Below are 922,746 nucleotides of genomic sequence, written 5' to 3' on the forward strand. Positions count from 1 at the left end.
GACCAGACGTCAAAACCTTTGATGTTTGCGAAAAAACTGGCATTAAATGCAAACACTTTAACTAAAATTGCACCCGGAATAGAGCGCTCTGGTATTCACCTTGGCGTTTGGAAAGAGGATGATGAACTGTATATCTGGGGCACAAGTTTAAACATCCCGAATTTTTGTTTTGTGGTAGATGTTTCCGAACCGGGATTAATAGTAATTAAACACAGAAGAATTTACGGAATTGGTAAATACACAAACGTTGCTGTTTTAAAGGGCGAACAGATTCGCATTGTAGACGATACGAGTTGTAAAAATCGCGATTGTCCGCCTGTTTTAAAAGCATTGTTGGATTTAACCATCGTAGCCAGCTGGAATGATCCGATTAATATTTTGATTCAGTTGGCCGTTTCCATGCGTGGGCATGGCCGCGGCGGCGCTTTACTTATCGTTCCAAAACATGATACACTTTGGTCAGAATCTATTATTCATCCAATTCAGTACTTAATTGAACCTCCATTTTGCGGTTTATCTAATTTGGCCAAACAACACAGCAACCAAACCGATATTTTTTCGCAAAGTGCCATACGAAGGGAAGTAGACCATTTGGGCGGACTAACCGCGGTTGATGGCGCAACAATTATTAATGATCAGTTTGATGTGATTGCTTTTGGTGCTAAAATTGGCCGGGCAAAAGGAAAACCCACGGTAGAGAAAATTGCTTTTTCTGAGCCGATTGTAGATGGAGAAGACAAAATTCTGTATCCTGGCCAACTTGGCGGAACGCGGCACTTTTCTGTCGCACAGTTTGTAAATGATCAGCCGCAGGCAATGGGTTTGGTCGCTTCACAAGATGGGCACTTCACTATTTTTAGCTGGAGTACACAACAAAATATGGTTATGGCACATCGCATTGAAACCTTACTTTTGTAAACACGCAAAAATAGCGCTGTACAGTGAAAAAGGATTTTGATGATTGCGGATAAAACACAACTTATTGCCCAGGCTTATACACATCAGCCTACCAAAGAACAATTGCAGTTTTGCGAAAAGATGGCAGCATTTCTTCAGCAAGATGATGAATACCGTTGTTTTGTGCTTAAAGGTTACGCCGGTACCGGAAAAACCACTTCTGTTGCAGCACTGGTGAAGGTATTGTCTAAATTTGGCTTAAAAAGTGAATTGCTGGCACCAACCGGAAGAGCCGCAAAAGTAATGAGCCAGTACGCCAACCGGCAAGCATTAACTATTCATAAAAGAATTTATAGGAAAAGATCTGCGGCAAGTCCGGAGATGCAGTTTCAGATTGCGCCCAACCTTTCTGAATACACATTGTTCATCATTGACGAAGCTTCAATGATTTCTGATGATTATAACGATACCGGTTCATCTATCTTAATGGATTTGTGCGAATTTGTTTACAACGGTAAAAACTGTTTCCTTTTGTTTGTTGGCGATACCGCACAGCTTCCGCCGGTAGGCAGTTTGGAAAGCCCGGCATTGAATGAGAAATACCTGAAGGATAAGTTTGATTTGGGCATTACTTCGATAGAATTAAAAGAAGTTGTCCGGCAGGGTAAAAAATCGGGTATTCTGGCCAATGCGACGATGTTGCGCAATCAGATTTCTAAAAACCCGGACAAACCTTTACCAAAATTCCTGACGAAATCTTATACCGATATTTTTAATATGACCGGCGCGCGGATGGTAGAAGGATTGGAATATGCCTACCGCAAATTCGGTATGGAGAATACGCTCGTCGTTTGTCGTTCAAACAAATCCGCAAATGTATATAACCAGCAAATCCGTTCGCGTTTGTTGTATCGCGAAGAAGAAATTACCGGAGGTGATCAAATTATGGTGGTACGCAACAATTACTTTTGGTTGCCAGATAACGAAGAAACCTCCTTTATTGCCAATGGTGATATGGCCAAAGTTATTCGCGTTAGGGGAGAAGAAGAACGTTATGGTTTCCGCTTTGTAGATGCAACGCTGGAATTTTTGGATTTCCCCTCAGCCGGACAAATCAGTTGCAAGGTGATGTTGGATACCTTGACGTTAGAATCGGCAAACCTTCCTTATGAACAGAATAAACGGTTGTTTGATGGTTTACAGGAAGACTACGCACACATTGCCAATAAACGCCAGCGAATGCTCGCCATTAAAGAGGATCCATTTTATAATGCGTTGCAAATTAAATTTGCGTATGCGGTTACGTGCCATAAAGCACAAGGCGGGCAATGGGATGCCGTATTTGCCGATCAAGGTTTCCTGACGGAAGATATGGTAGATCTGGACTTTCTCCGCTGGTTGTACACCGCTGTTACCCGCGCCAAAGAAGAACTTTATCTCGTTAATTTTGCGCCGCAATTGTTCTCAAAAAGTGCGCAGGAAGAGAATTTTTAAGAAGCCCATAGCGGAGCGCGCAGGCAGAAGACTTAGCAAACAAACATTTTAATCATTTGCCGTGCTTATCATTATAGATGATAAACTTTCCGCCTTTTTCAGCTTTAGTCTTTAAGCTTTTGCTTTCCATCTTTCTTAAAACAAAACTGTGACACAAAAACGTCTGATGTTTGTTTTTAACATCGTATGTTTGTGCCATCATTTTAATTATGAAAACAGAAGGCAAACTTTTTGAACGAATATCATCGGCCATCCGCGATGACATTCAGCTTGGTAAATTTAAGGTTGGTGAAAAACTTCCGTCTGAACCTGCATTAATGGTGCGGTATGGCGTGGGCAGATCAACCATCCGCGAAGCAATAAAATCCTTGAGTTTAAGCGGCATTCTTAGCGTTCAGCAAGGTTTTGGTACCTTGGTAAACTCCACTTCGGCAGAACCGATAGAACAAAAATTACGACACTCCAAGTTTGAAGAAGTAAATCACGTTCGGTCTATCCTCGAAAAAGAAATTGTGCAACTTGCAATCCAACACAGAACAGTGTCCGATTTAGAAAAAATGCAGACTGCACTGCAGAAAAGACGTTTAGGCATAGAATCCGGCCAACGGCAAGAGGTCATCAATGCTGATATTGAATTTCATATGAGCATTGCAAAAGCCTCGGCAAATGCTGTTCTCGCTGATTTATATGAGAGTTTTACCACCATCATTCGTGATTTTTTCAGTAAACGGGCCAGTTCCGGTATTGCCCATTTTGCAATGAGTCATTACCTGCATGAAGAATTGTTCATGGCGATAGAGCAACAAGACAGCAGCGCAGCATTAACTGTAGTCGCCAATATTTTAAACAACAATCACTAAATAATATATTATGTCCATTTTAACATTTACACTAATCCTTTTATTGGGTGCCTATTTGGCCGGATTGGTTGGTTCGCTAACCGGTTTGGGCGGCGGCGTTGTAGTAATTCCATTGCTTACGCTCGTGTTTCACGTTGATATTCGTTACGCCATCGGGGCCGCATTATTGGCCTCTATTGCCAATTCTTCTGGCGCAGCAAGTGCTTATATCAAAGAAGGGATAACGAACATCAGGCTCGGTATGTTTCTGGAAATTGCCACCACAGTCGGCGCCGTTGTAGGTGCAATAATAGCAATATACACACCAACAAATACTATTGCGATTTTATTTGGTGCAGTGCTGCTGTTTTCTGCCGCAATGACACTTAGGAAGAAAAACCAGGAAGCAAATACAGAAGGCAGTAAACTTTCGGCTTTGCTAAAATTAGACAGCAGTTATCCTACGCCGGCCGGAAAAGTTTCATATAAGCTTAAAAACGTAGGCGGTGGTTTTTCTATTATGGCAGTTGCTGGTGTGATGTCTGGTTTATTGGGGATTGGTTCTGGCGCGTTGAAAGTGTTGGCAATGGATACCGCAATGAAAATTCCGTTTAAAGTGAGTACAACAACAAGCAATTTTATGATTGGTGTAACTGCGGCCGCAAGTGCTGTAGTATATCTGCAACGTGGTTATATGGACCCAGGAATTGCTTTTCCAGTGGTTCTGGGAGTTCTTGGCGGCGCATTTACAGGAGCCAAATTGCTGACAAAAATTAACCCGTCTACACTGCGGATCATTTTCTGTATCGCCATTACGTTCGTTGCACTCGAAATGATTTATAACGGTTATCAACATAATTTTTAATCAAAAGAAATATGAAAAATCTTATTCCAGACCATCTTCTTCAGGATAAAGACGTAGAAAAAATTGTAGGTACCTTACTCAGAATAGGCGTTTTTACGGCCAGCTTTATTGTTTTAGCTGGTGGAGTTTTATATCTGATACAATACGGCGGACTTTCCAGACCAGACTATCATACTTTTAAAGGAGAGGAAAGCAGCTTCATTACTTTTGATGGTATATTTTACGGCTTATTTACGTTTAAAGCCATGGCGATAATACAGTTTGGTGTTCTTTTGCTGATTATTACACCGATTCTGCGGATTTTATTTTCGCTTTTTGCTTTTATTCTGGAACGCGATAGGTTATATGTGATCATCACTTTAATTGTTTTGGCCATTATTTTAGCCAGTACTTTCGGCGGATTAAAGATTTAAAAAAAATCTTCAGTTTTAATTCTAATATCGGATTATGCAAAAGCGCCAATGTACCCGAAGAAAAATTCTATTTAGCTATTGGCTTTGTAATGAGTTGTTTCTGGCTTTTGATTGGATAGAAAGGTCGTTTTTTTAAAATAATCCACTTTTTTATTTTGCAAATGCGCTAAAGCTTTCTATATTTGCAGCCCGTCCAAATAGGAATGCCCAGATGGCGGAATTGGTAGACGCGCTGGTCTCAAACACCTGTGGGAAACCGTGCCGGTTCGACTCCGGCTCTGGGTACGCAAAAAACCTTCGAGAAATCGGAGGTTTTTTTGTTTTATGCATCAATAGGAAAAATTGGTCAATCTTTAAATCAAAAATCCGGGCAAAACAAATGATATTCTTAAATTTAGATGTAATGTATTTTGTTTGGCAGATACAATTTTATTTATTTAAGCTTAATTTTTAAGAATCAATTTACAAAATGTCTGAGGTGTGGTTTTTACAAATGTGTAAAAGAACACTAATTTTTGTTTGTAGGTTCTCGTGGCAATTAACAAAATCGTTTTCGCTTAAACCCATTAATCAAATATGTTTTACAATCGAGACTTTAGTAGAAAACTCCTTTTTACAATTTCTTTGGTGACTATATTTTTTTGTTCCTGCAATCCGCAACAAAAAAATACACCCAATATAAGTCCGGTTGAAAACACAGATACGGTAAGTACTTACAGGCCAAACGCTATGGTTCGGGATATTATTCAAAGCAGAAATGGCGACATTCTATTTGCTGCTTCACGGAAGGGAGTTTTTCGATATAACGGAAAATCATTTACCAATATCACAAGTAAAATTGGCCCTCGTAGGTTCTGGAATATTTTGGAAGATAGCCAAGGAAACCTTTGGATTTCTACCACAGATTCGGGTGTATACCGTTACGATGGTAAGTCATTTAAGCATTTCACCACCAAACAAGGCCTTGTCAATAATGCAGCCAGTGCGGTTTATGAAGATCGTAAAGGTATAATTTGGTTCGGTACGGGAGGAGGTGTTAGTCGGTACGACGGCAAAACCTTTCGCAATTTTACCACTAAAAACGGACTGCCACATAATGCTGTCCATACTTTTATGGAAGATAAAAGTGGCAGGTTGTGGATTGGAACAGATGGTGAAACGTCCTTTTTCGATGGTCAGAAATTTACGGTTTTAAGAAACCAGAATGGTAAAGCATTTACCAATGTTTGGTCAATTGTAGAAGACCAGAAAGGAAACGTATGTTTTGGGGCAACCATAATCGACGCGCTAAATGGAAATAAAAAAATGGTTTCCGTTGGTCTATGGCGTTACGACGCGACCACATTTACAAAAGTTACGCATAAAGCAGTCTCTTCAATGATTAAAGATAAAAGCGGAAATCTTTGGACTATTGGCAGTTTGCATCCCAACGGTGTTGGACGCTGGGTACTTTCTCGCTACAATCCAAGTTCACTATACCAGAACAATCCGAATGTAACCGAAATCTTTTCGATTGAAAAAATGCTTTGCGGCATTCTGGAAGCCAATGATGGTTCGATCTGGTTTGGATCATTAAATGGTGTGTACCGATTTGATGGAAAAAATATCGCTGATTTTAAAGATAAGGGAAAGAAAGATGGTGAAAACTCGATGTCTCTATCTTCGGCGACAAACAAGAAATAAATGCTCGCTGAGCATCTTCAACGATAGGGCGTTTTTTTCGCTTGCGGTTTATTGAAAAGCATTGCCCGGCTGCGGTAACAGACCAATACATTTCGCTGTGTGCGTACAGAAAAATGAGGTCTGTCACCGGCAGATGAGCGGGATGAGCGTATCAAAAACTACAATAATTTATCCGTTTACCAGAAGTAAACAGCCGAAATGTTTGTCCGGTTTCAAATGCAGGTCTACCGTTGCATTCTGTTTGTTTTGAACTTAAATGAAAACTACCGTTAATAACTTACAGCTTTCCTCCTGCAAATATAAAACATATCACCAAATGGTGATAAATTATTTGAAAATCTTTCAGTAAATTTCGATCCATAAAATTAAGCGTTTATGAAAGCTAAAAATCCGGAAGGTTTATTGCGAAATAAAGAGCAGAGCAAGCAAAAATTTCTGAATGCTGTAGGCAAAATAATTGATAATAAAGGTTTTGCCGGTTTGAAGGTTAATGATATTGCCCAGGAAGCCGGATTGGATAAAAAGCTGATGTACAATTATTTTGGCGGGCGGGATCAGTTGATTGATGAATACATTCGCTCAAAAGATTTCTGGAGCAATGTAAGTGAAGAAAATGCCGAACCTTTTTTTGGAGACGGAGGAAAAACTTTCACCAAGAATATGCTGCGTGAGCAATTCGATTATGTGTTCAAAAATAAAGAACTACAGAAAATTTTGCTTTGGGGATTATTGGATAATAGAAAAGCGCTTAAAAACGTTGCAGAACAACGTGAGCAAAGTGGTGCCGTTTTATTTGAAAACATTACTGATCCACATTTTGGCCATCAAGCCAAACGCTTCAGAGCGGTTACAGCTTTACTGATTTCGGGTATCTACTATTTGGACATCTATGCGACTACAAACGAAGCTACTTTTTGCGGCCTGGATCTTAAAACCATCGAAGGAAGAACAGAAATAAAAGAAGCACTTAATTTTTTGATAGACAGTACGTATAATTTGGTCTAAATGGCTAGCTCCAAAGAAAGGTTTTTGGTGTTACCGTAATCTGTATCGCGCCTGTGCGCAATTAACAATAGCATAAGTAAATGGTTTTAACTTCAGCAGCGCTAATCTGTTTAATGTATTCGTTTAAGCTATTGCAAATACCTGATGATCAAGAACCTTGGCCTGAACATTGTGTTTATTATTCAAACGACGGTTAACTCCGGTAAAGAAGAAGCTGAAAATCTATAACAGAGTAGGCAACATTTAATTTGAATATTATGAAAATGCAAGAATTGAATTTAAACGAAATGAAAGAAATTAATGGTGGTGGTCTTTTTGGCAATAGCGATTCTGCCAGCACTGGAGGTTTAGGTGGTGTGTTGAATATTGGTAATTTATTATCGTTTTCAAACAGTACACAAGACGGAGACGAATCAAGCAGTTCATCTTTTTCATTAGGTAATGGTATCGGCGGAAATTTAGCAGGTATTTTCGATAGCTTAAATTCATAACTGAGCTGACCTAATTAATAATAATGAGGGTGTCCGGTACGGATGCCCTTTTTTTTTTGCCTTGTTTACAACTGTATTGAATAATCGGTTCGCTCAGAAATCAGTTAGTTTTGCGGCTCTCTGCCGGGCAGCTCACTTTTAATAGAAAAACGGGCTTAGCAGGCCTTGAAATGCTTTTTTTACGTAGAAAGTGCTATAGGTTAACTGATGGCAAACATTTATATTTGGCTGGGTATTCTACTAAGATTGCCTTAAAATCTGAAACCAAACAATATATGATATCGACACAAGGGGGATCTACCGAACAGTTTTTGTCTGGTGGAGGCGAAATGGGCAAGCTGATCAGATCGATGGACTGGTCTAAAACCGCTTTGGGCCCAATAGAAAGCTGGCCTCAAAGTTTACGTACTTCGGTAAGTCTTTGTCTTTCTTCAACATTTCCGATATTAATTGCCTGGGGCCCAGAAACCATTCAGATTTACAATGACAGTTACCGCCCAATTTGTGGCGCCATGCATCCACAATCTATGGGCATGAATTTCCGGGTTTGCTGGGAATCTGCACTTGAAGTTGTGGGGGATAAATTCACCCGCGGACAGCAAGGAGAAGGCACATATATTCAAGATCAACAAATGTTTTTGCAACGTTATGGCTATCTGGAAGAAGCCTTTATGACTTTTTCATTCGCGCCCATACGCGATGAATCTGGTGGCGTTGGCGGGATTTTCCACCCGATTACAGAAACCACTGATAAGATGTTGAGCGCGAGGCGTACTCAGGTACTTCGCGATCTTGGCGCATGTATCAATAAAGCCAAAAGTATTGAAGAGATTGTACGCGAAACCGAAGGTAAATATGCAGAATTTCTGTACGATTTGCCTTTTGCCCTTTTTTACCAGTACAATGCGGCGTCAAATACCGCAAATTTGCTAAGTGCATCTGGCATTTCTAAGGCTGCGCAATTGGCTTGCGATCAGGTTTCTTGTGATGAAGGCAACAGTTTATGGCCCTTTAACAGGGCTTTGCAAAATGCAGAACATGTGGTTATAGATAATCTCCAAAACCTTTTTGGCGAGTTTAGCTGCGAACCATATCCAGAAACACCACATACTGCCGTATTAATGGCTATTTATATTTCCGGCCAAGAGCAACCTTTCGGTTTTCTGGTGGCGGGCGTAAGCGCCAGAAGAGCTTTGGATGATACCTATATGGGCTTTTATGATCTGCTTGCCAATACCTATAATACAGCTGTTTCAAATGTTTTTGCCTATGAGCAAGAACAAAAAAGGGCAGAAGCACTCGCAGAAATTGACCGCTCAAAAACGGCATTTTTCAGCAATGTTAGTCACGAGTTTAGAACGCCGCTTACCTTGATGCTTGGGCCGCTTGAGGATCTTTTAAGCGGACAAAAACTAACTGAAGAAATTAAAGCGCCTGTAGAAGCTACGCACAGAAATGCCCTTAGGTTACTGAAACTCGTAAACAATTTATTGGATTATAGTCGGGTAGAAGCTGGGCGTACGCAAGCTGCCTATCAACCTCTTGATCTTGCAGAGTTGAGCAAAGATTTGGCAAGTAGTTTTCGCTCCATGATAGAGCGTGCCGGTATGCAGCTTATTGTAGATTGCGAAAACATGAACGGCGCCACGTATATTGACCGGCAAATGTGGGAGAAAATTGTACTGAATTTACTCTCCAACGCATTTAAGTATACGCTAGAAGGTACCATTACTTTAAGCTTAAAACAGGATGGGAATTTTGCCGTTCTACGTGTAAGCGATACCGGAGTTGGCATTCCGGCAAAAGAGCTTCCGCATATGTTTCAGCGTTTTCATCGCGTAGAAAACACAGCTGGCAGAACGCATGAAGGTACCGGAATCGGTTTATCATTGGTTCATGAACTGGTTAGTTTGCACGGTGGCGAAATTATGGTAGACAGTATTGAAGGTAAGGGAAGTGTATTTACAATACGTGTGCCGCTAGGTAAAAGCCATTTGCCTGATCTTCAGGTTATAGAGACTTTGAAAGAAACGGATTCCGCCGCATTAAAAGGTGCATTTATTAAAGAAGCCAACAGTTTGCTGGAAGATTCGTTGCCTGATACAGGTGAAGATTATATTGAGCAAACAGATAGTTTAGCCTCTGAGCTTGATTTTACTCCAACAAAAGAAACGCGTATTTTAATTGTGGATGACAATGGCGATATGCGCGAGTATCTGAAAAGGCTGCTTCAGCCTTATTTTTCCGTATTTACTGCAAATAATGGCGCAATCGCACTTTCAAAAATTACAGAATTTGATCCACATTTGGTGCTGAGTGACATTATGATGCCGGTAATGGATGGAAAAACCATGCTCCAGAATATTCGGACAAATCCCTTAACTCTAAGGTTGCCTGTTGTTTTTCTGTCGGCGCGTGCCGGAGAAGAAGCCCGCATAGATGGTTTGGAAGCAGGTGCTGATGATTATCTGGTGAAACCTTTTTCTGCAGCAGAATTGCTAACCAAAGTACGGGCACAAATTAAGATTTCTATGGCCAGAGGCCACGCAGAGCAAGAATTGCGTAGTTTACTTACCGATGCACCTGTTGCAATTGCGATTTACAGTGGTCCGACCCACATCGTTTCAATGGCGAATGAGCGCATGTTGCAATATTGGGGACTTCCTGCACAGGAAGTATTTGATAAACCACTTTTTGATGTAATTCCAGATTTGAAAGAACAAGGTTTTCAAGAGATGATGAATAAGGTGTTCAAAACCGGAAACCGTTTTGTTTCCGGAGAAATTCCTGTAAAGATTACCCGTGGCGGAGAAAGTGAAATGAGCTTCATTCATCTCACTGTAGAAGCACGTAAAAATGAAAAACAGCAAGTTATCGGTATGATTGCTGTAGCTGCAGAAGTTACAGAAGCGGTTATGGCACGTCGCGATCTGGAAAAAGCAACAGATACTTTAAAACTTGCAATGGAAGCTGCAAATTTGGGTACATGGCGCACCGATTGGGGAAGTGGAAACTTGATTGTTTCTGATATTGCCCGAAAAATTCATGGCATTCCATTAGAGCAGGAACTGACCTTTGATGGTACATTAGACGTCGTCGTTCCTGAACATCGCGAAGCTTTCCACCGATCTATCTTAGAAACGGTTGATACGAAAAAACCTTTCAGTCTGGATTATATGATTCAGCCCTGGGATGGCAGTAAACTCAAATGGTTAAATTCTACCGGTAAAGTAGAATTGAATGAAAATGGCGAAGTCATTGGCGTAATTGGTACTATTCTGGATATTACAGAATCAAAAGAAGACAACCAGCGCAAAGACGATTTTATCGCAATGGTAAGTCATGAGTTGAAAACGCCGCTTACATCATTAAAAGGGTATACACAGATCCTACATCGCCATGCGTCCAATCATGACGATCAGTTTTCGATTGAGAAATTAAACAAAATGATCAGTCAGGTAGAAAAAATGGGCGCCATGATTGGTGGTTTCTTAAACGTATCGCGCTTAGAATCTGGCAAAATTCAGCTCAACAAACAAACTTTTGAGCTTTCTGCACTTCTTGAAGAGATGATTCACGATGCAGAAAATAGCACCCACAGCCACAATATTGTGCTCCAGCCAACCGATGTAATAATGGTACATGCAGATCGGGATAAAATTGGCAACGTGATACTTAACCTCATCAGCAATGCGATAAAATATTCACCTACTGGCACGCTGATTCATGTAAGCAGTTTTGTAGAAGCCGCATTTGCAGTTGTACGCATAGCCGATGAAGGTATGGGCATCAGACCGGAAGATCGTGATAAACTTTTTGATCGTTATTACCGAGTAGATAATCCGCATACGCTAAATATTTCTGGTTTTGGTATCGGTTTGTATCTGAGTGCAGAAATTGTACGCAGGCACGACGGTCACATTGGGGTTGATAGCGATGGCACTTTGGGCTCTGTCTTTCATTTCAAAATACCCTTGCAATAGTCAATAATCATAATTTATATATAATGTGGACATTAATTACCAAACAATCATCTATTCATCCACGTTTTCACATCTAAGAGACTATTATTATTCTTTTAAGTTGTTTATTAAAGCGCAAAATGGCATTTCATAATTTTCAGTTATATACATGGTTTCATAATTTTGTAATCTGCCTATTTTGGCAATTCTAGGATGAGGAGATTCACCGATACAATGGATAGTCAGGCACTATTCGACATTCTTTTGCTTTCAAATGACGCTACCGCTATCTACACGGGCGAAGCATTAAATATACAGTTGGCCAATGAGGCGATGCTTAAAATCTGGGGAAAAGACCAATCTGTACACGGCATGCGTTTTGAAGATGCTATACCTGAAATGGCCGGACAGCCTTTTACAGAACTCTTGAAAAACGTTTGGAGAACCGGTGAAACTTTTTCTGCAACGGATATGGCTGCAACATTAGAAGTTGATGGCAAACTGGTTACTTCCTATTTCGATTTTAAGTATGCAGCTATCCGTAGTGAAAACGGCGAAATGTATTGTATTCTGCATACGGCTACAGATGTTACGCAGCGTGTTCTGGCCTGGAATATAGTTAGAGCGAAAGAAGAGGAAGCGGAGCTTTTAAATCAGGATTTGGCAGCATCCAATGAAGAATACATGTCAATCAACGAAGAATTAGCCGCTTTAAATGAGGAATACCATGCCACTAACGAGGAGCTTCAGGTTACGAATGAGAGACTGGAGAGTTTGAATGAAGAGTATCACAGCACTATTGAAGAGTTGGCTGCACTAAACGAAGAATATCAAACTGTAAATGAGCAACTGCAATATGCAATGGGAGAGGTGGAAAAACTTTCTGCAATTATACAAAATGCAAATACAGAACTTACCGGTTTGAATACCTCTTTAAGTGCAGAAAACTCAGCACTTAATATGGAGAACTTTGCGCTATCTATGGATGTGAAAAGGGTATTGGCACTGTTTGCAGATACACCTATTGCAGTAGCGTTGTTGCAGGGCGAAAAAATGTATATCGAAACGGCCAATAAACCCATGCTTGAACTATGGGGAAAAAATGAAGATGCACTGGGCAAACCGATTCTTGATGCATTGCCAGAATTGGACGGTCAGGTTTTACCAACCATTCTTAAAGATGTTTTTCAAACCGGAGAAACTTACCATGGCAATGAAGAAAAAATTGTACTGAACCGCGATGGTGTTCTCAAAGCAAACTACTTCAACTTTGTATACAAACCCATTATCAATACCAACGGCAATACCGAAGCTATTATGGTTGTGGCCAGTGAAGTTTCCGGGCAGGTAGAATCGCGTAAATTAGTAGAAGAAAATAATGAACGTCTATCCTTGGCGCTAACCGCCGGACAGCTTGGTTCGTACGATCTCGATCTGGCAACCGGCTTAATGGAATGCAGTGATCAATGCAAATTAAATTTCGGGATTGACGTTTCTGAACGATTTGATTTTCCGGATTTAATGCGTGCTATTCTTCCGCAATACCGCGAGATGGTAGAAGAAAGCGTGGCAAATTCTATCGCTGCCAAAACCCTCTACAATGTTGAATATCAGATTTCCTGGCCGGATGAAACACAACATTGGATAAAAGCGAACGGTACGGCACGTTACAATGACGATGGTAAAGCCATTCGTATGGTTGGTGTAACACAAGATATTACCGAACGGAAATTATATGAACAACGTAAAGATGATTTTCTTTCTGTAGCCAGCCATGAGCTTAAAACCCCAATTACTGTTCTTAAAGCGAATTTGCAACTGCTGGAACGTTTGAAAGAAAAAATACAGCCCGCTACAGCCGGAAAGTTGATTGAAAGTGCCGTAAAAAGTATGGGCAAAATTAGCGGAATGGTAGATGAATTGCTGGATTTAGGAAAACAGGCAGATGGAAAACTTGAACTGCACCGCAACACTTTCGATTTGCTTGAACTGTTAAAAAACTGTGCTTTACATGAAAGTGCTGCGGGTAAATTTGATCTTTTGATTGATGCCTTGCCGATGCAGATTTCTGCCGATGAACACCGGATTGAGCAGGTAGTAACCAACTTTATCAATAACGCAGTGAAGTATGCGCCAGAAGGAAAGCAAATTCGTCTTTTTACCGAAATAGAAGATGGGCAAGTCCGCATTTCTGTTGCTGATCAAGGAAACGGAATTCCGCAGGAGCAAATTCCTCATCTTTTTGAACGTTACTGGCAGGCCAATAAAACCAGCGGAAATACAGCTGGCCTCGGTCTTGGATTGTATATCTGTGCAGAAATTATCAAAAAACATGGAGGTAAAATTGGTGCCTTTAGCGATATTGGTAAAGGAAGCACGTTCTGGTTTACGCTTCCTTTATAACCGTTTGTATTTCAGTGAATTATGTTTTTATCTTAAACATTGATAGAAAAAGTTGAAAAGCTGATACATAAAAAAGCCGTAGATTTTTGATGATGTCTTTTCTTTGCGCAAAAAAGCATTACCTAACCAAATGTCTACTACGCTAGCAACCGGAACAATTTTAAAAGCAAAACCACATTTCGCCATTTTAGACGGTATGCGCGGATTCGCGGCCATTGCTGTGGTTATTTACCATTTCATGGAAATAGCCGTTCCGGATTATCACGATAGTTTTATCGCACATGCGCACCTCGCCGTAGATTTTTTCTTTTGTCTTTCCGGGTTTGTAATTGCTTATGCTTATGATCAGAAACTGAAACAGATTGGCCTGAAAACCTTTCTGAAATTACGTCTCATTCGGCTCCATCCATTGGTAATTATTGGCTCAGTAATCGGTTTTCTGGCTTTTGCCTTTGATCCCTTTATTCAGCTCTTTCAGCAATATGCTAACCGCTCATTTTTAATGTTTGTGTGCTCTTGCTTAATGATTCCATTTCCGATGGTTCAGGAGCGGTATTTTAATCTATTTCACCTTAATCCGCCCACCTGGTCCTTGTTTTGGGAATATCTGGCGAATCTCGCGTACGCTATAGTACTGGTGCGGCTACGCTATAAGGCCATGTGGTGTTTGTTATTTTTAGCGGCTGTTGCCCTCATTTATGAGTCTTTTCATTCCGGCTATCTTGGTGTTGGCTGGGGTGGAGAAAATTTTTCGGGTGGTGGACTCCGTGTTTTTTATTCTTTTACTGCCGGAGTTCTGCTCTTCCGGAGCAACTGGATTATCCGATCAAAATTGGGCTTTTTACCACTTACAGCATTGCTCACAACCGTATTTTTTATCCCTTTTCAAGAAAAAACTAATGCGCTTACAGATGCGCTAATTGTGCTTTTTTATTTCCCTTTTCTAATTGTACTTGGTGCCGGAGCTACATTAAAACCCAGGTTTAAAAACATAAGTTATTGGTCTGGAGAAATATCCTATCCACTTTACATGATTCATTATCCTTTCATTTGGCTTTTTATGAGTTATGTAGAACGATATAAGCCCGAACGATCAGAGATGATAGGCATTATAGTTATTGCATGTTTATTTTTGCTGGTTCTTGCTTACGCGATACTGGTTTTACTGGATCGGCCAATTCGCAAATACCTTAAAGCAAAATGGATTTGATTTTTTGTAGGTTAAAGGGAGTTGCCTGAAGATAAACAGCTCAGGCAATGCTGATTTATGAATTTGAAAAGGAGAAAAGGCATATTGTTGAAAAATCACCAAGACGCTTCCGGAGCTTCTTGATGATTTCAATAAATAGTTACATAAGGGGCAACATTAGATCATGCGCAGCCCTTCGGTTAATGTTATGAACCAATTAAACTACTTCACCTTCTATAGAATATCTTTTAATGTGTTACCTAAAAACATTTCGTTTTTAGCATCAGAAGAAAGTTCGATAAATCGTTCATACTGTTTTAACGTGTCGGCGATGATCTCTTTTTGTGTAAAATATTCAATATTATACCCAGGCCGGTTATCACCAAAATAGGTAAGGGGTACAAAAGTTTTATTTTTCCGGATTCCCGGGATGTTTGTTTCGTTAACAAGATATTCTGAGATGTCTTTTGATTGGGTTCTTACACCGTATTTGAAATCTTCGATGATTTTGTGTTTAATTGTCAATTCTACCGCATAGGGGTTATCTAAAATGGAAACCGTAGCCGCAATCTTCTTTTCCTGAAAAGCCTCGGCAAGCTCCTCAAGAGCAGGTTTAGCGGTTTCATTGATAAAGTTGTTCACAGATTCTTTGTTTTTGAAAGACAAGACGTGATGCAGTCGTTCCCTCCAAAACTCTCCAGACCAGTTGCTTGCAGCAGGGGAATAATCTTTTTTATAATAATTGTAATCTATGCGTAAACCCGCGATGAGGCTATAGCAAAACATACACATGATTATTGAAAAGGGTAAAGCGGTAATCAGGGTCATTGTTTGTAGAGATTGTAATCCTCCGGCATTCAGTAAAATCAAAGAAACTACACCTAGCATTACTCCCCAGCAGATTAGTTGCCACTTGGGAGAATTTTTAGCATTATTAGAGGCGATATTGTCCATTACGAATATCCCTGAATCTGCAGATGTAATAAAAAATATGAAGATGATAAATATAGCCAGTATACTGGTTACTTCATACAGTGGAAATTGATCCAGAAATTCAAAAAGCATTTTATCCGCATTTTCAACAATCCGGCTTAATACACCATTTCTCGTACGATCGAGCCATGTTGCACTGTTGCCAAATACGCTCATCCAGATAAAATTAAAGAAAGTTGGAATAATGAGTACTGCGCCAATAAATTCACGAATCGTTCTGCCTCTGGAAATTCTGGCAATGAAAAGTCCAACATAGGGAGACCAGGAAATCCACCATGCCCAATACAAAATGGTCCAGTTAAAGAACCAGGGTTGAGTCGCTTTCTCGTAGGCGTGTGTATTAAATGTAATAGCAAAAAATTGCGAAAGATAGTTCCCGATTCCCTCTGAAAAGGAACCTAATAAAAATACCGTCGGACCAAGAATTAAAATAAAAATCATGAGAATAATGGCTGCAAAAATATTCAGCTGACTCAGATACTTTACACCTTTATTGACACCTGAGGTTGCAGATAATACAGAAATGACCATGATGATAAATACAATAATTGCCTGCTGCCAAAATCCCGTCTGGTTCATCAGGCCTAACTCTACCAGTCCGGCGTTTAATTGAACTACACCGAACCCAAGTGTTGTGGTAATTCCAAAGAATGTGCTGCACAATGCAAATGTATCTATTGCATCTCCAGCAGGCCCGTCGATTTTGTTTTTTAAAATAGGATACAAACAGCTTCGAAGCGACAATGGCAGCTTAAACCGGAAGGTAAAATATGCTAAAGAAAGTCCTACAATACCATAAATTGCCCAGGCATGTATGCCCCAATGAAAAAACGTATACAACTGCGCATTTTTAGATCGCTGAATCTGATCCATACCACTAAAAGCCTTTTCTGTATAATGTGACATAGGCTCTGCAACACCAAAATACATCAGTCCAATGCCCATTCCAGCCGCAAAAAGCATAGAAACCCATGAAAAAAAAGAATGTTCGGGTTTCTCATTATCATCGCCTAGTCGTATCGATCCGTATTTACTGAAAGTGAGTGCCAAAAGGAAAATTACAAAAATAGTAACTACCCATACGTATACCCAGTTTAAATTGACGAAGATCCAGGTTTTTACCATCTCCAATAAGTTGCCGGTTTGAGAGGGAAAGAATGAAGACAGCAATGTAACTGATATAATAAAAAATAAGCTGGGCAAAATTATTCCGGGTTTGAAAGTAGTGCCTCTATAGTTTTGTTGAATTTTATTCATAAATTATGATTTGTTGTAAGATATACAAGAATCTTACCGGATTTGTAATAAGGGAGAAATATATAGATTTCACAAGCTTAGATCTTACATCAATTCTTTGCTATCAGAAAACATGTTGAAATAGATTCGGTTTGCCAGATCTGGTCTTGAGCTATGATTAATGACTTTTCAGCTTTATGGAATTGACCCCTTTTATTAATATGATGGGCACAAAAGTACAAAAAATCCTTTCAACGCTCATTTCGATCATTTTTGCTTGCGTCCATGACTAGAAGTCTGAACTGTTGGTTTTAGGATATTTATATTTTCAATCTCGATTTTAGAATATATTTTATATTGTAACAGATTGTTTATCAATAAAATAAATAATAAACATATTGATACTGAGATAATATTTGCATCGTACGAAATTAATCGTACCTTTGGTTATGAAGAATGATCAAGTTGAGCATAATTTACCTGAACCTACCAAAGCCGAATTAGAAATTCTGCAGGTACTTTGGGAGTTTGGCCCGTCTACAGTACGTTTTGTGAACGATAAATTAAATGAAAACCGGGAAATTAATTATACATCAACCTTAAAGCAGATGCAGATTTTAACGGAAAAAGGAATTTTAAAACGTGATGAAAGCCAAATGAAGCACATTTATATTCCTGTTGAAGCAGAAGAGAAAACTAAAGTGCAATTGCTGGATCGGTTTGTGAAAACATTGTATAAAGGATCAGCATCGCACCTGATGATGCAATTGTTGGGGAATGAAAAGACCTCTAAAGCAGAAATTGAAGAGATTAAGCGGCTATTGGATAGCATGGAATAATTCAGTTCACTAATTCTAAAGGACCTCAAAATGGAATTTAAACGTATTAATCTTTTGCCTGAAAATTGGCTTCATGCACTCGGCGCTACCTTATTTCATTCGTTATGGCAAGGCATTGTTTTGGCATTGCTTTGCGCAGTTGTAATGTTTGCAACAAGAAGAACTTCGGCCAGAATCAGATATAACTTTTTAACCACGGCTTTGCTTTTATTTGTTGTTGCAATTGCATTTACCTTTTACATTGAATTTAAACCGCAACAAGTTTTTGCGTCGTACACAAAACCGGTAAATGAGGTTAAAATTAATTTACTCAGCGCTACAGATGGTTATTCTGCAACACAATCGGCTAAACATAGCTTGCTAACCGGATTAAATCAGTTTTCAAGTATCTGGAATACCTACACATTTCAAATTGTACTGATGTGGTTTCTCGTTATTTGTGTAAAAGGTATACAGCTGGCGGTTGGTTTAAATGGTGTATTTTTTTTACGCAACAATCAAACCTATGCGGCAGGGAAAATCTGGGATGAGCATTTGAAAAAACTGACTGTCAAGTTGGCTATAAGTCAGCAAGTAACCCTTTTACAATCTGGAATAGCGAAAGTTCCATTGGTGGTGGGGCACTTAAAACCCATAATTTTAATTCCTTTGGGTTTATTAAATGGTTTATCAAGCGCAGAAGTAGAAGCCATATTGTCACATGAACTGGCCCATATTAAGCGACGTGATTATTTGGTAAACCTATTGCAAAGCTTTATTGAAATTGTCTTCTTCTTTAACCCGGCGGTATTGTGGGTATCTCAACTGATTAAAAACGAACGTGAGCATTGTTGTGATGATTTGGCCATTGCATGTGTGAACGATCGTAAAAATTACGTTAAAGCCTTAATTTTTTGTCAAGAGTTTAAGCAAGGTGCACCTGCTTATGCAATGGGCATAACTGGCAAAAACGGAAGCTTGCTGCAAAGAGTAAGCAGAATGTTATTAAACACCAATTCAACCTTAAACAAAATGGAAAAAACGATATTAACCATAGCTTTAGTATCTATGGTGATTTGCTCTGCGGCTTTTAAAAGTGTCGCATACACGAATATTACAACAACCAAATCTGTAACTACATCAAGTTTTGTACAGCAGGATACGCTAAAAAAGGCGGCAACAACAAAGAAACCTTCTGATAAGAAAACCATTGGAACGGGAGAGAAAAGTTTCGGCGAAACGGAAATCCGTCAGGATAGTGCAGAAGCAAAGCGGATTGAAAATGAAGCTAAAAAATCTGTTTATGATGGCAGTCCACAGCATGAGGAAACTGCTGATAGAATTAAACTGGCTATCGCCGATGCCAGAAGGGCAGCTCTTGATCGACAATTGAAAGAAGAAGATAAAAAACGCGCCGAAGCGGATAAGAAAGCTGCAGAGGAAGACCGAAAAGCTACTGAACAGGATAGAAGAGTTGCCGAACAGGATAGAAGAATTGCTGCACAAGACAAGAAAATTGCTGAACAAAATCGGAAATGGGCGCAAGAAAATGGAAATAACCTTCCTCAAGCGCCAAATCCTCCCAAACCGGCACGGGTAGCAAGAACACCTTTGCCTCCAACTCCTCCAACTCCGCCAGCTGCAATTAAAGATATAGCTCCTGCAGCTCCACCAGCACCGCCTGTACCGGGCAGGTCAGTTACCAAAACCAACACAGAACGTGTTGTAACTTCTAAAAGTGTAACCGATGGCGATGGAAAAGATTATACAAATGCCATCAATAAAGAGTTAATGGCAGATCGTATAATCAGCAATACCAATAATTTATCTTACAAACTAAATAAAAATGAACTTATCGTAAATGGTGTGAAACAAAGCCCGGCTGTTCAGAAAAAATATAAAGATAAATATCTAAAAAGCGAGAGCCATTCCCTAATGTACAATTATCTGGTCGAAAAATCTTCAGGCAATTAATCAATTGCGATATACCTAATTTCAGAATGATTTGGTCGCCTGTTGACATTTTCAAGGAAGCAACGGGCAACTTTCCCATAATTTTTTCTAATCAACCAGCATTCTGGCTCATCTAAAAGCCAGAAGTAATTTAACGCATCATGAAATTTAAAATTATAGCTTTTTTAGCTGTATGGATAAGTATTGCCCAAACTTTTGCGCAACAAACATTGCCCAGCCATAAAATAAAAGGGCGTGTTGTAGATGAGACGAATCGACCCGTAGAAATGGCTACAGTCGTACTTTTGAAAGATTCTCTTGTCCTTAAATCGGCACTTGCAGGTTCAGACGGTACATTTCTGTTTGATCAATTGATTAGCGGTCAATACCAAATTAAACTTACTGCTGTTGGTTGGGAAATTCATCAAACTGCTTTGCTTTTGCTGAATGATGAAAACCAGGAAATTGATCTTTTGAATATCAAACTTAACAGGGCTGCTACTATGCTGACAGAACTGAATATAAGCGGACAAAAAGCATTTGTAACGCATAAAATCGATCGTACTGTTGTAAATGTAGATGCACTGATTGCTAACGCAGGTACCACAGCTTTTGATGTATTAAGTAAATCGCCTGGTGTAAATATTGATCAGAATGGCGCGATTTCTTTGAAGGGAAAAAATGGTGTAAGTATATTTATTGATGATAAACCAACCTATTTATCGGGCGCAGATTTAGAAAATTATCTTCGCTCATTGCCTTCATCTGCTCTTGATCAGATTGAATTGATGACCAATCCGCCAGCGAAATACGATACTGCCGGAAATGGAGGTGTAATCAACATTAAAACAAAAAAAACAAAAATTGCAGGGTTTAACGGAGGCGTAAATCTAAGTCTCAATCAGGGGCAGCTTAGCCGTTCTAACAACAGCTTTAACTTTAATTACCGAAAAAATAAAGTAAATATTTTTGGTTTATTTAGCTACAATCTGAACAATAGTTTTACGGATTTGGACCTTAACCGAAAATATAAAAATGAAGATGGTAGCGCTAAATCCTATTTTAATCAGAACTCTTATTTTCGTCGTCAAGGCAATACCTTCAACCTAAAAACGGGTTTGGATTTTTACGCTTCAGACAAAACAACTTTTGGTTTGGTGCTTAACGGAATGAATCGTACCTCTTCTCAGGTAAATGCAAACACCAGTAATTTATCAAACGCCAATATGGAGCTTGATTCGGTTATCCGCGCAGAAAATATTGATCGTATTCGATACAGAAATGGAGGAGTAAATCTGAATGTTCGTCATAAATTCGGCAAAACAGGTGAAGAAATCACCTTTGATGCCGATTACATTACCTATCGAAATGAAACGGATCAGTCGTATTATAACTATAGTTATTTGCCAAATCAGGTTTTAAAATCTCAGGATGTGCTTGTTGGTCGACTGCCATCAAATATCAATATTTATACAGCCAAAACCGATTATTCGCGCCCATTAAATAACAACTGGATACTTGATGCCGGTGCCAAATTTGCGTATACAACTACAGATAACATTGCCGATTACAGTATTATCACCAATAATACGACCCATATCGATTATGAAAAAAGCAATCATTTTCTGTACCAGGAAAACATCAGCGCTGCGTATCTGAATATTTCACGAGATGGAAAACGATTCTCGGTGCAAGCAGGACTGAGGTTCGAAAATACGGTGTCAAACGGGCATCAGCTCGGCAACTTGATCAAAGCCGATTCAAGTTTTAAACGGGATTACGCCAATCTTTTTCCAACGCTTTATTTTTCTTACAAGCTGGATACTGCCGGTAATCATGAGTTAGGATTAAACTATGGCAAAAGAATAGACCGGCCATATTATCAGGATCTGAATCCCTTTTTTTCTCCATTGGATAAATTTACGTATTACGTAGGAAACCCTTTTTTAAAACCGTCTTTTACCCAGAGTTTGGAACTGAATCATACATTTAAAAGCAAGATTACTACAAGTTTAAGTTACAGTTGGGTAAAGGATGATGTAAATGAGACCATAGAAATTGTAGATGGCACGTATTACAGCCGACCTGCAAACATCGGTAGAACGAAAATTGCCAGCATTTCGGTAAATGCCGAACTGGATGTAGTGAAATGGTTAAAGCTGAATGCGTATACGGAATTTGCCAAAACACTATCTGAAACGGATTTTTACACTGGGTTTTTGGTTACAAAGGGGAGCTACTTTCGGTTAAATCCAACACTCCAAGTCAGATTTAATTCTTCATGGAATGGCGAAGTCGGGATGCGTTACCAATCTAAATTCTCCAGCGTTCAATTCCTGATTGGTTCTGTACATGAATTTAATGCAGCTGTGCAGAAGAAGCTATCGGCAAAAAGTACACTAAAACTTTCAGCAAGTGATATTTTCAGAGATCGAGTAGTTATTGGAACAATCAATAATCTGGCAAATACAGAAGCCGGCTGGCGCAACCGAAACGATTCAAGAGCATTTATATTGAGTTACAGTTATCGTTTTGGGAAGTCATTTATGACACCAGATAAGCACAATTCTTCTGGTGCAGATGAAGAAAAAAATAGGGTCAAAAATTGAAATTAAGAGATTATGATTTGATTCGGCCATCGATTTCGGAAAGGATTTTTGCCTCCTATTCCGAAATCTGCAACATACTGTAATCCTCTTCTAATACATTGTAAATGCTGTTCAGAATTTTTTCGCCATGTTTGAAACCGAGCAATGTGCATATTTTGAGAATTTTCTCGCCGGCTTTTTCATCTTCATACCAGGTTAGAATTTGCTTTACAAAAATCCCATCCCACGTTAATACATGGTCGTTTTGCAGTGGATTGCCACTTTCAGGAGAACATCGGATAAATCCCTTCAAAACCTGATCATAAGCAAGTACTTCTGAAAAATCCTACATGGTTTCAAACAAAGGAATATGCCGGTCTATTTCAAATTTGTTTTGCTCTGCTTTTGTAGAATTAATAATTGTGTAAGGAGGAGTCAAGTAATCATAAAAACCATGTTTTTGCAAATGATCTGTTTCATCAAACAAGGCAAGTACAAACGGCGATAGATTTAAGCTTTCTAGAAACAAACAGATTTCCTTTTTTGTAACCCCGGTTTCATCACTTTCTACCAGCTTACGCCTTTCATTTATTAACTTTTCTAACCTGGCTTTTGATTTTCAGAATACATAACCTGAATATTTGATTTTCTGTGGTTTATAAAAAAAATACAATGCATATGCTTGCAACCATTAAGAATGCATTCATTTGCTTTAGGCTTTGTGAAATTAGCTATATTAAATCATAATGTTGTGATATGTTGAGTTGCTCAGTTTGATTTGCACCGCAATTTTCTCGTTTATATTAAATTTGGAATTTTGATCAAAGTATAATGTCTGTAAAATGGTGTATAAAAATAAATCCCATATTTGAGGGTTGAATTGAAGATCAGTGTAACAGTTTTATTTGGCTTAAAAATTTAATTATCTTTGGTTATGCACACGGCGGTAAAAGATAAACGTTCATTATTGTCACTACTTAAAGCGAATGGACAAAAGTAAAGGTCTTACGGCGTTTAAAATTTAAGTTTGTTTGGTTCTTTTATGACTGACAAGCTGCTTGCTGATAGTGATGTAGACCTATTAGTTGAGTTTGCCCCACAACAGAAGAGTTATGATAATTTTATGGAATTGTCATTGTTTCTTGAGGATCTTTTAGGCAGAAGAGTTGAGGTGGTCACCCCAGAATCGCTTAGCAAATATCTTAGCCCACATATTTTGAAACAAGCTGAAAATGTATCTTTCTAATATCGAATTGTTAAAACATATTTGACGAGACGTTATTTATTCTTGATGGTTGAAATGGATTTTTTCCGCTCGATCCCATAACATGAAATTCAGCTTTTTACGTAAAAAGCCCCACATCTCTGTGAGGCTTCTGTGATCCCGCTGGGATTCGAACCCAGGACCACTACATTAAAAGTGTAATGCTCTACCAGCTGAGCTACGGAATCATCCTTTAATTAAAACGTTAACCGTTTCCTTTAAAGTGGTGCAAATATAGGATTTAGGAGGGTTTCCTGCAAATAAAAAATAGTCAAATATGCTAGCACATTGATTTATAGATTGATTAATTGATGGCATACCTTTTTAAGGATTAAATTGATATTTTAGCGAGGCTATTTTCTAACCCATGAACAAAACCTTAACCTTATTCCTTTCGTGTGTTGCAATGTCGGGCATTTGCCAGGCGCAAAATGCAGCAACAACCTTAAAATTTACGCAGCCAGCCAGTCGTTTTGAAGAATCTCTGCCATTAGGTAATGGCCGTTTGGGGCTGATGGTTTTTGGCGAAACCGATACCGAACGTTTTGCCCTTAACGAAATTACATTGTGGTCTGGTGGGGCACAAGATGCAAATCGCGACAGCGCTTTTCTTTATTTAAAACCTATACAAGATTTGTTGCTTGCCGGCAAAAATAAAGATGCGCAGAATCTGCTGGGTAAACATTTCATTTCTAAAGATGATGGCTCCGGGCATGGTGCCGGCGCAAATAGCAAATACGGATCTTACCAAACCGTTGGCGATTTGTTTATACACTGGCAAGACGCACAGCAAAAAGTTTCTGGCTATAGCCGTATTCTCGATCTCGAAACCGCAACAGCAACAACAACGTATACACGCGGTACACAACAAATTACAGAAAAAGTTTATACTGATTTTGCCCAGGACGTTGCCAGAATTTCTTTAAAAAGCAACAAAAAAGGAGGTTTGAATTTCAGACTTTCCTTGTTCCGAAAAGAAAATGCAGTGGTGAAAGTCAGCGGGAATACGTTGGTAATGCAAGGTCAGCTTCCTTCCGGGAAAGACCGCGGAATGCGGTTCGCAACAATCGTCCTTCCAAGAGTTACCGACGGAACCGTCCAAATTTCAGGCGCTGAACTCATCATCACAAACGCCACAACTTGCGACATTATTCTCGACACCGAAACCAACTACGATGTGCATACAGCTGCACTAAGCAATCGCAATGTACTGGCTGCGGCAACAGAAAAAATAGCGCGCGCCGCTAAAGTGACAGAACCATCGGCCTATGCTGCACATTTGGCAAAATATCAACCATATTTCAAAGCGTGTACATTAACGCTTGGCGCGGCGCAGCAGAACATACTGAGTACCGTAAACCGGCTTCAAAAATATTATTCTGGCGAGAGCGATCCGGCTTTGCCTGTACTTTATTTCAATTTCGGGCGGTATCTTTTGATTTCTTCCTCGCGGCCCGGTTTAATGCCAGCCAACTTGCAGGGTTTGTGGGCAACAGAATACCAGGCGCCGTGGAATGGCGATTACCATCTGGATATTAATCTACAAATGAATTACTGGCCGGTAGATGTAACCAATCTATCGCCGTTGGCGCAACCGTTTTTTCAGTATACTAAGGGTATGGTTGGTAATGGCGAAAAGACAGCGAAAGCCTATTATGGAGCCGAAGGTTGGGTAAGTCACGTCATCAGTAATCCCTGGATGTACACATCGCCTGGCGAAGAAGCTTCATGGGGATCAAACCTGATGGGCGGTGCATGGCTTTGCACGCACATTTGGGAACACTACCAGTTTACACAAGATAAAGCTTTTTTAAAACAATATTACCCGGTGCTTAAAGGTGCTGCGCAATTTTTGCAATCGATCTTAATTGAAGAACCTAAACACAAATGGCTGGTAACTGCGCCATCCAATTCGCCAGAAAATACTTACATCATGCCAAATGGTTTTGAAGGACAAACAGCAATGGGCCCGACTATAGATATGCAGATTTGCCGTTCTATTTTTAATGCATCTGTTGCCGCATCGGCATTGCTAAATGTAGATGAAGCCTGGCGTAAGAAATTGAGTGAGATTATTCCGAAACTGGCACCAAACCAGATAGGAAAACATGGCGATATTAACGAATGGCTGGAAGATTGGGATGATGCGGAACCGAAACACAGACATGTTTCGCATTTGTTCGGCTTGTATCCGGCGGCAGAAATTAATCCCTGGGAAACTAAAGAAATGGCTGATGCTGCAAAAGAAACCCTGAGACAACGTGGTGATGACGGAACAGGATGGAGTAAAGCCTGGAAAATTAACTTTTGGGCGCGTTTGGGCGATGGAGATCATGCCCTGCTATTGCTTAAACAATTGCTGAAACCCGTAATTTCCAGCGAAATGAACATGAGCAACGGCGGTGGAACTTATCCGAATCTTTTTTGTGCACATCCGCCATTTCAGATTGATGGCAACTTTGGTGGTACCGCAGGTATTGCAGAAATGCTGCTTCAAAGTCATGGAAAAGACAATGTAATTCGCATGCTGCCGGCTTTGCCAAATGACGCCGATTGGAAAAATGGAAATGTTAAAGGTATGAAAGCGCGCGGCGCTTTTGAAGTGGATATGGATTGGCGTGATGGGAAACTCATTGCCGCTAAAATTTGCAATAAAGAGCGTACTGCTTGGTGTACCATAGATTTGCCCGAAGGTAAAAAAATTGTAAATACCGCGCAGAAGATAGTCGTAAAGACATCGTCAGTCAGAAAGATTATTAAATTTAAAGCCGAAAAGAATCAGATATATTCCGTTAGGTAAAAGAAATTATGATAAAAAGCCGGTTTCCTGTTCGTGGTACGCTATTCACTCTCTCTGTTTTTTTATGGTCCTGCCAATCTAAACCTAAAGAACAAGAGTTGTCTCAGCACCAGAAAGATTCGTTGGCTTCTTGCGAAATGAATTTGCCCGGCAGGTTTGGCGCTACCGCAGATACAAGCCGGATAAAATCTGCGACTAAAGTTGACCACCAGGGTATGGTTCATATAAAAGGCGGAGAGTTTAATATGGGCGCAACAGATCAAGAAGGGCGAAAAGACGAATTTCCGCAACACCGTGTAAAACTCGACGATTTTTGGATGGATGTTACTGAGGTAACCAATGCACAGTTTCAACAATTTGTAGATGCAACCCGTTATGTAACTACCGCAGAGCGTGCACCAGATTGGGAAGCACTAAAAAAACAGCTTCCTGCAGGAACGCCGAAACCACCGGATAGCGTATTTGTTGCAGCTTCCTTGGTATTTTATTCGCCAAAAAGTGTTACTTCTCTTAATGATGCTTCGCAATGGTGGAGTTGGGTAAAAGGCGCAGATTGGAGACATCCGCAGGGACCCAAAAGCAGTATCAAAGGGAAAGAAAATTTTCCGGTTGTTCAGGTTTCCTGGGATGATGCCATAGCGTATTGCAAGTGGTCTGGAAAACGTTTGCCCACAGAAGCCGAATGGGAATTTGCTGCACGCGGAGGTTTGCCAAATGCTTTATATCCGTGGGGAAATGAAGATATAGAAAACGGGAAAGCAAAAGCCAACACCTGGCAGGGGAATTTTCCGGTTAAAAATACCGTTTGGGATGGTTTTTCTGGTTTGGCTGCGGTTAAGCAATTTAATGCCAACGGTTATGGTTTGTTTGATATGGCTGGCAATGTTTGGGAATGGTGTAACGATTGGTATCGGCCGGATTATTACAGTACATTAAGCGGTAAAACGCAAAATCCACAAGGGCCAGGTGATAGTTATGACCCGATGGAACCAAGTATTCCCAAAAAAGTGGTGCGTGGAGGTTCTTTTATGTGTAATGCAAGCTATTGTAAGGGCTATCGTGTAACCTCCAGAATGAAAACATCTACCGATACGGGTTTGGAACATACTGGTTTTAGGTGTGTGAGCTCGAATTAGGGATTTAAAATTTCATTTTTTAAGATATTTTTTGTTAAATCCAAAATAACGCAAACGATTGCGTGTTGATTTTATAAAATAAATTGCTAGTTTGGCTACTTCAACCTAACAACCAAAATTTTCATGCCAAACAACACCAAGCTGGCTTCGTCAAGAGGACCGAAGCCCTTAATTATTATCTGTGCCTTGTTCTTTATTTTCGGTTTCGTTACCTGGGCAAATGGAACGTTGATCCCTTTCTTTAAACTTTCTTTCGGTTTGTCCGATATTCAGGCCTTTTTAGTCACTTTCGCCTCTTATATGGCCTATTTTTTTCTGGCTCTGCCTTCCTCTTGGATATTGAAAAAAATCGGTTTTAAAAATGGAATTATCCTCGGTCTGTTTATTTTAGGCGTAGGATCACTTTTATTTATTCCTGCGGCGCAAACGCGTACGTTCGGTTTGTTTTTAACCGGTATATTTGTTCAGGGAACCGCTTTGGCTTTGTTGCAAACTGCATCAAATCCTTATTTAACAATTATCGGTCCGCTGGAAAGTGCGGCAAAACGCATAAGTATTGCTGGGATCTGCAATAAATTTGCGGGTATTATCGTACCATTCATTATGGGAACTTTGTTTCTTAAAAATGCTTCGGCACTGGAAGCTAAAATACTTGCAGCAACCGGCTCAGTTAAAGAAGCATTGATAAATAATGTTTTGGGTCGCGTAAATACCCCATACATTGTTCTGGCGATTATTTTTTGCCTTTTGGCTGTGGTGATTAAGTTTACCGATTTACCAGAAGTAGAAGTAGAAGAAGATGTTGTAGACGAGAAAGAAGGCGTGGTAGTAAAACATACCAGTGTGTTTCAGTTTCCGCATTTGTTTTTAGGTGCATTTTGTCTCTTTGTTTACGTTGCTGCAGAAGTAATGGCTGGCGATATTATTGGTGTTTACGGTAAAGCGCTGGGGATTAGTGCGGATATCAGTAAGTATTTTACATCTTTAACCCTCGGCAGTATGCTTGTAGGTTATATTGTTGGTATTATCTGCATTCCAAAATACATTTCTCAACAGTTTGCGCTAAGAATTTGCGCCATTTTAGGTCTTGTTTTTACGCTTGTAGCCTATTTAACAACAGGTTATACCTCCGTAATTTTTATCGCTTTACTAGGTTTGGCCAACTCGTTAATGTGGCCGGCAATATTCCCGTTAGGTATTAGTCATTTGGGGAAATTTACGAAAACCGGATCAGCAATTATGATTATGGGTATTGCTGGTGGTGCCATTTGGCCGTTGTTGTATGCGTTTATTAAAGATCATCTGCATCTTGATTTTCAATTGTCGTACTTCATAACTGTAATGCCATGTTACTTATACATCCTTTTCTTTGCCATAAAAGGCCACAAAGTGGGATTAAACTTAAAATAACCTAACCGAATAAATTATGATTAAGCCCGGTTTTGAGTAAAACCGGGCTTTCTTATGCCATTAATTTTGCCTTATTTTGGAGAATATTTACAGATGCTACAGCACGTAAAAAGCAGCATCTGATTTAATTTTTTATACATGAACAAAGCTATTTTTCTGGATCGCGACGGCGTATTGAATCACGAACGTTACGATTATATCTGTAAAGTTGAAGATTTTGAAATTCTGGAATATCAAATTCCTGTTCTCAAAAAACTCTTTGATGAAGATTATTTGCTGATCGTAATTACCAACCAGGGCGGTATCGCTTTAAAACGGTATTCTGAAGATGAATTGGCGATAATGCACCAGATGCTTCGCGATGCGTTTAAGAAAAAAGGAGCCGAAATTGCTGCATTTTACTATTGTCCGCATCATCCAACGGTTGGTGGCGAATGCAAATGCCGTAAACCGCTTCCGGGGATGATTCTGGATGCAATTGATATGTTTGATATTGATCCAACGCAATCCATTATGATTGGCGATAAACCCCGCGATGTAGAAGCTGCCAATGCTGCCGGCGTTAAAGGAATTTTAATTGAACCGGATGAACAGATTAGCTACGAAAATATAAAAGCTATGCTGGCCGAAACGGTCTAGTTATTTAGATAATAAAAACCAAATATTCACCATCTAACAAGCCTGTTGGGTGGTGAATGATTGTATTTGTAAGATTCATTAATTCGTCCAAAATATCGTATTGCTGTTATGGAGTCTTCAGTCCAAACGTTACAAACCTTACTTTTTGAATTGGCTGGCGTATTGCCAGAAAATGCAGAGCCATTGTTTGCAATGGCTAAAAAAGTAAAACTTGAAGCAAATGAAGCATACATCCGCGAAGGCGATCAAAACCGCAAGCTGGCATATATTGAACAAGGTGTAATGCGCGCTTATACCAATAAATCAAATGGGGAGGAAGCTACGCTTTTCATTCGTTGGGAAGGGCAGTTTATTGCTTCGCACGACACAATTATCCATCAGCAACCTTCGCGTTTTATTTACCGCGCTTTAGAAGCTGTAGAGTTGCTCGAAATTGATTACGATGCTTTAGATGTTTTTCTAAAGCAACACCCGGATTTTGAACCTTTGCGTAATTTTTTTCTACTTAGGATGCTGGATGAATCTTTGCGGATTATGGAATCGTTTGTTACACAAACTCCGGAAGAGCGGTATAAAAAACTGTTGGAAGAACGTTTTGATGTGATCAATCGCGTACCTGGAAAATATCTGGCCTCGATGTTGGGTATTACTCCGGTTTCATTGAGCCGGATACGAAAACGCATGTTTGGTAAAGGCAGAAATTAACTTTTGTTAATGGCTTAAATTAACTTTTGTAAACGCCCGTCGGCGGTATCTCGCTGTAACTTTGTTTCATAAAATTAAAGTTATGGAAAAGATTACTGAGGTTCTGGTTACAATTTTTGGATTGAATATACTAAGGTACTTCCTCATTGCAGGTGTGCCTTTTGCATTGTTTTATTGGGTCTTGCCCCAACAACTTAAAAAATTTAAAATACAGCAAAAGCAAGCGTTAAGCAAAGACTTTTGGCGGGAAATTTTGCATTCTATGCAGAGCACAGTCGTATTTGCTGTTTTCGGCGTGCTCATTTTATTTACACCGCTGAAGCAATATACACAGGTTTATGACAATTTAGAAGATTTCAGTCACTGGTATGTTGCGGTAAGTTTAATTCTGGCACTGGTGATTCATGATACTTATTTCTACTGGATGCACCGGCTTATGCATCATAAATCGCTATTCAAACTCACTCATGTTGTTCATCATAAAAGTACAAACCCTTCGCCATGGACATCTTATAGCTTTCAGCTTGCAGAAGCAGTAGTGGAAGGGGCGGTGTTAATTCCTATTGTTTTGCTGTTGCCTATGCATTCCACAACCATACTGCTGTTTACTGTTGCTGCCTTTGTTATCAACGTCTACGGCCATCTCGGATACGAAATTATGCCCAAAGCTTTTCGGTATACCTGGCTGTTTCAGGTATTGAATACTTCGGTTTACCACAATATGCACCACAGTAAATTTAAAGGAAACTACAGTTTGTATTTTAGATTTTGGGATCGCGTAATGGATACAGAAAACCCAGATTATGTACGCGAATATGATCGGTTACAACAACAAAGATTTAAACTGTGATTTTGGAGTCACAACTATTTAATATCATAATATTACTTGTTTTTACCTTTTTCCCTTTGTGCTGGCCAATAGTTTTGTAATTCATTATTACAGAATAAGACATGATAAAGAAAATTTTACTGGCAGAGCCCCAGAACGACTATTTGGTATTGGTACGGGTAATTGTTGGACTATGGATTATGTGGTACGGAAAAGATGTTCTCGTGCCAGAGTGGTATGCTTTACGCCTGGAACAATGGGGGCCGTCGGGGCTAGGTTTTTCAAACCCAGCTTTTATGTTGTACTTATCTAAAGGTTCGGAAATGCTCTTCGGTTTTCTGTTAACCATTGGTTTATTTACACGTTTTGCATCGTTAGTGCTGCTTTTTGTAATGAGCGTAGCGGTGGGCCTTGGGCAAGGCTGGGCAATTTTTCCATACGATAAAGGGGAGATCACGTTTTTTTACTGGCTTTTCTTTATTGTATTTCTGCTTGTTGGAGGCGGAAAATATAGCTTCGATAATTTGATTTTTAAGAAAAAAAATTAATGTAGCTAGAAAAATTTGAGTGTACAGAAACAGGCGTATAAGCGTTTGTTTCGGTATATGATCGGTTTATTCTATTTAATCTTTCGATCACGCCAATTTTAAATTACTTCCGGAAAAAATTAAGGATTTAGAAACATTAATTCTTTATCCTTAATTTTTTTAGTTTTAGACTAATTCATCATGTCGCGCATCTGGCCATTCACCATTTGTTTTGTCCGGCTTTTAGCCCGAAGTTTGTAGACAAAGACAATAGATGAAAAAAATAGGACTAATTTCAGATACGCATGGTTTTTTAGACGACGCTGTTTTCAAACATTTCGATAGTTGTGATGAGATTTGGCATGCCGGAGATTTTGGTGCAAATGTGGCAGAGCCACTGGCGGCATTTAAACCCTTAAAAGGTGTGTCTGGGAATATTGATGATGCAGAAATCAGAAGTAACTTTCCAGAGAAAAATCGATTTAGGTGTGAAGAAGTAGATGTCTGGATGACGCATATTGGTGGTTATCCAGGTAGGTACTCTAGTTTTGTAAAACCTGAAATTTACACTAACCCACCAAAATTGTTCATAACAGGGCACTCGCATATTCTTAAAGTAATGTTTGATGAAAAAATAAAATGTTTGCATATAAACCCCGGTGCGGCCGGAAAACATGGCTGGCATAAGGTGAGAACTTTGATTAGGTTTTGCATAACTGACGAAAATATTCATACCTTAGAGGTTATAGAATTATCAGGTAGATAATGTAAAATATACACTAAGTATGGTTTGTGGAGTAACAACACTAGGACAGTTTATCATCGAAAAACAGGCGGATTTTCCCTATGCCAAAGGCGAACTTTCCCGATTATTGAGAGACATTGGGATTGCGGCAAAAATTGTAAACCGCGAGGTGAATAAAGCCGGTCTGGTAGATATTCTTGGTGAAGTAGGTACAACAAACATACAAGGTGAAGAACAGAAAAAATTAGATGTTTATGCCAATGACCAGTTTATTTCTGCACTTACCAGCGGTGGCGAATGTTGTATTGTGGCCACTGAAGAGGAAGATGAAATTATCCATATAGAATCTCCTGTTTCTCAGAATGCCAAATACATCGTCTGTATAGATCCTTTAGACGGTTCTTCCAATACAGATGTTAATGTTGGTGTCGGCACAATTTTTTCTATTTACCGCCGCAAAAGTACCGAAGGTAAAGCCAGCTTAGAAGATGTTTTGCAAGAAGGTACAAAGCAGGTTGCAGCAGGTTACATAATATATGGTTCATCAACCATGTTGGTATATACGACCGGGAAAGGTGTAAATGGTTTTACGCTAGATCCATCAATTGGCGAGTTTTGTTTGTCGCATCCAAAAATGAAAACGCCTCAATCTGGTAGTTTGTATTCTGTAAACGAAGGCAATTATGTTCATTTTCCCGATGGTGTAAAGAAATATATTAAATATTGCCAGGTAGAAGATGTAGCATCGAAACGGCCATATACTTCCAGATATATTGGTTCTATGGTGGGCGATATTCACCGTAACCTGATTAAAGGCGGGATTTATATTTATCCCACAACATCCCGTTCTCCTAAAGGGAAACTTCGTTTACTTTATGAATGTAATCCGATGGCTTTCATTGTAGAACAAGCCGGAGGAAAAGCGAGCACGGGTTTTAGCCGGATTCTGGATATTGTGCCTACTGAACTTCACGAGCGTGCGCCCATTTTTATCGGTTCAAAAGAAATGGTAGAAAAAGCAGAAGAGATGATGCGTTTACATTCGCCAAATCTGGAAACAGGAGATGCCACGATTGAAGCAACTCTGGTAGACCTGGGGATTGTTGGGGGAATCGATTAATGAATTTATTAAACTTTTGGTAAATCTCCGCGGATTTTCGAGTTAAGATATTTTATCAGACACATAACAAACGGCAGTTTTCGAAAGAATAACTGCCGTTAATCATACTCGTCTAAAATTGGTTCCGAATATTGTACTTCGAAATCAATGTCTTAAATTTTTGCAAAGCGTACAAATCGAACGAAACCACTTCCATCGGTTTTCCCGGAAAGTGCTTCAGTGGTCAATGGAACTTCTGCATCTTGTTGCTGATATTTTTGATTTCAACAGCAGATTCAAATCGGAGTTTATATCGTTGATCAATCCGGTCATTTTCCAGCTCCAGTACAAGTGCACTTCTTTATCCGCCCGTTACTAAAGCACCTGTTATTGCACTAATGTTTGCTGGCTTTTTGCGGTTAAATTTATAACATTCTATCAACCTGCTGTACCATTTTTTGCCAGCACCCAGCACGTACAGGTTTTTGCATATGTACCTTTCGGATCGATGAGCGAGATCGAGATTTACACACTTTAACCAACATAATTGGACATTTGAATCTTACACTTGTATTTAGAGGATTGCGGCTTGCTTTGTAAAAAATAAGAAGAAGTGCAACGGAAAATAAATATATTTTGAATCGCATAGCACCTTCGTGTTCCTGTCTCTGGAATATATCAACATAGTCAAACGTAAAAAACAATTGTAAGAATGATTTCGGATAATCGTCATTCTGGTAATTTGGTTCGACGATCTTTAAGCGATAGTGAATAGCGTAGTCAGAACGTAATCCACGTGGTATACTCCAGATCTATTGCGCCAATTCAACATATTTTAATTTGGTTGAAAATTTTTCTGGCGAATTTACCGGTTTAGGATATGTATGAAAACCATTATGTAGCGCTTAGAGCGCATTCCAACTACATTTTTGTACAAAAACAAACCATTTCTGAACAAAAGAATACCCTGTTTGGAAACCCGTATTCCTATTTTTGTTGAGCAATTTAATACGCTGGCCTGAAAATCCGCATTGCGATTGCATCTTATTGATTTAAGATATATAAGCCCACTAACCAAATAAAAATGATGAACCAATACACTTCTGGCCTGCAGCCATATTTCTGGATAATTTATGCTAAAATAACCAATGCACTTTCCATTGAATTTTGTAATTACACAACGGTCGGTTAATCTTTCATCCTATATATTCCGTTCCTTTTATGAAGCCGAAAATAAACCTCAAACCATTCTTCAGTAATATAATTAGCATAAGTATTATCTTCTTGTTACCAGTTTGGGCGACCGCGCAGAAGTCGGCAAAACATCATGGGAGTGCATATGCCATTGTTAAACCTAAATACGATGCACAATCCCTGCTGAGAAATCCTTTAAATGGATGGGTAATGTATGCTGCCCGTTATTCTGGCCCTACCTATTGGGACACTACATACTTCGTTCCGCAATTGAATAAACAAGTCAAGGCGATAGATTATGCTTCTGCTTGCTACATCCGTACCAGTTGGCGCTCATTAAACCCAAAAGCGGGTGAATATGCCTGGAAAGACTCTACCTCAAAGATCGCCAAACTCATACGCGGCGCAGAAAAAAGAGGATTACCCATTGCCTTTCGGATTGTAGTTGACGGCCGGGACCAGGGACAGAATACTCCTCAGTTTGTATTTGATGCCGGAGCGAAATTTTACCTTGAAAATCCCAAACATCCGGACAGGCAGACACCTTATCCACAAGATCCTGTCTTCAGAAAATATTATACCCAATTTATAGAAGCATTAGCCAAAGAATTTAACAACAGCGACAAAACATCATTTATTGATGCCTACGGACTGGGAAAATGGGGGGAAGCACATAATGTAATTTACGAAGATCCGAAAAATGCAACAGCAGAAAGTACGGAAAAAAACAAAGAAGAAACGCTGGACTGGATAACCGATTTGTACGCCCGTACGTTTACAAACGTACCCTTGTTAATCAATTATCATCGTCTGGTTGGACATCCGGCAAGTTGGGCACCAACAAATGCGAACAGTGCGCGGTTACTCGTTAAAGCAATTAATAAGGGTTATAGTTTAAGACATGATGCTTTCGGAATGACGGGTTATTACCAGCAATGGGAAAAGGATTTTGTAAAGGAATGGAACTTTAAACGTCCGGTAATTATGGAGGGCGGTTGGATTACCGGCGGTACGCATCAGTATTGGATCGATCCCAGCGGAAAATATCGCGAAGGTCATCCGGAAGATGTGAGAAAAGGAGAGTTTGAGGCCTCAGAAGAAGCGCATGTAAATATGATGGATTTCAGAGTGGGCGGAGAAACCGCATCCTGGTTTGGAAATTCCTTCCCTTTGGTGCAATCTTTTATCCGTAATGGCGGCTACCGTTTATATCCGGATGAAATCCATCTGCCCCAAAAGATACGGTCAGGAAATACAGCAACAATTACCCATCGATGGAAAAATACGGGGTGGGGATATTGCCCGAATAATATCCCGCAGTGGAACTACAAGTACAAGGTCGCTTTTGCGGTATTGGATGCTTCCGATAAGGTGCAGAAAATATTCGTGGATAAAGAAAGTGAACCCTCAAACTGGTTAAAAGATAAACCGGTTGCCTATACATTTAATGCTGCGGTGAAGCTTCCTCGCGGAAAATACAAATGGGCAATTGCCATTGTAGATACAACGAAAAATAATCTGCCGGGTATCAAACTTGCTATCTATACTGTACCTGTTGCAGACGGATGGATTCCGCTGAGCAACTTTCAAGTCTTTTAGTTTATGATGTATTCTTTCATAAAACCTGCCAGCAGAAAAATTGCACTTTCCGCACTTTTATCTCTTTTCATGTCTGTAGCATTTGCCCAGAACAAATACTTTAGCCGCCTGGAAGGCGATACCCTGATTATTGGAAACAAATGGATAGAAAGAAAATTTGTTTGGAATAAGGGAAATGTGAAAACCTATAGTCTTACCGATAAACAAAACGGACAACGGTGGTTAAACAGGTTAAAAACGCCCGATTTCCAACTCTCAAAAGATACAGCACAATCCGAAGGAACATACAGTTCAAGGGAAGTTAAAGAAACAGCTATTCATCCGGCCTATCTGGCAGTAGAAATCACTTCTAAAACCGGAACTCTGGAGATCAAAAAAATCTATCGGATCTATGAAAACAGTCCGGCAATTGCAACAGATTTCTATCTAAGAGGAAAAATTTCAATTTCAGAAAGCAAAATTGCCAATGCTGCAGATCAGAAAAATATCGAGTTTCTGGACGATATAAACGGGCAACAGGCGAATGCAATTCTGGATCAGATTAAATTGGACGGTTTTCATTGGCAAACGCACATTGTAGAGTTTTTTGATGTAACCGACTGGAATAATAACCTCGTTCAGGAGAAAAAAATCATTCCATACCGCAAAGCTACACATCGGGGCAATTTACTTTTCGCAAACAATGCAGAGCACAATAAAGGTTTCTTTATGCTAAAAGAAGCGCCCGCTTCCGGCGTGCAGCTGGCTTATCCGGGTTATGATTTTACTACAGACTTCGGTCATTTTACTATTGGAGGAATAGGTTTGGCAGCAAAAGACATTTCGGAAAATGACTGGACGGCGGCCTACAGTACTGTAATTGGTGTGTACGCTGGCAATGCTGGGAAAGAATTTGAAGCCCTGCGCCGGTATCAGAAAAATATTCGAAAAATATTGCCACAGCGAGACGAGATGGTAATGATGAATACATGGGGAGATCGAAGTCAGGACGCAAAAATAAACGAAAAGTTTAGCTTGCTTGAATTGGAAAAAGCAGCGCAGTTGGGTATCTCACATTTTCAGATCGATGATGGATGGCAAATAGGCAAAAGTCCAAATTCTGCATTGGCGAAAGGTTCTTTTAAAAACATATGGGATAACCCGGATTACTGGAAGCCCGATCCCGAAAAATATCCGAAAGGCTTGAGTCCAATCGTAAAACGAGCTAAAGAATTGGGTATAGAAATTTGCCTTTGGTTTAATCCGAGCATACAAAATGATTATGCCGATTGGCAAAAAGATGTGGCTGCACTGGTTAGTTTATATCATAAATATGGGATTCGGACATTTAAAATCGACGGATTGTCTATACCCACGAAACAGTCTGAAATAAATCTTCACAAGCTCTTTGATGGTGTTTTGGAACAAACCAATAATGAAGCAGTTTTCAATTTAGATGCCACAGCCGGACGGCGTGCAGGTTACCACAGTTTCAATACGTATGGTAATATTTTTCTGGAAAACCGGTATACCGACTGGCAAAATTATTATCCCTATTGGACACTTCGCAATTTGTGGCAGTTGGCAAAATACGTTCCGGCAGAGAAACTTCAAATCGAGTTTCTGAATAAGTGGAGAAATTCCGACAAATACAATGACGATATTTTTGCGCCAGGTCATTACTCCTTTGAATATCTTTTCGCAATTACCATGGCTGCTCAGCCTTTGGCTTGGTTTGAAGGTACAGGATTGCCGCCGGAAGGATTGAAAATCAGGAGTTTGATTCTGCATTACAGGAAAATACAGCATGATTTTCATTCCGGAACCATACTGCCCATTGGCGACGAACCATCAGGACGCTCCTGGACAGGCTTTCAGTCTATTCTACAAAACGGAGGCTATTTCATCTTTTACCGGGAGAATACACCCATGCAAAGCGCTATGCTGAAAACTTGGCTGCCTGCAGGAACACGGATAAAATGCACTCCGGTGTTGGGGAATGCCAAAGCCATTCAGACAACTGTAGACAATATGGGCGCTATAGAAATCACGCTGCCCAAAATCAATGATTTTGTATTGTATCGTTATGACATTCTTAAATAAGTTCACGAAAAAATGAAAGTAATTTTTGTCAACCTCATTACAACTGCCTTATTAATTTTGAACCTGGACCTTCATGCGCAGCAAATGCAAACGATGGGAAACGTATACGGCCGAAAAGTACAGTCTTTAAATGGAAAGTGGAATGCCATTATAGATCTCTATGATCAAGGTAGAAAAAATAAAATTTTCCAGAACAAAAAACCGGAAACCAAAACAGATTTTTATGAATATTCTTTTGAAAACGGCTATCGCTTAAACGTCCCGTCAGACTGGAACAGCCAGCTGCCAGAATTAAAATATTATGAAGGTACAGTTTGGTATGCTCGAAAGTTTAACCGGCCGCAAGAAAAAGATTGCCGGCAATTTTTATACTTCGGCGCAGTAAGTTACCGTTGCCGGATTTATTTGAATGGAAAAGAAATTGCAGCACACGAAGGTGGTTTCACGCCTTTTCAGGTTGAGGTTACAGCAGAGCTGAAAGAAAAGGACAACTTTATCGCGATAGAAGTAAACAATACGCGCAGCGCAGATGCAATCCCGGCAATGGCTTTTGACTGGTGGAACTATGGAGGTATTACGCGCGATGTATTTCTGGTCAGTACACCAAAGGTTTTTATCGCCGATTATCGCATTCAGCTGGATAAATATAAAGCCGATAAAATTGACGCATCAGTTAAACTTTCCGAATCCCTGGCCAATACAATGGTAACCATCCAAATTCCGGAGCTTAAATTAAAACAAACACTAAAAACGGACAAAAATGGCATTGCAAAAACAACGTTTTTAGTAAAAAATTTAAAACGCTGGTCGCCGGCTTCTCCGGTAGTATACGACGTAAACGTATCAACAGATCAAGATTCTATAGAAGATAAAATTGGTTTCCGAAACATTTGGGTTAAAGGAGAAGATATTTATCTGAATGGGAAACCTATTTTTTTGAAATCAATTTCCTTTCATGAAGAAATACCCCAACGTGAGGGGCGCGCTTTCTCTCAGGCAGATGCGGTGATGTTACTTTCTGAAGCCAGGGCTTTGGGATGTAACATGATCCGTCTGGCACACTATCCTCAAAATGAATATATCGTGAGAACTGCAGAAAAGATGGGCTTTTTGTTATGGGAGGAAATTCCGATCTGGCAAGGAATCGATTTCAAAAACGAATCTACTAAAAAGAAGGCGACCAAAATGATTGGCGAAATGGTTCAACGCGATCAAAACCGATGTGCGCTTACTTTTTGGGGTGTGGCGAATGAAACTCAGCCTTCTGCTCCGCGAAATGCTTTTATCAGGCATTTAATCGCCACATGCAAAGCTATAGATACAACCCGATTAATTACAGCTGCCTTCGATCTCGTTCATTTCAACCGTGAAAAGCAAGTTTTTGAAATGGATGATCCGTTTATTAAAGAACTCGATGTTGTAGCGGTGAACAAATACCTTGGTTGGTATCATCCCTGGCCGGTTACACCCGATAAAGCCATCTGGAACGTGGCCAAAGGACAACCTTTAATTATTTCAGAATTTGGAGGGGAAGCATTGTATGGTAAAACCGGAGATCCGGACCTTGTCAGTTCCTGGAGTGAAGATTACCAGGCCGCTTTGTACCGTGCCAACCTCGAAATGTTTAAGCATATTCCGAATTTAAGAGGAACCTCTCCCTGGGTACTATTCGATTTCCGCTCTCCATTTCGTTTTCATCCTACAAACCAGGACGGCTGGAACCGCAAAGGCCTGCTTTCTGATCAGGGCTTCAGGAAAAAAGCATGGTACCTGATGAAAGAATATTACGACAGCATTAAATAAGTACACACCTGAATCTAAATGAAATATAAACATCTCATCTGCATTTTGCTGAACCTGTTGCTCTTGCAGAATTATGCCTTAAAGGCACAAACAACGTCTATAGATTTATCGGGAAAATGGGGTTTTCAAACAGACGTGATGGATTTTCGCCGCGGATCGCTCTCTCCGCGTTACAACCACACGCTACAGGAAACAATTGTGCTGCCTGGTACAACAGACGACTACCAGATTGGCTATAAAAATCCATATCAATATATCGATCGGCTAACGCGGAAGTATGAATATATGGGGCCGGCATGGTACCAGAGAGATATTGAAATTCCTAAAGAATGGGCGGGCAAAAAGATATTTCTGTATTTTGAACGTACACATTGGCTTAGTTCTGTGTATGTAGATACTAAAGAGGTTGACAGCATAGATTATATCAGTGTGCCACATCAGCATGATCTGACACGGTTTCTAAAACCGGGAAAAACACACCGCATCACCGTTTGTGTAGACAATAGATTTCAATATAAAACCCATAAATGGGACCATGCACATACGGAATTTACACAAATCAACTGGAACGGAATTCTAGGTGAGATTAAGCTAATGGCTATTGATCCGGTATATTTGGAAGACTTGCAGGTTTATCCCAACGTTGCAGACCGGTCTGTTAAAATCCGTCTTCAAATCAATAATGAAACCGGAAAAGCTGCCTCCGGAAAAGTAAGTTTTAATATTAGCGGAAACCAGTATATGCTCCACACAGAAATTCCTGTGCAGAGTAAAGATTCTGTAACGTTTATTGAACATATCATAAAATTGGGCAAAAATGCCCGCCTTTGGGATGAATTTAATCCCAATGTTTACCAGGTTACGGCCACTTTGGCAACCAAGACCGATGAAAAAAGCTTCCGGAACGATAAAACAGTTTCCTTCGGACTTCGTGAGGTAAAACAAGGCGCGAACCATGTTATGTTAAATAACAGGCCGATTCATTTACGTGGAAATGTAGAAAATGCTGTATTTCCGAAAACGGGACACGTTCCGCTTGATGACGCTTCCTGGGAACGTATTCTGTTGCTCATGAAAGATTATGGAATGAACCACCTGCGTTTCCACTCCTGGTGCCCGCCCGATGCGGCATTCAGAATGGCTGATAAACACGGCATTTATTTCGAGGTAGAAATGCCAATGTGGGGAAAAGATGCAGAACCGGACGAACGGCGGTACAACTTTTTTCGTCGGGAAATGAAAGCTATTTTAAAAGAATATGGCAATCATCCCTCATTTGTATTGTATTGCAATGGAAATGAAATTACAGGGAATTTTGATTTTATTGAAGAGCTAACCGCCAGGGGAATCAAGTTAGATCCGCGGCATTTATATAGCGGTTCTACGGCCAGAACACGGGTAAAGTCAGATCAATATTATGTTTCCCAGCAAACCAATAAAGGCCCGGTAAAGGTGTATGAAGGTCTGGCCAATACCAATTGGGACAGAAGTATGGAAAGCGATGTAGATGTACCGGTCATTTCGCACGAATCTGGTCAGCGCTGTGTATATCCAAATTTTGATGAAATCAGGAAATATACAGATAGCCCTGTAGAGCCCCGGAACTTTGAAATCTTCAGAAACCTGTTGCAAAAAAATGGCATGTTAGATCAGGCTAAAGATTTTTTTCGCGCTTCTGGTGCATTAACGGTAATCGAGTATAAAGCCGTTATTGAAGCTTTGTTAAGGTCTTCTAAATCAGCAGGATTTCAGTTGTTGTCTATCAATGACTTTCCCGGACAAGGTTACGCACCTGTGGGGATTTTAGATCCCTTTTGGGATTCAAAAGGTTTGGTTACACCAGAAAAATTCAGAAATTTTTGTGCGCCTTCAGTCGCCTTACTCCGATATAAAAAGAGTAGTTATTTCAATAGCGAAACCTTCACAGGCAAAGCCGAAGTATACAACTTCAGCAACTCGGCCATAAAAAATGCAACACTTAAATGGTGGTTAACCGATGTCAACGGAGCTGTAATCCGACAGGGCAAACTAAAAAAACAAACTATAGCAAATGATACCGTATCGCCGGTAGGGGAGTTTTCCATTCCTTTACAGAATATTGGCTCCGGACAAAAGTATACCGTTCATCTTTCGGTTAATGATCGCATTGAAAACAGTTGGGACATCTGGGTATATCCGAAACACGAGAATGTGCTGAAATCCACTTCAGAGGTATTGTACACCAATGTACTGGATGATGCTGCAAAAAAACAACTTGCAGCGGGAAAATCAGTTGTGTTATATCCTGTTCCAGACCAGGTAAGAGGTCGAAAATCTATTTTTCACAACCATTTTTGGAACCCGATAATGTTTGCGTGGGCACCAATGACGATTGGAAACCTCATCCACAATCGGCAAGGTATGTTTAAAGATTTCACAACCGACAACCATACCGACTGGCAATGGTGGGATATCCTCAACCACGCAAAAGTTATAGAAATGCAAAATGCGCCAGATCAGCTCCGGCCGTTTATTCAGGTAATAGACAGCTACGATAGCAATAAAAAACTGGGAATTGGTTTTGAAGCAAAGGTTAACGGTGGAAAATTTCTGGTGCTGGCACTGGATACCAAAACCGACCTGGACAACCGCCCTGCTACACAGCAATTATTATTTAGTATAGACCACTATGTAAAAAGTGATCAGTTTACACCAACAGTAGCCGTAGACATGTCTTTTATCCAATCATTTTTAAACAAAGGGGCGCAAAGCGATGGGAAATAAAACAAAACTGCTGGGTATTTTAATATTGCTTTCGAAATTTCTTTATGCTCAGGAAATTATTTTCGATAAATCTGCAGATTTAAAACAAGCCTATGGAAAGTCCGAACAAGCTGAAAAACCACTGACCATGAACGATTTGAATGTAGAATCTGGTTATATTCTTTATGAAGCTGAAATCGAAACCGAGGCCGAAAATGAAAAACTATCGATCGAAAATGTACGCGATTATGCCACGGTATATGTAGATGGTAAATTTAAGGGTATACTGAAGGATGTAAAAAAAACAATTAGTTTGCCAATTTCTCCGGGCAAACATCTGCTGCAATTGTACCTCGAAAATATTGGCAGAATAACTTATGGGCCCGAAATTACAGACAATTCCAAAGGGTTATTTGGGGAAGTAACCCTTGCCGGAAATGACATCAGCAACTGGAAAATGATTGTTCTCAATATCAAAAAACTTCCCATTCAGGATTTAACTTTTATGCCCCGTACTGTCGCAGAAACCCCTGCTTTTTATCAGGGAAATTTTTTGATCAGCAAAATGCAGAATGTTTACCTGGATGTTTCTGGTTGGGGAATGGGAGAAGTGTGGATCAATAACAACTATTTAGGTGCCTATTGGGAAGAAGAAAAACAGCAATCCATTCTGATTCCGGAAAATATGCTGTCAGAAGAAAAAAATGAGATTGTCATTTTCGAGTTGAAGAATAATCATCAGAAGACAATGAAATTATCGCAAATACCAGTTTTTAAGTAAAATATGAAGAATATGATTTCGGCAATAGCCATTATTTGTATGCTCCTGGTTTCGGGTTACAAAGAAGACAAACCACTTTATAAAGACGCAAAACAGCCGATAGAAAAGCGTATCGATGATTTGGTTTCGCGAATGAATTTGCAGGAAAAGGTTATGCAGCTTAACCAGTACACGCTTGGGCGAAATGATAATGCCAACAATATGGCAGATCCGGTTAATGACATTCCGGGAGAAATCGGCTCGCTAATTTATTTTGGAAGCAATGCAGACTTACGCAACCGGGTACAGAAAAAAGCAATGGAACAAACCCGTTTGGGTATCCCGATTATTTTTGGCTATGATGTTATTCATGGTTTCCGCACAATTTATCCAATCTCGCTAGGTCAGGCGAGTTCATGGAATGCAGCATTGGTCCAAAAAGCGTGTGGCGTAGCTGCGCAGGAAGCGCGGATGTCTGGTGTCGATTGGACATTTTCTCCAATGATTGACGTGGCCAGAGATGGAAGATGGGGACGTGTTGCTGAAGGTTATGGCGAAGATACCTACACTAATGCGGTCTTTGCAGCAGCATCTGTTAGAGGATACCAAGGGGAAAATCTGGAAAGTTCAACGCAGGTTGCTGCATGCCTGAAACATTATATTGGATATGGTGCTTCAGAAGCAGGCCGGGATTATGTATATTCTGAAATTTCCAGGCAAACCCTCTGGGATACCTATATGTTGCCTTACGAAGAAGGCGTAAAAGCTGGTGCCGCAACCTTAATGAGCTCTTTTAATGACATTAGCGGAACGCCGGGTTCTGCAAACCAATATACGTTAACAGCTATATTAAAAGAACGCTGGAAACATGATGGTTTTGTGGTTTCCGATTGGGGTTCTATAGATCAGCTTCGGCCACAGGGAATTGCTGCAAACAAAAAAGAAGCCGCTTTCAAGGCCTTTACCGCAGGCGTTGAAATGGATATGATGAACAGATGTTATGACACACATCTCGGCGATTTGGTTAAAGAAGGGAAGATATCTGAAGCGCAGCTGAATGATGCTGTGAAACGGGTTCTGCGCATAAAATTCAGATTGGGTTTATTTGATCAACCGTATACACCAACCACAACTGAAAAGGAACGCTTTTACAGACCCGGAAGTTTAAAAATTGCCGAACAGCTTGCCGAAGAATCTGTTGTATTACTAAAAAACCAGGATAAAATTCTGCCTTTAACACAGACGAAAAAAATAGCAGTAATTGGCCCAGTTGCCAAAACACAATGGCAACTTCTTGGTTCATGGGCTGCACAGGGAAAGTCTGATAACATTATTTCTGTTTACGATGCACTGAAAACAGAATATGCCGGCAAAGCCGATGTGTCTTATGCGCTTGGTTGCGATTTTGACGGACAGGGCACGAAAGCATTTGACGAAGCAAAAAAACTTGCGGCATCGGCCGATGTAATTGTTTTGTGCCTGGGCGAAAAGAAAGACTGGAGCGGCGAAAATGCCTCGCGCTCCACTATCGCTTTACCAAAAATCCAGGAAGATCTTGCTGCAGAACTCGCTAAATCTGGTAAACCGATTGTGCTGGTTTTATCTAACGGAAGACCTTTAGAACTTAACCGTCTGGAACCGATAAGTAAGGCGATTTTAACAATGTGGCAACCCGGTACGCCAGGCGGAAAACCCGTTGCCGCAATATTGTCCGGTCGCGTAAATCCATCCGGAAAACTTGCGATGACATTTCCGTTTTCTACTGGACAGATTCCAATTTATTATAACCACAGGCAAAGCGCACGGCCCAATCAAGGCAAATATCAGGATATTCAAAGCACACCTTTATACGATTTTGCGTACGGACTAAGTTATACCACATTTGAATATGGCGATTTAAAAGTGAGTGAAACTCAGATAAGCCGTACTACAAAATTTACGGTAGAAATTCCGGTAACGAATACCGGAAACCGGGAAGGCATGGAAACCGTACACTGGTTTATTCAGGATCCGGTTTCGAGCATATCCCGCCCGGTAAAAGAGTTAAAATTTTTTGAAAAACAAGTGTTAAAAAGAGGAGAAACCCGGACGTTCCGGTTTGAGGTGAATCCGGAAAGAGATTTGGGCTTTGTTAACGGTGATGGAAAACGTTTTCTTGAAGCCGGCGAATATAACATCATCGTTAAGAATAAAAAGATTAAAATAGAAATCGTAGATTAACGAATCTATTTTAACCAATTCTAATCATCAACAACAGTTCAGGTAAATGAAAAAACTCATCTTGGTAGCTTGTTTTATTGCCTTTTCTCTGCAAAATCTTCTCGCAATAGATATCTCACGATATCGCTTTCATGTTATGCCGGAAACCTCGTATTATGGTGGTATACAGAGTATTGCGAAAGATAGTTTGGGCAGGATATGGTATACAGGTTTTGATGGGCTTTTCATGTACGACGGCAATAGCTTTTACCAGCTTAATGATCTTGTATACGCTATAAAACCAAACCTGAAATGGGCGTTCGGAAGTTTGCTTCGCGATAAAAAAGGCAATCTTTTTCTGGCCACCTCTCATGGTTTGCTTAAATTTGATTATGCGCGGTTTTCCTTCCAGATTGCTGTTCCGGGTAGAATTCGTTCAGTTTGTCTGAATAACGATGGCAATCTTTTCATGCTGGCAGACAAAGAGTTGATCGCCTATAATCATTTGACGTTTAAAGCCCGGCATTTTACGTTGCCCGGAAATAAGTATTTCGGTGGCGTGACGAGTGTAAATGGTAAGGTTTTTCTTGCTCAGGATGAACATTTGCTCCAGTTTGAACAAAAGACTGGGCGGTTTTCGTCTTTTGCAGATTTTGAACCCTCATCAAGCGTAGTGTCCGATGTACTGGAGCATCATGGATTGTATTATTTTTTGAGCCAGAGGAATGGAATTCATGTAACGGACGGCAATGGAGCATTGGTTAGAGAAATCCCGGTGACTTTTGGCGGCCAACCAGTTTTGGCAAAGAAAATTCATGTAGATCAATCTGGCATAATCTGGGTAGCCACTCAGGCAGGTCTTTTTCTGTATGATCCAACGCAGCAGCAATCCGGGTTTCTTCGCATGAACCTGAATGATGCATTTTCTTTGCCCAATAATTCAATCTGGACTATTTATGCTGACCCCGATCAGGGCGCGTGGATTGGCACTTATGGTGGTAAAATCGCGTATTGCTCACTTTTTGACTCTCGGGTACGGTATTTTAGTCCAACTCCAGGAGGCCTGAACCATCCCGTTGTAAGCAGTTTTCAGGAAGATCACCTCGGAAATATCTGGATTGGTACCGAAGGGGGCGGATTGAATTGCTGGAACCGGCAAAGCGATACCTTCAGCCATTTTATGAAGGCGGAGGGAAATTCTCCCAACTCCAATATGATTAAGCAACTGAAGTTTGATCCGGAAAATAAACAGCTGTTAATTGCAGCTTTCAATGGAGGCATTTCATCATACAACTTCAATCGGAAAACGTTCACCAGTTTCGATTTCGATTCTCCTGAAAGTAAAAAATCACTCACCGTTTATAGTTTCGTACAGGATAAACAAAATACCTGGTGGATGACAGATCCAGACAGGCCGTTTTTCTACAGGAAAAAAAACGATGCTGGAATAGAAATGGTTAAAGTGATTGCGTCAAATGGTAAACGGATAGATCTTGAAGTGGAAACTTTGTTTATAGACGATCAGAATCGACTTTGCTTAATTACGCATCAGGGTTTCTTTGTTGTAGACCGTACAACTTTGAAAGTTCTGGAACATCATTTTATAAAAAATGCAGCTTACGCCGTAAATTCCTTGTGCAGCTACCTCCTTGCAGCCAATGGCGATGTTTGGTTTGGAACACTTGGCAAGGGCGTTAATGTGCTAAAAAAAGATGGTACATATCGCAATTACAGTAAAGAGGATGGTATGCCCGCCAAAATGGTATTTGGTATTTTAGAAGACAATGTTTCTAAAAATATCTGGTTTAGTACCGGAAACGGCCTGTACTATTTCGACGTAAAAAAACAAAATTTTCAAAAAGCGCGTTTCTATCGCGAAAATAGTTGTGGTTCTTTCTATTTGCGGGCCGCGTATAAAACTGCCAAAGGCGAAATGTTATTCGGTGGTACCAGTGGGTTTTTAATCTTTGATCCGGCTTATCTAAACAAAAATCCACAGAAACCTCACGTATTTTTTACCGGTTTTCTAATCAACAACAAACCATTTTCAAACACTACAGAAAATAGTCCGCTGGCCAAAGACATTGGTAGTTTATCCAACCAAAAACAAGACCGCATAAACCTGTCAAGCGATCAGTCTAACGTCGAAATTCGTTTTTCCGCAAACAGCTATCTTTCTGCGAATAAGAATCAGTTTGCCTACAGGATGCTTGGCCTTGGAGACAATTGGCAGATTATCCAAACTCGGCAGAAGTTGGTGCAGTTTCTCAATTTGCCTGGCGGAGATTATACTTTTGAAATCAAGGCTTCGAATAATGATGGGATTTGGGGCGATGCCATTTCCCGCTTATATATTCATGTAGATCCACCGTTTTTTCTGTCCTGGTGGGCCTATTGTTTTTACGTAGCAATTGCGATAATACTGATGTATTTTATCATGACCTACTTTTCTAATAAAAAGGTATTCAAAGAGCGGCTTGCTTTAGAAATATTGAAGGAACAAAATATGCGCGAATTAAATAAAGCCCGTACTGATTTTTTTACAAATATTTCCCACGACCTTAAAACACCGCTTACCTTGGTCTTGCAACCACTAAAACAATTGAAGGAAACGGCGCTTTTGCAAAGTGAACAGGCCGCAGGATACATGGGACTGATTGAAAAAAATGTTACCCGAATCCAGCGAATGATCAGTCAACTCCTACGTTTCAGAGAAATAGAAAGTCAAAAAATTACATTAAGTCCGCAACCCGGAGATTTTATCAACTTTGTTAAAGACATCTTTGGCTTGTTTGAATTGTATGCCAATAAGAAAGAAATTGAAACCAGTTTTTCGGCTTTTAAAGACAGTATTTACCTTGCGTTTGACTATGATGTTCTGGAAAAAATATTAACCAATTTATTTTCAAATGCGCTGAAATATACGCCAAATCGGGGTTATGTTGGCGTGCGGATGTATGCTGCTTCTGATGAAGAAAAAAGCAGGCTGAAGAATTCGGCTGATCATGAAAACGAATACATTTCTATTGAAGTTTTAAATACCGGAGACGGTTTTTCTGAAGAACAGATTGCTGCCCTGTATACGTCATTCAACCGCCTTTCCTCTCAAAGACCAACGTTTGAGGAAAGCTCCGGATTGGGGCTGGCCATTGTAAAAGAATTGGTTGAAATTCTTGGTGGAACCATCTGGATGATAAATAAAAACGATAAAATTGCTTTCACCATAATGCTGCCGTTGAAGAAGCAGTCTGGAGTAGCCAATCTTCAGCTCGATATGTATGACTATACAATTTCTGAAATTGACGACATCATTATGCAAGAGACTAAAGATCCGGTATGTGATACAATAGAAGCAAGAAAAAGCAATAGTATTTTGCTGATCGAAGACGATCCGCAAATGCGCTTATATCTGGAACAAAGGCTTGCACAAAAATACAATGTGTATACTGCCAACGACGGAGTGGAAGGCCAAACCAAAGCAGAAAAAATTTATCCTCAACTGATTATAACCGATTTGGTTATGCCGAATAAAAACGGGTTAGACGTGTGCAGAAGCCTGCGGCAAAATTTCAAAACCAGCCACATTCCAATTGTAATGATTTCCGGAAATGGAGATGATCATCAGAATAAAATAAAAGCACTGGAGTTTGGTGCCAATGTTTTTATCGATAAACCTTTCGATGTGGATTACCTTCTTCAGCAAGTTGAAAATATTCTGAAAAACCAGCAGGAACTGAAAGAAAAATACATGAAACGGATACAGCTGGAACCATCCCATGTTACCGTAACTTCAATGGATGAAGAACTGCTCATTAAGGCAATGAAGGTTATTGAAGTAAACATTGCCAATGCAAATTATTCTGTAGAAGATTTTGTATCCGATATGAATGTTGGAAGAACAATCCTTTACCAGAAAATACACGACATTGTAGGCATGTCAATTAAAGAATTTATTCTGAATGTACGGTTGAAACGAAGTGCTTATTTACTTGAAAAGTCAGACTTGACCGTTTCGGAGGTTGCTTATCAAACAGGCTTTAACAACGCAAAGTATTTTAGTGTTTGTTTTAAAAAACAATTTGACTTTACGCCCTCAGATTTTAAGAAAAAATACTTTTCAGGCAATAAGAAATAAGCACTTCTACAAATCATTATTGAGTCTTCATGTTCGGGTTGCATATCCTTTAATTTATCTTCTGAAAAATTCTGCAAAGCAATGATCGCAGCCTACTTTTTTTTAAAATAGTGGCTGCAATCGCATATTTGTACAAAAGCAAACCATTTTTGTACAAAAGTGAACCCTCACAAATGCTTGTGTGCTATAGATTTGTCTTAACCAAATTAATAAACCTAACGATTATGACAAGCCATCTAAACACAATCTCGGCGATGCGACATGAGATAAAATTAAAGCCCCCACATCAACATGTAAATGGAAAGATTTCAGTTTCCGATTAACAGCCTACATACAACTAATCAAAACACTTAAATTTTTATCTGCGGAGGATCTATCTGCAAGCCCGGCAAAAAAAACACGGCGAAATACAGCATGTGTACACGTAGCCTGGGTAATGTTTAATGAATCTTGCTGACTCGTTTTCCACGATGAATATTGAGGCATTGATTAGCCACTGTATGTATAACAGAACAAATTTGTAAACCATTCCCTGAAGGGAACATGCGTTTTAGCCAAATCATTTCTAACCAAATATCAAACTTAATGATAAGAAGACTACACATCAGGCTTAAAATCTGGTTAATGGTGGTTGTTCTATTTTGCGTAGGGCAGGGCATATTATATGCAAAACCCAAAGAAATAGCCACTGGGGATTCAACCAATTCTGCTGCTTTACTGTTCCAGGAAATTACCGGTACGGTAAAGGATGAAAAAAATCTCCCGATTCCGGGTGCATCCGTAAAAATTAAAGGAACCACTATAGGTGTTCAGACCGATGTGGACGGAAAGTTCCGCATCAATGCAGACCGCGGCCAAACACTTGTTTTTTCCTTCATAGGCTCCGAAAGCCGGGAAGTGGTTGTGGCTTCCGCAAACCTGCTTAACGTCATATTGCCATCTACCAGCAGTTCACTCAGTGAAGTTGTTGTTAACGGATACTCTACTCAGAGAAGATCTGCTGTTACGGCGGCCATCAGTACCGTTTCCGGTCAAGATTTACTTAAAGCACCGGTAACCAATACAACAAATGCTTTGGCTGGCCGTGTACCGGGATTGGTTGTTCAACAAACATCTGGTCGCCCTGGCCTAAACTCGGCAGCATTATATATCCGTGGTCAGGTTTCACCTTCTGCTACTGCATTAATTATTGTTGATGGAGTGGAACGCACCTCGTTTGGCGATATCGATCCAAATGAGATTGAAAGCATTAACGTGCTGAAAGACGCATCTTCTACAGCTTTGTATGGGTTGAAGGGCGCAAATGGTGTTTTTGTAATTACCACAAAAAGCGGTGTTGAAGGACCTGCAAAAGTAACCTTCTCGGGCAATTTGGGAATTGTAAGCCCAACATCACGACCAGAAATTCTGGATGCGTATCAAAGTGCAATGTTGTTAACTGAAGGTCAGGTTAATGTGGGGGATCCCAGAACGTTTACCGATGAAGATCTGGCGATTTTTAAATCCGGAAGCGGAAATCCGCTGCTTTATCCAAATGTAATGTGGTACAATGAACTGGTTAAAAAGAATTGGTTGCAAAACCAGCAAAACCTGACCATTTCCGGCGGAAGTGAAAAAGTTAAATACTTCACCTCTTTTAGTCATATGAATGAAGAAGGGAATTTTAAAGAGTTTAAAACACCATTAGATTATTCTACCTCACCAAGTTACAGCCGCTACAATTTCAGGGCGCGTGTAGGGATAGATTTGACGAAAACAACCAATTTTGAAGTAAATCTTGCCGGCCGCAATGAGCATCGGTATAGCCCGGCGGGAATGAGTGAATACAACGATCCTGCAGGTGTGGTCAGCAATGGAATTGAAGGCCTTGTTGGGCGTGCCTTGAAAATGCCATCTTGGGCAGCGCCTTTTTTTAAAGACTATATCAATTCTGACGATCCGAAAATTATTGCACTTGATGGAAATTACAATCACCTTGTAAATTATGGTTTAGGAGGTGTAAACTCATTTAATCCCTATGCCTTGCTTACATATGGTGGCTACGCATTTACGGATAACAATATTGCAGAGTCTATTTTTACATTAAGACAGAAACTGGATTTTATTACCAAAGGACTTAATTTCAAAGCCCAGTTCGGATATGACGCGACTCAACTATCGGGTAAATTGCAGAGAGGGAGCGTAGGTTATTTGGAACTCGACAGAAACTCTCTCGCACTTACACCTGTAGGTGGTACATATAATGACTTTTTTGGTGCACCCGCCTATTCCAGAAGTGGGTTTACCAAAACAAACCTTCAATTGTTTTTAACCTATAGCAGAACGTTTGGAAAACACAATGTAAGTGCAAATCTAATCGGCCAGCGCGAATTACAAGGTTCAGCAGCCGCTGCGGCACCGTTTGCCAACCAGGGTTTGATAAGCGAGGCTACCTACAATTACGGAAATAAATATTTTCTTACCGCCAGTGCAACCTATAATGGTTCGGAAAACTATGCAAAAGGGTACCGCTATGGTTTTTTTCCGGCGGCAACCGTAGGGTATAATATCGCGAATGAAGAGTGGATGAAAAAATTCACCTGGATTAGCATGTTAAAAATCCGCGGGTCAATTGGCCGCGTGGGGATTCCAAGTCCGGGTACGAGCAGATTTTACTATCAAAACAGGTTTGGCGCAGGCTCTACTGTCGTATTTGGTAACCCCAATAGCAACTTCAGCGCACCTACGTATATCCAATCTCAGTTCGGAAATCCTTTCATCACGTTTGAGGTATCTCTCAAAAGAAATATCGGTATAGATCTTTCATTATTCCGTGATAAATTGAACATTACAGCAGATTTATTTGATGATGAGCGTTCCGATATCCTCACCACACGTTCTGCAACCAGTTTTGCAACATATGGAGCAACAGTTCCAAGCACAAACTATGGCGTAAATTACAATCACGGGTACGAAATTTCCGTTACATACAGAGATCGGATTAAAGACTTTACCTACGCGCTTACCGGAAACATGAGTTTTGCGCGAAATGCCCGCAGAGTATTGGATGAAGCACCTGGACTAGCAGAAAACCTCCGTGCTTCAGGTAAACCGCTCGGAACTTATTTCGGTTATCATGTACTTGGTTTTTACGCCAATCAGGAGGATATTAATAGTAGTCCGCTAAATAAAATAACGGCATATCCATCCATCCCAGGCGACTTTAAATACCAGGATGTAAATGGAGATGGCATTATTAACAACCAAGATGTAGTTGCGATCGGGCATCCAAATATTCCTGAATACAATGCCAGCTTAAATATACAGCTTGGATATAAAGGTTTTCAGCTGTCGGCACTCTTTAATGGTGTAACCAATGTAAGCTCCAATGTAGTTTTTCAAAGTGGAGGTCTAAATCAATATTATGCACCGATGCTTGACCGTTGGACACCTTCCAACACCAATGCAAGCTGGCCGGTTATACGCCCGGGACTAAATGCAAATCCCAATGAGAGCTTAAATGACTTTACTCTTCAGGACGCTTCATACATAAAACTCCGGAATATACAGCTCAGTTATACCTTACCTAAAAAATGGCTTACAAGAGTTCGGTTAAATGGTGTAACAGTTTTTATAAGCGGGCAGAATTTAAAAACATGGACGAAATTTTACGGCATAGACCCTGAAAACAGTTTGTCGGGAAATGCGTATGCCTCGTCTATCACCGCTATCCCAACTACCAAGATTGTAAACTTCGGTCTTAATCTTTCACTTTAATTCACAATTACAGTCATGAAAAAATTCACATATCTCCTGATTCTGATGATTGCAGTTAGCAGTTACTCCTGTAAGAAAGATTTTTTGCAGCGCGATGTTGGTATACAAAGCGATCTCGAGGAAGTTTTTAAAGATCCGTTGCTGGCATCCAGGTACGGTGATTTCAGTTATACATTTTCTCTTACAGATTATGGCCGTTTAAGTGGCTACAAAGGGATGACCTCACAGTTTACCGATGAATCTATAGCAAATAATGGTCAGATTGAAGTAGCGTCGATGAATACCGGCCAGTTTTTAGATCCTGGTGCATCGGATGTTACCGGAATTTATACGCAGATGTACCGCGGAATCCGGAACGTTAACATCATGCTGGCCAATATGGATAAAACGCCATGGAATGCCTTATACAATCCGGAATATATCCGGGGAGAGCAGTTGTATCTGCGGGCTTATTTTTATTTTGAATTGTTACGCCGCTTTGGTGGCGTGGTGCTCCTAACACAGGCGCAGGATTTTACGGATGCAGCTACAGATCTTCCGCGGAGCAGTTATGCAGAAACCTTAACCTTGATTCTGAACGACCTCGAAAAGTCGATCACCTTATTGCCTTTAACCAATGCGGATTGGCCAAATCCGGCAGCGCAATCCAACCGGGCAACAGGAGCTGCAGCAATGGCGCTTAAGGCCCGTGCACTCCTGTTCGATGCCAGTCCGCTGAACAACCCGAGCAATGATCTAACCAAGTGGAAAAGAGCCGCCGATGCATCAAAAGCTATCATCGATCTCAACAAATTTTCACTTGAGGCCAGCTATGCAAATGTACTAACCGTAGCGAATTCCAATGAGTATATCCGGATCTGGCCGCGTGGTGGAAGAGGATTTATCGGTACTTACCTGAGCGATTTTTTAATTCCTACCAGTTACGGTGGAGCTCAGTCTAATTTATCACCAGTTCAGAACCATGTCGATTTGTATGAAATGGCAAATGGAAAACCAATTACAGACCCAACATCTGGTTACAATCCACAAAGTCCTTATACCAATAGAGATCCACGCTTTTACGTCAACATCCTGTACAACGGCGTAACCTGGCAGGGTCGCGCAGTGCAAACGTGGCAATCTGAACCCAATGCACAAGGTATTATAACGTATGGCACAGACATTAGCAGTGCAGCTTCCATTACCAAAACGAGTTACTATTTAAAGCGTTTATGGCCGGAAGCTTCCCGCTCTGGATCAACGGCTTCAGCATTGCTTAATTACGTTTTTTACAGATATGCAGAGGTACTAATGAATTATGCTGAAGCCTTGAATGAGGAAAGTGGTGCCTCAGCAAGTGTATACAATGCTGTAAATGCCATTCGGTTAAGGGCAAATATGCCGGTTTTGCCAGCTGGATTGAGCCAGGTGCAAATGCGAGAACGAATCCGGAATGAGCGCGCCGTAGAATTTGCTTTTGAAGATATGCGCTGGTGGGATATCATGCGGTGGAAAAAAGGCGCTGAGCTTGTTGCTCAACCGATGAAGGGTATGAAAGTCATCAGAAATGCAAATGGAACTTTCACTTATAACGTAGTCGAATTGCCCGTATTTCAAAAAGTTTTCAATGATAATATGTATCTGTACCCGATTCCGAGATCAGAAATGAATAAAACCAGCGGCGCTTTAAAGCAAAATCCAGGTTGGTAAATATTCGATCGTACATAATTTAACAGAAAAGAAATGACAAGATATAGTAAATGTTATGGCCTGGGGCTGTTTATACTGTGCTGCTTGTTAAGCAGTGTAGCAATGGCTCAGAATACCGGAAGCAGCGAACCGGATTCTACAGATACCAACACTAAATTAATAGAAATCCCCTTTGGTACACGAAGCCGTGAAGAACTTAATTATGCAGTGAGCGCGCTTCGGTACAACCAACTTACACAAGTGCCAATCAGTAATTTATCGGGCTTGTTGGCGGGTAGATTGAGTGGTTTTTTATTCAGCTGGACAGGTAATCAACCTGGAGGTGGCAATGTTGCCTATCAAATCCGCGGGCGATCGTCTTATGCCCAAGGCTCTGCACCAGCCTTCCTTGTAGATGGAATTGAACGGGATTTTGAAGATATGGACCTCACAGAGATTGAAAGTGTAACGGTATTAAAAGATGCAGCCTCACTAAACTGGTATGGCTTGAATGGAGGAAATGGTGCAATTCTGGTCACAACCAAACGCGGCAAAATTGGTCAGAGTCAGATCACTTTTGATGCTCAGGGTGGCTTTCAATCTGCGGATAATTTGATTAAACCCTTAAATTCTTATGATTTTGCCCGCTTATACAATCAGGGACTTGCAAATGTTGGCCAGGCACCCGCTTACAGTGCTGCGGCGTTAGACGGATATAAAAACCACACAGATCGTTTTTTATATCCCGACAACAATTACCTGGAGCGCTTTATGAAAAAACAGGCACCTACTCAGAGGTATGCGATTACATTTGGTGGCGGAAATAAACGTGTACGCTACTTTAGTTCGGTGAGTTACTTCAACCAGCAGGGATTGTTTAAAGAAACAAAAACGCCAAACTACGATTCCAATTACGGTTACAAACGTTATAATTTCAGGATTAATTTGGATTATGATGTGAGTAAAACCCTTACATTGACTTTGCTGGCAGGGGTAAGGAGCGAGGTTAGAAATGATGTTGGAGATGGTACAACAGCCGTTTTGAACAATTTATATAACTTACCTCCAAATGCTTTTCCCATTGTAAATGCCGATGGAAGTTACGGCGGAACATCCTTGTTTCAGAATAATCCTTTAGGACAATTACAGTCTACTGGTTTTGCCAGAACAACAACAAATATTCTGCTTGCCAGTATTATGGCCGATCAGAAACTTGATTTTATTACTCCAGGTCTTTCTGCAAACCTTTTCTTCTCGTACGATGGTTACGGAAACTACGGCGATGGCCTGACAGAAAATTATGCTGTATTCAACCAAACCGTTACACCTGTGCAAACTTACCGTACGCCTGCAGTAATTGCCTACCGTACAGCTGCTTTTCAAACCAATACCAAAAACAATGAGCTTTGGTTTGGTTTCGATTACAAACGCAATTTTGGTGAACACCGGATTACCGCTAACCTGCGTGCACAACAATATGTAAGTGCCGCAGTAGACCGCTTAGATTATAGAACACGTATGCTGGCAGGGCGTGCAGATTATAGTTTTAAAGAGCGTTATCTGATCGGTTTTACCGGAAGTTATTCGGGGTCTGAAAACTATGCACCAGACCGAAGGTTTGGTTTTTTTCCGGCTGTATCAGCAGGCTGGCAGCTTTCTAAAGAAGATTTTCTGAAAGACTCCAGAATAATCAGTTACCTGAAGTTGAGAGGTTCTTATGGAAGATCAGGAAATATTGGTCCCAGTTATGATGCAAACGGAAATGTTGTGCGCTTACCCTACCGGACTTTATTTACCAGAGATGCGGGCCCATTTTTAGGTTCTTCATTCTCTACCTCCACAACAGCGAGATTGGTAAGTCCGGCAGGAAATCCATTAACTACCTGGGAAAAAGTTGATCGTTTAAATATTGGAACAGATGTGGATTTCCTGAAAGGCGCTTTAACTTTTTCTGTTGATTACTTTGATGAGAAACGTACAGATATTCTTGGTCCGGCAAATTTGCCTGGTATTTTGGGTATTGCCATTGCACAGGTAAATTCAGGAAAAGTAAGCAGTAAAGGTTTTGATGCCAGCGGTGCATTTAATAAAAAGATCGGCGCATTTATGGTCCGCACAAATGCAAACTTTACCCTGGCAAAAAATATCATTCTGGAACGTACAGAAAATGTCTTGCCCAATCAATCTACTATTGGGCATTATGTTAACGGAGGCAACTACTACATTGCTGAAGGTATTTTCCAGAATCAGGCAGAGATCAATGCAAGTGCAAGGCAAACTTTATCAAGTCTGGTGGTGCCCGGTGATTTGAAATACCGTGATGTGAATAATGATGGAATCATCGATGCAAATGATGCTGTCGCAAGCGATTTTACTGATATTCCGAAGATGTATTATGGTTTTGGGTTTAATATCCAATACAAACAATTTGATTTTGGTGTTCAATTTCAGGGCGTAGACGGCAGAACAATCAATCTTTCAGCGATTATGTATGCAGGTCCAAATGGTTTAAACCAGCTTTCTACAGACGCATGGACACCTGCTACAGCGTCTACAGCGAAATATCCGAGAATAGGAATTACTGACAATGGCAACAATACTGCAAACTCTACTTTCTGGCTATATTCCGGCGATTTTCTAAAACTCCGTGCTGCCGAAATTGGCTATTCTACGCCAGATGAATTCAATCAACGTCTGCGCTTTAAAGGCGCACGCATTTTTGTGAGTGGCAACAACATCTTTACCATTTCAAAACTCAACAAACTTGGTATCGATCCGGAAACGCCAAATGCCGGCCGGTTCTCTTCCTATCCATATGTGAAAACTTTTGCGGTGGGTATCAATGTCAAATTTTAAATAAATGAAGATGAAAAATAAAATATACATTCTAAGTCTTTTATTGTTGTGTTTCTACGGATGCAAAAAGGATTTTTTTGAACCTTCATACAGCGAAGGGCCTGTTCTGGAAGATGCCATCTGGAATACCGACCGCCGCGTACGCGAGTACCTGAATAATGGTTACAATTATATGCTGGCGCGATACAATGTAGATGGCGCTGGGGCACTCTTAGCCAGTGGAAGTGATGAAGCTGTAAATTCCAATGTTAACAGTAATGTGAACATTTTCAACAATGGAAACTGGAGCAGTCTGCGGACTTTTGATGAACAGTATACCAACCTGTATAATGGTTTGTGGGTGGTGAACACCTTTTTGGAACGCTCTCCAACAGCAGTGATTTTTCCTGCCAGTGATTTAAGGGGATTAAGAGGAGAAGCCTTTTTTCTTCGGGGCTTATTTCATTACGAATTGTTTAAGCGTTATGGTGGTATCGTGCTTGCAACCCGTTCATTTTCAGCTGCAGAAGACCTTAATATTCCAAGAAATTCTGTAGATGAAGTGGTACAGCAGATTGTTAAAGACTGCGATTCGGCAATTAACCAGATAGCGGCAACATCTACAAAAGATTGGGATGCCGCAAATTACGGGCGTGCAACCAAAGCTGCAGGAATGGCCCTTAAGGCAAAAACTTTATTGGTTTATGCAAGTCCGCTATACAATACGGGCAATGACTTGATGAGATGGCAAAATGCAGCAAAAGCCGCCAAAGATCTGATGAACTTAAACAAACACAGTTTGCTTAGCAATGCCTTGTTTCCTACACTTTGGGATTATACGGCAACCGCAACATCTTACAACAATGAAGTAATTTTTGCAACCCCTGCTGCCAATATCAATACAATAGAATCCAATAATGCACCCATCAGCTTTACAGGTGGTTTGGGACGTACCAATCCAACACAAAACCTGGTAGATGCATTCGAAATGAGTAATGGGCGGGCAATCACAGATCCGGCTTCCGGTTATAACCCTCAAAATCCTTATGCCGGAAGAGACCCAAGATTAAATCAGTTTGTGGTATATAACGGAGCAACATTTAAAACCGGAAGCTTGTCTCGCGCAGTAGAAACATTTGACGGCGGGCGAGACAATGATCCTTCCAATGTCAACAGCACAAAATCGGGATATTATCTGCGCAAATTTTTAAGTGGTAATGCAACGTATAACATCACCGGAACAACAAGTGTACGCAGACCGTGGGTGCTGTTCAGATACGCAGAAATTTTGCTCATGTATGCCGAAGCACTGAATGAATCTGAAGGACCGGGAACAGAAGTATATTCGGCAATTAATGCGGTGCGCAACCGTGCCGGTATGCCTTCATTAAATGGTTTATCTCAGGCTCAGATGCGAGAACGGATAAAAAATGAGCGCCGCGTCGAATTGTGTTTTGAAGAACAGCGTTTCTTTGATGTTCGCCGCTGGAAACAAGGAGAGCAGTATTTTAGTGCGCCTGTAAACGGTATGAAAATTATTAAAGTGGGAACGACATTAACTTATGCACCTTTTGTAATTGAAAACCGCACATTTACAGCCAAAAATTATTGGTATCCATTTCAGCAGAGCGAAATTAATAAAGCCAGCAAGTTGATCCAGAACCCAGGTTATTAAAATGTAAACGCTACAAACCGAGTGAAAGATCTGCAGGTTTGTAGCCTTGGATAAAACCATAAAAAAGCGAAAGACGATGATTGCAAAATTTAGCATAACATTCAACACAATCAGTTATTGGCTCAGTATAAAACGTGTTGTCTTTTCTTCTGTTTTCCTATTGTTATTTTCCAGTGCATGTGCGCAGAAAACCGACAAATTTATGGGCGAAATTGTCAATTATGATGAAAGTACCGTACCCGCTTTTGTTTTGCCGCCAATATTGAAAACAATCGATGGAACAAATGTAAAGAGTGTTTCTGTATGGGAGAAAAAACGTAGACCAGAGATTTTGGGTTTATTTGAAGAAAATATTTACGGTAAAATGCCATTGTCATTTGATAGCATAAAATTCGCTGCTCTTCATGAAAATCCATTGGCAATGAACGGAAAAGCGCTTCTGAAAGAAATTCAGATCAGCGTTTGGAATAAGGGAAAGTCAATTGTTTTTCCAATGGTACTTTTTATCCCGAATAAACGCAGCAAGCCTGCTCCTGTGTTTTTGTTGATCAACAACCGTGGCAAACGAAATACAGATCCGTCACGAGTAAACAAAAGTACATTTTGGCCAGCAGAGATGGTGATCGACAGTGGCTATGCAATCGCGGCTTTTTACAATGGAGATGTTGCGCCCGACAATAAAAACACCTATCAGAATGGCGTTATAAATGCGCTGTATCCGGAAGCGTTAACACAGGATAACGGCATTAAAGCAATTGGAGCCTGGGCCTGGGCAGCAAGTCGCGTGATGGATTATTTTGAAACTGATAAAGATATTGATTCGAGAAGAGTTGCCATTGTAGGCCATTCACGCGGAGGCAAAACTGCCTTATGGGCAGGTGCAGAAGATCAGCGTTTTGCAATGGTGTTTAGCAGTTGTTCCGGAAATAGTGGAGCAGCACTTTCCCGGCGTAAATATGGAGAAACGGTAAGCCTCATCAACAAACAATTTGGCCATTGGTTTAACGGCAATTACCGGAAATTCAGCAATAATGTAGACAGTTTACCGGTAGATCAGCACATGCTGATTGGGCTTATCGCTCCACGGCCCGTGTATACCACAAACGCAACGGAAGACAGATGGGCTGATCCTTATGGATCTTTTTTATCACTCGTGAATGCCCGTCCGGTATATAACCTGTACCACAAAAAAGTTTCGCTTCCTGCAGAAATGCCCAAAATAAACACACCTGTAATTCGATCTGCAATCGGTTATCACTTCAGGGAGGGAAAACACGATCTTAATGTATACGACTGGACAAATTTTATCCGTTTTGCAAATTACAATTATCAGAACAAATAAAATGTATCGTACGCAAAACTTTGTTTAGCGTTCACGTTCGACAAAATATGTTGGTTAGTTTAATGACGACGGAGGTTAGCCATATGGCGCCTCCGTTCTTTTACCGCTTCTCTGCCGCCCCGTTGAAAAACTCAGTCATGATGTTCAGCGCATTTTCGTTATGCATCCGCTCTCCGTTATCCAGAGATTCCTGTGCAATTTGTGCGGCTCTCTTCCGCATGTTTATCTCGTAAAATGCAATGGCTTGCTGAACAGACTGATGATCGCCGCTCATTAGTGCACCACTTAATTCAAGTGCATCTAACATCGCCATATTTACTCCTTCTCCAGCAAAAGGCGGCATTAGGTGCGCTGCATCGCCAAGCATAGTCAGGTTGGGCAAGGTTTCCCAGTTTTGATCTAAAGGCATGCAATTAATCGGCCTTGGGATGAATGGAACTTGTGTATTTGCAAACAATTCCTGCCAGATTTCGCTCCATTCTGCATAATATGTTTTGAACCAATTTAATATTTCTTCTTTATCGGAGAAATTCAATTTACTTTTTTCCGGCCAGTTTTCTTCAGCTTTGAAGCTTGCATAAAAACCAATTTCGCCGTTTGCTTTTTGGCCCATTAAAATGTTTTTCTCATTGCCGAAAGCCATAATTTTCCCGCCGCGCAATAGGGCAGACATCTGCGGTGCATTTTCTGCAGCATTATAAATATTGCCTTCCAGCATCACAATTCCAGAATAAAACGGCTTAATATGGGTAAGGTGAGGTCTGATTTTAGAATTTGCGCCATCTGCACCTATTACAATATCCGCGTAAGCTGTTTCTTTATTTTTAAAATGTAAATTCCAGCCCTCACCGTGTTTTTCCATCGATAAGAAGTGACTGTCCCATACAATAGTTTCGGGGTTTAAAGAATCTAACAAAATTTTACGGAGAACACCACGGTCTATTTCCGGCCGAAAATGTTCATGTCCAAAGTTTTCTTCAACTTTGTTTTCATGGTCGCTGAAAACAATTTCTGCCCGTTCATTTGCAATTGTTGTTTTATCTGCACCGGGCATAAAATTCTTTTTAAACACCTCGATTAAACCGGCTTTCCGTAGCGCGGCTAAACCAGAATGTTCGTGTAAATCAAGCGGAGCGCCTTGCACTCGGGCATTTTTATCTAAATCCCTTTCGTAAACGGTTACATTTATGTGCTCAAGTTGTAAAAGTTTTGCGAGGGTAAGTCCGCCGGGACCGCCGCCTATAATGGCTATTTTTTTATCTTTTAGTAACATCATTTCAAACATTAAGACGCAAAATTATTGATCGTCATAAACTAGAAATTGTAAAAATCGGTCGTTTTTATTTTTGTGGAGTTCTTTAGGCGAGACGCCAGAAAATTGTTTGATCTCTTTGATAAAGTGAGATTGATCGGTGAAGTTAAGTTGCGGATGCAATTCGCCGTTTTTAATGTGTGGGAGCGAAGCCTGAAAACGCAATATTTTGCAATAGGCTTTTAACGAAAGACCGAATTGCTGGTTAAAATAGCGATTTATTTGTCGAGGGCTCCAGAATAATTGTTCAGAAAGTTCCTGAATCGGGATTTCTCCGTTCGATGATAAAATCAAATTAAAGAGTTTTTTCTTGCGCTCGTCAATCTGCTTTGGCAGCAAAGCGTAAATTTTCTTTGATATATGTTCACAAAATGCATCAAAATCAGAAAAATCTTCCAAACCCTGATCCCAAAAACCGGACGAAATTATCTTCCCGGAATTGATGATTTCTGCTACAGACTGCTTAAAAACATACTCGATAGCCAGCGGGTTAAAACTGATTGAAAAGAAATTATGTATTTCCTGACTGGAATATTTGGGTTTTGTTTCTAATCCGAGTAAAGCAATTTGGATCGTTCCGTTATTGTTTTTTGAAAAAATTAGGTCAATTTTTCCATTTGGGATGATCACCGCTTCGTGTTGATTGGAAAAATTCTGGAAAGAAGAAAAACAATAGACAAAATCGCTCAGAGATTTTTCTGGCGCTTTAAGCTTAAAATGCACGTCTTTTTTCATGCGGGGATTGAGTTTGAAAATTGTTTAGCACGGCCGATAGTCAAATATACGCATCTGCATTTGTTAATTCAGTATCGGCAGATTCTGATGCATGTACATATCGTGACATCAATATTTTCAATTAAACGGTATTGGCGCAGCGTAAGCGGATTAACCTGAAGCAGCACATTCAGGTTCCCTTTTATGATGGATAATTTGCAAAACTGAAGAAATTTTGAATTTGCCTTTTCGGAGGTTTTTTAGCGCCAATTTGCGTTTTAAAGGTGCAACAGAAAGTAAAAAAGAATACCTCGCGATAACCCTTTAGTTTTATTTTTATTTACCGCCGCCACCAACATCTGGCAGCTGTGGTGTATTATCTGCCTTGTTGTCTTTTTTAAACTGAAGTTTTCCAAATTTATAAGAAAGGGTTAGTCCGAAAGATTGTACCGGTACCATTCTCAAATTGGTTTGATCGAAATTTGGGCCAAAGCTTGTTTGCTTTTGAGAAAGATATTTGTTGAAAGGATTTGCTGCGGTTAAGCCAATACTTGCATTTTTATTCCAGAATTGTTTTCTGATGGACAGATTGTAATTGAAAATAGATGGTCTTGTACTTCTGAAATTTCTTTGCTTTGAATTGAAATTTCCGAAAACTTCGGCCAGTAAATTGTTAGGAAATTCATAACTGGCATTTAGGTTAAGGCGGTAGGAAAATGCACTTACAGGGGCCAAACCAAGCGATGCGTTACTTCTGTTTCCTGCCTGTAGGTTTGTACGCAGATTTAATTTTTCTGTTACCGGAACCGATGCAAATATGCTGGCGCCAATACTGGTTTGCGAACCGAGGTTGGCACGTTGTGTTAAAGCTACCGCAGAATAATCTGTACCATTAATGTTTAAAACATCATAATATGTGGTAAACTGTTGCATATCATCAGTATTTCTACGAAAGAAACCGGCAACGTAAATATTAGCGCCTTTTTCAAAAGTTTTACTGTAGCCAAGCTCAAAGTTATTCCCGATTTCTGGTTTTAGAAGTGGATTTCCGGTACTGATATTGTGCGGATCGCTGATGTTGTAGAAAGGATTCAAATCTCCGTAATCCGGCCGTTCAATGCGATACGTGTAGGCCAGTTTAACAGATTCACTGTCATTAATTTTATGCTGCAAAGTAAAAGACGGTGCAAATGTATTATAGCCCGCAATATCGGTTCCAGAAAAGCCTTTTACTTGTCCGGTGCGCTCATATCTTAAACCCGCTTTTCCGGTAATAAAATCATTGAGCAAAGAAAAAGATGAAGAAAGATAAGCAGCATACACATTGCGTTTATACTTAAAGTTGTAACTCTGGTTTGCGTTGGTAATGTAATTGCCGTTAGCCAGCAAAGTATCCGTTATTACTGTATTGTTTAAATCGTCAATAATCAGCTTTGCGCCACTTTCAATTGACAGCTTTTTTCCTATCGGAAGTGTGTAATTTAACACCATTTCAGATTGATTTTCTTTGCCCGGATTTGAACTGATTATACCGGTATTTGGATATAAATTACTGGTGTAAGCAGAAACCTGCGAAGCATTAATTTGATTTTGGCCAAAGCTTCCGTTGTATTGGAAATCAAGCTCGTGGCCATTTTTACCAAAGCTTTTCTTATACCCCAAGCTTACATCTTTTGAATTGGCATTAAAGCGACTCAGAGATGTTCTTCTGCTGCTTAGGTCAGAAATGAGCATTCCGCTATTTGCAAGGAAATATTGCTGAGATTGGCTGGTTACACCTTCTGTATTGTTGTTAAAATGATTGTAACTTAAACTTGCAGTAAGTTCATCTTTCGGAGTAATAGTCCAGCCAAGGTTAATTCCGGCCTGGTAACTGACACGTTGCTGCGGACTTACACCTTGCTGAAGGAATTTATTTACAGTATCTCTGGCCGCGTTGTAAGATGTTCTATCAGAAGAGGTATTGGTTGTGGTTTTAAATTGCTGGTTTTCACTCGCAAAAACGCCTACGCTAAAATTACCGTGTTTTACATTTAGATTAACTGCGCCATTTTGCAAACGACTGCCAATAGAGTAGTTTATGCTACCATTTACACCTTGAAATTTGTTTTCTTTAAGTACGATATTGATGATGCCACCTGTACCGTTTGCATCGTATTTGGCGCCCGGATTGGTAATTACCTCAATACTTTTGATCTGACTTGCCGGTATAGATTGAAGTGCATCTGCAAGGCTTGCGCCGAAAATGCTTGAAGGTTTACCATTAATTAAAAACCGAACACTGCTGCTGCCCTGAAGCTCTACATTCCCATCAATATCTACGCTCACCATCGGAACTTTTTTAAGCACATCAAGCGCCACGCCGTTCTGTGAAGTCAGATCGTTTGCAGTATTGTAGACTGTTTTATCAATCTTATTTTCAATTATAGGCGTTTTTGCCCTTATGGTAATGCCTTGTAATTGATTGTCCATAGCGCTAAGTTGCAAGGTCGCCAGATTTACAGAAGGCGTTTGCACATTAAGTTTTACCGGATCAATAACCAGTTGAGTGTAACCGATAAAATCAACCGTAACACGATATACGCCCTGCGCAAGTCCATTTATAGAAAAGTTTCCTTTCTGATCAGAGCTAATGCCGTTAATTGGTTTTTCAGAGCCAGTGAAATAAATCGTAATGGTAGCGAAATTTACAGGTTGTTTGGTAAAAGCATCTATAACAGTTCCGGAGATTTTGCCCTTTCCGCCAGGTGTTTGTGCATGTATGCTGAAGGGAATAGCAAAAAAAGCAATTAAAAATATCAAATATCGCATGAATCTTAGTTGAGCAAATAATGCCAAAGGTGCAAACAGAATCTGTGGCAATTCTGAAGTCGCGCTGTCAGTACTTTTTTTTTTCGTTAAACGCCACGAAATTGTTGTGGTTTTTAGCTCTGATGAATGAAATTGTAAATCTATTCGAAATTGACGTAGAGTTTTGCGCTAAAATCTGCAATATGAAAAAGATAATCATTTTTTGCCTGTCGGTGAAGACCCCGACCGGTAGATGCAGTGTTCTATTTATGCATCTATCGGTTGGTGTTGCTATCGAACGAAACCTTGCTGTCGGTGAAGACACCGACCGGTAGATGCAGTGTTCTATTTATACATCTTTCGGTTGGTGTTGTTATCGAACGAAATCTTGCCTGTCGGTGAAGACACCGACCGGTAGAGTGTTCTATTTATACATCTGTCGGTTGGTATTGCTATCGACCGAAACCTTGCCTGTCGGTGAAGACACCGACCGGTATTATGCAGAGTTCTATTTATACATCTGTCGGTTGGTGTTGCTACCGAACGAAATCTTGCCTGTCGGTGGAGACACCGACCGGTAGATGCAGTGTTCTATTTATACATCTATCGGTTGGTGTTGCTATCGGCCGGAATCTTGCCGATTAAAAAGACACCGACCGGTAATATTCATCCTTATCTTTCATTAGCTGTTCATTACTTAACATAGTGCACTAAATTAGAATCAAAAAATTCTAAAGTAATTTTGTGGTTGGCTAAATGGTCTTAAAGCCAATCTTTATAAAAGAATAACGATACTACCGGCAGCAATAAGCGCACCACCGGCAAGAGTTTTCAGTTCTATAGGCTCTTTAAGAATTAGAAACGCAAGCCCCATTGCAATTGCAACGCTTAGTTTGTCTATTGGCGCTACTTTAGAAACCTCGCCGATAGACAAGGCTTTGAAATAAAAAATCCACGATAAACCCGTTGCAATGCCAGATAAGACCAGAAAAATAACGTTTGTTTTATTTAATGTTCGAATTTCTGAAAACCCGCCGCTAAACAAAATAATTCCCCAGGCTACAAATAAGATCACAATTGTGCGTATTCCGGTAGCAAGGTTACTGTTAATCCCGGTAGTGCCCACTTTAGCCAATATGGCGGTTGTGGCAGCAAAAAAGGCCGAAAGTATTGCATAATATTTCCACATATCATCAAGTTAATCCGCATAAAGATAGGTGTCAAATCTGATGAAATTCTGATATATATTCCTGTTTCAGGTATGTTTTTATTCAGCAACAACAGAACTCCAGTTTTGCTACAGAATTGGTTTTTAGTTTTGGATACTGCAAATGGAAAAGAAACATCAGAAGTATACAATGCAAATGGCACTTTGATCGAAACTAAAATATCAATAAAACCTGATGATCTTCTTGCTCCTGTGCTAGCAAAATTTAAAGGCGTAAAAATAGTAGAAGCTGCAAAAATAACCAATGCTGATGGTAACATCTGTTATGAAGCAGAAGTAAAAGGGGAAGATCTTCTTTTCGATGCAAAAGGCAATTCTTTAAAACCTTAAAATATATGGGCAAATTTTTTCTAGGCTTCGGCCTTTTACTTTCTTTGGGATTAAACGCTTCTGCGCAATTGGTTGATAGTGTAAATACAAATCATCCAGATACTTTAGGCAGATGGAATACAGGCGTGCAGATTCCGAAGCGGAAATTTAAGGTGGTAAGTTTTATTGCGCCTGTTGTACTTGCGGGTTATGGTTTTGCATCGGTCTATGATCATGGTGCATTAAAACAATTGGATGAAAGTACAAAAGCCGAGCTTCAGGAAGATCATCCTCTGTTTGCTGCACATGTAGATGATTATTTGCAGCTTGCGCCTGCAGCAGCAGTTTATGCCCTTAATCTTTCTGGTGTAAAAGGAAAACACAACCTTTTTGATGCTTCTATGTTATACCTTACTTCTGCTGCGTTAATGGGCGCGTCTACCCATTTTGTAAAACAAGGTGTTGGCAGAATGCGGCCTGATGATAGTGGTTACAATTCTTTTCCATCGGGCCACACTGCTTCGGCATTTATGGCTGCAGAGTTTCTGAACCAAGAGTATAAAGATGTAAACCCGTGGATTGGTTATGCCGGGTATTTTGTGGCAACAGCTACAGGTACTTTAAGAATGTACAACAATAAACATTGGTTTAGCGATGTTGTGGCAGGCGCCGGTTTTGGAATTGCTTCTACCAAAATTGCCTACTTGATTTATCCGTACATGAAAAGGATTTTTAACAATAAGGACAAAGAAAGGAAATTTAGTTTGATGCCATACTATGGCGGAACTTCATCCGGATTGATGCTTTCGGAGAGATTTTAATCATATATCGATGAAAATAACTTAACAATCAATATGAAATTGGCGCAAAAAACGAACTGCTTAACTTCATACGATGCATTAGTGCCGATTAAAGGCTTTTACCAGTGATTTCTCTGCCGGATATAGCTGAAATATACTATCGCTATTGGCTAAATTGTCAAATCTCGGAAATACAATGAACTGTATCGCAAATGATCGTTATCGCATTAATCCAGTTCCTCCACGCCAGTTTGCAATAACCTTGTCGCACAAGTTTTGGTAACTGACTTAAAAATAAAAAGCCTACAGATTTTTTCTGGAGGCTTTTTGCGTTTCAGGATTCGACTTACTAATTTTCATTTCTCTCAAACACTAATGATGGCTTTAATTAAAAATACAAATCATTATTTAAGGTTCTCTGGTGTTTTGAATTGAAAAAATAGATTAATCTATTCCCCGCAACTTTTCCGATTGATCCAATATCTTCCCATTATTTTGGGCATAAAAAAAGCAGCTTAAAAAGCTGCTTTAAAAATGATGGGTGGAAGATGGGGCTCGAACCCACGACCCTCGGCACCACAAACCGATGCTCTAACCGACTGAGCTACATCCACCGTATTTTTTGGTGTCACAAAAGTACGACTTTTAACATTACCTGCAAATAAAATTTAATGTTCGGGAGTAAAAAATATTTAATTGGCTATTTTTCAATGCATTTAATTTTTACGGCTCAATTAAAAAAACTTTAAAACATGGTTTTTAGTGCTAAAAACTTAGCTTTGCTACGTTTATGATCGAGATTTATACAGACGGCGCAGCAAGTGGAAACCCTGGTCCGGGAGGTTATGGAACCATTTTGAGAGCAGGAAAGCACTATAAAGAATTGAGTGGAGGTTTTAGAATGACCACCAACAACCGTATGGAATTGCTGGCTGTAATTAAAGGCTTAGAGGCGCTTAAAAGTTTAAATCAGGATGTAACTGTTTACTCTGATTCGAAATACGTTGTAGATGCTGTCGAGAAAAAATGGGTATTTGGTTGGGTAACCAAAAATTTTAAAGATAAAAAGAACAAAGATTTGTGGTTGCGTTTTCTGGAATTGTATAAACTCCATAAAGTTCGCTTTATTTGGATTAAAGGACATAATGATCATCCTGAAAATGAGCGTTGCGATCGCCTGGCTGTTTTTGCTTCGCAAGACAAGCAAAACCTGGCTATAGATTCAGTATTTGAAGTAGAACGCAACAAAGCCAAGTTGTTGTAAACCTTTATCCGATAAATATTCCAAAAACAAGGGAATTTATTTAATCCATTTCAATTGTATTGTGTTATCAAACTATGCAAAAGGGAATGGATATATCGACGACAATTTTGTCTGTTGCAACACAGCGAGGCAAGGAAAAAAGTACGTGTCCTTCAGAAATTGCGCGTATGTTATTTCCAGAAAATTGGCGAACGCAAATGAAAGAAGTTGTTAACGTTGCGATTGATTTGCATAAAAAAGGTAAAATCATCATCACCCAAAAGGGAATCGCTGTAGATGTAGATCATATAGTCGGCCCTGTACGCATTAAAATTGTTTAGTACGAGTAGGATTTCTATTTACAGCTGTATACATTGTTGGGTGGCAGTTCTATAATTCTTGAAATACCACCCAATAACGTTAAAAGCTATTTTCCTTTTTGTTGCGCATCCAAAACCAACCATTGGTTTACCATATTGTCGGTTCCTTCCAATACAATTTTGTAAAAATCAGACGTAAATTTAGATACATCTATAAAAGCATGTTCCTGCGCTGCCGGCACTTCTGCAAGTAATTCGTATTCGTCTTTTCCTCCTGACTTAAACAGATTGGTTTTGCTCAGCCAAATTTTTACTGTTCCATCTTTTTTCATGGCTTTCCAGCTGATGTCAATATTTCCATGAACAAAATTCATTTCCGGGCGTGCGATAGAAATTTCGCCAATAAGTGACGTACCGTCTACTTCCATATTTATTTTTTTCGGGATAGAAATGTTCATAAACTTGGCAATAGAAGGCATAATGTCTACAATTGCCGGGCGATAATATTGCGCATAAGTATTGAGGTTTTTGTAGTTTGATACCATCCAGGTAGAACGTTGTCTGGCCGATTGGCCGCCATGGCCTTTGCCGGTTTTTTCATCTCTGCCATGATCTGTAGTCACTACCATTAACCATTCTTCATTTTTGGTTTTACTGCGGTATTCTATCGCATCGTAAATTTTTCCCAGCTGCACATCAAGTTTACGGATCGCATCTTCCAACTGCTTACTATCTCCATACATATGCCCCATGTCGTCGGTGTATTCGAGATAAACCCAGCTTAAATCTGGTGCAGTTTCTTTAAGTGTTTTTGCCGCATCTGCAACCACCTGCTCGTCAATTTCGTGCATAAAATTGCGCGCTTTGTCGTGTTTAAACCTGGCTGTATCTAGTTCATATCCATCAAAATATTGATCAACATTCAGGTTTCCTGCCTGTGGCAAATGGTAACCCAGTAATTTGGTCCGGTTATCTGTCCAGCTAGAAAAAATTGCTGTTTTTTTGTTGGGATACTGATCTTTAAGCAATCTGAATATATTTTGGTAATTATAATTCTGATCTACGATATCATTGTCATATACGTGATGCTTGTTTACCCAGGTTCCGGTTAGCAAAGAGTTGTAACCCACTGCAGAAATGGTTGGCGTTTGGCTGTAACCACCTTTTTCGCCACCAACATACATTCTGCTATAGCTGCCAGCTTGAATGATGCGCTTAATATTGGGCAGATCAAGACGTTCTATCACGTCTGCCGGAATACCATCGGCAATAACAAAAACCGTTTTCTTTATTTTTTGGGCTGAGGCGTTAACTCCCGCGAGAATAAGCGCCGCTAAAAATATTTTTTTGTACATTTTACTTGTTGATTTTTAATGATCTTCATCCGTTAAACTGCGAAGTTCATTTTCCAGAAATAATAATTTTAGAGAAAAGGCTGTATCATAAAACACAAAATTTGTTTTAAGAAACAGCCTTGTTTGTTTTAAGGTTTAAGCAACCACATCACGGCGTTAATATCATCTCCGCCAGAATATTGTGAAGCAATTGCCGCACTAACATTTTGTTGGTTAAGGCGCAGTTCAGATTCTGGATACATCCAACGTTTCGGAATGCGTTTGCTGTTTAGTACGCCAGCTCCAGAAACATCAAATACCGGAATCCCTGTGCGGCGTTGTTCGTAAAAAGGTTGCCAGTCGCTATTCATAAATGTTGCAATGTATTTCTGCGTCAGGATATTGTTTAATGGAGCGGCACTTGCCGAAAGCTGTACAGACGCTTGACTTAAGTATGCATCAATAGCTGGTTGTGCAATTCCGTAAAATAGCATCGATGCCTGTACACCTTTTTGATAATACTCACTGGCGTTGCCAGAAATCCAACCTCTGCTTACTGCTTCTGCAAGTGTGAACTGTGTTTCTGCATAGCCCAATGCAATACTTGGTTCATTTACGGGATTGTTATAATACCGCGGGTTTATTTTTGAAAGCTCGCCTGCAACGCTTCTGGCATTGTTTTCGTTTACCGCCGCACTTCCTTTTGCACCACCATAGGCATTAAAATCTGTTACCGCAAGTGCAGAATTTTTCGGCGCTTTATCTGCAAAAGTAAACAAACGGGTATCTTGTAAACGTTTAAGCAAATCTATAAAAGTTTCTTCCATATAGTAAGCCGTTTGCATATCGTTACTGTTAAAATATGGATAACGGTTGTTCAGTAAATCATAAAATTTAAGCTGTGCATTATCTGTATTAGAGGCCATTAACGGATAAACAGTTGGGTTGCTCACAATTTCTGCGAAACGTTTTTTTACTTCCAGTTTGGCGTTGTTTTCTTTTAACGATAAACTGATTAAAACTCTCAGCGATAAAGAGTTTATCGCTTTTTTCCATTGTTGCATGTTTCCGTTGTACACAATGTCGCCTTGTATGGCAGCAGTTGATGCACTGATCATTTCATTCGCCGATTTCAGGTCGTTTAAAATACTCAAATAAATATCTTCCTGTTTATCATAACCCGGCTTGTTCACATTTTCTTCGCCTTTAAGCGCTTGTGTGTACGGAATATCACCAAACATTTGTGTAAGCTGCAAAAAATACCATGCTCTGAAAAACTTGGCAATTGGAAGGTATTCTGCTTTGCTTTGTGCAGTGGCAGCCTGTTCCATTTTTACAACCTGTCTTAGATTACTGTAGTTGGTATAACTTCCGCGTGTCCATCCATAATATTGTTGTAAAGATACCGCATCTGTATATACCATTTGGCGTGAGGCGAAAGCAACCAAAACATTGGAAGATTGAAAAGCGGTTTGTTCTATTGAATTAAGCAACAAATCTGGCGTTGCTGCAGTAGATTTATTGGGATCGGTTTGAAATTCGCTGAATTTTTTGCATCCCGATGTGAGTACAGCAATCAGTAATAATGCGAATAATGTATTTTTCATGTCCAAGTCGAGATTAAAATTTGATGTTTGCGTTGAAACCAAATGATCGGGTAGAAGGCGTCTGTAAATTATCTACAGCCGGATCTGGATCTACGTTTGGCATTTTAGAAAAGAGTAAAAGGTTTCTGCCAACCAATGAAACGTTGATGCCTTTAACGAAAGATTTGCTTAAAAGCCTGTTCGGAACTGTCCAGCCAATGGTTACTTCTCTAAGTTTAAGAAAGGTTTGCGAAAAATAATTGTAATTGTTGTAAGCGCCATTGCTGGTATTGGTCATATAATCGATGTAATTAACCGCTTTAGCATTTGGTGCATATACGCGGGTATCGCTTACAATATTCCCGTTAGGATCATAAGTTGCTTGTCCGCTCACCACAACTACACCATCGCCAATAAAGGTCGATAATCCGTTATTTGCATCTACACGATATTGGTTTAGTGTTCCAGGATTTGTTCCGCCCCACCACATTTTCTGGTTGGTAGTAGAATACATCATTCCGCCAATGCGGCCATCAACTAAAAATTTTAAACTAAAACTTTTGAAGTTAAAGGTGTTTTCAATTCCATAAGTCCAATCCGGATCCTGGTTGCCAATATATCTTGAAAAAGTATCATTAAGTGGGAAACCGTTGCTTCCGTAAATGATTTGGCCTTGATTGCTGGTTTGATAAACCGAAGTGAAAATCCGATCCATGCGGTCACCAACTCTTAGAAAGTTTAACGTTTCTGCACCACCATAAATCTCTTTCAGGTACCTGCGGTACTGACTGAAATTTGCCGATACATTCCACTCAAAGTTGGTAGATTTAATCGGAGTACCTGAAACTACGAGCTCAATACCTCTTCGTTGATAGACGTTTCCATTGGCAAGCTGGCTGTTATACGCCGTTGTAATAGAAACCGGAATAGATACGATGTTGTTAAAATCTCTGGTTTGATAGTACGTCGCCTCGATACTTAAACGGTTTTTAAGAAACCTGGTGTCTAAACCGATTTCCCAACTGTCTGATGTTTGCGGGTTTAAATTGCTGTTTAACAGCGCATCACCAAAAGTTAATGAAGGAATATTGTTCCAAATTGTTCCCTTGTTAAACGAAGGGAGATAACTGTAGGTATAATCGTTGTCGTTTAAGGTTGCACTAGAAACCCTCGACCACGATCCGCGGGCTTTTAAATATGAAATCCAGTTGGGTAATTTTGTGAGTTGAGAAACGACAACAGACGAACTTAACGAAGGGTAAAAGAAGCTGTTGTTTGCTGTAGGAAGGGTAGAAATAATATCATTTCTTCCGGTTGCAGATAAGTAAATACCGTTTAGAAACTCAAGATCTACAACGCCATAAACACTGCTTGTACGTCTTTCCTCAACAAAATTTGTTCCCTGAATCGGGTTTGCAGAGTTGCTGAGGTTATAAAACCCCGGAATGGTTAATCCATCAGTATTGGTAGAACCATATTTATTGCTTCTATAATAGTTTGAACCACCAAGTTGGGCATGAAGTTTTATTTTATCGGTAAACGTGTGGTTGTAATCTGCAATTAAATCACTGGCCAAATCAAAGTAATTTCCGGTTGATACGGTATATTGTCCTCTTGATTTATTTCCGTAGCCAATATAACTTTTAGGCTCTTTGTAGGTACGGTTTAATCCATAACTGTTTATTCCGTTCCTGAACTGGATATTTAACGCCGGACTTATTTTATAATTCAGGTTTAATGAACCAAAAGTATTGTCTTTGTTGTATCCGCGCAGATATTCATAAGCCTGAAAGTAAGGATTATTGTAGTATGAATTGTTGTAATTTCTCTGCTGAATACCTTCTTTTCCTGGTACCCAATAGTTTCTCAGATCTTCTACACTTACATCGGCACCGGTCCACAATACTAAATTGTACAGGTAATTTGTTGGTCCGTAGCCGGTTTCCGGGAAGTTTTCTGTAAACTGCCTGTTGTAATTTAAACGGGCATCAACACTGAAAGATTCAGATAATTTGTAGTTACCAGAAATGCTCAATGAGCTGTTGTTCAGGTCTGTATTTGGCACAATACCGCGTTGGTAAATGTGCGAAGCCGAAGCCCGGAAAGCACCTTTTTCCGAACTTTGTGTAATGCTGATGTTGTTGCTGGAAATTATTCCCGTTTGGAAAAAATCTTTAACGTTGTTTTTTCCTCTCGATACAAACGGAAGAGGAACAAGTTTGCCCGTTGCCGCATCAACCGGACTGTTAAATTGCGGCGTTTCGAAAAAACCACTTGGTGTGGTTGGATCTGGTTGATCCAGTTTCGGGCCCCAAATCCATCCAGAACCTTCTGCGCCACCACCAGAACCATCTACATATGTATATTTTCCTTTAAAACCTGCACCATATTCTGTTTGTACCTCAGGTATTCTGATGAAGCTGGGCTGTACCTGTGTTGAGGTGTTGTAATCAATGCTAAGGTCTTTTCCTTTTCCGCGTTTTGTAGTGATCATAATGGCGCCATTCTGGCCAATTGATCCGTACAGTGCAGATGCTCCTGCACCTTTCAAAATGCTCAGGCTTTCTATATCATCTGCATTGATTTTATATAAATCTGCAGATTGATCCGGAATCCCGTCTATTACAATCAGCGGTTTTCTTCCTCTTAAAGAAATTCCAGGATCCTGAAAAAGATCTGTAGAGTTCTGAATATTTAAACCTGCTACACGGCCGGTAAGGGAATTGATAATGTTCGGTTCGCGGGCTTTTACTAAACTTTCTCCTTGTACTTCTTGCACTGCGTAACCCAGTTTGGCTTTTTCTTTTTTGATGCCCAATGCCGTTACCACGACCTCTGATAAAGCATTGGCATTTTCTGTAAGTTCTACAGCATAATTGTCTGCATCGGTTACCACAACTTCTTTTACAGCATAACCAATACTGCTAAATAAAAGAACATCGCCGTTATCTGCTTTGATCGAAAAATCTCCATTTTGGTTCGTGATTGTTCCGGTGTTGCTTGCTTTAATCAGAACAGAAACGCCAGGGATACCAAGTTTCTGATTGTCTGCTACGTGACCTTTGATAATTCTTGCGATTTCTGGTTTTTGCGTATTTGCAGCCGGTTTCACGATAATTTTATTGCTGATTTCGTTGTACGTAAACGGAACTTCTGAAGATATTTTTTTCAAAACTTCTTCCAGATTGCTGTTTAACGCATTTAAGCTGATCTTTTTTTGCAGAAAGCCATTTCTGTCAATACATACAAAGCTGTATTGCGTTTGCTTTTGGATCAGGTTGAAAACCTGTTCAAGAGATTGGTTGCTCGCTGCTACAGAACATTTTATTTTAGATAAGTTTGATCGGTTGAGGTTTTTACTGGCTGCAAAGGCGCTGCTCCAGCAAGTCGTCAGAATGAGCATGGCCAATAATCTGGCACATAGAGAAATTAAAGAAGACCTGTAAATCTTTTTTTTCATAAATTTGAAAATTCGTTAGTTTAATGTTTTAGTTTAAATGGCGATTTTTAGACCGGCATCTCGCAAATGCCGGTTATTTTTTAAGCCAACCCGGTTGGCGTTAAAATGTAAAATGCTATCGTGTGCTCAAGTAAATTTTATTTCCATCGTTTTGATATTTTAGGTTTCCTCCCGAACAGATGATATCCATTACATCTTTCAGGCTGTCATTTTTAAATTGTGCATAAATGCGTGTATCGGCAGTGGTTTCGTTATCGAAAACAATTTTAACACCATACATTTTTTCTATTTTACGTGCAGCGTCACTTAATTTTTCATTGTTAAAAAACAAAGTTTTGGTCATCCAGCCCAATACCGATGTACTGTCCAAATGGTGTTGATAAACCTGATGCTTACTGCGGTCAAACGTGAGTTCTTGTCCCGGTTTTAATGCATAATCGCCATCATGGTCATTCAGTACATTTACATGTACATTGCCTTCAAAAAGCGATACTATGGTTGCGTTTTGATTGCTGCCGGCATCAACATTAAAATGTGTTCCCAACACCTTTACATCCAGCTGATTGGTGTGTACAATAAAAGGTTTATGTGGGTTTTTACTCACTTCAAAATAAGCCTCGCCGGTTAGTTCCACGTAGCGTTGCTGGTCTTCAAATTTTACCGGGTATTTTATTTTACCTTTTGGTCCCATCACTACATGCGTGCCTTCGCTCAATGTTATGGTTTTGATTTCTCCGGCTTTGGTGCTGTATTGTACAAAATCCACAGTCGGAGCAGGTTTAGCCGGCAACAATACATCTGTAGAAACAAAAACTACCGCGGCTACCGAAGCGGCGACAGCAACCCATAAAATGTAGCGTTTTGTTTTGCGTGTACTGTGCGAGGATTCTTCTATATCTAATGCAGCGTTTAAACGGCCCAAAGCCACGATGCTATCGTTTTCTCTGGATTCTTCCCGGCTCAGCCAAATAAATTTTATGGCTTCAAAACTTTGCTCATTTTTTTCGCTTGCGGTAATCCAATCGGTCAGAAGTTCATTTTCTGCCAAACTGGTTTGCTTGTTCAGGTATCGGGTAATTAATAAATATGCTTCTTGCTCTTCCAACATTTTAGGTTCAATTACAGGGAAGACGCAAAGCGGAGAAAATCTCCTTACAAAGCCATATCGAATTAATATAATAGTAATATTGCAACCATTAATTTAACATTAGTAGCGCGATTTATAATCGCTATAGCTTTTTTTCAGAAACTTGATGGAACGGTACATGTGGGTTTTTACCGAATGAATGGAAATGTTAAGCAACTCTGCAATTTGCTCGTAACTGAGGTGATCTTCGCGGTTCATTCTAAAAACCAGCTTTGTTTTTTCCGGCAGAAGGTTAATCATCTGGTTAATATCTGCAGTCAGTTCTTTGAACATTAACAGATGATCTGGTTCTTGATTGGCGGCTAGTGCATCATCAAAAGCACTTTCTGTCGGGTCGTAAAGTGTCCATTGTTGTTCTCGGTATAAATCTTTAATCCGATTTTTTACCGCGGTAAATAAAAAAGAACTGAATGAGGTATGTATAGATAAAGATTCGCGGTTTTTCCAGACCGATAGAAAAACTTCTTGTACAACATCTTCTGCACGCTCTGTATGTTGGGCCAGTAAGGATTTTCCGAACCGAAGTAAACCCCAGTGGTATTTTAAAAATAAGCGGTTAAATGCCAATCTATCGTTCGCTTTTAAGCGGCTTAGCAAATTAAGGTCTTCTGTTTGAACGGTGCTCATATTTGCCTCCAAAGCTAAATTGTGCGTATTAATTAGCTGTTAAGTAATTATTGATATAGCAACATTATTTTTTGTATAACGCCATTCAAAACCCTGCGTTGTTTTTCGCCAGCTTGCTCAACAAATTGCGATTAAAGTTGTTGAACGCTTATGAACGTATTACTCACAGGAGCAACAGGTTATATTGGAAGGCGTTTATTGCCCGCACTTTTAGAGCAGGGCCATCGGGTTACTTGTTTGGTTAGAGATGCAGCGCGTTTGGATGTGAAGCATTTTAAATCTGATCGGGTAACGGTAGCCGAAGCAGATTTGACCAAGCCAGAAACCTTAAATGAACTGCCAGAAGATTTTGATGTTGCTTATTACTTGGTTCATTCTATGAGTGCCAGTGGCGATTTTAGTAAAACTGAGTTGGAGTCTGCAAAAAACTTTGTAGGTTACTTAAACAATACAAAGGCAAAACAGCTAATCTATCTTTCCGGAATTGTAAATAAAGAGGAGCTTAGTCGGCACTTGGAAAGTAGAAAAGCAGTAGAACAGACACTCGGAGCAGGGAAGGTTCCACTCACCACTCTACGTGCCGGTATCATTATCGGTTCTGGAAGTGCATCTTTTGAAATCATCAGAGATTTGGTAGAGAAGCTTCCGGTAATGGTTGCACCGCGTTGGCTGCAGACAAAATGCCAGCCCATCGCTATCCGAAACGTGATACAATTTCTGACCGGTGTAATGGGCCGCGAAAGTACGTATTCAAACCATTATGATATTTATGGCCCGGATTTACTGACCTACAAGCAAATGCTGCTGCAGTTTGCTGCCGTTAGAAAATTAAAACGAAAAATTATTGTTGTACCTGTTTTCACACCGCGGCTTTCTTCTTATTGGTTGTACTTTGTGACCTCTACCTCCTACGATTTGGCTAAAAATCTGGTAGACAGTATGAAGATAGATGTGGTTCCGAAAGAGAATCATTTACCTGCAGAACTCGGTATAGAACTTATCCCTTACAAAACCGGAATAAAAATGGCTTTTGAAAAGATTGAGCAAAATCTTGTTCTTTCCAGGTGGAATGATTCTGGCAGCAACGGCATTTTTAGTAAGGGCTTAACTACTTATATAGAAGTTCCGAAGTTTGGCGTATTTAGCGATAAGCAAAAAATGCACGCTGCAAACCGCGATAAAGCATTAGAACGCATTTTCTCTATCGGCGGCCGCAATGGTTGGTATTATGGAAATTGGCTTTGGGAGTTTAGAGGACTTCTAGATCGGCTTTTTGGTGGTGTAGGATTGCGGCGCGGCCGGAAAAATGCTTCGCAGACAGCGCCCGGCGAGGCACTGGATTTTTGGCGCGTTATACTATCTTCAAAAGAAGAAAACCGATTGCTTCTATTTGCCGAAATGAAATTACCTGGTGAAGCGTGGCTGGAGTTTTGTATTGACCATGATGGAATGGTGCATCAAACCGCAACATTCAGGCCTTTGGGGTTAGCTGGCAGACTATATTGGTTGGCGATGTTGCCTTTCCATTACTTTATTTTTAAAGGAATGTTGAAGAAAATTGTGAGCTAAAAACCAGCTGTTTGGTTGTTTTTCCGGTTTGATATTAAACCGCAGTTGTTGCTAAAATTCCGGAAATTGCCTGAACCATTTTAAGGCTAAATGTATGTCTGCCATTAAGCCAACGACCAATTTCATCGGGATTTACATCTATTGTTTGCGCAAGATGCATTTCGCACAATGTATTTTCATTGAAAGCTTCTTTCACTTTTGCCGCCAAATCCAGGTTGAGTGCAGTAAGCTGCTCAATTGCCGGGTTTCCATTCTCTTCAAGCCAGATTGTATAAAAATCGTTGTCTTCCATCATCATTTCACACATTGGGAATCGGTCGATTCCGGTTTTATATTTTGATGCAAAAATAAGAATAGCAGTTGCAAACACAATATTTAATTGAAAAACCCAAAGTACAACACACTCTCCGGTATAACGGTAAAACTATTTATAGAAAAGTAAGTTTAATAAAGTGTACCGGAATTTTTGTATTGATTTTAATGCCAAAAACATGTTGTAGAAATTGACTGCAAATCTGGCTTGGTTTATCTGCTATAAAAAGCCAAAACTTTGGTTTTTTACGGCGTAAACAATCAACATCAAGCAAAAAAAAACGTACAAAGCTGCCCGGCGGCAACATTAAATTACAGAATATTGATATGGAAGAACTAATACAAATTCCTGGTAAAGCATATCCTTTAGGTTCCAATTGGGACGGTGAGGGCACAAATTTTGCCATTTTCTCCGAACATGCAGAAAAAGTTGAACTTTGTTTTTACGATCGCCAGCATCCATTTCATGAAACTGCACGAATTGAAATTATAGAACGTTCACATCAGATTTTTCACTGCTATATACCCGGAATTGGTCCGGGAGATTTATACGGTTTTCGGGTTTATGGCCCTTATGAACCTCTGGAAGGACACCGTTTTAACCCAAATAAATTGGTTCTTGATCCATATGCAAAAGCATTTTGCGGAGATATTGAGTGGAATGATGCGCTGTTTGGATTTGAACTTGGATCGGAGGATGAAGATTTAAGTTTTTCTGAATCAGACAGCGGCCCATATATGCCGAAAGGTGTGGTGATTGATGCGAGCTATGATTGGGAAGACGATCAACCCCCCAGAACACCGTATCAAAAAACGGTTATCTATGAGCTTCACGTTCGTGGTTTTACGATGCGGCACCCGGAAATTCCGGAAGATATCCGTGGAAGTTATGCTGCTTTGGGGCATCCTGTAGCGATAAATTATTTAAAATCTTTAGGTATTACAGCGATTGAACTGATGCCCATTCATCAATTTGTTTCAGATGGACATTTGAAAGATAAAGGCCTCGACAATTACTGGGGATACAATACCATTGGTTTTTTTGCGCCAGAATCCAGATATGCATCTACCGGAACACGCGGCGAGCAAGTCCGCGAGTTTAAAGATATGGTGAAAGCCTTGCATGCCGCAGGGATCGAAGTCATTCTTGATGTGGTATACAACCATACAGCAGAAGGAAATGAGCGCGGGCCAACTTTATCGTTTAAAGGGATTGATAATTTTACCTATTACCGTTTGGTAGATGATCAAAAGCGATATTACATGGATTATACAGGCACCGGAAATACCTTAAATTCCAGAATGCCCAATGTTTTACGTTTCATGATGGATAGCTTACGCTATTGGATAGAGGATATGCACATTGATGGTTTTCGCTTTGACCTCGCTTCTACACTCGCGCGCGAATTGCATGAAGTTGACCGTTTAAGTTCGTTTTTTGATATCATCCACCAAGATCCTGTAATTTCCCAGGTAAAACTTATAGCCGAGCCCTGGGATGTTGGAGAAGGTGGTTATCAAGTGGGGAAATTTCCTCCCGGATGGGCAGAATGGAATGGGATGTATCGCGATTTAATGCGCGATTTTTGGCGCGGCGAACCCGGAAGTTTGGGCGAGTTTGCACAACGCTTTCTGGGTAGCCCGGATTTGTATATGAACGATTATAGAAGACCAACAGCAAGTGTAAATTTTATCACCGCACACGATGGTTTTACACTTAATGATCTGGTGAGCTACAATGATAAACACAATGAAGCCAATGGCGATGACAATACAGACGGCGAATCTGAAAACCGATCCTGGAATTGCGGACACGAAGGCCCTACAGATGACCCTCTAATTCAAAAGCTGCGCAATCGGCAGAAAAGAAATTTTTTGGCCACCTTATTGCTTTCGCAAGGTATTCCAATGATTTCTTCTGGCGATGAAATGGGGAAAACCCAATGGGGAAATAACAATGGCTACTGCCAGGACAATGAACTTTCCTGGATCAATTGGGAAACCCTAGATGCGGCTCTGCTTCATTTTACTTCCAGTCTAATTAAACTCCGGTTAAATCACCCTTCTTTAAGCCGTAAAGAATGGATTTTAGGCAATAAAACAGATACCGATGGATTGTTGGATATTGTTTGGTTTAGGCCCGACGGGAAAAAAATGACGAAAGAAAACTGGCAAACAGATTACGCCCGCTCCTTAGCAATTTACTTGCATGGCGATGGTATTCAAGCGAAAGGCCCAAATGGAGAAGATATTATGGACAATCATTTTTACCTGATTTTTAATGCCCACCACGGCGAAATTACTTTTCAGCTTCCGGAAAAATCGTACTCTGAAAATTGGTTGCTGTTGTTGGATACTATGAAAGAGGATGAGGTAGAGCACAAATTGATTAGAGGCGAGGGGAAAATCAACGTGGGCGGAAGAAGTGTCGTATTGTTTAGGGCAGTATAAACTGCCCTAAATTTTATAATATGCCACGCAAGCCGTTTTGAGGTTGTTTTACGGTGAGGATTTTAATTTCACCTTTAATCTGGCCGACACGGCTAACCGTTTTTCCGGCCATTATTTGTAAGGCTTGCTGCTGAAAGTTCTTTGCAGCATTTGCACCAGACAATTGTACGGCATAAATTTTGGTTTTTGTTCTTTCCAGATTTACTATTGGAAAGTTCTTTTCTGTATCCAGAACACTCGTTTTTTTCATCGCTAAAATCTCCTTTTCTCCCTTATTGGGTGCTATTTCCGATTGTACAACAGATATTTACTCTCCTTGGTTTTACAGAAATGTTTTTTTGTGAAAAAGGTGTTCATTTAATGATTTGTTGATGTTTATGTTTTACTTTTGCCAGCAAACCCAAACAAATTATAACGCTTGATCACATTTAGCTCCTTGCTGAGAAATAATTATCGAACCCTCTTTGCTATCAGCTTTTTGGTTCTGGTTTTCTATTTAAGCAAAGTTCAGAGCTATATGCTTTTCCACACTTTTGTAGAACTCTTTTCTGTTGTTGTTGCTTTTGCCGTTTTTATTGTAACCTGGAATTCCAGGCAAATGCACGATAACCGTTACCTGCAACTGGTTGGTATTTCTTATATTTTCATTGGTGCTTTAGATTTGCTGCATACGCTTACCTACAAGGGAATGAATATTATTCCGGTAGATGGGCATCCGGCAAATCAATTTTGGGTAGCTACACGTTTTTTAGAGACCATTACATTATTGTTCGGTTTTTTCCTTATCAATAAAAGAACACGCCTGCGGCCAGATTGGGTTTTTCTATCTTACTTTGTTGCTTCAGCCTTAATTATACTAAGCATTTTAGTCTGGAAAAATTTTCCGGTCTGTTATATTGATGGTGTTGGACAAACTGCTTTTAAATTGTGGATGGAGTATATTATCATTGCAATTTTACTCCTCGTTGGTTACCTGCTGATCAAAAATAGGAAACATTTTAGTACCACCGTTTTCAGACTTTTATTGCTTTCGCTCGTTTTTACCATTGTTAGCGAGTTTTGTTTCACGCAATATGTGTTCAATTACAGCGCAATGAATGAGCTGGGCCACTATGCAAAACTGGTAGCTTTTTTCTTGATTTACAAAGCAAATGTAGAAACCAGTTTCATCCGGCCTACTGATATTATTTTTAAAAACCTGAAAGATAATGAAAAGAAATACCGCACACTTGCAGAAAATATGCCGGGTTTTATTCTCCGGTTTAACAGTCAGCTAGAATGTATTTATGCAAATGTAAAAGAAGAACGGCAACAGCCTGAAGGACAAACCATTTTGAAATATCAGATTTCTCAAGATAAAAGTCTCGAAGTATTTTTAATGCCACTGGTTCGGCGCGCGCAGCAAACCGAGGCGGTGCAGCAAAGCAATTTTGATTTGGATGGTGCAAACGGAAAAGAATTTTATGTGGTTCAGGTGATACCAGAATACCACAATTCAGATGTGGAAGCCAGTTATCTGGTAATTTGCCAGGATATTACGGCACTAAAACATTCAGAAAATCAATTGCAGGCCCTAAACCAAACAAAAGATAAGTTGTTTTCAATCATTGCCCATGATCTTAAAAATCCATTTACCTCTTTGCTGTCTTTCAGTGAATTGATTCAACGGAATGCCTATAAAATGGACGGTGCAAAGATAGAACATATGGCTGGCCGGATGAATGAATCGGCTAAACAAGCTTTTGCATTGCTGGAAAATTTACTAAACTGGTCTCGGGTACAAACCGGTACATTAAAACCGGTATCGCTGGCAATTGAGGTAGATGATTTGTTTGATGAATCCAGCCGTTTGTTAACCGCTTTGGCACAGTCTAAATCTATTGCTCTTGTTTTTGAACAGAGCGTTGATTTGGTTGTAATAGCCGATCGGCAAATGGCAGCCACAGTTTTGCGCAATCTAATTTCGAACGCAATTAAATTCAGTTATCCGGAAAGCAGAGTATATATTCAAGCAAAGGAACAAGATTGTGTTGTATTGTTTTCCATTACCGATCATGGCATTGGCGTTGCGCCAGAGCATAGTGAAAACCTTTTTGAAATTGGAAATACATTCAGCTCACTCGGCACTGCATCAGAAGAAGGTACAGGGTTGGGATTGGTGCTCTGTAAAGAATTTGTAGAGATGAACGGCGGAGAAATCTGGCTGGAAAGTGAGCTTGGAAAGGGTACAACGTTCTATTTTACCCTTCCCGTTTAATTCATTTTCAGTTCTTTTAACCGACTGATCATGTTCGCAACGCGATCTGCCGAGCTGAGTTCATATCGGTACTCATCTTCTATGCTTCCCATTTTTGTTTCCGCATTGCGATATTCCATTTTACTGGCTACAAAAACTTTTGCAGAAGTATGAAATTCTGTGGCGCCGGTTTGCAAAGCCAGATCGCGGATGTTTTCTTCATTAATGCCTGCACCGGGCATAATGCAGATGCGGCCAGCTGCCTGTTGAATAAGTTTACAGAGCATTTTTGCACCTTTCGGTGCAGAAGGTGCACCGCCAGAAGTGAGTATGCGTACACAACCCAATTGGATAATTTCTTCCAATGCTTTTTCTAAATTGTTGCTCATGTCAAATGCGCGATGAAAAGCCACAGGAAGGGGAGAAGCCAATTGAATTAACTCTTGGCAGCGTGGTATATCTATTGAACCATCTTTCGTTAAAATACCCAATACAACACCATCACATTGCAATGCTTTGCAGTTTTTGATGTCTTCTTTCATCAACTGAAATTCCAGATCTGAATATAAGAAATCGCCGCCCCGCGGCCGGATAATCGGCCAGATTTCTATTGTGAGCCGTTGTTTAGAAAGTGCAATGTGCGCATAACTGGGCGTGGTTCCACCTTCAGCAAGGTTATCGCAAAGTTCTACACGTTTTGCGCCGCCGTTTTGCGCTGCAAGAGCAGATTCAAAGGAATTTCCGCAAACTTCTACCGCAAAAGATTTATTGTTGTTCATTTGGTTTTGAGTATTTAGGGTTGATCGGCCAGACCTAAAACTTTCCAGCCATTGTCAGATTTGAAAACATTTAGTTTTTGTATAGATTTTCCACCATCGGGAAACCAGCAAACTTCGGTGATTATCCAGTGTTGATCGTCTAATTTCTCGCGTTGCGGAAAGGCATTCAAAAGCATGGAAAAATCCGGGAAACCTTGTTCTTCCAGGTTGCTGATAAATGACATTTCCAGCACTTCTGCAAGTTGAGTAAGCGTATCTTCATCCAGTAGCATTTCGCGTTGCGAAAGCATCAGTCTGGCTTCCTCATTAAAATCTTTGCAGGCCAGCGCTGCATCTAAATTTTTGGTGCTGTAGGCATTTTCAAGCGAGAGAATTGCGCCTTCAGGTGTGTTTAAATCGGCTTTGAAGTAATCTACACCTTCATCAATATACATATTCAGACTGCGGTCAAATTCCTCGCGTTCTGTTTCCGGAACCTGATCTCGTAAAACGCGCAATGTGTAACCACCAATTAGCCTACCGTTTTCGATAATCATCCAGTCGGAGATAATTTTACGGTCGACACCTATTTCCTGATCAATTTTTACTGTCGAAACATTTACAGGTTCGTTTCCGACAATACCAAAAAGGTTGCCTTCATCATCAAAAGATGGAGAAGTTAACCAAATGTGTTCGCTTGATTTTTCATCAACAAGATGGATTTTTACCGAAAAGTATTGTTGATGAGGCTGCGGATTTTTAAGACTTCTTTCAAAATAACCGAGGGTCAGTTTTGCTTTTTCAATGCCCCAGTTCATCGCTTCATCTTCACTGGCTACATAAATCATGTCGGGTTCTCCCTTGCGGGCAACCACATTTTTCTTTCCGAAAATTTTAGAGAACAAACCCATAAGGTAGATTTTATTTCTGAGGGCGTTATGTGAATTTCGGCTTTAGTAATAGCTTTTGCCTTTAATTAAGAGATCTTGTTTTTCGGCATTACAAACCGCGTAACTAAAACCTTGCTGAATGGCATATGCACCATATTCTCCTTGTTTATTAATGGCTAAAAAACCAACCTGAATATTTTTTGCAGTTTCTGGTTTTTTCTTAATAATACGCATTACTGCTTCCTTACAGGCATCTTCCGGAGAATATCCCTGGCGCATCAGTTCAACAACAAGGAAAGATCCAACGTTACGTACCACTTCTTCGCCAACACCGGTAGATGTTGCGCCGCCAACTTCATTATCTACGTATAATCCTGCACCAATAATAGGACTATCGCCAACACGGCCATGTAGCTTGTATGCCATTCCGCTGGTTGTGCAGGCACCGGAAATATTTCCTTTTTCATCTATGGCCAGCATGCCGATGGTATCATGATTGTACTGATTGCCTGGTAATTTCTGCGGAGCAGCCTTATCATACAATTGGTTTTCGATATTCATTACCGGCGCATATTTCGCAGTTTTTAACCATTCTTTCCATGCTTTTTCGCTTTCTGGAGTAAGTAAGTTTTCTTTCTTAAATCCTTGTTCCAGTGCAAACTGTAAGGCGCCATCGCCGGCAAGCATAACGTGTGGCGTTTTTTCCATTACTTTTCGCGCAACAGAAATTGGATGTTTAATGTTTTCTATGGCCAGTACTGCGCCGCAATTGCCTAATTCGTCCATAATGCATGCATCAAGCGTTACAATACCATCGCGATCTGGCAATCCGCCGTAACCAACAGATTGATTTTTAATATCTGCTTCCGGAACCCAGACACCCTGTTCAACAGCATCGAGCGCGCGGCCACCCTTAGACAGTACTTTCCACGCATCGGCATTTGCCGCAATACCAAAATCCCACGTAGAAATTACAATTGGGAAATTTTTTACTGCGGATGATTGCGCCGGGATGACTTCTGCGATGCTTTTTTTATCGATAGCCAATAGACCTGCTGAGAGCGCTGATGCTTTGATGAATTTACGTCGGTTAAACATAAGATTGTTGAAGAATAGGAGTTTGGTTTGTTGTTTTTTAAATTTAGGCTAATATAAAAATCATCCTTAATAGAAACAGATTGTTTTGTTCACATTTAACGATTTACCGCGTGTGATTGGCAATATGCCATTAAAACGATGAAAAGGTAAATTTTAATCCAGCATCTCGAAATGATCTGCATCTTTAAGAAAAGGGAATTGCCGCCTAACTTTAACAATTTCTTCATAAGCGATGGTAACGGTATACATGTCCTCATCTTCAGGTTTGTAATAAACCGTGCTTCCGTAAGGGTCCATAACCATAGAATGGCCACCGTGATAAACCTGATTTCCATCATGGCCAACGCGGTTTACACCCACTACATAACTTTGGTTTTCTATTGCCCTCGCCGGAATCAATGTTTTCCAGTGTGCAGATCGTTTATCTGGCCAACTGGCAACCAACAACAGAATGTCGTAGCCTGCATCAACATTGCGCAACCACGCCGGAAAACGAAGGTCATAACAAACGGCAAGCCTGATTTTCCAGCCCTTTAATTCAACAATTAATTGGTCTTTACCCGCGGTGAAGGTTTTATCTTCTTCGCCCATTCCAAAAAGGTGGCGTTTGTCATATTTTTGGAACTGCCCGTCTGGTTGCATCCAGATTAATCTGTTGTAAAAGTGGCCGTCTTCCTTAATAATTAAACTTCCGGTTATAACACAATTGTATTGGATTGCCGTCTTTTGCATCCATTGCATCGTCAAACCGCCCATTTCTTCGGCAAGTTTTTCAGCATTCATGCTGAAACCGCTGTTAAACATTTCCGGAAGAATGATCAGGTCTGTTTTTTCCCTCACACCCATTGATAATCTTAAAGTAAGATTTTGCAGGTTTTTTTCAATATTTTCCCAAAATAGATAGGCCTGGAAAATGGTTATTTTCAGGTTTTCGATTTTAGTATATAAAGGTGCATCCATGATTTTTTTTAATTTGGGGATGTTTAAACTTTAGTTAATTTTTCTGCAGCCAAAGCCAGCGTGCGTTCTTCTTTTGCGAAACAAAACCGAATAATTTTGTGATCGGTACCTTGTTGATAAAATGCGGAAACCGGTATTGCTGCTACGCCAAATTCTGTAATTAACCTTGCACAGAAATCTGTGTCTTTCTCATCGCTGAAATGCGCATAACTTGCACATTGGAAATAGGAGCCGTGACAAGGTAGTAGCTCAAAACGGCTCGAGGCAAGTAAACTGCGGAAATAATCTCGCTTTTTCTGGAAAAAACTACCCAGCTGCATATAATGTTCTGGGTTTTGTAGATATAGGCCAATGGCTTGTTGCATTGGACTATTAACGCTGAAAACGTTAAATTGGTGTACTTTTCTAAACTCTCTGGTGAGTTGTTCTGGCGCAATACAATAGCCAACTTTCCAACCGGTTGCGTGCAACAATTTTCCAAAAGATGCTACAATAAAACTGCGTTCTTTTAGTTCGGGGTGCAAGATAATACTTTGGTGTTGTTGATTGTCGTATACCAGGTGTTCGTACACTTCGTCACTCAGTATTAGTATATCTGTGCCTAAAACAAGCTTATTGAGGGATTCCATATCTGCGGCCGAGAGAATAGTCCCCGTTGGGTTTTGTGGCGAATTTAGAATGATCATCTTCGTTTTAGAAGTAAACAATTTTTTCACCATGTCCCAATCAATTTCGTAATGAGGTGGGGCAAGCTCATACGTTTTTACAATCCCACCAAGCAAACGTATCGTTGGTGCATAACAATCATAAGCAGGTTCAAAAATTATGACTTCATCGCCAATGTTGATGATTGCCGTAAGTGCCGTAAAAATTGCCTGTGTGGCGCCCGCGGTAACGGTAATTTCGGTATCTGGGTTGTAATGAACGCCGTAAAGTTTTTCTACTTTTTGGGCAATTACTTCTCTTAGTAAAGTATTTCCGGCCATTGGCGCATATTGATTATGGCCTTGTTTTACGGCAGTATCTACCAGATCCAGCAACGCCGGATCGCAGGGATAATCTGGGAATCCTTGAGATAAATTAATCGCCTGATGTTTTGCCGCTAGCGTAGACATCACGGTAAAAATGGTCGTACTTACGCCCGGAAGTTTCGATTGTATATTCAGCATCTATAAGCGAAAATAGGCAAAAGAAATTTAAAACGTAAAGCGGAAGCGTATTGGTTTTAGCACATATCAATTCTCATAAATGTTTTCTGCCACATAGATAAGCAAAAAACAGCTTTGGTATTTTTTGTAAATGTCTACTAAATTCCTTGTGACTTTAGTGTCCACCACCAGCAGCAGCCGAGTCAGCTTTAAATTCAGTTTGTATGAATTTCCGTCCAATTAACCAGCACAAAAGTGCACAGCTCGCTGCACCGGTCATTATCAAAGGCATTGGAACAACAGAGTGTTCAGAAAAAAGGCTTACCAATACAGAAGATAGTGCGCCAAGTCCCATTTGACACGCGCCCATTAATGCAGAAGCAATGCCTGCATTTTTGGTAAAAGGTGCTAAGGAAAGTGCCGCTGCATTTGGATTAATAAAACCTAAACAACATAAAAAAGATGCTATAAAAGCGATAGTAGAATATAAGGACAACCAATCGTTATACGCAAAAATCAAAAAAAGAACGCTAAACAAAACCTGTAATGGTAAAGCTACACCAATAATTTGTTTACTTGTAAACCATCTTAACATTAAAGTATTTAATTGACTCGATCCGATAAAAAATACCGATAGTATAGCGAATATCCAACCATAACCCGTTTTACTTACCGAATAAATTTTCATAAAAACGGTTGGCGATGAAGATACATATGCAAATAAGCCAGAAAATGTGATTGCACTTACTAACGCATAAGTCGTAAATTGAGGTTCTCTTAAAACTGTAGCAAAGCTATTTAGAATGGGTTGCGGTTTTAATGAATAAGACGGATCTGGTATGTAACTTTCTGGTAGTTTGAAGAAAGAAGCCAATAACATTAGGAAAGCCATAAACGCCAGAAAAACAAAAACGGAAGTCCACCCAAATGCTGCAATAAGGTAACCACCTGCGGTTGGAGCCAGCATTGGTGAAACCGCGATAACCAGCATAAGCGAGGCAAATACTTTCGGACTTTCTTCTACAGTAAATAAATCGCGTACCATAGCTACAGAAGCAACTGCAGTGGCACAACTTCCAATGGCCTGAATGAAACGTAAGATTACAAGTTGGTCAATATCCTTTACCAGCAAACATCCCAAAGAGGCTAAAATATAAAGTACTAAACCAAAATACAAAGGTCTCTTTCTTCCGAATTTATCAAGCAATGGTCCGTAAAGCAATTGTCCGGCAGAAATACCGATGAAAAAGCTGGATAGTGACAAAGAAACGGCAGATTCTGTTGTTTTTAGATCGTTTGCGATATCCAGAAAACCTGGTAAATACATATCGATAGAAAATGGACCGAGTGCGGCTAAAGAACCTAAAATTAAAATCAGGTAGAAATTTTTTCTCTTACTCATAAATGTTTTGCGGAGCACAAAGATTGGGAGATTTAAGTTCTAAACCTATTTTTAAGGTCTGATGTTTGTAAAAAATCTTTTAACAGATGCAATAAATTAAAATTGGCGTTTTTAGACAATGGATTTTTTAAAAGCCGCACGTATATTTAAACTTTTAATGTCGATTTCAATAATATGTCCATGACCTTCAAAACAAAAGAAAGCCGTCTGCTACTTGTTCTTGGTAGTTTTTTTGTTGCCAACGCAATTTTATCCGAGTTTATCGGTGTAAAACTATTCAGTGTAGAAGAAACATTGGGGATGAAAAAGTTCGATATTAATTTATTTGGTGTACCCAATTTGTCTTTTAATATGTCTGCAGGTATTATCACCTGGCCAATTATCTTCATCATGACAGACATTATCAATGAATATTTTGGTGTTAAACAAGTACGTTTTCTATCCTTACTTACTGCAACGCTTATCGGCTATGCTTTTTTTGTTGTTTGGGGAAGTATGCATTTAAGTGCTTCTGATTTTTGGGTGCATCAAGAAATTAATGGCGAAGACCTGAACATGAATAATGCTTTCTCCGGAATCTTCGGCCAGGGCATGTGGATTATCGTTGGCTCTATTACCGCGTTTATCCTCGGACAAATGATAGATGTAATGGTGTTTCATCAAATTAAAAAGCTCACCGGCGATCGTGCGTTGTGGTTACGTGCCACCGGATCTACTCTTGTTTCTCAGTTTATAGACAGTTTTGTCGTTATTTTTATCGCTTTTTATCTCAATCCGCAATACCATTACAGTTGGCAAATGGTTGCCGCCATTGGATTGGTGGGATATACATACAAGTTTATCGTCGCTATTTTAATGACGCCTTTACTTTACCTCGTTCATGGGATTATTGATCGTTATTTGGGAAGAGATCTGGCGCATAAAATGATTGCAATGGCGACTAAAGAATAAGCTTGTTTTAGGTTTTACAGCTTGTTCAATAATGGATAGGTTTCAATTCAGAGCTTCAGTGCTTTTCTCTCGTTTGTTAAACGATATAAACAATTTTTGTTTTTATCGTTTTAAGTTTAGTTTTGTACAACTAACTAAATAATCTTATGAGCAATGTATCTGATCCGAATCCGGCGAAAAGGGGCGATAGGATGGTAGATGACCATAAAGACCTGAATGATCCAAACAGATCCAAAACGAAACACAAGTTCGAAGGCTGGCCTTTATTGTGGATTTTATTAACCATTTTTTTAATCGGACTCATCCTCTGGTATTCAGGAGCAGCTCCAATCATCTACGATTGGCTAAAAACTTAACAGAACGCCAAACAGCGTTTACACCAAAAAAAAGCAGCCTTTCAGCTGCTTTTTTAGTTTATTCGGGGATGAGAATATTTTTTGCGTTAAATAGGTGTCTTCGAGTAAAAGTTTAATTAAAACTTCTCGTCGTCGCTCGGAACCTGCTCTGCCGTAAAATAACAATAAGTCATTAATGCGAAAGAAATAATCAGGAAAGAAGCTGCAAATACTAGTAGTGTGCTCATGTCGGTTAAATATTTGGTATATGTAATGATAATATTAATTTTTTGTAAATCGTAGTGTCCAAACGATTTTAAGCACAAAAAATTACCAACATTTACGTTGTTATTGAGCTGATTTACAGTGTTAAAAATTTAATGACACAAATATGACTTTTTAAGGCAAACAATTTATCGATTTCTGAATGTTGAAATGTCACAGATTCTTATAGAAAGTACAACGGAACAAAGACGATGGATTTTGTTTTTTTATACCAACTGCACCTGAAACTAAAGGTACAGCTGGTACTAAAATATTAAAGCGTTGATTTTATTACCCCGCAATTGGCCATATTTTTTGGAAAATATGGATTTTGAATGGTTTCAACTGTGCTGATCCAGGTATCGCCAGTCATTGGGCATTGCTGCTGGTACAGTTTTTCTCCCTCAGGTTTTACCTGATCCATAATCAGCATGAACTTTGCAGATAGCTGCGAAAATTTTTTCCTTTGCAAGTTGATGTTTTTGGTTGCAGCAATTTCTTTTGCCAACATAACCAGCTCTTTTCTGGCATTTGTATGCGCGTTCATGTCATCTAAAGTTAGCTTCTTAAATTTAAAAGCAGCTAGATTTTCGGCATAATGGTTTGCAGCTTTAACTGCTTTTAGGGAGTCTGATGCAAACAGATTGTCTTTCAGTAAAATATAGTCTTGTACGATGCCTTTTTTCAATGTATCGCGCTTTGCTACGTCATATTGTGCAGAACTGGTTAAAGCAGAAACAAGCAGAAGACTTAAAAAAATGATTTTAAGATTTTTCATATACAGTATAATTAAGATTTAACTTTAGCTGCCCGCGTTGCAATACCATTAATTTCTTTAAGCATATCGCGCAGGTGCGTTTGGTTTTTTGGATTCGCCGCCAATAATGCATTTACTTTCGCACGCAAATGTTTTAGGTGATCCATTGCCAACAATCGTACATCACTCCGTTGGAAATTGTTCATTTGTTTGCCATCGGCAATATCTTTAGGATTGATGAGGATATTTAGTTTTTCTACATAAGCGCGTTGTAAAGCGCGGCGGTAACTGTCTCTAAGCGGTTTACCGGAGAAATTTTTCCAAACGGCTCTTTCCAGATCCGTCAGAAATTCTGAAACCGGGTAGGGATTTTTTGAAACCAAAGCTTTTTGGTTGAGGTTAAATAATATGCCCGGACTTAAAACGATATTCAGAATTTGATTTTGCTGATCCATAATGGCTGCCGTAGGATTTGCATCAATTTTTTCGGTGATAGCTGTAGGATACATCCATAAAGGTGCTTCAAAAAGTTGTCTGTCCAGATAATTTACGGCCCGTTTTACTTTATCTCTGGGGATTTCTGTATACACATTTCCGGGCTCATCCGCACTGCGTTGTGTAATGTATTGATTGCCGATATTGGTCATTACATGATAAAGATAACGACTGTATTGTCCCACAACGGCTTTATGCAATTCTTTAAGGTTGTCATATAAATCACCTTCTTCATAGGTCCATTTAAGCAGATTAGGCACTACACGTTTCAGGTTTTTGATTCCATAATCACTCGCCAACATAGAATCATCGCCCAGATCTTCCGCCTGACTTCTTGGATCTCCATTTTTACCTTCGCCACCAAACCATAGTTTTGGGTTGGTTTTTAAACTGTCTATAATCAGTTTATTGAGTATTTTCTGGTCGTCAAAAGCATCTTTAGTCTGGGTAAAATCGCGATATCCCCATTGTATCGCCCATTTATCATACGCACCAATACGGGCATAAACTCCAGCAGGAGATATGTGATCTTCGGGTTGTGCCACATAATTGAAACGGGCATAATCCATAATTGAAACGGTATGGCCATTGGCTTCTACCCATTTTTTATCGCGTAATTTTGCCACCGGTGTTTGGCTGCTGGCACCCATATTGTGGCGTAAACCTATGGTATGGCCAATCTCATGCGAAGAAACGAAACGAATCAATTGTCCCATGAGTTCATCATCAAATTCCATCTTACGCGCTCTTGGATCTAATGGTCCGGCTTGTATCATGTACCAGTTGTGTACCAGTTTCATCACATTGTGAAACCAGCCTACATGGCTTTCAATAATTTCTCCGCTTCGCGGATCGCTGATGCGCGGCCCGTATGCATTTGGCGTTTCTGATGCATAATACCGGATTACGGAATATCTTGCATCTTCTAAACTCATGGTGGTATCGGCTTCTGGCCATTCTTTCGCCACAATAGCATTTTTGAAACCCGCTTGCTCAAAAGCCACTTGCCAGTCGTTTACTCCGGCAATCAGATACGGCCGCCATTTTTTCGGTGTTGCCGGATCGATGTAGTACACAATTTGTTTTTTAGGTTCTACCAACTCACCGCGATTGTATTTCTCTACATCTTCGGTTTTTGGTTCCAGACGATAGCGTTGTATGTAAAACAAATTTTTAATTCTTTGCTGGTTGTCATCAAATAATGTGTATTTATTGGCGAAATAACCTACGCGCTCATCAAAGAAACGCTTACGCATAGGCTCTTTTGGCAATAAAACCATCGATGTATTCAGATCGAATGTGATAAAACCCGTTTGTGCGCCGGCACTGATTGAAGCTGCAGATGTACTGTAGGTTTTCGTGGTTTTAATCTCAATGTTGATTGGATAGGTATTTATTTTGTTGATGAAAGATCTGTCGTCTGCCAGTCCGCCAAGTTTTTTATCCGTTTTCTCTGAAGCGGGAAAGGATACAATTGCGCTTTCTTTTCTAAAAAAATCCGTTACATCAATCACCGTATTTCCTGTTGATGGATTGGTAGATTTAATATCGAATGCAGCAACAATCGGGTTCACCTGCGAGGTTTCTACCGCTTTAAAAATTGCCTGAGTTTCATTATTCACATCCTGGCGGTAAATCACTGCACGCATGAGTAACTTTTTATCCTGGCCTTTCTCAAAGTACACGGTTTGCTCATTTAATTTTTCGCCACCAAATGAACCTGCGCCCTGCGGCGTAGCTACATAACGTGTTACCACTAAAATGTATCGTTTCATCAGGCTGTCTGGTATTTCAAAATACCATTTGCCTTCGGCGTTTCTAACATCAAACAATCCATTTCTGGCGTATGCACCTTTTGGGATAAGTTTTTCGTAACTGGTAATTTTTTTTACCGGAATAGAATCTTTTTTGGATTCATCCTTTTTCTGCGCATAGCTCCAAATGGACCATGCGCAAAGGATAATGCTTAAAGCATATTTCATTGTGTGTTGTGTTTAGTTAAAAAGGTAAGGTTTCATTAGTGTTCAGCCTTAAATTCGGATTGAGTTTCATCACGTTCGAAGGAAAGGGAATGATGTACAAACGCGAATTTGGTGGCAACGTATACGTAACCTGCGGAACTGTTTTAGTAACGATAGGGAAGGTTCTGGTAATGGTTTTTGCATATGCCGGTTCATTGTTTAATCTTTTCAGATCAAAGAAACGGTTAAAGCCAAGAAGCAATTCCTTGCGGCGTTCTGCAATTACAATATCCATTGCATCTTTTATTGTTGTGGGCACAGGTAATGTTACAGTACCAGATGTGATGCGTTTTGCACGGATTTGATTGATAATATTGATCGATTCGGCCAGATTTCCTTCACGGGCATAACATTCGGCAAGCATCAGGTAAACTTCTGTTGTTTTCATACCAACTGTTGGATAGAAAAACTGGCGGTAGTTGATGGAGAAATACGAAGTTCCGGAACCGATATCCAGATAACTCGCATTGGTGCTGTTCATAAACAAGTTGTAGCGGGCATCGTTTTTACCGAACAGATTAACCAACTCCGGACTAAATATATATACATATAAAAAGGTAGATTCTGTATAACCTGTCATATACATATAGCTCAATACTTCTGGATTTTGCCCCGCCGGAACTGCAACGGTAGTTGGTCCGCCAAGTTTGGTTAGATTTACCAGATCGTAAATCGCATTGTTATAGCTCAATGATTTTAGTGCAGCTTCTTTGGCCTGCGAAAATTCGTGTTTAAAAAGGTGAATTTTTGCTTTAAGTGCCCAGGCGAATGCCAGTGAAGGATGATAAACATCAACCGGTGTTTGTTGCAGATAAGGGATTGCGGCATCAATATCGGCTTGTATAAAATCGTAAACCTGTTGTACAGTAGATTTTACAGGTTTGGCTTCCAAATCGTATTTATCCATAATACAAATGCCACCATCTGTTGCTGCAGTTTGCGGATCATATGCTTTTGCATAAACATTTACCAAAAGAAAATGATCAAAAGCGCGATAAACCTTTGCTTCGGCCTTTGCCAGTTGTTTAATGTTTTCATCCCCTTTGCTGCCATCTATTAATGAAATTATTGTATTCCAGCGGTTTATATAGCTGTAGCTTTGGTTGTACATGCTAGATCCGCTTAATAAATTGGTACGGGCATCGCTGTCATCAAAGGTGAAGTTAATGATGTCTATGTTTTTGGTACGGCCAATAACATTGGTTTCTTTCATCCATTGATCGTCAACCAAATATTGGAAGTTATTTATTGGATAAGCCCGGTTTGGAAAAGAAACCATTTTGTAATAGTCTTCGGCGGTTTCAATCACCATTGATCCAATTGGGGTGATGTCTGTATATTTTTTACAACCTGCAAGGAAGACCAAAACAAGAGTAAAAAGAAGTAAGAATTGTTTTTTCATGTTTTTGGTGTTTAGAAGGTTACGTTCAATCCGAATAGAAATGATTTGGGAATTTCAAGTGATCGGGTTCCGCTGTTTAAAGAATAGGTTTCCGGATCAATATCATCTCCGGCAGCACTCCAATACCATAAATTATTAACCTGAGCAGACATACGCACCTGACTTACATGCAGGGTTTTGCTTAAATGATTTGGAAGTGTGTAAGAAAGTGAAACGTTGCGTAATTTAATGTAGCTGGCATCGAGAATCTGCGCATCAGAATATTTCCAGAGTGTGCTCAGTGTTGATGCAAAATTAACGGCAGATGTTGGATAATCTACATAAATACGCGGTAGATCTGGCGTGTTACCATTTGTCCATCGTTGGTTAATATCCTGATCGTAAACCGTTGTGCTCGATAAATCGGTTACATCTTTACGCAATTTATTTCCGCCTGAGAAAACCAAAAGTGCACTGATGTCGAAATTTTTATAGCTGATGCGTTGCGATACAGAACCGTTATAAAGCGGGATTAACGTACCCATATTAACGATAGCACTGCTGTTGTTAATACTTTTTACTGCTGTTGGTGTTCCGCTTGCATCGAAAGTTACATTAGATTGCCCGTTTTCATCCAGAAAATAAGGGTAGCCATTTACCATTCCGCCGTATTTATATGCATAAACTGAATTAATGGGCTGATCAAGAAAAAAGTAGTCTCTCGGCGATGTAATATAAGATGCTGCTGATTGCACCGCGTTATTTACCTTTTGTACTTTGTTTCGGTTAAAGCCAATAACGATTGATGAGCTAAATGTCAAATCATTTTGTTTGAGCCACTCTCCGCTAACACTAAATTCTATCCCTCTGTTTCTCAATGCACCATTGTTTAACATGCGAGAAGCAGTTCCAACTGTTGGATCAAGTTCTGTGTTAACCAGTAAATCTGTACTGTATTTGTTGTATATATCTATGCTTCCGCGAAGGCGATTCTGGAAGAGCGCATAATCAATACCAAAGTTTGTAGTTGCAATGCGTTCCCACCGCAACTTCGGATTTGGAAGTGCTACAATGTTGGTGTATTGTAATGCGGGGAATAATCCGTCGCTACGAATTGTTGCCGTTAAATATGGAGAAGAACCTTGGTCTACATTTCCATTAAGACCATAAGTTGCGCGCACTTTTAGTAAGCTTAACCAGGCAAGGTTGCTTAAAAAATCTTCGTTGCTGGCATTCCAGCCTAAACCTACAGACCATTGCGGATTGTTTTTATACTTTGGATCTACGCCAAACAAATCGGTTTGATCTACGCGTACACTTCCCGTGAGGTTATATTTACTGCGGAAAGTATAACTCATGTTGCTGTATGCTGATAAATAGCGGTGTTTCGTTTGCGATTGTTTGGTAGCAGGTACGCCCAATGTGCGGTTGCCATAAATATAACTGGCGATACCTGTATTGTTCAATCTGTCCAGATCCAATAGCGTTGAACTTAATGTTACCGGATCATAACCATAACGTAGAGATTCTATTGTACGCGGGATTAATGTTTGGCGCATCTCAAAGCCTGCAATGGCTACAATGGCATGTTCATTTTCTTTATTGCCGAAAATTTTATCGTAATTCAACTGGTTTCTGAACGTATAGTTAGTGCTTTGCTGGGTTGACTGATAAAAACGCCCGCCTTCTGGTAAGTTGTGGGTATATATATTGTTTGCATAGCTGGTCATTGCATTGTAGGCATAACGCATTCTGTAGCTATTCTTATCAAAAAACTGCTCTCCATCGTTGCGTTTGTTTTCGTACTGAAATTGAGTACTGAAACTTAAACCGTCATAGATATTGGCTTTTATATTGGCAAATGTTCTTAGATTAATGGCTTTTGTATTCATTTGTCCCTCCTGAATAGCATCGAGCATGTTAAAGCGGAAAGATTTGAAATTTGAGTTGCCGGCAAGACTGGTAATTACCGCAGGATTAATGTTAAGTGAGGAAGAAAAACCATCAGACAGATTTACATAATCCGAATACACAAGGTTTCCATTTCCATCGGTAATTTGCTGATAGCGAGGTTGCAATTGGTAGTTTGTATAGTCATAACTGCTGCTCACGCTAGTATTGTAGGCCGCATTAATACCAATGGTTGCCGTTAACCATTTTTTAAGGTTGAAAGTAGATTTATTGTACAGCGTAAAATTCTTGCTGTTGTTGTATTTCATGCGTTCATCTGTTGCATCGTAATTCAGAGATAAAAAATTACTGCTTTTAGCGCCGTTAGAACTGAAAGATAAATTGTAACGCTGGCGTACTTCATTTTGCCAAACGTTATCTGCATAATCCTGATAATAATCATTTTGCCTCCATTGGTTTAGCGTATTGTTAACCTGCGCTGTACTTAAAGAGCCTTTGGATTGTAGCCGATACAATTCATAAAGCGGTGTATAGTATTTCGTAAGGCCATTGCCAACATTTCCATAATAATTAAACATGGCATCAGTAGACGCATACCTTGCACGTTCCTGGTTGTACACAGCGGTTTCGTAATCGATTAAATCACTTGTAGAAGCATAATGCATACTTTCGAATCCCGGTTTTCCGGTAATAAAAAGATCTGCATTGGCCGTAATTTTAACACCATTACCCTTACCACTCTTTGTAGCGATTACAATAACGCCGTTTCCGGAGCGCGAGCCATAAATAGACGCAGCAGCGGCATCTTTTAAGACCGTTATGGATTCTACATCGTAAGGATTTACCTGATCTAAAGTAACTTCGGTTGGCAAACCATCGATTACAATTAGCGGACTTGTACCCACCGTATTAGAAAAGGTTCCGATACCACGTAATACTGGCTGATCTGCTGTAAGTCCATTTGGATTTTTGGTGTACATTAAACCCGCAACTCTACCTTCTAATGCAGAAAGTAAATCTACATTTAGTTGTCTGTTTAAGGTAGCGCTGTCTATTGTTGTTGCAGCACCAGTACTGCGCTCGCGACTTAAATTCTGAAAACCATTTACTACAACATCCATCAAAAGTGATGGCGATTGGTAAAGTGTAACATTGATTAAGCCTGTAGAATTGCTGCGTGGAAGTGTTAATTCCCGCTCTTTATAACCGATAAAATTAAACAGTAAACTGTTGTGTTTATCGTCTAATTGTATAGTAAATAAACCTTCGCTATTAGTTTGAACAGCAGTTTTTTGGTCTTTTATACGTACAATAACGCCAGCCATAGGGCTTTCAGTGCTGTCTTTTACAACGCCTTTAATCCAGTATGTACCCGCAGATTGTGCAATTACTTTTGGTTTAAGAATAATGACTTTGCCTGTAATCTCGTAACTGAAATTTTGTTTACTGAAAATTTGCTCAAGGGTTTGACTTAGGTTTGCAGATTTGATATCAAGTGTTAAAGGATTGGTACCTTTTAAATGCGCTGCGTCAAACACAAATTCATAACCACTTTTTTTAGCAACTTCTGCAATTACTTTATCCAGGGGCGTGTTTTTAAAAGAAAAATTGAGGGTTTGTGCATGTAAAACACCAATATTCATTGCTGTTAATAACATCAGCAATGCGAATATTTTGGTAATAGGTTGGGATATGCGCTGCCTGAAGCACTGCGCATGCATGGTAAAATTCATTCAAATTAGTTTTTTTGGTTGTTGATAAATAGGGAAGGTAGGATGCTTGATAAATTATTGGATCACAGATAACCTCCTTTCAGTAAGTTGAAATTTGAGATTTGTTGTTAAGGAAATCATGCGGAGCAGTTCTGAGAGGTTTTGGTTTCTGCTGATTTTGATGTACAGTTGTCTTTGCGGTAAAGTATTGTAATCAACATCAATATCGTACCATCTGGAAATGTGGTGCATCACAACATCAATACTTTCGTTCTCGTAAATGAACAAACCATCTTTCCAGGCTGTGGCATTTTCGGTATTTACCGTGTCTACAGCGAGGCTATAATTGTTCACACTTGCCTGCTGTCCAGGTTTTAGGATTACAGAAGCGGAGGATTGATTGCTGGCAACTTTAATTTTCCCTTCAAGAAGGATTGCCCGCGCAACGTGATCATCTGTATAGGTAGAGAGGTCGAATTTGGTGCCCAAAACCGTTGTAGAAAAGGTTTTTGTATGTACAATAAATGGTTTCGACGGATTTTTGGCAACCTCGAAATACGCTTCTCCTTTTAGAGATACTTCGCGCGTGTTGCCATGAAAACCAATGGGGAAAGATAAAGTAGAGCCGGCATTTAAAAGTACGCTGGTTCCATCTGAAAGGGTAATTTTGTATTGTCCGCCGCGTGGTGTTTCAATTGTATTTATGGTAGATAAACCCGTAGTGTCAGAAGAATTAGCACGGTAAATGATGATCCCGTCAGCTTTTTTTTCAATGCTTACGCTTCCGGCTTTGGCGAATGTACCTTGTGCAACATTTTCTAAAACCAGATTTCTGCCGTCAGAAAGTTTTAGATTTGCCAAATTACCGCCTGCTTTAAAAGCTGTAAAATCTGAATCCTGGTTTTTGAAAATCAGAAATCCAGAAAAAGCAATGCTTCCGGTAATTACAATTGTTGCGGCAATTTTAAAAAACGGGCGCGTATACAGGCGGAAGGTTTTTCTGCCTCCATCAATGGAATCATTAATTTTGGCCTGCAAAGTTGCAAGGCGTTGTAAACGGGCAGAATCTGCAATGGCAAGTGCATCTTCACGATTTAGTGCATCAGAAATTAATCCACGCAGGTCGCTTTCATTTAACGTACCAAAATCTTTTAGCAATGCCTCAAGTTCTGCTGCGGTAGCGTTATTCTGAAGAAATTTCTGGTAAAATGCCTTAGTTTCTGGTGTACTTTTCATACTCGCGTTTTATTGTATACGCTCGAAAATTGGAAACACACTATCCGGAAAGTAAAAAAACTAAATATTTTTTGGTTGGCTCTATTTACGCAAGTAAAAAGCGATCATAAACAGGAGAAATTCTCTTGAATTGAAGAATATATAGTCCTTAATAGTCTTTGTTGCTTTAACGAGCTGGTTACTCACGGTTGATGGACTGATTTGGAGTAAGTTTGCAACTTCCTGATAGCTTTTTTCTTCTAATCTGCAGAGTTTAAAAATAATTTTTCGTTGTTCTGGTAATTTAGAGAGCGCTTTTTCCAGTAATGCTGTTCGTTCTTTATTTAGGATATAATCTTCGGTATGGTTATACAACTCGGCAAAGGTTTGCAGAAGATATTCCTGCATTTTTTTATCCCTGGCCAGTTTACGGTAATAATCAAATACAGTATTTTCGGCAATTTTATACAACCATCCCTTAAAAGATAAATCGTCTTTAATTGCTTTATGTTTCTCCCAAACTTTCAAAAAAATATCCTGAACCAACTCGTCTGCAATGTCGGGCAGTTTGGTCATAGATAAAATTTTAGTTAACAAAGCATTGCTGTACAACTGATATAAAGCTTCAAAAGCACGCCGGTTTCCCTGTTGCAGAAGTTTAATATGTTCAGCTTCTTTAGTCAATGTATAGTTCAGTTTGATTTTTATGGAGGGCGCGGAGAAATAGAATGCACTAAAATGAGAAAAATTTCTGAAAAACAGGATAAAAGCCATCAATCAGCATTAAAAAACAATCGATATATTTAGCATTGAAGCTGCAATTTGCCTAATGAAGATGAACAGAATTGATGCCATTTAAGTGGTTGATATTTATTATTTTAGTGGTATACAACCAAAAAAACAATTATGAAAATTGCAACAATCATCATCAGGGTGCTGCTTGGCGCCATGTACCTATTCGCGTCTGTCAGTTATTTTTTGAAATTTATGCCGGCGGAAGCGCCAAAAATGACCGATGCTCAAACAACTTTTATGGCAGGCGTTACCGCTTCGGTTTATTTAATGCCGCTTATTAAAGGAACAGAACTGGTTGCCGGTTTAATGTTGCTGATCGGAAAAACAGCACCTTTAGCTGCCTTGATGATTTTTCCCGTAACGCTAAATATTTTGTTGTACCACGCTTTTCTTGGTCCGGCAGAATTGCCAATGGCGGTTGGTTTGTTGTTATTTAATATTTTCCTTTTTTACGCTTACCGGAAAAAATACCTGCCGATTGTTTCTGCATAAAAACGGCCTTGTTTTGTAAATTTCTTCGCTTTTTTTAATTTAGTTAGTGTTCAAGTGTTATCTTTAATCACTAACTAAAAATTTAAAATATGAGAAAGTTCCAAGTTTTGATGCTATTAATCATAGCAACAGCCTTTTCTGCTCTTGCACAGAAGCAGGATGAAATTGTAGGCAGATGGCAGAATTCATCTGGTGAAGGACAAATAGAAATTTATAAAAAAGGCAGTAAATACTATGGTAAACTGGCTTGGATGAAAGAGCCTAATTTGGATGGAAAACCTAAAGTAGATACTAAAAATCCAGAAGATAACTTAAAAAAGAGACCATTGCTTAATTTGGAGATTCTAAAAGATTTCTCTTATAAAGATGGAAAATGGACCGACGGGACAATTTATGATCCTAAAAGTGGAAAAACCTATAGCTGTAACATGACTTTGAAAAGCACAGATGTACTTAATGTTAGAGGCTATGTTGGCGTATCACTTCTGGGCCGAACGGAGGTTTTTAAACGTGTAAAATAATTTTAAAATGAAACAAATAATCTGGTGCCTTTTTTTGGCACCATTTTTTTGCGCTGCACAATCGGGGCAAATGAAAATGCTTAATGAAAATACCAAAACAAGCCTGCGTGGTTTAAGTGTGGTATCTGACCAAGTGATTTGGGCCAGCGGCAGTAACGGAGCAATAGGTAAAACCATTGATGGTGGCAAAACCTGGAACTGGATGAAACCTCAGGGCTACGAAAAATTGGATTTTAGAGATATTGAAGCTTTTGACGATCAGGAAGCGATTGTTGTAAACGCAGGCTCACCGGCATACATTTTAAAAACCAGAGATGGCGGCAAAAGCTGGACGGAATACTACAAAAATGCCGACAGCGCAATTTTTTTGGACGGAATGGCTTTTTGGGATAAAAACAAAGCAATTGCCTTTGGCGATCCCATCAATAACGAAATGAAATTGCTGCGCACACTGGATGGAGGCGAGCATTGGACGGATATTTCTGCAAACCTTACGCGGAAAATGACCAAAGGCGAAGCAGGTTTTGCGGCAAGTGGTACAACTATAAAAACATTAAATGGAGGCAAAGTCTGGATTGCCACAGGTGGCACAGTTTCCAATATTTACTTCTCTTCTGATTTCGGACAAACCTGGAGTGTTTTTAAATGCCCGATTTGGCAGGGAGAAACAACTACAGGCCCATTTTCTATAGATTTTTATGATGCTAAAAACGGTGTTGTTGTTGGTGGAAATTATGTTAAAGATAAAGACAACAGCAATAATGTTTTGCGCACCACAGATGGTGGCAAAACCTGGCTAAAGCCAGAAAGTCCGGTTTTGGGCTATCGTTCTGGTGTAACTTATGTCGATAAGAACACATTGATTGCGACCGGAACTTCCGGAACAGATCTTTCTACAGATGGCGGCAAAAACTGGAAAAATATTTCAGGGCAAAGTTTTAATGCGGTGCAAAAATCTAAAAGTGGAAAACGCGTTGTATTGGCTGGCGAGAAAGGAACCATCTTTCTGCTGAAAAGCCACAACACAAAAAAATGATGTAACATTTATTCGCTCAAACAGTCAAAAACCGAAAAGAAACAGATGCAGCCAATACATTTTATTAAATGAGCAAAATTTGTTTCTTTGTTAAAATTAAATATATAAACTTTCTATGGACCTTTTACATACCATCTTTGGTAATGACATTCAAGCATCCCTTCTGATCATCCTAAATTTAATCGTAATTGAAAGTCTGCTTTCTGTAGATAATGCTGCAGTACTGGCAACTATGGTAATGGATTTACCGAAAGAGCAAAGAGATAAAGCCTTAAAATATGGCATTATTGGCGCTTATGTATTTCGCGGTATCTGTCTGTTTCTTGCGGCTTGGCTGGTAAAAATCTGGTGGTTAAAACCGCTTGGAGGTTTATATTTAATTTACCTTGCTTTTGATTATTTCCGTAAAAAAAGTGCTAAGAAAGAAGCTGATAATGAAGAATCTGTAGACAAAAGCAAAAGTTGGATTTATAAATCTACTGTAGGCTTAATTGGTACGTTTTGGGCAACTGTTGCACTTGTAGAAGTAATGGATCTTGCCTTTTCTATTGATAACGTTTTTGCCGCTGTGGCCTTTACAGATAACATTTATCTAATTTATATTGGTGTTTTTGTAGGCATTCTGGCTATGCGTTTTGTTGCGCAGGCTTTTGTAAAACTGATGGAGAAATTTACATTTCTGGAAACCGTTGCCTTTATTGTAATTGGTGTGCTTGGAATTAAATTAACCTCGTCTTTGTTTACGCATTTCAGTCCGCAATCGCCAATTACGCATTTGATAGAAGGAGAGGAGACTGATCTTTTTGTGTCTATTTTTACGGTAGCAATATTTGTTTTGCCGGTGCTTTCTTCTTTGATATTTAATTTTCCGAAACAAAATAAAGCAGAAGCAGAAGTAGCCGAGCGGGCAGAAGATGTACTGGATAAATCTTAAGGTTTTATTCCAACGTCTATAAAATTCTTACAATAAACCGTTTAAAATCCTCAATCAAATTACAGATATTGGATACAGATACGGTTTATGAAAACACAAGAGCGCATGGCTTTTTACAAACATTATTCTTTCGATCTTTGGTTAACGCTGATTAAATCCAATCCTTCGTTTAAACAAGAACGGGCCGCTTATTTTCATCAGAAATTCAATCCTAAAAATAAGCCGCTTGAAGAGGTAATAATCATTTTCCGGCGTGTGGATTTGATGGTAAATGCCATTAATGAGAAAACCGGTAAAAACGTAGATGCCGACGAAATGTACCTGATGGTCATCAGTATGATGAATGATTTTGAGGTACATTTCCAAATCGATCTTCCAACACTTGAGTTAGAAATGGAAGAACTTTTACTAAATCACATGCCCTTAATCTACAGCGATTCTACGTTAGAAACGCTGTCTGCATTGAAAAACAATTCAATATCTACAACAAATATTCTGAGCAATACCGGTTTTATCCGCGGTAAAACATTAAGAAAAGTAGTGTATCATCTGGGTATTGATTGTTTTATCGATTTTCAATTGTATTCTGATGAAGTGCGCATGTCTAAACCCAATCCCGGTTTTTTTCAGCTTATGCTGGATGGAATAAATCGCGATATACATTCCGATATCAAACTTTCAGAAATTCTCCATGTTGGCGATAATCCAGTTGCAGATATTGGTGGCGCTGAGGCTGCCGGAATTCACAGTTTACTAATTAATTCCAATGATTTATCTATATTAAACCTTCTCTATGATTCCATTTACCTACGCACTTCACAAGATCGACAATACCAATAACTTTGGTTTTGATCCAGATGCATATAGCCGCTTTAAATTTGGTGACGATCTGGTTGCGAAAGCTTTTGGCTGCGATCTCGCCGATGGATTTATCCGCTACTATCTTGCCGATAATTCGATAACAGATCAGATTGTGGTCATTTCGAGCCCGTATAGTTTTATCCCGACCGCAACTTTTGCGATGAAAAACTATTTCGTTTCACAACTTAACCGCTGGCTAATCGAAAATAATGGTTTACCTGTACAAGAAACTAAAGTGCACAGAACGGTAACCTATAAAGAAGATTACGGCGAATTAAGTGCAGAAGAACGCCTGAGTTTAATTGGCAACGATTCTTTTCATATTGATAAAGATTTTCTTGAAGGCAAAACGTTACTCTTTCTAGATGATATTAAAATTACCGGAAGTCACGAAAGAATGATTCTTAAAATGGCGGAAACCTATGGGTTAAAAAATGAAATTCATATGCTGTATTTCGGCGAACTTATTAACCGCAACATTCACCCCAGTGTAGAAAATTTTCTAAATTATCACCAGGTAAAATCCATTTTCGATTTAGAAACAATCATCAATAGCGGGCATTTTCGCTTTAATACGCGTATTGTTAAATACATTCTGAATACAGAACATCAGGCTTTTTCCTTATTTATCCAACGGATGAATACCGATTTTATACACCAGTTATATGACCTTGCTTTGGGCAACAGTTACCACCTGATGGAAGCCTACAGCGAAAACCTGAATTGGATTAACACTTACATTAAAGACAATAATTATAAACTTATATAATAGAATGCTATGGCTATAAATTTGCAAAAAGGACAGAGAGAGAATATCGGCGCACCAAAATTTACCATTGGTTTGGGTTGGGATACCAACAGCTCATCAACCGGTTCTGCGTTTGATTTGGATGCATCAGTTTTTATGTTAAACGATCAGAAAAAGCTGGTTTCAGATGAGAATTTTGTGTTTTACAACAATCTGGTTTCTCCCGATGGATCTGTTGAACATACTGGTGATAATTTAACCGGAGATGGAGATGGAGACGATGAACAAGTTAAAGTAGACCTGACAAAAATAGATGGCAGGGTGAACGAAATTTGTATAGTAGTTACCATTCACGAATCTGATGTGCGCAGGCAAAATTTCGGTCAGGTGAGAAATTCGTTCGTCCGCATTTTTGATTCTGCTACCAACGAAGAACTGTTGAAATACGAATTGGAAGAAGATTTTTCTATTGAAACGGCTGTAGAATTTGGCCGAATTTACAAACGTGATGGAAAATGGAAATTTGAAGCAGTTGGCGTGGGCATGAAAGGTGGTTTACAGGATTATTTAAATAAATATCAATAGTATTATGGCAATTAATCTTCAAAAAGGACAACGTATTAGTCTGGAAAAAAGCAATGGCAGTACATTGCAAAATGTTTGTGTGGGTATAAACTGGGGCGCTATTGAAAAGAAAGGTCTGTTTGGTTTCGGAAAAACACAGGAGGCCGTAGATCTTGATGCAAGTTGTGCCTTATACAATGAAAATAAACAGCTTTTGGAAGTGGTTTATTTTGGCAATTTGAAATCAAAAAACGGTTCTGTAAAACACAGTGGCGATGATTTAACCGGCGATATGGGCGGTGATGATGGTTTAGATAATGAAGTTATTACACTTGATTTTTCTGCACTTGATGCCAATGTTGCACACGTTGCTTTTGTACTGAATAGTTTTAGAGGGCAAGATTTTGGAACCATTCCTTTTGCATCTATACGCATTTACGAAGGATCTCCAAAACGTGTAAATGAAGTTTTCGCAACTTATGATATTGCCAACGGATCTAACTTTTCTGGTCACGTATCTATGGTGATGGGTGTTTTTTACAAAAAAAATAACGAGTGGAAATTTAATGCCATTGGCGAGCCTACACGCGATAAAAAACTGGAAGATACCGTGAAAACCGTAACCCAGAATTATTTATAGACTAAAAAGTCTGCTTAATTTTTAAATTATGGAAAGCAACCCAAACGTTCCTCAGTCACTTACACCAGTTAAACTTGATAAAGATGGCAACGTAGAACTCGAAAAAATATCGCCGGAAGAAAACTTAAAATATCAGGAAATTGCCAAAAGCCTTGAACCTTCTGATGTAAACTCTATTCTGAATTATGGAAATGAAACCCAAAATTCTATGGAGAAATACAGTAACGATTTTCTGGCTTCTGTACGTACTTACAATAGCGGAGAAGTTGGTGGCTTAATTAATGAGTTGCTTACAGAGCTGAATTATATTGATGTTTCTGAACTGGAACAAAGTGGTTTCAAGTCGTTTATTTCCAGGATACCATTTCTGAAAAACCTGGTAGTAGACGTAAAAAAACTCTTTCAGAAATACGATGTTGTGGTGAATAATATTGATAAAATCACCAATAAAATTAAAGCCGGAAGGTTAAATTCTATCAAAGACAACAGTTCTTTGCAAACGATGTTTGATAGCAATGTAAGTTATATCCATCAAATGGAAGAACTGATTATTGCGGGGCAACTCAAGTATAACGAACTAAATCTGAAATTGGCAGAAATGGAAGGCCGGCCCGCAGATTATCAGGATTATGAGATAGCCGATTTGCGCGATTTTATCAGCAGGTTAGACAAACGCCTGGCTGATATGAAAATTGTGCGTTTTATTATGCTGCAATCGCTGGCTCAAATCCGCGTAGTGCAGAACAACAATACATCCATTGCTGAGAAAGCACAGTCTATCGTGTCCACAACCATTCCTGTCTGGAAAAACCAGTTGACAATTGCCGTTGCTTTACAAAGGCAAAAAGCCAATGTAGAAATGCAGAAGAAAATTTCTGATACCACAAATACAATTCTGCAAAAAAATGCAGAAATGCTGAAGCAGAATAGCATAGACGTGGCCAAAGAAAATGAGAAAACTGTAGTATCTTTGGAAACTTTAAAACGCACCACTTCTTCGTTGATTGAAACCTTAAACGAGGTTAAACAAATTCATGAAGCGGGTGCACAGAGCAGAAGAGTTTTGGATGGCGAATTGAAAACCCTCGAAACCGAGCTCAAGAAAAACGTTACGCGAGTGAGTTAAATAAGGAATGGATGAATACCGCTTAAATATTTTAAAAAAATCGAACACAGAAATCAGCCGTTTACAGCTGCTTTCTGTGTTTTTTGATGAAGAAATCATCTATAAAATTTTTTTAAGGAGCCAGGTTATACATCAACTCTTTGTAAATAATGAAGAACTTGAAATTGATAAACTCGATCTTTTTCATGTGCAATTCACCGCGAGCGTTATCGAGCTGCTGCGAAAAATTAAAAAAAGCAATGAAAGAAATGTAACGTTGCTTTACGATGAAATCCACATCAATGAAGGCTTGATCGAGCGTATGTCAGGCGCTTTAATTACCCAAAAAGACTTCGAGCTGGCAAAGCCGAAACAAACACTAAAGGTAAGCCAATCTTTACGCCGTTTATTTGATGTCCTTTCCGATCACAGTACCGATTTTCCTTTTTCAAAAAATATAAATTCCTTCAGTTCCCGCTATGCAAATGATTTTTATTTCGATATCAATCCGCAACAACTTGCAGAATTAATTGATGTTGGCGATAAAAAAATGTACATTCATGTGTTTGCCAGCATCGAAAAAAAACTAATGGGTTTGCTGTGCAAATATGAATTTAGAAGCACTTTTTTGATGGGATTAAAATCCGGAGAGATGGTTATGGAAATTTACCGTTTTTTGGATACCGATAGGCATTTTTTGTTTTTTCCTGGTCGGAATCTTTTCCTTTTCTGTGACTTAACTATATTAAACGAGATTGATCAGTCTAATAATTTATCTGAACGAGAAAAAATTGTTCAAGAACTGGAATATAAAAACGACCGTTTAACAAGTAATGCAGCTGTGCTTAAAACCGCTATACCTGCAGAGATTATTCAGTTACTTGAAGACAGTTATCTTAAAATATCTGATATTAATTTCCTGAATCACCTGAATAATTTTGATGTTCAATCGAATATCTTAAAGGCAATGCTGAAAACAGAATTGTTTTAACTGGTTCACTAGTTCATTGGTTCATTTGTCATTAGTTCATTTGTAAAGCCAATCAGAGCTTTGAATTTCCGCAACGACGACGGACAATATGTGTTAAGAATATGTTTTCTTTTTCCGTGACTTCTGTGTTTCCGTGGCAAAGTCGATTGGTTCATTGGTCATTTGTTCATCGGTCATTGATTCATTTGTGAAGCCAATCAGAGCTTTGAATTTCCGCAACGACGAGGGGCAATCTGTGCTTAAAATTTTGTTTTCCTTTTCCGTGTCTCCGTGGCAACAAGAAAGATTGCTTCTTCGAACCGACGTGTTAATTAAAAATTCACTACAAGCAATACATCGCTTCCCATTTGCGGATGAGTTCTACGCGAAATTTCACATATTTCGGTGTCAAAAACACATTCGACCAATCGTCATAATTGTCGTAAAAGAATTTTAGAAAGAAAATATGAAAGCAGATGCCAAGGTAGGGGATTGCTGCAATTTCGTCTTGGCTTAAAGGTCGATACTGCATATATGTATCTAGAAATAACTTAAAGTCCACTTCTGCCTGTTCACTGGATATCATATTATTTACCTGGTGGAAAAAATAATGGTTTAGAAATGACATCAAATCGTTTACAAGATAACCTGTGCCAGCGAAGTCAAAATCGAAAAAGGTTATTTTTCCTTGTTCATCAAAGTGAAAGTTTTTCGGGAAAAAATCATAATGACAATAGCCAACAGAAAAATTTCTGGTATCAAACGTTTCAAATTTAGACATCACCATTTCTGAGAGTTGAGTGAGATAAGTTAGCTCATCTTTCAATTCCGGAACTTTTAAATGTAAGGTTTCTAAAGGTTGGATCAACGTTGTTTGGAAATCGAATACTGGTCTGCGGCCCGCTAATTTAATTTTAGAAGTGGTTTGATGAATTTTAGCCATATCGGTACCGAGAGAAATCAAATGATTCGGTTCGAGATCATGAATAACTTTTCCTTTAGCATAACTGAATAAAACACCATTTCTGATTCCTTCAACCGCATTAAATTGCTGAATCTGTTGTCCATTTTGATCTGTAATTGGGTAGCCAACAGAATTGCCATCTGCTTTTAAACAATTCAACAATTCAACTTCAGCTTCAATTTCTTCGCGTTTTCGGTGCGCATCACGGTAAATTTTAAAAATAAATTTCTCCGAATCATTCTCTAACAAATAGGTATCACTCACGTTTCTGATTAACAGTTTGCATTGTGTGTTTTTATGCAATTGATACCGGTCAATCAGACAATTTTGTAGCGCTATCGCAGATAAAGTGGAATATTGGGCAGGAAAAAAGCTGGGCATAAGGCGTTGTTTACTGTAAAAATAAGAAAATTTAAGTAGGCGGGATTTCTCACGCAAAAGGCGCGAATCTGTGTTCAGAATATGTTTTCCTTTTTCCGTGAATTCTGCGTTTCCGTGGCAAATAGAGAGATTGCTTTCCCGAAAAGTCGGGGCAGGCAGTCGTTCCTCTTTACAACGACGATTTTTTTGCTTCGTTGTTATTACTCACCCAACGTAAGTGGTTTGTGTAGAGGCGTGAAGTAATCTGTAAAAAAGCAAATTATTTCCTGAAAGCTTTTGGTGTGTTTTGCATTTGTCTTTTAAAGAAAATATTAAAATTGGCCGGATATTCAAAACCAAGGCAATAGGCAATTTCAGAAATGTTCCATTCCGTATGCCTCAACAAAGCAATTGCCTCTGTGGTAATTCGTTTAGAGATATGCTCAGAAGTGGTTTTTCCTGTAACTTCTTTAACGGCATGGTTCAGGTGGTTCACATGTACAGACAGACGCAAAGCAAAATCGTGGGCGGTTTTGAGCTCTAATACATGTTCTGTAGAGCCAATCGGGAATTGCCGTTCAAGTAATTCTATAAAAAGAGATGTAAGTCTTACCGAAGCATTGTTTTGTTTAAAAACATCACCAGCAGGCCTAACTTTTAGGGCTTCGTGTACCACCAATTGTACATAATTGCGCAGCAAATCATATTTATGAATATAATCGCCATCCATTTCGCGCATCATACTAGAGAAAATGCCCTGCAAATTTTCCTCTTGTTTTTCAGTAATGTGAATAACGGGGCTATCATTTATGCGCCATAGTAAAGAGTCTCTCAGACTTTCGTTTCGGCTGTGGATGAAATTTTCTGTAAATAAACAAAAATAACCAGCAGGCTTAGGCGATGTACTTTCCCATGAATATGGAATATTTGGATTCGTAAACAGCAGAGCCCGTCCTTTTATTTCAATTTCTGCATCCGGATAGTGTAGAATGCCATTTCCAATAATAAGCGAGATTTTGTAAAAGTCTCTCCGGCTAAAAGCGGAAGGCATGTTGGTGCAAGCCACTGAGCGGTTAAATACGTTGAAATGGCCAATATCATCAATCATACCTAAACTTGGCGTGGGAATTTCCGGACGGGTTATTTTTAACCTGTTGTAAAAATCTTCCAGTGTTTCCTTTTTGTTTAAGGTGTTGATTTCCTGATTCCTGGCCAGCATAAGTTTTGAAGTTGTGATAAACAAATTTAAGGTTTAATCACCATTCCTTCGTGCATTTCTTCAGTAGGCTCTGCAACTAATTTGTCACCTTCCTTTAAATCGCCAAAAATTTCAACTTTATCATCCGTATCCCTGCCTTTTTTTACTTCCAGTTTTACGGCCTTATTATTAACTACTTTGAAGATAAACAAACCTTCACTGGTATCTAATAAAGCATTTTTTGGGATTACAAACGTGCTGATATTTGCCGGAAGCGGCACATTAACTTCTGCAACCATGCCTGGTAAAAGTGTTTTTTTTACATTTGGCACATCCATTTCTACACGTTCTGAACGTAAACGTAAATCTAAAGCGCCTGATAAACGTTTCACTTTTGCGGTGAATTTTTGGTTTGGAAGCGATTTTACCGTGAAACTCACCTCGTCGCCTTGTTTTAAATAACCCGTATATACTTCTGGAATAGATACTGCTAGTCTGAGGTTCTTCTGATCCTGTAAAGTAAAAATCGGAAAATCAGACCCTTTTCCGGTTGGACCAACATAAGCGCCTAAATTTACATTTCTGGCAGATATTACACCGCTAAATGGCGCACGGATTGTTAAATAATCTTGTATGGAGCCGACCTCTTTGTATGAAGCTTTGGCTGCTTCCAGTTGTGCAAAATCTGCATTTCTTCTGGCCAAAGCCTGATCCAGATCATTCACAGAAATTGTACCTGGGGTTTTGCTGGTTTCATAAAGACGGTTGTAATTTGCCTTGCTTGCCGTATAAACCGCTTCCTGAGCTTTTAATCTGGATTGTGCTGCAGAAACCTGCGATGCCATTTCTGGTGCTTCCAGTGTCATCAACAATTGCCCTTTTGTCACTTCAGAGCCAATATCTGCATTTAAGGTTTTTACAAAACTGCTTACTTTGGCATATAAGTCTACCTGTTGCAGTGCAATTAATTCTCCCGGAAGGTTGAGATTGGTAGAGAGTTTTGTTTTCTTTAACTCGAAAGTTTGCACGGCAGCTTCTTTTTCTGCTGTTGGGTCGCTTTTGTCTTCACGATGGCCACACGAAGCGAGAATGGTGCTTGCCGCCAGTGCGGTATATATAACTGTTCTGGAAAATATCTTTGTATTCATGTGTATGTTAATTTTCTTGTTCTTCTAAACCTTTAATAAAATGTAAGCTGTCTTTGTCTTCCGGATCTAAAGAAATGGAATTTGTGGTTTGTTTGCCTTGTACCCAGGCAAAAACCAAAGGCAATACAATGAGCACTGCAAATGTAGAGGCCAGTAATCCGCCAATTACTGCACGTCCAAGTGGCGAAACCTGTCCGCCGCCTTCGCCATGTCCAATGGCCATTGGCATCATTCCAACAATCATTGCCACACTGGTCATGATTATCGGGCGCAGCCTTAATGCTGCAGCTTCACGTGCTGCTTCCAAAGCATTTCCACTCTTTAGGCGCAACTGTTCGGCATTTGTAATCAGTAAAACGGCATTCGCGATAGAAACCCCAACAGACATGATAATTCCCATGTATGATTGTAGATTTAGTGTTGATCCCGTTAAGGTTAAAAGTAAGAGTGCGCCCAGAATTACTGCCGGAACGGTGGCGAGAATAACTAAAGGCACTTTAAAGGATTGGAAATTTGCTGCCAGCATCAAGAAGATTACCACAATGGCAACCAACAAACCAGATTGTAAACTGTCTAAAGTTTCATCAAGCACTTTGGTGAGTCCAATCGCATTGATGGTTACACCTCTGGGCAGTTCGCCGATGTTTTTGATCGCTTTGTCTACATCTTTTCCCGCAGTTCCTAAATCGGTATGATATAAATTTGCAGTAACCGATAAGAAAGGCATAGCGCCAAGATTGTCGTTTTCGCCATAAGTTGTTCCTGGCGTAATGTCGGCAACATCACTCAAAACCGGCCTGCTGCTGTTTCTTAATATTGGAATTTCGCCAATATCTTCTTTGCTGTTCATTTGGTTAAATGGAACCTGAACCTGAACGCTGTAAGGCAAACCGATTTTTTCGTCTAGCCAAACATTTTTATCCGTATAACGTGATGATGATGTAGACGCAATTAATGATCGGGAAATATCGCTCATATCTACATTCAGTTGAGCAGCGCGCGTTCTGTCTATATTGATATTTAAGGCCGGATATCTGATGGATTGCGCAATCTGAACATCGCGCATGTAATCAATTCCTTTCAATTCTTTCAAAACCTTTTTGGCAAATTCTTCATTAAGCTTTTTGTTTTTTCCGGCAATACGCACTTCAATCGGCGTTGGAGAGCCCTGGCTCAGCACTTTATCAGTCATTTCAATTGGCTCGAAAGATAAGTTAACATCTGGCACTGCTTTTTTAATCCTTGCTCTGAAATCGTCTTTAAAATCATCCATATCGGCTTCATAATCTTTCAGGTTAACCTGAAAAACAGCTTCATGTGGGCCAGCCATGAATAGATAAATCGGGTTTACAGAAAAGAGCGCCGGATGCTGCCCAACATATACGGAAGATATGGAAACATGCTCGGCACCAACCATTTTTTTCAATTCGGCTAAAATGGTATTGGCTTTTTCTTCTGTGCGTTCTAACCTGGTGCCGTCTGGTGCACGCATACGCAACTGAAACTGACTTGAGTTTACTTTCGGTAAAACATCGCGGCCAATATTGGCCAATAATAAGGCGGCAGAGCCGATGACAAGAAGGAGATATAGAATTACTGCAGTTTTCCTGCGCGGCATTAAACGATCCAGAAAACGCATAAAACGGTTCCGGAATTTGTCAAATGCACCCAGTTTTTCGGGATGTGCATGTGGCTTGATCAGAATTTTCTTTTGGTTAAGTGTATCGCCTTCAGAAGAAAGCGGCAATCCTGTAGCATTAAAATCTGCTTCATCTTGTGTAATGCCCGGATGTTCTGCTGCACCTTTTGCCGGATGAGCTACCATTAACCAGTTGGCCATAATGGGCACGAACGTTTGAGACAGTAAAAACGAAACGACCATAGAGAAACCGATCGCCAATGCAAGGGGTAAAAACAATGCACCCGGTATTCCAGACATGGTAAATGCTGGTGCAAATACGGCAAGAATACACAGTAAAATGAGCAATTTTGGAAAAGCAATTTCTTTACACGCATCCCAAATGGCCAAGGCTTTAGGTTTGCCCATGTCAAAATGCTGGTGAATATTTTCTATTGTTACTGTACTTTCATCAACCAAAATACCAATGGCAAGTGCCAAACCACTTAAAGACATAATATTGATGGTTTGCCCGAATAATTTCAGGAACAATACGCCCGCAATAATTGAAGTTGGAATGGTTAGAATTACAATCAGCGCGGCGCGTTTATCGCCCAAAAAAAGTAAAACCATTAAACCCGTAAGGATCGCTCCAATTGCGCCTTCACTTACCAAACTTTTTACCGCATTGATTACATAAACAGATTGGTCAAACTCATAAGAAAGTTTTACATCCTCTGGTAAAGTATTTTGAATAGAAGGCAGGTTTTTCTTTAGATTTTTGACTACTTCCCAGGTAGAAGCGTCGCCAGATTTTGCAATGGTTAAATACACAGAACGTTTTCCATTTATCAATGCATAACCCGCAGTTAAATCTGCGCCGTCTTTTACAGTCGCGATATCTTTTAACTGCAAATTTTGTACGCCACCTTTAAATAGAGGAATATTTTCGAAATCTTTAACCTGTTTAATGGTATAATTGGTTGGTGTAATGTAGTTTTTATTCCCAATTCTGACATTACCTGAAGGCGCTGTCTGGTTGTTCAGTCTGATGGCTTCTACGACCTGATCTACAGTTAAATTATGCGAACGCAACAATGTAGGGTCTACGTTTACTTCTATTGTACGCGGACTACCACCAAAAGGAGCGGGGGCAAGCAAACCCGGAATGGAAGAGAACGATGCCCTGACATAAGTGTTTGCCAAATCCTGTAATTCGTTGTTGGTGCGGATTTTACTACTCAATACCAACTGGCCGATTGGCAGTGATGAGGCATCGAAACGGATAATAAAAGGCGGTTGTGAACCCGGAGGGAAAATGGCCTGCGCCCGGTTGGATAGTGCACTTAGTTCTGACGCGGCCTGAGCCATATTCGTGCCCTGATAGTACGTCAGTTTCATTAACATTAAACCTTGTGTATTTTTAGTTTCGATACTTTTAACGCCATTGGCATAAAGTAAAATGTTAATGTATTGCTTACCAAAATAAGATTCCATTTGGGTTGGTGTATAACCGCCAAAAGGGTGTGCAATGTAAATTACAGGCAAATTCATTTCAGGAAGGATATCTACTTTGATCTGTTTGATTGCACCGATACCGAAGAAAAATAAACCCGCAACCAAAACCAATATGGAGATGGGTTTACGAAGGGCAAAACGTATTAAATTCATGGATGTAGCCTATTAAAATTCGTTGATAAATAGCTCATAGTTGCCTAATGCGGCAGATTTAAGGAGAAGTGCCTGCCATACGTTAGTATACGCAATATCGCGGTCAGTTTCTGCGCGGTTCAGGGTAAAAATCGCCTGTGTCAAATCAACCAGGGTAGTAAGTCCGTTTTTATACAGTACGCTTTTTTGCAGGTAAGCATCAGAAGCTGCTTTTACTTGTACGGGCGCTTCCAGGTAATTGTCTAAAGCATTTTTAAGTTTCGCTTCTGCCAGTTTTAGTTGTGCTTTCAATTGTTGATCGGCCAGTTCATATTCATTTTTCAACGCTTCACTGGTAAAGTGCTGGGCTTTAATTTGCGGTCGGTTTTTAACCAGTGTAGCCAGATTCCAGGTAACGCCCACTCCAAGCAAATAATTGCCGCGTGTTGGGTTAATCGCATCAAGGTAACTTGTAGAATATGCAGCCTGATCCAGCGCATAACCTGCACTAAAACCAGAGCCTCTGCCTTGCATTACGCCAAAAAGAGAAAAAGTAGGAAGGTATAATTTTCTCAAATATTGTTCTTGTTGTACACTTACATCAATTCGTTTTTGGTAAAATTGCAGTACAGGATGACCCGCACTTACCAATGTATCGGTAAAATAATTATTGGGGATACGCGTGATAGAAGCTGTATCAACATTGAAACGGATCTCTGAAACACCCATTAATATACCGAGTTTATTGGCTTGTTCTTGCTGAAGATCCCGTGCTTTTGTCAAGGCGATTTTCGCACTGGAAACTTCTGCACTTGCTAAAGAAGAATCTACGCCGGCAATTAGTCCATTTTTTGCGCGGATAGCTGCTGTATTGAAGAATGTCTGCGCGCGTGATAAATTTTTCTCTTGCGAGCGGGTTAAACGTTGTGCCGCCAACAGATTCAGATAGGCCGCAGAAACACGGATTTCTTGTTGAAATTTTTCCTGACTGAGGTCTTGCTCATCGCGTTTAAATGTTGCATTTGCTACGCGGATGCGTTCTTTAATTTTTCCGAAGGTGAAAAAATCCCAATTGATATTGGCCAGATAAAGCGAACCAAATGCGGCATTCCAGTTTTGTTTGTCTAACGTTGGCCCGGAAGAGGCAATTCCTAAACCACCCAAACCAAATTGTGGACCAAACTGCCCGTTAACTGTGCCATAATCTTGCTGCGCGCTTACACTTAAATTGGGAAGATATTCCCGTTTGGCTTGCGAAATGCCTTCTTTTGAAGCATTTGCGTAATTGTTTTTCGCCTTAATGGTTCCGTAATTGTTTAAAGCAGTTTCTACAGCTTGTTTGAGGCTTAGTGTTTGAGCGTTTACAATAAAAGGCGATAAAAAAATGAATGATAATAGATAAAATCGTAACGATCTGTGAAACATAGTGTGTTATTTACACCACAAATTTATACGAAGGATTGAACATCTTTGTATTTGTTTCAAATCAAAAATTATGCGAATCAAATAATAATCGAAATGTTACTTTGTAATAAAAATATCCCTTTAAATCGTTTTTTAAAGGGATATTAAGGTTGAGAAAACTTGTTGGCTTTTCTATTTGCTTTGTTTTATAATATTTTGAGCAGCGAACCTAAACCATTTATTATTGTTCTGCATAATTTTTAAAACTATTTAATATGGCTTGCCAACCAGCTTGTTGCATATCTTCAGGATTAATTTCTTCCGGATCAAAGGTTTCTTCAATATATACACCATCATGGTTTGGTGTAAATGTCACACTAACCATTCGGCCATCTGCCATTGCATAATCGATCTTTCTATATTCTTCAACAGCTGTGTACGTTCCACCAAAATCAAAACTCATGCTGCCATCTTTTGCTTCCATTGTAGTGGTAAAACTTCCGCCGGTTCTTAAATCATTTTCTGCATGTGGCGAATGCCAGTCGTCTGATGCCTGGTTCCATTTGGTAATGTGTTGTGGTTCACTCCACATCGTCCAAACTTTTTCTATTGGTGCATTTACGGTGGTTTGTACAGTAATCTTTGCCATATTACGTTTTTTAGAGGTTATGTTTATACCGTAAAGTTAATGGAACGTGGCACAATTCAAAGAAGATTGACTAAAAAGCGCATGTCAGCGATGAACATTTTAATCAGTCCAGCGCCATGGAAAAATATAATTTGAGGATGACTGTTTTATTTTTTGCCTGGAAAGTTGGTTGGATTTTTTTCGTTTGCCTTTCTCACTTTTAAGCGCTTTTTGCCACGGAAACACTAACGCACGGAAAGTTAGCTGTATGCTTTTGTTGTTGATTTTCGGCCTTTTTAATATAATTTGGTACATTTATCTGGAAAGGTAAATCGATGAAAAAACTCTACAGCTTAATATTTAATTTATTTCTTATCGTTCCGGCTTTAACCTACGCACAAGCAGACAGTATTTTGCAGCCAATAGATTCATTGGTGTTGCAGAAAGAAAATGCAGGTGTAAACAAACTTAAGGAATTAAATGCTGAGCGTATTTCGGACAGTTTGAAAAGGATGGAGCTACAACGGCAGTTGGACGGATTGAAATCCGGCGATCAGCGTCAACGAAATTCTTTGCAATCTGAAATAGAGTTTCTCAATAAAAATGATTCATTACGTTTGCTTAGGTTAAAGCAACAGGTAGATTCTCTACGCAAGTTTATTAAAGGCGAGGCAGTTGTTTTTTATAAACATCACTTGTTTAGCATTTATGCACGTCAAGGCAGTTTTACCGCAAAAGAGCGAGCGGTTGCCATAATGGAACGCTTAGGAAATATTGTAGATGAACCCGATTTTAGCTCAGACTCACTTCAACTTTCTAACAGCGAGCAATCTGTAGATTTAACTTACGGAAACTTGCTGATCTGCTCTATTTCTGATCTCGATGCCATCTGGGCCAATACAAACCGAGCAACACTCTCGGCAAACATCCTTAAAAACTTAAAAATAGCTGCAATAGAATACCGTAGAGACAACAGTTGGCAGGTAATTCTCAAAGAAATCTTACTTACATTACTGGTTATTTCTGTAGTTGTATTCATCATTTACCTGATTAATAAACTTTTCCATTACTTGCTTTCCAGAATCGTTTTCGAGAGGGGTAAGTTTAATGAAGGCATCCGCATTAAAAATTATGAGTTGATGAATGCCGAGCGGCAGCTTGATTTATTAAAATTTATTGCATCTGTACTGCGTTATGCCATTATCATTCTGGTTATTTACCTTGCGCTCCCGGTTTTGTTTGGAATTTTTCCCTTTACACGAGATCTGTCCGTTAACTTACTAAATTACATTACCAGTCCTTTAAAAAAGATTGGTTTGGCCATTTGGCAATACGTACCAAATATGATGACCATTTTGGTATTGGTGGTTGTTTTTAGATATGTTTTACGTTTTGTACGCTATATAAAAACAGAAGTAGAACGCGGAAAATTGATGATTCCGGGCTTTTATAAAGATTGGGCAAACCCAACATATCAGATTATCAGAGTACTTATTCTGGCCTTTGCATTAATTGTTATTTTTCCATATTTGCCAGGCTCAGATTCTGGTGTATTTAAAGGCGTTTCGGTATTTATGGGCGTACTTTTCACTTTCGGATCTGCAGGTGCTTTGGGCAATGTGGTGGCCGGTTTGGTGTTAACCTACATGCGTGCATTTAAAATTGGCGACCGCGTAAAAATTGGAGACGTTACCGGCGATATTATCGAAAAAACGCTGCTGGTTACACGAATCCGGACGATAAAAAATGAAGTTGTTTCCATTCCAAATTCTACCGTTATGGGCAACCATACCATAAATTTTAGTGAAGAGGCCGGCACAAAAGGCTTAATTATAAATACGATTATTACTATGGGGTATGATGTTCCCTGGCGACAAGTTCATGATATTTTGATAAAGGCCGCATTGAAAACCGAATTGATTGAGCACAATCCGGAACCTTTTGTTCTTCAAACCAGTTTGGATGATTTCTACGTCAGTTATTCGTTAAATGGCTACACCAAACAGCCGAACAAACAAGCCAAAATTTATTCGGATTTACATGCTAATGTTCAGGATTTATTTAATGAAGCAGGGCTCGAAATCATGTCGCCAATGTATAATGCCGTTCGGGATGGAAACCTGACAACCATTCCCCGACAATATCTTCCTAAAGATTACACTGCTCCACGCTTCAGAACAGAGAACAAAAATAATGCTGCTTCAGAATAGTTTAAAAGCAGTACTTCTAAAATAATTATCATTATTCTGATCCATACCTATGACTTAAGTTGTTTTAATAATAGACATATGGTGGATAATTTTGTGCTTCCTTTTTTTTGAACAGTTCGACCTCAAGAAAGTTGAAACTTTCCTAAAAGCCATTGAACCGATTGCAGCATCTAAAGATGCTTCTATAATACAATTGGTATTTCGTTGGACAAGTTCGCAAAAAGGCATTACAGTTGTTTTGGCTGGTGCGAGAAATGCAGCGCAAGCCAAATCTAACGCTGAAGGCATTCATATTAGCAATGAGGAAATGGCTTCGTGCAAACTGAGTTAAACAAATTAAAATAACATGTAGAAAGTAAAACAAAAGGGTTCAATTTACTGAACCCTTTTGTTTTACTGTATTTCTGGAATTTTAGACCTGTAGCTTTTTCAGGTTTTGTGTGGCCAGAAGTGCCAGACATGTGGTTAGCAAAAACATGGAAAGTAGACTGCCATTGTGTGCAGATTGCGTATTTTGATCATATTTTTTAAGGCCGAATTTTTCTATTCCGCTTTTCGTTACATCAAGTTCCTGAAAAATGCTCGGATAAAAATGTAAACGCAGTTCCTCGTGGTAACGCCGTACTTCTTGCTGAAACTGGAGATGCTGGTTAAGATCAGATCCGGCGATGTTGTTGATAAACAATTGTGTTTGTATGCTTGGTACGAAATAAGATGCTATTTTTGTAAATGACGCTCTAGCGTCCAATTTATCCAAAACTGATTTTTTGCTGCCTGCAGCTTCATCATCGCCTTGCTGCTGCATTGCGAAATACCAGTACCAGCTAAAACTCTTTTCTGCCGGGAAAGGATATTTTTTAAACTGTGGATAGTGGCTGTAAAAAGGTTTTAACGACCGGTCTTTTTCCATGTCCCATTTTTCATGGTAACCTTCGCGCTGGTTTACAACATTTTGCAACGCCTCTGGAATTGGATAAAAATGAGATAAAGTCAGGTTTAAAGCACCGGGAATTACTACACAAAATAACACCCAACACGCCACCAAAGCCGAAGCATTAAAGTTAGAGGATTTAAAAAACGATACCACCAGCATAACCAATGCAAACCAAAACAACAGGTATAAAAATAAGATTGCAGCAATTGAAAGCAGGTTAAGGTTTAGTGGCAATTGTAAAAATAGAACTGCAGAAGTAAGCAAAATTAATGCGACTGCAAATACCGTAATTATGCGTACAAGCAATTTGCGCCAGATTAAAACAAATGGTTTATCGGTTTGTGCTCTAAGCAAAGGCCAGGTTCCATTCTCTTGTTCTGCCGAAAAAATGTTATAGCCAAAAGCAATGATAATAAGCGGAAATAGGAAAATGAAAACAAAACTTAAATCCATATTTCCCATTAATAAAGAAACCGGATTGTTGATGTCTGTATCATAAATCTGGCCTTCCAAACCTAAGATGGTTACAGAAATCAGATAAGGATTTACATCGCGTTGTCCGTTGGCAAAAGACGCCCATTGATTAGGAATATTGGCTACAGAAAATTTGTTGTGAAACATAAGCAAACCCAATTCATCACCAAAATGATGGATGTTGTTTTTGGTGTTTTCGTGCTGTAGCAATGCCGCTTTTGCAATTACATTTTTCTGTCTTTCTATAAATGTATGACCAAAATATAAGGATGCCAAACCCGTAATTAACAAAACCAATATACCTACCCAGGTAGATTTGTTGCGGAAAAACAGCTTAAATTCTAAAGTGTATATGCGCGTTTTCATATTAAATTATTTTAATCCATTTTGGAGAATATTGAAGAAATAAAGCCGTTGCGCACAACCAGAAAAGCAAAGAACACAAAGGCAGAATTTCTTGGCCAATTGTTTCTTTAAGTGTGCGGGCTTTGTAATTAAAATCGGGTTGCTCTGCCCAATTTGACCGGCTTATAGAAAGTGGCTTTTCGTTGGCCTTTGGCGCAGTATTGCTGATTTTTTGAATCTGCAAAGCATTCATTTTCTGCGCCAAACCATAGCGATAGGTTTCTGCCTGATTTTGAAAATCTACATAGGTATTAAAGTCTGACGCTGTTAAAGCCATAGAAATATTTTTTAACGCGATGTAAGGATTTAAAAAACCAGCGATAGACGTAATCTGGTTTTGTTTTTCAAAGGTTGTATTCAACATCTTTTGATGCTGATTGTAAATGCCCGAAGTAATTTTTTCGCCTTCGGCCATAATATAACCACCATAATTGAAGGGAAGCTTTTTAACGTCGTCTACCTTGTATTTTTTTAACAACGAATCTTTAATCGATGCATAATGCGGGTCGTTGGCATCGTGGCTATCGCCCTGTTGCTGAACATCGTGCGCTATTGCTGCGGCAAATTCAATTTTTGATGGCGATGGATTTAATTTTATGCCGATTGCCTGTGTAATTCTGGGCATTATAATTACGAAGAAAATCCAGCACGCAAGTAGGCTGGTTAATGCCGATCTGGAATTGCGCTGGAAAGCCGAAACTAAAACCGTAAGCATAGATACAATAAAAAAATACATTCCATAGAATAAAACGAGTGTTGCAAGTCTTAAAGCAGAATCCACCTGGATATCCCAATGGCTTAATGAAGCCCAAAGCAAGCCTGTAAATACAATTAATGGGATAAAAATAGAAAGGCAAAGGGCAACAATACCGAAAGTTTTGCCCCAAAGTAGTTTTTTCCAGCTTACATTCTGGCAAAGTAGAATTTTTAATGTTCCGGTTTCGCGTTCAGCAGAAATAGCGTCGTAACCCAGAAAGAAAACCAGTAACGGTACCAGCAATTGCAGTACCATTGCAACATTAATTTCGCCAAAGCGCAACATTCCGTTAGAAAAGCCGGCCTCGCTAAAATTAACGGTATTTTGTTTATGTGCCTCAAGAAAAATAGAAACACCAGCAAAACTTTCTATACCGAAATCAAAAAAGCTAAGCTCATTTTTCTCGCGAAAAGCAAGATAGCCATAATGTGCCATTCGGTGCGGATGTTTGTCGGGTTTGGCAAGCCATTGTTTGCGTACCAACTCTTTATAAGTATGCCTGTACTGATTTTGCTCTCTAAAATTTTTCCAGCCAATATACGTGGCCAGCACCAAAGTCAAAGCCAGAATTAAGGCAAGGTTTTTTGTAGCGCGGTTGCCCAAAGCCGTTCTAAACGTTTGACGGGCAATGATGAAGATGATGTTTTTCATTAAATTCTATAACTAACATTGAACATTAAATTTCTGGGCGTGCCTGGAAATAAGCGCAAATAGTTTTGTGCACCAACCCAATAGGTTTTATTCAGCACATTATTTACGTTCAGCGCAAATTGTACTTTAGTGCCTTCAGGCGAATAATACAAAGCGGCATCAAGCAGAGTATATCCCGGAAGGGTAAAATTGCGTATGTACAAGGGAAGTTTATTGCCGCTGTATTGTATGCCAGCGCCGATGCCAAGGCCGGCAAGATTTTTCACATTTTCAAAGTTATAGCGGGTCCAAAGGCTTGCGCTGTGTTTTGGCGTGTTTTGTACGCGTTGACCAACAAACTCTGGATTATAATCTGCCAGTACAATGGCATCAATAAAGCTGTAGCCCGCGTTAAATTGCCAGTTTGGGCGGATAAAACCCGAAGCTTCTACTTCAATACCTCTGCTTCTTTGTGCACCACGTTCTACCAAAAGGTTAACATCAACAGGATCATTTGCGTTGATCAACAGGTTTTTCTGGTTAATTTCAAATACGGAGAAGTTAACCATTAGTTTCTGGTTTAACCATTCTGATTTCGCTCCAACTTCTTTTAAATCACTCTCTAAAGGTTTGTAATTTGTACCAGCGGGCGGCGGTACAATGACCAAACTTGAGGTATTGCCTTGTGGCTGATAACCGCGCAAATATGTTCCGTAAAGGTTAATGTGTGTATGAAGTGCGTAGGTAAGCCCGAATTTTGGAAGTAATTTATGCTGCGAAATTTTTGTTTCGTTAGACAATTTATAATTCGTAAAATCCTGATACCATTCTTGCCTTAAACCTACAGTCAGGATAAATTTTTGTAACTGAATCTGATCTTGCAGATAAACTGCATTAACCAGATAATACGCTGGCGGAATTTCAGTTTTGGTAAAAATATAATCGCTTAAATTTTTTAAGGTATAAGATGGATTGGCAAGGTTAAAGTGCGCAACGTTGGGTACCGGAGCATTTACACCATTTACAACTGCCATGAGGTATAGATCTTTTTTCGCCGGATCGTATTTACCCGCAATGGTTCCGTCTTTTAATCGGTAACCAAGTGCTGTATTTTGTCCGCCTCCGCGGTATTTTTGCGTATCAAAACGGTCAAAACCCAAAACCAGTTTGTGTGTCAGGCCGAAGGTATTTCCGTTTAAATTCAGATAAGTGCTCAGATTATCGGTATTCCATTTTTGTTGGCGTTGCACGGCTTGCATGGCTGCAAGAGAAGCAATGGGCTGGTTATTTACATCAACAGCAAACGCATTTGTTGTTCGGTGTTCAAGCAAATCTTCGTTCCAGGTTTGCTTCATGTAGGCGATATTAAAGACCAGTTTTTCGCTTATTTTATGCGAGAAATTTGCCATGAGCATCATATCTTGCGTATTAAACTTATCGTTGCTGGCGCCCATATTAAATGAAATTGGCGTACTGTTTAAATCGGTTTTACCAGCAACGGCACCGAAAATTGCTTGTCCGCGGTCTAAGCGCGAGTTGCCATTGTTCAGCACCATTTCTACGTTCAGCGTTGTCCTATCGTTCGGGATATAAGAAATAGACGGTGAAATGAGATACCCTTTTCTAAATTGTAAATCGCGAAAACTTTTGCTGTCTTCATAGCCGATATTTAAGCGATAAAGAAGTGTTTTCTGTTCGTTTAAAGGGCCAGTAAAATCAAGTGCGGCACGCATGGTGCTGAAACTTCCGGCAGAAATGCTCACTTCTTTTCGTTCTTCGGTTAAAGGTTTTTTCGTTACCAGATTTATACTTCCACCGGGATCAACACTAGAAAATGTTGCACTTGCCGGGCCTTTTATAACCTCTATGCGTTCTAAGTTATTGGTAAGTGGCTGGTTAAAATAAAACTGTCTGGTACGCATACCGTTTACAATTGCACCTTCTTCATTTTGATTAATCCCACGGATCGAAAACTGGTTGTAAAAGCTACTTTGCGATACGCTGGTAACATTTTTTACCGCATCTGCCAATACCGATGCCTGCCGATCGTGAATAAGTTCCTTAGAAACAGACGATATTGCCTGAGGAATATCCTTGTTTAACGAAGCAATTTTAGTAGCCGAAAAAGAATAATTTCCATAATATTTTTTGCCATTTGTACCGGTAACTTCTACGGTCTGAAGCTGATCGGTATTCGGTGACAGGTTCACGACTGGCAGTGATTGCATTTCCTTGTTAACCGAAATTTTATCAAAATAGGGGAGATAACCCACTGCTGTAACTTTTAGGGTATATACGCCAGTTGCTGGAAAGATTATTTGAAACCTGCCTACTGAATCGCTGCTGATGCGTAATGTTGCACTTGTATTTTGAAAAGAAATCGTTGCTTTTTCTACAGGTTCGTTATTCAGGTTCCTGATACTTCCGTAAATGCTGTGTTGCGCAAATGCCTGCATTTGCAGCAGTGTAAATAGTAAAAACAAAGTAGTCCGGATTGCGGATCTACTGAAAATAGATTTCATTATTAAGCTTAAATAGTTTGTAAATACAGTTTCTGAAGATCGTTGGCGCTAATTTCATCTGCCTTTAGCGTATGGATCAGCTTTCCTTTTTTCATAATGCCAATGTGCGTCCCTACATGTACAGCATTAAAAATGTCGTGCGTAGCCATGAGTATAGATTTTCCGTCGGAAGCAAGTTGTTTTACCAATGCCGTAAATTCGTCACTTGCTTTTGGATCAAGTCCGCTGGTTGGCTCATCCATTAAAATTACCTGTGCATCTTTTGCAAGGGCAATTGCAATGCCCACTTTTTGGCGCATGCCTTTACTAAAGCCAGAAAGTTTTTGCTGATGAGCTTCTTCTTGCAAACCACATTTGTTCAGAAAATTTCTAAGCTGTTGGGTTGTATATTCAAAACCGGCCAGTTTAGAGAAATAATCAAGGTTTTCTAACGCAGTAAGCTGTCCGTACAACATTACAACTTCCGGAATGTAGGCAAGATATTTCCGGCGGTCTTGATTCTGACCAAAAGTTTCGGTACCGTTGATTTTAATTTTCCCGCTTGTGGGTTCAAGAAAACCAAGAAAGAGATTAATCGTAGTTGTTTTTCCGGCGCCATTTTGGCCAAGTAAACAGAAAACTTCTCCTGGTTTTACAGTTAAATCCAGGTTGTCTAATGCCAAATGCGTATCGTATCGCTTGGATAAAGAAATTGCTTGTAACATAAAATAATAGTGCAAAAGGCTGCATAATTTGATTTGCAGACCCTAAAAAGTGAATAAAAGTTGTAAAAATAGCCGGGACCGGGGATCAGATTAGGCGCTTGGTGGGCCTTTATTGGCACAGCAATGAATGTAGCCAGCCGATTTTTGAACAGCATAAAACGTATATCCATCAAGAGGTTTTGATGGTTGTACCGGTACAGACTGAACTTTTGGGATATCGAAAAACTGAATCCGATGTTTGACTACATCGCAAAGCGAACATTTGATTTTCGAAACCGCAAATTCTGATTCACCCTTTTTAAGTGTTTTTTGAAATTTTAAGGCTTCATGATGTTGGTGAAAAGTTTCTACCAATAAAGGACTGATAAATGTTGCCAGAAGCAAAATAGCCCAAATCTGGCTAAGCAAAAGACGACGATATTTAATCCGTTGGTTTTTCAATGCAACAAAGTTACATTTATTAATCAGAGTGAGAAATAAAAATCTCTATCACTAAATTCATTTACAGGAAGTAGCAAACACTCCACAAAGCTGCCGCAGAGATAAAAAGCCATAATAACGTACCTTGAATAAATGGTTTTAAACCCAAAATTTTTAAGTTTTGAAACGATAAGCCGCTGCCAATCAAGAACAAAGTAAGCGTTAAGCCTGCTTTTGCAGTTTGGGTTATGGCGGCAGAAAAACGATGAACGTTAGGGAAATATGCATTCGCCAGTATGGCCAGAATAAACAAACCAATAAAATAAGGTATGCTTATTTTTTGTCCAGAACCCTTAAATACAAGGCTTACAACAATGGCTGTTGGTATAATCCACAATGCTCTGGCCAGCTTTACGGTTGTTGCAATTTCTAATGCTTGTTGGCCATATTTACTTGCCGCGTCAACAACAGAGCTGGTATCGTGAATGGCAATGGCGCACCACACACCAAACTGCGACTGGCTTAAATGGCAATAATGACCAATTGGCGGGAAGATAAAGAGTGCCAATGCATTTAAAATGAAAACAACACCAAGTGCCAGAGAAATTTGTTTTTCGCTTGCTTTTAGTAATGGAGAAATCGCAGCAATGGCACTTCCGCCGCAAATGGCGGTACCTGCAGAAATAAGAAACGAGGTTTTTCTTTCTGTTTTAAATAGTTTACCCAATAAAAAACCCAACAGCAAAACGGACAAAAGGGAAATACTGGTGAGAAGAAAACCCTCTTTGCCCACATGCCAGGCTGTGTTTGCATTAATCCCGAAACCCAAGCCGACAACAGAAAATTTAAGTAAGATATTTACAAAAGTTGCATTGGATTTTGAAAAAGGATGTTCGCCAAATTGCGCAAAACAAATTCCAGATAAGAGGGCAAATGGAGGCGAAATTTTTGGATGCAGGCACGCAACCAGGATCAAGTAGAATAGAATTGTAAATGCGGTTATACGAATTTTTTGCATGGTTTCTCAGATGATTTATAGGACAAATTTCGATTACCTATCGGGCTATATCAAATCAAAAAAAGTTATATTTGATAACTTATTGTTATATATATGATAGATTTTCGTTTGAAAGTTTTCTACGCTGTGGCTAAAAGATTGAATTTTACGAAAGCAGCAGAAGCGCTTTTTATCAGTCAGCCGGCAGTAACTAAACACATTCGTGCATTGGAAAACAGTTTTAACAGTACACTGATTGACCGGAGTGGAAACAAAAAGATTACTTTAACACCTGCCGGAGAAATGTTGCTCGCCTACGCAGACCAGGTTTTCGCATTGTATCGCGAGTTGGAATATGATATTGGTTTATTGGCAAAAAAAGACACTGGTGTTTTGCGGATCGGCGCCAGCAGTACAATTGCGCAATATGTAATTCCGGCTTTGCTTGCGCAATTTCACCAGAAATTTCAGGGCATTAAGGTTCAGATGATCAGCGGAAATACCGAATATATTGAACAAGCATTATTGAATAAAGATATTGAGATAGGCATTGTTGAGGGCATTTCCCGTAATCCACAGATTAAATATGAAACTTTTCTGCAAGATGAACTTGTATTGGTTTGTGCTTCAAAAAATGCGGCTTTTAAACGCGATACAATTAAATCAGAGGAATTAAAAAATTATTCTTTTTTATTGCGAGAGCCAGGTTCCGGTACTTTAGAGGTTATAGCACACGCACTAAAATCGCAACAAATAAAATTAAAAGATCTGCAAGTAGAAATGCAGCTTTCCTCAACAGAAAGTATTAAATCTTATTTGTTGCAAAGCGATTGTATGGCATTTTTATCGATACACGCTATATCAAACGAACTGAAAAACAACGAATTTCGCGTGCTGGATATTAAAGGTTTGAGCATTGAACGGCCTTTCAATTTTGTCCAGGCGCACGGCCAGCCTAATGCCCGTACAGAGTTGTTTATCCGCTTTGCGAGAACGCAAGCAGAGCTGATGTAAAGTTGAAAGTATAACGCTTCTTTAAGATTTCTTAATATTAAAGGAATATAGCCCGACTAATTTTGCAGCAAAGCAATCGGGCTATCCTTTGAATACAGAAATAATCACATCGCTTAGAAACGGAAATCCATTGGCAATGAAACAAATTTATCATGCCCATTGGGAAAATGTTTTCGATGCTGCCTTTAAACGTGTTGGTTGCGAGGATGTTGCTCAGGATATTACACAAGAAATATTTATCTCCCTTTGGGAAAACCGCGAGAACCTGAACATTGAAGGCCAGTTAGGTGCTTATCTTTATGGCGCGGTAAAATTCAGGGTTATTAATCACTTTAAATCGCTCAGTGTTAAAGATGGTCATCAGGCAGAACTTGCTTTACTAATGAATCAGCAACGTTACGCTGCCGCAGATAGCAATCTTATTCTCCACGATTTAAACATGGAGGTAGATGCTGCAATCGCACAACTTCCGGAAAAGATGCGTCAGGTGATTTCTATGAGCAGAAAGCAGGAAAAATCAATTAAAGAAATTGCGAGCGAACTGGGTGTTTCTGTACAAACCGTAAAAAACCAGATTACAGCAGCAATGAAATTATTGAAGAAAAACCTATCGTACATGGTGTTTTTGGCTTTTTTTATCCATTAATATAAAGTTAATATTTAGATAACATTCTTGGTTAGTACCATTCTGCGTTTGAATTGACATGTATTCAAATGACAGAAGAACAAGCAAAGCAATTGCTGGAAAAGTACGTATCCGGAAATGCCAGTCTGGCCGAGAAAGCCTTGGTAGAAAAGTGGTATATCCAAATCGAAAAACAAGATCTCCAGGTATCTGCCAAAGCAAAAGCAGCTATTGGTGCAAGCATGCTCAATAAACTGAAAATCGCGATGCAGGCTGAAGAAACAGTTGTCATTCGTAAACGATTTTTTCAGACCGGATTATTTAAAATCGCCGCTACATTTTTGGTTTTGATCACCGTTGGACTGGGGATCTGGAAGCTAAGTGGCGAACAGAAACCAAACTACATTACGGTTACAACCGGTATTAACGAGCGTAAAAAACTAAAGTTATCTGATGGTTCTGAAATTATTCTTGAACCTTCGGCTCAATTTCGCTATCCGGGGCATTTCGCAAAAGATACACGCCAGGTAAGTTTATTAAAAGGAGAAGCTTTTTTTGAAATCAGTCATGACGTAAAACGCCCCTTTACCGTAATTACAGCGTCTGGCCCGGCCGTTAAAGTTTTAGGTACATCTTTCCGGATCAGGAACAGTTTCAAAACGCGGCGGATGGAAGTTGTAGTGGCAACAGGAAAAGTTGAAGTGGTACACCACCAGAAAATTCTGGGCACTTTGATTAAAGACCAGCAACTTGATTTCGATACCAAAACCGGATCTGCTGCAATTTCTAAGGCGAAACATAAAAACATTGTCCCAATTGATTTTGAAGGTGCAACGCTCCAACATGTAATTGCACAGCTAGGTTATCTGTTTACTGTAAAAGTTAATGTTAAGGATGCTGATCTGAATCAGCTGAAATGTACTGCAAATTTTAACAGCGGACAGGAGCCTGAAGAAATTCTGGATATTATTTGCACACTTCACCACATCAGATTTAAAACCCTGCAACCTGGTAAAATCTTCGAAATCTACAAATGAAAGGCAAAAAAACACATCGCATCACATCAATTTCAGTATAACAATTCATTAGATAAAAATCAAACAAATGGAAACAACCTCCGGTAAGAGGACATCAGCTCTTTACAGAATCATGAAATACTCATGTTTAACATTTGCCATTGTCTGCATTTTTTGCACGTCATTATTGGCATCGTCTACAATGGCGCAGCGGCTGGAAAAAAGTACAGTTAGCATTAAAATCAACAGAGGTCAGAAACTGGTTGACATTATTAAGGGTATCGAAAACGAAACCGGACTTGGTTTTGTCTACAATCCGGATCTTTTACAAGGCAGAAATACATTCTTTTCTGGCGAGTTTAAATCAGAACCTGTACGTTCATTATTAGACAGGTTGGGTTTAGCTGTTCAGGAAAAAGGGAATTACATTATTATTAACAATGCCACCTTTGGAAAACCAGACCGCATCATCACCGGATCGGTAAAAGATTCTACCGGTGCAGCTTTACCTGGTGTTTCTGTTAAAGTGTTGGGCAGTCAAAGCGGAACTTCTACCGATGCAAACGGTACTTTCCGGATTGAAGCCGGTGCAGAAACGGTTTTGTCTTTCTCTATGATTGGTTACCGCACTAAAGAAGTCAAAGTAGGCGACAATCAGGTTTTAGCGGTTGTTTTAAGCGAAGAGAACTCAAGTTTGGCAGAAGTTGTGGTAGTTGGTTATGGAACACAAAAGAAAGAAACTTTAACTGGTGCGATTGCTACAACATCTTTAGATAAATTATCATCGCGTTCATTAAATAGTGTAGGTGAAGTATTGGCAGGTAAAACGCCGGGTGTTATCGTAACGAATGAAGGTGGCGATCCAACATCAACTCCGCGAATCAATATTCGCGGTATGGGCGGCATTAACGGCGAAAGTGTTTTGTATGTTATTGATGGATCCATTTTTCTTGGTACACCGCAAATCAACCCGAACGATATAGAATCTATTTCTGTATTGAAAGATGCTTCAGCCGCAATTTACGGTGCAAGGGCTTCTGGCGGAGTTGTTTTAATTACCACGAAAAAAGGAAAAAATGGAAAAATGCAAATCAGTTTTGATGCGAAACTGGGGCAACAAAGTGCATGGAAGAAACTAGAACCCCTTAATGCAGAACAACGCGCACAGGTTGCAGCAACTGCAGCAAAAAATGGCGGAACAACCATTCTTCCGGCTTTTAATTCTGCTTTATATCCAGACGGCCAAATTACCAGAACAAACTGGATGGATGAAGTTTTTAGAGATGGTCTGTTACAAGATTACAATGCCGCAATTAACGGCGGGAGTGAAAAATCTAATTTTTACCTGAGTTTCAATTACCGCAATGCAGAAGGTATTGTGTTAAACACACAAAGCAAACGTTATAATTTCAGAATCAATTCTGAGCATCAACTTACCTCGTGGTTAAAAATTGGCGAAAATCTTTCGTACAGCAGCACAAACGGAAATGGTGCAAATACCAGCGACGATTATACAGGCGCTTTGCTTTCTGCAATTTATTATCCAACCAATGGAACACCTTATAATGCAGACGGAAGTTTTGCTGGTTTACCAGGCGGACAATATGCAGGCGATTACGGTGATATTGTAAATCCTGTTGCAGAATTAATGCGTATTGACATTAATCATCCGGTAAACGTGTTGGTGGCAAATCCTTACGCAGTTTTAAATTTAGCGAAAGGATTAACTTTCAAATCTAATTTGAGTATAACCAAATCTTCTGCACAATACAAAAGCTTTACACCAAAACGTCCGGAAGTAGGAAAACCGGTTTTAAGTAACAGTTTAGTCGAACAGTCTGATGAAGCAAATGATATTCTTGCAGAGCAGGTTTTAAACTATGGTGCAATTTTTGGCGCACATCAATTGGATTTTACAGGCGGTTATACTTTCCAGAAAACAAAAAGCAGCGGATTATATGCGTCTGGAGCGGGTTTTGACGATGAATCTGCCCAATACCGTTATCTTGTAAATGCAACGGTTCTGCAACCATCATCCAGCTATTATGACGCTAAAGCACTTTCATCTTTCTTTTTAAGAGCCAACTACAATTACAAACAGAAATATCTTTTGTCTTTAATCGGTCGTCGTGATGGTTCATCTATGCTTACCAAAGAAAACAGGTTCAGAAACTACGGATCCGTTTCTGCAGGTTGGGCAATCAACAAAGAAGATTTCCTTAAAAATGCAAGTTGGTTAAATGAGTTGAAACTTAGAGCAAGTTATGGCATATTGGGTAACCTGGGTAGTTTGTCTTCATCGGCAGTAAATCCTTTACTTAGTGCAACACAAAGTTATTTTGGCCAAACGCCAACGTTACAGAACGGATACGTACAGACGGTTTTGGCCAATAGTAATTTAACCTGGGCAGAATCCATACAAACCAACATCGGACTTGATGTAACTGTGTTTGATCGTTTAAGTTTAAACGCAGATTATTTTATCAAAGAAACCAACAAAATGATCTTAACCAGAACACTTCCCGGAACAGCTGGTTTGGGTACACAAACCATCAATGCTGGTGTGGTAAAAGATAAAGGTATTGAGTTGGGCATTACATACAACAGTGTTAAAGGAACGGAATTTACATATTCAGTAAATGCCACTTTCACCAAGCTGAACAACAACGTTGAATCATTGGCGCCGGGATTAAACAATATTGCTGTCGGTACAAATTTCCGTAATGAGCTGGCTCCATTAAGTATTAACGTTGGGCAACCGTTATATAGCTATTACGTATTAAAAACTCAGGGGATTTTCCAGTCTCAGGCAGAAGTAGACAATTACAAAAATGCTCAGGGACAAAAAATTCAACCAAATGCGAAAGCCGGTGATTTTAAATTTGCTGATCTTGATGGAAACGGAACTATTGACAATAACGACCGTTATTTTGCCGGAAGTGCCTATCCAAATTTCTCTTATGGTTTGAGTTTCAATGCCAATTACAAAAACTTCGATTTCAATATTTTTGCTCAGGGCGTACAGGGAAATAAATTGTTTAATGCCGTAAAGCGTACAACATATAGCGCTAGCGGCCCATCATACAATAAATTGGTTGGTATTTTGGATGCCTGGTCTCCGGAAAATCCTAACGGAAAAGTGCCGATTATTTCAACTTCTGATGCCAATGGAAATTTTAATGCTTCGGATTTTTATGTTGAAAATGGTTCTTATCTCCGCATCCGAAACGTAACGCTGGGTTACAGTTTGCCTAACGCATTAACCAAGAAATTGAAAACTGGCGCAGTACGCGTTTATGCTACCGGAAATAACCTGTTCACCATTACTAAATATTCTGGTTTCGACCCGGAAATCGGGATGGATAACAACGGATTGGATGTTGGTCGCTATCCGCAGGCCAGAAGTTTTATCCTTGGTTTAAGCGTGAATTTATAATCTGAAAAAGACAATGAAAACGAATTTAAAATATTTTGCAGTATTGGCAATTGCTGCCTTTGCTTCTTGCACAAAACAACTTGATATTACTCCTGAAGGATCGCCTTCAGTACAGAATTTCTGGAAAACCAAAGAAGATGCTTTAAAAGCTGAGGGTGGTATGTATGAATTGTACAATTCTGAAGAATACTATGGCCGTGGTATGTTTTGGTTTATCAATGCCAGTGACGATATGGTTACCGGAAGGAATAAACCAGAAGGCGATAACATCAAAAATTTCAATAAAACTTACATTGGTGGCGGTTACACGGAAACACAATGGAGCATGCGTTATGCCATTATTAAGCGTGCGAATGATATTATCCAGAATGTACCTAACATTACGATGGATGAAACCGTAAAAAAACAAATTATCGGCGATGCCTATTTCAATGCGGGTTTAGTTTATTTTCAGTTGGCGGCAAATTATGGAAATAGTAAAGCTGGTGTTCCGATTGTAACACCAGATGCTGATCCGGCAGTTGCCGTTCCTCGCGCTGCCAATGTAAATGAAAACTATGACTACATCATTTCCTTACTGCTGAAAGCGGCTGATAACTTACCTAATTTTACAGAAATGAATGCTGCAGATTACGGAAAAGCACATAAAACAGCTGCATGGGCTTATCTATCTAAAGTGTATTTGTATAAAGAAGACTATGCAAATGCGGCAAAATATGCAGATATGGTGATCACTTCGGGGCAGCACGATTTATTGTCGAGCTTCGAAGATGTATTCAAAGCATCAAACAATTGGTCTAAAGAGTACATTTGGTCTGTAGTATGTACGCCAAATGGCGGCGGAACAGGTTGGGGAAGTAAGCTTCCGGGTGTAATGCTTACCAACAAAGCTTGGGGACTTTACAATGGCTGGGGATATTATTTGCCAACTAAAGAATTATACGATTCTTTTGAAACAGGCGATAAAAGGAGAGAAGCAACGATTCTAAAAACAGGTGATAAGTTTATGTTTTTTGGTGCAGAGCGAAGTTTTACAAAAGACGCAGGTGCAACTTCAGATTACCAGTTCAAAAAATATATGGAGCCGTTTACCTATGCAAACCCAATTCCAACGCACGTAAATCCAAATGGCGATAATGGCACAACAGATTTGAATGTACCTTTAATGCGTTATGCTGAAGTATTATTGATTAAGGCTGAAGCGGCTATCCAAATGAGCGGTGCTGGCGCTGGCGATATCGAATTGAATAGAATCAGAGTTCGTGCCGGTTTAACACCAAAAAGCGGAATGACTTTGGTAGATTTAAAACGTGAAAGAAGAAATGAACTGGCTGGAGAATGGGCAGATCGCCACCGCGATTTGGTTCGTTGGGGAGATGCACAAGCGGTTTACGCTTTGCCGCTTCACGATTCTGCCGGAAATGTAATCTGGCCGTCGCGTGCGTTCAATCCGCAGGTTCATGATGTTTGGGCAGTTCCACAAAAGGAAATTGACAACAGTGCAGGCATTATAAAACAAAATCCGGGATGGTAAATAAATTATGGATCAACTGTGCAATTCTGGCCTTAGGGTTGGGTTTGCACAGTGCATCTGCACAAAATAAACTCAGTGCAAATAAAGGGCACAGCCACAACGATTATAAACAGCAAATGCCATTGCTTACCGCGTATTCGGCAGAAATGGGTTCTATAGAAGCAGATGTTTTTCTTAGAAAAGGCGAATTGTATGTTGCACATGACAGTACCGAAATCAGGCCTGGAAGAACGCTGAAGAAACTTTACTTAGATCCTTTAGCGCAATTTTACGCCAATAACGGAAATTTTCCTTATGCCAAACATAAGTTGAAGTTGCAGCTCGTGGTAGATTTAAAACAGAGTTACTCAGAAGTGTTGCCAGAATTGATTCGCGAAATTGCTGCCTATGGAACAGTTTTTAATAACACAAAGAACCAAAATGCAATAAAAATGGTGATCAGCGGGAATGTTCCTGAACCGAAAAATTTCAAAGATTATCCGGATCACATCGCTTTTGACGGAAGACCCTACATCGCTTATACCAACAATGAACTCAAACGCGTAGCGATGATCAGTGATGAGCTAAAAGGTTACACCGTTTGGAATGGAAAAGGAAACCCTACAAAGGCCGACGAAGAAAAACTGCGTAAAACCATAGATAAAGCACATCAACAAGGAAAACCTTTTCGATTTTGGGCTACGCAAGACAGTCCGAATACCTGGATTGTGCTCGAAAGATTAGGCGTAGATTGGATTAACACCGATCAACCGGTTAAACTCCAGGAATTTTACGCACACCAAAACGAATTGACCTACATTCATCCGCAGGCCCAAACCGTTTACACGCCAACATATAAAACCGACGGAGCACAGAAAAAAGTTAAAAACGTGATTCTATTGATTGGCGATGGGATGGGGATTGCTCAGATTCATACCGGATTGATGGCCAATCATGGTGATTTGAATATCACCAGAATGCGCAACATCGGCTTTGCCCAAACCCTTGCGGCAGATGCCGGAAACACAGATTCAGCTGCCGGAGCAACAGCGCTTGCGACGGGCTCTAAGAGCAATAACCGCTATATTGGAATGGGCCCCGACGACCGTAAACGGACAAATCTGGTAGATACGCTTGCCGGTTTCGATATTAAAAGCGGCATCATCAGCGTTGGTGACATTACAGATGCCACGCCGGCTGCTTTTTACGCACACCAGTTAGAGCGTACCATGAGTCAGGAAATTGCTGCAGATTTGTTAAACAGTAAAGTAGAATTGCTAATTGGTTCTAATCAAAAAAGTTTTCTGGAGAACAAAAATGCAGGATTGATAAATGGTTTAAAATCGAAAGGTTTTAATTTGAGTACTAGCCTGGCAGATTTTCAAAAGCAGCAGACAGGAAAACAACTGGTTTTACTTCCAGATTCTGCTACAAAACCAGTTTATAAAGGTCGAGGTGCAATGCTTAGTCAATCTTTACAACACAGTATTGATTTATTGGCGAAAAATAAAAATGGCTTTTTCATCATGACCGAAGGTGCGCAAATTGACTACGGTGGCCATGCCAACAATTTACCCTATGTAGCTACAGAAATGCTAGATTTTGATAAAACAATTGAAGCTGCACTTCGCTTTGCAGACGAAAATGGCGAAACTTTGGTGATTGTAACCGCCGATCATGAAACAGGCGGTCTGAGTTTACTCGATACCGACGTTGAACAAGGTATGATTCGCGGCAATTTCAGTACAAATGACCATACTAATATTATGGTCCCCGTTTTTGCTTATGGCCCACATGCAGCAGATTTTCGCGGTGTGTACCAGAACAACGAAATTTTTAAAAAGATTTTGGCCGCTTTTGGATATTGATGCCAAGAATACCTCACCCTATGAAAGTTGGTGGTTTTTGCAATTTTTTATGCTTCCCTCTCCTTGAAGAGAGGGAAGTGAGTGCCTGTGGTTTGAACCCAACATGGATTAAGACAGGTTGTAAAGTAGCGGTTTGTAGCTGTCCTTCATTCCCTCTTCATGGAGAGGGATAGCGGTGTCACTGCTTACGCTTCAAACGTTAATAGGGAGAGATTATATTGAAAGAGATTATCACCTCACCCTATGAACGTAAGTGGTTCTTGTAGTTTTTGTTCTTCCCTCTTCTTAAAGAGAGGGAAACGTCAACCTGTGGTTTGAACCTAAATACTTAAAGAAAGAAATCTAAAAGTAGCGGTTTACTGAATCCTTCATTCCCTCTCTTCAAGGAGAAGGATAGCTGTGATGCTGCTTATGTATCAAACGTTGATAGGAAGAGATTATAATGAAAGAGTTATTGCTTCACCATTTGAAAGTTAGTAGTTATTACCTCTAATGTTTTTCACCTTTTTTAACGCTGAAAACATGTAAAACCTGAGGGAAAAGTGCATCTATATATTCTTCAACACCATTTTTTGATCCAGGAAAAGTAAGTACAAAGCTGTCGTTAATAAACCCGGCAATGCTGCGAGAGAGCATCGCATAAGGCATTCTTTGCTGTCCATAGGCGCGCGCACTTTCCATTATTCCATCTAAGCGTCGATCTATCAAAGGCGCAATCGCGTCAGGAGTTACATCTCTTGGGGAAATTCCCGTTCCACCGGTAAAAATCAGCAATGGAACTTTTTGATTGCTTAAATCTAAGGCTTTCTGGCGGATGGCTTCAGCATCATCAGGTAATACAACATAATGGGTCGTTTCAATTCCCCATTGTTTCAGTCTGTCAACAATTGCCTTTCCGGATGTATCTTCTGCATTACTTTGGTAAACAGAATCAGAACAAACCACTACGGCGCCCTTTAAATCTTCAAATTTTTTGTTTTTGAAATCCGATTTTCCTCCGGTTTTTTTTAGCAATTTAATCTGACTAATTTCAATGCCTTTGTCGATTGGTTTCAGCATATCGTACATCGTCAATGCAGTAACCGAGGCGCCATGCATTGCTTCCACTTCAACGCCTGTTTTATAAACGGTATGTACCTCAACAAAAATGATCACATTGAGTTTGTCAATTTCATAATGAATGGCTGTAAATTCTACAGGAAGTGGATGGCAATCGGGAATAATTTCGCTGGTTTTTTTCACGCCAAATAAACCGGCAACGCGGGCAAATTCAAATACATCGCCTTTTGGTACTTTACGGCCAACCAAAGCATCAATAGTTTCAGTTTTAGAGACACTAATTGTCGCTGTGGCAATGGCGGTGCGTAGCGTACTCGTTTTTTTTGTGATGTTTACCATTTATGTATTTTCCTTCCACTGATGTGTATCGTCTTCAAAAATTTCTTTTCCCCAAATAGGTAATTCACTTTTTATGCGCTCTACCAATTCATTACAAGCGTCTATCGCTGGTTTGCGGTGAACGGAAGAAGTAAACACAAACAAGCAAATTTCGCCGGCGTTTACAGTACCTAAACTGTGGTAAACGTGCAGGCAACTAAGTGCAAATTTTGCGAAGATATCTGCTCTAATTTCATGCATTTTCTTTAGGGCAAGATCTTCAAAAGTGGTATATTCTATTGCAGAAACCAGTTTTTGATTCACCTCATCTTTTCTCACCTGGCCCATAAATATACTGTGGCCACCAATGTCTGTTTTTGAGCTGTGTTTACTTATACTATCTGCAATAAAAAGAGGCGAAATCGGACCAGAAACAAAAATATTTTTTACTTTTCTGTCTGTCATACTTTTGTTTCGTTAAAATATTTCATCCATTTCACTATTCCACCTTTCAGGCTGTAAATATTTTTTTTGCCATCATATTTTTCATTCAGCAATTCTGCGGCGGCAACACTTCTAATGCCGTGTTGGCACAGAAAAACAATATGTTGCGCAGAAAGATCTTCCTGCAAAAAATCTTCGAATTCTGACATCGGAACCTGCATGAAAACGCTGGTATCTAATTTCGGAAATTCATGTCGTTCACGTACATCGATAAAAATGGTATTGTGTTGTTTTTGAAGAAACGTCAGTTTTTCTCCGTCAATTTCTTCAAAAGCCTTGTGGATTGTCTCCACTAATTCGTCATTCATTTTTTTTAAATCTGTCTCGTTTCTAATTTTAAAATAACCCGCTCCTGGCGTAATATTTACCGAATATTGTTGGTGCGTGAGCACGTTATACTGCAAAAGTATATTAATCAGCGGTTTGCCAACTCCGGTAATAAGTTTGATGGTTTCTGCTGCGGCCATGCTTCCAATAATGCCCGGAAGTACACCAAGCGTGCCGTTCTCTGCGCAATTTGGAATTTCGCCAGCATTTGGCCGGATGGGGAAGAGGTCGCGGTAATTGGTTGAAATACCGCTGTTGTCTGCAACATTAAAAATTGCCAGCTGACCTTCATAACCAGAAACTGCGGCAAAAATCAAAGGTATTTTTAGCATCAGGCAGGCATCATTTACAAGATATCGGGTTTGGAAATTATCAGAACCATCTAGTACAAAATCATATCCCGACAGGATTTGAATTACATTTTCTAAACAGATGTATTTTGAATGAATCTGAAATTGTATTTCTGGATTCATTTCCTGAAGACGAGCGGCAGCGACAACAGCTTTTGCTTGCCCAATATCCTGTGTAGTAAAAAGAATTTGGCGGTGCAGATTGCTAAGCTCAACAACATCTTCCTCGGCAATGCCGATTTTGCCTACGCCGGCCGCAACCAGATACTGCAAGGCTGGGCAACCCAAACCGCCTGCACCAATAACCAGCACTTTCGCCCGCGCCAATTTGTTTTGAGCCGTTTCGCCAAAGCCATTTAATATAATTTGCCTGTTGTACCGTTCTGTATGCATGCGATTAATTATCCTCCGGAGAAAGGCGGCATAATGGCTACCGTATCATTTTCCTGAATTTCTGTGTTCTGCTGAACAATATTTTGATTTAACGCAAAAGTATATTTCATACCCGATAATTCTGGATAAATTTTATTCAGATGGGATTTAAGCTCGTCTGTATTGCGCAAAGCTGAAATATTCATTTGCTGATTATGAATGATTTCTGCCACTTTACCAAAGCTGATGATATTGATTTCCATGTGTGTTTTTTATTCTTATTGAACAAGTGCAAAAATGCATTCTTAAACCGGCAACAACAAAACTTCTACATTATCACCAGCAGCGAAAACTTCTTGTTGTTCATCCAGTCTGATTAAACAATTGGCTTCTGCAAAAGAATTTAGCTTAAAAGATTCTTGCGCAGCTAAAGGAGTGGCTTTACCGTTTTGATAATTGCCTTTTAAAAAATGTGTAATGTTTTTATTTTTTTCGTAGGCATGCGTCAGTTTTGCATGCACAGTTGAGGTGCTATTGCTTTTTGCAGATCGTTTTTTTATCGCAGGCAAAACATAGTTGTAATAACAATTGAGTACAGATGAAGGATTGCCTGGTAAACCAAAAATAAGTTGTCCTTGTTTAGTGCCGAAGAAAAGTGGTTTGCCGGGTTTTTGTTTCACTTTGTGGAAAATCTGTTCAATACCACAGTGTTTTGCAGCTTCAATTACAAAATCATAATCGCCAACACTTACTCCGCCAGTAAGCAGCACCACATCGCTGTGTTCAAGCGCCGATTCCAGAACTTCAGTCAAGATATTCAAATTATCGTCTGCCTGAAGAATAGAAAGATCTGAAATCCCTTCTTTCTTCAAAGCCGCAGAAAGCGAATAAGAATTAGACTCGTACACTTGTCCAAACTGCAGCTCAAAACCAGGTTGTTGCAGTTCGTTCCCGGTTAAAATGATGGCAACTTTTGGCATAGGAAACACGTTTACATCTGTAACGCCAATGCCAGCCAGAAAGCCGAGTGCCGCCGGCGTAAGCAGTGAACCCTTTTTTAAAGCCAGATTTGCGGCCTGTATTTCTGCACCAACAGCGCGCACATTGGCGCCAAACTGCAAATGTTCATCTTTAATTATCAGTTGATTTCCGTTTTTAACCGTTTTCTCCTGCATTACAACAGTGTCTGCACCGTCTGGAAGCGGCGCACCCGTAAAAATTCTGGTGCATTCGCCATGCGAAATTGTTAAAGAGGTGCTTGTACCTGCAGCCATTTCTCCTATAATTTTAAAGGTGTTTGATTGCCGGGCAAATTTTATGGCATAACCATCCATAGAAGATTGCCTGAAAGCTGGAATATCATATTGTGCAAAAATATCGGCAGCCAGAATATGGTTGGCTGCATTTTGCAATTTCAACACTGTTGGGTTTAGTTCCGTACTGTGTTTAAGAACCAGTTTTTTCGCTTCCTCTACACCAATCATATTATCCTCCAATGGTTATCATACTTCTGTTTTTTATGCTGTCTGCATCCAGATTTTCAAAATCTGCGACGAGCTGTCCGCCCAATTCCTTTTTCTTACTCCAGATAGATGCCTGGATTAAAGGAAGCACATCTTCTGAATTTCGCAATGCGGATAAAAGATTTGTTTCGCCATCAGAAAATAAGCAGTTTTTAAGTTTTCCGTCGGCGGTTAAACGCATGCGGTTGCACGTGCTGCAAAAAGGCGCCGTCATCGTACTAATAATCGCGAAGGAACCTTCGTGACCGGGAATGATGAAGTTTTTTGCGGTATCATTCGGTTTTCCCATTACGGGCAATACTGTATATTTTTTTTCAATTTCTGCCCTAATCTGCTCCAGTGAATACATTTTGTTGCTGGTCCATTTGTTGCCGCTAAAAGGCATAAACTCGATAAAGCGTATTTGAACAGGATTGTGTTGGGTCCAGGCTATAAAATCATTAATTTCTGAATCGTTAAGACCTTTCATCACCACCACATTAATTTTTACGGAGATTTTATGTTGTAAAAGCAACTCTATATTGCTGCGCACCTGATGAAAAACATCTCTACGGGTAATGAAAAGAAATTTTTCTGGTTGCAGCGTGTCCAAACTAATGTTGATGCTTTTTATGCCTGCTTTTAAAATTACCGGAAGCATTTCTGCAATACGTGTACCATTGGTAGTCATTACCAACTCTACCGGCAGTTTGCCCAATTCAGAAATAATCTCTGCTGCATCTTTGCGTACAAGAGGTTCACCGCCGGTTAAGCGGATTTTTTTTACGCCATTAGCAACAAAAATTTTTGCCAGTGCCACAATTTCATGGCTTTGCATTAATCTGGATGCAGGTGTAAAATCGTAATCCTCCTCAGGCATGCAGTAAAAACAACGGAAATTGCAATTATCTGTTAATGAGATACGCAAGTAATCGTGTATTCTGCCAAATGCGTCTTTAATCATTATTCCTGTATTAAATTTTTATAATCTTTTTCGGTATCTATATCCACGTAACCCAATTCAAAAGAAATGGTTTCTGTATCTGCTGCAAATTGCTTTATTATGTTTTTTGCGCCCATTTTGCCATCAAGCTTGGAAAGTGCCTCAAAATACTTTTTATTAAACAAAGTTGGCGAGCCTGAGGTGTCTGAATATCTGCTGCTGATGATATTTTTTTGAGTAGCGCGTTGTTTTTCGATCAGTTTGCTGAAAATTTGTGCTGAAATAAACGGCTGGTCTGCTACAGAAAGTATCACCTGATCAACCTCTGGATTGGTTTTTAACATTTGGCGAATGCCAGAAGAAATACTTGCAGACATGCCGTGCGCCCAATCCGAATTTATATAGAATTGTGCGTCTAAGTGTTTGTGTGCATCCAGAATTTCATCGGCAAATGCACCAAGTACAATCAAAACGGGCGACAGAGTTGCCCTTGCAGCAGCAGTAAATGTATGTTCAAGCAATGTTTTACCTTTAAAAGGCAGCAATTGCTTTGGCTTTCCCAGTCTGCTCGAGTTGCCTGCGGCAAGTAGGATAATACCTGTTTTCATAAATGCTCTTTTGCTTCGTAAATGTGAATAGGTTGCTTTTTATCTTTCAGTTTTTGAGCTGAAGCACCAGAAAATACAGATTTAATTTCTGCGATGATTGACACAGCAATTTCTTCGGCAGTTTCTGCGCCAATATCCAAACCAATTGGTCCGTGTACGCGACTTTCATTTTTTGCCGTATTTCTATTTAGTTCGTCCAACATTCTAATTAATTTCTTTTTCGGCCCTAAAGTGCCAATATACGCAGCGTTTGTATCTAGCAGTTGCTTTAGAACATCTAAATCGTAATTATAATTATGGGTCATCAATACAAATGCCGTTCTGGAATCTATATTGCATTGTTCCAAAAATTGATTTGCTTTGGCAACCTTTACGCAATTTGCATTTGGGAAACGCACAGCAGATGCATGTGTTGGGCGGCCATCAATTACGCTTACTTTCCAACCAAGCAAATAAGCCATTTCTGCCAATGGCTGTGCATCGTTGCCTGCGCCTGCAATAACCAAAGAAATTGAAGGTTTTATAAATTCAATAAATGCATCGGTTTGCGTTGCGCCTAAAGCATAACTTTTAAACTGAGATTTTTGTGTGGCAAACACGTCTTCTACATCTTGTGCAAACGTTTCTTGTGGCAACAAAATGTCTTTATTTTTTAAAACCGCCTGCGCTCGGTACAGTAAACTGGTTCCGATTTGTTCGGGGAAATCGGTAGAAAAAAAAGTAACCAGAACACGTTCTTCACGTTCGTTTTCTAGCGCAGTTAATAAGGCAATTGGATTGCTTTCTCCGGTTTTTATTGGTTCAAAAAGAATATGTACAATTCCGTTACAACCCAGTTGAACGCCAAATTTAGCATCGTCTTCATCTGTTGTATCGTAAGTTACCAGTTTATTTTCCTGAGTGTGAATGGAGGTAAGTGCTTTTCTTAATGCGTCTCCTTCAAGGCAACCGCCACTTATTGCACCGGTTAAAATTCCATCTTCGGTAATCAACATGCGCGCGCCAGGTCTGCGGTAAGAAGATCCTTCTACCTTTACAACAGTAGCCAGAGCTGTTTTTTTACCCGATTTTTCTGCGTGTTGATAGGCCTTTAAAATATCTGCAATTTCTTTCATAAAAATTCTTCCATGCAATTTAAGGATATTGAACAGTATTTTCTGGCTTTTGTTGCGCTGCAAGCAAACGATTCATTTTTGTTACCTATCCGAAATTTATCGGAAAATCCATTTCCAAAGATACACAGCAAGCAAAAATGGCCTGTACGTTTTTCAAACATTTTCTTATCATTTTCAAACCAAATGCTTGTATAGCCAAAAGGCTTGCCACTGTCTTTTATTGACAACTTTATTTGGCAAGTTCACCGGCAGATATGTCCATTTCAATTTTAATCGCAAATGGGAAATCATTTTAAAATCGATTTTTGGTTTTTGTAAATCGAGTTATCCCCAAACAAATATGAAACCCAAGCTTTTTTTAGTTTTTTTGCGCATTGGTATATCTAAAATTTATGCACAAACCGACAAAAGTCTCGCGATAAAGAAAATGCGCGATTCCATGAAGCATGTCTGCTTTTACAGACGAACTGCGTTCAATTAAACGGCTTAATTTCACGGGCGCACTTTTCGCTCCTTTAAAAACTACACAAAACACAGTTATTACCACGGGTGTTGTTGTGGTTTTGGATCCATCGTCGGCAATTCCTGCGGCACCTTTTTTCAGCTATTGGCATCGGTTTAGCAATTCTAAATTGGAATTTACTGCAGAACTTCCGTCAAATTATCTGGCTAACAACAGCAACAGTGCAGTTCCATTTGTTAATTTTTCTATTTCATTTTTGCCTTTTCTAAAAACCTTAAAATGGTCGAAAAATGAGGTGCAGGAGATATCCATCATCCAACACCTCGTCGATTCTTCTATATCTTCAAAAGTAGAAGATGGAAAAGTTTCTTTTGTAAACAAATGCACCCAAACAACCAAAATGCTTACCAGAATGGAGAAAATGGGATTTGAAATTTAATCATATTGAAACAACGCGACAGGTTTAACGTCTAATTTGTCCGTTTCAGGTATCAATTTGTTTGCTAGGAAAGGTGCGCAAAGCGCAATGATTCAATTACTAATAAATTTGCAAATGTTCAAAACCTATCAAATTAAGCGGTGTTTCATTGTTACCGGCAGCCAACATCTATTGCAGGTAACGGAGGTGCACAGGCACCTATTCAAATCGCCATAAAAGGAATTGATTTGAAAGAAGTACTTAAGGTGACAGAAGCGTACCGCAAAAGTGTAACCACAGTTCCCGGAACCCGTTTTGTAAGACTCGGGGAGTATATTGAAAAGTCTTTATTGAGTAAGCAAATCAATATCCCGGCTCTTTTTGTTTTCAGCCTTCCGTTTTACGCTCATCGCCTTACGCTTTTCATTCTCCGCATCACGCGCTTCGCGCTCCGCTCTCCATCCTCGCGCTTGCGAACCTGATTTTCAATCGCTAATTTTAGACGATATACATGAAGGAACCGAAAGCCCTAAATCCGACGAAAACAAAACAAAATTCAAAACGGAATATTTTCGTATTGTTGATATTTGTGACGATGTTTTTGATGCTTTCGGCATGGAATACAGAAGAAGAAATCCCAAAGGGAAACTATCCTTTAAATTATCCATCCTATTTCGGGAACCGCATTCAAATACCCGCAAACAATCCATTAAGTAAAGAAGGCGTATATCTTGGCCGAATGCTTTTTTATGAAGGCCGTTTATCTGCAGACAATAAACTTTCCTGCGGAAGCTGCCATATGCAGGAAAAAGCTTTTACAGATGGCGAAAAGATAAGTAAAGGTATTCATGGCGCACAGACGGATCGCAATTCAATGGCGATTGTAAACCTGCTGTGGACCAGGAAATTTTTTTGGGATGGGCGGGCGCACACACTTGAAGATCAGGCGGTTTTTCCACTTACCAATCCACATGAAATGGGCCAGTCATTGCAAAAATCTGTAGAAAAACTACAGGCAACAACATCTTATCCAAAGATATTTAAAACGGTATTTGGCGATGAAAAAATTAATGCCGATCGTATCGTAAAAGCACTTGCACAATTTGAACGTACATTAATTTCAGACCATTCTAAATATGATCAGTATTTACAGAAAAAAGTGCAGTTTAATGTTTCAGAATTACGCGGACTACAGCTTTTTAATACAGCACCAAATCCGGAAAAGGGAATAAGAGGAGCCAACTGCGCACATTGCCACGGTGGCGCAAAAAATTACCTTGAATTGTTTCACAACAATGGTTTAGATAAAATTTCTAAAGATCCCGGAATTGCACTTTTTACCGGTTTGAAAACGGATTCTGGCCGATTCAAAGTGCCTACACTTCGTAATATTGCTTTAACGGCGCCATATATGCATGATGGGCGATTTCGAAATTTGGAGGAAGTAATTGAACATTACAGCGAACACATTGTACAGAGCGAAAATTTAAGTGCATTTTTACAACATGAATCGAATATTGCCGGAGAAGCTGCATTAAAATTAAATGCACAGGAGAAAAAAGACCTCATTACTTTTTTAAATACCTTTACGGATTCTGTTTTTATTGCAGATTCTAGATTTTCTAATCCTTTTTTACTCATTAAAACCCTAAAAACAAAATGAAGAAAAAAATAATATACAGTGTGCTGGTTTTTTTTCAGATTATCGCGGCACAATCAGTTGTTTTTGCACAAAAGGAACCGCAGGTTAAAATCAGCGGCGAAGTTGCGACTCCTTACGTCTTAAAACTTAGTGATTTTGGAGGTTTTGAACGTACAGAAGTAACGCGGAAAGACCGCGATGGGAAAGATCACCAATATTCTGGCGTACTGCTTTACCAATTGCTGGCCAAAGCCGGAACCACTTTGGGTAAAGATTTACGCGGAGAAAACCTGACCAAATATGCTTTTATAGAAGCAAGTGATGGTTACCAGGTGGTATTTGCATTGGCAGAACTTGATCCTGAATTTACCGACAAAAAAATCATTCTGGCAGATAAAATAGACGAAAATTTATTGGCAGCTGCCGATGGCCCATTCCGGATTATAGTGCAAGACGAGAAAAAACCAGCCCGTTGTATGAAACAAGTAACCGAAATTAAAATTGGATTTGCCAAGTAATACCACCAAACCCATCCCATATTTTATGTTAAAAAGTACGATACACCAGTTTTTTTTCTCCCTTGTTTGTGTGTTGATGTTATCTGCTGCGGCCAGTGCACAGGTATTGCATATTGCCGTTGCGGCGAATGCACAGGGCGTAATCAAGAAACTTCAGGCCGATTTTAAAAAAAGAACCGGAATAGAAACTGAAGCCATTATTGGTGCTTCTGGCAAACTTACAGCGCAAATCATGAACGGAGCACCTTACGATATTTTTTTATCTGCCGATACAGAATTTCCCGATAAACTTTCTGCAGCAGGTTTCGGGCTTAAAAAGCCCGTTGTATATGCTTTAGGTAGTTTAATTGTTTGTGGAAGTAATTCTGTTGATGTGAAAAACTGGCAAGAATGGGTTGTAAAGCATCCGGAACAGAAAGTTGTAATCGCCAATCCTAAAACTGCACCATATGGTCGCGCGGCACAACAGGCATTAACCTATTATCATTTGCTGGATAAAGTTAAACCGAATCTGGTATATGGCGAAAGCATTTCTCAAGTCAATACATATCTGCAAAGCGGCGCGCTCCAACTCGGCTTTACAACTGAAGCTTTTTTATATGAAGATGTAAAAAAAACACATCTGAAATGGACAAGAGTAAATGCAGGAAGTTATAGCGAAATTGCACAATCTGCCATTTTACTTACCTACGCCAGAAAAGGAAATCTGGATAATGCCACACAGTTTTTTAACTACCTACATTCTACCTATGCCCGTAAAATTATTGGCAGCAGTGGCTATTATTTACCCGTAAATGCGTCAAAATAATGGATTTTGAACCCATCTGGTTAAGTATCCGGCTCGCTTTAATTACCACTACTTTTTTGTTGTTGATTGGTTTGCCGTTGGCCTATTGGTTATCTGGAAAAAGCAATTTGGTTAAGTTAATTGTAGAAGCTCTAATTACTATGCCTCTGGTGTTGCCACCTTCTGTAATTGGATTTTACCTGCTTCTTGCATTCAATCCCAACGGTAGTTTTGGGTTGTGGTTGCATCAATATCTAAACCTTCAATTGGTTTTTTCTTTTCCCGGTTTGGTGCTCGCCTCGCTTATTTATAGTTTGCCGTTTATGGTAAGTCCGTTAAAATCGGCATTTATACATTTACCGACTTCAGTCAAAGAAGCTGCGTATACGATGGGGAAAATGCCTGTAGAAACATTTTTTCGCATATCACTTCCAAATATCAAAACCGCCATTTTTACCGCATCAGTTTTAACTTTTGCGCATACCATGGGCGAGTTTGGCGTGGTATTGATGATTGGGGGCAACATTCCCGGCCTCACTAAAGTGGCATCTATTGCCATTTATGACGAGGTAGAAAGTATGAACTTTGCAGCAGCGAACGATTACGCTTTTTGCCTTTTTGCAATAAGCTTTACTATCGTACTGGCTGTTTTCTTAATCAATAAAAAATCTGGAAAAAATCCGCTGGAATGATAGAGATTGATGTAATCAAACGTATTAAGAACGACAGGCAACAGTTTGAATTGCAGGTGAAAACGGTTTTTCAAACGGGTAAAATGACCAAAATCCTGGGTCCGTCTGGTGTGGGTAAAACCACATTACTGAAAATACTTGCCGGGCTAATTCAGCCCGAAAGTGGACAAATTAGCGTAAATGGAACCGTTTGGTTTGATGGCGCACAGCGATATCACTTACCCACGCAAAAAAGAAACATTGGTTTTGTCTTTCAGGACTATGCATTGTTCCCGAACATGACCGTGGCAGAACATTTGCGCTTTGGGACAAAAGATTCCAGCTTTCTTCAGCAACTGCTTGTAATTGGAGAATTGGAAATGCATGAAAATCATTTTCCAAATCAACTATCTGGCGGGCAACAACAGCGTCTGGCCATTGTACGCGCACTTTCTACCAGACCAAAACTTGTATTAATGGATGAACCTTTTTCTGCACTGGATCATAAATTGAAATCGAGAATGCTCCCTGCATTAATGAATTTATTTGCAGAACAAGGCACAACTGTACTTCTGGTTACACACAATCCAAATGAACTTCAAAATGCCGAAATATTTGATTTTGACGAAGCTTAACATTATGCGTTGCTATCTTGAAGTTATTGCGCGTCCGTCCATTTCTCTGCAGATCTGATGTCAGAAAATTGCTCAACCGTTACACGTTTGCTAAATGCTTCCACACTTTTCGTAGTGGCCAATTGGGCAAAAACCACTGGCGAGTATACCCAGGCAATAATTTTTAAACCCGCGTCTGCAGCCATAGGAAGCCAGGTTTCAGAAACCCAATCGGCAGCTTCAGCCCACGATCCCAGAACATGTGTATTGTCGTTCACAATTTTGCTTACCTGGTTGGTTTTTATCATTTCTAAAATGGCCATACAACCTTCTTGTACAGTTTCCAGATTCTGAAATCCAATCCAGTCTACATCTAATCTGGCTTTAGAAATGTTGCAGTTTACGACAATAGAGGTGCTGCGGAAAAAGGTATCGGTTTTAACTTCAAAAGGTTTTGATTTTGTAATGTTCATTGGGAGCCTAAAGAAAAATATAGAGCCTTTTCCTTCTTCACTTTCAATCCAAAAAGAGCCGTGGTGGCGTTTTAAAATTTCTGAAGAGATGAATAATCCCAAACCTAAACCTTCAAACTTCATGGCGGTATTGTCTACGCGATAGTAGCGTTCAAAAAGTTTATTCAAACTTTCTGCGGCAATGCCGATGCCAAAATCTTGTACAGAAACAATAATATTGCCGTGAGAAATTCTGCTTTTTACCAAAACTTTAGACGCATCTGGCGAATATTTTACCGCATTGCTCAGGAAATTATTCAAGACCTGTTCCAGCCGGTAAACATCGCCGGTATAATGAACATCGGTATGGTCTTCTAGTACAATTTCATGCGATCCGGAAAGATGTTGAGCACTTTCTACAGCCTCTTTCAACATTTTAGAAAAATGAAAAGGCTGCATGGCATAGTTCATTTTTCCGGCATTAATCTTTGTTACATCTAAAAGATCGTTAATCAATTTTTCCAGTCTGGAAGTTTGTTGCGAAACCTTATCCAGCATTGGCGTAAGTGAAACATCTTTGTTTTTGCGCAGATTGAGTTGGTTGTACGCTTTAATACTGGTTAACGGCGTTTTTAATTCGTGACTGGCAATCGAAAGAAATTCGTCTTTCTTATATTCGTTATTTTTTTGAAGGTCTATGTTGGTATTTGTACCCAACCACATGGTAATTTTGCCATCATCCACAAAAGGAATGGCGCGTGCTAAAAACCAATGGTATTCGCCATCGGCAAAAAGCAACCTAAATTCAGCAAGATATTCGTGTCCATTGTGTAAAGCTGTAATCCATTTTCGCATGGTTTCATGCACATCATCCGGATGGATAAAAGCCTGCCAGCCTTTCTTAATAATTTCTTCTGCAGATTTGTTCAAATCTCTGCAAATTACATCATTCACATAATTTAAAGTTCCTTTGGTTTCTGCCGTCCAAACCTGCTGTGGAATGGCATTAAGTAAAAACCGCTGGCGTTCTTCAGATAAAATCAGTTTTTGATTGGTGCGAGATTGCTCTGCCATTTTATCCATCAGGTTTTCCTGTGCCTGGTTTAATTCTTCATTGGTGGCAGCAAGTTCTTCTACAGATGAAGAAAGTTCTTCATTCATGGTGGTCAGTTCTTCGTTAAGTTCCTGTTCACGTTGGCGTATTTCAAAACGTTCGGTAACGTCTTCCGTCAACACAAGAATGGCGTAGGTTTGGTCATTTTTATTTTTTAAAGGGGTGTATGAAAAATCGCGGTAACGTGTAATCATTCCACCATGTTTTCCCTGGTAAATTACTGGCGAGCTGGTATCTGAATAGGAGATTCCTGTTTCAAATACCTGATCCAAAATTGCCGGAAAAGCCTGCGTCTTCATTTCCGGAAAAACATCTGTAACTGATCGTCCAACAACGGCTTCGTCTTCTTTACCCCACAGTTTCAGGATTACTTTGTTCGCAATATCAAAAAGCATCTCTTTACCCGAAACAATGGCCAAACCGGCCGGTATGTTTTGGATAATAGTAGTCAACTGTAGTGTACGCTCCTTAACTTTGTCTTCCAGTTCTTCATTTAACAGCCTCAGTTGTTCCTGCGCATCATGCAGCTCTTCAACTGTAGCCATAAGCTCTTCATTGCTGGCCAGAAGCTCTTCATTGGTTGCAGCAAGTTCTTCGTTTAAATCTTGTTCCCGCGCACGCAATTCTCTGGTTTCGCCAATATGAATGGTAAGCTGTGTTACATCATTTGTATTAAGCAACAAAGACTCTACTGCATCCATCTCGTCTTTGATTGGTACAATTTCAATTTGCCACCAATGCTCAGAAATAGCGCCGCCGTTAATTGGGACCACATCATACCGGAAAGGATTCATTGTTAAACTGTTTCCGGTTTTTAGCACAAGTTCTAATGCTTCCGACAGCAATGCCGCACCTTGAATGCTGGAATTTGTAGGCGTGTAAACCGCCCAAAGATTTTTCCCCCGAAAATCACTTTCTCCACCATCTGTTGCTTGTAAATAAGCTTGGTTATAATCCACAATGGTGAAATCCGGCGCATTTGCTTTTAAAATAACGCGTGGAACCGAAGTGTGAAATAAAGCCTTGAATAGCGGATGGGATGGATTCATGTAGGGCTGTCTGTTTTATTTTTCGGATATAAAGTTCAATATGCGGTTTATAAAAATACCACACAAGAACTTCCCTTTAAAAGTTGTAAAAAATGCCAAAAACAAACGTTTGACTATAATTTTAAAGTTAATTTTTTTGTTCTGATGATTAAACTTTTTGCTATATTAAACTGTTGTTCGAACACAACTTATGAGAAAAAAAATACTAATCATTGATGATGACGATGAACTTCAGCAGATTTTTCCGTTGATGTTTGAACACCGCGATTTCGAACTCCGATCGGTTTTAGATATCGACAACCTCGAACAGGTAATAAATGATTTTAAACCGGATTTAATTCTGCTTGATATTTGGATTGGTCCGGTTGATGGACGTGTGGTTTGCAACTTTATTAAAAGCCACCAACCAACCGCGGATATTCCGATTTTATTAATTTCTGCCGTAGAAATTGATATTGACGGCGTAAATTGTATGCCCGATGCGATTCTGCAGAAACCGTTCAATGTAAGCGAACTTTTATCACTCATGGATGATTTGCTTAACCAGGCCAATGCCTGAAAAAGGGTGATTTTATGGGCAATGATGTTTCATGCTGTCTATTGATTTTTTGACCTAAGCAGATAATTTTATCGATGTAATATCTTAGAATTGCTTACATCTTCTACGTCGGAGGGTTTGCATATTACGCCTATTTTTCAATTGTATTACCGCTGCTTTGTTCTGTTGTTGAACGAAGTAGAAGACTTTCATCGTCAAACTTATTTTAAGAAATGGTTAAGCTTACAATTTATGCAAACTGTAGTCTGTAAATCTTGTTGTTTAAAATAAAAACATGAAACAGAACGTCCCTGCAAAACAGAAAAAGCAACCCGGAATTGAGGCAAAGATGAAACCAAGTCCGGAAGTGATCAAAGCAAAATATGCCGGCTCAGAAAAATTAAAAAAGAAAGTTGCTTTAATCACTGGTGGAGATTCTGGAATTGGACGTTCGGTAGCGGTTCATTTTGCCCGCGAAGGTGCCGATATTGCTATAGTTTATTTGGATGAAGACCAGGATGCGAAAGAAACCAAACGTTTGGTAGAAGCAGAGGGTAGAAGTTGTTTGCTGATAAAAGGTGATGTTAAAAAGGCCGATTTTTGTAAAAAAGCGGTCCAGGCAACTGTAAAAAAGTTCAAGAAAATAAATATTCTCGTGAATAATGCCGGCATGCAAGTGCCACAGAAAGATCCGAAACAGATTGATGAAAAACAGCTTGAAACTACTTTTAAAACCAATATTTTCGGGTATTTCTATTTTGTAAATGAAGTGTTGGAGCATTTTAATGTTGGAGATTGTATTATTAATACCACATCAGTAACAGCTTATCGGTCATCTCCAAATCTGATTGATTATTCCTCAACAAAAGGTGCAATAACATCGTTCACCAGATCTTTGGCTACTAATCTGGCCAAAACCGGCATTCGCGTAAACGCTGTTGCGCCCGGCCCGGTTTGGACACCGCTTATTGTTTCCACTTTCGATAAGAAAAAAATCAAATCTTTTGGATCAGAAACTGCAATGGAACGCGCAGGGCAGCCTTCAGAATTGGGGCCTGCTTATGTTTTCCTCGCCAGTGATGACGCTTCATTTATAACCGGGCAGGTTATTCATGTAAATGGCGGGGAAGTGGTAAATGGTTAATTTTCGAAAATTTTCACCTGATCTATTTTACACGCAGCTCATTAATTGCGTATACCCAGTTGTGATGACCGCAAATGCTGCAATTGTGTTTATTTACAGGCGCCAATTCTTCTACCTGACCGCAAAAACAGCAGGCGTAAAAACCTTGTTTCGTAATGGTGCAAGTAGAAGATTCGAATAATTTTGGCAAAATGGGTAAACCATAACCGACCTTGTCGTCTTTAAAAAAATAAACACTCAGGGATCCTGAAGTTTCCAAAATTGCCGTTTCAACCTGTCCGAGATGGGAAATGCTCAATTGCCTCAGTTCCGAGAAAAATTCGTCGTGAGCTAGGGTTTCTTTATTGAAATTATCAATGGAAAATTTGCCATCTTCAATCAGATATGTACTTTTCCCTTCAATGATGTCGTCCAGTTTAGTGCTTTTCGCTGTCAGAAATGTTGTTAAACGATAACTGGCTACAATCACCGTGAAAATCACTACAGGGATTAGTAATCCAATTTCTTTGTAAAACATCGGGTCGCCGGCAGCAGAACCTAAAGATATAATTACAACGAGTTCAAAAATTGAAAGTTGTTTTACCCCTCTTTTTCCCAGCAAACGTAGTCCAAACAGGATAATCACATACATAATAAATGTACGGAGCGAGATTTCTCCCAGAAATTTCCATCCCTTTTCACCTACAAAAAACGTAAGCCAGTCTATTCTAAGCAGAGTCATAAATCAATTGTTTTGAGTCAGAACGGGTAAATTGAAGGTTTTGTTTTCCAGAATTTTGATGATGTATCGGAGAGGATGGACAGAGAAATCAAATTGCTGCCGAAAACTGATGGAAACTCCAACCTACAATTTAATTTTCGTTTCCAGTTATCTCTCACGATCGGTATTGTATAAATTATCAATATATTCCAGTTTGTTGTGTTAATTGCTTTATAATTGCTTAATAATTAAAACTTTATATTTTTTAATAGGTTCTTAATCTTAACACAAGTGAAATGATAATCATGAGAAATAAGATATTGGTGCTGGAAGATAATGAAGATATTAGAGACATTATTGCAATCCTTTTAGAAGAGGAAAATTTTGAGGTGCATGCCTGTGCAAGTGTCGAGGCGTTTAGAGCGGAAGCTGCAAAACTAACGCCCGACCTGTATTTGTTGGATGTTATGTTGCCAGATGGAAACGGTTTAGACATTTGCTGCGAGTTAAAAGCAGATAAAATAACAGAACATAAACCTGTTGTGATGATGTCTGCAAATTTTTCTGAGCGCGAGGTGATGAAGCGCTGCAAAGCAGAAGATTATATACATAAGCCTTTTGATATTGATGATTTTGTACGCAGAGTTTCTCTGCATGCACATTAAGTCAATAGGAGAAGATCTTTGCGCTGAATACTGTATTTGATAAAAAATAAGTTAAACGCAAAACAATAGCGTAAAAGTGGCTGTTTACAAAACTTATCATGCCACATCCTCTTTATGAAAACGCCCAGAAATAACGCAATCTTCCACATCATTAAGTCGACTATTTTATACATCGCAGGCTTGTTGCTGCTGTTTTGGTTTACGTTTAAAATTATTTCTATTTTTCTACTGGTTGTTTTTGCAATGGTTCTGGGGCTGATTATTAGTGCGCCGGTGAGTAAACTAGAAAAACGGGGTATGAAAAGGTGGTTGGCTAGTACCATCATTTTTGCAATTATCTTCGGTACAACGATAGGTTTAGCATGGATTATTGTTCCGCACATTACAGATCAGCTGGATGTTTTAATCAGCAATCTACCGCAGTACTACAAATCGGTTTCGAATCACATTGCATCTTTACTCAAAAATTATCCGGAGTTTAATAAAGAAATTGAAGACAGCGGAATTTCTATCGGCTCTGCCATGCCGTCTATCGGTAAAACGGTAATTGGTTTAGGCAATTTCTCTTTCGGCATTATCGGCGGTATTTTTGCCTTTATTGTTTTTATCAGTCTGGTTGTTTTTTATGTAGGCAATCCAAAACCAATTGTAGAATTGTATCTTTCTGTTTTTAGGCCAGAAAAACGCGGCAGTGCCGAAGCAGCTTTACAGCATACTACAACTATGCTTGTTGGCTGGATGAAATCCAATCTGATTGGTGGCGCTGTAGAGGCGGTTCTGGTGTATGGATTTTTAACGTTAATGAATGTGCCGGGCGCGCTGGTTTGGGCCGCACTGGCTTTTTTCTCTGAGCTGATTCCCAAACTTGGTTTCTACATTATGGCTATCCCACCAACTTTGGTCGCTTTATCCATAGGTCCGCTAACCGCTTTCTGGTGTTTGGTTTTCTTTTTATTGTTGAATGAGCTGGTGTCCGATTTTCTGATGCCTAAACTGCGTTCTTCTACAATGAATATTCATCCCGTGTCTTCACTCGTTTTACTCTTGGCAATGGGATCTGCATTTGGACTTACAGGCGCATTACTGGCCACTCCAATGGCAGCTATTATTAAAGCTTATTATGAAGAGTTTTACGTCAAAAGATTGCCGGAAGATCCGACGATGGATTCCAGAATTGATGATATTGTATACAATAGACCCTGAAAATGTCAATACGCTTTAAACAATAATCGGCTGTGAAGGAATATGATCGACGTCAAATGATTCGACATCAACAGCGTTGATTTGCTCATCTTTAGCAGGTATTTCGCAAGCTCTCCAGATAAATTTGAAGATGTTTAAAAACTCGCAATGTAAATCTCTTTCCGGTAATTCTGTGTAGTCACTTTCCATGATAGAACAATTTTGATTTTTATCTGAGTAATCATGAATTGATTCACCGCTAATTTACGCATTATAAATCGACGTTCCTGTTAAAAACAGATTAAATCTGCTATGCGCTATTGTATCAAAACTGATATAAACCAGCTTAGATTTGTCTTAAATATTAGTATTTATCCTTCAGAAATGCAAGTTTATAAAGTTTTTACACCACTGTTCAAAAACTTTAATTTATCATCTACTTAATTATCTGCTAACCTTCAATTAATACTTTCGTACCGTATATTTTTAACCACAATGTGGATGGATATATGTTAGAACTGAATCGTATGAATAGAAGATCCTTATTAAAAGGCGGGCTGCTTGCCGGAATCGGCGCACCCTTTGTTGGTTGGACAAACCTTGTTGCTAAACCGGTTAATTCACCAAAAAAAGCAAAAAATATCATCATGATGGTAAGTGACGGGATGAGTACCGGAACTTTGAATATGGCGGATTTGTATGCAAAGCGCATTTTTGGAAAAGGAACACATTGGATAGACCTTTACCGTGACAATAAAGGTGTAAGGGCTTTAATGGATACTGCATCTGCCAGTTCTTTAGTTACTGATTCTGCTGCAGCGAGCTCTTCATGGGGCGGTGGTATGCGCGTAAATAATGGCGCTTTGAATGTTGGACCAAAAGGCGAAAAACCTCAGCCGATTCTTCAGAAATTTAAAGAAAAAGGAAAAAAGGTGGGTTGTGTAACTACAGTACCCATTACACACGCAACACCTGCGGGCTTTTGTGTGAATATTGACAACCGCGGCGGACAGGATATTATCGCTGAAATTTACCTCGATTTAAAATTCGATGTAATGATGGGTGGCGGCGCACAATATTTTGGCAGTAAAAGAGCTGGCGGAGACCTTTTGCCAAAATACCTCACACAAGGATTTAAAGTTGTTCAAAGCAGATCAGAAATGATGACATTAGATTCTTCAAAACCTGTTTTGGGGCTTTTTGCTGAAGATGGTTTACCTTACGAAGTTGACCGTAAGAATGACGCAGAGCTGATGAAATCTGTGCCTTCACTGGCAGAAATGTCTATGAAAGCGATTGATTTGATGAAAAACCATCCCGAGGGTTTTGCGCTTCAGATTGAAGGCGGTAAAGTAGATTGGGCTGCACATTCAAATGACGTTAGCGGGTTAATTTTTGATCAGCTTGCTTTTGATGAAGCAATCGGTGAAGTATTGGAATTTGCAGAGAAAGATGGAAATACATTGGTTATAATTACCACTGATCACGGAAATGCCAATCCAGGACTATTTAATGCAGATGAAGCAAAAAAGAAATTTGAAAGTCTACATAATTTTAAACACAGCAATACCTGGTTATTGGGGCAGTTGAATCAGTCTTTTAGTGAGGATAAAATCCGAGAGCTAATTAAAGCGCATCAGGGCATTGTTATGAAAAGTGAAGATATACAATCGCTGCTAAGCCATTTTAAACAAATTGTGCCCGGTCAGTTATACAATGAATCCAATCTTCCATTTTATGAATATGGAAAAATTTTAGGAAAATATACAGATGTGCAATGGGCAGGCATGGGGCATAGTGGCGATTACGTAGAACTGACTATGTTTGGCCCAGGTGCCGAAAACCTGAAGCCCTTTATAAAGAATTATGAGCTGCACAATTTTATGCTAAAGGCCGCAGAAATGCCAGAGCATTTTATGGTAAAGGCTTAATAAGAGATTAAGGGCCAGCCGGAGCGTGTGGCCCTTTCTCAATTAAATTAATTCCTTTAGACTTTACATAATCTTCATCCTGCTCTATTTAACAAATTGGGTAACAATAAAATTAATCAATCGTTTGCGCATATTTTTGGTTTGTTTTGGTGATGCTGTACAGCTACTTTTATCCGAAATCAAAAATACTGATCGGTTTTTTTCAGATTTGAAGTACAAGTTCGACGGGACCTATAAATATGAAATACTTTTAAACCTGCAAAAAGTTGGTCATCTTAACTAAACCAAAAAATACAAATGGAACGTAGAGAATTTATCCGCAATGGAACACTGGCTGCTGCAGGTTTTTCCATATTGCCCACAGGAAATCTTTTTGCATCCGACACCGGAAATGTACGATTGGGGTACATTGGTGTCGGTGCAAGAGGTATGAACCACATTTCTGAAGGCACATTAAGAAACGACGTAGAAATTGTTGCCATTTGTGACACCCAGGAACGTTCCTTAAAGATTTGCCGCGAGTTTATTGCCAAAAAAGGGCGGCCTGCAGCAATAGAATATACAGGCGGCGCAGATGCCTATAAAAAACTTCTCGACCGGAAAGATATTGACGCGGTAATTATCGCTACACCATGGCAATTTCACAAAGAACAGGCCGTTGAAGCTATGAAAGCCGGAAAATATGTTGGTTGCGAAGTTATTGCGGGTTTAACTGTTCAAGATCATTGGGATATAGTAAATACCTCTGAAAAAACGGGAATACCCTACATGACTTTAGAAAATGTATGCTACCGCAGAGATGTGCTGGCCGCATTGAACATGGTTAGGCAAGGTTTGTTCGGAGAGTTGGTTCACCTGGAAGCAGGTTACCAGCACAACTTAAGAAATGTCTTATTTAATGATGGAAAAAAATATTACGGTGGTGGAGTAGAATACGGCCCCAATGCATTGAGCGAAGCACAATGGCGAACACAATTTAATATCGATCAGGATGGCGATTTGTATCCTACACATGGAGCCGGACCAATTATTCAGTATGCAAACATCAACAAAGGCAACCGGTTTACCAGTTTGGTTTCTTTTAGCTCAAAAGCCCGAGGTTTGGCCGCATATGTTGAAGAAATGTCGCCAGGGCATCCAAATGCAAAGCTGGATTACAAGAATGGCGATGTTACAACTACATTGATCAACTGCGCAAATGGAGAAACAGTACTTTTATCGCATGATACACATTTGCCACGGCCATATTCCATCGGATTTAGAGTTCAGGGCACTCAGGGAATCTGGATGGATGTAAACAAATCCGTTTACATCGATAAAAAATCTGCAAAACATGACGTTTGGGACCCGGCAAAAGATTGGTTTGATAAATACGATCATCCGCTTTGGAAAAGATACCAGACGGAGGCAGAAGGTGCAGGTCATGGAGGGATGGACTGGTATGTTTTTAACGGGTTTATCCAGGCGGTAAAACAAAAGAAACAAACCCCAATTGATGTTTACGACTCTGTAACAATGAGCGTAATTGCACCACTTTCTACAAAATCATTAAAAGAAGGCAATATGCCGCAGAAATTTCCTGATTTTACAAAAGGGAAATGGAAAGATAGAAAGAATATTTTTGCATTGGATGATAGTGGTTTTTAATTGATTTCCGGAGATTAAGCATTGTCGTCAACCTCCGGAAATACTATATTTATATACGATGTTCTGTACAATCAGTCCTATACGGCTAATGCCAGTCAAATAAATTTATGTTCCAAGAAGTTTTAAGCCAATATGGTCTGCATTTGGATCAACACAATGCAGAACCGCATGGTTCTGGCCTTATTAATTTTACCTGGAAAATATCTGGTAAAACAGAATACCTGCTTCAGAAAATCAACAAAAATGTTTTTCCGGAACCTAAATATATAGATGAAAATTTGTTCCGGTTAAAGCAACATTTAGATCTGCATTGGCCAGATTATCCTTTTACAGCTCCGGTATCAACTTCGTCGGGAAAAACTTTGGTTCAGTTTAAAGGCGATTTTTATCGTTTGTTTCCTTTTATTAGCAATTCCAAATCCATCAATTTTGTGCATTGCGCGGAAGAAGCCTTTCAGGCTGCAAAGCAATTTGGGCGTTTTTCACGTGTTTTGGATGGATTTGAAACCAAAACACTGCATTACACGCTTCCAGATTTTCATAATTTACCACTACGGGTAATTCAATTTAAAACAGCGCTAAAGAATGCCAGCGCAGAAAGGATTGAAAAAGCCAGATCAGAAATTAATCTGGTAACAGATCTTTTTAGCATTTCAGAGCGGTATGAAGAAATTATAAAAAATCCGGATTTTAAGCTCCGGGTCATCCATCACGATACAAAAATTAACAACGTTTTGCTGGATAAAGAAACAGGAGCGGGGCTTCGTGTTATTGATTTGGATACCGTGATGCCCGGTTATTACATTAGCGATGTTGGAGACATGATGCGGACATATCTTTCTGAGGCAACGGAAGAAGAACAAAACATTGAAAAAATTGATATTCGCGAAGATGTTTTCGAGGCAATTTACAATGGTTATATGAATGAAATGGGCAACTTTCTAACGCAGACAGAAAAGAATGAGTTTATCTATAGCGGCAAATTCTTAATTTATATGCAAGCGCTCCGCTTTCTAACCGATTTTTTAAACGGTAATATCTACTATCAGATTACATATCCGGAGCATAATCTTCGCCGCGCAGCCAACCAACTTCAACTCCTCAAAGTTTATATTGCTGCAGAGCCGGATTTTGAAAAAATAATTAACAAATAAAGCTTAAAATTTTAGGCAGCCAATCAGAAAATTAGGTGTTTAGAGAGCGCATTTTCTCCGTTTTTTTAATGATAGGGAATGTGCTTTTTTATGTCGTCTATTTTTGAACGAGTGATGGAGAAAGAAAGCGAAACGGGTTTAAATAAAAAACGGGCACAAGGAATAAATCCTTTGTACCCGTATCTAAATTAACGCTCTCAGGGGACGAAGATAGAGCTTCGACCAATATCTTGCAAACTATTTAACAAAAAAAAATCAATGTATCAAAAAAAGACATTGAGCAGACTTAATGCAGTTTTGCAGAGAATTTAGACCGTGGTTTTTTTCCATTTTCCTTTCTTAAAAAGGATAAAGGCAGCAATACTAATGCCCGCTTCTGCAACGGGAATAGCAATAAAAACGCCTGTTGGTCCGAGTTCAAAATATTTTGCGAGTAAATATGCAAATGGTATCTGGAAAAGCCAGAAAGCAAACACATTAATCTTGGTCGGCGTCCAAGTATCACCTGCTCCGTTAAAAGCGCCAATCAACACCATTCCAATACCATAAATAATAAAACCTGCACTGAGGATACGTAAGGCTTGAGAGGCAATTCTGGTTACCGTAACATCATTACTAAAAAATGATGCAAATAAATGACCGAATATCAGAAACAACAAACTTACTATAGCCATAAACATGACCGCATATTTCATCGTTTTAAAAACGGATTGCTCAGCGCGCTCTACTTGTCCAGCGCCAAGGTTTTGCCCCACCAATGTCGCTGCAGCGTTACTTAAACCCCAAACTGGCAACAAGAAAAACATCATTAAACGTAATGCTGTCTGATAGCCCGCAGAACCATGATCTTCACCAGTAGTTGCAACCAGTTCTGCCAGAAATACCCAGCTGCAACTGGCTATTACAAACTGAAAAATAGCCGGAGCGGCAATTTTAATTATTGCCTTAATCTGTAACCATTCTGGTAAAAAGTAGCTTGCTTTGATTTTCAGAATATTTTTTCCGTTGAAAAGATTGATCAATTGATAAGTCACGCCTAATCCACGACCGATTGTGGTGGCAACAGCTGCACCAGTTAGCCCAAATGCAGGGATCGGGCCAAAGCCATTAATGAAAATCGGGCATAATATGATATTGGCAATATTTGCAATCCACAAACTACGCATCGCAATAGCAGCATTTCCTGCGCCGCGGAAAATCCCGTTGATTAAAAATAACAATACAATTATTACGCTGCCGCCCATCATAATGCGTACAAATGTGTTTCCATGATTTGCGGTTTCCATGCTCGCGCCCATTAACAGTAAAATGTCTTTCGCGTATATAAGGCCGATAGCACTGATAAACAGATTGATCGCAACGGCGATGAAGATGGTTTGCATTCCGGCTTTTGAGGCCTTTTCAGGTTCTTTTTCGCCAATTCTTCTCGAAACAACAGCTGTTGCAGCCATACTCAAACCTACTGCAAGGGAGTAAATAATAGTTAAAACAGATTCTGTTAAACCAACGGTTTGAATGGCCAGACTGCTGTTTTCAAGGTGACCAACGAAGTACAGATCTACTAAGGCAAATACCGATTCCATTGCCATCTCTAACATCATCGGGATAGCTAATAAAATAATGGCGCGATTAACGCTGATGCTTGTTAAATCTACTTCTGTACCGGAAAGTGATTGTTTTAAAAGCGTGTAAAAAGACGATAGTCTGCCGTTTGTCTTTGTTGACTGTGACATATTTATTGCATAAGTTTTTATAGATAAACAAGATGGATGTAAGAACACATCCAATATTCAAAAAAGAATAAAAGGGGAATCCGGGGTTTTTGTTAAAACCTGAAACGGATTGCAGATACTATCATGGCGTTTATTGTTTTGATGAAATAAAGATAGTAAAAAAGTATCGGAGGTTTAAGCAAATAGTTTAGAGCGAAATAGTTTTTTAACGTAAAAAAAATATTTTGGCAAATCAGAACAATTTCACTAAATGCTATAAGCTTCTATCATTTCTTCAGAAACCCTTGTACTTCTTCCTGTATTCAAATCAATTAAAACATAATCGAAAATACCATCAGAGGCTATTTTTCCGGTTTTTTTATTGATGATTTCGAATTGTACAGAACAACCTTTTTCATGCACAGTTAAAATTCCGGTTCGGATGCGCATAACATCATTCATCAAAAGCGGGCGTTTAAAGCGAATATCTACTCTGCTTACCACCCAACCAAAACCCTGCTCAGTGAAACGCTCCCAAGGCATTCCATAAAATTGTTCCATCTGGTCGTATCGCGCAGCGAGTACATAATCCAGATATTTACTGTTATGAACGTGGTTAAACATGTCAATATCGTCTGGACGAACACGTAGTTCACTTTCAAAAATGCTGTATTGAGTCTTTTCCAAAGGGATAATATTTTCTGCAAAATTAAAAGAAGCTTCTGGAATATGAAATAGTTACTGCTTTTCTGCAGCAACCAGGCTTTCGTGATTAATGGAAAAACCTGTTCCTTTGGCATTAATGTAAACGGCTTTGAAGAGATTTTTTGTCGCTTCTAATTGAAGTGTATACATTTCGCCGCCAATTTTCACACTTGCAGGGAAACCCAATTCATCTTTCTTGTCTGTATACGTATTGTTTTTTGAACGATAAACTTGTTCTGCATAATAAACCTGATACAGCTCTTGTTTTACCAGTTCTTCTGCTGGTAAGTTAAATTTCTTTTCGGGAGAAAACGTTCTACTAAACTGAATATAGCCCCAACGTTCCGGGCAATGCATATTAATTACTCCTTGTGGCGACCACACCCAGTTTTGTTCTGCCAGAAGTTTGTCATTTGTGCCTTTACGTTTTTCATATTTCCCGTCAACAATATCGGTAAGCCATTGTACCCGCGAAAAATTTATCCGCCAGATTTTTCCATCTTCAGGAATTTGTACATCGCTGCCAAAAGAAATCGATTTGAAGGGAATAGCCATTTCCAGCGTCCATTCCTGGTCTTTATCATTTGGGTTGTTTAATGTCCCGTTGATTTTTACCTGATGTTGAAGTCCTTTCACATCCCACGACATGAGTTCGCGCGCGCCAGTTCTATAAGGTTTAGATAGAAACAAATCAAAGATATTGTTCAGCGCATTTATTTCAACTTCAAAATATTGATGTGTTGTTCCGTTCGGATCGATAAAAACCTCGAAATCATTGTCTTGATAAACAATCTGATCGTGCTGATCAAGTTTTGCCCAGATGTGTGGTTCTTCCAGCTTTGCTGCAATAAAAAGTAAACTATCGTTGTACAGCATTTTTACTTTTGTTTTTAAACCAGGTTTGGGTTTCAGATTGCCTTCAATATCCTCAAAATCATCAGTAAAAGCAATGTTTTTCCAGGCCGCATCACTCAGGTCGCCATCAACTGTTGGTGTTCCGTAGTTTACAATATAGGTTTTAGGTTGTGATAAGATTGATTTAGGGATTTCTGATTTTTGAGCAGATGCAACAAGTACTAAACAAAAAGAAAATAATAATGAAAAACTAAACTTCATATAAAAAAGGTTAAAGGAACGGCTTATGCTGCCAGCGAAAGTATAGTTTTTTGTGAACTTCCGGATGATGTTTTGTGTTTTTTACCATGCGCACTGCGGAATTAGCACAGAGGTTGTTGTTGAGTAGGTTTTATGTTAAAGTGTAATTTTTTTATGAGTTTTTGCCACGGAACCACTGAAGGCACGGAAATATATGTATAGAAATCAGGATTTTTTTAATTGGGAAGCTTTCTGTTTTGTTTAACCACAGCCTCCAAAGAGCTTTTAACACAGCGGAAGGGTAGGCCGCTTAGTTTTTTTCTTTAAACTTTCTTCTTTGAGCTTTTTTCTTTAAGCTTTCACCTTTCACCTCCCTTGCAAATAAATAAAAATTGCTTTATCTTTGCGCCACAATTAATTAATTTATAATTGCTTTAATATTATTCAAGAATGTATTTAAGTTCAGAAAAGAAAGCCGAAATCTTTAAAACACACGGCGAAGTAGAAACCAACACGGGTTCTGCTGAAGGTCAGGTAGCGTTATTTACATACCGTATTGCGCACTTAACAGAACACTTAAAGAAAAACCGTAAAGATTTTTCTACACAGTTGTCACTTCAAAAATTGGTAGGTAAACGCCGTGGTATTTTGGCTTATCTATACAAAAAAGATATTGAGCGCTATCGTGCTATCATCAAAGCTTTATCGCTTAGAGATATCATTAAACAAAAATAAGCGCAAGTTTATCAACGAAAGCCATTCTTTAGAGAATGGCTTTTTACTTTGCCGGATAAATTATTTTTTTGTGAAGTATTTCTGATAGGCTTTTTTTACGCTATCTTCGTTTGCAAAAACAAAAACATATATAACCCGATGTGTAGAAAGAGGAAAACACATCATAATTCTATTTAAATGAATGTAATAAAAAAATCGTTCGATTTGGGCGATGGAAGAACGGTAGAAATCGAAACTGGTAAATTGGCTAAACAAGCCGATGGTTCAGTTGTGGTTAAAATGGGCGACACGATGTTGCTTGCAACTGTTGTATCTACAGTGGGTGCTAAACCAGGAACAGATTTCTTGCCTTTATCAGTTGATTATCAAGAAAAATATGCGGCAACAGGCCGTATCCCAGGCGGATTTTTACGTCGCGAAGCAAGATTATCGGATTACGAAGTATTGATTTCCCGTTTGGTAGATCGCGCTTTACGTCCACAGTTTCCGAGCGATTATCACTCTGATACTCAGGTGATGATTTCACTAATCTCTGCAGATAAAAATATTATGCCCGATTGTTTAGCAGGCTTAGCTGCATCGGCTGCATTATCTGTTTCAGATATTCCTTTTAACGGTCCTATTTCTGAAGTACGTGTTGCTAAAATTGACGGCAAATTGGTTATTAACCCTTACGCCAGTGATTTAGAACGCGCAACTCTGGAATTTATGGTTGCAGGTTCTGCTAACGATATTTGTATGGTTGAAGGCGAGTGCGATGAAATTCAGGAAGATGAGATGGTTGAAGCTTTAAAATTTGCACACGATGCAATTAAAGTTCAATGCGCAATTCAGGTTGAATTAACTGAAGCTACAGGCAAAACGGTGAAACGTGAATATAGCCACGAAGATCATGATGCTGATTTGAAAGCTAAAGTTTATGCCGATACTTACGATAAAGTTTATGCAGTAGCGAAATCTGGGTCAAATAAAGATGAGCGTAAAGTTGGTTTTACCGCAATCATTAACGAGTTCTTCGAAGCTATGCCAGAAGATACTGAAGATTTAACTAAAGCAATGGCTAAACATTACTACCATGATGTGCAGTACGATGCTATTAGAAATTTATTGTTGGATGAAGGTATTCGTTTAGATGGACGTAAAACAACCGAAATTCGCCCAATTTGGAGTGAAGTAGGTTACTTACCAGCAGCACACGGTTCTGCAGTATTTACACGTGGCGAAACTCAATCTTTAACATCGGTTACTTTAGGTAGTAAAGATGATGAGCAAATGATTGATGGTGCATTCTTTAATGGTTACCAAAAGTTTTTATTGCACTATAATTTCCCCGGTTTTTCAACTGGCGAAGTAAGACCAAACAGAGGCGCTGGTCGTCGCGAAATTGGTCACGGTGCTTTAGCGCAACGTTCACTGAAAAAAGTTTTACCTCAGGGCGAAGCAAATCCATACACTATTCGTGTGGTTTCTGATATCTTAGAATCTAACGGATCGTCATCTATGGCAACCGTTTGTGCAGGTACATTAGCACTAATGGATGCAGGTATCAAAATCAAATCTCCGGTTTCTGGTATCGCAATGGGTTTAATTACCGACGAAAAAACAGGTAAATACGCCATTCTTTCTGATATTTTGGGTGATGAAGATCACTTAGGTGATATGGATTTCAAAGTAACAGGTACCGAAAATGGTATTGTAGCTTGCCAAATGGATTTGAAAATCAATGGTTTGTCTTATGAAGTTTTAACTAAAGCATTATTGCAGGCTAAAGACGGTCGTTTGCACATCTTGAATGAGATGAAGAAAACTATTGCTGAACCAAATACAGATTATAAACCACACGCACCACGTATTGTATCTTTAACAATTGATAAAGAATTTATTGGTGCTGTTATCGGTCCCGGCGGTAAAATTATTCAGGAAATGCAACGCGAAACCGGCGCATCTATCTCTATCGAAGAAGTGGATAACAAAGGTATCGTTGAGATTTTTGCTGATAACAAAGCATCTATCGATGCAGCCGTTGGCCGTATCCGTGCAATTGTAGCTAAACCAGAAATTGGCGAGGTTTACACTGGTAAAGTAAAATCGATTATGCCTTTCGGTGCATTTGTCGAAATTATGCCAGGAAAAGATGGTTTATTACACATTTCTGAAATTGATTGGAAACGTCTTGAAACTATGGACGGTGTATTTAAAGAAGGGGACATCATTGATGTTAAATTGTTAGATATTGACAAACAAGGTAAAATGAAACTTTCTCGTAAAGTATTATTACCAAGACCAGAAAAACCAGCTGCGCCTGAGGCATAGTTGTAAAACTGGACATAAGTTTAAAAGAGCAGTGCGATAGGCACTGCTCTTTTTTTGTTTAAACTCAATTCCTCGGATTCTTTATTTTTGAATTTATTTGTCGTCTACAATCGACGACTTTAAAAGAATTTTTGATTTGATTAGAAACTGTAAATTCTTTTTGTATTATTGTAATGTAATATAATTTTTACAATGTCTAATCATTCCCTAACCAAACTATTCCGTGATCTGTCATGGAAAAAAATCTTAATGTCCAATAAATTTGTACTAAGTCTATGGATACTTGTAACCTTAATTTTTGTGGTCGACTCTTGGATGACCAGCCGGCTGAATAACTACTTGATTTTCGAAAATACATTTCGGAATTTAATTCATCAGCGTTCGTTTTACGATGCATATCCGCAATTTCATGATGATGTAAATCATTATGGCCCAGTGTTTAGTGTGTTAATGATGCCGTTTGCCATTTTACCAAATTGGCTCGGTTTGTTAATGTGGAATTTGTTTAACTGCATTTTTCTGTATAAAGCTATCCAAACACTTCCGATGAAAGAAGAACACAAATTGATGATTGGATACATCGCCATTCCATGTTTAATAGAATCTATGCTCAACCAGCAATTCAACGCTGGCGCAGGTGCACTTATGATTCTCAGTTTTACTTTGCTATACAAAAACCGTGGATTTTGGTCGGCATTTTGTCTGGTTTTCGGCACATTTGTAAAGCTATACGGCGTTGTTGGAATTGTGTTTATTTTCTTCTCAAAAAATAAGAAGCAATATATCATATGGTGTTTGGTTTGGGCGATAATTTTATTTGTTGCACCAATGATTTTTGCTTCGCCAAGTTTTGTTGCCCATTCTTATCTGGATTGGAAAGCATCTTTGATAGAGAAAAACCTCAGCAATATTTTTGGAGAATCTACAGATATTTCAATAATGGGCTTTTTACGTCGTCTATTCCATACGCAAGACATCTCAAATTTCTTTTTCCTGATCTTTGGTTCTGTATTATTTATGCTGCCTTTTATCAATCCATCACAATTTTCCAAAAAAAGATTCCAGCTGTTTGTTTTGTCTTCAGCCTTGTTATTTCCAGTTTTATTCAGCACCGGATCCGAAGATTGTACCTATATTATCGCCATCCCGGCTGTGGGAATTTGGTTTTGCCTTGAACCCAATCTGAAATTAAAACAAGTACTGCTGCCAATTCTTTTGCTCATCACCTGCGATTTTCCGCGGCTCTTTTTCCTTCCACTGGCAAAGCTTTATCCCATTACACTTACGATGCTCAGTTTACCATATTTTTTGGTGTGGCTTAGGGTTTTGTATTTTTCGTTGCGTAAGAAACACCTTTTTGTTGAAGAGGCAGAGCAAGAATGGATTGCTGCCTAGCGCGATTATTGAGCCAACAACGATTAACTGACGAATTTATAAATAGCTGATTTAATTGTATTGTTTTGGTATTCAGTTTGTTGCGAATTTTTTGAGCTTGTTGACAAAAGAATGATACGCGAGTAAATTAAATCGTTGTACATTTGTTTAACAGTGTTAGATTATTTAACCGATTTCCAATCATGGGAAGTAAAGAAAGAATATTACGTTTAAAAGAAGAGACCAGAACAAAAATTCTGGATGCTGCCCTGGACATCGTCCAAACTGAAGGATGGCAATCTTTGAGTATGCGTAAAATTGCCGACCAGATTGAATATACCGCACCTATCATTTACGAGTATTTTTCGAACAAGGAAGGAATCTTGCTGGAATTGACCAGACGAGGTTATTTGATTCTTGCGAAAGATATTAAAGATGCAAGAGATGCACATGAATCTGCCGCAGACAAAATGGAAGCCATGTGGATTGCCTATTGGAATTTTGCTTTTAAATACAAAGAATTTTATCAGTTGATGTATGGTGTAGATATGGTGTGTTGTACGGTAAAAAAATCGTTAAATGAGGCAGAAACTGTTAGCAATATGCTCGGCGATGCTATCGAAGCTTTATTTGAGAAAAAACCAGTTACAGAGAACGATATCTGTATGAAGTATTACACGTATTGGTCAATCATCCACGGATTGATTTCGATCAATCTAGTACGTCCAAATGGAAGAACAACTGACGCAATAAACCAACAAATTTTAAGAGATGCCATTAAAGGTATTACTCTATCTATTAATACATAATTTTTTTTTTGCCTAACCATTTAACACTGTTAAATGGTTTATTCATATTAAATACTATAAATAAATAAATCATATGAAATCTCCACATCGTTCATTTTCAAAATTTAACAGTGTTAAATCATTTAATGCTTTTAAATACTCTCTTTTGGCCACAACGCTTGCGATTGCACTATGGAGTTGTAAGTCGGCGCCAGATCAAAGTAATTCAGCACCGCCGCCACCAGTTCTTCCTGTAAGTCAGGTAAATGAGCGCGCAGAAACAACATTTATAGATTACCCTGCATCAATTCAAGGTGCTGTAGATATTGACATTCGCCCGCAGGTGAGTGGTTATTTGCAGAGTGTACTTGTAAATGAAGGTGCATATGTAAGCGCCGGACAAACGTTATTCAAGATCAACGAAAATCCATTTCGCGAAGCATTAAACAATGCAAAAGCAACATTACACGCAGCAGAAGCCGCCATGCTGAATGCACAATTAGAGATTGATAAATTAACACCACTGGTTCAGAATAAAGTGGTTTCAGATTTTCAGTTGAAAACAGCAAAAACGGCATACAAAATTGCGCAAGCCAATGCAGAACAAGCTAAAGCAAGTGTTGCAAGTGCACAAATTAATTTGGGCTATACCAACGTTAAAGCGCCAGTTAGCGGTTACATAGGTCGTATTCCTAAAAAGCAAGGAAGTTTGGTAGCACCAACCGATCAACAGGCTTTAACGCAGCTGTCAGACATTCATGAGGTGCATGTATATTTCTCGCTTGCAGAAAATGATTTCAATGAGTTTAATAGCAATTATCCGGGCAAAACACCAGCAGATCGCATTCAGCATTTACCGGCTGTAGAGCTTTTATTGTCTGATAACAATGCATATCCGGTAAAAGGAAAAATCGATATGATTGATGGCCAATTTGATAAAAATACCGGTGCAATTACATTACGGGCAACTTTTGCAAATGCCAATGGTGCATTACGCTCTGGAAATACCGGTAAAATTCGTTTGGGTTTACAGCATGAGCATAGCATTTTAATTCCGCAATCGGCAACTGTAGAAATGCAGGATAAAGTGTTTGTATTTACAGTTTCTAAAGGCAATAAGGTGAATAAAATGCCAATTGGTATTGTTGGGAAAAGCGGCAACAATTATCTGGTAAACTCAGGTGTTAAAGCCGGCGATCAGATTGTATTAACCGGTATGGATCGTCTTCAGGAAGGTCAGGAAATACAGCCTGAGAAAGCCAATGATAAAGCGGCTCAATTGATTAACAAAAAATAAGCAAAAAAATGTTTAAGATATTTATACAAAGACCAGTACTCGCAACTGTTATTTCCATTTTATTGGTCATACTTGGGGTATTGGGTTTAAGCAAGTTGCCTTTGCAACAATTTCCGGATATTGCACCGCCATCAGTTTTGGTTACCGCAGTATATCCGGGCGCAAATGCAGAAACCGTTTTACGGTCTGTAGCACCATCTTTAGAAGAATCTATAAATGGTGTAGAAAACATGACTTACATGAGTTCTACTGCGAGTAATGATGGAACTTTGGCCATTACTGTGTTTTTTAAACTGGGCACAAATCCAGATCAGGCGGCGGTTAACGTACAAAACCGTGTTGCACAAGCCAGCAGTCAGTTGCCGGCGGAAGTGGTGCAGCAAGGTGTAATCACCGCTAAGCAACAGAATAGTTTTATCATGGCAATAGGTTTATACACAGAGGATGAATCGAAATACGATCAGACTTTTGTAGCAAACTATGCACAGATCAACATTATTCCTGAAATTAAAAGAATTACAGGTGTAGGTTCTGCAGCAATTTTTGGCGGTGTAAAAGATTATTCTATGCGTGTTTGGCTCAATCCAACACAAATGGCAACGTACAAAGTTTCGCCTACAGAAGTTATGGCGGCTATTCAGGACAAAAGTTTGGAAGCTGCACCCGGAAAATTTGGTGAACGCAGTAACGAAGTATTTGAATACGTAATTAAATACAAAGGAAAATTATCTAAACCAGAAGAATATGAAAATATTGCAATACGATCTAATGCCGATGGTTCTATTTTACGATTAAAAGATGTAGCCCGTGTTGAACTGGGAGCATATTCTTACAACAGTATTACCCGTTTAAATGGTAAAAAAGGTGTTGTAATGGGGATTATCCAACTTGCAGGATCAAATTCAAACGAAATCCAGATTGCGATCAATAAATTAATGATCAAGGCCTCTAAAGATTTTCCTGCAGGAATTAAACACAATATTTTCTACAGTACAAAAGTATCTCTGGATCAATCTATCGAGCAGGTAGAACATACTTTGGTAGAAGCCTTTATTTTGGTTTTCCTTGTGGTATTCATTTTCCTTCAGGATTTCCGGTCTACATTAATTCCGGCAATTGCTGTTCCGGTGGCAATTTTGGGTACATTTTTCTTCATGCAGTTGTTTGGGTTTTCTATCAACTTATTAACCTTATTTGCATTAATTCTAGCGATTGGTATTGTGGTAGATGATGCGATTGTAGTGGTAGAAGCGGTGCACGCGAAAATGGAACACAAACATTTGTCACCTAAAGTAGCCACGCATGAAGCCATGCACGAAATTACTGGTGCAATTATTTCCATTACGCTGGTTATGGCTGCAGTATTTTTGCCGGTTGGATTTATGGAAGGTTCTACGGGTGTATTTTATCGCCAGTTTGCATTCACTATGGCCATTGCAATTGTAATTTCTGCAATCAATGCCCTTACTTTAAGTCCGGCGCTGGCGGCATTATTTCTTAAAAATACCCATTCCGGCCCCCAGAATCCAGAAGAGAAACAGAGCTTTAAAACCCGCTTTTTTAGTGGTTTTAACAGCAGTTTTAATGCATTAACCAATCGTTATGTTGGCGGTTTAAAATTCCTGGTTCGCAACAAATGGTTAAGTCTTGGTGGTTTGGTTGTAATTACTATTGCTACGGTGATTATGATTAACAGAACACCAACTGGTTTCATCCCGACAGAAGACCAGGGTTTTGTGGCCATTTCTGTAAATACGCCTTCAGGTACATCATTGGATGGAACACAGAAAGTAATGACGCAGGCAGAAACAACTCTAAAGAAATTAGATGCTGCACGTTTTGTAACCGCTGTCTCCGGATTCAATTTGTTAACCAACTCTACAAGTCCGTCTTCAGCGGTAATATTTTTGCTCTTGAAACCAAATGAGGAACGCGGTGAGGTGAAAAATATAGATGCCATTATGAATCAGATTCGTGGCGAACTTGGTGGAATTGCTGGCGGAAGTTTCTTCGTCTTCAGTTTTCCAACCGTTCCGGGATTTAGTAATGTTGAGGCATTGGATTTTGTTCTTCAGGACAAAACGGGAGGGAAGCTTGATAAATTTGCAGGCATTTCACAAACTTTCATCGGCGATTTAATGAAACGCCCCGAAATTGCAGTAGCTTTTACCAGTTTCAAAGCAGATTATCCGCAATTACAATTGGATATCAACGATCAAAAAGCCGATCAATTGGGTGTAAACGTGAAAGATATTTTGCAAACTATGCAAAGTTATTTCGGTAGTGCACAAGCATCAGATTTTAACCGCTTTGGTAAATATTACCGTGTAGTTGTGCAGGCAGATATTGCGGACCGCGCAGATCCATCCGCTATTGATCGTGTTTTTGTGAAAAACAAAAATGGCGATATGGTGCCAATCAACACTTTGGTAAAATTGACCCGTGTATATGGTTCTGAAACTGCATCGAGATACAATCTGTTCAATTCTATCCAGATCAATGCAATTCCTAAACCAGGTTTCAGTTCTGGAGATGCAATTAAAGCCATCGAAGAAGTTGCCGAAAAACAACTTCCGGCAGGATACAGCTTTGAATTTTCCGGACAAACAAGAGAGGAAATTTCCTCTGGTGGACAATCAACAGTGATTTTCTTATTGAGTTTGGTGTTTATTTACTTCCTGTTGTCTGCACAATATGAAAGTTATATTCTTCCATTGGCTGTAATTTTATCCATTCCTGTAGGTATTTTCGGAGTGTTCGTTGCCATTGGTATAACCGGAATTGAAAACAACATTTATGTACAGGTTGCACTGATTATGTTAATTGGTTTGCTGGCAAAAAATGCGATTCTGATTGTGGAGTTTGCCGCCCAAAGGCGAAGAAATGGTCAGCCATTGGTTGCGGCATCAATTGAAGCTGCAAAATTGAGGTTAAGACCAATCATTATGACTTCATTGGCCTTTGTGGTTGGATTAATTCCGATGATGGGTGCTACGGGACCATCGGCGCAAGGTAATCACTCTATCAGTATCGGTGCAGCAGGCGGGATGATCTCTGGCGTAATCTTAGGTGTACTTATCATTCCGGTGCTCTTTATCATCTTCCAGTATTTACAAGAAAAAATTTCTAAAAAATCCGATGACGGTGTTCAGGATCTTCATCATGAACCTGTTAAAAATATAAATTATGAAACGGTCTAATATTATCATCATTCTGCTCCTGGCATTGGCCTGGAGCGGATGTTCTGTTCCAAGTTACGTGCCCACACCAAATGTGGTGCCCGCAATGTTTCGCAATTCACCTGGTGTAGATTCATCAAGTATTGGCAGCATACCACTTAAAAGTTTTATTACAGATCCTGTCGCTCAGGCTTTGATAGATACAGCACTGGTTAAAAATTACGATTTGCAGATTGCGTTAAAAAACATTCAAACTGCCGAAGTTTTGTTTAAGCAATCAAAACTGGGGCAATTGCCAGAAATTAAATTACAGGTTACAGGAAGTACAAGCCGCCCGTCTGATAACAGTTTGAACGGACTGAGCCTGAGCCAGTTTACCGGTTCTACACATATTGAAGATTACAGCGCAAACCTTGGTTTGAGTTGGGAAGCAGATATTTGGGGCAAGATCCGAAATCAGAAAGCGGCAGCTCTTGCCAGTTTTTTACAAACAGAAGAAGCGCGCAAAGCGATACAAACCAGTTTGGTGGCCAACGTGGCGCAAGGATATTACAACTTGCTGATGCTGGATGCACAATTGGATGTAGCTAGAAAAAACCTTAAACTGAACGATAGCACACTGCGTATTATTGGTTTGCAATTTGAGGCCGGACAGGTAACATCTTTAGCCGTTCAGCAAGCCGAAGCGCAACAACTGAATGCCGCGCGCTTGATTCCAAATCTTGAGAAAAGTTTGGTTTTACAAGAAAATGCATTAAGCGTATTAATTGGTACACTGCCAAAGTCTATTGAGCGCACAAGTCGCTTAGAGCGGATTAGCGTTCCGGAGAATTTAAGTGCAGGTTTTCCTTCATCAATGTTGAGCCGTAGGCCGGATATTAAATCTGCCGAACTGGCTTTATCTGCGGCCAATGCAAAAGTTGGTGTCGCTAAAGCCAGTTTGTATCCTCCATTGGTGATTACAGCAAGCGGAGGAATCAATTCGTTTAAAGCCAGCAATTGGTTTAACATACCTGCATCACTTTTTGGTACTGTTGCTGGTGGATTGACCCAACCCATTTTTCAGCGCGGACAGTTAAAAGCAAATCTAGAAGTAGCAAAAATTGACCGCGAAAAAACAGTAATCGATTTTCGTCAATCGGTTTTAAACGCGGTAGGCGAGGTGTCTGATGAATTGACAAAAGTAGAGAAACTTAAACTGGAATATACGCTTGCTGAAAAACGCGCGATCACGCTTCAACAAGCTTCTAAAAACGCAAGTTTATTGTTTCAAAGCGGAATGGCCAATTACCTGGAAGTTATAACTGCGCAAAGCAACTTGCTTCAAAGTGAACTTGATTTAGCCGCGCTTAAAACAGAACAGTTAAATGCTGTTGTTGGTTTGTACCGCGCCTTAGGCGGAGGCTGGCAGTAACAGCAAATCTTTCGACTGAAGAAGTCGTCACATATATATATCCTTTTCTTTTTTTAATGAAGGCGCCTGTAAACTTAGTTTGCAGGCGTTTTTCGTTTTCATTTTTGCCGATGTTAAATGCCTAAATTAATGTAGCCACGAATTTTAGGGCACCGCTTTGTTCCATTTTTTTGACGCCACGCTATTGCTCATACCGGAAACCAAAATGGTCACTACCATTATTTAGAAAATAAATTTAACTTGCTGCATGGATATCGAATTTAATAAAAATGAAGATGTAAATAAGCAGTTGCTTTACACAATGCGCAGCAACCTGAAACGTATTTATTTGGGCGGAGGCGAAAAAAATGCCGCCAGACAAAAGGAAAAAGGCAAAATGTTGGTGCGCGAACGAATCCAGTATCTTATAGATGAACATACAGAGTTTCTTGAAATTGGGGCGTTTGCTGCAGACGATATGTATGCAGAACAAGGCGGATGTCCATCGGCCGGCGTGGTTTGCGGAATTGGTTATGTAAGCGGCAGACAATGTATGATTGTTGCCAACGATGCTACTGTTAAAGCCGGCGCTTGGTTTCCGATGACCGCGAAGAAAAACCTCCGTGCTCAGGAAATTGCAATGGAAAATAGACTGCCAGTCATTTACCTGGTAGATAGTGCAGGTGTTTATCTGCCTATGCAGGATGAAATTTTTCCGGATAAAGAACATTTCGGCAGAATGTTCAGAAACAATGCATTAATGTCTTCAGAAGGTATTGTACAAATTTCTGCCATTATGGGTGCTTGTGTTGCCGGTGGTGCTTATCTCCCGATTATGAGCGACGAAGCCATGATTGTCGATGGAACGGGATCTGTATTTTTAGCCGGTTCTTACCTTGTAAAATCTGCTATCGGCGAAGATGTTGACAATGAAACATTGGGTGGCGCCACTACGCATTGTGAAATTTCTGGTGTCACCGATTATAAACATCCAAATGATCAGGCTTGTCTGGATAGCATCCGCAATATTATGAGTAAACTGGGTAAACCCGATCAGGCTGGATTTGACCGTGTAAAAGCAAGTGAACCTAAATTAAACCAGCAGGATATTTATGGCATTTTACCAGATAACCGGGAGAAACCTTACGATATGCTTGACATCATTCATCGATTGGTGGATGAATCTGATTTTGAGGAATATAAACAAGGCTACGGACAAAGTATTTTGTGTGGTTTAGGCCGTATTGATGGTTGGGCTGTGGGCATTGTTGCCAATCAACGTAAAGTGGTGAAATCAAAAAAAGGAGAGATGCAATTTGGCGGTGTAATTTATTCAGACAGTGCAGATAAGGCAGCACGTTTCATCATGAATTGCAATCAAAAGAAAATTCCATTGGTATTCTTACAAGACGTAACGGGATTTATGGTGGGCAGCCGATCAGAACAGGGCGGTATTATAAAAGATGGTGCCAAAATGGTAAATGCGGTAGCAAACTCGGTGGTTCCGAAGTTTACAATTATTATTGGAAATTCTTATGGCGCGGGCAATTATGCTATGTGTGGTAAAGCTTATGATCCGCGATTAATTTACGCCTGGCCAACTGCAAAAATTGCCGTTATGGGCGGTGCACAGGCAGCAAAAACACTCTTACAAATTCAGGCAGCTTCTTTAAAACAAAAAGGAGATAGCTTAACACCAGAGAAAGAAGCTGAGCTTTTGAAAGACATTACCGATAAATACAATGCACAAACTACGCCATATTATGCAGCATCAAGGCTTTGGGTAGATGGAATTATTGATCCGCTAGAAACGAGGAAAGTTATCTCTATGGGGATAGAAGCTGCGAATCAATCGCCCATTAAGAAAAGGTTTAACGTTGGCATAATTCAGACATAATTTGCTTTAATCTTTGTTAATAAGTACCCTTTGTTGACAATGGAAACTTGTACACAATTAATGAAAAACTTAAATTTGTATAACAAAAAGTAAATATTCAAACACACAATATAATGTCACAAGAAAACGAACACGTTCAGTGTTTAATCATAGGTTCTGGTCCGGCGGGTTATACTGCGGCAATTTATGCTGCACGTGCAGATCTTAAACCGGTAATGTATACCGGCATGCAAGCCGGCGGCCAACTTACTCAAACCACCGATGTAGAAAATTTTCCGGGATACCCACAAGGAATTATGGGGCCAGAAATGATGGAGGATTTTCGTAAACAGGCAGAGCGTTTTGGAACAGATATCCGTTTCGGATATGTAAGCTCTGTTGATTTTTCATCTGCTCCGCATAAAATTGTGGTTGATGAGATTAAAACCATCACTGCAGATTCTGTAATTATCGCTACTGGCGCAACTGCAAAATGGTTGGGTTTACCAAGCGAACAACAATACAATGGTTTTGGAGTTTCTGCATGTGCAGTTTGCGATGGCTTTTTCTTTAAAGGTCAGGATGTGGCGATTGTTGGTGCCGGAGATACTGCTGCAGAAGAAGCAACGTATTTGGCTAAGCTTTGTAAAACCGTTCATTTATTGGTGCGCAGAGACGAGTTCAGGGCGTCTAAAGCAATGGTTGCACGGGTATTGGCTACGCCGAATATTGTGGTACATTATAATACTGAAACACAGGAAATTCTTGGAAATGGTAAAAATGTAACCGCGGTAAAAGTAATCAACAACAAAAACAATGTTGAAAGCGAATTGCCTGTTGAAGGATTTTTTGTTGCCATTGGCCACAAACCGAATACAGATATTTTTCAAGGTCAGTTGAATATGGATGAAACTGGTTATTTACTTACTAAACCAGGTTCTACATTAACAAATATTGAGGGCGTTTTCGCTTGCGGAGATGTTCAGGATATGTATTACAGACAAGCAGTTACGGCTGCAGGTTCTGGTTGTATGGCCGCTTTAGATGCAGAGCGTTACCTTGCTGCTAAAGAACATCCGGTAGAAGCATAGCAAAAAAATATAGATTTTTGAAATCCCGCTAAAAAATTAGCGGGATTTTTTTGTTCATGGAAGTGGATATACAATAACCATTTGCTTTTAGATATGCACTGATTTTTTAAGGTTAACGTATTAAATAATCAGTTCTCAACCGAAAAATCATCTCCACAGTCTTTTCAACTTAAAGCTCGTTTCTACCGTTTTATCAAACGTTTGTGTTGCTTTGTAACAGAAATGTGTTTAAAAGGATCTTTCCATATTGTCTATATTAGTTAAATTAATACCCCTAAACCTAAACACATGAATAAAGTATTATTGGCTTGTATAGCCGTAATGATTGGTACAACCTCATTAACATTTGCACAGAACGACCCCAATCTGGGCATCATTCCGGCACCGGTTTCTATAACCAAAAATTCTGGTAGTTTCATCTTAGAGAAAACTGTAGTATTGGTACACAATGATGCAGATGGTTCTAAAATGGGCGATTTGCTTAATGCTTTCATTGTAAACAAAGCAGGTTTTGCGCTTCGCGAAGTTAAAACTGCAGATGCTAAACAAAAATCAATAGTGCTTACTTCCGCTGGTGCAGATCAATTGCCTGCAGAAGGTTATACGATAAAAGTTACGCCCAATCAGATTGTGCTTACCGGTAAAGGAGCAGGTTTGTTTTACGCAGTGCAATCTGCTATGCAAATGTTCCCGGAAAAAGTTGGCGATAAAATCACCATTCCATCTGTAGACATTAAAGATTATCCTCGGTTTGGTTATCGCGGAACGATGCTTGATGTTTGCAGGCATTTTTTCCCGATCTCTTTCATTAAAAAATATATTGATCAACTGGCTTTTTATAAAATAAACACGTTCCATTGGCACCTTACAGATGATCAGGGCTGGCGTTTAGAAATTAAAAAATATCCAAAACTTACTACAATTGGTTCGTCAAGAAATGGATCTGTAATTGGTCATTATCCCGGTAACGGAAATTATTTGACACCAGTAAAAGGGTTTTACACGCAAGAAGAAGCAAAAGAAATTGTGCGTTACGCAGCAACAAAATACGTTACGGTTATTCCGGAGATCGAATTGCCCGGACATGCATCAGCTGCAATTGCCGCTTATCCAGAGTTAAGTTCTTTCCCGGAACGCAGTACGTTTATCAGCGATAAAACACCCTGGGCAGGCGATCGTAATGGAAAACAGGTGCAACAAACCTGGGGCGTTTTTGACGATATTTTTGTGCCTTCAGAAAATACATTCACTTTCCTGAATAATGTACTGGACGAGGTGATTGCTATTTTTCCATCAAAATACATTCACATTGGTGGAGATGAAGCACCAAAAAATTACTGGAAAGAATCTAAATTTTGCCAGGATCTGATGAAACAAAAAGGACTGAAAGACGAACATGAGTTGCAGAGTTATTTCATTTCTACGATAGAAAAACATGTAAATGAAAAAGGCCGTTCTATTATTGGTTGGGATGAAATTTTGGAAGGCGGACTTGCACCAAATGCAACTGTAATGAGCTGGAGAGGTGAGGAGGGCGGTATTGCAGCGGCAAAACAAGATCACGATGTAATTATGACGCCAGGTTCTATGGGTTTGTATATCGATCATAAACAATCCAATTCTCCTGATGAACCTGTTACTATTGGTGGTTATGCGCCTTACCAAAAAATTTATGCTTACGATCCGGTTCCGAAAGTGTTGAGCGCCGATCAAGGAAAACACATCATTGGCGTGCAGGCAAATTTATGGACAGAATATATTAAAACACCAGAGAAAATAGAGAACCACGCTTTTCCACGTTTGCTTGCACTCGCAGAAATTGCATGGACACCTGTTGATAAAAAAGATCTGAAAAATTTTCAGGAAGACCGTTTACCAACACACCTTGCACGTTTAGATGAGCAAAATATTAATCTTTGGGTGCCAACACCAATTGGACAAACAGAAGATACGGTGAATGGCGGCGAGTATACAATAGACTTTAAAATTCCGGTAAAAGGAGGAAAAATTTACTACTCGCTAGATGAATCTCGTCCTTCTGAAAATGCCTTTTTATATACCACTCCAGTGAAAGTTACTATTCCGAAAGGTGAAAAAAGAACTTTACGCACAATCGTTATTGCGCCGAGTGGCAAAAGATCTGTAACCACGCAAACCATTTTAAATAACGGTGCACCAGATGTTAAAACCGAGGCGAAGAAATAAAAATTCTTTGCTTTCAAAAACTAAATTTTATAATTTGGTGAAATATTGTTTGCCAGATTAGAATGAATATACAAAAATACACTTTACAGCATCTTCTGCTTTTGGCGGGGATGCTGTTTTGTTTTGCCTGTACTGAAGAAGAAAAGCCTAAACAAGCAGTTGTAGAAACGCCGAAAGCGGCTAAAAATCCTTTTCGTTTTTATAAAGATATTGAAGTAAAACCCGGTTTGAATTTCGAAATTTTAAGCTGGGGAAAAGGCGTAGATTCTATTGGAGGTTATCAGATTCTAATGTCTGATTCTATACGTAAAGATTACCGTTCTGTTGCTGCAGAGCGAAAGGGAATTTTGACCGATGCATGGAATATGGATTTGGATAATGACGGTAACCCGGAAGTTTACATACAGTTGCTTAGTGATAAAAATCGATCAGACTTAAATGTATACGAACTTTCCGGAAGCAATTTTAATAAAATTTCCTTTCCCGGTTTAAGTAGCAATCAGAAAAAAAGCTATCGCGGTGATGATCGTTTCTTTATCAAAAACGGAGATTTATTTCGGTCTTTTCCTGTGATTGATCAAAGTGATTCTACTAAAACGATACTTAAAACTTATCAATATATGCTTAGTGGAAACAGTTTTTCTTCAAGCGAAATAAAACCTTAAAAGGATACATTTGGACCATAAGAAATTTTCATTTTCAGACAGGATTAAAAGCTTTGGCTACGCTTTTAATGGCTTATATTTATTCTTTTCTACGGAACATAATGGTAGGATCCATGGGATTGCGGCACTTATTGCAATAGGGACTTCATTTTTATTGGGCATTTCTGCAATGGAATGGGTTGCTATACTTTCCGTGATTTGTGCTGTATTTGTCGCAGAAATTTTCAATACCGCGTTAGAAAAACTGGCTGATGTGGTATCGCCAAATTATCACCCGCAAATTAAATGGGTTAAAGATCTTGCAGCCGCAGCGGTATTATTGGTTGCAATTTTGGCTGTAGCCATTGCCCTGATTATTTTTTTACCTAAATTATTTTGAATCTGCAAGCGCCTGTAAAGATTCATTCATGCGCTCTTCAATAATATCATCCCAACGGGCTTGCATTTTGTGGTTGCTGCCGTGTGCGGTTTCCTCATCATAATTGGTTTGCATGGTATTGAAGAAATCGCTAATCTCATCAGCAAGTTTTTTAATATCTGCTTTATAGGTTTTGACAGAATAACTGCGGTTTTTAAGCACACGATCTGCTTCCAGAAACATGATGTAATGGATGTTTACATGCCCCTGTTCATGGTGTAACAAACTGGCCCGTATTTCGGGATCTTTAATTTTATCCCATTTTACCCACGATCGGTTTTTATCTACAGAAATTTCGTTTTTAAGATTTATTTCTACGCGATTGCGCGAAACTTTGGATTCATAACTGTATTGCCAGCTTAAAGCCGTAAGCGCAAAATACGGCGAGCGCAAATCGGGTTTTCCTTTAAAATGGCTTTCCCAAGTGATTTGTTCGGGCGCATTAATTGCGAAACCAAAAGATATTGCAGCGGCCAAAAATAATAGTAAAAAGAGTTTATTCATTTGTTAGCTGCATTGAAAAAACCGTGCCGAAATTATTCCGGATCTACAATCTGCGCACTAATGCGTTCAAATTTTTCAATCAATAAGCCAATCTTTTCTTTTTCTTTTTTAATCACGGCAGTACGCAGCAGTGTAGAACAGAAAACAACCCAAGCGGTGGTTACGGCAATGGCAATAATACCTATTATGGTACTTAAATGCGGAATTATTTCTATAAAAGTAAATATGAAACCAAAGGAAAGTGCAACCGTATATATCCAATATAATTGATTATACAATTTAAAACGGTTTAACTGGTAGATTTTTAATCTACCCAAAAATTCATTTGGATGCACAGTAAAATCGCTTTTGGCTATTAATCTATGATCTCTGAACAATAATATTGTTGAAGTCAAAATGGCCATTAAAATCAGGATAAAACCAATGTGTGTGGTCCAGTTTTGGTAACTGAAGAAAAGCCAGGAAAAACCGGCAATTAGGAAGGATGCGCACATACCAGCAATGTTTAAGGCAGATTTTAACCTCAATCCATTCACTTCTTTTTTTGCCTGTTGTAACATTTCATCAGCAGAAACTTTTACGTCTACCTCGTGCTTTTGCCACAACTCCTGTATTTGATCAAACGCTTGCATATTGGTTATATAGTTCTGTTAATTTTTGTTTAATACGGTGAATTTTAACCCTCAAATTTCCTTCGCTAATGCCAGAAATGTCTGCGATTTCGTGATAAGGCAGTTCGTCCAGAACCATTGTAATAATCAAACGATCGTTTTCTTCCAATTTGGATATACATTTATATAAAAGGGCAACTTGTTCGTTTTTTTCAGAAAACTCTTCGATTTTATTTTCTATAATATTGTCTGTCAGTTCGTCTTTTGCTTGTCTTTTTTCAGATCTGAGGTAGGTTAAGCAAGTATTTACGGCAATTCTGTAAATCCATGTAGAAATCAAAGATTTATTTCTGAATTTATCCAGGTTTTGCCAAACTTTTAAAAAGGTTTCCTGAAGCAGGTCATTTGCAGCATCGGTATCGCCGGTATATCCATAACATAAATGGAATATCTTCTTTGAATTAGAATCGAAGATCTGCTTAAATAACTTGTCTTTTTGTTCCATTTATAGGTGTTGGTTGCGTTTTAGATTTTTGAGTGCCTGGTTTGTTACAGAATGCAGCAAAAATAAGCGAAATTTTGGTTTAGCCTGCATCAAAATTGGTTACACGCATTTAATATCGTAGTTTTACCAAATTAATAAGTCTGCAAACTTTTTTAATTCATGAAGAAAAACAAACTTACACTCTTTATTTTTATCGCTTTATTCGCGGGTATTGCTTTAGGTTATATCTTGAATGTGAACTCGATTGATACGTATAATCAAAAAATACTCACGGCAGATGCCAATGTAAAAAGTATAGAAGTTAGTATTGCCAAACTGAGCGATACAACGTCTGCGCAATTTGCCCAACTCAAAGCAGATCGGAAAGAAAATGCTACAATCAAAAAAGAAAATGAAGATATCCGGGAGAAAAAACTTGAATATTTTACGCTACTGAGCGATATTTTTCTGCGTTTAATTAAAATGATTGTAGCGCCTTTGGTATTTACAACACTGGTAGTTGGTGTTGCAAAAGTTGGCGATATAAAAGCTGTGGGCCGCATCGGCGGGAAAACCCTCGGCTGGTTTATCGCCATGTCTATGATGTCTTTAATTCTTGGGATGATTCTGGTAAACCTTTTTGAACCCGGAAAACACATGAGTTTGCCTTTGCCAGATCATTTAATGAATACGGGAATTCAAAAAGCATCAATGAGTGTGAAAGATTTTATTGCACACGTATTTCCAAAAAGTATTATAGAATCTATGGCTACAAATGAAATTCTTCAAATTGTAGTTTTTGCTTTGTTTTTTGGTGTTGCTACGGCTGCAATCGGGCCAATGGGAGAGGTTGTAGTTAAAGCTTTTGATGCCATTGCACATGTAATTTTAAAAATGACAGGTTATGTAATGAATTTTGCACCGCTGGCCGTTTTTGGTGCGATGACGGCAATCATTGCGAAACAAGGTTTAAATGTGTTGCAAACCTATGCCATTTTTATTGGCGAGTTTTACCTCGGTTTGGGCATTTTATGGTGTACGCTAATTTTTCTCGGTTTCCTGATCCTCAAAAAACGAATTTTCAGGTTGGTAAACGATATGAAAGAACCTGCAATTCTGGCTTTCAGTACGGCGAGTAGCGAAGCTGCGTATCCAAAAACCATGCTGTTATTGGAGCGTTTCGGTTGTAAAGATAAAATTGTCAGTTTTGTGCTTCCATTGGGTTACTCATTCAACCTTGATGGATCAATGATGTATATGACTTTTGCATCTTTATTTATTGCGCAAGCGTATGGCATTCATTTAAGTTTTGAACAACAGATTTCGATGTTGTTAATCCTGATGCTAACCAGTAAAGGAATAGCTGGCGTGCCGCGTGCATCATTAGTCGTTATTGCAGGTACAATTGCCAGTTTCAATATTCCGGAAGCCGGACTTGCATTGCTAATCGGTATAGATCCGTTGTTGGATATGGGCCGCTCTGCAACAAATGTTGTAGGCAATAGCATTGCAACTGCCGTGGTAAGCAAGTGGGAAGGCGAGTTAAAAGATTAAAACATTCAATCATTCAAAAAATCAATAATTAAATCGTGTCAAGTAGAGGAAAAAAAATATTTTTAGCGCTCACTATAGTAGTTCCTTTTATCATTTACTGCTATTTCTATTACAAACCGATTTTGCAAAATGCACCTTTTCGTAAAGACGATTTTGTGTCTATGCAATTTAAGTGGGGAACAAAAGATACTTTGGAGAATCAGTACGATTCAACAACAGGTCATTATCAATATGTAAACAGCCAGGATTCTGTAATCCATAAGAAAATGTTTTTAAAAAGTGATGATGTATTGTACATGCACAGTAAGGCGAACGAAATTGGCTTATGGAATTTTCCGGATACTATAGGGCGTAAAAGCGCGAAGTCTATGTCTATTCCGCGTTATGATATTACCTTTAATTACAAAAAGAAATCGAAACATGTTGTTGTTTATGGCGATTTTGATGGTAATCCAAAATTGATGGATGCTGCCGTTCAAATGCGTAAAGTAATTCAGGAAACTTTAGATCAGGCCGAAAAAAGACTAGGTAAATAACTGTTTTTCAGGTTTTAAATAAAAAGCTTTATTGTGCAGTAAATCTGTTCAATAAAGCTTTTTGTTTTTAGGAAAATCGTATATTTACGATATTATCGTAGTTATGGAGAAGTTAACATTACAAGAAGAAGAAGCAATGCTTGCCGTTTGGCAACTGGGAAAAGGATTTATAAAAGATTTTATGGATGCGATGCCAGAGCCAAAACCGCCTTATACCACGCTGGCATCGACGATAAAAAATCTGGAGAAAAAAGGTTTTCTAAAAAGTGAGAAACTGGCCAATGCTTATCGTTACAGTCCGAAAGTAAAAGAAACAGAATATAAAAAGCGGTTTATGAGCGGTTTTGTGAATAATTATTTCCAAAACTCCTATAAAGATTTGGTGGCGTTTTTTGCTAAAGACAACAAAATTAGTGCAGAAGAACTTAAAGAGATTATCCATTTAATTGAGAACCCAGAAAAATAAATTGAATTATGCCTCAGCTCTTTTTATTCCTTTTAAAAATAAACCTGGTTTTGGTGTTGTTTGCCTTAACTTATTATTGGTTGCTCAGAAAATTCACATTCTACACACTTAACCGTTTTTTTCTATTACTGGGGACGGTTTTTGCAACGGTTTATCCGTTTATTAATCTTACTGCTTTTATTGGTTCTACTGCACCAGAATCAAAATTGCGCGTTTGGGTACCAAGAGTAAAAGACAATTTAAGTTCGCTGGTTGAAAATCCGATTGCGCAAATGTGGACAATGGCCGAGTATATATTTTATGCGGGTTTGGTATTGATGGGCGCAAGGCTGATGATCCAGTTGATTTCTTTATATCGTGTGCATCAAAAATCGCATGCGGGTACAATCAATCATTTGCCGGTACGCATTTTAAAAGAAAAAATGAGTCCTTTTACGTTTTGGAAAAACATTTACATCAATCCGGAAATCCATGCTAAACAAGAGTTGGGAAATATTTTGGCGCATGAACAAGTACACGTTAAACAATGGCATACTGTAGATATTTTGCTTGCCGAAATTAGTTTGGTGTTTTATTGGTTTAACCCAGGTGTTTGGCTGATGAAGAAAGCCGTGAAAGAAAATCTGGAGTTTATTACCGATCATGAAATATTATCAAAAGGAATAGATCGGAAAGCATATCAATACAGTTTACTCGGTGCCAGCACAGTAGAAACATCTATTGCACTTGTAAATCATTTTAACCTGAGCGATTTGAAAAAACGCATCATGATGATGAATAAACAGCGTTCATCAAGAATTAAATTGCTTTTTTATGCGGTTGTTATTCCGGCTTTGCTGTTGTTTACCTTGGCTTTTACAGTCGATAAAATTGCGGTTAAAACGCAAATTCAAGGCATAACAAAAAAATCAACTTTTGGCACAGCAACAGCGCTTACCGATAAAATGCCTCAAAAAGAAATGGATAGAAATTTTGTGAAAGCAACAAGGCCTGTATTGAAAACCACCAAGAAGCCGGTAAAAAAGCAATTTAACAACATTCAGAAAATCTCATTAGAACTGAATGACACCTTAGCCAAAACGCCAAAAAAGATAACCTTTACCTATTTTGCTTCATTTCGTACCGATGGAAAATCTATTCCAGATTCGGTATTGAATTCTATTGAAGGGAAAGTAAAAAGCATCACCATAAAAAAAGTTGTATCAACAGAATTGTATGGTTCTGTAACGGGCTTTGCGCAGCAGCAACGTAAAGAAGCAGATTCTGTGTTAGTTATTTCCGGTAAGCCAACAATCAAGAGTTATCAGCTTACCGGAGATATAGATGCGAAAGAGATTAAACATGTAGTTATAAAAGGTGTTGGCAGTGCGAAGGTTATACAAATTGAAACCAAAGAACCTTCTAAAAATTAAAAGCTGTTTTTAACAGTACGATTCTTCCCTGAATTTGATACGTACCGCGGGTATATGAATTGCTCGATAAATAGGCCGCCTCATAGGTTTGTATATTGCCAATATTACGCACAGACAATTCTATATCTGTTTTTATTTTCGCAATACGATATTTGACATTGGCGTCTGTAAAAAGAAATTTTAAATCCGGCTGTTCTGCCTGTACCGTGAATAAATGTTCTGCAGAAAGGTTTAAAAATACATTTTGCAACAAAGTAATGGCTAATGTACTTTTTTGCCGCAACTGACCAAAGCTTGTGCTCAAATCGGCATTTTGCAAGGATCTGTTGCTGCTTGCTGTGTAATTTCCATTGTAAGACCAATTGATAAATTTGGAAAACCTGGCTTCAAAACCACCACGAAATGTAAAACTTTCATATTCGAACGGAAGGAGTTGATTGTTCTGCAAATTCTGATTTCTGAAATTACTATAGTTAAAGCCTGCATTAGCTGTGGTATTCAAAGCAAAAATGTACTTGGATGTACTGGCATCGAAAGTTAGATTTTTGCTGCTATTTGGCAGAAATAAAACTGCTCTTTGCTGTATATTGTTGCTTAATGTATAAGCAGAAATGGTATTGATGCTCGTATATTGATAACCCGCCTGGAGGTTAAAGAAAAACATCGTAATGGCTTTTTTGTAATTAAATGCAAGGTTGGCTCCGTGATTTTTACGCTCGCCAAGTGGTGCATTGTTGGCAAAAAGTGATCGGTAATTTCTAAGAATCGTTCCTCGATAAATGTCATCAATATTGCCAAGTGAATTGCTAAAACTGTAGCTTCCTGAAAGATAATTCTCTGGTGAGGTCTGATATTTTAGATTTACACTTGGATTGATGAAGAAACGATCGATTCGCGCTTTCTGCATAAAATTTTGATCTGTATAAGCGATTGAATTGTAACTTATCGGAGCGGCAACGCTGAACTTAAATTTATCATCATTGTATTCAAAAGTTGCATCTGCATAAGCTTTATGTTTATTCCACATCAATTGGTTTTGCGCATTTATGTCTGTCCATTCAATTCTGCCATCTAATTGCTGTTTGTACAATTGGCTTTGCAGGTTTTGGTGTTGGAAACTATAACCTGCACGATAAGTATGCATAAATTTTCCGGCAACAAAAACAGTAGAGGCGTAGCTGTTCTGATACCATGATGGTAAATTTGCAGTTTGGTTTAGCATGGCATATGGAAGGCCGGCATTGATGATGCTGGCATTGAGTCCGGGTTCGATACTGAGTGTTTCTGGTTGATCGCTTTTTTGTACAAAATTATAAACGTTAAGCATATTGCCTCCAATTAATTTCTTGCGGTAATTAAACTCATTAGAAAAATTTAAGTTCTCTTGTTTTAACATTTGGGTGGCATTTGTTCCATTTAAGTTAAAAACCGATTGTGTGGCAACTGGTAGATATTCTGCAAGCAGCGTATTGCTTAGAAATGTAGTCTCGCTGTTGATGTTGTAGCTCAGTTGCGCGCGCAATTTTTGCGGTATAATGCGATTGTTTTGGTTTTCAGCATAACGAATAGTATCTGTTGGCAAATATGTTTCAGAAAGTTTATCGAAAAATTGTCTGCGCGTATCATACAAATATGAAAAGTTCAATTTAAATTGATGGTCTTCATCTAATTTGTACAGATTGTTCAGGTTTATTAATCCGGCATTATTTAATAAAGATCGTTGCTGAGGCAAGTCCGGAACACCAGCGGCGGCGGCCGACAGGAAATTGTCAGGTTTGGAGTTGCCGATGCGGTTGCTGTAACCACTGGCGTTAAAAGATGTCAGATCTAAACCAGGATCATCACCGGTATTATTTCCGCGTATGTTGTTTACAAATTTCTGGTTTTGCCTGAAAAGCATCGCGGTTACATTTCCATCGTATTTTTCGGGCGCTCCCAAACCTAAACGTGCATCGCCCATTAATTTTAGCTTTGCTTTATCTTTCATTACCAAATTTAGAGCTACATCATCGCTCATGTTATTTTTCCTAAGCATTTTTATAGGTTGATCTTTCTCAATTACCTGAATTTTGTCAACTGCGCCCTGTGGAATGCTTTTTGTACCGATATTGTAACGGTCGTCCAGAACATTATCACCATCAATGTAAAAATTAGATATTGCTTTACCATTGTAACTGATCTTGCCGTTTTCAGCCACATCAATTCCGGGCATGCGTTTTAAAACATCGCCAATGCTGCGGTCTTGTTTGTCGGCAAAGTCAGATGTGTTGTAACTTAAAGTATCTCCATTTAGCGAAAGCTTGCGCTGGTTTTTTACGGTTACAGTTGCCAGGTTAATTTCACTTTCTTGCATCATAACCTCCAGCCCGTTTTGAATAGCAGACCAGGCAAATCGTTGTTTGTTAAAGCCAATAATTGCAACTTCAAGCCACAAACTGTCTGCATTTTGTTGTGCGGTAGTATGTATAGAAAAATTGCCTCTGCTGTCGCTTCTGGTAAAAGAAAGCAATTGCCCGTTTTTGTTTTTCAGGTTTATGCTGGCAGATTCCAGTGGTTCTCTAAGTGCATTGAAAACCTTTCCGCTAATTTTTTTCTGGGCATAAGTACCCATAGCCATAATCAGGATTATAGTCAGACTGTATATTTTTTTCACGAAATTTGAGTGGGGTAGAAGTTATTTATCTTGAAGTTCCAGTGGATTATTCTCTACCGATTTTTTGATTGCTGAAGAATTGCCCGATCCAGAAATGCCCTGTGTCACTTTCATTACAATGCCGGTACCGGCAAGCTGGGTTTGCATAAAGCCTTGCGGATCTTTTTGATAGGCCGAATTTAAACGATCGAAATCTTTTGTCGACGTTTTGATTGCATCATCCGGTAATTTAATTTCCTGAGTAGTTGTTACATCTTTTTCCATACCGATGGTTTTAACCATAAGTCCGTTTACGGGAGTGTCTTCTACATTTTTTTCCGGCACAGCCGATGATATTTTTTCGATTCCTTTAAAGGCAAAATGAACATCCTGGCGGTCATCAGACGCGTCGATAATCAATCCTGGCAAACCATTTAATTTCCACGGCCCGGCCTGAAAGGGTAAATCTGCAGCAAACCAGGCAATCCAGTTTCTACCTTTAAATGTTGCAATGGCTTTCTGGCAGGCAATACCAGAAAAGCTCATGGTATCTGGCATAATTTTCCAGTTGATCTGATCTATGGGCGTTTCAATAAAATAATTGTTAATGAGGCGTTCTTTCCTGAAGTATTTTTTTTGGGCATGGAAATAATAATACTCTGTAGAGGTAATCCGTTTACTGCTTTTATTGGAAAGCGAAACATTTGTATTGCCGCCAACCTGGTTCTTTAATTGTTCCTGGAGGGATTTACGCATTTCGCGATCGCGCAAAATTTTATCGTAACTGCTATAAATAGATGAGTTTTTTCCTAAAACCAGAATCATATCTTCTGTAAAAGGATTCTGGCGATCTGTGGTGTCTTTTACATGTGTAAAAGTGTAGCTTACCTGGGCAAGCACTTTATCCGGGCTTTGAGAAAAACTACGCAAAGCGAAAGATGCCATAATGAAGGTGAGTGTTAACGTTTTCATAAATCAAATTATTTTGTTTTCGTAAATCTACGAATAAATCGTAATACTACGAAAATATTTATTTTATAAAATATGGCGAACGTTCTGCTTTTGACCTATTTTGATGAATTGTGGTGAAATTTAGCAGTACATTAAAGACAAAAGGTGCAGATCGAAGACTCATAGTTATAGGCTATAGTATGAGCTGAAAAATATTTATATGATGTACTTGTGAGTTAATTGAATTTGTACTATATTTGCACCTCGTTAAATAAAAATTTAAAAAACAAATATTTAAACAATGTACGCAATAGTAAATATAGCAGGGCAGCAATTTAAAGTTGCTAAAGACCAGCACCTTTTTGTACACAGATTACAGGGAGATGAAGGCGCTAGTATTGAATTTGACAATGTATTGTTGGTTGATAATGCTGGCCAAATTTCTGTAGGTGCTCCTGCAGTTAAAGGTGCTAAAGTTTCGGCTAAGATCGTGTCTCATTTAAAAGGTGATAAAGTTATCATTTTCCACAAAAAACGTAGAAAAGGTTACAAAAAGAAAAATGGTCACCGTCAATCTTTCACTAAGATCCAGATCTCAGACATTACTCTATAATTAATTGTTAACCCAATCATCCGCCTTCTGGCAGATGGTCAAAATATAAAAACATGGCACACAAAAAAGGAGCCGGTAGTTCGAAAAACGGACGTGAATCGCATAGTAAGCGTTTAGGTATTAAGATTTTCGGTGGTCAGGAAGCGATTGCTGGTAACATCTTGGTACGTCAACGTGGTACAAAACACCATCCAGATAAAAACGTTGGTTTAGGAAAAGACCATACTTTATTTGCTTTAATTGATGGTACTGTAGTTTTCAAAAAGAAAGCGGACAACAAATCATATGTTTCTGTTCTTCCTGCTGTTGCTAAAGCAGAAGTTGTAGAAAAAGTAACTAAAGCACCTGCAGCAAAAAAAGAAGCTGTAGCTAAAGAAGTTACTGAAGAAACACCAGTTAAAAAAGCACCTGCTAAAAAAGCAGTAAAGAAAGACGAAGCGACTGAAGAAGCTGCAGCTGCAGAATAATCAAACGTTAAGTTAATTGTAAAAAAACGGCTATTCAAATTGAATAGCCGTTTTTCTTGTTTATGACTTTTGTTCTTGAATTACTTCTTCAATTTAAAATTCTTTCTATCAATAACGTAATCCTGTATAAAAGGCAAAATCCGATCTTGCTTTGTAGTTATCACACTTGTAGATACCTTATGGATTCCACCTTAAACGGCGATAAACTGATAAGGATACTTTTCGATTTTAAGAATATTTAATCAATACTAATCACTATAAGTCCTTCAGAAGTCATTCGATTAAAGTAAAACGAATAGCCAGAACCATCTCTGTTTACGTCGGTAAAGCCGTCTACGAAAAGAAAAAAAAGTGCAGGCTGAGTCTCTCATTTCCATATTTTGTTGAGCATATTACATTCATTCTAAGAGTATCGGCACCATTGATTGCATATACACCGTTGCCTCTATAACGTCTGAATTTAAGGTTGGCTAAGCAGATAGCTTTGTGAATACCGTATCGAGCATAATTAGAAGAATGAGCACACGTGATGTTGTGTTTCCCGATTCAGACACATAGATGTTGGTTACAAAAAAAATATATCCCCGTCTTTTACTAAGCTGCCAGGTCAATCAATGTTCTAGTGCAGACCACGCACGGTGGTTTTTTGAGGGATAAATTAACAATTGTAAATTTTACTGGCGAAGAATTAAGTAGAATTGATTGATTATCCGGTTTTTTTTGCCTTTTATATCTGAAAGTTTTTGTAGTAAGGTCTCGAATGTCTAACATTTTTTTAACATTGTTAAAACTCTAAAATTAACATCATTTAACAAAAATGCGCTGTAGGTTTGCACCCAATAAATTCTACTTTGCTATGAATGTTAAATTATTAGTAACAGCGTTATTTGCAATTTTAAACTTACAATTTTCTGCCAGAGCGCAAGAAATTGAGGAAAATTTGTGGATGGACAAACCCTTTATTGCAGATGGAAATCCAGGTGAATGGGGCGAATTGAGCCAATTTAACTCTGATACCAAACTTGCTTTTGCCTTGGCCAATGACGCGAATCGATTGTATATTGTATTAGAATCTTTGGATCCGGTAACTACGCGTTCTTTTTTAATGGGCGGTGTAACCTTAAACATAAATACCAGCGGTAAGAAAAAGAAGAGTATTAACTTGATTTTTCCATTTCACGCGCGTCTTGGCGGACCGCCACCAGAACCAAGGGATTCTAGCAAAGCCCATCAACCGCCTATAGAAATGGTGAATGATCCGACGATGCTGTCTAAAGCATCAGGATTAAAAATAACCGGACTAAAAAATTTAGCGGATACTGTTTTAACAGATGACAACACAGTGGGCGTTGAGTTTGGAATGGTTGTAAACGGCAATCAGGACTTAGTTTATGAATTGTCTGTTCCCTTAGCACAATTGGGTATTGATGCAACCTATACAAAAGCAATTGCTTATAACATTAAATTAAACACATCCGGGCCGGGCGGCAAGAAACCGAAAGAAGGCGGAGAGCGTAGTGGCGGAAAAGCTCCGGGCGGCGGTATGGGCGGTCGTGGCGGTGGAATGGGTGGCTCCGGAGGCGGAATGGGCGGTGGCGGAGGAAGAAGAATGGGCGGTGGCAAATCACGCGGAGGCGAAAGTGGGCCGGAAGCTGGTTCCAGTACAGCTAAATCTGATTTCTGGATTAAATATAAACTAGTGAAATCTTAACCCCAAAAATAGATCAGTTAAAGCCATTCTCTACAAAGGGAATGGCTTTTTTTTGCCTAATAGTTTCTCTTTAATATTTGTTCTGCAAGTTCAAAAAGATCTTGCTTATGTACTTTCTCCACCTGAATGGCTTCAAGGTTTTTGAAAGCCATGTCTGCATATTTCATCATTTCTTTTTCTGCAACCTGCCTGATGTCCAGACGATCATAAATAGAGGTTACTGCTTTCACTTTCTCATTTGCATCAAATTCAGATTGGTTTATCCAAAATTCGAGTTCAGAGCTTGTATCCATTGAAAGTGCCTTTAGCAAAAGAAAAGTTTTCTTATTGGCGATAATATCTCCGCCAACTTGTTTTCCAAACTTTTCGGGATCGGCATAAACATCCAGAATATCGTCTTGTAGTTGAAATGAAATGCCAATGTTTTCACCAAATTGATAAAGCAAATCGGCATCTTCTGCATTTGCATCTGCAATGATTGCGCCCAGTTTAAGCGCACCGCCAAGCAAAACAGCCGTTTTAAGGCGAATCATGTCTAGGTATTCTTCGATCGTCACATCGTCGCGATCTTCAAATTCCATATCCATTTGTTGCCCTTCACAAACGCCTTGTGCAGTGGCGTTAAAGGTATCTAGCACATCTTTCAGATAAATTGGATTTACTTTAGCCAAATTTTTATTGGCTTCTACCATCATTACATCGCCGCTAAGAATTGCTGTATTTGTGCTCCATTTTTCGTGAACAGTGGCTTTACCACGGCGCAAAGGCGCATTGTCCATAATATCATCATGTACCAGCGTAAAGTTGTGAAAAACTTCTATCGCCATTGCGGCATCTACGGCATTATTTGCGTCTTTGCCAAATAAATCGGTGGCCATTAAAACCAGTAAGGGCCGGATTCTTTTTCCGCCCAGATTGATGATATACGTTATTGGTGAATAAAGTTGCTCAGGGTGATTTGGAAATTTTAGGTTGGTTATTGCGTGGTCTAAAATCTTCTGTAATTCTTCTATTGTATGCATTTAATTCTTCAGTGCTGTAATCGAGCGACAAATATCCTATTTTTAATTTTGAATCAGCGTAAAATCTATCTGACGTTTCGCTAGATCTACTTTTTTGACACGAATCATCACTTCATCGCCCAACTGGTATTTTTTCTTTTTACGTTGGCCAACAATACAGTAATTTTTTTCATCAAGCACATAAAAATCGTCAGAGATATCGCGTAAACGAATCATACCTTCGCATTTATTTTCTTCAATTTCTACATACATTCCCCATTCGGTCACGCCAGAAATAATGCCTTTATACGCTGTGCCGATATTGTTTTCGAGGTATTCTGCTTGCTTGTATTTAATAGAAGCTCTTTCGGCCTCTGCCGCACGTTTTTCCATTGCAGAGGAATGTACAGAAGCAACTTCATAAAATTCTGCATCTGCAGATTTGCCTCCATCAAGATACGTTTGCAGTAAACGGTGTGCCATTACATCAGGATAACGGCGTATTGGCGAGGTAAAGTGCGTATAATATTCAAAAGCCAAACCGTAATGGCTGGTTTTTTTTGTGGTGTAAATGGCTTTCGCCATAGAGCGAATGGCTAAAGAAGTTAAAATGTTTTGTTCTTTCTTACCTTCTACATCATTCATCAGGTAATTGAGCGATTTGGCAATTTCCTTGTCTGATTTGGTGCTGATTTTATAGCCAAAACGAGATGCAAATGTTGCAAACGTGTTTAAACTTTCCATATTTGGAGAATCGTGGACACGATATACAAACGTCAGTTTATTTTTTCCTTTTACTTTTTTTGCCACAAACTCCGCCACTTTTCTATTGGCCAGTAGCATATAATCTTCAATCAGTTTATGCGCATCTTTACGTTCTTTAACATATACGCCAATCGGCTTTCCAGCTTCATCCAGTTTGAATTTTACTTCAGTACTTTCAAAACTGATGGCGCCATTTTTAAATTTTCTATCACGCAGAATATAGGCAAGTTCATTCAGTTTTAAAATTTCTGTTGCATAGTCCCCGCTTTTGTTTTCAATCACTTCCTGGGCTTCTTCATAGCTAAAACGTCTGTCAGAATGAATTACCGTGCGGCCGTACCATTCCGATTCGATATTTGCTTGCTCATCTAATTCAAAAACTGCGGCAAAACAAAGCTTATCCTCATTAGGCCGAAGTGAGCAAACGCCATTACTTAATCGCTCAGGAAGCATCGGTATTACCCGATCTACAAGGTAAACAGATGTAGCTCGGCTATACGCTTCTTTATCCAGTTCAGTTCCCTGAATTACATAATGGGAAACATCGGCAATATGGATTCCGATTTCATGATTTCCGTTAGGTAATCTCTGGTAAGAGATGGCATCATCAAAGTCCTTTGCATCTGCCGGATCTATGGTAAAGGTTAAAATATTTCTAAAATCTCGTCTTTTTGATATTTCTGCATCCGGAATTTCTTCTGGTATTGCATTCGCTTCTTTTTCCACCTGGGCCGGAAATTCAAGAGGGAAACCATATTGCGCCAGTATGGCATTCATTTCTGTGTTGTTCTCGCCTTGGTTGCCCAAAACGTGTTTAACTACACCAATTGGATTTTTCGCACCTTCGGGCCAATCGGCCAATGTAACCAAAACGCGCTGACCATTTTTGGCGCCATGAATATCATCCAGCGGTACAAAAATATCGTGCATCATTTTTTTATCGTCGGCAATAACGAAAGCGAAACGGTCTGATACTTTAATTACACCAGTAAAATCAGATTTTGCCCTTTTAATGATTTCGATGACCTCTCCATCGTTTTTACGGCCACTTTTTTTGGCAAATACATAAGCTTTTACCGTATCGCCGTGTAAAGCATTTTTAAGTTTTCGCGGGGCGATAAAAACATCTTTCTCAAATTCATCTTCCGGAACAATGTAAGCCGAACCATCAGCTGTCATATCTACAGTTCCGACGATGAAATTTTTAAGTTCTTTTAGTTTGTATTTTCCTTTTTCAGGTTCAAGGAAAATACCGGCAGTTTTACCTTCTTTCAGAACATCAAGAATTGTATCTCTAGATTCCTGATCGGTGAGGTTTAATTTTGAAGAAACCTGCTTGTAGTTTAGTGATGCGTTTCCGTTTTTTTCGAAAATATCACTAACCAACTGATTCAGAACTAATTTTATATTTGAGGATTTTCTCTTTGCCATATCTTTTCAGCGAATTTATCGAAGATACAGAAAAGATGTAAAACGCCGGTTTTTTAATCCGGTTTAGGCAATTAAACTGACTCAATTATTGAATGGAAAGTTCTGCATAACGGATTTTCTTTCGCTCCGCGGTATAGCTCAAATGAACATGCCCGTCTGCGCTCTGAATAATGGCCGGATAGCTGTATTCTCCTTTAGGATGATGTTCAAGTGTGTAAATATCTGTCCATTCTTTACCATCTTTGGATATTGCCAACTTCAGTACGGATCTGCCTTCCCACCAGTTTTTACCGGCAGCAAGTGGATTATAAATTAACAGTTGCAGGCCGTTTTGCAAAGTTACGGCATCGCTGCCGGAATTTGGATTGGGCAATTCTGTAGCCGATAATGCAGACCAGGTTTCGCCTTGATCTGTAGACCAGCTTTGCACAATAACATTTTGCCTGCTTCTGCAAAGCAATTGCAATTTTCCGTCTGGATACGTTAATATTGAGGGTTGAATGACTTCAAAAGTATCGCAATTGATATTGATTTTTTTCCAGTTTTTCGCGTTCGCATCGCTTTTTTCAAGATGGATGTTCCAGGTTTTTTCATCCAGACTTTCTGTGCTTGATGGATATAAAATATCGCCATTGGTCAATTGAACAGGTTTGTTTTTGATTGGACCAAGAAAACCTTTGGTTAACGTTTTTGCTTTGGTCCACGTTTTGCCGTCATTTACCGATGTTTTGTAAACCGCCCACCATTCTCTGGGATTTGGTCCAATTTTATAATGCAGGTAAAGTGTTCCGTCTTTTGCTTTAAATAAAACAGGATTCCAGCACGGATATCGAAGACTGTCGTTTACAATGCCATCGGCAATTTGTATTGGCACATTCCACTTACCGTTTTCACGTGTGGCTGTCCAGATGCAAACGTCTTTACTGCCTTCATGTTTGCCGCCAAACCAAGCTGCCATCATTTTTCCTTTTTTTAATTCTACAAGTGTAGAGGCGTGGCAGGCTTCAAATGGTGCCTGTTCAAAAATATAACCAGAGTTGATGATACTGACGTTTTGTGCATTTAGGTTAAAGCTTAAAAAAAATAGGAAGGTAGCGAGGATGATTTTCATGTTTGGTTTTAATGTTTAGGAATGGCATCTATAAGTTTACGTGTATATTCTGCTTTTGGCTGGTTAAAAATATCTTCCGGGTAACCTTCTTCTTCAATTTTACCCTTGTTCATAACCAGAATACGATCAGAAATGTGTTTTACAACGGCCAGATCATGAGAAATAAAAATATAGGTTAAGCCAAATTCTTGCTGCAAATCTTTAAGCAGATTGAGTACTTGTGCCTGTACAGAAACATCGAGTGCAGAAACAGACTCGTCGCAAATGATGAATTTCGGATTTAAGGCCAATGCACGAGCAATCACAATGCGTTGGCGCTGCCCGCCGCTAAATTCATGCGGATATCTGTTAAAATGTTCGGGTTTTAACCCAACTTTTTCGAGCAAATCAATAACTTTTTCTTTACGTTCTTTATCCGTATGGTATAATTTATGTACTTGTAACGGCTCAATAATAGACTGGCCAACACTTAATTTTGGGTTAAGCGAGGCGTAAGGATCTTGGAAAATAATCTGAATATCGCGGCGCAGTTTTCGCATGGCATCGCTTTTAAGGCGGCGAATAGATTTGTCCATAAAAAGAATATCTCCGCTGGTGGGTTCCAATAATCTCAAAATAGTACGACCAAGTGTCGTTTTGCCGCAACCAGATTCGCCTACCAAACCTAAAGTTTCTCCAGGAAAAACGTCAAAAGAAATATCATCAACAGCTTTTACATATTCTTTATTCTTACTGAAGAAACTACTTTTTTGCAAATACCATTTACACAATTTATCAACGCTAAGCAACGGTTTCTGTGCATATAGTTTTTGCCTGCGTTGATGAATTTCTGCTTCTGTAAGTTGGTTGGAGGTTTGGAGATGTGCAGAAGCATCTTCAATTTTCCCAGTAAGAAAATCTGAAACTACCGGAAGGCGTTTCAATTGCAAAAGGGGAGAAGGTCTGCAAGCCAATAAGCCTTTTGTATATGGATGTTTTGGTTGTTCAAAAACATTCCGCGCCTTACCATATTCAACCAATTCACCTTTAAGCATAACAGCAACTTCGTCTGCAATTTGATTGATTACGCCTAAATCATGAGAGATGAAAACCATCGCCATCTGGCGTTCGTTTTTCAACTTTAATAACAACTGTAAAATGGTTTTCTGAACGGTAACATCAAGTGCGGTTGTAGGCTCATCGGCAATTAACAATTTCGGATTGCAACTTAAAGCCATCGCAATCATTACCCTTTGTTTTTGCCCGCCTGATATTTGATGCGGATAACTATCAAATATTTTTTCTGGTCGCGGGAGCTGAACTTCTTTAAAAAGTTCTATAGTCTGTAACCGGGCTTGTTTTTTAGTTGCTTTTTGATGAAGTATAATTGCTTCTGCTACCTGGTTTCCACAACTTAAAACAGGATTTAGGGATGTCATCGGTTCCTGGAAAATCATGGATATTTGATTTCCTCTGAAACTGCGGATTTCGTTTGCACTTAAATCAAGCAAACTGATCTGATCAAATTCGATTTTACCCTTTATTTGGGTCGATTTTTCATCGTGCAAACGCATTATAGAAAAAGATGTAACCGATTTTCCGGAGCCAGATTCGCCTACAATTCCTAAAACCGAACCGGCTTTCACTTCAAAGTTTACATTTTTTACCGCTTTAAACCAGGTTTTGTCTTCTTGATTAAAAAAATCAACTTGTAGATTTTCAACATTTAGCATCAGGATACAATGGTAATATTTTCTGGTGAAATTATGCCCATACCTTTAAACTTTAATAAAACCTGAGCGGTTGTAACTACATCCTTCTGGCAATATATTACGATTCTGTCTAGATTTTTTTCTTCGTAATACACTTGTCTAACCTGACTGCCATCTATATCATCTTTAGGCGTTGGAATATTTAAAATTGTTGCCAGCAAACTCAATGAAGTGTAATGTTTATAATCTCCGAATTTCCAAAGCTCCAATGTATCTACGTGGCTAATTTCCCAGGGTTTTTTGCCTGAAAGATCCAATTGTTTCGGAATATCCAAACCGTTAATCAACAGTCTGCGGCATAGATAAGGAAAATCAAATTCTTTACCATTATGAGCGCAGAAAATAAGACTGGGCGTTTGTTTAGATAATAAAGCAATAAAATGCTTAAGAATAGGCGCTTCATCATCGCCGGCGAAAGACTTAACCCTCAACTTCAGGTCTCCATTTTGATGGTCAAAAATGCCCAGACTAATGCAGATAATTTTTCCAAATTCGGCTAAAATGCCTGCACGTTCATAAAATTCACCAGGCGATTGATCATCTTTTCGCTGAAAATGGGTTTTTTGTTCCCACAATTGCTGAATGTGCGGCGGTACATCATCAAAGTTTGGATATTGTGGCACGGTTTCAATGTCCAATACCATAACTTGGTTGAGATCTAGTGTTTTAAGCATACAACAAGTTAATGATTTTTTTGCGTGTGCAAGGCTGAATGGATTACAATTATGATTAGATTTGGTTATGGCTACGATAAAATTTGACGACTCTTTGGAGAGTGGTGCGCACCGCACGTTACAGATCTTAATTGGTTACTGGCAAGGTACATGCAAAACCTGGTTTGAACCAGATGTGTTGGTTGATGAGGCAAAAATTCAGGCAACGGTGACTTCCTTACTGGGCAAACGCTTTATTTCTATAGATTATGACAGCACTTTGGAGGAAAAACCATTTGAAGGAAAAATGATCGTTGGTTTCGATCTTCCGTACAGCCGTTTTATCATCAGTTGGATGGATAGTTTTCATATGGGCAGCCAGATTATGATGGCAGAAGGTGGCGCAACACAAAACGGTTTTTCTGTTTTAGGTTCTTATGGAAGTCCAGAATATGATAGTGTTTGGGGATGGAGAACAGAACTGAGTATCGTAAGCAACGATGAATTTTTCTTAACTGCTTACAACATTACACCCGAAGGTGAAGAAGCTAAAGCTACTGAAGCACACTACAAACGCGTATCAAATGAAGTTTAATTAGTGTTTAAAATACACTAAGTGTTTTCTGAAAGTCAAACTCTGTTTTGGCGCCCAAAAATGTTTTAAAGTTTGCCGAACTTTGGGCTTTACATATTCAACATTTTTATGCAGTCCGAAGTACAGGATCAAGCGGCAAAAAGCCTTAACTTGACCATCATCAGTTACGTTGTTTTTACTTTCTTAGGTTATTTTACAATTGGTTTAACGCTTGCCGTACTTCCAGAGTATTTACATGGAAGTTTAGCATACAGCACAATGGTGGCTGGTATTGTAATTAGTTTGCAGTATGTGGCAACGTTTATATTTAGAGGTTACGGTGGGAGGATTGTAGATAAAAAAGGACCAAAACCAGCAGTAATGATGAGTATGTTGGGGTTTATTATCAGTGGATTGCTATTGCTTGTTACCGCTTTTGTAAGCGAATACCGCATGCTTAGTTTGGTTTTACTGGTAAATATGCGTTTGGTAACAGGTTTTTCTGAAGGATTGGTAGGTGCCAGTCCAATTAATTGGGCCATTTTTAAAGTTGGCACGCAGCACACGGCAAAAGCCATTAGTTATAACGGCATTGGTAATTATGGTGCTTTGGCGGCCGGCGCACCGCTCGGCGTAATTATAGCAAACACAATCGGGATAGGATATATTGCCTTACTAATCATCGCAATCGGCATTGGCGGATTTTTTTATGCGCGCCGTAAAACCAATATTTTTGGCCGTAACATAGAAAATGACGAAGAACCACAATCTTTTTTCCGCGTGTTGAAAAAAGTAACGCCATACGGACTTTGCCTTGCTGCCGGCGGACTTGGTTTTGGCGCAATTTCTACTTTTATTACTTTGTATTATAATTATTTGAGGTGGGATGGGGCAGTGCTTTGTCTTTCTCTTTTTAGTGTGATGTTTGTGATTGGCCGATTGATTTTTGCTAAAGCCATTGATCAATACGGTGGGATGAAAACTGCAATTGCCTGTTTAGCGATGGAGGTTGTTGGGCTGAGCATTATTGCCACGGCAGTAAGTCCGACTTTAACACTAGTTGGTGCCGGAATTTCGGGTTTGGGTTTTTCTTTAGTTTTTCCGGCGCTCGGTGTAGAAGCTGTGCGCCTTATTCCGGTTTCCAGTCAAGGTTCAGCATTAGGTAACTACGGTTTGTTTATCGATTTATCTTTAGGGGTTACGGGGCCGCTAATTGGTGCCGTGTCTACCACTTTCGGAATGCAATATATATTTCCGTTTAGTCTTTGCGTAGTTGTAGCTGGCTTTATACTTGCTGTCAGCATCTTGTACAGAAGGCAAAAAAGTATTCTTCAAATACCATAAAGCGGCCTTTTCAGGGCAAAATGGACTTGCCCTGAAAAGGTATTTTTAAAATAATGTTGGTGGGCCTGGTGTTGCCATTACTGGAATATGGAGATTGGTTCCAATAGATTTATTTAATTGATCCGTAAAATAGGCGGAAAATAATGGAGAAGAAAGTTCTACATTTTGGTGAACAAAGAAATAGAGTTTTTCTAAGCCTGCATTTTTCCATTCTACAATTCTCTCAATCCAATCGTCCAATCGTTTCTTATCAATTTCATCCACATTTGCGCCTACAAAACGAACAAATGCGACAGGAGAGGTTAAACGCATATGCAGCATATCTCTTCGTCCGGCTGTATCTACAATAATATTAGCGACATGATGTTTTTCAAAAAGATCAGAAAATTGCTTGGCAATCAACGGGTTAGAAAACCATTCATTGTTTCTCACCTCTACACCAAGAGGAATTACTTTTGGGAACTCTTCAACAACTTTTTGCAGACGATCAAAATCTTTTGGTTTAAAATTATCGTGCAATTGAAGAAATGCCATTCCAAGTTTGTCTTCAAAATTGCTAATTGCATCGCAAAATTGCTCTACAGGTTCTTTAACATTTATGAGGCGTTTAAAATGACTAACGCTGTTGGTTAGTTTTGGGAAAAATTTGAAATTTTCAGGCGTTTTTTCCGTCCAGGTGATGACTTGCTCCCGTGTTGGCATTCCATAAAAGGTTGCGTTCAGTTCAATAGAGTTGAACTGAGTAGAGTAATACGTTAGCTCATCTTTTGTTCCTTTTGGATAAAAACCTTTTAAATCGGCTTTATTCCATTTAGCACAGCCTACAAAAGCTTCAAAATTTTGCTTGAATTTATTTGCGGATAAAATCGCTGCCGTTTCCGGCGCATCAGCCGGAAGGGTATAATCTATAATTGATGGGTCTTCTACTTTACCGAATTGCATTTAGTCTTATTTTATTTCAAATATATCCAAATCCCTATAGATAAGTTGTTCTATTGCGTCATAAATTTCAGCTTTTAATTTTTCGTAGAGAACCTTGTTTGAGCAATTTCCGAGTTTTAGAAAAATTAATTTTGGAGGTATACCTTTCCATGAAACAATTCCGTGAAAATCGGAATCTTTTGTTATGATAATTACTTTTTTCTTATCTCTGGCAGTTTTATAAATATCAATGTCTGATGTATTGTTCAGTTTAAGGGTATGAAACGAAGTACATTTAATATTTATTTCATTCATGAGCCATTTTGAAATAATGGGCGAAATGTTTTCATCCAACCAAAATTCCCAGTCATTCGTAAGTGTATTCATCCCTAAGTTGCTTTGCACTAAAAAGTAGTGCCGCCAGAATATCATCTGCTTCAAGGATGGGATGCTCCTCTAAAATTTGCTCATGTGTCATTCCTGACGACAAGAGTTCGATAATATCAATCACGGTAAACCGATTGCCTCTTATTGTAGGCTTTCCGCCCATTAGTCCTGGGATGAAGGTAATTCTCTCTAGTAATTTACTTTCTTCACTGTTCATAAGTTAAATATACTAAATGATAATACAACAAAAAAGCGCCAGGTAAAATACCCGGCGCTGTATGTTTGTTCCTGAAGTTCCTCTACACAATTTGAGGATTAATAACCCAGAATTTTTAATACCTGTTTACTATTTTGTTCTTCTCCAAAAACTTCAAAGTTGAAACTTTCATCTCTGTTTCTGCGAATTAAAACATGTTTCGGACTTGGCAATAAGCAATGATGAATACCGCCATACCCGCTTAAAACTTCCTGATAAGCGCCCGTGTGGAAAAAGCCTAAATATTGTACTTTACGCGTTTTTGGCATAAATACACTATTCATATGCGCTTCCTGGTTGTAGTAATCTTGTCCGTCGCAAGTAATTCCACCTAAATTCACACGTTCATATTCTGCATCCCAGTTGTTTATTGGCAATAAAATATATTTCTGGTTGAGCGCCCAAACATCTGGTAAGTTTGTGATGAAAGATCCGTCTAGCATTAACCAACGTTCGCGGTCATTTTGTTGTTTACGGCCTAAAACTTTATATAAAATACCCGATGCTTCTGCAACGGTGTATTTACCAAATTCAGTAATAATATCCGGTTCCATAACTTCGTGAATGGCACAGATTTCTTTAATCCGTTTTACGATTTCATTTACCATATACTCATAGTCGAAATCGAAAACCAAAGAATCTTTAAATGGCATACCACCACCAATATCAAGCGTGTCCAGATCCGGATTTATTTTTTTGAACTTGCAATATAAAGTCACATATTTTTCAAGTTCATTCCAATAATACGGAGTATCAGAAATACCAGAATTGATAAAAAAGTGCAGTAATTTTACCCTAAAGTTCGGATTGGTTACAATTTTATTGTTGTAAAAATCAATCACATCCTCCATACGTACCCCTAAACGAGAGGTGTAAAATTGCGAATCAGGTTGTTCTTCAGCAGCAATACGGATACCCAGATTACAAGGTTCATCCATTTCTACCTCATCATCGTAAAGGTTAAATTCTTCTTTATTATCCAGTACCGGAATGATGTTTTTAAAACCATCGTGCAACATATCAATGATATATTGTTTGTATTGATAGGTTTTAAAGCCATTACAAATGATGGTTGTATCTTTGCTTAAAGCACCTTTTTTCTCCAGCGCATCAACCATTGGCATATCAAAAGCCGAAGAAGTTTCCAAGTGGATGTTGTTCTTTAAAGCTTCTTCAACAATGTGTTTGAAGTGCGAACTTTTTGTGCAATAACAATATTTATAATCGCCGCGGTAGTTATTTTTAAGAATTGCGGTTTGGAAGAGGATTTTCGCCTGTTGAATCTTCTTGCTAACCAGAGGTAAATAGGTGAAACGCAATGGCGTACCATAGGTTTCAATCATTTCCATCAGGTTCAGATCCTGAAAATATAATTCATCTTCCAGTACCTCGAAACCTTCCTGAGGAAAGCCAACACTGAGGTCAAGAAATTCGGAGTAACTCTGCATTTATTATCGTGATAAATTTTTGCAAAAATGTAATTTTAAATTGATATATGAATCGTAATTAAAATATTTTTACCGTTCTTTTAACAACGTGTAAATGCAGTAGATGGTTTTGGCATGGATTATTCAAAATGGGTTGTACAGGTATTGTTTTTCATTTCGATTAACTTTCTGCTTATGAAGCCTCAGATAGGTATTGATTTCTCAGGTAACAAAGATATATAAATAGCGAATTTATGTCCGTTACGACGGTAAATATCGTTTAAAACGGACGCATTTACCTATCTTAGACACATGAAGAAACTTATACTCATTGTGGTTTTGGCACTTCTGGTGCACCCAATTTATGCCCAACAAACACAAAAACCGATGATTTACGGAAGCAATTGGATGGCTATAACAGGTAAACCAATGGCCGCAACCGCGGGATCAATGATTTTTCAGCAAGGCGGAAACGCTGTTGATGCGGCCTGTGCCATGCTTGCAGCAACCTGTACCATGTGGGATACGCTAAGTTGGGGCGGCGAAACTCAGGCGTTAATTTACAATCCAAAAACAAAAGAAGTGATTGCCATTAATGCAATGGGCGTGGCACCAACCGGAGCAACCGTAGAATTTTTCAAAAGTAAAGGCTATAATTTTCCGCCAGAATATGGCCCGCTTGCTGCCACTACACCTGGCACGCCCGGCGGCTTAATTTTTATGTTAAGTAAATACGGAACCATGACGCTTGGACAGGTTTTGGCTCCGGCCATGGAAATGGCAAAAGGTTATGTAATAGAAGCGCAGGCCGCAAATGCAATGGAACGCGGAAAAGAGCTGATCAGAACCTGGCCGTACAGCAAAAAAGTTTTTCTTCCGCATGCGGGCGAAAAAAGAGAAGCGCCAGAAGGTGGAGAAATTTTCGTACAAAACGATTTGTTCAACACGCTAACCAAAATGGTAGAAGCAGAAGCGAATGCCTTAAAAAATGGTAAAAATCGGCAAGACGCCTTAATGGCAGCATATGATCGTTTTTACAAAGGTGATATTGCTAAAGAATTTGTTCGCGGAAGTAAAGAACAAGGTGGTTTAATTACCATGGATGATTTGGCAAAATGGAAACCTTTAGAAGAAAAAGCGTTAAGCATTAATTACAAAGGTATAGATGTATATAAACTGCAGCAATGGACACAAGGCCCCGTTTTATTACAGGCGCTGAATATCCTGGAGAATTTTGATTTAAAAGGAATGGGGTATAACAGCTCTAAATATATTCATACCGTTTATCAGGCAATGAACTTATCCTTCGCCGACCGCGACTTTTATTACGGAGATCCTGCAAAAGCACCGTTAGAGCCAATGGCGGGGTTGCTGAGCAAAGATTATGCAAAGAAACGCGCAGACTTGATCAGATCGGATAGAAATGACGAACACATTGGCCCCGGCGATCCTTATCCTTTTGAAGGGAAAAAAAATCCGTATTTGAACTTGCTGAAAAGTCGCGGTTTTGAAATGGATACCACGAAAAGAAATTTCGCCCCGAAACATGATCTTGGAAACAATACACCCAAAGAGATTTACGAAGACCGTTTATGGAGAGGAACCACTTCTATAGAAGCTGCCGATAAAGAAGGTTGGGTAGTTTCTGTCACGCCAAGCGGCGGATGGTTGCCAGCATGCATAGCCGGAAATACCGGAATTGGTATGAGCCAAAGGATGCAGAGTTTCGTAATGGATGCATCTTTAAATCCATTCAATGTAGTAGAACCCGGTAAACGGCCAAGAGTTACGCTTTCACCTTCTATGTTTTTGAAAGATGGCAAGCCATATATCTCTGCAGCGGTGCAAGGTGGCGATACACAAGATCAAAACCTTCTTCAGTTTTTTCTGAATATGGCAGAGTTCGACATGAATGTACAGAAGGCGACTGAGGCTGCAAATTTCAACACCAACCAACTTTGGTTGTCATTAGGTGGAACAAAAACAAGTGATCGTGAGCCTAAACCCGGACAAATTCTGCTTAATAAAACAACACCAGAATCTGTTAAAGAAGAACTAAAGAAAATGGGCTATATCCTCAGTTTCTCAGAAAGAACCAGCGGCCCGATTAATGCAATTTATTTCGATTGGAAACATGGAAGTATGTGGGGCGGATCAAGCAACCACGGAGAGGATTACGGAATTGGCTGGTAATATTAAAGTAACCCTGTTAAAAGTTTAAAATTTTCTTTTAACAGGGGTTGCATAGGTAGATATTGCTGTTCGTAAATTATATTAGCAGACCAACAAAATGTATCAGATGTTTTGTGTTTCTGGTTGGTAAGTTGGATAATCTGTATAACCAATTTCTGCACCACCATAAAATGTTTTTCCGTCTGCTTTGTTTAAAGGCCAATCATTTTTAAACCTTTCTGCTAAATCAGGATTTCCAATTAGTGGAACACCAAAACCGGCCAAATCTATTATGCCACGTGTAAGTAAATCTTCAGCTTGTACTTTGTCTAAACCTCCGGCAAGTATTATTGATCCGGAATACCAGGTACGCAATTTTTGCAAAAACGTTTCCGGAATAACATATTGACCTTGCTTTGTTTGGTTCATCAAATGGATATAAGTTACAGAACGTTTATCTAATTCATGTGCAACATATTGATATACTTCTTCAACTTCATCAAAAGCAGGAATATCATGTAACTCGCCGTAAGGAGATAAGCGCACACCCACTTTTTCAACTCCAATTTTAGCAGCGATTGCATCTACAATTTCTAACAGTAGCTTAGCTCTGTTTTCTATGCTGCCACCATATTCATCCGTGCGGTTATTCAATATTGGGTTTAAAAATTGTTCAACCAGATAACCATTAGCGCCATGTATTTCAATTCCATCGAAACCTGCTGCAACTGCATTTTCTGCTGCATTTGCAAAATCCATTATCACTTGTTTTACTTCTGTAGTTAACAAAGCCTTAGGTACAGAACAGTTTACATAAGTTGCATTTCCATTTTCATCGTAAGCATAGGCTTTAGCGGTGGGTGCAGCAATATCAGATGCGCCTAAAGGAGAATTTCCATCTAATAAACTAGTGTGTGATATACGGCCTACATGCCAAAGTTGAACAAATATTTTACCACCTTTCTCATGCACAGCATCGGTAACTAATTTTGCACCGCTAATCATTTCTGGAGTGTAAATTCCGGGTACGTACAAAACACCTTTTGAACTTGGAGAAATAGCAACACCTTCTGTAACAATTATACCTGCACCACTTTTGCCAGCACGTTGTGCATAATATTCGGCATTAAGGGAATTAAAAATTCCTTTAGGGTTGCGGGCACGCGTCATCGGCGCCATAACCAAATGATTTATAGAAGTTAAACTTCCTTTTTTATAAGATTCTAATATTTTCATTGCTTTTTTTATGCAAAATTACAGCTGCAGAAAATTTCAAACAGGTATATTCTGGCATAATTAAGGTAAAAAACCGAATTACTTATTTTATTGATGTTTAACACTAGGTTTATATTTACTATTGTATTTTTGTACAGTTTACATAAAAAGATACTCTTACCAGATAGAAAATCAATATCTGGTAGATTTTTCACTTCAGATCCCGTTCAGACAAAAAGAATATGCGTTTCAGATCATTTGTTCTCACTATCGCAATTGCTGTTATTAGCATAAACGCAATTGCCCAACAATACACAGTTGGTTCGTTTAATATCAGATATGATAATTCTGGTGATGAAGGAAACCGTTGGGCGCAACGCGGTCCCGTTGCGGCAAATCTAATCCGCTTTCATCAATATGATGTTTTTGGTATACAGGAAGGATTAAAAAACCAGGTTGAAGATTTGTCTAAATGGTTACCAGAATATAATCATTACGGTTTAGGACGCGATGATGGTAAAGACGCTGGCGAACATTCTACCGTTTTTTACCGCAAAGATAAATTCAAGCTGTTGGGCAAAGGCGATTTTTGGCTTTCAGAAAATCCAAATCAACCGGGATTAGGTTGGGACGCTACGTGTTGCAATAGAATTTGCTCGTGGGTACATCTTCAGGATCTCAAAACCGGAAAGAAATTCTTCTATTTTAATGCACATTTTGATCATCAGGGGAAAATTGCACGCGTAGAAAGTAGTAAACTGATCGTGAAAAAAATTAAAGAAATTGCCGCAAATACACCATCAGTTTTTACCGGAGACTTAAACGGCGGCCACAAGAGCGAATGGTATCTTACACTTGCAAATTCGGGATTGCTTACAGATACTTACACTCAGGTTAAAAAACCATATGCAAATAACTCATCCTTTAATGCCTGGGGAAAAGAAGTAAGTGGCTTCGAAATTATTGATCATGTATTCGTAACTAAAGGATTTACGGCAACAAGATGGGGTATCTTAACAGATACTTATCAGGGCAAATTTGTTTCTGATCACTTCCCGATTCTAGTTGATTTGGAAATGAAATAGGTTAATTTTTTTGGAAAATAGTTTTTTTGTCGTGTTCTTAAACACAAACTGTTAAACGTTAGAACTTCCGTATTTCCGTACAGTTAAAAATGCAAAAGCCGCAAATAGGGGTAAGGCAAACTCCATAGTATGGTCTAAAGGCAATTTCATGCAGCTATTATCTGCAGGATTGTACGTAACCAGAACGCCATAGTTGCGTATGCCAGAAACATCGCAGTATGTAAATGGGCTATACAGCGAGATTTTACTGTCGCGAATGCCACAATTTGGATCTTGATCGTAATATCTAAAAGCGATGTAGCCCGTATTGTAGTAATTCAGATTTCCGGTAAGCGGGTTTTTATTTCCAATTGCATTTGGATACAATCCATTATATGTGCTACAGCCAACATCGGCTTTTACTGTATTTGCAAACATGCAAACTACCAGTAACATGAATAAATACTTCATAACGTTTGGTTTATGAAGCGATTTACGCAGGTCGCAGAAATTCAGATGTTTAGGGAATTATTACTTCATCAAATCTTCATTAAACGTGACTTTTGTATGATTTTGTTTACGTTATTTCCAGATTTTGTTTGATTATATCCAACGCGGAGGCGCATAAAAAACTTCAAGACTTGTGCAGCTAAACCCCAGTTTTTGTAATGTCTTCACAATGACATCGCCGGCATGTTCGGTAGATTCTGTACGCAAAATGCGATCAATATCAAGGAGATCTACCGTCCAGCTAATGTGGCTCAGTTGCGTATTAAATGTTTCTGCTACCCGGTTTACATCTTCTTCTGAAGAAATATTTGTTTTAAAAATAGTTATCATAAACGATCAGTTTTTCTGGGTAGACGAATGAAACTTTAAAATACTTTAAAGTTTTTGGGTTTTTTTATTCAACTGATCTATTTCGTTCTGAATGAGCGGTTTAAAACCAAAAAAAGCGATAAAGTTTTCTTCATCGCTTTTCTAAAATTGAGCCTCCTATCGGAATCGAACCAATGACCTACTGATTACAAGTCAGTTGCTCTACCAGCTGAGCTAAGGAGGCTTTCAATCGGGATGCAAATATGGAAAAAAGATGGAGACTTGTCAAGGGAAAAATAAACATTTTTTTAAGTGATTGATTACCAGTTTTCTTTTGTTTGAAAAACCTGAGCGATTTTTTTTTTGCCGATGTTTATATACTAATTACGTAGAAATTATAACTTCCTGCATTCCTCTGCCGAATGAAATATAATCTCAAAAAATTGCGATTTAACATATTGGATATGTAATTTGGCAACTTTAAATCCCACATTTCAAAAGCAATTATGACCGGAACACTCGCTCAGTTGATCGCCATTGTTAGTTATGGCAATGAATTTTTCAAAAATGGAAACCTTCCTGATCATTTCTACCCAAAGCATACTTCATTTAATTTTTGCAATTCTGTAGATTTTGTAAAGTTTAACACCGTTTCCAGAACTTCCAATACCGAAGAGTTTGTAGTAGCAAATGATCCTAAAGATTGGTTCAGTCAACTTGCAGATCGCGGTGTTAAGTTTTTGAGGTTGTTTTATCAGCCTTCGGCAGATCAATCAAGAGTTAAAGATCATCAAATGGCTGGAATGATTGGTGGTGGCGGAACCTGGTTAATTGAAGCGATTTATGATGACCATTCTGATTTTTGGCAAGACCGTTGGGAAGTTACCCGAAAAGATGATCCGGAAAGTAAAATCTGGAGTGTAAAATACGGATTGGTTGCGCCAAATGAAACCACGCGCAACACGCAACATGAGTTGCCGCAACTGCGGGAAAACTTATCAGATACTTTATCCAAAATTTCTGCTTTTGCATTTTCAAAACAACTGGATAATTTTGGGCAAATTTTTTCACGTGCACTCGCGGTTCTAAATAGCGAAAATCCCGAAAAAGAGTATTTCCATCACGATTTAATTGTTAATGCCAATTATTCAATTGCGGCCAAACAACTGTTGTATGCAGCAGCATCGGCCTGGGTTTTCGGCGGAATGGGTTCATGGAATGATATGGGTTTTCCGGATCACGCCAGCGAAAAGCTATACTCAGAACTTACCCAAATTTTATATGCCGATATTTTAGATAGTATTACCGCAACCGTAAATTCCTTCTAATTTCTGCTGCAGATAATTTGCCTGGGCTTTTTTATTATTTTTTCTGTTGCTTGCTCTGGATATATTCTGAAGGAGACATGCCAAACTGTTTTGAAAAATTGCGGCCGAAATGGGTTTGTGAACTGTAGCCAACCCGCTCAGAAATTTCATAAATTTTTAGTTCACCTTCATTTAAAAGTTCGGCGGCTTTTTTTAAACGGGCAATATTAATCAACTCATTCGGACTTAAATTCGAGATTGATTTAATCTTGCGGTACAAAGTAGGGCGGCTCATATTCATGTGATCTGCCAGATGTTCTACATCGAGGTCTGGATTGTCCAGTTGCTCATCTATTAAATGCTGTAATCGCTCTAGAAACAGTTCATCGCCTTTAGAATAGGCCATTGTTTTGATGTGAATTAAGGGCGAGCTGGCAAAATAAGCCTTAATTTTATTACGGTTTTTAATGAGCGAAGACACCTGAACCTGTAAAAACTCTGGCGAAAATGGTTTTTCTACATAAGCATCTGCGCCGAGTTCCAAACCTTCAATTTTGGATTGTAAGCTGTTTTTGGCGGTTAACAAAATAACCGGAATGTGGCTAAGTTCTACTGTCGATTTTAAGTGCTCGCAGAGCTGAAAACCGTCCATTTCTGGCATCATCACATCACTGATTACCAGTTGAATAATTTCTTTACTTAAAATTTCGAGGGCTTCAACTCCATTTCTGGCCGTTAAAACCTGATATTTTTCACTCAGATCATCGGCAATAAAATCCAGAATATCCTCCTCATCATCAACCAGCAAAATCAAAAATTTCTCTTTGTTTTCCTGGGTTTCTGCCTGTTCTTGTATCATTGTTTTTTCCATTTGCCCTTTAAATTAAATTCTATGAGTTGATGTACAGGGAGTTCCAATATAAAACTATTGTATTTTTCGTCGCTTTCGCCGGCATATAATTGGCCGTTGTGCAATTCGGCCAGAGATTTTGCAATAGATAAGCCAATGCCTGTTCCTTGTTTAATCTGTTTTTCTGAAGCTCTGAAAAAGGGTTCAAAAATTTTTATGCGCAACTCTTCTGGTATTAATGGTCCGTCGTTTAAAACCGTAATTCTAAACAGGTCTGCATCGCCGGAAGGCAAACTAAGCTGAACGCAAACCTTATTCTGACCATATTTAATTGCATTGTCTATAAGGTTGCTCATTATTTTATAAAATGCTTCTGTATCTATGTAAGCAAAAACTGCATCTGGCGGTATTTGTATAGAAAATTTAATGTTTTTTTCTTCGGCCAAAGGCTGAAAAATCAGAAAGATTTCCTGCAAAATTTCCGAAATATTGCCTTTTACAAAACTTAATGAAAAGCCGCGAACTTCTGTTTTTCTAAAATCCAGCAGTTGGTTGGTCAGATTAAGAAGCCGGTCTGTGTTTCTGTCCATAATCCGCAGGTTTTTTTCGATATACGGAACTGAAGCTGCCTGGCCAATTACTTTTTCCATCGGGCCCTTTATAAGCGTTAAAGGCGTGCGAATTTCATGTGCAATATTGGTAAAAAATTCAATTTTGGCCTGGTACACTTCCTTTTCTTTCTTGTTTTCAAAAAGTTCCATGCGCCGTTTGTTTTTTAACATAATACGGCGGTGGTACATGCTTACCAGATAGATAACCAGCACAGCTGCACATAAAAAATAAAGAAAATATGCAAGGTTGCTTCGGTAAAAGGGTGGGAGTATAGTGATGTGAATTCTGGCATTATCGGTACTCCATTTATTGGTGCCATTTAATAAAGCTTTCACCTCAAAAATATAGTTTCCGGCTGCAAGTTTAGTGAAATAAACCTTTCTGTTGCTCTTTAAAAACACCCAATTGTTGTTCAATCCGGTCATTCTGTAGGCGTACTGCGTCATATCCGGAGAGATATAACTAAGTGCCGCAAAATCTAAACTGAATGACGAATTTTCATCATCTAATGTTACTTTATCTGTATAGATGATGGATTTTTGGAGAATGGAATTTTTTGCGGCAATTATACTTTCTTCATTATTTACCTGAAAACCGGTGAGTTTGACCGGAGCAATTGCCGTGAAATTTTTGAAATCTGAAGGGTGAAAACTGATTAAACCACGTACACTACCAAAATACATGCGGCCGTCTGTATCTTTAAAACCAGAGTTGTAATTAAATTGATCGGTTAGCAAACCGTTGGCTTTAGAAAAGGTTTTAACGGCGCGCGTTTTCGGATCAAATTGCACCAATCCACGTGTTGTACCTACCCAAATCATATGCTCATCATCTTCCAACATTTTGAACAAAAAATTGCTAGGTAAACCATCTTTTTTGGTTACGCGTTCAAACTGCTCAAGTTGCTTTTTATACAGATTTAATCCGCCACCATCTGTGCTGATCCAGATGTTGTTGCTGCTGTCTTCAAAAATTCCGTTAATGGTATTGTGTCCAATGGAGTTGGGATTTGCAGGATTGTATTTAAACTGATTGATTTTTCTTTCACCCAATCTAAATTTAAAAACACCATCGTTAAATGTACCTGCCCAAATGTTTCCTTTACGATCTTCTGTAATAACCTGGAAAAACGCCGCAGGCAATCCTTTAACCAATTCAAAATCGTCTGTTTTGGCGTTGTAAAGATATAAACCGGCAATTGTGGCCACCAGTATTTCGCCTTTGCTGGTTTTGCAAAAAGTCACAATAAAATTGGTACGTAGTGCATTTCCTTTACCTGCAGAATAATGTTTAATTACTTTTTTGCTGCGCACATCCAGAATGTCCAAGCCATGTTCAAAGGTACCAATCCAAAGTTTATTGCCATCAATCAATAATCCGTGAATATTGGAATACGCTATACTTGTATTTTTTCCGTCGGGAAGGAAGTTACTGAATGCGCCCGTTTTGGCGTTCTGCAAGTTTAATCCTGCATCTTCGGTTCCAATCCAAAGGTTTCCATTTGCATCTTTACAAATTTCGCGTACATCACTTCCGCTAATGGAATTGCTGTCTTTTTTTGGGAAAAATTTGGTGAACAACGCGTTCTGATCCGAATAATAATTTACGCCGCCAAAGAAACTTCCGGCCCAGATTCCATGTTCACGATCGCGGAAAACAGTGTAAATAGCATTGTCAGAAAGCGAGTAGGAATCGCTGTATTGCTTTTTCAGTTGTGTAATGGCATTGTTTTGAATGTTGTAGACGTAAATTCCGGATTCTGATGCAATCCAAAATTCATGCGAATCTGTTCGTGCCAGATCGCGTACATAAATAGAAGTTTGATCTGTATTAAAGGTGAGTATATCTTGTGTGCTTTGTGTACGCAGATCAAAAATTTTCAATCCCTGATTGGCCGTTCCGATTAATAATTTTCCATTTCCGGCATCGAGTGTTTTCGTTACCCAACTGCTTTCGCGGCTTTTAGTTCGGTTAAGTACATAGTGCGATTCGAATTTTTCACTCAAGGGATCAAATTTTTCAATCGTGCCTTGCATGGTACTAATCCACATGCTGCCATCATTCATTCTGGAAACTGAAGTTGCATCAAAGTGTACTTTATCGCCAAAGCTGAACAGCTTTTGCGAATGTGTATTGTAAATATGCATTCTGAACAAAGAAATAATCCATAAATTCCCGTTCCGGTCGGTTCCCAGATCATTAATTCTCAGGTTTTCTGTTCCTTTTACCAATTTAAAACTTTCGGTTTGAGGCTGGTATAAATACACACCTTGGTTGGTACCTACCCACAATTGGCCGCTGGCATCATAATGTAATGCATAAACCAAATCATTTCCAATACTTCCCGGTACATCGGCATCATGTCTGTATGTTCTGAACTGGTAGCCATCAAAACGGTTCAAACCATCTTTGGTGCCAAACCACATAAATCCGCTGCGGTCTTGGGTACTGCAAAAAACCGTATTGTTAGACAGTCCGTTTTCTACCTGGAAGCGCCTAAAATAATAGGGCTGTGCAGAAAGCATTTCCGTTGTAAAAAGGAAAAATACAAGGATGATTAGTTTTCGCAATTCGTTTATATTCGGTACTCAAATATATCAAACTCTACCATTGATCCCAAGCGTTAAAAAAAATGAAACGATATGTAGAAGTCCTGATACGATATAGAGAGTTTTAGTTAAAAATGTGCGTCTATTCGTTAGAAAAACGTTTTATAAAACGAGACAAAATGAAGAAATATTGATACAAAATTGTTCTCAAATGCGGATGCAATTGGAAGATATTTGATAAACCAAAGGATTGTGCAACCAAGTACTCTCCGGCGACTAACTAATCAAATATCCTAATTTTATGAAAAAAACTTTATCCTCTTCTGGAGGAGAAGCTGTGGGCTTTTCATGGCATCTCTTGCCAAAAAATGGTTTTAAGCAGTTCAATTTCTTCCTCAATGGATGTTGTCTCTTATTGCTCTTACTTTCATTTAACCTTCGTGCCTTTGCTCAAAACAACATTTCCGGAACGGTAGTAGACGAAAATGGCGAAACCTTAATTGGTGTAAGCGTTCAGGTTAAAGGCACAAAAACAGCTACTTCTACAGATGCTTCAGGAAAATTTAAAATTGCGGTTGCCGATAAAAAGGTAACGCTTGTATTTACTTATGTGGGGTATAAAACACAAGACTATCCGCTAAATGGCTCAACAGAAATTCGTGTAAAACTGACTCCGGAGATGAGTGATTTAGATGACGTTGTGGTTGTGGGCTATGGAACGCAGAAGAAAGAATCTATTACCGGCGCAGTTGCCACCATTACCAGCAAAGATCTGGAAAGAGTGCACGGCGGTTCTACGGTAAGCACCGGTTTGGCAGGAAAACTTCCAGGTGTGTCTTTCAGAATGCCCGATGGAAGACCAGGCTCAAGCGCCAACATTCAGGTGCGGAACATGGGAAATCCACTGTATGTAATTGATGGCATTCAGCAAGATGCTGGTCAGTTTAATAACATTGCACCAAACGATATTGAAAGCATTACCGTCCTAAAAGATGCTTCTGCCGCCGTTTATGGTAGTCGTTCGGCAAATGGTGTAATTATTGTTACTACCAAACGTGGCGCCAATAGTACCAGAAATACTTTTAATGTTGATGCTTATACAGGTTGGCAGAATTGGGTGCGTTTCCCTGAAACTACTGATGCGTACACCTATATGCTTGGCCGTGCAATTGCAGATTTGAATGCAAACGGAACAACAGTAATTACGCAGGCAGAATTAGACAAATGGAAAGCCGGAACAGAATATGGCTATCAAAGTCAAAACTGGAAAGATTTGATTATCGCGCCAAATGCACCTCAATATTCGGTAAATCTGAACGCTTCTGGCGGAACGGATAAATTAAATTACTATATCTCTGGTACACACCTCGATCAAAAAGGTGTTTATGGGACAGAAAGGGAATTTGTTTTCAAAAGATCCAATATCCAAAGTAATATTTCGGCTAAAATTACTGATCGCTTTAAAGTGAGTATGATGATTAACGGTCGTGTAGAAAATCGCGATCAGCCAGGTGTGCCGGGTGGCGATGATTATTTTGCCGCTCGTTTCGCGCTGTTGCGCAATAGGCCAACAGAACAAGCTTATGCCAACGGAAACCCAGATTATCCAAATGATATTGGCCACAATACAGAACAGTTTGCCGTACAAAGTAAAGCACTTACAGGATATTGGAGATCTGACTGGCGCGTTTTGCAAACCAATTTAACCGCAGATTATGATACGCCAATTAAGGGTTTAAGTTTGAAAGGCATGTATTCTTACTACGTGGCAGACAATGTGGTAAATGGCCATGAATATACTTATGATGTTTACCACTACAATCCAGACACGCAGATTTATGAAAAACGTGTGGGCAGTTCAAACCCGTACCGCGAAAGAAGAAATGAAAAAGTAATTACCAATACGTATCAAATGCATGCCAATTACAACCGCACTTTCGGTAAACATACTTTTGGTGGATTGTTGCTTGCAGAACGTTTAGATCGGTTCCGCACCTATACCTTTCAGCATGCCGTACCTAAAACCAATGTGTTGCCGGTATTGCAGTTTGCCGATTTAGATGGTCAGGATTATGCAGATATACAGGAAGAAGAAGCCCGTATTGGTTATGTAGCACGGATCAATTACAATTACGACAATAAATATTATTTTGAAGCTTCGGGCAGACGCGATGCTTCCTGGAAATTTGCACCAGACCGCAGGGTTGGTTATTTCCCTTCAGTTTCTGTGGGATGGAGAATTACCGGCGAAAACTTCGTTAAAAACCTGCTGGGAGAAAAAAGCGTACTCGATGATTTAAAACTACGCGCGTCATACGGTGTACTTGGAGACGATGACCTCGGTATTAATCCTTTTGCCTATTTACCGGGCTATGCCTACAACGTTGGAACCGTGATTCTGGATGGACAAAATATTGTGACATCTAGAGACAAAGGGCCAATTGTGAACAATTTAAGTTGGTTTAAAAGTAAAATAACGGACATTGGTGTGGATTTCTCTTTATTTAAAGGGAAATTAAGTGGTACTGCCGATTACTTTTATCGCAAACGTACGGGATTAATGGCCGTTAGAAACGATGTTGTTGTTCCGGTTGAACTGGGTTATGGCCTCAACAATGAAAATTTAGAAAGTGATGCACAGTTTGGTGGTGAGTTTGCCTTAAACTACCGCGATAAAATTGGTGAATTAAGCTATAACGTTGGCGGAAATGTTTCGCTATCCAGAAGCAAATTCTTAGATGCGTACAAACCTAGATTTAACAACTCCTGGGATCAATACCGCAATGCGAAACAAGATCGCTATCAAAATATTTTCTGGGGATATGAGGTTATCGGACAGTTCCAAAGCATGGATGAAATCAATAATTATAAAGTTAACATCGATGGACAAGGAAACCGCCGTCTGTTACCTGGTGACTTAATTTATAAAGATCAGAACGGCGATGGCGTAATTGATGGACAGGATGAACGCCCAATTGGTTATACCACAACTGGCCAACCCAACATGATGTTTGGTTTTACCATCGGATTGGCCTATAAAGGTTTTGATTTTACAGCCGATTTTTCTGGCGGATCTATGTATTCCTGGAACCAAAACTGGGAGCAGAGATGGCCATTCCAGAATGGAGGCGCATTGCTGCAGAATTTTGCAGACGATAGCTGGCACCGTGAAAATCCTTTCGATTCAAACAGTGCCTGGGTTGCAGGTAAATATCCCGCTTTGCGTTACAATGACAACTCTTTAAGTAATTACAACAAAAACTCAACTTTTTGGCTGCACAATGTAAAGTATCTGCGTGCCCGAACAATTGAGTTGGGATACACGCTGCCAAAAAGATGGTTGGAAAAAGTTAAAATCCAAAACATTCGCGTGTATGCAAACGGATATAACCTTTTCTCTTTAGACAATTTGAAAAGTTATGGCGTAGATCCGGAGATTGCCGATGATAACGGACTTCAATATCCACAGAACAAATTTTTTAATGTCGGAATCAAATTAACGCTTTAAACATCAACAGGTTCAAAATGAAAAAAATTATATATACATTATCCGCGGTTGCCCTACTTTCTTTTTCGCAATCGTGTAAAAAAGACTCCGAGTTTTTGCAGAAACAACCTACCAATACTTTAAGCGTAGATGCAACCTGGAAAGATCCAAACCTGGTACTTTCTGTACTTGGAGATCTTTATGATCGCTTCCCGGATTTTCAACGCATAGAGTCTTGGTGGATCTATGCTGATTTTGATGAAGGTTTTGGTTCTGCCAATGGCGATTATTTCCGCCACCAGAATCTAGATTACAACTACGATTCATGGAATATGTGGGATTATGGATACGTCCGCGATATTAATCTTTTCCTAAAACGTGGAGAAGAATCTACCGCTTTAACTGCTGCTGATAAAGCCCGTTTTATGGCAGAAGCCCGGTTTATCCGCGCAGGCTTATATTTCGAAATGGTGAAAAGAATGGGCGGCGTTCCTTTAATTACTCAAACGCTGGAATATGATTACAGCGGAGATCCAACCTATCTTCAAAATCCGCGGAAAAGGGAATCCGAAATTTATGATTTTGTGATTTCAGAACTCGAAGCCATTAAAACCATTTTGCCAAACGCAGCAAATGTGCAAAGTCGCGCGTCTAAAGGTGCTGCCTTAGCTATGGAGAGCCGTGCTGCATTATATGCGGCATCTATCGCAAAATACGGCGCAACAACACCAACTGTTAGTTTGTCTGGCGGCGAAGTGGGCATTCCTGCAGCTTCGGCGACTGCATATTATCAGAAATCACTGGCGGCAGCAAAAGAAATTATCGCCGATGGACGCTATTCATTGTACAACAAAAATCCAAACTTATCAGAGAATTTTGCAACACTGTTTACAGATAAAGGCAACAATCCGGAAATGATTTTTGTAAAAGATTTTAAGCTGAAAACCAATAAAGCACACGGATTTACGATTGATAACCAACCGAGATCTTCTGCAGAAGAACAACAGGGCGGGCGGTTAAATCCTTCTTTAAATCTGGTTCAATCTTTCGAAAAATTAGACAACAGTTATGCTTCTTTGCCAAATGTAGATGCATCCAACAACCCGATTTACTATACCAATATCGGCGATATTTTTGCCGGTAGAGATGCCCGTTTAGCAGGTACAGTTATTTTGCCTGGAAGCCAGTTTAAAGGCAAAACGGTAGATATTTGGGCGGGCTACCAGCTTGCAAACGGAACAATTGTTACCGGAGATAATTTTGCACAAACCAAAACTGGCGTATTGCCAGGCCAAACCGGATCGGTACAGGTTGTAGGTGGCGACGGGCCAATTGACGGATTGGAATTTAGTGCTCAAACTGGTTTTTATGTACGTAAATTTTTAGATCCGGCGGCTGGTTCTGGACAGATTGGTACCAGAAGTGAGGTTTGGTGGGTACGTTACCGTTATGCAGAAGTTCTGTTAAATGCTGCGGAAGCCAGTTTTGAACTGGGCGATGCAGCAGCGGCTGCGGGCTATTTAAAACCCGTGCGCGATCGTGCAGGTTTAACAACAGCTTTAACACCCGGACAAATCAATTTCGACCGGATTGTTCACGAAAGAAAAGTTGAATTGGCTTTTGAAGGTCATGAACTTTGGGATATGAAACGTTGGAGACTTGCAGATAAGGTTTGGAATGGCGTTGCATTAAGCAATGCAGATTTTACCAATGCAAGCAATATTGGCTCTGCAACACGCGTAAGCACGCAGGTATTTGGATTATGGCCGTATAAATATTACAATCCGGGAGATCCCAACCACAATAAATATGTATTTAAAGTGGTAAAACCGAGCAGGGTTACAGCGGCACACCGTTTCCGTTTGGGCAATTATTATTCGCAGATTACCCAGAACGTGCTAAACGGAAATCCAAAAATCATCAGAAATCCAAATCAATAATTTACAGACAGATATGAAAACGAGATATTTTTTAATGGTGGCCGTGTTGCTTGCAGCATTGATCACTTCATGTAAAAAAGACAATTACGATGCACCTGAACTGGATTTTGCCGGCAAACTGGTGTATAAAGGCGAAGCCATTAACGTACAATACAATACCGTTTATTTTGAATTGTGGCAGCCTGGCTTCGGCAATTATGCACCAATCAGAGTTAATGTTACGCAAGATGGCGTGTATTCTGCAAAGCTTTTCAAAGGCGATTATAAATTGGTTTTTACAGCCAATAGAGGTCCGTTTTTATGGCCAAAAAATGCAAAAGGTGCACAAGACACTGTTGCTGTAAGCATTCAGGACAGCAAAACAATGGATATAGAAATCAATCCATATTATATGGTGCGCGGCGCAACTTTTGCTGCCGCTGCCGGCAAGGTCAATGCAAGCTGCCGCTTGGAAAAAATCATTACAGATGCCAATGCAAAAAACATAGAACGGGTTACGCTTTATTTGAATAAAACACAGTTTGTAGATGGTAGCAGCACCAATAATCTGGTTGCACAATCTTTAGAAGGCGCGGCACTAACCGATTTGAATAACCTCATGTTGTCTGCAAATATTCCAACTATTGTACCTACGCAGAACTATATTTTTGCGCGGATTGGTGTTAAAATAGCCGGCGTTGAAGACATGATTTTTACACCTGTATCTAAATTAACCTATTAAACATGCGCTCAGTCATCCGGCATGGAAAAGATTTGCAAATGTATAGGAAACGCAAATCCATCCATCGCCGGATGGCTTTTTAAGCTAATCCATTTTTAGATGAAACGTTATTTCCTTTTTTTCTCCCTCGCACTCTCGGCACTTTCGGGGCAAGCGCAAAAACGCATTGCACCAGCATATCCTTTAATTACACACGACCCATATTTTAGTGTCTGGTCTTTTAGCGATCAACTTAATGCTTCAGCTACCAAACACTGGACCGGAACTTCGCAGGCATTAACCGGATTAATGAAGGTTGATGGAAAAGTTTACCGTTTTTTGGGCAGTCCCGATAAACAATTTGATAGTATTCTGCCTACCGCCGATGAAGAAACATATTCGGCACAATACACAGAAACCGAACCTGCAAAAGGTTGGCAAAATGCCACATTTAACGATACTGCATGGAAAACCGGCTCCGGGCCATTTGGCGATGGATCTGCAAAAACACAATGGCTCAGCAGCGATTTGTGGCTAAGGCGAACTTTTGATTTGAGTAAAACCGATTATAAAAATGTAAACCTGAAAATTACCCACGACGATAATATTGAAGTATTTCTTAATGGCGCTGCGGTGTACAGCCATAAAGGTTGGACAGGCAAATTTATCTACGTGCCTTTAAAATCAGCACTGAAAAAAGGTAAAAATGTACTCGCCATCCACATCAAAAATACCGCAGGCGGGCAATGGCTCGATGCAGGTTTGGTTTACGAAAAGCCTGTTGCAGCGTATCAGAACATTTTGCTTGCCAAGCAAAATGATGTGCAGATTTCGGCTACCCAAACCAAATACGATTTTTCTTGCGGACCTGTAAATCTTAATCTCGATTTTACTTCGCCATTGCTAATGAACGATCTGGATTTAATGGCAAGGCCAATTTCTTACGTTTCTTTTAAAGTGAAAAGTACCGACGGTAAAACGCACAATGCACAGGTGTATTTTGGCGTATCATCAGATTTAGCTGCAAACACACCTTTTCAGCAGGTAAATGCAGAAAAAATGCGTACAGGTGAACTTTCTGTTTTAAAAGCTGGCACAGTTGAGCAACCGATTTTACAGAAAAAAGGTGACGATTTACGCATTGATTGGGGCCATGTTTTAGTTGCGACAGATCTTAACAATGGCAAACAATTTATCGCCACAGAAGCAGAGTCTATCAAAAACTTTGTTTCAGGTTCTGTTTCAGAAACAAAAAACATCAGCGGAAAATCGCTTAGCTTAACAACGGTTTTGTCGTTTACAGCTGGAAATAAAGCAACCGAAAAAGTAGCCTTATTGGCTTATGATGACAATGAGGCAATCCAATATTTTGGTCAGAATCTTAAATCATGGTGGAACAAAAAAGGCGATCAGAATATTTTATCCTTATTGGAAAAAGCAGACGAAGAATACACAAATGTCTTGAAGAAAAGTACAGATTTTGATGCAAAATTTCATGAGGACAATGTGAAAGCTGGTGGAGAAAAATACGCGCATTTATCTGATATTGCGTATCGTCAGGCCATTTCTGCACATAAATTGGTAGAAAGTCCGGATGGCGAATTGCTTTTTCTTTCTAAAGAAAATTACAGCAATGGTTCAATCAATACTGTAGACATTACTTATCCTTCGGCACCTTTGTTTTTGGTATACAATCCAGACTTATTGAAAGGTATGATGAATGGAATTTTCCACTATAGCGAAACCGGAAAATGGACAAAACCTTTTGCTGCACATGATTTGGGTACGTATCCTTTAGCAAACGGGCAAACCTACGGTGAAGATATGCCCGTAGAGGAATCTGGTAATATGATTATTCTAACAGCGGCAATCGCAAAAGTAGAAGGAAATGCAGAATATGCCAGAAAACATTGGAAAACATTAAGCATTTGGGCCGATTATTTAAGCAAAGAAGGTTTCGATCCTGCAAATCAGCTTTGTACAGATGATTTTGCTGGTCACCTGGCACGCAACACCAATCTTTCTGTAAAAGCAATTGTCGCTTTAGGTTGTTATGCTAAACTGGCTAAAGAAATTGGTGAAACTGATGTAGCAGAAAAATACGCAAAAATGGCTAAAGATATGGGCACAAAGTGGATGGAAATGGCCAATGATGGCGATCATTATGCCTTAACCTTTGATAAAAAAGATACCTGGAGCCAAAAATATAATTTGGTTTGGGATAAGGTTTTAAAGCTGGATATTTTCCCGGCAAGTGTGTATAAAAAGGAAATTGATTTTTACCTGAAAAAGCAAAATGCATTTGGCCTTCCGCTTGATAGCCGTAAAACCTATACCAAATCTGATTGGATTATGTGGACAGCCACACTTGCAGATAACCGTTCAGATTTTGATCAGTTAATTAACCCGATTTATAAATTCTCACTTGAATCGCCAACACGTGTTCCACAAAGCGATTGGCACCAAACCACTGATGGAAAACAAGTTGGCTTTCAGGCCAGAAGTGTTGTGGGTGGATACGCTATAAAACTGCTTGATCAGAAATTAAATAACAGATAACTTTTTGCTGTCTGGTAACCCCGCCAACAGTAAATTTGATACATATTATCGAAATTCTGACACACCTAATGTCGGTTTTTCGATAAAAAAAGGCTTGTTTTGAAGTTGCGGGAATATACACGCAGCTTCAAAAACAAATCAATGCTTTAGCCACAAAGCAGGAAAACTAACCATTATGAATAAATTATTTCTTGCGCTTTTACTGGTTTCTTTTACATGGATGGCAAAAGCCCAAACTTTTACAAACCCGCTTTTACCTTCTGGTGCAGATCCATATAGTTTTTACAAAGATGGATTTTACTACTACACGCATACCACCGGCAATAGAATTGAGCTTTGGAAAAGCAAAAGCCTTGAAGGATTAAAAACTGCAGAACACAAAACCATTTGGAAGGCGCCAGAAACAGGTGCATATTCCAGAAATATCTGGGCACCAGAAGTTTTGTTTATGCAAGGGAAATGGTATGCATATTTCGCAGCAGATGATGGTAAAAATGAAAACCACAGAATGTATGTGTTGGAAAATGCCTCTGAAGATCCTTTAAAAGGAGAGTGGGTTTTTAAAGGACAAATTGCAGATCCAACCAACAAATGGGCAATTGATGGAGATGTGGCATCCATAAACGGAAAACTGTATATGATTTGGTCTGGATGGGAAGGCGATACCAATGGTAAACAAGAAATTTTTATTGCTCGGCTTAAAAACCCCTGGACAGTTGATGGCAAACGGGTGAAAATTTCTACACCAACCTTGCCTTGGGAAATGAATGGCGATTTGAACAATCCAAACGATCCGCCGCATGTAGATGTAAATGAAGGACCTCAGTTTCTAATTCATGGCGATAAAGTTTTCATTATTTATTCTGCAAGTGGTTGCTGGACAGATTTTTATGCGCTTGGAATGCTTTCTGCTAATTTAAAAGCAGATCTTCTACAACCATCTAATTGGAAAAAACACCCCAAAACCGTTTTCGAAAAGTCGGTGCAAAACAGCGTGTACGCACCTGGGCATAATTCTTTTTTTAAATCCCCAAATGGTAAAGAAGACTGGATTTTATACCATGCAAATGATAAACCCGGACAAGGCTGTGGCGGTTTCAGATCGCCGCGCGCGCAAAAATTTACCTGGAATGATGATGGTACACCTCATTTCGGTATGCCACTTAAAACCGGCGAAGCCATTGCAGTTCCTGCGCATTAACCTATTAAAACCAAAATTAAACACATGAAAATTAAAAACTTGTTACTTACTGCGCTGATATTGAGCTTCACCGCAGGATCAGTTTCTGCACAGAAAACGAAGAAAACAGCAAATGCCGCTACGCCCGGAAAAGTTTGGTCTGTACAAAAAGCAAATGAGTGGTATAACGCCCACAAGTGGCTTACCGGGGCAAATTACATTCCGGCAAATGCCATAAACCAGTTAGAAATGTGGCAGGCAGATACGTTTAGTCCGCAGGTCATTGATAAAGAATTGGGTTGGGCAGAAAGTATTGGTTTTAATACTTTACGGGTGTTCTTATATAGTAAAGCGTACAAACAAGATCCTGAAGGTTTCCTGAAACGTATGGATACTTTTTTAGCGATTACCAGCAAACACAAGATTACGCCAATGTTTGTTTTTTTTGACGATTGCTGGAATAAAACATCAGAAATTGGAAAACAACCGGCGCCAAAAACAGGCATCCACAATTCGGGTTGGTTACAAGATCCCGGAGATCCGGAATCAAAAGATGCTGCAAATTTTGCAGATCTTGAAGTTTATGTAAAAGCTGTTTTAACGCGTTTTGGTCAAGATAAACGTGTTTTACTTTGGGATTTATATAATGAGCCTGGCAACAGCGGTAAACTGGAAACCACCATTCCGTTGCTAACCAAAACGATAGAATGGGCACGTGCGGTTAATCCAAGTCAGCCCATCAGTATTGGTTTATGGAGCTGGGGTTTTGAAAAATTAAACACCTTGCAACTCAACAATTCTGATGTAATTACTTACCACAATTATGAAGCCCCAGAATGGCATCAACGTACTATAGATTTGCTTAAAGCCAACGGGAAACCCCTAATTTGTACTGAATATATGGCCAGAAGCCGAAACAGCAGATTCTCTAATATTTTACCGCTTTTAAAGAAAGAAAATGTAGGGGCAATTAACTGGGGTTTTGTAGATGGGAAAACAAATACCAAATTTGCCTGGGATACGCCTCTTGCAGATGGAAGTGAACCCATTGAGTGGTTTCATGAAATTTTTAACCAAGATGGAACACCTTACCGCAAAGATGAAACGGATCTCATTAAAAAGTTAAATGGTAAATAACATCTCTATGAACAAAAAAGATTTAAAATTAAGCCTTTTGGCATTGGCCATTTTTGCAGCTTCAGGCTTTTCATCCTGTACGTCAGAAAGCAAAAAAGAACAGTCTGCAGACAGTAGTAAAAAGATTTCTGCAGTGGTTGCACTTCAACCAGATTCCTTTAAAAAAGTAATAGATGGCAAGGAAACTGTCTTATATATACTCAAAAATAAAAAAGGTTCATACGCTGCTTTCACAAATTACGGCGGGAGGTTGATTAGCCTTGTCGTTCCGGATTCTAGCGGAAAACCAATCGATGTAGTAACGGGCTTCAAAAGTGTAAATGATTATGCAAAGGCTACAGAACCTTATTTTGGTGCAACCATCGGCCGTTTCGGAAACCGCATAGCAAAAGGGAAATTTACGTTAGAAGGCAAAGCATATACGCTTTTCACCAATAATGGCGTAAACACACTTCACGGTGGTAAAAAGGGTTTTCAGTACGTAGTTTGGGATGCAAGTCAACCAGATGCGCAAACCATTGTTTTAAAATATCTTTCAAAAGATATGGAAGAAGGTTTTCCCGGAAATTTGAAGGTTAAAGTAACCTACACACTTACGGATAATGACGAACTGAAAATGGATTATGAAGCAACTACTGATAAAACAACCGTAGTTAATTTAACCAATCATGCTTTTTTCAACTTGAATGGCGATGGAAGCGGTTCTATTTTGAAACATTTGGTAGAGATTTATGCAGACGAATTTACGCCGGTAGATTCTAGCCTGATCCCAACCGGAAAGTTGCTTAAAGTTGCGGGTACACCTTTTGATTTTACCAAACCAGAAACTATTGGTGCACGCATAGAAGATAAAAACCAACAACTGGTTTTCGGCAAAGGTTATGACCACAATTATGTACTGAACAAAACCAAGGCAATGGGCATGTATCACGCTGCACGTGTAAAAGGTGATTTATCCGGGATTGTGATGGATGTTTATACTCAGGAACCAGGATTACAGTTTTATAGCGGCAACTTTATGCAAAGTAAAAACACGTTCAAATCTGGTGCGAAAGATGATTTTAGAACCGCCTTCGCAATGGAGGCCCAACATTTTCCAGATTCACCAAATCAAGCTCTTTTTCCGTCAACTGTGCTTAAACCTGGGCAGGTGTATAAAACCACTTCAGTTTATACATTTTCAAAATAATAAACGATTAGGTAAAGCTCTATTCAGCTTAATAGATCGGCACGGTCAAAATTTGTGGTTTAAACTGCAAATTTTGATCGTGCTTTTTTCTTTTCTGGCAAAGCCAAATGATTCTCAAAACAACCAAGATCATATTTATCTAATTATTATATTTTGTTTTTCTAAAATTAAATTTAGATTTGTCTAAAAATATGTTTAGGTAAATATGATACGAAATGTTGCTTTGATAATATGCCTGTCTTTAAGTTCGTTAATTTTGCATGCGCAAGATTTTTCTTTAAGCGGTTTGGTGAGTTCAACTACAGGAAAGTTGGAAAATGTGAACGTTAAAATTCTTTCTGCTAAACAGGCAACGAAAAGTGATAAGACAGGTGCATTTGCTTTTTCGCAACTTGCTGCCGGCCATTATAATCTTATTTTTTCTGCTTTGGGTTATCAAACACAAACCATCACTATCCAGCTGGATAACAATTTGCAGAATCTGAATGTGGTTTTGCTTGCAGAAAGTACCAATCTTGGCGATGTTGTGGTTACTGGCGTTGGGCGCGCCACAGCTTTGCGCAAAAGTCCGGTGCCGATTGCTATTATCAGCAAAAAAAATATGGAACAAAATGTAAATACGAACCTAATTGAAGGCATTGTAAAAGGCGTTCCCGGCGTTAGCGCAGTAACCACTGGTCCAAACGTATCTAAACCTTTTATTCGCGGTTTGGGTTACAACCGCGTGTTGACTTTATATGATGGATTAAGGCAGGAAGGCCAGCAATGGGGAGACGAACATGGAATTGAAGTAGATGAATATTCTATCGGAAGGGCAGAGGTGGTGAAAGGCCCGGCAAGTTTAACCTACGGTTCTGATGCTTTGGCGGGTGTAATCAATATGATTCCGGATTTGCCGAACATTGAAGAAGGAAAACTTCAAGGCGATGTATTATTTGGTTATCAAAGCAATAACGGGCGCTTAGCCTCTTCAATTGGGTTGGCATACAAAAAAAACAACTGGACGTATCTTTTTCGCGGATCGGCAAAAATGGCGCACAATTACCGGAATCCTGTAGATGGATTGGTGTATGGGACAGGTTTTAGAGAATATAACCTGTCTGCAAGTGCGAGAGTAGATCAAAAATGGGGTTTTTCTAAAACTGCGGTGACGTACTATGAGAATTTGATGGAAATTCCAGATGGGAGCAGAGATTCGTTGAGCAGACGTTTTACGCGGCAGATTTTGGATGAAGGAGACGATATCAGAAATCGTCCGGTAGTGTCAGATCAGGATTTAAGCAGTTACCGCCTCAACCCACTTCATCAACACATCCAACATGTTCGCGTGTACAATACCAGTCAGTTTAATCTTGGCGAAGGGCAGTTAAACACATTATTAGGATTGCAACAAAGCGTTCGGCAGGAATACAACCATCCAACTTTGCCGCAACAAGCAGGATTATATGTGGTTTTAAATACGCTCAATTACGATGTGAAGTATAATTTTCCATCACTTAATGGATTGGAATCGACTTTGGGTATCAATGGAATGTTCCAACAAAATAGAAGCAAAGATGCTACAGATTTCCCGATTCCGGATTATGATCTGTTTGATGTAGGTGCATTTTATTACGCCAAAAAGAGTTTCGGGAAACTGGATGTTTCCGGCGGATTGCGTTTCGATAAGCGAAATACTCGATGGAATAATTTTTATGTCGGCAAAAATCCGAATACCGGTTTCGATCAAAAAGTAAGTAGTGGTACAGCCGATTCAGAACTTCAGTTTCCGGCTTTCAGTAAAAATTATTACGGTTTGTCCGGAAGTCTGGGTTTTACCTACAATCTTTCGGAACATTTGCTTTTTAAAGCCAATATTGCACGTGGTTATCGTGCACCAAACATAACAGAAATTGGCTCCAACGGACTTGATCCCGGTGCACACATTGTTTATTTGGGCAACAGAAGCTTTAAACCAGAGTTTAATTTACAGCAAGATATTGGGGTTATCGCTTATTTGAAGGATGTAGATCTAAGTTTAGAACTGTTCAATAACGCTATCCAAAATTATATTTATCAGACGCGCTTAACAGACGATGCTGGTAACCCTGTAGTAATTGTTCCCGGTAACCTGACTTATCAGTATCAACAGGCAAAAGCACGTTTATACGGTGCAGAAGTGGCGATAAACATTCATCCGCGAAATTTGAAATGGCTCTCGCTGAACAATAGCCTGGCTTATGTTGTCGGATTAAACAAGAACGATGTTTTACTCAATACATTCGGGGCAGATGCAAAATATTTACCTTTTATTCCACCGATGCAGATTCGCTCAGAACTAAAATTTGAAATACCGTTTGTTCCTCAAAAAAATGTTAAAAATGCATACCTAAAATTTGATGTTGCGCATTTCGGCAGTCAAAACCGGTTTTATGCATTGGACAATACCGAAACATTTACCAAAGGATATACCTTGTTTAATGCTGGTTTGGGAAGTAGTCTGGTATCAAAGGCAGGAAAAATTTGGTTGGATTGGTCTCTGCAGGTTGATAATATCTTTAATGTTGCTTATCAATCGCACCTAAACCGTTTAAAATATTTCGAGTATTATCAATCTTCTCCAAACGGAACGTCTGGCATTTACAATATGGGTCGCAATATCAGTCTAAAAGTGCGCGTTCCTTTTTAGCAGAAAAAGTGATTGATAAAAAGCAGCTCGCGCTTAACCAGAGATGTGTATTGGTAAGTATTTCGTTGGCTATTGTTATCTTTAGCTCGAATAGATAAAACAAAATATGGAATCACTTAGTGAACAGCGACTGAATTTTCTGCGGCAATCAATTGGTCAGGTGATACGCAACTCGCCATCTAACTATATGAATTGGCTTGCGCCGGTTTTGTTAGAAGCAGATTTTGGAGTTTTGGTTTGTAAATACACAGTGCGAAAAGAGATGACAAATCCATACAACATTTTACATGGCGGGGTTACAGCCGGAATTATTGACGATCTTATTGGTGCAACCGTTTTTACAATGGGTTTGAATGAACGTTTTACCACAGTAAGTAATTATATCGATTATTTTGCACCTGCAAATGAAGGTGATGAAATTGTGGCTCAAACCGCAATCGTAAAACGAGGCAAAACCATATTAAATTTACAGTGCGAAATATTCTTACCCGTTAAAAATCGTTTAATAGCAAAGGGTTACAGCAACATGTTAAACATAGGTTAAGCCAAATTTGCGCGCTTAAGAATAATTTGTTTATTCCTTTAAATTGGCGAAACATTGCTGTTAATTCTTTGTTATAAATTTACCAAAAATATAGTGAGCCATGTTAGAAAATTATTCCACCCTGCAATTCATTGTTCGAGGCAAGATTTTTAAGGGATTTTGCATGCGTATACAAGATGATTTTCATGAAACCTATGCTGTTATTTTAGACGGATATCATTCATTCTGCATTTGGATGGATCAAAAATCAGCAAAATGGTGTACTTCAAAGCACGCCAATTTAGATCCGGATGCTTTAGAAGAGATCATCACCAGGCTTTCAATCTCCGGAACAGCCTCTTCTTAAATATTTAAGCCTAGTAGTTAAGTATTTTTAAGCATTTATGTATTTACTCTATCAGCTTAGTCCGTTTCTCAGGCATGCCGTCATATCCACCGCAGGTAGATATCTACACAAATAGCCTAATAGATCTCTCACTACGCTTCGCTTTGTTCGGGATGACGTTCTTTCAGGTTGCTATGAATAACAGGGCATAGATCGATACGGCTGATGAGGCGCAGGTTGATATTGATGACATGGCGGCAAATGGTGTAAGCAACATTGGTTTGAAATGATTTTACCAGAATATTTTACCCAAAAAACAAGTAACAGATGGCTATTGCAGTACAAACGCCAACCAAATCTGCTAAAAGCATCGAACCAATGGCGTATCGGGTGTTTTTAATTTTAACCGAACCAAAATATACGGCTACAACATAAAATGTCGTATCAGAAGCGCCTTGGAAAATCCCGGATAAGCGACTTGCAAATGAATCTGGACCATAAGTTTCCATAGTGCTTACCATCATGCCTCTTGCAGCTCCTCCACTTAAAGGTCTGATTAATGCGGTAGGCAATCCCTCAACAAATCTCGTATCGGATCCTAAATACACAAATACACTCTTTATTCCATTAATAACAACATCGAATGTTCCGCTTGTACGTAGAAGACTAATAGCCACCAACATCCCAACTAAGTAAGGGATAATGTTTATCGCGGTATTGAAACCATCTTTCGCACCATCAATAAAGGCATCAAATACGTCAATTTTCTTATAAAGTGCTCCGAGAACGATGGCGAGGAAAATAAATAAAATTAACCCGTTACTAAGCAAGCCAGAAAACGATTGTATGCCTGAAGCATCCAGTGATTTAATGTAAAATACAAGCCCAGCGATAATAAGCGACAGGCTAAAAATCCAGGCCATTACAACAGGCTGGAAAATGTTGATTTTCTGTTTGAAGGAAACAATCAGCATTGCAGCCATTGTACCTACAAATGTCACGATTAAACAAGGGATAAATACATCGGTAGGATTAGAAGCGTTCTGAGATGCTCTAATTGCAATTACACTTACAGGAATCAGACTTAGTCCGGCGGCATGTAAACACAAAAACATAATCTGCGCGTCTGACGCGGTATCTGGTTTAGGGTTAAGTTCTTGCAAACTTTCCATTGCTTTAAGTCCGAAAGGAGTTGCAGCATTGTCTAGCCCCAGTAAATTGGCGGAAAAATTCATAATCATATGCCCCATAGAAGGATGTCCTTTCGGAACATCAGGGAATAGTTTCGAAAAAAAAGGGCCTACAATTTTCGACAATAATCGGATGCCTCCGGCTTTTTCTGCGATACTCATAAAACCCATAAAAAGCGCTAAAATTCCGATAAGTTTCAAGCAAAGTTCTACGGCTACCCAACAAGTTTGGATGATGCCATCTAGCTTTAGCGGATTGGCAGCATCGTCTGCTTTTCCAATAACCATCCAGCTAAAAATATCCGTTTGTCCAAAGAAAAAACATTTGATACTAGCTACAACAATTGCCACAATAATAAATGCTGACCAAATTCTACTTAATGCCATTATGCGGTTTTGATTTAAGCCCGTAAAATACCAATTATAAATGAAAGCCGAAATAAGATTTTCAAGGTGAAATACTTGCGGAAAATCACATTTTATGGTTGGTTTTTTGGTGTTCATACACTGCAAAATTTCCTTAATTTTTTATCGCATTTGATTTCTTTTGTTGCGTTTCAAAAGCTGTTTTGATACTTGAAATTCAAAATATAAGCCTAAATTTTAATATTAGGTAACCAAATTTTTGAATTAATATTCAGATGGTTATATAATTTATATAATTTAAAATTACGTATTACGGTTTAATTTTATATATGTTTGTATCAAACTTTAGGGGTGCCGATACGGCTGAGATTTATACCCTATGAACCTGATGCAGATAATGCTGCCGAAGGGAAAAGTAGCCCATACTTCCAATGTGCGTTTTACGCCATTCCTAAAGTTTATGTATTAAATCTTTTTACAGGAATGGAAATCACCTTTAATCACAAAAAAAGACAGTTAAGCGGACAAATTTCAATCGAAAATTTGCTGTCCATGCAATTTGGAGAAATACCCAGAGGTATTGCAGTGGCCATCAATCGGGTCATCCTTCAAAAATCGCAGTGGCCAAACCAGATGCTTTGTAATGGAGACGAGATATTGGTTATCCGTGCAACGCAAGGCGGATAAATCTTTCTTGTATTCTTTCCCGATGTTCCATTAAACAATTTCAAGTTCAGACCGATGAAAACAGAACAGATTAAAACCACAGGCAATGCCATCTCTACAAAACCTTTTACAGGCTCAAAGAAAATTTACGTTCAGGGAGAGTTGTTTCCAGATCTTCGCGTTGCTATGCGGCAGGTTAGCTTGGCCGACACACGGCTAAGCAACGGAGTTTTTAAAGCGAATTTGCCCGTCACACTGTATGATACCAGTGGTGCATATACCGATTCAGCAATCCAAACAGATATCAAAAAAGGATTGCCGCGATTGCGCGAAACATGGATTATAAACCGAAATGATGTAGAACAACTTGATCAAGTGACTTCTCAGTATGGACAGGAGCGCCGTGAAACTGCAGAACTGGATCATTTGCGGTTTGAACATATCAAAAAACCATATCGCGCAAAGGTAAATCAAACTGTAACCCAATTGCATTACGCTAAAAAAGGGATTATAACTGCTGAAATGGAATATATTGCGATTAGAGAAAACCAGCGTTATCAGGAAGTTTTACAAACAGACCCAACGCTTTCTCATCAGCACAAAGGTGATAGTTTTGGTGCAAATACACCAAAAGGTTGGATTACGCCAGAATTTGTTCGGGAAGAAGTTGCTGCGGGGCGCGCTATAATTCCAGCAAATATCAATCATCCGGAATTGGAACCAATGATTATCGGAAGAAATTTCCTGGTAAAAATCAATGCCAATATTGGCAATTCAGCGGTAAGCTCATCAATTGATGAAGAAGTAGAAAAAGCCGTTTGGGCATGCAGGTGGGGTGCAGATAATATTATGGATTTATCTACCGGAAAAAATATTCATGAAACGCGCGAATGGATCATTAGGAATTCGCCGGTGCCAATAGGAACTGTCCCGATTTATCAGGCTTTAGAGAAAGTAAATGGAAAAGCGGAAGATCTAACCTGGGAGATTTTTAAAGATACAATCATAGAACAGGCAGAGCAAGGCGTTGATTATTTCACTATACATGCTGCGGTTTTGTTAAGATACATTCCGTTGACTGCTAAAAGATTAACAGGTATTGTCTCACGCGGAGGTTCAATTATGGCCAAATGGTGTTTGGCACATCACAAAGAAAATTTTCTGTATACGCACTTTGAAGAGCTCTGCCAGATTATGAAAAAATACGACGTTTCTTTCTCGCTGGGCGATGGTTTACGTCCGGGTTCTATTGCCGATGCTAATGACGAAGCGCAGTTTGCAGAATTGAAAACTCAAGGCGAACTGAACCAGTTGGCATGGAAACACGATGTTCAGGTAATGAATGAAGGACCTGGCCATGTGCCCATGCATCTTATTAAGGAAAATATGGAGAAACAGTTGGAATATTGTGCCGAAGCACCATTTTATACACTCGGCCCCTTAACAACAGATGTGGCGCCCGGTTATGATCATATTACTTCTGCAATTGGCGCAGCGATGATTGGCTGGTACGGCACCGCGATGCTTTGCTATGTTACACCAAAAGAACATTTGGGCTTGCCGAATAAAAAAGATGTTAAAGATGGCGTAATAACCTACAAAATTGCTGCACATGCAGCTGATTTGGCAAAAGGACACCCCGGAGCACAGTACCGGGATAATGCATTAAGTAAAGCGCGATTTGAATTTAGGTGGGAAGATCAGTTCAATTTATCGCTCGATCCGGATACGGCGCGAGAATTTCATGATGAAACATTACCGGCCGAAGGAGCGAAGGTTGCGCATTTCTGCTCCATGTGCGGCCCCAAATTCTGCTCTATGAAAATTACACAGGAAATTAGAGATATGGCAGAACAAGGTATGCTGGAACAATCGACTATGTTTACAGAAAAAGGAAGCGAAATTTATCATTAATCCATATTGTAAAATGTTGATTGTAGTGTCTAATGCTGAAGGTTTGCCAGCCGAAATTAAATTCTTAAATGATTTGTTTGATGCTGGTTTGCCATTATTTCACCTTCGAAAACCGGGATTGAATGAAAAGGAATTGATCTCATTAATTGCTGACGTTGATCCCCAACATCGTTCAAAAGTTGTTTTGCATCAGTTTCATCATTTGGCAATTGATTTTGGAATGAATAGACTGCATTTTCCGGAACGCATGTGTATGCAAACAGATAAAAAATGTTTATATATTTTGAAGAAATCCGGGAACATACTCTCTACATCCGTACACTCTGTACAAGCATTTGCCCAACTTGATCCTGTTTTTGATTACTGCTTAGTAGGGCCGGTTTTCGATTCCATTTCTAAAACCGGTTATCTTGCCAATTGCAGCTGGAAAAATAAAAAGGAAACAGAAACAATTTTTGCGCAAAGTAAAATTAATCCCATTGCTATTGGCGGAATAAACCATCAAAATATTAGTCAGCTTAAAACATTGGGCTTTCGCGGCGCGGCAGTTTTGGGAGCTATTTGGGCAAAGCCAGCACAATGCGTTCCTCATTATACCGAATTATATAAACTATGGAATTAAGCAAATTACAATACATTTCGCAGGGCGAAGATCATCAATCTCAATTGAGAAATATTAAAATCGTTCTCGATGCCGGAGGATTATGGATACAGGTTCGGTTTAAAAATAAACCTTATGCGAAGCTGATGAAATTGGCAGAAGAAGTCAGGTTATTGTGTTCGGAATACAAGTCAATTATGATTGTGAATGATGATGTAAATGTTGCGGCATCTTGTGATGCAGATGGCTTACATCTGGGTTTGGATGACGGCAAAATTTCAAATGCGCGTGCCATATTGGGACAATCAAAAATCATCGGCGGCACAGCCAACACAGCGACGCATGTAAAACAGCGTATTGCAGAAGGTTGCGATTATATAGGTCTTGGTCCGATGCGGTTCACTACCACTAAAGCTAAACTAAGTCCGTTGTTGGGATATAATGGCTATAGAGACATCTTTAGCCAGCCAGAAATAGCGCTAAACAAAACGCCCATTTATGCCATTGGTGGTGTAGACATAGCTGATGTTCGCAAGTTACTTTCATTCGGTTTGCATGGAGTAGCCGTTTCAGGAAAAATCAATTTTTTAAATAATGCCCGGCAATCTATAGATGATTGGAATAGGGCACTTAATCTCGTTTGTCAACACGATTTGCAAAATAAAATTTACATAACCTAAAGTAAAATAACATGTTAAGTATTGCAGATAAAATATTTACTTCAAGACTATTTCTTGGAACCGGAAAATTTGGTTCAGGACACGAAATGGCAAAATCCGTATTGGCTGCTGGTACAGAAATGGTAACCGTAGCACTTAAACGTGTAGATGTTGAGGCTGAGAGTGATGATTTACTTAAAGATTTGAATTTCCCACATATTAGTCTGCTGCCGAATACTTCTGGTGTGCGCAACGCAAAGGAAGCAGTTTTTGCAGCACAGCTTGCCCGTGAAGCGCTGGAAACCAATTGGCTGAAACTGGAAATTCATCCTGATCCGAAATATCTGATGCCTGATGCTGTAGAAACGCTAAAAGCTACCGAAGAACTTGCAAAACTAGGCTTTGTTGTTTTGCCATATATCCACGCCGACCCAGTGTTGTGTAAACGTTTGGAAGATGCCGGAACGGCAGCAGTTATGCCACTTGGAGCACCGATAGGAACCAATAAAGGACTTAAAACCCTGGATTTTTTGGAAATTATTATAGACCAGAGTAATGTACCTGTAATTGTAGATGCGGGTATTGGTCGCCCATCTGATGCAGCACTTGCAATGGAAATTGGTGCAGATGCCGTTTTGGTAAATACAGCAATTGCCGTGGCCGGAAACCCGATGCAAATGGCTTTAGCGTTTAAACTTGCTGTAGAAGCAGGAAGATTAGCATTTGAAAGTAAGATTGCACAGCAAAACAAATTAAGTATTGCCAGCAGTCCTTTAACCCAATTTTTAGATGAAACAGTTTAAAGATTTGTTTTCAACCTACACCTGGGCGGAGACTAAAGCATCAATTTTATCGAAAACAACTCTTGATGTAGAGCGGGCACTCAGCCATAAAAAACGCGGTCTTGAAGATTTTAAGGCGCTGATATCGCCTGCTGCTTTGCCATACCTGGAACAAATGGCGCAGCAAAGTCATGCGCTTACACAGAAACGTTTTGGCAAAACCATACAGTTGTTTGCGCCAATGTATCTGAGCAATGAGTGCAATAATATTTGTACGTATTGTGGCTTTAGCATGGAACATGGAATTAAAAGGAAAACGCTTAGTAGTGCGGAGATTTTACAGGAGGTAAATGCGATTAAAGCATTGGGTTTTAATCATGTATTGTTGGTTACTGGCGAAGCCAATCATACTGTTCATGTTGATTATTTTCTAAACGCCTTAAAAATTATCAAACCAAATTTCTCTCATGTGTCTATAGAAGTTCAACCTTTGGATCAGCATGAGTACGAAGCTTTACAACAAGCTGGTGTGCATTCCGTCTTGGTGTACCAGGAAACATACCACAAAGACAAGTACAAAGATCATCATCCAAAAGGTAAAAAATCAAATTTTGACTATCGCTTGGGAACACCAGATCGTATTGGCCGTGCAGGTATGTATAAAATAGGACTTGGTGTTTTGCTCGGATTAGAAGATTGGCGAACAGACAGTTTTTTCTGCGCACTTCATTTGGATTATTTGCAGAAAACATACTGGCAAACTAAATACTCTGTTGCCTTTCCGCGGATTAGACCAGCTGAAGGTGTTCAAGCAGATCAGTATGCAATAGAAGATAAAGAGTTAATACAATTGCTTTGTGCATATAGATTATGGAATGAAGATCTGGAGATTTCTATCTCTACGCGAGAGCGTGAAGAGTACCGAAATCACCTCATCAAACTTGGCGCAACTACTATGAGTGCTGGCTCGAAAACCAATCCCGGAGGTTATTGTGTAGATGTAGAATCTTTAGAGCAATTTGAAATTAGTGATGAACGTAGTCCGGCTGAGTTTAGCGCAGTTATTGCAGAACAGGGCTACACGCCGGTTTGGAAAGACTGGGATAAAATATTTTAGATGGAAAAATTTTCAAAGTTAGAGTTGCAGCGCTACAGCAGGCATTTTATGTTGGAAGATATCTGTGTAAATGGACAATATAAATTTAAACAGGCAAAGGTTTTGGTGGTTGGCGCAGGCGGTCTGGGTTGCCCGATTATTCAGTATTTGGCTGCTTCTGGCGTAGGAACGCTCGGCATTGTAGATTTCGACCGTATAGAAATTCACAACTTGCACCGGCAGATTTTATATACTACAGCAGATATTGGGCAATTTAAAGTAGATGTTGCAGCAATGCGTGTTCAGGCAATTAATCCGCACGTAAGTTGTAGAACATTTAACGAACATTTGTCTGAAATTAATGCAACAGAGATTTTGCAGCAATTTGATTTGATTATAGATGGATGTGACAATTTTGGAACGCGTTATCTTGTAAATGATGTTTGTGTTGAACTTGGCAAACCATTAATTTATGGAAGTATTCAGAATTATGAAGCACAAATGCTGGTTTTTAATGGAAATGGGCAAAAGAATTTACGTTCTATTTTTCCGGAAGCACCTAGCGATGAAGATTCTCCTTCCTGTACTTTAAACGGAGTTTTGGGTATTGTTCCCGGAATTTTGGGCTTGTATATGGCCAATGCAGCGTTGCAAATGATTCTTGGCATTTACAAACAGGAAGATTTTTTGATTTTTGATCTTAAAGAATTTGGTATTCAGAGATTAAGTTTCTAAAAGAAAACCGATTGTATGCTTTTCACAAACAATCGGTTTTCTTTGAAAGCATTGAGTGTTTTTAAATTAAGCATACAATACCTCAAAGCCGCCATACATTGCCATCTCGGCAGAATGGTGTACCGTTAACTTCAGCTTTAGACGTTCTATGAGTTCTTTTGCAAAGGTAATGCTGCGATGCAAATCGTTATTTCCTCTGATTTCTACTCCTCTGGTTAAAATTTTGAACTTATTTGGCTCAAACTTGTCAATGAATCGCTGTAAATCGGTGTTGATTTTTGTATCCGTGTTTTGCATATCGTTGATTTTTTAATATACTATAAACACACAGATGCGAAATTGTTTGTGCAGAGTTTTACACAAAAGTTTTGTTGTGAACATCTGACGTCATAATCTCCTAAAATTCAGTCTTATGGATGAACCGAAGTGTTTCAAAAAAAATGCTAAACAATTGATGCTATAAAAAGAAGGCTTTATAATCGTTATCAATTTGTGTCAGAGTTTCGTTTTTGCAAACTATTATAAACCGCTGTTTTTTTCCAGAGACAAAATAATATCCTCCAGAGATTTTATCGTTTTAGATTGTAGTTTCAGTAATTTGTTTTTTTCCTGAACCAATACTTTGAGTTTTTCTATGTCTGTCTGAATCTCCAGGTTTCGGGTATTTTCTGCTGGCGTATATGTTGAATCTGCCAGATAAAGTGAAAAAAAATTCTGATCCAGTATCTGACCGATATTCACTAATAAGTTGGTATCAATTGAGGCATTCCCAAAAATATTGTTCACTTTAGTTTTGCTTACCTGTAAAGCTTTCGCAAAATGCTCTCGGGTCATTTCTGCACGTTTCATCGCCTTCCATATTTCCTGTCCAATGTGTACAGCCATTTTTCTATGTTTTTAATCAAAAAATCTGATAGTTCGTGTTGCTGCTGCGAACAGTTTGTAAATAGCACAAAACAGCTTAAAGAGCAAATAACAACAAAAAAAAAGTAGCCGACGCGATCTATTTACAATTTAGAATTGTATTAAAACCAATTAATAATTTGAGCCCATATGTTACAACCATTTCGACAATAGTTTTTTAAGGTTATCTTTATACTGTTCACCAATATTAATTGTTGTACCACAAATCTGAACTGCATGTTTGGAAATAGAGTCAATTTTATCTAATGCGATGATAAATGACCTTTGCACCCGCATAAATTTTTCAGAAGGTAAACGTTCCTCAAAAGATTTTAGCGTTGTTAAGGAAAGGATTGGTGATGCAAGGTTTTTTACGTGGATTTTGATGTAGTCTTTTAATCCCTCTACATACAAAATTTCGCTTAAATTAATTTTAATCATTTGGTATTCAGATTTTACAAATAAGAAATCACCTGATTCGTTTTTCAGATTGATATCATTATGATTTCTGTGAATTAGATGACTAATATTTAGTGCTTTATTTGCAGTTCGCAAAAACTCCTCATAATTAAATGGTTTAAGCAAATAATCAATAGCATCAACCTTATACCCATCAATTGCGTAATGATTAAAGGCGGTCGTAAAAACAATCTTTGGCAAATGCTTCACACTGGTTTGATTTAGTAATTTTGCCAGTTCAAGTCCGCTTAGATCTGGCATTTTAATATCCAGATACGCAATATCTATTTTGTTCTGATGAATTACATTCAAGGCATCTAAAGCATTATTAAATGCGCCAACCAGATTCAGGAACGGTGTTCGCTCGATAAAATTAACGGCAAGGCCCAATGCAAGGGGCTCATCATCAACCGCTATACAGTTCATTTTCATGATAAACTCATTTTTAAATGTATTATGTAATAGTCGGGATGTTCTTTTTCATTTACTGCCAGCGTGTACTTTCCTTTGTAAAGCAATTCCAGGCGGCGTGTGGTATTGGCCAGTCCAATTCCATTCAGGGAGTCATCGATAATATCTTGCCCTTTATGCTGAACAATTTTATTCGTTACGTGCAACTCAAGTATATTTCCATCTTGCTCAATCTGAATCTCTATTGTACCCGGATGCACGTTACTCACTCCATGCTTAAAAGCATTTTCAACGAATGGCAACAACAACATTGGCGTAATGGGATGATTAACAATGTTGACGGGGAAATGAAAATTTACCTTCGTTTGTGCATCCAGCCGAAGCTTCATGAGCTCAATATAGTCATTTATAAAATCAATTTCACGTTTTAAGGGCGTAATGTTATTTGCAGTTTCGTATAATAAGTAACGCATCATTCTGGAGAGTTTATGAAGCGCATCGCGTGAAACTTCAACATTAATGTACGTCAATGCATAAATACTATTCAGGGTATTGAAGAAAAAATGCGGGTTAATCTGTGCTTTTAAAAAAGCGAGTTCGGCAAGAGCGTGCTGTTTTTCCAGCCGTTCCCGGTTTTGAACCTGGCTTTGCCATCTGTTAATGGAAGCAATACTCGTACTGATTCCAAATACCAACAGCGAAGTGAGCATAATCAGGTAATCGAAATTGCCTCTTCGCCAGATTCTTCCTCCAAAAACCTTATCCATTTGTTGTGAAAGATTTAATGCCCGGTCAATTAAAATCATGCTTACCGAACAGAGGATTACAACCGCAAAAATGATATAGATAAATCTGAATTGCTTGCCGGTAACCAGATATTTTGGAATCAATAAATAAGAGTTGGTATAATAAATGGCGATCAGAATTACAATGTGTATACATTGCTTAATCCAATAAACGTTTGGCAAACGCAAACCGCTGCTCATAGGCGGGTAAAAAATCAATACAAAGCCCAGAAGTAACCAAGCCATAACGTGTAATAATGCGGTAATGTACTTTTTATTATAGACACCAGACATCCCAATTCATTTTTGTCATAAAAAAAGAAACATAAATAAATAATTAAATAAATCTTCCTAAAGTCGACAGCATGGCAAAATTTATAGACAAAATGCCAAATTATTTAGCTGTATAAGTATAAAGTATTATAAAACGTTTTTTTTGAGACCCTTGAGATGTTTGTCGATATTTTTTTAAACAACGCCGACTTGTTTATTGCCATTGTCTAATTGATTTTTTATCTGTTTGTCTAGGATGTTATTTGCAGCAAATTTATCGTAAACAGGATTGTATATGTGCAAACTACGTTTTTTAGGCGCTGGATTGATGTTGGCTTTTTCAGCATGTACCGGCAGTAAAAATAATACCGAAACACAGTCAGTAAAAGATTATTCCGTAACAACATTGAGTGAGCAATCTGTTGTAACGAATATAGACATTCCTGCCACCATTCAAGGCAGGCAGGTGATTGAAATCAGACCAAGGATTGAAGGGTATATCGAACGCATTCATGTTAAGGAAGGCGCAAATGTAAAGCAAGGTCAATTGCTTTTTGAGATCTATAATCCACAATATGAACAAGAACTCCGATCTGCAGAAGCGGCCATAAAAAGTGCAAAAGCGGCATTAAATTCTGCCAAAGTTGATTATGAGAAAGTAAAACCTCTTGTTGAACAGGATATTGTGAGCAAATTTCAAATGGAAACCGCACAATATACGCTTGAAGCGAGAGAAGCTGATCTCGCAACGGCGCAGGCAACGCTGGCCAATGCACGTGTAAATCTCGGTTACACCTTTATAAGAAGTCCGCAAAATGGAGTTATAGGTACTATTCCATACAAAGTTGGCGCATTGGTCAATAGTACAAGCACAGAAGCATTAACCACAATGTCTGATGTTGGAGAACTTTTCGCTTACATCTCTATGAATGAAAAGCAGCTTTTAGATTTTCGGGCAAAAGTACCGGGTAAAACATTACAGGATAAACTAAATACACTTCCGAGTGTAAATCTCATCCTATCTAATGGCGATCTATATAAAGAAACCGGAAAATTGGAGACAGCCAGCGGAATTATAGATACAGAAACAGGAGCTTTAAGCTTTAAAGCATCATTTCCAAATACCGGAATGTTAAATAGCGGTGCAAGCGCAGTGCTGCGTATTCCAATGAAAAATGAATCCGCGCTTGTCATTCCTCAATCTGCAACCTATGAAATGCAAGATAAACGCCTGGTTTATGTATTGGCAGATAGCAATAAGGTTAAACCTGTTGCAATAACTACGACCCCCACAGATGATGGTTTATTTTTTATTGTAAACAATGGTCTGAAAACCGGAGATCAGGTGATATTAAACGGCGTAAGCACTTTAATTGACGGGACAAAAATCAATCCGGTAGAAGCGAAGAAAGATTCTTTGTATAAAACGCTAAAACGCTAACCTAAAATCAAAGAAGAGATGCTTAAAAAATTTATAAAAAGACCCGTCTTAAGTACAGTAATATCCGTTTTGATTGTCATTCTCGGTCTTTTAGGCTTGGTCGAATTACCAATTGCGCAGTATCCGGATATTACGCCGCCTACTGTGCAAGTTTCTGCCAGTTATACCGGAGCAAATGCCGACGTAGTATTAAAAAGTGTGATTGTGCCTTTGGAAGAACAGATAAATGGTGTGGAGGATATGACGTATATGACATCCACCTCGACCAACGAAGGTGTGGCTACGATAAATGTCTATTTTTCAGTGGGAACCGATCCCGATATGGCTGCAGTAAATGTGCAGAATCGGGTGTCCAGCGCAACAAGCTTATTACCCTCAGAAGTAACATTATCTGGTGTTACCGTAAAAAAACGACAATCCGGAAGTTTGCTAATTGCATCTATGTATAGCGACAATCCAGAATACGACCAGACGTTCTTGCAGAATTACGCCGAAATAAACGTAATCCCCCAAATAAAAAGGGTTAGCGGTGTTGGAGACGCTACAGCTTTCGGTTCAAGAAATTATTCAATGCGTATATGGTTAAAGCCCGATGTAATGTCTGTTTACGGTCTGGTGCCCTCAGATATTACCGATGCTTTAAGTGATCAGAACGTGGAAGCCGCGCCAGGAAAATTTGGACAGGAGGGAAATCAGAGTTTTCAGTATGTTATCCGTTTTACAGGAAAGTTGATTTCGGTATCTGAGTTTGAAAATATCATTATAAAAACCAATTCCAACAAGAAAATTCTCCGGCTTAAAGATGTTGCCCGCCTCGAACTTGGTGCGCAGGACTATGCAACCATCGCGAAGGTAAATGGAAAACCTGCTGTAAGTTTTTCCATCTATCAGACGGCCGGCTCCAATGCCAGTGAAGTAATTAAAAATTCCAAAAAAGTATTGGAAGATGCATCAAAATCATTTCCGCCGGGCACTCATCTGGCATATATGGTAGATATTAATACCTTTTTGGATGCATCTATAGAAAAGGTAATTAAAACACTTTTAGAGTGTTTTGCCTTAGTATTTATTGTAATTTTTATTTTTTTACAAGATTTTCGTTCCACCATCATTCACGGTATATCTGTTCCGGTTGCGATTACGGGTACTTTTTTCTTTTTATATATTTTCGGATACAGCATAAATCTACTCACGTTATTCGCGCTTGTTCTTGCCATTGGAATTGTTGTGGACGATGCGATCGTAGTAGTTGAAGCAGTACATGCTAAACTGGAAGAGGGATATACATCACCCCGAAAGGCGGCTATAGATGCGATGGATGAAATATCAGGTGCAATTGTGTCCATTACGCTCGTTATGGCTGCTGTATTTATTCCGGTAACGTTTATCACCGGTTCAACAGGAGTTTTTTATAAACAATTTGGCGTTACGCTCGCGGTATCAATTATTATATCGGCTATAAATGCATTAACATTATGTCCCGCATTGGCCGCTATGTTTTTAAAACCACCAACCCATTTAGAACAAACGGAAAAGAAAACGTACATGCAGCGATTTGGACTTGCATTTAATGCTGCTTACGATAAAATGACCGATCGCTATACGCGTTTAGCTAAAATCCTTACAATGAAAAAATGGATTGTAGTTGTCTTAATCGCATTTTTTGGTGGTTCATTATATTTTTTAATGAAAAAAACACCTTCAAGTTTTGTTCCGAGTGAAGATATGGGGACTATTTTTGTGAATATTTCTCTGGCACCTGCGGCGTCAAAAGAGCGTACAACACGCATTGCCGATCAGGTAGATAGTATAGCACGAAGTATTCCGGCAGTAAATAACGCCATGCGGATGGTTGGACAAAATTTCCTTGCAGGTACCGGAAGTTCCTACGCGATGGAAATTCTGAAACTCAAAGACTGGGAAGACCGCTCGATGAGTAATGAAGAAGTTATCGCTTTATTAAAGAAAAAAACAGCCGGGATCCGAGATGCGAATATCATCTTTATGTCTCTACCAACGATTACAGGTTTCGGAACCAGTAACGGATTTGAATTTCAACTTCAGGATAAAGGTGGTCATACAACGGCAGATTTTTACAAAGTAGGACAGACTTTTCTCGCCGCACTAAACAAACGAATGGAAATCCAATACGCAGCAACTGCATTTAATCCGAATTTTCCCCAATACCTGATGGAAGTTAATACAGAAAAGGTAAAAGAATCAGGATTGACCGTTGCGGCCGTACTGAACGCCATGCAAGTGTACTATGGTGCGTCATATGCATCCAACTTCAATCAGTTTGGTAAGCAATATCGGGTGTTGGTGCAGGCTGATACCAATTATAGAGCAAATATTGACGGATTAAATAAGGTTTACGTACGTACAGCAAATGATAAAATGTCGCCAATAAACGAGTTTATCACACTCACGCGCGCTTATGGCCCGGAAAGTATTTCGCGTTTCAACTTGTTCACATCTATGTCGGTTACCGGCGCGCCTAATGAAGGTTTTAGTACCGGGCAAGCACTTACTGTTATTCAGGAAGTAGCAGATGAAACGCTACCCGCGGGTTATGGTTTTGAATTTTCAGGAATTAGCAGGGAAGAACAAAACAGCGGATCACAGTCTGTATACATTTTTATTTTGTCTCTTGTATTTGTCTATTTTCTCTTGAGTGCGCAGTACGAAAGTTATATTTTACCTTTTGCCGTGTTGTTGTCAATACCAGTAGGGCTTTGCGGCGTTTTCCTTTTTGCTATGCTTTATGGTATGGACAGTAATATTTATATGCAAATCTGTATGATTATGCTCATCGGCCTTTTGGCTAAAAACGCCATCCTGATTGTGGAGTTTGCAATTGAACGCAGGCGCAAAGGTATGGATCTGGTAACTTCTGCAATTGAAGGAGCCAAAACCAGACTTCGACCTATTTTGATGACCTCGTTTGCATTCATTTTCGGGTTAATGCCATTAATGTTCGCTTCCGGGGCCGGTGCAAATGGAAACAAATCAATAGGAGCCGGTGCGGTTGGCGGCATGTTGTTCGGTACCGTACTCGGAATTTTTGTTATTCCGGCCTTGTATGTATTATTTCAGGGAATTCAGGAGCGGATCAGTGGTCCTGCAAAACCATTGGAACAAGATGATGACGATGAATTATTAGAACCGGCGAACCACAAATCTTAGCAAATGAAAACACTTAAAAGTTTATATATCACTTCAGCAGTCGGATGTACATTGCTTGTATTGTCCGCATGCCGGGTCACTAAAACCTATGAAAGGCCGGATGTGAGAACAGATAGTCTGTATCGGGATTTGCGTTCAACAGATACGGCTACTATCGCGTCGCTTCCATATCAGGAAGTTTTCAGTGACTCCATCCTTCAAAAATTAATTAAAGAGGGATTGGAGAAAAATAACGATCTAAAAACTGCTATAGCTGCAATGGAAGAAGCACTTGCCAGTTTTAAACAATCGAAAGCAGCATTTTTGCCCAGCCTTAGCGTAGATGCATCGATAACAGAATCAAAACCAACAGCAGTTATGGTTGCAATTGGTGCATATACACAATATCAGTTGCAGGCTACAACAAGTTGGGAAGCCGATATTTGGGGTAAACTAAAAAGCAGTAAAAAGGTGATGTACGCGAATTTGCTTAAAAGCGATGCTGCAAGGAAGGCCGTTTTGACACAGTTAATTGCGGATATTGCCAACAGTTATTACGCGCTTATGGCTTATGATAATCAATTGGCAATAACAGAGGAAACGCTGAAAAACCGTCTTGAAGATGTTAAAACAATGAAATCGTTAAAAGCAGGAGATGTGGTAACAGGCGCAGATTTGGTGCAAAGCGAAGCAAACCGTTACGCAGCCTCGCTAGCCATACCTGATCTCTTGGTGAGCATTCGCGCAACGGAAAATGCACTTTGCGTATTACTTGGCCGACCGCCAGGAAATATAGAACGGTCTAAATTGCAGGACCAAAGAATTACGACAGATTTGGCAATTGGTGTACCTGCTCAATTGCTGGCCAATAGACCAGACGTTCAGGACGCAGAATTTGGTCTGATTGCAGCTTTCGAAACTACAAATGTTGCGCGGACCAATTTTTATCCGGCCTTAACGTTAACAGGTTCCGGAGGTTTATCCAGAACAGAATTAACCGACTTCTTTAGTGCATCTTCTACTTTCTTTTCAATTATTGGTGGCCTTACACAACCTATCTTTGCACAAGGCGCAAATAAAGCACAGTTGAGAACTGCAGAGGCTCAACAAAAACAGGCGTTGTATGCTTTTGAACAATCTTTGCTAAATGCAGGAAGCGAAGTGTCTAATGCGCTTTTTACTTATCAAATGGCTAAGAGAAAAACAGACGATCGTAAATCTCAATTAGATGCATTAACCAAAGCGGTAAGTTTTACCAAACAGTTGTTGCAATATACATCTGCCACAAACTATACAGATGTGCTAACTGCAGAGCAAAATCTGCTTACTGCAAGGCTAAGTGGTGTAAATGATAAACTTCAGGAATTTCAATCCGTTGTAGAATTGTATAGAGCTTTGGGTGGAGGTTGGCGTTGACTACCAATCGCCTTTTAGCCCTTTTTTTATTGCATTCTGATATTTTTCTACATCAAAACTATAGATATGAGGAGAGCGGTGCGCGCCGCCTCTTCTTTCTTTATTTAATTTATTGAAAATGCCGTAAGAAAGCATTTTCCGCTGAAAGTTACCGCGTAATAATTCTTTTCCTAAAATGGCTTCGTATAAGCGCTGGAGCTCTGGCATAGTAAACTCTTCCGGCAACAAATTGTAGCCTATAGGTTTGTAATTGAGCTGTAACCTCAGGGTTTCAAGAGCTGTATCGTAAATTTGTTGATGATCCATCATCAAAACAGACAAACTATCGATATCCTGCCATTCGCATGCCACAGAAATATCATCAACAACCGGTATAATATCTGCGTAATTAACCAACGCATAATAACCGATTGATAAAAATCGTTGCCTAAACCATATGCCTTCGGGCATAAAATTCAATGTGTTTTCTGAACGATTGATTTCTCCAAAGGTCTTAAACTGCTGAAGGAAAATCTTATCTGCACCGGTTCTTTCTTTTAAAATACGCTCTGCTGCTGCATCAATATTTTCATTTTTTCTTAGATATCCGCCAGGTAAACCCCAGTCTCCCTGGCCTTTTAGTTTAACCAACAATACTTTAAGTTTATGCTCATGAAAGCCAAACACTACACAATCTATTGAAATATGTGGTAGGTTGTTTTTGTAAAATTGTTCACTACGCGCCTCAAAAATCTGTAAATCTTCCATCTAAACAAATGTATAAATTTTGCAACTTCAAAAAATATTTTTATCATTGCATCAATATGATGCAATAAGGATTCTGCTTATTCAGGATTTTCTAGCCAATATCATCAAATCAATATGTATTCAACATCCCGACTTTCTGTGCATTTTTTTCTGCAGAACACGTGTACTGCAACATTTGCTTTCAGAATTTTGGTTTTTTTATATCACAAGAATCAAAATATATAAGATATGAAAGTAAAGTTTGTTTTGCTGGGTGTCAGCATTTTATTGGGAAATGCTGTTTACGCACAAGAAAATTTTCAAATTGTCACCAATCCAAATGGCGCAACACTGGCTTACGCTCCGCAATCTGGAGTGAAAATTTTGACTGTTGGAGGTTTAAAGTTTAAGGATTTGAACAAAAATGGAAAGCTTGATCTATATGAAGATTGGCGTCAGTCTGCAGATGTACGGGCAAAAGATCTTGTTAAAAAAATGAGCATAGAACAAATTGCAGGTTTAATGTTATACAGCATACATCAATCTATTCCGGGGGCAGAAAATGGAATTCGCGCGGGGATGTATCATAGAAAGACCTTTGCACAAAGTGGAGCCAAGGCTTCAGATCTTACAGATCAACAGAAAGCGTTTCTTAAAGACGATAATTTGCGCCATGTTCTGGTTACGACAATTTCTTCACCTAAAGACGCTGCAATGTGGAGCAACAATGTGCAGGCATTTGTGGAAGGTTTGGGTTTGGGCATTCCGGCAAATAACAGTACCGATCCGCGGCACACGGCAAAAGCTACGTCAGAATTTAATGAAGGTGCGGGCGGGCAAATTTCACTTTGGCCAGACGGATTGGCTATGGCCGCAACTTTTGATCCGAATATTGTAAAACAATTTGGGGCAGTTGCAGCAAGTGAATACCGTGCTATGGGTATTTCAACAGCATTGTCGCCACAAATAGATCTCGGAACTGAGCCACGATGGTACCGCATTAATATGACGTTTGGAGAAAGTAGCGCTTTAACTACCGATATGGCACGAGCGTATATTGATGGTTTCCAAACTTCTACAGGAAAAATGGAAATCAAAAACGGTTGGGGTTTTGGCAGTGTAAATGCAATGGTCAAACATTGGCCGAGTGGCGGACCGGAAGAAGGTGGGCGAGATGGGCATTGGGCGTACGGAAAATTCGCGGTTTACCCCGGAAATAATCTTCAGGAACATATCAATCCTTTTATAAATGGCGCGTTTAAGCTGGAAGGTAAAACAAGTAAGGCTGCGGCGGTAATGCCTTACTACACCATTTCATTTAATCAGGATACAAAGAATGGTGAAAATGTCGGCAATGGATTTAGCAAATATCTTGTAACGGATTTGTTGAGAGATAAATATAAATACGATGGCGTGGTTTGTACCGATTGGCTAATTACTGCCGATGAAGGCAAAACGCCGGATCAATTTGCAGGAAAATCCTGGGGTGTAGAAAAAATGTCTGTTGCAGAGCGTCATTATAAAGTTCTTTTGGCCGGAGTAGATCAGTTTGGTGGAAACAATGCCATCGGCCCGGTTTTAGAAGCATACCAAATGGGCGTAAAACAATTTGGCGAGAAAGCATTTCGCGGGCGTTTTGAGCAATCTGGTATTCGCTTACTTAAAAATATTTTTAGGGTAGGACTTTTTGAAAATCCGTATTTAGATCCTGCACAAAGCGAAAAAATTGTTGGTAAAGCAGAATATATGAAAGCTGGTTATGATGCACAGGTTAAATCTGTTGTAATGCTTAAAAACCACGCTTCGGTTTTACCGGTAATGAAAACGAAAAAAGTTTACGTTCCTAAAATCTACACGCCAGCAGCAAAAGATTGGTGGGGAAATTATGTTCAGGCGCAGTTTGATTTTCCGGTTGATACCAATGTAATTAAAAAATATTATACATTGACATCCAATCCTGCCGATGCAGATTTTGCTATTGTATTTGTAAATAGTCCGTTGAGTGCAGGTGGCGGTTATGATCTTGCCGATCGCAAAAAGGGGAACAATGGTTATGTGCCAATCAGTTTGCAATATGGAGCCTATACCGCTACAGAAGCCAGAGCGCAAAGCATAGCTGCTGGAGATCCGGTTGTAGATCCTGAAATTACCAACAGATCTTACAACAACAAAAGCACTACAGCAAGTAATTCGATGGATTTGCAAACCATTTTGGACACCAAAGAAATGATGAAAGGTAAACCAGTTATCGTATCTGTTACAGCGAGCAAACCAATGATCTTTAATGAATTTGAATCTGTTGTAGATGGAATCGTGGTAAATTTCGGCGTATCTTCTCAAGCTGTGCTTGATATTATATCCGGACAAGCAGAACCATCGGGACTGTTACCTATACAAATGCCGGCAAATATGGTTACCGTAGAAAAGCAAAAAGAAGATGTTCCTTTCGATATGGAATGCCATAAAGATTTAGATGGACATACTTATGACTTTGGTTTCGGCATGAACTGGAAAGGTGTAATTGCAGATAGCCGTACAACTACTTACCATAAATGAGCGAAATAGCGTAAATACTCAGTATTAAGGTGCAAGGCGATTTAAAATTGTCTTGCACTTTTTGTGATTATACTTATGAGTTATGGGTTTTAACGTGATTTAGGGCACTTTAACAAAACTTATCATTTTACGGCACTGATTTTGTTTACTCTATAAAAAAATAAGATTATGAAATTTTACAAATCATTCCCATTTGTGCTTGTGGCAATTGTATTGGCTTCTGGTTGTGTAAGCAACAAAAAGTATACAGAACTACAAAGCACCTACGCTAAATTAAGAGAGCGTAACCAGGAACTCAGCAATCAATATCAGGATAGTCAACGCGAGTTAACCGGCGCAAACAGCAGGGTTAAAAGTTTAGAAGAACAAATTTCTTCTGAGCGTGCAAACGTAGCCGCATTACAAGACGCTTTAAACAAGTGTTTAAGTTCAAGCAGTCAGGGTAATGTGAACATTTCTAAATTGGTAGATGAAATTAACAGTTCAAATAAATACATTCAGCAACTTATCAATACGAAAAACAAGAGCGATTCACTTAACCTTGTTCTTACCAATAACCTAACGCGCTCGTTAAGCAGAGAAGAACTTAGCGATGTAGATGTGCAGGTGTTGAAAGGTGTGGTGTATATTTCTTTGGCAGATAATATGTTGTATAAATCAGGAAGTTATGAAATTTCTGATAAAGCCGGAGAAACACTGGGCAAGATTGCTAAAATCATTAAAGATTACAGTGGTTATGATGTGCTTATTGAAGGTAATACCGATAATGTTCCGATTACACAAACCAACATTCGTAACAACTGGGATTTGAGTGCACTCAGAGCTTCATCTGTTGTACAAGCATTACAAACCAAGTATGGTGTAGATCCTAAACGCTTAACTGCTGGCGGTAGAGGAGAGTATAATCCGATTGGAGATAATTTAACGCCAGCCGGAAAAGCCAAAAATAGACGTACACAAATTATCATCACCCCTAAGCTTGATCAGTTTATGGATTTAATTGGTAAAGCACCGGAAGCTGCACCAAAACCATAATTCAGATTAGGTAAGTTTATAAAAAAAGGCATCAATTGATGCCTTTTTTTATGTTGAATTTTTTATGCTTCTTTTATTGCGTAGGTTTTAAGATATCTTTTTAGCATTTCGCGGGCAACATGGATTCTGGTTTTTACCGTTCCGAGCGGAATTTGCAAATGATCAGCAATTTCATGGTATTTATAACCTTCGAAATATTTGATAAAAGGAATGCTGTAGGTATCGGGGATGATATTCAAGGCTTTTTGTACATCATCAACGATCATTTTTCCTACACAGGCGTTTTTTTCTGAACTGTAAAGTAAATTTTCTGAAGAAATATCTTCTTCCTGTGTTACAATACTTTTGGCTTTTGCATTTTTTCTGTAGTTGTTGATGAATGTGTTTTTCATAATTACAAAAAGCCAACCTTTAAAGTTTGTGCCTTCCTGAAAATTCTTGTAAAAACGGATGGCCTTTAACATTGTGTCCTGCACCAAATCATTGGCGTCTTCCAGGTCTTTGGTGAAATTCATGGCATGAACTTTAAGGGAGAGCGAGTGACTGTTAACCATGTGGTTGAATTCAATCTGTGTCATATTAAAATAGGTTAGGATGTATTAGAAATGCCACAATAGCCATACCACTATCTGATAGTTTTTTTTTAAAATGCTCCGACTTGTTTTTGTAAAATACTGTAAATGAGAATTTTATCTGTATTTCGGGTTTTAACCGCCGAACTATAAAACGGGTATTTATACTAGGTTCGAGGCGAAGACATCTCCAGAATTATGCGAAAATCTATTCTAATTATTCAGCAAATTGCGATAAAAAAGGGCAATAATAGGTCTGGTGACTTTCTGGGGTGCGAAAAAATTTGAGCGCAAAAAATCAGGCAATAAGTTGTTATTGCCTGTTAGCACTTTTAAAACAAATTCGCTTATCGCAGAATCAACTTTACTTCCTGCTGTTTGAGGTAACCAACAATTTGGCTCAAAGCTGCGCTGCGGGTGGCACGAATGGCACTTTTAAGCTTTTCTGCACTAACGCCTAAGCGCTCTGACCAGTATTTGCAATCCATTTCTTCTGACACGCAAACAAGCTCATCTTTAATTTTCGATTCCATGTTTTTACTATTATTCAATACGGGAACACATTGTTTGTATATTTGTTTTATAAATGTTTATTATTGAGTGATTTAGTATAATTATCTCCCTTTGTGTAGCGTCAGTTTCTATCTCCGTATCACGGATTTCAATTTTAAAACATAGATTTTTATATCTTTTTATAGCTCTTGGTTGTGTTAATATTGTTACATAGGTATTATTAATCATACTGGATATTGCTATAATTGTATCGTTTTAGAATTGTTTTATGGAGCAGAATTATGTTGGCGTAATCAAATTGATTAATGCTGATGGAAGTGGAATTATCGTGGATCAGAATGATCAGGATATTGTTTTTCAAGTTGTCGACGCCCTGGGTTGTCTGGATATAAACAGTAAAGTTTCTTATAAGATCAGCGTTACCGATTCCGGATTAATTGCCACCAACGTATCAGAAATTAAATTATAACCCGCTTTTATCGATTTTTCCAACGGGCTAGCTTCCGTCAGCTTTGCTTTACTGTGTTTAGACTCAGGCTAAATATCCATCAACATTAAGTATTTCTGCTGATAAATAGTAGCTGCAGCAAGAACCCAAGTTATGCTTGTGAAGAATTTTTCTTTTACGGCGTTGCGAAATAACCTTCTAAAAAGAAGTTTTTTTTAAAATTTTTAAGGCTGATAAAATATTGTTTGCATCATTTGGATACAAACTTTGTTATAAGTAAGTATTTTTTATGTCAATGACTACCTATTTCTTAGTATTTATGCCGTAGAAATCTGTCTGATATACTGCGTAAAATGAATTTAATTGACTGTTTAATCAGTCTTTTTTATGAGTATTTTATTTTTTTTATAAAAATAATTATCTGATTATAAATGGTTTAAATGATCTATGAAAAAAAAGTGATTTTTTTCATAGATTTAACAGTTGATCGTGTTCTTTTTTTAAAAAAATATATATATTTGTTCTTACCCTTTCGAGGGTATGTTTTTCATAGGTAGATGTAGGGTCAGAACTTTGTTCTGGCCCTTTTTTATTTTTTATCCAATTACAAAAAATTACTTTTGTTTCAAATGAAAAAGAAAATTGTGGTTGCTGTTACCGGCGCAAGCGGATCGATCTATGCAAAGGTTTTATTTGATCAACTTAGTAAGCTGAACGATCAAATTGAATCTGTTGGCTTGGTGATGAGTGATAATGCAAAAGAAGTTTGGCAGTACGAGCTAGGTAATGATATTTACAAAAATTATGATTTCTTAAATTTTTATCACAAAAACGATTTCAATGCGCCATTTGCATCGGGATCCGCAAAGTATGATACGATGATTATCGTTCCCTGCTCAATGGGAACACTTGGGCGTATTGCCCATGGCATTTCCAATGATTTAATTTCCCGCGCTGCGGACGTTATTCTCAAAGAAAGGCGAAAATTAATCGCTGTGGTCAGAGATACGCCATTTAGTTTAATTCATATCAATAACATGAAAATTGTTACTGAAGCCGGAGGGATTATCTGCCCGGCCAGTCCATCTTTTTACAGTTTGCCTAAAACCTTGGAAGAAGTTGCCGGAACTGTGATTAGTAGGGTGATGGATTTGGCGGGGTTTCAACAAGAGAGCTACCGTTGGAATGAAAAATAATTTGGAAATTTAACTGAAACAATGGTATCTGTAAAATCTAATGTTTAGCTGTTATAAAATTTTTTCCTGCACGTCAACCAACTGTAAATAAGAAAACCGCTTAAAGTCTTGTCGTTGTACTCACATCTATTTTTGTATCTTTGCAGGCTAGATGAAAAAGGTCGCATTTTATACTTTAGGCTGTAAGCTAAATTTCTCCGAAACCTCTACTATTGGTCGTTTGTTCACCGATGCAGGTTATGCAGTTGTCGAATTTCAGGATCAAGCCGATGTGTATGTTATTAATACATGTTCGGTAACAGATCATGCAGATAAGAAGTGCAGAAAGGTAGTTAAAGAAGCTCTCAAGTATTCGCCAAATGCATTTGTGACAATTGTTGGTTGCTACGCGCAACTTAAACCACAGGAAATTTCTGAGATTGAAGGTGTGGATATGGTTTTAGGTGCGGCAGAAAAATTCCGGATAGTAGAGTATATTACCGATTTAACCAAGCAACCAAAAGCGGTTATTCATCAGCAAAGTATAGAAAAAGTTAACCACAACTTTATTGCTTCTTATTCTATTGGCGATAGAACACGTACTTTTTTGAAAGTTCAGGATGGTTGCGATTATCCGTGTACGTATTGCACCATTCCACTTGCGCGTGGCGCAAGCCGTAGTGATACGATCGAAAATGTTGTCGCCAGAGCAAAAATGATTGCCGAAAGTGGTGTTAAAGAGATTGTGCTTACAGGTGTAAATCTTGGCGATTTCGGTATTCGCAATGGGGAGAGAGAAGATAAATTTTTCGATTTAGTGAAAGCTTTGGACGAAGTTGAAGGAATTGAACGTATCCGGATTTCATCAATAGAGCCAAATCTACTTAGCAATGAAATTATTGAATTTGTTGCCGGTTCAAAACGTTTTGTACCGCATTTTCATATTCCCTTACAATCTGGGTCTGATAAAATTTTAGGTTTAATGCGCCGCCGTTACAGACGAGATTTGTATATGGAACGTGTGGCTAAAATTAAAGAAGTGATGCCGCATTGCTGCATCGGGGTAGATGTTATTGTAGGTTTTCCCGGTGAAACCAAAGAAGATTTTTTAGATACTTATCAGTTTCTAAACGGATTAGATATCTCTTATTTGCATGTATTTACCTATTCTGAACGCGAACTTACTGTTGCTGCAGAAATGGAAGGCCGTGTTGCAGGAAGTGAACGTAACGACAGAAGCAAAATGTTACATATTCTTTCTGATAAAAAACGCCGTGCTTTTTATCAATCTCAGATTGGTACAGATGCCGAAGTATTATTTGAAGCCGACCAGAAAGCGGGCTATATGCATGGTTTTACTAAAAACTATGTTAAAGTAAGAGCAAAATACGATCCGGTAATGGTCAATGAACTTAAATCTGTTAAACTGATAGATATTAGTGCAGATGGTGAAGTCGAAGTGGCTGAACTGGAAACCGTTTACGCACATTAAGCATCTGGTTAAGTTTCATTTCTTTGCAACTTATAAAATTGTCTTTCTTAATCCCATTATAATCGATAGTTTTCGAATGAACGTCGATTATAAAGAGGTTCTATAAACTTTTTTTCTGAGTTACTGTTCGAAACTTAGGTGTTCAATATCCTATGTTTCAGGTTTTGTTCAGTAATAAAATCTCTATTTTTTGCCTCCCATGCAATTTGAATGATTTAATTATATGAGTTATGGGTTTATTAGCGAAAAAAGATAATGAGAGTTTCGCATATCTTACCGGATGGGTTGCCTTTGTAGGGGTTTTAGTCAGTGCAATTCGTGCAGGTATTGGAATGCAGACGCTTGGCTTTATTGTCACACCAATGGAAGAAGAAATGGGATGGAGTTCATCTTCAATCACATTATGTATTACACTTCAACTCATTGTAGCTGCTATCATCGGGCCAAAAGTTGGAAAGATTCTTGATGGCGTTGGTGCCGGTAAAATTCTTACGGCAGGTTTAATAGCAAATGGCTTAATGCTTATACTGATTTCAATGATTCAACAATTATGGCAGCTTGCAGCGGTAATGATTGTTTTGGGAGGAATTGCTCAGGCTTGTATCGGGAATTCTCTTATCATGCCCTTCATCACCAAATGGTTTCGGAAACGGCGTGGTTTTTTAATGGGGCTTGTATCGTCAGGTGCTAATTTTGGCTCTATCGCACTCGGACCGCTTATTGTTTTCCTCATGGGTGATCAGGCCAACTGGCGTAACGCCTGGCTTATTATTGGACTCCTTCCCATTTTAATTATTGCGCCGGTTGTTTTCTTCGTTCTCCACAAAGCTGAGAAAAATCAGCCAAATCATCATAAGGATTCCGACGAAAAAGCGATTGAAAAGGAAGGAGATAAAAAAGAACTATTTTTTACCGTAAAAGAAGTGTTGAAAAGCCGTATTTTCTGGTTGATCATTATTACCTGGAATCTTATTGATTTTGCAATGAAAGGGGCGTTGCTTAACAAAATTCCTTATGCATTGGAAATGGGTTTTAGTAATTCGGACGCTGCAGGGATTCTTGCTACGTATAGCGCTCTCGCAATTGTTGGAAAGTTAGCTGTAGGATGGTTCTCCGATCGGATTCCACTCTACATCATTGGCCTTATTTTATCAGCTTTACAGGCTTGCGGGTTGTTTTTCTTTATTGAAGCAAGTGATGCAACTACGTTATATATAGCATATGGAATATTAAGCGGCCTGAGCGCAGGGGGATTAATAGCTTTGATGCCAATTATTCTTGCAAACTATTTTGGTAGTAAATTTCAAGGGTCTATTAGTGGGATCACCCTTGGATTATTACTTTTTTCAAGTCTCGGCGGACCGCTTTCCGCCTCACTTATAAAGGACTTTACCGGGAGCTATCAAAATGGTTTTATACTATACACTGCACTTAGTGCTTTGGCTGTGGTACTTTTCTTTTTCATCAGGCAACCTAATTCAAAGAATGAAAACTAAAAAAATGGAAAAAATAGCAATCTTATACCCTGGCGACATGGGTGGTCATGTTGCCAAGGTTTTAATGGAAAAGGGCTATGGAATAATTTCTTACCTGCAGGAGCGTAATACAGAAACCAAAAAGCAGGCGAAATTGAGCGGAATTATATCACTTGCGTCATTATCTGCTGTCGCTAAAGAAGCAGACTTTGTCATCTCATTGGTTCCACCGAATGCCGTACTTGAGGTTGCAAAAAAGTATATTGCTGCTACAGATTCAGAGTCCAAAGCACGTTTCATAGATATGAACGCGAAGTCGGTAAAAGTGGCGGAAAAACTTTCTGAAATGTTTAAATCGGCAGTAATACCATTCTGCAACGCATGTATTATTGGTCGCGCGGCATTTGTAGCTGAAGAAGGTATTATTTATTATAGTGGTGAAGTTTCGAAATCTTTTGAATCGATTTTCGGATCTTGTTTCCGGGTTGTTTATTTAGGTGACAATGTTGCCTCTGCCACTGCTTTTAAGATGTGTTTTGCTGGATTTAATAAGACAATTACTGCGGCATTTTTTGAAACAGCCAGGGCAGCCAATCACTATAAGATACTTCATTCGCTTTTTGAAGAAATTGAAAATAAAATGCCGGGTATCATTAAAGATATTTCGAAGATTATCGGAACTTATCCGAAACATATTGTGAGACGAAAAACGGAAATGGAATCACTTGCCGAAATGCTTAAAGATGAGGGGCTTCCAAATTACATCGCCAAGGCAAGTGCCCAGGTGTTTAATAATATTGATCAGCAACAAAACTTTGCATCCATAAATGAACAAAAAACCGAAATGATTGATTTGTTGAAATTGATTAAATAAGTTCTCTGTCTAGAATGGAGTTGATAGAGTATTAAAAATTCTATCAACGCGTGTTCAGTGGGGATTTTCCAGGAAATTTCACAGCCTAGTCACATCGCTTGTAAACATTCTGGTTAAAGCTTTAAGCTTTCGGGTATCTTTGTTATCTTCGCTCCAAATATTTTTATATGTTTCCTACCGTCTCGCATTTTCTGGAGTATCTCTTCGGAATTAATTTACCATTGCCCTTTAATACTTTCGGCGTTTTTGTTGCTATTGCATTTGTTGCAGGCTACTGGGCTTTCACAGAAGAGTTGAAACGAAAAGAAGCGTTGGGCGTTGTAAAGGCTTTTCATAAAAAAATGATTATTGGTAAACCGGCAACAACCAATGAGCTGATTATGAACGGTTTATTTGGTTTTGTAATCGGATACAAACTCGTTTACGCATTACTAAACTACAGTCTTTTCGTTAGTGATGCACAAACGGTATTAATGTCAGCAAAAGGAAATCTTTTAGGCGGTTTATTTTTTGCCGGTTTGTTTGCCTATTGGGATTATAAAGAAAAAGACAAATATAAATTGGATAAACCACAAGAAAAAACGGTGTTGGTACATCCATATCAGACCATGAGCAACCTGATTGTTTGGGCTGCCGTTTGGGGATTTCTTGGAGCAAAGTTTTTTGATAACCTAGAATACTGGGATGATTTTGTTCAGCACCCGATAGAGCGTCTGCTTTCATTTAGTGGTTTAACCTTTTATGGCGGACTAATTTGCGGCGGCGCAGCCGTACTTTATCTTGCCAGAAAAAATGGAATAAAACCTCTGGACATGTTAGATGTAGGTGGTCCCGGAATGATGTTGGCATATGGTGTTGGCCGTATTGGATGCCATATGGCTGGAGATGGTGATTGGGGAATTGTAAACAACAATCCAAAACCTTTTTCGTGGCTGCCGGATTGGCTTTGGTCTTACAAATATCCAAACAATGTTGTTGGAGAAGGTATTCCGATTCCGGGATGTACAGGTAAATTTTGTAATGAATTGGCTCAAGGTGTGTATCCGACACCACTTTATGAGGTAATTGTTTGTTTACTTTTATTTGCATTTCTTTGGAGCATCCGCGATAAAATAAAAGCGCCAGGTTTAATGTTCGGGATTTATATGATCCTAAATGGCATTGAGCGTTTCTGTGTAGAATTGATTCGTGTAAATTCTAAATACCATGTTTTTGGCCTTTCTTTCACTCAAGCAGAAATGATTTCCAGTTTCTTAGTCGTAGGCGGTATTGCGCTCAGTATTTATGCATTAAGAAATAAGAACCAATTGGCGCAATAATCAATATTAATAAATTCAATTAATCTCAACAACCTTTTCGGTTAGTTGTTAAATAACTATGAATTACGAATTACTATGCAATAAAGTGATCTCTATTGTTCGCCTCACCGGAAATTTTATCCGAAAAGAAGCTATGCAATTTGATCTGAACAAAATTGAATACAAAGGTCTTAATGATATGGTTTCTTATGTAGATAAAACCGCAGAGCAGAAGTTGGTTCAAAACCTCGAAAAAATAATTCCTGATGCGGGTTTTCTAACAGAAGAACAAACCATTAATCGCGAAGGTAAAACCTACAAATGGATTATTGATCCCCTTGATGGGACTACGAATTTTATTCATGGTATTCCAACTTATGCGGTAAGTATAGCTTTGTATGAAGATAACCTTCCGGTTGTTGGAGTTGTTTACGAAATCAATCGAGGTGAGATGTTTTATTCTTACAAAGGCGGACCAGCATTGTTGAATAAAAAGGAAATTGCAGTGTCTAAAAATCCCGATCTAAGCGCAAGCCTTTTGGCAACCGGATTTCCATACTATCAGTTTGATGAGCAGCAAAAATATCTAAAATTGTTATCAGAGATGATGCAAAAATGCCACGGTGTTCGGAGGATTGGTGCAGCAGCAGTAGATTTGGTATATGTGGCTTGCGGTCGTTTTGATGCTTTCTTTGAATACAATTTGCAGAAATGGGATTTCGCAGCAGGTTGTTTTATTATACAGCAGGCTGGTGGACAGGTTTTTGATTTCTCTGGCGGAGATGATTATTTCGAAAAAAGAGAAATCCTGGCAACAAATACTTTGCTAACTGCAGAAATGCTTGAAGCCATAAAGCGAAATTTCAACTAATCAGATTTTTATTACTGTATAAAAAAGGGCTTACTGAATTTCAGCAAGCCCTTTTACAATATAGGAAACTATGAAAAATGCGAATTATAAAGCTTCAGAAACTACTTCCGTAACTTCCGGAACCATTCTCTGTAATAAATTCTGAATACCAGATTTTAAGGTGATTGTAGAAGAAGGGCAACCACTGCAAGAACCACGAAGTTCTACCGTTACAACACCTTCGTCAAAAGATTTGTAGGTAATTGCTCCACCATCTTGTTCTACCGCCGGACGAACATAATCGTGAAGGATTTGTTGAATTTTGATCTCAGTTTCTGAACCTTCAAAACTTGGAGCCTCATCTGCTGCAACCTCTTTAATTTTCAATTCAGATTCAACAGCACCTTTTACAAATTCTTTCAAAATCGGCTCAACATCTGGCCATTCTGCATCTTCTGTTTTAGTGATAGTAACAAAATTACTGGCAAAAAACACACCAGCAACAAAGCTGAATTTGAATAACTCTTTTGCAAATGGCGCATGTTCTGCACTTTCTTTGCTCGCAAAATCCTCACTGCCATTAATCAACAACTTATTCACCATGAATTTCATGGTTGCTGGGTTTGGAGTCTGTTCTGTATATACGTTAATCGTCATGTCTTAATCAATTTGAATGCACAAAATTAACAAATAGTCGTTAATAAAACTTTGGTTAGCTGTCTGTTTAGCGTCAATTTAATCAGCTTAAAAAACACCCGTATAATTAAATGGTGTGATGCTTCTCAATTGCACCTTTACACTTTCAGAAACTGCCAAACCTTCAATAAACGTGGCAATACTTTCTGCATTTATTTTCGTGTTGGTTCTGGTTAATTCCTTTAATGCCTCATAAGGATTCGGAAAATTTTCTCTTCTAAGTACGGTTTGAATGGCCTCTGCAACAACAGCCCAATTGTCTTCCAAATCTGCATTTAAAGCCGCTTCATTAAGTAAAATTTTATTTAAGCCACGTAGCGTAGATTGGATGGCAATAATGGTATGTCCAAAAGGAACGCCAACATTTCTCAGAACCGTAGAGTCTGTTAAATCTCTCTGCAAACGCGAGATTGGTAGTTTTGCAGCAAAGAATTCAAATAAAGCATTTGCAATACCTGCATTACCTTCCGCATTTTCAAAATCAATTGGGTTTACTTTATGCGGCATAGCCGATGAACCAATTTCGCCTGCTTTAATTTTCTGTTTGAAATAATTTTTAGAGATGTACGTCCAGATGTCGCGATCCAAATCTATAATAATATTGTTAATCCTTTTTAAAGCGTCGCATTGTGCAGCAAATTGATCGTAGTGTTCAATTTGTGTAGTGTGTTGCGCACGTGTTAAGCCAAGGTTGTTCTGCACAAACTCATTAGAAAAATCTACCCAATTTATTTGTGGATAAGCAATATGGTGCGCGTTAAAATTTCCGGTTGCACCACCAAATTTAGCACTGTTCGGTATGGTTTTTAATGCGGCCAATTGAATAGAAAGACGATCTGCAAAAACTAGAAATTCTTTTCCCAGTTTAGTAGGCGATGCTGGTTGTCCATGCGTATGTGCAAGCATTGGGATATTAGCCCATTCTGTTGCCAATTCGTTTATTTTTCCAATTAAAGTTTCTATTGCTGGATAATAACTTTCGGTTAAAGCCAGTTTTATAGAGTAGGGAATTGCGGTGTTGTTAATGTCTTGAGAAGTTAAACCGAAATGGATAAATTCTTTATATTCTTGAAGCGAAAGTGCGTCAAATTTATTTTTAATAAAATATTCAACAGCTTTAACATCGTGATTGGTTACTTTTTCTGTTTCTTTAATTTCTAAAGCGTCTTGTTCAGTAAAGTTTTTATGAATATTTCTAAGTTCTGCATAAAGGTTTTTATCGAAATTTTCAAGTCCTGGTAAATTGATTTCGCACAGCGCGATAAAATACTCGATCTCTACAAAAACACGATATTTAATTAAAGCTTCTTCTGAAAAATAAGAAGCTAGTTTTTCAGTTGTTTTTCTGTATCGACCATCAACAGGTGAAATGGCTTGAAGTGAAGTTAAATTCATTATGCGGATTATATTTTTGCGGCAAATTTACCAAAATTGGCGGGACTTTATCCTTTTAGATCGAATAAAGTAGCGGTCTATGCAAAAAGGCTCTGGATGATCTCCAAAGCCTTCTCTTTTTCATTTCGATGAAAATTACATTTTTGTAGTGGTGTCTTTTGCAGTTGTATCCACCGCCATGCCGTCTGTAGCCATTGTATCTTTCATAGATGTGTCTACCATTGTAGAATCTGCAGAAGTTGAATCTGCGCCCTCAGCTTTTTTTTCTGAATTACATGCTACAAATGATAAAGATAGTGCTAAAGCTAAAAAGCTTAATTTGAATGCATTTTTCATTTTCTTTTTTAGTTTTTTTGTTTGGTTGTTGTAAAATTGAAACCAAAATAATGATTTTTATCCGTCAAATGAATTTTTATGGCATAAAAAAACGGTTTTGACTTTAGATCAAAACCGTTTTCAGATATTTTGTATAAAAAGACTAGTGTTTAATCTCTTCTGTAGTTGTTGTTGCTTTAACAGATGTGTCTTTTACTGTAGAATCTGTAACAGTAGTATCAACTGCAGTTGTATCTGTGATGATAGTAGAAGAATCAGTTAATGTAGTATCTGCGCCACCTTCTTTAGATTCTGAAGAACAAGCTGCTACTGATAAAGATAAAGCCAAAGCTAAAAAGCCTAATTTGAATGCATTTTTCATAATGATATGTATTTTAAGTTTTATTTATTTTAACCTTTATACCGTAAAAAGAAAAAGGTAACCCAAAAGCGCAAAAAAAAACGCTTCGAAAATCTCTAAGCGTTTTTTTATCAGGTAAAGTTAGACTAGTGTTTAACTTCAGTTGTAGTAGTTGTAGTTTTTACAGCGGTATCTTTAACTGTAGAATCAGCAACAGTAGTATCAACAGCAGTAGTATCAGTAACGATTGCAGAAGAATCAGTTAAAGTTGTGTCAGTACCTTCAGCTTTTTTTTCTGAGTTACAAGCAACAACTGATAAAGATAAAGCTAAAGCTAAGAAGCCTAATTTGAATGCATTTTTCATTGTAATGGGATTTTTGTTTTTAGTAATTAATTAATTTACATCCTTAATACCGGATTGTACAAAAGGTAACCCGAAAAAATTAAAAATAAATAAAAATGGCCTTGAATCACTTCAAGGCCATTTTTATTATAGGTAAAGTTAGACTAGTGTTTAACTTCAGTTGTAGTAGTTGTAGTTTTTACAGCAGTATCTTTAACTGTAGAATCAACAACTGAAGTATCAACTGCAGTAGTGTCAGTAACGATTGCAGAAGAATCAGTTAAAGTTGTGTCAGTACCTTCAGCTTTTTTTTCTGAGTTACAAGCAACAACTGATAAAGATAAAGCTAAAGCTAAAAAGCCTAATTTGAATGCATTTTTCATTTTGAAATTTTTTATAAATTAATTTACGATTAATGCCGCAAAGGTAAAAAGGTAACCCATTATTTGAAGAAAAAAATAAAATTTATTTTTAATGGCTTTTGAGGTCACCATTCTATGGTTGTTGTATTAAAGAGTTGTAGCAGCTCTAAATATTTTTTTCTAATATTGGGTTACTATTTTACGAAAAATGTATTAACTAGTGAATAACAGTTTAAAGAGTTCAGTTCCAACAGATAGAGAGGTTATCTTAGGTATATTAAACAATGCCGAAGATACGCTTAGCAAGCTTTACAAAGGTTATTTTCCGATGGTTTTGCAATTTATTCTCAATAATAGCGGGGATGAAGATGATGCAAAAGACGTTTACCAGGAAGCAATCATTGTACTATATAATAAGGTTAAGCAAGGTGATTTTGAACTGAGTGCAAAACTTAAAACCTATATCTATTCCGTTTCGCGGAGAATTTGGTTGAAAAAGTTGGCTCAGAACAGCAAAAAAACCGGTAACATCAGTGATTACGAAGATGTACTGGTGGTGGATGAAGATGTACAGGACCATGAAGAAAAAGATGCGGCTTTTGTAAAAATGCAATCGGCACTTGATCATCTGGGCGAACCTTGTAAAACCATTATTCAGGATTTTTATATCCACGATTTATCGATGCAGGATATTTGTGAAAAATTCGGTTATACGAACGCCGATAATGCAAAAACGCAAAAATACAAGTGCCTGCAAAGGTTAAAGAAAATATTTTTTCAACCATAGTTATTGAAATGAGAAACGATTTGGAGTTAGATGCAATTATTGAAGATTACCTTTTAGGTAAGCTGAATGCAGAAGAAGTTGCTGCTTTTGAGCAGTTGCGCCTCAATGATGCCACAGTAGACCATAAAGTGGTTTCGCACAAATTTTTCTTAGAATCAATGTCAGAATTTGCAGCACAATCGCGTTTAAAAGACCAGCTGGAATTGATCCATGCTGAGATTGATGTAGAAAGTCTGGCGAATGAAGTTGGTCCTCATCCTTCAAAAGTGATTCAATTGTGGAGAAAATACAGATCAGCTGTAGCAGTTGCTGCATCATTTGTTGTTCTTTCTGTTGTTTCCGTTTTCTCGATACAACACAATAGTAAACAAGAAGAGCACTACAGAAGATTAAGTAATCAGGTAAATAATGCGATTAAAACGCAAAACAGCCTGATTCGCAAAATTAACAATACACCGCCTACTGCCGATAAACCTGCTGTTCAGAACAGTTATGGTGGTACTGGTTTTGCCATCTCTACAAACGGATATATATTAACCAATCTGCATGTTGTTAACGGAGCAGATTCTTTATATGTGCAGAACAGCAAGGGAGAATCTTTCAAAGTGAAATCTATTTATACAGATCCGCAGAATGATATTGCGATTTTAAAAATCAGTGATAAAAACTTTATCAATTTATCTTCAATTCCATATACTATAAAACGCAATACCAGCAGTATCGGCGAAACCGTGTATACACTGGGTTATCCGAAAGACGACGCTGTATTGGGCGAAGGATACGTAAGTTCTAAAAATGGTTTTGTAGGTGACACCACACAATATCAGGTTGCAATTTCGGTTAATCCCGGAAATAGCGGTGGGCCTGTGCTTGATAACAACGGTAATTTAATTGGTATTATCAGCGGAAAACCAGATCAGACAGAAGGTGCAGCGTTCGCGATTAAATCGAAATATATTTTGGAAGCAATGCGCGCAATCCCTCAAGATTCTTTAGGAAACAATAAACTTTCGGCAAATAAACGCAGTGTTTTAACCGGAATGAAACGGACAAAACAAATAGAAAAACTGCAAGATTATGTTTTCATGATCAAAGTGTACAATTAAAACCCTCCCAAACAAATTAATATTCTTGAAACCTGAAAGCAAATGCTTTTAGGTTTTTTTGTTTATAATCTGATTGTCTAAAATCAATATTAAATCTATGTATTTACTATAGTATTGTTTAGATTTGTTAGTATCAACATTAAAAAAATTAATATCATGAGTATAAGACTAGGCGATATCGCTCCAAATTTCCAAGCCGATACCTCAATCGGCCACATAGATTTTTATGAATATTTAGGTGACAGCTGGGGTGTTCTATTTTCACATCCGGCAGATTACACTCCTGTTTGTACAACAGAACTTGGCCGTACGGCTGCATTAAAAAGTGAATTTGAAAAAAGAAATGTTAAGGTTTTGGCTTTGAGTGTAGATTCTGCAGAATCTCATAAAGGTTGGATTAATGACATTAATGAAACACAGAACACTTCTGTAGAGTTTCCCATAATCGCAGATCCGGATAAAACTGTCGCGAATTTGTATGATATGATTCATCCCAATGCATCAGAAACACTTACTGTGCGTTCACTTTTTGTGATCAGCCCAGATAAAAAAGTTAAACTTACGATAACGTATCCAGCATCTACCGGCCGTAATTTTAATGAAGTATTGAGGGTAATTGATTCCTTACAACTTACGGCAAATTATAGCGTAGCAACTCCAGCAGATTGGCAGGACGGACAGGATGTTATTGTTGTAAATAGCATAAAAACAGAAGATATTCCTGCGAAATTTCCTAAAGGACATAAAGAAATTAAACCTTATTTGAGAACCACTCCACAACCGAATAAATAATTTTAAAAGTTTTATAACTTTCTTGATAAACACCCAAAAATTGGTTGTGTTGTCTTCTTAAATTATTATATTTGGTAGTTTTGTTTCAATGTTAACGCTTTATTCTGGTTGTTTATTCGTAAAAAATGTTCGGCTGGTTTAATTAACTACTGATCAAAGCGCAGATAGTTTATTTTTTTTATATATTTTTTATTTTTTTATGGCAACCGGAACAGTTAAATGGTTTAACACTCAGAAAGGCTTTGGATTTATTGTACAAGAAGACAATAAAGACTTATTTGTACACTTTAAAGATGTTATTGGCGGAATTGATACCTTAAAGGAAAATGATTCTGTAGAATTTGAAGTGGCGGAAGGCAGAAAAGGTCTTCAGGCTGTAAACGTTAAAAAAGTTTAACCGACAAAAAGAATTACAAAGCCTTTCAGAAATGAGAGGCTTTTTTCTTGGATCGCATGTTCGCGATATTCAAATGTTTAATTTCTGCTCGCGAAGTAGATTAATAGTGCTGAAGAATTTTGGCCCTTACAGCTACATGCTCGCCAGAGTAACGCTTTGAAAAAATTAAAAATTCTTCTTTACTGGATTCTATTTTATGCTTTTTTACCAGTTCTTCTGGTTTTGCAGGATAATTTCTCACAATTACATTTCCGCGTAAGTTGCGCGCTTTTTTAAGTGCTGCACCAAAATATACATCTTCAATTTCGAAAATCCTGCCGGGAAAGTCTACTTGTACATTCGCCGATGTATACAAATGGGTTTGTGGATGCAACTTTTGTAAAGCAAAGCGTTCGGCAATCCAATTAAAGCCGCCAGATTTTAGTAAAGCGGCATCTGGCTCATATAAAAACTGTCCCGGCAACAAATCGTTCGTCCAGGTGGGTTCTGCCGATTCATCATCCAGAATAAATTCAAAAGTTTTTTCAATATCGTTTAGTGTTACTGCTTTAATTTTTACTGGCCCGTTATAATCGCGATCGATAACCCAAAGCAATTCTTTGCATTCATTCTTTACGCTGACAATATGAATCTCACTAACATTTTTCAATTCGCTTAAACCCAGTTTAATATCAAGCAGTGGCGCGGTTTTTATCAAAATTCGAGCAGCAGAGGCGCAAAGAAAATCCAAATTTTCCACTACGTTGGGGGTACAATCTTTAAGCATAAAGACTTTTCCTTTTTCCGATCTCCTTGCGGGATCAATATAAATGGTATCGAAAGTCTTGTGTCCGCGCAAAAGATAATCAAGTCCGTCGCCACTGTAAAATTCAAGCTCGCATGCTTGCAATATTTTGGCGTTATATGCGGCAATTTCAGAAAGCGCTGCATTAATCTCGCAATGTAACACAGATTTTATCCTTTTTGAGAAATAGAAACTGTCTACCCCAAATCCGCCGGTTAAGTCAATCAAAGATTCGCCTCTAGCCAGCGTACTTTTATAACGTGCGGTACTTTCTGAAGATGTTTGCTCGATGGAAAGCGTTTGCGGATAATAAATATTTTCTGTGTTGAACCAGGTTGGCAGCTTTTTCTCTGATTTTTTTTTAGAGAGCAGTTGTGTAGCCAATTCGGCCGGACTCACCTGTTCAAAAGGGCTTTTGGCCAAAGCAATTTGATTAATATCTGCATGAATATTTGCGCATATATAGTCTTGTACAACTTTGGCCAAAAGATTTTTATTCATTTTATGTCGTTACGCGTTTGCGGCTTAAAGGTTTGGTTTGTTTTTCATCACCATTTGGCAGGTGTGTCTGCTCTTCACTTCAAGTAAAATTTCTTTTGACACCGTTACCCGATCAATAGTTTCCTGATTGTAATATCTAATTGTAACCAATTCTAAGCCGGTATTGTATTTAACATTAAATTCTGTCGATAAGTCCTGAATCAGGTTTTCAATCTGGTTTGGATGATCATCTACACTAACAGAAAAACTAATGGCTGAGTTCAGCATCGTATTAATTTTAATACGGTGTTTATGGAAAAGCTCGAAAATATTACTCAGATTTTCTTCAATAATAAAAGAATAATCTTTGGGGAAAATCGAAATTAATGCTTGGTTTATCTTGAAAATAAAGGAGGCAACAGGTAGCGGATTACTGTCTTTTGTGATGGCCGTGCCCGTGCCAGCTGGTTGCAAAAAAGAACGTACAAACAACGGAATGCCTTTGTTTTGGAGCGGTTTAATGGTTTTCGGGTGTATTACCGTTGCACCATAATACGTTAGCTCGATGGCATCGTGATAGGAGAGTTGTGCAAGCATCTCGGTTTGATCAAACCATTTCGGATCGGCATTCAATACGCCCGGAACGTCTTTCCAAATGGTTACAGCAGCAGCATCTAAACAAGAAGCAAATATAGCCGCAGAATAATCAGAACCTTCTCGCCCTAAAGTTGTGGTGTAATTTTCACTTGTTCCGCCAATAAAACCCTGCGTAACAATTACATTTTGCGCCAATAAAGGAACAAGATCTCTTTGGATAATTTGTCCGGATTTTGCCCAATCTACATTTCCTTCTTTATATGTATTGTCTGTCTGGATGAAATTACGTGCATCTGCCCAAAGAGATTGAATGTTTACATGGTTTAACCAAGCGGCAACAATTTTGGTAGAAACAACTTCTCCGATAGATACAATCTGATCGTAAATATAATCTGCATCATTATCTGGTTCATCTTCAATTAACCAGTCAATTTCTACAAAGCTGTTGGCAACATCGTTATAAACCGGGTTGTTTTGTCCTTCAAAAAGTGCATCAATAATTTGAAAATGAAACCTTTTTACCTCGTCAAATATTGTATGTGCATTTTCCTGTTGGTTTAGAAAGGCGAAGGTCAATTCTTCCAGTTTATTGGTGATTTTGCCCATTGCAGAAACCACGATAAGTAGGTTACCTTTTTTGTAATCCCGAATAATATTGGCAATGTTTTTTACGCCCTCTGCATCTTTAACAGATGCGCCACCAAATTTAAAAATATCCATGTTTTAAAACGCCTTTACTTGCTCGGTAGATAAACCGGCATTCAGCCAGCCACTTTCCATGTTTGCATTATATTTGTTGTAGAAATTAATCGCCGGTTCGTTCCAGTCCAAAACCTGCCAAACCATTCCGTTGTAATTGCCATTTTTAGATTCTTCAATTACTTTTTCGAAAAGAATTTTGCCAATTCCTTTGCCACGAAAAGCTTCTGTAACAATGAAATCTTCAAGGTAAAGTCTACAACCTTTCCAGGTAGAATATCTGGTGTAATATAAGGCGAAACCGACAACCGTTTCATCTACTTCTGCAACGTAAGCATTCCAGACGGGTTGTTTGCCAAAGCCGGCATCTATAAAATGATCCAGGTTTACGGTCACTTCTTCTGGTACACGTTCATAAAGTGCAAGTTCATTAATCAGTTCTAAAATACGCGGACAATCATCGGCCACGGCTTTTCTTAAAATTGTATTCATTTGTAATTGCGCGGATTTAATTAGCAGAAATGTCGTTCTTAAAATGTTTAATTACACGTTTTCCAAAAATGCTGCTTCCAATTCTAACCATTGTGCTGCCTTCTTCAATCGCAATTTTGTAATCGGCACTCATGCCCATAGAGAGTTCTTTAAAAGCTTCGTCTTTGCGGAAAAAACTTACTTTTATGCCATCAAAAAAAACTTTGAGTTCATTAAACTCTACGCCAATTTGTTTCTCATTTTTGGTGTTTGTGGCAATGCCCATTAAACCAACAATACGGATGTTTTTTAACGTAGCAAATTCATCAGCACGCAGCAGTTCTACAACTTCATCAAATCCCAAACCAAATTTTGTGTCTTCATCTGCAATATAAACCTGCAATAAACAGTCTATAATTCTTTTATTTTTAGCGGCTTGCTTGTCAATCTCCTGTAAAAGTTTTAGGCTGTCAACGCCATGAATCATGCTTACGAAAGGAGCAATGTATTTTACCTTATTGCTTTGTAAATGACCAATTAAATGCCATTCAATATCTTTTGGTAGTTTTTCGTGTTTTTCTACCATTTCCTGAACCAGATTTTCACCAAAAACACGTTGTCCGGCTTCGTAAGCTTCTACAACAGATTCAATAGGTTGGGTTTTTGAAACTGCGATAAGTTTTACCCCGTCTGTTTCTACTTCGCTTTTATATTGTTTTAGATTATCAGCTATGCTCATTTATAACTATTTTTGGTAAAATTAACAACCTTGCCGCAATTTGGGCAAAAAATAATATTTTAATTGAGCATGAGAAGAGTAGTATTGTTGGTGTTTGCAGTGTTTCTGATGTTTGGCTGTAAGCCAAAAATCCCTAAAGAAATCATTCAGCCCGATAAGATGGAAGGAATTTTATACGATATGCATGTTGTTGATGGTTATGTATCTACTATATTGGAGCCGGATTCTGCCAAAAAGGTTGCAGCAGCCTATTATAAAGGCATTTACAAAAAATTTGGAACGGATTCTGCAACGTACAAAACCAGTTTAGATTACTATTATATGCATTCTGAACCATTGAATGACATTTACGACCGACTGTCGAAAAAGTTCAACAAACAAAAAGAATTAATGGAGAAAGCAGAGGCTGCAAATCAAAAGAAACTTGAGGAAGCCGCTGTGAAAAAACGAAAAAAAGCAGAAGCACCGGCAAATAAAAAGCAAACAAAGCCCAAAGCCGATTTGCAGACTGCACCTACCGAAGTAAAATAATATGTTATATCCCGATAATTGTTTGGAGCGCCTCGGATTTATTGAGGTTAAACAGCTTATTGCCAAACATTGCCTAAGCCCCATGGGACAGGCGATGGTTCAGAAAATGCAAGTCATGAGCCGGTTTGATCAGATTGATAAATTTTTAAGGCAAACCCACGAATTTAAAAGTATTATTCAAAATCAGGAACCGCTGCAAATCAACACTTTTTTTGATATCAAATCACTGATTGATAAAATCAGAGTAGAAGGTACCTATTTGCAAGAAGAAGAATGGTTTCAGGTATACACTTCTCTTCAAACCGTATTTTCTGTACTCAGATTTTTTGAAGAACGTGCAGAAGTTTATCCAACGCTTGAAGCACTTTTTGAGCATCTCCCGATTGAGAAAAATATTCTGAGAAAAATTGAGCTGGTTATTGATCCGAAAGGAAAAATTAAACCCAATGCATCGCGCGAATTGCAAGCCATTACTGCAGACATTTCCAAAACAGAGCAAGATGTTCGTAAACGCATGGATTCCATTTATAAACAAGCCATTGCCAATAACTGGGTGGCAGATGGAAGTTTAACCGTGCGTGACGGCCGAATGTGTATTCCGGTTTTGGCAGAAAATAAACGTAAGTTGAAAGGTTTTGTGCACGATGAATCTGCTACAGGCCAAACCGTTTATATAGAACCTGAAGAGGTTTTTACACTGAACAATAAACTGCGCGATTTAGAGTTCGATAAACGCAGGGAAATTATCAAAATATTAATAGCACTGACGGATGAATTGCGCCCATTTTCTCCTTTATTGCTTTCCTACCATGGTTTTTTAACCAAGCTGGATTTCGTTCGGGCGAAATCAATGTTCGCCATAGAAGTAGAAGCAGAAATGCCGGGTTTACTCAAAGAATCGAAAACCAAACTGATTAATGCGCGCCATCCTTTATTGTTTTTATCTTTTGCAGCAGAGCATAAAACGGTAACACCTTTAAACATTCACATTGATCATGAAACGCGTGTTGTCTTGGTTTCGGGGCCCAATGCCGGAGGAAAATCGGTATGTATGAAAACCGTAGGTTTGTTGCAAATCATGTTGCAGTCTGGATTATTGATCCCGGTAGATCCGAATAGTCAGGTTGGTATATTTGAAAATATTTTTGCCGATATCGGCGATGATCAGTCCATTGAAAGTGATTTAAGTACGTATAGTGCGCATCTCACAAAAATGCGTTTTTTTGTAGAGCATGCTTCTCCAAAAACAATGGTTTTGATTGATGAGTTCGGGACTGGAACAGATCCGCAATTTGGCGGACCAATGGCAGAAGCCGTTCTGGAAGTTTTAAACAACAAAAAAGTACGTGGCGTAATTACCACTCACTATTCTAACCTTAAACTTTTTGCCGGAAATACGGCAGGATTGGAAAATGCTTCAATGTTATTTGATAACGCAAAGATGAAGCCTCTGTATATTCTTGAAATGGGTAAACCCGGCAGTTCTTATGCTTTCGAAATTGCCCAAAATATCGGATTACCAAAAGAGGTAATCGCGTTGGCTAAGGAGAAAACAGGTTCAAATCAAAACCGGATGGATAGTTTGCTGGTGGATCTTGAGCGAGAGAAAAAAACCATTTATGATACAAAAGTAAGTTTAGCCAACCAGCAAAATAAAGCTAAAAATCTACTCGCCGAAAATGAAAAGCTAAAGCTTTATCTGGAAGAAAATAAAAAAATACTGATTAAAGAAGCCAAACAGGAAGCTCAGAATATTATTAAAAGTGCCAACAAACTGGTAGAAAATACAATTGCAGAAATTAAAGAGAAGCAGGCAGATAAGGAAGCGACTAAAGTTTTAAGGCAAAATCTTGAAAAGGAGCTGGTTAAACATCACATTCCGAAAGAAAAGCCTAAGCCTGCGCCGGTAATTATTGGCGGCGAGATAGAAGTTGGTGATTGGGTAAAGTTTAATGATAGCGATACTACAGCACAGGTTTTGGAAATAAACCGGAACGAGCTGATTTTGGCTATGGGCGATCTGAGATCTACAGTTAAAAAAAATCGGGTAACCAAAATCAGTAATAAACAGGCAAAAAAGGTAATTCAAGGCAATAATTCCTTCGCAGGGCGGATGAATGACGCTGTTTCCAATTTCCGGGCAGAACTTGATCTTCGCGGAAAACGAACAGAAGATGCGCTTTTTGAAGTGGAAAAATATCTAGACAAAGCTTTAATGTTAGGCTTTCCTTCGATAAAAATTATCCACGGAAAAGGAGATGGAATTTTAAGGAAAATGGTTCGCGAATATTTGCGCAAATATAGTCAGGTAAGCAGGATGGAAGATGAACACGCCGATCGTGGCGGCGATGGCATAACCTATGTGTATTTGAATTAGAAGCTCATAAAAACCGTCATTGCGAACCGGCGCACGGTTTGCGTGAAGGAACGAAGCAATCTGTTAGGAGCAAAACAGGAAAGATTGCTTCCTCGTTCCTCCTCGCAATGACGAAGTACTTATAAAAGCCATCATTGCGAACGGAACGGCGCGTTTGCGTAAGGGCGTGAAGCAATCTGTTTAGTAGCAAAGCAGGAACGACAAAGTGCTCATAAAAACAGAATTAAAAATATGTCTTCAGTTAAAACCCTGAAAGCCTTAGTGTTGTTGTTTATGAAACCCTATTCATATGAAAAACATCCTACTTTGTCTTTTTGTGGTGCTGCTGGCTACAAACTGTAAAAAAAATGACACTGGTGATGGAACAGATCTTCCAGATGTTGAAATCAAAACTAAAGTTCTTGCATCCGGTTTAACGCTTCCGTGGGAGATTGTTTATGGGCCGGATCAATTCATCTGGTTTACAGAAAAAACTGGTAAAATTAGTCGGTTAAATCCTTCAACTGGAGCGGTAACTCCCTTATTAACCATATCCGAAGTTCGCGTAAATGGCGAAGGCGGTTTATTGGGGATGGTTTTACATCCAAATTTTAGTGCCAATCCCTTTGTTTATGTCGTATACGATTATGGCACAACCTACAAAGCGAAGGTGGTTCGGTATACCTATTCGGCCGGAGCGTTGGGAAGTCCACAAATACTGCTTGATCAGATTCCGGCAGCTTCCATTCATAACGGCTCCAGATTGTTGATCAGTGGTGATAAACTGTTTATCACAACCGGCGATGCATCTGATCAGAGTTTACCACAAAACCCCAATTCATTAGCCGGGAAAATTCTGAGAATTAACCTCGACGGAAGTATTCCTGCAGACAATCCCTTCCCCAATAATCCGGTTTGGTCTATCGGTCACCGCAATGCGCAGGGCCTGGCTATGGTTGGTGCAAAATTGTTTTCTTCAGAGCATGGTCCGGATTCAGATGATGAGATCAACGTGATTGAAAAAGGAAAGAATTACGGCTGGCCTAACGTAAAAGGTTTATGTAATGAAAGTACAGAAACGCCTTTTTGCTCTGCAAATAGTGTGGTAGAGCCGCTAATAAATTGGACACCAACTATTGCGCCCAGCGGAATGACCTACTATAATTCAGACTATATCCCACAATTTAGAAATTCGCTTTTATTGGCCGTGCTTAAAGATTCTAAATTGATGCAACTAAAACTGGATGATACACAATCTAAAATTGCAGAAACAAAAGATTTTTATGTGAGTACTTTTGGCAGATTACGTGCGGTATGTCAATCGCCTGAAGGCAAAATCTACATTTGTACCAGTAATGGAAGTGACGATAAAATTATTGAATTGTATAAATAGATTAAACCCAGCAGGTTTAAACAATATTTATAGTTTTTTGAAAGGAATTATTTCTTGCTGCCGGGGCATTTTTTACAACGTTTACCTTTTTTGTATTTTTCGCAGCACTTTTTAAATTCAGCACTACAACTGAAAAGTTGTCCAAGACCTTTTTGAAATTCAGGATCAGTAGGCAGGAATAATGTTTTGTCGTCTCTCTCGTAAATCATTGCTGCACAAAGATAAAAGTTATTTAGAATAATTCCAATCTTATTTTATTCCTAAAAGATTTGAATAAAGTGATGCTTTTTTTGTCAGATCAATTTGTATTTTAGATGCCTAACCAATATAAGATGAACAAAGTAGTATCAGGAGCCGAAGCGGCCATACAGGATATCACAGACGGAGCAACTTTGATGCTCGGCGGATTTGGATTGTGTGGCATACCCGAAAATTGTATTGAAGCACTCGTAAAGAAAAATGTTAAGAAGCTGACGTGCATTTCCAATAATGCAGGTGTAGATGATTTTGGCATTGGACTGATGCTTAAACAACATCAGGTGAAAAAAATGATATCCTCATACGTGGGAGAAAATGCAGAATTTGAACGTCAGCTGCTGAGTGGAGAGCTGGAAGTTGAGTTGATACCGCAAGGAACTTTAGCCACGCGTTGTTTGGCGGCTGGTTATGGAATGCCGGCAATATTTACACCAGCTGGTGTGGGAACAGAAGTTGCTGAAGGTAAAGAAGTGCGTAATTTTGATGGAAAGGATTATTTAATGGAATATGCTTTTGATGCGGAATTTGCGATTGTTAAAGCCTGGAAAGGCGATACAGCAGGCAATCTGGTCTTTCGTGCAACAAGCCGGAATTTTAATCCGATAATGGCAATGGCCGGAAAAATCACGATCGCCGAAGTTGAGGAACTGGTTGAGCCTGGAGAATTAGATCCGGATTTTATCCATACACCAGGCATCTATGTACACCGTATTTTTAAAGGCAGTAACTATGAAAAGCGGATTGAGCAAAGGACGGTCAGGAAGGTAAAATAGTTCATTTGTTCACTTATTCATTTGTCTACTCGTTCAGCGGTTTATTTGTTCAGTAACGCATTGATTACTGACTCATGAGTTTATTTATGGGCAGCATTCATTCAAATTTATTCATTCAATAATGACATTTTCAAAAGAAGAAATCGCGAAGAGAATTGCGAGAGAAATACAAGACGGATTTTATGTTAACCTCGGAATCGGTATTCCCACACTCGTGGCAAACTATATTCCTGAAGGAATTGATGTTGTTTTACAATCTGAAAATGGATTGTTGGGCATGGGGCCTTTCCCTTTCGAAGGAGAGGAAGATGCAGATTTAATTAATGCGGGTAAACAAACTATTACCACATTGCCAGGTTCTGCAATTTTTGATTCGGCGATGAGTTTTGGAATGATCCGGGCGCAAAAAGTTGATTTAACCATACTTGGTGCGATGGAAGTTTCTGAAAATGGAGACATCGCAAACTGGAAAATTCCAGGTAAAATGGTAAAAGGAATGGGCGGAGCAATGGATCTTGTAGCATCTGCTAAAAATATTATTGTAGCCATGCAGCACATCAATAAAGCAGGAGAAAGCAAACTTCTGCCAGCATGTACTTTGCCATTGACTGGCGTAAAATGTGTAAAACGTATTGTAACCGAACTTGCCGTACTAGATGTATTGCCAGAAGGTGGTTTTAAATTATTGGAACGCGCACCGGGCGTTAGCATAGAATTTATTCAGCAATCTACAGCCGGAAAACTCATCGTTGAAGGTGAAATTCCGGAAATGGTGCTCTAATTTTTGAAGTTAAATATTTAAAAATTACAGATTTATATCAAGAAGCAAAAAGATCAAGCTGTGTTTTTCTTAGGTTTGTGTTTAACTCACCAAGGAAAAACACATCACTTTCTGTATATCGAGAAGCAACTTTTATTAAAACATCGTCGCAAACAGATTTGAATAGTGTTTCTACCAGTTCTGGTTCATTATTGTCTTTAGATAAGTGACTAAGCAAAAGATGGCTCATGTGATTGGGGCGATGTTCTACAAATAACTTTAATGCTTCTGCATTACTCAGGTGACCTTTTCCGCCGGTAATCCTCCGTTTCAGGAAGTAGGGATAACTACCTTTTTCAAGCATATCTGTATCGTAATTAGATTCTAAAAATGCGGCATGGCACTTTTTGAAATGGAAAATCAGGTTTTCACATACCACACCAATATCGGTAAAAACGCCGACACAAAAATCGTTGTATTCAATGGTAAAGCTATACGGATCTGCAGCGTCGTGGGATTTAGAAAAAGCGGAGACTTTTAAATTACCAACCAGAATTTCTTCCTGGTGTGCAATATTAAATGTGAGGAGATCATTAAGCAAAAGTTTTCCGCTTAGTTTAGTCGGGTTGCTAATGTATACCGGGATATTGTGCTTTTTAGCAAAAACGGGAAGGCCCTTAATGTGGTCGCTGTGTTCATGACTGATAAAAACAGCTTTAATTTTTTGCAAATCCAAGCCAGATCTTGATAAGCGTTTTTCTACCTCGCGGCAAGATAAACCAACATCTACCAACACAGCTTCGTCATCGTTTCCGATATAATAACAATTGCCGTTGCTTCCAGAATTAAGTGAAGAAAAATGTAAACTCATTGAATTGCGCAAGTTACGGTTAATCTGCTGGTGTTCAGCCTGAGATTTATCCACATTTTATGCGAAAGCGGGAGTAAGGCGGAAGATATCAGATTTGTAAAGATTAAAATTCAAAATAATAAATGTGTGGGGTAATAATACCTGCGCTTAACTTGTACTGTATTTCATCTTTCGAAACATTAATATCTTACATCTCGTTTCCTAATTACATTTCCTTGTTTCCATTGTGTTCTACAAGTCGACCGAGTAATGGAAGAAAGGCTTTAATTAAGTTCATTTCTTCCGCAGAAAATAGTTTTTCAAGAGATTGACTAAGCCATTCTTCTTTTATTTTACGCGTTGCTACAAGATGTTTTTCGCCGAGTTTGGTCAGTCTGATATAGATTTTACGCTTATCATCACTACTCGGCAAACGAATGACACATTTAGCTTCAACCAAACGGTTGATGACTTGCGAAATGGCTTGTTTGGAAACCCGTTCCAGGTCTGCGAGTTCGGTAGAAAGCATTTGGCCGTGCTGTTCCAATAACGACATGGTAAGCAGCTCGGCATTGTTAAATTCGGAGCTCACGTTTTGCTTCCGCAATTCGCGGGTCAATCTGGTAACAGTTCTTCTAATCTGAGCAGCGAGCTCTTGAATTTCGGTTGGCATTTTTGGTAAATTAACTTTACAAATATAATGTGTATTTGTCTAATGTTCCAAATCCATACCTATAAACATTCGTATTTTTTGATGATTAAATGATAAAAATGATTGGTTTTACTCTTGACTCGCATGTTTTGGTTTTGTACTTTTGTAAAGTTACTTTACTAATTATTCATGAGCATTTTTCGATCACTAAAACACTACAATTACAGACTTTTTATTACAGGCCAGGCAATTTCACTTGTGGGCACGTGGATGCAACGCGTTGCAGTAAGTTGGTTGGTGTATCGTTTAACCGGTTCTACCTTTCTACTTGGATTAATTACTTTTTTAAGCTTAATCCCATCATTGGTGCTTGCACCTTATGCAGGGAGTTATGTAGACAGGCACAACAAATACAAAATTCTGATCATTGCGCAAGTCATTTTGATGTTGCAAGCCGGGTCATTGGCTTTAATGATCTGGTTTAAATATTACGATATTTATTGGATTGCCGCTTTATCTTTAGTACAAGGGTTGGTCAACTCTTTTGAAGTTACCGCAAGGCAATCATTAATGGTTAATCTGGTAGAAGACAAAGAAGATTTGCCTAACGCAATTGCATTAAACTCATCCGTTTTCAATGTAGCGCGTTTGGTTGGCCCGGCCATTGCAGGTGTAATTTTAAGTACACTGGGTGAGGATATTTGTTTTATCTTAAACTTTCTAAGTTTTATTGCAGTTTTGGGGTGTTTGCTGGTGATGAAAATTAAAATTGTGCCCCATCAAAAATCCAATGACAATATTTGGGTCGATTTAAAAAAAGGGTATCAGTATTTAAAATCCTCACCAGATCTGGCGTCAATGATTTTAATGCTTGGTGCATCCAGTTTGGTCGTTATCCCTTTTACAACCTTGCTTCCGGTTTTTGCTAAAGATATCTTTAGCGGAAATGCAACTACTTTCAGCTGGTTTGAAAGTGCTGCGGGTTTTGGTGCATTTTTCGGAGCTTTTTATATGGCTACTTTAAAAGCTGGTAGTAACTTGCCAAAAGTTACGGTAATTTCCGGTTTATTGCTGGCTGTTTCCGTCATTGCACTCGCGATATCGCCCTCTCTCATTCTAGCCTTATTTAGTACCGGTTTGGCTGCACTTGGATTAATGGCACAAACATCATCCATTAATACATATCTGCAAACCCATGCAGATGATGAAATGCGCGGACGAACGCTGAGTTATTATATTATGGCATATCAAGGGGTATTACCAGTGGGCAGTTTACTGATGGGGTATCTGGCGAATCAATTCGGAACACAAATCGTTGTGGCTTTTGAAGGAATTGTGGGTTTACTTATTATCGCATTCTATATGTATACGCAAAAGCAACGCCAGCTAGGCGCCAGTAAATCGGTTTCTTTTAATTAATGCACCACCAGTTTACAATCGACCATTATTTTTTTGTAATCCTGTATAGCAACATCTTTGTTGATCAACTGCATTAAAAGTTTGATGGCACTTTCACCAACCAGTTCCGGATTTTCTTCTATTGATGCAATTGGAGGCGTATCCAGGTAAGTAATGAATGCAGTATTTCCAAATCCAATACATTCTATAGTACTAAAATTTGGATGTTGTATGGATCGAAGATATTTGATGGCATCAAACAAAATCGGCTCTTTAAAGGCGACTAAAGCAGTTGGCATGTGCGTCTCATCAGAGAAAAGTTTTTTAATTGCTGTTATGGTATTTTCACGGTCAAAATCTGTATATGCAACCAGTTCTGCATTAAATGAAACGCCATTATCATTCAGTGCGTTGATGTAACCGTTAAAACGCTCATGCGTAAAATTGATCATTTTTGGCCCGCCCAGGTAGGCAATTTTTGTATGGCCGCGATCAATAAGAAATTTTGTTGCCTGATAACATCCCTGGAAAGTATTGCCCAGAACCTTATGGCAATTGAGGTTAAAACTTGGATTGCGTGTGTAGTAAATCACCGGAACACCAATATTTTCGAACTGATCGAGGTGATCAAAATTCTGCGTGTTTTTGGAGATGGCGACGATTAAACCATCTACGCGACTACGCAACAACATGTTGGCCGATTGAACTTCCTTTTCAAAATCTTCCTGCGTTTGGCTGATGATCACATTGTAGCCATTCTGCGTTGCAAATTGCTCTATTCCATAGATGCTGCGCGTAAAAAAATGATCTAACAGGTTTGGTAGAATTACGCCGATAATCCGCGAACGTTTTTCTTTTAAGTTAATGGCAGATTTATTTGGCGTAAAATGCAACTCCCTGGCCATTTCCTGAACACGTTTTTTTGTGTATTCATTAATGGTTGGATAGTTATTTAAAGCTTTTGATACGGTAGATACCGACATCTTTAACTTTTCGGCCAGAAATTTTAGGGTAACAGGTGTGTTGTGCGTCATCATTTCCAATCTCCATTGCATAGATAAGAAAAAAAATACAATTATTTCAAACGTTTGAAACGTAAACGAAAACTGATTCAAGTGGTTTTATGCTTGCTTAAAGCTGTTTTTGTACTTCGCTTTTCTAATTTCGCCGGTGCCTAATCACCCTAACCAGTATATCCATATGAAAATTTATCTACAAGTAAATGCATTCGCCAAAATCCTAAACCAAAGTTTTAATTGCCACCGGTTTATCTGCATATCAAGTCGTAATTCAAAGCCGTAAAAAAAAAGGATAACAGGAGCGCACACGCAGAAAAAGAACCTTTGCTTCGATTTTAAGAAACAAAAGGAAACACCGTCCCTTAATTAATTGTTAGTTTTGAAACGATCAATTAATAAAATTAAAATACCAATTATGCTTAAATCATCCTATAAAACATTACTCCCAATTTTTCTGATGCTCTTTTCCTCAGTTGCTTACGCACAGGTTACAGGCATACAAAACATTCAAGGGCGGAAAATTCAGAGTTTAAATGGAAAATGGAATTATATTGTAGACCCCTATGAAAATGGATTTTACGATTATCGACACGAGCCTTTTGATCAGTCAAAATCTGGAACCGGTGGGTATTTTGACGACAAAAGCGCGAAAGATAAGAGTGAATTAATTGAATACGATTTTGAACGTTCGCCACAAATGAACGTCCCGGGCGATTGGAATTCGCAATCTGAAAAACTTGAACTATATGAAGGCAATGTTTGGTTACGCAAAAGATTTGATGCCAAACCAGAAAAAGGAAAACGTTACTACGTATATTTCGGAGCCGTAAACTACGAAGCCCATGTATATCTCAATGGTAAGAAACTCGGCATACATAAAGGTGGTTTCACGCCTTTTCAGTTTGAGGTTACAGACAAGCTGAAAGTTGGCGACAATAGCTTGGTATTGAAAGTAGATAACATACGTAAGCCAGATGAAATCCCTACAGTAAACACAGACTGGTGGAATTATGGCGGAATTACCCGTGATGTTTTCCTGGCAGAATTTCCGGATCATTTCATAGCAGATTACAAGCTTCAGTTGCTCAAAGGCAATGCAAGCAGATTGAGTTTTACGGCAAAACTAGCCGATGCCACTGCAGGGCAGGAGATTACATTGAGCATTCCTGAACTGAAGCTGGAACGTAAATACAAAACAGATTCTGAAGGTAAAGTGAGCGACGAGTTTATCTGGAACAACCTTTCATTATGGTCGCCGGAAAATCCAAAACTATACGCTGTAAACATAAAAACTGGTAAAGAAAGTATCGACGATAAAATTGGTTTTCGTACCATTCAGGCAGATGGAGACAGCATTTTATTAAACGGCAAATCTGTTTTTCTGAGGGGGATTTCACTTCATGATGAAAATCCTTTACTCGCAGGGCGATTGAGATCTTCTGCAGATATGCGTATGATGCTGCAATGGGCAAAAGATCTGAATTGTAATTATGTTCGTTTGGCACATTACCCGCACAATGAAGAAATGATCCGATTGGCCGACGAAATGGGTTTACTCGTGTGGGCAGAAGTTCCGGTATACTGGACCATCAGCTGGACCAATCCATCTACTTATGCAAATGCAAAACAGCAATTGACAGACTTAATTGTACGGGATAAAAACCGCGCAAGTGTTGTGGTTTGGTCTATCGGAAATGAAACTCCATTGAGTGATGCACGTTTCAGTTTTATGAGCAATCTTGCCGAAACCGCGAGAACTTTAGACGATACCAGATTGGTAGCTGCAGCATTAGAAGTTCATCGCGATGGAAATACGATCATTTTAAATGATCCGCTCGGCGATAAAATTGACCTGGTGAGTTTTAACGAATACGCAGGCTGGTATTGGGGCGGAAATCCATCAGAGATAACGAAATACAATTTTGATATTAAATACAAAAAACCCGTAATCATCACCGAGTTTGGCGGAGATGCACTTGCAGGTTTTCATGCGGATGAAAATACACGTTGGAGCGAAGAATACCAGGAAAGTTTGTATAAAAACCAAATTACGCTGTTAAGTAAAATTGGTGCGCTACGCGGGATGACACCCTGGATTCTTGCAGATTTCCGTTCACCAAGAAGGCAACATCCTGTTTATCAGAATTTCTGGAACCGTAAAGGCCTGATCAGCGAAGGCGGAGAAAAGAAAAAAGCATTTTTTGTCCTTAAAGACTATTATGATAAAATGCAGGCAAAATATAAATAGTCTAATGACTATATAACCCGTAAAGAAAATAACCGTGAAATGTTGAATGAGCTGCATTTCGCAAAACAGCGGGCAATACATGTTGTATCGCCCGCTGCAATACCAAACAATACTGTAAAACTAACCAAATGTTAAAATCGAAATCGTTTTTGTTTTTGCTGCTACAATGTGTTTTCGTGGCAACAGCTTCTGCGCAAGATGTTTCGCGTAAAAACATCAGCCTGAATGATCAATGGACTTTTCGGCAAGGCAATGAACAAAGCCGAAACGTTAATATCCCGCATACATGGAATGATAAAGACGTTCTTGATGATGCAGCTGGATATTACCGCGGATCAGGTATTTATCGCCGCAAACTACATATTGATTCGTCAGAAAGTGATAAAGCATTCTTTTTGATTTTTAATGGTGTAGCGCAGGAAGCCGAAATTTTGATCAACGGAATTTTTGCGGGTAAACATGTCGGTAGTTATACCCGTTTTATAGTTCCGATTCGGCAATACCTCAACTTTAAAAACGACGAGATTGAAGTTCGTGCAAACAACCGTTTTAACGAAAACATCCCTCCGCTAACTGCCGATTTTACTTTTTTTGGCGGCATATACAGAAATGTAACGCTTTTAAGTACAAATGCAATTCATTTTTCGCAAGAAGAAAATGGAAGCAATGGTGTTTTTATTTCTACTCCACAGGTTTCTGATGAAAGGGCAAGTGCATTGGTTAAAGTTTTTTTGCGCAATTCTGGCATCACCAAAACAAAACTTCAAATTCGGTCTACAATTTATGATGCTGCAGGTAAACAAATTGCGGTACAAAGCAACGCTTTTCAGTTGGCCGGTGGCGAGCGAAAATCTTTTGAACAATCGTTTAAAACACTGCAGACACCAAGATTGTGGTCGCCGGGAAATCCATATTTATATCGGGTAGTTACCGAAATTATTAATCCAACAATTGGGCAGGTTTTGGATCAGGTATCCAATCCCTTGGGTTTTAGATATTATAAGTTTGATGCCGATAAAGGTTTTTTTCTAAACGGTAAACCATTAAAACTGATGGGCGCGAGCCGGCATCAAGATTATGAAAACCTCGGAAACGCCGTTCCAGATGCCTTGCAAATTAGAGATATAGAATTGTTAAAGGCGATGGGCGGTAATTTTTTGCGTGTTGCGCATTATCCGCAAGATCCTTTAATTCTGGAAGCGTGTGATCGTTTGGGGATTCTGACCTCCGTCGAAATTCCTGTTGTAAACACCATCACAGAATCTGCCGCATTTACAAACAATTGCCTGGCGATGCAAACGGAAATGATTCAGCAAAATTTTAACCATCCAAGCGTAATTATCTGGGCGTATATGAACGAAATTTTACTTCGTATGAAGTTTGGAAATGATAAACCGCGACAGCAAGTTTACATTAATAATGTCAGAGTTTTAGCTGAAAAGCTGGATTCTTTAACGCGAAAACTCGATCCGTCCAGGTATACTTTGTTGGTGAATCATGGCGCGTGGGATTTATATAACAAAGCCGGACTTACAAAAATCCCAATGATTGTGGGCTGGAATTTATATTCTGGCTGGTATTCTGGTGTGCCAGAAGACTTTGGTAAATTTTTAGATCGTCACCACAAAGAATTGCCGCAAACACCATTTATGGTTACCGAATATGGAGCAGATGCCGATCCGCGTATCCGTTCGTTAAATCCAATCCGTTTTGATAAAAGTATAGAGTATGCAATTAAATTTCATCAGGTGTATTTGAATTCCATGCTGAGCAGGCCATTTGTAGCAGGCGGAATGGCCTGGAATCTGGCTGATTTTAACTCGGAAACCCGCGAAGAAACGATGCCACATATCAATAATAAAGGTTTGCTTAGCATCGGGCGCGAAGCAAAAGACACATACTATCTTTATCAGGCTTATCTCAACGCACAAAAATCCCTTAAAATTACTTCGGCAAGTTGGAATGAACGTACCGGCATAGCAGATTCTGCCTCAATTTTCAGCACACAAAAGATTCAGGTGGCTACAAATCTTCCCGAAGCAGAATTGTTTTTAAACGGGAAAAGTTTGGGCGTAAAAAAAGCGAACGATCATATTTGCGAATGGGAAGTTCCTTTTATAAATGGAACAAACCATCTTCGCGCAGTATCAGATTCACTTTCGGATGAAGCAAATATTCAATTTCAGGTACAGCCCAATAGGTTTAGCGATAAAGAAATTTCTTTTACAGATATAAATGTTTTGCTTGGTTCAGATCGATTTTATATCAATAGAAACTTGCACCAAACCTGGCTTCCTGCTCAGAAATATCGAAAAGGCTCCTGGGGTTTTATTGGTGGTGCGCCTTACAAAGGCACCAATAACCGAATCACTTACGGAAGCGATAAAAATATTTTGGGTAGCGATGATGATCCGGTTTATCAAACGCAGCAAGTCGGTATTGATGAATTCAGGTTTGATGTGGCTGATGGCGAATATGACCTTAGCCTGCATTTTGCAGAGCTTGTTGGTGGAGAAAACAAAGAGGCACTTGCTTATAACCTGGACAACAATCATAAAAAAGAGCAGGAGGAACAACGGATTTTTGATGTCTGGATAAATGGAAAACTTTTTATGCAGAAAATTAACCTGGCATCTGATTTTGGCTACGCAACGGCAGTTAAAAAAATAACCCGGATTAGCGTGCAAAAAGGGCAAGGCATTTCTGTAGTCTTCAAGGCAATTGCAGGTAAACCTGTACTTAATGCCATTCAGTTGAGAAAAGTATACTGACAAAGAAGAATATAATAAAATGAACAATGCCAATTACAGCCGAAGAAAAGCTCAAGTACTGAATAGAGTCTTTTTGAGTTACCGCAGTTTGCCTTTTTATAATTTTAAACCTATCGCATGCTAAAATATTGTTTATACATCGTGTTTTTTTGCTTACTGTTCCAAAACAGCTCGTCTTATGGGCAGCAATCACAGCGTTTAAATCAAAACTGGGAGTTTCTGAAGTCAGATCTCGGCGGGATTTGGGAAGCTATTCGCCCGGCGGCAGAGGGAAGTCCGGAGAGTGTTCCAATCTGGCAAAAAATTGCCCTGCCACATTGTGTAAATGCAGAGGATGCTGTAGATGCATCAGTAAATTATTATCAGGGCCCCGCCTGGTACAGAACACAAATTAAATTGGAAAATCCGTATAAAAACGGACGTACGATATTGCATTTTGAAGGTGCCGGACAGAAAACTGATGTATATGTGTATACCACCAAAGTTGCGACGCATGTTGGCGGTTATGACGAATGGACGGCAGATTTGACTGAAGCTGTTGAGGCGTTTAAAAAAACTGCGGTTTACCAGAAACAATTTAAAGGAAATATTCCGATATCCATCCGTACGGATAATTCACGCGATCTGGAGATGATGCCGTCTTCCATGTCTGATTTTAATGTTTACGGTGGAATTTATCGTTACCTCAATCTTCTGTATACGCCAGAACTGTCTGTAGATAAATTTTTTGCAAAAGCGGAGGTTGATGCATCGGGAAAAATGGGTTTAATTCCGCTTAAACTTCGTTTATATAATCCCAAAAACCTGACACAAGCTCAGGTTGATATTCAGGTTTTTGATCCTAAGGGAAAACGTGTGCATCACCTGCAAAAACAATTGAACACATTGGCTGGTGATATTGATCTCGGAGGATTAAAAATTTCTAAACCGATGTTATGGAGTACCGATCAGCCGCAACAATATCGCGTGCTTTGCGAAATTAAAGCCGGTGCAGATTCCTTTATATCAGAAGAAAAAATTGGTTTCCGGCACATAGAGTTTGTAGAAAAAGGTCCGTTTAAACTTAATGGAGAACGTTTGCTTTTACGCGGAACACATCGCCATGAAGATCACGCGGGTGTTGGAGCCGCAATGACCGATGCAATGACACGGCAGGAAATGAAAATGATGAAAGATATGGGTGTAAACTTTATCCGTTTGGGTCATTATCAGCAGTCGCGTACCGTGCTCAATCTTTGCGATAGTCTTGGGATTTTAGTTTGGGAAGAAATTCCCTGGTGCAGAGGCGGTCTGGGTGGCGAAGTCTATCAGTCGCAAGGCAAAAGAATGCTCACCAATATGATTGAACAGCATTACAATCATCCTTCCATTATTATTTGGGGAATGGGAAATGAAAACGACTGGCCGGGCGATTTTGCCGAATTTGATAAGGAAAAAATCCGCACCTATATGAAAACACTGAATGATCTTTCGCATAAATTGGATGCTTCGCGATATACGGCCATACGCCGATGTGATTTTTGCAGTGATATTGTAGATGTATATTCTCCGTCTATTTGGGCGGGCTGGTATCGTGGAAATTATACCGATTATAAACAAGTAACCGAGCAGGAATTTGCAAAGGTGAAACGGTTTTTACATGTAGAATGGGGCGGAGACAGCCATGCGCTGCGCCATTCGGAAAATCCGGATAAAGCCGTCTCGCTGATCAAAAGCGGGAATGGTGCCGATGAACGTGCCGGAGACGCTGCACTGACGGGCGGTGCTGCCCGGATTTCAAAAGACGGCGATTGGAGTGAAACTTATGTGACCAATCTAATCGAATGGCATTTAAAAGAACAAGAAACTATGCCGTGGTTAAGTGGAACGGCATATTGGCCGTTCAAGGATTTTTCTACGCCGTTGCGGCCCGAAAATCCTGTGCCTTATGTAAATCAGAAAGGAGTTCTTGAACGTGATTTTACTAAAAAAGAATCTTACTATGTTTTTCAATCGTATTGGTCGGTGAAGCCAATGGCGCACATTTACGGGCACAGCTGGCCCGTACGCTGGGGCAATGAAGGAGAAGAAAAGCTGTTAAAAGTCTATTCAAACTGCACCGAAGCAGAAATCTTTTTAAATGGAAAAAGCTTCGGAACCAGAAAACGCGATAGTCAGGATTTTCCTGCTGCAGGTTTGCATTGGAACCTTCCATTTGTTAAAGGAGAGAATAAAATAAAGGTAGTTGCCAAAAAAGGTAAAATTACCGTAACAGATGAAATTCATTTCATTTATCAAACTGAAAAATGGGGCAAGCCAGCCAAAATGGAGTTGGAAAAAGTAGGTCAGGATGGTAATGTTGCCACCTTAGAAGTTAAGCTTTTTGATGCGCAGGGCGTTCAATGTTTGGATGCGATAAATTGGGTGAATTTCGGTTTAACAGGAGATGGAAAACTTATTGAAAATCAAGGAACATCTTCGGGATCATCTAAAGTTCAGCTTTACAATGGAAGGGCGTTGATTCGTGTTCAGCTTAATGCCGGTAAATCTGTTGTTTCTGTACAATCTCCTAATCTGAAAACAGTATTTTTAGAACTATAAATCCCATGAGAAAAAATGCTTTTATTTTCCTTTTGATCGTCAGCTTCCAGATCGTTGCGGCTTTTACTTTTCCCGAAAATCACCGCATATTGGTTAAACCCAGACTGCAGAAGCAAGCTGAAAATCTTTTAAAAGCACAAATTTTAAAAGAAGCAGATTGGGCATTGCAACAGCAGCCAATTACCATTACGGCTGCGCAATCGCCGCGCAGCGCGGGCGGTATACATGATTTTTTCTCAGAAGCAGATTATTTCTGGCCAGATCCGAAAAATCCTGACGGTCCGTACATCAACCGGGATGGATTAACCAACCCAGATAACTTTGTGGCACACCGCAAAGCGATGATCCGTTTTAGTGTAATTATCGGCGCGCTCGCATCAGCATATAAGATTACGGGTGATGATGTATATGTTGTTCATGCCATTAAACATTTAAAATCCTGGTTTACAGATAAGCAAACACTAATGAACCCGAATCTTCTATTTGCGCAAGCAGTGAAAGGTCGTTTTACAGGGCGTAATTATGGAATTATTGATACCATTCATTTGATGGAAGTTGCTCAGGGCGTTCGCATTATGGAAAAATCAAAAGCTTTCGATCGGGAAACGCTTACAGGAATTAAAACATGGTTTGATGATTACATTCAATGGCTGAATACCAGCATACCTGGCCTGCAAGAGAAAAACGTTAAAAATAACCATGCCACCTGCTGGGCCATGCAGGTGGCCGCATTTGCTAAACTCTGTAATAATGAGGTGATGCTGGATTCTTTGCGCACGCGCTATAAAACAGTTCTCTTGCCTAATCAAATGGCTGCTGATGGCAGCTTTCCTTTAGAAATGGCACGTACAAAACCTTTTGGCTATTCTATCTTTAATCTGGATGCTTTTGTAATGCTTTGCCAAATTCTGTCTGTTAAAAAAGATAACCTTTGGGCTTTTGAAACTGCAGATGGAAAATCCATTCGTAAAGGCATTTCATACCTCTATCCCTATATCGAAAATAAACTAAAGTGGAGCTTGAAACCTGATGTTATGTATTGGGAAAACTGGCCTGTTGCGCAGCCATTTTTGCTCTTTGGTGCAATCCAATACGAGCAAAACGACTGGTTCGCCACCTGGAAAAAATTAGAACATAATCCGGAGGTTGAAGAAGTGATTCGAAACCTCCCAATTCGTCATCCCCTAATCTGGCTATAATATGAATTTAAAAATGAGTATAACCGTGTTAATCTTACTGTCTTTCAGTATAGTAAAAGCACAGGTAGATGTGAAAAAAGCTTTTGCATCAGCAGAAAAACAAACCGACATTTTAATCCGCAATGTGGATTCGGCACGCTTGTTAAAACCCAATCTGGTTTCACCAAGAACTGTAGAAAACGGACAATTTAAAATGGTCGTTTCAAGAGATTGGACAAGCGGTTTCTTCCCGGCAGAACTCTGGTATCTGTATGAATATACAGGAGATAAAAAATACCTCAATTTGGCCAAAAAGTATACGGCCGATATTGAAAAAGAAAAATTTAACCGCGGTACACATGATCTTGGCTTTATGATTTATTGTCCGTTTGGTAACGGCTATCGGCTTACGAAAGATACCGCATACCGTTCGGTCATTATTCAGGCTGCAAAATCCTTATCCACCCGGTTTAATGCGAAGGCTGGTGTAATCCGCTCGTGGGATCACAATAGCGACAAATGGAGGTTTCCGGTTATTATTGATAATATGATGAATCTTGAATTGCTGTTTGAAGCCACGAAATTTACCGGCGATTCTTCCTTTTATAAAATTGCTGTGGCTCATGCCAATACAACGTTGAAGAACCATTTTCGTCCGGATTTCAGTTCATACCACGTGGTTGATTATGATACCATTGGTGGCGGAGTACGCGCAAAAGTTACGGCTCAGGGTTATGCAAATGAATCTTCCTGGGCGCGCGGACAAGCATGGGCTTTGTACGGGTATACGATGTGTTATCGCGAAACCAAAAATAAAGATTATTTAACACAGGCAGATGGCGTTGCAAATTTTATATTAAGTAATACAATAACACCGAAAGACGGAATCCCGTATTGGGATTATAATGATCCGAAGATTCCGGAAGTGTCCAGAGATGCATCGGCGGCAGCCATAATTGCATCTGCACTATATGAACTGGCAAAGTACAGTGGTAAGTCAAAAAGCTATCGCGCTGCAGCAGATAAAATTTTGAAATCACTTGGCAGTGCTGCATATACCAACGCATACGGAACAAATTATGGATTTATACTGGCGCACAGTACAGGCCACAGACCCGCAAATTCTGAAGTTGATGTGCCGATAAATTATGCCGACTATTATTATCTCGAAGCTTTGTTGCGCAGCCGGAAATAACAAGAAAAATGAGAAGATGCTTATGTGCTTAATCTTGAAAAGGTTATCGGATTTTTTCATAAACCGTTGATAAATGAACTGCAATATTTGTGATTTTAGGGCTCAAATTGTTGATTTATTCAGAAATTCGGCAAAAATCAAATTTTAATCCCAACCTTTTTATAGAAGGTATTTGAACGAAAACAATAATGATAATGAAAAGAAATCTAAGCATTCTTTTGGCTTTGACCAGCGCATTTACTGCGTCGGCACAATCTCCCAAAGCTTTTACGGTAAACAACAAGAAAGTGAACGTTTATACAACGGCAGAGAAAACAAACCTCCGGATTAGTAAAACGGAAACATTAACGTTTGCAGAGAATAAACAGCCATTAGAAACTGAACCCTGCATATTTGTAGATCCGACGATAAAATACCAAACATTTGTAGGGATTGGTGGCGCACTTACAGATGCCTCGGCAGAAACTTTTGCCAAGCTTTCGAAAAAGAATCAGGAAGCGCTGCTAACGGCATATTACAATAAAGACAAAGGCATTGGATATACCTTGGCGCGAACCAATATAGCCAGCTGCGATTTTTCTAGCGCGAGTTATGCTTACGTACAAGATCACGATAAAGAGCTGAAAACCTTCAGTGTTGCGCATGATGAGCAGTATAAAATTCCTTTAATTAAACAGGCTACTGCGGCTGCCGGTGGCAAATTGCCCCTGTTTGTAAGTCCATGGTCTCCGCCGGCGTGGATGAAAGACAACAACAGCCTGATTATGGGTGGGCATTTGCTGCCAGAATACCGCCAAAGCTGGGCCAATCATTATGTGAAATTTATTAAAGCATATGAAGCTATGGGTATGCCGGTTTGGGGTTTAACCGTTCAGAATGAGCCTATGGCAAGACAAATCTGGGAGTCATGCACGTTTACTGCTGAAGAGGAGCGCGATTTTATCAAAAATTTCCTCGGCCCAACTTTGCAGAAATCGGGTCTTGCATCTAAAAAACTGATTGCGTGGGATCATAACCGCGATCAGATCTTTCAACGGGCCAGCACCATCTTAAACGACAAAGATGCTGCGAAATATGTCTGGGGAATAGGTTTTCATTGGTATGAAACCTGGACGGGAAGTGAAATGCAATTTGGAAATTTGAAACAAACACATGAAGCCTATCCGGATAAAGCGCTGATTTTTACAGAAGGCTGCCAGGAAAAATACGATGGCAATAAATTAGACGACTGGACTTTAGGCGAACGTTATGGAAATTCTATGATTAACGACTTTAATGCCGGAACCGTTGCCTGGACAGACTGGAATATTTTGCTAGACGAAAAAGGCGGGCCAAACCACGTGGGTAACTTTTGTTTCGCACCGGTTCATGCCGATACTAAAAACGATAAGTTAATCTATACCAATGCATTTTACTATATGGGCCAGTTTTCTAAGTTTATCCGTCCGGGAGCAAAACGTGTTGGTACAGCATCTAGTCGCGATGTATTGCAAAGTACTGCTTTCCAGAATACCGACGGCAAGTTGGTTGTTGTGGTGATGAATAAAACCGATAAAAAACTAAAATACAGCCTTTGGATAAAAGGAGAGGCGGCAAGCACAACCAGTTTGCCACACTCCATTTCTACGCTGGTTGTAGAATAACTTAAAACTAAAAAGATGATGCAAGAAGTCGAAAGCTTGTTTTCCCTTCAAAACAAAGTAGTGGTGGTAACCGGCGCTACGGGTATTTTGGGCGAAGCTTTTATCCGTGGTTTAAATGCTGCGAAGGCAACAATAGTTGTAATTGGACGAAATGAAGATGCTGCAAAAGCCAGGGTTGATGAAGTAACGCAAAGCGGAGGTAAAGCCATTTATGTGTTGGCCGACGTGCTGAATGATCAAGATTTGGCAGACGCGAAAGATCAAATCCTGAAAAGCTTTGGCCGAATAGACGCTCTGGTTAATGGTGCCGGCGGAAATGTTGCTGAAGCGGTGGTACAACCGGGAAGTGATGTATTCGATCTGAATTTTAATGCCTTAAAACAGGCTTTCGACTTAAATCTTTTCGGTACACTTATACCCACACAAATTTTTGGACAGGAGATTGCAAAACACAGTGGAAGTATTGTTAATATTTCTTCTGTTTCGGCTTCACAGGCCGTTACGCGTGTTTTAGGATATTCTATGGCTAAATCTGCGATAGACAGTTATACTAAATGGATGGCTGTAGAGCTGGCCAATCGTTATGCCGGAAAAGTGCGGATGAATGGTATTGTGCCGGGTTTTTTCCTCACCAATCAAAACCGTAACTTGCTTACCAATCCAGATGGAACGTTAACCGCCAGGGGCGAGGCAATTATTTCCAAAACGCCTTATAAACGGTTTGGAAATCCAGATGAATTGATTGGTGCATTGGTATACTTACTCAGCGATGCCTCTCAATTTGTAAATGGAGAAAATATAACAGTAGATGGTGGTTTCTGTGCCTTTTCTGGCGTATAAATCAAATTTTATAGAGCAACCTTAAACATGAAATACCAAAAATTAGAACAAACCTGGCGCTGGTACGGACCAAATGACCCGGTAAGCCTTCAAGATGTAAAGCAGGCCGGAGCAACCGGCATTGTATCTGCGCTACACCATATTCCACATGGCGAAATCTGGCCGCTGGAAGACATTCAGGAGCGAAAAGCCATTATTGAAGCTGCAGGCTTAACCTGGTCTGTAGTAGAAAGTGTCCCGGTGCATGAAGCCATTAAAACCCGCCGCGAAGGCGTAGAGCAATACTTAGAAAATTATAGAATTTCTTTGAGAAATTTAGCACAATGCGGAATCAAAACCGTTTGCTATAACTTTATGCCGGTATTAGATTGGACACGTACCCAGCTCGATCTCGAAATGACAGACGGTTCCAAAGCTTTATATTTCAATTGGATCGACCTGGCTATTTTTGACATCTATATCCTGAAAAGGGAAGGTGCAGCAGCCGATTACAGCACTTCTATCCTTAAAAGAGCAGAGGATAAAGTGGTGACACTTAGCGCGCAGGATTTGACCGATTTGCGTATCAACGTGTTAATGGGTATCCCGAATGAAAAGGAAATTGAGCTGGAAACGCTTCGGGCAAGTATTGACGTGTATAAAGCCATCGGCACCGATGGGCTGAAAGAAAATCTAAGTTATTTTCTACAGTCTATTGCAGAAGTATGTACCGAAGAAGGCATTGTAATGACCATTCATCCAGATGATCCGCCTTATCCAATTCTGGGCTTGCCACGTATTGCAAGTACTCTGGAAGACTTTCAATATATTATCAAAACTGTAGATCAGCCATTCAATGGTGTATGTTTTTGCACCGGTTCTTTGGGCGCAGGTATGGATAACAATACGTTGGAAATTTTTGAAGCGGTAAAATCCCGTGTGTATTTCGCCCATTTGCGTAATGTAACCAAAGATGAGGATGGAAGTTTCTACGAGGCAGACCATTTAGGAGGCGATGTAAATATGTACGACATCATGAAAGCTATTACCGAAGAAAATGCCAATCGCGAGAAACCAATTCCTTTCCGTCCGGATCACGGGCATCAGATGCTGGATGATTTGGCGAAAGTTACCAACCCGGGTTATTCTGCAATTGGTAGGCTAAGAGGTCTGGCCGAACTTCGTGGTCTCGAAATTGGTGTAACCGGAGAATATTTTTAAACGTCTCGCTTATTTAGACCTCACCCTATCAACGTTGGTAGTATGGGCAATTTTCGTGCTGTCCCTCTCCTTAAAGAGAGGGATTCATCGTCAGTGGAAACCTGTTTGGTGCAGAGTTTCCTCTTTACTACATTTCCCTCTCTTTCAGGAGAGGGACGTGCAGATTCGTATAAGGAGCATTTACATTGACAGGGAGAGGTTTTTTATTGTTTAAACCTCACCCTATGTACGTTTGTGGTGTGGGCAATTTCGTGCTGTCCCTCTCCTTAAAGAGAGGGATTTATCGTTAGTGGAAACCTGTTCGGTGCAGAGTTTACCTTTATGTACTAAAATTCAATATGCATCTGGGTTTAAAGTATTAGCCAACCTTTCCCTCTCTTTCAGGAGAGGGAGGTGCAGACAGTATAAGGAGCATTCCCATTGATAGGGAGAGGTTTTTTTATTGTTTAAACCTCACCCTATGTGCGTTTGTGGTGTGGGCAATTTTCGTGCTGTCCCTCTCTTTAAAGAGAGAGATTTATCGCTAGTGGAGACCTGTTTGGTGCAGAGTTTACCTTTATATTGTAAAATACAATATGAATTTGGGTTTAAAGTAGTGTCCAGCCTTTCCCTCTCTTTCAGGAGAGGGCCCTGCAGACAGTATAAGGAGCATTCCCATTGATAGGGAGAGGTTTTATTATTGTTTAAACCTCACCCTATGTGCGTTTGTGGTGTGGGCAATTTTCGTGCTGTCCCTCTCCTTAAAGAGAGGGATTAATCGTTAGTGGAAACCTGTTTGGTGCAGAGTTTACCTTTATATAGTAAAATTCAATATGAATTTGGGTTTAAAGTAGTGTCCAACCTTTCCCTCTCTTTCAGGAGAGGGACGTGCAGATCCGTACAAGGAGCATTCACATTAACAGAGTGAGGTTTTTACCATGTTCCTAGTTTTTGATATACCTCTGTCGACTTTGTACAAGTTTTTCATCTGGAAAAAGATCTTTTAAGTTATTCGTTTTTAATGCTTTAGTTTTTGGCTGATTTACTTGAAATAAGAATTTTAAAATTATTTTATTTATTTTTTTGTTTTGAATGAATAATATCTATATTTGCAACCCCAACGGGAAACACCTCAACAGTGTTTAACAAGCGAAAGTAGCTCAGTTGGTAGAGCACGACCTTGCCAAGGTCGGGGTCGCGAGTTCGAATCTCGTCTTTCGCTCCGAAAGCCTTCCTTTAAGAAGGCTTTTAATTTAAAAGGTTAATCACCTGCTCGGGTGGTGGAACTGGTAGACACGCAGGACTTAAAATCCTGTGACCCTAAAAGTCGTGCGGGTTCGATTCCCGCCCCGAGTACTTCTTGCAAAATCGAACTAAAAGCCTTGAGAAATCAAGGCTTTTCTTGTTCAGGGGTTCGAATCCCTTCCGGGGTATCTTTTTACATACAGGTCGGCACAAGGTCTTTTGTAATACCTAACACTAGATATCATCTGGAAGTCGTTAGGGGTTGGATTGATCCTTCAAGACGAATCAACTGGTGTCTTTTTCCGCGGGTGGACATGGTTTTTTCTCCGCAACGCTTATTTTCCGATTACTTTTAAAAAAATCACAATTGCCGTAAAGTTACAGATGTTTGAAACAGACTTTTTTTACTTACATTTACTACAAATTTTGCGTTTGTCCATGATTAATGTGCTTGAAAGAAATAATGTAAAGGTTACCGGTAGAGGAGAGCAAGTCTTGCTATTTGCCCACGGTTACGGTTGCGATCAGAATGTTTGGGCCAATATATTGCCCGCATTTGAAAAAGACTATACACTTATCTCTTTTGATTATGTGGGCGCTGGAAAATCTGATTTGAGTGCTTATGATGAAAAAAGGTACGCCAGTCTTGATGGCTACGCCCAAGATATCCTCGATATCTGTGAAGTGCTGAATATTCACAATGCAATCTTCGTTGGTCATTCGGTAAGTTCTATGACGGGAATACTGGCTTCTAACCAGCTGCCCGGGCTGTTTTCGAAAATGGTTCTTATTGGGCCTTCACCATGTTACCTCAATGCAGAAGGATATATTGGCGGTTTTGAGCAGGAAGAACTGGATAGCCTTTTTGAAATGATGGATGCAAACTATCTTGGCTGGTCAAGGGCAATGGCGCCTGCGATTATGGCCAATGCTGATCGCCCTGAACTCGGACAAAACCTTACAGAAAGCTTTTGTGCCACAGACCCTGAGATTGCAAAGCGTTTTGCCAGGGTAACGTTCTTATCCGATAATCGGAAGGACCTCAAACATGTAAACATTCCAACACTTACGCTGCAGTCGGTTGAAGATATTATCGCTCCACTTGAAGTAGGCGACTATATGCACAAAAATCTGAAGAACAATACGCTTATCCGTATGAAGGCAACAGGACACTGCGCCCATTTGAGTGCGCACGAAGAAACCATTTGTGCTATAAGGGACTTTATTTGACCTAAATTAATGCATGCCAGAAAAATATAATACTGTACTTTTTGATTCAGATACACTGTATGAAAATGCGCCATGTGGTTATTGCTCATTTTTATCTGATGGACAGATTCTGCGCATCAACCAGACTTTTGCTGACTGGCTGGGCTTCTCCAATCCTGCTGAAGTAAAATATAATTATAACTTCAAGCACTTCCTTACCAAGGCAGGAAAGATATATTATGAAATTATGTTTTCGCCTATGATCCAGATGCAGGATTCAGCCAAACAACTGAGTTTTGACATCTGCAGGCTGGACGGCAGTCAATTTCCGGTTCTGATCAACGCCAGCGCAATGCGTAGCGAAAAGGGAGAATTGATTGTAAATACAGTTATCATAGACATTAGCGACCGCAAAAAATACGAAAAAGAACTACTCGCTGCTAAAAACCATGCAGAGACACAGTCCAGGAAGGTCGCATTTCTTTCAGACTTTAGTCCGGAACTCATCTGGTCTGCCGATCGTCTGGGCACAATTGATCAGGTCAATAAACGCTTCGTTGAATATTTTAATATCAAGGAAGAAAAGCCTGACAGTCAGCATATTTTATCCCACATCCACCCCGAGGATAAAATAGCTGCAATGCGGGCCTGGTTGGTTGCGGTTTCTACTGGTGATAAACTAGATCTGCAGCTTCGCCTGCGCAACAAACTTTACACCTATCATTGGTTTGCGGTTCGTGCAGAGCCTTTTAAAGATCTAAACGGAAAGGTGGATCATTGGTTAGGCTCCTGCAGCAATATTGACAGCCATATGCTTGTTCTGGAAAAGCGGGATGAATTTCTGAATATTGCTGGTCACGAGCTTAAAACACCTATCACCAGTCTAAAAGGCGCCCTACAGTTGATGGACCGGATGAAATCTAATATTTCGAGTCCCGTTTTGCTGAAATTAATTGAACAGTCTAATCAGAACGTGGAAAAAATTATCCGGCTTTTTAATGAATTGTTGATTTCGGGAAAACAGGACGACGGCGTCTTGCCGCTTCAAAAGTCGCTTTTTTCTCTGGATGAAATGCTGGAAAACTGTTGCGTGCATGTCCGTTTGGATGGTAAACATCAACTGCTGCATACGGGTGAAACGGGTGTAGAAATTTATGCCGATAAGTCGCGGATCGAACAGATTGTGGTTAATTTTGTGAACAATGCGGTAAAGTATGCCCCAGATTCGATGGTGATTACGCTCGATGTCAGAACCACAAATACCCACGTTCAGGTCAGTATATCCGACAGCGGGCCAGGTATCGAAAAGGCTAAACAGCAGCATCTTTTTGAGCGGTACTACCGTGCTTCAGCCAATACAGACACCACCGGACTTGGCCTTGGCTTATACATCTGCGCGGACATTATCTCGCGCCACAATGGCGAAATCGGGGTAGACAGTGAACCCGGAAAAGGAAGCACTTTCTGGTTCGGGCTTCCAAAAATGCAGGAAGTGACAAGTTGATTCCTCTTTTGCTTAGTTATACAATTTCAATAAGACTGTTGACCCAAACCCTTGCTTGTCTTTTTGAGAATTGGCTTGTTATTCGATGAATTTGGATCCCGCTCTTTAGTAATTTAATCTGTCATTAAGCCTGTTATATTTCGTTAATTTATTGCCCTGGTTTAATGATTCTCTTAGAATCAGCAGTAAATTTGCCCTCAATTCCAACTGTCTCCGCAACAAGACCTTTTTAGAAAATTTCCGTCTGATTTATTGTATAGTTCCCAATTTTTTAAATAAAAAATCCAAATCATCAAACCTGTATTTAAGCTGTTCATGCTGAACGGTTTTTATGCATTTCCTTACATCAGGTTGATACCAGGTTGACACCAGGTTTACCTATTTATTACCCCTTGGTTACCTATTGTTTACCTAAGGGGTAATAAATAGGTAATAAAAAGGTTAACAAAGGGTAAACAACTAGTCTTTTTTGTACCAAGGTGGTGCAATTCTTGTCGCTTGCTCAAGCAATTGAACTTATGTGTTTTCCGAGCCGAATGTGTTTCTGAAAATCAGTTTTCTGAATGCGTAAAAAGCTTTAACTTGCAGCAACCAGAACAAACAAGCCTGTATATCATGGATATCAATGACATTGAGAAGAACTACATGCGCATGTCAGATCGCGAGCTGATCAATATAGCCACAACACGCGGGGAGGGGCTCAAACCCGGCGTAATCGAAATTATAGAAAAAGAAATCACCAAACGCAACCTGAATCCAGATCTCTTAGCCGGTGTCATTGCACAAAATAAAACCTATACATCTGAGGAAATTGAGCAGTACGCACAGCTCTTGAGCAATTTGCCTTGTCCGGTTTGCGACAGCAGCCAGCAAAAACTGAATGGAACGGTGGCGCATACCGTAAAAAGTTTTTTGATTGTTACAACTTCAGAAAGGAAACCAACTATCGCCTGTCCGGATTGCCTGGATCAGGCAAATGATAAGGCAGTCTGGTCTACTGCTTTGTTCGGCTGGTGGGGATTTCCTTGGGGTTTGTTGAAAACGCCGGTTTATATTTACCGCAATTTTAAAGCAAAAAAAGAAAACAGGCTCGATCTGTCAAATCACGCTCTGTTGTCGTACACCTTAGCGAATATTGGCAAGGTTGAGGCTTTTAAAAATAATGCGGACAAACTTTTGGAGGTTATTAAAGCGAAGCGTGCTTAGTATTTGTTAAATTTTAAAATAGGCGCAGGGGTTTTATCCGCGAGTTTCATCATAGAACTGCTGGAGAGAATGCGCACCCGATCAGCACCGCGAAAACGATAGGTTTTTAGAAAGAGTGATTTGCAAAGTTTTTGAGAAACATTTCAATCAAAGTCTTCTTTAATGGTATATAAGATTTATGCTTAGTAATTTATGAGTTTTTCATTCCTCAACAATGTCCTGAAGCTTGAAATACCAGATACAGGGAATAGTAGGCGTAGTATAGGAAACGATTAAAATAAGGTATCCGGGAGACAAGAGGGAGTCCGGATCAAATATCAAAAAGGTGGCGAAACTCATTGTAACGGCCAGCAGGCTTAAGATGACTTTACATTTCTTCGATGTAAGATTTCGGGTTTTTAGAGTATATATAGCAATATAAAAAACAAAAGCTGCGGGGAATGAAAGTAGAGCTGCCATAAATAGGGACAACAATAAAAATGTGGGCAGATCTTGCCAGTGCGAATTGTCTGAAGGAGAACCAATAGTCATGATTGCCCAAAACGCCAATGTACCGATTGCAATACCAGATAGCCAGACTTTTAGCGTGTAGGAGAGGTTTATTTCCATAGATCTAAAATTAGAAATTGTTTTCGGTTTGCATCCTATCCTAACTAAAAATGAATACTATTAAAGTCGAACTTAAAGCAGTTTGAGTGCAGGGCTAGCGTTATGGGCTAATTGCGTTTATTATGGTTTGCTTTTTAAAAGCAGAATGCTGCTTCCAATTTGCATAGAATTGCTTCGCTTCATCCTGGATAAGTCTAATCGCATTCCACGTTTCAGCTCACCTGCGCAATCGAAAATGCTGCACGACCGTCACGATATTTAATTAAATATCTCGTTAGTCGCTTGTGTAAAAAAAAATAGATTGAACCTTATTGCTACGCAATTACCAGTTCTCACACATTTTCTAAGTTCGCAGTGGTTCGCATAACTGTGTCACGCTTAAAGTTGTTCCTTATCTTTTTGTTCAATAATCTGTAATTTGATTAACAAGTCTGAAGTCATAGTTTCTAGTTTCTCCTTTGACAAGCTGGTAATGTAAGCTGTTTTGTCATTTTTAATTCTAGCATCCACTATTCCCCTAACACTGGAACAAGACATAGGAAAACACATATTAACAACTTGAGTCATTAAATTCAGACAATCCTTAACAAACTTAAATTCAGCGATGTTTTGAGGTATCTTATATTTCCTTAAGTTACCATATAAATAAATACTCCGTTCATCATCTCTAAGATTATGAGCACAAACATTATTCCTATAACGCTTAATATCAGGAAATCTATTGACTTCTTGTTTAATCAGTTTGTAATAAGGAGAAAATCTTACCCTTTCTGAATTAGGTAAGAGAGCCTTGAAGTGCTTATGAAGTTCATCCAAATAGCTATTTATAAGGATTACCCCATGCTCAAAGGTTAATTGATGCAATGGTGAAACTACCTCTATTGACACATTGAACTCCACCAACATAGTTAGTGCTTCAAAGTAGTCATTGAGTTTATCATTGATTACATTTAGAATATGAATACTCTCATCCAGTAATGAAACTGGTAACTGTTGTTCATCTGACATATAGAATAAAGATATACTAATTAAAATGAGCGGATCCCCAAATATGTCGGAATTTAAGCATATCGTTGCGTATGCATGTCAGTACGCATATTAATTATGGGTATTTACGGTTTCCCATACTGAAATCTATAATTTACTTCCTAGTTTAGAGAAACATAATTAATCTCTTATCTAATCATTCAACGTTGATGAATAAACTCGATACAAAAACAAATTTACTTGATCATTCAGAAGCTAAGGTTAGATTGTTGGGTGAGTACATTAAAAGATATCTTAATATTATCAGCAACGATAAATACACAGAATCAATCCATATATATGACTTATTCTGTGGCCAAGGGTTATATGAAAATGGCGGTCATGGGAGTCCTCTTGTTACCCTAAAACATGTTAAGCAAACTTACTATACAATTATTAGTAAAAGCCACTCTAAATTACCTAAGATAAATTGCCATTTCAATGATATTGAGAAATCAAAAATTGAAATGTTAGAAAAATCCATTAAAGATACCTCTTTATACTATCCAACATTTGGTGAACTGAATTTTTCAAGTAATGATTACAAAAATGAGGTTATTAAATTAAAAGAAAGATTTACAAAGTTTAAAAATGAAAAGGCGTTTGTGTTTATTGATCCATATGGATATAAGGAATTATTGGCGCAAGACATTAAAGAACTTTTAGGTAATCATAAGAAAAGTGAAATACTTTTATGGCTACCTATTCAATTCATGTATCGTTTCGCAGATGAAGGCACTCCTGAAGTCTTGAAAAATTTTATGTCTGAGCTTAATATTGAAATTAATGCTAAAAGCACTCAGAATGTTTGGGAGTTTATATCTGTTTTAAGAAATGGTTTCCAAAGCTACTTAGGCGAAAACTTCTTTGTTGACCAATTCTCTCTAAAAAAAGAAGAAAACACAGTGTTTTGCTTATTCTTTTTTACTTCACACATTAAAGGATTTGAAAAGATGCTAGAGTCAAAATGGGAAATAGATACTGAGGAGGGAAGAGGTTGGGAATATAGTGGAAACACACCAAGTTTGTTTTTCGATCAAAAAACAAACAAGCTTGAAGTCCTATTGAAAAATTTCATCAAAGAAACAAAAAGATTCAACAGCGATATTTATGAATATACCCTTAGAAATGGTTATTTAACTAAACACGCGACAGAAGTTCTTAATAGCCTTCAAAAAAACAACCAGTTAGAGGTTCTACTTTCAAACGGAGATAAGGCTAGGAAGAATTCGTTCTACATTAAGTATTTTAAGTCTTCGGATATCGATAACAAAAAGGTTTACTTTGCATTAAAATAAAAAATATGGCACAATCAAGTATAGAATGGACTGAAATGACATGGAATCCAACTACAGGTTGTGATAAAATTTCTGATGGGTGTAAATTTTGTTATGCTGAAATCATGTCAAAAAGGCTCCAAGCAATGGGCATTGAGAAGTACAAGGATAATTTTGAAGTTAGAACTCATGAGGATTCCTTAAATATCCCTTATACATGGAAAAACTCAAAAGTTGTTTTTGTCAATTCAATGAGTGACTTATTTCATAAAGACATTCCTCTTGAATTCATTAAAAAGGTATTCAAGGTAATGAACGAAAACCCTCAACATGTTTTTCAAGTATTGACTAAAAGATCGGAACGATTATTTGAAATTCAATCAGAATTGAAATGGAGTCATAATATTTGGATGGGTGTTTCAGTCGAAAATAACAAAGTTATAAATAGAATTGAGAATCTAAGGCAAACTAATGCAAAAGTTAAATTTGTTTCTATTGAGCCTCTGATTGGATCTCTAGAGAATTTAGATTTAAAAAACATAGATTGGGTTATAGTTGGAGGAGAAAGTGGACATAAGCCAAGACCCATGAAAGCAGAATGGGTTTTGAGTATACAGGAACAGTGTGAGAGAAATGACGTGGCATTCTTTTTCAAACAGTGGGGAGGCAAAAATAAAAAAAATGCAGGGAGAATCTTAAATGGAAGAACTTATGACGAAATGCCAGAAATAGATCTACAACTAAGTATATAATTATATTCTCCAATCCATACTCTTTAATATAGAAATTTATTTAAACATATTCAGCAAAACTTCTTGTTAACAATAGATGAACTTACTAGTAGAAATGGCTTTTACAATAAAATAGTGTTGGTAGTCAATGGTATGAAGTTTAAGCGTTTGAGGTAATTGAAAACATACCAGACCCAACCTCACAGGAGTTGTTGAAATATGACTTCAAAGATTCCATACATCTTTCATTTACGAGAAAGTCAGAAGCTCAAGACAGAATGGTTGAGATGTTAAATAGATAGTCAAAAGAATTGCGTCACGTAGAGTTCTCTGAACTTCACTATTCGTTCTCATGGAAGAACATCCATAAGGCTTGGTACACATCAACTAAACCAGTATTCATCGATTTCGGAGGCAAGTATTCATATTGGAAATGATTTATGAATTGCCATTTGCCCCAGTTTGTTGGGTTTCGGATACTTATACCAACTTAACAAAGAACGTTTTGCCTACGCTTTTGGAAGCCTGAAATCAAAAGGTTTTCGCGAGGGAATTCATTTTGTTATAGGCAAAGAGCCGCCAACATTTTCTGAAGCCGAAAAGCAAAATGTAGATAAATCATTTAGAGAATTTTTCTGAAGACCATTTAATAAAATTGTTCGCTATCAGCATACCATTATATTTTTTACCGGCTTCAATATTACCTTCGGCTCACTCGATCGTCCGGCCCCATTAGCTGGTCGTTCCTATGTGCATATTTTCGGAGATGAGGTTAAATATTTTAAAGACTCGAAGATTGCCAACTTATTAAAGGCAGTTCGCGGTTATAAAGCGCTGTATAGCAATTCAGTATTTTATAGAGGCCACACTTTTACTACGGATATGGGAAACCGTAAACACCTCAATATTTTAATAATTACCCTGCTCTTAATGAACCACATTCCACATGAAATAAGCCTAAAGGCCAAAGAACCCCGTGTAGAGAGCGGCGCAAGCCCCGTATTCTCGTTCACCCACAGCGGTTTTATGCAGTCATGGATGCGGACATAAAACATACGAGGATCGGGGCTTTGCATTTAATTAATTTTGTAGTTGTTGAAGTGCTGTTTACATAAAATTTTAATTTTTTGGACATATTCCTGGAAAGAATACCGACATTTTATTCGTCTAATATGAAATAACTAATTATTAAAAAAATGAAACGACATCTTCGCACCTCGAGCCTATCCTGGAAAAAGATCGGGATCGGCTTACTCCTGTGTCTGGTCGTCGTCTCGGCCTGTAAAAAAGATTACACTTCTGAAGAAATTGAAAAAGGCCCTACCTTTAGCGAACTAGAATCATGGTATATCAAAAACAAGACTAGTGGATTAGATGCGCAGTTACCCGGTTTTCAGCCCATTTGGGATCAAATGTCAACCGTTAGCGTAGACGGCAAAATTATTTACGAGATTGAAGTTTCCAATCCAAATCATGTAATCACCGCAGATTCAGAAATTGAGTCTTCGCAGGTTGATGAATATCAGAGGAGAAATTTGTTTCGGCTGGTGATTATCAAAGATGTTGAAACGGGCAGCATCAGTGGGAATTTCATGAACATACTTGCCAATAGTCCACAACAAGATTTTGGAAGCATCCGATACAAAAATGTAGGCAATTTTTCTGGCACAATCCAGTATTACCAACTCAATGGAAAATTTAATGTAGGCTGGCATTATTTAAAAGGCAAAATCGACACCAAGTATACACCGTTTGATTTACCTGTAGCTGGCGCAAAGGTTGCCGTAATGATTCCGTGTGGCAGTAGCCCCAGATATGCGACGATTTGTGCAGGCGGTGGTGACGGAGCTGCAGAATATTGTACAACAAGTATTGTAGGTTATGATACTAAAATGTGTGAGACTATGGGCTTTAATCCCGATTACGGAGATGGTGGCGGTGGCGGTGGGGGATTTCAAATAGAACCAGATGACCCTTCAGTAGCAGATAAGTCTTTAAATAAAAGTAAATTGCCCCCTAATAACACCTCAGACATACAAGTGGCAAGCACATGCGTATTTAAAACTATGGAGTGGATTAATAAATATTTTGGTGGAGATAAGACAATGGGCAGTATTATTACGGACTATGCGAATGCTACAAAATCAGACGCTGTGCCTTCTGTGCAAAGAGCAATAGACCTAGTTAATAATGGTGTAGAATTAGCTGAACTTAATAACCTTGTCGATATGGTTTTTAAAACTACCTCAACCGAATCAATTACAAAGTCTATTGATAAAGGCTATCCATTGATGGGTTCGATAGCTACTGGCCAAGCTAATATTGCTCACGAAGTAATGATAACAGGTTATAACAATAATGGAACAGTACAGTATTTCGATCCGGAGACGGGTCAGTATAATACTAAACTACCAGGAGAATTTAGTAATGTAATCACTATAATTGGAAATAAATCATAGGATCATGAAAAAAATAATAGTACTTTTATTTTTAACTATTTTTATAGTTGGAATAAAAAAATCTTTTTCACAAGATGTGAATAGTGGATCAGATGCAGCAATATTTGTATTGAAGTTAGCCAATGGCAAAGAAACAATAGCTAGATATCCTATTGTTTTACTTAACAAACAAGTTGAAAAATTAGTTTCAATACAAAGAGATAGTTTTTTTAAACAACATCCTACTCTAAAAGGTTCTAGTGTTTTTGCGTTTGAATTAAAGCCCATGGTTACAAAAATTTTTAGTTTAACAGAGATTTTTAACAAATTTAATATCCCTCAATCGGCGAGAAACTACCAAATCATTGTTGGACAGAAGACTGTTGCTTCTAGAGATGGTATATTCGCAGCAGAAAACGCTATAGAATCCGTTACTGTTGATGAAAAACAAAAAAAGATAACTGTAAAGATGTATGCAGATCAATAAACTTGGAAACGGAGGGATTTTAAATTTTTAAATTGCACGATTAAATAATGTTATCGATCAAGGTATTCCGAAGTCTAAAAGCTTTTTACAAATACTCAAAGCAATTCTTTGTGCTAAGGGAAATCTAAAACTTAAAGCCTTCCGAATCGTGGGGCTTGTTTGTGGTAAGTGGTTTTGTTACGCTAAAAATATTAGTAAAATTTGCATTATGAAAATTTTGAGTAGCGCAAATAACGATAATAGTCAGGAAAAAAGCCCGGAATCTGTGAATTACCTGTCGCCAATACAGGTAGGACGCAGGTGATGCGACTACTCAGGGATTAAATTAAAAAGGTAAATCGACGTCGTTATCATCATGGTCGATTACGTTTGTTTTTGGTAGTGCGCCGTCTGGTAAAGGTAGCGGTGTTACTGAAACAAGTTAATAATGTCTTCTCTGTCCATGAATATAATTTGACTTCGTTTTTGTGCATCGAGTTTATTGCCTAACCAAGCTTTTGCCTGTTTTGTTATTTCTCCTCCTGCAACAATAAAAGCGTGATCGACTAAAACCCTTCTATTGTGTTCAGGGTCAAATATTTCATGCCCTAGCATCATCAATGCTTGATTATAGATTTCAGCCACATTTTTATTGTCAGATTTTGACATTCCTGCTGAATCTAATTTTCCCTTCTTAAACTGAATTCCAAAATAAAGTATGTGTTGTGTTGGCAACGTAAACTTCATCCAAATGTCTTTTCCGAATTCTAGTGCTTTATCTTTATGGCCGGCAGCTGTAATTCTATGGAATCCAAGCTGTCTGTATAATGGCAATAAAATTTCTTCGATGTAAGATTTCGGGTTTTTAGAGTATATATAGCAATATAAAAAACAAAAGCTGCGGGGAATGAAAGTAGAGCTGCCATAAATAGGGACAACAATAAAAATGTGGGCAGATCTTGCCAGTGCGAATTGTCTGAAGGAGAACCAATAGTCATGATTGCCCAAAACGCCAATGTACCGACTGCAATACCAGATAGCCAGACTTTTAGCGTGTAGGAGAGGGTTATTTCCATAGATCTAAAATTAGAAATTGTTTTCGGTTTGCATGCTATCCTAACTAAAAATGAATACTATTAAAGTCGAACTTAAAGCAGTTTGAGTGCAGGTGTAGCGTTATGGGCTCGTTTCGTTTATTGTAATGAATGGGTTAACTGAGTCTGCAATTATGGATCTCTGATTGCATGATCTGAAGAATACATTGTTTTTTTCCAGTATTTCGATTCCTGCCTTCTCATTTGTATTATTTGAGAAATTCCTTATTTGGATATCATAGTTAATCAACTAATCCTTAAAGATTTGTTTTTCGTGTGCAGATTGTTTTTATTGGAACACTATACTTAGAAATCAGTATTTCCGGTTTCCCGTAATTTTTCCTCTTTATTTCTTATGACTTTTGAATCATGATAAAGATTACAGAAATTAAAATCTCCGTTAAATTGTTCTTGTTTTATTGCTTTGCGGCATTGTTGATGTTTAGCGGTTGCACAACAAATTACTATTTAACGGTTTCGGATATTGATACACCAGTTTATGCGGATGCCGGAGGTATTAAGAAAGTTGCTACAATTGAAGCCGGAAAAGCGTTTATTCAAAGTGGCAAAATACATAAGACAACAATTCGGTATGGGCGAACCCGCGGATATAGCTCATATTTTGTTTCCTGGAAGCCACTCCGAAATTTGACTAAAAAACAATTGGATGAACTTATTTTTACTGCCGATTATGGTTATATCTATTCTGGTATACCAACCTCACAATATCAATACGGTAAATTGTTGCCTAAATATCCTGGATATAGTTCAACTGGATCTGGACATCCTTCTGTTAATGCTGGTAGCGCATCGGGAGGAAGTGTTCATGTAAAAGGGTATACCCGCAAAGATGGAACGTATGTAAGGCCACACACCCGATCAGCACCGCGAAAACGTTAGCTTTTTAGAAACGGGTGATTTGCAAAGTTTTTGAGAAACGTTTCAATCAAAGTCTTCTTTTAATCGTATAAAAGATGTATGCTTAGTAATTTATGAGTTTTTTATGGCTCAACAATGTCCTGAAGCTTGAAATACCAGATACAGGGAACAATAGGCGTAGTATAGGAAACGATTAAAATAAGGTATCCGGGAGACAAGAGGGAGTCCGGATCTAATATTAAAAAGGTGGCGAAACTCATCGTAACGGCCAGCAGGCTTAAGATAAGCTTACATTTCTTCGATGTAAGATTTCGAGCTTTTAGAGTATATATAGCAATATAAAAAACAAAAGCTGCGGGGAATGAAAGTAAAGAGGCTTCAGATAGGAGCGTCAATAAAAATGTGGACAGATCTTGCCAGCGCGAATTGTCTGAAGGAGAACCAATAGTCATAATTGCCCAAAACACCAATGTACCTATTGCAATACCAGATAGCCAGACTTTTAGCGTGTAGGAGAGGGTTATTTTCATAGAGCTAAATTTAAAAATTGTTTTCGGTTTGCATCCTATCCTAACTAAAATGAATACTATTAAAGTTGAACTTAAAGCAGTTTGAGTGCATGTGTAGAATTATGGGTAATTGCGTTTATTGTATCGAATGGGTAACTGAGTCTACAACTATGGATCTCTGATTGCATGTTCTGAAGAGTACATTGTTTTTTTCCAGGATTTCGATTCCTGCCTTCTCATTTGTCTTATTTGAGAAATTCCTTATTTGGATATCATAGTTAATCAACTAACCCTTAAGGATCTGTTTTTCGTATGCAAATTGTTTTTATTGGAGCGCTATACTTAGAAATCAGTATTTCCGGTTTCCCTTTTTTTAGAACATCTTTTTCTTTTTAGATTAGTTGACTTAAATATAAATTTTTAACCTATCCATATGGAAATAACAACTCTAATTGCTGGATTCTTCGCGGGAGTTACAATTGCTTACATTATATTTTACTTGTTTAACAAAACAAAAAGCGTCTCTAAAACGGAATTCGATTCTCTAACATTAAGGCATAATGATGTGGTTGGCAACCTTCGATTATTTGAAGATAAAGTGCAAACTTTGCAAGCTTCCAATGAGTTACTAACTCAGAAAATTAACCTTAAGGATGCTGAACTTATTCAGTACCAGACCAAAAATGCCTCCTTAGAAACAGAGCTTAAGAATAGTGAATTAAAGACTGTTGAACTCGTTGAAAAGCTCAATCACGAAAGTGAACTTAGCAAAAGTCAACAATCAGAAATTAATCTTCGCCTACAGCAAATTTCGGAGCTTAAAGCGAATACCGATTCCTACATCAATAGTCTAGCGAAAGAACAAGAAATAAACCAGAAACAAACAAAGCATGCAGAAGAGCAAATACTAAAAATTACCGAGCAGACATCAGAGGTTAGTAAACTAAGTGCTAATAATGCAGCATTAATGGATAATGTCGTAAAACTCACCAATGTTAACGATAAACAATTAAAGCAAATTGAGTTGTTTACGTTAACGATCAACGAACACATTTCTGAAATAAGCAAATTGACAGCAAATAATGAAGCTCTGTCTGATAAACTTAGTATGCAGAAAGCAGAAATTGAAGAGCTTCAGAAAACTGCCCATCTGCAATTTGAGAAAATAGCCAATCGGCTTTTTGATGAAAAATCGACGAAATTCACGGAAACTAACAAAACTAATCTGGAAGCATTACTAAATCCTCTTAAAGATGATATTGGTAAATTCAAAGCAAAAGTTGAAGAAACCCACTCTGAGGATACCAAACAGCGAGTCTCATTAGACGAAAGGATACGAGGTTTAATAGATCAAACGAATAAGGTAAGTGCAGAAGCCAGTAATCTCGCTACAGCGCTGAAGGGTAAACCGCAAAAAAGAGGAAACTGGGGTGAGATGATTTTAGAGCGCATCCTTGAAATGTCTGGTCTCACTAAAGACAGAGAATATTTTATTCAGGGAGGTATCAAGGATGACGAAGGAAATATGTTAAGGCCTGATGTACGGATTAGTCTTCCAGATCAACGAATGATCATTATAGATTCGAAAGTTTCGCTAATCGCGTATGATAATTACTCCGCTACTGAAAATCCAGAAGAACAGAAAATTCATCTAAACAAGCATTTAGAAGCTACATATAATCATATCGAGCAATTGAGTAATAAAAATTATGATAGTTTAGGAAGTACGCTCGATTTTACAATGATGTTTATCCCTATTGAACCTGCCTATATGCTGGCTATACAGGCAGATCTGTCTATTTGGGCCAAAGCATACGAGAAAAGAATATTATTGGTTAGCCCAACAAATCTAATTGCCTGTCTGAAACTATTCTCTGATTTATGGAAACGCGATTATCAAAGTAAAAATGCTTCCGAGATTGTAAAAAAAGGAGAAGCGCTGTATGAGAAATTTGTAGGCTTCACCAAGACTTTTGAAGATATTGGTGATAGTATTAAAACCACTCAAGATAGATATGATAAAGCTATGGGTCAGTTGAAAGTTGGTAGAGGAAATATTATAAAACAGGGCATAGAACTTAGAAATTTGGGTTTAAAATCTGATAAGAAAGTTTCTGAAAAATTACTGCCTTCGGATATGGAAGAGTTGGTTTTAGGTAGAGAAGAGGAGATTGATAATTAGAGTGTTATGGTCTAGTGCTTACAAAGATAGAAGTATTGGAAGAAAAAGGACAGCAAAAAAAAATAGATTTCGCTTCGGTGGATAAATCTAATCGCATTCAACTCTTGAGCTCACCATGCGTAATCGAAAATGCTGCGCTACGCTTGTGTTAAAACATAGATCGAACCTCGCTGCTATGCAGCTATTGCTTCTCACACATTTTCTCTGTTCGCAGTTGTTGAGAGTACCTAAATATACATATCGATAATTTTACCTATTATCGTTAAAAATTAAATCTATATCTTAGAAAACTAAATGTTGATGCTCTTATCACCTCTTTATTGCCAAAAAAATAGATTATCTGAGTGCAATCATTCAACGGTTTAACAAACATTAAAGCTTACTCATTCCAATGCAATGAATAAACTGGCATAATCGTTTTAATCAAGGTTTTTAGTTGCGTATATTCATGAGTTTGCTACCATTTTAATACATTATAATAAAGCATTGAGAGAAATACTTAGATATATTGCAAAACGACTTTACAAAGTGAAGTTTGAAAAACTTCGGACAAGACTTCTTATGGAATACGAATTAGTGAAAGTCGGCCAAACAAAAAAATACAGTACTCTATCTAAACTTCTCATTTCAGGAGAGGACCATAGGTTTTATTATCATATTGGCTTTGACTTTATAGCTATCATTAGAGCTGTTCGGAATAGAATATTTCACAAGAGAGTTGAAGGAGCAAGTACAATAGAGCAGCAACTTGTAAGAGTTTTAACTAACGACTTTGATAGAACTTTTAAAAGAAAAATTCAAGAAATTCTGCTTTCAACGACAGTATCTTCTATAATTCCAAAAAAATCGATACCTCGAATTTACTTGAATGTTGCTTATTATGGTGCAGAGATGAATGGACTAAATCAAACTTATTCAAAGCTCGGCATACTTGACATAGAAACAATACCTATTGAACAAGCAGCAGAAATTGTTTCTAGAATTAAATATCCTCAACCAAGCAAACCAAATCAAAAGCGATTGCTGCAAATTGAAATGAGGAAACAACACTTAATAAAACTTTACAATAATCATTTAACCCGAAAACATTTTAAAATATATGGTTGACATTAGAGATTATATTGTACTATCGAAAATTGCTACCTCAATTAGTAGTTGTTATTCAATCCCTGATGACTTTAAGAACTATTACAACCAGATAGATAAGAGTGAAAAAAAATCTCTTATTAGGCATTTTGTCGTAAATAACATTCCTTTTGCTTTCAGAGATAAGCCAATGTTATATGAGCAAATTACGCAATATATCGCTGACAAACTTCAAATTTCAACATCTGAAGTTAAGTTAATTGGTAGTGCTAAAACAGGTTTTTCAATTAGCCCACTTCCCGACTTTGGAAGAGCATTTGGGCAGCATAGTGACCTGGATTTTTCTATTGTAAATGAAGATTTGTTTAACAATTTAAATAATGAATTTAATGACTGGTCGGATCTTTATAAGACAAAACAGATTAAAGCTAACAATGACACAGAAGAAGGTTATTGGAATCAAAATCTAGAAGGCGGAGCTCGAAAATTAAAACGTGGTTTTATCGATACTCATTTCATTCCTAACCGTGATAAATTTATAAAAACAAAAAAAATAAATAATAGTCTTTGGCTTATTCAAAAATATTTAGACGAACAACACGGCATTAAGGTAAAAAAGGTTTCTGCAAGCGTATACAGAAGTTGGAATTCATTTGCAGGACGGCTTAATGTAAATACTGAAAGTGTAATGAGTAGAATATGAAAAAAAGAGCCTATAAAAGGTTTTGCCAGAAGCGGTTTTCAAATTCTTTGGTTGAACATTTGAGCAAGGTTCAACAATAGTAAATCTATTGAAATTCTGTGCTAAAAATCCTTTTCAATGATATCAGTTTAAAAACAAATGAAAGAAAAAGCTATAAAGATACATGCTAATGTTGATGAAATTACTATGTATAAATCATTAGGCGAAGCTTTAATGAAAACTCAGGTAGTCGAACAGGCTTTGAGTCATTCAATTACCCTTAAATTGAATCCTGACGAAACAAAGGAACGAGCTGACAAATTTTTAAGACAACAACTGCGATATACCTTAGGTCAGGCCATCAAAATTGTAAATGAAAAAAACTATACAAATTATCATTACAAGAAGAAATTAATGCTTTTTTAGAACAAAGGAATTGGTTGGTTCACAAAGTTGTCAATGGGAGCGAAGAGGATTTTAGTGCGGGAATTATAAAAAAAAAATGCTTGATAAAATTCATTCTGTTTCGGACAAAGCGATAATAATTCATCGTGAATTAGAATATGATTTATTAGATTTTTGCACTTCCAAAGGAAAAGATATGTCAAAAATGAGAACATTGCTTGATTTGCAAGGCCAAGGTATTAGGGTGCGAAAGAAGCAATAAATAATGATTAATTTGAAACGTTCAATATCCAAAAACTTAAACCTCCCACTTAAATTAAGAAATAGAAGTAAGCGCAGCAATATTCACTAACTGTCTAATAACAATAATTCACTTTTTCTTCATTATTCATCTGAAGAAATTATAGAAACATAACAATCTCGAAAATGCCTGCCTTACCACCTTCCACAGCAAAAATATTAGCCTACAAAGTATTAGACCGAGACTTTGACAGCACTTGGCCTGACTGGGCGGTTGATATGCTGGCGGCTGGTTTTGAAACGGAGCATTTGTTGATTTTGGCAGGCATGCGCGCGCCTTTCGACTATTTTGAGATGAAAACTTTAAGTACAAAGGCACCACATGAATTAGGTTTGGATTTCTCTGATAAACTTCAAACCGTGTTTAATTATGTGAATTACTTTTTACGAATGTTCTTAGATGGTCAGTCAGCATCTATAAAAGTGCTTCGGGAAATAAGAGATCTATATCTCGAACTCGATTATGAGAAATCTTTGCAGTACTTCAATTTGTTGTATTATGCCAAATCTGATTTAACGGTAGATGAGGAACAATGGTACATCGATGGAGTCGATCGGAATAATATTGGCGAAAAGATTGAGGCTTATTTTAAGCAATGGTTGCTGGAAACAGACGATCAATTGTAGATCTTTAGGGCGTAATTTGTCACCTCGATTTAAAATAAAAAAGCCTCTCAGTTTTCACTGAAAGGCTTTGAACTGTACCCCGGAAGGGATTCGAACCCCTGACCCACGGTTTAGAAAACCGTTGCTCTATCCAACTGAGCTACCGAGGCTCGTTTTTAAAGAGATGCAAATATAGAAGTTCTGTGGGATAAGAGAAAAAATATTTGCAACTTTTTACAGCAGATTTTAAGAAAAGTAAATAAGTCTTTTATAACGAATCACTTAATTTTTTCAGATGCGCTGTAAAACTCTATTTGTAGATCCGTTTTAGCAGATATTTACCTGTTTTTTGGATAAAAGATTAAGCATCTTCGCCATTCCAGACATCATCATCGGCATGATCCAGCCGGTCGTGTTTACTGGTGGCGCCAAAATCATCCTGATGGTGGTAATTTCTTTCCGGGTTTTCCGGCAATAAATCGCCTCTGTCTAAAGATTCATGATGCGGATGTTCAATTTCCGGAAGGTCTTCATGGATGTGTGAGGGCTTTAGAATGATTTTTTTGGGATGCTGTTCGTTTTCCATGTGTTAAAGGTAACAAAATTCAAGCCAATAGCGGCTCAAATAATCGGTTTAAACTAAAGGGTGTTTATGTTTAATAAGTGGTTTTACAAAAGTTTTTGGTAGCAGTAAAAGCGCAGACCGGGGCGTTTTGGTAAAGAAATTTCACCACTAAACTGGTAGCCCAATTTGGGGAAAAGTGCCTGGGTTGCCTGGTTTTCACTGTTGGTATCTACGCGGAGGATTTTAATTCCTCTGGCAATGGCAACCGTTTCGGCCTGGTTCATAAGTTGTTTGGCGATGCCCATGCCCTGAAAATCGGGATTTACAGCAAGTCTGTGGGTAACAATTGCAGTTTCTGTAATGTCCCATCCGGCATCTGCGTATTCCGCGTCCTGGTCTGTAGTAATTGCCGTTACACCGGCAATGGTTCCGTTAACCTCGGCAACCCAAAGTTGTTCCAGTTCAACATCTTTTCCAAAAACCTCAGGGTTTGGGTAATCGTTGCCCCATTGCAAATTTCCGCTGGCCCGCATAATAGGCACCACTTTGCCCACCATATCCATAATGCCTTCCATATCTTTAAGCGTTGCTTGTCTGATTCTCATGGCGCAAAGATAAAATTAGTGATAGGAGGGCGCACGATATTTTAACAAAAAAAATCCCCTTCCAAAATTTGGAAGAGGATTAGATATAGGGGATGAGAACTTACTTCTTATTCAGATCTGTAAATACAGCTGCTTTATCTTTTGATTTTTTATCGAGTTTAAACGCGTCAAAAATTTCTCCGGATGCTTTGTAAGCGGTGTATTTTAGGTGATCACCATCTACAGAGATGATCTGGAAGAGTTGGGTATCTTCGGCAAAAACATCCATCCAGCGGGGTTCAACGTCAATCTTATACATTTTTGGGCCGGCAACAGAAACCACATACATTGGTCCGCCAACTTTGCCAGAGACACCTGTGCCAAGGTTTTGTCCGCGGCTGTAGGTATGGTCGTGTCCCTGCATCAGTAAATCTACATGGTAACGGTCAAACAGCGGTTTAAACAATTCCCTGAATTCTTTATTGTCGCGGCCTTTGGCGGTAGAGTAAATCGGGTGGTGATAGGTAATCATTGTCCATTGCTGCGGATTGTTTTTCAGCACTTCCTCCAGCCATTTAGCCTGCGCTTTAAGTGAAGTAGAATCCAGTACAATCATTTGAGAGTTGAGTGAAATCACCCGGACATTGGCATAATCAATATAATACACCGATTCTTTTAAACCTTCCGGGCCATTTTCAGGCAACGTGTACTGCGCGCGCCAATGCGGATCTAAAGTTAGCGTGCGTTGCTCATCGCGGAAATATTCGTGGTTTCCGGAAGATGGAATACTCGGAATCATTCCGTTGATGAAACCTCCGCCGAAATGCCATTCTCCCCATTCATTATCGTTGTTAGAGCGGTTAATTAAATCGCCGGCATGAACAATAAAACGGGCATCGCCATGCGTAGCAAATGCGCGTCTGATGACGCGAGACCATTTGGATTTGATGTCATTCTGTGCATCGCCAAGATAAATGAAAGAGAACGGTTTTTTTCCGGCAGGTGCCGTTTTAAACTGAAACCATTCGCTCCAGCGTTCACCATCGCCAACACGGTACGTATACATTTTATCGGGCTGCAGACCGGTAAAATTGATGCTGTGGTAGTTCGCGGCTTCGTACGCTTTGCCTTTCAAAACCTCAGTTTTGCCTTCAAACTCCTGCGATTCCGGTTTTTCGAGTTTCGGAGAACTGCCCTCTACAAGGATTTGTCCAATGCTTTTGCTTACCGTACTGTCTGTACGCCAGGTAACCGATTGCGTCGTTTTCGGATCTGAAGACCAGGTGAGGATAATGCGATCCGGGTTTTTACCCGCAGGAAATTCCTGCGCGTAAAGCAAATGTGTAGAAGTGAGTAGCGTTAAAAGCAATAAAAGTTTCGGGAATGTTGTATTCATGTTTGTGATTTAGTGAAATGGAGTGTATTTGAAACCGATGTTTGCCCAGGATGAATAGTATTTGTGGTCGTTCGGGCGGCCATCACCATAATCGAGGATAATCTGTGCATTGTTGATGTTGCTGATGCCCATGAAAATGGAGAAGCTTTTGCTGATTTTCTGTTGCGCAGAGAAATCGAGTTGTGCGCGTCCTTTTTCCATCAAATCATCGGCCTGTGTTTCTGCAAGTTCGCTGATGAAGGTATGGTAGAAGTTTAATGAAATCCTTCCGGAGAAACCGTATTTTTCATAAGAAAGGGAAACGTTTCCAACTTTAGGGCGCATAGAAGGCAGCCTTACGGTACGTTCGCTTACAATACCCGGAACTTTAAATTTCGATTGAATTTGCGTGTAGTTACCATAAATACCGAAACCATTCAGGAAGCCTGGCAAGAAGGTTAACTGTTGTTGCCACGCCACTTCAAAACCATAAAGAGAGGCATTGGCGCCATTAATGGTTTGCGTTACCTGGTAGCCATTAAACGTGCCGCCTTGCTGCGTGTAAATGCTCTCGTAAATGTAGTTGTCTATATTTTTATAGAAAAGCCCTCCGGAGATTAAACCCAGCGATTTCAGATAATGCTCAAATAAGAAATCTACGTTGGTAGACGTCGCCTGATCTAAATCCGGATTACCGATTTTCATTCTCTTTCTGCGGGTTTCAATTTCCTGCCAGGGCACAAGGTCATAATAACTTGGGCGCGACAGTGAACGCGTTACTGCTGCACGGAAATTGGTGCGCTGATCTACTGCGTATTTCAGGTTTAAACTCGGAAAGAAACCTTCAAAAGCCGATTTGGTATTCACTTTATTGGTGCTCACATATTGGCCGGCATCATTAAAAGAAACAATATTACCATTGTAATTGAAACCTGTACGTTCATAACGCAAACCGGTAATGATGTCTAACTTATTTAAAGTCAGTTTTCCCATTCCGTAAGCTGCGCCCAGTGTTTCTTTACCGCTGTAAGAATCCGGATCTGTATTCTGGCGGATATAGGTTTCATTATCTTCGAAAAGCGATTTGTTGTTCTGGTAGTATTGTTCCATCAGGTAACCATCTGCAATAGCACCTGATAAATCATATTGCCCGTCAAAATAATCTTTACGCGAATAATCGCCGAGGAAATTAGACAGGTTTAACGTGCCCGATTTTAAGGTATATTGATAGTAACTTCGGGTATGGTCATCTTCTTTGTATTTGTAGCGACCGCCAAATTTCACCATCAGTTTATTTTTCTCCGTCAGGTCAAACGTACGCTGAATGTTTAATGATCCTTGTCCGTCTTTGTCATGTGCAATCTGGTGGCGGTTGGTGTAATAGTTTGTGGTATAGTTTGCCGCATTGTTTACATCGGTACTTCCGAAATCGAACTGTGGTGCACGCGGATTTGATACATCCAAACCGGCAGATAAACCAGTATACGTGAAGTATCCGTCATAGTACAAAGGCTGATCGTACAAACCAGAAGAATACGTCAAATCTATGTTGGCTTTCCAGTTGTTAAAATCTGTTTTATAACCTAAAGAGAAACTGGTCAGGTTGCGGTTGTAGTTTCTTGGTGTACCGCTGGAACCGATGTTGATGTCTGTAACGTGCGTAAGATCTGTGTACTCGCCAATGCTGAAACTTTTGGTTCCGCGTGTTTGCAGTTCATAGAATTTATTGTAGTTGGCACGCAGGTAAATCTGGCTTTTTTCTGTCGGGAAGAAATCAATTTCGGCTTGTAAACCTAAATTTTCACGGCGCAATTCAGTGCCTTCCAATTCGAGGTTAGAGAGCAAAACATGTTCTGTTCCATTAATTTCATAAGTATCATAATCCTTTTGTACACGGTCTTCTCCGCGAAAACTTTTACTGTAGTTTACACCGCCAAGGAAAGCCCATTTATTAAAGCGTTTGCCGTAATTGATGGAACCATCGATATTGTCTTTATCTACCAGGAAGTTGCGACCAAACGAGCCTTTGGCCTGGAATTGCTCCTGACCTTGTTTAGGGGTTTTAGAGATGATGTTAACCGAACCTGCAGTTCCGTCGGCATCCATATCTGGCGTTAAGGTTTTGTTTACTTCTATAGCTTCTACGGTAGAAGATAATATACCGTTTAAATCGATGTCTCTTGAGCTGGTTTGGGTAGAAGGGAGGCGGTTTCCGTTTAGGGTAACAGAACCCATTGATTGATCTAAACCACGGATAATGATGTTGCGCGGTAAACCGTAGCTATAATCCATTGCTACACCCGGCACACGTTGCATGGCTTCACCAACGGTTGCATCCGGAAAACGTTCAATCTGTTCTTCGGAAAGCACGTATTTAATGTTGTCTGCATTGCGCATGTTGCTTAGTGCAACCGCTTCACCACGGCGGATTCCGCTAATGGTAATGCCTTTCATGTCGTTGTTTATTCCAGAGATTTTTAACTCTACTGTAGTGGTTTTATCGTCTTCTACATTTACGGTAAAGTCTGTTGTGGCATAGCCGATATAACTGGCCTGAAGCGTAACTTTTCCGGCCGGAACTTTATCTATAATGAAATAACCATTTACATCTGTAATAAATTTCCGGTTGGCACCTTTAACTAAAACGGTTGCATAAGGCAATGTTTTGTTGCTTTCGCGGTCTTTCAGGTAACCTACTATGGAGCCGGGTTTTGCGGCTGCGGCAATTTTAACGGGATTGTGTTTAATGATTACCGTCAGGCCTTGCTCAATCATCAGCAACTCATTCCGTTTTAAGATTGGCGTTAACAACATACGGGCAGTTTTGGTTTGATCGTTAATCGAGATGAGTTGCCGCATCGGTTCATTACTGGTATACACAAAGTTGACTCCGGTTTTGCGTTCAATCTCTTTTAATGCATCTTTAAGCTGAACATTTTGAAGGTTCAGGGTAATTTTGGTATCCAATCCGGCTTGTCCGTATACAACGGAAGCATGGATAAGATTCATAAAGAGCATAGATGACAGGGTGTAAATCAGGCTTATTCGCATAAGTATTTTCATAAGGCGGCCAGCCCCATTAAAATTTTTCATAAATTTGGGTGTGTTTAAATTTTTCGATTTATTCATTTGATCTGCGCTAACGGGTCGCATCCGTTTTGCAGGTATAAGGCCATTTCTATTCTGGAAATGGCTTTTTAGTTCTGGTTACATATTGATCCTCCTTTTACATAAATAGTTTCATTTGTTTGTTTGCTCGTAATATTCAAGGCAGTATGTAGTGTTTTCAGAATGTCGGCCAGCGGGCGATTGTTAAAAGTTGCACTGAGTTTGCAGTTTTTGGAAACGGAGTCATCTACTACAAAGCGGATGTTAAAGCGCCGCGAAAGTGTTTCAAATACTTCCTGAACAGGCGTTTGCTCAAAGGTTAAAGTGCCTTTGCTCCAGTTCTCAATTTCTGCAGTATTAATTTTTGTTTTGGTGAAATTCTGTGCGCTGCGTGTGTAATTTAAGACATCATTCGGCAACAGAAAAATAGCTTCGTTTTGTTCGTTTGTAGCCGTTACGCCAACTTTACCGGTTTTTACGGCTACGCGGATTTGCCCTTCATTGGCATATGCACGCACATTGAAACTGGTACCATATACCGTTGTGCGGATGTTTGCACTTTCTACAATAAATGGATGTTTATCTTTATGTTTTACATCAAAAAAAGCTTCACCGCTTAGTTTCACCCATCTTTTTTCTGCACGGGCAAAATCGTCGCTAAACTGAAGCTTGCTTCCGGCATTTAAGGTTACATCAGATCCGTCTGGCAAGTGCAGCACTTTAATTTTTCCATTGGTTGCAATTTCGGTAATCCAGTTTTGTGTGGGTTTTTCTGTTTTGGCGGTCCACAATAGGGTTAGTGTAGCCAATAAACCGGTAAAACCTGCAGCAATACCATATTTTAACCAGGGCAATCTGGCTTTTACCGCCTCGGGTTTGGCTTGCGCAGGTTTAATTATCCGCATGAGCGAACCTGTATTTTCTTCTGGCGGAATTTCTGTGCTGATTTTCCAGATCATTTCGGTTTGTGCATATATGCCGATATGGTCCGGATGTTCGTTCAGCCACGTATCAAGTTGTAGCTTGGTTTCCGGAGTTTCCGTACCGCTAAGCCGCTTGATCATTAAATTCCAGATTTCATCTTTCATAGTAGTTTGTTGTACAAGATGAAAGACAGAAAAGCGGGCAAGCAATACGGGCTGCGAATATTAAAGTTCTGTTAAGTGTTGGTTAAGGTAAACTGCACATTTTTCGTGCAGGTACTTCATGCTTTTGGCCAAATGGTCTTCAACGGTACGTATGGAAATTTGCAGCAGATCGGCAATTTCTGCATAACTGAATCCTTCAATCCGATGCATTTTAAATACAAGTTGTCGCTTTTCCGGCAAGGTAGAAATCAGTTTGCGCAACAGAAGAATTTTATCAGTCGCTTCATGATCTGTAATGGTTACGGTTTGCAGATCTGCAATTGTACTCAGCTCAGACCATTCTACATAATCCACAATATTTCTTTTGTGTCTGGACAAATGGTTTAGCGCCGCATTTTTAACCGAGCGGAATAAGTAGCCTTTTATATTGTCAATATTGCGTTCGCTATTCCACAATTGTAAAAAAAGATCATTTACGATATGGTTTGCTGCATCTGCATCATTCAGAAAATAATTGGCGTAATTGTTTAGTATAACCGACCATCGCCTGTAAAGTGCTTCAAAAGCAGGCGCACTGGTGTTTAGGGCTTGATCAGCCACAAAATCGATGTCGGTTTCCAACGGAATATATCTTGAACCCAAAACAAGCAAATCCATGTTAGCGGTGAGTTAACGCAGTATTAACTTCACATTACCTTAAAATAACTTGCCTTAAACTGAACAAACAGCGTGCAGATTACCTGGCTCTGCAATGGGTTTTATGTTTAAAAAGAAAAAATCTCCTCATTTATCTGAGAAAACATTCCTTTTGGTTGTATCCGTGCAATAAGTCTGAACCGTTTTATCAAAGTATGGGTTAGTTTACATAATTTCGGAAACTTTGCATCTATTTACATCATTTTCGCAAAGCGTGGCAATATAATTGCGCGTGAAATAATTATGTGGAAATCCGGTAAAAAGCACTGATACGAATCCTTATGTCTGAAAATCAAATAAAAGCTGCCGATTTTTGCGGAAGTCTTCCAATACACCACATCAATTCTATTCAGGATTATGGCTATTTAATCGTTTTCGATCTGAGTCTTTTCAATATTTTACAGCTGAGTGAAAATTTTGCCACACTTATGGGTAAAACACCTGCAGAAGTTGTGAAGTTAAATTTAGCTGATTTGATTTCTGATGCGTCTTTGCGCGCGATAAAACAGGTAACCGAAGAAGGATACCGTGATCGCGTTCCGTTGAATATCGAATTGAAAACGCAAAGCGGTACACAGGTTTTTAATGTATTGCTGCACATTAAAGCAGAATATGTATTGCTGGAAATGGAGCTTGCCGACCAAAAAATACCCCGGTCATTTACAGAGGTTTTTAGAGAGGTGCGCCAGTTTATTGCCGCTTTAGAAAGCAATAAAACCGTAGAAGAAGTTTGTGAAAATGCCATTCGCGAAATCCGCAGGATTTCTGGTTTCGATGGCGTACGCATGTACAGCTTTGATGCCGATTGGAATGGAACTGTAATTGCCGAAGAAATTACCGAAGGTTTAGAAGTTTACCTGGGCCAAACCTTTCCGGCTTCTGATGTACCCAAACAGGCGCGGGCCTTATATATTAAAAATCCTTTCAGGTTAATTCCGGATCGCGATTATAAACCTGTGCGTTTGTATCCGGTGATTAATCCCAACAGCAATGCTTTTGTAGATTTATCAGACTGCAACCTGCGTGGCATTGCTCCGGTACATTTAGAATATATGGGCAATATGAATGTTGTGGCTTCTATGTCTATCCGTGTAATGCGCGGACAAACACTTTGGGGATTAATTTCCTGCCATCATCTTGAACGAAATTGCCCCGATGTAGAGTTGCGGTATATCTTTGAATGGCTATCGATGGAAATTTCTAACCGGATCTCAGCCGTGCTGGATTTTGAAGAACTAAACGAAACCGCGGCATTGCTGGATAAACGCAGTTTGCTAACTGATAATATTTATGCCAAAGAACGTATTCTTGAGGGAATTTTGGACGATGAAAACCTAAACGTGCTTTCTCTGTTTAGTGCTACGGGAATATTGGTAAAATTAAGCGGAAAACTGGATTATAGGGGAGAAGTTCCGGAAAAACAGGATTTAGAGAATTTGTTGCTTTGGCTGGAAGGCAAAGAAATTGAGCAATTGTACAGCAGCCATCATCTGAGCGATGTTTATGAAGAAGCGAAAGATTTTGAAGCTGTTGCAAGCGGTATCCTGGTGATCCCGATTGATGGAAAAAACGGAGATTATGTCGTTTGTTTCAGACCAGAGCTGGTGCGCGATATCAACTGGGGCGGAGATCCGAGCCAAACCATTAAGTTTGAGCAAAACAGCGAACGTTATCATCCGCGCAACTCGTTTAAATCGTGGATGGAAACCGTTTACGGCCAATCTCAAAAATGGAGCGATGCAGAATTGAATATTGCAGAATCGCTTCGCAATTTTTTATTTGAATTTAGAACTAAACAGTTATACAAGTAGTCTGATGCAGGAAACACAAAGCATTAATAAAGATAAATCTGCACAAAAGCGTTATGATAAATATATTGTAGCCATTGGCGCTTCTGCCGGTGGATTAGAGGCAATACATGAATTTTTTGACCACATGCCGGCAACTGCGAGCTTTTCTTTTGTGGTAATCCAGCATTTATCCTCAGATTATAAAAGTTTATTGGTAGAACTGGTAGGCAAACACACACATATGAAGGTGTTTGAAGCTACGCATGACATGGCGATTCAGCAAGATTGCGTGTACATTATCCCCAACAATAAACTCATGACGCTTGAGAAAGGGCGTTTGAAACTTGCAGATAAATCTACAGAGAAAGCACCAAATACCGCTATTGACACGTTTTTACATACGTTAGCGAAAGATAAAAAAGAAAAAGCTATTGCCATTATCCTTTCGGGAACGGGAACCGATGGGACCAAAGGCATTCAAAGTATAAAAGACAATGGCGGGATGGTGATTGTACAAGATCCAACTTCGGCCAAGTTTGATGGAATGCCCAATTCGGCCATATCCTCAGGAAATGTAGATTATATAGAGTTGCCCGCACAAATGCATGAGCAACTTTTCAATTATGTACATGAAGAACCGATAAAAATATTGGAAAACGGCCAGGTTGATGAAGCCATGCTGGATGAAATTTTTAATCTGGTGCATGAACATAGCGGGAACGATTTTAATCTGTATAAAACGCCAACCATCATCAGGCGGATTGGCCGCCGAATGAACGAACGCAATGTTAAAAAGTTACAGGAATACATCAATCTGCTGCAGCACGAGCCGGATGAAGTGAAGTTGCTTGGCCAGGATTTTCTGATTGGTGTAACCAAATTTTTTAGAGATGCTAAAGCTTTTGAGCAACTTTCAGAAGTGGCGATATCTGAAATTGTGGCCAAAAAAGAAAACGGCGAAGCCATTAAAATCTGGGTGTGTGCATGTAGCACCGGACAAGAAGCCTATTCTATTGCCGCATTGGTCAATGATGTAGTAGACCGCTCTGGCAAACGTTTGGAGATCAAAATTTTTGCTTCGGATATTGACGAGAAAAGTATTGAGATTGCCGCCAGAAACGAATATCCTTTATCGGTAAAAAATGAAATTCCGCCGCACTTGCTCAAAAAATATTTTGTTCAGGAAGGGAAATTTTACAGAGTTGTGCCTCACATACGCAAGCAGATTGTTTTTGCGCGCCACGACGTAATTAAATCGCCGCCATTTATAAAAAATGATCTGATTACCTGTCGAAATATGCTCATTTACGTGAATACTATTTTGCAGGAAAAAATTCTTTCTACCTTTCATTTCTCCTTGAATACCAATGGTTTTTTGTTTTTAGGTTCAAGTGAAACAGCAACACCCATAAAAGCCGGAATAACTGAAGTTTCTTCTAAAGCGAAGATTTACACCAAAACCGGGAAAATAAATTACTCTACTTATAATACATACAATACCAGCCATAAAACCATCGTTGCAGACGATCGTAAAAGACTTCAAACACCAGTAGATACATCTAGTCCGTTAGCGGCTAAAATGACAGAGTTCATTTCTAAAGATCTGGGGTATGTTGGCATCAATATCGACCGTGCATATGTTATGAAAGATGCTGTTGGTGATTACCGCAAGTATTTATCGTTACCCGAATTTAAGATAGAGCTTAACCTTCTAAAAATGGTTCCGCGGGATGTTTCTGTAGTTTTAAACGCAGGTTTACGCAAAGCGTGGAAAGAGCAGCTACCCCAAAAAATACAAAAGGTTCGGTTTAAACAGGGCGAGCGCGACATGATGGTCGATATTTCTATCGTTCCGCCAGATGCAAGCAATGAAATGGGCGCTACAATGGTCATTTTTGTAGAACGCCAGGGCGAAGAGCAGCACGATAGACAGGAGACTGATGTAAGCATTTTACATGAAGGTGCGCAGGCAGAATATGTGTATGAGCTTGAAGCCGAATTGAATGATACGCGCACCAATCTTCAGATGGCAGTTGAAGAAATGGAAACTACCAATGAAGAACTTCAATCCAGTAACGAAGAGCTGCTGTCTGCAAATGAAGAACTTCAATCCAGTAACGAGGAACTACAATCGCTAAACGAAGAATTACATACCTTAAATACCGAACATCAGCTTAAAATCAAAGAACTTTTTGAGCTGAATGACGATTTAAACAACTACTTTAGAAGTACCAATATCGGGCAGATTTTTCTGGATGCCACCATGCTGATCCGCAAGTTTAATCCGGCTGCAGTTGCGATGGTAAACCTGATTGATGCCGATGTGGGGCGTTCTATTGAACACATTTCTAATAACATTAAGCTTGAAACCCTAACTGCGGATATAAAAGGTGTTTTGGCGAGCGGTATAAATCTGGAGAAAGAAGTACAGTTGCGCAACGGTTCCCGCAGTTTAATGCGCATAATGCCTTATGTACGTAAAGATGGGAAAACCGATGGAGCCGTAGTTTCTTTTGTTGATATTACACAACTTACAGAATTAAACAATATTATTTCTGGAGTATTCAATGCCAGTTTAAACGCAATTTTGGCTTTCCGTACCATTCGGGATGAAAAGCATTTTATTACAGATTTTGAATGCATAACCTATAACGATTCTGCATTGGCTTTATTGGGCGAGCAGTACGATACGTTGCGCGGTCAACGCTTGGCACAACTTCCAATTCTGGCAGCGAATCATTTGATGCAAAAATATCATCATGTAGTAGAAAAAGGTGAATCTTTGCAAACCGATATTGTTGTAGACGATCAGAAATGGTATCAGCTTGTGGCCGTAAAAATGTCAGACGGGTTTGTACTTACGCTAACAGATCTCAGTCAGCAAAAACTGGCAGAGCAAAAACTGAAGAAAAATTACAACGAATTATTGCTTGCGCGAGAAAAATTAAAAGGCTTAAATTCAGAACTGGAGGTAAAAGTACAGGAACGTACGCTAGAGCTTTCGCAGAGTGAAGAGCGTTTTAATTTGGTTTCTCATGCTACAAACGACACCATCTGGGATTGGGATCTGGCCAATAACACCATGTGGCGGAGCGATAATTTTGTTAAAATGTTCGGGTATGAAAATAAAGACGAACATAAGAATATCGGGTTTTGGTTTGAACGGATTCATCCTCAGGATCGTGAGCGGGTAAAACGTGGTGTTTACGACAGCATTAACCACAATGAAACGCAATGGAACGCCGAGTACCGTTTCTTAAAAGCAAACGGAGAATATGCAACATTGCTGGATCGTGGAACCATACAAACTGATCATTTAGGAACACCATATCGTATGGTCGGTTCTATTATAGATATTTCTCAGCTCGTAGACACTGAATTTAGATTAAGTACCACTGAGCGCAAATTCAAGAAAATATTTGAATCTAATGTAATCGGTATTCTATTCAGCAACACCCTTACAGGCAGAATAGACGATGCAAATGATGTATTTCTGGATTTGCTGGGCTATACCCGTGAAGATTTTGAAAGTGGCAATATAGATTGGATGTCGATCACGACAGAACAATCTTTGCCCATTAGTCAGATTTCGGCAAAATTATTGAAAGAACAGGGATTTTGTCCGCCATTTGAAAAACAGTATGTTAGAAAAGACGGGCAAATAATAGAAGTAATGGTGGGTTCTGCATTACTTGACGAAGAGGGGCGTACTGAGGCCGTTACTTATGTAATTGACATTAGTAAGCAAAAATATGTAGAGAAAAAGCGTGCTGAACTGCAGAAGCTGGTTAAAAAGCAGCAGGATGAGTTTTATAGTATTTTTAAAAATGCACCAGCACTGATTACCATTCGCCGGGGTAAGGAGTTGCGCTATGAATTTGTAAACGAGGCTTTTCGGAAGTTTGATGGCGGGGAAGACTATATTGGCAAATCGGAGCTGGGAAATAACTCGCAATTTGAGGCAGAACAGCTTAAAGCAATCGAACGCCGCGTACTGGAAACCGGTAGACCTTTCATGACGAATGCGTATAAGTTTACCAAAGTAGATGCGGAGAGTAAGTCTACAAGCGATGCCTGGTATGATCTGATCGTCAATCCTGTGTTTTCTGACAATGGAGAAATTGATGGAATTGCTTTCTTTGGTTTTGAAGTAACCGAACTGATTAACGCAAAAGAAGCCACAGAAGAATTGATGAACCGCAAAGACGAGTTTATGAGTATCGCCAGCCACGAATTAAAAACGCCGATTACCAGTATTAAGGGTTTTCTTCAGTTTGCGCTTAGAATGGCTGAGCAACGGAAATTTGAACAGATTTACAGTTTTATTGATAAAGCCAATAAACAGATTGAGAAATTAACCACATTGGTCAACGATTTACTTGATGTGACGAAAATACAGGCGGGGAAAATGATTTTTAATTTTTCTGAGTTTGATATTGAAGATGTCATTGGAGATGCATTAGATGGCGTTCAGGCGCAAGTGAACCAACATCTGGTCATTAAAAATATTGAACCGGCCACAATCTACGGAGACCGGAACCGGATTGAACAAGTTCTGTCTAATTTTATTTCGAATGCGATCAAATACTCTCCGGATGGTAAGAAAATCATTATTACTGCAGGTATAAATGAAGGAAAACTTAGAGTTTCGGTTCAGGATTTCGGAATAGGTATTCCTAAATCTAAATCAAAATTTGTATTTGATCGGTTTTTCCGTGTAGAAGAATCGTCGCATCTTTTCGCCGGCCTAGGACTTGGCCTATATATTTCTGCAGAGATCGTACATCGTCATAATGGAGAAATAGGTGTAGACAGTCAGGAAGGAGAGGGCGCAACGTTCTGGTTTGAGATTCCTTTGGAAAATAAAATGATTTAGTGGTTAGATTTACTCAACCTTTCCTTAATCGAGTTGGAGGCTGGAATACAGTATTTGGTGATATTCCAGCCAACAATTCTGAAGCAGATTACACGCTAGCCTCTGCAGGCAATAGATTAAAATTCTCGGTTTTATTCATTAAAACAGGTATGTGGTATAAGTTTGTAGTAAGTTACCAATCGGATATGCTGTTTTAAGCACTTTGTGAAAATGTCAGACGTGCTGTTAAAAAAGGAAATGATTTACCGATAAAAGCTCAAAATACAGCTTCTTGAATATTTTAAGGTTTTATATTCAAACACTTATGAGAGTAATACTCCATTAAAAAGATCTGGCCAGGCCATTTTTTCCAGCGGCTGGATCTAGTTAGGGCAGAATGCCACGCAGTTTTTCATTCAGGTAATAGCTAAGAAAAGCTTGATATTCATCCGAATTCTTTAGGTGCTGATGGTCTTTCTATCGATGGAAAGATTTTACAGATAGCTTATTTTTAACTTCGTACTGTTAAAATAATGGTGAATTAATTGCATAAGATGATTTACTATCGTAATATTGCGATATATAAAAATGGGACTTACAAAGACAGAAATATTTACAGGAGAACAGAACCAGCTTTCGATCCTCTTGAAGGCTATTGCCCATCCAGCAAGGATTTCAATCCTGCAGCAGATCATATCGGCAAATGCCTGTATCTGTGGTGATCTTGTGGAAGAGCTTGGACTTGCACAGGCGACGATTTCCCAACACCTCAAAGAACTAAAGAATGCGGGTATCATTCAGGGAACGATAGAAGGGGTGAAAGTCTGCTATTGCATAGAGCCGAAAACCTGGAAACTACTGGCAAAGCTGTTCGGGGAGTTGATGGATTCTTATAAAGACCCGAAGGGCTGTTGCTAGCCCATTTTTTTTGAATAAATTCATCGTAAAATTGCGATAAATAATTAATTAGAATATGAAAGTATCAGAAATTAAATCGATCCTGGCTACCGCAGAAGCAGTCAATTTTCAGTTGGAGAATGGAGAAACCGTGCCCGAACATTTCCATGTAACCGAAGTGGGTATCATAGCCAAGGACTTTATCGACTGCGGAGGAAAGGTGCGACATGAAAAGGTAGCTAACTTCCAGCTATGGGATGCGGATGACTATGAGCACCGATTAAAAGCAGACAAACTGCTTAACATCATCACCCTTTCAGAGAAAGTTCTTGGAATGGAAGATCTGGAAATCGAAGTGGAATACCAATCTGGAACCATTGGGAAATATCAACTGGGTTTTGATGGAACGAATTTTCTCTTATTGGCTAAACAGACTGCATGTTTGGCAAACGAGGCTTGTGGGATCGAAGCTCCAAAAAATGGAATGGTTAATCTGGCAAGTACGGCAAGTAGTTGTACACCTGGTGGCGGTTGCTGTTAAACCATTTGATACCGAAATAGACAATCTGCTGGCCTCAGAACGCTCAGCATTAAAGAACAATTGTAAAGCAAAATGGGGTTTGGAAGGTACACGGTATTTTTGGAAAGAAGAAGTAAAACAATCAATCAACAATAAAATTTATGAAGACGATACTAGTGCTTTGCACGGGAAACAGTTGCAGGAGCCAGATTGCTGAAGGCTATTTAAGGCATTTTGCAGGAGATCAAGCAGAAGTATACAGTGCGGGTATTGAAACCCATGGCGTAAACGCAAAGGCCATTGAGATCATGAAGAGGGATGGAATAGACATTTCCAGACACACCTCAAACAATATTGATGAATACATGGGCATCGATTTTGATTACGTGATCACTGTTTGCGATAACGCAAAAGAGAGCTGCCCTTATTTCCCTGGCAATGCAGTAAAGTTCCATTACAACTTTCCAGATCCAGCAAAAGCAACTGGCACAGAAGAAGAAGTAATGGAACAGTTCGGTGAGGTAAGGGAGATGATCCGCAGATACGTACAGAACTTTGTTAACGAAAACTTAAAACGTTAAGATGGCAGCGAACAATTGTGCTCCTGCCATAGAGCGTAAAAGACTTGGATTCCTTGATCGTTACCTCACGCTTTGGATATTCATCGCGATGGTCATTGGGGTAGGCATGGGTTATTTTATTCCTTCCTCCTCAAACTTTATCAATTCCTTTTCAAGTGGCACAACTAACATACCACTGGCTATTGGACTGATTCTGATGATGTATCCACCCCTTGCAAAAGTGAGATATGAAAAGATGGGCGAAGTATTCAAGGACACAAAAGTGCTGACAGTGTCATTGGTGTTGAACTGGGTAATCGGCCCATTTCTGATGTTCTTTTTGGCCATAACTTTCTTAAGAGATTACCCCGATTATATGGTTGGCCTTATCCTTATCGGACTTGCCCGTTGTATTGCCATGGTTGTGGTATGGAATGAGCTCGCGGAGGGAAACCGTGAATATGCGGCTGGGCTTATAGCGCTTAACAGTATCTTTCAGGTATTGTTCTATAGCGTTTTCGCTTACGCATTCATTACCGTTCTCCCGCCATATTTCGGACTCAAAAGTCTGGAGATAAATATTACCATCGGTGAGATTGCCAAGAGTGTGGGTATTTATCTAGGGCTTCCGTTTGCCATGGGGATCATAAGTAGATACGGTTTGATCAAATTGAAAGGTGAAGAGTGGTTCCAGAACAAATTTGTACCATTGATCTCGCCAGTTACGCTGATAGCGCTATTATTCACTATCGTGATGATGTTCAGCCTAAAGGGTAATCTAATCGTTCAGATACCAATGGATGTGGTTAGAATTGCGATACCACTGGTCATCTACTTCTCTATTATGTTTGCGGTCAGCTTCTTTGCAGGCAAATACTTTGGTGCAGATTATTCGCGCAGCACGTCAATTGCTTTTACAGCGACCGGAAACAACTTTGAACTGGCTATTGCAGTTGCCATAGGTGTGTTCGGGATTAATTCTGGACAGGCATTTGCAGGCGTTATTGGTCCACTCGTAGAAGTTCCAGCGCTAATTGCGCTCGTCAATCTTGCTTTTTGGTTTCGCAGGAAATATTATAAATAAAATTCGGCAATGTTTGATTGCCGAATTCTAATCTATCTTTTATGGTGTTGTGAGTTGTACAATAGCTACTTGCTCAAAGCAAATGTAAGATCCAGATGTATTGGCTCAGAAAATCGGCGCTGACGGGACGGGAAAAAAATATAAACAGGAACATGCTGTTTTGCAAAATTTCATAATCCAGGTTTTAGACCGGGATTTTTTTGTTTAAAATCTTCCGGCGAAAATACGGTTTGAAATATCGGTTTCTTTGGTTCGCTGTAATACCGGATGGTCATCATCCTATTTTTTATTCTTTTGAGTTGTTTTAATGTTCTAAAAAAATAACTTCTGATTTATTTTTACTAAAAAAATTAGCATAACTTTGTGTTGAGTTAAAATAAGATGTTTATGATCAGGTCGTTTGAGAAAAGAGCAGAGCAGAAGATTTCCGGATTTCAATCTCCAGCATCAGATTATTTAGAAGGACGATTGGATATTGCTGAAAAGTTGGTGGTGGATTCACATTCAACCTTTTATTTTAAAATGGAAGGTGAGGCCATGCGTTCCTTCGGCATAGATGAGGGGGATATTCTGATTGTCGACCGTTCACTTAAAGTAATACATGGAGCGGTAGTTATTGCTTTTATCTTTGGCAGTCTTTCCTGCAGGATGTATGTCTTGGTTGGGAAGGATATGGCTTTACGTAATGATTTAGGGGATATTCTCAAAAAGGATATGGCAGATGTTTCCATATGGGGCGTAGTTACCGCGATTTGTAGGGGTATGTTGCCAGCAGGATTAAAGCAGGGGAGATACAAGGATGTTTGCACTTTGTGATTGCAATAATTTTTATGCTTCTGCCGAACGTTTGTTTCGCCCGGAGCTTAACGGAATGCCGATTGTCGTACTAAGCAACAACGATGGCTGCGTCATTGCCAGAAGTGAGGAAGCGAAAGCCTGTGGAATTAAAATGGGAGATCCGGAGTTCCTGGTTCGCGATCTAATTAAGAAGTTTAATATTCAGGTATTTTCCAGCAACTACGTATTATATGGCGATATGAGCGAGCGCGTGATGCATAATCTGTCCCGTTGGTTTCCTGTACTGGATGTCTATTCCATTGATGAAGCTTTTGGCTGGCTGGGCGGGATTTCAGATTTGACCTCTTATGTGCCCAGAATCAGAAATTCTGTGATCCGGAATTCAGGTATTCCGGTTTCGATCGGCGTAGCACCGTCAAAGACCTTAGCCAAGCTGGCCAATAAACTGGCCAAGAAAAATAATGGGGTTATGGTGTTGGATACCGAAGAAAAGATATGCGCTGCGGTAAAAGATTTTCCTGTTCATGATCTTTGGGGTGTTGGCCGTCAATATTATAAAAAGTTTGAAGAGCTTAAAATTGACACTGTTGGTCAGCTGCGGGAATTGCCTGAAATGTGGTTCAAACAGCACATGACGATTATGGGGCAGCGTATGTGGAATGAACTTTGGGGAAGGCCATCAATTCCGATTGATGCAATACGGGAAAGTACCAAAGGCATAACTGTGAGCCGGTCATTTAGAAACTATATCGAACATCCCGATACCCTGGCGGAAGCGGTCACGCTATATGCTTCCAGACTTGCTGAAAAATTACGGACGCAGAGACTTCGTTGCCTCTATCTACAGGTATTTTTATATACCAACCAGAATAGAGAAGATCACCCACAACATTTTCCTTCACATACCCATAAGCTGCTTATCGCGAGCAACAATACTTCAGATATGGTGAAAATCGCGGTGACAGTGTCCACCCGGCTTTTTAAATATGGTATGAAATACCGCAAAGCCGGAGTAATCGCAACAGGGCTGGTACCGGAATCTGAATTGCAGTTAAATATTTTTTCCAACCACGATGGGGGAAAGAAAGACAAGGTATCTGAGGTTTTGGATAAGTTGAACCTGGCTTACGGAAGAGGAACATTGCGTATGGCAACGGAAGGATATGAAAAAAAGTGGCGCTTGAAGCATGAGTTTTTATCCAAAGGGTATACCACCAGGTGGACGGATATTATTAAAGTAAAATAGATTTATAAGGTTTAATATTCTTAGATAATGATTCCGGCGATGCCGGGAAGAAAGGTAAAGAAATGTGTGGAAGAACATTAATTGGAGAAAGTAAAGCAATGGCTGCAAAAGCCGGCTTGATTTTGGGAGGCGAGGAAAAAGCCAAGGATACAAACCGCCCTCCGGGAACGGATATGCCGATCATTTTAGACGCCAGACCTGGCAAAATGCATTATGTGAAATGGGGACTGATCCCTTCGGGGGCGAAGGAGGTGCCAAAGTTTGCAACTACCTATTGCCGAATCGAAACCATGCACAGTCTGCCAAGCTTTAGGAATTTAATCGGACGCAGGCATTGCGTTTTTGTGGTCGAAGGGTTTTATGAATGGGACAGGAATAGTAAAGCTAAACAGCCTTATTTCTTTGAGCGTGTGGACAAAGGTATTATGCTTTTGGCGGGCTATTGGGACAGTTGGAAGGATCCCCGAACAGGAATTGTAATTCCTTCCTGCACGATGATTATGCAACCGGCCAATGCCTTTATGTCCCGTATTCATGACCGCATGCCTTGCTTGCTTTCGCAAAGTGAAAGCGGAATCTGGCTGGATAGAGAATTGCCGGCATCAGAAAGATTAAAAGTATTACATCCTGTGGATAATTATATGTTGAAAGGCTGGCAGGTGGATTCTAAACTTAATAATGCCCGGAATAAAGATGAGGACAACAATAAGCCATCAGGACCTGACCTGACACTTTTTAATTGACTTAAAGGTGTCTTAAAAGCTAAGTTATCGTAGTAAACCGTTAAAAAACTTATCTCTTAACTCTGGCTAAATTTTCAGGTATTGGAATAATAATCTCGTCACCTTTTTTTTGTATAAGATTATCTTTTGCCAGGTTACCAAGTACTCTGCTAAGTGTTTCTGAAGCAACACCAGTAAAGCTTGCAATATCTTTTCTACAAATAGAAATGCTTTTTTTTGGATCCTGATCCAATTCAGATAAATGCAGTAGAACGTTGGAAACTCTTTTTTTTACGGAAGAATGGGCAAAATCCAGAAGTCTGTGTTCATGCCGCATAATTGTATCCCAGAGCTGATTTAATGCCAATGTTAGTAGATCTGGTTTTTGAAGTAGTATGTCAAGAATATAGTGGCGTGGTATACTTACAAGCTCAGTCTGTTCAATTGCTACGGCATATGATGTGTGGATAGATCGGGGTATAAACCTTCAATTCCGAAATACTGTGCTTCACGATAAATATCCGTGATTATAGAATTTCCAAAGTCATCCGATATATAAGTTTTAACTTTTCCTGTTAGTACAAGCTGAATTCCATTCAGCTTCTCATCCATATGATAGATAACCTGATTTTTTTTGAATATTCTAGAAGGAAGGTTTTTGATCCTATCAAACAACCACTCAATCGCGTCTGCTTCACGTTCTGCTGCCTTCGCACTTAACCATTTCCTTTCATAAAGCTCAGTTGCAAAAGAACTTTTTTTTAATCTGGTCTCTATTTGATTAAGGAGCTCAACATCTTTAAATGGGTTTAATAACATTCCGTCAGCGCCAAGCTCCATACACTCCCGCATTAAATCTCTATCATCTTGATCAATAAGCATGATGAATGATATATTAGATGTGTCAATAAACTTATTTTTAAGTTTTAATACGCCCATTCCACCCAGTCCACTGAGTTCTGATCCACAGATTACTAAATCTATTTCTTGCTTCCTAAGCATTTCCATCACTTTATTGCCATCGTTATTCACTATGGGTAAATACTTAGACTCAGTTAATATATTGGAAATTCTTTTTGCTATAACCTCGTTGTTCAGCGAAATTAAAATTTTCGAGCCCTCCATAAATGTTATTTATCTGTGAGAAATTGCTAGGCCTTTACCTATTTCTAAATGATTAACGAAACAACTAAAAGCTTTGCAAAAGCCATTAATTTATATTGTGTCTTCTTGAACACTGTTGGTTATTATTTCCACTCCTGTATCCATGGTTGATGATGTAATAATTTTGAACTTATTTTTTCACAAACAATCCCAAATATTCGTAACGTTACAAGTGAACAAACCTAAGGTTATTCCGGTAGAGATTATAATTTCGACAAGCTACGATAGGGGAATCATTCAGAGTTTCCATAAATGCTATTGCCGCAAAAATTAGAAAACAATGCATGAATTGACTTGTTCTTGATCAAGGATTGTATTGATGATTATCAAACAGACTTTCAAACTACCGTAATTAATCCAGCGATTAAATGTGGGTCAATCTAAATTTCTGCGGAATTCATCTTCAAATGGAGTAATTTAACGTAATCAATTGCTGAAGAATCGATTAATCATGCTGGATATGACCTGGCCTGATGGCAACAGTATTGAAATCGGTTTCGTTTGTTTTCTGTTTGACCAATATTTGTTTAATGTATTGCTGCGTTTTAATATTTTCCCACATAATAAGCCGGTCTTCTATTCTGGTAAATGCCCTGATGTCTCCGTCTTGAGAGATTACAAACCCTAAGCTTTCAGGGTGATTCCAGCAGTAGGCAATCATAGATCTGTGTCGGGTACCAAAATGTCTGGGATCAGTTTCAATCAGAGATTTCTGGCTAGCTGTTGCAGCAGATGATATATATATTCTTCGAGGCATTTTTTTCGAGCGAAGTACGGCGCCAAAGCCTTTAGCAGACATATTGCGTCCAAAAAGAACTACTCCATCTACACAACTCTGAGAAGCAATGAAATTTATACTCCCTTTTATCTCATTTGAGATGCCCTTTTTTGAGGATAATGAAGATGCCTCCATAAGGTACAATTTTTTATCGATCGTACGTTTTCCTGAATTCAGGATTGCATCAATATGATCTTCCAATAAATAATTTCTTATTGATTCTTCAGCATACGCACTCATTGCTTCGCTTAAACGCGTATAATCAATGCGGTATTTTATGTCAATATCCTTAAACTGATCAGCAATTAGGATTGCGCCACCATGGTTATAATTCTGGATTTTCAGCAACAGCCGCGAAAATGTTTGAATCCATAAGCCATCCAAAAAACTCTCCCATTCCCGAAAACTTTGATCCGGACTTTCATTCTCCAGAAAAAGTCGCACATTTTCTTTTAATTCATCGGCATTTCTGCGCATCATTTTGGATATCGGTCCAATCGTGAAAACATCCAGATATCGCTTAACTAAAATATTTTGTTTGAGCGTGGCGATAAGCTCATAATCAAACAAGACATTTAAAGTTCCGATATCATTGATCGAGACCTGAAATAAACCCGGTTGTTCTGATCCGGATTCGGACTCGTAATTAAGGAAATTTTGGTTGTGTAATGCCTGATCAATAAGCCCCCATATGTACAATTTTCCATCTGGTTCGAAAAAAACAGCAAGATATGTGCTAAGTGGATCGGCGGCTTTTGAGATTTTAGTAAGAGATTTTATGCTCAGTTCTAATTTTTGATAAAAGGGAATAGCGCTCCAACGTTCAGGCTTTTTTGACTTGTCTACCGGATCTACAGAGGATGGATCAATAAAAGTTACCGTTACTTTAACTAAATCACTTTCCTCCTTACACATACTGGAATAAAATAAGCATTCAAACAAATTGTTCAATACTTCAATTGGTGGAACCAAAGAGGCTGCACGGCTATGGCAAAGTTTATCGTAAATTTGCAGAGCCAGATCGCTAGGCTTTGAATGTTGTAGAACCATATGTGTATTCTTAAACCAATAGGGGTAGGATGCGCAACTTAAATCATATTAGAAACAATAAGATGATATGCCTTGTTTGCCCATTTAATTAAAATCGTAAACACGCAAAGTGTACTATCGTGTCACAGAGGGAAAATAAGCGTTAGATTCGCATTTTATATTATTCCAAATCTTAAAAGTCAGACATTTATTAAAATAAGTAGTGTCGTAGTCGTGTTATTAATAAACTAAACAAATTTAAAGGTCAATCCATTAATTCAAATAATAACTGATTTTTTTGATCAGGTCATCGAAATCGAAAGGCTTTGCTAAAAAATCATTTGCGCCGGATTCTTCAGCTATCTTTTTTCCTTCTTTACTTGCAGAAATTACAATTACAGGCAACGCTTTAGTATGCTGTTGATTTCTCAAATTTCTTAGTACCTGATCACCGGAGAGCACAGGCATCCATAAGTCAAGAATGATTAAATCAGGGAGATTTGTATTTACAATGTGATTGACATTCAAGCTATTTTGTTCCAAAATTGTCTCATATTCAGTATCTTCAAGAATCAAACCCAACATATCCAGGATATCTTCGTCATCATCACAAATCAATATTTTCTTTTTGTTCATTATGTGGTAGTTGGTATAGTAAAACTAAATGTGGATCCTTTTCCTTTTTCACTTTCAACCCAGAGCGTACCTCCATGGTTTTTGATAATCTGATCACAGATATACAGTCCGATTCCCATACCAGGGAAACGTTCCTGAATTTCACCAACCCTGTAAAATCTATCAAATATTTTTTTCTGATTTTCTACAGTTATACCCATGCCGTAGTCCGTAACCGAGACTTTGACATAATTGCTTACATTAGAAACATAAATTAATATCTCTTTAGAATCGGCACCGTATTTAACTGCATTCGAAATCAGATTATTTAGTACCTGTATCAGGTGAGATTCATCCGCAAAGACCATGTTATTTGCCTTTCCTTCAATTCTGATCGGCGGACACGCAGCTGCTGATGTAATTCCGTCAACTGCTTCAACAATTATCTTGTCTATATTTACCGATGACCTATGCAGTTCAATGTTGCCCGTCTGGATTTTGGAAACATCCAGCAACTCCCCGATTAGATTGTTAAGTTTGTTAACCTGTATCGAAGCCTTTGTCAACATCTCTTTGTACTTTTTACTCGATTCTGAAGGAACGGTACGCTCGAGTGCCTGGATATATCCTTTTATTGTCGTTAGCGGAGTTTTTAATTCATGGCTTGCAATAGATAAGAAATCATCCTTTCGCTGCTCAATTTCCCTTCTATCCGTTATGTCTTCGATTGCCAGCAAGATTCTGTCCTTAAATTGCCCTTCCAGTTCGATTCGATAGGCATTTAATAGCATCAATTTCTTTCCAATATGAGGAAAATCGTGCTCAACTTCAAAGTCTTCAACAGGATTATTGGTTGGCAAAATTTCCGTAAGTAACTCTTTTAGCTTTGCGATATCCCATTGATGGTTTCCCAGCTCGTAAAAGTTCTTTCCTAAAGTTTCCTCAATTGATACTTTAAATGTTTTTAGAAAATATGGGTTCGCACTTACGACATTGAACTCGGGATCCAGCACAATCAAACTTTCCCGAACAGTAGAAATAATACTGGATAAGAATTCCTGATTATCCTGAAGACTTTTCGTACGCTCTACAACCAGATTTTCCAGATTTTTCTGCTGTACCCTAAGTTGCTCTTCAATTATTTTACGATCTGATATGTCATTTTGAACACCAATGAAATGCGTAACTTCATTCCGATCATTTTTCAACGGCGACATATAAAGTTCATTCCAGAAAAACTCGCCATTTTTACGGTAATTTCGAATTTCAACCTTACATTCAGTTCCGGTTTTCACCGCTTCACGTAGAATTTTACGCGCTTTTTGATCTCTGTCGCGCGCCTGAAGAAACCGGCAGTTATGGCCAATAATCTCCGATCTGCTATAACCGCTGATTCTCTCGAATGCCGCATTACAATATATGATTGGATTATCCGGCAGGTAATTATCGGTGATGATTATACCAGATATCGAGGCATCTACTGCCTTTGTTAATAAAACAATTTCCTGATTGGTAAATTGTTTGTTCTGATCAAATCTAATTTCTTTATCTATACCCAAAATATTGTATTTAATTATCTAAATCCTTCATCGGGCCAATGCCCAGTGAAGCAAGATTGCGTTAGATTGCAAAACAGCATTTTGGAAAAATAGTTTGTCATTTGCATCGTAAAACACTTAAAAACTAATATAATTTATCCAAAATATAAATTTCTGCTCACTGTTATATTTGGATGAGAAATTGAAAATCCAAAATGGGGCAATTCCAGATCTTCCAAAGATAAATGCAAAATTATCGACCTTTTCAGTTATATAAAAAGACAATCTTTTATTTAGCATTCGAGCGCACAAGTTTATTTTCGAAAACCACATAAATTTTAAACAAACATGACGTATGTGGGTTGTAAAATGGATTGCTGTAGCAAATTCAACTTGCACACAGAACGCTTGAACTTATGAAAATATCGTCCAAATTAATACATAATGAATACTTCAGTGCACTGAAAATTGTTCCTGAAAACTATATTTTTTTGTCATCTGAATTGGAGGTTCTTTTTTTTACTGATAAATTAAGTACTGTAATTAATCGCAGTTCAATTCCGGATGTGTACAATCACGTAAGCGACGAGTTCAGTTTAGCGGAACTAACCGCTTTAAAAATAAATAGCAGCAACTGGATGCGCGCAATATCATGGTTATCGGATAATGTAAATCAGCTTAATTCAGATTTAAAATCACAGGAGTTTAACAGAAATTTTTTGCATTTTTCGTATACACCTGTTGATGTGAATGAAATAGGCTATTATATTATCCTCAAAATTGATACCTCGGATCATGCCGGCGAACTATTAGCCAGAGCATCAACCTTTAAAGCAATGATCGAAGATACCCAGGTTTTAATTAGCGTAATTGATAAAAAGGGGCAGATTCAATATTTTAATCCTGCATGGGAAAATTTAACAGGATGGAAGGTTAACCAAAAAGACAATTTGTTATGGGACAGGCTCATTCACAAAGATGATGTGGAAAAACTGATGATTAAACTTGACAATTCAATTCGCTTAAAGGTTGGTTTTCAAATACAGATCAGAATTTTAGACCTGTCTGGCAAATACTTATGGTTCGACATTACGGGTACGGTAAGATTCGATTCTGGTGGAGATTTTGACGGTTATATATGCATGGGCATTAATATCACAGAGTCTGTTTCTCAACTTCAGAAATTGGAAATCCTAAATACCCAGCTCGACGAACTAAATGTTAAGCTTTCACATAGTGAGGAAAAATTACAGTCTGCTTTTGATGCTGCCGATCTTGGAAGCTGCTCTCTTGATCTGATTACCGGCAGAGCAGAAATGTCGCCAACATACAGACGTCATTACGGATTACCATTGACCGGAGAAATTGACTGGAACATGGTTACCCAGGCGGTTGAACCTGATTACCTAGAGGAGGTTATACGGGTACAACAGGAAGCCCGGGATTTTGGTACACCCGTTGACAGTACATATCCTATTTTAGATGCCACAACTGGCGAGAAAAAATGGATGCGGGTGAAAGGAAAAGTAAAAAGAAATAAATATGGTGAACCTGAATCTGTGTATGCTGTAGTGATGGATGTGACCGAGAGAAAATTAAATGATGAGCGGAAAAGCGATTTTTTTACCATGATCAGCCATGAATTGAAAACGCCCATGACCTCCATTGGTGCTTATGTACAATATCTCGAAAAGACTTTACAAGACAAAGATGATGTTTTGCAGAATAAAATGTTTGAACGGATCAATAGACAGCTAAAAAAAATGACCGGACTCATTAATAGTTTTTTAGATCTATCCAGGCTTGAAGATGGTAAGTTACTATTGGAAGCCGAAAATTTTGATTTCATTGCGCTAATTTCGGAGCTGGCTGAAGAATTCTCCACCGTTTATCCATCTCGCGTTTTTGAAGTGCTGACTGATCAGGATACTGTCTTTATCAATGGTGATATAAACAAACTGTCGCATGTTATTTCCAATTTTTTAAGCAATGCGGTTAAGTATTCTGCAGCGCGAAGTAAGGTAGTCATCAGATGTGAAACAATCGACGAAAAAATAGTATTTTCTGTAATTGACCAAGGCATTGGGTTATCCAGCGAGGATATTCCAAAGATCTTCGACCGGTATTACCAGGCCTCAAATTACAGTAGCATAAATGCTTCTGGATTTGGTATCGGACTTTACCTGTGTTCCGAAATTATTAAACTTCATCAGGGTGAAATTTGGCTTAATAGTGAATTGGGTAGGGGAACAGAATTTTTCTTCAGCTTAACAAAAAACTCAAATTAACGATATTGAAAGGTTTCATTGAACCGATCGATTTTACTGATACAATTTCCGCTTAGAACAGTCCTTCGTACGCTGAATTACCTTTCATTTTTTAGCAAAAAAAAAGCTGGTGATTTCACCAGCTTTCAATTGTATAATCAAATATTAGTTCATATCGCTTTTAACTTTGTTGGCAGTACGCTTTCCAGGAAGATAAATCTGGAAACCGAAAGACAAATTTAAGTTGTTTTGCGATGTTGCGCTTCCAAAGCCTACTAATCCATTGTACTTTAACAATGTCTCCAGTCCAATGCTTGGCGTAATAAAATATGCAAATCCAGGTCCAACACTAATGTTCAATCCATTGGTATTTCCACCGCCATTGCTTACGTTCACTCCACCAATTCCTGCAGTAGCCTCTGCAAAAAATCTACCGTGCTGTAAAACTTCAACATCTTTTCCGGTATAATAACGTCCTAAAGCACCGACACCATAATTGGTTGTCGTTGAGGAGTTTTTTGCAGTTTCCAATCCAAAGTTTACGTAACCACCAACGGCTAAATTGTCTTGGATAAACCAGGCTGCCTTAGGTGTGATATCTACACTGAATATTTTCGGAGCATCCAGACCTAAATTGATATTCGTCAGGTTTCCGCCAACCATTACATTTCCTTGTTGAATCTGCGCATTTGCCGCAAATATTCCGCTTGCGCAAACCAACGCCGTTGCTAAAAGTTTTCTCATTGTTTTAAATTTTAAGGGATTAATAAATAGTAAATTCTACGCGACGGTTTTGTTGACGACCAGCTGCAGTTTTGTTTGTTGCAATTGGTTGGTCAGGTCCGTAACCTGTAGCTTCGATTCTAGATGCATTTGCACCCTGAGAAACCAGATATGCTTTTACAGATTCTGCTCTTTCTTTCGATAAACGCAAGTTTAACTCTCTGCCACCTGTATTATCAGTGTGTCCAGCCAATTTAAGGCTAAAGTTTTTCTCTACCAATAAAGCTGCAACACGGTTCAAAGTAGCATAAGATTTAGAACGGATAGTTGATTTACCTAAGTCAAATTCAAGATTTGAAATCGCATCTCTTACAACTTTACGGTCTTCTTCAGTTACCACAACTTTAGTTTCTTTGATGATTTGTTTTGGAGTAGTTAACGGACATCCAGAACCATCTACAACTGTTCCAGCTGGAGTTCCAGGGCATTTGTCAAATTTGTTTGCTACGCCATCATTATCATCATCGCCCATGTCTTTCGCATATTGCTCACGGTCTCTTTGTGCATTTTGCTCAGCAGTAGATAAAGCAGATCTCAATTCAGCACTTTCTTCTGCAGATTCTTTACGTAAGTTTGCCAATGCACTGTAGTTTTGCAATTGTGGTTTTTCTTTGCTTCCTAAAGCAAATTCTAAACCTGCGTGTGCATAAGCAAATCTGTCATTAGTTCCTGTGTTGAAACCATCAAATTTAGCTGACTTTACGAAGTTAACATCGTAACCGAAATCTAAGTTAATTCCTTTAGCTACACCAAGTTTGAAACCTGCACCAACTGGTACAAACCAACCTTCTCTGTAATAACCCTGATCTGCTGTAGCCGGAGTAGCTGTTGCGCCAGATGACATGTAACCCGCACCCGCTTTTAAGTAAGGAATCAGAACCGCATTTTCATTGTTGATGTTTACGTTAGCAACATTCCAAACTGCAGAAATTGCACCAGACCACTGTAAATTAGTTTTGTAGCCAGTATTTGCTGTATAACCGCCAGCGCCGTTTGCAATACGCAATTCTTCTACTTTACCAGCAAGGAAATCTGCTTGGATACCCAATTGCGGTAAAATTTGTTTCTTAATGTAACCACCGTAACCAATGTGTTCTACAGGTGTCTGGAACAAATTGTTAGAATTTCCGAAAATTGTTCTTGGGGTTAACAAACCTCCGTTAACACCAATAGACCAAGTTCTGAAATCTTTGGTAGAGAAACGATTTGTTGTTGGGGTAGTCTGTGTATCTTGTGCAAATACTTGGGATGATAGGCCTAAGAATGCAATCAACATTGTTGATTTTGTAATTGTTTTGTTCATTTTATTCATGATATTTATGGATACACCAACATTAACTAACCAATAATGTTTTAGTCAAAACTTACGGTTGTGTGATTTTATTTAAAATGCAGGTAAAATAGATGTTAAATCCTGATGAATTCATGGGTTGAAAGATCATTATAAAAGATGTAATGTATTTCAATAGGTAAGATCTATATTGACAATTGATTGAAGCCGGTAAGGTTTTCCTAATAAATGCTTAATAAAGAAAGAAAGCTCAGTATGGATTTGAATTTTACGCAAAGTAAAGTGACCCGGTAGCTCGGCGAATACCTTGCGAAAAACCTCGAATTTGCAAGTGTAAACAACTATTTGAATTAAATTTCTGCCAAATTTGTCTCTAAATCTGACAAAATTCTTAATATGTTTTTAATATGAAACAATAGCTATAACTATGTGTTGCGAAAATAATGTTAACAGTAAAAAGATAAGCATTATGGTCAATGTTATTTGTTATGGCGGAACAATCTACAAAGTCCAGATTTGATCTGGAGTATTTTTTTGAACTTTACCCCGATTTGATTTGCATTGCAGGAGAGGATGGATATCTAAAGCAAATCAACCCTGCTGTGTCCAAGTTGCTGGGTTATACTGAACAAGAATTATTTTCGGTTCCTATGGATTCTTTCTTACACCCAGATGAACAGGAGAGCATATTCTCAAACAATGAAAACCTCAGAGATCCTGGAAAATTATCAGAATATGAATACCGTTATTTAACCAAAACAGGAGATACGGTTTGGCTATCATGGACTTCTATGTTCGTAGAGAAATACCGGGTGTTTTTTGCAATTGCTAAAAATGTTACAGATAAACATACCAGCAACGACCAACCCAGGTTTTCGGCGATATTAAAAAAACTAACCGAAGAACAGCAGCAACGTTTTTCTAGAGAAATCTCTATAATTTCAAAAGCCTCTCCAACTGATCAATCCTCACCTGTGAAATGGATGGGGATTAAAGATAAAATCTCCATCGAAGACCAAAATTGGCTCCAGAAATTTGAATCTCTGGTAAGAGGTCAGGCAATGATGTCCTCTTTAAATATTGATTTACTCAGTCGGGAAATGGCCGTCAGTGAAAGGCAACTGTATAGACAAATTCAAAGGCTACTCGGAATCACACCAAAAAAACTTGTGACATTAATTCGGTTTCATATCGTATGGGAGGCTATAGCACTAGGAAAGCATTTAAGTGTTTCTGAACTTTCCTCCATCGCTGGATTTACTTCCGTAAGTAGATTCAAGGTCACATTCAATAAAAAGTTTGGTATTGATATAACAGAACTTATATAACCTCAGGTTACATCATTAGAGAATGAAAAAGAAAATTTTGGCAATAGATGATGACGAAGATATACTCTATATTCTAGAGATCGTTCTGGAAGATGCAGGTTTCCACGTAGTGAAATCCTCAACGGGGCTGGATGTTAGTGAAATTGTTTCCCACTCGCCTGACTTATTACTACTTGATGTCAGGATATCAGGTTACGGCCTTTCAGGATCAGACATATGTAACAAAATTAAACATGCAGAAGATGATATATTGTTTCCGGTAATACTGCTTTCCGCAGAGCATGATTTAAGTGGTTTAGCTCAGAAATGTGGCGCAGATGGATTTATACGTAAACCTTTTGATATAGATAGGTTGGTTGAAAAAGTAAGAAAATATGTAACTTCGGACAAATTAAATTATGGCCGAAAAAACTAATAGCCCCAATTCATGGGAGCGCATAAATCTTGGATCAGCAAAATTGAAACAATTTTTCGTCAAACATCTGGATCGAATATATGCTGCTAAACTCCATTTGGTAGATAAGTTACCGCTTATAGCTCAAAAAGCACAATTCTCTGATTTGAAAGCGGCTATTGCTGATACTGTTTCCGACGTGGAAAAGCAAATTGCCAGGATGCAGCTGATTTATACCTTGTTGGATGCTCAATTGTCTTATGGCAGCATCAATGGGCTAACCGGTCTGGTAGATGATCTTTTCGAAGCAGTTTTAGAACAGGATGGAGAGGTTGAGTTACAGGATTTGTCTATTATATTTTATCTCCAGAACATAGAAAGTATCGAGATGTCCTCGTTTCAGATTTTACAAATGGCTGCAGTTAGGCTTAACAATAGCCATGTGAGCAAATTACTTCAGGAAAATTACACAGAAGCCAAATCTGACCGCACTTTATTGCTGCTTATTTCTTCAAAATATATGGTAAACTAAATCTCTATAGAAGTATTAAAATCTTTTTATAATTGATTGCGAATTGTCTGCTGAAATAGCAGATTTATCTGTTTGTTAAATTACCGGAGACTTAAACACATTCTCAAAAGTCTTAAACTGCATTTCCTGACCGATGGATACATACAACCGGGGAGATGTTGTTAATTAAAGTGAAAGATAAGGGTGAGGATGCGTGCTAAACGCCCAGAAGCGCACCACGTATCGGCAGTTCAAACCATCTATGGCTATAGTAAAATAAATAGGATGTACCTTGGACTATCGAATACAGCTTTTGCTCTACAATCTACTAACAACGCGGATTTTCTGAATCAAATTAATGAGTAGATAAAATTTTTATACCTTCCTCGTTTCCCTGCATAGCTGCCAGATCAACTGCAGATTGTTGTCTGTGGTCTAGAATTGTAGGATCTGCTCCAGCATTCAAAAGCAATTGAACGATATTGTTTCGACCAAACATTGCGGCAAACATCAAGGCGGTTCCGCCATTCCCATGCTGTAGATTCAAATCCGCACCATGTGTAACAAGTAAATCAACTATTTCAGAATAACCCTTAAATGCTGCACCCATCAAAGCGGTATTGCCACCGAAATCCTGCGCGTTTACATCCGCACCAGCTTTTAAAAGTATTTCGGCAGCGGATAACTGGTTGTTATAGCAAGCGATGATAAGTGGAGTATAGCCTTTCGCATCCCGATGATTTAAATCAGCTTTTTTTTCGATGAGTTCTATCAAAACTCCAGTTTCTCCCTGACGAGCAGCTGGAATGACAAATTCGTTTATATTTTCCATGCCTGTAAAACCGCTCTCGGTAGGTAATGGTTTTCAAGAACTTAAATAGTTTGGTTTTAACTACTGCAGTGTGAAGATTACCTGAATTATTTTTGTAGAAATACCTTGCAAAATAAATAAAATCAAGTATTAATCAGCAAAACCATTCTTGCATTTACTTGGTTTTAAATATGAACGTTAGAGAATAAATTTCTCTAAATCACCTTAAACGAAATATATCATGGCAAAGAAAGAAAGTGGTACCAAACCCAAATTGGCGACTAAAAATGCGCCATCCGAGTCTCCAGCCTTAAATGAACTTTTTAAAGATGGAATTGCTGACTTGTATTGGGCGGAAAATCATTTGGTTAAAAGCCTTCCCAAAATGCTTACTGCAGCAACCAGCGCGGATCTTAAAACAGCTATCGAAAGCCATCTCGCTGAGACCAAAGAACAGGTAGCTAGATTAGAGCAAGTTTTTTCAATATTAGATGAACCTGCTGTTGCTAAAAAATGTGATGCCATGGAAGGGCTGACCAAAGAAGCTGAAGGCATTGTGGAAGAAACAGAACCCGGCAGTGCTACACGGGACATCGGTATTGTACTCGCTTCGCAAAAAATTGAACATTACGAGATTGCATCCTATACTGGTTTGGTCAGAATTGCCAGTACGCTTGGCTTGAAGGACGTGAGTGATTTATTAACCCTCACTCTTAATGAGGAAAAAGGAGCGGATGAGAAATTGACACAAGTTGCAATAAATACATTAGAGGCGCAGGCAGCTCAAGAAGCATAAAGAAAAAAATATGGCTAGTAAAAAAGAAAAAGTGGAGATAACCTCGGCTGATAATGATAAGATACAACAGCTGAGTGGCTTTACTACTGAAGATGTTGGTGCTGAAATGACTACCAATCATGGCGTAAAAATTAACGATGATCAAAATTCACTTAAAGCAGGAGAGCGGGGTGCAACCTTACTTGAAGATTTTATTTTAAGGGAAAAAATAACGCACTTCGACCATGAAAGAATCCCGGAGCGTGTGGTTCACGCCAGAGGTTCCGGTGCACACGGCGTATTTAAGGTGTATGAGGATCTTTCTCCGCTCACACGTGCCGCTTTTCTATGTGACCCTGGGCAAGAAACACCTGTGTTTGTTCGGTTTTCGACTGTAGCCGGGTCTCGCGGATCAACCGATCTGGCACGCGACGTGCGTGGATTTGCAGTGAAATTTTATACCACTGAAGGAAACTTTGATTTGGTTGGAAACAATATGCCTGTATTTTTTATTCAGGATGCTTTAAAATTTCCGGATCTCATTCACGCTGTAAAGCCCGAACCAGATCATGAGATGCCACAGGCTGCATCCGCTCACGACACTTTTTGGGATTTTATCTCTTATTTGCCTGAGTCTGCACATATGATTATGTGGGTAATGAGTGACAGAGCATTGCCCAGAAGTTACCGCATGATGGAAGGTTTTGGCGTCCATACCTTTAGACTGGTAAACGCCGAAGGAAAATCGAGTTTTGTTAAATTTCATTGGAAACCATTATTGGGTGTTCATGCTATCGCCTGGGATGAAGCACAAAATATTTCTGGCAAAGATCCCGATTATCACCGCCGGGATCTTTGGGATGCGATTGAAGCCGGAGCATTTCCGGAGTGGGAGCTCGGTATCCAGGTGGTTGAGGAAGAGAATGAGCATCAGTTTGATTTTGATTTATTAGATCCTACTAAACTCATCCCGGAAGAATTGGTTCCGGTACAGCGTATAGGTAAGATGACGTTAAATAGAAATCCGGACAATTTCTTCGCCGAAACAGAACAGGTTGCTTTCCATGTTGGACATGTAGTACCTGGCATTGATTTTACCAATGATCCGCTAATGCAGGGTAGATTGTTCTCTTATACAGACACTCAATTGATCAGATTGGGCGGGCCAAATTTTCATGAAATTCCAATAAATCGGCCTATCAATCCCGTGCATAATAATCAACGGGATGGTTATATGCGCCAAACCATTAACAGAGGGAAAACAAGTTATGGTCCAAATGGTATAGCCGATAATGATCCTCAGCAGGTTTCTGCATCCAAGGGCGGTTTCGTGAGTTATAATGAACGGATAGATGCAAAAAAAATAAGGGCGAGAAGTCGCAGTTTTTTTGATCACTTCTCACAAGCTAAACTTTTTTTCGATAGCCAGTCGGAAGCTGAACAGAATCACATTAAGGATGCATTAAGTTTTGAATTGGGTAAGGTAAAAATGGTTGCTATACGCGAAAGAATGCTAGGGATGTTAGCGCACATTGACAAAGGCTTAGCAGCTGGAGTAGCCTACACACTGGGATTGCATGTTCCTCAGATTTCGCTTGAAGAATTAAATGGAAGTATCCCTGCAGACGGTTCTCCAAAAGACTATGCATCTATTCAGGCAAAAAGCGCGCTAGCAACATCTGCAGCCTTAAGTATGGCCGGCACAAAGAAAGATTCTATAGCGACCAGAAAAATCGCTATCCTTGCGGCCGATGGGGTGGAAGATAAATCTTTAAGTGCAGTGAAAGATAAGCTTGTTTCGCAAGGAGCAATTGTACATATCATTGCGCCAAAACTGGGTGAAATAATATCAAGAGACAACAATAAGATTAGTGTTGATGAGAGCTTTCTCACTGCAGCCTCTGTACTTTATGACGCCGTTTATCTTCCCGGCGGGGCCAATAGTGTAGCCACTCTGGAAGCAGAGGCTGATGCGGTACATTTTTTAAATGAGGCATTTAAACATTGTAAAGCAATAGCTGCCGATGAGTCCGCTATCCAGGTAATCGAAGCTACGTATTTCGCAAAAAAAATACCTCAGGTTTTTGATGAGGAAACTGTTTTGCGAGAAGGCGTATTGATTTCTGCTGAAGAGGGAGAAATGGTTGAATTGTTTGTTAAAATGATTGCCAGCCATCGCTTCTGGGATCGGGAAATACCGAGAAAAATTCCAGCTTAATAATACGTTAGATCTACTGATAACATAAATAATTGCATTTATACCTGCCGCCTCAATTCTGAGGCGGCAAAAAGTTTCAAAACAATAAACTTCTATTGTTAATACTTTAGTGGTTTACGTATATAAAAGCGATTGTACGCAAACTATAATTAAATATTTTATAAGATTAAACAAACTGCCCAGGTAGAATTTTTATTGGTCTGCGAAAGTATTGGCCAGTTCTCAATGTTTTGAATGTATGGATTTGATAAAAAGAATTGAAGGATTATACCTGGGAACAAGTGGATTGATTTTACCAGTTCCAAACAAAACCTACTATCCAGAAGAATTTAAAGATAAAAGTAGACTGAGCTATTTTGGATCATTATTTTCATCTATAGAAATCAATAGCTCGTTTTATAAAATTCCTTTGTTCCGTACCGTCGAAAAATGGAAAATGGAAGTTCCGGAGGATTTTCGATTTACCTTCAAATTATTTAAAGAGATTACGCACGCCAGATTTCTTGACTACAGTAGTGAGGTTTTGGCTGAGTTTATGTACAATATATCCGCCATAGGAGATAAAGGTGGATGTTTGCTGTTGCAGTTTCCCCCGTCTTTGGACATAAAACTCAGCGGTAAGCTTGAAAAACTACTGGGTGATATCGTTACACTTAAGAGAGGTATGAATTGGAACATTGCGCTCGAATTTAGGAACCCAATGTGGTTTGAACAACCTACTTTTGATCTTGCTAAAGCTTTCGAAGCGTCTATTGTAATTCATGATAAAGGTGGTTTTGCATCCGCTTATCACCAAACTGGTACAGAAATCGTTTACATGCGTTTCCACGGGCCTTCCGGAAATTATCGGGAAAGTTATGAGAATGCCTTTTTGTATGAGCAAGCGGGATATATTTACGAATGGCTAAATGAAGGCAAAACCGTTTTTGTCTACTTCAACAATACGCTGGGAAGCGCATTGAATAACCTGGCAACGCTTAACAAGTATATTGAACAAGGAAATCTTTCTGATTAACTACCGATTCCAGAATCAGCATATATAACATCTTGGTTCTGCTGAATGTATGGTAATGAACTTCTTGTAGGTATCCCCATTTTGGTAAATGTATATATACGCGGGTAATTAATCCGTAATACCAAATTTTAAACTATGCTTCAGTCATATACTGAAGATCAAGTGTTCAACGTCATATCACGTTCAGTTATCAGCTGAAACGAAATGCCCCCGATTTTACACCCTTACTTTCTTTTTTTTGTCAGAGGCTCTTACTGACAGAACCATATGGGAATGTTTCGTTCGCCATCTGCGATAAATACGCCTTTATCTTTTTGTTCAAACCAAGAACCATTGGGGATGTTCTCATAATCAGGCGCACTCACAACGCCTTTGTTATACATCTTTAAATAAAACCTATACTATGAAAGCAGCAGTTTTTCACAAACCTGGAGATATCCGCGTAGATACCGTACCGGATCCGGAAATTTTAGATGCACGGGATGTAATATTGCGGGTAACCTCCACCGCAATTTGCGGCTCCGATCTCCACATTCTAAGCGGAGCCGTTCCTCAAAAAGATCCATTGGTCATGGGCCATGAATTTATGGGTATTGTCGAGGAGGTAGGCCCGGCTATTACCAACCTCAAAAAGGGAGATCGGGTAGTGGTGCCTTTTCCGATTTCCTGCGGAAAGTGTTTCTTTTGTACACATGAGGCAAGTCCCGCATGCGAAAATTCAAACTATAAAAACTACGGTCCCAATGGTGACCTGACCACTCAAAAAGGCGCAGCGCTATTCGGATACACAGATCTGTATGGAGGGTATTCTGGTGGACAGGCACAATATGTTCGTGTACCTTATGCAGATGTTAGTCCCCGGATTGTTCCCGAACACTTAACGGATGAACAGGCCCTGTTTCTCACCGACATCTTTCCTACGGGATGGTCGGCAATAGATTGGGCACAGTTAAAAGGCGGGGAAGTTGTTGCAATCTTCGGATCTGGACCAGTAGGCCTTATGGCTCAAAAGGCCGCATGGATTAACGGAGCCAGCCGCGTCATCGCTATTGACCCTTTGGATTATCGTCTGGAAAAAGCCCGCGCCGTAAATAAAGTAGATACGCTTAATCCACACAAAGTTAATGTAGTGGAAGCCATCCGTGAAATGACCGGCGGTCGAGGTGCGGATGTCTGCGTAGATGCGGTTGGATTTGAACCCGAACGCAATTTTTTTGACAAATTCAAAGCCACCATAAATTTCGAAAAAGGTTCAATGAAAGTACTCGACCTTTGCTTTGAAGCTGTGCGCAGAATGGGAACCGTTTCCATTATGGGCGTTTACGGATCTCCATATGATAACTTTCCGATGCACCGCATTTTTGACAAAGGCATAACCATTAAGCAGGGACAGGCTCCTGTACTGAATTATATTGATAAATTAATTGGTCTGGTAGAAGAGGAGCGAGTGGTCTTAGATGATATCATCACCCATACCCTGCCGCTGGAAGAGGCGGCACACGGATACAAAATCTTTGATGAAAAAGAAGAAGATTGTGTGAAAGTGGTTCTTAAACCATAAAAATTAAGGCTGCTTTATCTCAAAGATATAGCAGCCTTTACTTCCAGTTTTAGTTTTGATTTTTTGGCCCTCCCGTGTTTGGCTTCTACGCGTTTATCCCTCTAATCTTGCTGAACCAAAATAGTCGGCCAAGGTTCTTCCTCGTCCGTTAACGAATTTAGGCATGATCCTGTAAAACTGCATTGCTATCCGGTGTTGAAGTGAATGTCTTCATTAATACCTTTTAAAGATACATTCACTCTGTTTTCCGGAAATACGCGCCAATCTAATTATACCATAGAATTCCAGTAACATGCCTGCACCAATAATGAATCCTTTAACCATGTCCGGCACTTCCATAAAGCGACTTAAGATAGGGGTTCCGCTTGCGAGTATTAATCCAATAGCCAATATAGCAATCGCAATGCGATTTGATGTCGGTTGTTTCATATGTTTTATTTAAGTTGATTGTAAATGGTTTCAAGTCGGGCACATACTGCATTCAGTTTCTCAATATCTTTTTTAAGTTGTCTTGGCCTTACCCAAATCCATATAAAAAGATAAAAACATGTACTGATGGAAAATAAGAGTGTAGCAGCCATTGGATTCTTAACAAATGGTTCATATAAATAGCAGAACAGTCCAGATAGGCAAAATATCATCATCCTGAATTGTGTCTTTTTGTAATAGTAGATCTGTTTTTGCCTGGTCTGCTCTACGAAAGCTAGAAATTCCACGTTATTGGGATTGGATAATTGATTAAAGCGCTTCATGGATTTAATATTCATAAAAGCCATAATAAAACAAGCCAGCGCGATGGCTATTCCTCCAATGTAGGTACTGAGCATATGAAAATCTACAATCAGTAAAACAGCGACCATTATACCTGCCAGCAGTAGCGCAAAAAATACGGTCAACCATTTTTTGCGTAAAGTAGTTCTTTGAAATTTCGTGATTTCAGTAAATACAAGATCCGCTTTGGGTAATTTGCTCGTATCTGCCATGTTCCAAACGGACTGCAATTGCTTAAAGGTCTCCATACTGTTTAAATTTTAGTGCTAATTTTTCTTTAATCCTGTGAATCCTAACACGAACATTTCCGCTTTTAAGTCCTACAATTTCAGCGATTTGGCTTTGAGGGAGACCTTCCAGTTCAAGCGAAATGATGACCCTGTCAGACTCTACAAGTTCTGCTATGCATTGGTATAGATAATTCAGTTTTCCTTCAATGGATTCTTCTTTACAATCAGCCAAATGATACGGCAGCTCCGCTGTCGGCATTCTTTTGGTAACCTCCATTGCCCTCAGGCAGTTATTGGTGGCAATCCTGAAAATCCATGTCCCTATACTGGATTCGTTTCGAAACTTCGAAAGGTTTCTCCATACTGAAATAAAGGTTTCCTGCACAAGATCCTTCGCTTGTTCGACATCATTGGTGTAACCCATGCAAATCCTGAATATCTGTGGTGAATACTGGTTATACAGGTTCTCAAAGTAATCCTTAGACATCTTGTTTGTTTAATATTTTGCCGCTTTAGATACTGAGCCATAGCTAATGTTACATCTAGCATATTATTTTTTATTTCCGGAAGTTTATCACTTTGATCGATCGGATGGGATGCCTTGTATGCATTAAAATTATCACCAAAAAATTGCCTTTTCGCTGACTGCTGTATCAAAACCTCAATTACGTTTTTTGCCGATGGCCACAATTTGAACAAAATCGGTCGGTGCTATTGTGCAGAGAAGCATTACACTCCGGGCACCTCGTTTTTGCTGCCTCCGTTGCCTTTGACATCTCAACAGAAACAATACCTGTAGGGACTGCTATTATGCCGTAACCGATAATCATCAGGATACTCGCTAGAATTTGCCCTAAAGGACTCTGAGGAGAAATATCCCCGTAACCTACAGTGGTTATGGTTACTATAGCCCAATATATGGATACAGGTATGCTGGAGAAACCGCTAGATTCGCCTTCAATAATATACATCAAAGTTCCGATAATGGTCACTAAAGTTATCACACTGGAGAGAAATACCACAATCTTATAAAGACTTGCCTTAAGTGCCTTTTTCAGAATGTTGCCTTCATATAAAAACTGAGTAAGTTTCAATATTCTGAATACTCTCAATAGCCTAAATGAACGTACAACAACGAGATACTGCATACCTAAAAAAAACAAACTCAGATATGTAGGAATGAACGAGAGAAGATCCACAATGCCATAAAAACTAAATATATAGCGCATCGGCTTGTGACTGGCATATATTCTTAGCATATATTCCAGGCTGAATGCAATAGTGAAAATCCATTCCAGTATATGGATAGTTTGATAATATTTATCTCTAACGCTCGCTACGCTTTCTAAAAAAACAGAAAGAATACTCAGTACAATCAACACCAGAAGAAGTACATCGAATAGTTTACCGGCTCTGGTGTCGGATTTGAAAATGACGATGTATATTTTTTTTCTTAAAATATCGTAGGATCTGCTCATATTAACCTTATTAATGGTATAGGCCAAAATACCATATAAAATGCAAAATATGGATCATGGACTATCTTAAAAATGTATATTTGAAATTTTTGAACAAGTCAATGAACAAAACACCAATAGAGAAAATTATGGAGCCGGTAAGCCGCTTCATTCATATGGAATATACCAGCGGAATCGTTTTACTCCTAAGCGTAATTATCGCAATCACCTGGGCCAATTCTCCGTTTCACGACTTTTATGAGAAACTCTGGCATATTAATTTTTCCGTGGGATTTGACAATTTTATGCTCAGTCACCCTCTTCATACATGGATAAATGATGGGCTAATGGCTATATTTTTCTTTGTAATTGGCCTCGAATTAAAACGGGAATTTATGGAAGGCGAACTTTCTTCCCTCCAGAAAGCATCATTGCCTATGACCGCTGCGCTGGGTGGAATGCTTGTGCCGGCAGCAATATATTTTCTAATTAATAAGGGAACTGATGCTGAACACGGATGGGGCATTCCGATGGCAACAGATATCGCTTTTGCACTAGCACTACTTTCAATGGCAAGCAAGCATATTCCCGTATCGGTGAAAGTTTTCCTTTCAGCGCTGGCGGTTGCCGATGATCTTGGAGCGGTACTGGTTATCGCATTCTTTTATACCGAACAAATTCATTTTTTACCTCTGCTAATCGGTTTAGGATTTCTTGCGCTATTGATCATAGGGAATAAGTTGGGCATCAGAAGCACAGCATTTTATCTCCTGATTGGAATAGGTGTGTGGATTGGCTTCCTGCTTTCTGGTGTTCACGCCACCATTGCAGGCGTTCTGGTGGCTTTTACAATTCCCGCTGTAACCAGGATCAATGAAGAAAGCTACTCCAGTAATCTTCGAAAACTTTCCTATGATTTTCAGGTTGATATTCCCGAAAGAGGAAAGTTAATTACACCAAAGCAAAATAAAACCATTCAAAAAGTGAGATCACTCAGCATGGCAGCGGAGACACCTTTGCAAACAATTGAACATGCCCTTCACCCTTGGGTAGCCTTTGGAATCATGCCCTTGTTTGCCCTTTCGAATGCTGGAATTGTGATTAGTACAGATTTTTTTAGTTCAATCGCGAATCCTGTCTCCGCGGGTATCGCCTTCGGACTAATCATCGGAAAGTTTACCGGCATATTGGTTTTCTGCTACATTATGGTAAAATTCCGCTGGTCCAGACTACCTGAAGGCGCAAGCTGGAAACACATCGCGGGCGTTGCGCTCCTTGCCGGCATTGGCTTCACCATGTCGCTTTTTATAAGTGGACTGGCATTTAAAAATCAATTATTTGTTGATCAGGCAAAATATGGAATTCTGCTCGCCTCACTAATCGCAGGGATATTAGGCACCATAGTGCTCAAACGAATAGACAGTTAAAAAACAGGGGTTAGTTTCTTGATGTAAAGACTCGCGAATAGAAATATATAAATTATGCAAAATAAAAAAGACGATGTTCAAGGAGCTTTAAAAGCTTTTATTGCCAATAGGTTCAATTTACATATTGATAAAGCGGATGAAAGTGAAGTCGTAGATTCTATATCCCGGAATTCGATTTTTGTGGGCGGCCCTTTGTGGACGCTGATTTTTGCCATCATCATAGCGTCAGTCGGACTGAATGTCAATTCAACGGCGGTAATTATTGGCGCTATGCTTATATCCCCGTTAATGGGACCGATAATGGGAATTGGTCTCGGAATTGGAACCAATGATTTTGAGCTGGTAAAAAAAGGCGGGAGGAACTTGTTAATTGCCACAGTTATCAGTATTGTAACCTCAACCATATATTTTTATATCACTCCGCTTCACGATGCACAAAGTGAATTGTTGGCCAGAACAACCCCTTCAATATGGGATGTTTTTATTGCTTTTACAGGAGGACTTGCCGGAATAATTGCAGCAACGCGGAAAGAAAAAAGTAATGTTATTCCCGGGGTTGCTATTGCTACAGCTTTAATGCCTCCGCTTTGCACTGCAGGTTATGGACTTGCAAGTGGCAATTGGCTTTTCTTTCTGGGCGCATTATACTTGTTTTTCATCAATAGTCTTTTTATATGCATATCTACTTACCTAATCGTTCGCTTCCTGAGATTTGACAAAAAATACTTTGAAGATCCCGGGGTTGAAAAAAAAGTGTCCAGATATATTCTCATCAGTGTATTGTTTACCATCATCCCCAGCATCTATCTGGCCTACGGAATTGTTCAGAAAAGTATTTTCGAAAACAATGCGCAAAGCTTCATTCGAGAAAAATTTAACTTTTCAAACACCCAGGTTGTCAATAAAAATCTTCGTTATTCAAAAGGGGAAAAAGAAATTGACCTTCTTTTAATTGGGGCCGAATTGCCCGAAGCAACCTTAAAGGATATTGAGAAAAGTCTTAAAAATTTTAAGCTTGATGGAACGATTTTAAAAATCAGACAAGGTTTGAATGCCCGACAAGAAGTAGATTTTTCTCAGATAAAAGCCAGTATTATGGAAGATGTGTTTAAAGACAAGAAACAGTCTGATCACTCTAAAATTACCAACAAACTTTCCCGGCCGCTTCCTGAGTTACGTTCAGAAATAGTGGCACTATTCCCTGAGATAAAAAACTATTCCCTTTCTAATGTGGTATTGAACCGTTTAGATACCATAAATAAAGATACACTTGTTCTGTTTACTGCAGATGTGCAAAAGCCGCTCACTTCAGTAAGTGAAAAAAGAGTTCGAAGCTGGCTGATGGGGCGACTTAACGTAGACTCTGTAAAAGTTGTGTTTACCACTCCTTAGAAAGCATACAAAATGAGGTAATTTGGTATTTTATCTGACTTGATTGCAATAAAAGCTGAGATATTTAGGTCTTTTTGAAGAATATTTTAGTGACTCAAAAATTGCAAATGTACCTATTGCGTAATTTTAAAATGAATGACTATAGTGTTTGATGAATGAAAATTTCAATGTTTTCCTTTCAATAAATCTTTTTTTATTCTGCTAATCGTTTCCGGTGCAATTCCCAGATAGGAAGCAATCAGGTGCTGCGGAATGCGTTCGCGCACATTTGGATTGGCAGAGATGAAATCCAGATACTTTTCCTTTGCTGTATGACTAATTGAACTGGTTAACCGTCGCTCTTTGGTGACAATACTATTTTGAAAAAGAATCCGGAAAAAGCGGTCCATTATCGGGACTTTCAAGGTAATGGCCTCGAAATTTGCTTTGGAAAGCAGCAATAGCTCAGCGTCTTCAATAGCGTCTATATTATACATTGAGGGAGCACCAGTCAGAAAACTATTAAAATCGGACAGCCACCAACCTTCAGATCCGAAAACACTCATGTGTTCATTGCCTTTATCGTCCACATTATAGGTTCGAAGCAATCCTTTAGATACGAAAGTTAAATATTTACATTGCTCGCCCGCCTGTAAAAGATATTGGCGTTTCCGGATTTTTTTGGGTTCAAAAAAAGACACAATCAGTTCTTTATCGGTCTGGCTTAGGTCAACTTTAAGTTCTATGTGCTCAAAAAGGATATCTGTCATCTTAATTTTCGCAATAAATATAGGGTTTTTAGAATGCTCCATGGAATCTTAAAAAAGCCTTGATGCAAGTCAAGAGGATTTCCTGATACAGATCAAGCATTTGTTAGCTTCCCTTGAGCTAAATTTGAAAAAAACAGACACATGAATAACAACATCGCTTTAGTGGTTGGTGCAAGCGGTATTAGCGGCGCAAACCTTGCAAAACAACTTATTAGTTCTGGTTGGAAAACTTATGGCCTTTCACGAAATCCCGATCAATCTATACCCGGTCTTATTCCGTTAGCTGCAGACCTTTTAAACAAAGAAGACTTAGAAAAAGCGCTAAAGGGAATCGATGCTACACACATTTATATTACCACATGGATGAGGCAGGAGAGCGAAAAAGAAAATATCCGCGTAAATGCACTAATGGTGAGGAACTTGCTGGATGTTCTTTCGTCAGCTCAGTCAATCATACATGTCGCATTGGTTACTGGCTTAAAACATTATTTAGGTCCCTTCGAAGCATATGCTAAAAAAGGTTTTTTGCCAGAAACTCCCTTGAGAGAATCTCAGCCCCGTTTGGATATTGATAATTTTTACTACGCTCAGGAAGATGAGGTGTATGCAGCTGCTAATAGAGAAGGATTTAGCTGGAGTATTCACAGGCCTCACACAGTAATTGGGAAGGCTGTCGGAAACGCAATGAATTTGGGTACAACGCTTGCTGTATATGCCAGTATCTGCAAGGAAACCAGTACTCCGTTTATCTGGCCAGGTTCATCCGCGCAATGGAACGGACTTTCAGATGTGACCGATGCCAGGATACTCGCTAAACATTTAATATGGGCGTCCACAACTGAAGCCGCTAAAAACCAAGCTTTTAATATTACCAACGGCGAGGTTTTCCGCTGGAAACGCTTATGGTTTCGATTAGCAGATTACTTTGAAATTGAAGCAATAGGATACAATGAGGAAATTAAACCACTGGAAATTCAGATGATCAGGCAGGAACAAACCTGGAAAATGATTGAAGAAAAACACCTTTTAAAAGAGCCTGATCTGAATAGATTGGCATCTGCGTGGCATACGGATTTGGATCTAAGCAGACCCATTGAAGTAATGACGGATATGACTAAAAGCCGTAAACTGGGATTCACCGAATATCAGGATACGGAAGAAAGCTTTTTTGAGCTGTTCGACGAATTGCGCAATTCCAAGCTGATTCCGTAGGTTTGAGCTTTAGTTGTTGGCTTTAATTTTCTGACGTTTTAAGCAAATTAGATCCCGTCTACAGGGGCGCGTATTAAAGCAAAGGCTACCATGTGATGCTGGTGGCCAATAATAGAATTCCACTAAAGATTTCGACTTTTAATACATCCACTTTTTTAAAAAAAGTTTTGTGCAACGTTAACTCATTTTCCAGCTTTTGCAGATCGAATATCTCAAAAGGTGATGTCCGGGAAGTTATACCAACCGCTACAAATAGCTTTGCTCGGCTTCAGTTTTCGAAGCATCGAAGTTAAACAGTTTGCAACAATTTCTGTCGCAAAGAATCCGGTAAGGGGAAAACCTGCGAACATACCTTTTTACTGTTCTGCTCGCTTAAAAAAACGGATGCGGAAAATTAGTTGAAACATTGATTAATTTAACGCTGTTAGTCTTATAAAATACTGTACTATGAAAAGAGAACAAAATGAGCAGCCCCTTCAAGACGCTAATGGACTAAAAGGAGATAACACTGTAAAAAACCCGGACGATTGGACTACTGGTGATGAACCTATGACAGGAGCACAAAGTTCTTATCTAAAAACACTGTCAAGTGAAGCGGGTGAGGATTTTGATGAAACTTTAACCAAATCGCAGGCATCTAAAAGAATAGATGAATTACAACATCAAACCGGACGCGGGCTAGAGGGTAAATAAAATAAGAAAGCTGAAGCACACAATAGTGAACTTCAGCTTTCTCCCTTTAAGACCTTGGCTTTTTAGAACCGAATTAACGACCTGATCTTTAAAAGATTTAATATAGGTTAGTAACCTAGCTTATTTTTAAAAGATTGTATACAATCATAAACGTTCATATCTGAGCGTAAAATTAAGATTGTGAATGTAGGTTATTGTGATGGATTATTTGATCGCCAATTTGCGATACCAGTGTCTCACTTATATTGTCCATAGTTCTCCAAACCAACCTATCATCTTCAGACTGAGAATATACAACGCCGATTTTTTCTGATTGATCGAAGACGCGGTACATGCCACTTTCATGCGGTTGGATACGCAGTATTCCACGATCTGTAGATATCTCAAACTCTTGTGACGTGCTTGCAGAATGATCGTCTGCATGACTTCTAACTTCGTTATTATATTTAGAATGATCAATCAGGGTGTCAATTTTTTCCTGCTCAGCCTGGCGATGATCACCAAAACCTGGGGTTTCAATAGGGCTAACTTGTTTTGAACCTGATAAAATATTTCCGCGGTCAAAATGATGGTGCTTATAAAAGTCAGATTCATCGTACTCATTAACAGATTCTTCAATCCTTGACGCTGCAGGGCTTCCAATGGCCGTTCGAATTTGATTCTCCATTGATCTCGTTACCTCACCAATAATATATCGCGGCATTGAAGTAAGTTGCTCTTGATGGGAAATCGGCGCAATAAGTTCTTTACTGTGATCCGATACTTCTACATACCCGATCGGTAGCAGCACAGCTTTGTCTTCAATATCAGAAACAGATGCATCCAGATCAACTATTACATACCGAACTGCATTTTGAACTGGGTCAATCAAAAGATCTCTCACCATCCCAATTTTTATTTCGTCTACACCAACAACCTTCCATCCAATAATATTCGCTTGTCCGTCTGTTAGCACAAAATCGCTATTTGACAATTCCTCTAGATTAATGTATTCAATTATTTCTGTATTCATATTTTCTTTGTTTATCATAGTATTGATTTAACAGCGCTTTTTCCAGAATAGTTTGAATTTATTTACATCCTTATATATTTATAGAAATTTCTAGTTAAAATTATTTGTATGGAATGCTATGGGTACCTGAAGAAATAAAAGTATCGATGTTTGGTATATTTTGTATTAATTGACAGAAAAGTTGGGCCTGTCACTTATTTAACGCAAGAGAAGAAACATTCTGTTCGGAATTTCGATTGCTATTTTATCAGCTATTAAAATTACTACTTTATTAATAATGAAGGATAATATAAATAAAGGCCACCATGTGATGCTGGTGGCCGATAATGAAATTTTACCAAATATTTCAAAGAGTTAAACACTCTTTCTAACAGAAAGTTTTAGTAATAGGAAGAATTTTAATCTTACATGTAGTTTTTAATACATTCGCAATCGCATGCCGCGAGGTGCTCCGTTTCTCGATTCGTTCAAGTCACCCTTAAAATCTTCTCAACCGTTTTGTTTTCCCGTCCATATGTCCACACATAAATCATAGGCGGTTTGGTTTTCATTCCAGACAATTCCCAATTACACTTTGGTGCTGGAAATTAGTATGCCAGGTAAGCGCCTATAGCTTCCAAAAGTTCTTCAGGAACCTGATCGACCTTTTTCCGGTCGAGATTGAACTGGGCGGAATTGAATTTTTCAATAAATGTAGCCTGCGTGCGATTGAACTTGAGATAACCTTGTTCAAAAAAGCGCTCTTCCACAGCAGGAGAGGAGTCTCTAGAACGTAACCAAAGTTTAATCATTGCTCCAGATTTCTTTTCCAGATAAAGCCACTCAAAGCGTTCACTTTCACCCGTTGACAACAACTCACTCAATAGCTTTATTTCAACAATTGTGTGGCTATTGCTATCGAAAAGTCGTTTGATGAGAAAAAGGGATGACATGCCGCAAAAATAGTAATTCGACGCTATTCAGCAACTATTCACGATCAAAATAAGTCAATTTTAAATTGAGACCTAATTGATTTAGCATTTTGACGCGCATAGTATGATCAATAATGTATTCTTTATTTTTTGTACCTGTTCGTAATAGTTAAATGCTAATTAACAATTTAAAATGACGTATAACTGAAAGTAATTTGTTACTTATCACAGCAAAAATTTGAAAGAGGGTAGGTGATGATTTATAATGCAAATTTAAGCAGCTTCTCATAAAGGCATACTTCCGCCTTTCTCATAAAACTCAGTCTTCGGAATTTTTTGATTTGATAAACTTTATCGCCTCCTGGATATTCCCGTCATACATCAAATTATCAAAATTGTCCTGTTTAGAGATAGTAAGATCAGGAACGATGTAAGGATAGTAATTTCCATCTCTATCACTGTCATAACCTGTTGTTAATGCAATTAAAGAATCAAAAGGTAAAGGCCAAGTAACATTGCCCGTTGTAAATCCAGCCGTATTCCCACCGATAAAAATTGTGTTTTTTCTACCTTTAAAAGCGAGCGCTGTTACTTCACCAGAACTCCCTGTAAACATTCCTGTTATTACTGCAACTCTTTCTTGATCAAGTAACCTTCCGCTTGGTATGATGGCAGCTATAGTATGTGATTTCTGTATATAGCTTCCGTTTATCAGTCTGAATTTCCTGACTAATTTTTTATTCTCATCAAGTTCACCCCATATCTCATTGTTTCCAAGTAGGTCATACAAAGCTAAAAGCATGGGCGAAGAGTTGCCGCCAGTGTTTAATCTTAAATCAATTATCCAGCCTGCTAAAGTGTGACTTGATTTAATTGCAGAAATCCTGTCATACAATGGCTGAGCAATCCTGCTGATATTTTCCGCTGAATTATCGAAAAAGACCATTCCAGGTATCATCACGTAGCCAATCTTATCATCAAGAACCTTTACTTCAAAAGATGGTTTACTGTCATATTTATTTTTCCATTCGGCAGAATATAAATCTTTTGATATTTTTTTTCTAGTTGAAGTATATTTATCATCACCTCTGTAAACCAGGCAGTGTGTGGCATTTATCTTATCAAAAATATTTGTTATTTCTTTTAAGGATGCTTTAAAGTTATCGTAAGATTCAAGACTTTTATAAGCATCAGCCTCAACAGACTTCCAGTCGATTTTTTTACGATTTAAATAACCAACTTTTAGCGTTTTAAAGAATGCTTTATAAAATATACCGATGCTGTCAGCTGCTTTAATAGGGAATTTCCTATTGGTTTTTGCATCACTTTGTCCTATACTAGAAATGTAAGTAAATACAATCAAAAGGGTAATGATTGAAACTCTCATATTAAATGTTTTTTGTAAGATGACAAATCACTCTAAAGGGTTGCAATCAACAGGTGAATTAATTTTAATTAATAAGTTAATATGGAATTCGCATTTCTGCAAATGAATTTGTAATAATTACAGTTGTGGTTTTAAAAGACGATAAGTTCTTTATCTCGCGGTCCGGCAGCAGTAACCGGTGAAGTAGCTTTTATTGGTTTTAAAAAATAAAAAATCACAGACATTGGACTTATGAAATTGCCATAATCCGGAACATGACGCTTAAAAGCATACATCATCTGTTATAAAAAAGTTCCAATGTTTTTTGAACTATATCTTTCCATCCAATAACCCCTTGATCAAAAGCTTCCATTGGGGATAAGAAAGACCCAACATGGCAGCTGCTCCGACAATCAGGTTTCTTGCATCGTCAATTAATCTTGTGGTACTGGTGTTGGCAACTTCGTTTCGGCCATGTTCTTCAGCCAATACCCTGTTAGCTTCCCGACGGACAACAAACGTAGAGGAAGCCTGTTTGTCTAAAAAATGCGCAACGTCTTCATCTTCATTAATTGGATTTGGGCATGGACGTACCCGCATTTCAACTAGATCCTGATCATCATCATTTTGTTGTTGCAAAGCTTCAACGTGTACCCAATCAAACCCATTCCCAGAAACCGGGCCTGGTCCCGGAATATCAATTCTGATGAAATCTCCGGTTTGCGCTTCCCGGTTTACTTGCCTTCCATGGACATCAAATAAACTAAATGCTGTACCTGGTGAAAATTCTCCCCAGTTATTCACCATCAACAGTCTTTTCACCGCTTCCGAGAAATGATGTTTTGCCAGGAACGCATCTTCGTAGGTTCGCTCCTCAATCGTATCCATTTTTGATCCCTTCTGCTGGGCGGGAATTAAACTCTTTTTTTTATCTTCCATATATCTATTAACCAATAATTTAGTCCGGTGGTTTTATGATTTTCGATCGGTTGATTATTGGAATTAGTAAGGATTTAATTATTGGTGTTTACTGGACGACAACACGAAAAAATAAAAACCTTAAACTCTTGGGTTTGTGCGCAAGTTTTAATTTTCATTTCAAGCAAATGTTGTTTGTTATTCAATCAATTCATCGAAATGAATAGGAAGCTTATAGATGCGTTTTCCCGTAGCATGAAAAATTGCGTTGGATATCGCTGCCGGCATGCCTACAAGGCCAATCTCACCCACGCCTTTACTGCCAAGCTCATTGATCACACGATCTTCCTCATTTGCAAATATGACATCCAACGCTCCAATATCTGCATGTACAGGAATATGGTATTCGCCCAAATTGGTATTGATATATTTCCCCAGATGCTCATCCATAATGGTTTCCTCATGCAGCGTTTTGCTGATCCCCCAAATCATTGATCCCAGTATTTGACTTCGGGCTGTTTTAGGATTGATGATTTTTCCAGCTGCTACCGCAGTCACCGATCGGGTTACTCTTACTGTTCCCAGGTCCTGGTCAACTTCCACTTCTACAAAGGATGCGCTGTGGGTAGCCATACTATATTTTCTAAGCTTAAACATATGGGGTTTGCCCATGTTGGTTGTTTTTATAGATTTTCCATTATTGCTGCGTACAATATCTTTCAAGGAAAGCGTGGTCTTTGGATCATTTTTTAAATATAAATACCCGCCCTGAAAAAAAATGTCTTTTTCATCCGCTTTTTTGAATGGAGAATCTTTTATTTCCGCGGCTTTTTTTATCAGCTTTTTACGAAGTGCTTTGGCTGCAATTATAATGGCTACACCTGTAGAGGAGGTAATCGCCGAGCCGCCCTGAAACATGGAAAAAGGTTTTTTACTATCTCCATATTCAAACTCTACATCTTCAAGCTGAAGCCCAAGTTCATCTGCCGCAATTTGAGTCATGACTGTAAGCGTCCCTGTACCAATATCAGTTGTCGCATTTTTAACCACCAGTTTACCTTCGGCGTTTATTAGCGCTTCAACTCTTGCCGGAAATTGAAAGGCATCCCAGATACCTGTAGCCATGCCATAACCGATGAGTTTGTTTCCTTTTTTCATGCTGCGAGGCTCAGGATTCCGGTCTTTCCAGCCAAACTTCTCTGCCGCCTGAAGGTAACATTCGCGTAAAGCCTTGCTGGTGTAGGGCTTTTGTACAGACGGGTCTGCATCAGAATAATTGATTAATCTTAATTCCAGCGGGTCAATATTTAGCCTGTAAGCAAGTTCATCCATCGTGCATTCTATCGCGTGCATCGCCGTGCTTCCACCAGGAGCACGCATGTCCATCGGTGTATACACATCCAAAGGAACAATATTGTGCTCAAAAAGGGTATTCGGAGCGGGGTAAAGCCGATGACTCCAGGTTGCCGTCGGTTCAGTATAATCTTCAAAACTTGATGTCTCTGCTATTACTTTATGTCCTAATGCTGTTAGCCTGCCATTAACATCGGAAGCGAAATTCAAATGCTGAACAGCGGGTGGACGGTGAGGAAAAGAAAACATTTGCTTTCTGTCTAAAACAACCCGTACATTTCTTTTCAAATGAAGCGCAGCCATTGCGCTGAGAAATACCTGATATTGTGGTCTTAATCCCGATCCAAAAGCTCCACCGACATAAGGTGCCAGTACCCGAACGTTTTTATAGTGTAGCCCAAATATGTTGGCAATGTAGAGCTGAGTGTTGATTGTTCCCTGCGTTTTATCGTATATCGTTAGTTTGCCTTTGCCTTCATAAATGGTTGTCGTCGCAAATAGCTCAATCGGATTGTGGTGTTCTGTGCCGTGATGAAATGTTGTACTTACTTGTACAGCTGCATCGTTAAACGCTCTTTTGAAGTCTCCGGTTGGTGCAGGAGGAGGTGGTTTTAATGCTGTTGCAAATCCCTTCTTAGCTGGCCTTGCCTGAGAAAGGTTGCGCTCCAGACTGGTCTGAAAACTGTCCACCTCATAGTCAAAGATAATCCGAGTTGCTGCATACCTCGCCGTTTCAAAATCCTCGGCCACAACCAGCGCGATGGGCTGCCCGTTGTACAAAATTTTCTCGTTATGCAACGGCTTGAAAACCGTTCCGGGAGGCGCATCCATATCTGTATATTGCAAGTCAAACCAGGCCAGTTTTGGCCGGTTTTCATGCGAAAGCACTTCCACCACTCCAGGAATAGCCATAGCCTCGCTTGTGTTTATACTGATCACAATTCCCTTGGTTATTGGACTGTTTACCACATAACCGTAAAGCATTCTATCTGCGGGATATTCCGCCGCATACTTGGCCGCTCCGGTTACTTTTAGCTTACCCTCCAATCGGCTAATGGGTTTACCTACATGTTCTTTGCTATTCATCAAATCTATTTTTAAGCTGTTGGTCCGGCACCCGGCAGCTGTGATTCAGGGTTTAAAGCCGTTAGTCCGTTTCTCACTATAGCTTTTTTAGCTAGTTTTATTTTAAAGTCGTTGTGTCCGAAACCTTGTGCACCACGAAGAATTATGTCTGCAGCATGCGAGAGGTTCTCATAATTAACAACTTTTCCCTTCAAATAAGTTTCTGCCTCAGTGGAACGCCAAGGTTTATGCGCCACGCCACCAAGCGCAATCCTTGCTTCTTTTATTACTCCTCCATCGAGCTCAAATGCACTCGCCACCGAAACCAGTGCAAAAGCATAGGATTGTCGGTCTCTAAGCTTTAAATAGGCATAATTCTTTGAAAAGCCGTTTGGAGGCAAATCTATTGAGGTAATCATTTCACCTGTATTCAGCGTATTATCCAGTTCCGGATGTTCTGCTGGCAGGCGGTGAAATTCATCGAAGGGAATGACACGTGTACCTTGCGGACCTTCCACGTGTACAGAAGCATCGAGTGCAGCCAATGCAACACACATATCCGATGGAAACACTGCAATGCATTCCTCGCTGGTACCCAGTATCGCATGAATTCTATTGTATCCATCTCTTGCCGGACATCCAGAGCCTGGAATTCTCTTATTGCAAGGCACTTCGAAATCGTAAAAATAGTAACACCTTGTGCGCTGTAAAAGATTGCCGCCATTAGTGGCCATATTTCTGATTTGTGCAGAAGCCCCCGCAAGAATAGCTTTTGAAAGCAATGGGTAGAGGGTTTCAACATCAGGGTTGTAGGCAGTATCTGCATTTTTTACCGCTGCGCCGAGCCTCAGCCCTCCGTTTTCCAGGGAAGTAATTTTGGAAATTTCTTCCAGATGAGTAATGTCTATGAGTTTCTTTGGATGCACAAGATTATACTTCCATAGGTCAATCAGATTGGTTCCACCCGCAATAAGCTTGTTGGACTTTTCATCCTCCAATTGCGCAATTGCTTCTGATAAAGCTGCAGGTTGATGGTATTTAAAATTGTTCATAATCTCCTTCGTTTTTTACCTGCATAATGGCATCGATAATACCTGTGTTTGCGCCACATCTGCACAGGTTGCCACTCATGAGCTCCTTTACTTCTTCAATTGTTTTTGCTTTATTCTCTTTGAGCAGTCCCAAAGCGCTGCACAGCTGCCCCGGAGTGCAATATCCACATTGAAAAGCATCATGATCAATAAAGGCCTGTTGAAGGGGATGAAGCTGGTCTCCGTTTGCTATTCCTTCCACCGTTGTGATTTCGGAGCCGTTTTTGGCAACCGCAAGTGTCAAACAACTTAAAATTCGCTTTCCATCACAGATCACGGTACATGCACCACACTGCCCATGATCGCATCCTTTTTTAGTTCCTGTTAAATCTAAATGATCCCGAAGGCAGTCCAATAGACTAACCCAAGGCTGTATCCTTACGTGTTTATTTTCGCCATTGATTTTTATGGAAACGGAGTACATTTCAACTTCTCGGCTTTCATTAGCCCGCGGTTTTGGTCGCATATCGGAGTTTTGTTAGTGGTAATATGTTGCTAACAACTTTAAAAAACATAAAGTTTTATTTAATTTTTGTCGATTGGCAACTTGCCTGTTGAAGTTTTATGTGATCGTAATCGGAAAAAGAGCTAGCGCCTCGAATAAATTTTGTATATAACGTATTTCTACGCAAAACAGGCGGTAATTGATTCTTGAAATACATTAATCGTAGGACAAAACCCTCATAGCTGCGCTAAAATACAATCAAAGAAATTTTACGGTAGAGCCCTGGGTGTAGCACTCGGTAAACATATTGTGAAATACAATTAATGTTTATACCTTCATCGGATATTTCGATCAGAAAAAATAAAATATAATTTTCCCATGTCTACAAACAGCTTTAAATTGCTACAAAAGAAAAAAAAGGTAATCCTGGAAAAATGGATGAATAATCAATTGTCTGATGATGGACTTCGTGAAGATCTGATAAGTAATGAGGATCTGAGGATTCAGTCTGAAGAACTCATCGATGTGTTGACGGAAAACCTTAGTGCAGACAGCTATAGCAATATTGATTCTGAAGATTGGAGCCCTGTAATTGAAATTCTGGGAGGTATATCAATAACGCGTGCCCGCCAGGGATTTTCTCCTCGGGAAACGGGAAATTTTGTGTTTTCTTTAAAAGACGCTATCATAGAAGTTATTCAGGAAATGCTTTCTGATGATCCTAAAGCGCAGGTTACAGAAACATTGAAGGTGAGTAAAATTATAGACTCGTTGAGTATTGTCACCTTTGAAACTTTTATAAAAGGCAGGGAAGAAGTAATTCTCAGACAGAGTGATGAAATAACCGAAATATCTACTCCTGTAATTCGCGTTTGGGATGGTATTTTAGCTTTACCCATTATTGGTACATTAGATAGCGCTCGTACGCAGGTTGTAATGGAAAGTTTGCTACAGGAAATTGTGGACACTGGATCCAGTATTGCTATTCTGGATATTTCCGGAGTTCCTGCGGTGGATTCCCTTGTTGCGCAGCATTTAATTAAAACTGTTAGCGCCACGCGTCTGATGGGCGCGGAGTGTATCATCAGTGGTATCCGTCCTGAAATTGCGCAAACTATAGTTCATCTGGGTATTGATTTAAGTAGTATCATAACCAAAGCGACGCTGGCCAGTGCGCTTTCTTATGCGTTTAAAGTACTTCGCTTAGAAGTTAAAAAAGTTGCTACAATAAAGTCTGGGTTCGCAAATGGATAGAATTCCGATTTTAAAAATGGGTAGCTTTCTGCTGGTTACCATTCAGGTAGATCTCTACGATAAACTTGCGCTTTCCTTGGAATCGGATCTGGTTCAGATGGTCAATAAAAGTTCTGCAAAAGGGGTTCTGATTGATATTTCTGCTGTATCTATCGTAGATTCTTTCATGGGCAGAATTATTGGCAACATTGCCAGTATGTCCAAAATTTTAGATGCAGAAACTGTAGTTGTTGGAATGCAGCCTGCTGTGGCCATTACACTGATAGAATTGGGACTACCACTGAAAGGCGTGCATACTGCTCTCGATGTCGAAAAGGGAATGATTTTATTACGCGAAATGATTGGGCCGGATGAAAATGACGAATTAGAAACCGAACCCGATGGTACTGTCCCTGAGTAAAGACCTGATCCAGGTCATCCGGGAACAAGATCTCGTTTTGTTAAGAAACCGTGTAAAAGAAGTAGCAGTTAAAATTAAAATGGGATTGGTCAACCAGACCAAACTTATTACTGCAGCCAGCGAATTACTCCGGAATATGCTTCGATACGCCGATGGTGGCGCTTGTCTTATCGAAGTTGTATCCAGTGGTAGAAATAATGGAGTAAGATTAACCTTTACAGATAAGGGGCCAGGAATAGCCGATATTTCCCTTGCCATGAAAGATGGATACTCAACAGGTAAAAGTTTGGGCTTAGGCTTACCAGGTACCAAACGGCTGGTAAATGAATTTGATATTAAAAGTAAATTGGGAGAAGGCACAGTAGTGACGATAATAAAGTGGGCAAATGGTTGATGCGACACACATTAGCTTCGCGGCAACTGACAGAAGTTATTTTTCGCTTATCAAAAAAGATATCCGGCAGCGCGCTTTAAACGCTGGAATGATGGAAGCGAAAGTTAATCAGATTGATTTGGTTGTTGCGGAAATTACTTCAAATTTGTTTAAATACGCGGATCAGGGGGAGATTTTGTTAGGTGTATTTGAAAATAACGGGAATCCTTACATTGAATTGATAAGCCTTGATCATGGTCCGGGCATTGCTCAGCCTTCGAGGATGATGGAAGACGGCATTTCGACAACAAATACTATGGGTTTTGGCTTGGGCAGTATGAAGCGACTTTCTGATCATTTTGAATTATATTCTCTGGTGGGATGGGGGACCATCGTGCTTTCGCGAATTTATAATACAGTCCCTAATTCTAAAAAAAATAATGTGGCATCCATTCATCCTCTTATAGTATCCAAACCTGGAGAAACAGTAAGCGGAGATGGGATGGCAATTAAACAAAACGATAAGTTCATTAAAATTATGCTGGCAGATGGCCTTGGTCATGGACCTGAAGCAAATTTGGCGGTTAATGAGGCTGCGAATGCATTTAAAGTTTATCCAGATTTTAGCCCGAGTGAAACCCTCAGATATGTTCACCAGTCTATTAAAAAGACTAGAGGTGCAGTAGCAAATGTACTCTGTTATGAGTTTGCCACTAATAAATGGACATCAGCCGGTATTGGGAATATTTTATTTAAATTGGTTGGTCCTGTGGCGGTTAAAAATCATATGTCCTATAATGGCATTGTTGGACACAATATCCCCAATACAATGAATGATCAACAATATGACGGAAGCCAGTATAACCTGGCCATTCTTTGTTCAGATGGAATTAAAACCCGTTGGGAGACTAATAAGTATCCAATGATTGGAAAGTACGACCCGACTATCCTTTGTGCCGCTTTGTATAAAGACCATGCGCGACGCACTGACGATATGTCAATTGTTGCTATAAAAACTAAACAACGCTAATGGAAATCGTAGTCATATCTCTGGAAAATGAAATGGATCTGGTGCTTGCTCACCGCAGGTCTATGCGCGTTGCAGAACGTTTAGGTTTGACAACTTCCACGCAAACAACCTTCGCAACAGCTGTCTCTGAAATCTCCAGATCTGTAATCGAACATACGGATACCGGAATATTGCGGATTGGTATTGATCAGGATAAGCAGCGTTTTTCGCTAAAGGCTCTGGTGAGCTATGATAACAGTGTGAAACTGACCAGCCAGGATGATGGTTTTTTCTATGCCCAGAAACTGGTTCCTCAGTTTATTATCTTTGAAGAATCTGGGGTGGCTTATGTGGAGATGAAAATCGGTCTGCCCCGGTCTTTAAATCTCGACTCCCTTAAATTGCGCAGCATTAAGGAGTTTTTTCTTCAAGATGCCCCCCTGAATGCCTATGAGGAACTTAAGCAACAAAATCAATCCCTGAAAGGCATTGCTGAAGAACAGCAGCAAGAAATTCGCCTATCAAAGATTATTGATAAAAACAAAACTGAATTCATTTCTGTTGCCAGCCATGAAATTCGCACACCTATAACTGTCTTAAAAGCTTATGCGCAAATTGGTAAAAAACTTGCTGGCTCCTCTGATATGCGCTTAACCAGTTTAATGGATAAGATAGACGTTCAGACAACAAAATTAGTAGACCTGGTGCAGCGACTGATGGATGTCTCGAAACTTGAAGTCGGACATCTTGATTATAACTGGGAGTTCGTTAGTCTTGATACTTTTATTTTGGATTTGGTTGCGGTGATGCAGGATATCATGCCCTCACATACACTATACATTATTGGATGTGCCGAAATTGACGTTAAATGTGACCGCCTTCGATTGGAACAGGTATTCTCAAATCTCATCAACAATGCTTCAAAATATTCGCCCAAAGGCACCACTATATTCATCTCTGCTAAGGTCCTGACGGATGGATTTGTTACCATTTCTATACAAGATGAAGGAATAGGAATGAACGAAATTACACGAAAATCAGTTTTTGAGAAATTTTACAGAGATGAAAATGCAGCCAAAGCATCTACTGGATTGGGTATTGGTCTTTATGTTACTTCTCAAATCGTAAAAGACCATGGCGGTGAAATATGGTTAGAAAGTGAAGAGGGTAAAGGATCTGTATTTCATTTCTCCATTCCATTAACTACAAAAGTGAATTAATCGGGTATCTTTTAGAAACTCGTATATCTGGTCTTTTGAAGAGCTTATCAGATTTTCGGCAACTAAGTTCAATAAAACGTTCTGGATCGCCCAGCTTTGCACTAGAAACCGGATATGTTTATAAACTGGAGTGAAATACAAGATTAGATAGATTAAGAATACTAGTTATGAATACAAACGCTTCTCATGCTACGGATACGTTATCCGCGGTGACCACCATACTGCTGTCAGACACCAATTATGGTAAGCTTACTCCAGCACTGAAAGATCTGCACAATATATTTGCCGAATTATGCGGTGTTAGGGCAGGAGATATCACTGACCACGATATTAATCTATCCAGTGGGAAAGCAGTGTCTACAACTAAGGCCGCCCATTGCCTTTTAGAGATAGACCGGACACGAATATTTCTTAGAGGTATATATCAGGCAATCTGCAAAATCACGGCCGCGCGGCCAAATGAAACCATCCACATACTTTATGCGGGCTGTGGTCCATATGCAACTTTGCTGACGCCGTTGACTACACGCTTTACATCTAAACAAGTTAAGTTTCTTATGCTCGATGTTAATGCAGTCTCACTCGCTGCTGCGCATAAATTATATGATCAGCTAGGGTTACTTGAATATGTTACGGACTTTGTTTGCGCGGATGCAACAGTTTATACACTCCCGGAAAATGTACGTATTGATATCGTCATTTCAGAGACGATGCTCAATGGGTTAAGAAAAGAACCTCAACTCGCAATTATGAATAACCTGATTCCTCAGCTTCATCCAGAAGCTGTCTTCATTCCCGAAGAAATAAAGATTGATGCAAGGTTAACAAGATGGCAGCAGGAATATGATTCTTTTACAGTACCTGGCTATCAGCCTGAAAGAATAAAGGTCGGGCTAATCTATTGTGCCAACAGGCAATTTCATCTTCCAGAACCCGTGGTGGTTCAAATTCCTGCATCAGAAACCCACAATCAACTTGACTTGTTTACAGAGATAAGAGTATTTGCACAAGAAGTGCTCACTACCTATAATTGTAGTCTCACAGTGCCCTTACCCATATGTAAAGTAGAAAACCAATTTCGTGAGATAACCGCGGAATTTGAGTATATAATGTCAGAAAATCCCGGCTTCCATTGTACACTCAAGGCATGATCCGATAAGTCCCAGACACTAGGCTCCGGCAAAATTACAACCAGTTTTTGCTATGCTCTAATTCGGCGGGTTGGTAATTGATATATTGTACAAATCTTGGTTTCGTTGACGTATTCGGACGACTACCATGAGGCAAGGCCTGATGCCAGATGATAAAGTCTCCAGCTTCAGCTGCTATAGGTAAACTACCAAGGTCATGTAAATTTTCTTTCCTCGGATCCCTTTCTGCTGGCAAAGAAGGCAGCCATTCTGAAATCCGGTGATGAAAGCCCGGAACCAGTGTGAAAGCACCTTGATCAGCCACCGTATCCGCCAGGTAAAGCAAACCTTGGAGATTAAAAGGAATAGGAAGATCCAGACTACAGTCCCAATGTAAATCCGGGCCGGGGAATTTCCAGGAATCTGTTTCGGGAGGGTTGAATCCAACACGGTCTGTCGTCGCCCAAATATCCCTCCGCTTCCAAAGTTGTTCGTACGCTCTTCTAATTCTGTCGGATTGTCGGTTTTTCTGCAATACAGGATGCTGAAATAGCTGAACCATAATTCCTTGCTTTGCAACATGAGGAGTATACCACGTGTCTGGCTTGTCTAATTTTATATCCAAGATTGCACAGATTACTTGAATCGTTTCTAAGCAGTCTTCTTTAGGAATAGCATTTTTTAAAACTAAATATCCGTTTTTATTCCAAAAATCTAGCTCTTCTTCTGACAACACGCCTGTTAAGGGTTGCTCCTCTAATGGTAATTTACTAAATGTATTATTGAATCTATCAATCAGCTCTGCAGAGGGTGTCCCAGAGGTATGTAAAATCCAGTCTTCAAATTTTTCAAATGCGGGAGCATGTTGAAACACATAAACTAAGGTTTGTTCCAAACCAAGCCCCAGCACACTTAATAAGGTTTTGTCCAGCTGCCATTCTTTCTCCCATAAACCTTCTTCAAGCGTGTTGGCTCTTTTGAATAGTATTTTGCTCCAAAAGCGTTTCAAATGCATTAATCCACAAGAACTAATCTCAGTGGATGGTGGTAAGCTAAATTCCGAACACATTTTTATCGTTCTATTGTAGTGTTTGTATATTTATTTTCTTTACATGTCCAGCTCAACATCTTGGGGAAAGATAAATGAGATTCCTTGTCCGGTGGATAAGCCATTCCATTCCATTGTAATAAAGGAACGCCAAAAAAATTACCTCGATTAAAGTTATCAACCAAATTCTGTCCACCGCCTTTGTAGCCGTTTTCATGGAATACAATATGTGGATCAATGCCTAGGTGTAGCGAGACGGCATATGACCAGGCAATAGCCATCATCTCACCGCCATTATTGATGTCGTCTACAGGTAATGAATCGTTCATATTGCACCGGATTTCCAAAGGCATACATGCCAGATGCCCCGCCTCATGTAAAATATCACCAGGGTATAACAGTTTTATGCAGTCAATGATTAATACCCCATTTCTTATTTTAAGACCCGGTAAAAAGGTATCGCCATCTATTTTTTCAAGTTGATATTGTAAACCGATTTCAGCGATAAAGTCAAGCATTTTTGAAATCATCTGGTTATTTTTTAATTCTATTTCCATCTGATTTGCCAATTCATTTGAGTAGGATGAATCGATCGTCTTAAGGCTGTCGATAATCTGACGAGTAGTAATGGGGTCTTTTTTTACGAAGACTGTCTTTTTATTCCCTCCAATAATAGTCTCGGATAGCCATTCATTTACCTTACAGTCAATAACCAGATGTATCCGATCTGTCGAACCCTGATTTTTAACTCTATGCTGGATATTTGCATTGATATACCAAACCTCGCCTTGTTCCATTATCACCCGATCCTCCTGGACATAAAATTCAACATCGGGGTTGGTAAATATCGGAATATGCAAACGTGCTTCTCCCTGCTCAAAGGATAATTCAACATCTCTGTGCGCTTTTATAATCGATCCCGAACGCAGATTAAGAAGGCGTATAGAGCCTTTTTCGCACTTAAGAAGTTCTAAAAGTTCGCAAGTGTAGGGCAATGCACGCAACAATTTAGTGTCTTCAAATTGACCATGTTGTAAAAGGTCAGCAAATGGAGCATCACTTTTTCCACCAGGCGTTCTTAGTGGAAGTACATGCCAATTTCCTTCATAGTCCGCAGTACTGTAATGCGGTAACCATTTATTTCCAGCCAGTAAATCCTTCAATTCCTCTTGCAGGGAATGAATGTTAATGTTGAGGTTTAATTTAGAGTAGCTAATCATGATTTGTAAATTAGAAAATTATTTAATACCAATACATCTAATGCTCCGGATAAAAAAAGAGATAAAGCTTCATCAGGGGTTTCTACAATTGGCATTCCTTTTCGATTCAATGAAGTGTTAAGTAAAACACCAATTCCTGTAAGCGCTTCGAACTCACCAATAAGCTGATGAAAATCAGCATTAAAAGACGCAGATACAGTTTGTACCCGGCTACTGCCATCGCAGTGAACTATGCCTTCAAGCGTATCTTTCCAATCAGTTTTTAGTTCATCAATTAGTATCATATATGGGCTTTGGTATCCGTGAACAAAATATTTTTGTACGTCCTCAATCCTGACACAAGGGGCGAAGGGCCGAAAATCCTCCCGAAATTTAATTGCGCTATTAATGTGCTGCTTGATACCCTTGATCCGCGGATCGGCCAAAATGCTCCGGTGACCTAAAGCTCTTGGGCCGAACTCCGCACCGCCTTGAAACCATCCAACAACTTTTCCATGAGCAAGTTCAAAAGCAGTTTGCTCAACGAAATTACATGCTTGTCTAATTTCAATGGTTTGGTTTTGATGGATTCCCGCAGAATTTATAGCCCGTAAAATATCTTCACTATTGTAACCCGCCCCAAAATATACCGCATCGGCCATTGTTTTCTTCGGGTTACCCAACACTTCATGCCAGCCATAATATGCGCAGCCAATGGCTAATCCATTGTCTCCGGCCGCAGGCTGAATATATAAATTCTTTACAACACCTGATTTAAGCACTTTATGATTGGCAACAGCATTCAATGCAACCCCGCCGGCGTACGCAAAATTATCGTGATTCAATAGTTTAGATCGCTCCTTAAAAAGATATGATATAGCCTGCTCCGTTTCATGCTGAACCCAGCGTGCAATGTCTGCGTAATGCCCAAAGTTTTCTTTAAAATCGTCATATCCTGATGAAGGCCTGTCAAAATAAAAATCCATATTTTCATAAAGAACTTCAACTATCCCATTATCCAGGTTGAATAGAGGAGGCCTTCCTCTAAGTTTGCCGTATGGGGCTAGTCCCATCAGTTTTCCAACATCATTAAGGTTGCCAAAACAATAGCAACTTGCTGCATGGTATAGCCCGCCAATGGAATGATAATTGGTTGGCAACTTAATAGACGAATTTTTTTGGAATAATCTCACTTCCGAAAAATCTTTAAATACCGGAGTTAATATCTTCCCATCAAAGTGGTAAAAACTATCCTTTTCACAATACATCCCACTATCGAACGGATAACTGGGTATTGTCGTACCTTTAAGATCCATACATTGATCATAAGGGCTACCTGCGCCGTCAATTACCAATACATTAAAGACATCGAAAGGAGACGTGCCTACTACACTCCAGGCATGGGCAAGATGGTGTGAAAGGGTGATGACGGGTACAGGAGTATCTGCCTCAAAATAACGTTTTCCATTGTACCAATGTGAGGGAATGTTGTTTTCAAAATTGGAAGCCTGAACGATTAGTGATAAATCCTCAGCTTTAATTCCTGCAAAATCCAAGCAATACTTTACAGTGTCAAAATCATTCCCTCCATCGTGTTTAACTCTGCTCAACCGCTCTTTTTCAATAGCTACCATTATTTTTCCGTTTTTCAATAAGACTGTTGATCCATCATGTGATAAGCCGGTTCCTAAAATATATGTATCCATTATCAATTTATATTTTTTACGGTAAACGATTGCAGCCTTAAACTTATAAAAGATAACTGTAATAGTTAGTAATGATATGGCAGTAAATTAAAATAGACATGACAATTGTCAAATTCGTTCGCTCAACGGAAATATTTTAACTACACCTATTTTAAGTTTAGAAACTTATTAATAGATTTACACTGTCTAAATCGCACGCTCACAATGAACTCTCAAACCTTAAATACAGAGGATATTATTCCTCGTATTGCAAATGCTACGTATCTGCATATTTCCAACCTTCTTAACGAAGAAGAATTGGATCAAATCGGTTTACTTTTCAACTCCGGAGTATTTGACGATGGCAGATTAACTGCGCACAGCTCCGCTAAGGACGTGAAGCGTAACCAGCAGCTAAACAATCAAACACAAGAACACGCAGCGATTCAGCATAGTATTTTGACTGCACTCAACCGCAATCCTTTATTTAGAAATGCAGTTCTTCCGCATAGCATTCATCCATTTTTAGTTAGTAGCTATATGCCCGGTATGCATTACGGATGGCATGTAGATAGCCCTGTTATGGGTAACATGATTCGCACCGATGTGGCGCTAACCATTTTTTTGAATGGTCCGGAAGAATATGATGGGGGCGAACTGGAACTTCAGACTGCAAATGGAAATATATTGTATAAGCTAAATAAGGGAGATGCTATATGTTATCCATGCACTCAGATTCATCAGGTAAGAGAGGTTACCCGTGGTGAACGGAACGTTGCGGTAAGCTGGGTGCAGTCGCTGGTCAAAGAAACTGTACACCGAAAAATGTTATTTGAAATTTTTCAGATCTCGGAAAACCTGCGCAATACGCCGGCAGCAGAGCAGGAATGTCTTTTTTTACAGCAACACTACAGCAATTTGCTGCGTATGTGGGCAAATTAACTAATATTAATGGCAACTAAAAAATTAACGGTGGGTGTTTTGCTTTCCAACTCAAGTATCCTGCCTATGGCTAAGCATTTTAGCACAGGTTTAAAAAATGGATTAAAGGAATTAGATCAGGAGATTGAATTGGAAATTGTGCCCGAATTCATCGGACAAGGGTCGAGAGAACTGGCTGAAGTTGCTATCACTAAACTGGTTAGCTTTGATGATGCCGATGTGATTACCGGTATAGTTTCAAATAAAGTAGGTATTGATCTTTCAGAAAAGATAGCCAATGTTAAACGGCCATTCATTATCAATAACATAGGAGAGCATTTGCCAGATCCTGAAAAGTTTAACGATTACATGTTCCTCAACTCCATTCATACCTGGCAGCAATTGTGGTCTATTGGCCAATGGGGGGTTAAGAAATTTGGAAAAAAAGGAATGTATGTATCTGGTTTGTACGACTGTGGATATTCATTTCAAAGTATGTTGAGTGCTGGTATGGAATCGGCAGCGAGTGGGGTAATCATGCCATTTGCTGTAGCGCCAACACCAAACCCTAAAGAAACTGGAGATATAGCCGCCGTATTTGAACATATACTACATTACAAACCGGATTTTATTCTGGCTACTTTTTGCGGAAAAGAAGCTGCAATGTTTTTAACGCAATATGTGGAGCGAGGCTTACATAAAACTACTCCGTTACTTGGTTTGCCGTTTTTACTTGAGGCGTTTACTGCATCTGAACCTGTTGAGATTTATACTACGCTATCATTAAACAGGGCATTAAAACCAGAGGAGCTTGATGAGGTAAGTAATGCCATGGCAAATCCTTTTACTCAGTTTGGTTATGAAACAGGCTCATTGATTGCTCAGGCGGTTAAAGAACAAGGTGGTAAATCTTTGCAAAAAGCCATTGCTGAAGCAGCAATTGAAACAGATCGGGGCCGTGTTGAAATTGCACCAGAGTTAAATGCCTCGCGAAGCAGGGTTTATTCGGTTAAAAACACTTTTAATGGGAATAAAGGTGAAATATCCAGGGAGCTGATCGGTGAACTGGAAACGATTGATATTAATCATGAAGATGTGCAACGTATTAATGGCCAGACTTCTTCATTTTGGATGAACCCTTATCTCGGCATTTGATATGAAAATAGCAGTTATTTGCAATTCAGATTCGCTTGCATTTCCAACCGTTCAGGCATTATTCTCGCAAGGACTTTTAGGTGGTGTGGCTATTCTGGAGCGTAGTAGCAAAATATTGCTTGGACCGCTTCGGGCTATGGGCTTATCCAATCATCAGATATTACAACTGAATCAGAGGGCATGGGAACATGAATTAAAGCAGTGGTTGACGGGATTAGATGCAAGTGCTGTTTGGGTATTTGGTTTCCCCTGGATGATTCCGGATTACTTGCTGGAAAGTACACGCCAAGGTTATCTGAATTTTCACTTCGGAGAATTACCTAAATACCGTGGCGCCGACCCTATATTCTGGCAAATCAAAAATAATGAACCTTATGCAAGTCTGACGGTACATCAAATGACTGCTGATTTAGATGCAGGACCGGTTGTGTGGTCAAAGCGAATACCCAGTATGAAAGGTGAAAATTATGGACTGCTTTGCCAGCGCCTCGGGCTGATGGCTACCGAGGCGATACCGGAGCTGCTAAATAATATCAGCTTACCATCTGCTTTAAGTAAAAGGAATTCGGCTGCCGTACTGTTTGATAAGAAACCCAATAGTTACGATTTGACTATCAACTGGGAACTACAGTCGGCAGATGAGATAGAACAGCTGGTTAATGCCGCAAACCCTAGATATGATGGTGCAACGGCCTGTATTAAAAATAACGAGTTGCGTATACTGGAAGTATCGCCAGCTGAAATTCAGTTGCAGGAAGGATTTAAACCCAAACCTGGTACTATTGTTTATGCTGATGCACTTTATGGATTAATTGTAGCGTGCATTGAAAATCGTTTTTTAAAGATCAATACTGTACACATGCGTGAAGGCTACTTCTCCGGAGCTAAGCTTTTCCACATGGGTATACAATCAGGAGAAAAATTTATAAACCTAAATTAAAACACAATGGAAGGAACAATTGCTGAGGTCCGGATTTTTGCCGGCAACTTTTCGCCCAGAACATGGGCTTTTTGTCAGGGACAACTGTTAAATGTAAATACCAATCAGGCCTTATTTGCTTTATTAGGTAGTACTTACGGTGGTGACGGGCGGACAACATTCGGATTACCCGATCTTCGCAGCAGAACCGCAATCGGTGCGGGTACAGGTGCTGGTTTATCCGCGTACACACTGGGGCAAAAAGTAGGGTTAGAAACGGTAACGCTTAATTTAAATCAGATACCAGCACACTCACACCAATCGGTAGTAAGTCAAACTTCAAATCTTCCAGCCTCCGCTACTTTTTTTGCTAGTCCGGATATTGGTACCCAGGTAAATGGTCAGAATGCCTATGTTAGTGAGGATGGCAGCGGGCAGGTTCCCTGTTATACCAGTGATGGCACCACGCTGATTCCTTTAAGTGCAAAATCTGTTGAAGTAACCAATTTGAGCATACCTGCTCCAACGGTAACCCTGCTAAATGCGGGAGGTAATTTAGCTCATAATAATATTATGCCAAGTATTGCATTAAATTATATCATTTGTTTACAAGGCCTTTTTCCCTCAAGAAATTAATCACTAAACCTTTAAGAAAAAAAATTATGGAAGGAACAATTGGCGAAATCCGCGCTTTCGCAGGTAATTTTGCACCAAGGACTTGGATGTTTTGTCAGGGACAATCACTACCTATCTCAATATATACCTCGCTTTATTCGATAATTGGCACCACTTATGGCGGTGATGGGGTTAGTACATTTAATTTACCCAATATCGCCAGCCGCATTGTAGTAGGAGTAGGCCAGGGACCGGGTTTAAGGTCTTACCTTTTAGGGCAATCGATTGGAGAGGAAAATCATGTCCTGCTTCAAGCTGAAATGCCTATGCATACGCATGAAACTACCCAAACAACTACATCAACAGTGCCATCAGTTGATATTTCACTAAATGGGGTTGCTGTAGATGGTTCCCTACCTAATCCTCAAGGCAATTTCCTTGCGCAGGATTCATCGGGCAATGATAGTATTTATGCTAATCCAGCTACTTCAACAAACCTGGTGAGCCTTAATGCCCAAGCCTTACAGGTTAACAATCTGATACCACCTAAGCCTAATGTGAATATAGGAGTTACAGGCGCAAGTGTAGCACATACTAATATCCAGCCTGTGCTTGGTGCAAACTATGTGATTTGTGTAGAGGGTTTATTCCCATCTAGAGATTAATAATTGATTAATTCATACTAAATTTTATCAACAATGGAAGGAACTATAGGCGAAATAAGGATGTTTGCCGGAAATTTCGCACCGTATTCATGGGCATTTTGTGCCGGACAAACATTTCCTATACAAGCATACACTGCGCTTTATGCAATAGTGGGAACTAACTATGGTGGTGATGGAAGAAGCACATTTATGCTTCCGGATTTACAGGGACGCACTATTGTAGGTGTAGGCCAGGGACCAGGACTTTCAAGCTATGATGTCGGCGATAAAGAAGGCGTGGAAAGCGCTCCAATTGCAATCTCTCAAATTCCAGCCCATATACACCCCGTAAATTATGTTCAAGGTGGCTCTGCAACCGTAACAATCAAGGCGTCTGCAGACCAAAGTGGCGAGACTAGCCCTGCGGGTAATCTTTTGGGCGCACCTGCGGCCGTTTCAGAAACTTTGTACAGTACTCCGATTGCCCCGAAACAGCCTGTAGCTATGGGTCAGGGTACACTCAAGGTAAATAGTGTAAGCGGCCCTCAACTAGCAAGTCTTACTGTTTTGGCAGCGGGTGGTACAACATTACCTACAGTACATGAAAACAGGCAGCCCGGATTGGTACTCAACTATGTGATCTGCATTATTGGGGTATTTCCGGCTAGAGACTAAAATCAAGACGCAATCTAATTATTTATGGGTATAACCGGTTTCCTTCAATCCCGGTTATACTATTTTACTTATCGCAAGCCATCGTATTGAAGATTTAGAAAAAGTTGTTATATGAAGAAATTTTACACTTTAAAAAAGGTATACCGTTTTTTGTTAATTGTCCCGCTGTTGTTAATCAGCGTATTGCATGCACGGGCTTCTTTATCTAAAGGCGATCTTGCGGTTATCGGCATGAACGGTGATGTTGATGCCTCATCTACTGTACGTAGTTTTGCTGTAGTTGCTTTAAATACGATTGCTGCTAATGAGACAATCTATATCACAGATAGGGGCTGGATCAATGGTTCTCCCGGAAATTTTACAACCAGTACTACCTTAGATGGAACTATCCAATGGACAACATCTTCGAGTATACCTGCAGGTACAGTAATCATATTCAAACTGAATATGGCTTCTTCAGGAAGTAAAACAGTATCTGCAGCTAAGGGAGACGGTTCGGCAATTCCAGGTGCAGATTTATCAATTTCAGGCTGGATCAATTCCGTAGTTACATCACTACCGTGGAATAACGCCAGTGGAGATCAATTATTGATCTATCAGGGAACAGAAGGTAATCCATCCTTCATATATGCTTTTAATAATGTTAGAACTACTGGAACAAACAATAGCTCAGGTGGATGGTTTGTTAATCCGAGCAGTGTTACAGGTAGCCCAAATACGGGAACTACCAGTATTCTTTACAGCGAGTTACCTTCCGATTTGGCAGGTACCAACTATGCAATAGGCTTTTTAACGAATAGCTCAAGTGACCCACGTTATCCAAACATGAGCTATGTGCCAAGTATATCAAGCGGTTCAAAGGCCGATTGGTTAGCGGATATTACCAGTGCTGGCAAATGGTCTAGCAATGCAGCTAATAATCCTTTTAACTTTGGGCTGGGCTTCGGTACTGGTAACTTAACACAATTTAATGTTGGAAGTGGAGTACAGGTACCAACCGTAACCAGTGTGTCCGTTCCTGCTAATGCTACTTATATAATAGGACAAATCCTATCATTTACCATAAAATTTTCGGGCAATGTAGTGGTAACAGGTACTCCTCAACTGAGCCTCACGGTAGGTTCGGCGAGTAAACTAGCCAATTATACTAGTGGTACAGGCACCTCAGCTTTAACATTTAATTACACCGTTGCCAGTGGAGATCTGGATGCGGATGGGATTGCCATCGGTACTTTGGGCTTAAACGGAGGTACGATTAAGGATGCTTCAACTAACAATGCGACCCTGACATTAAATAATGTGGCCTCCACCGCGAGTGTATTGGTTGACGGTATAGCACCTACGATAGCGATCAGCAGTACGGCTGGTACATCGGGTGGATCAACAAGTACTTCACCAATTCCATTTACGGTCACTTTTTCAGAATCTGTGACGGGTTTTGTAGTGGGAGATATTACCCCTGGAAATGCAACAATCAGCGGATTTTCAGGCAGTGGGACGACTTATACCTTTAACGCAACACCAACAGCGAACGGTGCGGTAACCATGAATGTTGCAGCCAATGTGGCACAGGATGCTGCCGGAAACGGCAATACGGCAGCCAGTCAGTTTTCGATTACTTATGCACAGGCCGTGGCCGCACCAACCGTAACGGCTTTGAGCCCAACCAGCGGCCCGACTGGCGGAGGCACTAGCATAACTATTACCGGTACCAACTTTAGCGGAGCAACCGCGGTGACCTTTGGCGCTACGCCGGCTACAGGCTTTACCGTTAACTCGACCACACAGATCACGGCGACCGCACCGGCAGGAACAGGTACAGTTGATGTCCGCGTCACTACAACAGGTGGCACCAGTGCGACCAGTGCCAGCGACCAGTTTACCTATGTCGCCGCACCGACCTTAACGGCTTTGAGCCCAACCAGCGGCCCGACCGGCGGAGGCACTAGCGTAACCATTACCGGCACCAACTTCAGCGGAGCAACCGCGGTGACCTTTGGCGCTACGCCAGCTACAGGCTTTACCGTTAACTCGGCTACACAGATCACGGCGACCGCACCGGCAGGAACAGGTACCGTTGATGTCCGCGTCACTACAACAGGTGGCACCAGTGCGACCAGTGCCAGCGACCAGTTTACCTATATCGCAAGACCAGCGGTAACGGCTTTGAGCCCAAACAGCGGCCCGACTAGTGGAGGCACTAGCGTGACCATTACCGGCACCAACTTCAGCGGAGCGACCGCGGTGACCTTTGGCGCTACGGCGGCTACAGGCTTTACCGTTAACTCGGCAACACAGATCACGGCGACTGCACCGGCAGGAACAGGTACCGTTGATGTCCGCATCACTACAACAGGTGGCACCAGTACGACCAGTGCTAGTGACCAGTTTACTTATATCGCAAGACCAGCGGTAACGGCTTTGAGCCCAACCAGTGGGGCAACCGGTGGAGGTACTAGCGTTACCATTACTGGCGCCAACTTCAGCGGTGCGACCGCGGTGACCTTTGGTGCTACGGCGGCTACAGGCTTTACCGTTAACTCGGCAACACAGATCACGGCGACCGCACCGGCAGGAACAGGTACCGTTGATGTCCGCATCACTACAACAGGTGGCACCAGTGCGACCAGTGCCAGCGACCAGTTTACCTATGTCGCCGCGCCAACCGTTACAGCCGCACGAATCAGCATCAGCGGCGCAAACGGTATAGGTGGTGCATACAAAATTGGTGATGTAGTAACAGCTACCTGGAATAATACAGCAAGTGGCGATAATAATTCGGGTGTTACAGCAGTCACTATAGACTTCAGTCAGTTCGGCGGAGGTGTTGCAGTTGCAGCAACCAACAGTAACGAAACCTGGACAGCTACTTACACTATTGTAGCCGGAAATATAGCTGCTACCAGCAGAAATGTAGCTGTAACCGCCACAAATTCAGTTGGCCAAACCACTGTTACAGATGATGCTAATGTTACCGTAGATAATATAGCACCGACAGTGGCGATCAGCAGTACGGCTGGTGCCTCGGGTGGATCAACAAGTACCTCACCAATTCCGTTTACAGTTACCTTTTCAGAATCCGTAACCGGATTTGTGGCAGGAGATATTACAACTGGAAATACCATTATCAGTGGATTTTCGGGCAGTGGAACAACTTATACTTTTAACGCAACACCAACCGCAAATGGTGCGGTAACGATAAATATTGCAGCTAATGTGACACAGGATGCTGCAGGCAATGGCAATACGGCTGCCAGTCAGTTTTCTTTTACTTATACACCAGCCAACCAAGCTCCTGTAGTAACTACTAGTGGAGGTGCAACTACCTTTTTGGGTTCGGGAGTAGTGATAGATAATGGCTTAACGGTATCGGATATCGATAATTCTACCTTAAGCTCAGCTACTGTTGCTATAACTGGAAATTTCCTGTCAACACAAGATGTTTTAACTTTTACCAATAATTCCATAACGATGGGTAATATTGTTGGCAGCTATTCGGCGGGGACTGGTGTATTAACATTAACATCGAGTGGTGCAAATGCAACGCTTGCTCAATGGCAGGCTGCTTTAAGATCAATTACTTATAATAATACAGCGGGTTCACCAAATACTGCAACAAGAACAATAAGTTTTACCGTAAATGATGGTACGGCAAATAGTAATACGGCTACCAAAAATGTAACCGTTATGAACCAGGCCACAGTAACTTCAATTGTTCGTGCGGCATCAAATCCAACTAATGCTGCTGCAGTAACCTATACCGTTACTTTTAATAAATCGGTAACAGGTCTGAGCACAAGTAATTTTTCCATCACCACAAGTGGTACCATAAACGGTATTTCGCCTTCCGTATCTGGTTCAGGTACTACTTATACTGTAACCATTAATACGGGCACAGGTTCTGGAACGATTAGGCTAAATCTTGCTAATTCTACCGGTATCTCGCCTGGCCCAATTACTAATCTGCCCTTTATTGGAGAAACATATAATATAGATAAAATTGCACCTTCCGTTACCTCGGTAGCTGTTCCGGCTAATGGTACTTATACCGCTTCACAAAATCTTGATTTCACGGTTAATTTTTCAGAAGCGGTTACGGTAGATGCCACAGTTAATACACCTTTTATCGCTGTAATATTAAATACTGGCGGTACTGTACGTGCAAACTATATTTCAGGGAGCGGCACCTCTGCACTTGTATATCGATACACAATTGCCAGTACAGACAGAGATTTGGATGGGATTGTTTTAGGTGCGTTAAATATCAATGGTGCTACCATCAGGGATGCGGTAGGTAATAATGCAAATACAACCTTAAATAATGTGGGCAGTACTGCCGGTGTACTTGTAGATGGAACCCCAAGCACTTCTCAAACGATTACATTCAACTCCTTGCCTGCAAAAACTTATGGTGATGTAGATTTTGATCCGGGAGCTACGAGTAATAACTCGGGCATTCCTATTACCTATACCAGTAGCAATACCAACGTTGCAACTATTGTAAATGGTAAGATTCACATCATTGCTGTTGGCTCGTCAACAATTACGGCCAGTCAGGCAGGAGATGCCTCTCATAATGCAGCAACGGATGTGCAGCAGACACTAGCGGTTAATGCAAAAACTATTACGGTAACAGCTGCAGCGAAAAGTAAAACCTATGGAGATGCTGATCCTGCATTGACTTATACCTTTGCTCCGGCACTGGTAACCGGCGACAGTTTCTCTGGAAGTTTAACCAAAATACCAGGTGAAAACGTGGGCACTTATGCGATCAACCAGGGTACACTTGCACTAAGCAGCAATTATACCATTACTTATGTTGGTGCTGATTTAACTATTGGGGCGAAAACCATTACGGTAACGGCTGCAGCGAAGAGCAAAACCTATGGAGATGCCGATCCTGCATTAACTTATACCTTTGCTCCGGCTTTAGTTGGAACAGATACTTTCACGGGAAGTTTAACCAGAATACCAGGTGAAAACGTGGGTACTTATGCGATCAACCAGGGTACATTGGCCTTGAACAGCAATTATACCGTTACTTATGTTGGTGCTGATTTAACCATTGGTGCAAAAACCATCACGGTAACAGCGGCAGCGAAAAGCAAAACCTATGGAGATGCTGATCCTGCATTAACTTATACCTTTGCTCCGGCTTTAGTTGGAACAGATACTTTCACGGGAAGTTTAACCAGAACACCAGGTGAAAACGTGGGCACTTATGCGATCAACCAGGGCACACTTGCACTAAGCAGCAATTATACCGTTACTTATGTTGGTGCTGATTTAACGATCGGTTCAAAAACCATCACAGTTACTGCAGCTGCGAAAAGTAAAACCTATGGTGATGCCGATCCTGCACTGACTTATACCTTTGCTCCGGCACTGGTAACCGGCGACAGTTTCTCTGGAAGTTTAACCAGAATACCAGGTGAAAACGTGGGCACTTATGCGATCAACCAGGGTACATTGGCCTTGAACAGCAATTATACCGTTACTTATGTTGGTGCTGATTTAACCATTGGTGCAAAAACCATCACGGTAACGGCTGCAGCGAAGAGCAAAACCTATGGAGATGCCGATCCTGCATTAACTTATACCTTTGCTCCGGCTTTAGTTGGAACAGATACTTTCACGGGAAGTTTAACCAGAATACCAGGTGAAAACGTGGGCACTTATGCGATCAACCAGGGTACATTGGCCTTGAACAGCAATTATACCGTTACTTATGTTGGTGCTGATTTAACCATTGGTGCAAAAACCATCACGGTAACAGCGGCAGCGAAAAGCAAAACCTATGGAGATGCTGATCCTGCATTAACTTATACCTTTGCTCCGGCTTTAGTTGGAACAGATACTTTCACGGGAAGTTTAACCAGAACACCAGGTGAAAACGTGGGCACTTATGCGATCAACCAGGGCACACTTGCACTAAGCAGCAATTATACCGTTACTTATGTTGGTGCTGATTTAACGATCGGTTCAAAAACCATCACAGTTACTGCAGCTGCGAAAAGTAAAACCTATGGTGATGCCGATCCTGCACTGACTTATACCTTTGCTCCGGCACTGGTAACCGGCGACAGTTTCTCTGGAAGTTTAACCAGAATACCAGGTGAAAACGTGGGCACTTATGCGATCAACCAGGGTACATTGGCCTTGAACAGCAATTATACCGTTACTTATGTTGGTGCTGATTTAACCATTGGTGCAAAAACCATCACGGTAACGGCTGCAGCGAAGAGCAAAACCTATGGAGATGCCGATCCTGCATTAACTTATACCTTTGCTCCGGCTTTAGTTGGAACAGATACTTTCACGGGAAGTTTAACCAGAATACCAGGTGAAAACGTGGGCACTTATGCGATCAACCAGGGCACACTTGCACTAAGCAGCAATTATACCGTTACTTATGTTGGTGCTGATTTAACGATTGGCGCAAAAACCATCACAGTTACTGCAGCTGCGAAAAGTAAAACCTATGGAGATGCTGATCCTGTATTGACTTATACCTTTGCTCCGGCACTGGTAACCGGCGACAGTTTCTCTGGAAGTTTAACCAGAACACCAGGTGAAAACGTGGGCACTTATGCGATCAACCAGGGTACACTTGCACTAAGCAGCAATTATACCGTTACTTATGTTGGTGCTGATTTAACGATCGGTTCTAAAACCATTACGGTAACAGCGGCAGCGAAAAGTAAAACCTATGGCGATGCTGATCCTGCATTAACTTATACCTTTGCTCCGGCTTTAGTTGGAACAGATACTTTCACGGGAAGTTTAACCAGAATACCAGGTGAAAACGTGGGTACTTATGCGATCAACCAGGGTACATTGGCCTTGAACAGCAATTATACCGTTACTTATGTTGGTGCTGATTTAACCATTGGTGCAAAAACCATCACGGTAACAGCGGCAGCGAAAAGCAAAACCTACGGTGATGCCGATCCTGCACTGACTTATACCTTTGCTCCGGCACTGGTAACCGGCGACAGTTTCTCTGGAAGTTTAACCAGAACACCAGGTGAAAACGTGGGCACTTATGCGATCAACCAGGGTACACTTGCACTAAGCAGCAATTATACCATTACTTATGTTGGTGCTGATTTAACGATCGGTGCAAAAACCATCACGGTAACGGCTGCAGCGAAGAGCAAAACCTATGGAGATGCCGATCCTGCATTAACTTATACCTTTGCTCCGGCTTTAGTTGGAACAGATACTTTCACGGGAAGTTTAACCAGAACACCAGGTGAAAACGTGGGTACTTATGCGATCAACCAGGGTACATTGGCCTTGAACAGCAATTATACCGTTACTTATGTTGGTGCTGATTTAACGATCGGTGCAAAAACCATTACGGTTACTGCAGCTGCAAAAAGTAAAACCTATGGAGATGCTGATCCTGTATTGACTTATACCTTTGCTCCGGCACTGGTAACCGGCGACAGTTTCTCTGGAAGTTTAACCAGAACACCAGGTGAAAACGTGGGCACTTATGCGATCAACCAGGGTACACTTGCACTAAGCAGCAATTATACCGTTACTTATGTTGGTGCTGATTTAACGATCGGTTCTAAAACCATTACGGTAACAGCGGCAGCGAAAAGTAAAACCTATGGCGATGCTGATCCTGCATTGACTTATACCTTTGCTCCGGCACTGGTAACCGGCGACAGTTTCTCTGGAAGTTTAACCAGAACACCAGGTGAAAACGTGGGCACTTATGCGATCAACCAGGGTACACTTGCACTAAGCAGCAATTATACCATTACTTATGTTGGTGCTGATTTAACGATCGGTTCTAAAACCATCACAGTTACTGCAGCTGCAAAAAGTAAAACCTATGGAGATGCCGATCCTGCATTGACTTATACCTTTGCTCCGGCACTGGTAACCGGCGACAGTTTCTCTGGAAGTTTAACCAGAACACCTGGTGAAAACGTGGGCACTTATGCGATCAACCAGGGTACACTTGCACTAAGCAGCAATTATACCGTTACTTATGTTGGTGCTGATTTAACGATCGGTTCTAAAACCATCACAGTTACTGCAGCTGCAAAAAGTAAAACCTATGGAGATGCCGATCCTGCATTGACTTATACCTTTGCTCCGGCACTGGTAACCGGCGACAGTTTCTCTGGAAGTTTAACCAGAACACCTGGTGAAAACGTGGGCACTTTTGCGATCAACCAGGGTACACTTGCACTAAGCAGCAATTATACCGTTACTTATGTTGGTGCTGATTTAACGATCGGTGCAAAAACCATCACGGTAACAGCTGCAGCAAAGAGCAAAACCTATGGAGATGCCGATCCTGCACTGACTTATACCTTTGCTCCGGCACTGGTAACCGGCGACAGTTTCTCTGGAAGTTTAACCAGAACACCTGGTGAAAACGTGGGCACTTATGCGATCAACCAGGGTACACTTGCACTAAGCAGCAATTATACCGTTACTTATGTTGGTGCTGATTTAACGATCGGTACGAAAACAATCACGGTAACGGCAGCAGCGAAGAGCAAAACTTACGGTGATGCCGATCCTGCACTGACTTATACCTTTGCTCCGGCACTGGTAACCGGCGACAGTTTCTCTGGAAGTTTAACCAGAACACCAGGTGAAAACGTGGGCACTTATGCGATCAACCAGGGTACACTTGCACTAAGCAGCAATTATACCATTACTTATGTTGGTGCTGATTTAACGATTGGCGCAAAAACCATCACAGTTACTGCAGCTGCGAAAAGTAAAACCTATGGTGATGCTGATCCTGCACTGACTTATACCTTTGCTCCGGCACTGGTAACCGGCGACAGTTTCTCTGGAAGTTTAACCAGAACACCAGGTGAAAACGTAGGCACTTATGCGATCAGCCAGGGCTCACTTGCATTAAGCAGCAATTATACCATTACTTATGTTGGTGCTGATTTAACGATTGGCGCAAAAACCATCACAGTTACTGCGGCAGCAAAAAGTAAAACCTATGGTGATGCCGATCCTGCATTGACCTATACCTTTGCTCCGGCACTGGTAACCGGCGACAGTTTCTCTGGAAGTTTAACCAGAACACCAGGTGAAAACGTAGGCACTTATGCGATCAGCCAGGGCTCACTTGCATTAAGCAGCAATTATACCATTACTTATGTTGGTGCTGATTTAACGATTGGCGCAAAAACCATCACAGTTACTGCGGCAGCAAAAAGTAAAACCTATGGTGATGCCGATCCTGCATTGACCTATACCTTTGCTCCGGCACTGGTAACCGGCGACAGTTTCTCTGGAAGTTTAACCAGAATACCAGGTGAAAACGTGGGCACTTATGCGATCAACCAGGGCACACTTGCACTAAGCAGCAATTATACCGTTACTTATGTTGGTGCAGATTTAACGATCGGTTCTAAAACCATCACAGTTACTGCAGCTGCAAAAAGTAAAACCTATGGTGATGCCGATCCTGCATTGACGTATACCTTTGCTCCGGCTTTAGTTGGAACAGATACTTTCACGGGAAGTTTAACCAGAATACCAGGTGAAAACGTGGGTACTTATGCGATCAACCAGGGCACACTTGCACTAAGCAGCAATTATACCATTACTTATGTTGGTGCTGATTTAACGATCGGTTCAAAAACCATCACGGTAACAGCGGCTGCAAAAAGTAAAACCTATGGAGATGCCGATCCTGCATTGACGTATACCTTTGCTCCGGCTTTAGTTGGAACAGATACTTTCACGGGAAGTTTAACCAGAATACCAGGTGAAAACGTGGGTACTTATGCGATCAATCTTGGTTCCATAGCTTTAAATGGAAATTATAGCATCACATTTACCGGTGCTAACCTTTCCATAACAAAATCATTGCTTACTGTGACTGCGGGCAATGCGGTAATGTGTCAATCAGATGGTTTTCCTTCTTTTTCAATATCCTATATAGGTTTTAGAGGTACAGATTCTGAAAGTTCACTGATTACAAAACCAATTGCCGCAACTACAGCCAATAGAAATGTTCCGGGAACCTATCCAATCGTGGTATCTGGGGGAGTATCAAATAATTATAATTTTGTCTATGTTAATGGCACTTTGACCATAAATGCAGCTCCTTTAATTAGTATCTCAAGTAATAAAACTACAGAGATAAGTAAGGGTGAAACAATCATTTTGACAGCCACAGGAGGAACAAATTATACTTGGTCTTCAGCCAATGGAATCCTCAACGGTCAAAATACTTCAATACTAACGATACGTCCAACGCAAACGACGACTTATACCGTTCGGGTAACAAACGGTTCAGGATGCAGCAGCACACAAAACATTACGATCAAAGTTGCTGAAGATTATAAACTCGTTGCCACAAATATTCTTACTCCAAATGGAGATGGCGTTAACGATACCTGGGTTGTTGAAAATATTGATATGTATCCAAATAACGAAGTCAGGATTTTTGACCGCAATGGTAGAGAACTTTATAATAAGAAAAGCTACGATAACAGTTGGACAGGAACAGTGAGAGGAAATGATCTCGCTGAAGGAACTTACTATTATATTATCACCTACGGACCTGATAAATTGGTTCAAAAAGGATTTATCACAATTATCAGAAACCGTTAAGAAACATGAAAAGCATGAAAACCAATTTACTTATACTCATCGCAGTTTTATCGGTCAGTAAAATAAATGCACAAACCAGTCCATTAGTTAATCAATATTTTCATAATACCTATCTTTCCAATCCTGCAATGGCCGGCACTAATCAAGGTGCAGCGGTGGATCTGTCTTACCGCTCTCAATGGAACAATATTCCTGGAGCCCCTGAATTGCAAAATTTAACAGCTACTTACGGTTGGGAAAAGGTAGGTGTGGGTTTAAATATGAATATGGATAAGGCAGGTTTACAGCGTCAAACCCGTGTGCTTGCTTCCTACGCTTATCATTTACCTTTAGGTGAGGAGAGCAAGCTACATTTTGGGATATCCGCAGGATTTATCAATCAAAGAATTGATATGCAAGATCTCATTGGTAATCCTAACGATGTTTTGGTAGGCGCTTACAACACCGATCACAGAACGTATTTCGATGGAGATTTCGGCCTTGGATTAACCAGTAAAGGTCTTAATCTGGACTTTGCCCTGGTTAACTTAAAAAACTACCTTAAAAGAGATAGTTACAAACTGGTTAATGCTCCCGTTATATATGCCGCGGCTGGTTATAACTTCGACTTTGGATCCAACCAATTTCAACCCAAAGTAGCCTACAGATCTTTTCAGGAACTTTCAGGAATTTTTGATATTGGTGGACAAGTAGCCTTGATAGATCAACAGCTCTTATTCACAGCAATGTATCATACCAGCAATGCTGCGAGTTTCGGTGTTGGTGTACATTATCGTAAAAAGTACACTATTAACACTGCGTACACCGTCCAAACTGGTCAGCTAAGGGGATATACAGCAGGCGCTTTTGAAATAAATCTGGGAATAAACTGGTGATGTAAAACAACGCTTGTAAAAGGAAGATCGTTATTGCCCATCAATGTATAAATGCTGACTTATTCATTATAAACAGGTAATGCTCGCTGGTTTTTACCCGTACAATACAATAAAATATAAAATTAACTTTTCTCAAAAACGCCCATCCATATGGGAAATAAGCAAACTAAAATAATGATTAATAGCAATATTAACTTGGGTTACTATGACATGGTTTTATCATTGTCTGAAAATAAAATCAATCAGGAATTTGATTTCCTGTTCAGACAGAAGAAGATTAAATCAGAGTTTAACGTCATGAGTAATATTCACGGCAATGAACGTATGATTTCTTCAGATCCGGGGTTTGCAAGCATTAAACAAGATTGGTTAAAAACCGATCGCCTTCTTCAAGAACAGATCAGCCTGAAAAATCAAGTCGACACACTAACGAGTGAAGTCTCAAAAGCACTGAAGGAAAAAAGATTTGGTGAAGCTGCAGCAATCGACGAACAAAAAGATACTATAATCCAGCAAGAGAAATTTGTATCCAGCCGTTTGACTGCATTACAAAAGTTTGATGTGATGGTGGATGCGATCATCAAAAGCCCTAAAGTCGAGATCGTAGAAAATGAACATTTTTCCCTGCTGTTTATTCTGGAGTTTGAACGCGGAACTCTCAATTATATTGAAAATAATGTTTTTTGTTCAGCAGATTTGGCGGGAAAAAGTTATGCTTTTACTGTACCCATCGGGAAAGTAAAAATCAGCAAAGATGAGATGTACATCACCGGAGACAAGGAAAAAACGTTACGCGACAGTGGATTTACAGAAGACGATTTTACAATTGAATCCATCTTTCTCAATTTTAACGATGTCAATATTTCGTCTTTCAGCACAACAAAGAGCAATCTTCCAGATGTCCAGAAAACAAAAACTTTTCTCCTGCTTTCCATAACAAATTATTTTAAAGCATTAAGTGATACCGAAAATCCATACGTTCTAGGATACGCCATTAAAAAAAGAACAATCAAGGCGACTGAGCGCGCTATGTTGTATCCAACTGGTGCATCTTTTTCAACATCTAAAAGCATCGAAGCTCGAGCATCTTCTTTCAATTTTCTAATGCTCGTTAACAATAATAAATTCCCAACTGTAGGCGGGAGCGGAATATTAAAACATAACCTTATTGAAAAGAGCCGTGACAAATCCTCAGGTGGCAATGGCACGATAGCCATCAACTATCCAACTTTCAGGGATATTTATTTAAAAGAACTTAATCAGGCTGTTATAGATAATTTCGACAGCAGTTTTAAAAAAAATCAGCCTCAGTTATATTACGGGATAATAAACGAGATGGGGTATACCAAATTCGTTTTCATTAAAGGCGGCTTAAAAATGTTTATCGTTCTTCATGAGCCACGTTTACTCAATAAAATAAAATCTGATGGTTCCACCGCGCTCGAAATTCAGTATCCCATTACTGTGGATGGTAAAAAACATGAAGAGATATCTAAAAAGGTCTTTGGATTCTCCGCAGGAACCGTCGGTGTCGACCAGCGGTTTTCAAGTGAGGGGCGTTATGAAATTGATGGACAAACTGGCAAACATGGCAAGCTCACATTGTTTTTGCAAGCCTCCGTATCGGGACAGTTGGCTATTCTTTCCGAATATATAAATCCCACAATTGGAAATATTACTGAAAGTGTGGAGTATAAAGACACTACTGACAAAATATGGGACACCTTATCTTATTTTCTGGATCCCCTGGAAACAGTTGAAGGATTAAAAATGCTCTTTTCGGAAAAAGGTAGAAATATTATTCAATTCGACCAGTCTACCTTCAGCAAGGTGGAATTCAATAATCTGAATAACTTTTCTAACCGCGTGATTTTGCCAGGTTCAAACACTTATACATTTAAAAATATCCGATCAATGACAGACGAGTTTAATGATCAGGATGCGATACTTTTTGACATTTCATACGCGCCCACAACCAATAAATAAAATAGCACGATGGACAATTCCTCAAAAAAAACACTCATTAGTTTACCAGATATCACTGTAAATTATCAAGCAGAACTGATGCAAAACTATGTTGCTGAGACCGCAATAGATGTGGGAAAAGGGCTTAAATCATTGAAATTTGGTACAGATGACTCTATAATATTCTACATTGATAAATCTGGAGTGCTTACGGCCATTATTTCCAGTTCTGGAACCGGATCTGGCTGGCAAATCGCCAAAATTTCTGACGCGAAATATGAGGTGTCAAGTTTTGACTTTTACTACGATGAAGAAAGCGGCCATTTTAGGCTATCTTTCGCTCAGGTAAATCAAGGTAAATCAGAACTGAAAGTATCGCAGCAAATAACAATTCATGCTACTTCAGACTTGAACAACCTTGCAAGTGCACTGAATTTTGAAGCCATTTTTCTTGACCATACCAACAGGCTAATTAATCAAATCAGCATGGATAGCAAGGGTGTTTTATTTAGCTCCATGGCTAAAGATACAGATGCACTATACCATCACTTCATCTATGGTAACAAACCTCAGATTTGCATCCTTCCAGAAAATACCGGACGAGTTAAACAACTTAAGGTTGGGGTGCTCTTCGGTTTTAATGGTGTATTTGTTTTATATGATATGCCCTTTGATAAACGGACATTGGTTTTTCAGTCCTTTTTACAAGATGGTGAGACGGAAATGATTCAAAGACGTTTCGATATTGATGATACCATAGAATGCTTTGACATGTTGCCCGATTCAGATGGAAACAGTGTGATCTACGTTGCGGGAAAAGGGGTTTTCAGATATGAAACCCACGAGTCAGATAAAGAGGAAATTGCGGCGAGCGAAATTCGCTATACACAATTAGATGTCTCGCAAGATATGCAGGAAATTAGCATCTGGGCGGTAGGAGAAAAGCATAGTAACAAAAGTTTATATTACATCACCAACCAATATCATCAGGCACAATATTCTGGGGGCAAAGACTTACACTCCAATTGGTCAACTCCAATTCAGATGCATGCTGATATTAGTGATTTTTCCAGTATTAGAGGAAAGAATTTTGCCAATCAATTATTTATTTTTGGAAAAACTACTGATGGCAACAAAGGATTAATTCATTTCTGGCAGGATAGAGTAAGCACTAATTGGCAGGAAAACCGCATCAGCTTGGATGATCTGAACAGTGTTATAGAAATTGAATCTTACACCGTCGATCTAGATTTTATTCCTGAATTGGGTACAGAGAAGACTTTTGATCAGATTTATATTTCAGCCGAAGAGAATACAATTTTGTACATCAATAATACAAAATATTTTCTTACCGTAGGAAATCGGGTAGCCATCGATTTTCAGTCGTCGGTAAACCTTATTTATCCTGTAAATAGTCTGGCTGCTCCCGCAGTTACTATTAGTGCATCTTTTCTACCCAATAGCATAGAAATTGATCCTTCAAAAGGTATACGTGCGATTTTGCAAGATACTATCAAATCCGGAGCTGATCTTTTAGCACTAAAACGACCCGATGGCTCGCCGCTTTTAAAGCAGGCATTTACGAAATCTGAAGTGGATGAAGTTGCAACTATATTGAAGCAGGTATTGGACGAAAGTGATCGTTTGAACACTAAAACTTCCACCCCAGCTCCACACCATCAAACTGGAATTCTCGCTGCAACTCTCGTGCCTCAAGGTGAATACAGCTTTTTTTCTGAACTTGGGTATGCTATGGGCGACCTTTGGTATAGCGTAAAACAAGGTTTTACCAAGATAACAAGCTTTATTGTAGAAAAAGTTGGTGCAGTGGTAACTTTTGTCATAGAAGTTGGCGGAAAAATAGTGAGATGGGTGGTGGATAAAATTAAATCTGCAGTATCATTTCTGGAACGAGTTTTTGAAAAATTAAAAGTGTTTTTCAAAGATTTATACGAAACGCTCGCGTTTGCTTTCGATTGGGACGATATTATTACAACCAAGCGTGCATTGAAACAAATTGGTTTAAATTATCTGGAAGAAGCCAAACTTAATATAGACTCATATAAGGAAATGGCAGTAAGTTATATTCTTGATTTGCGCGCTAAATATGAGAAACTTGGTAAAGCAATAGATCAAAAATATCTGAAAAGTGCTAACCTTTTGGACATGATGGCTGATAATGCTAAAAAAGAGTCTGTAGATTCCCGTACCAACTGGTTAAATAGCAAAAAAGATGTGGCCTTTGGTGCGGAGGCTAAATTGAAGCCAGGAGCGCTCGAAAGTGGAACTGAAAAAACAATCCTGACCGAGGCAAAAGAAAATGGTGTGCCGTCAGATATGGGTGATTTATTAATTCAATTACTTAAGGGGCAAATTGGTTTTGGGGAATTTATAGAAAAGTTTGCCAATAAACTCGTACTACTCGCTTTAGACGTGGCAAAGAAAATCACTGAACTGATATTTGATTTGCTTTTTAAGACAGTAGATTTTTTGGGTGAATTACTGTACACAGCTGTGAATATACCCATACTATCATACCTGTATAAAAAATTAGCTAAGGATGATTTAAGTGTTGCCGATTTAGTTGCGTTAGTCATTGCAATTCCAGTGACAGTGGGATACAAGCTTGCACATAATGAAGCCCCATTCAAAAAAGAAGACCAAAATTTTATAAATAGTTTTAAAATCGCTTAACATGGCCAATAGTGTAAAAATCTTTGAGTCTTCCTCCCTGGATAGAACTCAAGAAGTAATGAAATGGATAGAGTTCGGTGTTTCGATTTCTAAAACAATATTTTATCCAATCAAAAAAGCTTCACATTTCGTTGAGACACAAACCCAAATGAATACCATTACGAGTTTCAGTCCGGGTAAAGATATCAGTATACAAAACCTGGCCAAAAGCGTAACTACAAAAGTAGATAAAGTCATACCACGTAAAGATTTGATTGATACCATATCGGATATATTAAGTTATATCAGTTACGGATTCACAGCAAATAAAATTACAAATATATTGCTCGCAGATGAGGAAGCCGATTTGGATTTTATGTGTATTCATGTTAAAAGGCGTCATCTGGAAATAACCAAAAAAATAATTTTTGCCATGGTTATCTTCGCTGCTATTGGATATATGGTATCAAAATTATTCAAAAGTGGTGAGATTAAATATTACGATGATGAATATGAGGAGCCCGGCAAATGGGATAAATTCAAAACCTTTATAAAGGATTCTTTTAAAATAATTAAAACACTATTTATTGTATTATATGCGCTATACCTGGTATCAAAACTGATCAAGAATCAAATTAACGGAAAAAGGTGGACCATAAATGATTCCGAATTATTGATATCTTGTATAGGAATGTTTCTGGAAGTGCTGGAAATTCCTCAGCTTGAGCAGGCGATGATTAAGTCTGTTAAACCGTATTGGATCGGTGTAGGTGTAACAAGTTTGGTAAATCTGGCTAAAACTGTCATCTTGCCGTTTACTACGCCTCAACCAGTAAACATTGATAATGGACTATTTGATAAGCCAGAAATCAAATCAGATTCAAAGAAATTGTTTGTTTATTTCTGTGGAAGTGGTGAGTCCACTAAGCGCCAGCTGAAGCGATTTATGAATGATGTTAACGCGAAGCATCAGATTTATATTAACGGAGTCGGATCGCAAAGGACAATTTACAAAAATCTTTATGAGGAGGATTTAAAAGTTGCGGAATTACAAATAGGCAGCAATACCATGCAGTATCAGTTCTTTAACAAAAATCGGGACATCAAATGTATTGAAAAATTTTACACCGGGGGCGATAGGGGTTATAAAAACGATGATGCTGAAAAAGCCTCTCTTTATGTACTTAATGCTATAAATGAAACACTTAAAAATAATGCTATTGAAGAACTGATCCTATCTGGTCACGGCCGCGGGGCGGCGGTGGGACTGGTACATCTTTTACATCGAATGAAATCTGATAGCAGCTTGGTTGAAAGAATGAGCAATCTCAAGATTTCGGTGATTCCGATTGAAGCAGTAGCAGGACAATTCGGTAATGATTATGGTCAGATGGGCGAAAACTGGTATAGTGGCCTGTTATATGATCAACTGTTTGAAAAATTTGTTGGAAAAATTGCAATCTCTGAAATTTGGGCAAATTCCGGTGGCAATAACCGATTTGTAAAATATAATCCGGCAAAGAAATTCTTGAGCAATCCAGAAAAAAAGATCAAACTCACCAGGCTTTTACTGGGTTTTGAACATAATGCGTTGGTGGATAACAATGATGAATATCTGGAGGGATATGATCAGCGCAATGCACCTTACCACCAGGTCGTTAAATTTATTAATGAACATGCCCCAAATCTTCATGACGATGCTGCTGATTATGCCTCAACAATAAGAGATATTCAAGCAAATTACGATGAAATAAATTCGAAAATGAAAAAACAGGATCTTATTGAAAAAGGTTACACACTACGTGCAAATTTCAAAGATTATAAAGACAACGAACGTGATTTTTTCGAATTTGTTACCTCTTATAAATTTGCGTAGCGATTATGGCCATAAACAGATATTTTTGTTGAATATTTAAGTATACCCGTGCTTTAAGTCATAAAGTTTAATGTTTAAAAGCCAAGAAATTTCAGGGCTTCTCAAATTGAGATCGAGTTTGATCGGATATCCTGCAAGTCTGGCTGCCTGGATAGCCAGATGTGTGCCTTTATCGGGATATATTCTTCCAAACCAATAACGTAATTGCCATCTGGTTTATCATAGTATTGCTAATCCTGCATATCTACACCATTGCTTATGACCTCGCAGGAATTTAAAAAAGTGCTCCCAAGCTAAAGCATTGGGCTTTGATGATTGACTTGATAGACGCTATAAATTTTATGCAGAACTATTGGAACAAAGATGTAAAATTCCCTGTTCTATTATCTAATTTATAGCGTATGATAAAAACTAAAAATAGCTATCTCCCGGGAGATCTTTCGAAATATAAGCCAGCAGTGCTTCACGAAAATATTCTTTTTTTAACAGGGGGGATCCAGTGATGAGCAATAAGGAATTAATTAGCGATTTGGCGGTTATTAGTGATCGTCAAAGTTGTGCTTTAATAAATCGTGAAGGAACAATTTCTTGGTATTGTCCTGGACGATTTGATGCAGCTGCTATTTTTTCTTCGTTAATCGATACTCAAAAAGGCGGATTCTGGAAGGTACAGGCGGATGATAAGCGCTTTCTTGGAAGGCAATTTGAAGGTCGGAGTAGTGTGCTTAAGACGTATTTTTCTGTCGAAGGAGGTGGATTCACTATTACCGATTTTATGGCCATGGAAAAAGATGTCAGAGGGATTTGTCGGATGTTTAGTCCTGCTCCGTCACGCATTGAAAATATTATCAGGTTACGAGCAGATTATGGTCTTGAAGAAGAAAGATGCATCCAACTTTCACCAAAAGTGATCAGGTTTGAAAAATGCGGTCTGTATTTATGGAGCTCTCATGCATGCGAAATCGTAGAAGGCTGCATCAAATTAGTCATTGAGGAGGGAGAAAGTGCTTACGCGTATCTGGGCACAGCCGATCATCTAGGCGACAATCAAGTGCAGGCAATGTTACAGAAAACCATAGAAAAGTGGCAGAAATTGGAAACTCTTGTCGATTATCATGGTCCATACGAAAATCAGGTGCGGTATTCTCTTAGGGCATTACAACAAATGGTATATGAACCAACTGGTGGAATTGTAGCGGCCGCGACCACATCTTTACCTGAAGTAATTGGCGGAAAACGAAATTATGACTACAGATTTGTTTGGATGCGGGATGCAGCTTTAATCACCTCTTCACTCACGCAGATTATCACCAATGGAGAGTTAGAAAAAAAATTCCTCGCTTTTATATCAGGTGCTATGGAAAAAAATCATGAAGATCATATATCATGCTTCTATTCCATTGATCAGAACTCGGTTTCGAGTCAGACAAGGGAACTTCCACTTGAAGGATATTTGCAAAGCCAGCCTGTTCAGATCGGTAATTCTGCCGCCAACCAATTTCAACTCGATGCGGAAGGTAATGTTTTAATTGCCTGCAGCATAATATATCAAAAATCAGGGCAGGTGATGTATTGGGAAACAGTTGAAAAAATAGCAGATTATATTTGTAAAAACTGGGAAAGGAAAGATAATGGCATTTGGGAAGAGGAGCAATTACAACATTATACTTCTAGCAAAGCATTTGCTGCGAGAGGGTTGGAATTGATTGCTCCGTATCAAAAGAATGAGGAAATTAAAAAGAGGTGGCTAAAAAATGCATCGTTAATCAGGAAATTCATAAAAGAAAAATGCATAACAAGTACAGGTGCATTCGCTGTACATGCCGGTTCTGATAAAGTAGACGTGACTGCTGCATTGTTTGTACCATTTGGAATCTATGAGGATAAAGATCCTGCGATACTAGCTACAATATTCCAGTTGGAGCGCGATTACAATGATGACAACTTGTACAGACGAAACTTACTTGAATTTGATTCCAAAAAAGAAGGGGTTTTTTTAGCTGCCAGTTGTTGGATGGCTCATTATTATGCTATTGCAGGAAAACTTCAAAAGTCTAAAATTATCTTGGAAAAGGTGCTTAGTTACAGTACAGACTTGGGATATTTCGCAGAAGAGGTTGATATAAATAGCGGCTGTATACTTGGAAATTTTCCTCAAACATTTGTCCATTCATCTTTTATTTGCGCAGTAAATGGCTATAAAAAAGCTCTTCTTGGAGATTGTAGTGTAGTTAAGCCCATAAAACATTAAAGTTGCTTGTTGAATTTTATCTCGCTCTTATCTACAGATTTCTTATTCCTTTAACCTAAGGTGCTAAATGACTTTTTCCAGGTATAGCATTCCTCGTTAAAAAAGTGAAAATAACAGGAACAAAGAATGAATGAGTCATGTTAAAGAAAGAGTAGTCATCGTAATCGTGACACTTTTGATTAAAAATTTAGTTAACTATGAAAAGAGAAGAAAAAGAATTAATAAATCCCTTAAATAATTACCCAGCCCCTCCATTTCAGAGACAGCCGCAACAGCCTCCAGGCTTAGCCTCGTTAATGAGCCCAAAGCCTGATCACGGAGAACAGAGCTATGTTGGTAGTGGGAGACTGCAAGGGCGTAAAGCATTAATAACTGGTGGAGATTCTGGTATTGGGAGAGCAGCAGCTATTGCGTATGCAAGAGAAGGAGCAGATGTGGTCATCAATTATCTGCCTGAAGAACAAAAAGATGCCGATGAAGTTATATCTATAATCCAGAAGGAAGGGAGAAAAGCTATTGCCATCCCCGGCGACATTACCTCACCTGATTTTTGCAAGGATTTAGTAGAAACTGCAGCTGCCGAATTAGGAGGGATAGATATTTTGGTGAATAATGCCGGAAGACAACAGGCAGTTGAGTCGCTAGATGAATTAACCCATGAAGATTTTGATGCAACCATAAAAACAAATGTATATGCACCATTTTGGATCACAAAAGCTGCAATGCCTTATCTCAAACCAGGGTCAGTAATTATTTCTACCAGCTCAGTGCAAGCTTACGATCCTTCTGAGAACCTCTTTGACTACGCACAAACCAAAGCAGCCAATGTTGCTTTCGTAAAATCGTTATCAAAACAGCTTGGTCCAAAGGGAATTCGGGTTAATGGTGTCGCGCCAGGCCCAGTGTGGACGCCATTACAGACAAGTGGTGGTCAACCTCAAGACATGATCGAAAAGTTCGGTGCTATGACGCCACTGAAACGTCCAGGACAGCCAGCTGAGCTGGCCTCCATTTATGTTCAACTTGCAGATGAAAATGCAAGCTATGCTACCGGACAAATTTATGGTGCTGCCGGAGGTTCGGGTCATCCATAAAAGAAGTGTCAATTTCGAGGCTGTATCGGATTATTAATCCGGATACAGCCTTTACTACTTTTTCTCCCAAATATTTGATGATGAATTTTTTTCTCTCAATTTGATTAAATGCTATAGCAGTGCTCTCCAGAAATCTAACAGGTGATGAACTTAGCGGTTTACTGAAGCAGTTATTTGCCCAAAAATAATTGGGTAGTTGCTCATTTATTTATTCAACAGGCACGAATAAAATCAAGGCTTCCATTTTTTAACTTATATGTATTGAAACAATTAACTTTTTATAAATAACCTGATCAAATGGATTGCGGACCAACCTCGCGCATAGTTGCCAGATATTATGGAAAAAACTTCAGCTTACAGAAGTTTAGGGATATATCAGGTCTAAACCGCGAAGGGGTATCAATGTTGGGTAGAAGTGAAGCTGCTGAGAAAGTCGGTTTTAGAATGGAACGAGCAAAAATCACGATTAAAAGAAAAGCGCAACAGGATTGGCACTAGATTTCTCCACTCAAAAATTTTGGTACAACCAGCTAATTGAGGCAAAGGAACGGTTGAAATGATAAAGTTCGCGCCATGAGCGCGAAGATGGGCCTTGAACATATAACTTAAGCCAATAGAAAATTAATATCTTCGATTGCCTTTAATCATAACTGAATTTAATAGTCAAAACAATTTAAAAAAATAGCAGTTTTAAGGATATGGGTAATAAAAAAGAAATTCCGATTCCATCACTTTTAAAGGCAGATGACATTTATTATGATATGATTGAAGAACTTGAGAATGGAGACTTTAAGGTGAGAGGCCTGGAAGATCAATTGGAAAAAACAATTCCGTCTGGGGAACTCTATAGAAGTTTACAAAATAAAAAATGGGAATTGATCCCTTAAAATTATTCTGGAAATCGTGAATTGGTTATGCTTGTGCAACGTCTTCATAACAAATGATAACTAACTAGTAGTATAATAACTATGGCAAAATATTCAAAAAAAGCAGGCGAAAAAGTTGAAGAAGCTTTGCATGAGAAGAAGAAGGGAGAGTTAAAAACCGGAACTGGCAAAAAAGTAACTTCAAAAAAGCAAGCCATAGCCATTGGTTTATCTGAAGCTAAAAAAGAAGGTGCTAAAGTGCCAGAAAAGAAAAAATGACGACATCCTTATTTTCATATAAAGTCAAAATGTGTGGAAAATTTGGGGTGTTTTCGTATTGCTTTACATCGTTATTCAAAAACACGCAGCTTTATTAGTCAGATAAATGGTTACATTTTTAGATACTGATCGATACGTTTAGAATATCAATATGGAGGATAACTGAAAGTTACTTCCCTAACGTGCCGTGAAAAATTTATCTACTTCGATGATTTTGCTTATAGTTGCTCTTTTCATCTTTAGAACGATAGAAGATTTTTCAATACCGGCCAGATGTTATTGGCTGCAATCTCGTAGCCAGATGCCAATGGATGAACACCATCAAACATATTCAATTCTCTTCTTCCCGACACACCTTTCAAAAACGAAGGAAGAAGGGTAATATCATTGTGTTCAGCCAGTTTTTTATAAATCGTATTGTAGTTTTCTGAATTAGAATAGACCGCCCAGGGCGGGAGCTCGATGCCCAAAAGTAAAATTTTGGCATCTGACTGTTGCATTTTCACCTGATCAATAATATATTGAAGATTACCAGAAATCGTCTCTGCAGAAGTGCCACGTAAAAAGTCATTTGCCCCAAGCTCCAGCACAAACAGGTCAATGGGGTGCGCAAGTACACTGCCAAGACGCTTAATAGCAGAAGTAGTGGTGTCGCCACTTACTCCAGCATTGTAAACTTGATAGTTGGCTCCCAGATGTTTTATTTTCTCTGCAATAAGCCCTGGAATAGACTGCCTCAATGGATCCGACAGACCGTAACCTGCTGTAAGGCTGTTCCCAAAAAACACAATTCGTTTCACCTCTATTTTTTGATAGTTTTAAACAGTATCGATGCGGTGATCAATAACATCCCTGCAGCAATGTATTTGCGGTGAACTTTGGGCTTTCCCGGTACTCCCCAACCTCCATGTACAGCATTTCCGTAAGGTACAGGATTGAAAATATTTCCACTGGAAGGATTCATCGGGTTTGCCTGCTTCAAATAGGCCTTAATGATGCCTCCGGCAATTCCGCGGGTAATTCCTGGAAAAAGGGCGCTGGCATATCGCATCATTACCGAGAAGCTACCCACCATCTTTTCTGAGCTTGGCCTTCTAGACAGTTCGACGATCTCTAAAGCAAGCCGCAGTGGGTCGTACACAATGGGTCCAGGTTTTAATGCCTTCCCTGTATAATTTGCTGCATGTTGCATTCCAGGCGTATCTAAAAACCCGGGAAAGGCATCGCAAACGTGAATATCCGGAAAACTGACCAGCTCTGCTTTTAATGCAGCTGAAAACCCTCTTAAACCAAATTTACTGGCAGAATAACCTACGCCAAACGGAACTGGCAGAAACCCGCCAATTGAAATATTATTTATGAGTATGCCATGTCCTTGCTGTTTAAAAAAGGGAAGAGCAGCATGCGCACCGTGCATGTATCCCAAAAGATTGGTTCTCAGCAATTGCTCGGTAACTTCCATTGGGGTTTTGTCAAATTCACCAATAGCTAAAATCCCTGCATTATTAATCCATACATCAATTCCCGAGCCGAATTCCGAGGCTTCACTGGCAAGATTCAATACCTCCCGGTAATTGGATACATCTGTTACAATGCATTTCACCTCTACCTGCATCTCCCGACATTCTTCACCTATCTCATTCAAGGCTCTTTCATTCCTGGAAGCTAATACCAAATGATCTCCATTTTGGGCAAAGGCTAACGCAATTGCCCGTCCAGCTCCGCTTGAAGCGCCCGTAATTACAACTGTTCTTTTTGATTTATCCATAAATAGTCAACCAAAAAATAACTTTATAGTTTAAAATTATCACTGAAAATGTAAACCATTCATCTACTCTGTTATTGTAATTCCCATTTTTTCTTGGATGTAGAAGGAATTATGGGATAGGAAAGCTTTTTACCTCCCTTAGAATTCAAAGAAAAAATTCTGATCCTTTCATGATCGAAATGGGTCAACTGGGCTTTACAGAATATCCGTATATCGACGAGGGTTTTTGAGCTGTTTGGCGAACTGCGCAATCCTCGCGGATTCTTCAAAACTTAATTTTATTTGTTTGCTTTCGTTTTAAAGTTTTAGGCCCTTTCACTCAAATGAAAAAAGGGGGACGTACTAAGGCAAAAGCCACAATGTGATGATAGTGGCCAATAAATAAATTTCACAAAAGGTTTCCAAGTTTAAAATAAAGACTTTACGAGAAAGTTCTCTGCGACATTAGCTTATTGGCCAAATTTTGAAGGTCGGATATCTCAAAAGGTTTTTCCAAATATGCATCAAATCCATCGTCATTAGATAACTTTCTCACAGAGGCAGTAGTTAGCACGACCTTGGTTTTACTTGTATATGGATTGCTTTTAACCCATTTCGCAACCTCAATTCCATTGACCACCCCCAAAAGAATATCAATAATGATCAATTCAGGAGAATTTTCCAGTATGCGCGACATCCAATTTTCGAGATCATCTACCGCAATAACTTCATGTTGTTCTGATAATACAATGCTCATAACGGTTCTGATATCTATATCATCCTCTAAAATCATGATTTTTGCCATGGTATAAATCTAATAAATCTTACACCGTTGTACAAGCAAAAGTAAGATTCTGTATCTTTGAAATAAAAAATCAGTTGAATTGCCAGCAATATTTTATTTAATTGTTGTATTTAAAACTAGCATTCCTCTGCTATTGACGATTTTTAGCGATGCGTCAACATTTTTTACGCTTTAGGTAGTGCAATTCTTAAGGTTACCTAGCAATTACGATGATTACGCAATTGATACGATTTGAGATTGATTTAGCCTCAGAGGTTATGATAGTTGGTAAAAATTATTCCTACACTACAAAGATAAAACCTATTCCTTGAAATAAAAATGTAGCCTTCTCGAACCTTAAAGTTATCACTATACATCCGGTATTAGCAAATTGCCTTTGTCAATTCGAAAATTTATTAGAAGCCCAAAATACTCAACAAAAGACGGCGTTTAGACAAACGAAATTTATAGATACGCACTAAAATCCTATCCTGCATCATAGCATTTGAGGTGTAGTCACTGCTGTAGTTTTCCAACCGTAGATGGCGCAAATATTTTATCTTTTAAAAATCCTACGCCAAGCCTCTAAAGCCGATCACATCATTTTCATTTATCGTAGGAAGACAATAAACATAAAAGGAGTCAGAATTTATTTTAAATGCTAAAAATATTAGTATTTTTGTTGCTTATCATGCAAGACGATAAGCACATCATTCATATGGATCAGGATGCATTTTTTGTTTCGGTGGAGGTTAGAAAAAACCCGGAGCTGAAAGGAAAACCTGTGATCATTGGCGGAACTTCCGAACGTGGAGTTGTGGCTTCCTGTAGCTATGAAGCCCGGAAGTTTGGTGTGCATTCCGCGATGCCTGCACGAATGGCAAAACAGCTTTGTCCGCATGCTATTTTTCTGCGTGGGAATATGGATGAGTATTCTAAAGCTTCTCATGAAATCACCGATATTTTAAAAGAACGGGTTCCGCTTATCGAAAAAGCCAGTATCGATGAACATTATATTGATATGACAGGTATGGATCGCTTTTATGGTTGCATGAAATACGCCCATGAACTTCGCGCCATGGTAATCCGGGAAACGGGCTTGCCCATTTCTTTTGGCCTTTCCGTAAACAAAACAGTGTCCAAAATGGCCACCAATGAATGTAAACCAAATGGGGAACTCAATATTGAGCAACCGGGTGTACTGCCATTTTTAAACCCACTGTCTATCCGTAAAATTCCCGGTCTTGGCGAAAAAACTTTTATTAAACTCAGTGACATGGGCATTAAAAAAATTCATACGCTGGCTCAGGTTTCACCAGATCATATGAACGCGTTATTGGGAAAAAATGGTTTGTCCCTGCTGGAAAAATCAAAAGGGATTGACCATTCACCGGTTGTTCCGTATTCACAGGCCAAAAGTATCGGAACGCAGTCTACCTTCAAGTCGGACTCCATCGATCTGACTATGATCGGAAATTTACTTACGGCAATGGTCACCGATATTGCTTTTCAGCTGCGGGAGCAGAAAAAGCTATGCGCATGCATTACCCTAACCATCCGGTATTCTGATTTTGAAGATGTAACCAAACAGGCCGCCATTGGCTATACCGCACTTGATACCGTTTTGATTGCGAAGACCAAAGAACTCTTCCGGCAGCTTTTTCAGAAGCGTAAACTGATCCGGTTGGTTGGCGTTCGCCTGTCTAACCTGGTCACCGGATTTGAACAAATCGATTTGTACAGTCAAAGTGAAGAGCAGTATGCACTGGTACAGGCGCTGGATAAAATCAGACACCGCTTTGGCAGTCAATCTATTTCTATTGCCTCTACCATGAACATCGATCTTTAGTTATACGGCTATGTATCTCAATGTTCATTCCCAATATTCCCTTCGCTATGGTACGCTTTCCATTCCGGAACTTATCGCCGAGGCGGGTGCGCGCGGGGTGACTCAAATGGCTTTGACCGATATTAATAATTCTACTGGAGTAATGGAATTTATCCGGGAGTGCCGTAATGCCGGAATGAAGCCTATCGGTGGAATGGAATTTCGCAAAAATGGCAAATTACTTTTTGTCTGTCTTGCTAAAAACAAGGAAGGCATGCGCGAGATCAATGAATTGCTGAGTTTTCATAATTTATCAAAGAGCGAGTTGCCCGATAGTGCACCGGATTTGCCAAACGCTTTTATCATTTATCCCTTTGGATATCATCTGCCTCTTAAAGAAAACGAATATTTTGGCGTACGCTTTGATCAACTTAACCGCCTTTTTAATGTCGATCTCACCGAAATTAAATCTAAGCTGATCGCTTTTCAGCCAGTATTTTTCTCTGAACGCATTTCTTATCGCCTGCATGAATATTTGCGCGGTATAGATCTCAATACATTAATCACCATGGTTTCGGCGGATGACAAATGCGCATCCACTGATTGTTTTCTCATCCCCGAAGAATTGGAATTGAAGTTTTCAAGGTTCGCTTTTATGCTGGACAATACCCGCGCGCTTATGGACAAATGTTCCATGGACGAATATGATGGAAATCGTGTGAACCTAAACCGTAAAACCTTTACCGGAAACATAAAAGACGATCAGGAATTGCTGGAGAAGCTGGCCATTGGTGGGCTAGAATATAGATATGGAAGAGCCAACAAAAAGGCATTAAAGAAAGTAAGGGATGAATTGAAGGTGATTTTCGAACTGAATTTCTGTGCCTACTTTCTCATCACCTGGGATATTATCCGTTACGCCTCTTCCCGTGGTTATTATCATGTTGGAAGAGGTTCTGGCGCAAACAGTACGGTCGCATATTGCCTGCGCATTACAGATGTTGACCCCATAGAACTTGATTTGTATTTTGAACGTTTTCTAAATGCCCAGCGTACTTCTCCACCGGATTTTGATTTGGATTTCAGTTGGGATGAGAGAGAAGATGTGCAGGACTACATATTTAAACGTTATGGCTCGTCGCACACTGCTTTGCTTGGTACAATAACTACTTTTAAAGACCGATCGGTCATCCGCGAAATTGGTAAAGTTATGGGACTTCCCAAAGCAGAGATCGATGGCTTTACCGATCCAAGTCGGGCTTCATTTAACCGGGATAACGCCACCTTTAAAAAAATTACAGCGATATATACCCTGATGCAGAATATGCCCAACCAGCGGAGTATCCACGCTGGAGGAGTTCTGATTTCTGAAGAACCGCTTACCTATTATACAGCCCTTGATTTGCCGCCTAAAGGCATGCCCACTGTGCAATGGGATATGTACGAGGCGGAGAAGATTGGTTTTGATAAATACGACATACTTTCGCAAAGGGGGATTGGGCACATCAAGGAAGCCGTAAAACTGGTGGAAGAAAACCTTGGCCATAAAGTCGACATCCATCAGACGAAAAAGTTTATGACGGACCCAGTGCTGAATCAAAAGCTTAAAGCCGGCAATACCATCGGATGTTTTTATATTGAATCTCCGGCAATGCGCCAGCTACTCACCAAGCTGCAGTGTGAAAGTTACCTGGTGCTGGTTGCGGCTTCCTCTATTATACGTCCGGGAGTGGCCAGTTCGGGCATGATGCCGGCATACATTCGTTACCATCATGATCCTTCTAAAGTGGTTTACCTGCATCCGGTAATGGAAGAAATGCTTGGCGAAACCTATGGCGTAATGGTATATCAGGAAGATGTGATTAAGATATGCATCCATTTTGCAGGGATGGATGGATCTGATGCGGATATCCTCAGGCGCGGTATGAGTGGGAAGTACCGCTCCAAAAAGGAGTTTGAGCGTTTGGTGGAACGTTTTTTTGACGAGGCCAGAAAGTTGGGCAGGCCCGAAGAAACCATCGCCGAAGTTTGGAGGCAGGTATCAAGCTTCGCTGGCTACAGTTTTTCTAAAGCTCATTCTGCAAGTTTTGCTGTAGAAAGCTATCAAAGCCTTTTTCTGAAAGCATATTTTCCTCGTGAGTTTATGGTTGCTGTGCTCAATAATTATGGCGGGTTTTATTCCAGATGGTTATATGTTCACGAATTGAAAAGGGCAGGAGCAATTGTTCATTTGCCTTGTATTAACCATTCGTTTTCATCTGTTTCCATTTCCGGAAAAGATGCATATTTGGGGCTGATCGGGATCCAAGGACTTGAACAGAAATACATTGAGTTGCTTCCGCAGGAGCGAAATTGCAATGGTCCTTATTCATCGGCGGAAGACTTAATTAAAAGAACAGCAATTGGACTTGAGCAATTGGTGATCCTGGTACGTGTAGGCGCATTGCGTTTTACTGGAAAAAGCAAAAAAACGCTACTTTGGGAGATTCATCTTTTACTCGGTCAGAAAACCCGGCGCAATCATTCTGCAGAGCTTTTTTCCGTTGAACGAAAAAACTATGCCCTTCCGGAGCTGACTGGAACTGTATTGGAGGATGCCTATCATGAGCTGGAGCTGCTCGGATTCCCATTGACCCTGTCGATGTTTGACCTGCTGAAAACAAATTTCAGGGGAGATATTCGGGCAGAAACACTAACCGAACATACCGGTAAAACGGTGAAGCTCGTTGGCCAATATGTTTGCGAGAAAACTGTATATACCAAAAACAATAAAAAAATGTGGTTTGGGACTTTTATAGATGCTGACGGCAATTTCTTTGATACCGTTCATTTTCCCAATTCTACAGCCACTTATCCCTTCCGTGGTCATGGTTGCTATTTGATTTTAGGCACTGTTTTGCTCGACTTCGGCTCTCCAAGCATAGAGGTTAAACAGTTTGCTAAACTTCCTATCGCAGAAAATCCGGTGATGGGGTGATCACTGAAAGTTTTGCGATTTGTCGATGCTATTGTTTTTACGTTTCGCTATTAGTTGGTGTCAATTTTAAAATAAACAATTAGTAATGAATGATTTATGTATATATAAATCACTTAAACTGCCGATTTTACCTGGAACAAATTAATAGTTGGCTTAGCCGATTCACGACTAAACAAATGGAGACCTTTACCGTTGCCCGGGAATTGCTTTTGACTGCTTTGAGCGACCCACGCGATTTCTTAATAAAACCTCCGGCGATTAATATGACAACGAGTTAAAAGCTCCAATTGACAACATCATATAATTATTCACCAATACAGTACACGTAAATGCACTATAGTCTGATTTACATCTTTATTTCTCATTATTTTCAAACTACTAGAATATTCTCGTGTTCTATACACATGGAAACAGCCGTACCCGGATTATTTTTATATCCTGACTTCATCACCGATGCGCAAGAAACAAAATTATTAACCGAGATCGACAACCAAATCTGGATGGTTGATTATTCCAGGCGCCTACAATACTATGGATTCCGAAATGAACTGGAAGAACCTTACCAGCTTATTAAAATACCATTGGAAATCCCCAAAGAAATCGAGGCCCTTTCAAAAAAAATAGTTGAGAAAAAGTTGCTTGAAGTTCAGCCTGACCAAGTGATCATCAATGAATATAACCCAGGTGAGGGCATCCGGCCGCACAAAGACCGTAATTATTATGAAAACCAGATCTGCGGGGTAAATCTTGGAAGTACCTGTATTATGCGGTTCATAAGAGGGAAGAAACTGGAAATCATTGATATAGAAATTCCAAGACGTTCGCTATACATTATGCAGGACGATGCACGGAAAAAATGGGATCACGGCATCGCGCCGAGAAAAAAAGACAACATTAACGGCAATATTCAGCACCGCGAACGAAGAGTATCCATCACCTACCGTAAAGTTAAGCACAGCAAAGTATTTCAGATGAATTCCAATGGGCGGGTAGCATCTATCTTGAAGGAGAAATTTCATCTGGATACAGTGAACCTAACTACATCAGAAACCTCTAGAATATAGTACGCACTTAAGTATAAATCATAACCCTAACATCATGCAAGAATTAGCTTATATCCATACCACTAAAGATAATACTAAGGAAACCTATACCATAGTTGAATACGCTAGTCACAATCAGTTTGACTTTATGAAAAATGGCGACCTGGTGCATCGTGCCGAAAAACAAAATGGCGTATGGATTCAGACCGATGAAAAAAATGTTGATCCGGAAGTTGTTTCAGCCTTAGGCAAATTTATGGAGGATCACCATGAAAGCAAGCAATAACTAAAACGTAAGAATACTGTAATATTAAACATTAAGAGGTTTTGGAATTCCCTAAATCGACTTATGATCAATAACCTTGTTGAAAATCAGAGGTTTTACGTAAAACTATTAACGAAAAAGATTTTAATTTCTTGTAATCTTTAAAGGCGTATGACATTTGTTATGAATTGATTAATGCGTCCAATAGTGTAAATTTTAAGGTAAAAGGTTTAGTAGATCAGTTGGAAAAACCAATTCCTTACCAAGTAAAATTAACGATCGATCATAACTTTAACTTGTTTAAGTTTGAGACATTGAGCGCTTAAGATGAAGTCGCATTATTAACTACATATGAAAAGTTAAGCGACGAATTTCCAAAAGACCCTCTACTAAAAAATATAATATATTGGAAGGTGTCACACAGCTTCTCCATGGATAATTTCTGCATCAAATGGTTTTCGTTTTAAACAAACGTCCTCCAGGTGTATGAACATATCAAATATCCATTACGTAAATCGTACTGCAGTTTGTTGCTGAATTTGATTATTAAAAATAAAGAAAAGTCGGATTTGTATAAAAAAAGGTCGCCAGATTATAAATATTCGTAAACTGACTTTTATAGATTTGTTATAGATCAAGTAATGCTAACCAATATATTATGAATAGAAGAGCCGTTCTTCGGAGTCTAGCTATCGGACTACCAACCCTTTTTTTCTCAGACAGACTTTCTGCATTTTCGTTAAATAATCGGCGTGCCGCACTTTTCGTGGAAAGCATCATAAAAGGACCGTTCTTGCCAACCTGGGAATCTCTATCCAATTATCAAACTCCTGACTGGTTTAGAGATGCCAAATTTGGGATGTGGGCACATTGGGGACCACAATGTCAACCAGAAGCAGGCGATTGGTATGCACGCGAAATGTATATGGAAGGTCACTGGAAATAAAAGTTTCACATTGAAAAGTATGGACATCCTTCAAAGTTCGGCTTTAAAGATGTTATCAATGAGTGGAAGGCAGAGAAATGGGATCCCGAATCATTGGTTGCCTTGTATAAGAGTGCAGGAGCCAAATATTTTATGGCATTGGCAAATCACCATGACAACCTGGATCTTTACGATAGTAAGTATCAAAAAAACTGGAATTCCACCAAGCAGGGCCCCAAAAAGGATATTATAAAAGGGTGGGCTGAAGCTGCGAAAAAGCACAATCTGCCATTTGCCGTAAGTGTACATGCAGCGCATACCTGGAGCTGGATGGAAACAGCACAGCGATCGGATAAAAAAGGAAAGTTGGCTGGTGTGCCTTATGATGGTAAACTAACCAAAAAAGATGGAAAAGGTAAATGGTGGGAGGGCTTAGACCCTCAGGAATTATATCAACAGGATCATCTTCAAAGTAAAAATAGTGAAGACAATGGAATGATTCATAGTCAATGGAATTGGGGCAATGGGGTTACCCCACCAACACAAGCTTATATCGATAAATTTTTTAACCGGACAATTGATTTAATAAATACATACAATCCGGACATGATTTATTTTGATGATTCTCAGCTTCCACTTTGGCCGATTGCAGATGTTGGTTTACGTATCGCTGCGCATATGTATAATAAGAGTATTAAAGATTATGGTAAATTAACGGCTGTCATTACCGGTAAAATATTGGATGAAAATCAGCGTAAGGCAATGGTTTGGGATATCGAGAGAGGACAGAGTAATGTTATCGAAAGCCTTCCTTGGCAAACGGATACGTGCATAGGCGATTGGCATTACGACCGCGGGATTTATGAACGCAACGAATATAAAACGCCTAAAATGATAATTCATACTTTAGTAGATGTAGTTAGTAAAAATGGAAACCTTATGCTGAACATACCAATACGCGGCGATGGGTCTATTGATGAACTGGAACGAAAGATTGTTGAAGATATTGGTGTTTGGATTAATGCAAATGGCGATAGCATATTTGGAACGCGCCCGTGGAAAATTTTTGGCGAAGGACCTGCGCAGAACCAAGCAGCGGCATTAAATGCCCAAGGTTTTAACGAAGGTAAGGGAAGGCCTTTTAGCCCTGCAGATATTAGGTTCTGTACCAAAGGAGAGATTCTTTTTGCCACCATAATGGGTTGGCCTGAAGATGGTTCAGTGACGATTACCAGTCTAGCTACAGACAGTGAATATTATCCGAATAAAATTACGAACGTTCAACTTGTGGCAACTGGTCAGCAGTTAAAATTTGAAAGAACATCGAAAGGCCTGAAAGTTTTTCTTCCTACTCAGTCAAATTCAGTATCGTACGCTAACCCGCTGCGAATCACTTAGGTATGTGGATGTTAAAGCTTTGAGGTGCTTTTCCTGTTTCTTAGTTTAGGTATGTACAAGATCTAAAGACTTTGCCAATTAAATCCAGGGATTTTTTCTTATATCTGCAGGAAATTTTATTTAAATGAATAAAAAGCTTGTTAAACATTCTTTTCAATTACTCAACGTAGATTATGTTAAATTAACGAACAAATGGAATTTTAGAAATGTTATCAGTCCCTATTATCGTTTGTATTATATTGATGAAGGGGAGGGAACTGTATCTGGACCAAATGGTTTGGTATTCCTCGAATCGGGCTATTTGTATTTAATTCCGAGTTTCACGCTCTGCAACTTATATTGTAACTTCTATTTAAGTCAGTACTTTGTATAGTTTTTTGAGGAATCTGCCGATGGGATTTCGCTATTTTCCAATTGTAGGGAAACCTTAAAGGTTAAAGCCGACGAAAACGACATTTCAAATATCAGGCGGCTAATTACCATCAATCCCGGAAGAGGAATCAACCGTTCTAACGATCCAATGGTGTATGAGAAGGATGTGTATTATAAAGAATATACAGAGATGAACAATCTGCAAAGTATAGCTACGCAATATGAAAATCAAGGTCTTTTACTTCAGTTAATTTCTAAGTTTTTAAAACCAGAAATTTTCCATAAAAATAGCCTAGTGGTGGTGCCCTCAGTAGTCATGGATGCCATTGGTTTCATTCAAATTAATTTAAAAGAACCTTTAAAAGTAAGCCAACTTGCAGAACGCGCAAATCTAAACAAAGATTATTTCGCCAGACTTTTCAACCGCTACACCGGGCAAAGCCCTGTAAACTATATTGTGCAGAAAAGAATCGAACGAGCCCAATATCTTATTGCTACCACTAAAAAGCAGCAGGACGAAATAGCGGAGTTAACCGGTTTTGATAATGTGCACTACCTTTCTAAAGTATTTAAGAAGATAACAGGTCTTACTCCTGGAGCTTACAAAATGCAAAATGCCATTTTAAATATCATTCACTAGCATTCCAAAAGGGAGTAAAATTGAGAAGAAATGTACAAATTCACCTTTTTCAATTTCCATGACATTATGATAAATAAATCTCACCCACCTTCATTTGAATCTTAAATCAGATCAACTCCCGCGACCCGGTTTATCGCTAATACTATTCCTTCCATGGCAGTGTCTATTTGCGGGGGATGCACAATAAAAGTGTGGATTTAAAAATTCTTAAATCAATAAAACAGTGCGCAAACGTTTGGTAAAAGTGACGTATTCCAATTACAATAAAAAACCAAGGTATAAATTGCATATGACCCTGGTTTAAATTGTTGTACTCTAATTGCCAAAACAGCCTAAAATGTTGATTAACATATTATCTATGGCTGACCTTCGCCACCTGTAGCACCAAAGATTTGCCCGGTTGAGAAGCTGGCATCATTTGCCGCAAGCTGAACGTAAATGGAAGCAAGTTCTGCAGGTTGTCCAGGTCGTCCAAGTGCGGTATCCTTCCCGAAGGCTGCTAGCTTTTCCGGTGTAGCGCCTCCACCCATTTGAAGTGGAGTCCATACAGGGCCCGGAGCTACTCCATTTACTCTGATCCCTTTCGGTCCAAGTTGCCGGGCAAGTGATTTAACAAAATTTGATGTTGCCGCTTTGGTTTGTGCATAATCATATAGTTCTGCCGAAGGATCAGTTGCCTGAACTGAAGTCGTAGCGATAATTGACGATCCTGGTTTTAGATATGGAAGGGCTGCTTTAATAATCCAAAATGGGGCATAAATATTGGTTTTAATTGTCCAGTCGAATTGCGCTGAACTAATATCCAGGATCGATTCATGCGTTTGTTGCCTGGCTGCATTACTTACCAGTAGATCTAATCCGCCAAGATCTTGAACTGCACGGTTAACCAAATCAACGCAAAAATTTTCATCGCGAAGATCTCCCGGAATGGCTACAGCTTTACGGCCGGCCTTTCTGATCAGCTCGACCACTTCCTGCGCATCAGGCTCTTCCCTGGGTAAATAGTTGATCGCTACATCTGCGCCTTCACGGGCGTAAGCTATAGCTGCTGCCCGGCCCATTCCCGAATCGCCGCCAGTAATCAGTGCCTTTCTGCCTTTGAGTCTTCCTGATCCAATGTATGATTTTTCACCATGGTCCGGTCTTGGATCCATCTCACTGGTGAGCGATGGCCATGGAGTGTTTTTATGCTTGAATGGGGGCTGAGGGTATTTTTTGGTAGGATCTACTAAATCTGCACCATTGAAGTTAAAATCTAATGTTTCTGCTGCGTTTAGGTTTAACGGAGCTCCGGCAACCGCCGCCACAGCCAAACTCAATCCGCTAATTGCTTTTCTTCGGGTTATTTTTTGATCACTCATCGTTCATGTTTTAAGTATTCTTTTGCCATTCCGAGCAGGACGCTTATAAGCAACATCATTTATAATAAAAAAGTTCCCGTGTTTTTTGAACTATATCTTTCCGTCCAATAATTCCTTGATCAAAAGCTCCAATTGCGGAAAATAAAGACCCAACATGGCACCAGCTCCGACAATCAGGTTTCTTGCATCATCAATTAATGTTGTGGTATTGGTGTTGGCAACTTCGTTTCGGCCATGTTCTTCAGCCAGTACCCTTTTAGCCTCCCGACAAACAACAAATGTATATTCGGCTCATCGGCGAAGCGGGGGATCTTGCAGAAGCTAAGGTAGGTCTTCATCTTCGGAATTTACATTTACTAAAACTGCAGAAAACCATATTTTGGATATTCTTAATAAGGGGATGCGATCTTCCTTGGGGGAATGAAATGGCGCGTCCCCGGTATCTTCAAAGGACCAAATGGAATATGGGAGCTAGGAATCAACCCATACAAAAGTTGTCTATCATTTTAATTTTACAGCATAGCAATATGAAATTCAAAATTGAATATACTGATATCTTTTGGTCAATAATGTTCAGTCCTACTTAAACTTATCTTTTGATTTCAATTGATAATATTCAATCACTTTTTGAGAAAATGCCTCACCACGTTCTCTAAGTGCTTTGGTTTCATGCTCAAATTTTTCCAGTTTATCAGCAAGTGCCTTATGATACGCTTTGATGCCAGATTGCGGATCCCGTATGGTAATGTTTTCCAGTAAGTTTCTAATATTAAAATTGGTATCTTCCTGATTTGCATAACGCTCATGAAACTCTTCAGGGGTATACCATGTATTGTTTAATTTATTGTATAGCCAGCAATTTGCCCGTTTGGCTTCTGCAACTATGGCCATATTGGTAAAAGAACCTAATTTACGGTCATGGTGACTCAGTTGGGATGCGTTAGGTACAATTTTCATACTGCAAAAATTACTAAAAATATTAGTAATTTAAAATTGAGTTATGAACATACAGTTCGGAGTCAATCCGATAAGCAAATAAATCGAGTCAAAGTATCAACAAATTACCACAGTAAAACTAATCCTTGCTCTATATATCAGCTCTGTCATAAACGAAATAAATGATGCTGTATATATCCAGAGATGCATAAAGTATCAACTTGGTTCCTTACTTTTATTTTATCTATAAATAAACTACAACCCTCAAAATTACCATGGAAAAGAACTTTATCAAAACTGCTGTCGGCTTTTTCCTGCCATTCATTACAATCTCAACTACATTCGTCAACGCTCAGGAAACTCTTAATCAAAGAATCCAAAAGGTAGAAAACAGTCTGAAGTCCAATACTGATTCGACCGGAAAAAAGCTTAATCTTCAAAGTAGAATGAAGTTTTATAATGTAAATGGGATAAGTATAGCCGTTATACACAATTATAAGGTCGATTTTGTGAAAGCTTATGGATGGGCAGATAAAGACAACAAGACCAAACTTAGCACACAAACACTTTTTCAGGCCGCCTCTATCAGCAAATCCTTCAACGCAGTGGCTATAATAAAACTGTATTCTGATAAAGGCCTCAATCTTTTCGCCGATATCAATCAGTACTTAAAAAGCTGGAAGTTCCCATACGATTCATTATCTCAAAATAAGAAAATCAATACTGCAAACTTGCTCAGCCATACTGCTGGCCTCGGCGTTCACGGCTTTGGTGGTTATGAGATGGGAGATGGGCTCCCAACAGTTATCCAAATCCTGAATGGCCAGTCCCCTGCAAATTCAGATCCAGTGCGTTCAGAATTCGCGCCCGGTATGAAACAACAATATTCTGGTGGCGGTACCACTATTTCCCAGTTGCTTCTAACAGATATCAGTGGAAGCTCCTATCAAAATTACCTCAAAACAAATGTTCTGGTGCCGCTTGGTATGATTAGCAGCACTTTTGAACAGCCTCCAATAGGCACAACAATAAAGAAGGTCAGCACCGGTTATGATTCAAAAGGAGTAGCGATAAAAGGAAAATACCATGTTTATCCCGAACAGGCTGCTGCTGGACTCTGGACCAATCCAACTGATCTTGCCAAATATATTATCGATACCCAGCTTGCGCTTGAAGGTCGCTCTAAAAAAGTGCTGAACCAGAAAAACACCAGACTCAGACTTACCCCGTATCAAAACGATAAGGGCTCAGCCCTCGGTATCTTCATTGAAGACCATAACGGTGAAAAATATTTCGGTCATGGCGGATCGAACCGCGGCTTCCAGTCTGCCTATTACGGCAGTATGAGTGGTGGCAATGGTCTGGTTATTATGGTGAATTCGGATAATGGAGAAATCATCCCTGAGATCATTAATAGTATTACCAGTGTTTACAAATTTAAGGGTTGGTAATTGGACCTGACACAATAATATACTTAGAATTATAAGGCTATTAAGCTTTGTTTTAGATATGAAATATTTAATGTTGTCACTGATTAATTCCTTCTGAGCCAAATTAAGGGTTTTTGGATTTTTAAATCATCTTTGGATAAATTAAAGTTCATCGAGCCCGTCTCACATAAATTTAAAGTAAAGCGTTGCTTATCTATATTTACTGAATTGGCAGAAAAGGGTCAAATTAATTGGTTTTTGCGTAAACCAATTAATTACATTATGTATACCTTATTGAACAATATTTACTTACATATGTAGTTTATCCGATAATTATGTTCGATGTATATCCGCCGTTTAGTTCGATTATATACGTTACTAGTCTTGCTAACTATAATGCTAATCCTGATAATACCCTACAACTATGAGGTTTTGTTTTTTTCCTCCCATTTTTAAAAACCGCGAAACCTTCTCTAATCGCCTGCTGTTGAATAAGGTAAAAAATAATACTTATGAAATTTATAAAATCAATAGCTGCAGACGGCACCGAAGTAAGCATTCATTATCAAGACCTTGGTAAGGGGAAACCAGTAGTACTTATACATGGTTGGCCGCTGGACCATCAAATGTGGGATTATCAGTCAAGTGCACTTACAGATGCAGGATTCCGGGTAATCAGCTATGATAGGAGAGGTTTCGGTAAATCCGATAAACCCCTTGATGGGTATGACTATGATACACTTTCAGATGATCTTGCCGCATTAATAAATGAATTAGCCTTAGAAGATGCTGCTATTGTCGGCTTTTCCATGGGCGGGGGAGAAGTAGTTAAATATTTTAGCAGGCATGGTGGAAAAGGCGTATCTAAGGCTGTGCTTATAAGCTCTATCGCACCCTACATGTTACAAACCGAAGACAACCCCGATGGAGTGCCCCAAGAAAAAATAGATGAAATTACAGCAGGGTTGATCGACGACCGGCCCGGTTTCTTAACAACTTTTATCAAACAATTCTATGGAGTAGGACTGCTTAACAAACCCGTCAGCTCTGCACGTCTCTCTAACGATCTGACTGTAGCTATGCAAGCTACCTTGAAATCCACTTTATCCTGTGCAAAGAGTTTTTCTTCAACCGATTTGCGCTCAGATATCCGTGCAGTAAATGTACCTACACTCATCATTCATGGCGATGAAGATGCGACTGTTCCTATTAAAGCGACTGGGGAACAGGCTGCACAATTCCTTCCCGATGCGGAATTTATTATTTATCAGGGAGAACCCCACGGACTATTTGTTACTGCTAAAGACCAATTGAGTGCAGATTTGATCACATTCCTTTCGAAATAAATATATTAACATAAGCAAGACCATATGACCAAACCTTCGAAGTTTTAAAAAAGGTTTGCGATGACAAAATGTTATAAGGAATTTGAAAAGGTGACAATAACGCACTTGAAGAGGTCCGTTAACAATATTAAATTAGATTGCTCATTGAACTCATTTGCAGTCATATCGTTTTTTCTTTTAGGTAGATTTCTTAAGTAAAAAAATACCAGCGCTGGATTGTACCATAATTTTTTTTACGAAACACCATATTAAAAAGGTTTCAAACATGCATGTTGAATTCCCTAAAACCAATTCAAAACTATGAATGTTATAGCTTAAACTAATAAAAAGAAAAACATTATGGCAAGAGGAACTAAAGTAGAAAGAAACTCGGTGTCCAATCAGAACCACGAGATCGCTTACGAAGCAAATAAGCTTGATGTAAAACCTGGCAAGATCAAGGATGCCAAGTCATCTGCCGGCAACCAGCGTAAGGCAATCGAAAAGAAAGTAAAATAAAGCCAAAGACCCGATCATGCACTGCCCCCAAAAAGTTAGACACTTATTGGGGGCATTTTTATGTTTAAAAGAAAAAAGTACAATTATGAATTTCGGCTTCAATGCGTAGAGGCTGTGCTGGATGGCAAGGGATCAGTAAAATCAATAGCCAAGCAAAAAGGTATAGAACACTCGAATCTTCGATTATGGTTAGGCTTTTATGAAGCTTACGGAAAGCAAGGACTGGAACCCAGGTCGGTGCAGCAATATGCCTCAAGTTTTAAACTATCAGTTTTAAAAGCTATAGACAAGGATTTATTATCTTTACGAGCGGCCTGTGTTCGGTTTAATATACCGAATGAATCAGTTATCAACTTTCCGAACGGCCCGACTTTAAAAGTGTAATGAGCATGATGGACAAAGCGTTAGAAAAAGTAAACATACCCAATCTTTGCTCTTACATTCAGATCAGGGATGGCAGTATCAAATGAAACAATATCAACATCTACTACAACAGCATGGAGTTATTCAAAGCATGTCCAGAAACGGGAATTGCCTGGATAATGCAATAATTGAAAACTTCTTCGGAATACTTAAATCAGAGTTGTTTTATATTAAAAAATACGACTCTATTGATCAACTAAAAAAGGAAATAAAAGAATATATAAACTACTATAATCACGACAGAATAAAACTTAATCTAAAAGGAATGAACCCGATACAATATCGAGCTCATCATTTCAAAAACTAATCTTAAATTCGTCTAAACTTTTGGGTTCAGTCTATCAACGGGGCTTTTTCGCTGACCATGAAAATCGCCATCTATAACATTAACGGCATTAACGGCCGTATTGGCACCTTGCTAAAGTGGCTCATCAAAGCCGGATATCGTCTGCTTCAAGGAAATCAAGTGCGAAGATAAATCCTTTCCCACTGGTAAAATCAAAGATGCAGGCTATAACGCAATCTGGCATGGTCAAAAAGCCTGGAACGGGGTAGCGGTGCTCTCTAAAAAAACAATCAAGGAACTCAGGCGGGATCGATCTGCCAGGGGCAGACGATTACTATACTCATAGCCGTTACCTGGAGGTATTCACCTATGATACCGTTATCGGCTGCATTTACCTGCCATTCGGAAACCCGTTGTCCGGAGGAAAATATGAATTCAAAAAACGTTGGTTTTCAAGATTAATTGATCATGCACAATTTCTCACTCCCATAGCCGAAGCAACGGTATCATTTCCATGCTGAAAAATGATACCTGCGTTAAGGTGATCTTTTGCCGTTTGTACTTTACCTGATTTGATCATACCCAATACAGAAGCACGCCTGATGCTATCTTCCTTGTTTAGCTTATTCCAGTCAATTGAGCCGTTCATCCTGTCCCGCTGGTCAGCTTCAGCCATTTTTCTCAATTCCGGGTCGCTTATGTCTTGGGCTAGCACTTTTGAATTGTTAAACAACAGGTAAACGAGTAAAAATGAAATATAAATAAATTTCATAGTGGTCAGGTATAAAAGCGGAAATGGACCCTTGTTGATTTTAAAATTAAAAGATGGACTTATTCTGCAGGATAAAAAGTTTTGAGTGTATAGTTACGAATATATGATTTTTATGAATAACCTTTAGTCGTTCAATGAAAGTGTTAAATGCCCATCAATGTGTCAAATAAATCCATTCATCCAACAAACGTTTATTCATCAAGTCCCAAGATCAGCAAAGTTAAGGCACAGATCAAATAGGTTGATTTTTTATCAATAGTATAAATCTTCGAGTCCCAGTCTTTTGATTCTCATGCTGATGGCTGTTTTTGAGCGGCCAAAATGAAGGGCGAGATCGCTCAGGCCATAACCGTCGGCAAACATGATGGTGAGTTCATTGTCCAGTTCCACTGTCCAGGATTGATTTTCTGCATTTAGGTGTTTCTCGCTGGATACCGGTTTTATGTTCAAACTTTTTTTCTGATAACCCGATCCGGGATTCGAAGTCTTCGGCTGTTGTTTAGTTGATGCAATCACATATATCTTGGGAGAAGCCGGGAAGTGCTTCGGTAAAAGAAAGTCGGGGATGAAAAGGCCGTTTTTCGCTCTTGTAATGGCAACGTACAAAAGATTGATTTCTTCCATCATCCGGCTAAATTGCCCCGGGCGGGCATTTTTGTCATCCCTGAGCCTCCGGATTTTGTCCTCGGTTACGAAATCGTCTGCCAAAAGCACTGCGTCATATTCCATACCCTTGCAACGGTGGACAGTCGAAAAAATGATTTCAGCCTTTGCTTTCTCATCCTGGTGCACATGTTTTTCTTTGATGGCTTGGTCATGCCTGGAATGCTGTTGCCGTACAGGCGGACCAGTTCGATCATCATCGATAAGCCAGTGTCTGCGGTCTGATCAACATATGTTTCCAGATCTTCCAGATTCCTCATCGATCTGATGATGGGATCCCTGATCTGATCGTGGCTTGCGTTGTATAGGCTCAAAATATCATATAGCGAAGCGCCCTCATCGGCATAAGTGTAGGAGTTGATGTTCCCTTCGAAGTAGATATGTTTGATGTTTTTTCGCTCGGTCACATATTCAATGGCTTTCACCAGCAGTCCAAGGTTTGTGCGCGCGATCACTGCGTTGGTTTTAATTTTTGTTTCCCTCCCTTTTCCAAGGATGGTCATGGGGCGGTGAGGTTCCAATAGGTTTTTAAGCCTTAGTGTTTCCATGGCTAGGTTTGCGATGTCTGGCCCAAAGCGGAAACTCATCGATAGATGGTGAGTTTTGAAATTTACTTTTTGCAGGGAATTTACGGCGTAACGCCAGCCGTAGATTTGTTGATGGGTGTCGCCCACCATGACTTTTGTCGCATTTTGCTTCAAAAAGATGTCGAGCATGGCGGGGGAGGCATCCTGCGCCTCGTCAAACAGGATGTAATCAAAGCGCAGCTGTGGCTGCTGAAGTTGAAATTTCTTTAAATAAAAATCATGGGTGATTTCGATTTCTCCCTTATCCATCTTTCCCAGAAAAATCCTGGTCTGTTTAACAATGTAATCGTAAGTCTTGCCAACAAAAGTTTTGACATCATCATCTTCTAAAAGATCGACATATTTTAAATGTTGAATCTTCGTTTGATCACTGTTACAGAAATAAGCGCTGAGTTTAAGGATATGGTTGGCAATGAGAAGCTGGCTGTGTTGTTCACCTGTACCCGATAACTGAAGGATATGAAGGATTTCATCTGTAGTATAATCCTTGTTTTTGACTCTGTATTTACTCCCCATCACCACATGGCGAAAGGCCAGGGAATGAGCGGTTTCCACAGTCACATTCTGTATGCCTTTGTTTCTGAATTTATCTGCTGCCTCGTTTTTAACGGCTTTGTTAAAAGCCAGGTACAAAATCCGGCTGCCCGGTGGTCTGGTTGCAGCGTATTCAATGATTGTGGTTGTTTTCCCTGAGCCTGCTACAGCGTTTATTTTAATATTACCAGAAGAGTTTATGATATCGTTCTGTTGCTTGGTCAATTCCATCTCTCAAAGGATACTTACTGCTTGCGCTGCTTGTGGTGCAAGGATACGTATTTTAAGCGAATTATTTTCCATGACACTGTCGGTAAATCCGCAATCATTATAAGAATGTGGGGTTATTGTAGACGAGAACATGTGGAAGGTTTAAAAGAACCAAATATACGATGTCGTGTTAACCCTTAATTTTCATGTCTGATCACGTTTCGAGTATCTCAAGTGGGCTGTGCAACATCGACCGGCTAATCTCTTCTGCTTTCCACTGTATAGATGAAACTATCTGCTTTGTAAAATCCGAGGTTATATTCGATTGGCTTTTCATCCACATCATATACAAAACGCTTCCGGAATAAGATAGGGGAGCCTATATCTGTCTCCAGTTTTGCGGCGATGAACTCATCCGCGAGTAAGGCACTGATTTCCTCTTTGGATATCATCGCAACAACCGAATGTTCCTTTTCGAGCATTTCATAAAGGGGTGCTTTGTAATCCTCCTCACCCGTTAGGCCCACACTTGGATGAAAGTAAGATTCAAAATATACGAATGGGCCCTCCGGACGGCCCCTTAAGCGAACCAGTTTCAGCACCTTCTTATCTTCCTTAATCTGAAAAAAACTGGCCAGCCGCTTTTCCGGATAAACCCAGCTTACATGTAATTCAAAATTTCGAATCGGAATTCCCCTGGCGCTCATTTCCTGAGAGAAACTCATCCAGTTTTTGGATTTGGAACTCAGGGATTTCGACTCGGCAACTCTGGTGCCCACGCCTTTTTTGCGGCTCAGCAAACCGTCGTAAACCAGTTTATTGATCGATTGGCGTAAAGTAGTACGTGATATGCCTAATTCTTTTGATAACTCTACTTCATTGGGAAGGAGCTTGCCGACGGCATATTCTGGACTTTCAATTAATTTCCGTAACAATGCTTCTGCCTGTACATGTAATGGCACCTGACTTTTATGGTCTATTGTTAGTTTCATACTTGATGCAATGATATAAAAAAAACACTTAATTACATCATGTACATACAAGCTGTTGTTTCTACGATATAAGCCAAAATTTTGGTTCCATCAGGCAGTCAGGTGCAAAAAATAATCGAACAAAAATTTGGAAGTAATTTCTTAAATAATACATTTGTATATACATATTGAATAATGTACTGTCTAATTAGGTAATTTATTTAATTTTTAAAATTTTCATCATGTGGAGTCAAATGCCCTTTCTGAACACCAGTTATATGAGTTTTAGTGATGATGATGCAACTATGATCACGATTAAAGCATCGTTACCAGGATAAAAAGATCTCACTTCGTATGCCTGGAATTCGTGGATGACCAGGACATTGTATGAACATGGACCAAATTCATAATACAACATACCAGCACCCTTATCCCAATATGTCAATAGAAGATCCGATGCGAAAGACCGAGCAGGAAATTATGCCGGCATTTATTAAAGAAATCAGCAAACCGCAAGGCTACGATATCTACCCGTACTTTGCGCTGGGAGAAAAACAAGTTTTTAATGGTTATGCTGCCCTTGCCGATTACATCACATGGCAAAAAACCGTCGTTGTAGATGGTTATGTGGGAGTATATTGGAATTTATTCATCCGCTCACTTGAGAAAGAGCTTGAATCCAGGAAGTTACGGGTACACATTATAGATACAGCTTCTTTTTTAAAAGATGAGAACCTGATTGATGAAATGACGCTGGACTTTTTAGGCGAGAAGGACGGGGTGTGGGGAAAAAAGACCACCCTGAGCCTGGGTGATTTTTTCGATCTTGAGGCTTTAAAGGCTTCAGAAGTCAATGAAGATTGTGATGTAAATATAGTGATTGGCTGCGGAGCTTCGCTAAGCCAATGGGATGCATCCCTGATTTATGTGGATTTGCCAAAGAATGAGCTGCAGCACCGAATGAGTGCGGGCGCCATCTGCAATTTGGGCAAGTCTGGTCCGCAGGAACCAACTGAAATGTACAAACGTTTTTATTTTGTAGACTGGGTTGTACTTAATAAACACAAAGAGCAGTTAGCAAAAAACGTAGCTGTTTTTGTTGATGCGCAGTGGGAGGAAGACATTAACTGGGGCTATGGTGAGGCGGTTAGAGAAGGGCTTCAGAAAATTTCTTCATCCGTATTTCGTGCAAGGCCGTGGTTTGCCCCGGGCGCCTGGGGTGGGCAGTGGATGAAAAAGCGTATACCCCAACTTGATCAAAAAGAGGTTAATTATGCATGGTCTTTTGAGCTTATTGTTCCGGAAAACGGCCTGGTGTTTGAAAGTGACGGACTGCTTTTAGAGGTCTCTTTCGATCTGCTGATGTTCACCCAATCGGAAAACATACTGGGCAGGCACGCTGAACAATTTGGAAATGAATTTCCGATAAGGTTTGATTTTCTAGACACCTTTGAAGGTGGCAACCTTTCTATCCAATGCCACCCAAGTCTTGAATACATCAAAGAACAGTTTGGAGAAAATATCACTCAGGATGAAACCTACTATATTCTGGATTGCAATGATGAGGCAAGTGTGTACCTGGGCTTTCAGGAAGACATCGATTCGGCTGCTTTTAGAAAAGTACTGGAGGATAGCAACCAAAATGGAGTAGCAATAGAAATTGAGCAATACGTACAGCGTCACAAAGCAGAAAAGCATGATCTGTTTCTGATCCCAAATGGCACCATTCACAGTGCAGGGGCGCAAAATCTGGTGCTTGAAATTAGTGCGACACCCTATATTTTTACCTTTAAGATGTATGATTGGTTGAGGCTAGACCTCAATGGTAAGCCACGGCCAATTAATATCGAACATGCTTTTAAAAATCTGAATTTTTCACGAAAAGGAAGCAAGGTAAAACAAGAACTCATTTCCAAACCGACTGTCCTTTTTGAAAAGGAAGGGTGCACCTGTTATCACCTGCCTACCCACGCCGAGCATTTTTATGACGTACATCGCCTGGACTTTGATTTACACGTCGATGTGAAAACGGACAATGTTTGCCATGTTTTGATGCTTGTTGAAGGTGATTCGGTTACGGTAAGCACTGCCGACGGCTCGACCATGCATTTTCAGTATGCTGAAACTTTTGTGATTCCGGCAGCAGCCGGAAGCTACAGAATGGTGAATAATTCAAAAGAGCAGGCAAAAGTAATAAAAGCTTTTTTAAAATAAATCAGCATGACTATACAGGAAAAATATATCGATATCAAAAAAAGTCGTTCTTACTTGTACCTTGTGAGCCTGGTTGCTGCCCTTGGAGGCTTTTTATTTGGCTTCGATACAGCCGTGATATCCGGTACCATCACTCTGGTTACGAAAGATTTTGGCCTGGATGCGGTTGGCGAAGGATGGTTTGTAAGTTGTGCCCTTCTGGGCTGCATCATCGGGGTAGTCATTTCAGGTAAACTCAGCGATAAATTCGGACGGAAAATTGTCCTTATTCTCTCTGCCTTTCTTTTCCTAACCTCAGCCCTGGGCTGCATGTACGCGGGATCCTTCTCTGCCCTGATTATCTTCAGGCTTATTGGTGGCATCGGAATCGGCGTGGCTTCGATGGTATCACCGCTTTATATTTCGGAGTTTGCGCCTTCGAGGCTGCGGGGAACCATGGTTTCGCTCTACCAGCTGGCCTTAACCATTGGTATTGTTGTGGCCTATTTTACCAATGCTTACCTGGCAAATCACGCCGGCGGGTTGCATTCGAGTGCAGCGTTACAACGAATATTATCTGCAGAAGTATGGCGGGCCATGCTTGGCCTGGGCGCATTTCCGGCCCTTATTTTTCTTTTGGCGCTGTTTGCCGTCCCCGAATCGCCGAAATGGTTACTGACTATGGGTCGTAAAGATTTAGCAGCACGAATATTGGTTAAAATTGACGGTGAAGCAGCGGCAAGGAAAGAACTGGATGCCCTCTCCGGTCAACGAATTTCGGGAAAAGAGGTGTCACTGAAAATACTTTTTAGCCCGGTATTCCGGAAAGCGCTTTGGATTGGTCTTTTGCTTCCTTTTCTCTCTCAGGTCTGTGGCATTAATGCAGTAATTTACTACGGTCCGAGAATCCTGGAACAAGCAGGTTTTACGCTGAATAATGCCTTGGGTGGGCAGGTAACCATTGGCATCGTAAATGTGATTTTTACATTTGTAGCCATTTTTACGGTAGATAAATGGGGGCGTAAACCCCTCCTTTATGTCGGTGTAGGCGGGGCGGTGATTTCGCTTGTCATTATTGGCATGCTATTTCAGTTCGGCGTAACCTCAGGCCCGTGGATCCTCATTTTTATCCTCGCTTTCATCGCCTGTTTTGCTTTTTCCTTCGGGCCGGTATGCTGGGTAATTATCGGAGAGATTTTTCCTAACGGCATTAGGGGCAAGGCCATGTCTTTAGCTACACTAACCCTTTGGGTCGGTAATTTCTTTGTTGGCCAGCTTACCCCGGTGATGCTTCAGGGCATCGGAACTTCCTGGACCTTCTGGATTTTTGCCATCTGTTGTTCTCCGGCACTGCTGCTCACCTGGAAGCTGATCCCGGAAACCAAAGGACGCTCTCTTGAAGAAATCGAAGAACACTGGCAACGAAGCCAGAGTATTCCCAAATAAATAAACATCAAAAGAAACTAACCATATATCAAAAATGCCTGTGGGCATGCTAACCAATCAAAATGTTATGAGACTCAAAATTTACCAATCAAAAAAACTCAAGTGGTGCATCTGCAGGCAGCTGGCATTGGTAGTACTGGTGTTTCTTATGCCAGGTTACCTCTCTGCAAGCCCCTCTGCATTAACTTTCAATACCACAGAAACCAGGATCAACCCGGCTTGGTATGTCTGGGGCTCTCAAGCCATGATCAGACTTTATGAAGCCGAAAAAAATGAAGCCTGGCTGGTATATGCCAAAGAAAATGTCAACCGGCTGGATATTGCCAATCGAAATTCAACTACATTGGGCTATTGTTTTTTTCCAGGCTTTAATGGCCAGAACCGTTCTACAGAAATGGAAATTGTAGATCAGGCCTGGATGCAAAGACTACAAGCAATGCGATCAAAATTTAATAACAGATCCTAAATTTTTATGAAAACAGGCCTTAAATCGCTAACCGTTCTCCTGGTTTTAATTTTTTTTTATGCTATTTCCTATGCACAGGATGTGCTGAAATTTGTGAATCCTAATATCGGTACCGCACACAGCAGGTGGTTTTTTTACACCCCCGCAGCAGTACCTTATGGAATGGCAAAACTTGCACCGTCTACCAATGGCAGTTATGGAAACCTGCAGGGATGGGAGGCGGTTGGTTATGATACCCGGCACACGTCAATAGAGGGCTTTGTGCATTTTCATGAGTGGCAGGTTGGCGGGATCAGCTTTATGCCAACAGCGGGTAGACTCAAAACCGTTCCCGGAGCACTTGAAAGGCCCGGAAGCGGTTATCGTTCAGGTTTTTCGAGGGAAAATGAAATGGCAGCACCAGGGTACTATTCAGTAATTTTGAACGATTTTAAAATTCAAGCAGAACTCACGGCTACAAAGCGCGTTGGGTTTCATCGGTATACCTTTCCGAAATCAGACAGTTCAAGAATCATCCTGTCGATAGGGAATGTTCAGGGCGAAAGCGGACCGGTAACCGACGCCCTGGTAGAAATGATTGATGATACACATTTTCAAGGCTATGTGATTACCTATCCTAAATATGTTAAAACCTATGATGAGGGCGGGCGCGTTGCCATGTACTTTTTTGGGGAACTCAATAAAAAGCCACTTAAGGTGGGCGCTTTAGCTAAAGAGACCGCAAAAGAGAATCAAAGATCATCGAAAGGAATCGGTGCAGGTTTATATTTAGGCTATAAAACTGCAGAAAAGGAAAGTATCGAAATCAAGGTTGGCCTCTCTTATACCTCCGTTGCCAATGCAAAGCTTAACCTGAAAACTGAAGCCGAACACCTGGCCTTTGCTACGGCAAAAGCGGCCGCTCAGCGCGAATGGAGTATTGCACTGAATAAACTCAAGGTATCAACCAAAAATGTTGCGGCCAAAACAAAATTTTATACCGGCCTTTATCATGCGCTTCTGGGGCGGGGAATCGCCAGCGATGTGAATGGAAATTTTCCAAGACACGATGGTACCATCGGTCAGCTGCCTAAAGATGCAAAGGGGAAATTCAGCTACAATTTCATGAATACTGATGCCATATGGGGAGGTTTCTGGAACCTTACGCAACTATGGGCACTTTCTTATCCTACCCATTACAGTGATTTTGTGCACACCCAGCTGGAAATTTATAAAGAACGTGGCTGGTTTGGTGATGGAATAGCCAACAGCAATTTTGTTTCCGGCGTGGGCACCAATTTCGTGGGCCTGGCTATCGCTGGGGCTTATCAGTCTGGCATTCGTGATTATGATTTGAATTTAGCTTATGAAGCCGTAAAGCGAAATGAACTGGGTTATCAAAACCGGCTAGTAGGTTCGGGTAAAATGGATACCAAAAGTTTTATAACGAAAGGTTACGTACCCTATTTAGATGCCGACAGAACAGATTCGACCGGGTCTCATTTTTCCGGTTCGCATACGCTTGAATACAGTTACAGCGCCTTTGCTGCAGCACAATTTGCCAAGAGGTTGGGTAAAACAGCAGATTATCAGAAAATGATCCAACTGTCAGATGGCTGGAAAAATATATTCGATAAAACGTTAAAGCTTGTGCGTCCTAAAATGGAAGACGGCACGTTTATCAACAAATTTGACCCTTTAGAAGCGTGGCGGGGCTTTCAGGAAGGCAATGCGACACAATATACTTTTTATGTGCCGCAAAACCCTAAATCTTTAATCAATGAGATTGGAGAAAAAATCTTTAACAACAGGTTGAATGAAATTTTCGAAACCTCCAGAAAAAATGCTTTTGGTGGCGGCAAAACCATAGATGCATTTGCTGGCATACAGTCCCTTTACAATCATGGCAATCAACCCAACCTGCACATCAGCTGGTTATTTAACTATTCCTCAGCCCCGTGGCTGACTCAAAAGTGGACGAGGGCCATATGTGATGAGTTCTACGGTACTGAAAGTGTTCATGGGTACGGATATGGTCAGGACGAAGACCAGGGCCAGTTGGGCTCCTGGTATGTGATGTCGTCCCTCGGGCTCTTCGACGTAAAGGGGATGACAGATTTTAGGCCTACCATCCAGATCGGAAGTCCCGCTTTCAGCGAATCAGTCATCATACTCGGTAATGGAAAATCGCTGACTATAAAAGCCGATAACAATTCAAAAGACAATGTTTACATTCAATCAGCTTCCTGGAATGGAAAGGCCCTTCATCAGGCGTGGTTGTATCGGGATCAACTCATGCAGGGCGGGACACTTATCCTGAAAATGGGCCGTCTACCCAATAAGAAATGGGGTGTGAAAGTTCCACCACCATCAGTTCAGTAGTTCAAGCTATTTTGGTATTGATGAAGAAACCCTCTATAGTCTGTTTTTGCTTGACAGTAAGGCTTTGCCGAAAATACGGCTACAAAACGGAGACCAACCGTCAGGTAAACAGGCTAATCTCGGGGATGTTCCAGTGCCGGTGTGAAAGGCAAAAATTGCCCTTTTATCGTTTTTCCGGCATGTTCGCTGTCGCTAATGTGTTGACTATGTACCAAGATGCGCAGAAAAGAAATAGTCAACACCTGAATCATTTACTGTATGCATGTTGATATAGACCGATATCATATTGACCGACCGTTTATCTAACCTGCATGGTCAATACCGTTGCTACCATTGCAATAAATATAATACATTAAAATCATTCATTAATGCTCAATTTAGAGCTTTATTGAAAAGCTATCGTAATTCAAGATCTTTATGAAAAAAATCTTTTTCCTATCATTTTTACTCCTGTCGGTGATCATTGCGAAAGGAACGGAGTTAAATTCTCCTAACGGATTGATCAAGGTTAAAATTGACCTGTCTGACCGGATTTATTATAGCGTCTACGCTCAGGGCGTCCCACTTCTTGAACAGTGCCATCTGGGCATCGATATCAATGGTTTATCAACTGATAAAAATTTAAAGGTCGGAAGTATTAAACGGTCCCGGATATCGGGAGAGCTGGTACCAGTGACGCCTATGAAATTTTCAAAAATTGCAGCACTCTGCAATCAAATAGTATTAAATTTTAAAAATGGTTTTTCTGTGGAGTTTCGTGCCTATAATGAGGGAATTGCCTATCGGATCATGACAAGTGTGCCTGGCGACAAAAACGGCAATGTGAAAATAATAGGTGAGGATGCAACATTGAAATTACAGGAAGACTATCTCCTGCATTTGCAGCCCGCAAAAGATTTCACTTCCAATTATGAAACCGGTTACATCCATCTTGATGCTAAGAGATGGAGGCTTACTGATCAGATGGCTACGCTACCTGCACTCATAGATACCAGAAAAGGCTATAAATTGCTCTTCGCCGAGACTGATCTATCAGATTATCCGTGTATGTTTTTAAAAGCATGTCGTGATGGGGTAAGTTCAACCTTTTCGAAGGTAGCGGAAGAAGAAAGACAAGAGGGGGATAGATTTGTCCGTATCACTAAAGAAGCCGATTACATCGCCCAAACAAAAGGTAAAAGGACATATCCATGGAGATACCTGATTATTTCTAAAGACGATAAGGAACTATTGGAAAGTACCCTCCCTGTCAAACTTGCGCCAAAGTCCGCATTGAAAGATACAGACTGGATAAAGCCCGGACAAGTAAGCTGGGAGTGGTGGAATGCTGCATCCCCATATGGCCCTGATGTTAATTTCGTCGCAGGATTCAATCTGGAAACTTACAAGTATTTTATCGACTTTGCATCGAAAAATAAAGTTCCATATATCATAATGGATGAGGGTTGGGCCGAAAGCGTACATGATCCGTATACCCCGAATAAAAAAGTGGACCTTCATGAACTCATTCGGTATGGCAAGGAGAAAAAAGTGGATATCATTTTGTGGCTAACGTGGCTTACCGTGGAAAAAAACATGGACCTGTTCAGGAAATTTGCGGAATGGGGAATAAAGGGGGTAAAAATCGATTTTATGGATAGAAATGATCAGTGGATGGTAAATTACTACGAACGTGTTGCAAAGGAAGCTGCAAAATACAAGATAATGGTAGATTTTCATGGATCTTTCACTCCTAAAGGTTTGGAACACAAGTACCCGAACGTGATTTCGTATGAAGGAGTAAGGGGACTGGAGCAGATGGAGGGTTGTCAGCCCGATAACACGATCTTCCTGCCCTTTATGAGAAATGTCGTTGGTCCGATGGATTTTACACCAGGGGCAATGATCAATATGCAACCCGATGTCTATGGAGGAAAGCGTCCGAATGCTGCAAGTGTAGGTACACGGGCATACCAACTTGCACTTTTTGTCCTTTTTGAGAGTGGCGTGCAGATGCTGTGTGACAATCCAACATTATACTATAAAAACCAGGACTGTACGGATTTCATTACCCAAGTACCAGTTACATGGGATGAAACCAGAGCCTTGTATGCAGTAGTAGGTGAGGTTGCAGTGGTAGCAAAAAGAAAAGGGAATAAATGGTTTATCGGTGGAATCACAAATGGCACAGGGAGACAGCTTAGCCTGGATTTGAGCTTTTTACCTAAAGGCAAATCTTATCAGCTTATTTCTTTTTCAGATGGAATAAATGCCAGTCGCCAGGCAATGGATTTTAAAAAGAGCGCACAAACAGTACAATCAGGCGCTGCCATCCCCGTTAAACTGAGCAGGAACGGCGGGTATGCGGCAATCATCACTGAGTTATAAAGACCTTTGAGATGGTGCATAACGTTATTCCAAGGAATGCCATCACTGACCAAAGAATCTTCTGTCGCTAATTTCCCTAGATCAATACACACGGCAAGACTTGAATTTTTATGAAAAACAAACTGGTAATTCTTTTCTTTTTATTTATTTCGATATCGCTTCGTACTGAAGCCGCTCCTACGTCAGGTAAGAGTAATCCGGGATTTGTGCTATTCCCGCTGGAGATAGCATCGCCAAATGGCAAATTGAATTTTAACTTGGCCTACAGTTCGATTGATGGTCTTGTTTATTCCTTTTCGGCTAATTCAAGGATACTGATAAAAAAATCGAAACTCGGATTGACCGGTATAGGAAAAGGGCTTCCGGTTAAAGCGTTGCGGCGGTCCGTCAATGCTGTTTGGCAACCGGTCTGGGGAAAAAGAAAGATAGTACCGGAGGTATATAATGAGCTAACACTGGATTTCAATTCCTATAAACTCGTCGTACGAGCATATAACGACGGAATAGCTTTCAGGTACAACTTCACCAAAGAGCAAGCACCCGAAGAACTGACGCAGTTCAACTTTAACGGGGATTACACCGCTTGGTACTACAATGGCGAAAATGCCAATATTGGACCTGAAAAACTATCTGACTGCAACGATAAACGCTTGCCTGTTATGACAATCAAGGTTGACGATAATAATTATCTGGCTATTCATGAGGCCAGCTTGTCGTATGGTGAACCACTGATATTAAATTTTGAAAAAAAGCAAACCATATTTACGATAGCATCCAAACCCAATGACGCCTGGAAAGTCATTATGTATGGAACTACACCTGGAGAAATGGTTGATTCCCACCTTCTGGAACTATTAAATCCACCTCCATCAAAAAATATGGATTTCTCATGGGTGAAGCCTGGTGTCGCCGTTTGGGACTGGCGGATTGCGGGTGCACAGGTCGATGATTTTAAATATGAAATGTCACTTCCTTCATGGAAAAGAATGGTGGATTTTGCAACTGAGAATAACATTCGATATCTGGCGCTTGATGCTGACTGGTATGGTCCGGAATTCGGCCCAAACTCTGATCCCATAAAAGGGGGAAAGGTAGTACAGGTGCACCAAATTATAAAATATGCCGAAACTAAGAATGTTGGGATCTGGCTATACCTCAATGATGTCGGGGGGCGGAGGTTTCCTATAGACTCAACTCTAAAGCAATATAGCGATTGGGGAGCGGCCGGCATCAAATATGGATTCATGTCGGGAAGCCCTGCAGAAAAGAACGAACGTACACGAATGATTACTGAACTGTGCGCCAGATACCACCTTCTATGTGATTTCCATGATGGTCCGGTACACCCCTATGGACAGATGCGAACGTATCCAAATGCCGTCACAAGAGAGTATTGTCAGGCACAATTGGATGGCAGCACAGTTCTTGAACCCAAAACATTTGTTACTTCGGTATTTGTAAACATGCTCGCCGGTCCACTTGATATGAATAATGGACTCGCAGACCTGACTCAAGCCGGCAGGCTTCACGGTCCAGCCTATGCTACCAATACAACATTATGCGGTGAGGCAGCGCGTACCCTAATTACCTTTTCAGGGGTAACCGTTATTCCGGATATTCCGGAGAATTACAGGAAACATCCTGAAATCCTTCAATTTATCGCATCACAAAAAATGCCTTGGCTGGAAAGTAAAACCATTAAAGGCGAAATAGGCGAGTTCATCGTGATGGCCCGACAGGCCAGTGATGAAACATGGCTTATCGGGGCAGCGACAAATGAAAATTCACGGAAAGTGGATATTCCTCTTACTTTTTTGAAGAAAGGCAGGTATAAATCCTTGGTGATCCAGGACGGTCCTACTGCGAGCTATAAGAATGCTAATGAGGACTTCAATGTACTGCGTAAAGATGTGGATTCAACAGATATTTTACAGGTGGAGCTTGCGCCTGGTGGAGGAGCCTGCATTCTGATTAAGCAATAAAAGCTTCATTGAATCTTAAAGGTATATATCGTCAGGTTTAGTTTAAGAATTCCTTTCAATTGGAAGTATCTATCCATTCTTCGAATTTATCCTGATAATAAGACAAAACACGCTGGGTGAAGGCTTCCCCTTTACCCATAATTCAGCCGTTTTTTTTCATACCGTATTCATCAAAAATCAGATCACGTACGATACTTAAAATCACCTGTTTATTCTTTACTTTATAAATAAAACAAATTTTGCTATTAATTTTAGTGGAAAAAAATAAAATTTGCCCAAATTTTATATTCCATATTTAAATGAGCCTAAAATATAGGCTTTCCAAACTATTTTCACCGTATTGCTACATCAATCTTAAGTTTATCCGGTCATCAAACCACAAGTGCGATAAAGTTGTTAATCAAGAAATCACTTGACATGCCCAATAATCAAAAACCATCCTACCTAGATTTTGAAATCAAATCTTATCCCTGGAAACCAGATATTGATTACCGAAAACACCCGGAAAAATACCAAGTAGGAAAGGGGGAGCAGGGCGTACTCATTTGCCAGCCTTATAAATCAGAAATTGGTCCCCATTGGCGGTTCAAAAATCCTGATATCGCAAAAAATAGCGCACATGCTATCTATAACATGTTCCTCCACTACTTGAAAAACAACGAATTCCCTGGCGCAGACCTGGCCAGAAAATACCTGCAAATGGGATATACCCGCGCTAGAAGATATGCCAATTACAAAGGCGGCAAAAAATACGACGCCGAAAACGAATATAAAACAATGGACAGAGGTACAGGAACTCAGGAGAAAGCCGAGTCCGCCAGCATCTTTTATGAGTACTATAAAAAAGCTGAAAGCAATGAAAGTTACGCTACAAAGAAAAAGGCCTGGAAAAAGGAAAAAGGCTAAGCTCCATTTTGTCCTATAGTATTTTGTCCAGCAGTATTAATCTGTCTGGAATAATCATAACGCAGCTGCTCATAAGCTGAAGCTAACTTACCACCAGACAGCCTCTTATCCTCAATGTTGAGCGGAATAAAATACTCAAACACCAAATTTTGATAATACAGCTGAAAAATGTGGCTCAGCAAGAAACCGTCAGCATTCCTTTCCTTGAAAAAAATGCATGAACACCAGTATTTCTTGAGAAGGTATATTCTTGGATTCTTTTAAATCAAATCAGAAAAGATGGATTGTTCGAACAAAGAAGAGTGGATTTGATGTCAAAACATACAGAAAGAGATTTCTGCGTTGCTTGAAACACCAGCTCAAGTTACACAGCTTATTGCCGCAGATCATCAAGGTCACTGTCGGATAGCTAATGAAGAAACCAACATTAACAATGTATCTTTGCTTATTTATATATTCGCGTTCAAATATGTGTAGAGTACTTCTAAATGAAGACGTTTAAATTTTCAAAAAATAAATATGGCGTAGAGCTACTTATAGACATTGGCAGCTATAAGGACATTCCTAATTATTTTTTTGAAAGCGAGCTTCACCGTACAGACTTTTATGAGCTTGTATTTTTTTCAAAAGGAAACGGCTATTTAGAGCTGGATCAGCAAAGAATTGAAATTTCCACAAATACAATTATTTTTATTTCCCCATTTCAAAAAAGAAAATGGTTTTTAAATAAAACCGAGGTAGAATCCCATTTCTTGTTTTTTCAGGACAGCTTCCTGTCCAACTACTTTTCAGACAGGCTTTTTTCTTACAAATTGCAGTTCTTCTACAATAAGAATAAACCGCTTTTTTTAAAGCTAAACAACAGCTTCTTTTCAAAGTTGATGGGTATAATTCAGGAGTTACTAAGCGAAATAAAAGCATATAGATCGGATAGTGACCATATTATAAGATCCTTACTATACTTTATATTGATCAAATTGAACAGGGCTTATGCGGAGCGTTATATCTTATCCTCAGAGACAGAAAGCAACAGCATCGCATTCTTGTTCAAAGAGATTTTACAAAATGACGTCAATAGGGTAAAAAATGTTCAATATTATGCGCAACAACTAGGAATCAGCAGGATAACCCTTAACAAATGCATCAAACAGCAGTTCGGAGTAACCGTCTCTGCAATGATCGATGAATCTATCGTATTTGAAATCAAATCTTTGCTTGCTTATACTACGCTAAACATAAACGAAATCTCCTATCGGCTTCAGTTCTCTCAAGCCAATCATATGACCCGTTTTTTTAAGGTTCATACCGGAATTTCACCCAAACAGTTTAGAAATGATTATCAAATTGGTAGTTCTATTATCTAATAGGTAATTATAATTTTCTGGTATGTGATATTTTTGTATAACAATGATTTTAGTTAAAAACAGTAGACGTCTATTAACTGTAACAATATGAAAATAAGGCTTTACCGGTCAAAAACAACTTAAAAGACTCATTTCTGCCAGACATGGGTAGTAGTAAGCCTAGCATTGGTTAGTCTAAAATTTTAAAAAATAAACATCTACTTGATCTTTTGAAGCAGGTTGTAATCTGGATTATAAAATTTCAAGTGTTTCATTAACATGACTGAAAACTAAATTTACAACAAATTACTATTAATATTTCAATAACAATGATTATCAGATTTGTATACTTACTTAGTTTGTTGTGGTTACCCTATTCATTAATTGGGCAAACGCACCAAACTATAGATCTTGTCAAACTTTACAAAAGTGCAAAGCCTGTTGTTGTGAATAGAATGGCCGAAATTGTTTCAGACAGTGAAGGAGCCTACCTAAAGGTGTCGGAAAGTAGAATGGAAGGAATTGTATGGCTGCCGTTTGAGGGTTTTAAATGTGGTACAATTGAAATAAAGATGCGTGGAAAGGACGTTTTTCAAAGGAGTTTTATCGGGATTGCATTTCAAGGAATAAATGATTCTGTATACGATGCTGTTTATTGCCGGCCCTTTAATTTTTTTGCAATTGATTCTGCCAGGCGGGCCCACGCCGTGCAGTATATTTCGCACCCCAATTTCACTTGGGATAAGTTACGAAAGGAAAGAAATGGAGTTTTTGAGAAAGAAATCATTAATCCACCCAACCCTAATGAATGGTTCACCCTGAAACTTATCATTACCGACAAAAATGTTAAAGCATATATCAATAATGCATCCCAGGCTTCGCTTATAGTTAAAACACTATCTGATCGAATTTCAGGAAAAATAGGTTTTTTCACAGCAGACAGTAGCGGAGGGGATTTTAAAACAATCTCGATAAATAAGATGGACTAGCTCCCGAACGCAACCTTGAATAGATCTGATTTACATATCTTCAACTATTGCTCCGATGTGTATGCATTGTTAAAATAATGTGTCCTGAACTGGTAGATTAAAATGAATAAAAGAATTCTGCGGGTCTTATTTGGCCTTTTCTCAATTATTATTGGCCTGTATCCACTTAAGTATTTGTTAGCAAATGGAAAAACAGGGATAATAAGTGGTAAACCGCTATGGCTGTTGACAAACACTATATGGTTTATTACTTTTTATACGCATATTGTTTTTGGAGGGATTACCTTGTTAGTGGGTTGGATCCAATTTAGTTCAAAACTTAGGATCAGCAACATCAAATCACACAGATTGATTGGAAAGATATATGTTGCTTCTGCTTTACTCAGTTCAATTTCCGGTTTCTACATCTCGCTTTATGCGGATGGGGGCTTATGGACTTCATTAGGGTTTAGCTTGTTAAGTATAATCTGGTTTTTAACTACCTTGATAGCATACACCACTGCCAGAAATAAACAAATTGATAAACATCGATTATGGGCGATTTATAGTTATTCGGTCTGCTTTGCTGCTGTAACATTAAGAATTTGGCTCCCAATTTTAATATTAGCTACAGGTAACTACAGCATAGCTTACCAGATTGTAGCCTGGTTATCCTGGCTGCCAAATCTGTTGGTTGCCTATTTTATCGCGACAAAATCTACACGTAAAATAACACCTTCAAATAGTTGAATCTACAACGAATAGCAGTTTCTGTCAGGCTTGATAAAGCCAGCAATAATAATTAACGTATTATGCAAAAAATAAATAGGATATAAACATATATATCATCATATGTTTATGCTAAAGATCAGGTCTATATTTGTAGTACAAACGGGGTTGAAGCGACTAAGGTAACGGAAAATCTTAAACCAATACACAAAATACAATAATGATTGACCATATTTCGCCGGTAGGTTTTTAAAAATTGATTTTTTTATTTTTGAAAAAAAACGCTCATGAAATTTATTAGGGTGATTCCGGACGAACAACTTTCCGGATTGATCGAATGTTACTGGATGATGGAGGATGATAACGCCATTCCAAGGATTGAGAAAATTGTTCCTGATGGCTTTACCGAAATTATTTTCAATTATGGTGGGGTATACCAGGCCAATATTCAAGGAAGTTGGCAGGTTCAGATGCCCAACCTCCTTGCCGGTCAGATTAATAGTTTTTTTCACCTCAAGAATATGGCGGCGACTGCATCATTTGCCATTAAATTCAAGCCTGCAGCGATCACTCAGCTTTTCGGCATTGACATGGCCATTTACGTGGATAAGATTGTTAATCTGGATACTATTCCCAATCTAAGGCTCGCAGAACTTAGTAATGTACTTCTTCCCTTTAAAGATCAGCAACAGATTATTTGTCAACTAAACAGTCATTTTTTGTTGCTCAAAGAAAATGCTACTTCTAATCCTTTGGAAAGTGAGCTAGCACTTATTTTTGCGTCAAATGGATCGGTATCAGTACGTGAGCTTTGCAATGCTGGTGGTAAAAATGAGCGCCAGTTACAGCGGCTTTTCAAACGATATGTAGGACTCTCTCCAAAATATTATGCACGAATTATCCGCTTCAATTACATTTTTGAATTGATAAAAAAAGGAGAAATGAGTTGGGCTGCAATCGTTTACCGTTCGGGTTATTACGACCAATCTCATTTCATCCGTGATTTTAAATGCTTCACTGGAGAAGACCCCTCTAGCTACGAATTTGACCATTCCAATATGGCCAATTTCTTTTTGAATAAATAGCTCGGCCGTGACTGTCGGTTTTGTACAAGATAGAAAGCCTATTTGCTCATAGCTTTGCTAAAAATATATAAAAATGAAAATTATTTTAACCATCCTCATGGCTTTAGCCTTGTCAGCCTGTGCTCAATATGCGAAAATACCATCTACTGGCCAATTGCAATTTAAAAAACTCGAATGGCTTATTGGAAACTGGCAACGTTGCAATGCAAAGCCTGGCGAGTCGGGCATTGAGCGTTGGCAAAAGGTATCTGAATATAAACTCATTGGAGCGGGAATAACCCTTAAAGGCAGGGATACTGTTTTCGCAGAAGCACTCGAAATCTGTATCCAAGGAAAAAATATCCTATATATCGTGAAGCTTTCGGACGAAAGGCTACCCGTTGTTTTTAAATTGACCCGTATTAACGAAAATGGCTTTATATTTGAAAATCCTGACCATGATTTTCCTAAAAAAATTGAATATCAGAACTCGGACAACTCACTTAATGCTGTAGTATCCGCGGGAAATCACAAAATTATTTATAAATTTTTACGCTCGCATTTCTAACGATATGCCTTACAGTTTAGTAATTGCTAAATATAAATCTCTAGAACGAAAACTCAGCTGTTATGAGCGGGAGCGGAATAATCGAGTTTGAACGTATCCGCAATACGATCCACTCCAATTTATAAATGTTTTACCTGATTTGGTTTAAATTTTAGCATTCTTCATCCATTTATTTATCTTCTGAGGATTTGCCCATAATGCGGCATAATTATGTCGTTATTATAGCGAAGAAGAATCACACTTTAAAAACTAATCATCTTGCAGAACCTTTTAATTATCATTTTTAGGAAATCATACTTTCAGATCAGATACCAAATACTTTACTGTATCCCTAAGCTCGCGAAGATTAAAGCGTTTGCCGGGTATGAGACAATAACATCATAATCATGATGAAGTTTAGAAAAAAATTAATAAAGGCTTCCTCAGAATATCAATAAAAATATAATTCCGAAACAATAAGCCTTATTTAAAATACACGCCTAAATAATTAAAATTAATATTAGCGACTGATGATCGGGAATATGTTGCTTATATTTGTACCTCACAAACTATTCCCGCGTTTAGCATGTTCTCTATGGCATATGAGAGCGGTTACGAAGAAAATTTTTGAATATAATAAAGGCCGCAAAGGCGCGATAGCCAAGTTAAAGTATCAGGCTATGTGTGAAAATGCCTTTAGGTTTTTCCGCGGGAGCTGCCATTTATTTTATGAAAATTTAAATAAATACAGGCATAAATTTACCTCCCCTGTAGGTTGGATTTGTGGGGATCTGCACCTTGAAAATTTTGGAAGCTTCAGAGGAAATAATCAGCTCACCTATTTTGATCTTAATGATTTTGACGAAAGCTTGAAAGCGCCAATACTTTGGGAAGTTGCGCGTGTGGTCACCTCTATCATGATCGCCTTTCAGGTACTTGAAGTAGATGCCGAGCAGGGATATAATATGGCTGCCCTATTCTTATATCGCTACCGTCAGACCCTAATCACAGCTAAAGCCCAGTCGATAGAACCTAGGACAGCAAAAGGGATAGTTAGAGATTTTCTGGATAAGGCCAGCCATAGTTCAGCGAAGTCATTGCTAAAAAAGAGAACTATTGTTCATAAGAAAAGGCTCTTGCTAAACCTGCGTGATGAGAGGCATTTTAAGCTAGGTGAAAACTTGAAATCGGAACTTAAAAAGCATTTGAAAACTTTTATAAAACATTCGAGCAACACCCCTTACAACTATACGGTAAAAGATGTAGTATACCGGGTAGCAGGAACTGGGAGTCTTGGCCAAAGACGGTATCTCTTCTTGCTGAAACATAAAATAAAGCGTAATGATTATATCTTACTCGATATGAAAGAGGCTTACCCTTCTTCACTCGAGCGTTTCCATGCCGATCTGCAGCCCAAATGGGATAGCCAGGCGCAAAGAATTACCGCAGTACAGCAAAGAATGCAGCATGTAACGGCAGCCATGCTCGACAGCACGATTTTCAAGGGGAGAGACTATATAATTCAGGAACTTCAGCCCGTTAAAGACACTATTAAATTTAAATTGATCAAAAACAATTATCGCAATCTGATCCAGGTAATTAATGACATGGCAGTATTAACAGCATCCGCTCAATTACGTTCGGCAGGTGTCCTTTCTTCTTGCACCATCGATGAATTGAGTGCTTTCGCCAGAGAGGGGGGATGGGAAGATACTATTCTCGAATATGCTCAACAGGCCTGCGCAGAAAACTTCAGGAATTATTATGATTTTCGCTCCGATTGGGTTAGCTAGGTGTGATTAATAATTTATTCAATACTGATTTGTTGTTAATTTTGAGCAACTCTGCTCTTAATAAACTATTCTCACTTTGGTAGCGACGCGGGTGCATATCAACCATCGGTTCCAGAGCATTCCTACCAAATAAAATTAAAAGTGTTACTCATGGCATCGTTTCGCTCTGATTTTAGATTTGCTTTCAAATGGTCTGGATTTGTGGATTGCTTACAGTAATTCAATACCTAAAGTAAATCTATACGATTTGTCCGGAATTTATATGTTAATTAATATCTTTAATTAGAAGAGAGTAAGTAATCGACTTTTTTTGATTGAAAAGCGATAAGCTGACTGAACAATTTAGTAGGCGGAATTAATTTAAAACACTACCATGGATGTACTTCCTGAAAAGACGGTAATAAAATATTCTTCAATACAAATAATTTGGCTAATCGCATCTCCATCAATATTGATTGGCTCTATTTTTTTACTATTAGCATGCAAGTCTATCTTGCAATTTTTCCTGGCTGGTGTAGGATGCTGCGTTGGAGTACTTTTGACATTCTTCAATTGGATGGATATAAAGGAGCTTAAAAAACCGCTATTGACAATCGATAAAATAGGTATTGTTCACCAAAACGGGCAAAGATTTTCGTGGTTTGAAATTACCAGCCAAAATGTTGTCTATTTAGGAAAGTATCAAAAGGTTGCTCATTTAGAACTGGAAACCCATGCCGGAAAAAGATTGTTCAAAATGGAAAACTGGAATAAAACACCAGAAGCTGTCCTTGATATCATGCGAAGATACAGTAAATTACAGTGAATGGTATTTAACCTGACAGATTTACCAAGATGAAAGTATTGAACCGGGATTGGATAAAAAAGCAGCGAGATTTTTTTGGTAGAAAGTCCAATTAATTTTCTCACCGCCATCATCTGGTATCTAAAAGGTCTCAGAATGGGAAATACTGTACGCTGCCACGCGTAATCGAGCTTATGCAGGCAGATTACGATCCGCTTTTTAATGTGCTCCAAAAAGAAGAAGAAATTAAAGTACTCATTAATCCCTTTATCAGTGCCTGGAAAAACGAAGCTATGGCACAATTAGAAGGGCAGATTGCCTCAGCTAAAATTGCTTTGGGCCGATTATCCTCCCCCCAGCTTTACTATGTTTTAAGTGGAAATGATTTCACCTTGGATGTCAATAATCCCATAGAACCTAAGATTATTTGCATAGGCAACAATCCGCATAAGTTGCAGGTTTATGGCGCCGTGTTATCGCTATACATATCCAGGATGATCAAAATGGTGAATCAGAAAGGCAAACTCAAAAGTGGGCTTGTGTTCGATGAATTTCCGACTATATTTTTCAACAATATGGATAGCCTTATTGCGACTGCCCGTAGCAATAAAGTCGCCACAACTCTTGCCGTTCAGGATTTCAGTCAGCTCAAAAAAGATTATGGTGCCGAACAGGCCAAGGTGATTTCTGGCATTGTGGGCAACATCATTTCTGGACAGGTTACCGGCAGTACAGCCAAAACTTTGTCAGAGACTTTTGGTAAAATCGTTCAGGATAAGCAAAGCGAAAGCATCAATAGCAGCGATGTTTCCATTTCCAATAGCACGCAACTTGATTATGCAATACCAGTTTCCAAAATTGCCTCGCTGTCTTCTGGTGAATTTGTAGGGATGGTTGCTGATAATCCCGAAGAGAAAATCAAACTCAAAATGTTCCATTGCCAGATTCAAAATGATCATACGCAAATAGCTGAAGAGGAGCAGGGGTACAGGCCGATACCAATCATAAAAAACGTTACTGCGGAAGAAGTAAAAGATAATTATGACTTGATAAAAGCTCAGGTTTCAGATCTTTTAAGGGAGGAACTTTCGACAAATGGAGACGAGCAAAATTTATCCCATCCACAAAAGGTCGATAAAACGAAATCAAAAAAAAATGAAATGGCCGACAGAAGACCTTCGATTGGAAACGCCGAATCCTTTTAATGCCTTATTGCGTTTTGTTTACCGATTCGAAAAAGCTAGGCAACCAGATGGCAATTTTACAAAAAATGCAAAGCATAAAATCTACATTGGAGATATGTTAGTCTCAGACCTCGACGGCACAGACAATCTTGCACAAGCCTTCGGCGAGCATGCATCACAAGTAAAAACATATTTTACATTGAATGGCCAACATAGCGTGGAGATCGACGGGGATCAGGCCACAGGAATTTCGTTTTCTCAGACAAAAATGGTCAGGGCGACAGAGGATGTTGATGTTTTAACAGATTATAGCGTTAAATATATAGACAGATATATAAAGCAAAACCATAAATGGCTCATCTGCGAACGGATCGGACATTTTATATTGATTGAAGCCAGACCACTGAAATCTTAAAATTATTTTACAGGAAGCAACGAATCGTTACTTCCTGTTTTTGTGAATAGTCATCTATTTTTTAACAAAATGGATAGTTATTGAAATCTGGCCATTTACTGAAGTGTAATTTTCCTTTAAAACAAAACTATTTTCCCCCTCAAAGGACAAATTGTAAGCCTTCGCGCTGTTTGAGTTCTGCTCGCGAATGATTAGCTCCCCGTTGGACACCCGCCAAGTGTATTTTCGATATGTAGCTGATTGATCGCTACCATTATAGGTTGCCAGGTCACTTCCAGTAAACTCGAATATTGCCTCATCGCCGTTAAAGTACTCCGTTTGTCCATTGGACTGTCCGTTAACCGTGGCACTCTGCTGCGTGGCACGCCATTTTCCCTGCAAGGTCGTGTACGCGTCCTGAGTGTTTTCGTTTGGATTAGATGATTCTTTTTTGCAAGAAGCGGTTACCACTATCAACACTGCAAGAAAAACCTTAATTAATTTTCTCATTTTTAAACTTAATTAGATTTTCTAACGTAGGAATATTCAAACACACTCTTGTTCGCCGGCCCTCCGGCAGCACTGCCATCATCAACCACCTCGATATAAGCATCAGCCGACTGCCATTTTATTGTAGAGTAAAAGATACTACTACCATTGCGAATGGCCAACTCACCTGAATCAAAATAAAATGTACTCCCATCATCCACCAGTTGGGATCCATTGTTAAAACGGTACCGGTTACCAAAAAACTCAACGTATTCTCCCGAAGTTACCTCACCTTCAACTACTCGGTCAAGTGCGCCATTTCGGTAATCAATCCTTTTAAAATAAATCTGGGTCCAGCGGCCTTGGATCTTTTGCTGATCCTCCGAGAGTGAATCTGGTATGGACTGGGTGTCTTGTTTCTTACAGGCAGACAAAATACCAAAACAGAGCACGGCAAAGCACAGCATTTTTTTCATGAGAGCTAAAGTTTTAATGAGTATAATTACCTTCGAAAACAACTTTTTAGATACTTTGTTTTTTCGAAAAAGATAGCTTTAAACGAATTATTAAATAATTATTGAAAGAGCAATTTTTGGCCGGAATATCAACCAATGTAGTTGATAGTTAACTTATAATTCTTAATATCTATAGTTAACTATTTGGGCGAAAGACGCTTGAATCGTAATGCACTGGAGAACTTAAACAGCTCGTCCGTTTAGTTAAGCTGCTTTTTACTTGCTATCACTATTACACAGATTTCGAAGATGCCATGGTATCAACCAGCCCTATCAGGAATATATTTTTAAATCAGCAGAGGCCATCGGCCTAATGTGTGTTCAGGTCTTCATTGATGGAGTTTTCTAAAAATATAAAGATATCATCAGCCTATAGTGGGAGCTCAAAATAAAACGTCGAGCCTTTTCCAAGCACGCTTTCCACCCAGATTTTGCCTCCGTGTCTGGCGATAATTTCCGAGCAAAGATATAAACCAATTCCAAAACCAGATACATTTATATTTTCTTCTACCCGGTAAAAACGTTCAAAAACCCGATCCGTATCTTCAGGTCGGATACCCACTCCCTGATCAGAGATAGAAACCAGCGCCTTTCCATTAACAGATGTACAGCTAATGTCAATCTTGGATCCAACTGCCGAGTATTTTGCAGCATTACTGATCAGGTTATTAATTACCTGACCGATTTTGACCCGATCCGCAGAAATTATTAGCTCCATACATCCTTCGATAGACAAAAAATAGCGACTAAAGATCAACGTATTTTCTTCATATATTTCTTTGATCAGTACAAAAAGATCGAAAACTGTTTTATCGATATGGATTTTACCCGAATCTAGTCTGGAAATATTTAAAAAGCCGTTGATTAGCGAGGCCATCTGATTGGACTGCTTTAGCGGCGTTACAAACATATTGGCCGAAAGGGACTGGCCATTTTCTAATTTTCTTTGCAACAATTGCAGGTGGCCGGTAAGTGAGGTTAAGGGAGTCTTTAGCTCGTGGCTTACCATTCCAATAAAATCATTCTTTCTGATTTCATCCTGCCGCTGATCCGTTACATCCATCACTACCCCGGTAAACATAGAACGCCCACCTCCAATTTCACCATTCATCTTTCCAAAAGCACGAAGCCACCTTTTTTTGCCATCCATTGCCCCATTTACCAGATAAGTAATATCGTAACTGCCCCCGCTTGCAATTACATCCTCCATCTGGGCTACCGCCTGCGTGCGGAAATCAGTATCTATAGCACCAATAAGATCATTGACACTAATTTTAGGATCCCCCAAAAAACCAAAAAGTTCCTTTAGTCTTGGTGATGCTACGATATCACCACTACGGGTATCAATATTCCATGTTCCAACATTCGCTCCTTCTACAGCCAGTCTGGTAATGAGCTCCGAGCGCTCCACCTCATGTCTGGAATTCACCTGCTCAGTAACATCTACAGCCACAACCACAATGTCAGAAACCAATCCTAACGAATCTTTCAAGGGCTGATACACGAGATTGAAAAATATTTCCTTTAATTCACCCTGATGCTCCAGCATAGCCCGGATCTCACTGGCAAAAAACGGAACACCCGTATTGTAGACCTCTTCAAGAATTCCTAAAAAAGGCTGGTTAGCGATTTCCGGCAACGCATCCGATAAAGAAAGCCCCACAACCGAACTGTCTTTTCCCCATACTTCTAGAAGTTTATTGTTCGCTGATTCTACCAATAAATCATTTCCACGGAGTACACCGATTGCAACAGGTGCTTCAGCAATGAGTAGCTTAAACCGCTGCTCACTTTTAAAAAGCGCCTCATTACTGATGCTCAATTTTTCATTCATTATTGCAAGCTCATGCGCATACCTTTCCAATTCACGCCGAGCCATTACCCGATCGGTGATTTCGAAAGACATGACCAGCACACCGGTACGCTCACCCGATAAATCCGAAAGTGGCTGATAAGTATAGTCGACATAAGTCTCCCGGATATTTCCATTTCCGGCATCAAATATTACCGGACTCTCTTTTACATCAATAATCTCACCTGTTGCCATCACCTGCCTAAGCTGGGATGCAAAAGGTTGATCGGCGAGCTCAGGCAAAATTTCCAGAAAAGGCTTTCCGAGAACGTCCTCTTTTGATTTTTCCCAATAGTCGAGGTTGCTGTTATTAATCATTTCTACAATCAGGTCATAGCCACGGATAACGACCACTGACGCAGGTAACATATTTAAAATCTGTTCAAGATTACCATTCGACTCCTTCAGACTATCTCTTGAGCGTTCAAGTTCTTCATTGGTAGCAGACATTTGAGCATTTAACATCTGTAAACTGTCACTATACCTAGCATGGGCTAAATTTTCGCTCTCGTAAATAAACCGGTCAGAAAGCGAAGCATGGCGTAATTCGATGAGATCCATTACTGCAGTCGCCATTTTTTCGAGCATGCCCCTCTGTAAATCAGAGAATTCCCGTGCGACTTTATCGATCACACATAAGGTTCCAATTAGAAAACCATCACTGGTCACAAGAGGTGCACCGGCATAAAAGCGCAAGCCAAAATCTCCCGCAACATTGGGATTGGCCGCCAGGCAGGGTTCTTTGAAGGCATCTTCAAATACGGTAACCTCTTCATCCAGCACGGATAGCGCACAAAGACTTTTTCCTCTGTTCGTTTCCCTGGAACTTCCCATACCCATATTGGACTTAAAATACACCCGATCCGCGTCAACCAATGATATAAGCGCAATGGGAACAGAAAATACTTCTCTTGCTAGTTTGGCCAGATTATCAAAGCAATCCTCCGGCGGAGTGTCCATTACCTGGTACCGATTTAGCGCCGCCACTCTTCCACCATCATTCTGCGGAATGATGTTTATCCCAAAAGTATTTTCAATCATAAATGTAAATCATTATAGCCACCTCCTAATTAGGATAGGAGAACGGGGATCACCGGCAATAAAGGATGATCAAGGGTGAACAATTAAGACTGCAAAAGGTTGTGATTAGTTTGAAATCTATGATGACTTTTTACAAACTTTATCGCACGTGTAATTGAAGTGACTTAACATGGTTTTTGGATATGAGAGATCTTTATTTAATATCGTGTAGCGATTCTCTTTCTTTTGATCGATATTTTCCGGACGAAAGTCATAGGTTCCATAAAATTGTCCACCCACATTTCTTTGTTAAAAAAACTAAGAAAATCAGAACGTAAGACAACTGTTTTTCTCGACCCTAATTTTGCTGCATTGAGTATGCCAGAGTTGATTAATTTGTATACCATACCCTTACTAGATCCCAATAATATCGCAATATCTGTAACTAATAATACTTCTTTTTCCAAACGAGAGAGCCTAAAAGTGTAGTCATTCTGAACGGTATCAAAATCCGAACATTTCAATTTATCCTGCTTATTTCTTTTTTTAATATCGGGAATTACAGGATTTGCTACAAAATCTTGTCACTGTCGTACGCGCAATAAAGGACGTATTACAGATGCTACATTTTTTTAAAATTTTAATTTTACTACTCATCGGTTAAGTCTCCCAAATTAAGTACCTGTAAGTACCTATAAGAATACTTAATACTGAACATTGAACATACAATGCATTATGTTAAAATAGAGGTCAAAAAGTTGACAAATACGCAACAAAACATTGATGAACACTGCGAATTAACGAAAAATAAAAAGGCAAAAAAAATGCTAACAACCTAATTGTTAATATTTTATATGATTATACTTTTCAGTATTATGTGTTATTTAATCATTTATTTTCCGATACAAGAATACTTAGCAGGCACAAATTTAACAAACGCAGATGAGGACTTATTGGTGTAAAATTTCTTAGACGATTGGTGGCTTAATCCTAATATCTTTTATGCTGGTAAACAACCAAGCAGTTCGAAGATTTTAACGAGGATATCAAAGCTCGAACTTCTACCGATTGACTTTGATGACAAGTTAAAGTTTATCATCAATACTTCAAAAGTGCTAAAAGCTGTTCATCTTTGGGATCATGAGAATCGAAGAAAGACTATTATAGCAATTGTCAAAGTATTTGACTCTGCTATCCAGGATGTAGTAGGTTTATTTATCGGTTCCGAAATATATAGGATAAAGCAAAAAACATTGTTAGATGTTATCATTTGGGCTAGATCTTTTTTTGAGGAATTCTTAGATTCAGAACACTTTGTCGACAGTTTTAAGTCAGTTTTAAATGAAATGTCTAAGAATCCATCTCAATATAACGACATTATTCGATATTGTATTGCATACAACTTATCTGTTAAAGAAAATGATGCTAAGTATTTAGAAGATTTTATTAGCTAGGTTGGGCACAGTCATATCCTGATGCGCTTGCTGAACTGAAAACTGTTACCCAGCCGGCATTGATTGTTCAGGGAGAGCATGACATTCCTGTACCTGTAATCAATTCGATCAATATGTCGCAAAGCTTTCCCAATGCGAAACTGATCATTTATCCAGATGCTGGCCATTCAGCTTTTACCCAAAACTACAAACAGTTCATCCCTGCTGCTAACGCTTTTTTAATAAAATAGGCCTCGGCCGGAGATAAAACTTATCGAAAAAAGCCATAGGAAGAAAAATCCTGTGGCTTTTTTTTGCACTTCAACATATTTACCCTAGAACTATACTGGCGTATGTATAGATTGCTTCTTCAAGATATAGGCTGGAAAAGGTATATCTACATTGTTCGTTAATATATGATTTCTGTCTTATCCTCCTAATCGTCGGGATGAGCCCCTAAATAGTCTACTCGGGCATGTAATGCTCAAAAGGATTTTCATTGGCCTATATTTTTGAAGAAAAAATAAGAATATGAAAACATTGAAAAAAATTGCAATAGTAAGTGCGCTTCTGGTTTCTGTAGTCGGAATATCAGCGTTTATCTGGCAGTCACCTGATCAGAAAAAAGTTACCACAGGGGTTGCGGAGGGCAAGAGCTTTGCCGTTCTGGAACTCTTTACCTCCGAAGGATGCAACAGTTGTCCACCCGCCGAACAGCTTCTGGAAAAATTAGAAAAAGAATCGGAAGGAAAACCAATTTATGTTTTGGGCTATCACATTGATTACTTTGATCACTTGGGCTGGAAAGATGCGTTTGGAAGCCGTGAGAATACTAAAAGACAGCAAAATTATAGCAACTGGTTAAATGCCCAGGTTTATACCCCTCAGCTTGTGGTAAACGGCACCGCAGAATTTATCGGATCTGATGAAAAGGCAGTGAGCAGGGCGATCGCCAAGCAGTTATCAATCAAACATCCTGAAGTGCTGTCTGTTGATGTCCATAAAACCGGCCAGCAGATCAAAGTTGGTTACGTTTCAAAGAACATCAGTGATCAGGATGACCTGATACTGGCCCTTGTTCAAAAAAACGGTAGCTCAAATGTACTAAGGGGCGAAAATGCAGGACTTAAGTTTTCCCACATCCAGATCGTCCGCAGTTTACAGAGCGTATCATTAAAACAATCGTTATTCGGATCTAAGGATTTCTATATCCCGATGGACAACAATGTAGAAAAATGGGAGGTTATCGGTATGGTCCAAAATAGGGAAACCGGAGCGATCACTGCCGTAGATTCTGCACCAGTAAACCAATAAACATTTAAGTCGATTACCTTATGGAAAATTATAGGCATAACAGGCTGCGCGGTACTTTTGCTGGATTAGCTGCCGTTCTATCAGCCCTTTTTTTATTTAGTCCGCCATTTGAAAAAAATCCGCAGCAGTGCGAGATGGTTTCAACAAACATTAAAAACAGGAAAAATCCACTCGGAAACTCCGATGAAACGGAGGGCTAGCCTGCATTTCGGTTAAAAGCTAGGTAGCGCATTGGCACTTGTTATTCCCGGTTTACGCGAAGAAACTTTCATCACCCGAAATGCCTGTCCGAAATGCAGAATAGTCCACCTCATCCAATCAATTGTTCCTTTCTGGCTCCTATGGGAATATTTTTGGACCATAATTAATCAAGAAATATAACATCTTAAATTATGAACACGAGCTTTAAAACAGTCATCAAAACAATCATTGCCGGAACCTTTATTTTTGGCACTTTGAGCGGTTTTGCACAAACCTCAACTACGGCAATTTCTCTGTCCGGTACTGACAAATCAATCCGAACATTTCATGTGCGTATTCCCCAGGAAGCGATAGACAATATGCGCCAGCGGATTGCCGCTACCCGCTTTCCGGATAAGGAGACAGTAGCCGATCAGTCGCAGGGGGTCAAGCTGGAAAAATTCCGTGAACTGATGGATTATTGGAGAACGGGTTACGACTGGAGAAAAGCGGAAGCTAAACTTAATGCCTATCCCCAGTTTATCACCAACATTGATGGGGTAGATATCCACTTTATCCATATCCGTTCCAAACACCCCAATGCCATGCCGATGATCATGACCCATGGATGGCCTGGTTCTGTATTTGAACTGTTAAAAATTATCGGTCCGCTAACTGATCCAACTGCTTACGGCGGCAAAGCCGAAGATGCCTTTGATCTGGTTATTCCTTCGATCCCGGGTTTTGGCTTTTCCGGTAAACCAACGGTAAAAGGATGGGGTTCGGATCATATTGGTTTGGCCTGGACAGAACTGATGGACAGGCTGGGCTACAAAAAGTATGTTTCTCAGGGCGGTGACTGCGGCTCGGTAATTTCTCATCGCATGGCCCGCCAGCACGTGAAAGGTCTGATCGGTATCCACGTGAACATGCCTGCAACCGTTCCTGCCGAAATTGCAAAGGCATTGACCAATGGCGAGAAAGCTCCGGCAGGACTTTCGGTAAAAGAAAAACTTGCCTATGAAACCCTGGATGCCTTTTACAAAAACAGTACAGGATATTCAGGAATGATGGTAACCCGTCCACAGACTTTGGGCTATTCACTATCTGATACTCCGGTTGGTCAGGCAGCCTGGATTTATGATGAATTTATCGGTTGGACTTTTTCTGGTGGAAACCCTGAAAAATCACTGACCAGAGACGAAATGCTGGATAATATTTCCCTATACTGGCTAACAAATACTTCAACCTCTTCGGCCAGGATCTACTGGGAAGACCATTCGAACAACTTCAATGCCATCGATCTTTCTACACCTGGTGCTGTTACGGTTTTTCCTGGCGAAATATACAGGGCACCTAAAAGCTGGGCTCAGCGCAATTACCATAACCTAATCTACTTTAACGAGGTAGATAAAGGCGGACATTTTGCGGCTTGGGAGGAGCCCCAGCTTTTGGCAGAAGAACTTAGGAAGGCTTTCAAGTCATTAAGATAGCACATTAAGGTACTTTAATGTCGGGTTTAACCGCATAGGATTGTTAGAATCCTGACCGGGAAATACTAAGAATAAGCATCCATACCCGAGGGCTGTGGCCATTACGTCATGACCTTGATGGGATCGGGGGGCCTTTGGATGACACATACTCCATAACTTAAATAAAAAATAAAATGAAAATCCAATTTAATTTAAATCAAAGAGTGATCAAGGCTGTTCTGGCCGTTATGATCTTGATCGGCAGCATGCTCTTATTGTCGAAAAAAAGCATGGCACAAACAGGCCCAATTAAAAACATAGTGATTGTACATGGCGCTTTTGCCGATGGCTCAGGCTGGAAAGGGGTATTTGATATTCTCTCCAAAAAAGGGTATCACGTTACTGTTGTACAAAATCCGCTAACCGGACTGAGAGACGATGTGGAGGCTACCAAAAGGATTCTTGATAAACAGGACGGCCCAACTGTACTTGTAGGCCACTCGTGGGGTGGGGTAGTGATTACGGAAGCAGGTACACACTCCAATGTAGCAGCTCTGGTTTATGTTGCCGCATATCAGCCAGATAAAGGAGAAAATACCCTTAAATGGGCAAAAGCGCTTCCTGATGCGCCTGAATTCGGCATCCTTCCTCCTGACGATAAGGGATTTGTATATTACGGAAAAGAGAAATTTCACGCTGGTTTCGCAGCTGACCTAAGCAAAGCTGAAACAGATTTTATGTTTGCCTCACAGCAACCCATTTATGGAGAGAGTTTCGCCACTCCCGTAGCCGAAGCTGCCTGGAGAACCAAACCCAGCTATGGAATTGTAGCAACAGAAGATAAAAGCATTAATCCTGATACAGAACGCAATATGTATAAACGCTCAAATACCAAAATTACCGAGGTAAAAGGCAGCCATGTCATCTTTACCTCTCAACCAGAAACGGTTGCAAAGGTAATCATTAATGCTGCAGCGCATAAATAGCACATGTGCACGGAATAAGCGCCCATGATTTGCGTTGCTCATCGCTTTTAGAAAACTGATTGATGGCTTATGCATACCCTGGAAGGTTTTATCGCCCAAGGGTATGTGTAGGCCATTTGTTTGAATTACAATGAATCTGACGCCTCGTAGCGCCAACTCTTTAAATATCAATTGGATAAATTAAAATGCAAATATCACTATTGTGAGACTCGCCTTCACGTCATTCTTATACTTACGGTAATGCTTAGGAAACCGATAGTGCAGTACAGGTACAGTATGCTTGGCAATTCGTCAAGCAGGTTTTCACTGAAAGCGCTTAGATTGTAATGTACATCTACACCATCATTAAATTCTATTCCATCGAAGATTGTTTTTGCAAGTTCGAGCTGGTGAAGATAAAAACTGCCCGGTAGCAATAATTCTTTCGGGTTTTTTAGATGGTTTATTGCATTTCCTGAAATAAATGCAGCAGTTTTTCAAATACCTTTTTAGGGGTCTGATAGCACGACCTGGAGTTCTTTCAGGGAATTATTTTCATCATTCCTACCGCAATAAACTCAGTCGTGGCGTAGTGCATCGGTTGCAAAAGTTATGAGGAGATACACGTTTGTTAAATACCAAATTCTAGTATCTCAGCGCAATCCGCGTATTGCCGGAATAGATAGGTGGGACAATCACCAGAATTGGGAGGTATTTCCTACATCATTGTGTGTTTTTTTTTGCCCATAATGCAAAAGCCAGAAGAGTAAATTAAACTCTTCTGGCTTTTGCTTTTTTTGTTGTGGTAGGATACTGTTATAGGTAAACCGGATTGGTTTCTTCTTTTACCACCGAGTAACTAACTGCGTAGATCCTACGGAACATCAGATAGGTTGCAATTACGATTAGGAAGGCCACAATCGCATCAATGGTTTCTAGTAGGCCGATAACAATCAGCTTAGAAAAGAATGCAAAAATGATGTCGAAAAAGATTCCTGCAAATACCCACTCTTTAAGTCTAAGCAACCGGTTGGGAATCAGAAGAACAATAATTCCTGCCAGTTTGGCTACGCCCAATACATAAATGAAATATGGCGGATAACCTAACTGAAGCGTAATGTCCCATACCAGTTTGTTTTTTGTCAATTCGCATATTCCACTTGTTCCAAACCATAACGAGGTTAATGCTGTCCCGATCCAATAAATTGTCTTTGTTGATTTAAGTTTCATAATATCTCTTTTTTTAAGTTTAGCACAAAAATGAAAGCTGCGGAGTGAAAAAATCAGCACAAAAAACCTGAAGCGGGCAAACTGATCCCAGAAGTAGACATTAAGGCATTCCGTTAAACATTATCAATCAAAATAAGGCAAAGCATTAATGAAATGGCGAGCTATGCCTTTAATAATTGTGCCTCCATAAAATGTGTCTCTTGGGAATTGCAGTTGAAGGTTCAAGGGGGAGTTTGCCTGGATAATTTCCTGTTTTGTCCATTTCACCTGTTTTGTGGTGTGTGTGGCCTGCCAACCAGCGTAATTTTATACCATCAGTTCAGATGAACAGAGAAATTACACCTTAAATCATATCAATAATATGGAACTTTATTCAACCACAGCGCGCACTCCTTTGAGTGCAAAATTACTGATCATTCTAGCTGCACTGCAGCTGCTTGTTTTTGGGATAGCCAATGCTGCTACACCAACCTATCCGGTTACCAATAATGTAAAGTTAGCGGTAGCCCCAACTTTTGGCGATTTAAAACATATCCACGCCGGACTGCTTGATGTTGGCTATGCTGAGGTGGGTCCGGCCGATGGTGAGCCCGTTATCCTGCTTCATGGCTGGCCGTATGATATTTCCAGTTATCAGGAGGTAAGTGGAATCCTTGCAGCTAAAGGATACCGTGTTCTGGTTCCATACCTGCGCGGCTACGGATCTACACGTTTTTTATCCGCTTCTACTCCACGCAATGGACAACAGTCTGTTGTAGCGCTAGATATTATTGCATTCATGGATGCATTAAAAATCAAAAAAGCCATCCTTGGGGGTTACGACTGGGGAGCCCGTACCGCTGATATCATCGCTGCGCTTTATCCGCAAAGGGTAAAGGGGTTGGTTTCGGTAAGCGGCTATCTAATCGGTAGTCAGGCCGGAAACAAAGCACCACTTCCTCCAAAAGCCGAATTGGTTTGGTGGTACCAGTTTTATTTTGCTACCGAGCGCGGGGCTGCAGGGTATGCTGCAAATACATCAGATTTCAATAAATTGATCTGGCAGCTAGCTTCACCGAAATGGAATTTCAGCGATGCCACTTATGAGCAGTCTGCAAAAGGTTTCATTAATCCTGATCATGCTGCTGTAGTTATCGATAACTACCGCTGGAGACTGGGTTTAACCAAAGGTGAGGCCAAATATGATGAGCTGGAAAAGAAACTTGCACTTGCTCCATCCATTACTATCCCAACAGTTACCCTGGAGGGAGATGCAAATGGCGCACCACATCCCGATGCTAGCCAGTATGCCGGCAAATTTACCGGAAAATATGTGCACCATAACATTACAGGTGGAGTTGGCCACAACCTGCCCCAGGAAGCACCACAGGCTTTTGCAGATGCAATTGTAGAAGTGGCTAATCTGGCCAAGTAATCAATTTTACACTCGCTCTGGCTGCTTTAAGCCGGTGCGGTTAACCTCTTTAAAACAATAAACAATGAAAAGTAACCGCCTGTTCCGTTACCGGAACTTTCTGGTCGTCATCTGCATCGCAGTTGCTGTTTTTGGGATGTTGCAGATTAACGCTCCTGTAATCCCTAATCCGCCTGTTACAACTGCGATTTCACTGCCTGAAGAAGTTAGCCTGATCTTTAAGCGCTCCTGTTACGACTGTCACTCCAATGAAACCAGACTGACCTGGTACGATAGAATCGCGCCAGTTTCTTACCTCGTTGCAAAAGATGTTAAAGAGGGAAGGGCAAGGTTCAATTTTTCACAATGGGGCGATAATCCAGCTGCAGTACAGGAACTTTTGCTTTGGGAAATGCTAAATGCCGTACAGGAAGGTAAAATGCCGCCTAAAAGTTACAGCTATGTCCATCGTAAAACCCTGTTGACCGAAGGGGAACTAACTATCCTCAAAAATTATGTCAACACCCTTCCGGGAAGACATAAAATAGATACCGCAAAAATTACCAGGCCAACCGGGAACACTTCCGTGCATACTGAAGCACAGGTTGCTCAGATATCCGTTTCCCTGAATGGAGTTGCTTATTCTTCCGATTATAAAAACTGGAAAATTATCAGCATTACCGATAAATATGATGGAGGCAGTATGCGGGTGGTATATGCAAACGATATTATGGTTAAAGCCATAAAATCCGGTACAATGCCATTTCCGGACGGTGCCAAAATGGTTAAAGCAGTTTGGGGAAAACAGAAACCGGATGCCGAAGGAATTGTTAGGCCCGGCAACTTCCAAAATGTTCAGTTTATGGTCAAAGATGCTAAAAAATACACCCAGACTGAAGGTTGGGGATTTGCGAAATTTGATGGGTTTAAGCTAAAAGCTTATGGTAAAACGCCATTATTCGACAGAGCCTGCATCAACTGCCACCGTTTACTGGTACCCGAAAATGATTTTGTGTTCAACATCCCTACTAAAAAACAGAATAATGAATAATATTTCCAATCTGAGAAATCATGAAAAAAGGTTCATTTATGTGTTCTTTCTTACGCTGCTGTTTGCTTCCTGCCAGCGGAAAAAGTACGCCACTTTAGCACCTGAATATCTTTTTGATGCAAAGGGACAAAAGTTGATCAGCTCACTTATAGATTCGAAAAGAGGTACCATCTCTATCATTTATGGCAACAATATCGCGCTCGAAGCTGCTGGAGATAGCCTGCCAAAAGCAATGCCCGGTGCCGAATATACGCTGGTTACCTGGAAACAAAAGGCAATGCCCGGGTGGTATGGTACGAATATGAGTGGCGATCTGTATTCGCTGGAAACACTCGAAGTGCTAGGCAAGGATCAACAACCGGTACAGCTTAAATACCTCTTCAGCGCCGGGTATACCTATTCAAAAGGAACGGAAGCACCAGAACGTAACGGACGGATAAGTTTAATAACCAGTCAGCCCACTGCGGTTTTTCCTTGAGCATACTGGAAGGTGCCCGGTTAAAAGTTTAATAGACGCGAGCCTTTAAACAATATAATTTGAGCTTTTTGGCAAAGCATGGTTATCAGAAAACAAGTGAAATTTGTAAAATAACAATCAGAAAATGAAACACATCAAAAGTACTTATATCAACGGAAGGTTCGTGGAACCGGCCGGAACTGAAACCGCTGAGATCATCAGTCCGTTAAATGGAAAAGTAATCGCACAGATCAGATATGCGGATCACCGCGACACAATGCTAGCGATTAATGCAGCTTCGGATGCATTGGCAAGTTATAGCCGTAGCACTATTGAAGAACGCTCGGCCCTTATGCAAAGGATCCATGATGAGATTTTGAAGAGGATCGACGATTTGATAGAGGCCACAACCCATGAATATGGTGCCCCCAGAGAACGTGCCAAATGGGCAAACCTTATCGCAGCCACCACCTTTACCGATCAGATTAAAGTAATCCAGAATTATCCCTTCAGCAAACAGGTTAACGAATCAATTGTGATCATGGAACCTGTAGGCGTTGCCGCCCTGTTCACCCCATGGAACGCTACGGCAGGAGCAATTGCCGTAAAGGTTTCGGCAGCATTGGCTGCTGGCTGCACTGTGGTACTTAAACCCAGTGAGTTTGGCTCGTGGCAGGCTGAGATTATGATGGAATGCTTCCACGCAGCAGGAATACCTGCAGGCGTAGTTAATATGGTTAACGGCCGTGGAGAGGTAATTGCCGCAGCTATTATGGAAAGTACCGCAGTTACCAAGGTTTCGTTTACAGGATCTACCGTGGTGGGGAAAATTCTGGCTACTCAGGCGTTAAATACCATGAAAAGGGTAACCCTTGAACTGGGTGGGAAATCAGCGAACCTGATACTCGAAGATGCTAATCTGGAAACTTCAATTCCAATGGCCCTTCAGGCGGCCTTTATGAATAACGGGCAGGCCTGCATCGCAGGAACCAGGCTTTTGGTGCCTGCTTCACGATTGGAAGAAGTGAGGAAAGCCCTTCTTTCGGCAGCCCCAACATTTACCGTAGGCAGCCCTTTAGTTGGTGATTATAAATTAGGGCCACTGGCAAGCAAAAAACAGTATGACCGTATTCAGGAGTTCATCAGTTCTGGTATTGGGCAGGGAGCAGAATTACTGGTAGGAGGATTAGGCCATCCTGAAGGATTAGAGGAAGGTTTTTATGTGAAACCAACCGTCTTCATCGGGGTAGATAATAATATGAAAGTGGCAAGGGAAGAAATTTTTGGACCTGTACTCGCTGTTATCGCCTATGAGAATGAGGAGCAAGCGATATCGATAGCAAATGATAGCGAATATGGCTTAATGGCCTATGTGAGTTCACAGAACACAGACCGTGCAGCTGTTGTTGCTACTCAGCTTAAGGCGGGCAGGGTGCTGATTAATACCTTGAGACATGACCCTCTGGCTCCCTTTGGTGGCTATAAAAATTCAGGTATTGGCCGTGAAAATGGTGTCTCAGGACTTGAGGAATATTTAGAAGAAAAAACGCTTATCCCGGGCTGATTAATGTCTTCCGAATAAATTTTAAATGAAGAGTGGGTTAGATTTGTGTAGGTAAGTGGTGGGGTAGGCCCACCATTTTTTTTAAGAAACTTTGGTGTCCGTCTAACTGAAAGATGTAAAGTATACCTGAACTTTTAAACAAATAAGATTGGACGTTTAAACAAAGCCCGAAATTCTATTTTTATCGAAATTTGTATCAATATCAATGATGGATTTAAATTGAAATCAAACATGATGCTGCAAAACGGATATCATAAGTCCCTTCACTCGCCAAAGCTTCTGCGGAATTTCTATCTGGGGAAAATGTAGCAGGAGAAGCCTTCGTTTCAGATCATATTTTCAGTTATATCATGAGCGGAACGCACGGAGTATGGGTAGGAGACCGGAAATACTTTTTCGGAAAAGGGCATTACCGTTTTTTTAAACGGAATCAGCTAACCAAGTTTGTGAAAGGTACGCAGTCTGATGGATTTAGGTCTTTAGCTATCCACATCGACCAGTATACGCTCAAAGAAATGGCAAGCGAACACGGTTTAAAGGTTTATGGACATTACCAAGGTGAGGGAGTTAAGTTAGTGGATGCGAATGGTATGCTTAAAAGTTTTGTCGATTCTCTTAATATTTACGCAGATCATGACAGATTGGATCATGATATTTTAACGCTCAAAACAAAAGAACTTGTACTGATTTTAGCTGAGCTCAATCCGGTTCTAAAGCACATGCTATTTGAGTTTAGCGCCCCCGGAAAATTAGATCTTGAAGCTTTTATGAACGGACATTACCGATACAATGTTCCTCTGGAAAGGTTCGCTTTTCTTACCGGGCGTAGCCTGTCGGGTTTTAAAAGAGATTTTGCAAGGCTCTTCAGTATTACGCCTGGCAGATGGCTGGTAAAGAAAAGGCTTACCGAAGCCAAATATCTGATAGAGCAAAGGTTTGCCAGGCCAACTGAGATCTACCTGGAGCTGGGTTTTATGGATCTTTCGCATTTCCCCTACGCCTATAAAAAGGCATTTGGGAAAGCTCCCTCACAAAGAACATAATGATTAAATAAATAGAAATGGATTTAAGATTAAGAGGAAAAAGAGCCCTGGTTACTGGCTCCAGTTCGGGTCTTGGCGAGGCCATTGTAAAGATGTTGGCAGCAGAAGGTGTCAGTGTAGTGGTTCACGGTCGTAATGAAGGGCGCGCAAGAAAAGTTAGCGAAGAAATTATTTCAAGCGGGGGTATAGCAGATATTGCAATAGGTGATCTGGGTACGGATGAGGGTGCTGACGCGGTTGCCGAAAATGTACTTAAAAACGGACAAATCGATATCCTGATCAATAATGCGGGGGCCACCTCACATCAATCATGGGGAGATGCCAGTACCCTTGATTGGGCAGATATGTATAACAATAATGTTTTGTCGTATGTGCGGATGATTCAACGCCTGGTACCCCAGATGAAAATCCTGGGTTGGGGAAGGGTGGTGCACATTGGCGGCGGTCTGGGAATCCAACCCATAAAAGAGCAGCCGCACTATAATGCCACCTTGGCTGCGAGGCACAATTTATCGGTTTCACTGGCAAGGCAGCTTAAAGAAACAGGTATTACCTCAAATGTAGTTTCTCCGGGTGCAATTATTAACCCAATGGTAGAAGACTGGCTATTTAGTGCGGCACCAAAATTCGGATGGGGAACTGATCTGGAAGAGATCAAATACAAAGCTGTACAGGAACTGATCCCAAACGATACAGGCCGCTTTGGAGAACCGGAGGAAATAGCCGGGGCTGTAGCCTATTTATGTAGTACTTATGCCAATTATATTAGCGGTGCCATTATACGGGTAGACGGGGGCACTATTAAATGCATGTAGATAGTGATTTACCGTTATACCAACCACGTTTATAAAGCTCATTAGCATATTAAAAACCCATAAGTTAGTAAAGGCTTATGGGTTATTTCATTGTATCTGTTAGCAGGAGGCATTTTCCATTACCGATTAGTCCAAAGCATTTTCTCTTCAGCCATAATCTCGGTTTTACCGTTCTTCCATCCAGGAAAGAAAATTAGATGTTTTTTCTTTATTGATCAGTAGCTTGTCAGGTGTTTCGATAACCAGTTTCACAAAGAGCTTTCTCAAAAAATAATGCTCAATTTCTTTGATGGCTTTAAAATTTACCAGGTACTGACGATTGACCCTGAAGAACTGTTTGGAGGATACCTGTGCGGTGATCTGGTCCAGTGGCTGGCTCAGAGAAAACTCCTGCTTATCAAAACACATAATGGTAGTCGTTTCATTCCTGATATAAAAAAAGGCAATATTTTCGGTGGCAACGGTGGTGTATTTCTGGTTTTTAAAAACCAGAAAACTTTCCTTTCCCAATGGAGTTTTTAATTTATCGATTAAACTTCCCAGATCAGGTACTACCTTTTGCTGGAAGAAATTCTGAAGGCCATCAACTTTTAAGAAAGCCTCCTCAATATCTGTTTTTGAAAATGGTTTCAATACATAATCAACCCCGTTCTGTTTAAAAGCTTCCAGTGAGTACTCGTCAAAAGCAGTGCAGAAAATAATCGGGCTATTGACTTTAACCTGCTTGAAAATTTCAAAACAAAGTCCATCGGCCAATTGGATATCCATGAAGATGAGGTCTGGCTGCGGTTGCTCCGATAGTGCTTTTACCGATGCTTCGATACTCTGGTACCGGCCTACTATCTTTGAATTGGGCCTCAAAGCTAAAATTATATTTTCGAGCGATTTTGCTGTCTTTAGCTCGTCTTCAATGATTATGATGTTCATATATTAAGGGAAGTTTTACGGTAAAGGTTTTGCCATCATTGATGATCTCAATCGGCTTTTGAAGTAAATGTTGATATCGTAACGCAATATTTTTGAGCCCTACGCCCAATGAGCTGTTGTCTGCCATTTTTAAACGGATCGGGTTTTCCAGAACGATCTGACTTTCCTGTATGTATAAAATGATGTGAAGCGGCCTGTCCAGAGAAACGACATTGTGTTTGATGCAATTCTCGATGAGTAATTGTAGGGTAAAGGGAGGGATCAGTGTTTGTAAAGCCGCATCATTCAAATCGGATTTAAAGGTAAAGCCCCCATCAAACCGCGCCTTTTGGAGAAAAAGATATGCATTGAGTATTTCCATTTCCTCGCAAACATGGATGAGGTCGAGCTTACGGCTTTCCAGGGTATAGCGGTAAAAATTGGATAACTTTAAGATAAAGTCAACCGCTTCTTTATCACCAATCTCTACCATAGCTTTTAATGTATTGAGACTGTTAAAAAGAAAATGCGGATTTACCTGCTGTTTAAGCAGTTCATATTGCGCACCCAGGCTGTCATTCCTGATTTTCTCCAGTTCCATGCTGACTTGCTGGTTTTCGTAATTTTGTTGCAGCAGGTGCAGGAACATGTAAAATATCAGGTTGATCAATATTCCCCGAACCTCCACCATGAGCATAACCGGACCAAAGTTGATGTGGGACAGGATGAGCTGCTGGATCCAGGCCAGACAGAGCATTACGGCAATTCCGGATAACAGGCTTTTGACCAGTTTAGGGTAGGAAATGCCCTGTTTTACCGCTTTGTTGCTCTTTTGCGAAAGCATATGGATATTCAGGTACCACATCAAAAGTGCAAATATGGATGTAATGGCGGCATTCACTGCTGCTTCGGCCGCGTGAAAATGATGTTCCGCAATTTGAGGGACTGAAGATAAAAGCCCCAGGAAAATGGAACTAATCCAGATGATGGCCGGTGAGATTCTTAATGAGTTTGTCGTCATTTCTTATTATTGGCCTTAAAGATAATCAACGCCTGAAAATTTCAATAATTTAGTGTTTCTCATACATTGGGTTTTTATGCGCTATTGCGGTTCGGTATCTGCCTATTCCAACCAAATATATCAATGTCCACTTTCCTGTTATATAAATATTCGGCCAAGCCGGACAGAATGATGCATGGGACAGGCAAAACCTGGACTGAGGCGGACAGTTCAAAAACCAAGGGTTGTACTGTAGCTGCCTGCGAAGGTGAGTGAGAAAACGATATTTATTTCTTACCGACCAACAATAATGCCTAACCAGCGTGTAGATCGTATTCTTCATCCCTGATTTTGGCCGGTTCGCGGGTTTCTGCTGATCATTTTGCAACCAGCCTGTTAATTTTGACGTAAGCATTCTCGCCTTGCCATTAACCCAGCTGATTTGGATTAAGGTTAAGAAACGTAATAACAGAAATCAAAGCATATTATTCACAATTAATCACAGAAAAATGGAAAATCAAAACGTAATTGAATCATTAAATACCAAGGATGTAGTTATCAATAAAGTATTGTATACCGGAAAAGTACACGTAGATGGCGGCCGTGAGGGTTTTGCCAAAAGTCAGGATGGGCTATTGGATACTGCTCTCGCCTCTCCGGGCAGTAAAGACAAAGGAACTAATCCCGAACAGTTACTCGCTGCTGGATGGGCGGCTTGTTTTATCGGGGCAATGAAACATAATGCGCCGGGGCTTCATATTGCCCTTCCTTCAGACACCTCTATTGATGCAGAAGTGGACCTTGCAGTTGCAAATACTGGGTTCAGCCTTCAGGCCAGGCTGCATGTGTATCTGCCTGGACTTACTATAGAAGAGGCTAAAATGGTTGTTTATGCTGCCCATGAAACCTGTCCGTATTCTAAAGCGACAAAGGGGAATATAAATGTCCAGATCAATGTGTTAATATAGCGCAGGATCCTCTTAAATCAATTGAGAGCCAGCGAACCATAATTTTTTCAGAAAGATGAAGACAGCATCCCTTTCCAATGATCGGGGTGCTGTTTTATTTATGACATCTCTCCACGACCGGCCTTTTTTAATCAGGCTGCGCCAACCGGGATATGCAGAATTTACCTTTTTGAGCAAATTTACTGATCAGGAAACATGCCTATTTTTTGGGGTAAATTGCAATCAAGTGAATCTTTATAGCTGGGCTGTAAACCGAATCGTCTCTTTTTTTTGCATTTTCAGCGAAAAAGTCAAACAGTTTCCATTTTTTAGACTTATTATACAAAGTACCAAATACCAACATACTGCATATGAAACTAAAACATTTGCTGATTTTAAACTTAGCTACGCAGACATTCCACTTTCCTCGAGTTTTGAAATCCGAAAGATTTCTTTTGAAATGATTGCAACATTTTCCTTGAGTTCTGTTAGGTTGCAGAATATAGTAGCCAAAGGTATGGGAAGTCCAGCAACTTCATGCGTAAGTACCATTTGAATCATGCATGTGGCTGAACGTTCCATTCTTCCTTTGAGAAGATTAAATGTATCTAGTGCTGTTTGCCGTTCCGTTCCCAAAGCAAATTTACCATATGTAATTTCAGTGCCCTTAAAATGAAGTGCTATTTTTATTTCCAATAGTGAATCCATTTGTGATGCGCTTTAGTTTCCGTAGTAAGGTATTTTCAAGATGAACTAAAAATGCCGCAGAGTGCGGCATTTCGAAATTGTTTAGCTGATTGCTATCTGTTTAGAAACTGCCTTTGCTTCTTCCTTCTTCGGAAGGGTCAGCTTTAATACGCCATCACAGTAGCTAGCCAAAATGCGATCTACATCGGCGCTTTCAGGAAGTGTGAATGCCCTGGTAAAAGAAGAATAGCTGAATTCACGCCTGTTATAATTCTTTTCAGCTGCACTGTTCTCACTCCGCTGCTCGGTAGAGACCGTAAGCGTTTCGCCCTCCACCGAAACCTTAAAGTCTTCTTTTTTCAACCCGGGGGCAGCAAGCTCAATCTGGTATTCTTCACTCGACTCTGAAATGTTAACCGCCGGAAGGCTACTGATTCGGCGATCTGAAAAATAAGTATCGCCTAATACGGATTCGAAAATGTCATTAAAGCCTGGCAATAATGCACTGTTTTTCTTTTCTGGATTAAATTTAACTAACGTCATAGTTTTTCCTTTTAATGGTTTAATAATAAATGGACTATTAATCAATTAATTTTCTCTAAAACCTCAATGAGGTTCTGTAAGTCAACTATCAACTGGTATGCCAATTGCGCTGGCAGGCATATTTTCATGTTTTTCTCGCCGGACTGCTGAAAAAATTTCATATTTTCAGATTTTTTTTCAGTTGCAACTGCAAATTTTTCAGTTTAACTATTGATTTTTTGCATGGCGGTCAAAGTTTTCCGGAGCGAGGTAGCCGGATTATGGGATGAATCCAGACTGATGATTAACGGACTATCCCTTCCTTTTCAATTCAGCAGGTGCTAATGATAGGGCTTTCAGAAATCTTATCATATTAAACCAGTTCTAGTCTTTTCCCAGATATGCCGCTAAAAAAGGCGCAGTTCTGCTTTCCCTGCACCTTAGCAGGCCATCGGTTCGGCCACTGTAGACGATCTTGCCTCCCTGATCACCCGCTCCAGGACCGATATCGATAATCCAGTCGCTTTGTGAAATCACCTGCATATCATGTTCAACCACAACAACGGTGTTTCCAGCATCAACGAGTCTATTGAGTTGCAGCAGTAAGCGTTCTACATCAGAAGGGTGTAGGCCAGTCGTTGGCTCATCCAGGATGTAAAGCGAGGATCCTTTCTGGCTTTTCTGAAGTTCGGTCGCCAGCTTGATGCGCTGTGCCTCGCCTCCGGAGAGTTCGGTTGCGGCCTGCCCAAGTCTTAAATAGCCAAGCCCAACTTCTCTTACAATATCCAGTGCACGGTAAATTGGCGGGTCCTCATCAAAAAAATCACAGGCTTCTTCCACCGTCATATCCAGTATCTGGGAAATGTTTTTTTCTTTATAAGTGACCTCAAGTGTTGCAGGGTTGTATCGGGAACCATTGCAGACAGGGCATGGGGTATACACGCTGGGCAAAAACAGCAGTTCGACCATTACAAACCCTTCACCCGTGCAGTTGGAACATCTTCCTTTTGCTACATTGAAGGAAAACCGCCCTGCATCGTATTTCCGTTTCCTGGCGAGCGGAGTTTCAGCAAAACGTTTTCTTACCAGGTCGAAAAGCCCGGTATATGTCGCAAGATTGGATCTGGGCGTTCTCCCTATGGGCCGCTGGTCGACGACCACAAGACGGGTGATCTGCGATAGCCCGCCCGATATCCTGCCTTTTAGTGGAACGGCCGGGTCCACTTCCGGTCCTTCGGGGAAAGTTTCCTTTTGCGCTTCTACCTGTTGTCCCAATCCCTCCGCAATAAGTCCTGCTAGTATTTGGCTGACCAGGCTGCTTTTTCCCGATCCGGATATCCCTGTGACGCAGGTCATTACCCCGACGGGGAAATCTACGTTCACCTGGTTAAGGTTATGCAGGGTAGCTTCCGATATGCTCAGCTGACCAGTGGGTGTTCTGGATGGTTGGATGTGATGCGATTTATTTCCAAATAAAAATGAAGCAGTAACCGAGCTTTTATCGTTCTTTAGTCCCTCTGGAAGGCCGCTGTAGAGAATGTACCCGCCATTTTCTCCCGCACCAGGGCCAACATCAACAATCCAATCGGCCTGTTTAATGATCTCAATTTCGTGTTCTACCACAAAAATGCTGTTCCCTGCATTTTTTAATTTATCCAGAATGCCCAGCAGCGCCGCAGTATCCGCAGGATGCAGCCCCGCTGATGGTTCATCAAGAACATAGATTACCCCAAAAAGATTGGAATGGACCTGGGTAGCAAGCCTTAGCCGCTGAAGTTCACCCGGCGATAAGCTTGGCGTGGTCCGTTCCAGGTTGAGGTAACCCAAGCCCAGTTCTAACATCACTTCGATGCGGGAGAGGATATCTGTGCAGATCCGTTGGCTGACAATCTGTTTTTCAGACTGCGGGGATTTTCCAGGGACCGCATGTTTTTTAAATATTTGAGAAAGTATTGATAAAGGTAGTCTGGACAGGGTGGTGATATCTTTTCCATCGAAGTTGACCGAGAGCGATTCTTTCCTGAGCCTTTTGCCCTTACAAAGAGGGCAGGGGGCAGTGATCATGTATTGGCTGACCCTTTTTTTCATCAGTTCGGATTGGCTGGATGAAAAGGTCTTAAGGACGTAAGGCTTCGCGCCGATAAAAGTCCCCATATAATCGGGGGTTCTTTTGTTTTTGATTGCTTTTGCTGTTTCTTCCGGGGAAAGACCGGGGTAAACAGGGACTGTCGGCGTTTCTGTGGTGAAAAGTATCCAGTCACGGTCTTTTTTGGGAATATCCCTCCAGGGGATATCCACATCAAAACCCATTGATACCAGGATGTCACGCTGATTCTGGCCCTGCCAGGCAAGCGGCCAGGAGGCAACTGCGCGTTGGCGTATGGTAAGGCTATCGTCGGGAACCATTGTTTTCTCATTTACCTCAAAGACGCTTCCCAGTCCGTGGCATTCGGGGCACGCACCCTGTGGTGTGTTTGCAGAAAAACCTTCAGCGTAAATAATGCCCTGACCTTTCGGATAATCACCCGCCCGCGAATACAGCATACGTAAGAGATTGGAAAGGGTAGTGACGCTCCCTACAGATGACCGGGTACTTGCGCCGCCGCGCTGCTGTTGAAGTGCGACCGCCGGCGGTAGACCATCAATCGAATCTACCTTAGGTACATTCATTTGGTTAAAAAGCCGGCGGGCATAAGGCGATACTGATTCCAGGTACCTGCGCTGAGCCTCAGCATAAAGTGTCCCGAAGGCCAGAGAAGATTTTCCCGAGCCTGAAACACCTGTAAATACGACAAGCTGATCCCTGGGGATGTCTAAACTGATATCTTTTAAATTATGTTCCCTCGCTCCACGTACCCTGATCATATTGTCCTTTTCCTGCGCTGCCATATTTAATTTACCTTAATTTCATTTATGCAACACTCCAGGCCTTGGTTAGTTTTTCTAACCGTGGATATTTTAAACCTGCAGGGGGGGTAAACAACCTGCTATCAGCACTAATTAAAAAACGTAATACAATCTTGCCCTCGCAAAACCTTCCGGGTTTTGGAACGGTTATAACATTATGCAAATCTTATCCCAACCATTATCGCCCAAAGGCAGCAAAAGATTATATCATTATCAGGAAAAAGACATCGGAATTCTTTTTGAAAAACTTGCTTCAGGCGGAAAAAACTCTCGTTTGCTTTACCAGTTGGCTACCGGGGGTGGAAAAACGGTTATATTTTCTGAGCTTGCTGACCGGTATATCAGAAACTATGGTAAGAAGGTTATTGTGCTTACTCATAGACGTGAACTCTGTAAGCAGACTTCTCTGGCGCTTAAAGCCACGGGTGTGAATAATAAGGTGGTGGACAGTGGGGTTAAACGCTTCTTCAGAAAAGACTTTTATCCATGTTATGTTGCAATGGTCGAAACCTTGAAAAACCGGATCAACGAGGGGCTAATCGATACGCAGGGTGTGGGGCTGGTAATTGTAGATGAAGCCCATCATAACTCTTTTCACAAACTGCTCGGTAAATTTCCCAATGCCGCTGTTATCGGGGTAACTGCTACACCTTTTTCAGCAGATGTAAACCTGCCGATGAACCAGTTTTACCAGGAGCTCGTGGTGGGTGAATCCATCAGCGCGCTGATTGAACAAGGTTTTTTGGCCAAACCTAAAACGTTTAGTTATCAGGTGGAACTCAATACCTTGATGAGGGGGATCCACGGCGACTTTACGGTAAGCAGCTCAGATGAACTTTATTCTTCTCCTGCTATGCTTGAACTGCTGCTGCATGCCTACAGGAAACACTCATCCGGAAAAAAAACTTTGATTTTTAATAATGGGATATTTACTTCACGTAAGGTGCTTGAAATGTTTGCCGGCTTAGGACTTCCCATCAGGCACCTTGACAATAAAACGGGTGGCTGCGAACGCGTGGAAATATTAAAATGGTTCAAAAAAACCAAGGGTGCAATATTAACATCAGTATCTATCCTTACTACTGGTTTCGATGAGCCTTCCGTACAAACCGTTATCCTTAACCGCGCAACAACTTCGCTCACCCTTTATCACCAGATGATTGGCAGGGGCGCAAGAAGGCTGAGCGGCAAAAAAACATTCAATATCATCGATTTGGGGCATAACGGAGAAAGATTCGGCGAATGGAATGAGCCTGTTGACTGGAAGCATGTTTTTGAAAACCCTGAAATTTATCATCAGAGCCTGCATCAAGCCATTGGTGAGATTCACCAGATGCCTGCGGAAATGAGGACCCGGTTCCCCAATAGTGCGGGGATTTCCTTCGATGTGCTTGCCGCATACAATGCCGCAACTGAAAAAGGGCAGAAAACAAAGGTAGTGCTTAGAGACTCAATACGGCAGCATGCGTTGATGTGTGCCGATAATGCAGATACCGTGAGTATGGCGCTGGAACTCGCAGGGGATCTGGACAAAGAGATCACCTGGCGGATTAAACAATATGCTAAGTGCCTCGGCACGGTTACCAGAAATTATGTCAAATGGTTGGGCGAAGATTACCGGAACCGCCTTATCGTGTTGATTGAAAAAATTATGTCGAGAAGGGTGATGATGAGGAGTGCAGGTTAGTATCCTAACGGATAAATAAAGATAAAAAATCAATTGTTAGCGGCTTTTCAGCCTAATATATATAAGCAAAAGGAGGGAAATTGATCGTTAAATACACAGAAAATGGATGGGAGATTATCACCCAGCGTGCCCATGGATTGTTAGCTGGGCAAATCTGTGCGAGGTGGAAAATTTCCGACCAGCCCAAAAGATGGGTGGAAACCCTTATGGCAACGACTGAGCATGATGATGTTTTTAATGAATTTCAGCTTGGCCCGCTGCTTACCGGGAGCGGCGGACCGGTAAATTTTAAAATGACGAGGTTTGATCGTGCAGCTTGTGAACAGTTGGTTGATATGGCATTGAGCAAAAGCCGTTTTATCGCATTACTTTTTGCCCGGCATATCGCTTTTACCCATGGCGAAGAGCCTGAGGCAAAACCATATTTGCTAACGCTAAAAAAATGTGAGGATCAATGGATAAAGGAGGCTGGAGTCAGTAGTTCAGAAGTTGACCAGGCTTATAAACTCCTTGAATTCTGTGATGCGTTTTCGCTGCTAATCTGCCAGGATCAGATTCCACCTGAAGAGCGTACACTGGAGATCAGCAGCGGTCCGGATGGAACCCCTTACCGGTTTTTTCAAAGAAACGGACAGCTTGTTGTAAACCCATGGCCTTTTGAAACAAAAAAGTTCGAGGTCACCTATGAATGTTTGCATTTAAAACAGATGAGTTATAAAAATGATGGTGAGTTCAGGGATGCATTGCGGAAAGCTAAAGTTGAACTTAAGAAAATCATTATTAGCAAACACTGATGTCTGGATTGGGGTGCTGCTGATAGTGGGGACGAAATTAGCTTCGCCCGTTTGCAACTTTATTGAACTATATGGCCACCAATTTGTTATTTGTTAAACTTAAAATATACCACCATGTTAGACCCAAAGGAAAAAGAGGAACAGTTGCGAGATCAAAATGTAAACCCTGAAGATGAAACCATCCAGGATTCAAACTGGGATGAGCATCAAAGGATAGATGAAGAAGGAAACGAATTACGTCCTGATGATATTAAATAAGGCATATGAAAAATATACTAATGATTTTAACCTCGCATAGCGGGATGGAAAATACCGATGGCAAGACCGGTGTTTGGCTTGGTGAATTTACAGATCCATATTACGAGTTTATTGATGCAGGTTATCATGTTGAGCTGGCCAGTCCAAAGGGAGGGCGGCCTCCTGTTTACCCGATGAGTGAGCTCACAGAAAACATCACAGGATCGAACCGCAGGTTTCAGGATGATGAAGTGGCAAAAGCCGCTTTTTCACATACGAAAGTTTTAGATCAGGTGAGCGCTGCTGAATATGATGCAGTATTCTATCCTGGTGGGCACGGACCGTTATGGGATCTTGCGAATGATAACAACAGCTGCGCAATCTTATGATTTCAGGACGAAACAGCCAAACAAAGGATTAAAATCTTAAACACGCTCAGAAGCAAAATTAATCCTATTTCTTCGTTTTAGGTTCTGTGCCGTATGCGCTCACCAAACTTGTACCAAACTCTATAAATGATTTACGGGCACCTAACGGCAAAGTTTTTAAAACATCATTATTGTTGAGATCCAAGACTTTGTCGGTTTTAAGTCCGTTGGTATAAAACAAATAAATTTCTTTATAAGTGTCTGTCAATACTTCATTAATATACATATCGACTTTGAATTGCACTTTGAAATAATAGACATATTGTTTGATATCAATTGCCGTATAAGTCATCGCACATCCCCCCCCACAGCTAACCACAAAGGATCTACTTTTAAGTTGCTTTAAACTCCTGTTCCTTGGCTGCCTTACAGCAATTTGTCTGGCACCAGCATCATTCAAAATCTCTAAGGTTTGTTTAGCTTCAGCCCTGCAGTCTATTGCCAATAGCCACAAAAATAAGCATAGTGATATGGTGTTGATTAATCGCATGTTTTTGGATTTATAATAGTTATGTATATTAAATAAAAATCAATCCAACTCATATCGGATTTACTTTTGTTTTTCCTGCTCCCATCTGTTATGAATGGAAAAAGATACCTCGGTTGTGCTAATGATGACTTCTACCCGCTGATCATCTACGAGTTATTCTGGCAGTGATCAAAAGATATATCAACATTGACGGTGTTTCTTCAAGTATTCAATTGTCCTGTCGTAGATAATGTATTAATCTATTTTATGGCTCTTAAAACTAGTTTCCATCATTGATTCCACAGATGAGGCATACCTGTTTATGATGAATAGTTTTGTATTGTCCATCAAATCGAATACCTGGATAAATTCTTTTTTGGGATCCATTTTGATGTCCTTTAATTCTTTAAAACTATCTTTTATCATATTGAGTTTCTTTTTATGGTCATCGGCTATGATTATTATTTTTGTCAGCGGTTGCTTTTTAATCTCTTCCAGGCCATTTAATGACATATTTGGAATGAGTTTATGAAAAGTATAGGGATAGTTTCTTTTAAAATACCTGGCATCCTCAATCTGATCAGTCAGGATAGCCCTATAGGTCAGGATGTTGTCCAGTTCATTGCTCCAGTCAGAAAATTTGCTGTCATAAATTTTCACGTAACTGCTGATAAAATTTTCATCAATCGTTTTTCCCCTGGATAGATATTCACTCAACAAAGGGTAAATTTCCTTTGCCATCAAATTAACGTATTTCACATAATACCAATCATCGGGATCGGGTTGGCCTTTCAGTTGAAGATATGCATAACCATTTCCCAGCCCGGTTGCAAGCACTTCGTTTAAAAGCAAAAATGCATATTGGCTGTTTTTTGATTTAGTAGACTCAAACCAGTTCTTTAAATTGTTCTTTAAGCCGATAGGTTGGCTGTCGTAGCCAATATGAAATATTTCGTGCAGCATTACACTAAACAATACGTCGTAGCTCTTAAAGTTTAAAGGGAACCGGACAACGGCAATATTCAAAAATGCCCTGGCGCCTATCCCGGTCTTTCCAATAGTGGGGTAGGCCACAACATTAAAGGGAATATCATTGTCCCATTCGGCACCATAGAATTTCATTACCCTACTATAGACTTTCGAAACCTTATCATTTGATATTTCTTGGTTTATTTTTATTAGTTGTTCTTCAAAAATTTCTTTGTTTGGATTGTAAATAAGTTCATTATACACGGGTATAAACGATTCCATTATATTGGATAGCTTGGCAAGTTCGTCATTGGGGAGAACTCCGAAAGATTTTGATTTGAAAGCCTTGATTGTTTTAGAATCGATAAGGTTTTTTTCAATCAGAGACCTTGATGCCAGTCCACTTTTTAAAGTGGGCGCATATTGCTCAAAGTGATAAAGGTAATCTATCTTTAAGTTATCGAACTGTTTGACTAAGGCCTTGAACTGATTGGTATTGTATCTGGATTTAGAAAATTCAGCTTTAAAAGCATTATCCGGATAGTTATCGGAGATTTTTTCCACGAAGTCATATGTGGCATACAACTCAGAATAGTTTACCTTGAGCTCTACCGTATTTTGAGCGTGTATTATCCGGGGTAAAAAAAGAAGGATAAAAAGGAATAGTTTTTTCTGCATACTGAGATTTTTATTGAACATTGATAATTTGTTTGGGCATAACCGATTTTCAGACTTTATAATATTTTAATTCTAAGGGAAATGAAATTTTCACGTTGTGATCAGCCATAAACATTGGGCAGTAGTGTAAAGTGATTTGGGCGACATGGATTAGATGGATGTTGACTGCGGGTTAATTAATCATTTTGATTAAAATTTATCAATCTATCTATATGACCGGATATTTTTATTTCGCTTCCTCTCAGTAACCTGGAATTCACAATGCCAGACTTCTCCGCGCTAAATCTAATTTCCAAACTATGGATTTTTGATCTACTATCAACATAGTTTGATCTGGATAATATGTATTTGCCATTGCTGCTGATCTTCCGGGTGAACAGGGGCTGGTAATCAAAGTTTCGGTGCAGCTGCGTTGAATTGCGTAAAAGCACACCTTTGGTCATCGATAATTCGGTGATTTCACTCAGGCCTTTCCAATAAATCACAAAATCCTTTGCAAGGTCACCTGTTAGTTCACATGAGATACTCCCGGGGTTAATTTTAGCAAGTGCCTCGATCTTACCCAAAAAATAAGTTTTACCATTTGGCAAGGTAATCTGGAGCTCATAGCCTTTTTCAACAGGAACATTATCCAATAAATACTTTGAAGTGGTTGTATAATATAGTTCCTGCCTTTCAATATAACTCAAAGCGACCTTATTAGCACTGATTTTAATCTTTTTATTGCGGATTGACCGTCCATCTTTATCATATATATAGACGGAAACATCATTTTTCTTTTTGCTGGTAAGGTCCTGGGATATTGCAATTCGTACATCTAATGCAGAAAGTTCATCTAGGTTCTCCGTAGACAAGGGAGATTCACAGCTGCTAACTATTAAAAGGCAGTTGATCAGAAAAAAAATGAGGGTAGGCCGCATCAGAATAATAAAATTGAACTGGAAAAAAAACCTTGTATCAAACACCATCTCGCTGGGACAATATTATTTACTTTAACCGGTTCCGGCAAAAACAATGGAATATGCCGGATGGTAGGAATATCTCTACGTGTCCCAAGGTCCACCTTATAATGACAAAAATATTGATTTTCAACATATATCACAATATAGTGAAATAATATTTTAATTTGGCAGAAGTTTTTGAGCAAGCCTAAGGGATTATCAATAGCCTCGCGTAATTCGGTTATGGGCGGACCAAACCATTATCGTCAAAGCAATAGAATCGGTAAAGGCCAGTTAGTTACATTGAAAATATAAGTTAGAGAATAATCATAGAAATATTTAATATGCCAGAGTTAAACTTAGTGATGTCGTTAAAGGACTTCTATCATTATATACAAGAAATCATTGAAAAAAATGGAGCCATTTTTTATAGTGATTACAAAAAAGACAAACATGAAATTGGCATCAGAAAAGCAAAAAACAAAGACTTTGATTATATCAGGGAAAAATTCCTGTCATTTTATATTCTTACCCAGGCTGTGAAGATTACCCAAAGTACCATTTATGATGATGATCTGGCACCGTTTGTTATCCTAGGGGAAGGGGGACGTACCGATTCCGGTAGAATCGAACGTATAAATTTGAGGATTTTATCAAAAAAACCAGAAAAGAGAGCTGTGATCATTTTCAATGCAATTAAGAATAAATTGAAAAAGGATGACGCCATAGCGATGGGTGTAAAAGGTGGATCGAGATTTCATGAGAATTATTTTTATCAAAAAGAACATGTTGGAAAAAAGATGTTCATAACTGATTTCCATAATGATTTGGCCCCTGTTATTGAAGTATTATAAAACGATGCCTTAAGCATATTTTACCACAAGGTTTTTTTCCTCTCTTGTTGGTGATAACAATCATAAAACGTGAGTAGGCCTGAGAAAGAACCTAAATGGCCTTGTACGCTTAGCGCAAAGTTGGTCAAAGATGTCAGGCGGCTATTTTAACAGCTAGGAAAACCTTGTCAGGATTAGCCTCTGCTATAGTGAAGAAAAATATATATGATCGGGTTTACGTTAAGCTTTCACCCTTTATGAAACCAATAAGCGTTCTGCTTCGCGTTGGTATAAGATTTTCAGGCATTGGGATAATAAAGTTTAGGTACAGAATCCCAGGCTATAGTTTTGTTTAACTTCTGGCTGGGAACAGTTCGTGCAACCATTAACACATAATAAACTAAAGTTAAATGCTATACTGTTACCTGTCAAAATAAACCTAAATGTTAAAAACATGATTTTGGACAAAAAAAAATTAAACATCTTAATTGCTGCTTTTTTTATACTGGCATTTGCTTCTTGTGCATATAAAACTGGCTATAGCGGTAAAAAGATTTACGAAGACAAATTCGAAGATGCTGTACCTGTACTCAATGTTGCCACTTTTCACATGGGGGAAACATCCGATGCAAATTCGACAGCATTTGACGAAAAAGACTCAAAAAATCAGCAGGATATTCGCACATTGGCCAAGAAATTGGCAATTTTCAAACCAACTATTATTGTTATAGAAGACAGACCGGTAAATAATTCAACTAGGAGAGGTGACTACATGGATTATCTCCAAAACCCAAAAAAGAAATATGACAATCCTGATGAGAGAGAACTTCTTGCATATGAGGTGGGACGATTAAGTGGCGCACAACGGATATATGGAATTGATTTTAAAGAAAGTTATGATTATCAGATTGGTGGCAAGGTTAAGAATCGCATGGACCAAACTACCAGCAATAGATACTGGAAACTTATCGATGAGAACGAAAAGAAAATCCCTGAAGAGGGTATTCCTTTTTATGAACTTTTCAAACTTAACAATCATCCCCAATACCTGGAAAGCTTGATCAACATCAATGCAGATATACTTACTTATATCTCCAGCAAGGGGAAATCGGAAGGAGCTGACGAAGCCGCAAAATTTTATCATAGAAACCTGGTGATGTTCTCTAACCTTAACCAGATTCCCATAGATAAAAGCGACCGGATATTTATTCTCATGGGCGGAGCACACACCGCATTTTTTAATGATTTTTTGAGAAGGAGCCCAAAATACAGACTTGAAGACCCGTTTCAATATCTTAACTAAAGATTTAAAGATTTAACGGACAAAAGTAAATCACAAAACCGAGCTAATAGGGAAATACAAGAGTTTTCGGGATTACTGCAATGATGTATAAGGTTATCGTGCAAATATAGAAAGCTAGAGCGTCCACATAAGTTGGTTTTAGGTAGTCAACACCGGCAGAAAAATCGGCTACTGTACCGCATTGGCAGCCTTGTAGTCTTTTGAAAAAAAAGCAGATATCTTGGGCTGTGGTGATTAGTGAAGTTTAAAGAGTAAAATTTAGTCTATAAATAAAATTCACACTAAAGAAATAAATTTTAAATTCGCCGCTGCCAATTGTTGTGGACAGACATTATTGAGATGATTTGGAAGAATACTAAACTAATTATTATAAACTGTTTGTTCCTTTGTAGTTGCACAAGGGGCCAGAACCAGACGACTGCAGATCCATCCGAATCCGGGGTATATCGCGACATGACTGCAAAAACAACCACATTGATGAAATCATTTAAGGAAAGGCCCTACTATAGCGTTGATTTTGACAATAGCAATAGTGGATGCCAGTTTCAAATTTTGGTAAATGATATACCTGTTGCAAAAAAAATAGGTGTCAAAGGGGCAATTACATCCTCTTCTCCGATCAATTCTTGTACGTAGCGGACCCCAGAAGCTTACCATAAAACTTTGCCCTAATCTGGGCAAAAGCAATATTACCACCTCAGCCAACAATACTTCACCTATGACTATTTCAGTGAGCTATAGAAAAGATGTATGGGATGATAAAGATATTAGCGAAGTAACGGTATTTCGCGTACCAGAGATAACAATCCCAGCAGAAGGACTTTCCCATTTTGAGTGTGAATATGATTTTGAAGCCAACATACCCTATAAATTTCAAGGCTGGGCAACCTCGAAAGATCTAACTAAGGTTCCTGACATTGAAAGAAAGGTAATGGACAGGTTCAGTGAGTTCAAGGCACTTTTGATCGCCAAAGATTATAACGCATTTGCGAAAATGAAAAAGCAAAAGGATGTGGAAATGAATACCTCTTTTTTCTTGCGAGCCGGAGAAATAGAGGAAGGCGAGGATTTCGAAAGAACAGGGTTTACGGAGAAAGATGCAGAGGTCTTGCCTTTTGATAATGTTAAAGTTACTTTTTACGGCTACGGAAGGTTAGTGACCTTAGAAAATATCACAGATAAAGGGTCTGCACTGAGAACAAAAATCAGACACCTCTTTGCTGACGGTAAAGTTAAAGAGGAATTAATCAAATTCCCCATACTGCTGCATATACCACAAGATTCGGATAAACTTGAAATTATCAGATAATTAATTTGGATGAGAAATGGATCTATCTAAAATTTTTATATGCGAAAGTCGGGTTGAGAGAATATTATCATACTTTCTCCTTGTCGCCGGTAAATTAAAGCATGCTTTTCAGAGAATAATGCTTGTTTCTACGCGGTTTAAGATGTTCGATCGCAAAGTGCATAAGTAAAATTAAATCTGATGCACCATTTCGGATTTTTATTCATTCTTAGTGTGTATTTCGGAAATACTATCCATCCCTGTACGTTCCAAACTGTTCAGTAGGCACTATGGATTTATAGTCTGAGGCTTACCGCATAGATCCTCTCAGAGATCATCAGATTCATGCTACCCATCTATTACCACTTACTAAGTAATCCTGAAGAAAGGCTCCTTTTGCTTCGCAAAAGCCCTTACGAGCTACCATAGGCACTCTAAGAACAGCACTTGTAAAATAGATAGGCTGTCCGAGTTTGATTTTCTTTTAAAGTGGTTTTTCCTCCACCCAGAATCGATTTCGTTCATCAAACAGCACCTTGTTCCAGACCACGTCTGGATAGGCTTAAACCCCCTTAAAATCAGCCGATTGAACACTTTTTAGCGAAAATCAGTGCCAGTTTGCGACGTTAGATGTGGCCAGTTTGCAAAAAAAGAGATGGCCAGTTTTGGAATAATCTACACCTAGTCTTAGGATTGTTGTAAATAGATAATTTTAAGGATTTTAGTGTTGTTTTTCCACCCTTTGGAGTTACTTCAAGATGAAGCATTGATTTGTTATTTTTTAACTGATGAACTCTAATTGCTACTGACATAAATTTCTGATTTTTAGTATCATACAAATCTATACCATCTAAAAATTGTAAAAAAATTTCTAGTGTAAAACCATTTTCATGTTTATTTTATGGTTCCAATAAAAGTAACTAAAAGAAAATAAGAGCAATTACAGTTTTTGCATGTATTTCAGACATTTTTCTGACGTTTTTTTTCTTCGGTAAAACGTAAGACTTTTTTAGGAGAAAAAGCAACTATTGGCAATCAAGAGAAAAACAAAACCTTGTTTAAATTACAATAGGTAAACATTTACCCATCAAAGGTTAAAACACTATTTTCCGATACAAAACTTCGTAAAAATATTATCCAGTAAATCATCAGTAGTTACTGTTCCGGTAATTTCTCCCAGATAATGCAGCGCCTGTTTAATGTCCATTGCCAGGAAATCAGAAGTTACCGGATTATCAACGTTTTCGAGAACGCGTTGCAATGCATTTTCGGTCTGTTTCAGCGCCTCCACATGGCGGATGTTAGTCACCAACGTTTCGCTGGTATTGATGTGATGCAGGTTAACCTGCTCAAGCAAGGTGTCTTTAAGTTCGTCTATTCCAATTTTTTCTTTTGCAGAAATAAAAACCACATTCAGATTGGTATATTTTTTCTTTTCTTCTTCCGAAAAGGATTCGGCTTTATTGATGATTACAAGATTAGGAATGCCCAGTTTTTCCAGACCGATGATTTGCTCTTCAATTTCGCTAATTTCTTGCAGGGTATCGGCCATATAAATAATTAATTTGGCCTGTTTCATTTTTTCCAGCGTACGTTCAACGCCGAGTGCTTCAATAATATCAGCAGTATCCCGAATGCCTGCGGTATCTATAAAACGGAAAACCACACCACCAATCGCCAGTTCATCTTCGATCGTATCACGGGTGGTACCAGCAATATCAGACACAATAGCCCGCTCTTCATTCAATAAAGCATTCAGCAGCGTAGATTTGCCCACATTCGGTTTCCCGGCAATAACAATTGGAACACCGTTTTTAATCACATTACCCAATTCGAAAGATGAAATTAAACGCTGCAATACATAATTGATTTTTGAAACCAATGTTTTCAATTGCTCGCGATTGGCAAACTCCACATCTTCTTCTGCAAAATCAAGTTCAAGCTCAATCATGGATGCAAAGTGAATCAACTGGTCTCGCAAACCTTTCAATTCATTGGCAAATCCGCCGCGCATTTGCTGCATCGCTACATCATGTGAAGCTTTAGAATTTGAAGCGATCAAATCAGCTACCGCTTCGGCCTGACTTAAATCAAAAGCGCCATTTAAAAATGCACGAAGCGTAAATTCACCAGGTTTTGCTGCACGCGCACCTTTGTGAATTAATAGATTTATAATCTGCTGGATAATGTAATTTGATCCATGACAGGAAATTTCTACCACATTTTCTTTTGTATACGATTTTGGAGCAACAAATAAACCCGCTACAACCTCATCAATCAATTGATCGCCATCTTTAAGCAAGCCAAAATGTAAGGTATGACTGGCCTGCTCTTCCAGATTTTTTCCAGAAAAAACTTCATTCGTTAATCGGATGGCATCTGGTCCGGATAGGCGAATAACGCCGATGGCACCAGATCCCGGAGGTGTAGACAATGCAATAATGGTATCTTGATGATTCATATTTCTGACTGAAAATGCAAAGGTAGGGAAAAGAAACAGAATAATTTTTGGAGGAAAAGAACGGCAACCTATCACCTTTAGTGATAGGTTAGAATTACACCTGACCTTTGCATAAAAATACCAGATCTGCACTGTTTAATAAATGGTAGAATTTGATTTTAACGATTGTAAAAGAATACGATGAACTGAACAAAATTTGCACAATCGGTTAATTTTTCAGGAAGTTATTTGTTATCGTTCAATTGACAGGATTGTTATTTTCAATCCAGTCAATATCTATCTAAATAAAGCCATAACGATTAGGATTTCGCAATAATTTCTATGCTTACTTAAGTTAAGAAACTACTGCGATCAGAATGACCTGAGACAAGCCATAAACATCCAATCCAGGCCAGAATTGCTGTAGAAATTCCCAGTTCCGGATCAGCCATAGAAAATGACAGTCGCAAGGCGATTACTGAGATGGCTGCAGCAAAAAAATATGGAATAATTCTTTTCATTTTTGGATTACTTTGTTTTCTGTTGCTATTCAAAAATCCAACCAAAAAGACTTCAGTTTAATTAAATTATTCAATGTTAGATTTAGTTGACATTTCAACTAAAAAAGTCAGGAATTAAAATCGGAACAAGCGATGGAACTGACCCTATCGGGATAGATTACACAAAATCTCCCAAGCTAAAATAGTGGATTAGCATGCCAAAACAGATGTGTTATCGTTTATGTACCATAAAAAGGTCATATATGGCGGCAATGTTTTTTTCTATGGCATGTCAGTTTTTCCAATAGCCATAATAAAGTGAATCAGGTAAAACCTGAAAATAAGTCAATATTGCCTGCACAAACATTGTTCAGGATATCCAATCTGGATACAAAATTGTCCGATCTGGAAACATTTCAGGATTTTGTTTTTCTGAGTTTTGTTTTTCAAAACAATGAGAATATGCAGAAGACAATTTTTATTACGGGAAGTTCGAGCGGTTTGGGCAAGGCAACAGCCATATTATTTCAGCAAAATGGCTGGAAGGTAATTGCCACAATGCGTAATCCCGAAGCTGAAACCGAATTAAACCATCTGGAAAATGTACATCTATTGCCCCTTGATGTTACAAAGCCTGAACAAATCAATGCATGTGTAGAACAGGCCTGCCGACTTGAAAAAATAGATGTGGTTTTCAATAATGCCGGTTATGGTATGTTGGGTGTAATGGAGGCTTTCAGTGATGAGGACATTACCAGACAAATTGAAACGAATCTTTTAGGGCCAATTAGGGTAACGCAGGCATTTATTCCGCATTTTAGACAAAACGGGGGAGGAATTTTTCTAACGACAACTTCTCTTGGAGGGTTTGTAGGATTTCCGCTTTGTGGTGTATACAATGCTACCAAGTTCGGAATTGAAGGATGGACTGAGGGCATGTCATATGAATTGGCTCCACATCATATTCAGATTAAGACCATAGCACCAGGTGCCATTACTACAGATTTTTCGGGAAGATCACTCGATAAGAAAAAACACGATGCTTACCACACAGTTGAGGAAAAAGTTTTTAATTTCATCGATTCCATGCACGATGAAGGAGCTTCGCCGGAGCAGATTGCACAAATTGTGTATGAGGCTGCAACAGATGGAAAAGATCAGGTGAGCTACCTCGCGGGCAAAGATGCTCTTGCTACTTTTGATCGGAAATTACAAATTGGAAGCGAAACCTTGAGAAAGGAAATGGCTAAACAAATTTTTGGATAGCTACTTTTTGGTAAGAATAGCTTTAAACCATATGATCAGTCGTAACTTTACCGAAGTATGAAAATAATCCATTCCATTTCTGAATACCACCGTTTGTTGTCGCTCAGCGCACCTGCTCATCCACTCATTAGCGTTGTAGATGTTGCAGAAATGCGCTTTCTGGACGATGAAGCGTGGGATGGGTATACGCTCGATTTTTATGTGATATCGTTGAAAAGGAATGTTTCAGGAACAACAAGGTACGGGCGGGCACATTACGATTATGATAAAGGTTTAATGACTTTCATAGCCCCGCATCAGGTACTTTCCTTAAACCAGGAACAGCGTATCCCGGAGTATCCGCCTTCGGGATATTCGCTTTTTATTCATCCGGATTTTTTGTTTAAACATTCTCTCGCTTCAATTATTAGGGAGTACGGCTTTTTCTCCTATTCTGTTAACGAGGCGCTCCACCTTTCTGAGAAGGAGGAAGGATATATTTTGGATATTTTTGGCCGGATTCAGGAAGAATACCAACACATAGATTTGCACACGCAGGATATTATCCTTGCGCAGGTTGATTTGTTGCTCGGATACAGCAACCGCTTTTATCAGCGTCAGTTTATTACCCGCAAGACGGCAAACCACAACCTGTTGGATAAGATGGATCAGTTTCTGGAACAATATTTTGAACAACAACGGAGCCTCAGAACGGGCATGCCTACAGTGGAGGCCATTGCCAAAACGCTTCAGGTTTCTCCACATTATCTTAGTGATTTATTGCGTTCGTTAACCGGGAAAAATGCACAACAATACATTCAGATACATCTTATCGAAAAAGCCAAAGTATATTTGAGTACCACCAATCTCAATGTAGCAGAAATTGCCTATTTGCTTGGATTTGAGTACCCGCAATCGTTCAATAAACTGTTTAAAAAGAGAATGAATGTTTCTCCACTAGAATTTCGCAAGGCGTTTAAATAGTTAATAGTATGCAGAATGGCGCCCAGACTGAACAAAATATAAGACTTGCCGTAATAAGTCAATATATTTTCGCGAAGCGTTACAAACATCGTTGAGGCAGATAGTTAATGCTTAAACTACTATATTACCTTCGAATACACCCTAATTCATGGCCTCGACAAAGAACTTGAAGATAGTGTAGATGTGTTCAAGTATTTTTAGGTATTGCACAATTGCTACAACAGAACGTTTTTTACCTTAAAGATTTGTCCTCTTGTTGAGCATAAGCTATGTCAGAACAAGAGATATAGAATCCAATTTCAGGAGTTTGGCAGCTATCAATAAGTGCCGATAATAATTTTAATGGTGCAATTCTGACAAAAATATCATCCATGGATGATATTTTTGCGCTATGAAAATAGAGAAGGAGATTAAGCATACCTTTGCCAGTCCTCAACAAAGGGCGCTCACCAACATTATCTTCACTTCAAATTGGGTGCTGAATAGAATATCGCTAGCGCTTAAACCTACCGGACTATCGCTTCAGCAATTCAATGTGCTGAGTATTTTATACGGACAACCACAACATGTTGCAACAGTAAACCTCATTACAGAACGTTTAATAGATCGCATGCCCAATACTTCAAGACTGATCAATAAATTAATGGAAAAGGGGCTTGTTGAAAAGGAAAAAAACAATACCGACCAACGGGTTGTATCTATAAGATTAACGAAGAGCGGCGCATTGCTAAAGGAGCAGGGTAGGGAAATTATGGATGCTATTCTTGTAAACCTAACGGATGATGAGGCTAATGTTCTGAATGGTTTTTTAGAAAAAATTAGAGATTAAAAAAAAATTAAATATAAATCATCCATGGATGATTATTCCATGGATTGTAAATTGAATAAATATGAAAAGTAAAGTCATTCTTTTTGATAAACGCCCGTTGGGCAAACCTGCTTTTGAAAATTTCCGTTTTGTTGAAGAAGAAATTCCTGCAATAGAAAGCGGGCAATTGTTGTTAAAAACATTGTATGTTTCTGTCGATCCTTATTTAAGAGGGCGCATGACAGAGGCCAAATCATATATTCCGCCATTTGAACTGGGCAAACCGCTCGCTTCTGTATTAGTTGCTGAAGTCGTGGAAAGCAAACAAGAAGGTTTTCAAAAGGGTGACTTTGTAACCGGCAGTCTTGAGTGGAAAGAATTTCAGGTTTCTAACGGCAAAGGATTGCGAAAAATTGAAGCGGTTGATGGACAACTTTCTCCCCACCTGGGCGTGTTGGGCATGACCGGACTTACCGCTTACTTCGGGCTAACAGAAATCGGCAAGCCAAAAGAAGGCGAAACAATAGTAGTGTCTGGAGCTGCAGGTGCCGTGGGCAGTATTGTAGGGCAAATTGGGAAAATCCTTGGATGCAGGGTTATCGGTATTGCCGGATCTGATGAAAAAGTGGATCTTTTAAAAAACCGCTTTGGTTTTGATGAAGCCATAAATTACCATACATCTTCAGATATGAGTGCAGCAATTGCGGCTGCAGCACCGAAAGGCGTTGATGTTTATTTTGATAATGTAGGCGGCGCGATTTCCGACGCCGTGTTAAGTCATATCAATAGGTTTGCACGCGTACCTGTATGCGGGGCAATCGCAAGTTATAATAATACACAGCCGGATCTTGGCCCGAGAGTACAAACAGTACTGGTAAAAAACAGTGTACTTATGCAGGGGTTTATTGTGGGTAATTATCAGGAGAAGTTTCCGCAAGGCATTGCCCAATTGACCCGTTGGCTATTAGAAAGGAAAATTGTTGGAACTGAAACTATTGTTGAAGGTTTTGATCAGATTCCGCAGGCATTTATCGATCTATTCGACGGGAAAAACAACGGTAAAATGATTGTTAAGATTTAAACCATTGTTCGGGAAATTCAGTTTCGCCAAAGTACGTTGCTGGTTGAAATCTTAAATGTCAACTCAGAATAATTAATAAAACCATACAATTTTAGCCAGTTACCAGCTTTTTGGTTTTCCGTTGATTATCAACTAGAAAAATAAACATGAATACAAATAATAGTGAAATTCTGGCAATATTTAACAGTCAGAAAGCATATTTTTCTCAAGGCGAAACCTTGGGAATTGATTTCCGGATTAAACAGCTTAAAAAACTTAGAGCAGAGGTGGTTGCTCATACCGATGCGATATGTGATGCAATGGAAGTTGATTTGGGAAAAAGCAGGGCAGAGACCGAATATGCAGAGATCAATATCGTACTCAACGAACTTGATTACTGTGTAGGCAATCTGGAAAATTGGGCTAAGCCAATTGAGATGCCCATCAGTCAGCATCCTTCCGGTTCAACAATAAAAAGTAAAGTTATGTATCAGCCTTATGGATTGACTTATATCGTTGGCCCGTTTAATTATCCGCTTCAATTAACTTTAAGTCCGTTATTGGGTGCAATTATGGGCGGAAATACTGCGATAATTAAACCTTCGGAAAATACACCTCATGTTGCAATAGTGATTGAGGATATTATAAAAAGTGCTTTTTCCGGTGATTACATCAGTGTGATTCAAGGTGGGGTAGAAGAGAATACGTACTTGCTTTCTTTGAAATTCGACTATATATTTTTTACTGGTAGTCCGACTGTTGGTAAAATTGTAATGAAAGCTGCAGCAGAACAATTAATTCCGGTAACGCTTGAACTTGGCGGCAAATCACCAACTATTGTACACCATGATGCTGATATCGAAAAAGCTGTGCAAAGGATTTCTCGCGGTAAATGGATGAACTGTGGTCAAACCTGTGTAGCTCCGGATTACTTATACGTCCATGAATCAATAAAAGAAAAGCTGGTTGCTGCATTTATTTCGCATTTGGAAAATACCTATGAAGAAGGCTCATTCGGCAGAATTGGAAAACTTGTTTCGTCTCGCCAGGTAGAAAAACTTGCTGGTTTTCTTGATTCCGCAAAACAGAAGATTGTATATGGAGGCAAACACGATTCCGAATCTCGCTATTTTGAAGCAACGATAATGAATAACGTAAACTGGGAAGATCAAGTAATGCAGGAAGAAATATTCGGCCCTATTTTACCAATTTTAACCTATTCAGCTATCGATGAGGCCATTGCTGAGATCAATTCTCGCCCTAAACCACTTGCACTTTATGTATTTACTGAAGATTCTGCACTGGCAGATGACGTATTGAAAAGAACTTCAAGTGGTGATGCAGAGATCAATAGTACGCTGATTCATGTTGGCACGCATTATCTTCCTTTTGGCGGTGTAGGTACATCGGGTCTGGGTAAATATCACGGTGTGTACAGTTTTCAAACTTTCTCACACAGCAGGTCAGTATTGGAGGTTATATAAAGGTTTTTAGTTAATCATTTAGATGGAGAATCTAAAATATTGTTCGTCATTATTAGATGGCGAACAATATTTTTGTCCTCATCGAAACAAGCGATTACTGATAAACTAAAATCGATCTCACGGGTTTTGGTGGTCCGGCAAAGAGCTTGTTCATATCTTTTAGATTGGCGAGAAAATAACTATTTCCTCATTTACTCATCTGTTCTAGTACTTTAAATTCAAATTGAGGACTGCTCGGTTTCAAAAAATCTTCTGAGATAATGTTCCCTTTATTATCAATCATTAAATAACGAGGGATTGTTTTAAGGTTAACCAGCTTGGTAAGTGCAGATGTCCGGAAATTTATCAAACGATACTGAAAAGGTTGGTTGAGTATATTATTCTGCTTTGCTGCGGCTATCCATTTCGACGTTTTGTTATCTTCATCAATGCTAATGCTTACAAATCTAACGGGCTTTCCTTTGAATTTGGAAGATACTTTTTTCATAAAAGGAATTTCTGCAATGCATGGCACGCACCAGCTGGCCCAAAAATCAATTATAGTGAACTTGTATTTCGGATTGGCAATTACGGTCTTAAAATCAATTTTTTTTCCATAGAAATCCGTCAATGGAATGTTCGGTAAATTTTGAATTGTTTTCAATTCATGATTGGCTGCTGTTTCATCACTTTCAATGATATAACTGTAACGACCATTTGCATAAGATTTTAAATTTGCTCTCGCTTCTTTAAAATCTGAGTATGTTTTTTTCAAAATAACAGATACTTCAAATAACGTATCAATGGCAGCAGATTCATTTTTAATGTCTGCAATTGTTTCACTAAACGTATTAAGATCTTCCGGAATTTGCATAAAACTATAAGCCAATAACTCCGTCAAATAATTTGTGTAAAGGGGCGTTTTCTTCAAATCAGTATCGGCAGCCTTTATCCAGTTCCAAACATTGCCGTTTTTAAGTTTTGGTTGTGTTCTTATAGCGTTCCAACGAATAATTGCCCAAGATACGGCCATGTTATTTATAGAATTAATATTCTGGCTTTGATGGTATAAATCTTGATAAAGGCTATCACTGGTAGCTGATGGAGTCAGGTATTGATCAGATAATAGTTTGGAAATTGAGGTATATTTAATATTGGAATTGAGTAACCTAAGTGCGCTCAAATTAACCTGAGGATCTTGAATCGTGTCAATGTTTGCTTCATTCTGGATAAACCGTTCCTGAATATGTTCTATCATTTTTTTCAGGCCTTCCTTTTTTAACAGTTTACTTTCATTTTCATAAGACCAGTGATAACTTTTTGGGAAAGAAAGTATACTATCTGCAAAACATTTTAAGCCGGTACTTGAATGCAGCAGAATTGCGCCATCTTGTCCGTTCTTAATTACAACCTTGTCGCCCGGAACAATAAAAATTGGGTATGATCTCTCCACCGGGCCCGAAGGCAACATCAGCATATTATTATACGACAATAGCGTTGGCTTTGTTATCTCCAGAATCTGGCTAATTACAGTATCCTTTCTACTGGTATTCTTGAAAGATAAAGTGCGGTAATATTTATCAAATAAAATCAAACTGATACTGCTGTTCGGATTTAACTGAGCTGAGATGGTGGTTTTGAGACTATCCTGTTGTTGGTGGTTTATTTGGGCCGCGAATACCGCCGTCTGAAGCACAATAAGGCTCAGTAAAAAAATCAGTGTTCTCATAGATAAAGCGTTATAGATAAATATATCAAATGATGAACGTAAATCCTTAGTTTTCTTGTAGTTTCCTTGTTACAGGTTTAGAAAAGAAAAAATGATACACAATTTCAAACAGTGATCGCAGCGATTGTATATTATTATCTATTGAAATTTCTTTAAAGTCAAGGATTGCATGCATAACGTTTGAAACTTTATGGACTATAAATTGGGAGGAAGGATGGTATACACCAAGCAGCTGATCTATTTAAACGACTTTCTAAATGTCAATGGGGATATATTTGTTTTTCTTTTAAAAAGTCTGTTAAAAGATTGCGGGCGCTCAAAGCCAAGTTTATAGGCTATTTCTGCTACAGATAGTGTTTCTAATGAAAGGTATTCTTTTGCTTTTTCAATTAGTTTTTCCTGGATATGTTGTTGAGCCGTCTGACCTGTGAAAGCGCGCAAAAGATCGCTAAGGTAACTCGGCGATAAATTTAATCGGTCTGCCAGAAATTCAACAGTAGGAAGTCCACTTTGAAGCGTGTGTTTTTCATCTAAATACAAATCAAGTTCAATTTCTAATTTCGTTAGTATATCGTGATTTACTTTTTTTCTGGTCAAAAATTGTCTTTCATAAAACCGGTTGCTAAAATTCAAAAGCAAGTCTATTTGAGAGAGGATAATGTTTTGCGTATGCTTATCGATATGCTGATATTCCCGTTCAATTTTTAAGAAAATGTCTTCTATGTCTTTTTCTTCATTTTCTGAAAGGTGAAGCGCTTCATTAATGGCGTAAGAGAAAAAGCCGTAGTTTCTAATTGCGTGCGCTAATGGATGGTTATAAAGAAAGTCTGGATGAATGAATAATGCATAGCCAGACGCGGGGTTTAAGATATCTGATTGAGATTCATCAAGAGACATAACCTGCCGTGGCGAAATAAAAGTCATTACACCTTTATTATAATCATAAAATCCCTGGCCATACTTTGTCTTGCCTGCAACATTCTTTTTAAGGGAAATGCAATAAAAGTTGACTGAAAAATTTTTCCAGATTTCCGGATCGTTAAATTGAATATCTGAAACGCGTATCACGCTCACCAATGGATGTAATGGATCTTGCAGCGACAAAAGCCGGTGTTTTTCGGTAATTGAATGAATGACTCTCATTTTTCAGGTTAAGTTCAAAGTTATAAATAGGTAACCGATATTTAGCCGGTTACCCATCTAAATTTATTAACCGAGAAACTGTGAGCGGATTTCTTTTCTAAAATTCTCAGCCCCGATTTCGTTACGGCGTTTGTACATCGCCTTTGCATCATCGCCAACAAGGTAACGGATTTGGTCTTTTCCATCGGTAGCGGCCTCATAAACCACAGCAGCCAGTTTTTCTGCAGGCAAAGCAATATCCATCATAGAATCCATCATCGGATAGAGCTTATTTTCCAGCAATTCATAGTCAGAATGAATCGATTTATCCATAGATCTGGATAAAAAATCTGTCGCTACTGCACCAGGTGCGATGGTTTTAATGCCAATATTGTGAATGCCGAGTTCAAATGACATACTTTCAGACCAACCTTCAATACCGAATTTCGTTGCATGATAAATAGAGTTCAGCGGAAAACCCATAAAACCTCCCATAGACGATGTTGAGATGAACAATCCACTTTTCTTCGCTTTAAAGTGCGGAATAAATGCCTGAGTAATTCTTATTACGCCAAGAAGATTCGTGTTAACTTCATTTAAAATCTGCTCGTCACTTAATCCTTCAAGCGCTCCAACAAGTCCGTAACCAGCGTTATTGAAAACAACATCAATTTCATGCAATGCAATAGCCTGGCTAACTGCCGATTTAATCTGCTCCAGATTGGTTACATCCAACTGAATTAATGTAACATTATTTAGCTTGCCGAGTTCGGTTTCATGCTCAGGATTACGCATGGTTGCAATAACTTTCCAGCCATTAGATTGAAAGAATTTGGCGGTTGCTTTTCCCATACCTGCTGAAGCACCTGTAATGAAGATAGTCTTATTCATGTTTTAAACTTGATTTTGTACTTCAAATGTCTGAATAGCACGCATCAAAATTGTTTCCCAATTCCGGATTGTTGTTTCCAAAATCGCTTTTTAAGTATTTTGGGTAGTTTCACAAGCGATTGAAGTAATAATTCTGCTTATAACGCTGTAGGACGGAAAATCAAAATGCCACGATAATTGGAATAATTTATTTTTCGGGATGATTAGCGCAATGAATACAAAAAAGCCTTTAACAGACTAAAAATTTTCATTTATTAAACTACTTTAATTTTAAGCTGAATGCGCATCGATAGTTTTGTGAAATGAAAAATATGAAAGAAACAGTTGAGCGTTATACAAGCGCCTGGAACCAAAAGACAGCAGAAGAAGTAAAAACTGCTTTCTTGCAAATCTTATCAGAAGAAATCACCTATCAAGACAGGCAAACACCTTTGATAACAGGAATTGATGCATTTGTTGATTTGGTTATGTCGTCGCATGAGAAAGTGCCCGGCCGCAGATTTTCTCTACCGGGAGAACCAGAATACTTTAATCAACATTGTTATTATGCGTGGACTATTGACATTCCCGGCGTAGGTCAGTTTGAAGGAAAAGACTATGTGCAATACAATGATGAAAACAAAATGACGGTGATTGTAGGATTTGTTCCTAATTTGTAAAATGCACGAGTTTGATCGCATACTTGCGAATTTTGCCCTTCACATTAGTTTAGATGCTGCAGAACAAACGCTTATAACCGCTGTTCTGCAGCATAAAATTTTAAGAAAAAATGAAATATTGTTGCAAACCGGAGAAACGTGCCGCAATATTTATTTTGTAGATAAAGGTTGTCTTCGTGTTTTTAATCGTGACAAAGATGGTTTAGAGCATAATGTTTTGTTTTGCCCGGAAAAATGGTGGGCTTGCGATATGACCAGCTTTTCAGGTCAGGTTCCTGCTTATTATTGTATTTCCAGTTTAGAAACTACAGAACTTTTGTACATAAGCTACCAAAATTTGGAAAAAATGTATACTCAGATACCTAAACTTGAACGTTTTTTTAGAATACTGGCCCAAAACGGATTCAGCTTATATCAGCGGCGCGTTAATTCAATTATTTCCAGATCTGCCGATGAACGTTACGTGCAATTTCAGCGCCTTTACCCAAATCTGGAACAACGTATTGCCCAAAAACACATTGCTTCTTACCTTGGCATCACCGCTGTGTTTCTGAGCATGATTAGACGGAAGGCAGAAAAACCAAAATGATTGACAATAGTAATCTGTTGATTCCCGACTTTGTTTAAATGGACATGGCGTAAAGGGAGAACCTAATACGATTCGGAACTAAAAAAGAAAGTACTTACAAGAAACTTTTTGGGTACGCTAACAGAAAGGTTTAAATTGCAACCAAATAGTTTCCCAAATCCTGTGTGTCTGTGGGAAACCAAACTGCAAATTAGAGCCAGAATGCTCTCTTTCTAAACTAAAATAGTTGGCACTGAAGCGTTTCTTTATGCAAAAAAAGACAGGCTGCTACAAATGCGAATGTGTTTGTGCATACATCAGGTTTAAAAATGCAGTTATTAACTATGCTAACAAACATATTGTTGGCATAGTTCGCTTATAAACTTGCGGTATACATTCATTGTGTTTTCTTGTTTACAGCGTGCCCTTCAAATACAGGAATTTGATGATTTCATAGAATTTGACACTGAATCAGCTGATAAAATTCAAACTGTACTGCCATCTTTCAGGTTTCAACTGCTACATTTGCTTCTTTAATTTAATTGACACAAGTGATTCATTCCATGGAAACATCTTTCCTGCAAAAGCAAATTGAAGACGATACGGTTATCTTGCATCCGCTTAAAGGCGACGATTTTGAGCATTTGTATGCTGTAGCGTCAGATCCAAAAATTTGGGAACAACATCCCAACAAAGACCGCTGGAAAAAAGAGGTCTTTGAAGTATTCTTTACCGGTGCACTTGAAAGCGGTGGCGCTTACCTTATTGTAGATCGTGCTACGGGTACTTCGATAGGCAGCACGAGGTATTATGAATACGATGCAGCAGATTCAAGTATAAAAATCGGATACACTTTCTACGCTACACAATTTTGGGGAAAAGGAATAAATCCGCGTGTTAAAACAATGATGCTCGATCACATTTTCAATTACGTATCTGTAGTTAAATTTGACGTAGGCGCAAGTAATTTGCGCTCTCAGATTGCAATTTCAAGGCTTGGCGCAGAAAAAATCAGCGAGCGTTTGGTCAAGTATTTTGGGGAGGAACCAAAGCTAAACTTTACATATCAACTCAATAAAGAAACGTGGAAGGAGAGAATTGCAAATGAATATTAATGATCTGATTATCCTGGATAAGGAAGAAGTAAAGCTTGAAAGTATTTTTCTGGACGAAACAAATCAGAAGATGCTGGGGCAGTTGATTCGTGAATACAGGTTTGCGGAAGAACTTTCCCGGTATAAATTACCCGTTAATAATAAACTGCTTTTATATGGTGCGTCGGGTTGCGGAAAAACAATGTCTGCAAAAGCGATTGCCCAGAAACTTGGAAAAAGGATTCTCATCTTAAATTTAAGCAATATTATAAGTGCCCGTCTTGGTGAAACTTCGCAGCATTTGAGACTGATATTTGACAAGGCCATCAAGGAAAATGCTGTATTGTTTTTGGATGAGTTTGATCAGATTGGAAAAACCAGGGGAGCAGAAAACGATTCGGGAGAGATCCGCCGTTTAGTCAATACGCTAATCCAACTGATTGATTATTTTCCACCAACAAGTTTATTGATCTGCGCAAGCAACCACGCCGAAATACTGGATGAGGCATTGCTGCGTAGGTTTCAGTTGCGCATTTCATTTACGATGCCAGAAGCAGAAGTGCTCGATAAATATTACAACAGCATACTGGAGGTCTTTCCTGAAGACCTTCGGGAAATAAGCAAAGTATACGATGTGTCTTTCGCACAGGCGAAAGATCATGCCTTAACGCAGGTTAAAGAACGATTAATTTCCGCGCTCGAACGCGAAGAATAATCATTTAACCAGATCTTTCGCTTTGTATTTAATTTAACGTGATAAGACGCGATTTTCGTCATGGGTTTTTGTGGAATGCCGACAAAATTACCATTTCAGGAATGAGTTTAGATTGTAAGCAAGAATTGTTCAATGAAAGCTTTTCTGGAATGAAGTTGAAGAAAGGCATAATCTCCATTACTTTGCACTCGCGTTCTGATTTCATATAGAAAATGTCCGCCCATATCTACAACAATTCTATGTCGTGCTGAAAACCACGCTGTATGGGGATTTTTCCAACAGAAAGAATAGTACTTAGCGCTGATTTTAAGGTTTTTTAACGTTGGATGATTCAGGTTTATGATCCGCGGAAGTTTTCCGGACAAGATATCCTGTTTCTGTACCAGCGCGAGGTGATCTGAGTGAATAAATTCGTAATCAGAAAGTATCGGATCTTCCACATCAGGCATGTTTTTAAGTACACGGAATCCTTTTAATTTTTTGCCGTTAACCACCCAAATTAATTTAGAATAGAAACTTTCGCGGCTCAATATTTCAGCGGCAGTAATGGGCGAATTTTGAAACTCAAGCGTGGTTCCGCATGGTGTATGTACATCTCCACGATGTATTTCACCTGAAAGACAGTCAACAAACGCTTTTTCCCTGAAAGATTCCGGAAAAGCCATTTTCCAATTGCGGTGCCAGGGCGTTTCATTTTTGTAAAATCTTTCTACACCGCCCGGCATCACAGGAAGCCCCATTTCCCATTGCATTGTCTCCCTCAATTGTAGTGTTTTGTCAGTATGCTCACTCTTCCATTCCATTAACGCAAAAATAAACAGATCTGGCTAAAGTGAAATAATATTAATCAACACATCCAATGAAATACGTTTTTTAATATGCGTTGATTGTATGTAAATCTATCCCAGCAATCAATTCCAATCGTCAATTGACGATATAACGTTCTTTAATTTTTGAAGATATACTTGTAAGTTGTTATTGATCAGCCGCTTTGTGTTTTGGTTAATGATTTGGTGTATATAGCTTAACAGGTATAGAAAATTAAGAATTAATAGCGCATTTAAAAAGAAAGAATATGTATACACCAGAAGAAATCGAAGAACAAAATATGGACGACAGAGACATCTCTCATTCTGATGATCAGCAAAGCCAGCTTGACGTGCATTCAAATGGTTATGAACCTAAAACAAATGAAGAGAAAGAAATCAGTTCAAAAGACCTGCTTGATCAGGCGTACCGATCATCTGAGTCTTCATTTACATTGGAACCTTAAGTTCCAATGTGAAACTGTTCTATGTGGTAAAATTAATTTTAGAACAGCAATAATTTTCCATCGTTCATCAAATGTGTACTCAAACCCATGTGAGAAATCAATATTGGTTTGGTTTCAATCTATGCGTTAAAATTAACGCATGTATTTACCGGGTTTACGATTTATAAAATATTATTTAGTCTGATGTGCTGCAAGAGCATAATTGTTTTGCCGTCTTTTATTTCACCGGTTTTTACCATTTCGAAAGCGGCATCAATATGAAGTTCCAGTACTTCGATGTTTTCTTGTTCCTCTTCCAATCCTCCGCCATTGCTTACCTTCATGTTTTCTTCGTATTCCGCAATAAAAAAGTATAAAATTTCGGTTACCGAGCCAGGCGACATATACGCTTCAAAAATTTTTTCTACATGAGAGATTTTATATCCGGTTTCTTCTTCGGTTTCTCGTCTTATGCAATCTTCCGCATGATCTTTATCCAATAATCCGGCGCAGCTTTCGATCAGCATTCCAGATTCATTACCGTTTACAAAGGTGGGAAGTCTGAATTGTTTCGTCAGGATTACAGTTTTTTGTTGCTTGTTATACAGTAAAATGGTTGCTCCGTTTCCTCTGTCGTAAACTTCTCGGTTTTGCGTTAAAACCTCAGTATCAGAACTGGCAGAATTGGTATATTGATACGTGATTTTTTTTAGGATGTACCAATTGTCTGAAAGAATTTTTGTATCGGTAATTTTTATATTTTCGATCATCAGTTAGATAATTTTTCGAGACGAATATATCTCAAATTATCAAACATTTAATGGTCTTGAACGAAAACTTGAAACATTAGACATCAGCATTAATGGTTCTACATAATACTGATCTATGCTAATCTTGCCATCTTTAATCACATAAGGATGGGTGAGGAGCACATCGGTAATTGCAGATTCGATGAAATGTTTTACGTCATACATGTAAATAAGTGAAACTGCATTATGGGGTGTTAACAAATTTAAGCTGGATTTATATCCTAATAATTCATCAGTGCCAGTCAAATTTTTTAATGCCCAAACCATATCTCCACATGCGCTAACACTTTTAAAACCGGCACGTCTGGCAGATAACAGCGTTTGTTCTAAAAGATCGTACATTTTTTTTGTGGCAAAACTACCGCCTTCAATGTAGGTGTTTTCTAATGCCAATACTTCTAACTGGCCTGATGCAAGCTTACTTACTCGTAACAGATATTACATGATTTACCAGGCAAGTGCAATGCTCGTAATGACGACTGCCTTCGAGGATATTAATGACTTTTTCGTTCAGATCCAACCTTCGTTTATGTAAGGAATAATCACCTCGTATTGCTCCGACTTTGAGTCAAAAAATCCGCAGATGTGTATAGGAGCCGAAAGCGACTTGCCGCAAACAGAAAAAAGGAGTTTCGTTTTTCATCATTCAAAGATAGAATGAAAAGGATGGTGAAAAAACCGAAAATTCTCCATAGAGCGTATAAAGTCGGTAAATTCAACTGAAACCACTAAATCCAGTTAAGGATTTTCTTAGTCTCGTGTTTGATGATGACGCAAAAAATCGCATTTTGCTCTAAAGTAGAATCAAATGGCGAGAAAAGTTACAGATGGACCGGTTAGAAACAAAGAACGCACCAAAGCAAGCCTCATCACTGCGCTTGGAGCAATTCTGAAAAAGGATGGTTTTTCCGGACTGAGCATCAGCAGTGTTGCAGATGAAGCAAAGGTAGACAGGCGTTTAATTTATGATTATTTCGGCAGCCTCGAAGGATTGGTAAAAGAATATCTTAACGGTAACGATTACTGGAAAATTAATCCGGAAGATGTTGATGGAATGGTAACCGCCGCCAAAGAAGATTCTGGTAAAGCGCTTGCATACAGTGTTTTGGAGAATCAATTAGATAGTTTGATCAACAATGAAGAAATGCGCCGTATTATTACGTGGGGACTTAGCGAAAAGCTTCCGTTTTTAAAAGCGCTAGACCTTAAACGGGAAACCATTGGCAACATTTTATTAAGCGAAATTATTGATCAGCATTTTGAGAAAAGCGATAAAAATTTCAGGGCAATGTACGCCATATTAATGGGCGGAGTTTATTACCTGACGTTACATGCCAAGATGCAGGAAAATCCTTTCTGCGGGATAGACCTTCAGCAGCTTTCAGGTCAGGATGAAATTAAAAAAGCACTTAAACAATTTATAGATCTTGCCTATGTTTAAGCTGTTTTGATCGAAAAATGCCAGCTCGATTTTAATTTAATGGTTTAGATATTTGAGGCCGATAATATTTAAGGCGTTGTTTATTAATTGTTTAGTTGCGAGATATAACACAGCGACGATAATTACCCGAATAACCAGTTTGTATTTTTTTAAACCAAAAACCGAGAAATATTGGTAATAAAAAATGATGATATATAGAAAGGTGAGTATGGTTAAATAGTAATTTACCCAAAGTAAGAATGATTTGTCTCCGGTAAAAATCATAACAATCGGCAAAATAAAACTAACTGCCAGTACGCCGCACAACAGGTATAAATTCAAAACGATATTTTCTGCATAATTCTGTTTGCTTTTTCTGAACAATAAAAAACTTGCGAGCGCAATGATTGGAATATGCAGAAAAACCGTAACTTTTGAATAGCTTTTTAAAATTTTAAACAAACCGCCAACAGTGGTTTGGTCATACAATTCTGAAGCTTCAATTATCGTCCATTTTTTAAGGAAATAACCAATGGTTAGCAATAGAATAATGGTTGCAAAATAATTGAAGTGTTTTACTCTTTTTCCCTGTACGTATTCTCTTACGCTGTGTCCGGGCCGCGTAAACAACTCTTTTATTGTGAAGAAAAAACCTTTGTCGAAGTGAAATATCCCGTGGATGAAATCATGCTTAAAAACATGCGACAAAGAAAACCTATGTGTAGCGGTTGCCTGACTACAATTGCTGCAAAATTTACCGATGGTTTGTGCATTGCAGTCTAAACAGTTGTTGGTCATTTAATGAATTTTTCTCAGTGATTTATTTGCTGGTATTCGATAGAAACCAAGCGTGATTCAAATATATCACATAGTTATGATATTTTAATTAAATCTTTAACTTTGATGTACTTGATTTTGGCTTCAAAAGCAGGGACAGATCTAAATGCATCCTTTCAAATGAAATTCATCTATATCCTCGCAGTAATCTTTCTGGTTATCATTTTAGTTTACCGGATTTCTAAAAATTACAGCTCAGCTACGGTTATACCGTTACCGGCCAGATTTGAAAAATATCAGTCTATTGATAGTATTGAAACCATGCAGACGGGAAAGGCAAGTCTGGATCTGTTGCTGCAAAGCCAGAAAAATATTGAGTTTTTTTTAACTCCAGATAAATATTTGGTGGTTTACAGTATGCCATCAGATAAAGAAAATCAATTCATCAAAATCGATACCAATGGCAATGTTATCGATTCCTTAGAAATTATCTCTAAACCTGAAAACCTGATTTTTTTAAAAGGTTTCATTGTTGATAAAACAACAAAAGTGTTCTATAAATGGAGTTTTAATGGATCAAGAGAACCAATCAAGTTAATTAGCCAGAATTTAGATTTTAAAGCAGATTCCGATGAACAGAATGCGCAATTGACAGAAATTTTAAAAAAATCAACTGCGGTTTTTCTGGATTTCAATTTCGATAGTCCTGCGCCTCCAAAACAAATTGGCGAAGTTTTGCAAACTACCCAGGGCATTAACAGTTACGCCATCGTAACTTATTTTATCGGCGAAGAAGGTTTCCAGATGTATACGCAATTAAACGTGCATAAATATTTTTCGTCTTCTTTTTTGGCACAAATGGCGTGGAATAATCTTTTCAAACGGTTAACTGCAAAAAATCATTTTGATGGAGAAATCATAAAATCTTCCAATATTGTTTATCAGTATTTCCAAAAACAAAAGCTAGAAAGCGTCCGTTTTTCTGGTGGAGGAGGAAGTGCGCCAGGTTTTTCAAAAGACCTTTATCCCGGATTTCTATTTACCGATGTGATTTTCAAAACCGATACATTTAAAATCAAAGAATTTATGTATCTGGATGAAGCGTGGAATACTTCCTCGGTAGAAATTGAGGGTAAAAATATTGGTGCGCTCGCTAAAAATAAAGTACAACCTGTACAAAATATAGATGCTTACCAGTATTTTGCAGACGAGAAATTACATTACGTTCTGTTTACCAATAACGATAAGAAGCTCTATATTATCCGATAAGGATTGCGGATAAATTGGATGATAAAGGAAACTATTTAAATGCTAATAAACTTTATGAATACGATTTGCCGAATGATCGTTTTCTGAAATTTATTCGGTAGAAGCTAAAAGATTTACGCAATAATTACTTTGCCATAATTGAAGTGTTAAGTGCTTTTTTTATAGTGTAATACTTTCTATTGGTTACCGGGATTCTGAAAAAGATTACCTGGCGAAGTCAAGCAAAGTACGCATTCCGTTAGAAGAACTTGTTACGAGGTTAAATTAGCCGAATCTGCAGGAAAGGAATGCAGTGACCGATTGATAATTTTTAAGCTGCTGATAAACATAAAAGGCCTGTCCATTTTTAAACGGACAGGCCTTTTTATGTTTAAAGAAATATATTATTTCAGTACTTGTATTGCGGCTTTCCCGTCTGCGTTTGGTAAAGCTAAGCCAAGTAATTTGGCCACGGTTGGTGCTACATCTTCCAGATTAATGGAATCCATAACCACACCGGTTTTAACACCAGCACCGGCAATGATAAAACCCGTTTTAATTTCATTGCTATCTGGGAAATATCCATGTGCGCCGCCTTTTTTAACGCCAACCAACGGACCAGAATTTCCATCTTGGATATAGACTCCGTTCGCAGCAGCTAAAGCAAAACTTGCATGCGGATCTGCACCAATTTTATCCAGCTCTGCGCGCTCTACAATACGGTACATCTGTTGGATTTCATTTGGCAGAGAAGCCATTTTTGCTCTTACCTTTTTTAGTGTTGCCCCATCATTTGGGTTTTTCAACTGAAAAAATGCAGAACCGCCCGCCGATTGAAATTTAGCAACCGGTTCTTCTTTGCCAACTTTAAAGTCAATTCCGAGTGCTGTAAGCCAAACATTTGGCGACAGGCTTTTCTCAATATCCACAAACCCATGATCGCCGGTAATAATAATAGTTGTACTGTCTTTTAATCCAGCTTTTTCTATTGCATTGACTAAATTCATCACGGCATGATCTGCAGAAGCAACGGCTTTGCTCACTTCAATTCCAGAACGGCCGTATTTGTGTTCTGCGCCATCTACGCCTGCAATGTGAATACTCAATAGTGCAGGCTTGTATTTTTGAAAAATGTAAGCTGCCATTCTACTGTTGTTTTCGTCCATAGCAAGAGAACTCAGGTTTAGATCTTCCATTGGTACATCGCCAATGGCAAATTTTTCCATTTCCTCTAACAATCCTTTTGGCGTGGCAAATTCTGCAATCGCACTTTTCCGATCTGCCATGTTTTTTGACGACCAGATTTCTGGTAAGTTGTAATCAATTTCTGCCCCCACAGAAATTGGCCAGGAAACAGAGGCAGATTTTAAACCACCTTTACGTACCGATTGCCAAAGTGTTTCTGCTTTAATTTTTTTGCTTTCTGTTGTCCACACATATTTATGCTCATCATCCGGCATTGTGTTGTAAGTAATTCCATGTTTATTTGGGAAAGTACCGGTAATCAATGTGGTGTGAGAAGGATAGGTGACACTTGGAAAAATGCAACGAACACCCTTGGCGTGTGAACCAATGTTTACCAATTCTTGCAAGTTTGGTGTAGGCCAGGTTTTATCCAGATAAAAATCTGGTCTAAAGCCATCTATACTTACTAAAATAACATGCTTTGATGTTTGGGCGCCTGCATTTGCTGCAAGGGCCAAGGCAAAGAATAAGCCTAAATATTTTTTAATCATGTGTTGTAGGAAATTAATTTATGAAAGGGAAAATTTCTTTTGCTGTTTTATTAGCTACCAGAACTTTGTTCATGTCGTATCTCATTGTTACTACACCAGTTACTGTGTTATTCGTAAAATCATCCATTCCTCTGTTTAATGGAATGAAAGATGGAATTTGAGCCACCAAATCGCTGGATTTTATGTTTGCATTATTAAGCTGTTCTGTTTGAGAAACCGGAAGTTTGATTCCTAAATCTGTCATTCTTCTGCCTTCTGCCATAAAAATTTCCTGGCGCATTCTGTATACCAAATACAATAAAGCATCTTGTGTAGTCGCAGCGTCTAAATCTGTTGCAGTTACCTTAGTGCCAGAAATGGTTGCCATTGTAATGTTGCCTGCTTTTCTGTTTAAAACGTAACCTTCGCGTTCTATGCTGGTTTCATCAAATTTAACTTTCACAGCTGTAAGCGGATAATCGGTTCTGTTGCCACCATTGCGCGTTTCATTCACATCACTAAACGTTGCTGTTGGACGTTTGGCAATTACATCTGTTAACAGATTTTTTAAGGTTGTTCGTGCGCCAGTCAAATCATTTGCAGAAAGCTGAACTTCTGCAACAATTAAATAAGCCTCTTCCCCTTTAATGTAACTGATTGGTTTTTGATCTAATGCGATGGTTCCGGTGTGGTAATATTTTGGATCCAGAAAATCCAGACGTGGTAATGGTGCAAACTCATTCGTTGTAGAAGAAAACAAATACGTTTGAAGTGTATTGGCTGCGCTGTTCTGGCCATCAAACACCTGTTGTTTTAACAACAAAGGTGTTGTCATGGCGGCAGTAGCAAATGCTCTTGCCTGTGTAGCATCGCCAAGGTTGTAATATATTCTCGCTTTTAACAAAGTGTAAGCTTGTTTTTCAGTCGCATTTGTTTGTAAAGCCAGGGCTTGATCAAGCGCTGAAATTGCCATTGCATAATGTTGTGCCGGAGTTAATGCAGCACCTTTGGCTGCGCCTGGCAAAGTAACAAACAACTCGCCACTAAGTACGTGTGCGTATGCATTTATAAAATACATTTCTGCTTTCTGAAGGGCTGTAGTAGATTTATCTGCTTCTACGACGGTGGTTAAACCGTATTCAGACATTTCTCTCAATCTTTGTATTGCAGATTGAATGGTATTCACATCCAAATCAAAATTATCAATTTGCGGAATATCGAATACTTTATTGCTAAGCGTTCTGTTGTTGAAGTAGTTGTCTGATATGATTTCTGTATTGACTACAACCTGATTCAGCGTTAAGGCCATTTGCCTTTTCATTCCTGTTAACCACGTTGTAGATACATTGGTGGTGGTTAAATAAACCTCATCTGTAATGTTTGGGTTATCTTTTGCACAACCCGCAAGCGCAACTGTGGTTACAGTGGCAATAAAAATGTTTTTTATATATGTTTTCATCTGTTTATCGTTAAAAATTTACTCTGAGTGAACCAACAAATTGTCTTGGAGATGAGTAGGTAGAGTAGGAGATACCGCCAGTTGTTGCACCGTTCTGGCCTTGCGAACTTCCGCTGGTAGTTGCTTCAGGATCAAAACTTGATGTCGCGAAATTCAGCGGATTTACTACAGAAAAGCCTACGTTAATGCTTTTTACAACATTTTTCCAAGAAGCAGGTTTAAAATTGTAGCCAACACCAATTGTTCTGATTTTGATGTAATCGGTTTTTTCTACAAACATGTTGGTAATGTCTAACCAGCGTGTTCTTCCGCTTTTATCGATTTCTGCCTGAGGGATTCCTTCTGTAGATGTGCCGTAGTTGAACCTGAATTGTCTATCAAAAGAAATGGCATATGCGCCTTTTTGATAATCTGCATTGGCGAAGAAATTGAACGACTTATACTGAAGATTTACGCCCATGCTGCCAAAAAGATCTGGCACAGTTGTACCCAGATTTTGCTGAGCCGTTGTACTTTCCAACAATCCCTGATCATTAAATACACCATAATTACCTCTGATAAAACCAATCGGGTAACCTTCTTGCACAACAGTCTGAACCGTTCTTGCGCTAAAACCATTGATGTTAAATGCAGCTGCACCACCAGAGCTCACTACTTTATTGTATAAGGTGTTCACGGATAAGTTAAATCTTAAGCTCGTACTTGCGGTTTGAATTGGCGTAAGTACGGTGTTAAATTCTAAACCACGGTTTAAGATGCGGCCAATGTTTTGAAGCTGACTGGTTTCGCCTGTTGATGGCGCCGGTGGAACCACAAAAAGCGCATCTTTTGTAATGGAATGATAGAAACCCGCAGATACAATAATGCGGTCTTTGAGAAAACCAAGATCGATTCCGGCCTCAATTGTACTGGTTTTTTCTGGTTTTAAATCTGCGTTTCCAGCCTGCCCGAATGATGCGGCCTGCTCGCCATTAAAACCTATAAATGATACGGTTCGCTCATTTGCAAATGGGGTGGGAAAGTTTCCGGCAATACCGTAATTGCCACGAATTTTTGCAGAAGAAACGACATTAGAAATTGATTTAAAGTATGGCTCTGCGCTTGGGATATAAGATAAACCAACTTTAGGATAATACTGAATACCAATGTTTTTACCAAAAGCAGAGTTTCCATCGCCACGTAAACCCAAATCTAAAAACAACTTGTTTTTGTAGCCGGCATTTTCCTGGACATAAATACCATAACTGGTTACCGCCAGGTAATATTCATCGCCGGTACGTGTAGCTGCAATGCTGATCGTTTGCGCGCCATCTCTAATGTTTGTACCTGTATATTGGATTTGGTGATCTTCATTTCTGAACAATTGACCGCCTGCGGTGGTGATAAAAGAAAAATCGCCAACTTTAGCTTCGTGCTGTCCGTTAAATTCAAAAGTTAAACCCAGATAATTTCTATCGTAATTGTCAATACTGCCCTGATTGGTCACAACGGTATTGGTTGTATGTGATAAATATTGATTTGTAGTGATTATTTGTTGTCTTTGTGTGCGGTAATCTATACCACCGGTTGCTTTAAACGTAAGGTTTTTTAAAGGCTGGTATTTGAAAACCTGAGAAGTCTGGAATCTGTTTACATTGATGCCGTTGTTTTGCAGTGCCTCGGCCTGGTCTACATATGCTTTTATCGCGGCATACTCATCGTTTGTCATTGCATCAAGATCACTTTTAAATCTTGGTCCGGTGATAGAAGATGCACCACTTTCAGCAAACCATAAACCCGTATAACCGCCTTGGTTTCCGTTTCTGCTGCGTTTGTATTTATTGTTAATGAAACTGAAAGAACTTTCATAGTTCACTTTTGAACCTAAAGAAGCCCTTAATCCGGTACGCAAATCAATTCTCTGGTTGCTGTTTTGGTCATAAATCTGCGTGCCCGTACTGTTTTGGTAACCGCCAGAGAAACTATAGCCAAATTTTCCGTCACCACCGTTTAAGGCCAGGTTGTGTTTTTGATAAAAACCATCCTGCATCAATAAATCTTTAGTGCGTTTAAAATGCAGAAAATCTGTAGTTGGTGTTTCTTTACCCAGTTGGGTTTCATAGGTAATATCTGTTTTATCGGCACCACCTTTTTTTGTAATAATCTGGATTACACCGTTTGCTGCATCAGAGCCGTATAAAGTAGTTGCTGCACCACCGTTTACAAATTCTATTTTCTCGATGTTATCCATAGGAATATCTGCTATAGAGCTAATTGCCGCGCCAGATGCGCTTCCACCGCCTAGTGCTGCTCTAGTGTTCAAATTGTCCATCCGCACACCATCAACATAAATAATCGGCGTAGAACTGATAAATGCAGAATTTACACCTCTTGATCTAATGATCGAGGTAGCGCCGGCTTGTCCACCGGTTAAACGAATCTGCGCATTAGGTAATTTTGCCTGTAAAAGCTGATCAATTCTGGATGCAGGGATATCGCGTAAATCTTTTTCAGAAATGCTTACAACGTTTGATGATAATCTTCTTTTGCTCACATCAATACCTTGTCCGGTAACCACCACCTCATCTAAGCCTAGAAGATCTTCATCCAGTTGGATGTTAATGGTTACGGCCGGTGTATTTCTGGAAACATTAAACTCCCTGGTTTTGAAACCAACGGAGCGTGCTTCTACAATTACATCTTCCTTATCCGTTGGTACGTTAAGTTTATAATTTCCTTTATTATCACTTTGCGTTACGGCAGAAGTACCTTTTATGCGAATGCTTACGCCCGGAAGCGTTTCGCCTGTGCGTTTATCGGTTACCGTTCCGCTTACCGTCATTGATGGCAAAACTTTTTTGGGGTTTATCAGAATGTATTTGTCACTAATCTGGCTTACACTAACATTGGCGTTTTTTGTAAGCTGGTTTAGAATGCTGGCAACAGATTCCTGTTTTGCTTCTATAGTATATGTTTCATTATCGGCTGGACCATAATTTTCATAACCAAATACAAAAGGTGATTTCTTTTCAATGAGTTCGAGCACTTTTCTCATCGAGAGTTTTTTCACAGAGAGGTCTATTTTTACTTCATTCATAGATTGCCCGGCGCTCGTTCCGGCGTAAAGCAATGCATTTGAAAGAAAAATTAAAAGGAGTGTTAGCTTCATTTTTAAGTTAAAGAATGACCACTTAGGGTGTTTGTAACCCAGGTAATATTTTTGCATATTTGAATAAGTTTTTAATGTTTTTGAAGAATTTCATTGGAAATGATGAGCATTGCTGCAATGCTCATGTAAAGCCGAAAGTGTTAGCGCATTTCCGGCTTTTTTGTATCAATTTATTTTACATATCTTATTATTTTATAGTAATTTGATTGCTTTGGTACGTAAATTTTCTTTTGGTAAGCCGCGATAAAATTTCCATTATCTGGTTGGCTGGTTCCCGGTTAAAGCGAATGGTATAGCGTTTGCCAGTATCAAGCTGGGTGTCAAAATGTACAGTTATATGGTAGTAGCGTTGCAACTGTTTTGCAATTTCTGTTAAATTCGCATTGTCTATATACAGTTTGCTATCTCTCCAGGGCGATATATAATCGCTTCGTTCAATTTTTAATGCAACAGTTTCGGTTTTTTTGTTGAAAGAAAGTACATTTCCTCTGGTTAATCCGGAAGCCAAAACCTTGTTATTCTTTGCAACCTTGACTTTTCCCGTTAATACGGAAATTTTAATGTGCGCCATTTCATCATAGGCATTGACGTTGAATGACGTACCCAGAACCTGAGTTTTTAAAATACCGGAACGGATAACAAATGGATGTTTTTTATCTTTTGCTACTGCAAAAAAGGCCTCGCCTTTTAAAGAAACTTCACGTATACTATCGCCAAATTCTTTTGAAACGGTAAGTTCACTGCCCACATTGAGCAAAATTTTGGAACCATCTTTTAACGTAATCTCTTTTGCGGCTTTATCATTTGAACGGAAAACAATTTCGTGGTTGTTTTTTGCAGGAGCTAAGAAAAATTTTCGGCTGTTGACACCAACGCCAATAAGTAAAAGAAAAATGGCCGCGTATTTAAGGTAAGTGAACTGGCGTTCATGTTTCTTTTTATCAAATACTTTACGCAATAAATGCTGTTTGATGCTAATAGAAAGCGCATTTTTATGGGTTTCATCTGCTAATGCGGGAACACTGTTATCATTAGTGCCAAGGTTTTCGTACCAAAGATTAACGGCCGCTTGCTCCTCAGGCGTAGCCTCGTTTTTAATGTACTTTTTGAGTACGGTTTTTAATGCAGTTTGTTTGTTTTTCTGTGACATTGTTATTATAGATATCACGAAAAAGCGCGGTGGTACTTTAAGCCAATGTTACTAAAATATCAATTATTTGTGGTGTAAATTGGCGCTTATAGCAATAATAAGAGAGAGTGCTGCTTCTGAGTTGTATTTGCCTAATTTGTACCGGATGATATTTAAGGCGCTGGTAATATTGTTTTTAACGGTTTGCTCTGATATTGAAAGCCTCATGGCAATTTCGCGCACAGAAAGTTCTTGTTCCCGGCTTAAGCGATAAGGTGTTTGCAATCGCTCTGGCAAACTGTTGATTTCTTTATCTAAAAAATCTCTCAATTCACCAACCATAATGCCTTCATCTGTTTTTACCCCAGAAGATATGTTGATCGCCTTTAAAAGCTCGGGCGCTTCAGAAATGGAAATGCCGGGGCGGGAGAAACGATTGATAATGGCATATTTTGCGGCCATAAAAATGTATGGCGCCAAGCTATCCTTATCATCTGTTGAAATGGTTTTCCGGTTTTTCCATAAACCTAAAAAAATATCCTGAACAATATCTTTCGCATCGTCCTCATGTTTAATCTTGATAAAGATATGGCGGTACAACGCTTCCCAGTACCGATCTATGAGTTGGGTATAAGCCATATGATTATCGGCTTTTACCAGATTGAACAAAGTACTATCAGACAAGGGATTCATATTCTGTAGCGAAAGTACAGGCGGCCTTTAAACTTTATGTTAACTTAAAGTGAAGTGTGTTATGGAGAATCAGATTTGTATGTTAGTTACGACAAAATATTGCTTTTTTGATTGATAGCCGTTAGTTCTACCTATATAATCCTTGGATTCAAAACCCTATTTGCTGATTACAGTTCATTACAGAACTAGCGCAGATGCGTGTTGAGTATGCCCCAGTTCTGTTTCATCGCGTTTATTTTAATCTGACAGCAATTATTTCTTGCGATGGATAAAATAAATTAATAGCCCATTAAATCATTGATAAATTCATCAACCTGGCGTTCGTCTGTCGCCCATGATGTAATTAATCTAATCGCCGAATGGTTTTCATCTATATCTTTCCACACGTAAAAAATATATTTTTCGCTTAATTTTTGGATAATTTCTTTAGGGAAAATTGGAAACAGTTGGTTGGTTGTAGAATCTGTTAAGAAAGAGAAACCTTTCTCTTTTACCCCGGCAGCGATTTTCATGGCCATTGTATTGGCATGTTTGGCCAAAATGAAGTACAGATCGTCTTTAAATAATTCCAGAAACTGAATGGCCAATACGCGCCCTTTTGCCAGCATGGCACCTTTTTGTTTTATGGCAAACTCAAATTCTAATGCCAGATTGGACTGGTTAAAAACAATTGCTTCGCCAAGTAATCCACCGTTTTTGGTTGCTCCAATATAAAATACATCCGTTAGGCGAGAAATATCAGGCAACGTTAAATCGCTATTGTGTGCCGTTATTCCGTGGCCCAGTCTTGCTCCGTCCAAATACAAAAGCAAATCGTTAGACCTGCAAAATTTAGAAAGATCTGCCAGTTCAGTTTTTGTGTAAATGGTACCAATTTCAGTAGAGTTTGAAATAAAAACTACTCTTGGTTTTACCACATGCGGTTTAAGACTGTATTCAATCAATGTTTTTTGCAAATCTATCGGGCGCAGTTTACCATCGTTGGTATCTACAGCAATAACTTTGTGTCCGGTTGCTTCAATTGCGCCAGTTTCATTTGACGAAATATGGCCGGTTTTGGCACTTATAACTGCTTCATGCACGCGCAATAAAAAGGAAATCGCAATCAGATTGGTTTGTGTACCGCCAGAAAGAAAATGGATTACGGCTTCAGGATTTTCGATTTTCTCTTTAATTAATGCTTTTGCCTGCACAGAATATTCATCATCGCCATAACCCAATTGCTGTGTCAGGTTCGTTTCTATCATTTTATTCAGGATGTTTGGATGTGCACCTTCTGAATAGTCATTTTTAAAGTTATACATTAATTTAACTTCTAATATTTTGGGGATTACGAAATAATAATTTAATTGGGAGCGGTAGGTTTTTAACTTTGAGGTTTATACAAAGTTATGAAGCTGTTTGATACACAATATAATTTGGGCTTTATCAGAGCAATTCATAAAGTATTGTTCTGATAGGCAATAGTGTTTATTTTTTTACTTGCTTAATACATCCCTTCAACCAATTTAAGGCATTGGAATTGTAAAACTAAAAACAGACCCTTTGCCTTGTTCGCTTTCTGCCCAGATCTGTCCACCATGTCGCGTGATGATTTCTTTGCAGATGTATAATCCGATACCGAAACCGGCTATCGTATTCAACATGCTGTCATCAGCTCTAAAGTAGCGATCAAAAACTTTATTCAGGTCCTGTTTTGAGATGCCCATTCCACGATCTTTAACAGAAATTTGAGCAATCTGATGATCGGATGTACAGGCAACGTTGATTAAACTTCCGGCAGGAGAATATTTTACAGCATTAGAGATGAAATTGTGAACCACATGCGCAATTTTTTCCTGATCGCCATTAATTTTAGCACTTTCAACCGGCGCAAATATAATTTGATGACTGGAAATGGTAGCTTCAGTTTCTTCTCTAACCGTTCGCATTAAATCTGCGAGATCAAAACGCTCATGCTGGATGTTGATCTTACCGGATTCCAATCTGGAGAGGTTTAAAAATCCATTAATCATTGCAGTCATTTTTTCTACCTGAAGGTTTGCTTTAACCAGTGCACCTTTTAACAATTCATCCTGAGAGGATTTTAATTTCAAAAGTACTACCTGTACATAGGCTTTCATAGAAGTGAGTGGCGTTTTTAACTCATGACTTACCATAGCAATAAAGTCATTTTTTCTAAGCTCGTCGTTTTTCTGTTCCGTAATATCCATTAAAAGACCTGTAAAAATAGAAAATGAGCCATCATCATTTGCTTTTAGATTTCCCACTGCTCTTACCCATCTAAATTTATTGTCGTGCAAGCCAATAACTGAACAGGTTACATCATAATCTCCATTATTGTACATTGCATTTTCTAACAATCGCGTTATCATAGGTCGTTGTTCCTCAACAACACGAGCGAGCGCATCATCAAGCGTTGGTTCTTCATGCTGGAAAAAACCCAGAAGTTGTTTTACGCGGGCATCGGTTACGAATTTTCTGGTCTCAGGGTGAATATACCAGGTTCCAAAACTTGCCGCATCTATGGCCTGACGTAAAATTAATTCGGAACTTAAAATCTGTTGTCGGGCTTCTTGAAGTTGCTGATTTAAAGATTGTAGCTGTTCATTCGTACTTAAAAGCTCTTCATTAGATGCAGCCAATTCTTCTACTGTGGATTGCAATTCTTCTGAAGTATTCTGAAGGTTTTCCTGAATGTTTTTTAAATCAGTTACATCGCGTGTAGTTCCTGCAATCCCTTCAACCTGGCCATCTGAGTTGAAGACCGGCGTAAAAATATAATCATAAATCCTTCTGCCAAATTCAGCATGTTGGAAGGAAACTTCACCGCGAATGGGTTTCCGGGTTCGTACAACCTGGTCAATCTCCCGTTCATGCATAGTGGCGTGCCAAGGTTCATAGCCATTTTCTAAAAGACTTTTACCAATGGATTCTTCTGCAGTTTTGCCCCACATGGCCAAAAGCGCTTCGTTTGCATATGTGAAACGGTAATTTAAATCGAATAAATACATTAAATCTGGCGTGCCAGATGTGATGGTTTCATAATTTCTTTTTTGCTCCATGGCCAGTTTTCTGGATTCTTGGAGCGCCAGTTCTGCTTCTTTGCGTGCAGTAATATCACTTGCTGTACCTAGCCATTCCAAAATTTCACCCTGATCATCTTTAATTGGAACTGCTTTTGAGAAGGTCCAGCCAACAGAGCCATTTGCTTGGTTTACACGATGTTCTAGTGCAAATATTGCTTTGTGTTCAATAGCTATTTGAATGGCCTCATTAACCAAATCCATATCGCCAGCGAAAACATTAATTTCTTTCCAACCCACAACAGGTTGGTTGGCATCGTGTAAAAATCCGCGGCCATCAAGTTCCTGCATCACTTCCCAATCGGCACTAAGCCTGTATACTACGTCAGAAGTAGCCAACGCCAAAGCATGAAAGCGTTGCTCTGTGGTAACATTTTGGGTATTATTTGAGGGATTTGGTTTTGATGCCATGTATTGCAGTTGCTGAAAATTAATAAGGTGTTAAAAAACATCGACAAGTTACGATTTGTTCCATTAACCATAGCTGTAATGTTTCAACTACAAGAATTGATTTTTGTTTCTTTTAACACGGCCTTGAAAAAATTAAACTTCAATTATTAACATCAAAGATGATTTTAGTAGAAATTGTTCAAAGAATCAATTTTATTTTGAGCAGAAAATTGATGTATTGTAGCTTATACGGTTGTGATATTTTTAATCTTTCGTAAATGGAAACCTTAATTAATTTTCTCTTGCAATTCGAAGACCTTAACAAACAACAAATTGAGCTCATTTTAAGTAAAGGCACCTTATTAGCGTTAAAAAAGACGAATATTTTATAGAGGCAGGCAAGGTACCTAAACACACCTGATTTGTAATTGAAGGCATATTTCGGGTATGTTATTACAATAATAAAGGGGAAGAAGTTACCAATTATTTTATAGACGAAAATAACTTCATGGCAGATAACGAAAAATTTAAGTCGCAAATGTAGACTTCAGAATATATACAGGCGGTTACAGATTGTAAAGTTCTCGTTTCAATAAAAGAGATTGGGATGAAGCTGCTAATCAGGTAATTTCAGCTCAATACGAAGAAGCTTTGACCATGTTCGGTACGGGTGAATTATTAGTTGACGAAACACAATATTCAGATCAATTGACTTAGGCACTAGCAAAACTACTGCCTTTTTTATGCGGTTTAATACACCAATATGTTCATGAAATAATCTGCTTAGATTTGCTTAATGAAAACGACACCTCTTCTTACAATTAAAATTTTTGTTTTTCTATGCTTGCTGATTTCACCTTTCGCGGGACGTAGTGCCGCTTATTGGATGGAAATTAGAGGAGACAAAAAATTAAACAGTCGGGTTACCATTCAGGTTATTTATGGAAATATTGATGAATCCGGAGTGCGGCACAGAATTACCGGAACTGAGTTGGTATTGGCAGGAGATTTTCGTTTTTCTGTGATTACACCTGACGGGCGTAAAGAAAACCTTAAACTAAGAAAAAAAGAAGATTGCTGGGAAACGTCTTTTGTAAGCAAGCAAACAGGTTCTTATCGGATTGTGGGCATAAACGATACGCATCCGGTAGTAGACCGTTCTGCAACTGGCGGAGAAAATATTTTGCCGGTTGATTATTTGTGCGGAGAATTTACAATTGGCGATAAACAAAAATTAGCGGGGCAACCGCAAGAATTTTTAGATCTTATTGCCATGAAAATAGGTAGTCGTGTTTCTTTTAAAGCCTTTAGAAATGGCGAGAGTGAGCATGCAGGAACGAATATTCGGGTTTTTAATCCCGATAACTGGGAGAAAACGCTGGTATTGGATAAAAATGGGGAAGCCGGTTTTACGGCCACAACAAAGGGGATGTACAATATTCGCTTGGATTGGATAGAGAAAAAATCCGGAAATTTCAAAGGCGTAAATTATACAAGCGTTCGCCATAGATGCAACAATTGTGTTTTTGTTGAAGAATAAATTGATACATACTGCATGTCTTGAATTATTTCTATTCCGTTTTTTGACCAGTAGATGCCAGATCTTTTTATTTTCTGCAAGTAGGAAAACCAGAAAAAATATCAAAATTGTGCGTTTGTCCCTTTTTTTTAACCATCTGTCACATTTAAAGATCCGGCAGTTTTAACAGCACTATATTTCCTTAAATTTAAAGAAAAATGAAAGGATATTTTTTACTGTGTTTTAATTTTTTGAGTATCACGTTATTTGCTCAAAAAGAAACCAAAAGCGATTTTCAAGGTTCATATTCCATGCAAAATGTAAGTTTTGTGCGCGATGGTACAACATTAGCGGGCACAATCTTCACTCCAAAAAATCCGGGCGCAGCAGTTGTTCTGGTGCACGGTTCAGGTCAAGAAAAACGAATGGTAAACTTTGCTGCAACGCTTGCTCGTGCAGGCATTGCAGTGTTTACCTATGATAAAAGAGGGGTTGGCGAATCTACAGGGAAGTACTCAGGGCCAGAAGTTGGCACCAATAACATTGATTCTGCAAATTTGAATACCTTGGCTTTAGATGCCAGTGCCGCAGTAAATTTCCTTTCCTCACATCTTCGGATAAAAAAAATTCCTATTGGCTTGCTTGGTTTTAGTCAGGCCGGCTGGATTATTCCACTTGCTGCGGAGCAAAATAACCGAATTGAATACATGGTTTTATTCAGCGGCCCGGTAGTGAATACGCTGCAACAGCTTCGTTTCCAGTTTTACACACAGGGAAATTCGAAATTTTGGGAAACACACACCGAAAGAGATGCAAGAGAACATGTACAAAATGATCCAGATCGTTTTGTTTTTACTCCGGTAGATCCAAATCTGTCGCTGGCAAATTTAAGTATTCCCGGAATTTGGATTTTTGGCGGACAAGACATTCAGATTCCAACGGGTTTATCCATAGAAAATCTCAATCTCCTAAAATCAAAAGGCAAAAATTATCAATACCTTATGTTTCCGGAACTTGGGCACAATACGTCATCACCAAAATCTGCAGAACCAATTGGAACAGCAATCCGCTGGATGATCAACAGATCTAAATAAAAACTATTTTTTATCGCGATAGCGTCATCAAGTAAAAAAAGAAAAAAAATAGAAAATCGTGGGGTATTTTTCGGGCGGTTATTGTCTGTACTAATATAAACCTTGCGGCAATCGGTAATGCCGCAAGAGATTGAAGTATATTCACAACAATTAACAATTAAACCATGTTAAAGAAAACCATTTTTCTAGGTGCCATTACCTTATTTGCTTCGCAGATTGCAATGGGCCAAGGAATACAACATTTTTCCATCACACCGCAAAAAGCCGTTGCCGGAGAGAAGATTCAAATTGCTTACAACCCAAAAGCAACTGTACTTGAGGGCAAGAAAAAAGTAAGTGCAACTGTTTTTCAGTTTCGCAATTATGCCTGGAGTAAACAGGAATACGTAGTTTACTACATATATTTATGTTTTACTATAATTTATGTGTGGCAAGTCTGTAATTAATACATTATATTTTGACTACAGATTTCCTTCAGGATTTTCTTTTAAACTTGTATAAAATAATGGGGATACAAAATTTCCAGCAAAACCAAATATCGAAAGTTACAGTTTGGCTCAAATGTTACTTTTATAAGTGGCCGTATATTTTAAAGGTTAAAGAACAAAATGATTATTTTACAACATGAAAATACTGGTTGTTGAAGACGAACAAGCCTTGTCTGAAAGTATACTCGCTTATTTTACCGGCGAAGGCAATATATGCGAACAGGCATCAGATTTTGCATCAGCAAGTGAAAAAATAGAATTGTATAGCTATGATTGCATTTTGCTTGATTTGGGCCTTCCGGGTGGCGAAGGTCTTGCGCTTTTATCGCGGTTAAAGCAATTGAATAAACGAGATGGCGTGCTCATTATTTCTGCACGTCATTCTTTAGATGACAGGCTTGCAGGTTTGGATCTTGGTGCTGATGATTACCTGGTAAAACCTTTTCACCTTTCTGAACTAAAAGCCAGAGTGAGCGCAATTGTACGGCGAAAAAATTTTGATGGAGACAATATCATCCGTTTAAACGAGATTAATGTAGATGTACAGGCCATGAAAATTCTGGTTAAAGAAAAAGCCATAACCCTTACCAAAAAAGAATTTGATCTTTTGGTGTATTTCCTGTCCAATAAAAACAAAGTGGTTACCAAAAATGCGATGGCTGAACATCTTTGGGGCGATGAAATGGATTTGTCTAATGATTTTGATTTCATTTATACACACGTAAAAAATCTTAAAAAGAAACTCGCAGAAGCTGGTGCAAAAGATTACATTAAATCTGTTTATGGGATAGGTTACAAATTCGCCACAGAATGAAATTAGCAGAAAGATACAATAGGGTAAATATTTTAACTGCCGTTATTGTGCTGATGATTACCGGCGCTATTTACTATCTGTTCATCCATTTAATTTTAACCAATAAACTCGATAAAGATTTAGAGGTTGAAGAGAATGAGATTAAACAATATACAGAAGCCTACCACAAGTTACCACTGCCGGCGAGTTTCCTTGATCAGCAGGTGTCTTATGCCGAATCTACCAAAAATGCTTTGCGCGAGTTTAGTTACACAACCTATTACAATGCCAAAGAGAAAGAAAGCGAACCCGGAAGAAAGTTGGTGACCACAGTGAAACTAAACGGAAAAAATGTTCAGGTTACCATCATTAAATCGCGCGTAGAGTCAGAAGATTTGGTGCGCATTATTCTCTTAATTACGCTTGGCGTAACCATTATCCTACTGGGTTTACTTTTTCTGATCAATCGATTTTTCTTAAATCGGTTGTGGCAGCCATTTTACAAAATCTTAAAGGGAATGAAAACTTTCGAGGTGAGTAAAATGGAAACCATCAGCAACGAACCGACAAAAATAGATGAGTTTATAGAACTTAATCAATCCGTAAATGCGATGGCAGAACGGGTAAGAAAAGATTACAAAGAACTGAAAAGCTTTACCGACAACGCGTCGCATGAAATGATGACACCATTGGCCGTAATCAACTCAAAACTCGATTCGCTTTTACAGACCGATGCATTTACGGAGCAGCAAGGAGCGTTGTTAGAAGATATTTATCAGGCAACCGGGAAATTATCCAGATTGCATCATGCTTTGCTTCTTCTGGCTAAAATTGAGAATAATTTGATTCCTGGCCTTCAGGATGTTGATATGAAAGCGCTGGTAGAAGGGAAAATCAGGCAATTTCAAGAGTTATTTGAACGGGATGAATTGTCTGTTGAATTTTATCTCGAGGAAAAAATGCTGACCATGAGCAGATATCTGGCTGATATTTTACTTAACAATTTATTTAGCAATGCAGTAAGGCATAACATCAGAAACGGGAGAATTATCATCCAACTTTCGCCTGCAGCACTGGTTGTATCCAATACCGGAAAAAATTTCAAATCGATAGATCGTCTTTTTGATCGTTTCACAAAATCAACCGAATCAGATGGAATGGGATTGGGGCTAGCCATTACCAGGCAAGTTTGCACGTTATACGGTTATGAGATTGAATATACCAAAGAAAATGATTTGCATGTTTTCTCTGTAGTTTTCAAACCTGTTTAAAGACCAACTAAAATCATAAAATCTTTATTACAAAGCGTAAATCCGATTATACGATCTAAAGATTTGATTATCTTAATTTTTTGTTTGATTTCAATACGCATTTTGCCATTTACGTCATGTATTTTTGAATCATTAGGGCCTTAACATTTCATTTAATTTTTTAATGGTGAAAATGAGGCGAAATTGAATGCAAACAAGGCGAAGATTAAGGTGTTATTCAATTGCATAGCTTGCTTAAAGCAAAGCCTAGTATTTACGCCAGATTAACAAAACATAATTTAACCCCAATGGCAAAAAAGAAAGAGGATAAAGACCGTCAGTTGAGTATTGACGCCAAAAATCCAAGAAGGGATTTTCTTAAACAATCCAGTTTTTTGACCGCTCTAGCACTTACGCCGGCACCGTTGCTCGCTGCGTCTGAAAAGCGTGTAGATGAAAAAGTTGCCGAATACATGGAAAATGTTCCGGTAAGCTTAAACATTAACGGAAAAGTTCAGAAACTTAGAATAGATCCAAGAACGACCTTACTTGATCTTTTGCGCGAAAATCTTCAGCTTACAGGCACAAAAAAAGGATGCGATCATGGTCAGTGCGGCGCTTGTACCGTTCACGTTGATGGCACACGCGTATTGTCTTGTTTAACTCTTGGAGTGATGGCTCAGAATGCAGAAATCACAACAATTGAAGGTATCTCTAAAGGGAAAAAGCTTCATCCAATGCAAGAATCTTTCATTAAAAATGATGGTTTTCAATGCGGCTATTGTACTCCGGGGCAAATTATGTCTGGAATTGCGTGTATTAAAGAAGGACATGCAAACAGTCGTTCAGAAATTAGCGAATATATGAGCGGTAACATTTGCAGATGTGGTGCTTACCACAACATTGTTGATGCTATACAAGAAGTTAAAGAAAACGGAGGTCTGATATGAAGCAGTTTATATATGTTAAAGCTGCTACAGCAGATGCGGCATTAAAAGCGCGAAAAAATACCGGATCAATGTTTATTGCCGGCGGTACAAACCTTATCGATCTGATGAAAAAAGGGGTATACACGCCAGATAAATTGGTGGATATTACCGCACTTAATTTTAAAGAAATTGTATACAGCAAGGGCAAAACGAGTATTGGTGCACTGGCAAAAAACAGTCAGGTCGCAGAGCATAAACTGATACTGGAAAAACATCCATTATTGGCTTTGGCACTGGCCGCAGGTGCATCTCAGCAAATTCGGCACATGGCAACTGTTGGCGGCAATATGTTACAAAAAAATAGGTGTGGATATTATTACAATACCGATATGCCTTGTAATAAACGCAACGAAAACAGCGGCTGTGGCGCTTATGAAGGTGCAAACAGAATGCATGCTATTTTTGGTGCTTCAGAAAATTGCATCGCAGTTCATCCGAGTGATATGTGTATCGCACTTGCCGCTTTAGATGCAGAGGTTTTAATTTCTACAGGCAAAACGGTTAAGAAAATGCTGTTCACAGATTTTCATCGTTTGCCAGGTAATACACCACATTTGGACAATAATCTGAACGCTGGCGAAATGATTACGGCTATTGAAATACCCGAACATAGATTTACGAAAAATATACACTATTTAAAAGTTAGAGACCGTACAAGTTATGCCTTCGCTTTAGTATCGGTTGCCGTAGCGTTAGATTTGGAAGGTTCGACCATACGCGATGTTCGCATTGCACTCGGTGGCGTTGCATCCAAACCTTGGCGACTTAACAACGCAGAAGCGTTTTTAAAAGGGAAATCAGTAAATACCACAATCTTTGAACAGGCAGCTGCGCTGGCTATGAATGGAGCAAAATCTTATGGAGAAAATGATTTTAAACTTCAGTTGGCACCCAATTCAATCGTAGAAGCACTAAAAATTGCAGCAGCTAAATCATAAGCCATGAAAAAGACAATGAACTTAAACCGGGTAGACGGCTTTGCTAAAGTAACCGGAACGGCAACCTATGCTGCAGAATATAAAATAAAAGATACCGTTTATGCCTGTTTGGTTGGAAGTACTATAGCTAAAGGGAAAATTGATGCGTTGGATACGCGTTCAGCAGAAAAGGCGCCAGGCGTTTTGGCGGTCATATCTCATAAAAATCTAAATGCACCACTCGGCTACAGTAAAGAAAAGTCTTCCGTAAACCTCGGTCAGCCACTTCAAATTTTTAAAGACAACACTATTCAATATTACGATCAGCCCATTGCGGTTGTGGTAGCAGATACTTTTGAACGTATGAAATATGCTGCAACATTAATTACGGCTAAATACAGTAAAGAAGTACACCAAACCAATTTAAGAGAGGTAATAGATGGCGGCAGAATGCCAGCAGGCCAGCGCGGAAAAGACTATTTACGCGGTGATGGCGAAGCACATAAAAAGGCAGATGTAATTATCGATGTAGAATACGTGCAACCAACTGAGGTGCATAACCCGATGGAATTAGCCAATATTATTGGTTTGTGGAACGACAACAAACCTACGCTATATACGAAAAGTCAGGGCGTAGAAGGAACACGTGCCAGTGTTGGCGATGTTTTCGGCATTCCGCCGGAGGATGTAGCTGTGCATGCTCAATATCTTGGTGGTGCCTTCGGTATGGGATTACACACCTGGCCCTACGAAATTGCCGCTTTGATTGCTTCTAAAGTTGTTTCCAGGCCTGTTAAATTGGTTTTACACCGGGAACAGATGTTTACAAATGTTGGCTTCAGACCTTACACCATTCAGAATATATCGATGGGCGCATCTCGCGATGGCAAAATTATTGGTATCGTACATGAAGCTACTGCGCAAACATCCGCCTATGAGGATTTTACAGAAGCAACCGTGAATATGTCGAGGTTTATGTATAAAAGCCCTAATCTCGCAACGCGTTACCGTCTTTCTTCATTAAATACCTGTACCCCAATATGGATGCGCGGACCGGGAGAAGCTACAGGATCTTTTGCTTTAGAATGTGCCATGGATGAAATGGCGTTTAAACTGGGCATTGATCCACTGGACTTTAGACTGCGCAATTATGCAGAATTTGATCAGGAACGAAACAAACCTTGGAGCAGTAATCACCTGAAAGAATGTTATGAAATGGGAATGGAGAAAATTGGCTGGAAAAACAGGTCATTAACTCCGGGTGCACTGAAAGAAGGCGAATGGCAAGTAGGTTATGGAATGGGCTTAGGCACTTTTGGATCGGGGAGAAATGCTTCATCTGTCAGAGCAAGTTTTCATGCCGACGGCCATTTGTCTTTGCATTGCAGTGTTAACGATATGGGGCCGGGAACTGCAACCATGATGACCGCAATTGGTGCAGATGCCACCGGAATTGTAGCAGAAAACGTTTCCATTGAAATGGGAAGCAGTGGTTTGCCAAAAGGACCGACACAAGGTGGTTCTGCAACAACATCATCGGTTGGATCTGCTGTGGTAGAGGCTTGTGAAAAACTAATTGCAGATGTTGTAGCGCTTGCAGTAAAAAATAACCGTTTTGCAGGATTAACCCCTACGGATCTGGTGTATAAAGAAGGTACAATTTCTACTAAAAATGCAAATATTTCAATGTCGGTTACTGAATTACTTAGTTCCAGTCAGTTAACTGAATTGTCTGCAACCGTAAATTCTAAAAATACAGAAGAAGCCGCAAAATATTCTATTTATTCTTTCTCTGTACATTTTGTAAAAGTGTTGGTGAACCCAAAAATCGGGAAAGTAAGATTAGCACACGTCGTTTCTTGTGCAGATATTGGTACGGTAATTAATCATAAAACTTCTGCCGGTCAAATGTTTGGAGGTGCTGTTGGCGGTATCGGAATGGGTTTAATGGAAGCATTGGAAATAGACCACCGCTTTGGGCGTGCGATCAATAACAACTTTGCAGATTACCACGTACCCGTTAATGCGGATATTGAAAAACAAGAAGTTTTATTCGTAAATAAAAAAGATCCGTATAGCAACCCAATGGGAACCAAGGGTTTGGGTGAAACTGCGTTGGTTGGCATGGCGCCTGCATTGGCCAATGCGGTTTTTAATGCTACCGGAAAGCGCATTAGGCAATTGCCAATTACTCTGGATAAAATTATCGCCTGATTTAAGATATGACAAAAAAACCGTTCGAAATGAGGTTGGTTTATTTTAATCCAATCCCCATTTCGAACGGAACGCAGTGCAGAAAAGTTTTTCATCTAAACACCTGCAATTTTATGCATAGTTAGTTCATCATCAATTCATCCAACTTGTTAAGCTCTTCAACAAGTTTTCTTTTTCCAACTTGCTGCCTCCACATGGCATAATACAAGCCTTTTTGATCAATCAGTTCTCCGTGGTTACCACTTTCAACAATATTTCCATTTTCCAGTACGTAAATACGGTTTGCATGCATAATTGTAGATAGTCTGTGCGCAATAATTAGCGTAATGTGGTCTTTCAACTGCGAAAGTTTATTTACGGTTTTCGTAATTTCCTCTTCTGTGAGTGAATCCAATGCCGATGTTGCCTCGTCAAAAAGCAAAATATTTGGACGTCTTAATAATGCCCTGGCAATGGATAAACGTTGTTTTTCCCCACCAGATACTTTTACACCACTTTCTCCAATTAAGGTGTCTAAACCATCCTGCGCTCGCGATAGTAAGGATTGGCAAGCTGCTTTATTCAATGCTTCCATACATTCTTCATCTGTGGCGTCTGGTTTTACAAAGCGCAGATTGTCACGTATGTTTCCAGAAAATAACTGTGTATCTTGCGTTACAAAACCAATTTTGCGCCGCAGTTGATCCAGTTCTATTTCATCAGAGTGTGTTTTATTGTACAGCACATCGCCAACCAAAGGTTTGTATAAGCCCACCAAGAGTTTTATCAAAGTAGTTTTTCCAGATCCCGACGGACCAACAAATGCGACGGTTTCACCCTCTTCTGCATGAAAAGAAATGCCATTCAATGCGTTTCTATTGCTGTGTTTATATTTGAAAACAACATCTTTAAATTCTACGTGATTGATACGTTTAATATCCGCGGGGTTTTCCGGCACAGGCTCAATCGGCGTCTCCATAATTCTTTTAAAATTTCCAAAAGAAATTTGCGCCTCTCTCCAGGTTAAAGCCATATGTCCAAATTCTTGCAAAGGACCAAATAAGAAGTATGAGTACAGCAGAAAGCTGAAATACTGGCCTGCAGAAATTTCTTTATCAAAAATAAGCATTAACATGACTACAACCATTGTGCTGCGCACAACATTAACAGTCGTACCCTGTATAAAACTCAGCATCCGCAGAATCTTGGTTTTCACAATCTCCAGGTTCAGGATTTTGTAGGTCGCCATATTTAACCGCTCAATTTCCTGATTTCCCAGTCCGTGGCTTTTAACCAATTCTATATTTCTGAGCGATTCTGTAGAACGCCCCGCCAAAACAGACGTTTTAGATATAATTGCACGATGTACAACCTTAACTTTTTCAGATAATTTCCAACTCAAATAAGTAATGATTGGTACTGAAGCAATAAATACGATGGTAACTTTATAACTAATTAGAAAAGAGTAAACGCTAACGAAAATTATCCCAAATACAGCCATAAACGTTACGTTGATAGAGGATTTAATAAAGTTTTCCGAATCACTTCTTACCCTTTGCAACATATCCAATTTTGCTCCACTTCGTTGCTCCTCAAAAACATAAAAAGGCATAGCTAATGAATGTTTCATACCATCTGCATACATTTCTGCACCGGTTTTTTGCGCTACAGTAATGGTGAAAAAGTCTTGAAAATTATTGGCTATTCTGGAAATAAATGCGGCGCCAATTCCTAAACCAATCAAGGTTAAAATGCCGGTAAAATATTCGTGCTTAGAAAGGAGATCTCTTTTGTTGATATAATCATCTACCAGTTTCCCGGTAATTAGTGGCTCAACCAGTGAAAAACTTTGGTTAATGGCGGTCATGAGCAGCGCAAGCAATACAATATATTTATGTTTTTTGAGGTAGCTAAGCAGTATCTTCATACAATCGGCATGTTAAATTATTGGGTTATTGTGTCTTATGATTTTAGTATGCGTGTTTAGTAACATCATTTTAAGCGAATTGATTTAATAAATTGGATATTTTGCATAATATTTTTCCAATAGATAATCATTTTATGGTTTTACCCACTCAATTTGTATCCCTGTTACAATTACGATACCGCCAGACTAAAATTATGCCAGAAATGAGCCTCTAAACTCTTCATTTAGTTTATGGAATATGCACTTTCTTTTGAAACGATAAATTTTGACCTCTTTTCATTTGAAACAATAGAAAGCTGTCTGTGAATGGGAGGAAATTTAGTCAGATATTCTCAATTTGTTAAAGATTTCCTAACAATTACTTTATGAGCGTAGTGTCAATTTTTAATGATTAAAAACTTAGGAACCGATGATTGAGGAATTTTTCACTTCATGGATGGACAAATTGTAGAATTTTTCCCCAGGAAATACATTAACTCTTAATCCTGTCCAAAGTCATCAATATGTTTTTTTGATATATTCAATAAGGTTTTTTTTGTGGGACGTTAAATTATTTTGTTGCTTTATCCGTTATTAACCGATGGGATTTACCGACGAATAAAATATACAATCCCCAAAAAAATATATGATGAAGTTCCCAATAATGAAGAATGCCACAGTAGCATTGTTGCTTGTATTAACTATTTCTTCTGGCGCTGTAATGGCTCAGGAAAAACAAGAAAAAAGAATCGAGGCCGCAGCCTCTACTTTTGCAGATTTTACCGAAATGAAGGAGTCTATCCCTTCAAAACTTTTTGCCGTAACCGAGGGAATTATCATCGTTCCAAAAATGATTAATGCCGGTTTTGTAGTGGGCGGTAAACGTGGTAGAGGTGTGGCGATGATAAAACGTGATGATGGGAGTTGGAGCAATCCAGTTTTCGTAACCATAACCGGAGGCAGTTTCGGTTTACAAATCGGTGTTCAGGCGGTAGATTTGGTATTGGTTTTTAAAAATAGCAGCAGTCTTACTGATATCAAGAAAAGTAGTTTTACACTAGGTGGTGACATATCTGTTGCTGCGGGACCAGTTGGCCGGAGTTCTACTGCAAATACCGATTATAAGCTAGATGCAGAAGTATATTCTTATTCAAGAAGCAAGGGGCTATTTGCCGGAATTTCTTTAAATGGTGCAGCGTTGGCTATTGACGAGGATTCTAATCACGAATTTTATGGTGATCAAATGGATGTAAACCAGATTTTTAACGCCGAAAATAGCGATGAACCAACGGTTGTAAAATTGAAAGCGGCCTTGTCTGCATTAAAATAATAAAGTGTTTTTTTGAGCCTGCCGGAAAGGAGCGTTTTACAACAACGCAACTACCGGCTGGCTTGCCATTTCTTCTGGTTGATCTTCTTTTACAGCCAAAGCAACTGCCAATGCAAAAAGTATAACCATTAAACACACCATCATCAATTCAAAAGAGTCTAATTTTTTCATAAGGTTACTTAAAGATTTGTTTCTGTTTAAACTCTGCGAATGATGAAAAGTTTTGAAAAATGCATAATGAATGCTTTTAAAGCCTTATTCCAGTTCTTCCACCGATTTTTTGAGCAATTCTAGTGCGTTTTCCATTTCAAGAAGATTCATGTTGCCAAAACCCAATCTCGTAGCTCTTATGTTTTTTGTTTGATAGAGGATTGTTTTGGGTAAAAACAATCCGTTTGCGGCACATTTTTTTTGGAGTTGTACCAGGTTAATCGGTTTCAACCATTCTACCCAAACGGCCAAACCGCGTGCGGGCACCTGATAACTGATTTTTCCGCCAAGTTTGTTGTCGAGCAGTGATATAAAATGATCGCGCCGTTCTTTGTATACTTTTCGGTTTTTTTTTGAAAGCCGATGTACTTCTCCATCCTGAATCCAATCGGTTAAAACCTGTTCTTTAATTACGTCAATACCAGGTTCAAGAATATTTTGGTGTTTTTCCAATTCCTGAATGAATACTTTTGAGGCCACAACGAAACCATATCCAAAACCCATTGGCAACGACCTTGCAAATGAACCGATATACACTATACGTTCATTTGAATCAAAAGCACTTAACGGTAATATCGGGTTGTTGTCGTGGTGAAAATCAAAATCATAATCATCTTCAAGAATTACAAAATTGTATAAAGTTGCCATTTCGAGTATCTCTATACGGTTTTTTGCGCTCAAAGCAATTGTTGTGGGGTAATGGTAACCAGAGGTGAGGTATAAAATTCTGATGGTTTGCGACTTGCAAATTTTTCTAAGCTGCACAGTATCAATTCCGTCGTCATTCATTGGTATCGATACAATTTGCGCACCGCTATCAGACAAGGTCATGTTAGAAAGATAGTAACTTGGCGTTGCCACCACCACTTTATCGCCCGGCGAAATCAGTAACTTGATTACCAGATATAAACTTGCTTCATGGCTGCCGGTTGTTAATAATTTTTCTGAGGAAATCCGGATGCCACGTGTTAGGTTCAGGAAATTGGTAAACTGAAGCTTAAAATTTTGATGTGCAAGCGTACTTATTTCTGCCCAGGATTTGCTGGTTTTTTGTCTTTTTAGTTTAGAAACATATAGTTTTCCCAGAACATCTGTATGTACAAGGCGCAAATCGGGCATGCCATCGTTAAACTGTATCGGAAGGTTACTTACCTCCAGCGGGCTTTCCAGAATAGAAGATTGCTTAAACGTAAAACCAACGTAAGGCTCGGTTTCTGCTGTTTTAAGATCAGCGCTTCCTTTAATTCTGTTCTGCTGTACAGATAAAATGTACGTGCCTGCATTTGGCTTTATTTCTATAAACCCTTGTGCTTCTATGTCTTGAAAAGCTTTTATTAAAGTATTTCTATTGATTGAAAACTCTTTACACAAAACCCGCGTACCCGGTAATTTTGTACCTTCTGGCAGTAAACCCAGTTGAATGGCTTTAATAAATTCAAAAACAATTTGCAGGTAAACAGGTGTTCCATTTTTTGGTTTAAGCTGGATGAAACTTTTGAGGGGAATTTGAACCGGACTATTCATTTTGTGTAAACTGGTATACTTTAATGGTACGGCAAGATACTACTTTTGCCAAAATTTAATTTGAATGAAAAAACTTTACCTGGCTTTGCCTTTACTGTTTTGTGGAAATCTGTTTGCACAATCCCAAAGGGATACAGTTATTACCATTAAAGATGTTGTGATTAGTGAAAATCGTTTTGATACGCCAATTTCTAAACAGAATAGAAATGTCTACGTGATTGATAAAACGATGATTGCCAAACTTCCGGCCCGTACACTTCAAGAAATATTACAATATGCAAATGGAGTAGATTTGCGCCAGCGCGGCCCTTTTGGCGGTCAGGCAGATATTAGTATAGATGGCGGCAGTTTTGAGCAAACCGTTGTTTTGCTTAATGGCGTAAAAATTATTGATACACAAACTGCGCACAATATGTTAAATCTGCCTGTCCCGGTAGAAATGATTGAGCGTATAGAAATTATTAGAGGACCGGCTGCGCGTATTTATGGGATTAACAGTTTAACCGGTGCGATAAACATCATTACCAAAAAGCCCACAAATTCTGGTGTATTTATGAGCACTTATGCCGGGTCAAACTTTGAGAAAGATACTGAAGGAAGTGGAAATACATTTTACGGCGGAGGCGTTCAGCTTGGCGGAGTTCTAGCCAAAGAAAAACAACAGCATTCGCTCTTTGTTTCTCGCGATCAAAGCAATGGCTACCGTTTTAATACCAAATTTGAAAATACAAAATTGCTTTACCAGGGCAACTTTCAATTGGATAGCCTAAATGAAATCATGACGGCTTTTGGCTACACCAACAATGATTTTGGCGCTAATGGTTTTTACGCAGCACCCGGCGATCGCAATTCTACTGAAGCCGTTCAAACTACTTTGGCTTCTATCCAATCCAAGCACATATTGTCTGATCGTTGGACGTTAATGCCGCGTTTGAGTTATCGTTACAATTTTGATGACTACCGTTATCTGGGCAGCAATACAGATGTTGGCAGAAGCAAACATTATACAAATTCTTTTGCCGGAGAGGTAAATACCGCGTATAAAACCAATACCGGAGAGCTCGGTTTTGGTGCAGAATTGAGAAGTGAAGACATCAACTCCTCTAATATTGGAGCGCATAGCAGAAGAAATTTGGGTGTTTTTGCGCAGTACAGAACTTACTTATTTAAAAACTTCAACGTAAACCTGGGTACATATCTTAATTACAATTCTGATTATAAATGGCAGTTATATCCTGGCCTTGATGCCAGTTATGCCATTAGCGAGAGTGTTAAAGTTACAGGTAGCGTTGGTACAAGTCAAAGAATACCATCGTTCACAGATCTCTATTTAGACCAGCGTCCGGGAAATATCGGGAACACAAATTTAAGTCCGGAGAATGCTTTTCAAAGTGATTTAGGTCTAAAAATTGGTCATCAGAAATTTAGTTTCAATACCAATGTGTTTTATCGGAACATCAGCAATTATATAGATTGGGTAAGAATGGTATCAACAGATCCCTGGCAAAGCAATAATTTAGGAAATTTGGTGACCCGTGGTATTAATGCACGCGCAGTTTATCCACTTGATTTGAATAAAAACGCCAAGCTTAATATCAACTTGTCTTACTCTTACCTCCATTCAGAATTTAAAAATATGCAGTCGCAGTTGGCTTCTAAGTATTTAATCTCTTCACTTAAACACCAGCTTACCAACACAGTTGATTTTCAGTATAAAGGTTTCTCTGTATTGGCTGCAACAAGACTTAATCAACGCGTTTCGGGTGCATCATACTGGATCAATGATCTTCGCGTTAGCCAGTCGTTAGGTAAATTTTCGATCTACGCAGATGCTCAAAACATTTTTAACACAACGTATTTTGAAGCTGGAGCCATTCCTTTGCCATCAAGATGGTTTAGTTTAGGTGTAAAGTTTAGCTCTATGTAAAAGGCGTAATTCGCTTTATTTAAACCCGCTGAAGATTTTAATCCTAATCTTTCAGCGGGTTTTTCTTTTTGTTTTTCTGCCGATTAAGGGAGTAAACAGGCCATGTGTTTAAACATTTTTTCAGCTGTGCTGTTTACTAAGCAAAACCAAAAATCATTTGTTATGGAAAGATCAGAAATCACATCTCTATTAGAGGTAATCAACCAACAGGTTAATTCAGCAATTTTGGGCGGCCGCGATGATGATTATGAAGAATTAGAATCTATGGGACTAATAAAAATAAATCGAGATGCCGTGCAATGGTCTGCAACAATGACGCCTGCCGGCAACGCCTATCTGGGCCACGATTAATGGCAAATACTTTACATTGTTATTATCAGAAATGTCCTAAATTTGTGCCTTTTACTGGCAGATAAAGTCGGTATTTGAATAAATTATGAACGATTTCCAACCTCAGTTGAGAACTGTAAATGTAATGCGTTATGTAACGCCATTACGCGAAGGTGGCTCAATGCCGGCAATTGCCGAAGCCGACGACGGGTTTCTATATGTACTAAAATTTAGAGGTGCCGGGCAAGGGCCACGCGCATTAATTGCAGAATTAATAGGTGGCGAAATTGCGCGTTTACTTGGCTTACGGGTTCCGGAACTGGTATTTGCAGAGCTTGATGAAGCTTTTGGCCGTACAGAAGCCGATGAAGAAATTCAGGATTTACTGAAGTTTAGTGAAGGTTTAAATTTGGCCTTACATTATCTTTCCGGTGCCATTACTTTTGACCCAACCGTTACCACTGTTGATGAAAAACTTGCTTCGCAGATTGTTTGGCTGGATTGTTTTCTGACCAATATGGATCGCACCTGCCGCAATACAAACATGCTTATCTGGCATAAAGAATTATGGTTAATTGATCACGGTGCATCGCTATATTTTCACCATTCTTGGCAAAACTGGGAAGAACAGGCAAAACGGCCTTTCACACTGGTAAAAGATCATGTTTTATTACCTTGGGCATCAAAATTGGAAGAAGTTCATGAAGAGTTTTCTGCAATATTGAACAGCGAAAAAATCAGGAAAATTGTTTCACTTATTCCAGATAGCTGGTTAGAAGGCGAACAACATTTTTCGAGTATTGAAGAACATAAAGTGGCTTATGCTAAATTCCTGGAAATTAGGCTGACACATTCCGATTTGTTTTTAAAAGAAGCACAGCATGCAAGACAGATTTCTATTTGAGTATGCCGTGATCCGTGTGATGCCAAGGGTAGAACGCGAAGAATTTTTAAACGTGGGCGTTATTTTATACTGCGCAAAGCAAAAGTTTTTAAACAGCTTAATTTTGATTGATGAAGAACGGCTAAGTATTTTCGGGCCAGAATTGGATCTGGCTGCAGTTTCTAAAAATTTGTACGCATTCAAAAAGATAAGCGAAGGAGTTAAAGGTTCTGGTCCAATTGGGCAATATGATCAACCATCCAGGTTTAGGTGGCTAACCGCAACACGCAGTACCGTGGTACAATGCTCAAAAGTACATCCTGGGTTTTGCATCGATCCGAACGAAACACTTCATAAATTAATGGAACAATTGGTGCGCTAACCATCATTTTTATACAAAATCCTTTGCCAAAAGACTATTTCAATCATCTTAAAGATTTGTTGCGCATAGAGCGCGATGAAGACCTCCGATCGTATTTAAAAGTTACAGAAAACACATCTGCCGCCGAAAGGCGTGCGCTGGGTTTAAGCTGGTTTCCAATTGCCATTCGCAATACGGAAATTGGACGTGGAGATTACCTAACTGTAGAAATTGAGCGAACTACACATCAGGAATTATCGCACCAGTTTCGGTTCGGATCGTCCATCGTCTTGTTTTCCAATTACAATGCAAAAGAAGATCGGATAGAAGGTATCATAAATCACATCGGTGGTAACCGAATGAAAATTAGTTTTCGCGTAGATGAACTTCCCGATTGGAGCAGTGATGGCAAACTTGGAATTGATTTACTTTTTGATAACAACAGCTACGATGAAATGCAAAATGCGTTAAAACAAGCGTTGATTCGGGCAGATAATGAACAGGAAAACAGGTTAATCCGCGTGTTAACTAAAGGGTTAAAACCAACTTTTGACGCGCATGAAAATGAGACTGAATTTGCACTATTAAATCCATCTCAACAACTTGCTGTGCACAAAATAGTATCAGCAAATGATTTGGCCATCGTTCATGGTCCGCCGGGAACCGGAAAAACCACAACGCTGGTTCAGGCAATCCAAGCCTTGGCTAAAAAAGATCAGTCGAAGATTCTGGTCGTTGCACCAAGTAATACTGCAGTAGATTTGTTGACAGAAAAATTGGCTGCAGCAGGACTAAATGTGATCCGTGTTGGCAATCCATCTCGCGTATCAGAAAGGCTTTTATCGTCTACTTTAGATCGAAAAATGGCGGATCATCCGGAGATGAAGCAAATTAAACAATGGAAAAAACAGGCCAATGAATATAAAAACATGGCGCACAAATACAAACGGAGTTTTGGCAAATCTGAGCGCGAGCAGCGTAAAGCCTTGTTTGATGAGGCGCATAAAATTGGTCGTGAAGTAGAAAAAGCAGAACAATACATCATTGAACATTTATTTGATTCTGCGCAGATTATTACTGCAACATTAATTGGGGCAAACCACCACACTGTGCGCAACTTGCGTTATAAAACCATTGTGATTGATGAAGCAGGGCAGGCGCTGGAGCCGGCTTGTTGGGTGCCTATTTTAAAAGCAGAAAAACTGGTGTTGGCCGGAGATCATTTCCAATTGCCACCAACAATTAAATCCAATCAGGCTGCGCAGCAAGGATTGGCCCAAACCCTTTTAGAAAAATTGGTCTCAATACATCCAGAATCTGTAGTGTTGCTAAATGAGCAATACCGAATGAACCGGCAGATTATGGAATATTCTTCTCAGGTATTTTACCAGAAACAACTGAGTGCTGCCGTAAAAGTTGCCGATCAGGTTTTATTTGCAAAAGATAAACCGCTACTTTTTATTGATACTGCCGGTTGCAGTTTTGATGAAAAATTAGAAGGTACGAGTACAACTAATCCAGATGAAGCCGTGTTTTTAGTTAAACACCTCTCAGCTTTGGTAGAAGATATCGAGAAGATAGGATTGGATAATTTCCCTACTATTGCCGTAATTTCGCCGTATAAACAGCAAGTTCATTTGTTAGATTCGTATATCCGTGCAAATGAAATATTGCTGCCATTTCAGGATAAGATTTCTGTAAATACGATAGATAGTTTTCAGGGACAAGAAAGAGATGTTGTCTACATCGGACTAACCCGAAGCAACACGGAAGAAAATATTGGTTTTTTATCCGATACCAGAAGGATGAATGTGGCGATGACCAGGGCAAGAAAAAAACTAATCGTAATTGGAGACGGCTCTACACTTGCAAAATCAAAATTTTACACCGGCTTTATTGAGTATTCAGAAAAGTTAAATGCATACCATAGTGCGTGGGAATTTATGGACATATAACTTAATATTATGGCAATATGGTGGTGTTTTAATGTTTGGCTAAGTTTTATTTTTGAATAACGGTCATCCCGATCATTTATAGCATTTGGCAACGAGACTGGTTCTAAAACCATCACTTTGGCGGTAAGCATTGAATCTTTGGGATTATTGTACAACCAACGAGGTAAACATGCTAAAAAATGTAAATGTTTTAATTGCTGATGATAGTGAACTTATGCGGGTGGTAATGGAGGCTTTCTGCAAAAAACTCAACTCGTCTTTAATTGCAGGTACCGATAACATTACCGATACCTATCGTATTCTACGAAACAATCACTTTGATTTACTTTTCCTTGATATTTCTATGCCGCAGGGGAATAACCACCACGGCACCATAACAGAGTTGTTAGAAATACAACCCTGGTTAAAAATTTGCATTTTTTCAGGATATGAAAAATCTGCGCTGGCCCCTGCTTTTTTAGCCGCGGGTGCCGTTAGTTTCATTCAGAAAGATGAAAATATGGCAAACTCCGTTCAGGAGATGGTTCAGAAGGTTTTTAATTAGTCGCGATAACCGGTTTCTCTACAATTCTATCCGAAATTGATGCACCAGCAACCAACAATTCTTGCGTAATGGTTTTTGTGTACTGCGTAATTTCACTCTTAAAATCAACGACAGACGAGCCCGAACGGATTTCTTCCAGTCGTTTTTCCCATTGTCCGGTTAATTCTGCCTGCGCAATCTGCTTGTCTTTTACTACTTCATAAACAGCCAAACCTTTGTGAGTAGGTACCAGATTTCGTTTTTCGCGCCTAATATATTCACGGGTAATCAAGGTTTCAATTATAGATGCGCGTGTTGCCGGTGTGCCCAAACCACTATCTTTCATTGCATAACGCAATTCTTCGTCTTCAATTTCTTTTCCGCAGGTTTCCAGTGCTTTTAGCAAAGACGCCTCGTTATACATTGCTTTTGGCTTTGTTTGTTTTTCGAGCAGATATTTTTCTGTAATCGGTAAGAGCTCGCCAACGCTAACTTTTGGTAAAGCCGCATTGTCTTCATCCTTTTTATCATCTTCTACTTCATTAAATACTGAACGCCATCCTGCAGAGCGGATAACAGTTCCGTTTGCCATAAAGGTAATGCCAGATTGGATGGTGATTTTTGTGATTTCCTTCAAACATTCCTGATGGAAGGCTTCTACCATCCGGCCAACTACCATGTCGTAAATGGCTTGTTTATCACTGCTTAATCCGTATGCCGTTTCGCCAGTTGGTAAAATAGCGTGATGGTCTGTTACTTTTTTTGCGTTTACGCTGCGCTTATTCAAGTTAACAGTTTGAAGAAACTGAACCTGTTTTCCAAAATCCGGATGATCCGTAAATTTCTCCAGCAAGCTTGGAACGGTGGCAAAAATATCATCGCCAATATAGCGAGAGCCTGTACGTGGATAAGAAACCAGTTTGCTTTCGTACAAATTTTGAAGCAAGCTTAAAGTTTGATCGGCAGTAAATCCTTTTTTCTTATTTGCTTCTTGTTGCAAGCTACTTAAATCATGTAACAAAGGCGGTGGTTCTTTTCTTGGTTTGGCCTCAACAGCGGTAATATTTCCACCGTTAGGGAAACCAGAAGGCACATCTTCAACTGTTGCAAAAATGGCTTCGGCCTCTGCCTTGTCTTTAAAATTACTCGTAGAAACAGCTTTAAAAACCTGTTCGTCTTTGATCAGAAGGATACTGATCTGATAGTAAATCTGTGGAACAAAGTTTTTAATTTCCAGATAACGTGCGCAAATCATCGCTAGTGTAGGCGTTTGCACACGGCCTAATGACAAAACGGTTCGGTTCCCTGCAGAAATGCTGAGCGCCTGTGTGGCATTCATCCCGACAAGCCAATCTGATTCTGAACGGCAATGCGCCGAGTTAAAAAGTGTATCGTATTCAGTTCCAGGTTTCAGGTTTCTGAACCCGTCTTTAATCGCCTCATCGGTCTGAGAAGAAATCCAAAGCCGTTTGAAAGGTTTTTTACATTTCAGATAGTAGTAAATATATCGGAAGATGAGTTCACCTTCGCGCCCCGCATCCGTTGCTACAATAATTTCTGTTGCTTCATCAAAAAGTTTTCGGATGGTTTCCAGTTGTTTTTTAACAGCGGGATCTTCTACAAATCCATCTTTGGTTTTGATTTTGCGGATAGCCAGTTTAAATTTTTGCGGCAACATGGGCAAATGCTGTTTGCGCCAGCCGATAAAACCATAATCTTGCGGAGGAGCCAATTGTAATAAATGCCCGAAAGCCCAGGTAAATGAATATCCTTTTCCCTCAATATATCCATCTTTCCTGGTGGTGGCACCGAAAACTTTTGCCAGTTCACGGCCAACAGAAGGCTTTTCTGCAATTACAATTTTCATTAATGCAAATGTTTGTTAAACCTCAAAGATGATAAAATTATCCTGTTTGGCGCGTTAAAAATTACTCACAATACCAATTTTTACCTTCCGAAAAACATTATGGCAATACAACTGTATGGATAGAGTAACCGGAAAAAATTGACTATCAAAGCTTAACAAATCAGCTGGAGGAAGATCTAAAAGATAATCACCGGGTTTTAATATGGAGAAAATTTATCACTTGGCAGAATGTGCAATACGGGTAGAATTAAACGAAAAAATAATTCGGGTACATGGCAATTCGGCGCTTTGGAATTACCTTGACGACAATAGGATCGAAAGACTTGCTTTTTTGCTGAAAGAAATAAAAAATGACTATCTACAACATTATGGTACACAACTTAATATTGCACTAGACTCTTTAATGGTTGAGGTTATGGTACATGTATATTGCGACTATCTGGGTTTAAAGTTTAACCGTATTGTCCGGATAGGGTGGATACAAAAGCTTATGAATAAACTGTTAGAACGTGCAGAAGTTGTAGACTGCGGCGAGCGCAGTGTTGATGGCAACCGCTGGTTGTGGGATTTTCTTACGCGTTACAAACGCCCAATTTTTAACCTGATACCAGAAAAATTGGGCGCCGAAAATTTGAAAAAAAATTAATCCATTTGTGCGGCCAGTAACTTTGTTGTAGCTGGAACCATATTTGCCGCTAATGTTTCATTCAGATAATTTGAACGGTAAGCCGGCTGAGTTTTATTAATAAACAATACCGTACGATCTGAAATGGTATTGATGATTAGATCTGATAATTTTGTTGGAACAGCCGGGCAACCCTGGCTTCTGCCCAAACGCCCCAATTGGTTGATGGTTTCTTGGCAAACATATTCTGCGCCGTGTACCACGATAGCACGTTCACGGGCATTACTGTTAAAACCCTGATCCATTCCATCTAATTTTAGCGATCGGCCGTGTTTTCCATAATAGGTTTCTGCTGTTAGGTAAAAACCAATACTGCTTTGATTGGAATTTGGAATATTAGAAAATGCATCTGGTTTATCACCGCCGCTGTTTTGCCCGTGGGCAACCCAGGTATTAATCAGCAATTTCTTTTTATCCAGATCAATAATATAAAGTCTTTTTTTACAGCTTTCCTGATCAAAATCGGCAATTGTTAGAATAGATTTTGAGTGCAAATGGCCAGAGTATTTAAGGTTTAAATAACCGGTTAATGCTTTTTCAAAAACAAATTCATTTAGCCCGGCAGAATCTAGCCTGGCGCTGTAATACAGGTCCTGAATATATTCGTTGTACGAACTGTCTTGAGCCATTTTTTCGCTGGCAAAACGTTTGGTTTCTCTTTTATCCCGAGCAGCTTCATCGCTTCCAAAAATGCATACACTAACCCAAAGGATTATGGCCATGCCCACCACACTTATCTTCATTCTTAATGTTTGATTGATTAACTTCTTATACGATAAATGGATAGAAATGTTGCCTTCCCCTTTTTAAGGTTGTGCAGAATAGTTTCTGTTTTACTTTAAAATGACGAAGAAGCCTGCAGAACTCTAATTCTGCAGGCGATCATAATTTTCTATCTTTGTTTATGCCAAATCAAGACAAAGATTATTCATTCTGGACAAAATATAAGCGTTTTGCAACCACAGAGATTTTAATGTACCTCATCATGATTGTCGGAATTACTTTAGGGATTATTTTTTTAAGCTAATGGCTAACTTCAGATTATCGGCAGTATGTACATCGTTGATGAATTTAGAAAACGCTGCATATTCATTTGCGGCAAAAGTTCCATCGTTTAGGCGTAATTTCCGACAATATGTCAGCTTGTTTCCTTCCACTTGAGTATACATTTTATATTCACCAAAAACCGTCTTAAATTCTTTTCGTTCGTTGGCAATAAATCCCTCGCCAGTATTTTCTGGTAAGGTGTATACGATTGTATCTTCATCAGTATAGCCTCTGTTTATGTAAATGGGTAACAATCTTGTTTTGGCTTCTGCAATGTACGGGCGGATGTTAAATGCATTGGGCTGAAAAAACATTCTGCCTCCATTTATTGAACCATAATTGCGAATATTTAAGGTGATATCTTCGGTTAAAACCGGGTCAATATCTTTTTGCAGCGCATAATGAATGGCATCAAAATCTATATTGTTAATGTTATAACTCTTTTTAAGCATTTTATTTTGCTCGCTTAAAGGCTTATCCAGAATTTCGATTTGATTATCGTATTGGGCTCCGGAATAAACCGTTTTCATGGCTCCGGTGATGTTCCCTTCTTTGGTAATCTGTAAATCGGCCCGGCGTTGCTGCAGGTTATTTGACGCGGTGAGTTTTGGTGTGTGCAATAATTTTCCGCCTTGCGGTGTACAAGCCAACACAAAACGATCATCAGTAAAATCGCTCAAAAAGCCAAATGGGATTTTTTGACTGGTACACTCCAGCCAAGTTGTATCGCCTTGCAATGGCATACATAAAATAATGTGATTGCCTTGTACTACGCTTGCGTAGTTAACATCTAGGCTTTTTTTTAGCGAACCTGCTTCAACAACACAATAGTAAGATTCAATATCTACCGCATTCAATAAACTTTGCATATAGTTTACCAGTGCCTTACAATCGCCATAACCTAAACGATCCACTTCAGCTGCCGCAACAGGTTGCAAACCACCAATTCCGATTTGTACGCTGATGTATCGGGTTTTATTTTGCAGATACTGATATAAAATTCTGGCTTTTTCTTTATCTGTTTTAGCTTCTTTAACCAGGTTTTTCGCCATTTGAACCGTAGCCGGTGGAAGTTGCATTCTGCCGGTAAGCAAATCGTCATATACCCATTTCCCCAGTTCATTCCAGTTTGTATAAGTTCCTTTATGGTTGTAATAAGTAAATTGCTGTGGTGCAATTTTAATACTGGTTAGATAGCTTTCCGGATCTGGACTGTACACTTCTGTTTTAATTGCAGGTAAGTTTGCCACCTGCCAAACCAATCTTTTCTGCTTGTCATCAACTTTTTCTGCCGGTACTCCGCCGTAATTTGAAGATTTTATTCTGATTTGATCAGTGGGTTTGCAAATAAAAGTATATACACTTTTTTCTACAGAAACATCGTTCCGAGATTTCGGCGTCCAATCCGGAATAACCATATTTTGTTTCAGGCGGATTTCATAATTGTACACGACAGTGTAGGGGTAATCGCTAATATTTGGCAAATAGTGTTTAATGCGGCTGTCTAAAAATAACGAAAAGCCGTCGGCTGCGCTGATGTCAAAAAAATCGCTTTGCGAAAATTTTGCAATTGGTTTTCCGACAGCATTGTATACTTCTCCCTTAATACTTTTTATAGTGGTGTTTTTGTCGTAGTGCAAAACCAGTCTGGCTTCGTTTTCTCCGTTTTGATTAAAAACAGTGATGGCTTTTTTAACGGTATGCAATACATTATCTGCCGCGCGCATATCAATACTGGTTTCTTCTAGTCTGATACACGCATTTGCCCGGTTTTTTAGCGCAGGTGCAATTTGATCAACATCGTAGTTTTCTTGCGCAAATAAAACCTGCATCCCAATAAAGGAGAGAAAAAAGCAAAGTGTGGCTTTCATTTAATTCGATTTTTTTAATAGGAAATCCGTTTTTTGGCTTTGGATAATTTTACTGTAAAATTCTTTAAGGGCGAGATATTCTTCAGGATCATAAATCGCTTTATTCATTTGAATAATCTGATTTAACGATAAAACATCATCCGCAAAATCTGTTTTAAGCACATAACGGGCAGTATTTCCTGTTAACGCAACATTCAAATCTTTCGGTTTATCGGTTACGGTATATTTTTGATCCAGATTGAGTGTGATGGAAATACGCTCGTCTGATACGGCACCTAGATCAACCGGATAGGTTCTTTCATTTAAAGTGAAAGGGTTTTTTACCGATCCGTTAATTAGAAAAGGACTGAAGTAAAACTGATCCTTATCGGCATTGTTAACAGTTGTAAATTCTACTTCATAAATTTCTGCGAGGATATTTTCAACACTGTCCAGGTTGGTAAATTTATGATCCAAAATTCTGATTTTGTTTTGGCGTTCACTTAAACGTTCTACATATTCATCTGGCGAGCTGTAACGCATAATTTCTCGGCGTTTGTTGTACGCTGCGTAACCTTGCGTATACGTTGTAAGTGTACCTTTTATTTTGCCGTCTTTTAAATTTCCAACCAATACATAACTGGTAACATTTTTCTGACTGGCTTTCATATCAATCCAATATGAAGGTTTTTTCAGGTTAATTACGCGGCCTTGATCGTTGATGCATCTTAAAGGAAGTAATCCAAATGGGAGCAAAGGTTCTGTAGCATCAAGCATATAACTTTTATCGCCGATATTTACTTTGGCTACGATATAGTTAAAATCTGACATAATTGGATAAAGCTTGTTCACAAAACCATTTTCCCGGGTAGATAAGATTACGGCTTCAGCATCTAAATTTGCCGCAGAAAGTGCAGCAATTAAACTCAGGTTTATATCTGCAACATTTCCTGATCTGGTATCTAAGGCTTTTTTAATGTTTTCTTCACTATATTTTCCGTAGTAATTGTTCCACTTAATTTGTTTTTTGATGTAATTGTAAATCGCTTTTGCTTTTGCTAAATCATCAGTTGCGTCTTTTGTAATCACCGGAATCAGCTCTTTAAAAAGCTCTTTCTTTTTCATCTGAACACCTAAATTTTTATCTGTAGTTAATTCATAATCTACATCTTTCCAGGTTTTGGTATAAGAAGTTTTCCCGCCGTTGGTGTATTGTACATCAGAAAGTTCAAAATAAATTGCCGATATGTAATTGCTGGCCGCCGTCATATTGTCTTCCTCAATAAAAGCCGGAATATTTTTCATTACATAACTAATTTTGGAGCAATCAACCTGTACGCCGTTTAAACGCAGACAATCTTTATTCAGTTCAGATTTCTGATCGCTCAGTTTCAGAAAACCGCGCAAGGTCACGTTGTAATTGTATATGCCGGGAATGTATACCAGATATTCGCTCATTACTTTGGGTATAGAACCCTGAAATTCCCAGGTTTTAAAGTTGAATAAATTGGGTGATCTTAAGCGATATGAATATTCAATAACTGAACCTTCACGTAAATTAGGTAAAGTAAATTTGGTAAGCCGTCTGTATTTACTTTTATTCTCAGTAAAAATGGCTTTTTTATCCATAATGGTTTCTACAAAACGATTGTTTTCCAGATTGAATGTAGACGCCCGAAGATCGGAAACATATTCCTCGCGATTGTCGTCTTTATACAACGGAATAACGATGTTGGCTTCATCAAAACCTTCTTTATTGTAGATTTTTAGTTTAACATGGTAATCAAAAACCAATTCTAACTTTCCTGTGGCATCATCAAGTTGAATAGAAGCCGTACCAAATTCTTTCAGCACAACCGCATTTGCAGTGCTGTCTATCAATTTACGGTCAAAACTATAATCGTCATAGGTAACTGCACCGAAGTCGAAATTTTGGGCAAAAATTGGGTAGAATAATCCAGTTAAAAAGATTGAGAGTAATATTTTTTTCATGTTAAGCGTTGTTTGGTATTCGCAATTTAGAGTGCGAAAATCATAAAATAAAATCTATTACTGCGTAAATATGTTAAATTTTAATTCTGGTGTAACCAACAAATGAAACCTTTTTAGCACTTTTGGTGAAATTAATATAGGAAATACACTGTTGTTATGCCAGCAGTATAGCATTTGTAAAATGAAGTTAAATTTAAAACGCCCTTTAGCATTTTTTGATTTGGAAGCTACGGGTATAAATGTAGGATCAGATAGAATTGTTGAAATTGCCATTCTTAAAGCTTTGCCAGATGGCGCTGAAGAAGTAAAAACCTGGCGCGTAAATCCGGAAATGCCCATTCCATTACAAACTTCATTGATACATGGCATCTATGATGAGGACATCGCAGAAGCACCAACATTTAAACAACTGGCTTCAGAAATTGCTGAATTTATCGGCGAAGCCGATTTAGCCGGATACAATTCTAACAAATTTGATATTCCCATGCTGTTAGAAGAATTTCTTCGGGCTGATATAGACTTCAGTATGGAAAACCGCAAGTTTGTAGACGTCCAGAACATTTTTCACCAAATGGAACAACGCACACTTAAAGCAGCATATAAATTTTATTGCCAGGAAGAACTGGTAAATGCACACGCGGCAGAAGCGGATGTAATTGCCACATATAAGGTTTTACTTGGCCAATTGGATATGTACAAAGAACGTGAGTTTGAAGATAAACAAGGCGTAAAAAGTGTTCCTGTTGTTAACGATGTGGATGCTTTACACACATTTACCAATTTGCACAAACCTGTTGATTTTGCTGGCAGAATGGTTTATAACGATAAAAACGAAGTGTGTTTCAACTTTGGAAAACATAAAGGTAAAACCACAGCAGAGGTTTTTGCAGCAGAACCAAGTTATTATGCATGGATGAAACAAGGTGATTTTCCTTTGTATACGAAGAAAAAACTGGATGAGGAATGGGCAAAATTCGGACAGAAAAAAAATGATCAGAAAACAGCTTCCCGGCCTCAAAATCCACAACAGCAACGCCCGCAAAATGCAAGCGGAAATAAACCGCATTACAATAAACCAAAAGATACCAAACCTGCACAGCCCATTAACAATGACATGCTGGAACAGTTAAAAATGAAATTCGGAAAATAATAAACAAAGGACAATTCATTTTGTCCTTTGTTATTTAAAATATTTAGCCAATGCGATCTTTACAAATTCTAACCGCCGCTCTTTTGCTTGCGGTCTCTGGAGCAAATGCACAAAACGTATTGCCAATTGAACCGGTTTTTCAGAATACATATTCAAAGGAAACACGGAGCATTACCGGCGAACCTGGAAAAAAATATTGGCAAAATGCCTCAAAATACAATTTGAAAGTGAACTTTGATCCGGCAAGCAGAGTATTGAAAGGCAAGGTGGATGTGGTGTATACCAACAACAGTCCGGATACGCTTACAGAAATCTGGTTTAAATTGTATCCAAACCTATATAAAAAAGGAACGCTTAGAAAATCGAGAATTGCAGAATCTGATCAGGGAGATGGTGTAAACATTCAAAAACTGAATGCAAATAATAAATCGATTGCTGATTTTAAGATTGATGGAACCAATATGGCAGTTAATGTACCCGCGGTTTTGCCCGGTAAAAGCATTACATTTTCTATCGATTATCAATACATCTTGAACAAAGGTTCGCATTTGCGCACCGGACAAGTAGATGAAGGTTCTTATTTTGTGGCTTATTTTTTTCCGCGGATTGCTGTTTATGACGATGTAGACGGATGGAATAAATATCCTTATACCGGTGCAGAAGAATTTTACAATGATTTTGACCAGTTCAATGCCGAAATCACAGTTCCGGGAACGTATTCTGTTTGGGCAACCGGCGATTTAAAAAATACAGCAGAAGTTTTTCAGAAAACAATTGCCGAAAGAATCAATACGGCCAGCCAGAATGATGGTGTTGTCGATGTAATTACTGAGCAGGATTTGAGTGCAAAAGCCGTAACGCAGAAAAAAGCGTTCAATACCTTTAAATTTGAGGCCAAAAATGTAACGGATTTTGTTTTTGCCTTGAGCGATCATTATTTGTGGAAATCGAGTAGTTTGGTTGTTGATCCCAAAATGAAGCGTAGAACGCGTGTTGATGCAGTATTCAACCCAAAGCATAAAGACTATTACGAAGTGATAGATTTTGCCCGCAAAACAGTAGAAGCGATGAGTTATTCATTTCCAAAATGGCCTTACCCTTATAGTCATGAAACTATTTTTGACGGTTTAGACCAAATGGAATACCCAATGATGGTGAACGATAATCCGGTAAGCAATCGCGAAGACGCAATTACACTTACAGATCACGAAATTTTCCATACCATGTTTCCATTTTATATGGGCATTAATGAAACCAAATATGGCTGGATGGATGAAGGCTGGGCAACAATAGGGGAGTGGCTTATTTCGCCGATGATTGATTCCACAATGGTTGATGAATATGGCATTCAGCCAACAGCTTCAACTTCTGGAGGCAGAGACGATAGTCCGATTATGACTTTAACGCCAGATTTGAAAGGATCAGGAACGTTTACCAATTCCTATCCAAAACCTGGGTTAGCCTATTTGTTTGTTAAGGATTATCTGGGCGATGAGTTGTTTACCAAGGCTTTGCACCACTACATTCGAAACTGGAATGGAAAACATCCAATGCCTTATGATTTTTTTAACAGTATAAATGTAGGAAGTGGCAGAAACTTAAACAGGTTCTGGAAACCCTGGTTTTTTGAAGGTGGTGTATTGGATATGGCAATTAAATCTGCTACAAAAACCTCAAACGGTTATGCAATTGTGATTCAGAATAAAGGGATTAAACCACTTCCAATAGATTTAATGCTGACTTATGATGATGGTTCTTCAGAGAAAAAACATGCAACTATTGGTGTTTGGGAATCCGGAAATACAGAAACGACCTTAGAAGTTGTCACGAATAAAAAATTGAAAAAAGTGGTAATGGGCAGCAGTCACGTTCCAGATAAAGTAAAAAGCGACAATAGCTTTTCTTTAAATTAATATGCTGAAAGGGAGAAATCTACAGGTTTCTCTCTTTTAGAAATTCTATATTTCGCTTTAAGCCTGTAAGTTTTGTTCTTTTTACAGCAGATCCCTTGAATATTTTTTTAAAAACTTCGTCGGTAATTTCTGTAAGCGCATTCGCATCCAATTCCAGCAAGCCACTATCCGGTTTAAACGCATCTTCTTCATGTACTTTTGAAAAACGGTTCCACGGACAAACATCCTGGCAAATATCGCAACCGAACATCCAATTGTCCATTTTATCTTTAAACTGATTTGGAATTTCATTTTTTAACTCAATAGTGAGGTAAGAAATGCATTTAGTGCCATCTACTACTTGTGGCGCAATAATCGCATCAGTTGGGCAGGCATCAAGGCAGCGTGTGCAGGTGCCACAATGATCGGTTTGGAAAGGATTGTCGTAATCCAGTTCTAAATCGATAATTAGCTCTGCCAGAAAGAAGAAAGATCCATTTTGTTTGCTAATGAGGTTGGAGTTCTTTCCAATCCATCCAATACCCGATTTTTTTGCCCAGGCGCGATCAAGCACGGGCGCAGAGTCTACAAAAGCCCGACCGGAAACTGCACCAATTTCCTGTTCGATAAAAAAAAGCAATTCCTTTAATTTTTCTTTAATTACGGTATGGTAATCTTGTCCGTAGGCATATTTAGAAATTTTTGGAGCCTTGGGATCCTTCTGCTTTTCCTCAGTAAAATAGTTCAGCGAAAGTGAAATTACAGATTTGGCATCATCTACCAATAATCGGGGATCTAATCTTTTGTCAAAATAATTCTCCATGTACTTCATCTCGCCGTGGTGGTTTTTAAGTAACCAATTTTCCAAGCGTGGTGCTTCCTCTTCTAAAAAAGTTGCTTTGGAAATGCCACAAGCCATAAATCCAAGTCGTTTAGCTTCGGCTTTAATAAGTTGACTGTATTTAGAAGAATTGTTGTACACGTGCAGCAAAGATAAGGCTTAGGATTAAAACATTTTATTTTATCGTGTGTTCTACTTACGGAAACTAAATGAATAAAAATCTGGCCCTGCTGTTTCTTGTGTTTAATGAAAAAATTGGCAGGGTATAGCTAAAAGACAATGCATATGGAAAATGTAGATCCGAAAAATGACGGTAGTGGAGAAGCTCCAAAACCGATAGAAAAAGATTATGAATCACACAAAGAAAGTCCGGGTCCGGCAGAGCCAGCAGTAAATGAGAAAGATGAGAACGGTGGCGGGCAGGCGCTCAAATGGGTTTTACCCGTAGCGGTAATTATCGGATTAATCGTTTGGTTTTTGCTGAGGAAATAGTCCAAGCTTAAATCAAGATAACCCCGCATGCAAATTAAACATGCGGGGTTTTTTGTATTATTTGAATGCCTCTTTTAAATGATCGGCAACATATTGTTGGGCTTGTTTAGCTTCAGGAACCAACAAAGCCATACCATAAAATTCGTGCGTTACACCTTCGTAATTTCGGCTGTTTACTTTTACGCCAGCTTCAGCAAGTTTGTTTGCAAGAAGTACACCATCGCTATTCAGCGGATCAATTTCTGCGGTTATAATCGTTGTAGAAGGCAATCCTTTTAGCTCGGCGTTAACCAGCGCTATTTTTGGATCTTGCATTTCTAATGGCGTATTTAGGTATTGTTGCATAAACCATTCCATCATTGGTTTGTTCAAAGGTTTTGCATCCTGGTAAAGTTTATACGATTCTGTATCCATATTCCCTTGTGCAATTGGATAGATTAATACTTGATGAACTGGTATCATTATATGTTTATCTCTCGCCATAATGGAAACATTTGCGGCGAGGTTTCCGCCAGCACTTTCGCCAACTACAGCAATTTTAGCAGGATCCGCTTTCAGTTCTACTGCATTCTTTACCGCCCATTCATACGCCGCAAAAGCATCATGATGCGCAGTGGGGAATTTGTTTTCAGGTGCCAGTCTGTAAGCAACAGAAATAACAATTGCTTTAACCTGTTCGGCAAGTGCTTGGGCGGATGCATTGTAAACCTGTATGTTGGCCAATGCGAAACCGCCGCCATGGTAATATAAAATAATGGGTAAAGGTTCTGTTGTATTTTTTGGCCGGTAAATGCGAAGGTACACTTTTCCGCCAGCAACAGATATTTCTTTTCCAGTTGTGTCTACCATGGGTGCAGGTACATTAACCTGATTTTGTTTGGCTAAATCCTCAACGGCATCACTCGCTGTATGATTTTTACGCGCTTCTGTGGCACTTAACGTTTCAATCGCTTTATCTCCGTAGCTGGCTAATTTTTCTACTACAGTCTGCATTTCTGGTTTTATGGTTTTGCCCCATTCCGGCGCCGGGCCAATCGGTTTTAATCCGGTTTGTGTTGTAGAATCTATTGCTGTAGAATCGGTATCGCGGGTTTTTGTTTCGTTAGTGCAAGCGTAAAATAGAAATGAGCCCAACAAAAAACAGGCGAAGGCTTTTAATGTATTGATTTTCATGGTTTTGATTTTAGATTTAAACCATTACAACAGATTGTCCAAAGTAACTGTTTGCCCTATGCCTAATCTTTTTTAAAAAACATCTTCAGAAAATGAATGTTGTGTTAAAAAGATCATCCTCTATTATGTTAACAAAAATTAAAGACTTACCAGATTACATTTTTGGCGTTACTGCAACAGGAACGGTAGATGCAGACGACCTGAAACAGGTGTTGCTACCAGGTTTACAGGAAGTTTCAGATCGGTTTGGAAAAATCAGGTATTTGCTGGTGCTGGAAACTGAAGTGAAAAATTTCACCACCGGTGCCTGGATTCAGGACGCCAAAGCCGGATTACAGAATTTTACCAACTGGGAAAGAATTGCTGTGGTAAGTGCTGAGAAAGGTGTAGAATGGTTTACAGATGTTTTTAAATTTTTTACACCCGGAACGTCTAAAGGTTTCAGTCCGGATGAACTTAAAGAAGCAAAACAATGGTTAACTGAAAATTAAAGAAATTATGAAAAACTCAAAAACTGCGGCAGAAAGCAGCAAGGCTACTTCTCCCGGCAATGCAAAAGCAAAAGGTGCGAATGATAAAACCGTTTCTGCAAAAGATGCTCAGAAAGTTAGCGTAACTAAAGATGCGCCAGAGAAACATACAAAACCCTAACAGATTAAGGCATCGATTTTCTATAAGGTTAAATGAAAATGCAATAGGATACCTCTTTTAATTTTGAGAATATTTTCATTGAATATAACATTTTGCCCCACAAGGATATGACGGTGCCTTAGTAATTATACAGATTTTTTATTATGAGAAAATTTTCGACGACAAAAGCCTTTTTAACAACCAACGGCATACTATAAAAAGTTATCATATTGAATGTAAGCAGGTAGGTACACGCAGACTTGAAATCGAATGGATCCTACCTACAGGATTGGTTATGATAAAATGATCGACGTTTTCAATAAAACTTTAGAAAAATTCAAATCAAATTAAAATCTGGCAGACAAATAGGTTTGTATTTCAGTACTGAAAGAAAGTGGAATTAAAGTGATGCTTAATATCTGTATTAAAGCACACGGCTTGATCAATACGGAACTTGCTTTGACAGAGAACTGGCAGACTTAAAAACCAGTGAAGTTGAACGACCTGTAATGACAGCTCAAACAGTTTTTAATAAAGCATAGATTTTATCCATCAACTGGTCGATGTCGAATGGTTTTGCCATAAAATCATCTGCAAGAACGCCATCAATGGCATAATTGGTACTGTTGTAACGGGCAGAAATCATTAAAACCGGGATTCCTGAAGTCGCTGCATTTTCTTTAAGACTTTTTAATAATGTTCTTCCGTCTACATCCGGTAGCATTATATCCATAATGATCACATCTGGATTAAATGTGCCAACGTATTCAATAAAATCGAAACCATTATTACGACCAGCAACATTGAATGCCTCGCTTTCTAAAATAAGAGTAATAACATCTAAAATTGCATGGTTATCCTCAACAACCAGAATGTTTTTTTTCGCCAACGTCTTTCTTGAACTAAATTTTTCGACGCAAATATAAGACAAAAGTTATATGTAAAGATCAAATTATCAAAATGTGTTTTATATAAATCTGTTGCCTTTGATTTTTCGTTATTTCTAATACTTTTGTGAAGTTATATCCATATATGAATAAATTTTCTGTTGATTTGACCAATTGCGATATAGAGCCCATCCACATTCCTGGAAAAGTTCAGTCGCACGGTTTTCTTATTGCAGTTGGAAAGACAGATTTTACGATTCGCTACATTAGTGAAAACGTAATTAGCTATCTAGGTCAACCTGCAAAATCTTTTCTGGAGCAGCGGCTTTCCAGCTTAAATGCATATGTTAAACAGCGAGATCCCGGTTTTGATCTCGAGGATTTACTTAATCTCGGCCTCATCAGAAAAAGTTTCGATGCCATTACGCCACATCCGATAGAGATTGATGGTAAGCCATTTTACCTGATTATTTCTGCATCTTCAGAAACCTGGTTATTAGAGTTTGAGCCAGTAACCTTGCAGTATGATATTCAAAGTTCTATAGGCCGGTCTGCATCAGCAATGCTGAAAGGCAAAAATGTTTCTGCATTGCTTAAAAGTGCGGCAATAGAGGTGAAAAAACTAATCAATTACGATAGAGTAATGGTTTATAAATTTTTGGAAGACGGCCATGGCGAAGTAGTTGCAGAAGAGAAAGAAAATGAACTGGAATCCTTTTTTGGATTGCATTATCCGGCGTCTGATATTCCGAAACAGGCACGTGAAATGTACAAGCTGAACTTAACCAGACTTATTGCCGATGTAAACACGCAAGATTCACCGATAATTACTGTACATGAGGACCAAACACTAGATCTAACCAATGGAAGTTTACGCGCGGTTTCTCCGATACACATTCAATATCTGAAAAATATGGGCGTGTTTTCCAGCTTCAGTATTTCGCTGATCTCACACGGCGAATTGTGGGGATTGATTGCCTGCCACAACTATAGTCCAAAATTTATTGATTATAAAGCAAGAGAAGGTTCAAAACTTATCGGACAGATTCTTTCTTCTGCACTGGAGTATCGCCAAGATGAAGAAGATCAGGAAATTATTGCGCAGTTTACAGAAACTGCAGCGGTAATAGCAGAGCACCTGGCGCGAGATAAATATTTAGTTGACGCCCTTACAGGCCATACCAAAACGTTACTGGATGTTACACATGGCAAAGGAGTAGCAATTATTTTTGAAAATAAACTAACCACTTTGGGCGTTGTGCCTAACGAAGAAGAAATTTGGGCACTTGCTGATTGGCTTAAAACATCAACAGATGAGTCTGTTTACTATACGCACAGGCTTCCAGAAATTTTTAGTCCGGCAAAAAAATACAAAACACTCGCTTCCGGCATACTTTCTTGTACCATAAGTAAAGAACTTGGTGAAATGTTTATTTGGTTTAAACCTGAACAGATTGCTACAGTGAATTGGGCCGGAAATCCGGAAAAACCATCAACACGTGCAGACAATGGGTTGTTGAGCCTATCTCCAAGAAAGTCTTTCGAAATATGGACGGAAGAAGTAGGCAATACATCTTCAAAATGGTCAGCTGAAGAGTTGGAGTCTGTTTTACGTGTTCGCGAAATCATCATTACAGACATCAATAAAAAAGCAACTGAAATACGCTTGTTGAATGAGCGGCTTCAATCTGCTTACGAAGAGCTTGACACCTTTAGTTATACCATTTCTCACGATTTGCGCACACCTTTAACATCGATCAAAACCTACGCAGAATTGATGTTGAAGAATAAAAGCATCGATGAGAATGGCCGCAAAATGCTGGATAGAATACTGAACGGTGCAGATAAAATGAATTTCCTGATCAGAGAGATTTTGAACCTGGCACGTGTTGGCCGCGATGAAATTAATTTCGAAATGGTTGATATGGAAATGCTGATCAAAGAGATTTCTGCAGAAATCTGGTCGGCCTTTAAAGCTGAAAATTCAAAATTGTTGATAGGTAATTTACCTGCCATAAAAGGCGATAAAACGATGGTAGGTCAGGTTTTTTCCAATTTGATTAGCAATGCTGTTAAATACTCATCGGGTAATGAAAATCCAATAATAGAGATCAACGGAGAGCAAGACGCAAATGAAATCATTTATACAATTAAGGATAATGGTATAGGAATTGATAATCGTTATTACGACCGGGTCTTTGAATTGTTTAAACGGATGGACAATGTTAAAAATATCGAAGGCACCGGCGTTGGATTAGCGATTGTTAAGCGAATTGTTGAGCGCCACGATGGTCGCATTTGGTTTGAAAGTAAACTGAACTCAGGATCGGTTTTTTACGTTGCTTTTAAGAATAGATAAAATGATAACACCAGATATTTTTTACGTGGAAGATGACATGGACTATGCATTTTTTATGCAAACTGCCATACAAGAAGTCAAAGAAACTTTAAATTTAACAATAGTTGAAGATGGGGCAGAAGCACTTTTGCGTTTACAGAGGTTTGCAGAAAGTAAAACCAAGCCAAAACTAATTTTACTGGATTTGAATTTGCCGGGTCTCTCTGGTTTGGATTTGCTGAAATTCATCCGCGATATTCCTTATCTTAAAACCATACCTGTAATTCTTTTTTCCACATCAGATAATCCGGACGATGTTAAAGCATCAATTGAGTTTGGCGCAAATGCATATTTAACCAAGCCGGATGGTTACGATAATCTGGTTAAGTGCGTACACTCCGTCCACGATTTCTGGTTTAACCAACACTTGAGATTAAATTAACATTACGAAACATAAAAAAGATTTGAGCAAAATGCACAAATCTTTTTTGTTTTATACACTATAATAGAATATACAGAATATGATTGCCAATTTATTGAGAACAGAAACCGCTGGACAACATCAATCGCTAGAGAACCTAATGTTTGTGAATCAAATCATGAACAAAACCTTAAGCACTGATGAATATAAAAAATTGCTTACGGTAAACTATATCATTCATAAAGAACTGGAAGGTAAGCTGATTAAAATGCTTGATCCGGGAGTTGCACTAGCACTGGATATGAAGAGCAGAGTAAAAATCAGTCATTTGGAAGAAGATCTTCATTATTGGGAGATTGATGCCAAAGCGTTACCACAACTCAATTTCGATTTATTTGTGCCTGGTCAAAGCACAGCAGAAATACTCGGCGCACTGTATGTGCTTGAAGGTGCAACTTTAGGTGGAAATGTGATTAAGAAACATCTTTTAGAAAACCCGAATTTTGATGGTAAAGAAGCAGGTTTGAATTATTACGGTGTTTACGGCGCTGAGATAGGCGCAAAGTGGAAAACTTTCGTAAGTGTGCTAAACAGCAACGTAACTGAAGCAGATTATCAGGCCTGTATTCATTCTGCAAATGAGACCTTCAACAATCTCATTAAGCTCTCAAACCAGCTAAAATAATGACTGGATTGACATACATAAAATGCAAAATGTTTGTCTAAATGCCTTCCAGCGGCATTTTTAGGCTGTTGAAATGTGTAAAACTTATTTTAAATAAAACTTGGCATTCTCTTGTTAATTCGACCTAAATATGTATAATTGAAGAAATAATATTTTTAACCTTAAAAACATCAATTAGCGATGGAAAAATTCTCACAAGTTAAAGCTGCAGTTGCTGCTATTGAGGCAGACGTAGAAAAGTTTTATAATGCTGGCAACGCAGCTGCTGGTACTCGCGTACGTAAAGCTATGCAAGATCTTAAAGTTTTAGCACAAGAGATTCGTGCAGAAGTAACTGATAAGAAAAACGCTGGAAAATAATATTTAGCGATTAAAACAAACAGGGTTTCGATATTGTCGAAACCCTTTTTGTTTGTTCTAATTTTTAAAAATGAATTTTTTGCAGTTCCTGCAGCCTCCTCTAAAAATCCCTAAAAAGATAAAGCTCCCCATCGCGGAGAGCATTTATCCAACTAACAAAACATATTTTTTTAAACTAAAGGCAAATCTATCGACTATCCTTTTTAATTAATTTGTATTCTATACCTGGCTTTCCGCGTGTTATTGATTCACCAATACCCATAGCCGTAAATCGTAAAGCATTTTGTTTTAACAGTATCGCGGAAATCTTCCTTCGCAACACCAATCGAACCAAATATTACATAAACCCCTGGCAGATTTTTCAATTTATTTAGACTAATTATAAATAATTAATGCAAATTTGTAGATATTAAGAGCATTTAGATAACGCTGTACGGATAATTAATGCCGTTAAAAGGATTAAAATTTATGAACATTACGATAGCAGATACAAACGCTGCCATTCAATTTTATATACAACATGCCAATCCAGGCCAGAGCGATTCAGACAGTTTGAGTGATCAAGCTGTACGACTTGATAATGCGTACGGAAGTTTCAAAATAAGAAATGAGAGGAATCAGCATTTTCAGCTCTGCAAGATCAGTTTGTCTACAAACTCGATTTTGGATATACAGTTTGAGCCATCAGCATCGTCAATTGCCTGGGTATATGCTGTTGAAGATACCGCAAAGGCAAATATTCCTTTTTCAGGCGGAAATGGAGTTCAAAAATATATTTTTACGGGGGAGAGCAAAATGCTCAAGGTTAGCGTATCAAATCCGAATGCAACACTTCTTTTTATCCAGCTGAGTGCTTCTTATTACCATAAACTGACCGGCTCTGACTTTGATTTAAAATCATTTTCTGTCTACGGAACACAAATCTCACCAGAAATTCTGATGATTATCAGAACACTTTACCATTGGGAGTTGGATGGAAGACTTAGGAAGATGTTTATAGAGGCCCGGCTTTTGGATTTGCTCATCGCACATTTAAAGCCGCTTACCATAAAATCCTCCTTTTCATTGAAAGAAGAAGATATGGAGAAAATTAAACATGCGCGAAAGTTGGTGGGAACCGATTTGCAAAAACCAATTTCTTTGATGGAGCTTTCCAGAAAAGTTGGGATTAATGATTTTAAGCTTAAAAAAGGATTTAAAGAGTTAACCGGCGAAACGGTTTTTAGATATTTGTACGATTTGCGTATGAAAGCTGCCTACAACTATTTAGCCGAACAAAATAAAGCGGTTAATGAAGTAGCTTATTTGGTGGGCTATAAAAATGCCCAGCATTTTATTACCGCATTTAAAAGAAAATACAAAACCTTACCCGGAAAACTTAACAAACTGAATAAAATCAGCGCAAACGTTTGATTTTTTAAGAAAGTTCCTCGTTCACAATAAGATCAGATTCTACAACGGTATTGTAAAAAGCTTGCGTTTCTGCATTGGGGCTGTTTATTAAATCAAGCAAAATGTTTGCCGCTTTTTGTCCCTGTAAATAAGGATATTGCTCTACGGATGCAACTGGAGGATGATCGAGATAACTGATAATAGGTAAGTTGGCGTAACTGACCACGTCAAAATCTTTAGTTGCATTAATTTTTTTAAAATATTTGATCAGAAACAAAGCCACATAATCGTTAAAAACAACAATAGCTGTGGGTTTTCTTTTGTGTTGGATAAATTTAATGGCGGCTTCAATTGTACTTTTTTCAGTAAGATCACAATTGATAACCAACGAAGGATCAAATTTTAACCGGTTAAAGGTAACCGCCTGCATGTAACCGTCTTTACGTTCCTCACTCGCAAAAAGAGTGGAAGGGCCATTAATCATTCCGATGGTGCGGTGGCCTTTCTTCAAAAGAAAGTTTACGGCTTTAATTGTGGCTTTTTCCAGACTGCAGGCAACGTAATGAATATTTTTTAGAGGAGGAATGCGATCGAAAAAAACAACAGGTATATTAAAATTGCTTAAACGTTCAAAGTGGTCATAACGTGAGGTGTCTTTGCTGATTGAAACCAATAATCCATCAACTCTTTGGTTTTTCATTTTCTCTACCAGTTTCACTTCTTGCTGATAATCGTCATGAGATTGAGCAAAAATAACCGTATAGTTTCGTTTTAAAGCTTCATCCTCTATCGCGGATATGGCCGTAGAGAAAAAGTATTCTGAAAGTTCCGGCAAAATTACACCAATCGTATAGGTTTTTCCTTTTTGAAAAAAAATAGCAGCATTATTTGGTTCATAGTTTAGCGATTTCGCCAGTTCTTTAATTTTTTCGCGCGTTACAGCACCTATACTAGGATGATCGTGCAGCCCTCTCGATACGCTAGAAGGAGAGATGTTCAGGATTTTTGCGATTTCCTTAATGGTTATTGGTTTTGTTGCCATCGTAAAGCTAAACTACAGTAATTTTTTTCAATTGTACATATAGGTTATTCAGTCAAACGTTTGCGTAATCTTTCCAAATTCAATTTATTGTTTGTAAATCTGAATATAGATACTTTAGCGCTCTAAAATAATATCCGAAATAAGTGATCTTCCGAAACAAAGATGGCTGTAAAAGATTCATTTACCCAATGATTAACACTAAATTCCTCTGCTTTCAGAGGCATTTTAATTACATACAAGTACGTATATGGTATCATGCTAAATGGCCGCAATCAGTTTTTCTAAACGTTTGTGGACAGCAAGCCTGCATCAATCAGAACAAGTTATTTGAAAGCAATTCTAAGTCTTTTGTCAGTTTTAGTCTGATACATTTAAAAGCCTTAGTCAATCGTGTTCTTGTAGAAACCTTTTGCTAAATTGGCACCTCAAAACTTTTTATGATCGTTATTTATATATTGATTGCGCTGATAATCGTCTTTTTAGCAGTAACCAACCTTCCCGTTTTCGGCAGATTGCCACGCGGTTTCAGATTAGATAAAATACAACATTTATCCAACTACAGCAAAGGTGCATTACAAAATTTGTCGCTTACACCTATGCAACCAGAAGGCGTAAGTTTTTTTACTATTTTGAAAGAATTTTTAACCAATAGAGATCCGGCTCGAATACCGCAACATTCACTTAAAACTCTTGTGCCGGATTTAGATTCAAAACCCGGTTTATCTGCAACTGAAATTATCTGGTTTGGGCATTCTTCCTATTTGATTAAGATCAATGGATACAGAATATTGGTCGATCCGATTTTTAGTAAAACACCATCGCCGTTTTCTTTCATTGGAAGTAAAGCTTTTCCTGGGACAGACTTTGTACATGCAAAAGATTTTAAAGATATTGATGTCTTGTTAATTACACACGATCATTATGATCATCTCGATTATCAAAGTATTTTACAAATTGCGCCAAATGTGCCTAATATTGTTACTTCTTTGGGCGTAGGCGCGCATCTTGAACGTTGGGGAATTGCGTCTCAAAAAATTAAAGAACTTTGCTGGCATGACGAAATTGAAGTTTTAAATGGGTTAAAACTTACAGCTTTGCCGGCAAGGCATTTTACTGGCCGGAAATTTAAAAGAAACCAGACCCTTTGGTCAGCGTTTGCATTAAAAAGCGGAGATGCGAAATTGTTTATCGGCGGAGATTCTGGCTACGATGCGCATTTTAAAGAAATCGGTTTGAAACATGGTCCATTTGACCTCGCAATTTTAGAGTGTGGCCAATACAACGAATACTGGCCATTTATTCATATGTTTCCTGAACAAACTGTACAAGCTGCTATTGATTTGAAAGCAGATGTATTGATGCCCGTACATTGGGGGAAATTTAGTTTAGCAATGCATCCTTGGGATGAGCCAATTAAAAGAGTGTCTGAAGCTGCTGAAGACAAATCTGTCGAAATTACAACACCAATGCTTGGCGAAACAGTAAAACTGAAAACAACATATCCGAAAGTTAAATGGTGGTTGGATTAAACAAAATTCTGCAAGATGTGTTTAATCGTAAACCCTATAAATACCGATATGAAAACAGATCTTGTAGAAATTTTCCAAACCATCAGAGCAACTACTCAACCATATGCATCCCAAGGTTACACCGTTCATGAGAATTCAGAATCTGGCTACGATCTTTACAGCGAAAAAAATATAGATACCGACCAGGAAAAAATTACAGAACGTTTTTTTGCAGGAATTTACATTAATGGCGATGCTGTAGAAGTAAAATTAAATACAGAGGATTTTGAACCAAATTCAGATAATTTAGCCGATTTCGGTGAACATAAAAAAGGTTATCTTTTACAAGATTTGGACGATACACAAGCTAAAGAAATCAAAATGCTAATCGAAATAATTCATACCCACTTTAAAGAAAAGGAGTGGATTTAGTATAATATATGATTAAATTTGCGGTGAATGCAAGGTTTACCGCAATATTTTTCTTCGGGATCAGTTACCCATCAGCAAGTGTTTTCTTTTTGGAAAGATGAGGTAAAATCTGCTTGCGCGGAATTGCCGGTTTCTTCCGATATCCATCACGCAAACGCATTTACACTAATCGTATTTGAAAACAACATGTTGGTTTTGAATTTAATATCCGTTCAAAATTCGTTCACAGCTACTCAACTCCAAAATTTGCAATATCAGTATCAAGATCACAAAATCAATCTGATACATTTATGGGAAGATGTTTGGGCAACCAAAAGAGCGCAGGTAATTGCCAGGATACAATCTTTACTTGGTTTTAATACACGTTTACACGGCCGTAAAACCAAAGTTGCCAGAATAGATAAACCAACAGCAGATCTTTTTCTAGATAAACATCATTTGCAGGGCCCGGTAAGCAGCAGATATAAATTTGGATTGTTTTTACAGGAAGAACTTGTTGGCGTGGCCACTTTTTCGGCTTTGCGAAAAATGAAACATTCGCCGAATTATACATCTGCAGAATTGATTCGCTTTGCGATAAAATCCGGATTTTCTGTAACTGGTGGATTAAGCAAACTTCTTGCACATTTTAAGTATGTTTATCATCCAAATGATATTATGTCTTATGCAGACTGCGATTGGTCTGCTGGGGCGTCATATGCCAGATTGGGTTTTACATTGGAAGGAAAACTCGAATCCCAGATCTTTCAGCTCAATGCTGAATGGGAGCGAAGCCTGATTAAAGACAATACGCCAAGTGAGATTTCCGTCTTTAATACCGGGAGTTTAAAATTTATTTTGAGATACTGATATGCAAGAAACAAATCTGCTCATTATCCTTGGTGCAACGGCTTCCGGAAAAACTAAACTTGCCGTAGAGATTGCGCACGCGCTGGGCAGTGAAATTATAAGTGCCGATAGCAGGCAAATTTTCAAAGGAATGGATATTGGCACCGGTAAAGATTTAAACGAATACAATCTCGGAGGTAAATCCATCCCGCATCATTTGATCGATATTCTGCCGGCGGGCGCCCGTTACCACGTCGATGCTTTTAAAACCGATTTTTATCAGGCATTTGCCACAATCCGGCAAAAAAATAAATTCCCGATTCTTTGTGGAGGTACAGGTATGTACATCAATAGTATTCTACAAAATCAAAAGTTTACATCTGTACCTGTCGATGCCGTTTACCGCGAAAAAATTGAGCTATTGCCGAAGTCAGAATTGGTGAAAAAGCTTGCAGAATATCCTGAAGAACAAATCAAGCATGTAGATGTAGCCTCTCACAAACGCTTGGTACGCGCATTGGAAATTGCACGTTATCTAAAACACAATCCATTACCAGAAATTGAACGTCCTTTAATTAAGCCTGTAGTTTTCGGATTAAAATCTGAAGTGGAGGCCACGCGTTCCAGAATTCAGCTTCGGTTGAAAGATCGGTTGCAGAACGGAATGATTGAAGAAGTAGAACATTTACTTGCCAACGGGCTTACGCATGAAATGCTGAGTTTTTATGGGTTAGAATACAAGTTTATTTCAAAATACGTACTTGGAGAATTGACGCTTGACGAATTGAGTTTGCATTTAGGCACGGCAATTTGCCAATATGCCAAACGGCAGAATACCTTTTTTAGGAAGATGGAAAAAGACGGCGTACACATTAACTGGCTGGATGCAGCGGTAAGTACAAGGGAGTTAAAACAACGTATATTGGAAATAGTTCTTAAAAAAATAAAATCGTAAATCTGAGCATATTCTGACACAAAAACACCTTTAATGTATACAATTAAGGCCTTTTGGCATAGCCTTTGTAATTGTTGAGGCATATTAGTTTAACCCATTAAACAATATCTCAATATGAAAACAATTACTAAAATTCTTGCTACATCAGCAGCTGCTGTAGCATTATTCTTCACAACAAATGCAAATGCTCAATCTTCTCAAAAATTAGGTATAGGAATTATTGGCGGTATTCCTACCAGTGATGCATATAATGTTGCCTTGGGTGCAGATATCCGTTATCAATTTGATGTTGATAAACAACTATCTATTCCGGTTACCGCTGGTTATACCCACTTAAATGGTAAAGAAATTGGCAATACCGGTGTAGATATTCCAAATTATGGCTATATCCCGGTAAAAGTTGGTGCGAAATATTTCTTTAACAGCACAGGTTCTGGTGTTTACGGTTTAGCAGAGTTAGGTGCTGGCTTCGGAACAAGTACAGGTGCAGGAACTTCGTTTGTGTATTCTCCAGCTTTAGGTTACGCCTGGAGCAATGGACTTGATTTAGGTGTTAAATATGAAGGTTTATCAAGAGACGGTGGAAGCACCGGTTATTTCGGACTTCGTTTGGCCTATGGCTTTTCTTTGTAAAAGTTAGCAACTCGCTTATTGAAGCCCCTGGTTTTTGCCAGGGGCTTTTTTTATTTCATAAAATTTTGAAAAAAATGAAATATATAAAATCTGTTTTAGCCAATTGGTCGTATATACCTTAAACCTTTAAAAATTAAACTTAATTATTGACTATGAAAACAATTACAAAACTCTTTGCAACGGCAACTACTGCACTTGCAATTTTTGCTTCTACCAATCTAAAAGCACAAACCACAGAAACCACCAATATGATGAGCACAACCACAACAAGTGGAATGGCCTTTAAAATTGGTGTTGGCGTAAATGCGGGTGTTTTCCCGGATCGTTCAGAAATGGATTACGGTTATGGCGCAGATATTAAATTACAATACGATTTAACCCCATTTGTTGCGTTAACTGCTTCTGGAGGTTATACCCGTTTAAAATGGAAAAATAGTCCGTTAAAATTTGAGTTCATTCCTTTAGTAGGTGGCGTTAAAGTATTCGCTATTGAGAGAATGTATTTAAGCGGCAATGTTGGAACAGGTTTAGCGGTTAAAGACGGCGCAAATATGAATTTTATTTATGGCGGTGGTTTGGGTTACGAATGGAGAAACGGATTGGATGTTGGTGTTAAATACGAAGGTTATGTGAATAACAGTTCTTCAGACCTTTACTTTATGAAAACTGGGCAGTTTAATCTACGCATCGGTTATAATTTCAAATTATAATTAAATCATCATTTATATTACAAGCCTCGCAAATTGCGAGGCTTTTTTTGTGGATTTAATATTAAAATGCTATTTTGACCCCAAAACCAAATCATTATGAAGCGCGTAATCGGTATTCTTCTTGTAACTTCACTAATGGCATGCAGCCAGTCTGAAAAAAAAAACACATCAATTGATAGTACCACTGCTGTAGCTGCGGTAGATACAACTTCTTCTGCAGCTTTGGTTAAAGATTCTGTTCAAGGAAACATTCTTTCACAGTATTTAATATTAAAAAATGCTTTGGTAAAGGGAGACAGTACCTTAGCAAAAAACTTTTCTGCTAAACTGGCTACAAGCCTTAATGATTACAAGGGATGCGAACTTACGGCAACATTTGCTTCAAAGATTGCAAATGCACCTACGCTTGCGGTGCAAAGAAAAGAATTTACAACTGTTAGTGCAGATTTGATTAGCTTGTTTAAACATGCTGACCTTAATAAAGGCACAACTCTTTTTGTACAGCATTGTCCAATGGCCAATAAAGGAGATGGTGGAGATTGGATTTCTGTTACTGCAGACATTAAAAACCCATATTATGGAGACGAGATGCTGGAGTGCGGAAGTGTGGTAGAAAAATTTGCTGCAAAATAAATACCTCTGCGTTAAATAGAATATTATTGTTACGTCATTTTGACCGTTTATTTATATTAATTTAACGCATTTATTATGCACCGATATTAATTTTATATAATTTAGAAAGCTATAAACACAACACAATAATATGTCAGATATTGCAGAGATTAAAGTTGATGGTAAGACTATAGAATTGCCAGTAATTACAGGAACAGAAGATGAAAAAGCGATTGATATTTCGAAATTAAGAGATAGTTCAGGTTTTGTAACTTTAGATACTGGTTTTAAAAATACTGGGTCTACAAAAAGTAAAATCACTTTTTTAGACGGCGAAAAAGGTATTTTAAAATATAGAGGTTACTCCATCGAAGAACTCGCTGAGAAATCAAGCTTTTTGGAAGTTGCTTATTTGGTTATTTACGGAGAGCTACCCACTCAGGCGCAATTGGACAGTTTCCAGGGGGAAATCAGCAAACACACGCTGATCCACGAAGACATGAAAAAGTTTTTTGATGGATATCCGTCAAAATCGCATCCGATGGGACAATTGGGTTCGTTGATTTTTTCATTATCCACTTTCTATCCAGAATGTTTGAAACCAAATCAAACTGCAGAGGAACAGAATCTTACGATTATCAAATTGCTGGCGAAATTGCCGACAATTGTTTCATTCATTTATAAAAAATCATTAGGTCATCCACTTATTTATCCAAAAAATAAATACGACTACGTAACCAATTTCCTTTGGATGACTTTTGGTCAGCGTACAGAAGATTACGATGTAAACCCGGTTGTGGTTAGCGCAATGAACAAATTGTTGATTCTGCATGCAGATCATGAGCAAAATTGTTCTGCATCTACAGTTCGTATTGTAGGTTCATCAGATTGCAATTTGTACGCATCTATTTCTGCTGGTATTGCAGCGCTTTGGGGGCCGCTTCATGGTGGTGCCAACCAGGCTGTTATCGAAATGTTGGAATTGATTAAAGAAGACGGTGGCGATACAGAAAAATGGATCAACAAAGCAAAAGATAAAAACGATCCTTTCAGAATGATGGGTTTTGGGCACCGTGTGTATAAAAACTTTGATCCGCGTGCAAAGATCATTAAGAAAGCATGTGATGATATTTTAGAAAGTTTAGGAATTAACGATCCGGTATTGGAAATTGCTAAAAAGCTAGAAGAAGCTGCGCTTACAGATCCATATTTCGTAGAACGGAAGTTGTATCCAAATGTAGATTTTTATTCAGGCATTATCTACAGGGCATTAGGTTTCCCTTCAGAAATGTTTACCGTACTTTTTGCTTTGGGCCGCCTGCCAGGATGGATTGCTCAATGGAAAGAAATGAAAGAAAACAAAGAGCCAATTGGCCGTCCGCGTCAAATTTACGTTGGCGAAACCGACCGTGCTTTTGTAAGCATAAAAGATAGAGGATAATCTATTTCCATAATATTATCGTATAAAAAGCCCTTTAATGTAAGTTGAAGGGCTTTTTTGTTCATTTCAATTTACATATCTTTATACAATGAAATATATAATTGCTCCCTCAATTTTATCAGCCGATTTTGGTAACCTGCAACGCGATATTGAAATGATCAATAGCAGCGAAGCAGATTGGTTTCACGTAGATGTTATGGACGGTGTTTTTGTGCCCAATATTTCTTTCGGTTTTCCCATTATGGCTGCGGTAAAAAAGCATGCTTTAAAGCCGCTGGATGTGCACCTTATGATTGTAGAACCAGATAAGTATATTGAAGAATTTGCAAGGGCCGGTGCCGACCGCATTACCGTACATTATGAAGCGTGTACACATTTGCATAGAACTGTGCAGTTGATTAAATCATTCGGTTGTAAAGCTGGTGTTGCCTTAAACCCACATACACCAGTTCGTTTGCTGGAAGATATTATTGAAGATTTAAACCTTGTTTTGATTATGTCTGTTAATCCTGGTTTTGGAGGTCAAAGTTTTATAAACAACACCTATAAAAAACTCAATGATTTAAGTATTCTAAAACAAGGTGTAAATGATAGTTTAATTGTAGAAGTTGACGGTGGCGTTAGTTTAGGAAACATTAGTGATTTGGCGGCTGCAGGGGCACAGGCATTTGTTGCCGGAAGCGCAATTTTTTCTGGAGAAAATCCTTCAGCCACAATTGCGGCAATGAAAAGTGCAACCACAAAAACGCATTACATTTAGCTTTCTTATTCGCTCAGCATTGCTGCAGTGATCTTTGTTCGCGCCTATTAAAATTATGCTCAAATTTAAACTGTTTCTGTTCTTATTGATTTTAGGTTGCAGTGCAGCAATGGCGCAACCTTTAGTTAAAGTTTCGGGGGTAGTTTACGATGATCAAAATGTTCCGTTGGGCCAAGTGAGCGTGTTGGTTATCGGACAATCGCAATCTACTGTAACAGATGATTGTGGTGTCTATACTATTTATTCAAAGAGTCGTAATTTTAGCGTTAAATATGTCTTTTTAGGGTACAAATCACAAACCATAAAATTTAACGAACGTTCTGGTGCACGTATAGATCAACCTGTTTTCCTAAAAGAGAATATAAACCAGTTGGAACAGGTAAATATCACCAATAAGCAAAATCAGCTTAGTAATGCCATGGTGCTTAATATCGGCGATATGACAGCAATGCCGCTGGTTTCTGGGAATTTCGAAACCATGATTAAAACCTTGCCCGGCGTTTCTACCAATAATGAATTAAGTGCACAATATAGTGTGAGAGGAGGGAACTTTGATGAAAACCTGATCTACATTAACGATGTAGAAATTAATAGGCCAATTTTAGTGCGCAGCGGACAACAAGAAGGACTCAGCTTTATCAACGCAGATTTAGTAAGCAAGGCCCGATTTTCTGCCGGAGGTTTTGAAGCGAGATATGGCGACAAACTGTCATCAGTATTGGATATTAAATATGAAACACCGGATAGCAACGAAACCATCCTTACAACCAGTTTTTTGAATACTTCAATTTCGACACGTAGAAATTTTAATAAAAGTTTTCTTTTGGCCGGTTTGCGCTATAAAAATAATACGAGCGTTTTGACCACGCAAGATCAAAAAGGAAGTTACAACCCCAATTTTGCAGATGCACAGGTTTTATATGGTTATGATTTTTCCTCGAAATTTAGCCTCAGCTTTTTAGGCATTGTAAATTTCGGTCAGTTTAAACTTATCCCGGAAAGCCGGGAAACAAAATTTGGAACACTAAATACAACTTTGCGTTTAAATGTAGATTATGCAGGCGAAGAAGTAGATGATTACAGATCGGCAGGCGGTGCAGTCACCGCTGTATATAAACCCAGTTCAAATACCGTTATTAAATGGATAAACAGTTACTTTAATACCGTAGAACGGGAAAGATTCGACATTGTAGGAAGTTATACTTTTAATGAGATTACAGGTATCAATACCAACGGAAACCCAATTTTCGGGAGCCAGATAAAGGGAATTGGTGTGTACAATAATTTCGGGCAAAACAGTTTAAACACGCAGATATTTACTTCAGAAATTAAAGTAGATCAAAATCTGGATAACCATGTTTTCTCGTGGGGATTAAAATATGACATCTCCAGGTATGCAGACGTGCTGAATGAATACAATTATGTAGATTCTATAACTGGTGTTTTGCCAACGAACGGGCAGCCGGTAGAATTGCAGGATGTAGTACGCGCAGAAAACAATATTGACATTAGAAACTACAGTGCCTACATTCAAGACAGTTACACATTATCAGATGATTTAGAACTACAATTGGGCAGCAGAATCAGTTACAATTCTTTAAGTAGGCAAGTATTGGTCAGTCCGCGGGTTTTGCTGGCTTTTCGTCCAAATTCCAATAACAAAATTTTGCGCTTTACCGCGGGCGTTTATAAGCAACCGCCATCTTACCGCACCATTCGAGATTTCACGGGAACGTTAAATTTAAGTCAGAAAGCGCAAAGTTCTTACAATACATCTTTAGGTTACGATTATGCTTTTGATGCACTTGGAACACGCCTGAAATTTACTTCAGAAGCCTACTTTAAATATTCGGACCGGTTAATCCCGTATAAAATAGACAATTTACGTATTAAATATTTGGCAAATGAAGTTTCCAAAGGTTACGCATATGGCGCAGATTTTAGTGTTGGCGGCGAATTTGTAAAAGACATGGTATCTTATTTCAGGTTGTCTGTAATGCATGCAAATGAAGATATAGCAAACGACAGTTATGTGAAAAACGGCGAAACATTTTATCCAGGATTTTTAAAACGCCCAACAGATCAAAGAGTGAATTTTTCGGTTTTCTTTCAAGATAAATTAATGAATAACCCAACCTATAAGGTTCACTTAAATGCGGTTTATGGATCTAGGTTGCCCATTGGGCCGGCGCAAGCACCCAGGTATCAGGATCGCTATTACATACCTGCTTATAAACGTGTTGATATAGGTTTTTCTAAAGATTTTCTTGACGATGCTGCCGTTCACAAACCAAAATTTCTGGACAAAAATTTTAGTTCAGTAATTCTGTTTATAGAAGTTTTTAATATGCTCAATATCCAGAATACCGTTTCCTATTTGTGGCTTACAGATGTTCAAAATGTGCAGTATGCCGTTCCAAACTATTTGACCGGGCGCCAGTTTAACCTGAAATTGATCCTTAAACTTAAAAGATAGAAGTAAGAAACCAAGAGGGATTTTTACCACTAAACTTACTAAAACGTTTAATCATCATTTTGATGCAAATTCATTATGAAAACCTCAAAAAAAAATCGATTTTGGCCATTTTTTTAACAAATTTTAATTTTATATGATACGATTTTATGGTCTGAAAACGGCTTAAAACCTTTACATTTACCCGCATAAAACATTATATAATAAAATGAAACATAATTTTGGCGCAGGCCCTTGTATTTTACCTCAAGAAGTGTTTAAACAAGCCGCACAGGCTGTTTTAGATTTTAACGATGGATTATCGATTCTAGAGATTTCGCATAGAACTACAGAGTTTGAGGCGGTAGTTGCTGAAGCAGAGAAGTTGGTAAAAGAACTTTTGAACGTGCCATCGGGTTATTCGGTTTTATTTTTACAGGGAGGAGCAAGTTTACAGTTTGCAATGGTTCCAATGAATCTTTTGGGCGACGGACAGACAGCGAGTTATCTGGATTCTGGTGTTTGGGCAACTAAAGCTTTGAAAGAAGCAAAATTTGTTGGAAACGTGAATGTTGTAGCATCTTCTAAAGAAGCGAATTATACATTCATTCCTAAAGATTACGAAATCCCTTCAGACAGTGCTTACTTCCATTATACTTCAAACAATACCATTTATGGCACTGAACTGTTTGACGCGCCGCAAACCAATGTACCACTTGTTTGCGATATGTCTTCTGATATTATGAGCCGTGTAATTGATGTATCGCAATTTGATTTGATTTATGCAGGTGCTCAGAAAAATATAGGTCCGGCAGGTTTAACAATTGTGATTGTTAAAGATGAAGTTTTAGGTAAAATTGACCGTAAAATTCCTTCCATGTTAAATTATCAATCTCATATTGATAATGGATCTATGTACAATACACCACCGGTATTTTCGGTTTACGTATCATTATTGAATCTTCGCTGGCTAAAATCTAAAGGTGGCGTTGCTCAGATTGAAGCAGAAAATAAAGCAAAAGCTGAGACACTTTACAGAGAGATTGATCGCAATCCTTTGTTTAAAGGAACTTGCAAGGTCGAAGACCGGTCCAGAATGAATATTTGTTTCGTTATGGAAAATGCAGAACTTGAAAAACCATTCTTGAAATTTGCTGAAGATATGGGTATTATTGGTATTAAAGGCCACAGAAGTGTTGGTGGATTTAGAGCATCCATGTACAATGCATTGCCTATTACCAGTGTGCATGCATTGGTAGATGCGATGCAATTATTTGAAGAAAAACAAGCAAAAGCAAATTAAATTTATACATCCAATTGCCGTAGAAATCAATACCGCAATTGTGCAATCATAAACCAAAAATGATTAAAATATTAGCGAACGATGGGATTGATCCGATCGGAAAAGACTTATTAGAAAAAGCAGGTTTTATTGTAGATACAGAAACTGTTCCTCAGGATAAACTTGCTGAAGCATTAAAAAACTATGACGCCATTACGGTTCGTAGTGCAACTAAACTTAGAAAAGAATTAATTGATGCTGTGCCAAATATTAAATTAATTGGCAGAGGCGGTGTTGGAATGGATAACATCGATGTTGAATATGCACGTAGCAAAGGAATTAATGTAGTAAATACACCTGCTGCATCGTCACTTTCGGTTGCAGAGTTGGTTTTCTCTCATTTATTTACTGGTGTTCGGTTTTTACAAGATGCAAACCGCAAAATGCCGGTAGAAGGTGCAACACAATTCAATAACTTAAAGAAAGCTTATGCTAAAGGCGTTGAATTAAGTGGGAAAACAATTGGTATTGTTGGTTTCGGTCGTATTGGACGGGCAACGGCAAAAGTCGCTTTGGGTTTAGGAATGAACGTTTTGGCTTATGATCTTTATCCGTTAGAAACAGAAATTACACTTGATTTTCAAGGTGGCGTTAAAGTAAATATTCCAGTTAAAACGGTTTCTTTTGATGAAGTAATTGCCGGGAGTGATTTCATTTCTTTGCATACTCCATTTGCGGATAAACCGATTTTGGGTGCTGAAGAATTTGCTAAAATGAAGAAAGGCGTATTTGTTGTAAATTGCTCAAGAGGTGGTACAATTGACGAGCCTGCATTAATTGAAGCATTAAACTCTGGTCAGGTTGCTTTTGCCGGTTTAGACGTTTTTGATAACGAACCTACGCCGTTGGCAGATTTACTTACACATCCAAAAATTTCATTAACACCGCATATTGGTGCTTCTACAAATGAAGCTCAAGAACGTATTGGTACAGAACTGGCGAACTTAATAATCGACCACTTTAATAAATAAACATCAGGAAAGATTTTCCTAAATAGATCGTGGCCAACCTTTAAAAAGGTTGGCCTTTTTTATTCTAAAGAATTTGTTAAAGCCCAATATCGGTAACCCAAAATAGCTTTTTGTACATTAGATAATGTATTGGGATTTTTTTTATGCAAACTTGGTAAAATAATATTATTGATTTTAACCAGTGTTTTAAATAGCGCTTTTTTCATGATTTATAGGTTTTGGCTTAATCGCTGGCTTTTTGTTTGTTGTAATTTTTTATACATGAAATAAATTATACCCACCAGAATAAGCAATAAAATAATGAAGATATAGCTCATGGTACCACCACTTTTGCTGTTATTTTTAAGCTCCTGTTTCAGTTCCGCATTTTGATCCTGTAATTTTTTAATGCTGAGCATATAGTTGTCCAATCGCTCCTGCGAGTGATCAGCGACCTCAAGTTTTTGTTGGTTTTGCAAATCTTTATATTCCATCAATACCTTTAATTCTTTAAAAATATTGTTGTCCGTAAGCACAACATCGCGTAGAATTTCGTTGGATCGTTTAATGTCTTTTTTGGTTTGCCAACCAAATATTCCCGTGCGCTGATTCAAACTTTCGTCATATTGACCAAATTTTTTACTTCGGTCTGTGAGTAAACCATTTACTTTAACCCGTTGTGCGGAATACGCGACGGTATCTTGTTGGGCAAAAACTGCGGTTGTTGCAAATAATCCTAAAAGTAAGCAAACATATTTCTTCATGCGCTTTAAACACCAATAGGATAGAAGTTGTTTGGAATTGAATTTTAAGGCAGAAAACCTTACTGTAAAGGTGGGTTAAATTCGACCCGGACAATATCGCCAAGGTGTAAACCTAAAAGTCCGCTGGCTTTACCTTTGTTGATGGCGATTTCCAGGTGATTGCTAATCCCAAAGAGACAAAGTTTTTCACCTTCAGGAACTTCATTGTAATGCCAGCTGAGTTGAGAAATGGTTTCACTTTTTCTGAAATACAAAGTAAAGTCTCTGTTTTTCTGAATACGCGTAAATAAATCTTTCGTAATATTGGTAATTACATTGCAGAAAGTATCAATATAAATCACACTTCCCCTAATCATATCTCGCTCTATAACAGGGTGTAGAAGCATCTTATGCTCAATCTCTGCTACCGGTAAGCCGATATCTTTTAACTTTCCGCCTTTTGCCAGGTGCGTAGCGGCTTTTACAAAAATATCTACCAATGGAAAGTGCAGGTATTTTAAATCCTGCATAATATTCAGTTCAACAACATCGTCCGGAGCTTCATCAAAAAGCAAAGAAAAAATGCCATTATCTGCGCCAACAAAATAGTGGTCTTTATATTTTGCAGCCAGGTAAGAAGTGTTCTCACTGTATACAGAATCAATCCCGATCAGATGTACCGTATTCTTCGGGAAATAGGGATATGCGTTCTTTAGAACGAAGGCTGCATAAGAAATATTAAACGACGGTACTTCATGCGTAATGTCTACTAAATTAACGTTAGGCATAAGAGTTAGCAAGCTTCCTTTAAGCGCGGCTTGGTAAAAATCTTTTGAACCTAAATCTGTTGTTAATGTAATAATACCCATTAAAGTTTAATTATTTATGCTTATTCTTGTGTAGATGCTAAAGCGTCTGCAAATATTCAAATTTTAATTAATATACGCCCGAAAACTTAAAAAATATACAGATTGAACGAATTAAAACTAACTCTTGAAACCGTAAATCCAGCCCAATTTTGGGGTCCGAATAATGAGAATTACGAGATGATTAAGGCTGCTTTTGCCAAACTAAAAATTGTTGCAAGAGGCAGTGAAGTGAAGGTACTCGGTGATGAACAGGAACTTAAGTCTTTCGAAGAAAAATTCAACCAACTGATTGCCCATCTGGAAAAGTATAGCTCATTAAATAATAATGATGTTGAATCTATTTTAGGGGCGAAAGCCGATGGACTTGCAAAAAAAGAAACACCTGACGGAAAGGGTGGCGGCGAAGTGATTGTTTTTGGTACAAATGGTTTATTGGTAAAAGCCCGTACAGCCAATCAGCGTAAAATGGTAAACAGCATTGCAAAAAATGATGTTCTGTTTGCGATTGGCCCTGCAGGAACCGGTAAAACGTATACCGCCGTTGCTTTAGCAGTCCGCGCACTAAAAAATAAGGAAATAAAACGCATTATATTAACCCGCCCAGCTGTAGAGGCAGGTGAAAATCTGGGTTTTCTACCTGGCGATTTAAAAGAGAAAATCGATCCGTATTTGCGTCCGCTTTATGATGCTTTAGACGATATGATTCCACCAGAGAAATTAAAATTTTATATCGAAAACAGAACAATAGAAATTGCGCCACTGGCTTTTATGCGTGGTAGAACACTAGACAATTGTTTCGTAATTTTGGATGAAGCGCAAAATGCTACAGATATGCAGCTCAAAATGTTTTTAACGCGTATGGGACCAACTGCTAAGTTTATTGTAACCGGTGATGTGACCCAGGTAGATTTGCCGAAAAAACAAATGTCTGGCCTTCATAATGGATTGCGGATTTTAGACGGCATAAAAGGTATCGATATTATTTACCTAAGCGGAGAAGACGTTGTACGCCATAAACTGGTAAAAGATATCTTGAAGGCCTACGGAGATATTCAATAATTCAATATCAGAAAGTCGGAAACCATCCATATAATTTGTTCATCAGTCATTCGATCATGTTCTAGGTTGTCAATGCAAACCTGAAAGGCTGGGGCGTAGAGCAAAAGGATGAAGCAATCTTTTACGTAGGAAAGTAGAAATTCTAACTGTAAAGATTGCTTCCTCGAAAGATCGGGGCCGGCTGTGGTTCTTCTTCGTAATGATACCATCAGAGCCGTTTTATACGGCTAAAGTGTTTTTTTGACCGGAACTCCAGTTAGAAAGAATGTTTTCTCGTTCTTCCGCGCAATGCCGCCAACTTGGATATACACTTTGTGTATCTCTGTGCTATCTCCGCGTTCTTTGTGCTTATATCCATTACGATCAAAAAACGAAAACTAAAGCGCTTATTAAGCTTCGTGTCTTCCCAACTTTTTCCTATTTTTATGGCCTCATGAAAGCACTAAAAGAAACCCAGTTCAATTTTCCTAATCAGAGTAATTTTTATAAAGGCAAAGTTAGAGATGTGTATACCATTGCCGATCAGTTTATGGTCATGGTGGTATCTGATCGTATTTCTGCCTTTGATGTTGTTTTGCCAGAAGCCATTCCTTTTAAAGGTCAGGTTTTAAATCAGATTGCAGCCAAATTTTTAGCAGCAACACAAGATATTGTTCCAAATTGGGTTTTGGCTGTTCCAGATCCAATGGTTACCATTGGCCGCATTTGCGAACCTTTTAAAGTTGAAATGGTTATTCGTGGTTATTTAGCCGGGCACGCTTGGCGCGAATATAGTGCTGGTAAGAGATCGGTTTGCGGTGTATCATTGCCCGATGGATTAAAAGAAAATGATAAACTGCCTGAGCCAATTATTACGCCAACTACGAAGGCTTCGGTAGGGCACGATGAAGATATTTCCCGTGAGGACATTCTGGCAAAAGGAATTGTTTCTATTACCGATTACGAACAACTGGAAAATTATACACGCGCACTTTACCAACGCGGAACTGAAATTGCTGCGAAAAGCGGTTTAATTTTGGTGGATACTAAGTATGAATTCGGCAAAGCAGATGGTGTGATTTACCTGATTGATGAAATTCATACTCCAGATTCATCGCGTTATTTTTATGCCTCAGGTTATGAACAACGCCAGCAAAATGACGAACCACAAAAACAGCTTTCTAAAGAGTTTGTTCGTAAATGGTTAATTGAAAATGGTTTTCAGGGAAAAGACGGACAAGGCATTCCAGAAATGACGCCAGATGTAGTAACATCCATTTCTGAACGATATATTGAACTATATGAGAATATTGTTGGCGAAAAATTTGTCAGGGCAGATGCCGATGCAATTTCGAGCAGAATAGAAGAAAACGTTTTAAAAGTACTCCCTTTGCTTTAAAGTAAGGAATTTATTTACATTAGTATAAAAAGATTTGACGAGATGAAATTTTCTGTAGATAAACACGAGAAATATGTTACCTTGGAATTAGAGGAAACTCGTTTTACAAACGAAAATGCACCAGGACTAAAATCCGAGCTTTACCTGCTCAATGCCGAGGGGTTCAAAAATATCATTGTTGACCTGAGCAACGTAAAGGAATGTAATGATGCGCAAGATCTGAGTTGCCTGTTGGTAGGAGATAGATTATGCAAATCTGCTGGTGGTTTATTCATTGTTACGGGTATTAATGATGAGCTTGCAGATATTATAGAATTATCAAACATATTTCAATCGGTAACGTTTGTTTCTACAATAGAGGAAGCAACCGACTTCATTTTTATGGATGAATTGGAAAAAGAATTTAGAGGCGATAAATAATTAGTACAACATGACATTCCAGCCTCGTAGATTACCATTTTCTACGAGGCTTTTTATATTTTTTACAAAATGAAGTTTGAAGTTACGATTTTGGGAAGCAGTTCTGCCACTCCTGTATTTAATAGAAATCCAACTGCACAGTTGCTCAATTGTAACGAAAAATATTATTTAATTGATTGCGGAGAAGGGACACAGCAGCAATTGATTCGCTATAACCTTAAAGCCGCGCGAATAGATCATATTTTTATCAGTCACCTTCATGGCGATCATTATTTTGGTTTAATTGGTTTGTTGTCTTCCTTGCATTTGTATGGCAGAACAAAACCCGTCCAGATTTTTGGACCTGCAGATTTACTTGAAATTCTGGAAATGCAATTCAGATATTCAGATACAGTTTTGAGATATCCTTTAGAGTTTTTTCCGATCGATCCAACAGAATCCAAAGTTATTTTCGAAAACGGAGAACTTACCGTTAAAAGTATCATCCTTAATCACCGCATTCCTTGTACCGGATTTGTTTTTCAACAAAAGCAACGTCAGCGGAAATTAATTAAATGGAAAGTAGAGGAAGAAGAAATTCCGATGGTTTATTATACGCAACTAAAAAGAGGTTTAGATGTAGAATTGCCAAACGGAAAAATATTGCTGAGTAGCGACTATACGACTGAAGCAGATGATCCGCGTTGTTATGCCTATTGTTCTGACACCTTGTATGACGAGCGGTATTTCGATACAATTTCCGGTTGCGATACTTTATATCACGAGGCAACTTTTACGCACGATTTGTTAGAGCGAGCGAAAGAAACACACCATACCACAGCTCAGCAAGCCGGTGAAGTGGCAAAAATTACAGGAGCAAAGAAATTGTTGATCGGGCATTTCTCATCCAGGTATAAAACCTTACAAATGTTGTTAGAAGAAACGCAATCGGTATTTGAAAATACTGAATTGGCATTAGAAGGCAAAACGTTTCAGCTGTAAAAAGGAACTAAAATATCGTTCAAAAAAAAATCTCCGTAAATATTTACGGAGATTTTTTTGTCTTTTTTTAAGGATTATTTATCCTTTTTATTTCCTCCGCCAAATACAGAGAAGTGTACATATCTTTTAGGATTTGCCTTCAAATCAATCATCAAAGCATCTAAATTTTTAGACGCATTGTTTAGATTGTCGTACATTTGTCTGTCGTTAAGCAACAATCCCAAACTGCCTTTACCATCTTTAATTCCGGCAATTACGGTTTGTAAATCTACCATTGCCTTATTTGCGTTGTCTACAGTTTCTTTAAAATTAGCCGCTGCAAATTTATCGGTTACAGTGTTTATATTGGTCAAAATATCGCTAATCTTTTCATTGTTGTTGTTTAGGTTTGCTGTAATACCTTCAACATTTTTAAATATTGCTTCGATTCTTGCACTTTCAGAACCGACTAAACCATCTACTTTTTTAGACGTATTTTCTAATGAAGAAAGAGTACCCGCAATACTGCTGAAACTTTTATCAACATTTTTTTGAAAGCTTGGATTTAAAATAGAGTTCACACTGCTTAAAATTGAATCCATTTTGCCAATAATCAACTCAGCTTTTTTCTGTACTGGCTGTACCTGTTCCATTAATCCTTTTTCTACATTGGCATTTAAAATAAAACCATCTTCTGCCATTTTTTTAGAATTTCCCAATTCCATAACAATGGCTTTACTGCCAAGTAAGTCAGTACCTTCCAAACGCGCAATGCTGTTGTCCGGAATTTCATATTTACTGTTGATGCTTAATGTAGCCATAATTGTTCCGTCTGATTGAAGTTGAAGTTTTGCAACACGGCCAATCTGATAACCATTTATAAGCACAGGTTTTGAAACCGTCAAGCCATCTACTCTGGAATAGCGCGCGAGTAAGTTCGTTTCGTTGGAAAAAATCGAATTTCCTTTTAGGAAGTTATAGCCAATAATTAGTAATGCAATAGCGAATGCAGCTAAAATCCCTACTTTGGTTTCGTTCTTAATTTTCATGAGTGTTTTCTATTTAATGGCTGTAAATACAGATGATATTGGTCTTGTATTTACGGGAGCGCATAATTTTTATTTCCCTGGGTTTAAAATGTGTATTACATACATAATATAAACTTTAAGGTTTTTGTTTGGTATATGTTATTAAATTCTATCTGGCATGATCACTTTTGATGCCAGTTATTTTACTTCAACGTTTTTCTTGTACGTTTTGATCGATTCGATAATTGCATCCACAATTTCGTCTTGTCCTTTTGCAGAGTTGATATATTTTTCTTCTTCTGTATTTGAAATAAAACCAACTTCTGTTAACACAGCAGGCATGCCGCATCTTTGTAAAACAAGAACGCCTTGTTCTTTTACTCCGCGACTTTGCCGGTCATTCATGCCAACATAATTGTTTTGGATTAATTTTGCGAATTTAATGCTTTTATCCCGAAAGGTATTTTTTAAAAGCGATAAAATAATAAAAGAACTTGGGTTGTTGGGGTCATAACCGTCGTATTTCGATTTATAATCCTTTTCCAGCTTAATATCGGCATTTTCACGAATGGCCGCATCTTGCTCTTTAAGTCTGTGCGATCCGGCTACAAGTGTTTCTACACCTTTAATGTGCTTGTTTCCGGCAGGCATAGAGTTGCAGTGTATGGATATAAAAAGATCTGCATTTGCTTCATTTGCAATTTCGGCTCTTCGGTAGAGATCTACATCGACATCTTTAGTGCGGGTGTAAATAATTTTTAATGACGGAAGTTCCTCTTTTAAACGGGCACCAAGTTTCAGGCTTATTTTTAAGGCAATATCTTTTTCAGTAGAAACTCTGCCAGATGCACCTGGTTTGCGACCACCATGCCCCGGATCAATTACAATTGTTTTTATTTTATAACTCTGGGCATAAACAGTTTGGTTTGATACGCAACAGAGAAAAAGAGAGAATACAAGGGATGCAAGAAGTTTAAGCTTCATCTAAATAAGTTTAAAAGGAAGTCTCTGCAATACGTTTATAATTTTTTATTGCATTGATAATTCCACCAACAATTTCATTCTGCCCCTCTGGTGAGTTCATGTAATCTTCTTCTTCAGGATTACTTACAAAGCCAATTTCTGTAAGTACCGCAGGCATTGCCGCCCGTGCTAAAACAGCAAGACTTTTTTCCTGCACACCGCGGTTAATTCTTCCGGCATTTACATATTCCTGTTGCAACAGAGAAGCAAACCTTAAACTCCTTTCACGGTTGGTTTGTTTCATTAAAGACAACATAATGTCGTTTTCTGGTGTATTGGCAATAAAACCTTCGTAGTTTTTCTGATAATTATCTTCTAAAAACATTGAAGCATTCTCTCTTTTAATTACCTCATCCTGCTCGCTAAGTCGACCCGTTCCGGATACAAACGTTTCCGTACCGCGTGTAGAGGTGCTTTTTGATGTAACTGTGCGGTATACAGGCACTTTTCTGCCTTTTACTTTTTTATAATAATCTACCACTTTTGAAACCCTTACTGGCATATCATTCAAGTGAATGGAAATAAAGAGGTCTGCTTTTGCGTTGTTCGCAATGTTTATACGTTCATAAAGTGGAATAAAAACATCGGTTTCGCGTGTGTAAATGATTTTGATATCCTTAAGACTATCTTGAAGTGCTTTGCCTAGGTTTAAGGCCGTCTTTAAAGCAACATCTTTTTCTTTAGAATACACCCCATGTGTTGCACCGTCTTTACCACCATGACCTGCATCAATCACAATTGTCTTAATTTTATATTCTTGTGCAAAAGCTTGATTATCAATGCTGTTGATAACTATGAGGCAAATAATAGATGTTAAAATAGTTTTAAGATACATCAATGGTATATTTTTCAGTAATTTTGGACGTTTTTGATTAAACATTTGTGCAAAAATAACATTCAAATACGAATTTGAAACTTCTTACTAGCTCTATTTTACTAATTTCTGTCATTTTATTAACACTGGTTGTTAATAAGGCTAACGCATTTCCCCGCATTTCATTGCAACAAATTATCAAGCTGGATTCGACTAAAAAGGATACAACTAAAGTTAAACCCAAAAGCAACAGTGGTTTAGATAATAAAGTCGAATATAAAGCCGACTCTGTTAAATTTAATAAAAAGAGAAGTGTGGTTTTTATGTATGGCAATGCACGCGTGGTTTACGGTGATTTCGAATTGGATGCCGACTATATCCGTTACGATTCTGAAAAGAAATTGATCTTCGCCAGCGGGCGAAAGGATGCAAAAACCGGAAAATATGTTGGCCGGCCAATTTTTAAATCTGGAGCTGATGGGTCTGCAATCGCCGATTCCCTTTACTACAATTCAGAGACAACCAAAGCACGTGTGTTTGGTGTTTTCTCTGAGCAAGAAGGTGGCTTTTTCTCGGGTGGACAAAGTAAAAAGCAGGTTGATGATGAGCTTCATGTAAAAAATGTAATGTACAGTACCTGTAATTTGCCGCATCCGCATTTTGGTTTGATGATTTCTAAAGGGATTGTTACCGAGAAACAAATTATTACAGGGCCAACGTATATGGTGATTGAAGATGTCCCTACTTTTTTAGGCTTGCCATTTGCATTTTTTCCCAAGCCCAATAAACGTACATCGGGTGTCATTTTACCCACTCCGGGTGAAGATGCAACTAAAGGATTTTTTCTTCAAAACGCGGGGTATTATCTTGGGTTAAATGATTACTGGGACGCAAAGTTATTGGCTACAATTTATACCAATGGCTCTTATGAAACAACGTTGCAAAGTGGTTATGTGAAACGTTATAAGTATAATGGGAATATTAATTTTAATTATTCCAGTTCCAAAAATGGATTGGAAGGTACAGAAGCATTTAATAACCCTGCCAAAGTTTTTCACTTAACCTGGTCACATAGTCAAAATGCAAACGCAAATCCTGGAACAACTTTCAGCGCAAGTGTAAATTTGGGTTCCAGTACCTATTTTGCCGCAACAGCTGCGAATGCAACTTACGATATTCGTGCAATTGCTAACAATACGATGAATAGTAGTATCAGTTACTCAAAAGCATTTGATAATGGAATGAACTACTCTTTAACTTTTGGTAGCGACCAGACGTTGAGTACCAGAGACGTATCTGTAACTTTTCCTACAGGTACTTTTAACGTGCCTACCTTTAGTCCGTTTGATTCTAAAAAACGTGTTGGAGAACAAAAGTGGTATCAAAAAATTACAGTAGGTTACGGTTTGCAAGGAACAAACAGAATTGATACCAAAGACAGTATATTATTCACAAATGATGGTTTACGCGGTTTAAAAACTGGTTTTTCTCAATCTATTCCCGTTGCGTTATCGTTTACTGCATTAAAGTATTTAAACTTCACAATGGGAGGTACGTACAATGAGTACTGGAATATGCAGACTACGCGTAACCGCTATACCGTTTTTGACGATGGAACCTATACTTCAAGAACGGACACAGTTAGTGGTTTTAGTCGGGCCGGAAGTTATAACCTTTCTACCAGCATGTCTACAAAAATTTATGGACTAAAAGAATTTAAAAACCTGGGAAACATTAAAGCAATGCGCCACGTAATGACGCCTACCGTTTCATTAAACTACAATCCCGATTTTACCAAAGCAAATAGCGGCCCTTACAGAGTTGCTGTTGATCAGAACGGAAGTCAGATTTATGATGTTTATGGCGAACCTTTAAAATACTCTATTTTCCAGAACAGTGCTTATCCCGGTTCGTTTTCAACTGAAAATGCTTCTATTGGTTTCAGCTTAGACAATACAGTAGAGCTGAAAGTAGCTTCTAAAAGCGATACCTCAGGCAAAGGGGAAAAGAAGATTCCGATTATTCAGGGGTTGAGCATTAGTGGTTCGTACAACTTTATTGCAACAAGAAATAAGCTGTCAAATCTTGCTTTTTCCGGAAGGTCTCAGTTTACCGATAAACTTGGAATAAATTATAGTGGCTCTTTCGATCCGTATCAACTGGAAACCACTACAGATCCGTCAACCGGTGTGGCTACAACCATTAGAAGCAATCGCTTTACCTGGGCAAATGGTGGTTTGCCACGTTTAACCAATCTCGGTTTTTCTTTTGACTACAGCCTTAATCCGGAAGCTTTGAAGAAGAAAAATGATGTGAATGATAAAATCGAAGATCAAACCAAGAAAAACGGTTTGTCTGATATTCAGTCTTCGCAACTCGCAGCAATCAGTAGAGATCCAAATGCATTTGTAGATTTTAACGTTCCCTGGAATTTAGCATTTTCATACAGTTTTCAATATACAAATAACCTTGGTGTAAGCACGGTAAGTAACTCCCTAAATTTTAATGGCGATTTGAATTTAACACCAAAATGGAAAGTAACCTACAGTTCTGGATATGATTTCAAGAACAGAGGCCTTACTCCGATGAATATCGCCATTTACAGAGATTTGCATTGCTGGGATATGAGTGTAAACTGGGTACCTTTTGGTACATATAAAAGTTATTCATTGACGATAAAAGTGAAAGCGTCTATCTTACAGGATTTGAAATTGAGCAAAAGACAAGGTTTTTACACCACTTACTAAAATTATGCTAGCTGAAATTATAACGATTGGTGATGAAATTTTAATCGGTCAGATTGTTGACACCAATTCTGCCTGGATGGCTAAAAGCCTAAACCATATTGGCATATCTGTAAAACAAATCACTTCAGTTTCTGATGATGAAAATCATATTTTAGATGCACTTGCACAAGCTGAAAAGCGTGTAGATATTGTTTTAGTAACTGGCGGATTAGGGCCAACAAAAGACGATATCACTAAAAAAACACTTGCTAAATATTTCGGCATGGGTTTTAGAAGAGATGAGGCTGCGCTTGAAATGGTTCGTCAGATTTTCGAGAAGTACAAACGCCCTTTACTCGATATTAATTTACAACAAGCAGACGTTCCGGATGGTTGCGAGGTCATTGTAAATAAAAATGGCACTGCACCTTGTATGTGGTTCGAACGGAGTGAAACCATTTTTGTATCGATGCCGGGCGTTCCATTTGAGATGATGTACCTGATGGATGACGAAATACTGCCGCGTATTCAAAAACGATTTACGCTACCCGCTATCATTCATAAAACCATTTTAACCGCCAACATTGGTGAATCATTTTTGGCAAAGGAAATAGAAGATATAGAAGATACTTTGCCTAAACACATCAAACTGGCTTATTTGCCAAAACTAGGTCAGGTACGGTTGCGTTTATCTGCAACTGGTTTGCACGAAAATGTATTAAGAAGCGAAGTGGAGACTTATGCCCGGCAGATTATAAACCGTGTTCCGGATTTTGTAGTTATAGATGAAGACATTCCGTTAGAACAAGCCATATTAAATGTTATGAAAGCCCGCGGACTTACGCTTTCTACTGCAGAAAGTTGTACTGGCGGTTATATTGCGCACTTGATTACGCAACATCCGGGCTGTTCGTCTGTTTATTGGGGCGGTGCAGTGGCTTATGCATATGAGTTAAAAGAATCCATTTTGGGTGTTAATGAAAGCACTTTAAATACTTTTGGCGCGGTAAGTGAAGAAACCGTTACCGAAATGGCGAAAGGTGCCATTACACATTTTAATACTGATTTTTCTATCGCAGTTAGCGGTATTGCCGGTCCAGATGGTGGTACAGATGATAAACCCGTCGGTACGGTTTGGATTGCAATTTCTTCCAAACACAAAACCGTTGCTAAAGTGTTTAATTTCAGTAACAAGCGAATACAAAATATTGAAAGATCTGCGGCATCTGCACTTACAATGCTGTTAAATCTGCTTAAAGAAACAGTTTAGACCAAATAAAAACTGTATTTTTGGGGCATTACCAATGTAAAATACTGTAATTTAATATGGCTCAATACGAACTATTGTTACCTAAAATGGGTGAAAGCGTTGCAGAAGCAACCGTAATCAAATGGGTAAAACAAATCGGTGATTCTATAGACCTGGATGATACTATTCTCGAAATTGCTACAGATAAAGTAGATTCTGAAGTTCCCTCTCCGGTTGCCGGTAAATTGTTACAACAGTTATTTAAGGAAGATGAAGTAGCCCAGGTTGGCGATGTAATTGCCATCATTGAAGTTGATGGTGAGATGGAGCGCAAACCTGCTGAAGCAGTTGCCGAAATTCCAGTTCTAGAGGAGAAAACAGAAACTATACCAGGTGTAGAACAACTTCCAGTACCAACAGAACAAGCAGTTTCTGCACCAGATTTTTCTACCTCAGAAAGATTTTATTCGCCTTTGGTAAAAAGTATTGCTGCACAAGAGAAGATTTCATTGCAGGAACTGGATTCTATTAAAGGTTCTGGTGCCGATGGGCGTTTGAATAAAGATGATTTATTAAATTATTTATCTGCTAAAAACGGTTCCGCTACACCTCCGGAAACTGTAGCATCAACGGCAGTTACTTCTCCAAAACCAATTGTTGAGCCTCAGCCTACAACACCGGTCTCAAATAAAACATCAGTAACCAGCGCTGCAGGTGCAGATGAAATTATTGAGATGGACCGCATGCGTAAACTGATTGCAGACCACATGGTGATGAGCAAAACAACCTCGCCACACGTAACATCGTTTGTAGAAGCCGACGTTACCAATATGGTATTGTGGCGTAATAAAATCAAAAATACTTTTGAAAAAAGGGAAAACGAAAAAATTACCTTTACGCCAATTTTTGTTGAAGCAGTAGCTAAAGCGATTAAAGATTTTCCGATGATTAATGTATCTGTTAATGGTACACAGATTATCAAAAAAGGAAATATCAATATTGGTATGGCGGCCGCTTTGCCAAGCGGAAACCTGATTGTGCCAGTAATCCGAAATGCCGATCAATTAAATTTAGTTGGTTTAACTAAAGCAGTTAATGATCTTGCTGGGCGAGCGCGTGTTTCCAAGTTAAAACCAGACGAAACGCAGGGTGGTACATTTACCTTAACTAATGTTGGTACGTTTGGCAATGTTATGGGAACGCCAATCATCAATCAACCACAAGTTGCAATACTTGCTGTGGGCGCAATTAAGAAAAAACCTGCTGTTTTAGAAACAGAACATGGAGATGTAATTGCCATTAGACATATGATGTTTTTATCGCTTTCATATGATCACCGAGTGGTTGATGGTTCATTGGGAGGAATGTTTGTTCGCCGGGTAGCAGATTACCTGGAAGCTTGGGATTTAAACAGAGAGATCTGAACTTAAAATATAACGCAATGTCTAAATTTTCTGAATTGATTAATGGTGATAAACCGGTTTTAGTAGATTTTTTTGCCGAATGGTGTGGGCCATGTAAATCCATGAAGCCTGTTTTAGAACAGCTTAAAGCCCAAATGGGAGATGCAGTTTCGATTGTAAAGGTTGATATTGATAAAAACCAGCCAGCAGCGTCGGCATACAACATACAAGGTGTACCAACTTTTATTTTATTCAGGAATGGAAAACAATTGTGGCGGCAAAGCGGTGCTTTACCATTAGGGCAACTTAAACAGGTAATAGAAACCAACAAATAATCATTTAAAAAATCTGTTATTGCTCCAATCAATAGCAGATTTTTTTATACTTCTAAAACTGCCGCAGGTGTTATTGCAAAAATACGTTCTTTGTTTTTTGGATACACGGTATACAAACCTGTAAAAGTACTAAAGGCTGGGAGTATAGCGTATTCACTTCCGAAATAAAAACACGGAAACCTAAGGCGTTGTTTGGCTTTGCCTACAATTGCCACACCGGGATGAACATGCCCGCTGATCGGATATAATTCCTCCTCTGTACATTTTGGCGCATCGTGTATAAAACAAAATGGCCCGGAACAAAAACTGGGTTCATGAATTTCAATGCCAAGATCTGCATAGTCGCTGGCTTTAAGTTGGTCATGATTGCCTTTTACAAGTAGAAAAGTAAGTTGTTGGTATTTTTTCTTCCACTCAGCAAAAGCCTCAATATCATGGTTTAGATCATGATGAAACATATCACCATTGATCAGAAGTGTTTGTGGTTGATACTGATCGATCAATCCTTCGAGCCGAACGAGATCGTGATTGGCAACTGTTGCAGGTACAGGCACACCTGCTTTTCTGAAGTGTGCACTTTTGCCCAAATGTAAATCGCTAATAGCCAGCAACTTTTGTTTTGGTAAATATAAAGCCCGCTCTTTATCTAAAATCAATTCTTCCCCGTGGCTGCTTATTGTCATTTACTTAATCTTTTCTGATTCTGCTTTCATCCGTGCAATGCGTTGTTCTAATTCTTCTGAACTCATGTTTTCACGCAAACTATCTACTTTTATAGGGAAAGAAAGTGGCGTAAACCCTTGCGGGTTTGTAATTACAATTGCACCATTCTGTATCCGTTCTAAAGCCGCGGCAAGTCTGGGTTCTTCCAGTTGTTGATAAAAAACCTCATCGTAGGATTGGCGCAAAAGTAAATTATGTTTGTCGTAATCGCTAAATACATTGAAAAATAAACCCGCAGATGACTGCAAGTGTTTATTGGCAACGTATTTACCCGGATATCCTTGAAATACCAATCCAGAAATGCAGGCAATATCTCTGAATTTGCGCCTTGCCATTTCTGTTGAGTTGATACTTTGCGTAATGTCATCGGTAAGATTTTTTGGCGAGAATACCTCATAAGCAATAGACTCGTCCATCGGGATTTCTGTTTCACTCAGCAATTCAAAGCCATAATCATTCATAGCAATGGAAAAACTAATGGGCAACAACCGACTTAACCTGTAAGCCACCAAAGCGGCAAGAACTTCGTGTACCAAACGGCCCTCAAAAGGGTAGGCAAAGAGGTGAAAACCTTCTTTATTATTGATCAGTTCGATAAGCAATTCATTATTCTGAGGTACATGCGAACGTTTTTCTTGCAAAAGAAATAAAGGATAAACTACGTCCAGTTCTTCATCTTGGTGGGTTTTATCCAACGCTTCATTGTATTTTTTGCGCAATACGGCGCCCAGATTTGAAGAAAGTGGAAGTCGGCCGCCGTTCCAGCTTGGCGAAATCGCATTTTTTTGTTTGCTGTTTCGCACAATAACCGTCATATCCTTAACGTGTATGTATTCTAAAACCCGGCCCGCCAGCCTGAAGTTGTCGCCAGCTTTTAATCGGGTTACAAAATATTCTTCAACCATACCAATATATCCTCCGGAAAGAAATTTTACTTTGAGCATGGCATCACTTACAATCGTACCAATATGTAAACGGTGGCGCATGGCCAACATACGGCTTTTCACCTTCCATAAACCATCTTCATCTTTAGTTACTTTTTTAAAATCTTCATAAGCGCTTAAACTGTCTCCTCCAGAGGTAATGAACTGCATTACCCAATGCCATTCTTCTGGTAAAATGAGTTTAAAGGCATGCGTATTTCTAATTTCATCGTAAATGATTTTATCATCAAATCCATCGCCTATGGCCAGTGTAACCAAATATTGAACAAGGATATCGAAGGTCATAATGAAAGGCTCCCGACTTTCGATGTTATTGGTTTTTGCTGCTTCTTTTATTGCGGCTGCTTCTACCAATTCCAACGCATGCGTTGGCAGGAAATATATTTTTGAAGTTTCGTGTGGCGAATGACCCGAACGCCCGGCACGTTGTAGAAATCTGGCAACACCTTTTGGCGATCCAACCTGTACAACGGTATCAACAGGTTTAAAATCTACGCCCAAATCAAGCGAAGAAGTTGCAATAACTGCCTTTAATTGCCCGGTATGCAGGGAATCTTCAATCCAGTTTCTAAGTTCGAAGTCTATAGATCCATGGTGTATTGCAATTCTTCCGGCAAGTTCTGGTTCAAGGTTTAACAGATGCTGATACCACATTTCAGCCTGGCCACGTGTATTGATGAATATGAGCGTGGTTTTGCTTTTTTCTATAATTGGAAGGAGTTTATAGGCTAGTTTTAAACCGAGATGACCTGCCCATGGAAGTGTGTCAATATCATCAGGAAGAACAGATTTAATGACAATTTTTTTCTCAAGATCTGCTCTTACTATAACTTTTTTAGCTTGTAGATTGGGTTCAATCACTTCAAGCGCCTCTTCTATATTTCCTATTGTAGCAGAAATTCCCCAAGTTCTGAGAAGTTGTTCTTTTTCTTGTTTTTGCAGGCCTTTAATTCTGGAAACGGCAAGTTCTACCAATACACCGCGTTTGCTGCCCAGGAGTTCGTGCCATTCGTCTGCAACGATGCATTTTAAACTTTTAAAAATGGTTGATGAACCTTTTTGTGCAAGCAAAAGATGTAGACTTTCTGGTGTGATTAACAAAATTTCGGGCATCGATCTTTTTTGCTGCGCTTTTTCTGCCTGAGAGGTGTCTCCATTTCTAACGCCAACGTGCCAATCCAATTCCAGTTCTAAAAGGGTTTCGCGCATGGCACGAGCGATGTCTTTTGCGAGCGATCTTAATGGAGTAATCCAGATTAATTGCAGTCGATCTTTATTTTTTTTACCTGAAACAGGATTATTTAAGGCTTCAATAACAACAGCGAGAAAGAGAGAAAATGTTTTGCCGAATCCCGTGGGTGCATTAACCAACCCGCTATAGCCATCCAGATAGTAATTCCATGCGTCTTCCTGAAATTTAAACGGCTTTCTTCCATTGTTTTTTAGCCATTGTTTTACTTTCTTATAACCTTTGGTTCTGGTATTCTGCATGTTTTAGATTGGGAGACAAATTTAATTTTAAGAATTATTTTTACAGGGTAGATTTTAACAGTTGCTCCAAATCTTCGAGTGTATTGATTTCGCTGGCATTTTTATCTTTTCGCCAGCGCAAAATACGCGGAAAACGCAAAGCTAAACCGGCTTTATGGCGTTTACTTTCTGCAATGCCCTCAAAGGCAATTTCAAAAACCAATTCGGGCTTAACGGTTCTCACCGGACCAAATTTTTCTATGGCATTTCTGGTTACAAAAGCATTTACTTCTTTAATTTCCTTATCGGTTAAGCCAGAATAAGCTTTTGCTATGGTCACCAGGTTTTCTCCATCGCGCACTGCAAAAGTATAATCGGTAAAGAAATTTGCTCTTCGGCCGCTGCCTTTTTGTGCATAAATCATCACGGCGTCTACGGTGTACGGATTTACTTTCCATTTCCACCAATCTCCTCGTTTTCTGCCGCTGTGGTAATGCGAATTGCATTTTTTAAGCATAATGCCCTCGCTGTTTAAATCCCGTGAGGTTTCTCTTTTTTCTGCCAGTTCCTGCCAGGTTTTACATGACACAATTGGCGAAAGCACAACCGGAGATTGTGCGCCAAGTTGTTCTACCAGTGCCGATAAAATTTCTCGTCTTTTAATGAGTGGTTCTTCTCTGATGTCTTTTGCTTCAAATTCCAGAATATCATATGTGTAAAAACCAATAGGCGCATCTTCCAATTGTTTTTTTGTAATTGTTTTTCTATTTAAACGTTGTTGTAACGTGCTAAAAGACAATACTTGCTGATCTTGTACCGCAAGGATTTCGCCATCTATAACTGTTCCGTCTGGTAAAATATCCTGTAAAAAATGCAATTCCGGAAATTGCTCTGTAACCAGTTCTTCGCCGCGGCTCCAGATAAATAGTTCGCCATTACGTTTTACAATTTGGCCTCTTATGCCATCCCATTTCCATTCTGCCTGCCAATCTGCTATATTGCCCAGATTTTCAGGTTTTTGTTCCAAAGCATAAGCCAGACAAAATGGATATGGCCATGAATTGTCTGTATTTACATGAACGCCTTTAATCAATTCTTGAAAGGTAATTTCATACGGATTCCATTTGCCCATTATGCTATGCATAATTTGTGCACTATCCAATTCACTTTGTTTTGCCAGCGCATTTACCAGCATTTTATTTGATACACCTATGCGGAAATTGCCCGATATAAGTTTATTAAAGATGAATCTCTCTTGCGTATCAAGCGTATTCCATGCGTTGATCACAAATGCCTGTTTGGTTTCGTCACTTTGGCCTTCCAGATTGTGTAAATTTTCAATCCAGGTGTGCAATTGCAAATCAGATGTTTTTTCTGCCGGTGGCAGGAGCAAGGCAATAGTTTCGCTTAAATCGCCTACATTTGCATAGCTTTCATTAAACAACCATTCTGGCGTTTGGGTGATTTCTATAGCCCAGTATTTTATTAATGTTGATTTGATTGGACGTTTTGGCTTTTTGCCCGTAAACAATGCAATTACCCAAACCTTATCCTGATCATTTGCATAGTTGAAGTACGCAACTAATGCAGCAATTTTATCGTTGGTTTTGTTACTGAGTTCCAGCTTCTGTATAAGTTGTGCAAACTGTTTCATAATTTAATGAAGCTCATTTTGAGTAGACAAATCTGCTTCCCGTTCTTCATCGTCTTCTTGTCCGAATTTTGTTAATACTTCTGCAGCTTCTATACCCATTTCATTTAAGAAGCGACTAAATGTTGCGGTAAAGCCATGCGTTACATATACTTTTTCTGCTTCGGTTGCTTTTATGGCGTCTATTAGGCCCGGCCAATCTGCATGGTCACTTAATGCAAAACCCGCATCAGCACTTTGCCAGCGCCTGTGCGCTCTAACCTGCATCCAACCAGAACAAATACCCACAACAGGCTGACTTAAGTTTTTAATCCAACGGCTATCTCTCATTGCTGGCGGTACAATAAGTATTCCGTTGCTCAATTGTTCTTTGCTTATTTCTGGTGTAATGCGTATGGTTTCTGGTAAATTTACACCAGAATCTATGATTACTTCATTTAGATTTGCAATGCTGTTGTGTACATAAATTGGTACATCTCCATAAAGGTTTTTAATGAGCCTTTGCGCTTTTCCCAGACTATATGCAATCAAAACACTTGTTTTATGCTCTTGTATGTTTGATGCAATCCAGTTCTTTATTCCATTGAAAACAATATCTTGTTTCTGCCATTTATATACAGGCAAGCCAAAGGTACTTTCTGAAACAAAAGAATGGCATTTAACGGCTTCAAACGGTGTTGAAATGCCATCACTCTCTGTTTTATAATCTCCAGAGATGACACATATTTCTCCTTTATATTCTAACCGAACTTGTGCCGACCCAATAATATGGCCTGCAGGGAAAAAAGAAATTTGCACGCCGTTTCTGGTGATACTTTGTCCGTATTCCAGCGTTTCTACATCCAAATCTTCACTTATTCTAAGTTTAATGATAGGCTTGGTTAGGGTATGACAAAGATAATGCTTGTTTCCAAAGCGAACGTGATCACTATGGCCGTGTGTAGTTACTGCATAATCAACAGGCCACCAAGGATCTACATAAAAGTTGCCTTGTTTGCAATAAATTCCTCGTTTTGTAAATTCTATTAGCGCCATAACTAGCAAACAAAAATTGATGACAGAAGTTTTTTTATGATATCGGGTAATTAGCCGATAAACTTAAATATCGGGTAATTACCCGATAAATTGAATTATCGGCTAATTACCCGATAATTTTTTTAAATTAGGATTTTTTAAACTAACTTAGTTTATGGTTTGCATTATAACGGGAGATATTGTTGGCTCAAGAAAGGTGAAAGACAGTTGGTTGGCCAGTTTAAAAGCTGGTTTAAAGCTTATTTCGGGCAAAAGCAATAAATGGGAAATATTTAGAGGCGATAGCTTTCAGGTTGAAGTAGAAGCCGAAAATGCCATCCGCGTAGCGGTTTATTTAAAAGCCTGTATCCGCGCAAATAAACCCGCCGATGTAAGAATGGGAATTGGAATTGGTACTGTAAAATCTAAAAACAAAAAGTTAAGTGAATCCAGTGGAGATGCTTTTACAAATTCGGGTTTGGCTTTTGATGGATTGAAGCAGGCAAAAGTAAAACTTGCCATAAAAACAAGTTCGGCAGATTTTGATGAAGAAATCAATTTATTACTTAGACTTGCACTTATTGCAATGGATGGATGGGGAATTGTAGCTTCTGAAATGGTTAAACATGCGTTAGAAAACGAAAATCTGGTACAAAGCGAGCTGGCTTTAATTTCTGGCAGAACACAATCCTCTGTAAGTGAGGCGCTAAAACGTGCCCACTTTTGGGATATTATGGCACTGGATAAATTGTATCGTAAAAAATTGAATTTAGCAGAATTGACTTAATGGATATTTACTTAGTTAAACTTATTCTAGCGCATTTTATTGGCGATTTTTTTCTTCAGCCCAACAGTTGGGTTGCAGATAAGGAACAGAAGAAGGTAAAATCATCAAAATTATATTTGCACGTTGCAGTACATATTGCGTTAATATTTATCGTGTTTTTCAGTTTTAACAGCTGGAAAATCGCGTTTTCAATTGGCTTTATTCATTTCTGTATTGATGTTTTGAAATCATTTGCACAGCGTGCTAAAACCGCACGTTTGTGGTTTTTTATAGATCAGGCTTTGCACGTTATATCTATTGTTCTTATTTGGCATTTGTTCTACGGAAGTACCCTCAATATTGCGTACCTGAACGAACTAAATGTTTGGATTATAGGTCTTGCCGGATTGTTTCTGACTATGCCTGTTGCAATTTTAATGCGTGTAGTAATTGCAAAATGGCTTCCGCCAAACCAACAAAATAACCCGCAATCTTTGCAAAATGCCGGGAAATACATCGGAATACTGGAACGTTTACTGATATTTTTATTTGTTTTAACACACCATTTTGATGCTGTTGGTTTTTTGCTTGCTGCAAAATCTATTTTCCGTTTCGGCGATTTAAAAGAAGCTCATGATATAAAGCTTACAGAGTATGTACTTATTGGTACTTTGCTAAGTTTCGGACTGGCAATTGTAACGGCCATTTTTGTTGGTTATTTAATTGCAAGTTGATTTAAACAATAATGGACGGCCATATTTGCCGTCCATTTGTTGTTTAATTTTATTTAGCTCCGGGAGGGCAATTCTCTCGTAGAAACTTGGTAAAAGTTAAGGAAAGATGTTCACTTGTTCCATCTCCTTCAGAAATACTGTGTGTGCGGTTTGGATAGCTCATCAGCTGAAAAACCTTCTTATTTTTGATTAACTCATTAATTAACATTTCTGCATTCTGGTAATGTACATTATCATCTCCGGTACCGTGGATGTAAAGCAGATTTCCCTGCAAGTTTTTAGCATGTGTAATAGGAGAGCCTTTAATATATGCATCTTTACTTGGAAATGGTGTACCCATATATCTTTCCTGATAAATATTATCGTACGTAAGTTGATTTCCAACTGCAGCAATTGCAATACCTGTTTTATAGATTTCCGGATATTGAAATAAAAGATTAAGCGTTGATGAACCGCCGCCACTCCAGCCCCAAACAGCTACACGGTCTTTATCCATAAAAGGGTAGGTAGCCAATAATTTTTTTGCAGCCATAGCCTGATCGCGGATGTTGATTACGCCAATATTTTTATAAATGCTTTTTCTCCATACAGAACCTTTAGGTACTGGCGCACCGCGATTATCCATAGAAATATAGATGTATCCATCTTGTGCCATATCGCCAGCATACAATCTGTTCATTCCGGCACCATAAGTATCCGATGCGGTAGCAGATGCAGGTTCTCCATAAACATAGAAAACTACCGGATATTTTTTTGAAGGATTAAAATTATCCGGTTTTTTCATCCAGCCATCCAACTCCGTTCCATCTTCTGTAGTTACTTTAAAAAATTCTACCTTATTTTTTGGAGCTTGTTGTTTAGATAACTGCATAGTAATACTTCCATCCATTGTAAAAGGATTTCCCGATTCAAAGTTCATCCATTCAGAAATTGGACGAACAACAGAACTGTTGTAAGTATGACGCGCAAAGGCAGCATTGGGCGAGATATCGTAATTATGTGTTCCCGGTAAAATAGATGGTGTTACTTGCTCCAGTTTACCTTTCCCGTCTAGTTTTGTTTTGAACAAATACCTTTGTGTCGCGTTGTTTGGCGAAGCAATAAAGTATACATAATTGTTTTTTTCGTCAATTAACTTTACGTCGATAACATCATAGTTGCCTTTTGTAATGAGCGTTTGTTTTTTTCCATCGCGACTAATTCTATACAAATGATCCCAACCATCCTTGTCAGACACAATGGTAAACTCTTTATTGTCTGCAAGCCATTTCCACTCGTTTTCTGCATCAATCCAAGCTTTAGCTGTTTCTGTATATACTGCTTTGGCACTTCCGTTTAATGCATTGCAAACGAAAATGATGTTCTCGTTTTGCTGGCGGTTCAATTGTTGAAGAATGATTTCATTACTGCCCGGAATCCATTGCATACGCGGAATATAGTGTTGAATTTGATCGCCGGGAACGTCCAGCCATTTTGTATCTGCGTTTGCAACATCTACCACACCAACTTTACACGCAGAAGGGTTTTCGCCAACTTTAGGATATTCTACCGGAATGGTAAAAGGATAGATAGAATCTGTATTGTTGATCATCAAAAAATTCTTGATTTTACGGGCATCAATTTGCCAATAGGCGATAGATTTACTATCCGGGCTCCATCTAAAACCATCGCGGCAATCAAACTCTTCTTCATATACCCAATCAAAAGTTCCATTAATTAAACGGTCGCTTCCATCTGTAGTTAAAGCTTTCGTGTTTGTTCCGTCTACATTTTCTACATATAAATTGTGTTTGCTAACGTAGGCAACTTTTGTTCCGTCTGGAGAAATTTTTGCAAACATTAAAGAAGATTCAGGTTTATCTTTACCAATCTGAACAATTTTGTTTGCAACCAAATCTGCAAGCCAGTAATCGCCTCGCGTATCATAACGCCAGACTTTTTTGCTATTGGTATAAATAAGCGCTTTAGAACCATCTGCAGAAAACTGAAAACTTCTTACAGCTATTGCACCAGATTTACCGGAAGGCGTAAGCAAGGCACGGGAAACAATAGTTTTACGCTCGTTTTTAGGTAAAGTAACCAAAACAATTTCTCCGCCAGAAATCTGATAATAACCACTTCCTTCTGTATTCCAGTTGATGCCTTGCGCGTTAACATTCTGGTAAACAGATAATAATAGGTATATGACTGCCAGCTTTATAAATAAATTTTTAATCATAAGTTTAGGTAAAAAAAAAGCTTTTTAACGCAGGCTAATTTAATAAAAAGCCGGCGTTAAAAAGCCTTAAATGGATTTGGTTTACTTAATTATTCGCCGCCACCTTGTAATTTTGCAAGGTCTTCCATTGTAATTACTTCATATCCGCTAGGGATATCTTTAGAAATTTTACCCACTTTGTTTTCAGAAATTGCTTTAACTATCGTAGTGGTTTCTATTCCTTTTTGCAATAAAGTATATTTTACCGGAAAAGCCGCCAGGCCTGGGAAATATTGTTCTGAACCTGTATTTGGCAATTCTACATCTTTTGTTGCCCACAATTCATGGGTACCACCTTTATCATCTTTATAGGTGTATTTTTCTGCAGAATAACCAGAAATGGTTTGCTTTTCACCTGTAGATTTAAAATCTGAATATTTAGGCACTTCGCCCATTACTTTTTCTACGTCTTCTTTGCTTTGTTTTACAGCAAACTGTTTTTGTGCAATAGGAACATCAATTAATAACAAGCCTGTTTTATCGTTGTTGTCAGAGATAATTCCAACCAACGCCGGACCTTGCTCAATTTCTATTTTGGTAAAACCGTTGTTGAATTTTACTTTCAACTCTTTTGGTGGTTCCATTCCGCCCATAGATGCTTTTTGCTCTGCCGTAAGTTTGTATTCCATTCCGTAAGTGATGGTTCCTTCTGTGATCTTTTTTTGTGCATGGGCCAAAATAGCCGTTCCGATTAAGATTGATGCAAGTACACCAGTTTTGATAGATTTGAACATTTTTTTTATACTTTAATTATTAGTTAATTTCCAATTGACTTTTTCTTTATTAAGAAAAGCAGCTATGCCTTTTTTAAAATCATCGCTTTCTCTCACGCGTGCATTAATTTGTACTGCGGTTTCCAATCGCTTTTCCAAAAGTGGATTATTCGTCTGGCTGATGAGCTGTTTCGTAATCATTAAGGAATGACTCGAACACTTTTCGCACAAATTTAACGCAAATTCTTTCACAGTAAGATCAATGTTTTCTTGTTTTGTTACAAAATTTATGAGTTTATAGCTTAACGCTTTTTCTGCAGAAAATATTTGTCCGGTTAACAAAATCTCTTTGACCACCGTTTCGCTAAGTTTTTGTGTAAGGAAACAAGAGACCAATGCCGGCACAAAACCTATTTTAACTTCTGTGTAACCGAAGTTACTTTCTGGCGTGGCAAAAATAAAATCGCAAATGGTTGCAAGTCCGCAGCCACCGGCAATTGCTGCGCCTTCAACCTGCGCAATTACGATTTTAGGTAAATAGTAAACCGTGGTAAACAATTTTTTGAGCAAATTAGTATCTGCAACATTCTCTTCAAACGTATTTTTTTGTATCTGTTGAAGATATTGTAAATCTGCTCCTGCGCTAAATGCTTCGCCATTGGCTTTCAAAATCAATACTTTCGCATTGTCATCTTCAGAAGCTTCTAGAAAAGTGTTGGTTAAGGCTGTGATCAATTCCGGGTTTAGGGCATTTCTTTTTTCTGGCCTGTTTAGGGTAATTGTACCAACCTGATCTTTTACTTCATATATTACCAGTTTCTCCATTTTATGGTTTTAGGTTAACCAAATATGCTGTATTTTTCTTTAAAACAAAGATTTTAGCAGATTTGTTCCAATCGAAATGTAGAAAAGACTCTATTTTATTATCGCTGTTGCTCGCATCTATAATGGCATCACTGAAGTTAATTTTGTTTGTATTGGCGCTTAAATCAAAATTTGTATTGTTTCTCAACCAAATGCCAGAGAAGCTTAACGTTTGTGCCAGCGTTTTGTAACTGAATGATTTATCGATCAAAAGCAGTTTATATTGATCGAAGATTAATTGATGATTGCTTAAAACAAAATCGCCTGCAACAGTATCTGTTTCAGCATTAATTACGGTAACCGAATCAACCTGACTTTCATCCAAAGCAGGTTTAACAAAATAGCTGAAATTTCTATCGGTGGTTTTCAGTCCGGTCACAACAATCGCTTTTCTGCCAGAAATAAATGCCGCTGCGTAATTGCGTTTTAAGCTGTAAAATATGATCCGTTTTTGCTGATAATTTTTGATGTCGGTGAAGGATATTAAAACTACATACAACGCATACACGGAAACAGATGAGAATAGAAATCTCTTTTTAGAAACTTGTAAAGCGTATAACAGCAGTGCAATTGCAAGGTACAGTAGAATCATTTGAGGCAATGTGATCCAAATTGCTTTAAAACTGGAATATGGAAGCGTCGCAATCCATCTTAAACCTGAGTTTGTGTGCATAATTAACCAATCTAATAGTTCTGCCAAAAATCCGAAACCCGGCAGCAAAACCACCAAGCCTAGATACATCATCAATGCAAGCGGTAGCGTAATGAAAAGATTGGCAAATAGAAAATATAAAGGAAACTGGTGGAAGTAATATACACTAAGCGGAAAAGTAAAAAGCTGTGCAGATAAAGATAGTGCAGTAAAATTCCACAGATAGTCTGCCGCTTTGTTTTTAAAATACCAAAGGTGATAAATTTTAGGTTGCAGATAAATTAAACCCAAAACGGCCAGGTAAGAAAGCTGAAAACCTACATCGAATATAGAAAAAGGATTGTACGTTAACTGGCAAAACGCAGAGAAGGCAAGTATATTAAAGTTGTTTTTGGTTTTTATGAATGTTTTTGCGCTCATAAATACCGAAATCATAATTGCCGAACGTACAACGGATGGCGATAATCCTGTTATAACTGCGTAACACCAAATTAGGATGCAGATCACAACAAACTTTAAAATTCGAAGTTTTAACTGGCGGTTTAGAAAACCCAATAAAAAAGCGATTACCGCGTAAATTAAACCGACATGTGCACCAGAAACTGAAAGTGCATGAATGGTTCCCGTTCTGGAGTAAATATCCATTATTTCTTGATCCAATTGTGCGCGATAACCTAAAATTAGTGTAGATGCAATTCCGATTGCTTCCGGATGGGAGAGCAATTTCTGGTATTTGGAAACCATTTTCCTACGCAATTCTAAAGCATAACGGATTATTGGATTCCCTTTATTTATACCGGTTTTCAGGATTTTATTTTGCGCCGTAAAAGCCTGATGGAAAATGTTTTGATTGGCTAGCCAAGCTTTGTAATTAAACTCGTGTGGGTTGCGCGGTGGTTCTATTTCTATAACTTTTGCCCGTAACAAAAGCTCATCTCCGTAGTTGAATATTAAAGGTTTCAGACTGTCTAGTTTTACGGCTAATGAAAGATACCCGCTCACATGTACAGAAAGATTTTCATGATAGGCCACTTGTGTACGCACTTTCAATCGCGCAATTCCGTTGTTAAATTCTGGCTCGTTAACAATGTATACGCGTAACGTATGATAGTTGGTTTTCGTAAAATAATCACTGCGCAAAGTTTCATTATTCAGCAAACAAAGTGCACCACCAAAAAACAGAAAGAAAATGTTTAAGAAAAAACTAGAGACACCTTTTAAGTGTAATTTCACCAGTTTTTGGTAGTATACAGCGCCGGTAAAGAGCCATGTAAAAACGAATAAAACTACGAACCATAAAGTTTTTACGATCCACATTTCTGCCAGTGAATAGAAGATCAGTATTCCGGCGATAAAAGGAATTAAAATGCGCAAAAAAAGGTATTCGGCCTTGAACATATTAAAACTGATATCTCAACTGAAGTTTTAATTCAGATTTTTTATTTCCTTGAATTTCATCTAAGTAAGTGCCAACTGTTTCTACGCCTTGGTAAACGAACATGGCACATCTTAACCATACATTAAAATTTTTTGACGCATTATATTTTAGATTGATATAAGTTCTGACACCTTTGCCGTTGTATACACCAAAAGCAAAACTGTATAACACATCGTCCTCATACGTATAAATACGGCTGTTGTAACTTGGCGTGTTAAAATACGCTAACCGGAGGTTTCCGCTCATTCTAGATTTCTGTGGCTTTATACCGATGTCTTGATAAACTAAATAACCAAATTCGGCGGCGGGATTTCCTTTTTTGTACTGAGAAACTTCCAATCTGTTTTCAAAGCTAATGATTGGATTTATAGACCAGTTTGCATCAAATCGGTAACCTTCTTTTTTTACATCGTCCAGGTATTTTACGGCCATTTCTAAATCCGTATTTTGAGGTTTTATTTCAGATTTGAAACGTCCTTGTATCCTGAAATTTTTCCTCGGAGAATAAACCAGTTGCGCGAGGATTTCATAACCACTCGAAGGTGCGTCTACCAGATATTTTAACCATGGGAAACTAAACTGATCAATATAAGCAGAAAATGTCCACGATTTGTTGGGTATAATGTTTAATCCAGCGTAAATTCCTTTTTCATTTGATGCTTGTGAAGATTCAGCAAACCCTTGATTAAAAAAACTATAATAATCTTTCTGGTAATTTCTGTAGCTAAAAGACGTAGAAATTATTGGCGATAAGCTTAGAATTACGCCATTAATGCTTGCGGTGCCGCTACTATAGCTGTGCGCTATTTCGCCAAAAATATAAGCGTTTTTTAGGGTGTAATTATAGCTTAAACCCACGTTTGTTAATTGCCTGCCGGTAAAACTAAATTGATCATAAATAGCCGTTTGGGTGATAAAATCGTTGCTAAAATTGGTATGGTAGATCATGGCAGTTATATTTAAGCCACTCAGTGTATATTTACCAGTGAAGCCTGCGACGTTTTGACCTAAACTATTTTGGTTTTCAATTTCTGAAGCGGTGCGGTGTAATCCGGTTTGTGTAATCGTAGATTGAACAATGTTTCCGGCATCCGCAATACTTTGGCTTGCATCTAAGTTTCTGAACGATATAAAAGGCGTTACCATTAACTGGGTCGTTAATTCTAAGGTGGCGGCAAGCCCTCTGAAAAAGGAATATTCATTAGAGGAAGAATAGGGGCGCAGACCAAGATCTTTTTTTGCAACCCCGATAATATCGGGAGATTTACCGAAACCAAAACCCGACCAGAGCGTTAAGCCTTCTCCAAACTGAAGTGCGTAATCGCCAATCACCAGTTCTTTTATTTTCCAGACGTTGTTAATTTTGATATGCCCCGAGAGAAAATCAACAGATTTGTACATCGCCGCTTCACCGGGATCTTTTTCTATCGTCAAAGCAGCAGAAATTTTATCGTCTAGATGGTATCTGTAACGAATCAGTAATTTCTCTGGGCTGCCTAAATAACGGTTTCCTTCTAAATCTTTAAAACCAGCCTTTTGCTCTAAAGTCTGCACATACTGTATAATCATGTCATTTTCAGACGAGCGAATGAATTTTTTGAATGTTAGCGGGTTAGATTCTTTTGCTCCGGAAAGGGTTACAAAAGGCGACAGGTTTTGGATGGTCTTAACATCAAAAAGATCTATTGTCTGAAGCTCCGCCAAATCCAGAAGAAGGCCGTTTTTTTTTATATGGTCCAATAAATTCCCAATTTGAACCGGCGACAGAAAGATAATTGGTTTCAGATCATCTGCTGTTGCATAATTTAAGTTAAGCGGATGTTTTTTGTAATGGTTTAAAACTTCCACAAGTTCGACCATATCATAATCTTCCGGCAAATTTTCGGCAACACTTTCCAGGATATTCTTCAGGTCAATTTCTGTTTGTGTAACCTGTGCCATAGTATTTAGGCTGGTTATAACCAACATGGCGAACAAAACTTTATAAAACATAACTCAGAGAAATTTGAGGTAAATAACCCAGATTATTGTCATTTGCCACGGCAAAATCAAATGCAATTTTTTTATAATTTAATCCTATTCCGCCGTACTGTTTAAATGGTTTCAGGCTAGTGCCGCACCTTAGGCTTAATGTTGTATGAATTTTGTATTCGAGGCCAAATCGCGAGTCAACTGCTTGTTGCCTTGTATTGGAAATGCTTGTTGCCAGCATCACTTTGTCTGATGCGATGTAACTAAAACCAACAGTATAAGAAGTCAGAATTTCTGTGGTTAGGTTTGTTGCAAAATAATTTTGACGGAAGGGATTTTTTATATAACCACCAATAATAAATTGATTATTAAATGTATATAATGCTCCGGCATCAACAGAAACTGCTGTGGCGCTGCCATAATTTTTTATGGTTAGCTGGTGGTAATTTGCTGTTAAAGCGAATGAAAGTTGATTAAATTTTTTAGCATAAGTAAAGCCCATTTTACTTTCGTTATACTCAGAAAAGCCGTACCGTTGTAAGTGAATACCTAAAAAATTATTACGCAGCGGAATAACCATCGCAAAACTTTGCGCACTCAATTCATTGCTAAACAAATAGCGTAGATAGTTTAACGAAACAGTTGTTTGTTTAATTTCAGTTATAGCAGCACCATTTCCCTGCAGGGCCCAAACATCAGGCACTGAGGTATCATTGTTGCCCATTGCGGTGAGCCTGGAACCGAGAATATTTTGAGCGGAGAGCGAAAAAATGTGGAGGATGGACAATACAAATACAAACCATATCTTCATAATAAAGCGTTAAGCAAACGGAGATAGGGAGATTGTAGAGTGCGTACAGATATTTATTGCCGAAAATCAACTATCGACGACCTAATATAGTCAATAAACTTTGATAGAATTGTATGCTGATTTGTTAAAAATATTGATTTACAGTTTTTTATGTAGATTACAGTTCCTGTGCAAGATTAACCAGGAAGCCTTTAAGTTTTTCAAGAGAATCGATGATTTTTTGATTTTCTTTAACGTCTGATTTGTTGTTTTTCAAGAACTCCTTTGCACCTTTTAAAGTGAATCCTTTTTCATCAACCAGATTAAAAATGATTTTGAGGTTTTCAATATCTTCTGGTGTAAAAAGGCGGTTTCCCTTTTTGTTTTTTTTGGGTTGAAGGATATCAAATTCCTTTTCATAAAAACGGATCTGCGAAGCATTTACATTAAACATTTCTGTCACTTCGCCCATAGTGTAATACATTTTGTTGATGTCTCTTTCTTTGTAAGGCATATTTTGTATTTGATTATGAGTCTATTATGAAGATTAATTAAAGTACTCAAATGTAGTCGGTTTTTTCCTTAATAATGCAATAAAATTTTAATTTTGTTGCTCCAATTTATAACGTAATGACAGCAAAAGAGATAAGACAGGCATTCCTCGCTTTTTTTGAATCCAAACAACATCATATTGTTCCATCGGCTCCGATTGTCGTAAAAAACGATCCGACATTGATGTTTACCAATGCCGGAATGAACCAGTTTAAAGACTTATTTCTGGGCGAGGCCGCGATTAAATATACGCGTGTTGCAGATACTCAGCGTTGTTTGCGCGTATCCGGAAAACACAATGATTTAGAAGAAGTTGGTATTGATACCTATCACCACACCATGTTCGAAATGTTGGGCAACTGGAGTTTTGGAGATTATTTCAAGAAAGATGCAATTGCATGGAGCTGGGAATTATTGACAGAAGTATATAAAATCCCGAAAGATAAATTGTATGTCACCTATTTTGAAGGCGATGAAAAAGAAGGATTAGAGAAAGATCAGGAAGCATATGACCTTTGGAAACAATATGTAGATGAAAGCCATATTTTACCCGGTAACAAAAAGGATAATTTTTGGGAAATGGGCGATACCGGCCCTTGCGGTCCATGCTCCGAAATTCATGTAGATTGCCGCACCGATGAAGAAAAAGCTTCGGTTAATGGTGCTGATTTGGTTAATGCAGATCATCCTCAGGTAATCGAAATCTGGAATAATGTATTTATGCAATTTAACAGATTAAAAGATGGTTCATTACAAAGCTTGCCGGCAAAACATGTAGATACCGGTATGGGCTTTGAGCGTTTAGTGCGCGTATTACAGGAAAAAACATCTAATTATGATACCGATGTTTTTCAACCACTTATCCAATTTATTTCTGATAAAGCTGGTATTCAGTATGGTGTAGATGAAAAAACAGACATCGCTATGCGTGTTATGTCTGATCATATTCGTGCCATTTCATTCGTAATTGCAGATGGGCAATTGCCATCAAACAATAAAGCTGGTTATGTAATTCGCCGTATCTTACGTCGCGCAGTGCGTTATGCATATACTTTTTTAAATTTTAAAGAACCGTTTCTTAATCAATTGGTGCCTTTGCTTGCAGAGCAATTTAAAGGTGTTTTTGATGAATTGTTTTCTCAGCAGGATTTTGTACAAAAAGTAATTCTGGAAGAAGAAGTTTCTTTCTTGAGAACTTTATCTACAGGAATACAGCGTTTCGAGAAATACCAACCAAAAGACAACCTCGTTGAAGGTAATTTTGCATTTGAGTTATCAGACACTTTCGGTTTTCCGATAGATCTTACAGAGCTTATGGCCAAAGAAAAAGGTTGGTCTGTAGATTTATCAGGTTATGAACTGGCATTAAAAAAACAAAAAGATGACAGTCGCGCGGCTACTGCGATTGATACAGGAGATTGGGTAGTTGTAAATGACGATGAGCAAAGCATATTTGTGGGTTATGATGATCTGGAGTTTGAAACTGAAATTCTCAAATACAGAAAAGTAAAAGCAAAAGGTAAAGAACAGTATCAGATTGTATTGCGCCAAACGCCGTTTTATGCAGAAAGCGGCGGCCAGGTTGGAGATACCGGCAGGTTAGAAGACCACAGCAGACAATTTTGGGTAGATGTTACCGATACTAAAAAAGAAAATGGCTTAACCGTTCATTTTACTGATATTTTACCAGACAATATGGAAGGTAAATTCTGGGCGGTTGTAGATGAAGATAAACGGATCCTGACTGAAGATAACCACTCTGCAACACATTTACTACATGCTGCTTTGAAGCAGGTTTTGGGTGTGCACGTCAACCAGAAAGGCTCACTGGTAAATCCAGATTACCTACGTTTTGATTTTTCGCATTTTGCAAAGGTAACCGACGATGAGTTGGCACAGATAGAGGTTATTGTAAACCAGAAAATCCGTCAGAACATTAAATTGAAAGAACAAAGGAATGTGCCTTATCAAGATGCTATAGAAAGTGGTGTAACCGCTTTGTTTGGGGAGAAATATGGCGATTTTGTTCGTATGATTACTTTTGATGATCATTTCTCAAAAGAGCTTTGTGGCGGAACACATGTAAAAGCAACCGGGCAAATCGGTTCGTTTAAAATCGTTTCTGAAAGTGCAGTTGCAGCTGGTGTTCGCCGGATTGAGGCAATTACGGCGGATAAAGCAGAGCAATTTTTCTTAGATCAGAGAAAAGAACTTGGTCATTTGAAAACACTTTTAAATGGAACAAAAGATCTTTCAGCATCGGTTCAGGCATTGCTTGATGAAAATGCCAAATTGAAAAAAGAGATAGAAAAATCTACTTTAGAGCGTGTAGAGACATTAAAACACGAGATTGTTCATCATGTAAGAGGAATTGATGGTGTAAATTTAATTGCGAAACATATAGATCTTCCAAATGCAGACGCAGTAAAGAATTTGGCTTTCTCTCTTAAAGCGATGGTCGATAATCTGTTTCTAGTTTTTACTTCTGAGGTTGATGGCAAACCAAGTATAACGGTAATGGTATCAGAACATTTAGTGAAAGATAAAGGATTGGATGCCTCTAAAATTGTTCGTGAACTGGCTAAAGAAATTCAGGGCGGTGGCGGTGGTCAAGCGTTTTATGCAACAGCAGGCGGTAAAAATGCGGCGGGTTTAAAAGCCGTTCTTGAAAAAGCGGAAACGTTTCTGAAATAATATCGTTAATCATAAAAAAAGCGGCTTAAGCCGCTTTTTTTATTTAATGTCTGTGACGATCGCCATGTCCTCGGGATGGGCCACGTCCGTGTCCTCTGTTATCATGGTGTCTGTATTCTACGCGTTTATACACTTTTTTTGGTGCATTGTACCTTGCAGGTCGGCCGCCTCCATAAGAAGAACGTACAACCGTAGTATGCCTCGCATATCTGGCCCTGTGTGTATTGTAGCTGCGATAAGGTTGGTTGCCATACACAACAATTTTACGGCTGTGGTTTAAGTTGTAACCTCTGTATCTGCCCGGAAGGTTTCTCGATCTGATCCATCGGTTTCCGCTCAAATAAACAAATTGATGTTGTGGTACGTAATAATAACTTTGTACTTCTGGTAAATAATAATAATTAACGTTTTGATAACCAGCCGGAACCCACGTGGGTTGCGGACCAATATTTACGTTAATACTAACCTGAGCATTAGATTGATTAGATGTTAAAGCAACGATACCTACGATCGCTGAGATGATGATTAGCTTTTTCATAATAATCTATTTATTTGTGTGTACTTAGATAATTCAAACGTTATGCCAAATTATCTATTGTAACCAAATAAATAAAAAAGAGATACCATGGGCATCTCTTTTTCTAATTCTATAATTTAATTTTTTAACGGCCTTTCTTTTTTGAATTGTTGTTTCCGCCTTTGGAATTTTGATTTCTCCCTTGGTTATTTTTACTATTATTCTTGCTGTTGTTTTTCGCATCGTTGTATTTTTCATCTTTGCTATCGCGAATTACAGGTTGTTTTCCCTTATTGTTTTTATATTGTTTGTACTGCGTGGTATGGGTTTTGTTCTGAAGATAGGGTTTATCTGTATTCATAACTACTTTGTATGCACCATACAGATCGAAGTTTGAATATTGGCTTGGTAAAGCGTTTACCCACGACCAGCTATTCCCATTCTGGACAACGTATTGCCCTGACGGAACGTAATAATAAGAGTTTATATCTGGCAAATAATAATATTCTGCATGATCATATCCTGTTGGGCCCCAGAGAGGCTGAGATCCAATATTTACATTTAAATTGATTTGTGCATGTGCGCGTTCGATGGTGAGCATTGCGCTTGACGCGATTAAGGCAATTAAGATTAATTTTTTCATAACATCTGTGATTTAAAAAATTTTCAGTAATATATTATTAATCATACATCAATACAACTGCCAAGTTTATCGCATCGCACTCATTTTAACAGTATTTAACTATCTTTGCTTTTATATATTAAGAAATACGATACCGACATTATATGAGTTTAGATACCTTCCAGAACAATTTTGAGCTCGTTTCAGGACTGGAAATACATGTACAGTTAAATACCAATACCAAGATTTTTTCGTCGGATAGTGCCACATTCGGGGCAAACCCAAATCAGAATATCTCTGCAGTTTCACTTGCACTTCCAGGTGCATTGCCAAAACTCAATAAAGAAGTTGTGGCAAAAGCTGTACGGATTGGTTTAGCCTTAAACTGTACCATAAATCAGTTAAACCATTTTGACCGTAAAAACTATTTCTACGCAGATTTGCCAAAAGGTTACCAGATTACACAAGATAACCAACCCATTTGTGTAAATGGATTTTTGGAGGTAGAACTTACAGATGGCTCCGTTAAAAAAATCGGTATAAACAGAATACATTTAGAAGAAGATGCAGGCAAAAGTATTCATGATCAGCATGATCAATATTCTCTGGTTGATCTGAACCGTGCCGGTGTGCCATTAATTGAAATTGTAACCGAACCTGATATCCGTAGTGCCGAAGAAGCATCAGCACTTTTATCAGAAATCCGGAAACTTGTACGTCATTTAAACGTGAGTGATGGAAATATGGAAGAGGGAAGTTTACGTTGCGATGCGAATATTTCCATCCGGGAAAAAGGAAGTACCGAATTTGGAACACGCTGCGAGGTAAAAAATCTGAACTCTATGCGCAATGTACGCAGAGCGATGGAATTTGAGTTTGGCCGCCAGGTTGAAGTGATTTCTAACGGCGGCAGAATTACTCAGAGTACCCTGAATTTTGATTCGGACCAAGGCACAACATCGCCAATGCGTACAAAAGAAGAAGCAAATGATTACCGTTATTTTGCCGATCCGGATTTGCAGCCTATACAAATTTCAGACGATTGGCTTGCCGAAATTAAATCGGCTATGCCGGCACTACCAAACGAAATTTCTAAACAAATGATAGCAGAGTTCGGGATTTCTAAGGCAGATGCAGCGCTTTTTGCTGAAGATTTGGATTTACTTCAATATTTTAAGGCAGCACAACCTTTAGTTAAAACCAAAAAAAGTTTAATTAATTGGTTAGTTGGCCCCATACGCGCAGTGTTAAATGAAAAAAATATCACCATTGGCGAATATCAAATTGCAGCAAACCAACTTGCTGAAACCATAAATCTTGTAGACGAGAAAAAAGTTACACAGCAGATTGCCGTACAGCAATTGTTACCTGCATTGGAAAATAATCCAGATGCCAAAGCTGATAAAAAAGCTGCTGAATTGAATTTGCTGATTTCAGAAAATAGCGATGAACTTAGTGTTTTTGTTGATGAAGTGTTGAATAAATATCCTCAACAGGTAGAAGCATATAAAAAAGGTAAAAAAGGCGTTTTAGGTTTGTTTGTGGGCGATGTAATGAAAATGGCAAAAGGCAAAGCCGATGCAAAAAAAATAAATGAAATAATTTTAGAAAAATTAAAATAATGAAGTTAAAACAGATAGGCCTTTTTTTAGCATTGGCGATAGGAATTGTAGCTTGTAAGCAAAAAGAAGATTTCGTAATAGACGGAAAAATCACGAATCCCGGAACGGAAAAAAAAGTTTTCTTATCTGCTATGCAGGGCGGAAATATGGTTGCATTGGATTCTACAAATCTTTCTGAAAAAGGAGAGTTTAAATTTATCCGCAAGACACCTTCTGCCGATTTTTTCAGAGTAACCGTAGGCAACCATGAATTTATGCTAATAGCGAAGAATGGCGACGAGATTAAGCTAGATGCCGATCTTGCAGATAAATCCATGTCGTACAAAATTTCTGGGGCCAATGAAGTAGAAAAATTGTCTGAATTGAATGCGCTGAGAAATAATTTCGCCAAACAGGTAGAAAAACTTCAATCAGATTTTGAAACCAAGGTTGCCGCTCAGCCACAAAACCGTGCGGCTATTCTGGAGGAAATGAAGCCTCAATACGAATCCTATATCAATCAATTGAATACAAGTGTACTGAAATTTGCAAATGACAACAAAGGTAGCTTGGCTGGTTTTTATGCTATGAATACTTTGAGCCCGCAGGATTTTGAAGCTGAACTTGTAAAATATGGCGATGAGATTAAAAATGAAATTAAAGGCAACGCAACTGTAGATACGTTTGTAAAACAAATGGCAGTGCTTAAAGCTGTTCAGGTTGGACAGCCTGCACCGGATTTCTCTATCAGTAGCATTGATGAAAAACCAATTAAATTATCCGATTATAAAGGAAAATATGTACTGTTAGATTTCTGGGCTTCCTGGTGCCAGCCTTGCCGCCAGGAAAATCCAAACGTAGTTCGCGTTTACAATAAATACAAAGCCAAAAATTTTAATATTCTCGGCATTTCTTTAGATACAGACAAAGCAGCTTGGGTTGCTGCAATAAAAGCAGACGGTTTAACCTGGTCTCATGCGAGTGAATTGAAGGATTTTAATGGCGGTACAGTTAGAAAATATCAGGTAGAAGCAATTCCATCTTCTTTTTTGATTGATCCTAACGGGAAGATCGTAGCTAAAAACCTGCGTGGAGATCAACTGGACGCCTTTTTAGCCAAAACTCTATAGCAAATTACTTGCCGTGTTAAAATAAATTGACCAATTAACAATTTGTTAACTTAGCCTTAACGCTTTGATGCATTATGTGCAGTATTTTCGTAACAAATATTTAACCCATGAATAACGCAGGTCAGAAAATATTAATTGTTGATGATGAACCAGATATCCTGGAATTAATCGAGTACAATTTGAAAAAAGAAGGTTACCAGGTCTTCCTGGCATCTAACGGACAAGAGGGCATTTCTGTTGCCAAGAAAGTTCATCCAGATTTAATAATTCTGGATATAATGATGCCAAAAATGGATGGTATTGAAGCCTGCCGTTTAATGAGAGCCATTCCCGAATTCAAAAATACATTTATGGTATTTTTAACTGCGAGGAGTGAGGAATACTCTGAAATTGCTGGTTTTAATGTAGGTGCCGATGATTATATTGCAAAACCAATTAAGCCGCGTGCTTTGGTAAGCAGAATTAACGCCATTTTAAGAAGAAATGCAGGTACGGAAGAAATCTCTGAGAACAAGCTAGAAATTGGCGATCTTGTGATTGATCGCGAAGCCTATTTGGTTTTTCAGGCTGGAGAAAAAGTTGTATTGGCAAAAAAGGAGTTTGAATTGCTATATCTTCTGGCTTCAAAACCTGGTAAAGTATATACCCGGGAGTCTATTCTTAAAAATATCTGGGAAGATTCTGTAGTGGTAACCAACCGTACAATTGATGTACACATCAGAAAATTGCGCGAAAAGTTAGGCGAAAACTATGTATCTACTGTTAAAGGTGTAGGATATAAGTTTGAACTGGCTTAGTTCTGACGAGAATCATATTTAAACACAGTTGATATTTTTTAAGCAAATCAACTGTGTTTTTCTTTTTAAGGGGGAGCAATTCCTCCCGAATAAATCGTAATTTTGCGCTTCATCAAATCACATTACTGTTGAAGTACCCAAATTTTAAAGATCTAATCCTGTTCGAAAACGACGATTACATTGTTGTAAATAAACCACCATTTCTGGCTTCATTGGATGAGCGATCCGCACCGGGAGAAATAAATGTTTTACGCCTTGCGCGGCAGTATACAGAAGACGCCCAGGTTTGCCATCGTTTGGATAAAGAAACGTCAGGTGCACTTATCATCGCTAAAAATTCTGATGCCTACAGAAATGCATCTATTCAGTTTGAAAAACGAAGAGTAAATAAAACCTACCATGCAGTGGTAGACGGACATTTAATTTTTGATCAGCTTCTGGTAGATTTGCCCATTTTAAATTCTGGTAATAAAAACGTAACAATAGATCGCGCAGAAGGGAAACGTGCAGAAACTATATTCAATTCTTTAAAATATTACAAGCATTATACACTGGTAGAATGTAAACCCATTACTGGGCGCATGCACCAAATCAGGATTCACCTGGCTACACAAAAAGCTGCTATTGTTGGCGATGATATGTACCGTGGCAAACCTGTTTTCCTTTCCGCTATTAAAAAAGGATTCAAATTAGGAAAAGACGAAGAGGAGCAACCCATCATGAAAAGATTTGCCCTGCACGCCAAACGTGTGGTGTTTAAAGGCTTGGACGGTAAGGATATTGAGATTGAAGCACCTTACCCTAAAGATTTTGCTACCTTAATCAAATTATTGGATAAGTTTGATGCCTGAGAATTGCCTCGCCGATAAGTTTTGCTTAGTTTTGCGGCGAGCGCTCCACTAAATTCTTACCACATGTACATCCGCTTTGTAAACTACCTCGATACCATTAACCAGTATCGAAAGTCTAAGATTTCAAACAGAAACTTTTTGGTCATCCTGGCGATTATTGTTGGGATTTTGGCGGGAGTAGCAGCAGCGGCGCTTAAGAGTTTAACACATCATATAGAAGAGTTTTTACAATCAGACTGGCATTGGAAATATAAATACTATTTGTTTTTTATTTTTCCAATGATTGGGATACTGTTAACTGTACTTTACATCAAGTATTTTATCCGGAAAAGTAAGTTTGAAACCGGATTAACGCCGCTATTGTACGCGATTTCTCGTAAATCCAGTAAAGTAGAAGCGCACAATATTTATTCGCAAATTATTACCGCAGCAATTACTGTTGGTTTTGGAGGTTCAACCGGTTTGGAAGCTCCAATTGTAACGAGTGGATCATCAATTGGTTCTAGTTTAGGCCGTATTTTAGGCTTATCTTACCGGGAAGTTACAATGTTGGTGGCTTGCGGTGCCGCCGCCGGAATTGCAGGTGCATTTAATAGTCCAGTGGCCGGAATTGTATTCGCTGTGGAAATTCTGCTTCCAGAGTTTACTATTCCAGCATTTATTCCGCTTTTATTGTCTGCAGCAACAGCTGCTGTTGTGGCACGTTTGTTTTATACCCAACAATTGTTTTTTCTGGTAACCGAAGGTTGGCAAGTAAGTGCTTTATCTTATTATGTTGTTTTGGCTATATTTATAGGGCTGTTCTCTATTTATTTTACCAAAGCGAACTATGCTGTAAAAGGTTTCTTTTACAAAATAAAACATCCCTACACTAAGGTCGCCGTAGGCGGTTTGATTTTGGGTGCATTGGTTTTTCTTTTTCCAACTTTGTATGGTGAGGGATATATCACGATGAACTCTCTGTTGAAAGGTGATTATAACGCTGTAATAAATAATAGTATTTTCGCCGATTACAGTTCTATTCCGGCATTAGTGGTTTTATTTACAGTAGTAACCATTTTTATGAAATCTGTTGCCACTCTGGTTACACTTGGTGCTGGCGGCAATGGAGGCACCTTTGCGCCCAGCTTAATTATGGGTGGCTTAATTGGGTTTATATTTGCTTATTTGATTAATTTATCTGGCTTTGCCCAGCTTAATGTATCCAATTTTATAGTAGCGGGTATGGCAGCAGCATTAGGTTCAATTATGCATGCGCCGTTAACTGGTATATTTTTAATTGCAGAGATTACTGGCGGTTATATCCTTATGGTTCCGTTAATGATTACAACTGCAATTTCTTATGCAATTAACCGCAGTTCACAAAAACACTCCATTTACACAAAAGTGCTGGCCGATAAAGGCGAACTGATGTCTTATGAAGATAAAGATTCTACAGTGCTAAGCCAGATGAAGCTTAAATATCTTGTTGAGAAAAATTATCCAAAGGTATTGATGGAAGATTTGATTTCTGTTAAAACCAGTGAAATTCTGGAATCGCATAAAAATATCTGTGCCGTTACAGACGAGGTTGGCGATTTTAAGGGCATAATCTACATTGAAGATTTATTTAATGAAGTGTTGAAAAGCAAAGCCGAACGTCAGCTCTTAGGTTCGCATCTGGTTCAGCAGGCGCCAGGTATGGTAAATGAAGCCGATAATGTTAAAGATGCTTTACAAAAAATGGAACAGTCCAATTCTTGGATTTTACCTGTAGTAGATAGAAATAATAAATACATAGGAATGATTTCCAAAACGGGTATTTTTAACAAATACAGGGCATTGCTTATGCGCCAGGGCGATTATATGTCATAATTAATATTAATGCATAAAAAAAGCTGGAATAATGAATATTCCAGCTTTTTTAGTTTTTAAGCAGCAGAGATATTACTCTGCGCGTTTTAAACCAAATTTTTCAATCTTGCTATATAAATGACTGCGTTGAATATCTATTTCATCGGCCGTTTTAGATACATTCCAGTTGTTTTTCTCCAACTTAAATTTTATAAACTCGCGCTCTGCGTGGTCTTTGTAATCCTGAAAATTGTTAAAGCTATCAAAAGACGAAGACAAAGTAGGCCCGCCGGTTTGCGCAATTTGTGCGCCGCTTGCGGCACCAATATTTGTACCGCCGCCAGGGTTTGCAAATGCCCTAACGTCATGTTCTGTAATGATTTTATCGCTCAGGATAATTAAACGCTCAATCATATTGTGAAGCTCGCGTACGTTTCCCGTCCACGGTAAATTTTGTAAAGCAATCATTCCGGCATCATTAATCCGTTTTACCGGTATACCATAGTCGCCGCAAATGCTCTCTAGAAAATTTTGTGCAATTACCGGAATGTCATCCGTTCGTTCTGTCAAATGTGGAACGTGTATGTTGATCACGTTTAACCGGTGATATAAATCCATACGGAAATTCCCGTCTTCAATTTCTTTCAATAAATCTTTATTTGTAGCCGCAAGAACCCTAACGTTTACGTCAAGTTCTTTCTCGCCACCTACGCGTGTAATTTTATGTTCTTGCAACGCGCGCAGTACTTTTGCTTGCGCAGATAAGCTCATATCGCCAATTTCATCCAAAAATAAAGTACCGCCATTGGCCAGTTCAAATTTTCCTATGCGTTGTTTTACCGCTGAGGTGAATGATCCTTTTTCATGGCCAAAAAGCTCACTCTCAATCAGTTCTGATGGAATAGCGGCGCAGTTAACCTCAATTAAAGGGCTTTCAGATCTGTTTGATTTTTCATGCAACCATCTTGCTACCAATTCTTTACCGCTACCGTTTGCGCCGGTTATCAGTACGCGTGCCTCTGTAGGCGCAACACGTTCTATGGTTTCTTTAATTTTTGAAATACTTTCAGACTGACCCAGAATTTCACGTGTTTTACTCGCTTTGCGTTTTAAAACTTTGGTTTCTGTAACCAAAGTTCCACGGTCTAAGCCATTTCTAACGGTAATTAAAAGCCTGTTTAAATCAGGTGGTTTAGAGATGAAATCAAATGCGCCTTTCTTACTCGCTTCAATTGCTGTTTCTACGGTTCCATGTCCAGAAATCATAATGAAAGGCAGATCTGGCTTTAAAATCTGCGCCTGTTCAAGCACTTCCATGCCATCCATCTTATTCATCTTAATATCGCAAAGAACAAGATCGAAATTTCCTTTCTTAATCATTTCCAAGCCGTCGATACCGTTATCGATATCTTCTACCTCGTAATTTTCATACTCCAGAATTTCGCGTAAGGTACTTCTTATCGCCCGTTCATCATCAATTATTAATAGTTTGGCCATCAGGATTATATTTATTTAGATGCGAATATATTGTTTTTACCGAAAAATGTATAGTTTTTTATACAATATTCCAGGCTATAAACGCAAAAACACCGTAAAGGTTTTAATAAATTTAGCTTTAAAATAGGGGTGAAGCAATTGCAGTGCATGCTGTTGCAGAAAGTCCTGCTGTGCGTATTAGCCCAATAAAAATTAGAGCTATCACTTCCATCAGGTTTATCTAGGAAATTTTGGGCAGTAAAAAAAATGCAGGTCTATAAGCCGGGTTTTGTTCCCGATAAATCGGGTTTCTATCATTAATCTACTATAAATGTTGCCATTTATCTCTATCGACCTACCCACTAACATCGGACGGGCAGCCCTACATGCGTTAGCCTATTTGGTCTTTCAACTCCCGGGGTTTACAAACCACTGCAGTCGCCTGCAATGCTCGTGTGCTCTTACCACACGTTTTCACCCTTATCCTGATAAATCAAGACGGTATATTTTCTGTTGCACTTTCCGTAATTCAGGTTTTCAATCCTAAACCCCTTTCTGTTAGAAAGCGAGACGCCCTGTGTTGCCCGGACTTTCCTCTCTCCCGATTTACTCAGAACAGCGATAGAACAACCTGCATTTTGGCGCAAATATGAGGCTTTTAATGCATAAGTATACTATGTAAACTCAATTATTTGCAGTTTTTTAAATCTTTTGAAATTTGTTCGTAGTGTACAAAACCTTGTTTGTTGCCGAAAGAATTGGTAATAAAAACAATGGTTTGCGCAATCTCAATATCTGTAAGCTCCGGGAAACCAGGCATTTTTTCAGAATAGGCTTTGCCGTTAATGGTGATCTCGTCACTCAAACCATTTTTTACAAAACACCCAAGCTTTTGTTTATTGGTCTGGAGAAACAAACTATCGGTTAAAGGCGGCGCAAGTTGCCCCAAACCTTCGCCATTTTCGCCGTGGCAGTTTTGACATTTCACTTTATAGATATCTCGCCCGCTTGATATGTAATTTTGCAAATCCATTTGTTCCTGGTTTTGGCATGATACAATCACTGCGATTACCGTCATAAAAAATGCCGATATAATAAGGAATTTACGCATGTATTTTTTATTAGAAAAGCCATTTAGAATTTTGGTTACTGCCAAAATCTAAATGGCTTTTTGATAGATTTACTTTTTATACTCTGCCAGTAACACTGGAATGTCTTTTTTCAATTGCGCAACCTGATCTTCTTTTGTGCCATCATATGCCCCGCGGATGCGTCTGTCTTTATCAATCAATACTAAATATCCCTGATGAATGTAGCCGTCTTTCGCCGTGCTGTCTTCACCAACGGCAACTAAATAGTTTTTTTCTGCAAGTGTATATACACTGTCTTTAGTACCGTATAAAAATTGCCATTTTGGACCGTCTACACCAAGTTTTTGCGCGTATTTTTTCAAAGCAGACGGTTTATCGTATTTAAAATCTATGGTGTGTGAGATGAACATAACATCCGGGTTGTCTTTAAAATCTTGATAAACAGTAGACAGATTGCGGTGCATGGTTGGACAAATAGTTGTGCATGAGGTAAAGAAAAAATCTGCAATGTAAATTTTTCCATCCGTTACTTTATTGGTTGTAACTACACTATCTTGATTAAGAAAAGACCAATTTGGGATGGTCTGATAAACGGTGTCTATTTTTTCTGCTCCAGATGCATCTTTCACGGTTTCAGCGTGGCGTTCGCCGTAAAATGGAAGTTTTTTTTCTTGTGTGCAAGAGGTAAAAATAACAGCAGAAAGTAAAATCGCTGCCGCAGATATTTTGAAGTAAGTCATATTTTTATTTTAAAATGTAAATATACAACCTCCGGATCGCCAGAGGGCAACAATTCTAAATTGTTACTTTTTGATGTATTGTTCTGGTGATTTGCTGAATTTTTGCTTGCAGCTTTCAGAGCAAAAACCATAAGTAATTTTCTTATATACAACTGTTTTATCAGCTCCGGGTTTAACTTTCATTTTACATACCGGATCAATTAAGGTTTTCTTAACACTATCACTTGGTAGGATTTTAGTGTCTGCTTGTGGTGGTTTTGCTTTGAGTTGCGAAAAGCAAAGGCAAAAGCCAAATGTAAGTGCTGCAATAATTGTGGTTTTCATATTAATGGTGTTTTTCTGGTGTTTGTGTTTGTTTAATTTCTGGTTTTATCTGTTTTGCATGTAAAACAGAATCTGAGGTACGTATGGTTTTGATAAACGCATCTTCTACGGCACGGATTGATACCATTTGAGATTTATAGTAATTTATTTCTTCTTGCTCTGTTTTACCTTTAAAATTATCGTTAAAAAAATGCATCCAATCCATCATTTTTTCATCGGCGGCATTTAGTTGTTTAATCAAGCTGCTCAACTGTTCTTTTTGCACCGTAGAGTCTTTAGGGAGTTTCAACAATAGCGTGTCTAGTTTCATTTTGTTTTTGATGAGTTTTTCTCCGTCTATCATCAATTGATCGTGGATGTTTAAAACCTCTTCTTTAATGGCTTTTGTATCGGGTTCTGTTTTACAAGCGTTGAAGAAAACCAAGCTGCAACAGATGAAAATTATCGAATTAAATATTCTCATAATATCAAGTTTAATGTAGTTAATCATTTAGCTGAAATTGATTTAAACACCGTTATTCGCATCAAATGCAAAAGCAATGTTTAAACTAAAATGGTTTCTGTAATTATATTTACGGCAAAACGAACGCAGTAGTGATCTGCACTTGGTTTTACCTGTCAAACGATCTGAATATTTACAGAAATAAAGGCTAACTAAACCAGTTTTGGGGGATGAAATATAGAAATTGACGAGCTGAGAACTGCTTTTTCAAAGTATCCGGATGCTACCGCGATAACGAGGAAATGCCGATTGTGGCTAAGTTGAAGAACTTGAAGTTGAGGTTCAGCTTCCACAATACGTTTGAGTGTTTCCTGGTCTTGCTTGGTTTTTCCGGCCAAATCTTTCAGTTTTTTGGCCAGAAAACATTGTCCGTCGCAATGCTTTTCGGGATGAGTTTTATTTACACAAAATACACTGGAAATGTATGCTTTGTTCATCTCGTAGCCAGAGTATACAATCAATTGCATGTAACAATTGGATATTGTACAAGCCACTAAGAAATATATAAGGACAGTTTTGAACATTTGTATTGCGTTGCAAATGTACAAACGAAAATGATTGCGACAAATAAAAATTGAATCCATAAAAAAAGCACAGCAGATTCAATCCGCTGTGCTTTCAATGTTGTTTTAATATTTGTTAAGCCTGCAAATCTTCCATTACAGAATTAATTTTGTCTGAGAGTGTTGCATTTACCGTGTCGAAATCTTTTCTTTCGGCAAGTGCTGCATTCACACTGCAGTAAAATTTAATTTTAGGTTCAGTTCCGCTTGGACGTGCAGAAACAATACTTCCATCTTCAGTAATGAATTGCAAAACATCAGATTTTGGATAATCCAGTTTAGTCACTTTTCCTGAAGAAAGATCTGTTTCCTGGCTAAGCTCATAATCTTTTAATACAGAAACCTTCGATCCGCCCAAAGTTGCAGGAGGATTGTTTCTGAATTTTTCCATCATCGCTTTAATTTCTTCGGCACCAGCTTTTCCCTTTTTAGTAAGCGATACTAAATCTTCTTTATACACGCCGTATTCTACATACATATCCAATAAGGCATCATATAAACTATTGCCTCTGTCTTTATAAAAAGCAGTCATTTCGGCAATAAAAGCCGCAGAAACTACAGCATCTTTATCGCGTACCAAATCGCCAATCAGATAACCATAACTTTCTTCGCCACCTCCAATAAAATATTTCTCGCCCTGAAGTTCAGTGATGAGTTGTCCGATGTATTTAAAGCCGGTTAAGGTATTATAATAGGTTACGTTCTTCTTTTTTGCAATTTCTTCAATCAGGTTAGACGTTACAATCGTTTTCACAATAAACTGATTGCCATCTAGTTTTCCGCTTTCTTGCCAGGCAGTAAGCAAATAATTAATTAGCAAACTCCCGGTTTGGTTTCCATTTAATAAAACCCATTCGCCAGCGTTGTCTTTAACTGCAATTCCTACACGGTCTGCATCCGGATCGGTTGCCAAAACCAAATCTGCGTCAATTTCTTTTGCCTTTTTCATGGCAAGCGTTAGCGCTTCTTTTTCTTCAGGGTTTGGATACACAACCGTTGGGAAGTTTCCATCTGGTGTGCTTTGCTCTTCAACCAATGTCACATTTGTAAAACCAAATTGTTCCAAGGCTTTAGGCACAAGTGTAATTCCGGTTCCGTGAATAGGAGAGAACACAATTTTAAGATCGTGTTGACGATTGATTGCTTCAGGAGAAATAGAAAGCGCTGTAATTCCATCCAGATAAAGTTTATCTACTTCTTCATCAATTAATTGAATATTGGCTTCAATTCGATCAAACTTCACTTCGTCGATATTGCTGATTTTATTTACTTCATCAATAACCAATTTGTCATCTGGAGAAGTAAACTGACCACCATCTGCGCCATAGGCTTTGTAGCCGTTATATTCTTTAGGGTTGTGGGAAGCTGTAAGCATTACACCACTTTTACAACCGAAATGACGAACTGCGAAAGACAATTCTGGCGTTGGCCTTAATGCCGAGAAGAAATAAACAAAAATTCCGTTGGCCGAGAATACATCAGCAGTAATTTTTGCAAAATAATCGGAGTTATTGCGACTATCATGGGCGATAGCTACACTTATTTTTTCTCCCGGATATTTATTGTTCAGGTAATTTGCCAAACCTTGGGTAGCCGTACCAATTGTATATTTGTTAATGCGGTTAGAGCCTGCGCCCATAATTCCGCGTAAACCTCCGGTTCCAAATTCTAAACTTTTATAAAATGCATCTACCAATTCGGTATTTGCATTTTGATCAACCAAATCCTGTATTTCGGCTTTGGTATTCTCGTCATAATTTCCATTTAGCCATTGGTTAATTGTGGCCTGCGTTGATTCATCAATTGCTTGCATTGAGCTTTTTTTTTATTTATTATCTGCGTTTGAACAATATTAATCGGCGGATGTTTGGAACAAAGGCATTTTTATTTCATCTGTCCAAATTTTATTTTGTTGATGGTGTTGCTTTTACCCCGCTTTTGTTTAATTTCACGCCCCGATACAAGTATAAAAAAAATTACATATTCCAGTACAAAATGAAAATATTAAAATTTGGGGGTACCTCTGTAGGTAGTCCCGAACGCATGACGAAGTTGTTGGATATCATTAATCCAAATGAAGAACAGATTGTAGTGTTATCTGCCGTGGCCGGTACTACAAATAGTTTAGTAGAAATTGCAAACAACTTTTTGGCTGGAGATAAGAAGAAGGGTAGCGAGTGCATCGCTAATCTGTATCAGAAATATAAAGACTTTGTAATTGAATTGCTTCCTGAAAGTGAGTTTCAAGAACAGGGAAATGAAGTTATTGACTATCATTTTTCTTTCCTTGCGGGATTAGAAAACGATATTTTCACACCAATTGAAGAGAAAGTTGTTTTGGCTCAAGGCGAGCTTTTGTCTACAACTTTATACCATATTTACTTAAAATCTATCGGCGTTGCATCTGTGCTTTTGCCGGCATTAGATTTTATGAAAACAGATGAGGATAATGAACCGGATATTCCCTTTACGACTAAACATCTAACGCCCGTTTTGGAAGCTAACGCAGGCAATAAACTGTTTATAACACAAGGTTACATCTGCCGCAATAGTTTTGGCGAGGTAGATAATCTTCGCCGTGGCGGAAGTGATTATACTGCTTCGTTACTTGGTGCAGCAATTTTAGCCGAAGAAGTTCAGATCTGGACAGATATTGACGGTATGCACAATAACGATCCGCGGATTGTTAAAGGTACAAAACCAATTGCCCAGCTTTCTTTTGATGAAGCTGCAGAGCTCGCTTATTTCGGAGCTAAAATTCTGCATCCTCAATCCGTTTTTCCAGCGCAGAAATATAAAATTCCGGTACGGTTATTAAATACAATGGAGCCGCAGGCTGCCGGTACTTTAATTACTTACGATAGCGAAAAAGGAAAAATCAAATCTATTGCCGCTAAAGATGGCATTACTGCAATTCGCATTCAATCCAGTCGGATGCTCTTGGCTTATGGTTTCTTACGCCGTGTTTTTGAAGTGTTCGAACGTTACAAAACACCAATTGACATGATCACAACTTCTGAAGTTGCAGTTTCTTTGACAATAGACGATACTACGCATTTATCTGCCATTCAAACAGAATTGGAAACTTTTGGCACCGTTGAGGTCGAAACAAACCACAGTATTGTTTGTGTTGTGGGCGATTTTGGTTCAGAAAAACATGGTTTCGCTAGTAGAGTTTTAGATGGTCTGAAACACATTCCAATCCGTATGATTTCTTACGGAGGTAGCAATTACAACGTATCTCTGCTCATTTTAAGCGGAGATAAAACAGAAGCTTTAAGAAGCTTGCACAACAGATTATTCGAATAGCAGAAAAAAAGAAATTAAAATAAAAATGATGCCGATAAAAATATGTGTAAACAGAAAATTTATCGGCAACATTTCGTTTCTGTATTTTCTGTAGGAATTTAGAAGTCCGGCAGAAATAATCAAAACAACAAATAGGGCTGCAGCTATAGCCATTTTTTTAAGGATATGAAAAAGATAATGATCAGCAATAAAAGTATGGTAAACCTAATTTTGCCATTGTATTGTTTCTGAGAAATTCGTCCATTTTTCCAGTCCAGATAGTTGCCCAGATAGATCAGTCCGAAAAATAGAATTAATATTATAAAAAGGAATTTGAACATGTTCGCCGATAAAGATATATCAAAGTTCGCCAACTTTGAAACACCATTTTACTATTACGATACAGAGTTGTTGCAAAAAACGCTAAATACTTGCGCTGATGCTGCTAAACCGTATCAATTTCATATCCATTATGCTTTAAAAGCAAATTTTAACCAGGTTTTGTTGCAACAAATTAACAAGATTGGTTTCGGTGCAGATTGTGTAAGTGCAGGAGAAGTTAGAAAAGCCATAGAAGTTGGGTTCGATTCTTCTAAAATTGTATTTGCCGGCGTAGGAAAATCAGATAAAGAAATTAACGAAGCACTTGACCTGAATATTTTTTGTTTCAATGTAGAATCTATTCAGGAACTGGAAGTACTGAATGAGCTTGCATCAAATAAAGGTAAAATGGCTCAAGTGGCTATTCGTATTAATCCAAATGTTGATGCGCATACACACCACAATATTACCACCGGATTGGATGAAAATAAATTTGGCATCAATTCGTGGGATTTGCAAGCGTGTGTCGATACTCTTAAAGCTTCCTCAAATCTTACCTTTTTAGGTATTCATTTTCACATCGGATCACAGATTACCAATCTTGATGTTTATAAAAATCTTTGCGTACGTGTAAATGAATTTTCCACATGGTTTGAAGAGAAAGGGCTTCCTGTTAAAGTATTGAACGTTGGCGGTGGACTTGGAATCGACTATTACAATCCCGATCAACAAATCCCGGATTTTGATTCTTATTTTAAAATTTTTAAAGATTTCTTAGAAATTAAACCCAATCAAGAAGTTCATTTTGAATTAGGACGTGCTTTAGTAGGCCAGTCTGCTGCTTTAATTTCTAAAGTTTTATACATTAAAAACGGTAAAAAGAAAAATTTTGTGGTTTTGGATGCAGGAATGACAGAATTGATGCGCCCGGCCCTATATCAGGCTTATCACAAAATTGAAAATATTAGCAGAAATACGGCTTCGGCAGATCAATTGGTGAAATACGATATTGTTGGTCCAATTTGCGAAAGTACAGACTGTTTTGGTAAAGAGTTAGAGCAACCAGAATCTTTCCGTGGCGATTTATTTGCCATTCGCAGTGCCGGAGCTTATGGCGAAGTAATGGCTTCCAAATACAACTTGCGTGATGCGATTCGCTCGGTATACAGCAATGAAATATAAACACTTTCAAAAGCATCATCAGAACCCCTTGATACCGCAGTAACAAGGGGTTTTGCTTTTTATTTTAGCCAAGTTTTAACCAAGTAAAAATCATTAAAAGTGGCACTCTGTTTAGTTTGTGCATTTTTTCATTCAGTTTTAATATTTATTTGTGATATTCCGAATTATATATACATTAGCCCACAGATCATTACCTGACAAATGGAGAGTGCATATTCTTTCAATATAATTCCTGAAAATGACGCAGAACGAGTGGCGGCATTAAAACGTTACAAGATACTTTATACTGAAAACGAAAAAGCCTTTGATGGGATTGTAGATTTAGCGGTTACGATGTTCGAGTGCCCCATCGCGCACATATCTTTTGTAGATGAAGAGTTTGAATTTGTAAAGGCAAGTTCTGGTATTCCAAAAGATCTGAATAAAGTAGAACGAAATCAAAGTTTGTGTGCCTTAACAATCTGGGAATCTGAAATGACCATTTTTGAAGATGCATCTTTAGATGAGCGTTTGCTCAAACATCCATATGTTCATGGTCCATTTGGCATTCGTTTTTATGCTGCTGCACCATTGGTATCTACCGATGGTTACATTGTGGGCACAGTTTGTTTGATTGATACCAAACCAAGAAGTTTCAGTTATTCTGATTGCGAAAAACTAACTGCCCTGGCAAAAGTAGCAATGGATCAGGTAGAACTCAGGTTAGCCAATATTTTAGAGCACAATAAAAAGATAGAAGCAAACCAGCATCTTGCCGAAAATGAAGGGCGGTTGCAGAATATTCTGGACACCATGGCAGAAGGTGTGCTGATTGTTGACCGCAATTTGAACTTAGCTTATGCCAATGAAATGGCAATGGGCATTTTTCAGCTCGATGACGTAATTGGGCGCAACATTATACAAAGTGAAACCTGGAAAAACTTCCATATTGATGGTACGCCAATTTCTGATTGGGACCATCCGATATCACTCATGATTTTGAAAAATCAGGCCATTTATGATCAGGAAATTGCAATTGAACGCGAGAATGGCGAACGCTTTTATATTTCACTAAATGCCGCACCATTGTTAAACAGCGAGGGTATTTCTGAAGGTGGTGTGATTACATTAATGGATGTAACCCACAGGCGATTGTTGTTGCAACAAAAAGATGAATTTATCAGCGTAGCCAGTCATGAACTGAAAACACCTTTAACCAGTCTGAAAGCAGCAATGCAATTATTGGAACGTGCAAGAACTGCTCAAAGCCAGGAACGAATGGGGATTTTAATTGAGCAGGCGGGTAAAAGTTTAACCAAACTGACCAATCTTGTAAATGATCTTTTAGATGTAAACCGGATTTCTCAAGGTCAGCTGCGTTTAAAGAAAAGCAAGTTCCGTATTGCGGATATGGTGAATGATTGTTGCGAAAGTTTAATGCTTGGCGGAAACCACAAAATTAATGTAAGGGGCGATTTAGATTTAGAAATCTACGCAGATGAACAGAAGATTAACCAGGTTGTTGTCAATATTGTCAACAACGCGATTAAGTATGCTGTAAATACACTTGAAATAAATATTGAAGTGCTAAAAGAAGGCGACAATGCTAAAATCTTAGTCGTTGATTTTGGGCCAGGTATCGAAAAAGAAAAGCTTCCACATATTTTTGAACGGTATTTCCGTTCAGATTATTCTGGAGTTCAGTTTTCTGGTTTAGGGTTAGGCCTGTACATCAGTGCACAAATTGTAAAACAACATGGCGGAGAAATTGGTGTAGAAAGTGAAGCGGGGAAAGGCAGCACCTTCTGGTTTACTTTGCCTGTACATTAAAACAGGTCGTTTAGCATCTTACAATGGCAAACAACCTGCACCTGTACAAAAAGAAATCATTTACATTAAGAAACCGCCTCCTAAAAGGTCATTTCCTTCATAGAAAACAGCCGATTGGCCTGGTGCAATTGCAGAAACTGCGTGATCAAATACAACGCGCATATTTTGTTTTTCCTGAACAATTGTACTGAGCATACCTGCATCTTTATACCTGATTTTTGTAATCACATCATTCATTGGTTCTTCAATGTTGGCATATTTTACCAAATTTACATTTCTCACCATTGCTTCACGGCGTTCAAGCTCGTCCGCACGGCCCAAAACCACTGTATTACTTTCTGGCAAAATTTGTGTAACAAACATTGGCTCGCCAAAAGCCACACCTAAACCTTTACGCTGGCCAATTGTGTAAAACGGATAACCTTTATGCTGGCCAACTACCATACCATTACTGAGTATAAAGTTACCACCAGCCACTTTCTGCTCTAAATCTTCAACTTTGTGTTTTAAAAACGCACGGTAATCATTATCCGGGACAAAACAAATTTCATAACTTTCAGATTTTTTTGCCAGTTCTTCCTGTCCCATGTCTAATGCCATTTGTCTGATTTCAGATTTGGCAAAACTGCCTAATGGAAATTTCGTGCGCGAAAGATTTTCCTGAGAAACGCCCCAAAGCACATAAGATTGGTCTTTGTTTTCGTCTTTTCCTTTAGAAATTACATATCTACCGCTGTCCTGTAAACGGATATTGGCGTAATGGCCGGTTGCAATAAATTCGCAATCCAGTTTATTGGCACGCTTTAAAAGTGCTTCCCATTTGATGTGTGTATTGCATAAAACGCAAGGGTTTGGTGTTCTTCCTGCCAAGTATTCGTCCACAAAATTATCGATTACATAATCGCCAAATTCATCGCGGATATCTAAAATATAATGTGGGAAGCCATAATTTACAGCCAAAGTCCGGGCATCGTTAATGCTATCTAAAGAACAACATCCGGTTTCCTTACTGCTGCCACCAGAGCTTGCATAATCCCATGTTTTCATGGTTAAACCAATCACTTCATAACCTTGTTCATGTAACATTACTGCTGCTACAGAACTATCAACCCCGCCACTCATGGCTACCAGAATCCTACCGTGTTTACTCATTTTTAAAATCTGAGCACAAAAATAAGCTTTATTTCAATTAGTTTCACCTGAGCAAGTCAGTTGCTTGTAAAAAGCATTGTGTCTTTGCCTTTTGTATCTTTTTAATTGCTGAAACGATTTAGTGATGAATCTTATTGACATTTAACTTTAATTTGATACCTTAGGATTTTGAAAAAACAAGCTAAATTTAAACACAAATGATTAAAAAAATTATTCTGACTTGTATTCTCTTGTCTGGTTTTGTAGCCAATGCACAGCAGAATCTGGTGCAGTATGTTAAGCCAATCATCGGTACATCAAAAATGGGGCATACCTATCCGGGTGCTACCGTACCTTTTGGTTCTGTTCAACTGAGTCCGGAAACCGATACTTTATCGTACGAAGTAAATGGAAAATATAATGGCGATGTATACAAATATTGCGCAGGTTATAAATATGAAGATAAGACCATAATAGGTTTTAGTCATACTCATTTTAGCGGAACCGGACATTCTGATCTTGGCGATTTTTTAATTATGCCAACGCAAGGGCAATTGCAATTAAATCCCGGCACATCCGATAATCCAAAATCTGGTTATCGTTCTGCATTTAAACATGAAAATGAAGTTGTTGAAGCAGGTTATTACAAAGTAAAACTTGATGACGATAACATCACCGCCGAGATGACTGCTACAACGCGCGTTGGACTGCATCAATACACTTTCCCGAAATCAGATCAATCACATATTATTCTGGATCTGATGGCCGGAATATACAATTATGAAGATAAAACCGTGTGGACTTACGTTCGCGTAGTTAACGACACTTTGGTTACCGGTTATCGCCAAACCAACGGCTGGGGAAGAACGCGCACTGTATATTTTGCGATGAGTTTCTCTAAGCCATTTAAAAGTTACGGACGTAAGAGCTATGATGCTAAACAAGCTTACCGAGGGTTCTGGGGCAAATTTAATCAGGATAAAAACTTCCCTGAAATTGCTGGTAAAAAGTTGAAAATGTATTTTGATTTTGATACTCAGGAAGGTGAAAAAGTTAAAATCAAATTTGCATTGTCCCCGGTAAGTCAGGAAAATGCTTTGTTAAACATGCGTTCAGAAATATCTGGATGGGATTTTAATAAAGTAAAAGCACAAGCGCAAGACAACTGGAATAAAGAACTGAATAAAATTCAGGTAAATACATCTAAAGACAATAAAATAAATTTTTATACCGCTTTATATCATGCATTTATCAATCCAACAATTTACACAGATGTAAATGGAGAATATAAAGGCTTAGATCAAGGTGTGCACAAGGCAGATGGTTTTACGAATTATACCACTTTTTCTTTGTGGGATACTTATCGTGCTTTGCACCCTTTCTTTAACATTATGCAGCCCGGCCGCAGCAATGATATGGTTAAATCGATGCTTGCCCATTATGATCAAAGTAGTTTACATATGCTGCCAATCTGGTCGCACTATGCAAATGACAATTGGTGTATGAGTGGATACCACAGCGTTTCTGTAATTTCTGATGCCATTATTAAAGGCACATATGATGGCGATGCCAATAAAGCTTTGGATGCTTGTATCGCGACAGCAAAACACCGCGATTATGAAGGCATTGGTTATTATATGGATTTAGGTTATATCCCGGCAGAACGCAGTGGCGTTTCGGTTTCCAACACTTTGGAATATGCGTATGACGATTGGGCCATTGCTCAGCTCGCTAAAAAGCTGAACCGCATGGATGTGTATAATGAGTTTATTAAACGTTCAGAAAACTGGAGAAATAATTTCGATCCGAAATCGGGATTCATGCGCCCAAAACTGGCTAACGGGACTTTTAAAGAAAAATTTGATTCTAAAGATACAGAAGGACAGGGTTTTATAGAAGGAAACAGCTGGAATTACAGTTTCTTTGTTCCGCACAATCCTGATGCTTTAATTGAAGTTATGGGCGGCAAGAAAAAATTTGCAGCGCGCTTAGATACCTTATTTAGTATGCATTTGCCCGACGAGTTTTTTGCACATACAGAAGATATCACCCGCGAAGGTATTATTGGCGGCTATGTTCATGGAAATGAACCTGCACATCACGTAGCATATTTGTACAATTGGACAGATGAAAAATGGCGCGGGCAGGCACAAATTCGCCATATTTTAAATATGCAATATAAACCTACAGCCGACGGTTTAGGTGGAAATGATGATTGTGGGCAAATGAGTGCCTGGTATATGTTCTCATCAATGGGATTTTATCCCGTATCACCAGGTTCTGACGTTTACGCATTGGGCAGTCCGGCGGTCAAAAATGCCATTTTAACGTTAGAAAACGGCAAAACCTTTACTATAGAAGTCCTAAACCAAAGCGATAAAAATGTATACGTTTCAAAAGTATTGCTAAATGGTAAACTTTTAACCAGCCCATTTATTAAACATGCAGACATTACAAATGGTGGTAAAATTACTTTTTACATGTCTGCCAAACCTAAGAAATAATCATCCCCTAGATTATATACCTGTGTGAAACGACCCGTTGGCATTTGCCAGCGGGTTTTTTGATTTTTAATCTCATTAAAATGTATTAAAAAATTCTTTCTCATAGCTTTAGAATTGCTTTTTATATTTTAGTCCGTTGGCATAAAAGAAGTGCCTTTTAATCTTAAGAAACTAAAATGGAACAAAAATTAAATATCGGCTGGATTGGGTTGGGCAATATGGGCAATCCGATGGCAGCCAGAATTTTAAATGCAGGACATAATTTAATGGTTTATAACAGAACGGCAGATAAAACTAAAGTTTTGGCAGAAGCAGGCGCCGTTGTTGCCGGTAGTATTTCTGAATTGCTGAGCAAAGCAGATATTATTTTTACGATGCTTTCTGATGATGCAGCTGTTACGGCAGTTTATTCAAATCCGGAACTTACAAGAAATGCAACCGGGAAACTCTTTGTAGATATGAGTACAATTAAACCAGACACAGCAATAACGCTTATGGAAAGGGCAAATGCTGCTGGCGGGCGTTTTGTAAGCGCACCGGTGTCTGGAAGTACAAAACCTGCAGCAGATGGTCAGTTGATTATTTTAGGCAGCGGAACAATAGAAGATTTTGAAGAAGCAAAAGCCATTTTCAATATTTTAGGGAAAAAATCAGTTTTCTTAGGCCCAATTGGTGTGGGTAGCAAAGCGAAATTGGCCATCAATTATTTGGTAGCCTTGATGTATCTGGGACTTGCCGAAACGGTTTTATTTGCTGAACAAAATGGAATTTCTCGTGCAGATATGCTGGATATTATCAATGAAGGCGCATTGGGCGGGCCGCTTACTAAATCTAAAACTTCTTTAATTATTAATGACGAATACCCACCAGCTTTTGCGTTGAAATTGATGGAAAAAGATGTGCGTTTAGCTATAGAAGAAGGCGCAGATTTTCCACTAACAAAATCTATGCACAAAGCGTATTTAGACGGTATGGAAAAAGGTTTCGCAGACGCGGATGTGATGGCGGTTTTGAAATCGATACAAAAATAGATTTTCTTTTCGTGCATTGGTAAAGGGTGTATGTTCGTCACCTCGACTTTCAGTAGAGGTATAAATTGAGCATACAACAAGATTTATTTAACGAATGCTATAGAACAGATTACTTTCCCGAAAAGTCGGTGCAGGCTGTCGTGCCTCCTCGCAATGACGGGAAGGGCAGAAAATTCGCAATGACGAAATAAGATGACCCGTCATTGCGAACAGAAGCGTGGATTTAGTGTGAAGGGTTGAAGCAATCTTTTATTTATTCACATCCGTAACGATTGCTTCTCCGTTTCTTTCCCGCGATACGAAGTTTCCTTATTTTAATAAAATTTCGGTGTTGGATTCAATGTTTTATTCTGCCATTGGTGCCAATAAGGATAAATTGTTGGTACCTCACTCGCTTCATCCAATCTCTTAATCTGTTCTGTAGTTAAATTCCAGCCAACAGCGCCTAAGTTTTGTTTCAACTGCTCTTCATTACGAGCGCCAATAATTAAGCTCGATACTGTTGGACGTTGCAATAACCAATTTAGCGCAACTTGTGCAACCGTTTTTTCTATTTCTTCGGCAATTTCGTGCAATACGTCTACAGTATTGTAAAAGATTTCTTCTTTAACAACCATTTCTGGAACAGGACTTCCGCCTTGTGCAACCCGGCTATCTTTCGGTAAGGGCTTGTTTCTTCCGTATTTTCCGCCTAAACGACCGGCAGACAAGGGCGACCAGACAATTGCACCCACGTTTTGATCTAAACCTAGTGGCATTAATTCCCATTCATATTCGCGATTGGCCAGTGAGTAATAAACCTGATGGGCAACATATTTATTCCATCCATATTTTTCTGACGTAGCCAGTGATTTCATCAAATGCCAACCTGAAAAATTAGAAGCCGCAATGTAACGCACTTTACCAGTTTGTACCAAATCATCAAGCGTACGCAAAGTTTCTTCAACGGGCGTATTTCCGTCAAATCCATGCATATGATAAATATCGATGTAATCCGTTCCTAATCGTTTCAAACTGCCCTCAACTTGTTTTAAGATGTGAAATCTGGACGAACCCTGGTTGTTGGGGCCATCGCCAAAAGTAAAAGTGCTTTTTGTAGAAAGCAGCAATTTATCCCGTTGTTTATCTGCAATGGCTTTACCCAAAACTTCTTCCGCAAGTCCCTGAGAGTAAATATCGGCGGTATCGAAAAAATTGACTCCGGCATCCAGACAAATGTCTACCAATCTTTTCGCTTCTTCTACCTGAGTACTTCCCCAAGCCTGAAAAAATTCATCGCCACCACCGAAAGTCGCTGTGCCGAAGCTTAACACCGGTACCTTTAAGCCCGATGCGCCTAATTGTCTATATTCCATAATTGTATTTTATTATATGATGAAGTTGTTTTTTGTTCTTGTTAATATCGATGATCAGGCAGATCAACGCTATTTTTCACTGTTGATTAATTTTATTGTACTTAAAGCTCCGATAAGAGATTTAAGTTTAATGTTATTGTTTGTTTAACGGGCCTTTACTCACTTCTTTTCCGCTTTTATATACAGCAAAGATTTTTCTGGTGTTTTTAATATCGTCGGTTGGATTTTGATCAACAATAAGTAAATCTGCAATTTTGCCTTTTTCTATTGTACCAAACCGTTTATCAATGTTCAACACTTTTGCTGCATTTTTAGTACCAACCGTTATGGCTTCTAGCGGTGTTAAACCTGCTTGTACAAGTAGTTCCAGTTCCAGATGTTCGCTAAAACCTTGCGCGCGGATTGGCATTGCACCACTATCTGTTCCCATGGCGACTAATATTCCGGCATCAAATAATTTTTTGAGATTAATGAGTGCGGTATCAAATGCTTTAACATTGATGGCGAATTTCGGACTGTTTTTTAAATCCTGCTGAAATTTATCTGAAGTAATCATTTCATATACGCCCGGTTCCAGTGAATTTTTAAAGAACGGATCATTTATCCAGACTGGTTTACTGGCGTAGATATAGGCAAATTCATCCAGTGATAATGTTGGAATGTACGCCACGTTTTTTAGTTTCATCGCCGCAACGAGAGCATCGTCAATCACCTTATCGCGTATACTGTGGCCAAAAAGATCCACCCCATCAGCAACAAGTTGCTGCGCATCTGATAAGTAATATACATGCGCGGCGACTCGTAAATTGCGTTTGTGCGCTTCGTTAATAATGGCTTTATATACATCACGATCCATCTTCTTACGGTCACCGAGGAAATCATCTACCCACATTTTTACGATTTCTGGTTTTACTTTCTGAAGGCTATCGAATTTTGCAGGAACTTCATTTGGATGGGTGGGTCTAAACACACGATCCATGGCAAATTCAACTGGTGGTCCACCATCTTTAACACCGAATCCATATCCCGCACTATGGATTCTAGCGCCAGATAATTCGCCGATTGCCGAAGAATCTCGAAGCCCAGATTCAAATAACATCGGACGGTCTGTACCCATCACCATAACATTGCCTACGCCGTAATCCATGTATTGCTTTAACTGACGTAAAATGTTTTCCCTTGTATAAAATTCGGGTTTAGTTTCGGTGCCTTTAAGCGCGCCGATATGCACATGCGCACTGATTAACGTAGGCAAAACGGTTTTGCCTCCTAGATCAACAATGTTTACGTTATTGCTGTCCAAATTGGTACCAATTGCGGCAATTGTATCGCCCTGAATCAGAATCATTGCATTCTGTACAGGTTCACCACCATTTCCATCAATTAATGTGAGGTGTGTAAGTAGGGTAGCGGATTCAGTTTGTTTTTCTGATGTACTTTTGCAGGCAGAGAGGCATAAGGCAGCTGCAACGGTAAAGGTTAAAATGTAGGCTATTTTTCTCATGGTAATTGTTTTATTTCGGTAACAATCACAAATCTATAGACTATATTGTTTTTATCAGATGTAGATACACGTTAAATACTTGTAGTTTTGAGTTATGAAGAGAACGCAGTTCGATCCGTTGATGATTCACGATTTTGTTGAAAAAACCTTTCATTTGCCTATACATAGCCACACATATTACGAGTTGATTTATATTCATAAAGGCAGTGGAATACATCATTTAAACCACAATCAGATTCCATATCGGTCAGGAGATTTATTTGTCATATCACCTGAAGACCTGCATAATTTCGAAATAAAAAAATGTACGCGTTTTACATTCATCAAGTTTACTGACAGTTATTTTAAAGACCATAAACTGAATAGCCCGGATGCATTTTTGCTTTCTTCTCCAGAAGATATTATGCGCAACAAACTGCTTAAAGAAGTAAAACTAAAGATGGATGAGCCTTGCGTTTCCATTTTGCGAAGTACGATAGAGAATATTGTAGCTTACAATTGCCGGAGAGATATTGCAACTTCTCCGTTAATGTATTATTTAATTCTTTCTGTTTTTGGTTTGATTAAAGAAGCGGTTTCAAAATTTGATCTTCAGGTACCATTTAATCGCCTGGATCGGGAAGATATGATTTCTTATATCCATCAAAATATCTACAATCCGCAGAAAATACAGGTGAAAAATATCGCGACTAGATTTAACATTGCTGAAACGTATTTCAGTCGGTATTTTAAACACAATTTTGAAGTGAGTTACCGCGAGTATATCAATGAATATCGAACCAAACTGATTGAAAAGCGGATTTTATTGGCTACACATACTTTGAAAGAAATTGCTGCTGAGTTCGGTTTTACAGACGAAAGCCATTTGTCTAACTTCTTTAAAACCAGAAGAAAGTTAAGTCCGGTTAACTTCAGGCAATTGGTTACAACAGATCAGATTCTCTAAAAACAGAATTTTATTAAAGAATTTAACAAAATGTACGACTGTACTGTAATAAATTAAATACGATGACAAAAATCGATTTAGGAAACCAGAAATTGACTTTTTAGATTTTGATGTTCATTTTATTTTAATAATATTTGTTCAGTGCTAACCAAAATCCGCATTAAAAATCCCGTGATATTCCGGGCAGATGCTTTTTAGCCACCGGAAATTAAATTATAATAATCATGCCTTGGATTAAAACTATATTCATGTTTGCTCTGCTGATTTTTTCTGCAGGTTTTGTTCAAGCGCAGCAGTTTCAGCTTCAGTCTCCGAATAAAGAAATCACCATAAATCTGGTTATCCGGAAACAGATTCTGTACGCCGTAAAAAAGAATGGCAAAACGCTGATAAGTCCATCTTTAATTGAATTGACCACAGATCAGAAACAATCAGCCGGTTGGAAAGTTAAAAAAACTGCAAAAAGGTTTGTCAATGAGGTTTTGAAACCGGTGGTTTGGGTAAAATCAGAAACGATTGACGATCATTATAATGCTTTAACCATCCAATTCCAGAACGGATTGTCGTTAGAATGGCGCGCATTTGACAACGGCGTAGCCTGGCGTTGGATTAGCGAATTGAAAGGCAATTATCACATCAATTCAGAAACTGCAAATTTTAATTTTAACACTGCAGCAACTTCGCTGTTTCCTCAAGAAGAGGGTTTCTTTTCTCACAATGAACGCCAATATAAAAATTACCCGCTTGCAGAGATTGATTCTGGCAAACTGGCCAGTTTACCCGCGCTTTTTGATGTTGAAGGAACAAAAATCATCCTTACAGAATCGAATTTGTGGAATTATGCCGGAATGTGGATTCGCGGTGGAAATAACCAGATTGAGGCTGTTTTTCCGAATCATCCCCAAAGCAAACAAATTAAAGGAGATAGGGAAGAACATGTGCTAACGCGAGATGCATTTATTGCAGCGCTATCTGGGCGGAAAGATTTTCCGTGGCGGATTTTAATGATTAGCAGCGAAGATCGGGAAATTTTAAACAACCAATTGGTTTATCAGCTTGCAGAACCAGACAATGGAAACTTTGATTGGGTAAAACCCGGAAAAGTGCAATGGGATTGGTGGCATTACAACAATATTTATGGTGTAGATTTTAAAGCAGGTATTAATAACGATACCTACAAATACTATATTGATTTTGCTTCCAAATATGGAATTGAGTACGTTTTGTTAGATGAAGGTTGGTGTAACACGGAAGATCTGATGGATCAAAGTAAAGGTATAGATGTGGAGGAATTGGCAAAATATGCCAGAAGCAAAAATGTAGATTTAATACTCTGGACAAGCTGGCTTGTTTTGGATCGGCAATTAGACAAAGCACTGGATATTTTTCAAAAATGGGGTATCAAAGGAATAAAGGTTGATTTTATGCAGCGCGATGATCAAGACATGGTCAACTACTATGAAAAAGTAGCCCGCGCAGCTGCGAAAAGAAAAATGATGGTCGATTTTCACGGCGCGTATAAACCTACGGGTTGGATTCGTACATATCCGAATGTGGTGACCTCAGAAGGTGTTTTAGGTAATGAAATCAGTAAGTTTGCCAATTTAATTACGCCTGATCATACCACAACAATTCCTTTTATCAGAATGGCGGCAGGGCCGATGGATTTTACACCCGGCGGCATGCTTAATGCACAGAATAATACTTTTGCTGCAGTACCATCAGAACCGATGACATTGGGTACCAGATGCAACCAACTGGCCATGTATGTTGTGTTTGAAAGTCCACTGCAAATGCTTTGCGACATGCCAACGCACTACTACAGAGAGCCAGAAGCAATGGAATTTTTGAAATCGGTTCCAAGCATTTGGAAAAAAACCGTTCCGCTTGATGCAAAAGTTGGCGACTATGTGGCCATTGCACGCCAGGCAAAAAACGAAGATTGGTATATCGGTGCGATGACAGACTGGACAGCAAGAGAATTAGACCTGAAACTGGACTTTCTTCCGGCAGGAAAATATAAAATGTTGATCTGGGAGGATGGTCCAAATGCAGATAAAAATGCAAAAGATTTTAAGCAAAAAACGCTTGAGGTTAATCGCAATACAAAATTGAAAATCAATATGACAACGGGCGGCGGTTATGTAGCCAGACTGATTAAACTCTAAAACCTCATATGAAATTTATAAAAGCATCTCTCTTTAGTCTTACTATCGCGCTGGTTTCTTTCAGCCAAAGTTTTGGACAAACTTCTAAAAAAGAATATCAGGCACGCGTAAACATCATTGATAAGAATATCAATTCATTACTTCGCGATCCGAAAAACGGACTTTATCTGGAACATATCGGTAGACATGAAAATCCTTATTCTTATCTATGGCCACTTTGCGCGCTGATTCAGTCGGCGAATGAAATGGAAGTTTTGCAGAAAGGAAATTATATGAGCCCCGTTCAAAAAGCAATTGAACATTATTATACTAAAGAAGCGCCTGCACCAAGTTACATGTCATACATTAAAAAAAGTTCTCGTTTTTATGATGACAATCAATGGATTGCAATTGCGTACTTAGATGCATTTAAACGCACCAAAAATAAATTTTATTTAGAAAAAGCGAAAGAAATTTATACTTGGCTGTTAACGGGCTATGATGACGTGCTTGGCGGCGGATTGTACTGGCAAGAGGATAAAAAAGAATCAAAAAATACCTGTTCAAATGGGCCAAATATTCTAATTTCGCTGCAATTGTACAAGATCACAAAAGAGAAAAAATATTTAGATACTGGTTTGCTGGTTTACAACTGGACAACCAAAAACTTACGCTCAGAAAATGGAGTATTTTGGGATGCAGTTTCTGTTAAAACCGGTAAAATAGGTTACGGCACTTATACATACAATACCGGGACAATGTTGCAGGCAAATGTTTTGTTGTATCAAATTACAAAGGAACAGAAATACCTTACTGAAGCACAAACAATTGCCTCAGCTGCTGAAAAACATTTTTATAAAGATCAAAAACTTCCGGATCATTACTGGTTTAATGCCGTTTTGCTTCGCGGATATGAAGAACTTTATCGCGTAGAAAAAAATCCGCAACGCATAAAATTTATCGTAGACGATGCAGAACGTGTGTGGAAAGAAGAACGAGATGAGCAAAATCTGCTGGGGCGTGGAAAAGAAAAATCACTATTAATGCAAGCCGGGATTATGGAAATTTATGCCCGGTTGGCCAATTTAAACATGACCAAATTTTAATAACATACAATGAAAAGACGAACATTTATTCAAAACACTGGCTTACTTGGAGCAGGCGTACTGGCTTCAAAACTATCTTTCGCAACTGATTTGGCACCAGAATTTCCGGTAGTGAGGGTAGCCGCTTCTAAACGCCATTTTAAAAGCAAAGCTGTAGATGCTGCGATTAAAACTTTCCAATCCAAAGTTAAAAACCCGGAGTTGAGTTGGTTATTTGAAAACTGTTTCCCAAATACATTAGATACAACAGTTTATTATTCTGAAAATGCAGGCAAGCCCGATACATATGTGATTACCGGCGATATTGATGCCATGTGGTTACGCGATAGTTCTGCTCAGGTTTGGCCGTATCTGCAATTTGTAAATGAAGACGAAGGACTAAAAAAGTTAATTGCGGGTGTAGTCAACCACCAAACAAAATGTATTTTAAAAGATCCGTATGCCAATGCTTTTTATGGTGATGTAAATAAAGTTGGCGAATGGAAAAGTGATAAAACCGATATGAAACCCGGCGTGCATGAACGCAAATGGGAAATTGATTCGTTATGTTATCCCATTCGACTGGCTTATCATTATTGGAAAAAAACCGGCGATAAAGCACCGTTTGATGCAAATTGGAAAAAAGCAATCGAAACGACTTTAAAAACATTCAAAGAGCAGCAACGCAAAGAAAATAGCGGGCCTTATCATTTCCAGAGAGATACCAATAAACCTACAGATAGTTTACCAATGAATGGTTACGGCTTTCCGGTAAATCCTGTCGGATTGATCTGTTCTGCATTCCGCCCGAGTGATGATGCCACAATTTTTCAGTTTTTGATTCCATCAAACTTTTTCGCAGTAAGCAGTTTGAAACAAGCGGCAGAAATGATAAAAGCTTTACAACCAGACCAGACGCTTGAACAAAATTTATTGAGTCTGGCAGATGAAGTAAATGCCGCAATACAGAAATATGCAATTGTTAACCATCCAAAACATGGTAAAATTTATGCTTTTGAGGTTGATGGTTTTGGCGGTGCGTATTTGATGGATGATTCTAACGTTCCAAGTTTGCTTGGATTGCCTTATTTAGGTGCTGTAGAACTTAGTGATCCAATTTATCAAAACACCAGAAAATTTGCACTATCTACAGATAATCCATTTTTCTTTAAGGGGAAAGCTGCAGAAGGAATCGGCGGTCCGCACGTAGGTCAGGATATGATTTGGCCAATGAGTATTACCATGCGTGCGTTTACATCAACAGATGATGCTGAGATTAAATGGTGCATAGAAACCTTACAGAAAACACATGCCGGAACGGGTTTTATGCATGAATCTTTTCATAAAGATGATCCAAAAAACTTCTCAAGATCTTGGTTTGCCTGGTCTAACACGCTGTTTGGAGAGTTGCTTTGGAAAACCTATCATGAGAAACCAAATTTGCTTAAAGCATAACTCATAGATACAAAAAAAGGTAAAATGACAATTCATTTTACCTTTTTTTATACAGCTTTATTTTTTCTTAGAGGTCGCAAAAACAACAACGCCGGCAACTAAAATAATCCCGCCGGCATATGGCGGCCAATTAACCGATTTTTCTTTATCGGCCGAAATCTGAATGGGCCCTGCGTCTACAATTTTTTCCTTTTTGGTATACGAAAAGCCTGTCCATACGAGCATGGCAATTCCGATAACAATTAAAATAATTCCCAGTGTTCTGTTCATAATCTTATATATTGATTATAATTTAAACATTACTGCAGTTCAATATGTTTTGGAGAGATCGGATTCTCTTATTCATCAAAGAAATCAACTAATCCGCCTAGAAAATATTCTTCAATACCTTCGGTAAAATCTTTGAAATCTGCATCAGGAATATTGGTTTGCTTAAACTCTAATGATGTTCCTTTTTTATCTTCATGAAGTTTAATTGTAACGATTGATGGTTCATTTTCTTCGCCAAAGTACCACTGTTGTACAATTTGTTTGGCATGAACAAATTCTATGTTTTTCCCGGTAATGTCCCCATCCCATAAAGAAAATTCCGTTTCTGGCTTTTCTTCAAATTCAACTTCTGCGCCAGTCCACAATTTTAAACTCAGTTCTTTAGTAAGTGCGAAGTAAACTTCTTCAGGAGAAGCAGGTATATATACATATTTTTTGTAGTCCATATTTTGGGAGTTTCTAATGAATTGCGAAGTTATAGATAAATAGCAAAAGAGAAACAGGATTTTGACAGATTATCGGGTTTAATAAATTGCATAGATGTAAATTGCAATTGTACAATTTCATCTTTTATTTAAAGGCATTTAGTCCGGTTATATCCATTCCGGTAATTAACAAATGGATATCATGTGTACCCTCATAAGTTACAACAGATTCCAGGTTCATCATATGTCTCATAATTGAATAGTCTCCGGTAATTCCCATTCCGCCAAGCATTTGTCTGGCATTTCTGGCAACATCTAAAGCCACTTCAACGTTATTGCGTTTCGCCATTGAAATTTGCTCTGCAGTTGCACGGTTCTCGCTTTTTAATACGCCAAGCCGCCATACCAGCAATTGTCCTTTAGTAATTTCAGTAATCATTTCCGCCAATTTTCTCTGCTGAAGCTGGAAACCGCCAATTGGTTTTCCGAACTGTACCCGTTCTTTTGCATAGCGAAGTGCTGTATCGTAACAATCCATTGCAGCACCAAGTGCGCCCCATGCAATGCCATATCTCGCTTGGTTTAAACATCCTAAAGGACCTTTCAAACCACTTATTTCAGGGAAAATATTTTCTTTAGGGATTTCTACCTGGTCGAAAACCAACTCTCCGGTTGCTGAGGCACGCAAACTCCATTTGTTATGTGTTTCTGGTGTAGAAAAACCTCTCATACCGCGTTCTACAATCATTCCGCGTATTTTTCCACTTTCGTCTTTTGCCCAAACCACTGCAATATCTGCAAATGGCGCATTGCTGATCCACATTTTTGCACCATTTAAAATATAATGACTGCCAGCATCTTTAATATTGGTGACCATGCCACCAGGATTTGATCCGTGATCGGGTTCTGTTAAACCGAAACAACCCATTAATTCGCCTGTGGCAAGTTTAGGCAAATATTTTTTGCGTTGCGCTTCCGTTCCGTAGGCATAAATTGGATACATAACCAAGGAGCCCTGCACTGATGCTGTAGACCTGATGCCCGAATCTCCGCGTTCGATTTCCTGCATCAAAATTCCGTAAGAAATGTAATCCAATCCTGCGCCACCGTATTCTGTAGGAATTGTTGGTCCAAATGCACCAATTTCACCTAAACCTTTTATCAAATGTTTTGGGAAAGTCGCATTTTGTGCATGTTCTTCGATAATCGGACTTACTTCTTGCTTAACCCATTCGCGCGCAGTGGCACGTATCAACTTGTGCTCATCTGTGAAAAGCTCATCCAGGATATAGTAATCCGGAGATTCATAAAGATCTTTTTTAATCATCTTGCTCATTGGTTTCCTCATTTGGTCTTATTTCAAAGGTAATAATTTAGCGTTATGGGTATGAAATCTGACAATAAAATTTAATTTTGCTCCATTACAAAACATACATGGCCAAATTTAAACAGACTGTAGCACTTAAAGAGGTGAAATGTTTCGCTCTGCACGGATTTTATCCTGAAGAACAACTCATTGGAAACCATTTCGTTTTAGATCTGACTACGCGGTTTGATGCAATCGGATTTGATGACGAACTTTCGCAAACCGTTAATTATGAAGATCTGAATACAATTATTTTGGAGGAAATGAAAAACACCCAAAAATTGTTGGAAACGGTACTGCACAATATCATTTCCAAAGTGCTTGCCCTTTATCCTTTTGTAACTGAGGTACATGTAGGTATGAAAAAACTAAATCCACCAATGCCCGGCCAAATCGGCTATTCTTTTGTTGAATTGACTTATTTATCTTCTGAGAAATGAATTTTACCAAAATAACTTCTGATATTTTAGCGGAAATCCGCAATGCTGTAGGAGAAGAGCAGGTTTTTGTAGATGCCGAAAGCCTGGAGAAGTATAGTCACGATGAAACGGAAGATTTGCGTTTTCCGCCAGAAGTTGTGGTCAAACCTAAAACTGTTGAGCAGGTTTCTGCACTTCTTAAAGTGTGTAACCAATTTACAGTTCCGGTTACACCTCGCGGTGGTGGCACAGGTTTAAGCGGTGCAGCTTTGCCAATTTTTGGCGGGGTTTCTTTATCAATGGAAAGGTTTAAAAACATTATCAATATTGATACAGAAAATCTGCAGGCAACTGTAGAACCGGGTGTAATTACCGAAGAATTTATCCATGCTGTAGCCGAAAAAGATTTGTTGTATCCGGTAGATCCGAGTAGTAAAGGATCTTGTTTTATTGGCGGAAATGTAGCGCACGGTTCTGGCGGTCCAAGAGTGGTAAAATATGGAACAATCAGAGAATACATTTTAAATCTAGAAGTGGTTTTGCCCAATGGAGATGTGATCTGGACAGGTGCCAACACGTTGAAATATGCTTCTGGTTATAACCTGACGCAGTTGATGATTGGTTCTGAAGGTACACTTGCTGTGGTTACAAAAATTGTGACCAAATTGCTTCCTAAACCTAAAAATTCTGTATTGATGATGGGGTCTTTCGCTACAAATGAAGATGCATGTTCGGCTGTTTCGGCAATTTTTAGAGCTGGTGTAACGCCTTCGGCTTTAGAATTTATGGAACGAAAAGGAGTGGAGTGGGTAATAAAATTTGATGACATCAAATTTGACCTTAAAGACGAAGTTAAAGCGTTGTTAATGATTGAATTTGATGGTGATGAGATGGACGATATTTTTAAAAACTGCGAAAAAGCAAATGTAGTTTTGGAACAACACAACTGTTCTGAAGTTCTTTTTGCAGACACTGCACAGCAGAAAGAGGAACTTTGGCGTATGCGCAGAACGATGGCAGAATCTGTAAAATCAAATTCCGTTTACAAAGAAGAAGATACGGTTGTACCACGCGCGGCATTGCCTCAATTGGTTAAAGGAATAAAAGATATCGGCGGGAAATATGGTTTTGAAAGCATTTGTTATGGCCATGCAGGCGATGGCAATCTTCATGTAAATATTATTAAAGCAGGTATGAGCGATAAAGACTGGAAAACCAAATTAAAACTAGGCATTGCCGAAATTTTTGAACTGACTACGGTACTAGGCGGAACACTTTCGGGTGAGCACGGAATTGGTTTGGTACAGAAAGAATTTATGCCCATAAAATATTCTGAAATTCATCTCGGCTTGATGCGCGGTATCAAGCAATTATTTGATCCGAACGGTATTTTAAATCCGGGCAAGATAATACCTAATGCCCCGATCATCTAAAACAGTAGTTGTATTTTTAACACCAATATGTAACGCGTTAGAAAGGCGTAAAAAAAAATTGAGCTAGGTTTGCTAACTCTAAGCGTGAGGATCAGTTTTTTTGAAAATTGATTTTGATTGGCAGATGCCTTTCGATCTTGCCTGTCGTTTCCCCTTTATGCAGTTAGAGCACCAGCTGTTCAAAAGAAATCATTTTCTGTTTCTCTGAAGCAGGTATTGCGGTAGGCTTTCCGCTGGCGTAATCTACAGCAATACAAACTGTTTTGCCTTTACTGCAAATAATTTCTGTGCTGCCTTGGATTTTAACGATTTGATAATCAAGATCGAAACTTGTGCTTCCAATTCTGGTTGTTTTGACATGAATGACAATTTTATCGCCCATTAAAATGGGTAAAACATAATCCACTTCTGCATGTGCGATTACGATACCGGTTTTTTTCCAATCCCAATGAATAATTTCTTCCCAATACTTGGTACGTGCAATTTCCAGGTAAGTAAAATACACCGAATTGTTTACATGCCCCATCATATCGAAATCTATAAAACGTAAATGGATATTGGTTTTGTAGTTGAACTTGTCTGATAAACTGCGTATTTCTGTCAATTTGTCTTTTGTTTTTGATTTATTTTGCCAAAATGTCTTAAAAATCATAATTATTTGATTTGGTATATTAGTTGAATGAGGTGAAATATCAAATTAAAAAATAAAAAATAAGAGATATGACACTTGTAAATTTTAACAACAGAACCCGCAACACAGCTCCTTACTTTAACAACGTTTTTGATTCATTGTTTAGTGATGCAATGACTAAAAACAAATTGGTAGAAAAATCGCCGAATGTAAACATCAGCGAAAATGAAGCTGCTTATGTAATTGATATTGCTGCACCTGGTTTGAAAAAAGAAGATTTTCAAATCAACTTAAAAAAAGAAACATTATCTGTCTGGGCAGAGGTTAAAGCAGACGAAAACGTGCAGGCTAAAGATTACACACGTAAAGAGTTTGATTACAGCTCTTTCGCCAGATCATTTAATTTGCCGGAAACAGCCGATGGCGATAAAATTACAGCAGAATATAAAGATGGAATTTTATCTATAAACATAGGTAAAAAAGACGATACTCAAAATCAGCATAAAGAAATTGTTGTAGCGTAAGGCTTCGTTAACGAAGATTTTTTTTCATAATAGTTTAGGTTTTTAAGGTTGATTGCAGATGTGATCAACCTTATTTTTTTAAGTATTTAGATTGATTTTAAGTTGGAATAAGGCTTTTAACAGCGTGTCATTTTTTTGTACTTTTGCGCCATGCAAAGAGAAATACTGGATACCAAGCGCAAAGCCCTAAAAATCAATCTTGATCCTCTAATTTACGGTACTTTTGCCGAAATTGGTGCCGGACAAGAAGTCTCCAGAAATTTCTTCAATGCGGGTGCCGCATCTGGTACAGTCGCAAAAACCATGTCTGCTTACGATATGACCTTTAGTGATGCCATTTATGGCGCAGAATCTAACGGCCGATACGTGAGTCAAAACCGCCTTTTGCAAATGCTAAATCATGAATTTGGCTTGTTAACCGAACGTTTATCAGGCGAAAAATACGATAGCCGTACTTTCTTTGCCTTTGCAGATACTGTAACTACACTTAATTATAAACGTACAAATGAACCTCATGGTTGGGTAGGTTTACGTTTTCAGCATGAATTTGGTGGCCTTCCAAATGAAATTTTTTTCCACGTGCGTTTATTGGATACCGATGTAAATATGCAACAACGTGTATTGGGCATTATTGGTGTAAATCTTGTTTATGCAGCGTTTTTCTATTACAAAGATCCAAAAGTAATGGTAGAATCTTTGGCAGATAATCTGAATATTGGTTCAGTAGAAATTGATTTAATTTCTGTAAAAGGCCCTGCATTCAAAGATGTTAACAATATTCTTTTAAACCTTCACATGATTATGAAGGATTTTTCTGCAGCAGCTATTTTTGATTCTGATGCTCATCCACATCAGGCAAAAGATTTACTTTACAAAAAAGACATTATGATTTTGCGAACCAAATACGGTCAAAAATCATTGCCAAACTTTAACCTTTTCAATAAAGCTACAGATCAGTTTAAGAAAACAAATCATGTAGAAGAAGGCAGTCTTGCCGTGATGATCGAGGTTTTATTAACCAATGTGCTTACCGATGCTCAAGAAACGCCAGATGATATAGATTTGGAAGCGGTTGCACGCCGTACACAAGAAATGTGCGATACCGGAAACATTGTAATCGTTTCTAACTTTACCCGACATAATCGCTTAGCAAAATATCTAGCGCGTTGCAAACCAAAAAGTGTAGGATTGGCAACTAACATCAACAATTTGAAATTCGTATTCAATTCCAATAATTTCAAAGGCGAAAATTATGCGGGGCAGTTGCTGAGTTACGTAAACGACATGTTTAGCACCAATGTGCGTTTGTTTGCTTATCCGTTTTTAGATAAGAAAACCAATCAGGTGGTTACCACTAAAAATATGCCGGTTACGCCAGATGCAAAACCGCTTTTTGATTTTCTTTTGGTGAACGGTTACATTACAGATATTGAAGATTATGAATCGGACGAAGTAAAAACGGTTTAATTTTATTTAATCAGCTTGTCGATCACCTGTTTGTAACTTTCGCTTACAGGCAATTCTTTGACTCCAATAAATAAAGCATTTTTTCGGATTGAGGTTATCCGATCGATATTAACCATGAATGATTTATGGATGCGCTCGAAATTTTTGGGCAATTGCTCTTCCATACTTTTCATACTCATGCGTACAATAGCCGCTTTCGGATTAGAAGATAAATGAATCTGGATGTAATCTTTCAATCCCTCAATGTAGGTAATGTCGTCAAAATTAATCTTCATCAGGCTGTAACCGACATTAACGAACATATATTCCTGCTTTGCAGAGTTTTCTTTTTTATCGGCGGCAGCCTTCAATTCAAAAAGATCTTTAGCTTTATTACAGGCTTTCATAAAACGATCAAGTGATGTAGGTTTCATTAAATAATCAACCACATCAAGTGCAAAACCATCCAATGCATATTGTTTATATGCAGTTACAATAATAACCATTGGCTTTTTTACCAAACTTTGGATAAACTGCAAACCGGTAATTCCGGGCATTTGGATGTCAATAAAAATCAAATCGATTTCCTGTTCCTGTAAAACCTTATTGGCCATAAAGGCATCATCGCAGGCATCTACCAAGTTTAAAAACGGAATCCTGCTGATGTTGTCTTCCAGCAATTGCAGGGCTAATGGTTCATCATCAATGGCTAAACATTTAATCATGTTGTAAGTTTAAGGTTAAATTTACAATAAACCAGCCATCTTTCTTTTCAATTTCCAGTTTATGATTTCTGTCGTAAAGTAATTTTAGTCTGCGACTTACATTTGCCAGTCCGATGCCAGATGATGCGTCTTTAACTTCGTTCACATCCGGATTGTATTTGTTTTTAACGCTAAAAATAAGGCGTTCATTTTCTGTTTTCAGATACGATATAATTTTGGGTTCGTCAATTCTTCCCACGCCATGTTTAAATGCATTTTCAATAAAAGGAATCAATAGCATGGGTTCTATTTCATCGTAATCAGATTCTGTATCGAAAATGGTTTCTATTGCTACTTTTTTACCAAAACGTTGTTTCTGGAGATCAACGTAAGCTTTCAGGTATTCTGTCTCTGTTTTGATAGATACTTTTTCTTCGTCGGTTTCATAAAGCATATACTGCATTAGGCCAGAAAGTTTCATTACGGTTGGTTCCAGTTCATTGCTTTTTAACCGAACTAAAGCCACTATATTATTGAGAATATTGAAAATAAAATGCGGACTAATCTGCGACCTTAAGAATGAAAGCTCAGTTTTCATTGTTTCCTGATCGCGCTGAAGTGTAATTTTTTCTTCTTGTATTTTATCCGCAATCATCGTAAATGCGGTGCTGGCTGCAATTGTGAGTAAAAACGTTGGAATATTGAACCAAATTGAACGTAAAAAATTAAATTCCAGATTGTGAAGTAAACTGGTAAACAGCAGGGAATGGACCGCCATTGCAATACATAGACACAACAAAATCGAGAATGCGTAAAGAAAATATTTTTTTTTGTAGAAAAATGCCGGAATGAAAAGAATACTATTCAGGTAAAATATAGTAATCCAGTAGAAGTAACTTATAAAATTTAACCTTAAAAACTGACTCTCCTCATCATTTGTCAACGGACGGGGCGGCCTTGTTTTATTCAGGTTAATAATATAAGGCAGCATAATAAGCACCGCCCATACAATAATGTGAATACTTATTTTAACCCACTTTTTAGAGAAATTTATCGACATTATCTTTTGCTTAGACGATTTCATAACTAATGTAAGAATATACTTATTATTTAATGGATGTTGCAAAAAATCTGGTAAAATTTGAGTAGCGTGCCGGGGGGGTAGCCGCTCAATTGTTTGCCTCCGACATCTTGTTCTACTCGTATCTTAATGCATCAATCGGATCTAAACTTGAAGCTTTCTTAGCAGGATAGTAGCCGAAGAAAACTCCTGTAACTGCACAAACAATAAAGGAAATTACAATGGAAGATTCGGAAATTAACACTGGCCAGTTTAAGAAGAATGAGATTAGATACGCAGAACTTACACCCAATAATACGCCAATTATACCACCGGTGATACTGATCAAAATTGCCTCTATTAAAAATTGCATTAAAACGTCTTGTCCGCGGGCACCGATTGACATGCGCAAACCAATTTCGCGCGTCCGCTCTGTAACAGAAACATACATAATATTCATAATCCCGATGCCACCAATAAACAAAGAAATTCCGGCAATAGCGGTTAACAGAACTGTCAACATGCTGCTTGTAGAACTGATTGTACTAATGAGCTCGGCTTGGGTGCGCACCTGGAAATCATTTTCGTCTACATCAGTTAAGCGATGATTTTCCCGAACAGCTTTTGTGATTTCATCTGTTGCTGCATCGCTTTGTCCTTCTGATGTTGCAGATGCATAAATGCTTTGCAAATAATCTGTTGCCGTAATTCTTTTTTGAACTGTTGTATAGGGCGCTAGAATAATATCATCCTGATCCTGGCCAAAATTACTTTGGCCTTTTGCTTCTAAAACGCCGATTACCTGAAAGGGGATTTTATTGAAACGGATAACTTGTCCAATGGGGTTGCTGCCGTCAGGAAAAAGATTATCGATTACAGTTTGCCCCAGTATACAGACTTTAGCAAAGCTTTTTACATCCGTATCTGAAAACAGAATACCATCTTTAAGTTTTAACTGTCTAATATCCAGGTAATCTGTGCTTACGCCAGTAATTGTTGTTGGCCAGTTGTAGGCACCCTTTATCGCTTGTCCGCTTGTAGAAACTACCGGAGAAATCCCGTTTATATTTTCTGACTGCAGTTTTTCGATTGCCATAACATCTGCCAGTTTTAAAGATTGAATACTGCTTCCTTGTAGCCTTACGCCGCCAGGCTCATTACTTTGAGGCATAATGGTAATGGTATTAGAACCCATTCCAGATAGAGAAGAACGAATACTCTGTTTAGAACCTTCGCCAATTGCCATCATCGCAATTACAGCTGCAACACCAATGATAATGCCGAGCATAGTTAGGAAAGCACGTAATTTATTGCGTTTTAACGCTCTGAAGGCTATTTTAAATAAATTGATTATGCTCATGTTTTATAATTTTAATAGTCATCAGATTCTGGCAAATTTGCCAATGCTTCTTTAGCAGAACGCTGGTTTTGGTTAAGGCTGTCTTTCTGGATTTTACCATCGCGAAGCATAATTGTTCTTGTACTAAAAGAGGCGATATCTGGCTCGTGCGTTACAAAAACAATTGTTTTGCCTTCGGCATTTAGTTCTTGCATCAAAGCCATAATTTCATAAGATGTACGCGTATCGAGATTTCCTGTAGCTTCATCAGCCAAAATCATAACCGGTTGGTTTACTAAAGCACGGGCAATGGCTACACGTTGTTGTTGCCCGCCAGAAAGCTGACTTGGCGTATGATCAAAACGCTCTGAAAGTTTTACAGATTCTAATGCTTTAATGGCACGTTGTTTACGCTCATCTGCAGAAACACTTTTATTGTAAAAAAGCGGAAGCTCTACATTTTCCAATGCAGATGTTCTGGGGAGCAAGTTATACGCCTGAAAAACAAAACCGATTTTCGTATTTCTTAAACCGGCCAAATCGTCTTTATCTAGCTTCTTTACATCAACACCGTCTAAAAGATAAGTGCCATCACTCGGTTGATCCAAACAACCCAGAATGTTTAATAATGTTGTTTTTCCAGAACCGCTACTTCCCATAATGGTTACAAATTCGCCTGCTTTAATATCAAAAGTAATTCCTTTTAAAGCACGTACAGTTTGGTCGCCCATCACAAATTCACGCTTCAGGTCTCGTATGTCTAAGATTTTCTTTTCCATAATTTACTTCTTGTTTCCGCCAGGGCGTTTAGGCATAAACGGACTCGATTGACCTTGACTTGCTGCATCTGCTTTACCCATTGTTTGCGATCCGGTAATCACTGCATCATTTGCTGTCAAACCGCTTAACACCTGTATATGCGTATTGTCGTTCAGTCCAATGGTAATTTTTGTCTGCACCAGTTCATTGGCGCTTTTCTGTACCCAAACGTAAGCCTCGGTTGCGGCTGCAGGTTTCTTCTCCGGGTTTATCCAAGTCATTTTGTACTTGGCTGCCAACGCAGAGTCTGGCGTATATTTTATTGCTTTCGCCGGTATTAATAAAGCATTATTTACCTCTTGTGTATAGATGGTTATGTTTGCGGTCATTCCAGGTTTTAACTTATTCTCGTTGTTTGATGTATTGATAATTGTAGTGTATGTAACAACATTGGAAGAAATAGTTGGATTTAAGCGGATTTCCTGAATGGTTCCATTAAACGTATCGTTTAAAAAAGCATCAACAGTGAATGTCGCGCGCTCGCCTTTGGTAATATTGCCTACATCGGCCTCATCTACAGATGCCTCAACCTGCATTTTAGTTAAATCTTTCGCAATACTGAAAATTGTTGGTGTACTAAAGCTCGCTGCAACTGTTGTGCCTTCACTTACACTTCTGGATAAAACTGTTCCATCAATTGGTGAGTAAATACTGGCAAGAGAAAGATTTTTTTCTGCAGATTGTAATTGTGCCTTAATACTGTTTACCGATGCTTTTGCAGCATTATAAGTATAAAGCGCATTGTCGTAATCGGCTTTGCTGATGGCACCAACTTTATACAAATTGCTTTGTCGGCCAAAATTACCTTCCTGATACACCAGCTGACTCTGTGCACTAGCCAAATTGCCTTTGTATTGATTTACCGAAGCTTCAAAAAGTACTTTATCCAGCTCTGCCAGTAATTGTCCTTTCTTTACTTTAGAGTTAAAATCTGCATACAGTTTTGAAATGGTACCAGAAACCTGAGTACCTACGGCTACGGTATCAACTGGTTGTACTTTTCCGGTAGCCGTCACATTTTCAGAGATATAACCTGTAGTCGGTTTTTCGGTTTGCAGTACTATAACCTGTTCTTTTTTGCGCAGCATAAAATACCAGATCCCGAAGGCTACAATGGCAATGCCGAGGATAATGAATATGGTTTTCTTCTTCATGATTTTATTTTTAAAAGCGTTTAAGACCGTTCTCGATTTAATTTGTTATTGGAACACCAGTGTAAAAATTGTAGATTTTTGTATATAAACTTGCGGTGTATTTTGCTTGTACAAAAGCCTGCAAAGCCTGCACATATAAATTCTTTTGTTGCAGGTTTTCTACTATATTATTGGTGCCTTGCTTTAGTTCTTCATTAGAAATTCGCAAAGCTTCAGATGTGTAATTAAATTGTTCTTGTGCCGCATCATATTGCGTATTCGCATTCTGAACATTAATATAAGCGCGTTCTACATTTTGCGTTAGAGTTGTTTTCGCATCTAAAAGGGAGAGTTTTGCCTGTTGTATGCTAATATTTGCTTTGGCAACATTAGTTTTGGTTACTTTTCTGTCGAAAATTGGAATGGACAACGTTAAGCCAACGGCTTGGTTAAAACTGTTATTTAATTGAAACCCGTAGCCACCAACGCTGTTGTTGTTGTAGCCGCTGTATAAAGAACCGCCTAAACTAAGCGTTGGTCTTAAAGTAGATTTCGCTTTTTGCAATTCTATACCTTGCTGCTGAATAGAAAGCTCGGCACTTTTAATTTCTGGTCTTGTGCGCAAAGCTTTATCTTGTGCAGACACAACATTATCCAGCGTTACAACTTTAGAAACAGAATCTTGCGTGCTTACTTGGAAAGGAGCAGAGGTAGGCAATTGCAGCAATTGTTTTAAAGTTAAGATGTTTTGCTGTAATGTGTTTTGAGCGCTTACCAGTGTATATTTATCACTTGCATATGTAGCTTGAAGCTGAAGCAAATCCATTTTCGCAATTGTACCAAATTTGAATCTTTGCGCTGCCTGCCCAACCTGTGCACTGCTGGTGTTAAGTAAATCTTCAAGATATTTGATGTTTTCTCGCGCCAGCAATACATTTAAGTAAGCCTCTGTAATTGATAAGGTTACATCGTTTTTAGCGGCTTCTACAGAAAGGTTTGCAGTTTGCAGACTTAAATTCTTTGATTTAATATCATTTTTCAGATAACTGCCGTTGTATAACGTAATGTCTGAGTTTATGCCATAACCACTGGTGGTTTCTGCACCCGATTTGTAATTGGTGAGTGCCTGAGAAATGCTTCCGGTTAAATTGGGTAAAACAGCACTTTTAGAAGCAATTAAATCCTGTTCTGCTGTTTTAGACGTTAACCTAAGCGTATTGATGCTGATGTTTTTTTCTTTGGCATAATCGATACAGGTTTTCAAATCCCATACCGCCGGGAGATCTTGCCCCCAACCGATAAAGGAAGGAAGCAACAGTGCCGAGGTAATGATATATTTAAGATATCTGCGCATAGCGAATAATTTTTTATGTCGATTGAAACGATTAACACAAAAATATATCCGCGGGGAATGCGAATTTTTGAAATGAGACCTAATACAAAAATTTTGAGACCAAATTGGCCAATCTTGAGATCAGTTGAAAACGATAAAAGTTAGTTTTGATATTTTTTGCTTGTTAAACAATACACTTTAAAACAGTCTCCGTTTGGTTTACCGTCAATTGGTGTTTCGCACCGCACTTCAATGCAAAGTTATTGCGCTGGTGGCCAACCGGAAAATCAAAAGCAATAGGATAGGCGTATTCTGTGGTTTTTTCCAATACAATATCGTATATGGTCTTGCCAAATTCTTGGCCAGCATCGTCTGGTTTAGTTTTAAATCCACCAACAATCAGAGCTTTTAAATGCGCCAGTTTTCCAGTTCTTTTCAGGTTCCACAACATGCGGTCGATGCTGTATAAGTACTCGCCGGTATCTTCAATAAACAAGATTTTATTTTTTGTATCCAAATCAGATTCACTGCCGGCCAGTGTTTCTAAAATGCTAAGATTTCCACCAACTAAAGCACCATTCACTGTTCCGATTTTATTGGCTGCATGGTAAGGCGCTTTATACACCACAGATTCGCCAGCTAAACAATCTTTAATTGATAAAATGGTTTCAATTTGTATCGGCTCTGCTGTAGTCCAATCGCTCGGAAAGCTATTGCACATTTTAGAATGAAGAGATGCAATGTGGTAATTTTTGGATAAATGACAGTGCAAAACGGTAATATCACTAAATCCGATAATCCATTTCGGATTTTTTTTAAATGCCGTAAAATCCAGTTGATCAATAATGCGTACAAAACCATATCCGCCACGCGCACACATAATAGCATGTATTTGCGGGTTATCCAGCATACGCTGAAAATCTTCTAAACGCTCTTGGTCTGTACCACCATAAGTAAAATTGCGCTTGCCAATGGTGCTGCCGATTTCAGTTTTGTAACCCCAGCTTTCCATTTGTAGAATAGATGGAGCAACATCATCCAACGTAATAAAACCCGCTGGACTTGTTATGCCAATTACATTGCCAGGTTTTAGATAAGGCGGAAGTAAAAAATCGTTGTTGTTTTCTGGCTGCGTTTTGCTGGCCAAACTATCAATTGCAGTAAATAATAATGGTGATGCTAAAAGAGACGATACAAAGCGTTTTCGATTCATAAAATTTTAATGTGCATTGGGACAGGCAATATAAGCTTAAAATTTTTTGCACAACAGAAAAAGGGATTTATATCCATAAATCCCTTTTAAACCAAACAAATTAATCTGTAAAAGATTAGTATAATGTGAATTAACTATTTAACCCTTGCTGTAGTAAAAAGTTTTTAAAAATTGTAAATATTTAGAAAATGACGGTTTGAACTCTTTTTAAAAAGGTAAGGCTACCCCTCGCGGGTAGCCTTGCTAACAACAAAACAAATATAAGATAACCAAATCTTACCTGATTCGAGCAGAAATCAGGCGTAAGTGTGTATTATACACTTTTGAGGTAAGGCAGCAGAATCGAACCACTATATTCAGGTTTTAAAAACCTCGCTGCCCAGCAGCCAACCTACCTTTAAACCAGTTTCAGGTTTAAATAATCATGCAATTCCTGCAACTGTTCAGGATTTAACTCTATAAAAGTATGTTCCTCATTAGCAACTGTTTTTACATATGTTGCCGGAAAAACCGGGTAATCTTCTATTGATGGATATTGAAAATAAACAGACATCAAGTGGATTTTTATGGTTAAACTAATATCTTTACCAACATCGTGATGCAAATATATTAATATCTATATAAAATCTATAGATATAGTAGATTAAATAATTTTATATTCACTAATTTACTGATAGTCAAATAAATAAAATTTATTTAATTTTGATTCAAGACCTAGCTTCTTGTAAAAACGCAACAATTTCTTCGTAAATTTTGTGGAGATCATCATCTATTTCTGTACACATTTCATTCAAATTCAGAAAAGCTAATTATTTTGAGGATATTTGCACATTATTAAAAAGAGAAGATCGTGTCGTTAGATAAATTAAAACTTAGCAAGCAGCTTGTCGCTTCTATGACAGAAGCTGGATTTTTAAGTCCAAAGGAAATCCAGAATAAAACCATGTCGCGCATTTTGGGCGGGCAAGATGTTGTTGCAATCGGGCCAGAAGGTTCTGGAAAAACAACAACCTATGTTTTGGCTACATTGATGCGTTTAAAATATGCTTTTGAAGAAGCGCCTCGGGCATTAATTCTCGTTCCAGATGCAGAACATGTTGCACATGTTTTAGAGCAGTTTAAATTATTGAACAGAAACTCTACGTTTAGAATTTTAGGAATAGACAGTACAGGAACGGTAGAAAATCAGATGAATGAGATTACAGACGGTTGCGATATTATTGTTGCCGTTCCGGACCGCGCGCGTGCACTTTATTTAAAACTGGCATTAAACACCAACAAAATTCAGTTGTTTGTTGTCGATAATGCAGAATTGATCATCAAAAAAGGATTGCAATTGCCTGTTGTTGAATTGGCAAACAGTGCATATAAATCTCAGCATGTGGTGTTTTCAGAAGTTTATCATGATAAACTGGAGCATATGATTTCGCCATTTATGAAAGATTCTTCTGTAACGATAGAGGTAGACGAAATTGGCGAGACACAAGCCGAAGTATACCCGCAAATGTTGTATCATGTACCCAACTTTAGAACAAAGTTAAACTTGATTACGCTTTTGTTAGAAGATGCAGAAATGTTTGATAAAGTGATCATTTTTGTAAATACACGTTTAACGGCACAAACTGTATACAAAAACTTTAATCATAGAAATGAAGGAGAAATCCGGATTTACAAACCTATTTTCTTTGATGACGCAGGTTTCGTTTCATTAGATGATTTTCTGGAAGATAGCAATGCTCGGATCTTAATTGCAGCGAATGAGAATTTCGAAGCTCAGAGTTTGGAAGGCATTCCGTTTATCATTCACCTTGAACTTCCGGATGCCAAAGAAACATTGATTCAACGGATTGTAAAAACCAACGATGACGATGTAGTATCAATTACTTTCTCTACCGATATTGAATTGAGTGAGGTTCGTAAAATTGAACTGGCAGTAGGGCATAAAATGGAAGTGATGGAATTGCCAGAAGATTTAAAAGTGGTTGATGTAACCAAATCAAAAAAGAAGAAAGAAGATAAGGAAGAAACTTCCGATCGGGGAGCGGCCTTTCACGAGAAAAAAGCCAGCAATCTTAAAAACTACAATTATAGCGCAGGCGCGAAAGCAAAGATGACCTATAAAAACAAAAAAGGGTTGTCTTAATTCTTTTTAAACGGCATAAAAAAAGCTCCTGAAAATTTTCAGGAGCTTTTTTTATTAGACTAACCTTTTGATTAGTATAAAGTAAATTCTACGCGACGGTTTTGTTGACGACCAGCTGCAGTTTTGTTTGTTGCAATTGGTTGGTCAGGTCCGTAACCTGTAGCTTCGATTCTAGATGCATTTGCACCCTGAGAAACCAGATATGCTTTTACAGATTCTGCTCTTTCTTTCGATAAACGCAAGTTTAACTCTCTGCCACCTGTATTATCAGTGTGTCCAGCCAATTTAAGGCTAAAGTTTTTCTCTACCAATAAAGCTGCAACACGGTTCAAAGTAGCATAAGATTTAGAACGGATAGTTGATTTACCTAAGTCAAATTCAAGATTTGAAATCGCATCTCTTACAACTTTACGGTCTTCTTCAGTTACCACAACTTTAGTTTCTTTGATGATTTGTTTTGGAGTAGTTAACGGACATCCAGAACCATCTACAACTGTTCCAGCTGGAGTTCCAGGGCATTTGTCAAATTTGTTTGCTACGCCATCATTATCATCATCGCCCATGTCTTTCGCATATTGCTCACGGTCTCTTTGTGCATTTTGCTCAGCAGTAGATAAAGCAGATCTCAATTCAGCACTTTCTTCTGCAGATTCTTTACGTAAGTTTGCCAATGCACTGTAGTTTTGCAATTGTGGTTTTTCTTTGCTTCCTAAAGCAAATTCTAAACCTGCGTGTGCATAAGCAAATCTGTCATTAGTTCCTGTGTTGAAACCATCAAATTTAGCTGACTTTACGAAGTTAACATCGTAACCGAAATCTAAGTTAATTCCTTTAGCTACACCAAGTTTGAAACCTGCACCAACTGGTACAAACCAACCTTCTCTGTAATAACCCTGATCTGCTGTAGCCGGAGTAGCTGTTGCGCCAGATGACATGTAACCCGCACCCGCTTTTAAGTAAGGAATCAGAACCGCATTTTCATTGTTGATGTTTACGTTAGCAACATTCCAAACTGCAGAAATTGCACCAGACCACTGTAAATTAGTTTTGTAGCCAGTATTTGCTGTATAACCGCCAGCGCCGTTTGCAATACGCAATTCTTCTACTTTACCAGCAAGGAAATCTGCTTGGATACCCAATTGCGGTAAAATTTGTTTCTTAATGTAACCACCGTAACCAATGTGTTCTACAGGTGTCTGGAACAAATTGTTAGAATTTCCGAAAATTGTTCTTGGGGTTAACAAACCTCCGTTAACACCAATAGACCAAGTTCTGAAATCTTTGGTAGAGAAACGATTTGTTGTTGGGGTAGTCTGTGTATCTTGTGCAAATACTTGGGATGATAGGCCTAAGAATGCAATCAACATTGTTGATTTAGTAATTTTTGAGTTCATTGTTTTTTCTTTTTTTGTATAAATTCCCAACAGCATTTGTAGCTGTTTTCGACTAAACGATTAGAAAAAACCTTGCCAATTGGGAGGTAAATACTTCAAAAAGCACATTTTCAGTGTATTAGCTCATTATGCTAATGTTACTAAAATGTTACTTCAACAACGTTCGAAACTATTTTTTTGTATAGTATTGTGTACATTTTTATTTTTGGCCTGGATTTCTGCGCGCTGCCAATAATAATTCTAATGCCTTTTTAATCCGCGTTTCTCTGGTCTTTTCCTGTTTCGCACTCAAAATCCACAGTACATATTCTTTCTTATTAGAGTAAGAAAGTTTTTCGAAAAATGCCAGCGCAGCTGGGTGTGTAATCAAGACATTTTGCAAATCTGGTGGGCAAATCACTTTTTTATGTTCAGGATCTATATATTCTCCGTAGGTGTTGTTTTCCTTTATATGTGCATTACTTAAACCAGAAGCTTTTACTTCTGATGCCAGCTTAATTCTTATACCCGTCCATACATCATTTACTGCAGCAGAAGCGCATGGCGATAGATTGTAATCAAGTAGTTTTCTCCAGTTTTTCATCAAATCCAGATCAGAATCTATTTTAGATGATTTCTTCGGATAAAAAATCCAGAAAATTGTTCTTGCATTGATTTGATTTAGGTTGCGCTTAATTTGTTCATCAAGCTCACTCTGATGTACAGAAAAGGTAATCAATACATCAAATGTTGCCTTACTATCATAATGAAAAAAGATATCAGAAGGTATTTCTCCAAAAATTGCTGCAGCATGTTCTGGTGCATTTTCTACAGCGACATGAAAACCGGGTTTTATCTGTAACTTTTTCAGAAAGGGATTTTGCATTTGGGATGATTATAATTTCAATTTAGCGAAAAAATCCCAAAGAACAATACCTGCAGAAATTACAATGTTGAAGGAGTGTTTGGTGCCAAATTGCGGAATTTCTATGCATTCGTCAATTTTTGCCATGACTTCATCACTTACACCATCTACTTCATTACCAAAGATGAGTGCATATTTTTTTTCGGTATTGGGTTTAAACGTATTTAACATTATACTTCCCGCTGCTTGCTCAATGGCAACAATTTCATATCCCGCGCTGCGTAGCTCATCTACTGCCGTAACCGTTTCTTCATAATGAATCCAATCCACAGATTGCGTTGCGCCAAGCGCGGTTTTTTCAATTTCACGATGTGGTGGTTGTGCCGTTATGCCACATAAAACGACTTTCTCTAGCGCAAAACCATCCGCCGTGCGGAAAACTGAACCAACATTGTGCATACTCCTAACATTATCCAACACCACTACAACAGGAAGTTTTTCCTTAGTTTTAAAAGTCTCCACGTCCGGACGGTTCAATTCGTCCATTTTCAATTTCTTCATCATTAAACGTATCAAAGCAGTGTTGTTTTTTCAACGCCGCCAATATTCATTACTTATAATTTTGTTGGTCCGTTGCCAATCTCGCTGATGTAAACTGCTGCAGGATAACCAATTTTTGCCACATAAAATTCAGTCAGGCCTTTTGCAAAATCTTCTTCAGAACCTTTTTTTAGCAAAGCAATTGCACAGCCGCCAAACCCGGCGCCTGTCATTCTAGCGCCAATAACCGCTGCGTAGCCGCTACAAAACTCTACAACGGCATCTAACTCTGCGCCACTCACTTCATACAAATCTTTTAAAGATTGATGCGATGCATACATTAAACGCCCAAACTCTTCAAGCAAGCCATTGTTCAATGCTTTTGCGGCCAAATGTACACGGTCATTTTCTTTAACTACGTGCGTAGCGCGGTTTAGAATAACTTTGTCTTGAATTAAATGGTTGTGTAGGGCAAACTTCTCTGCAGTTAATTCGCACAAGTTGTGCAGTGTAATTTCTTGGTTTAATAATCGTAATGCTTCCTGGCATTCTGCAACGCGCTCATTATATTTAGAATCTGCTAATTCTCTAGGTTTGTTGGTATTTACAATAGCCAGCACGTAATCGCCAAGATTTATATCAACCAATTTGCTTTTTAGTGAATCGCAGTCCAATACAATTGCTTTATCTTTTTCGCCAAAAGCAACGGCAAACTGATCCATAATTCCAGAGCTTACGCCAATAAAATTATTTTCTACCCTTTTAGCCATTTTCACGAGTTCGAGCTTATCGTATCCGAGATCAAAATATTCATTAAGTGCAAAAGCCGTCGCAATTTCTATCGAAGCAGAAGAAGAAAGACCTGAACCAATCGGAATATTTCCATAATACAAAAGGTCTACACCTTCAATTTTTTTTCCGTCCCGGATAAACTCATTCAGTATTCCGGTTGGATAATTAAACCAGTAATTTGCATTTTTTTCTTGCAAAACATTGGCAGGAATTTCCGCCTGTTGTTCAAAATTTAAACTTTTAAACCTGATTTTGTTTTCGCCATTTGAAGCCAAAGCAAGCCACGTTCCCATAGTAATTGCGCAAGGCATAACCAAACCGCCATTGTAATCAATATGTTCGCCAATTAAATTTACGCGGCCTGGAGTAAAATAAACTGCTTCTGCTTGTTGTTGATATTGTTCTGCAAATTTATCTTCGAGTTTAAAATCCATTTGGTCAAAAATATTTTAGGTTAAGATTGTAATAATAGTAAGTTTGCTTTTGAAACAAAAGACTAAGTTACAATTTATGAGAGTAAACCAAATATCTACCGGTAATATTGTTGATGATGAAGAGATCATTGCAATTGAATTAACCAACAATAAAGGTACCTACGTTAAGATTTTCAATTACGGCGCAACTATCAATAAATTTATTGTAAAAAATGCACAGGGTGAAATGCAGGACATTGTATTGGGCTTTGAGGATTTTGAACAATACATTAGTGCTGATTTTATTAAAAACAATTCTTTAATGGGTGCTGTAGTTGGGCGTTATGCAAACCGCATTAAAGGGGGTAAATTTAGTATCGATGGAAACGACTATCAACTTGCACAGAATACCGGAAGCGATTGTTTACACGGCGGTCTCGTTGGTTTTGATAAAAAGGTTTGGGATGTGATAGAAACCAGTGAAGAACCACACGCGGCAGTGACCTTACAATACGAAAGTGCAGATGGCGAGGAGAATTTTCCGGGAAATTTAATCGTGGATCTTACTTTTGAACTGACAGATAATGACGAACTGATTTTAAGTTATGAAGCTGAAACCGACCAGGCAACAGCAATCAACCTTACACATCATGGTTATTTCAATTTATCTCCAAAGGTTGGGAACATTAAAGATCACACCTTGCAGATTTTTGCCAAAAATTATCTTGAGCAAGACGAGAATTTTTGTGTTACCGGAAATTTAATTCCAGTGATTGGTACTCCATTAGATTTTACACAGAGGAAAGCCATTGGTAAAGATTGGAACCCGGAGGATGGCTATGATCAAACTTTTGTTTTGGACAAATCTTACGGCGATTTATCCCTTGCCGCCAAAACAATTGAAGAGGAAAGCGGTTTAGTGTTAGATATATACACCACGGAACCTGTGGCGCATTTGTATACGGCAAAATATCTTCGGGCTAGAAATGGAAAAGGGGGCAAAGAATATGTTGGAGACGATGCATTTTGCATAGAAACTCAACATCATCCTAACGCTGTAAATGTTCCGGCATTTCCGTCCACGATTTTAAAACCAGAAGATTTGTATACGCAAACCACTATATATAAGGTTTCTTTAAACAAATAATTATGTTCACGATTGAAGATATTAATGCAGAAGCATCAAAGGTAAAAAGTGGAGCGGAGTTTCCGCAGTTTACACAAGCTTTAAAAAAAATGGGCGTTACGCGTAACGATTTCTACGTTAAAGATGGCTTGTCGATTTATTTTGATGATGCTGGTAAATCTGTACAATCAAGTCCAGAGGGTTATCCAGAACTAAACGTCAATACTGAATCTTCAGTTGAGAAGCTTAAACATGCTTTAGAAATTCACCAGAAAGGGGAGTCTGATTATTTTAGTTTTTGTAAGCAAGCAGCAGATGCTGGTGTAGAAAAATGGGTAATAGATACCGAATTACAAAACTGCAAATATTTGGATAGCGAACAGCATGTTTTGCTGGAAGAGAAAATTCCGGCAATTTAGTTGTGAGAAGCACAATGGAAAAATAGGGTCAGCAAATCTAATTTGCTGACCCTATTTCTGTTAAAGTCTTTCTAAAACAATTTTGATTGCCTTCTCTACAATTTTATCCGGTTCTGTACTAAAATCAAATTTAACACGGCTAGCCAAAATTGCATTGATAGAAAGCGCATGGTGGCCAAGTACTTTTGCTAAAGCGTAAATTCCGGCGGTTTCCATTTCCAGGTTTGTAATTCTATTTCCGTTTGATTGAAAACTTTTTATTATTCCGATAAAATCCTGAACAGAATTTTTTGCACGCACCAATCGGCCTTGCGGCGCATAAAATCCGGGCGCCGTAATGGTAATCCCGTGTGTTAAGTCTTTGCCAATTGTATGGAGTAAAGTATCTGATGCGGCAGTTAGATAAGGAACAATTCCATTGACAGGACTAAAGTGATTCTTAATCTCTTTTAATAAAACACTTTCATTATCACTAGGGTTTTGAACATAATAATTCATTAATGCATCCATTCCTAAACCATATGATGATGCCAAAATGGTGCCCATCGGTACATCTTCTTGTACTGCACCCGAAGTTCCAATTCGTATAATGTTTAGTGACGTAAGTTCTGGTTTTGCTTCGCGCGTATCAAAATCTACATTCACCAGAGCATCAAGTTCATTTAAAACAATGTCAATATTGTCTGTTCCAATACCTGTTGAGAGTACCGTAATTCTATTCTTGCCAAGAAAACCAGTATGCGTAATAAACTCTCGCTTTCCTTTTTTTATTTCTATAGAATCGAAATGTTTGGTAATTTCACCAACGCGATCTGGATCGCCAACTGTTATTACTGTAGACGCGACATCCTCTGGCAGTAAATTTAAGTGATATATAGACCCGTCAGGATTTATTATCAGGTCGCTTTTTGATATTTTCATATTTGGTTGTTCTAATGTGCTTTGGTTTTTAACCGTTACGCGGTACGTAAATATTTCAGTTTTACGCCTTCAATTTTATCAAATTTATTTAGAACTGTATTTAGCTGTGCTTTCCGTACTTCAAATTGCAGTAAATAATTGGTATCAAATTGTTGAGCTAAAACCAAAAGATTTTCTTCTTTTGTCAGTTTCATTACATCGTTCATTTGCAGGTAATCGAAATGAATTTCATAAATATCGTTAACGGTTTTGGTGGTAATTTTAGCAGCTTTTAGCGCCTCGATACTGGCCGTTTTATACGCATTTATTAAACCCGGAACACCCAATAATGTGCCACCAAAATAACGGACAACAACCATTAAAAGGTTTGTAACATCTTCAGAAAGTAATGTATTTAGAATCGGGCGACCAGCCGTTCCTGAAGGTTCGCCATCGTCATTCACGCGGAAAACTTTTCTATCTGGTGTTAACCTGTATGCATAACAAAAATGCCTTGCTTTCGCGTGTTCTGCACGCAAACCGGCAATTATCGGTTTTACTTCATCTTCCGTTGAAATTGGATATGCGTACGCAATGAATTTACTTCCTTTATCTCGAAAAATACCTTCTGAAGGTTTTTCGATGGTTTTGTAGGTATCATCGAACAGCATTTTGAGATAAAGTTATGAAGGTTACCGCCAAAAGTGCAAGTATAATACCCAGATAATTCCATTTAGATAGTTTCTCTTTAAATGCAATTACGCCAATTAATGTACCTACGATGATTACACCAAAATTCATTGCCGCAAAAACCGTTGATGGATTTTGTGCCAGTGCTTTGTGTGCTTTCATGTAGAAAAGAATATTTCCGAAGTTAAATACACCCAGAATTACGCCACAGGCAAAATTGACCAATTGCAATTTCGTTTTTCCGGTAAGCGCCATTACCGCAACAATAATAGAGGAGCTGAGTAAAGACAGTACGAATACCGTAAATAACGAAGTGGTATAAGGCAGCGCTTTATATAAGGCAATTTGTTTGAACAATACGTCTATAACGCCGAAACCGATAAAAACCGTAACCGGATAAATCCAGCGGCCAGATGACGTTCGATCGGTTTTTCGCAATAACGTCAGTACAATGGCAGCGAAGCCAAGAACTATTCCAACGATTTTCAGTTCATTAAAACTTTCATCAAAAATAAAATAAGCCGCTAAAATTGGGATGAAAAGCGACAGGCGTTGTGCGATATCGGTTTTTACAATACCCAGGTTTTTTACAGAGGCGGCAAGGAATAAAAAAACCGATGGCAATAAAACGGCCAATGCAATAAAAATTGGCCAGGGCGCGGTTGCATTTATTTGGCTTATATCTGGTTTAAAGAAAAACGCACAAAGCGCAGCTGCTATCAAATAATTTACTGTAACAGCCTGTATAATATTAATTCGGTACCGTTTGGCCAGTTTTAATAAAATGGCAACAGTAACGCTGCATAAAATGCTTAAAAGAATGAATATCATTTTCTTGTGTCGTTTATATAGATAGATAGTTTGTCTGGCCCAACAGCAATTTGTTCAACCAAATTTCCGTTTATTCCAGGCGATTGAATGCCTTCGGTCCAACTGTTTTGAGCGGTAAAAATACGTGCTTCATCCCAAAGATTGTTGTCTAGAAAATGTTTTAGGATTTTAGCGCCACCTTCAATAATTACTGATTGAATATCCATTAAATAGAGCTGAAACAATATTTTTTGGGGAAGATAAAACAACATGTCTTCCATTTGAATGTAATGGATATTATTAATTACATCTGTTTTTACTTCGTTTAAAATAACTGTTTTGGCTTCTTTATTATAAATGTGATTGCTAAGCGGGATATCAAGATTCCTGTCTATTACAATTCTTGTTGGGTTTTTTCCAGTCCAATCGCGTGCATTCAATTGCGGGTTGTCTACAATTGCTGTTTGCTTACCAATTAAAATGGCATCTTCTTCTGTTCTCCATTTGTGCGCAAGGCGTTTTGCCAGCGGTGAGCTGATCCATTTCTGATGGCCGTCATTGCGCGCAAAATATCCATTAGCAGTTTCTGCCCACTTTAGAATAATGTATGGGCGTTGCTGTTGCACTCGTGTAAAAAAGCGTCTGTTTAAAAACCGGCATTCGGCGTCTAAGATTCCGCTTTCTACTTCGATTCCGGCATTTTTTAATTTCTCAATTCCTTTACCATCTACAGCAGAAAAGGGATCCCGGTTGCCGATAACGACTTTTTTAACCTGATGTTTTACCAACAAATCGGCGCATGGAGGCGTTTTTCCAAAATGTGCGCAAGGCTCAAGATTAACATAAACGGTTGCACGTTTAAGTAATTCATCAGCTTCAGTACCAAAAGCATCAAAAACAGCTTTTATTGCAGTAGGTTCTGCATGCGGCTGGCCATAAGCATGGTGATAACCTTCGCCAATGCATTTTCCATCTACAACAATTACACAGCCTACCATCGGGTTGGGACTAACTGTTCCGAGGCCCAGAGCTGCAAGCTCCAAACACCTCTGCATGTAAAATTCATTGGTCATCGATGCAAAAATAGAAAAAATTGATTCACGACTGTCCGAAATTAGAATGGATCTGACCTTTAATTGTAATTTTACACCGATGAAACTCGGAGAACTAGAAAAACATTTTGTATTAGAATTGCGGCATTTGTATGATGATAGCGAAGCTCAAGAATTGTTTAGTCTTGCTGCTGAACATGTTCTGGAAGTATCTACCACAAAATTGCGTATGTTAAAGCCTGTTTTTTTGCCTTTAGATCAACTGAATGCGTTAAGAAATATTTTAAATGAACTCAAAAACGGCCGCCCAATACAGCACATTCTTGGGGAAGCGCATTTTTATGGCTTAGTATTTAAAGTGAGCAAAAATGTGTTGATACCACGACCAGAAACTGAAGAATTAATTTATTGGATTACTGAAACTTACGTAGGTAAAACAAACCTAAAAATACTGGATATTGGTAGCGGAACAGGTTGCATTCCGATTGTATTGAATAAAAACCTTCAGGATTCTGAAGTTCTTTCTATAGATGTTTCGCCAGAAGCTATTTTGATTGCCCAAGAAAATGCCGAAAAACTACATGCGAAAGTTGATTTTCAGCTTGCAGATATTTTTAAATTTGACAGCGAAAGAAAGTTTGATATCATTGTGAGCAATCCACCGTACATCCGCGATTTGGAAAAGCGCGATATGCATACAAATGTTCTGGAACACGAACCACATTTAGCACTGTTTGTTTCTGATGATGATCCCTTGGTTTTTTATCGCGCAATTGCAGATCTGGCCAAAACCAATCTCTGCGAAAATGGAAAACTTTTTTTCGAGATTAATTCTTATCTGGGCGTAGAAATGATTGAGATGTTGAAAGCTAAAGGCTTTAAAAACATTGAATTGCGAAAAGATATGCAAGGCAACGATCGTATGCTGTGCTGCTTTTAGTCATTACGCCCGTGGATGAAATTGGGTAACTACATCACGAAGATAGTCCCGATCCAAATGGGTGTAAATTTCTGTTGTAGTAATACTGGCGTGCCCAAGCATTTCTTGTACGGCACGTAAATCTGCTCCACCTTCTATCAAATGTGTAGCAAAAGAATGTCTTAATGTATGTGGACTAATATTTTTTTTAATTCCAGTTTCTGCGGCGAGCGTTTTAATTAAGTTGAAAATGGTAATTCTAGATAGCTTGGCGCCAAACCGGTTTAGAAAAATAAAATCTTCATTGCCTTTTTTGATGTTGGCATGTACGCGCACTTCTTTAATGTAAATCGAAATTAATTTAAGCGCGGTGCTTCCAATCGGAATTAAGCGTTCTTTGTTTCCTTTTCCAATTACTTTGATAAATTCTATCTGCGGGAAAAGCCCCGAAATTCGTAAATCGGTTAGTTCTGAAACACGTAAACCACAACCATACAAAACTTCGATAATTGCTTTGTTCCGGATTCCTTCAGGTTTAGATGCATCAATCCGATCAATCAATGTATTAATCTCATGAATATTTAAGGTATCTGGCAGTTTCCTGGAAATTTTTGGTGCTTCAAGCAATGCCGATGGATCATTTTCTGTCAGGTTCTCTAACAGTAAATAATGCCAGAAAGCTTTCAATCCAGAAATAACTCTTGCTTGTGTGCTGGCCAGCATACCCAAATCATTTATCCAGCTAATAAATGCGCGTAGATCTGTAAATGTAATTTCTGAAGGCGCAGGCGTTTGGTTTATTGACTGAAAATACTGCGAAAGTTTTTCAATATCGGTTAAATACGCTTTTACGGAGTGATCTGAAAGCGAACGTTCCAGTTTTAAATATGCCTTAAATCCTTTAATATATTGCTGCCACATATGCGTTTCTTCTTTCTGGAACTGAAACAAAGATGAAAATTTATGCACGTAAAGTTTAAAGTAAATTTTAACGTCACGTAAAAATATTTCAGATCATTGCGTATAATTGCCCCACAAAGCTGCACACAGGCGTTTTACGCTCTGCTGTTGCAGATCAAATTCCATTATTATGAAAATACAGATTATCAACGGCCCAAATCTAAACTTACTTGGCGTACGCGAACCATCAATTTATGGAAGCACGAGTATAGAAACCTATATTGAGGAATTAAAAGCAATATATCCGACTATTGATATCGACTATTTTCAAAGCAATGTAGAAGGGGAGATCATTAATAAATTGCATGAAGTTGGCTTTACGTATGACGGAATTGTATTAAATGCTGGCGGTTACACGCATACTTCTGTTGCTATTGCTGATGCAATTGCCGCAATTAATACTGCGGTTGTAGAAGTTCACGTATCAAATATTTATGCGCGCGAAGAATACCGCCATGTTTCTCTGACCGGAAAAAATTGTAAAGGTGTGTTAACTGGTTTCGGGATGAAGGGTTATCGTTTGGCTATTGAAAGCCTGATCATTCCATCGTAATAGAATTTTCTGAAATAGTTATCTTCTATTTCAATTTCGAGAAAAATCTAATTTTCTTAATGAAAAATGCCCAGACAATGCTATTGTTGTATACACCAGCATGTTTGGCGTAAGCGATTTGTTTACGGTCGCGTTTTTTGTTTGTTTTGGTAATGGCCTGCAAAAAATGCCAGTGTCCTTTACTAACGGCAAGTGTAAATTTCGGTTTGCCGGATAGTAAAAAATGCCACCATGCAATAAAATCTATGCACATGCGGATAAAAATGCGGAAGATAGCATCGCCCGCAGGCAAATTCTTCTGCATAATTATCAGATTGTTGCGAAAGTTTAAATAGGTTTTGTACGGGTTTTCGGTTTGTAAAGTGCCGCCACCAACATGGTAAACTTCAGTTTCTGGGCAAAACATAATTTTATAACCCCGGTTTTTTAGTCGCCAGCACAAATCAATTTCTTCCATGTGTGCAAATAAATCTGCGTCTAAACCGCCAACTTCTTTCCAGCATTTGCTTTTGATAAAGAAAGCTGCGCCGCTTGCCCAAAAAATTTCACGCGTATCATTGTACTGGCCGTTGTCAATTTCGTAAACGTTAAAAATCCTGCCTCTGCAAAAAGGATATGCATAAATATCCAATTGGCCGCCAGCTGCTCCGGCATATTCAAACTGATTTTTGTGTAGCTGATATTTGACTTTAGGTTGCGCCGCTGCGATTGTCGGATCGTTTTGCATTAAATTAATTACAGGTTGTATCCAATTCGGAACAACTTCTACATCAGAATTCAGCAAAATGAAATAATCTGCTTCCACACGTTCCAAAACACGGTTATAACCGCCGGCAAAACCGTAATTCAGATCGTTAGAAATGATTTTAACAGAGGGAAAGTTCTCTTCTATAAAAGCAACAGAATCATCAGTAGAAGCATTATCGCTAACAATAATTTGCAAATTGTCGTATTCAGAACGCAATACACTTGGCAAAAACTCTTTAAGGAAATTTTTTCCGTTCCAATTTAAAATTACTACCGCGACCGAAGGATTCATCTGTTTTTTAATTATACTTTGTGTTAAAATAAATGAGCGAAAATCTGAATAATCCTCAGGTAAATGTATTTTTGCCGATATTTTAACGTTTGGGCTACAAACATAAATTTTCAAATGCACAATACAGCAATACTTCCGCTATTTTATCTTCCACCTGTTGGTTTTTTTAGTCTGATAAAAAACCTGAATACCGATTTTTTATTGGAGAAGTTTGAACATTTTCCTAAACAAACGTATCGCAACCGCGCTACAATTTATTCTCCAAACGGCAAACTCGATTTAACTGTGCCTGTAGTAAAAGGCTCTAAAATGCATACCAGTTATAAAGATGTGAAGATTAGCAACGATCACAATTGGCAAAGATTACATTGGCTAAGTTTGCAAAGCTGTTACCGCAGTTCTGCATATTTTGAGTTTTATGAAGACGAACTGTCCAGGTTTTACAACCAGAAGTTTGAATTTCTTTTTGATTATAACCTTGAATTGCTGGAATGGTTACATAAGAAGTTGAAAATCAGTCTTAAGGCAGGTTTTACTATCGAATATGTTGAAGAAATCCCATCTGAATTGGATTTCCGTTCGGTAATGAATCCGAAGAAAAACGAAGATATTGTAAACAATAAACCTTATTATCAAGTTTTTGAGGATAGACATCAATTTTTGCCCAATTTGAGTATAGTTGATTTATTGTTTAACCAAGGCCCGCAAGCCAAATTATACCTGTAAAATGGCCAGAAATAAACCCAGACAAAAGCATAAACATTATAAAGTACCACCTCCAGGTACAAGTCCGGGTTTGTATGCCATTGATGATGATGCATTAAAATCAATCATCACCCTACATACGTATAACGCGAAAACTTACAAGAAAGAGGAGGTAAAAAATATCAATAACATTGATACGCTTATCCAAGACAGAACTTTTTCATACTGGTTTGATATTAAGGGTTTGGCAGATACCAAGATATATGAAGTTTTGTATGAAAAACTGAATATCAGCAGATTGGTTTTAGAAGATATAACGAGTTCTTACCAAAGGCCTAAACTGGATGAATACGATAATGATCAGTATGTTTTTTCTGTAAGCAGGCATTTATATCTCGATAAAGAAGAAAATCTCTGCAATGAGCAAGTTTCTTATATTTTGCTTGATAATTGTTTGATTACTTTTCAGGAAGATTATCAGGATTGTTTTGAGCCGGTACGTAAACGACTGGAAGTAGGGAAGGGAAACATCAGAATTGGCGGAGCAAGTTATCTGATGTACGCCATAATGGACGTTGTAGTTGATAACTATTTTAGTTTGCTTAATTTTTGGGGGGAAGAATTAGATGCAATTGAAGATCGTCTGTATGAGAAACCCGATAAACGGATTATGTACGATACGCAGGCCATTAAACGCTCGTTAATTACCATCCGGAAAGTAGCCTGGCCAGAGCGCGATAAGCTTAATGATATTATCAGAAGCGACAGCCCGTTAATTAGTGACCTGACTAAAACATATATGAAGGATGCATATGACCATTGTATTCAAATTATTGATTTTATTGAGTCGTTAAAAGAAATTGCATCTGCAAATATTGATATGAATCTCTCCATTATCAGCAACCGCATGAATGAGATTATGAAAGTTTTAACCATTATCTCTTCAATATTTATTCCGCTTACGTTTATCGCGGGTATTTATGGAATGAACTTTAGCAGGGAAGATCCGGCAACAGGTAAAATACTAAAAGATAATATGCCAGAGCTTTACGCTGAGCATGGTTATTTATATACCTGGTTGGTGATGGCGGTAATTGCAGTGATTCAAATTGTTTATTTTTGGAGAAAAGGCTGGTTTAAATAGCATTATTGTATTTTTGGCACTTATTACAAAATAATACTTTAGCTTTAGTTTTTATAAGGTTAGGAAAATGCAATCATTTGAAATTGATAAAAGTGATGTTTTAAAGGTTAAGAATGCAATCTTGGCAGGCGATGAAATTTTAAAAGAAGTTTTAGAAGACTATCATGCCTCTGAAATTGCCATTTTATTTGAGCGTTTGGACAAAACCGAACAGCAGCACATTATCAATTTATTGCCGGCAGATACTGCATCTGAGATTATCTCAGAGATGGACGAAGAATCTCACCCGGAAGAATTACTTTTTCAACTTCACCCGGACAAGCGTACCGAAATTGTTGAAGAGCTGGATTATGATGATGCTACAGACATCATCTCGCAATTGGAAGACCACGAACAAAAAGAGATTTTAGAAGATCTGAATGAAGAAGATGCTTCTAATATTCGAAATCTTTTAACCTACGACGAAAAAACTGCGGGCGGATTGATGAATACAGATTTAATCTGTGTGCATATTAACCTGACTAAAAAAGATGCTATTGACGAAATCATCCGCCAGAGCGAGCAGATGGAAGATTTTTACACCATTTACGTGGTGGATGAGAACGATGTTTTCAAAGGAATTGTATCTCTAAAAGATATTATTAAGGCGCGGCACAATGCTCAAATTACAGAATTGGTAAATACAGATGTGGTTTACGTTCATCCAGATACCGATCAGGAAGAAGTTGCTTACCTTATTTCACAATATAATCTAGCCAGTATTCCCGTAATTGATACCCATCAAAAACTGGTTGGACGAGTTACTTTTGATGACGTTATCGATGTTTTGGAAGCTGAAAGCACTGAAGATATTTTAAAAATATCTGGTGTTTCTGAAGATGAAGAATTAAGTGGTAATTGGGTTGAAGCTGTAAAATCACGTTTGCCGTGGTTAATCATCAATCTCGGAACAGCGTTTTTAGCTTCTTCTGTTGTTCGTTACTACGATCCAACAATTAAACTGATTCCCTCACTTGCTGCGTACATGGTTATCATTGCCGGTATGGGCGGAAACGCAGCAACGCAGGCACTTGCTGTTACTGTAAGGCGTATTTCTTTGTATGATCTTAGCGATAAACAAGCTTACCGCACCATTTTAAAAGAATTTACTGTCGGCATGATTAACGGCGCGTCTAATGGCTTAATCATGTTGGTTTTTGCGATATTTTATGACCAGCAACCTATTTTAGGACTGGTTCTTTTTCTGGCCATGACCGGAAATTTAATAATAGCTGGCGTTACTGGCGCTGGTATCCCATTAATTTTAAAACGGCTGGGTATAGACCCGGCTATTGCATCCTCTATCATTATCACAACTTTTACTGATGTTTTTGGCTTTCTGCTAATTCTCGGACTGGCCAGTAAACTATTGTTATGAAAATAGAAGAATGTTATGAACGTAACCAAGCACAATTGGACAAAAGAAGAAATTTCTGAAATCTATCACAAACCATTTTTAGATCTGGTTTATGAAGCGGCAAGTATACACCGCACAACAAAAGACTACAACGAAGTACAAATAAGTTCTTTAATTTCCATTAAAACCGGCGGATGTGCAGAAGATTGTTCTTATTGTCCGCAAGCGGCCCGCTACCATACAGACCTTGAAGTTCAGCCATTAATGCAGGTTCATCAGGTGGTAACTGCAGCTGTAAAAGCCAAAGCGGGCGGCGCATCAAGACTTTGTATGGGTGCAGCCTGGCGCGAAGTTCGTGATAACCGGGATTTTGATCGGATAATTGAAATGGTAAAAGCGGTAAATGAGATGGATATGGAGGTTTGTTGTACGCTCGGTATGCTAACCGAAAACCAGGCACAAAGGCTGGCAGATGCTGGTTTATATGCTTACAATCATAATCTGGATACTTCTGAAGAGGATTATAAACGCATCATTTCTACCCGGACATATGATGAACGTTTGTCTACTTTAGAACATGTGAGAAAAGCAAAACTTACGGTATGTAGCGGTGGAATAATTGGTTTAGGCGAAACTGTTGAAGATCGCATTTCTATGCTTAAAACCTTGTCAAATATGCCGAAACATCCGGAATCTATTCCAGTAAATGCATTAGTTCCGGTTAAAGGAACACCATTAGAAAATCAACCTCGTGTGCCTATTTGGGATATGGTACGTATGATTGCCACTGCACGTATTGTGATGCCGAATTCTGTAGTACGCCTCTCTGCCGGCCGAAATGAAATGAGCACCTTAGAACAGGCATTTTGTTTTATGGCAGGAGCAGGATCAATTTTTGCAGGCGATAAATTATTGACTACGCCCAATCCGGCATTTGGAGACGATATGGCAATGTTTGAGTTGTTGGGATTGAAAACCCGCGAAGCTTTCAAAAACGGCAGACCGGAAACATTAAAGATGCATCAAGAGGTAATTTCTTAAAAGACAATTAGCTAAAACTATTGAAAAAAAAGCGTTCCGAATTATTATTCGGAACGCTTTTAAATTTATTTTAATGTTATCCTTGAGTCTGTGGGTCAGAAACTACGGGTTTTTTATCTCCACGTTTTCCCATTCCGCGTCTCATTTTGGCACCTTTTTCTTTGGCTTCCGCACGCAGGCTTTCCATTTTGGTTTTTTGCTCTGCGGTTAAAATGCCATCAATTTTAGCTTTTTGAGCATCAATTGCAGATTTACGCGCTTTCATCTTATCCTTCATTGCACCTTGATCTGACTTTCTCCACTCTTCCATTTTTTTCGCGTTTTCCAGCTCTACTGCATACACTTTACTTTTCTGATCGGCAGTTAAGTTTAATTCCTTTTCCAGCTTTACTGTAGCTTTTTCGGCTCTTTGTTCAGCAGTCATTTTAGGCATTGCCCGTCTCACGTGTTTGGTGCTGTCTTGTGCAAATGCTGCAGTTAAACCCATAACTGCAATTGCTAATGTTAAAACTACTTTTTTCATGTTCTATCTGTGTTTTGTTTTTCAGTATAGAGATAGAAAAGCGCTAACGGTTTAATCTGCAAATGTTAATTTTTGTTAAGTTGTGAGATTGACTTTTGCATTTGTGCCATCATTTGAGTTAAAGTTTCCATTGTTGGGTCTGGTGCAGGTTCTGGTAAACTTGTTGATATATAAGCTTTTGCTTTCCATATTTCCAGAATATCATCGGCAGCAATGGAATACGCATCGTAAACTTTGTTGTCAGAAATTAATTTCAAATCTTTATTTTCTTTAAAGCGGTTGCCCGCTCGTTTATATACTACACCTTCATTTTTGCTGATAATAATATACGTATCGCCGGTTTTAACTTCGTTCCAGTTTTCCAGATATTCACCAATAATTATACTTCCGGGCTGAACAGGCAACATACTATCGCCCATAATTTCAAATGCGCGGAATGTTCCTTGTCTGAGCGCTGCCAAAGGAAGCTGAAATTTAGGAAGATCACTAATATATTGAGGATCGGAAAAACCATTAAGATAACCTGCACTGGCTTTAACCGGTACAAGCTCTATATTTTCGTTGTCGTTCTGATCAACTGAAATACTTAATACCCGAAGGTTAGAACCCGAACTTTTTGGCTTGGGTTTCCAGGTGTCTGATATTTTTTCGTTAATAAATTCATCTATCGTCAGTTCAAAGTACTCTGCTATTTTTTTTAGCAAATCGTACTTTGGCTCAGCTCTGTCTTCTTCGTACGCACCAATCAAAGATCTTTTAATTTCCATTATATCAGCGAATTGTTGCTGTGTATGGCCTTTTTTCTTCCGGAGGTACTTTAAGTTGTTTGAGATATTCGACATAAAAATAAATTTTAAAATAAATTTGTAAATACTAAAATAGTTAGTAATTTTATGCCAATAAAGTTAGTAATATTATTTTGAATTGCAAGAAGGTATACTAAATAGTTTAGTTGAGAATTAAAAAATCATTATTATGAAAAAGTTTGTTTACATCGTTACCGACAGAAATCGTAAAACCATGCATGTTGGCATGAGTTCTGATTTGATGAAAACTCTAGAATTTTATAAGCAGATGCCAAATTTGTTTTTTGATAGTGCACAACAGCTTACCCGTTTAGTATATTTTGAAGAGTTTAAATCTGAAGCTTTGGCTTTATCCCGATTTAAAACTTTAAGCCGCTTTACACGCATGCAAAAAGAACGTTTGGTGCGCTCATGTAATCCAGATTGGATTGATCTAAAAATTGGTTTAGATTTCGAAAATATTTTACTTCACCGAAATCCAACCAACCAGGTGAAACTAGGCTTTACCAGTCTTTCTTAAATGGTATGTTAGACAATATTAAAGTCATTTGTGATTGATAGTTGTCTTTTAAAATGTTTCTAGAATTGTCATTTCCTGCGTTGATTTTATTTTTTAATATGTCGAAGTAGCCTCTGATTTATTGCCTCTGTTAATCTTATCTGGAATTTTATAGTGAATACAAATTGCTGATAAGAAACAAAAATATGTTGAACAGAATTGATTTCTTATTTGGTTCGCCGTATTTAATCGTAAAAAAAAGCGACCAATTAGATCGCTTTGTATTTTTTCATCATATGTTAATTACCAACCTGGAGCAAATGTTACACCAAATACGCCACCTTTAACATCTTTTCTTTGAAAAGGGAAGGCGTAATAAGGCTCTAAAACGAATGCACCAAATATGTTTACACGCAATGAAATACCCAAACTCATTACTGGTACACGTTCATTTGTTGTTTCGTATGTGATTGGATTTCCATCTGCATCAAAAGCTGGGTTTCCATTGGTATCTGTTGCTTGAGCAGTAGTGTATGTCGGTTCAGATTTGAATTTCACTTTGGTGTCGTTTGTCCAGGCTAAACCGGCGTCGAAAAAGAGATTCAGATCTGTAAATAAAAATCCGGAAGGGATTGCTGCCAGTTTTTTAGGTCCGGTAAAAGGTAAACGCAATTCAAAATTGAAAACGGCAATTTTACTTCCTGTTAATTGATCAATGTTGAACGAGTTGTTTGTTGTGTTGGATGTTGTACCATATATTGAACCGGCTTCATAACCTCTGATCAAATAAGGATAACCCAGATACATTGGATATAGACGATCTGCATCATTTCCGATTCTTAGTGAATTGTAAGACCTTACTGCTACTGTAATAGGTTTTAACCTCCAGTATTTACGTAAATCTGCAGATAAACCATAAAAATTGTACGTGCCTGTATATTTTTCTCCGCTTACCCGGTATCTGAAACCATCAATTGGCCCCGTCATCCCGAAAATAGAATTATCTCCTACAAAACCTGCATTAACTTGATACAGTGTAAATGAGTTAAATGGAATGCCCAACTCTGCACTTGCCTGTTCATTTGAAATCCGATCTCTCTGTGCGCCGGTAAAGTATCCGTTAGAATCATAATAATTACTGTATCTATCTATACGATAACTATATCTTGAAAAAGCACCACCCAATTCAAATCTATGTATTTTGCTAAAAGGATAAGCTGCAAAAATTTGAGCCTGATCTTCAAAAGTACGGATAATATCTGTGCGGTAATTGATCATTTGCGTGGTAGTTCCATCATTTAAAGGAACATCCTCTACACCATAAGAACTTAAACCAGATACATAAGGAATATGTGAAATTGCAACGCCCCAATTTATTCTGCTTTTTTGATTAATATAGCCAACTAATCCACCAAAGTCGTAAATCTGGCCATTTACAGACAGGTTTGCAATAATTTGATTTGCGCCCACAATATCACTAAACATACCAACAATACCACCCGAAATGCCCGTACCAAATCTGCTTGTGGATACACCAACGCCGCTATTGGCCAAATAATCCAGTCTGAATTTTGGTCTGTAGGGCACATTTTTCAGTGAATCTTCCGTAGTTTTTTCAAAACGTTCAAAATTTCCAAGATTGGAATTGATGATGTTTACGCCCATGTTTTCCATCGGTGGAAGTATCGCAGCAGCAAAATTCTCGTCTTTATTTCCAATTCTTTTTTCTTTAAATGCACTTAGTTTTGCATTATATAAAGTATAGCGTTGGTAACGATAGTAACTGTATACAATTTCATCTGTCGCAGAAACAGAAATGGCAGGGGAGAATTCGGTAATCCCACTTATTCCTGTAAAATAGTCCGTTAATTGATCTACGCTGTTGCCGCTAAAATTGTATTTGTACAAATTCCTGAAACCATCTCTATTGGAAAGAAAATAAATATGCTGGCTATCTGCAGAAAATTGTGGATTCAAATTGTTTGCTCCGGGAAATACATCCAGGTTCTGAACCGTTTTAGATTCGAGGTTGTAAATCGCCAGATTAATTGGGTTCACAGCTTCAATGTTTTTCGATTCAATAGCTTGTCGGTCTGATGAAAAGACGATTTTTTTCCCATCGGGCGAAAAACTTGGCGCATAATCAGAATATATATCGTCCGTAAGCTGTGTTATCGCTTTGGTATCGAGATTATAAGAGAATAAATCGCTTTGGCCTTCTACCATTCCGGAGAAAGCAATGTCTTTTCCATTTGGAGACCAAGTTAAGTTTCCGAATTGCTGCACGCGATCCATCGCCGTTTGCAATGCTGTAGCGCCATTGGCCACATTAATAATCATGAGTTGGTTTTTGCCCTGACTAAAAATGCTAAAAGCGAATTGTTTTCCATCTGGCGACCAGGCTCCGGCAGATTCTATAAAATTAAAATCGTCTATATGTCCGTTAGAAATCTGACTGCTTAATTTTCGGATAATTCTGCCGGTTTTTGCATCAGCAAGAAATAGATCAATCCCGAAAAGATCCTTTTCAGACATAAAAGCCAAATATTTTCCATCCGGACTTAAAGCCGGCGCAACGTTCATATTACCAGCATTTTTATTGTCAATAATTTTTGTGCCGGTAATTTTGATCTGCGAGCTATCGGCTTTAAGCATGGGCTTGTAGTGTTCGTCTATCGCATTTTTCCATAAACCGGATAACGTGCGGTCGTCATATCCAAAAGTATAGCGGATGGCGTTTTCATAACCATATTTTGCTGTGTTTTTAAATAGAGGTACAATGGTTGTGTCGCCATATTGCGAACCAATATAGGTCCAGAAAGCCTGACCATAACGGTACGGGAAATATTTATTGGAATTTGTTAAGTCTTTTAATGATGGAATGTCCCTGTTCAGCATGGCATCGCGCATCCACATAGAAGTAAATGCGTCTTTTTTTCCAATAGAAAGATATTCTGCCATACCTTCTACCATCCATAAGGGGGTGTTTCCGACATTTTCGAGGTTTACTGAGTCTTTTTCGAGTAAGACATGGTACTGAAAAGCGTGAACCAACTCGTGACCTAAAACGTGCCTGGTTTGACTATTTAATTCCATCACCGGCATTATTACTCGGTTTTTCAGTGCTTCGGTAACACCGCCGGTTCCAATTCCAATTTGCCCTTGTAAGGCTGTAGTTTGCTGGAAATCAGGATGATTGTTGTAGAGGATAATCGGGTTTTTCTTCAAAAATGTATCTCTGAAAACTTCCTGATGCATTTTATACCAGGTTTCTGCATCTTGAGAAAATTTCTTTAACAATTTTTCATTTTTCAGATAGTAGTAGATTTCAAAATGCGGTGTCTGGAGCACTTGAAAATCCAGTTTTTTATACCGCACCTTATTCTGCCCAAAATATTGTGCACTTGCCGTAAACGCGATGGAAAGAAATAATGCCGTAGAAATACAAAACTTAAATGAGGTAGAAAGTTTTTTCATATTGTTGGTTTGGCTGTAGTTATACACGATGCCGGGGCATCTAAAATCAGATAAAAATAACGATACTTTGCTGGGAATAAAGAGTTTTAACAATTTTTTCAGGATAAAAAATTCTCGTTTTTATCCTGAAAAGGCAGTTTTAATTCTGGCCGTTTTTCTTGCGTTCTCGTTCTTCTTGTCTTTGTTTTCTACGCAATTCCCGTTCTTCTTTTTTGGTTAAAGGTGTTGTTGTTGCCGGTTGGTTTTGCGTTGGATCGGTTTTCTTTTCCTCTTTCTTAACTTCTGGTGCAACTGCTGCCGGTGTTTCATTTGTTTCTGCGGGTTCTGGAATTGCAAAATCTGTAGAATCTACAACAGTTGTATCCGTTGCAGTAGTATCAATTACAATGCGCGGACTAGGGCAGTTGATGGTTCTGGTAATTGGAACCGTAGCTTTAGGAAACTGGCCGTATGTATAACCTGAAGATGGATCTAGATAAACCTTTTCCATAAATTTCGCAAAAATTGGAAGTGCGGTTCTAGAGCCTTCACCTTGTTCTCCATTTTTGAAATGTGCAGTTCTTTCATCGCAACCTACCCAAACACCAGTTACCAGATCTTTAGTAATTCCCATATACCAGGCATCTACATAATCAGAAGATGTACCGGTTTTTCCACCAATTTGGTTGTTCTTTTTGAATAGATTTGGCCATTCCCAAAGCGCTTGTGAGGTTCCTCCAGGTTCTTCCATGCCTCCCCGGAACATATATAACATTAGCCATGCAATCTCTTCACTTAACGCGCGTTTTGTTTTTGGTTTAAAATCTTCGATCAGATTATCGTCCAAATCGGTAATTTTTTCAACCAAAATTGGATCGGTTTTAATTCCTTTGTTTAAAAATGTGCTGTAGGCTTTTACCATTTCATAAACTGTAACATCATTAGAACCTAAACTTACCGATGGAACGGATTCCAGATGGCTATCAATTCCGCATTCATGCGCATATTTGACCACGTTATCCCAGCCAACATCTTCAGTTACCTGAGCAGTAATTGTATTAACAGATTTTGCCATTGCCCAACGTAAACTCATTTCTCTATAAGTTACATTGTAGTCTGCATTTTTTGGTTCCCAATATTTTGTTTCGCCTTTATCCTGATATTCGATTCTCACCGGTTTGTCGGTATATTTATCACATGGGTTTTTTCCTTGTTCTAACGCTGTTAGGTATGCGAAAGGTTTAAACGTAGATCCTGCCTGGCGTTTCGCCTGGTTTACGTGGTCATATTTAAAAAACTTGTGGTCAATACCTCCAACCCAAACTTTAATTTTTCCGCTTGCGGGTTCCATAGTCATCATCCCTGTATTCATGATTTTCCCATAATAACGGATAGAATCCATTGTAGAGAAAAGCGTGTCGCGATCGCCTTTATAGCTGAAAATGGTCATTCTTTTTTTTCTGTTGAAATACGCTTCAACTGAATCTGGCTGATTTGGAAATTTTTTCTGTAACAATGCATAAATTGGAAGGTTTCGCTTTGCGCGATCCGGATAATTAACTTTTTGCTTTTCGGAATCGTACCACGGATCTTCGTTTCCCCAAACACTGTAAAAGCGGCGTTGCAAAATCCGCATTTCATCCTGAACGGCTTCTTCTGCATATTTCTGCAGTCTGGAATCAATTGTAGTATAAATTTTTAAGCCATCTTCATATAAGTCATATCCGTTATCGGTACACCATTTTTCCAATATTTTAGATACCGCAGAGCGGAGGTAAGAATCGCCGTCGCTGCCGTCTTCCATTTTTCCTTCTTTCAGTTTAATTGGCGTTTTGCTCAGCGCAAGTAAACTATCTTTACTTAGAAAGTTGTACTTGTTCATTTGGCTCAACACCACATTACGGCGATCAAGTGCACGTTGTGGATTTTTAGTTGGACTATATAACGTTGTACCTTTCAACATACCCACCAAAAGTGCCGATTCTGTAGTAGAAAGCTCTTTGGTTTCTTTATCGAAATAAATACGGCTGGCAGTTTTGATTCCGTAGGCATTATTTCCGAAAGAAACCGTGTTTAGGTACATCGTAATAATATCATTCTTAGAATAATTAGATTCCAGCTTTACCGCCGTCATCCATTCTTTAAGTTTAGGGATAATTCTACGCACCACCGGAATTTTAGATAAAAAGCCAGAAGACTTATTGTAGCGCGTACGGTACATATTTTTGGCCAACTGTTGCGTAATCGTACTTGCTCCACCGTCTTTTCCTAAACCAATCACCGCTCTTCCCAATGCCTGAAAATCTATACCGATATGTTTGTAAAAACGAACATCTTCGGTTGCCACCAAAGCATTAATCACACTGGGCGAAATTTCGTTGTAATTTACGGGTGTTCTGTTTTCTTTGTAGTAACGGCCAATGAGTTTGCCATCTGCAGTGTAGAGTTCAGAACCTACGCGTAAAGTAGGCGCTTTAATATCCCTATAACTTGGCGAGTAGCCAAAAAGCCAAAGAAAATTCAGTTGAAGCGCACAAAAGAAAATAATTATAGAAAAAACAACAATTGAAGTATAACGTAAGTATTTGTTTTTTATCTCTTTAAACATATTGTTTAGGTTGATGATGGGGGTTAAATGCTGAGGGCTAAATATAAAAAACTCAACATGCAAATTAACGGATTTAATTTACTTATTTTTTGTTTCTATATTTATTAAATGGATGTTTTGAACATTCTGAAAGGATTTACAGCTATGAAAAACGAATTTAAAGACCTGATTGTACACGGAAATAAAAAATTTTCACTTCAAAAAGCAAAGACAGATTTTACTGGCGGCTACACGAAAGAAAAGGCAAAAGATGCCCTTGTTAAATCGAAAATTGAAGTGAGCCAACATCAGGAAAAGTTATACGCATCTGCTACACACTCGCTTCTAATTGTTTTCCAGGCAATGGATGCCGCCGGAAAAGACAGCGCAATTGAACACGTTATGAGCGGTTTAAATCCTCAAGGTTGCCAGGTATTCAGTTTTAAAACACCAACTTCTGAAGAATATAAACATGATTTTCTTTGGCGCCACAACCGCGCTTTGCCAGAACGTGGGCGAATTGGCATTCACAACCGATCACATTATGAAAATGTATTAGTGTGTAAAGTACATCCCGAATATATCTTGAATGAGAACATTCCGGGCTTTGCGGATGTAAAAAAAATAAACAAAAATTTCTGGAAACAGCGGTATGAAAGCATCCGTAATTTTGAATCGCACCTGGCAGCAAATGGAATCGTATTACTCAAATTTTTCCTTAACGTAAGCAAAGCTGAGCAAAAACAACGTTTTCTGGATCGGATTGAAGACCCGACAAAAAATTGGAAATTCTCTTCTGATGATATTAGCGAACGTTTACTTTGGGATAAATATATGACCGCGTATGAAGACGCAATAAATGAAACCAGTACAGCAGATTCTCCGTGGCACATTATACCCGCAGATAAAAAATGGTTTGCGCGTTTGGCCATAAGTGAAATAATTGAAGATAAACTCCGCAGTTTAAACTTAAAATTTCCGGTACTTGGTGAGGAAGAAGCCGGAAAATTACAATTGGCAAAAGAAAGTTTACTGAATGATTAGTGCTTTCTCAAAACAAAATTGAAGATTTGGCCTTTTAAAGCAAAGACATATAAAATGACATCTAAGCCTCGAGTGCAACATCTTTCCATACTTGATAACGATTTTTACAAATTTACCATGCAGCAAGGTGTGGTAAAACTTTTTCCTTGGGCAAAGGCACGTTATAAATTTATCAATAGGGGCCAGCATAGTTTCCCGCAAGGATTTGACCGTGCTTTGCGAGAAGCTGTTAACCGAATGGCAGAATTGAAGCTGACTAAAGAAGAGAAGCACTTTCTGCAGGTTAACTGTCCGTATCTCGATCCGGTTTACCTCGATTTTTTAGAAGGTTATACCTATAATCCTAAAGAAATTACCATCACGCAACAAGGCGATCAATTAGAAGTACATATAGAAGGATTGTGGTATCGAACAATTTTATGGGAAGTACCCATTATGTCGCTAATTAGTGAATTGTTTTACGTGTTAAAAGGTTTAGACCGAATAACAGATCAGGAAGTAATTGATAAAACACGGATAAAAATTGAGAATTACCGCAGATTGGGCATCACTGTTGCCGAGTTTGGTACCAGAAGAAGGCATTCTTATGATGTACATCGTTTGGTTTTAGAATCATTGAAAAAATACGGTGATGGTAGTTTTATCGGAACCAGCAATGTGCATATGGCGATGTTATATCAAACCAAACCTATTGGCACACATGCGCATGAATGGTTTATGTTTCATGCTGCAACCTATGGTTTTAAAATGTCTAACGCAATGGGGCTCCAACATTGGGTGGAAGTGTATCGCGGCAATCTTGGCATTGCGCTTTCAGATACATATACTACAGATGTTTTTTTCAAACAGTTTGATAAAATGTTTTCAAAATTGTTTGATGGCGTGCGCCACGATAGTGGCGATGCGCTGAAGTTTGCCGATAAGGTGATTGGGCATTATGAAAAATTGGGTATAAACCCGATGAGTAAAACCATTATTTTTTCTGATGCCTTAAATTACGAAAAGGTAGAGCATATTGTAAATCATTGCAAAGGCAGAATTGGAATGTCTTTTGGTATTGGCACAAACCTCACCAATGATGTAGGCTCCGAGGCCATGAATATTGTAATCAAAATGACGCAAACTTCGCCTAAAGATGAAGAATGGATTGAGGTGATTAAATTGTCTGATGAACCAAATAAACATACCGGAGATGAAAAAGCCATTACATTGGCTAAACAAATTTTAAAGATCAGTTAGGCTCTTTTATTACGAATTAGAACCTTGCGAATGAAACGCGTAAATTTATGGTTGGTTGGGTAGGCTCTTTTAGAAGTGACATTGTTAAAAATAAGTGCAACGATAAGTAAAATTAAACAGCCGCTCAAGACTGGCGACCAGACATACCCATACCCAAGTGCGGCAATTTTTGGCCCGCCGGATACGGCAATCAAAGCTGTTGCTCCACCCGGAGGATGAATGGTTTTGGTCAACTGCATGGCTACGATAGAAAAAGATACTGCCAGCGGAGCTGTGATCCAGATAATATCCGGAAAAATTTTAAATACCGTAACGCCAACAATGGCAGATATTACATGTCCGCCAATTAGATTTCTAGGTTGTGCTAACGGACTTTGGATAGAACCGTAAATCAACACACTAGATGCGCCAAAAGAACCAATCAAAAAAATGTTTTCCATCCGGCTATAATGCAGACTTTGAATCCCGGCAATTAGTCCAATGCCTACACATGCGCCAATAAACGACCAAAAATGTTCATTTTTATCAACAAGTGTTTCTTTGTAAAAAATATATCTGGATACTCTAAAGCTTCTCTTTAATCTCTTTTTCATTTGCCCGTTAAAATTCTGTGCAAAGATTGCCAAAAAAAATTAATTGACGATTAAGATTGAAAAACGAAAGGGCTGCCAACATTTGACAACCCTTTATCAGAACATTAAATTTGGATTACTTAATTTCAAATACTGTGGAATCCAATGGCAGAAGTCCGCTTACTGCTTCCGAATTATATTTGACCGTATATTTTCCAGCCTTGTCAAGTTTATAGATATGGCCAAGGTTAATTGTTGCACTTAAATCTTCTCCAGCTTTAATATTAATATAACTACTGGCTGGGGGCGGCGAAATTCTTTTTGCCATTGCACCAAGATATTGTACTTCCTCTCCCTTGTCATTTACAATATCAAGATATTTGCTTAGGGGCGGTTCAAAAGGTGTATGCCATTTACAGAATTTTTTGTCGGTTTCCGAAGGATTATTTACTGTAAACTTCATCATGATTGAGTCACCAAGTGAAATTTTGGGCTCGATATCTATTTTAACCGTAAGTGCATTCTTAGCAATGGTGTCTGCTGTTGTGCTGCTTACATGAACAGAATCTGTTTTGGAACCTGCGCTTTCTTTCGGATTGGGCGTGCATGCAGCAAGTAACATAGCAGATGCAGCAATGTTGAGGATGTTTTTCATATCAACAAAAATAATAAAAACAGAAAATTGTTTTAATTATCTAAGCATAGTCATTTCGAACGCAATTTTCACGCAGAGAAATCTATTTTGTATGATTAGTTGTTTTAAATCTCTCCCTGCGTTCGAAATGACGGGTTGGGTGTTAATGGAGATGACGGGCTAAGTTTTAGTTACAATTACAAATCCAGAGTCAAAATTCACCAATAAAATGTTTTAATAACGAGATCTATATATTTTTTCTACTTTTGCAGCGCTTTTGGTTTCCGGCTTACATCCGGAATTAAAAGGGAATACAGTGTAAATCTGTAACTGTCCCGCAGCTGTAAGCTCCTTAACGGATTTCCAATCAAAAAAACCACTGTTCTTTAATCAGAATGGGAAGGTAGCGAAATCCGGGAGTAAGTCAGAAGACCTGCCTCCAGCACATATTTCATAGCTTTCGGGGATTGAAGCTAGGGGTGAGGTACTTTTTTATATTTCGTATTTTCATTTCTTTCATAATCTGTCTGCTGTGGGTCATTAACTCACCAGAAAAAAATGATTACAGGACATTTTGCCCTCAATGGCAACGTGCGTTTACTTATTTTGCTTTTTTCCATTCTTTGGGGAGGCATTTCAGCGCCTTGTCTTTTATATGCGCAGGCAGATACCTCTCGTTCTACAAGTTTAAAAGAAATTCAGATCAATGAAATCCGCAAACGTAAAGCGCATCTTTCTCCAACTCCGGTTCAGGTATTGGCTGGCGATGAACTTAAACGCCTAAATACTTTGTCTGTAGCAGATGCTGTTCGGTATTTTTCTGGTGTTCAATTAAAAGATTACGGCGGCATTGGCGGTTTAAAAACCATCAATGTGAGAAGTATGGGCAGTAACCATACCGCTGTTTTTTATGATGGTGTGCAATTGGGAAACGCACAAAACGGACAAATTGATTTAGGCAAATATTCCCTAACAAATGTTGGTGAAATTGCTTTGTACAGTGGTCAGCGTGGCGAATTGCTACAGCCTGCAAAGGCTTTTGCTTCTGCAAGTTCTTTATTTATCAAAACTAAAATTCCAACTTTTAATGCTTCAAAACACATATTAAATGCAAGCATAAAAACCGGTGCTTTCGGGTTAATTAATCCCGCATTACTGTATGCGTACCAGATTCAACCAAATCTTGCAGCTTCTCTAAATGTTGAGTTTCTGAATGCCAACGGCAAATATAAATTCAGGAGAACAAACGGAACATATGATACGACTGTGGTGCGCAGCAATGCAGATATTATCGCTTACCGGGTAGAAGCGGGCTTTTACGGAAAAACTTCCGATAGCAGTAAATGGGATGTAAAATTCTATAAATATCAATCTGAGCGCGGTGTGCCCGGAGCAATTGTTTCCAATAAGTATGATTTCAATCAACGGCAGTGGGATGACAATACTTTTCTGCAAGCTACCTATCAAAACAATCCCGCGCAACAATATAATATTTTAATACATGCAAAATACGCCAATGACTATACGCGTTACACCGATCCAACTATGGTTTCTGATGAAGGTGTTTTGAATAATATCTACAAACAACAGGAATGGTATTTATCTGCGGCGAATGTTTACCATCTTAGCAATTCGCTGGATTTTTCTTTGTCGGGAGATTTTAGCCGGCAGACTTTAAATGCAAATCTCAAATACTTCGCTTATCCCACGCGCAATACTTTGCTAATTGCCGCAGCCGGAAAATACCACATTAAAAGGCTGGAATTACAGACTAATATTTTGGCAACCCGAATTGCCGAGACGGTTAAAATGTACAATTCTGCAGGCAACAGAACTGAGTATACGCCTGCTGCGATGTTTTCGCTTCAACCATTTCAAACGTCGAATATCAGAATTAAAGGATTTTATAAATCAATTTTCAGAATGCCAACCTTTAATGATCTGTATTACACTTTCATAGGCAACACGAACCTACGGCCAGAATTTACCAAACAGTATGATCTTGGCATCAATTATCAGATGGCAAAAGCACGAAATCATCTAAAACTTTTTTCGGTGCAAACCGATGTGTATTACAACCAGGTTCGGGATAAAATTATGGCCATTCCAACGCTAAATCTTTTCAGGTGGACAATGGTCAATCTCGATGCCGTTTCTATCAAAGGTTTGGAAACCAATATCAAGTTACTTTACAAATTTGGAAATGTAGAATGGAATGCAAATGCAACCTATACCTATGAAAAAGCGCTTGATGTAACCAAAACTGGTTTTACGTACAGAAATCAAATTCCCTATATCCCTGTTCACAGTGGTTCATTTACTTCTGGCGTTGCATATAAAAACTACGGCGCAAATTACAGCTTCATTTACACAGGTGCGCGCTACAGTCAGAAAGCCAACATTCCGGTAAATTATGTAGAGCCTTATTATACACATGATCTGGCTGCTTATTGGCTTTTTGGCCATCATCATCAATATAAAATCAATGCAGAAATTAATAATCTGTTCAATCAGGATTATGATGTAGTACTCAATTTTCCAATGCCGGGAAGAAATCTTCGTTTTACGTTATCCATGAAAATTTAACCTATGAAAAACAATATTTACCTTCTAACCTCTCTTTTTTTTCTACTTGCTACCAGCGCATGCCGAAAAGATAAAAGTTTTATTCCTGAAGAAAAGGAACAACTGCCGCCGCAAATGGTAACTGAAATTAAAGGTTTTTACTTGCTGAATGAAGCCAATATGGGTTCTAATAAAGCATCTATAGATTATTATGATTTTGCCACAGGCCTTTATCGGCGAAATATTTATAACGTAGCCAATCCTGAAGTTACCCTCGGACTTGGCGATGTTGGCAACGATATCAAAATTTACGGATCGAAATTATACGTAGTCGTTAATATGTCTAACAAAGTTGAAGTGTTGAATGCTTCAACATCAAAAAAAATAGGACAGATTGATATTCCCAATTGCCGATACATTACATTTTACAAAAACAAAGCATTCGTTACCGCTTATGACGGTTATGTTTCTGTAGTTGATACTGCAACTTTAAAACAAGAGAAACAAATTGCAGTAGGGAAACAACCAGAAGAAATGGCCGTTGTTGGCCAAAAATTATATGTTGCAAATTCTGGCGGGTATAATTATCCAAATTATGAGCGTACGGTTTCTGTTATCGATCTGAATACTTTAACAGAGTTGAAAAGGATTGATGTTGCAATTAATCTTCATCGCCTGAAGGCAGATCAATATGGCGATTTGTACGTAACCTCTCGCGGCGATTATTATGATATTCCTTCCAATCTTTTCGTAATCGATACAGAAAAAGACGTAGTGAAGAAGACGTTTAATCTTGCAGCAAGCAATATCGCCATTCTAAATGATGTGGCCTATCTCTACAGTGTAGAATGGAATTATACTTCGGGCTCAAATAAAATCAGCTACGCGAAGATAAATGTAAAAGATGAAACCATTCTGACGACCAAATTTATTACCGATGGTACAGAGCAGAATATTGCCATTCCTTATGGCATTGCAATTAATCCAACCAATGAAGATGTCTATGTAACCGATGCCAGGGATTATGTAAGTCCGGGTACGCTGTATTGCTTTGATAAAACCGGGAAAAAGAAATTTTCGGTTACTACGGGAGATATTCCCGCACACATTGTATTCCTGAACAAATAACAATAATCTATAAAAATGAAAAAATCATCCGCTCTAATTTTAATGCTTTCTGCAGTTATAATCCTATTCAGCTGCAAGAAAGAAGAAACTGAGGTACTTCCAGATGTTAAATACGCTGTAACTGGCAATGCTGTAACCGCACAAGTAAATGTAAAAACGAGTTTCAGCGTTTCTGCAGGTAATGGCAAAACTTTTCAGCACGAATGGAAGCTTGATGGAAAAGTAGTTAGCCAAACCAATACTTACGATTTTACGGCTTTAACCGCTGGAACTTACGTTATCGAATATAAAGCCACAAACAGTGTGGGAAGCAGCACACACAAATATACGGTTACCGTACCGGTTCCTGTAGTTGAACAAACAGCTGGAAGCAGCAAATTTATCACTAAAGTATTTGACTATTTGCCCGCGCCCGGACAATTCATTAACGAAAGTTTAGGAAATCTGGCTGGCGCTCAAAAAATTATTGGCAACGTTAGCAACACGGGTTTAATTAGTTTAGGTGGTTTTGGTGGCTATATTGTTTTTGGGTTTGATCACTCTGTGGCAAATAATTCTGGAAATGATCTTGCCATTTATGGAAACCCTATTGGCGGAAATTTCGCCTGGTCTGAACCCGGAATTGTTTTGGTTAGTCAGGATGTAAACGGAAACGGTTTGCCAGATGATGAATGGTTTGAGCTTGCAGGTAGCGAATATGACAATCCGGCAACTATAAAAAACTACGAAATTACATATACAAACCCCAAAGGATATGCAAATGCGCAATGGAAAGACAATTTGGGCAATTCTGGAAGTTATGATATCAACGCTTTTCACAAGCACAATTACTATCCGGAATTCGCACCAAACCAAGAAACGTTAACTTTTAAAGGCACGCTTTTGCCTTCTACCTGGGGACAAGTTGGCAGCATTTATACCAATAATCCTTTTGCCTGGGGTTACACGGATAGTTATTCTACCGGAGATGATTATGCAACCAAAGGGTACAACAGTTTCGATATAGATTGGGCTGTGGATAAAAATGGCGCAAAAGTAAATCTGAAAACCATCGACTTTGTGAAAGTATACACCGCGCAGCGTGAAAAGGGAAATACGCTTTTAGGCGAAATATCAACCGAGGTAAAGGGCGCAGCAGACTTGAATATCAAATAATAAACACATAAATAATAGTATGAAACACATCAACATTAAAAATTTCTTTGCGCTTACCTTAGTAATCATTTTTGCAGCGTCATGTAAGAAAGAAGACATCAACACCGATCCGATTATTGATCCTGTATCTTCGGCGAAATATGAAAATGGCTTTTTTATTGTGAATGAAGGTTGGTTTGGCCACGGTACTGGCGAGGTAAACTTTTTTAATTACACCACCGGAAAACTTACCGATAGCGTTTTTAAACGCGAAAACCCTACTAAAGACCTTAATCCCACAAGCTCTACTTTACAATTTGCCACCATATTTAAAGAAAACTTATACCTGGTAAGTAAAGTTGGCGGACCAGTAGTGGTTTTAAATGCGAAAACAATGGTAGAGAAAGCAAGAATTGCGGCTAAAGGCGGGAACGATTGGCGCGCCTTTTTAGGGATTGATGAGAACACCGGTTTATTGAGCAGCAATAGCGGCGTTTATTTGGTGAATCTGAAAAATATGACTGCTTATGCAAAATTGGTTGGTGCCGATGGACAAGTTGGCGATATGATAAAAGCCGGGAATTACATTTTTATGCATAGTGCTACAGATGGTTTATTGGTTTACAACCTTGCAGATTATAGCCTGAACCGTAAAATTAAAGGCCTTACAGTTGGTTTTGCGCAAACTCCAAATGGTAAAGTCTGGTATGCTGCTGGCAAGTATTTATATCAAACAGATCCGCAAACCTTGGCTAAAGATAGCGTTGCTTTAAGTTTTAACACCTATGCAAATTGGGGTGCGTGGCACGCAGGTTCTATAGCTGCATCTACAAAAGACAACACCGTTTATTTGTTAAAAACCGGAAGTTTTGGCGGTGGAACCGATATTTATAAATACGATGGTACAACAACTTCTGTAGCAACTCCATTTGCAACCTTGCCAGAAAAGCAAATGTTTTATGGCAAGGGAATCGGTTTTGATGGCCACTTAAATCAAGTTGTAGTTACAGCAGTTCAATCTGGTTATGGCGCAAACTATGCCATTAATCACTTGTATTTTTACAACCCTGCAGATGCAACTTTAAAAAATACAATCGCTTACGACGGTTACCATTTTCCGGCAATTCCTGTTTTTTATTAAATTATATCTCTCAAATGTTAAAAAGGTCTGCTTTTCATCAAAGCAGGCTTTTTTTATTACCTTTGCGGCGCTTTTGGTTTCCGGCACATCCGGAATTAAAAGGGAATACAGTGTAATTCTGTAACTGTCCCGCAGCTGTAAGCTCTATTAGGATTTTTCATCCCGGTGGTCACTGTTCAAAAAGAATGGGAAGACCGAAAAATCTGGAGTAAGTCAGAAGACCTGCCTTTAGCCTATATTTCATAGCTTTCGGGGATTGAAGCTAGGAGTGGAGTACTGACGTTTTCGTATTTTCATTTCCTTTTTCTATGCTGTTTGCTGTGGGTAAACTCACAATCAAATGAACAAAAAAAGTATTTTAATTGCTGCTGGTCTGGGACTTGCGCAATTAACGCTTAGCCAGCTGGCTAATGCCCAACAAGACACATTGCAACTACAGGATGTTGTAATTTCGGCAACCAAAAACGATCAAAAGCAATCGCAAACCGGTAAAGTAGTCAGTATTATTAGTCGTGAAACGTTAGACCGCAGTCATGGTAAATCGCTACCAGAATTATTAAACGAGCAAGCGGGTATTGTTGTTTCAGGCGCAACAGGCAATCCAGGTCAAAATAAATCGGTATTCTTTCGTGGTGCAGCCAGCGCGTATACCGTAGTTTTAATTGATGGTATTGTACAAAATGATCCTTCAGGAAATGGCGGCGCATTTGATTTGCGCTTGTTTTCTATTGACCAGATTGATCGTATCGAGATTTTACGTGGTGGCCAATCTACCATTTATGGTTCTGATGCCGTTGCAGGTGTCATCAACATCATCACCAAAAAAGGCGGACCAAAAGGCAATACCATTTATGGTGTAGCCAGCGCTGGTAGTTACGAGAGTTATAAGGGAACAATTGGCCTTAATGGTGCTGTAGAGGGTTTCACTTACAACATCAATTACACACACAACAAAACAGACGGAATCTCTGAAGCTGCTGTTCCTGCCGGAAGTAATGCTATATACGATAAAGATGGTTTTAAAACCGACGGTGTAAACGCAAACTTCGGAATTGAATTGGATAAACATTTCTCTGTAAATCCCTTTTTAAGATATTTTTACGGCGATTATAAAATTGATGAAGATGCTTTTACGGATGGTTTGCCAACCAATCACTCGCTTTTAAAGCAGTTTAGTGGTGGTGTAAATTCTATTTATAAATTTAACACCGGAAAGATTACCTTGAATTACAGCTACGAAACAACCTCTAATGATACAGAATCAAGTTATATGGGTTTCCCGTCTAACTATTCAAGTCAGGGAAAATTAAGTGTGGTAGATTTATTTTACAACCAGAAAATCAACAATAAACTAGATTTATTATTGGGAATTGACAACCGCGGTTTAAAACTGCTTAGCGGAAGTGATGCACCGAAAACCAATATTTTTGCCGCTTATGGTTCAGTATTTTTACACGATTTAAGCATCTTCAACTTAGAAGTTGGCGGCCGTTACAATAAACACGATCAATATGGAGATAATTATACCTATACCATTACACCAAGTATAAACATTGTTAAAGGCGTTAAATTGTTCGGAACGGTTTCTACGGGTTTCAAAATTCCTACGTTGAGCATGTTATTTGGCCAATACGGTGCAAACTTAAACTTAACACCAGAAAAATCTCAGAATTACGAAGCTGGCGTAAACTTCAATGTTGCTGAAGATAAATTTGGCTTGAGATTGGTTGCCTTTAAACGCGATTTGAAAGATGCAATTATTTATGGCGCTACCGGATACATCAATCAGGCAACACAAAACGATAAAGGTTTTGAAATTGAACCTTCAATGAAATTGGGCATATTTAACTTTAATGCATATTATGCATATGTTGAAGGTACAAGCGGTACGGTAGATTATTTAATCCGCAGACCAAAAAATACGGTTGGCGTAAATGCTGGTGTACAAGCCACTAAAAATTTATACGTAAGTGCAAACTACCGTTATTTCGGAAAACGTTTCGATACCAACTTCGCTACGTATGCAGTAGAAGAGTTGCCTTCGTACAAACTGGTAAGTGCTTATGCAGAATATGCTTTGTTTAACAAAAACGTACGTATTTTCTTCGACGCGAAAAATATTCTAAACGAAAAATACAATGAGTTTATCGGTTACAGTACTATGGGCTTCAACTTTAATGCGGGTGTAAGTTTTAATATCCGATAAGAAAAATATAACTTTGCATGAAATGCTTTGGTCGGGTTTAGCGCGGCCAAAGTTAAACTAAGATTTAGAATATGTCCGATTTAAAATACAATCCACGCAACCTGGCGCTATTGCTGATGATTTTGGCAATTACTGCTTTCCGCTTATTGGTCACCTTCAACTCAGAAGCTTTACAGTTTGCGAATTTCTCGTCTATTGGTGCGGTTGCACTATTTGGTAGCGCTTATTTTAAAGATAACCTTAAAGCTTTCGCTTTTCCCGTTTTAAGTTTGCTGCTTAGCGATGTAGTTTTATATTCCACCATTTACAAACAATATGTAGATATGGCGATGGTGCAAGAATTGTGGACGTATTTAGCGATTATTTTGATGGTTTTGGCCGGCAAAGTAATTTTGAAAAAAGTAAATGTTGCAAATCTATTGTTATCAACCTTAGCCGTTGTATTGATTCACTGGATTGTAAGCGATATCGGTTCTTGGTATCATAATCCATTATTCACGCAAGATTTATCCGGTTATATCAAATGTTTGACCGTTGCTATTCCGTTTGAAGTACGGTTTTTAGAAGGAACGTTAATTTATGATGCATTGCTTTTTGGTGCTTTCGAAGTATTAAAAACAAAATATCCGGTTTTAAATTTCAGAACGCAGAACGCATAGAACTTAATGTTTTAAGATAATTTATATCCCCTTTTGATTTGGTTCAAAAGGGGATTTTTTTGTAATATTGAGGATGAAAGCAGTATCTTTTTTGCCAGCGGCAACCAAAATGATTTACGATATGGGCCTGCAACAATACCTGTACGGTGTTACATTTGAGTGTCCTAAAGAAGCCGCAGATTTACCGAAAATTGTGCGTTGCATTCTGGAAGGTAAAAATTATACAAGCATAGAGATTGACCGGATTTTCTCTGCTTCAAAAGCACAAGGAAAAAGTTTGTATTGGGTTGATGATGAATTGCTGGAAGGTATTCTTCCTGATATTGTATTTACACAAGACATCTGTGAGGTTTGTAATATCGATACCGTTTGTACAGAAACCGCGGTAATGAAACTGAGCAAACAGCCGAAACTCGTACCGCTATCGCCCAATAATTTAAAAGATGTTTTTGAGTGCGCCATTACCATTGCCAAAGCTTTAGGCAAAGAAGAAGTTGCACTTACTTATCTGGCAAAATTGCAGCGGCGTACCGATCATATCCTGGATATACTCCGTGAAAACCGTGCACCTTTAAAACGCGCAATGCTGATGGAATGGATTGAGCCAGTGTATAATTGTGGACATTGGATACCTTACCAAATTGCTGCGGCAGGCGGTGTAGATATGCTTTCCAATCCTGCCGGCGATTCTATTGTAACGCCTTGGGAAAAAATTGTACGTTACGATCCGGAAGTTCTTGTTGTGGCACCCTGTGGTTTTGATGTGAAGCGCAGTATAGAAGAAATGAATATCTTGTTGGAAAAGAAAGAATGGCAAAACTTAACCGCTGTTAAAAACCAACAAGTGTACATTGCCGATTTTGATATGTTTACACAACCAAGCATCGGTACGCTGGTAGAAGGTATAGAATCTTTAGCTTGCATGTTTCATCCAGAAATTTTTAAGGCAACACCCGCATTGGCATCAAGATTTGTAAACTTTAGTGCCGTAAAAACAGTAGCAGTAAAATAAACAGACTTATGGGCGAGCGAAAAAAACTGGTAATACTTACCGGCGCGGGTATTAGTGCAGAAAGCGGATTGCGCACATTTAGAGATGCAGACGGACTTTGGGAAGGGTATAACGTGTATGATGTGGCCACACCTGAGGCGTGGGAAGAAAATCCGGAATTGGTACAGCAGTTTTACAATGAAAGGCGTAAACAAGTAAGAGCGGCAAAACCCAATGCGGCACACATCGGCCTCGCCGAACTTGAAGAACATTTCGACATTGACATTATTACGCAAAATATTGATGATTTACACGAACGTGCAGGTTCTACCAGGGTTACACATTTACACGGCATCATAACCAAATCGCAATCCAGTGCCAGACCAGAGCTGGTGTATGATTTGCCCGGCGATGATATTTTAATGGGTGAGTGCTGCGCATTAGGCTCGCAACTGCGGCCACATGTAGTTTGGTTTGGCGAGGCTGTGCCGATGATAGAACCGGCGGCACTTATTTGCAGCAAAGCTGAACTCTTTGTTTTAATTGGTACCTCACTTGCCGTTTATCCCGCTGCGGGATTAATCAGTTACGTGCAATCTAGCGTCACCAAATACATTATCGATCCGATAACACCAGATGTCAAGCGGTATAAGAACACGCACTTGATTCAGAAAAGTGCAGTGAACGGTATTACAGATCTTCGAAAGATTTTGCTGAATGCGAAGTAAGAAAATTTGCGTCTTCAATTGGAGCGGGGGCAAAGACAGTACTCTGGCTCTGCATTATGCATTGCAAGATCCTGAAATAAAAATTCGTTATTTGTTAACCACGATAAGTGCTCAATACAACCGCATTTCTATGCACGGCGTTCGCTATGAATTGCTTGTAAAGCAAGCAGAAAGTATTGGTATTCCTTTGTATGAAATCCATTTGCCAGAAATGCCAGATATGGAAACATATAATGAAATAATGCGTGATCATCTTTTCATGTTGAAAGCAGAAGGGATAACACATTCTATTTTTGGTGATATTTTTTTGGAAGATTTAAAAAAATACCGTGAGGAGAAACTCGCAGAAGTTGGCCTTCAGGCAATTTTTCCTTTATGGCAGAAAGATACCAAATCGATTATTCAAGCTTTTCTTTCCCTGGGTTATAAAACAATAATTGTATGCGCCCAGGAAGAATTACATTTTTTTTGCGGTAAAGTATTGGATGAAAAATTGATTGATAACTTTCCTAAGCATATTGATGTTTGTGGGGAAAAAGGAGAGTTTCATACTTTTGCTTTCGAAGGGCCGATTTTTCACCAATCAATAAATTTTACCATTGGCGAGCAAGTGCACCGGGTATATGAAATGCCTAAAAAAGAGGACAACAAAGTTGAAGAAAAATATTCTTATGGGTTTTGGTATACCGATTTGCTGCCTTAAATCAATTGCTTAAAACATTTTGGCATCATTTTTTCTTTGTTAGTCGAATAAACTCATATCACATCCCTAAATAGAATCCATTCAGTTGTGTGTTATAAGTCTAATCAGATTCACTAACTAAAAAAAGAAGCTATGAAAAAGATATTTGTTGTAATCGCATTAAGTTCAGTAATGTTTGCTTGTAACAACAAGGCAAAAGAGGAAGCTGCATTAAAGCAGCAGGAAACAGAGAAACAGATGGCTATAAAAGCCTTAAAAGATAGTCTGCGTTTGGATAGTTTCCAAAAAGTGGAAACAGCTAAAGCAGAAGCAGCAAGAGAGCAAGAGTTGGCGGCAGCAAGAGCAGAAGGCGCACGTTCAGCCAGATCAAGTTCTGGTTCTGGATCAGGTTCTGGAAGCAGTTCGGCATCTTATGGCGGTACGCAGGCTACAGCTAAGAAAAAAGGTTGGAGTGATGCTGCTAAAGGTGCAGTTATTGGCGGTGCTGCCGGCGCAGTTGGTGGTGCAATCATCGACAAGAAAAAAGGCCGTGGCGCAGTAATTGGCGGTTTAGTTGGTGCAGGCGGCGGTTACCTTATTGGTAGAGGCGAAGATAAAAAGTCTGGTCGCGTTCAAAACTAAGACTTAAAAATAAAATGAGCGGTTATGGAAACATAGCCGCTTTTTTTGTGTTTAGATTTTCTATATTTAAGAAAAAACTATGAGCCAAATTGTAACCAAAGGGCAGCTACAACATTTCGTGATGTTTTGGCTTAAACCAGAATTGAATGATACCGAAATTATTGCCTTTGCAGAATTTTTTGAAAGTCTTAAATCTATTTCTACAATAAAATCGCTACACTACGGTTTGTCGGCAAAAACACCTTCGCGGCCGGTAACAGACAATTCATTTACCTATTCACTAACCATCATTTTTGACAATATAGAAGATCACAACGCTTATCAAGACGATCCAATTCATTTGAAAGCGATTAAAGATTTTTCGCACAACTGGACTAAAGTTGTTGTCCACGATACTTCTGTTGTTTAAAAGAAAATATTTCTGAAACCAGGAAATTGGGGTAGGGTGATAATAGAAGCAAAATAAAATCCGGATTGGTATAACGATCCGGATTTTATTTTGCAGTTTGATTTAGGTTACATACAAAAATACTTTAACTGTTGCTCTTTGAAGGTCTTTTTTATCGGGATTGCTCTCCAATCGAGAATCGAATTTTTTACAGCCAATTTTATAAAACTTCCCGATAATTTGGTGAAATTGAACATCCAAATTAAATACTGTTATGCTATTTAATTTATTAGTTCACAGTTAGTTGATGTTTCCTAATTAAACTTTGGAAACAGATACACATGATTAATTTGAATTTTACTACATTGAAATACAAAATTAAATTCTGAATGATTATAAAATTATCTGTATATCAGTTAGTTATGTATGTTTTTGTTTAGTATTGATGGCGATTATATGCTGCGGTGAAATCTGTCCGCATTTCTTTAAAACGGACGATTACGGTTTGTATAAACGCTTCGTCAAGAATTTCAAAAACATCATTTACGCCTCCGCCACTCAAATCTAATTCGGCAAGTTTGTAGCTTTGTTCAAATGTTCCTTGCTCAAATTTTACGATGAATTTTTGGTTCATTGAAAAGATAGTGATTTTACATTCCGGGTGTGGAAGCTCTGCAATTATTCTCATGTGTCTAAATTTAATTTGTTAAAGATTGTCCGTTTAGACTGCCCTTGCATTCTATAATTTCAAACCGCGCAAACAATTCTTCCTTGTACCAATTGCGTGTTCGTGTAAGCTTGATTACGTTAGCGTGATCTGCGCTCTTGTAAGCGTAATCCTTCATGAACTGGCTGTTCTCCCAAATCGAAAAAGTAGCTTGATCTAGAAAAGGATTTTCGCCCATTCCGGCAGAAAGAATGAAGCCTTCTGCATTTCTCATCGCTTCTGCAGCCTGCTTTATATTTTCTCTAAACTCCTTTAATTTATTAAAACGAATTGATGCGCGCGTAATTACTGCAATTCTTTCTGTAGAGGTTTTTTTTACTTCATCAGGTTTAAAAGGTTGTATTCCTGACCATAAACCATGTGAAGATAAAGGTTTAAGTAAGATGGTAAATTCCTCTGTTCCAAAAAATCTGAACCATTTCATTACAGATGAATGCTGCTCAAATGCGCGAAAATCTGCTTCATTCTCCCAGGTAGTAAGGATAGTCCAGTGTTTATAATCTGGTGATAAATCGACTTGCGCGTCCTTTCCGTTCCCCATTAGTTTCCAGAACACACATTTTTTGTTTAGCCATAAAGGTAAACGTAGAACGGCCATGCCTAAAAAACCAAATGGTATAGTGGCGGGTTTAAATTTTGTAATGCTTAGGGCTACGAACATAATTTCTGCTTCCAAAACTATTAAATTTGATGAGGAAAGCGGTTGAATGTGGAGAATAAAGCGATTGTTGATTTTTAGACGTGTAATCACTTCTGCGTCATTAAGTAGGTCTGCAACGCAATATTTGCTTTTTCTCTTTAACTTTGATTCAAATAATTTAAAAGAATGGCAGAAGATTTAATCATCAATAGAAATTTGACGAAAGCATCGCAATATGAATCCATTATACCTCAAATTGATGCTTTGCTGTATTGTGAAGATGATTTTGTTGCTAACATGGCAAATGTTACAGCGGCTTTAAAAGAGCAGTTTGGTTGGTTTTGGGTTGGTTTTTACCTGGTAAAAAACGATGAATTGGTTTTAGGGCCTTTTCAAGGTCCGGTGGCATGTACGCGGATAAAAAAAGGAAAAGGTGTTTGTGGCTCGTCCTGGGCGCAAGTTGAAACCTTAATCGTGCCAGATGTAGATCAGTTTCCAGGGCATATCGCTTGTGCATCTGCATCTAAATCTGAAATTGTTCTGCCCTTGATTAAAGATGGCCAGGTTATCGGAGTGTTGGATGTAGATAGTGAATATCTTAATCACTTTGATGAAACAGATCAGGTTAATTTAGAGAAAGTTATAAGTATTCTATTAAAGTAAAAATCTACTATTTTGAAACTGCCATCAGCTTACTATTTGCACGAGGATGTGCTTTTCCTCGCTAAAGATTTGCTTGGAAAAGTATTGTACACAAATATTGGTGGCGATCTATCTGCTGGCATCATTGTAGAGACAGAAGCGTATTTTGGGGTGAAGGATAAAGCTTCTCATGCATATGGTGGCAGGCGGACAAATCGAACAGAAACCATGTATAATGCTGGCGGCGTAGCATATGTTTATCTCTGTTACGGTATACACAGTTTGTTCAATGTAGTTACGTCTAAGCAAGATGATCCGAACGCGGTGCTTATTCGGGCAATTGAGCCGTTGCATGGATTGGAATTTATCGAAGCCCGACGGGGAATGTCGGCCTCAAAACCCGCAATATCTAGCGGTCCTGGCTCTGCAGCAAAAGCTCTCGGTATTGATCGCAAATTTAACTTAAAAGATTTATCGGGATCTGAAATCTGGATTGAAGACCAATCGATTGTTTATTCCGAAGCGCAAATTGCAGCAGTCCCGCGCGTTGGGATAGCGTACGCCCAGGAGCATGCACTTTTGCCTTGGCGATTCTTTGTTCGTGGAAACAAATATGTAAGTAAACCGAATAAATAGTTTAGATCAAATAATTTTTCCGGTTTTCTCTCTAGAGATCATCTAAAAATTGAGTAGATAATTTCTAAACATTTTAGTGTATAATCTGTTTTTTATAGAAAATCTGATCATGAAAAACGAAAAAAATATAGCCATACTAAAAGAAATGATAGAAGATGTGCGGACCTGCATGTTTGTAACTTTTTCTTCTGATGATGAATTTGGCAGCCGGCCAATGGGTACGGCAAAAGTTGAAGACGACGGCAGTATTTGGTTTTTTACCAATGAATATTCGCTGAAGTCTAAAGAAATATCGAAAGATAAAAATGTGCTATTAAATTACAGTGATCCATCAAATAATACCTATTTAACCGTTAAGGGAAAAGCCAATCTCGTAGATGATAATGTTAGAAAAGAAGCTTATTTTTCGCCTTTTGTGAAAGCATGGTTTCCTGATGGAATTGAAGATCCTAGGTTAATTTTAATCCATGTTGTTCCGGAAGAAGCAGAATATTGGGACGCCTCATCTTCAAAACTTGTGGTGTTGTTTAGTTTGTTGAAGGGGATTGTTACTGGAGATACGCCTGATTTAGGTAAGCATGACACGATAAAGTTTTAAGCATTAAATTATCTATAGAAAAGCAGGATTGGCAACAATACCTGCTTTTTTTGTAATATTGAGCAATGAATTTCGAAAACAATATCGCATTTGCGAAAGCTCAGGATGAGGCAGACAAGCTTCGCCCTTTCAGGCAGCAATTCTTGTTTCCTAAGCTTAATGAAAATGAATTTATTTACCTGTGTGGTAACTCTTTAGGTTTGCAACCTAAAGTTGCTTCTGAGGTGGTTAACCGGCAGATGTCTAACTGGGCAAACTTGGGTGTTGAAGGTTGGTTTGAAGGTGATGAGCCTTGGATGTTTTATCACAAGGCCTTGAAAAACTTAATGGCACCCATCGTTGGTGCACAACCAGCGGAGGTGTGTCCAATGAATACATTGACGGTAAATCTGCATTTGCTTATGGTGAGTTTTTATCGCCCTGCAGGCAAACGATTCAAAATTATTATGGAAGGCGGCGCATTTCCATCAGATCAATATGCAATTGAGAGTCAGGTACGATTTCATGGTTTCGATCCAAAAGAAGCGATTTTAGAGGTTTTTCCACGCGAAGGTGAGGAAGCCTTGCGTACCGAAGATATTATTGCTCAGATCGACGGACATGCGGATGAAATCGCTTTGGTTCTGTTTGGTGGCATAAACTATTTTACCGGTCAGTGGTATGATATGAAATCTATAACTGCTGCAGGACATAAAATTGGCGCTGTTGTTGGCTGGGATTTAGCGCATGCTGCTGGAAATGTTCCGCTTCAATTGCACGATTGGGATGTAGATTTTGCTTGCTGGTGTTCGTACAAATATCAAAATTCTGGCCCTGGTGGCATCAGTGGTATTTTCGTACATGAAAAACATTTCGCAGATCGAACTATTAATCGTTTTGCCGGGTGGTGGGGTTATCAAGAGCAATCTCGTTTTAAGATGGAAAAAGGTTTTGTTCCTGAGGCCGGCGCAGATGGCTGGCAAATTAGCTGTGCACAAGTTATACCAATGGCGCTTTATCACGCTTCTTTAGAAATTTTTGAGCAAGCTGGTTTTATGGCGGCGCTTAGAAATAAAAGTATTTCTTTAACAGGATATTTAGAATTCATTATTAATCAGATAAATATAGATTTAGGATATGAGCAATTTCATATTATCACACCTGAAAATCCTGAAGAAAGAGGTGCCCAACTCTCTATAATTGCGGCACGAAAAGGCAAAGAAATTTTCGATGCGCTGGTGCAAAATCATGTGCTTGGCGATTGGCGTTCACCAGATGTAATACGCTTGAGTCCGGTGCCTTTATACAATTCTTTTGAAGATGTTTTCAAAACTGGTTTAATCCTGGCCGACATTAGTAAGCGACTTTTAAAATAGCCAATACGATGATTTTTTACAATCCAAAAGACTGGTTCAATTTCATTTTCCATATCCATAAAGCCGATACTTTTCGTAAACTCTGGCCTTTAATGCTTTCCGTGGCGATTTTTTCTGCTGTGGTTGCCTATTTGGAAATGGAGGTTTTTCAGCTGTCTAAAACCAGTTATGTAAATAATATTGGTATGATGCACAGTTTGCTCGGTTTTGTGATTTCTATGTTGCTTGTTTTTAGAACCAATACCGCTTATGACCGTTGGTGGGAAGGCAGAAGGTTACTGGGCACATTGGTTAATGTAAGTCGCAATTTTGCTATGAAAGTTAAGGCAATGCGGCTTCCTGATGAGGAAATACGGTTTTTTGAATATGGCATTCCAAAATATGCGTTTGCTTTGAAAGAACATTTGCGTGAGAAACAGTACTTCGGTAAAAATAGCTTTTTGATTGAGGTTGATGGTGGCAAACATATTCCAAACCAGATTGCATCCAGTATGATTATGAGAGTTTATGATCTGCTGGCGAAAGGTTTCATTACTCAGGAGCAACTCATTGTGCTTACTGGCGACCTAAATCAGTTTACAGATATTTGCGGCGGTTGCGAGCGCATTAGAAATACGCCAATTCCATTTTCTTACAGTGCATTTATTAAAAAATTCCTATTCTTTTATGTCATTACCATTCCTTTTGGTTGGGTATTTAGTTTAGGTTATTATGTGGTGCTGATTGTTCCTTTTATTCTTTATGTATTAGCCAGTTTAGAGCTGTTGGCTGAAGAAATAGAAGATCCTTTTGGTGAAGATGCAAATGACCTTCCCGTTGACAAAATCTGCAACAATATTGAAAAACATATAGAGGAAATTTTAAGTTGATGATTAAAATTGCGTGGCATACGCTTTATGCACATCCATTACCCGAAGGGCATCGTTTTCCGATGTTAAAGTATGAGTTGATTCCTGGTCAGCTGTTGCATGAAGGAACAATACAGCAGGATAATTTATTTGAGCCAGAAATTTTGGATGAAGACAATGTGCTGGCTACACACCATCCTGACTATTGGAGGCAACTTAAAGAGCTTACACTTCCGCCAAGAGAGCAGCGCAGGATTGGCTTTCCGCTTACTGCTCAACTTCTGGAACGCGAGTTGCGTATTGCTCAAGGCACCATAGATGGTGCAAAATTTGCTATGGAGCATGGGATTTCTTTTAACGTAGCCGGTGGTACGCACCATTCCGGGAGCAATTGGGGCGAAGGATTTTGTATATTAAATGATCAGGCGATTGCTTCTAACTATCTATTAAATAATAATTTATCTAAAAGCATATTAATTATTGATTTAGATGTGCATCAAGGAAATGGCACCGCAGAAATTTTCCAAACAGAACCGCGCGTATTTACATTTTCGATGCATGGCGATAAAAATTTTCCTTTCAGAAAAGAAATATCCAGTTTAGATGTTCCATTAGAAAACGGACTTGGAGACGATGCTTATCTGGAACTTCTAGAGCGAAATTTGATTGCGGCTTTTGATCAATCCAAACCGGATTTCTTATTTTTTCTTTCGGGTGTAGATGTACTTTCAACCGACAAGCTAGGTAAACTTGAATTGACCAAATCGGCTTGCAAAGAACGCGATAGATTTGTTTTGCAGTTTGCGAAAAGCAAAGGTTTACCAATTCAGGTGAGTATGGGCGGCGGTTATTCTACAGATATTAAAGATATTGTTGATGCGCACTGCAATACTTACCGTCTTGCATTTGACCTGTTTACTTAACTCAAACCGTAGAGGTTTTTTCAGAATTTGTGTTTTCCATTATAGAAATTATATTCACTTGCCAAACCATTATCTCTGGCAGCTAAAGTTATGTTGTCTACGTAAAAAGTCATGTAATGGCATGCCTATTGGTTTTGCGAGATAAAAACATGTTATGAAATTGAATATTACTTTAGCAGCACTGATGGCTACTGCAACTCTATTTTCTGCATGCAGCACAGACAAAAAACAATCTTCCGGTCAAGATTCAATTGTCAAATCGCCCTCTGGGCAAAATCAAACACTTGATTCTCTAAAAACCTTTGCCGGAAAATATCCTCAGGAAGTTGGTTTGCTGGAGAATGGAAACGTAAAAACCAGGTTAATGCAATTGCTGGGAAACAAATATGCAGCTTTTATAAAATCATGGAATACCGAATCGCCAATCTCTATTGAGAAAAATGTTTTAGGTGCCAGCGGTTGAGAACAACATAATTGCGGTGACAATAACTATTTGTTATATATAGACTTCGCGACAGACAATATCAATATTTACCACATCATTAACGGCCATCTTGAGGTTTACCAAGAAAAAGGTCAGTTTGTACTTCCTGATACGCTGAAGCAAGATTTTGATGCAGTAACCAGCGATATTGAACATTAAATTCCTCAAAAGCATTTTTTAAAAAAGGCTACAAGAAAAGTAGAATCGGCTAAATTTAATCGGTATTACAAACTCATATTTGTATTCGTATTTGTTCATTCAAAACCTATATATATGAAAGTATTTGTAACCGGAGCCACAGGTTTTGTTGGCTCAGCCGTTGTTCAGGAATTATTATCTGCTGGCCATGAAGTGATTGGTCTTGCCAGAAACAAGAAAGCTGCACAAGTTTTGCAAAACCTTGGTGCGCAACCGCATCTTGGCGATTTAACAGACATGGAAAGTTTGAGGCGTGGGGCAGCGCTTGCCGATGCAGTTATTCATACGGGTTTTATACACGACTTTAGCAAATTTGCAGAGAGCTGCGAAATTGATCGTTTGGCAATAGAAGCAATTGGAGCAGAACTTCTGGGTTCAGAACGTCCGTTTATCCTTACATCTGGAATTGGAGTTTTAACGGTTGCCGGCAAAACTGTGCAAGAAACCGATCGGGCGGCAGCCGATAGTAAAATGCCACGTATTGCAACAGAGCGCGCTGCAGATGCTGTCGCCGACCTTGGCGTTAAAGTTTCAGTTGTCAGACTTCCGCCAACTGTACACGGTGACGGCGATCATGGTTTTGTACCCATTTTAATTGACCTCGCTAAAGAGAAACAGCAAGCGGCATTCATTGGTGAAGGGCGCAATCGCTGGCCTGCAGTGCACCGGCTGGATGCGGCTAAACTGTATCGACTTGCATTAGAAACTCCGGCAGAAACTGGTACACGTTATCATGCAGTAGCAGAAGAAGGCGTAGAGTTTAAAGAAATTGCAGAAGCCATTGGCAAGCAGCTGGGATTTCCGGTATCTGCAAAAACTGAAGCTGCAGCAGCCGATTATTTTGGCTGGTTTTTGCATTTTGCATCCATGAATTGTGCATCATTATCTGCTGAAACCCGTAAAAAGCTCAATTGGAATCCTACAGAAAAAGGAATAATTGAAGATTTGTATACCGGTAGTTACTTTTCTGCTTAAACTTAAAACATACAGGTTGCAAATACATTATCTGGTAACCTGTATGTTTTAATGCACGTCATTTACTTCCAGCCAATGCCCGTCTGGGTCTTTAAAATACACTTGTTTTACACCGTCTACACGTAAGGTAAATTTAGAAGGTTCGCCAATCCAGCTTTCAAAAGCAATTTTTCTATCGTTTAGTTTCCTAATGAAATCATCAATAGACGGCACACTAAAGCACAAATGTTCATTTTTATCGTACTGCTGTTTGGTTTTTTCGCCCTGTATCAAATGCAGATTTCCGGCTGTTCCAAGTGTAAACCAGGTGTGTTTGCCATCTTTAAAAGGTTCTGGAGTTTTAACCAGATTAAAAACGTCGCCGTAAAAATCTGTTGAAGCTTTTAAATCAGACACATAAACGGCGATATGATTGAGTACTGCCGGTGTTTGATTTTGCGCATGAACTTTGTTTATTGATACAAAAAAGCAAATCGCGCAAAGTAAAGTTATGATTTTTTTCATTATGGGAATGGTTAGTTTTACCAAGTTGATCATAATTTTTAAATACCACAAATTAAAATACTGATGGATTTGATTGCAGTTGCGCAAATATCTTATATTCATGAATTTTGAGCGAATCAATTGTATTTTTGCCGAAGCGAATTATAACGTATATCCGTGCAATTTGAATCAGTACAATTTAGAATCAAATTTGCCAGTTCATATGTTTTTGTATCTTCATTCAAAAATATAAACTAAATATGAGCGACGCGAAAAGAGCGAAACTGCACGAAGATTGGATTGTAGTGGTTTTAGGCTTTATCATTATCGGATTGGCTATCTCTGGCTTAATCCTTCCCATTCCATCTTTTGGCTGGAAAAATCTACATGAATTAACTGAAAAAGTATTTTCATCTCGAAATGTAGAAGTTATTGGTATTCAGTTTTTATTTGTCGGCTTCGTCGGACTGATTGGTGTTTGGCTAAGCGGCAAATACTTCCGCGATTTTATTCTCGGTTTTCCGGTGGTATACATACTCACTATCATTGCGCTTGTTTTCGCAGGCAGCAGTCAGGCAAAAAATCTAAACCTTGAAGCTGTAATTTTTAGTTTGGTAATTGGTCTGTTGATCAGCAATTTATTCGATTTACCAAAATGGCTGCGCGATTCCTTGTCTACAGAATTATTCGTAAAAATAGGCTTGGTTCTGCTTGGTACGAGCGTAATTTTTTCAGATATATTAAAGGCAGGTTCGCTTGGTTTAATTCAATCTCTTGTTGTAGTAACATCGGTCTGGTATTTTGCATATTGGCTTTGCAAGCGGCTAAAAGTAGACGATGAAATGGGAATGATGATATCCAGCGCGGTGTCTATCTGCGGTGTTTCTGCTGCTATTGCAACCGCTGGTGCCATTAAAGGCGATTCTAAAAAACTTTCTTACGTCATATCTATGGTTTTAATTACGGCAATACCGATGATGGTTTTTATGCCGATAATTGCCAGCTATTTTAACTTTCCGCAAGAAGTTACCGGTGCGTGGCTTGGCGGCAGTATTGATACTACTGGTGCAGTTGTAGCTTCCGGATCTTTGGTAGGGGAAGCCGCGCTTAAAATTAGTACAATCGTTAAATTTTCCCAAAACGTACTGCTCGGTTTGGCCGCGTTCGCCATTTCTATTTACTGGACGTATACCAAAAATCCCGCTGCAAATGATGCAGAAAAAAAGCCAACACTTAAAGTAATCTGGGAGCGCTTTCCGAAATTTGTTTTGGGTTTTATTGGTGCTTCTCTGCTTTTTTCGTTTTTCATTCGTCCAGAAACAGCCGCCGGTGTCAAAGACAGTTTAAAAAACCTGCAAGGTTTGTGGTTTGCGCTTGCATTTACCAGCATAGGTTTGGAAACCAAATTTTCAGATTTGTTTAATAAAGACAGCAGAAAACCCTTGTATGCCTTTTTAATTGCCCAAACCTTTAATATTTTTATTACGCTGCTTATTGCTTTCGTTTTGTTTAGATAATTCAATATTGCTTTCCGATTTCGCGGGATAAAAAAAATGCACCTGTGATGAATATCAAGCAGGTGCATTTTTTTTAGAATACAGTTTTGGTTATTTTAAACCGTCGTTTATTTTTTGGATCGCATCCAGATGTGTTTTTACAATAGGTGCTGTTTTAGAAGCGAAAGATTTAAGATCGGCATCTTTACCATCTTTAGCTTCCATTTCCATTAAATCCAGTGTTGATTTATGCCCGTCTACCATTGCAGATGCATAAGCTTTGTCGAAATCTGCACCGGTTTTTTTACTCAAATCATCATATTTCATTTTATGGTCATCATCAAGCATGGTTGGCAAAGTGATGTTTTTCATCTTAGCAATTGCCATAAGTTCTGAATTTGCTTTTCCATGATCATTTACCATCATCGTTGCAAACTCTTTAATTTTTGAATTTGTGCTTTTCGCAAGGGCAAGTTTACCCATTTCAACTTCTGCCATACCACCAACAGCAGCCTTGGTTGCAAATTGCGAATCGTCTTCGGCAGCTGCTATACCTCCAGTTTCTGCCACATTACCGGTGGTATCTTTACTCATGTTTAAACTGTCGGCAGTCTCTTTAGAGTCTTTGTTTCCGCCGCTACAAGCCTGAAATGCAATCGCGCCAGCGCTAATTGCAATCACATAGAAAATCTTTTTCATAGGGATTTTTTGTTGTTATTTTTAGGTACAACCCAAATTTTCAGGATTTGGTTTTTTAGTATCGATATATTTGATTTTTCTGAACCTTATAGAGGCAATATTTAATGAACTTTTTTCCAAAAAAAAAAATTGGACAAATCAATGGTGTTTTAAAACCGACAAATAATCTGAATTAACTGTTCGTCTTTTATGAAATGATCGCCGGCATTTGTTGCAACAGGGATATACAACATTCCATGTTTTACCTTGAACCGTACTCCACGTATGGCCTATTACTACCATTTCGAATTTATCAATTGGATTTTGGCGCCAGAAAGTAGATACATTCATATACGTTGTAGTCTGGATTTTTCCATATTCAAAAGCACATCCGCCATATGCCATATTAAATAAACGAACTGCTTTGATGAAAACCTCATCTTCTTTTGCTTTTTCTGCTTTATATAGTTTTGCATGATATTTTTCGCTGGTTTTAGGCCAATTGTATTTGTCTGAGCCAATTCCTGCGCTCGATGTCTGAAGGGAAAATATGCCACGCTAAAAAGTGAAAAATATTTCCCCTGCATCTCATTTCCTTAAATAACAAACAAAGAAATTAGGTATTTGGTTAAAATTGATTAATACTTTATATCAGTTCTGTAGCTAATAATTATACCTTTTTCAAAAATCTTCAATCATTTAAAAGTAAGCAATGAGAATTTCTCTTTGAGAAAAAGCATTGGATATGAGATAAAAAAATACGCTTTTCAGAATGGGGGATTATTATCATGCGGTTTTGGCATTATTTTGTAAGTTAGTTTAGAAATTTAGTTTTGGAAATTATGTTTAGTCATCAAATCAGAAAGATTAAAATATTTACAGGTTTAATCATTTGCGCAGTTTTTATGGTGTTTGCGCCTAAAGATGTTGTTGCACAAAGTGTTAAGATTGTAATTATCCGCCATGCAGAAAAACCTGCGAATGGCAACAATTTAAGTTGTCAGGGTTTTAACCGCTCTTTACTTTTACCAGCTGCAATTGTAGCTAAAGTTGGCGTTCCGAATTATATTTATGTGCCCAGTCCAAATCATTCTGATGAAGTTAAGCGCACCAGAATGTTTCAAACCGTTTCTCCATTAGCTGTTAAATACAATAAATCTATTAACACTGCTTTTGAAGTTGATGACGCCAAAAAACTTGCTAAAGCGGTTTTGGCGCAAAAAGGAACCGTTCTTTTGTGCTGGGAACATCACGAAATTCAAAATATTTTGGAAGCACTGGGTGTAAAAGCCAAAAAGCTAAAGTGGAATGATGGCGATTACGACAGCATGTATATTATTACATACGTTGAAGGAAAGGCCATTTTAAAATTAGATCGTGAAAATCTGCAACCTAAAACGACTTGTTCTTTTTAAATATGGCACAATTACCAGAAGTTTGGCAAAGAGGGCCGCTGGCCGATGTATCCGCACTTTTGCAGCCTGTTGCACATGCACTTCTACAGGCAAGAGAAGAAGTACAAAAATATACAGCAACTTTTCCGGATGAGTTGTTGTGGCAAAAACCTGCAAAACTTGCTTCTGTCGGTTTTCATTTGCAGCATTTAAGCGGGGTTTTAGACCGTGTTTTTACCTATGCACGCGCAGAAAAATTATCTGACTTTCAATTTGAGCAACTTGCCGGAGAAGGAAAAGACGATTCTGGTACGCTACAGGTTAAAAACCTTGTAGAGCGTTTTAATGTACAGGTAGACCATGCATTGAAACAATTGCGGGAAACAGATGAAAGCACTTTGACAGATTACCGCGGCATTGGGCGGGCCGGATTGCCTTCTACCGTAATTGGCTTGTTGGTGCACGCCGCAGAACATACCATGCGCCATGTTGGCCAGCTTATGGTAACTGCAGCTGTTTTGAAAGAAAAATAATTGCAAGGCTGATTTTTATTTGAAATTTCTGCCTTGCGGAATTACGCTTTCGCCTAGTTTTTTATTTTCTGACGGATAAGGTGCGCTGCGTTCATCTGCACGCGAATAACCCACGGCAGGAAAATCATTTTTGGTTTGGGCAGTTTCAGAATTTCCCATATTCCGGAGCATTTTACTTAGATCGAAACAACGTTTTACAATAATATGCACTACTTCGCCTTCTCTCTGCAATTTCCCCTCAACCATTAATAAACGGGCATGTAAAATTTCTTTTCGGTATTGTTCAAATAATTTCTGGAAAACCACCAGATTCGTAAAACCTGTTTCATCTTCAATGGTAATAAAACATACACCTGCAGCGGTACCGGGGCGTTGCCGAACCAATACTAAACCTGCAATTTTTAGTGTTTGGCCATCTTTAACTTCATCCAGATCCCGATTAGCCAAAACATGCAGAAGTTTAAGCTGCTCACGTATAAAACTTACAGGATGGGCTTTTAATGAAAGTGCAGTTGAGGCATAATCTTGTATAACGTGTTCTGCTTTACTCATCAAAGGCAATTCTGTTTGTTGCTCAAGCGTACTTTCTGAAGGCTGATTTTCAAACAGCGCTATTGGCCTGTCTGCCAATGCAGAAACTTCCCAAAGTGCCTGGCGGCGATGCATGCCCAGCGAATTGAAAGCATCGGCATCTGCCAGTTTTTCGAGTGATGATAAACTTATTCCGGCATCTTGCAAAGCATGAATGGTGGTAAAACCAGTATCTCTTTTTTCTTCAATAAGCAGCATTTCTTCCATTTTTAAACCTTTAACCTGACGGAAACCCAACCTTAGAGCACAAAATTTTCCGGTTTTTTCTTCCAGTATATTATCCCAATGGGAAAAATTAATATCTACCGCACGTACCTCTACACCATGTTTGCGCGCATCAATAATAATTTGTGCAGGCTGGTAAAAACCCATTGGCATGCTGTTTAATAAGGATGCCGCGAATACATCCGGATAATAACATTTGAGCCAGCAAGAAACATATACCAGCAGAGCGAAACTGGCTGCATGGCTTTCCGGGAAACCATAACTGCCAAAACCTTCCAGTTGTCTGAAAATTCTTTTCGCAAAATCTTCTGTATATCCTTTCTTGGTCATGCCGGATATTAGTTTTTCTTCAAACTTAGTCACCAACCCTTTGGCTTTAAATGTGGCCATACTTCTGCGCAGTTCATCTGCTTCTGCGGGTGTAAAACCGGCAGCTACAATAGCAATTTTCATGGCCTGTTCCTGGAAGAGCGGAACACCCTTTGTTTTTTCAAGAATCTGCTTCAGTTCTTCAGAAGGATAATCTACTGCTTCTTCATTGTTTCGGCGGCGTAAATAAGGATGAACCATATCGCCTTGTATTGGCCCTGGCCGAACAATTGCAACCTCAATCACTAAATCATAAAAACAGCTCGGTTTTAAACGTGGAAGCATAGATTGCTGCGCCCGACTTTCAATCTGAAAAACGCCAATGGTATCGGCATGACTAATCATTTCATACACTTTCGGATCTTCTTCAGCATTTATCTTTGCCATTGTAAGTTCCAGATTATGGTGTTGTTTAGCCAAATCAAATCCTTTTCTGATGCAAGTGAGCATACCCAATGCCAATACATCAATTTTAAGGAACCCTAAAGTATCGATATCATCTTTATTCCATTCAATATTGGTTCTATTGGCCATTCTGGCATTTAAAATAGGGCAGAGGTCGGTAATTTTTCCTTGTGTAATGACAAAACCACCAGTATGTTGGCCCAGTTGTCTTGGAAAACCCATCATTTGGCCGGTAAGATCCAATACTTTTCTAAGCAAAGGATCGCCGGGATCGAAACCTTGTTCTGTAAGTTTTTCACCTTCAAACCATTCGTCTGTAAACTCCCAGATAGATGCAGATAAACGATTGATTGTATCTACAGATAAACCCATAACTTTACCCACATCGCGGATGGCGCCTTTTTGTCGTTGCTGGGTAACTGTTGCCACAATTGCTGATCTATCTCTTCCATATTTATTATAGATGTACTGGATCACTTCTTCGCGGCGTTCATGTTCAAAATCTACATCAATATCTGGCGGTTCATTTCTGGCCGATGAAATGAATCGTTCAAAAAGTAAATCAAATTTTGTAGGATCAACAGAAGTAATCCCCAGGCAATAACAAATTGTAGAGTTGGCTGCAGAGCCGCGGCCCTGGCATAAAATTTTCTGTTCGCGTGCAAAACGGACAATATCATACACGGTGAGGAAATATGGTGCATAGTTCATTTCCTGTACAAATTTCATTTCGTGAAGAATATTTTCAATTATTTTTAACGGAATATTTTCCCCGAAAATTTCATTTGCACCTTTCCAGGTCAGAAAATCAAGTTCTTCTAAAGGCGTTCGGCCGGCAGTTGTCAGTTCTTCCGGATATACATATTTGAGACTATCCAAGCTAAACTGGCATTGTTTTGCTATGTGTGCCGCATTGGCCAAAGCCTCTGGAAACTGACGGAAAATGCGGTGCATTTCTTCAGCAGTTTTCAGATGTCGTTCTGCATTTTGAAACAATAAAAAGCCCGCCTGCTGGATGCTGCATTTCTCTCTAACGCAAGTCAGTACGTCTTGAAGTTCTCGGCGTTCTGCATGATGATAATACACATCATTGGTTGCCACCAGCGGAATATCCAGTTCTTTAGATAAAGCGGCCAATCTAAAAAGCCTTTTCTGATCTTCGCCCTGATAATTTCTGTTGATGGCCAGATAGAGATTTTCCGTTAAATGTTCCCGATAGTAAGCCAAATCTGCAGCAAAATTATCTGCAAAATTAAATTCTTCGGCCAATTCATCCGGCGGAATTACAATGCAAATCAATCCTTCAGCATGTTCAAAAACATCTTTTTTATAAAGTTCGCAACTGCCTTTTTCAGTTCGTATATTTCCCAAGCTCAGCAAAGCCGATAACCTGGAATACGCTTGAATATGGGTTGGATAAGCGAGTATAGACGGGCCATCTACCAGGTTTAATCGGCAGGCAGGAATAATGGAAATACCAAGTTTTTTTGCTTCGGCATGTGCACGTACAATTCCGGCCAGTGTATTGTGGTCGGTTATGGCTATTTTGGTATAACCCATTAAAAATGCTTGTTCTACCAGTTCTTCGGGATGTGAGGCACCGCGTAAAAAACTAAAATTACTTGTTACCTGTAGTTCTGTGTATTCCATTTTTATCAGGCAAAAAAACCATGAATGTACCAAATTGACTCTTCTGCGGCATAATGCCCCGATCGGAATAACCAGTAGCGTTTACCGGTTTCATCTTCTACAGTATAATAATCGCGGTGTTCACCTTTTTCCAGCCACCATGCGCGTTCTAAACGTTCGGGACCGTCTGCTTTTTTTATGCTGTGGCGTTCTCCTTTATATATAAAAAGCATGGGTGGATAATCGGGAATGGGCGCGGTAACTTCTATCTTTTCTGGCGGATTAAGCAGTTGGATAGGTCTTTTGCCGGGATTATGCCATTTAATGTCACTTTTTTCTGTTAATGTTCCGGCGAGTTTAAAAGCCCTTTCCGGCCAGTAATCTGCCTGCGGCAAATAACGGTGAATGGCTTTTGCGCCAATTTTTCCGGCTACACGATCCAGCAATTCTGCTAAGGATTGTTCGCCAAGTCCGGATGGAGTACTCCACAATTTATCTTGTTCTACTGCTATTTTTTCTGTTTTACTGGCTTCCAGCGTAAACAATTCAATCCCTAAACCGGGCGCAATTTTAGAAATATTCAAAGCCAGAAGTTTAAACAAATGTTTTGGATTGTTGCTGGGTTTATTGGTTCCAATCTGGCTTGTAATAATTTTTCCATCAATACGGTAACCTTTAAGTTCTGCTTTTCTAAGGCCTAAATCATCGCTTTGTAAGGTTTTACATAGTTGTTCCAGTAATTTTTGAATGGCAATTTCAATTGCTGTTGCGGTACGTATTGGCTCAAGGCAGGGCAGGCGTTCTATATATTCAGGTATCAATTCTATCGGATTAAAACCTTCGGGTTCTGTACCCATTGCTTGTCCAAGTCGCGTTAAAAAGGCATCGCCAAAACGTCTGCGCAATACGCTTCGCTGAATATTGATGAAACGGTTTATGGTATAAAAACCAAGTTTCTGTAATTTCTCTATGGTATGATTTTCTAATCTTAGTGCTGCCGGTGGCAATTGTAGCAGGGCGTTAATTTGTCCATTTGGCTCGATGATTTTTTGCGCCGAATTGAAACGTGCAGTTGCCCATGCAGCACCAATTGTATCTGCTATGGCCAGTTTTACGGTATAACCCAGTTTGTTTAACCGGTTTTGAATAGTAGAGAGGTACGTACTTTCTCCGCCCCAAAGGTGGCAGCAACCAGAAACATCAAGCAACAAACCGTTTTCATCTGTAGAAGACATTGGTGTATAACGGATTGCCCAACGGGCAATAGCCGATAAAAGTTTTTCACGCCTTTGGGGTTTATCGTCAAACACTTCTAAATTGTGCATTAAAGCCCGTGCATCTGCCAAAACCATTCCGTTCTTTATGCCTTGTTTATTGGCTAAAGCATTGGATGCAACAATAATCAGCCGGCCATGTTTGGGCGCTACAGAAACCAGTGCTTTGTTTTTAAGCTGAGGTTTACGGATGCACATCCAATCGGTTAACAAATACGGAAACCATATACTTACGTAGCGAGTACCCATTATTTTAACCTGCCTGAAGTCTTTTTAAACGCAATATTTTTTGATTTTTAATCGCTGTAGAAGTAAATCCCGAAGCAGACCAGGTCAATTCAAAAATGCCACCTTTACCATTTCTAACCTTAATAAGTTCTGCTTGCCAATGAGGATTTCCAACACCAGGCATTCCGCCTAACAATTGACTTGGTAAGGGTTTTATTTGCCAGCGTGCAAGGCAAGTTGTACTATTTAAGTGTTTCGGATTTTCTCTCACAAAAAAAGCAGTTACCTTACTCTGTTCAATTACAAGTTGTAGCCGTCTGGAAGCCGCAAAGCTAAGTTCAGGAAGTTCAGTAATTACAGCGGCCAATCCTTCGCATTTTAAGGCTTCTTCTGTAACCCATAAAATTTCTTTTTCATTTTTTGCTTCAATAAAAATAACCGATTCTGGGGGTACAGAAAACCGTTTTAATGCCGGAGGGAACAAACTTCTGTTTGTACAGATCCAAATGCTTGGAGAACCACTTTGCATTAATTCAGAAAGAATACCGCTAATAAAACCTGTGGTAGAAGCGGTTTCTTCACTACTATAAGATATAAATTCATGAATGCCATTTAATGGAAAAACACGGTTCGGAAATGCAGCTGCAAAAACATCCAGTCCTTTAGGAGCTTGCATTGTTGCAGACGTATTTTTATAGCCTTGCAAAGCCAATATTTGCGCCTTTAATTCAAAAATTACATCTTTTTTTACACCCTTTTCCATAACACTCTTTATTTAAACGGTTCAGCGCAACAAATATAATACTAAAAATATTAGTAATTAAAATATTTTTTTGCACTTTTGTTCAAGCATGGAACAATTGAGTTTTTTTAAGGAAGCTGGTTATACTCCCGGATTGCCCATTGAGGTTTTAGAATATCGACCTGAATTTATTTCAGATACACATAGTGATTTGATTTTTAATAAATTAATTCAGCAAACACCCTGGGTACAAAAGGTAGTAAAAATGTATGACAAGGATGTTTTAACGCCAAGACTTTCGGCTTGGTACGGCGATCCGCAAGCCATAGATTATACTGTATTAGGTAAATCTATTCCCTTACATTGGACAGATGATTTATATAAGCTAAAAAATTTAGTAGAACCGATAGCCGGCATAACTTTCAACAGTGTGCTTTTAAATTATTACCGGGATGGACAAGATTCTGTAGCCTGGCATAGTGATAATGAAACCGTAATGGGATCACATCCAACAATTGCATCTTTAACTTTTGGACAGGTAAGGTGTTTCGATATCCGGAAGAAAAACAACCATAAAGAAAAGTATTCTATACGTCTGGAGCATGGCTCACTTCTTATTATGAAAGGAGATTTGCAACAAAACTGGGAGCATCGCATTGCAAAATCAAGCAAAGCAATGAAAGCCAGAATCAATTTAACATTCAGGAAAATCATTAATTTACACCAATAGCTATGATCAAACTACATTTTATGCACGAAGATTTTAAAGAGATTTTAGGCTTTAAAGTTTATTTGCTGTTACAAAACCAAAGCGGACAGCCATTTGAAATTTGGGATGAAGCTAAGCTTTTAGGCAAAATGGATGTATTGAACCACCGTTGGACAAATGTATCTTCACAAAAAATAGATTTGCAATTAATTGAAGATATGGGGCGCTTTATAGACAGGCAACATTACCGCCAATTACCAGTAGAAATTAAAAAAAGATGGCCAGGTTGGATTGGAGAAGTAGTTGTGGTTACAGAAGAAGAATATCTGGTTATTTCTAAACCCGATATTGAGTTTGCCCAATTTGAAAAAGTATTTAGAAACTATATTGCACAGTTGGTAAAAGATGAATGGAAAATGTTCTTTAGGGTTTTTAATGCCGATTTTAGCGATGAGTTTTCACTCACGCTCCAACCAAAACAATATTATAAACAAGTAAGTTGATACGCAAAACATCTGATGTGGTTTTATTTCGCAAAAAAAGCATCTACAGTACCGATAAATCCAATGACTAATGTTAATGAGTTGTTGAGTCAGTAAACAATTGCAATTTATTTTGTACGTTAAAATACCTGTTTGTACCCGCAGAAGTTGTAAAAAGTTTTTATTTCAATGAAAAACAGTGTGTTTTATAAATACCTCAGTTATTATACCTACCTTTCGGCCTTATTAATAAAATACAATGCAAAATCAAGTAACAGTGAAGTTCTTCAACAGCCAAAAAGGCTTTGGATTTATTTCACAAAATGACACAGGTAAAGAAATTTTTGTCCACGTGTCGGGACTTATTGACGAGATCCAGGAAAACGATCAAGTAGCTTTCGATGTTGAAGAAGGTCGTAAAGGCCTTAACGCTATCAATGTGAAGATCGTTTAGTATATCTTTAAATAGATGACCAAAAAGAACTTGTCCAGAATTGGGCAAGTTCTTTTTTTATGGATGTAAAAAACACCACCAAATATTTCCTTTCTGACCAATCGGAAATAAACCTTTATCCTCCCTGTAAACTATTGAACCCCATAAATGCCATTTTTAGACCATGTACTACAGCCACCTTCTTATGGATGGAAGGATGAGCAAGGCAATTTAATTAAACCTTCGCACAAAGAAATTATCCTTGAGTTTTTTTCGAGATTGAATATTTTTAAGTGCAAAAAAAACTGGCTCCCTTTTTTTAGCTGGTTTAAAGTACTTTGTCTGATTCCTTTTTTCTTTATTTTTTTAGTATATTTTTTCTCCTGGTGGACTGTTCTTGCTGCATTTCTGTACAGTATGATTGTAATGGGCACACACGGCACCATTTGGCACCATCGGTATTGCACACATGGCGCTTACACTTTTAAAAATGGTTTCTGGCGCTTTGTTACTCAAAACTTAACTGTTAGCGTAATACCCGAAGAAATTTATGTGGTTTCTCATCACGTTCATCACGCAAAATCAGATCAACCCGGCGATCCATATAATGCTGAAGCTGGTTTTTTATATTGTTTTCTTGCCGATGTAAACCATCAGCCTATTAACAAAAATTTAGATGAAGCCGATTATAACCGCGTTAAACGCCTGATGCGCCATACCGGTGTAAATGGAAACAATTATACGCAATATCAAAAATGGGGTTCGTTTGCGCATCCCGCATATGCGGTTTTATTCTGGCTTATCAATTGGTCTTTCTGGTACTTTGCATTCTATTTAATTGGTGGACATGCTTTAGCTTGTACCTTATTCGGTGCCGCCGGATTTTGGGCCATTGGTGTACGTACTTTCAATTATGAAGGCCATGCACGTGGCGAGCAGAAACAGGTAGAAGGAACGGATTTTTGCCGCACAGATAAATCTATAAACCAGATTTGGCCAGGCATAGTAGCCGGAGAGTGGCACAACAATCACCATTTATTTCCTAAAAGTGCCAGAAGTGGTTTTAAACCTTTCCAGGTAGATTTGGCTTGGTATTATATTCGTACCATGCATTTTTTTGGTGCTGTAAGTCAGTATAAAGATTATAAAAAGAAATTTTATGCTTTGTATTATCGCCCTGAAGAAAGTTTACCAGCAGTAAGTTGTCCTAAAGCGATTATTTAATAAGAATTTAATGCTGTGGCGTGTTGAGTTGAAAAACCGCAATACGCAGGCAAACCAATCTTGTAGAATCTACTTTATCGCTATAATAAGGTAAAGGCACACTATCGGTAACATTCACCATTCGGTATAAATCTTGTTGGCGTATTCTTTTAAGAATAGGATGCGCCAACACGAATAAATCTCCATCGCTTGGGTTAGAAATTGCCACCACATCGGCATTTAATTTTACCCAATATTCATCCATTAATTTATAATCTATTGTTGGGTATTTATCGCCTTTGGCTGGTTGATAAACCGGTTTAAACATAAAGTATTCTTTATAACGGTCATACACTTCGGTTTCTACACCATCGCGATTGCGCGCATAATTGCTGGATACGCTTAAATCCTGAAACAACCAGTAAAAACCTCTTTTTTGGTGTTCCCAATCGGCCAGTCTGTTTTTATAAACAAAATGCATGGTATCAATTTTCCAGATTTTTGCCGCTGGCTTATCTATCAATGATACGGAAACCAGCATACGCTGAGCCAAACTATCTGCCCGGTAGATAGTATCTACAGAATTAAGTCCGAGATCTGTAGCCGAAGCGCTATACTGAAGCGGAACTTTTGGCAACCGGAAAGGTATATCTGTTTGCTGTGTATTGCTTTTACAAGCCAATAAACCACCACAGAAGCTTATTGCCAATGCATAAAAAACTAAGGTTTTCATATTTACTTTTTTAAGTAAACAAAAAGAGGGGACACTTGTTCCCCTCCCGGTTTTAGAGCATTAACCGTTAACGCGCAAAATTAAATTTACCTTCGAAAAGTTTACCAATTACGGGTAAAGGTTTTATAGCTTCATTAGAAGCTGCCACAACGCCCAGCAATAATAAAATAAACGTTAGTACGCCGATAACCATAGATACCATAGCTAGTGCCGGAACCAGAATAGCGAGTATGGAAAGGGCAATTGATAGCACGAAGGATAGAATAATAAGTCCAAGCGATTGACCAAGGTGATAGGCCACCAGCGGACTTTTATCCAAACTTTTTTTATATTCCAGATAAGAAATGATCCAACCAATAATGGTGATGTAGGCTACAATAGCCATAGTTTTGTTAGACATAGTATTTGTTTTTTAGGTGAATAAATGTTGAATCAAAAGTACAATAGAGCCATTGCGTTTTCCAAAAATCAAACGTCTATGCAGCGTCTACTACCTGAGCAAAATTTGTCTACAAAAGGTCTACATAAATAAGCTAACTTATTGATTTACTGAATAAAACTTTTGAAAGTTGTAGTTGTTTCTAAGTACATGTAAATTAATCTGATAACTTTACCCAATGCCCCTGAAAAAAATTACCCCTCTATTTATAGTCCTTGCGCTGCTTATTTTTAATCAAAATGGTACTGCTCAAAAGTTAGTTATAGATTCGTTAAACCGTGCACTTAAACAAGCAACATCTGCAGAAAAACCGGTACTATTGGCTGAACTCGCCCGATCAACATTTGAGCAAAATATTGATCAGGCGTTAAATACGGGGAAGCAAGCATTAAATCTGGCTAAAAAAAATAAAGATCATGCATCAATGGGTTTTTGTTATGCAACCATTGCACATTTGCTTGTACAGAAAAACCAGGAGCAACGTGCCGGAATATATATTGACAGTGCAGTTTCGGTTTCGAAGTTGTCTAAAAAACCGATATTAAATGCTTTTGTATGGTTTAGAAAAGGCTGGTTTGAGCTGGTTAAGGGAAATGATTCTAAAGCCATGTCTCATTTTTTACAGGCTGAAAAACTAATTGCAGATCATGACGATAGAAGATCTTCCAGCTATAAAACACTTATTAACCATTATATTGCCGGCATTTATGCTTACGGCAGCGATACGTTGAAGCAACACAAATATGCAAAAGCATGTCTGGTTTTATCAAAAAAAAGTGCATATCCGGATGATATTCAAATTGGTTACATGACGTATGCACACAGTTTTTTCTCTTCTTTTGAACGCAATCTCGATCGCCGCAACCGGCTGGATTCATCTTTAAATTATTACCGCAGGGCGATGGTATATTACAACCAAAACCACGATAAAATACTGATACAGAGTAATGCTGCACTTACGGCACTCAACATGGGAAATGCCTATTTCAAATATTTCCCTAATACCTATAAAGACAGTACATTCAAATACGTACAACTTGCACTGCACATTGCCCGCCGGTTTAATGGCCGCGAGGTATTGGCAAATTGTTATGGAATTTTGAGCGAATATGCGCTGCGCGAAAAAGATTTTAAAAGCGCAGAACAATACTTAGTTACTGGAATTTCTGAGCTGGAAAACTCATCAGGCGGTGCCGATATTACCCGATCTCGCTTAATGCTTGGCTTAGCCAATGTGGCCGAAAAAAGTGGCGATATAAAGCGCGCGCTCAATTATTACAAACAATACTCTGCGTACTACAGCAAGGTTTTCGATTTGCAAAAATTGTCTATTACACAGCAGCTTGAAGAAGAATATCAATCTGCGCAGCGCGAAAATGAGATTCTCCGTTTAAAGGAAAGAACAGACTACAATAGAAGATTAAATTGGCTGTACATTTTAATCGGTTCTGCTGGGATTACCGTACTCGCACTTTTACTCAGTTCTTATCATTACAAGTTAAAAGCATCTTTACAGCAAAAGAAATTATCCGAACAAGAAAAAGAAGAAGCAGAGTTGCTGGCAAAACTGAAAGATGCAGAAGCGCAACGCCTGGCGTTAGAAAAGCAGGAAGTAGAGCTGCAGGCGTCATTACGGGCCGAAGAAAGCATCAGACTAAAAGCAGAACAAGAATTGCTGCAAGACCGCGCCGAATGGCTGGAAAAAGAATTACTTGCCGGAACATTAAAAATTGAGGAAAAAAATGTCATTCTGAATGTGTTAAAAGAAAAATCGAGGGATGTGGATGCGCCAATGGCCGCAAGGCAAATTAGCCGTATTATTAATCAGAATTTGCGCATGGATAAAAATCTCGATGAACAACAGCAAGCTTTAAACAAAGCGCATCCTAACTTTTTTAATGCCCTACAACAGCGCGCAGAAAACCATTTAACACGCTTAGATCTAAAATATTGTTCTTACATTTTGATGGGATTGGACAATAAAGAAATTGCAAGCAGACTAGGTGTAGAACCAAAAAGTATTCGCATGGCGCGCTATCGCCTTAAACAAAAACTTAAATTAGAAAAGGAAGAAAATTTAGATCGGACTATACGCGAAATGGATCAAATTTGATTTTTAACCTATATTGAAGTTTTATTAGGATATTTTCTTGTATTTATGAAGCAGAAATTTGCCTCCGTAGGAAAAAGGCGCGTAATGCAAATGCGCGCTAATAAAAGATTTTAAGAAACTTATTGTTTGGAATGCAGTATTTTAAACCGTTTTAGTAAATTAGAAGTATATGGCTGATTGCTGTTTTAAATTGCAGTACAGCATTACCTCAGCTTTGTACGCCACCAACAATTAATTCAATTGCTAAAACATGAAATCTAAAAAAATCTTGATCCCCTTTGCGGCCATTTCTGCATCTGTTTTTGTTTTGGCTAGCGCATTTGAACGGAATCCACAAGAAAACACCACAAATCTACATTCCGAACGGCCAAATATTGTGGTGATTATGGCAGATGATCTGGGCTTTTCTGATGTTGGCTGTTACGGTGGAGAAATAAATACACCAAATATTGATTTTCTGGCAAAAAACGGTTTGCGTTACAGATCATTTTACAATACTTCGAGGTGCTGTCCAACGCGTGCATCATTATTAACCGGCTTATATAATCAGCAAGCCGGAATTGGAAAAATGACAGAAGCTGAAGATGAGCCTGGCTATTTAGGGCATTTGGGCGAAAATACTGTTACGTTAGCCGAAGTACTGAAAAATGCCGGTTACCATACCGCTATGTCTGGGAAATGGCATGTTTCTAATACCAATGTGCAGAAAAATCCGAAGGAGCAACTGGCATGGTTAAACCACCAAAAAGATTACGGCGATTTTTCTCCCATTGCACAATATCCAACCAGTAGAGGGTTCGAACATTTTTTCGGTACCATTTGGGGTGTAGTAAATTTTTTTGATCCTTTTAGTTTAGTGAGTGATACCAAACCAATCAAAACTGTGCCTAAAGGTTATTACCAAACCGATGCGATAAATGATACGGCCGTGGCTTATATCAATTCCTGGAAAAAGAGCAACAAACCTTTCTTCCTGTATGTTGCCCAAAATGCGCCACACTGGCCTTTGCAGGCAAAGCCGGAAGATATTGCAAAATACAAAGAGACCTATAAAGTTGGATGGGACGTCATCCGCGAAGCGCGATATAAAAAAATGGTGAAACTTGGCTTAATTGATTCCAGTAATACGAAGCTATCTAAACCTTTAGGCAAAACCACAAGTTGGGAGAATAATCCCGATAGGGTTTGGGATGCGAAAGCAATGGCTGTTCACGCTGCAATGATTGATTGTATGGATCAAGGCATTGGCCGGATTATAGATGCATTACACACAACCGGCAAACTAGATAATACCATTATCATATTTTTATCTGATAATGGCGCAAGTCCGGAAAATGCTGCTGCTTATGGTTCGGGATTTGATCGTCCGAGCGAAACCCGCAATGGTTCACCCATTATTTATGCTACAAAAAAAGAAACTATGCCTGGTCCGCAAACCACATACAGTTCTATCGGTCGGGTATGGGCAAATGTAGCGAACACACCTTACGAATATGCTAAAGCAGAATCTTACGAAGGCGGAATACATACACCAATGATTGCATTTTGGCCCAAGGGAATAACCAAAAATGTTGGTGGCTACAGCAATCAGGTTGGGCATGTGATGGATTTTATGCAAACTTTTGTAGACGTTGCCGGCGTGAAATATCCAGAAACCTACAAGGGAAAAAACATTATACCAACAACCGGTTTAAGTTTAATTCCATCGTTTAAAGGTAAAGTTTCTGCTGGTCATGAACAGTTGTTCAATGAACATTTTGGTGCCAGATATGCCCGTTTAGGCATGTGGAAACTGGTTTCTTTAAGTAATGATAGCACCTGGCATTTATACGATTTATCTAAAGATCATTCAGAAACTAAAGATTTAGCTGCACAAAACCCCACTAAAGTTGCAGAACTGCGCCGTTTGTGGCAACAATGGGCAAATGGTCACCAGGTTTTCCCTAAACCCATGCGTAAATAAATAAAAAATCGGACTGTGTTTTTCCGGTTTTAAATTTAACATTTGTTCGTCAAAAGTTGTTGGAATTTGAAAACCGGGCTAGGTCAAATCCTGTTCTGTAATTACCTTTATAAAAATTAATAAATTATGAATACTGAAAAAGCGATTTTGGCAGGAGGATGTTTTTGGGGTGTTGAGGAACTCTTTCGTCATCAGCCTGGTGTATTATCAACAGTAGTTGGTTATACCGGCGGTGATATACCTAATGCAACGTACAGAAATCATGGCACGCACGCTGAAGCTATAGAAATTACGTTTGATCCCACTATTTTATCTTACCGTAAATTATTAGAATACTTATTCCAGATTCATGACCCTACAACTAAAAACAGACAGGGAAATGATATTGGAACGTCTTATCGCTCTGCGATTTTTTATCTGAACGATGAACAGCGCGATGTTGCCAATCAGTTAATTTCTGAGATGGACGCTTCCGGTAAATGGCCCGGTAAAATTGTGACTGAAGTTGTGCCGGCAACAGCATTCTGGAATGCTGAAGAAGATCATCAGGATTATTTACAAAAAGTACCTTATGGCTACACTTGCCATTTTGAAAGACCTGAGTGGACTTTAAGTTGATTCATTGCATTAAGACAAAATAGTATAAAACCCTTACTGCGAATAGCAGTAGGGGTTTATTTATTTCGTCATCGTCCGTCACCTCGATCGCAGGGAGCATCTACTTTACGAGTAGCGAGAAATCTATTTAGGGACAGTGACAAATTTATTTCGGTTGTAATGGGTAATCGTGGTAAGGAATCTTTAAGGTTGACGAAACTCCTCACAATGAAAATGACTCGCAACAATCCTTAAACTGCTGTAAAATATTCTTCTTTTTCTGTTGTATGGTTCCGTATTACATTGGTTAACAAAAGGTTGACCAGTATTTTTTGCGCCTTTCTATATGAGCAACGCAGCATTTTACTAAACTGTTTAAGCGTAATGCGTTCATTTTCAGATAAGAATTCTAAAAGTTTTTTCTCATTTTCAGAATAAGAAATCATTACACCGGTTTGATACTGTTCATGCTTCAAAACATCAACAATAATTTTGCTGGCAAGAACACTTTTATCGTCTATCCTGATATATGCCCACCATTTTTTTTGGTCGTCTAAAGCATAATGCGGTTTTGTATCACTCTCCGGGATGTTTACAATCAGAATCAGTTTATCATCTACATAAACCTCTTCAAAAAAAGGTTCAATGGCGGGTTTACAAAATTGGTGCGCAGCAGTTAAAATCATGTATTTTTCTTCTTCTTCAGATTTTACGCCTTTAATTGTACCATCATCGGCTACGCCAATGAGCAATCTGCCGCCACGGTTATTGGCGAATGCAACTAAACTTTTCGCAATTTTTTCTGTATTGGTAATGGTTTTTTTAAAGTCGAGCATTACGCCTTCGCCTTGCAAAATCAACCCCTTTATACTTGCCATATTTCAGATTTTAGTAAGCAACCCGCGGCATTTCGCCCTGATGCAGATTGCGGATGTATACTTCATTCATTACAGTTGCGCAAAGTTCACCTTCTTTGGTTTTAATTTCCATTGGGTAAGCTTTTATAAACTTGCCGACAGTTTTGAGCGCTTCTTCAGCTTCGGCAATCATTTCGTCTGTTACGGTAATGGTAAAATAAACTGTGCTTCTTGCTGGTTTTAAGTATTGTATAGACGCACTTTTGAGCCAAACCCGAACTTTAAAGCCACGGCGCTGCATTAACTGATCAAATAAAAGGGCGTAAAAAGGATCGGATGCAGCATAAATTGTACCGCCAAAAATAGATCCGTTGTAGTTTTTATTCCAGATACTTTTACTCAGTTTTACGGTACAGCTCTTAAAATCATTCTCGAACTTCTTTACCCAAATACGCTGAAAAAAAAGGGGAGGATAGAAGCGCAGAGCCCATTTAAGGGTATTTTGAGAAATTATCATAATGTCTAATATCAGAAACATTTGCCATGTTTTAAAGTTTTGTTGATGATGTTTACGTAATATTTTAATACATAATGGGATGCAATTTTAGTACAAAGTTCTGAATAGTGGAACATGGTAAAATCATGATGTCAAAGCCCGAATCTCAAATTTTACGATTTACAACGGTCTTTTGGTTTTACCATTTTGCATTGCTCAGGAAAAAAATATGAATATTTTATTTGTGCGCATTTACCTGATAATCAAAACCAAACGCATTTTATGTTGTTATGAATGGCAGATAACAATATAAAACTATGAAAAAGATAATTTTAAGTCTTGCTGTTGCAGGCTCGCTTATTGCAGCTACATCGGCATGCAATTCATCGAAAAATATGGCTGGATCATCAGACAGTACAACGATGGATTCTACAATGACTACAACCCCGGCAGATACCACAACCACTACAACGCCGCCGGATACAACAACCAAAACACCACCAATGTAAAAACATTACGGCCATTCTCTAACCAGGAATGGCCTTTTCAATTCCCGACTTCGATATGCGCCTGAATTTCGCTGTCATGTGCATCAATTCTTCGAATATTTTTCTTTTGTTTCCCGGTAATTTGTACTTTCAGCCGTTAAACCGAATATTTGAATGAACTCAAATTCCAAACCAAACAATCGTAACATCATTTTCCTGGTTATTGTAGCTGCCTTAGGTTATTTTGTTGATATCTATGACCTGGTGCTTTTCTCTGTTGTCAGACTTAAAAGCTTTGAAGACATCGGTATTTCTCCGGAAGATATGCGTACAAATGGCGAATATGTAATCAATATGCAAATGTTCGGTTTGTTAATGGGAGGATTGTTGTGGGGCATTATCGGCGATAAATATGGGCGGATTAAAGTTTTATTCGGATCCATATTGTTGTATTCTCTGGCTAATATCGCTAACGGTTTTGCAACCAACGTACACACTTATGCCATAATCCGGTTTGTTGCCGGTATTGGCCTGGCAGGAGAACTTGGCGCAGGCATAACTTTGGTTACCGAAACAATGGATAAAGAAAAACGCGGTTACGGAACTATGATAGTTGCCGGAATAGGTTTGCTTGGTGCTGCTGCCGCGGCGGTTATTGGAAAACATTATACCTGGCAAACATCTTATTTCGTTGGCGGTGGCATGGGATTACTTTTGTTGTTGTTGCGTGTGGGGACCTTTGAATCCGGCATGTTTAAAAATACATCTGAAGACAGTAAAATCGTAAAAGGAAACTTTTTTATGCTGCTGTCAGACGGAAAACGATTCCTTAAATACCTGGCTTGTATTTGCCTCGGTTTACCTTTGTGGTTTATTGTAGGGATATTAATTACGCAATCGCCCGAAATCGGTAAAGCTTTGCAGGCGAAAGAAACACTAAATGCCGGTACCGGTATTATGTTTACCTATTTTGGTATCGCCATAGGCGATGTGGTCTGCGGTTTTCTTGCTCAGATCTTACGTTCACGCAAAAAAACTGTGTTGATATTCCAAACCTTATCTGTTTTTACAGTTATTTTCTATTTAACAAGCACAGGTTTAACAGAGCAAAGTTTTATTTGGTTGTGCTTGTTTATGGGCTTTGCAGTTGGGTATTGGGCAACCTTTGTAACCATTGCAGCAGAACAATTCGGTACCAATATCAGATCTACAGTAACCACTACAGCGCCAAACTTTGTTCGCGGCGCACTCATCCCGATTACACTCGTTTTTGAATTTTTTGTAGGTCACTACGGTATTGTAACCGCAGGTTTTATCGTAATGGGCATTGTAACTTTCGTTGCTATGGCATCCGTAATTTATTTGAAAGAGAGTTTCAATAAAGATCTGGATTACATCGAAAAATAATAACAGTTGCTTCTATACATTTCACAAATTGGTTTTGTGGTGTATACACCCAATTACCAGATCAACTGTCAATCAAATGTATTAAGTGTATTTAAATCGGTTTAGCTAAAGTGATAAGCCGTAGCTTTGATATTGTAAAAACTCATCGTCACCATGTTTAGAGAAGAAGTCGCAGATCGTTACAAACAAATTCAGGAAGAGATTTGTAGAGGATTGGAAATTGCCGATGGCAAAGGGAAATTTGAAGAAGAATTGTGGCAACGCGAAGGCGGCGGCGGCGGGCGCACACGGATTATGCAGAATGGAAACCTGATTGAAAAAGGTGGTGTAAATTTTTCTGCAGTACATGGCAAGCTGCCAGAAAGCATAAAAAAAGCATTTAATGTTGATGAAGATGAGTTTTTTGCAACGGGCGTTTCTATCGTAATTCATCCAAACCATCCAATGGTTCCGATTATTCATATGAATATTCGATATTTTGAACTCAACGAAGAAACGCGTTGGTTTGGGGGCGGCATAGATTTAACACCTCATTATGTGTTTGAGAACGATGCTCGCTTTTTTCACCATAAATTAAAACAAGCTTGCGATGAATTTAATCCTGCATTTTATCCAAAATTTAAACAACATGCAGACGATTATTTTTTTATTAAACACCGGGAAGAAACCCGCGGCGTAGGTGGGATATTTTACGATCGGTTAAAGCCCGATAATACAGATTTAAGCTGGAGTGAAATTCTTGATTTCTCGGTAAACATTGGCGAAACTTTTCTTCCGGTTTATACCGAATTGATTGACCGTAATCGCGATATAGACTTTACTGAAGCCAACAAACAATGGCAATATCAGCGCAGAAGTCGCTATGTAGAATTTAATCTGGTTTACGATTCCGGAACTAAATTCGGATTGGAAACCAATGGTAGAATAGAATCTATTTTAATGAGTTTGCCACCGCAGGCCAATTGGGGTTATAATGTACAACCTGCTGTAGATTCTGAAGAATTTAAAACGCTGCAGTACCTAAAAAAAGGGATAAACTGGTTTTAACTTCAACACTGGAATAACCTGTTTATTTATAAAAATTTTTGCAGCGTTGAAATGTTTGTTTTTCACAGGTATACAGATTGTTACTCCCGCATCGATCTTAATTTTCACATCATATTTTGTAAAAATGTTTTGAACTTTCAAAACGTAGAGCTAATATTGCAGAAAAAACCGATGAAATTTTTGAACTGGTTTCTTAGCATTATAATCCTGACCATGTGCTTATTGCCTTGTGCTGATGGATATGCTCAAGATTTTTCAGGTGCTCAAATTTCTTCTGTTATCAAAAGCACCACTGCAGAAAAAAATGCCGTTGCAGATTACTGCTCCCCATTTTGTCTGTGTTCATGTTGCAGCACCCCAACGCTTACCAAACATGTAGTTAACACTGGTGCAATTGTTCCGCTTTTGTTAGTAGAATATGCAGAATTTCCATTTAACAACGTAAGTACTCCTCACATTTCCATTTGGCAACCGCCTAAATTGGGTTAAGTAAATCCGTTTTTGCGATATGCATTCTGCTGTAAAGCGGAATATGCAATCGCTTATTCAATTTATTTTAATCTAATTATTTCATAATGCTAAAGAAAATCATTGAATTTTCTATAGGCAATAAACTCATTATCGGATTATTTACTCTTGCTTTAATTGCCTGGGGTTTATACTCACTTAAACAGTTGCCTATAGATGCAGTTCCCGATATTACCAACAACCAGGTGCAGGTTATCACCCAAAGTCCGTCTTTGGCCGCACAAGAGGTAGAAACGCTAATTACATATCCCGTTGAGCAAACTATGGCTACCATACCTGAAATTGAGCAGGTACGTTCCATATCCCGTTTCGGGCTTTCAGTTGTAACGATTGTATTTCATGACGATGTAGACATCTACTGGGCCAGGCAACAGGTTAACGAAAAACTATCAGAGGCAAAAAACAATGTTCCATCAGAACTTGGAAATCCAGAGATTTCGCCAATATCAACCGGATTAGGCGAAATTTATCAATATGTAGTACACGCCAAACCGGGTTTTGAAGAAAAATACGATGCAAAAGAATTGCGTAGCATTCAAGATTGGATCGTACGTAAGCAACTTTTAGGAACACCCGGTATTGCTGAAGTAAATAGCTTCGGTGGATTATTAAAACAATATGAGATTGCCTTAGAGCCTGAAAAACTGAGAAGTTTTAGTCTAAGTATTAACGATGTATTTACGGCACTTGAGCAAAACAATAGAAATACCGGCGGGACATATATAGACAAAAAACCGAATGCGTACTTCATACGGAGTGAAGGTTTGGTAGGCAATGTAGACGATATTAAGAAAATCGTTGTTAAAACTGGCGCTAACGGCGTCCCGATTTTGGTCGAGAATGTTGCAACCGTAAGCATTAGTAACGCCATTCGTTATGGCGCACTGACGCGCGCGGTTAAAGGAAATCAAAATGAGGCAGTTGGCGGCATTGTAATGATGCTTAAAGGTTCTAATGCCAACAATGTTGTTAAACAAGTTAAACTTAAAATAGAACGCATCAATAAAACATTACCAGAAGGTATTGTAATTGAACCATTTTTAGACCGTAGCGCTTTGGTAGACCGGGCAATTGGTACCGTTGGAAAAAACCTGGTTGAAGGTGCCTTAATTGTAATTTTTGTCTTGGTTTTATTCCTCGGAAATTTCCGTGCTGGTTTAGTTGTTGCATCTGTAATCCCGCTGGCGATGTTATTTGCGATATCGCTGATGAATTTATTTGGCGTATCCGGAAACTTAATGAGCCTCGGTGCGATAGATTTTGGATTGATTGTAGATGGTGCCGTAATTATTGTAGAAGCCACCTTACATATGTTGGCTGGCAATACACTCGGACGTGCATTTACTCAAAAAGAAATGGATGAACAGGTAGAAAAATCAGCAATAAGAATGATGAGCGCTGCAGCTTTCGGACAAATTATTATCCTGATTGTGTATCTGCCAATTCTTGCCTTGGTAGGTATTGAAGGAAAAATGTTCGGCCCAATGGCGCAAACCGTTTCATTTGCCATCATCGGAGCATTCATATTATCGCTTACTTACGTGCCAATGATTTCTTCAATGTTGTTGAGCAAAAAAATATCGAAGAGAAAGAACCTCTCAGATAGGATGATGGATTTCTTCCTTAAATATTATACACCGATAATAAAAGGAGCACTAAAAAAAAGAATTACAGTGGTAATTGCTTCAGTTACGCTTCTAATGGTCAGTATTCTTCTTTTCCTTAGAATGGGTGGTGAATTTCTACCGCAATTGGAAGAAGGAGATTTTGCTGTAGAAACACGCTTACTAACCGGAAGCTCGCTTACACAAAGTATAGAAAAAATTAATCAGGCATCTGCTATTCTGGTCAATAAATTTCCTGAAGTAAAAGAGGTTATCGGTAAGATTGGATCGGCAGAAATTCCTACAGATCCAATGCCAATGGAAGCCACAGATTTAACTGTAATGCTAAAAGATAAGAAAAGCTGGACGAGTGCCAAAAGCCGAGAAGAATTGGCAGAAAAAATGGGAGAGACCTTATCTGTAATTCCTGGTGTAACATTTGGTTTTTCTCAACCTATTCAATTGCGCTCAAATGAGCTGATTTCTGGTGTAAGACAAGATATTGGAATTAAAATTTTTGGCGATGATTTGGATGAGTTAACCAGTTTATCTCAGCAAATTGGGCAAATTGTTTCCGGTGTTAAAGGCGCAAAAGATTTATATGTGGAGCAGGCAAATGGATTGCCGCAAATTGTGGTTAAAATTAACCGGGATCGGATCGCGCAATATGGAATCAGTATTGAAACGGTTAATCAAGCCATAAACACTGCTTTCGCAGGTCAGTCGGCGGGTTTAGTTTATGAAGGCGAGCAACGTTATGATATGGTACTCCGTTTAGCAACAGAAAACCGTAAAGATATTGACGATGTAAAGAATATTTATATTACAAGTCCTTCCGGAAATCAGGTTACACTTGATCAATTGGCTGATGTTGATTTTAAGGTTGGCCCGAACCAGATTCAACGAGAAGATACAAAACGTAGAATTATTGTGGGCTTAAATGTTCGTGGCCGAGATATTCAAAGTGTCGTTACAGAAATTGAAAACAAAATCAATCAGAAAATTAAACTTCCGGCCGGATATTATATCACTTACGGTGGTCAGTTTGAAAACTTGAAACAAGCAAAAGACAGGCTTTCTGTTGCCGTGCCAATTGCGTTGTTACTGATTTTATTGTTGCTATATTTTTCTTTTGGATCTGTTAAACAATCTGTTTTAATCTTCTCTGCAATTCCAATGGCGGCAATTGGCGGCATTTTCGCGCTGTTGCTTCGGGGGATGCCTTTCAGTATTTCTGCAGGTGTTGGTTTTATTGCACTTTTTGGTGTTGCCGTACTAAACGGGATCGTTTTGATTACAGAATTTAACCGATTGAAGAAAACAGGTTTAGAAAATCTGAATGAAATTGTTCTGCAAGGAACTGCAATTAGGTTAAGGCCAGTACTGATGACAGCAGCTGTTGCATCGCTCGGATTTTTACCAATGGCCGTATCATCTGCTGCCGGTGCCGAAGTTCAAAAACCTTTAGCAACAGTTGTAATTGGTGGTTTAATTACCTCAACTATTCTCACACTGGTTGTACTGCCAATTTTATATACCTATTTCGAAAACTTCAAATCCAAAACTAACGTGAGGGCAGCAAAAATCATTATCGGATTGCTGATTGCTATTGGATTAAATGTTCCAGCTACGCTGAATGCGCAAACAACGGCGCCAACACCACCCGTTACTTTAGAAGCTGCAATTGAGCAGGCTTTGAAGACAAATCCGTCAATACAATCTTCAAAAGCACGAATTGATCAGCAAGCGACCTTGAAAAAAAGTGCGGTCGATTTAGGGAAAACCAATTTCAATCTGCAATACGGGCAAATGAATTCGCTTAAGTGGGATAATAACATCAGCATTCAGCAGGACATTCAATACCCCGGATTATTCGGCAATCAGAAAAAAGTTTTTGATGCGAAAATCAAATCAGCAGAGCTGAATCTGAATGTTTCAGAAAATATTCTGAAATATCAGGTTAAAAGTACCTATAGTCAATTGGTTTACCTTCTGGCTTTACAGAAATTATACCGCACACAAGATACCGTGTACAATAATTTCAAAAAAGCATCTGATTATAGATATCAGGCCGGAGAAACCAATCTGCTGGAAAAAACAACGGCAGAAACGCAGTATTTTGAAATTAAAAATCAACTGCAACGTAATCAATCCAGTATTCGCGTATACCTGTTCGAGTTGCAGAAATTGATGAATACATCAGATTCTTTAGTAATTCCGGAACAAAAACTGGAAAAAGCAAACTGGATGGTTAACGCAGAAACAGAAAAGTTTCCGTTTTCAAACCCCGCGCTTGCATTTCAGCAGCAACAGGTAGAAATTGCCAGTAGATCCATCGGACTTGAAAAAGCAAAAGCTGGGCCGGATTTTAGTTTGGGTTATTTCAATCAATCCATGATTGGTATTCAAAGCGTAAACAACCAGGAAATTTTGTATAACGGGTCAAAACGTTTTCGGGGTTTCCAGGTTGGTGTTTCTTTGCCTATTTTCTTTAAGCCATACAGTGCAAGAATTAAAGCTGCAAAGATTGAAAAGCAAGTTGCGGAAAATGATTTCCAACTTTATAAAAACAACTTAAATTCCGAATATAAACAAGCTTACCAGGATTTGCAGAAAAATTCTGAAAGCATTGCTTATTACGAAAAAAGTGCATTGCCGAATGTAAATCTACTTTTAAAACAAAGTCAGATTGCATTTAAAAATGGAGAAATTGCTTACATAGAGTATTTGCAAGCGCTAAAAACCTATTCAGAAATTCAGCAAAATTATTTACAAGTGGTTAATCTTTTTAACCAATCTGTTTACACGTTAAACTACCTAAGCGGTTTATAATACACACTATGAAATCAGTGATCATAAAAATAAATAGTATCTTCTTTCTATCTGCAGCATTGTTATTTGTTTCCTGCTCTGGAAAAGATGAAAAACCGGAGTCTGAAAGTCCGGCAACAGAACAAAGAGCAGCGGCAGAATCTGAAGGCCAAGTTGATTTGAGCCCGGCTCAGTACAAAAACATCGGACTTACATTGGGCGGAATCGAAGAGAAATCATTAACCGGCACAATTAAAGTAAATGGTTTTATTGATGTACCTCCGCAAAATTTAGTCAGCATTTCCGTTCAGATGGGTGGAATTGTGCGTGCGTCGTCCTTACTGCAAGGGAGTTCTGTGAGAAAAGGGCAGATTATAGCAGTACTGGAAAATCAGGATTTTGTTCAACTACAGCAAGATTTTCTGGAAAGTAAGAGCACACTTGAACTGGCCGACTCTGAATACAAAAGACAACAAACTCTGGCCGCGCAGAATGTAAATTCAGATAAAATTCTGCAACAGGCAAAATCACAGTATCAAATTGCTTTGGCGCGTTTAAATGCATTGAGTCAACGTTTACATTTAATTAATATCGATGCAAATACCTTGCATCCGGGAACAATCAAAAGTAGCATTAATGTGTATGCACCAATTGATGGATACGTTACCAAAGTAAATGTAAATACCGGCAAATTCGTTAATCCTAACGATGTGATGTTTGAAATTGTAAACAACACCAATCTCCATGTAGAATTAAAAGTGTTTGAGCGTGATGCTGCACGGATTACAAAAGGACAAAAAGTAAGGTTTATGCTTACCAATGATCCGAACGAATATTACGGAACGATTCAGTTAGTAGGCGGTGAAATAAATACCGATAAAACGGTAACCGTACATGCAATTGCAGATAAAAACAAAGCATTTATACCAGGAACTTATCTTAAAGCATTTATTGAAACAGGTAGCAATGCTGTTAAAGTTTTGCCAGAAGCAGCAGTTGTAGATTTTCAGGGCACTAAATATATATTTTTAGAGCAAGGCCAGCCAAAAAATTTAACTAGCACGCAAAAAGGATTTCATTTTTATAAAATGACAAGCATAAATGTGGGCATTGCACATGCAGGATATGTGGAAATTACCAATGCATCAGATATTGAGGGAAAAAATAATATTGTGTTTAAAGGTGCGTATGATTTGCTTTCAAAAATGAAGAATAGCGACGAAGAATAGAAATACACCACATAAATAATAAATGTTATGAAAAATTCTAATACAAATCAGGCAACTGCGGGCTCATCCAAAGGCCATGATCATAAAGAACGCGAAAGCCACGAGCATGGCGGCATATTAGGCAAGTACACAGAACTTATGTTTGCTGTAATTTGTGGCGTGTTGTTGGCTACGGCATACGGTCTAACCTTCACCAACGTGCCCAATCAGTTAGGTTTAGTTTTGTGTATAATTGCCTATTTTTTTGGCGGTTATTTTACGGCAAAGGAAGCCGTTTTAACCATTGTAAAAGGTGGTTTTGAAATAGATTTTCTCATGCTCGTTGCGGCAATTGGTGCAGCTATTTTAGGAGAATGGATTGAAGGTGCACTATTGTTGTTTCTGTTTAGCTTAGGGCATGCGCTTGAGCATTATGCGATGTCTAAAGCCAAAATGTCTATAGCAGCACTAACTTCTTTAGCGCCACCAACAGCTTTGTTGCTAAAAGATAATCGAGAAGTAGAAATTAGCATTGAAGAACTCGCTATCGGAGATACTATCGTTGTAAAACCGAATAGTAAAATCCCGGCAGATGGTGTAGTTGTTAAAGGAGAAGGGTCGGTAAATCAGGCACCAATTACTGGCGAAAGTATTCCTGTAGATAAGGTTCCGGTTGAAGATTTGCAGAAGAATTACAGCATCGAAAAGAATATTAAACCCCAAAACCGAGTTTTTGCAGGTACAATAAATGGAAGCGCCGTACTGTACATTCAGGTAATCAAAAAAGCAAGCGATTCGACCATTTCCAAGTTGATCAAAATGGTACAGGAAGCGGAAAAACAAAAATCGCCTACGCAACTATTTACAGACAGATTTCAAAAATGGTTTGTTCCGATTGTACTTATACTGGTTTTTGTTTTATGCTTTGCTTTCCTAGTTATCGATGAACCATTTAGCAGCAGTTTTTACCGGGCAATGGCCGTTTTAGTAGCCGCAAGTCCTTGTGCATTGGCGATTTCTACGCCGAGCGCAGTGTTAAGTGGCATAGCCAGAGCAGCACGCGGTGGTGTTTTAATCAAAGGTGGTAGGCCGCTTGAGGAATTGGGTACATTAAATGCAATTGCTTTTGATAAAACAGGTACACTTACCGAAGGAAAACCAAAACTAATTGATGTAATTCCTGTAGATGGACTGACCGAAGAAGCACTTCTAAAAATGATCATCCCGGTGGAGAAACTGAGCGATCATCCGCTTGCCGCGGCTATTGTCAAAGGTGGCATGGAGCGACTTTCTGATCAATCTATGCCTTCAGCATCTGACGTAATAAGCCATACTGGTAAAGGCGTTGAAGCCAATATCGACGGAATCCACATTGCGATTGGAAACAAGGCGATGTTTGTTTCGGACGGAAAAACAGAAATCCCTCAGGATTTATTACTTCAGGTTGAGGCATTGGAAGAACAAGGCCAGACTACAATGTTGGTAAAAGCTGGCGATCAGTTTAAAGGAATTCTTTCATTGATGGATCTTCCGCGCACTGAAGCACAAGGGGTTTTAAAACAACTGAAAGAGATTGGTATCAAAAAAATGATTATGCTTACCGGCGATAATCAACAGGTTGCAGAAACAATAGGAAAAAAAATCGGGATCACGGATGTTTGGGGCAACCTAATGCCAGAGGATAAAGTTGCCGCGATAGACAAATTAAGTGCGCTTGAAAATATGGTTGCCATGGTGGGCGACGGTGTAAATGACGCACCTGCCATGGCAAAAAGTACGGTTGGCATCGCAATGGGCGCGGCAGGTTCTGATGTTGCGTTAGAAACCGCCGATATTGCCTTAATGGGCGACAAATTGGAAAGTCTACCTTTTGCAATTGGACTTAGCAGGCAAGCTAAAAGCATTATCAGTCAAAACTTATGGATTAGTCTATTGGTAGTGGCCGCGTTAATTCCGCTTACCATATTGGGTGTAACTTCTATTGGTTTAGCTGTATTAGCGCATGAAGGCTCTACTTTATTAGTTGTGATTAACGCACTTAGATTGCTCAGATTCCAAGTAAAAATTTAAATAATTATTTCCGGGTTGTGTTTTAAGACCCGGAAACTAATTCCTTTTATTTTTTCTTCAATACCGTTGCAATCATTTCTGTTCTCACATTAAAGCCTACTTTCTCGTATAGTTTTATTGCAGCCTGATTATCATTTTTCACGTGTAAAAAAGGAACCTGGTTATTTTCAGTAATCCGCCTTATTTGTTCGTTTAGCAAAACGCGCGCGTAACCGTTACCTAAATGATTTGGATGTGTACACACCGCACTAATTTCAACAAAAGAGTAGGGGTTAAGGCGTTGTCCAAGCATCGAAATCAATTGTCTGTCGTTAAAAAAACCAATGTAATTACCTAATTCTATAGTTCTAGATAAAAAAGGACCAGGTTTGGTAAGTTCTACCAATTCATTCATTTGTGGAATATGCTGATTGTCTAATTCCACAAAATTGTTGTTCTCATTTTTAGATACAGTTTGCTGGTTATATACCATTTGAAACATATCGATGGTGTGAACAATTTCCCAATTTTTCATTTCTTTTACCGACTCCAAGGTAAAAACCACGTGAACATTTTTCCCGCTGGAAATTTTATGCAATTGATCATAATTTTCTGACGAATATTCGTTGAATCCAGCAAAAGCTGTAATTTCTTCATCATACACTTTAACTTCAGTTGTTCCGGATGAAATATGTTGATGGTTAGATCGAAGTGCGTTGTAAATTGGATTATCTAAGATGTGTTGCATTTTAGCCAAAAATACATTTTACGTTTCAGCAGATTGTCAGCGTTATTTTAAATTTTCAAAGAATCTAAAGGATAAATATGCATCTTTCAGGTCTAAAAAATATAGTAATGAAAATTGTCTTATAATTAATATTATGTTAAGTTGATCGTGATCATTATAGGTCCTACCTACAAGGTCTCTTCGTATTTTTATAACTGATTTTGAGGACTCATATAGTGATTGAATTACTAGTGATACGAAAACACAGCAAATCGAATCACAAAAAAAAACTCATCAGGAAAACTGATGAGTTTTAAGTTCGTTAAAAAACATAATCTAGAATTCCCTAAGTCTACGTTTTATTTCATCTGCTTTATCGGCTGCATTTTTATGCGTATATATATCCGCAAGTAGTTGCGCCGTTTTTCTGTCGTTCGGATTAATTTCATTAGCACGTTTTAAAGCGAATTGCGCTCGATTGATCAAGGCATCATGTTTCGAAAACTTCTCAGGATCATCCTTTTTTAAGGATTCGTTCGCAGTGTTTATATATGCTAAACCCAATTGATACAAAGCGTCGAAATAATTTTGATCTGTTGCAAGTGCTTTATCATAAGCTAAAATTGCCGTTGAGTTATTTCCTTTTACTTGTTGCAGATATCCATACAGAAAGTACAACAGTTTATTCGCTTTATCAACTTTTAAGTTTCCTTCGATCAAGGTAGCGGCTTTATCGTATTTTTCTGTGTCGAGCAAGAGATTGATATAATCATTTGTTAGCGAATGGTTAAATGGATTTTTCGCTAAGCCCTCCTCTAGTGTTCTGGTTGCGAGCTCATTATCAAACTTCGTAGTATACATCTGCGCGAGCTTTTGAAATACCGCAGGATTTCTGATTCCATTTTCTTTGGCACGCTTAAAGTATTCAAGTGCATCATCATAAGCCTGGATATTTAGCGCACAAATTGCTGTATTTAATGCAAGTGTTGTGTCTTTCGGAAACTTATCACTCACTTCTTTGATGTCGCTATAGGCTTCTTTAAAATCATTTCCAAAGAAAGACGAAGTACCGTTCTCCTGTTTTTTGATCAATATATTGTGCTCAGATGCTTTAATCAGACCAGAGTTGTCTTCGAATCTATCTAAAGATTTCGCTTGTTGAATTGCTGCTGTTGCAAGATCATAATATTTTGCAGAATTTGTCGCATCTGTTTCAATCAGCGCAGCATAAGATGTCAGATACGCCTTTATAGCCCAGGTTTCCGCCCACTTTTTAGTTTTATTGTCTTTTTCCGCAGATTCAGTTGATTTTAATCCATCTGTAATAATGGTAATTTGTTTCTTTTCATCCTCCTTCCCTGCTATTGATGCCTGGAGTTTTCCAACAGCATTTCTGGCAATTAAAATCTGGCTCTTTTGAGCAAAGGTGGCAAGGGACAGAAAACTGAGGGTAAATAGGATTTTAACAGATTTTTTCATAGTGGCTGATTGTTGTAACAAGCGACTTTCGCCGCACTAAAACGTAAAAATAAGCAAAAAAAAAGAGTCGGGATAATTCTCGACTCTTTTTTAAACGTTTGAAGTTTAATTATTGTTTAGGCAAAGCGTCTAAACGTTTTTTAATATCTTCATAATTTTTTGTATCGTTTCTAAATGCATAGATGGTTTTCAACGTCTCTAAAGCACCAACATTGTTTGCATCAATTTCCAATGCTTTCTTGTAATAAGGAAGAGATTTATCTAATAAACCATTCATTTTAACGGTGACTTCATTAAATTCTTTTACTTTCTTCGGATCGATTTTGTTTCTGTCGTTCTGAAGTTTCAGCGCTTGTGAGAAATAAATATTTCCTAAAAGAACCTGATAGTTCGGGTTAGTTGGCTCTTTGGTTACCAAAGCGTTTAACATTTGCTCAGATTTTGCAACATCACCTTTATCAATATAGATTTGAGTTTCTGTTTTAACGATGTCTGTATTTTCGGGAAACTTCGCTTTTGCTTCTGTTATTAAAGCCAATGCCGCTGTTGTGTCTTTTTGTTGTCTCAACGTAATGTCGATGATCTCAGGATAAAGATCTTTTGACATTGGAGAGTTTAATTCGATAACTTTTTTGAATTGTTTTACGGTATTTGGATAATCTTCTATACTTCTTGCAGCGATACCAGCGTTCAAATACATAGAGGTATCTTGAGGATTGATTTCTGTAGCTTGAACAAACTTCGCATAAGCTGTTTTGAAATCTTTTTTGTTGTAAGCCAAAACGCCTGCATTTCTGACTGCATTTGCAATATTGGTTTCTACAACGCCGATATTTTCTTTCTCTGCACCTTTAGCATCCAGTTTTTTCGCTTCAACAACAGCTTCCTGCGCAATTTTAACATTGGCTTCAGCATTTGCCAAATCTACAGTATCTGTAATGGCAATTGAAGATGCCATTAATCCTCTGTATACCCAAGCTTCTGGCATAACTTTAGATTTTTCATCAACGATAGCCTTGTCTGTATGTGCAAGTCCTTCTTTTAATGAGGTAAGTTTTTTGTCTAATGGAAGACTTTGTCCCATTGCCTGAAAAATTCCCCACGCTTTTTTAGCATCGTTTACTTCGCTTTTTTGTGCAAAAGTAACCGTGGTTACGCTTGCTAAGAATATACCAAGAAATACTCTTTTCATAATTATTTATTGTGTTCTTAATTTAATTAATTTTCCTCTTCTGATGTTTCGTCTTGAGCTGCTTCGTCCGGAGTTTCGGTTTGTTCAGTAGTTTCAGTCGCCTCTTCCCCATCAACAATCACGCCATTTGTTTCATCTTCTTCTTCCTCCTCTTCGTGATCTATTTTTGTTACAGAAGCAATTTCATCTTCACCTTTAAACGAAATCAGTCGAACACCTTGAGTAGCGCGACCCATTACTCTTAAATCTGCAACTGCAATCCGGATTACAATTCCAGAACGGTTAATGATCATCAAGTCTTCTTTATCGGTCACATCTTTGATAGAAACCAATTGTCCGGTTTTATCCGTAACGTTAATGGTTTTAACCCCTTTACCGCCACGGTTTGTTACACGATAATCTTCAATATCTGTGCGTTTTCCGTAACCTTTTTCTGAGACAACTAAAACGGTAGACTCTGGGCTATTGATCGCAATCATACCGATTACTTCATCCTTATCGTGCCCTAAAGTAACACCACGTACTCCTGTGGCTGTTCTTCCCATTGGTCTAACGGTTTTCTCATTAAAACGAATTGCCCGGCCAGAACGTAAAGCCATAACGATTTCGCTTTCGCCAGTAGTTAAACAAGCTTCAAGCAATTGATCGCCATCATTAATGTTAATCGCGTTGATACCATTTACACGCGGACGGGAATATGCTTCCAGAGAAGTTTTCTTGATGGTACCTTTTTTAGTACACATAATGATGAAATTGTTCTCCAGATATTCCTGATCTTTCAGGTTTTTAACCTTGATGTATGCTTTAATTTTTTCCTCTTTAGGGATATTGATGATGTTTTGGATGGCGCGGCCTTTACTTGTACGCGAACCTTCCGGAATTTCATAAACACGCAACCAGAAACATCTTCCGGCTTCAGTAAAGAACAACATATAGTTGTGATTAGAGGCCACAAGCATGTGCTCAATAAAATCTTCATTTCTTGACGTACTGCCTTTAGATCCTTTACCACCGCGACCTTGAGCTTTAAATTCTGTAGCTGGTGTACGTTTCACGTAACCTTCGTGAGAAATTGTAATAACAACTTCTTCATCAACGATAAAATCTTCCATGCTCATATCTTCTGCAGAGTGAACAATGGTTGTTTTGCGTTCATCACCAAATTTCTGGCGTGTTTCTGCAAGTTCATCTTTGATAATCTGCATCCGCAAACCTTCATCTGCCAATACAGATTTTAAATATTCGATGGTTTTCATCAATTCCGCGTATTCTTCCTTGATTTTATCGCGCTCTAGTCCGGTTAAACGACGAAGCGTCATATCCAAAATTGCACGCGCCTGAATATCGCTTAAACCAAAGCTTTCCATTAAACCAACACGCGCATCTTCAGGTGTTTCTGAAGCTCGGATCAATTTAATTACTTCATCCAGATGATCCAGCGCAATCAGATAACCCTCTAAAATATGGGCGCGTTTCTCCGCTTCTGCCAATTCGTAACGTGTCCGACGGACAACCACATCATGGCGGTGATCAACAAAGTGAACGATTAAATCTTTTAGGTTTAACAACTGCGGACGGCCTTTTACCAAAGCAATATTATTTACACTGAACGAGGTTTGAAGTGCAGTGTATTTATACAGATTGTTTAGTACTATTGAGGCATTTGCATCACGCTTAATTTCATATACGATTCGTATACCATCTTTGTTAGATTCATCTTTAATGTTTGAGATGCCTTCCAGTTTCTTCTCGCCAACCAATTCAGCAGTACGCTCGATCATTTGGGCTTTATTTACCTGGTACGGGATTTCAGTTACGATGATGACTTCGCGTTCTTTAATACTTTCGATTTCAGCTTTTGCACGCATTACGATACGTCCGCGACCGGTTTCAAACGCTTCTTTTACACCATTGTAACCGTAAATGATACCGCCTGTAGGAAAATCAGGCGCTTTGATGAACTTCATCAACTCCTCTACCGTAATTTCTCTGTTGTCAATATAGCTTATGATACCGTCAATTGCCTCAGTTAAATTGTGAGGAGCCATATTTGTGGCCATACCAACCGCAATACCAGAAGATCCATTTACCAATAGATTTGGGATTCTGGAAGGTAAAACCGTTGGTTCCTGTAAAGTATCATCAAAGTTAAGCTGGAAATCAACTGTATCTTTATTGATATCGGCAAGCATTTCTTCAGCAATTTTAGAAAAACGTGCTTCGGTATAACGCATTGCTGCCGGCGAATCTCCATCAATGTGGCCAAAGTTTCCTTGTCCGTCTACCATTGGGTAACGTAAACTCCAATCCTGAGCCATACGTACCATCGTGAAATATACAGAAGAATCACCATGTGGGTGATACTTACCTAAAACCTCACCCACAATACGGGCAGATTTTTTATGTGGTTTATTGCTGGTTACACCAAGATCGAGCATTCCGTAAAGTACACGTCTGTGTACAGGTTTTAATCCATCCCGTACATCAGGTAAAGCCCTGGATACGATAACCGACATTGAATAGTCAATGTAGGCCGATTTCATCTGCTCCTCAATATTGATCGGAATGATTTTATCGTTTTGTTGATTTTCTAAATCTTCTGCCATAAATTATTTTCTCGTTGTAAAAAACGATTTTAAAAAAGGTATTATTATAACCTTGCGAATTTAGGAAAAATATGCCGAAAACAGGCATTGTGGAAAAGTTTTACCACTATAGCAAGTGCTTAAAAAGCCTCAAAAACCTATCTTGCAGGAATTTTACAGTAATTATCCCCCACCACTTTACAATGGCAAAAAAATCAAAATCGGCAATGGGTTTCATCATGATTACCTTGCTCATAGATTTTACCGGTTTTGGAATTATTATACCCGTTTTACCGAAACTGATACAGGATTTTACAGGCGGAAGTGTGAGTGTAGCAGCCGATTACGGCGGATACCTGATGGTCGCTTTTGCCCTTGCTCAATTTATTTTTTCGCCCATCATGGGTGGATTAAGCGATCAATACGGACGAAGACCCGTTTTATTGTTTTCGTTGTTTGGTTTAGGAATTGATTATATACTGCTTTCATTTGCGCCCACCATTTTCTGGCTTTTTATAGGGCGCGTTATTGCAGGTATAACTGGCGCCAGCTTTACAACTGCAATGGCTTATATTGCTGACGTTTCTGAACCTGAAAAGAAAGCACAAAATTTTGGCTTAGTGGGTGCAGCCTTTGGTGTGGGTTTTATTCTCGGGCCAGTAATAGGCGGTTTAACCAGTACGTTCGGACTGCGTGTCCCTTTTATGATCTCTGCCGCACTGGCGCTTCTAAATTGGTTGTACGGTTATTTTATCCTGCCAGAATCTTTAACGGCCGATAAACGCCGCAAATTTTCATGGAAACGTGCCAATCCGGTTGGTTCATTTTTAAATGCATCAAAATATCCAGCAATTTTAGGTTTGCTTGCAACCTTATTTTTGTTGTATGTTGCCAGTCACTCAGTACAGTCTAACTGGTCTTATTATGTGATCGAGAAGTTCAACTGGGATTCTACAATGATTGGCTATTCACTTGGTGTTGTAGGTTTGTTTGTTGGCCTTGTTCAGGGCGGTTTAATCCGTATAATTATACCAAAGATTGGAAACCGTTGGGCAATTTATATTGGTCTTTGCCTGTACGTTGTTGGTTTTATTTGTTTTGCTTTCGCTGCAAATGGCTTAATGATGATGTTATTTATTGTGCCGTATTGCCTTGCCGGAATTGGCGGGCCAGCAATGCAAAGTATCATTTCCAACCAGGTTCCGGAGAACGCACAAGGCGAAATTCAGGGTATTACAACCAGTTTACAAAGCCTTGCGGCGATTATTGGTCCGTGGTTGGCCAGTCATATTTTCGTTTATTTTATACAAGATGGTACGCCTTATTATTTTCCAGGAGCACCATTTATATTCAGCGCAATTTTAACGTTTATCGGTTTATTTATTGCAATAAGGGCATTGCGAAAATACCACTAGAGCAATTGATTGGCCAGGTTTGCCAATTCGCTTCTTTCTCCTTTTTGTAAAGTGATGTGCGTATAAAGCGGATGATTTTTGGCGTTTTCGATCAAATAAGAAAGTCCGTTGCTTTCTGAATCAAGATAAGGCGTGTCAATCTGATAAATATCTCCGGTAAAAACGATCTTTGTGTTTTCGCCCGCGCGAGAAATGATCGTTTTGATTTCATGCGGTGTTAAATTCTGTGCCTCATCAATAATAAAAAAGATTTTTGTTAAGGTACGCCCGCGGATGAACGCCAAAGGCGCAATTGAAATTTTCTCTGTAGAGATTAGTTCGTCTATTTTTTCAATCATCTTATCATCACCCGAAAATTGCTCGCGTATAAAACGCAGGTTATCCCAAATTGGCGACATAAATGGATCTGTTTTCGATTTTGCATCGCCCGGTAGAAAACCAATATCCTTGTTGCTTAGTGAAACAATTGGCCTGCTGATGTAAATTTGTCTGAAATCTTTTCTTTGTTCCAGCGCACAGGCTAGAGCAAGCAGCGTTTTCCCGGTTCCGGCATTTCCTTGTATACTAACCAGCTTAATGTCTGGATCTAATAAAGCATGCATAGCAAAAGATTGCTCTATGTTTTTTGGTTTTATTTTAAATACAGGATCATTTTGTATGTTGGTTAAAGTCTGCTGCCTGAAATTGTAAAATACATTGGCAATTTTACGTTTGTTTTTAAGCGTATAAAAGTGATTGCCCTGTTTGAGCGATAAACCAAGCCCGGCAACCTGTAATTGCTTGTCTTTCTTAATTTGTTCAATCCATTTTTCAGGGAAATTACTGAGGTCTGTTTTGCCGGCGTATAAGTCATCTACATTTTTGATTTTACCCGTTTCATAATCCTCGGCTTGCAGATTTAGGGCTTTCGCTTTAAGCCGCAAACAGATATCTTTTGATACAAGAATGATTTTTTTATCAGGGTTTTCTTCTTTCAAAGCCAATGCTGCATTGAGAATTTTATGATCGGTTTTACCTTCGCCAAACACGCTTTCGGCATTAATAAGATTTGGTTTTTCGTTTAATAACACTTTAAAATGGCCGGAATTTGGGGCATTCAAAGCAATCCAATCACTAATTAATTTGTGTTGTGCAACCTGATCTACCAAACGGATGAAGCTTCTCGCTTCAAAATTTCTGGTGTCATTTCCGCTTTTAAAATTATCCAATTCTTCAAGTACCTGAACGGGGATAGTTACATCATTTTCCTGGAAATTATGAATGGCATTGTGATCGTAAAGGATAACGGAAGTATCTAAAACGAAGATTTTTTTCTGCGGGGCGGTCGTACGTTTTTGGGCCATATCGTAAATTTATACAATTGGAGACAAATCGTATCATGTTTTTGGATTTTTAGATTTTAGAGGTTTATTCAGGAATCGTTTGAATTTCTTTAAGAATGACCTGAAAAGATTACGTACGGAAAAAGGGATATAGACTTTCTTTTTACTCGCCATGTCGGGTGGAAATATGAGATGATATGAAAATTTTGGTGTATTCCGTATTTGCGATGCTGAATCTGAAAGATCGACGTTTCCATTTTTTTCGCATTTATAAATGGACGTGGGGAAAAATAAAAATGGGGACCGTCTTCTTTCGAATCTGTTCCCCATTTTTCCTGTATACAACCGTAGCTGTGTTACAGTTTCTCAAATGAATATACTTTGAATTTCTGTGGTTTCAGAATCTTGCGATTTTCAATCCTCAGAACATTTATTTCCTTCCAATTCATCCATAGATGCTTTTGGTTTTCCATAAAGTCTGTCGGGTCCGAACGATTTTTATCAATGCCTTTCGGCTTATCATTTATTTTTTACTCGGTATTACCCTTTCTAAAATTTCTCGTCTTCCCAGTAAACACATCCGAAATTTTCTACCTTTCGGTTTCTATTTCTTTTGGCGTGTTCTATCAGTTTTCAAAGTACTTCGTTTTTTGATATAGTCTAAGATAGCTGTATAACATACAGACTGCAAGTGTTTTAATTAATTATTATCCACAAACTTATAAACTATATTTAGCTGGTTATCAACATTTTGAATGTAGGCACAATGCTGTTTTCAGGCTCTTCAATATGGTATTCGCAACTTTTTCAACATTTCCATGTAAACTGCTTATATGCAAGCAGTTAATTCAAGAGATGATTTTTTGGGTTTGATTTACGCCCAAATCGTCAGATTGTTGCTAAAAACTTTAAATTATTCTCCAACAAAAAGCTTGTTTAATATGTTATTTTTGTCTTATGCAGATCAGGCAACCTATCCGAAATATTCAAGATTTTTTATTGAGTACGTATTTTGCTGATGGTTTGCGCATTACAATCGGTGTGCTTCTTCCCTCTTTAATTTCAGCTCAGTTTGGGATGTTGAAATTTGGAATGACGCTTTCTCTTGGTGCATTGTGTGTAAGTGTTGTCGATACACCGGGACCAATTGTTCACCGTAGAAATGCAATGTTAATCACTTCTGCGCTAATTTGTACATTTTCGATTCTCACCGGACTCACGAATAAAAATCACTACTTTATCGGATTCTTGCTTGGCATTTCAAGCTTTGTTTTCTCCATGTTTTATATCTACGGCGTGCGGGCAGCGGCTGTTGGTACTGCAACATTATTGATTATTGTGTTGAGTATAGATGATATTCGGCCGTGGCAGGAAGTGATGCAGCACTCGGCTTTGGTTTTGGGTGGAAGTTTATGGTACACCGGATTAAGTTTCGCGGTTTACCGCATGCGTCCGTTTCGTCCGGTACAGCAATCTTTAAGTGATTCTATTCTTCAGGTCGCAGAATTTTTAAGAGAAAAAGCTAAATTTTATCACCTGGGGAATAATTATGACAAAACCTACGCAGAACTTTTGCAACTTCAGGTATCTGTACATGAGAAGCAGGACGCCGTTCGCGAACAACTTTTCAGAACACGGGAATTTGTTCGGGATGCATCACCAGAAGGCAGGTTTTTGTTGCTGGTTTTTGTAGACATGGTCGATCTTTTTGAGCAAGTCATGTCAACCTATTACAATTATGCGCAGCTTCACGATCAATTTGACAAGTCGGGGATTCTTTCAAATTATGAAATGGCCATCAAAAGGATTTCCTATGCACTTGATGATGTCGCATTTGAGCTTAAACGTGGCGGACAACCAAAAATTTCAAAAAGACTTCTAATAGAAATTGAACGGTTAAAACTAAGGATCAGTCAGCTTGAACGCGGGAATCAGAATCAAGAATACAGTACCATAGGTATCATCGCATTAAAGAATATCGAAGTCAATATTGAGAATATCCTTTCGCGGGTGAAAACAATTTTTAGCTATTTTAAAATTCGTGGTACGAAAGAAATTGTTCGCGCTGAGGTAGACACCGAGAAATTTATTAGCCGGCAAAAATTTGATTTAGGCCTTTTTACAGAAAACTTGAGCTACAGTTCGTCAACATTCAGGCATTCGCTTCGCGTTACGGTTGTCATGTTGGTTGGTTTTGTTGTTGCACAGATTTTAAATTTCTCCCACAGTTATTGGATTTTACTTACAATTCTGGTGATTTCCAAACCAGGATTCAGCTTAACCAAAGAACGCAATTACCAACGCCTTATCGGTACAACAATTGGTGCCTGTATTGGAATGGCTGTTCTGAATTACATAGATGACCGGCATACCTTGTTTATTATTCTGTTGATTTGTATGATTGGTTGTTATAGCTTTCAACGTAAAAATTACGTAGTGAGCGTACTTTTTATGACTCCATACATACTCATACTATTCGATTTTTTGGGGATGGGAAGTGTTGCTCTTGCTCAGGAACGCATTTATGATACATTTATAGGTTCAGGAATTGCACTTTTGGCAAGTTATTCATTATTCCCAACCTGGGAATATGAAAAGTTAAAAGAGGCAATGATCAATATGATTATTGCAAACAAGGCATATTATGAACAGGTTGCAAAAATGTATTTTGATAAAGCCTATCAGCGTACAGAATATAAACTGGCACGTAAAGAAGTTTATGTTTCTACTGCGAATCTTGCTTCTATGTTTCAGCGCATGTTTTCTGAACCTAAAAGCAAGCAGTATTTTATTAAAGAAGTGCATCAGTTTACAACCTTAAATCATTTGATTTCTTCTTACATGGCTACATTATCGTTATACAACAAAGAACACGATTTTCATTTTGAAAATTTCGATGCACTAAAACCGATGTCAAACAACACACTTTATCTGCTTGATAACGCCATAGAAAGCCTGAAATCAAGCGAAGTGTCTGTAGAAAATGTTCCTTTAATTCGTTTGAGTGAAGATGCCTTAGCAGCAAAAAAAGGCGAAGATCTGGTACCTGAGCAGTTCGATCTGATCCAGAAAGTAGCTTACGATATTTATAAATTATCTGGTAAAATAAAACTCTAAAGTTTTAATAAACAAACATTAAACGGTAACACGTAAGTGTTGCCATCATCCAGAATAAAGTGAATTTTTGCGTCGCAAATGCTGGCGGTTTTTTTCAATTGATCGGTATTGAAAATCAATGATGCAAAATGCTGTTCGGCATTGTCTGTTGTCGTATTTTCTTCAGAAACCGAAAAACGGAGGTTAAACTTCGCTCCTTCTGCAAAAATCAATATCTTCTCGATCTTCTTAAATGTGAAATTTCCCGAAAACCTAATGCTGGCCAGTTTATCAGCGGTGTATGTTTCAGATTTTGAAAGCTGATATGCGTAATATTTTTTCGCTTCTCGAACATATTGATAATCCACATCCAAAGGTTTTTCCTGAGCAAAAACCTGGTTTAAAGTAAAAATTAGAAAAATTGATAAGCAGATCCGTTTCATGTATTAAAATTTTGGGCAAGGCACTTTAAATCCCTTAAAATTATTGTGCCTGTAAATAAAAGAAAGTTCATAGGTGCGCGGCGTTGATGCCAAAAGTTTGCTGCCGTAAACGGTATAATTAATTCCGGCAGTCATATTACCGAAAGTTGCCCCAAGATATGGATACATAGATGCTTCATTAATTCTATACCACAAACCAACGTTAAGTTTAATTTTATTTTCATTGTTGGCCTGAAAGCCAAGTACAGTACCAATTATGGTGTCATTTATTTGGTTTTGCGTGGTATAAACGCCGGTTAGGTTCAAATCGGTAAAGTTATTAAGTAAATAAAGCATGCTTAGATTTATACTTTTGCGATAAGGAACATTTTCGGTATTGTTGCCAAGCAAACTCTCTTGTGGTTTGGTTAAATGGTAATGCGCATAACCAGCAACCAAACTTAATCTATCCAATACAGCAGAAAAATTGGCGCCAATGTTTAAATCAAAATAAGCGGTTTTATCGTTTTTTACATCGAGATAGTTTGGCAATGCTGCATCAAAATTACCATCAGAATATTGCGAAGCGAAGGTGAGTTTATTGTAATCCAGATATCGGCTAACGTAAGAAACCTGCGGTGCCAGGCCAAATTTGAATCGATGTTCTACATCAAGATATTGATAATAGGAAAAACTGGCACTGATGTATTGTGATTTTAGTGCTTTATTAAACGATTCGTCAAACAAACCACTCAAACCCAAACTGAAAATACTATTGGTGAAATTCTCATCAGCTTGCAGTTTAACATCACCAGAAACACTGTACGTATTATATGGATCGCCAAGGTTTCCCCATTGCTGGCGCGTATTTGCTGCAACTCGATATTCACCATCAAAAAAACCTGTAAAAGCCGGATTTAGACTAAGAGGTGCTGCAAAATATTGCGAGAATTTTGGGTCTTGCGCCAAGGCCGTTAAATAGCTCACGCAAAAAATAGAGAGTAATAAAAATTTTCGCATGTTATAAAATCAAAACTGTTTTTCCGTTGCTTTGTAATTTTGCGCCGGTTACATCAATCGCTTCGGCAAACCACGAAAAGGTTTCCAGCGACTGCATTTTACTCTGAAATTGTCCATCCCAACCTTCACTTTTCATATCAGAGGTCTGGAAAACCAATACGCCCCATTTGTTATACACTTTAAAACTGATGAGTTTTTGTATGCTTACAAAAAACGGAGATAAATGATTATTGGTTAATTTTTGCGGCGTAAATGCTGTAGGAACGAGTATTTTGGGCGTTGGCGCAATTTCTACGTGTAGCGCTGCAGAAACAGAACAACCTTTTTCTGTATTTAAAGCAATATAATATGTACCAGATTTTTTTACTGAAGAAGGGTTTGATACTGGTTTTTGTAAATTAGAATCTTCAAAATAAGCAACGGAATGATAATTTTTACTTCCCTGAATAATTTCAGGATTGGTCAGATTAATAGATGTTGATTCTAAAACAGTACTGGGTTGATGAAGTACAATTTCTGGCTGAGGGTAAATTACTACCTCTACTTTCGCAGATACAGAACAACCCGCTTCATTTTCTGCTTTAATGTAATAAGTTCCGCTAGTGCCGATGTGTGATGCATTTTTTAGCGTTTTGGAAAGCGTTGCATCTGAAAAATAAGAAATTGTTAAACCTGCGGATGATTCCTGAACCAATGCAGCATTTGTAAGATCTACGCTTTCTGAAAAACAAACGGGCTCCGGATTTTTGACAACGAATACCGGCAACGCCGCAATCTTAACTTCTATTTTACCTTCTACAATACAATTTTTGGAATTCGTAGCCCGTACAAAATAGATTCCGGATTTTTGAATCTGCCTAGGATTAGCAACTTCGGTTTTAAAATCCTGATCTTCAAAAAAACTAAACACTAAATCGGCGTCACTGCCTTCAAAATTATTTTTTTGAGTCAAATCAACTGTTTCAGGTGCACAAACTACCAAAGGGTTGCGGATTGTGAGTACGGGTTTCGGATTAATCTGAACCAAAACAGGCAATGTTCGTGTGCATCCAAGTTCATTTTCCAGTTTAACGTAATATGTTCCGCTTATTGCTACATGTTCAGGATCAGTTAATAAACGACTTGCAGTTTCATCTAAAAAATAAGACCGTTTGGTACCTGCTTGCACATTGGTGAAAAGTTCACCTGAAGTTAAATTTACAGTTTCCGAAAAACAAACCGGTGCAGGGTTTCTCAGCGTTACTTTATTTAAGTTATTTACTTTAATGCTGATGGTTGCAACACTTTCACAGCCAGAGAAATTTGTTGCTTTGACGTAGAAAGTTTGATCATTCTGTATAAGAACTGTATTTGTAATTTGATGTGTCAAATTGTTATCGTCATAAATAAAATAGCTGAAATCTGGGTTTTTATTCAATATAAATTCAGTTGAATTGAGATCGACTAAGGTGTTGGCACAAATGCTTTTTTGTTCTAAAACACTTAGCTGATAATCTACACTGTGCAAGGTTGTAGAGACTGTGCTCGGACAGCCATATCCTTCATAAGGAACTAAATCCAAGAGAACTTTAGAACCTTCACTTGGTGCTGGTTTTATTGCAATGGATTGTCCGCTGCCATAGTTAATCTTGCGGTCTTCACTATACCAATTGTATTGAAAAAAGCCATCTGGTCCTTTTACTTTTACCTCATCAGCATTTTTGCAAAACGAATTTCCGGTAATTGCATCTCCACAAACATTATTAACATCAACATAAGCGTAACCGAAATGGCCGCCTAAAAGGCAGTCTTGCGTAATAAATTCAAGCAATAGTTTTTTTCCCTGGTAACCAGATAAATTTAAGGTAACGGGTGTCCAATCTTTATAAATAACGCTACTGTTTAATGCTGATTTCTTAAAACCTGGCAAATTAGATGTGGCTATATATTCGTATGAAGCACAGGTAATGTATTCATCTTTTTCGAGGTCTTTAATTCTGGCAATAAAGCGAGGTTGTTCAATTTCAATATGATCAGGATCTTCCAATACAACAGCATATTGGTAGGTAACCGTAAATTCCGGTCGATTTAAGGGCACATCAATAACGTAAGAAATGGCTTCTGCCTGCGCATTAACACCGTCATTACCCAGCTTTACAGCAAAATTTCCGCCATCTTCAGGCACTACTTTAAACAAACCATAAGGATCAAGCTGACTGGTTTTATCTAGAATGAGGTGTCTTTTTGGATCGGACGCGGCAACTTCTGATAATACATTTGCATTTTTTTTATTGATCGCCTTTGCAATACCTGTATAGAATTTCCAGTTCTGAAAATTGCCATTTTCAAAACCAATATTCTCCGGACACTGCGCGTAGATGGCAGATGTGAGCATTAAAATTGCTGCACCGAAAGCTATTGAAAGTCTTTTGATCAAGGGGACGAACTAAAGTGTATTTCTCAAAAATATTATTTTAGTATAATCCCGGCTTTAGGTAAGAGGTTGCAATACGCTTTATTACACGAATCTTGATGCAATATTTGAGTAGTTGTAGATTTACTTAATCGTCATAGCTTGTTTATTTAACTGTGAAACAATTATTTAGAATATAAATTAATTTTTGTCCTCAACTGTTTTTATTCCTATTTCCAATGGAGGAATTTTACACGAAACACCAAGCAAAATTTCGATTTTTTACATTTTGGCTTCATATTGAATAAACAATTGCAGTTTGCCCGTGTTAATTGCAACAAAAGCTTACCAATGGAAAAATTATATACGGCCGAAGTTTTGGCCAAAGGCGGAAGAGATGGTCACGTAAAATCAAGTGATGGGTTACTGGATCTGGAATTGAGAAAACCAAAAGAATTAGAAGGTGAAGGTGGTTCTACCAACCCTGAACAACTATTTGCAGCAGCATGGGGTGCTTGCTATTTAGGCGCGTTAGGTTCGGTTGCAAAACATGATGGTGTAGACAGCAGTCAGGCAACTGTAAATGTGCAGGTGTCTTTTAATAAAGATGGAAATGCTTTTGCGCTCTCTGCACATTTGGACGTGCATATTCCAGGCATTGCGATTGAAGAAGCGCAGATTATTGCAGAAAAAGCACATCGTGCCTGCCCCTATTCAAAAGCGACAAAAGGCAATGTAGACACAAGTGTTACAGCAATTTAATGCTGTAACTCCTGTATATATTTAAGAAAAAGTTCAAGTGCTTTTTTGCGATCGGCAGTGACTTCAAATTGTAGTTTATTATATAAATAATCTGATAGATCGAAATTCGCTACCGCAGGCAACTCTTTTAAAACCTCATCGCGCTGATCAAGACCAGATTTCAAAGCTGCGTTAAACTCGCGTTTAAAATCTCCTGGAATTTCTTTGTTTGCTACCCATGCAGCATACATAAACGGCAATCCGGTGAAGTTTTTCCATTCTTCGCCCATATCATAAGCGTATGGGAAATCATTTTTTTTACCGAAGGTGCGGTCGCCAATTAATACGATTGCATCGGTATCTGCAAGGACATCGGTTGTAAATTCTACTTCGTTCTTCCAATAAAATTTTAACAATACTTTAGCCAGATTGTTAGAAGTTCTGGAGTGGGCATCAAGTTTTAAAGTTTTAATTTCTGATGCAGGTACATTGCTAAAAATAAATACCGAATTTACAGCACCATCGCTGCCTATGCAATAATCTGCTACAATATTTGCATTCGGTACCAGAGGAATTGCGGCAACAGGCATTAAGCCCATATCAGCCTCTCCACTAATAACTTTAGCGGCGCAATCTGAAGGGATATCTAATGTTAAATCAATTTTATTGATAATGTCAGAATGTTCAATTCCGTATATAAATGCTTTGGTGTTGGTATAAGCAACAGCCGAAATTTTAATCTTATTCAAAGTATTTCTGTTATTGCGTTTTAGTTTGCAGTAATGTGTTCGAGGTGTTTGGTATTATTGAATTCGAGGATAGAAAATTTGCCTTCACTAAAACCAATTTTATATAAAACCGTATTTTGATGTGGAAATTCCGTCATTTCACTTAGCGGTTTTCCGGTAAGCAAACACAAAAACACACGCATTGCCCTCCCGTGCATACATACCAAAACCTTTTGCTCTTCCGGCCGTGTCATAAAAACCTCCATTGGGCCTTTTAATCTTTCATAAACATCCTGTACACTTTCGCCTCCTTCAAAATGGGCTGCGTAATCGCCTTTTTCCCAATGTTCAAGCATGGCGCGAAAAGCTTCTCTGGCTTCTTCACTATTGGGTTTTCCTTCCCAAATGCCCCATGCCAACTCATCTAAACCAGAAAGACGTTCCCAAGGTAAATCAGCGTCAATAAATTTCTGGATGGTTTGCCAGGTACGTTTCAGTTCAGATGTGTACAATTTATCGAAAGCAATATTCTTGTATTCCTGATAAAAAGCTTCTGCCTGTGCGCGACCTGTATCATTCAAATCTGAATTAATTCCTCTGCCCTGCACAATTCCTTGTCTGTTCAGTTCTGTTTCTCCGTGGCGTATAATGTATATTTCTTTCATTGATCTAAAGGGATGTGTATTTTTAAGGATAGTTCTGTGCTATGAAATAAAAAATGCCAAACCTTAAATTCGGTTTAGCATTTCTCCGGATGTTTAATTTACAACCGGTAACTTATAATATTGTGGTTTAGCTTCTTCTTCAAAAACTACGTTTGTGAAATCGGTTATAACATTGTATAACGTATCGCGTTCTATCGCTTTTCTTCCTACCTGTTGAATCAGATTTACCAATTCTTTGGTGCTCATCGCTGGTGTTTGTTCTTCTGCACCAGCCATTGAATAAATTTTGGTGGTATCGTCCAGCGTTCCGTCAATATCGTCGACACCATAATTCAATGATAATTGAGCAGTTTGACGGCTAATCATTGCCCAATATGCTTTTATGTGGTCAAAATTATCGAGATAAATTCTCGAGATCGCATAATTTCTTAAATCTTCTACAACAGAAACTTCTGCAACATTAGACATCTGGTTGTTTTGATTCCGGAATTTCAATGGAATAAACGCCTGAAAACCGCCGGTTTTATCTTGCAATTGACGCAATCGTTCCATATGGTCTACGCGGTGCCAAAATTCTTCTATGTGGCCGTACAACATGGTTGCATTGGTACGCATACCAAGTTTGTGCGCCTGCTCATGAATATCCAACCATTGTTCTGCATTACATTTATCGTGCGCAATTTTTTCGCGTACTTCCGGATGGAAAATTTCTGCGCCTCCTCCAGGCATAGAATCCAATCCAGCTTCCTGAAGGTATTTCATTCCATCATAATGGCTTAATTTTGCCTTTTTGAAAATGTAATAATATTCAACTGGCGTTAAGGCCTTGATGTGAAGATCCGGACGATGTGCTTTCGCTTTTCTAAAGAAAGACGCATAAAAATCCAGGTTTTGTTTAGGTACAACGCCACCAGTAATGTGCACTTCTGTAACTGGTTCATTGTCGTACTTTTTCAACGTTTCAATCATTCCGTCTACATCCATTTCCCAACCAGATTCACGTTCTTTGATCATTCTGCTATACGAACAGAATTTGCAATCGTAAACACAAACATTAGTAGGCTCTATGTGAAAATTTCTGTTGAAGAAAGTATTGTCGCCATGCTTTCTCTCGCGGATATAATTCGCAAGTACACCTAGATAGCCCAATTCTGCGTGTTGATAAAGGTACACGCCTTCATCAAAAGTAATGCGTTCGCTTTTGAGAACCTTATATGCTATGTTTTGTAACTCAGTTGATAATGAAGTATCAGCTAATATTTTTTCAACTTGTTCAGTTGTATTCATTCCTGATTTATTTTGAACAAAAATACAATATTGGAGGCATTCGAAAATCATTTTCTTGTAACAAACCTCATTTGATCATTCCTACACAGATTACTTGTCTACTTAAAATATTAAAACTTAAGGTCGACACCCCTCTATAGTAACATCAATAAACAAAAAAAGCACCTCTTTTCAGAGATGCTTGGTATTATGTTTTTCGTAGGTAGATTATTTTAATTACTTGCTGGCGAAAAAGTCAAAACAATATTGGCTGTTTTGCCACCAAACTCAATCGGCGATTTCATGACCATATTATTTTTAGACAATTGCGTTAACACTAAACGGTAACCTTCAGTTACGTTTTTAGCTTTATCGCCTTCATATATTTTTTTAAACTGGAAGGTTTCATCTGCTGGTGTTGCCGACCAGAAAATAGTTTGCATAAATGAACCGCAAGCACTGGATGCAGGTAAAGTATAAGAACCATTACCGCTGTTAGTTAATTTCCATGTACTGCCTTCAAAGCATTTGTATGATTTCTCGCCGAACAAACCTTGTACAGCCTGATCTGGCAAACCTTCTAATGTTACGCTATTTAATACCCAGGTTCCAACCACTGTTCCTCTACCACCATTAATACCAGAAGTGGCATTTTTTGAGGTCGAACAACTTTGCAACATGATCAATGTAGAACATGCAATTGCTATGGCAATAAAAAATTTTTTCATTTTAGTTCAATTAATAATTTGCGACAACAGATACATAAATCTTGCCAAAATTATTTGAACGACGTAGTTTTAGTTCAAATTGTTAACTTGCACAACCATCAAGTCTAATTAAATTAGTAGATCATGAAACTCGAAACCCTTGCTATTCACGCCTCAAATCTTGTAAAATCTGCCACGGGCGATGTTACCGCACCAATAAATTTGTCGACAACTTTTTTTAGAGATGAAGATGGTGGTTATCCCGGCGGGCACATGTATAGTAGAGTAAGCAATCCAAACCGATCTGCTTTAGAAAACACCGTAGCAAAATTGGAATATGGCGAAGATGCAGCCGCTTTTTCTTCCGGAAATACCTCTGGAATGGCTTTGTTTCAGGCATTAAAAGCCGGAAGTCACATCGTTGCTCCGGATGATATGTATTGGGGTTTTAAAAAACAACTGCTTACCATTTTTGCCGATATTTTAACTTTTGATTTTATTGATCAAACAGATCTTGATCTGGTCAAATCATCCATCAAAGAAAATACAAAACTGATATGGATTGAAACGCCTTCTAATCCTTTATTAAAAGTAACCGATATAGAAGCCATTTCTGCCATTGCAAAAGAGAAGGGTATTACATTGGCGTGCGACAGTACATTCGCCTCTCCAATTCTTCAGAACCCGATTTTATTGGGAGCCGATATCGTGATGCACAGCAGTACTAAATATCTTGGCGGCCACAGCGATATTTTAGGCGGAATTTTAGTTACCGCTAAGAAAGACGATTTGTGGGAACGCATAAAAAATGTACAACAAACCGGTGGCGCGGTACCGTCGCCTTTCGATTGTTTTTTATTAAGCAGAAGTATAAAAACGTTGGCTTATCGCATGAAAGGTCATTGCGAAAATGGCCGCAAAGCGGCCGAGTATTTAAACAATCATCCAAATGTAGAAGCGGTTTTTTATCCGGGTTTGGAAAGCCATCCCCAACATGCTGTTGCTAAGAAACAGATGAAAGATTTTGGCGGGATGATGTCATTTTTGGTGAAGGGCGATGTTAATGTCACTTCAAAAGTGGTAAATCGTGTAAAGTTATTTGCGCAGGCAACCAGTTTGGGCGGTGTTGAAAGCTTGATTGAACATCGCTACTCAGTAGAAGGCCCGGATAGTAAAACGCCAAAAAATTTGTTGCGCATTTCCGTTGGATTGGAACACGTAGATGATATAATTGCCGATTTAGCGCAAGCCCTTGCTTAATTTTCGACTATAGTTGTCAAAGCAAAAATAACATCTAAGCTCCGTTTTGAAGCTTTAACAACTGACCTGATGCCTGTGCAATTAAAGTTGTCAAAACGGATTAATTAATAGTTCAGTTTTGACAACGTCCTAATATGATTGCTGGTGAAGTTGTCTAAGCAAAATGATATACAGGCATCCTTTTGAAGCTTTGACAACTCACATGCAGCCTTTGCAATTAAAGTTGTCAAAACTAGATTGAATTTGATTTCGGTTAATCCATACTAATCATCGCTTTTATCACGCCGGTTTCTGGCTTTAACCAGGATTCAAACTGATCTTTAACCTCATCAAACTTTACCCGGTGTGTAATGTATGTTGCAGGGTTTACCAAACCTTGTTTCATTGATGCAATAACGTGTTTAAAATCTTCTGTGGTAGCATTTCTACTGCTCATCAGCGTTGATTCTCTTTTATGAAATTCTGGATGATTAAAAATTAAATCTCCTTTTTGTAGACCGATAAGAACAAAACGCGCACCATGTGCCATGTAATGAATTGCGTTGTTAATTGCCTTCTGGTTCCCTGTTGCGTCAATAACTACGGTTGGCATATCGCCATTTGTTATTATTTTAAGTTGTTCTGCAACGTCATCCGCCTTTGCGTTTATAGTGTGGGCAACGTTGAGTTTGTCTTTGCAAAAGGCCAGTCGGTCTTCGTTAATATCCAATGCAATTACATTCGCGCCGGCAATCCGTGCAAATTCCATCGTTCCTAATCCAATTGGCCCGGCACCAATCACCAAAACAAACTCGCCCGGCTTTATATCCGCTCGCCGTATGCCATGCGCACCAATTGCTAACGGTTCTACCAAAGCCAATTCATCGAAAGATAATCCTTCGCCATGCAAAAGCATTTCAGAAGGAACCGAAAGATATTCGCGCATCCCACCGTCAACGTGTACGCCGCAAACCTGCATATTTACGCAGCAGTTTGGTTTTTGCATTCTACAAGCAATGCACTGCCCGCAATTGAAATATGGAATAAACGTTACGGCCTCGCCAATAGAAAATTGATCATTATCGTCAATTTCTACAAGCTCTCCAGAGAGTTCATGCCCTAAAACTCTCGGATAATTGAAAAAGGGTTGCGTTCCTTCAAAAGCGTGCAAATCGGTTCCGCAGATGCCAATCCGTTTTATTTTTATTATGGCCTGGCCTTTTTGTAACTCAGGTTTATCCGTTTCTGAATATTGAAAAGAACCGGGAGTTGTACAGGTTAGGGTTTTCATATTTTATTTTTCTAACAATAAGATTAAATATTTTAGTTAATTCATCATTGCGAAGCAGGAATTGAGCCAGCTGCGGCAATCTTTATTGAGAAAACCAATCAGTTATCCGTTAGCAAAGATTGCTTCCCTGAAAGGTCTGGTCGGGCTGTCGTGCCTCCTGGCAATGACGTCTAAAAATTAAGCGTTCGCCAGCGCGCGGTCTAAATGTACATATCCGCCATCTACATGGATAATTTGTCCGGTTGTATGACTGGATCTTCCAGAAATTAAAAAAGCGGTCATATTCGCGATTTCTTCTGCCGTTGTCATTCTATTTTCCAAAGGTATTTTATCGGTAATTTCCGACAGTTTTTCTTCTGCATTTGGAAGTGTTTCTATCCAGGTTTCGTAAGCTGGCGTCCAGCATTCTGCTACCACAACCGCATTTACGCGGATTCCGTATTTCAACAATTCTACCGCCCATTCGCGTGTTAAAGCATTTCTACCGCCGTTTGCCGCTGCATAGGCAGACGTATTTCCTTGTCCGGTTTCGGCTGTTTTAGAGGTAATATTTACAATTGCACCTTTCGTTTTTATCAATTCTGGCAAAGCATGGTGCGCCATTAAATAGTAATGCACTACATTTTTATGAAGCGATGCCATAAAATCTGCATAATTGCCATGTTCTAAGCCAATGCCATCGTTTACGCCAGCATTATTCACCAGGCCATCAATACGGCCGAATTTTTCTATAATTTCTGCGACTACTTTTCCGCAATCTTCTGGTTTGGAAAGTTCTGCAACAAATTGAGCAGCTTTGCCGCCGTTTGCCAAAATTGCATCAACAACTTTCTGATTGTCTTCCGCTTTTCTGCCTACGATAACAGCGATCGCATGTTCCTTTGCGAAAACTTCTGCAATACCTTTTCCGATACCTTTTGCGGCACCTGTAATTACGATAACTTTATCTTTTAATTGTAAATCCATTTGTTTTTAGAGTTTAGTTCTGATGGCAGAAATAATACATTCTGCCAGGCAAAATTTATTCGTTGATATTCATAATTTCTATGTCTGCTGTTCTGCTTTGAGGCGATACTTTCAGCTTTATCAGTTTGCCATTTTTTAGGCTCGCTTCAACCGTAGTTCTATTAGGTGCGAACAATTTAAAATGTACATCCCAGCTTTTCGGCCATGCCGGAAAAAGGTATATTTTTTTTCCGTCGCATTGCATCAGCATTTCCTGTAAGCCGATCATTCCAGATCCACCCCAATTGTGGTCGGGTGTCCAATCAAAACCTGGCCCCCAAAAAGTTGGGAAACGCCTTTCGGCATTTTTAAGTTTTGCTGTTGTTAGTTTAGCAGCTTCTTCTACTAAACCCAAACGCGCGGCAAAAATATTATCTTGCTTCCATCCAATATGGCTTTTAAAACGCACAACATCCGGATCATACTGATATGTATTTCTTGCGGTGTCTAATCCTGGTTTCCCTACTCCAAAAATTCCCCACGGAAAAACAGGATATAACTGCGGACTTTCTGTGTTATTAATCCGCTCCCAAAGTTTGGCAGGCGCAATGGTTGTATGTCCGTTAAACGATGTAAAATTAATTGGCGGAATTGTAACGAGCATCTTCTTCCATTCGGCACGTTTATTTTCTGCAAGTAACGGATATTCAATCAGTCTTTCTAAAACCGTTTTTAACGCCGCAATTGTAGACGTGGAATTGTAAGCCATTTTATAGGTTTCGGCTGCAGATCCAGGGTATAAAACCAAGTGTCCATTTGCATCAAACGCTTTTGCGCCACGTTCTTTTGCGAGATACATGTAATGTTCATTAAAGAACGTGAGCACACTTTCTATCAGCGGTAAATATTGATTGATGTCTTTACCTGCGTACCGATTGGTTTCCAGCATCATCATGCAAAATTCTAAAACGGTATCCCATTCGTATTCCAGCCAGGCGTTGTATTCCATGCCCTTATTGAAATCCGCCGGCCGTTTCCAGCCATATTCTGCCGGATTTGGCAATCCAAAATTCTCCAATTGTTCGCTAAAACTCGCCCCTTTGTGCGCCCAGGCATTCTCAGTTCTGATTTCGGCGTTTTTTAATACGTTAAGATAAAAGTCAAACTGCGGCTTCATCAAATCAAAATCGCCGCTTTTAAGCATTGGCCAATACACCAACCGTTGGTTTTGTGCGGTGTGTGTACCGCCGCCCCAATTTCTAAAATCTGGCGTAAAATTCAATGTAGAATCGGTTAATGCCGGATCGAAAGTAAACAGACCACCATTAAATTTGGTTGGATATTGCCCGAAAGCATTGCAACCGAGCATATAGCGGAACAATTGATAATTTTTAGATGCTTGATTGGCTGCCTTATCTGCCGAATTGACGTAAATGAAGCTCTTTTTCCAGAAGTCATTCCACCATTTAATACTGGCTTTTTGATCGGAATTTACTGGAATTTTTCTTAATGCATCTTCCCAAAGCTGAACAGATTCTGTTTTTGCCGTATGAAAAGAAATCTTTATATGCGCTGTTTTGGTTGGCTTCACGCTTTTAATTGCCCAAGCTTTAAAAGCTGTATTTTGATATTTGCCGTTGTAATTTCCGGCCGAACGCATGCCATCGCCCTGCATACTTCCGCCAAAAATTAGATTTTTAAGTGGGTTAAACAACTCTGTCTTTCTGTTTTCTAAGCCTTGTTGTTTAACGGTAACATCAAATACGGTTTCTGACTTATTCTGATGGTAAAAAAGAACTGTATTGTTTTTAAAAGAAATTTCATCTTTAAAGGTTTTTACAATGCCTTGCGGCGCCCATTTATATGAATTTTGATTATTTTCTTTGCCTTTAAGTATGCGATCTTCAAAACGCCAGCTTTCATAAATGGCTTCGGTTATAATGTTCTGATTGGATTTCGTTTCCAGATGAACAACCGGATTAAAAACCTCTGCCCAAACTTTTAGCTGAATTGATAATTTTCCTTCTACACCGGAAATTTGTGCGTAACCATCTTTTAAAATAAGTTCTTGTTTAAAGGTTTTTCCTTCAAATGGATTGGGACTGAATTTCAGTTTTATCCGACCAAGTTTGAGCAGAGAATTGTTTTCGTCAAAAGTACCGCTGCGCGATAAATAAAGGTAAACCTCACCTTTTTCTACCCATAGATTTAAACCAATATCTCTACCGCCAACAGGCATAGATTCTGAGGAGTTTCTGCTTTGGGTAGTCCAGATTACGTTATTGATTGGCGCATGTTCTTGTGCAAAACTCGGAGTCGCTAAGATGGATGGGGCTAAGATTATTTTTAATATGCTTAATGTCTTAGCGGTTCTATTACTAAACCACGAAGGCACGAAAAACACTAAGTTTAGTGTTTTAGCAATTGGGTTACTTTTTCTTTGTGGTTTGCTGATCATATCAATTTGTTAGCAATTGCAAGTGATGTTTAGTTCTCCCAATCATCTGTGCGGAATGAAGAAACCGGCAAACCATCGTTTCCAAACAAATCGCCAAGGACAAAATCTTTGAACGCATAACGTACAGCTACAGGTTTTTTAACTTGTTCTGCCGAAACCGTTACGCTGCTTCCGGTGATCGCCGCTTTCGCGGGATAAAATTTATGATCTGCACCTGCAATTTCAAACAAAAGAAGATCTTTGCCAAACGATGTTAAACCATTTGGAACATTCTGGAACTTCAAGTTTATTTTTCCATCCGTAACCGTCATAGAATCATACGTTGGACTGGCATAACCGAAACCTTTGATCCCATACGTTTGTGCCAATGCAAGATAGGCCAACCGAATACCGCCCGGTTTTTTATTCGCCGGATGAATGGATTTTTCTTCACCAAGATCCATTAAAACAGCCATTCCTGAGTTCGGTATTTTTGCTAAAGACTTTCGTTGTGCATCTCTTAAAAATGCAGAATTGAATTTACCACCAATATGATAAGGTGGCAATTGCGCATAATTGTAAGGTGCAATTTGGGCGTAATAGAATGGAAATTCACCATTTTCCCAATTTTTACGCCAGGAAGCAACCATCGCTGGAAAAAGATCTTCGTAACGATCTGGACGCTCATAGTTGGATTCGCCCTGATACCAAATTGCCCCTTTTATTCCGAAACCGATTACGGGATACAACATGCCGTTGTATAAAGTGGTTGGCGTACGACTAACTTCTTTGATGGAATCGCCTTTAGCAGGAATTTTCACTTCCGGAAATGCTTTCAAATCTTCCGGCGACATCCAGGCCTCTATAGTTGAACCTCCGTAACTGTCATTAATTAAACCGATTGGCACATGCAACATTTCACTCAATAAATTACCAAAGTAATAAGCTGTTGCACTGAAATTGGCAACCGTTTCCGGCGATGCCGTTTTCCATAAAGAAGGTTTACTATTGTTTTGCTTTTCAGTTATTGAAGATCTTGGAACCGTATAGAGTCTGAGCTGCGAGTTAGAAGATTTTAAAATAGCCTCATTTGAACCGATAACAGGCTGGCTTTTAAAACCTTTCATCGGCATTTCCATATTAGACTGGCCGCCACAAAACCAAACTTCACCAATCAAAATATCACTTAACGTTAATTTTTCGCCATCGTTCAGATCAATGGTGTACGGCCCGCCAGCGGCTGGCGTACTAATTTTTGTTTTCCATCTCCCCTCGCCGTCCGTTTTTACCGCATAATTTTCGCCATTCCAGGAGGTTTTAATTTTTACCGTGGAAGATGCTTTTGCCCAGCCCCAAATGGCCACTTTGCTTTGTTGTTGAAGCACCATGTGATCGGTAAAGATGGATGCTGGTTTTACTGTAGCGTAAGTTGTTGTGCTGTATGCGAGGGCAAATAATAATATCAATTTTATTTTCATGGTTGTAAATTCTATTGTTTATCGGCTTAATGGCAACCAAACAGACATGTTGGAATGGCCGCGGTTTCCCCATGCAAAATATGGAATCAGTTTAATTTCGGTTTCTGTGTAATTGGTATTCACGGGATGGTATAAAGTATTTTGCCAGTTCGTGTTCTCAAGGATTTTCGCATGACCCACCAAACTAAAAATCTGTGCACCATCTATGGTGATCTCTTTTGGAGCGAATGAGGTTTTTACAGGAATAAAGGCATCGAAAATTTTTTGATTTGGTAAATCTGTAGATTCCAGACAATATACAACCGGACCGCGTTTTACGGCAATCTGATTTCTATTTTCCTCTACCAGTGGATTGGCTTCTATTAAAGTTGCTTCCATTGGCAGATCGAGTTCAATAAAATCTCCGGCTTTCCATTTACGATTAATTTCAGCGTAACTTCCTGGCGTTAATTTCAATGTTTCATTTTTCCCATTAACGCTTACTTTGGCTTGTGTGCACCAGCCTGGAATCCTCAAGAAAATTGAAAATGCCGTTTTAGCACTTTCTTCAAATTTGATTTTTATCTGCCCATCCCAAGGATAATTAGTTTCCTGGTTTAGTGAAATTTGATTTCCGTTACTTAATCTTGTAGTTAATCTATTTCCTCCATATAAATTGACATATAGTCCTTTATCAGAAATACTATATGCATAATTGCTGACTTCAGCAATTGTACGCACAACATTTGGCGGACAACAATTGGATAAGGCGATATACGGTACACGATCTTTAGACCAACGCTGTTTAAAAGGTAAATCATCGCTTTGCGCCAGCGGATTGGTATATAAAAAGTTTTTTCCATCCAGGCTTATGCCAGACAAAACACTATTGTGCAGGGCAAGTTCCATAACATCTGCATATTTCGCATCGCCGGTAATTTGCAGCATTCGCCAGTTCCAGAGTACGTTTCCAATATTGGCGCAGGTTTCGTTATGTGCAGTAAAATTGGGCAACTGATAATCTCGGCCAAAGGCCTGATGAATTTTCTGAACAACTGCAGGATCGTAAGAAGTACCATCTGGCGAAGTACCATCATACAAGGATCCACAGCCTCCGGTAATATACATTTTATGCTGCGTTACGTCATCCCACATTAAATTGAGTGTTTTAAGCAAAGAATCCTGACCGGTTTCTGCATATAAATCGGCCACGCCTGCGTAAAGATAATTGGCGCGCACGGCATGCCCCATGGCTTTTGTTTGTTGAAGAAAAGGAATCCGATCTTGGTTGTCATCCGTTCCGTCTTCAATTTTACCTTTAATTGCGATGAGGTGTTTAGCCAGTTCCAGATAACGTGGATCTTTTGTTGTGCGGTACATTTCAACAACGCCCATATAATGAGAGGGGCAAATTGCATTTCTGGCTAAGGTTGGGGAGGCAGATTTATAAAAGTTATAGAGATAATCTGTAGCTTTTTTGGCAATGTTTAATAGTGACGTTTTGCCGGTTGCCCGGTAATGTACACAAGCTGCCGTCATTAGATGACCGATATTATACGCCTCAAAACTTAGTCGGTCCTGAAATTGATTGTTTGAGCCGCTTTTGTGTTGCTCTATAATGGCCTTTGTGTAAATATATCCGTCTTCGCGCTGCGATTTTCCAATCACCGTGATGGCTTTATCCATCATCTGCAGCAATTCTGGTTTCTTTGTTGCGGCATACATACTGGCAACGGCTTCTAAGGTTTTGTAATAATCGCCATCATGAAATGATGGCCCAACATGCATTCCGGTATCTAAGCGCGCTGCAATTTCAAAATTTTTAAATGCATGACTGACGTTTGCATCATTGTAGATGTTCCACATATTCGGGACCATAGTTTCCTCCGCAACTTTAAAACGATCTGCCCAGAAACCTTTTGTCCAGTGCACATCTTGCATATTCAAACTGTGAAGCTTGGCGTATTTGCTTGAAGATGTATTTACCAATGCATTGTTTTGCGCCTGTGCCTTGCAAGCAACAAGCATTAGCGCAACCATTAATATGTTTTTACTTTGCCTCATCATTGTTCTTGTTCCAAAATTGTTACCGGACCTAATAACCCGGCGGTATTTAACGGCTTTCCATCTAACCTAAATGGCGCAACTGTATTTGTAATTCGCTTATTTTCAGGTTGTTTTTGGTCTCCAATTAAACGGTTTGCCCAAGTGTTAGATACTTCTATTAAAATGTTGTTTTTGCCTGAACGGATTGCAGTACTAATGTCTACCCGATGCGGTGCAGTCCATAACGTTCCGCAGTTAATTCCATTTACTTGTACTTGTGCAATTGCAGAAAATGCACCTAAATCCAACCAGATTTTACCTTTCGTTTTGTTTTTAAAGTTGAAGGTTTTGCTATATACAGCAGTTCCAGAGTAATATTTGATACTGCTATCTGGATGTTTTGTCCAATCGGTCAATTTCTCAAATGTCAAGGGAGCTGCGGGCCCGCCAAAAGCAGAATCGAATTGCACTTGCCAATCTTCTGATACATTCTGAACAGGTTTAAAAGTACTCCAGTTATTGCCTTTAGCGATTGCAGATGTTGTCGTTTCCTGTTCAAAAATGACAAACAGAGATTGGTTCGCTTCAAATTTCAATTTGATATCTGTTCTTCCATCTTTGCTATTCCACGAATTTATAGTGGTTTTTACATCGTTAACTGCATCGTATACATAAGGAATTTTGCCTGCAGTCCGGAAGGATAAATCTATTATTCTACTTTTATCTATTTGATTGGAGATGAAATACAGGTCTTTCTCTTCACTTTTCCGATGGGCAAAAGCTAATTTATCCGCAAACTTATCGGAGTTTTCCGTTGCGAAAAAATCTGGTTCTAACTGAAGTGGCGTAAAATTAATACCATAAAACGGAGCTTTATAAATTATTCCGTTACCCAGTTTTTTAAATTCAAGCGGATGGTTATTGTTTTTATACGATTCAAAATTTCCTTCCCATATATTGTTTATCAAATCATTTAGGTTGCTTGCTTTACTGTTCTGTAAACCAATAGAATAAATTGGTTTTTTTCCGATAATTACTTTAGCGCCATTGCGAATAAGTTCATCGAGTTTTTTAATGGTTTCTGCGCCGATGTATTGGTTCGGATTAAGTTGGTGCAGATCTGGGAAAATCAAAAATTTATAACTGGCGCCGCTTTCAAAAACCACTTCACCATTTTTTACTGTTGCGGTTTGGAATACATCTGGATTGAAACTATCATAAGCATAACCACGAAGTGGATTAACCCAATTTTCTGGATCGGCCATATTTGCCGAATGCGTAACGCCCGCGGGAATTTGCCTTAACGGTTCGCCAATATTTGCCAGCCGTTTGGCTTCCGAATCGAAGACATCAGTTCCGAAAATGCCCGGTAATGTAGCTACCAATCGATCTGGTAAAACGGCTCTGCGCGGCAATTCTTCACCTGTAAATACCGCAATATCGGTAACTGGTTTGCCTTGCTGAAGTAAATTTTGTGTTCGCGTCGCGTAATCAACCCAAGCTTTTCCGGCTTTCCACCAGGTTTGATCGCGTTGAAAATATAGTCCAACACCATCTAAAGTCATTCCTGGTTTGTGATTTAACCATGGATTGTGTGTAAAAACGTGATACACCAATTTATTAATGCCAGATGCATAATTCCGATCTTGAAGGGTTTTCATATTTCCCGGGTGCTCATTCCAATCCATTCGTACGGTTGTAAAAGCTTCTGCCTGAATAATATTTTTACCATAAATATGTGCACCAGAAATGGCATCAAACATATCATTCGGTTTATCGTGTGTTGGGCTGTTTAACCAAAACTCGCCCATTGGCACATTAACAGTTTTATAATGGAGTAAACCATCGCTCATCATAGTAGGCGCAATGCTTTCTGCGGTAAAGGTTACGCCTTCATCTTTTGCCAGTTGGGCAAGGGTTTTATAAAATTGATCGACCACTAATTCTGAAATTGTTTTTCTAACATCGTATAGAAAACTTTCTGAAACCGATAAACTTTCTACAGGTAATCCGGTCATAATGGGTAAGTAAGGCGTTAAATCATAGCCTCGACGTTTTTTAAATTCTTCTTGAAATAGGTCTGACCAATTTTGACTGCCGCATTCCCAACTGTCTACATGAAAAACACTCAGCACCTTTTTGGCAATCTCTGGCCCGGCGTGCTTAATTGCTTCGCCATACCAATTTTTGAATTGTAGTTTCACCGCTTCCGGGTTAAATTTATCACATTCCAAACCCATACCTCCACCGCCGGTTGCATTGGTATGGCCGGTTGTGGTATGTCCTACTCTTAAAATTGTCCAGTTTCCTTTAGGTGCAGTCCAGTTCAGACTGCCATCTGCATTAAGTTTGCCAGTCAGGTTGATAATTTTACTTAAGGGAATGCATAAGTTTTGAGCAACCTGTTCATCCGTTGTTCTTTTGCTTACGCGCCAAATAGATCCGTTTTTACCTTCAAACTGATTAATACCAGGCTGTTCGCTCAATTCGAGGTTAAGCAGTTTTAAAGAAGGTTTCCATTTTGCAGCATCTAAATCTTCTGCACCTGGCTCTGATCCGCTTTTGTCGTAAACAAATCTAAAAAAGCGTGCTGTAGTTGGTACAATAGAATGTGTTACGGCTTCATCGGTATCTTGCCAGCCATGACGTGGTGCTTCTAGTCGACCAACTGACTGAAATATTTTCCCATCATTACTTACTTCTATTTTAAGTCGCTGCGCCTGATAGTTGTTGCCGCTAACGCGAATGGTAACCGTTCTACAAGTAAAGGGTTGCTTAAACTCATACAGAATGGAACAATTTTCATTCGTTCCAAAATTCTTCTTGTTGCCTGCCATCACCAATCCAGATGCATCTGCACCATTACTTGCTGTAATTTTAGGCACAATGGTTCGTGTAGAATTGTCAGTTCCGGGCGGTGTTGGATAAGCGTAAACTGCAATATCCCGATAAAAATTTTCTTTTGTTTCTGGTTGTGGCAGTTTGATTTTTGTAGCGGCAGAATGAATATTTAATGTAGACCAAACTACCTTCTGCATAGACAGTTCTGGTGTAATCCATGGGCCGCCAGCCAACGCAAAACCATCACTAACGTGCATACCCAGTTTTAAATCCAGTCGTTTGGCTTCGCTCATGGCAAATTCTACCATCTTCCACCATTCTGGCGTAAGCTGAACAACAGGCGGAGTGTAAACCGGTGTTTTATCCGGCCCTTGAATACTCATCAGATAAGCGCCTGCAATTCCGTTGGTTTTCATGGCTTCCAGATCGGCAGTAATACCTTCTTTAGAAACAGCGCCTTTTACCCAATACCAAAATACCCAAGGTTTGGCATTATCGTTTTGTTGTGCGTGTCCGGATTTTGCCAAACACAAAACACACAACAAAATAGATATTAAAACGCTGCTAAACCTGAATTTCATTTCTTCTTTTTTTAAGGATGTTTTAGATTGTTTAGGTTAGTCTTTTTTATGCGCGATTTTATATCCTTGAAGACCATAATATAGAATGATGATAAAACAAACCAGCGGAATGCTGTAACCAATCTGGATATTATCTCCATTAAGATCTATCAAACTTCCCATGCCGAAAGGCAATATTGCGCCGCCAACTATAGACATGATTAACCAGGATGAGCCTGGTTTTGTATCGTCTCCGATGCCATCAATGCCTAAGGCGAAAATGGTCGGAAACATAATTGACATGAAAAAACCGATTGCGCCCAATGCATAAACCACGTATGAACCTTGGCCAAGTATAGCAACAAGACACAATAAAATAGCTATGATCGCATATATTGCAAGCAACTTATTTGACGAAATAAATTGAAGTAATGCGGTACCTGCAAAACGACCGGCAGTAAATAAAAAACCATAAAGCACGAGATATGATGCGGCAGTTTTTTCGTCAAAACCACCACCTTGTTGTGCCATACGAATAAAAAAGCTGGTTACACAAACCTGTGCGCCCACATAGAAAAACTGTGCAATTACGGCCCAACGCAAATGTTTGTGGCGCAACGCTCCGAAAAAACTTCCTTTTGCAACACCATCAATACTCTTGGTTTTAATTTCTGGAAGGTGGATAAAATAAAAAATGATTGCGATAGTTACCAATACTACGCCAAGAATGATATATGGCATTTTTACCGAAGCGGCTTCTTCTAAGAAATAGTCGTTCCTGCTGGTTTCTGTCATTGCTGCAAGTTGCGCTTTGGTGTGCGATTTTCCGGAGAGAATAAATAAACCGCCAATTAAAGGTGCTACCATTGCTGCCAATCCGTTAAACGATGCAGCGAGATTTAATCTGCTGGTTGCTTTTGCCGGATCGCCGAGAACTGCTGCATAAGGATTTGCAGAGGTTTCTAACATCGTTAAACCGCATCCGATAATAAACAAAGCGATTAAAAAAGTGATGTAGGATAAATTGTTTGCCGCCGGAACAAATAGAAATGCGCCTACAGCGAAGGCCAGTAGACCAGAAATCATTGTGGTTTTATAGCCCCATTTTTTTAAAATCATTCCCGCAGGTATTGCCATTATAAAATAGGCGAAGAAAACCGAGGTGTCAATTAAAGTAGATTGTTTGTTATCAAGATTACAAGCCTTTTTTAAATGCGGGATTAGAATAGAATCTAAATTATGTGCCATTCCCCACAAAAAAAACAGGCTTATAACGAGTATAAAAGGCAGCAAATACTTCTTTCCTGCTGATGGATCGTTAGTTTGTATAATTTCTGGTTGTATCATGGTTTATTTGGTTTATTAGTTGAATTGGTCATTTGTTCAATAGTTCATTGGTTCATTTGTTCATTAGTTCAATAGTTCACTTGCTAATCGTCTAGTCACCTGCATACGTAATGAACAAATTCTACCCATTATTTTTTTTCGGCTTCATAACCAATGAATTGATTCCTATTTTTTATCGTTATCTTACCCAATGAACTAATGGCTAATGAACAAATAGACTCACTTTTTTTTGCGCCTTTAGGTCTAATGAACCAATGACTATTAAACTATTTCTTCACTACAAGTAAATGATCGCAGACCAATACGATTTCTCCGTGTTGATTAATAATTTCGACATGCTCTGTAACCTGGCCGTATTCTGGTCGTTTAGTTTCGGTTTTAACAGAAATGGTGATTTCTGAATGAATGGTATCACCAATAAAAACGGGTTTCAAAAAGCGGAGTTTGTCATAACCTTTAGACATGGCTTCGGGATTAATTTCTGACGCGGTAAGGCCGATGCCAATACTGAATATCATAGTTCCGTGCGCAATTCGTTGTTTAAAAGGTTGCGTTGCGCACCATTCTGCATCCATATGATGCGGAAAAAAATCTCCGGTATGCCCGGCGTGAACGACAAAATCCGTTTCGGTTATCGTTCTTCCAAGTGTGGTGCGTTTATCCTGTAATTTATATTCGTCGAAAAATATTGATTTGAAATACATTTTTATTGTTTTTTATATTTTGATTCAATTCTCTTAGTTGGAAAGATTGCTTCGTCGTTCCTCCTCGCAATGACGATACGGTGAAGTCAATTTCCAGTTTTCCTCTCTTTCGCCGTCATTGCGAGTTTCCGATTCTTCATCGGAACGAAGCAATCTGTTTTGCTATGTTTTGTTTCAATCTCCCAGCTGGCAAAATTGTGTCGTCGTTTCTCCTCGCAATGACGGTGAGGTGAAATGAATTTGTGATTTTTCTTCCCCTTCGCGTCATTGCGACTTTCCGATCCTTCATCGGAACGAAGCAATCTTTTTTGCTATTTTTTTATTTCAATTCTCCTAGCTGGAAAAATTGTGTCGTCGTTCCTCATCGCAATGAAGGTGAGCGGAGGTAAGTTTTCTTTTTATTTTCCATACCATTCGGGAACTATTTCACTTCAACGCCACCAAGATCACTAGATTGGTACGCAGCTTCTACAACTGCCATTGTTTGAATAACATCGTCTACGCTGGTGTGTAAAATATTGGTACTTCCTTCATTATAGCACATTAAATTTGCCATCGTACCAATAAAAGCTTCTGGGAACCACGAGCCTTCAAGTTTAACGCGTGTCCATTTGTGTGGTTTGCCCTCCTCTACAATGCAATACTCAAACACATCTGGTACGCCATGCGGATAATCCATCAGCAAACCGATTTTCGCTATAATGGCGCCTTTAGTTCCCTCCCATTTAATATAACTTTCCTGATGATCCGGACCGAAATCGTGGTCGTGGTTGGTGTTGATCACAGCATGCATGGTATCGCCGTAATCCATTAAAATTGTAGACCGCGAAGAAGACAGTTTTTTTGCCGGATGTTTAAGCGTTTTGGCCAATACCGTTTTCGGATTTCCCAAAAACGAACGGATTAAATCAACATAGTGAATGCTGTGGTATTGGATTTCCAACCGGGGATGAACAATTACATGCGGAAAAATTTCCCAAGGTGTTTTTATAGTTACCCGAACTTCCATATCGTACAGCTCGCCAATCAAACCTCTGACAATCAAATCTCGCGCAGCGGAAACGAAAGGTGCAAAACGCAATTGAAAATTAATGGCCGCTTTTAATTTTTTGGTTTGGCACAATTCCAATATTTCATTTGCCTGCACAAAATCATCGCCCATTGGTTTTTGAATTAAAACGGCTGCACCATCTGGCAGTTGTTTCAGGGTTTCAATATACTGTTCTGGCATTATTGTGAGGTCATAAACCGCATCTTGTGGTGCACGTTCTACCGCTTCTGCTACGGTATCAAATACATTCGGAATTTCGAAAGTATCGGCAAGTTTTTGTGCACGCGCTTTGGTACGGTTTACAATTCCAAAAACCTCAAAACCTGCAATTTTGTAGGCGGGTAAATGTGCGTCGGCAACAATTCCTCCGGCACCAATAATGATAATGGGCTGTTTAGAATTGGGTAATTGAGGTTTGTACGTTATGTTCATGGTGATGGTTCAGTTTAAAAATTTCAGATTGAGCTTGCTCCAGTAAAATGGCCGAAGGGATTGCAGAATCTACGGCCTTGAGCACCATTTTATCGATTATTTTGGCAATAGCTGCCCAATTCTTATGCTGCGGTAACATATTTGCAACCTGATGTAAAGCCTCTAACTTATGGTAGTATGGTATTTTTTCATTGATTTCGGCATCATTCCATGTCGAGATGCGGCAGCCAATTCCTCCTTCAAGCGTAAGAGCTTTATCTTGTTCGGGTGCCAAGGCGAAACGTAGAAAATCATAAGCAAGCTGTTTGTTTTTGCTGCCTGCACCCACTGTATACAACCAATAAACATTTAGTGATGCCGATTCTTTACCTGTTTTTGCCGGAAGCAGATCTACCCCAACATTACCTTTTACTTTGGATTGTGCATCTACCTCGCACATTGCGGCAAAGCCAAACCAGTTGATCATCATGGCAGCTTCGCCATTGGCGAAAGCCATACCTGCGCCAACAGAATCCAGTTCTACAGATTTTGGATGTACAGCATTGGAATCTTTTACAATAGTGCGGTAAAAATCCAGCGCTTCTTCTGCTTCAGCTGTATTAATGTAAATTTGTTCGGATTTATCGGTTAAAGATCCGCCACGCGTCCACAACTGAAGGCAAAAATCAAAAACGGTATTATGTCCATCAGGATATCCCGCGAAAATACAACCATAGAAATTCTGATCTGGCCGGTTAAAAAAACGTGCAATTTGCCAAAAATCTTCCCAGGTTTTCGGGATTTCTAGTTGCTGACCATAACGCTTATGATAGTTTAATCGCTCTGCGGAGTTTTCAAAAAGATCTTTCCGGTAGATGAAACACTCAGGTCCATCGTGAAAAGGCAGACCTACAATCTCCCAACCAAAACGTTGAAGTCCGAGCAATGATCGGCTCCATCCGCCAGGGAAATCAGCCGGTTTATTTTTATTGATATATGGATTAAGCAATTCGAAAGATTGGTTGATATAACCTTCATAAATCCAATCTGTATTGATGTGTGCGATATCAAAATCGCCATTTTTCAATCCATTTTGAGTAATGGTTGTATTGTATAAATCATGCAAATCCATGATAGACATTTCCAGTTTCATTGTACAACCAGAAAGGACGCAAAATTGATCCCAGAACTTTTGCATGGCATTTTCAAAAGGGCCAAACTTGCGGACAGCAATTCTAAATATATCTGTTGAATTAGGCATTTGCAACGGTATCTTGCTGAATAAATTCTTTAATTATATTTTGGTTATCCTGACCCAATTTTGGCGAGCCATTGGCTGAAGTTAACAATTCGCCATCAATTTTAATTGGGCATCTGGTGGTTTGGTAACGATAACCATCAGTCATTTTTACTTCTTGCACCATATCTAACGATTTAAAACCATCGTGCGCCAGCAATTCATCCCAGTTTAACACATCAGAACACCAGATATCTGCAGGTTCTAATTTTGAAAGCCAATGTTTGGTTTCTGCGGTACTTAAATGTTTGGCAAGGATTTCTTTAATTTCATCGCGTTTATCAAAAGCTTCTGCAACATCGGTATAAGCCAGTAATTTGGGGCAATTAATCAGATCTCCAAGCACAGGAATGGAACCCATAGCGAGTGCCAAATGGCCGTTTCGGGTTTTATAAATACCATAAGGTGCGCCCAGATAGGCATTTGCATTGTTATTTGCTGACCTTTCGGGAAGTTCACCGCCATCATTTAAAAATGTGGTGATGGTTTCAAACTGGAAATCGTAAGCAGATTCCATCATACTTACTTGTACCAATCCGCCTTCCTGATGGATCAGTTTTCTGTACAAACAGGCGAGTATACCTTGTGCAAGATGTGCACCCGCAAGCATATCTACAATGGATAATCCCATCGCAATTGGCCCATCGGCTGCATTTCCGCTAAGTGTTGTAAGTCCGGTTAAGGATTGTAGAAGTAGATCTTGTCCGGGTTTATTTTTCCATTCTGTATTGTTTCCATAACCAGAAATTTCGCCATATATAATATTCGGGTTCAGTGCTGCAACAGAATTGTAGTCGAAACCCAGGCGCTCCATTACACCTGGCCGAAAATTGTGAATCATTATATCTGCTTTTCTGACCAGTTCACGTACAATTTCGCAATCTGCTTCTTTTTTTAGATCCACTTCCAGGCTTTCCTTATTGCGATTTATGGCATGAAAAACGGAGGATTCGCCATTCATAATCAGGTTAGAGGTGTATAACGTACGACAAATATCGCCCACACCGCTACGCTCAATTTTGATTACGCGAGCACCTAAATCGGCCAGGCGCAAACTTGCACTCGGTCCGGAAAGGAACTGGCTGAAATCTATGACCAAATATTCTTCTAGCGGTAACATATTCTAGTTTTTAAATTTGTTATAAACTGTGTTTAGCTTGCTTTCTCAATTGAGTTGAAATTCCTTATCGATTTCTGACGTATCAAATCCCAATATCGGCGCCGCTTTTGTTGATTTTAACTTCTCATTATCCAACCGAATTGGGCTTACTGTAGTTTTTATTGTCGATCCGTTTGCACGTATAAGTTGCTGCTCTATATGCAGTTGTTTATAGGTTTCAAGTGCAGTTGCTTCTTTATAATTTAAGACTTGGGCGCACCAAATTCCATTATTCTCCAGCGCATTTAACCAAAAATTTGTTTTCTGCATTTTAAAAGTTTCTGCAAGTCGTTCAATTAATGCATCCCGATTGTCAAAGGCAGCGTTCGCATCGGTGTAAAGATCTGTAATGTTGCAACCTATAATTTGACAAATTGAAGGAAGATTTCCCATCGCCATTGCAATGTAACCATCAATGGTTTTGTACATGCCATAAGGTGCGCTGAGATAGGCGTGCGCACTGCCCCTTGCATTGCTGCGTTCCGGTAATTTATTGCCATCATTGAAATAAGTTGTGAGTACTTCGAACTGTACATCGAGTATAGATTCCAGCAAACTCACTTCAACCAAAACACTTTTATTGGTTTTAGCTCTTTTGATTAAAGCGGCTAAAACACCTTGTGCAAGGTGATTTCCACACATAATATCTGAAACGGACAATCCAAAAGGTACTGGCCCGTCTATGTCTCTGCCAGATAAATATGTTAAACCAGAAACAGATTGCACCAATAAATCCTGTCCGGGTTTATTCGCCCAAGGGCCAGTATTGCCATAACCCGTTACGGCACCGTACACAATGGTGGAGTTTATGGCTTTGACAGACAAATAATCTAAGCCGATTTTTTCCATTACGCCGGGGCGGAAATTGTGTGTCATTACATCTGCTTTGGCGATCAGTTGTTTTAGTTTCTTCAGATCTTGAGGGTTTTTCAAATCTGCAGCGTAGCTTTCTTTGTTTCTGTTAATGGTATGAAAAAGCAAACTGTCTTCTTCAATAAAGAGGTTTTTAATCGAAAGTTGTCTGCAGGCATCACCAGATTTTGGGCGTTCAATTTTAATGACGCGCGCACCAAGATCGGCGAGTTTTAATCCGGCAGATGGGCCGGCCAGAAACTGGCAAAATTCTAAAACCAATAATCCTTCCAATGGCTTTCTCATGCAACAACAAGGTTTTTAGATTGAACAAATAACGTATTAAGCGCATTTAAAACTTCGGTTTCATCTCCTCCATTCATTAAATAATGTCGAACAACATCGCCGGCATGGTCTTGAAAATACATGGAACCATGATAGCGCGGGCGTAAAAATGCGCGTTCTAAAGCCGGAAGCGTTTGCTCAAAATACTGTTTGCTTTGGCGGTTTACTTCTTCGTTTTTCCAGGCAGATAAATGGCCCGGTTGCCCGCCACTTTCGAAAAACAAAGTAGATTGGCACTCTGGCGAACCTACGAAATGAGCGTATTGTACTGCAGTTTCCAGTTCAGCACATTTTGCAGAAATGGCTAAACCTGTTCCGCCCAGCGTACTGCGCAGATTTGTTTTACCATCAAGCGTAATCATGTCGTGGAAATGAAGGGTTTTTCTTGCATAACCATTTCTAGCGTAATTTGAATAACCATATGCAAAAGGGCAATATGCAATTTCATCGGTTTGTGTCATCGCTTCATATACCTGAATTGGATTTCTATTAAAATTTTCCGGATCAATTTTTTTAGCCAGTTCGCGGTACATTTTCAATGCGCGGATTCCGGTTTCTGGAGAAACAACTTCTGCATCGCGCTGGCATGGATCTTCGCCAAGCGAACAGCAAATGGTATAAAAGTTCATTAAAACATCAATCGGAATACCCGCAAATGCAACCAAACCAAGATTGGCAAGTGCCAACAAATCCTCAAAATTTTTAGGTAGAGAAAGTCCTTTTTGCATAAGTAAATCCGGCCGGCTCGATGCTACAGGTGTTGCAGCATCTATTGGAAGCGCCCATTGATGCCCGTCATAGTGATAGCTTTCATAAGATTCACCCACAGAATTTATTTCCTGATCAGCAAGATATTCTTGAGGCAGGTATTCATCCAATGCAACAATTGATTTTGTTTTGGCAGCAAAACCTGCCCAAGGATGATCAATGACCAACAAATCAAACCGTTCTGCAAGTTCCTGAATAGACAGGTCTGCAAATTGCTGAAGACTGCGTTTTTCCCAGGTGATTTGCACATGCGAATGCAATTCAGCAAAACGCTGAGCGGTAGCCACCATTGGCAACAAACCACGACTGTGGTTCCAGGTAATTCCTTTTAAGTGGATTGACGTTTTCAAAATCTTAAAATTTAATGCGTTTTACAGTATTTCCAGCTTCTGTCTTGTCACCTTTTAGCGGAACAAGAAAAAAACTGTATATATAATTTTTTGCCGGAATCTGATAGCGATCCAATGGAGCAGCAACATCGCTCCAACTGTCGTTTCCGCCAACCCCCATTTGAATTAGGTCGGCATTAACGGTAAGATAACCGGCGTCTTTTAAATCTGTTGTATGTGCTGATGTCTGCACATTTTTATCTGTGTACATGCTTGCACTCATGCTTAGTAAACTATCGGCAACAAAGAGTAATCCTTTATCCATTTTCGGATTGCCGAAGAACATCCAACGTACATCTGTACGGTTTCCATTTTCTTGCGGTACAACATAATGTTCCATAAAGCTGTTTATGGGCAGAGAATATACAGCAGCATCAAAACCATAATTTTTATCAATATAATTTTCCATTGGCCCTTTTCCGTACCAGGAAATTTGATCGTAGGTTCTGCGGATGCCAAGCTGCATACCCACTTTTGGAATGTTTGGTAAACCTGATTTAACCGTTAAGGAATAATCAATTTTAAGCGTACCTTTTGCGCTGATGCTGTATGTTACAGCTACCTGCGCACTATCTTGAATTAAGCTGTATCGACTGGTAACTGAATGGGCAGATGCTGATTGCGAATTGGTCTTCTGAGTAGAGCCCAAATATGTCAGTTCTGCATTATACCAGGATTTTAGTTTTTTATTGGCCTTCCATCCCCTTTTATCATTATCTGTAAGTGGCCTTGTGAAATGCGGTAGTAATGGAGCCGAAATTTGCTCCTCGCCTTTCCATTTGTAAGAAACTAGCGCACCATTTACTTTACTGATTTCAATCTGAAAATCCTGACCCGAATAGCTGTAAAATCGCTCGTTTTCAACCGCTTTTAAGGTTGATGTATTTTCGTTTTCATGAATACGCGGCAACGCTGTTAATGCAAACTGATTTGAGGCCACTTCAAAACCTTTTGGCGCCCAGGCTTCATCCCGACTTAAATAAAAATGGATGTCTGCCAAGTATTCTGAGCCAGAAATAAACTTTGGTAAATAGCCGGAGATTTTTAAAACCGTATCTCTTCCGGCGGCCAGATTAATTTTCGGCAAATCAATTGTTTTAACCGGTAATCCATCTTTTCTGATAATCAGTTTTACGGTATAAACATTTAAGTTCTTAGCGGCGTGCCGGTTAAAGATTTTAATCAATCCTTTTTGTTCATCAATCATTTCCGTTTGCGCAGGTTGATACACACGCTTACACTCGAACATTGCAGATTTTGGGGTTCCGTCAGAATTGGCTACGCCTTTAATGGTGAAATTATCGAAGTATTTTTCGCCGAAATCGCCACCGTAAGCATAAAATGGCGTGCCGGAAGCATCTTTTTGAAAAATCCCCTGATCTTTGAATTCCCAAATTGCGCCACCAATAATCCGCGGTGTAGTGCGAAAAACATCCCAAAAGTCTTTCATATTGCCCACAGAATTTCCCATCGCGTGCGCATATTCCACAAAAAATATCGGACGTTTGTCACCATTTTTCTGTTCAGCGAGCATTTTAGGTGTGTAAATTGACGGATACATTCTGCTTACAATATCTACATAAGGCTGGTCCTGAGGATTCTGCAATCGATGCGAATGGTCGTTAGGTTTTAAATATGCCGGATTACTGGGGTCCATGTATCCGTCCAAGCGCGGATTGCCCATTGCGGGTTCATAATGCACCGGACGCGTAATGTCATAATCATGAATCCAGGCAGACATTGCCGCGTGATTTGGGCCACTTCCAGATTCATTTCCTAAACTCCATATGATAATACTTGGATGATTTTTATCGCGCAAAACCATTCTGCTGCTTCTTTCCAAATAAGCGGCTGTCCAGCTCGGGTCATTACTTAACTTTCCGCCCAAACCGTGTGTTTCCAGATTTGCTTCATCAATTACAAAGATTCCAAACGCATCACACAGTTCATAAAAATATGGATCCATCGGATAATGACTGGTGCGAATACAGTTGAAATTAAAACGTTTAATGGTGCGTACATCTTCTAAAATATCGGCTCTGCTTAATGCTTTTCCTTTTGTTGGATGGTGATCCGGCCGGTTAATTCCGTATAAATAAGTTTCTTTTCCGTTGATCAGTAATTTTCCATTTGCAGCAGAAAATTCTATACTTCTAAAACCTATTTTGCTGCTTTTTACCTCCAGAATTTTACCTGTACTATCCTGAAGCGAAAGTGTTAACGTATATAAATTTGGCGTTTCATCGCTCCATTTGCGCGGATTGCGGATTTGGGTTTCCAATAATCCGAATTTTACATTATCCAATCGTGGCCAGATTTCATTCAAAATACTTTCTGCGCTGCGCTCCATTGGTTTTTCTAAAACCGTTTTGCCATCGCTATCAAAAAGTTCTGCCTTGAGTTGAAAGCCTTTAACAGCGCTTCCGGTAAGGTTTTCTAAGCGTGGACGAATACTGATTGTTGCATCGCGATAGGCTTTGTCCAGTTTTGTTTGCACAAAAAAGTCTGCAATTCTGAGTTTAGGTTCTGCCAATAATAGAACTTCGCGATGAATTCCACTCAGCCGCCATTGGTCTTGATCTTCAAGGAAACTTCCGTCTGTCCAGCGCATTACTTGTACAGAAATTGTATTTTCGCCCACTTTAAGATAAGGCGTAACGTTAAATTCTGAAGAAAGGAAGCTGTCTTCGGCGTAGCCAAGAAATAAACCATTTATCCAAACTTTATACCCCGAACTTACGCCGCCAAAATGTAACGTAATATTCATGTCTTTCCAACTTTCTGGAAGTGTAAAGTTGCGTTGATAACTGCCTAGGCCGTTGTAATCCATTGGTGGATTTGGCGGATTTACAGGTCTGAACGGATAAACAGCACTTTTATAAATGGGCTTGTCATAACCTTTCATTTCCCAGTTTGATGGTACTTCTATTTTTTTCCATCCGCTAACGCGATTTTTGTAAAAATCTGTTGGCGCATCTGACGGTTTTATCGCGAAAGCGAAATCCCAATCTCCATTTAACGAAATCATTCGTCCAGATTTTTCTCGGTCGCCATTTTTTGCATCTGCAAGTGAGGCAAAAGAATAAGCGGTTGCACGCGATGGATCTCTGTTAATTCCGCTAACTAGAGGATCTTCCCAAGGTTCGCGACTGTAAATTTGAGGTGTTTTTTGAATTGCTGTTGGGGTTTTATCAACGAGTTGCGCAGAAACAGGTGAAATAAGCGCACTGCTCAAACACAAAAACAATATGTTAAAAGTGCATAGTGCGTTTATGGACGAAGCCAATATTCTAGAAAAGCCAGGTGTCTTTGTACTATTAAAGACTAATGAACTAATGAATAATTTTATCTTCCTCATTTCCTCGTCTGAATTGTGATTGATGAAGAAGCTAAACCTTTGGATGTAGCGGTTAATTTTATGGTTCCCGATTGTTCTGTAGATTGTAAAATTGCCAAACACAAACCGTGAAATGCTTTGCGGTAATTGGCTTTGAAAGGTTCAAGACTTGCCTGAAAACCATTATCTACACCGGCAATAAAACCAGTTCCATTTACTTCGAAATCAATTAAATTATCTGCATTTGGAACGAGATTGCCTTCAGCGTCTAATACCTTTACCGTTACAAAAGATAAATCTTTTCCATCTGCATTAATCTGATTTCTATCTGCAATTAGTTCAATTTTTGCCGGTTTTCCGGCTGTTTTTATTTCCCGAACCAGTACTTCGTGTCCATTTTTTCTGGAAACGGCTTTCAACGTCCCGGTTTCAAAAGGTACATTCCAAAGCACATGTAAATCATCACCCTGTTTGTTTTTTTTACCTAAAGATTTGCCATTTAAGAACAATTCTACTTCATCTGCATTGTTGTAGTACGCCCAAACTTCAACAGGTTTTCCTTGGGTCCAATTCCAATGTGGGAAGAGGTGTAAAACCGGTTTTTCGGTCCATTCACTTTGATACATGTAATAAGAATCTTTCGGGAATCCGGCTAAATCTACAATACCGAAATATGAACTGCGTGCGGGCCACGGATATGGCAATGGCTCACCGAGATAATCAAACCCTGTCCATACGAACAAGCCCGAAACGTGCGGATATTTTTTTGCCTCTTTCCAGGTTTCTTCATGTGTAGAACCCCAATACGCAGACACATTATCATATGAAGAAGCCGACCATTCTGGATTTCCTTCGGTAAATTTGGTTTTCCCGTCTCTCGGCCATCGGCGAATGGTATCGGCGGTGTCGTAAAATCCTCGTGTTTCTAATGCCGATGTTGTTTCTGTTGCCAGGAATTTCACACCAGGATAGTTTTTCGGGAAATCTTTATACAGTTTGTGATTGTAATTTAGTCCGTAAACATCAATGCTATTTGCCTGATATATGAAATTCTTCTTTGCATCCGTTTCTGTTAAAGCAGAAATAACGGGGCGAGTGGTGTCTAGCGTTTTAACAATATTAACCAGCTCTTTAGTAATTGCTACGCCGGTACTGTCAAACTGCTCGCGAATTTCATTTCCAATGCTCCAAAGAATGATTGATGGGTGATTTCGATCACGTTTAATCATATGTTCCAGATCTCGCTTATGCCATTCCGGAAAATTTAAGTGATAGTCATTTTTGTTTTTCTTCTTCGCCCACATGTCAAAGGCTTCATCCATTACCAAGAAACCCATTTTATCACACAGATCAAGCAATTCTGGTGCCGGCGGATTATGTGCTGTACGAATGGCGTTTACACCCATCGCCTTCATGATTTCGAGCTGGCGTTCTATCGCCCGTTTATTTACGGCGGCGCCCAGAGCACCTAAATCATGGTGCAGGCAGACGCCCAAAATTTTCAATGGTTTTCCATTTAAAGAAAAACCTTTTTCGGCATCAAAATTAATTGAACGAATACCAAATTTGGTTTCGTACGTATCAATTACTTTTCCATTCTGAATAATTTGCGTGAGCAATTTGTATTGATTTGGGTTTTCTATAGACCAAAGTATTGGGTTCGTAACCTGAAGAACTGTATTTAAATTATTTGATGTATCAATTGTTGCAGATTGAGGTGCACCTTTAACCAATAATTTTCCTTGTGCGTTGTAGATTGAATTTACCAAAGAAACAGTTTGCGTTTTCAGCGTTTTGTTCTGAATCTGAGTTTGAATCTGAACTTTTCCAGACTTATCAGTTGTAACAAAAGTTCCCCAATTTGCTACCGCAACTTTAGCTTTTGATGTTAACCACACATTTCTATAAATCCCCGAACCCGAATACCAACGAGAATCTGGTTGTAGGGAATTATCAACTTTAACCGCAATGATGTTTTTTCCGATTCTTAGATATTTGCTTATCTCGTAAGAAAAAGAAATATAACCATACGGACGTTTGCCTAAATATTTGCCATTTAGCCAAACTTCTGAGTTTTTATAAACACCATCAAATTCAATGGTTATCAATCTTGAAGCAAAATTTGCAGGCGCTGTGAATTCTTTTCTGTACCATGCTATTCCTGTTGGCAAACCACCGCCTTCAGGCTTTGCCGGATTTTTTTCGTCAAATTTACCTTCAATACTCCAATCGTGAGGCAAGGTTAATTTACGCCATTTTGTATCAATAAAAGCGGGCGATTTTGCGCCAGGTTCATCACCTAAAAAGAATTTCCAGTCTTTGTTGAAGTTGCTTCGGGTGCGAGGTTGCTCGTTAGTCGTCTTTTTAGGTACGGTCGTCATTGCGAGGTTGGGATTAAGCGAGCCGAAGCAATCTGAGTTCGATAATGAGATTGCTTCGTGCCTCGCAATGACGGTAGACGGATACTTTGCCTCGCAATGACGAGACGCAAATAAACCTACTACAAAAAATGTTAAAACCTTAAAATAACCTTGCATCTTCATATTTAACTATTCAATAAAATTCACTGTACTTTTTCCGATATCTTTAGATGTAGCCACAGCAATTCCGCGTTGGTCTTTTTTGTTTACGGCACAATAAAAATGATAAACAACACCTTTGTGTTTCAACACGAAGGATTTATGCGCATACAATTCGTCGTATTTTTCTGAAGATTCTATCAGATTTTTCCCGGTCCAGTCTGTCCAGTTCACGAGATCTGTGGAAACAGCAAATCGATTAAAAGATCCTTTCCGGTCTTGCCAGAAAGCACCGAAGTAAAACATTACATAATACTTTCCAATTTGCTGTATAACAGCATCTCCGGTAATTCCCACAGGATGATGTACTACAGGATTTTTCCCGAAACGTTGCCAGTTTAACATGTCATCAGAAACGGCCATGCCAATCCGTTCGTACCAACGCGTTTTTTTGTTGTTGATTAACGAATCGCCAACGGCGTTATAATACATCACAAACCTGTGCCCGGTAAGGTGTTTTACATCTTCAATAACTGTACTTTTAAATAATTTATTCCGGTTTTCCCACCAACGCACGTCAGCATCTTTTGATGTTAAAACCGGTTTATCCAATCTTTGCCATTCTTGTACTACTGATGGTTTTGCAGTAGTAAATGCCATCCCGATGGATAGTGGTTCAACTTCATATCCTTTTTCTTTACCGCCAAAATAAGACATCCAATATTTGCCATTGTACGGATTTACGCCATGATTACCGTTCCATTTGATATCGAGCAAAGCGTTGTAGCCGGCTTTCTGATTGTCGTCCCATTTTCCAGAATCGCCAAATGACATCAGTTTGCCCTGATTTTCCCAATGCAGTAAATCTTTACTTTTTGATAGCCAGGTTTCATACCCGCGACCGCTAAAAACCAAATAGGTCATATACCATGCTGCACCTATTTTAAATACTGTTGGGCAATCCATTTTATGATCCTGATCTTCAGGAACCATCACCAAACCGTATTTATAAGGCGTTTTTACTTCCTGATAAATCTTTTCCATCGTTTCGGCAGAAACTGGATTTGCGTTTTGAGCTTGCAAATTCATCGCACAAAACATTAGAAATATAATTCCCGTAATTCTATTCATTTGTGCATATAAATTTATAATGGCCAGATCCGATAGAAATTTTTGTTTTTCCATTTTCGACACCCATTTGGCTGAAGGTATTTTGCTGTGTTTCTGAAACCTTTTGGCCTTTTAAATAAGGTAAAACTAATGTTGCCGAAGTATTCGCCGGGATATTCAATTCGATTTCAAAATCGTTTTGATTTTTTTTCCATTGCGTAGAAATAATCCCGTAAGGAGAATTGTAACTGCTTTGTACAGAAGTAACATTGCCAACCAATTCTGGCTGAATAATGATTTTTTTGAATGCTTCAGCGCTTTCATCTTGTTTTATGCCGGCAAGTCCGCTGTAAAACCATTCCATTAAATGCCCCAGCATAAAATGATTGTTGGATACCGTAGGTAAAGCAGCCCAACTTTCTGTAAGGGCAGTTGCACCTTTCGCAATTTGCATTCCGTAACCCGGCACATCCGATCTGCTGTTCATATCGAAAATAACATCAGATTTTCCAGCGTCTTCCAAAACACGTAAAACATATCTGTAACCGATATCGCCTGCGGTTAAACTGTTGCTTCGGTCTTTGATATCTTTAACCAAATTGTCAATTACAGCCGCACGATTGGTTTCTTCAACAAGTCCCATATAAACAGCCATTGCATTTGCGGCCTGACTGCCAGATCCGTATTGTTTCGTTTCCGGATTGAAAAATTTGGCATTAAACGCCCGCCGAACATCAACAGCAAGTTTTGCAAAAGCAGCAGCGTCTGCAGGTTTACCAATTGTCAAAGCAATCTTTTGCATGATTTTTAGATCATAATAATAGATTGCCGTGGCTGTAATGCCCATTGGTGTAAGCTGTGAAACGCCTGGCGGTTTTGGTCCAAGATCGTACCAATCGCCTAAACCCTGACTCAGAATATGCTGATCTGCTTTGCCTTTAAGGTAATTGATGTAGCGCTGCATCATTGGGTAATAATTGGTTAGCGCCTGCGTATCGCCATACCATTGATAAAGGTACCATGGCATTAAAATCCCGCTGCTTCCCCATTCCGGAGAATCGCGAAACATATCTCCGCCCCATTCAAACTTCACGTATTCTGGTGCGATTTCTGGAATTAAACCATTGCCAAGCTGAGAGTTTTGCATATCTGCTAAAGCTTTAACAAACAGTGGAGCAACATTGTAATTGTAACGAACCGAACTGCCCATTAAGTGCAACTCTTCCAACCATCCTAATTTTTCGCGGTGCGGGCAATCGGTAAATACGCTTACCATATTGCTTTTTATTGCCCAATCAATTAAACTGAATGTTTTGTTAAACAACTCATTAGAACATTGAAATGTGCCAGTTTTTTCGGCGGCGTTACGCACATGCAATGCATTAAGATCTTCTATAACAGGTTGTCGATTGTGATTGTCTTTTCCGGAAGGAACGGCGCCTTTGACCTGCAGATAGCGAAAACCAGTGTAAAAAAACTTGGGTTGCCAGGTTTCAATTCCATCTCCTTTTAAAATATATGTGAAGTAAGATGGACCGCCAATATTTTTTTGCGTTGCAGTACCATCGTCTTTCAACAATTCTGCAGGCATCAAACGCACGGTATCGCCTTTTTTTCCTTTTATTTTTAATTCAATTGTGGATGAAGCATTCTGACCGAAATCATAAATCCATTCACCACCCTGTGCAGTTGTACTTTTGGCTTCAAAAACTTGCATCACCTTTACGGCTTCTGCATTCTGAGCAATCAATTTCGGACCTTTTACCAATATTGGCATTTTCCATTTTTCATCGTTAAAACCTGCTTTATTCCAGTTTTTCTGTTCCAGATTGGCATCATAATCTTCTCCTCCATAAATGCTGGAAAAAATAACGGGTGATGGCGCTGTTCGCCAGCTTGAATTGCTTACCAGATTTGATGTAGTTCCATCCTGGTATTCCAGTAATAAACGGCAAATCATTTTCGGATAACCAAAGGAAACTTTGAGTTTTCGATATCGGCCTTTTACCGGTGGTACGTAATAAAAACCATTTCCAAGCATTACGCCTAAAGCATTTTTTCCGCTTTGCAGCATTTTAGTGATATCAAAAGTGACATAAAGTGCTTCTTTATCATACTTGCTCCAGCCCGGATCTAAAAAATGATCGCCAACTTTTTTACCATTTGCACTCAATTCAAAATGGCCCAGACCAGAAATGAAAATGGTTGCCTTTTTAATTGACTTTGAGACATTAAATTCCTTTCGGAACATCGGTAAAATGTTATTGTCCTGGTATTTATCTTTTTTACCGTCGGTTGGTAAAATGTTGATGTTAGAATCTGCTAGTTTTTGAAATGCAATCCATTCTGCGCCTTTCCAATCGGCAGAATATAATATTCCCATTTGGAACATTGCCGGCTCACTCCAGTTACTGGCTTTTTTGTGGTTGTCCCAGATTTTTACTTTCCAATAATACGTTTTGCCAGATTGCAATTTTGCTCCAGCATAGTCGATCTGTATAGATTTACTTGTGGTAATTTTTTTTGAATCCCAAATTGGTGTTTTATTGTTTTTCAATGCTTCGGGATGATCTGCAACTACGATTTGATAAGCAGATTGCGAAATATTGTGTTTTGTAGAAATGATTTTCCAACTGAACTTTGGCGAATGTGCATCAATTCCGATTGGATTTGTGCGGGATTCACAAGTCAATTGAGCAACCTTTACGTCTTGCGCAAGTAAGGAAACTGCAAATAACTGAAGCAAAGAAAAAAGTATAAATTTGCCCATCAACGACGAATACACCCTTCTAAAAGATGCTTGTTTAGATTTATAATTGGTTACAGAGCATTATTCATTTGGAATTAATCCTGAATCCGTTTAAATTGACAATTCAATATTGTTTTTAAAGCGATATCTCTAATTCAAATATAAATTATTTTTTTAAATATGAAAACATATAATTTAACTTTGGTGTTCAGATTTGTTTACACGGATAAATTTGAATCCATTTTGTATGTTTAGTCGTGTAAAAAAAACGCTACAGGGAAAATAGACCTTTATGAAAGAAAACGAATCAAAATATCAGGCACCTGCACTGGATAAAGGGCTAGACATTCTGGAATACCTTGCTGCACAGTCTGTTCCACTTTCACAAACCGAAATTGCTGTTGGAATTGACCGTACACCGAATGAAATTTACCGGATGTTGATGAGTTTGGAACAACGTGGATATATTCTGCGCGATGAAGTTTCAGGAAAATATCGCTTGTCTTTAAAATTATTCTATTTATCGCACCGTCATTCGCCGATTGATGAGTTGCGTAAGGCTGCGCAGTTTCCGTTGGAAGAGTTGGCCAATAGTGTTCGGCATTCTTGCCACTTGAGTATATTGTATATGAACCAGGTAATGGTTGTTTTCCATGCAAAGAGTCCGGGTCCAATTGCGTTATCTATAGAAGAAGGTAATTTATTTCCCCTTCCCCTAACCGCTTCTGGCAAGGTAATTCTGGCCTATATGCCAGATGATGAACGAAAAACAGTGTTAAAAGGCAACACCATTTTCAAGAGATATTCCAAAATAGAGCAGGAGGACTTTGTTGTCTCTCTCGGAGATATTCAGGAAACCGGCTCATATCTGAAAAACAGCGATCTCGCCGCCGGAGTTACAGACATCTCGGTTCCAATAGGCATTCAAAACAACGGAATTATTGCGGTATTAACCATTTCGATGTTGAACGCATTAAATATTGATAAAAATATTGAAAAGGAAGAAATCCTAACGGAAGCGTATAAGTGCGTAAAAAAGATTGAACAGCGATTGGGAATTTAAGTGAAAGATTGGAAACGCATTGGCATCGTGAACCGCTTTGACAACTTTAATGTAGCGGTAGAAAATAAGTTGTCAAAACTTTAAAATAAGTTTATCGTTTTGATTGGAAGAGCTTTGACAACTTAACAGGCATATCATATATGAAAGTTGTCAAAACTGAACCTGTATGAAATTACCGGATTTTTGTTTTGATCATTTTGACAACTTTAATGTAGCGGTAGAAAATAAGTTGTCAAAACTGAACACATACTAAATTTGTCAAAACTGAAAAACTTATTGCTTGTACTTAACCAGATAATCTTTTCCTTTTTCAATTACTATTTGATACTTGTTGTTTTTCAGTGTTGTTATTTTTGCGCCTTTTGATGTGGGTTTCACAGAACTTCTTATAATTAATTTTCCGGTTCCTGTTGCAGCATTTACTTTAATAGTTTTGGTATCGCAATACACAGAAATATCGCCGTTTGGCGTTGGAACACTTCCTTGCATCCATTTTAATCCGCCTAAAACTGGTTCAATTGTATAGGTTTCATAACCCGGCGAATTTGGCTGTACGCCGAGATAATATTTTCCTAATAAATATATCGGACTGGCGCCCCATGCATGACATAAACTTTTGCCGAAAGGCCGACCGTACATTGCAAGGTGTTCTGTTCCGGTTTTTGCCGGATCATATTCTTCCCAGAACGAAGTTGCGCCCAGTTTCAACATTCCGCCCCAATAACTTTTCATTTCTTTAAGCACATAATTTTGTTCGCCCATGGCGCAAAGTGCTTCCAATTCATAAAAACGCATATAAGGTGTCGTAATTTTGGGTACAGCGATGTTCAGTAAAACGTTCTTTTTTACCTGCTGTTCTTGTTCTGGCGAAAAGTAATTGAAGAAAATGCCAAACATATTTGCGTATCGGGTAACATTTTCCGTTGCTTTACCATTTATTCTACTGTGTACCAAAGCTTGTTTTTCTGGGTTCCAATACAGTTGAAATAATTTAGCTTTTAATTCTTTTGCCTGAAGATTATATGCGTCTGCACCTTGCTTATCATTTGCCAGTTTTGCACATAGTGCCAATGTTTCCAGGCTACGTGCATATAACAATTGCTCAAAACTAACCTCGCCATCTTTACTTAATTTATCTGCCCAATCTATAAAAATCCAATCGCCAGGCATCCATTCCAGCAAACCTTCTTTATTGCGTCGATTGTTTATGTAGGTCATTAGAGACTGCATTCTTGGATAAATATCCTGAACAAATTTCTGATCGCCGGTAAATTTATAATAATCGTAAATTCCCAGAAACCAGTAAAAGGAATAATCCATAATGGTATTGATGTGCGCGGTAACGGGGTCTTTTCCACGTTGTGCCAGTAAAGTGCGTTTCGCTGTAGCAGCATCAAAAAAAGAATAATAATTCATTAGATAACTTTGATAAGCATCGCCACTCCACACCCAACGGTCGCGCTTTATGCCATCGATAAAAAATTCTCTGGTATTCAAGTGGAAAGTATATTTCGCCACATCATAAATCTTATTCAATTCTTCATCTGAAGATTTGAAACTTCCACGTTCTGTTACCGGCGCATACTCGTATAACATAGAAATTGAATCGAGCGTAACTGTACCGTTCTGTACACGATTTACATAGCGGAATGCTTTAGACAGTGGAATGACAGAATCTGTTTTCGTACTCAGATCAATGTCAAGATGGTCCAATGTTTCGCAATGACTAACCGATTTGGCTTCCTCCGGAGATTCTCCATAATATAAACTCAATTTCCCCTTTCCTTTCAATCCGTGCAGCTTTATAAAACCAAAAGTTTCTTTTCCAAAATCAATCAATTCTGATTGGCCGTTTTGCTCACGATGAACCGCAGAAACAGGTTTTACCGGTAATTTGAATTTTGATGGAACGATTGTCGGATCGTCTAGATTCCAGGAACCTGCAGAAACGAAAGTTGTTCCGGATTTATCCGAAGTTTTACCACTCGCATCAATCCATTCTTTATCTTCAAATGTACTAAGCCAGGTCTCGTCAGATTTAATTGTTTTTCCCTGCACAAAAATTGCCGGCGGGGAGGTTTGATTATATACTTTTAAACTCAACTTATGTTTTCCTTCCGGGATGTGTATTTGTTTTGGAAAACCAGTAATTGCCTGTCCGTCTATTTTCACATTGTATGTACCTTCTACAAAAAGCTGTACATCTTCTGCTTCTTTAAGATTAAATTCTTTATGGAAATCTACCAACACGTAATGACTGTCCATTTTCCAGAAAACAGGGAAAAATGAGCCACGCTCTGTACGGCGGTTTTGCATAATATTGCTCATATAAATATCAAAATCGCCTGGATACCAGATCCATGATGCCTTTTGTGCATGGGTATCTTGCACAAAAAAAGCAAGTAAAGCTGTTAAAGCAAATACAAGTTTCGGATTTATAATTTTCATGTGTTTAGGTTAATGTCCGTTAAAAAATATGTACAATAAAATCATTACAGCAGCAAGGCTGATCCATGAAATCCAAACCACGCGACTGGGTTTTTCAAGATTGGCTTCATGCGCTTCATTAATCATATACCGGCTCGGCACTTTGTCAAAAATCGAGATTAATACAGCCAGAACCAGCAATGTAGCGAAGATGAAGAATGACAACATCAGGTAATGCGGCCAGAACGAATATTTATCTGGCGGCAAAATCCACAGGTATACGATACCAGTTCCTAAACTGATTACAGAACCTATAGAAAGTGTGAAATTTACCGCTTTGCGTGTTGTTCTGCTCCAAAAAACAGTGAGTAAAAACACTACGGACAACGGTGGTGCAATGAAGCCTAAAACAGATTGGAAAACATCAAAAAGGTTTAAGCCTTTTATGTTGTCTATTGCAAGAACTACAATTACAGCGAAAATGCACCCCGCAACTACTGTTAAGCGTCCAATGTTGATGATATGTTTGTTTGTGGCTTTTGGGTTTATTTTTTTAACATATACATCCATTGTAAATACGGTGCTTAAAGAGTTTAGAGACGAACCAATTGTACCCACCAGAACAGCAATAAGAACAACAATTACAAGTCCGTTCATTCCTGGAGGAAAAAGGTTGGTAACCATTGTCATGTATGCCTCATTCGGATCTTTAAGATTTGGGAAGAGCACGTAACATAAAATTCCGGTACCGATAAATAAAGGTAGAGACAGAATTTTTAGCCAACCGATAAAACTTACGCCAAGTTGGCCTTGTTTCAGGTTTTTTGCGCCCAATACAGATTGAACCATTGATTGATCGGTACAAAAAAATGCAACGGCGGCAACCGGATAACCCAATAAAATGGCGTACCAGGGATATTTTGGATCGCTTGCAGGCTGAATCAGGTTCCAAAAATGGTGTGGCGTTTTTTGATACAAAGCGGTAAAACCACCAACTTTATGTAAACCAAGCAACATTAGTGAAAGCGAAACCAGTATAAGTAAAATCATCTGAAAAACGTTCACTTTTGCAATGGCTTTTAAGCCGCCAAAAAAAGTAAACAAACCCGCAAAAGCCACCAAAACGGTTACCGATTGCCACATCGGGATACCTAAAATCTGCCGTACAAGAAAACCACCGGCAAACAAACCCAATGATAGCCACGAAATTAGAATTTTAACCAGCGCATACCAGGCGAGAATATTTTGAGTAGAATCTCCGTATCGGTTTCCCATAAATTCTGGCATGGTGCTCACTTTTGCAGCAAGATATTTTGGCGCAAAAACAATGGCAAGCAGAAATAGAAAGATAAATGCGTACCAATCAAAATTTACGGCAACAATACCGGTACTGTAACCAATACTGGCAAAAGCCAATAACATAGATGGGCCAACGTTTGTGCCCCACATATTGAAACCGATACTTGCCCAACCCAATGATTTATTGGCCAGAAAAAGCGTTTCATCTTTATTTTTCTGTTTAGAGAAACTCGCGCGATAGCCAATTGCAATCAAAATGATTACATAAGCTACTACAATGGTATAATCTAAACTGGTTAAACGTTCTACAATATTTCCCATATTTGGTTAGTTTGGTTTGGTTAGTTTTCTTAAAGTAATCTGGCGAGAATGCTTGTTTCCCTGAAAGTCGAATCAACTCATAGCTCTCGTTTTCATTTCAGCGAGCTCTGTGTTTCCGCAGCAAATTCCTTAGTTTTTAAGGTTTACGTATTTTTAATTCATTCATAGGTTTTCCCAGCTTGAAAGATTGCTTCGTCGTGCCTCCTCGCAATGACGACTAACACCTTAGATCTTTCTATTTTCGTGTGTTCTGTGTTTCCGAAGCAAATTCCTTAGTTTTTAAGGTTAAGTGTTTTTTAATTCATTCATAGGTTTTCCCAGCTTGAAAGATTGATTCGTCGTTCCTCCTCGGAATGACGAATCCAGCTACAGTCCGATTGATTCTTTGCTGATCTGATATTGATCCAGAATCTCTTCTACTTTTACCGGTCGGCCGGTTTCAAGAGATTTATCCATTGCCTGCAATAGCGCTACGGTTCCGATTCCTTCTTTAAGATCTGGATAAGCAGTAAATTTATTGTTGATACTGTCTGCGAAATATTCCAGATAATTCTGATACTCGCCAGCGTGATGGCTTTGTCCTTCAAAACGGAAATAATGCTTCAGCGTTGAATCTCCCCAGGTAATTACTTTTTCTTCGCCGGTTTTTGTCGTCACAGAATAACGTAATTCATGGTAATCGGCCTGACTTGCTCCTTCTGTTCCGCGCAAAATACAGCTCATTCCGCTATCGCGGCTTGCAGGTTGTGTTGGGCCAGTATATGCGCCACTAACGCGTGCAATGCGACCATCTTTTGCTTTGAAAATAAAATGCATGGTATCTTGATTTTTCAATCCGGCTTTTAAGCCGTTGCTGCTCAACATCCCATAACCCATAACTTCTTCAATATTTGGAAGATACCATCTAACGAAATCTACCGGATGACTTAAACCACCATATAGCCATTTAAAAGCCTGTTTTAGCGACCAACCTTTTTCCAGAAACCAGCGATGATCTGCATGGTAATAACTTTCTATCGTAATTAACTCGCCGATGAGGCCTTTGTCAAAATCCTTTTTCTGTCGCATTGCGGGTTCAAAAAAACGAGAACTCTGACCTACAAATATTTTCTTTCGAGATTTTTTGCTCAGTTCTAACAGTTCATTTGCCTGCGACAGATCATCTATAAAAGGTTTGGTGCAAACCACATGTTTACCATGTTGCAAAGCGAGTTTGATGTGTTCAAAATGAAGATGATCTGGCGTATAAATCGCGATCATATCAATTTTGTCGCTGGTTAGCATATCTTCATAATTGGTTGTCCAGTTTTTGAAATCAAATTCCAGCGCACGTTCTTCGCACAATTTTTTATTGGCGTCACAAATTTGGATCAATCTAAATTTCTTGCTGGCTAACGATGCAGAAATGGTACTTCTGCCCTCGCCTAATCCTAAAATTCCTAATCTTAACATGGTATTTTTTCTTTCTTAGCGTTGTATTTATTGTTAATGTTGCTTGTGTAAGCGATCTCTGGTTTAGTTTATTGAATTAAAGAAAACCCAAACCTCGCCTTTTTTAGTCCCTTCAATTCCCTGCTGATATTTCTGCATAATGGTATTCCATTCTACAACTCTGGGATTATTTTCTGTGGTTTTGGGATTCAGTTTATCAAGATTTTCTCCTTTCGGAATGCTGATAATTAACATCAGTTGTTGGCCATTCCTGAACATGATTAACCTTTGGAAATTGGCATTACAAAAACCCCGGGCTACTTCCGGCCATTTTTCAAACTGGGTTTTATGGTAACTAAAGTATTCTTTCTGTAGAACTGAATCTGCAACTAAATCGGCAGAAAGGATAATATTTTTCCATTCTTTTACCGGCTTTTCGCCACAGTTGTTCTTTCGATCGAAACTGTAAAACAGATCGTCATAAAATTTGATTTGTTTAGCATTCAACCGTTTTAGGGTTTGCTGCAAACTCTCGGTTTTTAAAGTCGATGTAAAAATAACAACCCGATTTTGCCAACGGTAAATTTCATCTTTGCTCAGGTTGTTTTCTTTGGCGAAATCCAGAAGTATTTTCTCTTTCGGAACCTGATCTGAAGCAAAAATCAGTTCAAATACAACAGGTTTATCTATAGCCTTATTAATTTCATATGTTGCAGATACCTGCGACTTTTCCTTTAGTAAATACCGAAAATTGGACTGTAAGCCTGCATTTTTCTTAATTTCATTACTTACATCCTGACCATTATTCTCCCAAAAATTTCCCGGTCCATTCGCATTTTGCAAGTATTTTTGTGCCGGTGTCCAGTTGTGTTGAATATTAAAACCAGAAGAACCTTCATCTGTATACATATAAAACCAATGGTCTGGCAAGTGTGCATATTTTGCCTTGTAAATGCTATCTACAACATTCTCTGAAATTTCCGATTTTGGTTGTGCCGATAAAGTATAAATGCCCGCAACGTCATACATATGTTTACCGTAATGCTGAATTTTATTGGCATAAATGCGGTTGTTTTGCATTGCATTAGCATTTTTTGTCCAACCCCAGCCCATACTAATGCCTGAATAAGACACATTCGAGATTTCGTTATGATTGATCTGAAGATCGCGTACATAACCTGCGCCAACGCCAACAGCGCCCCAATCTTCGTTGGTTACATCAGTAATCAAGTTATTTTCAATGATATTTCCAGATGAAATCTCCCGTATATCGCTGGGATTGTAAGGTAAATGAACTTCCGTAGACTCATCAGAAAAGGTTCCAACTAAGATTCCTGATCCACCTGCATCTTTAAACAAATTTCCGCGAACCAAATTGTGTTGTGTGCCTTTGTTTAGATCAAGTGCAGTTGACGCATTGTGTATAAAACTACAGGAATCAAAAGTGATGTTATTGGTGTAATTCAATTCCACCGCTGCTGCCGGGCGACCAACCCACGCTTGGTTTTCTAATGTTTCTTTTGCTTTTGTTCCGGGCGTTTTAAGTTTATATGCATCTAACATATACATGCCAGCTTGGTGTGGAACATGGCCTTGCATAGATGGCCGCAACCACGATGCATGTTGAAAGGAAATTCCTTTAAAACGGATAAAAGCGACAGGAAAATCGATATTTCCTTCCATTTTCAATAAATTTTCAAGCGCAGGTGCTATGACGTTTGCCGACAGCATATTTTCATCTTTCTTGGGCCAATAATAGATTTTGTGGTTTAAAAGATCTTCGAACCACTCACCTGGTTCATCCAGAAACTGAATGGCATTGCTGAGGTAAAAAGCAGAATTACCGGTTTTGGAGGAAATCCAAGGCGCAGGCCAAGGATGTTCTGATTGGATTCTGCTTTCAGGTTGCATAAAGGCCAATTCTGTAGAATCGCCGTTAATTTTTACTGACTTTACACGAAGATTTGCAATCGCCCACCATTGATGAATAATCATCTCTAAACCTTTCACTTTGCTTAAATCTGCAATTTTTGAGGTTGGAATTTTACAAGTTTCCGTTTTTGCATTCCACGATAAAATCCGTTCCATTTCATCGCCATTTGAACTTTTGGCTTTAATGGCCTTTTTGCCGTTTACCCAAAGTTGGCGAAACTGAAGTGCATGATCTGCAATTATTGGTGCTTCGGCAACCCAAATATTGCCTACCGCTTTTTTAGGTAATCCGGTTAATGGAAGTTTTACTTTTTTCCAGCCTTTAATTTGAATCCCACCACTAAAGACAACTCTTGCACCATTAGCAGAAACAATTTCTGTAGGGCTTGCAGCCGTTCCGGAATCTTCTGGTCTAAAGACAATTGGTTCGTTCAACGTGTAAAATCCGGACTGAATAATAATTCTAATTCCATTCTGTATAGACGTATCATTAAGTCGGCGGAGTTCGCGCGCTTTACGAATGGCTGCTTGTAAACTGGCCAAAGGTTTATCAACACTTCCTGTATTGAAATCTGATCCAGAGGTAGAAACATAAATATCTGCAGCATACAATCTCGCGCTCAAAACACTAGAAAACAGAAAGATAAACAGCTTAATCTTAATCATTACTCTATCCTTTTTGAAATATCTGTTTTAAATATTCTGTATTTGCCCCGAAGTTGTATTTCACATTTGTAGCTTGCGCCGCATCTCTACTGCGTTCTATAACCAACCAACCACTCCAGCGCATTTCATCTAAAGTTTGTTTCACTTTGTGCAGGTCAACTTTCGGATCATTTTGCAACCAAACACCGTCTTCATTACTTGCGTGGATTTGGATTATATTTTTTCGACCTAAAATTCTGAGCTCTTTATGTAAATCTCTGCCATTTTTGATGGCGTTTGAAAAATTAAAATAACTCTTGACATTTGCAGAACCAATATCTTTAAGCATCTGTAATTCTGATTTAGCATCTAAAGAAGTTTCTATTCCAATTACAATTTTTGCCTTCGAAGCCATTTTGCCGGCAACTTTTAATCGTTCTACAATGGGTTCACGCAATTCGGGGTTTTTTACTAAATCGCCCTGAACGCCAAGTGGCAAAAACACGACTTTAATATTCATGGCTTTTGCTGTATCCAAACAATCCTGAATCATTTTTTCATACGTTGGCCGCGTGGCGAAAGATTGCGCATAAAAACCAGTCATCGCCAATGCACAAAATTCTAAATTCAAAGCTTTTGCACGTTCCAGATATTGCCTGCGTATTTCCGGATCGGCGAGTTTATTGTCGAAAGTTTCTCTGTTGCCTAAACCGCCCATATCAATTTCCAATCCATCGGCTCCAATTTCTTTTGTCAACTCAAGCGCGCTGATTTTTTGCCTTTTGAGTATCATAAGATCAATAACTGCAATTTTATATTTGCTTTTTACGGGTGCCGCGCGAAGAATTTCGGGGAGCAGTAATGTACCTCCAAGTATTGTGGCTTGGGCGAGAAACGCGCGTCTATGTAGTTTTTCCATTATCCATTATTTGGTCATTTCCGGAAATAATTTCTCCAGGTTTTCAAATCCAATAATTGCATTTTTAGGTAGATTTTCGCCGTGATCTCCGAAAACATACATTGCATTTTCTTTTTCTATGGTCACTTTACTTTCGTCATAACTGCCATTTTTATCGTGTACGGCTTTACCGTCAAGCTTAAAGTATTTGATAAGAAAGTTATACAGCGCAATTCGTTTGTTGATGCCGAAGTCATGTTTTTCATCCGGCAGGTGCACATTTTCTACGCGGTCTTTAACACCATAATACCCATACATTTTTTGTAGATAGGGAAAATCATGTTCAGGTGTTTGAGCAGTCCAATCGCTACCATCTGATACAATCAATTGCGGATTCGGTGCCGCCATTGCTGCAAGTTCTACATTGTCTGTGCCGCCGCCACAAAAATGTATTGGCATACCACTTTCACAAGGACAACCGCCATAAAAATACGAAGACATAGACACCACTGGCGCGCTTAATTTAATTCGACTATCCATTGCCGCCATCAGAACGGTATGACTTCCACCTCCGGAACCACCACTAATGCCAATTCTTTTTTTATCAGTTTCTTTTAGCTCTGATACATAATCCAGAATGCGGATGCCGCCCAAGGTCTGAACCGTTTGCGCCAAACTTCTGCGGTGATCTTCATACTTAAACTGAAGCTGAGATTCGCCCCAGGCAAATAAATCATAACTGAACGCCATTGCACCCATTCTTGCAATCATTGCGCAACGAATCTGGCAATCTGCACGGTAACGTTGTTTGTCCCAATGTCCATCTGGACTTAAGATAACTGGTATTTTCCCTTTGATAATAAGTGGTTTATATAAAGAACCATTAATCCAAACTCCAGGAAGAATTTCTAAAGCGATGTTTTCTACTGTGTAACCTTCGAATATTCGTTTTGAAGTTATAATTGGTTTTGAATTGGGTTTTTGAGGCAATGGAGACAAAAGTAAAGCTTCGTATAATTGTGGTTGAATTAGGGTTTTACGTTTTTCCCAACTTTCACGGTCGCTATATTTTGCAGCCAAACTGTCCAGATATTTCCATCCGTCCTGAATTTCCCACCGGTAATACTCATATTCTTTTAATTTGTATAGGCCCGGTTTCTCTTTATTTACTTTAAGGTCAAGCGGGAAAAGGACATTTGTTAATGTTTCGTCAACATTAGGTCGGAAACGCCAAATTGCATCACTCACCCATTTCTCTTTCACCTGAGGTTCTGTGTACTTAATTTTGACGCCATAACGCGTTTCAATCTCTTTTAAAACATCTAACAACGGCTTTTTATAGGCATTGTCTGAATTTTGAGTTTGGGCTGAAAGCTGAAGAACCAAAGTCGAAAAAAACAGGGTTAATATGCCTGAAACTATAAAACATACTTTTACTTTACGCGATATTTTTAACGTAATTTTCAGGTATTTATTTATTGAGATCAAATTGACGATGCTGGTAGAAAGTTTATTCATGCTCATGGTTCCTCATTTTTCGTTTCTGTAATTACTGGCGCGGTGTATCCATTAAGCTTCGGCCAGATGCCGTTTTCTATCTTTTTAAGTTTTAATTTCGAAGGATTAACGACCACGTGCTTTATTTTTTGCCTTCTCCAGGTGTAGATGAAATGCAGTAAACCATCAGTCGTCTGAATCACGGCCGGATAGGAATATTGGCTAATTGGAGAATCTTCCAGTATCAGCGCAGCATACCAATTTTTGCCATCTTTAGAAACCGCAACATTTAGCGGTGTACGTGCACCTTTAGCCAAATCTCCGGGCGGCAAAACGTGATTGTAAACCAAAACCTGCCTGCCATCTTTTAGTGTCACCGCGTCTGTACCAGAATTGTTGTTGGGAAGGCTCGTTTTAGTTAAAGCTGTCCAGGTTTCGCCATTATCCATAGACCAGGATTCCGCAATTGCCCGGTTTGCTGTGCGGGCCAATATCTGTAGTTTACCGTTTCCGTATTGTAATATACTCGGTTGTATTGCTTTTATGCCGTTTTCATCTAGCGGGCCAACTTTTCGCCATGTTTTTCCGTCATCTTTACTCACTTCAAAATGTACTTTCCAGCCATTTCCTTCTATACTAGATGGTGCGAAGAGATTTCCATTACTCAGTAACACAGGTTTATTTTTTACCGGACCAATAAAACCTTCGGGTAATTTTTCGGCCTCCGACCATGTTTTACCGCCATCAGCAGAGCTTTTCATCATTCCCCACCATTCTGATGGTTTTGGTCCGATTTTATAGAACAACAAAAGTTTGCCGCCGGGAATCTGATATAACACTGGGTTCCATGTAGGTAACCTTGTACCATCTGGCATAATGCCATTTGCAACAGAAAAAGGTGCTAGCCATTTGCCATCAACTAACCTGCTAATATAAATTTCAACATCAGGATTCCGCTCCTTTGTGCCACCAAAAAACGAAGCAACTAAACCTGTTGGCGTTTCGGCAATCGTAGCGGAATGACACGATGGAAAGGCTGCCGTTTCATATAGATATTCTTGTTTAACGACACCTGATTGCCATTTTTCAACTTGAGCTTTAGCACTGAGTGTCAAAAACACAATAGAGATGCTTATGATTTTTTTAAACATAATCTGAGTTTTACTATTTTATTTCACCATATAGACATTTAAGAACATACCAATTTTGTGTTAAAGCTTTCACTTTTCTTATATCCCTTGTATGGATCTTTTCTTTTATTATTAACCATATAGATATGTAGGATTAAAGCTTTCATTTTTCTATATGTCTTATATGGTTATTTTCCTTTTTTATTAACCATATAGACATTTAAGAACACACCATCTTGTGCTAAAGCTTTCATTTTTCTATATATCTTATATGGTTATTTTCCTTTATTATTAACCATATAGACATTTAAGAACACATCAATCTTGTGCTAATGCTTTCATTTTTCTATATGCCTTATATGGTTATTTTCCTTTATTATTAACTATATAGACATTTAAGAACGCACCAATCATGTGTTAAAGCTTTCATTTTTCTATATGTCTTATATGGTTATTTTCCTTTATTATTAACCATATAGACATTTAAGAACACATCAATCTTGTGTTAAAGCTCTAATTTTTCTATATGTCTTATATGGTTATTTTCCTTTAATTATTAACCATATAGACATTTAAGAACACACCAATCTTGTGCTAAAGCTTTCATTTTTCTATATGTCTTATATGGTTATTTTCCTTTATTATTAACCATATAGACATTTAAGAACATACCAACCTTGTGCTAAAGCTTTCATTTTTCTATATGTCTTATATGGTTATTTTCCTTTATTATTAACCATAGAGACATTTAAGAACATCAATCTTGTGCTAATGCTTTCATTTTCCTATATGTCTTATATGGTTATTTTCCTTTATTATTAACCATAGAGACATTTAAGAACATCAATCTTGTGCTAATGCTTTCATTTTCCTATGTATCTTATATGGTTCAAAAAATCTCTATTGTTTCTGTTTTGCCGCTTTTTCTTCTTTTATTTTCTTAGTGTAGGCAGCATAAAGTGCTCGCCAGCTGCGTCCGTTATTATTTAACATTTGCTCTGACTTGGTTTTGTAGATTTCGAAAATGGCCGAAATCTCTTTCATGTTTTTATAATCTACAGCTTGTTCGCGAGCCTGTTTTAAAAACGAAAGTATTTTCGACTCTTCTTCTGCGGTTAAATCCGGAACAATTGCTTTGTAGCCTTTAATTGTGAATGCAACCTTGCCAACTGTGTATTTATCCAATACAACTTCTACTTGCTCTGGTGTCAAACTTTCGTTTAAACCGTTCATAAGGGACTCATGAACTGCTATAGGCATTGCTGAATCTGCGATGATTTGTTTATCCAGATCACTTAGTTTATTTCCCGTAACCGGATTAATCCCGTCCGGAACTGTTGATGAAGGATGTGCATTGTGCCATTCTCTTACCGCAGTCAAATGACTAACAATCACATTTTCAACTTTCGCGCTTTTCTGCGCGTCGTTAATCTGTAGTGCAGAAACCCAATCTTGAGCTTTTTTCCGCAACTCAGAATTGTTACTTTCTGCAGATTGGCTATACACATTATCTGTGCTGAAGAGTGCCGCGCCTATAAGAATAAATTTTAAAAAGCTTTTCATATCTCTCATTTTATATCTTGATATTTTACTTGTATTATTTCTGAACAGAAAAGGCATAATCACCTGACCCGATTTCGAAAACTGCACGGCCTTTCTCCATTTTGATGAATTTGATGTCTTTAATTCCTTTTTCAGTTACCTGTGTCCGCTTCTCTGCCGGAATGTAAATTGTTGCACGTGTGTTCGGCGGAATAGAAATTTGCCAGTTAAACTCTTTAGTTGTTCTACTGTATTGACTTTTAATTTTTCCGTAAGGCGAAAGAAAATCTGCAGAAACTTTATCTAAACCCGCAACCATTTCGGGCTTCATTATAACCGTTTTAAAAGCAGGTTGATCGCTTTTTATTCCCGCCAGGTTTTCGTAATACCAGATTAAAAGATCACCAAGCATCATCACATGGTTTTGAGAGTTCATTTTCGGATCGGCAGTATTTCCATTCCACAATTCCCAAATGGTTGTTGCGCCATTTTCAATCATATAACCCCAACCCGGGTAAGTTTTCTGCGTTGCAATTGTAAAAGCAAGATCTGGCCTTCCGTAATCATTTAAACAGCGCATTAACCATTGCACACCAACCAAGCCATTACTTAAATGACCTTTATTCGTTACTTCTACAGTGAACACAATATTCTTGAAAACAAGTTCGGTTTTATCGTCAGGAACCAGTCCGAAGTAAAGTGGAACAATGTTATCTGTAAGTGCATTATCGGCATAGTAACCTTTACTGTTGAAGTATTTTTTATTGAAGGCAGCTTTCAAAGTTTCTGCCTGTTTTGCAAAATCATTGTAGTCACTTTGTTGTTGAAGAATATGGCTAAATTCCATCATCATTTGCATAAAATGGAAATAATATGCTGTTGAAAGCAGTGCTGATGGATATTTTTTATCGGCACTTTTGCCTCTTCCGGCTTCAATTGTCACTGGCGGCATACACCAATCGCCATAACTGTCTTTAGTAAGAATACCGTCTTCCAGGTAACGATCGCTCATGTAGGCGAGCCATTTTTTCATTGCCGGATAATTGTCGCGAAGAGCATTTACATCACCGGTTTGCTTATACACCATATCAGCAATGAGCAGAAAAGTGCCGGGCCAGGTCATGTTATCGCTGTAATAACGCCAGAATGCTGGAGCAACATCCGGAATAGCACCATCCTCTTTTTGCGCATTGCGAATATCTTCGAGCCACTTCGTGTAAAACCTGCCATTATCAAAAAGGAAACTCTCGCCAAGTGCCACTACACCGCGATCGCCAAGCCAAGGCTGGCGTTCATTTCTTTGCGGACAATCAATCGGGATTCCCTTATAATTTCCGGCAATTCCCCACCAGGCATTTTTAAAAATTTGATTTAACAAGACGTTTGACGTTTCAAAGTTGCCAACGGTTTTCATATTGTCGTAAATCATTTTCCCGCTAAAATCATTCGTAGAAGGCGCATAATTTAATCCAGATATTTCCACGTATCTAAAGCCGCGGTAAGAAAATGTAGGCTGCCAGGTTTCTTCTATTTTACCGCCAAAAGTATAGGTATCCGTACATTTGGCATCGCGCAGATTTGCTGTAAACAGTTCTCCATTGTTTTGAAGCGATTCTGCAAAACGCAATTTCACCTGTTCTCCTTTTTGCCCTTTAACTTTTATCTGTAACCATCCAACCATATTTTGCCCCATATCCAGAATGTAACGGTTGCCAGAAATTTTTGAAATAGATACTGGTTTTAGCGTTTGCATTACGCGCATACTCTCATTCATCTGCGCTTCAATTGTTCCGGTTGGTTCTTGCACAAATTCGGCTTTTAGCCATTTACTGTCGTCAAAGCCAACTGCATTCCAACCCGGCATTTCTTTCGTCGCATCATAGTCTTCGCCGTCATACTCGTTGTTGCTGCGTATTGGGCCGTTTGCTGTGCCACGCCAACTTTCGTCAGTATCTATATTGCTACTAGTGCCATCAGTATATTCGATATGCAGATTTAGCAGCACTTTAGGAAAACCAAAAGTTTTAATCTTATATGGTTTGCTGTGCTGCCGCATAGCGAAAAAACGTCCGCTGCCCAAAACTGTTCCAATTGCATTTTTGCCGTTGTGGAGATCGTTTGTTACATCGTAAGTATTGTATTTAACATTTTTGGTATAATCTGTCGCAGAGGGCGAAAGTACATCTTCGCCAACTTTACGGCCGTTTATATACAGTTCATACAAGCCCAAACCAATGATTGATACTGTAGCAGATTTAATATTTTTTGTACTCTGAAATTCTTTGCGGTAATAACGTGCCGACAAACGAGAATCTGTTTTGATATTATCCCAGGGGAAAGCGCGGTCGAAACCAATCCAGCCTTTTGGCCAATCTTTATAAAAAAGCAAACCCATAGAAAACGAGTTATCCGAAGACCATTCACTCTGACCAGCATTTGTCCATATTTTTACTTTCCAATACGCTTTTTCTCTGCTTTTAAGCGCCTTTCCATTGTAAGTGACATGGATAGACTCTGAAGAATTTACTTTTTTAGAATCCCACAAATCGCCATCATTTGCGGCAAGTTTCTCTGAGGAGGAAGAAACCAAAACCTGATAAGCCGTTTGCAATACATTGCGTTCTTTCGATATAATGTGCCATGCAAAACGTGGTTTTTGAACATCAATACCTAAAGGATTTTCAAGCATCTCGCAGGTAGTATGTTGCAAAGCGATTTGCGCAGCCGCTTGTTTAAGCGGCAACAAAAAGATGCTAATTATCGCTATGTAGGTTTTAAAGTTCATTCTCTTTTTGGATGTTATTTTTTAAGTTGTTCTGTTGAAGCGTGAACAGAAAAATCAAAATACAATGTCATGTTTAATGCTCTGCCCGGCGCTTTATCAAAATCGTAAAACACGTGTTTCATACCCATAGGCCCGGTAGTTTCAGGTTTTTGCGTTTTAGTTCCGATAGCAGAAATTCCGTTCATAAATGAAATATCGCCATTTGGGAAAGTTGGACTCATATTGTCGTATTCCGTATCCTTTGATTTTTTTGGCGTAAAAAGGCGAAGAAAGACATCTTCCCTATCGGTAACTACACTGAAATTCTGCGTTTTCCCTATAAAATCACACCAATATAAATTGGAATAATAACCTTTAAACTCTGGATAATCCCAAGGTGGTTCACCCGTTGCAGAATCATTATAATCTTTTTTCCAAATGCCAAATTGTGTTCCCTTCATTCGGTTTTTCCAAACCCGGTAAGGACCATTTCCTTTGTATAATATGCTTTTGATTTCGCTTTCTGGATACGTGAAATTTAATCCAACAAAAGTGCTGAAGTATTCTGCAGGAAAGTAATTGACCTGCATTTTAATCCAGCCAGACGGATAAATGCTCCATTTCAAAGTGTTATAACCTTCCTTCTTATCGTAAGTAGAGGCGATAATTAATGTATCTCCTTGTAAATTCGCTTTAAAGTTTTTAAAATTATTTACGCCTTCCTGAATAATTGGGCCGTTAGAAAAAGGCAGCAATCCTTTTGCATTTCGTGCACTTAATAACAAGCCGTTTTGTTTGTTAAAAACGAAATGTAGTCCGTTTGCCGTAACTTCAAATGTCGCAGTGGTTTCTTTCCAGCTGGGTTTCGTTGAACCTTGCTTCTGCACAAGTTTAAATGCATCGTTTTTGGGTAAGGCAATCGGGAAACTCCAGGTGAATAGTTCTTTTCCATCTGTTCCGGCGGCTGTTAGGTACAACACATCGAAAGTTTTCCAATCGGCAGGCAAATCAATTTTTAGCCTTCCTTTTTCAAATGGCTTCAGGTTTGGCGCAATTGCTTTTCCAGATTTGAAAACAGCATCTGTTTGTTTATACTCCAATCGTTTCAATTTCCATGTGAAGCTACATTGGTTTAGGTTGGTGAAAGCATAGCGATTTTCCAATCTGAAAGTACCATCAAAAGCCGGTGTAATTTCTCGTTTCTCTACAAAAACAGGGCTCCAAACTTCTTTGATGGTAAAAAAGCTTCCTTCTTTTTCATGATATGGACCAACAATACCGTCTGGTCCGTGGTTTCCATCGGTATCCAGAAAACCATTCTTATCTGTGCGTACTACCGCCTGATCGGCAAAATCCCAAAGGAAACCACCTGCAGAAAGCGGATTTTGCCACATTGCATTCCAGTAATCCTCAATACCGGCACCATGACCGCCATCCCACATGCCGTGCAGAAATTCTGTTGGCATTAAAATATTGTGGCCATGATCATAGTTGCCTATTCCGTAATTAAATTCCCGATAATGTGTGGTTTCAAATCCACCGAAGATTTCCCAGGGATGAATCACTGGCCTTTTCTGAATGTCGTTTTCAGGAAAAAGATGATCAATTTCCAGATTGTGGCCGCCTTCATTGCCATTTGCCCAAAAAATAATTGAAGGATGGTTTTCATCGTTCTGCATCATTTCTTTCAGCAGTTTTGTTCCGGTTTTGGTATCGTACGTTCCATGCCAACCCGCAAGCTCATCCATCACAAATAAACCGAGTGAATCACAAACGTCTAAAAAGTGCCCGTCTGGCGGATAATGGGACATCCGAACGGCATTCATATTCATTTCTTTCATTAATAAAACATCAGCAATGCTGATCTTTTTACTGGTCGTACGGCCAGATGAAGGATAAAAGCTATGTCTGTTTACGCCCTTGAACTTCATTTTGACACCATTTACATAAACGCCATCGCGCTGACGCACATCAACAGTACGAAATCCAATTTTTTTTGTTAGCTGGTGGATGGTTTTCCCATTCTTGATCAGATTAAAAACTGCTGTATACAAATTCGGAAATTCTGACGACCAAAGTTGCGGGCTTTTAAAATCGTGCTCTATTTTGGTGGTTTGAGCTGCAATTTTTGCGGTAAAGTTTCCAAACTTTTTGCCTTTCGCATCCGTTAGTTCAACAGCAATTTTATCGGCATCGCCAACGGTTGCAACATTGGCGATAAAATGACCGTTCGATTGCGCATCAAGCTGAATTTGTTCAATGCGTGTTCTGGGCAAAGCTTCGAGATATACCGGACGGAAAATTCCCCCAAAAATCCAAAAATCTGCTTTACGTTCTGCTTCATTTACTGATGGATTTGCCGAATGCTTTGAAACTTTTACCTCAAGTAAATTATCGCCACTGGAATTTACCAAATCCGAGATATCATATTTGAATACATAAAATGATCCCTGATGAATTTCTCCAGCCAATTTGCCGTTAATTTTTACTTCGGTATCTGTCATAGATCCTTCAAAAACAATATTTAGGGTTTTACCTTTCCATTGCGCAGGCAACCGAAACTTGTGTTTGTATAAACCGTATTCTTTGCCTTTATTGGTCTCTTTAGCAAAGCCGTAATCATATTTGCCAAAACCTTGAAGTTCCCAGTTTGAGGGAACCGAAATCTCAGTCCATTTACCAGAATTGGCGCCTTCAGAGCAATAGAAATCCCAGTTTACGGTATGGTCATTTCCGGTTCCGGAAAGCATAAGTTTTTCGGTTTGCTGAGCTGAGGCAGCAAAAAAGAGGCTCGTAAATAAAAGGGTTAAGATGCTTGTAAATTTCATTAATGCAAATTGAATTGAGCGGTCAATGGATTATCTGTTCTGAATGGTAATGCTGGCAAGCCATTGCCGAATAAATTTCCGGAAGGGTTTTCTGTCCAGTTGTAGCGCACAGCGATGGGTTTATTTAGTTCTGGCGCCCGTACTACAATTTTGCCATTCTCTATTTGTGCAGTAGCTTTTACAAAAATGTTTTTGGCGCCTGCAACGGTAAAACCTGATAAATCTTTAGGTGTGTCATTCGCTAAATAATCGAAAGTGAGCACTGCCTTGTTTTCTTTAAATTCTACAGATTTAAACTGCGGACCAGAAAACGCGATGTTCTGCCTGTATGTTTTTGCAAGGGCCAATATTGCCAACCTACGGCCAACTTCCCATTTGTAGGTTGGATGCAAGTCTTCATTGCCATCAGTTAAATCATTGGTAGAAACCATTCCGGTATTGGGCAAGCGTAAAAGCTGTTGTTGCGCCTCCCAAAATTCGGGTTCTGTATTTTCATCAACTGGAACTTTGCCTGTGGTTTTAGAGTAATTGAAAGGCGCAATCTGAACATAATAAAATGGCAGGTTCTGATCTTTCCACGTCGTTCTCCAAAGATAAATCAGCGTTTTCATTTTATAGGAATAACTGACGTTCTCATTCAAAAAACAATTTGTTTCGCCCTGATACCATAAAAATCCGCCAATTTTAAATTTCGCCAATGGTTCTATCATTGTCGAATAAAATTTCCCTGGATCGTTTCCTACTTTCTGATTTTTAAAATAAGCATCGGAAGCAAAAGCTTCACTAGAAATCCATGGTTCAATGGCACTGCCAGGAATTGCAGAGGAAATAACGCCCACCGGAATTTTAAGTTTCTGCTGAATTTCTTTAGCGAAAAAATAGCCAACCGCAGAAAAAGACCGCAATGCAGAGTCTTGTGCCAAGCTCCAGCTTTTGTGAATAGAATCTGGCTTAATCAAAGTTTTACGATTTACGAGAAAAATGCGTATTTCCGGATTGTTGGCTTGTTCAACTTCGTTTGCCGGAAAGCCTAGATGCTCTTTTTTGGGTGTTGGGATTTTCGCCAATTTTCGCATGGCATATTCCATATTGGATTGGCCTGAACACAGCCAAACTTCGCCAATCAGAATATTTTCCAGCTCTATGGTATTTGTACCGGAAATAACAATTTTCTGCGGAACATTTGTTGCCTGCAGTGCTCTGAATACCACTTGCCAGTTGCCGTTTTTATCGGCTTGTGTTTCGCGCCGATCTCCTGCAAAATGAACTTCTATCTGCTCACCCGGCGCGGCATATCCCCAAATATTAATGGGTTTATTGCGTTGCAAAACCATATTACTGGATAAAATTTGCGGCAAAAGAATTTTTGCATTTGCTGTAGTCGTCAAATTGAACAGACCAATAAACAACAGCATTTTTGCGAAAAACTCAAAATTAATTTTAGGTTGAAATTTCTGCTGATTCATTTTCATGCTAAAAACCCTCCGTTTTTAAATACCCAATACTGTATTTTGCTTCCTTTTCTGTTTCGCCGGCATTTTTCAAATCATAAGTCTGATCAGCGGGCGTATCCACATCTGGGAAACGACGAATATCTCCTGTTCGGAAAACAATACGTGATACATTTGCTACTGGCTGAAAAGCTAAACTTGTAAGTACATCTTTTCCATTTATCGTTATGATATAGAATCTGTTATTGGTATTGAGCTTAATCTTTACATCATATTTTTCATTGGCTTTGTACTTCATGAAATTTTTGTAACGTGCGCCTGCTTTTGCACTAAAAACGCCAGCGGTATCAAATGTAAGCCTTACGGCCGCCATGCCCTTTTCATTCTGCAATTCTATTTCCAATAAACCGAAGTTATCTTGCGCTGGCGTTACCATAAACGATGCGACAATTTTATCTGAAACCGGAAAAATACGTTCAGCTTTTGCATAATCAAAGGGATCGCTATCCCGAAGAACAAGCGTTCCATCGTCTACTTTTACCGGCGCCCAAAGCGGACTATAGATATTCCAATACGCTAAAGCTTTGTTAGTCGGCATTTGCCGAAAATCGTCATTTACATGTGTAGTTACTTCGGTATTAACCGGAATTGGAACAGAAGAAACCCAAATATCTTCTTTATTCATGCTATAGGTTACCCAAAGTTTATTGTCTGCGGGTTTTCCATTTCCCTCTTCAATCCCACGCACATACTGCGGACCATAAGATTTGTAATTTCCACCGTAACGCATTGGCGAAATTTCTCCGTTCACCAATAAGAGATTGGTGTAATCTAAACCATTTTTACTTGTTGAAATGGCGAGTGGCCATCTATATTCTGATGGATTATACACGGTTGCAAACTCACCGTCTGAGGTACGTTGGCCCCAAATTTTCGCATTACTGTTTACAAAACCAGGCGCGCGGCTTGCATTTTCTGGCCAACTTTTGCCGTTATCATTGCTGATGGCTGTAAGTGCATTTTTCCATAAACCAACAACACGTCCGTCTGTTAAGTGGTAATAACTGAAAGCTTTATATTGTTTTTGCAACGTAATAAGTGGGTCTTTCCTATCCGCTTCTTCATTCCATTGTTGGGTCATTAACTTATTTGCTAACAATTCATTGCAAGCTTCAATAAAAGCTTTGCTTTTGCTTTTCGTGAAGTATGGATATTTGGTGTTTTTTTCAGAATATCCTGGATTGTAATGGATAAAATAAATTGGCCCGTATTTTCCATCAGCTTGTATTTCGCGAACTGCTCGGCCAATTCCATGCCCATCGTTGGGATCGTCTTTGGCATCAAAACTGATGGCATAAAATCCAAGAACGAGAAAGATATTTTTCTTAGACACATAAAAACCCATGCGCTGATGCATCACCGCATCCAGATCTTTTGCTACATCTGTCCGGCCTTCTTTAGTTGTTCCATCCGGAATGCGGTAAACCGGAAAAATAACCTCTGGCTTTGTCCAGGTGTATCCGTCTTTCGAAGTTTGAAGTAATGTTTGTCCTGGCGGGATGCTCTCGCCTATTTTATCGCTCAGATATTCTATATAAAAGGTGTTGTTCCAGTATGCCAGCATAGGCGCATGGTTGTACGTCCACCCGAAATTTTCGGCCATTTCCGGATGTTCGCGGTTTGCACGAAAGGTCTGGATATTGTGCACGCCCACAACCGGTGAAAGTTGCCCGTGGTGATAATCGGCGTTAACCAATGTTTTACCAGTGTATCTTACTGTATCTTGCGCTGAAACGCCTTGCTGCGTTGCAGCCAGTAAAAGTGCGGTGGTAAGTATATGGATTGGTTTCATCTTTGGTTATTTTATTCTCTATAATTTTCACTTTGCCATGGTGGGCTTAACATTTGCCTCGTCATGTCCTTTTCATACTGCAATTTCTCTCCTTTCGCCGTCATTGCGAGTCTCCGGTTTTTCATCGGAGCGAAGCAATCTTTCATGCGTTTCCAAATTGGATAGATTGCTTTGTCGTGCCTCCTCGCAATGACGAGATGGTGAGACAAGCTTCCTGTTTTTCCCCCTCCGCCGTCATTGCGAGTCTCCGGTTTTTCATCGGAGCGAAGCAATCTCTTTTGTTAAGCCCTCATTCTTATATGAAAGATTGCTTTGTCGTGCCTCCTCGCAATGACGAGATGGTGAAACAAGCTTCCTGTTTCTCTCCCTTTGCCGTCATTGCGAGCATCCGATTTTTCATCGGAGCGAAGCAATCTTTCATGCGTTTCCAAATTGGATAGATTGCTTTGTCGTACCTCCTCGCAATGACGAGATAGTTAAACAAGCTTCCTGTTTCTCTCCCTTTGCCGTCATTGCGAGCATCCGATTTTTCATCGGAGCGAAGCAATCTCTTTTGTTAAGCCCTCGTTCTAATATGAAAGATTGCTTTGTCGTGCCTCCTCGCAATGACGAGATGGTGAAACAAGCTTCCTATTTTCCCCCTCCGCCGTCATTGCGAGCATCCGATTTTTCATCGGAGCGAAGCAATCTCTTTTGTTAAGCCCTCGTTCTAACATGAAAGATTGCTTTGTCGTGCCTCCTCGCAATGACGAGATGGTGAAACAAGCTTCCTATTTTCCCCCTCCGCCATCATTGCGAGCATCCGATTTTTCATCGGAGCGAAGCAATCTCTTTTGTTAAGCCCTCGTTCTAACATGAAAGATTGCTTTGTCGTGCCTCCTCGCAATGACGAGATGTTGAAACAAGCTTCCTGTTTCTCCCCCTTTGCCGTCATTGCGAGCATCCGATTTTTCATCGGAGCGAAGCAATCTTTCATGCGTTTCCAAATTGGATAGATTGCTTTGTCGTGCCTCCTCGCAATGACGAAGTGCTTTATTATTTAATTCCGCGATTTCAACGCAGCGCCTCGACAATCTTTCTCTTCACTTTAATTATCGTTCCGTGTTTGTGTCCTTCAGGTATTGATGCTTCATTGGTAATGTCTTTGAAGGATTTAAAATCGGCGGTTTTCAATACCGAATAAATCTTTTGTCCATAAGCGTCAAAATAAATAAGCCAGTTGTTGTCTTTTTTAATCACTGTCGGACCTTCGGTCAAATTCGGGCTAAAAGCTTCAGAAACATTTTCATACGGGCCAAGTGCGCTTTGGCTAAACGCAACTTTTAAATTGCGGTTTGGCCGAGTATTATCTTTCAAAACCAAAACGTAATCCTCTTTTGCCCGTTTTACAATAACCGCATCAATAACGCTGAAACCAGGATCTAAAAAAAGCTTAGGTTTAGAAAAAGAAACAAAATCTTTTGTTGTGATGCTGTACATCCGGTGGTTATTATTTTCTTCTTCCTGACCTTTGCTAAAACGAAACGGAATGGTCGATGCCCAAATCACCACAAATTGTTTTTCTTCATCATCATAAAAAATTTCCGGCGCCCAAACATTTACCGTTGTAGGTTCATCTTCCATAACAGGAATAAATTTCTGCGTACTCCAATGTATCAGATCTTTGGATGATGCATAACCAAAACCTTTGTCTCCTTTCCAACTGCATGTCCACACCAAGTGAAATGTGCCATCTGGTCCTTGAACAATGGAAGGATCACGCATTACTTTTTGTGTGCCCACTTCCGGTTTTAAAAAAGTTTTATTCAAATCTGTCCAATGCAAAGCATCGTAACTGTACAACAAGCGTAAACCATCAGTTGCAGGCTCATGAAAAGACGTGAAAATATATGCTTCACGTGTGCAAGAAAACAAGCTTAACACAAGCAATCCGGCAAAAGCGCGGCGCAAAAGTGATATGTAGTTGCGTTTAAACAAGGTTTTTCAAATTATTTGCTTTCCAATACTAAAACCCAATCGTTTCCATTTACTGGATTTCCTGGCGGATTAAATTCTTGTACCCCTGTGTTTTTGAATGTACCAATGGTACTGGTTTTACCTGTACGCGGATCAAACCAACTTGCTGAAACTTCGCTGCCTTTAATTTTGCCCATATTGATACTAAAATTTCTGCCCGTATATGTATAAGCCAGTGCATAATCTTCACCGCGCGTAGCTAAAATATGTTCATATTTTTCTCCGTTTCTACCAGCAACTAAAGTTTGATCGGGTATGCGATTGAGGTAATCGTGAGCAAGCATCAGGTTCTTAAGGTATTGCATTTGTGTTGCGCCAGGCGCATTAATGGCAACATTCCATTCGCCATTTGGGCCATATGCAGGTTTTAGATCGGTTTTTCTGTACATCTGCATTACAGAATTGTGGCCATAAGTGTAACCGAAAGCTCCTGCAAAAACAGACCAATAACCATAACGGCGCACATCTGCAGCTGTCCACCGAGGTTCTTTCGGATCGTGCAGACCTTGTGGAATATCTTCATAAGAAGGTTCGCCATCTATCGTTGGCTTAACTGGCGTGAGGTTATAATCGGCTTCGATATATTTCCAGTTGTCTTCGCCGAAATGCAGTTTTTCTTTTGCCGTTGTATCCTGATCATAGCGGCGATGTCCCGATTGAATCATATCAAACTCGTTCCAGCTCGCATTATGAAACCATTCTGAAGATGCCGTTCTGCCACGCGGATGAAAAGTAACCAAATGGTCGGGGTCATTTAATTTAAGTGTTTCCCCGATTGCGGTCCATACTTTCAGGCCATCGCTGCCCTTAATATCTCCGCCATTGAGCCAAATGATATTCCATTTATCGCGGTAGCGTTTTGCCAGGAACTCTGCATAAACTCTGGCTTGCGCTTCGGTCACTTTGCCTTCTTTAACATTGCTGCCCCAAACCGGAACCAGCGCCATATATAGGCCTTTTTCGGCTGCCTTATGGACAATATAATCTACATGATCCCAATAATCATATGCCACAGAATCTTTCGGGTCGTTGCCTGGTGTTATTAGCGGTTTAGATACATCTGAGTTGATCACTGATGAATCGCCGTAAATATTTCTTGAAGGAACAGAATGCAGAAGCATCACCTGAATTACGTTAAATCCTTTTTGCTTACGATCTTCCAGGTATTGATTGGCTTCATCACGGTTTAATCTGCCAAATAAAAGCCATCCTGTATCGCCAAGCCAGAAAAATGGTTTTCCATCACCAGTGGTTAGAAATCGACCGTTTTCTGAAACACTCAATGTCTTATCGCCAAATTTGCCTTTATCTTTACAGCCAAAAGTGAAGAACAATAGCAACGAAAAAAAATACAGTAAAGGTTTTTGCATCATATTAAATTTTATTGAGGATGATCACTTCGTCTGAAGCATTTACTTTAGATATTGTTGTGGTTTTGCCACCGTTTATTTTTTCTTCTCTGAGGATTTTTCCGGTTTTCGGGTCTAAAACTTTCAGTGTATATTTTGCTTTAGCATTAGTTAAATTCAGATTAATCGGTGCATTTGTACTGTTATACAGCAAGTAAGATTTTGTTTCATTGTATAAACCATACTGGCCTTTTTCCAATTTAGACGTTTCCATCGGTTTCATTTCCGCAACTGTTGCAAGCAAATTCTGATCAAGCGTAAGCACATTAGACAGTGAACCACCGGCCATTAAAATCGCCCATCCGAAGGCATCAAAGCTATCGCCAGAATAAATCACGGCTTTTTCCGGGAAACGATTTTTATATTCAGAAACTGCACGGTAAACTTGTTCAAAAGACGTTTTTTTCGGTTTCAGTAAACGTGCGTGTTGGCGTGGTGCAAGGTTTTGTCCGCCAAGTGGTGCATATGCTTTCCCGTCTGCCTGATAATGCCAGTAACGAATATCAATTAAATCGACAACCTTCGCACGTTCCGGATCGGCAAGAATTGCATCCTGAACATCTTTCGTTACGCTTAATCCGATAATTGGATGTTTGCCGGTTTCTTTTTCCCATTCCTGAATTGTATCGATCCAGAACTGAACAAAATGCAATGGACCGGTAAATTCTGCGCCAATGAGTTGAATAACGCCTGTATTGGAATCAAAATTCTCGAGGCATTTGCGGATATATGCACGATGAATTGCGCGCCGGTTTTGATTGCTGATGTCATAAAACTGCTCAGCCATAAAAATACGTTTATCGCCGGCATAAGGCACGGGTTCAGGGAATCCGGTATGGTTTATATTGTTTGCCGTACGCCATGGAAAATCTGCATAATGCGCGCCAGCTTCAATAATATTGTGTTGAAAATAATTTTCATGGATAAGTACAAGTCCTTTCTGGTCTGCAAGATTTGCAAACTGTTTCAAGCGATCCCAATACCATAAATTGTATTTTGTAATGTCGTATTTACTCAAACCATCCCAAGCTTTTTCGGTGCCGCTTCTGGCAAAAGGCAATTCATAAAATGGTGCCCAAACTTCGCCATCCATTCTTCGGATGCGTTCATGATCGTCTCTTCTCCTATCGTACCACAAACCATAATTGTGATCGAGGATTTTTACCGTTCCGTTTTTCATTAAGTCGGTAATTTCTTCGAGGTTGTCTGTCAATCCGTTTCCTTCACGTCCGGGTACAAACCGTGTAACGTGAAATTTGGTGTTTTTCAATCCATATGGTCTTGCACTTCCATTCCACCAGGGCACATCTTGCCGATTGCCCAGCATTAGCGTTTTGCCGCGCAGCAACCATCCATTTTGAAGGTGCATTTCTCCGGCTAAAATTGGCTTAACGGATTTAGTTAATCCAATGTTGTCTATATTTTTTGCCTGATTTTTTTCTGTTGGGATAAAATTTCTTGAAACAGCTTCATCGATATATTCAGATACCGTAAGCGCAGGTTTATAGGCAAGTTTAGTTAGGTTTTGAGCTATATCTACCGGCGGACTACTAGACGCTTCTGTTTCTACAGGCAAAACAAAAGCACGTTTTTCGGCATCTTTTCCAATTCGGTCTGTAAGTTGGGCGTAGTATAAACTTCTGGGCTGGATTTGTTCATTGGACATGTCCCAATGTCCGTTTCCAGAAAATTGTGCCCACGTTCCAAAAGCCCAATTTTGTGCCGTTGGCGGAGAAAAATTGTCTACACGTGCAGCACTACATTGCCAAAATACGCTGTTTGCAGCACTCCAACCTGCACCCTGACCGTCTTGTCCGCGATTTAGATAACTCAACGCCTGGCCATCTACATTCACAATATCAAACAAAACACCTGAAGCCCAGCTGTCTATTGCGCCACTAAAACTAAATGGCAATTGCGATTGGCATTGCAAAAATACATTTGGACCTGCAGCACAGAAACCAACCGCGAAATCGTGGTAACCATTTTCTGCATATAAACGTTGAAAAAGATTTTGCTGTCCGCTAGTGAAAAAGGTATTCCGGCGTTCTCCACCAATTTCAGAAACCGGAGCTAAAGATTTACAATCTTCTACAGTAATTCTACTTGCTGTTTCCAGCGCATTTACCGCAGAACCTGCGAAATGTTTAAATACAATTTGGCGTACCCAACTGTCTGTTGCATTTTTAAGGCAAATGGCTGTCCAACGGTGGTATTCATCTTTTGGATTCTCTTTATTAAAATCAGATTCGAGAATTAGATTTTCTACACCAGAACGGCTGATACGGCCTGTCCACTGATATCTAGACACTTTTGCACCGCCAAATTTGGCATCTAAGGCTGTAGTTATCGGTGCATCAATAGTCAGGGTATTTCCTGAAATTGACGTAATTTTCCGATCCCAGAAAATATCTCGCGTTCCTGGTTTCCAACCTAAAGCACTTTCGCCGCCACCAAATTCTACCGTTTTAAGGGTTTCAATCCATTCTTTTGTAGATGGACGTTGAATAAGAATATGATCGCCGACTTTAAAAGTGTTTGCTGTTTTTACGCTAAATTGTTTTGCATTTACCGGAACATAGTTGTCTGTAATATCTACAGCTGTTTCTATAGTCCGATTGTTTTTCCCTAAAACACGAATCACACCAATGCGGTCTAATCCTCTGGCAAATAGTTTTGTTCCGTTCTCATCCATTCCGCTACCGCGCAAAACTACGCCTGTTGCAGAGATGGTTAATGTTCCGTTAATTTCATAAATACCTTTTTCAAGCAAAACAGCACCGCGTAAACCATCTTTACCAATTGGTAATTGGGCAACATAATCTAAAGCAGACTGGATGCGTAAAGTTGCATCGCCAGACGTTTTTGGCACAAAAACTTTGACCTTCGCATTTGGAACGGGCAATTCGCCGGCCATATATCCTGAATAAGAAAAATCGGGGATTCTGTTTCCCAGCGCATCTGCGGTATAACTCAGTTTACCGTCTTTGTTTTTAAAAATGGGCTTTGGTGGTTCTACAGATTTTGTTTTTTGTGCAAAAGACGTTTGTACAAACAAAATCCCAATGAGCATAAGTGCTAGGGTTTTTATTTGTGCTTCTTTTGATATATGATTTGTTCTTGGCATATTTTAATTGTTTGACCACAAAGTCACGAACACACTAAGGTGTATTCTTTTTTATTCGTCATTGCTTGGCGCTTGTAGCCTCTTTATTCATCATTGCGAGGTACGATGCAATCCTACAACTTTTGCTGTCTCGCCATTTCATTAAGATTGCTTCGTTCCTCGCAATGACAATTTCTTTAAGGCCTCACGTTATCCAAATCCACTAAACTATTTAAATAAACCTCTATGTTGGCATAACCAGATTTCGAAATTTTAGCAGCATCTTTAGCATCCTTCGGGTTTAAACCATTTTTCTTTTCCCATTCATCGGGAATACCATCATGGTCAGTATCCAAATAAGGCGTTCCCTTGTATTCCGGATAACCGCCAACCTGAGCGATATCAGAAATAATGCCTTGTTTGTAAGAATCGGCTGGTAAACGGCGTTTTACATAACTTTGCTTAGCAGGCAATTTATCTTCAGCAACGTGTTCTATTTTTCCGGTTGTTACTTGTTTAATAATGCGCAAATCTACTGCATCGCGCAGTGGCAAGGCCGCGCCAGCATTTTTCAGCACATAATCGTATGCTTTTTTTGCATCAATAACAGACACCTTCGCCATTGGCAAAGGTTTATCGGTGCGGATAGAATCCAACAGTTTTTGCTTATCGCGTTTACTTTCTGGTTGTACGCCACCGTCCCAATTGTTTTTGGTTACTTTCTCATTTCCTTCAACAATATTTCCGGTTACATATGCACGGCCAAATTCATTTGTGTAGCGTTTGTCTCTGCCAGATTCCGGTTTCAGAATGCGGTAAGAAATTGGCTCACCTGCAGGTGTGATTGGCCCCGGTTTGTAATAGTTATTGATGAAACTGTAAAACGATGCATTATCGCCGCCATCTGCACTTCTGTTCCACCAGTTAAAAATGACGTTGTTAACAAATCCAAAATCTCCATACATCCCAACAGATGGATTTCTACTGATGTTAGATGCCCAAAGATTGCGTACAAAAGTGCTGTTTAAACCACCGATTGTACTACCGAAAGCGTGATTGTAAGTATCCAAAGCTTCAGAAAAAATAGAGTTTTGAATAGTCACATTTACGGTTGGCAGCTTTTCTGGTTTCGATCCATCGCCTTTATTATATACATGGCGATATATAGACATATTTTCGTCTAATCCCCAGCTTGCAGAAACATGATCAATCATAATATTTCCAACGGGATTTCCGCCAATAGCGTCATCTCTGCGGGTAACATCTGTTGCGCCTCTGCGGAAACGCATATATCGGATCACAACATCATGCGTATTAATCCAGACCGATTCTCCGGCAATGCAAATACCATCGCCCGGCGCACTTTGTCCGGCAATGGTAACATATGGCGCACGAATAATCAGCGGAGTTTTCAGATGGATAATTCCGGCAACATTAAATACAATAATTCTGGCGCCACCTTGCTCGCAAGCTTCCCTTAATGTACCTGTACCTTCATCGGCGAGTGATGTGACTACGTAAACTTTGCCACCGCGCCCACCAAAAGTGTAAGCGCCACCACCTTCAGCACCTGGAAACGCGACCAGTTTTGACTGAGGCAAATCATCCGGCTTTGCCGCCCATGGAATATAAGGTTTGCCCATGCGTGCTTCAGCATCTACAATGGACTTCACTTTTAAAAACTGCTGTTCTGATTTATCCTCAATACTTTTAAGTAAAGAATCTGCACGTTTTTCCATCGCTTCCGGAATAACCGGATATTGCGCTAACGCCATGTTTACAAGCAAGCAAAGCGATGCAAAACAAGAAATTGATTTTGTTCTGTGCATATTAATTTGGCTTTACAGTAGAAACCGGAACAACACTGTTTAAATATACTTCAATATTTGAATAACCGGTTTTGGTAATTTTTGCTGCATCGCTGGCATCTTTCGGATTTAAACCGTTTTTAACTTCATATGCATCTGGCATACCGTCGTTATCAGAGTCTTTATAAGGCGTACCTTTATATTCTGGATAACCACCAACCTGAGCAATTTCTGTAATAATACCTTGTTTGTATGAATCGGCTGGTAACCTGCGGTGTTCAAACTGAAACGCAGAAGGTTTGGCATTTGGATGAACTTCGATTACACCTGTTTTTACTTGCTTAATTACACGAACATCAACCGGATCTCTTTTCGGTAAAGTTGCACCAACGTTTGTCAAAACAAATTCTTTGGCCTGCAATGTTGGAATAATTGAGATTTTTGGCATTGGAAATGGTTTTGCCGCTTTCATGGCTGCGAAATACGGCGAAGCTTTTTCATAAGTCATTAAGTTTCCTTTTTTGTCTTCTACCTGAACGCCGCCATCCCAATTGTCTTTGGTTACTTTATCATTTCCGTCAATAATATTTCCATGTACATACGCTCGGCCAAAAACCACATAAGGCAATTTACTGCGTCCGGATTCTGGTTTTAAAATACGATACGAAATCGGATCTTTTAGATCGGTAACCGGGCCGGGTTTGTAATAGTTGTTTATGATGTTGTATTGAGCGGTATAATCGCCGCCATCTGTAGAGCGGTTATTCCAGTTGAAAACCACATTATTTGCAAAATTGAAAATGCCATTCCATCCAATTGACGGATTTCTCGCGCCATTATCTGCCCATAGATTTCGCATAAATGCACAATTTTCTCCACCCAAAGTAGAGCCAAAAGCATGGTTCCAATAATCCAAAGCTTCAGAGAAAATAGAATTCTGAATGGTAATATTTACGGTTCCGAGTTTTTCTTCCGTTTTTCCGGTACTATCATTATACATGTGGCGGTACATAGACATATTTTCATCTAAACCCCAACTTGCAGATACGTGATCGATCATGATGTTCCCAACGGGATTTCCGCCAATGGCATCGTCTCTACGGCCAACGTACGTTTCACCACGTCTAAAACGCATGAAACGCACCACAACATCGTGTGTGTTCAACCAAACAGATTCTCCGGCAACACAAACACCGTCGCCAGGCGCAGTTTGGCCAGCAATTGTGATATATGGCGCGCGGATAATTAAAGGTGTTTTAAGTCTGATGATTCCGGCTACGTTAAATACAACGATTCTTGCGCCACCTTGTTCACAAGCGTCGCGAAGCGAACCCGGACCGCTATCATTTAAGTTTTTTACTACAATTACGCGGCCACCACGACCACCGAAACTGTATGCGCCACCACCTTCTGCGCCAGGAAAAGCAAGCAATTCTGACTGTGGCAAATCATTTGGTCTTCCGGCCCAGGGAATATAGGGTTTACCCATTTTAGCTTCCTGTTCAATAATTGGCTTGGCCTTTTCCCAAGCAATATCAGATTGCTGGTAAGCTGCTTTCATCATAGAATCTGAAGATTTCTTGACGTCTTCCGGAATTTTTGGGTATTGAGCGAATGAATAACTTGCGGAGAGCATTAATGCCGTTGTAAACAACAGATTTAAAAAGTTCTTTTTCATGTGTGTTTTGCTCGTTGACGAATCAAAGCTTTAGAAACGTTTTTTGTTTCTTAGAGAAAATTCTAAAATATACATCTTAGAAAAATGGCTCATTTCTTTGGTTAATCTTGTTTAAAATATTATGGTTAGAAAGTACATTATATTTCCAATTTACCAGGCAATCTTGGCGATTAACGCCATTAATTTAGTTAGACTTTATAGTAAATTATCATAGGTTACGAAAATAGAAACCTTATTTTCTTATTTCTGTAACCATGTTACAAGGTAAATAAAATATTCATATATAAATGTAACATTCTTAAATAAAAAAAGGAAGCAAATTCATGCTTCCTTAAAACCAAATTTAAAAAATTCAGGACAATGAGCATTCATCCTGGAGAGCGTTATTTAGATTATTATCTTTTTTTACTTGAGTGGATCAAAAGTACCAGCACCTTTTAAGCTGTTCCAGCCTGTTGTTTGCTCTAAATATGGCGATGCACTTAACATATTTTCATTCAACCCGAAGAAATAATATGCCGGGTACCAGGTAAATTTCCAGTCGGCAGGATTTGTTTTATCCAGATCGTCTTTCTCCGTAATTACAAAAATGTTATCGTAAAGGTAATCCAGGTACGCTGCATAATTTGCACTTCCGTTAGGTGTTGGATACGTTGCCGGATCACGGTCTATAATTGGGGCATTCCCTGTAGCAGGTTTAATCATCGGGTCATTTGTTCCTACATATTTAACACCAGCAGCAGATTTCACGGTGATAAAATAACCAGTTCTTCTGGTTCCGTTTAATGGTTTAATACCAAGACGTGCGGCAGTCGGCGATCCTTGTTCAAACAACATCCATCTTCTTAAATCAAAGAAACGTTTGCCTTCATAAGCAAATTCGATATTTCTTTCGTTAATTACCGCTGCAAACAACTGATCTCTGCTAACGGAACCCGAAAGGCCGTATGCGCCATCCAGATTTTCTACACCAGCACGTTCGCGGATAGATTTAATTCCTTCCAGACCTTCGCCCAATCTGTTTGAACCAATGGCCGATTCTGCAAGGTTTAATACCACCTCCGCGAAGCGCATTTCCATATAATCCATTCCGTTTTGCTGGAAGTTTCCATTTGCATTGCTGGCGTTAGGATCTGTTGCTTTACTTAGGTAAATGGCACTTGCATTTGCACCTTTAGTTTCTGTAGTTAAACTCGGAACGGTTTCTGCAGCCGTTTTGTACCATTTGTATGTCCACTGTTTAAAGGTTGTATTTTCTCTGTATGGCCAAATTGCACCATTGTAGACAAAAGTTTTGTAGAAACGCGGATCTCGATTTTTGTAAAATTTCTTCGCATCATAAACATAGGTGGATGATCCTGGCATTTTACCATCTTTCATCGGGAAAGCATCTACAATTTGTTTGGTTGGAGAAAGTGAACCGCCACCGTTAATTTCTTTTGATCGGGCAGCTTGCTCCCATCCGTCATTTTTAGTTGTAGAACCGCCAATGGCTAAATTATTAAAGCCATATACAATAACTGCTTCAGGATTGTTTACTTCTGTAAACCACATATTGCCCCAAGCTGTACCATTTGCAGTTCCGCCGGTTTTAAACAAACCAAATCCATTTGCTTCCAGTAAAGTTTTGGCTGCAGCATTTGCTTTATAGGCTTCTTCCCAACGAGAAAGATCATCGTTGCGGTTGAACAACGGACTTGCCCAGGTAAGCAATACTTTTCCTTTCATTGCAGCACAGGCGCCACTGGTAATTCTGCCCCAATCTGTACTTCCCCATTTGCCGGGTAAAAGTGTTTGCGCAAGATCCAGATCGGCTATAATTTGTTTTATACAATCTGAACTTGAACTGCGTGGAATTTGCAAAGCTGTTCCTTCTGATAAAATCGGGTCTTGAGGTGTTAATGCCAACGGAACGCCGCCATACAATCTAACCAAATCAAAATATTGCCATGCGCGCCAGAACAACATTTGTCCTTTTAACTTGTTGCGTGTATCTTCCGGCAATCCATATTTATCAATCTCCGCAATAAAGATGTTGATTTGCTTTAAGCGTGTGTATGGATTGTTTACAATACTGGTAGTAATTCTAGCACCCAAATAGTTTAGCGCGTGTGTTTGCGTATAACTAATGGTAGCCCAAACTTTATTCCAATCGGTTTCTCCGGCATATTCATCCGTTGTACGGGCAAAATTATCGTTGTTTGTGGCCAAATTCCACGAAAGTGCCTGTGCATTATTTGCTGGCAAGAACAAGCCATACACATAATCTACATATCCCTGTGCTAAGGCAGCATCTTTAAAAACCTCTTCGTTGTATCCGGAAAGATCTCTTTTTTCTTCAAGAAAACTATCCTTACAGCTTGCCATGGTTAAAACCAGCGCTGCAATTACGTATACGATTTTATTTCTTTTCATCTTTTTAGAGATTATTGAATGTCTAATTTTTTATTGCTAATGTTATAAGGTTACGTTAAGACCAAGCGAGAATGTACGCAGATTTGGATAAGCATCCCAAGCGTTATCAGGCGATTTATACGTATATGGATTGTACAAGGTGGCTGCATTCAATGAAGAGAAAAATACCCGTGCATTGTTTATTTTTAATCTTTCTACTATTTTTTTGGACAAGGTATAGTTGACGTTGAAACTTGGAATGCGCATTCTGAAAGCACTCACCTTATAAAAATTAGATGTTGGCGTCAGGTTGATGTCTGAAAAATTTGGATTTGGCATTGTACCCGATGGATTAATTACCGGATCGTAAATATTGCCCCAAATGTTTGGCAAACTGGTAAAGTTTCTGGCGATAGATACGTTCAACGCTTTTCTTTCGTCAATTTCTGCCCAACCGCCAAATGAACCGGCAATTACTGCATCTACACTAAATCCTTTGTAACCAGCTTTAAGCGTAATCCCGAAACCGTAATGGTTATTCGCTTTTTTAGCGAGTTGGATCTGATCGTTCTCATCAATAATTCCATCAGGACCAGCAAAAGTTCCATCTGACTGAAGCTGACCTCTAACATCGCGATAGTATAAAGTTCCAGGTTTTAGCTGTGCGGCCGGCACACCAAATACTTGCGTTATTTTATATTGATTGATATAGTTGGTTACTTCATCGGCAGTTTTAAACATACCTAAATAATCGTAACCCCATTTCCCATTATCTGAAGATTGACCCGCTTTTGCTAACCAAGGTTTTAATGCATCGTTTGCGTTGAAGTTTCCAATTTTAACTTTGTCATCACTCCAGCCAAAACGTGCGCCAATTCCGTAAGTGAAATCTGATCCGATTCTATCGTTCCAGTTGATCCCCAACTCATAACCGAAGTAATTTGCCGAACCGAAATTTTCTGAGGCACTGGTTCCGCCAACAGTAAATGGAATATTTGCAGTATTTTCAATTAAAATATTTCTTGCCGCGTTAAAATAACCCTCCACATTTGCAGATAAACGATTATTTAAGAAACGAATATCGATACCAACGTTGTTTTTATATTCGGTACTCCAGGTTGCATCACGATTTGGAGAAGCTTCCATTTTCAAACCTGTAGAGCTTGCTGTATTGCCACCAAAAACGGCGCCTTTACCATCTTGCGTAGTATAACGTTGTCTCCACAACCACGGTTTTGTCTGGTCATTTCCTAAAACACCGGCAGAGTATCTGATTTTTAAATAATTGATTGCCGGGATTTTGAAAAAACTTTCTTCAGAGATCACCCAACCCACTGATCCTGAGTAAAACTGACCCCAGTAATTCTCTGGTGCAAATTTAGTAGAGGCATCTGTACGAAATAAAAACTCTGCAAGGTATTTGTTTGCATAACCATAGTTTGCACGTGCAACATACGATAATGTTCCGGCTTCGTTTGCAGAAGTTGATCCGTCTATCGCGCCAAATGCAGAACTGAACTGACCATTTGTCGCTGCAATTGGACTTGCTTTATACACAACTTGTTGCTGATTGCTAGATTCTGAACGCTCTACAGTAAATAAACCGCTAACAGAGTGCTTGCCAAAATCGCGGCTATAATCCATCACAAAGTTGGTTTGTTCACTTTTCTGATTGGTATTTGCATAATATAAACGATCGCCATTGGTTACTTTAAGCGAACTTAAAACCGTAGCGCCGTCATAAATATGTTTGTTGCCACCTAAACGGTTAAATTCATACAAAGTGTAAAACGTTCCAACCTGGCTGCCCACAGAATTTCCCGTATTTCTGGCATAGTTAACGCGCGCTTTCAATCCCTGGATAAACGGAACCTGATATTCTGCATAACCATTGATGGTAAATAAATTGGTTTCTGTTGTAGCAAGATTATTTAAACGGGCAATTTCGCCAAAATGATATTTAGATAAATCACTGGTTGTTCCGGGCAGTTTAACCGGAAATCCATTTACATAATCTGGTACATAACGTGGCGCAAGCAAAAGATTTTTATAATCATCTTCTACCCCTTCGCCAGAAACTTTATTGAATGTTTTAACCAAATCTCCGGTGTTTCCAGAAACCTGTAACCCAACTTTAAAATTTGTTGCAACAGTAACGTCTGTTCCTGCTCTGAAATTCCAACGGTTGTAGTTTAACGTGGCTAAATTTCCATTCTGTTTATTGTAAGAAACATTGGCAAAATACGTTGCGCGGTCTGCACCACCGCTAACACTTAGTGTTTGTCTCCAATCATAAGATGATTTCCAGGCATCTTCCAAACGGTCATAATCTATGCCTTTGAAGTATTCAAGTTCATCGTCAGTAAAAAAGTTGTCTACACCAGCTGGTTTATTACCGCCATTAGGGCCGTTCATGATGTTCATGTACTGACCGAATTGATACGCGCTCATCATTTTAGTCCGATATGCTTCGTCATTAATCGCATAAGAACCGCTGTAACTGATGCGTGGTTTTCCGGTTTTACCGCGTTTGGTTGTAACCAATACTACGCCATTACCACCACGTGTACCATAAATAGCAGCAGATGCATCTTTAAGAAAAGACATGCTTTCAATCTCTGAGGCATCAAGGTTACCAAAATTTGTTGCATCTGGTTTTCCTTGTCCGTCTACCTGGATAACACCATCAATTACATATAATGGATCTGTAGAACCGCCATCTTTGGAGAAAATATTGTTTGGATTACGAATGGTGATTTTCGCTGTTGAACCCGGACGGGAAATACCGCCACTTACACCAACGCCCAACAATCTGCCACTCAACGCCGCTGCAACATTTGTACCGGGAATGTCTTCAATTTCTGAAGCTTTAATATCTACAACAGAACCCGTTAAGTTGGCGCGCTTTTGCGTTCCATAACCTACAACTACCACGTCTTCCAGATTTTTATTGTCTGATACCAAACGAATAGTCATATTAGTTTGGCTGCCTACAGCAATTTGCTGGCGTACATAACCAATAAAGGAGAAAACAAGTACATCTGCATCAGACCGCACCTGAATGGTAAAAACCCCGTCTCCGTTTGTACTCACGTTACTCGGCATTCCCTTAATACTCACATTAACACCCGGAATACCGGAACCATCAGACGGATCGATAACCTTTCCTGTTACCTTTCTGCCCTGTGCAAAAGTTAATGCGCTTACCAGGAGCATAAGTAGCAAAGGCAGCACAGATTTGCGTAAAAAATTTAATTTCATATTTATTTTGGTTAGAATTTATTTTTATTTTCTGGCCTTAACAGCAAAATTTGTTTCTCTGAGTTTGGTAAGGATGCAATTATCCGTACAAAGTTGGATCGGCAATAAAGGTTAAGGGGGATTTGCTTTCTGAATAAAAATGTTTTCAAAAGATCGATCTCATATAATATCTTCTGAAATTCGAGTCGGGGAGAAATTTAAAATCAACTGTCGATTAAATATCATTCCGTTTTCGGTTAAAATCTGATTGTATGGTTTTGGTTAGAATGTATAGTTATTTCAAATTTGCAATCTATTTCTAGTATTATCGTATCGTATTTCCAGTAGATTCTGTATGATTTTATCAATGACATTTGGTTGAACTCATAAACTAAATGCCTGTATTAAAGCCATCATCTAATATAAATATAATTTCATATATAAATACAATATTCTTAAATAAAAAATTTCAAAAAAATATAACCGCGAAATAAAACGGTTATATCCTGTTGTTTGCAGTAGTTTTGAGGCGTATTTATTGTATACAAACTTTTTCAACAAACACTAAAGTGTATTTTCTTTTTTTGCTTTAATACGTTTTTCCCATTCTATACCTTCTTTCTTTAAGTCGTAACCCTGGGCAGAAAGGTAATTGTTAATTCTGCCTTTGTATTTTCCAAACCAGGCATGTTTCTTATTAGAAGATTCTGCATCCATTGCATGTTCTCGTGCTTCAACCAGCCAAGTATATATCTGGCTTTTTTGCTCGGCGGTTAAGGTTAGGATTTCTTCCTGATATGCCCGATATGTAAGTGGCAAAACGCTGTAAGTCATTCCGTTTTTTACCTGCTCAATTTGCTCCTCTGTTAATTTTGAAGACAATTTTGAAAGGTATTTTTTATGCAGTTTACTTAAAGATTTATCTACATCGGTATTAATCTTTGCCAACTCGGCTTCTTTTGCTGTTTTATCTTCCGCATATTTTGCCTTCACAGATGCAATTTCGGCATCACGATCGGCATAAATATCATTCAAATTACTGTATTGATCTCTGATGATATCTCTGGCCGCAGTGCGTTTACTTTCATCATTCAATGCCAGCGTCTGCACAATCTTATCTGCTCTTTCTGTAATTACCTGTTGATATTTCTCTTTCTCTTCCTGAGATTGTGAATTTTGGGCAAACACAACACTTATTTGTGCGAATGCAATTAACACGAGTAGTTTGAATTTCATAACTTTCTTTTTTAAATCCTTTTTATTTGATTCCCGATCGTTTTCAATAATAAATATGCACGGTAAAACAATACATAGTATTGCAACTTAACAAGTACATTTTACATTTTGAATACCGTATTCGGCACCGTTAAAAAGAAGGATTTTTGCTTGCTTCATAATTTATTAATGAATACATTTTTTATATAAAAATAATATTCGATTTATACTTTGGTTAGGGCCTGAAGGGCCTTTTCACAAAATTGTACAATCAAAAAGACATTTTTCTGGTGTTTTTTATCAAATTAATATAGGATATTATCACAATACTACATAATTTAGCCCTCATTGCATACAAAGTTACGCTGTAAACGATGGTGCATTCTAACCAATTTTTCAATTATCTATGAAGCCTCATTTTCATAAAGTTCCAATTACTTTACAAAGTTCTTTTAGTATTCGGCATGATATTAAGCCGGATTTTGGCAACATCTGGCATTACCATCCAGAACTTGAATTGCATTACGTAATTAAAGGAGAAGGTGTCCGCTTTATTGGTGATAATATTGGAAACTTTGTTCCGGATGAAATGATTTTACTTGGCGAAAATCTGCCGCATACATGGAGGTGTAAAGAGGAATATTTCCAAAACAATCCGGACCTTAATACCGAAGCAATGGTGATGCATTTTTTACCAGATTGCCTGGGAAAATATATGTTTACTTTGCCCGAAGCTTATTTGGTACCGAAGCTTTTTGAGAAAGCAAAAAGCGGGATGGTTATTTATGGGAAAACTAAAGACAAACTGGTAGAATTGATGCGTGCTGCGATGGCTGCAACCAATCTGGACCGCATTATTATCTTATTATCTATCTTAAAACATCTTGCCGAAACCGATGAATTTTCTACCATTGTAACCAGTAAAAACACTTTTTTTCAATCTAATGAATCCGATACATTAAGAATCAATAAAATTTGTGATTACACGCTGAGCAATTATAAAAAAGATATTACGCTGGAAGAAGTTGCTTCTTTAAGCAATTTGAGTGTGACCTCATTTTGTCGCTATTTTAAATTAATGACGAAAAAGACTTTTTATGATTTCCTGATTGAAATTCGGGTTAGCCACGCCTGCAGATTTTTAATCGAAAATAAATTGCCGACAGAAGTGATTTGTTTTGATTCTGGTTTTAATAACGTGTCTAACTTTTACCGTCACTTTAAAAAAGTAACTGGCATGACTCCGTTAGATTATAAACGGAAGTATCTGAGCTAAGTTTACTGCAAGTTTTATTCTTATAACCACGGAGATCGCAAAGAAAAACACAGAGAAGCACTGAGGAAATTTGCATTTGACGTTAACATTTCGAACTAAGTCTATTTACAACAAAGAACAGCCACGGAATTCCGGTTTTTTAAGAAAAACGTCAATATTTAGAGAATGGTTAAATTTATGATTCCGTGTTTCTGTGCTTCCGTGGCAAAAAACTCAACAGCGGCGAAATAAAAATTAGCCATGGAAAAAAGGAATACACGGAAATTGCGTTCAGTTTTTTAAGAAAAACGTCATTATTTAGAGAATGGTTAACTTCATGATTCCGTATTTCTGTGCTTCCGTGGCAAAAAACTCAACAGCAACGAAATAAAAATTAGCCACGGAAAAAACGAATACACGGAGATTGCGTTCAGTTTTCTAAGAAAGGAGTTACGATATAAAGAATGGTTAATTTCATGATTCCGTGTTTCTGTGCTTCCGTGGCAAAAATCTCAATAGCGGCGAAATAAAAATTAGCCACGGAAAAAAGGAATACACGGAAATTGTTCAGTTTTTTAAGAAAGAAGGTACGATTTAAAGAATGGTTAATTTCATGATTCCGTGTTTCTGTGCTTCCGTGGCAAAAAACTCAACAGCGGCGAAATAAAAATTAGCCACGGAAAAAAGGAATACACGGAAATTGCGTTCAGTTTCTTAAGAAAGAAGGTACGATTTAAAGAATGGTTAATTTCATGATTCCTTGTTTCTGTGCTTCCGTGGCAAAAAACCCAACAGCGGCGAAATAAAAATTAGCCATGGAAAAAAGGAATACACGGAAATTGCGTTCAGTTTTTTAAGAAAAACGTCATTATTTAGAGAATGGTTAATTTCATGATTCCTTGTTTATGTGCTTCCGTGGCAAAAAACTCAACAGCGGTGAAATAAAAATTAGCCACGGAAAAAAGGAATACACGGAAATTGCGTTCAGTTTTTTAAGAAAGAAGGTACGATTTAAAGAATGGCTAATTTCATGATTCCGTGTTTCTGTGCTTCCGTGGCAAAAAACTCAACAGCGGCGAAATAAAAATTAGCCACGGAAAAAACGAATACACGGAAATTGCGTTCAGTTTTTTAAGAAAAACGTCATTACTTAGAGAATGGATAAATTTATGATTCCGTGTTTCTGTGCTTCCGTGGCAAAAAAACTCAACAGCGGCGAAATAAAAATTAGCCACGGAAAAAAGGAATACACGGAAATTGCGTTCAGTTTCTTAAGAAAGAAGGTACAATTTAAAGAATGGTTAATTTCATGATTACTTGTTTCTGTGCTTCCGTGGCAAAAAACTCAACAGCGGCGAAATAAAAATTAGCCACGGAAAAAAGGAATACACGGAAATTGCGTTCAGTTTTTTAAGAAAGAAGGTACGATTTAGAGAATGGTTAAATTCATGATTCCGTGTTTCTGTGCTTCCGTGGCAAAACACAAAGATTTTGATCTTTAAATAAATACCTTAATGTTTAAATTATTGCGCAAATTTGTATAATCTTGATATAAGGTCTCTACTTTTTGAACCACTGCATTAGTGAATGCACCTACATTTCTGCGCGTAAATGTTCCGATATTTAAGCCTCGTTTTTGCAGAAAATACTTAGAAACAATTGGGTAAACATTATGCATTACATCCATGTTGTTAATCAAAAACTGTTGAACTTCTTCCACTTCATTTCTTAGGCTTTCATCGTCAAAGTGATCACAAAGCCACACAATCAATTCAGGAAAATAGTTACCCTGAATACACGATAACCCCGCTGATCCAGCTTTAAGAGAATTTACTGCGTGTCCCATGTACGCGTCGTAAAGCCCAAATTTGTGTTCTGCGGTAAGATCCAGTTTCTGTTTAATCTGTTCTAAATCAAGTGAGGTATCTTTATGGTAAATCACCCGGCCCGTCGATACAAAATTTGCTAGCTGATCGGGTTTAAGCACTCTTTTATAAGGCACAGGGCACTCGTAAAAACCCAAAGAAATAGTGTCTGTCTGGTGAAGTAAATCAAATACATTGGCTTCAAAAATTGCATCGCTTTCTGTTTCATCTGCAAGCAAACTCGTAATGGCGATTACAGCTTCTACACCAGTATCATTTACCGCTTTCACAAAGTCCGCTTGCTTAGAAATTGCACCACCAAAAGTTCCTGTCGCGACTACCGGCACCGCTTTATTAACGACTTTTATGACATGTTTGATGGCATCAATACGTTCGCGATCTGTCAATTCAAACATTTCGCTGGAAAGGCAATTGGCAAATAAACCAGAAGCACCAGCCATCAAATAAATTTCTGTAAGCTCTGTTAGTGCGGAATAATCAATGTTGCCATTGCTCAAAAAAGGCGTGAGCATTACGGGGATAAACCCTTTCTGTGCGTTTTCCATTACGTATTGATAAAATTTGTTGATCTGTAATTTCTTAATTGTTCTTTTTTATTCTGCTGAGGAAAATTCCTGTCAGAAAAATGGTTAGTGTGCCAACCACAATGATCATACTTTGATGCAACGGATATCTTAGTGCTCCTAAATTTTCAGGCAGCAATGCTGAAAAAGTCATCCAGATAATCACCAGGATTCCAATAATAGTAGCGATAATGGCTTCGTGATTTTTCGTTTGCCGGCTTATAATTCCGAGGAGAAAAAGTCCGAGCATACCAGCGGCGAAAATTCCAGAGAGTTGCCACCATATATCCAAAATACTTTTTACGCCAATCATTGCAATGCCGGCAATCATACCCAACAAACCGAAAACAATTGTGCTGAGGTGTAACAGCGACAGATTTTCCTTTTGTTTAAGGTCTGATTTAATATAACGTTTGTAAATATCTACCGAAAAAACTGTTGCAGATGCATTCATTCCAGAACTAATGGTACTCATTGCTGCGGAAAGAATTGCAGAAACGATTAATCCAACCAGTCCTACGGGAATTTTACTTACCATAAAATGCGGCATAATTTTATCGCCATAATCTGCTGGCACCAAGCTGTTTTGAAGAGCATTAATTTGCGCCAAACTCGCGCCCACAGGCAAACGCTCTACAGCAACCTGGTGTTTTATTGATAGAACCAAATCCGGATGTACATTGTAATACGCAAAGAGACAAGATCCTATAACAAAAAACAACAAAGACGCCGGAATGTACAGCCATACGCACAACCAAACTGATTTTGATGCTGCCGTTGATGATGACGCGGTATGGTATCGCTGCACGTAGTTTTGATCCATGCCAAAGTTATTTAGATTGATAAAAAAACCATACAAAAGCACCACCCAAAATGACGAACCAACAAAATCTGGTTTAAAACTTCCCAAGCTAAATTTATTTGCAGACTGCCCTATTTCTAAAATCTTTTTTACGCCACCATCCATATTACTCACAATCAGATACAAAATCAGCAAAGCACCAAGAGTTTTCACAACAGCCTGAACAACCTCGGTCCAGATGACAGCTTCAATGCCGCCCAAAACCGTGTAAATAATAATGCTGATACCCATAACAACCATAATCATTTGCATGGAATAACCCGTTAGCGCCTGTAAGCTCAATGCAATCCCGAAAAATATTGAACCCATTCTGGCCAATTGCGTGAGCAGAAAACAAACTACAGCATACACACGTGCCCAGGCACCAAAACGATGTTCTAAGTGTGTATATGCAGAAATTTCTCCTGTACCGCGGTAAAATGGAACAAAGTATTTAGACGCAATCCAAGCGGCAAGTGGCATAGAAATACTGAATACAAATGCATTCCAGTTGCTTCCAAAAGCTTTCCCAGGGACACCTAAAAATGTGTTACTGCTTAAAAATGTTGCATAAATAGATAATCCTATTGCCCATCCGGGAATGAGGCCCGAAGCTTTAGTAAATTGCTCGGCATTTTTATTTTTTCGTGAAAAATAAACCCCAACTAATATCATTCCAAGCAGATAAATGAAGATAATCGCCAGATCGAAAATAGGTAGGCCTTTCATCATTTATTGGCTCTGTTACTAATTTGGTTAAAACAAATATGCATGTCTAAATATGAACATTAATATAAGATTTTCGCCACATATTGTATGATATTATCTTATTGAACATCTAGAGCATCAAGCGCAAGATCTTTACTTTCCACTCCAATAATTTTCACTTTATAGGCTCCGGCATTGATCATACTTCCGGTATTGGTATTCAGATAATTCCATTTTCCGGCTTTAGTGGGATTAAATTCGAGGTTTTCAGTCTTCATTAACGTTCCATCCGCAGAGCGAAACTCCAAACGGCCGGTTAAAGAAACGTTGTGCGGATTATGATATTTTATCGTTAGCGAATATGTATCGGCAACGCCAACACCAATTGTCCATTCCAGTGCAACGTCTTTATCGCTTTTAAAAACAATGCGTTGCTTATCCATAAGTGTTTCTTTGACTGTATTTTCTCCAAACAAAGCCGCATCTGTGGCTTTGTAACTTTTATTTGTTTTTAAATCGTAAGCAGGCGCCAATCCGCTAGGTGGTACGATAGCTATGAGGCCAAAATTTTCTGCTACTTTAACTACATCACCTTTCTTAAAACGCTTTCTGTATACGGTGAAATGTTGGTCTAAACTATTCGAAATATGTGTTTTGGTATCTTCATAATCAATTAATGACTTATTACTGGAAGTAAGTGCAACGAACACATCTGCTTCTGCATTAACATTGAAAGCACAGACCTCATTTGATGTTGGATTTGTTTTCTGAATCCATTCGGCACCGAAAAGGTCTGCTGGTAAATCTGTAAATTCTGTTTGGGCAGATGGGTATTGAAAATCGCCAATATCCAGCCATTGCCTGGCCTTAAAAGCCCTATTATCTGAAAGATTGAATACCGAGTTGCGATTAACTTCAGCTTTTAAATTCTGATCTAATGATGCAATTGCAATGGCAGAAATAACCGCCTGACCGACATCAATTTTAGGAAAAGAAATAGTAAGCTGCCCGGCTTTTACAAAAACTTTAACGGTCTTTTTTAATGCCGCATTGGTGCCTGCAGATGCCCAAATATCCACATTTTCGAGTACGGTTTTATCGTTTATTGCGACATCAAACAAACGCATGTTTTTTGCATCATTGGTGCCACCAACGCCCAGCCAGGGTTCTATAAAATAGAGTTCTACCAGGTAATCGCCATCTTTGGCAATCGGAAAATTGAATTTCAACTGATTTAATCCGTAGCGGAAAGATTGAAACAATTTCCAGTCTTTAGTGCCTTTCACCGGGCTAAACGTTCTGCGCTGACTGGCAAAAAACGCTGGTATACCTTTAAAAGCATCCGTCCACGATGTAGATCCATAAAAATCTGCATGATTTTCTGAGGGTTGATCAGCCAACCAGACATTTCCGTATTCATCTGTATAATCCGCGCCACCGCAATTTAAACGATATACATAATGGTAACTCTTCTCAGGTTTAAGGATGTTATTTTTACCTGGAAACAGGCGATCGAAATTTGGAGATTTTGGTAAACTGTTAAGCACAATTTTATCTTCTGCTACTTTTTTTCCGTTAACGTAACCCACAGCGAAAAGAACATTGTATTGAATATTGGGTTTGTTCCACTGAAAATGAGTACCAATTTCTCCCCGTTTTCTTCGGCCTAAAGAAATACCATTTACATCATTAAACAACTCAACTTCATCACAGTTGGAATACACAACAATACTGTCTTTTATGCCAGGTTTTGCAAAACGATTTGGCCAGGTATGCGAAACAATGTACACCATCGGGTCACGATCTTTCGGTGCATAATTTGCCCTGAACATGTAAAAAACATCTGTTGGTTCTTCCCACGGCGTAAACATACCTTTGTAATTTACTGGCCCTACCCGATCGAGATCGCGTAAACCTTCTCCGCCTTGCACCCTTCCAGGATTATCATGCGAATTGTATAGCCAGAAAAAATGACCTGCAGTTTCCGTTTTCGATTTTTCGGCCAAACGTAATTTGGTTTCCATCAAATCTGTCATTTTATTTTCCGTGAATCCCTTACCTGCACTGTCCGTGGTGTGAAGATCTAACGTGCGCCAGGCACCGTATTCGCCCACCAAAACCTGACGTTTAAGGTCTTCGCCATACAGTTGCGGATCACCGCCATATGTTCCGGTCCAGTTTTGCGGAACGTCCCAATCGGTTCCTTTTCCTCCATTACAGGTTGTTACTTTACGTTGCGAAGAAGCCGTTGGGTCTAACTTACGGATCAGCTCTGTACATTCTCTGGCGAAATCTTCAGGCAAAGTACTTTCATTTTCCAATCCCCAAAGCACCACAGCCGGACTATTTCTTCTTTCTTTAACCCAATCTGTAATTAAGGCTTTAAAGTTATTTCGAAATTCGGGCGTATCATACCAAATATGCGCAGCCATTTGTGTCCAGCATAAAATCCCTTCCTTATCCCAATAATCAGAGTACAACAAGTTATGCGGCTGATGAGCATCTCTAAACGCATTAAAACCCGTCGCTTTAATTTGTTTTACGCGCGAGGCAATTTGTGCGTGTGTGAAGGCATGACTTTGACCAATTAGATGTTCATATTCAGCAATTCCATTTATAAAAACTGGTTTGCCATTCAGAAAAAATCTTTTTTGACTTGCTTGTTCTCCAATTGGCCAACTGATCCAACGGATTCCATAAGACGTAACAATTTCATCAACCGGAAGGTTACCGTCTAAAACTGTGGTTTTCCAGCGGTATAAATATGGATCTTCAAGCGACCATAAATGTGGATTTGCTATTTTACCAGTTTGCTGATGGATTTCTTTTTGTTGACGAGCAGCAAGTTCAATATTCTGTTTAAGTGATTGAATTACTTTACCTTCCTGATCCAGTAATTGATTTTTTATAGTGATGATTTTTTTTCGGTCAGAATAATTTTTCACCGTTGTATTGATGTTCAGTTCTGCCGAATGTTCTGAAATCCGATTGTCATTCCAGATATGAACGCCAAAAGGCTCTATTCGGGTTTCATTGGTTACAATTAAATGTACCGGACGGAAAATCCCCATAGGTTGCGAGCCTTCAGAAAAACCGCGTTCTGTAGAACAACCTCCATCTACCCAAGGCAAATCCTGAATGTTAGCCGGATGATCTGCACGTACCGCAAGCACATTTTTCTGGTTATTAAGTTTAATTGCCTCAGTTACATCCAAGGTAAATGTTGTTCTGCCACCTGCATGAAAGCCCACTTTTTTCCCATTTAGCCAAATGGTTGCGTAAGAGCCAACGCCTTCAAAATAGAGAAAATACCGCTTTTTTGCAGAAACATTTGGACCTAAAAAACTTCTTTTATACCAAGCAAAACCATGTTTATTGCCATGTAATTTACGTTGATAGCCTTCATATTGATCCCAATTGTGCGGAACCGTCACTTTTTTCCAGTTTGTTGTTGGATAAGCTGCTTTTTCAAATCCATTGTACGCATTGATATCGGTTTCATTTGTAATGCTTTGCCAATCGTTATTTAAAGAAATATCTTGCCTCGATACAGTCTGTGCCAATAGCTTTGAGCAAAAACAAGAACAAATGATGAAAAAAAGTAAACGGTATGTAGGGATCATTTTAAACTTCCATTAAATTTATATTGCTTGCCCGCTTCAGTAAAAACAGCAATTTCCTGATTTTTGTACCGGATTTTACATGGACCGCCAACAGCAGATTGTACAACAATTGCTTTAAGAACACCGTTTTCCCATTCCAGATCCAATTCAAAACCACCGCGCGCACGCAATCCTTTAACTTTACCATCAGGTAGATTAGATGGCAATGCCGGCAACAATTCTATATAACCCTGGTGACTTTGCATAAGCATTTCTGCGATACCTGCGGCACCTCCGAAATTACCATCAATTTGAAATGGTGGATGTGCATCAAACAGGTTAACGTAAGAACCTGCACCATTACCTGCTGGGCGCATTAGCATTTTAACCAGTTTCATTGCATGATCGCCATCTTTAAAGCGTGCCCAAAAATTTATTTTCCATGCTAAACTCCACCCTGTGGCTTCATCACCTCTGTATAAAAGCGATTGTTTTGCTGCTTCCATCATTTTCGGATCTGCATCCCATGAAATATCATTTCCAGGATACACGCCCCAAAGATGCGAAACGTGGCGATGTTTATTTGTTGTATCGTCAAGATCAGTTAGCCATTCTTGCAACTGACCATATTTTCCAATCTGGTTCGGCGCAATTAGCTTCACTTTCTCTTCAAGAATTGTTCTGAACTCGTTGTCAGTATTTAACATTTTTGCGGCAGCTATACAATTATTGAAAAGCGACCGGATGATTTGATGATCCATTGTCGGCCCTGCAACTAATCCACCATTTTCAGGAGAATTTGAAGGTGTGCTAATCAACCAGCCAGTTTTTGGATCTTTAATTAGAAAGTCTACGAAAAACTCGGCAGATTTTTTCATCAACGGATAGGCTTCGTTTTTCAAAAAATCACGGTCTTTTCCGTATAAATAATGCTCCCAGAGATGCTGGCTAAGCCATGCGCCGCCAACTACCCAAATACCATGATTAGAGGCGTTTATTGGTGCCGTAGCATTCCATAAATCTGTATTGTGGTGTAAAAGCCAACCTTGTGCATTGTAATATTCCTTCGCAGTCTCTGCACCCGTAACAGACATTCCCTCAATTTTTTTGAATAAAGGCTCATTCAAAGCCGAGAGATTCAGGATTTCTGAAGGCCAATAATTCATTTCCAGATTAATGTTGGTGGTGTATTTGCTGCCCCATGGCGGACTAAGCAAATCATTCCAGATACCTTGCAAATTGGCCGCTTGCGTACCGGGGCGAGAGCTTGAAATCAAAAGATACCTCCCGTACTGCATGTAAAGCGCCATAAAACCCGGATCATTCGCGGAAGCAAATTGCTCTAAACGTAAATCTGTAGGCAACTTTTCATTCTCCGAATGTCCAAAATCTGCCTGAAAGGTATTGTAGTATTTTTGATATTCTTGTTGATGTGCCTGAACAATTATTGGATAGGACTTATCTTCCAAGCGTTTTAAAGCGAGATCATTAGCTGTTGCCGGATTTCCGGAAACATCATTTGTATTTAAGAAATTGGTTCCGGCGGTGAGGTAAAGCGTTACTTCATCAGCGTTAGAAATGCGCAGTTTTTGTCCGGATACTTCAATTTTCCCTTTTTTGAGGACTGCAGTCAGCCGGCTTTCACCCTTTAACGCACCATCTTTCACGGCAAGTTTTAGTGAAAGGGTATTTTTATCTAAAACCTTAACTTCTGCATCAGGATGTACAGTAGAAAGCGCCGCTTCAAAGCTAATTGATCCCGATTTACTCGCCGTTAAATGAATAACCACAGCTTGATTTGGCTGACTGGCAAAATACGTACGCTGGTACTGAATACCATTTACTTTATAAGATGTCGCAGCCATTGCGGTATTCAAGTCAAGCGAGCGCTTATATGCAGTAACAGGCGATTTACCATAATTGAAGGTCAAATTCAAATCGCCGAAAGGCAGATAATGCGCCTGATATTGTGCCACAGCAGGTGGATTTGCATTTTGAATTTTATACTTCCATTGCTTAACTAATGAAATACCACTTGCCATAGATTCGCCAACCGGATACAAACCGATTTGTTTTGTGGTGTCTTTATAGCCCAAAATACCGCCTTTATCATAATAATTTAGAACCTGAATGGCGATTGTATTTACTCCACTTTTCAATTGCTTTGCCGAAATGGTGTACAAACGCGGTTCGGTACTGTCGGTATTGCCAATAAATTCACCGTTTATGTAAGTTACATCCTGATCACGAATACGGTTTAGATCCAATATCAGGTCTTTTCCGGCCCAGTTTTTTGGCAACGTAAATGTTGTACGAAACCAAACTGCACCATCTACATTTTGAAGGCCAACTGTTTCCCAGCCATCAAAAGCTGGTACAGCAACAAATTTCCAGTTTTTATCGTTAAAATTTGGCATTGCCGGATTGCCCGTTATGCCTTTGCCAGATTTCATTTCCTTAACCCACGTATTGCGATCGCCAGGTTCGCTTTGCAAACCCATAAATTCTTTTTGCGCTAAAGCTTCTGCTTCTTTTTGTTTCCCGTCAAAAAGCAACTGACGGATTTCCGGAAGATATTTTGATGCACCTTTTTTATTGTAATCTCTAGGCTTGCCTGTCCATAAGGTTTCTTCATTAAATTGAACATGATCATTGGCAACGCCAGAAAACAGCATTGCGCCGAGTTTGCCGTTGCCAATTGGCAAAGCATCAGTCCATTTTTCAGCTGGTTTAGTATACCAGAGTTCTTCTTTCTGTTGCGATTTTGCCGCCGTGAAAGAATACATTAGGGATGCAGTTAAGAGTAATTTTACAATTGAAAGTTTCATGTTTTATTGTCCTTTGTCGCCAGAAAGTACCCGAATCATTTCGTTAACTTCAGAATCTTTGCTGACCATGTTTGTTGAGCCACCGAAATTGTTGTTGCCCAAGGTAATATTTTTGGAACCTGAACCATTCAATTTCAAATACTTTATAGTATTCGCTATTGGAAATGCATTGTACAAAAATAGCCCGTTTACATTTTTCAGTTCGATAACCGGAGCGGCATTCGGGCGAAGCGTTTTTAGTCCGTCTACAGTTAACTGTTCAATATTTTCTCCTTTCAAAGAAGCGCCAATTTTTGCGTTTACCTGCACATTGTGCAGTTCAATCTGGCGGGCATTTGAGATGCTGAAACCGCTTTGCGCATCCATATTAATATCGTTAAAACTAATGTTTTCTATAGGCATTTCTTCTAAACCATTCAGATATGCGGCCTGATTTACATCGCCTGTAATGTTGCTGAAATGAATATTTCTGAAACGCGGTGTACGCTCAGACACGACCTCTACAGTGGTTTTTGCATATTGCATATCCAGCACAATTGCCTGTTGTTTTATATTTTTCATTACAATATTACTTACCCTGATTTCTTCAACAACGCCACCTCTGCCGCGCGCAGTCTTAATGCGGATTCCACGGTCAGTACCATCAAACACGCAGTTGGATATCACAATTTTGCGTACATCGCCAGACATTTCGCTACCTATAACCACACCGCCGTGTCCGGACAACATGGTACAGTTTGTAATGGTATAATTTTCTGCTGCTGCCGCCATTTTTCTGCCCGGCGCATCTTTGCCCGATTTTATTGTGATGCAGTCATCGCCAACGCTGATGTGAGCATTTGAAATATGCACATTTTTACAGGATTCCGGATTGATGCCGTCTGTATTCGGCGAATGCGGATTGTTTATCGTTACCGCATGTATTTTCACATTTTCGCAAAACTCAGGATTTATCGTCCAGAATGGAGAGTTGCGAATGGTAATGCCATCAATCAATACATTTTTGCAAAACATTGGTTGTATAAACGGAGGCCGCAAAAAACCACGTTTCATTTGCTTCGGATCGTCTGGTAAAAGAATGTCTTTGTTTACATCATCAAAAAGCAACTGCCATTTGCTGCGCGTTTGCCCTTCTTTGTATCCTTCTACAAAATCCCACCACTTTTTCCCGTGGCCATCGATTAGACCGCGCCCGATGATAGAAATATTTTCTGCCTTATAGGCATAAAAAAGCGGAGAGAACGACGTTACATCTACACCTTCATAACGGCTTTTTACCATGGGCAAATAATCATCAAAATTATCGCTGAAATGCAGCTCTGCACCTGCATCTATCAGAATTGTAATGTTACTTTTCAAATGAATAGGGCCGGTTAAATATTTTCCTGCCGGGAAATAAACCGTACCGCCACCTTGTTTTACCGCTGCATCAATTGCCTTGCCAATAGAAATGGTGGCGAGTTTGCTGCTGTCATTTTTCGCACCATAGTTCATAACGTTGAAATAAGATTGTGCAAAGCTATTGCTTACAGAAAAAATGCAGAAAATCAGTGCTGCTGCGAAAACTGACGACTTAAATGTATGAAGAAACATATTATATTTTTGTGCTGTTAAGGGGGAGTTCCAGATTCTTTAATGCCGATGACTGATGAATTTTAGTACCATCAACAAAAACGCAAAAGCCCTTTCCCTGATTAAATTTCTTGCCGGTTTTATCCCATACAATTGAAATTGTTTTGCCATGATAAGAGATTTGGCTTAGCTTAAACCAGTCCCATTTGTTTTTTGGCACCAACGGATGGATTTCAAGAACTTCATCTGCGCGTGGTTTTATTCCAATCAAATCGTTGATAATTAAATCGCAAAAGGTAGAGTGGTTGTAAAAACTGCTTCGCGGATTATCGCCTTTTAACCATTCTCCGGTTTTCTCATCCTGATATTCGCCAATGTATGGTTTTCCGTTTTTAACGTGAGATGCCGCATATTGATGCAAGTTTTGGTAAAAAACCTCCGCATTCATTTTGCCGTGGTTTTTATAATTGCTAAGCAAATTGGCCAAACCTTTTAGCGTTTGCGACGTTGCAAAAGGCCATAAAGCACCGTCCCATTCGCAACTGTGACCAGAACCACGCGTACGGAAGGTAGAATCACGTCTTTCTGCTGTAGTTAAACCCCAGGGCGCATTAAATCCCTCAGGATCTAAAATCTGATTCCAGGCTTTTGCATATTTCTTTGAATCATCCGGAAGGTTGAAATCCCAGGGAACAAAACCGATCGCCTCACGAACATTAGCAAAACCCTTGTTCTTGGCTTTTTTAGTTTCAAAAAAATCAGAATTTACGTTCCATAAGCTATCCTGAACGAGTTTTTTTAGCACTTCGGCTTTTTGCTGGTATTTTTTTGCCAGAAACTGATTACCCGTTTGTTCGGCAATCTTTGCCAGTGCAACTGCATTTCCATACATATAGCTGTTGATGGTTGGGCGCTGGTTTTGATCTTTTCTTGATCCGCTGATAGACTCTTCCATTCCATCTTTCACATCATGCTGCCAGAACAAACCATTTTTTAATTGACGTTCCTGCGTCCATTTTTCGAAATCAGCATCAAGCGCAGGGAGAATTTCCTTCAGAAATGCAACATCCGGATTTACCCGCTCATTTTGCAAAATGGCATCGTCTATCCAACTGCTAAATTGATGAAACCGAGGTTTTGTTTCGCCAACATCTGCTTTGTACAGCCAGAATTTGATATACTCTTTTAAATAACTATTGTCTTTAAGCCAGCGACCTTCATAAATGTGATGACCAAGCGCACAACTAATAGAATTGTATTTGCCGGCGTGTTTTACCGGTTCAATAAATTCTGTAAAAATGAAACCTTCCGGCGATTTTACCAGATGTTTACGAAAAGTCCAAAGCCTGAAATAGTAATTCTGTTCCAGAACCGAATCCGGGCACTCAAATAAAGGTGCCTGTGCAGCAAGCCAATCGAAAGCCTTTGCGTTTGGAATGTAATTTTTAACCGCTTCGGTATCTGTAGAATTAAAATAATCTACATACCGCTTCAGTTTTTCTGTATCTGACTTCTCTTGTGTAAAGCCTGCCATTGCCAGGAACGTTAACGCACCTGCGAGTAAATATTTTCTGACCTGTATCATTCAAATAACCAATCTATATCTTTTCCTTTTCCATCTAAACCGGCATTAAATATTCTTAATTCCTGTTTATCATTTATAAAACCTAAAACCAAACATGCACCTTTGCCCAGCGTTAGCGTATGCGTTCCTGCCGGAAAAGAATATGCATGAACGTTTACCGGCGGGTAATCATTTAATATAAGTGCGTTAGAAATTTTAATTTCTGCCTGCCCGTAATTGTTTGCGCTGGCATCAATTTCCAACTGCGGCGGAAGCAAATACTTCGCGTCCTTTTGATTGAAAAAGCCAACCAGCACTTTAACCGGTGTCTTTGTGCTAAACTGAATAGATGATCCATTTTTGATCTGCTCTGCCTGCGATAACTTAACGCCTTTTAAGCCAATTAACTGGTGGGCTAAATTTTTGACAGTTTCGCTCCGATCAGAAAACACATTAACTCCCTTACCTAAAACGAAACTTTGAGTAGAATTTAACAACTTCACATCTGCATTTGCATAAGCTTTAACAACTTCACCAGTTGTGTCTTTCACACTTTTTAGCGAATCAATACTGCGCATAAAATGATTCAATTCCTGATTAAACACAGGCAGCATTTCTTTCCAATGAATAAATGTTTTATCAACGCCACGCATCGGTATTTTACGCTGTTTTGTTTGCATGCTATTGGCATATAAATACGTCTGGTTGGTTCGGTTTACCAGGTCTGAATAGTGTTTAACGCTACTTTTTAAAAATGGCAAGGCTTTCTCCAGATCGGCAACATTACCAGAATATTTATACCGTAAAACCCAAAGTGCAGCTTTTACTTTTTCAGCGTAAAAATTTGCCATTGCATCATAACAATACATATCATTTTTAAGCCGGTTAAATTCTGCAGAGTCTTTTGTTACAAATGGAGCAGCTTGATTAATTGATTCTACGGCCTTTTTACCATGCTCAATTACCTCTTTCGCTACCTGTACAGGCGTTTCTCCTACGTGTCCCTGTTTTTTCCACTCTTTCTCCGCGTATTCTATGATCATTTCACCTTCAGGCGCTTCAGACTCATACATTAAAGTAAACAATCCATATCTAAATGGATTGATAAACTGTGTCATCAACATGCCTAAGGTAAGCGTTTGGCGGTTGCCATCGGTAATTCCGTAACGTCGCAGTAATTTTGGAGAAATTTCTCCCGATTCTTCATACGCATTAAGGATATTTTTTCCGCCATTAAAATCTGTACCGTATTTGTTTGCCAAAGCATTGCCCCAATACTGGATTTCCTGATTGCGGTCTCGGTTTGGCTGCCAGGCATATCTTGCCCATTCTTTATACCAAATCCAGTCGCGTTCCATTTCCAACGTACGTTTTTTAGTCGCATCTGCGGTGTATGGCCAATCCCAGTAACTGGCCTGCGGATATAGATGCAAACCTTTCGCATTGTATATATTGCGCATTGCGAGAACGGATTTCTGTACAAAATCTGCAGAACCATACCTAAATGGCTCCAGATTGGCGAGAATATGCACATTAGAAATATTAACGGTTCCGATATCAGCAAGTTTTCTGTTCAGTTCCGCCCAAGCTCCGCGAGGGGTATAAGTGGTTAATGCCTCGCCATTAAATTTATTTTCAGTGTACAGGTTTTTGTAAAAGGGAAGTGCAGCTTTCATTACGGCTGGTGCATCAGTATCGTGTGCACGTAAAACAATTGGCGGTTCTTCTTTTATATTTGCTGCTTTTAAACCGTCTTTTACACCCGGAATAATGGTTTTTGTAAACCAGTCGATATCGTCTTGTCCAACACCTTCCATCGCCTCTCCTAAAGCAACCATTAAACCAACATTTGGATATTTTTCCACAAAAGCCGAAATCGACTTGCGAGTATAATCTGCTATAATTGGAATAATCGGGCGATTTCTGTCTTGCGTTTTTAATCCGTGTTTATCGGCAAAGGGTTTTGGAATAATAATATTGTAAAACATTTGAATAACCCAAATTCCCCGTTTATCTGCTTCGTGGGTTAAAAACTGAAAAATCTCTTCGTTTTTCTTTAGTGTTGTTTCATCAACTTCTACAGCATAAGGATACTCTTTAAGCCGCAGTAAAGATGAAAATGGATGTCCATTCCAGAGATATAAAGAATTATACCGGTTTTCGACCATCATATCCAGGTATTTTATCCAAAGATTTTTATCATACAACCACGGAAAAGTTTCTTCGGTATACGGATATTCATAAACATCGTGACCGGGAAGATAATCTGGCTTTTGCAGTCCAATACAGGTTCCTCGAAGCACCATCTCCGGATGATCTGTAACGGATAAGTTCGCAGGGATTTTCTTCTCCTTTTCCAGTCGTTCAATGAGTTCTAATGTACCATACAAAACGCCGGAATCATCTGCACCAATAACATACAATTCTCCAGCTTTACCATACGCTATGGTAAAACCTTCTTTACCTGCATTCGCAGCTTTATTAATTACATCTGCAGTTAGGTTTTGTTTTTTTGCATCCGCGATACCGGACAGAACAATACTGTTCTTCTTGCCAGTTAATTTACCAGAATGCTGAACGGCTGTAACGTAGCCACATTGTTCAAGTGCAGCAGACAAACGTTCTGCAGCATAAGATACCCGAACCGAAGGTTTTAAAGGCAGAAAAATACTTTGATGGGTCTGCGCTTGAGCAGGCGTAACAGATAATAAAAGGTACGCGAAAATAAACAACAGGAAACTTCTCATTCAATTAGTTTTCGGTGCAACAAACCAGGCTTGCTGCGATATTTAGTTAGATCGAATTTCAAATATAGGCAGGTCAAACTGGACTTTGTTGTAATATGCCTTCATTTTTTGGTACGATATTATCTTGGCAACGTTTGCATAATAAAACTGTTACACGTTTAGCCAATACATCGAGTTTATACTTGGCAATATTCCATAGAATTTAGCTAAGAAGATATAATTTTGATGAGCTGTTTTATTTTTAATTTGCACCGATGCCTCAAATCGTTTATCATTGAAGCAACAGATAAAAACCGGTATCTAGTTAATAGATGTCTAACCCAATAGTCTTTAAAATTCTGATATGTTTTCCTTAAAAGAAAAAAAAGCCGTTGTTACAGGCGCTGGAAGTGGAATTGGCCAGGCAATAGCTACTGTTTTAGCCCAGCAAGGTGCAGAAATTCACATCGTTGAACTTGGTTTGGAGCAGGCGGCAAATACCTTAGCCGAGATACACAACAAAGGCGGTAAAGCTTTTGCATACGCATGTGATGTTTCTGATCATTCTGCTGTACATGACTTATTTAAGCAAATCGGGCCGATTGATATTTTGGTCAATAACGCCGGAATTGCCCACGTAGGAAAAGCCGATACCACTTCAGAGGATGATTTTGACCGTGTAATTCGTGTCAATGTTAAAGGCGTGTACAACTGTCTGAATGCTGGCATTCCGCAGCTTCGCCTTTCAGGTGGCGGCGTAATTTTAAACCTCGCTTCTATCGCAGCATTGATTGGTTTACCAGATCGCTTTGCATACAGCACCGCAAAAGGTGCCGTTAAAGCAATGACCATGAGTGTTGCAAAAGACTACATCGGCGAAAATATAAGATGCAACTCGATCTCACCTGCACGTGTGCATACCCCTTTTGTTGATGGTTTTCTGGCTAAAAACTATCCGGACAATGTTGATGAAATGTTCGATAAATTGTCTAAAACCCAACCTATTGGCCGCATGGCAAAACCCGAAGAAATTGGAGCACTTGCCCTTTACCTATGCAGCAATGAGGCCGCATTTATTACCGGTTGCGATTACCCGATTGACGGCGGTTTTACTACACTAAACAACTAAATTAATTTACGAAAATACCTTACATGAAACTGATCAGATTTGGCGAACCAGGCGCAGAAAAACCTGGAGTGATACTGAACGATACTTATTTTGACGTCTCTGCATTTGTGCAGGATTATGACGAGAAATTTTTTGGTGACAATGGAATTGAAAAACTTAAACAGGCGATTGAAGGCGTAACACTTCCAGAAGTTGCTAAAGACACGCGTTTGGGCGCGGCGCTTGCCAGACCTTCTAAATTAATCTGTGTAGGTTTAAATTACAAAGACCACGCTGCAGAAACCAACGCAGCAATTCCAACAGAACCCATCCTGTTTTTTAAAGCAACATCTGCCATTGTTGGCCCGAATGATGATTTGATCATTCCAAAAAATAGTACTAAAACCGACTGGGAAGTTGAACTGGCAATTGTAATTGGTAAAAAAGCCAGTTATGTTTCTGAAGAAAATGCCTTAGAACATATTGCAGGTTATGTTTTACATAACGATTATAGCGAGCGTGCTTTTCAATTGGAAAGAAACGGACAATGGGTTAAAGGAAAAAGCTGCGATACTTTTGCACCACTTGGTCCGTTTATCGCAACGCCAGATGAAATTGAAGATGTTCACAATTTGCGTTTATGGCTTACGGTAAATGGTGAAACCCTTCAAAACGGAAGCACGTCTAATCTTATTTTCAACGTCCCGTTTATGGTGTCGTATATCAGTCAGTTTATGACATTGCTTCCTGGCGATGTAATTACAACCGGAACACCTGCCGGCGTTGGTTTAGGACAAAAACCTGAACCCTGGTATCTAAAACCCGGCGACGTTGTAGAACTTGGAATTGATGGTTTAGGCACCAGCAAACAGGTAGTTAAAAGTTATACCGAATCTTAATTTTTATCTGACGGATTATGATTGACACTCACGTACATTTCTGGAATTTTGACCCGGTGCGAGACAACTGGATTACTGCAGATATGCAAGCCATTCGCAAAGACTTTTCGCCAAAAAATATCCTTCGCACATTTCACGATCTTAAAATTACAGGTTGTATCGCCGTACAAGCCAATCAGAATGAAGAAGAAAACGACTTTTTGCTTTCCCTTGCTGAACATAATGAAGTCATTAAAGGTATTGTAGGCTGGGTTGATTTGCGTAATCCTGACCTCGCCGAACGACTGAATTATTGGAGCCATTTCCAAAAGATAAAAGGCTGGCGACATGTTTTGCAGGCCGAAAAGGCAGATTTCTTTTTGAGCAATTCATTTACAGAGGGATTGAAACAGCTAAAAAACTTCGGTTATACCTATGATTTACTGTGCTATTATGATCAGTTGGAAGATATCATTAAAATGGTTGATCAGGTTGCCGATCAACCATTTGTTTTAGATCACTGCGGAAAGCCAGATGTGAAGTCGCAAAACCTCAAAGACTGGGACAATCAGATTAAAATTCTCGCCTCAAACCCAAATGTACAGTGTAAAATTTCAGGATTGTTAGTAGAAGCCGATTGGAAAAACTGGCGCGAGACGGAGATATTCAATTGTTTTGATGTGATATTTAAGCATTTTGGTCCGCAGCGCGTAATGTATGGCAGCGACTGGCCAGTGGTTTTACTTAGCAGACCTTATCAGGATTGGTTTCAATTGGTAAAAAAATATACGCACGGATTCAGTGTATTAGAAAAGCAAATGATTTTTTCCGATAATGCTAAAGCATTCTATCGACTATAATCTGCGTCAATATAGTGTCCTGAGAAATCGCCGTTAAACTTTGACAGCTTTATGCGAATTGCATCGAAGCTGTCAAAGTAATACATTCAAGATGTATTTTATCTTGGCAAAAGACAGTAAAAAAATTACAGCGCCGCAGATAAAATCACGCTTCCATGGGGTGGAAAAATTCTATTCATTAAAAAATCATGAACTTCCGCATCCTGATCCGCACAACAATCAGAAAGTACAGTTACAGCATAATCTTTATCAATCGCTTCGCGAAAAGTAGACAGAATCACACCGCTTGTCGCAATGCCGGCGAAAATCAATTCCTTAACCTCGAAAGCACGAAGCACCACTTCCAAATCACTTCCGGAAAAAGCGCTGATTCTTTTTTTATGTATGACTACATCACCATTTATTGGTGCAATTTGCTCCGGAATTGACGAGAAGCCTATCGGTTCTTCATTACCGAACATTTGTTTTAAGCCTGAAAAAGCTTTATTATCGGCGCTAATTTCCGGGAAACCAGGTCTGAAGCTTAATACAACATAAATAACCGGAATATTTGCTGCACGAGCCGTGGCTATGGCATCGGCTGTACGTAAGAGCAATTTTTCATGTTCCGGTATTGAAGGAAGCAATCCCATTTGCATATCCATTACCAATAGTGCTTTCGAAATTTTCATAGTTTAAAAATTAAGTATCAATTAAGTTTCTGACTTGTTTAAGAGAAAGCGAGAAAACAGAAGAGCAAAAAATATAGCGAGTACACCTTGTATGAAAATGGTATTCTCCGGGCCAGTAAATTTTGAAATCCAGCCAATTAACAGGCTTCCTAATGGTAAGGTTCCAAAAGCCGCCATTGCAAAAAGACTGATTACACGGCCGCGCATTTCCGGGATGGAAACCGACTGCACAATGGTGTTGCATACCGGAACAATCAACATTGTTCCAAAACCACAAACGGCAGATAGAAAAAGGCTCAGCATCAGGTTTTTTATGTAGGCGAATAGAACCAACCCGATGCCCAAAATCAATACGCTGGAAAACAGAACCTTCTTTAAAGACACATCCGCATTCAAAGCCGCGAGATACATTGTGCCAGAAATCGCACCAACACCAACGCAAGCATTCATGTAACCAAACGTAGATGCATCACCCTTAAAAATTTCCTGAGCATATACCGGGATTAAGGTGTTGTAAGAAATGATAAAAAAACAGATCAATGCCAGCAACGCAAGTGTGGGTCCGATTTCAGGGTGATTTCTGGCGTAAGAAAATCCATCTTTAAGGTCTTTCATAACGGCGTTGCTGCTTTCTGGAACCACATTTTTTGCAACTTTAATTATAAATACAGAAACTGAAACCAATACAAAACCAAAAGCGGTTGCCGAAAAACAAACACCGGCGCCATATTTCGCCAGCACAACACCAGACAGTGCCGGTCCGATTAAGCGGGCAAGATTATTAGACGATGAATTCATTGCAATGGCATTAGACAAATCTCCCGGATTTTTGACCAGATCGTTCACCATCGCCTGCCGTGCCGGAACATCAAATGCATTTGCAATACCAAGCAAAACACTTAAACCTAAAATTAACCAGGTTTGCTGGTATCCGTTGAAGTAAAAGAAAGTGAGTAAAATTGCCTGAACGGCAGATGTAACCTGAGTAACAACCAAAATTTGATACCGATCAAAACGGTCTGCAACGATTCCGCCAAAAGGCGAAAGTACGAATGAAGGGAATTGCTCAGCAAATGTGGCCAGCCCAACCATAAAGGGAGATTGTGTAAGCGCATATAAAACCCAAATCACCGCCGTACGTTGCATCCATATTCCTATCCGGGAAATCAACTGGCCGAAATAAAAGAGACTATAATTGCGGTTCTCAAAAGCCCTGAATAGGTTTCTTAACGTATGTGCCACTACAATTTTCAGCTTTCTGGGTGTATTAATTTTTCCAATGCTGGCAGGGCATCTTCTATGGTTTGAAGTTCAGCCTGTGTAAGCCGGCTTACTAAAAGCTGTGCAAGGTATTCGTCGCGTTCAAAGCGAGTACGTTTAACCATTTCCTGCCCTACCGCTGTTAGTGAAATAAAAGTCTTGCGCTTATCCCCTACTGCTCTTTCCCTTACAATTATGCCTTGCGATTCAATCTTATTTAATATTTGTGACATAGAAGGTGTGGTAATATCGGTTTGCGTTGCGAGATCCGTTGGCGAAATGTTGGCGTTACGCGCAATCAAACTGATGGTTTCCAACTCGGTGTTCGAATATGCCGTAGATTCAGTGATTTTCTTTCGTGTAATCTTCTGAAGTGCAAAAACAACCACTCTTAGTTTTAAACTCAATTGCTCTAATCTCATATTTGTTAGGTAAACTAATTAGTTTACCTAACAAATATAACAGACATTTATTATAATCCAAGTATTGTCTGTCAGGAAATTTTCATTTTGGTGATCTGGCGGGTAAGAAAAAACGGCTGTATGCAGCCCGATCGCAATATTGATACACTTTTATTTAAATGACCATAACCTTTTTCCGAAAATAATTTAACTTGCAGAGAACGATGGTTTCTCCACATCCTATTTAGAGTCCAATTGTTATGTTGCGGTGTATAACAACCTAAGCGCCTTTACTAACTATGAATAAAGACATCAAAACCTATCCTTTCAGACCCATTTCAAATATCCGCCAGGAACTGCACACCTTAACGTTGCAGGAAAGAATAAGTCGTGGCGGCGACAAGGTGCTGGTTCCGCACCGCACAGATTTCTATTTGATCTATTGGTTTACGAAAGGCCATCTAACGCATATGGTTGATTTTGAAGATGTAGAAATTAAACCGGGTACAATCCTTTTTATCGCTAAAAACAGAATACACAAATTTACCCGAAGCGATGATTTTGATGGCCGGATCATTGCATTCACTGAGCCTTTTTTCTGCAATACAGAACCACACACCCGTTATCTGAAAAACGCTGATATCTTTCATCACATACGGGATGTACAGCACGTACAGGTTACAGATGCCAACATCAATACCTACACCTATATATTCGATGAAATTGAGCAGGAATTAAAGCGGGATTATGACCCGTACCAGTTTGAAATTTTACACAATTTGTTATACGGATTACTGATCCGCGCAGAACGGGATAAAGGTATAAACGGTGAGCAGATTAAACCAGGTATAGATTTACAGCGGGTAACGGATTTTAAAAGGCTTCTTGAAAAAAACTTCAAAGATCATTTTCCCGTACACAAATATGCCGCACTTATTGGCATTTCTGAAAAAAGCTTACAGCAAGCAACAGCCGAAGTGCTGGGTATGACGCCGAAAGAACTGATAAACCAGCGCCTTATTTTAGAAGCAAAACGTTTACTGGCCTATGAGTTTAGTTCTGTTAAAGAAATCAGCTATGCACTTGGTTTTAATGAACCTACAAATTTTATCAAATATTTTAAAAAACACAGCAAACAAACACCCACAGAATTTCGACATTCCCATGTATAATGGCGTATATGGCATGTAATGCCGATACAGAACTCTGTGTTTCATAATCTGTTAGAACTTCCAGCTTAGTGCATAACTGTCATCAGCAATACCCAATCCATCTGCAGTTAAAAATAATGGTTTAAATGTATCGATCATGACGGCCAGTTCCTGAGTAGCTGTTTTTCCAATACTCTTTTCTACCGTACCAGGATGTGGTCCGTGCGGAATGCCACCGGGATGCAGCGTAAGCATGCCCCGTTCTACGTGGTTTCTACTCATAAAATCGCCATCCACATAATACAATACTTCATCGCTGTCAATATTGCTGTGATTATACGGTGTTGGAATAGATAATGGATGATAATCGTACAATCTGGGTACAAACGAACAAACCACATAGTTATTTGCTTCAAAAGTGACATGCACTGGCGGTGGTTGATGTATGCGGCCCGTTATGGGTTCAAAATCATGAATAGAGAAAGCATAAGGATAACAACATCCATCCCATCCAACCACATCAAATGGATGCGTGGCATAATGAATATCATACAACTCTCCTTTCTTTTTAACTTTAATTACAAAATCGCCATGTTCATCAAATGTCTGCAGATCTTTGGGCGTCCTGATGTCTCTTTCGCAAAATGGCGCATGCTCCAGTAATTGCCCAAATTTACTCAGGTAACTGTCCGGAAAGCGTACTGCACTAAAAGATTCGACGATTAACAACCGGTTTTTATTACCGTTAAATTCCATCTGATAAATGGTTCCCCGCGGGATCACCAGGTAATCTCCATATGCAAAATCCAGCACTCCATAACAGGTTTTCAGTTTGCCTGTACCTTCATGAATGAAAATCAGTTCATCTGCATCTGCGTTTTTATAGAAAACATCCATTTTACCGTTTTCCGGTGCTGCCAGTGCAATATGCAAATCGTTGTTAAATAAAATAATCTTCCGGCTTTTTAAATAATCCGCCTCTGGCTGAATGGAAAATCCCTTAAAACTTCTGGATTTCATTTTATTGGCTTCTGCAACTGCTTCGGGCTGTACTGAAACCGGATCGCTTACGGCCGTAACAGCAGTTGGCGGATACAGATGATACAACAACGAATAATCGCTCGAAAATCCTTCTGTAGAAAAAAGCTGTTCGGAATACAACTGACCTTTCTGATTTCTAAATTGCGTGTGGCGCTTTCTCGGAATCTCTCCTAAACTAAAATACTGTGGCATATCTTTCCTGTCTTATTTTATAATCTCACATTCTCAATACCACCTGCCATGCAGATTGCAAATCGCCTGCAAGTAAATAGTGGATAATTTTATTTTCGGGCAGCTCTGCTGCACTATCAGAATTCATCTGCGCGGTATCGATAAAATCGGGATTCAATTCAGGTATGGCTGATATATTTGCCAACCTACCCAAATGATTCCCTGTTAGAATTTTACTTTCGCGGATTTGATCCGGCAACTGATCAAACCCAATGCCCAATTCCTTTACAGGCTTAGGTAATTTATACATATACTCCGGACGGACATCCACATACCAATCTCCACCCAAACGTGCAACCTGCCTTACTTTTAACGGATCAATAAAATTATTGCTATCTAAAACGGCGTCATCTACATGCATACGTAATACCTTTGCAAAAACCAACATTCCGGCGCCGCCGTTATCGCCTAAAGCTTTTATTTCCGTTACCGCACACTCCATTTTAATTTTACTTTCACCAACCAACGGCGGTTTAATCAGATCGGCTGAAACCATGGTTAAACCAGATTTAACGAACTCATTTACACCTTCGGGATATTCGCAGCTGCTCAGATTCATTTGCTGAATAAGATTAAAATCTACAATGCTGATGCTAACTTCAGGAACTTCCATCACATTAAGCAGGGTATGTTTTAATGTATTGGTGCGGCCACTGCGCGCCGGACTGAAAATAACAATCGGTGGATTGGAAGAAAAAACATTAAAGAAGCTGAAGGGACTTAGATTTACATCGCCTTTGGCATTTACCGTACTGGCAAAACAAATTGGCCTCGGCGCTACAGCATGTTGCAGATAGTGCTGCACATCCCTGACCGATAGTTTATCCAGATCTACATACATAAGTTATTTTTTTATCGCCAACAGCGAAAGATCTGAATGCTCGGCAATGATTACATTTTTCAAAACACCAAGTTCTTCAATAGCCATTTCTACAGTGTCTCCGGGCTGTAACCAACGGGCCTCATAATTCGGATCATATAATTTTGCTGTTCCATTTAATTCAAGCAGGCAACCTGTACCAACCGTTCCGCTGCCAATCACATCCCCGGGAAAAATATCCGCACCATATGCACACCGCTCAATAATCTCGCTGAAAGTCCAGTCCATATCGGCTACGTTACCGCGACTTAGCAATTTCCCGTTTACTTTACAGGTCATCTCCAGTTGATGTCTTTTACCAATATGACCAGCCTTCGCCGGAATTTCATATGCCGAAAGTTCATCTGGCGTAACCAACCACGGACCGATTACGGTGCAGAAATCTTTTCCCTTAGCCGGACCTAAACTCAGCAACATCTCTTCCATCTGCAGGGTTCTGGCACTCATATCGTTCATAATCATATACCCACCAATATAATTGTGCGCATCTTTAGCGGTAATATTCCTGCCCTTTTTGCAAATTACTACGGCAATCTCCAGCTCAAAATCCAATTTTTCAAAATGATCGGGCATACAAAATACAGGACCTGGCCCTTGAATACTGCTGTGATTGGTAAAGTAGAATATCGGGAACTGATCAAATTCATCAATCATTGGCACGCCGCGATTTCTCCTTGCAGATTCTACATGCTGGCGAAATGCATATCCATCCCTGCAGGAATGCGGCTCCGGAACGGGCGCCATTAATTCTACTTCATGTACAGGTGTACCTTTAGCGTGTATTTGAGATAAAACGGCTTGTGCCTTTGGAAAAGCGCTCTCCCAATTTTTTAAGAAATCTGACATATTATCCGGAATTTCATTTGAAAGGAGATTCAGATCATACACAAGATTATTTTTATAAGCACCTAAACGGATTTCATTATTCGATTTGAAAGATACAAGTTTCATTGGTTATTAATTATTCGTCTTCATTATATAGGTTATTCTGATAGGTTTCCGGAACCCAGATGGCGTTCACAATTACGGCGATACAAATAATGACTAAGGGATAAATGAGGCTGATAAAGGGCGAAAAAGCAAAGCTGAAAATTGCTGCACGGCGCAAAAACTCACCGATAAGCGTGGTTGAACCACCCAAAACCCCGTTGCCAATATTGTACGAAAAAGCCATACTGGTATACCTGATTTTTGCAGGAAACAACTCCAGCATAAATACACCCATTGGACCATACACCATCGCACTGGCGAAACACAGCAGGAAGGATAAACCCACAAGCTTTGCTGTTGCCATTGTAGTAATTCCGTGTAGCGATGTAAGTTGCTCGGGATTTCCGACCACAGAAAATCCGTAAAAAGTTAAGGGTAAAAAGACTGCACTTAATACCAGGCCGGCTAGTATAACGCTCTTTCGGCCAATCCGATCGCTCAGTGCCGAAAAAAAGTGAAAAAAAGGAACGGAAAAAAAAGTGGCAATGCCCAGTATTAAGATGCAGGTCTTGAGTTCGAGATATGCGGAACGCTGTAGAAAAAATAAGGTTAGAAATTGTGCTGCCTGCATAACAGTTGCCTGGGCAGCATTTCCACCAAATATGGCCAGCAACATCAATTTGTAGTTGCCAGGTGTTTTAAAAGTATCTTTAACCGGATTTTTGGCGGTTTCTCCTGCTGTTTTCATTTTCTCATAAACCGGACTTTCGCCAAGTCTTTTCCGAATGAAATAACTTACAATAACCAGAATAGCACTCAGTAGAAATGGAATTCTCCACCCATAAGCGTTGAATGACTCTGCCGTCATCAGATACTCCGTTGTATATACAACAGAAAGGCAAAGCAACAAACCTATAGGAATTGTGGCCTGAATAAAACCGGTGTAAAAACCACGTCTATTTTTTGGCGCATGTTCTGCTACATATATTATGCCTCCTGCATATTCGCCGCTTACCGCCATGCCCTGGCAGAGCCTGAAAACAAGCAGTAATATTGGCGCAAACCAACCGATTTGCTGGAACGATGGTAAACAACCAATGAGAAAAGTTGCGCCGCCCATTAAAACCAAAGACAACAGAAACGATTTTTTCCGTCCGCTTTTATCTCCAATGGAACCGAATATTAATGAACCAATCGGACGGATCAGGTATGACGACACAACAATTGCAAGGGTTTCCAGAAACTTAGAATCGCCTGGTGGAAACAATTTCTCGCTAAGTATAGGCGATAAGATAATGGCCAGCAAAAGATCATACCATTCAATCAGGCTTCCGGTTGCAGAGGCCGCGATAACGGTTTTAATTGTTTGTTGCTCATAAAGCTTGCTTTCAGGATGCTGTACAGAAATCATTCAGGTTTTGCTCAATGGTCTAAAATTTAATCACAGGATCTTCGCGCTAAAAAAGTCTTTGCTTATATCTATCTGGTCTTCTTTGGAATATGTAAACCTAATCAATGGACCATTAAGCAAAAAGGTAAAAACACGTATTATTGCAGTACAATCGGGACGATCTTTTTTGTGTAGAATGAGCGGTCAGTAGCCAAAACAGCATAAACAGCCTCAAATAAATGTTTTTGCAGCTCGTGCGACTTCTCGAAATTAAAAAAACACAAGGCTCACCGAACCTAAAAAAGATATATTCAGGAAAAAAAGAATTTGTGAATCAAGCGGTTGCACTTAATAGTAATTTTTTCCATTTAAATAATTTGTTAAAATAATATTACTTTCTATATTTGCACCTCCTTAAACAAAAGGAATGATTCCGTAGCTCAGCTGGTAGAGCATTACACTTTTAATGTAGTGGTCCTGGGTTCGAATCCCAGCGGGATCACAAAATCAATGTCAAAAAACGCTAAAAGCCTGCAAATCAAACATTTGCAGGCTTTTGTTTTTTACCAAAATGTCATTTTATGCATCGTTTAGGCGTGTTTTGGCATAGTCTGGTGAGTAATCTGGTGAGTTGAGCTAAATTTTAAATTTACTCACCAGAACGGCTTAACGAATTGAATTACAAGCCGTTCACCTCCCGAACATCTTGTAAAGGTCTTACTGCAATGCTAATTTTGTTTCACTCTTAATGTTATCATTATGAAAACCAATTTTAGTGTTCTTTTCTATCTGAAAAGACAAAAAAACTATGAAGGTGATGTAGCACCAATTTACATCCGACTAACACTCAACGGTAAACGTGCAGAGATTTCTACTGCGCGTTCCTGTCATCCTAACCTATGGAATTCATTTTCCGGCAGAGCCAGCGGTAAAAAAGAAGAATCAATGATTCTGAATTTTCAGTTAGACCAGCTGCAACGAAAGGTTTATGATGCCTACAAATCGCTGTTAAATGCAAATGAAGAAATTACAATTGCATCAATCAAAGCAAAATTCCAGGGAAAGGAGATTAATACGCTTTCAATCCTTGATGTTATCGATGAGCACAATGATGAAATGAGGTCTCTGGTTGGAAAAGATTATGCGCCGGGTACGCTCAAACGTTTTCTGGTACTTAGAAAACATGTGCAGGAATTCATTCAAAGAAAATATAAACTGGAAGATATTGATTTGAAGAAGGTTGATCAGAAATTTATAAGTGATTTTGATTTTTACATACGCTCGGTAAAAAAGTGCTCGAACAATTATACTGTTAAAATATTGAAAAGTGTCGGTAAGATCATCAACATTAGTCACCACAATAAATTAATTGAAAATAATCCTTTCATTGGATATAAAGGCAAAACAAAGAAGACAGACAGATTCTTCATGGACGAGGACGAACTTCAGGAAATTACTGAAAAGGAATTCTCCTCTGAAAGACTTGGCACAGTTCGCGATGTATTTATATTTTGCTGCTATACTGGTCTGGCGTATACAGACGTAAAAAATTTAAGGAAAAATCACATCAATAAAGGTATCGATGGCGAGCAGTGGATAGTCAAGGTAAGGCAAAAAACCAATACCCGTTCAGCAATACCGATTCTCCCACAAGCGCAAGTGCTATTAGATAAATACGCTGATCATCCCCTGTGCAGCGAAAGTATGCTTCTACCTGTTATAACTAACCAGAAAATGAATGAATATTTGCACGAAATTGCTGCTATATGCGGGATAAATAAAAAACTAACGACACATATTGCCCGCCATACCTTCGCAACAACTGTAACGCTGTTAAACGGGGTTCCAATTGAAAGCGTATCTCAAATGCTTGGCCATACCAACATAAGAACAACTCAGCAATATGCCAAGGTGGTGGACATTAAGGTTGGCGCTGATATGGCCAGGCTAAAAGAAAAATTATTGCAAAAATCAAATAACAAAAAACCAAATGGATAATCTTATCATTACTGATGAATTGGTGCTTAACCAGATTTATCTTATTAGAGGTCAGAAAGTAATGATTGATTCAGATCTTGCTAAACTTTATGGCGTAGAAAATAAACAACTGAAAAGACAGGTAAGGAGAAACATTGAACGTTTTCCTGATGATTTTATGTTCGAAATCACTGCTGAAGAGTATTATAATGCAAGGTGCCAATCTGGCACCTTGGAATCTGGAGCTAATTTGAAATATCCACCTATGGCCTTTACAGAGCAAGGAGTCTCAATGCTTTCGAGCGTATTATCAAGTCCAAGAGCGGTACAAATGAATATTCAGATTATCCGAATTTTCACCAGGGTTAGAAATATATTACACGATAATATGGAAATCAAACTGGAAGTTGAAAAGATTAAAAAGAAGTTGGATAATCAGGATAAGAATATGGAGATCGTATTTAAGTATCTTGATGAGTTATTGGATAAGCCAGAGCTACCGAAACCAGTTAGAAAACGAATAGGTTTTAAACCAGATGACCTGTAAAATTCAAATAATTTTTGATGATCAAAAGTTGGTGTCAAAATATGCAAAAGAGCTTATCACAATTTGTGATAAGCTCTTTTGCTATTTATGTTAAAAAAATTAAGACTTCTTTAGAAGATCGATCTTTTCGCGTTCGCTTGCTAATAATCTTTCATATAATTCGACGATTTTCTCGATAGTATTAAAAGTCGGTTGGTAGTTCAGCGAGCTTGCAATTAGGGTTGAGTTGTCACTGCTAGTATTATGGAAAGTGTTAGATATAACATTGAATACTGCTTCATCAGAATATTGTTTAATACCCTCGGTAGTTACACCCAACACTTTTGCAACTTTTTCTAAGGTTGAATCTTCAATATCTTCGCTCTGTTCAAGTTTACTAATAGCTTGCTGGCTAATACCCAATTCATTGGCAAGCGCTTCTTGCTTCATGCCACGTAATTCACGGATACGAGAAATCTTACGTCCTAAATGCATTCGAGTGTTTTTTTCAGATGTTTCCATACCCAAATATACCTATTTTTTTTTGACCGTTAAAAACAACTCATTTTTCGTATTTAACAATCCACTTGTGGTTCGGTACACTTGAATTGATTTGCAAATTCGAGGTAACTTAAAATCATAATGTTATGAAAACAAATCAATCCGCAACTCACATTCGAACAGAATGCATCATGGACCTCGTAAAATTATTGGTCGAAAAATTCCGGCCGATGTATATTTACTGTTTTTGCAGGATCACCAAAACTGTTAGTAAATCCGGATGTTTCGGTTCGAAATATAATACAACTGAACATTATCACTTTCTTTTAATGGTTATGGAAAGTAAGACTAGAAATGAACATGAAGCGCAGGATTTTTGCAATACCAGATTTTACCCCGGAAAAACCACAATATTATCTCATGGTCTGGAAACCATTCAGGAATGCATATCAAAAAACAACCGTTTTTTCATTTCCGTTTTAAACGATTCACAGCAATTGTATAGCGCTGACGGGATTTTCAATATAGTCGAAAAAATTATTTTTGACCCATCTAAAGATTTTGAAAAAGCAACTAAACATTATACCCACAGAATTAAATTGGCTTCCGGTTTCCTGGAAGGCGCAGCAGACTGTTACAGCAATGAGCATTTTGCAGTCTGCCTCTTCATGGCGCATCAGGTGATCGAACAATGTACTATAGCATTAATTCGCGTTCACCTATCTTACCGCTCAGACATCCACCATCTTGGACGCCAGCTTGACTTATGCTCGAGCTTTTCATCATTACCCTATGAAATGTTGAAGTCCACCGCTGAAGATCGCAGACTATTCGAAATTTTGCTTAAAAGTTATTCTCAGGCCCGCTATAACGATCAATTTAAAGTAGAACAAGATGATGCTGATAAAATTCTATCTAAAGCTTACGCTTTTGAGAAGTTGACAAGAAGTCTGTGCGAGGAAAAGATAGCAGAATTTGAAAGGCAAGAAAATGATGTAAATGAAATTAATTTTCACAATATAGTTCAAGAGTCTTAATGTCAGAGCACATAATATTGCTTGAATGAATTTCATCTATTATCATGCAATCAATAAATTTCTATTGGGTTTAGATAAATTTTCTTAACAAATATTGAGTAAATCAACTATTCCTGATGGAAAAGCTTATGAACTATGACTTTGATGACGGAATCACAATAAAAGACATCATTATGAAAACTAAGATAAAACAAAAACGTAAGAACCGGATTAACTTCCTTGATGCTAACGAAATAGAGATGCCAATGAAACCCATAACAGCATTCTTTGATGCTGCCTGGTTGCCGCAACAGTTGGAAATGTTAAAGGATTGGCGAAACGATGTTTCATTTGAATCAAATCATCCCATAAAGAGTAGCCCGTCAGACAGATTATATGACCATGAACTTACCATGAAGCTTATTGAAGCTGCCTGGTTAATTCGAAAAAAAACAATTGGAAAACTTGATATTGAGAACGACGAAAAAAATGTAATTAAAGAATGGTGTATAAAAAATGAGAGGAAACAATTACGGGATTACCCAAATCACCTGGAAGTAGATGAAATCGTAAATCCTGCTACCGTAATTAAAAAGTTTTTTAAAACCAATAAGCTGCGCCACTACAATTCTATCTTGAGAAACTGGCTGTATGATGCTTTAAGTCATAAATACATGGAGGAAAGTCTATCCAAAGAGCAAATTATTCCTATTTACGAAAACCTGATTTGTCTGTTCGAAGCAATGTGGTTGATTAGTGAAAGAAATAAACTACGACCCTAAAATTTTATCGATTTTTCTTGACCAATAGTCAAGGGATTTATGGACAAACATCAATCGGTATCTGTGCTGACCATCTCAATTATTTTGATTATTACTCATATCACTAAAAAGCAAGGATAAGAAACAGACAAATAATTACAAGGGAATAATAATTTTTGTTCAAGTTAACAGGACTTAGATATTAAAATTGCCTTTTTTCTGACTATCAAATTAGAAGAAATTTTTATGAGTGATTAGCAGAGTTTCAGTTAGTAGATTCACCAGACAAAAAAGCTCTTCAGCTAAGAAACTATTTTTTCTTCTTCAAATTATTTTGCTTTAACGCTTTAGTCTCAGCTTTGGCTTTCTCATAGACAGACTTTGCACTCTGTTCTTTTTCGGTGGCTAGTATTGCCCGCTTTTGCGCTAAAATTTGCTTCTCAGCTTGGTTCATAAGATTATCGCTGTCAACTAGATATAGTGAGTCAATTGCTGAAGCCAAGCCGGGTTCACTACCTCTTATCACCTTAAACTTATCAGCCTCAGTTGATATATTCTGGTTTTGAGAAAACATATAGAAAGAAAAACCAATTGAAAAAATGAAGGTAATTGTTATAATTGCTAAACCGGTGAAATATGGTTTTGAACTGAAGTCAAAATTATGATAGTGCCTGACAGGAGTTACAGATGGTGCCGCAGCTGATTTCTTGATTAAAATTTGCAGGTGGTTATTTAAAACAGAAAATTGTTGTTCGTGTTTCTGCTTTAGCAAAATCTCTATAATTGTTGAAAATGATTTTTCGTAATTGACCGGCTCATTTCTAATAAGTAAATCCAATTTTTCTTCATAGATTTTTTGCTTACTGATAAAAACCTCAATCAGCTGTTCTATATTTTCTAATTTCTCTTCAGTATTTTCCATAAGTTGTTTTTTATCGTCCTCTTCCCTGACTTTGTTCTTCATCCTCCTCGCCATCATAAATTCCCTTTTTACCTTTTCCTCTTGGGTCGGCTTCAGGTTCATTTGCAGATACAGGAAATGACGAGGGAGCGAAAAGGATATTAACAGCTTTTAACAATCCCATCGGTTTAGGGGAGGAATTTCTTCCAGGAGAATAACTGGGTTGATTCTCTCTCGATTTCGATGTCTCTACATTTTTAGATTTCGAAAGGAAGTGGTCTGCGAGTTTACCAAAACTAAGTGACCTATCAATTTGAGAACCTTTGAAGGTGTAATCTCCCGACTTGAAGGATATTCCCTGAATTTCTGAGCTGTTAGCTTTATATTTAAAAATCACATCAATACCTGAATTTGATAACCTCAAAACGAAGTCTTGCCAATCCTTACTGCTCTTCTGGGCTACTTTTATCGTATCAAAGAGACTATATTTAATTTTATCGCTTCCCTGTAAAGCCTTGCGATTGACCAGATTTCTATTACCAGCTATAAACAACCCATGCTTTAATGTTATGCTTTTGCATGCCGCTACATTCCTTTTAAATTGAAACTGATCTGAAATAGCCTTGCCTTCATTATCAACCCTGCTGTAGATAATATGCAAATGAGGATGATGGTTATCATGATGACGGACGATTAGGATTTGTGTGTTCTTAATTCCCGTCAGCCCCAGATACTCTTTTGCCATTGCCAGCATATTTTCGTCATTCAGTTTACCTACATCTTCTTCACTCCAGCTAAGGGAGATATGACCAACTGCTTTTGAAAGCCCTGGATTCATTTGCCGCTGCAAATTAAAATCTTTGATAATAAGGGATGAATCAGCTAATCTGATTCCATCCCCATAAAGTAACCTAGCATCCTTTTTGTTGACGACATAACGGACGCAACCTCCGAAACTTTTTCCCACGACCACCTTACCAATCATTGTTTGAAAAGCTTAGCTATTATTTCATTTATCTCATCTAAAAGCACTCTGCACTTTTTCTGAAATACTAACAGACCCTGCTCATGAGATAGCTTAGTTAACTGATTAAGATTATTAGCCATACCAGCTAGTATCCTGAAAATTTTGAGTTCTTCGGGATTGAGTCTTGGAGAAACCTTGGCTGACTTTGCTGCCTGACGAAACCAATCGCTGATTTTCAAACCGGACTGTTTTGATTTTTGCTCAATCATAAAATATTCCATTTTACTTAACCTCACTCTTATTCCTGAATCTTTTTTTATTTTCTTTACCGGCCTTCCGCCTTTGGATCTCAGAAATCTTTCTGATTTATCTATCTCATTCATACGCTTTGTTCTTCCTACTTTTTGCGACCATCGGGAGTAAAAAGACAAGTTCTTTTTTGCTAGTAGCGAAAAAGGTTTTTGTGTAACAAAAACACAAACTTGCTCCCTCAGCGTTTCAAAAAACCATGTCGCCAAATCCTGCAAAATATTTTAATTTATTTAGTGCGATTTCCCCACGTCACCATGCTTCCTTTTCTTGGATGAAAAGAAGGCTGATAAATAATATAGCCAAGCTGGTCTAATTCTTTGATGCACTTGTGATAAGTAGCAATTGAAGAAATTTTAGAAAAAGACATTAATGTTTTCCGTGTTATTGAAAAAGTATTTGTTCGTCCTTCTTGAGTCCAACAAATAATTAAGCCAGCAAATAAAGCGAGGTGGGGCATTTTTATTTTTTCATCCTTGCTCATTCGTTTTGTTAAAAAATCATGATATGCTCTGATCTCAGGTTTTGAGTTATTCATTTTTCTTCCCCCTCCATTACGGCATTAATGTCATCCAATCTGTAATAAAAAATACTGCCCACTTTTGTAAAGGCGAGTACACCGTTAATTCTTAGGTTTTGTAAAGTCCCTGGCGAAATTTTTAACATTTTTCTAACCTCTGCACTTCTTAGCCACTTCTTTTGCTGTGTACTGCCGCCCTTTAATAATTGTTCAATTGCATTTATCATATCCACTTTGAATTCTGATAAATCTTCTTTCGTAATAAGGTCTAATCTCATTTTTTTAAAAATCTAAAGTTTGATTTCTTGGTGCATCGCATTAACTACTTCGCTACGTTTAAAATAAATTCGTTTATGAAGCCTCAAAAAAGGGAGTCCTTTCCTCATCCAGAGGTTTAGCGTTACCAGCGAGATACCCAGTTCTTCAGCGAGGTCAGTCTTAGACAAAAGCCGTTCTGAAATTTGAACATCAATGTTTTTTGTAAAGTGTTCGTGTAGTTCTGTGCGTACCGAATCACGTATACATGCACTTAGGTTTTGTTGGTTGATAATTTCCATATTATTCGATTTTTGAATCAAAAGTGTGGTTTATGGAAATTTAAAGATTACCATACGGAATCGCATGGTAAGAATGGTGCCTTATGTAATAAGAAAATTCAGTTAGCGATATTACCGAAAAACATAAATGACACTGAGAATGAAAAGATTGACCTTAGGACCGTTTATTGGAAAGGCTTATCTGAAATACACTGTGTTTACGAGGAATCGACGCTGAACGTCTGCTAGGATCGTTTCTATTAGCGGGAAAATACCGTCGAACGGTATCGAAATTTATTTCTTTATGATTGTGTCGAAAATATTTGCAAATCATCTTTACCCAAACGATCTGTGTTTGGGAAAAAACTAACTCATTATATGAATCAATTTTGATATCCTGTATTTTCTGGAAAAGATCCAAAAGTTTGAGTAAATGGCCATCAGAGATATTTATGTAATCTCCAGTCTCAAGCTTTCGAGTCTGATCGAGCTGTGATTTTAACTCAACCAGATCCTTGTTAAGAGCTTCTATTTCTAGAAGTTGTCTTGAAATTACTTCCTCTTTAAGCTCAAATATTTCGTCATTATAAGAACTGCTATTTAAGTAATCAAGGAAAGCACGTAACTTAATTTTCCGTTCATTGATTTTACCATGTCTGTTGAAAAATGATCCTGGCTTATCAGCTTTTAGAAGGTCAATAATTCCATCACTGACCAAATCTCTAACGTGCTTGTAAAATTCAGCATCATTTGAGCCTTCATTAACCATTCTGAAGTATTTCAAATGATATTGGTAAAGAGCCTCGAATTCTCGGTAATCAGTGTCGTATACAACGTTTAAAAAATGCTTGTCATAATGGCTCCTGTACCAAGAAAATGAATTTCCAATATCATAAGAATGTTTCCTTTTTCTTAATGGCTGAATAGGTTTAAAATATTCCTTCATAAAAATATCTTCTATGATATTACAATAGAAGCATGATAATAAGACTACAATAGGATAGGTTCGTTACAAAATTGTTCTTTCGCTAAAGTAGGGTGATAAACCGTTTGTGCTTTTTTTGGAATGACAATTTTGGAGATTTCGACTCCATTGACTAAATGATTCCGCAACTGATTGAGCAGTTGAAGAAAATCCGCACTCGTCGTGCATTCTAGTTATCAGTTCCTTGAGGTGGTGAATTTAGACCGAAACGCATTCACCTCAATTCCAAAATGATGGTCAATCCAAGCAAAATCTACAAGGCACAGGCCAACCCTAAAATTTTATTTGTTGTTGAAGACCTAAATCGAAATGGAAATCGTATTTTCAATTGATCTAAACTAATAGCTGGGCCGAAGCGCCGATGGCAATTGATTATGACAATAAAAGAAGCGATTTTAAAAAGTCTGGATGATATCCAGGCGTTGGCAAATTACATGGAAATTTACCACCATATCATCGAAAAGAAATATTACGATTTCGGTTCCAAAACACCGGTAACAACCGTTTCTTCGATACTTGGTGATCTCATTCGAGATGGTGATACCAGAATCAAACGTATCAGACGCCCCGGTGAAACTTATTTGTATTACCTGACTAAAAATGAGTCGAGCATCGGTATCGAATTCTTAACGGGTGCTACCGAGGTTTTACCCGAAGAGCAGCCGGACCATCTATTACTACCGAAGCGGCCAAAGACTTACGAGGAGCGTTCCTTGCACACCTTGCTGAGCAGTTACTTAAAAAACACGGAAATTTATTCAAAAACGATCTTTCATGAACAGTCGAGTAACAAAGATGCAAATCAAATCTGGACCCACCCCGATATGATCGGAATCAAGTTTCTGAATCCAAAAAACAAGGTCAGCAGAAATTTTCTGAAAACCGTTAGCCGGATGGATACCTTTGAGCTGAGTTCATTTGAACTCAAGCGGGAGATCAATACCGATAGCGATCTCAAAAGGGCATTTTTTCAGGCCGTATCCAATTCAAGCTGGGCGAACTACGGGTATCTCGTTGCCTTTGATTTCAATAGCGCCCTTCAGGAAGAAATGGCCCGCCTTAATCAATCCTTTGGTATCGGAATTATAAAACTGGCAGCCAATCCCTATCAAAGTAAAGTATTGTATCAGGCTGAACTCAGAGAGCTGGATTTCAATACAATCGATAAGCTTTGCAAAATCAATAAGGAATTTGAAAAATTCATTGAACAGGTTGAAAAATTAATGACCGCGGAAGACCGCTATTATCAATCTACTGAACGGGAATTTGTGGAATTTTGTGATCAATATTTATTAAAAGATAGTGAATTTGAACAATACTGCAGGGAAAGGCATATTCCGATGCGGGAGTCGCTTTAAACTAAATTCCTTATGGTATCAGTTCATTTGAATTACGTTTCCTCCATTATTCTTAGACAAATTTCATAGAGACAATGCCAGCTTTAGGTTGGCTTTGTTATATTTACGAACAGTTATCAGTTAACCCTCAACACATGAAACTTCCTCAAAGCGTTATCGACCAGGATGCCTATTATGCCGCGATTAACAGTCTATTGAATGATAAAGATTGTTACCTTGTTATCGACACCAATATCCTGGCCAGCTTTTATCGCCTTCACGAGAAGGCACGTAATGAACTTTTTGACTATTTAGACCCCTTCATTAAATTAAACCGGCTCAAGACCCCGGCCTGGGCGCTGAATGAATATACCAAAAAATTTATCCGTAACCAGGCTGGCGACTATCTGAGTGCCAAAAAGAAATTGGACATCATCAGCAATGACTTCGAGGAGGCTAAAAAGTTTTTGTCGTTGCATATTGACCTCGCCAATCTTCCCCCGGGGATATATAAGGACGCGGCAGAATATACCGCCGACCTGAAAGATATCGCCGCCAAAGTCTCTAGGCTCCGCATGCTAGTTAAGACCAGTGATGCGTCATATATCAACGCCATTAACCAACAACTGAAGGATAAGTTTGATGGCACGGCTTTAGAGAGTGATATCTTTGCTCTGGCGGAAAAGGTAAGTATCAGCGGACCAAATCGCTTTCACAACCAGTTGCCACCGGGCTATGAGGACAACACCAAGGGCTTTAACGCCTATGGGGACCTGATTATTTGGGAGGAAATCATTGGTTTTGCCAGAGATAAGGGCGAAAAAAAAGTAATTCTGTTAACCAATGACATGAAGCGCGACTGGATGTATGCACCTCAAAAGGTGATCGTTAAGGGGCATGAAAGGCCTAACCAGGAGTTTAAAGTCGTTGATCCCCGGCTGGTTTATCAGTTCAAACTGAACGCCGGTAATGAAGATTTCCACATCATTAACCTAGAGCGTCTGACCCATATCTTAATCGATAGCGGAAATACCGGAGTTTATGAGTTAGCGGCTGCCCTGCAGATAAAACACGCCGAGGAGCAGAAGGAAGTGAAAAAGAAAAAAGCGGAAGCAATTTCAGCCGGCCTTGAGATAGCCGAGGCAGTGGAAGGTATCTTAGCCGAAGCGGACGTGCTGGAAAAACCTCAACCCGAAGAACCGGCCGTAACTGAGCAGCCTGTAGAAACAGGCGCAGCTGTTTTTGAAAACCAAGGGACTACGGAGGTAAAACCGGAGAAGCGGCCTGCTGTTGAGGCCTGCGAACCCGCAGAAACGGAAAAAGGCTCTTACGCCCCGGAGGCGCTAGCGGACAAAAATTATCTGGAATATGAGGATGCCAGTATTGGGGAAATCATCGGTAAACTCAAAAGCTACAACTGGTATGTTCAAAGTCCTGCCATTGAACACTTCGAGGCATTGTTCCGGGCAGCGCCGAATCAGCTTGTTTTTTCTAAAAATGACCTGTTTGTATTGGGGAGAAACATTTACCAAACCGCATCTGGAGGGGCTTACCTGGCGATGCAGTTTTTAGAGGAAAACAGGATCAGCGCGTTCAGTAATCACTATGTTCGACTGCACCTGGTATCCGGGATGATCTATGAGGTGTTTTTCGATAGCAGCGGTCAACTACGGAGACCAGACTTTAAGAGCTCGTTTATCGACCCGGTATTCGCGCTCCTCAAGGATCCAATTTATACGCCCGCAGTAGAGTTTATTCAAGCTGCCTTAGCTAAATATGAGCACAAGCTGATCGTCCTGCCTTCTAAAAACCCGCAGGCGATAACCTTTGAAATCTCATTAAAAACGGAAATATTTGAGAACGGCGAAGTCCAGGTACTTGAGGGTGTCAGCTATGAAAATGAGCAATTGTTTGTGCTTAACAACGGTATGGTGAGATTCGTGTTGAAACAATATTTGTCTGAAAAAGATATTAAAGAGGAGATTAAGCGGGCATTCGCTATTCCAAGCTGGCAGCAGACGCTCAAGTTCAATCCCCCCCTCGCTGATCAGCTTTTGCTTGCCCGTAGCAATAGAATCCTTTGGCGAGGCCCTTTGCCTAAAAGCTCAGAAAATGAACCGACGGGAAGCGAATTTTAATGGGAAATTTTATGACTGGTTTACCGTATTTTTACCAATGTTTTAACCCTGGAAATGATAAAAGAACAGCAACTGATATACCTTGATAATAATTCAACGACCCGGCTTGATGGCGATGTGCTGAATGCCATGATGCCATTTCTTACCGGTCAATATGGGAATCCGGCCAGTCAGCACCATTTCGGTCTGGAGCTGAAAAACATCATTGAGCAGGCACGAGAGCAGATTGCCGGTTGCATAGGCGCTTCGGGCGCTGAGGTCATCTTTACCTCAGGCGCAACAGAAGGCATCAACATCGCATTAAAAGGACTAGCTTTTGAAGCTGCCGAGGGAAGAAATAAAATTGTTACGCTTGCAACCGAGCACCGGGCAGTATTGGATACCTGCGCCTATTTAGAGCAGATCGGTTTCGAAATTGTATTTATTCCGGTTGATAACTCAGGTCTGGTCAGCTGCGCTGATGCAGAAAGCATCATAGATGAGCAGACACTGGCAGTCAGCGTGATGCTGGTCAATAACGAAACCGGTGTCATTCAGCCTGTTGAAAAATTAGCCCAGATTGCGCATCGTTATGGAGCGGTGCTGATCACTGACGCCACCCAGGCTATGGGTAAGATAAGCGTTGATGTCGGCCAGCTGGGTGTTGATGTGCTGATTTTTTCCGCGCACAAGTTCCATGGTCCTAAAGGTATCGGCGGATTGTACCTGAAAAGAGGATTAAAGCTCTCGCAAGTTGTTCATGGCGGAGGCCATGAGCGGGGTCTGCGGGGCGGTACATCCAATGTACCGGGCATCATAGGCATGGCAAAAGCGCTGGAGATGGCCGCTATAAATCTTGAGCAAAACAGCGCGCAGATCAGGCATTTGCGAGATACGCTTGAACTTCAACTGCTGGCACTGCCCGGCGCAACGCTAAACGGGCACCCGGATTTGCGGGTACCCAATGTAGCTAATATTAGTTTTGATAACATCGATGCCAATACCTTTATCAGTGAGATGACCGAACTGGCCGTATCGAACGGATCTGCATGCACCTCGGCCGTCTTGGAACCTTCGCACGTGCTCAGCGCGATGGGGGTTACAAATAAATCCGCGTTTGGCGCCATCAGGTTTTCATTAAGCAAATACACGACCCTGGAAGAGGTAAATCAGGTGTCGGACATGATCAGGCGATACATCGGCCGGACTTAATCCTGATCAGAGTTAGCCCCGTCCTCAGGTTCTTCCATGGAAATGGTGATGCCCGAACGCTCGTTTTCGATCGTGATCTCATAATTTTTGAATTCCGGATCCATATAATACAGCTGTTCCCGGAGCCGCTGGCGCAGCTCTATGGCTGGCTTTAAGCAAAAATCCACAAACTCTTCATCACTCACCTCGTCCAGATTAGGAAACAATAGTTTCAAAAAGCCTGCTGACATGCGCATAATTGCCCTGACGTCACGAAAATCCTTGGAGCCGATCATATAACTCCTTTCTTCCACGAACCTATCAAATTCAATACGCGTGCGCATGTAATGAAAGATTTCACCCAGAAAGTCAGCCTTGAACCCTACCCCATCCGATAGCGCGCCTACCGTCATCCTGGGCAGGTTCCAACCTGGAAGGATGCCGTGTATACGGTCCAGCAGGGCGGATTCCTGGAGGAGCTTAGGCAGCTCGCCAAACAGGTTATGCTTATTGGTCGGTAAACCTTGGGCATCAATTTGCACGTTGGCAATGAATACCGCGCCTGCGTCCGCGGAAACGGTATATTTTCCCTTGGAATATTTACCTTGTTCTAAATAGCCCTTCAGTTTGGCAACCGTTTCATCCGGACTGGAAAAGGAAAGTGTCTGTGCCTCATCGAAAACCACGACGTCAAATTGGGTAAATAAACCGGGTACTTTTGTATTTTCGTTATAGAAAAGCACGGCAGGTGAGACAGCTCCGCCTTCAATTAACCTGGAATACCTGGAAAACTGTCCAAACAGAAATGACTTTCCTGTGCCTTTGGGTGCGAGTTCAAATAGATTGACCCTGCGCTGAACAAAAGGCAATAGGCGGGTCAGGAGCGCCTGCCTTTTCTGTTTGCTGCCATACCCTTTTTCCTCTGCGCTATAGCCCAGCGAATTGATCAACAGCTGCAGCCATTCATCGAGTGAGAACTGCTTTCTGTTTTCGACATATTCTTCAAAATCGATCGCCGATGCCTGGAGCGGTTTAAAGTCATTAAGCCATACCTCGCCGCCTTCATCGGTTCTGCGGTAGCCGTAAATGGCCAGTCCCCAGAGCCCCCCTTTGAGCAAGCGGGGAAATTTACTCAGCAGAATTTCTTCCACATAGGCTTTCTGGTTGCCCAGACTGCCCGATTCCAGGTAGGTCTGATCCCGGTTGAGGTTTACCTTAGGTGAGATGTATTCCAGCACCGAAACGCTGTCGCCATTGCGCAGGCGCTGCTTCAGGTCTTCGACTTCGTCCTTGGAAGGCATATACTTATGTATAAAGCCGATAACCTGTTGCTTCACCGATTCATCCCAGTCCCCACCCTTTAACTGTCGGTCAATCAGCCACTCCCCGACAAAAACCGGGATGCTCTGTTCATTCAAGCCGGAACTGCTGTAAAGGCTTTTATCTATACTCGAGGATTCATAAATATCCGTAATCTTATTCCTTAAATTCTTATCCATTGTTAAAAGTCAAAATCGTCTTCAAATTCATCTTTAGCCGTTGCGACAACACATTGCAATTGCTGGGTATCGCGCTCGCCCATGATCAGACATTCCATATTAAACCTGAGTTCCAGGCGACCGCCGCGGGCCTTGGCCTGCAACTTTTGTGATAGCTTTATCGCTCCTGTGAGCACCTTATCTGCCTGGGCAGGGATTTGCAGGGGCAATTCAAAAATACAATTTTCATCCTCTATTACCGAGAAGGATGTAATTTCAATGGCCGTTTGACCATTGTTTTTTATCTTGATCCGGAAATCTTTTTCGGTCTTACCAAAGGTGAGTTCTTTGGCGCCGATGTACCTGAGCTGAAGCTGCGCCTGAACCGAGGCGCTTACCTCGCAAACCAGTAAGGGTACGATGGTTTCTTCCGGACTTAGCCCGCCATGCCTGTAACCTGAATCATACTTTCCAAAATAGGTATAGCCCCTGACAATGGCCCAACTGACCTGATTTTGAGCGCTGTCCGCATCCAGCACATACATTTCCTGGTGATCGACCTGCTCATGGGCCAAACTGCCCTGCAGGGGCACGCAGCGTTCCCTTGGCCGATCTTTAATGGCTTCGGTCAGGCGGATATTTTTAATTTTCTGGCCTTTATTCAGGCATTTGGTTGCCCCGTGATCGGTCGAGATGACCAGCTTAATCCGCTTTTCGGTTGACTCTCTGATCACTTCACTGATCATTTTAATGCGCTTCTCAAGTATCTGCTCAATTTGCGCAGTCCGAGGGGTATCAAATTCAGCATCCTCTTTATGAAGCAGGGCATCTATCTCGTGTGTATGCAGACAGCAAAGGTCACCCTCTATTTCCAGCAATGTTTTAAAGTCTTTGAGTTTGCTGGTATAATGGCACTGCTTACCGCTAAGCGCCTTGCTGAGTAGTTGCTGGCGATTGCCCAGATCCTTAGGCTCAATGCCACGCTCATAAGCGCCCGCAAGCATCGTCGGGATCCCCAGCTCGGTAATCGTCGGCAAGGTAGCCAGGCTCCAATCGAGGTCAACTTTGTTGATACCGAATTTTTTCAGGATACCGCGCAAGGCAGGCGCGTAAAATGCCGGGAATCCATCTAGTATCAACCAGATTACCCTAGTCTGCGGCTCATTCAATAATCCGCGGATTTGGGTAACAATATCCAGATTGGTCAGGATATCGGTGTTGCTCAATATGCTCCTGTAGTTGGAGAAAAGCCAGTCGGAATAAGCGGTCGAGCCTTTATGGATTTGCATCAGTACATCCGGATCTACTTCGCTGACTTCGTCATAATAGAACTTAAAGGGAATAAAAGATTCTACCGCCCAGTTTTTCCATATTTGATGCTGCTCGGTCAGCGGGTATCCGTTTAAATCTGGTAATGGCATCAGCACCGGCCTGCAAAGGCGGCGCAGATCCTGCTGCTGGAGGTAGCTCAGCGACCCGGCGAAGCGCTCGGATAACAGCTGGTAGTCTTCGAGCGAAAGATTCGGTTTCAAATGGATCAAAGCCTCTGCCTCGCTTGGGTATGCACCAGAGATGATTGCAAAATTTTTTGCCCCATTTTGGTAATGTTCAAGAACGAAATGGTATATGGACTTTTCCAAACGGGTGTTTACAGGGCTTTCCCAGTCTTGCTCGCGTTGCAGCAACTCCCGCAGTTGGCTCCCGTTGATATCAAACTCATTTAGATAGCGTGCATGATCATGCTGCCAATGCTCAAAATACATTTTGTTCCTTGCGCAGTAAATTCCCTCACAAATGACCGCTGCATATTCCGCATCCAATGCCATTAGTGGCGCACTCAGCGCGTTTAAAAGCGGCGTATCGGAATTCTGAAGGGATGACAAGGTGGAACGCCAAAGGGAATTTAAATAAGCGTTCGTTAATTGCTCGCCGCTGCTGGCGCATATCTGCGCCAATTGGTATAACACTTTGACGCTGATGTCGTCCTGAGGCAGCTCGCTGCCAAAAAAATGTCTAAAAATTTCGCGTTCGGAGGGTATGATGGATTTTCCGATCAGACCGAGCGAATGAATCGCCTCATCGCTAAGTTCATTGGGAAGCTCAACACCTGGATGTTTTGCTGCCAGCAAGGTTCTGGGCGTCAAGCGTTCTAGTAAACCCGGCACATCATCGAACCAGTTCAAAAATGGTGACTGGTAGACGTGTATGATTTCCACATCCGAGAGCCCCTTTACTAAAAAATTGAATATCAAGTACCTAGCCTGCTGAAATGAGGCTTCGTCACTGACCACAAAGTCACCCCTTTTAGTCTCATGCAAATGATATTGGTCGATCAGTAGCTTCATTCCCCGGAGTTAATTTGGTCGGATAGTACATCCCGTAATACTTTAACGATTTGTGATTTGCTCAGTTTAGCGCTTTTTTCAATCGCTTCGACCTCGGCATTGAGTTTCAGGCGGGCCTCATCCATCCGCGTATCTTTTGGATACTTCCACTTCTGCAGATAAGTGAAAACCTCTTGAAATGCTTTGACGAACAAACTTTGCTCCGATGCAGACCATTGGTCATAAGACCGCTCTATTTTAAATTCAACGGCCATCACGCCGATCATTTCAAAAAGGTTGTCATCCGAATTTAACTTTCGGATCTCATCGAGAAATGGAATTGCACGCTCATCGCTCAACAGTCCACTCTCATTGCCTGCATTGAAACGATAGGCCTCGGTTGAACGCAGGCTTTCTCTGAGCTGAACGCGAAACTCCGCCAATGAATCGGCTTTGATTTTCAGTTTTTTTCCCAGCTCGGCCACTACTTCAAGCAAAGGACGTTTGTAGTCATCAATTGTAGATTTTAGCGCCGATAATTTTTGTTCATATTGCTGCAGCTCCTGCTGATCCCAGTATTTAAATTCGCGGAGCCCAAAGCTTGCTGGTAATGTCTCTAAGAAAAAGGTCCGAATCTGGTTTTGCTGAATTGCGGTGAGTAGGCTAGCCTCCAGGCTTCCTTCAGGCCAGTTGGCCAGTTTGGTGTTGTCCGGTAGCTCCGCCACCCAGCTGTCCGTTAAACTATTTTGCAGCGCCTCAAAGTTGTCCACCTGCACCAGGTCAAAACATTGCGCGATCGCCTGGCAGAGGGCTTCCTCCAATATGGGCGGTCTCCAGGCATTTAGCGCCTTTACGCAATTACCATATTCCTCGGCGATAACACTGACTTCTACCGAACTCCATTCCTCCCATTGGGGGTTTATGACGCCTATCAGCCCGGCCTGGGTCCATTTAGCGGGAATATAGGTTAAAAACTTTTCCTTGACGGTTAACACCGTTTGATATTCCTCGACAAATATATTGACCAGCGGCTGCTCGAAATGCGGTGCCTTGGTTAACGGAGATAGCTTATCCCACCAATTCTGGAAGGTTTCCTTAAAAATCTCCTCAGTTGGGCAGTCATTTGCCGACATTGAGAAACAGGCCCTGGCAATAGACTGATAGACCACCAGTGGACTTCTGGTGTAGGTTTCGATCTGGGTTTTGTATTTTTCAATCGTGGCTACATATTGATGGGTTTGGAATCCCAGGTTAGTCCATTCCTTTACCGATGGAGTCGCCAATTCTTCGAGGTAAAATTTCGCAACCTCTACCGGGTCGGGCGAGCGCATTTTTTTTACCCAGGTCATCACTGACTGGTCTTCAAACACCGCAAGGGACTTTATGGTATAGGACAGCCCGCTAAACCAGGTGCTCACCACGTCCCGGAAATCGTCAATAGTAGAAATTGAGGATTTGAACACCGAGTTTGACACGGTCTTGATGATCTCATCCTTAAAAGCGGTTTCCTCTGCATGCGGGTATTCTTTGTAAACCTTTAGCTTAGCAATCAGTTTTGGGATATTATCGTTATCGTTCCCAAATTCCTCTTTACTCGCCATTTGTAAAAACAGTCCGGGAAGAGTTACCATGAAAAATTCCCTGGCCAGCTTTTCCCGGTCTACGCCTGTTGAGGCGGCCTCCAATAAAAATGGCTGAAGCAATTCCAGGTAAAAGTGTTCTACATCTTGCTTCCTTTTGAACAGTGCCCAGTGTAAAGGGCTCAAAAAGTTCATCAAACCTTCAAATCGTTTCGATAACTCGCCGAAATCGTTTGCATAGGCATCCTTGCCAAATAATCCGTTGAGCTGTTTGAGATACCTGATTTCAAAAGTGGACATTTCAATTTTTCGAATCCGGTAACTAGACCCTGGTTTTAACAGCTCTTCCAGGCTTGCGGAATCTTTGTCCAGTGCTTGTGCTGGTCTTTTAGGATCGATAAGCAGCAGGTTTTCTTTGTTGGCGCGAAGGAAACAGGTAAACATATATTTGATCACCGTTTCCGACAGACCAAAGGGTGCTTGTAAAAGTGGCTTAACAAAATCCGAAGCCGGGATAAGTTGGTCGACTTTTAAAGTTTTGTCTATCAGTTTGAATACCGCTTCTGCCGCAGAACCAGAATCTGGAACCTTGAGCTCGCCATAATGAATTTTATTCACCGTGACTACCTCTGTAGTAAGTTTCAGGTGTTGGAAAAAATTGGTGGTAATTCGTGTGCTCACTGACTGGTTATTAAGATTTGCTAAAGGAAGCCTGTTCTTTTCAGCGCTTAATATATCCGACATTACCGGGCCAATCTCCCTCCTTGGCTTAGTAAACCAGAGTGCATCGTCCTTTATCTTTAACACGGTGGTAAATAGTTCATTGATGTATTCCTCCATCCGGTTATCAAAGGCCCGGCTTTTAATTTCAATCCCGCTGGTCAGCTCAGCAAAACTCCATAGCCAGTTGACCGGTTCGAAAAGGTTTCTGATCTGGGTGGTCAGCTCGGCGCGCAATCTAATGAAATCAGCCTTTACCTTTTGCACGTGGTTGGCATTTCCGCTCACCTCAATATTTCTCTCTGCATTGGTTAAAGCCATAAAATCCGTGGTCCTGGAAAGAATCTTATCAAAAATGTCCGCTGATTTGGCAAAGGCAAAAATGGTGTATTTCAACACATCGGTGTAAGCACCAGTTTTCTTTTGATAAGCCTCCAGGTCATTTTCATCATTACTCAGCAAATAAATAATAAAACCCTGAATGTATGTTTCTTTACTCTCCCAGCGGTAGTTTTTTAAAAGCATACCGAGGTAGGTTTCCAGTTCATCCGGATGGTTGATCCAGATGGTCCGGAAGGACCGGTTACTGCCATAGGTATCATTGTGTTCATCGAATACATAAGCTACTGGCCCATTAACTTCCGTCCAGATGATTTTACTCTCGCTCAAAGTTAAGGTGCCAAGCTTGGATTTTTCTTCCGCGATGATTTTACCCAGGCTTCTGGAACCAAAAGTCGGGAATTCATAAACCCCGTTTTGATTGAGCTCCAGGATTTCATCATTCACCAGACTGTTCATCAACTCCTGAAGATCATTTACCTGAACGGTGTCCATTGCCCAAAGCAAGACCTCGAAACTAGGCTGAATTTGCTCCTTTCGTGCAGCCGTTAAGACCAGGATATTTTCCAGCACCCGTTTGATGATGGGATCCTCGCGTTTTCCTAAGGTCGTGCGGTAAGCATCGACCAGTGAGGCGACATTTTCCGAGCGCGAATCCGCTAAATTTTCCTCGAAAAAAACCAGTAGCATATCGGGGGTATATAAGTTAAGTTTTTCCCTGGATAGCGCTGTATTGGTTTCTTCGATATACTTTTTCAGTCCCCCTGCCCGGATTTCCTTTGGGCTCAGGAAATTGAACATCGAGCGGTTATTCTGGGCAAATTGATTAGAGAGTTTTGGCAGCACAAAGGCCGTCAGGGGATGTAAGGGGTATAGTCCCTTGATGATTTTCTCGGTAATCCAGGCATTACTCCTGCCATCATATAGGGAAAAGTTTTCGGTTTGTTCCAGTAAATCTTCTGTGATGACTGTGCTGATGAGGTTATCTTTTGCAAGCGTATCTCTGGTGATAAACACCTTGCCCATCAGTTCTTCACTTTCAGCATCCTCGATAACGAGCTTATGCCGTACAAAACGCCCGTTTACTTTTTTAATGTCCTCAAGCTTGTTCTGTTGGATGGTCGAGGGTTCCTGATGGCTTGCCGCTATGAAGATGATATTGGCATTACTGACCTTGCCCTTGACCTGCTCCAAAAAACCCTGTATTTTCAGTGTAGGCGTCTGAGCTGTTTTATTAACCAGTTTATCCAAAACCCCTCCAAATTCATCATGGAGTATCACAATCCCCTTATAACCTTTACTCATAATGTGCTGGGCGGTATCGGAGAACGCCTGATAGATATCGCCATGGCTTTCGGAAAACTCCGATCCGATGAACTCCTGAAAAATGAGCTTAAAAGATTCATAACTCGAGCCGTCGCACTTTCTCAACAGTTCGATAAAGTCACGGCCAGTTTTGGTGTTTACCTTGCTTTCAAACTTGGCATACAGGTCCGGATTGTTGTGCTGCCAGCTTTCAAGTGCTTCGGCGGCCCGGAGGTAGTTGGTTTTTGGACGGTAGATGAGCTTTTTTTCCAATAAGGCCAGGTTCAATGCCGCGAGCATCGATTGGTTAAAATCGTCAGTCCCGTAATCGGGGATGACGATTAGATATTCTGAAACGCTTTGCCAGTATTCTTTTAGCGTGGAAGAGAGCCCGTCATTGTAGGTATCTTCCTTATCTTCTATCTTTTTGCGGAGCTCGGTGAAAGCTTCCTGGTCGGAAACGCCCAGCAGATAAGCCATGATGAGTAGCAAATAAGATTTACCTGTACCATAGGAGGCCATGATGAGGTGAACTTTTTCGCTGTCGCGAAAAGATAGGCTCTCAAAAAGTTGGCGCATGATATGGCGGGAGCTGACATTAGGCAGATAGCCATCCAGGTAGACGTTTTTACCTTTAAGATTATAGTCAAAATCCCGTTGGACATTGACTTCCGCTGAGAATGCGGGTGAGAGTTCGATAATTTGACTGATTTTCATTTAGCTATCAGATATGGTTTTGTTTAATAGGCTTCATAGACATGGGTTTGTGTAGCGCTTTGACTAAAATAGTACTTTTTAAAAAAAGTGAATACTACCTCGGAATAAAAACCCAGGAACACTGGTAAGCGGGGTTCCTTTACGATAAGTTTGGTCAGCAGATATTCGAGATATTTCAGGTCATTGAGCCTTGGGGCGATGAAAAGTTCCAGGTTTACAACTAAAGTAGCTTGTTTGCTAGAGCTGCCCATGATCAGCGTTAGCAATTCATCATCGGTCTGGATGATTTTCTTTACCTCCATTTCAGCAAGGTTAATTAGGTTCAGCCCGCAATCCTCGAAATGACTGAGTAGCTCGGGATCGTTCAGTAGCACAATGCCCGTTCGTTTTCGTGCATGGGTTACTTCCCTTACAAAATCGTTAATACTCCGCATAATATTTTTCGATTAGTTCCTCCGGTTGGCCATTGTAGGCAAACTCCACCAGATTAAGATCCGCATGATGAACCAGTTTAGTCAGCTTCAGGTTCATCAGCTCGACCATTTTCAGCTCGAGTTCCTTTGAACCCCAGTTAAAGAATTTCGCGACGTTGTTTCTTTCTTCAAGCAGCTCGGCAAAGCTGACCGAGGTCCTGGCCTTGCGCTGGCGATAAAGAACATAGGCTACAAAATAAGGGTTGAGGTTGTAGGGCTCCCCCCGGTGGAGCTGTTCATCAAAGCTGCGAAACAGATTCAGGGACTCGAACGCCGAGGAATCCAGTATACCGGCTTTGGTCCGGTTAATCAAACCGTTTAGCTTTTTGCCATCATAATCGGTTTTCACTTTATTCCGCGCGGCCCATAGTTTGAACTTCCGGATAACCGCTTCATCAGCTGAAGACATGCTGAGATCATTGATTAGAAAATTCAGAAAGGGATTGTTTTCCTTCAATGACCAGTTGTATAATAAGACCCATTTAGTAAACGGATCGCGGAAACGGGCATCATTTTTGAAAATGATCTGGCCGGTTCTGGTCAGGGTATTTTTTCCGGCCAGCAGACCGAAATCGCTGAGGTATTCCTTCAAACCCCTAACTTTGTTTTCGCCAAAGCCGGATTCCTTCAGCAGTTCCGCATTGTTCAGCGGCCCCTTTGCGATTAGACTGAGTACTTTGTAAAGGTCTTTGAGGTCAACTGAAAAACCCTGGTATTCTTTTAAATACTGCATATTAAATAAAGCAGGCCGCGCAGCCGATTTCACCGTCTTCGTAATCTGATAATATATCAATCAGTTTACTGGAGATGTTACCCTGTTTTTGCCTGTCGGTTTCTCTTTTTAAATAATCTTCTTTGATTTGTGTAATGCGTGCTGGCATAATGAGCTCCGAAAGAGTCTCATTCTGGTTCCAGGTGTAGCCTTTTTTCTCATAGTCGAGTGCTTTCTGAAAGAGATCAGGATGCTGCTCATATAGCCACACCCACTCGATCTTCTGCTGGAAAAAACAAAAATAGCAGCCCGAGCGACTTCTGGCGTATTCTCCTTTTTTGCCGTTTACCTCGAATTCAATTTTTTCATAATATTTGGGAACGCCAACGCCACTCTCGCGCAATATCCGGAAGATATCCTCTTTTATGAGCACATCTTTATTTTCGATTAACGGGAATTCCGCCGTCTGCGAAAGGGGATAATCTGTTGTTTGCAAAAAGGCGAATATCAGCGCATTTGTCAAAACCACATCGCGCTCCAGTAGCAATTCTGCTTTCTTTTTGATGGTAAATTTGAGATTGGTCGGCTGCTGGAGCAATTCCGCAAAATCCTGCGTTGGTTTGTAGGCTTGTAAGGCGAGCTGCGTGGTTAAGAACGGAATATTCTTATTGTGAAACGCCTTACTGATCACATCCTCGCTCCAGATGTTCTTCCGGAAGGGAAAGATGGATTGGATGTTGTTTTTTTTGGAAATATACCCATCCCTGTTCTCATCTCCCCTGATGCCCACATAGGATATCACAGGATCATCGGCGACAAATTTCTCAAAGGGCGCAAGTTTAAGCGTTTGCGTACACCACCGCGCCTGTGTAGAGGGCAGGTATTGAAATTTAAGGTTCAATAAATAATCAAAAGAGTCATATCCATGGTTTTCCTCGTCCGTACTGGCGGTCAACTGAATGATTTTTTTGCCCAAAAATATTTCCAGATTCTGAATCAGCTCATAGGTCTCATCCAATTCTTTACCGGTATCAGTCGTATAATATTCGATATCTAGCTCGGGATAATGGGTTTTCATGTAGATAGCGAGCGCTGCACTATCCTTTCCTCCTGATATCCCTAACACATGCCTTACTTTGCTCATGATTGTATATATTCTTTTAATAAATTAGCCAATGCCACCATGTTGAGCTGCTGGTTTGACCCAGCGGTGCCCAGGGCTACCCTGAGCTGTTCTTCGATGAGTGAAATTTCCGCGCGTTTGTTCTTTGGCAAGCGGATGATGGTCTTGTTCACCCCATCGACAAAGGAGTTGATCTCAAAGCCAAGTACCTCTTCTGCCTGGATATCGTATCCTGAATCGGAAAGATCGGCCAGTTTATCCAGACTGCTGATCATGGATAAAAACTCGTCGGTCAATACAGCTTCATCGTGGTCGCTGAAGGCTTCGAGCGCTTTTCCGGTCAGTGTCTGAGCGATGGAATTCAGCCAGGCCTTGCGATCATCGATATTGGAGGTAACCCGCTGTAAAAATACTTTCTGTGCCGGAGCCGTCACGTAGGCTTTCAGGTTTTCGTACCTGGCCATTATGGTTGGCTTGTAGATATTGAATCCGTCGTCCGTACCAGTTATTCGCTCCTGTATAGTTTTTTCAAACCTGTTGACCAGCAGCTCAAAACAAGTCTTGATTTCAGTGATTGCGTGATTTAATGCGCCGACATATTCCGCTATAAGCGCTGGTTTTTGCAGGAGTTGATCGGTATGATAGCCCAGCGCCTGCGGAAAATCCTCAAAAAAGGTTTGTTCGAGGTCTTCGGTCGCGGTAATTACCTTTCGCAACGCTTTTGCCCCTTTGCTCAGGTTTTTATTAGTAGTTTTAGTAAACTCCGGCAGTTGACGATAGAAAGACAGGAAAGGCCTTATCGTATCAATAAAGGTTTGATTGTCGAGCGTTTCGGCAGCGGACTGCTGCAAAAATTCACGGTATTGGTTGAACAGGTCGAGCCTCATCCCTTCGATATCGAAAGCTTTGATTTCATAGCGTTCGGGGTAACGGATGATCAAATCAAGGGTTTCCTCGGTCATGAATGGTACATATCCGTTTTCGCCGAAAAGCGCAAACTCATCTCTTTTGATAAACAGAAAGGTCGGAACCCAGAAGGAAAGCAACCCCTGTTTGATCTTAAACGGCCTTGCCGATAAGACTTCTATGAAATCCAGGATGTTTTTCCTGCCGCTGCGCGCACTTTCTAAAAACTCGATGGATTTGTTCCATAGTGGTGTAAAATTATTCGCATCATCTCCCAGATTGGCCTCACCAATTGAAATGGAAATGTGATTGGCTTTTATCAGAGAGAGATAGATGGTTTTTTCGGGTGGAAATTTTTCCTTCTCGAAACCTAAATCGATCTGGTCCCATTGCTTAACCAGCGCCTTAAAATAGTTTTTTCGGGCGGTGGCGATCGATGGCGAAATTTTATGCTTGTTGAGCAGTTCATTGTTGAATACCGGTGTATGCGGATAAGCAGTTGTGCATACTACGGAAAGCAGCTGGTTGAAACTTCGTTTATTGGCGACCGTTTGCTCCCTTCCGTTCCATACCCATTTCAAATTCTGGTTATCGCTATGCAGATTACCTAGTATGAAATGATTTAAGGTGCGCTGGCTGGCTTCTAGGCCTTCATTCAATAGTTTTACCGCGACCTTGTCATCACTGTTCTCTTCCTTTACCTTTTGCAGTTTTTCCAGCTCAAAGAGTAGATCCCTGATGGTTTTTGAGTTTTCATAAAATACATAAAGGCATGGCGCACCTTGTTGCAATTCAGAATAAGCCCTTACTTCTTCGAGACTCAGTTTTTCATTGAACAGCAAATAGATAAACCCATCGATTTCTCCGCCAGGCTGATCAAAGGTTAATTTATCGGTAATGATAAATTCGAATACCCGCGGGGTACCGGTTTCATAGGTATAGTTTTTGGCCAGTACCGGCGGTAGCGAGTAGTAACGTTTGAGCAAATGCGCAACGTCGTTCACCTGGTCGACTTTCCCTGCCGCCGCGATTAAAGCAGCCTGCATATCCAGGGATGTTCCCTCATTCAGGGTAAAGCGTTGCAGGTGCGTGCGGTAAAGGATAATATTTCTACGCGTCAGCTTTTCAATCAGAGGCTCAGGATCGGTAATCGATAAGCATAACCTGGCATATCTGATTAAAAACTCGCGGTTTAGCTTACTGCCTTGAGCGGCGGTAAGATCTAGCAGACCAATACTCTTAACCAGTTTACTGAGTTCCTCCACCTGCTCATCGAAACTACGTTCCACCTCATCTAAGATGTTGCGGATAGACTTCCAGGCGGCATAATCCGGATTATATTTAGAATGCAGGTAAGAGTAAAAGTTAAAAAGCAGGTAATCATAAACATGCGACAGGCTGAAACAACGGCCTGAGCGGGAAACCTTCGAGATACTGGTGTGGTCAGAAGAGATGAGGAAAGAAAAAAGACTTCGCTCGTTCTGTCCGTAACGCTGCAGGGATAGGGTCAGCACATTTGCTGATAATAAGTCCAGCGGCAATAAATCCAGGGCATCTTCAGAGGTCAGCTTTTCCGCCAGTTCAAATGATTTGGAGCGTTTAAACAGGTCTGTGAGCTCCAGCGCCAGCATTTCATCATTGGCGTCCTTGCGCGTAATCGAACGTAAATGTTCGGCCGCCAGTTTGAGCAGCTGCTCCACGGGCTCGTTGAAGGTAAGTTCCTTAAAACGCCCCTTTACCTTCGCCCACTCCTGCCGCTGGGTATGCTGAAGTCCGAACGCATAGGCATCAAAATTCTGGTGAACGGTGGTGAGCAGCAAAATATTATATTCCGGTTTGGATACAAATTCGGCCAATTGCTGCAAAAAGTATAATTCCTTTTCCGGAGCGTGTTCAGCGGCATACTCTAAAAACTTACCGAATTCATCGATCATAATGATCAGCGTCCCTTGCTTTACCGCATTTCTGTACCGGTAAAACAATTTGGAAAAGATCTCACTGGCGGACTTTTCTTTGCCAGTCTCGAACAGCTCGGAAAAACAATCGATGATAGAACGGTGTTCACCGACCAGGCGCAATACCTCGATTGAACCCTTATCGAAATGGCTGGCTGAAAAATAGGGTTTGCCTTTGGCAATATTTTGCTCCAGGGCCCACAAAAAGGCACTTTTCCCGGTTCCATAGGAACCAACGATATTGAATACGTGCGTGCCCAGCTTAAAATCGTTGATGATTTGAGCGAAGATCCGTTTTGAATTTTCGGTAGGATAATAGGTAAGTATCCGGTCTGCATCGCGGTCAATATTGACCGAGGCACTAAACTGGTTGATATCTGGCTTGAGCAGCATAATAATGTCTTAAAATTTCAGCGGATGTTGGTTTGTTTTGGAATTGAAGTTCCCGAATTCCGGCCTGTTCACTCAGTACGCCATAACCAAGCGTTTTAGTCATATCTTTAAGCTTGTTATATAGACCGGCCTTGGTGAGCGCAAAAACGCTTCCCGGGGAGTTTTCATCCACCTCCAGTTGATTGAGGCTAATGGAGTTCTGATAATCGCCATTTTCGAGTATCGCATATAAAACAGCAACCTCAGGGAGCGCCGGGCGCTCATTTGGGGCGATGTAGTATACATTTTCAGATTCCTTTTTGGCATCCTCTTTTTGCTTGACAAAGAAATCCAGTAGGTTTAGCTCTGTTAATATGCCCGAAAAACTATCTTCTTTATCCTTAATCCCGTCTGTATTGAGGTACAGTTTGACAAACACGACAAAATCTTCATTGATGCTGTTCTCGCTCACGCTTTGCGAGCGTTCGGCTAGTTTTAGCTTAATAAAGTGCAGGTAATCACTTTTGGTAAACTCTATTTTACTTTTTCTAAACTCATTGAAGATCAAACTGTAGGTAGAGGCGTAACCAATCGTTATCAGGCGGTAATGTAAGATCCAGAGCGTTGCCTCGTCTTCCAGGAAAGGATCCAGTCCGGCCTCTTCCCCACCGAACATTAAATGTGAAAAATCGGTCAGGTTATCCTGTTCATCGGTCAGGCCAAATGCCCTCATCCAGAAACGGATCGAGCGCACCATATTGTTTCCTACCCCCAATACAATTCCTGCGGCATCGGTATTGAAATTATGTCCTCCGTCTAGAAAGTCATGACCCTTTTTAAGCCACATTAACCGGCATTGAAAAGAATCATGTCCTGAAAAAGAGAACCTGTTGCTTTTTTGAATCATCGAGCTAAATTTAAGATATGGTTTACCTAAAAATAAACCATAGTTTCAAAATTAGGAATTAAATGACACATATCAGAGAATAGTTATCAACCAACCCAGGTATTTCTGGGGGTTTTCCACATTTGTTCAAAATGGCCGTTACATTTAACAAAGGCGGCGGATAATGAGCGGAGAAGCAGGACGCGCTATGCGCATGAGTAGTACTGAAATATTGCGTAAGCTTGATTTGACTTTCATTCGGTGCGTGCGTTGTTAAGCCGGATTAGCTTAAATATTCAATGGCCGTTGAATAAACGCCTCCCACCCGCTTCTTTGCGGCCTATCTGCCTGAGGCAGAAAAGCGAGTTGGTATATACGCTGAAGGTTTTAGGTGGAACTGCGGCGGCAGTGGGTTTTGGTTTTTCGCTGCTTTGGGGAACATTTCTCGATTAAGCGTTTTTGAAAAAATGGTCGCCGGGATGTGCTGAGTAGGTAGCGGGCGCGGATTGAAGGATATCCGGGGTATGTGGGGCTTGGTCTGGTAAAAAGTTTTTAGCTGAGTTTGGTTTTGTGGCGTCATTAATTTATTTATATTGGTCTGGTAAAACCATCGTTTTTAAAAATCCGATGGATTGTAAACCATTCTTTTTTGAGGGGACGGGGCCCGGTGGGCAGACAGATTTTGCCAGGCACGGCCCATCAAAAGAGAATACCTAAAAACGATCTAAATGCCTCAATCATCAAGTATTGTTATTGATATTTCCAAAAGCAATAACGCAAAAGAATTTAAAGGAACTGCGCTGGTTCATCAGGATGAACTGAGCATAGCCACAAACTGGATCAAGGACAGGTTGGCCTTAGTGGACCAGGAAGATACCGAAAGGCTTCATGAAACGATTACCATTTTGGGCAGCCGTGGAAGTGGCAAGACTTCGTTTCTGTTGAGCCTGATTAAAGAGCTTGAAAAAACTGAGCTGGCGATCATTGAAATCATTGATCCGACTTTAATCGAGGACAAGGGACATGTTTTTTTAAATGTCATCGCCTCGGTGAAGAAGCTGGTGGAGCAAAAACTTGACCTGGATGAGTGTGATCCTTTGGATTCGGCGTTTCACCAGAAACTTTCCTGGGAATCCACGCTTAAAAGGCTGGCGCACGGGCTGCCTTCGATAGATGGCGTGGGTACGGGTTTAAATGAACAGAGCTGGCAGGATCCCGAATTTATCATGGACAGGGGCATCATGGCCATCTCCTCGGCTAGGGAGCTGGAGAAGAATTTTCACAAGTTTTTAGAGGAAGGCCTTCGAATCTTGGACAAAAAGGCCTTTATGATTGTCTTTGATGACATTGATATCGATTTTAAGAAAGGATGGCCGGTACTGGAAACCATCCGGAAATATTTTACCAGTTCGAAACTCATCACCGTAGTCAGCGGTGAGCTAAGGCTATTTTCACTGGGCATTCGCAAAAACCTTAATAAAGATCTTCAGCATGCGCTGAGCCACCATGCCAGGGGAGATGAATACCTGGAAGAGATTATGACCGAAATGGAGGGCCAATACCTGCAGAAAGTGCTTAAGGCAGAGCGCAGGGTGATTTTGCGTACGCTGGGTGAGAAAAAAGGCAGTGCGCGTTTGCTCGACATCAATATCAGCGTAAATGGCTGGGAGGATAATATCGAACATGCCTATACCGCTTTACTTTCAGATTTTGGCATCAGGAACAGATTTCAATCGAAGGCGTTTTGCGGCTTTTTGCTGAACCTGCCCTTAAGAACGCAGATCCGTTTGTTCTCACTTTACTATGAGCGAACCAATGAAAGCGGAATTTTCCGCCTGGAGCAGGCTTTCATTAGCGAACTTTATGAGCGAAGGATAGAGATCAATAAGGTGCTGGGCAACCCCAATCTGCTCAATATTGAAATTCTGGATCTATTGGTGCGGGAAAAACAATTAAATGAAGCCTATCAGCTACAACCGACCGGCGAAAGATACGTGCTGAATTCTTGCCTGACCGCGCTGAGTCTTTCCTATTCAAACCTTGTCCGGCAAGACCGTTCCTTTTTGATTTTTGATTATTTCATCAGGATTGGCTACGTGAGAAACCTATTTTCTAGCCTGGGCTATGCCGAGGATTCAAACGATTCGCGAACCTCTGTCAGTCCGTCTATAAACGGTTTGATCAAGTTTTGCGGGTTAAAGCAAGATGGTGTGCTCCGGGATACCACAGGCCTGATCACCGCTTACCTCAGAGGGTACTTAAACTTTCAGAGCCAGGGATCAGCGGTCTGGGCAGGAACTATCCCGCTAAAGGCACTTGGTGATTTTCAGAACGATAGGCGCGAAAACACGGCAGATCGGGTCGATCATGTCTTTGAGCACATCAAAGGGGACCTTCGCACGTTAGGCCTTATTCCGCTCACGATCGCTAAATTCAGCGTTCGAAATGAGCGAATGCCCTGCTTTTCCATTTACACTTTGCTTTCCACAATTGCCGAACTGCTCAAAATGAGTGATGAGGAGGATGAAGATTTACTTTTAAAGGGACTGCAGGAGCTCTCGCAGATCAGAACCTATGCCATGCCCGAATTTTCAAATAAGGGGCTCAACCTGCAGGAGGAATATTTGTCGGCCGAAGAGGAAGACGCTGATTTGGGAACTGTAGGAAACGGCAGGCTGGCCAGGGACATCATCCGCTGGAAAGCCAGCTTTAAATACCCCCTTATTGCGCCTTATCTTTTAGGGAAGATATCCACGCGTTTTTTTTATGCGCTGGACAGTATACAGCCAAAGGCAGATCAGGGACTGGGATCGATTTTCCACGCCCAGATCGTGAGCTTCATGAATGCGGTGTTAATCGAGGACGTCAAGGAAAACCTTCCCTTTCAGCGCATTAACATCAATAACACCGTTTACAGCGACAGTATACTCATCAACAACCTTTCCAGAATTAACCGGCAGGAGGATCCCGGTCAGCTTCGATTCTCGAGGTGGATTTTATCCTGCCCACTGCTCACCGGCTATTTAGACCCTTCAGCGGAAAAACTCCTGAAAGCCTTGCGTAATTTCTGTTTGATGGAAGAGCGGTTCTTTTTCAGCAAGGACTCGGTGTTTTCCGCGCTGCAGCGCGTATCCCTTCGCGGACAGACCAATAAAACCAATACCCAGAAAGACAGTTTACAGGAACGCGTCGAGTCGATCATTGACACCTTGCATAGGAGAAAAGTACCACGATCGTTGTTCGAACTTGGCAGTCGTTCGGAAATCATAAAACGCAACGACGTCATTAGGCAATCACTGAGCGATATTTTCGGAAATGATGACTACACTTCGACTATGATAAAAGAGGTCCGGGACTACATAAGCGCTAATAATATCAAGTGGTAATTCAGTCTGTCTTTAAGAACTTGTTGTTAGACAATGAGTCCCTGGAGGGTTACCGGGCTGGCATCTTCGCGCAGTTTACTGACGTAAAAAGGCGGCTATTTTTAAAGGAAAGAACTGAAAATAACCTCATTCCCGATCAGTATTACCATCTGCTGACCGAGAAGGGCTTCACGGGAATTGGCTCGTTAGCAGAAGTGCTGACCAAGGGCATCTTCAATCTGGCAGATGAGCACCTGTTGCTGGATTCGGCAAGAGTACACGTCAGGGCTCCCCAGACCAACGGCTGGCAAAAGCTGATCACCTACATGCCGCCACTGCTGCTGCAATCGGCACTACTGGCCGTCAAGGCACCACTGGCCACGCTGGATTCGGCCAGTATCCAGGGGTATTACAAAAAGTTTCTGTTGCCGAATTTCAGATACACCGCCCTTCCCTATCCGTTTATTGCGCATCTGGAAGATTATATCAAGCAAAAGAAAGGATTCTTCGATTTGCATGTCCACCTCAACGGCGCGACCGAGACCGATATCAGCTGGCAGGACTATCTGCATGAACCGGAAAAAATTTATCATGAGCTTAAAAAGGCCTATCATGCCCAGCCCAAAGTCCGTGAACAGCTCGAGCAGGAATCAAGCCTGCTTGATCCAGGTAAGTTTCTGCACCTGCTGAAAATCGGCCAGCGCATAAGGCTGCTCTTGTTTGATTTTGTTTTTGGCCTCAATGCCTCCGAATACAGGCGATTCACGGCGGAACAGCTATTGCAGCAAATACTGCGACCGGCAGCTGCTTCCAGGTTCGCAACCAGTGCAAAAAATCCCTTTGAGGATCTGGTGCCCGGACGTTCCAGTGGATTTACCATGTCCATAGAAGCTTTGATGCATATTCTGGTGCTGAGGCAGCTCAGGATCAAGCCGGGCAAAGTGCTGAGCGCCTGTTATCATTTTTACCTGCTCATCCTGGGTTTGACCAACAGGCTTTTGGTGCAACAAATGCATCAATACGGATTTGAGCAGTTTCAGAAACATACGCTCAACGGGTTACGGGAACATAGTGAGAAAAAATTTAAACAGCGTTTTTTTCAGATGCACGGCAATGAGCTCCGGAACATTTCCTTTCTGGAAGGCCGCATCTCGCCTAAAGAAACCTACCTGGAGATGCTCTCGCAGATCACCGAAATCAGCACGGGATGGAAAAGCCTCAGGCAGCACATCGCAACCCAGCTCCGTCTGGAGCGTAGGACAGGCGCTGGGGATACTACCCTTACTTTACCAACCTTAAAGCTAATTGCCCATTTTATCAAACGCGCGGATACCAGCCGCACTAAACTCTTCAGGCATGAGGACTTAAGGATAAACATCTGGAAACGCGCGATGGCCCTCGCTTACCTCTTTAACAATTATCCAAATTATGAGGGAATTCCACTGGTCGGTGCCGACGCCGCCGCCAATGAATTCGATACCCCGCCGGAGGTATTCGCTCCGGTGTTCAGGCTTTTGCGCAGAAACGGCCTGAAACACTTCACCTACCATGCCGGGGAGGATTTTTATCATATCCTCAGCGGCGTACGAGCTGTTTACGAAGCGGTCACCTTTACCGGCCTTGAACAGGGTGACCGGATCGGGCATGCGACCGCTACGGGGATTTCCCCTGAACACTGGTTTTCGGTGCTTGGCCCCAGACTGCTTATCCGCGGTGGGGAGTGGCTGGATAACCTGATTTTTTCCTATCACCTGATTTTAAGCGAGCGCATCGGTCCCCTTCAGCACCTGTTACCAAACCTGGCCAGCGAGATACAAAAACGATATCAGCAGCTATATGGCCACTATGCCGGAATTAAAGCAATAGAAGATGCCTGGATGGCGAGGAAATTTTGTCCCATTCTAGCGCTGAGCCCCAATGTCCATGATGCCAGGCTCCGCTCGGTCTTTGATGCCCGTGAATGGGATGATATCCAGTCGGCAAGGCTCGACCGCGATTGTCTGCTGGTATTAGAGCGTTATCATAACCCACAATTCAGGCAAAAATACCAGCAGCCGATCGAAATTGACACCTTTGAAATCTTCGGTGCGCGGGAACTGGAATACTTGCAAAAAGGCGTGCTGAAGGTCATGCACAAAAAAGAAGTGGTCATTGAAACCCTTCCAACCAGTAACGTCCGCATCGGTCACTATGCGGACTATTCAAAATACCATTTGTGGAACTGGCTGAAACTCGAGCAGCAGGGAGAACCCGTGCCCCCGATTGTATTGGGAACCGATGATACGGGAATTTTTGCGACCAATATCCTTAATGAATATGCCAACGTTTACGCTCAATTAACTTTTGGCGCGGGATTAAGCCATCATAAGGCCATGGAGGTTGTCAAACAGCTCAACCGGAACGGAAAAATCTATGCGTTCCGCTGATACCTAATGGACTAGCGCACAGATTCCGTCTAGCTATGACGGAATCTGCGGCAAAGTGATCAGAGCGATTGGTAGCTAAAGTGGATTTTCAGCTTGATTGGTTCTTTCCCAATTTTGGTGGTTAATTATTTTATTAATGAATGCAATAGATATGCCTGACAGCACTCAAATGCATAAGTTGAGGCTAATAAATATCTACTAATGATTATATTTTTTCGAATTTAAAACAAATCGTTATTTTCTGTTGTTTGCGGTAGAAAATAGCAACTTTCAGAGTATCGTAGCTAATGCTTTTTGTCACTTGGTCAGAATATTCAGCAGAACTAAGCCGACAAAATTAGGAAAGAACCCTTAATTGACCAAGTGATTCTATGGCTTGTTAACCATTAAATAAGACAACTACCATACTTTAAAAACTTCTTGATTATCATTTTTTGAGTTGGTCAGTCTATATCGACTGAGGAGAACAATTGAGTTTGAAACGCTTGCCGGATTATTCAATCGCTTGACCAGTCAATTTGCCCATAATTCTCGTGAAGCTAGTGAATACCTCTAGAGATACTTGGGAGTAAGCGTAAAAGAACACTCATAGACTATTATCGTGGCCTAAAGATAATTTTACATTTCAGGTATTAAGTCTCAAAATCCTAAATATTTATTTTAAAGAATCTTAAAATATTGCTTTAAAATTCAAAAATAAAAATTACTTTTATACTACAGTATTTGCAGTAAAAAAGGAACAAAAAAGCGGTGAGTCACTAGGTGAGTATCTAACCTAAAGTCCATTGAATATTGATTAAACGCATACTTTCGGACTACGTTCGAATCCCAGCGGGATCACAGACAAATCCTCTAACGAAAGTTAGGGGATTTTTTGTTTTATACCTGCCGGGATATGAATGAAGCTTTGGGATGGTTCGAACTTTCTCTTAAGCGGACTGTCGTGTAGACGGCGTCAGCGAAAAATCCCAGCGGAATCACAGAATCAACCTTAGAAAACACTAACCAAACTGCAAATCATTTTCAGGCCTTTGCATTTTTACTAAAATGCCATTTTATTCATATTTTTAGTGTGTTTTGGTGTAGCCTGGTAAGTTGGGCTAAAATAGCGACACAACCAGTAAAGCCAAACTAAAACACATCCAAATTCCAGAATTTTTCGGGATGGAAAGGCGATCAAAACCTTACACCTGGTTGATACCAGGTTTACACCAACATTACCCTTTGTTTACCCCTTGTTTACCTATTGGTTACCTAAGGGGTAATGAATAGGTAATAAAAAGGTTAACAAAGGGTAACCAACTAGCCTTTTTTTGGTCAATCTGGGTGCTTGCAAGTCGCTAATTCACCATAAATATGCATGTTAAGCAAATGTTCAATAGTCTCCCCTACCATTTTGAAACTATAGAGAATATTTTTTAACCTTCCAGAATTCCTGCTGCAAAAAGCCAAGTTCGCTTAAATATATAAAAATCCCCTATTCCGTTTTGATGTTCTCAACGGTAACAGTCTTTCTAACTTTTATGCTGCCTGGCGGCCTTAAAAAGAACGCTGTTACTTTAAAATGGTCAGCATATACCGCATCAGATCACACATATTCATTGAAGCATCATATATGCCTTTTTAACAGCCTGGTATTGCAAAGAACAACCGACATGAGACGATTTGTATTGATATTGATACGATTTAAACTAGGTCAAACAGGTTATTTATATAGTTTTGCAATTCTTTTTGAAAAACCGATTTCAGAAAAGCACTAAATTTTAACCAATTGTCCTACATCTCTAGCCTGAACGCCAGTAATGACCAATACCCGTTTTTCAACTAAACCACATTACCCAATATTAGATGGATTGCGTGGCGTAGCCGCCATTATTGTGGTTACTTTTCATTTAACAGAACCGCTCGGAACCGGACATCTCGATATTTTGGTTAATCATGGCTATCTGGCAGTAGATTTTTTCTTTTTGCTTTCTGGTTTTGTGATTGGTTATGCGTATGATGACCGCTGGAACAAGATGACTATCGGAACGTTTTTCAAACGCCGTGTAGTCAGGCTTCAACCTATGGTGGTTCTTGGGATGACACTTGGCGCCATTGGTTTTTATTTTACGGACTCCAGTATCTGGCCACTTATTCATACCATTCCGGTGTGGAAAATGTTGCTGGTTATGTTTATCGGGTGGACCGTTTTGCCCGTTCCCTTATCGCTCGATATCCGCGGATGGGAAGAAATGCATCCGCTGAACAGCGTAGGCTGGTCTTTATTTTTTGAATATATAGCCAATATTCTGTATGCCGTTGGCATCCGTAAATTATCAAAAACTGCATTGGGTATTTTAGTATGGATTGCTGCAGTTGCCCTTGCGCATCTGGCCATTACCGGTCCGAATGGCGATGTAAGCGGCGGATGGACACTCAATACAGCGCAAGTACGTGTGGGCATTACCCGTACAATGTTTCCTTTTTTCGCTGGGCTGCTCCTTTCCCGTATCGCTAAACCCAAACAAATTAAACATGCATTTTTGTACTGCAGCCTTTTGGTTGCATTGGTATTGTATATGCCGCGGATTGGTGGCGCCAACCACCTTTGGATGAATGGGATTTATGAATCGGTTTGTATCATAATTGTATTTCCGGCAATTGTTTACCTGGGCGCAAGCGGAATACTGAGTAACCAGACAGAACAGAAGGTATGCAGGTTTTTGGGCGATATTTCCTACCCACTCTACCTGGTTCATTACCCTTTGGTCTATTTTTATGTGGCCTGGATTAGCAACAACAAAGGCGTAACGTTTATACAAGCTTTACCTTACGCCGTTTTAATTCTATTCGGCAGCATTGTTTTGGCTTACGCCGCGCTGAAATGGTATGATGAACCGGTAAGAAAATGGCTGAGACAGAAATTTGGGTAATTCTTATGCAGTGGCTTTTTTAGCGGAAGCAAATAACTTTTTACCGCCCGTAATTAAAGCTACAGCAATTAAACCGGCAACAATACCAAATAAAGACTCTCTGATGATAGACGTAAGTTCTGGCAGCACGTGATGAAGCTGATCAATATTGTGCGCAAAAATACCTCCTGATACCAGGATTAAGGCAATAGTACCTACAACACTCAAAACCCGGATAATTACCGGAAGTGATTTAACCAGCAATGCCCCAAGTTTGGCTAGAAAACCTTTGTTATTGGCACGTTTAATTAATTTATAACCGGCATCATCCATGCGTACAATTAGCGCAACAATACCGTAAACACCAACCGTTGCCAGCAATGCAACAGCCGCTACAGTGATAATCTGAATGGTGAGGGTTTCGTCTATAACGGTACCAAGTGCGATAATTACAATTTCTATAGAGAGAATAAAATCTGTGGTAATGGCCGATTTTACTTTTGTTTTTTCTGCATTAGCATCGTCCTGAACAGCATCTGCAGCTGCTTTTTCTGTAGCGTGTTTACGGTGAAACAAAAATTCGATAATCTTCTCCATCCCTTCATAAGCCAGGTAAAAACCGCCAAGAAGCAGCGCAATCTTTATAGCGATGGGAAAAAATGCATTCAGAAGAAGCGCTATGGGTACAATAATGAGTTTATTTACCAATGAACCTTTGGTTATTGACCAAAGTACCGGCAACTCTCTTGAGGAAAGAAATCCGGTTGCTTTCTCGGCATTTACCGCCAAATCGTCGCCTAAAATCCCAGCCGTTTTATTTGCAGCCAATTTTGTAGTTACCGCAACATCATCCATCAATGCCGTTATATCATCGAGGATCGCAAAAATACCTGAAGCCATCTTTATCTAATTTTTAAGGCTGTAAATTATACATTCAAATCCAATTTCGACAACAAAGCATAAACAAGTTTGGTTTTTTTGTGCGAAAATCTGACCTTCATACGAAAGGCAATTTAAAAGAATACAAATAATGTAATCAATATTAACATTATCGTAATAGGATTATAATACAATTTCAATCGATAATGTCTAATTTAGATGAACAAAAAAAATTATCTACTATGAAAAAGATCATGTCTATTTGTTTAATCCTGGTTTCGGTATTCGCATTTTCAGGATTTGCACATCCACCAAAAAAAGGTGTAATCAAAACCGTTAAAACTAAAGAGAACGTGTACAACGTCCGTTTCGGTTTTAAATTTCTTGATGGCAGCTATTCCACAAGCAGCTACACGGATAGTCCGGGTTTTACGGCTACCAACCTCAATTCCGGCAGTGAATACGAATGCCAGTTGCCTTCGTCGCCGGGCGGTGTTTTTCTGCCTTATCAGTTGCCGGGCACAATTGAAGGTTTAGCTGCAGGGACGTATGAGTTTAATGCAATCCGCGGACAAGGAAACTGGGTTGGTTATGGAAATGTAACCCTAACCCTATCACCTGAACTTGTTGGCGCGGATGGTTATATTACGGTTTATATTCCAATTGCCTGGGAAGAATAAGAGATTTCCAACTGCCTATACACCAGGAGCCGCTTTTAAAAGCGGCTCTTTTTGTTTGAGTATTTTGTTGGTCTGAAAATCTGCGCGTTTTAATACGCCAGAAAAAAATCGCTTAACAATTCCTCGTAAGCTTTAGTGTGTGTTTTAACAGCCTCGTAAATATAAAAATCGCGGATCAGTGGCGCACATTGACCTTTACCGAGGCAAATGATCTGTCGGAAGGTTTCTTTGCTTTTATCTGAATGAATATCAATGACCTCGCAAAGCGACAAATTACAGTCCATGCTTTTTTCAATTACGTAGCTGGCTTGTTTGGGCGGAAGAATGAGCCACAACTTGCCATTTTCAGAAAGCCAATCGCAGCTGCATTGTACCAAAGTATCAAAGAACTCATTATCGGTATGTCGCGCTATACCTTTTTTTACTTCCGGATTGCGCAGATCGTTTATGAAAAATGGCGGATTAGATACAATAAGATCAAATTTTTCTACTGTCGAGAAGTTTGAAAGGGAAATGTGCTGCGCTGTTAAGCGTGAGGAAAAAGGAGCGTTTTTAAAATTATTCGCCGCTGCAGATGCCGTAGTTTCGTCTATTTCTATGGCGTGTATTTTTGCATTTTTAAAACGTTGCGCAAGCATTAAAGCAATTACGCCGGTGCCGGTACCAATATCGAGTATCGTTTTTGCATGGTTGTGGTGTGCCATTGCACCAAGCAAAACACCATCCGTATTAATGCGCATTGCGCAACCTTGTTGATCTACTTCGAAATGCTTAAACTTAAAAACGCTCATGTTTATCTTTCGTACAGTTCTAAAGGCAAGCCGTCAGGATCACTGAAAAATGTGAAGCGCTTTTCTGTAAATTCATCTACACGAATGGGTTCGCAAGTAATGCCGTTTGCTGAAAGTCGGGCAATCTCTTTTTCAATATCCTCAACTTCAAAAGCCAAATGGCGCAAACCTTGTGCTTCTGGCCGTGATGGGCGCGCAGGTGGATTTTCAAAAGAAAATAATTCTATCTGATACAGTCCGTTTACAGCCAAATCCAGTTTATAGGATTTTCTTGCCTCGCGGTAAACCTCTGCAAGCACCGTAAAACCTAACTTATTAACGTAAAAATCTTTAGATCTGCTGTAATCAGAACAGATAATGGCAATGTGATGAATCCGGATAAACATGGCGGTAAAGATATAAATTATCCTTGCATGTGTTCGGCTCCGGCAGTCCTCGTAAGTAATTTCTTTGTAGAAAAATCACAACATCTCCCGGCCAAGCTAATGATAGCCGGGAGATGCTTTAAAATGCGAGACTTCGCTCCTGTTCTACTTCTTCTGCCGTAATGGCCAGGTGTTTACCCAGCATTCGGCTCCCTTCTGGTGTAACCACAAAATTGTCTTCAATCCGGATTCCGGAGAAATTGCGGAAGCTTTGAAGTTTATCGTAATTGATAAATTCACTGAAGCGTTTTTCTGCGGCCCACAAATCAATCAGTTCCGGGATTATGTAAATTCCAGGCTCAATTGTGAGTACATAACCTGCTTCCAGCTCTTTTCCAAGCCGTAGCGATTTTAACCCAAACTGCGTGGTATTTTTCTTCAATACATCTGTATATCCAACATATTGCTCGCCCAGATCTTCCATATCGTGTACATCAAGTCCCATCATATGGCCGGTTCCGCATTGGAAAAACATGGCATGGGCGCCAGCGGCAACAGCATCATCTATGTTTCCGTGCATCAAACCTAAATCTTTCATACCTTGAGCCAGCGTCTTGCAAGCTGTAAGATGTACATCAAGATAGCGTTGGCCGGGTTTTAACAACGCAACAGCATCGCGATAAGCTTGCAATACAACATTGTAAACCTCTTTTTGAAGCGGAGTAAATGTTTTGGAAACCGGAAATGTTCTGGTCAGATCACTGGCATAACCAGATGCAGCTTCAAAACCAGAATCGTTCAATATCATCTGCCCTTCTTTAAGCATGTTGCCGTGAAAATGGTTGTGTAATATTTGTCCGTTTACGGTAACAATTGCCGGATAAGCCAGATTTCCGTTATTGGAAATGGCCTTTTCCTGAATCCTGGCTACCAGATCTCTTTCGTACATACCGGGTTTGGCCTGCTGCATCAACATTCGATGGATATCTGCAGAGATACATGCCGCCTGATCAATTTCCTGAATTTCTTCTGCCGATTTTACGGAGCGTTGCGCAACAACTGCCTTTATCATAGGCAATGAAGCCGATTCATTTAACGATTCCACAGGAATGCCAAGCAGATTAGCAAGCAAAATTTTGTTATCAAAACGATATGGTGGCAGAAAATGGATTTTACGTCCTTTTTTTATCGCCCCGGCAATTCGGGTGTGCAATTGATTTGATGGCTGAATATCCGTTATTCCGCATTCAGCAGCTTTTTCACTTAGCGTCTGTTGCCTGCCCATCCAAACAATCTCATCAATCGTCATTTCATCACCAAAAAGTGTCGTGCTATCTTCATCAAGATCAATTACCGCGTTCAGATTGGGCAATTGTATTCCGAAATAATAGATGAATGTGCTGTCTTGTCTAAAATGGTAAGTATTGTCCGGATAATTCATCGGACTTTCTGTATTGCCGAGAAACAACAAAAGCCCTGATTCTATCTGTAATTTCAGGTCATTTCTTCTTTTGATTCTGATTTCCTTGCTGAACATATTCGTTTATTTTAATTTAAAATAAAGCCGCTAATTTATCATTTAATATTTGGAGTAATCAGACAAAATTACGCACAATACGCTTGATAACCCGCATCTGCAAGCCAATCACGATATAATGCTTGAAGATAGTTTTCTACCTAAAACATCTTCTCCTGAAACCAAATGCCCATTTCTCCTTTTTGGCGGTTTGCCCAGGCATAGTACGGAATGCCCGTAAAATCAAAATGCTGAGTCTGCCCATTCTGCAATTTTCTAAATGCTTTTCCTTTTAAAACCGTTACGCCATTAAGCAATTGGGGCTCAAAAACTGAAGTAAAGTTTACGGAAGAAGCCATCTCAATATCAGAGATTTTGCCGCCATTGTCTTGCGCCTCGGCACAGAACAGCATCGGTCCGCGTTGTAAACTCACCCGACCACGATCATCTGCCAGTTTCTCATTGGCAATTATTTTTCTTACGGGCATTGGCAAAACAAAAGCAATCTGATCTCCTTTTTGCCAATTGTGTTCAATTTCTACATAACCTTTATTTAACTTGTATTTGATTTTTTCTCCATTTACGGTTACTGAAAATCCTTCCGTATCCGGAGTTTGGAAGTGATACAAATCTGAAGGAATGGCTTCATTACGCACCCATCCCGGTAACCTCAAATTTACTTTAAACTTTGCTTTCCGTTCCGGATTGATGGAAATATTTAAGTTTCCATCCCAGGGATAATTATTGTTTTGTACAATTTCTACCGGCATCTTGTGAATATTCAGCTTTGTACTGCTGGCCATAAAAAGGTTAACGTATACCTCATTATTGCGCTGTGCATAAATATAACCCGGCAGCGATGGTAAAAACCGGGACATATTGGTTGGGCAGCAAGAACACTCAAACCAACCCGACCGTGCACCTTCAGCATCTTTGTGTGTAATGCCATGCACAATTTGCATAGCGTTGGTATAGAAAAAACTTTTCCCGTCTAAACCGACACCAGAAAGTAAAGCATTGTACAACACTTTTTCAAGCACATCAATATATTTTGCATCGCCATGTAGTAAAAACATACGTTGGTTCCAGAAAACATTTCCTATAGCTGCGCAGGTTTCATTATAGGCAGTGGCATTGGGAAGTTCATAATTATCGCCAAAACGTTCGCCATCTGGCACGGCGCCAATTCCGCCCTGCACATACATTTTTTTGCTGCACATATTTTCCCAGATTTCATCTATCGCTTTGGTATACGCTTTATCGCCGGTTAAAGCGGCAACATCTGCAACGCCAGCATACAGGTACATTGCGCGCACCGCGTGGCCTACTGCTTCATTTTGCTGAACAAGCGGCCGGTCATCTTGCCAGTATTTTCCGTTATTCCATGGATTTTTATTTGTTTTATCGTATTGCTTTTGACCACGCTGATCAATAAAAAACTTCGCAAGTTGCAGATAACTTGCATTATTGGTTATACGGTATAAACGCACTAAAGCCATTTCTACAATTTCGTGTCCCGGCGCAACATGTCTTTTATTCGCTCCAAAAGTAGCGACCAGCAAATTTGCATTTTTGATGGCGATATCCAGAAAATTACGTTTGCCTGTAGCTTGAAAGTGTGCAATGGCCGCTTCAATTAAATGACCGGAATTGTATAGCTCATGGCTCATTTCAGATTCATTGATCCAGCGTTCTTTACCACACCACGATGGCGGATTTGCAGGATTTATTGTGCGTGCAGTATATAAATATCCATCTGGCTCTTGCGCTTTGCCAACCACATCAATTAATGAATCTAAAAACAAACTTAGTTTAGCATCCGGATAAACCGCAAGCGAGTAAGAAGCGCCTTCTATGGTTTTGTAAATATCGGTATCGTCAAAAACGAATGCGGTACCAAATTTACCCTTTTGCTGTGCGGCCATTTCAAAATTCTTGATTCTTCCTGTGGTTTCGCATCGCGCAAACGAGGTTGGAATGGTAACGTTTTTATTTGTTTCAATCCGCGGAAGCCAGAATTTATCTTCCAATTTTACCTGTGTAAACAACACTGGCATAATACTATAATCCTTACTTTGCGCAAAACAGCATTGTCCAAGTATGATAAACAGGAGAAAACAACGGTACTTCATCATAAGATAATTTGATTTTTGATGACAGATACGACGTTCAAAAGGGTTAGAATACAACTTGAGCAATAAAATGGGAACCCAAATCGGCCGACACCCTTTCTTATGAACATCATACAGGGGGATTTATAGATCATTGATCCGGTGGAGAACATTCCTGAACAACACCGGACCAATTCTTATTTCATTTTATAATGCACGTCAGAAACACCGCGCAATCTTTCTGCTGCAGTTTCTGCACTGATGTCTCTCTGCGGACTGGCCAGCATCTCATAACCGACCATAAATTTCTTGATGGTTGCAGATCTCAATAAAGGCGGATAAAAGTGCATGTGCCAATGCCATTCGGGCATATCGCCCATGTTTACCGGTGCCTGGTGCATACCCGCAGAATACGGAAATGACGTGTTAAACAAATTATCATAACGGCTGGTCAGTTCTTTAAGCACTTTTGCCAGATCTTTCTTTTCTTCCTTGCTAAAATACTTGATGTTTTCTACCGCACGTTTGCTGATAATCATCGTTTCAAAAGGCCATGTAGCCCAAAAAGGAACTAAAGCCACAAAATATTTGCTGTTGATGATGATGCGTTCGTTTAATTTCAGTTCTAATTTCAGATAATCGGATAGCAAAGTTTTTCGGTGAACGGCATAATAATTTTTCTGACGCTCAGATTCTTTTGCAATTTCTGTGGGAATACTGCCTTGTGCCCAAATTTGCCCATGAGGATGTGGATTGCTGCAACCCATAATATCTCCTTTATTTTCAAAAATCTGGATGTATCTGATCCATTCTGTTTGCGCAAGTGCCGTAAATTCTGTTTGCCATAAATCCACCACTTTTTCTATCGCTTCCAATTCCATTTCCGGGAGTGTAAGATCATGCCGCGGACTGAAACTAATCACTTTACAAATTCCACGTTCGCTTTTAGCAATTAACAGGTCTTCTATATTCTGGCTTGCAGGCTCGGTATTTTCAAGCAACGCAGCAAAATCGTTTACAAAAACAAAACTGTTGGTATACTCTGGATTGACATCGCCATCTGCACGGTTATTTCCCGGACATAGATAACAAGCCGGATCATAAGTTGGCCGGCCTTCTGTAGGCAACTCTTCTACTTTTCCATTCCACGGGCGTTTGGTTCGGTGTGGCGATACCAAAACCCAATCGCCAGTTAAAATGTTTAAACGGCTATGTGTATCTGAATTTAGGTCTAATTCTGCTTGCATGATCTGGTTATATTTGGTTTCTGCCTTTGGCGATTAATCTTCTGCAAATTATTAAAATTATTATTAAACGTCAAAAATACAGTTAATAATTAATGTATATTTGTCGTTTATTAAAATTATTTATCTTTAGTATCGGCAGAGCACATGAACCCAGAAATGTGTATGCGCTTTATACAGCAAAACATCTAACAAAACATGAAGAAATATTCCAGTCAGATTCGATATGCAACAGCGGTTGATTGCATCGTATTTGGCTTTGATGGCGACCGGTTAAAAATTTTATTGGTGAAAAGAGATTTTGCACCGGCTAAAGACAGCTGGAGTTTAATGGGCGGTTTTGCAGAAAAAGATGAAAGTCTGGATACTGCTGCCGGTAAAGTGTTGAAAAAATTAACGGGTTTAGAAGGGGTTTATCTGGAGCAGTTAAAGGCATATAGCGAGCCAGACCGCGATCCGATTGAACGTACAATTTCTATTGCTTATTTTGCATTGATCGATATAAACCGCTATCAAACGCAATTAAATCACGATTATCATGCAGAATGGTTTGATATTAAAGAAATGCCAAGCCTGATTTTTGACCACAATGAAATGGTTGCAGATGCGCAGGCCCGTTTGCGTTATAAAGCGGCATTACACCCAATTCTTTTTGAATTGCTGCCAAAAAAATTTACCATTCCGCAGTTGCAAAACTTATATGAAGGCGTTTATGATAATGCGATTGACAACCGCAATTTTATCCGGAAAATTACCTCTACCGGTTTGCTGATTAAACTGGCAGAAAAAGATAAATCGTCTTCTAAAAAAGGTGCTTTTTACTTCAAACTGGACAAGAAGAAATATAAAGACAATTTTCAGGCTTTTTTAAGTCTGATTCCTAACCGGGATAAGTTTATCGGCTAAATGCCGATAAACTTAATTTTAAAATTCCATTGACTATTCAAAAACGAGTACAAAACCTGAGTTTGGTTTTACCGTGATGCTGAAATTTTTATCTGCTTCTTTTGATTCTGTAACAATTGGATCATGCTCAGTTCCGTCTTGATATACAATGACTTTTCCTGCTCCAAATTGTTTCAGATCCAGATTTATTTTATGTTCTGACGTATTGGAAATACCAGCGATATACCATTTCTTGTCCGATTTTCTCGCAATTACAACATACTCTCCGGGTTGGCCGGCAATAAATTTGCTGTCTGTCCAGCTATCTGGCAGGGTTCTTAAAAAATCCTGTACATTTTCTGAAACGTGCATCATGCCTCCAGGCGATTCTGCGTAATGCTGTATTCCGGAAGTAAACAGAACTGAGAGTGCGAGTTGAAAGGCACTGCTTGTTTTGCGTTTTACCTGTGTCGGTATTTTATACAGATTCATCGGCGTATAATCCATCGGATCAAACACATTACGTGCAAAGGGCAACATGGTGCAAATTTCTGCTTCGCGATCTGCATCTTTTAGGGTAAAAGTTACATTCTCAAAACCTCTAACGGCTTCTGCTGTAAGCAAATTTGGATAAGTACGTGCCCAACCACGCGGCAGAGTTGCGCCGTGGAAATTCACCATTAACTGATGTGCAGCTGCATCTTTCAAAATATCAAGATAATACTGAATTACCGAACGGCCATCGCCTGCAAAAAAATCAATCTTTACGCCTGCAATACCCATTTTCTGTAAACGGCTAAAGGTTTTCTCCCGATCTTCATGCGTTAACAGCTGGCCTTTTGGTGTGTACTTTACGGTATTCCAATTGCCTGCAGAATTGTACCACAACAACAAACCCACATGTTTAGTTCTGGCATAATCTGCAAGTTCCTGCATTTTTTCGTAGCCAATTTTCTCGTCCCAGTTCACATCAATCAAACAATACTGCCAATGCATTTTTGCAGCAAAATCGATGTATTTTTTCTGCTCATCATATACAATAAAATCGTCTTTAGAGTTAATCCAGCTCCAGGAAGCTTTACCTGGTTTCACAAAATTAAGTGCACCCAAAACATTCGGTTTCGCCAGATCTGTGCCTGCGGTAGATTCTACCAAATTTGCAAGATTACCGATGGTAAGGACACGCCAAGGCGAATCGAAACCTTTTGCCACTGATGGCAAAAGCGCCACCTCGGGTAAAATCTCTTTCTCATCCGGAAAACCAATATTGAATTTACCTTTTACTGCGGATGACAGTAACCTTGTGGCGCAATAATTCCCTTCTAAACCGGCCTCAGTCAACAACACATATGCCGCAGGTGTTTTAAACAAAGCCGGGTAAACCCAACCGGTTTTGTTTTCACCAACTTTTGAAAGTGGAACATCGATATTGTAATGTTCTTCATAAGCAGGATTGGTTTGCTCCCATCCAGATTTTGAAACCTGCATGGGTTGTAACCAACTGTTCGTTTCTTCAGGGAAATTAAACGCTGTTTCCTCTTGCTTTATGTCTTGTTTTTTAGCGTTCGTAAATTGATACTTAAAAGCCACTGCATCATCAGACACCTGAAAAACAACGTGCAAACTTTCATTTTTAAGATTGTTTACTTTAAATGTTTTGCCATTGGCGATATATTCTGCTTTTGCTTTTTTACCTACCAACGGATATTCTTCGCGGATTTTTCTCTGCCCGATTGTTTCAATGGATTTAAAGCTTCTAAAATCCTTATTTTCCATAAGTAAACCAAGCTTTGAAGCTTCAATTACCGTTTTCCCTTCGCGCGTAATGCGATACATCAGCGTATTGTTTTCGATAAAAACCTGCGCCGATAGTTTCCCATCAGGACTGGAAACCTCTGTTTTTTGCTGCGCTTTTGCGAGATTGAAAGCCAGACACAACAGGCACAAAACCATTGTACTTTTAATATCATTCATAAATTTTAACCTTCAGTTAAATATTAGTTCAGTTGCATTTCTGGCCATTCAACCGCGCTGGAACCTTCTCCGATATTGACGATATACACCCCAAGTTCTACACCGAATTTATTCTGGTAAGCAACAGAAATTTGTGCAACCAGATTGTCTATTGCTTCATCGCGTACCAGATTAATTGTACATCCACCAAAACCGCCACCCATCATACGCGCGCCCAAAACATTTTCATTGCATTTTACTTCGTCTACTAAGAAATCCAGCTCGGCACAACTTACTTCATAATATTTGCTTAAACCCTCATGCGTCTGAAACATCCGTTGACCGAGCGAAACAAGGTCGCCTTTTTCCAAGTCTGCGCAAGCGAGCTGCAAACGCTCAATTTCTTCGACAACGTAAAGACATTTTTGATAAATATCGGCATCTTTCGGAAGCACAAATTCATCCAACATACCAACGGTAGCATCGCGCAAACTCTGTACTTCCGGATGCGCTTCCTGAATCCATGAAACGCCCTGATAACACGCTTCACGGCGTTTGTTGTACGCAGAATCAGAAAGATTGTGTTTCACATTCGTATTAAACAGCACCATTTTGAAGCCAGGTAAATTCAATGGAATATATTCGTATTCGTGCGTTTTGCAATCGAGTTTTATTGCATGGTCTTTTTTGCCGAAAACTGAAGCAAACTGATCCATAATACCGCACATTACACCAGCAAAATTATGTTCTGCCTTTTGCGCAAATTGGGTAAGGGCAATTTTATCAATGCCCAGCGAAAAAATATTGTTTAAGGCATATCCAACTGCGCATTCTAATGCCGCTGATGAAGACAAACCTGCTCCGCCGGGAACATTTCCGTCCAAAGCCAGATTAAATCCCCCAACCGTAAAATTTGCTTTTTGAAATTCATTTACCACGCCAAGAATATAGTTTGCCCATTGCTGTGGTTGTTTTTCTACAGAATGAATATCAACCTGCACGTGCTCATCATATTTCACAGAATACAAATGAATCTCGGCATCGCTTCTTTTTGAAATGGCTACATACACATATTTATCAATTGCTGCCGGCAAAACAAAACCATCATTATAATCGGTATGTTCGCCAATAATATTGATCCTTCCAGGCGATTGAAATATTGCGGGTTTTTCGTTATATATTGAAATAAATTTATCTCTTAATGCATTTATATCCATAGTGTTGAATGTTGTTTTATGATTTTAATATTAAGGTTCCAGATTTTAAGATTTATTGAGGAGCTTTCCATCTCAGTACAGAAACAGAACTGCTTTTTTCGGTTTGCAAACCTTCGCCATCTAACTGATCAACCTTTTGAACAAGTAAATCCAATATGTGCTGGCTCAACCAAAGTTCAGTATCAAAAGTTGGTTCCCAATCGCCAACATTTTCTGCAAATAAATCAGATACCGTCCATTTATTTTCCGGCAGGTTTTTGTTGCAGGCAATTGAGACTTTCGAACCGCGTTCGTGGTCGCGAAAAACGAGTGCTACCGCCGTTTGTTTATTCTTTTTCCAGGAAACAATTTGCGGTCGCGATATTGGAATTTGTTTTGTACCGCCACCACTTAGCGTAAATGCTGTTTTACGAAACGCTAGATTCTGAACGTTCCATTTTCCGTTACTGAAGTAAACTATATGATATTGAGGCACAGCCGAATCAGATTCACGCCAGTAACTTGCGATTATCGGATATCCATCCTCATCGGTTGTCATAGCAGTCTGGTTAATCAGTTCACTTTTCTGCGGGATCCGAAGCGCATATTCGGCATTCTCTGCCTGTATAGGAAGCGTATATTTTTCGCCGGTAGATTTTTGCCAGCTCTCGCCGCCATCGGTGGATTTTGCATAACATAAGTCATGATTACTGGCAACATCTGGCGTTTCCCGCCAAACCCAGGATAGATGTATTGTACCTTTCGCATCTACAAAAGTTTGCGTATACGCATTTCGCTTTCCTTCTCCATCAATCAAATTATTTTGCACGCGTTTCCATTTTTGAAAGGCTAACACGTAACGGTTAATCATCAGGTTGCCGTTTCCAGATCCGCCATCGCGGTATAGAAAAAGCAAATCACCGTTTTTCAATTTATAAAATTCAGGATAGCTCACTTTGTTTTCGGCATTCTTGAGCATATTTCGCTTTGGCCCCAACTGTAATGAATGTGGTTTCAAAGAAACAGCATAATTTAAGTTATTGTTGTGCTGACCCCAGGCAACATGCAGATAACCAGCGCCATCTACCATTATACTGATAGACTTATGTGCGTCGGTTGCATCGGCCTGAAATTTCGTGCGTTGCAACTCCCACTTCATTTTATGTACGTTTCGTTTCGCGAGAACCACGTATTGTTCACGATCGTAAAAGGCCACATATTGCACATCTTTAAACGTGACTAAAGCATTTTTGCGGAAGATTACAGTATTTACAGAGTTATTTGCCCAGGCATTCTCAGCAATTGGATAATGCGTAATTTGTTGCGCACTGGCCGCCATGCAGATAAAAAAACACAAATGGAGTATAATTTTCATATGGTCTTTTTATTTGTGCACCTGTACATTTTTTAAGTAACGATACATTTCACAACTGGCCAATAAGAACGCGCCTACACCAAAATCGGCAGTAGAATTTCGATCAACGACCTGCCCGGGAATGGCTTTTTCTCCAATAGGTTGTATGTAACCAACCTGTCCATTTGCTTGCAGCGCCGTATTATTCAGGTATTCAAAAGCTTTATACGCAGCTTTTTTGTATGCGTTACCTTTTAAATAACCATTGTTAATGCCCCATAAAAGCCCATAACAAAAGAAAGCCGTTCCGCTGGTTTCTGGTCCGGGTGCATGTGCAGAATCTAACATGCTTCTGGTCCAGTAACCCTCTTTCTGCTGACTGTTTACCACTGCATCTGCCAGTTGTTTAAACCTGTTCTGATACACCAAGATATGTTCGTCAATTTTAGGAATATCGGCAAGCACTTTGGCCAATCCGGCCAAGACCCAACCATTTCCCCTCGACCAAAAATCTTTACGTCCGTTAATACTTTTATGCTTAGGATACAGATACTTTGCATCTCTGTAGTAAAGTTTTTCTTCGGAATCAAACATTACGCTATCGGCATATTTGAAGTAAGAAAAAAGCTTATCTGTATAGCGTTTATCTCCGGTAATCTGGTGCATTTTCGTCATTACGGGCATCACCATATATAAGCCATCTGCCCACCACCAATAATCATTTTTTGGTGTAGACATTTGGTATTCCATAACTTCGCGAGCCCTGGCAATCTTATACTCTTGCGGATCAAGCTGGTACAAATCTATATACGTTTGAAAACAGATATGCCAGTCGCCAAAAAGAACATATTCGGCACTTTCGCCGTAACTGTATTTCCATTTTTCTTTATCGTTAGATTGTGCACCTTTCCACCCGTTAAAGTTTGCCCACTTTTCTGCATACTGGCGGTAACTGGTATTGCCCGTAATTCTATACGCCTCCATATTTCCGGTTTGGTACGCTGCATGATCCCAAAAAGCCCGGCATTCTGCGGCATTATTATTCTGCCAATAGGCATTCACTTTATTGATTGTTGCCATTACAGATGCTGTATCCGGCGTTTTCTGTGCCCAGACAACTGTAGAAAAAAGCGTAATAATACCAATGACCAGTATTTTTTTCATCGTTCAGTTAACTGGAGAAATTCCTTTAATTGTTGGTTTAACCGTTTTAACATTTCCATCTGCATCAAATTCAAGTTTATCAATACAAACTTCGCGGTTAAAACCCGCAGCATCGCCCATTGCAATTCCATTTGGACGTGTAAAACGATGATACACAATATACCATTCATCTTTCCCCGGAATTTGGATCACACTGTTGTGGCCGGTACCATAAATGCCTTGCTTTTCGTCTTTCTGTAAGATTACATTGTTTTTAGGAAGGATAATTTTGCCATCTGGCCGATCTGACGTGCCATACGCAACCTGATAATTAGGACTTCTGGTATCGTCTTCAGACCAGAAAAAATAATACTTTCCTTTACGAAAAATCACTTCTGTACCTTCTCTGAAATTCGAGGTTGGTGTGATCACTTTTATGGTATTGGTATCAATAGAAACCATATCTGCATGGAGTTTTGCAACTGCCATGTAACCATTTCCCCAATACAAATAGCTTTCATGGGTTTGAGGGTCGGTAAATACATCCGGATCAATTTCCTGCCCGTCTTTTATGCCTTTCGGTCTGCTGGCAACAATTGGACGGCCGCTATCCGTAAACGGACCTGCCGGATGATCTGCAACTGCAACACCAACTTTCTGCGCAGCAGTGAAATAATAGAAATATTTATATTTTCCATTGATGTTTTTTTCTGCGATTGTTGGTGCCCATGCGTTCCGCTTTCCCCAGCTTACTTGCTCTGGCAGATCAAGAATTTTGCCTTCATCTGTCCAGTTTACCAAATCTCTTGATGAAAATGTTTTAAAATAATTGCCAGACCAGCCATCAAAACCATCTGATGTTGGATATAAATAAAACTTCTTTTGCTGGTTTGAATAAATAATTTCAGGATCGGCATAAAAACCTTTCAAAACCGGATTTCCATCTATAACGGCAGTTACCGTATATTTCTCAGCAGGTCGATTGGCGACTTTTACCGTAAAAACAACCGCTCCTTTACTAAAATCTACAGCGCCTTTTGGTGAAATCTGCACATCTGCAAAACCAGAGAATTTAGGATCTAAAGATTTTAATCCGGTATTCGGCATTAAAGGCAGATAAACGGTTTTCTTCACCGTATCTACAACTATATTGTTGGTTTTGACTGACGGATTCTGCACCGTTTTAAACGCACTGGCAGCATGATACCATTTGCCTAGCAAACGCTGCAATTCTGCGTTGGTGATGGGCAAAACCGTTCCATGGCGCGGATGAAAATCCATCGAAACATCTTGATCTACAACAGAAAAATGTTCTAAATCCTGTGTTTTTGTAAACTGATATTTGCCGCTGGTATACATATCGTACATCAAAATATAGCCCTGCTTATTGTTCAGTTTAAAAATCCCGGAACCTTCTACCGGCAATTTTGTCTGCTGCAGGTATCGATCTTCCAATGTGTAACCTTCTGTTAACCGATTAGAAACGGCTTTTTTAATTCCATTTCCATCGCCTTCAGTTTTGAAGAATAAATTGTATTTGCCGTCTTTGTAAATGATATCGCCATCAATACATGAACCTTTCGTCGGACTAAAAAACAATTGTTTTGGTTCGGTTTCCAGATCTGTAAACGCAGCATTTGCATAAGCATAGTAAATTATATCTGGCCCATTTCCATGCTTCATAGACCAATACAGCATGTATTTTTTTGTTTTTGAATCGTAAATGGTTTGTGGTGCCCAAACCCGCAAAAGGTTTTCGTTCCCGGCAAATTTCTTTTGGATATTTACCACGGACGATGTCCAATGAATCAGATCGGTTGACTTTAACAAAACCATAGCGCGGTTAGAATCCCAACCTTTTGCAGAAACCATATCGGTTACAACCATATAAAATGATTTTCCATCTGCACCTCTTAAAATATGCGGATCGCGAACGCCACCCGTGGAGCTTATTTTTTTTGAATCGATAACCGGTTTATTGCCATTAAGCGCTTTGAATGCATAACCATTTGTGCTTACTGCAAAACGGATTGATTCTTCATCACCAGTATTTCCGGTAAAATAGGTAAACAAATAGGCGCTTTCTTTTTCGGTTTTTTGCGCCATAACTCCTAGGTGTAGTGAACCGATAAAAATAGCCGAGAGCAAAAAATAACCTGCGCGGATATTGTGGATTAATCTTTTCATGTATTTACTTCAATTGAACGGTGAGGACCTGAAATGTATTCGGGGCCAATGTATAGCCTATTTTTGTATCGATTTTGAAATCGGAAACCTTTGTAGAAATGCGTTCCGATTCATTAAACGTATTTTTATCCTCGGCCTTGCCAGTCAGCGTTTCACATTTAGCGGTATTGGTTTTCAGTTTAAAGCCGGTAAAGTTCAAATCGAATGTAGCTGCTGCATTTCCCGTATTTACAAGTTTCAGGATGAGTTCATTTTTGGCGATGTCTTTTACAGCTGATGCTGCCAGCGTAGAATCGTGTTCCTTAAATGCCACAACATTTGCATAGTATAAATTGCCCATATGTGTAGAAAACATCTTTTGTACGTAGTAATTTGCAGTATGCATCACGGTATTGTTGTCAAAATAAATGAGGTTTGGATTCCAGGATGTGTGTTTTATATTCGCAATCAGCGGTGCGTAAGAAGCCATATGAATAACATCGCCATTGCGTTCCATTGCGGTCATATAAGCCGCTTCTGCAAGTGCGTTAGACAAGGCATTCCCTTTTGAAGCATATTCGCCGATATAGACTTTAGACTTGGAACGGTCGTATTGATCATAACGTTGCTGGTTGGCAACAAACCATTTTGGTTCTTCATAATAATGCTCATCTACCATCGGAATTTTTAGTGCATTGGCAAAAGCCCAGCCTTTATCGTAATCCTCGCCACTATGAAAAGGCCCGGTTGTGCCAATTAGCGTAATTTGAGGGGACTTTTCGCGCACGCGATCGTAGATCATTTTAAAACGCTCTTCAAATTCTGGAGTAATTTTATCTTCGTTACCAATGCCAATGTATTGGAGATTGAAAGGTTTTGGATGCCCGGCTTCTGCACGTTTTGCACCCCATGTTGTGTTCGCTGCACCATTTGCATATTCTACAAGATCAATAATATCCTGAATGTAAGCCTCCATATCTTCCATCGCCACAGCCTTTTGTCCGGTGCCACCAATGCGCCAGGTTCCGCCAGAATTTTGACAACTTACTGCCGCTGCAACAACCGGAAGTGGTTTGGCGCCAATATCTTCACAAAACTGAAAATATTCGAAATAACCCAAACCGCCAGATTGCTGATAATTCCAGATGTTGCGTTGCGCTTTGCGCGTTTCAATTGGTCCAACGGTATTTTTCCAGTGGTACATGTTGGCTACGCCATCGCCATGTGCTAAACATCCTCCGGGAAAACGCATAAATTTTGGTTTTAGAGCAGCAATGCTTTCTGCAATGTCACGGCGCAAACCATTATGGTGTTTATTAAAAGTATCTTCTGGAAAAAGTGAAACCACATCTAATGCAACTTTAGTCTTCGACTGGATTAAAATCGCCAGATTTGCAGCAGTATCCGTTGTATTTGAGGTAATTTCTGCTTCGTATTTCGCCCAATTTGCCTTGACGTTTTTTAAACTTGCAATCCCATAAACCTGACCTTTTTTACCCCGCAACTGAATTTCAACAATTGGATCTGCTCCATCGATTTTCTTTAGAAAAACCGAAAAATTATATTTTTTCCCTTTGGAAAGCGAGAGACCATCAAAACCGTTATTAATTAAGCCAACGCCTTTTTGTCCGGCTTCCTGAACGTCTAAAACTACGTAATGCGGATTATTCGGATGAATCGGCGATGCGCTTTCTATGCTTACATTTCCATAGCCGAAACCGTCTGTAGTATATTCCCAATTGGTAAAGGGATGCCAACCCCAACGATCGGCGGGTGTGTATTCAAAAGATCGGTTCTGAACAAGCTCAGCATATAAACCACCATCGGCAGCATAGCTGATGTCTTCAAAAAAAATCCCGAAGAGATCGGAACTAATGGGTTTTTCCTGAACATTTTTGTGTTGCCCAAAGCTTATCGCTGTACCCAAAAGGCACAACAATACCGTAAAAATTTTTCTCATTTGGTTTTGGTTTTTAGCCCAATTATTTGTTAAAAGCGCAATTACAGGTGGCTCAATTCCTGTTTAACGCAAATTAACCTTGTATATATTCAATGAATAAGGCGCTAACACCAGGTTTAACTTACCTTCTTTCAATGTTTCAGTTTGTACTTTCGGTACAACCGCGTTTGGTTGTTCAAAAGTGTTTATCAGTTCTAAAGAACCACCCAAAATGGTGTGCTCAATTGTTTTGGATAACTTTTGTTTGCCCGCTAACAGCAATGGTTTCTTCACTGAATTTGCCGTGGTATTTACCACTTTAACAATAACCTGTTTTTTTACCCGATCAATAACTGCCGAGCTGTAAACGCCGTGCTGCCCGCCCAGTTCTTCATCAGGCAAATTAATATGTAGCGTTTCGGTACCTTTATTTGTAGAAAATAATTTTTGCACATAATAATTTGGCGTTGCATAAACATTTAAACTGTTTACCCAGATCAAATCCGGTGCCCACTGCCAGCCATCTTCATTGGCAAAAAGCGGCGCGTAACTGGCCATTTCTACCACGGCAGCATTACGTTCTAAGCCGGTCATGAAAGCGGCTTCTGCAAGTGCAGCCTGCCAATTGTTGCGTTTGGCACCAGTAATTTTACCATCAAGGTGCGCAGCATATTCGCCAGCGAAAATTTTAGAACCTGTTCTGCTAAAATTATCGTAGCGGTTGGCATTTTTTAAAAACCACTCCGGAGAACGGTAATAATGTTCATCAATAATATCAGCATTCATCCCGCGCAATGCGGAATCTAAATAATGAAAACGTTCGCTATCGGGATCGGTACCTGAACTAAAAATTAATTTAATTGATGGATATTTTGACTTGATTGCCTGTTGAAACAATTTTGCTCTCTCGATATATTGCGGACCCCAATTTTCGTTTCCGACGCCAAGAAAACGCAGGTCAAATTTTTCCGGGTGACCTAAATCTGCACGTACTTTGCCCCAATGTGAATTTACATCGCCATTGGCAAACTCAATTAAATCCAGCGCATCCTGAATGTAAGGATCGAGTTGATCAATTGGTACAAGTTCTGCAGTATTGTACTGGCAAGCCATACCGCAATTGAGGATGGGCAAAGCCGCAGCACCAATGTCTTCGGCAAGCTGAAAATATTCAAAAAAGCCTAAACCGAACGTTTGAAAATAATCTGGAGCCGGGCGATGTGCAAATTCAACATTCCAGCGGTTCATAATCAACTGGCGTTCTTCGAGCGGTCCGATCGTTTTTTTCCATTGATAACGGTTGGCCAGATCAATACCTTCTACAATACATCCGCCAGGAAAACGAATAAACCCCGGCTTTAAATCGGCCAGCATTTGAACCATATCTTTGCGCATTCCGCCCGGCCTTCCTTTCCAGGTATCTTTCGGGAAAAGTGAAATCATATCGAGATCAATCTGCCCTTCACCTTCAAACCAGATATTAAAACGGGCATTTTCTGCGCTTTCATTGGCTTTAAAACTTGCCTTAGCTGTGTTCCAATCGCCGTTTTGTTTTTCAGTATTTACATGTGTTTCTGCCAGTACACGGTTTGTTGAATCTGTAAGTTCGATGTGTATTTTTACACCAGGTACCGATTGGCGATACATTACAGAAAAATTATAGGTTTCATTTTTTTTGATTCCCATACCTTTAAAACCTTCATTGCTGAGGCCGGCATTTCGCTTCTGCTGTGCGTTTTTAAGACTTATCCGTACAAAACGCGGATTATTGGTATTGGCCGACTGGCGGTTAAGCACCAATACATCGCCTTCGCCAAATTGTTTGCCCAAAATTTTCCAACCCATTAGGGGCTTTGCAAACTCAAAAGACCTGTTTTTAATTAATTCTGCATACAAGCCGCCATCTGCCCCGAAATTAATGTCTTCAAAAAACACACCCCATTGCGTATCAGAAATTTTATCGCCAACAACTGATGTATTTACAGATATAGCCGATGTTGCAGTTTGGGCCATACCAGCCGTGCAGGTTACAACAACAGCCGAGAATGCGCCAGCAAGCGCCCGTAAATGCGTTTTCTTGATGTTCATTTATGGTGCTGGTTCGGTAGCAGAAAATACGTAAGTGGTAGATGTTTTATAAACTGCGCCCGGTTTTAATACTGTTGATGGAAATGCAGGTTGGTTTGGTGCATCTGGAAAATGCTGTGTTTCCAGGCAAAACGCAGAGCGTTGCGGATAACTTTTACCTTTTTTGCCGTCTGTGGTTTTTCCCGTAAGAAAGTTACCACTATAAAACTGAATACCAGGCTCTGTAGTGTAAACGTCCATTTTTATTCCGCTTAGCGGACTTCTAACCGATGTAATAGATTGTGTATAATCGTGCGTATCTAAAACAAAGTTATGGTCATAACCTTCGCCATTTTTTAGTTGCTCATCTGTATTTTTGATGTCTCTGGCAATGGGTTTTGCTTTCGTAAAATCAAATGGAGTGCCTTTAACTTCCTGCAATGTCCCCGTTGGGATAAGCGTTTTGTCAACAGGTGTAAATCGAGCAGCTTTAATCCACAATTCGTGATCGAGAATGGTTTTTGCACCTTCTCCCGATAAATTAAAATACGTGTGATTGGTTAAATTCACAACCGTTTCTTTATTGGTAGTGGCTTCATAATCAATTTTAAGCCCTTTTTCTTTATTGATGCTGTAGACTACTTTAACGTTCAGCGTTCCCGGATAGCCACCTTCACCATCTTTAGACAGGTAAGAAAGCACCAAACTATCGGCTGTACTTTTCTCTACATTCCAAACCTTACCATAAAAACCACTCTTGCCACCATGAAGGGTATTTACGCCATCATTGATTTCCAGTTGGTATGCTTTGCCATTCAAGGTAAATTTTCCTTTGGCAATGCGATTTCCATATCTTCCAATTAAAGCACCAAAAAATGGCTCTCCTTCTTTTTGATAAGTTTTAAGTGAATCGTAACCCAAAGCAACATCTACAAGTTTACCTTTCGCATCCGGAACCAGTAATGAGACAACACGTCCGCCGTAATTGGTAATTGATGCAGAAATTCCTTTTTGTGTACCAATTTTATACATCCCGACTTTTTGTCCGTCAACCTCCCCACCGAAGCCAGCAGTATCACTAAGGTTTTTTTCTTGTTCTTGAGCTACCTTCTTATCGGTAGATTGGCAACCAGCCACTAAAGCGGCAAGGCACAAAAGCACATAAAGATTCTTTGTGTTCATCATATCATATTTGGTTAGCATGTTATGCGAAGCCAAGATATGAATTAAACAATAAACGTCAAAACAACATTTATATATTATTTATTTTACACAACATAGAAAATTATAAATCAGACAGTTATTTACATTCATCTAATTAAAACGCAAAAAATGTTACACTTTTTTCTTCGTTTAATAAAAAAATAAACGTTAATTAGACACTTATAATTATTATGAGAACGACCAAATATGTAATCGGCATAGATTACGGTTCAGATTCTGTACGATCTGTAATTTTAGATGCCACAAACGGAGCAGAACTCTCCTCTTCTGTTTTTAACTATAAGCGTTGGCAAAAAGGTTTATATTGCGAACCCGATAAGAATTTATTCAGACAACATCCCCTTGATTATATTGAAGGTTTAGAAGCCACTATTAAAGATTGTATTGCAAAAGCAGGTGGCGCAGAAATAGCGGCGGGTGTTGGTGGCATTTCTATTGATACAACTGGCTCTACACCAGTTGCAGTAGATCAATCCGGAACGCCATTGGCTTTATTGCCGGGTTTTGAAGAAAATCCACACGCCATGTTTGTACTCTGGAAAGACCATACCGCAGTTAAAGAAGCAGCCGAAATAAACAAACATGCCACACAGTTTGAAACCAACTATTTAAAATACGTTGGTGGTATTTATTCATCAGAATGGTTCTGGGCGAAATTACTACGCACTTTAAGAACAGATGAAGCGGTACGCAACGCAACGTTCTCTTGGGTTGAACATTGTGACTGGATTCCATTTTTACTTACTGGCGGAACAGACATCAGTCAGATGAAACGCAGCAGATGTGCCGCCGGACATAAAGCTTTATGGGCAGAAGAGTTTGATGGATTGCCGCCGAATGATTTTTTCAAAACGCTAGATCCGCTTTTGGATGGAATGGTAAATCGTTTATTCACGGATACATACACATCTGATGAAGTTGCTGGTACAATATCTGCCGAATGGGCAGAACGCCTGGGTTTAAATCCGGATGTACAAATTGGTGTGGGCGCTTTTGATGCACACATGGGCGCTGTAGGCGGGCAAATTGAGCCATATTATTTAAGTAAAATAATGGGAACCTCGACCTGCGATATCTTAATTGCACCGAATGACGAAATTGACAACAAATTAATTGCCGGCATTTGCGGCCAGGTAAATGGTTCAGTTGTTCCGAACATGGTGGGTTTAGAAGCTGGCCAGTCTGCCTTCGGCGATACTTATGCCTGGTTCAAAAATATTTTAGCGTGGCCTTTAAAAACCATTCTGCACGATAGTGAACTCATTTCTAAAGACCTTGCAGCGCAGCTGGAAGAAGAAATGAACAATAAAATCATTGTAGAATTAAGTAACAAAGCTGCATTACTGCCTTTAAATGACGATGACGAACTCGGTATAGATTGGTTTAATGGCCGCAGAACGCCAGATGCCAATCAAGAACTTAAAGGCGCTTTAATTAACCTCGATCTTGGTACAGATGCACCGCGTATTTTCAAAGCGCTTGCAGAAGCCACCTGTTTCGGTGCAAAAAATATTGTAGACCGTTTTATAGAACAAGGTATTCCGGTAAAAGGAATTATTGGTATTGGCGGCGTGGCAAAAAAATCTGCTTACATCATGCAGATGATGGCAGATGTTTTAAATATGCCTATTCGCATCCATAAATTTGAACACACCTGCGCTTTAGGTGCAGCGATGTTTGCTGCTGTTGTTGCCGGTATCCACCCAAATATAGAAAGCGCAATGCAGGCAATGGGCAGTCCGTTCGATGCCGAATACCAACCCAATCCACAGTCTGTAAAATATTATGAAAAACGTTTCCCAAGATATAAATCGTTAGGCAAAGACATTGAAAAACACACGTACCATGAGTAACTACCAGGATATTAAAGAGAAAGCTTACGCGGCCAACATGCAACTTCCAGAACTGGGTTTGGTGTTGTTTACCTTTGGAAATGCAAGTGAAGCTGACCATGAAAAAGGTGTTTTCGCGATAAAACCAAGCGGTGTTCCGTACAAAGATTTAACGCCGGAGAAAATGGTTGTTGTAGATTTTGAAGGAAAAACAATTGAAGGTGATTTGCGCCCATCATCTGATACACTTACACATGCTGTATTGTATAAAAACTGGGCAGAAATTGGTGGTATTGTACATACGCATTCTACTTACGGTACGTCTTGGGCACAAGCAAACGAATGTATCCCGATTTTCGGAACTACACATGCAGATCACCTTACTGCAGATATTCCATGCGCGCCACCAATGGAAGACCACATGATTGAAGGCCAATATGAATATGAAACGGGTTTCCAGATTATCAATCATTTCGAAGCGCTACAACTGGATTACCGCGAAGTAGAAATGATTTTGGTAGGCAACCATGCGCCATTTACCTGGGGCAAAAATGCTGCGAAAGCCGTTTACAATAGCGCGGTATTAGAAAATGTGGCACATATGGCGTATTTAACGCGCCAAATCAATGCATCTGCAAGTCGCTTAAAACCTTCACTAATCAACAAACATTATCAGCGCAAACATGGAAAAGGCGCATATTACGGACAATAAACACTATTAATACAAGACATAAAATGATCGATTTAAAGAAATTAGAACTTTGGTTTGTTACCGGTAGCCAGAGTTTATACGGAGAAGAAACGCTTAAACAAGTTGCCCAACATGCCGAAGAAGTTGCCGCTGCGCTAAACAGTGCTTCGCAAATTCCGGTTCAAGTGATATACAAGCCCATTGTTAAATCGCCGGAAGAGATTTATGAAACTTTATCCAGCGCCAATACTGCAGAAAACTGCATCGGAATTATTACCTGGATGCATACGTTCTCGCCGGCAAAAATGTGGATTCGTGGCTTAAATGCGCTGCAAAAACCGCTTCTTCATTTACATACACAATACAACCGCGATATTCCGTGGGGAACGATAGATATGGATTTTATGAACCTGAATCAAAGTGCGCACGGCGACCGCGAATTTGGATTTATGGTAACCAGAATGCGTAAAGACCGTAAAGTAGTAGTTGGCCATTGGCAAGATACTGAAGTTTTGGAAGAAATTAACGGATGGAGCCGCGCTGCAGCCGCATGGCACGATTGGCAAGGCGCAAAATTTGCCAGATTTGGTGATAATATGCGTTTTGTAGCGGTTACAGATGGCGACAAAGTTGAAGCAGAAATGAAATTCGGTTTTTCTGTAAACACTTATGCTATCGGCGATTTAGTTGCTTACATCAATAAAATTACAGACAGTGAGGTGAAATCCCTAACGGATGAATACGAGCATTTGTACAATATGACCGACGATTTGAAACACGGAGGTTCTCGTCATCAATCTGTATTTGAAGCCGCCAAAATTGAACTCGGCTTGCGCCGCTTTCTGGAAGATGGCAACTTTAAGGGTTTCTCTGATACGTTTGAAGATTTGCACGGTATGATTCAATTGCCCGGAATTGCTGCACAACGTTTAATGGCTGATGGTTATGGTTTTGCCGGTGAAGGCGATTGGAAAACCGCTGCTCTGGTACGCGCTTGTAAAGTAATGGGTAGCGGATTGGAAGGTGCGAATGCTTTTATGGAAGATTATACCTACCATTTTGATCCTGAAAATGCCTTAGTACTTGGATCGCACATGTTAGAAGTTGATGCTTCTCTGGCTAAAGGAAAAGCAAGTCTGGAAGTTCATCCTTTAGGTATTGGTGGGAAAGCAGATCCTGCACGTTTGGTATTCAACACTGCCGGAGGAAAAGCTTTAAACGCTTCTTTAATTGATATGGGAAACCGTTTCCGGTTGTTGATTAATGCCGTTGACGCTGTAGAAGCTGAACATGAAATTCCGAATTTACCAGTTGCCCGCGTGTTGTGGAAACCGCTTCCCGATATGAAAACCGGATGCGCTGCATGGATTTACGCCGGTGGTGCCCACCATACCGCATACAGTCAAAATTTATCTGTAGGAAACTTACAGGATTTTGCTAATATTGCAGGTGTTGAATTTGTAACCATAGATGCCGACACTAACCTGAACCAATTCAGAAATGAATTGCACTGGAATGAAACATTTTACAAACAATAAATTAAAACCAAACCTAACCAATTTAAAACTTCATGAGCAATCATCTTTCGATCACAGATTATGTGGTCTTCATTATTTACTTCCTCGTCGTTTCCTTGTACGGATACAGCATTTACCGGAAACGGGAAAAAGGCGAGCAAGACGCCAAAGGATTTTTCCTGGCCGAAGGTACTTTAACCTGGTGGGCAATTGGTGCATCATTAATCGCTTCAAATATTTCTGCCGAACAATTTATCGGCATGAGTGGCGAAGGTTTTTTTCTCGGTATCGCCGTTGCTGCATACGAATGGATTGCTGCAATCGCATTAATCATCGTTGCGGTGTGGTTTATTCCGGTTTATCTTAAAAATAAGATTTACACCATGCCTCAGTTTCTTAAAACGAGGTACAATGAATCCGTAGCTTTAATCATGGCCATATTCTGGTTGTTTTTATATGTATTTGTTAACCTTACCTCTATCTTATATTTAGGTGCGGTAGCAATAAATGGTTTAACCGGCGGAAATTACCTACATATCATTATGATCGGGCTTGCGGTGTTTGCGCTAATTATATCTTTAGGCGGTATGAAGGTTGTAGCCTATACTGATGTAATTCAGGTAGCTGTGCTCATCTTCGGAGGGTTGGTAACCACATATATCGCGCTAACTGTTGTTGGACAAAAATTTGGCGTTGGCAGTAATGCAATTGCCGGGTTTAATGTTTTAATGGAACAAGCACCTGAACATTTCAAAATGATTATCCCGAAACCAACGGCAACATCAACACAAAACGAAATCAGTAAATACCTGACTTTTCCGGGTATGCTTTCTTACGTTGCCGGTATCTGGATCATCAATTTAAATTATTGGGGCTGTAATCAATACATCACTCAAAGAGCATTGGGTGCAGATTTACATACCGCAAGAACCGGAATTTTATTTGCAGGGTTATTGAAATTAATGATGCCAATTATAGTAATGCTACCTGGAATTGCAGCTTTTGTGTTGTATAAAGGCGGGCATTTGCCTCAATTGGTTGGTGGTAAAGATGGCGCATATTCCGCGATTTTAACCTTTCTTCCTACTGGTTTGAAAGGTTTGTCTATTGCCGCATTAACCGCTGCAATTGTAGCTTCACTCGCAGGTAAAGTAAATAGTATTTCGACCATTTTTACGCTTGATGTATATTCAAAATATTTCAAAAACGCATCGCAGAAGCAACTGGTTTCTGTTGGTAGAACTACCGTATTTGTAGGAATGTTACTGGCAATCTTATTTACATGGAATGATTTATTGGGTATTGGCGGCGAAGGCGGTTTCACCTTCATCCAAAAATATACAGGGTTTATCAGTCCGGGTGTATTTGCGATGTTCTTATTGGGAATGTTCTGGAAGAGAACAACCGGAGCAGCTGCCGTTGTCGGCGTTTTGGTAGGTTTCCTTTTCTCGGTTTTCTTTAACGAGATGGCTCCAAATATTTTAGGTAATGAAACTTTAATTTATACCGCTTATCCAAACGGAAAAGGTGCTTATGAAATTCCTTTCCACATTTGTATGGGTCTTTCATTCGCATTCACAATGATCATTATGATTGCAATGAGTTTAGCCGGACCAAAAGTTAACCCGAAAGCTTTTGAACTGGATAAAGGAATGTTTAAAGTTAAACCTTCAACCACTGTTTTAATTGTTTTGACGCTGATGATTATTGCAGCGCTTTACGTGAAATTCTGGTAAGATAAACCACAACATTATTGCCAGTGAGAATAATTTTCTCACTGGCTTTTTTGTTTAAAAACTTTTTAATAATCATTATACTGCTTTCCAGATAGACATGAAAACCATTCTTCATTATTCTTTCCGCGTTTACACAATAGCAATCCGCTCAGCAGATTAACCGGCATTACAAGTCACTTTATTCGCTTCTATAAATTAACTTTTAGTTAAGGCACTTTTTTGACGCTAAAAAAGCCGACCTTTGCGGACTTATGTTTTCAAAAATCTATTCAAAGTATAAACCATATTATAAAGAAAACCTTCATTTGGCTTTGCCAATTGTGGGTTCGCAATTGGGGCATACTTTGGTTCATATGGCAGACAGTATAATTGTTGGCCATTTTACAGATACTGTACAGCTTGCTGCGGTTTCTTTAGTAAACAGCATTTTCATGTTGATTTTAGTTCTTGGCCTCGGCATCTCTTATGGCTTAACCCCACTTATTGCCCAGGAAAACGGAAGGCAGAATTTTACTGAATGCGGTAAATTGCTATCCAACAGCTTAATTATCAATATTGCTGTCGGAATGATACTATATTTAATGGTTCAGCTTGGCGTGTTCTTTTTAATCGACCACCTAAATCAAACGCCCGAAGTAGTTCGCTATGCGAAACCTTACTTAAATCTGCTTTCGATTTCAATTATTCCGCTCCTGGTATTTCAAACATTTAAACAATTCGCAGAAGGTTTAGGATTTACAAAACAGGCCATGTTTGTTTCTATCTGGGGCAATATGCTGAATGTAATTTTGGGGATCATTTTTGTTCGTGGCATGTTCGGGATTAAATCTATGGGCGTTAGCGGTGTGGGACTTAGCACCTTAATTGATCGTCTACTAATGGCTGTGGTAATGACCATTTATGTACTGCGTTCCAAACATTTCAAAAAATATCTAAGTGAATTTAAAATCACCTTCATTGATCGCATAAGAAGTTTTAAGATTGCTAAAATTGGTATGCCTGTTGCCTTACAGTACTCTTTTGAAATCAGCGCGTTTAGCGGTGCAGCTGTCCTAATTGGTACAATTGGTTCAAATGAACAAGCTGCTCACCAAATTGCCATCGGCCTTGCTGCAATGACTTATATGATTGCTAGTGGCATTGCTTCTGCAGCAACAATCAAAACCGGAAACAACTTTGGAAAGCAAAATTTTGGTGATTTGCGCAGGTCTGCAATTGCCAGTTATCATGTGATCTTACTTTTTATGGCCGCAACGGCAATTGTCTTTATTGCAGCAAATGGCTATCTTCCATACATTATTACTTCCGATCAAACAGTAATTCCAATTGCCGCACAACTTTTAATTATTGCGGGATTTTTTCAACTTTTTGATGGTACTCAGGTTGTTGGTTTGGGCGTGCTAAGAGGAATTGGCGATGTAAATATTCCAACTCTCATTACATTTCTGGCGTATTGGGTTGTGGGTATTCCGGTGGGTTACGTACTTGGTTTCTATTTTGAACTTGGCGTAAATGGTGTTTGGTACGGATTGACTTTAGGTTTGCTTACCGCATCTATCTTGTTGTTTTTCAGGTTTCAGAATAAAACACGAGAAAAAATCCTTCTAATGTGAAACGGGATTTCGCGCGTTGTATTCCTCTACAATCGTGAAAATTTGTTTTATGCTATAGCTGTTATCGGTAATAAATTTATCCAGCATGGCTTTATCATCAGCAATAAATCCTCTAAAAATAGCTCTACGCTCATCAGGAGAATTTTTGTTGATGAGTGCAGTTGATTTAACCAATTGCAAACTATCCGTGTTGTATTTGCAAGCATAAATGTAGACGGTGGAATGTGTATTGACTCCCCCCATTGGCGACATTGTTGTACTCGAATTAAATATTTGGAACAAATTTAGTTTACCCCTCATCAGAACCTGTACGAAATCCCGTTTTCCGTTAGGCAAAATCTTAGATGCATAAGGGAGGCTATATATGCGGCTGCAATAAAATTCTTTGACTTCATCAGGAAAGATCCGAATTGGTGTTCCGCCGTTAATTGAATAATTTTTGAGTCCTGATTCAGATCCGCGAATCTTAGAAAATATTGTATCACCAGAATTTACAATAATGTAGTCTTGCTTTTTTTGGGCGAAAGAATTTTGCTTAAATGAAACAATCAGGCAAAATACAAGTACTATACCAGCGATAAAAGATGAGCGCATGTTTTTTTTCTGTAAAACTAACAAAAAACCATACAAAGCAAAATTCTATTTTCCCCCCACATTTACGACTACACCGATGGTAAAGATGGAGTTTCCGGCTGTCATATAATGACGTTTTTTCAATCCGATATTGCTGCTGGTGGTGTACTGTAACTGAACAACTTTACTTAGTGCCATCCGCGTGAAAAACACAGGCTCAAAAAAGATATTGTCTTCTTTTGGTTGTACAAGTCCGTTGAGAAAAAACCGGTCCATTGTAACATGCGTAATGCGCAATGCAGTGCCATAATTAATTGGAAAATCTTTGCCAAACAACCTTAAATTGTCCTTTTTCTTAGAACTATAATTCACTTGTAGAAAAGCTTTTCTGTAATCTACTTCCTGTAATTCTGTATATAAAAGCACATCGTTGTCGTAATTTCTATAAGTAATATCGCTCCACCCTTTACCAACACCGCCATAAATTTCTATAATCCGATTTTTATCGGGTCCAAAAGCATCAAAATAACCGCCACCAATTTCAAGCATTTTATGCCCGAAGTCTTTGCTCTTCCGGTCGTTGCTCATGGCAGAACCACTAAACAGTACCCCCACGTGATCAGAAACCGCATAAGCGCCGTTTATGCTCGTATTTCCTTTAAGAGAGATGTGTCCGCCGCCGCTAAATTCTCCTTGTTGGCTAAGCATTGGCGTATTTGGAACATTGGGCATATAAACAGACGAACAACTGCTTGCAAAAAGGGCTATAAGGGCGAAAGCTAAACGAGGATTATTCTTCATAGATGATTAATAAACAGATTTTTGAGATAAAAATTGTGTGTAGTTACATGTTCATGAATTTCATGGTTCTCGAAAATTCATCGTGCATGTTGGCTTGCAAATGAATATTTTGTTGAGTAACAGGATGTATAAAACTCAGTTCAGATGCATGGAGCAGCATGGTTGTCATGTCCCATTTTTCCAGAAATAATTTATTTTGTTTGTTGCAGCCGTGTGTTCGGTCGCCAATAATCGGATGTAAAATATGACTGAAATGTTTGCGCAGTTGGTGCATTCTGCCGGTTTTCGGGTTGGCTTCTACCAATGAATATCTTGAGGTTTGGTGTTTACCAAAAGGCACATCAATTTCGGCGCGTTTCAATGTCTTGAAACTTGTAAAAGCATCTTGCAAAGTGCCGTTCTCCTTTGCCAAAGGGTAATCAATATCCATCTGTTCCGGTGCAAAACCCCTTACAATAGCCAGGTATTTTTTATCCGTTTCGGTATTCATAAACTGCTTCTGCATGGCAATTTCAGATTCCTTATCAAAAGCAAAAAGTAAAATCCCACTGGTTTTACGGTCAAGGCGGTGCACCGGACTAACATGTTGCCCAACCTGATCTCTTAACATTTGCAACGCAAATTCTGTCGCATCCCTGGCTATAGATGATTTATGCACAAGCAAACCGTGCGGCTTATTGATTGCAATAAGGTATTCATCCTGATAAATGATTTCCAACATAAGCTGCGAAGATAAGGATATTGTTAACTTAAGATTGATGGATTTAAGTTTTTTATGTCCCATTGCTTGCTCGAATTGTAAGAAATAAACTCGAAATGAGGTAATTTTTCGTCAATAATTTATTTGTTTATTGCATGTTAAAATTGAGAAACCTTCGTTTTTAACCGCATAAAATTGCCTAACTTAGAGGCCTAACCTAGTATTCATACATAAATTCTGTTCATGAGAGAAGTTGTAATTGTTTCCGCTGTACGTACTCCAATAGGAAGTTTTGGAGGTTCTTTATCGTCATTTTCTGCTACACAATTGGGCGGTTTTGCAATTAAAGCAGCCGTTGAAAAAGCGGGTTTAAAACCGGAGGATATCCAGGAAGTTTTTATGGGAAATGTGTTGTCTGCCAATTTAGGGCAAGCGCCAGCAACCCAAGCGTCTAAATTTGCAGGTTTACCAGATTTGCCGGCAACCGCTATTAACAAAGTTTGTGCATCTGGTACCAAAGCCATTATGCTGGCTGCGCAAAGTATCTTAAATGGCGACCAGGAAATTGTCATTGCCGGCGGGATGGAAAGTATGAGTAATGCGCCTTACTATCTGGACAAAGCCAGAAATGGTTATAGACTTGGCCACGGTCAAATTACCGATGGTTTAGTTAAAGACGGTCTTTGGGATGTTTATAACGATTATCATATGGGTTCTGCAGCAGAACTCTGCGCCAGTGAATGCAATATTAGCAGAGCAGATCAGGATGCATTTGCAATAGAATCTTATACACGTGCGCAAAAAGCTCAAAAAGATGGCAAGTTTGCATCAGAAATTGTAGGCATTGAAGTGAAAGACCGCAAAGGCGAAGTTTCTTTAATAGATACCGATGAAGAACCGGCTGCGGTTAAGTTTGATAAAATTGCGGGTTTAAAAACAGTCTTTAAAAAAGACGGAACAGTGACTGCTGCAAATGCCTCAACATTGAATGATGGTGCTGCGGCATTGGTACTTATGAGTGCAGAAAAAGCACAAGAGCTGGGCTTAAAACCAATTGCCAGAATTTTGTCTTTTGCAGACGCACAACAGGCACCAGAATGGTTCACAACAGCGCCATCGAAAGCGATACCATTGGCATTGCACAAAGCCAATATTGACATTGCTAATGTAGATTATTTTGAAATTAATGAAGCTTTCTCTGTAGTTTCGCTGGCAAATAATCAAATCCTGAACCTGGATAGTGGTAAAGTAAATGTAAATGGTGGCGCAGTTTCACTTGGCCATCCACTTGGTGCCTCCGGTGCGCGGATTGTGGTCACTTTACTACATGTACTTACGCAAAATAATGGGCGAATTGGTGTTGCTGGAATTTGCAATGGTGGTGGCGGTGCCAGTGCTTTGGTGATTGAAAAGATTTAGATCATGAGAAAAATTACTTCTTGCCTGCTGTTCATCATGCTAGCGTTTTCGCTGAAAGGATCTGCACAGCAGGCAAAATCCATGAATATTTTGCAAGACAGTTTAATCAAATTGTCTAATACCATTAGAGCAACACAGAAAGATGAAGATAAACTTGCGCTGAACGGCAAATTTGTCAAAGAACTTGTAGAATCGCTCAAAACACCTAACTCGTTCGCGTTCACATTCGATTCTCTAAAAAACGTTTCTGTAATCCCCTCTCCAGACAAAGCTTTCAAAATTTTCAGTTGGTATGTAGAACTGGAAAATGGTACTTACAGATATTATGGTGCTATCCAGATGAATACTAACGGTGGCGCGCTAAAGTTGTATCCCTTAATTGATCAAACAGAAAACATTACCGACGCTAACGTATTGACAAACAACCAAAAATGGTTTGGTGCACGTTATTATGAAATCATATCTGTTAGTGCCGCCAAAATGCCATATTATGTTCTACTGGGTTGGAAAGGAAACACGCAAACTACCACCAAAAAGGTTATTGAAATACTAAATTTCGGCAAAGACAACCTGACTTTCGGCGCGCCAGTTTTTGATGGTAAAGAATTGCAAGGCAAAAACCGGATAATTTATGAATACAATAAATCTAACGCAATGACGCTGAAATCTGACCTTAAAGCTGGAATGATTGTATTGGATCATATTGCGCCATTTGACGCCGAAATGGTTGGCCGTTTTGAATATTACGGATCTGACGGAACTTTTGATGGATTCAGAATTATCGGCGGAAGATTAAAATTTCAGGAGAACATCGAGCTTAAAAATGATCCTAACGGGAATGATGATCTCTATGCTGATCCTACAAAAAACGTAAAACCCATCCGGAAGTTTTAAAACGCCCTTCTTAATTGACTCATTATCTTTACACTGACTTAAAAATTTGTGAGTTTCAGCTTCACTAACTATATTGCGCCCTTTAAAACTAGCTTAAACAACACACAAATTCTGAATTCATAAACTAAAACCAAAACAAGTTTTATGCAAACATCTATCGATACGAAGGACGATTTCTTTAGCAATAAAGTATTGGGTCATCCTTCCGGTTTATTTGTACTGTTCTTTACCGAAATGTGGGAACGGTTCTCTTACTATGGCATGCGCGCGCTTCTGGTACTCTTTTTAACCACTAAAATGTTTGGCGTTGCTCATCCGGGTTGGGGTTGGGACAGCATAAATGCATTAGCCGTTTACGGATCTTACACTTCACTTGCTTACTTAACCCCTATTTTAGGCGGATATATGGCCGATAAAGTACTCGGTTACAGATGGGCCGTAATTTTAGGCGCTTTTATTATGACACTTGGCCACTTAAGTATGGCATTAGAATTTAACCCAATTTTTATGTATTTGGGTTTATGTCTTTTGGTTCTCGGAAATGGTTTTTTCAAACCTAATATGACTTCTGTACTGTCTGAAATGTATAAAAAACATCCTGAGAAAAAAGATGGGGCATACACCATTTTCTATATGGGTGTAAATTCTGGTGCTTTTCTTGGAATGATCCTTTGCGGGTATATTGGAGAAAACATTGGCTGGAGTTATGGTTTTGGACTTGCTGGTATTTTTATGTTTGTAGGTATGCTTCAATTTTACTTTACCAGAAACATTTTCGGAAGTATTGGTTTAAAACCTAAAAAAAATGAGGTTATAGTAGATGAAAGCGAATCGCCTGAAGAAGCACGTAAAAATCCATTTTCAGCAGTAGATTTGGCTATGATCGCCATTATTTCTATTATTGGTTTGGTTTGGGTTATTAATGATCCGGTATCTAAAATTACAGGCTCTAACCTTTTTAACTTCCATGTTGGTTCACTTAGTGGCGATAATTTTGCCATTCTGGTTGCATTAATTCTGTTCGTCGTTATTTTAATTAAACGGATTATTCAATATCCACCAATTGTGCGCGATAAAATGATTGCCATTGTAGTTATGGCGTTTATCACCATTTTCTTTTGGGCATCTTTTGAGCAAGCCGGCGGATCTATGACCTTGTTTGCACGTGATTTTACCGATCGAGTGCTGGATGGAAGTTCTAAAATTGTATTCAACATTATCAATACTCTGATTACCATTATTCCGCTATCAATTATTACCTACGTATTATTCAGGCTATTCAGACAAACATTCGGTAAATATGCAATTGGTAATATCATCCTTGCACTTGGCTTTGTTTTGATCTGGGCATTAATTATCTACATGCTTAAAAACCAATATTCAGATGTAAAAACAGAAGTTCCGGCCTCGTGGTTTGGAAGTTTAAATTCCCTATTTATCATTTCATGCGCGCCAATTGTATCAAAACTTTGGGAAAGTAAATACAATCCATTTGCCACATTTAAGAACGGTTTCGGGATGATTTTGCTTGGTATCGGTTTTGCGGCATTGGCTTATGGTGCAAGCGGAATTCCAACAGGCGCTAAAGTTGCTCAAGTGAGTATGATCTGGTTGGTATTGGCTTACTTCTTTCATACCATTGGCGAACTGTTTATTTCTCCGGTAGGACTATCTTACGTATCTAAACTGGTTCCAGGACGTATGATTGGAATTATGTTCGGAATCTGGTATCTGGCTATTGCCATCGGTAATAAAATTGCAGGTACAACAGGCGGAATGATCGAGGAAATTACAGCTCAATATTCGATGAAAACGTTTTTTCTGATTTTCACGTTCATTCCAATTGGTTTAGGACTGTTCATTATGCTGCTTACTCCAATCATGAAAAAATTAATGCACGGCGTTAAATAACATGGAAATACAATCCCAACAAACCGTTACGCTCGAAGAAATACAAAATTTTGAAGGTAAATACCCCAAACAATTGTGGTATTTATCTTTGGTAGAAATGTGGGAACGCTTTTGCTTTTATGGCATGCGTGGCGTACTGGCATTTTTTATGGTGGATCAACTTCACCTTTCTGATCAGAAATCTAACCTGCAATATGGCGCAATACAAGCATTTGTTTATGCGTTCACATTCATTGGTGGTATTTTTGCCGATAAAATACTCGGTTTCAGAAAATCGCTTTTTTGGGGCGGCACATTGATGATCGTAGGAAATCTGATCCTTGCCTTCTCTCCGCATGATTTATTTTATATCGGCATTACACTTTCCATTATCGGTACAGGTTTCT

At 39.2% G+C, this 922,746-nt stretch carries 748 protein-coding genes, 8 tRNA genes, 1 other RNA gene, 3 pseudogenes and 3 riboswitches (2 of these 763 running past the window's edge); of the genes and pseudogenes, 417 read left to right on the top strand and 343 right to left on the bottom strand.

The features are described from left to right. The 12 genes from ACJVDH_RS06260 to ACJVDH_RS06315 form a co-directional block, all read left to right on the top strand. Window positions 1-918, top strand: the 3' portion of a protein-coding gene (locus tag ACJVDH_RS06260; RefSeq protein ID WP_443946704.1) for a putative sensor domain DACNV-containing protein. 222 nt of this gene lie to the left of the window's left edge; only the last 918 of its 1,140 coding nucleotides appear in the window; its start codon lies beyond the left edge, outside the window; the stop codon is at window positions 916-918. Window positions 919-957: 39 nt separating this feature from the next. After that, the gene (locus tag ACJVDH_RS06265) at window positions 958-2,391 is read left to right on the top strand and encodes an ATP-dependent DNA helicase (protein WP_443946705.1); all 1,434 of its coding nucleotides are present in this window, start codon (window positions 958-960) and stop codon (window positions 2,389-2,391) included. 209 nt (window positions 2,392-2,600) lie between these two features. Then, on the top strand, window positions 2,601-3,251 hold the full coding sequence (locus ACJVDH_RS06270; RefSeq protein ID WP_443946706.1) for a FadR/GntR family transcriptional regulator: 651 nt from the start codon (window positions 2,601-2,603) through the stop codon (window positions 3,249-3,251). 10 nt (window positions 3,252-3,261) lie between these two features. Continuing rightward, window positions 3,262-4,095, top strand: coding sequence for a sulfite exporter TauE/SafE family protein (locus ACJVDH_RS06275; protein ID WP_443946707.1), 834 nt, complete (start codon window positions 3,262-3,264; stop codon window positions 4,093-4,095). 11 nt (window positions 4,096-4,106) lie between these two features. Further along, window positions 4,107-4,508, top strand: coding sequence for a DUF1634 domain-containing protein (locus ACJVDH_RS06280; protein WP_443946708.1), 402 nt, complete (start codon window positions 4,107-4,109; stop codon window positions 4,506-4,508). 205 nt (window positions 4,509-4,713) lie between these two features. Next, a tRNA-Leu gene (locus tag ACJVDH_RS06285) sits at window positions 4,714-4,793 on the top strand. A gap of 342 nt (window positions 4,794-5,135) precedes the next feature. After that, the gene (locus ACJVDH_RS06290; protein WP_443946709.1) at window positions 5,136-6,191 is read left to right on the top strand and encodes a ligand-binding sensor domain-containing protein; all 1,056 of its coding nucleotides are present in this window, start codon (window positions 5,136-5,138) and stop codon (window positions 6,189-6,191) included. Between the two features lie 375 nt (window positions 6,192-6,566). Next, window positions 6,567-7,196: a TetR/AcrR family transcriptional regulator gene (locus ACJVDH_RS06295; RefSeq protein ID WP_443946710.1), complete on the top strand. Its 630-nt coding sequence runs from the start codon at window positions 6,567-6,569 to the stop codon at window positions 7,194-7,196. 257 nt (window positions 7,197-7,453) lie between these two features. Then, window positions 7,454-7,687 carry a hypothetical protein gene (locus ACJVDH_RS06300; RefSeq protein WP_443946711.1) on the top strand — a complete coding sequence of 78 codons (234 nt, stop codon included), beginning with the start codon at window positions 7,454-7,456 and terminating at the stop codon, window positions 7,685-7,687. A 275-nt stretch (window positions 7,688-7,962) separates the two neighbouring features. Then, window positions 7,963-11,670 (top strand): ATP-binding protein, encoded by a 3,708-nt coding sequence (locus ACJVDH_RS06305; protein WP_443946712.1) that lies wholly within the window; start codon window positions 7,963-7,965, stop codon window positions 11,668-11,670. 192 nt (window positions 11,671-11,862) lie between these two features. Continuing rightward, complete coding sequence (locus ACJVDH_RS06310; RefSeq protein WP_443946713.1) at window positions 11,863-14,052, top strand: ATP-binding protein; 2,190 nt, start codon at window positions 11,863-11,865, stop codon at window positions 14,050-14,052. A gap of 130 nt (window positions 14,053-14,182) precedes the next feature. Further along, window positions 14,183-15,262: an acyltransferase family protein gene (locus ACJVDH_RS06315; protein WP_443946714.1), complete on the top strand. Its 1,080-nt coding sequence runs from the start codon at window positions 14,183-14,185 to the stop codon at window positions 15,260-15,262. 213 nt (window positions 15,263-15,475) lie between these two features. Here the strand turns inward: ACJVDH_RS06315 and ACJVDH_RS06320 are convergent, their stop codons facing one another. Further along, on the bottom strand, window positions 15,476-17,491 hold the full coding sequence (locus ACJVDH_RS06320; RefSeq protein ID WP_443946715.1) for a BCCT family transporter: 2,016 nt from the start codon (window positions 17,489-17,491) through the stop codon (window positions 15,476-15,478). Between the two features lie 428 nt (window positions 17,492-17,919). Between ACJVDH_RS06320 and ACJVDH_RS06325 the strand changes: the two genes are divergently transcribed. The 3 genes from ACJVDH_RS06325 to ACJVDH_RS06335 all read left to right on the top strand — a co-directional run bounded on the left by ACJVDH_RS06325 (window position 17,920) and on the right by ACJVDH_RS06335 (window position 22,850). Then, the gene (locus ACJVDH_RS06325; protein ID WP_443946716.1) at window positions 17,920-18,309 is read left to right on the top strand and encodes a BlaI/MecI/CopY family transcriptional regulator; all 390 of its coding nucleotides are present in this window, start codon (window positions 17,920-17,922) and stop codon (window positions 18,307-18,309) included. Between the two features lie 30 nt (window positions 18,310-18,339). Beyond that, window positions 18,340-20,262, top strand: coding sequence for a M56 family metallopeptidase (locus ACJVDH_RS06330; protein ID WP_443946717.1), 1,923 nt, complete (start codon window positions 18,340-18,342; stop codon window positions 20,260-20,262). Window positions 20,263-20,402: 140 nt separating this feature from the next. Then, complete coding sequence (locus ACJVDH_RS06335) at window positions 20,403-22,850, top strand: outer membrane beta-barrel protein (RefSeq protein ID WP_443946718.1); 2,448 nt, start codon at window positions 20,403-20,405, stop codon at window positions 22,848-22,850. A 55-nt stretch (window positions 22,851-22,905) separates the two neighbouring features. On the opposite strand, the gene ACJVDH_RS06340 is transcribed toward ACJVDH_RS06335, so the two are convergent. Continuing rightward, window positions 22,906-23,142, bottom strand: coding sequence for a hypothetical protein (locus tag ACJVDH_RS06340; RefSeq protein ID WP_443946719.1), 237 nt, complete (start codon window positions 23,140-23,142; stop codon window positions 22,906-22,908). Between the two features lie 714 nt (window positions 23,143-23,856). Between ACJVDH_RS06340 and ACJVDH_RS06345 the strand changes: the two genes are divergently transcribed. After that, window positions 23,857-24,075, top strand: coding sequence for a nucleotidyltransferase family protein (locus ACJVDH_RS06345; protein WP_443946720.1), 219 nt, complete (start codon window positions 23,857-23,859; stop codon window positions 24,073-24,075). Between the two features lie 133 nt (window positions 24,076-24,208). On the opposite strand, the gene ACJVDH_RS06350 is transcribed toward ACJVDH_RS06345, so the two are convergent. Further along, a tRNA-Lys gene (locus ACJVDH_RS06350) sits at window positions 24,209-24,281 on the bottom strand. Window positions 24,282-24,460: 179 nt separating this feature from the next. On the opposite strand from ACJVDH_RS06350, the gene ACJVDH_RS06355 reads away from it, so the two are divergent. The 21 genes from ACJVDH_RS06355 to ACJVDH_RS06455 all read left to right on the top strand — a co-directional run bounded on the left by ACJVDH_RS06355 (window position 24,461) and on the right by ACJVDH_RS06455 (window position 61,773). Further along, window positions 24,461-26,893 (top strand): glycoside hydrolase family 95 protein, encoded by a 2,433-nt coding sequence (locus ACJVDH_RS06355; protein WP_443946721.1) that lies wholly within the window; start codon window positions 24,461-24,463, stop codon window positions 26,891-26,893. A gap of 8 nt (window positions 26,894-26,901) precedes the next feature. After that, the gene (locus ACJVDH_RS06360; protein ID WP_443946722.1) at window positions 26,902-28,029 is read left to right on the top strand and encodes a formylglycine-generating enzyme family protein; all 1,128 of its coding nucleotides are present in this window, start codon (window positions 26,902-26,904) and stop codon (window positions 28,027-28,029) included. Window positions 28,030-28,152: 123 nt separating this feature from the next. Further along, window positions 28,153-29,439, top strand: a complete 1,287-nt coding sequence (locus ACJVDH_RS06365) for a sugar MFS transporter (protein WP_443946723.1) — start codon at window positions 28,153-28,155, stop codon at window positions 29,437-29,439. A 138-nt stretch (window positions 29,440-29,577) separates the two neighbouring features. Next, the gene (locus tag ACJVDH_RS06370) at window positions 29,578-30,078 is read left to right on the top strand and encodes a D-glycero-alpha-D-manno-heptose-1,7-bisphosphate 7-phosphatase (RefSeq protein ID WP_443946724.1); all 501 of its coding nucleotides are present in this window, start codon (window positions 29,578-29,580) and stop codon (window positions 30,076-30,078) included. A gap of 108 nt (window positions 30,079-30,186) precedes the next feature. Next, window positions 30,187-30,783, top strand: a complete 597-nt coding sequence (locus ACJVDH_RS06375; RefSeq protein WP_443946725.1) for a Crp/Fnr family transcriptional regulator — start codon at window positions 30,187-30,189, stop codon at window positions 30,781-30,783. An 82-nt stretch (window positions 30,784-30,865) separates the two neighbouring features. Next, window positions 30,866-31,633 carry a sterol desaturase family protein gene (locus ACJVDH_RS06380; RefSeq protein ID WP_443946726.1) on the top strand — a complete coding sequence of 256 codons (768 nt, stop codon included), beginning with the start codon at window positions 30,866-30,868 and terminating at the stop codon, window positions 31,631-31,633. Between the two features lie 101 nt (window positions 31,634-31,734). Next, complete coding sequence (locus tag ACJVDH_RS06385; protein WP_443946727.1) at window positions 31,735-32,160, top strand: DoxX family protein; 426 nt, start codon at window positions 31,735-31,737, stop codon at window positions 32,158-32,160. Between the two features lie 253 nt (window positions 32,161-32,413). Then, on the top strand, window positions 32,414-32,905 hold the full coding sequence (locus tag ACJVDH_RS06390) for a metallophosphoesterase family protein (RefSeq protein WP_443946728.1): 492 nt from the start codon (window positions 32,414-32,416) through the stop codon (window positions 32,903-32,905). 19 nt (window positions 32,906-32,924) lie between these two features. Then, window positions 32,925-34,004 carry a class 1 fructose-bisphosphatase gene (fbp, locus tag ACJVDH_RS06395; RefSeq protein WP_443946729.1) on the top strand — a complete coding sequence of 360 codons (1,080 nt, stop codon included), beginning with the start codon at window positions 32,925-32,927 and terminating at the stop codon, window positions 34,002-34,004. Between the two features lie 1,263 nt (window positions 34,005-35,267). Beyond that, window positions 35,268-36,776 carry a DUF4832 domain-containing protein gene (locus tag ACJVDH_RS06400; RefSeq protein WP_443946730.1) on the top strand — a complete coding sequence of 503 codons (1,509 nt, stop codon included), beginning with the start codon at window positions 35,268-35,270 and terminating at the stop codon, window positions 36,774-36,776. A 3-nt stretch (window positions 36,777-36,779) separates the two neighbouring features. Next, window positions 36,780-38,858 carry an alpha-galactosidase gene (locus ACJVDH_RS06405; protein ID WP_443946731.1) on the top strand — a complete coding sequence of 693 codons (2,079 nt, stop codon included), beginning with the start codon at window positions 36,780-36,782 and terminating at the stop codon, window positions 38,856-38,858. A gap of 12 nt (window positions 38,859-38,870) precedes the next feature. After that, complete coding sequence (locus tag ACJVDH_RS06410) at window positions 38,871-40,661, top strand: glycoside hydrolase family 2 protein (protein ID WP_443946732.1); 1,791 nt, start codon at window positions 38,871-38,873, stop codon at window positions 40,659-40,661. A gap of 18 nt (window positions 40,662-40,679) precedes the next feature. Next, window positions 40,680-43,424 carry a sugar-binding domain-containing protein gene (locus ACJVDH_RS06415; protein WP_443946733.1) on the top strand — a complete coding sequence of 915 codons (2,745 nt, stop codon included), beginning with the start codon at window positions 40,680-40,682 and terminating at the stop codon, window positions 43,422-43,424. Beyond that, on the top strand, window positions 43,414-44,184 hold the full coding sequence (locus ACJVDH_RS06420) for a hypothetical protein (protein ID WP_443946734.1): 771 nt from the start codon (window positions 43,414-43,416) through the stop codon (window positions 44,182-44,184). Before ACJVDH_RS06415 ends, ACJVDH_RS06420 begins: the two co-directional genes overlap by 11 nt. Window positions 44,185-44,187: 3 nt before the next feature. After that, entirely contained in the window at window positions 44,188-46,383 is a 2,196-nt protein-coding gene (locus ACJVDH_RS06425; RefSeq protein ID WP_443946735.1) for a glycoside hydrolase family 3 N-terminal domain-containing protein, read from the top strand. Between the two features lie 46 nt (window positions 46,384-46,429). Then, a complete protein-coding gene (locus tag ACJVDH_RS06430; protein WP_443946736.1) occupies window positions 46,430-50,497 on the top strand; it encodes a hybrid sensor histidine kinase/response regulator transcription factor in 4,068 nt (1,355 codons plus the stop codon). A gap of 585 nt (window positions 50,498-51,082) precedes the next feature. Beyond that, window positions 51,083-54,253, top strand: a complete 3,171-nt coding sequence (locus tag ACJVDH_RS06435; RefSeq protein WP_443946737.1) for a SusC/RagA family TonB-linked outer membrane protein — start codon at window positions 51,083-51,085, stop codon at window positions 54,251-54,253. A gap of 15 nt (window positions 54,254-54,268) precedes the next feature. Continuing rightward, on the top strand, window positions 54,269-55,942 hold the full coding sequence (locus ACJVDH_RS06440) for a RagB/SusD family nutrient uptake outer membrane protein (protein ID WP_443946738.1): 1,674 nt from the start codon (window positions 54,269-54,271) through the stop codon (window positions 55,940-55,942). A 33-nt stretch (window positions 55,943-55,975) separates the two neighbouring features. Beyond that, a complete protein-coding gene (locus ACJVDH_RS06445; RefSeq protein ID WP_443946739.1) occupies window positions 55,976-58,777 on the top strand; it encodes a SusC/RagA family TonB-linked outer membrane protein in 2,802 nt (933 codons plus the stop codon). Between the two features lie 10 nt (window positions 58,778-58,787). Next, complete coding sequence (locus ACJVDH_RS06450) at window positions 58,788-60,431, top strand: RagB/SusD family nutrient uptake outer membrane protein (RefSeq protein WP_443946740.1); 1,644 nt, start codon at window positions 58,788-58,790, stop codon at window positions 60,429-60,431. Window positions 60,432-60,507: 76 nt separating this feature from the next. Further along, window positions 60,508-61,773 (top strand): glucuronyl esterase domain-containing protein, encoded by a 1,266-nt coding sequence (locus tag ACJVDH_RS06455; protein WP_443946741.1) that lies wholly within the window; start codon window positions 60,508-60,510, stop codon window positions 61,771-61,773. Window positions 61,774-61,873: 100 nt separating this feature from the next. On the opposite strand, the gene ACJVDH_RS06460 is transcribed toward ACJVDH_RS06455, so the two are convergent. The 4 genes from ACJVDH_RS06460 to ACJVDH_RS06475 all read right to left on the bottom strand — a co-directional run bounded on the left by ACJVDH_RS06460 (window position 61,874) and on the right by ACJVDH_RS06475 (window position 67,778). After that, a complete protein-coding gene (locus ACJVDH_RS06460) occupies window positions 61,874-63,049 on the bottom strand; it encodes an FAD-dependent oxidoreductase (protein ID WP_443946742.1) in 1,176 nt (391 codons plus the stop codon). Window positions 63,050-63,070: 21 nt separating this feature from the next. Then, complete coding sequence (locus tag ACJVDH_RS06465; protein ID WP_443946743.1) at window positions 63,071-63,820, bottom strand: helix-turn-helix domain-containing protein; 750 nt, start codon at window positions 63,818-63,820, stop codon at window positions 63,071-63,073. Window positions 63,821-64,135: 315 nt separating this feature from the next. Further along, window positions 64,136-66,610: a TonB-dependent receptor domain-containing protein gene (locus ACJVDH_RS06470; protein WP_443946744.1), complete on the bottom strand. Its 2,475-nt coding sequence runs from the start codon at window positions 66,608-66,610 to the stop codon at window positions 64,136-64,138. Between the two features lie 754 nt (window positions 66,611-67,364). Further along, window positions 67,365-67,778: an EamA family transporter gene (locus ACJVDH_RS06475; protein WP_443946745.1), complete on the bottom strand. Its 414-nt coding sequence runs from the start codon at window positions 67,776-67,778 to the stop codon at window positions 67,365-67,367. Between the two features lie 72 nt (window positions 67,779-67,850). Between ACJVDH_RS06475 and ACJVDH_RS06480 the strand changes: the two genes are divergently transcribed. Together ACJVDH_RS06480 and ACJVDH_RS06485 are read left to right on the top strand one after the other, a co-directional pair. Then, window positions 67,851-68,147 (top strand): hypothetical protein, encoded by a 297-nt coding sequence (locus ACJVDH_RS06480; RefSeq protein ID WP_443946746.1) that lies wholly within the window; start codon window positions 67,851-67,853, stop codon window positions 68,145-68,147. A gap of 5 nt (window positions 68,148-68,152) precedes the next feature. Next, window positions 68,153-68,947 (top strand): phosphatase PAP2 family protein, encoded by a 795-nt coding sequence (locus ACJVDH_RS06485; RefSeq protein WP_443946747.1) that lies wholly within the window; start codon window positions 68,153-68,155, stop codon window positions 68,945-68,947. A gap of 518 nt (window positions 68,948-69,465) precedes the next feature. Here ACJVDH_RS06485 and ACJVDH_RS06490 read toward each other — a convergent pair. Further along, a tRNA-His gene (locus tag ACJVDH_RS06490) sits at window positions 69,466-69,541 on the bottom strand. 175 nt (window positions 69,542-69,716) lie between these two features. Here ACJVDH_RS06490 and rnhA point away from each other — a divergent pair. Both rnhA and ACJVDH_RS06500 read left to right on the top strand, forming a co-directional pair. Then, on the top strand, window positions 69,717-70,190 hold the full coding sequence (gene rnhA, locus ACJVDH_RS06495) for a ribonuclease HI (RefSeq protein ID WP_443946748.1): 474 nt from the start codon (window positions 69,717-69,719) through the stop codon (window positions 70,188-70,190). A 74-nt stretch (window positions 70,191-70,264) separates the two neighbouring features. Then, window positions 70,265-70,510, top strand: coding sequence for a DUF3253 domain-containing protein (locus tag ACJVDH_RS06500; protein ID WP_443946749.1), 246 nt, complete (start codon window positions 70,265-70,267; stop codon window positions 70,508-70,510). An 86-nt stretch (window positions 70,511-70,596) separates the two neighbouring features. Here the strand turns inward: ACJVDH_RS06500 and ACJVDH_RS06505 are convergent, their stop codons facing one another. The 5 genes from ACJVDH_RS06505 to ACJVDH_RS06525 form a co-directional block, all read right to left on the bottom strand. Further along, on the bottom strand, window positions 70,597-71,844 hold the full coding sequence (locus ACJVDH_RS06505) for an alkaline phosphatase family protein (protein WP_443946750.1): 1,248 nt from the start codon (window positions 71,842-71,844) through the stop codon (window positions 70,597-70,599). Window positions 71,845-71,972: 128 nt separating this feature from the next. Further along, complete coding sequence (locus tag ACJVDH_RS06510) at window positions 71,973-73,430, bottom strand: SusD/RagB family nutrient-binding outer membrane lipoprotein (RefSeq protein WP_443946751.1); 1,458 nt, start codon at window positions 73,428-73,430, stop codon at window positions 71,973-71,975. Window positions 73,431-73,443: 13 nt separating this feature from the next. Then, entirely contained in the window at window positions 73,444-76,869 is a 3,426-nt protein-coding gene (locus ACJVDH_RS06515) for a SusC/RagA family TonB-linked outer membrane protein (RefSeq protein WP_443946752.1), read from the bottom strand. A 115-nt stretch (window positions 76,870-76,984) separates the two neighbouring features. Then, entirely contained in the window at window positions 76,985-77,977 is a 993-nt protein-coding gene (locus tag ACJVDH_RS06520; RefSeq protein WP_443946753.1) for a FecR family protein, read from the bottom strand. 99 nt (window positions 77,978-78,076) lie between these two features. Next, entirely contained in the window at window positions 78,077-78,643 is a 567-nt protein-coding gene (locus ACJVDH_RS06525; RefSeq protein WP_443946754.1) for an RNA polymerase sigma factor, read from the bottom strand. A gap of 150 nt (window positions 78,644-78,793) precedes the next feature. Here ACJVDH_RS06525 and ACJVDH_RS06530 point away from each other — a divergent pair, with 150 nt between their 5' ends. After that, window positions 78,794-80,212, top strand: coding sequence for an SDR family oxidoreductase (locus ACJVDH_RS06530; RefSeq protein ID WP_443946755.1), 1,419 nt, complete (start codon window positions 78,794-78,796; stop codon window positions 80,210-80,212). A gap of 34 nt (window positions 80,213-80,246) precedes the next feature. Here the strand turns inward: ACJVDH_RS06530 and ACJVDH_RS06535 are convergent, their stop codons facing one another. Continuing rightward, complete coding sequence (locus ACJVDH_RS06535; protein ID WP_443946756.1) at window positions 80,247-80,582, bottom strand: hypothetical protein; 336 nt, start codon at window positions 80,580-80,582, stop codon at window positions 80,247-80,249. A 269-nt stretch (window positions 80,583-80,851) separates the two neighbouring features. On the opposite strand from ACJVDH_RS06535, the gene glgX reads away from it, so the two are divergent. Then, entirely contained in the window at window positions 80,852-82,975 is a 2,124-nt protein-coding gene (gene glgX, locus ACJVDH_RS06540) for a glycogen debranching protein GlgX (RefSeq protein WP_443946757.1), read from the top strand. Between the two features lie 13 nt (window positions 82,976-82,988). On the opposite strand, the gene ACJVDH_RS06545 is transcribed toward glgX, so the two are convergent. Next, window positions 82,989-83,225 (bottom strand): hypothetical protein, encoded by a 237-nt coding sequence (locus tag ACJVDH_RS06545; protein ID WP_443946758.1) that lies wholly within the window; start codon window positions 83,223-83,225, stop codon window positions 82,989-82,991. A gap of 186 nt (window positions 83,226-83,411) precedes the next feature. Between ACJVDH_RS06545 and ACJVDH_RS06550 the strand changes: the two genes are divergently transcribed. After that, complete coding sequence (locus ACJVDH_RS06550; RefSeq protein ID WP_443947608.1) at window positions 83,412-85,232, top strand: MASE3 domain-containing protein; 1,821 nt, start codon at window positions 83,412-83,414, stop codon at window positions 85,230-85,232. Here the strand turns inward: ACJVDH_RS06550 and ACJVDH_RS06555 are convergent. From ACJVDH_RS06555 to ACJVDH_RS06580, 6 genes are all read right to left on the bottom strand, one after another. Further along, the gene (locus ACJVDH_RS06555; RefSeq protein WP_443946759.1) at window positions 85,229-85,990 is read right to left on the bottom strand and encodes a copper homeostasis protein CutC; all 762 of its coding nucleotides are present in this window, start codon (window positions 85,988-85,990) and stop codon (window positions 85,229-85,231) included. The two genes, ACJVDH_RS06550 and ACJVDH_RS06555, sit on opposite strands and share 4 nt — an antisense overlap. Before the next feature lie 14 nt (window positions 85,991-86,004). Further along, window positions 86,005-86,880 carry a YegJ family protein gene (locus ACJVDH_RS06560; RefSeq protein ID WP_443946760.1) on the bottom strand — a complete coding sequence of 292 codons (876 nt, stop codon included), beginning with the start codon at window positions 86,878-86,880 and terminating at the stop codon, window positions 86,005-86,007. Between the two features lie 42 nt (window positions 86,881-86,922). Further along, a complete protein-coding gene (locus tag ACJVDH_RS06565) occupies window positions 86,923-87,957 on the bottom strand; it encodes a N(4)-(beta-N-acetylglucosaminyl)-L-asparaginase (RefSeq protein ID WP_443946761.1) in 1,035 nt (344 codons plus the stop codon). Window positions 87,958-88,110: 153 nt separating this feature from the next. Beyond that, window positions 88,111-88,917: a nitrilase family protein gene (locus tag ACJVDH_RS06570; protein WP_443946762.1), complete on the bottom strand. Its 807-nt coding sequence runs from the start codon at window positions 88,915-88,917 to the stop codon at window positions 88,111-88,113. Between the two features lie 23 nt (window positions 88,918-88,940). After that, the gene (locus ACJVDH_RS06575) at window positions 88,941-90,086 is read right to left on the bottom strand and encodes a methionine aminotransferase (RefSeq protein WP_443946763.1); all 1,146 of its coding nucleotides are present in this window, start codon (window positions 90,084-90,086) and stop codon (window positions 88,941-88,943) included. 154 nt (window positions 90,087-90,240) lie between these two features. Next, a complete protein-coding gene (locus ACJVDH_RS06580; RefSeq protein WP_443946764.1) occupies window positions 90,241-91,467 on the bottom strand; it encodes a multidrug effflux MFS transporter in 1,227 nt (408 codons plus the stop codon). A 180-nt stretch (window positions 91,468-91,647) separates the two neighbouring features. On the opposite strand from ACJVDH_RS06580, the gene ACJVDH_RS06585 reads away from it, so the two are divergent. Both ACJVDH_RS06585 and ACJVDH_RS06590 read left to right on the top strand, forming a co-directional pair. Beyond that, window positions 91,648-92,418 (top strand): queuosine precursor transporter, encoded by a 771-nt coding sequence (locus ACJVDH_RS06585; RefSeq protein ID WP_443946765.1) that lies wholly within the window; start codon window positions 91,648-91,650, stop codon window positions 92,416-92,418. Window positions 92,419-92,564: 146 nt separating this feature from the next. Next, a complete protein-coding gene (locus tag ACJVDH_RS06590; protein WP_443946766.1) occupies window positions 92,565-92,774 on the top strand; it encodes a hypothetical protein in 210 nt (69 codons plus the stop codon). Between the two features lie 517 nt (window positions 92,775-93,291). Here the strand turns inward: ACJVDH_RS06590 and ACJVDH_RS06595 are convergent. From ACJVDH_RS06595 to ACJVDH_RS06620, 6 genes are all read right to left on the bottom strand, one after another. Beyond that, window positions 93,292-93,795: a DUF3347 domain-containing protein gene (locus tag ACJVDH_RS06595; protein ID WP_443946767.1), complete on the bottom strand. Its 504-nt coding sequence runs from the start codon at window positions 93,793-93,795 to the stop codon at window positions 93,292-93,294. 11 nt (window positions 93,796-93,806) lie between these two features. After that, entirely contained in the window at window positions 93,807-96,251 is a 2,445-nt protein-coding gene (locus tag ACJVDH_RS06600; protein WP_443946768.1) for a zinc-dependent metalloprotease, read from the bottom strand. A 16-nt stretch (window positions 96,252-96,267) separates the two neighbouring features. Beyond that, window positions 96,268-97,692 carry a RagB/SusD family nutrient uptake outer membrane protein gene (locus tag ACJVDH_RS06605; RefSeq protein WP_443946769.1) on the bottom strand — a complete coding sequence of 475 codons (1,425 nt, stop codon included), beginning with the start codon at window positions 97,690-97,692 and terminating at the stop codon, window positions 96,268-96,270. An 11-nt stretch (window positions 97,693-97,703) separates the two neighbouring features. Continuing rightward, window positions 97,704-101,315: a SusC/RagA family TonB-linked outer membrane protein gene (locus ACJVDH_RS06610; protein ID WP_443946770.1), complete on the bottom strand. Its 3,612-nt coding sequence runs from the start codon at window positions 101,313-101,315 to the stop codon at window positions 97,704-97,706. A gap of 54 nt (window positions 101,316-101,369) precedes the next feature. Beyond that, a complete protein-coding gene (locus ACJVDH_RS06615) occupies window positions 101,370-102,530 on the bottom strand; it encodes a FecR family protein (RefSeq protein ID WP_443946771.1) in 1,161 nt (386 codons plus the stop codon). A gap of 81 nt (window positions 102,531-102,611) precedes the next feature. Beyond that, window positions 102,612-103,283, bottom strand: a complete 672-nt coding sequence (locus ACJVDH_RS06620; protein ID WP_443946772.1) for an RNA polymerase sigma factor — start codon at window positions 103,281-103,283, stop codon at window positions 102,612-102,614. A 132-nt stretch (window positions 103,284-103,415) separates the two neighbouring features. Here ACJVDH_RS06620 and ACJVDH_RS06625 point away from each other — a divergent pair, with 132 nt between their 5' ends. The 10 genes from ACJVDH_RS06625 (at window position 103,416) to ACJVDH_RS06670 (ending at window position 111,196) form a co-directional block, all read left to right on the top strand. Continuing rightward, complete coding sequence (locus tag ACJVDH_RS06625) at window positions 103,416-103,796, top strand: DoxX family membrane protein (RefSeq protein WP_443946773.1); 381 nt, start codon at window positions 103,416-103,418, stop codon at window positions 103,794-103,796. A gap of 89 nt (window positions 103,797-103,885) precedes the next feature. Further along, a complete protein-coding gene (locus tag ACJVDH_RS06630; RefSeq protein WP_443946774.1) occupies window positions 103,886-104,317 on the top strand; it encodes a DUF2147 domain-containing protein in 432 nt (143 codons plus the stop codon). Between the two features lie 7 nt (window positions 104,318-104,324). After that, window positions 104,325-105,353 (top strand): WD40/YVTN/BNR-like repeat-containing protein, encoded by a 1,029-nt coding sequence (locus tag ACJVDH_RS06635; RefSeq protein WP_443946775.1) that lies wholly within the window; start codon window positions 104,325-104,327, stop codon window positions 105,351-105,353. 115 nt (window positions 105,354-105,468) lie between these two features. After that, on the top strand, window positions 105,469-106,287 hold the full coding sequence (locus ACJVDH_RS06640; RefSeq protein WP_443946776.1) for a TerC family protein: 819 nt from the start codon (window positions 105,469-105,471) through the stop codon (window positions 106,285-106,287). Window positions 106,288-106,374: 87 nt separating this feature from the next. Then, entirely contained in the window at window positions 106,375-107,127 is a 753-nt protein-coding gene (locus tag ACJVDH_RS06645; protein ID WP_443946777.1) for an HAD family hydrolase, read from the top strand. Next, window positions 107,081-107,917: a phosphoribosyltransferase family protein gene (locus ACJVDH_RS06650; protein WP_443946778.1), complete on the top strand. Its 837-nt coding sequence runs from the start codon at window positions 107,081-107,083 to the stop codon at window positions 107,915-107,917. Before ACJVDH_RS06645 ends, ACJVDH_RS06650 begins: the two co-directional genes overlap by 47 nt. A 9-nt stretch (window positions 107,918-107,926) precedes the next feature. Further along, a complete protein-coding gene (locus tag ACJVDH_RS06655) occupies window positions 107,927-108,481 on the top strand; it encodes a TerD family protein (RefSeq protein WP_443946779.1) in 555 nt (184 codons plus the stop codon). Between the two features lie 4 nt (window positions 108,482-108,485). Further along, entirely contained in the window at window positions 108,486-109,100 is a 615-nt protein-coding gene (locus ACJVDH_RS06660) for a TerD family protein (RefSeq protein ID WP_443946780.1), read from the top strand. A gap of 28 nt (window positions 109,101-109,128) precedes the next feature. Then, on the top strand, window positions 109,129-110,226 hold the full coding sequence (locus ACJVDH_RS06665) for a toxic anion resistance protein (RefSeq protein WP_443946781.1): 1,098 nt from the start codon (window positions 109,129-109,131) through the stop codon (window positions 110,224-110,226). 7 nt (window positions 110,227-110,233) lie between these two features. Next, window positions 110,234-111,196: a hypothetical protein gene (locus ACJVDH_RS06670; RefSeq protein WP_443946782.1), complete on the top strand. Its 963-nt coding sequence runs from the start codon at window positions 110,234-110,236 to the stop codon at window positions 111,194-111,196. A gap of 322 nt (window positions 111,197-111,518) precedes the next feature. Here the strand turns inward: ACJVDH_RS06670 and ACJVDH_RS06675 are convergent, their stop codons facing one another. From ACJVDH_RS06675 to ACJVDH_RS06700, 6 genes are all read right to left on the bottom strand, one after another. Further along, entirely contained in the window at window positions 111,519-112,520 is a 1,002-nt protein-coding gene (locus ACJVDH_RS06675) for a phosphotransferase enzyme family protein (RefSeq protein WP_443946783.1), read from the bottom strand. A gap of 259 nt (window positions 112,521-112,779) precedes the next feature. After that, complete coding sequence (locus tag ACJVDH_RS06680; protein WP_443946784.1) at window positions 112,780-113,718, bottom strand: helix-turn-helix domain-containing protein; 939 nt, start codon at window positions 113,716-113,718, stop codon at window positions 112,780-112,782. 26 nt (window positions 113,719-113,744) lie between these two features. Further along, window positions 113,745-114,845 carry an efflux RND transporter periplasmic adaptor subunit gene (locus ACJVDH_RS06685; RefSeq protein WP_443946785.1) on the bottom strand — a complete coding sequence of 367 codons (1,101 nt, stop codon included), beginning with the start codon at window positions 114,843-114,845 and terminating at the stop codon, window positions 113,745-113,747. A 7-nt stretch (window positions 114,846-114,852) separates the two neighbouring features. Then, window positions 114,853-118,134, bottom strand: coding sequence for an efflux RND transporter permease subunit (locus ACJVDH_RS06690; protein ID WP_443946786.1), 3,282 nt, complete (start codon window positions 118,132-118,134; stop codon window positions 114,853-114,855). Window positions 118,135-118,146: 12 nt separating this feature from the next. Next, a complete protein-coding gene (locus ACJVDH_RS06695) occupies window positions 118,147-119,538 on the bottom strand; it encodes a TolC family protein (RefSeq protein WP_443946787.1) in 1,392 nt (463 codons plus the stop codon). A gap of 220 nt (window positions 119,539-119,758) precedes the next feature. Beyond that, complete coding sequence (locus ACJVDH_RS06700) at window positions 119,759-120,166, bottom strand: SRPBCC family protein (RefSeq protein ID WP_443946788.1); 408 nt, start codon at window positions 120,164-120,166, stop codon at window positions 119,759-119,761. A gap of 314 nt (window positions 120,167-120,480) precedes the next feature. Here ACJVDH_RS06700 and ACJVDH_RS06705 point away from each other — a divergent pair, with 314 nt between their 5' ends. Then, window positions 120,481-122,355 carry a mechanosensitive ion channel family protein gene (locus tag ACJVDH_RS06705; RefSeq protein ID WP_443946789.1) on the top strand — a complete coding sequence of 625 codons (1,875 nt, stop codon included), beginning with the start codon at window positions 120,481-120,483 and terminating at the stop codon, window positions 122,353-122,355. Between the two features lie 91 nt (window positions 122,356-122,446). Continuing rightward, window positions 122,447-122,686 carry an aldo/keto reductase gene (locus tag ACJVDH_RS06710; protein ID WP_443946790.1) on the top strand — a complete coding sequence of 80 codons (240 nt, stop codon included), beginning with the start codon at window positions 122,447-122,449 and terminating at the stop codon, window positions 122,684-122,686. An 81-nt stretch (window positions 122,687-122,767) separates the two neighbouring features. On the opposite strand, the gene ACJVDH_RS06715 is transcribed toward ACJVDH_RS06710, so the two are convergent. The 6 genes from ACJVDH_RS06715 to ACJVDH_RS06740 all read right to left on the bottom strand — a co-directional run bounded on the left by ACJVDH_RS06715 (window position 122,768) and on the right by ACJVDH_RS06740 (window position 130,219). Beyond that, window positions 122,768-124,129 (bottom strand): DUF3526 domain-containing protein, encoded by a 1,362-nt coding sequence (locus ACJVDH_RS06715; protein ID WP_443946791.1) that lies wholly within the window; start codon window positions 124,127-124,129, stop codon window positions 122,768-122,770. Between the two features lies 1 nt (window position 124,130). Next, window positions 124,131-125,576, bottom strand: a complete 1,446-nt coding sequence (locus ACJVDH_RS06720) for a DUF3526 domain-containing protein (protein ID WP_443946792.1) — start codon at window positions 125,574-125,576, stop codon at window positions 124,131-124,133. Continuing rightward, entirely contained in the window at window positions 125,576-128,077 is a 2,502-nt protein-coding gene (locus tag ACJVDH_RS06725) for a TonB-dependent receptor domain-containing protein (RefSeq protein WP_443946793.1), read from the bottom strand. The genes ACJVDH_RS06720 and ACJVDH_RS06725 overlap by 1 nt, the downstream gene beginning before the upstream one ends. A gap of 8 nt (window positions 128,078-128,085) precedes the next feature. Further along, entirely contained in the window at window positions 128,086-128,781 is a 696-nt protein-coding gene (locus ACJVDH_RS06730; RefSeq protein ID WP_443946794.1) for an ABC transporter ATP-binding protein, read from the bottom strand. A 90-nt stretch (window positions 128,782-128,871) separates the two neighbouring features. After that, window positions 128,872-129,222, bottom strand: coding sequence for a hypothetical protein (locus ACJVDH_RS06735; RefSeq protein WP_443946795.1), 351 nt, complete (start codon window positions 129,220-129,222; stop codon window positions 128,872-128,874). Between the two features lie 61 nt (window positions 129,223-129,283). Next, window positions 129,284-130,219 carry a YeiH family protein gene (locus tag ACJVDH_RS06740; RefSeq protein ID WP_443946796.1) on the bottom strand — a complete coding sequence of 312 codons (936 nt, stop codon included), beginning with the start codon at window positions 130,217-130,219 and terminating at the stop codon, window positions 129,284-129,286. A 93-nt stretch (window positions 130,220-130,312) separates the two neighbouring features. Between ACJVDH_RS06740 and ACJVDH_RS06745 the strand changes: the two genes are divergently transcribed. From ACJVDH_RS06745 to ACJVDH_RS06770, 6 genes are all read left to right on the top strand, one after another. Then, window positions 130,313-131,212 (top strand): LysR family transcriptional regulator, encoded by a 900-nt coding sequence (locus ACJVDH_RS06745; RefSeq protein WP_443946797.1) that lies wholly within the window; start codon window positions 130,313-130,315, stop codon window positions 131,210-131,212. Between the two features lie 88 nt (window positions 131,213-131,300). Continuing rightward, window positions 131,301-131,858, top strand: a complete 558-nt coding sequence (locus tag ACJVDH_RS06750; RefSeq protein WP_443946798.1) for an RNA polymerase sigma-70 factor — start codon at window positions 131,301-131,303, stop codon at window positions 131,856-131,858. Between the two features lie 68 nt (window positions 131,859-131,926). Further along, window positions 131,927-132,874, top strand: coding sequence for a FecR family protein (locus tag ACJVDH_RS06755; protein ID WP_443946799.1), 948 nt, complete (start codon window positions 131,927-131,929; stop codon window positions 132,872-132,874). A gap of 112 nt (window positions 132,875-132,986) precedes the next feature. Continuing rightward, window positions 132,987-136,289: a SusC/RagA family TonB-linked outer membrane protein gene (locus ACJVDH_RS06760; RefSeq protein ID WP_443946800.1), complete on the top strand. Its 3,303-nt coding sequence runs from the start codon at window positions 132,987-132,989 to the stop codon at window positions 136,287-136,289. A 13-nt stretch (window positions 136,290-136,302) separates the two neighbouring features. Then, on the top strand, window positions 136,303-137,823 hold the full coding sequence (locus ACJVDH_RS06765) for a RagB/SusD family nutrient uptake outer membrane protein (RefSeq protein WP_443946801.1): 1,521 nt from the start codon (window positions 136,303-136,305) through the stop codon (window positions 137,821-137,823). Then, on the top strand, window positions 137,817-139,670 hold the full coding sequence (locus ACJVDH_RS06770; protein WP_443946802.1) for an alkaline phosphatase: 1,854 nt from the start codon (window positions 137,817-137,819) through the stop codon (window positions 139,668-139,670). Before ACJVDH_RS06765 ends, ACJVDH_RS06770 begins: the two co-directional genes overlap by 7 nt. 489 nt (window positions 139,671-140,159) lie before the next feature. On the opposite strand, the gene moaCB is transcribed toward ACJVDH_RS06770, so the two are convergent. Genes moaCB through ACJVDH_RS06810 form a run of 8 tightly spaced genes read right to left on the bottom strand, consistent with a single transcriptional unit; the run spans window position 140,160 to window position 146,768 of the window. Further along, the gene (moaCB, locus tag ACJVDH_RS06775) at window positions 140,160-141,068 is read right to left on the bottom strand and encodes a bifunctional molybdenum cofactor biosynthesis protein MoaC/MoaB (RefSeq protein ID WP_443946803.1); all 909 of its coding nucleotides are present in this window, start codon (window positions 141,066-141,068) and stop codon (window positions 140,160-140,162) included. After that, the gene (locus ACJVDH_RS06780) at window positions 141,069-141,512 is read right to left on the bottom strand and encodes a molybdenum cofactor biosynthesis protein MoaE (RefSeq protein ID WP_443946804.1); all 444 of its coding nucleotides are present in this window, start codon (window positions 141,510-141,512) and stop codon (window positions 141,069-141,071) included. Beyond that, a complete protein-coding gene (locus ACJVDH_RS06785) occupies window positions 141,509-142,621 on the bottom strand; it encodes a ThiF family adenylyltransferase (protein WP_443946805.1) in 1,113 nt (370 codons plus the stop codon). The genes ACJVDH_RS06780 and ACJVDH_RS06785 overlap by 4 nt, the downstream gene beginning before the upstream one ends. Before the next feature lie 8 nt (window positions 142,622-142,629). Further along, on the bottom strand, window positions 142,630-142,863 hold the full coding sequence (locus ACJVDH_RS06790; protein ID WP_443946806.1) for a MoaD/ThiS family protein: 234 nt from the start codon (window positions 142,861-142,863) through the stop codon (window positions 142,630-142,632). 42 nt (window positions 142,864-142,905) lie between these two features. Then, the gene (locus ACJVDH_RS06795; protein WP_443946807.1) at window positions 142,906-144,084 is read right to left on the bottom strand and encodes a molybdopterin molybdotransferase MoeA; all 1,179 of its coding nucleotides are present in this window, start codon (window positions 144,082-144,084) and stop codon (window positions 142,906-142,908) included. Between the two features lies 1 nt (window position 144,085). Continuing rightward, complete coding sequence (gene moaA, locus ACJVDH_RS06800) at window positions 144,086-145,066, bottom strand: GTP 3',8-cyclase MoaA (RefSeq protein WP_443946808.1); 981 nt, start codon at window positions 145,064-145,066, stop codon at window positions 144,086-144,088. Beyond that, complete coding sequence (locus tag ACJVDH_RS06805) at window positions 145,066-145,653, bottom strand: nucleotidyltransferase family protein (RefSeq protein WP_443946809.1); 588 nt, start codon at window positions 145,651-145,653, stop codon at window positions 145,066-145,068. Before ACJVDH_RS06805 ends, moaA begins: the two co-directional genes overlap by 1 nt. After that, window positions 145,650-146,768, bottom strand: a complete 1,119-nt coding sequence (locus tag ACJVDH_RS06810) for an XdhC family protein (RefSeq protein WP_443946810.1) — start codon at window positions 146,766-146,768, stop codon at window positions 145,650-145,652. Before ACJVDH_RS06810 ends, ACJVDH_RS06805 begins: the two co-directional genes overlap by 4 nt. A gap of 446 nt (window positions 146,769-147,214) precedes the next feature. On the opposite strand from ACJVDH_RS06810, the gene ACJVDH_RS06815 reads away from it, so the two are divergent. From ACJVDH_RS06815 to ACJVDH_RS06840, 6 genes are all read left to right on the top strand, one after another. Beyond that, window positions 147,215-147,670 carry a hypothetical protein gene (locus tag ACJVDH_RS06815; RefSeq protein ID WP_443946811.1) on the top strand — a complete coding sequence of 152 codons (456 nt, stop codon included), beginning with the start codon at window positions 147,215-147,217 and terminating at the stop codon, window positions 147,668-147,670. A gap of 490 nt (window positions 147,671-148,160) precedes the next feature. Next, entirely contained in the window at window positions 148,161-149,312 is a 1,152-nt protein-coding gene (locus tag ACJVDH_RS06820) for a cytochrome-c peroxidase (protein WP_443946812.1), read from the top strand. After that, a complete protein-coding gene (locus ACJVDH_RS06825) occupies window positions 149,309-149,809 on the top strand; it encodes a molybdopterin-dependent oxidoreductase (RefSeq protein ID WP_443946813.1) in 501 nt (166 codons plus the stop codon). Before ACJVDH_RS06820 ends, ACJVDH_RS06825 begins: the two co-directional genes overlap by 4 nt. 25 nt (window positions 149,810-149,834) lie before the next feature. Next, window positions 149,835-150,617, top strand: coding sequence for a molybdate ABC transporter substrate-binding protein (modA, locus tag ACJVDH_RS06830; RefSeq protein WP_443946814.1), 783 nt, complete (start codon window positions 149,835-149,837; stop codon window positions 150,615-150,617). Continuing rightward, window positions 150,617-151,288 (top strand): molybdate ABC transporter permease subunit, encoded by a 672-nt coding sequence (modB, locus tag ACJVDH_RS06835; protein WP_443946815.1) that lies wholly within the window; start codon window positions 150,617-150,619, stop codon window positions 151,286-151,288. Before modA ends, modB begins: the two co-directional genes overlap by 1 nt. Then, window positions 151,285-151,902, top strand: a complete 618-nt coding sequence (locus ACJVDH_RS06840; RefSeq protein WP_443946816.1) for an ATP-binding cassette domain-containing protein — start codon at window positions 151,285-151,287, stop codon at window positions 151,900-151,902. Before modB ends, ACJVDH_RS06840 begins: the two co-directional genes overlap by 4 nt. 23 nt (window positions 151,903-151,925) lie before the next feature. Here the strand turns inward: ACJVDH_RS06840 and ACJVDH_RS06845 are convergent, their stop codons facing one another. Continuing rightward, window positions 151,926-154,496: an ATP-binding protein gene (locus tag ACJVDH_RS06845; RefSeq protein ID WP_443946817.1), complete on the bottom strand. Its 2,571-nt coding sequence runs from the start codon at window positions 154,494-154,496 to the stop codon at window positions 151,926-151,928. 190 nt (window positions 154,497-154,686) lie between these two features. Here ACJVDH_RS06845 and ACJVDH_RS06850 point away from each other — a divergent pair, with 190 nt between their 5' ends. Continuing rightward, window positions 154,687-155,055, top strand: coding sequence for a response regulator (locus tag ACJVDH_RS06850; protein WP_443946818.1), 369 nt, complete (start codon window positions 154,687-154,689; stop codon window positions 155,053-155,055). Between the two features lie 274 nt (window positions 155,056-155,329). After that, complete coding sequence (locus ACJVDH_RS06855) at window positions 155,330-156,178, top strand: SDR family oxidoreductase (RefSeq protein WP_443946819.1); 849 nt, start codon at window positions 155,330-155,332, stop codon at window positions 156,176-156,178. Window positions 156,179-156,200: 22 nt separating this feature from the next. On the opposite strand, the gene ACJVDH_RS06860 is transcribed toward ACJVDH_RS06855, so the two are convergent. Further along, window positions 156,201-156,899: a DUF421 domain-containing protein gene (locus tag ACJVDH_RS06860; RefSeq protein WP_443946820.1), complete on the bottom strand. Its 699-nt coding sequence runs from the start codon at window positions 156,897-156,899 to the stop codon at window positions 156,201-156,203. A 284-nt stretch (window positions 156,900-157,183) separates the two neighbouring features. On the opposite strand from ACJVDH_RS06860, the gene ACJVDH_RS06865 reads away from it, so the two are divergent. Continuing rightward, the gene (locus ACJVDH_RS06865; RefSeq protein WP_443946821.1) at window positions 157,184-157,543 is read left to right on the top strand and encodes a response regulator transcription factor; all 360 of its coding nucleotides are present in this window, start codon (window positions 157,184-157,186) and stop codon (window positions 157,541-157,543) included. A gap of 114 nt (window positions 157,544-157,657) precedes the next feature. Further along, entirely contained in the window at window positions 157,658-158,746 is a 1,089-nt protein-coding gene (locus tag ACJVDH_RS06870; protein ID WP_443946822.1) for an AI-2E family transporter, read from the top strand. A gap of 15 nt (window positions 158,747-158,761) precedes the next feature. On the opposite strand, the gene ACJVDH_RS06875 is transcribed toward ACJVDH_RS06870, so the two are convergent. Further along, window positions 158,762-158,935, bottom strand: coding sequence for a hypothetical protein (locus ACJVDH_RS06875; RefSeq protein WP_443946823.1), 174 nt, complete (start codon window positions 158,933-158,935; stop codon window positions 158,762-158,764). 317 nt (window positions 158,936-159,252) lie between these two features. Here ACJVDH_RS06875 and ACJVDH_RS06880 point away from each other — a divergent pair, with 317 nt between their 5' ends. From ACJVDH_RS06880 to ACJVDH_RS06890, 3 genes are all read left to right on the top strand, one after another. Then, complete coding sequence (locus ACJVDH_RS06880; RefSeq protein ID WP_443946824.1) at window positions 159,253-160,656, top strand: alkaline phosphatase; 1,404 nt, start codon at window positions 159,253-159,255, stop codon at window positions 160,654-160,656. A 297-nt stretch (window positions 160,657-160,953) separates the two neighbouring features. Beyond that, entirely contained in the window at window positions 160,954-162,303 is a 1,350-nt protein-coding gene (locus ACJVDH_RS06885; RefSeq protein ID WP_443946825.1) for a Gfo/Idh/MocA family protein, read from the top strand. Between the two features lie 107 nt (window positions 162,304-162,410). After that, on the top strand, window positions 162,411-163,457 hold the full coding sequence (locus tag ACJVDH_RS06890; protein ID WP_443946826.1) for a phosphotransferase enzyme family protein: 1,047 nt from the start codon (window positions 162,411-162,413) through the stop codon (window positions 163,455-163,457). Window positions 163,458-163,765: 308 nt separating this feature from the next. On the opposite strand, the gene ACJVDH_RS06895 is transcribed toward ACJVDH_RS06890, so the two are convergent. The 3 genes from ACJVDH_RS06895 to ACJVDH_RS06905 all read right to left on the bottom strand — a co-directional run bounded on the left by ACJVDH_RS06895 (window position 163,766) and on the right by ACJVDH_RS06905 (window position 166,990). After that, a complete protein-coding gene (locus ACJVDH_RS06895) occupies window positions 163,766-165,190 on the bottom strand; it encodes an MATE family efflux transporter (RefSeq protein WP_443946827.1) in 1,425 nt (474 codons plus the stop codon). 246 nt (window positions 165,191-165,436) lie between these two features. Continuing rightward, window positions 165,437-165,856 (bottom strand): acyl-CoA thioesterase, encoded by a 420-nt coding sequence (locus ACJVDH_RS06900; RefSeq protein WP_443946828.1) that lies wholly within the window; start codon window positions 165,854-165,856, stop codon window positions 165,437-165,439. 51 nt (window positions 165,857-165,907) lie between these two features. Then, window positions 165,908-166,990: a carbohydrate-binding family 9-like protein gene (locus ACJVDH_RS06905; protein ID WP_443946829.1), complete on the bottom strand. Its 1,083-nt coding sequence runs from the start codon at window positions 166,988-166,990 to the stop codon at window positions 165,908-165,910. A 429-nt stretch (window positions 166,991-167,419) separates the two neighbouring features. On the opposite strand from ACJVDH_RS06905, the gene rpsO reads away from it, so the two are divergent. The 12 genes from rpsO (at window position 167,420) to ACJVDH_RS06965 (ending at window position 184,264) form a co-directional block, all read left to right on the top strand. After that, window positions 167,420-167,704, top strand: coding sequence for a 30S ribosomal protein S15 (gene rpsO / locus ACJVDH_RS06910; RefSeq protein ID WP_029285581.1), 285 nt, complete (start codon window positions 167,420-167,422; stop codon window positions 167,702-167,704). A 177-nt stretch (window positions 167,705-167,881) separates the two neighbouring features. Continuing rightward, window positions 167,882-170,017, top strand: coding sequence for a polyribonucleotide nucleotidyltransferase (gene pnp / locus ACJVDH_RS06915; RefSeq protein WP_443946830.1), 2,136 nt, complete (start codon window positions 167,882-167,884; stop codon window positions 170,015-170,017). Between the two features lie 249 nt (window positions 170,018-170,266). Continuing rightward, window positions 170,267-171,412 carry a glycosyltransferase family 87 protein gene (locus tag ACJVDH_RS06920; protein ID WP_443946831.1) on the top strand — a complete coding sequence of 382 codons (1,146 nt, stop codon included), beginning with the start codon at window positions 170,267-170,269 and terminating at the stop codon, window positions 171,410-171,412. Window positions 171,413-171,594: 182 nt separating this feature from the next. Continuing rightward, window positions 171,595-172,200 (top strand): TetR/AcrR family transcriptional regulator, encoded by a 606-nt coding sequence (locus tag ACJVDH_RS06925; RefSeq protein ID WP_443946832.1) that lies wholly within the window; start codon window positions 171,595-171,597, stop codon window positions 172,198-172,200. A gap of 73 nt (window positions 172,201-172,273) precedes the next feature. Continuing rightward, window positions 172,274-173,476: an efflux RND transporter periplasmic adaptor subunit gene (locus ACJVDH_RS06930; RefSeq protein WP_443946833.1), complete on the top strand. Its 1,203-nt coding sequence runs from the start codon at window positions 172,274-172,276 to the stop codon at window positions 173,474-173,476. 8 nt (window positions 173,477-173,484) lie between these two features. Then, on the top strand, window positions 173,485-176,676 hold the full coding sequence (locus ACJVDH_RS06935) for an efflux RND transporter permease subunit (protein WP_443946834.1): 3,192 nt from the start codon (window positions 173,485-173,487) through the stop codon (window positions 176,674-176,676). After that, window positions 176,663-178,069 (top strand): TolC family protein, encoded by a 1,407-nt coding sequence (locus ACJVDH_RS06940; protein ID WP_443946835.1) that lies wholly within the window; start codon window positions 176,663-176,665, stop codon window positions 178,067-178,069. Before ACJVDH_RS06935 ends, ACJVDH_RS06940 begins: the two co-directional genes overlap by 14 nt. Before the next feature lie 247 nt (window positions 178,070-178,316). Next, window positions 178,317-179,945, top strand: a complete 1,629-nt coding sequence (locus ACJVDH_RS06945; RefSeq protein WP_443946836.1) for an acyl-CoA carboxylase subunit beta — start codon at window positions 178,317-178,319, stop codon at window positions 179,943-179,945. A gap of 113 nt (window positions 179,946-180,058) precedes the next feature. Then, window positions 180,059-181,015: a thioredoxin-disulfide reductase gene (trxB, locus tag ACJVDH_RS06950; protein WP_443946837.1), complete on the top strand. Its 957-nt coding sequence runs from the start codon at window positions 180,059-180,061 to the stop codon at window positions 181,013-181,015. Window positions 181,016-181,303: 288 nt separating this feature from the next. Beyond that, window positions 181,304-183,220, top strand: a complete 1,917-nt coding sequence (locus tag ACJVDH_RS06955) for a beta-N-acetylhexosaminidase (protein ID WP_443946838.1) — start codon at window positions 181,304-181,306, stop codon at window positions 183,218-183,220. 62 nt (window positions 183,221-183,282) lie between these two features. Then, window positions 183,283-183,885: a hypothetical protein gene (locus ACJVDH_RS06960; RefSeq protein WP_443946839.1), complete on the top strand. Its 603-nt coding sequence runs from the start codon at window positions 183,283-183,285 to the stop codon at window positions 183,883-183,885. A 10-nt stretch (window positions 183,886-183,895) separates the two neighbouring features. Next, a complete protein-coding gene (locus ACJVDH_RS06965; protein ID WP_443946840.1) occupies window positions 183,896-184,264 on the top strand; it encodes a diacylglycerol kinase family protein in 369 nt (122 codons plus the stop codon). Here ACJVDH_RS06965 and ACJVDH_RS06970 read toward each other — a convergent pair. Genes ACJVDH_RS06970 through ACJVDH_RS06980 form a run of 3 tightly spaced genes read right to left on the bottom strand, consistent with a single transcriptional unit; the run spans window position 184,256 to window position 185,923 of the window. Next, window positions 184,256-184,807 (bottom strand): DUF922 domain-containing protein, encoded by a 552-nt coding sequence (locus ACJVDH_RS06970; RefSeq protein ID WP_443946841.1) that lies wholly within the window; start codon window positions 184,805-184,807, stop codon window positions 184,256-184,258. The two genes, ACJVDH_RS06965 and ACJVDH_RS06970, sit on opposite strands and share 9 nt — an antisense overlap. 32 nt (window positions 184,808-184,839) lie before the next feature. Beyond that, window positions 184,840-185,439 carry a hypothetical protein gene (locus tag ACJVDH_RS06975; protein ID WP_443946842.1) on the bottom strand — a complete coding sequence of 200 codons (600 nt, stop codon included), beginning with the start codon at window positions 185,437-185,439 and terminating at the stop codon, window positions 184,840-184,842. Next, window positions 185,426-185,923 (bottom strand): RNA polymerase sigma factor, encoded by a 498-nt coding sequence (locus ACJVDH_RS06980; protein WP_090883846.1) that lies wholly within the window; start codon window positions 185,921-185,923, stop codon window positions 185,426-185,428. The genes ACJVDH_RS06975 and ACJVDH_RS06980 overlap by 14 nt, the downstream gene beginning before the upstream one ends. Window positions 185,924-186,082: 159 nt before the next feature. Between ACJVDH_RS06980 and ACJVDH_RS06985 the strand changes: the two genes are divergently transcribed. The 4 genes from ACJVDH_RS06985 to ACJVDH_RS07000 all read left to right on the top strand — a co-directional run bounded on the left by ACJVDH_RS06985 (window position 186,083) and on the right by ACJVDH_RS07000 (window position 189,870). Continuing rightward, the gene (locus ACJVDH_RS06985; RefSeq protein ID WP_443946843.1) at window positions 186,083-187,456 is read left to right on the top strand and encodes a dicarboxylate/amino acid:cation symporter; all 1,374 of its coding nucleotides are present in this window, start codon (window positions 186,083-186,085) and stop codon (window positions 187,454-187,456) included. A gap of 35 nt (window positions 187,457-187,491) precedes the next feature. After that, a complete protein-coding gene (locus ACJVDH_RS06990) occupies window positions 187,492-187,992 on the top strand; it encodes a hypothetical protein (RefSeq protein ID WP_443946844.1) in 501 nt (166 codons plus the stop codon). Between the two features lie 103 nt (window positions 187,993-188,095). Then, window positions 188,096-188,458 carry a BlaI/MecI/CopY family transcriptional regulator gene (locus ACJVDH_RS06995; RefSeq protein WP_443946845.1) on the top strand — a complete coding sequence of 121 codons (363 nt, stop codon included), beginning with the start codon at window positions 188,096-188,098 and terminating at the stop codon, window positions 188,456-188,458. 8 nt (window positions 188,459-188,466) lie between these two features. Beyond that, window positions 188,467-189,870, top strand: coding sequence for a M56 family metallopeptidase (locus ACJVDH_RS07000; protein WP_443946846.1), 1,404 nt, complete (start codon window positions 188,467-188,469; stop codon window positions 189,868-189,870). Here the strand turns inward: ACJVDH_RS07000 and ACJVDH_RS07005 are convergent. Beyond that, complete coding sequence (locus tag ACJVDH_RS07005) at window positions 189,860-192,523, bottom strand: hypothetical protein (RefSeq protein ID WP_443946847.1); 2,664 nt, start codon at window positions 192,521-192,523, stop codon at window positions 189,860-189,862. The two genes, ACJVDH_RS07000 and ACJVDH_RS07005, sit on opposite strands and share 11 nt — an antisense overlap. Before the next feature lie 21 nt (window positions 192,524-192,544). Further along, window positions 192,545-193,474 (bottom strand): GLPGLI family protein, encoded by a 930-nt coding sequence (locus ACJVDH_RS07010; RefSeq protein WP_443946848.1) that lies wholly within the window; start codon window positions 193,472-193,474, stop codon window positions 192,545-192,547. 280 nt (window positions 193,475-193,754) lie between these two features. Between ACJVDH_RS07010 and rplU the strand changes: the two genes are divergently transcribed. From rplU to ACJVDH_RS07025, 3 genes are all read left to right on the top strand, one after another. Further along, window positions 193,755-194,066: a 50S ribosomal protein L21 gene (gene rplU / locus ACJVDH_RS07015; RefSeq protein WP_443946849.1), complete on the top strand. Its 312-nt coding sequence runs from the start codon at window positions 193,755-193,757 to the stop codon at window positions 194,064-194,066. 53 nt (window positions 194,067-194,119) lie between these two features. Beyond that, window positions 194,120-194,533, top strand: a complete 414-nt coding sequence (gene rpmA / locus ACJVDH_RS07020) for a 50S ribosomal protein L27 (RefSeq protein ID WP_443946850.1) — start codon at window positions 194,120-194,122, stop codon at window positions 194,531-194,533. A gap of 856 nt (window positions 194,534-195,389) precedes the next feature. Further along, window positions 195,390-196,244, top strand: coding sequence for a hypothetical protein (locus ACJVDH_RS07025; protein WP_443946851.1), 855 nt, complete (start codon window positions 195,390-195,392; stop codon window positions 196,242-196,244). 56 nt (window positions 196,245-196,300) lie between these two features. Here the strand turns inward: ACJVDH_RS07025 and ACJVDH_RS07030 are convergent, their stop codons facing one another. From ACJVDH_RS07030 to ACJVDH_RS07050, 5 genes are all read right to left on the bottom strand, one after another. Beyond that, window positions 196,301-197,266, bottom strand: a complete 966-nt coding sequence (locus tag ACJVDH_RS07030) for a polyprenyl synthetase family protein (RefSeq protein ID WP_443946852.1) — start codon at window positions 197,264-197,266, stop codon at window positions 196,301-196,303. Window positions 197,267-197,308: 42 nt separating this feature from the next. Beyond that, window positions 197,309-199,441 carry a ribonuclease R gene (gene rnr / locus ACJVDH_RS07035; RefSeq protein ID WP_443946853.1) on the bottom strand — a complete coding sequence of 711 codons (2,133 nt, stop codon included), beginning with the start codon at window positions 199,439-199,441 and terminating at the stop codon, window positions 197,309-197,311. Window positions 199,442-199,526: 85 nt separating this feature from the next. Further along, the gene (locus ACJVDH_RS07040) at window positions 199,527-200,552 is read right to left on the bottom strand and encodes a sialidase family protein (RefSeq protein ID WP_443946854.1); all 1,026 of its coding nucleotides are present in this window, start codon (window positions 200,550-200,552) and stop codon (window positions 199,527-199,529) included. Window positions 200,553-200,560: 8 nt separating this feature from the next. Beyond that, window positions 200,561-202,264 carry an ABC transporter ATP-binding protein gene (locus ACJVDH_RS07045; protein ID WP_443946855.1) on the bottom strand — a complete coding sequence of 568 codons (1,704 nt, stop codon included), beginning with the start codon at window positions 202,262-202,264 and terminating at the stop codon, window positions 200,561-200,563. Then, on the bottom strand, window positions 202,264-202,977 hold the full coding sequence (locus ACJVDH_RS07050; RefSeq protein WP_443946856.1) for a 3'-5' exonuclease: 714 nt from the start codon (window positions 202,975-202,977) through the stop codon (window positions 202,264-202,266). The genes ACJVDH_RS07045 and ACJVDH_RS07050 overlap by 1 nt, the downstream gene beginning before the upstream one ends. A 67-nt stretch (window positions 202,978-203,044) precedes the next feature. On the opposite strand from ACJVDH_RS07050, the gene ACJVDH_RS07055 reads away from it, so the two are divergent. Beyond that, complete coding sequence (locus tag ACJVDH_RS07055) at window positions 203,045-203,551, top strand: DUF1579 domain-containing protein (RefSeq protein WP_443946857.1); 507 nt, start codon at window positions 203,045-203,047, stop codon at window positions 203,549-203,551. Between the two features lie 108 nt (window positions 203,552-203,659). After that, entirely contained in the window at window positions 203,660-204,874 is a 1,215-nt protein-coding gene (locus ACJVDH_RS07060) for an MFS transporter (protein ID WP_443946858.1), read from the top strand. A 45-nt stretch (window positions 204,875-204,919) separates the two neighbouring features. Here ACJVDH_RS07060 and ACJVDH_RS07065 read toward each other — a convergent pair whose 3' ends face one another. From ACJVDH_RS07065 to ACJVDH_RS07080, 4 genes are all read right to left on the bottom strand, one after another. Further along, window positions 204,920-205,816, bottom strand: coding sequence for a DUF72 domain-containing protein (locus ACJVDH_RS07065; RefSeq protein ID WP_443946859.1), 897 nt, complete (start codon window positions 205,814-205,816; stop codon window positions 204,920-204,922). A gap of 6 nt (window positions 205,817-205,822) precedes the next feature. Further along, window positions 205,823-206,182 (bottom strand): DUF5615 family PIN-like protein, encoded by a 360-nt coding sequence (locus ACJVDH_RS07070; protein ID WP_443946860.1) that lies wholly within the window; start codon window positions 206,180-206,182, stop codon window positions 205,823-205,825. Continuing rightward, complete coding sequence (locus tag ACJVDH_RS07075; protein WP_443946861.1) at window positions 206,163-206,399, bottom strand: DUF433 domain-containing protein; 237 nt, start codon at window positions 206,397-206,399, stop codon at window positions 206,163-206,165. Before ACJVDH_RS07075 ends, ACJVDH_RS07070 begins: the two co-directional genes overlap by 20 nt. A gap of 98 nt (window positions 206,400-206,497) precedes the next feature. Beyond that, window positions 206,498-207,886 carry an arginine decarboxylase gene (locus ACJVDH_RS07080; RefSeq protein ID WP_443946862.1) on the bottom strand — a complete coding sequence of 463 codons (1,389 nt, stop codon included), beginning with the start codon at window positions 207,884-207,886 and terminating at the stop codon, window positions 206,498-206,500. Between the two features lie 291 nt (window positions 207,887-208,177). On the opposite strand from ACJVDH_RS07080, the gene ACJVDH_RS07085 reads away from it, so the two are divergent. Continuing rightward, a complete protein-coding gene (locus tag ACJVDH_RS07085; RefSeq protein WP_443946863.1) occupies window positions 208,178-210,058 on the top strand; it encodes a gamma-glutamyltransferase family protein in 1,881 nt (626 codons plus the stop codon). 102 nt (window positions 210,059-210,160) lie between these two features. On the opposite strand, the gene ACJVDH_RS07090 is transcribed toward ACJVDH_RS07085, so the two are convergent. Beyond that, window positions 210,161-211,273 carry an alkene reductase gene (locus ACJVDH_RS07090; protein WP_443946864.1) on the bottom strand — a complete coding sequence of 371 codons (1,113 nt, stop codon included), beginning with the start codon at window positions 211,271-211,273 and terminating at the stop codon, window positions 210,161-210,163. A 221-nt stretch (window positions 211,274-211,494) separates the two neighbouring features. On the opposite strand from ACJVDH_RS07090, the gene ACJVDH_RS07095 reads away from it, so the two are divergent. Next, a complete protein-coding gene (locus tag ACJVDH_RS07095; RefSeq protein WP_443946865.1) occupies window positions 211,495-212,337 on the top strand; it encodes an endonuclease/exonuclease/phosphatase family protein in 843 nt (280 codons plus the stop codon). 51 nt (window positions 212,338-212,388) lie between these two features. On the opposite strand, the gene ACJVDH_RS07100 is transcribed toward ACJVDH_RS07095, so the two are convergent. The 3 genes from ACJVDH_RS07100 to ACJVDH_RS07110 all read right to left on the bottom strand — a co-directional run bounded on the left by ACJVDH_RS07100 (window position 212,389) and on the right by ACJVDH_RS07110 (window position 213,379). Further along, window positions 212,389-212,787: a hypothetical protein gene (locus tag ACJVDH_RS07100; RefSeq protein ID WP_443946866.1), complete on the bottom strand. Its 399-nt coding sequence runs from the start codon at window positions 212,785-212,787 to the stop codon at window positions 212,389-212,391. Window positions 212,788-212,919: 132 nt separating this feature from the next. Further along, window positions 212,920-213,156: a hypothetical protein gene (locus ACJVDH_RS07105; RefSeq protein ID WP_443946867.1), complete on the bottom strand. Its 237-nt coding sequence runs from the start codon at window positions 213,154-213,156 to the stop codon at window positions 212,920-212,922. 150 nt (window positions 213,157-213,306) lie between these two features. Continuing rightward, window positions 213,307-213,379: transfer RNA gene (locus ACJVDH_RS07110), tRNA-Thr, on the bottom strand. Window positions 213,380-213,641: 262 nt separating this feature from the next. Between ACJVDH_RS07110 and ACJVDH_RS07115 the strand changes: the two genes are divergently transcribed. After that, complete coding sequence (locus ACJVDH_RS07115; RefSeq protein ID WP_443946868.1) at window positions 213,642-214,463, top strand: hypothetical protein; 822 nt, start codon at window positions 213,642-213,644, stop codon at window positions 214,461-214,463. A 34-nt stretch (window positions 214,464-214,497) separates the two neighbouring features. On the opposite strand, the gene ACJVDH_RS07120 is transcribed toward ACJVDH_RS07115, so the two are convergent. Together ACJVDH_RS07120 and ACJVDH_RS07125 are read right to left on the bottom strand one after the other, a co-directional pair. Continuing rightward, complete coding sequence (locus ACJVDH_RS07120; protein WP_443946869.1) at window positions 214,498-215,313, bottom strand: response regulator transcription factor; 816 nt, start codon at window positions 215,311-215,313, stop codon at window positions 214,498-214,500. Further along, window positions 215,298-218,474 (bottom strand): ligand-binding sensor domain-containing protein, encoded by a 3,177-nt coding sequence (locus ACJVDH_RS07125; RefSeq protein ID WP_443946870.1) that lies wholly within the window; start codon window positions 218,472-218,474, stop codon window positions 215,298-215,300. Before ACJVDH_RS07125 ends, ACJVDH_RS07120 begins: the two co-directional genes overlap by 16 nt. 280 nt (window positions 218,475-218,754) lie before the next feature. Between ACJVDH_RS07125 and ACJVDH_RS07130 the strand changes: the two genes are divergently transcribed. From ACJVDH_RS07130 to ACJVDH_RS07175, 10 genes are all read left to right on the top strand, one after another. Beyond that, entirely contained in the window at window positions 218,755-221,961 is a 3,207-nt protein-coding gene (locus tag ACJVDH_RS07130; RefSeq protein WP_443946871.1) for a SusC/RagA family TonB-linked outer membrane protein, read from the top strand. Window positions 221,962-221,978: 17 nt separating this feature from the next. After that, window positions 221,979-223,880 (top strand): RagB/SusD family nutrient uptake outer membrane protein, encoded by a 1,902-nt coding sequence (locus ACJVDH_RS07135; protein ID WP_443946872.1) that lies wholly within the window; start codon window positions 221,979-221,981, stop codon window positions 223,878-223,880. A 13-nt stretch (window positions 223,881-223,893) separates the two neighbouring features. After that, window positions 223,894-224,601, top strand: coding sequence for a DUF3823 domain-containing protein (locus ACJVDH_RS07140; protein WP_443946873.1), 708 nt, complete (start codon window positions 223,894-223,896; stop codon window positions 224,599-224,601). A 99-nt stretch (window positions 224,602-224,700) separates the two neighbouring features. Next, entirely contained in the window at window positions 224,701-227,139 is a 2,439-nt protein-coding gene (locus ACJVDH_RS07145; RefSeq protein ID WP_443946874.1) for a glutaminase domain-containing protein, read from the top strand. 175 nt (window positions 227,140-227,314) lie between these two features. Next, complete coding sequence (locus tag ACJVDH_RS07150) at window positions 227,315-228,340, top strand: glycoside hydrolase family 43 protein (RefSeq protein ID WP_443946875.1); 1,026 nt, start codon at window positions 227,315-227,317, stop codon at window positions 228,338-228,340. A 24-nt stretch (window positions 228,341-228,364) separates the two neighbouring features. After that, window positions 228,365-229,456: a cellulase family glycosylhydrolase gene (locus tag ACJVDH_RS07155; RefSeq protein ID WP_443946876.1), complete on the top strand. Its 1,092-nt coding sequence runs from the start codon at window positions 228,365-228,367 to the stop codon at window positions 229,454-229,456. Window positions 229,457-229,463: 7 nt separating this feature from the next. Beyond that, the gene (locus ACJVDH_RS07160; RefSeq protein ID WP_443946877.1) at window positions 229,464-230,645 is read left to right on the top strand and encodes an aldose epimerase family protein; all 1,182 of its coding nucleotides are present in this window, start codon (window positions 229,464-229,466) and stop codon (window positions 230,643-230,645) included. 205 nt (window positions 230,646-230,850) lie between these two features. Then, window positions 230,851-233,313 (top strand): TonB-dependent receptor, encoded by a 2,463-nt coding sequence (locus ACJVDH_RS07165; protein WP_443946878.1) that lies wholly within the window; start codon window positions 230,851-230,853, stop codon window positions 233,311-233,313. Between the two features lie 106 nt (window positions 233,314-233,419). Further along, window positions 233,420-233,857 (top strand): PaaI family thioesterase, encoded by a 438-nt coding sequence (locus tag ACJVDH_RS07170; RefSeq protein WP_443946879.1) that lies wholly within the window; start codon window positions 233,420-233,422, stop codon window positions 233,855-233,857. 163 nt (window positions 233,858-234,020) lie between these two features. Then, window positions 234,021-234,203 (top strand): hypothetical protein, encoded by a 183-nt coding sequence (locus ACJVDH_RS07175; protein ID WP_443946880.1) that lies wholly within the window; start codon window positions 234,021-234,023, stop codon window positions 234,201-234,203. Between the two features lie 284 nt (window positions 234,204-234,487). Here ACJVDH_RS07175 and ACJVDH_RS07180 read toward each other — a convergent pair whose 3' ends face one another. Beyond that, window positions 234,488-235,876 carry a nucleoside recognition domain-containing protein gene (locus tag ACJVDH_RS07180; RefSeq protein WP_443946881.1) on the bottom strand — a complete coding sequence of 463 codons (1,389 nt, stop codon included), beginning with the start codon at window positions 235,874-235,876 and terminating at the stop codon, window positions 234,488-234,490. A gap of 199 nt (window positions 235,877-236,075) precedes the next feature. Further along, a riboswitch (TPP riboswitch) is annotated at window positions 236,076-236,167 on the top strand. A gap of 54 nt (window positions 236,168-236,221) precedes the next feature. Here ACJVDH_RS07180 and thiS point away from each other — a divergent pair. Genes thiS through ACJVDH_RS07215 form a run of 7 tightly spaced genes read left to right on the top strand, consistent with a single transcriptional unit; the run spans window position 236,222 to window position 242,191 of the window. Continuing rightward, a complete protein-coding gene (gene thiS, locus ACJVDH_RS07185) occupies window positions 236,222-236,425 on the top strand; it encodes a sulfur carrier protein ThiS (RefSeq protein ID WP_443946882.1) in 204 nt (67 codons plus the stop codon). Window positions 236,426-236,479: 54 nt separating this feature from the next. After that, on the top strand, window positions 236,480-238,318 hold the full coding sequence (thiC, locus tag ACJVDH_RS07190; protein WP_443946883.1) for a phosphomethylpyrimidine synthase ThiC: 1,839 nt from the start codon (window positions 236,480-236,482) through the stop codon (window positions 238,316-238,318). 13 nt (window positions 238,319-238,331) lie between these two features. Then, window positions 238,332-238,940 carry a thiamine phosphate synthase gene (locus tag ACJVDH_RS07195; protein WP_443946884.1) on the top strand — a complete coding sequence of 203 codons (609 nt, stop codon included), beginning with the start codon at window positions 238,332-238,334 and terminating at the stop codon, window positions 238,938-238,940. After that, window positions 238,931-239,599: a thiamine phosphate synthase gene (locus tag ACJVDH_RS07200; protein WP_443946885.1), complete on the top strand. Its 669-nt coding sequence runs from the start codon at window positions 238,931-238,933 to the stop codon at window positions 239,597-239,599. The genes ACJVDH_RS07195 and ACJVDH_RS07200 overlap by 10 nt, the downstream gene beginning before the upstream one ends. An 11-nt stretch (window positions 239,600-239,610) precedes the next feature. Continuing rightward, window positions 239,611-240,381 (top strand): thiazole synthase, encoded by a 771-nt coding sequence (locus ACJVDH_RS07205; RefSeq protein WP_443946886.1) that lies wholly within the window; start codon window positions 239,611-239,613, stop codon window positions 240,379-240,381. Then, the gene (gene thiH / locus ACJVDH_RS07210; protein WP_443946887.1) at window positions 240,368-241,477 is read left to right on the top strand and encodes a 2-iminoacetate synthase ThiH; all 1,110 of its coding nucleotides are present in this window, start codon (window positions 240,368-240,370) and stop codon (window positions 241,475-241,477) included. The genes ACJVDH_RS07205 and thiH overlap by 14 nt, the downstream gene beginning before the upstream one ends. Continuing rightward, window positions 241,478-242,191 (top strand): HesA/MoeB/ThiF family protein, encoded by a 714-nt coding sequence (locus ACJVDH_RS07215; protein WP_443946888.1) that lies wholly within the window; start codon window positions 241,478-241,480, stop codon window positions 242,189-242,191. 66 nt (window positions 242,192-242,257) lie between these two features. Here ACJVDH_RS07215 and ACJVDH_RS07220 read toward each other — a convergent pair whose 3' ends face one another. The 4 genes from ACJVDH_RS07220 to ACJVDH_RS07235 form a co-directional block, all read right to left on the bottom strand. After that, a complete protein-coding gene (locus ACJVDH_RS07220) occupies window positions 242,258-242,488 on the bottom strand; it encodes a hypothetical protein (RefSeq protein WP_443946889.1) in 231 nt (76 codons plus the stop codon). A gap of 222 nt (window positions 242,489-242,710) precedes the next feature. Next, on the bottom strand, window positions 242,711-243,076 hold the full coding sequence (locus tag ACJVDH_RS07225) for a hypothetical protein (RefSeq protein WP_443946890.1): 366 nt from the start codon (window positions 243,074-243,076) through the stop codon (window positions 242,711-242,713). A gap of 171 nt (window positions 243,077-243,247) precedes the next feature. After that, window positions 243,248-243,985 carry a LytR/AlgR family response regulator transcription factor gene (locus tag ACJVDH_RS07230; protein ID WP_443946891.1) on the bottom strand — a complete coding sequence of 246 codons (738 nt, stop codon included), beginning with the start codon at window positions 243,983-243,985 and terminating at the stop codon, window positions 243,248-243,250. Next, entirely contained in the window at window positions 243,982-245,043 is a 1,062-nt protein-coding gene (locus ACJVDH_RS07235; RefSeq protein ID WP_443946892.1) for a sensor histidine kinase, read from the bottom strand. Before ACJVDH_RS07235 ends, ACJVDH_RS07230 begins: the two co-directional genes overlap by 4 nt. 274 nt (window positions 245,044-245,317) lie before the next feature. Here ACJVDH_RS07235 and ACJVDH_RS07240 point away from each other — a divergent pair, with 274 nt between their 5' ends. From ACJVDH_RS07240 to ACJVDH_RS07250, 3 genes are read left to right on the top strand one after another with little or no spacing between them, the layout of a single operon-like run. Continuing rightward, window positions 245,318-246,463, top strand: coding sequence for an efflux RND transporter periplasmic adaptor subunit (locus ACJVDH_RS07240; RefSeq protein WP_443946893.1), 1,146 nt, complete (start codon window positions 245,318-245,320; stop codon window positions 246,461-246,463). Window positions 246,464-246,481: 18 nt separating this feature from the next. After that, the gene (locus ACJVDH_RS07245; RefSeq protein ID WP_443946894.1) at window positions 246,482-249,649 is read left to right on the top strand and encodes an efflux RND transporter permease subunit; all 3,168 of its coding nucleotides are present in this window, start codon (window positions 246,482-246,484) and stop codon (window positions 249,647-249,649) included. A 3-nt stretch (window positions 249,650-249,652) separates the two neighbouring features. Further along, on the top strand, window positions 249,653-251,044 hold the full coding sequence (locus ACJVDH_RS07250; RefSeq protein WP_443946895.1) for an efflux transporter outer membrane subunit: 1,392 nt from the start codon (window positions 249,653-249,655) through the stop codon (window positions 251,042-251,044). On the opposite strand, the gene ACJVDH_RS07255 is transcribed toward ACJVDH_RS07250, so the two are convergent. Then, window positions 251,045-251,791: an NUDIX hydrolase gene (locus ACJVDH_RS07255; RefSeq protein ID WP_443946896.1), complete on the bottom strand. Its 747-nt coding sequence runs from the start codon at window positions 251,789-251,791 to the stop codon at window positions 251,045-251,047. Window positions 251,792-252,019: 228 nt separating this feature from the next. Here ACJVDH_RS07255 and ACJVDH_RS07260 point away from each other — a divergent pair, with 228 nt between their 5' ends. Beyond that, the gene (locus tag ACJVDH_RS07260; protein WP_443946897.1) at window positions 252,020-254,326 is read left to right on the top strand and encodes a glycoside hydrolase family 3 N-terminal domain-containing protein; all 2,307 of its coding nucleotides are present in this window, start codon (window positions 252,020-252,022) and stop codon (window positions 254,324-254,326) included. Window positions 254,327-254,494: 168 nt separating this feature from the next. Next, window positions 254,495-255,361: an OmpA family protein gene (locus ACJVDH_RS07265; protein ID WP_443946898.1), complete on the top strand. Its 867-nt coding sequence runs from the start codon at window positions 254,495-254,497 to the stop codon at window positions 255,359-255,361. A 62-nt stretch (window positions 255,362-255,423) separates the two neighbouring features. Here ACJVDH_RS07265 and ACJVDH_RS07270 read toward each other — a convergent pair whose 3' ends face one another. After that, window positions 255,424-255,939, bottom strand: a complete 516-nt coding sequence (locus ACJVDH_RS07270; RefSeq protein ID WP_443946899.1) for an RNA polymerase sigma factor — start codon at window positions 255,937-255,939, stop codon at window positions 255,424-255,426. Window positions 255,940-256,280: 341 nt separating this feature from the next. Further along, entirely contained in the window at window positions 256,281-256,466 is a 186-nt protein-coding gene (locus ACJVDH_RS07275) for a DUF3606 domain-containing protein (protein ID WP_443946900.1), read from the bottom strand. 248 nt (window positions 256,467-256,714) lie between these two features. On the opposite strand from ACJVDH_RS07275, the gene ACJVDH_RS07280 reads away from it, so the two are divergent. From ACJVDH_RS07280 to ACJVDH_RS07310, 7 genes are all read left to right on the top strand, one after another. Continuing rightward, a complete protein-coding gene (locus ACJVDH_RS07280; RefSeq protein ID WP_443946901.1) occupies window positions 256,715-256,915 on the top strand; it encodes a hypothetical protein in 201 nt (66 codons plus the stop codon). A gap of 608 nt (window positions 256,916-257,523) precedes the next feature. Beyond that, a complete protein-coding gene (locus ACJVDH_RS07285; protein ID WP_443946902.1) occupies window positions 257,524-258,090 on the top strand; it encodes a UbiX family flavin prenyltransferase in 567 nt (188 codons plus the stop codon). Between the two features lie 151 nt (window positions 258,091-258,241). Then, a complete protein-coding gene (gene mtaB, locus ACJVDH_RS07290) occupies window positions 258,242-259,561 on the top strand; it encodes a tRNA (N(6)-L-threonylcarbamoyladenosine(37)-C(2))-methylthiotransferase MtaB (protein WP_443946903.1) in 1,320 nt (439 codons plus the stop codon). 230 nt (window positions 259,562-259,791) lie between these two features. Continuing rightward, window positions 259,792-261,057 (top strand): MFS transporter, encoded by a 1,266-nt coding sequence (locus ACJVDH_RS07295; RefSeq protein WP_443946904.1) that lies wholly within the window; start codon window positions 259,792-259,794, stop codon window positions 261,055-261,057. Next, window positions 261,047-261,910: a DUF1932 domain-containing protein gene (locus ACJVDH_RS07300; protein WP_443946905.1), complete on the top strand. Its 864-nt coding sequence runs from the start codon at window positions 261,047-261,049 to the stop codon at window positions 261,908-261,910. Before ACJVDH_RS07295 ends, ACJVDH_RS07300 begins: the two co-directional genes overlap by 11 nt. 167 nt (window positions 261,911-262,077) lie before the next feature. After that, on the top strand, window positions 262,078-263,229 hold the full coding sequence (locus ACJVDH_RS07305) for a prolipoprotein diacylglyceryl transferase (RefSeq protein WP_443946906.1): 1,152 nt from the start codon (window positions 262,078-262,080) through the stop codon (window positions 263,227-263,229). Between the two features lie 58 nt (window positions 263,230-263,287). Next, window positions 263,288-264,079, top strand: coding sequence for an inositol monophosphatase family protein (locus ACJVDH_RS07310; protein ID WP_443946907.1), 792 nt, complete (start codon window positions 263,288-263,290; stop codon window positions 264,077-264,079). An 84-nt stretch (window positions 264,080-264,163) separates the two neighbouring features. On the opposite strand, the gene ACJVDH_RS07315 is transcribed toward ACJVDH_RS07310, so the two are convergent. From ACJVDH_RS07315 to ACJVDH_RS07340, 6 genes are all read right to left on the bottom strand, one after another. Then, a complete protein-coding gene (locus ACJVDH_RS07315; protein ID WP_443946908.1) occupies window positions 264,164-264,715 on the bottom strand; it encodes a NifU family protein in 552 nt (183 codons plus the stop codon). Window positions 264,716-264,802: 87 nt separating this feature from the next. Beyond that, window positions 264,803-266,149, bottom strand: a complete 1,347-nt coding sequence (gene purB, locus ACJVDH_RS07320; RefSeq protein ID WP_443946909.1) for an adenylosuccinate lyase — start codon at window positions 266,147-266,149, stop codon at window positions 264,803-264,805. Window positions 266,150-266,284: 135 nt separating this feature from the next. Next, window positions 266,285-266,485, bottom strand: a complete 201-nt coding sequence (locus ACJVDH_RS07325) for a hypothetical protein (protein WP_443946910.1) — start codon at window positions 266,483-266,485, stop codon at window positions 266,285-266,287. Window positions 266,486-266,627: 142 nt separating this feature from the next. Further along, the gene (locus tag ACJVDH_RS07330) at window positions 266,628-266,846 is read right to left on the bottom strand and encodes a hypothetical protein (RefSeq protein WP_443946911.1); all 219 of its coding nucleotides are present in this window, start codon (window positions 266,844-266,846) and stop codon (window positions 266,628-266,630) included. Window positions 266,847-266,971: 125 nt separating this feature from the next. After that, on the bottom strand, window positions 266,972-267,190 hold the full coding sequence (locus ACJVDH_RS07335; protein ID WP_443946912.1) for a hypothetical protein: 219 nt from the start codon (window positions 267,188-267,190) through the stop codon (window positions 266,972-266,974). Between the two features lie 143 nt (window positions 267,191-267,333). Next, complete coding sequence (locus ACJVDH_RS07340) at window positions 267,334-267,552, bottom strand: hypothetical protein (protein WP_443946913.1); 219 nt, start codon at window positions 267,550-267,552, stop codon at window positions 267,334-267,336. A 199-nt stretch (window positions 267,553-267,751) separates the two neighbouring features. Here ACJVDH_RS07340 and ACJVDH_RS07345 point away from each other — a divergent pair, with 199 nt between their 5' ends. The 4 genes from ACJVDH_RS07345 (at window position 267,752) to ACJVDH_RS07360 (ending at window position 270,613) form a co-directional block, all read left to right on the top strand. Beyond that, window positions 267,752-268,318 (top strand): RNA polymerase sigma factor, encoded by a 567-nt coding sequence (locus ACJVDH_RS07345; protein WP_443946914.1) that lies wholly within the window; start codon window positions 267,752-267,754, stop codon window positions 268,316-268,318. A gap of 8 nt (window positions 268,319-268,326) precedes the next feature. Next, complete coding sequence (locus ACJVDH_RS07350) at window positions 268,327-269,424, top strand: S1C family serine protease (protein WP_443946915.1); 1,098 nt, start codon at window positions 268,327-268,329, stop codon at window positions 269,422-269,424. A gap of 156 nt (window positions 269,425-269,580) precedes the next feature. Then, window positions 269,581-270,216, top strand: a complete 636-nt coding sequence (locus ACJVDH_RS07355) for a peroxiredoxin (protein ID WP_443946916.1) — start codon at window positions 269,581-269,583, stop codon at window positions 270,214-270,216. A 199-nt stretch (window positions 270,217-270,415) separates the two neighbouring features. Next, window positions 270,416-270,613, top strand: coding sequence for a cold-shock protein (locus ACJVDH_RS07360; protein ID WP_443946917.1), 198 nt, complete (start codon window positions 270,416-270,418; stop codon window positions 270,611-270,613). Window positions 270,614-270,713: 100 nt separating this feature from the next. Here ACJVDH_RS07360 and ACJVDH_RS07365 read toward each other — a convergent pair whose 3' ends face one another. The 4 genes from ACJVDH_RS07365 to ACJVDH_RS07380 are packed head-to-tail and all read right to left on the bottom strand — an operon-like array spanning window position 270,714 to window position 274,383. Beyond that, a complete protein-coding gene (locus ACJVDH_RS07365; protein WP_443946918.1) occupies window positions 270,714-271,898 on the bottom strand; it encodes a THUMP-like domain-containing protein in 1,185 nt (394 codons plus the stop codon). 24 nt (window positions 271,899-271,922) lie between these two features. Further along, window positions 271,923-273,194 carry an aspartate kinase gene (locus ACJVDH_RS07370; RefSeq protein ID WP_443946919.1) on the bottom strand — a complete coding sequence of 424 codons (1,272 nt, stop codon included), beginning with the start codon at window positions 273,192-273,194 and terminating at the stop codon, window positions 271,923-271,925. A 3-nt stretch (window positions 273,195-273,197) separates the two neighbouring features. Next, entirely contained in the window at window positions 273,198-273,665 is a 468-nt protein-coding gene (locus ACJVDH_RS07375; protein WP_443946920.1) for a GNAT family N-acetyltransferase, read from the bottom strand. Window positions 273,666-273,681: 16 nt separating this feature from the next. Beyond that, window positions 273,682-274,383: a YggS family pyridoxal phosphate-dependent enzyme gene (locus tag ACJVDH_RS07380; protein WP_443946921.1), complete on the bottom strand. Its 702-nt coding sequence runs from the start codon at window positions 274,381-274,383 to the stop codon at window positions 273,682-273,684. A gap of 69 nt (window positions 274,384-274,452) precedes the next feature. Here ACJVDH_RS07380 and ACJVDH_RS07385 point away from each other — a divergent pair, with 69 nt between their 5' ends. The 5 genes from ACJVDH_RS07385 to ACJVDH_RS07405 all read left to right on the top strand — a co-directional run bounded on the left by ACJVDH_RS07385 (window position 274,453) and on the right by ACJVDH_RS07405 (window position 280,475). Beyond that, the gene (locus tag ACJVDH_RS07385) at window positions 274,453-274,914 is read left to right on the top strand and encodes a DUF4296 domain-containing protein (RefSeq protein ID WP_443946922.1); all 462 of its coding nucleotides are present in this window, start codon (window positions 274,453-274,455) and stop codon (window positions 274,912-274,914) included. Between the two features lies 1 nt (window position 274,915). Beyond that, a complete protein-coding gene (locus ACJVDH_RS07390; RefSeq protein WP_443946923.1) occupies window positions 274,916-277,291 on the top strand; it encodes an endonuclease MutS2 in 2,376 nt (791 codons plus the stop codon). Window positions 277,292-277,580: 289 nt separating this feature from the next. Further along, window positions 277,581-278,663: a PQQ-dependent sugar dehydrogenase gene (locus ACJVDH_RS07395; RefSeq protein ID WP_443946924.1), complete on the top strand. Its 1,083-nt coding sequence runs from the start codon at window positions 277,581-277,583 to the stop codon at window positions 278,661-278,663. A 332-nt stretch (window positions 278,664-278,995) separates the two neighbouring features. Continuing rightward, window positions 278,996-279,694: a CoA transferase subunit A gene (locus ACJVDH_RS07400; RefSeq protein ID WP_443946925.1), complete on the top strand. Its 699-nt coding sequence runs from the start codon at window positions 278,996-278,998 to the stop codon at window positions 279,692-279,694. Between the two features lie 121 nt (window positions 279,695-279,815). Continuing rightward, on the top strand, window positions 279,816-280,475 hold the full coding sequence (locus ACJVDH_RS07405) for a CoA transferase subunit B (protein WP_443946926.1): 660 nt from the start codon (window positions 279,816-279,818) through the stop codon (window positions 280,473-280,475). A gap of 37 nt (window positions 280,476-280,512) precedes the next feature. Here ACJVDH_RS07405 and ACJVDH_RS07410 read toward each other — a convergent pair whose 3' ends face one another. Together ACJVDH_RS07410 and ACJVDH_RS07415 are read right to left on the bottom strand one after the other, a co-directional pair. Continuing rightward, the gene (locus ACJVDH_RS07410) at window positions 280,513-281,379 is read right to left on the bottom strand and encodes an MBL fold metallo-hydrolase (RefSeq protein WP_443946927.1); all 867 of its coding nucleotides are present in this window, start codon (window positions 281,377-281,379) and stop codon (window positions 280,513-280,515) included. A gap of 151 nt (window positions 281,380-281,530) precedes the next feature. Next, window positions 281,531-281,977: a MarR family winged helix-turn-helix transcriptional regulator gene (locus ACJVDH_RS07415; RefSeq protein ID WP_443946928.1), complete on the bottom strand. Its 447-nt coding sequence runs from the start codon at window positions 281,975-281,977 to the stop codon at window positions 281,531-281,533. Between the two features lie 168 nt (window positions 281,978-282,145). Between ACJVDH_RS07415 and ACJVDH_RS07420 the strand changes: the two genes are divergently transcribed. After that, entirely contained in the window at window positions 282,146-283,375 is a 1,230-nt protein-coding gene (locus tag ACJVDH_RS07420; protein WP_443946929.1) for an MFS transporter, read from the top strand. Here ACJVDH_RS07420 and ACJVDH_RS07425 read toward each other — a convergent pair. Continuing rightward, window positions 283,372-284,409 carry a LacI family DNA-binding transcriptional regulator gene (locus tag ACJVDH_RS07425; RefSeq protein ID WP_443946930.1) on the bottom strand — a complete coding sequence of 346 codons (1,038 nt, stop codon included), beginning with the start codon at window positions 284,407-284,409 and terminating at the stop codon, window positions 283,372-283,374. The two genes, ACJVDH_RS07420 and ACJVDH_RS07425, sit on opposite strands and share 4 nt — an antisense overlap. Window positions 284,410-284,788: 379 nt before the next feature. Between ACJVDH_RS07425 and ACJVDH_RS07430 the strand changes: the two genes are divergently transcribed. The 13 genes from ACJVDH_RS07430 (at window position 284,789) to ACJVDH_RS07490 (ending at window position 303,171) form a co-directional block, all read left to right on the top strand. Continuing rightward, window positions 284,789-286,621 (top strand): glycoside hydrolase family 2 protein, encoded by a 1,833-nt coding sequence (locus ACJVDH_RS07430; RefSeq protein ID WP_443946931.1) that lies wholly within the window; start codon window positions 284,789-284,791, stop codon window positions 286,619-286,621. A gap of 128 nt (window positions 286,622-286,749) precedes the next feature. Then, window positions 286,750-289,392: a glycoside hydrolase family 2 TIM barrel-domain containing protein gene (locus tag ACJVDH_RS07435; RefSeq protein WP_443946932.1), complete on the top strand. Its 2,643-nt coding sequence runs from the start codon at window positions 286,750-286,752 to the stop codon at window positions 289,390-289,392. A gap of 117 nt (window positions 289,393-289,509) precedes the next feature. Next, window positions 289,510-291,972: a glycoside hydrolase family 2 TIM barrel-domain containing protein gene (locus ACJVDH_RS07440; RefSeq protein ID WP_443946933.1), complete on the top strand. Its 2,463-nt coding sequence runs from the start codon at window positions 289,510-289,512 to the stop codon at window positions 291,970-291,972. A 5-nt stretch (window positions 291,973-291,977) separates the two neighbouring features. Then, the gene (locus tag ACJVDH_RS07445; RefSeq protein ID WP_443946934.1) at window positions 291,978-293,171 is read left to right on the top strand and encodes an alginate lyase family protein; all 1,194 of its coding nucleotides are present in this window, start codon (window positions 291,978-291,980) and stop codon (window positions 293,169-293,171) included. A gap of 1 nt (window position 293,172) precedes the next feature. Beyond that, window positions 293,173-294,345, top strand: coding sequence for a glycoside hydrolase family 88 protein (locus tag ACJVDH_RS07450; RefSeq protein WP_443946935.1), 1,173 nt, complete (start codon window positions 293,173-293,175; stop codon window positions 294,343-294,345). 194 nt (window positions 294,346-294,539) lie between these two features. Next, on the top strand, window positions 294,540-295,988 hold the full coding sequence (locus tag ACJVDH_RS07455; RefSeq protein WP_443946936.1) for a glycoside hydrolase family 30 protein: 1,449 nt from the start codon (window positions 294,540-294,542) through the stop codon (window positions 295,986-295,988). A 15-nt stretch (window positions 295,989-296,003) separates the two neighbouring features. Beyond that, the gene (locus tag ACJVDH_RS07460; protein WP_443946937.1) at window positions 296,004-296,828 is read left to right on the top strand and encodes an SDR family oxidoreductase; all 825 of its coding nucleotides are present in this window, start codon (window positions 296,004-296,006) and stop codon (window positions 296,826-296,828) included. Window positions 296,829-296,855: 27 nt separating this feature from the next. Continuing rightward, window positions 296,856-298,028 (top strand): mannonate dehydratase, encoded by a 1,173-nt coding sequence (gene uxuA / locus ACJVDH_RS07465; protein ID WP_443946938.1) that lies wholly within the window; start codon window positions 296,856-296,858, stop codon window positions 298,026-298,028. Window positions 298,029-299,156: 1,128 nt separating this feature from the next. After that, a tRNA-Gly gene (locus ACJVDH_RS07470) sits at window positions 299,157-299,229 on the top strand. Window positions 299,230-299,278: 49 nt separating this feature from the next. Next, window positions 299,279-299,363: transfer RNA gene (locus ACJVDH_RS07475), tRNA-Leu, on the top strand. Between the two features lie 273 nt (window positions 299,364-299,636). Then, a complete protein-coding gene (locus ACJVDH_RS07480) occupies window positions 299,637-300,482 on the top strand; it encodes an alpha/beta fold hydrolase (protein ID WP_443946939.1) in 846 nt (281 codons plus the stop codon). Between the two features lie 13 nt (window positions 300,483-300,495). Beyond that, the gene (locus ACJVDH_RS07485; protein WP_443946940.1) at window positions 300,496-301,965 is read left to right on the top strand and encodes a PAS domain-containing sensor histidine kinase; all 1,470 of its coding nucleotides are present in this window, start codon (window positions 300,496-300,498) and stop codon (window positions 301,963-301,965) included. 615 nt (window positions 301,966-302,580) lie between these two features. Continuing rightward, window positions 302,581-303,171 (top strand): hypothetical protein, encoded by a 591-nt coding sequence (locus ACJVDH_RS07490; protein WP_443946941.1) that lies wholly within the window; start codon window positions 302,581-302,583, stop codon window positions 303,169-303,171. Window positions 303,172-303,372: 201 nt separating this feature from the next. Here ACJVDH_RS07490 and ACJVDH_RS07495 read toward each other — a convergent pair whose 3' ends face one another. After that, complete coding sequence (locus ACJVDH_RS07495; RefSeq protein ID WP_443946942.1) at window positions 303,373-303,780, bottom strand: hypothetical protein; 408 nt, start codon at window positions 303,778-303,780, stop codon at window positions 303,373-303,375. 378 nt (window positions 303,781-304,158) lie between these two features. After that, window positions 304,159-304,788: a hypothetical protein gene (locus ACJVDH_RS07500; protein ID WP_443946943.1), complete on the bottom strand. Its 630-nt coding sequence runs from the start codon at window positions 304,786-304,788 to the stop codon at window positions 304,159-304,161. 188 nt (window positions 304,789-304,976) lie between these two features. On the opposite strand from ACJVDH_RS07500, the gene tcmP reads away from it, so the two are divergent. From tcmP to ACJVDH_RS07520, 4 genes are all read left to right on the top strand, one after another. Then, entirely contained in the window at window positions 304,977-306,104 is a 1,128-nt protein-coding gene (tcmP, locus tag ACJVDH_RS07505) for a three-Cys-motif partner protein TcmP (protein ID WP_443946944.1), read from the top strand. A 5-nt stretch (window positions 306,105-306,109) separates the two neighbouring features. Next, complete coding sequence (locus tag ACJVDH_RS07510) at window positions 306,110-306,835, top strand: DUF5131 family protein (RefSeq protein WP_443946945.1); 726 nt, start codon at window positions 306,110-306,112, stop codon at window positions 306,833-306,835. A gap of 1,175 nt (window positions 306,836-308,010) precedes the next feature. After that, complete coding sequence (locus ACJVDH_RS07515; protein ID WP_443946946.1) at window positions 308,011-309,273, top strand: hypothetical protein; 1,263 nt, start codon at window positions 308,011-308,013, stop codon at window positions 309,271-309,273. Window positions 309,274-309,277: 4 nt separating this feature from the next. Continuing rightward, complete coding sequence (locus ACJVDH_RS07520; RefSeq protein ID WP_443946947.1) at window positions 309,278-309,739, top strand: hypothetical protein; 462 nt, start codon at window positions 309,278-309,280, stop codon at window positions 309,737-309,739. A gap of 408 nt (window positions 309,740-310,147) precedes the next feature. On the opposite strand, the gene ACJVDH_RS07525 is transcribed toward ACJVDH_RS07520, so the two are convergent. Further along, window positions 310,148-310,726, bottom strand: a complete 579-nt coding sequence (locus tag ACJVDH_RS07525) for a hypothetical protein (RefSeq protein ID WP_443946948.1) — start codon at window positions 310,724-310,726, stop codon at window positions 310,148-310,150. Between the two features lie 455 nt (window positions 310,727-311,181). On the opposite strand from ACJVDH_RS07525, the gene ACJVDH_RS07530 reads away from it, so the two are divergent. After that, window positions 311,182-311,712: a hypothetical protein gene (locus ACJVDH_RS07530; protein WP_443946949.1), complete on the top strand. Its 531-nt coding sequence runs from the start codon at window positions 311,182-311,184 to the stop codon at window positions 311,710-311,712. Window positions 311,713-311,813: 101 nt separating this feature from the next. Here ACJVDH_RS07530 and ACJVDH_RS07535 read toward each other — a convergent pair whose 3' ends face one another. After that, window positions 311,814-312,221, bottom strand: a complete 408-nt coding sequence (locus ACJVDH_RS07535) for a hypothetical protein (protein WP_443946950.1) — start codon at window positions 312,219-312,221, stop codon at window positions 311,814-311,816. A gap of 412 nt (window positions 312,222-312,633) precedes the next feature. Here ACJVDH_RS07535 and rmuC point away from each other — a divergent pair, with 412 nt between their 5' ends. The 6 genes from rmuC (at window position 312,634) to ACJVDH_RS07565 (ending at window position 317,482) form a co-directional block, all read left to right on the top strand. Continuing rightward, the gene (gene rmuC, locus ACJVDH_RS07540; RefSeq protein WP_443946951.1) at window positions 312,634-314,382 is read left to right on the top strand and encodes a DNA recombination protein RmuC; all 1,749 of its coding nucleotides are present in this window, start codon (window positions 312,634-312,636) and stop codon (window positions 314,380-314,382) included. A 561-nt stretch (window positions 314,383-314,943) separates the two neighbouring features. Then, entirely contained in the window at window positions 314,944-315,489 is a 546-nt protein-coding gene (locus ACJVDH_RS07545; RefSeq protein ID WP_443946952.1) for a biosynthetic peptidoglycan transglycosylase, read from the top strand. Further along, the gene (locus ACJVDH_RS07550) at window positions 315,482-316,171 is read left to right on the top strand and encodes a hypothetical protein (RefSeq protein WP_443946953.1); all 690 of its coding nucleotides are present in this window, start codon (window positions 315,482-315,484) and stop codon (window positions 316,169-316,171) included. Before ACJVDH_RS07545 ends, ACJVDH_RS07550 begins: the two co-directional genes overlap by 8 nt. 138 nt (window positions 316,172-316,309) lie before the next feature. After that, window positions 316,310-316,576, top strand: coding sequence for a hypothetical protein (locus ACJVDH_RS07555; protein ID WP_443946954.1), 267 nt, complete (start codon window positions 316,310-316,312; stop codon window positions 316,574-316,576). Window positions 316,577-316,652: 76 nt separating this feature from the next. Further along, window positions 316,653-316,817, top strand: coding sequence for a hypothetical protein (locus ACJVDH_RS07560; protein WP_443946955.1), 165 nt, complete (start codon window positions 316,653-316,655; stop codon window positions 316,815-316,817). Window positions 316,818-316,981: 164 nt separating this feature from the next. Continuing rightward, on the top strand, window positions 316,982-317,482 hold the full coding sequence (locus ACJVDH_RS07565) for a hypothetical protein (protein ID WP_443946956.1): 501 nt from the start codon (window positions 316,982-316,984) through the stop codon (window positions 317,480-317,482). 75 nt (window positions 317,483-317,557) lie between these two features. On the opposite strand, the gene ACJVDH_RS07570 is transcribed toward ACJVDH_RS07565, so the two are convergent. The 7 genes from ACJVDH_RS07570 to ACJVDH_RS07600 all read right to left on the bottom strand — a co-directional run bounded on the left by ACJVDH_RS07570 (window position 317,558) and on the right by ACJVDH_RS07600 (window position 324,838). Beyond that, window positions 317,558-317,631 (bottom strand) — tRNA-Arg (locus tag ACJVDH_RS07570). 191 nt (window positions 317,632-317,822) lie between these two features. After that, complete coding sequence (locus ACJVDH_RS07575) at window positions 317,823-318,047, bottom strand: hypothetical protein (protein WP_443946957.1); 225 nt, start codon at window positions 318,045-318,047, stop codon at window positions 317,823-317,825. An 83-nt stretch (window positions 318,048-318,130) separates the two neighbouring features. After that, the gene (locus tag ACJVDH_RS07580) at window positions 318,131-318,631 is read right to left on the bottom strand and encodes a GNAT family N-acetyltransferase (protein WP_443946958.1); all 501 of its coding nucleotides are present in this window, start codon (window positions 318,629-318,631) and stop codon (window positions 318,131-318,133) included. A 100-nt stretch (window positions 318,632-318,731) separates the two neighbouring features. Continuing rightward, window positions 318,732-320,006 carry a fibronectin type III domain-containing protein gene (locus ACJVDH_RS07585; RefSeq protein ID WP_443946959.1) on the bottom strand — a complete coding sequence of 425 codons (1,275 nt, stop codon included), beginning with the start codon at window positions 320,004-320,006 and terminating at the stop codon, window positions 318,732-318,734. 9 nt (window positions 320,007-320,015) lie between these two features. Beyond that, window positions 320,016-323,078: a TonB-dependent receptor gene (locus ACJVDH_RS07590; protein WP_443946960.1), complete on the bottom strand. Its 3,063-nt coding sequence runs from the start codon at window positions 323,076-323,078 to the stop codon at window positions 320,016-320,018. Window positions 323,079-323,182: 104 nt separating this feature from the next. Beyond that, window positions 323,183-324,181, bottom strand: coding sequence for a FecR family protein (locus ACJVDH_RS07595; RefSeq protein WP_443946961.1), 999 nt, complete (start codon window positions 324,179-324,181; stop codon window positions 323,183-323,185). A gap of 60 nt (window positions 324,182-324,241) precedes the next feature. Further along, complete coding sequence (locus ACJVDH_RS07600) at window positions 324,242-324,838, bottom strand: sigma-70 family RNA polymerase sigma factor (RefSeq protein ID WP_443946962.1); 597 nt, start codon at window positions 324,836-324,838, stop codon at window positions 324,242-324,244. 320 nt (window positions 324,839-325,158) lie between these two features. Between ACJVDH_RS07600 and ACJVDH_RS07605 the strand changes: the two genes are divergently transcribed. The 10 genes from ACJVDH_RS07605 to ACJVDH_RS07650 all read left to right on the top strand — a co-directional run bounded on the left by ACJVDH_RS07605 (window position 325,159) and on the right by ACJVDH_RS07650 (window position 337,370). Further along, on the top strand, window positions 325,159-326,688 hold the full coding sequence (locus tag ACJVDH_RS07605) for a GAF domain-containing protein (protein ID WP_443946963.1): 1,530 nt from the start codon (window positions 325,159-325,161) through the stop codon (window positions 326,686-326,688). Next, a complete protein-coding gene (locus ACJVDH_RS07610; protein WP_443946964.1) occupies window positions 326,657-331,543 on the top strand; it encodes a chemotaxis protein CheB in 4,887 nt (1,628 codons plus the stop codon). The genes ACJVDH_RS07605 and ACJVDH_RS07610 overlap by 32 nt, the downstream gene beginning before the upstream one ends. Then, complete coding sequence (locus ACJVDH_RS07615) at window positions 331,543-331,740, top strand: hypothetical protein (RefSeq protein ID WP_443946965.1); 198 nt, start codon at window positions 331,543-331,545, stop codon at window positions 331,738-331,740. Before ACJVDH_RS07610 ends, ACJVDH_RS07615 begins: the two co-directional genes overlap by 1 nt. Window positions 331,741-332,110: 370 nt before the next feature. Beyond that, complete coding sequence (locus ACJVDH_RS07620) at window positions 332,111-332,440, top strand: ArsR/SmtB family transcription factor (protein WP_443946966.1); 330 nt, start codon at window positions 332,111-332,113, stop codon at window positions 332,438-332,440. Between the two features lie 55 nt (window positions 332,441-332,495). Further along, window positions 332,496-332,960 (top strand): DUF6428 family protein, encoded by a 465-nt coding sequence (locus ACJVDH_RS07625; protein ID WP_443946967.1) that lies wholly within the window; start codon window positions 332,496-332,498, stop codon window positions 332,958-332,960. Between the two features lie 140 nt (window positions 332,961-333,100). Then, window positions 333,101-333,520 carry an arsenate reductase ArsC gene (locus ACJVDH_RS07630; RefSeq protein WP_443946968.1) on the top strand — a complete coding sequence of 140 codons (420 nt, stop codon included), beginning with the start codon at window positions 333,101-333,103 and terminating at the stop codon, window positions 333,518-333,520. A gap of 1 nt (window position 333,521) precedes the next feature. After that, complete coding sequence (gene arsB, locus ACJVDH_RS07635; RefSeq protein ID WP_443946969.1) at window positions 333,522-334,583, top strand: ACR3 family arsenite efflux transporter; 1,062 nt, start codon at window positions 333,522-333,524, stop codon at window positions 334,581-334,583. A 387-nt stretch (window positions 334,584-334,970) separates the two neighbouring features. Beyond that, window positions 334,971-335,399 (top strand): LexA family protein, encoded by a 429-nt coding sequence (locus tag ACJVDH_RS07640; protein ID WP_443946970.1) that lies wholly within the window; start codon window positions 334,971-334,973, stop codon window positions 335,397-335,399. Then, complete coding sequence (locus tag ACJVDH_RS07645) at window positions 335,383-336,627, top strand: Y-family DNA polymerase (RefSeq protein WP_443946971.1); 1,245 nt, start codon at window positions 335,383-335,385, stop codon at window positions 336,625-336,627. Before ACJVDH_RS07640 ends, ACJVDH_RS07645 begins: the two co-directional genes overlap by 17 nt. Before the next feature lie 62 nt (window positions 336,628-336,689). Next, window positions 336,690-337,370 carry an SOS response-associated peptidase gene (locus ACJVDH_RS07650; RefSeq protein WP_443946972.1) on the top strand — a complete coding sequence of 227 codons (681 nt, stop codon included), beginning with the start codon at window positions 336,690-336,692 and terminating at the stop codon, window positions 337,368-337,370. 49 nt (window positions 337,371-337,419) lie between these two features. Here ACJVDH_RS07650 and ACJVDH_RS07655 read toward each other — a convergent pair whose 3' ends face one another. The 5 genes from ACJVDH_RS07655 to ACJVDH_RS07675 all read right to left on the bottom strand — a co-directional run bounded on the left by ACJVDH_RS07655 (window position 337,420) and on the right by ACJVDH_RS07675 (window position 342,494). Then, complete coding sequence (locus ACJVDH_RS07655; RefSeq protein ID WP_443946973.1) at window positions 337,420-337,716, bottom strand: Crp/Fnr family transcriptional regulator; 297 nt, start codon at window positions 337,714-337,716, stop codon at window positions 337,420-337,422. Between the two features lie 80 nt (window positions 337,717-337,796). Next, complete coding sequence (locus ACJVDH_RS07660) at window positions 337,797-338,474, bottom strand: response regulator (protein WP_443946974.1); 678 nt, start codon at window positions 338,472-338,474, stop codon at window positions 337,797-337,799. Between the two features lie 484 nt (window positions 338,475-338,958). Then, complete coding sequence (locus ACJVDH_RS07665; protein WP_443946975.1) at window positions 338,959-340,341, bottom strand: putative sensor domain DACNV-containing protein; 1,383 nt, start codon at window positions 340,339-340,341, stop codon at window positions 338,959-338,961. A gap of 252 nt (window positions 340,342-340,593) precedes the next feature. Beyond that, on the bottom strand, window positions 340,594-340,956 hold the full coding sequence (locus ACJVDH_RS07670) for a response regulator (RefSeq protein ID WP_443946976.1): 363 nt from the start codon (window positions 340,954-340,956) through the stop codon (window positions 340,594-340,596). Next, complete coding sequence (locus ACJVDH_RS07675) at window positions 340,956-342,494, bottom strand: PAS domain-containing sensor histidine kinase (RefSeq protein WP_443946977.1); 1,539 nt, start codon at window positions 342,492-342,494, stop codon at window positions 340,956-340,958. The genes ACJVDH_RS07670 and ACJVDH_RS07675 overlap by 1 nt, the downstream gene beginning before the upstream one ends. Before the next feature lie 395 nt (window positions 342,495-342,889). Between ACJVDH_RS07675 and ACJVDH_RS07680 the strand changes: the two genes are divergently transcribed. Further along, complete coding sequence (locus ACJVDH_RS07680) at window positions 342,890-344,761, top strand: PAS domain-containing sensor histidine kinase (RefSeq protein WP_443946978.1); 1,872 nt, start codon at window positions 342,890-342,892, stop codon at window positions 344,759-344,761. Window positions 344,762-344,905: 144 nt separating this feature from the next. Here the strand turns inward: ACJVDH_RS07680 and ACJVDH_RS07685 are convergent, their stop codons facing one another. Beyond that, window positions 344,906-345,484, bottom strand: a complete 579-nt coding sequence (locus ACJVDH_RS07685; RefSeq protein WP_443946979.1) for a hypothetical protein — start codon at window positions 345,482-345,484, stop codon at window positions 344,906-344,908. Between the two features lie 19 nt (window positions 345,485-345,503). Beyond that, complete coding sequence (locus ACJVDH_RS07690) at window positions 345,504-346,826, bottom strand: OmpA family protein (RefSeq protein WP_443946980.1); 1,323 nt, start codon at window positions 346,824-346,826, stop codon at window positions 345,504-345,506. Between the two features lie 476 nt (window positions 346,827-347,302). On the opposite strand from ACJVDH_RS07690, the gene ACJVDH_RS07695 reads away from it, so the two are divergent. Genes ACJVDH_RS07695 through ACJVDH_RS07705 form a run of 3 tightly spaced genes read left to right on the top strand, consistent with a single transcriptional unit; the run spans window position 347,303 to window position 349,068 of the window. Further along, the gene (locus tag ACJVDH_RS07695) at window positions 347,303-348,142 is read left to right on the top strand and encodes a PAS domain S-box protein (protein ID WP_443946981.1); all 840 of its coding nucleotides are present in this window, start codon (window positions 347,303-347,305) and stop codon (window positions 348,140-348,142) included. A 22-nt stretch (window positions 348,143-348,164) separates the two neighbouring features. Further along, complete coding sequence (locus tag ACJVDH_RS07700) at window positions 348,165-348,557, top strand: response regulator (RefSeq protein ID WP_443946982.1); 393 nt, start codon at window positions 348,165-348,167, stop codon at window positions 348,555-348,557. After that, the gene (locus ACJVDH_RS07705; RefSeq protein ID WP_443946983.1) at window positions 348,541-349,068 is read left to right on the top strand and encodes a DUF892 family protein; all 528 of its coding nucleotides are present in this window, start codon (window positions 348,541-348,543) and stop codon (window positions 349,066-349,068) included. Before ACJVDH_RS07700 ends, ACJVDH_RS07705 begins: the two co-directional genes overlap by 17 nt. Window positions 349,069-349,402: 334 nt before the next feature. Here ACJVDH_RS07705 and ACJVDH_RS07710 read toward each other — a convergent pair whose 3' ends face one another. Next, entirely contained in the window at window positions 349,403-349,879 is a 477-nt protein-coding gene (locus tag ACJVDH_RS07710; protein ID WP_443946984.1) for an ankyrin repeat domain-containing protein, read from the bottom strand. 220 nt (window positions 349,880-350,099) lie between these two features. Here ACJVDH_RS07710 and ACJVDH_RS07715 point away from each other — a divergent pair, with 220 nt between their 5' ends. The 4 genes from ACJVDH_RS07715 (at window position 350,100) to ACJVDH_RS07730 (ending at window position 355,427) form a co-directional block, all read left to right on the top strand. Then, on the top strand, window positions 350,100-350,654 hold the full coding sequence (locus ACJVDH_RS07715; protein WP_443946985.1) for a YciE/YciF ferroxidase family protein: 555 nt from the start codon (window positions 350,100-350,102) through the stop codon (window positions 350,652-350,654). Between the two features lie 10 nt (window positions 350,655-350,664). Continuing rightward, window positions 350,665-352,851: a catalase gene (locus tag ACJVDH_RS07720; RefSeq protein ID WP_443946986.1), complete on the top strand. Its 2,187-nt coding sequence runs from the start codon at window positions 350,665-350,667 to the stop codon at window positions 352,849-352,851. 238 nt (window positions 352,852-353,089) lie between these two features. Then, entirely contained in the window at window positions 353,090-353,866 is a 777-nt protein-coding gene (locus tag ACJVDH_RS07725; protein WP_443946987.1) for a DUF72 domain-containing protein, read from the top strand. Window positions 353,867-354,269: 403 nt separating this feature from the next. Beyond that, window positions 354,270-355,427: a zinc-dependent alcohol dehydrogenase gene (locus ACJVDH_RS07730; protein WP_443946988.1), complete on the top strand. Its 1,158-nt coding sequence runs from the start codon at window positions 354,270-354,272 to the stop codon at window positions 355,425-355,427. Between the two features lie 213 nt (window positions 355,428-355,640). Here the strand turns inward: ACJVDH_RS07730 and ACJVDH_RS07735 are convergent, their stop codons facing one another. The 4 genes from ACJVDH_RS07735 to ACJVDH_RS07750 all read right to left on the bottom strand — a co-directional run bounded on the left by ACJVDH_RS07735 (window position 355,641) and on the right by ACJVDH_RS07750 (window position 357,906). Beyond that, on the bottom strand, window positions 355,641-355,856 hold the full coding sequence (locus ACJVDH_RS07735; RefSeq protein WP_443946989.1) for a hypothetical protein: 216 nt from the start codon (window positions 355,854-355,856) through the stop codon (window positions 355,641-355,643). A 5-nt stretch (window positions 355,857-355,861) separates the two neighbouring features. Further along, window positions 355,862-356,446 (bottom strand): hypothetical protein, encoded by a 585-nt coding sequence (locus ACJVDH_RS07740; protein ID WP_443946990.1) that lies wholly within the window; start codon window positions 356,444-356,446, stop codon window positions 355,862-355,864. Beyond that, the gene (locus ACJVDH_RS07745) at window positions 356,433-356,915 is read right to left on the bottom strand and encodes an RNA polymerase sigma factor (RefSeq protein ID WP_443946991.1); all 483 of its coding nucleotides are present in this window, start codon (window positions 356,913-356,915) and stop codon (window positions 356,433-356,435) included. The genes ACJVDH_RS07740 and ACJVDH_RS07745 overlap by 14 nt, the downstream gene beginning before the upstream one ends. Window positions 356,916-357,093: 178 nt before the next feature. Continuing rightward, entirely contained in the window at window positions 357,094-357,906 is an 813-nt protein-coding gene (locus ACJVDH_RS07750; RefSeq protein WP_443946992.1) for an ion transporter, read from the bottom strand. 56 nt (window positions 357,907-357,962) lie between these two features. Between ACJVDH_RS07750 and nhaA the strand changes: the two genes are divergently transcribed. Next, window positions 357,963-359,312: a Na+/H+ antiporter NhaA gene (gene nhaA, locus ACJVDH_RS07755; protein WP_443946993.1), complete on the top strand. Its 1,350-nt coding sequence runs from the start codon at window positions 357,963-357,965 to the stop codon at window positions 359,310-359,312. Between the two features lie 54 nt (window positions 359,313-359,366). Next, complete coding sequence (locus ACJVDH_RS07760) at window positions 359,367-360,704, top strand: TIGR00341 family protein (protein ID WP_443946994.1); 1,338 nt, start codon at window positions 359,367-359,369, stop codon at window positions 360,702-360,704. A 164-nt stretch (window positions 360,705-360,868) separates the two neighbouring features. On the opposite strand, the gene ACJVDH_RS07765 is transcribed toward ACJVDH_RS07760, so the two are convergent. Next, window positions 360,869-361,453, bottom strand: a complete 585-nt coding sequence (locus ACJVDH_RS07765; RefSeq protein ID WP_443946995.1) for a Crp/Fnr family transcriptional regulator — start codon at window positions 361,451-361,453, stop codon at window positions 360,869-360,871. 141 nt (window positions 361,454-361,594) lie between these two features. On the opposite strand from ACJVDH_RS07765, the gene ACJVDH_RS07770 reads away from it, so the two are divergent. After that, window positions 361,595-362,665 carry an SDR family oxidoreductase gene (locus tag ACJVDH_RS07770; RefSeq protein WP_443946996.1) on the top strand — a complete coding sequence of 357 codons (1,071 nt, stop codon included), beginning with the start codon at window positions 361,595-361,597 and terminating at the stop codon, window positions 362,663-362,665. A gap of 447 nt (window positions 362,666-363,112) precedes the next feature. After that, window positions 363,113-363,358: a DUF3072 domain-containing protein gene (locus tag ACJVDH_RS07775; RefSeq protein ID WP_443946997.1), complete on the top strand. Its 246-nt coding sequence runs from the start codon at window positions 363,113-363,115 to the stop codon at window positions 363,356-363,358. A 172-nt stretch (window positions 363,359-363,530) separates the two neighbouring features. Here ACJVDH_RS07775 and ACJVDH_RS07780 read toward each other — a convergent pair whose 3' ends face one another. The 7 genes from ACJVDH_RS07780 to ACJVDH_RS07810 form a co-directional block, all read right to left on the bottom strand. Then, entirely contained in the window at window positions 363,531-364,370 is an 840-nt protein-coding gene (locus ACJVDH_RS07780) for a PRC-barrel domain-containing protein (RefSeq protein ID WP_443946998.1), read from the bottom strand. A 587-nt stretch (window positions 364,371-364,957) separates the two neighbouring features. Beyond that, complete coding sequence (locus ACJVDH_RS07785; protein ID WP_443946999.1) at window positions 364,958-365,302, bottom strand: hypothetical protein; 345 nt, start codon at window positions 365,300-365,302, stop codon at window positions 364,958-364,960. A 298-nt stretch (window positions 365,303-365,600) separates the two neighbouring features. Then, on the bottom strand, window positions 365,601-366,668 hold the full coding sequence (locus ACJVDH_RS07790) for a S41 family peptidase (RefSeq protein ID WP_443947000.1): 1,068 nt from the start codon (window positions 366,666-366,668) through the stop codon (window positions 365,601-365,603). A 309-nt stretch (window positions 366,669-366,977) separates the two neighbouring features. Then, entirely contained in the window at window positions 366,978-367,535 is a 558-nt protein-coding gene (locus tag ACJVDH_RS07795) for a hypothetical protein (RefSeq protein WP_443947001.1), read from the bottom strand. 228 nt (window positions 367,536-367,763) lie between these two features. Beyond that, complete coding sequence (locus ACJVDH_RS07800; RefSeq protein WP_443947002.1) at window positions 367,764-370,004, bottom strand: xanthine dehydrogenase family protein molybdopterin-binding subunit; 2,241 nt, start codon at window positions 370,002-370,004, stop codon at window positions 367,764-367,766. Between the two features lie 11 nt (window positions 370,005-370,015). Next, window positions 370,016-371,035, bottom strand: coding sequence for an FAD binding domain-containing protein (locus ACJVDH_RS07805; protein WP_443947003.1), 1,020 nt, complete (start codon window positions 371,033-371,035; stop codon window positions 370,016-370,018). Continuing rightward, a complete protein-coding gene (locus ACJVDH_RS07810) occupies window positions 371,022-371,540 on the bottom strand; it encodes a (2Fe-2S)-binding protein (protein WP_443947004.1) in 519 nt (172 codons plus the stop codon). Before ACJVDH_RS07810 ends, ACJVDH_RS07805 begins: the two co-directional genes overlap by 14 nt. 357 nt (window positions 371,541-371,897) lie before the next feature. On the opposite strand from ACJVDH_RS07810, the gene ACJVDH_RS07815 reads away from it, so the two are divergent. The 6 genes from ACJVDH_RS07815 to ACJVDH_RS07840 all read left to right on the top strand — a co-directional run bounded on the left by ACJVDH_RS07815 (window position 371,898) and on the right by ACJVDH_RS07840 (window position 376,926). After that, window positions 371,898-372,773, top strand: coding sequence for an STAS domain-containing protein (locus ACJVDH_RS07815; protein WP_443947005.1), 876 nt, complete (start codon window positions 371,898-371,900; stop codon window positions 372,771-372,773). Further along, window positions 372,766-373,173, top strand: coding sequence for an STAS domain-containing protein (locus ACJVDH_RS07820; RefSeq protein WP_443947006.1), 408 nt, complete (start codon window positions 372,766-372,768; stop codon window positions 373,171-373,173). The genes ACJVDH_RS07815 and ACJVDH_RS07820 overlap by 8 nt, the downstream gene beginning before the upstream one ends. Then, window positions 373,154-373,567, top strand: coding sequence for an anti-sigma regulatory factor (locus tag ACJVDH_RS07825; RefSeq protein WP_443947007.1), 414 nt, complete (start codon window positions 373,154-373,156; stop codon window positions 373,565-373,567). Before ACJVDH_RS07820 ends, ACJVDH_RS07825 begins: the two co-directional genes overlap by 20 nt. Beyond that, a complete protein-coding gene (locus ACJVDH_RS07830; RefSeq protein ID WP_443947008.1) occupies window positions 373,560-374,576 on the top strand; it encodes an ATP-binding protein in 1,017 nt (338 codons plus the stop codon). The genes ACJVDH_RS07825 and ACJVDH_RS07830 overlap by 8 nt, the downstream gene beginning before the upstream one ends. Next, window positions 374,576-375,775 (top strand): sensor histidine kinase, encoded by a 1,200-nt coding sequence (locus tag ACJVDH_RS07835; protein WP_443947009.1) that lies wholly within the window; start codon window positions 374,576-374,578, stop codon window positions 375,773-375,775. Before ACJVDH_RS07830 ends, ACJVDH_RS07835 begins: the two co-directional genes overlap by 1 nt. 167 nt (window positions 375,776-375,942) lie before the next feature. Then, on the top strand, window positions 375,943-376,926 hold the full coding sequence (locus tag ACJVDH_RS07840; RefSeq protein WP_443947010.1) for a hypothetical protein: 984 nt from the start codon (window positions 375,943-375,945) through the stop codon (window positions 376,924-376,926). A gap of 34 nt (window positions 376,927-376,960) precedes the next feature. On the opposite strand, the gene ACJVDH_RS07845 is transcribed toward ACJVDH_RS07840, so the two are convergent. The 3 genes from ACJVDH_RS07845 to ACJVDH_RS07855 are packed head-to-tail and all read right to left on the bottom strand — an operon-like array spanning window position 376,961 to window position 380,858. Beyond that, on the bottom strand, window positions 376,961-377,920 hold the full coding sequence (locus ACJVDH_RS07845; protein WP_443947609.1) for a phytanoyl-CoA dioxygenase family protein: 960 nt from the start codon (window positions 377,918-377,920) through the stop codon (window positions 376,961-376,963). Between the two features lie 56 nt (window positions 377,921-377,976). Beyond that, window positions 377,977-379,173 carry an aspartyl/asparaginyl beta-hydroxylase domain-containing protein gene (locus tag ACJVDH_RS07850; RefSeq protein WP_443947011.1) on the bottom strand — a complete coding sequence of 399 codons (1,197 nt, stop codon included), beginning with the start codon at window positions 379,171-379,173 and terminating at the stop codon, window positions 377,977-377,979. Beyond that, window positions 379,170-380,858, bottom strand: a complete 1,689-nt coding sequence (locus ACJVDH_RS07855) for a carbamoyltransferase family protein (RefSeq protein WP_443947012.1) — start codon at window positions 380,856-380,858, stop codon at window positions 379,170-379,172. Before ACJVDH_RS07855 ends, ACJVDH_RS07850 begins: the two co-directional genes overlap by 4 nt. A 204-nt stretch (window positions 380,859-381,062) precedes the next feature. On the opposite strand from ACJVDH_RS07855, the gene ACJVDH_RS07860 reads away from it, so the two are divergent. The 16 genes from ACJVDH_RS07860 (at window position 381,063) to ACJVDH_RS07935 (ending at window position 408,259) form a co-directional block, all read left to right on the top strand. Continuing rightward, the gene (locus tag ACJVDH_RS07860) at window positions 381,063-381,779 is read left to right on the top strand and encodes a Fe2+-dependent dioxygenase (protein ID WP_443947013.1); all 717 of its coding nucleotides are present in this window, start codon (window positions 381,063-381,065) and stop codon (window positions 381,777-381,779) included. A gap of 9 nt (window positions 381,780-381,788) precedes the next feature. Next, complete coding sequence (locus ACJVDH_RS07865) at window positions 381,789-382,913, top strand: ABC transporter substrate-binding protein (RefSeq protein WP_443947014.1); 1,125 nt, start codon at window positions 381,789-381,791, stop codon at window positions 382,911-382,913. 1 nt (window position 382,914) lies between these two features. After that, window positions 382,915-383,853 carry a formyltransferase family protein gene (locus ACJVDH_RS07870; RefSeq protein ID WP_443947015.1) on the top strand — a complete coding sequence of 313 codons (939 nt, stop codon included), beginning with the start codon at window positions 382,915-382,917 and terminating at the stop codon, window positions 383,851-383,853. Window positions 383,854-383,859: 6 nt separating this feature from the next. Further along, window positions 383,860-384,468, top strand: coding sequence for a phage tail protein (locus ACJVDH_RS07875; RefSeq protein ID WP_443947016.1), 609 nt, complete (start codon window positions 383,860-383,862; stop codon window positions 384,466-384,468). A gap of 26 nt (window positions 384,469-384,494) precedes the next feature. Continuing rightward, window positions 384,495-385,112, top strand: coding sequence for a phage tail protein (locus ACJVDH_RS07880; RefSeq protein ID WP_443947017.1), 618 nt, complete (start codon window positions 384,495-384,497; stop codon window positions 385,110-385,112). A gap of 33 nt (window positions 385,113-385,145) precedes the next feature. Further along, on the top strand, window positions 385,146-385,766 hold the full coding sequence (locus ACJVDH_RS07885; protein ID WP_443947018.1) for a phage tail protein: 621 nt from the start codon (window positions 385,146-385,148) through the stop codon (window positions 385,764-385,766). Window positions 385,767-385,877: 111 nt separating this feature from the next. Then, the gene (locus ACJVDH_RS07890; protein ID WP_443947019.1) at window positions 385,878-396,380 is read left to right on the top strand and encodes an MBG domain-containing protein; all 10,503 of its coding nucleotides are present in this window, start codon (window positions 385,878-385,880) and stop codon (window positions 396,378-396,380) included. A gap of 14 nt (window positions 396,381-396,394) precedes the next feature. Beyond that, window positions 396,395-397,255: a PorP/SprF family type IX secretion system membrane protein gene (locus ACJVDH_RS07895; RefSeq protein WP_443947020.1), complete on the top strand. Its 861-nt coding sequence runs from the start codon at window positions 396,395-396,397 to the stop codon at window positions 397,253-397,255. A 150-nt stretch (window positions 397,256-397,405) separates the two neighbouring features. Further along, the gene (locus ACJVDH_RS07900; protein WP_443947021.1) at window positions 397,406-399,241 is read left to right on the top strand and encodes a hypothetical protein; all 1,836 of its coding nucleotides are present in this window, start codon (window positions 397,406-397,408) and stop codon (window positions 399,239-399,241) included. 9 nt (window positions 399,242-399,250) lie between these two features. Further along, a complete protein-coding gene (locus tag ACJVDH_RS07905) occupies window positions 399,251-401,914 on the top strand; it encodes a hypothetical protein (protein WP_443947022.1) in 2,664 nt (887 codons plus the stop codon). 1 nt (window position 401,915) lies between these two features. Beyond that, window positions 401,916-403,769, top strand: coding sequence for a hypothetical protein (locus ACJVDH_RS07910; RefSeq protein WP_443947023.1), 1,854 nt, complete (start codon window positions 401,916-401,918; stop codon window positions 403,767-403,769). Window positions 403,770-404,271: 502 nt separating this feature from the next. Continuing rightward, window positions 404,272-406,020, top strand: coding sequence for a glycoside hydrolase family 15 protein (locus ACJVDH_RS07915; protein WP_443947024.1), 1,749 nt, complete (start codon window positions 404,272-404,274; stop codon window positions 406,018-406,020). 197 nt (window positions 406,021-406,217) lie between these two features. After that, window positions 406,218-407,114, top strand: coding sequence for an SDR family oxidoreductase (locus tag ACJVDH_RS07920; protein ID WP_443947025.1), 897 nt, complete (start codon window positions 406,218-406,220; stop codon window positions 407,112-407,114). A 297-nt stretch (window positions 407,115-407,411) separates the two neighbouring features. Continuing rightward, on the top strand, window positions 407,412-407,612 hold the full coding sequence (locus ACJVDH_RS07925) for a cysteine peptidase family C39 domain-containing protein (RefSeq protein ID WP_443947026.1): 201 nt from the start codon (window positions 407,412-407,414) through the stop codon (window positions 407,610-407,612). Between the two features lie 200 nt (window positions 407,613-407,812). Continuing rightward, window positions 407,813-408,001: a hypothetical protein gene (locus ACJVDH_RS07930; protein WP_443947027.1), complete on the top strand. Its 189-nt coding sequence runs from the start codon at window positions 407,813-407,815 to the stop codon at window positions 407,999-408,001. 81 nt (window positions 408,002-408,082) lie between these two features. Then, window positions 408,083-408,259 carry a DUF6496 domain-containing protein gene (locus ACJVDH_RS07935; protein WP_443947028.1) on the top strand — a complete coding sequence of 59 codons (177 nt, stop codon included), beginning with the start codon at window positions 408,083-408,085 and terminating at the stop codon, window positions 408,257-408,259. A gap of 239 nt (window positions 408,260-408,498) precedes the next feature. On the opposite strand, the gene ACJVDH_RS07940 is transcribed toward ACJVDH_RS07935, so the two are convergent. The 3 genes from ACJVDH_RS07940 to ACJVDH_RS07950 all read right to left on the bottom strand — a co-directional run bounded on the left by ACJVDH_RS07940 (window position 408,499) and on the right by ACJVDH_RS07950 (window position 410,811). Continuing rightward, on the bottom strand, window positions 408,499-409,059 hold the full coding sequence (locus tag ACJVDH_RS07940) for an arylesterase (protein WP_443947029.1): 561 nt from the start codon (window positions 409,057-409,059) through the stop codon (window positions 408,499-408,501). Window positions 409,060-409,061: 2 nt separating this feature from the next. Next, the gene (locus ACJVDH_RS07945; protein ID WP_443947030.1) at window positions 409,062-410,027 is read right to left on the bottom strand and encodes an SDR family oxidoreductase; all 966 of its coding nucleotides are present in this window, start codon (window positions 410,025-410,027) and stop codon (window positions 409,062-409,064) included. A 421-nt stretch (window positions 410,028-410,448) separates the two neighbouring features. Further along, window positions 410,449-410,811, bottom strand: a complete 363-nt coding sequence (locus tag ACJVDH_RS07950) for a response regulator (RefSeq protein WP_443947031.1) — start codon at window positions 410,809-410,811, stop codon at window positions 410,449-410,451. A gap of 637 nt (window positions 410,812-411,448) precedes the next feature. Here ACJVDH_RS07950 and dinB point away from each other — a divergent pair. The 8 genes and pseudogenes from dinB to ACJVDH_RS07990 all read left to right on the top strand — a co-directional run bounded on the left by dinB (window position 411,449) and on the right by ACJVDH_RS07990 (window position 420,238). After that, on the top strand, window positions 411,449-412,639 hold the full coding sequence (gene dinB / locus ACJVDH_RS07955) for a DNA polymerase IV (protein ID WP_443947032.1): 1,191 nt from the start codon (window positions 411,449-411,451) through the stop codon (window positions 412,637-412,639). Window positions 412,640-412,649: 10 nt separating this feature from the next. Next, window positions 412,650-415,595 carry a DNA polymerase III subunit alpha gene (locus tag ACJVDH_RS07960; RefSeq protein WP_443947033.1) on the top strand — a complete coding sequence of 982 codons (2,946 nt, stop codon included), beginning with the start codon at window positions 412,650-412,652 and terminating at the stop codon, window positions 415,593-415,595. Window positions 415,596-415,999: 404 nt separating this feature from the next. Further along, entirely contained in the window at window positions 416,000-416,659 is a 660-nt protein-coding gene (locus tag ACJVDH_RS07965) for an alpha-ketoglutarate-dependent dioxygenase AlkB (protein ID WP_443947034.1), read from the top strand. Window positions 416,660-416,693: 34 nt separating this feature from the next. After that, entirely contained in the window at window positions 416,694-416,924 is a 231-nt protein-coding gene (locus ACJVDH_RS07970; protein ID WP_443947035.1) for a hypothetical protein, read from the top strand. Between the two features lie 745 nt (window positions 416,925-417,669). Then, a pseudogene (locus ACJVDH_RS07975) lies at window positions 417,670-418,851 on the top strand (alpha-L-fucosidase); the annotation flags it as partial. 132 nt (window positions 418,852-418,983) lie between these two features. Beyond that, window positions 418,984-419,226, top strand: coding sequence for an alpha-L-fucosidase C-terminal domain-containing protein (locus ACJVDH_RS07980; protein ID WP_443947610.1), 243 nt, complete (start codon window positions 418,984-418,986; stop codon window positions 419,224-419,226). A 124-nt stretch (window positions 419,227-419,350) separates the two neighbouring features. Next, window positions 419,351-419,599, top strand: a complete 249-nt coding sequence (locus tag ACJVDH_RS07985) for a hypothetical protein (RefSeq protein WP_443947036.1) — start codon at window positions 419,351-419,353, stop codon at window positions 419,597-419,599. A gap of 189 nt (window positions 419,600-419,788) precedes the next feature. Continuing rightward, window positions 419,789-420,238 carry a helix-turn-helix domain-containing protein gene (locus ACJVDH_RS07990; RefSeq protein ID WP_443947037.1) on the top strand — a complete coding sequence of 150 codons (450 nt, stop codon included), beginning with the start codon at window positions 419,789-419,791 and terminating at the stop codon, window positions 420,236-420,238. 356 nt (window positions 420,239-420,594) lie between these two features. Here ACJVDH_RS07990 and ACJVDH_RS07995 read toward each other — a convergent pair whose 3' ends face one another. Both ACJVDH_RS07995 and ACJVDH_RS08000 read right to left on the bottom strand, forming a co-directional pair. Then, complete coding sequence (locus tag ACJVDH_RS07995; RefSeq protein WP_443947038.1) at window positions 420,595-421,599, bottom strand: SDR family oxidoreductase; 1,005 nt, start codon at window positions 421,597-421,599, stop codon at window positions 420,595-420,597. 579 nt (window positions 421,600-422,178) lie between these two features. Continuing rightward, complete coding sequence (locus ACJVDH_RS08000; RefSeq protein ID WP_443947039.1) at window positions 422,179-422,556, bottom strand: hypothetical protein; 378 nt, start codon at window positions 422,554-422,556, stop codon at window positions 422,179-422,181. A gap of 254 nt (window positions 422,557-422,810) precedes the next feature. Here ACJVDH_RS08000 and ACJVDH_RS08005 point away from each other — a divergent pair, with 254 nt between their 5' ends. The 6 genes from ACJVDH_RS08005 to ACJVDH_RS08030 all read left to right on the top strand — a co-directional run bounded on the left by ACJVDH_RS08005 (window position 422,811) and on the right by ACJVDH_RS08030 (window position 426,864). Next, the gene (locus tag ACJVDH_RS08005) at window positions 422,811-423,986 is read left to right on the top strand and encodes a serine hydrolase domain-containing protein (RefSeq protein ID WP_443947040.1); all 1,176 of its coding nucleotides are present in this window, start codon (window positions 422,811-422,813) and stop codon (window positions 423,984-423,986) included. Window positions 423,987-424,477: 491 nt separating this feature from the next. After that, on the top strand, window positions 424,478-425,311 hold the full coding sequence (locus tag ACJVDH_RS08010; RefSeq protein ID WP_443947041.1) for an alpha/beta fold hydrolase: 834 nt from the start codon (window positions 424,478-424,480) through the stop codon (window positions 425,309-425,311). A 339-nt stretch (window positions 425,312-425,650) separates the two neighbouring features. Next, window positions 425,651-425,809, top strand: a complete 159-nt coding sequence (locus ACJVDH_RS08015) for a DUF3606 domain-containing protein (RefSeq protein WP_443947042.1) — start codon at window positions 425,651-425,653, stop codon at window positions 425,807-425,809. Window positions 425,810-425,869: 60 nt separating this feature from the next. After that, window positions 425,870-426,193: a transposase gene (locus tag ACJVDH_RS08020; protein WP_443947043.1), complete on the top strand. Its 324-nt coding sequence runs from the start codon at window positions 425,870-425,872 to the stop codon at window positions 426,191-426,193. A gap of 46 nt (window positions 426,194-426,239) precedes the next feature. Then, window positions 426,240-426,539: an IS3 family transposase gene (locus ACJVDH_RS08025; protein WP_443947044.1), complete on the top strand. Its 300-nt coding sequence runs from the start codon at window positions 426,240-426,242 to the stop codon at window positions 426,537-426,539. Window positions 426,540-426,693: 154 nt separating this feature from the next. Continuing rightward, window positions 426,694-426,864 carry a hypothetical protein gene (locus ACJVDH_RS08030; RefSeq protein ID WP_443947611.1) on the top strand — a complete coding sequence of 57 codons (171 nt, stop codon included), beginning with the start codon at window positions 426,694-426,696 and terminating at the stop codon, window positions 426,862-426,864. 120 nt (window positions 426,865-426,984) lie between these two features. Here ACJVDH_RS08030 and ACJVDH_RS08035 read toward each other — a convergent pair whose 3' ends face one another. From ACJVDH_RS08035 to ACJVDH_RS08050, 4 genes are all read right to left on the bottom strand, one after another. Then, window positions 426,985-427,290: a hypothetical protein gene (locus tag ACJVDH_RS08035; RefSeq protein ID WP_443947045.1), complete on the bottom strand. Its 306-nt coding sequence runs from the start codon at window positions 427,288-427,290 to the stop codon at window positions 426,985-426,987. Window positions 427,291-427,542: 252 nt separating this feature from the next. Beyond that, window positions 427,543-428,019, bottom strand: a complete 477-nt coding sequence (locus ACJVDH_RS08040; RefSeq protein WP_443947046.1) for a hypothetical protein — start codon at window positions 428,017-428,019, stop codon at window positions 427,543-427,545. After that, a complete protein-coding gene (locus ACJVDH_RS08045) occupies window positions 427,980-429,305 on the bottom strand; it encodes a UvrD-helicase domain-containing protein (protein ID WP_443947047.1) in 1,326 nt (441 codons plus the stop codon). The genes ACJVDH_RS08040 and ACJVDH_RS08045 overlap by 40 nt, the downstream gene beginning before the upstream one ends. A gap of 236 nt (window positions 429,306-429,541) precedes the next feature. Then, window positions 429,542-430,276, bottom strand: coding sequence for a GntR family transcriptional regulator (locus ACJVDH_RS08050; RefSeq protein WP_443947048.1), 735 nt, complete (start codon window positions 430,274-430,276; stop codon window positions 429,542-429,544). A gap of 417 nt (window positions 430,277-430,693) precedes the next feature. Here ACJVDH_RS08050 and ACJVDH_RS08055 point away from each other — a divergent pair, with 417 nt between their 5' ends. From ACJVDH_RS08055 to ACJVDH_RS08130, 16 genes and pseudogenes are all read left to right on the top strand, one after another. Beyond that, the gene (locus ACJVDH_RS08055; protein WP_443947049.1) at window positions 430,694-432,469 is read left to right on the top strand and encodes a class I mannose-6-phosphate isomerase; all 1,776 of its coding nucleotides are present in this window, start codon (window positions 430,694-430,696) and stop codon (window positions 432,467-432,469) included. A gap of 6 nt (window positions 432,470-432,475) precedes the next feature. After that, window positions 432,476-433,894 carry a sugar porter family MFS transporter gene (locus ACJVDH_RS08060; RefSeq protein WP_443947050.1) on the top strand — a complete coding sequence of 473 codons (1,419 nt, stop codon included), beginning with the start codon at window positions 432,476-432,478 and terminating at the stop codon, window positions 433,892-433,894. Window positions 433,895-433,961: 67 nt separating this feature from the next. After that, window positions 433,962-434,360, top strand: coding sequence for a hypothetical protein (locus ACJVDH_RS08065; protein WP_443947051.1), 399 nt, complete (start codon window positions 433,962-433,964; stop codon window positions 434,358-434,360). A 6-nt stretch (window positions 434,361-434,366) separates the two neighbouring features. After that, window positions 434,367-436,721 (top strand): GH92 family glycosyl hydrolase, encoded by a 2,355-nt coding sequence (locus tag ACJVDH_RS08070; RefSeq protein ID WP_443947052.1) that lies wholly within the window; start codon window positions 434,367-434,369, stop codon window positions 436,719-436,721. Window positions 436,722-437,138: 417 nt separating this feature from the next. Continuing rightward, window positions 437,139-439,088, top strand: coding sequence for a glycoside hydrolase family 97 protein (locus ACJVDH_RS08075; RefSeq protein WP_443947053.1), 1,950 nt, complete (start codon window positions 437,139-437,141; stop codon window positions 439,086-439,088). Between the two features lie 110 nt (window positions 439,089-439,198). Next, window positions 439,199-441,070: a glycoside hydrolase family 97 catalytic domain-containing protein gene (locus ACJVDH_RS08080; RefSeq protein WP_443947054.1), complete on the top strand. Its 1,872-nt coding sequence runs from the start codon at window positions 439,199-439,201 to the stop codon at window positions 441,068-441,070. 393 nt (window positions 441,071-441,463) lie between these two features. Next, entirely contained in the window at window positions 441,464-441,976 is a 513-nt protein-coding gene (locus ACJVDH_RS08085; RefSeq protein WP_443947055.1) for a DUF4385 domain-containing protein, read from the top strand. Window positions 441,977-442,464: 488 nt separating this feature from the next. Continuing rightward, window positions 442,465-443,340: an AraC family transcriptional regulator gene (locus tag ACJVDH_RS08090; protein ID WP_443947056.1), complete on the top strand. Its 876-nt coding sequence runs from the start codon at window positions 442,465-442,467 to the stop codon at window positions 443,338-443,340. A 308-nt stretch (window positions 443,341-443,648) separates the two neighbouring features. Then, on the top strand, window positions 443,649-444,308 hold the full coding sequence (locus ACJVDH_RS08095) for a hypothetical protein (RefSeq protein ID WP_443947057.1): 660 nt from the start codon (window positions 443,649-443,651) through the stop codon (window positions 444,306-444,308). A gap of 102 nt (window positions 444,309-444,410) precedes the next feature. After that, window positions 444,411-445,037: a DUF2306 domain-containing protein gene (locus ACJVDH_RS08100; protein ID WP_443947058.1), complete on the top strand. Its 627-nt coding sequence runs from the start codon at window positions 444,411-444,413 to the stop codon at window positions 445,035-445,037. Between the two features lie 266 nt (window positions 445,038-445,303). Further along, window positions 445,304-446,101 carry a DUF6597 domain-containing transcriptional factor gene (locus ACJVDH_RS08105; protein ID WP_443947059.1) on the top strand — a complete coding sequence of 266 codons (798 nt, stop codon included), beginning with the start codon at window positions 445,304-445,306 and terminating at the stop codon, window positions 446,099-446,101. Window positions 446,102-446,174: 73 nt separating this feature from the next. Beyond that, window positions 446,175-446,648, top strand: coding sequence for a DUF6265 family protein (locus ACJVDH_RS08110; protein WP_443947060.1), 474 nt, complete (start codon window positions 446,175-446,177; stop codon window positions 446,646-446,648). Between the two features lie 581 nt (window positions 446,649-447,229). After that, window positions 447,230-448,420 (top strand): DUF2252 family protein, encoded by a 1,191-nt coding sequence (locus tag ACJVDH_RS08115; protein ID WP_443947061.1) that lies wholly within the window; start codon window positions 447,230-447,232, stop codon window positions 448,418-448,420. A gap of 373 nt (window positions 448,421-448,793) precedes the next feature. After that, the gene (locus ACJVDH_RS08120) at window positions 448,794-449,225 is read left to right on the top strand and encodes a hypothetical protein (protein ID WP_443947062.1); all 432 of its coding nucleotides are present in this window, start codon (window positions 448,794-448,796) and stop codon (window positions 449,223-449,225) included. 23 nt (window positions 449,226-449,248) lie between these two features. Next, a pseudogene (locus ACJVDH_RS08125) lies at window positions 449,249-450,409 on the top strand (TraM recognition domain-containing protein); the annotation flags it as partial. Then, window positions 450,360-450,803, top strand: coding sequence for a nuclear transport factor 2 family protein (locus ACJVDH_RS08130; RefSeq protein WP_443947063.1), 444 nt, complete (start codon window positions 450,360-450,362; stop codon window positions 450,801-450,803). The pseudogene ACJVDH_RS08125 and the gene ACJVDH_RS08130, both read left to right, overlap by 50 nt. Before the next feature lie 54 nt (window positions 450,804-450,857). On the opposite strand, the gene ACJVDH_RS08135 is transcribed toward ACJVDH_RS08130, so the two are convergent. The 4 genes from ACJVDH_RS08135 to ACJVDH_RS08150 all read right to left on the bottom strand — a co-directional run bounded on the left by ACJVDH_RS08135 (window position 450,858) and on the right by ACJVDH_RS08150 (window position 455,182). Continuing rightward, window positions 450,858-451,292 (bottom strand): lipocalin family protein, encoded by a 435-nt coding sequence (locus ACJVDH_RS08135; protein WP_443947064.1) that lies wholly within the window; start codon window positions 451,290-451,292, stop codon window positions 450,858-450,860. Between the two features lie 8 nt (window positions 451,293-451,300). After that, a complete protein-coding gene (locus tag ACJVDH_RS08140) occupies window positions 451,301-451,747 on the bottom strand; it encodes a hypothetical protein (RefSeq protein ID WP_443947065.1) in 447 nt (148 codons plus the stop codon). A 409-nt stretch (window positions 451,748-452,156) separates the two neighbouring features. Then, on the bottom strand, window positions 452,157-454,679 hold the full coding sequence (locus ACJVDH_RS08145) for an ATP-binding protein (protein ID WP_443947066.1): 2,523 nt from the start codon (window positions 454,677-454,679) through the stop codon (window positions 452,157-452,159). A gap of 197 nt (window positions 454,680-454,876) precedes the next feature. Further along, the gene (locus ACJVDH_RS08150; RefSeq protein WP_443947067.1) at window positions 454,877-455,182 is read right to left on the bottom strand and encodes a helix-turn-helix domain-containing protein; all 306 of its coding nucleotides are present in this window, start codon (window positions 455,180-455,182) and stop codon (window positions 454,877-454,879) included. Window positions 455,183-455,770: 588 nt separating this feature from the next. Here ACJVDH_RS08150 and ACJVDH_RS08155 point away from each other — a divergent pair. The 5 genes and pseudogenes from ACJVDH_RS08155 (at window position 455,771) to ACJVDH_RS08175 (ending at window position 460,043) form a co-directional block, all read left to right on the top strand. Continuing rightward, entirely contained in the window at window positions 455,771-456,112 is a 342-nt protein-coding gene (locus ACJVDH_RS08155; RefSeq protein WP_443947068.1) for a hypothetical protein, read from the top strand. A 20-nt stretch (window positions 456,113-456,132) separates the two neighbouring features. Continuing rightward, a pseudogene (locus ACJVDH_RS08160) lies at window positions 456,133-456,342 on the top strand (alpha/beta fold hydrolase); the annotation flags it as partial. Window positions 456,343-456,622: 280 nt separating this feature from the next. Next, window positions 456,623-457,405 (top strand): DUF1223 domain-containing protein, encoded by a 783-nt coding sequence (locus ACJVDH_RS08165; RefSeq protein ID WP_443947069.1) that lies wholly within the window; start codon window positions 456,623-456,625, stop codon window positions 457,403-457,405. 392 nt (window positions 457,406-457,797) lie between these two features. Continuing rightward, entirely contained in the window at window positions 457,798-459,078 is a 1,281-nt protein-coding gene (locus ACJVDH_RS08170; RefSeq protein ID WP_443947070.1) for an epoxide hydrolase family protein, read from the top strand. A 173-nt stretch (window positions 459,079-459,251) separates the two neighbouring features. Next, complete coding sequence (locus ACJVDH_RS08175) at window positions 459,252-460,043, top strand: alpha/beta hydrolase (protein ID WP_443947071.1); 792 nt, start codon at window positions 459,252-459,254, stop codon at window positions 460,041-460,043. Between the two features lie 215 nt (window positions 460,044-460,258). Here ACJVDH_RS08175 and ACJVDH_RS08180 read toward each other — a convergent pair whose 3' ends face one another. Beyond that, window positions 460,259-460,459, bottom strand: coding sequence for a hypothetical protein (locus tag ACJVDH_RS08180; protein WP_443947072.1), 201 nt, complete (start codon window positions 460,457-460,459; stop codon window positions 460,259-460,261). Between the two features lie 379 nt (window positions 460,460-460,838). Continuing rightward, entirely contained in the window at window positions 460,839-461,252 is a 414-nt protein-coding gene (locus ACJVDH_RS08185; protein WP_443947073.1) for a DoxX family protein, read from the bottom strand. A gap of 361 nt (window positions 461,253-461,613) precedes the next feature. On the opposite strand from ACJVDH_RS08185, the gene ACJVDH_RS08190 reads away from it, so the two are divergent. From ACJVDH_RS08190 to ACJVDH_RS08215, 6 genes are all read left to right on the top strand, one after another. Beyond that, on the top strand, window positions 461,614-462,666 hold the full coding sequence (locus tag ACJVDH_RS08190; protein ID WP_443947074.1) for an alpha/beta fold hydrolase: 1,053 nt from the start codon (window positions 461,614-461,616) through the stop codon (window positions 462,664-462,666). Window positions 462,667-462,730: 64 nt separating this feature from the next. Beyond that, entirely contained in the window at window positions 462,731-463,696 is a 966-nt protein-coding gene (locus tag ACJVDH_RS08195; protein ID WP_443947075.1) for a heme-binding domain-containing protein, read from the top strand. Beyond that, a complete protein-coding gene (locus ACJVDH_RS08200; protein WP_443947076.1) occupies window positions 463,689-464,174 on the top strand; it encodes a hypothetical protein in 486 nt (161 codons plus the stop codon). Before ACJVDH_RS08195 ends, ACJVDH_RS08200 begins: the two co-directional genes overlap by 8 nt. A 124-nt stretch (window positions 464,175-464,298) precedes the next feature. After that, complete coding sequence (locus ACJVDH_RS08205; protein ID WP_443947077.1) at window positions 464,299-465,717, top strand: aldehyde dehydrogenase family protein; 1,419 nt, start codon at window positions 464,299-464,301, stop codon at window positions 465,715-465,717. Between the two features lie 335 nt (window positions 465,718-466,052). Next, entirely contained in the window at window positions 466,053-466,760 is a 708-nt protein-coding gene (locus ACJVDH_RS08210) for a helix-turn-helix domain-containing protein (RefSeq protein WP_443947612.1), read from the top strand. A 17-nt stretch (window positions 466,761-466,777) separates the two neighbouring features. Continuing rightward, on the top strand, window positions 466,778-467,575 hold the full coding sequence (locus tag ACJVDH_RS08215) for an SDR family NAD(P)-dependent oxidoreductase (protein ID WP_443947078.1): 798 nt from the start codon (window positions 466,778-466,780) through the stop codon (window positions 467,573-467,575). A 165-nt stretch (window positions 467,576-467,740) separates the two neighbouring features. Here ACJVDH_RS08215 and ACJVDH_RS08220 read toward each other — a convergent pair whose 3' ends face one another. Beyond that, on the bottom strand, window positions 467,741-468,502 hold the full coding sequence (locus ACJVDH_RS08220; RefSeq protein WP_443947079.1) for a LytR/AlgR family response regulator transcription factor: 762 nt from the start codon (window positions 468,500-468,502) through the stop codon (window positions 467,741-467,743). After that, the gene (locus ACJVDH_RS08225) at window positions 468,483-469,502 is read right to left on the bottom strand and encodes a sensor histidine kinase (protein ID WP_443947080.1); all 1,020 of its coding nucleotides are present in this window, start codon (window positions 469,500-469,502) and stop codon (window positions 468,483-468,485) included. Before ACJVDH_RS08225 ends, ACJVDH_RS08220 begins: the two co-directional genes overlap by 20 nt. Before the next feature lie 488 nt (window positions 469,503-469,990). Between ACJVDH_RS08225 and ACJVDH_RS08230 the strand changes: the two genes are divergently transcribed. After that, window positions 469,991-470,449: an organic hydroperoxide resistance protein gene (locus ACJVDH_RS08230; protein ID WP_443947081.1), complete on the top strand. Its 459-nt coding sequence runs from the start codon at window positions 469,991-469,993 to the stop codon at window positions 470,447-470,449. A gap of 384 nt (window positions 470,450-470,833) precedes the next feature. Here the strand turns inward: ACJVDH_RS08230 and ACJVDH_RS08235 are convergent, their stop codons facing one another. From ACJVDH_RS08235 to uvrA, 3 genes are all read right to left on the bottom strand, one after another. Beyond that, window positions 470,834-471,136 (bottom strand): hypothetical protein, encoded by a 303-nt coding sequence (locus ACJVDH_RS08235; RefSeq protein ID WP_443947082.1) that lies wholly within the window; start codon window positions 471,134-471,136, stop codon window positions 470,834-470,836. 81 nt (window positions 471,137-471,217) lie between these two features. Continuing rightward, a complete protein-coding gene (locus ACJVDH_RS08240) occupies window positions 471,218-471,658 on the bottom strand; it encodes an Hsp20/alpha crystallin family protein (protein WP_443947083.1) in 441 nt (146 codons plus the stop codon). 363 nt (window positions 471,659-472,021) lie between these two features. Beyond that, window positions 472,022-474,526, bottom strand: a complete 2,505-nt coding sequence (gene uvrA, locus ACJVDH_RS08245; RefSeq protein ID WP_443947084.1) for an excinuclease ABC subunit UvrA — start codon at window positions 474,524-474,526, stop codon at window positions 472,022-472,024. 175 nt (window positions 474,527-474,701) lie between these two features. On the opposite strand from uvrA, the gene ACJVDH_RS08250 reads away from it, so the two are divergent. The 4 genes from ACJVDH_RS08250 (at window position 474,702) to ACJVDH_RS08265 (ending at window position 477,651) form a co-directional block, all read left to right on the top strand. Continuing rightward, the gene (locus ACJVDH_RS08250) at window positions 474,702-476,231 is read left to right on the top strand and encodes a DEAD/DEAH box helicase (protein WP_443947085.1); all 1,530 of its coding nucleotides are present in this window, start codon (window positions 474,702-474,704) and stop codon (window positions 476,229-476,231) included. An 80-nt stretch (window positions 476,232-476,311) separates the two neighbouring features. Continuing rightward, window positions 476,312-477,025: a DUF3891 family protein gene (locus tag ACJVDH_RS08255; RefSeq protein WP_443947086.1), complete on the top strand. Its 714-nt coding sequence runs from the start codon at window positions 476,312-476,314 to the stop codon at window positions 477,023-477,025. A 114-nt stretch (window positions 477,026-477,139) separates the two neighbouring features. After that, window positions 477,140-477,283, top strand: a complete 144-nt coding sequence (locus tag ACJVDH_RS08260; RefSeq protein ID WP_443947087.1) for a hypothetical protein — start codon at window positions 477,140-477,142, stop codon at window positions 477,281-477,283. A gap of 5 nt (window positions 477,284-477,288) precedes the next feature. Next, complete coding sequence (locus ACJVDH_RS08265) at window positions 477,289-477,651, top strand: hypothetical protein (RefSeq protein ID WP_443947088.1); 363 nt, start codon at window positions 477,289-477,291, stop codon at window positions 477,649-477,651. A 64-nt stretch (window positions 477,652-477,715) separates the two neighbouring features. On the opposite strand, the gene ACJVDH_RS08270 is transcribed toward ACJVDH_RS08265, so the two are convergent. The 3 genes from ACJVDH_RS08270 to ACJVDH_RS08280 all read right to left on the bottom strand — a co-directional run bounded on the left by ACJVDH_RS08270 (window position 477,716) and on the right by ACJVDH_RS08280 (window position 480,660). After that, a complete protein-coding gene (locus ACJVDH_RS08270; RefSeq protein ID WP_443947089.1) occupies window positions 477,716-478,180 on the bottom strand; it encodes a hypothetical protein in 465 nt (154 codons plus the stop codon). A gap of 234 nt (window positions 478,181-478,414) precedes the next feature. Then, window positions 478,415-479,806, bottom strand: a complete 1,392-nt coding sequence (locus ACJVDH_RS08275; protein ID WP_443947090.1) for a hypothetical protein — start codon at window positions 479,804-479,806, stop codon at window positions 478,415-478,417. 176 nt (window positions 479,807-479,982) lie between these two features. Further along, the gene (locus tag ACJVDH_RS08280; protein ID WP_443947091.1) at window positions 479,983-480,660 is read right to left on the bottom strand and encodes a hypothetical protein; all 678 of its coding nucleotides are present in this window, start codon (window positions 480,658-480,660) and stop codon (window positions 479,983-479,985) included. A gap of 431 nt (window positions 480,661-481,091) precedes the next feature. Between ACJVDH_RS08280 and ACJVDH_RS08285 the strand changes: the two genes are divergently transcribed. The 3 genes from ACJVDH_RS08285 (at window position 481,092) to ACJVDH_RS08295 (ending at window position 484,192) form a co-directional block, all read left to right on the top strand. Further along, window positions 481,092-481,601 (top strand): hypothetical protein, encoded by a 510-nt coding sequence (locus tag ACJVDH_RS08285; RefSeq protein ID WP_443947092.1) that lies wholly within the window; start codon window positions 481,092-481,094, stop codon window positions 481,599-481,601. A 433-nt stretch (window positions 481,602-482,034) separates the two neighbouring features. Next, the gene (locus tag ACJVDH_RS08290; RefSeq protein ID WP_443947093.1) at window positions 482,035-482,883 is read left to right on the top strand and encodes a DUF5694 domain-containing protein; all 849 of its coding nucleotides are present in this window, start codon (window positions 482,035-482,037) and stop codon (window positions 482,881-482,883) included. 718 nt (window positions 482,884-483,601) lie between these two features. Beyond that, window positions 483,602-484,192 (top strand): hypothetical protein, encoded by a 591-nt coding sequence (locus tag ACJVDH_RS08295; RefSeq protein WP_443947094.1) that lies wholly within the window; start codon window positions 483,602-483,604, stop codon window positions 484,190-484,192. Between the two features lie 1,081 nt (window positions 484,193-485,273). Here the strand turns inward: ACJVDH_RS08295 and mnmE are convergent. Next, window positions 485,274-486,632 carry a tRNA uridine-5-carboxymethylaminomethyl(34) synthesis GTPase MnmE gene (gene mnmE, locus ACJVDH_RS08300; RefSeq protein ID WP_443947095.1) on the bottom strand — a complete coding sequence of 453 codons (1,359 nt, stop codon included), beginning with the start codon at window positions 486,630-486,632 and terminating at the stop codon, window positions 485,274-485,276. A gap of 329 nt (window positions 486,633-486,961) precedes the next feature. Further along, on the bottom strand, window positions 486,962-487,132 hold the full coding sequence (locus tag ACJVDH_RS08305; protein WP_443947096.1) for a hypothetical protein: 171 nt from the start codon (window positions 487,130-487,132) through the stop codon (window positions 486,962-486,964). 441 nt (window positions 487,133-487,573) lie between these two features. On the opposite strand from ACJVDH_RS08305, the gene ACJVDH_RS08310 reads away from it, so the two are divergent. The 5 genes from ACJVDH_RS08310 (at window position 487,574) to mdlD (ending at window position 492,692) form a co-directional block, all read left to right on the top strand. Continuing rightward, on the top strand, window positions 487,574-488,377 hold the full coding sequence (locus ACJVDH_RS08310) for an SDR family oxidoreductase (RefSeq protein WP_443947097.1): 804 nt from the start codon (window positions 487,574-487,576) through the stop codon (window positions 488,375-488,377). A gap of 57 nt (window positions 488,378-488,434) precedes the next feature. After that, on the top strand, window positions 488,435-489,340 hold the full coding sequence (locus ACJVDH_RS08315; protein WP_443947098.1) for a helix-turn-helix domain-containing protein: 906 nt from the start codon (window positions 488,435-488,437) through the stop codon (window positions 489,338-489,340). A 391-nt stretch (window positions 489,341-489,731) separates the two neighbouring features. Beyond that, window positions 489,732-490,169, top strand: a complete 438-nt coding sequence (locus ACJVDH_RS08320) for a MarR family winged helix-turn-helix transcriptional regulator (protein WP_443947099.1) — start codon at window positions 489,732-489,734, stop codon at window positions 490,167-490,169. 61 nt (window positions 490,170-490,230) lie between these two features. Beyond that, a complete protein-coding gene (locus ACJVDH_RS08325; RefSeq protein WP_443947100.1) occupies window positions 490,231-491,229 on the top strand; it encodes an NADP-dependent oxidoreductase in 999 nt (332 codons plus the stop codon). Between the two features lie 146 nt (window positions 491,230-491,375). Beyond that, complete coding sequence (gene mdlD, locus ACJVDH_RS08330) at window positions 491,376-492,692, top strand: NAD(P)-dependent benzaldehyde dehydrogenase MdlD (protein ID WP_443947101.1); 1,317 nt, start codon at window positions 491,376-491,378, stop codon at window positions 492,690-492,692. A gap of 187 nt (window positions 492,693-492,879) precedes the next feature. On the opposite strand, the gene ACJVDH_RS08335 is transcribed toward mdlD, so the two are convergent. From ACJVDH_RS08335 to ACJVDH_RS08345, 3 genes are all read right to left on the bottom strand, one after another. Further along, window positions 492,880-494,400: a TlpA family protein disulfide reductase gene (locus tag ACJVDH_RS08335; protein ID WP_443947102.1), complete on the bottom strand. Its 1,521-nt coding sequence runs from the start codon at window positions 494,398-494,400 to the stop codon at window positions 492,880-492,882. A gap of 237 nt (window positions 494,401-494,637) precedes the next feature. Next, the gene (locus ACJVDH_RS08340; protein ID WP_443947103.1) at window positions 494,638-495,543 is read right to left on the bottom strand and encodes a helix-turn-helix domain-containing protein; all 906 of its coding nucleotides are present in this window, start codon (window positions 495,541-495,543) and stop codon (window positions 494,638-494,640) included. A gap of 66 nt (window positions 495,544-495,609) precedes the next feature. Next, window positions 495,610-496,413, bottom strand: coding sequence for an SDR family oxidoreductase (locus tag ACJVDH_RS08345; RefSeq protein WP_443947104.1), 804 nt, complete (start codon window positions 496,411-496,413; stop codon window positions 495,610-495,612). Window positions 496,414-496,724: 311 nt separating this feature from the next. On the opposite strand from ACJVDH_RS08345, the gene ACJVDH_RS08350 reads away from it, so the two are divergent. The 4 genes from ACJVDH_RS08350 to ACJVDH_RS08365 all read left to right on the top strand — a co-directional run bounded on the left by ACJVDH_RS08350 (window position 496,725) and on the right by ACJVDH_RS08365 (window position 499,449). Continuing rightward, window positions 496,725-497,072: a nuclear transport factor 2 family protein gene (locus tag ACJVDH_RS08350; RefSeq protein ID WP_443947105.1), complete on the top strand. Its 348-nt coding sequence runs from the start codon at window positions 496,725-496,727 to the stop codon at window positions 497,070-497,072. Between the two features lies 1 nt (window position 497,073). Beyond that, window positions 497,074-497,661 (top strand): Crp/Fnr family transcriptional regulator, encoded by a 588-nt coding sequence (locus ACJVDH_RS08355; RefSeq protein ID WP_443947106.1) that lies wholly within the window; start codon window positions 497,074-497,076, stop codon window positions 497,659-497,661. A 542-nt stretch (window positions 497,662-498,203) separates the two neighbouring features. Beyond that, window positions 498,204-498,755: a GNAT family N-acetyltransferase gene (locus ACJVDH_RS08360; RefSeq protein WP_443947107.1), complete on the top strand. Its 552-nt coding sequence runs from the start codon at window positions 498,204-498,206 to the stop codon at window positions 498,753-498,755. Beyond that, window positions 498,745-499,449 (top strand): AAA family ATPase, encoded by a 705-nt coding sequence (locus ACJVDH_RS08365; RefSeq protein ID WP_443947108.1) that lies wholly within the window; start codon window positions 498,745-498,747, stop codon window positions 499,447-499,449. The genes ACJVDH_RS08360 and ACJVDH_RS08365 overlap by 11 nt, the downstream gene beginning before the upstream one ends. A gap of 107 nt (window positions 499,450-499,556) precedes the next feature. Here ACJVDH_RS08365 and ACJVDH_RS08370 read toward each other — a convergent pair whose 3' ends face one another. After that, window positions 499,557-500,252: a competence protein gene (locus ACJVDH_RS08370; RefSeq protein WP_443947109.1), complete on the bottom strand. Its 696-nt coding sequence runs from the start codon at window positions 500,250-500,252 to the stop codon at window positions 499,557-499,559. Between the two features lie 272 nt (window positions 500,253-500,524). Between ACJVDH_RS08370 and ACJVDH_RS08375 the strand changes: the two genes are divergently transcribed. Then, entirely contained in the window at window positions 500,525-500,722 is a 198-nt protein-coding gene (locus tag ACJVDH_RS08375; RefSeq protein ID WP_443947110.1) for a hypothetical protein, read from the top strand. A gap of 161 nt (window positions 500,723-500,883) precedes the next feature. Here the strand turns inward: ACJVDH_RS08375 and nudK are convergent, their stop codons facing one another. After that, the gene (nudK, locus tag ACJVDH_RS08380; RefSeq protein ID WP_443947111.1) at window positions 500,884-501,471 is read right to left on the bottom strand and encodes a GDP-mannose pyrophosphatase NudK; all 588 of its coding nucleotides are present in this window, start codon (window positions 501,469-501,471) and stop codon (window positions 500,884-500,886) included. 39 nt (window positions 501,472-501,510) lie between these two features. Continuing rightward, window positions 501,511-501,945, bottom strand: coding sequence for an MEDS domain-containing protein (locus ACJVDH_RS08385; RefSeq protein ID WP_443947613.1), 435 nt, complete (start codon window positions 501,943-501,945; stop codon window positions 501,511-501,513). A 373-nt stretch (window positions 501,946-502,318) separates the two neighbouring features. On the opposite strand from ACJVDH_RS08385, the gene ACJVDH_RS08390 reads away from it, so the two are divergent. Then, window positions 502,319-502,951 carry a TetR/AcrR family transcriptional regulator gene (locus ACJVDH_RS08390; protein ID WP_443947112.1) on the top strand — a complete coding sequence of 211 codons (633 nt, stop codon included), beginning with the start codon at window positions 502,319-502,321 and terminating at the stop codon, window positions 502,949-502,951. A gap of 36 nt (window positions 502,952-502,987) precedes the next feature. On the opposite strand, the gene ACJVDH_RS08395 is transcribed toward ACJVDH_RS08390, so the two are convergent. Further along, window positions 502,988-503,728, bottom strand: a complete 741-nt coding sequence (locus tag ACJVDH_RS08395) for a DUF3667 domain-containing protein (protein ID WP_443947113.1) — start codon at window positions 503,726-503,728, stop codon at window positions 502,988-502,990. Between the two features lie 159 nt (window positions 503,729-503,887). Here ACJVDH_RS08395 and ACJVDH_RS08400 point away from each other — a divergent pair, with 159 nt between their 5' ends. After that, window positions 503,888-504,976 carry a hypothetical protein gene (locus ACJVDH_RS08400; protein ID WP_443947114.1) on the top strand — a complete coding sequence of 363 codons (1,089 nt, stop codon included), beginning with the start codon at window positions 503,888-503,890 and terminating at the stop codon, window positions 504,974-504,976. 383 nt (window positions 504,977-505,359) lie between these two features. On the opposite strand, the gene ACJVDH_RS08405 is transcribed toward ACJVDH_RS08400, so the two are convergent. The 7 genes from ACJVDH_RS08405 to ACJVDH_RS08435 all read right to left on the bottom strand — a co-directional run bounded on the left by ACJVDH_RS08405 (window position 505,360) and on the right by ACJVDH_RS08435 (window position 516,596). Beyond that, entirely contained in the window at window positions 505,360-506,691 is a 1,332-nt protein-coding gene (locus ACJVDH_RS08405) for an alkaline phosphatase family protein (protein ID WP_443947115.1), read from the bottom strand. 13 nt (window positions 506,692-506,704) lie between these two features. Continuing rightward, window positions 506,705-508,129 (bottom strand): hypothetical protein, encoded by a 1,425-nt coding sequence (locus ACJVDH_RS08410; RefSeq protein ID WP_443947116.1) that lies wholly within the window; start codon window positions 508,127-508,129, stop codon window positions 506,705-506,707. A 10-nt stretch (window positions 508,130-508,139) separates the two neighbouring features. Continuing rightward, a complete protein-coding gene (locus tag ACJVDH_RS08415; protein WP_443947117.1) occupies window positions 508,140-511,334 on the bottom strand; it encodes a TonB-dependent receptor domain-containing protein in 3,195 nt (1,064 codons plus the stop codon). A 130-nt stretch (window positions 511,335-511,464) separates the two neighbouring features. After that, the gene (locus ACJVDH_RS08420; protein ID WP_443947118.1) at window positions 511,465-512,427 is read right to left on the bottom strand and encodes a FecR family protein; all 963 of its coding nucleotides are present in this window, start codon (window positions 512,425-512,427) and stop codon (window positions 511,465-511,467) included. Window positions 512,428-512,490: 63 nt separating this feature from the next. Continuing rightward, the gene (locus tag ACJVDH_RS08425; protein ID WP_443947119.1) at window positions 512,491-513,099 is read right to left on the bottom strand and encodes an RNA polymerase sigma factor; all 609 of its coding nucleotides are present in this window, start codon (window positions 513,097-513,099) and stop codon (window positions 512,491-512,493) included. A 278-nt stretch (window positions 513,100-513,377) separates the two neighbouring features. Further along, window positions 513,378-514,403, bottom strand: coding sequence for a threonine aldolase family protein (locus ACJVDH_RS08430; protein WP_443947120.1), 1,026 nt, complete (start codon window positions 514,401-514,403; stop codon window positions 513,378-513,380). A gap of 204 nt (window positions 514,404-514,607) precedes the next feature. Beyond that, window positions 514,608-516,596, bottom strand: coding sequence for a PAS domain-containing sensor histidine kinase (locus tag ACJVDH_RS08435; RefSeq protein WP_443947121.1), 1,989 nt, complete (start codon window positions 516,594-516,596; stop codon window positions 514,608-514,610). A 775-nt stretch (window positions 516,597-517,371) separates the two neighbouring features. Between ACJVDH_RS08435 and ACJVDH_RS08440 the strand changes: the two genes are divergently transcribed. From ACJVDH_RS08440 to ACJVDH_RS08475, 8 genes are all read left to right on the top strand, one after another. Next, entirely contained in the window at window positions 517,372-518,115 is a 744-nt protein-coding gene (locus tag ACJVDH_RS08440; protein WP_443947122.1) for a hypothetical protein, read from the top strand. A gap of 197 nt (window positions 518,116-518,312) precedes the next feature. After that, entirely contained in the window at window positions 518,313-519,188 is an 876-nt protein-coding gene (locus ACJVDH_RS08445) for an alpha/beta hydrolase family protein (RefSeq protein WP_443947123.1), read from the top strand. Between the two features lie 164 nt (window positions 519,189-519,352). Further along, complete coding sequence (locus ACJVDH_RS08450; protein ID WP_443947124.1) at window positions 519,353-519,634, top strand: hypothetical protein; 282 nt, start codon at window positions 519,353-519,355, stop codon at window positions 519,632-519,634. A 178-nt stretch (window positions 519,635-519,812) separates the two neighbouring features. Then, on the top strand, window positions 519,813-520,490 hold the full coding sequence (locus ACJVDH_RS08455; RefSeq protein WP_443947125.1) for a response regulator transcription factor: 678 nt from the start codon (window positions 519,813-519,815) through the stop codon (window positions 520,488-520,490). Beyond that, a complete protein-coding gene (locus ACJVDH_RS08460) occupies window positions 520,487-521,740 on the top strand; it encodes a sensor histidine kinase (protein WP_443947126.1) in 1,254 nt (417 codons plus the stop codon). Before ACJVDH_RS08455 ends, ACJVDH_RS08460 begins: the two co-directional genes overlap by 4 nt. 287 nt (window positions 521,741-522,027) lie before the next feature. Further along, entirely contained in the window at window positions 522,028-522,669 is a 642-nt protein-coding gene (locus ACJVDH_RS08465; RefSeq protein ID WP_443947127.1) for a (2Fe-2S)-binding protein, read from the top strand. After that, window positions 522,666-523,646 carry an FAD binding domain-containing protein gene (locus ACJVDH_RS08470; RefSeq protein WP_443947128.1) on the top strand — a complete coding sequence of 327 codons (981 nt, stop codon included), beginning with the start codon at window positions 522,666-522,668 and terminating at the stop codon, window positions 523,644-523,646. The genes ACJVDH_RS08465 and ACJVDH_RS08470 overlap by 4 nt, the downstream gene beginning before the upstream one ends. Before the next feature lie 3 nt (window positions 523,647-523,649). Continuing rightward, window positions 523,650-525,839 carry a xanthine dehydrogenase family protein molybdopterin-binding subunit gene (locus tag ACJVDH_RS08475; RefSeq protein ID WP_443947129.1) on the top strand — a complete coding sequence of 730 codons (2,190 nt, stop codon included), beginning with the start codon at window positions 523,650-523,652 and terminating at the stop codon, window positions 525,837-525,839. Between the two features lie 121 nt (window positions 525,840-525,960). Here ACJVDH_RS08475 and ACJVDH_RS08480 read toward each other — a convergent pair whose 3' ends face one another. Beyond that, on the bottom strand, window positions 525,961-527,745 hold the full coding sequence (locus ACJVDH_RS08480; protein WP_443947130.1) for an ABC transporter ATP-binding protein: 1,785 nt from the start codon (window positions 527,743-527,745) through the stop codon (window positions 525,961-525,963). Between the two features lie 643 nt (window positions 527,746-528,388). Between ACJVDH_RS08480 and ACJVDH_RS08485 the strand changes: the two genes are divergently transcribed. Then, window positions 528,389-529,054, top strand: a complete 666-nt coding sequence (locus ACJVDH_RS08485) for a lipid-binding SYLF domain-containing protein (protein ID WP_443947131.1) — start codon at window positions 528,389-528,391, stop codon at window positions 529,052-529,054. 36 nt (window positions 529,055-529,090) lie between these two features. On the opposite strand, the gene ACJVDH_RS08490 is transcribed toward ACJVDH_RS08485, so the two are convergent. Together ACJVDH_RS08490 and ACJVDH_RS08495 are read right to left on the bottom strand one after the other, a co-directional pair. After that, the gene (locus ACJVDH_RS08490; protein WP_443947132.1) at window positions 529,091-529,225 is read right to left on the bottom strand and encodes a hypothetical protein; all 135 of its coding nucleotides are present in this window, start codon (window positions 529,223-529,225) and stop codon (window positions 529,091-529,093) included. 84 nt (window positions 529,226-529,309) lie between these two features. After that, on the bottom strand, window positions 529,310-530,788 hold the full coding sequence (locus tag ACJVDH_RS08495) for an aminotransferase-like domain-containing protein (RefSeq protein ID WP_443947133.1): 1,479 nt from the start codon (window positions 530,786-530,788) through the stop codon (window positions 529,310-529,312). Window positions 530,789-530,852: 64 nt separating this feature from the next. Here ACJVDH_RS08495 and ACJVDH_RS08500 point away from each other — a divergent pair, with 64 nt between their 5' ends. The 6 genes from ACJVDH_RS08500 to ACJVDH_RS08525 all read left to right on the top strand — a co-directional run bounded on the left by ACJVDH_RS08500 (window position 530,853) and on the right by ACJVDH_RS08525 (window position 536,788). Beyond that, window positions 530,853-532,715 carry a TonB-dependent receptor plug domain-containing protein gene (locus tag ACJVDH_RS08500; protein WP_443947134.1) on the top strand — a complete coding sequence of 621 codons (1,863 nt, stop codon included), beginning with the start codon at window positions 530,853-530,855 and terminating at the stop codon, window positions 532,713-532,715. A gap of 162 nt (window positions 532,716-532,877) precedes the next feature. Then, a complete protein-coding gene (locus tag ACJVDH_RS08505; protein WP_443947135.1) occupies window positions 532,878-533,066 on the top strand; it encodes a hypothetical protein in 189 nt (62 codons plus the stop codon). An 85-nt stretch (window positions 533,067-533,151) separates the two neighbouring features. After that, window positions 533,152-533,949 carry a HipA family kinase gene (locus ACJVDH_RS08510; protein ID WP_443947136.1) on the top strand — a complete coding sequence of 266 codons (798 nt, stop codon included), beginning with the start codon at window positions 533,152-533,154 and terminating at the stop codon, window positions 533,947-533,949. Further along, complete coding sequence (locus ACJVDH_RS08515; protein ID WP_443947137.1) at window positions 533,927-534,310, top strand: DUF3037 domain-containing protein; 384 nt, start codon at window positions 533,927-533,929, stop codon at window positions 534,308-534,310. Before ACJVDH_RS08510 ends, ACJVDH_RS08515 begins: the two co-directional genes overlap by 23 nt. Window positions 534,311-534,333: 23 nt before the next feature. Then, entirely contained in the window at window positions 534,334-536,244 is a 1,911-nt protein-coding gene (locus tag ACJVDH_RS08520) for an AAA domain-containing protein (protein WP_443947138.1), read from the top strand. 169 nt (window positions 536,245-536,413) lie between these two features. Further along, a complete protein-coding gene (locus ACJVDH_RS08525) occupies window positions 536,414-536,788 on the top strand; it encodes a response regulator (protein ID WP_443947139.1) in 375 nt (124 codons plus the stop codon). Here the strand turns inward: ACJVDH_RS08525 and topB are convergent. Next, window positions 536,781-538,634 (bottom strand): DNA topoisomerase III, encoded by a 1,854-nt coding sequence (gene topB, locus ACJVDH_RS08530; protein ID WP_443947140.1) that lies wholly within the window; start codon window positions 538,632-538,634, stop codon window positions 536,781-536,783. The two genes, ACJVDH_RS08525 and topB, sit on opposite strands and share 8 nt — an antisense overlap. 202 nt (window positions 538,635-538,836) lie before the next feature. On the opposite strand from topB, the gene ACJVDH_RS08535 reads away from it, so the two are divergent. After that, on the top strand, window positions 538,837-539,280 hold the full coding sequence (locus ACJVDH_RS08535; RefSeq protein WP_443947141.1) for a hypothetical protein: 444 nt from the start codon (window positions 538,837-538,839) through the stop codon (window positions 539,278-539,280). Here ACJVDH_RS08535 and ACJVDH_RS08540 read toward each other — a convergent pair. From ACJVDH_RS08540 to ACJVDH_RS08550, 3 genes are all read right to left on the bottom strand, one after another. After that, complete coding sequence (locus tag ACJVDH_RS08540; RefSeq protein ID WP_443947142.1) at window positions 539,277-540,062, bottom strand: murein L,D-transpeptidase catalytic domain family protein; 786 nt, start codon at window positions 540,060-540,062, stop codon at window positions 539,277-539,279. The genes ACJVDH_RS08535 and ACJVDH_RS08540 overlap by 4 nt on opposite strands. Before the next feature lie 267 nt (window positions 540,063-540,329). After that, window positions 540,330-542,237: a DUF3857 domain-containing protein gene (locus ACJVDH_RS08545; protein ID WP_443947143.1), complete on the bottom strand. Its 1,908-nt coding sequence runs from the start codon at window positions 542,235-542,237 to the stop codon at window positions 540,330-540,332. Next, on the bottom strand, window positions 542,238-544,208 hold the full coding sequence (locus tag ACJVDH_RS08550; RefSeq protein WP_443947144.1) for a transglutaminase domain-containing protein: 1,971 nt from the start codon (window positions 544,206-544,208) through the stop codon (window positions 542,238-542,240). Between the two features lie 181 nt (window positions 544,209-544,389). Between ACJVDH_RS08550 and ACJVDH_RS08555 the strand changes: the two genes are divergently transcribed. Beyond that, window positions 544,390-545,358 (top strand): exonuclease domain-containing protein, encoded by a 969-nt coding sequence (locus tag ACJVDH_RS08555; protein WP_443947145.1) that lies wholly within the window; start codon window positions 544,390-544,392, stop codon window positions 545,356-545,358. A 50-nt stretch (window positions 545,359-545,408) separates the two neighbouring features. Continuing rightward, window positions 545,409-547,271 (top strand): M1 family metallopeptidase, encoded by a 1,863-nt coding sequence (locus tag ACJVDH_RS08560; protein ID WP_443947146.1) that lies wholly within the window; start codon window positions 545,409-545,411, stop codon window positions 547,269-547,271. Window positions 547,272-547,290: 19 nt separating this feature from the next. Here the strand turns inward: ACJVDH_RS08560 and queG are convergent, their stop codons facing one another. Further along, window positions 547,291-548,232, bottom strand: a complete 942-nt coding sequence (queG, locus tag ACJVDH_RS08565) for a tRNA epoxyqueuosine(34) reductase QueG (protein WP_443947147.1) — start codon at window positions 548,230-548,232, stop codon at window positions 547,291-547,293. A gap of 144 nt (window positions 548,233-548,376) precedes the next feature. Between queG and ACJVDH_RS08570 the strand changes: the two genes are divergently transcribed. Further along, entirely contained in the window at window positions 548,377-548,583 is a 207-nt protein-coding gene (locus tag ACJVDH_RS08570) for a hypothetical protein (protein ID WP_443947148.1), read from the top strand. A gap of 57 nt (window positions 548,584-548,640) precedes the next feature. Here the strand turns inward: ACJVDH_RS08570 and ACJVDH_RS08575 are convergent, their stop codons facing one another. Further along, complete coding sequence (locus tag ACJVDH_RS08575; protein WP_443947149.1) at window positions 548,641-549,756, bottom strand: alpha/beta hydrolase fold domain-containing protein; 1,116 nt, start codon at window positions 549,754-549,756, stop codon at window positions 548,641-548,643. A gap of 125 nt (window positions 549,757-549,881) precedes the next feature. On the opposite strand from ACJVDH_RS08575, the gene ACJVDH_RS08580 reads away from it, so the two are divergent. Continuing rightward, window positions 549,882-550,247: an STAS/SEC14 domain-containing protein gene (locus ACJVDH_RS08580; RefSeq protein ID WP_443947150.1), complete on the top strand. Its 366-nt coding sequence runs from the start codon at window positions 549,882-549,884 to the stop codon at window positions 550,245-550,247. A 7-nt stretch (window positions 550,248-550,254) separates the two neighbouring features. Next, window positions 550,255-550,407: a hypothetical protein gene (locus ACJVDH_RS08585; RefSeq protein ID WP_443947151.1), complete on the top strand. Its 153-nt coding sequence runs from the start codon at window positions 550,255-550,257 to the stop codon at window positions 550,405-550,407. 496 nt (window positions 550,408-550,903) lie between these two features. Here ACJVDH_RS08585 and ACJVDH_RS08590 read toward each other — a convergent pair whose 3' ends face one another. Continuing rightward, on the bottom strand, window positions 550,904-551,275 hold the full coding sequence (locus ACJVDH_RS08590; RefSeq protein WP_443947152.1) for a response regulator transcription factor: 372 nt from the start codon (window positions 551,273-551,275) through the stop codon (window positions 550,904-550,906). A 143-nt stretch (window positions 551,276-551,418) separates the two neighbouring features. Here ACJVDH_RS08590 and ACJVDH_RS08595 point away from each other — a divergent pair, with 143 nt between their 5' ends. The 5 genes from ACJVDH_RS08595 to ACJVDH_RS08615 all read left to right on the top strand — a co-directional run bounded on the left by ACJVDH_RS08595 (window position 551,419) and on the right by ACJVDH_RS08615 (window position 556,490). Further along, window positions 551,419-553,632, top strand: a complete 2,214-nt coding sequence (locus ACJVDH_RS08595) for an ATP-binding protein (protein ID WP_443947153.1) — start codon at window positions 551,419-551,421, stop codon at window positions 553,630-553,632. 1 nt (window position 553,633) lies between these two features. Then, the gene (locus tag ACJVDH_RS08600; protein WP_443947154.1) at window positions 553,634-554,053 is read left to right on the top strand and encodes a response regulator; all 420 of its coding nucleotides are present in this window, start codon (window positions 553,634-553,636) and stop codon (window positions 554,051-554,053) included. A 79-nt stretch (window positions 554,054-554,132) separates the two neighbouring features. Then, complete coding sequence (locus ACJVDH_RS08605; protein WP_443947155.1) at window positions 554,133-554,717, top strand: biliverdin-producing heme oxygenase; 585 nt, start codon at window positions 554,133-554,135, stop codon at window positions 554,715-554,717. Between the two features lie 180 nt (window positions 554,718-554,897). Next, entirely contained in the window at window positions 554,898-555,077 is a 180-nt protein-coding gene (locus ACJVDH_RS08610) for a histone H1 (RefSeq protein WP_443947156.1), read from the top strand. A 468-nt stretch (window positions 555,078-555,545) separates the two neighbouring features. Beyond that, the gene (locus tag ACJVDH_RS08615; protein WP_443947157.1) at window positions 555,546-556,490 is read left to right on the top strand and encodes a helix-turn-helix transcriptional regulator; all 945 of its coding nucleotides are present in this window, start codon (window positions 555,546-555,548) and stop codon (window positions 556,488-556,490) included. 4 nt (window positions 556,491-556,494) lie between these two features. On the opposite strand, the gene ACJVDH_RS08620 is transcribed toward ACJVDH_RS08615, so the two are convergent. Beyond that, window positions 556,495-557,511 (bottom strand): LacI family DNA-binding transcriptional regulator, encoded by a 1,017-nt coding sequence (locus ACJVDH_RS08620; protein ID WP_443947158.1) that lies wholly within the window; start codon window positions 557,509-557,511, stop codon window positions 556,495-556,497. Window positions 557,512-557,948: 437 nt separating this feature from the next. On the opposite strand from ACJVDH_RS08620, the gene ACJVDH_RS08625 reads away from it, so the two are divergent. The 12 genes from ACJVDH_RS08625 to ACJVDH_RS08680 all read left to right on the top strand — a co-directional run bounded on the left by ACJVDH_RS08625 (window position 557,949) and on the right by ACJVDH_RS08680 (window position 570,155). After that, window positions 557,949-559,040 carry an MBL fold metallo-hydrolase gene (locus ACJVDH_RS08625; protein ID WP_443947159.1) on the top strand — a complete coding sequence of 364 codons (1,092 nt, stop codon included), beginning with the start codon at window positions 557,949-557,951 and terminating at the stop codon, window positions 559,038-559,040. Between the two features lie 48 nt (window positions 559,041-559,088). Further along, window positions 559,089-559,451: a hypothetical protein gene (locus ACJVDH_RS08630; RefSeq protein WP_443947160.1), complete on the top strand. Its 363-nt coding sequence runs from the start codon at window positions 559,089-559,091 to the stop codon at window positions 559,449-559,451. 27 nt (window positions 559,452-559,478) lie between these two features. Then, entirely contained in the window at window positions 559,479-560,300 is an 822-nt protein-coding gene (locus ACJVDH_RS08635) for a hypothetical protein (RefSeq protein ID WP_443947161.1), read from the top strand. 1 nt (window position 560,301) lies between these two features. Continuing rightward, window positions 560,302-561,234 (top strand): tRNA (adenosine(37)-N6)-dimethylallyltransferase MiaA, encoded by a 933-nt coding sequence (gene miaA, locus ACJVDH_RS08640; protein ID WP_443947162.1) that lies wholly within the window; start codon window positions 560,302-560,304, stop codon window positions 561,232-561,234. A gap of 114 nt (window positions 561,235-561,348) precedes the next feature. After that, window positions 561,349-561,867 (top strand): hypothetical protein, encoded by a 519-nt coding sequence (locus ACJVDH_RS08645; protein ID WP_443947163.1) that lies wholly within the window; start codon window positions 561,349-561,351, stop codon window positions 561,865-561,867. Window positions 561,868-562,019: 152 nt separating this feature from the next. After that, window positions 562,020-562,577 carry a hypothetical protein gene (locus ACJVDH_RS08650; RefSeq protein WP_443947164.1) on the top strand — a complete coding sequence of 186 codons (558 nt, stop codon included), beginning with the start codon at window positions 562,020-562,022 and terminating at the stop codon, window positions 562,575-562,577. Between the two features lie 96 nt (window positions 562,578-562,673). Then, complete coding sequence (locus ACJVDH_RS08655; protein WP_443947165.1) at window positions 562,674-563,210, top strand: DUF3347 domain-containing protein; 537 nt, start codon at window positions 562,674-562,676, stop codon at window positions 563,208-563,210. Between the two features lie 130 nt (window positions 563,211-563,340). Continuing rightward, window positions 563,341-564,630: a citrate synthase gene (locus ACJVDH_RS08660; RefSeq protein WP_443947166.1), complete on the top strand. Its 1,290-nt coding sequence runs from the start codon at window positions 563,341-563,343 to the stop codon at window positions 564,628-564,630. 88 nt (window positions 564,631-564,718) lie between these two features. Next, window positions 564,719-565,390, top strand: a complete 672-nt coding sequence (gene rpe, locus ACJVDH_RS08665; protein WP_443947167.1) for a ribulose-phosphate 3-epimerase — start codon at window positions 564,719-564,721, stop codon at window positions 565,388-565,390. A 55-nt stretch (window positions 565,391-565,445) separates the two neighbouring features. After that, window positions 565,446-567,866 carry a TonB-dependent receptor gene (locus ACJVDH_RS08670; RefSeq protein WP_443947168.1) on the top strand — a complete coding sequence of 807 codons (2,421 nt, stop codon included), beginning with the start codon at window positions 565,446-565,448 and terminating at the stop codon, window positions 567,864-567,866. A gap of 205 nt (window positions 567,867-568,071) precedes the next feature. Further along, a complete protein-coding gene (gene serC, locus ACJVDH_RS08675; protein WP_443947169.1) occupies window positions 568,072-569,145 on the top strand; it encodes a 3-phosphoserine/phosphohydroxythreonine transaminase in 1,074 nt (357 codons plus the stop codon). Between the two features lie 59 nt (window positions 569,146-569,204). Next, window positions 569,205-570,155, top strand: coding sequence for a D-2-hydroxyacid dehydrogenase (locus tag ACJVDH_RS08680; protein WP_443947170.1), 951 nt, complete (start codon window positions 569,205-569,207; stop codon window positions 570,153-570,155). A 59-nt stretch (window positions 570,156-570,214) separates the two neighbouring features. On the opposite strand, the gene ACJVDH_RS08685 is transcribed toward ACJVDH_RS08680, so the two are convergent. Genes ACJVDH_RS08685 through ACJVDH_RS08695 form a run of 3 tightly spaced genes read right to left on the bottom strand, consistent with a single transcriptional unit; the run spans window position 570,215 to window position 571,746 of the window. After that, a complete protein-coding gene (locus ACJVDH_RS08685) occupies window positions 570,215-570,361 on the bottom strand; it encodes a hypothetical protein (protein WP_443947171.1) in 147 nt (48 codons plus the stop codon). A 3-nt stretch (window positions 570,362-570,364) separates the two neighbouring features. Continuing rightward, a complete protein-coding gene (locus tag ACJVDH_RS08690) occupies window positions 570,365-570,898 on the bottom strand; it encodes a hypothetical protein (protein WP_443947172.1) in 534 nt (177 codons plus the stop codon). A gap of 59 nt (window positions 570,899-570,957) precedes the next feature. Next, window positions 570,958-571,746: an SAM hydrolase/SAM-dependent halogenase family protein gene (locus ACJVDH_RS08695; RefSeq protein ID WP_443947173.1), complete on the bottom strand. Its 789-nt coding sequence runs from the start codon at window positions 571,744-571,746 to the stop codon at window positions 570,958-570,960. A gap of 102 nt (window positions 571,747-571,848) precedes the next feature. Here ACJVDH_RS08695 and ACJVDH_RS08700 point away from each other — a divergent pair, with 102 nt between their 5' ends. The 4 genes from ACJVDH_RS08700 (at window position 571,849) to ACJVDH_RS08715 (ending at window position 575,584) form a co-directional block, all read left to right on the top strand. Next, window positions 571,849-572,805 carry a PhoH family protein gene (locus tag ACJVDH_RS08700; RefSeq protein ID WP_443947174.1) on the top strand — a complete coding sequence of 319 codons (957 nt, stop codon included), beginning with the start codon at window positions 571,849-571,851 and terminating at the stop codon, window positions 572,803-572,805. 433 nt (window positions 572,806-573,238) lie between these two features. Next, complete coding sequence (locus ACJVDH_RS08705; RefSeq protein ID WP_443947175.1) at window positions 573,239-574,183, top strand: phosphoribosylaminoimidazolesuccinocarboxamide synthase; 945 nt, start codon at window positions 573,239-573,241, stop codon at window positions 574,181-574,183. Between the two features lie 42 nt (window positions 574,184-574,225). Beyond that, entirely contained in the window at window positions 574,226-574,603 is a 378-nt protein-coding gene (locus ACJVDH_RS08710; RefSeq protein WP_443947176.1) for an STAS domain-containing protein, read from the top strand. A gap of 69 nt (window positions 574,604-574,672) precedes the next feature. Beyond that, entirely contained in the window at window positions 574,673-575,584 is a 912-nt protein-coding gene (locus tag ACJVDH_RS08715) for a ribonuclease Z (protein ID WP_443947177.1), read from the top strand. A gap of 74 nt (window positions 575,585-575,658) precedes the next feature. Here the strand turns inward: ACJVDH_RS08715 and ACJVDH_RS08720 are convergent, their stop codons facing one another. The 3 genes from ACJVDH_RS08720 to ACJVDH_RS08730 form a co-directional block, all read right to left on the bottom strand. Continuing rightward, entirely contained in the window at window positions 575,659-576,612 is a 954-nt protein-coding gene (locus ACJVDH_RS08720; protein ID WP_443947178.1) for an MlaD family protein, read from the bottom strand. Between the two features lie 177 nt (window positions 576,613-576,789). Next, window positions 576,790-577,575 (bottom strand): N-acetylmuramoyl-L-alanine amidase family protein, encoded by a 786-nt coding sequence (locus ACJVDH_RS08725; RefSeq protein ID WP_443947179.1) that lies wholly within the window; start codon window positions 577,573-577,575, stop codon window positions 576,790-576,792. Between the two features lie 10 nt (window positions 577,576-577,585). Beyond that, window positions 577,586-578,494, bottom strand: coding sequence for an N-acetylmuramoyl-L-alanine amidase family protein (locus ACJVDH_RS08730; RefSeq protein ID WP_443947180.1), 909 nt, complete (start codon window positions 578,492-578,494; stop codon window positions 577,586-577,588). Window positions 578,495-578,613: 119 nt separating this feature from the next. Between ACJVDH_RS08730 and ACJVDH_RS08735 the strand changes: the two genes are divergently transcribed. Genes ACJVDH_RS08735 through trxA form a run of 4 tightly spaced genes read left to right on the top strand, consistent with a single transcriptional unit; the run spans window position 578,614 to window position 584,141 of the window. Next, window positions 578,614-581,175, top strand: a complete 2,562-nt coding sequence (locus tag ACJVDH_RS08735) for a putative LPS assembly protein LptD (RefSeq protein WP_443947181.1) — start codon at window positions 578,614-578,616, stop codon at window positions 581,173-581,175. A gap of 4 nt (window positions 581,176-581,179) precedes the next feature. Beyond that, window positions 581,180-582,424 carry a competence/damage-inducible protein A gene (locus tag ACJVDH_RS08740; protein ID WP_443947182.1) on the top strand — a complete coding sequence of 415 codons (1,245 nt, stop codon included), beginning with the start codon at window positions 581,180-581,182 and terminating at the stop codon, window positions 582,422-582,424. Window positions 582,425-582,480: 56 nt separating this feature from the next. Continuing rightward, window positions 582,481-583,827 (top strand): dihydrolipoamide acetyltransferase family protein, encoded by a 1,347-nt coding sequence (locus ACJVDH_RS08745; RefSeq protein ID WP_443947183.1) that lies wholly within the window; start codon window positions 582,481-582,483, stop codon window positions 583,825-583,827. Window positions 583,828-583,844: 17 nt separating this feature from the next. After that, window positions 583,845-584,141 carry a thioredoxin gene (trxA, locus tag ACJVDH_RS08750; RefSeq protein WP_443947184.1) on the top strand — a complete coding sequence of 99 codons (297 nt, stop codon included), beginning with the start codon at window positions 583,845-583,847 and terminating at the stop codon, window positions 584,139-584,141. A 44-nt stretch (window positions 584,142-584,185) separates the two neighbouring features. On the opposite strand, the gene pdeM is transcribed toward trxA, so the two are convergent. The 4 genes from pdeM to ACJVDH_RS08770 are packed head-to-tail and all read right to left on the bottom strand — an operon-like array spanning window position 584,186 to window position 589,964. Beyond that, window positions 584,186-584,824 (bottom strand): ligase-associated DNA damage response endonuclease PdeM, encoded by a 639-nt coding sequence (gene pdeM / locus ACJVDH_RS08755; RefSeq protein ID WP_443947185.1) that lies wholly within the window; start codon window positions 584,822-584,824, stop codon window positions 584,186-584,188. After that, the gene (locus ACJVDH_RS08760) at window positions 584,825-587,299 is read right to left on the bottom strand and encodes a ligase-associated DNA damage response DEXH box helicase (RefSeq protein WP_443947186.1); all 2,475 of its coding nucleotides are present in this window, start codon (window positions 587,297-587,299) and stop codon (window positions 584,825-584,827) included. Between the two features lie 40 nt (window positions 587,300-587,339). After that, the gene (locus tag ACJVDH_RS08765) at window positions 587,340-588,932 is read right to left on the bottom strand and encodes an ATP-dependent DNA ligase (RefSeq protein ID WP_443947187.1); all 1,593 of its coding nucleotides are present in this window, start codon (window positions 588,930-588,932) and stop codon (window positions 587,340-587,342) included. 3 nt (window positions 588,933-588,935) lie between these two features. Continuing rightward, window positions 588,936-589,964 carry a ligase-associated DNA damage response exonuclease gene (locus ACJVDH_RS08770; protein WP_443947188.1) on the bottom strand — a complete coding sequence of 343 codons (1,029 nt, stop codon included), beginning with the start codon at window positions 589,962-589,964 and terminating at the stop codon, window positions 588,936-588,938. Window positions 589,965-590,118: 154 nt separating this feature from the next. Between ACJVDH_RS08770 and ACJVDH_RS08775 the strand changes: the two genes are divergently transcribed. Both ACJVDH_RS08775 and ACJVDH_RS08780 read left to right on the top strand, forming a co-directional pair. Continuing rightward, the gene (locus ACJVDH_RS08775) at window positions 590,119-590,730 is read left to right on the top strand and encodes a SatD family protein (protein ID WP_443947189.1); all 612 of its coding nucleotides are present in this window, start codon (window positions 590,119-590,121) and stop codon (window positions 590,728-590,730) included. Further along, the gene (locus tag ACJVDH_RS08780; protein WP_443947190.1) at window positions 590,730-591,443 is read left to right on the top strand and encodes a DUF3307 domain-containing protein; all 714 of its coding nucleotides are present in this window, start codon (window positions 590,730-590,732) and stop codon (window positions 591,441-591,443) included. The genes ACJVDH_RS08775 and ACJVDH_RS08780 overlap by 1 nt, the downstream gene beginning before the upstream one ends. Before the next feature lie 49 nt (window positions 591,444-591,492). On the opposite strand, the gene ACJVDH_RS08785 is transcribed toward ACJVDH_RS08780, so the two are convergent. The 7 genes from ACJVDH_RS08785 to ACJVDH_RS08815 all read right to left on the bottom strand — a co-directional run bounded on the left by ACJVDH_RS08785 (window position 591,493) and on the right by ACJVDH_RS08815 (window position 600,642). Next, on the bottom strand, window positions 591,493-593,661 hold the full coding sequence (locus tag ACJVDH_RS08785; RefSeq protein ID WP_443947191.1) for a S9 family peptidase: 2,169 nt from the start codon (window positions 593,659-593,661) through the stop codon (window positions 591,493-591,495). 89 nt (window positions 593,662-593,750) lie between these two features. Further along, window positions 593,751-594,434, bottom strand: coding sequence for a DUF4412 domain-containing protein (locus ACJVDH_RS08790; RefSeq protein ID WP_443947192.1), 684 nt, complete (start codon window positions 594,432-594,434; stop codon window positions 593,751-593,753). A 12-nt stretch (window positions 594,435-594,446) separates the two neighbouring features. Next, a complete protein-coding gene (locus tag ACJVDH_RS08795; protein ID WP_443947193.1) occupies window positions 594,447-595,238 on the bottom strand; it encodes an enoyl-CoA hydratase/isomerase family protein in 792 nt (263 codons plus the stop codon). Between the two features lies 1 nt (window position 595,239). Next, complete coding sequence (locus tag ACJVDH_RS08800) at window positions 595,240-597,327, bottom strand: ComEC/Rec2 family competence protein (protein ID WP_443947194.1); 2,088 nt, start codon at window positions 597,325-597,327, stop codon at window positions 595,240-595,242. 1 nt (window position 597,328) lies between these two features. Beyond that, on the bottom strand, window positions 597,329-599,359 hold the full coding sequence (locus tag ACJVDH_RS08805) for a ComEA family DNA-binding protein (protein WP_443947195.1): 2,031 nt from the start codon (window positions 599,357-599,359) through the stop codon (window positions 597,329-597,331). Continuing rightward, window positions 599,349-600,149, bottom strand: a complete 801-nt coding sequence (locus ACJVDH_RS08810) for a hypothetical protein (protein WP_443947196.1) — start codon at window positions 600,147-600,149, stop codon at window positions 599,349-599,351. The genes ACJVDH_RS08805 and ACJVDH_RS08810 overlap by 11 nt, the downstream gene beginning before the upstream one ends. Before the next feature lie 157 nt (window positions 600,150-600,306). Continuing rightward, window positions 600,307-600,642, bottom strand: a complete 336-nt coding sequence (locus tag ACJVDH_RS08815; protein WP_443947197.1) for a MerR family transcriptional regulator — start codon at window positions 600,640-600,642, stop codon at window positions 600,307-600,309. Window positions 600,643-600,758: 116 nt separating this feature from the next. Between ACJVDH_RS08815 and alaS the strand changes: the two genes are divergently transcribed. Beyond that, a complete protein-coding gene (gene alaS / locus ACJVDH_RS08820) occupies window positions 600,759-603,374 on the top strand; it encodes an alanine--tRNA ligase (protein WP_443947198.1) in 2,616 nt (871 codons plus the stop codon). Window positions 603,375-603,417: 43 nt separating this feature from the next. On the opposite strand, the gene ACJVDH_RS08825 is transcribed toward alaS, so the two are convergent. Further along, window positions 603,418-603,912, bottom strand: coding sequence for a hypothetical protein (locus ACJVDH_RS08825; RefSeq protein ID WP_443947199.1), 495 nt, complete (start codon window positions 603,910-603,912; stop codon window positions 603,418-603,420). Between the two features lie 124 nt (window positions 603,913-604,036). Then, a complete protein-coding gene (locus tag ACJVDH_RS08830; RefSeq protein ID WP_443947200.1) occupies window positions 604,037-604,534 on the bottom strand; it encodes a hypothetical protein in 498 nt (165 codons plus the stop codon). Between the two features lie 143 nt (window positions 604,535-604,677). Between ACJVDH_RS08830 and gatB the strand changes: the two genes are divergently transcribed. The 5 genes from gatB (at window position 604,678) to ACJVDH_RS08855 (ending at window position 610,746) form a co-directional block, all read left to right on the top strand. Then, entirely contained in the window at window positions 604,678-606,135 is a 1,458-nt protein-coding gene (gene gatB, locus ACJVDH_RS08835) for an Asp-tRNA(Asn)/Glu-tRNA(Gln) amidotransferase subunit GatB (RefSeq protein WP_443947201.1), read from the top strand. Beyond that, the gene (locus ACJVDH_RS08840) at window positions 606,135-607,244 is read left to right on the top strand and encodes a redoxin domain-containing protein (RefSeq protein WP_443947202.1); all 1,110 of its coding nucleotides are present in this window, start codon (window positions 606,135-606,137) and stop codon (window positions 607,242-607,244) included. The genes gatB and ACJVDH_RS08840 overlap by 1 nt, the downstream gene beginning before the upstream one ends. 107 nt (window positions 607,245-607,351) lie before the next feature. Next, complete coding sequence (locus ACJVDH_RS08845; protein ID WP_443947203.1) at window positions 607,352-608,041, top strand: response regulator transcription factor; 690 nt, start codon at window positions 607,352-607,354, stop codon at window positions 608,039-608,041. Between the two features lie 128 nt (window positions 608,042-608,169). After that, entirely contained in the window at window positions 608,170-608,892 is a 723-nt protein-coding gene (locus tag ACJVDH_RS08850; RefSeq protein ID WP_443947204.1) for an RluA family pseudouridine synthase, read from the top strand. A 63-nt stretch (window positions 608,893-608,955) separates the two neighbouring features. Beyond that, window positions 608,956-610,746 (top strand): chloride channel protein, encoded by a 1,791-nt coding sequence (locus tag ACJVDH_RS08855; protein ID WP_443947205.1) that lies wholly within the window; start codon window positions 608,956-608,958, stop codon window positions 610,744-610,746. A gap of 72 nt (window positions 610,747-610,818) precedes the next feature. Here ACJVDH_RS08855 and ACJVDH_RS08860 read toward each other — a convergent pair whose 3' ends face one another. The 8 genes from ACJVDH_RS08860 to ACJVDH_RS08895 all read right to left on the bottom strand — a co-directional run bounded on the left by ACJVDH_RS08860 (window position 610,819) and on the right by ACJVDH_RS08895 (window position 617,234). Beyond that, the gene (locus tag ACJVDH_RS08860; RefSeq protein ID WP_443947206.1) at window positions 610,819-612,222 is read right to left on the bottom strand and encodes a sigma-54-dependent transcriptional regulator; all 1,404 of its coding nucleotides are present in this window, start codon (window positions 612,220-612,222) and stop codon (window positions 610,819-610,821) included. Window positions 612,223-612,463: 241 nt separating this feature from the next. Further along, window positions 612,464-612,839: RNase P RNA component class A (rnpB, locus tag ACJVDH_RS08865), an RNA gene on the bottom strand. Between the two features lie 50 nt (window positions 612,840-612,889). Then, window positions 612,890-613,312: a c-type cytochrome gene (locus ACJVDH_RS08870; RefSeq protein ID WP_443947207.1), complete on the bottom strand. Its 423-nt coding sequence runs from the start codon at window positions 613,310-613,312 to the stop codon at window positions 612,890-612,892. 69 nt (window positions 613,313-613,381) lie between these two features. Beyond that, window positions 613,382-614,032, bottom strand: a complete 651-nt coding sequence (locus tag ACJVDH_RS08875; RefSeq protein ID WP_443947208.1) for an SCO family protein — start codon at window positions 614,030-614,032, stop codon at window positions 613,382-613,384. A 63-nt stretch (window positions 614,033-614,095) separates the two neighbouring features. After that, window positions 614,096-614,356: a YHS domain-containing protein gene (locus ACJVDH_RS08880; protein WP_443947209.1), complete on the bottom strand. Its 261-nt coding sequence runs from the start codon at window positions 614,354-614,356 to the stop codon at window positions 614,096-614,098. A gap of 1 nt (window position 614,357) precedes the next feature. Further along, window positions 614,358-614,819, bottom strand: a complete 462-nt coding sequence (locus ACJVDH_RS08885) for a hypothetical protein (RefSeq protein WP_443947210.1) — start codon at window positions 614,817-614,819, stop codon at window positions 614,358-614,360. A 191-nt stretch (window positions 614,820-615,010) separates the two neighbouring features. Next, on the bottom strand, window positions 615,011-615,325 hold the full coding sequence (locus ACJVDH_RS08890; RefSeq protein WP_443947211.1) for a hypothetical protein: 315 nt from the start codon (window positions 615,323-615,325) through the stop codon (window positions 615,011-615,013). A 172-nt stretch (window positions 615,326-615,497) separates the two neighbouring features. Next, window positions 615,498-617,234: a phospho-sugar mutase gene (locus tag ACJVDH_RS08895; RefSeq protein WP_443947212.1), complete on the bottom strand. Its 1,737-nt coding sequence runs from the start codon at window positions 617,232-617,234 to the stop codon at window positions 615,498-615,500. Window positions 617,235-617,416: 182 nt separating this feature from the next. Here ACJVDH_RS08895 and ACJVDH_RS08900 point away from each other — a divergent pair, with 182 nt between their 5' ends. The 3 genes from ACJVDH_RS08900 to ACJVDH_RS08910 all read left to right on the top strand — a co-directional run bounded on the left by ACJVDH_RS08900 (window position 617,417) and on the right by ACJVDH_RS08910 (window position 622,021). Beyond that, on the top strand, window positions 617,417-618,730 hold the full coding sequence (locus ACJVDH_RS08900) for an aspartate kinase (RefSeq protein WP_443947213.1): 1,314 nt from the start codon (window positions 617,417-617,419) through the stop codon (window positions 618,728-618,730). A 318-nt stretch (window positions 618,731-619,048) separates the two neighbouring features. Beyond that, window positions 619,049-620,212: a diaminopimelate decarboxylase gene (lysA, locus tag ACJVDH_RS08905; RefSeq protein WP_443947214.1), complete on the top strand. Its 1,164-nt coding sequence runs from the start codon at window positions 619,049-619,051 to the stop codon at window positions 620,210-620,212. A gap of 201 nt (window positions 620,213-620,413) precedes the next feature. Continuing rightward, complete coding sequence (locus ACJVDH_RS08910; protein WP_443947215.1) at window positions 620,414-622,021, top strand: GAF domain-containing sensor histidine kinase; 1,608 nt, start codon at window positions 620,414-620,416, stop codon at window positions 622,019-622,021. A 60-nt stretch (window positions 622,022-622,081) separates the two neighbouring features. Here the strand turns inward: ACJVDH_RS08910 and mnmA are convergent, their stop codons facing one another. Next, window positions 622,082-623,173, bottom strand: coding sequence for a tRNA 2-thiouridine(34) synthase MnmA (mnmA, locus tag ACJVDH_RS08915; protein WP_443947216.1), 1,092 nt, complete (start codon window positions 623,171-623,173; stop codon window positions 622,082-622,084). A gap of 197 nt (window positions 623,174-623,370) precedes the next feature. On the opposite strand from mnmA, the gene ACJVDH_RS08920 reads away from it, so the two are divergent. Both ACJVDH_RS08920 and ACJVDH_RS08925 read left to right on the top strand, forming a co-directional pair. Then, window positions 623,371-625,656 (top strand): GH92 family glycosyl hydrolase, encoded by a 2,286-nt coding sequence (locus ACJVDH_RS08920; RefSeq protein ID WP_443947217.1) that lies wholly within the window; start codon window positions 623,371-623,373, stop codon window positions 625,654-625,656. A gap of 176 nt (window positions 625,657-625,832) precedes the next feature. Beyond that, a complete protein-coding gene (locus tag ACJVDH_RS08925) occupies window positions 625,833-626,687 on the top strand; it encodes an NAD(P)-dependent oxidoreductase (RefSeq protein ID WP_443947218.1) in 855 nt (284 codons plus the stop codon). Window positions 626,688-627,001: 314 nt separating this feature from the next. Here the strand turns inward: ACJVDH_RS08925 and ACJVDH_RS08930 are convergent, their stop codons facing one another. Next, on the bottom strand, window positions 627,002-628,042 hold the full coding sequence (locus tag ACJVDH_RS08930; RefSeq protein WP_443947219.1) for an aldo/keto reductase: 1,041 nt from the start codon (window positions 628,040-628,042) through the stop codon (window positions 627,002-627,004). Window positions 628,043-628,175: 133 nt separating this feature from the next. Further along, the gene (locus ACJVDH_RS08935; protein WP_443947220.1) at window positions 628,176-629,546 is read right to left on the bottom strand and encodes an amidohydrolase family protein; all 1,371 of its coding nucleotides are present in this window, start codon (window positions 629,544-629,546) and stop codon (window positions 628,176-628,178) included. Between the two features lie 94 nt (window positions 629,547-629,640). On the opposite strand from ACJVDH_RS08935, the gene ACJVDH_RS08940 reads away from it, so the two are divergent. The 4 genes from ACJVDH_RS08940 (at window position 629,641) to ACJVDH_RS08955 (ending at window position 635,179) form a co-directional block, all read left to right on the top strand. Beyond that, on the top strand, window positions 629,641-630,492 hold the full coding sequence (locus ACJVDH_RS08940; RefSeq protein WP_443947221.1) for an AraC family transcriptional regulator: 852 nt from the start codon (window positions 629,641-629,643) through the stop codon (window positions 630,490-630,492). A gap of 224 nt (window positions 630,493-630,716) precedes the next feature. Continuing rightward, the gene (locus ACJVDH_RS08945) at window positions 630,717-632,660 is read left to right on the top strand and encodes a glycoside hydrolase family 97 protein (protein WP_443947222.1); all 1,944 of its coding nucleotides are present in this window, start codon (window positions 630,717-630,719) and stop codon (window positions 632,658-632,660) included. Between the two features lie 8 nt (window positions 632,661-632,668). Beyond that, window positions 632,669-633,745, top strand: a complete 1,077-nt coding sequence (locus ACJVDH_RS08950) for a glycoside hydrolase family 76 protein (RefSeq protein WP_443947223.1) — start codon at window positions 632,669-632,671, stop codon at window positions 633,743-633,745. A gap of 9 nt (window positions 633,746-633,754) precedes the next feature. Next, window positions 633,755-635,179: a glycoside hydrolase family 125 protein gene (locus tag ACJVDH_RS08955; RefSeq protein ID WP_443947224.1), complete on the top strand. Its 1,425-nt coding sequence runs from the start codon at window positions 633,755-633,757 to the stop codon at window positions 635,177-635,179. Window positions 635,180-635,236: 57 nt separating this feature from the next. On the opposite strand, the gene ACJVDH_RS08960 is transcribed toward ACJVDH_RS08955, so the two are convergent. The 3 genes from ACJVDH_RS08960 to ACJVDH_RS08970 all read right to left on the bottom strand — a co-directional run bounded on the left by ACJVDH_RS08960 (window position 635,237) and on the right by ACJVDH_RS08970 (window position 637,210). Next, window positions 635,237-635,449 (bottom strand): hypothetical protein, encoded by a 213-nt coding sequence (locus ACJVDH_RS08960; RefSeq protein ID WP_443947225.1) that lies wholly within the window; start codon window positions 635,447-635,449, stop codon window positions 635,237-635,239. Between the two features lie 68 nt (window positions 635,450-635,517). Then, window positions 635,518-635,895 carry an SRPBCC domain-containing protein gene (locus ACJVDH_RS08965; RefSeq protein ID WP_443947226.1) on the bottom strand — a complete coding sequence of 126 codons (378 nt, stop codon included), beginning with the start codon at window positions 635,893-635,895 and terminating at the stop codon, window positions 635,518-635,520. A 124-nt stretch (window positions 635,896-636,019) separates the two neighbouring features. Continuing rightward, on the bottom strand, window positions 636,020-637,210 hold the full coding sequence (locus ACJVDH_RS08970; RefSeq protein WP_443947227.1) for an acyl-CoA dehydrogenase family protein: 1,191 nt from the start codon (window positions 637,208-637,210) through the stop codon (window positions 636,020-636,022). 98 nt (window positions 637,211-637,308) lie between these two features. Here ACJVDH_RS08970 and folB point away from each other — a divergent pair, with 98 nt between their 5' ends. Then, the gene (folB, locus tag ACJVDH_RS08975; RefSeq protein ID WP_443947228.1) at window positions 637,309-637,680 is read left to right on the top strand and encodes a dihydroneopterin aldolase; all 372 of its coding nucleotides are present in this window, start codon (window positions 637,309-637,311) and stop codon (window positions 637,678-637,680) included. Further along, complete coding sequence (locus tag ACJVDH_RS08980) at window positions 637,677-639,092, top strand: FAD-binding oxidoreductase (protein ID WP_443947229.1); 1,416 nt, start codon at window positions 637,677-637,679, stop codon at window positions 639,090-639,092. Before folB ends, ACJVDH_RS08980 begins: the two co-directional genes overlap by 4 nt. A 163-nt stretch (window positions 639,093-639,255) precedes the next feature. Here the strand turns inward: ACJVDH_RS08980 and ACJVDH_RS08985 are convergent, their stop codons facing one another. Further along, window positions 639,256-639,744: an acyl-CoA thioesterase gene (locus ACJVDH_RS08985; RefSeq protein ID WP_443947230.1), complete on the bottom strand. Its 489-nt coding sequence runs from the start codon at window positions 639,742-639,744 to the stop codon at window positions 639,256-639,258. A gap of 68 nt (window positions 639,745-639,812) precedes the next feature. Here ACJVDH_RS08985 and ACJVDH_RS08990 point away from each other — a divergent pair, with 68 nt between their 5' ends. Further along, window positions 639,813-640,247 carry an Hsp20/alpha crystallin family protein gene (locus ACJVDH_RS08990; protein WP_443947231.1) on the top strand — a complete coding sequence of 145 codons (435 nt, stop codon included), beginning with the start codon at window positions 639,813-639,815 and terminating at the stop codon, window positions 640,245-640,247. A 150-nt stretch (window positions 640,248-640,397) separates the two neighbouring features. Next, window positions 640,398-641,714 carry a nicotinamide mononucleotide adenylyltransferase gene (locus ACJVDH_RS08995; RefSeq protein WP_443947232.1) on the top strand — a complete coding sequence of 439 codons (1,317 nt, stop codon included), beginning with the start codon at window positions 640,398-640,400 and terminating at the stop codon, window positions 641,712-641,714. Window positions 641,715-641,716: 2 nt separating this feature from the next. On the opposite strand, the gene ACJVDH_RS09000 is transcribed toward ACJVDH_RS08995, so the two are convergent. From ACJVDH_RS09000 to ACJVDH_RS09035, 8 genes are all read right to left on the bottom strand, one after another. Then, window positions 641,717-642,418: a LytR/AlgR family response regulator transcription factor gene (locus tag ACJVDH_RS09000; RefSeq protein WP_443947233.1), complete on the bottom strand. Its 702-nt coding sequence runs from the start codon at window positions 642,416-642,418 to the stop codon at window positions 641,717-641,719. Continuing rightward, complete coding sequence (locus tag ACJVDH_RS09005; RefSeq protein ID WP_443947234.1) at window positions 642,411-643,457, bottom strand: sensor histidine kinase; 1,047 nt, start codon at window positions 643,455-643,457, stop codon at window positions 642,411-642,413. The genes ACJVDH_RS09000 and ACJVDH_RS09005 overlap by 8 nt, the downstream gene beginning before the upstream one ends. Window positions 643,458-643,593: 136 nt before the next feature. Further along, window positions 643,594-644,817 carry an ABC transporter permease gene (locus tag ACJVDH_RS09010; RefSeq protein ID WP_443947235.1) on the bottom strand — a complete coding sequence of 408 codons (1,224 nt, stop codon included), beginning with the start codon at window positions 644,815-644,817 and terminating at the stop codon, window positions 643,594-643,596. A gap of 11 nt (window positions 644,818-644,828) precedes the next feature. Further along, on the bottom strand, window positions 644,829-645,575 hold the full coding sequence (locus ACJVDH_RS09015; RefSeq protein ID WP_443947236.1) for an ABC transporter ATP-binding protein: 747 nt from the start codon (window positions 645,573-645,575) through the stop codon (window positions 644,829-644,831). 3 nt (window positions 645,576-645,578) lie between these two features. Beyond that, on the bottom strand, window positions 645,579-646,769 hold the full coding sequence (locus ACJVDH_RS09020; RefSeq protein ID WP_443947237.1) for an efflux RND transporter periplasmic adaptor subunit: 1,191 nt from the start codon (window positions 646,767-646,769) through the stop codon (window positions 645,579-645,581). A 37-nt stretch (window positions 646,770-646,806) separates the two neighbouring features. Then, window positions 646,807-648,102 carry a TolC family protein gene (locus ACJVDH_RS09025; RefSeq protein WP_443947238.1) on the bottom strand — a complete coding sequence of 432 codons (1,296 nt, stop codon included), beginning with the start codon at window positions 648,100-648,102 and terminating at the stop codon, window positions 646,807-646,809. Between the two features lie 163 nt (window positions 648,103-648,265). Beyond that, a complete protein-coding gene (locus ACJVDH_RS09030; RefSeq protein ID WP_443947239.1) occupies window positions 648,266-649,294 on the bottom strand; it encodes a S66 peptidase family protein in 1,029 nt (342 codons plus the stop codon). Window positions 649,295-649,691: 397 nt separating this feature from the next. Beyond that, window positions 649,692-649,847, bottom strand: a complete 156-nt coding sequence (locus tag ACJVDH_RS09035) for a hypothetical protein (protein WP_443947240.1) — start codon at window positions 649,845-649,847, stop codon at window positions 649,692-649,694. A 297-nt stretch (window positions 649,848-650,144) separates the two neighbouring features. On the opposite strand from ACJVDH_RS09035, the gene ACJVDH_RS09040 reads away from it, so the two are divergent. Continuing rightward, window positions 650,145-651,437, top strand: coding sequence for a DEAD/DEAH box helicase (locus tag ACJVDH_RS09040; RefSeq protein WP_443947241.1), 1,293 nt, complete (start codon window positions 650,145-650,147; stop codon window positions 651,435-651,437). Between the two features lie 71 nt (window positions 651,438-651,508). On the opposite strand, the gene ACJVDH_RS09045 is transcribed toward ACJVDH_RS09040, so the two are convergent. From ACJVDH_RS09045 to ACJVDH_RS09060, 4 genes are all read right to left on the bottom strand, one after another. After that, window positions 651,509-652,831, bottom strand: coding sequence for an OmpA family protein (locus tag ACJVDH_RS09045; protein WP_443947242.1), 1,323 nt, complete (start codon window positions 652,829-652,831; stop codon window positions 651,509-651,511). Between the two features lie 199 nt (window positions 652,832-653,030). Further along, window positions 653,031-653,696 (bottom strand): YdeI/OmpD-associated family protein, encoded by a 666-nt coding sequence (locus tag ACJVDH_RS09050; RefSeq protein WP_443947243.1) that lies wholly within the window; start codon window positions 653,694-653,696, stop codon window positions 653,031-653,033. Window positions 653,697-653,705: 9 nt separating this feature from the next. Beyond that, complete coding sequence (locus tag ACJVDH_RS09055) at window positions 653,706-654,236, bottom strand: RNA methyltransferase (RefSeq protein ID WP_443947614.1); 531 nt, start codon at window positions 654,234-654,236, stop codon at window positions 653,706-653,708. A 53-nt stretch (window positions 654,237-654,289) separates the two neighbouring features. Next, window positions 654,290-655,441, bottom strand: coding sequence for a galactokinase (locus tag ACJVDH_RS09060; protein WP_443947244.1), 1,152 nt, complete (start codon window positions 655,439-655,441; stop codon window positions 654,290-654,292). A gap of 76 nt (window positions 655,442-655,517) precedes the next feature. On the opposite strand from ACJVDH_RS09060, the gene ACJVDH_RS09065 reads away from it, so the two are divergent. Together ACJVDH_RS09065 and ACJVDH_RS09070 are read left to right on the top strand one after the other, a co-directional pair. Beyond that, window positions 655,518-656,567, top strand: coding sequence for an aldose epimerase family protein (locus ACJVDH_RS09065; RefSeq protein ID WP_443947245.1), 1,050 nt, complete (start codon window positions 655,518-655,520; stop codon window positions 656,565-656,567). Window positions 656,568-656,569: 2 nt separating this feature from the next. Continuing rightward, window positions 656,570-656,965: a DUF1398 domain-containing protein gene (locus tag ACJVDH_RS09070; protein WP_443947246.1), complete on the top strand. Its 396-nt coding sequence runs from the start codon at window positions 656,570-656,572 to the stop codon at window positions 656,963-656,965. 60 nt (window positions 656,966-657,025) lie between these two features. On the opposite strand, the gene ACJVDH_RS09075 is transcribed toward ACJVDH_RS09070, so the two are convergent. The 4 genes from ACJVDH_RS09075 to ribD are packed head-to-tail and all read right to left on the bottom strand — an operon-like array spanning window position 657,026 to window position 660,438. Then, the gene (locus ACJVDH_RS09075; RefSeq protein ID WP_443947247.1) at window positions 657,026-657,886 is read right to left on the bottom strand and encodes a nucleoside phosphorylase; all 861 of its coding nucleotides are present in this window, start codon (window positions 657,884-657,886) and stop codon (window positions 657,026-657,028) included. A 35-nt stretch (window positions 657,887-657,921) separates the two neighbouring features. Then, complete coding sequence (locus ACJVDH_RS09080; RefSeq protein ID WP_443947248.1) at window positions 657,922-658,536, bottom strand: IMPACT family protein; 615 nt, start codon at window positions 658,534-658,536, stop codon at window positions 657,922-657,924. Then, window positions 658,523-659,386, bottom strand: coding sequence for an EamA family transporter (locus ACJVDH_RS09085; RefSeq protein WP_443947249.1), 864 nt, complete (start codon window positions 659,384-659,386; stop codon window positions 658,523-658,525). The genes ACJVDH_RS09080 and ACJVDH_RS09085 overlap by 14 nt, the downstream gene beginning before the upstream one ends. Beyond that, a complete protein-coding gene (gene ribD / locus ACJVDH_RS09090; RefSeq protein ID WP_443947250.1) occupies window positions 659,383-660,438 on the bottom strand; it encodes a bifunctional diaminohydroxyphosphoribosylaminopyrimidine deaminase/5-amino-6-(5-phosphoribosylamino)uracil reductase RibD in 1,056 nt (351 codons plus the stop codon). The genes ACJVDH_RS09085 and ribD overlap by 4 nt, the downstream gene beginning before the upstream one ends. A gap of 79 nt (window positions 660,439-660,517) precedes the next feature. Between ribD and prmC the strand changes: the two genes are divergently transcribed. Continuing rightward, window positions 660,518-661,357 (top strand): peptide chain release factor N(5)-glutamine methyltransferase, encoded by an 840-nt coding sequence (gene prmC, locus ACJVDH_RS09095; protein ID WP_443947251.1) that lies wholly within the window; start codon window positions 660,518-660,520, stop codon window positions 661,355-661,357. Window positions 661,358-661,360: 3 nt separating this feature from the next. Here prmC and xerD read toward each other — a convergent pair whose 3' ends face one another. Then, window positions 661,361-662,257 carry a site-specific tyrosine recombinase XerD gene (xerD, locus tag ACJVDH_RS09100; RefSeq protein ID WP_443947615.1) on the bottom strand — a complete coding sequence of 299 codons (897 nt, stop codon included), beginning with the start codon at window positions 662,255-662,257 and terminating at the stop codon, window positions 661,361-661,363. A 169-nt stretch (window positions 662,258-662,426) separates the two neighbouring features. On the opposite strand from xerD, the gene aroQ reads away from it, so the two are divergent. Then, on the top strand, window positions 662,427-662,849 hold the full coding sequence (aroQ, locus tag ACJVDH_RS09105) for a type II 3-dehydroquinate dehydratase (protein ID WP_443947252.1): 423 nt from the start codon (window positions 662,427-662,429) through the stop codon (window positions 662,847-662,849). A 25-nt stretch (window positions 662,850-662,874) separates the two neighbouring features. Here aroQ and ACJVDH_RS09110 read toward each other — a convergent pair whose 3' ends face one another. Then, window positions 662,875-663,888 carry a glycosyltransferase family 2 protein gene (locus ACJVDH_RS09110; RefSeq protein WP_443947253.1) on the bottom strand — a complete coding sequence of 338 codons (1,014 nt, stop codon included), beginning with the start codon at window positions 663,886-663,888 and terminating at the stop codon, window positions 662,875-662,877. Between the two features lie 114 nt (window positions 663,889-664,002). Here ACJVDH_RS09110 and ACJVDH_RS09115 point away from each other — a divergent pair, with 114 nt between their 5' ends. The 4 genes from ACJVDH_RS09115 to bioB all read left to right on the top strand — a co-directional run bounded on the left by ACJVDH_RS09115 (window position 664,003) and on the right by bioB (window position 668,174). Next, window positions 664,003-664,614, top strand: a complete 612-nt coding sequence (locus ACJVDH_RS09115) for a WbqC family protein (protein WP_443947254.1) — start codon at window positions 664,003-664,005, stop codon at window positions 664,612-664,614. A gap of 1 nt (window position 664,615) precedes the next feature. After that, window positions 664,616-665,737: a magnesium/cobalt transporter CorA gene (gene corA / locus ACJVDH_RS09120; protein ID WP_443947255.1), complete on the top strand. Its 1,122-nt coding sequence runs from the start codon at window positions 664,616-664,618 to the stop codon at window positions 665,735-665,737. Between the two features lie 67 nt (window positions 665,738-665,804). Beyond that, window positions 665,805-667,154 carry a magnesium transporter gene (gene mgtE / locus ACJVDH_RS09125; protein ID WP_443947256.1) on the top strand — a complete coding sequence of 450 codons (1,350 nt, stop codon included), beginning with the start codon at window positions 665,805-665,807 and terminating at the stop codon, window positions 667,152-667,154. A gap of 15 nt (window positions 667,155-667,169) precedes the next feature. After that, entirely contained in the window at window positions 667,170-668,174 is a 1,005-nt protein-coding gene (bioB, locus tag ACJVDH_RS09130; protein WP_443947257.1) for a biotin synthase BioB, read from the top strand. A gap of 76 nt (window positions 668,175-668,250) precedes the next feature. Here bioB and ACJVDH_RS09135 read toward each other — a convergent pair whose 3' ends face one another. Then, window positions 668,251-668,697, bottom strand: a complete 447-nt coding sequence (locus tag ACJVDH_RS09135) for a hypothetical protein (RefSeq protein ID WP_443947258.1) — start codon at window positions 668,695-668,697, stop codon at window positions 668,251-668,253. 65 nt (window positions 668,698-668,762) lie between these two features. Beyond that, window positions 668,763-669,539 carry an XRE family transcriptional regulator gene (locus tag ACJVDH_RS09140; RefSeq protein ID WP_443947259.1) on the bottom strand — a complete coding sequence of 259 codons (777 nt, stop codon included), beginning with the start codon at window positions 669,537-669,539 and terminating at the stop codon, window positions 668,763-668,765. A 133-nt stretch (window positions 669,540-669,672) separates the two neighbouring features. Between ACJVDH_RS09140 and ACJVDH_RS09145 the strand changes: the two genes are divergently transcribed. After that, on the top strand, window positions 669,673-670,023 hold the full coding sequence (locus ACJVDH_RS09145; protein ID WP_443947260.1) for a GIY-YIG nuclease family protein: 351 nt from the start codon (window positions 669,673-669,675) through the stop codon (window positions 670,021-670,023). Between the two features lie 282 nt (window positions 670,024-670,305). On the opposite strand, the gene ACJVDH_RS09150 is transcribed toward ACJVDH_RS09145, so the two are convergent. Both ACJVDH_RS09150 and ACJVDH_RS09155 read right to left on the bottom strand, forming a co-directional pair. Then, complete coding sequence (locus tag ACJVDH_RS09150) at window positions 670,306-673,479, bottom strand: peptidase MA family metallohydrolase (protein ID WP_443947261.1); 3,174 nt, start codon at window positions 673,477-673,479, stop codon at window positions 670,306-670,308. 139 nt (window positions 673,480-673,618) lie between these two features. Then, window positions 673,619-676,066: a transglycosylase domain-containing protein gene (locus ACJVDH_RS09155; protein WP_443947262.1), complete on the bottom strand. Its 2,448-nt coding sequence runs from the start codon at window positions 676,064-676,066 to the stop codon at window positions 673,619-673,621. A 144-nt stretch (window positions 676,067-676,210) separates the two neighbouring features. Here ACJVDH_RS09155 and ACJVDH_RS09160 point away from each other — a divergent pair, with 144 nt between their 5' ends. Together ACJVDH_RS09160 and pncB are read left to right on the top strand one after the other, a co-directional pair. Then, complete coding sequence (locus ACJVDH_RS09160; RefSeq protein WP_443947263.1) at window positions 676,211-677,089, top strand: polyphosphate kinase 2 family protein; 879 nt, start codon at window positions 676,211-676,213, stop codon at window positions 677,087-677,089. A gap of 54 nt (window positions 677,090-677,143) precedes the next feature. Next, a complete protein-coding gene (pncB, locus tag ACJVDH_RS09165) occupies window positions 677,144-678,328 on the top strand; it encodes a nicotinate phosphoribosyltransferase (RefSeq protein ID WP_443947264.1) in 1,185 nt (394 codons plus the stop codon). On the opposite strand, the gene ACJVDH_RS09170 is transcribed toward pncB, so the two are convergent. Beyond that, the gene (locus ACJVDH_RS09170) at window positions 678,325-678,921 is read right to left on the bottom strand and encodes an HPP family protein (RefSeq protein ID WP_443947265.1); all 597 of its coding nucleotides are present in this window, start codon (window positions 678,919-678,921) and stop codon (window positions 678,325-678,327) included. The genes pncB and ACJVDH_RS09170 overlap by 4 nt on opposite strands. 115 nt (window positions 678,922-679,036) lie before the next feature. Beyond that, complete coding sequence (locus tag ACJVDH_RS09175) at window positions 679,037-679,555, bottom strand: protease (RefSeq protein ID WP_443947266.1); 519 nt, start codon at window positions 679,553-679,555, stop codon at window positions 679,037-679,039. 240 nt (window positions 679,556-679,795) lie between these two features. Beyond that, a riboswitch (cobalamin riboswitch) is annotated at window positions 679,796-679,989 on the top strand. A gap of 103 nt (window positions 679,990-680,092) precedes the next feature. Between ACJVDH_RS09175 and ACJVDH_RS09180 the strand changes: the two genes are divergently transcribed. The 11 genes from ACJVDH_RS09180 to ACJVDH_RS09230 all read left to right on the top strand — a co-directional run bounded on the left by ACJVDH_RS09180 (window position 680,093) and on the right by ACJVDH_RS09230 (window position 691,819). Beyond that, entirely contained in the window at window positions 680,093-682,120 is a 2,028-nt protein-coding gene (locus tag ACJVDH_RS09180) for a TonB-dependent receptor plug domain-containing protein (protein ID WP_443947267.1), read from the top strand. Window positions 682,121-682,123: 3 nt separating this feature from the next. After that, window positions 682,124-683,227 (top strand): DUF5074 domain-containing protein, encoded by a 1,104-nt coding sequence (locus ACJVDH_RS09185; RefSeq protein ID WP_443947268.1) that lies wholly within the window; start codon window positions 682,124-682,126, stop codon window positions 683,225-683,227. 15 nt (window positions 683,228-683,242) lie between these two features. After that, complete coding sequence (locus ACJVDH_RS09190) at window positions 683,243-684,382, top strand: PKD domain-containing protein (protein WP_443947269.1); 1,140 nt, start codon at window positions 683,243-683,245, stop codon at window positions 684,380-684,382. Window positions 684,383-684,401: 19 nt separating this feature from the next. Continuing rightward, complete coding sequence (locus tag ACJVDH_RS09195; protein ID WP_443947270.1) at window positions 684,402-685,502, top strand: DUF5074 domain-containing protein; 1,101 nt, start codon at window positions 684,402-684,404, stop codon at window positions 685,500-685,502. A gap of 57 nt (window positions 685,503-685,559) precedes the next feature. After that, window positions 685,560-685,746: riboswitch (cobalamin riboswitch) on the top strand. A gap of 96 nt (window positions 685,747-685,842) precedes the next feature. After that, window positions 685,843-687,708, top strand: a complete 1,866-nt coding sequence (locus ACJVDH_RS09200; RefSeq protein WP_443947271.1) for a TonB-dependent receptor plug domain-containing protein — start codon at window positions 685,843-685,845, stop codon at window positions 687,706-687,708. Window positions 687,709-687,779: 71 nt separating this feature from the next. Further along, window positions 687,780-688,367 carry a DUF6580 family putative transport protein gene (locus ACJVDH_RS09205; protein ID WP_443947272.1) on the top strand — a complete coding sequence of 196 codons (588 nt, stop codon included), beginning with the start codon at window positions 687,780-687,782 and terminating at the stop codon, window positions 688,365-688,367. Between the two features lie 73 nt (window positions 688,368-688,440). Then, window positions 688,441-689,379, top strand: coding sequence for an ABC transporter substrate-binding protein (locus ACJVDH_RS09210; protein WP_443947273.1), 939 nt, complete (start codon window positions 688,441-688,443; stop codon window positions 689,377-689,379). A gap of 8 nt (window positions 689,380-689,387) precedes the next feature. Next, window positions 689,388-690,086 (top strand): SIR2 family NAD-dependent protein deacylase, encoded by a 699-nt coding sequence (locus ACJVDH_RS09215; RefSeq protein WP_443947274.1) that lies wholly within the window; start codon window positions 689,388-689,390, stop codon window positions 690,084-690,086. Then, window positions 690,076-690,789, top strand: coding sequence for a diphthine--ammonia ligase (locus ACJVDH_RS09220; protein WP_443947275.1), 714 nt, complete (start codon window positions 690,076-690,078; stop codon window positions 690,787-690,789). Before ACJVDH_RS09215 ends, ACJVDH_RS09220 begins: the two co-directional genes overlap by 11 nt. A 132-nt stretch (window positions 690,790-690,921) precedes the next feature. Next, window positions 690,922-691,410, top strand: a complete 489-nt coding sequence (locus tag ACJVDH_RS09225) for a YMGG-like glycine zipper-containing protein (protein WP_443947276.1) — start codon at window positions 690,922-690,924, stop codon at window positions 691,408-691,410. Between the two features lie 79 nt (window positions 691,411-691,489). Continuing rightward, complete coding sequence (locus ACJVDH_RS09230) at window positions 691,490-691,819, top strand: Dabb family protein (protein WP_443947277.1); 330 nt, start codon at window positions 691,490-691,492, stop codon at window positions 691,817-691,819. Between the two features lie 415 nt (window positions 691,820-692,234). On the opposite strand, the gene ACJVDH_RS09235 is transcribed toward ACJVDH_RS09230, so the two are convergent. Next, window positions 692,235-692,486, bottom strand: a complete 252-nt coding sequence (locus ACJVDH_RS09235) for a hypothetical protein (RefSeq protein ID WP_443947278.1) — start codon at window positions 692,484-692,486, stop codon at window positions 692,235-692,237. A gap of 10 nt (window positions 692,487-692,496) precedes the next feature. Then, the gene (locus ACJVDH_RS09240; protein WP_443947279.1) at window positions 692,497-693,201 is read right to left on the bottom strand and encodes a DUF3291 domain-containing protein; all 705 of its coding nucleotides are present in this window, start codon (window positions 693,199-693,201) and stop codon (window positions 692,497-692,499) included. A 150-nt stretch (window positions 693,202-693,351) separates the two neighbouring features. Here ACJVDH_RS09240 and ACJVDH_RS09245 point away from each other — a divergent pair, with 150 nt between their 5' ends. From ACJVDH_RS09245 to ACJVDH_RS09285, 9 genes are all read left to right on the top strand, one after another. Continuing rightward, the gene (locus ACJVDH_RS09245; protein ID WP_443947280.1) at window positions 693,352-693,828 is read left to right on the top strand and encodes a GAF domain-containing protein; all 477 of its coding nucleotides are present in this window, start codon (window positions 693,352-693,354) and stop codon (window positions 693,826-693,828) included. A 12-nt stretch (window positions 693,829-693,840) separates the two neighbouring features. Continuing rightward, the gene (locus ACJVDH_RS09250) at window positions 693,841-694,443 is read left to right on the top strand and encodes a DNA-3-methyladenine glycosylase (RefSeq protein WP_443947281.1); all 603 of its coding nucleotides are present in this window, start codon (window positions 693,841-693,843) and stop codon (window positions 694,441-694,443) included. 109 nt (window positions 694,444-694,552) lie between these two features. Further along, the gene (locus ACJVDH_RS09255; RefSeq protein ID WP_443947282.1) at window positions 694,553-695,041 is read left to right on the top strand and encodes a pyridoxamine 5'-phosphate oxidase family protein; all 489 of its coding nucleotides are present in this window, start codon (window positions 694,553-694,555) and stop codon (window positions 695,039-695,041) included. Window positions 695,042-695,106: 65 nt separating this feature from the next. Continuing rightward, window positions 695,107-696,396, top strand: coding sequence for a kynureninase (gene kynU / locus ACJVDH_RS09260; protein WP_443947283.1), 1,290 nt, complete (start codon window positions 695,107-695,109; stop codon window positions 696,394-696,396). A gap of 8 nt (window positions 696,397-696,404) precedes the next feature. Further along, window positions 696,405-697,265 (top strand): bestrophin family protein, encoded by an 861-nt coding sequence (locus tag ACJVDH_RS09265; protein WP_443947284.1) that lies wholly within the window; start codon window positions 696,405-696,407, stop codon window positions 697,263-697,265. After that, entirely contained in the window at window positions 697,265-698,167 is a 903-nt protein-coding gene (locus ACJVDH_RS09270; RefSeq protein ID WP_443947285.1) for a histone deacetylase family protein, read from the top strand. The genes ACJVDH_RS09265 and ACJVDH_RS09270 overlap by 1 nt, the downstream gene beginning before the upstream one ends. 154 nt (window positions 698,168-698,321) lie before the next feature. Then, window positions 698,322-698,630: a hypothetical protein gene (locus ACJVDH_RS09275; protein ID WP_443947286.1), complete on the top strand. Its 309-nt coding sequence runs from the start codon at window positions 698,322-698,324 to the stop codon at window positions 698,628-698,630. Window positions 698,631-698,660: 30 nt separating this feature from the next. Then, on the top strand, window positions 698,661-698,810 hold the full coding sequence (locus ACJVDH_RS09280) for a hypothetical protein (protein ID WP_443947287.1): 150 nt from the start codon (window positions 698,661-698,663) through the stop codon (window positions 698,808-698,810). A 114-nt stretch (window positions 698,811-698,924) separates the two neighbouring features. Then, entirely contained in the window at window positions 698,925-699,824 is a 900-nt protein-coding gene (locus ACJVDH_RS09285) for an SDR family oxidoreductase (protein ID WP_443947288.1), read from the top strand. A gap of 48 nt (window positions 699,825-699,872) precedes the next feature. Here the strand turns inward: ACJVDH_RS09285 and ACJVDH_RS09290 are convergent, their stop codons facing one another. Continuing rightward, complete coding sequence (locus ACJVDH_RS09290; RefSeq protein ID WP_443947289.1) at window positions 699,873-700,328, bottom strand: VOC family protein; 456 nt, start codon at window positions 700,326-700,328, stop codon at window positions 699,873-699,875. 239 nt (window positions 700,329-700,567) lie between these two features. Between ACJVDH_RS09290 and ACJVDH_RS09295 the strand changes: the two genes are divergently transcribed. Then, window positions 700,568-701,824 carry a YeiH family protein gene (locus ACJVDH_RS09295; RefSeq protein ID WP_443947290.1) on the top strand — a complete coding sequence of 419 codons (1,257 nt, stop codon included), beginning with the start codon at window positions 700,568-700,570 and terminating at the stop codon, window positions 701,822-701,824. Window positions 701,825-701,914: 90 nt separating this feature from the next. On the opposite strand, the gene ACJVDH_RS09300 is transcribed toward ACJVDH_RS09295, so the two are convergent. Then, on the bottom strand, window positions 701,915-702,502 hold the full coding sequence (locus tag ACJVDH_RS09300) for a DUF4142 domain-containing protein (RefSeq protein WP_443947291.1): 588 nt from the start codon (window positions 702,500-702,502) through the stop codon (window positions 701,915-701,917). 821 nt (window positions 702,503-703,323) lie between these two features. Here ACJVDH_RS09300 and ACJVDH_RS09305 point away from each other — a divergent pair. Both ACJVDH_RS09305 and ACJVDH_RS09310 read left to right on the top strand, forming a co-directional pair. Next, complete coding sequence (locus ACJVDH_RS09305) at window positions 703,324-703,896, top strand: histidine phosphatase family protein (protein ID WP_443947292.1); 573 nt, start codon at window positions 703,324-703,326, stop codon at window positions 703,894-703,896. A gap of 2 nt (window positions 703,897-703,898) precedes the next feature. After that, entirely contained in the window at window positions 703,899-704,408 is a 510-nt protein-coding gene (locus tag ACJVDH_RS09310; RefSeq protein ID WP_443947293.1) for a DinB family protein, read from the top strand. Window positions 704,409-704,423: 15 nt separating this feature from the next. Here ACJVDH_RS09310 and ACJVDH_RS09315 read toward each other — a convergent pair whose 3' ends face one another. Genes ACJVDH_RS09315 through ACJVDH_RS09325 form a run of 3 tightly spaced genes read right to left on the bottom strand, consistent with a single transcriptional unit; the run spans window position 704,424 to window position 709,892 of the window. Beyond that, complete coding sequence (locus ACJVDH_RS09315; RefSeq protein ID WP_443947294.1) at window positions 704,424-707,648, bottom strand: error-prone DNA polymerase; 3,225 nt, start codon at window positions 707,646-707,648, stop codon at window positions 704,424-704,426. A 5-nt stretch (window positions 707,649-707,653) separates the two neighbouring features. Further along, window positions 707,654-709,150 (bottom strand): Y-family DNA polymerase, encoded by a 1,497-nt coding sequence (locus ACJVDH_RS09320; protein WP_443947295.1) that lies wholly within the window; start codon window positions 709,148-709,150, stop codon window positions 707,654-707,656. Window positions 709,151-709,154: 4 nt separating this feature from the next. After that, entirely contained in the window at window positions 709,155-709,892 is a 738-nt protein-coding gene (locus ACJVDH_RS09325) for an ImuA family protein (RefSeq protein WP_443947296.1), read from the bottom strand. 88 nt (window positions 709,893-709,980) lie between these two features. Between ACJVDH_RS09325 and ACJVDH_RS09330 the strand changes: the two genes are divergently transcribed. The 4 genes from ACJVDH_RS09330 (at window position 709,981) to ACJVDH_RS09345 (ending at window position 712,719) form a co-directional block, all read left to right on the top strand. Then, a complete protein-coding gene (locus ACJVDH_RS09330) occupies window positions 709,981-710,601 on the top strand; it encodes an alpha-ketoglutarate-dependent dioxygenase AlkB family protein (protein ID WP_443947297.1) in 621 nt (206 codons plus the stop codon). Window positions 710,602-710,603: 2 nt separating this feature from the next. Then, window positions 710,604-711,083: a hypothetical protein gene (locus tag ACJVDH_RS09335; protein WP_443947298.1), complete on the top strand. Its 480-nt coding sequence runs from the start codon at window positions 710,604-710,606 to the stop codon at window positions 711,081-711,083. A 238-nt stretch (window positions 711,084-711,321) separates the two neighbouring features. After that, on the top strand, window positions 711,322-711,516 hold the full coding sequence (locus ACJVDH_RS09340; RefSeq protein WP_443947299.1) for a cold-shock protein: 195 nt from the start codon (window positions 711,322-711,324) through the stop codon (window positions 711,514-711,516). Between the two features lie 147 nt (window positions 711,517-711,663). Beyond that, window positions 711,664-712,719: a fatty acid desaturase gene (locus tag ACJVDH_RS09345; protein ID WP_443947300.1), complete on the top strand. Its 1,056-nt coding sequence runs from the start codon at window positions 711,664-711,666 to the stop codon at window positions 712,717-712,719. A 7-nt stretch (window positions 712,720-712,726) separates the two neighbouring features. Here ACJVDH_RS09345 and ACJVDH_RS09350 read toward each other — a convergent pair whose 3' ends face one another. Further along, complete coding sequence (locus tag ACJVDH_RS09350; RefSeq protein WP_443947301.1) at window positions 712,727-713,431, bottom strand: hypothetical protein; 705 nt, start codon at window positions 713,429-713,431, stop codon at window positions 712,727-712,729. A gap of 67 nt (window positions 713,432-713,498) precedes the next feature. After that, the gene (locus ACJVDH_RS09355) at window positions 713,499-713,831 is read right to left on the bottom strand and encodes a DUF4870 domain-containing protein (protein WP_443947302.1); all 333 of its coding nucleotides are present in this window, start codon (window positions 713,829-713,831) and stop codon (window positions 713,499-713,501) included. Window positions 713,832-714,048: 217 nt separating this feature from the next. Between ACJVDH_RS09355 and ACJVDH_RS09360 the strand changes: the two genes are divergently transcribed. The 3 genes from ACJVDH_RS09360 to msrA all read left to right on the top strand — a co-directional run bounded on the left by ACJVDH_RS09360 (window position 714,049) and on the right by msrA (window position 718,564). Then, window positions 714,049-715,983 (top strand): LuxR family transcriptional regulator, encoded by a 1,935-nt coding sequence (locus ACJVDH_RS09360; RefSeq protein WP_443947303.1) that lies wholly within the window; start codon window positions 714,049-714,051, stop codon window positions 715,981-715,983. Between the two features lie 250 nt (window positions 715,984-716,233). Further along, complete coding sequence (locus ACJVDH_RS09365; RefSeq protein WP_443947304.1) at window positions 716,234-717,946, top strand: arylsulfatase; 1,713 nt, start codon at window positions 716,234-716,236, stop codon at window positions 717,944-717,946. Window positions 717,947-718,072: 126 nt separating this feature from the next. After that, window positions 718,073-718,564 carry a peptide-methionine (S)-S-oxide reductase MsrA gene (gene msrA / locus ACJVDH_RS09370; protein ID WP_443947305.1) on the top strand — a complete coding sequence of 164 codons (492 nt, stop codon included), beginning with the start codon at window positions 718,073-718,075 and terminating at the stop codon, window positions 718,562-718,564. A gap of 230 nt (window positions 718,565-718,794) precedes the next feature. On the opposite strand, the gene ACJVDH_RS09375 is transcribed toward msrA, so the two are convergent. Together ACJVDH_RS09375 and ACJVDH_RS09380 are read right to left on the bottom strand one after the other, a co-directional pair. Next, entirely contained in the window at window positions 718,795-719,421 is a 627-nt protein-coding gene (locus tag ACJVDH_RS09375) for an AlbA family DNA-binding domain-containing protein (protein ID WP_443947306.1), read from the bottom strand. Between the two features lie 10 nt (window positions 719,422-719,431). After that, the gene (locus tag ACJVDH_RS09380) at window positions 719,432-719,917 is read right to left on the bottom strand and encodes a DUF4442 domain-containing protein (RefSeq protein ID WP_443947616.1); all 486 of its coding nucleotides are present in this window, start codon (window positions 719,915-719,917) and stop codon (window positions 719,432-719,434) included. Between the two features lie 296 nt (window positions 719,918-720,213). Here ACJVDH_RS09380 and ACJVDH_RS09385 point away from each other — a divergent pair, with 296 nt between their 5' ends. The 7 genes from ACJVDH_RS09385 to ACJVDH_RS09415 all read left to right on the top strand — a co-directional run bounded on the left by ACJVDH_RS09385 (window position 720,214) and on the right by ACJVDH_RS09415 (window position 731,059). After that, window positions 720,214-720,405 carry a coproporphyrinogen III oxidase gene (locus ACJVDH_RS09385; protein ID WP_443947307.1) on the top strand — a complete coding sequence of 64 codons (192 nt, stop codon included), beginning with the start codon at window positions 720,214-720,216 and terminating at the stop codon, window positions 720,403-720,405. 153 nt (window positions 720,406-720,558) lie between these two features. Beyond that, window positions 720,559-721,791, top strand: coding sequence for an MFS transporter (locus ACJVDH_RS09390; RefSeq protein WP_443947308.1), 1,233 nt, complete (start codon window positions 720,559-720,561; stop codon window positions 721,789-721,791). Window positions 721,792-721,944: 153 nt separating this feature from the next. After that, the gene (hemF, locus tag ACJVDH_RS09395) at window positions 721,945-722,838 is read left to right on the top strand and encodes an oxygen-dependent coproporphyrinogen oxidase (RefSeq protein ID WP_443947309.1); all 894 of its coding nucleotides are present in this window, start codon (window positions 721,945-721,947) and stop codon (window positions 722,836-722,838) included. Window positions 722,839-723,009: 171 nt separating this feature from the next. Beyond that, window positions 723,010-723,327: a DUF6660 family protein gene (locus ACJVDH_RS09400; RefSeq protein WP_443947310.1), complete on the top strand. Its 318-nt coding sequence runs from the start codon at window positions 723,010-723,012 to the stop codon at window positions 723,325-723,327. 86 nt (window positions 723,328-723,413) lie between these two features. Continuing rightward, the gene (locus ACJVDH_RS09405) at window positions 723,414-727,802 is read left to right on the top strand and encodes a CusA/CzcA family heavy metal efflux RND transporter (RefSeq protein WP_443947311.1); all 4,389 of its coding nucleotides are present in this window, start codon (window positions 723,414-723,416) and stop codon (window positions 727,800-727,802) included. 8 nt (window positions 727,803-727,810) lie between these two features. Continuing rightward, window positions 727,811-729,010 (top strand): efflux RND transporter periplasmic adaptor subunit, encoded by a 1,200-nt coding sequence (locus tag ACJVDH_RS09410; RefSeq protein WP_443947312.1) that lies wholly within the window; start codon window positions 727,811-727,813, stop codon window positions 729,008-729,010. A gap of 27 nt (window positions 729,011-729,037) precedes the next feature. Beyond that, window positions 729,038-731,059 carry a heavy metal translocating P-type ATPase gene (locus ACJVDH_RS09415; RefSeq protein WP_443947313.1) on the top strand — a complete coding sequence of 674 codons (2,022 nt, stop codon included), beginning with the start codon at window positions 729,038-729,040 and terminating at the stop codon, window positions 731,057-731,059. Window positions 731,060-731,105: 46 nt separating this feature from the next. On the opposite strand, the gene ACJVDH_RS09420 is transcribed toward ACJVDH_RS09415, so the two are convergent. The 4 genes from ACJVDH_RS09420 to gyrA form a co-directional block, all read right to left on the bottom strand. Next, window positions 731,106-731,786 (bottom strand): GNAT family N-acetyltransferase, encoded by a 681-nt coding sequence (locus tag ACJVDH_RS09420; RefSeq protein WP_443947314.1) that lies wholly within the window; start codon window positions 731,784-731,786, stop codon window positions 731,106-731,108. A gap of 315 nt (window positions 731,787-732,101) precedes the next feature. Next, on the bottom strand, window positions 732,102-733,244 hold the full coding sequence (locus ACJVDH_RS09425; RefSeq protein WP_443947315.1) for a tetratricopeptide repeat protein: 1,143 nt from the start codon (window positions 733,242-733,244) through the stop codon (window positions 732,102-732,104). A gap of 109 nt (window positions 733,245-733,353) precedes the next feature. Then, a complete protein-coding gene (locus ACJVDH_RS09430; protein WP_443947316.1) occupies window positions 733,354-734,436 on the bottom strand; it encodes a tetratricopeptide repeat protein in 1,083 nt (360 codons plus the stop codon). A 26-nt stretch (window positions 734,437-734,462) separates the two neighbouring features. After that, window positions 734,463-737,042, bottom strand: a complete 2,580-nt coding sequence (gene gyrA, locus ACJVDH_RS09435; protein WP_443947317.1) for a DNA gyrase subunit A — start codon at window positions 737,040-737,042, stop codon at window positions 734,463-734,465. Between the two features lie 182 nt (window positions 737,043-737,224). Between gyrA and ACJVDH_RS09440 the strand changes: the two genes are divergently transcribed. Continuing rightward, window positions 737,225-738,436 carry a TCR/Tet family MFS transporter gene (locus ACJVDH_RS09440; protein ID WP_443947318.1) on the top strand — a complete coding sequence of 404 codons (1,212 nt, stop codon included), beginning with the start codon at window positions 737,225-737,227 and terminating at the stop codon, window positions 738,434-738,436. Here ACJVDH_RS09440 and ACJVDH_RS09445 read toward each other — a convergent pair. Further along, complete coding sequence (locus ACJVDH_RS09445) at window positions 738,433-739,779, bottom strand: PhoH family protein (RefSeq protein ID WP_443947319.1); 1,347 nt, start codon at window positions 739,777-739,779, stop codon at window positions 738,433-738,435. The two genes, ACJVDH_RS09440 and ACJVDH_RS09445, sit on opposite strands and share 4 nt — an antisense overlap. A 936-nt stretch (window positions 739,780-740,715) precedes the next feature. Here ACJVDH_RS09445 and ACJVDH_RS09450 point away from each other — a divergent pair. Next, window positions 740,716-742,875 (top strand): FUSC family membrane protein, encoded by a 2,160-nt coding sequence (locus ACJVDH_RS09450; protein ID WP_443947320.1) that lies wholly within the window; start codon window positions 740,716-740,718, stop codon window positions 742,873-742,875. Here the strand turns inward: ACJVDH_RS09450 and ACJVDH_RS09455 are convergent. Genes ACJVDH_RS09455 through ACJVDH_RS09465 form a run of 3 tightly spaced genes read right to left on the bottom strand, consistent with a single transcriptional unit; the run spans window position 742,872 to window position 746,712 of the window. After that, on the bottom strand, window positions 742,872-743,297 hold the full coding sequence (locus ACJVDH_RS09455; protein ID WP_443947321.1) for a hypothetical protein: 426 nt from the start codon (window positions 743,295-743,297) through the stop codon (window positions 742,872-742,874). The two genes, ACJVDH_RS09450 and ACJVDH_RS09455, sit on opposite strands and share 4 nt — an antisense overlap. Window positions 743,298-743,300: 3 nt before the next feature. Beyond that, window positions 743,301-744,296: a PorP/SprF family type IX secretion system membrane protein gene (locus tag ACJVDH_RS09460; RefSeq protein ID WP_443947322.1), complete on the bottom strand. Its 996-nt coding sequence runs from the start codon at window positions 744,294-744,296 to the stop codon at window positions 743,301-743,303. Window position 744,297: 1 nt separating this feature from the next. Then, window positions 744,298-746,712, bottom strand: a complete 2,415-nt coding sequence (locus ACJVDH_RS09465) for a hypothetical protein (RefSeq protein WP_443947323.1) — start codon at window positions 746,710-746,712, stop codon at window positions 744,298-744,300. A 327-nt stretch (window positions 746,713-747,039) separates the two neighbouring features. Between ACJVDH_RS09465 and ACJVDH_RS09470 the strand changes: the two genes are divergently transcribed. Further along, a complete protein-coding gene (locus tag ACJVDH_RS09470) occupies window positions 747,040-747,450 on the top strand; it encodes an organic hydroperoxide resistance protein (RefSeq protein ID WP_443947324.1) in 411 nt (136 codons plus the stop codon). Here the strand turns inward: ACJVDH_RS09470 and ACJVDH_RS09475 are convergent. The 4 genes from ACJVDH_RS09475 to ACJVDH_RS09490 form a co-directional block, all read right to left on the bottom strand. After that, window positions 747,447-748,178 carry a menaquinone biosynthetic enzyme MqnA/MqnD family protein gene (locus ACJVDH_RS09475; protein WP_443947325.1) on the bottom strand — a complete coding sequence of 244 codons (732 nt, stop codon included), beginning with the start codon at window positions 748,176-748,178 and terminating at the stop codon, window positions 747,447-747,449. The two genes, ACJVDH_RS09470 and ACJVDH_RS09475, sit on opposite strands and share 4 nt — an antisense overlap. 20 nt (window positions 748,179-748,198) lie before the next feature. Continuing rightward, a complete protein-coding gene (locus ACJVDH_RS09480; protein WP_443947326.1) occupies window positions 748,199-748,822 on the bottom strand; it encodes a histidine phosphatase family protein in 624 nt (207 codons plus the stop codon). A gap of 93 nt (window positions 748,823-748,915) precedes the next feature. Then, window positions 748,916-750,109 carry an aminofutalosine synthase MqnE gene (gene mqnE / locus ACJVDH_RS09485; protein ID WP_443947327.1) on the bottom strand — a complete coding sequence of 398 codons (1,194 nt, stop codon included), beginning with the start codon at window positions 750,107-750,109 and terminating at the stop codon, window positions 748,916-748,918. 212 nt (window positions 750,110-750,321) lie between these two features. Continuing rightward, window positions 750,322-750,816 carry a hypothetical protein gene (locus ACJVDH_RS09490; protein WP_443947328.1) on the bottom strand — a complete coding sequence of 165 codons (495 nt, stop codon included), beginning with the start codon at window positions 750,814-750,816 and terminating at the stop codon, window positions 750,322-750,324. Between the two features lie 123 nt (window positions 750,817-750,939). Between ACJVDH_RS09490 and ACJVDH_RS09495 the strand changes: the two genes are divergently transcribed. Beyond that, window positions 750,940-752,055: a trans-sulfuration enzyme family protein gene (locus ACJVDH_RS09495; RefSeq protein ID WP_443947329.1), complete on the top strand. Its 1,116-nt coding sequence runs from the start codon at window positions 750,940-750,942 to the stop codon at window positions 752,053-752,055. 253 nt (window positions 752,056-752,308) lie between these two features. Here ACJVDH_RS09495 and ACJVDH_RS09500 read toward each other — a convergent pair whose 3' ends face one another. The 17 genes from ACJVDH_RS09500 to ACJVDH_RS09580 all read right to left on the bottom strand — a co-directional run bounded on the left by ACJVDH_RS09500 (window position 752,309) and on the right by ACJVDH_RS09580 (window position 781,670). Then, window positions 752,309-753,325: a zinc-binding alcohol dehydrogenase family protein gene (locus ACJVDH_RS09500; RefSeq protein ID WP_443947330.1), complete on the bottom strand. Its 1,017-nt coding sequence runs from the start codon at window positions 753,323-753,325 to the stop codon at window positions 752,309-752,311. 177 nt (window positions 753,326-753,502) lie between these two features. Further along, the gene (locus ACJVDH_RS09505; RefSeq protein WP_443947331.1) at window positions 753,503-754,291 is read right to left on the bottom strand and encodes an SDR family oxidoreductase; all 789 of its coding nucleotides are present in this window, start codon (window positions 754,289-754,291) and stop codon (window positions 753,503-753,505) included. 55 nt (window positions 754,292-754,346) lie between these two features. Continuing rightward, window positions 754,347-756,728, bottom strand: coding sequence for a DUF5703 domain-containing protein (locus ACJVDH_RS09510; RefSeq protein ID WP_443947332.1), 2,382 nt, complete (start codon window positions 756,726-756,728; stop codon window positions 754,347-754,349). A gap of 29 nt (window positions 756,729-756,757) precedes the next feature. After that, window positions 756,758-758,185 carry a sialate O-acetylesterase gene (locus ACJVDH_RS09515; protein ID WP_443947333.1) on the bottom strand — a complete coding sequence of 476 codons (1,428 nt, stop codon included), beginning with the start codon at window positions 758,183-758,185 and terminating at the stop codon, window positions 756,758-756,760. 18 nt (window positions 758,186-758,203) lie between these two features. Then, the gene (locus tag ACJVDH_RS09520) at window positions 758,204-760,204 is read right to left on the bottom strand and encodes an aceric acid hydrolase (protein ID WP_443947334.1); all 2,001 of its coding nucleotides are present in this window, start codon (window positions 760,202-760,204) and stop codon (window positions 758,204-758,206) included. Between the two features lie 23 nt (window positions 760,205-760,227). Then, window positions 760,228-763,632, bottom strand: coding sequence for a glycosyl hydrolase (locus tag ACJVDH_RS09525; protein ID WP_443947335.1), 3,405 nt, complete (start codon window positions 763,630-763,632; stop codon window positions 760,228-760,230). 36 nt (window positions 763,633-763,668) lie between these two features. Next, the gene (fucP, locus tag ACJVDH_RS09530; protein ID WP_443947336.1) at window positions 763,669-764,958 is read right to left on the bottom strand and encodes an L-fucose:H+ symporter permease; all 1,290 of its coding nucleotides are present in this window, start codon (window positions 764,956-764,958) and stop codon (window positions 763,669-763,671) included. A 266-nt stretch (window positions 764,959-765,224) separates the two neighbouring features. Then, on the bottom strand, window positions 765,225-765,662 hold the full coding sequence (locus ACJVDH_RS09535; RefSeq protein ID WP_443947337.1) for a MaoC/PaaZ C-terminal domain-containing protein: 438 nt from the start codon (window positions 765,660-765,662) through the stop codon (window positions 765,225-765,227). 421 nt (window positions 765,663-766,083) lie between these two features. Then, a complete protein-coding gene (locus ACJVDH_RS09540) occupies window positions 766,084-767,145 on the bottom strand; it encodes a Gfo/Idh/MocA family protein (protein WP_443947338.1) in 1,062 nt (353 codons plus the stop codon). Further along, window positions 767,108-768,385: an extracellular solute-binding protein gene (locus ACJVDH_RS09545; protein WP_443947339.1), complete on the bottom strand. Its 1,278-nt coding sequence runs from the start codon at window positions 768,383-768,385 to the stop codon at window positions 767,108-767,110. The genes ACJVDH_RS09540 and ACJVDH_RS09545 overlap by 38 nt, the downstream gene beginning before the upstream one ends. After that, the gene (locus ACJVDH_RS09550; protein WP_443947340.1) at window positions 768,378-769,541 is read right to left on the bottom strand and encodes a CaiB/BaiF CoA transferase family protein; all 1,164 of its coding nucleotides are present in this window, start codon (window positions 769,539-769,541) and stop codon (window positions 768,378-768,380) included. The genes ACJVDH_RS09545 and ACJVDH_RS09550 overlap by 8 nt, the downstream gene beginning before the upstream one ends. Window positions 769,542-769,586: 45 nt before the next feature. Continuing rightward, window positions 769,587-770,738, bottom strand: coding sequence for a CaiB/BaiF CoA transferase family protein (locus ACJVDH_RS09555; protein ID WP_443947341.1), 1,152 nt, complete (start codon window positions 770,736-770,738; stop codon window positions 769,587-769,589). After that, on the bottom strand, window positions 770,735-771,895 hold the full coding sequence (locus ACJVDH_RS09560; protein WP_443947342.1) for an ABC transporter substrate-binding protein: 1,161 nt from the start codon (window positions 771,893-771,895) through the stop codon (window positions 770,735-770,737). Before ACJVDH_RS09560 ends, ACJVDH_RS09555 begins: the two co-directional genes overlap by 4 nt. A gap of 4 nt (window positions 771,896-771,899) precedes the next feature. Continuing rightward, a complete protein-coding gene (locus ACJVDH_RS09565; protein ID WP_443947343.1) occupies window positions 771,900-775,169 on the bottom strand; it encodes a glycoside hydrolase family 2 TIM barrel-domain containing protein in 3,270 nt (1,089 codons plus the stop codon). 119 nt (window positions 775,170-775,288) lie between these two features. Further along, on the bottom strand, window positions 775,289-777,814 hold the full coding sequence (galB, locus tag ACJVDH_RS09570) for a beta-galactosidase GalB (protein ID WP_443947344.1): 2,526 nt from the start codon (window positions 777,812-777,814) through the stop codon (window positions 775,289-775,291). Window positions 777,815-777,820: 6 nt separating this feature from the next. Continuing rightward, complete coding sequence (locus tag ACJVDH_RS09575; protein ID WP_443947345.1) at window positions 777,821-778,975, bottom strand: glycosylase; 1,155 nt, start codon at window positions 778,973-778,975, stop codon at window positions 777,821-777,823. Continuing rightward, window positions 778,914-781,670, bottom strand: a complete 2,757-nt coding sequence (locus tag ACJVDH_RS09580; RefSeq protein ID WP_443947346.1) for a family 78 glycoside hydrolase catalytic domain — start codon at window positions 781,668-781,670, stop codon at window positions 778,914-778,916. The genes ACJVDH_RS09575 and ACJVDH_RS09580 overlap by 62 nt, the downstream gene beginning before the upstream one ends. 271 nt (window positions 781,671-781,941) lie before the next feature. On the opposite strand from ACJVDH_RS09580, the gene ACJVDH_RS09585 reads away from it, so the two are divergent. Then, window positions 781,942-782,712, top strand: a complete 771-nt coding sequence (locus ACJVDH_RS09585) for an IclR family transcriptional regulator (protein ID WP_443947347.1) — start codon at window positions 781,942-781,944, stop codon at window positions 782,710-782,712. Window positions 782,713-782,985: 273 nt separating this feature from the next. On the opposite strand, the gene ACJVDH_RS09590 is transcribed toward ACJVDH_RS09585, so the two are convergent. The 20 genes from ACJVDH_RS09590 to ACJVDH_RS09685 form a co-directional block, all read right to left on the bottom strand. Beyond that, window positions 782,986-785,160, bottom strand: a complete 2,175-nt coding sequence (locus ACJVDH_RS09590; RefSeq protein WP_443947348.1) for an alpha-L-rhamnosidase-related protein — start codon at window positions 785,158-785,160, stop codon at window positions 782,986-782,988. 9 nt (window positions 785,161-785,169) lie between these two features. Beyond that, on the bottom strand, window positions 785,170-786,759 hold the full coding sequence (locus ACJVDH_RS09595) for a sodium:solute symporter family transporter (protein ID WP_443947349.1): 1,590 nt from the start codon (window positions 786,757-786,759) through the stop codon (window positions 785,170-785,172). Window positions 786,760-787,125: 366 nt separating this feature from the next. Beyond that, window positions 787,126-788,211, bottom strand: a complete 1,086-nt coding sequence (locus ACJVDH_RS09600) for a Gfo/Idh/MocA family protein (RefSeq protein ID WP_443947350.1) — start codon at window positions 788,209-788,211, stop codon at window positions 787,126-787,128. Window positions 788,212-788,274: 63 nt separating this feature from the next. Further along, entirely contained in the window at window positions 788,275-790,788 is a 2,514-nt protein-coding gene (locus ACJVDH_RS09605) for an L-rhamnose mutarotase (RefSeq protein ID WP_443947351.1), read from the bottom strand. Between the two features lie 4 nt (window positions 790,789-790,792). After that, window positions 790,793-791,686 (bottom strand): sugar phosphate isomerase/epimerase family protein, encoded by an 894-nt coding sequence (locus ACJVDH_RS09610; RefSeq protein WP_443947352.1) that lies wholly within the window; start codon window positions 791,684-791,686, stop codon window positions 790,793-790,795. A 6-nt stretch (window positions 791,687-791,692) separates the two neighbouring features. Continuing rightward, complete coding sequence (locus ACJVDH_RS09615) at window positions 791,693-793,189, bottom strand: acetylxylan esterase (protein WP_443947353.1); 1,497 nt, start codon at window positions 793,187-793,189, stop codon at window positions 791,693-791,695. Then, the gene (locus ACJVDH_RS09620) at window positions 793,186-794,313 is read right to left on the bottom strand and encodes a sialidase family protein (protein ID WP_443947354.1); all 1,128 of its coding nucleotides are present in this window, start codon (window positions 794,311-794,313) and stop codon (window positions 793,186-793,188) included. Before ACJVDH_RS09620 ends, ACJVDH_RS09615 begins: the two co-directional genes overlap by 4 nt. 879 nt (window positions 794,314-795,192) lie before the next feature. Further along, a complete protein-coding gene (locus ACJVDH_RS09625) occupies window positions 795,193-795,855 on the bottom strand; it encodes a DUF3826 domain-containing protein (protein WP_443947355.1) in 663 nt (220 codons plus the stop codon). 34 nt (window positions 795,856-795,889) lie between these two features. Then, complete coding sequence (locus ACJVDH_RS09630) at window positions 795,890-798,619, bottom strand: family 78 glycoside hydrolase catalytic domain (protein WP_443947356.1); 2,730 nt, start codon at window positions 798,617-798,619, stop codon at window positions 795,890-795,892. 14 nt (window positions 798,620-798,633) lie between these two features. Next, entirely contained in the window at window positions 798,634-801,426 is a 2,793-nt protein-coding gene (locus ACJVDH_RS09635) for a glycoside hydrolase family 2 TIM barrel-domain containing protein (protein ID WP_443947357.1), read from the bottom strand. Next, window positions 801,426-802,898, bottom strand: a complete 1,473-nt coding sequence (locus tag ACJVDH_RS09640; RefSeq protein ID WP_443947358.1) for a sialate O-acetylesterase — start codon at window positions 802,896-802,898, stop codon at window positions 801,426-801,428. The genes ACJVDH_RS09635 and ACJVDH_RS09640 overlap by 1 nt, the downstream gene beginning before the upstream one ends. A 1-nt stretch (window position 802,899) precedes the next feature. After that, a complete protein-coding gene (locus ACJVDH_RS09645) occupies window positions 802,900-804,729 on the bottom strand; it encodes a six-hairpin glycosidase (RefSeq protein ID WP_443947359.1) in 1,830 nt (609 codons plus the stop codon). Window positions 804,730-805,782: 1,053 nt separating this feature from the next. Further along, a complete protein-coding gene (locus ACJVDH_RS09650; RefSeq protein ID WP_443947360.1) occupies window positions 805,783-806,706 on the bottom strand; it encodes a glycoside hydrolase family 43 protein in 924 nt (307 codons plus the stop codon). An 11-nt stretch (window positions 806,707-806,717) separates the two neighbouring features. Further along, complete coding sequence (locus ACJVDH_RS09655; protein ID WP_443947361.1) at window positions 806,718-808,118, bottom strand: glycoside hydrolase family 140 protein; 1,401 nt, start codon at window positions 808,116-808,118, stop codon at window positions 806,718-806,720. Window position 808,119: 1 nt separating this feature from the next. Then, window positions 808,120-811,281: a DUF6298 domain-containing protein gene (locus ACJVDH_RS09660; RefSeq protein ID WP_443947362.1), complete on the bottom strand. Its 3,162-nt coding sequence runs from the start codon at window positions 811,279-811,281 to the stop codon at window positions 808,120-808,122. Between the two features lie 176 nt (window positions 811,282-811,457). Further along, window positions 811,458-813,035, bottom strand: coding sequence for a polysaccharide lyase (locus tag ACJVDH_RS09665; RefSeq protein WP_443947363.1), 1,578 nt, complete (start codon window positions 813,033-813,035; stop codon window positions 811,458-811,460). A gap of 55 nt (window positions 813,036-813,090) precedes the next feature. After that, the gene (locus ACJVDH_RS09670) at window positions 813,091-814,746 is read right to left on the bottom strand and encodes a polysaccharide lyase (RefSeq protein ID WP_443947364.1); all 1,656 of its coding nucleotides are present in this window, start codon (window positions 814,744-814,746) and stop codon (window positions 813,091-813,093) included. A 405-nt stretch (window positions 814,747-815,151) separates the two neighbouring features. Then, window positions 815,152-817,161 (bottom strand): RagB/SusD family nutrient uptake outer membrane protein, encoded by a 2,010-nt coding sequence (locus tag ACJVDH_RS09675; RefSeq protein ID WP_443947365.1) that lies wholly within the window; start codon window positions 817,159-817,161, stop codon window positions 815,152-815,154. A gap of 42 nt (window positions 817,162-817,203) precedes the next feature. Then, on the bottom strand, window positions 817,204-820,401 hold the full coding sequence (locus tag ACJVDH_RS09680; RefSeq protein WP_443947366.1) for a SusC/RagA family TonB-linked outer membrane protein: 3,198 nt from the start codon (window positions 820,399-820,401) through the stop codon (window positions 817,204-817,206). 543 nt (window positions 820,402-820,944) lie between these two features. Further along, window positions 820,945-821,616, bottom strand: coding sequence for a DUF3826 domain-containing protein (locus tag ACJVDH_RS09685; protein ID WP_443947367.1), 672 nt, complete (start codon window positions 821,614-821,616; stop codon window positions 820,945-820,947). A gap of 385 nt (window positions 821,617-822,001) precedes the next feature. Between ACJVDH_RS09685 and ACJVDH_RS09690 the strand changes: the two genes are divergently transcribed. Beyond that, the gene (locus ACJVDH_RS09690) at window positions 822,002-822,871 is read left to right on the top strand and encodes an AraC family transcriptional regulator (RefSeq protein WP_443947368.1); all 870 of its coding nucleotides are present in this window, start codon (window positions 822,002-822,004) and stop codon (window positions 822,869-822,871) included. A 1,477-nt stretch (window positions 822,872-824,348) separates the two neighbouring features. On the opposite strand, the gene ACJVDH_RS09695 is transcribed toward ACJVDH_RS09690, so the two are convergent. The 7 genes from ACJVDH_RS09695 to ACJVDH_RS09725 all read right to left on the bottom strand — a co-directional run bounded on the left by ACJVDH_RS09695 (window position 824,349) and on the right by ACJVDH_RS09725 (window position 839,161). Then, window positions 824,349-825,281 carry a dihydrodipicolinate synthase family protein gene (locus tag ACJVDH_RS09695; protein WP_443947369.1) on the bottom strand — a complete coding sequence of 311 codons (933 nt, stop codon included), beginning with the start codon at window positions 825,279-825,281 and terminating at the stop codon, window positions 824,349-824,351. Window positions 825,282-825,315: 34 nt separating this feature from the next. Further along, on the bottom strand, window positions 825,316-826,872 hold the full coding sequence (locus ACJVDH_RS09700; RefSeq protein ID WP_443947370.1) for a sodium:solute symporter: 1,557 nt from the start codon (window positions 826,870-826,872) through the stop codon (window positions 825,316-825,318). A gap of 95 nt (window positions 826,873-826,967) precedes the next feature. Next, window positions 826,968-830,411 carry a malectin domain-containing carbohydrate-binding protein gene (locus ACJVDH_RS09705; RefSeq protein WP_443947371.1) on the bottom strand — a complete coding sequence of 1,148 codons (3,444 nt, stop codon included), beginning with the start codon at window positions 830,409-830,411 and terminating at the stop codon, window positions 826,968-826,970. A gap of 56 nt (window positions 830,412-830,467) precedes the next feature. Further along, the gene (locus ACJVDH_RS09710; protein WP_443947372.1) at window positions 830,468-833,278 is read right to left on the bottom strand and encodes a glycosyl hydrolase family 95 catalytic domain-containing protein; all 2,811 of its coding nucleotides are present in this window, start codon (window positions 833,276-833,278) and stop codon (window positions 830,468-830,470) included. A gap of 3 nt (window positions 833,279-833,281) precedes the next feature. Further along, on the bottom strand, window positions 833,282-834,871 hold the full coding sequence (locus tag ACJVDH_RS09715; RefSeq protein WP_443947373.1) for a glycoside hydrolase family 28 protein: 1,590 nt from the start codon (window positions 834,869-834,871) through the stop codon (window positions 833,282-833,284). A gap of 1 nt (window position 834,872) precedes the next feature. Beyond that, complete coding sequence (locus ACJVDH_RS09720; protein WP_443947374.1) at window positions 834,873-836,435, bottom strand: MGH1-like glycoside hydrolase domain-containing protein; 1,563 nt, start codon at window positions 836,433-836,435, stop codon at window positions 834,873-834,875. Continuing rightward, on the bottom strand, window positions 836,432-839,161 hold the full coding sequence (locus tag ACJVDH_RS09725; RefSeq protein WP_443947375.1) for an alpha-d-galacturonidase: 2,730 nt from the start codon (window positions 839,159-839,161) through the stop codon (window positions 836,432-836,434). Before ACJVDH_RS09725 ends, ACJVDH_RS09720 begins: the two co-directional genes overlap by 4 nt. A 343-nt stretch (window positions 839,162-839,504) precedes the next feature. On the opposite strand from ACJVDH_RS09725, the gene ACJVDH_RS09730 reads away from it, so the two are divergent. From ACJVDH_RS09730 to ACJVDH_RS09740, 3 genes are read left to right on the top strand one after another with little or no spacing between them, the layout of a single operon-like run. Continuing rightward, window positions 839,505-840,269, top strand: coding sequence for an SDR family NAD(P)-dependent oxidoreductase (locus tag ACJVDH_RS09730; RefSeq protein ID WP_443947376.1), 765 nt, complete (start codon window positions 839,505-839,507; stop codon window positions 840,267-840,269). Between the two features lie 23 nt (window positions 840,270-840,292). Beyond that, window positions 840,293-841,147, top strand: coding sequence for a fumarylacetoacetate hydrolase family protein (locus tag ACJVDH_RS09735; RefSeq protein ID WP_443947377.1), 855 nt, complete (start codon window positions 840,293-840,295; stop codon window positions 841,145-841,147). Window positions 841,148-841,164: 17 nt separating this feature from the next. Further along, entirely contained in the window at window positions 841,165-841,986 is an 822-nt protein-coding gene (locus ACJVDH_RS09740) for an amidohydrolase family protein (protein WP_443947378.1), read from the top strand. Window positions 841,987-842,111: 125 nt separating this feature from the next. Here ACJVDH_RS09740 and ACJVDH_RS09745 read toward each other — a convergent pair whose 3' ends face one another. From ACJVDH_RS09745 to ACJVDH_RS09755, 3 genes are read right to left on the bottom strand one after another with little or no spacing between them, the layout of a single operon-like run. Further along, window positions 842,112-842,657 carry a cysteine hydrolase family protein gene (locus ACJVDH_RS09745; RefSeq protein ID WP_443947379.1) on the bottom strand — a complete coding sequence of 182 codons (546 nt, stop codon included), beginning with the start codon at window positions 842,655-842,657 and terminating at the stop codon, window positions 842,112-842,114. Between the two features lie 21 nt (window positions 842,658-842,678). Next, a complete protein-coding gene (locus tag ACJVDH_RS09750; protein WP_443947380.1) occupies window positions 842,679-843,899 on the bottom strand; it encodes an MFS transporter in 1,221 nt (406 codons plus the stop codon). 8 nt (window positions 843,900-843,907) lie between these two features. Continuing rightward, window positions 843,908-844,339 carry a MarR family winged helix-turn-helix transcriptional regulator gene (locus ACJVDH_RS09755; RefSeq protein ID WP_443947381.1) on the bottom strand — a complete coding sequence of 144 codons (432 nt, stop codon included), beginning with the start codon at window positions 844,337-844,339 and terminating at the stop codon, window positions 843,908-843,910. 278 nt (window positions 844,340-844,617) lie between these two features. Between ACJVDH_RS09755 and ACJVDH_RS09760 the strand changes: the two genes are divergently transcribed. After that, window positions 844,618-845,490: a helix-turn-helix domain-containing protein gene (locus ACJVDH_RS09760; RefSeq protein WP_443947382.1), complete on the top strand. Its 873-nt coding sequence runs from the start codon at window positions 844,618-844,620 to the stop codon at window positions 845,488-845,490. 51 nt (window positions 845,491-845,541) lie between these two features. Here ACJVDH_RS09760 and ACJVDH_RS09765 read toward each other — a convergent pair whose 3' ends face one another. From ACJVDH_RS09765 to ACJVDH_RS09780, 4 genes are read right to left on the bottom strand one after another with little or no spacing between them, the layout of a single operon-like run. Then, entirely contained in the window at window positions 845,542-846,702 is a 1,161-nt protein-coding gene (locus ACJVDH_RS09765) for a homogentisate 1,2-dioxygenase (protein WP_443947383.1), read from the bottom strand. A gap of 25 nt (window positions 846,703-846,727) precedes the next feature. Then, the gene (locus tag ACJVDH_RS09770) at window positions 846,728-847,582 is read right to left on the bottom strand and encodes a flavin reductase family protein (protein ID WP_443947384.1); all 855 of its coding nucleotides are present in this window, start codon (window positions 847,580-847,582) and stop codon (window positions 846,728-846,730) included. 3 nt (window positions 847,583-847,585) lie between these two features. After that, complete coding sequence (locus ACJVDH_RS09775; RefSeq protein WP_443947385.1) at window positions 847,586-848,572, bottom strand: fumarylacetoacetate hydrolase family protein; 987 nt, start codon at window positions 848,570-848,572, stop codon at window positions 847,586-847,588. Between the two features lie 10 nt (window positions 848,573-848,582). Beyond that, window positions 848,583-849,962, bottom strand: a complete 1,380-nt coding sequence (locus tag ACJVDH_RS09780) for an MFS transporter (protein WP_443947386.1) — start codon at window positions 849,960-849,962, stop codon at window positions 848,583-848,585. Window positions 849,963-850,370: 408 nt separating this feature from the next. Here ACJVDH_RS09780 and ACJVDH_RS09785 point away from each other — a divergent pair. The 3 genes from ACJVDH_RS09785 (at window position 850,371) to ACJVDH_RS09795 (ending at window position 852,465) form a co-directional block, all read left to right on the top strand. Then, a tRNA-Lys gene (locus ACJVDH_RS09785) sits at window positions 850,371-850,443 on the top strand. A 257-nt stretch (window positions 850,444-850,700) separates the two neighbouring features. After that, window positions 850,701-851,939, top strand: coding sequence for a site-specific integrase (locus tag ACJVDH_RS09790; protein WP_443947387.1), 1,239 nt, complete (start codon window positions 850,701-850,703; stop codon window positions 851,937-851,939). Further along, the gene (locus ACJVDH_RS09795) at window positions 851,932-852,465 is read left to right on the top strand and encodes an ORF6N domain-containing protein (protein WP_443947388.1); all 534 of its coding nucleotides are present in this window, start codon (window positions 851,932-851,934) and stop codon (window positions 852,463-852,465) included. The genes ACJVDH_RS09790 and ACJVDH_RS09795 overlap by 8 nt, the downstream gene beginning before the upstream one ends. A gap of 99 nt (window positions 852,466-852,564) precedes the next feature. Here ACJVDH_RS09795 and ACJVDH_RS09800 read toward each other — a convergent pair whose 3' ends face one another. Continuing rightward, window positions 852,565-852,966 carry a helix-turn-helix domain-containing protein gene (locus ACJVDH_RS09800; RefSeq protein ID WP_443947389.1) on the bottom strand — a complete coding sequence of 134 codons (402 nt, stop codon included), beginning with the start codon at window positions 852,964-852,966 and terminating at the stop codon, window positions 852,565-852,567. Window positions 852,967-853,091: 125 nt separating this feature from the next. Between ACJVDH_RS09800 and ACJVDH_RS09805 the strand changes: the two genes are divergently transcribed. Further along, complete coding sequence (locus tag ACJVDH_RS09805; RefSeq protein WP_443947390.1) at window positions 853,092-853,982, top strand: HEPN domain-containing protein; 891 nt, start codon at window positions 853,092-853,094, stop codon at window positions 853,980-853,982. A gap of 173 nt (window positions 853,983-854,155) precedes the next feature. Then, window positions 854,156-854,743: a hypothetical protein gene (locus ACJVDH_RS09810; protein ID WP_443947391.1), complete on the top strand. Its 588-nt coding sequence runs from the start codon at window positions 854,156-854,158 to the stop codon at window positions 854,741-854,743. A gap of 289 nt (window positions 854,744-855,032) precedes the next feature. Here ACJVDH_RS09810 and ACJVDH_RS09815 read toward each other — a convergent pair whose 3' ends face one another. The 7 genes from ACJVDH_RS09815 to ACJVDH_RS09845 all read right to left on the bottom strand — a co-directional run bounded on the left by ACJVDH_RS09815 (window position 855,033) and on the right by ACJVDH_RS09845 (window position 858,901). Then, window positions 855,033-855,644 (bottom strand): hypothetical protein, encoded by a 612-nt coding sequence (locus ACJVDH_RS09815; RefSeq protein WP_443947392.1) that lies wholly within the window; start codon window positions 855,642-855,644, stop codon window positions 855,033-855,035. A 10-nt stretch (window positions 855,645-855,654) separates the two neighbouring features. Continuing rightward, the gene (locus ACJVDH_RS09820; RefSeq protein ID WP_443947393.1) at window positions 855,655-856,608 is read right to left on the bottom strand and encodes a relaxase/mobilization nuclease domain-containing protein; all 954 of its coding nucleotides are present in this window, start codon (window positions 856,606-856,608) and stop codon (window positions 855,655-855,657) included. Beyond that, window positions 856,605-857,117, bottom strand: a complete 513-nt coding sequence (locus tag ACJVDH_RS09825; protein WP_443947394.1) for a plasmid mobilization protein — start codon at window positions 857,115-857,117, stop codon at window positions 856,605-856,607. Before ACJVDH_RS09825 ends, ACJVDH_RS09820 begins: the two co-directional genes overlap by 4 nt. An 11-nt stretch (window positions 857,118-857,128) precedes the next feature. Continuing rightward, window positions 857,129-857,437 (bottom strand): hypothetical protein, encoded by a 309-nt coding sequence (locus tag ACJVDH_RS09830; RefSeq protein WP_443947395.1) that lies wholly within the window; start codon window positions 857,435-857,437, stop codon window positions 857,129-857,131. Further along, window positions 857,434-857,697 (bottom strand): helix-turn-helix domain-containing protein, encoded by a 264-nt coding sequence (locus ACJVDH_RS09835; RefSeq protein WP_443947396.1) that lies wholly within the window; start codon window positions 857,695-857,697, stop codon window positions 857,434-857,436. Before ACJVDH_RS09835 ends, ACJVDH_RS09830 begins: the two co-directional genes overlap by 4 nt. 12 nt (window positions 857,698-857,709) lie before the next feature. Continuing rightward, a complete protein-coding gene (locus ACJVDH_RS09840; protein WP_443947397.1) occupies window positions 857,710-857,976 on the bottom strand; it encodes a helix-turn-helix domain-containing protein in 267 nt (88 codons plus the stop codon). 154 nt (window positions 857,977-858,130) lie between these two features. After that, window positions 858,131-858,901 carry a hypothetical protein gene (locus ACJVDH_RS09845; RefSeq protein ID WP_443947398.1) on the bottom strand — a complete coding sequence of 257 codons (771 nt, stop codon included), beginning with the start codon at window positions 858,899-858,901 and terminating at the stop codon, window positions 858,131-858,133. A gap of 413 nt (window positions 858,902-859,314) precedes the next feature. Between ACJVDH_RS09845 and ACJVDH_RS09850 the strand changes: the two genes are divergently transcribed. From ACJVDH_RS09850 to ACJVDH_RS09860, 3 genes are all read left to right on the top strand, one after another. Then, window positions 859,315-860,298, top strand: a complete 984-nt coding sequence (locus ACJVDH_RS09850) for a hypothetical protein (RefSeq protein WP_443947399.1) — start codon at window positions 859,315-859,317, stop codon at window positions 860,296-860,298. A 134-nt stretch (window positions 860,299-860,432) separates the two neighbouring features. Further along, window positions 860,433-862,415 carry a PIN-like domain-containing protein gene (locus ACJVDH_RS09855; protein WP_443947400.1) on the top strand — a complete coding sequence of 661 codons (1,983 nt, stop codon included), beginning with the start codon at window positions 860,433-860,435 and terminating at the stop codon, window positions 862,413-862,415. Between the two features lie 54 nt (window positions 862,416-862,469). Continuing rightward, window positions 862,470-863,606, top strand: a complete 1,137-nt coding sequence (locus ACJVDH_RS09860; RefSeq protein WP_443947401.1) for a cysteine desulfurase family protein — start codon at window positions 862,470-862,472, stop codon at window positions 863,604-863,606. On the opposite strand, the gene brxL is transcribed toward ACJVDH_RS09860, so the two are convergent. The 8 genes from brxL to ACJVDH_RS09900 are packed head-to-tail and all read right to left on the bottom strand — an operon-like array spanning window position 863,603 to window position 878,496. Next, on the bottom strand, window positions 863,603-865,084 hold the full coding sequence (gene brxL, locus ACJVDH_RS09865) for a BREX system Lon protease-like protein BrxL (RefSeq protein WP_443947402.1): 1,482 nt from the start codon (window positions 865,082-865,084) through the stop codon (window positions 863,603-863,605). The two genes, ACJVDH_RS09860 and brxL, sit on opposite strands and share 4 nt — an antisense overlap. Before the next feature lie 2 nt (window positions 865,085-865,086). Continuing rightward, window positions 865,087-867,408, bottom strand: a complete 2,322-nt coding sequence (locus ACJVDH_RS09870) for a hypothetical protein (protein ID WP_443947403.1) — start codon at window positions 867,406-867,408, stop codon at window positions 865,087-865,089. Beyond that, a complete protein-coding gene (locus tag ACJVDH_RS09875) occupies window positions 867,405-872,048 on the bottom strand; it encodes a hypothetical protein (protein ID WP_443947404.1) in 4,644 nt (1,547 codons plus the stop codon). The genes ACJVDH_RS09870 and ACJVDH_RS09875 overlap by 4 nt, the downstream gene beginning before the upstream one ends. 23 nt (window positions 872,049-872,071) lie before the next feature. Beyond that, window positions 872,072-872,482: a hypothetical protein gene (locus tag ACJVDH_RS09880; RefSeq protein WP_443947405.1), complete on the bottom strand. Its 411-nt coding sequence runs from the start codon at window positions 872,480-872,482 to the stop codon at window positions 872,072-872,074. Next, entirely contained in the window at window positions 872,469-873,254 is a 786-nt protein-coding gene (locus ACJVDH_RS09885) for a DUF4007 family protein (protein WP_443947406.1), read from the bottom strand. Before ACJVDH_RS09885 ends, ACJVDH_RS09880 begins: the two co-directional genes overlap by 14 nt. Window position 873,255: 1 nt before the next feature. Next, window positions 873,256-874,377, bottom strand: a complete 1,122-nt coding sequence (locus ACJVDH_RS09890; protein ID WP_443947407.1) for a phosphoadenosine phosphosulfate reductase domain-containing protein — start codon at window positions 874,375-874,377, stop codon at window positions 873,256-873,258. Continuing rightward, a complete protein-coding gene (locus ACJVDH_RS09895; RefSeq protein ID WP_443947408.1) occupies window positions 874,374-877,610 on the bottom strand; it encodes a hypothetical protein in 3,237 nt (1,078 codons plus the stop codon). The genes ACJVDH_RS09890 and ACJVDH_RS09895 overlap by 4 nt, the downstream gene beginning before the upstream one ends. Then, window positions 877,579-878,496: a DUF4007 family protein gene (locus ACJVDH_RS09900; protein WP_443947409.1), complete on the bottom strand. Its 918-nt coding sequence runs from the start codon at window positions 878,494-878,496 to the stop codon at window positions 877,579-877,581. Before ACJVDH_RS09900 ends, ACJVDH_RS09895 begins: the two co-directional genes overlap by 32 nt. Before the next feature lie 707 nt (window positions 878,497-879,203). Here ACJVDH_RS09900 and ACJVDH_RS09905 point away from each other — a divergent pair. From ACJVDH_RS09905 to ACJVDH_RS09915, 3 genes are all read left to right on the top strand, one after another. Next, a complete protein-coding gene (locus tag ACJVDH_RS09905) occupies window positions 879,204-881,861 on the top strand; it encodes a hypothetical protein (RefSeq protein ID WP_443947410.1) in 2,658 nt (885 codons plus the stop codon). Window positions 881,862-881,881: 20 nt separating this feature from the next. Further along, window positions 881,882-884,266 carry a hypothetical protein gene (locus ACJVDH_RS09910; protein WP_443947411.1) on the top strand — a complete coding sequence of 795 codons (2,385 nt, stop codon included), beginning with the start codon at window positions 881,882-881,884 and terminating at the stop codon, window positions 884,264-884,266. Between the two features lie 1,802 nt (window positions 884,267-886,068). Continuing rightward, a complete protein-coding gene (locus tag ACJVDH_RS09915) occupies window positions 886,069-887,181 on the top strand; it encodes an acyltransferase family protein (RefSeq protein WP_443947412.1) in 1,113 nt (370 codons plus the stop codon). Window positions 887,182-887,184: 3 nt separating this feature from the next. Here ACJVDH_RS09915 and ACJVDH_RS09920 read toward each other — a convergent pair whose 3' ends face one another. Beyond that, the gene (locus ACJVDH_RS09920) at window positions 887,185-888,060 is read right to left on the bottom strand and encodes a DUF808 domain-containing protein (RefSeq protein ID WP_443947413.1); all 876 of its coding nucleotides are present in this window, start codon (window positions 888,058-888,060) and stop codon (window positions 887,185-887,187) included. A gap of 221 nt (window positions 888,061-888,281) precedes the next feature. Here ACJVDH_RS09920 and ACJVDH_RS09925 point away from each other — a divergent pair, with 221 nt between their 5' ends. After that, window positions 888,282-888,719 (top strand): hypothetical protein, encoded by a 438-nt coding sequence (locus ACJVDH_RS09925; RefSeq protein ID WP_443947414.1) that lies wholly within the window; start codon window positions 888,282-888,284, stop codon window positions 888,717-888,719. 89 nt (window positions 888,720-888,808) lie between these two features. Here ACJVDH_RS09925 and ACJVDH_RS09930 read toward each other — a convergent pair whose 3' ends face one another. The 5 genes from ACJVDH_RS09930 to ACJVDH_RS09950 form a co-directional block, all read right to left on the bottom strand. Beyond that, the gene (locus ACJVDH_RS09930; protein WP_443947415.1) at window positions 888,809-889,510 is read right to left on the bottom strand and encodes a tRNA1(Val) (adenine(37)-N6)-methyltransferase; all 702 of its coding nucleotides are present in this window, start codon (window positions 889,508-889,510) and stop codon (window positions 888,809-888,811) included. 2 nt (window positions 889,511-889,512) lie between these two features. Further along, window positions 889,513-889,896, bottom strand: a complete 384-nt coding sequence (gene gloA2 / locus ACJVDH_RS09935; protein WP_443947416.1) for an SMU1112c/YaeR family gloxylase I-like metalloprotein — start codon at window positions 889,894-889,896, stop codon at window positions 889,513-889,515. 118 nt (window positions 889,897-890,014) lie between these two features. Continuing rightward, window positions 890,015-891,412 (bottom strand): aminopeptidase P family protein, encoded by a 1,398-nt coding sequence (locus ACJVDH_RS09940; RefSeq protein WP_443947417.1) that lies wholly within the window; start codon window positions 891,410-891,412, stop codon window positions 890,015-890,017. 140 nt (window positions 891,413-891,552) lie between these two features. Then, complete coding sequence (locus tag ACJVDH_RS09945; protein WP_443947418.1) at window positions 891,553-893,526, bottom strand: glycoside hydrolase family 127 protein; 1,974 nt, start codon at window positions 893,524-893,526, stop codon at window positions 891,553-891,555. A gap of 173 nt (window positions 893,527-893,699) precedes the next feature. Continuing rightward, on the bottom strand, window positions 893,700-894,749 hold the full coding sequence (locus tag ACJVDH_RS09950) for a UDP-glucose--hexose-1-phosphate uridylyltransferase (protein ID WP_443947419.1): 1,050 nt from the start codon (window positions 894,747-894,749) through the stop codon (window positions 893,700-893,702). 195 nt (window positions 894,750-894,944) lie between these two features. Between ACJVDH_RS09950 and ACJVDH_RS09955 the strand changes: the two genes are divergently transcribed. After that, on the top strand, window positions 894,945-895,652 hold the full coding sequence (locus ACJVDH_RS09955) for an NUDIX hydrolase (RefSeq protein WP_443947420.1): 708 nt from the start codon (window positions 894,945-894,947) through the stop codon (window positions 895,650-895,652). Between the two features lie 33 nt (window positions 895,653-895,685). On the opposite strand, the gene ACJVDH_RS09960 is transcribed toward ACJVDH_RS09955, so the two are convergent. The 8 genes from ACJVDH_RS09960 to ACJVDH_RS09995 form a co-directional block, all read right to left on the bottom strand. After that, window positions 895,686-897,605 carry a glycoside hydrolase family 97 catalytic domain-containing protein gene (locus tag ACJVDH_RS09960; protein ID WP_443947421.1) on the bottom strand — a complete coding sequence of 640 codons (1,920 nt, stop codon included), beginning with the start codon at window positions 897,603-897,605 and terminating at the stop codon, window positions 895,686-895,688. Between the two features lie 23 nt (window positions 897,606-897,628). Beyond that, on the bottom strand, window positions 897,629-898,801 hold the full coding sequence (locus ACJVDH_RS09965; RefSeq protein WP_443947422.1) for a galactokinase: 1,173 nt from the start codon (window positions 898,799-898,801) through the stop codon (window positions 897,629-897,631). 52 nt (window positions 898,802-898,853) lie between these two features. Beyond that, on the bottom strand, window positions 898,854-900,155 hold the full coding sequence (locus ACJVDH_RS09970) for a BNR repeat-containing protein (protein ID WP_443947423.1): 1,302 nt from the start codon (window positions 900,153-900,155) through the stop codon (window positions 898,854-898,856). Between the two features lie 9 nt (window positions 900,156-900,164). Further along, window positions 900,165-901,298, bottom strand: a complete 1,134-nt coding sequence (locus ACJVDH_RS09975) for a glycoside hydrolase family 88/105 protein (RefSeq protein ID WP_443947424.1) — start codon at window positions 901,296-901,298, stop codon at window positions 900,165-900,167. Window positions 901,299-901,301: 3 nt separating this feature from the next. Continuing rightward, complete coding sequence (locus ACJVDH_RS09980) at window positions 901,302-903,464, bottom strand: family 43 glycosylhydrolase (protein WP_443947425.1); 2,163 nt, start codon at window positions 903,462-903,464, stop codon at window positions 901,302-901,304. Between the two features lie 4 nt (window positions 903,465-903,468). After that, the gene (locus ACJVDH_RS09985) at window positions 903,469-905,403 is read right to left on the bottom strand and encodes an alpha-L-arabinofuranosidase C-terminal domain-containing protein (protein ID WP_443947426.1); all 1,935 of its coding nucleotides are present in this window, start codon (window positions 905,401-905,403) and stop codon (window positions 903,469-903,471) included. A gap of 63 nt (window positions 905,404-905,466) precedes the next feature. Continuing rightward, window positions 905,467-907,470, bottom strand: coding sequence for an alpha-L-arabinofuranosidase C-terminal domain-containing protein (locus tag ACJVDH_RS09990; protein ID WP_443947427.1), 2,004 nt, complete (start codon window positions 907,468-907,470; stop codon window positions 905,467-905,469). Next, on the bottom strand, window positions 907,471-908,634 hold the full coding sequence (locus ACJVDH_RS09995; protein ID WP_443947428.1) for an aldose epimerase family protein: 1,164 nt from the start codon (window positions 908,632-908,634) through the stop codon (window positions 907,471-907,473). A gap of 209 nt (window positions 908,635-908,843) precedes the next feature. Between ACJVDH_RS09995 and ACJVDH_RS10000 the strand changes: the two genes are divergently transcribed. The 5 genes from ACJVDH_RS10000 (at window position 908,844) to ACJVDH_RS10020 (ending at window position 916,062) form a co-directional block, all read left to right on the top strand. After that, entirely contained in the window at window positions 908,844-910,526 is a 1,683-nt protein-coding gene (locus ACJVDH_RS10000; protein WP_443947429.1) for a ribulokinase, read from the top strand. Beyond that, a complete protein-coding gene (locus tag ACJVDH_RS10005; protein WP_443947430.1) occupies window positions 910,519-911,217 on the top strand; it encodes an L-ribulose-5-phosphate 4-epimerase in 699 nt (232 codons plus the stop codon). Before ACJVDH_RS10000 ends, ACJVDH_RS10005 begins: the two co-directional genes overlap by 8 nt. Window positions 911,218-911,240: 23 nt before the next feature. After that, entirely contained in the window at window positions 911,241-912,734 is a 1,494-nt protein-coding gene (gene araA, locus ACJVDH_RS10010; RefSeq protein ID WP_443947431.1) for an L-arabinose isomerase, read from the top strand. Window positions 912,735-912,766: 32 nt separating this feature from the next. Continuing rightward, a complete protein-coding gene (locus tag ACJVDH_RS10015) occupies window positions 912,767-914,449 on the top strand; it encodes a sodium/sugar symporter (RefSeq protein ID WP_443947432.1) in 1,683 nt (560 codons plus the stop codon). A 251-nt stretch (window positions 914,450-914,700) separates the two neighbouring features. Continuing rightward, window positions 914,701-916,062 carry an MATE family efflux transporter gene (locus ACJVDH_RS10020; protein ID WP_443947433.1) on the top strand — a complete coding sequence of 454 codons (1,362 nt, stop codon included), beginning with the start codon at window positions 914,701-914,703 and terminating at the stop codon, window positions 916,060-916,062. Here ACJVDH_RS10020 and ACJVDH_RS10025 read toward each other — a convergent pair. From ACJVDH_RS10025 to ACJVDH_RS10035, 3 genes are read right to left on the bottom strand one after another with little or no spacing between them, the layout of a single operon-like run. Continuing rightward, window positions 916,054-916,656, bottom strand: a complete 603-nt coding sequence (locus ACJVDH_RS10025; RefSeq protein WP_443947434.1) for a hypothetical protein — start codon at window positions 916,654-916,656, stop codon at window positions 916,054-916,056. The genes ACJVDH_RS10020 and ACJVDH_RS10025 overlap by 9 nt on opposite strands. Window positions 916,657-916,701: 45 nt before the next feature. Beyond that, on the bottom strand, window positions 916,702-917,436 hold the full coding sequence (locus ACJVDH_RS10030) for a hypothetical protein (protein WP_443947435.1): 735 nt from the start codon (window positions 917,434-917,436) through the stop codon (window positions 916,702-916,704). Between the two features lie 43 nt (window positions 917,437-917,479). Beyond that, entirely contained in the window at window positions 917,480-918,157 is a 678-nt protein-coding gene (locus tag ACJVDH_RS10035; protein WP_443947436.1) for a pseudouridine synthase, read from the bottom strand. 222 nt (window positions 918,158-918,379) lie between these two features. On the opposite strand from ACJVDH_RS10035, the gene ACJVDH_RS10040 reads away from it, so the two are divergent. The 4 genes from ACJVDH_RS10040 to ACJVDH_RS10055 all read left to right on the top strand — a co-directional run. Beyond that, entirely contained in the window at window positions 918,380-919,555 is a 1,176-nt protein-coding gene (locus ACJVDH_RS10040) for an acetyl-CoA C-acyltransferase (protein ID WP_443947437.1), read from the top strand. 3 nt (window positions 919,556-919,558) lie between these two features. After that, a complete protein-coding gene (locus ACJVDH_RS10045; RefSeq protein ID WP_443947438.1) occupies window positions 919,559-920,449 on the top strand; it encodes a hypothetical protein in 891 nt (296 codons plus the stop codon). A 144-nt stretch (window positions 920,450-920,593) separates the two neighbouring features. Next, on the top strand, window positions 920,594-922,360 hold the full coding sequence (locus ACJVDH_RS10050; protein WP_443947439.1) for a peptide MFS transporter: 1,767 nt from the start codon (window positions 920,594-920,596) through the stop codon (window positions 922,358-922,360). A gap of 1 nt (window position 922,361) precedes the next feature. Continuing rightward, window positions 922,362-922,746: the 5' end (the start) of a peptide MFS transporter gene (locus ACJVDH_RS10055; RefSeq protein ID WP_443947440.1), read on the top strand. Its footprint extends 1,109 nt past the window's final position; only the first 385 of its 1,494 coding nucleotides appear in the window; its start codon is at window positions 922,362-922,364; its stop codon lies beyond the right edge, outside the window.

The organism is Pedobacter terrestris, from assembly GCF_052343045.1.
GTDB lineage: Bacteria > Bacteroidota > Bacteroidia > Sphingobacteriales > Sphingobacteriaceae > Pedobacter.

Coding starts and splice junctions, on each gene's coding strand:
- ACJVDH_RS06265 (WP_443946705.1), top strand. CDS start 958: ATGATTGCGGATAAAACACAACTTATTGCCCAGGCTTATACACATCAG.
- ACJVDH_RS06270 (WP_443946706.1), top strand. CDS start 2,601: ATGAAAACAGAAGGCAAACTTTTTGAACGAATATCATCGGCCATCCGC.
- ACJVDH_RS06275 (WP_443946707.1), top strand. CDS start 3,262: ATGTCCATTTTAACATTTACACTAATCCTTTTATTGGGTGCCTATTTG.
- ACJVDH_RS06280 (WP_443946708.1), top strand. CDS start 4,107: ATGAAAAATCTTATTCCAGACCATCTTCTTCAGGATAAAGACGTAGAA.
- ACJVDH_RS06295 (WP_443946710.1), top strand. CDS start 6,567: ATGAAAGCTAAAAATCCGGAAGGTTTATTGCGAAATAAAGAGCAGAGC.
- ACJVDH_RS06300 (WP_443946711.1), top strand. CDS start 7,454: ATGAAAATGCAAGAATTGAATTTAAACGAAATGAAAGAAATTAATGGT.
- ACJVDH_RS06305 (WP_443946712.1), top strand. CDS start 7,963: ATGATATCGACACAAGGGGGATCTACCGAACAGTTTTTGTCTGGTGGA.
- ACJVDH_RS06310 (WP_443946713.1), top strand. CDS start 11,863: ATGAGGAGATTCACCGATACAATGGATAGTCAGGCACTATTCGACATT.
- ACJVDH_RS06315 (WP_443946714.1), top strand. CDS start 14,183: ATGTCTACTACGCTAGCAACCGGAACAATTTTAAAAGCAAAACCACAT.
- ACJVDH_RS06320 (WP_443946715.1), bottom strand. CDS start 17,491: ATGAATAAAATTCAACAAAACTATAGAGGCACTACTTTCAAACCCGGA.
- ACJVDH_RS06325 (WP_443946716.1), top strand. CDS start 17,920: ATGAAGAATGATCAAGTTGAGCATAATTTACCTGAACCTACCAAAGCC.
- ACJVDH_RS06330 (WP_443946717.1), top strand. CDS start 18,340: ATGGAATTTAAACGTATTAATCTTTTGCCTGAAAATTGGCTTCATGCA.
- ACJVDH_RS06335 (WP_443946718.1), top strand. CDS start 20,403: ATGAAATTTAAAATTATAGCTTTTTTAGCTGTATGGATAAGTATTGCC.
- ACJVDH_RS06355 (WP_443946721.1), top strand. CDS start 24,461: ATGAACAAAACCTTAACCTTATTCCTTTCGTGTGTTGCAATGTCGGGC.
- ACJVDH_RS06360 (WP_443946722.1), top strand. CDS start 26,902: ATGATAAAAAGCCGGTTTCCTGTTCGTGGTACGCTATTCACTCTCTCT.
- ACJVDH_RS06365 (WP_443946723.1), top strand. CDS start 28,153: ATGCCAAACAACACCAAGCTGGCTTCGTCAAGAGGACCGAAGCCCTTA.
- ACJVDH_RS06370 (WP_443946724.1), top strand. CDS start 29,578: ATGAACAAAGCTATTTTTCTGGATCGCGACGGCGTATTGAATCACGAA.
- ACJVDH_RS06375 (WP_443946725.1), top strand. CDS start 30,187: ATGGAGTCTTCAGTCCAAACGTTACAAACCTTACTTTTTGAATTGGCT.
- ACJVDH_RS06380 (WP_443946726.1), top strand. CDS start 30,866: ATGGAAAAGATTACTGAGGTTCTGGTTACAATTTTTGGATTGAATATA.
- ACJVDH_RS06385 (WP_443946727.1), top strand. CDS start 31,735: ATGATAAAGAAAATTTTACTGGCAGAGCCCCAGAACGACTATTTGGTA.
- ACJVDH_RS06390 (WP_443946728.1), top strand. CDS start 32,414: ATGAAAAAAATAGGACTAATTTCAGATACGCATGGTTTTTTAGACGAC.
- fbp (WP_443946729.1), top strand. CDS start 32,925: ATGGTTTGTGGAGTAACAACACTAGGACAGTTTATCATCGAAAAACAG.
- ACJVDH_RS06405 (WP_443946731.1), top strand. CDS start 36,780: ATGATGTATTCTTTCATAAAACCTGCCAGCAGAAAAATTGCACTTTCC.
- ACJVDH_RS06410 (WP_443946732.1), top strand. CDS start 38,871: ATGAAAGTAATTTTTGTCAACCTCATTACAACTGCCTTATTAATTTTG.
- ACJVDH_RS06415 (WP_443946733.1), top strand. CDS start 40,680: ATGAAATATAAACATCTCATCTGCATTTTGCTGAACCTGTTGCTCTTG.
- ACJVDH_RS06420 (WP_443946734.1), top strand. CDS start 43,414: ATGGGAAATAAAACAAAACTGCTGGGTATTTTAATATTGCTTTCGAAA.
- ACJVDH_RS06425 (WP_443946735.1), top strand. CDS start 44,188: ATGAAGAATATGATTTCGGCAATAGCCATTATTTGTATGCTCCTGGTT.
- ACJVDH_RS06430 (WP_443946736.1), top strand. CDS start 46,430: ATGAAAAAACTCATCTTGGTAGCTTGTTTTATTGCCTTTTCTCTGCAA.
- ACJVDH_RS06435 (WP_443946737.1), top strand. CDS start 51,083: ATGATAAGAAGACTACACATCAGGCTTAAAATCTGGTTAATGGTGGTT.
- ACJVDH_RS06440 (WP_443946738.1), top strand. CDS start 54,269: ATGAAAAAATTCACATATCTCCTGATTCTGATGATTGCAGTTAGCAGT.
- ACJVDH_RS06445 (WP_443946739.1), top strand. CDS start 55,976: ATGACAAGATATAGTAAATGTTATGGCCTGGGGCTGTTTATACTGTGC.
- ACJVDH_RS06450 (WP_443946740.1), top strand. CDS start 58,788: ATGAAAAATAAAATATACATTCTAAGTCTTTTATTGTTGTGTTTCTAC.
- ACJVDH_RS06455 (WP_443946741.1), top strand. CDS start 60,508: ATGATTGCAAAATTTAGCATAACATTCAACACAATCAGTTATTGGCTC.
- ACJVDH_RS06460 (WP_443946742.1), bottom strand. CDS start 63,049: ATGATGTTACTAAAAGATAAAAAAATAGCCATTATAGGCGGCGGTCCC.
- ACJVDH_RS06465 (WP_443946743.1), bottom strand. CDS start 63,820: ATGAAAAAAGACGTGCATTTTAAGCTTAAAGCGCCAGAAAAATCTCTG.
- ACJVDH_RS06470 (WP_443946744.1), bottom strand. CDS start 66,610: ATGCGATATTTGATATTTTTAATTGCTTTTTTTGCTATTCCCTTCAGC.
- ACJVDH_RS06475 (WP_443946745.1), bottom strand. CDS start 67,778: ATGTGGAAATATTATGCAATACTTTCGGCCTTTTTTGCTGCCACAACC.
- ACJVDH_RS06480 (WP_443946746.1), top strand. CDS start 67,851: ATGTTTTTATTCAGCAACAACAGAACTCCAGTTTTGCTACAGAATTGG.
- ACJVDH_RS06485 (WP_443946747.1), top strand. CDS start 68,153: ATGGGCAAATTTTTTCTAGGCTTCGGCCTTTTACTTTCTTTGGGATTA.
- rnhA (WP_443946748.1), top strand. CDS start 69,717: ATGATCGAGATTTATACAGACGGCGCAGCAAGTGGAAACCCTGGTCCG.
- ACJVDH_RS06500 (WP_443946749.1), top strand. CDS start 70,265: ATGCAAAAGGGAATGGATATATCGACGACAATTTTGTCTGTTGCAACA.
- ACJVDH_RS06505 (WP_443946750.1), bottom strand. CDS start 71,844: ATGTACAAAAAAATATTTTTAGCGGCGCTTATTCTCGCGGGAGTTAAC.
- ACJVDH_RS06510 (WP_443946751.1), bottom strand. CDS start 73,430: ATGAAAAATACATTATTCGCATTATTACTGATTGCTGTACTCACATCG.
- ACJVDH_RS06515 (WP_443946752.1), bottom strand. CDS start 76,869: ATGAAAAAAAAGATTTACAGGTCTTCTTTAATTTCTCTATGTGCCAGA.
- ACJVDH_RS06520 (WP_443946753.1), bottom strand. CDS start 77,977: ATGTTGGAAGAGCAAGAAGCATATTTATTAATTACCCGATACCTGAAC.
- ACJVDH_RS06525 (WP_443946754.1), bottom strand. CDS start 78,643: ATGAGCACCGTTCAAACAGAAGACCTTAATTTGCTAAGCCGCTTAAAA.
- ACJVDH_RS06530 (WP_443946755.1), top strand. CDS start 78,794: ATGAACGTATTACTCACAGGAGCAACAGGTTATATTGGAAGGCGTTTA.
- glgX (WP_443946757.1), top strand. CDS start 80,852: ATGGAAGAACTAATACAAATTCCTGGTAAAGCATATCCTTTAGGTTCC.
- ACJVDH_RS06545 (WP_443946758.1), bottom strand. CDS start 83,225: ATGAAAAAAACGAGTGTTCTGGATACAGAAAAGAACTTTCCAATAGTA.
- ACJVDH_RS06555 (WP_443946759.1), bottom strand. CDS start 85,990: ATGAACAACAATAAATCTTTTGCGGTAGAAGTTTGCGGAAATTCCTTT.
- ACJVDH_RS06560 (WP_443946760.1), bottom strand. CDS start 86,880: ATGGGTTTGTTCTCTAAAATTTTCGGAAAGAAAAATGTGGTTGCCCGC.
- ACJVDH_RS06565 (WP_443946761.1), bottom strand. CDS start 87,957: ATGTTTAACCGACGTAAATTCATCAAAGCATCAGCGCTCTCAGCAGGT.
- ACJVDH_RS06570 (WP_443946762.1), bottom strand. CDS start 88,917: ATGGATGCACCTTTATATACTAAAATCGAAAACCTGAAAATAACCATT.
- ACJVDH_RS06575 (WP_443946763.1), bottom strand. CDS start 90,086: ATGCTGAATATACAATCGAAACTTCCGGGCGTAAGTACGACCATTTTT.
- ACJVDH_RS06580 (WP_443946764.1), bottom strand. CDS start 91,467: ATGAGTAAGAGAAAAAATTTCTACCTGATTTTAATTTTAGGTTCTTTA.
- ACJVDH_RS06585 (WP_443946765.1), top strand. CDS start 91,648: ATGACCTTCAAAACAAAAGAAAGCCGTCTGCTACTTGTTCTTGGTAGT.
- ACJVDH_RS06590 (WP_443946766.1), top strand. CDS start 92,565: ATGAGCAATGTATCTGATCCGAATCCGGCGAAAAGGGGCGATAGGATG.
- ACJVDH_RS06595 (WP_443946767.1), bottom strand. CDS start 93,795: ATGAAAAATCTTAAAATCATTTTTTTAAGTCTTCTGCTTGTTTCTGCT.
- ACJVDH_RS06600 (WP_443946768.1), bottom strand. CDS start 96,251: ATGAAATATGCTTTAAGCATTATCCTTTGCGCATGGTCCATTTGGAGC.
- ACJVDH_RS06605 (WP_443946769.1), bottom strand. CDS start 97,692: ATGAAAAAACAATTCTTACTTCTTTTTACTCTTGTTTTGGTCTTCCTT.
- ACJVDH_RS06610 (WP_443946770.1), bottom strand. CDS start 101,315: ATGAATTTTACCATGCATGCGCAGTGCTTCAGGCAGCGCATATCCCAA.
- ACJVDH_RS06615 (WP_443946771.1), bottom strand. CDS start 102,530: ATGAAAAGTACACCAGAAACTAAGGCATTTTACCAGAAATTTCTTCAG.
- ACJVDH_RS06620 (WP_443946772.1), bottom strand. CDS start 103,283: ATGGCTTTTATCCTGTTTTTCAGAAATTTTTCTCATTTTAGTGCATTC.
- ACJVDH_RS06625 (WP_443946773.1), top strand. CDS start 103,416: ATGAAAATTGCAACAATCATCATCAGGGTGCTGCTTGGCGCCATGTAC.
- ACJVDH_RS06630 (WP_443946774.1), top strand. CDS start 103,886: ATGAGAAAGTTCCAAGTTTTGATGCTATTAATCATAGCAACAGCCTTT.
- ACJVDH_RS06635 (WP_443946775.1), top strand. CDS start 104,325: ATGAAACAAATAATCTGGTGCCTTTTTTTGGCACCATTTTTTTGCGCT.
- ACJVDH_RS06640 (WP_443946776.1), top strand. CDS start 105,469: ATGGACCTTTTACATACCATCTTTGGTAATGACATTCAAGCATCCCTT.
- ACJVDH_RS06645 (WP_443946777.1), top strand. CDS start 106,375: ATGAAAACACAAGAGCGCATGGCTTTTTACAAACATTATTCTTTCGAT.
- ACJVDH_RS06650 (WP_443946778.1), top strand. CDS start 107,081: ATGATTCCATTTACCTACGCACTTCACAAGATCGACAATACCAATAAC.
- ACJVDH_RS06655 (WP_443946779.1), top strand. CDS start 107,927: ATGGCTATAAATTTGCAAAAAGGACAGAGAGAGAATATCGGCGCACCA.
- ACJVDH_RS06660 (WP_443946780.1), top strand. CDS start 108,486: ATGGCAATTAATCTTCAAAAAGGACAACGTATTAGTCTGGAAAAAAGC.
- ACJVDH_RS06665 (WP_443946781.1), top strand. CDS start 109,129: ATGGAAAGCAACCCAAACGTTCCTCAGTCACTTACACCAGTTAAACTT.
- ACJVDH_RS06670 (WP_443946782.1), top strand. CDS start 110,234: ATGGATGAATACCGCTTAAATATTTTAAAAAAATCGAACACAGAAATC.
- ACJVDH_RS06675 (WP_443946783.1), bottom strand. CDS start 112,520: ATGCCCAGCTTTTTTCCTGCCCAATATTCCACTTTATCTGCGATAGCG.
- ACJVDH_RS06680 (WP_443946784.1), bottom strand. CDS start 113,718: ATGCTGGCCAGGAATCAGGAAATCAACACCTTAAACAAAAAGGAAACA.
- ACJVDH_RS06685 (WP_443946785.1), bottom strand. CDS start 114,845: ATGAATACAAAGATATTTTCCAGAACAGTTATATATACCGCACTGGCG.
- ACJVDH_RS06690 (WP_443946786.1), bottom strand. CDS start 118,134: ATGAATTTAATACGTTTTGCCCTTCGTAAACCCATCTCCATATTGGTT.
- ACJVDH_RS06695 (WP_443946787.1), bottom strand. CDS start 119,538: ATGTTTCACAGATCGTTACGATTTTATCTATTATCATTCATTTTTTTA.
- ACJVDH_RS06700 (WP_443946788.1), bottom strand. CDS start 120,166: ATGGCAAAGATTACTGTACAAACCACCGTAAATGCACCAATAGAAAAA.
- ACJVDH_RS06705 (WP_443946789.1), top strand. CDS start 120,481: ATGAAAAAACTCTACAGCTTAATATTTAATTTATTTCTTATCGTTCCG.
- ACJVDH_RS06715 (WP_443946791.1), bottom strand. CDS start 124,129: ATGAAAACGCGCATATACACTTTAGAATTTAAGCTGTTTTTCCGCAAC.
- ACJVDH_RS06720 (WP_443946792.1), bottom strand. CDS start 125,576: ATGAAAAACATCATCTTCATCATTGCCCGTCAAACGTTTAGAACGGCT.
- ACJVDH_RS06725 (WP_443946793.1), bottom strand. CDS start 128,077: ATGAAATCTATTTTCAGTAGATCCGCAATCCGGACTACTTTGTTTTTA.
- ACJVDH_RS06730 (WP_443946794.1), bottom strand. CDS start 128,781: ATGTTACAAGCAATTTCTTTATCCAAGCGATACGATACGCATTTGGCA.
- ACJVDH_RS06740 (WP_443946796.1), bottom strand. CDS start 130,219: ATGCAAAAAATTCGTATAACCGCATTTACAATTCTATTCTACTTGATC.
- ACJVDH_RS06745 (WP_443946797.1), top strand. CDS start 130,313: ATGATAGATTTTCGTTTGAAAGTTTTCTACGCTGTGGCTAAAAGATTG.
- ACJVDH_RS06755 (WP_443946799.1), top strand. CDS start 131,927: ATGACAGAAGAACAAGCAAAGCAATTGCTGGAAAAGTACGTATCCGGA.
- ACJVDH_RS06760 (WP_443946800.1), top strand. CDS start 132,987: ATGAAATACTCATGTTTAACATTTGCCATTGTCTGCATTTTTTGCACG.
- ACJVDH_RS06765 (WP_443946801.1), top strand. CDS start 136,303: ATGAAAACGAATTTAAAATATTTTGCAGTATTGGCAATTGCTGCCTTT.
- ACJVDH_RS06770 (WP_443946802.1), top strand. CDS start 137,817: ATGGTAAATAAATTATGGATCAACTGTGCAATTCTGGCCTTAGGGTTG.
- moaCB (WP_443946803.1), bottom strand. CDS start 141,068: ATGGTAAACATCACAAAAAAAACGAGTACGCTACGCACCGCCATTGCC.
- ACJVDH_RS06780 (WP_443946804.1), bottom strand. CDS start 141,512: ATGACAGACAGAAAAGTAAAAAATATTTTTGTTTCTGGTCCGATTTCG.
- ACJVDH_RS06785 (WP_443946805.1), bottom strand. CDS start 142,621: ATGCATACAGAACGGTACAACAGGCAAATTATATTAAATGGCTTTGGC.
- ACJVDH_RS06790 (WP_443946806.1), bottom strand. CDS start 142,863: ATGGAAATCAATATCATCAGCTTTGGTAAAGTGGCAGAAATCATTCAT.
- ACJVDH_RS06795 (WP_443946807.1), bottom strand. CDS start 144,084: ATGATTGGTGTAGAGGAAGCGAAAAAACTGGTTCTTAAACACAGTACG.
- moaA (WP_443946808.1), bottom strand. CDS start 145,066: ATGATTAAAGACGCATTTGGCAGAATACACGATTACTTGCGTATCTCA.
- ACJVDH_RS06805 (WP_443946809.1), bottom strand. CDS start 145,653: ATGAAAACAGGTATTATCCTACTTGCCGCAGGCAACTCGAGCAGACTG.
- ACJVDH_RS06810 (WP_443946810.1), bottom strand. CDS start 146,768: ATGAAAGAAATTGCAGATATTTTAAAGGCCTATCAACACGCAGAAAAA.
- ACJVDH_RS06815 (WP_443946811.1), top strand. CDS start 147,215: ATGTCTGCTTTTACAGACGAACTGCGTTCAATTAAACGGCTTAATTTC.
- ACJVDH_RS06820 (WP_443946812.1), top strand. CDS start 148,161: ATGAAGGAACCGAAAGCCCTAAATCCGACGAAAACAAAACAAAATTCA.
- ACJVDH_RS06825 (WP_443946813.1), top strand. CDS start 149,309: ATGAAGAAAAAAATAATATACAGTGTGCTGGTTTTTTTTCAGATTATC.
- modA (WP_443946814.1), top strand. CDS start 149,835: ATGTTAAAAAGTACGATACACCAGTTTTTTTTCTCCCTTGTTTGTGTG.
- modB (WP_443946815.1), top strand. CDS start 150,617: ATGGATTTTGAACCCATCTGGTTAAGTATCCGGCTCGCTTTAATTACC.
- ACJVDH_RS06840 (WP_443946816.1), top strand. CDS start 151,285: ATGATAGAGATTGATGTAATCAAACGTATTAAGAACGACAGGCAACAG.
- ACJVDH_RS06845 (WP_443946817.1), bottom strand. CDS start 154,496: ATGAATCCATCCCATCCGCTATTCAAGGCTTTATTTCACACTTCGGTT.
- ACJVDH_RS06850 (WP_443946818.1), top strand. CDS start 154,687: ATGAGAAAAAAAATACTAATCATTGATGATGACGATGAACTTCAGCAG.
- ACJVDH_RS06855 (WP_443946819.1), top strand. CDS start 155,330: ATGAAACAGAACGTCCCTGCAAAACAGAAAAAGCAACCCGGAATTGAG.
- ACJVDH_RS06860 (WP_443946820.1), bottom strand. CDS start 156,899: ATGACTCTGCTTAGAATAGACTGGCTTACGTTTTTTGTAGGTGAAAAG.
- ACJVDH_RS06865 (WP_443946821.1), top strand. CDS start 157,184: ATGAGAAATAAGATATTGGTGCTGGAAGATAATGAAGATATTAGAGAC.
- ACJVDH_RS06870 (WP_443946822.1), top strand. CDS start 157,658: ATGAAAACGCCCAGAAATAACGCAATCTTCCACATCATTAAGTCGACT.
- ACJVDH_RS06875 (WP_443946823.1), bottom strand. CDS start 158,935: ATGGAAAGTGACTACACAGAATTACCGGAAAGAGATTTACATTGCGAG.
- ACJVDH_RS06880 (WP_443946824.1), top strand. CDS start 159,253: ATGAATAGAAGATCCTTATTAAAAGGCGGGCTGCTTGCCGGAATCGGC.
- ACJVDH_RS06885 (WP_443946825.1), top strand. CDS start 160,954: ATGGAACGTAGAGAATTTATCCGCAATGGAACACTGGCTGCTGCAGGT.
- ACJVDH_RS06890 (WP_443946826.1), top strand. CDS start 162,411: ATGTTCCAAGAAGTTTTAAGCCAATATGGTCTGCATTTGGATCAACAC.
- ACJVDH_RS06895 (WP_443946827.1), bottom strand. CDS start 165,190: ATGTCACAGTCAACAAAGACAAACGGCAGACTATCGTCTTTTTACACG.
- ACJVDH_RS06905 (WP_443946829.1), bottom strand. CDS start 166,990: ATGAAGTTTAGTTTTTCATTATTATTTTCTTTTTGTTTAGTACTTGTT.
- rpsO (WP_029285581.1), top strand. CDS start 167,420: ATGTATTTAAGTTCAGAAAAGAAAGCCGAAATCTTTAAAACACACGGC.
- pnp (WP_443946830.1), top strand. CDS start 167,882: ATGAATGTAATAAAAAAATCGTTCGATTTGGGCGATGGAAGAACGGTA.
- ACJVDH_RS06920 (WP_443946831.1), top strand. CDS start 170,267: ATGTCCAATAAATTTGTACTAAGTCTATGGATACTTGTAACCTTAATT.
- ACJVDH_RS06925 (WP_443946832.1), top strand. CDS start 171,595: ATGGGAAGTAAAGAAAGAATATTACGTTTAAAAGAAGAGACCAGAACA.
- ACJVDH_RS06930 (WP_443946833.1), top strand. CDS start 172,274: ATGAAATCTCCACATCGTTCATTTTCAAAATTTAACAGTGTTAAATCA.
- ACJVDH_RS06935 (WP_443946834.1), top strand. CDS start 173,485: ATGTTTAAGATATTTATACAAAGACCAGTACTCGCAACTGTTATTTCC.
- ACJVDH_RS06940 (WP_443946835.1), top strand. CDS start 176,663: ATGAAACGGTCTAATATTATCATCATTCTGCTCCTGGCATTGGCCTGG.
- ACJVDH_RS06945 (WP_443946836.1), top strand. CDS start 178,317: ATGGATATCGAATTTAATAAAAATGAAGATGTAAATAAGCAGTTGCTT.
- trxB (WP_443946837.1), top strand. CDS start 180,059: ATGTCACAAGAAAACGAACACGTTCAGTGTTTAATCATAGGTTCTGGT.
- ACJVDH_RS06955 (WP_443946838.1), top strand. CDS start 181,304: ATGAATAAAGTATTATTGGCTTGTATAGCCGTAATGATTGGTACAACC.
- ACJVDH_RS06960 (WP_443946839.1), top strand. CDS start 183,283: ATGAATATACAAAAATACACTTTACAGCATCTTCTGCTTTTGGCGGGG.
- ACJVDH_RS06970 (WP_443946841.1), bottom strand. CDS start 184,807: ATGAATAAACTCTTTTTACTATTATTTTTGGCCGCTGCAATATCTTTT.
- ACJVDH_RS06975 (WP_443946842.1), bottom strand. CDS start 185,439: ATGCAAGCGTTTGATCAAATACAGGAGTTGTGGCAAAAGCACGAGGTA.
- ACJVDH_RS06980 (WP_090883846.1), bottom strand. CDS start 185,923: ATGGAACAAAAAGACAAGTTATTTAAGCAGATCTTCGATTCTAATTCA.
- ACJVDH_RS06985 (WP_443946843.1), top strand. CDS start 186,083: ATGAAGAAAAACAAACTTACACTCTTTATTTTTATCGCTTTATTCGCG.
- ACJVDH_RS06995 (WP_443946845.1), top strand. CDS start 188,096: ATGGAGAAGTTAACATTACAAGAAGAAGAAGCAATGCTTGCCGTTTGG.
- ACJVDH_RS07000 (WP_443946846.1), top strand. CDS start 188,467: ATGCCTCAGCTCTTTTTATTCCTTTTAAAAATAAACCTGGTTTTGGTG.
- ACJVDH_RS07010 (WP_443946848.1), bottom strand. CDS start 193,474: ATGAAAACGTTAACACTCACCTTCATTATGGCATCTTTCGCTTTGCGT.
- rplU (WP_443946849.1), top strand. CDS start 193,755: ATGTACGCAATAGTAAATATAGCAGGGCAGCAATTTAAAGTTGCTAAA.
- rpmA (WP_443946850.1), top strand. CDS start 194,120: ATGGCACACAAAAAAGGAGCCGGTAGTTCGAAAAACGGACGTGAATCG.
- ACJVDH_RS07025 (WP_443946851.1), top strand. CDS start 195,390: ATGAATGTTAAATTATTAGTAACAGCGTTATTTGCAATTTTAAACTTA.
- ACJVDH_RS07030 (WP_443946852.1), bottom strand. CDS start 197,266: ATGCATACAATAGAAGAATTACAGAAGATTTTAGACCACGCAATAACC.
- rnr (WP_443946853.1), bottom strand. CDS start 199,441: ATGGCAAAGAGAAAATCCTCAAATATAAAATTAGTTCTGAATCAGTTG.
- ACJVDH_RS07040 (WP_443946854.1), bottom strand. CDS start 200,552: ATGAAAATCATCCTCGCTACCTTCCTATTTTTTTTAAGCTTTAACCTA.
- ACJVDH_RS07045 (WP_443946855.1), bottom strand. CDS start 202,264: ATGCTAAATGTTGAAAATCTACAAGTTGATTTTTTTAATCAAGAAGAC.
- ACJVDH_RS07050 (WP_443946856.1), bottom strand. CDS start 202,977: ATGCTTAAAACACTAGATCTCAACCAAGTTATGGTATTGGACATTGAA.
- ACJVDH_RS07055 (WP_443946857.1), top strand. CDS start 203,045: ATGGCTACGATAAAATTTGACGACTCTTTGGAGAGTGGTGCGCACCGC.
- ACJVDH_RS07060 (WP_443946858.1), top strand. CDS start 203,660: ATGCAGTCCGAAGTACAGGATCAAGCGGCAAAAAGCCTTAACTTGACC.
- ACJVDH_RS07065 (WP_443946859.1), bottom strand. CDS start 205,816: ATGCAATTCGGTAAAGTAGAAGACCCATCAATTATAGATTATACCCTT.
- ACJVDH_RS07070 (WP_443946860.1), bottom strand. CDS start 206,182: ATGAATACACTTACGAATGACTGGGAATTTTGGTTGGATGAAAACATT.
- ACJVDH_RS07075 (WP_443946861.1), bottom strand. CDS start 206,399: ATGAACAGTGAAGAAAGTAAATTACTAGAGAGAATTACCTTCATCCCA.
- ACJVDH_RS07080 (WP_443946862.1), bottom strand. CDS start 207,886: ATGCAGAGTTACTCCGAATTTCTTGACCTCAGTGTTGGCTTTCCTCAG.
- ACJVDH_RS07085 (WP_443946863.1), top strand. CDS start 208,178: ATGAAGAAACTTATACTCATTGTGGTTTTGGCACTTCTGGTGCACCCA.
- ACJVDH_RS07090 (WP_443946864.1), bottom strand. CDS start 211,273: ATGAAAATATTAGAATCTTATAAAAAAGGAAGTTTAACTTCTATAAAT.
- ACJVDH_RS07095 (WP_443946865.1), top strand. CDS start 211,495: ATGCGTTTCAGATCATTTGTTCTCACTATCGCAATTGCTGTTATTAGC.
- ACJVDH_RS07100 (WP_443946866.1), bottom strand. CDS start 212,787: ATGAAGTATTTATTCATGTTACTGGTAGTTTGCATGTTTGCAAATACA.
- ACJVDH_RS07105 (WP_443946867.1), bottom strand. CDS start 213,156: ATGATAACTATTTTTAAAACAAATATTTCTTCAGAAGAAGATGTAAAC.
- ACJVDH_RS07115 (WP_443946868.1), top strand. CDS start 213,642: ATGACCGGAACACTCGCTCAGTTGATCGCCATTGTTAGTTATGGCAAT.
- ACJVDH_RS07120 (WP_443946869.1), bottom strand. CDS start 215,313: ATGGAAAAAACAATGATACAAGAACAGGCAGAAACCCAGGAAAACAAA.
- ACJVDH_RS07130 (WP_443946871.1), top strand. CDS start 218,755: ATGAAAAAAACTTTATCCTCTTCTGGAGGAGAAGCTGTGGGCTTTTCA.
- ACJVDH_RS07135 (WP_443946872.1), top strand. CDS start 221,979: ATGAAAAAAATTATATATACATTATCCGCGGTTGCCCTACTTTCTTTT.
- ACJVDH_RS07140 (WP_443946873.1), top strand. CDS start 223,894: ATGAAAACGAGATATTTTTTAATGGTGGCCGTGTTGCTTGCAGCATTG.
- ACJVDH_RS07145 (WP_443946874.1), top strand. CDS start 224,701: ATGAAACGTTATTTCCTTTTTTTCTCCCTCGCACTCTCGGCACTTTCG.
- ACJVDH_RS07150 (WP_443946875.1), top strand. CDS start 227,315: ATGAATAAATTATTTCTTGCGCTTTTACTGGTTTCTTTTACATGGATG.
- ACJVDH_RS07155 (WP_443946876.1), top strand. CDS start 228,365: ATGAAAATTAAAAACTTGTTACTTACTGCGCTGATATTGAGCTTCACC.
- ACJVDH_RS07160 (WP_443946877.1), top strand. CDS start 229,464: ATGAACAAAAAAGATTTAAAATTAAGCCTTTTGGCATTGGCCATTTTT.
- ACJVDH_RS07165 (WP_443946878.1), top strand. CDS start 230,851: ATGATACGAAATGTTGCTTTGATAATATGCCTGTCTTTAAGTTCGTTA.
- ACJVDH_RS07170 (WP_443946879.1), top strand. CDS start 233,420: ATGGAATCACTTAGTGAACAGCGACTGAATTTTCTGCGGCAATCAATT.
- ACJVDH_RS07175 (WP_443946880.1), top strand. CDS start 234,021: ATGCGTATACAAGATGATTTTCATGAAACCTATGCTGTTATTTTAGAC.
- ACJVDH_RS07180 (WP_443946881.1), bottom strand. CDS start 235,876: ATGAACACCAAAAAACCAACCATAAAATGTGATTTTCCGCAAGTATTT.
- thiS (WP_443946882.1), top strand. CDS start 236,222: ATGGAAATCACCTTTAATCACAAAAAAAGACAGTTAAGCGGACAAATT.
- thiC (WP_443946883.1), top strand. CDS start 236,480: ATGAAAACAGAACAGATTAAAACCACAGGCAATGCCATCTCTACAAAA.
- ACJVDH_RS07195 (WP_443946884.1), top strand. CDS start 238,332: ATGTTGATTGTAGTGTCTAATGCTGAAGGTTTGCCAGCCGAAATTAAA.
- ACJVDH_RS07200 (WP_443946885.1), top strand. CDS start 238,931: ATGGAATTAAGCAAATTACAATACATTTCGCAGGGCGAAGATCATCAA.
- ACJVDH_RS07205 (WP_443946886.1), top strand. CDS start 239,611: ATGTTAAGTATTGCAGATAAAATATTTACTTCAAGACTATTTCTTGGA.
- thiH (WP_443946887.1), top strand. CDS start 240,368: ATGAAACAGTTTAAAGATTTGTTTTCAACCTACACCTGGGCGGAGACT.
- ACJVDH_RS07215 (WP_443946888.1), top strand. CDS start 241,478: ATGGAAAAATTTTCAAAGTTAGAGTTGCAGCGCTACAGCAGGCATTTT.
- ACJVDH_RS07220 (WP_443946889.1), bottom strand. CDS start 242,488: ATGCAAAACACGGATACAAAAATCAACACCGATTTACAGCGATTCATT.
- ACJVDH_RS07225 (WP_443946890.1), bottom strand. CDS start 243,076: ATGGCTGTACACATTGGACAGGAAATATGGAAGGCGATGAAACGTGCA.
- ACJVDH_RS07230 (WP_443946891.1), bottom strand. CDS start 243,985: ATGAAAATGAACTGTATAGCGGTTGATGATGAGCCCCTTGCATTGGGC.
- ACJVDH_RS07235 (WP_443946892.1), bottom strand. CDS start 245,043: ATGTCTGGTGTCTATAATAAAAAGTACATTACCGCATTATTACACGTT.
- ACJVDH_RS07240 (WP_443946893.1), top strand. CDS start 245,318: ATGTGCAAACTACGTTTTTTAGGCGCTGGATTGATGTTGGCTTTTTCA.
- ACJVDH_RS07245 (WP_443946894.1), top strand. CDS start 246,482: ATGCTTAAAAAATTTATAAAAAGACCCGTCTTAAGTACAGTAATATCC.
- ACJVDH_RS07250 (WP_443946895.1), top strand. CDS start 249,653: ATGAAAACACTTAAAAGTTTATATATCACTTCAGCAGTCGGATGTACA.
- ACJVDH_RS07255 (WP_443946896.1), bottom strand. CDS start 251,791: ATGGAAGATTTACAGATTTTTGAGGCGCGTAGTGAACAATTTTACAAA.
- ACJVDH_RS07260 (WP_443946897.1), top strand. CDS start 252,020: ATGAAAGTAAAGTTTGTTTTGCTGGGTGTCAGCATTTTATTGGGAAAT.
- ACJVDH_RS07265 (WP_443946898.1), top strand. CDS start 254,495: ATGAAATTTTACAAATCATTCCCATTTGTGCTTGTGGCAATTGTATTG.
- ACJVDH_RS07270 (WP_443946899.1), bottom strand. CDS start 255,939: ATGACACAGATTGAATTCAACCACATGGTTAACAGTCACTCGCTCTCC.
- ACJVDH_RS07275 (WP_443946900.1), bottom strand. CDS start 256,466: ATGGAATCGAAAATTAAAGATGAGCTTGTTTGCGTGTCAGAAGAAATG.
- ACJVDH_RS07280 (WP_443946901.1), top strand. CDS start 256,715: ATGGAGCAGAATTATGTTGGCGTAATCAAATTGATTAATGCTGATGGA.
- ACJVDH_RS07285 (WP_443946902.1), top strand. CDS start 257,524: ATGAAAAAGAAAATTGTGGTTGCTGTTACCGGCGCAAGCGGATCGATC.
- mtaB (WP_443946903.1), top strand. CDS start 258,242: ATGAAAAAGGTCGCATTTTATACTTTAGGCTGTAAGCTAAATTTCTCC.
- ACJVDH_RS07295 (WP_443946904.1), top strand. CDS start 259,792: ATGGGTTTATTAGCGAAAAAAGATAATGAGAGTTTCGCATATCTTACC.
- ACJVDH_RS07300 (WP_443946905.1), top strand. CDS start 261,047: ATGAAAACTAAAAAAATGGAAAAAATAGCAATCTTATACCCTGGCGAC.
- ACJVDH_RS07305 (WP_443946906.1), top strand. CDS start 262,078: ATGTTTCCTACCGTCTCGCATTTTCTGGAGTATCTCTTCGGAATTAAT.
- ACJVDH_RS07310 (WP_443946907.1), top strand. CDS start 263,288: ATGAATTACGAATTACTATGCAATAAAGTGATCTCTATTGTTCGCCTC.
- ACJVDH_RS07315 (WP_443946908.1), bottom strand. CDS start 264,715: ATGACGATTAACGTATATACAGAACAGACTCCAAACCCAGCAACCATG.
- purB (WP_443946909.1), bottom strand. CDS start 266,149: ATGAATTTAACTTCACTTCAAGCCATTTCACCTGTTGATGGTCGATAC.
- ACJVDH_RS07325 (WP_443946910.1), bottom strand. CDS start 266,485: ATGAAAAATGCATTCAAATTAAGCTTTTTAGCTTTAGCACTATCTTTA.
- ACJVDH_RS07330 (WP_443946911.1), bottom strand. CDS start 266,846: ATGAAAAATGCATTCAAATTAGGCTTTTTAGCTTTGGCTTTATCTTTA.
- ACJVDH_RS07335 (WP_443946912.1), bottom strand. CDS start 267,190: ATGAAAAATGCATTCAAATTAGGCTTCTTAGCTTTAGCTTTATCTTTA.
- ACJVDH_RS07340 (WP_443946913.1), bottom strand. CDS start 267,552: ATGAAAAATGCATTCAAATTAGGCTTTTTAGCTTTAGCTTTATCTTTA.
- ACJVDH_RS07350 (WP_443946915.1), top strand. CDS start 268,327: ATGAGAAACGATTTGGAGTTAGATGCAATTATTGAAGATTACCTTTTA.
- ACJVDH_RS07355 (WP_443946916.1), top strand. CDS start 269,581: ATGAGTATAAGACTAGGCGATATCGCTCCAAATTTCCAAGCCGATACC.
- ACJVDH_RS07360 (WP_443946917.1), top strand. CDS start 270,416: ATGGCAACCGGAACAGTTAAATGGTTTAACACTCAGAAAGGCTTTGGA.
- ACJVDH_RS07365 (WP_443946918.1), bottom strand. CDS start 271,898: ATGAATAAAAATCTTTTGGCCAAAGTTGTACAAGACTATATATGCGCA.
- ACJVDH_RS07370 (WP_443946919.1), bottom strand. CDS start 273,194: ATGGATATTTTTAAATTTGGTGGCGCATCTGTTAAAGATGCAGAGGGC.
- ACJVDH_RS07375 (WP_443946920.1), bottom strand. CDS start 273,665: ATGAATACAATTTTAAGAAAAGCCGTGGCCGATGATTGTCCGCGTATT.
- ACJVDH_RS07380 (WP_443946921.1), bottom strand. CDS start 274,383: ATGAGCATAGCTGATAATCTAAAACAATATAAAAGCGAAGTAGAAACA.
- ACJVDH_RS07385 (WP_443946922.1), top strand. CDS start 274,453: ATGAGAAGAGTAGTATTGTTGGTGTTTGCAGTGTTTCTGATGTTTGGC.
- ACJVDH_RS07390 (WP_443946923.1), top strand. CDS start 274,916: ATGTTATATCCCGATAATTGTTTGGAGCGCCTCGGATTTATTGAGGTT.
- ACJVDH_RS07395 (WP_443946924.1), top strand. CDS start 277,581: ATGAAAAACATCCTACTTTGTCTTTTTGTGGTGCTGCTGGCTACAAAC.
- ACJVDH_RS07400 (WP_443946925.1), top strand. CDS start 278,996: ATGAACAAAGTAGTATCAGGAGCCGAAGCGGCCATACAGGATATCACA.
- ACJVDH_RS07405 (WP_443946926.1), top strand. CDS start 279,816: ATGACATTTTCAAAAGAAGAAATCGCGAAGAGAATTGCGAGAGAAATA.
- ACJVDH_RS07415 (WP_443946928.1), bottom strand. CDS start 281,977: ATGCCAACCGAAATTCAAGAGCTCGCTGCTCAGATTAGAAGAACTGTT.
- ACJVDH_RS07420 (WP_443946929.1), top strand. CDS start 282,146: ATGAGCATTTTTCGATCACTAAAACACTACAATTACAGACTTTTTATT.
- ACJVDH_RS07425 (WP_443946930.1), bottom strand. CDS start 284,409: ATGCAATGGAGATTGGAAATGATGACGCACAACACACCTGTTACCCTA.
- ACJVDH_RS07430 (WP_443946931.1), top strand. CDS start 284,789: ATGCTTAAATCATCCTATAAAACATTACTCCCAATTTTTCTGATGCTC.
- ACJVDH_RS07435 (WP_443946932.1), top strand. CDS start 286,750: ATGTTAAAATCGAAATCGTTTTTGTTTTTGCTGCTACAATGTGTTTTC.
- ACJVDH_RS07440 (WP_443946933.1), top strand. CDS start 289,510: ATGCTAAAATATTGTTTATACATCGTGTTTTTTTGCTTACTGTTCCAA.
- ACJVDH_RS07445 (WP_443946934.1), top strand. CDS start 291,978: ATGAGAAAAAATGCTTTTATTTTCCTTTTGATCGTCAGCTTCCAGATC.
- ACJVDH_RS07450 (WP_443946935.1), top strand. CDS start 293,173: ATGAATTTAAAAATGAGTATAACCGTGTTAATCTTACTGTCTTTCAGT.
- ACJVDH_RS07455 (WP_443946936.1), top strand. CDS start 294,540: ATGAAAAGAAATCTAAGCATTCTTTTGGCTTTGACCAGCGCATTTACT.
- ACJVDH_RS07460 (WP_443946937.1), top strand. CDS start 296,004: ATGATGCAAGAAGTCGAAAGCTTGTTTTCCCTTCAAAACAAAGTAGTG.
- uxuA (WP_443946938.1), top strand. CDS start 296,856: ATGAAATACCAAAAATTAGAACAAACCTGGCGCTGGTACGGACCAAAT.
- ACJVDH_RS07480 (WP_443946939.1), top strand. CDS start 299,637: ATGTTTGAAACAGACTTTTTTTACTTACATTTACTACAAATTTTGCGT.
- ACJVDH_RS07485 (WP_443946940.1), top strand. CDS start 300,496: ATGCCAGAAAAATATAATACTGTACTTTTTGATTCAGATACACTGTAT.
- ACJVDH_RS07490 (WP_443946941.1), top strand. CDS start 302,581: ATGGATATCAATGACATTGAGAAGAACTACATGCGCATGTCAGATCGC.
- ACJVDH_RS07495 (WP_443946942.1), bottom strand. CDS start 303,780: ATGGAAATAAACCTCTCCTACACGCTAAAAGTCTGGCTATCTGGTATT.
- ACJVDH_RS07500 (WP_443946943.1), bottom strand. CDS start 304,788: ATGTCAGATGAACAACAGTTACCAGTTTCATTACTGGATGAGAGTATT.
- tcmP (WP_443946944.1), top strand. CDS start 304,977: ATGAATAAACTCGATACAAAAACAAATTTACTTGATCATTCAGAAGCT.
- ACJVDH_RS07510 (WP_443946945.1), top strand. CDS start 306,110: ATGGCACAATCAAGTATAGAATGGACTGAAATGACATGGAATCCAACT.
- ACJVDH_RS07515 (WP_443946946.1), top strand. CDS start 308,011: ATGAAACGACATCTTCGCACCTCGAGCCTATCCTGGAAAAAGATCGGG.
- ACJVDH_RS07520 (WP_443946947.1), top strand. CDS start 309,278: ATGAAAAAAATAATAGTACTTTTATTTTTAACTATTTTTATAGTTGGA.
- ACJVDH_RS07530 (WP_443946949.1), top strand. CDS start 311,182: ATGATAAAGATTACAGAAATTAAAATCTCCGTTAAATTGTTCTTGTTT.
- ACJVDH_RS07535 (WP_443946950.1), bottom strand. CDS start 312,221: ATGAAAATAACCCTCTCCTACACGCTAAAAGTCTGGCTATCTGGTATT.
- rmuC (WP_443946951.1), top strand. CDS start 312,634: ATGGAAATAACAACTCTAATTGCTGGATTCTTCGCGGGAGTTACAATT.
- ACJVDH_RS07545 (WP_443946952.1), top strand. CDS start 314,944: ATGGAATACGAATTAGTGAAAGTCGGCCAAACAAAAAAATACAGTACT.
- ACJVDH_RS07550 (WP_443946953.1), top strand. CDS start 315,482: ATGGTTGACATTAGAGATTATATTGTACTATCGAAAATTGCTACCTCA.
- ACJVDH_RS07555 (WP_443946954.1), top strand. CDS start 316,310: ATGAAAGAAAAAGCTATAAAGATACATGCTAATGTTGATGAAATTACT.
- ACJVDH_RS07560 (WP_443946955.1), top strand. CDS start 316,653: ATGCTTGATAAAATTCATTCTGTTTCGGACAAAGCGATAATAATTCAT.
- ACJVDH_RS07565 (WP_443946956.1), top strand. CDS start 316,982: ATGCCTGCCTTACCACCTTCCACAGCAAAAATATTAGCCTACAAAGTA.
- ACJVDH_RS07575 (WP_443946957.1), bottom strand. CDS start 318,047: ATGGAAAACGAACAGCATCCCAAAAAAATCATTCTAAAGCCCTCACAC.
- ACJVDH_RS07580 (WP_443946958.1), bottom strand. CDS start 318,631: ATGAGAATCAGACAAGCAACGCTTAAAGATATGGAAGGCATTATGGAT.
- ACJVDH_RS07585 (WP_443946959.1), bottom strand. CDS start 320,006: ATGAATACAACATTCCCGAAACTTTTATTGCTTTTAACGCTACTCACT.
- ACJVDH_RS07590 (WP_443946960.1), bottom strand. CDS start 323,078: ATGAAAAATTTTAATGGGGCTGGCCGCCTTATGAAAATACTTATGCGA.
- ACJVDH_RS07595 (WP_443946961.1), bottom strand. CDS start 324,181: ATGAAAGATGAAATCTGGAATTTAATGATCAAGCGGCTTAGCGGTACG.
- ACJVDH_RS07600 (WP_443946962.1), bottom strand. CDS start 324,838: ATGGATTTGCTTGTTTTGGGTTCAAGATATATTCCGTTGGAAACCGAC.
- ACJVDH_RS07605 (WP_443946963.1), top strand. CDS start 325,159: ATGTCTGAAAATCAAATAAAAGCTGCCGATTTTTGCGGAAGTCTTCCA.
- ACJVDH_RS07620 (WP_443946966.1), top strand. CDS start 332,111: ATGGGACTTACAAAGACAGAAATATTTACAGGAGAACAGAACCAGCTT.
- ACJVDH_RS07625 (WP_443946967.1), top strand. CDS start 332,496: ATGAAAGTATCAGAAATTAAATCGATCCTGGCTACCGCAGAAGCAGTC.
- ACJVDH_RS07630 (WP_443946968.1), top strand. CDS start 333,101: ATGAAGACGATACTAGTGCTTTGCACGGGAAACAGTTGCAGGAGCCAG.
- arsB (WP_443946969.1), top strand. CDS start 333,522: ATGGCAGCGAACAATTGTGCTCCTGCCATAGAGCGTAAAAGACTTGGA.
- ACJVDH_RS07640 (WP_443946970.1), top strand. CDS start 334,971: ATGATCAGGTCGTTTGAGAAAAGAGCAGAGCAGAAGATTTCCGGATTT.
- ACJVDH_RS07645 (WP_443946971.1), top strand. CDS start 335,383: ATGTTTGCACTTTGTGATTGCAATAATTTTTATGCTTCTGCCGAACGT.
- ACJVDH_RS07650 (WP_443946972.1), top strand. CDS start 336,690: ATGTGTGGAAGAACATTAATTGGAGAAAGTAAAGCAATGGCTGCAAAA.
- ACJVDH_RS07660 (WP_443946974.1), bottom strand. CDS start 338,474: ATGGAGGGCTCGAAAATTTTAATTTCGCTGAACAACGAGGTTATAGCA.
- ACJVDH_RS07665 (WP_443946975.1), bottom strand. CDS start 340,341: ATGGTTCTACAACATTCAAAGCCTAGCGATCTGGCTCTGCAAATTTAC.
- ACJVDH_RS07670 (WP_443946976.1), bottom strand. CDS start 340,956: ATGAACAAAAAGAAAATATTGATTTGTGATGATGACGAAGATATCCTG.
- ACJVDH_RS07680 (WP_443946978.1), top strand. CDS start 342,890: ATGAAAATATCGTCCAAATTAATACATAATGAATACTTCAGTGCACTG.
- ACJVDH_RS07685 (WP_443946979.1), bottom strand. CDS start 345,484: ATGAGAAAACTTTTAGCAACGGCGTTGGTTTGCGCAAGCGGAATATTT.
- ACJVDH_RS07690 (WP_443946980.1), bottom strand. CDS start 346,826: ATGAACAAAACAATTACAAAATCAACAATGTTGATTGCATTCTTAGGC.
- ACJVDH_RS07695 (WP_443946981.1), top strand. CDS start 347,303: ATGGCGGAACAATCTACAAAGTCCAGATTTGATCTGGAGTATTTTTTT.
- ACJVDH_RS07700 (WP_443946982.1), top strand. CDS start 348,165: ATGAAAAAGAAAATTTTGGCAATAGATGATGACGAAGATATACTCTAT.
- ACJVDH_RS07705 (WP_443946983.1), top strand. CDS start 348,541: ATGGCCGAAAAAACTAATAGCCCCAATTCATGGGAGCGCATAAATCTT.
- ACJVDH_RS07710 (WP_443946984.1), bottom strand. CDS start 349,879: ATGGAAAATATAAACGAATTTGTCATTCCAGCTGCTCGTCAGGGAGAA.
- ACJVDH_RS07715 (WP_443946985.1), top strand. CDS start 350,100: ATGGCAAAGAAAGAAAGTGGTACCAAACCCAAATTGGCGACTAAAAAT.
- ACJVDH_RS07720 (WP_443946986.1), top strand. CDS start 350,665: ATGGCTAGTAAAAAAGAAAAAGTGGAGATAACCTCGGCTGATAATGAT.
- ACJVDH_RS07725 (WP_443946987.1), top strand. CDS start 353,090: ATGGATTTGATAAAAAGAATTGAAGGATTATACCTGGGAACAAGTGGA.
- ACJVDH_RS07730 (WP_443946988.1), top strand. CDS start 354,270: ATGAAAGCAGCAGTTTTTCACAAACCTGGAGATATCCGCGTAGATACC.
- ACJVDH_RS07735 (WP_443946989.1), bottom strand. CDS start 355,856: ATGAAACAACCGACATCAAATCGCATTGCGATTGCTATATTGGCTATT.
- ACJVDH_RS07740 (WP_443946990.1), bottom strand. CDS start 356,446: ATGGAGACCTTTAAGCAATTGCAGTCCGTTTGGAACATGGCAGATACG.
- ACJVDH_RS07745 (WP_443946991.1), bottom strand. CDS start 356,915: ATGTCTAAGGATTACTTTGAGAACCTGTATAACCAGTATTCACCACAG.
- ACJVDH_RS07750 (WP_443946992.1), bottom strand. CDS start 357,906: ATGAGCAGATCCTACGATATTTTAAGAAAAAAAATATACATCGTCATT.
- nhaA (WP_443946993.1), top strand. CDS start 357,963: ATGGACTATCTTAAAAATGTATATTTGAAATTTTTGAACAAGTCAATG.
- ACJVDH_RS07760 (WP_443946994.1), top strand. CDS start 359,367: ATGCAAAATAAAAAAGACGATGTTCAAGGAGCTTTAAAAGCTTTTATT.
- ACJVDH_RS07765 (WP_443946995.1), bottom strand. CDS start 361,453: ATGACAGATATCCTTTTTGAGCACATAGAACTTAAAGTTGACCTAAGC.
- ACJVDH_RS07770 (WP_443946996.1), top strand. CDS start 361,595: ATGAATAACAACATCGCTTTAGTGGTTGGTGCAAGCGGTATTAGCGGC.
- ACJVDH_RS07775 (WP_443946997.1), top strand. CDS start 363,113: ATGAAAAGAGAACAAAATGAGCAGCCCCTTCAAGACGCTAATGGACTA.
- ACJVDH_RS07780 (WP_443946998.1), bottom strand. CDS start 364,370: ATGAATACAGAAATAATTGAATACATTAATCTAGAGGAATTGTCAAAT.
- ACJVDH_RS07785 (WP_443946999.1), bottom strand. CDS start 365,302: ATGTCATCCCTTTTTCTCATCAAACGACTTTTCGATAGCAATAGCCAC.
- ACJVDH_RS07790 (WP_443947000.1), bottom strand. CDS start 366,668: ATGAGAGTTTCAATCATTACCCTTTTGATTGTATTTACTTACATTTCT.
- ACJVDH_RS07795 (WP_443947001.1), bottom strand. CDS start 367,535: ATGGATACGATTGAGGAGCGAACCTACGAAGATGCGTTCCTGGCAAAA.
- ACJVDH_RS07800 (WP_443947002.1), bottom strand. CDS start 370,004: ATGAATAGCAAAGAACATGTAGGTAAACCCATTAGCCGATTGGAGGGT.
- ACJVDH_RS07805 (WP_443947003.1), bottom strand. CDS start 371,035: ATGAACAATTTTAAATACCATCAACCTGCAGCTTTATCAGAAGCAATT.
- ACJVDH_RS07810 (WP_443947004.1), bottom strand. CDS start 371,540: ATGCGACCAAAACCGCGGGCTAATGAAAGCCGAGAAGTTGAAATGTAC.
- ACJVDH_RS07815 (WP_443947005.1), top strand. CDS start 371,898: ATGTCTACAAACAGCTTTAAATTGCTACAAAAGAAAAAAAAGGTAATC.
- ACJVDH_RS07820 (WP_443947006.1), top strand. CDS start 372,766: ATGGATAGAATTCCGATTTTAAAAATGGGTAGCTTTCTGCTGGTTACC.
- ACJVDH_RS07825 (WP_443947007.1), top strand. CDS start 373,154: ATGGTACTGTCCCTGAGTAAAGACCTGATCCAGGTCATCCGGGAACAA.
- ACJVDH_RS07830 (WP_443947008.1), top strand. CDS start 373,560: ATGGTTGATGCGACACACATTAGCTTCGCGGCAACTGACAGAAGTTAT.
- ACJVDH_RS07835 (WP_443947009.1), top strand. CDS start 374,576: ATGGAAATCGTAGTCATATCTCTGGAAAATGAAATGGATCTGGTGCTT.
- ACJVDH_RS07840 (WP_443947010.1), top strand. CDS start 375,943: ATGAATACAAACGCTTCTCATGCTACGGATACGTTATCCGCGGTGACC.
- ACJVDH_RS07845 (WP_443947609.1), bottom strand. CDS start 377,920: ATGCATTTGAAACGCTTTTGGAGCAAAATACTATTCAAAAGAGCCAAC.
- ACJVDH_RS07850 (WP_443947011.1), bottom strand. CDS start 379,173: ATGATTAGCTACTCTAAATTAAACCTCAACATTAACATTCATTCCCTG.
- ACJVDH_RS07855 (WP_443947012.1), bottom strand. CDS start 380,858: ATGGATACATATATTTTAGGAACCGGCTTATCACATGATGGATCAACA.
- ACJVDH_RS07860 (WP_443947013.1), top strand. CDS start 381,063: ATGAACTCTCAAACCTTAAATACAGAGGATATTATTCCTCGTATTGCA.
- ACJVDH_RS07865 (WP_443947014.1), top strand. CDS start 381,789: ATGGCAACTAAAAAATTAACGGTGGGTGTTTTGCTTTCCAACTCAAGT.
- ACJVDH_RS07870 (WP_443947015.1), top strand. CDS start 382,915: ATGAAAATAGCAGTTATTTGCAATTCAGATTCGCTTGCATTTCCAACC.
- ACJVDH_RS07875 (WP_443947016.1), top strand. CDS start 383,860: ATGGAAGGAACAATTGCTGAGGTCCGGATTTTTGCCGGCAACTTTTCG.
- ACJVDH_RS07880 (WP_443947017.1), top strand. CDS start 384,495: ATGGAAGGAACAATTGGCGAAATCCGCGCTTTCGCAGGTAATTTTGCA.
- ACJVDH_RS07885 (WP_443947018.1), top strand. CDS start 385,146: ATGGAAGGAACTATAGGCGAAATAAGGATGTTTGCCGGAAATTTCGCA.
- ACJVDH_RS07890 (WP_443947019.1), top strand. CDS start 385,878: ATGAAGAAATTTTACACTTTAAAAAAGGTATACCGTTTTTTGTTAATT.
- ACJVDH_RS07895 (WP_443947020.1), top strand. CDS start 396,395: ATGAAAACCAATTTACTTATACTCATCGCAGTTTTATCGGTCAGTAAA.
- ACJVDH_RS07900 (WP_443947021.1), top strand. CDS start 397,406: ATGGGAAATAAGCAAACTAAAATAATGATTAATAGCAATATTAACTTG.
- ACJVDH_RS07905 (WP_443947022.1), top strand. CDS start 399,251: ATGGACAATTCCTCAAAAAAAACACTCATTAGTTTACCAGATATCACT.
- ACJVDH_RS07910 (WP_443947023.1), top strand. CDS start 401,916: ATGGCCAATAGTGTAAAAATCTTTGAGTCTTCCTCCCTGGATAGAACT.
- ACJVDH_RS07915 (WP_443947024.1), top strand. CDS start 404,272: ATGAGCAATAAGGAATTAATTAGCGATTTGGCGGTTATTAGTGATCGT.
- ACJVDH_RS07920 (WP_443947025.1), top strand. CDS start 406,218: ATGAAAAGAGAAGAAAAAGAATTAATAAATCCCTTAAATAATTACCCA.
- ACJVDH_RS07925 (WP_443947026.1), top strand. CDS start 407,412: ATGGATTGCGGACCAACCTCGCGCATAGTTGCCAGATATTATGGAAAA.
- ACJVDH_RS07930 (WP_443947027.1), top strand. CDS start 407,813: ATGGGTAATAAAAAAGAAATTCCGATTCCATCACTTTTAAAGGCAGAT.
- ACJVDH_RS07935 (WP_443947028.1), top strand. CDS start 408,083: ATGGCAAAATATTCAAAAAAAGCAGGCGAAAAAGTTGAAGAAGCTTTG.
- ACJVDH_RS07945 (WP_443947030.1), bottom strand. CDS start 410,027: ATGGATAAATCAAAAAGAACAGTTGTAATTACGGGCGCTTCAAGCGGA.
- ACJVDH_RS07950 (WP_443947031.1), bottom strand. CDS start 410,811: ATGGCAAAAATCATGATTTTAGAGGATGATATAGATATCAGAACCGTT.
- dinB (WP_443947032.1), top strand. CDS start 411,449: ATGCTAAAAATATTAGTATTTTTGTTGCTTATCATGCAAGACGATAAG.
- ACJVDH_RS07960 (WP_443947033.1), top strand. CDS start 412,650: ATGTATCTCAATGTTCATTCCCAATATTCCCTTCGCTATGGTACGCTT.
- ACJVDH_RS07965 (WP_443947034.1), top strand. CDS start 416,000: ATGGAAACAGCCGTACCCGGATTATTTTTATATCCTGACTTCATCACC.
- ACJVDH_RS07970 (WP_443947035.1), top strand. CDS start 416,694: ATGCAAGAATTAGCTTATATCCATACCACTAAAGATAATACTAAGGAA.
- ACJVDH_RS07985 (WP_443947036.1), top strand. CDS start 419,351: ATGAATAAAAAGCTTGTTAAACATTCTTTTCAATTACTCAACGTAGAT.
- ACJVDH_RS07990 (WP_443947037.1), top strand. CDS start 419,789: ATGAACAATCTGCAAAGTATAGCTACGCAATATGAAAATCAAGGTCTT.
- ACJVDH_RS07995 (WP_443947038.1), bottom strand. CDS start 421,599: ATGAGTGATCAAAAAATAACCCGAAGAAAAGCAATTAGCGGATTGAGT.
- ACJVDH_RS08000 (WP_443947039.1), bottom strand. CDS start 422,556: ATGAAAATTGTACCTAACGCATCCCAACTGAGTCACCATGACCGTAAA.
- ACJVDH_RS08005 (WP_443947040.1), top strand. CDS start 422,811: ATGGAAAAGAACTTTATCAAAACTGCTGTCGGCTTTTTCCTGCCATTC.
- ACJVDH_RS08010 (WP_443947041.1), top strand. CDS start 424,478: ATGAAATTTATAAAATCAATAGCTGCAGACGGCACCGAAGTAAGCATT.
- ACJVDH_RS08015 (WP_443947042.1), top strand. CDS start 425,651: ATGGCAAGAGGAACTAAAGTAGAAAGAAACTCGGTGTCCAATCAGAAC.
- ACJVDH_RS08020 (WP_443947043.1), top strand. CDS start 425,870: ATGTTTAAAAGAAAAAAGTACAATTATGAATTTCGGCTTCAATGCGTA.
- ACJVDH_RS08035 (WP_443947045.1), bottom strand. CDS start 427,290: ATGAAATTTATTTATATTTCATTTTTACTCGTTTACCTGTTGTTTAAC.
- ACJVDH_RS08040 (WP_443947046.1), bottom strand. CDS start 428,019: ATGGAATATGACGCAGTGCTTTTGGCAGACGATTTCGTAACCGAGGAC.
- ACJVDH_RS08045 (WP_443947047.1), bottom strand. CDS start 429,305: ATGGAATTGACCAAGCAACAGAACGATATCATAAACTCTTCTGGTAAT.
- ACJVDH_RS08050 (WP_443947048.1), bottom strand. CDS start 430,276: ATGAAACTAACAATAGACCATAAAAGTCAGGTGCCATTACATGTACAG.
- ACJVDH_RS08055 (WP_443947049.1), top strand. CDS start 430,694: ATGTCAATAGAAGATCCGATGCGAAAGACCGAGCAGGAAATTATGCCG.
- ACJVDH_RS08060 (WP_443947050.1), top strand. CDS start 432,476: ATGACTATACAGGAAAAATATATCGATATCAAAAAAAGTCGTTCTTAC.
- ACJVDH_RS08065 (WP_443947051.1), top strand. CDS start 433,962: ATGAGACTCAAAATTTACCAATCAAAAAAACTCAAGTGGTGCATCTGC.
- ACJVDH_RS08070 (WP_443947052.1), top strand. CDS start 434,367: ATGAAAACAGGCCTTAAATCGCTAACCGTTCTCCTGGTTTTAATTTTT.
- ACJVDH_RS08075 (WP_443947053.1), top strand. CDS start 437,139: ATGAAAAAAATCTTTTTCCTATCATTTTTACTCCTGTCGGTGATCATT.
- ACJVDH_RS08080 (WP_443947054.1), top strand. CDS start 439,199: ATGAAAAACAAACTGGTAATTCTTTTCTTTTTATTTATTTCGATATCG.
- ACJVDH_RS08090 (WP_443947056.1), top strand. CDS start 442,465: ATGAAGACGTTTAAATTTTCAAAAAATAAATATGGCGTAGAGCTACTT.
- ACJVDH_RS08095 (WP_443947057.1), top strand. CDS start 443,649: ATGATTATCAGATTTGTATACTTACTTAGTTTGTTGTGGTTACCCTAT.
- ACJVDH_RS08100 (WP_443947058.1), top strand. CDS start 444,411: ATGAATAAAAGAATTCTGCGGGTCTTATTTGGCCTTTTCTCAATTATT.
- ACJVDH_RS08105 (WP_443947059.1), top strand. CDS start 445,304: ATGAAATTTATTAGGGTGATTCCGGACGAACAACTTTCCGGATTGATC.
- ACJVDH_RS08110 (WP_443947060.1), top strand. CDS start 446,175: ATGAAAATTATTTTAACCATCCTCATGGCTTTAGCCTTGTCAGCCTGT.
- ACJVDH_RS08115 (WP_443947061.1), top strand. CDS start 447,230: ATGAGAGCGGTTACGAAGAAAATTTTTGAATATAATAAAGGCCGCAAA.
- ACJVDH_RS08120 (WP_443947062.1), top strand. CDS start 448,794: ATGGATGTACTTCCTGAAAAGACGGTAATAAAATATTCTTCAATACAA.
- ACJVDH_RS08130 (WP_443947063.1), top strand. CDS start 450,360: ATGAAATGGCCGACAGAAGACCTTCGATTGGAAACGCCGAATCCTTTT.
- ACJVDH_RS08135 (WP_443947064.1), bottom strand. CDS start 451,292: ATGAGAAAATTAATTAAGGTTTTTCTTGCAGTGTTGATAGTGGTAACC.
- ACJVDH_RS08140 (WP_443947065.1), bottom strand. CDS start 451,747: ATGAAAAAAATGCTGTGCTTTGCCGTGCTCTGTTTTGGTATTTTGTCT.
- ACJVDH_RS08145 (WP_443947066.1), bottom strand. CDS start 454,679: ATGATTGAAAATACTTTTGGGATAAACATCATTCCGCAGAATGATGGT.
- ACJVDH_RS08165 (WP_443947069.1), top strand. CDS start 456,623: ATGAAAACATTGAAAAAAATTGCAATAGTAAGTGCGCTTCTGGTTTCT.
- ACJVDH_RS08170 (WP_443947070.1), top strand. CDS start 457,798: ATGAACACGAGCTTTAAAACAGTCATCAAAACAATCATTGCCGGAACC.
- ACJVDH_RS08175 (WP_443947071.1), top strand. CDS start 459,252: ATGAAAATCCAATTTAATTTAAATCAAAGAGTGATCAAGGCTGTTCTG.
- ACJVDH_RS08185 (WP_443947073.1), bottom strand. CDS start 461,252: ATGAAACTTAAATCAACAAAGACAATTTATTGGATCGGGACAGCATTA.
- ACJVDH_RS08190 (WP_443947074.1), top strand. CDS start 461,614: ATGGAACTTTATTCAACCACAGCGCGCACTCCTTTGAGTGCAAAATTA.
- ACJVDH_RS08195 (WP_443947075.1), top strand. CDS start 462,731: ATGAAAAGTAACCGCCTGTTCCGTTACCGGAACTTTCTGGTCGTCATC.
- ACJVDH_RS08200 (WP_443947076.1), top strand. CDS start 463,689: ATGAATAATATTTCCAATCTGAGAAATCATGAAAAAAGGTTCATTTAT.
- ACJVDH_RS08205 (WP_443947077.1), top strand. CDS start 464,299: ATGAAACACATCAAAAGTACTTATATCAACGGAAGGTTCGTGGAACCG.
- ACJVDH_RS08215 (WP_443947078.1), top strand. CDS start 466,778: ATGGATTTAAGATTAAGAGGAAAAAGAGCCCTGGTTACTGGCTCCAGT.
- ACJVDH_RS08220 (WP_443947079.1), bottom strand. CDS start 468,502: ATGAACATCATAATCATTGAAGACGAGCTAAAGACAGCAAAATCGCTC.
- ACJVDH_RS08225 (WP_443947080.1), bottom strand. CDS start 469,502: ATGACGACAAACTCATTAAGAATCTCACCGGCCATCATCTGGATTAGT.
- ACJVDH_RS08230 (WP_443947081.1), top strand. CDS start 469,991: ATGGAAAATCAAAACGTAATTGAATCATTAAATACCAAGGATGTAGTT.
- ACJVDH_RS08235 (WP_443947082.1), bottom strand. CDS start 471,136: ATGGATTCACTATTGGAAATAAAAATAGCACTTCATTTTAAGGGCACT.
- ACJVDH_RS08240 (WP_443947083.1), bottom strand. CDS start 471,658: ATGACGTTAGTTAAATTTAATCCAGAAAAGAAAAACAGTGCATTATTG.
- uvrA (WP_443947084.1), bottom strand. CDS start 474,526: ATGGCAGCGCAGGAAAAGGACAATATGATCAGGGTACGTGGAGCGAGG.
- ACJVDH_RS08250 (WP_443947085.1), top strand. CDS start 474,702: ATGCAAATCTTATCCCAACCATTATCGCCCAAAGGCAGCAAAAGATTA.
- ACJVDH_RS08260 (WP_443947087.1), top strand. CDS start 477,140: ATGTTAGACCCAAAGGAAAAAGAGGAACAGTTGCGAGATCAAAATGTA.
- ACJVDH_RS08265 (WP_443947088.1), top strand. CDS start 477,289: ATGAAAAATATACTAATGATTTTAACCTCGCATAGCGGGATGGAAAAT.
- ACJVDH_RS08270 (WP_443947089.1), bottom strand. CDS start 478,180: ATGCGATTAATCAACACCATATCACTATGCTTATTTTTGTGGCTATTG.
- ACJVDH_RS08275 (WP_443947090.1), bottom strand. CDS start 479,806: ATGCAGAAAAAACTATTCCTTTTTATCCTTCTTTTTTTACCCCGGATA.
- ACJVDH_RS08285 (WP_443947092.1), top strand. CDS start 481,092: ATGCCAGAGTTAAACTTAGTGATGTCGTTAAAGGACTTCTATCATTAT.
- ACJVDH_RS08290 (WP_443947093.1), top strand. CDS start 482,035: ATGATTTTGGACAAAAAAAAATTAAACATCTTAATTGCTGCTTTTTTT.
- ACJVDH_RS08295 (WP_443947094.1), top strand. CDS start 483,602: ATGACTATTTCAGTGAGCTATAGAAAAGATGTATGGGATGATAAAGAT.
- mnmE (WP_443947095.1), bottom strand. CDS start 486,632: ATGAATCATCAAGATACCATTATTGCATTGTCTACACCTCCGGGATCT.
- ACJVDH_RS08305 (WP_443947096.1), bottom strand. CDS start 487,132: ATGAAAAGAATTATTCCATATTTTTTTGCTGCAGCCATCTCAGTAATC.
- ACJVDH_RS08310 (WP_443947097.1), top strand. CDS start 487,574: ATGCAGAAGACAATTTTTATTACGGGAAGTTCGAGCGGTTTGGGCAAG.
- ACJVDH_RS08315 (WP_443947098.1), top strand. CDS start 488,435: ATGAAAATAATCCATTCCATTTCTGAATACCACCGTTTGTTGTCGCTC.
- ACJVDH_RS08320 (WP_443947099.1), top strand. CDS start 489,732: ATGAAAATAGAGAAGGAGATTAAGCATACCTTTGCCAGTCCTCAACAA.
- ACJVDH_RS08325 (WP_443947100.1), top strand. CDS start 490,231: ATGAAAAGTAAAGTCATTCTTTTTGATAAACGCCCGTTGGGCAAACCT.
- mdlD (WP_443947101.1), top strand. CDS start 491,376: ATGAATACAAATAATAGTGAAATTCTGGCAATATTTAACAGTCAGAAA.
- ACJVDH_RS08335 (WP_443947102.1), bottom strand. CDS start 494,400: ATGAGAACACTGATTTTTTTACTGAGCCTTATTGTGCTTCAGACGGCG.
- ACJVDH_RS08340 (WP_443947103.1), bottom strand. CDS start 495,543: ATGAGAGTCATTCATTCAATTACCGAAAAACACCGGCTTTTGTCGCTG.
- ACJVDH_RS08345 (WP_443947104.1), bottom strand. CDS start 496,413: ATGAATAAGACTATCTTCATTACAGGTGCTTCAGCAGGTATGGGAAAA.
- ACJVDH_RS08350 (WP_443947105.1), top strand. CDS start 496,725: ATGAAAGAAACAGTTGAGCGTTATACAAGCGCCTGGAACCAAAAGACA.
- ACJVDH_RS08355 (WP_443947106.1), top strand. CDS start 497,074: ATGCACGAGTTTGATCGCATACTTGCGAATTTTGCCCTTCACATTAGT.
- ACJVDH_RS08360 (WP_443947107.1), top strand. CDS start 498,204: ATGGAAACATCTTTCCTGCAAAAGCAAATTGAAGACGATACGGTTATC.
- ACJVDH_RS08365 (WP_443947108.1), top strand. CDS start 498,745: ATGAATATTAATGATCTGATTATCCTGGATAAGGAAGAAGTAAAGCTT.
- ACJVDH_RS08370 (WP_443947109.1), bottom strand. CDS start 500,252: ATGGAATGGAAGAGTGAGCATACTGACAAAACACTACAATTGAGGGAG.
- ACJVDH_RS08375 (WP_443947110.1), top strand. CDS start 500,525: ATGTATACACCAGAAGAAATCGAAGAACAAAATATGGACGACAGAGAC.
- nudK (WP_443947111.1), bottom strand. CDS start 501,471: ATGATCGAAAATATAAAAATTACCGATACAAAAATTCTTTCAGACAAT.
- ACJVDH_RS08390 (WP_443947112.1), top strand. CDS start 502,319: ATGGCGAGAAAAGTTACAGATGGACCGGTTAGAAACAAAGAACGCACC.
- ACJVDH_RS08395 (WP_443947113.1), bottom strand. CDS start 503,728: ATGACCAACAACTGTTTAGACTGCAATGCACAAACCATCGGTAAATTT.
- ACJVDH_RS08400 (WP_443947114.1), top strand. CDS start 503,888: ATGAAATTCATCTATATCCTCGCAGTAATCTTTCTGGTTATCATTTTA.
- ACJVDH_RS08405 (WP_443947115.1), bottom strand. CDS start 506,691: ATGATTAAAAAATATTTAGGCTTATTCTTTGCCTTGGCCCTTGCAGCA.
- ACJVDH_RS08410 (WP_443947116.1), bottom strand. CDS start 508,129: ATGAAAACATATATAAAAAACATTTTTATTGCCACTGTAACCACAGTT.
- ACJVDH_RS08415 (WP_443947117.1), bottom strand. CDS start 511,334: ATGCAAAAATATTACCTGGGTTACAAACACCCTAAGTGGTCATTCTTT.
- ACJVDH_RS08420 (WP_443947118.1), bottom strand. CDS start 512,427: ATGTCACAGAAAAACAAACAAACTGCATTAAAAACCGTACTCAAAAAG.
- ACJVDH_RS08425 (WP_443947119.1), bottom strand. CDS start 513,099: ATGAATCCCTTGTCTGATAGTACTTTGTTCAATCTGGTAAAAGCCGAT.
- ACJVDH_RS08430 (WP_443947120.1), bottom strand. CDS start 514,403: ATGTATAACTTTAAAAATGACTATTCAGAAGGTGCACATCCAAACATC.
- ACJVDH_RS08435 (WP_443947121.1), bottom strand. CDS start 516,596: ATGGCATCAAAACCAAATCCCTCAAATAATACCCAAAATGTTACCACA.
- ACJVDH_RS08440 (WP_443947122.1), top strand. CDS start 517,372: ATGAAAACGACACCTCTTCTTACAATTAAAATTTTTGTTTTTCTATGC.
- ACJVDH_RS08445 (WP_443947123.1), top strand. CDS start 518,313: ATGAAAGGATATTTTTTACTGTGTTTTAATTTTTTGAGTATCACGTTA.
- ACJVDH_RS08450 (WP_443947124.1), top strand. CDS start 519,353: ATGTTAAAGAAAACCATTTTTCTAGGTGCCATTACCTTATTTGCTTCG.
- ACJVDH_RS08455 (WP_443947125.1), top strand. CDS start 519,813: ATGAAAATACTGGTTGTTGAAGACGAACAAGCCTTGTCTGAAAGTATA.
- ACJVDH_RS08460 (WP_443947126.1), top strand. CDS start 520,487: ATGAAATTAGCAGAAAGATACAATAGGGTAAATATTTTAACTGCCGTT.
- ACJVDH_RS08465 (WP_443947127.1), top strand. CDS start 522,028: ATGGCAAAAAAGAAAGAGGATAAAGACCGTCAGTTGAGTATTGACGCC.
- ACJVDH_RS08470 (WP_443947128.1), top strand. CDS start 522,666: ATGAAGCAGTTTATATATGTTAAAGCTGCTACAGCAGATGCGGCATTA.
- ACJVDH_RS08475 (WP_443947129.1), top strand. CDS start 523,650: ATGAAAAAGACAATGAACTTAAACCGGGTAGACGGCTTTGCTAAAGTA.
- ACJVDH_RS08480 (WP_443947130.1), bottom strand. CDS start 527,745: ATGAAGATACTGCTTAGCTACCTCAAAAAACATAAATATATTGTATTG.
- ACJVDH_RS08485 (WP_443947131.1), top strand. CDS start 528,389: ATGAAGAATGCCACAGTAGCATTGTTGCTTGTATTAACTATTTCTTCT.
- ACJVDH_RS08490 (WP_443947132.1), bottom strand. CDS start 529,225: ATGAAAAAATTAGACTCTTTTGAATTGATGATGGTGTGTTTAATGGTT.
- ACJVDH_RS08495 (WP_443947133.1), bottom strand. CDS start 530,788: ATGAATAGTCCGGTTCAAATTCCCCTCAAAAGTTTCATCCAGCTTAAA.
- ACJVDH_RS08500 (WP_443947134.1), top strand. CDS start 530,853: ATGAAAAAACTTTACCTGGCTTTGCCTTTACTGTTTTGTGGAAATCTG.
- ACJVDH_RS08505 (WP_443947135.1), top strand. CDS start 532,878: ATGGAAAGATCAGAAATCACATCTCTATTAGAGGTAATCAACCAACAG.
- ACJVDH_RS08510 (WP_443947136.1), top strand. CDS start 533,152: ATGAACGATTTCCAACCTCAGTTGAGAACTGTAAATGTAATGCGTTAT.
- ACJVDH_RS08515 (WP_443947137.1), top strand. CDS start 533,927: ATGCAAGACAGATTTCTATTTGAGTATGCCGTGATCCGTGTGATGCCA.
- ACJVDH_RS08525 (WP_443947139.1), top strand. CDS start 536,414: ATGCTAAAAAATGTAAATGTTTTAATTGCTGATGATAGTGAACTTATG.
- topB (WP_443947140.1), bottom strand. CDS start 538,634: ATGAAAATTGTAATTGCAGAAAAGCCTTCTGTTGGCCGTGAACTGGCA.
- ACJVDH_RS08535 (WP_443947141.1), top strand. CDS start 538,837: ATGGAGAAAATTTATCACTTGGCAGAATGTGCAATACGGGTAGAATTA.
- ACJVDH_RS08540 (WP_443947142.1), bottom strand. CDS start 540,062: ATGAAGATAAGTGTGGTGGGCATGGCCATAATCCTTTGGGTTAGTGTA.
- ACJVDH_RS08545 (WP_443947143.1), bottom strand. CDS start 542,237: ATGAAAGCCACACTTTGCTTTTTTCTCTCCTTTATTGGGATGCAGGTT.
- ACJVDH_RS08550 (WP_443947144.1), bottom strand. CDS start 544,208: ATGAAAAAAATATTACTCTCAATCTTTTTAACTGGATTATTCTACCCA.
- ACJVDH_RS08555 (WP_443947145.1), top strand. CDS start 544,390: ATGAAGTTAAATTTAAAACGCCCTTTAGCATTTTTTGATTTGGAAGCT.
- ACJVDH_RS08560 (WP_443947146.1), top strand. CDS start 545,409: ATGCGATCTTTACAAATTCTAACCGCCGCTCTTTTGCTTGCGGTCTCT.
- ACJVDH_RS08570 (WP_443947148.1), top strand. CDS start 548,377: ATGGAAAATGTAGATCCGAAAAATGACGGTAGTGGAGAAGCTCCAAAA.
- ACJVDH_RS08575 (WP_443947149.1), bottom strand. CDS start 549,756: ATGAAAATCAATACATTAAAAGCCTTCGCCTGTTTTTTGTTGGGCTCA.
- ACJVDH_RS08580 (WP_443947150.1), top strand. CDS start 549,882: ATGTTAACAAAAATTAAAGACTTACCAGATTACATTTTTGGCGTTACT.
- ACJVDH_RS08585 (WP_443947151.1), top strand. CDS start 550,255: ATGAAAAACTCAAAAACTGCGGCAGAAAGCAGCAAGGCTACTTCTCCC.
- ACJVDH_RS08595 (WP_443947153.1), top strand. CDS start 551,419: ATGAATAAATTTTCTGTTGATTTGACCAATTGCGATATAGAGCCCATC.
- ACJVDH_RS08600 (WP_443947154.1), top strand. CDS start 553,634: ATGATAACACCAGATATTTTTTACGTGGAAGATGACATGGACTATGCA.
- ACJVDH_RS08605 (WP_443947155.1), top strand. CDS start 554,133: ATGATTGCCAATTTATTGAGAACAGAAACCGCTGGACAACATCAATCG.
- ACJVDH_RS08610 (WP_443947156.1), top strand. CDS start 554,898: ATGGAAAAATTCTCACAAGTTAAAGCTGCAGTTGCTGCTATTGAGGCA.
- ACJVDH_RS08615 (WP_443947157.1), top strand. CDS start 555,546: ATGAACATTACGATAGCAGATACAAACGCTGCCATTCAATTTTATATA.
- ACJVDH_RS08620 (WP_443947158.1), bottom strand. CDS start 557,511: ATGGCAACAAAACCAATAACCATTAAGGAAATCGCAAAAATCCTGAAC.
- ACJVDH_RS08625 (WP_443947159.1), top strand. CDS start 557,949: ATGATCGTTATTTATATATTGATTGCGCTGATAATCGTCTTTTTAGCA.
- ACJVDH_RS08630 (WP_443947160.1), top strand. CDS start 559,089: ATGAAAACAGATCTTGTAGAAATTTTCCAAACCATCAGAGCAACTACT.
- ACJVDH_RS08635 (WP_443947161.1), top strand. CDS start 559,479: ATGCAAGGTTTACCGCAATATTTTTCTTCGGGATCAGTTACCCATCAG.
- miaA (WP_443947162.1), top strand. CDS start 560,302: ATGCAAGAAACAAATCTGCTCATTATCCTTGGTGCAACGGCTTCCGGA.
- ACJVDH_RS08645 (WP_443947163.1), top strand. CDS start 561,349: ATGAAAACAATTACTAAAATTCTTGCTACATCAGCAGCTGCTGTAGCA.
- ACJVDH_RS08650 (WP_443947164.1), top strand. CDS start 562,020: ATGAAAACAATTACAAAACTCTTTGCAACGGCAACTACTGCACTTGCA.
- ACJVDH_RS08655 (WP_443947165.1), top strand. CDS start 562,674: ATGAAGCGCGTAATCGGTATTCTTCTTGTAACTTCACTAATGGCATGC.
- ACJVDH_RS08660 (WP_443947166.1), top strand. CDS start 563,341: ATGTCAGATATTGCAGAGATTAAAGTTGATGGTAAGACTATAGAATTG.
- rpe (WP_443947167.1), top strand. CDS start 564,719: ATGAAATATATAATTGCTCCCTCAATTTTATCAGCCGATTTTGGTAAC.
- ACJVDH_RS08670 (WP_443947168.1), top strand. CDS start 565,446: ATGCTCAAATTTAAACTGTTTCTGTTCTTATTGATTTTAGGTTGCAGT.
- serC (WP_443947169.1), top strand. CDS start 568,072: ATGAAACATAATTTTGGCGCAGGCCCTTGTATTTTACCTCAAGAAGTG.
- ACJVDH_RS08680 (WP_443947170.1), top strand. CDS start 569,205: ATGATTAAAATATTAGCGAACGATGGGATTGATCCGATCGGAAAAGAC.
- ACJVDH_RS08685 (WP_443947171.1), bottom strand. CDS start 570,361: ATGAAAAAAGCGCTATTTAAAACACTGGTTAAAATCAATAATATTATT.
- ACJVDH_RS08690 (WP_443947172.1), bottom strand. CDS start 570,898: ATGAAGAAATATGTTTGCTTACTTTTAGGATTATTTGCAACAACCGCA.
- ACJVDH_RS08695 (WP_443947173.1), bottom strand. CDS start 571,746: ATGGGTATTATTACATTAACAACAGATTTAGGTTCAAAAGATTTTTAC.
- ACJVDH_RS08705 (WP_443947175.1), top strand. CDS start 573,239: ATGAAAGCACTAAAAGAAACCCAGTTCAATTTTCCTAATCAGAGTAAT.
- ACJVDH_RS08710 (WP_443947176.1), top strand. CDS start 574,226: ATGAAATTTTCTGTAGATAAACACGAGAAATATGTTACCTTGGAATTA.
- ACJVDH_RS08715 (WP_443947177.1), top strand. CDS start 574,673: ATGAAGTTTGAAGTTACGATTTTGGGAAGCAGTTCTGCCACTCCTGTA.
- ACJVDH_RS08720 (WP_443947178.1), bottom strand. CDS start 576,612: ATGAAAATTAAGAACGAAACCAAAGTAGGGATTTTAGCTGCATTCGCT.
- ACJVDH_RS08725 (WP_443947179.1), bottom strand. CDS start 577,575: ATGAAGCTTAAACTTCTTGCATCCCTTGTATTCTCTCTTTTTCTCTGT.
- ACJVDH_RS08730 (WP_443947180.1), bottom strand. CDS start 578,494: ATGTTTAATCAAAAACGTCCAAAATTACTGAAAAATATACCATTGATG.
- ACJVDH_RS08740 (WP_443947182.1), top strand. CDS start 581,180: ATGCTAGCTGAAATTATAACGATTGGTGATGAAATTTTAATCGGTCAG.
- ACJVDH_RS08745 (WP_443947183.1), top strand. CDS start 582,481: ATGGCTCAATACGAACTATTGTTACCTAAAATGGGTGAAAGCGTTGCA.
- trxA (WP_443947184.1), top strand. CDS start 583,845: ATGTCTAAATTTTCTGAATTGATTAATGGTGATAAACCGGTTTTAGTA.
- pdeM (WP_443947185.1), bottom strand. CDS start 584,824: ATGACAATAAGCAGCCACGGGGAAGAATTGATTTTAGATAAAGAGCGG.
- ACJVDH_RS08760 (WP_443947186.1), bottom strand. CDS start 587,299: ATGCAGAATACCAGAACCAAAGGTTATAAGAAAGTAAAACAATGGCTA.
- ACJVDH_RS08765 (WP_443947187.1), bottom strand. CDS start 588,932: ATGAAACAGTTTGCACAACTTATACAGAAGCTGGAACTCAGTAACAAA.
- ACJVDH_RS08770 (WP_443947188.1), bottom strand. CDS start 589,964: ATGGCGCTAATAGAATTTACAAAACGAGGAATTTATTGCAAACAAGGC.
- ACJVDH_RS08775 (WP_443947189.1), top strand. CDS start 590,119: ATGGTTTGCATTATAACGGGAGATATTGTTGGCTCAAGAAAGGTGAAA.
- ACJVDH_RS08780 (WP_443947190.1), top strand. CDS start 590,730: ATGGATATTTACTTAGTTAAACTTATTCTAGCGCATTTTATTGGCGAT.
- ACJVDH_RS08785 (WP_443947191.1), bottom strand. CDS start 593,661: ATGATTAAAAATTTATTTATAAAGCTGGCAGTCATATACCTATTATTA.
- ACJVDH_RS08790 (WP_443947192.1), bottom strand. CDS start 594,434: ATGTTCAAATCTATCAAAACTGGTGTACTTGCATCAATCTTAATCGGA.
- ACJVDH_RS08795 (WP_443947193.1), bottom strand. CDS start 595,238: ATGGAGAAACTGGTAATATATGAAGTAAAAGATCAGGTTGGTACAATT.
- ACJVDH_RS08800 (WP_443947194.1), bottom strand. CDS start 597,327: ATGTTCAAGGCCGAATACCTTTTTTTGCGCATTTTAATTCCTTTTATC.
- ACJVDH_RS08805 (WP_443947195.1), bottom strand. CDS start 599,359: ATGTTTTATAAAGTTTTGTTCGCCATGTTGGTTATAACCAGCCTAAAT.
- ACJVDH_RS08810 (WP_443947196.1), bottom strand. CDS start 600,149: ATGAAGATATGGTTTGTATTTGTATTGTCCATCCTCCACATTTTTTCG.
- ACJVDH_RS08815 (WP_443947197.1), bottom strand. CDS start 600,642: ATGCCTTACAAAGAAAGAGACATCAACAAAATGTATTACACTATGGGC.
- alaS (WP_443947198.1), top strand. CDS start 600,759: ATGACAGCAAAAGAGATAAGACAGGCATTCCTCGCTTTTTTTGAATCC.
- ACJVDH_RS08825 (WP_443947199.1), bottom strand. CDS start 603,912: ATGAAAAAGCTAATCATCATCTCAGCGATCGTAGGTATCGTTGCTTTA.
- ACJVDH_RS08830 (WP_443947200.1), bottom strand. CDS start 604,534: ATGAAAAAATTAATCTTAATTGCCTTAATCGCGTCAAGCGCAATGCTC.
- gatB (WP_443947201.1), top strand. CDS start 604,678: ATGAGTTTAGATACCTTCCAGAACAATTTTGAGCTCGTTTCAGGACTG.
- ACJVDH_RS08840 (WP_443947202.1), top strand. CDS start 606,135: ATGAAGTTAAAACAGATAGGCCTTTTTTTAGCATTGGCGATAGGAATT.
- ACJVDH_RS08845 (WP_443947203.1), top strand. CDS start 607,352: ATGAATAACGCAGGTCAGAAAATATTAATTGTTGATGATGAACCAGAT.
- ACJVDH_RS08855 (WP_443947205.1), top strand. CDS start 608,956: ATGTACATCCGCTTTGTAAACTACCTCGATACCATTAACCAGTATCGA.
- ACJVDH_RS08860 (WP_443947206.1), bottom strand. CDS start 612,222: ATGGCCAAACTATTAATAATTGATGATGAACGGGCGATAAGAAGTACC.
- ACJVDH_RS08870 (WP_443947207.1), bottom strand. CDS start 613,312: ATGCGTAAATTCCTTATTATATCGGCATTTTTTATGACGGTAATCGCA.
- ACJVDH_RS08875 (WP_443947208.1), bottom strand. CDS start 614,032: ATGACTTACTTCAAAATATCTGCGGCAGCGATTTTACTTTCTGCTGTT.
- ACJVDH_RS08880 (WP_443947209.1), bottom strand. CDS start 614,356: ATGAAAACCACAATTATTGCAGCACTTACATTTGGCTTTTGCCTTTGC.
- ACJVDH_RS08885 (WP_443947210.1), bottom strand. CDS start 614,819: ATGAGAATATTTAATTCGATAATTTTCATCTGTTGCAGCTTGGTTTTC.
- ACJVDH_RS08890 (WP_443947211.1), bottom strand. CDS start 615,325: ATGCAATTGATTGTATACTCTGGCTACGAGATGAACAAAGCATACATT.
- ACJVDH_RS08895 (WP_443947212.1), bottom strand. CDS start 617,234: ATGCAAGCAATTGATGAATCAACGCAGGCCACAATTAACCAATGGCTA.
- ACJVDH_RS08900 (WP_443947213.1), top strand. CDS start 617,417: ATGAAAATATTAAAATTTGGGGGTACCTCTGTAGGTAGTCCCGAACGC.
- lysA (WP_443947214.1), top strand. CDS start 619,049: ATGTTCGCCGATAAAGATATATCAAAGTTCGCCAACTTTGAAACACCA.
- ACJVDH_RS08910 (WP_443947215.1), top strand. CDS start 620,414: ATGGAGAGTGCATATTCTTTCAATATAATTCCTGAAAATGACGCAGAA.
- mnmA (WP_443947216.1), bottom strand. CDS start 623,173: ATGAGTAAACACGGTAGGATTCTGGTAGCCATGAGTGGCGGGGTTGAT.
- ACJVDH_RS08920 (WP_443947217.1), top strand. CDS start 623,371: ATGATTAAAAAAATTATTCTGACTTGTATTCTCTTGTCTGGTTTTGTA.
- ACJVDH_RS08925 (WP_443947218.1), top strand. CDS start 625,833: ATGGAACAAAAATTAAATATCGGCTGGATTGGGTTGGGCAATATGGGC.
- ACJVDH_RS08930 (WP_443947219.1), bottom strand. CDS start 628,042: ATGGAATATAGACAATTAGGCGCATCGGGCTTAAAGGTACCGGTGTTA.
- ACJVDH_RS08935 (WP_443947220.1), bottom strand. CDS start 629,546: ATGAGAAAAATAGCCTACATTTTAACCTTTACCGTTGCAGCTGCCTTA.
- ACJVDH_RS08940 (WP_443947221.1), top strand. CDS start 629,641: ATGAAGAGAACGCAGTTCGATCCGTTGATGATTCACGATTTTGTTGAA.
- ACJVDH_RS08945 (WP_443947222.1), top strand. CDS start 630,717: ATGCCTTGGATTAAAACTATATTCATGTTTGCTCTGCTGATTTTTTCT.
- ACJVDH_RS08950 (WP_443947223.1), top strand. CDS start 632,669: ATGAAATTTATAAAAGCATCTCTCTTTAGTCTTACTATCGCGCTGGTT.
- ACJVDH_RS08955 (WP_443947224.1), top strand. CDS start 633,755: ATGAAAAGACGAACATTTATTCAAAACACTGGCTTACTTGGAGCAGGC.
- ACJVDH_RS08960 (WP_443947225.1), bottom strand. CDS start 635,449: ATGAACAGAACACTGGGAATTATTTTAATTGTTATCGGAATTGCCATG.
- ACJVDH_RS08965 (WP_443947226.1), bottom strand. CDS start 635,895: ATGGACTACAAAAAATATGTATATATACCTGCTTCTCCTGAAGAAGTT.
- ACJVDH_RS08970 (WP_443947227.1), bottom strand. CDS start 637,210: ATGAGCAAGATGATTAAAAAAGATCTTTATGAATCTCCGGATTACTAT.
- folB (WP_443947228.1), top strand. CDS start 637,309: ATGGCCAAATTTAAACAGACTGTAGCACTTAAAGAGGTGAAATGTTTC.
- ACJVDH_RS08980 (WP_443947229.1), top strand. CDS start 637,677: ATGAATTTTACCAAAATAACTTCTGATATTTTAGCGGAAATCCGCAAT.
- ACJVDH_RS08985 (WP_443947230.1), bottom strand. CDS start 639,744: ATGATTTTTAAGACATTTTGGCAAAATAAATCAAAAACAAAAGACAAA.
- ACJVDH_RS08990 (WP_443947231.1), top strand. CDS start 639,813: ATGACACTTGTAAATTTTAACAACAGAACCCGCAACACAGCTCCTTAC.
- ACJVDH_RS08995 (WP_443947232.1), top strand. CDS start 640,398: ATGCAAAGAGAAATACTGGATACCAAGCGCAAAGCCCTAAAAATCAAT.
- ACJVDH_RS09000 (WP_443947233.1), bottom strand. CDS start 642,418: ATGATTAAATGTTTAGCCATTGATGATGAACCATTAGCCCTGCAATTG.
- ACJVDH_RS09005 (WP_443947234.1), bottom strand. CDS start 643,457: ATGTCGATAAATTTCTCTAAAAAGTGGGTTAAAATAAGTATTCACATT.
- ACJVDH_RS09010 (WP_443947235.1), bottom strand. CDS start 644,817: ATGAGCATAATCAATTTATTTAAAATAGCCTTCAGAGCGTTAAAACGC.
- ACJVDH_RS09015 (WP_443947236.1), bottom strand. CDS start 645,575: ATGGAAAAGAAAATCTTAGACATACGAGACCTGAAGCGTGAATTTGTG.
- ACJVDH_RS09020 (WP_443947237.1), bottom strand. CDS start 646,769: ATGAAGAAGAAAACCATATTCATTATCCTCGGCATTGCCATTGTAGCC.
- ACJVDH_RS09025 (WP_443947238.1), bottom strand. CDS start 648,102: ATGCGCAGATATCTTAAATATATCATTACCTCGGCACTGTTGCTTCCT.
- ACJVDH_RS09030 (WP_443947239.1), bottom strand. CDS start 649,294: ATGAATCGAAAACGCTTTGTATCGTCTCTTTTAGCATCACCATTATTA.
- ACJVDH_RS09035 (WP_443947240.1), bottom strand. CDS start 649,847: ATGTCTGTTTATTTTCAATATCCATCAATAGAAGATTACCCGGTTTTT.
- ACJVDH_RS09045 (WP_443947242.1), bottom strand. CDS start 652,831: ATGAACTCAAAAATTACTAAATCAACAATGTTGATTGCATTCTTAGGC.
- ACJVDH_RS09050 (WP_443947243.1), bottom strand. CDS start 653,696: ATGCAAAATCCCTTTCTGAAAAAGTTACAGATAAAACCCGGTTTTCAT.
- ACJVDH_RS09055 (WP_443947614.1), bottom strand. CDS start 654,236: ATGAAGAAATTGAAAATGGACGAATTGAACCGTCCGGACGTGGAGACT.
- ACJVDH_RS09060 (WP_443947244.1), bottom strand. CDS start 655,441: ATGGATTTTAAACTCGAAGATAAATTTGCAGAACAATATCAACAACAA.
- ACJVDH_RS09065 (WP_443947245.1), top strand. CDS start 655,518: ATGAGAGTAAACCAAATATCTACCGGTAATATTGTTGATGATGAAGAG.
- ACJVDH_RS09070 (WP_443947246.1), top strand. CDS start 656,570: ATGTTCACGATTGAAGATATTAATGCAGAAGCATCAAAGGTAAAAAGT.
- ACJVDH_RS09075 (WP_443947247.1), bottom strand. CDS start 657,886: ATGAAAATATCAAAAAGCGACCTGATAATAAATCCTGACGGGTCTATA.
- ACJVDH_RS09080 (WP_443947248.1), bottom strand. CDS start 658,536: ATGCTGTTCGATGATACCTACAAAACCATCGAAAAACCTTCAGAAGGT.
- ACJVDH_RS09085 (WP_443947249.1), bottom strand. CDS start 659,386: ATGATATTCATTCTTTTAAGCATTTTATGCAGCGTTACTGTTGCCATT.
- ribD (WP_443947250.1), bottom strand. CDS start 660,438: ATGACCAATGAATTTTACATGCAGAGGTGTTTGGAGCTTGCAGCTCTG.
- prmC (WP_443947251.1), top strand. CDS start 660,518: ATGAAACTCGGAGAACTAGAAAAACATTTTGTATTAGAATTGCGGCAT.
- xerD (WP_443947615.1), bottom strand. CDS start 662,257: ATGTGGCAGCAATATATTAAAGGATTTAAGGCATATTTAAAACTGGAA.
- aroQ (WP_443947252.1), top strand. CDS start 662,427: ATGAAAATACAGATTATCAACGGCCCAAATCTAAACTTACTTGGCGTA.
- ACJVDH_RS09110 (WP_443947253.1), bottom strand. CDS start 663,888: ATGAATCCTTCGGTCGCGGTAGTAATTTTAAATTGGAACGGAAAAAAT.
- ACJVDH_RS09115 (WP_443947254.1), top strand. CDS start 664,003: ATGCACAATACAGCAATACTTCCGCTATTTTATCTTCCACCTGTTGGT.
- corA (WP_443947255.1), top strand. CDS start 664,616: ATGGCCAGAAATAAACCCAGACAAAAGCATAAACATTATAAAGTACCA.
- mgtE (WP_443947256.1), top strand. CDS start 665,805: ATGCAATCATTTGAAATTGATAAAAGTGATGTTTTAAAGGTTAAGAAT.
- bioB (WP_443947257.1), top strand. CDS start 667,170: ATGAACGTAACCAAGCACAATTGGACAAAAGAAGAAATTTCTGAAATC.
- ACJVDH_RS09135 (WP_443947258.1), bottom strand. CDS start 668,697: ATGAAAAAAGTAGTTTTAACATTAGCAATTGCAGTTATGGGTTTAACT.
- ACJVDH_RS09140 (WP_443947259.1), bottom strand. CDS start 669,539: ATGTCGAATATCTCAAACAACTTAAAGTACCTCCGGAAGAAAAAAGGC.
- ACJVDH_RS09145 (WP_443947260.1), top strand. CDS start 669,673: ATGAAAAAGTTTGTTTACATCGTTACCGACAGAAATCGTAAAACCATG.
- ACJVDH_RS09150 (WP_443947261.1), bottom strand. CDS start 673,479: ATGAAAAAACTTTCTACCTCATTTAAGTTTTGTATTTCTACGGCATTA.
- ACJVDH_RS09155 (WP_443947262.1), bottom strand. CDS start 676,066: ATGTTTAAAGAGATAAAAAACAAATACTTACGTTATACTTCAATTGTT.
- ACJVDH_RS09160 (WP_443947263.1), top strand. CDS start 676,211: ATGAAAAACGAATTTAAAGACCTGATTGTACACGGAAATAAAAAATTT.
- pncB (WP_443947264.1), top strand. CDS start 677,144: ATGACATCTAAGCCTCGAGTGCAACATCTTTCCATACTTGATAACGAT.
- ACJVDH_RS09170 (WP_443947265.1), bottom strand. CDS start 678,921: ATGAAAAAGAGATTAAAGAGAAGCTTTAGAGTATCCAGATATATTTTT.
- ACJVDH_RS09175 (WP_443947266.1), bottom strand. CDS start 679,555: ATGAAAAACATCCTCAACATTGCTGCATCTGCTATGTTACTTGCTGCA.
- ACJVDH_RS09180 (WP_443947267.1), top strand. CDS start 680,093: ATGATTACAGGACATTTTGCCCTCAATGGCAACGTGCGTTTACTTATT.
- ACJVDH_RS09185 (WP_443947268.1), top strand. CDS start 682,124: ATGAAAAACAATATTTACCTTCTAACCTCTCTTTTTTTTCTACTTGCT.
- ACJVDH_RS09190 (WP_443947269.1), top strand. CDS start 683,243: ATGAAAAAATCATCCGCTCTAATTTTAATGCTTTCTGCAGTTATAATC.
- ACJVDH_RS09195 (WP_443947270.1), top strand. CDS start 684,402: ATGAAACACATCAACATTAAAAATTTCTTTGCGCTTACCTTAGTAATC.
- ACJVDH_RS09200 (WP_443947271.1), top strand. CDS start 685,843: ATGAACAAAAAAAGTATTTTAATTGCTGCTGGTCTGGGACTTGCGCAA.
- ACJVDH_RS09205 (WP_443947272.1), top strand. CDS start 687,780: ATGTCCGATTTAAAATACAATCCACGCAACCTGGCGCTATTGCTGATG.
- ACJVDH_RS09210 (WP_443947273.1), top strand. CDS start 688,441: ATGAAAGCAGTATCTTTTTTGCCAGCGGCAACCAAAATGATTTACGAT.
- ACJVDH_RS09215 (WP_443947274.1), top strand. CDS start 689,388: ATGGGCGAGCGAAAAAAACTGGTAATACTTACCGGCGCGGGTATTAGT.
- ACJVDH_RS09220 (WP_443947275.1), top strand. CDS start 690,076: ATGCGAAGTAAGAAAATTTGCGTCTTCAATTGGAGCGGGGGCAAAGAC.
- ACJVDH_RS09225 (WP_443947276.1), top strand. CDS start 690,922: ATGAAAAAGATATTTGTTGTAATCGCATTAAGTTCAGTAATGTTTGCT.
- ACJVDH_RS09230 (WP_443947277.1), top strand. CDS start 691,490: ATGAGCCAAATTGTAACCAAAGGGCAGCTACAACATTTCGTGATGTTT.
- ACJVDH_RS09235 (WP_443947278.1), bottom strand. CDS start 692,486: ATGAGAATAATTGCAGAGCTTCCACACCCGGAATGTAAAATCACTATC.
- ACJVDH_RS09245 (WP_443947280.1), top strand. CDS start 693,352: ATGGCAGAAGATTTAATCATCAATAGAAATTTGACGAAAGCATCGCAA.
- ACJVDH_RS09255 (WP_443947282.1), top strand. CDS start 694,553: ATGAAAAACGAAAAAAATATAGCCATACTAAAAGAAATGATAGAAGAT.
- kynU (WP_443947283.1), top strand. CDS start 695,107: ATGAATTTCGAAAACAATATCGCATTTGCGAAAGCTCAGGATGAGGCA.
- ACJVDH_RS09265 (WP_443947284.1), top strand. CDS start 696,405: ATGATTTTTTACAATCCAAAAGACTGGTTCAATTTCATTTTCCATATC.
- ACJVDH_RS09270 (WP_443947285.1), top strand. CDS start 697,265: ATGATTAAAATTGCGTGGCATACGCTTTATGCACATCCATTACCCGAA.
- ACJVDH_RS09275 (WP_443947286.1), top strand. CDS start 698,322: ATGAAATTGAATATTACTTTAGCAGCACTGATGGCTACTGCAACTCTA.
- ACJVDH_RS09285 (WP_443947288.1), top strand. CDS start 698,925: ATGAAAGTATTTGTAACCGGAGCCACAGGTTTTGTTGGCTCAGCCGTT.
- ACJVDH_RS09290 (WP_443947289.1), bottom strand. CDS start 700,328: ATGAAAAAAATCATAACTTTACTTTGCGCGATTTGCTTTTTTGTATCA.
- ACJVDH_RS09295 (WP_443947290.1), top strand. CDS start 700,568: ATGAGCGACGCGAAAAGAGCGAAACTGCACGAAGATTGGATTGTAGTG.
- ACJVDH_RS09300 (WP_443947291.1), bottom strand. CDS start 702,502: ATGAAAAAGATTTTCTATGTGATTGCAATTAGCGCTGGCGCGATTGCA.
- ACJVDH_RS09305 (WP_443947292.1), top strand. CDS start 703,324: ATGTTTAGTCATCAAATCAGAAAGATTAAAATATTTACAGGTTTAATC.
- ACJVDH_RS09310 (WP_443947293.1), top strand. CDS start 703,899: ATGGCACAATTACCAGAAGTTTGGCAAAGAGGGCCGCTGGCCGATGTA.
- ACJVDH_RS09315 (WP_443947294.1), bottom strand. CDS start 707,648: ATGGAATACACAGAACTACAGGTAACAAGTAATTTTAGTTTTTTACGC.
- ACJVDH_RS09320 (WP_443947295.1), bottom strand. CDS start 709,150: ATGGGTACTCGCTACGTAAGTATATGGTTTCCGTATTTGTTAACCGAT.
- ACJVDH_RS09325 (WP_443947296.1), bottom strand. CDS start 709,892: ATGGAAAAGGGTGTAAAAAAAGATGTAATTTTTGAATTAAAGGCGCAA.
- ACJVDH_RS09330 (WP_443947297.1), top strand. CDS start 709,981: ATGGAACAATTGAGTTTTTTTAAGGAAGCTGGTTATACTCCCGGATTG.
- ACJVDH_RS09335 (WP_443947298.1), top strand. CDS start 710,604: ATGATCAAACTACATTTTATGCACGAAGATTTTAAAGAGATTTTAGGC.
- ACJVDH_RS09340 (WP_443947299.1), top strand. CDS start 711,322: ATGCAAAATCAAGTAACAGTGAAGTTCTTCAACAGCCAAAAAGGCTTT.
- ACJVDH_RS09345 (WP_443947300.1), top strand. CDS start 711,664: ATGCCATTTTTAGACCATGTACTACAGCCACCTTCTTATGGATGGAAG.
- ACJVDH_RS09350 (WP_443947301.1), bottom strand. CDS start 713,431: ATGAAAACCTTAGTTTTTTATGCATTGGCAATAAGCTTCTGTGGTGGT.
- ACJVDH_RS09355 (WP_443947302.1), bottom strand. CDS start 713,831: ATGTCTAACAAAACTATGGCTATTGTAGCCTACATCACCATTATTGGT.
- ACJVDH_RS09360 (WP_443947303.1), top strand. CDS start 714,049: ATGCCCCTGAAAAAAATTACCCCTCTATTTATAGTCCTTGCGCTGCTT.
- ACJVDH_RS09365 (WP_443947304.1), top strand. CDS start 716,234: ATGAAATCTAAAAAAATCTTGATCCCCTTTGCGGCCATTTCTGCATCT.
- msrA (WP_443947305.1), top strand. CDS start 718,073: ATGAATACTGAAAAAGCGATTTTGGCAGGAGGATGTTTTTGGGGTGTT.
- ACJVDH_RS09375 (WP_443947306.1), bottom strand. CDS start 719,421: ATGGCAAGTATAAAGGGGTTGATTTTGCAAGGCGAAGGCGTAATGCTC.
- ACJVDH_RS09380 (WP_443947616.1), bottom strand. CDS start 719,917: ATGATAATTTCTCAAAATACCCTTAAATGGGCTCTGCGCTTCTATCCT.
- ACJVDH_RS09385 (WP_443947307.1), top strand. CDS start 720,214: ATGAAAAAGATAATTTTAAGTCTTGCTGTTGCAGGCTCGCTTATTGCA.
- ACJVDH_RS09390 (WP_443947308.1), top strand. CDS start 720,559: ATGAACTCAAATTCCAAACCAAACAATCGTAACATCATTTTCCTGGTT.
- hemF (WP_443947309.1), top strand. CDS start 721,945: ATGTTTAGAGAAGAAGTCGCAGATCGTTACAAACAAATTCAGGAAGAG.
- ACJVDH_RS09400 (WP_443947310.1), top strand. CDS start 723,010: ATGAAATTTTTGAACTGGTTTCTTAGCATTATAATCCTGACCATGTGC.
- ACJVDH_RS09405 (WP_443947311.1), top strand. CDS start 723,414: ATGCTAAAGAAAATCATTGAATTTTCTATAGGCAATAAACTCATTATC.
- ACJVDH_RS09410 (WP_443947312.1), top strand. CDS start 727,811: ATGAAATCAGTGATCATAAAAATAAATAGTATCTTCTTTCTATCTGCA.
- ACJVDH_RS09415 (WP_443947313.1), top strand. CDS start 729,038: ATGAAAAATTCTAATACAAATCAGGCAACTGCGGGCTCATCCAAAGGC.
- ACJVDH_RS09420 (WP_443947314.1), bottom strand. CDS start 731,786: ATGCAACACATCTTAGATAATCCAATTTACAACGCACTTCGATCTAAC.
- ACJVDH_RS09425 (WP_443947315.1), bottom strand. CDS start 733,244: ATGAAAAAATCTGTTAAAATCCTATTTACCCTCAGTTTTCTGTCCCTT.
- ACJVDH_RS09430 (WP_443947316.1), bottom strand. CDS start 734,436: ATGAAAAGAGTATTTCTTGGTATATTCTTAGCAAGCGTAACCACGGTT.
- gyrA (WP_443947317.1), bottom strand. CDS start 737,042: ATGGCAGAAGATTTAGAAAATCAACAAAACGATAAAATCATTCCGATC.
- ACJVDH_RS09440 (WP_443947318.1), top strand. CDS start 737,225: ATGGCAAAAAAATCAAAATCGGCAATGGGTTTCATCATGATTACCTTG.
- ACJVDH_RS09445 (WP_443947319.1), bottom strand. CDS start 739,779: ATGGCCCAAAAACGTACGACCGCCCCGCAGAAAAAAATCTTCGTTTTA.
- ACJVDH_RS09450 (WP_443947320.1), top strand. CDS start 740,716: ATGCAGATCAGGCAACCTATCCGAAATATTCAAGATTTTTTATTGAGT.
- ACJVDH_RS09455 (WP_443947321.1), bottom strand. CDS start 743,297: ATGAAACGGATCTGCTTATCAATTTTTCTAATTTTTACTTTAAACCAG.
- ACJVDH_RS09460 (WP_443947322.1), bottom strand. CDS start 744,296: ATGCGAAAATTTTTATTACTCTCTATTTTTTGCGTGAGCTATTTAACG.
- ACJVDH_RS09470 (WP_443947324.1), top strand. CDS start 747,040: ATGGAAAAATTATATACGGCCGAAGTTTTGGCCAAAGGCGGAAGAGAT.
- ACJVDH_RS09480 (WP_443947326.1), bottom strand. CDS start 748,822: ATGAAAGAAATATACATTATACGCCACGGAGAAACAGAACTGAACAGA.
- mqnE (WP_443947327.1), bottom strand. CDS start 750,109: ATGAATACAACTGAACAAGTTGAAAAAATATTAGCTGATACTTCATTA.
- ACJVDH_RS09490 (WP_443947328.1), bottom strand. CDS start 750,816: ATGAAAAAATTTTTTATTGCCATAGCAATTGCATGTTCTACATTGATC.
- ACJVDH_RS09495 (WP_443947329.1), top strand. CDS start 750,940: ATGAAACTCGAAACCCTTGCTATTCACGCCTCAAATCTTGTAAAATCT.
- ACJVDH_RS09500 (WP_443947330.1), bottom strand. CDS start 753,325: ATGAAAACCCTAACCTGTACAACTCCCGGTTCTTTTCAATATTCAGAA.
- ACJVDH_RS09505 (WP_443947331.1), bottom strand. CDS start 754,291: ATGGATTTACAATTAAAAGATAAAGTTATCGTAATTACAGGTGCCGCA.
- ACJVDH_RS09510 (WP_443947332.1), bottom strand. CDS start 756,728: ATGATCAGCAAACCACAAAGAAAAAGTAACCCAATTGCTAAAACACTA.
- ACJVDH_RS09515 (WP_443947333.1), bottom strand. CDS start 758,185: ATGAAAATAAAATTGATATTATTATTTGCCCTCGCATACAGCACAACA.
- ACJVDH_RS09520 (WP_443947334.1), bottom strand. CDS start 760,204: ATGGTTGCGCTAATGCTTGTTGCTTGCAAGGCACAGGCGCAAAACAAT.
- ACJVDH_RS09525 (WP_443947335.1), bottom strand. CDS start 763,632: ATGAAATTCAGGTTTAGCAGCGTTTTAATATCTATTTTGTTGTGTGTT.
- fucP (WP_443947336.1), bottom strand. CDS start 764,958: ATGATACAACCAGAAATTATACAAACTAACGATCCATCAGCAGGAAAG.
- ACJVDH_RS09535 (WP_443947337.1), bottom strand. CDS start 765,662: ATGTATTTCAAATCAATATTTTTCGACGAATATAAATTACAGGATAAA.
- ACJVDH_RS09540 (WP_443947338.1), bottom strand. CDS start 767,145: ATGAACATAACGTACAAACCTCAATTACCCAATTCTAAACAGCCCATT.
- ACJVDH_RS09545 (WP_443947339.1), bottom strand. CDS start 768,385: ATGCCTAATTCAACAGATATATTTAGAATTGCTGTCCGCAAGTTTGGC.
- ACJVDH_RS09550 (WP_443947340.1), bottom strand. CDS start 769,541: ATGTTACCGCTAGAAGAATATTTGGTCATAGATTTCAGCCAGTTCCTT.
- ACJVDH_RS09555 (WP_443947341.1), bottom strand. CDS start 770,738: ATGAGAAAGCCATTGGAAGGATTATTGGTTTTAGAATTTTGCCAGTTT.
- galB (WP_443947344.1), bottom strand. CDS start 777,814: ATGAAGATGCAAGGTTATTTTAAGGTTTTAACATTTTTTGTAGTAGGT.
- ACJVDH_RS09575 (WP_443947345.1), bottom strand. CDS start 778,975: ATGGAAAAACAAAAATTTCTATCGGATCTGGCCATTATAAATTTATAT.
- ACJVDH_RS09580 (WP_443947346.1), bottom strand. CDS start 781,670: ATGGGCAAATTTATACTTTTTTCTTTGCTTCAGTTATTTGCAGTTTCC.
- ACJVDH_RS09585 (WP_443947347.1), top strand. CDS start 781,942: ATGAAAGAAAACGAATCAAAATATCAGGCACCTGCACTGGATAAAGGG.
- ACJVDH_RS09590 (WP_443947348.1), bottom strand. CDS start 785,160: ATGAAAATTATAAATCCGAAACTTGTATTTGCTTTAACAGCTTTACTT.
- ACJVDH_RS09595 (WP_443947349.1), bottom strand. CDS start 786,759: ATGGGAAATATTGTAGAACGTTTAACCAGTTTAGATTATACCATTGTA.
- ACJVDH_RS09600 (WP_443947350.1), bottom strand. CDS start 788,211: ATGTTAAGATTAGGAATTTTAGGATTAGGCGAGGGCAGAAGTACCATT.
- ACJVDH_RS09605 (WP_443947351.1), bottom strand. CDS start 790,788: ATGATTAAGATTAAGCTGTTTATCTTTCTGTTTTCTAGTGTTTTGAGC.
- ACJVDH_RS09610 (WP_443947352.1), bottom strand. CDS start 791,686: ATGGAAAAACTACATAGACGCGCGTTTCTCGCCCAAGCCACAATACTT.
- ACJVDH_RS09615 (WP_443947353.1), bottom strand. CDS start 793,189: ATGAGCATGAATAAACTTTCTACCAGCATCGTCAATTTGATCTCAATA.
- ACJVDH_RS09620 (WP_443947354.1), bottom strand. CDS start 794,313: ATGTTTAAAAAAATCATAAGCATCTCTATTGTGTTTTTGACACTCAGT.
- ACJVDH_RS09625 (WP_443947355.1), bottom strand. CDS start 795,855: ATGAAAAGCTTTTTAAAATTTATTCTTATAGGCGCGGCACTCTTCAGC.
- ACJVDH_RS09630 (WP_443947356.1), bottom strand. CDS start 798,619: ATGAACTTTAAAACCTACATAGCGATAATTAGCATCTTTTTGTTGCCG.
- ACJVDH_RS09635 (WP_443947357.1), bottom strand. CDS start 801,426: ATGAAATTTACAAGCATCTTAACCCTTTTATTTACGAGCCTCTTTTTT.
- ACJVDH_RS09640 (WP_443947358.1), bottom strand. CDS start 802,898: ATGAAAATGAATCAGCAGAAATTTCAACCTAAAATTAATTTTGAGTTT.
- ACJVDH_RS09645 (WP_443947359.1), bottom strand. CDS start 804,729: ATGAAACCAATCCATATACTTACCACCGCACTTTTACTGGCTGCAACG.
- ACJVDH_RS09655 (WP_443947361.1), bottom strand. CDS start 808,118: ATGATGCAAAAACCTTTACTGTATTTTTTTTCGTTGCTATTGTTCTTC.
- ACJVDH_RS09660 (WP_443947362.1), bottom strand. CDS start 811,281: ATGCCAAGAACAAATCATATATCAAAAGAAGCACAAATAAAAACCCTA.
- ACJVDH_RS09665 (WP_443947363.1), bottom strand. CDS start 813,035: ATGGCGTTAGCGCAATATCCGGTTATTCCGGAAGCGATGGAAAAACGT.
- ACJVDH_RS09670 (WP_443947364.1), bottom strand. CDS start 814,746: ATGAAAAAGAACTTTTTAAATCTGTTGTTTACAACGGCATTAATGCTC.
- ACJVDH_RS09675 (WP_443947365.1), bottom strand. CDS start 817,161: ATGAAAAGAAATAAAATCGTATACGTAATTGCAGCGCTGGTTTTAACC.
- ACJVDH_RS09680 (WP_443947366.1), bottom strand. CDS start 820,401: ATGAAATTAAATTTTTTACGCAAATCTGTGCTGCCTTTGCTACTTATG.
- ACJVDH_RS09685 (WP_443947367.1), bottom strand. CDS start 821,616: ATGAAATTCAAACTACTCGTGTTAATTGCATTCGCACAAATAAGTGTT.
- ACJVDH_RS09690 (WP_443947368.1), top strand. CDS start 822,002: ATGAAGCCTCATTTTCATAAAGTTCCAATTACTTTACAAAGTTCTTTT.
- ACJVDH_RS09695 (WP_443947369.1), bottom strand. CDS start 825,281: ATGGAAAACGCACAGAAAGGGTTTATCCCCGTAATGCTCACGCCTTTT.
- ACJVDH_RS09700 (WP_443947370.1), bottom strand. CDS start 826,872: ATGATGAAAGGCCTACCTATTTTCGATCTGGCGATTATCTTCATTTAT.
- ACJVDH_RS09710 (WP_443947372.1), bottom strand. CDS start 833,278: ATGAAACTTTCAATTGTAAAATTACTCTTAACTGCATCCCTAATGTAT.
- ACJVDH_RS09715 (WP_443947373.1), bottom strand. CDS start 834,871: ATGTTTCTTCATACATTTAAGTCGTCAGTTTTCGCAGCAGCACTGATT.
- ACJVDH_RS09720 (WP_443947374.1), bottom strand. CDS start 836,435: ATGATACAGGTCAGAAAATATTTACTCGCAGGTGCGTTAACGTTCCTG.
- ACJVDH_RS09725 (WP_443947375.1), bottom strand. CDS start 839,161: ATGAGAAGTTTCCTGTTGTTTATTTTCGCGTACCTTTTATTATCTGTT.
- ACJVDH_RS09730 (WP_443947376.1), top strand. CDS start 839,505: ATGTTTTCCTTAAAAGAAAAAAAAGCCGTTGTTACAGGCGCTGGAAGT.
- ACJVDH_RS09735 (WP_443947377.1), top strand. CDS start 840,293: ATGAAACTGATCAGATTTGGCGAACCAGGCGCAGAAAAACCTGGAGTG.
- ACJVDH_RS09740 (WP_443947378.1), top strand. CDS start 841,165: ATGATTGACACTCACGTACATTTCTGGAATTTTGACCCGGTGCGAGAC.
- ACJVDH_RS09745 (WP_443947379.1), bottom strand. CDS start 842,657: ATGAAAATTTCGAAAGCACTATTGGTAATGGATATGCAAATGGGATTG.
- ACJVDH_RS09755 (WP_443947381.1), bottom strand. CDS start 844,339: ATGAGATTAGAGCAATTGAGTTTAAAACTAAGAGTGGTTGTTTTTGCA.
- ACJVDH_RS09760 (WP_443947382.1), top strand. CDS start 844,618: ATGAATAAAGACATCAAAACCTATCCTTTCAGACCCATTTCAAATATC.
- ACJVDH_RS09765 (WP_443947383.1), bottom strand. CDS start 846,702: ATGCCACAGTATTTTAGTTTAGGAGAGATTCCGAGAAAGCGCCACACG.
- ACJVDH_RS09770 (WP_443947384.1), bottom strand. CDS start 847,582: ATGTATGTAGATCTGGATAAACTATCGGTCAGGGATGTGCAGCACTAT.
- ACJVDH_RS09775 (WP_443947385.1), bottom strand. CDS start 848,572: ATGAAACTTGTATCTTTCAAATCGAATAATGAAATCCGTTTAGGTGCT.
- ACJVDH_RS09780 (WP_443947386.1), bottom strand. CDS start 849,962: ATGATTTCTGTACAGCATCCTGAAAGCAAGCTTTATGAGCAACAAACA.
- ACJVDH_RS09790 (WP_443947387.1), top strand. CDS start 850,701: ATGAAAACCAATTTTAGTGTTCTTTTCTATCTGAAAAGACAAAAAAAC.
- ACJVDH_RS09795 (WP_443947388.1), top strand. CDS start 851,932: ATGGATAATCTTATCATTACTGATGAATTGGTGCTTAACCAGATTTAT.
- ACJVDH_RS09800 (WP_443947389.1), bottom strand. CDS start 852,966: ATGGAAACATCTGAAAAAAACACTCGAATGCATTTAGGACGTAAGATT.
- ACJVDH_RS09805 (WP_443947390.1), top strand. CDS start 853,092: ATGAAAACAAATCAATCCGCAACTCACATTCGAACAGAATGCATCATG.
- ACJVDH_RS09810 (WP_443947391.1), top strand. CDS start 854,156: ATGAAAACTAAGATAAAACAAAAACGTAAGAACCGGATTAACTTCCTT.
- ACJVDH_RS09815 (WP_443947392.1), bottom strand. CDS start 855,644: ATGGAAAATACTGAAGAGAAATTAGAAAATATAGAACAGCTGATTGAG.
- ACJVDH_RS09820 (WP_443947393.1), bottom strand. CDS start 856,608: ATGATTGGTAAGGTGGTCGTGGGAAAAAGTTTCGGAGGTTGCGTCCGT.
- ACJVDH_RS09830 (WP_443947395.1), bottom strand. CDS start 857,437: ATGAATAACTCAAAACCTGAGATCAGAGCATATCATGATTTTTTAACA.
- ACJVDH_RS09835 (WP_443947396.1), bottom strand. CDS start 857,697: ATGAGATTAGACCTTATTACGAAAGAAGATTTATCAGAATTCAAAGTG.
- ACJVDH_RS09840 (WP_443947397.1), bottom strand. CDS start 857,976: ATGGAAATTATCAACCAACAAAACCTAAGTGCATGTATACGTGATTCG.
- ACJVDH_RS09845 (WP_443947398.1), bottom strand. CDS start 858,901: ATGAAGGAATATTTTAAACCTATTCAGCCATTAAGAAAAAGGAAACAT.
- ACJVDH_RS09850 (WP_443947399.1), top strand. CDS start 859,315: ATGACAATAAAAGAAGCGATTTTAAAAAGTCTGGATGATATCCAGGCG.
- ACJVDH_RS09855 (WP_443947400.1), top strand. CDS start 860,433: ATGAAACTTCCTCAAAGCGTTATCGACCAGGATGCCTATTATGCCGCG.
- ACJVDH_RS09860 (WP_443947401.1), top strand. CDS start 862,470: ATGATAAAAGAACAGCAACTGATATACCTTGATAATAATTCAACGACC.
- brxL (WP_443947402.1), bottom strand. CDS start 865,084: ATGGATAAGAATTTAAGGAATAAGATTACGGATATTTATGAATCCTCG.
- ACJVDH_RS09870 (WP_443947403.1), bottom strand. CDS start 867,408: ATGAAGCTACTGATCGACCAATATCATTTGCATGAGACTAAAAGGGGT.
- ACJVDH_RS09875 (WP_443947404.1), bottom strand. CDS start 872,048: ATGAAAATCAGTCAAATTATCGAACTCTCACCCGCATTCTCAGCGGAA.
- ACJVDH_RS09880 (WP_443947405.1), bottom strand. CDS start 872,482: ATGCGGAGTATTAACGATTTTGTAAGGGAAGTAACCCATGCACGAAAA.
- ACJVDH_RS09885 (WP_443947406.1), bottom strand. CDS start 873,254: ATGCAGTATTTAAAAGAATACCAGGGTTTTTCAGTTGACCTCAAAGAC.
- ACJVDH_RS09890 (WP_443947407.1), bottom strand. CDS start 874,377: ATGAGCAAAGTAAGGCATGTGTTAGGGATATCAGGAGGAAAGGATAGT.
- ACJVDH_RS09895 (WP_443947408.1), bottom strand. CDS start 877,610: ATGCTGCTCAAGCCAGATATCAACCAGTTTAGTGCCTCGGTCAATATT.
- ACJVDH_RS09900 (WP_443947409.1), bottom strand. CDS start 878,496: ATGATTCAAAAAAGCAACAGGTTCTCTTTTTCAGGACATGATTCTTTT.
- ACJVDH_RS09905 (WP_443947410.1), top strand. CDS start 879,204: ATGCCTCAATCATCAAGTATTGTTATTGATATTTCCAAAAGCAATAAC.
- ACJVDH_RS09915 (WP_443947412.1), top strand. CDS start 886,069: ATGACCAATACCCGTTTTTCAACTAAACCACATTACCCAATATTAGAT.
- ACJVDH_RS09920 (WP_443947413.1), bottom strand. CDS start 888,060: ATGGCTTCAGGTATTTTTGCGATCCTCGATGATATAACGGCATTGATG.
- ACJVDH_RS09925 (WP_443947414.1), top strand. CDS start 888,282: ATGAAAAAGATCATGTCTATTTGTTTAATCCTGGTTTCGGTATTCGCA.
- ACJVDH_RS09930 (WP_443947415.1), bottom strand. CDS start 889,510: ATGAGCGTTTTTAAGTTTAAGCATTTCGAAGTAGATCAACAAGGTTGC.
- gloA2 (WP_443947416.1), bottom strand. CDS start 889,896: ATGTTTATCCGGATTCATCACATTGCCATTATCTGTTCTGATTACAGC.
- ACJVDH_RS09940 (WP_443947417.1), bottom strand. CDS start 891,412: ATGTTCAGCAAGGAAATCAGAATCAAAAGAAGAAATGACCTGAAATTA.
- ACJVDH_RS09945 (WP_443947418.1), bottom strand. CDS start 893,526: ATGATGAAGTACCGTTGTTTTCTCCTGTTTATCATACTTGGACAATGC.
- ACJVDH_RS09950 (WP_443947419.1), bottom strand. CDS start 894,749: ATGCAAGCAGAATTAGACCTAAATTCAGATACACATAGCCGTTTAAAC.
- ACJVDH_RS09955 (WP_443947420.1), top strand. CDS start 894,945: ATGAAGAAATATTCCAGTCAGATTCGATATGCAACAGCGGTTGATTGC.
- ACJVDH_RS09960 (WP_443947421.1), bottom strand. CDS start 897,605: ATGAATGATATTAAAAGTACAATGGTTTTGTGCCTGTTGTGTCTGGCT.
- ACJVDH_RS09965 (WP_443947422.1), bottom strand. CDS start 898,801: ATGGATATAAATGCATTAAGAGATAAATTTATTTCAATATATAACGAA.
- ACJVDH_RS09970 (WP_443947423.1), bottom strand. CDS start 900,155: ATGAAAATTATACTCCATTTGTGTTTTTTTATCTGCATGGCGGCCAGT.
- ACJVDH_RS09975 (WP_443947424.1), bottom strand. CDS start 901,298: ATGAAAAAAATACTGGTCATTGGTATTATTACGCTTTTTTCTACAGTT.
- ACJVDH_RS09980 (WP_443947425.1), bottom strand. CDS start 903,464: ATGAAAAGATTAATCCACAATATCCGCGCAGGTTATTTTTTGCTCTCG.
- ACJVDH_RS09985 (WP_443947426.1), bottom strand. CDS start 905,403: ATGAGAAAAATTTTTACGGTATTGTTGTGCCTTTTGGGTACAGCGATA.
- ACJVDH_RS09990 (WP_443947427.1), bottom strand. CDS start 907,470: ATGAACATCAAGAAAACGCATTTACGGGCGCTTGCTGGCGCATTCTCG.
- ACJVDH_RS09995 (WP_443947428.1), bottom strand. CDS start 908,634: ATGATGAACACAAAGAATCTTTATGTGCTTTTGTGCCTTGCCGCTTTA.
- ACJVDH_RS10000 (WP_443947429.1), top strand. CDS start 908,844: ATGAGAACGACCAAATATGTAATCGGCATAGATTACGGTTCAGATTCT.
- ACJVDH_RS10005 (WP_443947430.1), top strand. CDS start 910,519: ATGAGTAACTACCAGGATATTAAAGAGAAAGCTTACGCGGCCAACATG.
- araA (WP_443947431.1), top strand. CDS start 911,241: ATGATCGATTTAAAGAAATTAGAACTTTGGTTTGTTACCGGTAGCCAG.
- ACJVDH_RS10015 (WP_443947432.1), top strand. CDS start 912,767: ATGAGCAATCATCTTTCGATCACAGATTATGTGGTCTTCATTATTTAC.
- ACJVDH_RS10020 (WP_443947433.1), top strand. CDS start 914,701: ATGTTTTCAAAAATCTATTCAAAGTATAAACCATATTATAAAGAAAAC.
- ACJVDH_RS10025 (WP_443947434.1), bottom strand. CDS start 916,656: ATGCGCTCATCTTTTATCGCTGGTATAGTACTTGTATTTTGCCTGATT.
- ACJVDH_RS10030 (WP_443947435.1), bottom strand. CDS start 917,436: ATGAAGAATAATCCTCGTTTAGCTTTCGCCCTTATAGCCCTTTTTGCA.
- ACJVDH_RS10035 (WP_443947436.1), bottom strand. CDS start 918,157: ATGTTGGAAATCATTTATCAGGATGAATACCTTATTGCAATCAATAAG.
- ACJVDH_RS10040 (WP_443947437.1), top strand. CDS start 918,380: ATGAGAGAAGTTGTAATTGTTTCCGCTGTACGTACTCCAATAGGAAGT.
- ACJVDH_RS10045 (WP_443947438.1), top strand. CDS start 919,559: ATGAGAAAAATTACTTCTTGCCTGCTGTTCATCATGCTAGCGTTTTCG.
- ACJVDH_RS10050 (WP_443947439.1), top strand. CDS start 920,594: ATGCAAACATCTATCGATACGAAGGACGATTTCTTTAGCAATAAAGTA.